This is a genomic window from Halobacterium hubeiense, assembly GCF_001488575.1.
GTDB classification, from domain to species: domain Archaea; phylum Halobacteriota; class Halobacteria; order Halobacteriales; family Halobacteriaceae; genus Halobacterium; species Halobacterium hubeiense.
Window position 1 is genome coordinate 1634828 of sequence record NZ_LN831302.1, and the last position, 875780, is coordinate 2510607.

Sequence of the window (875780 nt, forward strand, 5' to 3'; positions counted from 1 at the left end):
CGACGGCCGCGGCGACCGTCGACAGCCGCGACTCCCGGCGCGCCGATTCGCGCCGCGAGAACAGGACGGCGGCGACGAGCGCTGCCAGCGAGACGACGGTCACCGCGACGCGCTCGACCGTCGAGAGGTCGTTTATCGCGACGTCCACGAACTCCGGCGCGCTCACGGCTCCCGTCCCTCCTGAACGCCGAGCGCGACGTTCGCCAGTGCCGCGAACGTCTCGGGTGCGAGGTCGCCGGGCCGCTTTGAGAGCACGTCCTCCTCGACGGCGTCCACGACCGCGTCGCCGTCCTCGAGCCCCGAGATGTGGACCGTGTTCCGGATGGCGTTGCGGACGGTCTTGCGGCGCTGCGTGAACAGCGCCTTCACGAAGTCGAAGAAGAACTGCTCGTCGGCGACCTCGTAGTCGGGCTCGCGGGGCGTCAACCGCACCACCGCGCTCTCCACGCGGGGCTGTGGGTCGAACGCCTCCGGCGGGACGGTCTCGACGACCTCGACGTTCGCGTAGTGCTGGGCCGCCACCGAGAGCCGACCGTAGTCGCTCGTCCCGGGGTCTGCGGCCATCCGCTCGGCGAACTCCAGCTGGTACATCAGTACGGCGGGCTCGCGGTCGGGCAGCAGCCGGAACGTGACCTCACTGGAGACGCCGTAGGGAAGGTTCGAGACACAGCAGGTGTAGTCGGGGAACTCGACGTCGAGGGCGTCGCCCTGCACGACGGCGAGGCGGTCCGCGGCGATTTCCTCGCTGAACTCCTCGCGGAGGAACTGCGCGTACCCGCGGTCGCGCTCGACGGTCGTCACGCGGTCGGCGTGCGCCAGCAGCCGGTCGGTGAGCGCGCCCGTCCCGGCGCCGATTTCGAGGACGTGCGAGCGGTCGAAGTCCTCCGCGTACGTCGGAATCCGGTCGAGGACGCGGTCGTCGACGAGGAAGTGCTGGTCGCGGTCTGGGTCGGGGCGGCCAGCGCGACGAATCAGCGCGTCCGGGTCCCGAGAGTCAGTCATTGGCAGGTCTATCCCCCGCCGTTCCCTAAAGGCTACCTTCTGGTGTTGGCTACGCCTGCACGAAGTTCTGGTACTTCAGGTCGTCCTCGCGCATCTCGTCGAGGATGCGCTCGACGATGATCTCCTCGGGGTTGTGGAGGCCGTCGACGCGCTCCTCGACGTCCGCGAAGCTCTCGAAGGGGCCGTTGCGCTTGCGCTCGTCGAGGATGTTGTCCCGGAGCTTGTCGCCGATGCCCGGCAGGAGGTTCAGCTGGTGGAGCCGCAGCGAGATGGGCTGGGCGTCGTTGTAGAAGTCCACGAAGCGCTGCTCGTTGGCCTCCACGACGTCCTCGACGACGTAGTCCAGCTCCGACCGCGCGCCGTCCGAGAGGTCGTCGTAGTCGACGACGTGCCCGCGCTGGATGCCCGCCTCGAAGTCGGGACGGATGCGCACGCGGTCCAGAATCGAGATGTCCGCGTCCGGCTCGAGGCTCAGCTCGTAGAGGACGAACCGGTCAGTGGAGACGGCGTACGCGAGCGGGCCGTCGCCGTAGCCGCCGTTCGAGCGGCCGTGCGCGAGGAAGTCGAGGACGACAGCGTACTCTTCGTCCTCGGTCGAAGACGAATCACTCATACGAACCGGTACGCCCAGCCGACACTTAAACGGTCGGCCACTCGACCCGAGTCAGGCGTACTTCGCGACGACGTCGAGAATGTCGTCGAGCTCGTCGCCGGAGAGCGCGTACCGCTCCTGGGCGAACACCGCGCGCAGCTCCGTGCGGGTCCGCGGGAGCAGGTCGGCGATCTTGTACGCGACGGCCTCGTCGCTGACGTGTTCGAGCGCGAGCAGGTCCTCGACGAGTTCGCGGGACTCCTCGGGCTCGAGGACGGCGAACCGATTGACGTGCTCGACCGCGCGCGCCAGCTCGAAGCGGAGTTCGCGGTCCTCCTCGGCGGCGCGCTCGGCCTCGACGTCCGTCAGCAGCTCCTTCGCCTCGGAGACGGTGAGGAACTCCTCGTCGAGCGTTTCCTTGAAGATGGTCATGCTAGTCCTGCTCGTCCGGCTGTGCGCGGAGGTGCGCTGCCGCCGCGATGACGACCTTGTCCTTGCCGTTGTCGTTGATTTCGACCTTGAACGCGTCGCCCTGCTTGCCGACGACTTCGCCGGTGAGGCCGTCGAATCGAGCGTGGAAGCGGCCGTTGGCCGTGGACGGGTCCGTCTTCAGGTGGACCTTCTGTCCTTCGTCGAACTCGGCGATGGCGCGCTGGGGCGGGGACGTACCGCGGTCGCGGGGGTCGTTCGAGAGCTTCTCGCGAGTGCTGTTGAGGGGTCCGTTGGAGCTCGGCATAGTCGTACGCCCGATTACTCCCGTCGCGGTTATAAAACGCACGTTACGTGCGCGGGTGAGCGGAGCGAACCCGCGTAGTTGCGAGCGCGGAGCGCAAGCGATGCGCGAGCCGCGTGGGTGAGCTGGACCACGTTTCAGCGACCGAAGGGAGCCGCACGGCCATCGAAACTGCGAGCGCGGCCGCCGCCGACGCACTCAAGTCGGCCTGCGCGTTAGTCGCGGGTGATGCGAGTACGGGACTGGGAGGACATCGTTTCGGACGTCGTGGAGTCGAACGCCGACCCCGAGGGGTGGCGCGCGCTCGCCGGCGACCGGCCGTCGGGCGTCGGCGAGGACTTCTACCTCGGCCATCCCTCGCAGGGCGTCTACCACTTGAAGACGTACGCGAAGAACCCCTTCGAGGTGCGCGGCGTGGGGACGCAGGTCGCGCGGAAGGTCGACGACGGGCTGGCGGACCTCCTCCCGGACGGCGACAGCGGCCGGTTCGCCGTCCAGCAGCCCGTCGAGGACGAGGACGAGGCCGAGGAGCGCGCGAGCAAGCTCGAACAGGTCGTGCAGGCGCACGCGGACGCGCCGACGACGCCCGAGGACTTCTTCGACGACGTGATGGACGCCCTGGAGAGTCCGGCGTTCGGACCGATGGAGTACGACCCGTACGGCCGGCCGGACGCGATGGACGACCTCCGGGAGGAGTTCGCGGACGCCGAGGAGCTCCTGGACGCGGAGCTGGACGACCTCGTCGAAGAGGACGACGTCGGCCGCGGCTTCCACTAGTTCTCGAACAGCGGCGCGAGTTCGTCCTCGTAGCACGGCTGGCAGACGTAGTAGTCGACCACGCCCGCGTCGGTCTTGGTGTGGATGGTGGCGTGGACGGCGTGCCCGAGCGGCACGTCGTCCGCACAGATGCCGCAGGTGGCCGGCAATTCGCCTCACCAAGAGAATAAATTATCGCGTCTACACTTATAGCCGGTGGCGGGGAGCGTCAGTCGTCGGAGCGCGAGACGACGTCCGCGTCGGGCTTCCGGTTCTTGACGTCGTCGACCACCGAGCTGACGTCGACGCGCTTCTCGCCGACGGTCGCGCCGACGAGCGCGCCGACGCCGGCACCGGTGCTCGCGGCGTTCCGGCTGACGATTCCGCCGAGCGCGCCGCCGACGGCGGCACCGATAGCTGCGTACTTCGCACGACTGAACACTCGCTTGAGTCGGCTCATACCCGACAGTTGGGCGCGGAGACGGATAAAGCTACTCGGCAGTCTCACCGGCGGAGTCGGTGACGCGCGCGAGCCACGCGCGAGGCGCGTCCAGTTCCGCGTCGGTCGGGAGGTACTCGGGGTCGTCCCAGACGCGGCTGGCGCCGGCGAGCCCGCGCTCGGCGGCGACTGTCTCGAAGAACGCGCGGCCGCGCTCGTACTGCTCGCGCTTCAATTGGAGGCCGAGCGCGCGCTTGACGAGGTTCGTCAGCGGGCTGCCGCCCCGCCGGCGCGCGTCGAGTTTCGCGCGGAGGTCGGCGTACTCGCCGTCGAACGCCTCGTCCATCAGTAGTTCCGCGTACCCCTCGACGGCGGTCATCGCGACGTGCAACTCCCGAAACGCCTCGCGTCGAACCTCGCCGTCGGCGAGCGCGGCGACGCCGGCTTCGAGTTGGTCTTCGAGGTGGTCCGCGAGCCACGGCGCGGCGCCGAACTCCGCGGCGTGGGTGACCTCGTGGAACGCAATCCAACGGCGGAACCGCGGGAACGCGACGTCGAGGCTGTCGGCGGCGCCGACGACGTTCGGGTGGACGAAGTAGAGCGCGTGGTCGGAGGTGTCCGCGAGCAGGAGCGGGTCGTACTGCCCGAGGACGTGCCGGGAGACGAACGCGAGCGCGCCCGCGGTGGTCGCCGTGTTCAGCGAGCGCGCGACGCCGGGGAGGTAGCTGGCGCGCTCGTTCAGCGGCTCGAACACGCGCCGGAACGTCGCGACGTTGGCGTCCACCCAGTGGTGGCGGTTCTGAATCTCGACGGTCTCGGGGACGTCGAACTCCAGCCCGGAGACGTCGCGGAGTTGCGCGCGGGCGTCCCGCACGTCGGCGGCGTACGCTTCTGCCTCGGCCTCGGAGAGGTCGAGGTCGCCGGGGTCGGTGGCGGCCTTCGCGGCCTCGGAGACGGCGTCCCAGTCGATGGCGCCGTCGCCGCCGGCGTTCGCGACGGCGCGCGCACTCTCGAAGAGCGTCATACGTGGAGTCGGCGGCGAACAGCCAAAGCCCTTCTGCCGGTCGCGGCCTACGCTTCGAGTTCGACGTCCTCGTCGTCGCCGCCGCGGCGCTTCAGGCCGACGAGCGCGGCGAACACCACCAGCACGACGAGCGCGACGAGCGCGCCGACCCCCGCCGAGCTACTCGACTCGCTTCCCTCGTCCTTCCAGCCGGCGCTCTCGATGTCCTCGTCGTCGCCCTCGCTGTCGGCGGCTTCCGGCGCCAGTTCCTCGTCGGCGCCCGTGGTCACGGACGGCGAGAAGTCGAACTTCGACTCGTGGAAGTGTAACTCGATGAGTCCCATACTCGTCAGTTCGCCGAGAGGCCATATATCCGTTGTGGGGTGGCCGCCGCGCTCTCGGAGGATTCTTGTCCGCGGCTTCGACAGGTGGCGTATGGACGAGCCACGAGAGTCGTTCCTGCGCCGCCTGCTCGACGCGCCCAGCCCCTCCGGCTTCGAGACGGCGGGCCAGCGCGTGTGGGTCGATTACGTCGAGGCGTTCGCCGACGAGGTTCGCACGGACGCGTACGGGAACGCGGTCGCCGTCTACGACGGCGGCGACACCGAGGTCGCGTTCACGGGCCACGCCGACGAACTCGGCTTCGTCGTGACCGCAATCACCGACGACGGCTTCTTGCGCGTGCGGCCGCTGGGCGGCGTCGACCGCTCGGTCACCGAGGGCACCCAGATTACCGTCCACACCGACGACGGCCCCGTCAACGGCGTCGTCGGTCAGACCGCGGTCCACCTCCGAGATGCGGGGGAAGACGACCCGGCGAACGTCACCGAGCAGCACCTTGACGTCGGTGCCGACGACGGCGAGCACGCCCGCGAACTCGTGGATGTCGGCGACCCGGCGACACTCGCGGCGGGCGTCCACGACCTCGCGGGGACGCGCATCGCGGGCCGCGGCCTCGACAACCGCACGGGGTCGTGGGTCGCCGCGGAAGCGCTCCGGCGCGCCGCCGAGCAGGACGCAGACTGCACGGTGTACGCCGTCAACACCGTCCAGGAGGAACTCGGGACGCGGGGCGCGAGCATGGTGGCGTTCGACATCGACCCGGACGTGGCGCTCGTCGTGGACGTCACGCACGCCGCGGACAACCCCTCGTACCCCAGCGACCACGCCAGCGAGGTCGAACTGGGCGGCGGGCCGACTGTGACTCGCGGCGGGTCCAGCCACCCCGAGGTGGCGCGCGCAGTGCGGGACGCGGGCGACGCGGCGGACATCGACGTGCAGGTGGAGGCGATGTCCACGACGACGGGGACGGACGCCGACGCGTTCTTCGAGGCGCGCGGCGGCATCCCCACCGCGCTCGTCGGCATCCCGAACCGGTACATGCACACGCCCGCGGAGGTCGTGGACCTCGCCGACGTCGAGGACGCCGCGGACCTGCTGGCGGCGTTCGCGGTGCGGGAGGCCGACCGGGAGTCGTTCGCCGTGGACGTCTGAGCGCGCGACCGGCGCCAGCGGCCGCGTCCTCGGGTCGCGACCGCGGTCCGGTACGCTTATAGACGCGACACGTCCCCGTTGGTGTATGAGCGGCCGACCACTCGACGTACTCGAGGAGTCTCTTGAGGAGACCGTCACGGTCCGACTCAAGGACGGCGAAGAGTTCACTGGCGTCCTCACGGGCTACGACCAGCACATGAACATCGTGCTGGAGGGCGAAGACACAACGATTATCCGTGGCGACAACGTCGTAACCATCAAACCATGACGGGAGCTGGGACCCCGAGCCAAGGGAAGAAGAACACGACGACGCACACGAAGTGCCGCCGCTGCGGCGAGAAGTCCTACCACACGAAGAAGAAGGTCTGTTCGAGCTGTGGCTTCGGCAAGTCCGCGAAGCGCCGGAGCTACAACTGGCAGGGCAAGACCGGCGACAACTAACTCCGTTTCTCCTGCGTTTCTCGCGATTCCGTAGCGACGCGACTATTCTGCGTTCCGAGCACTCGTAACTCGGAGCGTGCGCTCTCGGAATGACCGTGCAGTCTGCCACCAGCTTTGGCTCGTGGTAGCACACAACCCCCACGGTTGGCACGTTCGTGCATATAACGGTGGTGTGTTTCGGCGAGTTCGACACGGTTGCGGAAGTTTTACCCTGCGTGGCGGGGTAGGAGCGTCCATGTCACCCGGGCGCGAGGACGGCCCCGAGTTCGACCACCCCACGGAGAAGTGCGGCGTCGTCGGCGTCTCCCTCGCCGAGCGCGACGCCGCCTTCCCGACGTACTACGCGCTGTACGCGCTCCAGCACCGCGGGCAGGAGTCCGCCGGCATCGTCACCCACGACGGCTTCCAGCAACACCAGCACGTCGAGATGGGACTGGTCGGCGACGCCTTCGACGAGTCCGACATCGAGGAGCTCGTCGGGAGCGCCGGCATCGGCCACGTGCGCTACCCGACCGCGGGCAGCGTGGACAAGTCCTGCGCGCAGCCGTTCTCCGTCTCGTTCAAGGGCGGCGCGCTCGGGCTCAGCCACAACGGCAACCTCGTCAACGCCGACGAGATTCGCGACGACCTCGCCAGCAGCGGGCACGCGTTCACCAGCGACGGCGACACCGAGGTCATCGCCCACGACCTCGCGCGCAACCTCCTCGACGAGGACCTCGTCGCCGCCGTCGAGACGACGATGCACCGCGTCCACGGGTCGTACTCGCTGACTATCATGCACGACGACACCGTGCTGGGCGTGCGCGACCCGCTCGGGAACCGCCCGCTCGTCCTCGGGGAGCTCGACGACGGCTACGTGCTCGCCAGCGAGTCCGCGGCCATCGACACGCTCGGCGGCGAACTCGTCCGGGACGTCCGCCCCGGTGAGCTCGTCGTCCTCCACGAGGACGGCGAGGGCTACGACTCCCACCAGCTCGTCGAAGCCGAGAACACGGCGAACTGCTTCTTCGAGTACGTCTACTTCGCGCGCCCGGACTCCGTCATCGACGACGAGCTCGTCTACGAGGTGCGACGCGAGCTCGGCCGCCAGCTCTGGGCGGAGAACGGCGTGGACACGGACGTCGTGATGCCCGTCCCCGACTCCGGGCGCGCGTTCGCGTCCGGGTACGCCGAGGCCGGACAGAACGACGGCGCGACCGTCGAGTTCGCGGAGGGCCTGATGAAGAACCGCTACGTCGGCCGCACGTTCATCATGCCGACCCAAGAGGCCCGCGAGCAGGCGGTCCGCCTCAAGCTCAACCCCATCAAGTCCACCGTCGAGGGCCGCACGGTCACCGTCATCGACGACTCCATCGTCCGCGGCACCACGAGCAGCCAGCTCGTGGACCTCCTCTACGAGGCCGGCGCCGAGGAGGTCCACGTGCGCATCGGCGCGCCGCCCATCAGCGCGCCCTGCTACATGGGCATCGACATGGCGACCCGCGACGAGCTCATCGCCGCCGACAAGACCGCCAGCGAAATCGCCGACGAGATCGGCGCGGACAGCCTCTCGTACCTCTCGCTGGACGCCGTCACGACCGCCATCGGGCGCTCGCAGGCGGACCTCTGCGCGGGCTGCGTGACCGGCGAGTACCCCTACGACATCCCCGGCGAGGCCACCGACCGCGAAATCGAGCGCCCGGCCGAAGCGCCCGCCGACGACTGAGCCCAAGCGACTTTTACCGGCCCGAGCGACGCGACGAGTATGCGACCCGCCCTCCACGTCGCCGCAGTCGCCCTGCTACTGGTCGCCGGCTGTATGGGACAGGGGCCGGCGCCAGCCCCGGACTCGACCGAGACGACGCCGTACCCGCCCGGCGTGAGCGCGGACGGCGTCGCGAACGCGTCCGCGCTCGTGGGCGCCCACAGCGACCACGTCACCACGCACGGCGCCGTCGTCACGTCGAACGGCACGACGACGGTGCGAATCGGCGGCGAGCCGCGGACCGTCGAGACGAACGCGACGGCTCGCGCGACACCGAATCTGACTCGCATCCACGTCGTCTCGTGGGGCGTCCGCGTCAGCGGGAACGAGACCGCGCCGGAGCGCTACGAGGTGTACGCCAACGAGACGACGGTGCTGGAGCGAATCGCGCACGAGAACGAGACCTCGGTCCGTAGCGAGCGCCGCGGGGACGCGCCGATTGTCGTCGAGCGCGTCGTCCGCACACAGCCGCTCCGCGCGGTGCTCGGCGCGCTCGACTTCGAAGTCGCCGGGACCGAGCGGCGGAACGGCCGGACCGTGACCACGCTCACCGCCGACGAGACGGCGCTGGGCGACGACACGCCCTCGCGGCACGCCGCGACGCTGGAAGTCGCGGCCAGCGGGCGCGTGCTCTCGCTTTCCACCGTGCGCGACCGGAACACGACGGCCGTCGGCCAGCGGACGCTCGACGTGACGTGGGCGAACGCGACGACCGTCGAGCCGCCCGCGTGGGTCCGAGAGCGGCGTCAGTAGAGCACGTACAGCAGGAGGTAGACGACGATGCCGAGCGCGAACGACACCAGCCACAGCGACGCCGCGACGCGGCCGACCTTCGCGTGGTTGGTCGCGGGAATCTCCGAAATCTCGCGGGTGCCCGCGAGCAACAGCGCGTAGTAGACCAGCGGAATCGACACCATCGCCAGCCCCATGTGGATAATCAGAATCGGGAGGTAGACGTACGTGTAGACGGCCTCGGGGCCGCCGAAGCCCGTGGTTCCCTCGACGACGATGCGATAGAGGTAGAACGCGAGGAACAGCACGAACAGCAGCGTCGATGCCAGCATCGCGGCCTTGTGCCGCCTGACGTTCCCGTTGCGAATCGCGCGCCAGCCGACGGCGATGGTGCCGATGGCGGCCGCGCTGAGCGCGGCGTTCACGGTCGGGAGCGCGTGCAGGACCGCGTCCGGTGCGTGCGGCACCGCGGACGCGGGGACGAACCCGCGGACCGCGGCGATTACGAGCGCCAGCGACGCCACCGAGAGCACCGCGGTCAGCGAGCGAACGTGCCGCCGCGCGAACCCGTCTGTCATGGGCGGCGGTTCGGCCGCGCCCCCCATAGCGGTTTCCGTGTCGGCGACTCGCAGGGGACGGCCAAATCGTAGGGGTTTTAATTGGGCGGCGGGTACGGTGGATTGCAAACGCACGTAGCGAGCGTGGGTAGCCAAGCTAGGCCAAAGGCGCAGCGTTGAGGGCGCTGTCCTGTAGAGGTTCGCCGGTTCAAATCCGGTCCCACGCATCGCTCGGGCGGCGCTACGCGCCGCCGAACGCCGAGACGGCTTCGCCGTCGAGGCAAAACGGCGATGCACGGTGATTCCCTCCCAAGGGACATCACCCACGCACAATCCTTTCCGTTCCAACATCCGACAGCGACGCGTCTGTCGTCGCACTCGTCACTGAATCCGTCAGCTACGGCGCTGTCGCTGGCGCTCGGGGCGACTGGTGACTATGTCGAGAAGAGCGTCAGTTGTCGGTCTCGGGGTCGTCGATGGCGTCGTCGAGGCCGGTCTGCTGGGAGGCGTCGGCGACGTAGTCGGCGACGTCGCGTTCGTCGGCGGCTTCGACGCGCCGGGAGTCGGCGTCGCGCTGGGATTCCGTTATCGTGTCCGTGCCGGTGACGTCGACGAACAGCGACGCGAAGTTCCGGTCAGTCGTCTGCGACATTCGTCTGGGTGGACAGGGAGTTGGCGAACGTGGCGGACGGTTCGGTGTCGGCGTGGTCGACGGTGAGGGAGACGCCGTCGGCGCCGACCGAGAGCGTGACGTCGTCGATGGCGCAGTCGTACTCGCTGACGTGCTTGCCGGAGCGGCGCACGCGCAGCGATTCGTCGAGGAGGCCGGCGTCCGCGAGGATGTCGACCTTGCGGTAGGCCGTGGACTGCGGGAGGTCGCAGGTCTCGGAGATTTCGCCGACGGTGAGCGTGGCGTCGCGGGTGGCTTCCAGAATCGTCCGGCAGTCGGCGTCGTCGAGTGCGTCGAGGACGTTCTGGACGTCGTCGGCGTCGGTGTGCGTGGTGGGGCCGTCGTCGCGGTCGGTGCGGATGCCGGCGGGCAGCTGACTCTGACTCATATCTCATGGAATGCACTCCGGGGGGAGGAGTGTGAGACCCCTCTATCGAGGGTGGTTTAAGTAGGGGTGGGAAGGAGTGGAGTCGTTTCGGGGCGGTGAGCGTCAGGACCCCTCTTCGAGGACGTCTGCGAAGAGCTTGCGCTGGGCGGCGGTGAGGTGCTCCGTGAGCGTCGACGCCGTGATGTCGAGTTCGTCGGCGACGTCGGTGGCGTTGGCCTCGCGGGGCTGAGCGAAGTACCCCATCTCGTAGGCGGTCTGGAGGACCTCTAGCTGGCGCTCGGTGAGCTTCCCGCGGTCGACGAACACCGTGTCGCGGGAGGTGCCGCCCGTGGGCGCGCGGACGAGCCGCTGGATGTCGACCTCGGGGTAGCGGTCGCGGAACTCCCCGACGATGGTCTGGAGCTGGTCGAAGCTCTCGGCGTGGAAGACGACTTCGAGGTCGCCCGAGTGCGCGAAGAAGCGGTCCACGGGCGTCTCGAACTCGCCGAGGCAGACGCAGGGGCAGTCGGCGTCCGCGTCGTGGGTGACGCGGTAGAGGTGGCGGTCGGCGTACTCGAACACCGGGTCGTCGTAGTCCTCGGGGACGGCGTCCGCGTCCACGAGGAACTCCGTGACGCAGTCGGCGGCGTCGGTGGCCGCGACGCTCGTGGAGACGTCGCTGATGGTGGTGTTCGCGCGCTCGGAGAGGTCGGCGACGGGGCAGACCGCCGGCGCGGGGAACTCGACGGTGACGCGAATCCCGCCAGACATTACCGGTCCGTTGGCTGGCTCCGCACTTGAGGGTGGGGGTCTACCGCAGCGAGGACGGCCCGGGAGAGAAGCAGCGTGCTCAGTCGTGGCGCTCGGAGAGCTCGATGTGGCGGCCGCTGATGGTGTCCGCGCGGAGCTCGTACAGCTTGATGTCGAGGTCGGGCTTGGATTCGCCCCAGATTTCGAACAGCGGGCGCTTCGCGTCGCCGTACTGTTCGACGTGCTCGACGGTCATCTCCTCGCGGGGAATCTCGGTGAGCGTGCCGGTGACGACGACGCTCTGGTAGGTGGGTTCGTCCTCCTCGTAGACGACGAGGCGGGCGTCGGGGTTCGAGGAGAGGAACTCGCGTTTCTCGCTGTCCGGGGTCGAGACGAGCCGGAGGTAGAACGTCCGGTCGTCGGCGTCGTACCCGTAGGAGATGGGAATCGCGTACGGGTCGTCGTCGCGGGCGAGCGAGAGCACGCCGGTTTCGTGGCGGCCGAGGAGCGCGTCGGTGTCCGACTGCGTCATCTCGGTCTGCTTCTCCAGGGCCATCGTAGACATGTCGTGCTTGTTCGGCAGTATCTTTATACTTGCCTATCTGGAGCGCGGAAAACCAGGAGACGCGTCACGGGCGCGCGCGATGCCAGCGAGGAGCGGCGGCGAGCGGCAGGACTATTCGGGCGCGTCGACGGGGGAGAACGCCCCGGTGGTGACCGAGGTCCCGCAGACGACGCACCCGTTCTCCACGAGGGCGTCCCGCATCGCGGGGTTGACCTCCATGGACTCCCCGCAACTCGGGCAGACGAAGGTGAACTCCTCACTGGCGGTCATCGCTACCTGAGCGTATGCTCGCTCCGGGTAAATGAACCCCCCTGTTTCCAAACGTCTGAGAACAACTTTCGCGCGAACCTACCTGTCAGCGGAACCGGCCGGCGAGCCCGGAGACGCGGCGTTTCAGGGCGTCCAGCCGCTGGCCGACTGCGACCGTCGGAATCGACGCGACGCCACTCGGGGCGTCCGTCGGGCGCTCTGGGAGCGCGGCGCGGACGTGGTGGCGGGCGACGACGAGCGTCGCCGCCACGACGAGCACCGGGAAGCCGGCGAGCGCGACGCCCGAGAGCGGCTCGACGGACGGCGAAATCTGGGTGCCGAGGCCGTACGCGACGTAGACGCACCCGACGAGCACGGCGACGGTGGCGGCGGCGACGGCGAACCCGAGCCGCCGGGTGCGGGTCGCGAGGTGTGTGCAGAACGCCTCGACTTTCCCCGCGAGGTGCGTGGCGGCGTCGCCGGGGCGCTCGGTCTCGCCGGCGCGCCTGACTGCGGCGGCCTGTTCGCGCGTGAACGCCGCGAGTCCGGGGCGCGGCGCGACGGCGGCGTGGACGGCGACCCCGGCCGCGATTGCCGTGCCGACGGTGACCGCGGCGACGCCGGCGCTGACCGGGGTCGTGAGCACGATGCGGGAGCCGTCCGGCGGGCGGAAGACAGCGACGACCGCGAGCGTCGCGGCCAGCAGGAACGACGCGAGGCCGAGTACGCGCCACGCGACCGCGCGCACGCCGTCGAGCGCGTCGAGGTGGGCGTCGAGGACGGTCTCGGTCCCGGTGACGGCGGGCGCGCTCGCGTCGAACGATTCGGGGTCGGGCCGACGGTCGCCGGGCGTGCCGCCGGGCGGCACGTCGAACGCCAGCGGGTTCGCGACGGCGTCCTCGACGAGCCGGGCGGGCGTCGTGTACTCCGCGCGGAGGTCCGCGGCGACGGCCTCGGGGAGCCGGTACAGCGAGTCGTCGCGGCGCGCGTCGTCCATCCCCAGCGAGAGCAACGAGACGTGGTCGAGGGCTGGCTGGACGTTCGTGAGCGTGACGACGCCCCACTCGCCGTCGGGCTCCTCGATGTCCGTGTAGCGGGCGACCTCGCTGCTGTCGGCGGTCGTCGACCACACTTGGCCGACGGCGCGCAGGCCGAACTCGCGGTGGAAGCAGACGTAGTCGCCGCGGTCGAGGGCCGCGAGCACGTCGGTGTCGCGGGTCGCCCACGCGTGCGTGTCGGCGAGGCTGCGGAGGAGGTCGGAGACCGCGGGCGGCTCCGCGGCCGTCGCGTACCCCTCTCCGAAGGCGTCGGTGAGGTCCTCGCTAGTCAGCGAGGCGAGGTAGACGCTGTCGGCGAAGTCGGCGGGCATACGGGAGCGCTGACGCCGCGGGTACTTAACTGTCGCCCGCGAGATTTCCCGCGTTTCCGGCCGGCAAGCGGGGTATTGAAATGGTGGCACCTCCATACGGCAGGGTATGCCGAAGTATTCGACCGGCGGCGCCAGCGGCGGCGGGGGCGGACAGACCTGCGAGCTCTGCGGGTCGACGTCCGACTCCCTCCGTTCGGCGGACGTCGCTGGGGCGGAGCTGACGGTCTGCCCCGACTGCGCGAGCAGCCACGACGAGAGCCCCGACCGGACGCCCGACGAGGACCAACAGCGCAAGCAGGAGGCCGCGCAGAACACGGCCCGCGCGCTCGACCAGGCGACCGGCGACTCCAGCCACTGGGAGGAGAACGGGACCGACTACGAGCGCGACCAGCTCCCGTACCTCGTCACGGACTACGGCGAGCGCGTCGTCCGCGCCCGACAGGAGGCGGGGCTCCAGCGCGAGGAGCTCGCGGAGGAGCTCGGCGTCGACGAGTCGGACCTGCTGGCGGTCGAGCAGGGCCGCGCGACGCAGGCCAGCGTCGGCGGGTCGGTCGTCGCGGCGCTCGAAGACCGCCTCGACGTGGAGCTCAGCGACGAGTAGCGCCGGCGGCCCCGGTCGCGGCCGGCCGGGAATCAATCATCTTTTTTCAGGCGGGAGCGAAGGCCGGGTATGGACCTCTCCGCCGAGCAGCGCCAGATTCGGGACGCCGTCCGGGAGTTCGCAGCCGAGGAGATTCGCCCGACGGCGGCCGACGCCGACCGCGAGCAGGAGTTCCCCGAGGGCGTCTGGGACGGCCTCGCGGAGATGGGGATGACCGCGATGACCGTCCCGGAGGCGTACGGCGGCCTCGACGTGGACAGCCTGACGTACAGCGTCGTCAACGAGGAGGTCGCGTACGGCGCGCTGTCGGTGGCGACCGCGCTCTCCGTACACTGCCTCGCGACGTCCTGTATCGCGGAGTTCGGCAGCGACGACCTCAAATCCGAGTGGCTGCCGGAGATGGCCGACGGCCGGCCGGTGGGCGCGTTCGCGCTCTCGGAGCCCGACGCCGGCTCGAACCCCGCACAGATGACCACCGAGGCCGTCCGCGACGGCGACGAGTACGTGCTGAACGGGAAGAAGCAGTGGATTACGAACGGGAAGCGCTCGGGGGTCGCCATCGTGTTCGCGAAGGTGGACGGCGACGACGACAAGATAACGCAGTTCCTCGTGCCCAAGGACACGGAGGACATCGAGGTCGGGAAGAAGGAGGACAAGCTCGGACTGCGCGCCAGCGACACCACGAGCCTGCTGTTCGACGACTGCCGGATTCCCGCCGAGTACCGGCTCACCAAGGAGGGCAAGGGGATGTCGGCGGCGCTGCACATCCTCACCGGCGGCCGCATCGGCATCGCGTCGCAGGCGGTCGGGCTCGCGCAAGCCGGCCTCGACGCCGCACTCGAATACGCCGACGAGCGCGAGCAGTTCGACCGGACGCTCTCCGAGATTCAGACGATTCGGCACAAGCTCGCGGACATGGAGACGCAGACGCAGGCCGCGCGACTGCTCGCGCGGGACGCCGCCCGTCGGGCCGACGCGGGCGAGGACCACCGCGACGCCGCGGCGAAGGCGAAGTACTTCGCCAGCGAGGCCGCCGTCGACGTCACCAACGAGGCCGTCCAGATTCACGGCGGCTACGGCTACACGACGGAGTTCGACGTCGAGCGGCTCTACCGGGACTCCAAGATCACGACCATCTACGAGGGCACCTCCGAGATTCAGAAGGAGGTCATCGCGCGCGGCCTGCTGGACTGAACGGCCCCACGACCTTTGGGCGAGCGCGCCGACGCCCCGGATATGACTGACTCCGAGGACTGGGACCGCGACGTCGTCGAACCCGTGTTGCGCGTGCTCCACCAGGCGGGCGTCGCCGTCACCGCGGACGTGGTCGCGACGAACCTCGACGCCGTGCTGGACGACGCGCCGACCGCCGTCGAGGTGGACGCCGCGCTCGCGGAGCTGGACGAGGACAACTTCGTGCGGCCGTTCGCGGACACCGACGACTACTACGTGATTACGGACCGCGGCAGCGGCCACGTCAGCAACGAGCTCGACGAGGAGGGGTTCGGGTTCGTCGACTGACCCACCGAAGGTTCTAACCTCCAGACGACCTACAAGAAGTCGTGACCGACTACGAAGCAGTCGTCTACGACCTCGACGGGACGCTCGTCCGGCTCGCGGTCGACTGGGAGACCGTCGAGCGCGAGGTCGCCGCGCGGCTCCGCGAGGCTGGCGTCGAGCCCAGCACGTACGACATGTGGGAGATGCTGGACGCCGCCGAGGACGCGGGCGTCGGCGCGGAGGTCCACGAGCTCATCGCGGGCCACGAGCGCGACGGCGCGACCCGCGCGGAGCGGCTGCCGGGCGCGGACGAGCTCGCGAGCCTCGACGTGCCAGCGGCGGTCTGCTCGCTGAACGCGGAGGACGCGTGTCGCAGCGCGCTCCGCCGCCACGACTTGCTGGATTCGTTCCGCGTGGTCGCGGGCCGCGACACGGTGCCCGCGCGCAAGCCCGACCCGCAAGCGTTGACGTGGGTGCTGGACGAACTCGGCGTCGCGCCCGAGAACGCGCTGTTCGTCGGCGACTCGGCCTCGGACGAAGTCACCGCCGAGCGCGCGGGCGCGGCGTTCCGCTGGGCGTAGCTACTCCTCGACGTTCCGGCGCGCGTACCAGTACGTCGCGAGCGCCGTCACCAGCCAGACGACCGCGCCGACGCGCACCGCGAACGACACTCGGGACGGCCACGTCGGCAGCGTGTAGAACAGCGAGAGGACGACCACCGCGGGCGCGCCGACGACGATGGTGAGCACGAACGTCGTCTGCATCACCCAGCCGTAGTCGACGCCCTCCGGGTCGGTCTCCTCCTGTAGCTCCGGCACACGCGAGAGCACGGCGGCCCCCGGCATAACTTCCCCGTTGTGCGGCGCCGGTTCGCGTACGTTTATCAGGCCGCCCGCGCGACCACGGAGTATGCCGACCGTCCGAGACGTCCGCGGGAACGCGGGCGACGAGCCGATAACGATGCTGACCGCGTACGACGCGCCGACCGCCAGCGTCGTTGACGACGCGGGCGTCGACGTGATTCTCGTCGGCGACAGCGTGGGCAACGCGAAGCTCGGCTACGACACCACGCTCCCGGTGACCGTCGACGAGATAGCGAGCGCGACCGCCGCGGTGTCCCGGGCGACCGAGGACGCCGTCGTCGTCGCGGACATGCCGTTCCTGAGCTTCGGGGTCGAAGAAGGCGAGAGCATCGAGCACTGCGGGCGGATGCTCAAGGAGGCGGACGCCGACGCCGTGAAACTGGAGTCCGGCCCGCACACGGTCGAGCTCACCGAGCGGCTGACGGACCTCGGGATTCCCGTGATGGCCCACCTCGGGCTGACCCCCCAGCACGTCAACCAACTCGGCGGCTACTTCCGGCAGGGCACCGACCAGAGCGCCGCCGAACGGATGCTCGACCTCGCGCGCGAGCACGAGGACGCGGGCGCGTTCTCACTCGTGCTCGAACACGTCCCCGCGAACGTCGCCAGCGACGTCACGGACGCTCTCGACATCCCAACCATCGGTATCGGCGCCGGCCCCGACACGGACGGGCAGGTGCTCGTCGTGGACGACGCAATCGGGCTCTCCGAGCGCAGTCCGCCGTTCGCCGAGCAGTTCGGGGACGTCAGAGCCGAGATGGAGAACGCCGTCGAGGGCTACGTGGACGCCGTCGAGTCCGGGGAGTTCCCCGCCGAGGAGCACAGCCACGTCGAGGAAGACGTGGATTCACTGTACTAGAGGCCGCGTTCGTCGAGAAACGACGAGAGTTCGTCGTTGAACGCTTCGGGCGCTTCCAGCATCGAGAGGTGCGCGGCGTCCTCGACGGTCGCCCACGCCCCGTCTTGCACGTGTTCTGCGACGTACTCGTGGTACTGCGGGGGCGTGAGGCGGTCGTACTCGCCCGTGAGCGCGAACACGGGCGTCTCGACTTGGTCGAGGCGGTCGCGGACGTCGAAGGTGTGACAGGACAGGAAGTCGCGCTCGACGACCTCGCGGCCGGCTTCGCGCATCGCTTCCTTCGAGACGGCGAGTTCGCGCTCGCTGGGGTCGTGGAAGAGGAAGTCCTCGCGGTGGAGGAACTCGACGGCACGGGAGAAGCCGTCGCCCTCGCCGGCCAGCCAGTCCCGGAGTTCGTCGAGCACGGAGAGCTTCGCGCCGGAGCCCGCCAGCACGACGGCGTCGGCGTCGAAACCGCCGTCGAGGACTGCCGTGAGGGCGACGGCGCCGCCGAGGCTGTTCCCGACGAGCACGCCGGCGTCCACCTCGCTGGCGACCGCGCGCACGTCCTCGACGTACGCGGCGAGCGTCTCCGGACCGGGCTCGGTGTCGACGTCGTCGCTCTCGCCGTGGCCGCTGAGGTCGAGGGCGGCGACCGGCCGCGTGCCGGAGAGCCGCGCGAGCTGGGCCTTCCAGACGCCGTGAGTGCCGCCGCTGCCGTGGACGCAGAGCAGCGGCGTGGCGCTGCCGTCGCGGTCCTCGGCCCGGTAGGCGGTGGTGCGGCCGTCGTGGGTGACCGTCTGCATGTTCGCGGCGAGGACGACCAGCGCCAAAACACCTACGGCGGTGTGAACCGCAATTCTACCTGTCTCGTCGTCGCCGCACCGTCCCCCACCAGTCGCCGATAAGCTTATAAGGGTGCGATGGTAACTTTACGTTAGTCAAATGAATCCGAAATCCTTCACCGAGCAACTCGACGCGCCGGCGCGGCGCTTCGACTACGGCGACGAAACCGTCCTCGTCGCGGACCTCGGGGTCAGCGACGACGCGGTCACCATCGACGTCGTCGACGAGACGGTCATCCTCGTCGTCGAGGCCGACGACGAGACCCGCCAGCACGAGTTCGACGTGCCCGCGGGCACGGTCGCGAAAGCGCTTATCAACAACGGCGTCGTCACCGTCGAGGTGGAACGATGAAACTCACGGTCAAGCCGCTCAAGCAGAAGGACGCGGGCCGTGGACTGGCCGCCATCGACCGCGCGGCGATGGACGAACTCGACCTCGAGAACGGCGACTACGTCGTCCTCAGCAGCGATCAGGGTCGCGCCGTCGCCCGCGTCTGGCCGGGCTACCCCGAGGACGAGGGCGAGGGCATCGTCCGCATCGACGGCCGCCTCCGTCAGGAGGCCGAAGTCGGCATCGACGACAACGTCGCCGTCGAACCCGCCGACATCAAGCCCGCGACCGCCGTCACGGTCGCGCTCCCGCAGAACCTCCGCGTTCGCGGCGACATCACGCCGATGGTGCGCGACCGCCTGAGCGGCCGCCCCGTCACCACCGGGCAGACCATCCCCATCTCCTTCGGTTTCGGCGGGATGAGCACGGTCTCCGGCCAGCAGATTCCCGTCAAAATCGCGGACACGGACCCCGACGGCACGGTCGTCGTGAGCAACGACACCGAGATTCAGGTCTCCGAGCAGCCCGCCGAGGAAATCGCCGCGGGCGCGCCCGCCGGCGAAGCCGGCGACAGCACGCCGAACGTCGCCTACGAGGACATCGGCGGCCTCGACCGCGAACTCGAACAGGTCCGGGAGATGATCGAACTCCCGATGCGCCACCCCGAGCTGTTCCAGCAGCTCGGCATCGAACCGCCGAAGGGCGTGCTCCTCCACGGCCCGCCCGGAACGGGGAAGACGCTCATCGCGAAGGCCGTCGCCAACGAGATCGACGCGCACTTCCAGACGATTTCGGGCCCCGAGATCATGTCGAAGTACTACGGGGAGAGCGAGGAGAAGCTCCGCGAGGTCTTCGACGAGGCCGAGGAGAACGCTCCCGCCATCGTCTTCATCGACGAGATCGACTCCATCGCGCCCAAGCGCGGCGAGACGCAGGGTGACGTCGAGCGCCGCGTCGTCGCCCAGCTCCTCTCGCTGATGGACGGGCTCGAAGAGCGCGGCGACGTCACGGTCATCGCGGCGACCAACCGCGTGGACGCCATCGACCCCGCGCTCCGCCGCGGCGGCCGCTTCGACCGCGAAATCGAAATCGGCGTCCCCGACAAGGACGGCCGCAAGGAGATTCTCCAGGTCCACACGCGCGGCATGCCCCTCGCCGAGGAAATCGACATCGACGCGTTCGCCGAATCCACGCACGGCTTCGTCGGCGCGGACATCGAGAGCCTCGCGAAGGAAGCCGCGATGAACGCGCTCCGGCGCGTCCGCCCGGACATCGACCTCGAAGCCGACGAGATCGACGCCGAACTCCTCGAATCCATCCAGGTCACCGAGGACGACTTCAAGGCCGCGCTGAAGGGCATCGAGCCCTCGGCGCTCCGCGAAGTGTTCGTCGAAGTCCCGGACGTCACCTGGGACCAGGTCGGCGGCCTCGAAGACACCAAAGAGCGCCTCCGCGAGACCATCCAGTGGCCGCTGGACTACCCCGAGGTCTTCGAGTCCATGGACCTCCAGTCCGCGAAGGGCGTGTTGCTGTACGGTCCGCCGGGCACGGGGAAGACGCTGCTCGCGAAGGCCGTCGCCAACGAGGCCAACTCGAACTTCATCTCCGTGAAGGGCCCCGAACTCCTCAACAAGTACGTCGGGGAGTCCGAGAAGGGCGTCCGCGAGGTCTTCGAGAAGGCGCGCGCGAACGCCCCCACGGTGGTGTTCTTCGACGAGATCGACTCCATCGCCGGCGAACGCGGCTCCAACATGGGCGACTCCGGCGTCGGCGAACGCGTCGTCAGCCAGCTCCTCACGGAACTGGACGGCATCGAGGAACTGGAGGACGTGGTGGTCGTCGCGACGACGAACCGCCCCGACCTCATCGACAGCGCCTTGCTCCGTCCGGGCCGCCTGGACCGCCACGTCCACGTCCCCGTCCCGGACGAGGACGCACGCCGCGCCATCCTCGACGTCCACACGCGCAACAAGCCGCTGGCCGACGACGTCGACCTCGACTACCTCGCCAGCGAGACCGCGAACTTCGTCGGCGCGGACATCGAAGCGCTCGTCCGCGAAGCCACGATGAACGCCACCCGCGAGTTCATCAACTCCGTGGACCCCGAGGAAGCCATCGAATCCGTCGGCAACGTCCGCATCACCGCCGAACACTTCGACGAAGCGCTCACGGACATCACGCCCAGCGTCGACGAAGACGTCCGCGAGCAGTACGAGGAACTCGAAGAGAAATTCGAGAAGGCAGCCACCCCCGAGGAAGAAGAACGCACCACCCCCGGGGCGTTCCAATAGTACCTTTTTGCTGCGGAGGGTCGCCTGCGGCGACCCCCGCTTGCAAAAAGCTACGCTAAAAACTCCCCGCTCGCTCACTTCGTTCGCTCGCGGTGAAACGCGCGGCTCCGCCGCGCGTATGCTCTCACGCTCCTAATTTATCTCGCTCCCTACGCTACTCACGAGCGACCGCACTGCTACCCTCGGTAAAACACAGTTTCGACGCTGGGACCGTCAGTCCAGTTTCTCGGCGGCGTCCTTCTCCACGAGCGGTTTCGCGTTCTCTTCGGGCAGCGTCACGATGTCCTCGGCTTCGAGCGTGTACGGGCGCTCGTCCACGCCGAAAATCTCGCCGACGTCGTCCGTGACGCGCACTTTCGTCCGGGCCATGTCCTCGTCGGACTCCGTGTCCTCGGCTGCGTCTTCGTCGTCAGTGACGCGTTCGAGGTCCTCCGCGATGGCCTCGGGCGGCTCGGGGTCGGCGGGTATCTGGTCGGTCTCAGAATCCGGTTCGCCTGCGTCGGGCTTGGGGGCTGGCTCCGTGTCCGCGTCGTCGAGCCCGCCGCCCATCGCGGCCGCCGCAGACGAATCCTCGGCGGGCTCGGCGTCCGGTTCGGGGGTCGGGTCCGTCGGCGTCCGGTCGGCGGTGTCGCCGAGCGGTCCCGCGTCGGAATCCTCCGATTCGGCGCTCGACGGTTCGGCGTCACCGGCGATGACGTCGAGGACGTGGTTCTTGTTCGCCTCGATGCGCTCGACGAGGTCGCCGTAGAGCGCGCGCTCCTCCTCGGTGAGGCCGCCGACGTCGTCGGGCATCCCCGCGGCCGCGAGGCTCGCCTGCTTGACGAGCTTGCCCATGCGGCGCTCGTAGATGGCTTCCGCGACCTGCTCGGCGGTCTCGATCTTGTCCGTGAGCTCCTGGACCTCGGGGTCGCCGAACGGGTCGTCGGCCGCGCTCGCGGCGGCCTCCCGCTGGTCCTTGAGGTCCGCGATGTACGCCGCGACGTCGCCGTAGAACGAGTCCCGAAGCTCCTGGAGGCCGTCGGTCGCGCGCTCGCGGGTCTGGGCCGCCCGTAGGTCTTCGAGGTTCATTGTTTGGCTTTCTCCGCGGTGCCGCGGGCCATCAGGAAGACGCCCGCGTACTCTGGGACCGATACGACGCCCGGTTCCACCGTAAGCGTTTCCCCGAGCAGTTCCAGCGTGCGCGCCTCCTTCACGTCGACGGTGATGTCGTGGCCGACGAACGTCTCCGGGACGGCGTCCACCAGCGGGTCGAAGTCGTCCAGCTCCTCGCGGGTGAGCCGCTGGACGTGCAGGCCGCTCCCGCCGTGCAGCGTCCCGGGAAGCCGAATTAGGCGGTTCGTGTCCGTCGTCACGGGCTCGTCGATGGGCGCGTTCTCGGCTTCGATGGTCTCCGCGACGTACTTCCGCGCGACCTTCAGGAACGCCGGGTGGACGTCCACGTTCCCGCGCTTGACGGCGTCGGTGTTGTTCGCGACGGCGTTGTAGATGGCGCGCGCGGACTTCTCGCCGACGCCCTCCATCCCGGAGAGGTACTCGACGGCGTCGTCCTCGCCGCGCTCCAGGAGGTCGTCGGCGAACTCGCCGAGGCGCTCGGTGACTCGCCGCCCCCAGCCGCCGTCGGCGGGCAGCACGCGCTTGTTCGTCGGGTTCTTCAACCCGAGTCCCTCGACGGTCTCCTCGCGCACGAGCGAGTCCAAATCGAGTTCGTTCCCGCGCACGTAGTCGACGATTTCTCGGCGCTGCTCGCGTTCGAGGTCGTGGACGCCCTCGTCGCGGACGTGCACGTGGTAGCCGCGGCCGCCGGAGAACGTCACCGTCAGGTCCTCGAACCCGAAGTCGCGTTCGAGGAAGTCCAACAGCCGGTAGAGGGCGTCCTTGCACTTCGCGAGCATCTGCGCGTACGTGTCCTCGCCGAGCGTCACGCTCGGCAGGTGGTCGGCGTCGAGGTCGAAGACGAGGTCGGAGCCCAGCCAGTTCTTCTGCTCCATCGTGGACGCGCCCGGCGTCTCGTAGAACCCCGCCGAGAAGTAGACGTGGCGGGGGCGCTGTCGTTCGAGGAACGCCGACGTGTTCCCCAAGTCGAGCGTGGACTTGTGCCGGACCATCGTCGTGTCCGGCCCCGACGTCCACGGGATGTACCCCCACTCGCGGTCGTCGGCGCGCGGCGGGAGCTGTACCTCCGAGCGGCGGTAGAAGTCGCCGAAGCGCCCCCGGAGATACGCGCGGGTCCGTTCCTCCATAGCGGGAAACGCGTACGCCGACCGCCGGTAAATGCGTGTCGTCTCTCCGGTCACCTGCGCTCCGCCGGCCCGCGAGAGAATGTGTCCTCGTCGAATAGTAGCGCCGTCAGGACGGCCCTATACGTCGAATATCGTGTCCTTGCTATTGATGAGAACTTCACCGTTCCCGCTGGTATCACCCTCCAACCGCTGGGCGGGACTGAAGTCCTGCGCCGTGCTGAAACACGTGTTCGTCCCGGGGATGCAGACGTTGATGCCGCTGTTGTGGAAGTCCGCTTCGAAGTCTGCGGTGTAGGTCTCTTCCTCCAGTTCACGAATCTCGTTGGCGTCCGTACCTTGGTGGTCGATAGCGTAGTTCGTGTAGGTGACGAGGTCGTTGAACGTTCCCTCGACGACTTCCGTGGAGTCGTACTCCCAGTTGATCTCGCACTGCCACCGCCACGCGGTGTAGTCGACTGACGCCGCGACTTGGTCCTGCGTGTGTGTGAACACCTCGGTGCTCGTTCCGCCGCCGCCACCACCAGGGAGCGTGACAGCATCGGTGGTGGCAGTGCTGTCGGTCTCGGGGACCTTCGTCAGGTAATCGGGTCGCTCCCAGTTCCACTCCTCGAAGGGGTTCTCGGCGTCCTCGTCGAGGTGGACACGAACCGTCGGTTCGGTATCACCGGCGCTCTGGGTGCTAAGCGACGGCGACGACCGAGAGACAGTCCGCGTCAGCTTCGGGGCGAGCGCTTCTTCGAGTGCGGACATTTGCGCGTCGTTCAGGTCATCATCGTTCTTGAACGAGTCTCGGAATCGAACGTCGTCGATGCCGGGCGCGTCAGCGTCCGTGCGCTCTGCGACTAGTTCCTGTTCGACGAAGTCGTTGATCTCCGTGAGTGATTCGGGGTCGAAGTCGTAGACATCGTCGCCCTCACCGCTGACCGAGCCGACGATGCCCGTGAGCAGTGCGACGCCAGCGCCAGTCGCCTTGACGAATCCTCGACGATGGAATGTATCGTCTGCCATCGACGAAGGTAACACCGCACCTCGTAATTAATTTTTCTAGCGTTCTCAAAGAATTAACTGAATTTCAATGGTGCGAATTAGCGAAGCCGGAGGTGTCCAGACGCGGGCGGCGGGAAGAGAGTCGGAGAACAGTGCCACGACGGGGGAGAAGCGCAGGCGGCGGACGGTTTCGAGAGGATTTCGTCTCGGAGGTCAGCGAATCGCCGACCGGAGGCGCTCCCTGATGCTGGGGTTCCCATAGAGGCCCACCGCGACGACAAGTACACAGACGCCGAACGCGACGGCGGAGCCAGTATAGTTCGTCGGGGCGGTTGTTCCAGCGAGTCGGAGGAGGGTCGCGGCAGCACCAAGCGTGCCCAGTAACACGAGCACCCAGCCGAGCGCGCCGGCGAGGACTCGGCCGCCGACTTCAGCGGCCGCGATACCAGTTGATTTCTCTCCCATGCTCGCTGTTACCAACGGCGCCGGCATATATTTTCTGGTGAGTTCGGTCCGAAACCTTCCGGGACAGTCAGCTACCGGCTGCCGCGCAGCAGTTCGGAGATGCGGTCGCGGATGCGGGCGCGGTCGCCCAGCCGGAGGTAGTAGGCGCCCTCGCCGTCCTCGTAGTAGTTGTCGATTTCGCGCTCGACGCTGAACCCGAGGTGCTCGTAGAAGGACACCGCGCTCTCGTTGCTCTGCCGGGCGTGACACGACGCCTTCCCGGCGTCCTCGGTGACGCGCGCGACGAGCCGCTCGCCGTAGCCCTCGCCGCGGTACTCGGGGGCGACCGCGAGAAACAGGATGTAGCCGTCCGAGCGCGCCGCCGCGAAGCCGACCATCTCGTCGCCGTCGAGGAAGCAGTAGACCGTCGAGCGCCGGTAGGCGTTCGCGAAGAAGCCGCGTCGCTGCTTGAGGAGGGCTTCGTCCTCCCGGATGCGCTCTTTGAGGTCCCACGCTTCGTCGAGGTGTTCGTCGCTCCCCGGCGGGACCACGCGCTCGTCGACTGTGACGCTCACTGAGCGGGTGTAGCAGGCCGGCGAATATAATTCCACCGTCGCCGGACGCCGTAACGCTTTCACGCGTCGTCGGCGTCTCGGTGAACGATGCTAGGCGGCAGCCGCCCCGACGGCGAGCGGATGCAGCGCGCCGGCGAGTCCGCGTACGACCGCGTCCGCGAGGCCGCGCTCACCGGCGTCACGGTGGTCGTCCCGCTGCTCGTGACGCTGTACGTGCTCTCCATCGCCGTCGGGGTCGTCGACGACCTCCTCGAACCGCTCGCGCGAGTGCTGGCGAGCACGAACGTCGCGCCGAACGCCTCCGAAACCATCGTCGACCTCGTCGGCGTGCTCGTGGTGGTCGCACTCACGCTCCTCGTCGGGTTCGCGGCGTCGTTCCGGTCCGGGGAGCGCGTGCTGGCGTACTTCGACGCCGTGCTCGAACGCGTCCCCGGCGTGGGCGCAGTCTACAAGAGCTTCCGGCAGATGAGCGACGTGATGGTCGAGAGCGACGCGGACAACTTCCAGTCCGTGAAGCTCGTGGAGTTCCCGCATCAGGACGCGTACACGCTCGGGTTCCTGACGACGGAGACGCCGAGCGCGGTCGCGGACGCCGCCGGCCACGATGAGATGCTGACGCTGTTCCTGCCGCTCGCGCCGAACCCCGTGATGGGCGGCCACCTCACGCACGTGCCCGCCGAGCGCGTGATGGACGTGGACATGACCGTCGAGGAGGGGATGCGCGCGGTCGTGACGATGGGGGTCGCGGTGTCCTCCGAGGACGGCGCGACCGACGGGCTCTCGCGGGAGCGCCTCGAACGGCTGACCGGCGAGGAAATCGCGCAGACGCAGGTCTCGGAGGGCGACGAATGAGCTACGAACTCAGGGAGCACACCGCCGACGTCGCCGTGGAAGCGACCGCCGACAGCCTCGGCGCCGTGTTCGCGGCGGTCGCCGACGGCATGGCCGCCGCGATGACCGCGGAGACCCCCGACGCCGGCAGCAGGTTCACGTTCGAGGAGCGCGCGGAGAGCCGGGAGGCGCTGCTGTTCGACTACCTCGACCGGCTCATCTACGAGCGCGACGTGCGCAACGTCCTCCCGGTCGACCACGACGCCGCGGTCCGCGAGGCGGACGGCGAGTGGGTCGTCGAGGGGAGCGCGCGCGGCGTCCCGCTGAACGAGGTCCACGCCCGCGACCTGAAGGCGGTCACGTACTCCGAGATGGACCTCTCGGAGCGCGAGGCCGACGGCGGCTGGCACGCGTACGTCGTCTTCGACGTCTGACGGGGACTGGCCGACCTTTTTGCGTTCGCAGCACGTCGGCCAGCGTATGGTGACAGGCACAGCTCCCAGTCACGTCGACTACGTCGTCGACGGGGCGCCGACGGTTCGCGCGGTGGAGTTCCTCGCGGAGGTACTCTCGAACCCACTGAACGCCGTACTGTTGCTCGGCGGCGGGCTCTCGGTGGTCGCGGCGGCGGTAGTGTACCTCAAGTACCAGCCGGCGGCCGCGGACGTGCGCGCGCTCCGCGGCACGCTCGAAGAGTACCACGCGTTCCTGCCGTGGATGCTCCGGCTGGCGGTCGGGCTGCCGCTGGTCGGCGCGGGGTTCGCGGGCTACTTCTTCTCGCCGTCGGTCGCGGCGCCGACACGGGTCTTCCAGGTCCTGCTGGGGTTCTTCCTGCTGTTCGGGCTGGCGACCCGCGCGGTCGCACTCGTCGGCCTGCTGGCGTACCTCGGCGGGCTCGTGCTCCGCCCCGAGCTCGTGATTGCCAGCGAGTACGTCGGCGGGTTCCTCGGCGTCCTCCTGCTCGGCGCGGGCCGCCCCAGCGCCGACCACTTGCTCCAGCAGGTCGCCGAGGCCGAGGGGTCGGTGTACGGCCGCTTCGACCCGCTGCACCCGCTGGTCACGAAGTTCAACGACGTGGTCGGCCCCTACGAGCAGTACGCGCCGACGGTCATCCGACTCGGCGTCGGGTTCAACTTCGCGCTGCTGGGGTTCTGGGAGAAGCTCGCGAACCCCGGGATGGCGCTGGCGGTCGTCGAGAGGTACGACCTCACGGCGGTCGTCCCCGTGGACCCCGGGATGTGGGTCGTCGGCGCCGGCCTCACGGAACTGGCGGTCGGCGTCCTCCTGTTCGTCGGGCTGTTCACGCGCGCGACCGCCGCGGTCGCGTTCGTCGTGTTGACGACGACGCTGTTCGGCCTGCCGGACGACCCCGTGCTCGCGCACATCACGCTGTTCGGGCTCTCCTCGGCGCTGTTCGTGACGGGCGCCGGTCCGCTGTCGCTGGACGAGCGGCTCGCCGCCGTCAAGGAGTACTCGCCGCTGGCGACCGCCACGGAGTAGCGCCCAGACGAAACGTATTCACGGGCTCCGCGCCCACCGCAGAGTATGAACACGTTCGACGCCGACGGCGTCACGCTCCGAGAGGTCGAGGACGACGTCTGGGAGCTCGAACGCGACGACGAGATGCGGGTGCCCGCCCGCGTGTTCGCCAACGAGACGCTCCTTGAGGACATCCAGAACGACAAGACGCTCGAACAGCTCCGGAACGTCGCGTGCATGCCGGGCGTGGTCGCGCCCGCGCTCTGCATGCCCGACGGCCACCAGGGGTACGGCTTCCCGGTCGGCGGCGTCGCCGCCTTCGACGCCGAGGACGGCTACATCTCGCCCGGAGCAGTCGGGTTCGACATCAACTGCGGCGTCCGGATGGTGAAGACGAACCTCACGTACGAGGACGTGCGCGGTCGCGAGGAGGAACTCGTTGACGCGCTGTTCGACGCCGTGCCCTGCGGACTCGGGGGCGGCGGCGTCCACGACGTCAGCCACACGGACCTCGAAGCCGCGCTCGAACGCGGCGTGGACTGGTGCGTCGAGGAGGGGTACGCGGTGCGCGAGGACCGCCTGCACTGCGAGGACGAGGGCCGGCGCCCGGACGCCGACCCGTCCGCGGTCTCGAAGAAGGCCAAGGACCGCGGCGCCAACCAGATGGGGTCGCTGGGCTCCGGGAACCACTTCCTCGAAATCCAGCGCGTCACCGACGTCTACGACGACGAGACCGCCGACGCGTTCGGCCTCGACGAGGACCAGGTCGTCGTCCTGATTCACTGCGGCTCGCGCGGGCTCGGCCACCAGGTCTGCTCGGACTACCTCCGGCGCATCGAGCAGGAGTACCCGGACCTCACCGAGGACCTCCCGGACAAGGACCTCGCGGCGGCGCCCGCGGGCTCGGAACTGGCCGACGACTACTACGGCGCGATGTGCGCGGCCATCAACTTCGCGTGGGTGAACCGCCAGCTCATCACGCACGCCGTCCGCGAGACGTTCGCGGACGTCTTCGATACGTCCTGGCAGGCCCTGGAGATGGACCTGCTGTACGACGTCGCGCACAACATCGCGAAGAAAGAGGCTCACGACGTCTACGTCACCGACGACGGCTACAGCCTCGACGGCGACGGCGGCCGCGTCCAGCGCGACCTCTACGTCCACCGGAAGGGCGCGACGCGCGCGTTCCCCGCCGGCCACCCCGACGTGCCGACAGCGTACCGCGAGGTCGGCCAGCCCATCATCATCCCCGGGAGCATGGGCGCCGGCAGCTACATCCTGAAGGGCGGGTCGCAGTCGCTGGCGCGCTCGTTCGGCTCGACCGCCCACGGCGCCGGCCGCCTGATGAGCCGCACGCAGGCGAAACGCGAGTACGGCGGCGGCGAGGTGCAGACCGACCTCCGCGAACAGAACGAGATCTACGTGAAAGCCGCCTCCGGCGAGACCATCGCCGAGGAAGCCCCCGGCGTCTACAAGGACGTCGACGAGGTAGTCGGCGTCTCCGACGCCCTCGACATCGGCGACCTCGTCGTCCGCACGTTCCCCATCGCGAACATCAAGGGGTAGCTACCGGGAGAACCCCGGGCCGTTCGGCCCCTGCGGGCCGCTCGGGGCCATCCCCTCGGCCAACTGCACGTACTCGGATTCGGGCTGCCCGCTGACTTCCTCGCCGTTCTCGTAGCGCACGAAGTTCAGGTAGAACGGCTCCCCGCAGCCCGGCTCGCCGTCCGCGTCTGACTCGGGCGGGTGCGACCACTCGGCGGCGTCCGCGCCGCAGACGAACTTCACGCCGTCCGCAGCCTCACTTTCGTAATCGTCCGCTGGCGAGACGTACATCCACCCCTCCAGCGGGAACGGCGTCACGGACTTGTCCGCGAGGTAGGGGTCGCGGTCCAGCTCGGCGACGGCGCCACAGCGCGGACAGTAGTACGACACGTCGACCATACCGCGAGTTAGGCGCCGACCCGCAAAACGCTCCCGGCGCCGGAACCGACACGACTAATATATTTCCTGTCACGTTCGTCGAGTATGCGACTGTCCCTCCGCGTTGCAGCCGCCCTCCTCGTCGGCACCGCACTGTTCGCGTTCCCGCTCGTCAGCCCGGTTCCCACGCCGAGCGAACAGCTCGAACTGGAAGTCGACGTGGCCCCCGACGACCGGAACTACCGCGCCGACCGCGATTACCAGTCGCTGTCGGCCGAAGCGAAGGCTCTGTTCGACGAAGCCGCGTCCGACGGCATAGTGACCGTGCCGCTGTCGGAAGCGCCCGAGCCGTGGGCGACGCAAGCCAACGAGAGCGAGCGCCGACGTCGTGGCGCGCGACGGCGACCTGTACCTCGCGTTCCCGATGCGCACCCTCCCGTCGCCGTCGCCGGTCTACCTGCTCGCGCGCATCGGGTCGCTGGCGGCGGGCGTCGCCGCGCTCGCGTACGGCGGCTACCGCGCCGTGAACGCGACGTAGGTCGCCGCCGGTACGGCCCACTCCGGAAAGCCTTTGCTTGGACCTCTGGATGCACCAGACATGATAGACGAGACTGCCGAGGAGATTCGCGAGATGCGGACCCACTCCTCCTCGGTCGTCGCCGTGAAAGCCGCTCGCGCGCTCGCGGACCTCATCGACAACGACTACCCGACCGTCGAGGAGTACGTGCGGGCGCTGGAGCGCAACAGCAACGCGCTCCGGCGCGCGAACCCCTCGCACGCGTCGCTGGTGACCACGCAGCGGGAGGTCGTCGAGCGCGTGCGGGGCGCGGAGCCGGCGTCGGTCGCGGAAGCCAAGGAGGTGACTGCGGCGGCCATCGACGACGTCGTAGAGTCCGTCGAGAGCGCGAAACACGAGGCCGCGGCGACGCTGGCCGACCGCATCGAGGACGGTCAGACCGTGCTCACTCACGACTACTCCTCGACGGTGCTGGAGGCGCTGGAGACCGCCGCGCAGGGCGGCAAGCACCTCGACGTGTACGTGACGGAGGCCCGGCCGCGCCACCTCGGCCGGAAGACCGCGCGCACGCTGGCGGCCATCGACCGCATCGAGCCGACGCTCATCGTGGACGGCGCCTCGGGGTACTACCTCCCGGAGTGCGACCGCGTGCTACTGGGGATGGACTGCATCGTCGACGACACGTACTACAACCGCGTGGGCACGTACCCGCTTGCCGCGGCGGCCAACGACGCGGGGACGCCCGTGACGGTCGCGGGGTCGAGCGCGAAGCTCGTCGACGAGGGGTTCCGCTTCGAGAACGACTTCCGGGACCCGAGCGAGGTCATCCGCGAGCCGCCGGAGGGCTTCGACGTGAAGAACCCCGCCTACGACGCGACGCCCACTCGCCTGCTGGACTCGGTGGTGACCGACGAGGGCGTCCGCGAGTACTGAGCGAGACGCCCCGGTACCGCTCGCGTCCCGTCCGCCGGAACGACTAACGCCGTGGCAGCGAACGAACAGGTATGCACATCGACGCGGCCCGAATCCGGCGCCTCCTCGTCGGTGCGCGTCGGCCCCGGCAACTCGTCGTTCTCTGTGCCGTCAGCCTCGTCGGCGCCGCGTCCGTCGCGTTCCTGCTCGGGCTGAACGTCAGGCTCTACGACTTCACGGGCTGGCTCGTAATCGTCCCCGGAATCGCCGTCGCCGGCGGGATTCTCAGCGCTGGCCTCGTGCCGACCGTCGGCTCGCTGTGGCTCGTCGGCTTCTGGGGGTACGTCTTCCCGCCGCTGGTCGGCTACGTCATCGGCGAGTGGACGAGCGCCGGCCGGTACACCCACCCGAGAATGCTGGGGTTCGCGTACGGGTCCGCTCGCGCCGAACTCCTCGGCGGCGTCGAGACGAGCCTCAACTTCGGGCTGGCGTTCGCGGTCCTCGTCGGCGTCCTCGGCTACGCGGCGGGCTCCGCCGTCAGTCGGGTGGCGGCGCGCAGACGCTCGTCTCAGTAACGGGGCGTGTCTCCAAACGGCGCGGATTCAGCGGCCGTACAGGAGGTACGAGAGCGCGAGGAAGCAGGCGACAGCGCCGCCGACCAGTCCCACGAACGCGCCGTAGGGGACGTCGGCGTTCCCGAGAACTGCTGCGAGAATCCCGCCCGCGAGCGCCGACGCCAGCAGGAGCGCGGCGCCGGTCTGCCAGCGCTCGACGAACGCGACGGTGGTCTCCTCAGCCATAGGCGAGCGTCCCGGCGCCAGTCGAGTAAGTGTACCGGCGAGTCCGCGCGGGCGAGAACGCTACTTCCGCGGCGGGCTGTCGCGGGCGAGCGTGAGCTCGTGGGCTTCGACGTCCTCGTAGGCGGCAACGCGGCCGCCGACCTCGACGCGGCCCGAGTCGGTCTCGAGGACGAGCGTCGCGACCTCCTCGGTCTCCTCGAACTTCGTCTCGACGACGCGCCCGCGGTCGGTGCGCGCGTCCCCGGTGAGCACGTCCCGGCCGCGGACGGTCGCGTACACGTCGCCGTCGAACGTCCGGATGTCTTTCACGCAGCGCCGGATGGAGGCGTACGTCCGCGGGAGGTCGATGTCGGCGGCGTCGCTCGTGTGGAGGACGTCGTTGGCCGTCGACCAGATGACGGTGCCGAAAAAGCCGGAGACGAGGAAGCCCAGCGCCGAGCGGTTGAAGATGACGCCGTACTTCTCGGGGTCGTCGCGGACCGCGCCCTGCGTCGCGTACACGGAGTACTGGCCGTCGGCGACCGCGACGACGGGCGTGGTGACGCCGCGGCGGCCGCGCGCGGTGGTGGCGACCTTGCCGTAGTCGAACTCCACGGGGTCGGGAGCGTCGCGGACCGGCGTCACCACGAGGTCGACGCTGACGCCGCGGTCGCGGGCGGCCGCGAGGTCGTCGGCGAACCGCTCCAGCAGGCCGGGCGTCAGCGAGCAGACCAGCTCGAACTCCGCGCTGTCGATGACGTCGCCGAAGTAGCGCAGAATCGTCGAGCGCGACTTGACCAGCGAGACGGCCTCCGTCTCGCGGGCGGGCGTGGTGTAGGCGTCTTCGAGGGCGGCGACCATCTCGGCGAAGCTCGTCTGGAGGTCCGCGAACGCCTCCTCGGGGTCGATGGCGACGACCTTCATCGGCCGGGACTCGCGGAGTTCCACGAGCCCGCGGTCGCCGAGGCTCCGCACCGTGTCGTACACCCGCGGCTGGGGGATGTCGGTGCGGTCGGCGATTTCGCTGGCCGTGAGTTCGCCGTGCTGCAGCACCGTGAGGTACGCCTCGATCTCGTACTCGCCGAGGTCGAACCCCGCGCCGACTCGTTCGACCGTCTCGCGGAGGTTCTCGTCGCTCATACCGCCACCCACGACGACCCTGCTCTTTTAGCCTGCGGTCGGCGGTCGGCTCTCCGACAGGTCCCGGCGTTGCTGCCTACATGTACATGCGGTCGTCGGGGCGCTCGTCTTCGGCGCGCTGGACGCGCTCGCTCAGCGCCTCGTAGTGCTGGGCGACCTCCGCGGCGAACGCTTCGAGGGGGCCGGTGTCCACGTCGAGGTCGTAGACGTCGCTGACGGTGTCCACGAGGCGAATCGCGGCTTCGACGTCCGGCGCCTGCGCGTGGACCGGCGTCGTGTAGACGCACGCGCGGCGGTCGCTGTCGATGCCCTGCGCGAGCAGTTCCGCCTTTAAGCCGTCGAGGAAGCCGTTGCCCATCGGCGGCACGTCCGCGCCGTCGAGGCGGGCCTCGCGGTAGTCGTCGGTCGCGACGTAGAACGTGCGGTGGCCGTCCGGCCCGTGCGCGACCGGGACGCCCGACAACACGGCGGTCTCCTCGACGTCGTTGTCGTCCAGCCACGCCGCGAGCGCGTCGCTGAACCCGGCGGAGACGCCGACCGGCACGAACAGTTCGCCGACGAGCACGGTGACGTCGACGCCGGGCTTCGAGAAGAACCGCGTGTGGTGTCGGGGCGTCCCGTTCTCGAACGGCGTAATCGCGGGCAGGCCGTCGACGGCGACGTGGCCGGTCTGTTCGAGTTCGAGGTGGTCCACGAGGAAGTCCGCGGCCGTCAGGCCGGCGAGCCCGAACTCCGAGAACCCGCAGAGGAGCGCGTCGCTGGGCTGGGTGTCGTGCGTGAACTCGAACTCGGGGTCGCGGCGGTCCCCGGCGCGTCGCGGCGTGTCGGCTACCATACCGGACGGACGGCGACCAGCCCCTTAGCGGTTGCCCGGTCAGTCGTCGGCGTGCATCGTGACGCGGCCCTCGATTTCGGGGTCGATGCCGCGCTCGCGGGCGTAGTCGGCGAGCACCTCGTGCTGGACGTCGAGGCGCTCGACGCGGTGTGCTTCGTCGAGCGCCGGGAACTCGTCGTCCGTGTAGAAGAGGTAGTCCGTGGTCGCGAGCGTGTACGTCGCGCCGGGGTCCACGGGCTCGCCGGCGACCCGGACTTCCAGCAGTTCGTCGGTGGTCTCGTCCCACGTGAGTTGTGCGCCGGAGACGTGGGCGTGCCACCAGTCCGGCTCGGCGAAGCCCAGCGACCCGCCCTTCGCGCCGCGGAACACGTCCAGCAGTTCCGCTCCCGTGAGTTCGGCGACGGAGACCGGCTCCTCGAAGGGGACGACGCTGACGAGGTCCGCGACCGTCACGTCGCCGTCGAGGGCGGGGCCGTCGCGGACGCCGCCGGAGTTCTGGAGCGCGACGTCCGTGTCGGCGGCCCACCGGTAGGCGTCCGCGACGAAGTTCCCGATTCGGGACTCCCCGCGGAACAGCGTGGACTCGGTGCGCTCCATCGGCTCGGCGACGTGCCCCACAGTATCGTTCAGGCCGGTCGCGGCCATGCGCTCGCGGAGGCGCTCGGCGAGCGGCTCGTAGACGGGCGCGTCCGCGACGACGTGGCGCGTGACCTCGCCGGCGCTGAGGTCCACTTCCAGCACGACTTCGCCGCCGGATCCGGGACGGGTGAGCAGGGTGTCGTCGAGGCGTTCGACGCGCTCGGCGGGGATGTGGCCGCCCAGCACCGCGTCCACGTCCGTCGCGGCCGCGAGTTCCTCGTCGCCGCGCCCGAGGTGCGAGAGCGCGACCACGTAGTCGGCGCCCGCCTCGCGGAGCTGTTCGCTGGCCTCCCGCGTCGCCTCGATGGGGTCGGTGACGGTGAGGTCGCTGGCCATCGGGTTCAGCGACGGCGTGGCGTCGTCGAGCACGCCGAGGAAGCCGACGCGCGCGCCCTCGACCTCGACGATTGTCCACGGGGCGACACCGGCGACTCGGTCGCCGTCCCGGTAGACGTTCGCGGACACCCACGTCTGCGGGGAGTCGGCGACGATTTCGCCGGTGACGTCGGCGCCGTAGTCGAAGTCGTGGTTGCCGAACGTCTCCACGTCGGGCTCGACGGCGTCGTAGAAGTCCAGCGCTTGCCGGCCCTCCGTCACCAGCGAGAGCACGCCCGGCGCCGTGTTGTCGCCCGAGCCCGCCGCGAGCGCGCTGTCGCGGTCCCGCAGCACGGACGCGAGCCGGCCGGCCTGCTCGGGGGAGTCGTAGACGTTCTCCAGGTCAGAGTAGTGGAAAATCCGGACCGCCATTACCGGAATCGAGGCCGGCAGCGGGGAAGAGCGCTTCGGTGAGCCGCGTCCTCGCCGCGACTGCGGGGACGGACAGGGCTAAATGCCACAGCGGGCTACGGGGCTGTATGTTCACGGTGACGACCGACGACGGCACGCTGCACGTCGCCGACGACGAGGGCGAACGCGGCCAAGATGCCCCGTTCTACGTGGTCTACCGGACGGCGGACCGCCAGCGGCGGTACGGCTACTACTGTTCGAACTGCGAGTCGATAGACGTCGCGATGGACTCGATGCGCCGCATCAAGTGCAACGACTGCGGGAACTTCACGAAGCCCGACGAGTGGGACTCTGCCCACGAATAGGTAGGTTTGCGAAACGTTCGGCCGCGTTATTCTGAAATTCCCGAACGCTCGTTTAGATTCTGCCCGGGAACGAGAACGGCAAGAAAGCTTATTACCTAGGCCCCCGACGGAGTAATTGCATGGGGACTGTTACCACCCCTCCCGACGAGCAGGCCCGGTCGATATTCGACGACCTCGGGTACAGCCTCGCAGGAGACGGCGCGGAGTTCTCCGCCACGCGCGACTGGAAAGAGATACGCGTGACAGCCGTCACAGACCGAGTCGAGGCCGACCACGACAGCGGCTATCGCTGTTTCGTGACGTGGGCCGAGAACACCGACGCGCTCGAACGGCAGCTGCGTCGGCTCGACCCGCCCTACGAGTGGGCGGTGATGGGCGTCGAGGAGGACGGTGACTACGAAGTAGCGCGCGCCCCGCCGGTCAGCTAGGGGCGCGGCGGGTTTTTATCGAGCGTCGCCAGCACAACGCCGGTGCTCAGACGAATCTCCGAAGCTGGAACGAGTCGCGGTTACCGGAAAATCCTCAACTGGGCTCTGTAGACGAGGACGTAGGCGGTCAGGTGCGCAACAGCCACGAGCGCCGCCTGTGGAGCGCGATTCCCGCCGGCGAACGACACGCCCGACGCGAGGACGGCTAGCATTCCGACGACCCCCCACCCGATTGCGGACATGTGAAAGACGAAGATGTACTCGCCCAGCCGACCGAGCGACCAGTCGCCCGCGACGACCGGGTACGAGCCGCCGAACGCGAGCACGCCGACGAGGAGGTTGCACGTGGACGCCGAGAGCGGGGAGCCGAGCGCCGCGTTGGCGAGCGAGACCGTCGGGTACCAGACGACGACGAACCCGAAGACGGCGAGGAGGAGGTCGAGGGTCGCGGACAGCCACGAGTCCAGTCCCCGTTCGGCGGTGGCCATACCAGCCGTTCGTGTCTCCCGTACGAAACGTTTGTGGTGAGTAACGAAGTCGTACCGACCGCTACTGCTCGCGGAGCGCTTCCCGCGTCGCCGCGAGGCCGGCGGCCGCGTCCACGTCTGCGCCGAGCGCGTCGAATGCGTCCGCGAGCGCGGCGACGACGAGCGTGACGTTCTCCGGGCGTGCGCCGTGGCCCATGCAGCCGATGCGGAACACGTCGCCCTCCAGCGCGCCGAGGCCGGACGCGATTTCGAGGTCGTAGTGGTCGAGCACGTAGTCGATGACGTCGCCGTCCTCGACGCCCGCCGGGACGCGGACGGCGTTCAGGCTCGGCAGCCAGTAGTCGTCCTCGGGGTTGAGGCCCAGTCCCATCGCCTCGACGCCGGCCTTCAGCGCGCCCGCGACGCGCTCGTGGCGCTCCCAGCGGGCCTCGATGCCCTCCTCGGCGACCAGCCGGAGCGCCTCGCGGAGCGCGTACACGTTCGAGACGGGCGCCGTGTGGTGGTACGCGCGCTCGTCGCCCCAGTAGCCCTCCAAGAGCGAGAGGTCCAGATACCACGACCGCGGGTCCTCCTCGCGGGAGAGCACCTTGTCCATCGCGTCGTCGTTCAGCGTCAGCGGGCTCGCGCCCGGCGGACAGGACAGGCACTTCTGCGGGCCGGAGTACGCCGCGTCGATGCCCCACTCGTCGACGCGCAGTTCGACGCCGCCGAGGCTCGTCACGGTGTCCGCAATCACGAGCGCGTCGTGCTCGTGGGCGATGTCGGTCAGTTCGGGGACGTTCGTCTGCTTGGCGCCCGTGGACGTCTCGGCGTGCACGAACCCGAAGACGTCGGGCTGGTGCTCGGCGAACGCGTCCGCGACGTCCGCGGGGTCGAGCGGCTCGCCCCACGGGGCGTCCACGCGCACGACCTCGCCGCCCGCGCGCCGCGCCATCTCCGCCATCCGGTCGCCGAAGTAGCCGTTCGTCGGCGCGAGGAACGTGTCCCCGGGCTCGGTGAGGTTACCGATGGCGGCCTCCATCGCCGCGGACCCGGTGCCGGAGACGGGAATCGTCCACTCGTTGTCCGTGCGGAACGCGTACCGCAGCAGCTCCTGCGTCTCGTCCATGATGTCCACGAACGACGGGTCGAGGTGGCCTACCAGCGGCGTGCTCATCGCCTTCAGCACGCGCGGGTGGACGGGGCTCGGCCCCGGCCCCATGAGGGTTCGCTGCGGTGGACTCAACTCACCGACGTCTGGCGCGTCCGTCATGTGGGATTCGGAGACGGGCGACCGCAAGAAGGTTCGGAAATCGGCACCGGCGACAGGAGTTACGTACCCGGCCCACGACTGGCCGGTATGCAGTCAGAGTCGCCGTCGTCGCTGACCGACCTCCTGAACAGCACCGTCGACGAGTTCGTCGGCAACGTCGCCGGCGCGCTCCCGCGCGTCCTCACGGGGCTCGTCTTCCTCGTGCTCGCGGCGGTGCTCATCCGCGTCGTCGCGACCGCCGTCCGCGTCGTCTTGAAGCAGGTCTACCCGGACCAGCCCATCTACGTCCAGCTCGGCGGCACGCTCGCGTCGGTCGTGCTGTGGTTCGGCGCGCTACTCGGATTCCTGTCGGCGGTCGGCCTCCCGGAAATCGCCGCGGCGCTGGGCACCGCCTCCGGCTTCCTCGCGCTCGGCGTCTCGTACGCGCTCTCGGGGATGCTCGCGGACGCCGTCGCCGGCATCTACCTCCTCCGCGACCCCGACTTCAACCCCGGCGACACGGTCGTCGCCGGCGACGTGACCGGGGTCGTCACCGCCATCGAACTGCGGAAGACCCGCTTCCGGGTCGGCGACGACACGGTCGTGCGCGCGAACGCCGACGTCGAGAAGAAGTGGACGAAGAAGGCCGAGAGCGAGTGACCCGCTAGCTCGCGCCACCCGCGAGTTTATCCCGCTTCGCGGAGTAACTGACGTATGTTCGTAGGGCACGCGACGTTCGCGTTCGGCGTCGTCGCGCTCGCTGCCGCCGGCCTGGGGGCGTCCAGAGAGCGCGCGCTCGCGCTCGGCGTCGCCGCCGGCCTGTTCGCGGCCGTCCCCGACGTGGACATGGCGTACGCCCTCGTCGGCCTCGTCGCCGTCGACCCCACCAGCCCGATGGCCGTCGCGCAGTCGTTCTGGGGCGCCTCCACGGTCGTCCACCGCGCGGTCACGCACTCGCTGGTCGTCGCCGTGCCCGCGGCCGCCGCGTTCGCGCTCGCGCCCACGCACCGCCGGCTCGCCGCCGCCGCGCTCGCCGCGCTCGTCGGCGTCGTCGTCGCGGCGTCCGGCCCGCTCCCCGCCGTCATCGTCGGCCTGTTCGCGGCGGGCGGCTGGCTGGTCGCGCGCGCCGCCCACGCCTACCGCGTCCGCGGCGCCAGCCTGTTCGCGGTCGCGCTGTTCGGCCTCCTGAGCCACCCGTTCGGCGACCTGTTCACGGGCGAGCCCCCGGAGCTGTTCTACCCGCTGGGCGCCAACGCCTTCGACGGCCGCGTCGCGCTCTCGGCGGACCCGACGGTCCACCTGCTGGGCGCGTTCGGCGTCGAGCTGTTCGCCATCTGGCTGGGCGTCGCCGCCGCACTCTGGCTCACCGGCCACCGCTTGACGGAGCACGTGAACTCGCGGGCGGCGTTCGGCGCCGCGTACGCGCTCGCCGTGCTCGTGTTGCCGCCGCCGACGATCGACGCGTCCTACCAGTTCGTGTTCAGCGTCGTCGCGGTCGGCTTCGTCGGCGTCGTCCCGAACCCGCGCTTCGACGGCCGGCCGCTGTCTATGCCGTCGCTGCCCACCGCGCTCGTCACCGGGCTGGCGGCGGTCACGCTCGCCGGGCTCGCGTACGGCGTCGCGTACACCACCGGCCTCGCGTAACTGTTCTGCCGCGGCCTCAGCACTTGTTAGGCGGGCGCCACGACGGACGAACGTGGCCCGGAGTACACGCCTCGCCGCGCTCGTCCGAGCAGAGCGCGCGAACGCCGCGCTGTCGTGGGTTCTCGTCGCAGTCGTCGCCGCGTCAGTCGCCGCGAGCGCGCCCGACGACCCCGTCTGGGTCGTGTTCGCGCTCGTCACCGCCGCGGTCGCCGTCCTCCCGCCGCTGGCGTTCGGCGACGCGCGCGCCATGCTCCCGTGGGAGGTGCTCGGACTCGCCGCGCTCCCCACCGTCGGCCGCGCGCTCGCGGCCCCCGGACTGACCAACGACCTCTCGACCTACCTCGGCGTCGCGGCGCTCGCGCTCGTCGTCGCCGTCGAACTCGACGTGTTCACGCGCGTCCGGCTCACGAACTGGTTCTCGGTCGCCTTCGTCGTCGTCGCGACGATGGCGACCGCGGGCTTCCTCGCCGTGCTCGGCTGGCTCTCGGACCTGCTCGCGGGGACGGCGTTCGTCCTCCCCGCGGAGCCGCCGCTGACCGCCGCACAGGAGCGCGTCGCCGTGACCGCGCTCGTGCAGGACTTCGTCGCGGCGACCGTCGCGGGCGTGCTCGCCGCGGCGGTGTTCGTCTGGTACTTCCGACGGCACGCAGACGCCCGCCTCCGGCTCCCCGCGGAACTGGAGGTGGTCGTCGAGTGAAGCTCCGCGACCGCCTCGGCGTCTCCGAGCGCCGCCAGCGGCAGGCCACGCGCGGGATGCAACTCGCGCTCGTGGCGTTCACGGCCGTCGGCGTCCTCACGTGGAACGTCGCCGTCGCCGTCAACGCCGCCGCCGCACTCGCGGTCACGCACCTCCCCGCGGTGCTGGAACGCGACTACAGCATTCCGATGGACGCCGGGCTCACGCTGTGGATTACGACCGCGGTGTTCCTACACGTGCTCGGCACGCTCGGCGTCCCCGGCGTCACGCAGAAGTTCTACGGCCCGAACCCGCCAATCTGGTGGGACCACCTCACGCACTTCCTCTCCTCGACGGTGGTCGCCGCAGCCGGCTACGCCACCGTGCGCGCGCTCGACGAACACCACGACGACGTCGCGTTCCCGCCGAAGTTCACGTTCGTGTTCGTCGTCCTGTTCGTGATGGCGCTGGGGGTGCTCTGGGAGATACTGGAGTACGCCGCGTGGACGCTCGGCGACGCCGTCGGCGCGACCGTGCTCACCATCTACGGTGTCGACGACGTGGCGCTTGACCTCGTGTTCAACACCGTCGGTGCGGTCGTCGTCGGCGTCTGGGGGACCGCGTACCTCGGCGACGTCACCGACGCCGTCCGCGCCAACATCGAGGCCGCCGCCGACGAGTGACCTGTAGCCGGCGAGTAACTTTATCCGGGTCGCCGGCGAACTGTCAGGCGATGGTATTCAAGAAGATTCGACTCATCGGGACCAGCGAGGAGAGCTTCGACGCCGCCGCCGACGACGCAATCGACCGCGCGGAGGACACCCTGGACAACGTGAAGTGGGCGGAAGTACTCGAACAGGGCGTCGAAATCGCGGGCGTCGAGGGGCGACAGTATCAGGTCGAGGTCGAGGTCGCCTTCGAGCTGGAGAACTAGGTCCGGAAGGACTCGCCGCAGCCGCACTCGCTCTCGACGTTCGGGTTCTGGACGTGGAAGCCGGCGCCCTGCAGCCCGCCCTCGAAGGCGAGCTGGCTGCCGCCGACGTAGTTCAGGCTGGACTGGTCGACGAACAGTCGGATGCCGTTGCTCTCGAAAATCTGGTCCTCGGGCTCGGGCTCGGGTTCGAAGCGCATCCCGTAGGAGAGGCCCGCGCAGCCGCCCTGCTGGACGTACAGCCGCAGGCCCGCCTCCGAGACGTCCATGTCTTCGCCCTCCATGAGGTCGCGGGCCTGCTCGGCCGCGGCCTCCGTGGCGGTGACCACCGTGTCTCCGTCCCCGTTCTCGACGGTCGCGCTCATGTCGAATACGTTCGGGTCCCGCAGTCATAAGCGTGGTGCCACCCGACAGGGCCGCCGCGACCGGCTACGAGTCGTCCTCGAAGCGCGCGTCCACGCTGGCCGCGTGGGCGTCCAGCCCCTCGGCGTCAGCGAGCGTCGTCACTGTCTCCCGGAGGTCGCCGAGCGCGTCCTCGTCGAGGCGCTGGACGGTCGTCGAGCGCAGGAACGTGTCCACGGAGAGCCCGCCAGCGACCTTCGCCTTGCCGTTCGTCGGGAGCACGTGGTTCGTGCCGGTGGCGTAGTCGCCCGCTGCGACGGGCGCGTACGGCCCGAGGAACACCGAGCCAGCGGAGTCGATGCGGTCCAGCAGTTCCTCGTCGTTGTCGGCCTGAATCGAGAGGTGCTCTGCGGCGTACTCCTCGGCGAACAGCACGCCCTCGCTCATCGAGCGCGCGACGAACACGCCGCTGGCGTCGTTGTCGAGGGCCGCCCGAATCGTCTCCGCGCGCTCGCGGTCTTCGATGCGGGCCTCGACTTCCGCGCAGACCGCGTCGGCGGTCGCCTCGTCGTCGGTGACGACGACGACGCTGGATTCGGGGTCGTGTTCGGCCTGCGCGAGCACGTCTGCCGCGACGTAGCCGGGGTCGGCGGTCTCGTCGGCGACCACCAGCAGCTCGGAGGGACCGGCGAGGAAGTCGATGTCCACGTCGCCCCGGACCTCCGCTTTCGCCGCGGTGACGAACTTGTTGCCCGGGCCGACAATCTTCTGCACGCGGTCCACCGTCTCGGTGCCGTACGCCAGCGCCGCGACGGCCTGCGCGCCGCCGGAGGCGTACACGCGGTCCGCGCCCGCGACGTGCATCGCCGCCAGCGTCACCGGGTTCAGTTCCTCCGCGGGCGGCGTCGCGACCGCGACCTGCTCGACGCCCGCGACCTTCGCGGGAATCACGCCCATCAACACCGAAGAGGGGTACGCCGCGGTGCCACCGGGCGCGTACACGCCGACCCGCTCGATGGGGCGAAACCGCCGCCCGAGTTCGCGGCCCGCCGAGAACTCCCGGCGCCAGTCCTCGGGCACCTGCGCCTCGTGGAACTCGCGGACGTTCGCGGCGGCGTCCTCGATGGCCTCGCGGGTCTCGTCGTCGAGGTCCTCGTAGGCGCGCTCGGCCTCGTCGGTGACGTCGACGTTGCCCAGTTCGACGTCGTCGAACTCGCTCGCGTACTGTCGGAGCGCCACGTCGCCCTCCTCGCGCACGCGCTCGACGATGTCCCGGACCGTCGAACGGACCGACTCCACGCCGGCCGTGCGCTCGAACAGCGCGCGGCGGCGGTCCGGCCCGAGGTCCGCGACGGCTTCGTAGTCCATACCCGTCGTAGGGACGGCCGGCGAAAAGGCGTTTCCATCCGTGCGACCGCCCCGCACGTGAAACGCTACTGACTAGTTAGCGCGCCGGAGCGTCGAAAATTACCGGAGCAACTTTGAGTCGGGTCCACCGAGACGGGCGTATGAACATCGATACCCTGCTTGCGGACGCCGGCGGCGCCGCGTGGCAGCCGCTCACAGAGCAGTTCTTCGCTGACTACCCCGAGCCGCTGTTCGTCGTCGACGACGACGGCACCATCGTGCTGTGGAACGACGCCGTCGCGGAGATGACCGGCCTCCCGCGGGAGGAGGCGGTGGGCCTGCCGGCCATCGAAGTGTTCGGGACCGAGGGACAGACCGAGACGCTCGCGGACGCGGTGATGAACTCCGGAGAAGCCGTCCGGGAGGACACCATCCGCTCCGCGGAGATGGGCGGCCAGCAGCTGCACGCGCAGGCATCGGCGACGCCGCTACAGGGGTCGGACGGCGAAATCGTCGGCGCGGTCGAAGTGCTGACGCTCGTGACCGACGTGGTCGAGCAGCGCGAGCGCGTCGAACGCGTCCAGGAGACGCTCTCCGAGGAAGTGGAGGTCGCCGTCGAGGAGCTGCGGGAGGCGAGCGAGGACGTCGCCGAGTCCAGCGAGGAGATTCACGACCTCGCGGAGGGGCAGGCCGACGACCTCGGCGAGGTCTCCGGGGAGGTCTCGACGTTCAGCGCGACCGTCGAGGAGGTCGCCGCCAGCACCGACGAGGTCCGCCAGCAGAGCAACGAGGCGATGGAGCGCGCCCGCGAGTCCCGGGAGGCCGCCGAGCGCGTGCTCGACGCCATCGACGCGTTCGCGGAGACCGCCGACACCGTCGAGGGCAACACCGAAGAGCTCCGCGACCGCCTCGACGAAATCGACCGCGTGGTCGACGTCATCACGGACATCGCCGACCAGACGAACCTGCTGGCGCTGAACGCGAACATCGAAGCGGCGCGCGCCGGCGAAGCCGGCAGTGGGTTCGCGGTGGTCGCCGACGAGGTGAAGGAGCTCGCCGAGCAGTCCCAGTCCGAGGTCGGGGAAATCGAGGGGCTGGTCGCGGACATCAAGGCCGACAGCCGGGAGACCGCCGACAGCGTCGCCGAGGCCACCGACCTCGTCGCGGACGCCCGCGAGGCCGCCGAAGCGCTCGTGGAGAACCAGCGGGAGATCGAGACGCTCGTCCGGGAGACCGCCGAGGGGATGGACGAAATCGCGAACGCGACCGACGACCAGGCCGCGAGCGCTGAGGAAATCGCGACCGTCGTCGACGACGTCGCCGACCGCGCCGAGCACGTCGCCGAGGAGACCGCGGACCTCGCGAGCGCCCACCAGCAACAGACCGCGATGCTGGCGAACATCGAGAACGCCATCCGGGACGCCGAGCGCGAACTCGACGACCAGTAGTCAGTCGCCGCGGCGCGCGAACGGGTCGCCGAGCAGCGCCAGCCGCGCGTACTCCCAGCCGGCGACGAACACCGCGAACCCGAGCAGGAAGACGCCGCCGCCGAGTGCGAACGTCCTCACGGCGGGGAGCGCGTCCGAGGCGGTGACACCGCCCACGGCTGCCGCCGCCGCTGCCACTCCTGCGACCGTGGCGACCGACCCGAGGCCGACGCCACTTCCGAACAGCCGCTTCCCGGCGAATGCGGCGAACGCGGCGCCGGCGGCCGCCGCGAGCCCGAGCGAAATTGTCGCCGCCGACACGACGAACCCGGCGACGGCGGTGGCGAACCCGCCGACGGCGAACCCGTTGGAGAGCCGAGCGGCCGTCCGAACGGCACCGAGTCCGCCTGCAGACGTCGGGTCCTCGTTCGAGGCCGCGTCGTCGCGCTGCGGCGGCTCGCCGTCGGGGGCGTGCGTGACTCGCTGGCCGACGTGGACGGAGCGGCCCGCGCCGTCGTCGGGGTCGTCCCAGTCGGCGGCGACGTCAACGCCCGGCGTCTCGACGGCCACGTCGTCGAACCGGACGGGCAGCCCCGCGGCGACCTCGAAGGCGGGGTGGTCCTGCAGCTGGACGTGGAGGTGTGGCTCCGAGGAGTTCCCGGAGTGCCCGCACCGGGCGACGCGCTGGCCGCGCGAGACGCGCTCGCCGGGCTCGACTTCGACGCTCCCCGGGACAAGGTGGACGAGGCTGGTGTACTCGCCCGGCGCGTGCCGAATCGTGACGGCGTTCCCCGTGACGGTGCGCTTGAACGGGTGGGAGAAGCCGCCGGCGCGCCCGAGCTGCGGGTCGCCGTCGTGGACGTCCACGACGACGCCGTCCGCGGGCGCGAGCACGGGCCGGTCGTAGCAGTAGTAGTTCTCGACGCTCGCGTCGGCGTCCGCGGGCCGAGTGCGTCCCTCGTCGTCGGTGACCACGAGGTCGTAGGCGTACCGCTGGGTCGCCGGGAACCACGAGTGGGAGTGCTCTCGCATCGGGCTGCCGTTGACGACCGTCCACGTCCCGTCCACGGGGAGCCGGTACCGCGCTGACTGTGCGAACGTCTCCGGGCCGGGGAGCGAGCCGCCGTACCGGGCCGCGGCGACGCCGCTGCCCAGCAACTGCATCACGTCCTGTCGCCCCAACAGGGGGTTCACTATCGACAGCGGGACGCCCAGCAGGAACGCCGCGACGCCGCGCCACCCATCGCTCATCGCCAGCCAGTCCCGCGGCCCCGGCTCGGGCGCCTCGCCGCGGCGCCACCGTCGGAGCCCGCCGACGACCGCGGCGGCGAACGGCCACAGCAGGAACAGCCAGAAGGCGTGGAACAACTGGAGAAGCTCCAGCCCGGGGACGCGGTCGCCGAGCACGCCGAGGAGACCGAGTGCCGCCAACCAGAACGGGTCCGCGGATTTCAGCCGCTCGCGGAGCCGCGACCGCACCGACCCGGAGTCGCCGGGGGACGAGGAGGACATTACGCGGGTAGTCGTCCGCTCGCGACGTAAACGTTCCGTGCACCCGGGTTCGCGCGCTGACGGGGCAGTGGCGGCGCGCTGGAGTGCGGGGTGCTCTTGGCCGAGCGTGTACCGCGCGCTGACTCTGCCAGCGCGCAGCGTAAAAGGTCGAAATGTACGCCCGCGACACTACCGAGCGACAATCCACGAGTGGGCTCGGTGGCAGTGAATTCGGAGGTTCGATGGTTAGTGTTCGATGGTCGCCACGGTGAACAGCGAGTCATCCGAGAGGACACTCTGGACACGTCCGTGCCACACGTCCGCGAACAGTTCGCGCTCGGCTTCGCTCGCGGTCCCCTCGATGATCTGTTGGAGGGTGCCGAGCGCCGGTCCGCCGTCCGGAACGTCGCCGACGTGGTAGACCACCTCGACGGTTTCGACAGTGTCGGTCCGTCGGAAGCGGAACGTCGGGGCAGCACTATCGGGGTCGAACGCGTCGAACGTCAGCGTGTTTCGGCGACCACCGTAGCCGCCGGCGAGTCCACCGAAGCCGTCTGCCTGGGCCGCGCCGGTCACGTACGAGATGAGACGCCCCATGACCCCGTACGTGGCGTCGTCACGCGGTCCCGCAGCGAGGACCTCGACCTCGCTCCGAACCGGGAGTTCGTCGGGATACAGCGCGTCGAGGCCGACCTGAGCGATGCGGTAGGCTCCCGACGCGGTCGGACACGAGTGTCCCGCCGCCTTCACCACGTCCTCGTAGGTGACGACGAACGGGTCGCCGGGGTCGAGGACGGCGAGTGCTTCCGCGACGGGGTCGCGGATTCGAATCGGTTCGGCGTCGTATTCGACGGCCCAGTTCTCCTCGGAGCGGGTCGCGTCGGCCGGAGTCGTGCTCTCTTCCATCGTGAGTTATGTGTAGTCGCTGGTTCGTGATTCGATGCTGTCAGTAGCGCAGCAGCCGCATCCCGTTGCCGATGACCGCGAGGACGCTGGCCTCGTGGACGAGCATCCCGAGCGCGAGCGTGACGTAGCTCGTCAGGACCCCTGCCAGCAGGAGCGTCACCGTCAGCACCGCGAGGCCGACGTTCTCGAAGATGTTCCACCGGGTGGCCTTGCTGAGTTCGACGGCGTAGGGGATGCGGTCGAGGTCGTCCGCCATCAGCGCCATGTCCGCCGTCTCGATGGCGGTGTCGGTCCCGGCGGCGCCCATGGCGATGCCCACGTCGGCGGTCGCCAGCGACGGCGCGTCGTTGATGCCGTCGCCGACCATCGCCACGACGCGGCCGTCCTCGCGGTACTCCTCGATGACCGCCTGCTTGTCCTCGGGGAGCAGTTCCGCGCGGTAGTCGTCGATGCCGACCGCCTCGGCCACCGCGGCCGCGACGCGCTCGTTGTCGCCGGTCAGCATCACCGTCTCGATACCGGCGTCCTGGATCTTCTGGACGACGCCGGGCGCCGCCTCGCGGAGTTCGTCGCGCATGGCGATGGCGCCGACGACGACGCCGTCACGGACGACGTGGACGACAGTCTCGCCGCGCTCCTCGCGCTCACGGACGTAGTCGCCGACTTCCCCGGGGACCTCGACGTCGCGCTCGTCGAGCAACGAGCGGTTCCCGACGACGATTTCGCGGCCGTCGTGGCGTGCGACGACACCTTTGCCGGCGACGACGTCGAAGCTCTCGGGGTCGGGGACCGAACGTGCGTCCGCGGGTGCTGATTCGGTGTCTGCCTGGACGGCTTCTGTCCCGCCATCGGTGACTTCGACCGGGCGGTCCTGGGCCGCTTCGAGGATGGCGTCACCGAGGTGGTGTTCGCTCTTCTTCTCGGCGATGGCCGCGATTTCCAGCACCTCGCCGGTTCCGGCGTCGAACCCCGCGGCGTCGGCCACAGTCGTTTCGCCCTTGGTGAGCGTGCCGGTCTTGTCGAAGGCGACGAGGTCGATCTTGCCGGCCTGTTCGAGGTGCTCGCCGCCCTTCATGAGGACGCCCGAACGCGCTGCGTTGCCGATAGCCGAGACGATGCTGACCGGCGGCCCGATCACCAGCGCGCCCGGACAGCCGATGACCAGCAGCGTCAGTGACAGAATCGCGTTCTGTGTGACTGCGTAGGCGCCGACAGCCAGCGCGAGCACACCGGGCGTGTAGTACTTCGCGAAGCGGTCGATCAGGTTCTCGGTCGGCGACTGGGCCTCCTGTGCCTCCTCGACCCGCCGGATGATCCGCTGGAGCGTGGTGTCGGTGCCGGAGCCGGTCGTCTCGACCTCCAGCGAGCCCTCCTGATTGATCGTCCCGGCGTAGACCTCGTCGCCGTCGGCCTTGTGGACGGGCGCGCTCTCCCCGGTCACCGGCGCCTGGTTGACGGCGCTCTCGCCCTCGACGACGGCGCCGTCCACGGGAATCTTCTCGCCGGGTTTGACGACCACGACCTCGCCCGCTTCGACCTCGCGGGCCGGCACCTCTTGTTGCTCGCCGTCGCGGCGCACGGTGGCCGTGTCGGGCGTCATCTCCAGCAGTTCTTCGAGGGCGTTGCGCGTCTTCCGCATCGTCCGGCCTTCGAGGTACGACCCCAGCGCGAACAGGAAGACCACCGCGGCGGCCTCCCAGTACGAGCCGATTACGATTGCGCCGACGGCCGCCAGCGTCACGAGCGTCTTGATGCCGAGGGTCCGGCTCTTAACCTCGTGGTAGGCGGTCTTGGCGATGTCGTAGCCGCCGACGACCGCCGCGAGGACGAGGATCGCGGTGCTCGCGGTATCGAGGGTGGTGAGGTAGCCGAGGGTCCAGCCGCCGGCGTACAGCAGGCCGCTCACCGCGACGACGATGGCCTTCCGACGTTTGCGGTAGTACTGTTTGATTGATTGCGTATCCATGACCGTCCTCCTCAGGCGGGCTGGGGCGTGTAGCCCTGGTTCTCGATGGTCTGTTCGAACGTGGCGGGGTCGGCGACGCTGTCGTCGTAGTCGATTTCGACGCGACCAGTCGAGTAGTGGACCTCGACGTCTTCGACGCCCGCGACGTTCGAGAGGGCGCGTTCGACGGTGCTCGCACAGCTCGGGCAGTCGAAGTCCAGCACGCGGAGTTGGGTTTCGCTCATTACAGTTCTACGTAGCACCCATACACACTAAAGTATTTTTTAGATGATATGTTTGAATGGCTATACGGGGTGTTTGAGCGGACAGACGAGTCGTCTAGCGCTTCCACTGAATCGGCCGAGGGGGTGTCAAACAGGGTCTATGCAACTGTCGTTACTACTTAACGTACACGCGGCGTCGGTTCACGCATGAGCACGCCCGATACCGGGAACGACCTCGAAGACATCGCCGTTCGAGATACGCGGGTGTCGGATGCCATCGACGAACCGATGCGGGCGATGATTCTCGACATACTCGCCGACGAGACGCTGACAGCGAGCGACGTCCACGCCCGCCTCGCCGACAGGGGTATCGACCGGACGGAGAACACGGTGCGCCACCACATCAACGAACTTCGGGACGCCGGACTCGTAGACGTCGTCCGCTTCGAGGAAGGCCGTGGCGGGACGACGAAGTACTACGGGGCGAACACGACCGTCCTCTCGTACTCGCTTCCCGAGTCGGCCGACCCGGCTGTCGAGGAGATGGTTGATTCCGTCCAGCCGCAAGTCGAGGCTGCGCTCGCCACGCTGACTGACGAGTACGACGACGTGATCGACGACATCACGGCGGAGATGGAACCCTGCGAGCACTGCCGAACCCAGAAATACGAGACGTACGTGATGTTGACAGTCCTCCGACGGGCCTTCGTTCGAGCACAGCAAGACGGATAGCCCAGTCCGACCGGCCTCGCGTCTCGGCCGCACAGAGACCGTTCCTGCACCCCACCGCGTCGATTCGACGATTGGACGCCAATCGTTTTCCAGCATCCGCTCGTCGATTCAGCCATGTCGAGGACGATTCGGTCCCTGGCGACCACGATGTACCCCGAGATATGACAGTCGCGATGCTCCTCGAACAGTACGTCAGTCTGGGCATCTTTCTCATCGCGGGCGTGCTCAGCGGGCTGAGTTATCTGGCGTGGTATCGGGAACGGGACCGCCGAATGCGTGTCGTCACCGCCGGGTACGCGATGTTCGCCCTCTACGGGCTGGTCGTCTTCCTCGAATACCCCCTGCTCCCGTATCTCGGCGCGAGAACCGTCGAACTGCTCGAACACGGGAGTGCACTCCTCGTCCTCGCGGGCCTGTTGACGTTCTTCGTCGCGCTGACGAGAGACTGAGCAATGAACGAGGGAGACATCGAGGTGGAGTCTCGGCGAGCGATCTACCAGGAGATTGCCGACTCGCCCGGGATTCACTTCCGGGCGCTTCTGGACACGCTCCCGTACGCACAGGGGACGCTCCAGTACCACCTTCGCCAGCTCGCCGACGAGGACCTGATCGACGTCTCCGACGACGGCAAGTACACGCGCTACTACCCTGCTGCGGACTTCGACGAGGCGGAGCAGACGGTGATGAACGCGCTACGCCGCGAGTACAGCCGCCGCATTCTCGCGCACCTGCTCGCGGACGGCCCGCTCTCGACGACCGACCTGAGCGACCGCCTCGACAAAGCCCAATCGACGGTCTCCTGGCATCTCTCGAAACTGGCCGACGCTGACCTCGTCACCAAAGAACGGGACGGGCGACGCGTCGTCTACGACGTGGAGAACCCGGACCGCGTCAAGTATCTCTACACGATCCATCAGCAATCCTTCACCGACCGTGTCGTCGACCGGCTCCTCGGCCTCTGGGAGGGCTACTGACCAGCCGGCGCTACCAGCCCGTTCCCCCGGAGCACGAAGAGCCGCATCAGGAGCACGTACGCGAGAAACATCATCGAGGGACCGAGCAGCGGAACGACGAGGCCCGAGAGGTCAGTACCGATAGCGGCCGCGTGGATCGTCCCGAACGTGAAACCGCCGTAGGCGAAACTATGTACGACGCGGGGCCCCCACGGTCGGTCGAACCGCCCGGCGTCTGTGAACCCGAGTACGGCCACGACGAGCAGAAAGAGAGCGCCGACGCCGACCACGACGCCACCGAGGAAGTACGACGTCGAGTACGCCGGTGGGGGCGCCTGACCGGAAAGGACGAACCACGCGTCCAGGATTCCGAGGCCAGCGTGGAGGAGAGTGACGAGCGTCGCAAACACCGACACTTCGATGTGAACCCGACGGGCGGCCTCGTGGAGCGTGCCGAACGCCTCCGTGTTGTAGAAGATTCCTGTGAGGACCGACAGGTACAGCGCCGGGTAGGCGACGAGCGCCGCGCCCCGGTCCAAGAGCCAGACGAGTTGCGACATCACGAGGCCCCCGTCGTAGCGACCACGTCTGGACACCCGTCCGCATCCTGAAATCCGTTCTCGGTTTCCGGCCGCGTCGGGCACCTGTCGGTCGAATCAGCGACGCCATCGCCGTCGTAGTCGTTCGGCGCCTGCCGTGTCGCCACCGGCTGATTGACTACCTCCGTCTGTTTCTCCTCAGTCGCATAAGTCGCCCGAACGTTGCTGACCTGCCAGAGAACCGGCGTTGCTGCGACCAGAAGTACGACCGCGGCGACGGAGATGCGTTGCTTACGTGTCCAGGACATGAGTTGTGAAATTCTCGGTCGCGTGGAAGACACCATCGTGGATGATGAGCGCTTCCAGGCCGGGCCAGTCCGCCGCGAGTGACTCGGCGTCGGCGAGCGGGAGAGCCGCCAGCGTCGTCGCGAGCGCGTCCGCTTCCATGCAGTCACGTCGAGCGACGACAGTTACTGACTCGTGTCGGGAGCCGAGGCGTTCTGTCGCCGGGTCGTAGATGTGGTCCGTTCCGCGACGTTCACGCTGATAGCCGCCCGAAGTAGCGACGTTCCACTCGGTGTCCAATACTTTCAGCGGGGTGTCGTCACCGTACGGACTCTCGATAGCGACTGGACCCATCGGGGGAGACATATCACCGCCGCCACTGACGAATCCACGGCGGCCGAATCCGTCGAGTGCGCCAGCAGCCTGATCCACGATGTAGCCCTTGGCGAGACCATTCAAGTCGAGCGGAACGGTTGTCCGCACGTGGGTGTCGTCGACGGTGACAGCACCAGTATCGAATGCCTCGGGAGGCGACGCCCGGTCACCACGCAGGAATGCTTTGAGGTCGTGTTCGACCCGTCCCTGATGGATGTCGAAGACGTGGTCGGTGCGCTCGTAGTATTCGAGGCCACGACGCACGAGCCGAGCGACGTGCTCGTTGTCGACCGCCCCATCGTCGTTGAGGTGACTCACGGCACTCGTCTCGTCGAACGCGTTCAGTTGCTCTTCGAGGGCTTCCGCGGTCCGTCGGGCCACAGATGCTGTACGACCGGCTCGCAGCCCGCTCGCTCGAATGCGGAACTCCGTATCACAGCAGCGGAACTCCCGGACTTCCTCGCCGAATCGCTCGTCTCCCGACACGAGATGGGGCTTCATCGTGATTTATTCCTCCCCCTCTTCAGCCGCTTCGGCCTCTTCGTGTTCCTCTTCCGCCTCTTCGTGTTCGTCGCCGCCTTCACCCTCTTCGTGTTCCGCTTCCTCGTGTTCGCCTTCTTCGTAGCCAGATTGGGTTTGGACAGCAGGGGTGAAGTTCTGGTTTGGAGCGGGGGCGTCACCGGCCAACTGCTGTGAGGTGGACGCATCCGCGTCGGAGACCGCGTTGCCCGTGTCTCCTGTAGTGGCGAATCCGAGACCGGGGAACGCGAGGCCGGCAGCGACGACGGTCGTCAACAGCGCCCCCGCGAGTGTGAACGCGACGAGTCGATTGTTGGGGACTGGAATGTTCATTGGTGTTGCTGGGGCGTCCGTGTCGTAGCGGGGGTGCTCGTCTTCGCTGTCCGTGCCTTCGCCGGGGCCGCCATCGGTCCCGTCCTCAGTTGGAGTCGCGGGATTATCTTCGTCATTACAACCGAACCCACCTCCTGACAGAGAAAGTGTATTCGCGTCCAACTATCGAATTGTCGTACAATCGTCGAATCCCCGGCCACCGCTCGCAAGCACCAGCACGACATCGAGAGTCGGGCAATTGCTAGAGGATGCGCTTCTCCGGACTTGTCGTTCTCCTCTGAGCGAGTCAGGTGACAGCCCCCCGAATCCGGGAGCCGCCGTAGAAGCCGAGCAGCACGGCTACTCGACTTCCCACGTACGCGAGTGCATAAATCATCCCAGCCACCGGATGATAGACTAACAGCACGAAGTACGTGCCAAACGTCAGAAACGGGCCGAGGGTACGGGCCGCCGGAGTGTCGTTCAGCCGCCTCACTGAGTCGAACCGCTGGATGAAATACGGAAGCCCCGCACCGAGCGCTACGGCTGGGACAACACCACTGAATGCGAGGAACGCCGACTGCGGATCTGCGTTCACAGCGGCGTCAGTCACGATTCCGAGCGCGGAAGCGAACCAGAGGAGCAGAACGAATTGAACGACAGCCATCCCGACCTGAACGAAACCAAGAGCGAACGTCCGGCTCGTCGTGAAATCTACGTCGTCATCTACGAGCCGTGTGTACGCCTCCCAGTATCGACCGAATCCCCAGTACATCGCCGCTCCAGCGAGCGTCGTTAACACTCCGAGACTGACCCAGACGATGTCCCCTTGCGCTACGCTGAATCCCGCAAGAACAAGCCCGAGCGGAACGAGTGCGGCGGAAAGCATCTGAAGAATTCGCTGTCTGTTCACGGACATGGAGTCGAACGTTCGGTAAAAATACATTGGGGGATCGTGGCTGAGCTCGGTCAGCGACGAGATGTCAGCGAATCTGGATGGAAATACGGCGGTTACGCAGTCCAGAAACGTACGCCTGCGACACTACCGGGCGACAATCCACGAGTGGGCTCGGCGAAACTGAAATCGACAGTTGTTCGGCGACCGAGCGGTCCGAAGGACCCGGTAGGTCGCCGATTCACTCGCGCGAGCGGATGTGAGCGCGAGGCCGACGAGCGACTAAGCGTCGAAGGCGCGCTGGAGTGGTTCGAAAGGCGCGAAGCGCCTTTCGTCATCACGAAAGACGGCTCTGCCGTCTTTCGAACGATGAGGAGTGCTTTTGGCCGAGCTTTTGCAAGCGAGCAACGCGGGACGCTTAGCGTCCCGCGGGCGGTACGGGCGACTCGCGGGTCGCCCGTACAACGAAGCGAGCGCTGCAAAAGGTCGTAATGTACGCCCGCGACACTAACGACCGACCTCATCCGTGGGCGGCGTGCCCCGTCGGCCGGGAAACCCTCGTGGCGGGCGGGGGCTTCCATAGGAAGCCCCAGATGCCGAGCCGGTGTGAACCGGCGAGGCGGGAGTGCTCGAAGAGCACTCCGAATGCCGAAGCGGCGATAGCCGCTGAGGCGGGCGGTTCGGTAGAACCACCAGATGCCGAGGCGGTGAGACCGCCTCGCTGCGTGGTGTGTGACGCCACCAGCCGGGCAGCCGTCGGGCTGCCGGAGTGTCGCACGCCGGGGTTCTCCGAGCGGTCATCGCGTCCGCGTGGACAGACTCGGCCGGGGACAAACGGCGCGCGTAGCGTCGTAGGCGGCCGCGTAGAAAGAGGGTTACGCCTCTGCGCGCTCGGTGAGCGCGTACACCTGTTCTTTGGTCTCGCAGAGCCCGCAGACGCACTCGGCGAGGCCGGCGTCGTCGAGTTCCGCGAGCGCGTCCGCGGCGTCGGCTTCCGAGAGGCGCGCCTCCTCGGCCACTTCGGCCGGGGAGAGCGGACCGCAGTTGTCGAGCACGACGCGCGCGAGTTTCGCCGCGCACGACAGTGCTTCGGACTCACTCATCACTTCGGCGTAATCGACACGCGTCAAAAACCCTTCGTAAAGCGGCGAGTAGGGCGCCTGTCGCGCAACGCTTACTGTCGTCGGCGCCGACCGGCGAGGCGATGCCAGACATCACAGTCCTGCGGACGGGCGCGCACGGCACGCCGATGTCGGAGTACGCCGCGGCGCTGCGCGAACGCCTCCCCGAGTGCGACGTCGCGCTCGCGCGGACGCCCGCCGACGAGCGCGACCTCGTCGCGGACGCTCGCGTGGTGACGGGCGTGGACATCGACGAGGCCCTGCTCTCGGAAGCCGACGAACTGGAGCTGTTCGCGGGCGCGTACGCCGGCTACGAGCACCTCCCGCTGGACGCGCTCCGCGAGCGCGGCGTCGCCGTGACGAACGCCGCGGGCGTCCACGCGCCCAGCGCCGGCGAGCAGGTCCTGGGCTACCTGCTGACGTTTGCGCGACGCCTCCACGAGGGGTGGCGGCGCCAGCAGCACCGCGAGTTCCGCCACTACCGCGCGGGCGAGCTGAAGGGCTCGACGGTGACCGTCGTCGGTCTCGGCGCCATCGGGCAGGGCGTCGTCCAGCGCCTGCAGGGGTTCGACGTGGACACAATCGGCGTGCGGTACACGCCCGAGAAGGGCGGTCCGACCGACGAGGTCGTCGGTTTCGACGACGAGGCGCTCCACGACGCGTTCGCGCGCACCGACTACCTCGTGCTGGCGTGCCCGCTGACGGACACCACCCGCCACCTCGTGGACCGCGCGGCGCTGAACACGCTGCCGCCGGAGAGCGTGCTGGTGAACGTCGCGCGCGGCGGCGTCGTGGACACGGACGCGCTCGTCTCGGCGCTCCGCCGGGAGGACCTGCGGGGCGCCGCGCTGGACGTCACCGACCCCGAGCCACTCCCCGAGGACCACCCGCTGTGGAACTTCGAGAACGTCGTCGTGACCCCGCACACGGCGGGGCAGACGCCCGAGTACTGGAACCGGCTCGCCGACATCCTCGCGACGAACGTCCCGCGGCTGGATGCCGACGAGGAACTGCAGAACCGCGTCGCCTAGCCCTCGACGTAGCCGAGCCACGCGAACAGCCCACCGAACACGCACGCGAAGGCGGCGACGTAGACGCCGATGCCGACGGCGTCGCCGGACTCGTTGGCCGCGAAGTACAGGAACGCCGCGGCGAGCGCGAACGACCCGACCGCGAACGCGTACAGCGTCCGCGCAATCGTCGGGTTCCGGTCGCTCTCCGGCGGCTCGGCGTCGCTGGATTCGAGCGCGGTGCGGATGCGGCCGGCGTCCCCGCGGGGGACCGAGACGATTCGCGGGTCGGACGCGCCGCCGGCGCCGTCGTGATAGCGAACGCGCAACACGGCGACTGGTCCGAGGTCGTAGCGGTTCACGCGCTCGACAGCTGCGAGAGACGCCTCGCGGTTGTTCACCTCGAAGCGGCTGTCCTCCGTGTCCACGGAGCCCTCGCTGCGGAGCGCGGCGGCGACCGGGAGGGCAACGAGGACGGCAAGGAACATGCTCGCGAAGACGACCCACACGGGGGCATCGAGTACGACCGCGGCGGCGAAGACGACCGCCCACGCGACGCTCGGACCGACGAGTTCGCGCGCCGAGAAGAACCCACTCTCGACCTGCGCGAGGGCGGCGTGCGTCGCGAGCCGGCGCGCGCCGAGCAGCCCGAACCCCAACAAGAGCGCGAGGATGGCGAACTCGCCGGCGAGCAGGGAGCCGGCGACGACGAACAGCGCGAGCGCCGCGAACACGACGAACAGCCCGCCGATGGCGCCGAAGGCGACGAGCGCGAGCGTGCGCAGCAGCCGGCTCGTCTCGGCGGTGAACGTCCACTCGACGCGAGTCACGGCAGAGGGTTCGCGGAACCGACAGTTAAAACGAGCGGGGGCGTCTCAGACCCAGCCCTCGCTGGCGAGCAGTTCGCCGTTGAGGAGGCTGGCGCCGGCGGCGCCGCGGATGGTGTTGTGCGCGAGGCAGTTGTACTGGATGCCCGTGTCCGTCTCCTGGATGCCGCCGGCGGCGACGGCCATCCCGCCGCCGAGCATCCGGTCGAGGCGCGGCTGCGGGCGGTCGGGCTCCTCGAAGACGTGGACGAGCTGGTTGGGCGCGCTCGGCAGGTCCAGCGTCGGCGCGTCCTCGAAGGCTTCGGCGACCTCCTCGGGCGTCGGCTCCTCGCGGGTCTCCACGAAGACGTTCTCCAGGTGGCCGTCCAGCGTCGGGATACGGTTGCAGGAGGCGGAGACGCTGGCGTCGTGCCACGACACTTCCGAATCCGCGAACTCCCCGAGGAGCTTGCGGGACTCGGTCTCCATCTTCGCTTCCTCGCCGCCGATGTGCGGGACGGCGTTGTCGATGATTTCCATCGACGTCACGCCCGAGTAGCCCGCGCCCGAGACCGCCTGGAGCGTGGAGACGTGGACGCGTTCGAGGCCGAACTGCCGGAGCGCCGCGAGCGTCGGCACCATCGTAATCGTCGAGCAGTTCGGGTTCTTCACGAGCGCGCCGTCCCAGCCGCGCTCGTCGCGCTGCACGTCGATGAGGTCGAGGTGGTCGGCGTTCACCTCGGGAATCACGAGCGGCACGTCGTCGGCCGCCCGGTCGTTACTGGAGTTCGAGGAGACGACGAACCCCGCCTCGCAGAGCGCGGGTTCGACGCGCTCGCCGACGCTGGACGGCAGCGCGGAGAACAGGAGGTCGGTGTCGTCGGGAATCTCGTCGGGGTCGGTGTCGCGCACCTCGACCTCGGCCACGTCCTCGGGAATCGGCGTGTCGAGGCGCCACTTCGCCGCCTCGCGGTACCGCTTCCCCGCGCTCTCCGGGCTCGCAGTCAGCACTGAGAGTTCGAACTCCGGGTGGCCGTCCAGCAACTGGATGAATCGCTGGCCGACCGCGCCAGTCGCTCCGAGTACGCCGACAGATGTCATACCACCCTCTCAGAACCGGGTAGTGAAACCCCTTCGGGTGGTGGAAAATTCAGCACGTTCCCCGGCGGGCGCCGCGGGAATCTACTCGCGCTTGTGCGTGATGTAGCCCGCGATACGGTTGCGGACCGGCTTCGACTCGACGTTCGTGAGCTCGGTGACGGCTTCCTTGTTGTGCTCGAAGTCTTCGCGGCTGAACGCGTCGGGGTATCGCTCCATGAGGATGTTCCCCGTCTTCTTGACGTAGTCGGGCTTGATGGCCATACGGTCTGGTTCATTCGCCGCGCGTTAAAAGGATTCGTTTCGCGAGCACGACCCGGTTTCTGGAAGGGAATCTGAGTGAGCGACGTTAACGACGTCAACACCTCGAAAGCCCCCGTGCTGCCGACTCCCGGGACTCGCTGTGCTCCTCGGCCTAGGGCCTGCGGTGCTTGCGTCGTCCGGGTTCGTCGGCAGCACGGCCCCTTTCTGTCCACCCAGTTACCGGCTGACCAACCGGCTACGGGTAGGACTGAGCGAACGCTACGCGTTCGCGAGGGTCGGAAGACGAACGTAGTGAGTCTTCCGGGACTGAAAGGGGCGAGGCTGTAGACGAAGGCAGGCGAAGTAAGCACCGCAGCGTAGCGAGGAGCGCAGCGAGCCTCCCGAGTCTACAGCCTCGGGGCTTTCGAGGAGAACGAGCCGAAGAAATCAGTTACGGCGCGCTACTCCGAGTCGCGCTCGAACGCGCCGGCGACCAGCAGCGGGAAGACGAGCGTGGCTTCGGCCTCGATCTGGGTGTAGTTGGTCTCGGTCTCGTCCTTGATTTTCCCCCACGAGACGGCTTCCTCGGGCGGCGCGCCCGAGAGGGAGCCGTCGCCCTCCATGCCGGTGGAGATGTAGACGGCGTACTCGGCGCCGCCGCGGAAGAGGTTCGTCATGATAGCGTGGTGCTTGGGGACGCCGTCGCCGACCGCGATGAGGCCCGTGGTGTCCGCGAGCAGCCCTTCCTCGATGAGCGTGTCGTAGTCGTCGACGATTTCGATGCCGACGTCGGAGTCGTAGCCCTGCCGGTAGTAGTAGAGGAAGTTCCCGATTTCGGCGTCCGTGAGCGCCGGGCAGAACACGGGGACGTCCTGGTCGGCGGCGTTCTTGAGGACGGAGTCCTCGTCGTCTAAGGTTTCGCCGAGTTCCTTTGCGAACTCGGTGGGCGTGCGGACCTTCTCCTCGGCGAAGAAATCCTCGAAGAAGTCGTAGAGGTACTCCTCCAGCCAGACGTAGCGGTCCGAGGGCACGAAGATGTTGCCGAGGCGGTTGATGCCCTCCTCGCGGAGCGCGGCCTCGTCGGCGTCCCACTCGCCCATCTTGAACGGCTTCGCGGTCTTGATGACGTCCTCGGTCAGGGAGCCGGAGGTGGTGATGATGACGTCGACGTGGCCCTCGCGGACGAGGTGCGCGACGACCTCCCGGAGCCCCGAGGAGATGATGTTCGACGTGAACGTCAGGTAGACGGTGGCGTCGTCGTCCTGCATATCCCGCACGATGTCGACGCCCTCCGCGAGATGCGTCGCCTGGAAGCCCGTGGTCGCGTACGCGTCCAGCATCTCGAAGAAGTCGAAGTCGCCGCGGAAGTCGTAGCCGCGGACGTCCTCGGTGCCCAGCTCGCCGTCCGAGCCCGGGAGGACGTTCTCGCGTGTCTCGTCGGTCATGCCACCGACTAGTGGCCGCGCGAATTTGAACGTCCCGACATGCGACCGGCTACGAACGTGGTGACCCCTCAAAACAGAACTACGCGTTGCGGTCGATCCACTCACAGAACGCGTCGAATTCACGGGCGCCAGCACTCTCCGCGATACCGCGGAGCGTTCCCGTTCGCAGTTCGTCGTGCAGCGGAACGGTCACCTGTCGCTGGTCGTCGTCGTTCGTCGGATGCTCGTAGTACAGCTGCGCGTGGTCGCCGGTCGTTCGACGCCACTCGAAGCCGCCGTGGTTGACGAGAACGCGCACGACTTCGGCGCCGGAGAACGTTCGCCGCCCCATCTCAGTCGAGCACGTCCGGCGGTTCGTCGTCGGCGGTCTCGTTGTCCGCGGGGTCGACGCCGAGTTCTCGGAGTTCCTCGGGAGTCGGCTCCCGACCAGCGTCGCCCTCGTGGAGCGAAACGGCGTCGTCGAGGTTCGCCAGCGCGTCCTCCCGAGTCTCGCCCTGCGTCGTGACGCCGGTTTCGACGTCCTCCGCGACCCACCAGCCGTCCTCGCGCCAGAGGCGGATTTCGTCCTCGTGGGCCTCGCCGTTCCGCGTGGAACTCGCCATCACGACACGGTTGGTCGACCAACCGTATAAGGATTCGGCGGGGAGGCGGCGCGGTGCGCAGTTCTACCGGTAGCTACCACTCGCCGTCGACGTACTCGCGCACTCGCTGGATGGCTTCGCGTTCGCGCTCGCCGCCGCACTTGCGCGCGACGCCCGCGAAGAATCGCAGGCGTTCGCGCAACGTCTCGGTGTCGTAGGCGGGCACGTCCAGCCGCGACGCGGCGACCGTCGCCTCCACGACCGCGTTGAAGCCGCGGTTTATCGTCGCCGGCGACGCCCGCACGACCTCGCTCTCGACGGGGCGGAGTTCCCAGTGCTCGCGCCGCGTGCCGTCGTCCTCGTCCGTCCCGACGTGTTCGACCTCCACCTCGGCCCACGCGTCCGCCGCGTCCAGCACGCGCTCGCGCTCCTCGCGAATCGAGAGCGCGGCGTCCGCGAACACGACGGGATCGGAGACGAACTGGACGTAGCCGCCGCCCTCGCGGTGGAAGTTCCGGCGCGTGCGCGTGTTCCCCCACGTCGTCGCGGTCGCCGTTTCCCCGTCCTCGGGAGCTGCTCGCGGCTCGCTGCGCTCACGGCTCGCTACGCTCGCCGTTCGTCGTTCCGTGCTCTCCCTGCGGTCGAGCACGCTCTCGCCGCTCGCTCGTTCGGCGCCTGCGGGCGCCCGTACCCCCAGCGCTGCGACGTTCCACAGGTCGTTCGGCCCGCGCGTCGTCACGACCGTCTCCGTCGTCCCGCGGAGCGAGACCGGCCACTCAGCCACGGACGGACACCCCGCGTTCGAGCGCGACGAACACCGCGGCGGCGGTGAGGTCCGCGGTCGTCCCGGGGTTGATGCCGCGCTCCACGAGGTCGTCGGCGAACTCTCGAACTTCGTCGGCGTCGGCGCGCTGCAGGGAGAGCGCGCGCTCCTGGACCTCGCGGGCGACGCCCTCGCCGTGCTCGGTGACGACGAGCGTATCGAATTCCTCGGCGAGCAGCGTGAGGAACGCCGACGCTGCGCGGTCGGCGAGCGGCCCACGTCCCGCCTCGATGCGGGCGGCTGCGCGGAACACGCGCGGGAAGCCCTGGAGCCACTCGCGGGCGTTGGCGTCGTGGTCGGTGCTGAGGTCCATCACGTCTTCGAGCGTGAGGCCGCGCTCGCGGAGCGCGGGAATCGCGGCCGCGCCGCGGCGCGCGTCGAGCGCGTCGATACCCTCGGGCGGGTCGGGGACTGCGACTTCGGCGTGCTCGAACGCGCGGTAGAACGCTTCGGCGTCCGCGACGGTCGTCGCCTCGACGACCTCGGTGACACCTTCGGGCGAGAGGTCGCCACGAGACGCGGCGCGCACGAGCGGCGTCAACAACAGCAGGCAGCCGAACTGCGTGTTCGTCCCGCTACCGTCGGCCATCCCCGCGACGGCTGTCTCGAAGGCGTCCCCGACCGGGCCGTCCTCGGCGGCTTCGAGGCCGTCGCGCGCGCCCACGGCGCCGGCGAGGAACTGCTCGAAGTGGAGGTCCGCGAGGTCGCGCTCGCGGTCGACGTTCCCCGGCTTGGGCGTGCCCGCGACCTCCACGAGCAGCGCGAGTTCGGCGTGCTCGGCGGGCGTCACAGGAACCACTCCTTGACCGCGGCGTACACCGACTGCACCTTCTCGGGGTCGCGGCTCGGCCGGCCGACGCTGACCGCGTCCGCGCCGTACGCGAGGTACTCGAAGACGTCCTCGCGGTCGCGGACGCCGTTGTTCGCGACGACGAAGCAGTCCGTGGCTTCGGCGACGTCGCGGACGACGCGCCGGGAGTCCATCGCGTCCACGTGAATCGCGTCGGCGCCGGCGCGCTCGATGGCTTTCGCGAGCGTCGGCAAGTGGACGCCCTCGACTTCCGCGCGCACCTTCACGGAGACCGCAGCGCCCGCGTCGCTGGCCGTCTCGACCTGCTCGCAGAGCCGCTCGGTGTCTCGGAGGAGGGTTTCGCCGGCGCCGGCGTCGCACATCTCGTCCTGCCGGCAATGCGCGTTCACCTCGAGCATCGCGTCGTGGTCGGCGCAGACCACTGCGACCTCCCGGAGCGGGTCGAGTTCGACCGCGCGGACGTTCATGCCCGCGCGGAGGAACGCGTCGTCGAGTTCGGCGAGCTGGTCGTCGACGAACACGATTGGGTCGTCGGGGAGGAACTCCTCGCGGTCGCGTTCGACCATCTCACGGGCGGCGTCGCGGGTCGGTTCGTCGATGGCGATGCCGCCGAGAAACGCCGCTCCGGCGGGGCGCGCGCAGGCCTCCGCCCACTCGGCGTCGGACTCGCCGCTGAGGCTCGCGAGCGCGACGCGCGGCGCGAACATCAGGCCACCTCCCCGCTGGCGCGCTCGACGGCCTGCTGGCACGCGCGAGCGACGCGCTCGGCGTCCGCGTCGTCGTTCATCTCGGTGTCCGTGCGGACGACGGGCCGGTCGAGGCTCGTGTTGTCGGCGTCGTCGAGCACGAACGCGTCCGCGAACGGGTAGGCGTCCGCGACGCCCGCCGTCGACGGCTCGTAGCCCACTGCGTCCATCAGTTTCGCCGCTGGCCCCGAGAACACTTCGTCCTCGACGAACGGCGAGACGGCGACCACGGTGGTCTCGCGGAGCGCCTCGCGAACGCCGTCGAGCGCGAGCATCGGGCCGATACTCGTGACGGGGTTCGACGGGCCGATGACCACGGGGCCGTCCCGGAGCGCCTCGAGGGCGGCGTCGCTCGGGGCGGCTCGGTCGGCGCCGCGGAATTCCACGTCCTCGACCGCGGGCTCGCCGTCCTCGGCGACCCAGAACTCCTGGAAGTGGACGGGGCCGTCGGGCGTGTGGACGATGGTCGCGACGGGGTCGTCGCTCATCGGCACCACGTCGGCGGTGACGTCGAAGGCGTCCGCGAGCGTCCGCGTGACCTCGGTGAGAGAGTTGCCCTCGTCGAGGAGGCTGGTGCGGAGGACGTGGACCGCGCGGTCGCGGTCCCCGATGAACATGAACTCCGACGCCGCCGAGAAGCGCCGCCAGCGCGCGAGGTCGCGGCCCGCGGTCTGTCGGTCGTCGGGGAGGTAGCGCGGACCCGGTTCGATGCCCGCCTCCCGGGAGAGGTCCGTGAGGTAGTCGTGGGTCGTCGCGTCGTCGCCCTCGATGCCCCACCACGTCTCGCGGTCCAGCACGCCGCCGCCCTCGAACAGCACGGTGTCGACGTCGGGACAGACGAACAGGCCACCGAGCTCCACGTCGTCGCCGGTGTTCGCGACGACCGTGGCGTCGGCGGGGTCGAAGACCTCGCGGCCGCCCGCGAGGAGCTTGGGGGTACCCGTCCCCCCGGCGAGGAACGTCGTCATGGCTCGTCGTCGGTGCGCGGTCGGGTAAACCCTTGCGTCACCGAAGCGAGCGGGAGAATCAGGCGGAAGTGTTCGCGCGCGCCTCGTCGAGCCACGCGGGCTCGGAGACCTCCGTCGAGCCCACGTCGAGGTACTGCTGGTTCAGGGACGCCGACGCTTCGCCGTCGCCCGTATCGATGGACAGCGAGTACCCGAACTCGGTCACGAGCCCGTCGTCGGTGACGCGGACCTCCGAGCTGACGTTCGTGAGGTTACTCGTGTCGAGGTTGGCGAAGCCGGGCGCTGACTCGTTGATTGCATCGACGCCGTTGGCCTCGTAGACGTGAACCGTCGTTCCGTCGGCGCTCTCAGTGCCGTTGTAGGAGAACGCGAACAGGCCGACGAACGACGCCAGCTGGTCGCCCGCGAGCTGGGTGGTGTTCGGGGTCTGCTGGGGGACCGCGTACTGCGTCTGGTTACCCACAGTGACGCGCTGGAACGCCGTCCCGTTGCCGTAGCCGTACTGCAGGACGTTCTGACCGCGGACCGTCCGGTTGGAGAGGTACGCGCCGGAGTCGAGGTCGACCGCCGTCGAGCCCTCGCGGGTGAACGACTGGCCGGCCTGCGTCTGCGTCGACGTGGAGACGAGCGTGAACGACCCGGCCTCGCGGACCACGGCCTCGTGGTTCTGTGCGACCGTCGTTCCGTTCAGCGGCGACTCGTACACTGCGTCGGCGCCGGTCGCGGTCCCGGGCGCCGTCGTCCCGGCGCCCCCGCCGGCGCTACAGCCGGCGAGCACGAGGAGAGCGGCGACCGCGACAGCCGCAATCTGTTTTCGCATGCTCGCGATTCGAGGGGCGCGCGGAAAACCCCTCCGAACGCCGCCAGCGGGCCGCGTCCGACCGACGGCCCGTAGACGGCCGGCCACGGCTTTTTACGCGAGAACGCCGAACGCACGCCCGATGACGACCATCAAGGACAGCGTCCACGACCACATCGAGGTCGAGGGCGTCGCCGCCGACTTGCTGGATACGCCGCCCGTCCAGCGGCTCCGCCGCATCAAGCAGCTGGGCACCGTCGCGCTCGTCTACCCCTCCGCGAACCACACGCGCTTCGAGCACTCCCTGGGCGTCTTCCACCTCGCCGACCGCGCGCTCGACCACCTCGGCATCGCCGGCCAGCGCGCCGACCGCGTGCGCGCCGCGGCGGTCCTCCACGACGTCGGCCACAGCCCGTACAGCCACAACGTCGAGGGCGTCGTCGCCCGCCGCACCGGCAAGGAACACGACGACGTGGACGAACTCGTCACCGAGGGCCGCGTCGCCGCCGTCCTCGACGACCACGACATCGACCCCGAGGAGGTCGCGGCGCTGATTCGCGGCGACGGCGAACTCGCCCAGTTGGTCGCGGGCGAACTGGACGTGGACCGGATGGACTATCTCGTGCGGGACGCCCACCACACCGGCGTCCCCTACGGCACCATCGACCACGGCCGCCTCGTCCGCGAACTGACGTTCATCGACGGCGACCTCGTGCTCGACGAGGGGAACGTCCAGACTGCCGAGTCCCTCCTGCTGGCGCGCGCGCTGATGAACCCGACCGTCTACAGCCACCACGTCGCCCGCATCAGCAAGTCGATGCTCCGCCGCGGCACCGAAGCCCTCCTGAACACCACGGAAATCGACGCCGAGCAGCTCCGCCGCATGGACGACCACGAGCTCTCCGTCGCCCTGCGAACTCACGACGCGAGCCGCGAGTTCGGCCGCCGGCTCGCCGAGCGCGACCTCTACAAGCGCGCCGTCTGGGCGGAGATGGGCGACGTCAGCGACGCCCTCCTCGACGCCGACCACGACGAAATCCGCGAGTTCGAGCGCGAGGTCGCCGAGGACGCGGGCGTCGATTCGGACGCCGTAATCTTGGACGTCCCCGGGAAGCCGTCGATGCGCGAGTCCACGACCGGCGTGCTGGTCGGCGGGGAGGTCCGCCGGCTGGACGAACAATCCACGCTCGTGCGCGCGCTCCAGGTCGCCCAGCGCGAGCAGTGGCGCCTCGGCGTCTACGCGCCCGAACCGCACCTCGAAGCCGTCGGCCACGCCGCCGAGCGCGTGCTCGGCCTCGAAACCGACGGTGCGCTCATCAGCGACGTGAACACGCCCGGGCGGTACGCGTCGCTGACAGAGTTCGAGTAGCGTGACCGACTGGAAGGAGGTCACGTTACGGCGAGCGCGGAGCGCGTGCTCGAACGCATTGAGAGCACGCCCACCGCGTCGAGTAACCTTGACGGTGCCGCGGGCGCACCTCCCGGTATGGAACTCTCCGGAACCGTCCTCTGGGGCGAGGAGTACGAGCCCGTGGAGGGCACGCTCGTCGTCGAGGACGGCGAGGTCGTCCGACTGGACGAGGAACTGACCGACTCCGAGGACGTCGTGTTGCCGGCGTTCGTGAACGCGCACACCCACCTCGGGGACTCCATCGCGAAGGAGGCGGGCCGCGGGCTCACGCTCGAAGAACTCGTCGCACCGCCGGACGGCCTGAAACACCGATTGCTCCGCGAGGCGAGCCGCGAGGAGCTCGTCGAGGGGATGCGACGCAGCCTCCAGTTCATGCACCAGACGGGCACGACGCGCACGCTGGAGTTCCGGGAGGGCGGCGTCGAGGGCGTGCACGCGCTCCGCGAGGCCGCCGAGGGCACGGGCGTAGACCCGTTCATCTTCGGGCGGGAGACGACGGACGTGCTCGGCGTCGCGGACGGGTTCGGCGCGAGCGGCGCGGCCGACGGCGAGTTCGGCAAGGAGCGCAACGCCGCCCGTGACGCCGGGAAGCCGTTCGCCATCCACGCCGGCGAGGTGGACTCGCGGGACATCAACCCCGCCATCGACCTCGACCCGGACTTGCTCGTGCACATGGTCCACGCCGAGGGCCTGCACCTCGACCGCGTCGAGGACAACGGGATTCCGGTCGCGGTGTGTCCGCGGTCGAACCTCGTGACGGACGTCGGGACGCCGCCGGTCAGCGAGCTGTTAGACCGCACGACGGTCGCGCTCGGCACGGACAACGTGATGACGAACAGCCCGTCGATGTTCCGCGAGATGGCGTTCGCGTCGAAGCTCTTCGACGTCTCCGCGCCCGAGGTGCTGCGGATGGCGACCCGCGCGGGCGCCGAGATTCTGGGCGAGGACCACGGCGTCCTCGAAGCCGGCCGCGAAGCCCGCGTGCTCGTGCTCGACGGCGATTCGGACAACCTGACTGGCGTCCGCGACCCCGTGCGCGCGGTCGTGCGCCGCGCCGGCGCCAGCGACGTGAAGCGGGTCGTCACGCCCGAGTCGCTGGCGGAGTAGCCGCCGACCGGGAATCCGCCCCGAAAGTTAAGCCGCTCCCCGACAATCGGTCACACACATGGGCCGCTACGAGCGCATCCTCGTGCCGACCGACGGCAGCGAGGAGACACGGGAGGCGGTCGAACACGCCATCGACCTCGCCGCCGAACACGACGCGACCGTCCACGCGCTGTACGTCGTCAACTCCGCGAGCTTCTCCGGGCTCCCGATGGAGTCCTCGTGGGAGAGCGTCGCCGCGATGATGAACGAGGAGGGCGCCGCCGCGCTCGACGACGTCGAGGCGCTGGCGGACGACCGCGGCGTCCCCGTCGAGCGCGCGCTCGTCGACGGCAACCCCAGCCGGGAGATTGTCCGGTACGCCGAGGACTGTGACCTCGTCGTGATGGGCACGCACGGCCGCGGCGGCATCGACCGGCTGCTGCTCGGGAGCGTCGCGGAGAAAGTCGTCCGGTCGTCGTCGGTGCCGGTGTTGACGGTGCGCGTCGACGACGAGAGCTAGGCGCCGTCCGCCGGCCGGAGGTGCTGGCAGTCCCCCGCGTGGACGACCGTTCTGCCGTCTTCCGTTTCCACGACGAGCGCGCCGTGCTCGGTGACGTCCACGGCGTCGCCGACCACGTCCCCGTCGGCGGTTTCGACGCGGACGCGCTGTCCGAGCGTCGCGGCGCGGTCCCGCCACGCGTCGAGCACGGCGTCGGGGTCTTCGCGGAGTTCGTGGAACCGTTCGAGGAACCGCTGGACGAACGCGCGGCGCTCGACGTCCCCCGCTTCCGCGCGCACGCTCGTCGCGTCCCCGGCCAGTTCCTCGGGCTCGACGTTGGCGTTCACGCCGACCCCGACGACCACCCACGAGACCCGGCTCGCCTCGCCCTCCATCTCCGTGAGCACGCCCGCGAGCTTGTCGCCGCCACGCTCGGCCCCCTCGCGGGGGACGATGCAGTCGTTGGGCCACTTGATGGCGGCGTCCACGCCGGCCTCCCGAGCGGCGTCGGTGACTGCTACTGCGGCCGCGAGCGTCACCAGCGGGACGCGCGCCGGCGGGACGTCCGGCCGCAACACGAGGCTCATCCAGACGCCGCCGGACGGCGACGACCACTCGCGGCCGCGCCGCCCGCGCCCGCCGGTCTGACGGTCCGCGAGCACCACCACGTCACTGGCACCGTCGGCGGCGAGTTCCCGCGCGCGGTCGTTCGTGCTCGGGAGCGCGTCGTGGTACTCTACGTCGAACGGCGCGTCCAGCCCGAAATCGACGGCTTCGGCGCCGTACTCGGGAACCCCCGCGAGCGCGTACCCGTCGCTCGTGCTCTCGACGGCGAACCCGGCCTCGCGGAGCGCTTCGACGTGCTTCCAGACCGCGGTCCGCGAGATGCCGAGGTCGTCGGCGAGCGCGGGACCGGCCACGGGCCCGTCGGCGAGCGCGTCCAAGACCGCGCGGCGCGTCTCGTTCATCGCTGGGAGCTACCCGCTACGCCAGCAAAAGTCCCCGCTTTCGCGGGAAAGGCTGAAGAACCGCGCCGCCGAACCCCGAGACGAGCGGTTCGGGCCGGTTCTGTCCCCCGAACTACTTTCATACGAGTAATTTCGATATATTTTATCTCGGGTATCTTCAAATAGATTGAATATCCCGGCGGGATATGGTGTGGGTAGACGATGTCAGACAGCAAGTTCACGCAGTTCCTCGAGGACAACCCCCGGATGATCGGCGTGCTGTTCAGCCTGATGGTGTTCCTGTCGAGTACAGGTGCCGCGGCAGCGAGTCTCGGCACCACGACGAGTGGCCCCTAACTAAGTTCGTTCTGCAGTAGTTCGTCACTCCACGTGAGTCCGCCGTCGTACAGCACCGGCGCCACACCGCGGTTGAAGAACTCGCGCAGGTCGCTCACTGTCACCTCGAAGGTGTCGATAATACCGGAGTTCAGGTACTGACTAGTGTTTTCTTTGATGTGAGGTTGATACATCGAGCCGATGGACGACCGTGGCGTCGGATACCCCCGTATCGTGAGTTTGTAGCCGCCGGTGGTCTCCGTGAGTTCGGTCGCGACCGGCGTCCCGTTCTTGCTCTGGACTAACTGGAGCGTGCCGTCGCCGATAGTGATGTACTTGTTTCCGAACAGCGTCACGTGGCGCGCGACCGACAGCCCCGCCTGCAGCGTGAAGCCGTTGTTCAGCAGTCGGGCGAGCGCGCGACCGATGCGGACTGCGGGGTCGTTGCTGATGTTCGCGAGCGTGACGATGCCGCCGTAGCTCCCGCGCTCGACGAGCGCGTCCCCCTGCTCGTAGGACTTGCAGGCGTTCAACAGGAACGCGTCGACGTTGACCTCCTCCAGCGTCCGCGCGTCGAACATCCCGTCCGCGCACTGGAAGCCGCGCTCGTCGACGTGGCCGATGTAGTGCAGGAAGTCGGTGTCCTTGCGCAGGACGTCGGCGAGCTCGTCGCCGGTGAGGTCGTAGTGGACCGCGATGTCGAACTCGAAGACGTCCCGCGTCCCGTAGAACTGTTCGACGATGTCCTCCTCGCTCATCTCGTCCTCGTTGCAGACGATGTCGATGCTGATGGAGTCCTGGTCGCGGGCGGGCCGGTCGAGCCGCCGGAGGTACGACTCCACGCGGGTCTTGCTCGCGCCCAGCGGGAACCCCTCCGCAATCCACGCGTGCTCGATGGCGTCCGTCTCGTCGGGCTTGACGACGTTCGACCAGTCGGCGGCCGCCTCCTCGCCGGCGGTGCTGCGGACGGTCGCGCCGTCGGTCCGGTAGAACTCCGTCAGCGCCTCGGGCTCGTCGTGGACGTCGGGGTCCTCGTCGTCCTCGGGAATCCTGACCGTCGCGAGCTCGTTCGCGACGAACGGAATCGCCTCGACGTGGTCGGGGTCGGGTTCGATGTCCGCGGTGAGCTTCCACTGCGGGAGGTGTGGCGCGGTGACCTCGTAGGAGACGTCGAGGTACGCGCGCAGGCGTTCGGCCGGCGTCGCGTCGTAGACGGCCGCCGAGTCGAACGGGAGGTCGGGCTCGACGACGTTCCGCTCGTGGAGGTTCACCGGGTAGAACCCCTCCGTGCGGGTGACACAATCGAGGAAGAAGACGTGCTTGAGCAGGTTCGACACCTCCGCTTCGAAGCCGCGGTCGGTGTCGAGGTCGTAGCGCTCGCCCGCGACGTCGAGTACGCGGTCGTCGCCGGGGACGACGTCCGCGCCGAGGTAGTACGCCAGCGAACTCACGCGGAAGAGGTCGCCGTAGTCGCGGGGAATCTCGATGGCGACGTCGGTCTCGGGGCGCTCGAAGGCGTCCGGCGCGTCGAAGCCGTCGGCGCGCTCGATGAGCGGCGGGTGGCCGCGCAGGGACGGGAACGACCGCTCCGGGGACGTCGTCTTCAGCGCGGAGCCACTGAGCGCGACGGCGCGCATCGCGTCCTCGACGTCGTCGCCGATGGTGATGGTGCCGGCGGGGGACTCGTGGAGCGACCGGACGCCGAGCAACAGCGGCGTCTCGCCGGCGAACTCCACCTGCGTCGCGTTCTCCGAGCGGCGAACCGTCAGCCCGCTCTCCGCCACAATCTGGAGTTTCATCGGGCCGAGCGGCAGGTCCAGCGAGTACCACCCGCTGGCGTGCTCGGTGTGTTGCTGGTTGACGGACTCGCCGACCATCGTCCCGTCGTCGTCCCACAGGAAGACGTTCACGAGCCGCGGAATCTCCAGTCTCCCGGCCTCGATGGCGACGGCGCTGTCCACCGGGAGGACGAACTGGTCGGTGTCGGTCTCGACGGGGTCGACGACGCGGTCGGTGTACAGTTCGAACTGCGCGTTCTCGATGGGGGCGCGCACGAGGACGCCGTCCGGGTCGACCAGCGGCTCGAACTCCGGCCTCATCGCTGCACCCGCGCGTCTCGTCGGTGAGTCGGCTCGCTGCTGGTGTCGCCACCCATGGTGCGTCGGTGCTCCAGCCTAGCGGGGCCGCTACGGTTACACTGCTCGGTGCCTCTCGGCCGCGGCGCGGCGTCGAGTGGCGGCGCGGCCCCGCGACAGCCAGCGCTGTAGACGGCTGACAGGTCAACGAGCGCCCACGGGTCGTCGCACGACGACGCCGCCACCCCCGGCATTATGTCACAGAGGGATAGTACAGGTAATAAAAATTCGGGCGTCGGCGCTCAGTCGATGACGACGAGCACGTCGCCCATGTCCACGCTGTCGCCCTCCTCGACGGCGACCTGCGTGACGGTGCCGCCGTGGGAGGCGACCACGTCGTTCTCCATCTTCATCGCTTCCAGCACCACGAGCACGTCGCCGGGTTCGACCTCGTCGCCCTCCGCGACGTCCACGGAGAGAATCGTCCCCTGCATCTCGGACTCGACGGTCTCGCCGCCGCCCTCCACGACCGTCTCGGAATCCTCGTCGCCGCTCCCGCCGGCGGTCTCGGGCGGTCGGCCGGTGCCGCTGTCGGACCCGCCGACCGCGAGCTGGGCGGCGCCGCGCTCCTCGAGTTCGACCTCGAAGCGCTTGCCGTTGACCTCCACGGTGAAGTCGCGCTCGACGACCTCCTCGTCGCTCTCCGTGCCCGCGGGTTCCGTCCCCCACTTCTCTTGGGCCTCGTCGATGCGCTCGGGGTCGAGGTGCTCGTCGAGGTACTTCGTCGTGTGCGTGCCGCCGACGAACGCGTCGTCGGTGAGCATCAGCCGGTGGAACGGCACGATGGTCGGGATGCCCTCGATGTCGTACTCGGCGAGCGCACGCTGCGACCGCGCAATGGTCTCCTCGCGGTCGCTCCCGTGCACGATGAGCTTCGCGACCATCGAGTCGTAGTCGGTGACGAGGTCGTCGCCCTGCCGGAGCGCGTCGTCGACGCGCACGCCGATGCCGCCCGGCGGGTCGTACGTCTCCAGGCTGCCGCCGGTCGCGGGCGCGAAGTCGTCGGCCGCGTTCTCCGCGTTGATGCGGTACTCGATTGCGTGGCCGTCCAGTTCCACGTCGTCTTGGGCGAAGTCCAGTTGTTCGCCGGCCGCGACCCGGAGCTGGTACTTCACGATGTCGATGCCCGTCAGCTCCTCCGTGACGGTGTGCTCGACCTGAATCCGGGTGTTGACTTCGAGGAAGTAGAAGTCCGCGTCGGCGTCGAGTAGTTCACCGGCCTCGCGGTCGGGGTCGTCCTCGACGAGGAACTCGAAGGTTCCGGCGTTCGTGTAGCCGGCGGCGTCCGCGCCGCGGCGCGCGGCCTCCCCGATTTCCTCGCGGAGGTCGTCCGTGAGCGCGGGACTCGGACCCTCCTCGATGACCTTCTGGTGGCGTCGCTGCAGCGAGCAGTCGCGCTCGCCGAGGTGGCGGACGTTGCCCTGCTCGTCGGCGACGATCTGGACCTCGATGTGGCGGGGGTTCTGGAGGTAGCGTTCGAGGTAGACGTTGTCGTTGTCGAAGTACGCCTCCCCCTCGCGCTTCGCCGACTCGAACTGCTCGTCGGCCTCCTCGGGGCCGTGGACGATTTTCATGCCGCGGCCGCCGCCGCCGCCCTCCGCCTTGATGGCGACGGGGTAGCCGTGCTCGTCGCCGAACTCCCTGACCTCTTCGGCGGACTCGGCGGGCTCGGTCGTCCCGGGGACGATGGGGACGTCGGCCGCGCGCATCGTCTGTCGGGCCTTCGTCTTCTCGCCGAGCTGCTCCATCGAGTCGGCGGAGGGGCCGACCCACGTCACGCCCTCGGTCTCCTCAACCTTCCCGGCGAACTCGGCGTTCTCCGCGAGGAAGCCGTAGCCGGGGTGGATGGCGTCCGCGTCGGCCTGCTGGGCGGCGTCGATGATGGCCTCGTGGTCGAGGTACGAGTCCGCCGCGCGGGCGGGCCCGACGTTGTACGCCTCGTCGGCGTACCGGACGTGCCCGGAGTGCTTGTCGGCGTCGCTGTAGACGGCGACCGTCTCGATACCGAGTTCCTCGCACGCCCGCATCACGCGGACGGCGATTTCGCCGCGGTTCGCGACGAGAACCTTCTCGAACATTCTTGGGAGACCGTTCTGCGGACGCCCTACTCATACTGTCGGTTCGAATCCGGCCGACAAACGGTCGCACTTCGAGAACGAGCGTCGTCGCTCAGAACCGGTCGCTGCGGCCGGCCGCTGTCCACGGGTCCGTCGGCGCGCCGTCGGGAACGCGGTCCGCGCGCCCGTCCACGGCTTCGAGGCGGCCCGCGAACGTCCACTTCTCGTCGTCCCACGATTCTTCGTCGCCTTCGGCGGCCGCGGCTTCGGCTTCGAGGCGCGCGAGGTGCGCGCTCACCGCGGCCGCGATGGCAGCGGCCTCCGCCTCGGTCGCGTCGTCGGGAACGGAGATGTCGTAGTCGGTGGCCATCACAGCGGGATGTTGCCGTGTTTCTTGTCCGGCGAGTCCTCGCGCTTGCTCGCCAGCATCTCGAGGTCCTGAATCAGGCGCGGGCGCGTCTCCGTCGGTTCGATGACTGCGTCGAGGTAACCACGGTCCGCGGCCGTGTAGGGGTTCGCGAACTCCTCGCGGTACTCGTCGATGAGCTGGTCGCGGAGCTCGTCGGGGTTCTCGGCGTCTTCGAGCTCCTCCCGGTAGAGGACGTTCACCGCGCCCTTCGGCCCCATCACGGCGATTTCGGCGGTCGGCCACGCGTAGTTGACGTCCGCGCCGAGGTGCTTGGAGGCCATCACGTCGTAGGCGCCGCCGTAGGCCTTCCGCGTGATGACCGTCAGCAGGGGGACGCTGGCCTCCGAGTAGGCGTACAGCAGCTTCGCACCGTGGCGGATGATGCCGTTGTGCTCCTGGTCGGTCCCCGGCATGAACCCGGGGACGTCCACGAACGTGACGATGGGGACGTTGAACGAGTCACAGAACCGGACGAACCGGCTGGCCTTCTCGGAGGCCTCGATGTCGAGGGTGCCCGCGCTCACGCGGGGCTGGTTGGCGACCACGCCGACCGAGCGGCCGTCGAGGCGCGCGAACCCGACGACCATGTTCTTCGCGTAGTTCTCCTGCACCTCGAAGAAGGAGTTCTCGTCGACGACGCTGCCCACCACGTCGGTCATGTCGTAGGGCTTGCGGGGTTCGTCGGGGACGATGGTTTCGAGGGCGTCGTCGCGGCGCTCGGGGTCGTCGTAGGGTTCGACCCGGGGCGGGTCCTCGACGTTGTTCTGGGGGAGATAGGAGAGCAGGCGCTTGATCTGGTCGAGGGCTTCCTCCTCGCTGTCGCAGGCGAAGTGCGCAACGCCGGACTCGGAGGAGTGAGTGGTCGCGCCGCCCAGCTCCTCGAAGCCGACCTGTTCACCGGTGACCGTCTCGATGACGTCGGGGCCGGTGATGAACATGTGGCTGGTGTCTTTCACCATGAAGATGAAGTCCGTGATGGCGGGCGAGTAGACCGCGCCGCCCGCGCACGGCCCCATGATGGCCGAAATCTGGGGAACCACACCCGAAGCCTTCTCGTTGCGCGTGAAGATTTCCGCGAACCCGCCGAGGGCGTCCACGCCCTCCTGGATGCGGGCGCCCGCGGAGTCGTTGAGCCCGATGACGGGCGCGCCGACCTCCACGGCCTTGTCCATGACCTTCGTGACCTTCTCGGCGAACACCTCGCCGAGACTGCCGCCGAAGACCGTGAAGTCGTGGGCGAACACGAAGACGGTGCGGCCGTTCACCTCGCCGTAGCCCGTGACCACGCCGTCCCCGGGGAGCTGTTTCTCCTCCATCCCGAAGTTGTGGCTGCGGTGGGTGCGCAGCTGGTCGAACTCGTTGAACGTGCCGTCGTCGAGGAAGTAGTCGATGCGCTCCCGGGCGGTCATCTTCCCCTTGTCGTGTTGGGACTCGATTCGGTCCTCGCCGCCGCCGAGGAGTGCGCGCTCGGTCTTCTCGCGCAGTTCCTCGATGCGCTCTTCCATCGTCATCTGATTGTGACACCGTTCCCCCACCGGCGGCAAAAGGATTCCGAGACGGCCGCACGCGACGGTAGCTTACAGGACCGACCGGGAGCGGCGCAGCCCGAGGAACGACGCGACGGCGACCGCGACGGTGACCGCGAGGAACACGCGAGTCTGGTCGAAGGTGACGCCGAGCAGCGACAGCGGGCCGACGGCGACGCCGAGCGCGCCCGCGAGCCCGGAGACGAACGTGAAGATGAGGAACACGGGGATGACGACGCCGACGGCGTACAGCCACGGCGTCGCCACGGACTGCGCGAACGAGCCGGCGCCGCGACGGAGTTCCTCGACGGCGGCCGTGCCGAGCACCCAGCCCGCGAACAGCAGGAAGCCGACGAGCCCGCCGGTCAGCAGGAGGTCCACGAGCGGGCCGGCGACGACGCCGAAGACGCCGGCGTCGAGCGCGCAGACGCTGCCAGTAACGGCGAATACGCCGAGCAGACCGGCGACGGCGCGGCGCCGCGAGACGCCGTACTCGTCGACGAGGAACGACACCGGAATCTCCAGCATCGAGATCGAGGAGGAGAGCGCGGCCAGCAACACGACGCCGAAGAACACGACGCCGACGACCTCCCCGTAGGGAAGCGCGGCGAACGCGCCCGCGAGGCTGACGAACAGCGCGCCCGGGCCGCCGGCGCCCGCGCCGGACCCGAGCGCGAACAGGATGGGGAAGACGACGACGCCCGCGAGCACGCCGACGAGCGTGTTGAGCACGGCGATGGCGGTGCCGTCAGCGACCAGCGAGCGGTCCTCGCCGAGGTAGGAGGCGTACGTCAGCATCGTGCCGGCGCCAAGCGACAGCGTGAACAGCGCCTGCCCGGCGGCCTGCGGGAGGATGTCGAAGAAGTTCGCGCGCAGGAAGCCGACGTCCGGCGAGAGGAAGAACGCGACGCCCTCGGCCGCGCCGTCGAGGGTGAGCCCCCACGCCGCGAGCGCGACGAGCAACGCGACGATGGCGGGCATCATCAGTTTCGTCGCCTTCTCGATGCCGCGGCGGACGCCGCGGAGGACGACGAGCGCGGTGACGCCGAGGAAGAGGAGGTGGAAGCCGACGGCGTCGAGCCCGTAGCTGACGGCGTCGAAGTGCGCGCCGGGGTTGGCGAAGTACGCGCCCGTGAAGCTCTCCGCGAAGTAGCGCAGAATCCACCCGCCGACGACGCTGTAGAAGGAGAGGAGGACCACGCCGGTGACGACGAAGACGTGGCCGAACGCCGACCAGTACTTCGAGTTCGAGAGGTCCGAGAGCGCGCCCACGGGGTTGCGTCGGGAGCGTCGCCCGATGACGAACTCCGCGAGCAGGCCGGGGACGCCGACGAGCAACACGACGCCGAGGTAGACCAAGAGGAAGGCCGCACCGCCGTTCTCGCTTGTCATCCACGGGAACCGCCAGAGGTTCCCGAGCCCCACGGCCGACCCGACGGCCGCGAGGATGAACCCGATTCGCGTCTGCCAGGACTCGCGTGTCATTGTCACGGCGTAGCAACCCCCCGCATTTGAGGGTTGCGACTGACGAACCGTCAAACCGCAGAAAGCACGGCGGAACGACGCTAAAAGACCGTTATAGAACTATGGGTCGGCGCCAAAATCGCGGCGCCGGTGACGGTTCCTAGAGTCCCGGAATCGGCGGCGCGGCGTAGATGTCGGTGACGCCGAGGTACAGCGTCACGAACACGCCGACGAGCACGTACGTCCGAATCGACCACAGCCACGCGGTGGCGAACGTCTCGCCGCCGCTGGTGCCCTTCTTGATCTCGTCGACGGCCTGCGGGCCGTACACCCAGCCGACGAAGACGACGCCGAGCAGCACCGACAGCGGCAGCAGGACGCTGTACGCGAGCGTGTCGAACCACGTCAGCCACGCGGTGTTCCACGCCGCCAGCGTCCCGAGCACGAACAGACTGCCGGCGAACCCGAACGCGGTCGCGGGGCGGCTGTAGCCGTAGTTGTCCACGACGTAGGAGGTGACGACCTCCAGCAGGCTAATCGCGGAGGAGAGCGCGGCGATGAGCACGACGGCGAAGAACACCGCGCCGAGAGCCTGTCCGGCGGTGCCGAGGTCGGCGAACACCTGCGCGACGGAGACGAACAGCGCGCCCGCGCCGCCGCCGGCCGCGGCGTCCGGGACGCCGCCGAACTGGACGAACAGCAGCGGGATGACGACGAGGCCAGCGAGCAGGCCGACCGCGGTGTTGAGGACGACGACGAGGCTGCCGTCCGCGGGGAGGCTGTCGTCGTCGCCGAGGTAGGACGCGTACGTTATCATCGCGCCCATCCCCAGCGACAGCGAGAAGAACGCCTGACTCACGGCGAACGGGACGACGCTGCCGAGGTTGTTCGCGAGGTACTCGAAGTCCGGGGAGAGGTAGTAGCTGTACGCGGCCGTGGAGCCGTCGAGGGTGAACGCGTAGATGGCGAGGCCGACGAGCATGACGACGATGGACGGCACCATCAGCTTCGTCGCCTTCTCGATGCCGTCCTCGACGCCGAACGCGACGATGCCGGCGGTGACGGCCATGAAGACGGCGTGGAGGCCGATGGCCTCCCAGCCGGCGGAGACGGACGCGAAGTAGCCGGCGGCGTCACCGAAGTACGCGCCGGTCGCGCTCCCGAAGATGTACCGGATGACCCAGCCGCCGACGACGCTGTAGTAGGAGAGAATCCACAGTCCGGTGAGGAGGCCGAGCGCGCCGACGACCGTCCAAGCGGGGTGTTTCAGCCGCTCGAACGCTTCGACGGCGTTGATGTTCGCGCGCCGCCCGACGACGAACTCCCCGAGGATGGCGGGGAGGCCGATGAGCAGCGCGGCCAGCAGGTAGACGAAGACGAACGCCGCGCCGCCGTTCGTTCCGGTCTTGAACGGGAACTGCCAGATGTTCCCGAGGCCGACGGCCGACCCGACTGCCGCGAGGATGAATCCGAGTCTCGTCGCCCAGGTTTCTCGTTCTGTCATGGTGTACCACGGCGTACCCACGCCGCCATTTAAAAAGCGTACGGTTTTCGAGCGCGGCCCACGGCACTCCCGGCCGGCGAGCGCCGCACGCCGTCGTCGTTCTCGTTCGCTCGCTCACGCGCGAGCGGACGCCACAGGCCGGGAACGGCGCTTAAATCGGCCGACAGCGGCGACCTCGAATCGTGTCACAGAGCCAACCGCAGGAAAGCGGCAGGGGTGAGTGAGAAGGGTTGGCTTTATGCGAACCCGCGACAGCCTTCCGAGTGCAAAATGAAGCTCCACGAGTATCAGGCGAAGCAGGTCTTCGCCGAGGCGGGCATCCCGACCCCCGGGTCGACGCTCGCCACGTCCGTCGACGAGGTCGTCGAGGCCGCGAGTGACCTCGGCTACCCCGTCGCGGTGAAGGCCCAGGTACACGTCGGCGGCCGCGGGAAGGCCGGCGGCATCAAGCTCGTCGAGAACGACGACGAAGCCCGCGAGGCCGCCGAGGCGATTCTCGGCATGGACCTCAAGGGGTACACCGTCGATAGAGTTCTCGTCGAGGAAGCAGTCGACTTCACGAACGAACTGTACGTCGGCGTCACGATGGACCGCGGCGAGGGCAAGCCCGTCGTGATGGTCTCCGAGAAGGGCGGCGTCAACATCGAGGAGGTCGCCGAGGAAGACCCCGAGGCCATCGCCCGGGAGCACGTCGACCCCGCGTTCGGCCTCCACCCCTTCCAGGCGCGGAAGGTCGTCTACGACGCGGGCATCCCCCGCGAGGTCGCGGGCGACGTCGCGAGCATCCTCACGACGCTGTACGACCTCTTCGAGGACCGCGACGGCAGCGACGTCGAAATCAACCCGCTGATGGTCACGGCCGACGACGAGGTCATCGCCGCGGACGCCGTGATGAACATCGACGAGGACGCGCTGTTCCGCCAGCCCGAACTCGCGGAGATGGAGGACGAGGCCGCCGAGGACGACCTCGAAGCCAAGGCCAACGAGTACGGCTTCGACTACGTGCGCCTCGACGGCAACGTCGGCATCATCGGCAACGGCGCCGGGCTCGTGATGACGACGCTGGACCTCGTGGACTACTACGGCGGCAAGCCCGCGAACTTCCTGGACATCGGCGGCGGCGCGAAGGCCGAGCGCGTCGCGAACGCCCTCGACATGGTGTTCAGCGACGAGAACGTCGACAGCGTCGTGTTCAACATCTTCGGGGGCATCACCCGGGGCGACGAGGTCGCGAAGGGCATCAACGCCGCGCTCGAACAGTTCGACGAGATTCCCAAGCGCGTCGTCGTCCGGCTCGCCGGCACGAACGCCGAGGAGGGCCGCGAGATTCTCAACGACGAGCTGGTGACCGTCGAGGAAACGCTCGAAGGCGCCGTGCAGCGCGCCGTCGAATACGCTGACACGGAGGCAGAACAATGAGCATTCTAGTCGACGACGACACCCGCGTCGTGGTACAGGGCATCACCGGCGGGGAAGGGAAGTTCCACGCCGAACAGATGATTGACTACGGCACGAACGTCGTCGCGGGCGCGGTGCCGGGCAAGGGCGGCCAGGAGGTCGCCGGCGTCCCGGTCTACGACACCGTCCACGACGCCGTCGAGGAGGAGGACGCCGACGCCTCCGTCATCTTCGTGCCGCCGGCGTTCGCCGGGGACGCCATCTTCGAGGCCCTCGACACGGACCTCGACCTCGCGGTCGCCATCACCGAGGGCATCCCCACGCAGGACATGGCGAAGGTGAACAAGCGTCTGCAGGAGACGGACACGCGCCTGCAGGGGCCGAACTGCCCGGGCATCATCACGCCCGGCGAGGCGAAGCTCGGCATCCTCCCCGGGAACATCTTCTCGGAGGGGAAGGTCGGGCTCGTCTCCCGCTCCGGCACGCTGACCTACCAGGTCGTTGACTCGCTCACCCAGCGCGGCATCGGGCAGACCACCGCCATCGGCATCGGCGGCGACCCCATCATCGGGACGGACTTCATCGACGCCCTCGAACTGTTCGAACAGGACGAGGAGACCGAGGCCGTCGTGATGTGCGGCGAAATCGGCGGCGAGGACGAGGAGGAGGCCGCCGAGTACATCGCGCAGAACATGGACACGCCGGTCGCCGGCTTCATCGCGGGCCGCACCGCGCCGCCGGGCAAGCGCATGGGCCACGCGGGCGCCATCGTCTCCGGCTCCGGCACCGGCACCGCCGAATCGAAAATCAACGCGCTCAACGAGGCGGGCGTCCCTGTCGGCGACACCCCCGAGGAAGTCGCGGACAACATCGAAGAGCTGCTGTAGTCGGCGCGCGCCGCTTTTCTTTCGGAGCCGAGCGGCCGGGAGCCGCGGCTACCCGGTGAGAAACGTGAGGACGGAGCAGGTCGCTGCGGGCTCGGACACCCCTCGCCGAGCCACGCGACCGGCGTGTGAACGCACACCACGCGAGAAGTTAGGTCCAACGGCCGCGGCCAGCAGTTCTGGTTCCGCGGCGAACCGCGTCGGTAAACTGTGCTAACTCGCGTTAAACGGCGTGAAACGACGGCCACGGTTTCCCCGGTTTATGTGGCGGGCGGTCGAGGGAGCGAGTACGATGACCACCACCGCACCCGACCCGACGCTCCGGGAGTTCTGCCCAGACTGCGACCGACCGACCCGCCACGCGGTCCGCATCGAACTCCGCGTCGAGAACCCGGCCGCGGACAACCCCGGCTGCTCGCGGGAGCCCTACCGCGTGAGCCGGTGTCTGGTCTGCGAGACGACCGACGCGCGCCGCATGAGCGACGCCTGACGCCAGCGAAACGCCTACGTGTCGGCGCCCGGACGACTGAGTGAATGGAGACCACCCACCGCGTCCGCGTCGGCGACGCGCGCGACCTCCCGCTCGCCGACGACTCCGTGGACCTCGTGGTCACGTCGCCGCCGTACCCCATGATAGAGATGTGGGACGACGTCTTCGCCGCCCTCGACCCCGCTATCGGCGACGCGCTCGACGCCGGCGACGGCGACCGCGCCCACGACCTGATGCTCTCCGTGCTGGACGAGGCGTGGGCGGAAGTCGCGCGCGTGCTCGCTCCGGGCGGCATCGCCGTCGTCAACGTCGGCGACGCCACCCGCAACCTCGGTCGGTTCCGCGTCTACGACAACCACGCGCGCGTCACCGACGCTTTCGAGTCGCTGGGTTTCGACCCGCTCCCGGGCGTGCTCTGGCGCAAGCCCACCAACTCCGCCGCGAAGTTCATGGGTAGCGGGATGGTGCCGCCGAACGCGTACGTCACGCTCGAACGCGAACACCTGCTGGTGTTTCGGAACGGCCAACGCCGCGAGTTCGAGCCGCGCGCGGAGCGCCGCTACGAGGCCGCGTACTTCTGGGAGGAGCGCAACCGCTGGTTCTCCGACGTCTGGGACGACCTCAACGGCGAGCACCAGACGCTCGCCGACCCCGAACTGCGCGAGCGCTCCGCGGCGTTCCCGCTGGAGCTCCCGTACCGCCTCGTGAACATGTACTCCGTCTACGGCGACACCGTCCTCGACCCGTTCTGGGGGACCGGCACCACGAGCCTCGCCGCCGCAATTTCTGGTCGTCACTCCGTCGGCGTCGAACGCGACGACGGCCTCGCGGACGCCTTCGACGACCGCATCCGCGACGCCCCCGCGCTCTCCCGCGACTTCGCCGCCAGCCGCCTCGACGACCACCGCACGTTCGTCGGCGAATCCGACGACGACTTCGAGTACGCCGCCGACCACTACGACACGCGCGTCCGCACGAAACAGGAGCAGGGGATTCGCCTCTACGAAGTCACGGACGTCGAACCGACGCTCGACGGCTGGGAAGCGACGCACGAACCGTACGAGGAGTAGGCGGATTCGAGTCGGGGCGGAGTTGAACCGAAGCAAGACGTGCTCGCGACGCTGCGCGCGACTTGCAGGGTTCAACTCCTTCCGACCGCACACACCCTCGAACGACGCGAGCGACACGCTGGTCGCTCGCGGTCGTTGCTTCGGTAGAAGTGGGTCGGGGCGGAGTTGAACCGCCGACCTGCTCCGTGTGAAGGAGCCGTCATAACCGGACTAGACCACCGACCCGCGCACCAAGTAGTACCCGCAGGCCGCCATTAAGACTTGCGTTTAGTCGGCGGACGCGGCGACGCGCCGAACCCGGACCCGATGCCCGGCACCGATAGATTTTAGTTGTTTTGGGCCAACCTAAAAATCGAGCGGCGGGCGCCGCCGGCCGTCCGACCGCGTCTGTCCCACCCTGTCACCCGTCGGCACCAACCGCGTCCCGCACCGGGACGAAGGCATCATCATCTCGTCCGCGCGCCGTCAGTACGACGGCGACTCCTCGCGGACACCCTCTCTCCGGTTCGCCAGCCGCGCGAACACGAACAACGCGTCCGAGAGCCGGTTCAGGTACGCGACTGCGGTCTCGTTGACCTCGTCCTCGTGGTCCGCGAGCGCGACCGCGCGGCGCTCCGCGCGCCGGCAGACCGTCCGCGCGTGGTGGAGGCTCGCGCCCGCGTCGCTGCCGCCCGGCAGGACGAACGACTCCAGCGGCTCCAGCTGTTCCTCGCAGGCGTCGATCCACGCCTCGACCTCGTCGACGTGGTCGTCGGTGACAACCGGGTCGCCCTCCTCGGGTTCGGGGTTGGCGAGGTCCGCCTGCACGACGTGGAGGTGGTTCTGCGCGGCCTCCAGGTACTCGTCGAGTTCGTCGACGCCGGTCGGGCGAATCGTCCCGAGCAGGGCGTTCACCTCGTCGACAGTGCCGTACGCTTCGATGCGCGGGCTGGTCTTCGACACCCGCGTCATGTCCCGGAGGTCCGTCTTCCCGCTGTCGCCGCGGCGCGTGTAAATCTTCATGCGAGCGTCCGCTCCACGTAGTCGAGAATGTTCTCGCTCTCCGCCATCGTCACGGCGTGGTCGTCGTCTACGAGCACGGGGACGCCGCGCTGGCCGCTCACGCGCTTGACCTCGTTGCGCTCGGAGTGCATCGCGTCCACCCACACCGTCTCGTAGTCGACGCCCGCGTCGTCGAGGGCGTCGGCGGCCTTCTCACAGTACGGGCAGCCGTCCAGTTCGTAGAGTGTCAGACCCATACCGTCCCTTGGCGCGGCGGCGGCAAAGTAGTTGGTCCCGAACCGTTTTGCCCCCGCACGCCGTCGCGTCGGGCGTGCCATCAGATCTCTTCGAGACGACGTTCGCCGTCGGCGAAGTCGTCGCCGCGGAACCGTTCCCGGAAGCCCGCAAACCAGAGCTCGCGAAGCTCGAAATCGACTTCGGCGACGAGGTCGTGCAGTCGGCCGCCCAGACCGGCTACAACTACGACCCCGAGGACCTCGTCGGGCGGCAGGTGCTGTGCGCGACGAACCTCGGCACCGTCAACATCGCGGGCTACGAGTCCGAGGTGCTCACCGTCGGCGTCCCCGACGAGGACGGAAATCCCGTGCTGGTCGGCCCGGACGAGGACGTGGCGCTGGGCGGCGAACTCTACTGACTACTCGCCGGCCTCGACGACCTCGTAGCCGACGTTGCGCTCGCGCAGCGGGTCGGTGTGCTCGGAGAGCCGGTCGGTCGTCGCCACGAGCAACACGGAAAGCCCCTTGCTCGCGGCCTCCGGGACGGCCTCGGGAGTGCCGAAGCGGATGTCGGGCTCGACGCCGGCGTCCCGCACCGCGACGAGCGCTTCGACGCCCGCGGCGGCGACGCGGTCGTGGTCGCCGAGCCGGTCCTCGACGGCGTCGTCGGCGAGCGCGTGGCTCCCGCCGTCCCGGACGGTCGGGACCGAGAGCACGGTGACTTCACCGGGCTGGTAGTCAAGCATCCCCTCGAACTCCGCGGCGCCGACGTCCTGCCCGGGTTCGGCGGCCGTCACGGCAACCGCGGTGGCGCTCCCGACGTCGCCGGGTGTGGCGTGCATCACGCCGTCCCGCATCGCCAGCGAGACGCGCTCGCCCTCCTCGATTTCGGCGGTCGCGACGGCGGTGTCGACCTCGACCTCCTCGATGACGTTCTCGGAGACGTACTCCACGAACGACCGGAGGTCGTCGGTTTCGGAGATGAGCCAGTCCACGCCCTCCTTGGTGACCTCGTAGCGGCCGCGGCCGTGCTTGCGCACGTGGCCGTCCTCGACGAGGTCGCCGAGGTAGTCGCTGACCGCTTGCGCGGTGACGCCGATGGCTTCCGCGATTTCGCGCTGGCTGACCGCGGGCTGGCGCTCCGCGATTTCGACGAGTATCTGGTACCGCGTGGCGTTGCGCTTGCTCCGGAGGACCCCCAGCTCCCCGACGGTGCTCGAATCGCTCATTACCGATACTTGAGGTGTGCCGAGTTCAAGTATCTTTGTCCAAATTCCGCTCTCGGTTGCGCTATCGCTCGTTCCGCCGCCCGTAACGAAAACGAGCTTTGGTTAATACAACCAAAATTGTTTTAGGCGCTACTGCTGTTGTGTTCGGTGATGGCTCAGACCCGACTCCCCCACGACGCAAAGGCCGGACCGACCAAATCGGAGGTGCGAGCGGTCCTCCGGGACAAACTCGCGCTCGGCCCGGACGACCACTTCGCGGAGGTCGGCTCCTGCACGGGCGCCGTCACCGCCGACGCCGCCCGGGACGCCGGCCGCGTCACCGCCGTCGAGCGCAAGCGCGAGCGCGTCGAGACGACCCGGCAGAACCTCGCGGCCAACGACCTCGCGGACGCCGTCGACGTCCGCCACGCCGAAGCCCCCGAGGGCCTCCCCGACGACGCCGACGCGCTGTTCCTCGGCGGCAGCCGCAACTACGAGGCGGTCCTCGACTACGCCGTCGAGACCGGCGTCGAGACGGTCGTGATGAACGTCTCCCGGCTGGAGGTCGCGGGCGCTGCCACCGAAGCGTTCCGCGACCGCGACCTCTTGGACGAAGTGGTCCAGTTCCAGGTGAGCCACGGCTACGAGCTCGCGGGCGCGACCTCCTTCGACTCCCAGAATCCCGTCTACATGCTCGTCGGCAGCGCCACCGGGAACGACGCGGAGGGCGACCGATGACCCTCTACGGCGTCGGCCTCGGCCCCGGGGAAGCCGACCTCGTGACCGTGCGCGGCAAGCGCGTCCTCGAATCGGCGGACGTGGTCTACTCGCCGGGGCGGCTCTCCCGGACGGTCGCGACCGAGCACGTCCCCGAGTCGCGCATCGGCGACCTCGACTTCCCGATGACCCGCGACCCGCAGGAACTCCGCGACGCGTGGCGGGACGCCGCCGGCGAAGTCGCGCCGGAGGCCCGGGACGGCGACGCGGCGTTCGTGACGCTCGGCGACCCGAACGTCTACTCGACGTTCGGCCACCTCCGCCGCACGCTCGACGCCTTCCACCCGGACGTGGACGTGGAGGTCGTCCCGGGCGTCAGCGCCGTCACCGCGTTCGCCACCGCGCTCGGCGTCGAAATCGACGCGGGCGCGGGACTGGCGCTCCGCGAGGCCGCACAGGGGAACTCCCCCACAGGTCCGGACCGCATGGTCCTGTTCAAGGTCACGGACGCGCCCGCGACCCACGAGGGGCTCGTGGACGCCGGCTACGACGTGACCTATGGCCGCCGGCTGTTCATGGAGCAGGGCGACGAGCGCGTGACAACGGACCCCACCGAAATCGCCGAGCGGGACTACTACACGCTCGCGTACGCCGAGCGCGCCGACTTGCAGAAGGACCGCCCGACGGCCTTCGAGGACGCCCGCGACGCGGACGGCACAGGCGGGGTGGTCGGGGATGACTGACGACCCGCAGGCCGCCATCGACGCCGCCAGCGAACGACGCGAGCGGGGCCGCGATTCCCGCGTCTACGAGCACACCGCCGGCGACGTGCAGGACGGCATCCCGTTCATCGGTGCGGGGCCGGGCGACCCCGGCCTGCTCACGGTCACGGGGAAGGAACTCGTCGAGGACGCCGACCTCGTGGTCCACGCCGGCTCGCTCGTGAACAGCGAGCTTCTGGAGGCGTACTGCGCGGACGCCGAGACCGTCTCTTCCGTGGGGAAAGACCTCGAAGAACTGATTCCCCTGATGCGGGACGCCCACGAGGACGGCCGGACGGTCGTCCGCCTGCACAGCGGCGACCCCGCAATCTACGGCGCCGCGCTGGAGCAGATGGACGCCCTCGAACAGGAAGGCGTCCCGACGTACATCGTCCCCGGCGTCACGTCCGCGTTCGCGGCGGCGGCGACGCTGCGGACGCAACTCACGCTGAACGGGACGGCGAACCACGTCGCGTTCACGCGCCCGCAGGGCCGCACGCTCGACCCCGAGGACGACCACGTCTCGGAGTTCGTGGCGATGGGCGACGTGACGACCTGCATCTACCTCGGCACGCACGCCATCCCGGACGTGATGGACCGCCTCCGCGACGACGGCCACGACCCCGACACCCCGGTCACCGTGGTCTACCACGCGTCGTGGCCGGACGAGGACGTCATCGAAGGCACCGTCGAAACCATCGGCGAGAAGGTCGAGGACGCCGGCTACCGCGCCTCCGCCCTCGTCGTCATCGGCGACGCGGGCGCCGGCGCGAACTACGACCGGTCGTACCTCTACGGCGACTGGGCGAACCGCGGCGGCAGCGAGAGCGAGGCAGACGACTAATCATGAGCACCGACAGCAACGACACTGACGACTCCGGAGCGCACTGTTCGACGCCGGACTCCGACGGGGAGGTCGCCGAAGACATCGCCATCGTGGCGTTCGAGCGGAAGATGAGTACGGCGGAAGACATCGTGGCGGGCATCGGCGACCGCTACGACTCCATCGAGATTCTGGAGTACCACGGCGACGTGTTCGCCGAGCACTGGGGCGAGTACGACTGCTTCGTCGGCCTGATGGCCTCCGGCATCGCGATGCGGAAGACCGCCGGCCTGCTCGACGACAAGTGGGACGACCCCGCGGTCGTCGTCGTGGACGAGGAGCTAACGTGGGCGATTCCGCTCACGGGCGGCCACCACGGCGCCAATCAGGTCGCGGACGACCTCGCGTCGATGGGCGCCGTTCCGGCGATGACCACGGCCAGCGAAGCCGCGGGCAAGCAGGGCGTCGAGGAGCGCGCGAAAGCCCTTGACGCGCACGTCGTGAACGGCGACTCCACGGTCGCGACGAACCTCGCGGTGCTCGACGAGAACCTCGGTCCGGTCGCGCGCCTCGACGGCCCTGCGGCCGTGCTCGCCGACGACGACGTCACCGTCCTCAAGCGCAACAAATCGGACGGCGTCGTCCTCGGCACGGGCAGCGTCTCCGGCGCGAAGAAAGAGCAGTTCCTCGACGCGTGGGCGGCCAGCCTCGAAGCCACGGACTACGACCTCGACGACGTGGAGTTCGTCGCCACGGGGACGCGAAAGGAAGAGGAGGACGGCCTGCTCGCCGCCGCTGAGGAACTCGACTTGGGCGTCGTCTCATTCGAGAAGGAGACGTTGGAGGACCACGAGGGCCCGACGCCCTCCCGGTCGAAGGAACTCATCGGCTGGCCGGGCATCGCGGAGGCGTCCGCGATTGCGGGCGGCCGCGACCACGAACTCCTCGTCGAGAAGGAGCGCTACGACGAGGCGGTAACGGTGGCGGTGGGACGATGAGCAGCGAGGCCGAACGGAGTGAGGCCTCGGAAAGTGCGAGTAGCGAGGGACCGCGTCCCTCGGACCATTCGAGCGGGCAGAGCCCGCGAGAAGACGGTGCAACCGCGAGCGAAGACACGTCCACCGACAGCGACGCCGCCACCGCCCCCGACACCAGCGAGTACGGCACGCTCTACGTCGTCGGCATCGGCCCGGGCCTCCCGGGCGGGATGACCCAGCGCGCGAAGGACGTGGTCCGAACCGCGGACTGCGTGGTCGCGTCGAACCTCTACCAGGAGTTCCTGCGGCGGGACGGCACGCTCCCGCCCGAAGATTCGGGCGAGCGCCCCGAGCAGGAGGTCGTGCGCTCGACGATGGGCCGGCAGGTCGAACTCGCGCGCGAGGCGTTCGAGCGCGTCCGCGACGGCGAGGACGTCGCGCACGTCTCCGGCGGCGACCCGAACGTCTACGGGAAGTCCGATCTGGTCTACCTGATGGCCGAGGAGGACGAGGCGTACGACGTCCCCATCGAAATCGTGCCGGGCGTGACGGCGGCGCTGGGCGGCGCGGCGAACCTCGGCGCGCCGCTGTCGAACGACTTCTGCACCATCTCGCTGTCGGAGAAGTGGCGCGGCTGGGACGAGATCGAGGAGAAGCTCCGCGCGGCCGCCATCAGCGGGTTCGTCGTCGTCCTCTACAACTGCTGGCGCGACTACGAGCGCGCCGTCCAGGTGCTCCGCGAGGAGCGCGCGGACGACGTGCCCGTCGCCATCATCAACGACGCCGGCCGCGGCGACGCTGGCCGGAACACCGACGGCGAGACGCACACCGTGACGATGCTCGGCGAGGTCGCCGACCACGACGAGAAGGTCGGCGGCATGGGCACCTCGATTCTCGTCGGGAACCACGAGACGGAGGTATGGGAAAACGACCACCGCGAACACCTCGTCACCCCGCGCGGCGGGCGTGACGTCGAGGACTTCTGATGAGCACTGACGACACCACCACCGAGACGGACGAATCGACCAGCAAGTGTGGCGCAGCAAGCACGACCGAGACGACCAGCGAGTCGAAGTGCGGCGCGTCGGCGTCCACGTCGACAGAGAGCGCGGAGCCGGCAGACTCGTCCAGCGAGTCCAAGTGCGGCGCGAGCAGTTCCGACTCGTCATCGTCCGGTTCGTCGTGCGGCGCCTCGTCGTCGACCGAGGAGAAGGTCGGCTCGACCGTCGAGGACTTCGACGCCGACCCCGGGAAGCTCACCGCCGTCGGGCTCGGCCCGGGCCAGCCCGAGGGGATGACCGACCGCGCGAAGGGCGCGCTGGCGGACGCCGAGCACATCGTCGGGTACACGACGTACATCGACCTCATCCCGGACGACATCACCGACGACGCCGAGGACATCTACGACACGCCGATGTGCGGGGAAGTCTCCCGCACGGAGGAGGCCATCGACCGCGCGCTCGCGGGCAACGACGTCGCCATCGTCGGCAGCGGCGACCCGAACGTCTACGCGCTGGCGGGGCTCGCGCTCGAAATCGTGGAGTCGAAGGGCGCGACAGCCTCCGCGCTGGACTTCGAGGTCGTGCCGGGCGTTCCCGCGGCGCAGTCCTGTGGCGCGCGGCTCGGCGCACCGCTCGTGAACGACTCCGTGAGCGTCTCTCTGTCCGACCACCTCACGCCGATGCCGGAAATCGAGTCGCGGCTGCACGCGGTCGCCGGCGAAGGGTTCACCATCTCCATCTACAACCCGTGGAGCCGCAAGCGCCGCGAGAACTTCCAGAAGGCCTGCGAGATTCTGCTCGCACACCGCGACGCGAACACGCCCGTCGGCATCGTCCACGGTGCGGGCCGCGAGGACGAGGAAGTCGAGATCACGACGCTCGGCGAGCTGGAGTCGTACGGCGAGAGCGACCTCGTGGACATGACCACGACCGTCGTCGTCGGCAACGAGGACACGTACGTCTTCGACGACCGGATGGTCACGCCGCGGGGCTACGAGACGAAGTACGACTACTGATGTACCGCGTCACTATCGACCGCGAGGCCTGCGACGGCGTGTTCGCGTGCCTGACGCGGGACCCGCGGTTCGTCGAGGACGACGACGGCCTCGCCACGTTCGACGCGGACGGCGGAAACGTCGAGCGGACTGACGAGACCGTCGTGGGAACGTTCGAGGACGAGCGCGTCGCGGACGCGGAGGACGCCGCGGCGGCGTGCCCGTTCGACGCCATCACCGTCGAAGCGGTGGAGGGAGAGCCGTGAGCGCCGACGGCACCGGCGTGGACCCGCCGGACTCCGCGCTCGCCGCGTACCCCGAGACGGCGTACTTCTGGGGACACGTCGCCGGCGCGGGCGAACTCAGCGAGTCCTGCGTGACCGTGGAGACGAGCGACGAGGCCGCCGCCGACAAGCTCGCGGCAATCGCGGGCGGTGAGCGCACCGGCCACCGCGTCGAGGAGCGCGAGTACGCCCACGACACGTCGGTGACACGCCGCGAGGACGAGTACACGGTGCAGGTGTTCGGCGGGCTCGCGGAGCGCGCGGCGGCCGCGTTCGGCCTCCCTATCGCGGGCGACGCCGGCGGCTACCGGTTGGACGCACTCGCCGCCCACGACCGCCAGCTCCTCCGCGGAATCGTCGAAGCCTGTGGAACGGTCTGCTTCAAGTCCTCGTCGGGCACCGTGGGGCTCTCCGTCGTCCACGAGGACCGCGCGCTCCTCGAAACGGTGCAGACGCTCCTCGACGACGCGCCAGTGGACGCGCCGTACGGCGACCCCTCTGAGGCGTCCTCGGGCTACTACTTCAGCGTGGAGGACGACGCTGTCCCCGAACTCGGCGCGTGGCTCTACGAGGATAGTGGCAAGTCGGGGCTGTTCGCGCCGTCGCGGCGCCGGAAGCTCCGGCGGAGCCTCGAACAGGCCGACGACGTCACCGCCTCGCTGGAGGTCGAACCGTGAGCCGCACCGACGAGCCCGCGGCGAGCCTGAACGACGAGGCCGTGCTGCTGGTCGGTCACGGCTCGCGCCGCGAGGAGTCCAACGAGCAGGTGCGCACGCTCGCCGCGGACCTCGAAGCGCGGCTAGGCGTGCCGGTGGATGCGGGCTTCCTCGAACTCGCGGAGCCGTCGATAGAAGCCGCCATCGACGCGCTCGCGCCCGCCGTCTCCAGCATCTCCGTCGTCCACCTGTCGCTGTTCGCCGCCAGCCACGTCAAGAACGACGTGCCAGCGGCGCTCCGGCAGGCGCGCGCGGAGCACCCCGACGTGAGCTTCGACAACGGCTCGCACCTCGGCGTCCACCCCGCCATCGTGGACCTGCTTGACGACCACGCCGCCAGCGTGGAAGCCGACCTCGGCGTGGACCGCGAGGACGACGACGTGGCCGTGGTGCTGTGCGCCCGGGGGTCCAGCGACCCGGACGCGAACGCCGACGTCCACAAGCTCGCGCGCCTGCTCTACGAGGGACGGGAGTTCTCCCGGGTGGACGCGACGTTCATCGGCGTCACGGAACCGACGCTGGACGAGACGCTCCACGACGTCGCCAAACACCGCCCGGACGCCGTCGTCGTCGTGCCGTACATGCTCGGCGACGGCGTGCTCACGGGCCGCATCCGGGACGGCGCCGCGGAGTTCGACGACGAGTACCCGTACGTGGACGCCGCCTGCGGCGACCCGCTGGGCACGGACCCGCGACTGCTGGACGTGCTCGGTGACCGCTGGCAGGAAGCCCGCACGGGCAGCGTCGAGATGTCCTGCGACACCTGCAAGTACAAGGTGGAGTTGGACGGCTACGAGGAGGACGTCGGCGGCGCGAAAGCGATGCTGCGCGCGCTCGACCACCGCGAAGCCCACGCCGACCGCGAGAACGTCGCCGACGACCCCCACGCCCACGACGCGCCCGACAAGCACGTCGCCGTCTGCACGAACCAGACGTGCGCCGCGGACGGCGCGCCCGCCGTCCTCGAACGCCTCCGGCAGGCCGCCCGCGACACCGACGACGGGAACGTGCGCGTCACGCGCTCGTCCTGCCTCGGCCAGTGCGGCGACGGCCCGAACGTCGCCGTCTACCCGGAGGGCGTCTGGTACCAGCGCGTCGAACCCGACGACGCCGACCGCATCGTCGCCTCGCACCTCGACAGCGAGCGCATCGTCTCCGACCTCGACTCCCAACTGCTATGACCTGCCACGAACTCGAAGCCCTGCGACTCGGCCTGATGAACGTCCTCGGCACCGACGACCGGAGCGCCCGCGAGCACGCCGAGAAGGAACTGGAAGGCGAACTGGACGGCCCCATCGAGGGGCTGGCGAACGCCGACTCGCTGTCGGAACTCCAGCGGCACCTCGACGCCGCGCTCGTCGACCTCGAAGAGGAGGTCGCCGCGACCGACGAGAGCGACCCCGCGTACGACTACCTCCGCGGCCGCCTCGTCGCGGTGCGGGACGCCGAGCGCTCGCTGGCGCGCGTCGCCGACCACGGCGACTCGCTGCTGGCGGACCTCGGAGAGACCCACCACTCGCTGCACGACGCGTTCCCCGCCGACGAGTAACTGTTCTCTCTCAGCGCTCGTCCCGCGCGGCGCGGACGGCGCCGTCGATTCGCTCCGTCGTCAGCGCGTCCAGCGGCACGCGCTCGCCCCCGGACGCCCGCACCACGTCGCCGACGAGGCCTGCGCGACCCCCCTTGCCGGCGTCCACGACGAGCACGTTCGCGCCGCGGTCGGCGAGCGCGCTCGCCGCCTCCCGGGTGTCCGCCGTCGGCTGGTCGGTACCCGCGTTCGCGCGGCCGTCCGTGACGACGACCACGACCGCGGCGTCCGGGTCCGCGCGCGCCAGCACGTCGTCGGCGGCGCGCAGGCCCGCGGGCAGCGGCGTGCGGTCGCCCGTCGGCAGCGACTTGAGGTGGCGGGCGGCCAGCGTCACGCTGTCCGTCGGCGGCAACACTACGTCGGCGTCCTCGCCCGCGAACGTCACGACGGCGACCTCGTCGCGGCGCTCGTAGGCGTCCCGCAGGACGTCCAGCGCGACGCCCTTCGCGGCGCGCATCGGCCCGCGCATCGACGCGCTGGCGTCCACCGCGAACACGACGAGCGCGGACGCCGACCCCGCGCGCACCGACTGCCGGAGGTCGCGTTTCTCGACGCCGTCGGCGCCGCGTGCCGCGGCCGCCCGCACCGACGCCGCGGCGTCCACGCTGTCCGTCGCGGACGCGCGCTCGGTCCGCACGCGCGCCCCGCGACCGCCCGCGCTCGGCGTCGCACTCGCGCCGCCAGTCCCGGAGGCGGTCTCCGCGTCGGGTGCGTCCGTCTCGGGCGCTCGCCCCGCCGCCGGGTCGGGCGTCTCCGAGCGCGACTGGCCGGGAACCAGCGGCGCCGCTTCCTCAGAATCCTCGCTCTCGTCCCCGCGCTCGGAGTCGTCGCCGTGGTCGGCCTGCCCGCTATCGCCCTCGCGGTCCTCGCCGGCGCCGTCCGGCTGTGGGGCTGGCGACGACTCGTCGCTGTCCTCGTCCGGTTCGGAGTCCGCGCCCGAGTCGTCGGCGTCGTCGCCCGCGTCGGCGTCCGAGTCGTCGCTGTCGGTGCTCTCCCCGCCGTCCTCGCCGTCGTCGAAGTGGTCGTCTACTACGTCCTCGGGGTCGGGCGCGTCCTCGAAGGGACGGGACTGGAGGCGGTGCGGGAGCGCGAACTCGGCGGCGCGCTGGACGTCGGCCTCTGTGACGGTGGGCCGGCCGTCGAGCGCGGCGAGCGTGCGCGCGGCGCGAGCGGTGGCGACGTCGGCGCGGTGGCCGTCTACGCCCGCGTCCCGGCAGAGCTCGGTAATCTCGCGGACGAGCGAATCCGGGAGGTCCACGTCGGGGAGCAAGTCGCGGGCGTCGAGCAGGCGCTCGCGGACGGCCTGCGTCTGGTCGGCGTAGTCGCCGTCGAAACCGTCGAGCGCCCGTTCGACGATTTCGGCGCGGTCGTCGAGGTCATCGCTGCCCGCGACCCCCACTCGGAGCGCGAAGCGGTCGCGGAACTGCGGGCGCAGCTCGCCCTCCTCGGGGTTCATCGTCCCAATCAGGGTGAACTCGGCGGGGTGGGCGGCGCTGACGCCGTCGCGCTCGACGCGGTTGACGCCAGCGGCGGCGGCGTCGAGGAGGACGTCCACGAGGTGGTCGTCGAGGAGGTTCACCTCGTCCACGTAGAGGAACCCCCGGTTGGCGGCCGCGAGTAAACCGGGGTTGAACTCGGCATCGCCGTCGAGGGCGTCCGGCACGGACAGCGACCCGACGACGCGGTCCCGGGACGCGCCCAGCGGGAGCGTGACGAACGGCACGGGCCGAGTCTCGACGGGCGGGTCCGCTCGCGTCCGGCAGTCGGCGCACTGGCTCTCGGGGTCGTCGGGCGGACAGCCGTAGGGACAGTCGGCGACGGCGCGCTGGTCGGGGAGCAGGTCGGCGAGCGCGCGGGCGGCCGTGGACTTCGCGGTGCCCTTCTCGCCGGTCGCGAGGAGGCCGTCGAGGTCGTCGTTGGCGGCGACCGCGAGCAGCGCGTCCTTGAGGTCGCGCTGGCCGACGACGGCCGGGAACGGCGTCCGAGCACGCCCCGCCTGCGATAGCTTTTTCCCGCTTCCTAGTTCAACCATAGTTGTAATACCGCAACCGGAGTTTAACATACTTATGCCTGAGATTGCACTCTACACCGCGACCGAGAACGAACTCGGCTCGATTCAGGCGGCCGCCGAGCGCGTGGACGCCGACCTCCTCGCGCGCTCGGAGAGCGACCTCGACGACGACGCCGACGTCGAGGCGTTCCTCGACGCCGCCGAAGACGCCGACGCCGCCGTGTTCTGGCTGCACGGCGCCGAGGACAGCATGCCCGGCTACGACCGCGCGACCCGCCGGCTCGCCGACGCGGGCGTCCCGCTCGTCGTGAAGTCCACGGGCGACGCGTACGCCGTCGAGGACACCACCGTCGCCGCCGAGGACCGCAACACGGTCTACGAGTACCTCGACCGCGGCGGCACGGCGAACGTCGCCAACTGCGTGCGCTTCCTCGCGGACCGCTACTCGGCGGCCGATCTCGCGTACGACGACCCCGTCGCGCTCCCCACGGAGGGCGTCTACCACCCCGACCACCCGGGAGCGAGCTACGAGGAACTCCGCGCGACCTTCGACCCCGACGCGCCGACGGTCGCGGTCTGGTTCTACGAGTCCCACTGGACCCACGAGAACACCCGCTACGTGGACGCGCAGGTGCGCGCGCTCGAAGCGCAGGGCGCGAACGCGCTCCCCGTCTTCTGCAATCCCGCGACGGACACAGACGAACAGGAGGACGCGGAGTGGGTGACGGACGAGTGGCTCATAGAGGATGGCGAGCCGGTCGTGGACGCCGTGCTCTCGTCGTTCATGTTCTCGCTGTCGATGGACGAGCGCGGGCGCTCGGCGTCCGACGAGGGCGACGCCGCGGAGGACGTGTTCCTCGACCGCCTCGGCGTCCCCGTCCTCCAGACCGTCACGACGATGCGCTCGCGCTCACGGTACGACGCCGCGGACACGGGCGTGATGGGCTTCGAACTCGCGCTCTCGGTGGCGCTCCCGGAGTTCGACGGCAACGTCATCACCCACCCCATCTCGGGGAAGGAGCGCACCGACGACGAGGCCGGCATCGGCTCCGCGCCGAAACAGCACTTCCCCATCGAGGACCGCGTCGAGCACGCCGCGAGCCTTGCGGTGAACTGGGCGCGCCTGCGCCACCTCGACAACGACGAGAAGCAGGTCGCCGTCGTCCTCCACAACTACCCGCCGAGTGACGACGGCATCGGCACCGCGTTCGGCCTCGACACGCCCGAGAGCACCGTGAATCTGCTGGACGAACTGGACGCGCGCGGGTACGACTTAGGCGGACAGACGCCGCCGGAGGGACAGGCGCTCATCGAGCGACTGACCAGTCAGCTCACGCTGGACGACCGCTGGGTCGCGCCCGAGGACGTGCGCGAGCACAGCGTCGACGTGGTCTCGACCGACGAGTACGCCGAGTGGTGGGCGGACGCCGACCCGGACTTCCGCGAGAACGTCCTCGCGGAGTGGGGCGACCCGCCCGAGCGCCCGTTCGCGATTCCGGGCGTCGAGTACGGGAACGTGCTCGTCACCGTCCAGCCGCCGCGCGGGTTCGGGATGGACCCGGAGAAAGTCTACCACGACAGCGACCTCCAGCCGCCACACGACTACTACGCGTTCTACGCGTGGCTCCGCGAGGACTTCGACGCGGACGCCGTCGTCCACCTCGGCACGCACGGCAGTCTGGAGTGGCTACCCGGGAAGACGGTCGGCCTCGATTCGGCGAGCGCGCCGGACGCGCTGCTCGGCGACCTACCGAACGTCTACCCGTACATCGTCAACAACCCCGGCGAGGGCACGCAGGCCAAGCGCCGGTCGTACGCCGCAGTCGTGGACTACCTCACGCCCGTGATGAGCAACGCGGGCACGTACGACGAGCTCGCCGAACTCGAAGAACTGGCGTCGCGCTACCGGGAAGCCGGTACTGGCTCCGGGGCAGATAGCGAGGAACACCTCGCGGAGCGCATCCACGGACTCGTGGATGAACTCGACCTCGCGGTCGAACTCGGGGTCGAGGGAGAAATCGAGGAGAAGGCGGACGTGCGCGGCCCCGAGGAAGCAGGCACGTCGCTCGCGGAGGGCGACGTGTCTGGTGACGACGTGGGCATCGAGGAGCTGGTCGAGCGCGTCCACGAGTACGTGACCGACGTGAAGACGACCCAGATTCGGCTGGGGCTCCACACGATGGGCGAACCGCCGGCGGGCGACCGGCTCGTAGAGTACCTCGTGGCGCTCACGCGCCTCGAAAATCCGGGCGCGCCGTCGCTCCGGGAGAGCGTCGCGGGCGTACTCGGTGTCGATTACGAGACGATGCTGGACTCCCCGGGAACGTACAGCGAAGAGCTGAGGATGGCGTACGCGGAGGCCGCCGACGAGGTGTACGAGACGAGTGTGGACCTCGTGGAGACGCTCGCCGCCGAGGGCTTCGACGTGCCGGCGTCGAACGTCGAAGCCGGCGCGGACGACGAGGTGAACATGAACCTCCTCGTCGTGGACATCGACACGCTCGGGGACGCTCGGGCGAAGTCCGGCGCGCACGACGACCTCCGCGACGTTCTCGCATTCATCTGCGAGGAGGCCGCGCCGCGGGTGTTCGGCGCCGAATCGGAGATCCCGCAGACCGCGGACGCGCTGAACGGCGAGTACGTCGAACCGGGCGGGAGCGGCGCGCCGACGCGCGGCGGCGTGGACCTCCTGCCCACTGGACGGAACTTCTACACGCTGGACCCGCGGAAGGTGCCCGCGAAGACGGCGTGGGACGTGGGGAAGGAAGTCGCGGACGGCATCGCCGAGCGCCACCACGACGAGGAGGGCGAGTACCCCGAGGAGGTCGGAGTGGTCGCGTGGGGGACGCCGACCGTCCGCACGCGCGGGGAGACCATCGCGCAGGCGCTCGGTCTCATGGGCGTCCGGCCCGTGTGGACCGACGCCGGCCGCGTGGACAGCGTGGAGCCGATTCCCCTGGACGAACTCGGGCGGCCGCGAATCGACGTGACGACGCGCGTCTCGGGGCTGTTCCGGGACGCGTTCCCGCAGGCGGCTGGCGTGATTCACGACGCCGTGGAGGCGGTCGCGGACCTCGACGAGTCCCACGAGCAGAACTACGTGAAGAAGCACGTCGAGGAGGACGCCGAAGAGCTCGAAGCACAGGGCGTCGAGAACCCCGAGAAAGCCGCCAAGCACCGCGTGTTCACGACCCGGCCGGGCGGCTACGGCGCGGGAACGAACAAGGCCGTCGACGAGGGCGAGTGGGACGACCGCTCGGACCTCGCCGAGGTGTACGTCCAGTGGGGCGGCTACGCGATGGGGTCCCGCGGGAAGGTCTCCGAGGCCCACGACGCCTTCGAGCGCCGCCTCGGGAGCGTAGAGGCGACCGCGAAAATCGAGGACACGATGGAGCAAGACGAGTTCGACTCCTCGGACTGGTACGCGTTCCACGGCGGCTTCATCACCGCGGTCGCCGAGGAGTCCGGCGAGGAGCCCGCGTCGTACGTCGGGGACTCCAGCGACCCGGACAACGTGGCCGTGTACACGAACGAGGAGAAGGTCCGGAAGGCGATGCGCGCGCGCGTACTGAACCCCGAGTGGCTGGACTCGATGGAGGAGCACGGCTACAAGGGCGCCGGCGACCTCTCCTCGACGGTGGACGTGACGCTCGGCTGGGACGCCACCACGGGCGTCGTCTCGGACAGTCTCTGGGAGGAAGTCGCCGAGCAGTACGCCTTCGACGAGGAGCGCCAGGAGTGGATGCGGGACGTTAATCCGTGGGCGCTGGACTCCATCACGGACACCCTGCTGGAGGCCGTCGAGCGCGGGCTCTGGGACGCCGACGACGAAACGGCAGAGCGCCTGCGCGACCTGAATCTGCAGGTGGAGGGCGACTTGGAGGCCAGGGCTAGCGACTCCCCGGCCGTGACTCAGGAGGTGTCCTCGGATGACGACTGACGGCGACTTCGAGGCGTACGCGGACCTCGGCGCGACCACGGAGAACGCGATGGACATCGCGGAGACGAGCATGGACCGCGTGCGCGAGCTCGTGCCCGACGAGACGCTCGCGGACCGCGTGCGACAGAAGTCCGTCCACGCGACCGGCGACCCCGAGTTCCAGCACCTCGTGCGGTTCACGGGCGGCGACGACTCCGAGCCCGTCCGCGCGGGCGCCCGAGCGGTCCTCGACGAGGCGCCCATCGTGACGGACATCACGATGGTCAAAGCCGGAATCACGGGCCGCGGCCACGACTGCGAGGTGCGGAAGGCCATCGGCAACGGCGCCGACCTCGCCGCGGAGACGGGGATGACCCGCACGGCCGCGTCCGTGCTCGAACTCGACAAGGAGGGCGTCTACGACGGCGCGATAGCGGTGGTCGGGAACGCGCCGACGGCGGCGCTCGCTCTCGCAGACTGCATCGAGGACGGAACGCGGCCCGCGGTCGTCGTCGCGACGCCCGTCGGCTTCGTGAAGGCCGCCGAGAGCCGCAAGCGGCTCCGCGAGGTCGCCGCGGAACACGGCGTCCCCGCCATCACGAACGTCGGGCGGCGCGGCGGCAGCGGGCTCGCCGCCGGGCTGACGAACGAGCTGATTCACGTCGCCAGCGACGCCCGCGACGGCGACGCCTCCCTCGAATCGTGAGCGACGACTACGACCTCGATTCGGGGCCGGACCCGGCGGCGTTCGCGGCCAGCGAGCCGGAACCCGACTTCGGGACCGAGGCGGTCGTCCACGCGGTCGGCGTCGGCCCCGGCAATCCGGAGTTCCTGACGCCGCGCGGCGAGCGCGCGATACGCGAGGCCGACGTCGTCGTCGGCTTCGAGACGGTCGTGGACTTCGTCGCGGACCACACGGACGCCGACCTACTGACGTGTGGCTACCGCGACGAGGGCGAGACGCTGGCGGCGTTCGCGGAGCGCGTCGCGGCCGGCGAGCGCGGGACGGCGGTGCTGATGGGCGACCCGAACCACTCGGGCTACCAGTTCCTCGGGAAGGTCGAGCGCGCGGTCGAGGCGCCCGTGCGCGTGGTCCCGGGCATCTCGTCGCTCCAGGTGGCGGCGAGTCGGGCGCGCACGCCGATGGAGGACGCGGAGTTCGTCACGCTCCACAAGAGCGGTGACCTCGCGCCCGACCTCGCTCGGCTCCGCGAGGCCGCGGGCGAGCGCCACCTGCTCGTGCTGCCGCGGCCGTTCGACCTGATGCCCGGGGACGTCGCCGCTGACCTGCTCGAAGCGGGCGCCGACCCGGACCTGTCGGCGCTCGTGCTGGAGAAACTGACCCACGACGACGAAGCGATTACGCGGACGACGCTCGGCGACCTCGCCGCGCACGCCGGCGAGGAGACGCCGTTCTCGGACCTGTCGGTGCTGGCGGTGCGGCGGGGCGGCGACTAGACGCCGGCCGCAATCGCTTCGAGCGCGGCGAGCAGCCGCCACGCGTAGTAGCCGATTCCGACCAGGAGCGCCGGCAGGACGCCGAGCAGCGGCTGGTGAGCGATTACCAGCGAGTACGCGAACACGGCCACAAGGAGGGCGACGATGGCGACGGTCCACGAGCGGGGGAGGGACGGGGGCGAGTAGTCGGACACACGCGCAGTTCCGCGAGAAGTGACGTAATGGTTACGCGTATTTGCAGTGCGCGTGACGTCCGGTCAGCGCCTCACGCGAAGAGCGCGACGCCGACCACGCCCGCGAGCGCGAGCGCCAGCGAGAAGCAAATGAACAGCAGGCGGCGCGGCCCGCCGGCCTCGGTGGGTGCGGACAGAATCTGGTCGTCGCTGGCCACGACCTCGGGCGTCTCGGAGTTCTCGTTGATGCTGGTGGTGCCGGCGAGCAGCGCGACGGCGGTGAGCCCGCCGAACGCGTAGACGAACGCGGGCATCGTGAGCGGGAGCGACTGCGAGGCGGCGACGGCATACCCGAGCGCGGCGACGACGGCGGCCGCGGCGCCGCCGTAGAGGGCGGGCGAGAGCAGGGCGCGGAGGTCCATATTTCCGCGTAGAAACGTCAGAGCAAAAAGAATTGTGTGGGGGTTCGGCCCACGGCGTTCCCGCACCGGCCGGCGACCGCTAGCGGCCGTCGCCGTCGGCGGCGAACGCGGCGGCGTCGGCGGTCAGCGACGCCTCGAAGGTCGCGGCGCCGTCGCGGTCGGCGAGCACGCGCCGCTGGGCGAGCTGGGCTTCGACGGCGTCCGTGAGGCGGGGGTGGGCGCCGAGCGGGTCGGCGTACGCGAGGCCGCCGCGGTCGAGTTCGAGGCGGTCGGGGATATCGCGGTCGGTGGCGTCGCCGCCCGCGACGAACAGCGGGACGGCGACGGCGTCGTCGGCGTCGAGGTTGTAGCGCAGGCACTCCGCGGCGGGGTTCTGGACGAGGTAGCTGGTGGCGACGTCGTCGTAGTCGCCGTTCGCGCGGAGGCGCGCGGCGTGGTACTCCGCGACCTGTCGGTGGTAGGGGCGGGAGCTGGCGCCGAGCGCGACGAGGCCGAGCGCCTCGGGGGTGCCGTCGGCGGCTTCCGTAGCGCGGTCGCGGAGCGCGTCGGTCACGGCGGGACTGCGACAGACGGGCTCGCAGTAGTGGACGGCCGCGTCGAGGCGGTCGAGCGCGGCGGGGACGCCGACCGTGGTCTCGCGGCCGTGGGCGGCGGTCATCGGGACGGCGAACGCGCGGTCGGCGTCGACGGCCGCGAGCTGGTCGCGGAGGTCCCGCCGGGGCTCGTGGCGGAAGTGGCAGGCGTGGACCGCGTCCGCGACGCCGCGGTCGCGCAGGCGGCTGGCGTGGGTGGCGAGCGTTTCGCGGGCGTGGGGCGTGTCCCGGCCGAGCAGGACGAGAGCGTCGCGTGTCATGGTAGTAAAGTTGGATTGTTCTAACCCAACTCGGTTTGCATAACGTCGCGGGCCGCCTCCCCTAATAGCTTGCGCTGGCCGCGCCGAACGAAGCCACCACTGACGAACCCGACCGCTGAATTAAAGTTCGCTTGTGCTTTCTCGGAGAACGTGTCCGACACGCAGACGCTGTTCGCGCTCGTCGCCGGCGCCACCGAGACGGCGGCCATCGACGGCATCAGTGCCGCCGGCGCCGACCCCGCGCTGATGGCGCACACGCCCAGCGCGGACGCCGAAATCCTCGCGTACGGCCGGCCCGTGCGAGCGCCGGTCGTCCCCGTCAGTCCCTCCGGCTGCCCGACGCCCGCAGTCGTCACGCGCGCCGCCCGCGAGCGCGTGGACTTCGAGAGCGTCGTCGTCGATGCCGGCCTCGCAGAGCCCACCGGCGCGCCCACTGTCGACGTCGGTGCGGCGCCCGGCGGGGACGTCCGCGACCCCGAACCCGTTCCCGACGCCGGAGGCATCTTCGCCGACGCGCGCCGCTTCGGCGCCGACCTCCCCGCCGAGAGGCTCGTCCTCGCGGAGACGATTCCCGGCGGCACCACCACCGCGATGGGCGTCCTCGCCGCGCTCGGCGAGCGGCGCGCCGTCTCCTCGTCGCTCCCCGAGAACCCCCTCGAACTCAAGCGCGAGGTCGTTGACGAGGGCCTCGACGCCAGCGGCCTCGCGCGCGGTGGCCTCGCCGGCCAGCCCACCGACGCGGTCCGGCAGATGGGCGACCCCGTGCTCGCCGCCGTCTCGGGGCTCGCGGTCGGCGCGCTCGAAGCCGGCACGGACGTACTGCTCGCGGGCGGCACCCAGCTCGCCACCGCGGGCGCGCTCGTCCGCCACGCCGGCCTCACCGCGGACCTCGAACTCGCGACCACGTCGTTCGTCGCGGCCGACGACTCCGCGGACGTGCGCGCGCTCGCCTCGGAAAACGACCTCGCGCTCACCGTCACCGACCCCGGATTCGACGCCCGCGACGACCACCCGGCGATGGCCGCGTACCTCGCCGGCGAAGCCAAGGAGGGCGTCGGGATGGGCGGCGCGCTCGCGCTCGCCGACGAGGCCGGCGTCGGAATGGACTCCATTCGGGACGCAATCACAGCGGTCTACGACCGGGTGACCGGGGAGGCCGCGCCGTGAAGGGCATTGTCCTCGGCGGCACGGCCTCCGGCGTCGGGAAGACCGTCGCGACGCTGGCGACCCAGCGCGCGCTCGAATCGGCGGGCTACGACCCCCAGCCGGCGAAGGCCGGCCCGGACTTCATCGACCCGAGCCACCACGAGCCCGTCGCCGGGAAGCCCTCGCGCTCGCTGGACCCGTGGCTGGCCGGTGACGAGGGCGTGCGCCGGAACTACTACCGCGGCGACGGCGACGTCTGCGTCGTCGAGGGGATGATGGGGCTGTACGACGGAAGCGTCGCCAGCACCGCGGGCGTCGCCGAAGCGCTGGACCTCCCGGTCGTGCTCGTCGTGGACGCGAGCGCGGGGATGCAGAGCGTCGGCGCGACCGCGCTGGGCTTCCGCGAGTACGCCGCGGAAGCCGGCTACGACGTGGACGTGGTCGGCGTGCTCGCCCAGCGCGCGCACGGCGGCCGCCACGCCGACGGCGTCCGCGACGCGCTCCCCGACGGCGTCGCGTACCTCGGCCGGATTCCGCCCAGCGACGGCCTCGACGTCCCGGACCGCCACCTCGGCCTCCTGATGGGCGACGAGGCGTCCGTGGATGCGGCGGCCGTGGACGCGGCCGCCGAGCACGTCGATGCCGAACGGATAGTCGAACTCGCTCGCGAGCCGCCGCGACCAGACCCGGAACCGACGCGCGCCGAGACCGGCAAGCGCGTGGCGGTCGCCGCGGACGCGGCGTTCTGCTTCGAGTACCCGGCGACCCGGGAGCGCCTCCGCGAGCGCGCGGACGTGGTGCCGTTCTCGCCGGTCGCGGGTGACGACCTGCCAGACTGCGACGGCGTCTACCTGCCCGGCGGCTACCCCGAACTGCACGCCCGCGCGCTCGCGGACTCCCCGGCGCTCGACTCGCTCGCGGAGCGGGCGGCCGACGGTCTGCCCGTGCTCGGCGAGTGCGGGGGATTCATCGCGCTCGCGGAGTCACTGACGACGACCGGCGGCGAGACGCACGAGATGGCGGGCGTGCTCCCGGCGGACGTGACGATGCGCGAGCGCTATCAGGCGCTCGCCCACGTGGAACTCCGGGCTCGCGGCGACGCGCTCACCGCGAGCGCGGGCGAAACGCTACGCGGGCACGAATTCCACTACTCCGAGGCCGAGGTCGCCGGCGACGCGCGGTTCGCGTTCGACGTCGAGCGCGGCAGCGGCATCACCGACGAGCGGGACGGACTGACCGAGTACCGAACGCTGGGCACGTACGCCCACGTCCACGCCGACAGCGGCGCCTTCGACGCATTCATCGAGAACCTATGACCGACCAAACCGACGACAGCGACGAGCAGGCCGACCAGCACGCGCGAACACCCGGGAAGGGCCGGACGCCGACCGCGCGCGAGATTACGCCGACCGCGCCCGAGGAGTTCGGGCTCGTGCAGGTCTGGTGGGGCGACGGCAAGGGCAAGACCACCGCGGCGCTCGGGATGGGGTTCCGGGCGGCCGGCCACGGCCACCGCGTCCACCTCCTCCAGTTCATGAAGGGCGGCACCGCCAGCGTCGAGGACGTCCGCGGCGAGTACAACGCCATCGCCGAGATGCCCGGGTTCACGTACGAGAACTCCGGGCACTACGGCTGGCACGGCTTCCTCGACGGGAGCGACGACGACGAACACCGGGCTCGCGCGCAGGGCGGCCTCGCCCGTGCCCGCGACCTCGTCGACGCCGCCCACGACACCGACGGCGAACTGCCGCTGGACGGCCCCGCCAACGACGGCGTCCACATGCTGATTCTGGACGAAATCCTGTACGCCGCGAACCGCGGGCTCGTCGACCCCGAAGACGTGGTTTCGCTCGTCGAGGACAAGCCCGAGAACCTCGAACTCGTGCTGACGGGCGGCCACGACGAACCCGCGTTCGCGACCGAGCACGCGGACCTCGTGAGCGAGGTGCGCAAGCAGATCCACCCAATCGACGCGGGCCAGCGCGCCCGCAAGGGCACCGAGTACTGATGGCCGACGCCCGCACGCTGCTGGTCGCGGGGACGGCCTCCCACGTCGGCAAGAGCACCGTCGCCGCGGGGCTCTGCCGCCACCTCGCGGATTCGGGGGTGTCGGTCGCACCGTTCAAGGCCCAGAACATGAGCAACAACGCGCGCGCCGTCCCCGCATCAGAGGCGGCGGACGCGCCGTGGGGCGAAATCGGCGTCTCCCAGTACGTGCAAGCGAGAGCGGCCCGCGTCCCCGCGACCACGGACCACAACCCCGCGCTCCTGAAGCCCCGCGGGGACGCCGAGAGCCAGCTCGTCCTCGACGGGCAGGCGGCCGGACACTATGCCGCCGGCGACTACTACGACCAACACTGGGACGACGCCCGCGAGACCGCGGAAGCCGCCCACCAGCGGCTCGCCGCCGACCACGACGTGATTGTCGCGGAGGGCGCGGGCAGCATCGCGGAGGTGAACCTCCACGACCGCGACCTCGCGAACGTCGAGACGGCAAGGCTGGCCGACGCGGACGTCCTCGTCGTCGTGGACATCGAGCGCGGCGGCGCGTTCGCCAGCCTCTACGGCACGCTCGAACTGCTCCCCGACGACGTTCGGGAGCGCGTCGCCGGTGCGATAATCACGAAGTTCCGCGGCGACCCCGCGCTGCTCGAATCGGGCATCGAGGAAATCGAGGAGCGCACGGGCGTCCCAATTCTGGGCGTGCTCCCGTACGACGACCCCGGGCTCCCCGCCGAGGACAGCCTCTCGCTCCCGGACGAGGGGCGAGCAGTCTTCGGCAGCGACGCCCCCAACGAGCGGAGCGTCACGGTCGCCGTCCCGCGACTGTCCCGCATCTCGAACTTCACGGACCTCGAACCGCTCGCGCGCGTCCCCGGCGTGCGGGTCGCGTACGTCCCACCGGAGAGCGAGTTGGACGACGCGGACGCGGTCGTGCTCCCGGGCACGAAGAACACGGTAGACGACCTCCGAGAGTTGCGCGCCGCGGGGTTCGGCGCCGAACTCCGGGCGTTCGACGGTCCCGTTGTCGGGCTCTGCGGCGGCTACCAGCTGCTCGGCGAGCGCGTCACGAACGCCGGCGTCGAGTCCACCGACGACCTCGATTCCGTCGAGGGGTTCGGGCTGCTCCCCGTCGAGACGGCGTTCCGCGAGAACAAGCGCGTCGAAGCCGTCACCCGGATGCTGGACGGCGTGGGGCCGCTCGCCGGCGCGAGCGGCGAGGTGTCGGGCTACGAGATTCACATGGGCCGCACCGACGTCCCCGAGTCGCTACCGAACCCGGTGGGACCGACGAGCGCCGCGACCGACCGCGTGCTCGGCACGTACCTCCACGGGCTGTTCGAGAACGAGACCGCGCGTGAGGCGTTCGTAGACGCCGTCTACGAGTACGCGGACCGCGAGCGGCCGGCGGCTGGCGGTGGCCGACAGTCGCCGTACGACGCGGCCGCCGACCTCGTGCGCGAGCACGTCGACCTCGCCGCGCTGGAGCTCCCCGCGTAGCCACCGACCGATTCAAGTCCACTTGCAGTAAGTAACCCACAGTGCCAACGACGTTCGACCTCTTCGGGACGCTGGTCGCCGCCGAGCGCCCCGAGCGCCCCGCGAGCGCCGTCGCCGACGCGCTCGCAGCGCGCGACGTTCCCGTCCCCGACGACTGGGCGGACGCCTACCGCGAACCCCACGAGTCCGTCCCCGAGGGCGCGGAACTGCCGCTCCCCGTCCACGTCGCGGCCGCCCTGGAGAGCCGCGGCGTCGACGCCGACCCGGGCGTCGTCCGGGAAGCGACGCTCGCCGCGTTCGACCGGCCAGTCTCAGTCCGTCCGGGCGCGCGAGACGCGCTCTCCGCCGCCCGCGAATACGGCAGGGTCGCCGTCCTCTCGAACTGTAGCGTCCCCGAGCTCGTCGGGCGCGCGCTCGACCGCGCCGACCTGAACGTCGAGACGGTCGTGACGAGCGTCGGCTGCGGCTGGCGGAAGCCAGACCCGCGCGCGTTCGAGGCGGCCGCAGACGCCCTCGACGCGACCCCCGAATCGCTCGTCCACGTCGGCGACGACCGGGACGCGGACGGCGGTATCGAAGCCGTCGGCGGGCGCGCGGTGCTCCTCGACGAGACGCCGCTGGAGTCGGTGCCGTCGGAACTGGAGGCGATAGCGTGTCCCTGACCGCGGCGGGCGCGCTCGCGCTCGCGTTCGCGCTCGAAGCGGCGTTCGCGGAGCCACCAGCGAGCCTGCACCCGGTGGCGTGGTTCGGCCGCGCGGTCGCGCCGTTCGACCGCGAGTGGACGCACCCGCTGGCGGTCGGCGCACTCGTCGCCGTCGTCCTGCCGCTTGTTGCCGCCGTCCTCGTCGGGTCGCTCGTCGCGCTCGCGGGCCGCGTGGACGCCCGAGTCGCCGCCGGCGTCGCGGGACTCGCGCTGTTCGCCACCACCAGTCTGCGAATGCTCTCGGCGGAAGCGCGCGCCGTCGTCGCGGCGACCGAGACGGACCTCGACGCCGCCCGCGACCGCCTCACGTCGCTCGCGGGCCGGGAGGCCGACGACCTCTCGGCGGGCGAACTGCGGAGCGCGGCCGTCGAGAGCGCCGCGGAGAACCTCGCGGACGGCCTCGTCGCGCCCCTGCTCGCGTTCGCGGTCGGCGCCGTCGTCTCGCTGCCGGTCGCCGCGGCCGCCGCGGCGTGGGTGAAGGCCGTGAACACGCTGGACTCGATGCTGGGGTACCGCTCGAAGCCGGTCGGGACCGCGAGCGCGCGCCTCGACGACGCGGTGATGTGGCTTCCCGCGCGCGTGAGCGCCGCGCTCGTCGCGTTCGTGGGACTGGACGCGGCCGCGCTCGCTCGCGCTCGGGAGCACGCCGACGCGCCGCCGTCCCCGAACTCCGGGTGGCCGATGGCGACGCTCGCCGCAGTGCTCGGCGTCCGCCTCGCGAAGCCGGGCGTCTACGACCTGCCGCTCGGCGGGGAGTTTCCGACCGTCGCCGAGAGCCGGCGCGGCGTCCGCGTCGTCGGCGTCGCCGGCGCGCTCGCGTACGCGCTCGCCGCGGGGGTGGTCGCGTGGTCGTGAGCGCGCTCCGGGGCGCGCTCGGGTTCCTGACGCGGCTCCGCGTCGGTCACAGCGAGGCCGCGTGGGCGGCGTTCCGGGGCTCGCCGTGGGCGTTCCCGCTGGCGGGCTACGCCGTCGGCGCGCTGCTGGCCGTGCCGTTCGCGCTCGACGCGCTCCCGCCGGGCACGCTCGCGCTCGCGTACCTCGCCGCCGTGTTCGCCGTCACGGGCATCAATCACCTCGACGGCGTCGCGGACGTCGGGGACGCGCTCGTCGTTCACGGGGACAGCGACGAGCGCACGCGCGTCCTCAAGGACACCACGGTCGGCGTCGGCGCGGTCGCGGCGGTCGCGGTCGCGGTCGCTGGGCTCGTGCTCGGCGCGCTCGGGGTCGCGGGACTGCCGACCCGCGCCGCGATTGCGGTCGTCGTCGCCAGCGAGGTCGGCGCGAAGCTCGGGATGGCGGCGGTCGCGTGCTTCGGGACGGCCGCGCACGAGGGGCTGGGCTCGCAGTTCACGGAGCGAGCGAGCAGGTCGGAGTTACTCCCCGCCGTCCTCGTCGCGCTCCCGGCCGTCGCGCTCTCGTGGCCGACGCCGGCGGCCGCGGGCGCGCTCGCCGGGGCCGTCGCCGCCGGCTTCGCCGCGGTGTGGCGCCTGCGCGCGCTCCTCGGCGGCGTGAACGGCGACGTCTTCGGCGCCGTCAACGAGGTCGGCCGCGTCGTCGGCCTGCACGTGGGGGTGGTCGCGTGGACGCTCTCCTGATGTGCGGCGGCCGCGGCACGCGCCTCGAAAGCAGCGCGGAGAAGCCGCTGTTCGAGATTTCGGGGCGACCGATGGTAGACTACGTGAAGGACGCGCTCGCGGAGAGCCGCGTTGAGACCACGCACGCCGTCGTCTCCCCGCATGCGCCCGAGACGCGCGCGCACCTCGAAGGTGAGCTGCCCATTATCGAGACGCCGGGCGAGGGGTACGTCACGGACCTGCTGACCGCGCTCGACACCGTGGAGACTCCCGTCTTGACCGTCGCGGCGGACCTCCCGCTGTTAGAGGGCGCCGTCGTGGACACCGTGCTGGACGCGGCGGACGGCTCCACGAGCGTCCGCGTGCCCGCCGCGCTGAAGGACGCGCTCGGCGCGAGCACGGACGAGGACGGCGCGTGGGTGCCGACGGGCGTGAACGTCGTCGCCGACGACGCGGACAGCGTGTTCCGGAGCTACGACGCGCGCCTCGCGGTGAACGTGAATCGGCGGGCGGACGCCGCGCTCGCGGAGCGTCTGCTCGCGCTGCGGACCGACGCACCGAAATCCGGCGAGGTCGTGGAGGGAGACGATGGACCCTGATGCCGTCCGCGACGCCGGCCGCGTGCCCCACGGCGGCAGCGACGACCCCGACGTGCTGGACTTCTCCGCGAACGTGAACCCCCGGACGCCGCCGGGCGTCCGCGAGGTGTACGAGGCCGCGCTCGACGACGCCGGCCGGTACCCGAACGACGACTACCCCGACTTCCGCGACGCCGCCGCGGGATACGTGGACTGCGCGCCCGAGCGCGTCGTGCCGACGCCGGGCGGCCTCGCGGGCATCCGGCTCGCAGTCGAGACGCGCGTCGAACCCGGGGACAGCGTGCTCGTCCCGTACCCGAGCTTCGGCGAGTACGCCCGCGAGGTCGAACTGCAGGGCGCGGACCCCGCGTTCGTCCCGCACGACGAACTCCTCGACGCGGACCCGAACGGGCACGCGATGGCCGTCGTCTGCAACCCGAACAACCCCACCGGAACGCTGTACGGCGCCGACGACCTCCGCGCGTTCGCCGCGCGCTGCCGCGAGGCCGACACCGAGTTGCTCGTCGACGAGGCGTTCCTCGGATTCACCGACGAGGAATCGCTGGCGGGGACGCCGGGCGTGGTCGTCGCGCGCTCGCTCACGAAGCTGTTCGGCCTGCCCGGGCTCCGCGCCGGCTTCCTCGTGGCGACCGGCGACCGGCTGGACAACCTGCGGACGGCGCGGCGCGCGTGGAACCTCGGGACGCCCGCGGCGGCCGTCGGCGCGCACGCGATGCGCCGAGCGGAGTTCGTCGCCGAGACCCGCGAGCGCGTCGCCAGCGAGCGCGAGCGGCTCCGAGCGGCGCTCGCCGACGACTTCGACGTGTTCGACTCGGCCGCGCCGTTCCTCCTGCTCGACGTCGGCGACCGGGACGTGGCCGCGCTCTGCGAGGCGACCGAAGCCCGGGGCGTCGCGATTCGGGACGCGACGACGTTCCGCGGGCTGGACAGCCACGTCCGGATCGCGGTCCGCACGCCCGAGGAGAACGACCGGCTGCTGGAGGCGCTGGATGTTTGACGCGGCGACGCGGGACGGCGTGCTCGAACTCGAACGCGAGCGGACGCGCTGGCTCTCCACGGGCTGGGACGGCGGCTTCGCGGCCGCCGACCGCGCGTACAACGTCACCGTCCCCGAGGGCTGGAACCCGGGCGACCTCGACGCGTACGTCGCCGACCGGCTCGCCGACGCCGGCTTCTCGCGGGCGGGCGACGAGCCGGTCCTGTTCACTGGGGTAGCACAGCGCCACGCCCGCGGCGCGCGCCGTGGGCCCGTGGAAGCAGTCGCGACCGTCGGCGTGTCGAACCCCGCGGCGCTCCCGATGGACCCCGAGGACGGTGCGCTCCCCGAGGAACCCGAAGCCGTCGCCGGGACGGTGAACGTGTTCGTCGGGACGACGCGCGCGCTGGACGACGCCGCGCTCGCGAACCTCGTCGCCGTCGCCGCGGAGGCGAAGACGGCGACGCTGCTCGAAACCGTCGGGTTCCCGGGGACGACGACGGACGCGGTGGTCGCGGCCTGCGACCCCGCGGGCGAGCCGGCGGCGTTCTCCGGGAGCGCGACCCGAGTGGGCGCCGCCGCCCGCGCCTGCGTCCGGGACGCCGTGCGGGCGAGCTACGCGAGCAGGTACGCCGACGACGACCCCCCGGAGTCGGTCGCAGCGGCTAGGCACGGCGTGCGGACGGACGTAGAAGGGGACGTGTTCGTCCCCGGCGAGTGAGGAACGCGAGTCAGTCGTCGGCGACGGCGGCCGCGCGCTGCGTCTCGGGTTCGAGTTCGGCTTCCGCGACGGCGGGCGTCCACGACAGGTCCTGTTCGTAGTGGAACGCGCGGTGGTCGCGGGTCGGGTCCACGACCGTCAGCGCGAGCCAGTCGTTGTCCAGAAGCACCTGCAGTTGCTCGTGCTCCGCGAGCACGCCCTCGACGCGCTTGACGGGCGCGTGGACGACCGTCGAGAGGCGCAGCGGCTGGTGGTACGGCTCGTCGGCGGCGGTCGTCAGCGACTGCAGCGGCAGACCGGTCATCAGGTCGCCGCCGTTGCCCTGGTAGACGCCGAGGTTCCCGACGGGGTTGTGCGTGACCTTCGAGCCGCTGCCATAGACGGCGTTGTCCACCGTCGAGAAGTAGTACTGGGCGTTTATCCACTGCGTGACGACCATCGGCCCGGTGAGAATCGCGGCCAGCGCGTCGCCGTCGGGGTCGGTGGCGTGGTCGTATGAGTGGAGGAACGCGCGCCCGTCGAGGTCAAGGTCGCTGGTGAGTTCGCGCGGGCCGACGACGAAGCCGGCGTTGCCGGCCAGCCCCAGTTCTGGACGGGTCTCCGCCCAGTCGCCGGCGCGGCGCTCGGTCTCGCTGACCGCGTCGCCGTCGGCGCCCAGCGATTCGGCGCGCTCGGCGGCCGCGCGCTCACGGGCGCTCGCGAGGTCCGCGCGCAACTGTTCGACGTCGTCGGCGTGGCTCGCGGGGACGTCGCCGTCGTACAGCTCGACCTCGTCGGTCGTCGTGTTGTGCTCGGCCGCGAGGAAGACGGTGTCCTCGGGGACGTCGAAGCCGCGCTCGCGCAGCGCGGCCTTCACCTCGGGGTCGCTACAGATGGCCGCGAGCACGCGGGCGTTCGGGCCGCCGGGGTTGCCGGCGCACGCGCCGCAGTCCAGACTCGACTCGTAGGGGTTGTTCGCGGTCTCGCTGGCGTGGCCGGTGAAGACGACGAGGCGACCGAACTGCTCCCAACCCATCAACTCGAAGGCGGCGGCCGCGTACTCGACGCGCTCTTCGGTCGTCAGGCCGGCGGGCAGGCCCTCGTCGGCGTGCTCGTGGTCGAGGTCGGGCTCGCAGAACTCGTGGACGTCCGGAATCGGGCCGGTAGCGGCGCCGACGAGGCCGCGGACGCGCTCGGGGACGAGCGTGCGCGCCGCGAGCGCGACGCCGTAGCCGCTCCCCGCGCTCTCGACGAACCCGTACGCCGTGGCGGCGTTGGCCTCCAGCGTCTCCACGACCTCGGTGGCCGCCTCGCGGAGGCCCGTCCAGCGGTCGTGGCTCGCGTGCGCGTCCTCGTCGGCCGGCGCCTCGGCGACGCGGTGCTGGGGTTCGACGATGGGCGGGCAGGCCTCGACGGAGACCTCGGCGTCGTAGCCCTCGTACTCCATCGGGACGCCGAAGAACCCCGCGTACCCGTGGGTCTCGTAGTCGCCCGTCTCCTCGACGTGCCGGCGGATGACCTCCGAGCGGGTGTCGATGCAGAACACCAGTTGGGCGTCCGGGCGCCCCGAGTCCTCCTCGCCCTCCGCGAGCGACTCGCTCTCGGCCGCGACGGCGTCCACGAGGTCCTCGCGGTAGGTCGCTTCCCACGCGCGCAGGAACGCCGCGGCGATTTCGTCCGCAGAGTCCGGCTCACCGGGGTCGTCGTCCGGTGAGAGGTCGGCGTCGAGGGCGTCCAGCACCGCCAGCCGCGCCGCCAAGTAGCCCGCCAGCGAAATCGGGTGCGCGGACTGCCACTCGCCGCCGTCCTCGACGCGCCGATTGACGAACCACGTCCACCCCGGGAGTGCGGCCAACTCCTCCTCGAAGATGGCCTCCCACTCGCCCTCCGGGTACGGTTCGAGGGCCGTCGCGACGGCGTCGGTCGGCTCCTCGGGAAGGTCGGCGGCGACGCCCGCGTCCGGAATCTCGTCGTCGTGGGCGGCGACCTCGCGGAACGCGGCGTAGAAGCCGGCCTCGCGGTTCGGCATCGACCAGTGGGCGCTCCCCTCGTCGAGGAACGCCGACAGCCACTTCGAGAGCACGCGGTCGGCGTGCTCGGTGGCGTCGTCCGCGTCGCCCTCCGCGGGGTCGGCCGCGTCGGCTAGCTGGTCGAGCAGCACTTCGGGGGCGGCGTCGTAGCCGGCTTCGTCGAGTTCCGCGTCGAGGCGGTCGCGGGAAATCTGGCCCCGCTCGAGGGCCGCGCGGAACGTCTCGGCGCTCGGGTAGCCGCGGCCGCCGAGGAGCTCGGCGGCGTCCGCGACCGCCTCCTCGAAGGGCCGGTCCTCGAAGCCCGAGAGCGGGTTCGCGGTCACGAACGAGTGGACCGGCCAGAGGGAGCCGACGACGCCGGCCGCCTCCTCGATGCTGTCGCGGATTGCCGTGTCAGTGCTCATTGTAGTCCTCCGTGTTCGTCAAGACGGTTTCGGGCGCCGGCCGGCTGGCGTTCAGCAGGGCGACGTAGAGCCGCCGGCTGCGCTCGTGGACGCCGGTCTCGATGGCGACGTAGATGACGGTGAACGCGGCGGCGACGGCGACGTGAACGAGCGTGAGTTCGGTCGGCGCCTGTTCGACCGGGAGCAGGCCCGCGACGCCCTCGTAGACGACGGCGTAGACGAGAATTGCGGGGAAGAACACCAGCGGGACGGCGGCGTAGCGCGCGAGCGCCGACAGCGACGTGTGTCCGACCGCGTCGCGGGCGGCGTGCAGCGTGGTGAACACCACGAAGAACGTCAACAGCAGGCCGCTGTCGGCGTGCGTCCCCTTCCCGGTCAGCACCGCGAACAGCGCGCCGCCGGCGAGTCCGGTCAGCAGCGTCACGACGCCGCCGGCGACGCTCGGGAGGCCGCCCGCGGTGTGCGGGGTGCCGTCGCTCGGGCTGGCGCGTTCGACCTGTCCCCCGGAGCCGAGGAACTGGTAGGCCTTGTAGAAGCCGTGGAGAATCAGGTGCGTGACGGCGGCGGCGAAGAAGCCCAGGCCCGCCTGCATTATCATGAAGCCCATCTGCCCGACGGTCGAGCAGCCGAGCTTGCTCTTGACGTCGGTCTGCACGGACTTCAACAGCTTCCCGCCCGCGGCGCTGACTGCGCCGACCGCGACCACCGCGAGCATCAGCGTGGCGTCGGCGGTGACGACGGGCGCGAAGCGCGCCAGCAGGATGCCGCCGGCGTTGACGAAGCCGGCGTGCATCAGCGCCGACGCCGGGGTCGGCGCGGTCATCGAGGACAGCAGCCACGTGTGGAACGGGACGAGCGCGGACTGAATCATCGCCGCGAGCACGAGCGCGCCCGCCGCGAGGAGCCAGACGGGGCCGCCGAGCGCGTCGGCGTTCGCGGCGATTCCCGAAATCGTCGTCGCGCCGGTCGTCCACCACAGCGCGGTCAGCGCGACGGCGAGCAGGCCGCTGCTGGCGAGGAAGTGCTTGCGGGCGACCGCGGCGGCGGCGCTCGCCTGGTCCCAGCCGCCGACGACGCCGATTAGCTCGGCCATCAGCAGGCCCATCGCCAGCCAGAGGCCCGCGAACAGCGCGAAGTGGTCGGCGGCGACCAGCGCCATCACGGCGAGCGTGAACCCGAACGTGTTGGCGAAGAACGCCGTCTCGTGGGCGCTCCCGGCGAGGTAGCGCCGCGAGTAGCTGTGGACGACGCCGCTGAAGAACGTGACGACGACCCACATCAGGACGGTCAGGCCGTCGACGGCGACCACGCCGCCGAGCTCCCACGCGCCCGCGGTTCGCGCTCGGACGGCGAGGGCGCCGACGCTCGCGGCGAACAGCGCCCACACGAGCCACGTGAGTGCGGCGGGCACGAGCGGCGACTCCGCCGCCGTGTCCGGGAGTGGTCCGACCGTCGTCGTTGCGTCCTGTCCCGACATGGTTCGGTTCCGGACCGTCGCGGCGCCCGAGCCGACCCCGGGACCGTTCCGGTCGCGTCTACGCACACTAGAGAACGGTTCGTCTATTAAACTTGGCTATTATCACAAATCGTTCGCAGAAAGTTGATTATAGAACGTTATGTTTATCGGGCGCGTGCGACACCGGCGAACTGACAGCGACGCGTCGGACTGCGAGTGCCCACGTACTGGCGAAAAGCAGCCGGCGTTCAGCGGTCGGTCTCGGGGTCGAAGCCGCCGAAGGGCGTCGTCTCGTGGCTCCGCACGAGCACCTCGTCGGCGACCGTCAACCCCATGTCGAGGAGCTCCTGTGCGACCGACGTGATGTCGCCGTCCGACTCGCCGACGGCCGTCACGAGGAGGTTCTCGTCCCCGGTGACCAGCTCCTGCACGGAGACCACGCCGTCGATGGCCAGTATCTCGGGGATGAGTTCGCCGCGCTCGGGTATCGAGGCGGTGCAGTAGAGCAACATCCGCAGCGGGTACCCCGACTGCTGGTAGTCCACGCTCGCGCTGTACCCCTTGACGACGCCGCTCTCCTCCAGTCGCTGGATGCGCTTGCGGACGGTGCTGTCCGAGGTGCCGGTTCGCTCTGCGATGTCTCCCGACGACATGTTCCGCGCGTCCTCCTGGAGCGCGTACAGGATGGCGCGATCCACGTCGTCGATGTCCTCGTCGGTCATACCGGAGTGTCCGCGACAGAGCCACTTGACCCTTGCACTCGCTCCCGGGACGCCGGAACTCGTCGCCGAGCGGGCCACTCACAGCAGTCTCAGCTCCCCTCGTCGGTGAGCGGTTCCGCTTGCCCCGACCCAGAACTTGTGTATAGCAGTATTTGATTTACCTGTCGTCGCTCGGTTCGGGAAACCAGTACGTTGAATGGGGTGGCTCGCCGAACTCCGGACATGGCTAGCGAACTCGAACACGAGTGCCCGAACTGCGGCGAGGAGAAGACGTTCTACCGAGCGGCCGCGACGGAGCTGCACCTCGGTCAGAAGACGAAGTGGTCGTGTCCGGACTGCGACTACGCGTTCGTCCGCATTAACGGCGACATCGACTCCTCCGTCAGCGCGTAATCGACGCGTTCCACGCGACCCCGCTTCTCGCTCCGTGAACCAGGGTGTCACGGGGTGAAGTCGATGTTTCTCTACCCGCCGGATTGCGCAGTTTCGATACCGCGTCGCAGGCGGACAGTGCAGTCGGTGAGTGAATCAGCTACCTATCGGTACTCGTTCGCGTCGGGCCAGCCGACAACGTAGCCGACCGGCGCGTCTCTCGTGACCCCCTCGCGTCAGTACGGCTTCGTTGCTGTTCGACGAAACCGCGTTTAGTCGAGCGCGCCGCGTCACTCTGCGGCGTCGCAATGGGCATTCGGTTTTTGGTGGAGTTCCCCCTCGGTCGCCCCCGAGCAGCCCACTCGCCGAACACGCGAGTGGCCTCGGTTCGAACGATTGGAGCGGTCGCGACGCGCTCGAACTCGTTGGTTACTGTACCCATCTTACCGCACTAACCCTGCAACAACCACCAAACTGGGGTGGTCGAGATGCGTTTCTTTGGTTCTTCTGACGGGCTTATCTCCCTAATCCGCCTGTGGACACCAAAACCGTTAACCTCCGTCTCCGAGACAGTCGGGACACATGACCGAGGACGTGAAGCTCAACGTCGCCGTCCCGCGCCACCAGCGCGACGTCTACGACGAGGAGGCCGAGCAGATGGGGTTCGCCAGCCGCGCCGCGTACGTCCGCGCGATGGTCAACGCTGGACGCCGGGATTTCGGCCTCGACCCCCAGGGGTCAGGCGGCGAAGACACCACTCTAGCGGAGTTCGTCGAGCGGCGAATCGTCGCCTTCATCGAGGACGCCGACGGCGCCAGCCGCGACGCCGTCGTCGAGGAGCTCACCGGCGACATCGAGCAGACGGTCACCGACTGTCTCGCCCGCCTCGACGACGCCGGCCGAATCGACTACGACATCCAGCAGGACGGTCTCGTCGTCCGCTCGGAGGACGACTGACCGTGTCCCGGACCGGCACCGCGACCGACTACGACGACGGGCCCGTCGGGACGTTCCTCGACGAGATGGAGCTGTACGGCCGCTCGACCAGCACCATCGAGGACTACCGGACGACGCTCCGCCAGCTCCGCGCGTTCCTCGCCGCCCGCGACACGCCCATCGAGGACGCCACCCGGGGAGACTGCCTGAAGTGGATTCAGTCGCTTCGCGAGGACGGCTACGCGCCGGGCTCGATTCGCACGAAGGCCGTCCACGTCAACCGATTCTACGGGTACATGGTCCAGACCGGGGAGTTCGACGAGAACCCGATGGTCGTCGTGATGGAGGAGATGAGCGAGCGCGGCGACGCCTCGCCGACGCGGCGCCGCATCGCCGTCGCGGAGATGCGGGAGTTCGTCGGCTCGATTCGGAACCCGCTTCACCGCGCCATCGTGGTGGTGCTGGCGAAGACCGGCATCCGCGTCGGCGAACTGTGCAACCTCGACCTGCGGGACGTCCACCTCTCGAATCCCGCGATTGAGCAGTACTACGGCGTGCAGCCGCGAGCGGCCGTCAGCGACCGCGAGAACACCCTGTTCGTGCCCAGCGACGTGGACGTGGGCGACACCGTCAACGGCGAGCAGCGCACGGAAGGGAACAAGCGCCACCGCGACACGCGCATCCCCGTCGATGACGAAGTCGAGCGCGCGCTCGTGGAGTGGCTGGCGATTCGCCCGGACGTCGAATCGCCTGCGGAGCCGCTGTTCGTGAACGTCTCCGAGAACTACGGCCAGCGGCTGACCAGCGAGATGGTGCGCGCGTACGTCACGGACCTGGCGCGCGCGAACGGGTGGTACGCGACCGGCGCGGGCGTCGAGGAGAACGTCACGCCCCACTACTTCCGGCACTTCTTCACGACGGAGCTGCGCCAGCGGACCGACGACGGCTACCTCGTGAAGTACCTGCGCGGGGACGTCGGCGACGTGATGGACCGGTACACCCACAACTGGCGGGAGCTGGTCGCTGAACCGTACAGCGAGTCTGTCTACCAGCTCACCACTCGTCGGAACGGCAACCAGTAAACTGCGTCTCGCGATATCAAAACCGGCGGTCGTCGGCCGCAGAAGACTACTCGTGCTCGCGTACCGCGGCGAGCGCTCGCTGGCGCTTCTGGACAATCTCGTGGACACGCTCTTTCTTGTCCTCGATGTCCTGCTGGTCGCGCAGCCAGTAGAGGTCCGTGTAGAAGGAGACCAGCGCCTCGACTTCCTCGCCGGAGAGCTGGCCGATTTCGTCGGCGTTGCTCTCGTAGACGACCGGCCGCTCGACGGTTCCCGTGAGCGACTCGTAGTTCCCGCTGTCGGCCATCTCGTCGACGTACGACAGCGCGTCCAGCTCCGTCTCGAACGCCTGTCGGAGGTGGGCGCGAGCGGCCTGCCGGCGTCGCCAGAACAGGAAGTACGATCCCGCGATTGTCGCGACTGCGCCGATGATGCTCCCGAGGACGAGCCCGGTGGCAGCGCCGGTCACGCCTCTACGTTCGCGCGGCGGGCGGATAGCCGTGGTGGTCGATTCGGGACCGGCTGGCTACACCGGCCGTATCTGGGAGGAGCCAAACACCTAACTATCCGCCCGTCGTCGGCTCACGCGTATGGCAGAGCCCAGTGGTCGTTTTTGCCGACGGTAACGACGCACCGACGCCCGAACGCGACGCCCTGACGGACCTGCCGCCGAGCGCGAAGCTCGTGTTCAAAGTTCTGGAGTACGACTCGCCGCTCACGCAGGCGGAGTTGCGCGAGCGAACGCGACTCTCCAAGCGCACAACGCGCCACGGCCTCTCGCTGCTGAAAGACGCAGGGCTAATCGAGGAACGGGTCTACATCCCGGACGCCAGAAAACGCATCTACGAGCCGCGGGTGGTCGACTAGCCCTCGGAGAGCGGCGTGAAGCCGTCCACGGGAATCACCGAGTAGTCCACCGTAATCGTGTCCTTCGTGGCGCGCACGCGCCCGACGAACTCCGATATCTCGTCGAGCTTGCCTTCGAGGATGAACAGCTCCATGCAGTAGTGGTCGCCGACGTGGTTGTGCACGTTGCTCGTGACGAGGCCCTCGTACTCGTGGCGGAGGTTCATCATGCGCTCCTCGACGGTGGAGTTCTCGTAGCTGAACAGCACCGTGACGACGCCGATGAGCGGGCGGTCCTCCAGTTGCTTGTCCTCAAACTCGCCGAGGAGGTTGCGCGCCGCTTCCCGGACGACCTCGCTGCGGCCGGTGTAGCCGTGGTCCTCGGAGAACTCGTCGAGCCGTTCGAGGAGTTCGTCGGGCATCGAGACGCTGACGACGGTCATATATTAATCGAGGGCGCTTCGAGTAATAAGGATTGGCTAAAAACGGCCGCTCAGCGGCGCCGAGTTAGTCGAGGTCGTGCCACGACAGGCGGGGATTGCGCGCGGCGCTCGTCTGGTCGATGCGCCGCGCGGTCGTCCGGTTCGGCGCGCTTTCGAGCGTCGCCGCGTCGTCGGCGGCGACGGCGTTGAACGCGTCCGCGAGGTCGTCGAGGTTCTCCTTCGTCTCGACCTCCGTGGGCTCGGTCATCAGCGCCTCGTCGACGAGTTCGGGCCACTTCGTCGTCGGCGGGTGGACGCCGTAGTCGAGCATCCGCTTGGCGACGTCGGCGGCGTCCTGCTCGCCGGCGCTGGCGACGAACTCGTGGTGGAACGGGCCGAGGGGGACGTCGTACTCGACCTGCTCGGCGAGGTAGTTTGCGTTCAGCACGGCCTTCGCGGAGGCGTCGCTGAGGCCGTCGTCACCGAGACGGTCGATGTACGCGAACGCCTTAATCAGGACGAGCCAGTTCCCGGCGAAGCCGTGGACCTTCCCGACGGACTGCTCGGGGGTGTAGCGCTCGTACTTTCCGCTCTCCGTCTCCCGAACGTGAGGCTCGGGGAGGAAGTCGGCGAGGTCCTCGGTGACGCCGACCGGGCCGGCGCCGGGACCGCCGCCGCCGTGGGGCGTCGCGAACGTCTTGTGGACGTTGAAGTGCATGATGTCGAAGCCCATGTCGCCGGGGCGCGCGCGACCGAGCAGGGCGTTGAGGTTCGCGCCGTCGTAGTACAGCAGGCCGCCCGCGTCGTGGACCATGTCCGCGATTCTCTCGATGTCGCGCTCGAAGAGCCCGAGCGTGTTCGGGTTCGTGAGCATCAGCGCGGCGGTGTTCTCGCCGAGCGCGGCGTCGAGCGCGTCGAGGTCCACGCGCCCGTCGTCGCCGGAGGGAATCTCGACGACGTCGTAGCCGCCCAGCGCCGCCGAGGCGAAGTTCGTGCCGTGGGCGGCGTCCGGGATGACGACCTCGTCGCGGTGGCCCTCGCCGTTGGCCTCGTGGTAGGCGTCCGCGAGCAGGATGCCCGCGAACTCGCCCGCGGCGCCCGCGGGCGGCTGGAGCGTCACGGCGTCCATGCCGCCGATGCGCCCGAGGTAGTCCTGGAGGTCGTGCTGGAGCTTCAGCGTCCCCTGCACCGATTCGGCCGAGCGGTCGGGGTGGACGCTCGCGGCGTCGAGCGCGGCGACGTCCTCCGTGAACCGGGGGTTGTACTTCATCGTGCACGAGCCCAGCGGGTACGGGCCGGAGTCGACGCCGTAGTTCTGCTGGCTGAGCCGGACGTAGTGGCGCGCGAGTTCGGGCTCGGCGAGGCTCGGCAGTTCGAGTTCGTCCCGCGTCAGCTCGTCGGGCAGGGACGACTCGACCTCGGTGGTCGTCTCGTCCTTCTCGGCGAGCAGGGGCTCGTACTGTTCGTCGTCGGTCTGCCGGTAGGCGGCTTGGTCGTAGAACTCCATCAGTGGGTCACCTCCTCGATTGCGGCGACGAGGCGGTCGGCGGCGTGCTCGTTGGCGTCCGTCACGCAGACCTGGAGGCGGTGGTCCCCGACCGCGTGGACGGCGAAGCCCTCCGCTTCGAGGTCGCTGGCGATGGCGGGCGCGGGCTGGTCGGTGTGCGCGAGGAACTCCCGGAAGTGGTGGCGGTCGTGGACGGGCGCGCGGACGCCCGTGACGCCGTCGAGGTCCGCCGCGAGCTCCCGCGGGAGTTCGACCATGCGCTCGGCGAGGTCCACGAGGCCCTCCGAGCCCAGCGACGCGGCGTGGATGGCGGTGCGGAGCGCGACCCACGCCTGATTCGTGCAGATGTTCGACGTGGCGCGCTCCTTGCGGATGTGCTGTTCGCGCGTCTGGAGCGTGAGCGTGTACGCGCGGTTGCCGTCGGCGTCCTCGCTGGCGCCGACGAGCCGCCCGGGGACCTGCCGGAGGAAGTCCTCGCGGCACGCGAACACGCCCAGCCCCATCCCGTAGCTCGTGGGGAGCCCGAGGACGCTGGCGTCGCCGACGACGACGTCCGCGCCCACGTCCACGGGGCGCTGGAGCAGCGACATCGCCACGGGGTCCGAGCCGAGGCAGAACAGCACGTCGTGGTCGTCCGCGAGGTCGCCGATTTCGTGCAGGTGCTCCTCGACTGCGCCCGTCGTCGTGGGGTTCTCCGCGTACACCAGCACGACGTCGTCGTCGATGGCGTCCGCGAGCGCGTCGGTATCGACGTTCCCGGCGTCAGTGCCGTAGCGCTCGACGGTCACGTCGGCGCCGTTCGTGTAGTTCTCGAGGACGCTGACGTGGCCGTCGCGGACGTACTCGGGGACGAGCACGCGGACGCCGTCCGCGGCGCGCACGCGCTTGGCGAGCAGCGCGGCCTCCGCGAGCGCCGTCGCCTCGTCGTACATCGAGCAGTTCGCGACGCCCAGCCCCGTGAGCTCCACGAGCATCGACTGGTACTCGAAGAGGGCTTGCAGGAACCCCTGCGTGACCTCGGGCTGGTACTGCGTGTACGAGGTCAGGAACTCCGAGCGCTGGGAGAGGTGGTCGACCAGCGACGGCACGTAGTGCTCGTAGTGGCCGCGCCCTAGGAACTCCGTGAGGTCGTCGTTGCGCCGCAGGCGCTTGCGGGTCTCGACGACGGCTTCCTGCTCGGACTTGGCGTCGATGCCGAACTCGTCGTCGAAGCGCACCGACTCGGGGATGTCGAACAGCGCTTCGACGTCGTCCACGCCGACGGCGTCCAGCATCGCCGCCGTCTCGTCGTCCGTGTGGGGGGCGTACGGACTGCCGCGCTCGCGACCGCTCATGGTCGTCCTCCCGGCGACGGACCGCCATCGAATCCAGACATACCCGACGCTTACGGAGCGGACACCAAGATACCCCCGGTTCCGGAACCCCGCGCAGCGAGAAAGTATCCGCGGACGTGTAACAAAACGTATTCGATTCCGAAGAAGTAGTCACGAACGCGCGTTGCGAGCGGCAAGCGTTGCGAGCGTCAGTCGCGGAGCGCCTCGGCGATTGCTTCGAGGTCCGCCTTCCGGAACGCACCGCCGGCGCTGTCGGGGTCGGCGTCGTCGGCCAGTCCGACGCGCACCCGAATCTCCGCGCGCATCACGGCCTTCGACGGCAGACTCCCCTTCTGGACGTCGTACCCCAGCGCCCCGCAGATGGCCGCCAGCGCCTCCTTCGTGAAGCCCGTGGACTCGACGCGCGTGTACCGCCCGACGGACTCTCGAATCTCGTTCCGCAGGTCGTCGACAGTCGGTGCCATTGGCGAACGGTCACGCCGGCACGACAAGAACGTTCGGCACGAAACAGCCAGCATCCGGCGACCGAGTGGTCCGAAGGACCCGGAAGGTCGCCGGTTCACCGCGCGAGCGAAGCGAGCGCGGGCGCCGAGGACCTCCGTAGTGGGGTCCGACGGCGCTTTTGGCCGAGCTTTTGCCGAGGGCGCGCGGAGCGCGCCCGCAGCGCAAAAGGTCGTCAGGCGATTTGGTCGGCGTACTCGTCGGCGTCCAAGAGTTCGTCGAGGTCGACATCGTCGAAGTCCAGTTCTATCAGCCAGCCGTCGCCGAAGGGGTCGTCGTTGACGAGTTCGGGCTGGTCTTCGAGGGCGTCGTTGACGGCGGTGACCTCCCCGGAGACGGGCGCGTAGATGTCCGAGACGGCCTTGATGGATTCGACGACGCCGAACTCCTCGTCCTGTTGGAGGTCGTCGCCGACGGCGGGGAGTTCGACGAAGACGACGTCGCCGAGTTCGTCCTGCGCGAACTCGGAGATGCCGACGTGGCCGGTCTCTGGGTCGATCCATTCGTGCGATTCGAGGTAGTACAGGTCGTCAGGTACTTCGAAGCTCATTGGTCGATGAAGGGTGTGGGGGTGATGGTTGCTTGTTTGCCGGTGCCGCGGACGACGACCTCGACGCTCGTGCCGTCGTCGGCGTAGTCGGTGTCCACGTAGCCGAGACCGATGGGTTCGTCGAGCGTCGGGCTCATCGTCCCGCTCGTGACCTCGCCGACGGTGTCGCCGTCCTTCTGGATGTCGTAGCCGTGGCGGGGGACGCCGCGCTCCTCCAGGACGAAGCCGACGAACTCCTCGTCGACGCCCGACTCCTTTTGGGCGGCGAGGCGGTCGCGACCGACGAACTCGGTGTCGAGGTCGACGACGAAGCCGATGCCGGCCTCGTAGGGCGTGCGCGGGTTCTCCTCGGGGTGGAAGTCCTGTCCGGAGAGGAGGAGCCCGACTTCGAGGCGGAGCGTGTCGCGCGCGCCGAGCCCGCAGGGCTGGCAGTCGTTGGCGAACGCGTCCCAGACCGCGCCCGCGCCGTCCGCCGGGAACACGACCTCGAAGCCGTCCTCGCCCGTGTAGCCGGTGTTGGCGACCCAGCACTCGACGCCCGCGACCTCCGCGTACGCGGCCTCGAAGCGCCCGAGGTCGAGCACGGAGTCGTCGGCGCGCGCCGCGACGAGTTCGGGCGCGTCCGGGCCTTGCACGGCGACCATGCCGTACTCGCCCGTGACGTTGTCCACGGTCGCGGTGAGGTCGTGGTCGTCGCGGTAGTCGGTCCACCGCTCGTACATCTGCTCGTCGTGGCCGGCGTTCGGCACGAACAGGTACTCGGCGTCGTCGCCCTCCGGGAGCCGGTAGACGACCGTGTCGTCGAGGACGACGCCCTCGTCGTCCACTATCGCGGAGTACTGGGCGTCGCCGGGGTCGAGGCTGGCGACGTCGTTTGTCGTGAGCCGCTGCATCAGTTCCTCGGCGTCCGGACCGCCGACTTCGATTTCCCCCATGTGGGAGACGTCGAAGACGCCAGCGGACTCCCGTACCGCGGCGTGCTCGGTCCGGATGGAGTCGAACTCGACGGGCATCTCCCACCCGCCGAACTCCGTGAACTGCGCGCCGCGGTCGTCGTGGCGACCGTACAGCGGCGGCGTTCGGAGAGCCATACTCGTGGCGTCGGCGGCCGGCAAGTAATGTTTTCGTATCCCGGTTCGCGTTGGGCGCGTTTCCGGCACGCTCTTGTCGGGGCGCCCCCGAACGCGGGTATGCAGCGACTCAGCGGCCTGCTAGACGGCGACGGCGACGCGGCCGTCGCCCTGTTCGTGGACGGGCCGAACGTCCTCCGCGAGGAGTTCGACGTGGACTTAGACGACGTGCGCGAGACCGCGGAGGCGGCCGGCCGGCTGGCCGTGACGCGGCTGTACGTCGACGAGCACGCGACGCCGGAACTGATGCAGGCCGCAGAAGCCCGCGGGTACGACGTGCGCGTGACCAGCGGGGACGTGGACGTGAAGCTCGCGGTGGACGCGACCGAACTCGTCGCCGACGAGAACGTGGACGTGCTCGCGGTCGCCTCCCGCGACACGGACTTCAAGCCCGTGCTGGAGACCGCGGGGCGGCGCGGCGTCAGCACGCTCGCCATCGCGCCCGGCGAGCACGGGCGCTCGGACGCGCTCCGGAACGCCGCCGACGACGCGGTCGTGCTCGGCGAGTAGACGGACAAGTTTTCGGGCGCCGACCGCCAACCCCGGGACATGACCGACCTCGGGACGCCCGTTCTGGACGACCACCTCCACCTCGACGCCGACAACCGCGGCATCGACGCCGTCGAGGACTTCGTTCACCTCGGCGGCACGCACCTGCTCGTCGTGAACAAGCCGTCGTGGCACCACGGCGTCGAGGCCGACGCGGGCGCGGACTTCCGCCCCGTCTTCGAGGAGACCATCCGCCTCGTCGAGGAGGCCAGCGAGGTCCTGCCGGGCCAGGCGTGGCCCGTGCTCGGCGTCCACCCCGGCTTGATTTCGCGACTCGTGGACGACCGCGGCTTCTCCGCAGAGGAAGCGGGCGAACTGATGCGCGCGGGCATCGACGTCGCCGCGGAGTACGCCAGCGACGGCCGCGCGGTCGCGCTGAAGTCCGGCCGCCCGCACTACGACGTCAGCGACGCCGTCTGGGAGGCATCGAACGAGGTCATTCGACACGCCTGCACGCGCGCCGCCGAGACCGGGGTCGCGCTTCAGCTCCACACCGAAGCGACCGAGGACCTCACGGACGTCGCAGAGTGGGCCGAGGACGCCGGCTTACCGCCCGAGCGCGTCGTGAAACACTACGCCAGCGGCGAACTCGACGGCGTCACGAAGAGCGTGATGTGCGAGAAAGACTACCTCGAAACCGCCGTCGAGGTCGGCGAGCCGTTCCTGATGGAGACGGACTTCGTGGACGACGCCGACCGGCCGGGCGCCGTGATGGGGCCGAAGACCGTGCCGCGGCGCGTGCGCTGGCTCCAAGAACAGGGCCACGACGACGTCATCCGGGTCGCACACGTCGAGACCCCCGAAGCCGTCTACGGCATCGACACCCGCGCGACGCTCGACGAGTAGCGGCGAGGCGGCGGTTTCGGCGTGGTCGGACCGTGCGGACGCGTGGCTCGCCGCTCCGTTGAAGGAAAGGCCTTTGTCTCGGGCGGCCGGCGTACGGAGTATGAGTGCCCCCGAGGAGGAGTTCTACTCCGAGGAACGCTGGCAGAACTGGCTCGACCGGCTGCGCGACGAGGACATCGACCCCGAGGACGAGGACTCCGCGCGCCTCCTGTTGAACCTCCAGGACGACGTCGCCATCGCGGTCGCGAAGATTCTGAAGGCGTACGACAACGACGCCATCGACGACGAGGAAGCCCTCGACGAGCTCACCGACATCCGCGAGGTCGTGCTCTCCGAGCCCGACTTCGAGGACGAGGACAAGCTCATGCTCGTGGACGGCGTCCAGACGAGTCTGGTCTGCGTGTTCTACAGCGCCGAGCAGTACCTCGCCGACGGCGTCGCCGACGAGACCGACGTCACCGGCTACGTGCAGGCCGCCGTCGAAGCCGAACAGGAGGAGGACCTCGACCGCGCGCTCGGCCTGAGCGCCTGCGCCGGCACGCGCGTCATCGACGGCGACGACCTCGACATGGACGTCCTCGACGACGTCGAGTACGGCCTCGTCACGGAGTGGGTCAACGGCCTCGATAGCCTCCAGAGCGCGCTCTCGGACCCCGAAGTCATCGAGGACGACGACTGACGACCGCCGGCCAGTCTGCCGCGCGCCGTCGCGACGGGGCGACGAGTGCCGCCGAACCGCCGAAACCGCTCATCCTCCGTCGTCGAACCAGTCCCGCCACGTGTTGCTCTCCCAGTCGAACCAGCCGCCGGCCCAGTCGTCGAGCCAGTCGCGGAACCACTCGCGGAACCACTCGCCGTCGTCCGCTTCCTCGTTCTCGTCCTCGTCGGCCGCTTCGACGTCCACGAAGTCCCGGCTGCCCGCGCCGTCGTTGCCGGCGTCGTCTGCGGCTCGCTCGACAGTGACTTCGTACGTGCCGGCGGCGACGTCGTCAAGCGCGCGCTCGTAGACGAAACCGGGGCCGTCGCCGCGGCGCGAGAAGTCCGTGAGCGCGAGCGTCTCGTCGTCCGGCCCGTCGACGCCGACCGTGAGTGACGCGAGTCGTTCGTCCGAGGACACCGCGACCAGCATCGACTCCGGCGACCGCGAACTCGCCAGCACCGTGACCGCCGGCGCGTCCGTGTCCGGCGCGGGCGTCAGCGTCACGTCCACAGTTCGAGTCGTCGACTGGTCGCCGGCCGCGGCGGTCACTCGAACCGTCACAGTCTGCGTCGTGGTCACGCTCGACGCCGCGAGGGTCACGCGGTCGCCGGTGTTCGCGGACAGCGACGCGTACGCGCCGCCGTCGACGACTGCCCACTCGAACGTCGCCGACTCCCCGCCGGAGTGGTTCGCCGTCGCGGTGAGTGTCGTCGAGCCGGGCGTCTCGATGGCCGCGCTGTCGACGGACAGCGACGCCGAGAGCGCGTCGTTGTCGCTGGCGACCCGTCTCTCGTCCTCGAACAGCAGTTCGCCGGACGGCTCGTGAACCGCGTAGACGGAGACGACGTCGCCAGCGGACGCGTCCACTGCCAGCGACGGCCGCCACGTTTCACCGGGCGCGAGCGAGCGCTCGCTACCGACGGACTCGGTCGCGACGCGGTCGCTGGCGCCGCCGGCTTGGACGACCACCGACAGGTCGCGATACGGGACGGTCGCACCACCCATGTTCGTGAGCGAGAGCGCGACGCCGCCGGCCTCGGCGGTGAGCCGGCCGTCGAGGTCGACGGTCGGCGCGTCGGCGCCCGAGTCCACGCGGTCGAGGACGACCGTGCCGCCGACCGCCGAGACGCTGACGACGACCGCGACCAGCAACACGGCGCCCACCTGCGTCGACTGTCCCCGAGCCGAATTCACGACAGGGATTTTACAATCGGCCGCCAAAAGTCTACGTAATCGTCGCGGGGCGGGAGGCCGGGAGAGGCACTGTTTTTTAACGCGTGGCGCCCTTTCGGCAGGCATGAACTGGCGAGGGGACGACCGAGCGCAGTCCGTCCAAGTCGGGGCGATACTGCTGTTCGCCACGCTCGTCATCGCGCTCTCCATCTACCAGGCGACGGTCGTCCCCTCGCAGAACGCCGACGTCGAGTACCAGCACAGCCAGACCACGCAGAACCAGCTGACCGACGTGCGGAACGGGATTCTGCGGTCGGCGGCGACCGGGACGACCCAGCCCGCGTCGGTGACGCTGGGCACCCAGTACCCCTCCCGGGTCTTTCTGATGAACCCGCCGCCGGCGACGGGGACGCTCAGCACGAGCGACGCCGAGGAGCTACGGCTCACGAACGTCGCGGCGAGCAACCCCGAGACGGACGACTTCTTCGAGAGCCGGAGCGACGCGTGGCGCTCGCAGACGAAGACGCTGTCCTACGAGCCCGACTACAACGAGTACGACAACGCGCCGACCCTCCTCTACGAGTCCTCGATACTCTCGAACTACTATCCGAACAGCGACGGCGAGCCCGCGGTCCCGCTGTCGGACCAGCTGCTCGTCAACGAGGACTCGAAGACGATTACGCTCGTCGCGCTGAACGGCTCGCTCTCGACGACCCGAGCGAGTTCAGTGAGTGTCGAACCGGCGGCGCTGAGCGCGCCCTATCAGTCGATTCCCGTCGAGCCCGACTCCGGAACTACGATGACGCTGACGGTGCCGACGCGGGTGTCCCCGGGGACGCTCGCGAGCCGCACGAGCCTGAGCGCCGCCAACGTGAGTCCGGGGCCGACGCCGAACACGGTGAACGTGACGCTCACCGGCGAGTACACGCTCCGCACCGCGAAAGTCGGCGTGGGAACTGGGACGACCGAGCCGGGAGCGCGGTATCTCACGACGCCCCGAGACGACAGGACCGTACAGAGCGGCGAGACGTTCACAGTTGTCGCCCGTGACGCATTCAACAATCCGGTGGAGGGCGGCGTGGAAGTCTCACTAAACACGTCGGCAGTCGAGGAGTCCAACACCACGTTCGTCTCCGAGGACGGGACAGCCACGTTCACGTACACCGGCGGGAATCAGGACTTCCGCGCGACGATTGACGGAAGCGGCGACGAATACGAGGTCGTTTTCGAGGGGAGTGCGCGCTCCGTCGGGCCCGGGAACGGAACTGGGAGCACCACGCTGGCTTGGGATACAGCCCGCATTCAGTCGACGAACCCGAACGTCAACTGTGATGGGGACCGCTGTGAGTGGCGCGGCGGCCTCAGTAACCCCCGAGACATCGAGCTATTTGCAGACTACGGCGATGGCCGGCAGTTCGCGAGTACGAGTTTCGCGACGAACGGAACGGGGGTGGTGACGAACCTGAATCCGAACCCGGGTTACTCCGATTCGACGGGAACCGCTAGCACGACAGCGACGGTCAGCAACACCGGGTCGGTGAAAGTCTACGCGACCGGGGCAAACACCGAGGACGTGTTCACGCTCAACGTGAGCGACACCGGACCGGAAGAGCAGGGGGTCTACTACCGGTACTACGAGGGAGACTACGGCGGCGGTGGCATGCCCAACTTCGATACCCAGACACCGGTGGAGACGGGCACGATCGGGACGTTCGACATCGACGCTGCCGACCGGCGCGCGGACAACTTCGGGTACCAGTTCACCGCTTACATCGACGTGTCGGAGACTGGGTCCTACACGTTCTACACGAACTCGGACGACGGGAGTCGGCTGTTCATCGACGGGAACCGGGTCGTAGACAACCCCGGCGAGCACCCGCCCCAAGAGCAGTCCGGGACGGTGACGCTCTCGGAGGGGCGTCACAACGTCACCGTAACGTACTTCGAGGCGGGCGGCGGGCAGGAGTTGACGGCGTCGTGGGAGGGGCCGGGAATCACTAAGCAGGAGATTCCGACCAGCGTATTGACGCCGCGGGCTCCGAGCGGCGGTGATAGCGCCGGTCCGCCTTCGACCATCAATAACGTCGAGTACGAGGGCGGATTGACGACCATGGAGTCCCAGAGCGGCGTTCAGTTCGACATCCGGAACGTCGGTTCACAGTTCGCACGCGTGGCGGCCGTCGTCCTGGAGAGCGCGTCGAGTGACACCGAGTACCTCTACAATGCCGGCGGTCGGGAAGTCGAGGTGTTCGGCGGTGATTCGGTCGGGTACGCCACCGACCAGACGAGGGCTCAAGACGCGTACCAGGCCGACGGTACTACGGGTATCGACTTCACCCAAAACGCCGTGTTGTCGACTTCAGAGGGCGGCGAAACGGCGACGGTCTCCCTCCGGGACTTCGGCTCGAAGTCGAGCCCCAACTCGAACACTCATACCGAGTACGACTTCAGCGGACTGACTCGCGTCGCGTCGGGCGACGACTGGGACGTCTCCGTGACGATGCAGTTCGAGAACCGGGGCGACGTGACGTACTACTTCCAAGAAGCATAGCTTACGACGCGCGTCGAAACCCCCATCGACAAACCCATATGACCGTTTCGCGTAGACGAGCGCATGACCAGCGTCGGCATCGACGCCATCGAAGTGCGAACGGGACGACTGAAACTCGACCTCGCGGAGACGTTCGCGCCCGAGCAGGGCGACGACCCCGAGAAGTACACGAAGGGGCTGGGGCTGTTCTCGTCGTCGTTCCCGGACGCCTACGAGGACATCGTGACGATGGGCGCGAACGCCGCCCACCGCCTGATGGAGCGCAAGGGTCTCGAACCCGAGGACGTGGGGCGCATCGACGTCGCGACGGAGTCGTCGTTCGACAACTCGAAGCCGGTGTCGACGTACATCGCGGGCTGTCTCGAACAGGTCTACGACGGGGACTTCCACCACGCGAACAAGGGCGAGCGGAAGTTCGCGTGCATCGCGGGGACGCAGAGCCTCGACGACGCGGTGAACTGGATTCTCGCGGGGCGGAACCGCGGCCGCGGCGCGCTCGTCATCGCGACCGACACCGCGCTGTACGCCCGGGACTCCTCGGGTGAGGCGACGCAGGGCGCGGGCGCCGTCGCGATGTACATCACCGAAGACCCGGACCTCGTGGAACTCTCCACCGAGCAGGGGTACGGCTCCGCGGACGAGACGGACTTCCTGAAGCCGAACCAGCAGTTCCCGAGCGTGGACGGCAAGCGCTCGGTGCAGGTGTACCTCGCGCGGATGCGCGAAGCCCTCGAGGACTTCGAGCGCGCGGCGGGCGACACCCACCCCGACGACTACGCGTTCATCCCGTTCCACACGCCGTTCCCCGGCATGGTGCGGAAGGCCGCGGTACTCGGGTATCGGCACATGATTCGCGGGACGGATGTCGAGGACGAACTCGCCGACGACATCGGTCGGCAGCCGCGCCGCGACGACTTCGACTCCCGCGAGGCGTTCGAGGAAGCGATGAGCGACTACGTGGACGACCTCAAGGAGACCGACGCGTACCGCGAGTGGTACGGGGAGGCCATCGACCCGACGCTCTCCATCTCCAGTCAGGTCGGGAACTGGTACACGGGCTCGGTGCACATCGCGCGCGTCAGCGCGCTCAAGCACGCCGTCGAAGAAGGCCGGGACCTCGCCGGGCAGAAGCTACTGGTGGCGTCGTACGGCTCCGGCGCGCAGGCCGAGATTCACGAGGAGACCGTCCAGCCCGGCTTCGAGGACGAGCTCGCGGAGCTGAACGTCGACGAGCAGGTCGAGCGCCGCTACGACCTCTCTTTCTCGGAGTACGAGCAGATTCACGACCGGCACAACCACGAGAAGAGCGTCGAGCTGGAGCCGTTCACGCAGCCGGACAGCGAGTTCGTCTTCGACGGCTGGGGCCCGATGAACGAGCGCCAGTACACGTACGTCGAGTAGTCAGCGGTCTTCGAGCGCGAGCGCGGTGCCGACGGCCGCGAGCGCGCCGGCGAGCACGCCCGCCGGCACGCCCAGAACCGCCGACGGCCAGATTATCTCGCTCAGGAGCGCGGTGACGCCGACGGCGACGACGCCGAAGACGACAGCACCGACCAGCAGCGACGCGAGCGCGGTCCTCATGCGTGTTCGCGGAGCGCGGTGAGCATCTCCTCGATGTCCATCTCCGTGACGGCGAGCGCGTAGCCGTCGCGCTGGGCGAGCGCGGGCGCGTGCTCCCAGAGGTCGTCCTCAGAGAGGCCGTGGAGGAGGACGGCGTTCGGCGTGGGGTTGACGACGCGCAGCGCGACCAGCGGGCTCTCGCCGCGGGAGACGTTCGTAAAGGAGAGCACGCGGCTCGTGGACTGGCCGTACAGCCGGTAGAACTCGTCGGAGCGCAGGCGGCGGATGGCCTCGATGGAGTCGATGACGGTGTGGCCGGTGACGGTGTCGCGGTCGCCGGAGACGACTTCGGTGGCGCCGACGGCGTCGTAGAGGTCGCTGGCGGGGAGCGCGGTCGGGTACTCCTGGAGGTCGAGGACGACGTCGCTGTCGAAGCCCGCGGAGAGGACGCGGCCGTACTGGCGGATGTGGTCGCCGCCGCGGCGCTCGTCGATGTCCAGCAGCGCCTCGACGACGCGCGTGACGAGCGCGATGCCGGGGCTGGAGCGGCGCCCGCTCTCGTAGTCGGAGACGACAGACGACGAAACGTCGAGCTCCTCGGCGAGGGCGGTCTGGGAGACGTCGAAGTCGGTGCGCCACTTCCGGAGCGTGGCGCCAGGGTCGTCGCTGAGCGTGATGTCGCCGGCGATGCGCTCCGCGAGGTCCGCGCGCGGGTCGTCGGTCATGGCCGAACGTCGGGGGTCGCCGCCAAAAAGCCTGCCGGAGAACTTCGACACCTGCCGAAGAGAAAGAGCCATCTTCTCGTGAGACAGTCACACGCGTATGCCTTCGACGGTCGTCCACGTGGCGTTCGGCGCGCTGGTGGCGACGGCGCTCCTGCGGGAGTTCGACGCGAGGATGCTCGCCGCCGTCTGCGCGTTCGCCGCGCTCCCGGACGTGGACACGTTCATCGGCGTCTGGATAGCCGGCGGCCACCGCGCGCTCCTGCACACGGCGCTGTTGCCCGCCGTGCTGGGCGCGCTCGTCTACTGGGATACGCGCCGCGCGGAGTCGTGGCTGCACGGGCGGTTCGGCCGGAACGGGCCGCACGTCGCCGCCGTGGGCGTGCTCGCGCTCCTGTTCGGCGGCGTCCTCCCGGACCTGATGACCAACGGCGTGAACCTCCTCTACCCCGTCCACGACCGCTTCTACACGTTCGCGGGGTCGATAGAGCTCTCCAGCGCGGAGGGGGTCGTCCAGACGTTCGTGGACCTCGGGCCGGACGGCAGCAGCGTCGGCGGGACGACCGAGAACACCCACTACTACACGGGTGTGGACTTGGAGCGCGGCAGCGACCCCGCGGGCGCCGAGCGCGTGTTCCCCGTCGTCTCCTCGGGCCTCCAGTTGGTCGTCGTGCTCACCGCAATCGCGGGCGTCGTCGGGCGGTTCCGAGAAGCCAAACGCTAACGCCGCGACAGTCCAAGCCGAGGTATGGTCAGACCGTACGCGGACGCGGACAGCGACGCCCTCTGGGAACTGAAACGGGGCTTCGAGACCGGACTCGGCGAAGGGACCGGCGACGACGCCAAGCAGGCCGCCTACGAGGCGAAACTCGACGACGACTACCGCCGCGAGTGGCTGGCGTGGGTGGGCCGCTGCGTCGCCGAGAACGAGCGGTGCGTCCAGGTCGCCGAGAGCGACGACGGGCTCGCGGGCTACGTGTTCGTGCTCCCCGAGTCGATGGCGTTCGTCTGGGACGCCGCCGTCCTCAACGAGATTTACGTCGCCCCCGAGTTCCGCGGGACGGGCGTCGCGGACGACCTGATGGACGCCGCGCTCGGCGTCGCGCGCGAGCAGTCGCTGCCGCTGGACCGGCTGGTGTTAGACGTGGACCGGCAGAACGAGCGCGCGAAGGCGTTCTACGAGCGACACGGCTTCCAGCACTGGGGCGAGATGGTCGCCCGCGACCTCTAGGTGGCGGTGACGGCGCCGAGCACGCCGCCGACGGCGCCGAGGACCACGGGGTAAACGACGCCCGCTAGCAGCACGCCGAGCGCGTACTCGGGGTGAATCGCGCTCCCGCCCGCGGCGTACTCGAAGACGAACAGGCCGACGACCGCCAGCACCGCGTAGCCGGCGACGACCGTCGCGCCGGCCTGCGCGCCGGCGGAGGCGTCCGCCGCGTTCGCGTACCGCGCGAGCACGAAGCCGCCGAGCACGACCGCGACCGCGGGCACGAGGTACAGCAGCATCGACGCCTCGCCGCCGGCGACGAGGTTCCGCGTGGTCTGACCGCCGAGCGACGGGACCGTGAAGCCGACGCCGTGGGCGTTGTAGAACAGCCAGCCGACGGCCTTCCACGTCGGAATCGGGTCGCCGCCGAGGAACTCCGCGATGACGTTGAAGCCCTCGAGTTGGTCCTGGACGTTCGACGACTGCCAGAGGTACGTGACGAGGTAGCCGAGGACGTACGTGACGACGCCGGCGACGGCACCGACGCCGAGCTGGGTGCCGCGGGAGGTTCGGGTAGCGGGTTCGGACATGGTTGTGATGCTCGCCGTGGAGTAAAAAGCCTTTGTGGCGACTCGCCCGCCGGAGTTCGTGCGGTAGCGGCGCTACCACCGACCGAACAGCCGCTCCCGGAGGGAGCGCGCGGACGGGCGCTCGGTCAACAGGACCGGCGTCTCCAAGCGCTCGATGGTGTCGAACGCCAGCGACCCGCGGACGATGCGCGACAGCAGGCCGCGCTCGGTCGCGCCGACGACGACCAGGCTGTACGCGGGAGCGAGTTCGCTGATCGTCTCCTCGACGCCGCCGACCTCGACGCGGAGGTCCGCGTCTTCGAGCTGGTGGCTCGCCGCCCAGTCCGCGAGGAACTCGCGGCCGGCGTCCGCCCCGCCCTCGTCGACGACGTGTAGCAGCGAGACGTCAACGCCGACGGTCTCCCGGAGGGCGCGCGCGACCTCCGCGGAGAGGTCCGAAGACGGGCCGCCCGCAGTCGGCACGAGGACGTCCGAGAGGTCGAACTCCTGGCCGTCGAACACGAGGAAGTCACAGGGCAGGTCGTGGGTGAGTTCGTCGAGCGCGCCCTCGGCGCGGCCGCCCGCGAGCTGGGCGCCGCCGTACCCCATCACGACCGCGTCGGCGTCGTTGGACCGCGCGGCGTCGAACACCTCCTCGATGCCGCGGTGGGAGAGAATCGTCTGCGTCTCGATGGGGACGTCGAACGCCTCCGCGTCCGCTTTCGCCGCTGAGAGCAGCTCTGCGGAGGTGGCGTCCAGCTCCGCGCGGCGCTCGGCGGCGGTCTCCAGCGACGTCTGGTCGGGCACGGTGACGACGTGCGTGGCGAGGACGCGGCCGCCCTCGTGTTCGGCGAGCGCGCCCGCGAGCGTGATGAGCGCGCTCTCCGTGCGCGGGTTCGACAGTGCGACCATGACCGTCGGTCCCTCCTCGCCAGTCGGCGCGACGGAGTCGGCGGCCTCGACGACCTGGTCGGGGAGGTCGTCCTCGCGGCGCCGGATGTAGTTCGAGAGCACGCCCCGCTCGGTCGTCTCGCTGCGCGCGTACAGGAAGTACCACGCCAGCGCCGCGGCGACGAACGCCGCCGCCAGCGCGATCTCTCGGGCGTCCATGAACGCCACGAGGCCCAGCGACAGCGCCGCGCCGAGGATCGGCGTCACGGGGTAGAACGGCACGGTGAAGTCGGGGTCGTACTCGGGGACGTCGGCCTCCCGGAAGACGATGAGCGCGACGTTCATCAGCGCGTACACGATGAGGTGGAGGACGCTGGCGGCCTTCGACAGCACCTCGATGTCCTGGCCGAGCGCCGCGATGAACACGACGATGAGGCCGCCGGTGACGAGAATCGAGCGGTACGGCGTCGCGTAGCTGGGGTGAATCTCGTTGAGCCAGTTGGTGACGATTCTGTCGCGGCCCATCGCGAAGTTGATGCGCGCGGACGCCAGAATCGAGGCGTTCGCCGACGACGCGGTCGCCAGCAGCGCGCCGACGGTCATGACGGCGGCTGCGGCTGCTGCGACGCCGCTGACCGGGCCGATGGACGCCGGGAACGCGATTTCGGCGGCTTGCGCGACGGGCGCGTCCTGGCTGAGTTCCGGCCACGGGACGACGCCGAGCATGATGGACACCAGAATCGCGTAGACGACGGTGACGATGCCGACGCTGCCGAGAATCGCGATGGGGAGGTTCCGACCGGGGTTCTTGAGTTCCTCGGCGACGGTCGCGATTTTCGCGTACCCGAGGAAGGAGACGAACACGAGCGCGGTCGCGGGCAGGATGGCGCCGGTGCCGTACGGCGCGAGCCCGCCCTCGCTGACGAGCGTGGCGTAGTCGAAGGTGGTGAAGCCCGCGAGCGCGAAGACGGTCAGAATCGAGAGGAGCGTGAAGACGATGACCGTCTGGATGCCGCCGGTCTCCTTGGCGCCGATGTAGTTGACGCCGACGAAGAGGAAGCCGGCGACCAGCGCGCCGACCTGAATCGGGTTGAGGAACGCGACGGCGGGGAGGCCGACGAAGACGGCGAGGTACTGGCCGAAGCCGATGCAGTAGAACGCGGAGGCGAACGCCAGCCCCATCCAGTCGCCCATGCCGGCGATGGAGCCGAACATCGGGCCGAGCGCCTTGTTGATGTAGTAGTAGCCGCCGCCGGCCTTCGGCATCGCGGTGCCGAGTTCGGAGACGGAGAGCGCGTTCACCATCGCGATGACGCCGCCGACGACGAACGAGACGACGACGATGGGGCCGGCGGCGTTCGCCGCGACGCCCGGGAGCACGAAGATGCCGGCGCCGATCATCGTCCCGATGCCGATGGTCATCGCGGAGACCAGCCCGAGGTCTTTCGCGAGTTCGTCGTCGCTCATTCGTCTGTGTCGGTTCGCGGCAGCGCGATTACGGGGCGGTCGGCCTGCGTGACGAGCTTCAGCGAGTGGTCGCCCGACAGGAACTGCACGAGGCGGTTGCCGCCGCGGGAGCGGTACGCGACGGCGGACGCGTCGACCTCGTCGGCGGCGTCGAAGATGGCGCCGACGACGTCGCGGGCGTAGGCGGTGTGGTCGTCGGCGTCCGGGAAGACGGCGCGGACCGCGGCGAACGCGTCGGCCGCCACCTGTTCGGACTGTTCGACCGGCGTCTTGTCCGGGACGCCGTCGCCCTTCTCGACGACGTGCAGCGCGGTCACCTGTCCGGGGTCGTACGGTTCGAGTGCGGTCGCGGTGGCTGCCGCGTCGTCCTCGTTGGCCACCGGGACGAGGACGTGTGCGAGCAGCGGTTCACCGTCGGTTTCGCGCCCGTTCATACGGACGCCTAGCTACTGGAGCGTATAAGAACGTCTCTTTTCCATACATCCCTTATTAGTGAGTGGACGGAAGCGCAGAATTTCCCGTCGTTTTCGCCGGTTCCGGTTCGGGGTCGCCGGAGAGTCAGTCGCGCGCCCCGAGTGCGGCGGCCCGTGCCGGGCTACGGGTTCAGCCCGGAGATGGCGGCGCGAGCGAACACGAGCACGGGGATGATTTCGAGGCGGCCGACCCACATGTTGAGCGTGAACATCGCTTCCGCCAGCGGCGACATCGTCGGTCCCGTGATGCCCGAGGAGAGGCCGACGTTCCCCTGCGCGCTGGCGACCTCGAAGAGCGCGTCGGCGTACCCGAACTCGGGGCCGGCGAGGTTCACGAGGACGACGCTGGTGGCGGCGAGCACGAGCAGCCACAGCAGGCTGACGATGGCGGCCTCGCTGAACTCCCGCTCCATGGACTCGCGGTCGAGCAGGCGGTCGCCGATGCGCGCGGTGACGACGGCGTTCTTCGGCAGGAACACGCGGGAGAACTGCCAGACGATGCCGCGCGCGATGGTGTACCCGCGGATTATCTTGATGCCGCCGACCGTCGACCCGGCGGCGCCGCCCAGCACCATCGCGCCGACGACCATCACTTTCGCGCCCGCGAGCCAGCGGCCGATGGGCGCGGACTGGAACCCCGTGCAGCTCAGCGCGCTCACCCACTGGAACGTCGAGTCGCGGATGGCGTCGAGCTGGGCGGGGTCGAGGCTCGGCACCGAGAACGGGAGGAACGACTGCGTCGCGAACGCGCCCGACGTCGAGGGCACCGACAGGACGTTCTGCGCGGAGAGCACCGCGACGCCGAGCGCCAGCAGGACGAACAGCCAGCGCGTCTGGAGGTCCGCGACGAGTTCGCCGACCTTCCGGTCCTTGAGCACGACGTAGTGGACCGGGAACGCGATGGCGCCCAGAATCATGATGGGGAGCAGGACCGTCTCGACGAGCGGCGAGTTGTACGTCGCGATGGAGTTATCCGTCACGGAGAACCCGCCCGTGGTGAGCCCGGTCATCGCGTGGTTGAGCGCCTGCCACGCGACCTCCCAGAGTTCCAGCGACCGGGCGTACTCGCTGTCGCTGTAGTGAATCGCGCCGAACAGCAGGGCGAACGCGAGGACGGTGTACCCGACGACGAGCTTCCAGACCGTGCGGACCGTGGAGACGACGCTCGGGTGAATCTTCTCCTCGCGGGCCTCGCTCTGGTAGAGCGCGTAACTGCCGCTACCGGGCCGGGAGAGAATCGAGACGGTGAGGACGATGACGCCGACGCCGCCGACCCACTGGATGAACGACCGCCACCACTGGAGCGCCCGGGGCAGCGACGGCTCGTGAATCGCCATCGTCAGCCCGCTGCCCGTCCACCCGCTCATGCTCTCGAAGAACGCGTGCAACGGGTCCCGGAAGTACGCGAGGCTGGACAGCGTCGTCGTGCCGGCGACGCGAATCGGCTCCCACGCGCTCGTGTCCGCGGCCGCGGGGACGAACGCCTCCATGGCGGCGGGCGGGGTCAGCCACGCCGTCAGGAAGAACGGGAGGCCGCCGAACGCCGCGACCATCAGCCACCCGCCGGCGGCGATGACCATCCCGTGTTTCATCTTCGGGTCGGGCGCGTCGGCGAACGCGCGGTTCGCCGCGCCGCCGACGCCGGCGGTCACGCCCGCCGCGAGAAAGATGGCGAGCGCGGCGTGGAACTCCCGGAACGCGAGCGCGACCAGCGACGTGAGCACCATCAGGCCCGCCTCCATCAACACCAGCGACCCGACGTCTCGCGCGATGATTCGGAGGTCGGTCGGGAGCAGACCGCCGTTGTTCCGGGGCATGCTACGAGCGGTCTTCGGTGTGCCCGAAGACGTCGGTCACCTCGGGCGTCGCGCCCTTGCTGGAGTAGACCGTGAGCAGGTCGCCGGCCTCGATGCGGGTGTTCCCGCGGGGCGTAATCGGCTCGCCCTCGCCGTCGCGCTCGATGGCGACCACGAGCAACTCGCCCTCGAGCAGCCCCTCCTCGTCGGCCTCCCGCAGCGTCTTCCCCGTAATCGGGGCGTCCCGTTCGACCGTAATCTCGAACACCTCGGCCTCCTCGCCGATGCGCATGAAGTCCACGATGGACGGGCGCTTGACCGCCCGGTAGAGGTACTCCGCGATGAGGTGCTGGGGGTTCTGCATCGTGTTCACGCCGATCTGCCGGAAGAGGTTCATGTGCTCGGGGTTGTGCACGACCGACACGACGTCCGGCACTTCCAGCTCCTGCGCGAGCAGGCACACCATCACGTTCGTGGCGTCCTGATCGGTCGTCGAAATCAGCGCGTCCGCGCGGTCCGCGCCGGCGTCCTCCAGCGTCTCCTTCGACGTCGCGTCGTCGTTGATGACCAGGCAGTCGTACTCCCGGGACGCCCGCTCGGCGCGCGCCTCGTCGCGCTCGATGACCACGACCTCGTTGCCACCCTGCGTGGCAATCTCCGTGAGGGGGTCGCCGATGTCACCCGCGCCGACGATGACGATGTACATTAGCGACACGGTTCTGGGGCGACGACCGAAAGGCTATCGCTCTACCCAGCACGCCGAAATACGCGCTACGGCGGCGGTTAAGCGCGCTCTAGGACGGTTCGAGCGCGTGAAAATCCTCGAGTGCCGTGTCCGACTCCGGGCGACGCATCGCGGCGACAGTGGGGCTCGCGGGTCGTTCCTCCCCGCTCGCGATAACGTGGGCTCGCTTCGGTCGGCCCCGCGGCTCGCGGGTCGCTTCGCTCCCCGCTCGCGAAAACGTGCTCTCCCTGCGGTCGAGCACGCTCTCCGCAACCACTAAACGCGGCTCGCGCCTTCGTCCGGTAATGACCGACTGGACGGAGAAGTACCGCCCGTCGTCGCTGTCGGAGGTCCGCGGGAACAACAAGGCCCGCGACGCGCTCCGGGAGTGGGCGGACACGTGGGAGGACCACCGGGAGGCCGTCATCCTCCACGGGAGTCCGGGCGTCGGGAAGACGTCGGCGGCGCACGCGCTGGCGGCCGACGAGGGCTGGGACGTCGTGGAGCTGAACGCCTCGGACCAGCGCACCGCGTCGGTCGTCGAGCGCGTCGCCGGCGAGGCCGCGAAGTCCGGGACGCTCGGCGGCGGGACGGGCGGCCGCAAGCTCGTCGTGATGGACGAGGCGGACAACCTCCACGGGAACGTCGACCGCGGCGGCTCCGCGGCCATCACGGACCTCGTGAAGGAGTCCACGCAGCCCATCGTCCTCATCGCCAACGAGTTCTACGACATGAGCAACAGCCTGCGGAACGCCTGCCAAGACATCGAGTTCCGGGACGTCTCCAAGCGCTCTATCGTCCCCGTGCTGCGGGACATCTGCCGGCGCGAGGGCATCGAGTACGACGAGGAAGCACTGGAAGCCATCGCCGAGCAGAACTCCGGGGACCTGCGGTCGGCGGTCAACGACCTGCAGGCGCTGGCGGAGACCGAGGAGAAACTCACCACCGACGACGTGGTGATGGGCGAGCGCGACCGCACGGAGGGCGTCTTCGACTTCCTCGACGACCTCATCAAGAACCTCGGCGCGCAGGACGCACTCGAAGCCGCCTACGACGTCGACGAGACGCCCGACGACCTCGTCAACTGGGTGGAGGACAACGTCCCGAAGGACTACTACGGCGACGAGCTCGCGGACGCCTACGAGTTCCTCTCGAACGCGGACGTCTGGCTCGGGCGGGTGCGCGCGACGCAGAACTACTCGTACTGGCGGTACGCCACCGACAACATCGCGGCGGGCGTGGCGGCGTCCCGCCGGCACGACCACGGCGGCTGGACGCGCTACGGGCCGCCGTCGTACTGGCGGAAGCTCGGGTCCTCGCGGGCGACCCGGAACAAGCGCGACTACGTCGCGCGGAAGGTCGCGGAGGTCAGCGGCACCAGCATGTCGACGGCGCGGCGCAAGGTCGTGCCGTTCCTCGCGACGATGACCCACCACTGCAAGAACCGCGAGCTGACGGTGGCGATGACGGCGGCCTACGACCTCGACGCCGAGCACGTCTCGTTCGTCACGGGCTCCGGGGAGACGACGAACAAGGTCCAGTCCATCGTCGAAGACGCCGAACAGCTGCGCTCGGAGCGCGCCGTCGAGCACTCCGGCGGCGCCTTCGAGGGCGAGGCGAGCGCGAGCTTCGACGAGGACGAGTCCGGCGAGGACGCAGCCAGCGAGACCGAAGACGAATCCGAGAACGAGCAAGAGGACGAGGACAGCGACGACGACCAGGCGGGCCTGGACGACTTCTTCTGACTACTCGGTGGGGCCGCGGCCGCCCGCGGAGCCGCCGACGCCGGGAATCGCGACGCGCTCGCGGACCCACTCCATCGTCGTGGTCGCCGAGAGCACGAGCAGGACGTAGACGACCGCCGCCAGCAGGAACAAGTCGAGGAAGCGGTAGTTCTCGTAGGCGGCCTCCTCGACGGCGTGGAACAGCTCCGTGACCGTGATGAACGACGCCAGCGAGGAGTACTTCGCGAGGTAGACGAGCTCGTTGGTCCACGACGGAATCGCGAACCGCAGCGCCTGCGGGAGGACGACGTAGCGGATGCCCTCCAGTTGGGAGAGGCCGACCGCGCGCGCGGCCGTCAACTGACCGGGATCGACGCCCTCGATGGACCCGCGGATGTACTCGGCCTGGTAGGCGGCGCTGTTGATGGTGAATCCGATGACGGCGACCCACACCGCTTGCGGGGGGACGATGCTGCTGCCGACGAACGGGACGTTGCCGATCCACCCCGAGAGCGGGAGCGCGTAGTAGAGCACGAACAGCTGGGCGAGCAGCGGCGTCCCGCGGATGAGTTCGATGAACGCCAGCGCTATCCAGTGGGTGACGCGGCCGTAGACGCGGGCGGCCGCCAGCGGCACCGCCAGCACCAGCCCGAACGCGATGCCGAGCGTCGTGAGTACGACGGTGAGCCACGCGCCGGCCGCGAGGTCCGGGAGGTACGTCATCGCGAACGACACGGACCCGAGCGCGCTGGCGACCCAACCGACGGGCGTGCCGACGACGCCGAGGCCGGCCGCCACCTCGTTGAGCGCGGTGCTGGCGTCCGCGACCGGCTGGGGGTCGAAGAACGGCTGGCCGCGGGGGACGATGACGCCGCCGAACCAGTCGTTGAGCAGGCGCGCGCCGAACCACAGCCAGAAGGCCGCGAGGATGCCGTCCCGGGCGAGTCGCTGCGTGCTCCGGCTCATTGGCCGCCGTGGAGCTGCGTGAGGCGGCTGAGGAACGCCGCGGTGCGGTCGTGCTCGGGGTTCTCGAAGAGCTGTTCGGGCGGCCCCTGTTCGACGAGCTTGCCGTCGTCGAGGAACAGCACGTCCGTCGCGGCCTGTTTGGCGAAGCCCATCTCGTGGGTGACCACGAGCATCGTCATCCCCTCGTCGGCGAGGTCGCGCATCACTTCGAGGACTTCGCCGATGAGCTCGGGGTCCAGCGCCGACGTCGGCTCGTCGAACAGCATCAGCTTGGGGTCCATCGCGAGCGCGCGAGCGATGCCGACGCGCTGTTTCTGTCCGCCGGAGAGTTCGGCGGGGTAGGAGTTGGCTTGCTCGCGCAGGCCGACCTCCTCCAGTTGCCACGCGGCCTTCTCGACGGCCTCCCGTTCGCTCAGGCCGAGCACGCGCTTGAGGCCGAGCGTGACGTTCTCGATGGCGGTGAGGTGCGCGAACAGGTTGAAGTCCTGGAACACCATTCCGACCTGCCGGCGGAGTTCGTCGGCGTCGAGGTCGTAGATCGAGTCGCCGTCGAGGCAGATGTCGCCGTCGTCGATATCCGTGAGGCGGTTGACGCAGCGCAGCATCGTGGACTTCCCCGACCCCGAGGGGCCGACCAGGACTTTCACGTCCTGTCGTTCCATCTCGAAGGTGATGCCTTCGAGGACGCTCTCCTCGCCGTAGCTCTGGTAGACGTCGTCGACGTCGAGTAGTGGGTCGGACATTAGTGATTACCTCCGGGAATCGCGACGCGGCTGTGGAGTCGCTCGATGCCGCGATTGACGGTGAACGTCAACACGAAGTAGATGAGCGACGCCGCGAGGAACACTTCGAGGGCGGCGGTCGTCTGGATGGAGAACAGGTCGTAGCTGCGCTTCAACAGCTCCGCGACGCCGATTGCGTACGCGATGCTGGTGTCCTTGAGGACGATGGTGAACTCGTTCTGGAAGCCGGGCACGGAGCGCCGCAGCGCCTGCGGGAGGACGACGTGGCGGATGGCGCCGAGCTTCGACAGCCCGACGGCGCGCGCGGCCTCCATCTGCCCGCTCTCGACGCTCTCGATGGCGCCCCGGAAGATCTGGCTCTGGTAGGCGGCCGAGCGCACGCCGAGCGCGAGCGTCGCCGCGAGGAACGCCGGGGAGACGCCGAACGCGAAGTACGTCAGCGAGATGATGACGAGGATGGGCGTGCCGCGGACGACGACGCCGACCGGCCGGACGACGCCCTTCGAGTACTTGCCGCCGTAGGCTTCGACGACGCCCGCGGGCAGCCCGGCGACGAACCCCAACACCATGCTGAAGAACGTGAGCTTGACCGCCAGCCACGTGCCGTCGACGAAGAACTGCCGCTGGCGCCAGACGAACTCCCAGTCGACGAGGAACCGGCGCCACGCGGACTCCCAGTCGACGAGGAACTGCCACCAGACGAGCGCCAGGTCGCCGAGTCCGGCCTGCAGTACGAGTTGCGTCGGGTCCATCGACGTTATTCGCTGGCGAAGTACTGTTCGGTGAGGTCGGCGTACGTGCCGTCGTCGCGGACGGCCTGCAGGCCCTCGTTGAGCGCGCTCTGGAGGTCGCTGGCGTTCTCGCGGACGCCGAAGCCGTACTGTTCGCCGGTCTCGATGGTGAAGGAGACGACGACGTTGCGGTTCGCGACGAACGTCTCCGCGACCGGCGTGTCGACGATGACCGCGTCGATGTTACCGTTCGCGAGGTCCTGAACGGCGAGCACGTAGTTCTCGTAGGTGTTGGTCTGCGAGCTGCTGATGGTGCCGTCCTCGACGAGGGAGTCCATCTGGTCCTTGCCGGTGGTGCCGGCCTGCGCGCCGATGGGGCGGTCGGCGAGGTCCTCCTTGTTCTCGGGGCGGAAGCTCCCGCCCTCGCGGACGAGCACCGCCTGGTTGGCGTCGTAGTAGGGGTCGGTGAAGTCGATGGTTTCGTCGCGGTCGGGGTTGATGGTCATCGCGGCTGCGGCGACGTCGATGTTGCCGTTGTCGAGCGCGACGATGAGCTGGTCAAACGCGAGGTCCTCCCAGCTACCGAGCTCGTAGCCGTCGGTCTGCTCGACGACCGCCGACAGCAGGTCGACGTCGAAGCCGACGAGGTCGCCGGACTCGTTGACGTACTCGAACGGCGGGAACCCGGAGGCCGTGCCGGGCGTGAGGGTCGTGACGTCCGCGGTGGTCGTCGTGTCGCCGCTGGCCGTCGTGCCGGTGGTGGTCGAGCCGTCGCCGTCACCGTCGCCGCCGCCCATGCAGCCGGCGACAGTCAGTGCGACGCCGGTACCGCCGACGCTCTTCAGGAACGTCCGCCGATTGAACTCAGACATACCCAACCGATTCGGCGGGAGTAACTTAAATACAACCGTCCGGGGCGGCGCCCCGTTACGGCGCGCCAGCGGCGTCCGCGCCGGGCGAACGTGCCGAACGGGCCGCGAGGACGAACAGCGCGGCGACGACGGCGGTCAGCGCGTAGTAGGTGAGCTGGACAGTCGCGGAGAACTGGACGACGCCGGTGCCGATGAGAATCTGGGCGGTGACGGCGGCGAGCGTGGCGACCATCGCCTGCGCGGCGCGGCGGTCGCCGTGGCGGCGCGCCCACACGAACGCGGCGAGCGCGGCGGTGAACACGACCAGTTCGAGCGCGTGGTGAATCAGCTGGACGCGCGTCCCGTACACCGCGAAGACGGTGTTCCGGGAGAACACCAGCGCGAGCGGGAGCACCGCGAGCCCGGAGATGGCGGCGGTGCGGACGCGCCCGAGGCCGACGCCGACGAGTTCGCGCATCCGGAGCGTCGTGTAGACGAGCGTCCCGAAGATGGCGAGCGCGGCGAGGTGGTGGACGGCCTGCGTGATGGGCATGTACCCCCACGGGACGAGGCCGCTGAACGTGACGGTGGTGCCGCCGAGAATCACCTGAATCGGCAACAGGACCACAGCGAGCACGCCGCCGACTTTGACGTCGCGCTGGTCGAAGTTGCGCCACGAGACGGCGCCGGTGCCGAGGATGAAGAAGCCGACGACCATCGCGAACCCGCGGTGGAACTGCTCGACGAAGTCGTGAATCTGGAGCCCCAGCGGGAGCAGTTGGCCGTTGCAGTCCGGCCACTGCAGCCCGCAGGTCGCGCCCGACCCGGAGACGGCGGTGTACTCGCCGACGAGGATGAGCGCGAACGTCAGGGCGGTCGTCACGGCCGCGAGTTGGTAGGAGCGGCGGTCCATGACTCGAATTTTTGGGTCGGTGTACGTAGGCGTGTCGTATTGAGCGTGCCCGAGCGTAGCGAGGGCACGTTAACGCGAACGCGGAGCGAAGCGATGCGTGAGCGTGGCCGACCAATAGGCGGGCACGTTAACGCGAGCAAGGAGCGCGGAATGTCGAGCGGCGACCGTCGTGAGCTGGGAACACCGCTCGAATCCCGTCCCCGCACAGCCGACGGAGTTCGTCGATTGACGTAACAACATTCGACGCGTTGGGGTAGGTTTTTGGCCGTCGCCGGAGCAGGGGACGACATGGGACTAGACGAGGACTCACTGGACTACCACGCCAGCGACCCGCCCGGGAAGATAGAGATTTCGACGACGAAGCCGACGAACACCCAGCGGGACCTCTCACTGGCGTACTCGCCGGGCGTCGCGGCGCCGTGCCGGCACATCGACGCCGACCCCGAAGACGCGTTCAAGTACACCGCGAAAGGGAACATGGTCGGCGTCGTCTCCAACGGCTCTGCGGTGCTCGGGCTCGGCGACATCGGCGCGCAGGCCTCCAAGCCCGTCATGGAGGGGAAGGGCGTGCTGTTCAAGCGGTTCGCGGACATCGACGTCTTCGACGTGGAACTCGACCGGGAGAGCGCCGACGACATCATCGAGTCCGTCGCGGCGATGGAGCCGACGTTCGGCGGCATCAACCTCGAAGACATCAAAGCGCCGGAGTGCTTCGAAATCGAGACGCGGCTCCGCGAGGAGATGGACATCCCCGTGTTCCACGACGACCAGCACGGCACCGCCATCATCTCCGGCGCGGCGCTGCTGAACGCCGCCGAAATCGCGGGCAAGGACCTCGAAGACCTCGAAGTCGTCTTCTCCGGCGCGGGCGCGTCCGCCATCGCCTCCGCGAAGTTCTACGTCTCGCTGGGCGTCCAGCGCGAGAACATCACGATGTGTGACTCCTCGGGCATCATCACCGAGGACCGCGACGTCAACGAGTTCAAGGCGGAGTTCGCCAGCCCCGAGGGCGAGGGCGGCGACCTCGCGGACGCCATGGAGGGAGCGGACGTCTTCGTCGGCCTCTCCGTCGGCGGCATCGTCAGCCAGGAGATGGTGCAGTCGATGGCCGACAACCCCATCGTGTTCGCGATGGCGAACCCGGACCCCGAAATCGGCTACGAGGAGGCGAAGGCCGCCCGCGACGACACCGTCATCATGGCGACCGGGCGCTCGGACTACCCGAACCAGGTGAACAACGTCCTCGGGTTCCCGTTCATCTTCCGGGGCGCGCTCGACGTGCGCGCGACCGACATCAACGAGGAGATGAAGGTCGCGTGCGCGGAGGCGCTCGCGGACCTCGCGAAACAGGACGTGCCGGACGCCGTCGTGAAGGCGTACGGCGACCAGCCGCTCCAGTTCGGCCCCGAGTACATCATCCCGAAGCCGCTGGACCCGCGCGTGCTGTTCGAGGTCGCGCCCACCATCGCGGAGGCCGCCATCGACTCCGGGGTCGCGCGCCGCGACCTCGACTTGGAGGAGTACCGCGAGGAGCTTGAGGCACGCCTCGGCAAGAGCCGGGAGATGATGCGCATCGTCCTCAACAAGGCCAAGAGCGACCCCAAGCGCGTCGCGCTCGGCGAGGGCGACGACGAGAAGATGATTCGCGCGGCCTACCAGATGGCCGAGGAGGGGATTGCCGAACCCGTGCTCATCGGCGACCGCGACACCATCGACGGCGTGGTCTCCGGGCTCGGACTGGACTTCGACCCCGAGATCGTCGACCCCGACGAGGGCGACCACGAGGAGTACGCCGAGCGCCTCTACGAGCTCCGCCAGCGCAAGGGCATCACGCGCAGCGAGGCCGAGTCGCTGGTGAAGCGCGACCCGAACTACCTCGGGTCGACGATGGTCGAAGCCGGCGACGCCGACGCGCTGCTCACCGGGCTCACGCACCACTACCCGTCCGCGCTGAAGCCGCCGCTGCAGGTCGTCGGTACCGCGCCGGACGCCGACTACGTGGCCGGCGTCTACATGCTGACGTTCAAGAACCGCGTCATCTTCTGCGCGGACACCACGGTCAACCAGGACCCCGACGCGGACGTGCTCGCGGAAGTTGCGGAACACACCGCGGACCTCGCGCGCCGGTTCAACGTCGACCCGCGCGTCGCGATGCTGTCGTACTCGAACTTCGGGAGCGTGGACAACGAGGGCACGCGCAAGCCCCGCGACGCCGCGCGCATGCTCCGCGACGACGACGACGTCGCGTTCCCCGTGGACGGCGAGATGCAGGCCGACAGCGCGGTCGTCGAGGACATCCTCGAAGGCACCTACGAGTTCAGCGACCTCGACGCCCCCGCGAACGTGCTCATCTTCCCGAACCTCGAAGCCGGGAACATCGGCTACAAGCTCCTCCAGCGCCTCGGCGGCGCCGACGCCATCGGCCCGATGCTGGTCGGCATGGGCGAGCCCGTCCACGTCCTCCAGCGCGGCGACGAGGTCAAGGACATCGTGAACCTCGCGGCCGTCGCGGTCGTGGACGCCCAGCAGAACGGCGACTGAGCGAACGCTAACTACTCTCCTTCGGGCCCTCTTCGATAGGCGACGACGGTACCGTACTCGGCGGAGCGGAGCGACGCCGAGTTTCACCGAGCGCGAACAGCGAGGCGCTACGCGCCTCGAAGGCGAACGGCGAGTGAAACGAGCCGTGAGCGGCGTGAGCGCTCGGGCCGACGACTGAGGGACGGGACGGACCGAAGGAGGAGTGCTTTTTCACTAAGTTTTTGCCGAGTGGGGCGTGCTTTGCGCGCCCCACGTAGCGCAAAAAGTGGATCTCAGTCGCTAGCGCGGCGGTCACTACGGGAGGGCGGCGGCACCTGCGAGTCGCCGGTTTCGCGCTCGGGGAGCAGGCAGCGCGCGGGTTCGTCGTTGACGTGGCCGTACTGCTCGGGCTCGTTCGCGAGCACGTGCGCGGGGTTGGTGTTGCTGTCCAGCTGGGCGGCGCGCACTTCCTCGAAGCCGACGACGCGCGCGCGGATGCCGCGCCAGTGGTGGTCGGCGGTCGCGGGCGGCGAGAACTCCTTGATGGGGCGGTAGTCGTGGGCGCGGGCGGCGAGCGCGGCGGTGTTGACGTCGCCCGCGAGGTCGTTGTGGTCGACGAGCACGCCGATGCGCGCGTCCCGCGGCGTGCGCGCCGCGAGCACGTCCAGTCCGAGGTGGAGCGCGCGGTACTCGGCGACGTTGTTGTTCGGGGCTTCGTCGGGCACGGCGAAGCGGGCGACCCGCTCGCCGTCCCGGGTTTCGACGATGACACCGAGCCCGCTGCCGTCCCGGGAGTAGGAGCCGTCGGTCGCGACGTAGAAATCGCGGCGGTGGGACTGCGGGGGGTGGGCGATGTGCGGCGTCGGCGACTCGTCGAACAGGTCTCGGAGTTTCGACCGGCCCACGATGGCCATACGCACCGTAACGAGCGCCGGAACTTAAGCGGTCCGCCGGTCAGCGCGCGCGTTCGGCGCGGCCTCGCCGCGGGCACGTTCGCCGACGCACGGATTTCGTTCGCCCCAGATAGTTAGCGCGCTAACCAAACACTCATTGATGTATACTAACTAACAACAAATATGGCAAAGGCTAACACGTCGTACGACGGGGGTGGGCCGGACGACACGTTCCGCCGGGCGACGGAGGCGGTGAAGCGACGCGGCGGGGACGCCCTCCGCGTCGTCTTCCGGTACGACCCGAACGGCGTCGACGTCCGATACGTCGACGAGCGGCGCCTCGAAGAGGACCTGCTCCCGCGCATCCACCAGCTCCGCGAGCGCGCGCTCGAACTCGGGGACGCCACCGAAGACACCGAAGTCGACGCCCACGGCGACGTCGAAACCCTGCTCGCCGTCCACGAGGACGCCGCCGTCCTCTTCCTGTTGGTCACGCCCGACGAGGGGCTGGTCGCCGTCCACGACCGCACCGACGAGCCTTTCGACGGCGACCTGCTCTGAGCCGCCCCGCATCCAAAGCGATAGGTGGCGTGGCTGCGAGGACTCCCGTATGCAGGCACGCGACCTGATGACCGAAGCCGTCGAGACCGTCCACGAGGACGACGACGTCAGCGACGTCCTCCAGCAGCTCGCTCGACGCGACTTCACGGGGTTCCCCGTCGTGGACGACGACAACCGCCTCGTCGGCGTCGTCACCCAGCGCGACTTCGTGGAGCTGTTCCAGCCCAAAGACCACACCGTCTGGATTCCCATCGGCCTCCCGCCGTTCCTCGAGACGCTGGACTACGGCATCGACCTCTCGTGGAACGAACTGGAGACCGAACTCGACCTCGCGAAGAACGCCGGCAAGCCCGTCAAGAAAATCATGACGCGGGACGTCCTGACGGTCGGCCCCGACGCCAGCGTCGACGACGTGCTCGCCATCCTCGCGGCCGACGAGTGCGACGTCAACCGCGTCCCGGTCGTCGAGGACGACGTCGTCGTCGGCATCGTCACCAGGCAGGACGTGCTGCGCGCGCTCCGCGACGAGCGCAACGCCTAAGCGGCAAAACGGGGACGGCTCCGAAAGCGTAAACGTACCCCCGGACGGAGGTTCAACGTGACCAACTACCGGAACGCCGGACTGTTTCTCGCGCTCGCAGCGGCCTGGGGATCGGCGTTCGTCGCCATCAAGGCCGGCCTCGACGCCGGCTTCGAGCCCGTGCTGTTCGCGGCGGTCCGCTACGATGTCGCGGGCGTGCTGATGCTCGCGTACGCGGCGTACGCCGCCGACAACTGGCTCCCGCAGTCGCGCGCCGACTGGACGGTCGTCGGCATCGCCGCGGTCTTCATCATCGCCGCCTACCACGCCTTCCTCTTCGTCGGCGAACAACAGACCACGAGCGCCGTCGCCGCCGTCGTCGTCAGCCTCAGTCCCGTGCTCACGACGGGGTTCGCTCGCGCGTTCCTCCCCTCCGAGCGCCTCTCGCTGGGCGGCATCGCGGGCCTGCTGCTCGGGCTCGTCGGCGTCGCCGTGCTCTCGAACCCCGACACCTCGAACCTCCTCGGCGGGAACACGGTCGGCGTCCTCCTCGTGTTCGCGGCGTCGACGTGTTTCGCGCTCGGGAGCGTGCTCACTCAGCGCGTCGACGACGACCTCGACATCGAAACGATGGAAGCGTGGGCGATGATTCTCGGCGCGCTCCTCATGCACGCCGCCAGCCTCGCGCGCGGCGAGACGCAGGCGATTCCACAGAATACGGACGCGCTGTTCGCCATCGCGTACCTCTCGCTGGTCGCCAGCGCCGCCGGCTTCCTCGTCTACTTCGAACTGCTGGAGCGGCTCGGCCCCATCGAAATCAACCTCGTGAGCTACGTCGCGCCCGTCTTCGCAGCGGTCGTCGGCCTGCTCGTGCTCGCGGAGCCGATTACCCCGCACACGGTCGCCGGCTTCGCCGTCATCTTCGCGGGCTTCTGCCTGCTGAAGCGGCGCGCGCTCGCGGCCGAACTGCGGAACGTCCGCGCCGCGTGGAGGTAGCTACTTCGCGTCGGCGATGCGCTCGAACTGGTCGGCGCTCAGCGTGAGGTCCGCGGCCGCGAGGTTCTCGCGGAGCTGGTCGGGCGTGCGGGCGCCCGTGATGGGCGCGACGACCTGCTCGTGGTGGAGCAGCCACGAAAGCGAGACCTGCGCGGGCGTCGCGCCGACTTCCTCGGCGACCGCCTCGACTTCTTCGAGCGCGTCGAAGTTCTCCGGCGTGAGATACGAGTCTACGAACTGCTGGTCGGTCGCGCCCCGCGTCCCCTCGGGCGGCACCTCGCCACGCGCGTACTTCCCGGTGAGGAACCCACCGGCCAGCGGCGACCACGGCACGACGCCGAGGTCGTAGTCCCGGCACATGTCGAGGTACGTCGCCTCGATTTCGCGGTTGACGGCGTTGTACCGCGGCTGGACGACCGTGAACGGCTCGTACCCCTCGCGGCGCGCAATCTCGTTGGCTTTCGCGACCTTCCACGCGTTCGGCTCGAACGTCGAGGCGCCGAGGTAGTGGACCTTCCCGTCGCGCACGAACTCGTCGAGCGTGCGCATGAACTCGCGGGCGGGCGTCCGGTCGTCCCAGCGGTGGATGTAGAGGACGTCCAGATAGTCGGTGTCGAGGCGGTCGAGAATCGCGTCCACGTTGTTCCGGAGGTGCTTGCGGTTCAGCCCGCGGCCGTTCGGCCCCTCGCGGGTGGGCCAGTAAATCTTGGACGCGACGACGTACTCGTCGCGGTCGCGGCCGGCGAGCCACTCGCCGATGTACTGCTCGGCGCGGCCGCTGCCGTACATGTCTGCCGTATCGATGAAGCGGCCGCCGGCGTCGGCGTACGCGTCCAGAAGTTCGTGTGCGCGCTCGCGGCCGACTTCGACCTCGCCGGCGTCGTTCTCGCGGCCGAACCGCCACGTCCCGAACGCGACCTCGGAGACGCGGAGGCCGGTGCGGCCGAGCGAAACAGCGTCGAGACCCATACGGGGACCGAGATGGGCGGCTGTGTTAAGCGACGCGTCTTCGGCGCGTTAGCTCGTGTTGTGGCGGTGACCGAGCACGAGCGCGACGACGTGGAGGGCGACCATCGCGGCGAGCGCGGTCTGCTGGGCCGTCGTGTCGGGACCAGCGAGCACGAGCGGCGTGTACAGGAACGGGAGGGCGACCGCCGCCCAGAAGCCGGCGACCTCGAAGGGCTTCAGGAGGGTGGCGGACGCGGGCGTGTTCACGGCGTCCGATGCGACCTCGGCCAGTGCGGAGCGGGAGGGGGCAGACATTGGGTCTCACCTCGTCTACTCCATCCTACTGGCGCCGACCCCATATAGGGGGTCGACCGTTGCCCGGATTTCAGTACGTTTCACCGAGACTACCCCGAGTTTGGGGACGTTTTACGAGTTCCTGAGAATCGCCGAGACGTTTTACAAGTCGTTCTGAGGGCGTTTCTCAGTTTCCCGGAGGAACCGGCCACAATCGTTATTTGTGCCGCCGCGCCCGCCTCGTGAGCGCTCCCGAGACGTCGGGAGCGCTCGCTGGCCGCTCGGAGGCGTGCAGACGCATAGACCGCGGGCTGTCGGAGTCGTCGAAGTCAGAGAAGTGCCCGGGGAGGGTTTTGAACCACGGAAGCGCGTCGCGCTTCCTGCGCTTCGCTCACTGCGTTCGCGCAGAGCCTACGGGTTCGCCACCCTCCGGACGTTCACACGACGGACTCCTCACTACGTTCGTCGTTGCGTCGGAGAAGTGCCCGGGGAGGGTTTTGAACCCTCGATCTCCGCATGTCCCAGGTTCGAGGCTCGGCGGGCCTCGCGGACATGCTGAGCATCCACGTGGCGAGTGGGATGCCGCACCGAAGCTCGGAACCCTATGAGTGCGGCGCTATGACCAGCTAAGCCACCCGGGCTCGACTCCGGCTAGGGGGAGGTCGCTCTTGAAGGTTCTCATCTCGACCGACGCACCCGCCGGGTTTAAGCCGAGGCGGTTGCTTCGGGCGTACATGAACGTACCTGCGCTCGTCCAGTCCTCGCTCGGGGACGAGGACGTCGCCGCGCACGTGCCGCTGAAGGGGGAGGACGCGGTGTTCGTCACGCCGACGCGGACGCTCGTCTACACGGCCGACGGCCTGCTGAGCGACGAGAGCGTCGACGAGTTCCCCCACGACGCCGAGGGAATCGGCGTCAGCGAGGGGCGACGGAAGGCGACGGTCACGCTCGACTACGGGCTCGACGGCGAGGAGTCGTTCTCCGTGCCGTCGGGGAAGCTCGACGACGTGCTGCACCCGATTCTCGCGGGCGTGCTGAACGCCGCCGACGTCACCCAGCCCGGGGAGACGGTCAAGCGCACGTACCGGTTCAGCGAGCTCACGCTCGTCGTGACCAGCGACCGCGTCGTGAAACACGTCGGCGCGGCCGTCTGGGGGACCGACTACGAGGAAATCGACTACGAGACGGTGACCGGCATCGACGTCGAGGAGGGCAACGTCTCCAGCCAGCTCGTCCTGGAGACGACCGCGCGCACCCAGCGCATCAAGGCGCCCAACGAGCAGTTCCGGGACGTCCGCGAGACCGTCGAGGACGCCGTCTACGCGTACCACGACGCCGCCAGCGCCGCGGAGTTCGAGCGGATGAACGTCGACGAGGACGCGGGCGCGGCCACGGAGGAAGTCTCCTTCGACAGCGGCGTCGAGCCAATCGACACCAGCGGCGTCGGCGAGGACGACGAGGCGGCCGAACCCGAGCCGCGGGCGGAGGCGAGCGCCGGCACGGGTGGCGCGGCGGGCGCGACCGGCGAGCCCGCAGACGGCGCGGACGGCGACGAGTTCGCGTCCAGCGGCTTCCAGACCGCGGCGGCGAAAGTCGAGCCGCCCGTCGACCCAGAGGAGCTGGACGCCGAACTGGACGACCTCGAAGACACCATCGAGGAGCTGGCGGAGGCGCTGGCCGAGCAGCGCGAGCTCGCCGAGCGGCAGGCCGAAGCCCTCGACGCCCAGCAGGCGGTCATCGAAGCCCAGCAGGACCGGCTCGCGGCGCTGCGCGACCTCGTCGACGAGGAGTAGTTACTCGCGGCCGATGACCTTGCGGATGCACGACGAGCCGAACGCGCCCAGTTCCCCGTGCTCGAAGTTGATGAAGTAGCCCGTCTGGATGGACGCGCCGCAGCGCCGACACGAGAACTCCCCCTCTTTCGTAATCACGTCCGCCTGGAAGGAGACGTAGCTGCCGCCCTGCGGCTGGACTTCGCCGGCGTCGCGTTCGACGACGCCGCGGCGCTCGGCGGCTTCCAGAATCTCCCGCGTGGTCCGCGGGTGCGTCGTCACGGTCTCCAGCCTGTCGACGGCGTCGGCGACGGGCAGCGACTCGAATTCGAGGTTCGCGAGCAGCTCCACCCCGAGTTCGACCGGGTCCTCGACGTCCCCGGCGTCGCCGTCGGTCATACCTCGTGGTGGGGCGAGCGCGCGCTTAACGCTTGCGCGACGCCCGAAGGGACAACGCTAAACCCCGCGCTCGGGTAGCAGGCGGCGATGAAACGGTACGCGGCCGGCGTCGCGCTCACGGCGGTGCTGGTGCTCGCGGTCGTGGCGCGCCCGGCCGACGCGCTCGGCGCGCTCCGCACCGCGCTCGCGAGCCCGTGGTTCCCCGTCCTGCTGGTCGGCCTCTACGCAGTCCGCCCGCTGCTCGGCTGGCCCATCAGCGTGCTCTCGGCGCTCGTGGGCTTCCAGTACGGGCTCGTCGCGGGCGTCCCGGTCGCGCTCGCGGGCGCGGTCGTCACGAGCCTCCCGGCGTACGCCGCGGGCCGCTACGCGCCCGCCGACGGCCGGCTGTTCGGCCGGTTCTCGGACGGCAGCCAGCGCTTCTTCGCCGCGACCGGGGACGTCCGCGGTCTCGTCGCCGCGCGGTTCGCCCCGACGCCGGCAGAACCAGTTTCGGCCGCAGCGGGCGCCGGCGACGTGAGCCTCCGGTCGTTCGTCGCGGGGACGCTCGTCGGCGAACTACCGTGGGTCGTCGCGACGGTCGCGCTCGGCAGCGGCCTCGACGCGTTCACGATGGCCGCGACGGACGTGAACCCGGTCGTCGTCGCGGGCGGCGTGCTCGCGGCCGCCGTGCTGTTGAGTCCGGTCGCGTACCGCGCGTGGCGGCGGCGCGCGTAGTCAGAATTTGAACGGGTCGGCGCAGTCCGCAATCACGCCGTGCTGCGGGCAGACGTACTTGCAGTGGCGCTTGAACATCGCCGCGTCGCACATCGGACAGCGGCTGCCACCGCGTTCCGCGTCCGTCGATTCCTCGCTCATACTCACGGCTGCGTGCGCGACGAGCATAGGCGTGTCCCTCGCGCGTCCAGAGAGAAGAACCGCAGAAGTTCCGTTAGTCGCTCAGTTCAGCACTCGCTCCAGCCGCAGGACTCGCAGGTCTTGCAGCCTTCGCTGTAGTACAGCGTCATCGACCCGCAGTCCGGGCACTCGGGGCTCTCGCCCGCGTCGATGAGCGACTGCGTGGCGTCGTCTTGCTGCTGGCCGTCGCCGCCAGCGCCGGACGGACCCTGCGGGCCGCCGACGGTGGACTCGGAGGCAGCGCCGCCGTCAGTCTCGGGCGTGGACGCGCCCTCCGCGACCTCGCCGAGGCGCTGCTGCTGGGGGTAGGCGGCGCGGTCGACGTCGCCGTCGAGGTAGCGCCGCAGCGCGGTGCCGAACGCGTCCGGGATGGAGTTGACCTGTTCGCCCTTGTCCCAGGCGACCTTCGGCGAGCGGATGCCCTGCAGCTTGTCCGCGATTTCCTCGGGGTCCACGCCGGAGCGCAGCGCCACCGAGATGGTCTTCGCGAGCGCTTCGGTGAACGAGCCCGTGAAGCCGCCGGAGTTGCCCGTGTTCGCGAACAGCTCGAACGGCCGCTCGCGTTCGGGGTCCTCGTTGATGGTGACGTAGAGCTTCCCGTAGCCCGTGTCGATGCGCTGGGTGACGCCGTGGAGGAGGTCGGGGCGAGCCTGCTTCTCGGCGAACTCGCCGTCGAAGGCGTCCTCGTTGCCCGCGAATATCTCGCGGAGGTCCTCGCCGAACGCGGCCTGGACGTCCTCGTTGTCGAGGAAGCCCTCGATGCCGCCGAACGTCTCCTGGATGGTCTCGACGATGGCCTCGGCGGCCTCGTCCTCGTCCATCTCGGAGAACTCGGTGTTGTCCGCGCGCGTCGTCAGCACCTGCTTGCTGCGGGTGCCGTCGCGGTAGACGGTGACGCCCTTCCCGCCGTTCTCGTAGATGTAGCGGTACACCTCGTCCATGTCCTCGACGGTGGCGTCGTTCGGGAAGTTACACGTCTTCGAGATGGCGGAGTCGACGCCCTGCTGGCAGGCCGTCTGGACCGCCGCGTGGTCCTTCCCGGAGAGGTCCGAGGTGACGACGAACAGCTCGCCGATGGAGTCCGGGACGGTCGTCAGCCCGTCGACGCCGTCGAACTCGTTGTTCGACATCTGCTCTTGGGCCTCCTCCTTGACCGCGTCGACGTCGATGTCGTTGGCCTCCAGCGTGCGGAGGAAGTAGTCGTCGAACTCCACGAGCATCTCGTCGCCCTGCACGTCGTCGCTGACGTTCTTGTAGTAGGCGACGTTGTAGATGGGCTCGCAGCCGCCCGTGGTGTTCCCGACCATCGACGTAGTGCCGGTCGGCGCGATGGTCGTCGTGTTGTGGTTCCGGATCGGGAAGCCGTCCTCCCAGTCGGCGGGGTCTTCGCCGGTGTGGTGCTCGAACCACTCGGGGTAGTCGGTGGGGTTCGCGTACTTGGACTTGTCCCACTCGTCGAAGCTCCCGCGCTCGGTGGCGAGTTCGTGGCTGGCTTCCTTCGACCCGTGGTCGATGTGGCGCATGACCTGCCGGGCGATCTCGTTGCCCTCCTCGCTGCCGTACTTCACGCCGAGCTGGATGTACAGCTGCGCGAGGCCCATGACGCCGAGGCCGACCTTCCGCATCTCGGCGACCTTCTGTTCGATCTCCTCGACCGGGAAGTCCGACATCGTGACGACGTTCTCGAGGAAGCGCGTGCCCTGCTCGATGCGGTGGTCGAACTCCTCGTTGTCGAGCGCGTCGTCGAGGAAGCGGCTGACGCCCTCTTCGAGGCTGTCGAACTCGTGCTCCTCGCTCCAGACGCGCCAGTCGGGGGCGTCCTTCGCGGCGAGCGTCGAGAGGTTGATGTGGCCGAGGTTACACGCCTCGTACTCTTCGAGGGGCTGTTCGCCGCAGGGGTTCGTCGCGAGGATGCGGTGGTCGGGGTGTTCCTCGACGTCGAAGGAGTGCTGCTTGTTGACGCGTTCGAGGTAGATGACGCCGGGTTCGCCGTTCTCGTGGGCGCCCTCGACGATGCGCTCCCAGACCAGTTCCGCGGGCAGCGAGAGCTCCTCGCCGGGCGTGACGTACTCGCCGAGCCCGTACCGGGAGTACATCTCCTCGGTCTCCTCGGTGGCGATGTGGGGCTCCTCGGTGCGCGGGTTCGTGAACGTGTACTCCTCGCCGTTCTCCAGCGCCTCCATGAAGCCGTCCGTGACGCCCACGGAGATGTTGAAGTTCGAGAGGTGGCCCTCGACGGCGTTCCGGAGGTGCTCGGGGACGCGGCCGTCCTCGTCGATGAGTTCGCGGGCCTCTTCGAGGGCTTCCGAGAACTCGGTGTACGTGTAGTCGTCGGGGTCGTTGAGCTTCAGCGTGTGCGCCAGCGAGACGTCCTTGTTCTTCGCGTGGATGAACTCGATGACGTCCGGGTGGCTGACCCGCATCACGGCCATCTGCGCGCCGCGGCGCGCGCCGCCCTGAGCGATGGTCTCGCACATCTGGTCGAACGTCTCCATGAACGTCAGCGGGCCCGAGGCGATGCCGCCGGTAGAGCCGACGGTGTCGCCGTACGGCCGGAGCTTCCAGAACGCGTACCCCATGCCGCCGCCGGACTGGAAGACCTCCGCGGCCTCCTTGGCGGTCTGGTGGATGTCCGTGATGTCGTCGTCCGGGGAGTCGACGAAGCAGGCGGAGAGCTGCTGGAGCTCGTCGCCGGCGTTCATCAGCGTCGGGGAGTTCGGCATGAACGAGAGGTCCGCCATCAGCTGCTGGAACTCCTCGCGCTGGGCTTCGACGTGCTCGCGGACCTCGTCGTCGTCGAGCTCGGGGACGACGGTGTCGTAGGCGAACTTGTTGACGTTGCTCTCCGTGAGCTCGACGGTGACGTCCGAATCGTCGGGGTCAACGTCCTCGCCGAAGACCTCCGCGGCGAGCTCGTCGCGGCGCGGGTGGTCGGGCTTGAGCTGGTCGGGCGAGACCTCGACCGGGTCGTCGCTCTCGTAGACGACCTCCGCGAGCGCGATGTTCTTCGCGACGCGCGGGAACAGGTCCTCCTGCTCCTCGATGTGCTCGCCGTCCGTGTTCTTGCGGAGGTACCGCGCCGGCAGGATGTTGTGGTAGGCGTTCGCGGTGAGCCGTTCTTCGAGCGTGTCGCCGGTCGTCCGCTTGATGGGCAGGTCGACCTCGTCCGCGGAGACGTTCGGCGTGCTCATTGACACTCACTCCGCTGTACAGTCCGTGTGGTGGGTTGTTGGTGTATCATGGATGGTCGAAGTTCGGGCGTCGATAGGGACGACAAGGTACCGGGCACGGGTGGTTAGTAGTTCCGCTTCCGGCCCCCCGTGCTGGCGGTCCCCAGAGCGGCCCGATTCGCGGTGGTTGAACCGTAGGACTGGCACCGATATAATGATGTTCAAAGCGAAGTGAAAGTGGTCGGTCGTGGCGGCGCGAAACCGCCGACGGAGCCCGGGTTTCAGTTTCGGGGGTCCAGTGGAACCGAAGGGGGCACGCGACGCCGGCGACTGCCCCCTCGCTTAAGTCGGTGGTCTGCGTGGGGGCGAGTATGCTCGCTGTACTCGCGCTCGGCGGCCTGACCTCCTCGCCGCTGGGCACGCTCCTGCTCGCGCTCGTCGCGGTCACAGTCATCGTTCTCGTGGGTCGGTTCGTGCTCAGCGTCGCGTGGAAACTGCTCGTCGTCGCGACGATTCTCGTCGGCGCGGCGTGGGTCGTGACGACGGTGCTGGGCTGAGCGCGTACACGCGCTGCGACTGCCCGAAACGAATTTGCCGCGCCGCGACGCGGCTGGCGTATGAGCGACCGACTGTCGGCGGTACAGACGCTGTTCGTCGGGACACAGGTGACGCTGTTGGCGATTGTCGTCCTTGCGCTCGCCGTCGCGCTGCCCGAGATGGACACGGAAGCACTCGCCGGCGCGGGGATTCTGGCCGCGATAGCCGGCACCGGAATCGTCGGCTACGGCGTCACGAAGTGAGCACGGCGCGCTACTGGGGGACGCCCGCCAGGAAGTTCTCCACGAGGTCGTGGCCCGCGGCGGTGAGCACGCTCTCGGGGTGGAACTGCACGCACGTAATCGGGTGTTGTTCGTGGCGCACGGCCATCGCGAGCTCGGTGCCGTCGTGGTCGGTGCGCGCCGAGACCTCGAAGCAGTCCGGAATTGCGCCGCAGGCCAGCGAGTGGTAGCGGGCCGCCGGGAACCCCTGCTCGATGCCGTCGAAGACGCCGCGGCCGTCGTGCTCGACGGGGCTGGTCTTGCCGTGCATCGGCTCGGGCGCGCGGTCCACCGTTCCGCCGTACTCGTAGACCGCGGCCTCCATCCCGAGACAGACGCCGAGCGTCGGCACGTCCGGACTCACGTCGCGGAGCACGGCCGCGGTGACGCCGACGTCGCGCTCGTTCTTCGGGTGGCCGGGGCCGGGACTGATGACGATGGCGTCCGGGTCCGCGTCGCGTACGTCCTCGATACTCGCGGTGTTCTTCAAGACGGTCGTCTCCGGGCGCTCGCCGTCGATTGTCTGCTCGGAGACGTACTCCACGAGGTTGTACGTGAACGAGTCGAAGTTATCGACGAAGAGGACGTTCATCCCTCCACCTCCGGCGTCTCGACGTCCTCGCGGATGCGCTCGACGGCCGCGAGCACGCCGTCCATCTTCGCCTCCGTCTCGTCGAACTCCGCCGAGGGGCCGCTGTCCGCGACGATGCCCGCGCCGGCGCGCACGCGGAGGGTATCCTGTTCGTTCCCGTGACTGATTGTCGCGGACCGAATCGTGATGGCGAACTCGGCGTCGCCGTTCCACGAGAAGTAGCCGACGCCGCCGCCGTAGATGCCACGGGGCGACGCCTCCAGCGCGTGGATGTGCTCCATCGCGCGGACCTTCGGCGCGCCCGAGAGCGTGCCCGCGGGGAAGGACGCGCGGGTGGCGTCGAAGGCGTCGTGGTCATCGCGCAGCGTTCCCGTCACCGTGGACTCGATGTGCTGGACGTGGCTGTACTTGAGCACGCGCATGAACTCGGGGACGCGCACGCTCCCGGGTTCGCTGACGCGGCGCACGTCGTTCCGCGAGAGGTCCACGAGCATCGTGTGCTCGGCGCGCTCCTTCTCGTCGGCGAGCATCTCGCCGGCGAGCCGCCGGTCCTCGACGGGGCTGGACCCCCGCGGGCAGGTGCCCGCGATGGGGTTGTTGAGCACGGTGTCGTCGTGAACGGCGACCAGCGTCTCGGGGCTCGCGCCGACGACAGTGCGGTCGTCGTGCGAGAGCAGGAACATGTACGGCGAGGGGTTGACGTCGCGCAGGGCGGCGTAGAGGCCGCGCGGGTCGACGTCGCCGTCGAGTTCGCGCGTGCGCGAGACGACCGCCTGATACACTTCCCCGTCGAGGACGGCTTCTTTCGCTTTCTCGACGCTGTCCTCGTACTCGTCGCGGGCGCCCGCCCGCTCGTCGGTGACGCGGAAGCCGCCGAACTCCGGCTCTTCCGCGTCAGCGAGTTCGCGCTGCACGCGCTCGGCTTCCGCGACGAGTGCGTCGTAGACCGCGTCGGGGTCGTCGCCCTCACCGACGAGCGGCGTGAACACCAGCGAGACGGTGTCGGTCGCGCGGTCGAAGACGAGCGTGCGCGTCGTCAGCACGAACTCGGCGTCCGGCAGCGGAGTCTCCGGGCGCTCGACGCTCACCTCTTCGAGCCAGAGGTCGTAGACGGCGTCGTACGCGAGGAAGCCGACGAGCCCGCCGTCGAGCAGCTGACGGTCCTCGTCGGGGAACCCGCGGCGCTCGACGTCGGGGAGCGCGCCGCGGAGCTGGTCGAGCACGTCGCCGTCGCCGGCGTCCAAGAACTCCGTGACGCGGTCGTCGCGAAGCGCCTGCACCTCCGTTCCGTCGGGGTGGGCGGTGACGACGGCCGCGGGGTCGTAGCCGACGAACGAGTAGCGCGCGTGGCGGTCCTCGGTCGCGTCCGACGGCCGGAACGCGCCGTCGGGGTCGCTCGCGGACGTCTTCTCCGCGCTCTCCAGCAGGAAGCCGTACTCGCCCTCGGTGAGCGTGGCGTACGCCGACAGCGGCGAGACGCCGACGTCGAGGTCGGCGGCGACGCGGACGACCGCGGGACCGTCGGCCGCGAGGTCGGCGAACTCGCCGCGGGTGGTGTCCAGTCCCGCGGCGCGCTCGTCGGCGTCGGTCACGCCTCCACCTCCCGGCGCTCCGTCGCGCTCGCGACGAACCGCCGGACTGCGTCGTGGTCCTTCTCGCCGCCCGTCTTCTCGACGCCGGACGCGACGTCCACCGCGAACGGCTCGACGGTCGCGACGGCCTCGGCGACGTTCTCGGGCGTCAGCCCGCCCGCGAGCACGACCGGCGAGTCAACGCTGTCGGCGAACTCTCGGGTCGCGTCCCAGTCGTGCGTACGCCCGGTGCCGCCCGCGCCCTCCGCGTCCACGGAGTCCACGAGCAGCGCGTCGGCGGCGTCGTCGTAGCGCGCGCCCTCGGAGTCCTCCGCGTCGACGGTCTTCAGGACCGCCGCGCGAGTGTTTTCTGCGACGCGCTCCACATCGCCCACGGAGAGGTCGCCGTGCAGTTGGACGGCGTCCGGGTTCACGCGCTCGGCGAGTTCGAGTGCGCGCTCGGGCGCCTCGGGCATCGTCACGAGCACCGTCGTCACGAACGGCGGCGCGGCGGCCGCGAGGTCCGCCGCCTGCTCGATGCTCACCTCGCGGGGCGTGTCCACGGGCACGTCCGCGATGAATCCGACGGCGTCCGCGCCCGCATCGACGGCCGCGCGGAGGTCGGGCTCGTTCGTGAGACCACAGACTTTCGCGCGCGTCATCGCGTCGCCGTCGCGGGGTCCCGGAGCGTCTCCAGCGTCTCCTCGGCGGCGCCGGAGTCGATGGCCTCGGCGGCGCGCTCGGCGCCTGCTTCGAGCGAGTGGGCCTCGCCGGCGACGTAGATGGCCGCGCCCGCGTTCGCGAGGATGATGTCGCGCTTCGGGCCGGTGACGTCGCCGGTGACGATGCCGCGGAGGTCGCGGGCGTTCTCCTCGGGCGTGCCGCCGGAGACGTCCTCGATGGGCGCCTCCTCCAGCCCGAAGTCCGCGGGCGTGACGGTGTACTCCTCGATGTCGCCGTCGTCGAGTTCGGCGACGACGGACTCGCCGTGGAGCGCGAACTCGTCGAGGCCGTCGCCGTGGACGACGAGCGCGCGGTCGACGCCCATGTGCGAGAGCGCGCGAGCGAGCACAGGCACGAGGTCGGGGTCGTAGACGCCCACGACCTGCGCGTCCGCGCCCGCGGGGTTCGTCAGCGGCCCGAGCACGTTGAAGATGGTGCGGATGCCGAGTTCGCGGCGCGGGCCGATGACCGCCTTCATCGCGGGGTGGAACGCGGGCGCGTGCATGTAGCCGATGCCGTCGTCCTCGATGCGCTCCTCGACCGCTTCGGGGCTGGCGTCGAGGTCGACCCCGACTTCTTCGAGGACGTCAGAACTCCCAGACGACGAGGAGACGGAGTAGTTGCCGTGCTTCGCGACCGGGACACCGGCGCCCGCGGCGACCATCGTGGACGTCGTGGAGACGTTGATGGTGTCGTAGTCGTCGCCGCCGGTGCCGCACGTGTCGACCAGCGGCTCGCGGTCCGGGTCGATGGTGTTGGCGGCGTCGCGCATCCCCTGCGCGAACCCCGCGATTTCGGTCTCGGTCTCGCCTTTCGCGCGGAGCGCGGCGAGCAGCGCGCCGATTTCCGCGTCTGTCGCGTCCTCGAACAGCCGGGTGACGGCGTCACGCGCTTCGTCGAGGGTGAGGTCCTCGCCGGCGGTGACGCGCTCGATGTATTCCTCCATTGTGGACACCAATGTACGGTTCCGCGTTGTAATGTATAACTCTGTACGTTCACTTAACTCTGCCGGGGTACGAACCCCCACGCGGGTACCGATTCGAAACCTTCAACTATACCCCCGGACTACGCTGGAATGCGTTCGAAGACCGCCGCGGGTTGGTGGTCTAGTCAGGCTATGACACCTCCTTGACATGGAGGAGGTCGGCGGTTCAAATCCGCCCCAACCCACTTCTACTGACGTAACGACCGCGAGAGACCTCCGTGTATCTCGCGTCGTCTCAGTTGTGTGGCGTTGGCGGATTTGAACCAGACGAGTCGCAGCGTCCGAGCGGAGCGAGGACGAACGTCTCGGCGAGGTTCACAATCCGCCCCAACTCATCCGCACATTCTCAGGCGCTCAGATCTCTAATTCGTCACAGAGGCAAAATTCCGTCCTAACGAGTGACCGCTTCACTATTCATCAAAACGAGACAAGACCCTACGTTAGCCTGTTTCTCTCCATTATTTCTTCGTCCGATAGACTCTCATCTGCATGTGCTAATTGAGCAATATCGAGCTCCCAGTCATAGGTTTCGGCCCATTCTCTCTGATTCTCGTTCAGCGAGTCTTCACTCGCTTTCACCTCCACAAACCGATGTCTTCCATCAGTGTCCCAAAGGAAAAGATCCGGCACACCAGAACCAAACAACGCATCTTCTACTCCGGTAGCTCGCTCAATAGCCACCGTATTACTCTCTGCTATCGGATGATTCCGATTCATCGGAGTCCGAACTACTCGCCAGCCGTTGTGTAAGAACGTACAAGCAAACAGGAGTTCAACGGGGTTCAGGTCTACACTTCTGAACCTACCAAAGGATATCTCCAGAACTTCCTCAAAAGAGAGCGACAGCACCTCGTCAGGAATGGAACGGATCGCCATCTCCCCTGTTCGCCAGTTTTCTACCGTATATCTAGTTGTTATCGGCATTTGTCGACGGGCTCCCCTCGACTAACAACGACTGTCGCCGTCGGGACGCCACGAGCACGCGTCGCCGGTCGTAAGATCGTTCTCGTCGATGTACGACGACAGACACGCGAAGTTACAGAAGTATGTCGGCGAACTACAGTCGTCGTCACAGTCACGAACACAAATGGGGTCATGGTCGAAGATGCGCGACTCACAGTACGCACACGTCTCGTCTGAGTCGGGCGTCGTGACAGTCGTGGACACGACCGAAAGGAGCGTCCGAACCCCAGAAAGCGTTTCGCAGAACAGCGCGTCGGAATCGGGCGGACACGTGGCAGTAGCGCGAGCGGCCGACCGTGGTTGGCGGCGTCCCGACGAAGAAACCGATATGAGTCTACCCGCCCTAACGGGGCGTAATGAGCGAGGCAGACGGGATAGTCGGCGCAAACGACACCCGCGAGGAGATCATGGAGGCGACGTTCCGGGCGCTCAGCGAGCACGGGTACAAGGACCTGCGGGTGCGGGACATCGGCGAGGAGATGGAGCTGTCGCGGCAGGTCATCCACTACCACTTCGACGGGAAGTACGACCTGCTGTCGTCGTTCCTGAAGTACGTCATCGACCAGTACGAGGGCAGCGTCGAGGTCGCCGAGGACATGGACCCGCGGTCGGAGCTGGACGCGCGCATCGACCAGTGCCTGTTCGGGCCGGAGTTCGAGGAGTTCACGCACTGGGACCGGATGAAAGTCTACCACGAGCTGTACGCGCACGCGCAGAACGACGCCGAGCACCGCGAGCTGTTCGAGGAGCACTACGGCCGGCTCCGCGGCAGCATCGTCGCCGTCATCGAGGACGGCATCGAGCAGGGGGTCTTCCGCGAGGTGGACGCCGAGCGGATGGGCCAGCTCATCACGGACGTGATTCACGCGGCCCGCGAGCGCCGCATCTCGCTGGGGCACGACGACGCGCCCGCGGAGGCCCGCGCGGCCATCGACGAGTTCGTGCTGGACTCGCTGGAACAGGACTGATTTTCGCGCGAGCGTCGCGTCCGCGAACGGGAGCGCTGTCGCTGGGCGCTCGCGAAAATAACGGGTGAGAAGCGGCCGCGTTACAGCTCGGGGACGTCCGACGGCATGTCGAAGTCGTGGTAGTACTCGCCCTTCTCCTTCGAGAGGATGTCGAGGACGGCGGCCGCGCCGTCGCCGACGGCGATGGCAGCCTGCCACTTCTCGGGGCGGCCCATCGCGCCGGTCGCGTAGACGCCGTCCACGGACGTCTCCATGTCGAGGTTCACGTCGACGACGTCCTCGTCGGTGAACTCGCAGCCGAGGTCCTCGGCGAGGTCGCGGTTGCCACCGGTCGCGAGGACGACGTAGTCGGCCTCGTACTCGCCGTCCGCGGTCGTGACAGCGAAGCCGTCACCGTCCTGCTCAACGGCGGTGACTTCCTCGCCCTCGTGGAGGTCGGCACCGCGGGCCTTCGCCTGCTTCTGGGCGATGTCGACGAACGTCATCCCGTCCATCGAGCGCACGCCCGGGTAGTTGAACAGGTGGGCCTTGTGCATCCACGTCTCGTCGGTGTCGAAGACGACGGTGTCGAGGTCGTTCTTCGCGGCGAACTGTGCTGCGGACAGGCCGGCGGGACCGCCGCCGACGACTGCTACGTCTGCCATGGGCGTGTATCCGTGCTCCCCGAGGAAGAAACTTACCATCAGGTAAAAGCCGGCAGTTCCTGCCGAGGCGGCGCGCCGAGGAGCCAGCGACGGCGGTGCGGCCGTTCAGAGGACGAACGGGCCGCGCTGCTGAATCGGCTCGTCGTGTGGCCGGCCGGCGACCGCGACGACGCGGAGGTCGGCGTCGGTGCGGAGTTCGACCGCGGTCTCGTCGGTGACCGGGAAGACGTCGCCCTCGCCGAACGCGTCTCCGGCAACGGTCCCCTCGCCGGCGACGCCGTAGACGAAGCCCGTCCAGTCCTCGGGGACCGTCCACTCGTACGCGTCCGACACGCGCACGTCCAGATACTCCATGGGCGTGTGCAGCGAGAGCGGCGAGTCGTCGCCGACGACGGTGGTCACCGTCGCGCCGTCGTGTTCCTCGGTGGGCAGGTCGGCCTGCGTGGCGTCCACGTAGTCGGGGTCGACCTCCTTCTTCTCGCGCGGGAGGTTCACCCACAGCTGGAGGCCGTTGCAGCCGCGGCCGCCCGCGGGGAACTCGGAGTGGCGGATGCCGCTGCCGGTCGTGATGCGCATCGCCTCGCCCTCCTCGGCGACGTTGCTGACGCCCAGCGAGTCCTCGTGGTCCATCCCGCCGTCGATCATGTACGAGACGATTTCGAAGCCGCGGTGGGGGTGCATCGGGAACCCCTGGTCGGGGTCGATGTAGAACCGCTCGAAGAGGACGAACGGGTCGAGGTGCTCGGGGTGGTGGCTCGTCGGGAACGCGCGATTCGAGTTCACGCCCGTTCCGTGTCGCACTCGCTCGCCGGGGACGGGGCCGTCGGTCGTCGACGCGTCGTTGGCGGTCATGTCTCACCGTTGTTTACCAGACAGTAAAACACGTCGGATGGGAGCGGCGCTCTCCCACTCCCGGAGTTGTTCGCTGGCTGTGAATCGGCGGATGTCACTCCATCCCGCCCGCTTTTACCTCGTTCTACCGTCTGGTAAAACGCAGATGACAACCGACCTGTCCATCGACGCCGACTGGAGCGCGCAGTACATCGACGGCGAGTGGGTACCCGCCGAGAGCGGGGAGACCATCGCCGTCGAGGACCCCTCGACGCGCGAGGTCGTCGCCGACGTCCCCGCCGCGACCGAGAGCGACGTCGACGCCGCCTACGAGGCGGCCGCCGAAGCCCAGGAGGAGTGGGCGGAGGCCCCGCCCGCGCAGCGCTCGGCGGTAATCCAGCAGTTCCTGCAGGCCCTGCAGGAGCACTCCGAGGACGTCACCAGCCTGCTGGCCCACGAGGTCGGCGGCTCCCAGATCATGGGCGAGACGTCCATCCAAATCGCCTCCGACCACGCCGGCGAGGCCGCCACGCTCCCCCGACGCATGAAGGGCGAGCACGCCGACTCGAACATCCCCGGCAAGGAGAACATCGTCGAGCGCGGGCCGAAGGGTGTTGTCACGGTCATCTCGCCGTGGAACTTCCCTCTGAACCTGAGCGCGCGAGCGGTCCTGCCCGCCATCGCCGCCGGGAACAGCGTCGTCCTCAAGCCCTCCACGAACTCCCCCATCACGGGCGGCCTGCTGTTCGCGAAGCTCTTCGAGCAGACCGACCTCCCCGAGGGCGTCGTGAACGTCGTCACCGGCCGCGGCTCCGACATCGGTGACCGCGTCGCCAGCCACCCCGAGAGCGACGTCGTCTCCTTCACCGGCTCCACGGAGGTCGGCCAGCACGTCGCCGGCCTCGCCGGCGAGAACCTCGCCGTCCCGGCGATGGAGCTCGGCGGCAACAACGCGTTCGTCGTCGCCAGCGACGCCGACGTGGACCGCGCCGTCGACGCCGCGACATTCGGTTCGTTCGTCCACCAGGGGCAGGTCTGCATCTCCATCAACCGCCACATCGTCCACGAGGACGTCTACGACGAGTACGTCCGGAAGCTCACCGAGCGCGCCGAGGAGCTGGCCGTCGGGAGCGCCCACGAGGGCGACACCGTGGTCGGCCCCATCATCGACGAGTCCCAGCGCGACGAGATGCTCGAATACGTCGAGCAGACCGTTGACGCCGGCGCGACGCTGGAGACCGGCGGTGAGACCGCCGACGTGGAGGGCGTCGAGGACTCGCTGGTCGTCAAGCCCACCGTGCTCTCCGGCGTGACCAACGACATGGCAGCCGCGTGCAACGAGCACTTCGGCCCCATCGCGCCCGTCATCCCGTTCAGCGACGTGGACGAAGCCGTCGAAATCGCCAACGACACGAAGTACGGCCTCTCCGGCGCCGTCCACGCGGGCGACCTCTCGGTCGCGAAGGACATCGCCGGCCGCATGGAGACCGGCAACGTCCACATCAACGACCAGCCCATCAACGACGAGGCCCACGTGCCGTTCAGCGGCATCGGCGCGTCCGGCGTCGGCGAGTACAACAGCGACGCGTTCCTCCGCGAAATCACGGAGACGAAGTGGATTTCCATCCAGCACGAGCCCCGCGACTACCCGCTGTAAGCGGCCAGCCCGGAGTCGCCGGGTCTCATCGAATCACTCCCACCAGCGGCCGTCGCGGTCGTCGTTCTGCCCGTCGAGCGGCTCGGGGAACTCCCCGTCCTGCGCGCCGAACGCGTACGCCAGCCAGTAACCGACGTGCCACGCGACGCTGTCCTCGTCGGCGTTCGCGGTCGTAATCTCGGCCTCGGTGTAGTATTCGAGCGCGTCGTCGGCGTCCGTGCTGTACCCGCGGACGCTCCCGCAGGACCCGCCGCCGTAGCCGTCGCCGCACGCGGACCCGTCGTCGGAGACCGTAATCACGATGTCCGCCGCCGACGCGTTCTGCGTGCGCGCGAACGACGGCGTCTCGGCCGCGAAGAACCCCTCCGCGCCGGACTCGAAGTACCCCAGCGCGGCGTCGACCTGTTCCTGCTCGAACTCCGTCGGCTCGCCCTCGACGGCCACGGAGACGTTCGTCGTCCGCCACGGGTACGCGACCGTCCGCGCGTCCGGAATCGGGAGCCGCGTCGCGTCCGACGTCGCGTTCATCAACGGCATCGGCGCCTGCCCGTGGAGGCGGCCGTGCAGGTGGCCGAACTCGTGTTTCAGCGTCTCCAGCGTGCTCTCGTCGGTGTACCCCGTCTCGATTTCGATGGTCTCCTGCTCGTAGGTCCGGTCGTGGACGCCGAAGACGGGCGCGCAGCCGAGAATCGAGGTTCCGGACTCGACGCCGCACGAGGTGACGTTCGGCTCGAACCGGACGACGACGTCGGGGTTCGACGCGTTCGGCGCGACGCGGAAGTCCGCGGTGTAGTTCTTCGTCACGCCGTCTCGCTCCCAGTAGGCGACGGCCTGCTCGACGAGCGGCGTCACGTTCCGCGAAGCCGCCGTCTGGTCGACGCTGACGACGACGGGGCCGGGTTCGGGCCACGGGTCGCGGTTCGCGGGGTTGGACAACTCGGGGAAGTCCGCCGGCTCGTCGCCGTCCGAGACCGAGAGCAGTCTCGCGAACGCGCGCGTCGCTATGCGCTCGGTCGCGTTCGCCGTGTACCCACCGGCCAGTTCGACCGTCGACGTCCCCTGTTCCGTCTCGCCACTATCGTACGTGTCCGTACACGAGTAGAACGTCCCCGTGCTCGTCTCCCCGCCACAGACTTGGAGTCGCGAGGTGTACTCGACGACGACGTCGGGATTCGACGCGTTCCGCTCGAACGAGAGTTCGACGTCGTACGCGCTGGCTGCGGCGTGGTCGTTCCAGTACGCCGTCGCGCGCCGGACCGCGGCGACGTACCCCGGGTCAGTGTACGCCCCGGTCTGGACGGCGACGGTTAGCTGCTCGGACTGCCACGGATTCGCGGGGCCGGTCGTCGTCTCGACGGTCGTCGCGTCACTCGTCTCCGCTGCGTCCGTCGTCGCGCCCGGATTCGCCTGTCCGCCACACCCCGCGACGAGTAGCAGGGCCGCGACGACGAGGACACGCGCTCGCATACGGCACGCGTTCGCGCCCGGAAGCAAAGTCTCTCCGGTAACTCGCCCTCACGCGACGACCGCTGCTTCCAGCAGTTCCAGCGGGTGCCGGACGTCGTAGCCGGTGCCGTGCTCCATCTGCATCGCGCACGTCGGGCACTCGGTCATCCCGGTCTCGCCCTCGGCGGCCTCCATGTGGTCGAACATCTCGTCGCCGATTTTCATGGAGGTCTCGTACTTCTCGGCCTTCCAGCCGTACGTCCCGGAGATGCCCGAGCAGGAGTCCCCCACGTCTTCGACGCCGACGCCGTCGAGGTCGCCGAACAGTTCGACGGCCTGCCGGTCCAGCCCCTGATTGCGGGCGTGGCAGGGCGCGTGGTACGCGAACTCCGCGGCGAGGTCGTCGCCGACGTCGGCGTCCGCGAGCTCGCCTTCGAGGTCCTCGTGGATGCGGAGGTACTCCACGGACTCGAACGTGTTCGCGGCGACGTCCTCGATGCCGTCGATGTCGAACAGTTCGGGGTACTCCTGGCGAATCGCCATCGAGCACGACGTGCAGGAGGCGATAGCGTCGTAGCCCTCCTCCACGAGGTCCGCGAACGACGAGACGTTCACTTCGGCGTCGCGGCGCGCGTCGTCGAGCATCCCGTTGGCGAACATCGGCGTGCCCGAACAGCCCTGCTCCGGGACGACGATTTCGTAGCCGAAGTGCTCGTAGACGCGCACCAGCGCCTTCGCCACCTCCGGGGTGTTGTACTCGGCGTAGCAGCCGTGGAAGTACGCGACCTTCTTGTCGGCGTCCCGGGGTTCGCCGCGGCGCTCGCGGGCCTCGCGGGCGCGCTCCTTCGAGCCGGCGGCGCCGCCCTGTGCGGCCCACCACTCGGTGAACGTCTCCGTGGCGAAGTCGGGGAACTCGCGCTCCCCGGTGACGCCCAGCAGTTTCTCGCCGAGCCAGCGCGCCGGCCCGAAGTTCGCGGCGGCGTTCGCGAGCCGCGGCACCTTGCTCGCCAGCCACGCGGACTTCCGGTAGTTCGCGAGCAGGCGGTTGCGGACGTACTCCACCGAGAGCTTGTCCATTTCCTCGCTGACGTACTCGCCGCGCGCGGTGTTGTGCATCTGGGAGAGCCCCACGCCCGACGGACACGCGTTGTCACAGCGCATGCAGTTCGAGCAGTCCATCACCGAGTCGTCGACGCTGTGGTCGTCGTCGCGGCGCTTGAGCCGCCACTGCTCGGGCCCCTGGAACTTCGGCCCGGGGAAGTCGTCGTCGACCTCCGCGACCGGGCAGTTGGTGTCGCACGTCGAGCACTTGTAACAGGAGTCCGCGCCCGGGCGTAGGTCGAAGTCGTCGCTGTCGTCGAAGACGTCCACGGGCTCGAAGTCCTCGCCGGCGTTCGGTGCCACTGGGTCGAAGTCGGTGGATTGGCTGTCGCTCATCGTGTCTCCTCCGCTGCCGCGCGGCCGGCCGCGTACCCGGTCGCAATCGAGACCCCCGAGCCGGACTTCTCGGCGGCGAAGTCGTAGCCGCCGAGCACGCTCCCGGCGGCCCGCAGGTTCTCGAACTCGGTGCTGCCGTCCGCTGCCTCGGGTCGCAGTTCGTCGTCTGTCGCGACGCCGAACCGCGCGAACTGGTGGTCGCCGAACGCGTCGTCGGCGAACCAGTCATAGCGGTCGTCGGCGTGCGCGACGTGGCAGTCGAAAATCGGTTCGTAGACGCCTTCGCGGTCGGACTCCACGCCCTTCCCGACGAGCCCGCCGGTCGCGAGCACGTACTGGTCGGCGGCGTTCGGGATGCACGCGCTGTTCTTCTCGACGTACACCCGCTCGATGCGGTCGCCGCCGTCGTAGTCCACGACCGGGTTCCCGGTCTCGATGCTGACGCCCGCGTCGTCGAGCGCGTCGAACAGCGCGTCCTCCAGCCGCAACCCCGGCAGCGAGGGTGGCCCCATCGGCACCTCGAAGACGGCCACGCCGAGTTCGTCGGCCAGCGACTCGCGGACGCCCGCCGCGTCGTCGTCGCCGAGAATCGCCGGGAAGCCCACGCGCTCCTCGCCGTCGAGTTCGGCCGCCACGCGCTCCGCGAGCGCGGCTCGGACTGACTTGTCGCGACCGTCCACGGGCACCGCGCTGTTCGCGTCGAGGAGCTTCGCGTACCGCGTGACCTTCGCGTCCGCGCGCAGGTCGCCCGGGAACTGAATCGTCGCGCCGCGCACGTCGAAGGGGACGCCGGCGGCGTCGAGGTGCGCGGCGGCCTGCGGCGCGTCGAAGTCCGGCATCGCCGCGAAGCCCACGAGGAGCGCGTCGCGATCGTCGCTGGCGACGCCGGCGCTCGCGCTGTCGGGATAGCGCGCGGTCGGCTTGACGGTGCCGCCGTGGGTCGGCACGAGCGCGTTCGCGTCCGTGTGGTCGCCGCGGTAGCGGGGCGCAGCGTCGTCGAACAGCGCCAGCGCCTCGCGGACCGTCTCCACGCCGACGGTCCGGTAGGGGTGTGACTCCGGCAGGTCGGGAATCGCGTCGAAGGGGTCGGCGAGCGGGCCGTCCCCGTCGGGCGTGTAGCCGAGCACGTCCACGAGTCCCGAGGCGTGCCGGAGCGTGCTCTGCTTGTAAGAGACCAATCGGGTGTCCGCGCCCGCCCGCGCCGCGGCGAGCGCACTCGTCAGCCCCGCGAGCCCGCCGCCGACGACGAGGACGTCCGACTCAATCGCCACGGTTCCCTCCGTCCGTTCGGGCCGCGTCGGGACCGCCGTCGAAGGCGGCGAAGTCCACGCCGTCGCCGTCGGCGGGGTCGCTGTCGCGGTTCTGCGTGGTCGCGTGCAGCGCGTAGTTCAGCATCGCCTGCGAGAGCTGTTCGCCCCAGAGCGCGTGGCGCTGGCCCTTCCAGCGCTCCTGCAGGAGGTCGTCCCACGCGCGCCGCGTGGTCTCCTCGTCGTACTCCCCGTGGAGTTCGCTGGCCATCCGGTGCGCGCAGAAGCCGCCCTGACAGTTCCCCATCGAGGCCCGCGTGCGGATGCGGACGGCGTTGAGGTCGGAGCCGGACTGCTCGATGGCGTCCTGCAGCTCCGCGCGCGTGACGCCCTCGCACTCGCAGACCACGGGGTTCGGCGCGTCGGTGTCGAGCACGTCGTCGGCGCGCGACCCGAGGCGTTCGACGCTGCGCCGGCCGATTGGCGAGCGCAGGCCGAACTCGTCCATGTAGTCGCGGAGCACGGAGAACTCCTCGCTCCCCGGGAGGGGGGCGTCGGCGGTCCGGCACTCCGCGTCGACGCCGAAGTGCTCGCAGACGTGGTCGGCGACCGACTCGGCCATCATCCGGTAGGTCGTGAGCTTCCCGCCGACGACCGTCGTCATGCCGGGGAGGGCGTCGCGGTCGGCGTGGTCCAGCAGGAAGAAGTCCCGCGTGATGTCCGTCGGGTCGTCGCTGCCGACGTCCGGCGGCTCGTACAGCGGGCGGACGCCCCAGAACGACCGCACCGTCCGCGCCTCCGCGAGCATCGGCACCAGCTCCGAGAGCGTGTCTATCAGCTCGTCGACCTCCCACTGCTCCTCGGGGTAGTCCTCGGGATCGTCGACTTCCACGTCGGTCGTCCCGAGGATGGCCGTCGTCTCGTGGGGGACGACGATGTCGGCGTCGCCCTTCGGCCGACAGCGGTTGACCACGGTGTCCACCTGTCGGACGTTCATCACGGTCATCACCCCCTTCGAGGGACGGACCGCCACGTCCACGCCCGCCATGTCGCCGATGCGGCCCGCCCACGCGCCCGTCGCGTTCACCACGTGGTCCGCGCGAATCTCCTCGGTGCCGCCCTCGGTCCCGTGGACGTGCTTGCCGGGGCCGGAGTCGTGTTCGACTTCGAGGCCGACGACCTCGCCGCCCTCCACGAGCAGGTCCGTGACCGTGGAGTGCGTCTCGACGCGCGCGCCGTGTTCCTGCGCGCTGGCGGCGTTCGCCACGACCAGCCGGAACGGGTCCACGGCGGCGTCCGGCACGGCGATTGCCTTCTCGACGTCCCGGGCGAGGTGGGGTTCCATCTCGCGGGCTTCCTCCCCGGAGACGACCTCCGCGGGGATGCCGCAGTCCTCACAGCCCTGAAGTTTCTCCTGGAAGTACTCCTCGGAGTCCTCGGGGCGCTTGACGAAGAGGCCGCCGGTCTCCTCGACGCAGTGGCTCGCGATGTCCCGGAGCACGCGGTTCTCCGCGATGCACTCGCGGGCGCTCGCCTGGTCGGCGACGGCGTACCGGCCGCCGCTGTGGAGCAGCCCGTGCATCCGGCCGGTGGTGCCGTGCGTGAGGTTGCCCTGTTCGACGAGCGTCACGTCGAACCCGCGCATCGCGAGGTCGCGGGCGATGCCGGTGCCCGTCGAACCGCCGCCGACGACGGCGATGTGTGGTACCGATGCCATCTGTGTTCGGGTTCGACACCCACGCACTTTATTTTATCGTAGAATCCGATCCCACAGTAAATTTGAGTGCGTTCGGCCCGCGAACCGGGGGCGTAGCGCGTTCGACGCGGTAGAATCCCTCGGGCACTACCCCACACAGAACCCCCATCCGGCCGTCGTGACGGTGTCGCGGCAGAGAGACGGCTCTTTACCGCCGATTCCTTACCCACAGTAACATTTATTATAGTTCGTTCTTATTTACTGCCAGAGCGGCGAAGTCGGTAAACTAATCGGCCGCCACACGGAGCACCCAACCCATGTCAGACACCTACGTCGGCTCGATAGACCAGGGGACGACCGGGACCCGCTTCATGGTCTTCGACCACAGCGGGCAGGTCGTCGCGAACGCCTACGAACAGCACGAACAGATCTACCCCGAACCCGGCTGGGTCGAACACGACCCCGTCGAAATCTGGGAGAACACGAAGTCGGTCGTCACCGAGGGTCTCGACGCCGCCGGCCTCGACGCCACCCAACTGGAGGCGCTGGGCATCACGAACCAGCGCGAGACCACCGTCGTGTGGGACGCCGCCAGCGGCAAACCCGTCCACAACGCGCTCGTCTGGCAGGACCGCCGCACCACCGACCGCGTCGAGGAACTCGAAGCCAACGGCGACATCGAGGAGATCCGCGAGAAGACCGGCCTGGAGGCCGACGCGTACTTCTCCGCGACGAAGACCGAGTGGATTCTGGACAACGCCCAGCCGCTGAAGCTCCAGACCTCGCGCACGCAGGACCTCCGCGACCGCGCACGCGAGGGCGAACTCCTGATGGGCACCATCGACGCGTGGCTCATCTACAACCTCACCGGGAACCACGTCACGGACGTCTCGAACGCCTCCCGGACGATGCTGTACAACATCCGGGAGCTGGAGTGGGACGACGACCTGCTCGCGGAGTTCGACGTCCCCGCCGAGATGCTGCCGGAGGTCCGGCCGTCCTCCGACGAGGACCTCTACGGCCACACCGATCCGGACGGCTTCCTCGGCGCCGAGGTCCCTGTCGCGGGCGCGCTCGGCGACCAGCAGGCCGCGCTGTTCGGGCAGACGTGCTTCGACGAGGGCGACGCCAAGAACACCTACGGTACCGGCTCGTTCTACCTCATGAACACCGGCAACGAGGCCGTCGAGTCCGACCACGGCCTCCTCACCACCATCGGCTTCCAGCGCTCGGGCGAACCCGTCCAGTACGCGCTGGAGGGGTCTATCTTCGTCACGGGCGCCGCCATCGAGTGGCTCGAAGACGTGGACCTCATCAACAACGCCGCCCAGACCGCGGAGCTCGCGCGCTCCGCCGAATCGACCGACGGCGTCTACATGGTCCCGGCGTTCACGGGGCTCGGCGCGCCCCACTGGGACGGCCGCGCCCGCGGCACCATCGTCGGGATGACCCGCGGCACGGAGAAGAAGCACATCGTCCGCGCGACGCTGGAATCCATCGCCTACCAGACGCGGGACATCGCGGAAGCGATGGAGGCCGACTCCGGCGTCGAGACCACGTCGCTGCGCGTGGACGGCGGCGCGGTGAAGAACAACTTCCTCTGCCAGCTCCAGTCGGACATCATCCAGACGAACATCGTCCGCCCGGAAGTGGACGAGACCACCGCGCTCGGGTCGGCGTACGCCGCCGGCCTCGCGGTCGGCTACTGGGACGACGTGGACGAACTGCGCTCGAACTGGCAGGTCGACCGGCAGTTCGAACCCGACATGGACGAGTCGAAGGCCGACAAGATGTACGGCCGGTGGGACGACGCCGTCGAGCGCTCGCTGGACTGGGCGCAGGAGGACTGACCATGTACGGGATTGTCCAGATTCCGGTCGTCGGGATGGAAGCCGAGCCGTTCGCCGTCCTCTTGATTACGGCGCTGGCGGGCGGCGCGTTCGGCGCGGCGCTTGGCGCGCTCCCGTCGTTCATCTTCACGGGGTTCGTCGTCTTCCTCGGGGAGGGACTGGCGATTCTGGAACGCCAGATCGGCACCGTCGAGGCGGTGCCGAAGGGCGAAATCGCGACCGGGCTCACGGGCGTCATCGGGTTCGGCGCCATCACCGGCCCGCACATCGCGTTCGCGGGCGGCGTCGCGGCCTCCGCGTACGCCGGCAAGAAGTACCCCGAGATGGCGCCCGACGGCGACGAGTACCACTTCGGGAAGGACATCTCCTACGCGTTCGGCACGAAACCCGACGTACTCGCGGTCGGCGCGGCGTTCGGCGCGCTCGGGCTGCTCGTCAGCCGCGTCTCCAGCGGCCTCGGCGTCCCCACGGACGGCATCGCGCTCTCCGTCGTCGTGACCGCGCTGGTCGCCCGGGTCGCCTTCGGCTACCCGCTGCTCGGTCGCCCCGCGGGGTCGGGCTTCCTCGACATGACGCCGTTCGAGCGCGGCGAGAAGCGCGCCGCGACCGACGGCGGCACCGCGAGCGCGCGGCTCGCGACCGAGCCGTGGCTCCCCCACCAGTACCAGTGGTCGGGCGTCACCGCCATCGGGCTCGTCGGCGGCGTGCTCGCGGGCTACATCTGGCTGGAGACCGGGAGCGTCTTCATGGGGTACGGCATCTCCGCGATGAGCCTGCTGTTCCTCCAGCTGGGCGTCGAGAAGATTCCCGTCACCCACCACATCACGCTGCTGGGCGCGGTCGGCGCGGCCGTCGGGCTCCCCGTGTTCGGCAGCGAAGCCGTCGCACTGCTCGCCGCCGGCGCGCTCGGCGGGGTCACCGGCCTCGTCGGCGAGGTCGCCCAGCGCGTGTTCTACTCGCACTCGGGCACGCACGTCGACCCGCCCGCGATGGCCATCGCCGTCGTGATGTTCGTCGTCGGCGTCCTCTACCTGCTGGGCGTCCTCCCGAACGCGGGGTATCTCGGGCTCTGAACCACCCCAACCCCGGTCCTTTTTACTACGTGGTTGGTACCGTGGATAACGAACCCCACCCTACGCCATGGACATCGACGCGCGAATAAAGCGGCGACAGCGCCGGGACGACGGCCCGCGCCTCGTGCAGGACTACGAGGCGCTGGCGCCGGTCACGCACCTCGACGAGCCGTCGGGCCGCGGGCCGGTGCTCGAACGCCTGCTGGACCACCTCGACCCGGTGTTCGACGGCCGCCTCCCGCCGAACGCGTACGTCCACGGCCCCCGCGGCTCCGGGAAGACCGCGGTCGTGACCGCGCTGTTCGGCCACCTCGAACGACTGTCCACGCAGACGCAGTCGGTCATCTACACGAGCACGCGCGCCGGGTCGCCGAGCGCGCCGGGCTTCGTCTACGTGGACGCCCGCGAGACGCAAAGCGAGTTCGCGTTCTACCACCGCGTGCTGGACGCCCTCGTGGACGAGCGCGTCCCCGAGCACGGCATCGGCACCGACGAGATTCGCGACCGGCTCCACGAGCGCGTCAGCCAGTCGCGGGGCGGCGTCGTCGTCGGCGTCGACCACGTCGGCGCGCCCGACGACACGGACGCCGACCGCCTCGTGGAGCTGTTCGCGGGCCTGCCGAGCAACGCCAGCTGGCTCGCAATCGGCCGCACCCCGCCGGCGGAGACGGCGCTCGCGGAGTACACCGCGACGACGATTCGCGTCGAACCCTACCGCCGGCAGGTGCTCGTGGACGTGTTGATGACGCGCGCGTCCACGGGGCTCGCCCAGCAGGCGCTCACGCACGAGCTCGCGCGCCGCATCGCGGACTGGGCGGACGGCAACGCCCACGACGCGCTCGCGGCGCTGTTCGTCGCGACCGACCGCGCGAGCCGCGACGGCCGCGACCGGCTCACGCCCGCGGACGTCGAGGCGGCGATAGCCGAAATCCCCGACCCGTCGGTGTCGCTGGGGCGCGTGCTCGCGCTCCCGGAGAACAAGCAGCTCGTGCTCCGGGAGCTGGTGGACCTCGACGCCGACGAGCGGGCGTCCGTGACGGCGACGACGGACGCCATCAGCGCGGCCGTGGACCTCTCGGCGGGGACGGTCAAGCGCTACCTCTACGAGCTCGCGGAGAGCGGCGTCGTCGAGCGCGTACAGGCCGAGCAGCGCGAGGGGAAGGGACGGCCGCCGAGCCGCGTGGAACTGCGGTTCCCGCCGACCGCGTTCCGCCGGCTGTACGACCTCCGGCAGTGACGATGACAGGACCCATCGAACCCGGCGACCGCGTGCGCCTCGCGTACGTCGGCCGCTTCGAGAACGGGAGCGTGTTCGCGACCTCGGACCCCGAGGTCGCCGCCGAACACGGCCTCCCGGAGGCACAGGGCAAGGAACGAGCGGAGTTCGAGCCGCTGGCGTTCACCGTCGGCCGCGGCGACGTCATCGAGGGCCTCGACGACGCCGTCGTGGGGATGCGCGACGGTGAGGAGGCGACGGTGACGGTCCCGCCGGAAGCGGCGTACGGCGACCACGACCACGAGCGCGTGCGCGAGTACGACCCCGAGACGTTCGAGGGGATGGTCGGCCAGCCGCCGGAAGTCGGGCTCCACGTCGAAGCGGAGAACGGCCTCCACGGGGACGTGACGGCCGTCACCGACGACCACGTCGCCGTGGACTTCAACCACGAACTCGCGGGGAAGACGCTGATTTTCGACGTGCGCGTGCTCGCCGTCGACTGACTACTCGACGGCGCGCCCCTCGATTTCGGCGTCCAGCGCGCGCATGAACGGGTGGACGGTGTTCCCCATCAGGTAGACGGGGTGGCCGTGGTCGAGGCACGCGTCCAGCACCGCTTCGGGCGCGTCGGCCTCGTGGTCGTGGTAGACGACGTCCGCGGTCGTCCGCCGCGAGAACATCTTCGCGTGCGAGCCGGCGACGTGGACACGGTCCACGAAGCCGTTGTTGGCGAGCCAGTTCGCGTAGTGGACGAACGCCGCAGTGCGGCCGGCGCGGTCGCGGCGCAGGAACACGAACGGCGTAATCGTGGAGTCCCTGAGCCGCTCGACGAGGTGCTGGCGGAGCAGCTCCGTGGACTCGACGTCGTTCATCATCGCGCCGTTGCAGACGAGCCCGCCGCCTTCCAGTCGCGTCCACGACCAGCCGCCGCGGAGGTCCTCGACGTACGACGCCAGTCGCCCGGGGTCCAGCGGGTCGAGGCCGAGCGCGCGCAGCGTCTCGTCGACGACGAACGCCGAGCGCGCGCCGAAGACGTCCCCGACGGGGTACTCGGGCCGCGGCTCCGCCACGCTGAACTCGATGTTCTGGTCGCGGAACTCGCGGCGGAGATAGTCGTTGATGGCGTCGTTTCGGTCGCCGCTGACGACGTGTGCGCCCTCCGGGACGGTGCGCGTGAACGCGCGAGCGATGTCCGGGAGCGTGGCGCCGAGCGTGGACTGGTGGTCACGGCGGACGTTCACCAGCACGACGACGTGGGGGTCAAACAGCTCGTTGGCGAGCCGCGTGGTGTACTCGCGGATGCCCTGATTCTCGGCGACCACGGCGTCCACGGGCCAGAACTCGCGGAGCTCGCGCTCGTTCTCGTAGAGCCGGACGACGCCGTCGCGCTCGAACTCCTGCGCGTCGAGGTCGTGGTAGGAGACGTGCTCGTTGCCCGTGACCTTCGCGTACGTTTCGAGGCCGCGGGCGACCAGCGCCTCGTTGAGCCACCGGACGACCGTCGACTTCCCGCGGACGCCCGAGACGGTCACCCGGCAGGGAACGTCCTCGACGCGCTCGAAGTGCGAGCGGCCACGGGTCGCGAAGTCGACGGCTCGTCGCGCGGTTCCGGCGAGTCGCTGGGCGAGGGTGGGGTCGTCGCTCATCTGTCCTCGTCCTCCGTGGCGACCAGCGGGGAGTCGCCGACGTCCGCGTCCGCTTGCGCGTCCGCGAACACGGACTCGCGGGCGAACGTCTCGGCGTCCGGCGTCGCGCGTTCGAGGTCGAAGAGGTCCCGGACCGCGAGCACGACGAGGGCTGCGCCGACGGCGAGGTAGCCGACGCCGGGGCCGGCGCTGAACGGGTCGAGACCGCTCGCGGGCACGTCGACGAACGCCAACAGGACGACGTAGAAGACCACGAACAGCGCCGCGGAGACGCGGATGCTGGCGGCGCGGTTCTTCGGCGCGACGCGGTGGAGGTTGTACGCGCCGATGCCGGTGAACAGCCCGACGAAGAACAGCGTGATGCCGGGCGCGGGGACGGGCCGTGTCAGGCCGACCGCCGCCGAGTACACGAGGCCGGTCACGAGGCCGACCGCAAGGAGGTTCCGCCCGTACAGCAGTGACGCCCAGTGGACGAGCGAGACGACGAAGAAGACGGCCGTCGCGCCGAGGGCGTACACGACGACGGTGTCGGCGTACCGGACGGTGAACACGGCCAGCAGCGGCACGAGGATAACGCCCGCGAGCCGGAGGTCGTAGCGCTCGCGGACGGCCTCGTAGACGGAGACGTCCGCGAGCAGAATCGCGACGGTCAGCCACTGCGGGACGACGTGCGGCGTGGGCTCGCCGACGGGCGCGAGGCCGAGACACGAGACGACTTCGCTGGTCGGCAACAGCAACACCGGAGGGACGCACGGGTGAGCGGCGGCGAGCGCGTAGACGGCGGCGAGCCCGAACCCGACGAGGCCGACGTACGCGGCGACCATGCCGAGCAGGTCCGCGCGGCGGTCGCGGGGGTCGAGGCGCATCAGGTTGTACGCGGCGATGCCGGGGAAGATGCTCCCGACGATTTCGGCGTCGTAGTAGACGACACCGGGGACGAGTTCGGACGCGGCGACGACGGTGACGACGGAGACGAGCGCGCCGACGACGACGCCGACGAGGAACACGCGCCGGCCGTGGTTGAGCGTGTACTCGCGGAGCGCCCAGAGCGCGCCCCACGCGGCCGCGGTCGCGACGGCGAACACGACCGGCGTCACCGGTTCGCGGAAGGTGTAGACCACCAGCAGCGGGAGGACCATGACGCCGCCGAGCCGGTAGCCGCTGGACTGGGAGACGGCGGCGGTCACGCAGATGCCGAGGACCATGATGGCGGTTGCGGCGAGCATCGGGAGACTGGAGCGTGGCGACTCTCACTACGCGGGATGCGAGTTCCACACGTCAATCTACCGGCTGACGACCGCCCGTGGGAACGCCGCCCACGGGACGCATCGCTTATCGTGCTCGCGAGCCCCGTTCCGGTATGGGCATCGAGGCGCCGGGGACGGTCCTGACGGTCAGCCACGACGACGGCACGGACACGACGAGCGAGTTCGACGTCGAGCGGCTGCCGACCCGGGAGGCGGCTTACGGCGCGGTCTACGAGTCCCGGAGTCTCGACCTCGACGCGCCGCCCGCGGACGCTGACGCGACGCTGACGGTGCGCGGCGACGCGGGGTCGTACTCGGTACCGTGCCGCGTCGTCCGCGAGCTGCGCCGCGTCAACCCCTGGGACAGCGAGGTCTACGTGCGCGTCCCGCGGGACGCCTCGACGCCGTTCGACGAGGCGCGCTTCCGGGCCGTCCTCGGCGCGGACGAAGACTGAGTCAGTCTTCCAGTGGTGCGCCGCAGTCCGGGCACTCCTCGTCGACGACGGTCACCTGCGCGTCGCAGTCCGGACAGAACGCCAGCCAGCACGCGCGGTCTCCCATGGTGAGTGATAGCACGGCCACCGACTTCAGTCCTGTCCGTGGATGGTCTCGTGGAACGCGACGACGAGCGCGGGCACGACCACCATGAAGATGTGCTCCTCGACGGGGATGCCGAGGAAGTCCACGCCCGTGCGGAGTTGGATGGCGAACACGCCGATGGTGAGGGTGTACCAGTCCCAGACGTACGCGACTGGGTACAGCGCGGCGACGGTGACGCCGGCGCGGCGGAGCGCGCCCGCCCGATAGAGGAGGGCGAACGCGAGCGCGCCGAACGCGACCTCGGAGGCGAGGTACGTGTACGGGCCGAAGACGGCGCCGACGTCAGGAACGCCAAGCGGTAGCACGACGCACGCTACGTGCTCGACCACCAAAACCATGGGAGGGAATCCGGGATTCTGAGGGCCGCAACAAGGTTGAAGGCGCTGGTCCGAGACGTTCCACTTGAAGGCCCATGGATATCTCTGACATCGCGACCAACGACTACATCGAGGTCGAAGCCGAACAACGACTGGGGAAGGCCCGCTCTATCTTCGAGGAGGAGAACCCGAAAGGCATCATCGTCACCGAAGCCGGCCAGTACGAGGGCGTCATCACGGAGCGCCAACTGCTGGGGTCGCACATCGAGGACGACACGCGCATCGCCGCGCTCACCGTGCCCGCGCCGAAGGTCGACCGCACCGAGGACGTCCGCGACACCGCGCGGATGCTCGTCGAGGGCGGCACGAAGATCGCGCCCGTCTTCGAGGCCGGCGAGCTCTGGGGCATCGTCACCGAGGACGCCATCCTCGAAGCCGTCATCGACAGCCTCGACGCGCTCACGGTCGGCCAAATCTTCAGCGAGAACGTCATCACCGTCGAGGAGGACGACAACATGGGCACCGTCATCAACCGGCTCCGCGAGCACGGCATCTCGCGGCTGCCGGTCGTCGACGAGGACGGCTTCCTCACCGGCGTCGTCACCGTCCACGACGTCGTGGACTTCGTGGTCCGCGACATGTCCAAGACCACCCGCGGCGACCGCAGCGGCGAAGTCGAACGCATGCTCGACCTCCCGGTCTACGACGTGATGTCCAGCCCCGTCGAGACCGTCACAATCGACGACTCCGTGCAGGACGCCGTCGAGACGATGCTCGAAGACGACTACTCGGGGCTGGTCGTCACGCCCGCGGACGACGACCGCGTCGTCGGCGGCGTGCTGACGAAGACGGACGTGCTGCGCGCGCTCTCCTACACCGAGGAGGAGCGCATGGACGTCCAGATCACGAACATCGAACTGCTGGACGCGCTCACCCGCGAGGAAGTCCAAGAGCGCATCGAGGACGTCGCGAACAAGTACAGCGACATGAACGTCCACCACGCGCACGTGCGACTCCACAAGCACAAGGAGAAGCTCCGCGGGACGCCGCTCATCCAGACCCAGATTCGGCTCCGCACCAACAAGGGTCAGATGGCGGGCACCGGCGAGGGCTACGGCGCTGACAACGCCTTCTACATGGCGCTTGACACCCTCGAACGCAACGTCCTCGAACACAAGGGCGTCGAGCGCGACGAGGAGTACAAGGGCCAGCTCCTCCGGAAGCTGAACCAGCTCTAAAACGCACTTTTTGCTGTGGGAGGGCGGCTTCGCCGCCCTCCCGGGCAAAAACTTGCGGAAAAAGCACTCCTCCTTCGCTCCACTCCGTTCCGCTCAGTCGTCGGCCCGCGCTCCCTTCGGTCGCGCGGTGAACCGCTCGCCTCGGGTCTGTCAGACCACTCGGCTCGCGGATGCTTGTGCGATAATCTAAATGGGCAGAGTCGGGCAGTCAGTACTGGTCGCTCTCGACGCCCTCGATGCCCGTGTCCGTGATTTTGAAGCGGGCATGTTCGCCCTCGGGCTTCGAGCGGTGCTTTTCGAGGGTGGCGCGGCGGTTGCCGCCGCGGAAGCGGTCCACGCGCATCACGACGCCCGTCCAGTGGTTGAGCGTGTGGCCGCCGAGCGGGCGGACGCGGTCGCTGTCGCTGTCCACGTCCGTGAACACCTGATTGGTGACGACGACCGCGAGGTCGTGCTTGCGCGCCAGCGACAGCAGGTGCGTAATCTGGTCGGCGACCCGGCGGAGCGCGTCGCCGCCGTCGTCGGCGTCGCGTTCGAGGCGGTAGAAGCCGGTTGCGGAGTCCAACACGACGAGGTCCGCGCGCTCGGCGAAGTCCGCGGCGTCGCGGACGGCTTCGGCCTGCTCCTCGAAGTCGTGGGCGTCCGAGAGGACGATGCGGCTGGAGGCGTCCTCGGGGTCGTCGGCGCGCGCCTGCAGGAGCTGGTCGAAGCGCTCGACGGAGAGCCCCTCGGTGTCGATGTAGACGGCCGTGCCGCCGCTGGCGGCGACCTCGACGGCCGTCGAGAGCGCGACGTTCGTCTTGCCGGCGGCCGGCGGGCCGTAGACCTGCGTGACGGTGCCGCGCTCGACGCCCCCGCCGAGCAGGTCGTCGAGGGCGGCACAGCCCGTCGAGATGTGGGTGTCGTCGCTCACTACTCGCGGGTTGGTCGCTCTCGGGCAAAAGACCCCCGGTGTGTTTTTGGCGCGCGGACGCGCACCTCCAGCCGTGATAGTCGTGGCGACGACGGACTTCGAAGTGTACCACGAGGTCGTCGAGGAGCTACGCGACAGGGACGTGGCGTTCACGACGGCCGAGCCGGGCGAGGCGCTGCCGGAGACGACGGACGTCGTCATCACCGCGGGTGAAGACATCGAGGCGGAGGTGCCGGTCGTGGTGGCGGACGCCGAGCACGCGCGGCAGACCGTCGAGGAGGCGCTCGTCTACCTGCGGGGCGGCGAGGGGCGGACCGTCGTCGGCGTGGACCCGGGGACGCGTCCCGGCATCGCGGTGCTGCGCGGCGGGATGGTCGTTTCGGCGTTTCAGGTGCCGATCGAGCGGGCCGCGGAGGTGGTGCGCGAGGAGGTCGCCGGGGAGGACGACGCCGTGGTGCGCGTGGGGGACGGCGCGCGACTGGAGGGCGCGCGCATCATCGACGCCCTCGACGACGTGCGCGTGGAACTCGTCGACGAAACGGGGACGACGCCGTACCTCGGGTCGGGGGCGCGCGGCATGGGCGACGTGCTCGCGGCGGCGAACATCGCGCTGATGGCGGGCGAGGAGATCGAGGGCCGGACCATCGAGCCGACGGAGGGCGAGATTCAGGTCATCAAGAGCCGCTCGCGGGAGGAGAGCGAGGAGAACCGAACCATCACGGAAAAGCTGGCGCGGCGGGTCGCGCGCGGCGAACTCACGCTGGAGGAAGCGCTGGAGAAACACCGCGAGGCGTGACCGGCTCCGGTTCCGGCAGAACGAACGGGAGACGGCACGCCTTTCTGCCTTCGTGTGTTAGTCGTTGACAGCCACGGTGAGGTGTGGCGGAAAGTACTTCCGTTACGACGCCGGATTCGCACACATCCGCCGTAGCCTCCAATCATGAACGAAGTCCAACTTGAGGTGGCGAAAGCCTACCCGAACGACTCGGGCAGGGGTATCGCTCGCCTCGACCCCGACACGCTCCTGCACCTGAAGCTCAGCCCGGGAGACATCATCGAAATCGAGGGTGCCGAGACGACCGCCGCGAAGGTCTGGCGCGCCGACCGGCAGGACTGGAACACCGACACCATCCGCATCGACGGGTTCACGCGACAGAACGCCGACGTCGGCATCGGCGAGCGCGTCAAGATCCGGAAGGCCGACGCCGAGAAGGCCGACCGGCTCGTGCTCGCACCGCCGGAGGACGCAAGCGTCCAGTTCGGCAGCGACGCCGCCGGTATGGTCAAACGTCAGATTCTCAAGCGCCCGGTCGTCTCGCGGGACATCGTGCCCGTGATGAGTAGCACGAACCACCCGTTCATGCGCTCGCCCGGGCAGGCCATCCCGCTCATCGCCGTCGAGACCGAGCCGGAGGGCGTCTGTCTCATCACGGAGGACACGGACGTCGAACTCCGCGAGGAGCCCATCAGCGGCTTCGAGCGCACCGGCGGGGGCATCACCTACGAGGACATCGGGGGCTTAGAGAACGAGATTCAGCGCGTCCGGGAGATGGTGGAACTCCCGATGAAACACCCCCAGATTTTCCAGAAGCTCGGCATCGAGCCGCCGCAGGGGGTGTTGCTGCACGGCCCGCCGGGCACCGGGAAGACGCTGCTGGCGAAAGCCGTCGCCAACGAGACGTCGGCGAGCTTCTTCTCCATCGCTGGCCCCGAGATTATCTCCAAGTACTACGGGGAGAGCGAACAGCAACTCAGAGAAATCTTCGAGGACGCCAAGGAGGACTCGCCCTCCATCATCTTCATCGACGAACTGGACTCCATCGCGCCCAAGCGCGAGGACGTCACCGGCGAAGTCGAGCGCCGCGTCGTCGCCCAACTGCTGACGATGATGGACGGCCTCGAAGGCCGCGGGCAGGTCATCGTCATCGCGGCGACCAACCGCGTGGACGCCGTCGACCCCGCGCTCCGACGCCCGGGCCGCTTCGACCGCGAAATCGAAATCGGCGTCCCCGACGAGGTCGGCCGCGAGGAGATTCTGAAGATTCACACCCGCGGCATGCCGCTGTCCGACGACGTGAACCTCTCGTCGCTCGCCGACGACACCCACGGCTTCGTCGGCGCCGACATCGAGAGCCTCACGAAGGAGGCGGCGATGCGCGCGCTCCGGCGCTACCTCCCCGAAATCGACCTCGACGAGGAGGACATCCCGCCGAGCCTCATCGACCGCATGATCGTCAAGCGCGACGACTTCAAGGGCGCGCTCAACGAGGTCGAACCCTCCGCGATGCGGGAAGTCCTCGTCGAACTCCCCAAGCTGTCGTGGGACGACGTCGGCGGCCTCGACGAGGCCAAAGAGGACATCAAGGAGGCCGTCGAGTGGCCGCTCAATCAGCCCGAGAAGTTCACCCGCATGGGCATCGACCCGCCCGCCGGCGTGCTGCTGTACGGCCCGCCCGGGACGGGGAAGACGCTGATGGCGAAAGCCGTCGCCAACGAGACCAACGCCAACTTCATCAGCGTCCGCGGCCCCCAGCTGCTCTCGAAGTGGGTCGGCGAGTCCGAGAAGGCAATCCGGCAGACGTTCCGGAAGGCCCGCCAGGTCTCCCCGACGGTCATCTTCTTCGACGAGCTCGACAGCCTCGCGCCAGGCCGCGGGCAGGAAGTCGGGAACAACGTCTCCGAGCGCGTCGTTAACCAACTGCTGACGGAGTTGGACGGCCTCGAAGAGATGGAGGAAGTGATGGTCATCGCCGCGACCAACCGCCCCGACATCATCGACCCCGCGCTCATCCGCTCGGGGCGCTTCGACCGCCTCGTTCAGGTCGGCCAGCCCGACGTCGAGGGCCGCGAGCAGATTCTGAAGATTCACACCCAGGACATCCCGCTCGCGCCCGACGTCAGCCTCCGCGAACTCGCCGAGGTGACGGACGGCTACGTCGGCAGCGACCTCGCGAACATCACCCGCGAAGCCGCCATCGAAGCGCTCCGCGAGGACGAAGACGCCGAAGAAGTCGAGATGCGGCACTTCCGCCGCGGCATGGAGGACGTCCGCCCCACCGTCACGGAAGACCTCATGGACTACTACGACCGCGTCGAAGAACAGTTCAAGGGCAGTCAGAACCCCGAGACCAGCCGCGAGAAGGGCGGCCACATCGGGTTCCAATAGTACCTTTTTACTTCGGAGGGGCGCCTGCGGCGACCCTCCTCGCAAAAAGCTACGCTAAAAACTTCCCGCGAGCCGGAGGCTCGCGGTGAAACGCGCGGCTCCGCCGCGCGTATGCTTTTCGTTACCCTACAGCACAGCTACGCCGCCGCGCTCACTCGCTGGTAGACGCGGCCGAGTTCCTCCCGAACGACCTGTCGTTCGAGGACGGCGACGCCGGTGACGACGACGAGGAAGCCGACGGCGGTGGAGGGAGTGACGCCGGTGCCGAACAGAATCCACGACGTGATGGCGGCGAAGATGGGGACGGCGTACGCGACGAGGTTCGTGCGGACCGGGCCGATTCGCCGGATGAGAACGAAGAAGATGGGGTAGGCGACGGCCGTCGAGAGCACGCCCAAGACGAGCACCGCGTAGACGACGGGGGTCGTGACGACGGTGCCGGCAGTGGACTCGCCGAGGCCGACGCTCACGGCGTGGAGAATCGCGGCGCCGAGCGCCATCGCCCACGCGGTCAGCGGGATGCTGTCGAGGGTGGCATCGACGCGGCGCAAGAGGACACTCCCGAGCGCGACCGACGCCGCCGCGGCGAGTACGAGCAGTTGGCCGACGGTCGACCCCGAGGTGAGCGTCTCCGGCGAGGGCTGGACGATGATGGCGACGCCGACCAGCCCGACGGCGATGCCGCCGAGGCTGACGGCGTCGAGGCGCTGGTCGAGGAGGACGAACGCGAACGCGGGCGCGAGTAGGGGATTCAGGCCGTACATCACGGACGCGGCGGCCGGTGTTATCGTCTGCTGGCCGAGGAACAGGAAGCCGTTGTTCCCGGCGATGAGCGCGAGCGCGCCGACCGCGATACCGGCGTAGTCCGCGCGACTCTGGGGCACCCACGTGTCGTAGCGCCACGCGATGAACACCAACAGTAGCGGGACGGCGACGTCGAACCGGAGCGCGGCGAAGAACACGGGCGGGAGCGCGCCCAGTCCGGTCTTGATGGCGACGAACGAGAACCCCCACAGCACGGCGAGCAGGACGAACAGCCCCGCGTGCAGGTAGCGACCGGCGTTCATGGCGACGGAGAGCGTGCGGCAGACATTCGAGTGTGGTCGTGGTACGACGCGGGCGAGGATAAGTTCGGCTGAACCGGCACGACGGCACACTCGCCGGCCCGGCCGCGTTCACCAGCGGCTGGGCGGCGCGAGAAGACGGAGAGAGAAGACGGGATTACTCGACGAGGACCGCGTTGACCTGGCCGTCCTGACCGGGACGGGAGGTGACGCGGGCGCGGCCGGCGTCCGTCTCGATGACGGCGCCCTTCGTGATAATGTTCCGGCGGGCGTAGTTCGGGTTCGCGCCGTTCTCGGCGACGTCCTCGATGGTGGCGCGGACGGCGCCGTCGTCGGTGGCGACGTTGGCGACGTTCGTGGAGAGCGCGCGGACCTTCTCGTTGTCGCCGCGCGCGTCGACGGTGCGGAAGCGCTGGTCGCCGACGGTCGTCTCCGTGGGCGAGCGGCCCGTCTTGGACTTCTTCTTCTTGCTCTGGGGGCGGAGTCGCGCGCCGGTCTTCGAGCGCTTGGAGCGGCCTTGGTATTGCATACCCGGGAAGTGGCGCAGGACGTACTTGAAAGGCTCGGTTGGACGGGAATAGCGGGTTTTACCGGCGTCGCCGCCGTCGCCGTTTCCATGAGCCTCCGGGTCGCGGTCGCCGCGCCGTTCAAGCAGAAGGGCAAGCGCAGGATACCAGAGCAGGCGTTCGTGGTGGCGCTGTCGCTGGACCGCGACTGGATGAGCCCGGACCAGGCCAAGCGCCTGCTGGACGTCGCGACCGGCGAGGGCCTCGTCGAGCGCGAGGACGGCGAGCTGGTCGCGGACTTCGACCCGGAGGACGTCGAGATTCCCGAGGACTTCACGCCCGACGCGTCGCTGTTCCAGGAGCGGTCGGCGTTCGAGCGCGCGCTCGACGCCGTGGTGGAGGCGGGCCACGACCGACAGGAGACGGTCGCGGCCGTGAACCAGCTCCAGCAGGAGCTCGGCGTGACGGCGGACGCGGCGGCGGTCGTGTACGCGCGCCGCCACGGCGTCAACGTGGACGGCGCCGCGGCGAAAGCACGGGAGGAACTCGAAGGATAATGGTCGAGAACACCGAGACGGACGGCAAGCGGCTGGCGGAACTGTTGTCGAGCGAAGTCACCGGCCACGAGAACGCGCCCTACGGCGCGCTCGCGGTGACGAACGCGGACCCGGACGTGGAGCCGACGACGGACGGCGCGCACGCCTACGACGTCGAGCGCGACGGCGAGCGGCTGGCGAGCGTCTACGTCCAGCCCGACCGCGCGCGAGTGGAACTGTACGACGGGCTGGAAGCCGGCGAGCGGCAGGCCGAGGACGGCGGCCTGCGCGCGCGGCCGGTGGGCGGCCAGCCGCCGCGGCTACTCGTGTTCGTGAACACGGGCGCGGAGGTCAAGCGTGCGCTGGACGTGCTGGGGGCGGCGACGGCGGCTCAGTAGGCGATTTCGTCGTACGCGAGTTCGGCGGCGCGCCAGAGCGCGACGAGCACGCCGACCGCGAGCGCGCCCAGCGAGAGGTACAGCCACCCGAGGATTGCGGCGGCGGGCGCGGCGGTGCCGAACTGGTCGTACAGCAGGTCGGGCGCGACGAAGACGCCGGCGGCGGGCAGGACGAACGCGAGCACGGCGAGCACGCCCGCGAGCTTGAGACCGGCGCGCTGTGCGGGCCGGAGGCCGCGCCCCGAGAGGAGCGCGGCGGCGCCGAGCGCGGCGCCGCCGGCGGCCATCGAGAGCGCCGCGAGGCCGAGCGCGAGCCCGACGGGGAAGCCTTCCTGACCGAGCGCCGGCACGCCGACGGCGAGGCCGAACACGACGAGCGCGACGCCCAGCACTGCGAGGAGGACGCGGGCGACCGAGCGGAGGGAGGGCACGAGTGAACTGTGCGAGCGGTCCGGCAAATATCTTGTCACCGGCTCGTCAGGTACGGCCGGCGGCGCGGTGGGAAACGCCTAAGCGGCCGGGACGCCGCCGTCCGTCCATGCTGGACAGACTCCTCGGGCGCGCGTCACTGAAAGAGCGCATCGAGGAACTGGAAGACGAGAGGGAGTCCCTGCAGGCGCAACTGGACGCCGAGAGCGAGCGCCGCAGCGAGGCCGTCCGCGACAGGCAGGAGGCCGAGCAGCGCGTCAACGAACTCGAAGACAAGGTCACGGAGCTTGAGGACCGCGTCCAGCGGCAGGGCGGCGAGGACGGCGGCCCCGAGTTCCGGGGGCGACGCGACCTCCGTGGGGAGCGCCGCGAGCGCGTCGTCGAACTCCTCGACAGCGTCGAGAGCACCGAGGAGGGCGTGCTCACGGCGTACGTGCCGAACGACCCGCCCGAGGACGTGCGGGAGGCGTTCGGCGACCGCGCGCCGCTCGTCGAGCGCGCCGCGCCCTGTCTCGTCGTCCGCGACCGCGAAGGCCTGCTCTCCGCGGCGCTGCGCCCACCGAATCCGCCCGAGGCGTTCGCGACGTGGGACTCCACGGTGCAGGTCGAACGCGAGTGGCTCGCGCCGACCGGACGGTACGCGCTCGCCGTCGTTCGCGCGGACCTGTTCGCGCTGGGTGTCTACGACGCCAATTCCGGTGATGGTCCGCAGCCCGAGCGCGTCCACTTCGAGGGGTTCGAGAGCGACGTGAAGGGCAAGCACTCGAAGGGCGGCTTCTCGCAGGACCGCTTCGAGCGCCGCCGCGAGAGTCAGATTAGCGAACACCTCCAGAAGTGCCAGCGGGCGCTGGAAGGTGTCGAGGCCGAGCGCGTGTTCGTCGTCGGCGAGGGGACGCTGCTGGACGAGTTCGACGCGGACGCCACCGCCGCCGTGGACGCCACCGGGAAGCCCGAGGCCGCGCTCGACGACGCCCACGACACGTTCTGGACGGTGCCGCTGTCGCTGCTGTGACTCGACGGTGCCCGGGTTGCCCGCGACTGCACGCTTAAGGCGGCGGCGGGCCTCCGTCGTCGTATGAAAGTCGCACTCCTCGCGCACGAGAAGTTCCCCGACCGCGCGAAGACCGCAGTGGGCGTCCTCCGGTACGCCGACTACGACGTGGTCGCGGTGCTGGACCGGAACAACGACGGCACCCGCGTCAGCGACCACGTGCCGGACGTGCAGGACGCGCCCGTGGTGGCGTCGATGAGCGACGTGCCCGACGACGTTGACGCCCTGATTGTCGGCATCTCGCCCATCGGCGGCGCGTTCGACGAGTCGTGGCGGCCGGACGTGCGGAACGCGCTCGAACGCGGCTGCGACGTCTTCTCGGGGTTGCACTACTTCCTCGGGGAGGACGAGGAGTTCGCCGAGCTCGCCGCGGAGCACGGCGCCGAACTCTGGGACGTGCGGAAGCCGCCCGAGGACCTCGGCGTCGCCGATGGCGTCGTGGACAGCGTGGACGCGACGGTCGTCGCGACCGTGGGCACGGACTGCTCGGTCGGGAAGATGACCGCCACTCGGGAGCTGTACGAGGCCGCCCGCGAGGAGGGGCTGGACGCGGCGTTCGTCGCGACCGGCCAGACCGGCATCCTCATCGAGGGCGAGGGCATCCCCATCGACCGCGTGGTCTCGGACTTCGCCGCGGGCGCGGTCGAGCGGATGGTCTTGGAGGCGGGCGCGGACCACGACTACGTCTTCGTGGAGGGGCAGGCGAGCATCGTCCACCCCGCGTACTCGGGCGTCACCGCGAGCATCGTCCACGGCGCCCAGCCCGACCACCTCGTGCTCTGCCACGAGGCCGGCCGCGACTCCGTGCACGGCTACGACCAGCAGCTCCCGCCCGTGGAGTCGTTCGTGGACCGCTACGAATCGTTCGCCGGCCCGGTCGCCGACGCGGACGTAATCGGCGGGATGTTGAACACGCGCGGCGTCGCCGACGACGAGGCCGCCCGCGAGGCCGTCGCGGACTTCGCGGACGCCATCGGGGCGCCAGCCGACGACCCCGTGCGGTTCGGCCCCGATACCGTCTTGGAGGTGATTCGATGAAGGCGAGCTTCGAACGCCGCGAGTTCCCGCTGGAACACCCGTTCACTATCGCGCGCGGCACGCAGGAGACCGCCGCGAACGTCGTCGTGCGCGTCGAGGACGACGAGGGCAACGTCGGCGTCGGCGGCGCCGCGCCCTCGGCCCACTACGGGGAGACCGCCGGGACCGTCGAGGCCGTCATGCCGGAACTGCTGGCCGTCGTCGAGCGCGCCGACGACCCCCACGACCTCGCGCGCATCGAGACCGGGATGCGGGAGGTCGTCGCGGACAACCCCGCGGCGCGCGCCGCGGTCAGCATCGCGTGCCACGACCTCGCCGCGAAGCGCGCCGACCTCCCGCTGTACCGCTACTGGGGGCTGGACGCCGCGAACACGCTGGACACCTCGTTCACTATCGGCATCGACGACGAGGAGACGATGCGCCGGAAGACCGCGGAGGCCGTCGAAGCGGGCTACGGCACGCTGAAGGTCAAGCTCGGCACGAGCCGCGACGAACAGCTGCTGGCGGCGGTCCGGGAGACCGCGCCCGACGCCACCATCCGCGTGGACGCCAACGAGGCGTGGACGCCGAAAGAAGCGGTCCGCAACATCGAGTGGCTCGCGGACTACGGCGTGGAGTTCGTCGAGCAGCCCGTGCCCGCCGAGAACCGCGAGGGGCTGAAGTACGTCTACGAGCGCTCGCCGCTCCCCATCGCAGCCGACGAGTCCTGCGTCGTCGCCAGCGACGTGCCGGAGGTCGCGGACCGCTGCGACATCGCGAACCTCAAGCTGATGAAGACCGGCGGGCTCCGGGAGGCCAAGCGCCTGATTCACGCGGCTCGCGCGCACGGCCTCGAAGTCATGTGCGGGTGTATGATAGAGTCCAACGCCTCCATCGCGGCCGCCGCACACCTCGCGCCGCTGCTGGACTACGCGGACCTCGACGGCTCGCTCCTGCTCGCCGAGGACGACTTCGACGGCGTCCCGATGCCCGCTGGCCACGTGGACCTGCAGGCCGTCGAGCGAGCGGGGACGGGCGCGCGAGAGGCCTGACGCGCGGTTTGAATCTTCCGGGCGTGCGGCACGCGCTCGCACCGTCTCAACAGGCTTATGGGTGCCTCCGGGCGAACTAACGGACAGCATGAGCACCGTTACTGTGACGCTCCCGGACGGCGCGACGCTCGACGTCGAGTCCGGGGCGACGGTCGAGGACGTAGCGTACGAAATTGGGCCCGGCCTCGGCCGTGACACAGTCGCCGGGAAACTCGACGGCGAACTCGTCGCGAAGGAGGAACCCATCACGGAGGACCGCGAGATCGAAATCGTCACCGAGGACTCCGACGACTACCTCGACGTCCTCCGGCACACGGCCGCGCACGTGCTCGCGCAGGCCGTGCTCCGCCACCACCCCGACGCGAAACTCACCATCGGGCCGTACACCGACGAGGGGTTCTACTACGACATCGCGGACGTCGAACTCGACGCCGACGACCTCGAAGAGATTCAAGCGGAGGCCGAGGACATCATCGAGGCCGACTACGACGTCGAGCGCGTCGAGTACGACCGCGAGGAGGCCGTCGAGAAGTACGAGGACAACCCGTTCAAGCGCGAGATTCTCGACACCGAGGCGGCCGGCGAGGACCCCGTGAGCTTCTACCGGCAGGACGGCTTCGAGGACCTCTGTCAGGGGCCGCACGTCGATTCCACGGGCGAAATCGGCGGCTTCGAAGTGCTGGAGACCTCGGCGGCGTACTGGCGTGGCGACGAGGACCGCGAGACGCTCACGCGCGTCTACGGCACGGCGTTCCCCACCGAGGACGGTCTGGAGGAGTACCTCCAGCGACGCGAGGAGGCCAAGGAGCGCGACCACCGGAAGCTCGGCTCCGAGATGGACCTGTTCTCCATCCCGGACGTCACCGGCCCCGGTCTGCCCCTCTACCACCCCAACGGGAAGACCGTGCTGCGGGAGCTCTCGGACTACGTCCACGAGCTGAACCGCGACATGGGCTACGACGAGGTCGAGACGCCGCACCTCTTCCGGACGGAGCTGTGGAAGCAGTCCGGGCACTACGACAACTACGTCGACGACATGTTCCTGATGGACGTCGACGACGAGGAGTACGGCCTGAAGCCGATGAACTGCCCGGGCCACGCCACCATCTTCGACCAGTCCTCGTGGAGCTACCGCGACCTCCCCGTGCGGTACTTCGAGGACGGGAAGGTGTACCGCCGCGAGCAGCGCGGCGAACTCTCCGGACTCAGCCGGGTGTGGGCGTTCACCATCGACGACGGCCACGTGTTCGCGCGCGCCGACCAGATCGAGGAGGAGGTCCGGCGCATCATGGACCTCATCTTCGAGGTGCTGGACACGTTCGACCTCGACTACGAGGTCGCGCTCGCCACCCGTCCCGAGAAGTCCGTCGGCAGCGACGAAATCTGGGAGCAGTCCGAGAGCCAGCTCCGGGACGTGCTCGACCAGCAGAACGTCGACTACGACCTCGAACCCGGCGACGGCGCGTTCTACGGGCCGAAGGTGGACTTCGCGTTCGAGGACGCGCTCGGGCGCACGTGGGACGGCCCGACCGTCCAGCTGGACTTCAACATGCCGGACCGCTTCGACCTCGAGTACACGGGGTCGGACAACGAGGCCCACCAGCCGGTGATGATTCACCGCGCGCTCTACGGGAGCTACGAGCGGTTCTTCATGGTGCTCATCGAGCACTACAACGGCCGCTTCCCGACGTGGCTGGCACCCGAGCAGGTCCGCATCCTCCCCGTGACCGACGACAACCTCGGGTACGCCCACCGCGTGAAGAACGAACTGGAGGGCTACCGCGTGGAGGTCGAGGACCGCGACTGGACTGTCGGCCGGAAAATCCAGCAGGCCCACGACGACAACGTCCCCTACATGCTCGTCCTCGGCGACGACGAGGAGGAAGCCGGGACGGTCTCCGTGCGCGACCGTCAGGAGCGCGAGCGCAACGACGTCGACCTCGACGCGTTCCTCGACCACCTCGACAGCGAAGTCGAACAGAAGCGCACGGAACCGGACTTCGTCGACGAGTAATCCCTTTTAGTCGCCGACGTGGAAGTTCGGCGGTTCGCGGCGCGGCGCCGCCGTCTGGAGGAAGCCGACGAGGGGACTGCCGACGAACCCGACCAGCGCCGCGAGGAAGACGGGCGTGATGCTGGCGCCGTCGGTCAGCGCGATGGCGATGAGCGCCGACGACAGCGGCGTCCCGGTGACGACGGCGTTGAACGCGGCCATCCCCGCGAGCATCGAGAGTATCGGCGGGAGCGCGGGGACGACCGTCGACGCCGCCAGCCCGAGCACCGCGCCCATGAACATGTGCGGGACGATGAGCCCGCCGATCCAGTTGCCGTTGATGGTGAACGCCGCCGCGACCATCGTGCCAAGCAGCGTCGCAACGAGCACCCCGAGCCCGAGGTCGGTGCCGACGAGCTGGTTCATCTTGCTGCCGCCGTAGAAGTACGTCAGGGGGAGCGCGTAGCCGAGCAGGCCGATGGCGAGGCCGGCGACGGTCGTGCGGACGTAGATGGCGGGCGACCAGCGGTTGAACAGCCGCCCCACGGCGTCGAAGATGGTCGTGTAGAGTGCGCCGAACGGGATGGCGACGACAGCGACTGCGGCCGCGGCGACCAACTGGCTGCCCGAGATTGGCGCGACGGCGGAGACGTGCCACGTCGGGAACAGGTGGAAGCCGCCGATTGCCGCCTCCGTGAGGTAGCCCGCGAAGCTCGCGACGAACGTCGGGATGATGGCCTCGTAGTACTCCAGCCCGCGCTCGTGGGGGAGTTCCAGCCACAGCAGCGCGCCGCCGATGGGCGCGCCGAGGATGGCGCCGAACCCCGCGCCCATCCCCGCGAGCGTGAGGAGCTTCTCGGCGTTCGGCACGCCGAACGTCTCCGCGGCCTGCGTGCCGAAGCTCCCGCCGACGACGCTCATCACGCCTTCCGGGCCGGCGTTCTGCCCCGCGATGAGTCCGATAAAGCCGACCGGGACTGTGGGGACGTTCTCCGCGAGCGGGACGCTGCCCTCGTCGTGGAACTGGCGGACGAGCGCGGCGAGCGCGCCCGGGTAGTACGTCTTGTAGAGGATGGCGCCGATGAGGACGCCGGCCGCCACGCTGACCGGGATGCGCCAGTAGGTTGCCTCGAAGGTGTGCCAGAGCGCGTGCTTGGCGGCCAGCCACGCCACCCGAAACCCCGTGGCGACGAGGCCGACCGCGACGCCGAGCACGGCCGCGCACGCGAGCAGTTTCGAGAACCGACGCTGGTCCATCACGCCGGTCCGACGCCCGGAGCGGGGACGTAGCTTACGATTCGGGGCGTCAGCGCGTCCGGCGCGCGACAAGCACGGGGCGGTTGGCGTTCCGGACGACGCGCTCGGTGACGCTCCCCGAGAGCAGCCTGCTGACGCCCGTGCGGCCGTGGGTCGCCATCACGACGAGGTCGACGCCCGCCTCGTCGGCGTAGTCGAGAATCTCGCGGTGTGGCGTCCCGCTCCGAATCTCCGTTTCGGCGTCGAGGCCACGGTCGTCGGCGGCCGCGGCGACGGTCTCGACGGCGCGCTCGGCGGCCGCGACGACGCTCGACTCGCCGACGTCGCCGCTGCCGACGATGCTCGCGCGCTCGGACTCGGGGACGACGTAGAGCGCGTGGACGACCGCGTCGAACTCCGCCGCGAGGTCGAGGCCGTGCGTGACGCCGGCGGAGGCGGCGTCGCTGCCGTCCGTCGGCACGAGGACCGCGTCGTACATGCGACGGGGTAGAACAGACGGCCACGTAAGTGTCGGGTGCGGCGACGCGCGCTCAGTTGTCGACGTCCCCGCTGCGCTCGGTCTCCCGGAGCACGAACGGGCCGATGGAGAGCGTGCGCTTCGTGATGATGACGATGCGGAGGATGTACGACAGCAGCAGCGCGAACGGCAGCACGGTGACGGTGACGGCCGCGCTCACGAGGAACAGCGCGTGGTTGACTCCGAATGTGCTCCGTGGGTACGCCGCCGGGTCGAGGAACAGCAGCGACACGATGGCGACCACGAGCGCGGGCACGGCGGCGTACAGCAGCGTCCGCGAGAGGTCCGACAGCTCCCACTGGAAGTACAGCGTCTTGAAGTGCTCGCGCGCCGGCCCGAACAGCGCCAGCGTGTCCAAGAGGTCGTCGAGGGCCGCGTGGGCGTCTTCGCCGAGCGCGTCGCCGTGTTCGGCGCGGAGGCGTTCGCCCGCGTACAGCTTCCACGAGTAGTTGTAGTTCAGCGCCGCCCACACCACGTCGAACTCCCCGAACTGGGCGCCGTCGAGCTGGCTCGCGACTTCGCTGGCGTTCTCCGCGACGCTCTCCGTGTATCCGGCGACCGCCTCGCCCGCTTCGCCGTCGGGCGCGGCGTCGGCGAGCGCGTTCGCCTGCTCGCGGGTCGCCTCCACGAGCCCGCGGAGGAACGCCGACGGCTCCGCCGGTGCGACGTTCATCCCGGCGGCGTCGGCGGCGTCCTCGCGGAACGACAGCGCGCCCTCCATGCGCTCGCGCTGGTCGCCCGCCGCGCCGAGCTCCTGGGAGAGCACGAGCTGGCTCAGCGTGAGCACGAGCGTCACGCCCGTAATCGTCGCCGCGACGAGCGCGTCGAACAGCGTCTCGTGGGGGTCGCCGTCGGTCAACAGCTCGTAGGCGGACGTCGGCAACAGCGTGCCGGCGGCGACCATCGAACAGAACAGCACCGCGAGCACGCCGGCCGCGACGGCGCGCCGGTCGGCGTCCAACACGACCCAGACCCACCGGCTGCTGCGCGGGACGCGCTCGCGCAACTGGTCGCTCGGCGTGCCCTCGTCGCTGTCGGCCATACCCGGCCTTCGACGCACGCACGGAAAACAGTAGTCGCCACGACGCGCTCGCCGCAGCCGGCTACGCCTGCTCTTCTTCCTCGCGGATGGTCTCCAGCTCCGCTTCCACGGCCTCGTCGCCGTCCGCGCCGCGCTCGACGGCGTCCTCGCCGCGGACGTCCGCGCGCAGCTCGTCCAGCTCTGCTTCGACTTCGCGGTCCCCGCGTTCGGCGTCGAGCTCGCGGTCGATGCGGTCGCGGTCGTCGCCCAGCGGGCCGTCGAGGACCCCGCGCTCGTCGAGTTCGTCCATCGCAGCGGCGCGGGCCTCCAGCTCCTCGGTCTGGTCTTCCGCGCGCTCGATGGCACGCGTCACCTCGCTGGCCTCGTCGCCGACCCCAGTGACCGCCTCCGAGACGCGCGTCTGGGCCTGCGCGGCCTCGTGGCGCGCCTTCATCGTCTCCTTCTTCGTGCGGAACTCCTCGACGCGCGCCTCCAGTTCCTCCTTCTCGTCTTCGAGGTCGCGCTGAGTAGATTCGAGGTCCGCAATCTGGTCGTCTATCTCCTCGACCTGGTCGCGCTTCTGTCGCTTCTTCTCCAGCGCGCGCCGCGCGAGGTCGTCGCGGTCCTGCCGGACCGCCTCGCGGGCCTGCTCGGCGTGCTTCTCGGCGTTGCGCTGGAGGCGCTCGCGCTGGACCTCGAGGCGCTTCTTCTGCGCGGTGAGGTCCGCCAGCCCCTTCTCGACGTCCCGCAGTTCGTCGCGCAGGCGCTGGTAGGAGTAGTCCAGCGTCTCCGTCGGGTCTTCGGCGGAACTGACGACGGCGTTCAGTTTCGACCGGACCGCGTACGAGAGGCGTGACACGATACCCATACACACGACTTTGGGCTCTGGACGTAAAACGTTCACCGGCGTGCTCGAACGCAGTGAGAGCACGTTACCACGAACGGCGAGCGGAGCGAGCCGTGAGTCGCGTGCCCGACCGAAGGGAGGGCACGTTCGGGCGAGCGGCGACCAACGGGAGCCGCGAACTCGTGACCGCAGCCTACACCACGGTCGGCCGCCAACGGCGCCGTATGCAACAGGAGACCGTGCTGGTGCCGGGCGCGCGAGACGTGGAAGCGACGCTCGATTCGCCCGACGGGAACGCGTCGGCGTGCGTCGTGCTGTGTCCGCCGCATCCACAGCACCGCGGGCACCGCGGCGACGACCGCCTCGTCGCCGTCGCGGAGTACCTGACCGAGCGCGGCGTCGCGGCGCTGCGCTTCGACTACGGCGACTGGGACGAGGGACTCGGGGAGCGCGAGGACGCACGGAACGCACTCCGGTGGGCGAGCGAGCGCTACGACACCGTGGGCCTGTTCGGGTTCAGTTTCGGCGGGTCGATAGCCGCGCTCGCCGCCGCGAGCGTGGACGTCACCCTCTGTGCGGTGTCGCTGCTCGCGCCGACCGCCGAACTCGAAGCCGGGCTGAACGCCGCGGACGCGCTCGCGGACGTGGCGGCGCCGCTACAGGTCGTCTACGCGACCCGCGACACGACCGCGGACTGGGAGCCGGTCGTGGAAGCCGCCCGCGAACTGGACTGCGAGGTCGTGGAACTGGACGCCGACCACTTCTTCGTCGGGAAGACCGACCGCGTCGCGGAGGCCGTCGGCCCCTTCCTCGCGCAGTCCTGCTAGGACCGCCGCAACCGCTATCAGGCGCCGCGTTCACGGTCCGGCCATGACGAGTCGCTGGACGTCGCTCTCGCGGTGGGTGTTGCTGACCGGCGACCGCCGCGCCGTCGCCGCCGCGCTGCTGGCCGCGTTCGCGGTGCTGTTCGGACCCGTCGGCCACCTCGTCACGCTCGGCGGCGGCGGCCGCGAGACGACGGTGCCGCTGGTGACGACGCTGCTGTCGGGGAACTTCGTGCTAGTCTCCATCGTCGTCTCGGTCAACTCCGTGTTCGTCTCCGGCGAGCAGAGCCCGCTCGGCCAGCAGTTCGGCCGCATCCGGGACACCGCGGAGTTCCGCCGGCAACTCGAATCGGTCGTGGAGGCCGACCACGTGCCCGCCGACCCCGAAGGGTTCCTGCAGGTGCTCACCGGGGACATCGTCGAGCGCGGGCAGCGCCTGCAGGACGACGTGCCGCCCGCGGACGTCGACGTTCGCGCGGACCTCGACGCCTACCTCGACCGGCTCGGCGCGGCATCCGGGGAGATGAACGCCCGGCTCCGGGACGTCGAGCGCCCGCTGGAAGCGGTGCTGGCGACGATGCGCTTCGACTACGCGCGGCAGGTCGAGGACCTCCAGCGGCTCCGGGCCGAGCACGGCGACGACCTCCCCGAGCAAGCGGCCACCACGCTCGAGGAGACGCTGGACCTGCTGGAGTACTTCGCGGTCGCCCGCGCGTACTTCAAGTCGCTGTACCTCCGCCGGGAGTTCGCGGGGCTCTCCACGAACCTCGTCTACGTCGCCGTCCCCTCCATCGCGGCGGTCTCCTTTTTCCTGCTGCACTTCTCTCAGTTGCCGAGTACGCACGCGCTGGTCGTCGCCGTCCACGTGCTCGCGCTCGCGCCGTTCGCGCTGCTGTCGGCGTACGTCGTCCGCGTCGCCGCCATCTCGCGGCGCACCGAGTCCCCCGGCCACTTCGTGTTCGGGGACGGCGAACCCGGCGTCCCCGGCGTCTCCTCGCCGTAGGGGATGACGTGCCAGCAGCTGGCGAACGACGCCCGTCCCGAAACCGTTTTTGCCGCGCCCGCCGCACGGTCAGTATGCCGACGGAGACCGGGTACGACCCGACACTGGGAAGCAAGTTCGTGTTCGTTACTGGCGGGGTGATGTCCGGGCTGGGGAAAGGTATCACCGCCGCCAGCCTCGGCCGCCTCCTCTCGAACGCCGGATTCGACGTCACGGCCGTCAAGATCGACCCCTACCTGAACGTGGACGCGGGGACGATGAACCCCTACCAGCACGGCGAGGTGTACGTGCTGAAGGACGGCGGGGAGGTCGACCTCGATTTGGGGAACTACGAGCGGTTCCTCGACGTGGACATGACCTCCGACCACAACGTCACCACGGGGAAGGTCTACCAGCACGTCATCGAGCGCGAGCGCGCCGGCGACTACCTCGGGAAGACCGTCCAGATTATCCCCCACGTCACCGACGACATCAAGCGGCGCGTCCGCGAGGCCGCCGAGGGCTCCGACGTCTGCATCGTCGAAGTCGGCGGCACCGTCGGGGACATCGAGGGGATGCCGTTCCTCGAAGCGCTCCGGCAGTTCAGCCACGAGGAGGACGACGAGGACATCCTGTTCACGCACGTCACGCTCGTCCCGTACTCCCAGACGGGCGAGCAGAAGACGAAGCCGACCCAGCACTCCGTGAAGGAACTCCGGTCGATTGGTCTCCAGCCGGACGTCCTCGTGGGGCGCTGTGAGGACAAACTCGACCCCGACGTCAAGGAGAAAATCGCGCTGTTCTGCGACGTTCCGACCGACGCCGTCTTCTCGAACCCGGACGTCGAGGACGTCTACCACGTCCCGCTCGTCGTCGAGGAGGAGGGGCTCGACGAGTACGTGATGGAGCAGTTCGACATCGCCGACGACGCGCTCCCGAAGGCCGAGCGCTCGACGGAGTGGCGCGACCTCGTCACCCGCGAGCGCACGGGCGAGGTGGACATCGCGCTCGTCGGGAAGTACGCCTTGGAGGACGCCTACATGAGCATCCACGAGGCGCTCAAGCACGCCGGCCTGGAGAAGGGCGTGGACGTGAACGTCCTCTGGGTGGACTCCGAGAAGATGAACGACGACCACGAACAGCGCCTCCAGGAGGCCGACGGCGTCGTCGTCCCCGGCGGCTTCGGCTCCCGGGGCACCGAGGGGAAGATTCGCGCGATTCAGCACGCCCGCGAGCACGACGTTCCCTTCCTCGGGCTCTGTCTGGGCTTCCAGCTGGCGGTCGTGGAGTACGCGCGCAACGTCCTCGGGATGGCCGAGGCCCACTCCTCCGAGATTAACGAGGACACGCCGTACCCCGTCATCGACCTGCTCCCCGAGCAGTACGACTTAGAGGACCTCGGTGGGACGATGCGGCTGGGCGCCCACGAGACCCAGATTCAGCCGGGGACGCTCGCCCACGAGCTGTACGGCGACACCTCCTGCACGGAGCGGCACCGCCACCGCTACGAGGTCAACCCCGACTACATCGACGACCTCACCGAGAACGGCCTGACGTTCTCCGGGGAGGCGGGCAACCGCATGGAGATTCTGGAGTACGACGACCATCCGTTCTTCTTCGGGACGCAGTTCCACCCCGAGTTCCGGTCGCGCCCCACTCGCGCGAGCCCGCCGTTCGTCGGGCTGCTCGACGCCGTCCTCGACGAAACCGAGACGGAAGCGGAGGTGGTGAACTGATGGTCGACGTCAAGGAGTTCGTCGCCGACGCCAAGGCCGAGATTCGGGAGAAACTCGGCGACGAGACCGCCATCATCGCGCTGTCGGGCGGCGTGGACTCGTCTACCGCCGCCGCGCTGGCGTACGAGGCGGTCGGCGACCAGCTCGTCCCCGTCTACGTGGACACCGGCCTGATGCGGAAGGGCGAGACCGAGGAGATTCGGGAGGTCTTCGACTACATGGACAGCCTCCGCGTCGTGGAGGCCCAAGACCGCTTCTTCGACGAACTGGCGGGCGTCACGGACCCCGAGGAGAAGCGCCACGTCATCGGCGAGCAGTTCATCCGGGAGTTCGAGACGGTCGCCGAGGAGGTCGACGCAGAGTACCTCGTGCAGGGGACCATCTACCCGGACCGCATCGAGAGCGAGGGCACAATCAAGAGCCACCACAACGTCGGCGGACTGCCCGAGCGCGTCGGCTTTGAGGGCATCGTGGAGCCGATGCGCGACCTCTACAAGGACGAGGTGCGGGAGGTCGCCCGCCACCTCGACCTCGAAGAGATCATCAGCGAGCGGATGCCGTTCCCCGGACCCGGCCTCGCCGTGCGCGTCATCGGCGAAGCCACGCCGGAGAAGGTCGAGGTCGCCCGCGAGGCGACCGCCGTCGTCGAGGAGGAACTGGAGGAGTACGACCCGTGGCAGGCGTTCGCCGCCGTCCTCGGGAAGGCCACCGGCGTGAAGGGCGACAACCGCGTCCACGGCTACGTGATCGCCGTCCGCTCCGTCGAATCGCGCGACGGGATGACCGCGCGCGCCCAGGAACTGGAGTGGGAGACCCTCCAGCGCCTCCAGTCGCGCATCGCGGGGACCATCGACAACGTCTCCCGCGTCGTCTACGACGTCACCCACAAACCACCCGCGACAATCGAGTACGAATGAAGGCTATCGTCGTCGGTCCAGACCGCGGCATCGTCGACGCCCTCGAGAGCGAGGGCGTGGAAGTCATCAGCATCGAGGGCGTCGCCTCGGGGGAGCGCCTCGAAGACGCCGGCGTCGCGGACGCCGACCTGCTGGTCATCACGGACGCCGCCGAGGCGACCGCCATCCCGGTCGCCCGCGAGCAGAACGCGGACCTGAAAACGGTCGCGTACACGCCGGACTCGATGCCGGAGTTCGTGAAAGGCGTCCTCGACCTCGCGGTCGATCCCGCGCTGCTCGGCCCGGAGACGGTTGCCGAGGAGCTCGTCGAACCCGACAGCTAAGGGCGTTCGGCCGCTCGCTTCTGCCGTGTCACTCGATTGCTACCCCGACCTCGCGCCCGAGACCGGCGAGGTCGTCACGGAGGAGCTGTACTACTCGCCGGACGAGCTCGTGAAGGCGTTCGCGCTCGGCCCCGGCGCCGAAGTCGAACCCCACGAGCACGGCGACCAGACGAACACCTTCCACGTGCTGGAAGGTGAACTCGTCGTCGTGCAGGGCGACAGCGAGGAGGTCGTCGAGGCGCCGGGCGTGGTCGTCCACGAGCGCGGCGTCGCCCACGGCGCGCGCAACGAGAGCGACGACGTGGCGGTGTTCACGGCGACGATGGCGCCGATGGGCTGACTACCGGCCCACTTCGACGCTCGTGTAGAGCATCCAGACTCCGAGCGCGCCGAGCAGGGGGACGACGGCGGCCGCGATGGCCATGGCGGCGGTCCACGCGAGCGGCCGCGGGCTGTGCGCGCTGGCGTCTCGGTAGATGCCGGCGGTCGGAATCCCGACGAGCAGGACGCCAGCGGCGACGAACACCGAGAGCATCTCGGCCTGCGGGCTCGCGAGGAGGGCAAACGACATACTCGCCGGCTCGCTGGGGTTGGCGAAAGCCTTTGTGGTCAAATCGACAGCGCGACCGGGCGGCCCGGCCGCTGGCCCTCGCCGTCGACGGCCGCGGAGTGGGGGCTGACGTGCTCCCAGCAGACGAACTTCTGGACGCTGCCGGGCTCGTAGAGGAAGTAGTCGGCGGGCTTCGAACAGAGCGCGCACTCCGGGTCGCCGTCCGCGGCGTCGATGGCCGCCGACAGCGCCGCCTCCGCGCTCGCGTCCGTGTCGTCGCCGCTCGAAGCCGGCATACGCGTCGAGTACGCCGCTCTCGTGTTTAAAATCTCGGGCAGTTCAGGGGGCGAGCCGGGCGAGGACGGGTATCTCCTCGCGGCGCTCCTCGGTGACTGCGTCCCACTCGATGCCCTCGGGTTTCTCGTCGGGCGCGTCGGTGTCGAGGACGCGCTCGGGCGTGACCACGTAGTCCATCGGCACGTCGTGGTCGCCGGTCGGAATCGCCTCGTCGACGACCTGTCGCTCGTGGACGGTCGTCACCGTGGTCGTGTCGTCGTCCACGCGGTCGAACTCCCGCAGCAGCGCGAATTCGAGGTCGCTGTATCCCTCGCCCTTGCCGACGCGCTCGCCGCGCTCCGTGACCGCGACGCTCCCCGAGACGATGAGGTCCACGGGTTCGACGTCCGCCGGCCCGACCGGCTCGCCGTGCTCGCTGATGCCGCTGACCGTCGTGGCGTCGTCGATGTCCGAGACTTCTGCGGGGTCCAGCCGAAGGAAGCACTCCTCGTCGCGGAGGCGCGGTACGGCGACGTACACCGTCTTCCCCGCGCGCAGCGCCGCGCGGCGCACCGGCAACTGCGGCGCGTCGGGGTTCGCCTTCACCACGTCCGCGCTCGCCCACGCGTCCGTGTCGGCGAGCCGGTCTGCGGCGTCGCCGGCGTCCGCGAAGTTCGGGATGCGGCCGTGGGGCGGAAACGGGAAGCGGGCCTCGCCGCTCTCTTCGAGGTCGTCCCAGACGCGCTCGCGGAGGTCCTGCTTGTCCATGCGTGGACGTGGGTGCCGGCGCGACGTGAACCCACGGCTTCACGAGGCGGAACTGCGCGCCGGCGCCGCCGTCCCTTTCCCCGAGCCGCCCGTGGTTGCGGACGTGACTGACTCGCAGATGACCGCGTACGTGATCGAGGAGTACGGCGACCCGGACGCCTTCACCGAGACGACCGTCGAGACGCCCGAGCCCGGCCCCGAGGAGGTCCGCGTGGAGGTCGCCGCGACCAGCCTCAACCCCGTCGACTACAAGATTCGCCGCGGCGACATCCCGGACTTCGCGCCGCCGTTCCCCGCGACCCTGCACTGCGACGTGGCGGGCGTCGTGGACGCCGTCGGCGACGACGTCGAGGCCTTCGACGTGGGCGACGAGGTGTACGGGATGCCGGGCGGCGCGGGCCGGCAGGGCGCGCTCGCGGACTACGTCGTCGGGCACGCCGGCACGTTCGCGCCCGCTCCCGACGCCATCTCGCTGGAGGACGCCGCCGCGCTCCCCGTCGTCTCCACCACCGCCTTGGAGATGCTCACCGACAAGGCCGACGTCGGCGAGGGCGACGAGGTAATCGTCTACGGCGCCAGCGGCGGCGTCGGCCACATCGGCGTCCAGCTCGCGGCGGACCTCGACGCGGAGGTCACCGCGACCGGCTCGACCGCCGAGAAGCGCGACCTCGCCACCGAACTCGGCGCGGACGCGACCGTGGACTACACGACCACCGACGTCGCCGACTACACCGCCGAGTACGCTTCCGGCGGCGGCTTCGACGTGGTGTTCGACCCGGTCGGCGACGACCACATCCAGACGGCCTTCGACGCCGTACGGCCGTTCGGGACGGTCGTCACCACCGAGTCCAGTTCCACGCAGGACCTCTCGGCGATGCACGCCAACTCCCTCGAACTCGGCGTCGTCTTGGTCATCCTCCCCGTGTTGCTGGGCGACCGACAGGAGCGCATCGGCGAGGAACTCCGCGAGATAGCGTCGCTCGTCGACGACGGCGCCGTCGAACCGGTTGTCTCGGAGTACTTCACGTTCGACGAGGTCGCCGACGCCCACCGCCGCGGCGAGGCCGGCGACTTCCACGGCAAGCTCGTGCTCACTCGCGAGTAGGCTGCGCGGACTGCGCGCCGCCCCCGCGGCCCCGCGTGACCCCGGTGTGGCCCGGGCAGTCGGGGGCGACTGCGATTAAATTCGGATTAATTGGGCTTTAGGCGCGCTTTCGGAGCGGAAATCCGGCTTCACGGCTGTCCCCGTTGAAGTGGGTCGGAGTCCGAGGGCCAGTCGCAATGAACGCATCAAAGCTGCTCACGCTGGTCGTCGCGGCGACCGTCCTCGTCGGCGGCGTCGCGGCGGTCGGCGCCGCGACCCCCGGCAACGCACCGACAGACGCACCCGGCGAAGCGAACGGGAACTCCCCGGACGACGCCGGCGACGACGAATCGGGCGGCGAGGAATCGGACGCTGACGACGGCGACGCCAGCGATTCCGACGCCGACGAGGCCGAGGCCGACGACGCCGACGAAGCGGGCGACTCGGACGAAGCGGCTGACGACGAATCCGACGAGGAGAACGAGTCCGACGACGACCGCGACGCCGGTCCCGCCGCGAACGCCCCCGCACACGCCGGCCCGAACGGCACGAACGCCTCGGTGAACGCGACGAACGCCACGAGCGCCGACGCGAACGCGTCCGCGCCCGCGCCCGAAGCCGGCGAGCGCGGCCCGCCGACGGACCTCCCCGAACAGGTCCCCGACCAGGTCACGACCATCCACGAGCAGATTCAGTCGTTCCTCGGCGGTGAGGTTGAGGACCTCGGGAGCTCGCTGAGCGGCCTGCTGGCCGACGACGCCGACGAGTCGGACGACGAGGAGACCGAGACCAACGAGACCGAAACCAACGAGACGGTGACCGACGAGACCGTCGACGTCGAGACCACCGACAACGAGACGACGGACGACGACACTGCCGACAACGAGACCGTCGTCAACGAGACGACCACGTCCGCGAGCGTCGCGTCGCTCGCGTAACGTTTCTGACGCCGCCGTGCCGTTCTTTTCCGACCGATTCGCCGCGGAGCCGCCGACTACGCGTCCCCGCGGCTCGCGAGCCCGACGAGGTGCCCGATTTCGGGCACGACGACGTCCGCGCTGCCGAGTGCAGCGGCGTGCTCGCTGCCCGGCAGGCAGAACACGGGCACGCCGTCGGCGACGCCCGCGGTGGCGCGCGTGGCGACGACCTTCTCGCCGATTTCCTCGTAGGAGCGCCGGCGGAACAGCTCGCCGAACCCCGGCAGTTCCTTCTCGAACAGCGGCTCGGCGGCCTCCACGGTGACGTCGTCCGGGGTGACGCCTGTGCCGCCGGTGGTGACGACGACGTCGACGTCGCCGCGGCCGGCGAGGTTGTCGATGCCGCCCTGCACGCGGTCGTAGCTGTCCCGGACGAGTTCGCGCGTGACGACCTCGTGGCCGTCAGCCTCGAAGGCCGCGGCGATGGCGTCGCCGGCGGGGTCGTCGTCCAGCGAGCGCGAGGAGGACACGGTGAGAATCGCGACGCCGACGCGCTCGACGTCGTGGTGGTGGTGGTCGTGGTCCGCCTCGTCGTCGTGTTCGTGGGGCTCGCTCTCCTCGGTCAGCGGGTCGTCGTCCGGTTCGTCGCTGGCGTCGTCTGCCGGCGTCTCGTCGTCGTCCACGCGCGTGTCCCGGGATTGGAAGTCGACCATGGCCACGGGTTCGCGCTCCGAGGGGAAAAGCGTGGACCCCACAGTTTTGGTCGGGGGCCGCGACGCCCCGCGCATGCAGGCAGTCGAGTTCGCGGGCCACGGCGGAACCGAGGTCGTCGAGTACGGCGAAGTCCCCGACCCGGAGGTCGGCCGCGGCGAGGTGCTCGTGGACGTGAAGGCGGGCGCGCTCAACCACCTCGACGTGTGGACGCGCCGCGGGATGCCGCAACTCGACCTCGACATGCCCCACGTCCCGGGAAGCGACGCCGCGGGCGTCGTCACGGAGACGGGCGCGGACGTCACGCGCTTCGAGGCCGGCGACCGCGTGGCGGTGTCTGCGGGCGTCTTCTGCGGGGACTGCGAGTTCTGCCGGGACGGCGACTACCCGCTGTGCGCGTCGTTCCACGTACTCGGTGAGCACGTCCCGGGCGTCCACAGCGAGTACGCCGCGGTCCCCGAGGACAACCTCGTCGCGGTGCCCGAGGGCGTCGCGTGGGAGACGGCGGCGGCCGCACCCCTCGTGTTCCAGACGGCGTGGCGGATGCTGCACACGCGCGCCGACGTCGAGGCCGGCGAGAAGGTCCTCGTCTTGGGGGCCAGCGGCGGCGTCGGCCACGCCGCCGTCCAGATTGCGGCCCACGCCGGCGCGGAAGTGTACGCGACCGCGAGCAGTCCGGAGAAGCTCCGGTACGCCGAGGAAATCGGCGCCGACCACGCCATCGACTACACGGAGACGGACTTCGCCGACGAGATTCGCGCACGGACGGGCAAGCGCGGCGTGGACGTGGTCGTCGACCACGTCGGCGAGGCGACGTGGAGCGACTCCCTGCGCTCGCTGGCGAAGGGCGGCCGGCTCGTGACCTGCGGCGCGACCTCCGGCGGCCGCCCCGAGACGCACGTCCAGCGGCTGTTCTGGAACCAGCTCTCGGTGCTGGGGTCTACGATGGCGACGCCCGGCGAGGCCGACGACGCGCTCTCGCTGGTCTGGGACGGCACCTTCGACGTGCGGATTCGGGACGTGCTCCCGATGAGCGAGACCGCACGCGCCCACGAGCGACTGGAGAACCGGGAGGGCTTTGGGAAGGTAGTCGTAATCCCCGACAGCGAACGCCAATGGTGACCCACGACCCCCGCGAGGACCACGACGACGCCGGCGGCATGAGCGAGCGCGCGCAGTGGTTCGTCGTCGCCGCGCTCGTCGTCTCCGGAATTGTCGCGCCGCTGTACCTCTACGTCGTCGGCCCGGGGAGTTTCGGGCTCGGGTTCCGGGACACGTACCTCGCGGTGCCGATGGTGCCCGCGATACTGCTCGGCGCAATCGGCGTCTGGACGGCGGTCCGCGGCCAGTAGCCTCAGTCCTCGCGCAGCACGACGGCCTCCCGTTCGAAGCGCTCGCCGGTCCACGTCCACGCGTCCAGCAGCGCGGGGCGCGCGGCCAGCGACGCGAGCACGTAGACGTACCCCGGCCACGACGCCTCCTCGCGGTCGGTGTCGCTCATCTGCGCCGGGCCGGCGGGGTGGGAGTGGTAGAAGCCGACGACCTCGCGGCCCGTCGCCTCGGCCTCGTCGAAGACAGAAAGCGTCGTCTCCGGGTCGAGTTCGTACGTGAGCCGGGGCGCGTCCGCCACGTTCGGGACGCGCCGAACCGCCTCCACGAGGACGCGGTCGTCCTCGCAGTAGCCGAGAAGCGCGCCGCAGGCCTCCCGCGGCGCGTCCGCTCGCGCGTGATCGAGCACCGCGTCGTAGGCCGCGCGACCGAGTTCGAGCACACCCGTACTTCGTGGTGGAGCCGGAAAAATCCGCCCGACGGCTCGCGTTACTCGCGGGTGCCGTCCGGCACCGGGTCGGCGTCGCCCTCGAAGTCCCGGCGCATCGCGATTTCGAACCACGGGCACAGCCGGAGCTGGCGGTAGTAGCGGGGGTTCTCGTAGAGGTCCTCGTAGTCCGCCCAGAGGACGCCGCCGACCTCGTCAGGGTCGGGGTCGAGGCTCGTGTCCGAGAGCGTCGCCACCAGCACCGCGCAGACCTCCCACTCGAGGCCCTCGTCGAGGTAGTGGCGCTTGTACTCGAAGCGGTCCGTGACTTCGAGGTCGTCGTACTGGTCGGGCGTGATGCCCAGCTCCTCTTCGAGGCGCTCGCGGGTGGCCTCCTTCTGGGTCTGTCCCTCGACGGGGTGGCTGGCGACGGTGCCGTCCCAGTGGGTGTCCCAGAGGCGCTTGCGGGCGGCGCGCTGGGCGAGCAGCACGCGGCCGTCCTCGTCGAACAGCAGGCACGTGAACGCGCGGTGGCGGATGCCGTCGCCCGTGTGGGCGTCCAGGCGGTTCACGAGGCCTTCCTTCTCGTCGTAGGCGTCGACGGCCACGACGTCCTGTTCGGCGTTCTCCGCGGTCTCGTCGGTGCGCGCGGACTGGACGGGCGCGTCGGCCCCTGAATCGCTCATGCCCGCAACGACGGGAACGTGGGTAAATAGCGCTTCGACTCGGGGCGGTCGGCCGCCTGACCGGAGCTTCCACTCCGTCGAGGATATACTTTTTACCCGAGGGCGTCAGAGTCGAGAGCAGAAGCGATAGCGAAGATGATACGTCGAGTTTATCGGTGGTACGTCCGTCGGCACCGCGACTACAAGTTCCGGGGGTATCTCGCATGGTACGAACAGAAGCAGCGGGAGTCGGGTGGCGGAACGGTCGTCTGGGGCCACCCACTCGCCATCTTCGGGTACTTCGCCGGGCGGGGTATGCGCCGCGACCTCAGGCGGGAATCCCCGCATTCGGGCGTGGTGGGCCGCCTCGTGGCGCGGTTCCACGGCCCGGTCGGGTTCCTCGTGATGCTCGCCGTCGGTGCGCTCGGGTACACCGCGCTGGCGCGACTCGTCGGGCAGAGCGGCACGAAACTCCCGCTCGCGCCGGTGCTGTTCGCCTCGATTCCCATCGTTCACAGCCACTACCTCGCACGGCAGGACCTCAAGGAGGTCAAGGAACTCCGAAAGACCAGCGACGCGAACGCTCTCGCGTCGATTGACCGGGCGTACGACCGGCTCTCACACCGCCAGCCGGCGGTCCGAGCGGCCGCGATTCGAGTCCTTCGGAAGTGCTTCGAGCAGTCGCCCGGGAAGGCAGTGAAGTACCTCGACGGTGACCCGCCGGAGGTCCGGGACGCACTCCTGGCAGCACTCGACGCCGAGGACGCGGCCGGCACGGAGCACGCGCTCGTTTGCTTAAAGTGGTTCTCCCGGGACTACGGACAGCTCCTCATCGAGGACGGCGGCGCAATCGCCGCGTACCTCGACAGTGGAAACTCCGCGCTGCAGGCGCACGCGGCAGTCGCGGTCGGGAACATCGGGAGGCGAGACCCCGAACGGACGGCCGAGTACGCGGGTGTGCTGACCGGCGCGGTCAAAGACCCGGACGCGGAGGTTCGTCACGCTGCGGCGGTCGCCCTCGGGTCGCTCCCGTGCGAGCGAGCGGGCAAGATGCTCAAGTATCTCACCGAGGACTCCGACCCCGACGTCCGGCGACAGGCCGAGGAAGGACTGAAACAGGTCGTGGCAGCACTCAACGACCAGTAACGGCGCTCACGCCGTTCGCAGAGATTCCGCTACCCCAGCTTCTCGTCGAGGATGAGCCGGGTCTTCGTGGAGACGACTTCCTCCTGCTCGCGTGCCTTCGAGACGAGTTCGTTGACGCCGCCGGTGTCCGTGGCGTCGACGACGAGCACGATGTCGTCCTCACCGGAGACCTGCCAGACGAAGTCCACCGGGTCCCACTCGACCATGCGGTCGCCGACCTCGTGGGTGTCGACGTCCATCGCGACGCCGATCTCGATCATCGCCTTCACGTTGCCCGTGGAGGTGGCGACGGTGAACCGCTCGATGACGCCGTCTTCGAGGAGGCTGTCGACGCGGTTGCGGACGGTACCCTCGCTGACGCCGACGTCGTCGGCGATTTCCGTGTAGGGGGTTCGGGCGTCCCGTCGCAGCGCGTCGAGGATGCGCCGGTCGATGTCGTCCATGCCCCAGTGTTGGTCCCCCGGACGAAAAGGATTGCGAAATTCGTAACTTCGCTACGAAAGCAAGATTTATACTCCGGTGGTGCGTTTGAATCTCGTAATGTCGGACGCCTACCTCGCGTTAGAGACCGGCGACGTGGTCGAAGCCAACGCCCGCTCCCCCGGGCAGGCGCGAGGCGAACTCGTGTTCACGACCGCCTACACCGGATACGAGGAGAGCCTCACAGACCCGTCCTACGAGGCGCAAGTGCTCACCTTCGCGTACCCCCTCATCGGGAACTACGGCGTCCGAGAGGAACGCTTCGAATCCGACCGCGTCCACCCCAGCGCCGTCGTCGCCCGCGAACTCACCGACGACGTCGCCGAGTGGCTCCAGTCAGAGGGCGTCCCCGCCGTCGATGGCCTCGACACCCGCGACCTCGTCCTCGACATCCGCGAGGGCGGCGCGATGAAGGTCGGCATCGCCGCCGGCCCCGACGCCACCCCCGAGGCCGCGAAGGCCCAGCTCGAGGACTGCCCGCACATGAGCGACCTCACGGACATCGGCAGTCGCGTCAGCGTCGCCGAACCCGAGGTCCACGGCGACGGCGATGTCGACGTCGCGCTCGTGGACTGCGGCGCCAAGGGCTCCATCGTCTCCTCGCTGGTCGAGCGGGGCGCCACCGTCCACGTCCTCCCCTACGACACGACGCCCGCCGAACTGGCGGCCGTCGAGCCGGACGTGCTGTTCATCTCGAACGGCCCCGGCGACCCCGCGAACTTCGAGGCCGCCGAAACCCTCGTCTCGGAGTTCGTCGGCGACCTCCCGGTCGCGGGCATCTGCCTCGGCCAGCAGGTCGTCGCCCGCGCGCTCGGCGGCACCACCGAGAAGATGGACTTCGGCCACCGCGGCGTCAACCAGCCCGTGCTTGACTACGACTCCGGGCGCGTCGTGATGACCACGCAGAACCACGGCTACACGGTCGCCGAGCCCGGCGACCTCGAAGTCACCCAGATAAACGTCAACGACGACACCCCGGAGGGGCTGGATTCGGAGGAGCTGGACGTCATCACGCGCCAGTACCACCCGGAAGCCAACCCCGGCCCCCACGACAGCCTCGACTTCTTCGACGACGTGCTCGCGCTGGCCTCAAGCCGCACGACGGTTACGGCCGACTAACGGAGCTGTACTTCTTCGTCCGCGAGCCCGCGGAGCTGCGTCGTCGCCTGCTCGCCGAGCACGCCCTCGGCGGTCACCAGCACGCCGCGGGCGTTCCGCGCGCGCACCGCGCCGACGAGCGTGTCCAGCAGCCGGAACAGTCGCTCGCCGGCGACGTACATCGAGAGCACGCCGACGCCGTCGACGACCACCCAGCCCGTCTCGGGCTCGACGTGCTCGAACGCCTTCGAGAACTGAATGCTGACGCCCGTGAGGTCGCTGGGCGCGACGCGCTCGGTCACCCACAGCGGGCCGTCGTAGTCGACTTCCGCGCCCGTGACGGGAATGACGCCGACGCGTCGCGGGTCGCCGCCGCGCCGCTCGATGCGCTTCTCCAGTTGCCCGAGGTTCCCGTCGGTGGTCACGAGCAGGAGGTTCTCGAACGCCGACTCGGGGAGCGCGTCGACGACGCGGCGGCCGCTGGAGTGCGTGCAGAGCGCGATCTCGCCGGCCGCCAGGTCGCCGAGTCGCGCGTCGAGTTCAGGACTCACGCTCGAACCCTCCGGTGAACCCGGCGGTCTCGATTTCGACGCCCTCGCGGCCGAACGTCACGAACTCGCGGGCGAACCGCCACGTCGCCGCCACGCTCACGACCCCGCTGGCCGCGTACGCGACGTACGCCGCCACCTCGACGAGCGCGCCGGCGCCGGTGACGTCCACGACGAGTTCCAGCACCGACCCCGCCATCAGACAGCCCAGCGCAGCGACCAACAGCAGGACGCCGCCGCGGTAGAGGACGTTCCGCGAGTACGCCACCACGGGGTACGCGAACCCCGCGCACAACACGACGAGGACGACGACCTCGACAGTCCAGACCAGCCACGCGGAGGCGTCGCTGAGCCACGTCATCGGCCGACCACCCGCCGCTCGGTGACCAGCGTCACGAACCGCCAACACGAGAGCGCGATGGCGACGACGGCGACGCCCCACAGCACCACTGCGGGCTGGCCGCCGTCCGCCGGCGTCGCGGGGTGCAGGGTCGCGCCCGTCGAAACCGTCATCGCGGCGAACACCACGGGCAGCGGCGCGAGCGCGCGCCCCCACTCGGTCCCGCGGAAGCCGACGGCGGCGATGCTGGCGAACGTACACGCGACGGTGGTCGCGACGAGCGTCACGATGTTGAGTGCGACGGTGAGGTGCGTCGCCCACGTCGGCAGCGCCATGCTGGCCGTCGCTTTTCGACGCGGTCACTAAGCCGTTTGGGCGACGAGTTGACACGAGCGGTCGCGCGCACCGAAGCTATAAATTCCTCTCCGGCGAACCGGGAACTAATGTCGGAGTCGGTCCTCTCCGAGAACACGTTCACGTTCCGCGAGTGGCACGCCGGCGTGCTCGGCGCGGCCGTCGGCGCGTTCGCCAGCTACCTCCACGCGATAAACTACACCGACCTCGGCGTCGGACTCGCGGTCGTGTTCGTCGCGGCCGCGCTGGGGCTCCGGCGCTACGGCAGCGTCGCCAGCCGCACCGTCCGCCGGGAGCCGTGGTACGCGCTGGCCGCGTTCGTCGCAGTCGGCGCCGTCGTCCTCGCGGCCGCCTGAGTCAGCCCCACTGCTCGTCGCGAATCGGGCGGTCGCCGACCGGCAGCACGTCGAGGTCGTCGTCGTGGTGAGCGACGCCCTCGACCATCGCTTCCGCGCTCTCCACGGTCGAGAGGTACGGCACTTCCTCCTCGACGGCGGTTTCGAGGGCGTCGCGGTCGTCGGAAACCACGAAATCGACGTCGCCGCGGCGAATCGCTTCCGAGAGGTCGTCGAAGTTCTGCACGTCGAAGTACTCCTCGAAGCCGTCCACCGGGAGGTCCACGACCGCGGTGCCGCCGATTTCGGGGTCGTTGCCGGCGGCGCGCTGGGCCTTCCAGTACGCCAGCCCGGGCTCGCCGGCGGTGCCCATCACTTCGCCCGTGGACTTCATCTCCGGGCCGAGGCGGGGGTCCGAGCCCGGCAGGCGGTCGAACGGCAATACGACCTCCTTGACGCTGTACTGCTCGGGGACGCCCTCGCTGACGTCGAGGTCCGCGAGCGAGAAGTCGGCCATCACTTTCGCCGCGAGCTTCGCGATGGGGACGCCGGTCGCCTTCGAGACGAACGGCACCGTCCGGGAGGAGCGCGGGTTCGCTTCAAGGACGTACACCTCGCCGTCCTGCACGGCGAGCTGGACGTTCAGCAGGCCCACGGTGTCCAGCGCGGTGGCGATGTCCTCGGTGACCTCGCGCACGCGGCTCATCGTCGCCTCGTCCAGCGAGCGCGGCGGAATCGTACACGCCGAGTCGCCGGAGTGGACGCCCGCGGTCTCGACGTGCTCCATCACGCCGCCGATGAGGACGTCCTCGCCGTCCGCGACGGCGTCCACGTCGAGTTCGACGGCGTCCGCGAGGAACTCGTCGACGAGGATGGGCTTGTCCGGGCTGACCCGGACGGCCTCCTCCATGTAGTGCTTGAGGTCCTCGTCGCTGTGGACGACGTCCATCGCGCGCCCGCCGAGCACGTAGCTCGGGCGGACGAGCACCGGGTAGCCGATGTCGTGGGCGAGGTCGAGCGCCTCGTCCTCGCTGGTCGCGGAGCCGCCCGCGGGCTGGCTAATGTTGAGTTCGTCCATCAGGACGTTGAAGCGGTCGCGGTCCTCCGCGAGGTCCATCGCCTCGACGCTCGTGCCGAGAATCTCGGCGTCCACGCCGTCGCGGCGCTGTAACTCGGCCTCTAGCGGGTCCGCGATGTTCACCGAGGTCTGCCCGCCGAACTGCACCATCACGCCGTCGGCGTCCGTGGCTTCGACCACGTCGGCGACCTCCTCGGCCGTAATCGGCTCGAAGAACAGGCCGTCGCTGGTGTCGTAGTCCGTGGAGACGGTCTCGGGGTTGTTGTTCACGACGTGGGCCTCGATGCCGGCCTCGCGGAGCGCGCGCACCGCGTGCACCGAACAGTAGTCGAACTCCACGCCCTGCCCGATGCGGATGGGGCCGCCGCCGACGACGACCACGGAGTCGACGTCCGTGTCCACGCGGAGTTCGCCCGCCGCGGCGTCGCCCTTGAGCGGGCCGCTGAACCACTCGGGGCGCCGCGACGAGTAGTAGTACGGCGTCTGCGCGGCGAACTCGCCGGCGCACGTGTCCACCTGCTTGTACGAGCGGCCGGGGACGGCCTCCTCGACGTCGGTGACGCTCGCGCCCGCGCCGTCCGCTTCCAGTTCGTCGTCGGTGTCGTCCACGGCCGCGGGCAGCCACGACGCGTTCGCGTCGTCGAACTCCTCGCCAGCGATGGCGCTAATCTCGTGGTTCGTGAAGCCGGTGGTGGCGGCCGCGGTGAAGTCGCCCTCGCTGGCGGCTTCCGCGGCCTCCGCGACGTTCTGGAACCGCTCCAAGTACCACTCGCGGAAGTTCGTGAAGTCGTTGACCTCGGAGACGGTGTACCCGCGGTCGAACGCCTCGAACACCGCGTACGGGCGGTCCGGCGACGGCGTCTCCAGGTAGTCGGCTTCCAGCTCGTCGTCGCTGACGTCCGCCCAGTCCACGTCGGGGTCGTACTCGCTGGAGCGCAGCGCCTTCAGCAGGCTCTCCTCGAACGTCCGCCCGATGGCCATCGCCTCCCCCGTGGACTTCATCGCCGTGCCGAGCGTGAAGTCCACGTCCGGGAACTTGTCCTTGGGCCAGCGAGGCACCTTCGTCACCACGTAGTCGATCGCGGGCTCGAAGGCAGCCGTGGTCTCGCCCGTGATCTCGTTGTCGATCTCGTGGAGGCGCTTGCCGAGCGCGACCTTCGCCGTCACGCGAGCGATGGGGTAGCCGGTCGCCTTCGACGCCAGCGCCGACGAACGCGACACGCGGGGGTTGACCTCGACGACGCGGTACTCGCCGCCGGGCGTGCCGTCGTCCCGCCACGCGAACTGGATGTTACAGCCGCCCTGGATGCCGAGGTCGCGGATGACTTCGAGCGCGACGTCGCGCATCTCCTGGTGGCCGTCGTCGGGGATGACCTGACTGGGCGTGACCACCGTGGACTCGCCGGTGTGGATGCCCATCGGGTCGATGTTCTCCATGTTGCAGATGATGATGCAGGAGTCGTCGGCGTCCCGCATCACCTCGTACTCCAGTTCCACCCAGCCCTCGATGGACTCGGTGACCAGCACCTCGTCGTTCCGCGAGAGGCGCAGGCCCTTCCGAACGCGAGCGACGAGTTCGTCCATGTCGTTGACGACGCCGGAGCCGCTCCCGCCGAGCGTGTACGTCGTGCGCGCGATGACCGGCAGCCCGCCGACCTCCTCGGCGGCGGCCTCGACGCGCTCGCGCAGCGCGTCCTCGTCGAACTCCTCGACGGACTCGCCCTCGTCGAGCGTGATGGTCGTGGAGGCGGGGACCGGCTCGCCGAGGTCCTCCATGCGCTGGCGGAACAGGTCGCGGTCCTCGGTCGCGTAGATGGTGTCCAGCGGCGTCCCCATGATGTCGACGTCGTACTCGTCGAGAACGCCCTCCTCGGCGAGCTCGGCGGTGACGTTCAGCCCGGTCTGCCCGCCCAGCCCCGCGATGACGCCGTCGGGGTTCTCCTTCACGATGACCTCCGCGATGGCGTCGGTCGTGATGGGCTCGATGTACACCGCGTCGGCCATCTCGGGGTCGGTCATGATGGTCGCCGGGTTCGAGTTGACGAGCACGACTCGCACGCCCTCCTCCTGCAGCGCCCGGCACGCCTGCGCGCCGGAGTAGTCGAACTCAGCCGCTTGTCCGATCTGGATGGGGCCGCTCCCGATGAGCAGTACCGTGCGGTCGTCGTGCTCGCTCATTGCTACTCGTTCGGAGTTCGCCCATCGTAATAAGCCCCGCGGAATGGACAGAAGTTCGAAGTCGAATTACGAAAATCGCAACGTGCGCGACCGACAAGTAACCCACGACGGTGTTACTCAGTCGAGACGGTAGAATCTACGGCAACGACCCCGCTACGCCGGCGTGTCGTACTCGTCGTCGAAGCACCGATGGACGCCGTCCATCGGGGTCCCGCTCGTTCCACTCGCGGGACTCCCGCTGGGACTTCGACGATACCCCGCTACGCCGGCGTGTCGTATTCGTCCTCGAAGTCCCGTTGCGCGCGATACGCCTCGACGAACTCCCCGACGTCGAACTCCTGCATCTGCTGTTCGAACTCGCTCTCTGTGTCGCCGTCGTCGGCGTGGCTCACCGCGTGGTCCATCAGCTCCACGACCAGCTCCACGACGACCTCGTGGAGTTCCCGGGCGTCGAGGTCCGTCACCCACAGCAGCGCGTAGCCGACGCTCCCGTTCTCGCTCTCGTCCACGGCGACGATGTCCTCCGGGAGTTGCTCCATCACCGCGCCCATCAGGTGCGGCGTCCCGAACTCCTCGAACTCGTCGTCGGGCGCGGGCGTCACCGCCTCCTTCAGCACCGCGACGATGTCCTCCGGCACGAACCGCGACGGCGGATGCATGTCCATAACCACGGCGTGGGTCTCCCCGCACGAACACTCGTACTCCCGCATCCCCAAGTCGAAGTCCTTCACGTGAGCCTCCTCCCCGCACGGGAGGTCCACCCACGCGTCGTCGTCCTCGGCGCCCGGTACGCGCGGCTCGGTCATTACCACGCGGTTGGCCCGCCGAGCGGTTAAGCCCCGCGAACGACACCGCCTGCAGTTCGGGTCGATATTAGTGCTGCGGCGGAGCCCGTCGTACACGTCCAGAAAGCCCGGGTCGCTCGGTACTCCGGGACTCGCTGCGCGCGCTCGCTTCGCTCGCGTGCTTGCTTCGTCCGGGAGCAGCCGAGCGACCCGCCCCTTTCAGTCCACCCGTTACCGGCCGGTCGGGTCGCTGTTGGCTGTTCTCGGGCCGAATCTTCTTGGCGAGCGTGTGCGTCTGTCCGCTATGGCCGCCATCGAACTCCGCGACCTCACCAAGCGCTACGGGGACCTCGTCGCCGTCGACGACGTCTCCTTCGAGGTCGAAGCCGGCGAAGTGTTCGGGTTCCTCGGGCCGAACGGCGCCGGCAAGACGACGACCCTCCGCACGCTCCTCGGGATGCAGGCGCCCAGTTCGGGCACCGTCTCGATTCTCGGGCACGACACGACCGTCGAGAGCCAGCGCCTCGACGCGCTCGCGGACACGGGCTTCCTCCCGAGCAACCCCCAGTTCGACGAGCAAGCGACCGGGCGTGAGGTGCTTGACCTCCACGAGTCGCTGAAGGGCGGGAGCCGCCGCGCCGACCTCCTCAGCCGATTCGAACCGCCGCTGGACCGTCCCGTGCGCGAGTACTCCACGGGGAACGTCCAGAAACTCGGCATCGTACAGGCGTTCATGCACGACCCCGACGTCGTCGTGCTCGACGAGCCGACGTCCGGGCTGGACCCGCTACTGCAGGACCGCTTCAACGAGTTCGTGCGCGACGAGCGCGAACGTGGCGTCACGGTCCTGTTCTCCAGTCACGTCCTCAGCGAGGTGCGGCGCATCTGCGACCGCGTCGCCGTCCTCCGGGACGGAGAGCTCGTCGCCGTCGAGGACGTCGAGACCTTGCTGGACCGCAGCGGCAAAGTCGTCCGCGCTCGCGTCGCTGGCGACGTCCCCGAGGACGCCTTCGACATCTCGGGCGTCTCGGACCTCGCGCGCCGCCCCATCGACGGCGCGACGCGCATCTCGTTCACGTTCACGGGCGACGTGGACGCGCTCGTTGACGAACTCGACCGCTACCCGCTGCAGGAACTCGACGTCGAGGAAGCGCCACTCGAGGACGTCTTCCTCGACTTCTACGGAGGTGGCGACGATGCTTGAAATCGCCGCGTACGGCGCCCGCAAGCGCGTGAAGGGCGCGCTCGCGCTCTCGGTCGGCCTGTCGGCGTTCAGCGCGATGTACGCCGGCTTCTTCCCGTCGCTCACGGGGAACCTCGACCTCGAGGAGTACATCGAGGCGCTCCCGCCGGTGTTCGTGGAGGCGTTCGGCCTGCGCGCGTTCAGCACCATCGAGGGGTTCCTCGCGACCGAACTCTACCAGTTCGCGTGGGTCATCCTCCTCGGCCTCTACCTCGCGTACAGCGCCGCCTCCCTGATTTCGGGTGACGTCGAGAGCGGGCGCATGGACGTGCTCCTCTCGCTGCCCATCTCTCGTGCACGTCTTGTCGCCGAGCGATTCCTCTCCCTCGTGCCCGGCGTCCTCCTCGTCAACGTCATGGTCGCCGCGGTGACGTGGGTGGCGACGCGCGTCATCGGCTACCCAATCGGCACCGTGGACCTCGTCGTCGTCCACCTCCTCTCGCTCCCGTACCTGTTCGCGTGCGCCGCAATCGGGCTGGCGTTCAGCGTCTTCGTGGATCGCGAGAGCGTCGCCCAGCGCGCGGCGATGGCGACGGTGTTCGGGCTGTTCCTGCTGGAATCGCTGCTCATGAGCACGGACTACGCGTGGGCCGGCGCAGTCGCGCCGATGCGGTACTTCGACCCGACTGCGATTCTCGTCGACGGCACCTACGACGTCGCCGGTGCCGCCATCCTCGTGGCCGCGACACTACTGCTCGTCGCCGGCAGTCAACTGTACTTCCGGCAGAAGGACGTGAACTAGGCGGCGAGGGGAATCTAATCAACTGACGCAAGCATCCGCGAGCGCCGCAGGCGCGAGCGGTTCACCGCGCCGGAGGCGCGGGCGCCGAGGACCCCCGGAGGGGGTCCGACGGCGCTTTTTCCCCAAGTTTTTGCCGAGCGGGGTGCGCCGAAGGCGCACCACCGCAGCGCAAAAAGTGGGTTAGGGCCAGTCGTCCCGGACTTCGGGTTCGTCTTCGGGTTCGTCGTCGGCCTCGCTGGCGAGTTCCCAGTCGGCTTTCTCGGCGGCGTCTTCGAGGGGGAGGTACTCCCAGCCGACTTCGTCGGCGAGCGCGCGGTCGTCGTCGTCGACGCCGATGAAGACGTGGCGTTCGGTGTCGAACTGGCCCTTGACGGATTCGAGGCTCTCCTTGCGGCCCTTGGGGCCGGAGAAGAAGTCCTGGCGGATGCGGCGCTTGCGCGTGAAGTTGGTGACGACGTACGTGGGTTCGTCGGAGACGACGCCGACGTACTCGGTCCACTGGCGCGCGCCCGCGAACGCGGTCCCGGGTTTCGCGAGTTCCTGAAGCGCGGACAGCTCGAACGCGAGGGTCATGTCCGTGCTCCCGCCGGATTGGCTCATGGCGGAACGTCGGACGCGAACGGGAAAAACGGCTTCGGTCGCGGGCCGCGCTACTGGGCGAGGTCGAGGCGGTAGTAGCCGGTGAAGCGGACGACTTCGCCGTCCGCGAGGTCGTCGGCGACCTCCTCGGGGATTGTGACGCCGTCGCCGTCGACGGCGTCCGGGAGGGCTGCCTGTGCTCGGTCGTGGAGTTCGTCGTAGTCGCGGACCGCCTCTTCGACGGTCGTGGGCGCGGTCTCGGTTGCTTCGAGGATGGGGTTCATGTGCTCACCGGCAGTACCGTGTGCCGTGTCAACGTATGTCACGAAAGAACATAAGCATATCGGAAGGTGGCTGTCGAATTGGTGGACACGAAGCGAGTACTTGGCGACGCGAGAAGCGAGGCTGAAACCCGAGCGACGGCGCTACTGCTCCTGAGCGAGCGCGAGTTCGTCGATTTCGAAGTTCTCCTGGAGGAGAACGTCCTGCTGGTCGGCGACGACGGCCTCGTCCTTGATGAGCTGCTTGTACTTCGACTGCGGCGCGAGGTTCCCGATGAGCACGCCGCCGATGAGCTTGCCGTCCTTGAACGTCAGGCGGCGCCACTCCGTGTCGCTGTACTTGCGCTCGCAGGACTCGTCGCCCATCGTCGGGAAGCCAAACGAGAGGAACGGGAAGTCGAAGTGCGTAATCGAGTACGAGGACACCCAGCGGAACGGCTCAATGTCGACGTCGTGGCCCTCGTCGGCGAGCATCGTCCGGCCGGCGAGCGCGCCCTGCTGTTTCGCGGAGCCCCACGAGCCGTTCTGCGCGCGCTCGTCCATGATGGTGTCCCAGTACTGGGTGATGTCGCCGGCCGCGTAGACGTCCTCGACGTCGGTGCGCATGTACTCGTCCACGTGGACGCCGTTGTCGATGGTGGCGTCGGTGTCCTGGAGGATTTCGACGTTGAAGTCGAGGCCGATGGCGACGCCGACGAACTCCGACTCGTGGCGGTCGCCGTTCCCGTCGACGGTGGCGACGACTTCGCCGTCGTCGTTCGTCTCGAAGTGGTCCGCGCCGGACTCGAAGACCGGCTCGATGCCCATCTCGCGGAGGCCGTCGTGGATAATCTCGGCGCCGTCCGAGCTGAGCGCGTACCGCCACCAGCGGTCGCCGCGCATCAGGTACTTCGCGTCGACGTCCTGCCCGCCGCAGATGGCCGCGAGGTCGATGCCGAGCAGGCCCGCGCCGACGACGACGCCGGTGTCGGCGTCCTCGGCGTGCTCGCGAATCTGCCGCGCGTCCTGGAACGTCCAGAAGTGGTGGACGCCCTCAGCGTCGGAGTTCTCGACGGGGAGCTGGTTGGGCGTGCCGCCCGCCGCGACCAGCAGCTTGTCGTAGCTAATCTCGTCGCCCTCGTGGGTCTCGACGGTGTGGGCGTCGGGGTTGACGTCCGTGACGAGCGTGTTCAGCCGGAGGTCGATGTCGCGCTCGTCGTACCAGTCGGTCTCGTGGATGCTGATGGGAGCCTCGGGGAGCTTCCCCTTCGCGAACTCCTTGATAAGAATCCGGTTGTAGAGGGCCTCGCCCTCGTCTGTGACGACGGTGACGTCGGCGTCGGGAGCCTCCTCGCGGATGGCTTCGGCGGCGGAACTGCCCGCGATACCGTCGCCGATTATCACGTAGGACTCGCTCATGGTCGGTCTGTGGCATTCCGGGTTAAAGTGGATTGCTATCTCTCCGGCGCGGCGAGAATATTGCGGGAACGCCGCGCTCGCAGGTGATTTCGCGCTGGCGGCCGGCGAGGGCGGCGCCGCGTCGGGACGTTCTTTACGCTCGCGTCCGTACCCGCGGACGTGAAACTCCACCAGAACGCCAAGCACTTCGCGTCCCGGAAGGCGCTGGAACTGCCCGGCGTGCGCTCGGTCGCGAAGAAGGGGCTGGTCGACCTCCACGTCCGCATCTTCTCGGGGAAGGCCGACGAGGCCCACCGCGAACAGCGCCGCGCCCACCTCGAGGACTTCTTCGACGCGACGATGGACATGTACCTCGCCGCGCTCCAGGCCGGCTACACGGAGGCCGAGGCCCGCGAGACGACGCACATCGTCGCGAACTTCGACTTCTACAACCACGGCTGGGCGGAGATGCTGGAGTTCCCGCCCGAGGAGCTGACCGACCACTACGAGCGCTACGAGGCGTTCTTCGACGCCCACGGCATCAGCGTGGACGACCCGCTCGGAGAGTTCCGGCCCGCCGGCGGCATCGCGGACGCCCCGGCGACGCCCGAGCGCCTCGACGAGGCGGACTTCGAGCACGCCGAGGGCGGCTACGCCGACGACGTCTACGTCGAGACCGACGACGGCGAGGTCCAGCGCGGCGACATCGAGGAACCGGAGGACGTGGACCCGTCGAAGAGTCCCGGGACGTAGCGCCGGTACAGCTACGGGCGTGGGCGCCGAATATTCGCCCGACATGTCGGACTCGTCAGTCGGTCGCCGTCGCTTCCTCGAACTCTGTGGCGCCAGCACACTCGCAGCGCTCGCCGGCTGCTCGTCGTCCGCGCCGCAGGACGGGAGTACGGCAATCGACGACGCACCACAGTCGACGGCCGAACAGGCCGAATCCGGGCTGGACAGCCCGTACGCGAAGCTCTACCGAGAGGTCATCGACTCCGTCGTCCTCGTTCGCGCCGGCAACAGTCAGGGCACCGGGTTCGTGTACGACGACAGCCACGTCGTCACGAACGCCCACGTCGTCGGCCGGGCGAGCGAGGCCTCGGTCCGGTTCAGCGAGGGCGACTGGAGCACGGGCCCGGTCGCGGGCACCGACCCGCACAGCGACCTCGCGGTCGTCGAACTGGAGTCGCTGCCGGACGCCGCGACGTCGCTTCCGTTCGCGGACAGCGAGCCCGTCGTCGGGCAGGAAGTCGTCGCCATCGGCAACCCCTACAACTTGAACGGCTCGGCGACCACGGGCGTCGTCTCCGGCACGGACCGCCTCATCCCGTCGCCGACCGGCTACCGGATTCCCGACGCCATCCAGACCGACGCCGCCGTCAACCCCGGGAACAGCGGCGGCCCGCTGATGTCGCTGGACGGGTCGGTGGTCGCGGTCATCAACTCGGGCGGCGGGGAGAACATCGCGTTCGGCATCTCAGCGGCGCTCACTCGGCGCGTCGTCCCCGAGCTCGTCCAGTCCGGCGACTACGACCACGCGTACGTGGGCGCGTCGTTCACGAACGTCACGCCCCAGATTGCCGCCGCGAACGACCTCGACGAGCCGCAGGGCTTGCTCGTCGTGGACGTCGCCTCGGACGGCCCCGCCACCGGCGTCCTCCAGCCCTCGGAGCCGGCGTACGTGGACGGCCGGTCGCTCCCGGTCGGCGGCGACGTCCTCCTCGAAATCGACGGCACGACCGTGCCGACGCCCGAGGACCTCTGGAGCTACCTCGCGCTCGAAACCCGGCCCGGCGACGTCGTCGAACTCGCGCTGCTGCGCGAGGGCGGCCGAGAGACGGTCGAACTCGAACTCGGGACGCGGCCGGCGACCCGGTACTGACTACTGCTCGCCGGCGATCCTATCCGCGCAACTCCCAAGCCCTCCTCGCTCGCTTCACTCGCTCGTCGCCCTTGGAGATTCCACCAGGTTACCGGCCGATTCAATCGGCTCACTTCTCGCCGGCGATGCGGTCCGCGCATTCGTACCCTGCGACGATACCGCCGTTCAGCGAGCGCTCGGGGTACTGCGCCCGGGAGGCCATCCCCGCGTAGTAGACGCCGTCGGCGACCTCGCCGTCGAGGTGGTACGGAATCACCATGTCGAGGTAGCCACGCTCGTAGACGGGCGCCGTCCGGGGGTTGCGCGCGGTGGAGACCCAGTTGACGTGCGAGCGGTCGAACTCGGGGAAGAGGTCCTCGATGCCGTCGAGCCAGTGCTGGGCGACCTCCTCGTCGCTCATCTGCCAGACCGGGTCCTCGGGGCTCTGGATGTACTTGGGGACGTACAGCAGGTGTTCGCCACCGTAGCGCTCGGGCGGCACGAAGTTCGTGTGCTCGATGAGCGCGCCGAAGGGGGCGTCGTCGGCAATGTTCAGCCAGTACGTGTCGGTCAGCGAGCGGTCCATGCTGATAATGGAGCAGACCGTCCCCTGGAACGTAATCTCGCACTCGTAGCCGGTGAGTTCCTCGAGGACGTTCGGCATCGCGGCGACGACGACGGCGTCCGCCTCGACGGTCTCGACGTTCGTGAAGCCGTCCTCGTCGGGCGCGTGTTCGACGGTCACCGTCTGGAGTTCGCCGTCGGCGGTGCCGACGTTCGTCACGCGCGCGTTCGTGTCGATGTTCTCGCGGCCGACGTCCTCGACGAGCGCGTCGTTCAAGCGCCCGAAACCGCCGTCGAGGTAGCCCAGCGGCTCGCCGCGCAGGAGGTCGCGCTCCCCGCGGAACTTGATGCGGCCGAGCAGCCACGCCGCGGAGACGTCCTCCATGCGCTCGCCGAACTTCGCTTCGAGGAGCGGTTCGAAGAACGTCTCGTAGACGTTGCGCGTGGTGTGCTCGATGCAGAACTCCTTGACCGGCACGTCCTCGAAGTCTTCGAGGTCGTCGTACGTGTCGAAGGAGGGGACGCCGCCGCGCACGTCCACGTCGAGCGTGAGCATCCCGAGCCGGAACTTGTCGTAGAGGCTCCAGTGCGGAAACGCGAGAATCTCCCACGGCTTGTCCATCGGGTGGACCGTGCCGTCCACGTAGTAGGCGTTCTTCCCGATGGGCCACTGGAGGTCGTCGCCGAGCCCCAACTCGTCGAGCAACTCGACGATGGTCTCCTCGCTGGCGGAGAGGTGGTGGTAGAACGTCTCGATGGGGTCGCCGGCCGTCTCGGTGGTCGCCGCGAGACCCCCCACCTGCTCGGAGGCCTCGAAGACGCGCACGTCGTGGCCGTGGCCCTGCAGCCGGCGCGCGGCGGCCAGTCCCGCGATGCCGCCGCCGACGATGGCAATCATGCTCGCAGGTCGGGCGCGGCTCCGGGTTAACGTTGTGGTCGCCGCCGGGTTGCGGAGTCCGCTACGCTTTTGCGAGGGCCCACGCAACGGTGGGGCATGGTTACCGTCCGCGCGCCGGCGACGAGTGCGAACCTCGGCAGCGGCTTCGACGTGTTCGGGGTGGCGCTCGACCGACCTGCGGACGTCGTCCACGTCGAGCGCGCCGCCGAGACGACCATCGACGTGACCGGGATGGGGGCTGACTTCATCCCGGAGGAGCCGATGGACAACACGGCGGGCGTGGTCGCCGAGGAGCTCGGCGCGCCCGCCCACATCAGCATCGACAAGGGCGTGCGGCCCTCCTCCGGGCTGGGGTCGTCGGCCGCCAGCGCCGCCGGCGCCGCGGTCGCGCTCGCGGAGCTGTACGACCGCGACCTCAGCAAGCGCGAACTCGTCCGGGTCGCCGCGGAGGGCGAGGCCGCAGTCTCCGGGGACGCGCACGCGGACAACGTCGCGCCCGCCATCCTCGGCGGGTTCACGGTCGTCCGCGACGACGGCATCGAGCGCGTCGCCGCGGACCTCTCGCTGGTCGTCTGCCTCCCGGACATCGTCGTCTCCACGCGGGACGCCCGCGAGGTCGTCCCCGAGTCCGCGTCCATCGAGGACGTCGTCGACACCGTCGGGTCGGCGGCGACGCTCTCCATCGGGATGTGCCGCAACGACCCCGAGCGCGTCGGCCGCGGGCTCGAGGAGCACCTCGTGACGCCCGCTCGCGCGGCGCTCATCGACGGCTACGACGCCGCGTGCGAGGCCGCCCGCGAGGCCGGCGCAACGGGCGTGACGGTCAGCGGCGCTGGCCCCGCGATTCTCGCGGTCTGCCGGGACGACGACCAGCGACGGGTCGCCAGCGCGCTCGTGGACGGCTTCGAGCGCGACGGCGTGGACGCGACCGCCTACCGGTCGCGAGTCGGGGACGGCGCTCGCGTCCTCCGGGACTGAGCCGGCGCACCGTCGCCTCCGGATCGCTATATTGTACTCGGTACGAGTCCTGATTCAAGTTCTCCCTGAAGAGGAAAAACGACCGCGTAAGCCCGTGAAGCGTCACTGGGGTTTTTGTTGGTATCCGGCCACGTGAGCGTATCCGGGTCGGCGCGGCCGTCGCCGGGCGTGTGCCGCCGGATGGCTGCTCTCTGCCGACGAGAGACATCTCAACCATGAAACGACGAAACGTCTTGTTCGGAATCGGTGCGACGATTAGCGCGGGTGCCGCGGTCGGCACCGGCGCGTTCTCGAACGTCTCCAGCCAGCGCCAGCTCACCGTCACCGTCGCCGGGGACGCCGCCGGCCTGCTCTCGCTGCGGCCGTACAGCGGGCCGAACGGCGAGTACGCCGACGATTCGGGCGACAAGCTCGCGCTGTCGCTGGGCGACGACTCGGCGGGGCTGACCCGCGGCTCCCAGTACGAGTTCGACGCGACGCTGCGCGTCGGCAATCAGGGCACCCAGCCGGTGTACGTCTGGACGGAGGTCGACTCCGAGACGTTCGCCGACGACGCGCTCTACCTCTACCAGTCGGACGCCGCGACGCAGTTCGACGCGTCGAACCCCGCCGAGGTCGGTGTCGGCGGCGACCGCGTCCTCGGCGTGTACGTGGACACGACGGGCGTCGAGACGGACAGCTACGAGGCGTCGATTACGGTCCACGCCAGCGACGAACCGCCCGAGGGAACGGCGCCCGGCGACGAACCCGCGGAGCCCAGCGAGTACGTCGACTCGCTGGTCTTCGACTCGACGGCGAGCCTGCTCGCCGAGGACGGGTTCCTCGACGAGAGCAGCGTCGTCGTCACCGCGATGGACACCGCGACGTCCACGGACGCAGACGGGAACGGCGACGCCACCGCGTACCCGGACGGCGAGGACCTCCCGCTGGTTGCCGCCGACGGCCCCGTGGTCGCGTTCGGGTTCCCGTTCGCGCAGAACGACGTGTCGTTCGGCCAGTACGGCAACGAGGAAGTCCTCCTGAACGTCCTCGACGAGTACGCCGGCTCCGGCACCGTGCTGTGGGACGAGAGCCACGGCCAGTTCTACGACCTCGCGAGCCACTCCTCGTTCGCGGGGTACGCCGAGGAGAACGGCTACGAGGTGACCGCCGCGTCGTCGCTGCCCGGCAACCTCGCGGACGCCAGCGCCGTCGTCGTCACGACGCCCGCCGACGCGTTCACCGAGAACGAACTGAGCGTCCTGTCGATGTTCGCCAGCGACGGCGGCCTCGTCGTCCTGATGGACCAGTCCGACTTCAGCGACTACGACCAGACTGCGAACCTCAACGAAGTCGCGGACGCCCTCGACACCTCGATTCGGTTCAACGACAACCAGGTCGTGGACGCGCAGAACAACGCGGGCAGCGACTTCGTTCCGGTGACGTCGTCGTTCAACACCGACGACTACGGCTCGCTGCTCGCCGCCCGGGAGGACCTCGGCCCCGAACTGGACGCTAGCGAGGAATACGAGGTCGACGTCGTGAACGTGACCGACGGCGACACCGTCGAGGTGCAGTTCGACGACGGGACCCAGAAGACGGTGCGGACGGTCGGCCACGACACCCCGGAGACGAGCGCCGAGAACGAACGCCCGCAGGAGTGGGAGGGCATCGACGACCCGGAGACGCTCCTGAAGTGGGGCGACGAGGCGACCAGCTACGCGGAGGACGCGCTCGACGGGAAGACCGTGACGCTGTCCTTTGACGAGGGCGAGGGCCTGCGCGGGAACTACGGTCGGCTGCTGGGCTTGCTCGAAGTGGACGGCAGCCTCTACAACGAGCAGGTCGTCGCGGACGGCTACGCCCGCGTCTACGACTCCGGGCTCGGGCGCCACGACGAGTTCTGGAGCGCGGAGGCGGACGCGCGCGCCGCGGGCCGCGGGCTCTGGGCGGACAGCGATGTCGAGGCGACGCCGGTGGTCGGTGACGACCCCGTATCGGAGCTGTTCGTGCCGTACGCGACGAGCGTCACCGCCACCGGCGGGCTCGCCGACGAGCGCGTTCCGGTCGCGTCAGAGGGCGGGGAGCCGCTGGTCGCGGTGGACGAGGACGCGAACGTCGCGATGCTCGGCGGCCCGCTCCCCGACGAGTCCTTCGAGAGCGCGGAGGGCGGCCCCGGCGTCGGCGACTACGGGAACTACGTGTTCCTGACGAACCTCGTGGACGCCGTCGCCGCCAGCGACCGGAGCGGCGACGTGCTCGTGGACGGCGGCCACGGGCAGTTCGGCGCCGACTACGCGCTCGCCGCCGAAGACGCCGCCTACTACCAGCGCTACCTGGAGGGGCACAGCATCGGCTTGGAGGGAACCAACGACTACGGCGACGAGTACGGCCCGGACCTCGCGGACGCCCGCGCGCTCGTCGTCACCGCGCCAAGCGAGCCGTTCACCGACGACGAGATTGCGGCGGTCGCGTCGTTCGCCGAGAGCGGCGGCGCCGTCGTGCTCGCGAGCGCGAGCGGCGACGCGGCCGCGGACGCCCGCGGGCACCTCGACGACCTCGCCGCCGAACTCGGCACCGACCTCAGGACCGGAACGGTGGTCACGGACGCGTCGAACAACGTCGGGAGCGCCGACAACCCCGCGACGACGAACTTCGACGAGTCCGCCTTCCTCTTCGAGGCGTACGGTAGCGGGGACGGCGGCGACAGCGGTACGGTAGCGAGCGTCGTCGACACGTACAGCTACTGACCCGGCCTGCGGCGGTCTCGCCGGCCGGACTAACGTAACCAGTATCGGTTTCTTTCTCTCGCACTCGAAACCGCTCGCGTCTGCCCTGTGAGGAGTATTTCGGTGCGTTTCCGGCGCTCACAGACTATTTTGCCCTCGTCGGAAGGTAACGACTAGACGGTACGAACGAACAACACTTTTGCCGGTGGAGGCCACCGGTGTATCTGTGCCAATACAACGACGGCAGTTCCTCGCTGCGCTGGGGACGGGCGCCACCGCAGCACTCGCCGGCTGTTCGAGCGTGCTCGGCAGTAGTAGCGGTGACGCTGGGGTGTCCGGCGAGACGCTCACGCTCACCACGACGACGAGTACCTACGACACCGGCCTGCTGGACGCGTTGAACGAGCCCTTCCAGGAGATGTACGGCGTCACCGTCGATTCGGTCGCGCAGGGGACGGGCGCGGCGCTGGAGACCGCGCGCAACGGCAACTCCGACGTCATCATGGTCCACGCGCGCTCGCTCGAAGACGAGTTCATGCGCAACGGCCACGGCGTCAACCGCCGCGACCTGATGTTTAACGACTTCGTCATCGTCGGCCCCGCGGACGACCCCGCCGGCATCGAGGGGATGGAGTCGGCGACCGAGGCGTTCGCCACCATCGCCGACGCCGGCGCGCGGTTCGTCTCCCGCGGGGACAACTCCGGGACGCACACCAAGGAACTCGCCGTCTGGGAGGCGGCGGGCGTCGAACCCGGCGGCGACTGGTACCAGGAGACCGGACAGGGGATGGGCGCGGTGCTCAACATCGCCAACGAGCAGGACGGGTACACGCTCGCGGACCGCGGCACCTACCTCTCCCAGCAGTCCGAAATCGGCCTCGCGATTCTCGTGCAGGGCCCCATCGAGGGCGGCCCGGAGCGGCTCTCGAACCCCTACGGCATCCTCGCCGCCAACCCCGCGCGCCACGAGGACGCCAACTACGACCTCGCGATGGCGTACATCGGCTACGTCACCAGCCCGCAGGGCCAGCGGGTCATCGCCGACTACACCGCCGACGGCCAGCAGCTGTTCTACCCGCGTGCGCTCTCGGAGGACCCGGACTTCCAGCAGTACGTCCCCGAGGGCTGGAGCTCCGACGAGTCGAACGAGTGAAGATGGTCGCAGCACAGGCTGGAGTCGTGCCGCTCGCTGACGCGCTCTCGATGCTCGCGCACGCGGCCTCCGGGCCGCTGCTCGTGGAGTTCCCCTTCCAGTCGCAGTACGTCAGCAGCATCATCGTCGTCTCCCTGTACGTCAGCGTCACCGCGGTCGCGCTCAGCACGCTGTTCAGCGTCCCGCTGGCGCTGCTCGTCGGGTTCTCGGAGTTCCGCGGCCGGCGGCTGCTCACCTCCATCATCAACACGGGGATGGGGTTCCCGAGCGTCGTCGTCGGGCTGCTCGTGCTCATCGCGGTGTCCAATCAGGGGCCGCTTGGCCGCTTCGACCTCGTGTTCACGCGGAAGGCGATGATAATCTCGCAGTTCGTGCTCGCGACGCCGCCGATTACGGGCATCAGCCTCGCCGCGGTGACGAGCGTCGAGAGCCGTATCAACGACGCCGCGTTCGCGCTCGGCGGCACGCGGCTGGACGTCGCGCTCGCCGTCGTCAAGGAAGCGCGGTACGGCATCGCGACCGCCGTGCTGGCGGGGTTCGGGCGCGCCATCAGCGAGGTCGGGTCCGTGCTCATCGTCGGCGGGAACATCGCGGGCGTGGACGGCGTCTCGAAGACCCGGACGCTGACGACCGCCATCCGGCAGGAGGCCCGACAGGGCCGCTACGAGCTCGCGCTCGTGCTCGGCGCGGTGCTGGTCGCGCTCGTGCTCGTCGTCAACGCCGTCGTCATCCGACTCGGCGACGGCGGCGTCGGCGGAGGTGGACTGCGGTGAGCCTCGACGCGCGCGGCGTCACGCACGCCTACGAGGACGCCGACGACCCCGTCTTCCGGGACGTCTCGCTGACCGTCGCCCCCGGCGAGGTCGTCGCCGTCATCGGTCCCTCGGGCGTCGGGAAGACGACGCTGCTGCGACTACTGGGGCTGTTCACGCCGCCCGACGAGGGCACCGTCGCCGTCGGCGGCACCGACGCGTGGTCGCTGGCCAGCGACGAACGGCTCGCCCTCCGGCGCCGCGTCGGCGTCGTCTTCCAGGAGGCGAGTCTCTTCGACACGTCGGTCGCGCGCAACGTCGAGTACGGCCTGCGCGTCCGGCGGTCGTGGCGCGAGCGCGTCCGCGACGAACTCCGCGCGCTCGTCGGGGACGACGAGCCGCCGGCCGCAGTCAGGGACGCGCTGGACGTCGTCGGGCTCGGCGACTACGTGGACACGCCCGCGGACTCTTTGTCCGGCGGGGAAGCCCAGCGCGTCGCGTTCGCTCGCGCGCTCGCGTACGACCCCGACTTCCTGCTGCTCGACGAGCCGACCTCGGACCTCGACCCGCGGAACACGGCGGTCATCGAGGACGCGACGACCGCGGCCGCGGAGCGCGACATCGGCGTCGTCGTCGCGACCCACGACATGAACCAGGCCCGACGCGTCGCCGACCGCGTCGCCGTCCTCTTAGACGACAGCATTATCGAGGCCGGCCCGGCGGACCGCGTCTTCGAGACCCCCCGCGACGAGCGCGCGCGGCAGTTCATCGACGGCGAGCTCGTCTACTGAGCGACCGCCCAGAACCGCGCGCTCCGTGGGACCTCCCAGAGAATGTCGGGCAGGTCGCTGCCCTCGCGGTCGCTTTCTGTGACGGTCTGGTGGCGGTGCTCGAAGACGCGGCGGACGTCGAAGCCCGCGTCCACGAGCGCGTTGTGGACCTCGCCGACGCGCCGGTCGAAGACGACCATCTCCGACTCGTACTCCTCGTCGATGGTGATTTCGCGGGGGCCGTCCCCGAAGTAGCTCCCCTCGAAGGTCGCGGATTCGGCGTCCAGCCCCTCGTAGAGCGGGTGGGGGACGCTCAGCACGAAGACGCCGCCGTCCCGGAGGACACGGCGCGCTTCCGCGAGCGCGCCGTCGAGGTCCGCGACCATCTGGAACGCCGCCTCCGAGGACGCCAGCTCGAAGCTGTCGTCGGCGAACGGCACCGCGGTCACGTCCCCCTGCACGAACTGCGCGTCGACGCCGTAGAAGTCCCGCAGGCGTCGCGCGTGCGCCAGCTGTTCGCCGGAGAAGTCCACGCCGACGGCGGTGGCGGCGCCGAGGTCGGCGGTGCCGACCGTTCCCTGCCCGCCGCCGCAGCCGAGTTCCACGTAGTCCCGCCCCGCGACGCCGTCGAAGAACTCCGGGAGCCCGCCGGGCGCGTCCGACGCGAACGGCGACGGCGCGGGCGGCGCCGCCCCCTCCGCGGTGTTCGCGTTCCAGATGGCTTGGAAGCCGTCGCTCCACTCGTTCCACAGCCGCCGGTTCTCCCGTCGGTGGTCGGTCATTGGCGACGCTGGCGCGGCCGTACACATCAGTATTCCCCCGGCGTGACACTGAGCAGCACGGCTTCGTGGCCGCGGCTGGGCGGCGGAACGAGCGGAGAGAAGCGGGAAGCGGCCCTACAGCCGGTCGATAATCGCGTCGCCGACCTGCTCGGTGGTCGCGTCGCCGCCGAGATCGGGCGTCCGCGGGCCGTCCGCGAGCACGCCCTCGACGGCGTCGCGGACGCGCTGGCCGTCCTCGTCGTAGCCGAGGAACTCCAGCAGCATCGCCGCCGACAGCACGGTCGCGCCGGGGTTGGCCACGCCCTGTCCGGCGATGTCCGGGGCGGTGCCGTGGACGGGCTCGAACAGCCCGCGCTCCTCGCCGACGTTCGCCGACGGCAGCAGGCCGAGGCCGCCGACGAGGCCCGCGGCGAGGTCCGAGAGCACGTCGCCCGCGAGGTTCGGGCAGACGACCACGTCGTAGTCGTCGGGATACAGCGGAAGCCGCGTCGCGAACGCGTCCATCAGCTCCTCGTCGGTCTCGACGCCGCGCTCGTCGGCCACGGAGACCACGGCGTCGCGGAACCGGCCGTCGGTCTTCCGCATCACGTTCGCCTTGTGGGTGACCGTGAACCCCTCGGTGCCGTCGGGGCCGCGGCCCGCCTCGACGAACTCGCAGGCGAACTCCGCGAGCCGCCGGGACGCCGACGACGTGACGACCCGGGTGAGCGTCGAGAGGTCGTCGCTGAGGTCGTCCTCGTGGCCCGCGTAGACGCCCTCCGTGTTCTCCCGGAGGAACACCACGTCGGTCTCCGGGCGGAGCGCGTCCACGCCCGGGTACGCGCGAGCCGGGCGGATGTTCACGAACGACTCCACCGCCGAGCGAAGCGGCAGAATGACGTCCGCGGCCGTCTCGCCGGCGGCGCCGAACAGCGTGGCATCCGCGGCTTCGACCGCTTCGCGCGTCTCCGCCGGGAGGGCGGTCCCGGTCTCTGCTTTCACCGCGTCGCCGGCGTCGGCGTGCACGAACTCGAAGTCCCCGACCGCGTCGAGGACGTCCACCGCGACGGGCACGACCTCCTGCCCGATGCCGTCGCCGGGGATGACCGCAATCTCCTCAGACATCCGTGTAGGGGAGACTCTCGGCGGTTTCGCGCACGGTGTCGGCGTTCGCGCCCATCAGCGCGGTCGTGTCCCAGACGCCGTCGACGAGCGCGCGCCGCTGGGCGTCGTCGACCTCCGCGTCGATGACCGTGTCGCCGTACCGGACCTCCTCGTTGACGACGTCCACCTCGATTTCCGCGTCGGGGTGCTCGTCGATGAACTCCTGCAGGGCTTCGACGTCCTCCTGGTCGGCGGTGACGGTGGGGATGCCGAGCGCGAGGCAGTTCCCCGCGAAAATCTCGGCGAACGACTCGCCGACGATGGCGTCGATGCCCCACCGCATCAGCGCCTGCGGCGCGTGCTCGCGGGAGGAGCCACAGCCGAAGTTCGCGTTCACCGTCAGAACCGAGGCGCCCTGGAAGTGGTCCTCGTTGAACGGGTGCTCCTTGGGGTTGTCGTCGTCGTCGAACCGCACGTCGAAGAACGCGAACTCCCCGAGGCCGTCGAACGTGACGACCTTCATGAACCGCGCGGGGATGATCTGGTCCGTGTCGATGTCGTTCCCGCGCACGGGGACGCCCGTGCCCGAGACCTGTTTCACGGTCTCCGCGGGTCCTTCGTCGCTCATGCGCGCACCTCCTCGAAGCGCTCCAGTTCGCGGACGTCCGTGACCTCGCCGGTGATGGCGGCCGCGGCGACCATCGGCGGGCTCATCAGGACGGTGCGGCCGTCCTTGGAGCCCTGCCGGCCGACGAAGTTCCGGTTCGACGAGGACGCGCACCGCTCGTCGCCGACTAGCTGGTCCTCGTTCATCCCGAGACACATCGAACAGCCGGCGCCGCGCCAGTCGAAGCCGGCGTCCTCGAACACCTCGTCGAGGCCCTCGGCTTCGGCGGCGGCTTTGACGCGCTGGCTGCCCGGCACGACCATCGCGCGCACGGAGTCGTGGACCTCGTGGCCCTTCACGACCTCCGCGGCCTCCCGGAGGTCCGGCAGGCGCGCGTTCGTGCAGCTCCCGAGGAACGCCACGTCGATGGGGTAGCCCGCCATCGTGTCGCCGGGCTCGACGTCCATGTGTTCCTGCGCGGCGCGCGCGCTGTCCTGCTTGTCCGCGGGCAGGTCCTCGGGCGCGGGAATCTCCTCGGAGATGCCGATGCCCTGGCCGGGCGTCGTCCCCCACGTGACCGTGGGTTCGAGCGCGTCGCCGTCGATTTCCACGACGTCGTCGTACTCGGCGTCCGCGTCGGAGGCGATGGACTCCCAGTAGCGCTTGAGCTCCTCGAACTCCTCGCCGTCGGGGACGCGGTCGCGGCCTTCGAGGTACTCGTAGGTGGTCTCGTCGGGGTTGACGTAGCCCGCGCGAGCGCCGCCCTCGATGGACATGTTGCAGATGCTCATCCGACCGGCCATGTCCATGTCCTCGATTGCCTCACCGCCGTACTCGTAGACGTAGCCGACGCCGCCGTCGGTACCGAGCTTCCGGATGACCTGCAGGATGACGTCCTTCGGCGTCACGCCGTCGTCGAGTTCGCCAGTGACCTCGATGCGACGCACTTTCTGCTTCTCCATGGCGACGCAGCCGGTCGCCAGCACGTCCCGAATCTGGGAGGTGCCGATGCCGAACGCGAGCGCGCCGAACGCGCCGTGGGTCGCCGTGTGGGAGTCCCCACAGACGATGGTCATCCCGGGCTGGGTGAGCCCCTGCTCCGGGCCGACTACGTGCACGATGCCCTGCCGGCCGGTCGTCGGGTCGGCGAAGTCGATGTTCGCCGCGCGCACGTTCTCCTCCAGTTCGCTCATCATCTCCTCGGCCGCGTCGTCGCTGTAGGGGCGCGACTGGTCGGCGGTCGGGACGATGTGGTCCACGGTCGCGTACGTGCGCCCGGGGTACGCGACGTCGAGGTCGCGCTCCTTGAGCATCCCGAACGCCTGCGGGCTCGTCACCTCGTGGATGAGGTGGAGGCCGACGAACAGCTGGGTCTGCCCGGTCGGCAGCTCCGTGACCTCGTGGCGGTCCCAGACCTTGTCGTAGAGCGTGTTCTCACTCATCGCGTCCGTCCTCGTCGGCTACGGGTTCGCCGCCGCGCTCCCAGACGGGGTTGGCGCCCTCGTCCTCGGCCGGCGGCGTCTGGTCGACGTCTTTCATCGTCTGTTCTTCGGTCGCCTCACGTTTACCTCCGTCTGCGGCGACCACCGGCCCGCGTCGGAACACCGAGCCGACGCCGTCGGGCGCTTCGGGGTTGCGCTGGCTGACGTCCGCGAGCGTCTGCTCAGTCATCAGCGGACACCTCCGGCTCCTGCTCGACTTCGGGCTCGTCGGCCCACGCGAACAGGCCGCGCAGGCGCTCGCCGACCGCCTCGATGTCGTGGTTCTGTTCGGCCTGCCGGCGCTGGCGGTACGACGGCCGGCCCGCCTGGTTCTCCGCGATCCACTCGCGGGCGAACTCGCCGTTCTGGACCTCTTCGAGGACCTCCTCCATGTTCTCGCGGACGTCCTCGTCGACGATTTCGTCGCCGCGCGTCAGCCCGCCGTACTCGGCGGTGTCAGAGACGGAGTCCCACATCTCGGTGTTCCCGCCCTCGTACATCAGGTCCACGATGAGCTTCAGCTCGTTCAGCACCTCGAAGTACGCCATCTCGGGGCTGTAGCCGTTGTCCACGAGCGTCTCGTAGCCGTGCTTGACGAGGCTGGTGACGCCGCCGCAGAGGACGGCCTGCTCGCCGAACAGGTCGGACTCGGTCTCCTCCTGGAACGTCGTCTCGAGGACGCCGGCGCGCGTGCAGCCGATGCCGTCGGCGTACGCCAGCGCCTCGTCGCGGGCGTCGCCCGTGGCGTCCTGGTAGACCGCCAGCAGCGCGGGCGTGCCCTCGTCGGCCTCGTAGTTCCGGCGCACGAGGTGGCCCGGGGACTTCGGCGCAATCATCGTCACGTCCACGTCCTCCGGCGGCTCGATCTGTCCGTAGTGGATGTTGAACCCGTGCGCGAACTGGAGCGTGTCGCCGGCGTCCAGCTCCGGCTCGATGGCCTCGAAGACGGACGGCTGTACGGTGTCCGGCACGAGCACGGAGACGACGTCCGCCTCCCGGGCGGCCTGCTTCGGGGTCGCGACGCGCAGGCCGTCGGCTTCCGCCGCGGACCGCGACGACGAGCCCTCGCGGAGACCGACGACCACGTCCACCCCGCTGTCCGCGAGGTTCTGGGCGTGGGCGTGGCCCTGACTGCCGTAGCCGAGGACGGCGACGGTCTTGTCGTCGATGTAGCGGCGCTCGACGTCCGATTCGTTGTACACTGGCTGCGTGAAGTCTTCGTCTGCTGCTGTCATTTGAGGTGGTCTGGAACGACTGCTGTCTTGGTCTCGCCACGCGCCAGCGCCGTCTGCCCGGTCCGGGCGATCTCCCGGATGCCGAACTGCCGGTAGGCGTCGATGGCGTCGTTGATCTTCTGTTCGTCGCCGGTCAGCTCCACGGTAATCGTCCGCGGGCCGGCGTCGAGGGTCTTCCCGTTGTACATCTCCGTGATGGCGTGGACCTCGTGGGGGCGGTCGGCGTCGACTTTCACCACCACGAGCTCGCGGGCCACCGCGTCGTCCTCGAGTTCGCGGACGTGGATGACGGGAACGACCTTCTCTAGCTGTTTCTCCACTTGGTCGATGCCGGGGTCGGGCTCCTCGACGACGACCGTGATGCGCGCCCAGTCGTCGTTCTGGGTGTCCGCGACGGTCAGCGACTCGATGTTGAACTGCCGCCGGCTGAACAGCCCGGAGACGCGCGCGAGCACGCCCGGCTCGTGTTCGACGAGCGCGGAGATGACGGTCCGGCGCGGCGGGTGTTCGGCCTCCACTTCGGGGTCGACGCGGATGCCCTGGGAGTTCCGGCGGCCCTCGGGCCGCGGGCGGTCCTCCGGGGCCGGTCCCGGCAGGCCCTCTCGCTCGGCGTCTCGCTCGCTCATAGGTGGTCCTCCGTGAGCGCGAACTGGCCGTTGTCGCCGCCCGAGGGAACCATCGGGTAGACGTCCTCGGTCGGGTCGATGTAGACGTCGACCACGGCGGGACCGTCGGTGGCCAGCGCTTCCTCGATGACCTCGGGGGCGTCGTCGTAGCCCTCGATGCGGAAGCCGTCGGCGCCGAACGCCTCCGCGAGCGTGTCGAACTTCGGCACCCACGGGTACTCGGAGGCCATCCGGCGGCCCTCGAAGAACGCGTCCTGCCACTGGCGGACCATCCCGATGGCCTCGTTGTTCAGGATGAAGACGGTGATGTCCATCTGCTCGCGGACCGCGACGACCAGCTCCTGACACGTCATCAGGAACGACCCGTCGCCGTCGAAGCAGACGACTGACTGGTCGTCGTCGGCGGCGACGCGCGCGCCGATGGCCGACGGCAGCCCGTACCCCATCGCGCCGAGGCCGTGGGAGGACACCCACGTCCGCGGCTCCGTGTACGTCCAGAACTGGCACGCCCACATCTGGTGTTGGCCGACGCCGGTCGTGACCACGGTGTCGCGGTCGGTCGCCTCGTCGACGGCCTCCACGACGTACTGGGGTTTCAGCGGTTCGTCCTCGGGCGCCGCGTAGTCGAGGCGGTACTCCTGCTTCCACTCGCGGCACTGCTCGACCCACTCGCCTGTCTCCGGCGAGCCCGGCATCGCCTCGTCCAACTGGTCGAGGACGGTGCCGGCGTCGCCGATGAGCGGGTGGTCGGCCTCGACGTTCTTCGAAATCTCGGCGGGGTCGATGTCCACGTGGACGACGTCGGCGTCCGGCGCGAACGAGTCGACGCCGCCCGTGAGGCGGTCGTCGAAGCGCGTGCCGACCGCCAGCAGGCAGTCGGTCAGCGTGATTGCCATGTTCGCGTAGCCGGTGCCGTGCATCCCCGCCATCTCCAGCGCGAGGTCGTGGTCCTCGGGGAACGCGCCGATGCCCGGCATCGTCGTCACGACCGGAATCTCGTGCTCGGTCGCGAACGCGTACAGCTCCTCGGTGGCGTCGCCCTTGACGACGCCGCCGCCCGCGAGAATCACGGGCTCGTCGGCGTCCACGATGGTCTGCGCGGCGGCCGCGACCTTCTCGTCGTCCGCGCGCGTCTGCACGTCGACGGTGCCTGGAACCTTGGGCTCGACGGGGTCGACGTCGGTCTCGCCGGTCGTGACGTCCTTCGGCAGGTCGACGACCGTCGGCCCCTGTCGGCCGTGGTTCGCGAGCGCGAACGCCGTGCTCACGTCCTCGCCGACGCTGTCCGGGCTGGACGCGAAGTAGTTCGACTTCGTGATGGGCGTGGTGACGCCGACGGTGTCGGTCTCCTGGAACGCGTCGTTCCCGACGAGTTCCGTGGGGACCTGACCGGTCAGCGCGACGACGGGCTCGGAGTCCATGTCGGCGTCCGCGAGCCCGGTCACGAGGTTCGTCGCGCCCGGGCCCGAGGTCGCCATGCAGACGCCGGGGTCGCCGCTGACCGCGCCGTACGCGTCGGCGGCGTGTGCGGCGCCCTGCTCGTGCGCCATCGTCACGTGCTCCAGCTCGGAGTCGTACAGCGCGTCGTAGACGGGCATGATGGCGCCGCCCTGCACGCCGAACACCGTCTCGACGCCCGCCGTCTCCAGCGACGCGACGACGGACTCCGCGCCCGTTCGCTTCGGCGTCTCGACCGCTTCGGCGTCGACTCCGTCGGCTTCGGTCGCCTCGCTTTCGGCGTCCGGCTCGGCGTCGCCGGGCTCGGTCACTGCGCGGTGGTCTGTCATCGATACCCCTCCCGCGGTGTGGTGTGCGTGGACTGTGTCATTGCGGATGCTGCGGTGGCTGTCGGTTGGTGGTGAGTCGGGTCGGTTCGTGGAGAAGTGATAGTAGGGGAGCTTACGCCCCTACGATACCGACGAGCGCACCGCTGCCCGCGAGAAAGACCGCGCGTGTGGCGTCGGGCAGCATCGTGGCCCGAGAGTCGGGCGCGACCGATAAAGCCGTTGCTGGGAGCGCAATGCTTGTCGGCGGCCATTACGCCGTCACCTCCTCCGTCTCCCGGTCGATGCCGACCTCGCCCGCGAACGCGCGGAGGACGGCGTCGGTGACGACTTCGTCGTCGCCGGCGTGGGCTTTCACCTTCTTGGTTACTTCGCGTACCTCCTCGTCCGTCGGGGCGAACCCGGCGTCTTCGAGGTGGTCGCGGACGGCGTGCGTGCCCGTGTGCTTCCCGAGCACGACCTCGCGCTCGGCCCCCACCATCTCGGGGGTCATCACGCCCGGCTCGAACGTCTCGCTGTTCTCGATGACGCCCGCCGCGTGGATGCCCGACTCGTGGGCGAACGCGTGCGCGCCGACCACGGGCTTGTTCACTGGGACCGGGACCGACGAGCGCTCGGAGACCAGCTTCGAGAGGTCCGTGATGGCGGTCGTGTCGACGCCGGTGTCGGCGCCGTACAGGCTCTCGGCGGCCATCACGACCTCCTCGAAGGCGGCGTTGCCGGCGCGCTCGCCGATGCCGTTGACCGACACCTGCATCTGGTCGGCGCCGTACTCCACGCCCGTCAGGGCGTTGGCGGTCGCCAGCCCGAAGTCGTCGTGCGTGTGCACGTCGATGCGCGCGTCGGTGTGCTGGCCGACGTACTCGACGAGCTCGCCGAACCGCTTGGGCGTGCCGACGCCGCAGGTGTCCGGGATGTTGATCCAGTCCACGCCGACCTCGTCGACGGCTTCGACGATTTCGGCGAGGAACTGGGGGTCGGTGCGCGTGGCGTCCATCGGCGAGAACATCACTTCGGCGCCGGACGCGGCGGCCTGCTCGACCGCGGCGACCGAGCGCGCGACGACGTCCTCGCGCGTGCTGTGCATCGAGTCTTCGATCTGGACGTCGCTGGTGGACGCGAAGACGTGGATCATCCCCACGCCGGCGTCTATCGCCGCCTCGACGTCGGACTCCACGACGCGGGCGAGCCCGCACGTGGTGGCGTCTGTCGAAGCCGCGATGTCGGCGACCGCCTCGGCCTCCTGCTCGCTGTTGGCCGGGAACCCGGCCTCGATGACGTCGACGTTCGCGTCGTCGAGCGCGGCCGCTATGGCGCGCTTGTCGTCGTAGCTGAATGAGGTCCGTGGCGTCTGCTCGCCGTCACGCAGCGTCGTGTCGAAGATTCGTACCGTGTCGAATTCGTTACGTTGGGCTAACGTGCCCTGGAAGAACTCGTTCCCCCGGACTTGCACCGGGCGCCTCGTTGTGAGACATCGTACCACTGTCGCGGAGCCCCGACTATTTACGTGTTTCCCCCTGACAGATACTTGCGCGCGAGGATCCTACATCATCGTTCGACCGGAACCGGAACAATCGCAGGACGTCAGTACGTCAAAGGAGATATTAGGGGAATTACCCACAGGAAGGGTGTGAATGTCCGAACGTCCGGGTCGTTCGCCGATTCGGGGGTGAAAATCGGACATTCGTGGACGGCGCGCGGCGTGCGCGCGCTCACCACACCCCTTCGCGGCCTGCGTAACGATTATGATACGTGATTGAAACGTGGCCGGTGTGCGGTACCGACAGGTGACACCCAGCACGCATCGACTCCCGACTCCGAGCGGCCCGGAGGTGGTCGCATGAGCGTCCGCGGAACGATACGCGGCCTCGCCGAGCGCGCGAACCCCGCGTTCGCGGTCGGCGTCGTCGGCGTCTCCGTGCTCGCGCTCGTCTACGCCACCGCGTTCGCGGGCGTCGTCCACCACACGTACGTCCACGTCCTCACCGGCGTCCTCTGGACCGGCATCGACGTCTTCATCGCCCTCGTGCTCGGCCCCGTCCTCGGCGGCCTCGACGTCGAACAGCGCGCGAACGTCTTCCGGCGGCTCACCCCGAAGACGTCGTTCCTGCTGCCGTCGCTGGCGGCGGTCACCGTCGCCAGCGGCATCACGCTCGCGCTCCGCCTGCCCGCGCTCTTCGAGCACGCCCACGTCTGGCTCGCGCTCTTCACGTTCGCCGCGCTCGTCCCGACGCTGCTGCTCGTCGGCTGGCAGTTCGACGCCTTCCGCGACTGGCGGTGGCAGGCGTGGTTCGGCGTCGTGCTCGTCGGGTCGCTCGCGTTCCTCGCGGCCACCCTGCCGGAGTTCGGGTGGACGGAACCCGTCTTCGTCGTCGCGCTCGCCATCGTCGCCGTCCTCAACGTCCTCGGCTTCGGCGTGCTGATGCCCGGGGAGGTCCGGATGTACCAGCAGATGACCTCCGACGACCCCGACACCCAACTCATCGCCGACATCGGCATGCGCAACGCCAAACTCGGCGGCGTGCAGGGCGCCTTCCAGTTCGTGGTCGTCGCCACGATGGTCTACATCCGGTACGGGGGCTTCTGACCCCAGCGCCGACCACTAGGGTCAGCGCTTCCAGAACGACGGCGTGAACACGACCAGCACAGACAGCACTTCGAGGCGGCCAATCCACATCAGGAAGACCATGTAGAGCTTCCCCAGGTCCGAGAACAGCCGGAAGCTCTCCATCGGGCCGACGACGCCGAAGCCCGGGCCGACGTTCCCCAGCGTCGCGATGGCGACGCTCATCGCGTCCAGCCCGGACAGCGTCACCTTCGGCGTGCGGAAGCTGTCGAGGTAGAGCAGCATCGTCGAGACCGCGAACAGTCCGAGGAACAACAGCACGAACGCGAAGACGTCCCGAATCGTGTCCTCGTCGACGACCTCGTCCTCCAGCCGTATCGCCTTCACCGCCTCGGGGTGGACGGCCGTGAACAGCGACCGGCCGATGGCGCGCTTGACCAGCACCCAGCGCACGATCTTGATGGAGCCGGCCGCCGACCCCGCCGAGCCGCCGAGGAAGTACGCGAACAGCAGAATCGTCTGCGCGGAGGCGTCCCAGTTGTTGACGTCCATGCTCGCGTACCCGGTCGTCGTCACGACGGCGACGACCTGGAACACGCCCTGTCGGAGCGCGTTCTCGACGTTCCCCGCGATGGCGCCCACGTTCGTCGGCGTCTCCGCGATGCCGACGCCCGCGAACAGGACGGCCGAGACGACCGCGCCGAAGCCGGCGACGGCAAGCAGGTACGACCGGAACTCCGTGTTGTCGGTGAGCCGGCGGGGCTCACCCTTGAGGACGTACCAGAACAGCGCGAAGTTCGTCCCGGCGACGAGCATGAACGGCACGAACGCCCACTGCACGACGGGCGCGAACGCCTCGACGCTGCGGCCCTCCGGGGAGAAGCCGCCGGTGGGGAGCGTCGTGAGCGCGTGCGCGACCGCGTTGTAGAGGTCCATGTTCGGCGCGACGCCGACCACGTTGAGCGCGTAGTAGACCACCGCCGCCAGCACCGTACACCCCGCGTAGATGACCCACAGGGCGCGCGCCGTCTCCTGAATCCGCGGCGTCAGCTTCTCCAACGAGAGCCCGGGCGCCTCCTGGTTGATGACCTGCGCGCCGCCGACCGAGAGCTTCGGCAGGATGGCGACCATCAGCACGAGGATGCCCATGCCGCCGAGCCACTGCGTGAGCTGGCGCCACATCAGCATCGCGTGGCCGTGCTTCTCGACGGATATCTCCCCGAGGACGGTCGCACCCGTCGTCGTGAACCCGCTCATGCTCTCGAAGAGGGCATCGACGGGACTCGCGACGGTGCCTGTCCCGGCGACCAGGTACGGGACCGTCCCGACGAGCGGGACGACGAGCCACGCGAGGCTCACGAGCAGGAACGCCTCCCGGTTCCCGAGCTCCTCGTCGGTGCGTACCTGTTCCAGCAGCGCGCCGACGCCGACCATGACGGCGGCCCCGGCGGCGAACGGGACGGGGTCCTCCCCGTAGTAGAGCGCCAGCACGAGCGGGAACAGCGGCGTCACGCCGATGTACTTGAGGACGGTCCCGACGTAGGCGACGCTCACCCGGTAGTCGACGTACGTGCTCGGCGTGCGGACCATCGAACGTCCACCACAACCGACCGGGGACTGATGGCCGTTTCGGCACGACCCCGCGGCTCACCAGCGCGTCCACTCGCAAAACGAGACGACCGAACCGCAGCGGCGGCGAGCCGTCAGTTCCCGCGGCCCTGCAGCTGCTCCTCCTCGGGGAGATCGACGTTCGCCTCGCCCTTCATGCCCGAGCCGATGTTCGCGGAGATTTCGGCGAGGCGCTGGGGGTCGTCCCAGTTGTTCACGGCGTCGACGATGGCGCGGCCCATCGCCTCGGGGTCCTCCGCGCCGAAGATGCCCGAGCCGACGAAGATGCCGTCGCACTCGTGGTGCATCATCAGGGCGGCGTCGGCGGGCGTCGCGATGCCGCCCGCCGCGAAGTTCACGACCGGGAGCCGCCCCATCTCGGCGGTCTCGTGGACGAGCTCCGCGGGCGCCTCGATGTCGCGGGCGTAGTGCTCGCGCTCCTCGTAGGTCATCCCTTCCAGCTCGCGGATGGCGCTCTTGATGGTGCGCTGGTGGTGGACGGCCTGATTTACGTCGCCCGTGCCGGCCTCGCCCTTCGTGCGAATCATCGCCGCGCCCTCGTCGATGCGCCGGAGCGCCTCGCCGAGGTTGCGCGCGCCGCAGACGAACGGCGACGTGAACTCGCGCTTGTCGATGTGGTACTTGTCGTCGGCGGGCGTCAGCACCTCCGACTCGTCGATCATGTCCACGCCGACGGCCTCCAGAATCTCGGCCTCCTTCGTGTGACCGATGCGGGACTTCCCCATCACCGGGATGGAGACGGCGTCGATGATCTCCTGGACGTCGGCGGGGTCGGCCATCCGCGCGACGCCGCCGCGCTTGCGGATGTCCGCCGGCACCGCTTCGAGGGACATCACGGCGACCGCACCGGCCTCCTCGGCGATTTTGGCCTGCTCGGCGTTCACCACGTCCATGATGACGCCGCCCTTCTGCATCTTCGCGAACCCGCGTTTCACGAGGTCGCTGCCGCGCCGCAAGTCCTCCAGGTCGGTCTCGGTAGCCATACGTGGGTGTTGCGGGCGCCGCCGCTTAATTGGGTTGGTTGCGGAACGCCCGCCGCGGCGGCGGCCCGCGGCTGCCGTGATGGCAAACGATTAGGGAGCCGCCGCCGACGCACCGACAATGACCGACGGAGACGACACCGGCGCGCCGCCCGGACCGGACGCAGACCCGCCCGAACAGAACGCGGACTTGGCGTCCGCGGACGCGCCCGACCCCGAGGAGTCGGTCCGCGAGGCCATCGAGCGCTCGCGAAGCGGCGCGCCAGCGGTCGGCTCGGTCGTCCGCGACCGCTTCACGTCGAACGAAATCTTCCAGCGCATCATCGCGGCCGCCGACGAGGAGATTACCTCGGGCAGCCGCGAGCTGTTCTTCAGCGCGCTCGCGGCCGGGTTCGCCATCACCATCACGTTCATGCTGTACGTCTCGCTGTCGGCGACGACAGGCGGCGACCCCATCCTGAGCGCGCTGCTGTACCCTCTGGGGTTCATCTACATCATCATCGGCGGCTACCAGCTGTACACCGAGAACACGCTCCCGCCGGTGGCGCTGACGCTGGAGCGGCTCGCGAGCGTCCCCGCGCTGTTGCGGAACTGGTCGGTCGTGCTCGCGGGGAACTTCCTCGGCGGCGCGCTCGGCGCGGCGGCGCTGGCGTTCGGCAGCGTCATCTCCCCGGAGGCCGCCGAGTACGCCATGTACCTCGGGGAGAAGGGCGTCGCGACGGCGTGGTGGAGCCTGTTCTCGAAGGCGGCGTTCGCGGGGCTGGTCGTCGCCGGCGTCGTCTGGGTGGAGTACGCCGCCCGCGACACCATCTCCCGGATGGTCGTCGTCTACGTCGCGTTCCTCGCGATTCCGCTCGGCGGCCTCTACCACTCCGTCGTCTCGTTCACGGAGATGATGTACCTCGTCTTCCAGGGGTCGCTGTCGGTGGCGACCGGCCTCTGGGAGTTCGTGCTCCCCGTGTTGCTCGGGAACACCATCGGCGGCGTCGTCCTCGTCACCGTCGTGAACTACTTCCAGACGACCGAACACCGGCTCGCGTCCGCGCGCTTCGAGGGCTCCGACCGCCAGCTCTCCGTCCGCGAGTGGCTGTTCGGCGGCCTCGTCGGCCGGTCGTACGTCCCGCTCATCGACCACACCGAGGGGGCGCTCGCGGAAGCCGACGAGTACCGCATCGTCGTCCCCATCTCGAACCCGCGCACGGAGACGAACCTCGTGGAACTGGCGTGCACGCTCGCCAGTCAGAAGCCCGGCGCGAGCGTCCACGTCGTCCACATCGTCCAGATGCCCGACCGGACGCCGAGCGGCTACCGGGTGGACCAGCACGAGCGCATCGTCGAGAACTCCGACGAGCTGATGGGCGACATCCGCGAGCTCGCGGCCGGCTACGACGTCCCCTGCGAGACGTCGACGGTGGTCTCGCACCGCTCGTTCGAGGAGCTGTTCGACGTCGCGAAGCGCAAGCGCGCGGACCTCATGGTGATGGGCTGGGGCGACGACCGCCTCTGGTCGAACGGCCGCGCGGAGCGCCCGCTGGACGAGCTCACGAACCGGCTGCCGTCGGACGTCCTCGTGTTCCGGGACCGCGGGCTCGACGCCTCCCGCATCCTGCTCCCGGTCGTGGACAACCCCCACGCCGACCTGAACGCGGAGGTCGCGCGCACGCTCCGGCAGACCGCCGGCTCGGAGGTCACGCTCCTGCGCATCGTGGACGGCCCCGACGACCACGAGGCCGGCGAGCAGTTCCTCGCCGACTGGGCGGCCGAACACGGCCTCGAGGACGCGACGTTCCGCGTCGACGACTCCGGCGACGTCGAGTCCGCCATCGCCGGCGAGTGCGGCGACCACACGCTGCTGTTGATTGGCGCGACCTCGCAGGGCCTGCTGGCGCGCCTCGCGCGGAACGCCCTCCACTACGACGTCGTGCAGGACGTGGAGACGTCGATGATTCTCGCGGAGCGCGCGACCGACCGCGGCATCCTCCAGCGGCTGTTCGGCCGGTAGCCCGGTCGTTCCGTCAGAGCTATGCGGCGGTCCCGCGACGCCCCGGACATGTCGCTGCCGTCCCGTTCGGACCTGCCGTGGTATCTCGCGCCGCTGCCCGGCCGGCTGGAGGACCTCGCGCTCCGGCTGGCGTGGGTCATCGTCGCAATCAACCTCGCGGGCACCGCGTTCGGGTTCTGGTACTACCGCGTGCAGTTCGAAGCCACGCCGATACTGGCGTGGCCGGTCGTCCCCGACAGCCCGGTCGCGACGCTGTTCATCGGGCTGTCGCTGGCCGCGTACAAGCTCGACTTCGAGGCGGACTGGCTGCACGCGCTGGCGTTCTTCGGCTGTATCAAGCTCGGGCTGTGGACGCCGTTCGTCCAGCTGGTCGTGAACGGGCAGGGCGACCTCTGGTGGGTGATGTACTGGTTCCTAATTCTGAGCCACCTCGGGATGGCCATCGAGGCGTTCGTGATTCACCGCTACGCCAAGTTCTCTGTGGGCGCGGTCGCCGTCGCCGCGGCGTGGTACGGCTTCAACGACGTCGTGGACTACTTCGTCTCCGTGGCTGGCGGCCCCCACCACACGCTCCTGCGCGCGGAGGTCGTCGCGGGCGTCGGCCACGCGATTCCCGCCCACGACCTCGCCGCCGCCGGCGCGGTCGCGCTCACGCTCCTCGCGACGTTCCTCGCGCTCGCGACGCGTGTGAAGACCCTCGAAGCCCGGCTCGCGGACTGACGCCTGCGGCTTTTTCCGTTCGCCGCCCGTCCGTCTGTCCGTGTACGACGAGATTGCCGACCTCCCAGTGCGAGTCGACGGCGTCGCGCTCGACCGCGTGGAGCGCGAGACGCCGGCGTTCACGCGCGCGACGACGGTCGTCTCGCTGTTCGGGGCCGGCGAGACGGGCCGCGGCGAGGACGTCACCTACGAGACGGCCCACCACGACGCGCTGCAGGAACACGAGGCGGAAACACCCGAGGGCGAAGCGTTCGACCTCGCGGGCGAGTACGCTCTCGCGGAGTTCTCCGCGCGCCTCGACGACGTGGACCTCTGGCCCGACGACGACCCCGAGCGCGAGGCGTTCCGGAACTACCGGCGCTGGGGGTTCGAGGCCGCCGCGCTCGACTTGGCGCTCCGGCAGGCCGGCGAGACGCTCGCCGACCGCCTCGACCGGACGCTGGACCCCGTGCGCTTCGTCGTCAGCAGCCGGCTCCCCGAGAGCGACACCTCGCGCGTGGAGACGCTGCTGGCGCGCTACCCGGACGCCGAACTCAAACTCGACCCGACCACCGAGTGGCCCGAGGAGACGTTCGCGTACCTCGCCGACACCGACGCCGTCCGCGTGCTCGACCTCAAGGGCCACTACGAGGGCACCGACGTCGACCAGTCCCCGGACCCCGACCTCTACGAGCGCGTCTTCGAGACGTTCCCCGACGCCACCGTCGAGGACCCCGCGGTCACAGACGCCACCCGGGAGGTCGTCGCCGACCACGCCGACCGCCTCGCGTGGGACGCCCCCATTCACAGCCTCGACGACGTGCTCGGCGTGCCCTTCGACGTGCGCTGGCTGAACGTCAAGCCCTCCCGGTTCGGCACGCTCGAGTCGCTGTTCGAGACCCTGGAGTGGACGTTCGAGCGCGACGTCGCGCTCTACGGCGGCGGCCAGTTCGAACTCTCCGTGGGCCGCGGCCAGATTCAGGAACTCGCCGGCCTCTTCTACCCCGCCGGCCCGAACGACGTCGCACCCGGCGCCTACAACGACGTCGAACTCCCCGACGACCCGCCCAAGAGCCCGATTTCGCCGCCGGAGGACCACGCCGGCTTCGGGCTGTAGCGGCCCGTACAGCCGACCCCTGGCGGATTGAAAGGGCGAGGAGCGCCGAGGGCTTTCAGTGAGTAGCGAGGAAACAGTCAGCAGCGTGCCCAACCAGAAGTACCGTTCGACCTAGTCGTCGTTGCGGTGCGCGCGCACCCAGAGTTCGCCGATTCGCGACAGCCGCGTGCGATACGACTTCCCGTGTTCTTCACGCTCAACATACCCCTTGCCGCCGGGGCCGAGCTTGTCCACGGTGTACGTGACTTTCGAGCGGAAGCTGTCCGTGTACTCCTCGTTGAGGTCGGCGGCGACGGTCTTCGCGAGGTCGCTGACGGAGTCGAACTCGCCGTGGTCGCCGAGCGTGAACAGGATGAGCTCCTCGAACGGTTTGACGTTCGAGAAGGAGGCGACGGGGAGTTCGACGACGTGGCTGCCGTCGATTTCCTTCGCGCCGATGGTGGTGCCGCGCTCGTCGAACTCCGCGAGCAGGTCGCGGGCGTCGTCCAGTTGGTCGCGCACGTCGGCCTCGTCGACGTCGCCGTCCGCGACGGCTTCGAGGAGGTCCGCGCTCGCGCGCAGTTCCTCCGCGAGCTCGGTTTCGAGGTACTTCTCGGGAGCGGTGTAGTAGGTGTGGATGCGCTCGCGGTCCCCGGGGCGCTCGACCATGATAGAGTGGGCGGCGGTCGCGAACGCGAACGAGACGGTGCGGGGCATCGACGCGATGTTCACCCACACCTCGCCGTCGGGGTCGGCGTCGAGTTCGTCCTCGATGAGGTCGTAGGCCTGCTCGAAGGCGTCGTCGTAGTCGTAGACGTCGGCGACGGAGACGCGCTCGGTCTCGGCGCCGAGGAGGTTCCGGAAGTCGTCTTCGAGCTTCTGGGAGATGCGCTGGCTGTACTCGACGTTCGCCTCGCTGCCGACCGCGCCCTCCAGGAGGACGACGCGGTCCACGGAAAGCTGTTCGCGCACGAGCGGCGCGATGAGCCGGTCGTAGTCGAAGCCGACCGGGACGACGTGCGTCTGCATGCCCGAGTCTTGGGCAATCCCGCTGAAAAGGCTACCGCGGCGGGGCGTACTTACTTGCCGGGCGACGCCGATGCGGCGAGCATGGAGACGGGTCGCGCTCGCGCGCTCGCTGGCACCGCACTCGTCGGCGGCGGCGCGCTCACGATACTGGGGTTCGTCGCGGCGGAGGCGCTCTACCCGGGGTACAGCGCCGCCGACCAGAGGATAAGCGCGCTCGGCGCGGCGAGCGCGCCGGCGGCCTCGCAGACGACGTTCAACGCGACGATGGTGCTCTCGGGGCTGCTGGTCGCGTTCACGGCGTACGCGCTCGGGAGCGTGTACGAGCGGCCGCTGTTCCCGGGCGTCTTCGCGGTCACCGGCGTGGGCGTCGTCGGCGTCGGGGTGTTCCCGACGCAGACGGGCGCGCTGCACTACGTCGCGGCGTTCGTCGCGTTCGGCGGGCTCGGGCTGTCCGCACTCGCCGCCGCGGCGACCGTCCGCGGGCCGATGCGGTACGTCTCCGCCGCGCTTGGCGTCGCCGAACTCGCGGCGTTCGTCGCATTCGTCTCACTGGGCGGCGGCACCCCGCTGGGCATCGGCGGGCTCGAACGCTGGGTGGCGTACCTCGGGCTCGCGTGGGTGCTGGCGTTCGGCGGCTTCCTCCTCGGCGGCGTCGATGCGAGCTAGCAGCGGTCGTCGGTCGTCACGACGTCCGCGAACTCGCCGCGGAGGTGGGCGAGCGCCGCGCGGTGGTTGGCGGCGGCGTCGATGACATCGCCGTCGTGGGTCTCCCGCTGGAAGGTCGCCGTGGCGTCCGCGACCACCGAAACGTCGAAACCGAGATTCTCGGCCATTCGCGTCGTCGTGGAGACGCAGTGGTCGGTCGTCAGCCCGCAGACGACGAGTTCGTCGTGGCCGCGCTCGCGCAGCCACGATTCGAGGCCGGTGCCGACGAACGCGCTGTTGACGCGCTTCGTGAAGACCGGTTCGTCGTCGCGGGGCTCGGTCTCGGGCTTCCACGCGAACCCGGGTTCGTCGGCGCGCAGCGGGCTGTCGGGCTCCGTAGAGTCGTGGCGGACGTGGACGACGGGGTCGCCGCGCTCGCGCCACGCCGCCAGCAGTCGGGCGGCGTTCGCTTCCGCGTCGGGGTTGTTACGCGCGCCGTACGCGGGGTCGTCGAAGCCCGTCTGGAAGTCCACGAGCAGGAGGACGGGAGCGGCGTCCGCGGTCACGCCGTCACCTTCAGCGGGCACGTCTCCGGCGCCTGCTCGTCGTCTTCGCTGAGGAGGTACTGGGGCCACTCTCGGTCGCCGTCGTTGCCCCACTCGCCGAGGTCGGCGTGCGGGCACGCGGCGTCGTCGTAGTCCTCCAGCCGGCTGCGGATGCGGTCGCGGGCCTGCTGGCCGGCGTCGGTGTCGCCGGTGATGCCCTCGAAGATGGTCCGCGGCTGGAACGTCACTTCGAGACCGACCGGACACTTCCGGCTCTGCCGGGTGTCGTAGAACGGCGCGCGGGCGGTCGGGAAGATGGGCTCGCCGCCGAAACAGAACTCCCAGTAGGGGTCGTCGGGGTCAGTCGGGATGTCCTCGGGCCACGGCTCCGGGTCTTCGACGTGGAGGAACTGGAGGACGTGCCAGAAGTGCTCGTGCCACCGCGCCTCGTTCAGCGACTCCGCGGGCGGCTTGAAGAACACCGCGAAGCTCACGCGGTCGCCGTGGTCCTCGTAGACGTCCAGAAATTCGAGGAGCGCGTCCCGGAGCGCGAACAGCGCGTCCGGGTGGGTCATCGAGTCCACGAACGCGTACAGGGGCCGTCCCTCCTCGACGGACGCCTTCCCGAAGAAGCACGGGAACGGCTCGCCGTCGCGTTCGCCGGTCACGGACGCCGTGAAGTTCTCGAAGTGCCGTTGCGCCCACTCGGGGAGCGCGCCGGCCTCGACGCGCTCGGTGGCGGTCTCGTGGTCGAGGACCGCGCCCAGTTCGGCCTCGTTCATGCCCGAACATGTGGGGCCATCCGACTTCTGTATTTCCCCGGACACTGCCAACCGCCAGCGATTTGCCCGGCTCGCGCGAACACGCGGCCATGAGCAAGTGGCTGTCGTCGGGGCTGCGCCGCGACGTCTGCGTGGTGGTCGCCAGCGAGGGCGACCCCACCCAGCAGTCGGTCAAGCGCACGATAGAGCGGAAGAACGACGAGCGCATCCGCCCGAAGCGGTTCAACGGCGCGGTCAACAAGCTCGAGGACGCCGGGATACTCGAGCGCGAGCGCGACGGCGTCCACGACCGCCTGCTGCTCACGGAGGCGGGAGCCAAGCGCCTCCGCGAGCACCGCGAGTGGGTCCGCGAGCGGCTCGCGGACTGGTAGCTAGTCGGCGGCCTCGAAGTAGACGCTAGCGTCCTCGCTGGTGGCCTGTGCGGTCACCGCGGAGACGCCGACCGTGAGCACGAGGCCGATAGCCATGCCGACGACGGAGGGAAGCCAGCCCCAGTAGGCGTCCGCGAACACGGGGACGCCGCCGACGTACACCGTGGGGCCGAACACCGTCAGGAGGTAGAACAGCTGGCTGCCGCCGATGCCGGCGAGCATCCCCGAGCGCGTGGTGTTGCGCCAGTAGAGCGCGACGCCGACCGGGAGCGCGAGCTGGGCGAACCCGCCGAACGCCGTCTCCCCGATGGAGACGAGCGTGCCGGGCGTGAACAGGCTCGCGACGAACGTCGCCGAGGCGAAGACGACCACGCCGATGCGGCCGAGCTTGTTCTCGTAGGTCTCGCTGGCGTCGGCGTTCACGAACGGCCGGTAGAGGTCCCGCGTGAAGTACGACGCGCCCGAGAGGAGCATCGAGTCCGAGGAGCTCATCATCGCGGCGAGCGCGCCGGCGACGAGGAGCGCGGCGAACCAGCCGGGCGTGTACTCGGCGAGCAGCACGGGAAGGATGTTCCCGCCATCGGGCATCGCGAGCCCGACGCCCTGCGCCCACGACCCGAGCAGGAACGCCGGGACGAACAGGAGCACGACCAGCACGGGCCACAGCGCGAACGTGCGCTTCAGGACTTTCTCGGACTTCCCGACGAAGAACCGCTGGTTCACCTGCGGGAACATCGTCACGCCGAACGCGATGCCGATGGCTTGCGAGAGCATCCACTGCGGCGAGTAGACGCCGCCGCCGAGCGCGCGGAACTCCGCGGGCATCGCCGCGCCGATGCCGCCGGGTTCGGCGGCGAGCGCGCTCGCGATCCACGCGAACGCCAGCCACACCATCGACAGCATGAACACGCCCTGCAGGGTGTCCGTCCACGCGACGCCGCGCATCCCCGACAGCACGACGTACGCAATCATGAACAGCGTGATGAAGCCCGCGCCGGCCCAGTACGGGACCGTCCCGTTCGTGAGCGCTTCGAGCGCGGTGCCGGCGCCGACCTGCTGGAGCATCACGTACGGGAACAGCCAGAAGATGCTGACGGCCGCGACCAGTCCCCGCAGCGTCTTCGAGCCGAAGCGGTCCCCGAGCATCTCGCCGAGCGTGACGTAGCCGCGCGCGCGGCCGAGCAGCCACTGGCGGTAGCCCAGCAGGTACCACAGCAGGCCGAACAGCACGCCGTCCATCAGCCCCATCACGAGGATCCACTCGGGGCCGGAGGAGAACGCGGTGTTCGGGCCGCCGAAGAACGTGAACGCCGACAGCAGCGTCGCGAACGTCGTGAACAGCAACACGCCGGTCCCGAGGCCGCGGCCCGCGAGGTAGTAGTCCTCGGCGGTCTGGTCCGTGACCCGGTAGGCGACCGCGCCGACGGCGAGCGCGACAACCATGTACGCCGCGACGATGCCGATTTCCAGCAGCGCGCTCATTTCGCCACCCCCGCGAACGTCCCCCAGTCGCGGCGCGCGAACGCGGCGAACGCCGCCGTCGTGACGACCATCCAGCCGACGTGCCACCACACCCAGACGGGGAGGCCGGCGACCATCGAGGCGTCGTTCCACAGGAACCACGGAATGGCGAGTGCGACGAGGACGACGAAGACGATTCCCCAACCGAGCGCCGAACGTGACGACATCTTACTACCACGTGCCTACCAACCTGGGTTAAATGTTACTGTAATCCTCTACAGTACGTTACGTAGAAAATTTTTCTCGTATCCGCGGAGATGGCGCCTCGTAGTCTCTGGACCGCAGTCTGCGGCGACCACACCGACAGCCGGGCCGAGTCCCGGGGACGGGAGCGACGACCGGCCGACGCTGACGGCCGTCGCGACAGCTATTTCCCGGACGCCTCCATAGTTCTAGGAGAGAACAATACTGATGGAGGACACCGCGAAGTACCTCATCCACGCGGACTTCGTCGCCGACGGGGTCGTCGAGCGCACCGACGTGGTCGGCGCCGCCTTCGGGCAGACCGAGGGCCTACTGGGCGACGATCTCGACATCCGCGACCTGCAGGACTCCGCGAAGCTCGGCCGCATCGACGTCGCCGTCGACAGCGAGGGCGGCCAGTCCTTCGGCACCATCACCATCGCGTCCAGCCTCGACCGCGTCGAGACCGCGACGCTCGCGGCCGCGCTGGAGGCCGTCGAGCGCATCGGGCCGTGTCGCGCGCAGGTCGAAGTCGACCGCATCGAGGACGTCCGCGCCGCCAAGCGCCGGGAAATCGTCGACCGCGCGAAGGAGCTGCTCGCGTCGGCGTTCGACGAGGGCGCCATCGACTCCGACGACATCCTCCGGGAGGTCCGCGAGAGCGTCCGCGTCGAGGACGTCACCGAGTACGAGGGACTGCCCGCGGGCCCGAACGTCGCCACCAGCGACGCCGTGCTCGTCGTGGAGGGGCGCGCGGACGTCGTCAACCTCCTCCAGTACGGCATCAAGAACGCGGTCGCCGTCGAGGGGACGAACGTCCCCGACGCCGTCGCGGACCTCACGCGCGAGCGCACCGCGACCGCGTTCCTCGACGGCGACCGCGGCGGCGACCTCATCCTCCGGGAGCTCCGGCAGGTCGGCGACCTCGACTACGTCGCGCGGCCGCCGGACGGCGAGTCCGTCGAGGACCTCTCCCGGGGCGCCGTCGACGCCGCGCTCCGCGAGAAGTCCCCCGCGGACACCGCGACGCTCGTCAGTGAACACGAGGACAACGTGGACGAGGACGAGACGCAACAGAATGCGGTTGCAGACGCGTCCACGGCCGAAAACGCGTCCGCGACCGAGGACGCGCCCGCCGAAACGGTCGCGTCCGCCGTCGAATCCGTCGAGGCGACCGCGGCGACCGACGGCAGCGCGACGCCGGCGCCCGAAGCGGCCACGGCGACGACGGTGCAGACCGAACCCGACTCCGCCGCGGAGCCCGAACCCGTCTCGAAGACGGTCGCCGACCACGTCGAGGCGGTCGTCGGCTCCGGGACGGTCCGGCTGCTCGGCGACGACCTCGACGTGCTCGCCGAGGGCGACGCCGACGGCGCGATGGAAGTCATCGACTCCGCGAGTACCGTCCCGCGGGTCGTCGTGCTCGACGGCCCGGTCACGCAGCGCCTGCTCGACGTGGCCGCCCAGCGCGGCGTCGCGAAGCTCGTCGGCACCAGCGCTGGCGAGTTCGTCAAACAGCCCGCCGGCGTGCGCGTCCACACCGCCGACGACTACTGATTCTGCGGTAATCAGGCGAGACCGACCAGCAGCGCGAGTGCACCGCCAGCGATGCCGCCGGAGAGCGTCGCGAGGAAGTTGACGGCCTGGTTGCCGACGACGCCGCCCTCGATGACCGCGCCGGCGACGCTGTCCGCGGTCATCCCGACGAACCCGGCGGCGACGACGACGCCGGCGCCGGCGAGCCCGAACCCGAAGACGGCGACGCAGATGGCGGCGATGAGGCCCGCGCCCGCAAGCCCCGCGAGTTCGCCCTGCCACGTCACCGCGCCGTCCGTCCCGGGTTCGACGCGCTCGAACGTGGTGACGAGCCGCGGCGTGTCGAAGAGCCCGCCGACCTCGCTGGAGAGCGTGTCGGCGAGCGCCGTCGCGACCGCCCCCGCGTACGCGAACTGGTACGCGAGGTCCGACAGCGGCACGTGGGCGTGCGCGGCGTACAGCAGGAGCGCGACCAGCGCCGCCGCGGAGTTCCCGAGGACGTTCCCGGTGCCGCGCGCGCCCTCGTTGTCCTCGGCGACGCCGCGTTCGAGCTTCTGGTCGTAGCGGAACTTCGTCGTGAGGCTACCGATGGCGAAGAACGCGATGAGCACCACGAACCAGCCGTAGTCGCCGAGCACGACCGCCAGCAGCCCGAGGAGCACGCCCGTCAGCATCCCCGCGACCGAGGTGGCGTCCAGCGCGTAGGAGACGTAGCCGAACCCGGAGGTGACCACGAGCGCGACGGCGACGCGCTCCCACGCGGTCGCCGCGGGCACGTCCGCGAACGGCGCCAGCACCGCGAACAGCCACAGCAGCAGCGTCACCGTCACGAGCACCACGGGGTCGTCCCGGCCGACGAACACCGACCGCAGGATGCCGGCTGCGAGTGCGCCGCTCGCCGCGAGGAACACGTGCGTCGGCGCGACGACCGGCTGGCCGCCGACCGACGCGACCACGCCCTGTCCGGCCAGCGCCGCGAGCGCGCCCAGCACGACGAACCCGACCATCGAGAGCGCGCGGTTCTCGCGGGCGGCGAGCACGAGCCGCCGCCCGAGGTCGCCGTACCCGACGACGAGCACGCTCGCGACGAACACGCCCACCGGCACCTCGAACAGCGGCACGAGGAGGCCGACGCCGGCGGCCGCCAGCGAGAACCCGACGAGCGCCAGCAGCCGTCCCTCGCGGCGGTCGCGCGGCGTCGAGAACACCTCGAACAGCCGGCCCTCGGGGACGACGGCGGCTGCCGCGGCGACGAGCACGAACGGGGCGGCCGCTGCCCGGCCGAGCAGCGGCGCGAGCAGCGAGAGCGACGCCACGAGCGCGAACGCCGCGGCGCGCCGGAGACTCCAGTTCACGTCCGTCGTGCGTTGCCCGGGACCGTACTTAACTTCCCCGAAGCGGGAACCGCACCGCGAGCGGCGCCCGCAGACCCGCAGGGTTTTGGGCCGCGGCGGCGGATGCGACGGTGTGGGCCTCTACGACCGCTACCTCGCGTTGCGGGTGCGCCGCCACGACGCCGACGCCCCCGACCACGTCGCGCTCGTCATCACGGAGCGCGACCTCCTCGAAGCCGGCGCGTACGACACGCTCGCGGAGTTCTTCGGGTGGGCGTTCGACTACGGCGCCGACCGCGTCACCGTCTACGTGAGCGTCCTCGACGAGGCCGCCGTCCCCACCCTCGAACGCGAACTCGCGCGCGTCGACGCCCCCCGCGAGGTCGCCGTTCGCGGGCCGGACGACGACCAGCGCGCGGACGCCCCGATTCAGGTGAGCGTCGGCCACGGCGGCAAACAGGAGTTCGCGACCGCCGTCCAGAGCGTCGCCGAGGCCGTCGCCGCCGGCGAGATGGACCCCGAGGACATCGACGAAGACGTCGTCGAGTCCGAACTCGTGTTCCCCGAGGAGCCCGACCTCGTCATCAAGACCGGCGCCGAGCGCCTCTCCGACTTCATGATTTGGCAGTCCGTCTACTCGGAGCTGTACTTCACGGACGTCAACTGGCGGGACTTCCGCAAGCGGGACTACCTGCGCGCGGTGTTAGACTACGAAAACAGACAGCGGCGGTTCGGGCGCTAGGCCGAACGCCGGCAGACTCGTCTGCCCGAAGTTCGGGCGCCGAGAGTCAGTCCGCTGACTGCCCCTCCGCCTCGACGTCCTCGGGCGGCTCGGGGAGCGTGCTCTTGAACCGGTCGAGGACGCGCCGCGCCTCGCTGACTTCGGTGCCGAGCGCGCGAACGAGCGCGAGCGCGCGCTCCGCTCGCGTCCGCCGCCACGACGCCTCCCGGGACTCGTAGGTGCGCACCGCGCGCAGGAAGTCGACTTTCGAGAACTCCGGCCAGTACGGCGTGCAGAAGAACACGGCGGCCTCGCTGCCGTTGGCGTGCCACGGCAGGAAGTTCGACGTGCGTTCGTCGCCGCCGGTGCGGATGATGAGGTCGACGTCCTGCACGGGGCTGGTGTGGAGCCGCGACTCGATGTCTTCGAGGTCCACGTCCCCGGGCGCGAGGTCGCCGTCGGCGACGGCCTCTGCGACGCCGCGTGCGGCGCCGAGCAGTTCCGCGCGGCCGCCGTACGCGAGCGCGACGTTCAACGCGAAGCCGTCGTAGCCGGCAGTCCGGGATTCGGCGTACTCGACGGCGTCCTGCACGCGCTCGGGGAGGCGGTCGGTGTCGCCGATGGCGCGAATGCGGACGCGCTGGTCGTGGACGCGGTCGGCGTCCGCGAACTCCGTGAGCTTCTCCTCGAGGAGGTCGAAGAGGTGCTGTTGCTGTTCCTCGGGGCGCTCGAAGTTCTCCGTGGAGAACGCGTACAGCGTCAGCTCCTCGACGCCCAGCTCCGCGCACCAGTCCAGCACCTGTTCGGTGGTCTGGGCGCCGGACTGGTAGCCCTGCGTGGCGTCCTCGCCGCGCTGGCGGGCGTACCGGCGGTTGCCGTCCTGGATGACGGCGACGTGCGCGGGCGCGCCGTCGACCTCGCGGCGGAGGACGCGCTCGTAGCCGGCGTTCAGCGCCGAGCGGAGCCAGTCTCGCATCACGCGAGACGACGACAGTGGGACGTATCAGCCTTCTGTTCGCGCGCGAACCGCCGCGCAGCGCCGAACCGCCACACGTATGGCCGGTAGGCGTGTCGTCTCAGCCATGAGCGAGACGGTCAACGAGGACCTCTACCGGGACACGATGGAACTCCTGCGGCCCGGCGACATCGAGCTCGCCGGCGCGGTCGTCCACACGAGCTACGACTCCAGCGCGGAGAGCATGCTCCACCAGCTCACCCTCGACGCCGGCGACGCGGTGGCCGAGCGCGCCGACGTCGGCGACACGTACGTCTACTCGGGCAACGACAGCGACGAGTTCGGCGTGAACCAGCACCAGGGCTTGACGCTGGACGGCGACGAGTTCGTCTGGGAGTGCCAGCAGCTGCTCCGCGAGGGCACGTTCGACCTCGTGCTGTACTGGAAGGCGACCGGCGAGCACGACGCGCTCGTCGAGGACATCGAGGGCCTCGACGGCGTCGAGCGCGTGGTCGGCATTACCGAGGACGGCTTCGACGCGTAATCCGGCGACGGCGCGGGCCGCGCGACGAACCGGTCGTTTCAGCGGTGGCGGCGGCGCTGTCGGTGTTTCTCCGTTCCCAGTTCGCGGCGCGAGTCGGGCCGTTTATGTTCCGCGCTCCCCCAGTGGTGGCTATGGATATCGCGGACCTCGACGACCGGGACCGCGCGGTACTGAACGCGTTTCAGGGGGGGTTCCCGGTCGTGCATCGGCCGTTCGAGCCGGCGGCGCACGCGCTCCGGTCGCGGGGCGTGGACATCGACCCGGCGGGCTTGCTCGACCGCGTCCGCCGCCTCGACGACGAGGACGTGCTGACGCGGTTCGGCGCGCTCATCAACGCCGAGGAAATCGGCGGGAGCGCGTCGCTGGTGGCGATGCACGCGCCCGAGGACGAGTTCGAAGAAATCGCGGAGACGGTCAACGGGTTCCGAGAGGTCGCGCACAACTACGAGCGCGAGCACCCGCACCTGAACATGTGGTTCGTCGTGTCGGTCGCCGAGGACGAATCCGTCGAGGACGTGCTCGCGGACATCGAGGAGGAGACCGGACAGGAGACGTACAACCTCCCGAAGCAACAGGAGTTCCGCGTGGAGGCGAAGTTCCTCGTGGACGGCCCGATTGCGGACGGCGACGTGGACCTCTCGCACCTCGGGCCGACGCCGGACCCGACCGACCGCGACACGCTGACGCCCGCCGAGCGCGACCTCGTGCTTGAGGTGCAGGACGGCCTCCCGGTCGTGGAGACGCCGTATCAGGCGGTCGCGGAGGCAATCGGCCAGGAGACCGACTGGGTCGTGGAGACGCTGCGGCGGTTCAACGAGGAGGGGAAGGTCCGCCGGGTCGGCGTCATCCCGAACCACTACTCGCTGGGGTACACGGAGAACGGGATGACCGTCTGGGACGTCCCCGACGACCTCGTCGAGGAGGTCGGCCCCGCGGTGGCGAGTCTGGACTTCGTGACGCACTGCTACGAGCGCCCGCGCCACGACGGCGTCTGGGAGTACAACTTCTTCGCGATGACACACGGCCGCAGCGGGGAGGAGAGCCAGCAGCGCATCGAGCAGGTCCGGGACGTGATGGCCGACTACTGGGACGTCGGCGAGGACGACTGGGACACGCTGTTCTCCACGCGCATCCTGAAGAAGACGGGCATCCGGCTGGCCGAGCGCGCGGACGCGAACACCGCATGAGCGGGGCGGAAGCGTGATTCCGCTGTTCCACGACTTCGAGGGGGAGACGGTGCTGGTCGTCGGCGGCGGGCCGGTGGGCGCGCGGAAGGCCCGGAAGTTCGCCCGCGAGGCCGACGTGGTCGTGTTGAGTCCCGAGTTCGCGGACGCGGACTTCGGTGCCGCCGAGCGCGTGCAGGCCGCGCCCGGGTCCGAGGACGCCGCCGACTGGGTGGCGCGGGCGGACCCGGCGCTGGTGGTCGCGGCGACCGACGACGCCGACGTGAACGACGCGTTCGCGGGCGCGGCGCGGGAGGCCGGCGCGCTCGTGAATCGCGCGGACGAGTCCGGCGGCAGGGACGCCGACAGCGTGGTCGTACCGGCGACGATTCGCGACGACCCGGTCGCGGTCGCGGTCTCGACGGGCGGCGCCAGTCCCGCGCTCTCGAAGTACCTCCGCGAACAGCTGGAGGACGAGCTGGCGGGCGCGGGCGGTATGGCGGACCTAACCGCGTCGCTGCGCGCGGAGCTGAAGGCCGCCGACGTCCCGCCCGAGACGCGCCGAGATGCAGTCAGAGCGGTGGTACGTTCGGGGCCGGTTTGGAAGGCTTTACGTACTGGTGGGACAAACGCCCGGCAAACAGCCGACGACGTCGTCGCAGGCGTCGTGGGGAACACAGAGTGGTCCACGTGAACGGAAACACAGGCGTCGTCTCGGGCGTGCGCGTCTCCCACGAGTCGGCCTCCCTCTCGGAGCTGGAGGCCGCGAGTGCGGACAGCGAAGCGGACGCGCTCGACGCGCTGCTCGTCGAGCCGGCCGTCGAGGAAGCGTTCGTGATTCAGACGTGCCACCGCTCGGAGGCGTACGTCGTCGCTGACGAACCGAGGGACGGCCGCCGCGCGCTCGCCGCCGCCGGCTTCGACCCGGCCACGGAGGGCGCCGTCGCGATGGGGCACGAGGAGAGCCTGCGCCACCTGCTCCGAGTGGCCGCCGGCCTCGAATCGCTCGTGGTGGGCGAGGACCAGATTCTCGGGCAGGTGCGGGACGCCTACGACACCGCGCAGGACGCCGGCGCAATCGGGCACGTCCTCCGGCAGGCGGTGACGAAAGCCATCCACGTCGGCGAGCGCGCGCGAACCGAGACCGCCATCAACGAGGGCGTCACGTCGCTGGGGAGCGCGGCGGTCCGCCTCGTCGAGGACGAAGTGGACGTCGACGGGGCGACCGCGCTGGTCGTCGGCGCGGGCGAGATGGGCGCGCTCGCGGCGAAGGCGTTCGCGAGTTCGGGCGTCGAGCGCGTCGTCGTCGCGAACCGGACGCCCGCTCGCGCCGACCGGGTCGCCGACGCCGTGGACGCCGACGCCGAAACCGCGTCGCTGGCGGAGGCCGCCGACCACGCCGCGGACGCGGACGTCGTGGTCACTGCGACCAGCAGCCCCGACTACGTGCTGGACGAGGACGCGCTGTCGGCCGCCGGCGAGACGGTCGTCGTTGACCTCGCGCGGCCGCGGGACGTCGCGCCCGACGCGGCGACGCTGGACGCGGTCTCCGTCCACGACCTCGACGACCTCCACGCGGTCACGGAGTCCACGCGCGAGCAGCGCGAGGACGCCGCTCGCGAGGTCGAGTCGATGCTGGAGGCGGAGTTCCAGCGGCTGCTCGCCCAGTACAAGCGCAAGCGCGCCGACGAGGTCATCGCGCGCATGTACGAGAGCGCCGACCGCCTGAAGGCCCGCGAGGTCTCGACGGCGGTCTCGAAGCTGGAGGCCGCGGGCGGCGAGGTCTCCGAGGAAGAGCGCGAAGTCTTGGAGTCGATGGCGGACGCGCTGGTCAGCCAGCTGCTGGCGGCGCCGACGAAGAGCCTGCGGGACGCCGCCGAGGAGGACGACTGGTCGACCATCGCGACCGCACTCGAACTGTTCGACCCGGACTTCGAGGACGGGATGCCGTTCGACGCGCCCGCCGGCGAGGCGACGCCCGCCGAGTCCGAGGACTAAGCGTACCCGAGCCTGATTCCTGCGGCGACGACGATTCCGGCGGCCAGCGGCGGTACTACTGCGGCTGCGCCCGTGAGGCCGGCGGCGTTCGCCGCGACCGCGACCGCGAGGACGAGGACGACGCCGACCGCGGTCGCGGCCGTCAGCGACCAGTTCGCGTCCATCGGTTCCGGGGTCGTCGCGGAGCTCCTTCGTCGTGACGGCGGGTACGATTATGTGACTGGCGCGTGACGCCACGACCATGGCAGAACTCCTCTCCGACGACGAGGTCGAGGAACGAGTCCCCGAGGGCTGGGAGCGCGAGGGCGACGAAATCGTGCGCACGTACGAGTTCGACGACTACCTGAAGGGCGTGGCGTTCGCCTCCGAGGTCGGGGAACTCGCGGAGGAGCAGTTCCACCACCCCGAGATTCGGATTCGCTACGAGGAAGTGGAGGTGCGGTTCACGAGCCACGAGGCGGGCGGCATCACGACGCAGGACGTCGAACTCGCGGAGCGCTGCGACCGCCTCCGGTAGGATGGACGCGCAGTACGCCTTCGCGGTGCGGTTCCGCCTCGACCCCGACTACGAGGTGCGCGTCGAGCCGCAGGTCTTCGAGACGCGGATGGAGCGCGTCGCCGCCGAGCCCGGCGAGCCCGGCTGGCTGTTCTTCCGGGACAACCTCTGGCGCGGCGAAATCGGCGACCGCGACCACTTTCGCGAGCTGACGGCGGACGCGCTCGGCGTGCCGGTGGACTCCGTGGAGTACCGCGCGCTGGAGACCGACCGCGAGTACTACGACGCGCTCAAAGAGGAGGTCGCCGCGCACCTCGACCTGTTCAAGGCCGACAGCACGGCCGAGGTGCTGAACAAGTACCTCGGCAGTTCGGTGGAAGTGACGGACTGACACGCCGGGGCAAAACACTTGACGGCGAACCCCTTACGCACTGGCCTGATGCAGCCCGCCGACTACGACGTCTGGCTGTTCGACCTCGACGGCACGCTCGTGGACACCGAGTGGTCGTACACCCGCGAGGTGTTCGACCGCGTCGGCGACCGGGTCGGCCACGAGTTCTCGGACTACCAGGCGGAGGTGCTGTGGCACGGTCTGGGTGGCTCGCGGGACGCCCAGCTCCGCGAGTGGGGGTTCGAGCCGTCGGCGTTCTGGGACGCGTTCCACGACGTCGAGGACCCGGCGGCGCGCGCGGAGGCGACGTACCTCCACGAGGACGCCGCGCGGGTCGCGGACCTCGACCGGCCCACGGGCGTCGTCACCCACTGCGCGGAGTTCCTCACCGAGCCGGTGATGGACAGCCTCGACATCGGCGACTGGTTCGACGTCGTGGTCTGCTGTGACGACGACACCGGGTGGAAGCCCGACCCGCGCCCCATCGAACTCGCGCTCGACGGCCTCGACGCGGGCCCGAACCACGACGGCGTCTACGTCGGGGACGCCGAGAGCGACGTGGGCGCCGCCCGGAACGCCGGGCTGGACGGCGTCCACGTCGAGCGCCACGACCCGCACAAGCGCGGGCACTGCGTGCTCGGCGACCACCGCGTCGAGTCCTTCGATGACCTCTTCCTCGCGCCCCGGAGCGCGGACTAGGCCTCGTAGCCCGCGAGGTCCGCGAGCACGTCCTCCACGTCGGCGAGCACGTCCGCGAGTTCCTTCACGCCGCGTTTCTCGACGCGCTCGGGGTTCGCGAGCGCGCGCACCGTCTGCTCGCCCAGCGGCACGAATTCGAGGCCGAGGCGGTCCGCGGTCGCGCGCAGCGCGAGGCCGGCGTCTGCGTTGCCCTCCAGCACTGCTCGCGCCGGGCTCTCCGTGCCTTTCGTCTCTCGCTCGTAGCCGTCGATGTCCTCGGCGAGTGTGCGGCGGTTGCTGTCGCGCTCGTCGGCCAATTCGGCGAGCGCGTCGTCGAACGCGTCGCGCAGCCCGCTCGCACCGGTGCGGTTCGACAGCGTCACGTCCGCGTCTACGAGGTCCGCGATACCGGAGACGGCGAGCGGGTTGCCGGCAGGGACGACGAGCCCCCACTCGCGCGTCCACGACGCGAGTTCCTCGCCCTCGCCTCTATTGTCAGTCGTTACAGCGACGTCCGGCACGCCGTTGCGGAGGCGGCGCGCGCCCTCGCGGGAGCCGAGTCCGAGGAATCGCGGGTTCGAGAGGCGGTCGAGCACGCGGTCGAAGCCGGGGTCGCGCTCGCCGACCGCGAACACCGACGGCGGGCGGACGTCCGGCGAGAACAGCTCCACTTCGACGGTCTCGCCCTCGTCGAGGTACTCCGTGTCCGCATCGACAGTCACGGTGCCGTCGGCTTCCACGAGGCTCGTCGTCGCGCCCGAGCCCTTGTCCACGGGGTAGACGAGCGTCTCGCCGTCCCCGGATTCCACGAGCGCCGCGGGCATCAGGCGCGTGCGGCCCTCGCCGTAGCGCTCGCGGACCGCCATCGTCCCCTCCACGGTCGCCGAGCGCGGCTCCGGGAGGCCGGCGGCGTCCCGAATCTTCGGCGCGACGAACGTCCGGAAGATAGTGAGCGCGGACACCGGGTAGCCCGGCAGTCCGACGTACGCCGAACCCCCCATCTCGCCGAGGAGCATCGGCTTCCCGGGCTTGACGCTGACGCCGTGCAGGAGGAGGTCGCCGCGCTCCTCGACGACCTGATACACCACGTCGACGGCGCTCGCGGAGGTCGAACCGGAGGAGAGCACGAGGTCGCAGTCGTCGGCGGCGTCCCGCAGCACGCGCTCCAGTTCCTCGTAGTCGTCGCCCGCGTGGGGGTACAGTACGGGCTCGCCGCCCGCGTCCCGCACGGCAGCAGCGATGGAGTAGCTGTTCACGTCGTAAATCTGGCCCGCGCGGTGGCTCACCTCGCCGCCCGGACGCACCAGTTCGTCCCCGGTGGAGACGATGCCCACACGAGGCTTCGCGCGCACCGGCACCGTCTCCATCCCGAGCGCCGCGAGCAGGCCGATTTCCCGGGACGTGAGCAACGTTCCCGGGCCGAGCACGCGGTCGCCCGCCGCCACGTCCGCGCCCGCCACCATCACGCCGTCGCCGGGCGCGAGCGATGTGCGGACGGTCACGGTGTCCTCGTCGCGCGCGGTGCGTTCGACCATCACCACGGCGTCCGCGCCGGGCGGCACGGGCGCGCCGGTCGAAATTTCGGCGCAGGTCCCTTCGTCGACGCTGACGTCGGGCTCGCTGCCCGCGTGGATGTCGCCGACGCACTCCACTTCCACGGGGTCGGTCTCGCTCGCGCCGAACGTGTCCGCCGCGCGGAGCGCGTAGCCGTCGACCTTCGCGCGGTCGAACCCCGGCACGTCGAGGCGGGCGTCCACGCGGTCCGCGAGCACGCGGCCGTCGGCGTCGTCCAAGTCCACGCGTTCGACGCCCGGCGACAGGTCGAGGCCGTCGATGACCTCGCGGGCTTCCTCGGGGCTGGCGAGGTCGCGGAACTGCTTGCGGTCGCTCATCGGTGCGCCTCCCAGTTCTCGACGGCGACTGTCTCGCCGGCGTCGATACCCTCCGTCTGCTCGGGGACGACGACCCAGCCGTCCGCGAGCGCGACGCTGGAGAGCACGCCGCTCCCGCTCGCGCTCACCGGCTCCGCGACCGTCTCCTCGCCGTCCTCGCGGAGGCGGACGCGCGCGAACGTCCGCACGCCGGGCTCGGAGCGAATTTTCCCGTCCAGCCGCGCCTGCACGCTCGGTGGATCGTCGAGCGGCATTCCGCCGACGCGCTTGAGTGCGGGTCGGAGGAACTGCACGGCGTTCACGATGCACGCGACCGGGTAGCCCGGCAGCATCACTACGAGCGTCCCCGCGACTTCCCCGAGCGCGACCGGATGGCCGGGCCGCAGCGCGACGCCGTGGACAAACACCTCGCCGAGATTATCCACGACTTCCGGGATGAGGTCGCGCTCGCCCACCGAGGAGCCGCCGGTGGTCACCACCACGTCGGCGTCCACGTTCGCTTCGATGGCGTCCGCGAGCGCGTCCTCGTCGTCGGTCACGACGTCCTCGTAGCGGGCGCTCGCGCCCCAGCGCTCCGCGAGCCGCGAGACGGTGAGCCCGTTCGTCTCCACGACCTCGCCGGGCTCGGGGTCGTCCTGCACGAGCTCCTCGCCGGTCGGAATCACGGCAACGTCCGGGCGCTCGTACACCTCGACCTCGCGCAGGCCGACGGACTTCAGCAGCCCGAGGTCGGAGGGCCGGAGGCGGTGGCCGGGCTCGTAGAGCCGGTCGCCCGCTTCGACGTCCTCACCGATGGGCGCGACGTTCTCGCCCTCGCCGACCGCCGAGAACACTTCGACGTCACCGCTGGCGGTGTCGGCCTGCTCTATCATCACGACTGCATCCGCCCACTCCGGGACCGCGCTCCCCGTGTGCACGCGCTCGGCCTCGTCCCCGCGGAGGACCGCGGGCGACCGGTCGCTCGCGCCGAACGTGTCCTCGGCGCGCACCGCGAACCCGTCCATCGCCGCCCGGCGGTAGTGCGGGACGTCCCGCTCGGCGGTGACGGCGGTCGCGACCGTCCGCCCGTCCGCGTCGAGGAGAGGGACGCGCTCGGTGCGGTCGTGGACCGCCACGCGGTCGAGCAGCCGCTCGCGCGCGGCCTCGACGCGCGTTCGTTCCTTGAAGCCGGCGTCGTGCCGGTCGTGTTCGGTCATGAGCGTCCGTTGGGTGTGGGTAGGGGTAAAGGCTGCGCGGCGCGCCAAAGGCGCGCCGCGTTAATGCGAACGGCGACCACCGGGAGCCGAGAGCCGCGTGGCCGACCGAAGGGAAGCCACGTTACCGCGAGCGGGGAGTGCGTGCCCGACCGTAGGGAGGGCACGATGGCGAGCGGTGACCACAGGGAACCGTGAGCGCAGCGACCCGCGAACAGCGTAGGCGACTCGCGACCGTACCGCGAGCACCGTCAGCCCCCACCCGACAGCCGAACATCTTCCACAGACACGCCGATAACCGCGCTTAATTCGGCTTAACCGTCGCTAATCCGGGGCGAGCGACTGCATCGTTGAATACCCCGGCAGTCCACGAGTCGGGTGGCGGCAGACGTTCGCCGCCGGTCAGGGCACACTGAGCGTCAGCGTGCGTCGCCGGACATCCCCCCTCTCGTCGTCGGCGACGCAGTCGGACCGCGCCACTCCCCCATCGGCGCGGGCCGCGTCAGCGTCTGTCAGGACGCCACCGGTGTGTCGAAGCACAGCCGGTTCCGCGCGCTCGCGGTCGTCCCCCGCCGCGAGCGCGCCCGTCCACGGTGGACGGTCCACTTCGTTTTCGCGGTCGTTCCCGCCGACGACCACCGGGTTTAACGCCGCGCCGACCCAACGTCGGAGTATGTCCCGCTTGCGCGAAGCGCTGGGGAGCCTGCCCGACTCCGTGTTCGTCGACGTCCTAGAGAGTGACGACGCCTACGCGTTCGTCGTCGACGTGCCGGGGGCGACCGCGGACACCGTGGACGTCCGCGTTGAGGGGCGGACGCTCGCGGTTGACGCGCGCCGCGAGAAGGACGTGCCCGTCGAGTTCGACTACCGCAGCGAGGAGCGGTCGCTGTTCCTCGAACTGGAGCTGCCGCTGCCGCCGGACGCCACCGACGAGGGGGCGTCCGCGAGCGTCGAGGACGGCGTGCTCGACGTGCGGCTGCCAAAGCGCGGCGACGACAGCCACAGCGTGCCCATCGAGGGGTAGACGGGTGGCGCTGTTCAAGGCGTACCGGCGGTTCGTCGTCGTGGTCTGGCAGTTCCTCCCGCTCGTGTGGGGGTACCTGCGCGACCGGCGGCGGTTCGTGTTGTTCGGCGGGAAGCGCCGCGTCACGACGGAGATGCGGGTGGCGCGCGCCCGCCGCCTGCTGGACTCGCTTCTGACGCTCGGCCCGACGTTCATCAAGCTCGGGCAGCTGTTGTCCACGCGGCCGGACGTGCTGCCGCCGGAGTACGTGGAGGTGCTGGCGGACCTCCAGGACCGCGTGCCGCCCGCGGACTACGAGGACGCGAAGGTCGTCCTCGAAGACGAACTCGGGCCGGTCGAGGAGCGGTTCGACGACTTCGACGACGAGGCCATCAGCGGCGCGAGCCTCGGGCAGGTCTACACCGCGAAGATAGACGGCGAGGAGGTCGCGGTGAAGGTGCGGCGGCCGGACATCGAGGGGCTCGTGGAGGCGGACCTCCGCGTCGTCCGGTGGACGCTGCCGCTGGTCGCGCGGTTCGTCGGGGAGTCGCGGGCGTTCAGCCTCCAGAACCTCGCCGACGAGTTCGCGAAGACCATCCGCGAGGAGATGGACTACGCCCGCGAGGCGGAGATGCTCACCGAGATTCGCGGGAACTTCGCGGACGACCCGAGCGTCGTGATTCCGGCGGTCTACGAGACGCACTCCAGCAACCGCGTGCTCACGATGGAGTACGTCCCGGGGACGAAAATCTCGGACGTCGAGGAGCTGGACCGCCGCGGCATCGACCGGGAGGGGGTCGCGGAGACCGTCGAGCGCGCGTACCTCCAGATGATAATCGAGGACGGCGTGTTCCACGCCGACCCCCACCCGGGGAACCTAGCGGTCCGGGACGACGGCGCGGTGGTGTTCTACGACTTCGGGATGAGCGGCCGGGTCGACGAGTTCGTGCAGTCGAAGATCGTGGACTTCTACGTCGCGGTCGCCAACCAAGACATCGACGCCATCCTGGACGCGCTCATCGAGATGGGGACGCTCTCCCCGGAGGCCGACCGCGCGACGATGGCGGACGTGATGGAGCTCGCGATTCAGGACGCCCGCGGGGAGGACATCGAGACGTACCGCGTCCAGCAGATCGTCGGGCAGGTCGAGGACACCATCTACGAGTTCCCGCTGCGCCTGCCGTCGAACCTCGCGCTCGTGTTGCGGGTGGCGACGGTCGTGGAGGGCGTCTGCGTCACCCTCGACCCCGACTTCGACTTCATCACCGTGGCGACCGACTACCTCGCGGAGGAGGGCTACCGCGAGGAGTCCGTGCGGCAGTTCGCCGAGGAGACCGCCGACCAGTTCCAGCGCTCGGCGCAGTCGGCGGTCCGCATCCCACCGAAACTGGAGTCCGCGCTCGACCGCGTGGAGCGCGAGGACCTCCACGTGCGCGCGGACCTCGAAGACAGCGACGGCGTCGTCGACCGGCTGGCGCGCCGGGTGGTGCTCGGGCTCGCGTTCGCGACGAGCGTCCCGACGACCGCGTTCCTCTACGTGGAAGCGGACCTCGCCGCGGCCGGCGTCATGGCCGCGTTCACGGCGGCGGTCGGGGTCGGGCTCTACCGGTCGTTCCGGAAGCGCCGCGGGACGCTGGCGACTCCGCAGTTCACGCGACAGAACCTCGGGCAGCGCCGCGAGGACTGACTGCCGGCGCCGTCCCTGTTTTCACGCCGCCGCGAGAACGTCGGGTATGGACGTCGAACCCTTCGAGTTGGAGCGGTGGTTCGCGGAGTACGAGCACGACGCCGACGTGATGCTCGCGGAGAGCGGCGTCCGCAGCCTCCCGGCGGACCGCTTCGACACCGACCCCGGCGACCTCGGCTACGTCATTCCGACGGCCGGCGCGCCCGACGTGCGCGGGACGATTGCCGCGGACTACGGCCGGAGCGCCGACGAGGTGCTCTGTACCGTGGGGACGCAGGAAGCGAACTTCCTCGCGTTCCAGTCGCTGCTCTCGCCCGGCGACCACGCGGTCGTCGTCACGCCGACCTACCAGAGCCTCCACGCCGTCCCCGACTCCATCTGCGACGTGACGCGAGTGCCGCTGGACGAACCCGGCTGGACGCTGGACGTGGACGCGGTCGCGGAGGCGGTGCGGCCCGAGACCGAGTTAGTGGTCGTCAACAACCCGAACAACCCGACCGGCCGCAAGCATCCCGAGGACGCGATGCGCGCGCTCTACGAGGTCGCCGCCGACAACGACGCCTACCTGCTCGGCGACGAGGTGTACCGGCTGCTCGCCGAGGACCCGGTCCCGCCGGTCGCGAGCATGGGCGAGTACGGCATCAGCACCGCCAGCCTCTCGAAGGCGTACGGGCTCGCCGGCCTCCGGTTCGGCTGGCTCGCCGGCCCCGAGGAAGTGGTCTCGGCCGCGGAGCGCTGGAAGGACTACACGACGATTTCCCCGTCGAAGTTCGGCCAGCACGTCGCTCGACAGGTCCTCGACGGCGAGTCAGATGACTTGCGGTCGGAGGCGCTCGCGCACGTCCGGGAGAACCACGAGATTACGGCGGGGTGGGCGCGCGACCACGGCCTCGACTGGCCCGACCCCGTGGGCTGTAACGTCTTCCTGCGCGTGCCCGACGGCTTCGAGGGGTCGCGGGACTTCTGCCGCACGGTCGTCGAGGACGCCGGCGTCGTGCTCGCGCCCGGGGACTGCTTCTCGACGGGCGGGGAGTCCTACGACGGCTACTTCCGGCTCGGCTTCGGGCTGCCGACTGACGAACTCCGCGAGGGGCTGGCGCGCGTCGACGACGTGCTCTGAACTGCACGGGTCTGCCCCAATCTCACGTTGCCGTCTCCGCGAGTGTGGGGGCCTCTCCCGGCCGGCCGGCGTTCCAAACCGTTTATACACGGCAGGCGTGAATCCGGGCGTATGGCGAAAGAGCAGACAGAAGTCCGGGAACTGCAGGAAGGCAACTACGTGATGATCGAGGACACGCCGTGTCAGATCAACGCCTACAGCACCGCCAAGCCCGGCAAGCACGGGAGCGCGAAGGCCCGCGTCGAGGCCGAGGGCGTCTTCGACGGGAAGAAGCGCAGCTTCAGCCAGCCCGTCGACGCGAAGGTCTGGATTCCCATCATCGAGCGAAAGCAGGGTCAGGTCGTCTCGCTGGAGTCCGAGACGGTCGCGCAGGTCATGGACCTCGACACCTACGAGACCGTGACGATGCAGATTCCCGCCGACCTCGACCTCTCGGCGGACGACAACATCGAGTTCCTCGAGTTCGAGGACAAGCGCAAGATTCTCCAGTAACGGATGTTCCCCGGCGCCAGCCCCGTCGACGAGTCCGCGGACGCGCCGTTCGACGACGCGGACTACGTCGCCGTGGGCGCGCCGCTGGACGTCTCTACGTCGTTCCGTCCGGGCGCGCGCTTCGGCCCGGACCGCATCAGGAAGTTCGCGCGCACCTTCGAGGACTTCCACCCCGCGACGGGGACGCACTTCTCCGAGCTGAACGTCACCGACCACGGCGACGTCCACGCGTGGCACGACACCGCCGAGTACCTGGAGTATCTCGAAGGCGTCCTGACGGACGTCCACTGGGCGGACGCCGTGCCCGTCCTGCTCGGTGGTGAGCACACCGTCTCGGTCGCAGGTGTGCGCGCCGCTGACCCCGACGTGTTCGTCGCGCTGGACGCGCACCTCGACCTCCGCGAGGAACTCGGCGGCGACGAACTCAGTCACTCGACGGTCACCCGGCACGCGCTCGACGTGGCGGACGAAGCAGTCGTCGTCGGCGCGCGCTCGGGCAACGAGGCCGAGTGGGAGCGCGCCACCGAGAGCGACGTAACGGTCGTCGAACCCGGCGACGCCGCCGACTGGACGCCCGACTTCGACGGCTCGGTCTACCTGTCCGTGGACATCGACGCCGCGGACCCGGCGTACGCGCCCGGAACCGGGACGCCGGAGCCGTTCGGCCTCGACTCCGCGACGATGCGCGACCACGTTCGCGCGCTCGCGCCGCAGTCAGTCGGCTTCGACGTCGTGGAGGTCAACGACCGCGACGACGGCCAGGCCGCCACGCTCGCCGCGAAACTCGTCCGCGAGTTCGTCCACGCGCACGCCGACGCGTAGCGCGTCCCGACTCTGAGAGAACACTCACCGCGAACGAGCACAGCGAGTGAGCGGGCCGAGAGCCGACCACCGGGAGGCTCGACGGCTTTTAGCGTAGCTTTTGCCAGCGCGGCGCGATTTCGCGCCGCGCGCAGCAAAAGGTACGCCGACGCCTAGAAGTCCCCGGAGCCCGCGCACTCGCACATGGACCTCTCGGACATCGTCGCGAAGTACGACCAGCGATTGCGCGTCGACGACTACGAGGACGCCGCAACGAACGGCCTGCAGGTCGGCCCCGGGGACGCCGAAATCGAGCGGGTGGCGTTCGCGGTGGACGCCGCGACCGCGACCATCGAGGCGGCCGTCGAGTGGGGCGCGGACCTGCTGGTCGTCCACCACGGCGTCGTCTGGGGCGGCATCGACGCGGTGACGGGCCGCGAGTACGACCGCGTGCAAGCGCTGTTGGACGGGGACTGCGCGCTGTACGCCGCCCACCTCCCGCTGGACGGCCACCCGGAACTCGGGAACGCCGCGCGGCTCGCCGACCGGCTCGGCTTGGAGAACCGCGCGCCGTTCGGGGCGCACGCCGGCGAACACCTCGGGTCGCGCGGCACGGCGCCGACGGGCTTCACAGCGGACGAACTCGCGGCGACGCTCGACGACGAACTCGACCCCGAGGGCGGCGTGCAGGTGCTTGACTTCGGCCCGGACACCATCGAGGACGTGGCGGTGCTGACCGGGAGCGGCGCGGACTGGATTCGGGAGGCCGAGGCCGACGGCGTGGACGCGCTCGTCACCGGCGAGGGCAAGCAGAAGCTCTACCACGAGGCACGGGAGGCCGGCATTTCGGTGTTCCTCGCGGGCCACTACGCCACGGAGACGCTGGGCGTGCGCGCGCTCCAGTCGGTCGCCGACGACTGGGGCGTGGAGACGACGTTCCTCGACCACCCGACCGGGCTCTGAGCGCGCGACCCGCAACCGGCGAACCTCGCCGCGAGACAGTATCACGAGCGAAAATCGGGGGCGAACCCTTTTGTCGTATCCCGGTGACCAGAGGAAGGAAGATGGGGATTGCCCGCCAGTTCGAACGAGTCAGGGGGAGCTACGGAGCGAAGCTCGCCGTAGCCCTACTCGTCGTCGTCGCGATTGCCGTCGGCGTCGGCGCGATGGTGTACCAGCAGACCAACGACCAGCTACAGGAGGACGTGCGCTCGGAGCTGTCCGCGACCGCGGACGCCCGCGCCGCGCAACTGGACGCGTTCCTCGACAACGTGCGCGGTCAGACGCGGCTTGCGTCCTCGCGGCCGGAACTGGCGTCCGGGGACCGCGACCAGATTTCGTCGTTCCTCGACGAGCTGGCCGCCAGCGACTCGCTGCCCGACGGCGTCGCCGCGGTCAGCTACTACGACGCCGACAGCCAGCAAATCGTCGAGAGCTCCAGCGACCAGCTAGCCGGCGTGGACGCCGGCGAGCAGGGCGCGGCGTTCGCCACGGACCCGCCGGCGTTCGAGAGCGCCGACGGCGTCGCCGTGACCGCGCCGTTCGAGCTCGACGCCGTCGACTTCCCGGTCGTCGCCGTGCTATCGCCCGTGGACGGCGCCGCCGAGAAGCGCCTCGTCTACCTGGTGAACGTCAACGAGCTCACCGGCGGCTTCGGCGAGGTCGTGGACGGGAGCGACACCGTCGTCGTGAACAGCGAGGGGACGAACGTCGCACACACCGATGGTTCACAGGTGCTGGCGAGCCACGAGGGCAGCGCGTCGATGCTCGAGCGCTCGCTGTCGGAATCGACGTTCATGAACCACGGCGGCACCGTGATGGCGGCGGCGCCCGTCGCCGGCGCGGACTGGACCGTGATGGTCCACGCGCCCGCGAGTCAGGCGTTCGCGCTCGGCGACTACGTCGCGTCCAGCGTCGTCGGGCTCATCCTCCTGACCGTGGTGAGCCTGGCGCTCGTGGGCGTGACGCTCGGCTCCACGACGGTCGTCTCGCTGCGCCAGCTCTCGGCGCGCGCCGACGAGATGGCCGACGGCGACCTCGACACCACCATCGAGACCAACCGGAACGACGAGTTCGGGACGCTCGCGGCGTCGTTCCGCCGGATGCGGGACTCGCTGTCCGAGTCGCTGTCGGAGGCGGAGGCCGCGAAGGCCGACGCCGAGGCCGCCCGCGAGGACGCCGAGGCCCAGCGCGAGGAAGCCGAGCGGGCCCGCCAGTCCGCCCAAGAGACCGCACGCGAACTGGAGGCCGCGGCCGCCGACTACGACGACGCGATGACCGCGGTCGCGGACGGCGACCTGACGCGGCGCGTGGACGCCGACCGCGACCACGACGCGATGGCGCGGGTCGGCCGCTCGCTGAACGCGATGCTCGACGACATCGAGGACAGCGTCGCCGCCGCGTCGTCGTTCGCCGACCACGTCTCCACCGCGGCCGCGAGCGTGGACGACGGCGCGACCGCCGCGATGGACGCCAGCGCGGACGTCTCCGGCGCGGTGGACGAGATTTCCGACGGCGCGACCGAGCAGACCGAGCGCCTCCACGAGGTCGCCGGGGAGGTCGACGACCTCTCCGCGAGCGCCGAGGAGGTCGCCGAGACGGTCGCGTCGCTGGCCGACACCGCCGGACAGGCCGCGGACGCGGTCGAGGACGGGCAGGACGCCGCCGACGACGCGGTCGCGACGATGGACGAGGTCGCGGAGGAAGCCGAGGCCGCGGCGGCCGCGATGGACGCCCTCGACGGCGAGATGGACGACCTCGGGGAGGTCGTCGACGTCATCGCGGACATCGCCGAGCAGACGAACCTGCTGGCGCTGAACGCGTCCATCGAGGCCGCGCGCACCGGCGCGGAGGGCGACGGGTTCGCGGTGGTCGCCGACGAGGTCAAGGGGCTCGCCGAGGAGTCCCACGCCGCCGCTCAGGACGTCGAGGACCGGCTGCTGGACTTACAGGAGCAGGTCAGCGACGTCGCCGACGAGATGCGCGAGACCAGCCAGCACGTCGCGGACGGCCGCGCCACCGTCGACGAGACCGCGGACGCCCTCGACGACGTCGTGGAGTTCGTCGCGCAGACGGACTCCGCCGCGGGCGAGATTCGGGAGGCGACCGACCGGCAGGCGGAGGCCGCCTCGCGGGTCGCGTCCGCTGTCGACGAGGTCGCCAGCATCAGCGAGGAGACCGCGGCGCAGTCCACGGACGTCGCGGACGCGGCGGACGAACAGACCGAGACGCTCTCGGAGGTCGGGGACGCCGCGGCGAATCTCGCGGAGCGCGCGGTCACGCTCGAAGACCTGCTCGCGGACTTCGACGCCCGCGGCGACGGGGGTGACCTGCAGTGACGCCCGAGACGTGGTTCTGGGTCGGCGCGGTCGGCATGGCGCTCGGCACGCTGTTGCCCGTGCGCGACGCCATCTACAACCCCTCGCGGCGGCGCTTCGACGCCGTACTCATCGGCGTCACCGGCATCGCCGCGGTCGCGTACGCGCTGATGGCGGTCGGCGTCGGCAGCCTCGACGTGAACGGCTACACGGTCCAGCTCGCGCGGTACGCCGACTGGCTGGCGACGACGCCGCTGCTCGTGCTGTACCTCGCGATGCTCTCCCGCCCCGGGAAGCGGACCTACGCCGTGCTCGTGGTGGCAGACGTGGTCGTCATCGCGGCCGGCATCGGCGCGGCGCTGACGCCGGCGCCCGAGAAGTGGGCGTTCTACGCGGTCGGCTGCGTCGCGTACGTCGCGCTCCTGTACGGGCTGCTGCGCACGCTCCCGGCGGCGCTCGGCGAGGACGCCGACCCGCGCGTGGACGCGACGTTCACGACGCTGCGGAACCTCACGGTCGTGCTGTGGACGCTGTACCCGGTGGTGTGGCTGCTCGCGCCCACGGGAATCGGCGTCCTCCAGCCGGAGATGGAGGCCATCGTCGTCGTCTACCTCGACTTCATCAGCAAGGTCGGGTTCGTCGCGTTCGCGGTGCTGGGCGCCGACGCCATCGACCGCGTCGTCGGCGCGACCGAGCGCGCCGCCCCGGCGCCCACAACTGACGACGACTGACGAAACACCCCTTCGTCACGTGGCGACTTTATCGCGAAAAATACTCCTACAAGCCCTGTAGCCTTCGTTTTCGACGTTTCGAAATTCTTGCGCTCGTGCGGAGAAAGGGAGAGTTAAGTAGTCGAATCGCAACCCACGAAACTGTACGGAGTACGCGCGGGAGCCACAACCATGAGAGACGAATACGACCTACTCATCGTCGGCGGGGGTATCAGCGGAGCTTCGCTGCTGTACACGGCCGCGAAGTTCACGGACATCGAGAACATCGCGCTCGTGGAGAAGGAAGACGAGATTGCGGCCATCAACTCCCACAGCACGAACAACTCCCAGACGCTGCACTTCGGGGACATCGAGACGAACTACACCCTCGAGAAGGCCGAGGACGTCAAGGAGGGCGCGGAGCTGCTCGCCGGCTACCTCGAGGGCGCCGACCCCGACCGCGAGATGCACAGCAAGCGCTCGAAGATGGTGCTGGGCGTCGGCGACGAGGAAGTCCAGAAGCTCGAACAGCGCTACCACGAGGAGGGCTTCGGCGACCTCTACCCGAAGCTCCGGGCCATCGACCGCGAGGAAATCGCGGAACTGGAGCCGAAGGTCGTCGAGGGACGTGACCCCGACGAGGAGATGCTCGCGCTCCAGACCCCGGACGGCTACGTCGTCGACTACGGGATGACCGCCCAGTCGTTCGTCGACGAGGCGAAGGAGGTGGACGGTGTCGACGTCTACACCGGTACGGAAGTCGAGGAGATCAACGACACGGGCGACGAGTTCCTCGTGGAGACCGACGCCGGCTGGTTCGAGAGCGACGTGGCCGTCGTCGCCGCGGGCTCGCACAGCCTCCAGATTGCCAAGCAGATGGGCTACGGCGAGAACATGAGCCTGCTGCCGGTCGCGGGGAGCTTCTTCCTCGCGGAGGACTTCCTCAACGGGAAGGTCTACACCCTCCAGATGAAGAAGCTCCCGTTCGCCGCCGTCCACGGCGACGCCGACGTCCACGACGACTCCATCACGCGCTTCGGGCCGACCGCGAAGCTCGTGCCGACGCTCGAACGCGGCGAACTCGACACCGTCGGCGACTTCTTCGACGTGTTCGGGCTGAACGTCGACTCGTTCCTGAGCTACGCGAACATCCTCGCCGACCGCATCCTCTTCCCGTACGTCGTCCGCAACCTCGTCTACGACGTGCCCGAAATCGGGAAGCGCACGTTCCTCCCGGAGGTCCAGAAGGTCGTGCCGAGCGCGACCCTCGACGACATCGAGCGCGCGAAGGGCTACGGCGGCGTCCGCCCGCAGATCGTGGACACCGAGGCGAAGTCCCTGGACATGGGGGAGGCCAAGATTACGGGCGACGGCATCATCTTCAACATCACGCCGTCGCCGGGCGCCTCCACGTGCCTGAAGAACGCGATGCGGGACACCGAGCAGCTGCTGGAGTTCTTCGACGACGACCACGAGTTCGACGAGGACGCGTTCCGCGACGCGACCATCCGGAACTTCCCGCGCCTCGACGACGCGGACGCCGACGCCGACGACGCCACCGCTAGCGCCGCCGCCGACGACTGACGCGCCTGCGCCGCGACCCACCGCTCGACTCCGTTCTCCGCCGCCCGGATTCGACGCCCGCCAGTCCGCCGTCTCGCGCCCCGTGGACGTACAGGAACTTTTATTATAGTTCGCGTCGCAGTCCGGGACACGTCATGTCGGTCGTACCTGTACGCGAGTGACTCCTTCCGGCCGTACAGCCTCCAGACCGACCCGCTACACACCCCACTCGTGAGCACACACCCCCAGTACGCGACCGAATCGAGCCCGACCACCGACGCGCCGACCGAGGCGACGCCCGCCGAGACGGCGCAGGCCACGCCGCCGGCCGACGACGCGGCGTCGTGGGTCGCCCGGTGCCAGTCCCAGTTCGACGCCGGCGGCTCCGCCCGCCTCCGCAACCTCGCCGACGACGCCAACCACGCGATGCCCGACGGCGTCTGACCGGCGCCGCCCGCGCTCGGAATCCTCTTGTCCGTGGCTCCAGTACCGCCACGTGGCCGATGACGACGCAACCGGGCCGACCCGGGGTGGCTCCCGCGGGACGACGAGCCCTATGAGTACCGAGGCCGACTCTCCGCTTCGAGTGCCGACGCGAGCGTGACCGACGCCCCATCGTATAACCATTGAGAATATTCTGAGTTGATATACTACCGCAAGTCATATCCCGGCCGTCGGCCTCTGGTCTGACGACGAATGAGCGACGAGCACATCTCCACGACGCACGTCGGCAGTCTCCCCCGCGACCCCGACCTCCTCGACCTCCTCCAGCGCCGCCAAGACGGCGAGGACATCGACGCCGAGCAGTGGCGGCGAACCGTACAGGACGCCACCGAGTCCGTCGTCCGCAAGCAGTCGGAGGTCGGCCTCGACGTCGTGAACAACGGCGAACAGCCCCGCGTCTCCTTCAACTGGTACGTCGCCAACCGCCTCTCCGGCGTCGGCGGCGAGCGCGACGCCCCGCTGTGGGACGACCTCGCGGACTTCCCCGAGTACGCCAGCGACGCCTTCGACACCGAGACCATCGACCTCACGAAACAGCCCGCGGTCACCGGCCCCGTCGAGTACGACGGCACCGAAGCGGTCGCGGAGGAAATCGAGACGTTCGCGGACGCGCTCGACGCCGTCGACGCCGACTTCGAGGGCACGTTCCTGACCGCCGCCTCCCCGGGGGTGGCGGCCGCGACGCTCGTCAACGAGCACTACGACTCCCACGAAGAGTTCGTCCACGCTGTCGGTGACGCGCTCCGCGAGGAGTACGAGGCCATCGCCGACACCGGCGCCATCCTCCACCTCGACGCCCCGGACCTGCTGACGACCGGGCACCGGGGCTTCGGCGACCGCCCCGTCGAGAAGCTCAAGCCCATCGTCCGCCTGCACGTGGACGCGCTCAACGAGGCCACCGAGAACATCCCCGACGACCAGATTCGCGTCCACACCTGCTGGGGGAGCTACGAGGGCCCCCACCACCGCGACACGTCGCTCGAAGACGTCCTCCCGGAACTCTACGAACTGAACATCGGCGGCATCTCCATCGAGCAGGCCAACCCCCGCCACGAACACGAGTACCGCGTCGTCGCGGAACACCCGCTACCCGACGGCTGGGACCTGCTGCCGGGCGTCGTGGACGTGAAGACGAACGTCGTCGAACACCCCGACGTCGTCGCCGACCGCATCGAGCGCGTCGCGGACGCCGTCAGCGACCCCACGCGCATCGTCGCCGCGCCGGACTGCGGGTTCGACACGCAGGCCGGCCTCGCGATGGTCCACCCCGAAATCGCGTGGAAGAAACTCGAAGCGCTCGTCGACGGCGCCGCCGTCGCCACCGACCGCCTGTTCTAGTCCTCCGCGTCCTCGCTGAGCAGCCCCCGCCGGATGCTCCCCACCAGCACTTCGAGGTCCTCGGGGTCCGCGTCCACGTCCACCTCCAGCGAGAGCGCGTGCTCGTCGCCCGACTCGCCGCTGTCGCCGTTCGCTTCCGCTGTCGCCTCGGTAGCGGTCTCGATTTCGTCCACCAGCGACTCGACGTCCGAGGCGCCCGCCGCCTCCACGAGCGCCTCGATGGCCTCGCCGGGAACCTCTCCGTCCTCGACGTCGCCCGTCGCCGCCGCGGACTCCGCCGCCTCACCCGCTTCCTCTGCCGCTCCTTCCGCGGCTTCTCCACCCGCTTCGCCGGCCGCTGATGCTTCTCCTTCGGCCGCCGCCTCGCCTGCCTCCGCTGCTCCCTCGGCCGCTTCGGCTGCTTCCCCGGCCGCTTCGGCCGTCTCCGCCACCTCGCCCGCTGCCGCTTCCGCCGCCTCAGCCGCCTCCTCGGCTTCTGTTTCGCCTCCCTCGATAGCCGCCTCTCTCTCTTCGGACTCTGTGGCCTCCTCGGGTGCTTCACCTTCTTCGGCTTCCGCTTCGCCTTCTTCGGCTTCTTCCTCCGTCGTTTCTGCTTCCGCTTCCTCGGCCGCCGCTTCTCCCTCTTCGCTCTCCTCGCCTTCCTCGGCCGTTGCTTCACCTTCTTCTGCGCCCTCTTCGCCCGCCTTGCCGGACTCCTCGCCGCCGACCGAAATCGTGATTCCGGGGTCGGCGCCGACCTCGATGGTCACCGCCCCGTCGTCCTCGGAGACCTCGACGTCCGGCTCGGGCTCGCCGCCGTCGGGCTGGAGGTCGTCGGACGCGCCCGCCACTCCGTCGACGTCGAGGTCGCCGCCCACGCTCAAGTCCGCCAAATCGACGTCGCCGTCGACGGAAATCTCGACGCCGTCGTCGTCCCCGACCGCGATGTGGACGTTCGTGCCGTCGTCCAGCTCCAGTTCGACTTCCGGCGGGAGCGACGCGCCGGCAGGCCCTGCGGCGGCGTCGCTCTCGTTTTCGGCTTCGCCGTCGGCTCCCGGGCTGATGCCGCGGCTCGCCTCGCGCGCGACGTCCTGCACCGACTCGACCGCGGACTCGGGCGTCGTCGCCGGCTCCGCCGCCGCTCCCTCGGCCGCCTCGACGCGCTCGACGGCGGGTTCGAGGTCCTCGGCCACCGGCTCGGCGGCGGACTCCACCGCTTCACCACCCTACTCGGCCGTCTCCGTGACGGCCTCAGTTGCCGGCTCGACCGCCGATTCGACCGTCTCCTCGGCGGCTTCGACTGCCGGCTCCGCGGCCTGGACGTCCTCCCGTACGGTTCTCGCCGCCGACTCAGCCGTCGCTTCGGCTCCCTCGGCGGCGTCACTGGCGCTCGCTGGCGCGCGCTCCTCGGCGCTCTCGACCGTCTCCGCGACCGACTCGACGGCCTCGCTGGCCTCGTCGACGGTCGCCTCTGCGGCCTCGGCGGCCTCGGCAATCGACTGGATTCGGTGGCGCGCCCGCTCGGCCGCGGTCTCGACGCCCTCGGCGGCGGACTCGACGTTCTCGACGGTCCGCTCGACGGACTCGCTGGCCGCGTCCGCGCGCTCGGCCGCCTCGCGGGCGTCCGCGGCGGCCGCTTCTGCCGCCTCCCTCGCCGTCTCCGCGTGCTCGGCCGTGGTTTCGACGTCCTCGGCCGCGGATTCGGCCGCCGCGGCGACCCGGCCGACCGCCGCGGTGGCCTCGGGCTCGCGTTCGCCAGTCGCCCCGTCCTCCCCGTCGCTCGGCGCGCGCTCGCCCTCGGGGAGGCGATACGTCCCGTCCTCGTCGCGGTCCAGCAACCCCACCCAGTCGTACAGCTCCAGCAGCGTGGTGATGCCGCTCCGGACGCGGCTCGCCTCGGGGTCGTGGCCCGTGATGGCGGCCACGAGCGGCACGAGTTCGTCCTCCGTGCTGGGGTTCCCGCGGACGATACCGCGCAGTTCCTCCGTGACCGGCCAGTCCGCCAGCAGTTCGCGGGCGCGGCCGCTGGCCCGCTCCTCGTCGTCGACCGCCAGCGCGCCCGCCAGCGCCTGCCCGCGGTCGGTCAGCCGGTGTTGCTGTCCCTCCCCGGTGAGCACCCCGACGTCTTCGAGGAACCGCGTCTGCCGGCCGACCGCGTCGCTGATGTCCGTGGCTTCCTCCACGGCCGTGGTGTACTTCGGCTCCGCCGCGGCGCCGACCGCGTCCCAGCCGGCGATGATCTCCCGGAGCGTGTCGAGGCTCACGCCCTTCGGAATGTGGTGTGTCGCCATCACCGAAGCGTGCGGCCCAAGCCGCCAAAAATCAGTTGGCCGCTCGAACTGTCGCTGCAAGCCCCGAGCGTTCGTGTCGCGTGCGTTCGCCGGTCGAACGGGCGGATGCCAACCCTTAACCGTGTCCCCGGCCTTCGTCTGGTCGTAATGGCAAACGGTACGGTTGACTTCTTCAACGACACGGGCGGCTACGGTTTCATCGAGACTGAGGACGCGGACGAGGACGTTTTCTTCCACATGGAGGACGTCGGCGGCGAGGACCTCACCGAGGGTACCGAGATCGAGTTCGACATCGAAGAGGCTGAGAAGGGTCCGCGCGCGACGAACGTCGTCCGGCTCTAATTCGGCTCTTTCCGTCGCCTCACGGCGACACAGACACTAGCGTTTCTTTCGGAGCTACGACACGCAGCGACGGCTCCGTGGCGCCGGCCGGCCGAGCGAAATCCCGGCGCCTATTACGGCGTCGGTGCTACCGGCGAGCATGTACGACCGGATTCTGGTCCCGACGGACGGCGGCGACGCCTCGCCGAAGGTGTTCGCGCACGCCGCGGACATCGCCGCGCGCCGCGACGCCACCGTCCACGTGCTCTACGTGGTCGACGACCGCGCGTTCCTCACGCTCGACGACGCGATGCAGAGCGAAGCCGTCGAACAGCTCCGCGCGGAGGGCCGGGGCGCGCTCAGCGACGCGAAACAGACCTTCGAGGCCGAGGGCGTCGCCGTCGAGACGGAGCTGCGCCGCGGCGACCCCGGCGAGGAGATTCTCGACTACGCCGGCGACGCCGACGTCGACCTCGTCGTGATGGGGACGCGGCGCGGCGACTTCCAGAACTCGATGCTCGGCAGCGTCTCCCGGGAGGTCGTCACCTCCGCGGACGTTCCCGTGCTCACGGTGTCGCTGACCGACGAGGAGTAGCGCCGCCGCTCCGGCGTCGAAATACGGGAGAAAACTGCAGAACTACGCGGCGCCGCGGTTCAGTTGATGTGGCCTTCTTCGCGGAGCTGGTCGGCGTCCTGCTCGTCGTAGCGCCACTCGATGTTGGCCTTCTCGTCCTGCCAGTCCCACGGCTCGACGAGGACGACGTCGCCCTCGTTGATCCAGGTCCGGTACTTCATTCGGCCGGGGATGCGGCCCATCCGGTTCTCACCGTCTTCGCACTGCACTCGCACGTGGTTCCCGCCGTTGTGTTCGGTCACGACGGCGAAAAGCTCGTCTCCGTTGGGCATCCGCAGGTTGCGGCGCCCAGAATCTTCGCTCACAACTTACGTAGCCGTCCGAGACGTTTAAATCAACGGGAAGGCGTGGTACCACGCCGCACGCGACCGGGGTTCTCGCGGCGGTCGAAATACAGAAACGTCCCAACTGCGAGCATCGAAACGAGATCGTGCTCCCGGAGCCACCAGCCGCCACGTCCGCGAACCGCTCGCGTCGGCCGGAGGTCACTGGCTGATGGTCGACGTCGCCGGCATCTTCCTCGGTGCGGTCGGGCCGACGGTCGCCATCGCGGCCGTCGGCTACGTGCTCGCGACGTTCCGCGACGTCGACCCGCAGCCGCTGAACACCGTGGTCGTCTACGTGCTCGCGCCCGCGCTGGTCTTCCACAGTCTCGCGGGTTCGACGCTCGCAGCCTCGACGCTCCAGTGGCTGACCCTCGCCATCGTCGCGTTCACGCTCGCGATGTGGCTGGTCGCGGAGGTCGGTGGCCGCGTCGTCGGCGAGCGCGAGCCCATCCTGAGCGCGCTCGTGCTCGTCGCGATGTTCACGAACTCCGGGAACCTCGGCATCCCCGTCTCGGACTTCGCGTTCGGCGAGGTCGGCCGGCAGACCGCGGTCGTGTTCCTCTCCGTGCAGTCCGTGCTGATGTACACCGTCGGCGTCTACGCCGCCTCCCGGAGCGGCGGCTCCGCGGGACTGGTCGGCGTCCGGCGCGTGTTCCGCCTGCCGCTGGTGTACGCCGTCGTCGCGGCGCTCGCGGCGCGCGCGCTCGGCGTCGTCCCGCCGGCCGCCAGCACGAGCATGGAGACGCTGCGGCTCGTCGGGGACGCCTCCATCCCCGTGATGTTGCTCGTGCTCGGCATCCAAATCGCGCGCACCGACACGGGCGCGGCGGTGTCGCGGACGTGGCCCGCGACCGTCCTCAAGCTCGGGGTCGCGCCGCTGGTCGGGCTCGCCGTCGCGCTCGCCGTCCCGTTCGGCGACGTGACGGTCGCGCGCGTGTTCGTCCTCGAAGCCGCGATGCCCGCCGCCGTGACGCCGGTCATCCTCGTCGGCGAGTTCGCCGCCGGCGCGCGCTCCGACGGCGTCTCCGTCCCCGAGTACGTCTCGACGTGCGTGCTCGTCACGACGCTGCTCGGCATTCCCGTGTTGACGGGACTCATCGCACTCTTGCGCTCGGGCGTCGTGCTCTAGGCGTGGCCGCTGCTCGTGACTTGTAGGCCCGCGATGCCGACGACCACGAGCGCGATGCAGCCCGCGCGCACCGCCGACACCGGCTCGTCGAAGAGGTAGACGCCCAGAATCGCGGTCGAGACTGCGCCGATGCCCGTCCAGACGGCGTACGCGGTCCCGACCGGAATCTGCTCGACCGCGCGCGACAGCAGGAACACCGAGACGCCCATCGCGGCCAGCGTCGCGGCCGACGGCAGCGGCTCCGTGAAGCCGTCCGTGTACGCCAGTCCGATTGCCCAAACGGTCTCGAACAGCCCGGCGACCAGCAACACCAGCCACGGCGACATGGCCGGAGTGTCGGCGGTCGCCGCCCTCAACGTGTCGGTTCCGGGGCCGTCAGTTCGTCGTGACGATTTCCACGACGTCCCGCGGGTCCAGTTCGTGGTCGGCCGCAATCTGGCGGTTCGCGCGGCAGTCCTTGGCGTGCAGGAAGCCGTCGCCGACGTCGCTGTGGACGTGGTACGCGAAGTCCTCGGCGGTCGCGCCCTCCGGCAGCAGGAAGACGTCCGGGAGGACGCGGCCGTCGGTCGTCCCGAGGCCGTTCGCCGACCCCGGGAAGACGGGGACGACGCCGAGTTCGTCGAACAGCGCGGCCTCCAGGGCCTGCTGGACGCCCGTGCCGCCGAACTCCCCGAGGAACTCCCGGATGGACTCGAGTCCGGCGGCCTGCTCGTCGCCGACCTCGCCCGTGATTTCGAAGTCGTCGCTCCCGGGGAGGTAGTCGACGACGCCGCTCTCGCTGGCCTGCTTGAGCGCCTTCTCGGCGTGCGCGCTCGTCGGCACGAACGTCAGGTGGTCGTAGTCGGGGTCGTCGGTGATGGTCTCCCAGTTTTCCTGCGCCTCGGGGGTGTCCATCTTGTTCGCGGCGACGACCATCGGCTTCGTGCGCTTGCGAATCTCGCGGGCGAGCTCCATCCGGTCCTCGTCGTCCCACATCGCGGGGTCGAGTTCGAGGCCGAGCGCGAGGATGACCTGCTTGATTTCCTCGTCGGTGGTGCGGAACGCGCTCATCTGCTCGGCGAGCGCCTCCTCGAGGTCGGTGTCGCCGGCGTGCTGCCCCTCGAAGCGCTCGATGCCCTTCTCTAAGATGTCGAGGTACCACTGGTCGAGCTCGTCTTCGAGGAAGTCGATGTCCTTCCGGGGGTCGTGGCCCTCCGTCGTCTCGCCCTCCATGTCCGTCGTCCCGGAGAAGTCCACGACGTGGACGAGCACGTCCGCCTCGTTGAGGTCCGTGAGGAACTGGTTGCCGAGGCCGGCGCCCTCGTGAGCGCCCGGGATGAGTCCCGCCACGTCCACGAGCTTCGTCGGCACGAACCGCGTGCCGTCCTCGCAGTAGCCCGTCGAGGGCGTGCAGGTCTCGTCGAACTCGGGTGCCGCGCAGTCCACGCGCACGTACGCCTCGCCGACCGCCGGGTCGATTGTCGTGAACGGGTACGCGCCCTCCGGCACGTCGTTCATCGTCGCCGCGTTGAAGAACGTGGACTTCCCCACAGAGGGCTTGCCCACGAGCCCAATCCGATAACTCATTACCAGAGACAGGAGACCGCCGTACAAACGGGTTGCGTCCCCGCTACGGTCTGTGAGTCGGTCGCACGCGTCCGCCGGCGCCGAAGGCCTTTCGGCGTCCGGCACCCACGACCGGGCATGGAAGCTCGCTCGCTCGCCGAGGCGTTCGCGTCGTTCGAGGAGACGTGGGAGCCCCGCGTGCTCGCGGAACTGAACGACCAACAGGTCAAGGTCGCGCGGCTGGACGGCGAGTTCGTCTGGCACGCCCACGAGGACGCCGACGAACTGTTCTACGTCGTCGACGGCGACCTCACCATCGAGTACCGCGACGACGACCGCGAGGACGCGGTCCACCTCGGTCCCGGTGACCTGACGGTCGCACCCGCGGGCGTCGAACACCGCCCGGTCGCCCACGAGGAGACGAAAGTCGTGCTGTTCGAGCCGGCCGGGACGAAGAATACGGGCGACGCCGACGACAGCGAGCGCACGGTCGAGGAACTGGAACGGCTCTAGATGCCACCGCGGCGCGGTCCCATAGCGTGCCGGTCGTCCGCCGCACCCCAAGTGTTTGCTCGGAGCGGCGGTGGCGAGACCTCCGGACAGCACGGCGCTGGACGCGGTCTGCCGGCAAACTCGGTCGAATCACAACGCTTCTATGGACTCCCCGACTATGGAACGTAATGGCTGACTGCGAGTACTGCGACGCGTCCTTCGACAGCGAGGACGCGTACTTGGACCACCTCGACGCCGAACACTCCGCGGAGCTCGGCCGCATCGACCGTCGGCGCGTCGAGTCCCGGAGCAGCGACGAGGACACCGGCGTCGCCACGGGTACGCTCGCCCTCGGCGGCATCCTCGTCGTGCTCGTCGTCGCTGTCGGTGCCTTCACCCTCCTGCAGTCGGGTGGCTCGGGCGGCAGCGTCGACGCCGAACAGCAACCGAGCGCCGTCGGCAGCGTCCACTTCCACGGGACGATCGAGATGGTCGTCGACGGCCAACAGGTCGACTTCAGTCAGGGGCAGTACCAGCTCCAGGCCGACGCGTTCCACTTCGAGAACGGTGGCGGGACTCAGTGGCACGGGCACGCGCAGGGCGTCACACTCGAATACGCGATGGGGACACTCGACATCGGCGTCACCGAGTCGTCGGTCACCTACCAGGGAACGACCTACCGAGACAGCGACGCCAACACGTCGGTCACGGTGACCGTCGACGGCCAGCCGGTCACACCCAGCGAGTACGTGCTCGAAGAAGGCGACGAGATCCGGATAGTCGTCGAGCAGTCCTGAGCCGGCTATCATTCGCGCTCGGGGCGTGGCGGCGTCCCACCGTCGACCGCGTCGGCCCCGGCTGTTTTCCCGTTCGAGTGTCTCCAGCCGACCGATGCGTACTGTGTCAGACCGACCGCCCGTAGCCCGCGCCCGGTAGCGTGCTCGCGGCACTGCTCACGCTGCTGGCGGGCGTCGCGACGCTCGTCTACGGCGGCGACCGCGTCGTGGACGGCGCGAGCGCGCTCGCCCGCCACGCCGGCGTCTCGACCTTCTTCGTCGGCGTCACCGTCGTCGCCGTCGGGAGTTCCGTCCCCGAAATCGCGACGTCGCTGTACGCGGCGGCGTACGGCTCCGGCGACCTCGTGGTCGGCCACATCGTCGGGTCCGCGACCTCCCAGATTACGCTCGGCGTGGGCATCCTCTCGCTGGCGGCGCCGCTGTCGGTCGCCCGCGAGAAGACCCGCGTCTACGGCGGCGGGATGCTCGCGGCGATGGCGGTGATGGCGGTCGCGCTCCAGTCCGGCACCGTCACACGCGTGCAGGGCGCGCTGATGGTGCTGGCGTACGTGGGCTTTCTCGCCGTGCTCGCGGAGTACGAGGACTACGCCGAGCACGTCTCCGACTCCGAGTTGTCGCTCCGGCGTGCGGCGGGCTACGTCCTGTTGGGCGTCGCGCTGGTGGTCGTCGGCGGCCACCTCCTCGTGACCGGCGGCCAGCGTCTCGCGGTCAGCCTCGGCGTGCCGAGCTACCTCGTCGGCCTCGTCACGGGACTGGGGACGACCGCGCCCGAAATCGCGGTGGCGCTGGTCGCCGTCCGCCGCGACCGCACCGGCATCGCGGTGGGGACGCTGCTGGGCTCGAACATCACGGACCCGCTGTTCTCGCTGGGCGTCGGCGCCGCGCTCGCGGGCGTCACCGTCACCGGCGTCGACGGCGTCCTCACCTCTGTCGGGTACATGATTCTCGCGAGCGCGCTCGTGCTCGCGGTCGTCTACGCGCGCCGGCCCGTGGGCCGCGCGGGGTCGCTCGCGTGTCTCGTGCTGTACGTCCCGACGTTCTTCCTCGGGTAGCGGCGGGTAGGCTTACGGTGGTGGCCCGACCACCAGCGCGTATGCGACGAGTCGTCATCGTGGGCGCGGCGGGACGGGACTTCCACGACTTCCTGACGGTCTTCCGCGACAGCCCCGACCACCGCGTCGTCGCGTTCACCGCGGCGCCCGGGCAGAACCTCGGCGAGACGGGCGACCACACCGCCGCCTTCCCCGCGGAACTGGCGGGCCCCGACCACCCGGACGGCATCCCAATCGTCCCCGAGTCCGAACTCGAAGCCGCAATCGACGAGCACGGCGCCGACGAGGTCGTCTTCTCGTACTCCGACGTCTCCCACGAGGAGGTGATGCACGTCGCCTCGCGGGCGCTGGCGGCGGGCGCTGACTTCCGCGTCGTCGGCCCCGACGAGATGCAGTTGGACGCCGGCGTGCCCGTGCTCGCGGTGGACGCGGTGCGGACGGGCTGCGGGAAGAGTCAGGTGGCGCGGGCGCTGGCGGGCGAACTCCAGTCCCGAGGGTACGACGTGGCGGTCGTGCGCGAGCCGATGCCGTACGGCGACCTCGCGGAGAAGCGCGTCGAGCGCTTCGCCGACGCGTCGGACCTCGCGGGCCTCACCATCGAGGAGCGCGAGGAGTACGAGCAGCACGTCGAGCGCGGGCACGTCGTCTACGCGGGCGTCGATTACGCCGAAATCGTCGAGCGCGCCAGCGACGAAGCCGACGTCGTCGTGTGGGACGGCGGGAACAACGAACTCCCGTTCGTGCGTCCGGACCTCCACGTCGTGCTCGCGGACCCCTTGCGCGCGGGCGACGAACTCGCCTTCCACCCCGGGGAGGCGAACCTCCGGGACGCGGACGTCGTGGTCGTGAACAAGGAGAACAGCGCCAGCGACGAGCAAATCGAGACGGTCGTGGCGAACGTCCGCGAGGCGAACCCGGACGCCGAGGTGCTCCACGCGGACTCCGTGGTGAGCGTCCCCGACCCCGACGACGTTCGGGGGAAGGACGCGCTCGTCGTCGAGGACGGGCCGTCGCTCACGCACGGCGGCACGGAGTTCGGCGCGGGGACGGTCGCCGCCGAGCGCTACGACGCCACCCGGCTGGACCCGCGCGGGCACGCGGTGGGCTCTATCGCCGACACCCTCCGGAAGTACGACCACCTCGACCGGCTGCTGCCCGCGATGGGGTACACCGACGAGCAGATTGCGGACCTCGAAGCCACCATCCGAAACGTCGATCCCGAGGTCGTCGTCGCGGGGACGCCGCACTCGCTGGCGGACCTCGTGGACGTGGACGCACCAATCGTGGACGTGTCCTACCGCGTGGCGTTCCGCGACACCACGGTCGGGGAGTTCCTCGACGTGCACGCCGACGACCTCGGGCTCTGAGCCATCCGGGAGCTTTACGCTCGCCCGCGCCGTCGTCCCGGTATGACAACTGTAGTCGTCACGGGTGCGACCGGCGGCCTCGGCGAAGCGGTCGCGCGGGCGTTCGCCGACGAGGGCGCGACGGTCGTGCTCGCGGGCCGGGACCGGGACGCGCTCGGCGAACTCGCGGACGAACTCGGCGGCGAGTTCCTGCGGGCGGACGTCCGCGACGAGTACGAGCTCGAACGCCTCATGGAGCGGGCGTCGAAGGCCGGCGACGCCTCCGGCATCGACGTCGTGGTTCCCTGCGCGGCGGTCTACCACGGGCCGGCGGGCGAGACGCCGCTCCCCGAGGAGTCCTACAGCGCGTTCGACGACACGATGCGGACGAACGCCCGGAGCGTGTTCGCGGCCGTCCGCGAGGCGCTCCCACATATGGACGAGACGGGGCGCGTGGTGATTCCGACCGGGAGCGTCGCCCGCGACTCGGACCCCGGGTTCGGAGCGTACGCCGTCTCGAAGGCCGCCGTGGAGGGAATCGCGCGGCAGTTCGCGGCGGACTGCGAGCAGGCGGTCGGCTGCGTGGACCCGGGTGCCGTCGACACCGCGCTCCACGGGATGGGCGGCCGCGACCCCGACGAGGTCGCGGGGCTGTTCACGTGGGCGGCCTCGGAGCCGGAGCGACTCGACGGCGCGGTGCTGGACCTCGGTGACTGGCGGGCCGCGGATTAGACGACGCGCACGCGCTCGGCGGTGACGTCCACGCCCGGGCTGTAGACGAGGTGGGGGACGGAGTCGGGCGTCTCGAAGCCGTTCGCCGCGAAGAGGTCGTTCGTTCGGAACGTCGCGTCCGCGTGCGCGAGCCGCCACGGCTCGTGGGCGACCTCGCCGCAGAACAGCCGCGAGCGACCGGCGGTGTAGAAGCGGTAGCGCTCCAGCAGGAACGCTTCGAGAGTGCCCGGGCTGGCCGTCTCGGTCTCGCCGACCGGCTCGTAGGTCGCGTCGAAGTCGAGGTCCGGGACGCCGCCGTGCGTGCGGTGGCTCCGGAACTCCACAGCGTCCCCGGTCCGGGTGACGTTCATCTCCGCGCGGTAGTACGGCAACTGGAACAGCGTGCGCGCGAGGGCGACGCCGAGGCGGTCGTTCGCGTCGAGGTTGAAGAAGTAGATGCCGGGGCCGGCGTCGCCGGTGACGTACGTGCGGAGGTTGAGTTCGCCGAACGTCCGGCCGATGGACGCGGGAACGTCGAACGGCCGGACGTTCCGCATCACGAACGGGACCGCGGACAGCCACGCGCGCCCGTCGAACGTGTCCACCTCGACACCGTCGGGGAGCCGGGCGGCGACGACGTCGGGGTCGACCGGCCAGCTCGCGACCAACACGTCCCGCCACTCCATCGAGACGACGTCCATACCGGCCGTAGGCGGCCGGGGGTCTTCGGCGTGCCGGCCAACCGACACAGTATTAACTCTCCGCAATAATTTAATAACTGAATGTCTGTCACGCAGTCCGTCGCCGCCGCGAGGTCCCGCACCTCGTGGCTCGGCGCCGTCAGTCTCGTCGCGTTCCTCGCGCTGTCCGCCTACGTCTTCAGCACCGGCGAAGCCCGGAAGCTACTGGGCATCGCGTGGGTCGCGTTCGCCGCGATGGCCGGCGCCGCCGCAGTCGGCGCGCGCGCCAGCACCGATCACCCCACCGGGCTCGTCTGGGGGTACGGCCTCGCCAGCGGCGCGATGGTCGCCAGCTCCGCCGCGTTCCTCGTCCCGCAGGCCATCGGCTACGCCGCCAAGCCCGGCGGCTTCGGCATCGCCGCCGGCATCCTCGTCGGCTTCGGCGCCCACACCATCGGCCACCTCGTCACGCACCGCGACCTCCCGCTGGACCGCACGTCCGCGGAGCTGGCCGCGCACTCGCTGACCGCCGGCTCCATCATCGGCGTCGTCTACACCGCGATGCCCGACCTCGGCCCGCTGCTCGGCCTCGCCATCGTCTCCCACAAGGGGCCGGCGGGCTACGCCGCCGCGCGCCGGCTCACCGCGCAGGGCCGCTCCCCGATGATGCTGTTGCTCCCCTCCGCGGGCGTCGGCATCGCCGCGCTCGTCGTCACCATCTTCTCGTTCCCCACGGGCGCCACGTTCCGCGCCGTCCTCTTCGGGTTCGCCGCCGGCATCTTCCTCCACGTCGCGATGGACTTCCTCCCCGAGTGCGAGACCGGCAGCGAGGTCCACGCCGCCGCCACCCGCGGCCTCGACGACCACGACCACGGCGTCCTCGACCGCCTCCGCCTGCACGCCGTCGCCTCCACCGCGCTCGGCGGCGTCGCGGTCGCCAGCGCGTGGCTGCTGTTGCAGTAGCTCACTCCGGTTCGCCGCGCGTGACCTCGTAGGCCTGCCCGCGGAACGTGAACCGCCGCGGCCCCTCCTCGAAGCCGACGGCGCCGTCCGCGTCGCGTTCGTCCGTCCGGACGACCACGCGCTCGACGCCCTCGGTCGCCGCCGCGACGGCGTTCCACAGGCCGTGTCCCGCCGACGAGAACGGGCCGAGGTCCATCAGTTGCTCGGCGATGAGGCGCTCGTCGGCGTCCGCCACACGGGTCAGCGTGAACGTCGCGTCCGGCGAGTCCTCGCCGTCGCCGTACTGGCTCGTCGTCACCGTCGCCGCGTCGCCGTCCACTTCGACGGTCGCGTCCTCGGTAGGCACGACCTCGACGGGGTCGCCGACCAGTTCCACGAGCGCCGCGCTCTCGTCCGCGGGGTGGCCGTAGCCCGCGACCACGGCGTACTCGCCGCCGCCGAGATACCCCCGCGTCACGCCGTCTCGACAGCCCCCACTAGTTTCGCCGGCCGGCACGGCCTCGCCGTTGAACGCGCGCAGCGACCACGACTGCCGGGCGCCCGGCGCGAGCGACCGGCAGTCCGACAGGTGGAGCGAGGGCGCGACGCGGAACCACTCGCCGTCCACGAGCTTGTGGAGGTTCCAGTGCCCACAGCCCACCGACTCGTGGCTGTGGTTCACCACCTCGAATCCCACGCGGACATCCAGTTCGGCGCGCTCGCGCTCCGGCCGGACGAACACTTCCGTCGATTCGTCGGCGTCGTGGAACCACTGCACGGACGACTCACCGGGGAGCGCCGGCACCGATCGGCCCGCGAACCGCGACTCCGCCTCCGGCCCCGGACTGGTCGTGTCCCAGACGGCGACCCGAGCGTCCTCGTCCCGGCCGCGGAACTCGTAGGTGCCCGTCGGCCGCCCCGGCATCCTCGGTTCGCCGACGAGCACGTACTCCAGTTCGACGCGCTCGCCCGCGTCCAGCGGCACCGTCTCCGACATCCACGGTCCCAGGTCCTCGACCCGCCAGTAGCCGGACTCGTCGCGCACCACCTCGGGAACGGTCTCCGCGAGGTCGTTGTTCGCCGTCGGCGCGAAGTGCAGGCTCGCCTCGTGGTCGTAGCCGCTCGGCTGGCGGCCGTGCACGCGTCCGACCGCGGGAATCCACTCCACGTCCACCGGATTCGCGTAGTCGTCGCGGTTCTCCAGGTACCCCCGCAGCCGCGCGGGGTGGTCGGCGGTCGCCGTGCGGTCGAACCACAGCGCCACCTCCACGCCGTCGTCCGTGCGCTGGCGGGTCGGCGCGAACGCGTACGTCCGCGGCCCCGTCTCCAACTCGACGACGCTCGCGTACCCCTCGGGCTCGCGCGAGGGCGCGTCGCCACTCGTGGACGTGTTCGGCTTCGTCGTCTGCGGGTTCTCGACGGTTCTTCCGGTGTCGTCGCCCGACGACGCACAGCCCGCGAGGGCCGCAGTGGTCGCCGCCAGCGACGACAGGAGGGCTCGGCGTCGCATACTAGCTCCTCCAGCGGCGCCAGTAAAGGCCTTCTGTGGGCTCACACGCCGATTGAACTCCAGAATATCAGGCGTACTCGCGCCACCGGCTCCCGCACTCCTGGCACTTGCAAAAGTGTGGCTCAGAGACTTCAACTTATAAAGATTTCCCAATGCTTTAGTAGTGGATGTCTTTTGGGCTTCACCTTACGTAATCCGTCCCGACGACATCATGCGATTTCGGTATCGCATACGGCAGGCCACTACATTTCTGGCAGGACCATAGTATTTCTTGCACCATTGGTTCAAGGAGAACTAAGTAGGTCTGCGAGAAATGTAGATGTAGAGCCTAAAACGCGGTTACGGGGTTTTCAACCCATGAGTAAGCCAAACGATAAATTGGACGGTAGTGGCAACGCTGACTTAAAAGAAAGTCAAGCGCAGGAGGACTTGTGCGATTTTCTGTCTGAGCGAAGCGAGCTTGTCGTCTCCTTCGAGGAACCAGACGACGGGCGAAACCGTCGCCACGATTGCCTGCCTGTCGCCCGAACGGCGGACGGAGATAAGGCAGACGTGAGCGATTTCCCCAGCGGGAAGAACGACGGTCGAGGGAATTTCAGCAAGTCCACTTACACACGTTATCGAGACGTGGTGAATGACTTCCTCCAAACGCAAGACGTGAGCGACCTTATGGAGGTTGAACCTCGGGACATCAACCGCTGGAATCAACTACTCCAACGACGCGACTACGCCCGGACCACCCGTGACGGGAAACTCGAAACTCTGGAAGTGTTCTTCAAGTGGGCAGAATCAGAGTGGCGCGCGCCTCGTGGCGATAAGCAGTTGAGCGAGACAATCATCCGAAAGCGTGATGATTTGGATGTGAGTGGAGACGAGAAATCACGGGCAGGCGACGACAATCACCGTATCTCGACTAAGCGAGCAGAGAAGATAGCTGGGCACTTGGCGAAACATCAGTACGCCTCTCGCCAGATGATTGAGTTTCTGCTAATCTACCACGTCGGGATACGAAAATCTGGGCTTCTGTCCATCAACTGTGATGACGTAAAGCCACGGAAGGGAATCATTCAGATTCGCAATCGACCGGAGGAAACTGGGGTTCGTCTCAAGCGAGGGAACAACGGCGAACGTGACGTGAATATCGCCAGTGGTGTCATGAGTGTCGTCACTGACTACATAGAAGAGAATCGGACACAACCGAAGGACGGCAGTGATGCGTTACTTACGTCATGGGCCGGGCGCATCGACGACTCAACTCTGTACCGGGATATTACAGGGTTGACGAAGTGTGGAGAGTGTACTGACGACGACGGTAACTCCCTCGTCAACCAGAACGCAAGCGACTGTCCCGAGTCTATCGGTTGCCACGACTTGCGACGTGTAGCAATCACCCGAATGCGGGACGAAGGAGTCTCGTGGGACACGATTAGCGGACGAGTAAATGCAACTGTCCAAATGCTCAAAGACCACTACGATTCCCCCACTCACTCACAGGCGGCAGACCGCCGTAAGGAGGAGATATTGAACGCCTTGTAGTGTTCTCTCATTAGTTCAGCCTTGGCCTGATTCCCAGAGGATATCGTACAGTCGGTGTGCAAATGCACCGCCCACGGCTAATTTAAAGACTTCGGCTAAATCATAAGCAATCTGGGTAATGGCTGGCGTTAGTATATAAATGGCTGGTGTTGAGTAGGCATTTATAAGCCAAAACACAATGGGTATAGTTTCTGGAACGGCAATAGAGGTCCTAAGGAGGGTGTAGAGGGCAAATATGAATGTACTATATAAAACCTCACCGTACACTTGACGGCGGAGTGCTTTTGTGTGATTATTATTCCCGGAACTGAACAGACCGCCGCGCTTCAGGGACTGCCGTGCCGAGCCCCGTCACTCTCGACACGGTGGAGAACCAGTTTGACCGAATCCGGACGGGCCACCATTAATCCTGTGTAGCTCTGCTATCGGCATAAGCGTTCCGGGCAGGGTAACACCCCACATCTCGTCCAATCTTCAGCAACTCGTGATATCCTTACATACGTAGTCATCCTCTCTACGCAAAAACTGGGATAACTATACGAAAGTGGATGGCAGAGCAGTCGAGGTTGGTTCTACGCTAAGCGGCGAAGGTATGGCGTTAATCGCTGGTAGATGGTTTCCGCTCGCCGCTGTTGTCCAGCGTCTATTGGCCATTCACTCTCATCCCATTTGGGCTGATACATCCCCGAACTGAGAATCTCGTTGGTATATCCGTCGTCTTTCGTGCCTTTGAGCTTGGAGACATACATCTTCTCTTTCGCCTCTTCGAAGATTTTCAGTCCTTTGAGATTCGTCGGGGGGTTCCCACCACTGAATTCTTGGCTTGAAACCTCCGTAGCCAGCTCGTTCAGTGCCCGAGCGATATCTGAGTCGGTATCAAACTCTTCGTCGTTTGCTCCGAATCGAAACACGGTGATTTCGTCACGGTCATCATAGAACCACTCCATCGTCTCTTGACTGAATTCGTCAAAGGTGTAGTTGTTCTCTACCTCTACACCAGTTCTCTCGCCGATAAACTGGGGAATCCAGTGCTTTATTAGGCCGCGTTCAGACTCGTAAGCGAATTGTCCGTTCTTGAAATAGAACACCAGTGGCCTCACGGGCTGGTCGTCTGGTGCGACTTTTAGGTCATCCCCATCTCGAACTGTGGCGCTGTTCTCCTTATCAGATACGTAGGTAAATTGGCAGAAGGAGTATTCGTCATGTGAGTCGCTGTAGTAGGAGTTTCTCCCCTTCTCTTCGAGAGAGACAGGGTCTTCTCCCTCGACGATAGTTTTCTTCGTTCGTTCTCTCCATGTGTCATCAATTGCGTTGTGGAGTTCCTCAGGAGTCGGAAGCTCATCATCCGGGAGGTCAATGCTGCCAAACCGAAACCTCATTTGCTCTGCCATGTTCATTTCCGTATAAGAGGCTGACAGCTTATAAACCTTCATTAACCATAGTGAAAGTATAAACGCAGTACGGCAGAGGGGCCGAATTCGAATCTCCTATATAGGCTTATCGAGCGGACTACTGAGAACTCAATTGCTCACGCAATGGCGACTGCACATCACAAGGTCAATCGGGAGTAGTCGCACGTATTGTTAATCAAGCCGTGGGTCCGTCTCCCTCTCACCGCGAAGCCATTTCCTCATCTCAGTTTCCAGAGCTTCACCGGATAGTCCTTCAGGGTCGTCAGGGTCGACTCCCATGCGTCGATGCAGCTCATCTTGCTTGTCGGACGTAGATGCTAATTCATCAAGCGCATCCCTAAGCACTTCTCGAATCCGCTCGTCGTCGTACTCTTCAAGCTCTTGCGCTGTTTCGTCAGAAACCGTCACTTCGTATACTTCGCTCATTCGTCCGACTCCTCGTATTCTGCAATCGTCTCTTCAGCCATGAGTCGGACCATCGCGCCTCGACTGATTCTTGACTCGCTCCCGAATCTGGTGCGAGTAGCTTCCTTGAGCGCAGACAATTCCTCAGACGTGAGATTTAGCATAGTTCCAGTCATGTTCTCTCAACCAGTGTTCAGAGTACACTGGTAAAAACTCTCAAAAAATGGAGTTATGTACTCCACTGCAACCCTACAGGTACGTTCTATGACCAAGCGGAACAGATGCTTGAATAGATTCGAGCTGAACTACTGTAGCCAGAATTCCCAGATATCTGACTACATACAATACTATGTACTCCAGCCACTTAAATGTTTTGGTTATTTGACATTATCTCTGATATCATCTCAGTTTGCCTGATGAGATGGAGCCACGGTCTTCTCGCGGTTGGACGAAATTCGCTAAGAGGAACGACTAAGACATATATAAAAAATTCTCCTGCCATCAAATCCGGTGAGGAGACCAGCCACTCTGATAACCAATATAATATTATACATCAAAAGATTTAAGTATCTGGAACACATAGTAATTAACAAGGCAGTTATACTAATCGGACGCTCATCTACGCGAGTTTGATAAGCAGGAGTGCGCTGTGGCACTACCCTACAAGACATTCTACTATTAGTGCCGCAACTACTTAAAACTTTTGACAGATTCTCCTGCTTGCATCCGTCTTCTGCCTATGATTTAGTATGCAAGCAGACGACCTACAGAAGAGTGAACGCACAGTAACAGAAACATCTCTCACGGTGTCAGGGACAGCAGTCTGGGAAGTCCTCTGGGTCCTTCTCGTCGTGGCGGTGGTCCTGACATGAGCGCTATTGCGTGCCTCCGAGAAGCGGCAGGTATCCTTGACGAGACAGACGTGACGATTGAATATGCGGACGTCGAGCCAGCCGATTTAATTACCCCACCGAATTCAAGGGTCGCACAATTCAAGCAAAATCTTGAACGATTACGACAAGAGAACGCTCCATACAAGCCAGAACATAATTATAGCCACTATCAAGCGAAGAAGAACTACGCTCAGGCGAAAGACGTAGGCAGGTACTTCTGGCGTAACTACGAGGAGTTTACGACTGTCCACATAGTGAGAACGGCGGACGAGAATACCGCGCCTCTTGTGGAGCAAACTGAGGCTCTGACGCCAGAACTCTACGACCAGTCACGGCGTGGTTTGCTCAATCGCCTGTCTGGTGATTCTGCGAGGGTCGAAGTACTTGCGCCCAAATATCCTACCCGTCCAAATGTAAGGGTCCGTACTCATGTGCATGAAGGCTACTGGATTCCGGGCCATCACGACGCAGAGAGATTCGAGCTACTGAGGGACAAGCATCATGAGAAGGTGCCGGGTGCGACCAGCGTGAGTATCTCGGTTGAACACCATTCGGCTGACGATGGTCCGACAGTCGTCCAAGGGAAGGACCATGCACGCGGTGGTACGAGTAGGCTCCCGCACGAACTGGCTGGAGCGAATCAACCACTTATGCGCGTAGAGACAGACGCGCTCGACTTGCACGACTCCCGGGTACTCGAATGGATGGCAGCACTCTCGGCAGGCTTAGAAGGCACGCAGAAGACGCGAGGCATGAGTTACTGGCGTGGGTGTAATACCTTCTCGAAGTACGCGGAGACGATTGAGAACACTATGAGACGCCAAGCATACCGGGATTTGAAACGTTCTAAACTACCCTCTCAAATCCAAGAGCCTGAGTCGAACGTCATGCCAGAGCTTGATGAACCAGAATCCCAACCTCTCAAACGGCCAGAGACCTCCTAATTCGGGCAGTTAGCCAGTCACTCTAATGTCGACATCTGTTAAATAGCTTGAGATGGCTGAAATCAGTAGTCTTAGGACGTCCATGAGCATTATGCGAGAAAGCTCTGATTGGGATAATTCAGAGAGTTAACCGGGTGGGGAATTCTGGAATTCGTGGAAGTAGAGGAAATTGTTGCCTATAAGGGCGGTGTTGGGATACTATGAATTACCGTCTCTATTCTCTATGCCACGCATTTGGTCTTCTGGAATGTTGCTGAATTCCTCTTGAATTAGCTTTTCTCGTGCGATAGTGAGCTCGACGATAGTGTTCACAAGGTCGAACAATCTAAGCGCAGTCTCTCGATTATCACGTTCATCCATCTCTCCCGGATGAACGAATTCATTCCCGACAACACGCACAGAATCGAGTGCTTGTTGTACTCGTTCATCAATGCGACCTTCTTCCACAAGGTCGCCAATCATGTTGTGTAGCGTCCGGTTATCTTCCCCAGTAAGTTCTCTCGCTAATTTTTCCATCGCCAACCGAAGTAGAGCTGCTGCTGCTCTGGGGGATTTATTTACCACTTTACGAGCTTCATTAAAGTCTTCCTCTACCTCGTCGGGCATGTCCTCCGTGGGAAGTGGCGCCGGACTCCCTTCTGGGTAAACCATCTCTTCACCAACCCATAGGGTATAGTCTTGGCAATGGGCACATTTCCCGATTCTTCCGTTGAGGATTTGCTGGCGGCCGATAGAGGACGCATATACGTCAATATTCGACCATGACTGGTTAGCATAGACCTCGCAGTGTGGGCAGTGAAATGCGCTTGCATCAACTTCTGGAGGGATATACTCCGACATACTATCGGCCACTCCCTGAGACCATGTGACATTATCGGTCTATCGCCCGAATTAGGTGGTTTGAAGTGCCTACAAGCCGTTATTTCACTTGGACAGATTACGATGCAATCTTGCAGGCAAGTCCTAACCCTAATCCTCCGAAATCAGGGTTCTAAGGCGAGTATTAGCTGTAATCTCGCCAGCGGTGGCCGCAGGACTTGCACTTGAAGAAGCGCGTCGGCGGCTCGTCGGCGCTCCCGGTCTGCTTGATGGTGTACCACGCCTCGTCGTGGCCGCACTCCGGGCACGTCTCCTCGGCGGTGGGCTTGCCCTCGAAGTTGGCGTCCTCGCTGGTCTCGATGACGTCGCTGGTGTCCTGGGACGCCGTCGTGACGAACTCGCCGTCGTCGCCGGCGGGCTCGGTGTGCCCGCAGCCCGAACACACGAGTTCGTCGTCCTGCTTGTGCATCATCGACCCGCACTCGTCGCAGAACTGCATACCCGAGCTAGGGCTCGTCTCCGGAAAAATCACTCGCCTCGTTCTCCTCGCGGGCCGCCACGACGGGGCAGTCCACGACGCGGAAGTGGTCGGTGTCGGCCTCCGCCTCGATGGTCGTGCCCTCGTGGCCGCAGGCCGTCTCCGGCGGGTCCGAGAAGTGCTCGCAGCCCTGACAGAGGCGCTTCTCGACGACCGTCACGTCGCGGTCGAGTGCCTCGGTCTTGGCGTCGGCGCTCGCCGACTCCGCGACGCCCGCGGCGTCCGCGACCGACTCGTCGGCCGACGACGAGAGCTGGTCCCAGACCTCCTCCTCGTCCACGCTGCCGACGTCGACGTCCGTAAACAGCTCGTCGAAGTCGTCGTCGGGCTCGGCTTCGCGGCTGCGCTCGACGTCCTCCCGGAGGTCCGCCAGCGGCTCGCGCTCCTCGTCGTCGCGGTCGTCACTCATCGCGCTCACCCGCGGGCCGGTCGGCCGCGCTCCCGAACTCGTCGGCGGCGTCGCCCTCGACGCGGTCCGGGTGGACGACCTCCGGGCCGTCCTCGTCGCCGCTGTCGCCGCCTTCGGCCATCGCTTCCAGCGTCTCACCGTCCGTGCCGAGCCACGATTCGTCGTCGAGCGCGCCCTCGTCGGTCGCCAGCGCGGGCGCCGACCCCGTCACGAGCACGTCCGTGCCGAACCAGCCGGGGTTGGCCTCCACCTCCTCGAAGGTCGCCGCGCAGAACGGGCACTCCGGGGCGGTCAACAGCGCGACGGTCACCGTCTCGCCGCAGTCCCCGCAGTCGGCCTCGGTGACGCCCGCGACGTTCGCCTCCCGCTTGAGGCGCTCGGCGCGCTCGCGGCGCGCCTCGGCGGCCGCCAGCGAGGCCACCGAGTCCCGCATCGACACCACCGCCGTCGCCAGCGTCGCCGTCTTCCGGTCGAGGTCCCGGGTCTCGTCGCGGAGGTACGTCAACACCTCCTCGAAGTTGTCGAAGCCCGCGTCCACGCGCTCGCGGAGCCGCCGCGCCGCCTCCGAGACCTCCGCGACCTCGGCCTGCGCGTCGCGGGCGGCGTTCAGCGCCTCCTCGGCCTGCGAGGAGAGGTCGGGGTGGTCGTGGTCCTTCGGGGCCTTCGCGTCGGCGTCGCGCTTGACCTGGATGACGCGCTCACGGACGTCCTGAATCTTCTCGTCGAACTCGCTGTCCACGGCCTCGACGTCCGCGCGCAGGTCGTCCTCGACGGCAGCAAGGCGCTCGTCGAGGTCGTCGCTGGTGACGACGTCGGTCTGCTCGTCGGCCTCGCGGTACGCCGCCAGCACTCCTTTCAGGAACTCCTCGGGCGGAACGCCGAGGTCGTCAGCGCGCGCCGACAGCCACGACGCAACGGGCCCCTCCAGCGTCGTCTCGACCGCGTCCGACGTGCCATCGGCCATTCACCCGGGTTTGGCACGCGCCCGCCTTAATCGTTGCCCGCGCTACCGAATCTTCCGAACGTCGGTGACGTCGAAGCCCGCGTCGTGAATCTCGGTCTCGAACTGCACGATGTCCTCCTCCTCCAGGCGCCCGAGCACGCCCCGGAACTCGCGGACGAACATCGTCCGCACGCGCTCGTTCCCGCCGCTCTCCCAGCCGAACTGGACGGTGCCGTCCACGGAGGTCATCAGGCTCCCGAACTCCTCGGTGGTGACGGCGTCCCGCGTCAAGTGCAACAGCAGCAGGCCGTCCCAGGCGCGGGCGGCCTTCCGCAGGCCCTTCAGCGTCATCACGACGTCGCTGAACGACATCTCCTGCTGGCGCGCACCGATGAGGTCGGTCAGCGAGTCCACGACCACGAGGCTGCCGCTGGCGTGCTCGTCGAGGTAGTCCGCGAACGCCTCCAGCACGTCCCGGCGGTCGCCGTCGGTCTGCCCGAGGTCCGAAATCGAGCGGTGCTCGCCCGCGTACCACTCCCGGGGGACGGGGCTCAGCTGGAAGTACTCCGGCGAGAAGTCCGCGAACGTCACCGCGTCCAGCCCCGACTCGACGATCTCGTCGTCCATCGTGAACGAGATCTCGCGGCGGAGTTCGGTCTCGTCGGCCGTGAACGAGACGTAGTGGATGTCCTCGGGCGGGACCGCCGACCCGTGGAGGTCGCCGTAGTGCAACTCGAACAGCTCCGGGTCGGACGCCCGCAGGCCGTTGAGGACGGCGCTCGTGTAGAGGAACTCGCGGGCGCCGGCGCCCGCCTCACCGGACAGCAACACGACGCTCCCCTCGGGGGCGCCGCCCCCGATGCGGCCGTCCAGCCGCGAGATGCCGAACGGAATCGTCGCCATACGTGCGCGTCGCGCGGGCGGCGTTTACGCTTTTCCCTGCCCCGTCTCCGAGACCCGCGCGCCCTCGTTGCGGGGCGCGACCACGCGCACGTCGCCGCCGACGCCCGCGGCGTCCAGCGCCTCCCGTCCCGCCGCCAGCGCGTCCTCGGCGCGGCCCTCGTCGGTGACGCCGTAGACGGCCGGCCCCCACGAGGACTGGCCGGCGCCCGACACCGCAGGGCTCCCGTCGAGCGCGTCCACGATGCACCCGACCGGCGGCCGGTAGACGCCGCCCTGCTCGTCGGCGTACCACGCGCCGTTCAGCCGCCCGACCTCCGCGACCGCCGCGCCGAACGCCGCCACGTCCCCGCTCGCCAGCGCCGGGAGCACGCGGCGCGTGACGACCCCGGAGATGCGGTCCGCGAGCCCGGGGTCGGCGGCCTCCACCGCCGAGCGCATGCTCGCGTCCTCCTCGCCGCCGGCCTTGCCGGGTTCGGCGTCGGGCACCACGAGCAGGAACCGCCAGTCGTCGGGTACCTCGTGGCGGGCGGCGACCGGCGGCACCGTCCACGCGCCCCGCGGCGGCGCGGCCGTCGTGAACAGCCCCGTCGGGTGGCCGGCGTCGAGCACGAACCCCCCAGACTCGAACGCCGCGACGCCGACGCCGCTCCGGCCGCCGCGTCCAAGCTCAGGTGCTAAGTCGCGCACGGCCGCGTCGCGGCCGTGGGTTCGCGCGACCGCTTCGAGCACGGCGAGCGCGAGCTGGGTGCCGGAGCCGAGGCCGACGTGCGGCGGCAGTTCCTCGCGCACCGTGACGGCGGCACCGGCCACGTCAAGCACTTCGCAGGCGCGGGCGGCGTGGTCGCGCGCTCGCTCGTGGTCGCAGCGCACGCGCTCGGCGGGCTCGGCTTCGACCACGACGCGGGGGTCGTCGAGGGCGACGCCGAGGCTCCCGTACAGCCGGTCGTGGGACAGCGAGAGGTTCAGGAAGCCGAAGTGGAGCCGGCCGCCGCTCTCGACCCGCGCGGACATGGCCGTGGGTTCGCCGGCACGGGAGAAGGCGGTTCTGCCGCTGGCAAACCTTCCCGGTACCCGGGCGGGCGAACATCATCGGCAGCCGCGGTGTGACTGGCAACATCTGTTCAGGCGGCGGGCTTTAACCGCTGCGCGAGCAACCGGATTGTATGAGCCAGCAGAAGGACCCCGACTTGCCGAGCAACGACGTCACGGAAGGCGTCGAGCGCGCCCCCCACCGCGCGATGTTCCGCGCGATGGGCTACGACGACGCCGACTTCTCCTCGCCGATGGTCGGCGTGGCGAACCCCGCGGCGGACATCACGCCGTGTAACGTCCACCTCGACGACGTCGCGGACTCGGCCGTCGAGGGCGTCGAGGGCGGCGACGGGATGCCCATCGAGTTCGGCACCATCACCATCTCGGACGCCATCTCGATGGGGACCGAGGGGATGCGTGCGTCGCTCATCTCCCGCGAGGTCATCGCGGACTCCGTCGAACTGGTGGCGTTCGGCGAGCGCATGGACGCCCTCGTGACCGTCGCGGGCTGCGACAAGAACCTCCCCGGGATGATGATGGCCGCGATTCGCACCGACCTCCCGTCGGTGTTCCTCTACGGCGGCTCCATCATGCCCGGCGAGCACGACGGCCGCGAGATTACGGTGCAGAACGTCTTCGAGGGCGTCGGCGCGGTCGCCGCCGGCGAGATGAGCGAGGACGAACTCGAGGAGATGGAACACGAGGCCTGCCCCGGCGCGGGCTCCTGCGGTGGGATGTTCACCGCGAACACGATGGCCTCGATTTCGGAGGCCATCGGGCTCGCGCCGCTGGGCTCCGCGAGCGCGCCCGCCGAGTCCGAGGAGCGCTACGACGTCGCCGAGCGCGCCGGCGAACTCGCCGCCGAGTGCGTGCGCGAGGACCGCCGGCCCTCCGACATCCTCACGCGGGAGAGCTTCGAGAACGCCATCGCGATTCAGGTCGCGCTCGGCGGCTCCACGAACGCCGTCCTCCACCTGCTCGCGCTCGCCGCCGAGGCCGGCGTCGACCTCGACATCGAGGACTTCAACGAGATAAGCGACCGCACGCCGAAGGTCGCGAACCTCCAGCCGGGCGGCTCGCGCGTGATGAACGACCTCCACGAGGTCGGCGGCGTCCCCGTCGTCCTCAAGCGCCTGCTCGACGCCGGCCTGATTCACGGCGACGCGATGACCGTGACCGGCCGCACCATCGAGGAGGAACTGGAGCACCTCGGCGTGGACGGCGACGTGCAACGCACGTCGGAATCAGCGAGCGGCGACGAGCCGCGAGCAGGCGACGTCGAGGGCGACGTCGACTTCCTAAAGCCCGTCGACGACCCGTTCCACGAGACGGGCGCCATCACGGTGCTGACGGGGAACCTCGCGCCCGACGGCGCGGTCCTCAAGGTCACCGGGAAGGACGAGACCCAGCACACCGGCCCGGCGCGCGTCTTCGAGTCCGAGGAGGACGCGATGGCGTACGTCCAGGAGGGTCACATCGAGTCCGGGGACGTCATCGTCATCCGGAACGAGGGTCCCCGCGGCGGTCCCGGGATGCGCGAGATGCTCGGCGTCACCGCCGCGGTCGTCGGGCAGGGTCACGAGGACGACGTGGCGCTGCTCACCGACGGCCGCTTCTCCGGCGCGACCCGCGGCCCGATGGTCGGTCACGTCGCGCCCGAGGCCGCGGCCGGCGGTCCCATCGCGCTCGTCGAGGACGGCGACGAGGTGACCGTGGACGTGCCGAACCGCGAGCTCTCCGTGGCGGTCTCCGACGAGGAGATGGCGGCGCGCCGCGAGGACTGGGAGGCGCCCGAGCCGCGCTACGACGCGGGCGTGCTCCGCAAGTACGGCAGTCAGTTCGGCTCCGCCGCCGACGGCGCGGTCACCAACCCCGCCGCGAAGCGCGAGTAACTACTTCCGGGAGAGGAACTCCGGGAGCCGCAGCCGGTCGAGGTCTTTTCGCGGGAGCGTGTCCACGTCGATGCGGTCCAGCAGCTCCGGGAGGTCCATCCGGTCGCCGTCCCCGCTGCTCGGCTCGACGTCGCCGCCCTCCTCCTGCTTGTACGTGATGAGCTTCGACCACACCGCGCGCTCGCGGGACGGGAACTCGGAGGGGTCGAGGTCCGCGTCGCCGGAGGCCAGCCGGCTGTCGAGGTCCGCCGCCGAGCTCTTCCCCTCGTCGTAGGCCATCTCCACGAGCGACCGGCCCGCCGCGGCGACGAGCTGGCGGTACTCCTGTGGGTTGCGGTCGCCCAGCGCCGCGGCGACGCCCAGCGCGTACGCCCGCCAGATGGCCTCCTCGCGGTCCAGTTCCTCGCCGTCCCAGTCGCGGGAGAACGCTTCGTCGTACATCACTCCGGCCGCACCTTCCGTCCGGGATCGACCTGCAGGCCCGCCCCCGTAAAGGAGACGTCGCGGATGTCGCAGTCGATGTTCGTGCCGCGCATCTTCACCAGCTGGATGCCGCGGGTCATCCCGCCGTTCTCCAGGAAGTTGTGGAGGAAGATGACGCCGTGCGCGAGGTAGTGCTCCTCGGCGTACGCGGTCGGGTCGGTCATCTCCGAGACGAGCAGGACGGTGGCGTCGGTCTGCTTGAGCCCGGTGGCGAAGTGCGTCACTTCGGCGTCGGCGTCGTCCGCGAAGTGCGCCAAAAGCATCGTGGAGTCGACGACCACGCGGTCGTAGTCCTCCTGGCGGATCATCGACGCGAGCCGCGAGGAGAGCCCGGACTCGCGGCCGTACTGGGTGAGCGAGCGCCGCGAGCGCTCCCGCGTGAGGTTCAGGAACTCGAAGTTCTCCGCGTTCGCGGTCCGCGAGAAGCCGAACTCGTAGTTCGCCATGTCGTCGACGAGCTCGTTGCGCGTCTCGTGCATCGTCACGTACAGCACGTCCTCGCCGTTCTTCACGCCCTCCGTGACGTACTGGGCGGCGAGCGTGGTCTTCCCGCTGCCCGGCGGCCCGCTCAGCGTGTAGAGGCGCCGCGCCGGCAGCCCGCCGTCGAGGAGGCTGTCGAGCCCGGCGACGCCGGTCGAGATTCTCATCGGTGGGTCCCACGCGGGCCACGCTTAAATCCTCCAGTGTTCGACGCCTTTCACGTTCTCCCCGCAGCCCTCCCCCGGTTCCCGGGGTCGACCGGACGGGCCGGGGGTCGATCCGTGTCACAGCCACCCGTGCCACGGCGGGTCTCGGAAGGGTTATCCGTGCATCCCGCTTATCGGTAATTGCAATGGCAACCGGTACGGTTGACTTCTTCAACGACACAGGCGGCTACGGTTTCATCGAATCTGAGGACGCGGACGAGGACGTTTTCTTCCACATGGAGGACGTCGGCGGCCCGGACCTCGAGGAAGGACAGGAAGTGGAGTTCGACATCGAGCAGGCCGACAAGGGCCCGCGCGCGACGAACCTCACCCGGCTGTAATCCCGGCGTTCCTTCGCAGCAACTACCCTACTTTCCCGATTTTCACGCCGCACAGCGGCGCGCTCGTCCCGAGATAGTCTGCGATTCGCGTAGCCGCTGGCTCGCGCGTACTCACTCGTCGCGACGCACGCGCACGAGGAGGTCGCCGCGCACTTCCCCGAGCACGGTCGCGTGCTCGTGGCGCTCGACGGACTCGCGGTCTACCTCGTGGGCCTTCCGCACGGCGACGCGGCTGTCGTCGTTGGTCCGAATCGCGCCGACCTTCACCAGTCGGTGTGGCTTCACGTACTCGTAGACGTCCCGGAGCGCCGCCGGCGCGTCGGTGTCGACGGTGCCGATGGTCGCCGCCAGCAGCCGGTCGTCCGGCGAGAGGTCCGCGGCGCTGACGGCGACTCGCTGGCCGAACTTCTGAGACATCGCCGGCAGCACGCTCTCCTGCGTCTGCTGGGACGGCTGCGTCTCCGTCGAGCGCAACACCACCCGGAACGTCACGAGCATGCCATTCACTACCGAGTCAAGTCACATCATACCACCCGGTAGCAGTCAAGCAGCTAACTACTTTGGCGCTCGCGCGCGGTGAATCACGGTTCCTCGATTGCGTGAACGGACTCCGTCCCGCACTCCCGACACGACGAGACCCGGTACGGCCGGCGAGCGAACGGCGGGTCGCCGTCCGGCTCGCTCTCCACGCGCAGTTCCACGGTGACGGCGTGTGGCGTCTCCTCGCAGCAGCGCTCGCAGCGCTCGGTCCGACCGCCGCCGTGTGGTGTCTCGCTCGCCATCCTCGGTACCGAACGGATACTGCCGCATCGCTCATCCCTCCTCCGCCTAAGCAGCTAGGCTGTATCGGCGGGCCGGCCAGCCGACGACCCGCCGACGGCGTCGCGGAGGACGTGTCTCTCGGGGTGCAACTGACCGGAAGGCTTTCACAGGCTCGCAGCGAAGTTTCGTTCACCTCGGGAAGGTTCCGAGGCGTGAATCAGCATCTCGAAGCTGGTTTTCTTCATGGGGCTGCGGCTGCCCCCCGCGGCCCTCTCGTACCAGATAGACCGTTGTCACGAAGTTGTCAGTGATGTAATAGCCTACCACAGAGAATTTATTACAATCGGTCGCTAGTATGTTGCAAGCGCTGACCCATCGTGTCACGCGTGTGAGAATATAATGAAGAAAATCAGTTTCGAGATCCCGGACTTCGACGAACGCGGCGTGTCGCCGGTCATCGGCGTCATCCTGATGGTCGCGATTACAGTCATTCTGGCCGCCGTCATCGCCAGCTTCGTACTCGGCTTCGGTGACTCCGTCAGCGAAAACGTACAGGCAGGGGCAGACATCTCTACGAGTAACGGCGATGCTTCAGTGACGTGGATCAGCGAGGGGAACGCCGAGAACCTCAGCGTCACCGCAGGCAGCAGCAATAGTGTGAACCTCACTGACGTCGGTCAATCAGCTACAATCACCTACGATAGTAATATGAATACAACGGCCGACCAAACGAACCAGAGAATTACACTCGGTAGTGGAAGTCAGACCGTGCAAGTCACTGTAACGGCCGTTGGTAGTGGTGGCTCGAGGACCGTCGTAACGCAGGAAGAAGTCACCCTCGACGACGACGTCTAACCACCGCCGTTATTCTTCGTTTCCGTTTTTCAGCCGAGTAGCGGCAGCACATCCTCGGACGTGTAGCATAGTGTCTGTACTCAGGCGCCATACTGTGAGTTCAACATAACGTTCCACGGTTTCACCCCTTCAGAAATCGCTCTGATGGGCAGAAGCTCGTTGTCGCTGTCCGAAAAACGAGCAACTACACGAGTGCCGTCCGACTGTCGAGCGGCACAGATGAGTCTACTCGAAGTTGAGTCAGTGAGCCCGGAATTGGATTCCGGGCGAAAGTGAAGTGGGACCGCCGAGATTCGAACTCAGGTCCGACGGACCCCATCCGCCGAGGATACCGCTACCCCACGGTCCCACGTATCGACCGAGGCGGCGTCCGGCATTAAGGCCTTCGTTTCGGAATCGCGTTACACGAGGACGCGTTCGAGTTCGACCACGGTGCCGGAGTCAGCGTCCGGGTTGCCGACGCGGCGGCCGAGGCAGACTGCGGCGCCGTTGGGCGCGTAGCACGCGACGAGCTGGTCGCGGTCGGCGTCCTCCGCACTGATGACGCCGGGGGCGTAGACGGGCGCGCCTTCCGCGACCTGTTCGGCGGCGGAGGGCGCGATGGTCACCGACGGGATGTGTTCGAGCGCGCGCTCGGCGGGCACGAGCACCTCGCGGAGCGCGGCTTCGGGGTCGCCGCTCGGCGGGCTGGTGTCGTCCTCGTCGCGCAGCCACGCGAGCGCGTCCGCGAGGTCGTGCAGCGTCGCCAGCGTGGTGTCGTCGAACGGCGTCGTCGCAGTGCGGCGGAGGTGTCCCATGTGCGCGCCGGTGCCGAGCGCGCGCCCGAGGTCGTGGCAGAGTTTTCGAATGTAGGTCCCGGACTCGCAGCGGATGCGCAACAGCGCCTGCCGGTCGTTCACTTCGAGGACGTCGAGGTCGTGAATCTCACGGACGCGCAGGCGGCGCGCGACCGCGGACTTCCGCGGCGGCTTCTGGTAGGTCGGCCCCTCGAACTCCTCGATTACGTCGCGGAGGTTCGCGGGCGGGTCGGCGTGCAGTTCCAGCACGGCGACGTACTCCTTGGGGCCTTCCAGCAGCGCGGGCGCGAGCCGGGTCGCCGCACCCGTCAGGACAGGCAGACAGCCCGTGACCTTGGGGTCCAGCGTGCCCGCGTGCGCGGCCTTCTCGACGCCGACCATGTCCCGAATCCACGCCGACACCTGGTGGGCAGAGGGCCCCGGCGGCTTGTCGAGGTTGACGACGCCGAACTCGAAGACGTCGTCGGGGTCGCGGTCCGCGGGGGCGTCTCGCAGCATCGTTAGAACTCGTAGTCGACGTTCTCGATGGGGACCGGGCCCTCGTCGTTGCCGGGCTCGTAGTTGTCGACGGCGTACAGCACGATGTCCGTGACCTCGTCGGGGCCCCACCGCGCCGTGTTCACGAACAGGTCGTAGATGGTGAGGTCGTCGAAGTCGATGCCGTAGTAGTCGGCGTACCGCGCGGTCTCGGAGTCCTCCCGCTTCTCCGTCTCGGCGCGCGCGGCCGCCGGCGTCTTGTCCTCGCGGTCCGCGATGCGGCGCGCGCGTACGCCCATCGGCGCGTCCAGCCAGATCTTGATGTCGGCGTACTCGCCGGCCATCCAGCCCGCGAGCCGCGACTCCAGAACCACGTCGTCCTGCTCCCGGGCGGTCTCGCGGAGCTGTCGGTCGAGGTCCTTGTCTATCTGGGGGTCCTCCTCGGCGAGCTCGTTGAACTCCTCAAGGGTGAGGTCGCGGTCCTCGGCGAGCTCGCGGAAGATGTCGCCACCGGAGATGTGGTCGTAGTCGAGGTGGTCGGCGAGCGCGGACGCCACCGTGCTCTTCCCGCTCCCCGGCGGGCCGGAGATAGTGACTAACATATCCGTGCTGGGAGCGGCGCGGACAAAGAGGTTTTGAACCTGAACCCGGCGTGTGGCGGTTTCGCGCGCAACGAGCATTCGCGAGCGCCACAGGCGCGAGCGATTCACTCGCGGCGAAGCCGCGAGGCCGACGAACCCCCGGAGGGGGTAAGGAGTGCTTTTTCCGCAAGTTTTTGCCGAACGAGGCGCGGCTCCGCCGCGCCTCGTGCAGCGCAAAAAGTGCGTGTTGCTACGTCGGCGTCGTCTGGATGTTCAGCGCCTTGCGGATGACGTTCGAGAAGCTGAACGAGCAGACCATGTACCAGATGATCCACGTGGGGAACACGAGGATGCGCCCGTGGTTGAAGTCGACTTGGCCCGCCAGCGGGAGCGTCATCACGATCTCCCGGCCCGAGTAGACGGTGCCGAGCTTCCAGTACATCCAGAGGAACGCCGGGATGGTGAGGAGCATGATCCACGCCATCGGGCGGAACTGCTCTTTGAGCATACCGGCCTGGTCGCCGAACGCCTCCATCTGCTCCTCGCGGAGGCGCTCGATTTCGGCCTCGTCGCCGCGCTCTTTCGCTTCGGACATCTTGTCCTGGAGCTTCTGGGCGCGCTCCTGGTACTCGGACATCTTGTCCATGTCCGTGAGGTTCGCCTGCAGGAGCGTCGAGTAGAGGCCAGTGAGGACGGCCAGCGCCATCACGACGACGTAGAACGGCAGCACCGTCTCCAGCGGCCCGAGCACGACGTCGACGGCGCCGCCGATGGTGTTCTGAATCGGCTGGAAGTTGTAGCCGAGAATCGCGGCGAACGCCCCGACGGCCGCGAGCTTGTCCCACTTCGACCACGACGAGGATTCGGGGCTGTCGTCGAGGTCCTCCTCGGGTTCGAGGCCCTCGCGGACGCCCTCGGGGTCCGCGAACTCGAAGCCCTCGCCGGACTCCACGAGCACGTCTTTCTCCAGGAGGCGACCCCACTGACCGCTGGAGACGTCGCCTTTGACGTCCCGCCAGCGAATCTCGCCCTCGTGGTCAAGGAGGTCGTCGAGTACGTCGGCCAGTTCCGGGTCCTCGCGGACCAGCGAGCGGACTTTCTCCGCGGTTCGAGACATCTTCTTGGCTGTTCTTTGCAGTGACCGCTTGAACCTCTTACGGAACGACCGACGAGTGGTTCGGCGAGAGAACCGCTTTCGGCGGTCCGTCCGTCAGTTCGCGTTCGCTTCGACGGCGGCCTTGACGTCCTCCCAGACCTCGTCGGGCGTCTGTTCGCCGTCGATTTCTTCGAGGACGCCCTCGTCGCGGAAGTACTCGACGACGGGCGCGGTGTTCTCCTCGTAGACCTCGATGCGCTCGCGGGCGGTCTCCTCGGTGTCGTCCTCGCGCTGGTAGAGGTCGCCGCCGCACTCGTCGCAGACGCCGGCCTCCTCGGGCGGATTGAAGTCCACGTGGAAGGTCGCGCCGCAGTCCTCGCAGACGCGGCGGCCGGTCAGCCGGCGGACGAGCTCGTCCTCGTCGACGTCGAGGTAGAGCACGACGTCGAGGTCCGTGATGGAGTCCAGATACTCCGTCTGGGCCTCGTTGCGCGGGTAGCCGTCGAGGACGAAGCCGTCGGCCTCGCCGAGCGCGGTCTTGACGATTTCGTTGACGACCTCGTCGGGAACGAGATCGCCGGCGTCCATGTACGCGCCGGGCGTGTCGTACTCCAAGTCGAGATGGCTGATGTCCATCCCCTTGTTCTCGCGGAGCGCGTCGCCGGTGGTGACGTGCTCGACGCCGAACTCCTCGGTGAGTCGGCGGCTCTGCGTGCCTTTGCCGGCGCCGGGCGCGCCCAGAATCAGGATTCGGGGGTTACTCATATCGTCCCGTTTCCGGGCCTCGATTAAGGAGGTGTTGTTTCCGGCCGAACTGACTCGCACACCCGACCTGCTTTGTGGGCGGGCCGCCAACCCCACGTATGACTCGATTCGACGCCGACACGGACGCCGACCGCATCGAACTCGTCGCGGAGGCCATCGCCGCCCACCGCGAGCGCGACAGCGCGTTCTGCACGCTGGAAGCCGACGAGGACCCCAGCGACGACCCCGAGTTCCTGCCGCCGTGGGTGCAGTTCGCGGACGGCACCCTCAACCTCGACTGCACCGACGAGGAGCTGGACCGCCTCTCGACGGTCGTCTCTCGGTTCGGCGCGTTCACCATCGCCGAGCGCGAGACCGTCCCCGCGGACACCGCCGAGGAGGACCCCGGGACGAACGTCCGCATCGAGGCGCGCGCCGACGACGACCGCGTCGGCCAGTTCGTCGACGCCCTCTTCCAGGACGTGTACGAGCTCCCGGCGGACTTCCGGCTGTGGGCGGTCGAGGTCTGAGAATCACGGTGAGGCCGTCGGGGAGTCGAAGGTATAAGGGGGAGTGGGCCACACCCCCGAACATGAGATTTTCACGCAGTACGCCCGTAGGAGCGGGTGCTCGCGCGCCGCCCGGAACAGGTGGTTGCGGTGGGTGACCTCCTCGAACTGGTCGTCGTCCCCGTCGCCAGCGAGGGCGACGCGCAGACGACGATGGACGCGGTCTTACCGCGCGTTCGCGAGGCCGGCGGCCGAGTCGTCGCCGTCCACGTCGTCGAGAAGGGCGGCGGCACGATTGACAAGGCCAGCGTCGAACAGCGCGAGGCGTACGCCGAGGGCGTCTTCGGGGTCGTCGAGGACGCCTGCACCGACGCGGGCGTCACCTTCGAGACGGACCTCCGCTTCGACACGGACGTCGTCGACGGCATCTTCGACGCCGCCCGCGACCACGACGCCAGCGCGGTCGCGTTCACGCCACGCGAGGGGAACCGCTGGCTCGACCTGCTGGCCGGCGACCACGCCCGCGACATCGTGAAGCGAGCCGACCTCCCGGTCGTCGTACTCCCGGCGGAGGACGCGAATGAGTGACCAGGAGCTCGCGAAGGACCTCGGGCCGCTGGCGGCGCTGACCATCGGCGTCGGGACGATGATCGGCGCCGGCATCTTCGTGCTGCCGGGGGCCGCCGTCAGGGACGCGGGGCCGCTGTCCGCGCTGGCGTTCCTCGCCGGCGGCGGCATCGCGTTGCTGACGGCGCTGTCCGCCTCCGAACTGGGCACCGCGATGCCGAAGGCCGGCGGCGCGTACTACTACGTCAACCACTCGCTGGGGCCGCTGTTCGGCTCCATCGCGGGGTGGGCGAACTGGATGGGGCTGGCGTTCGCCTCCGCGTTCTACATGTTCGGGCTCGGGAAGTACGTCGTCACGTTCGTCTCGGTGCCAAGCGTCTCGCTGGGGCCGCTGACGCTGGTGCCCGCGCAAGTCGTCGCGCTGTTCGGCGCCGCCTTGTTCGTCGGCGTGAACTACGTCGGCGCGAAGGAGACCGGCGGCCTCCAGAACGTCATCGTCGTCACGCTCGTCGCCATCCTCGCGGTGTTCACCGCCGTCGGAGCGTTCAACGCCGACCTCGACTCGCTGTTCCCGCTCGTCCGCGAGGGGAAGGGCTTCGCGCAGGTCCTCCCGGTGACGGGGATGGTGTTCGTCTCCTATCTCGGGTTCGTCCAGATTACGAGCGTCGCCGAGGAAATCAAAGACCCCGGAAAGAACCTCCCGCGGGCGGTCATCGGCAGCGTCGTCCTCGTGACGTTCATCTACGCGCTCGTGTTGCTGGTGGTGCTCGCGGCGGTGCCGAACGAACTCGTCGCCGGCAACGACACCGCGGTCGTAGACGTCGCGCGCCGCCTCATGGGGCCGGCGGGCGCCGTCGCGTTGCTGTTCGGCGGGCTGCTCGCGACCGCCTCCTCGGCGAACGCCTCGATTCTGGCGTCCTCGCGCATCAACTTCGCGATGGGGCGGGACAAGCTCGTCTCCGACAGCCTGAACACGATTCACGACCGGTTCGCGACGCCGTACCGCGCAATCGGGCTGACGGGCGTGTTCATCCTCGTGTTCGTGCTGGTCGGCAACCTCGAGACGCTGTCGACGATGGGGAGCACGCTCCACCTCGTCATCTACGGCCTGCTGAACGTCGCGCTCGTCGTGATGCGGACCGTGGACCCGCCCGAGTACGACCCCGACTTCCGCGTCCCGTTCTACCCGGCGACGCCGATTCTCGGCGCCATCACGTCGTTCGCGCTCATCGCGTTCATCAACCCGACCATCATCGCGGCGACCGCCGCGTTCGTCGCGTTCGCCGCGGCGTGGTACCTCGTGTACGCGCGCTCGCGGGCGACGAAGACCGGCATCCTCTCGCAGTACCTCCAAGCGAACCCCGAGCGCGCGCCCGACGCCGCGGTGTCCGCCGCGGAGTCGCTGGCCCCGGACGGCTCGGACTACCGCGTGCTCGTGCCGCTGGCGAACCCCGAGAACGAGACCGAACTCATCACGCTGGGCGCCGCCGCGGCGAAGGCGAACGCCGGCCGCGTCGTCGCCGTCCACGTCGTCCAGGTGCCCGACCAGACCAGCCTCGCGTACGCCAACGACCACCTCGACGAGTTCACGGACGCCGCCGGGAGCGAGCGCCTGCTGGAGAACGCGCGCGCCGACGCCGAGGACTTCGGCGTCCCCGTCGAGACCCACACCATCCTCTCGCATCGCTCCTTCGAGGAGCTGTTCGACGCCGCCGAGACCCACGACGCCGACCTGCTCGTGATGGGATGGGGGCCGGACAGCCACGGGTCGCCCGGCCGCGCCGAGTCCGCGGTTGACGAGCTCGCCGGCGACCTGCCGTGTGACGTGCTCGTGTTCAAGGACCGCGGGTTCGACCCCTCGCGCGTGGTCGTGCCGACCGCGGGCGGCCCGGACAGCGAACTCAGCGCCGCCGTCGCGCGCTACCTCCGCGAGCAGTTCGACAGCGAGGTCACGCTGCTGCACGTCGCCGACGACACCGCGGCCGGCCGCGAGTTCCTCGAGACGTGGGCCGACGAGCAGGGCCTCTCGGACGCCGAGTTGCGCGTCGAGTCCGGGGACGTCGAGGACGTCATCGCGGCCGCCGCCGAAGACGCGTCGATGCTCGTCGTCGGCGCAACCGAGCGCGGCCTCCTCGAACGCCTCGTCACGGGGTCGCTGGTGCTGGACGTCGTCGACGAGGTGGACTGCTCGGTCGTCCTCGCGGAGCAGCAACGGAGCCGGTCGCTGCTCGAACGGCTGCTCGGCTGACCAACTTCGAGTAGCGCACGACCCGCTGCATCACCGAGTCCGGGCGCTCAGTTACCGCGCTCTTCCTCGATTTCTTCGGCTCGCTCGTTCATCTCGGCGAGCTCGCGGACTCGCTGGCCGTCCGACCCGCCGTGGCCGATTCGGACGGACAGGTCCAGCGGGGACGGGACGAAGCGGTCCTCGGACTCCTCGCCGGACTCCTCGCCGTCCTCGCCACCCCCGAACAGCGCGAGGAACACCTCCCAGACGCTGCGAGCCATGCGTCGCCCTACGAGCTGTCAGCCCGTAAGTGTGTCACCCGCGCTGACGGACGCTCGGTCGGACGGGAGAACCGAGTCCGGCGGTCGCTAGGACTTCCAGTACGCCCGCGTCAGCAACACGAGCACGGGCAGCACTTCCAGCCGACCCACCCACATCAGCCCGACCATCAGCAGTTTCGTGGTCGCTGGGAGGAACTCGTAGAACCCCATCGGGCCGACGAGCCCGAACCCGGGACCGACGTTCCCCAGCGTCGCGGCGACCGAACTCATCACTTCCAGCGCGGTCAGCGACTCCTCGATGCGCGTGGCGTCGATGGCGACGAAGACGGTGGCGCCGACGAACAGCGCGAAGTAGACCGCGGTGAACGCGTAGATGCCGCGGACGGCGTCCTCGTCGAGCGCGCGGCCGCCGAGCCGGACGGGCTCGACGGCCTCGGGGTGGATGGTCACGAACAGCTCGCGCTTGAGGCTCTTGAGGATGACCAGCCACCGCACCATCTTCACCGCGCCGCCCGTGCTGCCCGCGCTCCCGCCGAGGAAGATGGCGATGAACAGCACGTACTGGCTGGCCGCCCCCCACTCCGCGAAGTCCATGCTCGCGTACCCCGTGGTGGTGACGATAGAGGCGGCCTGGAAGGCGGCGTGGCGCAACGACGCTTCGAGGTTCCCGGCGATTGGGCCGACGGCCACGTCGAGAGTCGGCCCCGTGAACAGCAGACCCGCGAGCAGCGCGGTGACAGTGCCGACGACGCCGACGTAGAAGCGGAACTCCGAGTCGCCGAACAGCGCGTCCGTGTCGCCGGTCAGCGCCTGCCAGATGAGCGCGAAGTTCGTCCCCGCCGCGAACATGAACGGCACGATGACCCACTGGACGATGCCCGAGAACGCCTCGATGGAGCGCGCCTCCGGGCTGAATCCGCCGGTCGCCATCGTCGTGAGACCGTGCGCGACCGCGTTGTACAGGCCCATGTTGGGCGCGTGGCCGGTGCGGTGGAGGCCGTACAGCAACACGACTTCGAGGAGGGTGATGCCGGCGTACGCCAGCCACAGCGCCCGCGCGGTCTCCGCGATGCGGGGCGTGAGCTTCTCGATGCTCGGCCCAGGCGCCTCGGCCTCCATCAGTTGCGCGCCGCCCACGGAGAGCTCGGGGAGGATGGCGACCGCGAGCACGACGATGCCCATGCCGCCGAGCCACTGGGTGAGCTGGCGCCACAGCAGGATTGCGTGCGAGTGCGTCTCGAAGGAGATGTCCTCCATCACCGTCGCCCCCGTCGTGGTGAACCCGCTCATCGTCTCGAACAGCGCGTTCACCGGGCCGCCGAGCGCCGACCCGGGCGCAGTCGCCGCCGCGACACCGGGGATGCCGTGGGCGGCGAACAGGTACGGGAGCGCGCCGACGACGCTCGCCGCGAGCCACGTCAGCGCGACCATCAAGAATCCCTCGCGCGCGCCGAGGTCCGTCGGGTCGCCGACGCGTTCGAGCGCCGACCCCGCGGCGAACGCGACGGCGATGGTCGCGACGAACGCCGCCAGCCCGCCGTCGCCGTAGTAGAGCGCGACCGCCAGCGGCGCCAGCAGCGGCACGGTCAGCCACTTCACGACCGTGCCGACGAGCGCGACGCTCGCCCGCCAGTCCACGCGGACGGTCATCGTCTCACCTGTCCGGCGCTCATAGTTTCGACGTGACTTCCTCGAGCGCGTCGGCTTGCACGAACGCGACGACGTGGTCGCCGGCCTCGACGACCGTGCTCCCGCGCGGCGTCACGTACTGGCCGTCGCGCGTAATCGCGCCTACGACGACGCCGGCGGGCAGGTCGGCCATCACGTCCTGGATGGTGCGCCCCGCGAGCACGCTGTCCTCGTCGACCTCCACCTCGACGACCTCGGCGCCGCCGGGTTCGATGATGGCGACGTTCTCCGCGCGGCGCTCGCGCGTGAACCGCGTAATCTCCTCGGCGGTGACGCGGCGCGGGTTGACCGCGACGTCGACGCCGACCGTCTCGAAGAGGTCGACGTAGCGCGCCTGCTCGACGACCGCGATGGTTCGCTCGGCGCCCTCGCGCTTCGCGAGCAGCGCCGCCAGCAGGCTGCGCTCGTCGCTGCCGACCGTCGCGATGACGACGTCGGCGTCCTTGATGTGCTCGCGGGAGAGGAACTCGGGGTCGGTCGCGTCGTGGGAGTAGACGGTCACGGACGGCAGAAGCTCCGCGAGCTCGCGGGCGCGGTCCTCGTCGAACTCCACGATGCGCACCGAGACGCCGCGCTCGACGAGCTTCTCGGCGGTGAGCTTGCCGGTCGTCGAGCCGCCGACGATGACGACGTCCTCGACCTCGCTGGCGGCGCTTTCGGGGTCGAGTGCGCGCGCGAACTCGCGGACGCTGACGGGTCGCCCGACGACGACCACGCGGGCGTTCCCCTCGATGACGGTGTCCCCGCGCGGCACGCTGGCGTGGTCGGCGCCCTCCGGGATGACGGCGACGAACGTCAGCTCGTCGAAGCGGTCGGCTTCCGCGACCGTCTCGCCGGCCAGCGGGCTGTCCTCGGGCACCTCGAACTCCGCCATCTGAATCGACCCGCCCGCGAACGGGTCGACGTCGCGGGCGGTCGGCAGGCCGACGACGCGGACGATGGCTTCCGCCGCCAGCAGGTCCGTACACACCATGAAGTCCACGCCGAACGCGCCGTGGTGCTCGCGCCACGTGTCCAGGTAGTTCGTATCCTCGACGCGCGCGATGGTGAACGCCTCGCTGACGGTGTCAACGGTCGCGCACGTCGCGAGGTTCGTCTCGTCGTCGTCCGTGCTCGCGATGACGACGTCGGCCTTCTCGACTTCGGCCTCGCGGAGGACGTCGAGGTCGGTGCCGTCCCCGGTGACCGCGAGCACGTCCTCGGAGTAGGTCAGCGACTCGACGCGCTCCGGGTCGACGTCGACGACCACGACCTCGTGGGCGTCGGAGAGACTGCTGGCGATGCTCGACCCGACCTCGCCGGCGCCGACGACGAGAATGCGCATCAGTTCGCCACCCCTTCGTACATGCCCGGTAGGTGAGCCGCCTCCGTGAATAGCGCTTCGGAAGGGCGGCGCACCGCTACGGCGACGCGAACGCCGGTCGAAGCGGAGTGGTGGAGCTGCCGACAGCCGTTTGTGGCCACCGGAGCTATCTTCGGACATGAGCGTCGGCCGTCGCCTCCTGATGGTGCTCGTCGGCGTCGCCGCCCTCGTCTGGCACGCCGTCGCCGCGGCGGTCGTGCTGTGGGCGCTCGTCGTCGCCTTCTCCGCGGACGTCCCGCCGACGACCGCGCTCGGCGTCGTCGCCGCCGTCACCGTCGTGCTGGGCTACCTGAACTACCGCGTCGGCACCGCTCGCGTGCTCGCGCAACTGCACGCCGTCCCGCTGGAACCCCGGAGCGCGCCGCGCGCGTACCGCGTGCTCGAAACGCTCGCGGACCGCATGGGCGTCGAGCCGCCGACGCTGTACGTCGCCCGGATGCCCGTCCCGAACGCGGTCAGCCTCGGCGGCCCCGGCGGCGCGGTCGTCTTCGACGAGTCGCTGTTCCGCATCCTCAGCGCCGCAGAGTTCGAGGCCGTGCTCGCCCACGAGCTCGCGCACATCGAGAACCGGGACAGCCTCGTGCAGTCGCTGTCGTTCGCGGTCGGGCGCACGCTCGTCGGGTTCCTCGCGGTGCTCGTGTTGCCGGCGGCGCTTTTGGCGCGCGGCTGGAACCGGCTGTTCGCGTGGGCGCGCGGCCGCCCGGACGCCGCCTCGGAGGCGGCACTGCACGAGCGCATCGGGCGGCTGGTGCTGGTCGCGTTCGTCGCGCTGACTCTGATTGTACGCGCTCGCTCGCGGAAACGGGAGTTCGCGGCCGACGACCGCGCAGTCGAGGTCACCGGCGACCCGCTCGTGCTGGCGCGCGCACTCCGGAAGCTTCAGCGAGCCCGCGAGCCACGGGGGCTACTGGCGCCGCTGTCCGGGCGTCGAGAGGAGCCGGACAGCCAGCGGTGGTTCTCCACGCACCCCGCGATGGACGACCGCGTCGAGCGGCTCCGCCAGCGGGCCGAGGAGGAGGGCGTCAGGCGCCGTCGGTGACGATGCTGGCGACGCGCTCGCGGTCGAACAGCCGCTCGTCTTCGGGAATCTCGGGGTAGTGGTCGCCGTCCTCGTAGTCGGGCCACTCGCCGAAGACGTCGGGGTAGAGCTGCTTGGCGGTCATCTCTATCTGGAAGAGGTTCATCAGCGGGCCCTGGTAGCGCATCCCGGAGGCGTAGACGCGGTCGTTCTCGACGGCCGACAGCGTCCCGCCGGCCTCGCTGTTCCGGAGGCTCTCCCGCACCGAGGCCATGTCGTAGCGGGGGGTCGCTCCCCAGAGGTTGAGGATGACGTCGGGGTCGGCTTCGAGCATCGCCTCGTAGCCGACCGAGCCCCAGAAGTTCGACCACTCTCGGTCGGCGAAGACGTCGTTGGCGCCCAGCGGCCGGGTGTCGGCGTACCAGTAGCCGGGCTTGTTGAGGTGGTACGTGTAGAAGGTGCCCTGCGAGTAGGTCGCGCGGGCGACCGTCGGGCGCTCGTCTCTCGGCGGGAGGTCGGCTTCGATGGTCGCGAGGAGGTCGTCGTAGACCCCGCGGAGCGCTTCGGCGCGCTCGCGCTCGCCGAAGACGTCGGCGACGCGGCCGAACACCTCCCAGAGCGTGTAGTACTCGTAGGCGTCTCGGTACTGCTCGGGGGGCTGGTCGCGGGTGCCGCTGTAGAAGTTCCCGAACCACGGGCCGACGTTGGCGGCGATGTCGTCGGCGTCCCCGACCGACCAGTTGTCCTGCGTGACGAGGTACGCGGGGTCGAGGAAGTGGACGTCGCTGTCGAGGCTGTACAGCTGCTCCTCGCTGATGCCGTCGCCGTAGGGGTCCGGGAGGTCCTCCCAGTCGAAGGAGACGCCGTCGAGGCGCTCGTAGTAGTGGTTCATCGTCGTCCCGGACATCTCCGGGACGTAGATGGAGTTGACGGCGTCACCGTGGCCGAGCGCGACGGCCATGTCGGCGTACTGCGGGAACACCACGAAGACGTCCTCGGGCGGTTCGTCGAGGGTGATTTCGCCGACCGGCGCCATCGACGCCGTCAGCGAACTGTCGGCGGTCGTCCCGCTGGTCGTGCCCGCGCTCGTGGTCGTCGCGTCGCTGTCGCTGTCGCCGGAGCCGGTGCAGCCGGCGAGCAGGCCGGCGGCGGTCGCCGCGCCCGCCCCCTTGAGGTACTGTCGTCGCGTGAACGGCCGTCGTTGCTCTCCCATAGATTTTAGGCAGCCCTAAACAAATATAGGGGTTGGGATTTTGCCCCGGCGCCGCCGGCCGGACTATATAGCAATCTGTGAGTGATGCTCACAAACCGTCGGCTACGCTCCCGTCACAGCAGTATATATCACTCATATTATAGTTCATATAGTGGAATGTCTTCCGTCCACGTGATGGCGCAGGATTCGACGCGTCTGTCCGACCTCGTATCGCGGCGGAAATTCATCGCGACTGCCGGCGCCGCAGGCGTCGCGACGGTCGCAGGCTGTTCGAGCGGGGGCGACGGCGACAACGGGGGCGACACCAGCGAGCCGACCACCGCGGACACCGGCAGCGGCCAAGAGACGACCGCCGGCGAGCAGTCCAGCGAGATGGACACCAGCGTCCTGACCGGCGACGGCTCCTCGACGGTGTTCCCCATCACGAACACCGGCGCGAGCTACTGGAACTCCAACCCCGAGGCCGGCGACGGCGACTACTGGCCGACCGAGTGGGCCGACGAGTACGGCACCGACATGCGCCTCGCGGACTACTTCGCCAGCCAGTACGGCTACGAGCCCACCGGCGAGCGCTCGAACCCGCCGTTCCGCGTGAGCATCGCCCTCAGCCACTCCGGCACGGGCATCGAGGGCGTCATGGAGGGTCGCGTCGACATCGGGGACGCCAGCGCGTCCGCCGCCGACGAGCTCCCCGACGCCGACGACAGCACGCTCGACGACTTCGTCGACCACGTCGTCGGCGTCGACGGCCAGCCCATCGTCGTCAGCCGCGAAATCAGAGACGCCGGCGTCGAGAGCATCACCATCGAGGAGCTCCGACAGATCTACCGCCAGGAGATTACGAACTGGTCGGAGCTCGGCGGCCCGGACCGCGAGATTCTCGCGCTCGGCCGGGCCGAGGGCTCCGGGACGGACACCTCGTTCCGCGCGAACGTCTACGGCGACCCCGAAGCCCCCATCAGCCCCGACCAGCGCTTCGGTCAGAACCAGCAGCTCCAGCAGGCGATTTCGCAGGCCGACAACGCCATCGCGTACATCGCGCTGGCGTTCGTGCAGCCGGACGGCGACGTCCCGCCGCTGGACCTCGTCATCGACGGCACCACGTACTCCTACGGCGACAACCTCGGCGCGGCGGAGTACCCGCTCTCCCGCGACCTGCACGCCTACACCTGGCAGGACACCTCCCGGAAGGAAGCCGCGTTCATCAACTTCGTCCTGAGCGACTTCGGCCAGGAAATCTTCGTGCAGGGCAACGACTACTTCGCGCTGCCCGACGACCGGCTCCAGACCCAGCGCGAGAAGGTCGCGCCGTCGAACTACGAGTAAACCCCGGCTGCCGCGGTCGCCCGCGGCCGTCCCGACACACGCTTTATACACATGACTCAGTTACTCGGACGAACGCGAGAGTTGCCGACGCGGCTCCGCGCGTCCGTCACGCGGCGCGTCGAAGCCACGAGACAGTGGGCGCACAACTACCGGTCCCGGACGCAGGACGGCGCCATCGCGATGCACGCGCTCGTGTTCGCGTCCGTGCTCGCGACGTTCCTGCTGTTCCTCGCCGGCTCGGCGTGGACCGTCCTCCCCGTCCTCGCGTTCCTCGCCGCGATGGGCGTCGGCTGGTCCCGCTATCAGGCCGAGGCCGCGAAGGCGCTGACGTTCCTGACGACCGTCGCGACGGTGTCGATACTCTCGCTCATCGTCGCGTTCCTGCTGATTCGGTCCGAGCCCATCGTCGCGCACATGGGACTGGACGTGCTCACGCGCATCGAACAGCCGCTGTGGACGTCCAGCCAGGGCGGCGTCTACTCGCTGACGCCGATGATGGTCGGGACCGCCGTGACGACGGTCATCGCGACGCTCGTCGCCGCGCCGGTCGGCATCGCGGGCGCGGTGTTCGTCAGCGAAATCGCGCCCCGGCGCGTCCGCGAAGTGGTCAAGCCCGGCATCGAGCTGATGGCCGGCATCCCCTCTATCACGTACGGGTTCATCGGGCTCACCATCCTCAACCAGTACTTCTACGCGGAGTTCCGGACGCCGACCATCGGGACGTACTTCGCGGCCGGCCTGATGATCGGCGTGATGGCGCTGCCGACGGTCGTCACCGTCGCCGAGGACGCGCTCAACGCCGTCCCCGAGTCCATCAAGAGCGGCGCGCTCGCGATGGGCTCGACGCCGTGGCAGACCACCAAGAGCGTCACCATCCCCGCGGGCCTCTCGGGCGTCTCCGCGGGCGTCCTGCTCGGCGTCGGCCGCGCGATGGGCGAGACGATGGCCGCGACAGTGATGCTCACGCACACGAAGGGGTTCCCGTCGCCGATGTTCGACGTGTTCTCCAGCTACGGCGAGACGCTCACGACTGTCATCGCCTTCGAGGGCGGGAACGCCAGCGGCCTCCACATGAGCGCGCTGTTCGCGGGCGGCGTCGTGCTGTTCGGGATGGTGATGTTGCTCAGCGTCGGCTCCCAGTACGTCGAGTGGCGGATGCACCAGAAGCTCGGGGGTGAGCGCTGATGAGCAACGTCCGGCGCAACCGCCTCGTCGCCGGCGACTCGCGGACGAGCGCGCTCGTCGCCCGGGGCGTGCTCGCCGTCTCCGCGCTGGCGTTTCTCGCGTCGTGGCTGGTCCTCCTCCAGTGGGTCGGCGAAACCACGCCCGTCGCCGGCGTCTCCGTGCTGAAGCTGCTGGGCGTCGCTCTCGCGACCGCCGGCGGCGGCCTCGCGGTCGTCGGCGTCGGCTCCCGGCTCGAATACTTCCAGAGCACGCCGTCCGCGAGCGCCGGCCTCCCGGTCGGCGTCGTCTTCGGGCTGCTGTGGGCGGTTTTCGGTGGTCTCCTCGCCACGCGACTGCTCGGGAACGGGCTGGTGGTGTGGCTCCCCGTCGCCGCCGCGTTCGGCGTCGCCGGCCTGCTCGCGTCGGTGCTCCCGCGCGAGGACGTCGGCTCGACGCTCCCCGTCGCCGCGATTCTCGCGTTGCTCGGCGGCTACGTCGCCGTCGGCGGCATCGACGCCGGCTGGACGTGGGAGCCGTCGTGGTCGTCGGCCGTGTTCCCCGGGAGCGAACTCGTCCCGCTGCTCGTCGTCTTCGGCTCCCTGTTGAGCGCGTGGAGCGCCGCGAAATCCCGCGAGGGCTTCGGTGCGGAAGGCCGGCAGGCCGGTGCGTACTACCTCGTCGGCTCGGTCGTGTTCGCGATGCTCGGCGTGCTCGCGCTGTTGGTCGCGTTCATCGTGAAGAACGGCCTCGAAACGATGCTCACGGGCACGAGCCTGACGGGCGGTCACCTCACGCTCCCGTTCGTCGGAGTCGCCGTGCCGTGGGCGGAGTTCCCGTTCCTGATGAACCAGACCGGCGGCCTCTACGTCGAGATTCCCGGCGTCCTCCCCGCCGTGATGGGGACGCTGTGGCTCGTGTTCGGCGCGGTCCTGTTCGCCGTCCCGCTGGGCATCGGCGCCGCCGTCTTCCTCACCGAGTACGCCGAGCGCGGCCGGTTCACGCAGGTCGTCGAGGTCGCGACAAACGGCCTCTGGAGCACCCCGAGCATCGTCTTCGGGCTGTTCGGGCTGGCGTTCCTCGTGCCGCGCATCAGCGGCGGGAACTCCATTTTCGTCGGGCAGCTCGTGCTCGGGTTCATGCTGTTGCCGCTCGTGCTCATCACGAGCCGCGAGGCCATCCTCGCTGTTCCCGACGCGCACCGCGACGCCAGCGCCGCGCTCGGCGTCACCAAGTGGGAGACAATCCGCAGCGTCGTCCTCCCCGCGGCGATGCCCGGCACCATCACCGGCGTCATCCTCGGCGTCGGCCGCATCGCCGGCGAGACCGCGCCGCTGCTTCTGGTGTTCGGCGGGTCGCCGTACCCCTCCACCTACCCGAACGTCCTCGGGAGCTTCGCGTTCAGCGCCCAGCCGCCGTTCGTCACCAACGACGCGCTGCTGTCGCCGGCGAGCGCGCTCCCCTACCAGCTGTACTCGACGATTACCGCCGGCCAGTTCCCCAAGGAGATTTTCACCGACACCGAGTTCGGCTGGGGGACCGCGCTCGTCCTACTGGGCGTCGTCCTCGCCCTCTACGCCGTCGGCGTCGGCAGCCGGCTCTACTTCCGGAGGAAGCTACACCATGAGTGAAACCGAAGCAGTCCACGAACCCAGCGAGCCCGCACAGCAACTGACCACCAGCGGCGAGAGCGACGAGCGCGTCCGCGAGGAGTGGACCGAGTACGACTTCGACGGCAGCGCCAAGCTCGCCGTCGAGGACCTCGACGTCCACTACGGCGACGAACAGGCGCTCCAGAGCGTCTCACTCGACGTCCCCGAGGAGAGCGTCACCGCACTCATCGGGCCGTCGGGCTGCGGGAAGTCGACGTTCCTGCGGTGCCTGAACCGCATGAACGACCGCGTGAAGAGCGCGCGCATCGACGGCTCCGTGCGCCTCGACGGCGAGGAAATCTACACGGACGGCGTCAACCTCGTGGAACTCCGCAAGCGCATCGGCATGGTGTTCCAGGAGCCCAACCCGTTCCCGAAGTCCATCCGGGACAACATCTCCTACGGCCCCCGCAAGCACGGCGACCTCGACACCGGCCTGCTCGCGCGCCTGCTCGGCCGCGACGACCGCGAGGACGAGGACGAACTCGTCGAGCGCGCGCTCAGGCGCGCGGCGCTGTGGGACGAGGTCAAAGACCGCCTCGACGACAACGCGCTCGGGCTCTCCGGCGGCCAGCAACAGCGGCTCTGCATCGCGCGGTGTCTCGCCGTCGACCCCGAGGTCATCCTGATGGACGAACCCGCTTCGGCCCTCGACCCCATCGCCACCGCGAAAATCGAGGACCTCATCGAGGAACTCGCCGAAGACTACACGGTCGTCGTCGTCACGCACAACATGCAGCAGGCCGCCCGCATCAGCGACCAGACCGCGGTGTTCCTCACGGGCGGGGAGCTCGTGGAGTACGGCGACACCGACCGGATATTCGAGAACCCCGAGAGTCAGCGCGTCGAGGACTACATCACCGGCAAGTTCGGGTGACTGGCGTGCCGCGAGAGGAGTTCCAGCAGTCCCTCGACGACCTCCGCGCCGGCGTCACCGAGATGGGCGACCTCGTGCTCGGTCGCCTCGACGACGGCCTCGACGCGCTCGAACGCGGCGACGACGACCTCGCGCGAGCGGTCATCGACGGCGACGACGACGTCAACGACCGCTACCTCCAGCTGGAGGGCGAGTGCATCGACCTGTTCGCGCTCCAGCAGCCCGTCGCCGGCGACCTCCGCTTCGTCGCCGCGTCGTTCAAGATTCTCACCGACCTCGAACGCGTCGGCGACCTCGCGACGAACTTCGGGCGGTACGCGCTCGCCACCGACGACGCCCGCCGCGTGGACGTGGACGTCGTCGACGTCGGCCGGGACGCCCGCGCGCTCGTCGCGGACGCCCTCGCCGCGTACGCCGCCGAAGACGTCGACGCCTGCTACGAGGTCGCCGAACGCGACGACGAGATCGACGCGCTCTGTCAGGCCGCAAGCGAGCGCGTCGTCCGCGACCTCATCGAGCGCGAAGCCGGCGACGACCCCTGGCAGACCGAAGCGCTGATGGACGACGTCTCCCGGCTTTTGCTGACGATTCGGGACGTCGAACGCGTCGGCGACCACGCGGTCAACGTCGCCGCGCGCACGCTGTACGCCGTCGAGAGCGACCCCGAACTCGTCTACTGACACGCAGGCCGTTCTCCGCTCGTCGCTACCGCTGGTCAGTTGAGCACGCGAAGAAAACGTGGTCGTCAGCGATGCGAGCGGTGGCCGGCCCACCGAGTGTTCGACGCGAGGTCAGTCGCCGCCGCCGAACATCTCCCGCATCATCGGGTGCATCTCCATCATCTGCTCTTCGGCGATCTCCTCGTAGAGCTTGTACGTGATGGATATCGTCAGCAGCAGGCCCGTCCCGGTGACGTTCCCGATGGTGCCGAGCATGTTCGCCATGACGGCGAGCAAGCCGACGAGCGCGCCGCCGAGCACGGTCACCTGCGGGATGTACCGTTCGAGGACCTTCTCGATGACCCCGAGGTTCTTCCGGAACCCGGGAATCTGCATCCCCGAGTTCTGAATCTGCTTCGCGGTGGCTTCCGGCCCCATGTCCGTCGTCTCCACCCAGAAGATGGCGAAGACGGCGCCGCCGACGATCATGAACGTCAGGTCGACGCCGATGCGGATGAGGATCTGCCACGGCTCGATGGTCGCCGGCGTGCTGCCGAGCCACCACATCCAGCTCTCGCGGCTGTAGATCGGCGAGAGGTAGTAGAACAACCCACCGATAGCGGTGCCGTCGGAGTAGACGCCGAGCCACGACGGGATGCCGAGCGTCGAGTTCAGAATCTGCCCGATGAACTGGATGTTCGCCTGCAGCGCGCGAACGAGGATCATCGGCAGGACGCTCGCGTAGATGAGCTTCACGGGGAACCGACCGCGTGCGCCCTTCACGCGAGCGTGGCTCAGCGGAATCTCGACGCGAACGCTCTCGGCGTACACGACGGTAACGTAGATGAGCAGCGTCGTGAACAGCCCGAGGATGCCCGCCTGGATGAGCAGGAACGACAGCCCGTCTATCGACAGCAGCGGCGGGATGTTCGAGACGTTGCCCAGCGCCAGGTCGATCCAGTTCGGGAACAGCCCCTGGTTGGGGAACTCACCCTCCCAGAAGATGAACCCGCCGACGAGGCTCTGGCTCACGCCCGCCACGATGAACAGACCGATACCGGAGCCGACGCCCCACTTCGAGATGACCTCGTCCATGAACAGCAGGAGAATGCCACCGGCGGCGATCTGGGCGAACAACAGCACCTGCACGCCCAGCGAGCCGATGCCGAGGCTCTGCGCGACCGCCGCGCTAGGCTGCAGGAAGTTCCCGAAGAACACCATCGGGATGCCCGTCAGGAACACCATCACGAGGACCAGCATCTTCTGGAGGCCCTGGTAGATCGCCTGGTCGCGGGGGTCGTTCGTGTCCAGCCCCAGCAGGTTCGCCCCGCCGAGCAGCTGGAGGACGATGCTCCCCGTGACGATGGGGCCGATGCCGAGTTGCAGCACTGTCCCCTGGCCACCGGCGAGCAGGCTCCGGAACTGCTCGAAGAGGTCCTGACTCGCGCCGGTGTCGAGCCCCCAGAGCGTGACGTTCGTCAGGAAGAAGTACAGGACGAGCACGCCAGCCGTCCAGTACATCTTCCGGCGGAACGGCACGTGTCCTTCCGGACGCTGGACTGCGGGCATCCGCGTGAGGACCGGTGCGGCAGTCTCCTTCCATCCCATGGGTTACTCCTCGCTGTCCTCGGTGCCGCGCTCGGAGACGACGGCGTCGCCGCCCTCGCTCTCGATGAGGTCGACGGCGCCCGCGGAGAACGCGTCCGCCGTCACTTCGAGCTGTTCGTAGACCTGTCCGCCACCGAGGACCTTCACCACGTCGGCCTCCCAGCCGTCCTCGGCGACGTCACGAGCGTCGACGCGGTAGCCGAACTCTGTCTCCTCGGCGACCCCGTCCGCGGCGAGCAACGCGATGTCCTCGTCGAGCTTCTGGACGGAGACCTCGCGAACGTCGCGGTCGGTCTTCTCCGGGCGCTTGAACCCGGACTTGCCGACGTCCTCGTAGAGGTGCTGTTCGTGCTTCTTGCGGCCCGCGCGGCCGCGGCCACCACGGTTACCGGCGCCGCGCCGGTTCTTGTGTGTGCCGCCGCCGTGCGTGCGGGAGCCGCGCTGTCGTCGTTTCTTGCTCGTCATGGTTAGTGCATGTCCGTGAGGAGGTCGTCGATCTCCTCGGTGCTGTGTTTGCCGAGCTGGCCGCCCTCGCTGACCGGCTGCTTGATGCCGTCGTGGCCGCCGCGCGGCGGGTGCAGGCGCAGCGCCGGCGCCAGGCCGGCCTCGCGGAGCGTCGTCTCCTCGTCGAGGAGCGCGCCCGCGAGGTCGTCGACGTCGTCGTACTCGGTGTTCTCGGCGACCCACTCGTCGTCGATGTCCGCCGAACCCGTCTCGGGCTCGCCGCGGGCTTCGATGAGGTCCGCGAGCACGTCGCGGCTCGGTTCCCCGAACGCAACGAAGTCGTTGACCTTCGCGACCATCCCGTCGTAGGCGTCCGTCTCCGGGACGAGCGCGCAGTGGTTGACGCTGTGGATGTTCAGCATCTCGAACGTGTCCACGACGTCCTCGCTGATGTTGACCTCGCCGCGCAGTTGGACGACAGCCTGCATCACTCGATCACCTCACGCTGCTCGTGGGCGTGCTGGGGGACGCGGGCTTCCGCGGTCTTCCGGAGCGCGTTGAACGTCGCCTTCGCGAAGTTCACGGTCGTCCGGGTCTTCCCCGAGGAGCGCGTCCACACGTCCTCGATACCTGCGAGTTCGAGGACGTGGCGCACGGTCTCGCCGCCCGCGAGGCCGAGGCCACGCGGCGCGGGAATCAGTTCGACCTCGACGCTCCCGGCCTGCCCGGTCGTCTTGAGCGCGACGGTGTGGGGGCGCCCACAGCCACACTCCCAGGACCCACAGCCGCGGGAGACGTCGATGATGTTCAGTTTCGCGACCTCGATCGCCTTCTGGATGGCGCCGCCGACCTGGTCGTCGCGGCCCTCCGCGTAGCCGACGTAGCCGTCGCGGTTGCCGACGACGACCACGCAGCGGAACTTCACGCGTCGACCGGAGTCGGTCATGCGCTGGACCATGTTGATGTCCAGCACTTCGTCGTCGAGTCCCGGCAGCAGGTTGTCGACGATTTCCGGCTCCTTGAGCGGGAGTCCGCTGTCGAGGGCGTCGGACATCGAGTCGATGTCGCCGTCCTTGACGAGGCGACCCAGGCGTGTCTTTGGTTCCCAGGTTTCGTTGTAGCTCATTCGTTGTCCTCCATGATGGCCTCCCGCACCTCGTCGAAGTGCTCGGGAAGCTCCGTTGCGTCGAAGTCGCCGCCGTACAGCGGCTCGTCGAGAGACTCAGCGTACTCCGCGATGTGTTCGCCGCGCGTCCGCGACCAGTCCGCGAAGACCGCGTCGTTGTGCGGGACGTCCAGGCCGGCGTCGATTGCGCCCTCCTGGATTGCGAACACCTTCGAACCCGGAGTCGCGGTGTTGAGGCCGATGTCGAGCACGCCCTCGTCCGCGTCCGAATCCTGCGCGCGAACCCCAGCGAGCAGCCCCGTCAGGTACGCCGCCGGCAGGTTCCCCGTGGGAGCCTCCCAGCCGTACTCAGCGAGGTCGCTGGAGTGTGCGCTCGCGATTGTTTCGTCGCCGTCGGGGCCGGTCACGACCAGCTGCGCCGTGACGTGCTTGTTGCTCTTCCGAGCAACGAGCCGAGGTTTCCCTGACTTCAGGAGGCGCAACCTCTGATGGTAGTCGGTCCGGACCTCGCGGCGGCGCCGCATCGGCACCTTGTATCGTGGTCCTGTCGCCATTAGCTATCACCGTAGTGTTCTTCGATGTATTTCTGGAGGCGCCGGACGCTGTCGAACTCGCCACCGTTGGCCATGTTGTACAGCTCCCGGTACTGACTCTGGGTAATCTCCCCTTCGTCGCGGAGTTCCCGGAGCGTCCGCCGCTGCGCGCGAATCCGGCCGATGTACGACTGCTTGTCGTTCTCACGAGCGCCCGACTTCCCCTTGCGGGAGCCGGGGCCCTTCTGGTGTCCGTAGGCCTTCTTCTCGTCGCGCTCGCGTGCGCGACCGCGCGAATTCCCGTGCTTTTCCTCTGCCGCAATCGTCCCTTCGTCGACGAGCTCGCGGATGTCCTCGCGGGTAATCGCGTCCGCGATTTCACCCTGCGCCTCGGGGTCGAACCAGACGCGGTTCTTCCCGACGTCGAGGACGTCGGCCGCGAGCCGCTTCTGTGCGCTCAGGTCGCTCATTGGTCAACCTCCACTTCGACGTAGGTCGGATTCAGGACGCGGATGCCCGCTTCTTCGGCCTGCTCCTCGATGCGTTCGCGCTTGCGTGCGCCAACCTTCGAGGCGATGCGGGCGGCCTCCGTGTCCGGGTCGATGCCGTCGAGGTCGTCCGTGTTGTGCACGCGGACTTCCTCGAAGCCGCTGGGGTGCTTGCCGCGGACCGCTTCCGGCGTCCGGAAGCCGGCCTCGACTGTGTCACCCTTGCCCTTGACGCCGCGGCGCTGCTTGGACAGCGTGCCCTTCGGGCGACGCCACGACTTCGGGGTGCGCTTCTTCTTGTGGTAGTCCTGCCGGTTGAACTGCGGCTTGCCCTCGCGACGGCGCTTGTTCAGCAAGCGCTGCTCGTCGTCGCTGAGCTCCGGCGTCTTCTCGGTGAGGCCGCGGGGACGGAGCTCCGTCTCCACGTCCTCCTCGGCTTCTTCCTCCTCGGGTTCGGCTTCCTCGACTTCGGCTTCGGTCTCCTCTTCGACTTCGAGACCGCCGACGTCGGCCTTGATGCGCGCTGCGAGCGCGTTGCCGATGCCGGAGACGTCCGCGAGTTCGCTCTGGCTCGCTGCCCGCATGTCCTCGACGGACTCGTAGCCGGCCTCGCGGAGCGCTTCCGCCTTCGAGGGGCCGACGCCCGAGATGTCTTCCAGCGTCTCTGGCGCGTCAGTTTCTTCTTCTGCCATCTATCAGGCACCTCCCTTCGTGGGCTTCTCGACGATGTACACGCCGTCCTGGAAGACGCGCGTGTCCTTGTCGGTGACGCGCGTCAGCTGTTCGATGTCGGCCGCCGTCTGGCCGACGTCCTCGATGCTCGGGCCGTTGAGCGTCACTTCCTCACCGTCCACCGTGACCTCGGTGTCGCCGCGGACGGGCGTCCGCCGCGGCGCCTTCTCGCCGAGGAAGTTCTGGATGACCACTTCGTCGCCCTCGACTTCCACCTGCATCGGGAAGTGAGAGTAGTGGACTTCGAGCTGGTACTCCCAGCCCTCGGTGACGCCGTGGAACATGTTCTCCACGTGGCTCTCGAAGGTACCGACCGTCGAGAGCGTCTTCGCGTCGTCGTCCTCGCTGGTCACGACGACAGCGTCGTCCTCGACGGAGACGCTGACGTCCGGATACCAGAGGCGTCGCGACACGGACCCTTCGGGGCCTTCGACGGTGAGGTCGAGGTGGTCGACCTCCGCCGTCACGTCGTCCGGAATTTCGATTTCGACTCGTGCCATGATTAGTATACGTACGCGATCACTTGGCCACCGATGCCCTTCTCACGGGCCTCGTAGTGGCTCATGATGCCGTGGCTCGTCGTGACGACGAGCGCGCCGTAGTCACGAGCGGGAAGGTAGCGCTTCTCCCACTTCTCGTAACCGTCGGCTGCCACGGAGTACCGTGGGTTCACGGGGCCACACTCGTTGATGGCACCTTTCAGTTCGACCTCGAACTTGCCGGCCTTCCCGTCGTCGACGAACTCGAAGCCGTCGATGTACCCGCGGTCGTAGAAGACCTCGAGGACGGAGCCGACCATGTTGGAGGCGGGCTCTACTGTGTGCGTGAGGTGCCCGACGCTCTCGGCGTTGTCGATGCCGGAGACCGCGTCGGACAGGGGATCGTTTGCCGTCATTGTTAGCTGTACTTCTTGAAGCCCATCGAGCGGGCAATCTCCCGGAAGCACTGTCGACAGAGCCAGATGTCGTACTTGCCGACGAGGCCCTGCTTGCGGCCACAGCGCCGGCACTCGTGTGTCTGGCCCGTCTCTTCTGCTTGTTCGCTCTCGCTCATTCGTTGACCTCCACGTCGAAGTTCGATTCGAGGAACGCGACCGCGTCCTCGGGGTTGAGTCGGTGGTTCGACGGAATCTGTCGGCTGACCTGGTCGCGCTTCGCGACCCGGTAACCCGGGCGCACGAGGTTCACGGTCACGTCGAGGCCGTAGATACCGATGTCGGGGTCGTACTCCTGACTCGGGAAGTCCGTGTGCTCTTCGATGCCGAAGCTCACGTTGCCCGTGTCGTCGAACTGGCGCTCGGCCAGGTCGACGTTCGGGAGCGCGCGGTCGAGGAAGTCGAACGCGTCCTCGCCGCGGAGCGTGACCTTCGCGCCGATGGGGTCGCCCTCGCGGATGCCGAACTCGGGTTCGGTGCGCTTGGCGGTCGTCCGGACCGTCTGCTGGCCCGTGATCTCCTCGAGGATGTTCTCGGCGTTCTGGAGGTCGACACCACCCTGGCCGACGCCCATGTGGACGACGACCTTCTCGATGCGCGGCTCGCGCATCTCGTGGAAGTCGGCTTCAGTCTCGCTCATTCGCCATCACCCGGGAGGTCGGCGTCGTCCTCGACGAAGTTCTCGTCGATGACGACGACGTACTCTTCGACCGTCTCGAAGCTACCGTCGGCGGTCTCCACGTAGACGGTGTTGTCGGCGCTGCCCGGCTGCACCGAAATCTCGTCGATGCGGCCGATGTCGCCGGCGTGCTGGCCCGCGACTGCGGTGACCAGCGCGCCCTCGCCGTACTCGAAGTGGGCGACCACGTCGTTGGACTCGTTGTCCACGACGACGGAGTCGTTCCCGCTGTAGACGTCCTCCTCGACGAGCAGGTTCGTGCCGTCGTGGAGGTTCAGCTGGGTCTTCCCGCCGGAGACGGTGGTCTTGTCCTCGACCTTGCTGAGCTTGCTGTCCGCCGCGTCCGCGTCGATGGGCGTCAGACCGAGTCGGCCCCCTTCGTCGGGGAAGACCCGGTAGTGTTCGTCGCGCTCGGGGAACGCCAGGATGTCGAACATCCCGATGGGGCGGTTGACGTCGCCGACCGAGCCACCGTTGACGAGCACGCCGTCGGTGTTGATGGCGTACTGCGCCTCGCTGGTGTCGTCGACGTAACCCAGGACGTCCCGAAGCACGACGACGAGCGGTACGCCCGACTCGCCGTGCGGACCGGCCCCGGCCTTCGCGGTGAACGTCTCCGTCTTCCGCTCGACCGGCCAGGACTTCGGTACCGAGAGTCGCTTCTGGTGGTTCGTCATTCGTTGTCACCTTCGAGCCGCGCGGCGCGCACGTCGTCTTCGAGGTCGAGTTCGGTGACGCGGAGGTTGCTGGCGTCGAGGGGCTTGGGCAGCTCCTCGCCGTCGGCCTTCTCGATAGTGACGTCCTCCACGCGAACCGTCTCGTCGCGCAGGTCGACGTCGACGACTTCGCCTTCCTCGCCGGCGTCGTCGCCGCGCATCACTTCGACGGTGTCGCCGACGTTGACGCGAACGCGTCGCTGGTCGTACTCCTCGCGGAGGTCGTCGGACAGCGTCGCGTGGACCTGCTTCTGTCGCTCGTGAAGCGGCGCGCGCTCCGTGCGGTTTCGCTGTTTGTGTGGTTGTTCGCTCATGTCTATACGATCATCGTCGCGGTACTCGCGATGGTACCGTACCGTTCCGCCACTTCGCGCGAAATCGGACCCTTGATCTCGGTCCCGCGAGGCTCGCCGAGGTCGTCGATGATGACCGCGGCGTTGTCCTCGAACTTCACGCGCGTTCCGTCCGGCCGTCGAATGGGCTTGCGCTGGCGCACCACGACCGCTTCGAGGACCTGGCGACGCATCTCCGGCGTCCCCTTGGTCACCGAGACGGTGATGGTGTCGCCGAGCCCGGCCTTCGGGTGGCGGTTCTTGGTTCCTTGATAACCCTTCACGCTCGTGACTTTGAGCTCGCGTGCGCCGGTGTTGTCGGCGCAGTTGATGAGCGAGCCCTTCTCAAGACCCTGCGTGACGTCTGCCTTGATGGCTTCCATCAGGCGTCACCTCCGTCGGTGACTTCGACGACCACGTGGGACTTGGTCTTCGAGAGCGGTCGGGTTTCTGCGATACTGACCGTGTCGCCAACCTCAACGTCGAGGCAGTCCGGCTGGTGTGCCGGCACGCGCGACCGCCGCTTCATGTAGCGGTCGTACTTCGGCACGAATACGTCGTATTCGCGCTCGACGACGATGGTCTTGTCCATGTCGGTGGAAGCCACTTCACCCTCGAGAACCTGACCGCGCACGGACAGGTTTCCGTGGAACGGGCAGTCCTCGTGGGAGCACGTGCCTTCCGGTTCTGTTACGTTCAGTCCTATCGCCATTTCGAATCAACTCCGGTTTCGGAGCGTGTAGCGGGTCGTGAGAGCAACGCGACCCCATCCACCGTAACGTAGGCCGCGCCCTCGCCAGTGGTTTGGCTCTCGCCACCTGCAGGTTGAGACGCGGTCCCGGACGCCTTCGCGACGTCCGCAGCTTCATCTGTGAGTCGGAACTCGAATGTCGTCCCCCGCTTGGGGACCTGCTTGACGCCCGAGTCGCTGTCGAGCACGAGCGTCCGCATCGTCTCGCGGACGACCTCGCCCTCGATGCCGACCCGCGAGGGGTCCGTCGACTCGACGACCCGCGCGTGCAGGCCGACGAGTTCGTGCCGTGGCAGCGTCTCGGGCGTCACTGTCATCTTACTCGCTCTCCGCTTCCGCTTCGAGGTCGCCTTCTTCGCGCTGAATCGTCTTGATTCGCGCGACCGTGCGACGGAGCTCGCCGATGCGGCCCGGGTTGTCCGGGGCGCCGCCTGCGGCCTTCACGGCCTTGGCGTTCAGCAGCTCCGTCTCGATCTCTTCCAGTTCCGCTTCGCGTTCCGCGGGGGTCATGTCCCGAATCTCTTCGGTGTGGAGAATCGCCATTATTCCTCACCCTCCTCGGACTCTTCTTCCATCTCTTCGAGGAGCTCCTCGGCGGTCTCCTCCGCGTCGGACTCCAGCTCGTCGAAGTCCTCGGCCTCGACGTCCTCGGCCTCGGCTTCCACGTCGGCGGCGAGCTCGTCGAGGTCCTCCTCGACGTCCGCGTTCGTGGAGTCCGGCGGCGAAGTCGCCGACTTGCCTTCCTTGTCGTGGCGCTCGGGGCGCGAACCGCCCTCGGGCTCCTCCTCGACGATTTCTTCCTGGGCGCGGTCGTCGTCGACCGCCGTGGCGGCCTCGCCGGGCGCCTCGCCCTCGGCGGCCTCGGCTTCCTCGCCTTCGCCTTCGAGGAGCTCTTCGAGTTCCTCGCCGGCTTCCTCCTCGTCGACGACGAGATCCTCGATGTTGGCGTCCTCCTGAATCTCGAAGTCGTCGGGGAGCTTCGCGTTCGGCGGGATGATCTTGACGCTGACGCCGATGGTGCCGAGCTTCATCACGGCGACGCCCTTGCCGTGGTCGACGATCTCCTCGGCGGGCTCGCCGTTGTGCTTGATGTAGCCGCGGTTGAACTTCTCGACGCGGCCGCGGTTGCCGGTGACTTTCCCGCTCAGGACGATCTCGGCGCCGAGTGCGCCGGCCTCCATGATGCGGTCGATGGTCGTGTGTCCGGCCTTCCGGAAGTACCAGCCGCGCTCGAGCGCGTTCGCGAGGCGGTCTGCGACGATCTGTGCGTTCAGGTCGGGTTCGTCGACCTCCTGCACGTCGATCTGCGGGTCCTCCAGGTCGAAGCGCTCCTCGAGCTGGGTGGTGATCTTCCGGATGTTCTTCCCGCCCTTGCCGATGACCATCCCGGGCTTCTCGGCCTTGAGGACGATCTGCATCCCCATCGGGGTGGGAGCGAGCTCCATGCCGCCGTAGCCGGCGCGAGCCAGCTCCTCGGCGAAGAACTCGTCGATCTGGGAGCGCTGGAGGCCCTGCTCGATGAACTCCATCTCGTCGGCCATTACGCGCTCACCTCCTCGGCGTCGGGTTCGACGACCACGAGTTCGACGTCACAGAGGGTCGTGTTCCACGGGTCCGCCTTCCCCATCGCGCGGGGCTTGCGGCCGCGGCTCTCGTCGACCTTGTGCGGGGCGACGTGTTCGATGACCATCTGCTCGGCGTCGAAGCCCTGCTGGTCGGCGTTGTTCGCCACGTTGTCGAGGAGCTTCTGGAAGTCCTTCGAGGCCTTCTCCGGGTAGCGCCCGGCGTCCCAGCCCTCGATGTCGTTCCGGTGACCGACGCCGCTGTTGTGCTGCTTGAACGGCACGGACTGCTCCTCGTTGATGACGGCGTCGAGGTACTCGCGTGCCTCGCCGACCGTCTTGCCCTTGATTTCGCGGGCGATGGCTTTGCTGTGCTTCAGGCTGATGGGCCGCTCCCGGAGCATCGCTTTCGCGGTGGCGTCCGGGTCGGTGTCCACGCTGTAGCTGATTCCCATGGTTTACTTGAGCGGCACGAACTTCGAGGAGCGGGTCGCGCCGATGCCCGCCTGCCCGTGTTCGACCGACGTTCGGGTGAGCTGGAACTCGCCGAGGTAGTGCCCGAGCATCTCGGGCTCGATCTCGACGCGCTCGAACTCCTGTCCGGTGTACACCGCGAACGTCAGCCCGACGAACTCCGGCAGCACCGGCATGTCGCGCAGGTGCGTCCGGATGGGGTCGTTTGCCGTCTCCTCGGGCGTCGATTCGCGGGCTTCCTCGAGCACCTTCTGGTGTTCGTCGGACAGCCCACGGGTGATGGTTCGCCGCTGGCGTGCGGGGAGCAGTTCCGCGACTTCCTCCAGGCTCATCTCCTGGAGTTCGTCGAGGTCGTGGCCGCGGTAGGTGAACTCACCCTCGCGGCCGGTTCGGTATTCCGTACTCATGGTTACTTGTTGCCTCCGCGGCCGGTCCGCTTGGAGGCGATGTCGCCGACTTTCCGGCCCGGCGGCGCGTTACGGGAGACGCTCTTCGGCCGACCGGGGTGCTGGCGGCCGCCGCCACCGAAGGGGTGGTCGACGGCGTTCATCGCGACACCACGGACGATGGGCCACTTGCCGCCGCGGGTCTTCATCTTGTGGTGTTTGTTGCCTGCCTTCACGAACGGCTTGTCCGTGCGACCGCCACCGGCGACGACGCCGATGGTGGCGCGGCAGTCCGGCGAGAGTCGCTTGACTTCGCCGCTGGGCAGCTGCACGACCGCGGCGTCGCGCTCGTGCGTGACGAGGTCGGCGTTGACCCCGCTCGCGCGAGCGAACTTGCCGCCGTCGCCCGGCTGGCTCTCGACGTTACAGATGGGCACGCCCTCGGGAATCTCCCCGAGCGGCAGCGTGTTGCCCTCCTCGATGGACGCCGAGATGCCGACTTCGATAGTGTCACCGACCGCAGTGCCTTCGCTGGCGAGCACGAGGCGCTGGTCGCCGTCCTCGAACTCGACGTTCGCGACCGGCGCGCTGCGCGCGGGGTCGTGTTCGATGTCGACGACCTCGCCGACGAGCACGTCGGTGTCCTCCGTCTTGCGGTGCGAGAGCTCTGCCTTGTACCGGTGGGACGGCGCGCGGAACGTCGACGTGCCGCGGCCGCGCCGTTGGCCTTGAATTCTTCGTCCCATCTTTAGAACACCCCGATGCGGGAGGCGACGTCCTGCGCGTCGTCGTCCTCCGAGAGCGTGACGGTCGCCTTCTTCTCGGCGTCCGGCGTGATCTGCGTGTTCACGTTCGTCACCGTCACGTCGTACTGCGATTCGACGGCGTCGCGAATCTCGGGTTTGGCGGCGTCGATGTCGACGACGAACTGGAGCTTGTTCTGGAAGTCCATCTCGTCCATCGCCTTCTCGGTCACGATGGGGTAGTCGATGATGCCGCTCATCGGTCGGCCACCTCCTCGACGGCGCTCTCCGTCCAGAGGGTCAGTCGGCCGGGCTCGGCGCCCGGCGCGAGGTCCTCGGCGTTGACTTCGCGACCAGTCGCGACGTCGACGCCCGCGAGGTTCCGCGCCGCCTTCGACGGCCCGGACTCGCTGGAGGTCACGACCAGAAGCGACGAGGGCTCCTGGTACTTCCGGCCGCGCAGCGTCCCCTGCCCGGCGCGGACGTTGCGTCCGTCGTCGGCGCGCTCGACGTCCGCGTGGACGCCGACCGCTTCCAGGAACGCCACGACCTCCTTGGTCTTCACGAGGTCCTCGAAGTCGTCGCTGACGACAAGCGGGAGCTCGGCGTCGTCGTCGAACGCGTGACCGCGCTCGGCGACGACGTCGGCGTCCGTGGTCGCCGCGATGGCGCTCCGGACGGCCGCCTTCCGCTCCTTGTCGTTGACGTCGAGACCCGGTTCTTTCTCGGCTTTCGGCGGGTGCGCTTTGCGACCGCCGACGGTCTGCGGGACGCGCGCGCCACGGCCTTCCGTCTTCGGGACGTGAGCCATGCCGCGTCCGCTACCGTGGGACTCGGCGGAAGTGCGCAGGCCCGCGTACTCGTCGGAGCCGTGCTTCTGGGTTCGGTTGGCCTGAGCGGCGAGGACGGCACGCTTGACGAGGTCTGGTCGGACGGGTTCCGAGAACACGTCCGGCAGGTCGAGCGTCCCAGCGTCGTCGCCGTTCAGGTCGCGTACAGTTGCCTGCATAGTTATCCTTGGTTAGATTCGGTGCTCACGTAGCGCACCTCGGGATCGAGGCGCGGCGACTCGCTCGGCCGGACGGCCGGGCGGAATCGCACGAGGCGCTGCTCCGGACCGGGCACCGAGCCCTTCACGAGCGTGTAGTTGCCGTCGACTTCGCCGTAGTTCGGGAAGCCGCCGGCCGCACTCACGGCCTCGTCGTCACCGTTACCGATGTCGATGACGCGCTTGTTGAGTTCGGTGCGCTGGTGGTAGCCCGTCTGCCCGAGCTGGGGGACCGTCGAGCGAACCCGGGAGGGGTTCCACGGTCCGAGGTTCCCGATGCGGCGCCGCCAGCCCTGGCGGGCGTGCTTGCCTTTCCGCTTCTGCACGCCCCAGCGCTTGACGGGGCCCTGGGTCCCTTTGCCCTTCGTGACGCCGGCGACGTCGGTGAACTCGCCGGCGCGGAAGACGTCGCCGAACTCGTGTTCGCCGCCGTCCTCGAGGAGGTCCGCGGCGAAGTCGACGCGCTCCTGGAGGGAGCCGCCGCCGACGCGCGTCTCCATGATGTCGGGCTGTTTCTTCGGCACGCTCGAGAGTTCGCCGGGCACCGTGTGGGTGACCACACGGACGTCGGCGATGTCTTCGGATTCGAGCGCTTCGGTCAGTTCGTCTGTCTCTCCGCCCGTTTCCGGGACGGAGAGCGCGCGGTCGAGAGACTCGTGGGTGTCGTCTGCCCAGACTTCCGTGAGCGGCTTCTTGCCGTACGGCGTGTCCTCGTAGAGGCGGACGGCCGCCGCCCGCATGGGCGGCGTCTCGACGACGGTGACGGGCACGGTCGTCTCCATGCCCTCCGTCGGCGCGTTCGCCTTGTCGTCGACGAGGACGACGTGGGTCATGCCGGCCTTGTAGCCAGCGAAGCCCTGAAGACCGACTTGACCGTCGTCTTCGGGCCACGAGTTGAAGCGCGGTACTTCACTCTCCGCGCGCTTGCGGGGACTGAACCCCATCGAGCCTTTTCGTGGTCGGTTTGGCTGTGGCATCGTATCACTCCGTGAGCGTCAGGCAGCCGAGGGAGGCGAACATCGCTTCTTCAGTTCGCACGACCTCGCTGCCTTGCGACGGGATGGTGTTGAGCCAGACGTCGAATCGCGCGGGTGCGTCGGTAGATGGGTCGGCGACCGCCTCGCTGACCTCGTCCCCGGTGAGCCCGAGCATGGGCGGAAGCCCGCGTTCGGGCGCACCGAAGGCGACGGTCAGTCCGTCCCGGGCGGCGCGTTCGACGTACCCCTCGAGGGAGGCCGCGGCAAGCGGCGTCCCGTGGCGAGAGGTGGCGATGCGAACGCCCGCGTCGGGTCGGTCGAGAGCGTCACCGAGGCCCGTGCGTTCGACCGAGAACCCCGGGAGGGGTTCGTCGACCAGCTTCGCACGGACCGGTCGTCGCGAAGAGACCCTGATGGTCACGCGCTCCCCCTCCTCGACCTCCATACCGGGAGGCGTCTGGAGCGAGATTGGGTGTTGCATTCCGCAATTGACCCGAACGCGCCCTTCAGATCCGACCTGGGTCACGATTCCCTGTCGTAACGACCCAGACCCGCTCGAGTCTGAGCCGGTCCATGACGAGAGACGGAGCGGCGGCAGGACACCGGCGTACTCCAGTTCGTCGCGCGTGTCGAAGGCCTCCTTTCGGAGGTACGGTGGCGTCGCGGCGTACCGCAACACCGTTTCGACGAACCCGCCGCCCCACTTCCGCTCGCCGCCTTCGTCGGGGAAGACGACGAGTCGGTCCATCCGGAACACCGCCGCCGCGCGGGCGACGTAACCGAGCTTGCGAGTTGCCTCGCGCTTGTCCTCGGCTTCCCGGACGAGAGACGACGGCACGAGTACGCTGCGTGTCATGCCGTGTCGCGTCCGTGTCTCGTCACGAGACTGTGGCATAGATACCGACGCCTCCGGTAAAAGGGTGGCGTTTCCCGTTCTACCCTGTGAGTGCGTTTCACGCCCGTCTACCGCCCGAATCGTGTGCGACGCGTTCGCACTCTCCGCGATGGCTCGGTGTTTCTATTTCTCTGCGCGCACGCGAACCCGGAACCCGGCGCGGGCGATGGCCTGTCGGTGCCTCTCACGGTCGGTCGCAAAGAACGGATTTATATGTGACCCCGCCATTCGTTCGAATGCGAACGAAGGCATGCGCGCTGGTAGTGTAGTGGTATCACGTGACCTTGCCATGGTCACAACCGGGGTTCAAATCCCCGCCAGCGCACTTCTCTACTAACGCTCACCGTTGAGCGCTTCGCATAGCGTCCGCCTCGTAGCGTAGTTTCTCCAGAAGCACCGGCGCGCCAGCAGGCGCACTAGCGGGTCGCGCGCCGCGAGCCGACAGCAGAAGTATCATACATATTACTGTAATTCAGTTCATACTCGAACCGCGGTCGGTGGCGAGGAGACGGCCCGCACGCTCGTCGAGCGACGGTTTTGCCGGTTCTTCCACGTCTGTGTGTGCCACTCTCGCGGAGGGTTTATGTCTCCGTTCCAGCATCGTGTAGCCAGCCGCCTATGTCCCGCCTCTCCGCCTCGACGGTCGTCCTCCGGTACTACCTCTATCGGGCGACCGCGCGCCCCGGCTTCCACTACCCCGTCTACACGCTGTTCCTGCTGTTCAACGACCTCACGCTCGCCCAAATCGGGCTCATCGCGAGCATCCAGTCGGTGGTCGTCGTCACCTCCGAGGTCCCGACCGGCTACATCGGCGACCGCATCGGCCGCCGGAACAGCCTCGCGGTCGGCGCCGCCATCATGCTAGTCTCGAACGCCAGCTACCTCGTCGCCACCGACTTCATCGGGTTCACGTTCACGTTCGTGACGCTGTCGTTCGGCGGTACGTTCGTCTCCGGCAGCGGGAGCGCGTGGCTCTACGACACCCTCCAGGAGCACGACATGGAGGAGGAGTTCACGCGCATCAGCGGCCGCGGTCGCGCGCTCGGCCAGTGGCTGCGCGCGGTCACGCTCGTCGTCGGCGGCTTCCTGTACGCGGTCAACCGCTACTACCCCTTCTACGCGGGCGTCGTCGCGGCCGCCATCAGCCTCGTGCTGGTGTTGCGACTGCCCCAGAACCGCGCGTACGACGACGAAGCCACGGGTGACGACCTCGACGACGACCGGATGACCATCGTGGACGCGCTCCCGGTCATTCGCGAGCAGCTCTCCATGCCCGACCTCCGGTGGTTCGTCGTCTACCTCGCGCTGTTCAGCGGCGCGGTCCTCACGATGGACATGTGGATTCAGCCCATCGCGCAGGACACCCTCGAGACGACGTTCGGCCCGACGCTCGACGGCTGGGGCATTCCCGAGGGCGGCGTGCTCGGCATCCTCTACGCCGCGTTCACGGTGGTGTCCGCGGTCACCAGCGACTACGCCAGCGACGTCGAGGAGCTGCTGGGCGTCCGCAAGGCGATGCTGTTGATTCCCGTCGCCATCGCTGCCTCGTACGTGCTCGCGGGGCTCGTGCCGCTGCTCGTGTTCCCGATGTTCTTCGTGATGAAGGGCGGGAACTCGCTGGTCGGCCCCATCACGAACCGCTACATCAACGACCAGGTGGAGTCGGTGGGGCGCGCGACCCTGCTGTCGTCGGTCGCGATGCTGCGCAACGTCGCCGGCGTCCCGTTCCGCGTCGGCAGCGGCATCCTCGCGACGTGGTACACGTCGATGACGGCCGTCGCCATCCTCGGCGCCATCTTCCTCGTGCTCGCGTTCGTCCTCTGGTCGGTCGCGTCGCCCGTGAGCGCGGACTACGAGCCGCCCGACAGCGGGAACACGACGGCCGACGCCGCCGAGGACTGACGGGTCGCTGCCGCTAAGTGGTGGCCCGACGCAGTCTCGGTCGTGACAGTCATCGCACTCCTCAGCGTCGCACCGGTCACCGAACAGAGCATGGCGAGCGACGTCGCCGACGCCGTCGCCGCGCTCGACGACTTCGACGTCACCTACGAGACGAACCCGATGGGCACGGTCGTCGAAGCCGAGGACATCGACACGTTGCTGGACGCGGTCGGCGCGGCCCACAAGGCCGTCGAGGGCGACCGCGTGAGCACGTTCCTGAAAATCGACGACAAGCGCGCGACCGACCAGACCGCCCGCGAGAAGGTCGACGCCGTCGAGCGCGAACTCGGCCGCGAGGCGCGCTCGGAGCGCTGACCGCGCCGGACTGAGAAACCTCTTGTGTCGGGGCGCCGAATCCGGCGGCATGGACAGTCTCAACCGGATGGCGCTGGAGCTCGCCGACGAAGCCCTCGAATTCACGGAGGAGCTGGACGTCGGCGCGTTCGAGTTGGACAACGGCGCGACGGTCATCGACTTCGGCGTCGAACACCACGGCGGTCTCGAAGCCGGCCTGCTGCTGGCGGAACTGCAGACCGCGGGGCTGGCGACCGTGCAGACGCGCGTCGACGAGGTCGCGGGCGCGACGTTCCCGCACGTCGAACTGGCCTGCGACCGCCCCGCCGTCGCCCTGCTGGGCGCGCAGAAGGCGGGCTGGGAGCTCACGGTCGACGACTACGAGGGGCTGGGCAGCGGGCCGGCTCGCGCGCTGGTCGCCCGCGAGGGCGAGTACGAGGCCATCGACTACGTGGACGCCTTCGAGTTCGCGGTGCTCGCACTGGAGAGCGACGCGTTCCCCACCGAGGCCGCCGCCGAGCAGGTCGCGGAGCTCGCGGACGTGAACGCGGAGAGCGTCTACCTGCCCGCGTACCGCACCGCGAGCGTCGCCGGCAGCGTCACCGCCGCGGCGCGCGCCGCCGAACTCGCGCTGTTCCGGCTGTTCGAGCTCGGCTACGACCCGACGAACGTCCTCACCGCCTCGGGCAGCGCGCCGGTCGCGCCCGTCGCGGGCGACGAGGAAGCGGCCATCGGCCGGACGAACGACGCGCTCGCGTACGGCGGCCGCGTCCACCTCACGGTCACCGAGGACTTCGACGAGTTCGAGGCGGTGCCGTCCTCCGCCGCCGACCGCTACGGGAAGCCGTTCGCGGACATCTTCGCGGACGCCGACTGGGACGCCAGCGCCGTCGACGAGGGCGTCTTCGGTCCCGCGCAGGTCACCATCGACGTCACGGGCGGCCCGACGTACGCGCTCGGCGACGTCCACGAGGACCTGCTCGCCGAGGGCTTCGGCGTCGCGTGAGCCAGCCGTAGCCGCCGGAGGGCGTCGTTTTATCTTGTGTGCGACTAACATTGCGGACATGAACGCCCTGTCGGGTCAGTCGGTGGCCGTAATCGGCGCGGGCTTCGGCGGCCTGTCGACGGCCTGTTACCTCGCGGACGCGGGCGCGGACGTCACCGTCGTGGAGAAGAACGAGCAGGTCGGCGGGCGCGCGAGCGCGCTCGAACGCGACGGCTTCACGTTCGACATGGGGCCGTCGTGGTACCTGATGCCCGACGTCTTCGAGCGGTTCTTCGCGGACTTCGACCGCGAGCCCTCGGACTACTACTCACTGGAGCGCCTCGACCCCCACTACCGCATCTTCTTCAAGGACAACGCCGGCCGCCGCCCGGGCCGGGACGCGCCCGGCCTCGACGTGAGCGCGGACGGCGACGTCGTGGACGTGACGCCGGACCGCGAGCAGGTCAAGGAGGTGTTCGACGCCTACGAGCCGGGCGCTGGCGACCGCCTCGACGACTACCTCGCGCAGGCAAAGGAGAACTACGAGGTGGGGATGGAGCACTTCGTCTACGAGGACCGCCCCCGCGTCCGGGACTGGCTGGACCCGGATCTCGCGGAGTACGCCCGCGGGCTCACCCTGCTGGGGTCGATGCAGGACCACGTCGAGAACTACTTCGACCACCCGAAGCTCCAGCAGATAATGCAGTACACGCTGGTGTTCCTCGGCGGCGCGCCGAACACGACCCCGGCGCTGTACAACCTGATGAGTCACGTGGACTTCAACCTCGGCGTCTACTACCCCGAGGGCGGCATGTCCGGGGTCGCGGACGGCATCGCCGACCTCGCCGAGGAACTGGGCGTGGAGTTCCGCACGGACCACCCGGTCACGAAGATTCACGGCTATCGCGGCGGCTTCAAGGTCGAGACCGAAGGGGAGACGGACGTACTCGCGGACGTCGTCGTCTCGGACGCCGACTACGCCCACACCGAGCAGGAACTCCTGCCGGCCGAGAAGCGACAGTACGACGCCGACTACTGGGAGTCCCGGACGTACGCGCCGTCGGCGTTCCTCCTCTACCTCGGCGTGGAGGGCGACGTCGAGCCGCTCGCCCACCACACGCTCGTGCTGCCCTCCGACTGGGAGGAGCACTTCGGCCAGATTTTCGACGATCCGGCGTGGCCCGAGGACCCCGCGTACTACCTCTGCGTGCCCTCGAAGACCGACGACGAGGTCGCGCCCGACGGCCACAGTAACCTGTTCGCGCTCGTCCCGGTCGCGCCCGGCCTCGACGACACCCCCGAGGTCCGCGACGAGTACCGCGACCTCGTGCTCGACGACATCGCGGAGAACACGGGCGTGGACCTCCACGACCGCATCGTCGTCGAGGAGCGCTTCTCCGTCTCCGAGTTCGCCGAGCGGTACAACAGCTATCAGGGTACTGCGCTCGGCCTCGCGCACACGCTCCGGCAGACGTCGCTGTTCCGGCCGCCCCACCGCTCGTCGGCCCTCGACGGCCTCTACTTCACCGGCGCGTTCACGACCCCGGGCATCGGCGTGCCGATGTGTCTCATCAGCGGCGAAATCACCGCCGACTACGTCCTCGAAGACGCGTAGATGCTGCGCTACCTCCTCGTCCTCTCCCGGCCGCGGTTCTGGTTCTACCTCGCCGGCCCCGTCGTCGTCGGCGTCGCGTACGCCGCGGACACCGTCCCCGAGTTGTTCTCGCTGCCCGCGGTCGCGCTGTTCGCGTACTTCCTCGTCCCCGCGAACGTCTTCCTCTACGGCGTCAACGACGCCTTCGACCGCGACGCCGACGAAGTGAACCCGAAGAAGGAGGACAAGGAGGCGCGATTTAGGGGCGGCCGCGCGGTCTCGGCGGTCGTCGTCGCCTCGGGACTGCTGCTCGTCCCCGTCGCGGCCGTCCTGCCGGCGGTCGCGTACCCGTGGCTCGTCGCGTGGGCGCTCCTCTCCGTGGAGTACAGCGCGCCGCCGCTGCGCTTCAAGACGACGCCGCTGTTCGACTCGCTCTCGAACGGCCTCTACGTCCTCCCGGGCGCGGCCGCGTACGCCGCCGTCGCGGGCCACCAGCCGCCGCTGCTCGCCGTCGCCGGCGGCTGGCTATGGGCGATGGGGATGCACACGTTCTCCGCGATTCCGGACATCGAGCCCGACCGCGAAGCCGGCATCACCACGACCGCCACCGCGCTCGGCGAGCGCCGCACGTACGCCTACTGCGCGGCGTGCTGGCTCGCCTCGGCCGCCGTCTTCGCCGCCGTGGACTGGCGGCTCGGTGCCGTCCTGCTCGCGTACCCCGCGCTCGTCGCCGGCATCGTCGCCGCCGACGTCGCGGTCGACCGCGCGTACTGGTGGTTCCCACTCGTGAACACCGTCGTCGGCGCCGCGCTCACCATCGGCGCGCTCTGGAGGCTCACGAATGTCTGAAGCCACCACGCGCGCCCGGGTCGAGCGCCGCCTCGACGACCTCGTCGCGGGCCACCGCTTCGAAATCGCGGTCGTCTTCCCGGTGGTCGGCGCCGTCCTCCTGCTCGCCTCCGCGTGGGGGTGGCTCCCCGAGCCGCTGGCGTTCAACCCCTATCTCGTGCTCGCCGGCGTCGCCGTGATGCGCCTCCCCCTGATTGCGGGGCTGCTCCCGGTGACGGACCGCAAGGCCGCGGTCGCGGTGCTCGCGCTCGTCGCGTACGCGTTCGGCATCGAGTTCGTCGGCGTCGCCACCGGGTGGCCGTACGGCCACTTCGAGTACCTCGTCGAGCTCGGGCCGATGCTCGCCGGCAGCGTTCCGCTGGGCCTCCCGGTGTTCTTCCTGCCGCTGGTCGTCAACAGCTACCTCCTCGTCCTGTTGCTGTTCGGCCGCCACACCCGCCGCGCGGTCGTCCGCCTGCCCGCGGTCGCGGCGGTCGTCGTCTGGATGGACGTCGTCCTCGACCCCGGCGCGGTCGCGCTCGGCTTCTGGGCGTACGACGCCGCCGGCGCGTACTACGGGGTCCCGCTGTCGAACTACCTCGGCTGGGTGCTGTCGGCGACCGTCTCCGTCGCCGTCCTCGACTGGGGATTCGACCGCGCCGCGCTCCGCGACCGCCTCGCGCAGTGCCCCTTTTTCCTCGACGACCTCGTGAGCTTCGTACTGTTGTGGGGCGCGGTGAACCTCGTGTTCGGCCAGCTCGTCCCCGCGCTGGCGGCGGGGCTGCTCGGCGTCGCACTCGTCGAGACAGACCGCTTCGACTTCAGCGTCCTCCGCCGGAACCCCGCGCGGTAGCTACGGCGCGGGGTGGGGGTCGCCGTGGCCGCGCCGGCGGTCGCCGGAGGACGCGATGCAACTCACGCGGTAGAACACGTACTCGGGGTCCCCGTAGAACGCCCACAGCGCCCGCGTCTTCGCGAGCAACCAGAGCTTCCGCGTCGTCGAGAGGCTCGGCGTCTCCGAGAGCACGTCGTAGTTCCGGCTCCGAATCAGGCGGTGGTGGTCGGCGTACAGCACCGCCGACAGCAGCACCGCGAACTGGCAGTCCTCGGGGAGGTACTTGATGCCCGCGACGCCCTCCCGGTACTTCGTCTCCGTGCGCGCCAGCTCCGCGCGCATCGCGTCCCGGAAGCCCGACGTGACCTCGCCGCGGCGCAACTGCTCGACGGTGACGCCGTGCTCGCGGCGCGTCTCCCCGGGGAGGTAGACGCGGTCGTAGTCCTCGACGTCCTCCTTGACGTCCCGCAGAAAGTTGCTCAACTGGAACGCCTCCGCGAGCGCCGCCGCGTGCGGCGCCGCCGCGTCGGGGTCCTCGACCTCCATGATGGCGACCATCATGTTCCCGACGGCGACCGCCGACCCGCGCATGTACGCCGCGAGGTCCTCGTGGGTGTCGTAGCGCGTCTCTTCGAGGTCCGTCAACATCGCGTCCACGAACGTGTCCACGTCCTCGTCGGGGACGTCGTAGCGCTCCGCGAGTTCGGCGAACGCCGCCACCACTTCCGCGGTCTCCGCGTCGAGGCGCCCCGGCTCGACGGCCTCGCCGAGCGCCGCCGCGCGAATCGCCTCCAGTTCCGCGCGCTGGGCGTCCGGGTCGCGGTCCTCGGTGGTGTCGACGACGTCGTCGGCGACGCGGAAGAACGCGTACAGGACGTACGTCGCGTGGCGCACGCGCTCGGGGAGGAGCCGCGTCGCTAGGTGGAACGTCTTGCCCGTCCGCTGCTGTATCGCCTTGCTCGTCGATATCTGGGTGCTGTCGACCATTTGTTGGGGGCCAGATGCGGCACTCCGGCGCGTGCAGCTCCCGGCTGTGCTACTCACGTGTTGGGTGTGAACAATCAAAAAACACGGTGTCGGCAGCGACCCCCGCCGGCTCTCGGCGCGACGTCGCCGAACTCAAGGCCGTCGGCGCCCCAGCTACCGGTATGCAGCGCAAACCCGTCCCGCCCGCGCCCGACTCCATCGAGCGCGTCCGCGAGGTCCGCGACGCGGCGCCGCTGGTCCCCGAGTCCGAGGACGACTGCTGTCGGCGGCTCGTCGAGCGCGCGGGCGTCCACGACCGCGGGCAGGCCTCGGCGTGGCTCGTCTTCCTGACCGCGCTCGGCGCCGTCGAGGAGACGGACCTCGGGTACGCGCGGTCGCGCGAGGACCTCGACTGCGACGCGCTCGCCGCGAACTTCCGCGAGAACGTCTTCCTCGCGCCCGAGGTGCTGGACGCGCTCGGCGACGACCCCCGGCGGGCGAGCGACATCTTCGAAACCGTGCGCGAGCGCGTGCCGCGCTGGGAGCGCACGAAGCGACAGGACTGGGAGGGGTTCTGGACCGAGCGCGTCGAACGCCGCCTCGACTGGGCGGTGCTGCTCGGGCTCGCCGAGCGCGCCGACGGCGGCTACCGCCGGCCCGACTAGCCGAGGTGCTCGCGGTTTCGCGCGTAGAACGTCGCCTGTCCCGCGAACACGCCGACCGCGGCCGCGACCGCCGACGCCACCGGCCCCGTGATGCCCGCCGAGAGAACGGCGTAGCCGCCGCCGAGCCCGACCGCGGCCGTCGCTCCCGCGGCGAGCGCGCCGTCGACGACCTGCTCGGTGCTCGACTTCGCGGCGTCGTAGGCGTCCCTGTCGAGGCGCGTGCTCGTGCGGACGAGCGACGGCGTTCCCGCCGCCAGCCCGACCGCGAGCGCGTACGGCATCGCGACGTACAGCGACAGCCCGCCGGACACGACGGCGGCAGCGACGATACCCACGGCGAACTCCAGCGTGCGTCGTCCGACCATGCCGGGGTGTCTCCCCGCACCCCCGAGAAAGTTCCGTCAGTCGGAGACGCTGGTGACCGTGCCGACGCCCTTGCTCGCGCCCTCGCGGAAGACGAAGCGCTGGCCCTCCTCGACGAGGTACGGCCGGAACTTGAACCGGACGCTGGTCTCGCCGGTGTCCCCGGGCAGCAGCTGGCCGTCCGCGGGCTCGAAGCGCGCGGCCTCCCCGATGGTTTCGAGGTGGACGACCGGCTCGTAGCCCGCGTCGATGCGCGTGGGGTGATTCAGCACCATCACCTCGGCCTCGAACTCCTTGACCGGGCTGGGCTTGGCGTCCGCCGGGAGCAGGACCATCCCGCGCTCGACGTCGGCCTCGCGGACGCCCTTCAGGGCGATGCCGACGATGCGGCCGGCCTCCGCCTGGTCGACGCGGTGGTAGTGCATCTCGATGGAGCGCACCTCCACCTCGCGGAAGTCCCCGTTCGGGAACGGACCCAGCAGGAGTTCGTCGCCGGCCTCCACCGTGCCGGACTTCACGGTCCCGGAGGCGACCGCGCCGACGCCCGTCACCTCGTACGAGCGGTCGATGTACATCCGGAACGGCCCGCTGGCGGCGGTGGTCTTCGGGAGCCGCCGGAAGCACTCGTCGAGGACGTCCATCCCCGCCATCGTCACCGCGCTCGTGCGCACGATGGGGACGACGTTGTCCCCGATTTCGTCGATGGCGGCGTCGACGCCGTGGCGCTCCACCGGGAGCGGCGTGCGGCCCGCGTTCCGGAGCAGGCGTTCGACCTCGCGCTCGACCTCGGCGACGCGCTCGTCGCTCACGAGGTCGGTCTTCGTGATTGCGACGATGGTCGGCAGGTCCGTCGCCAGCAGCACGCCGATGTGCTCGCGGGTCGTGTCCGTGGGGCCGTCGTCGGCGGCGACGGTCAACAGCCCGTAGTCGAGCTTCTGCCCGACCAATCCCCGGATAGTCGTCGAGAGCCACGGCTCGTGGCCGACGGTGTCCACGAACGACACCACGCGGTCGGCGTTCTCCACGACGGCTGCGCGCTCGTCCTTCCGGTGGGGGTTGCGCACGCGCATCGGCCCGTCCTCGTCGAAGCCGTAGACGCCGTAGGAGAGGTCCGCGGACAGCCCGCGCTCGACCTCGTGTGGCTGGACGTCGAGGAAGCCGCGCGTGTTCCCGTCGCCGTCGTCGGCGTCGCCGGTGACGAGGCTCCCCACGAGCGTGGACTTCCCGTGGTCGACGTGGCCCGCCGTCCCGACGATGATGTGGTCGTCGTCGGGCGCAAGTGAGGCGCCGTCCCGAATCACTGCGACCCCGACGATTCCCTCCTCGGCGTCGCCGTCGCTGACGCTGTCGACGCTCCACGTCTGGACGTCCGTGATGTGCGCGCCGGCCTCCTCGGCGAGCAGGCTCAGCACGTCCATCGTCTCGGAGAACGTCTCCGGGGGGACCCCCGCGAGGCCGCCGTCGTCGGTGACGCCGAGGACGTACTCGGCCTCGCCGTCGCCGGAGAGCACGCGGTGCCGCAGCTGCGCGGCGAGACTCTCCATCCGGCCGTCGGCGAGGTGCACGTCGCGGCTGAACCGTTCCTTGAACTCGACGCTGCCGCCCTCCTGTTCGCCGCTCTCGAGCGCGCGAACGAGTCGGGCACGGTCACGGCCCATGCTACCGAGCTACGGGGGAAGCGGGTAAAAGCCTTCCCCGGGTAGCGGTCCGGAGACGTACGAAGACGCCGATTAGTCGTCCTTCAGCCGCTCGTAGGCCTCGTTGACGCGCGCGAACTCCTCGGCGTCGCCGCCCCGGTCGGGGTGCAGTTCCCGCGCCTTCTCGCGGTACGCCGCCTGCACCGCCTCGCTGCTCGCGCCGGGTTCGACGCCGAGCACGCGGTAGTCCTCGCGGCGCGGCCCGCTGGCGGCGACGCCGCCGGCGGTCTGTCGGTCTCGGCTGGTGCGTCCCGCACGCCCGCGGTTCCGCTCGCGGCTCCGCCCGCTCGCCCGCCCCCGCCGCTGGCGGGACTGCCGGCGCTGTTCGCGCTCGTACTGCTCGCGGGAGACGCGGCGCTTGCGGTACGCCAGCTCGGCGAGCCGGCCCGACGCGTGCAGGTAGAAGACGGCGCCGGCGAGCCCGAACGGCACCGCGACGCCGAGCGCGACCGGACTGTAGACGACGCCCAGCACGCCGAACACGACGCCGAGGACGCCGAACGTGCCCGCCATCCCCCAGACGATGCTCGCGTCGGTCCTCACGGTCTACGCGGGAGTTCGTCGCGCGAACGTAAATCCTTGGCTCACACTCTTGGGGGTCGGCGCCGAACGTGGAGACATGAGCGTCACCGGCCTCTGCCAGCGCTGCGAGAGCGAAGCGAAGTTCAGTTGCGACCGCTGTGGCGCACTCGTCTGTCAGGCCCACTACGACCCCGCGACGGGCTACTGCACGGAGTGCGCCGCCGAAGTCCGGGGCGGTTCCGGGCCGGGGCCGCGCTGACCTACCGGTGTTCGTTGAGGCGGTTCTTCAGCCGTCGCGCCGCCTCGCCCGCGGCGCGCGCCCACTCCGGGGAGTCCTCGCCCGCGAAGATGATGCCCCGCGTGGAGTTCACGAGCCCGACGCCCTCGTCGTTGAGGCCGTACTGGACGGCGGCTTCGGCGTCGCCGCCCTGCGCGCCCACGCCCGGCACGAGGAACGGGAGTTCGGGCACGCGGTCGCGGAGCTCCTCCAGCTCTTCGGGCGCGGTCGCGCCGACGACGAGCCCGATGTTGCCGTACTCGTCGTTCCAGCCGGCGGCGCGCTCGGCGACGTGCTCGTAGAGCCGGCGGTCGTACGCCGCCAGTTCGAGGTGCTGGAAGTCCATCCCGCCGGGGTTCGACGTCCGGCAGAGCACGAACACGCCCGCCTCCTCCTGGGAGAGGAACGGCTGGAGGGCGTCCTCGCCGAGATAGGGGTTGACCGTGATGGCGTCGGCGTACTCCAGCACGTCGGCGTACTGGCGGGCCGTGTTCCCGATGTCCGCGCGCTTGGCGTCCAGCAGGACGGGGACGTCCTTCCCGTGGGCGTACGCCACCGTCTCGCGGAGCGCGCGCCAGCCCTCGGCGTCCTCGTAGAACGCCGCGTTTGGCTTGAAGACGGCGGCGTGCTCGTGGGTGGCGTCGATGACGCGGCGGTTGAACGCCCACCGCGGCAGGTCGTGGTCTCGTACCTCCTCGGGGAGCCGGTCGAGGTCCGGGTCGAGGCCGACGCTGACGACGGTGTCGGCGTCCTCGATGCGCGCCGCGAGGTCGTCGAAGAAGCTCATACCTCCGCGTCCCGGCAAACGGAGAAAAGCGATTCGCTTCCGGCGCGAGCGCTCAGACGGCGCCCATGTCGAACAGGCGGGCGGCGTGGTCCCGTTTCGCGAGCAGGACTTCCTCCAGCGACGGCGGGTTCTCGACGTCGACGTCCGCGAGGACGTCCTCGGGGACGGCGAGCGTGCGCTCGGGCACGTCGTCCTCGCCGTGGACCGAGAGGTGCGCGGGGCCGACTTTCATCACGAGCGGGAGGTCCGTTCGCGAGATGCCCTCGTCGTCGGCGTAGAGCTGCTCGTTGACCCGTTCGTGGTGACGGCTGTTGATGGCGGCGCGGTCGCCGCGCGTCGGTTCGACGTACAACCGTCCGAGGTAGTAGCCGCTGGAGAACGCCTCGAACATGTGTGCCAACGTTTGCCACGGGAACACATAAGCGCTCCGGCGAACCTCTAAGTCGTCGCGCAATTCCACCGAGAGCAGACACCCTTATCCGGGCTCGCCGCTAACTCAGGGTGAAGATGGACTCGGGGGCCCTGCTCGACATACTCGGCAACGAGAACCGGCGACGCATCCTCCGACTGCTCGCGCGAAAGCCTTGTTACGTCACGGAAATCTCGGAGTACCTCGGGGTCAGCCCGAAGGCGGTCATCGACCACCTCCGCCGGCTGGAGGACGCCGGCCTCGTGGAGTCGGAGGTCGACGACCAGCGCCGCAAGTACTTCCACATCGCCGAGAACCTCCGGCTGGAGGTGCGGCTGTCGCCGTTCGACTTCGGCGCGAAGTCCGCGTATCCCGCGAGCGCGGACCTCGACCTGACGCGGTGCCAGCACGTCTCCATCCGCATCCGGCAGGACCGCAACGAGGACGTCGCGGACCTCGCGGGGAAGCTCCAGGAGCTGAAGGACCTCGAACGCGAGCTGTCGCTGGCCCAGCGCTGGGTGCAGGGCCGGCTCGCGGACGTCCAAGACCAGCTCGGGGAGGCGGTCGGCGACGGCAACGAGCGCCTCTACGCGGACGTGCTCGCGGCGCTGGCGTCCGGCGAGTGCTCCGCGAGCGCGGTGGCCGCGACGCTGGACGCGCCCGAGCCGCTCGTGGAGGGCGTCCTCGAAACCCTCCGCGAGCAGGACGTCGTCGAGCGCGCGGACGGCGAGTGGCACATCGCCGAGTAGCGCGCGAGTAGCAACCTTTTCGTCGGCGCGCCCGGAATCCTCTCGACATGAACACTGGGGACCGCGTGCGCGTCCAGCGCGACGACACGACCCACGAGGGCGTGCTGTTGCCGTCGGCCGAACCCGACCACCTCGTCGTGAAACTCGACTCCGGCTACAACGTCGGCGTCGAGCGCGACGCGGCCGACGTCGAAGTGCTGGAGCGAGACGTCTACGACGTCGAGAGCGACGCCGAGGAGGGCGCCGCCTCCGAGGTCGAGTTCGACGACGACCTGCCCACGATTGCGCTCATCTCCACTGGCGGGACTATCGCCTCCACCGTGGACTACCGGACGGGCGCCGTCACCGCGCAGTTCGACGCCGAGGACGTGCTGCGGGCGGTGCCCGATTTGGCGGGCCGCGCGAACTACCGCGGGCGCGTCGTCGCGAACATCCTCTCGGAGAACATGGAGCCGCCAATCTGGCAGGAGCTCGCGGCGGCCGTCCGCGAGGAAATCGAGAACGGCGCGGACGGCGTGGTCGTGATGCACGGCACGGACACGATGCAGTACTCCGCGAGCGCGCTCTCGTTCATCCTCGACACGCCCGTCCCGGTCGTCTTCACGGGCAGCCAGCGCTCCGCGGACCGCCCCTCCTCGGACAACGTGATGAACGCCGTCTGCTCGGTGGAGGCCGCGAAGGCCGACGCCGCCGAGGTGATGGTCTGCATGCACGCCTCCGAGAGCGACGACAAGTGTGCGCTCCACCGCGGCACGCGCGTCCGCAAGAACCACACGAGCCGCCGCGACGCCTTCGAGACCGTCGGCGCGGAGCCGCTGGGCTACGTCGACTACGACGCGGCCAGCGAGGAGGCCGACGCGGAATCCCGCGGCGTCGAGTTCACGAAGGAGTACGCCGAGCGCGGCGCGACCGACCTCGACAGCAGCCCGGACCTCGACTCGGACGTGGAACTCGTGAAGTTCACGCCCGGGATGGACGACGCATTCTTCGACCTCTGCGAGGGCAAGTCCGGCGTGATTATCGAGGGGACGGGACTCGGCCACGTCCACACGGACTTCATCGACCGCATCGAAGAGCTCGTAGAGGACGGCACGACGGTCGTGATGACCAGCCAGTGTCTGGACGGCCGGGTCTGCGACCGCGTCTACGACACGGGCCGGGACCTCCTCGACGCCGGCGTCGTCGAGGGCGAGGACATGCTCCCCGGCACCGCGAAGGTGAAGCTGATGTGGGCGCTGGCGAACACCGAGAGCGTCGCGGAGACGATGCGGACGCCGCTCGCGGGCGAAATCACCGAGCGCTCCGTCCCGTGGGAATGACGAGCGTCGAGATTCGGCCCGCGGAGCTGGCCGACTACGACGACGTGGTGGCGTTCGCCAGCGACACGTGGGCCGACCGCCGCGAGGACGGCGACTACATCCCCCGAATCTTCGAGGACTGGGTCGAGAGCGACGGCCCCCGCCAGCGCACGCTCGTCGCCGACACCGGCGACGACATCGCGGCGCTCGCGCAGGTCGTCCTGCTGTCCGAGCACGAGGCGTGGGCGCAGGGGATGCGCACCAACCCCGACTACCGCGGGCAGGGCGTCGGCTCGGAACTCGTCTACGCGGGCTTCGACTGGGCGCGCGAGCGGGGCGCGACCGTCGCGCGCAACATGGTGTTCTCGTGGAACGTGATGGGGCTGGGCCACTCCCGCGCGACCGGCTTCGAGCCCGCGACGGAGTTCCGCTGGGTCCACCCCGAACCCGAGGCCGACGCCGGCCCCGACCACGAGGTGACGGCCGACCCACACGCGGCGTGGCAGTTCTGGCAGGACAGCGCCGCCCGCGACCACCTCCGCGGGCTGGCGCTAGACACCGAGGAGTCGTGGGCGCTCTCGGAGCTCACCCGGGAGCGCCTCGCGGCGGCCGCCGACCGCGACGGCCTCCAGGTCGTGCGGGACGACGCGGGCACGCAGGGGTTCGCGTTCCGCTCGCGCACGTACGAACGCGAGGAAGACGGAGAAGACCAGACGTGGGCGGAGTACGGCGTCGGCGCGTGGGCCGACCAGTCGGCGTGCGCGTCGCTGCTGGACGCGATTGCCGCGGACGCCGCGATCGTCGGCGCGGACCGCACGCGCGTGCTGATTCCCGAGACCGCGGCGGCGGTCAGCGACGTCGCGGTCACGCGCACGGAAATCGGCGAGGAGCCGGACTTCGTGATGGCCGCCGACCTCACCGCCGACTACCGGGCGTAGGCGGCGAAACGTTTTGTCGCCGGGGGCGGTAGCCCCGGGCACTCGAATGCGCGAACTCCGCGGCATCTCGCTGGACCCGGCGGACTTGACGTACCGCCAGCGGCTGATTCTCGCGTACGCCGGCGGCCTCGTCTCGGTCGTGCTCGTGTTCACGGGCCTCTACTACTGGGGGATGGCCGCGCTGGAGGCGCGCCCGCGGTCGCCGTACCAGGCGTTCAACACGGTCATCGAGGTGATGACGACGACCGGGTTCGGCGCGGACTCGCCGTGGGAGACGCCGTGGATGAACCTCTTCGTGGCGGGGATGCAGGTCTCGGGCGTCGCCGTCGGGTTCGTGACGCTGCGCGTGCTCGTCATCCCGCTGTTCGAGCGCACGCCCGTCAACCTCGACGACCAGCTCACGGTCAAGGACGGCCACGTCGTCGTCGCGGAGTACCGCCGCGACAGCGAGGTGCTGCTGGACGAGCTGGAGGCGCTGGACGTCGACTACGTGCTCGTGGAGTCCGACCGCGAGGAGGCCGTGCGGCTCTCCGACGACGGCTACCAGGCTATCGACGGCGACCCGGAGGACAGCGAGGACCTGCAGCGCGCGAGCATCGGGAAGGCGGACGTGCTCATCACGGACACCGACGACCGGACGGCCAGCGTCGTGTTGACCGCGCTGGAGCACAACGAGAGCCTCCGGGTCGTGAGCTTCACGGCCTCGACCCGGCGGAAGGCGGCGCTCGCGGAGGTCGGCGTCGACCGCAGCGTCGCGCCGCACGCGCTCATCGGCCAGCGCCTCGCGGAGAAGGCGACGACGCCGGTCGCGGTCGGCGAGGGCGCGTCCGAGGAAGTCGCCGTCCGGGAGATTCTGGTGCGCCGGGACAGCCCGCTGCACGGCGTCCGCGTCCGCGAGTCGCCGCTCGCCAGCCACCCCGAGCTGACGCTGGTCGCGGGCTGGTTCGACGGCGAACTCCGGATGCCGCCGTCGCCCGACGAACGCCTCACGCCGAACACCGTACTCGTCGTCGCGGGGCCGGCCGCCGTCATCGACGAGGTCGCGGGCGAAATCGCGGGCGTCCAGCGCTCTCGCGTGCGCGAGCACTCCCGGGTCGTCGTCGCCGGACTCGGCGAGGGCGGCGCGGCGGCCGTCGAGGCGCTGCCCGACGACGTGTCGGTGACGACTGTCGACGAGTCCCCGGAGGCGAACCCGGACGTCGTCGGGGACGCGACCGAGCCGGAGACGCTGGAGGCCGCGAACGTCGCGGACGCGACCGCGCTGGTCGTCACGGTGAACGACGACGCGACCGCGCTGTTGACCGTCGCGATGGCGCGCTCGCTGTCCGACGACGTGGAGATTCTGGTCCGCGTGACGGACACAGAGAAGGCGACGGCGGCGTTCCGCGCGGGCGCAGACTACGTGCTCTCCGTCCAGCGCGTGAGCGCGCGCCTCGTCGCCGCGGAAGTCCACGGGGAGCGCGTGATGGACCCGGTGAGCCAAATTCGGCTGGTGCGCGCGGACGCGTCGCCGTTCGCCGGGCAGACGGTCGCGACGGCCAGCGACCCACAGAAGGGCTGGACGGTCGTCGGCGTCGTCCACGACGGCGCGGTGAGCACGAATCAGGCCGCCGCAATCGAGGCCGGCGACGAGGTGTTCGTCGCGGGCAGCGACAGCGCCATCCGCGGATTCGAGCAGTCCGTGGACTGACTACGCGAGCCGCGCCGGGTCGCCCGCGTAGTCGGCGACGCCCGGGTAGTCGGCGATGACGCCGTCCACGCCGGCGTCGGCGCAGGCGACGGCGTCCTGCCAGTCCGTGACGGTCCACGCGTTGACAGTGCGGCCGTCGCGGTGCGCGTGGTCGACGACGGACTCGGTGAGGCCGTCGACGGGCGCGTGGAGCGCGCGGCAGTCGAACTCGCTGGCGCGCGTGAGCCCGCGGTCCGTGTCCAGACACAGCGCCGCGCGCGGGGTGTCCGGCAGGACTTCGGTGGCGGCTTCGAGCGCACCGTCGAAGAAGGAGGAGAGCACGACCGGCGCGTCGCAGTCCCCGAGCGCGTCCGCGACGGCCTCGACGAACGGCCGCCACGCCGCCGCGTCTGGTCCGGCGAGGCCGAGGCGGGCGTCCTCGTTGCCGGGGTTCTTCAGTTCGACGTGGAACTCCACGCCCGCCGGCACGAGGGCGACGACGTCGGCCAGCGTCGGCACGCCCTCGCCGCTCCCGAACACGTCCGCGGCCGCGAGCGTCTCGGGGTCGGCGTCCCAGACGAACCCCTCGGCGTCGGTGACGCCCCGGGAGTCCCCCTCGCCGTCGAGGCGCTGGTCGTGGAACACGACCGGCGTACCGTCGGCCGCGGGCTGGACGTCCACCTCGATGCCGTCGGCGTGCTCGCGGGCGACGCGGACCGCCGCCGCGGTGTTCTCGGGCGCGACGCCGGCGAACCCGCGGTGGGCGATGGTGAACATCAGCCGCCGCTCACCGGCGGGAACAGCGCGAGCTCGTCGCCCGAGTCCAGTTCCGTGTCGAGGCCGTCGTCGTGGGCGACGTTCTCGCCGTTTCGCAGGACGTTGATGTGCTCGTGGACGTCGCCGTCGTCGGTCAGCACGCGGTCCCGGAGGGCGGGGCGGTCGGCGAGCAACGCGTCGAGGGCGTCGCCGACCGTCTGGGCCGACTCGTCGACGGTGATTCGGCGGTCGCCGCCGACCTCCGCGAGGTCCGCGAACAGCTTCCACTCCATGCACGACAGTGGGCGGCGGCGACGCATAGGTGCTACGGGGTCGGCAGGGCGTGCTACTGGCTCGGCGACTCGTCGTCCGACTCCTCGGCGACGGCCGCGGCGGCGTCCACGCGACGCGCGACGTCCGGCCGCGCGACCACGTAGAGCGTGTCGCCGGCGGCCAGCACCCGGGACGCGCTCGGGATGGCGTCCACGCCCGCGTCGCCGCGGACCGCGACGACGGTGCCCTCGACGGTCTCGACGGCCGTGCCGTCGAGCGCGCTCCCCGCGGCGACCGTGACGACGACCATCGTCTCGTCGGCGGCCCGCAGCAGGGACGCGAACTGGCGGTCCGCGCCCGGCTCGTACGGCAGCGTGAGCAGCCGGTAGTCGCCGCCCGCGAGATTGCGAGCGTCGTACTCGTCCAGCGACAGCGTCACGGTGTCCTCGTGGGTCGCGCGAATCTCGGCGGTGGCGACGCGCTCGGCCGGCTGCTCGTCGGTGCGCGGCCGCCACACCTGCACGAGGTCGCCGGGACCGGCGGCGTTCGGCGGGTCCGCGCGCACCGCGACGGCCGCGGTTCCGGGCGGGAGCGTCGGCCCGATGCCGGCAGTGCGGCTGCCGAGCGCGAGGTAGGTCGCCGTGCCGTCGTCGGCGAGTTCGACGTCCACGTAGCCGACGTCGTAGTCGTCCTTGAGGCGGGTGACGACGCGCTCGCGGAGCTCCTCGACGGTGAGCCGGCGCGGGAAGATGAGTGTCTTCCCGGCCAGCTCCGCTTTGACGTCGTCGCCGACCGGGTCGTAGCCCTCGATGTCGGCGATGTCCTCGGGGAGTTCGACCGCGACCACGCGGCCGACGGCCTTGACGAGCCGGCCGACCTCGCCTTCGAGTTCGCGGACCCCGGTCGCGGCCAGAATCTGGACGCCGGCGCGGTCGCCGGCGCGGCGCGCGGCGGGCGCGACCAGCACCGCCGCGCCGAACACGGCGAGGTTGAACACGACCGCTTCCAGCGACAGCACGTCCATCTCGCCCGCGATGGCCTGCCCGAGCGCGACCCGTGTGTTGAGGTAGAACGCGACCACGGAGACGTCCACGAGCATCGCCACGCCGAACGGGAGCTCCTGCCGGAAGTACCACCGGAACGCCACCGCGAGGACGCCGACCGCCAGCCCCGCCGCGAGGATGACGCCGCCGCCCTGCGCCAGTTCGGTCGGCGACACCGGCATCACTTCGCCACCTCCTCGAAGGCGTCGAGTTCGCGGCGCGGACCGGCGACGAACAGCTCGTCACCGGCCGCCAGCGCCACGTCGCCGCTCGGGGCGACCGTCCACGAGCCGTCGTGGCGGACCGCCAGCACGGTGACACCGTACGTCTCCCGGAGGTTCGCGTCCGCGAGCGTGGTGTCCACGACGGGCGCGTCCGCGCGCAGCGTGAGCCGGCGGACGCGCTGGCCGCCGCGGCGCAACAGCCCGAGCAGTTCGTACTCGCGGCGGGTGCCGCGGGCGCGCACGACGATGCGCGTGCGGTCGGCGGCGAGCAGCGCCTCCGCGTCCGGGCGCTGGACGGCGACGGTGACCCGTCCCTCCCCGCCGGTCGTCGTCGGCGCGGGCTTCGCGGACGGCTCGGCGTCCTCGGATTCGTCGTCGTCCGCGGGCGCGGTCGGTTCCGCCGCGGGCTTCCCGCCGGACTTCGCGGAGACGACGGTGCCGTCCACGCGGGAGTCGCCCGCTAGCACCGATACTTCGTCGCCGCGCGCGATGCCCGTGGGGACGAGCGCGGGCACCGACACCGCGCGCTTCCCGACGGGCGTGCGCTTGGAGACGCCGGCGGCGGGCGGCGCCGCGGCGACGGTCGCGCGGCCGTGCTCGTCGACGGTGACGGACGCCTCCTCGACGTCGAAGTCCGAGCGCAGGCGATCGACGAACCGCCCCTCCAGCTCCGAGAGCGGGAGGTCCGCGGGGAAGCGCCACTCGGCGTCCCGAATCGACGTGCGCAGCGACTCCGGGAGCGGCGGGTAGCCTTCGAGGTCGCGGACGCCGCCGACGACGCTCACCGCGACCTCGTCGCGGCCGCCGACGAGTTCGATGGCGTCGGTGTGGAGCGTGCGCTCGCGCAGCGACTTCAGGCTGATGCGGCGCGGGAGCGTCGCGCCCATCTTGTCGCCGACCGAGTGCGTGTAGAAGGTCAGCATCGCGACCACCAGCAGCGCTACGACCAGCGTCGTGGAGTTCGCGGCCTGCGTGATGGTGGGGTCCGCGAACGCGAGGAAGCCGCCGTTGACGCCGGCGAGCGCGACGCCCAGCACGACGACACCGAACGCGGGCACGGAGAGACCGGTGACGTACCGGAAGATGAACCCGAACCCGAACGACACCAGCGCGGGAATCACGCCGGCCAGCAGTCCGAGGTAGATGCCGTGCAGCGCTTGCACGGGAGCGGAGGTCATACCTCCCGGCACTCCCGCCCGGGACAAAACGCTACCGACGCGTGCCGCCGTATTTAAGGCGGGCGACCACGCCCGTGGTGACATGGACGTACCGGGCGCGAAGCGGGTGACCGGCCGGGTTGCCGTCGCGTTGACCCTCGCGGTCGCCGCGCTGTCGGTCGGCGTCGGCATCCTCGGCATCGTGGACCCGACCGCGAACTTCGGGCCGGTGGCGCAGTACATCCCTCCCGCAATCAGTCAGACCGCGGGGTTCACGGGCTCGCTGACCGGGTTCCTGATGGTGATGAGCGCGTTCGGGCTGCGCCGCGGCCTCCGGGTGGCGTGGTACTCGACGCTGGTGTTGCTCCCGATTACCGCCGGCCAGGGGCTCGTGCAGGCGACGCCGTACTCGGTGCCGCTGGTGGTGCTGTCGGTCGTCGCGTTCCCCGTGCTGGCGGTCGCGCGCAGCCGCTTCGACGAGCCGATTTCGCTGTCCACGAGCCAACTGGCGGCGGGCGGCGCGCTCGCCGGCGTGCAGGCGTACGGCACCATCGGCACGTGGGCGCTCCGCGGCGAACGCGGGTTCACGGGCGTGAACACGATGCTGGACGCGTTCTACTACACGCTCGTCACGTCCAGCACCGTCGGCTACGGCGACGTCACCCCGGTCACGCAGGAGGCGCGGCTGTTCTCGCTGTCCGTGCTCGTGCTCGGCACCGCGAGTTTCGCCGTCGCGCTCGGCGCGCTGCTCGGCCCCGCGCTGGAAGCCCGGTTCGCGAGCGCACTCGGACGCATGACACAGAGCGACCTAGAGTCCCTCGACGGCCACGTCGTCGTCGCGGGCTACGGCGACCTGACGGAACCGATTCTGACCGAACTCGCGGCCAGCGGCCGACAGTTCCTCGTGGTGGCGCGCGGCGGCACCGACACGTCGGAGCTCCGCGACCGCGACATCGACGTGCTCGCCGGCGACCCGACCGACGAGAAGACGCTGGACCGCGCCGGCATCGAGCGCGCGCGAGCGGTCGTCACCGCCACGAACGACGACGGCGAGGACGCGCTCGCGATACTCACGGTCCGCGAGACCTACCCGGACGTGCGCGTGGTCGCCGCCGCCACCGAGCAGGAGAACGAGCCGAAGCTCCGCCGCGCGGGCGCGGACACGGTCATCAGTCCCGCGGTCATCGGCGGGCGGCTGCTCGCGCGCTCCGCGCTCGGCGACGAGCACGCCGAGGAAGAGGCCGCCGACCTCGAATAGGCGGCGCGTCGGGTCACGCCGTATGGACGATGGCGATGTCCGTGTCGAGGTCGCGGACGCGCTCGTAGGTCGGCCGCGAGAGGAACTTCGAGGCGGCCGAGCGGTCGGTGCTCGCGCCGAGGAACACGAGGTCGTAGTGGGCGTCGTTGCGCTCGACGAACTCCTCGATGGACGACCGCGAGACCCGCGTCTCGCAGCGCGTGCCCACGGTTTCGGTGAGGTTCGCGAGCATCGACTCGGTGCGGCGGCGCTCGCGCTCGGCGTCGATACACGAGCAGACGCTGATGGAGCCGTTGCCGCCGGCGAGGCGCTCGGCGTAGTCCAGCATCGCGTGGGCCACGTCGGAGGCGCTGCGCACGGGGACCATGATGCGCTTCCAGCGCGTGCGCTCGCCCGTGGACTGGAGCGCGACCACGTCGACATCGCTGCCGAACAGCGTCCGCAGGAACGGCGTCAGCGCGTCGTCCTCGTCGCACTCGAACGGCGTCACGACGAGGTCGCAGTTCGCCTCCTCGGCGGTCGAGAGCACCGTCCCCGCGGGGTTGCCGTTCTCGACGGCGACGGCCACGTCGCAGGGGACGCCGACGGTCGTCTCGATGCGCGCGGCCTGCCGTTCGAGTTCGCGCGCGGCCGCGTCGGCCGCCCGCTCCTCCGCCGTCGAGTCGGCGTTCTCGCCCTCGCCCGCGATGCACTCGCGCTCGGCGGCCGCGATTTCCTCGTCGTCCACGACGTCCAGCAGGACGACCTTCCCGGCGTCGTGGGCGGCCGCGATGCGCGCGCCCAGCATCGCGGTCTGCTCGGCCGTCTCCCCGCGCATCGGCACGACGACGTGGTCGTCGGCCTCCGTGGTGCGGTAGAGGTAGCGGGCGCGCTCCTCGTAGACCTCGCGGCGCCACACCGCGAACACGATGGCGACCAGCGACGACGACAGCGCGACGCCGGCGACGTACGCGAACTGCGCGGTGCCCGTGATGAGCACGAGCAGCGCCGTCGAGAACGCGGTCGGGAGTTCGAGGTCCAGCGCCCACGTCGCGCCGCCGGTGAGGAAGACGCCGAGCGCGGCCGCGCCGGCGTTCACCCCCAGAGACGCCGTCGGGACGCCGTAGGCGTAGGCGGCGACCTCGACGGCCGCCCAGCCGCAGAGCGCGCCGACGGTCAGCCCGCCGACGAACGTGCGCGGGTCAGAGTACCGGCCTTCGGGCTCGGAGAACAGCGTGTACGTGCCCGAGGCCAGCGGCGGGAACAGCAGGAACGACACCGCGCCGACCGTGTTCGCCAACAGGGTCACGAGCCCGACGAGCAGCGGGACGAACAGCAGAACCGACGCGTGGAGGAGGTTGTTCGTCGTCTCCAGCCACTTCCGGAACGACCGGAGTTCGCGGCGCTCGACGCGGGCGGCTCGCCGTCGGGCCGCCGCGAGCCGCCGGCGCAACTCCGAGAACATGTCCACCGAGTCGGCGGCCCCGGCAGTTGGGTGTTTCGGCTGTCCTACGCCAGCCGCGTCACGGCGTCCAGCGAGATGTCGATGGCGCGCGCGACGTTGTTCTTCGCCTTCTCGGGGAGTTCGTCGTCGCTGTCCGCGCCCTTCTGGGTGCCGGCGACGAGGTTGCCGTCCACGGTGCAGATGGCGCCCGCGGCGAGGCCCTTGCGGCGCGCCAGCGAGAACACGGTCGCGGCCTCCATCTCGACGGCGAGCAGGCCGGCGTCGTTCCAGTCCTCGACGAAGTCCTCGTCCTCGTTGTAGAACGCGTCGTCGCTGACGATGGGGCCGACGTGGACCTCCTCGTCGTTGTCCTCGGCTGACTGGACGAGGCTGGTGAGCGCGCCGTAGTCCGGGACCGCGGGGTAGACTTCGGACTCGTAGCGCTTGCTCGTTCCCTCCTCTTTGGCGGCGCCGGTGGCGACAATCATGTCCCCGACCTCGATGTCCTCCTGGAGCGCGCCGATGGTGCCGACGCGGAGGAACGTCTCCACGCCGACGCGGGAGAGCTCTTCGACGGCGATGGCCGCCGAGGGGCAGCCGATGCCGGTCGAGGAGATGGTGAGGTCGACGCCCTCGTAGGTGGCGTTGACGACCTTGTACTCGCGGTTCTGCGCGACGACCTCGCTGTCGTCGCAGTGGTCGGCGATGCGGTCCACGCGGCCCGGGTCGCCGGGCAGCAACGCGATGTCGTGGACGTCGCCTTCCTCGACGAGCAAGTGGGGCTGTTTTGCCATGCCCGGAGCTTCGACGCTCGCGGAGAAAAAGAGCGGGGATTGCGGTCAGCGCGCGACTAGCCCACGCGGGCGCTCAGATTCCAATTTAGCCGGCCACTCGGTGTCGATTTCGGTCCACGACGCGCCCCAGTCGTCGGTCTCGAACAGCCCGCGGTTCGTCGCCGCGACGGCTTCCCCGGGCCCGGTCGCTGCGAGGGCGGACGCGAGCAGGCCGTTCGGTCCCGGGAGGCCGTCACAGCGCTCCCAGTCGGCGTCCACGCCCGCTTTGCGGAAGACCGCACTGCTGGCGGTGCCGGTGTCGTGTGCGCTGCGCGGCCCGTCGGCGGCGGAGACGAGCACGCGCTCGGGGTCGCCGGGGTCGCAGGCGACGCTCCAGCAGTACGTGCGGTCCAGTTCCGCTTCTTCGGTGCGCCACGAGTCGCCGCCGTCCTCGGTGACGTAGAAGCCGTCGCCGGCCGCCGCGTACGCGAGGTCCGGCCTGTCGCCGTGCGTCGCCATCGAGTGCGTGTCGTACGGCCCCGCCGGCACGCGGTCCCGCCACGTCTCGCCGCGGTCCGGCGACCGGACGAGCGCGCCGGCTTCGACGGCGACGTAGAGGGCGTTGGCCGTGGGTTCGAGCCAGCGGACGTGGTGGGTGGAGGGACGGGGCGGGAACGCCCAGTCGTCGCTGGAGGGGAGGTCGGTGAGACCGCCGCACTCCGCGAACGTCTCGCCGTCGGGCGCGTGGAAGACCGCGCTCGGCTCGGTCCCCGCCCAGACACCCGACTCGTGGACGGCGAATGCGGTCACGTCGCCGACGTCGGCGACGCGCGTCCACTCTGTCGGGTCGGCGTCGGACTGGCGGTAGACGCCGTTGCCGGTCCCGCAGTAGACGCCGAAGGGGCCGGCGTCGAGACACTGCACGGCGCCGGAGCGAACCGTCTGGAGGGAGCCGTCGAACGAGAGCACGCGGTCGGGGAACGCCGCGAGGAGTGGCATGACGCGACCTACGGAAGCCACCCACCTAAACGTGGGTCAGAACTGCCGGTCGAGGAACGCCTCGACTTCGGGGTACGTGGGCGCGGTGCGGGCGCCCTCGGCTCGCGCCGCGAGCGCGCCGCAGGCGTTGGCGAACTCCAGCGCGCGCTCGTAGTCGTCGGGGTGGTCGAGGAGGACGGCGATGAAGGCGGCGGCGAAGGCGTCGCCGGCGCCCGTGGTGTCCACGGGGTCGACGTCGAAGCCGGGGTGTTCGAAGGAGGCGTCGGGCGTGTGGACGGTCGCGCCCGCCGCGCCGTGTTTCACGACGACGACGCGGTCGCCGACCTCGGACTCGGCGTACGTGGCGTCCTCCTCCAGTACTTCGAGGGCTTCGCGGTCGTTGACGAAGAGGACGTCGCAGCGCTCGATGGTCGCCGCGTAGTCGCGCTCGTCGAGGCGGCGGCCGGGGTCGAACGAGACCGTGGCGCCGGCCTCGGTGGCGAGTTCGGCGAGGCGGGTGGCGGTCTCGGGGCGCTGGCTGGTGAGGTGGACGTGGTCGGCGTCGCGGACGTAGTCGGCGTCGACGTCCGCGGGCGCGACGGCCTCGTTGGCGCCGTCGTTGCCCAAGACCATCACCTCGCCGTCGCCGTCCACGACGAGGTACTTCACGCTCGTCTCGGCGTCCTCGACGACGCGGAGGCCGTCGAGATCGACGCCGACGCGGTCGAGTTCGCGGCGCGCGAGCAGGCCGTTCTCGTCGTCCCCGACGCTCCCGACGAGCCCGGTGTCGACGTCGAAGCCCGCGAGCGCGACCGCGGCGTTGGCGGCGCTCCCGCCCCCGGAGCGGCGCTGGGAGACGATGCGGGCTTCGCCGTCGGGCTCGGGGAGGGCGTCGACGCGGAGCGTGACGTCCCAGTTGACGTGGCCGGCGGCGACGACACGAACCATACGTGGGTCGTCAGTGGGGCCGCGCTAAAACCCTGCGGGATTCGCGGCGACGAACAGCAAGACGTTGTGCGCGCCGGGGCCGAGCCCGACCGCGGTGACCACGGCGAGCAGGAGGTTGCCCTCGGCGGGGTCCTCGCGGACGTACTCGGCGAGCAGGAGGACGACGGCGGCGCCGAGGACGGTCTTCACGAGGACGAACAGCCAGCCGACGCCGAGCACCGAGGCGGTCGGGAGGTCGGCGGCGAAGTGCATGATGGCGGCCGACAGCGGTGTCTGCTCGCCGAACCCGAGTACGTCCACGCCGACGGCGGTGGAGGTGCCGTCGAGGACGTGCGCGAACACCGCGAGCGCGCCGGCGCCGCCGACCGCGGCGGCGTCTGTAGGCCGCAGTCGCTCGACGACCCACCACGCGACGCGCCCGAGAACCGCGGCGGCGGCGACGGCGGCCAGCGGCCACGCCAGCGTCAGCGTGCCGTTCGCGAGACCGTAGTTGACTGCCGCGGCCGCGGGGAAAACGGTGAGCGCACCGCCGACGCTCGCGAGCGCGACCAGCGGGCGGGCGGTGCGGCGCGCGACGAGCCACGTCACGCCCGCGGCGGCGAACGTCGAGGCGTAGACGGTCGGCGAGCCGAAGAAGGGCGCGACGGCGTCCGGGAAGACGCCGAGCTGGAAGCAGACGTACAGTGTCGAGCCGAACGCCATCCACGGCGCGAACGCCAGCACCGTGCGGTCGGTGACGGGGGGCGACTCGCGGACGAGCAGCCACCCGACCGCCAGCACCGCGGCAGCGACGGCGACCAGGTACGGGAGCGGCGGCGGCGCGAACCCCGAGGGCAAGACCATACCGGGAGGGTGGACGCGCCGACGGAAAACCTTGTTATTCCTCCGCCCACGGCTCGCTGGTGCCCTCGCCGTACTGCTCGCGCATCAGCGTGACGACGCTCTCGGGCGGGAACTGCCCGCGCTCCGTGACGATGGCATCGACGTACCGCGGTGGCGTCACGTCGAACGCGGGGTTCTCGACGTCCACGTCGCCGACCTCGGCGCGCTCCTCGTCACTGAGGACTTCTGTCTCGTCGCGCATCTCGATTTCGACGGTGTGGCCGGTGAGCGTGTCCGGGTGGAGCTTCAGCGTCTGCGCGGCGACCATCACGGGGACGCCGCGCTCGCGGGCGGAGACCGCGAGCATGCTGGTGCCGATCTTGTTGACGACGGAGCCGTCGGCGGCGATGGAGTCCGCGCCGACGAGCACGTGGTCGACGTCGTCGAGGTAGCGCCGCGCGGCGTTGTCCACGACCATCGTCACCGGGACGTCCCACTCGCGGAGCTGCTTGGCGGTGATGTGGCCCTGCTTTCGGGGACGGGTCTCCTTGACGACGGCCTCGATTTCCTTGCCGTCGTCGAGGGCGGCCTCGACGCACGCCAGCGCGTCCGTGGAGTGGCAGTGCGTCATGATGGTGTCGCCGTCCCGCAGGCGGTTTGCGCCGATGGCGCCGAGGTCGTCCTGGGCGCGGTCCAGTTGGTCGCGGAACCGCTCGGCGGCCTCAATAGTGGACGCGCGGAGGGCTGCCACGGTGTCCCCCTCGACCTCGTTGAGCACGTAGCGGAGCGCGTTCGGCAGGCTGACCGCCGTGGGGCGGGTGTTCCGCAGGCGGCGCGCGGCCGCCCGCAGTTCCTCGCGGAACTGTGCGGGCGCGTCGGCGTCGCTGTCGCGGGCCTGCGCCTCCAGCGCCTCCGCGGCGGCGCGCGCGATGGTCGCGGCACCCCGGACTTCCATCTCCGCGATGTCCTCGGCGGTCGTCTCGACCTCCGGTGCGAGCATGGCCGGGACGAGGCGCCGCGGCCACCTAAGCGTTGGCGAAGCCGGCTACTCGCCGCGCACCTCGAACTGGCCGAGGAGGTCGTTGAGCTCTTCGACGCGGTCTTCGAGGTCGCTGGCGCGGTCCGCGACCTGCGTGACCGAGGCGGTCTGCTCCTCGGCCGCGGCGGAGACGTCCTGTGCTTCCTCGGCGGTCTGGTCGCTGAGGTCCTTGACCTCGTCGGTCATCGTGACGACCTCCTCCGTGGAGGCGGCCTGCTCGTCGGTCGCCTCGTTGATGGACTGCACGCTCGTGTTCGCGGTCTCGACGCGCTCGACGATGTCGTCGAGCGATGACAGCGCGTCGTCGATGGTCTCGCTGCCCGTGTTCACGCGCTCGCCGAGCTCGTGCATGTCCTCGACGGTGTCGTCGACCTCGCCGCGGACGGACTCTACGAGGTCCGCGATTTCCGCGGCGGAGTCTTTGGTCTCCTCCGCGAGGCTCTTGACCTCGTCGGCGACCACCGCGAACCCGTCGCCGTCGGTGTCGGCGTGGCTGGCCTCGATGTTCGCGTTCAGCGCGAGCATGTTCGTCTGGTCGGCGATGTCCGTGATGACGTCGGTCACCTCGCCGATGGAGGAGACGGCGTCCTCCAGCGCCTCCACGCGTTCGATGGCGTCGTCGGCGGTCGCCTCGATGCGGTCCAGTTCCGCCATCGCGGCTTCGGCCTGCTCGGCGCCGCGCTCGCCCTCCGCGGCCGCCTCGTCGACGGTCGCGGCGACGTCGTCGGCGCTGGCGGCGATTTCCTCGACGGTCGCGGACAGCGACGTCACCTCGTCGCCGACCTCGTCGAGATTCTCGCGTTGCGTCTCGGCGCTCGCGGAGATGCCCTGCACGCTGTCGCTGACCTGCTCGCTCGCGTTCCGAATCTCGCCCGCGCTCGTCGCGACGTCCCGGCTGGAGTCGTCGACGGCGTCCGCGATGTCCCGCACGCGCTGGATGGTGCCCTCGAGGTCGTCCATCATCTCGTTGAACGCGTCCGCGATGGCCTGCATCTCCTCGCTGTCGGCGTCCGGGTCGAGGCGCCGCGTGAGGTCGCCGTCCGCCGCGGCCGCCATCTCCTCGCTGAACGCGTCGGCGGTCGCCTCCAGTTCGTCGTTGAGGCGCTCGGCCTCCTCGCGGGTCTGCTCGGCGTCGGCGCGCGCGGTCTCGATGTCCGTGATGAGCGTCTTCAGGCGCTCGTGCATCTCCGAGAGGGAGTTGCCGAACGACCCCGGGAGGTCCTCGTCGAGGACGTCGTCGTCGAACTTCTGTGCGGCGAGCGCGTCCGCCTGGTCGGCGGCCGTCCGCAAGTACGACCGCATCGAGCGGAACGACCCGACGAGCTGGCCGACCTCGTCGACGCGGCGGGTCTCGGGGAGGTCGGCGTCGAGGCGGCCGGCCGCGATGGCGTTCGCGCGGTCGGCGACCGCTTCGAGCGCGTTCGACGTGCGGCGCCCGACGGTCAGCCCGACGGCGGCGACGCCGACGAGCGCGATGACGACCAGCGCCGCGACGCTCGTGGTGACCTGCGACTGGAGCGCGTACGCGTCGCCGCGCGGCACGTGGTACGCGAGCACCCAGTTCGTGCCGACGACGGGCGTGTACGCGGTGGCGTAGTTGCCGTCGTCCATGCCGGTGCGCTCGCTCACGACGGCGAACGTGGTGTCGCCCTCGCGGGCGGTCTCGACGCCGCTCGGGAGCGTGCCGTCGCTGGTCGTGTACGGCTCCAGCAGCGCGCGGTTGCGGTTGTCGAAGACGACGTCGCCGTCCCCGCCGACGACTTTCACGTCACCGGTCGCCTCGGGGGAGTTGAACGACTGCGAGCGGTCGGCCAGCGACGCGGTCAGCACGACCGCGCGCCCGGACTCCCCGACGGGCGTCGAGAACGCGACAACGGGCTCGCTGCCCGCCTCGTAGGGCTCGGAGAGCGCCACGTCGCCGACGCCCTCGCGGAGCGTGGACAGCCACGGCGCGTCGTCGGGCGAGACCGTCGAGCCGGCGAGGTCGTCGTCCGTGCTGGCGAGGACGTCGCCGGCCGCCGAGTCGACGTAGTGGATGGAGTAGACGTCCGTCGGGAGCGTCGCGAACGTGCGTTCGAGGCGCGCGCTGGCGTTCGCGTCGTCGCCCTCGAAGTCGTTGGCGATGAACCGCGTGGTCGCCTGCTTCTGACTCACCCAGTCGTTGAGCGCGGCGGCCTGCTGGTCGGCGATGCCGGAGACGTCGGCCTCCGTGTCGGCGCCGACGGTCTCCTGGGTCTGGAGGTGGACGACGCCGCCGGCGGCCGCGAGCACGAGGACGACCGCCAGCAGGAGGGCGTTGAACTTCAGCGAGTAGCTGCGGCGCAGCCGGTCGGGGAGGAAGCGTTCGAGGCGGCCGTCGATGCGGTCGCTCACTCGCCGTCACCCCCGAAGTACGACCGCTGGAGCAACTCCAGCGTCTGGACGCTCCCGGACTGGACGCGCTCGACGAGGTACGACGACAGCGGTTCGAGGTTCGGCTGGAGGTCGACGCCGCCGGAGGCGCCGCGGTAGTTCACCTCGCGGCCGGCGTCGAACAGCGTGCTCGCGCGGTCGAACTGGCCGACGCTCACGGAGTGGCCGGTGCCGCCGGCGACCGCGCGCAGCGACTGCGCGATGGCCGTCGAGGAGACGTCGTCGGCGCGCTCGCCGGCCAGCGCCGCGAGCATCGCGGCGTCGTAGGCGTTGGTCGTGTACGCCATCAGCGGCTGGAGGTCCGAGAGCTCGCGCTGGAGCCGCTGGGTGCCAACGGTGCGCGCGGACGCCACCGACGGCGTGTAGACGCCGGCGTAGTCGTCGTCGGTCGCGTCCACGGACATGCCGGCGCTGACGACGACGTCGCCGTCGTAGTCCGCGCTCACGAGTTCGTCCAGCACGGCGGCCGACGGGCCGGGCGTCCCGACGAAGACGACCGCGTCGGGGTCGCCGCTGAGTGCGGCGCTGACGCGGGTCTCGGGGCTCGGGTCAGAGGGCGCGAACGGGACCGTCGCGCGGACGGTGGTGTCGGTCGCGCTCTCGAGGCCCTCGACGAGCGCGCCGCCGAACGCGTCGTCGACGTAGAGGACGGTGGCGTCGTCGGCGTCGGCGTACCGGGCGTCGTCGAGAATCTTCGCCATCGCGGCGGCCTGCTGGCGGTCGTTCGGGCACGTCCGGCCGAAGAACTTGGCGTCGTCGGTGCGGCCGGCGGACGCCAGCGAGGGGCTGGTGCTGGACGGACTGAGCATCAGCACGCCGTCCTCGGCGGGGCGGTCGGCCAGCGACGTGGTGACGCTGCTGAGGACCGCGCCGACGATGGCGACCGCGCCGTCGTCGACCAGCGACTGGTAGGCGTCCGCGGCGGTCTCGGGGTCCGCGGCGGTGTCGGCTGGCTGGTGGACGACGGTGCGCCCGTGGATGCCGCCCGCCGCGTTGACGTCTGCGACGGCGGCGTCGATTGCGCGCTCGTGGTGGGACGCGAACGTCGCGAGCGTTCCTTCGCCGGAGAGCGGGAGCAACGAGCCGACGGTCACGGGCTCGTCGCTGCCGCCGAGGCCGAGACAGCCCGCGCCGCCGGTCAGCGCGGTGGCCGTCGCGGCGAGCCACCCGCGCCTACTGACTTGGTGCATACCACCGACAGCCGAATTCCCTTACTTAAGGTTTGAGGCCGCGTTATCAGAAGCGACAACTCAGCGCCCGTCAGTCGAACTCATCGCCAATATTTTAACGAAAGATGCTTTTTATTACCACATGAACCGCGAGGACCTCGCCGCGCGCATCGACCACACCGTGCTCGGCCCCGAGACGACCCCAGCCGACGTCGAGCGCGTCGTCGAGGAAGCCGACGAGTACGGGATGAACGTCTGCATCCCGCCGTGTTACGTCGCCGACGTGCGCAGCTACGCCCCCGACGACCTCACGGTCGCGACCGTCGTCGGGTTCCCGCACGGCCAGCACGCCACCGAGGCGAAAGCTGACGAGGCGCGCGTCGCCCACGAGGACGGCGCGGACGAACTCGACGTCGTGACGAACGTCGGCCGCCTGAAGGCCGGCGAACTGGACGCCGTGCGCGAGGACCTCGAAGCGGTCGTGGACGCCACGCCGCTCCCGGTGAAGGTCATCATCGAGACGCCGCTGCTCGACGACGCGGAGAAACGCGACGCGTGTCAGGCCGCGAAGGACGCGGGCGCGGACATGGTGAAGACCGCGACCGGGTTCTCCGACGGCGGCGCGACCGTGCCGGACGTGGAGCTGATGAGCGAGTACCTCCCCGTGAAGGCCAGCGGCGGCGTCGGCGACTACGCGGACGCGCAGGCGATGTTCGACGCGGGCGCCGAGCGCATCGGCGCCTCGTCGGGCGTGAACGTCGTGGAGACGTTCGACGAGTAGGCGGGGCTCGCCGGGAGCGTCGCCGGCTATCGTCGTACTTTTGCCCGCGGGCGGCCAACGATTGGGTCAACGCATGGCCCAGTACCACATCGAGACGTACGGGTGTACCTCGAACCGCGGCGAGAGCCGCGAAATCGAGCGGCGCCTCCGCGACGCCGGCCACCACAAGGTCGAGGGGGCCGACGAGGCGGACGTCGCCATCCTCAACACCTGTACGGTCGTGGAGAAGACGGAGCGCAACATGCTCCGGCGGGCCGAGGAACTCGAGGACGAGACGGCCGACCTCATCGTCACGGGCTGCATGGCGCTCGCGCAGGGCGAGGAGTTCGCGCAAGCGGACGTGGACGCCCAAGTCCTGCACTGGGACGACGTGCCCGAGGCCGTGACGAACGGCGAGTGCCCGACGACGACGCCGGACGCCGAGCCGATTCTGGACGGCGTCATCGGCATCCTCCCCATCGCCCGCGGCTGCATGAGCAACTGCTCGTACTGCATCACGAAGCAGGCGACCGGGCGCGTGGACTCCCCGCCCGTCGAGGAGAACGTCGAGAAGGCGCGCGCGCTCGTCCACGCCGGCGCGAAGGAGATTCGCATCACCGGCCAGGACACCGGCGTCTACGGCTGGGACGACGGCGAGCGCAAGCTCCCCGAGCTACTGGAGCGCATCGCCACCGAAATCGAGGGCGACTTCCGCGTCCGCGTCGGGATGGCGAACCCGGGCGGCGTCCACGGCATCCGCGAGGAACTCGCGGCAGTGTTCGCCGAGCACGACGAGATTTACAACTTCCTGCACGGGCCCGTGCAGTCCGGCAGCGACGACGTGCTCGAAGACATGCGCCGTCAGCACGAGGTCGAGCAGTACGTCGACATCGTGGAGACCTTCGACGACTACTTGGAGGAGTGGACGCTCTCGACGGACTTCATCGTCGGCTTCCCCACCGAGACCGACCACGACCACGAGCAGTCGATGGCGCTCCTGCGGGAGACGCGCCCGGAGAAAATCAACGTCACGCGGTTCTCCAAGCGCCCCGGCACCGACGCCGCCGAGCTGAAGGGACTCGGCGGCCAGACGAAGAAGGACCGCTCGAAGGCGATGACCGACCTGAAGATGGACGTGGTCGGCGACGCCCACGAGGAGATGGTCGGCACCGAGCGGAACGTCCTCGTCACCGAGGAAGGGACCGGCGACTCCGTGAAGTGCTACGACGACAGCTACCGACAGATTATCGTCCAGAACGCCAGCGAGCACGGGCTCGAACCCGGGGACTTCGCGACCGTCGAGGTCACCGGCCACCAGACCGTCTACGCGTTCGGCGAGCCCGTCTGATTCTCAGGCCTCGACCTGTCCCGCGGCCCGGCGCGCGCCGTACTCGATGCCGACGGTGAGCGCGGTCGCAGCCAGCAGCACGGGAGCGGCGAGCGCCGCCCACAGCCACAGGACGTCCGTCTCGCCGCCGATTCGGAGGAAGTAGTACCACGTCGCGGTGACGGCGGCGAACGCGGCGACCGGGCCGGCGACGAGCTGCCACCGCGCGAACGCGTACGCGGCGAGGCCGACCTGCGCGGCGAGGACGACGAACGCGAGCGCGAGCCAGCCGGCGAGCACGTGCAGACCGCCGTAGTCGGGGAACGGGTACGCCGCCGAGTACCGGGCGACCCACCACAGGGCGAGCGACGCGACGGCGACGGGAACGCCGACGAGCGCGGCGGCCCGCCGAGGCGGCTTGTCGGCGGCGCGGAAAGTGGCGAGTGCGGCGACGAGACCGGCGCTGGCCGCGACGGCGAGTGTCAGGGCGGTGCTGCCGAGTACCGGCCACGGCTGTCCGGGCATACGCGAGCGGTCGCGCCGGCGTCACTTGACGGTGCGGGAACGCTCGCAGCCGCCGCGAGCACTCACCGCTTCGTCTGGACGTTCGTGCTCCCGCAGCCGGGGCACTTCGTCATCGACCCGAGCGTCGGGTGCGTGCCGGACTCCCAGTCGCCGTTCGGCGGGGCGGTGCGACCGCACTCGAGACACTGGAGCTGTCGGGCCTCGCTCATGAGCGGCGCTTCGGCGCGCGCCCTGAAAGAAGTTCCTGCCGTTCCGGCGGCGAGCGCGCGGGCTACGCGGGCCCGTCGTCTTTCCACTCGCCGAGCTCCTTCGGGTCCACGTGGACGAACACGTCGTCGACCTCGGGAATCTCGCGCACCGACTGGATGATTTCGGTCTCGATGTCGTGGGCCTCGTACAGCGTCATCTCGCCCTCAACCTCGACGTGGAGGCTGACGTCGACCTCCGGGCCGACGTAGTGGGCGACGACGTCGTGGGCGCCCTCCACCTTGGGGTGGGTGAGCGCGCGGTCGAGAATCTCCCGCCGGAGGTCTTCGGGGGGTGCGGCCCCCACGAGGTAGTTGACGTTGTCGCGGACGATTTCGTAGCCCGTGTAGAGGATGCCGAGCGCGACCACGAGCGCCGCCAGCGGGTCCAAAATCGGGTAGCCGGCGGCCGAACCGAGCACGCCCGCCAGCGCCGCGCCCGCGGTGAGGATGTCGTTGCGGTTGTCGAGCGCGGTCGCGCGAATCGCCGGCGAGTGGTGGCGCTCCGCGACGTCCAGACAGTAGTAGTAGAGCGCGTACTTCCCGAGCGCGGTCCCGGCGAGCACGACGACGCCCGCGATGCCGGCGCTGCGGCCGTACGACCCCGCCATCAGGGACGTGGACGCCGACCAGATGACGCCCGCGCCGGCCGCGAGCACGCCGACCGCGACGAACAGCGAGACGAACGGCTCGATGCGCTCGTGGCCGTGCGGGTGCTCGAAGTCCGGCGGCTGCGTCGTGAGGTAGAGGCCGCCGAGCACGACCAGCGAGTACGCCACGTCAGCGAGGCTGTTGACGGCCTCGGAGCCGACGGCGATGCTGCCCGTCGTCCACCAGACGACGCCCTTCGCGGCGACGAGCGCGAGGTTCGCCGCGAAGACGACGCCGCCGACGCGTCGGACCGCGGAACGCCGCTCCATCACTCCGACGTATCCGACCCGGGCGGTTCGGTGTTTCGATTCAGTCGAAATCGAGGAACGGGGCGCCCGAGTCGGTGGGTTCGGCGGCCTCGTGGGCGGCGAACGCCTCGTGGAGGCGGTCGTAGGACTCGTCGAGCGCCTCCACGATGACTTTCGTGTCGCCGATGACGGGCATGAAGTTCGTGTCGCCGCTCCAGCGCGGCACGACGTGCGTGTGGAGGTGGTCGTCGATGCTGCCGCCCGCGGCGTCCCCGCCGAGGTTGAGGCCGGCGTTGAACCCCGCCGGCCCGAACGCGTCCTCGATGGCGTCGAACGTCGCCTGCTTGAGGCGGGCGTGACTGAGCAGCGTCTCGTCGTCGAGGTCGGTGTAGTCGCCGGTGTGGGCGTGCGGGATGACCATGCAGTGGCCGGGGCTGTAGGGGTAGTTGTTCAGCATCACGAACGCGTGCTCGGCGCGCGCGACCACGAGGTGTTCGCGGTCGTCGCCGCGCTCGGGGTACTCGCAGAACACGCAGTCGACGTCCTCGTTCTTGTCCTCGCGTTCCACCCACTCGATGCGCCACGGCGCGAACACCTGGTCCATACCGGGGCGTCGGCGGCCCGCGTCAGGTGCTTTTCGGTGGCGAGTATGTCAACTGTTCACATTCACCGCTTTGGGGGGTTACTTACGTCCGGCGTCCGTTATTGGAAACGAGTGGTACCGATGGCCAGCAAGACCCCACAGGCGGACGCCATGACCGAGCCGTGCGAGACCTGCGGTCGCGAGACCCCGCACACGGTCACCGTCGAACTCCGGACGGAGAGTGCCGACGACCAGAACGCGGCGTTCTCCCGGGAGCCGTATCGCGTCACGACCTGCCGGGAGTGCGGCGACGTGCGCGCCAAGCGCATGAACAACGCGTGACACCCTCATTTTCGCCCTGCAATCGAAGCAAACGCGGGAGGCGGACTCGAACGCCGCAGTCGCCGGTCCGTCCTCCGGTCGCTGGCTAACCGCGGCGGTCAGTTCGTCGTGACTTCACAGCCGTCCTCGGTGACGACGAGCGTGTGCTCGTCCTGACTGACGAGCGCGCCCTCGCGCTCCTTCAGCACCGGGTACGACCGCACCACGTCCGCCATTTCGAGGCGCCGCAGGCTCATCTCCGCGCGCGGCGCGTCCAGCCACCGCGCCGCGAACGGCAGGCCGTCGAACTGTTCGAGGTCGTCCAGCAGCTGGCGCGCGCGGCGGTCCCGGACGCTGCCCTCGCCGACGACTTCGTAGATTTCGGTGGCCGAGCCCTCCGAGACCTTCCCCGTCCCGTCGGTCGCGAACGGCTCGATGGCGAGCACGTCCCCGACCTCCAGTTCGGTGCCCGACTCCAGTTCGCGGTTCGGGACGTTCGGCCCCGTGTGCGCGTCGAAGACGTCCACGCCGTGGCCGGTCAGATTCACCACGGGGTTGTAGCCGTACGCCTCGATGACGTCCTGAATCTCGGCGCCGATTTCGCCCGTGTGGACGCCCGGCTCGACGGCGTCCACGGCGGCGTCGAGGGCTTCCTCGGCGGCCTCCACGAGTTCGGGGTTCCCGGAGAGGTCGACGGTCGTCGCGGCGTCCGCGATGTGGCCGTCCACGTGCACGCCGACGTCCAGACACACCATCTCCTCGCCGAACTCCGTGTCGTCGTCCGCACCCGGCGCCGCGTGGCTCGCCTCCTCGTCCACGCTGATGTTCACGGGGAACGCCGGCTCCCCGCCGAGCTCGCGGATGCGCTCCTCCGCGAACTCCGCGACCTCCAGTTGCGTGACGCCGACCTCCACGCGGTCGGCCGCCTCCTCCATCACTTCGGTCAGAATCTCGCCGGCCTCGACGTACTTCTCGTAGGCCTCGGAACCGACTTCCACGCTGTCTGCCATACCACGGAGTTGGCCCGAACGCGGGAAAGAGGTTGCGGGACTAGGCGCGCGACGCCCGAAACGAACGCTCGTGACCGAACGCGAGAGGTGCTTCCCGTCCCGTAACGCGGGTCTCCGCTCACTTCCGCGCCGCTCGCGGGTCGCTTCGCTCCCCGCTCGCAATAACGAGGACCCTCACTTCGTTCGGCTCCTCGCTGCTCACGGCTCCCTGCGGTCGCCGTTCGCGATACCGAGGGCTCTCACTCCGTTCGAGCCCTCGCCGCTCACGCGTCGCTACGCTCCGCGTTCGCAGTTCCGAGACGCTTCGCTTCGCTCAGCGTCTCGCTGTCTGCATCTGCTCGGAGTTGAACGCCTCCCCGACCGTCCCGTCGCTCCCGAGCACGATGACGCCCGCCGACGACCCGGTGAGCTCGCCGAACTCCTCAATTGCGCGGTCGGCGGCGGCCTGCGCGTCCAGCCCGGATTCGAGGTGCCGGACCGCGCGCCGCGTCAGCGTCGCCTTCGCGATGTCCTCGCCGGCGCCCGTCGCGGACGCCGCACCCGCGGGCGCGGCGTAGAACCCCGAGCCGATTTGCGGGACGTCGCCGACGCGGCCCGCGAGCGCGAGCCAGCGGCCGCCGGTCGAGGTCGCCGCGGCGAGGTCGTCGCCGTCGAACGCGACCGCGCCGACCGTGTCGTGGTCCTTCTGGTCGCGGCCCTCGGGGTCCGTGGAACCGAACTTGTCCTGAATCCACTCCAGGTGGTCGAGCGGGCTCCCCTCGAGGTGGTCGTCGAGGTCGTCCCAGCGCTCTCGGGTGTCCTCGCTCCAGAGGTCGCACGCCACGTCCACGCCCACGTCGTCGGCGAAATCGACCGCGTGGACGCCGTTCAACAGGACGTGGGGTGTTTCCTCCATCACGGCGCGCGCGACCGAGATAGCGGCCTCGACGCCGGGCATCGACGCCGCCGCGCCCGCGTCGCGGTCGGATGTCATCACGCCCGCGTCGGTGCGAATCACGCCGTCGGACTGGACCGCGCCCCCCGTCCCGGCGTTGAATCGGGTGTCGGCTTCGAGGACGCGAATCGCGGCTTCGACCGCGTCCACGGGGTCGTTCTCGCTCGCGCCGGCGTCGGCCGCCTCGTCGAGCGTCGCCTGTCGCGGCACCGGCTCCTCGACGGTCGTGCCCGCGCCGCCGTGTACGATGACTTGCATACGGCGACCTGCCGGGGCCGGACGCTTAGTGTGTGCGGATTCCCGTCACGTCGCGGGCGGAGCGTCGCGCTACGTGGCGTGTTGACGTGCCTGCGCGAAACAGCAGTCCTTTTAGGCGCATCGGGTGACCTTCATACGACTATGAGCTACGAGAACGTCGACATCCCCGAGAGCGGGGAGAAGATTACCTACGACGAGGAAACCGACGAAATCGAGGTCCCCGACAACCCCATCATCCCCATCATCTTCGGGGACGGCATCGGGAAAGACGTCGCGCCCGCCGCGCAGAAAGTACTGGACGCCGCCGCTGAGGCGACAGGACGCAACATCGAGTGGGCGCGCGTGCTCGCCGGCGGCTCCGCACGCGACGAGTACGACGAGAACCTCCCCGAGGACACCGTCGAGGCCATCCGCGAGCACCGCGTCGCCATCAAGGGCCCGCTGACGACGCCCGTCGGCGCCGGCTTCCGCAGTCTCAACGTCGCGCTCCGCAAGAAGCTCGACCTCTACGCGAACGTCCGACCGACCTACTACCTCGACGGCGTCCCGTCCCCCGTGAAGAACCCCGAGGAGATGGACATGGTGAACTTCCGGGAGAACACCGAGGACGTCTACGCCGGCATCGAGTGGGAGGCCGGCACCGACGACGTCGAGGAGGTACGCGACTTCGTCGAGGACGACATGGGCTTCGACGAGACCATCCACCAGGGCGACGTCGGCATCGGCATCAAGCCCATCTCGGAGTTCGGCACGAAGCGCCTCGTTCGCCGCGCCATCGAGTACGCCATCGAGAACGACCGTGACTCGGTGACGCTCGTCCACAAGGGCAACATCATGAAGTTCACCGAGGGCGCGTTCCGCGACTGGGGCTACGAGGTCGCCGAGGAGGACTTCCCCGAGGAGACCATCGACGAGGACACCCTCTGGGAGGAGTACGACGGCGAAGCCCCCGAGGACAAGGTCGTCGTCAAGGACCGCATCGCCGACAACATGCTCCAGCAGCTGCTGACGCGCACGGACAACTACGACGTCCTCGCGATGCCGAACCTCAACGGCGACTACCTCAGCGACGCCGCGGGCGCCCAGATCGGCGGCCTCGGCATCGCGCCCGGTGCGAACTTCGGCGACGGCCGCGTGCTCGCCGAGCCCGTCCACGGCTCCGCGCCCAAGCACGCCGGCAAGGACAAGGCGAACCCGACCGCGATGATTCTCTCCGGCAAGCTCATGCTGGAGTACATCGGCTGGGACGACGCCGCGGACCTCGTCCACGAGGCCGTCGAAGCCCAGATTAGCGAGCACCGCGTCACCTACGACCTCGAACGGCAGGTCGAGGGCGGCGTCAAGCTCTCCACCTCCGAGTACGCCGAGGAGGTCGTCGAGCGCATCGAAGACCTCGCGTAACTCGGTCTTCTCGCCCTCGGCTCGCGCCGAGGACTTCGCGTAACGCACCACCGACGTCCCGTTCTTCTTTCGCGCGCTACCGGCCAGCGCCGCGGCGGCCACGACGCATATGCGTCCCGACAGCGTACGTGCTGGCGTGCCAGAGGACGACGACTTCGGCGGCATCGACGTACCGGGAATGGAGGACATCGCGCGCGCCGAACAGGAGCTGTCCGTGCGCGTCGAGCGCCGAACCTACGACAAGCCGGTCACGGTCGTCGAGGGGTTCGACCCGGACGTCACCGACGTCGGGGACGTGGCGACGACGCTAAAGAAGCGCCTCGGCGCCGGCGGCACGGCCAAGGAGACCAGCGTCGAAGTGCAGGGCGACCACACCGACCGCGTGAAAGACATTCTCGAAGAAGAAGAAGGCTTCAACGTCGAGCGGTAGCTCAGTCCTGCCAGTCGGGGTTCTCCCGGGGCGGCGAGAAGATGTCGACGCCGCGAGCGACTTCGTCGCCCTCGTTGAGTGCGGCGTGGGGCTCCCCGCCCGGAATCGTGTAGCCGTCGCCGGCGCCGACCGTGAACTCCTCGCCGTCCACGAGGAACGTGAGTTCGCCCTCGTAGACGAAGCCGGCCTGCTCGTGGTGGTGGTCGTGCTCGGGGACGTCCGCACCGGGCTCGATTTCGAAGTGCTGGACGCTCATGTTCTCGCTGACCGCCAGTTCCGCGAGGTAGACGCCGTCGACTGCTTCCACGGGGTCGTGGGTCGCGAGGGAGCCTGTCTCCATGCGCGAGCCGACGGCGCGCGCCCGCAAAAAGCTCCGCGTGGCGGCGACGCTTAGAGCGGGGTCGCGGGCACGCCGACGCGCCGGTGGCGCTGGTAGACGTAGGCCGCGGCGACGAACGGCGCGACGGCGGGGACGACCATCACGTAGTACAGCACGGACGGCGTCCACGAGCGCTCTGCGGCGAGGTACTGCCGGTCGAAGTGGACGAACGCCGGCGAGCACAGCGCGAGCGCGAACCCGACGAGGATGACCGCGAGCAACGGGAGCATCGAGAACACGTCGGGCGGGAGGACGAGACTGAGCGCGAGCGCGACGGGGAACGTGGCGGCGAGGGCGGCAATCGGCTGCCACCAGCGGTCGCCGCGGTGAGAGGCGGTCACGTCGGGAGCGACGACGCGGACCGCAATCAAGGTTGCCCGCGTTCGCGGCCCGCGCGGACGGGACGTTTATCAGCGACGCCGCCCGACTCGGAGGTGATGACGTACGCCGTCGTCGGCTGCTCGGACTGCGGCGCGCTGTGGGTCGTGGAGGGCCGCCCCGACACCTCGGGGTGTCCGCGCTGCGAGACCCGCCACCAGTTCTCGAAGCTCCGGAAGTTCGTGGAGACCGACGACGAGGACCACGCCCGCGAGGTGCGGGCGTCGATGCTCGCGAACCGCGCTGGCCACGGCGAGGCGTTCGCGGAGCTGGACGACTTCACGACGCTCGGCGACTTCGCCGAGGACGCGGGGATGAGCGACGACGAGTTCCTCGACGCGGCGGGCGTGGACACCGAGGAGGTGTCGGCCGTCGAGGAGCGCGTCGAGCAGTCCGGGCGGAGTCTCGGGAAGCGGGAGGCCGTGCGGACGGCGCTCCGGGAGCTCGACGAACCCACGGAGTCAGAGGTGAAGGCGTTCGCCGCGGAGCACGGCGTCGGCGGCGACTACGTCGAGCGCGCGCTCGACAAACTCCGGCGCGCCGGCGACGTCACCGAGACCGACGGCGGCTTGCGGTTGTTGTAGCCGGCGACCCACACGTTCTTGCCGGTGGCTGTGCACCGTTCCGACGATGGACGGACGGACGGCGCGCGTCTGGCAGGTCGTCGTGGGGGTAGCGCTCGTGAGCGGCGCCGCGGTCGTCGTGCTGGCGAGCACGGACCCGTCGTGGCCGGTGCCGGGCGCGTCCACGCTCGCGGTACTGGCTGGCGTGGGGGCGGCCGGGTTCGCGCTCGCGGCCGTCGTGCGCGTGCTCGCCGGCGACCACCAGCACGGCGTCGGCCACCTGCTCGCGGTGTGCGGCTGGCTGCTCTTGCTCGTGGGCGAGGCCGTCGAGAGCGAGGCGACGACCGTCGGCGGCGTCGCAGTCGTGCTCGCGGCGGGAGCGTACCTCGTCTGGCTGGCGGTAGATTAGAGCGGGCCGCCGGAGAGCGCGCGCAGCAGCGTCAGCGCGAGCACGAGCACGGTGAGCAGGAGCTTCAGCACGCGGAGCACGCTCACCACCCGCGACCGGCCGTCCGGCTCGTCGTCGGTGTGGGCGTTCATATTCTACTCGACGACCACCGGGAAAATAACTCCGCGTCTGCCGCGGACTGAAACTGAAAGTGGCCCCGTCAGCGCCCGAGTTCCTCGTGGGCCGAGGAGAGGTGGCGGGACGCCAGCGCCGAGAGCAGGCTGAGTTCCCCGGCGAGCGCGCCCGCCGCGATGATTTCCGCGAGCGCGTCCGCGTTCGAACCGGCTGGGTCGCCGCCGCCGCGCACGCCCAGCACGTCCAAGGCTTCGCGCTGGGTCGGGAGCTTCGTGCCGCCGCCGACGGTGCCGACTTCGAGGCTCGCGAGGTTCACCGAGGCGTACAGCTCGTCCCCGCGGTCCTCGACGGTCGTGATGGCGTTCGACCCCTCGACGACCTGCGCGGCGTCCTGCCCGGTCGCGAGGAAGACGGCCGCGACGGTGTTCGCGGCGTGCGCGTTGAACCCGAGGCTGCCGGCCTTCGCGGAGCCAATCAGGTTCTTCCGCGTGTTCGCCTCCTCGATGGCCTCGGGGGTGGTGTCGAAGCGCTCCTCGACGACCTCGCGAGGGATGGTGACGTCCGCGGTGACGGTGCGGCCGCGGCCCTCCACGGCGTTGATGGCGGCGGGCTTCTTGTCCGAGCAGAGGTTCCCGGAGAGCGCGACGAGTTCCGCGGGCGACTCCGCCTCCACCACGTCCGCCGCCGCTTCGGTGGCGATGGTGGCCATGTTCATCCCCATCGCGTCCTTCGTGTCGTAGGCGAACCGGAGGTAGACGCTGTCCCCGACGACGTACGGCGTGACCTCGGTGAGTTCGCCGTGACTCGTCGTGCCCTCGGCGGCCTCGCGGAGCGCGTCGAAGTTCTCTTCGACCCACTCCGCGACCTCGGCGCCCTCGGTGACGTCTTCGACGCGGAAGACCGGCGCGCGCGTCATCCCGACTTTCGTCACGCGGGCGTTCGCGCCGCCCGCCGCGGTAATCGCCGAGCAGCCGCGGTTGACCGAGGCGACGAGCGCGCCCTCCGTGGTCGCCAGCGGGAGGTAGAACTCGCCGTCCGCAGCGCCGCCCGAGACGGACAGCGGGCCGGCGACGCCCAGCGGGAGCTGGGTGCCGCCCGCGAGGTTCTCGACGTTCGGGTCCACCTCGTCGGCGTCGAACGCGAACGCGCCCGACGCGTCGAGGGTGGCGTCCGTCTCGCGTTCGAGGAGTTCGCGGCGCGCCGCGGCCGCGGTGTCGGCGTCCGCGTGGTCTTCGAGCTCGTAGAGCCGGAGGTCGCCGGCCTGCACGCGGTCGGCGAGGTCGCTGGCGTCGGTCATACCCGTGGGTACTCGCGCGGCGCCCTGAAGGTTGCCCTTTCGGCCGGTGTGCGGCGCCGCCGGCCGCTTCCCGAACGTCTAAGCGGCCGGCCGCCCGCCTTCGAGACATGACTGCGGCAGCCGACCTCGTGCTGCGAAACGGCGAGGTCCACACGCTCGGCGACTCCGAGGAGACCTACGACGCGGTGGCGGTCCGGGACGGTCGCGTCGTCCGACTCGCCAACGACTACGACGCGGAGTTCCTCGTCGGCACGGGCACCGAGGTCATCGACCTCGACGGCGGCGTCGTCCTCCCCGGGTTCGTGGACGCGCACACGCACATGGAGACGGTCGGCCAGCACGGCGTCCACGCGGACCTCCGCGGCGCCAGCGGGCCCGAGGAAGTCACGGAGCGCCTCCGAGCGCGGGCCGCGGAGACGGACGACGAGTGGGTGCTGGGCTACGGCTACGACGAGTCCGCGTGGGACGCCGACGACCTCCACCAGTCCGACCTCGACGCCGTCAGCGACGAGCGCCCGGTGGCGGCCATCCGCGAGGACATGCACACCGCGACCGTGAACGCCGCCGCGCTCGACGCGTACGGCGACGAGATGCCCGACGGCGACGTGCTCGGCGACGGCCGCATCGTGGAGAACGCCGTCGAAGTCGTGTACGCGGCGACCGAGCCCGACCCCGAGGAGACCGAGGACCTACTGCGCGCGGCCCAGCGGGAGGCCAACGAGCGGGGCGTCACCGCCGTCCACGACATGGTGCGGCAGTCGCACTCGCCGCGGGCGTTCCGCGAGTTGGACCTCGCAGGCGAACTGACCGTGCGCGTGCGCTTGAACTACTGGAGCGACCACCTCGACGCGCTCCTCGAAACCGGCCTCCGCACGAACCACGGCTCCGAGATGGTCGAAGTCGGCGGCGTGAAGACGTACACCGACGGGAGCCTCGGCGGCCACACCGCGAAGCTCTCCGAGCCGTACGCCGACACCCCCGACGAGACCGGGCAGTGGGTCGTCGAGCCCGACGAACTCCGGGAGTTCGTGGCGCGCGCGGACGACGCCGGCCTGCAGGTGACCGCGCACGCAATCGGCGACGAGGCCATCGACGCGGTGCTGGACGCTTACGAGGACTGCGCGGACGCCGGCGCGAGCCGCCACCGCATCGAGCACGTCGAACTCGCCAGCGACGACGCCATCGAGCGGATGAGTGAGTTGGACGTGGTGGCGTCGATGCAGCCGAACTTCCTGAAGTGGGCGGGTAGCGAAGGGCTCTACGAGGACCGCCTCGGCACGGAGCGCCGCGAGGCAAGCAATCGCTTCCCCGCCTACCGCGACGCGGACGTGCCGCTGGCGTTCGGCAGCGACTGCATGCCCCTCGACCCCCTCTTGGGCGTTCACTACGCCGTGAACCCGCCCGCGGAGTCGCAGGCGCTCTCGGTCACGGACGCCCTGCGCGCGTACACCGCCGGCGGCGCGTACGCCGGCTTCCGCGAGGACGAACAGGGAACAATCGAGGAGGGCGCGCTCGCGGACTTCGTGGTGCTGGACGAGTCGCCGTGGGAGCAGCCCGAGGCGATTCGGGACATCGACGTGACGGCGACCGTCGTGGACGGCAAGGTCGTCTACCGCGCGGACTGACACAACGACTACGGGGCTGGGCGGGCTACGGCCGGGCATGGCCGAAGCCGCCCTGTTCGTGCTGTTCGCCCTCTTCGCCGTCGCCGCGCCGCTCGTGCTCTACTCGCTGGTGCGCTCGGAGGCGGAGGACACCGACCGGATGAGCCGCGAGGAGGCCCGCGAGCGCGTGTCCCGCGAACGGGACGACCGCCGGTAGCTACTCCAGCAGCGACTCGCCGGTCATCGCCGTCGGTTTCTCGACGCCGAGCAGGTCCAACAGCGTCGGCGACACGTCCCGGAGCGCGCCGTCGTCGCGGACGTCGGTGGCGCCCTCGTCGCCCTCCTCCGCGGGGAGGTGGACGAACGGGACGGGGTTGAACGTGTGCGCGGTGTGGGGGTCGTCGCGGGTACCCATGTCGTCGGCGTTCCCGTGGTCGGCGGTGAGGAGGACGTCGGCGCCGGCCTCGCGGAGCGCGGGGACGAGCCTGGCGAGCTGGCTATCGACGGTCTCGACGGCCTCGATGGCGGCCTCGTAGTCGCCGGTGTGGCCGACCATGTCGGGGTTCGCGTAGTTCAACACGAGCACGTCCGGGTCGTCGGCGTCGAGCACGTCGAGCGCGACGTCGGTGACGCCCGCGGCGCTCATCTCGGGCGCGAGGTCGTACGTCGGGACGTCCGGGCTCTCGACGATTTCCCGGCGCTCGCCCGCGAACTCCACCTCGCGGCCGCCGTTCAGGAAGTACGTCACGTGGGGGTACTTCTCGGACTCGGCGACCCGCAGTTGGGTCAGGGAGTGCTCGGCGAGCACTTCACCGAGTGTGTCCGCGGGGCGCTCGGACTCGAAGGCGACCGGGAGGTCGAACGTCTCGTCGTAGTCGGTCATTGTCGCCACCGGCACCGCCGGCGGCTCGGTCGTGACGCCCTCGGCCTCCCAGTCCTCGGGGCGGATGTCGGCGAGCATCCGGACGAGCTGGCGCGCGCGGTCCGCGCGGAAGTTGCAGAACACGACCGCGTCGCCCTCGTTGAGCGCGTCACCTCCCCGGACAATCGTCGGCTCGACAAATTCGTCCGTGTCGCCGCGGTCGTAGCTCTCCTGAACTGCTTCGACCGCGGAGTCGGCGCGGTGGTCGCCGTCCCGGTTCACGATGGCGTCGTAGGCGCGCTTCGTGCGCTCCCAGTTCTGGTCGCGGTCCATCGCGTAGTACCGCCCGGTGACGGTGGCGACGTCGCCGGTGCCGTACTCGTCGGCGACCTCCTGGAGCGTCTGGAGGTAGTCTTCGCCGCCGTGGGGCGCGGTGTCGCGGCCGTCCGTGAACGCGTGCGTGGTCGCCGGGAGGTCGCGTCTCGCCGCGCATTCGAGGAGCGCGTGGAGATGTTCGTGGTCGGAGTGAACGCCGCCGTCGCTGACCAGACCCATCACGTGGAGGCGCCCGCCGGTGCGTTCGACGTGGTCGAGCGCGCCGCTGATGGCGTCGTTCTGACAGAGTTCGCCGTCCGCGATGGCGTCGTTGATGCGGGTGTACTCTTGGAGGACGACCCGGCCGGAGCCGATGGTAAGGTGGCCGACCTCGCTGTTGCCCATCTGACCGCGCGGGAGCCCGACCTCGCGGCCGTGAGTGGTCAGCGTGCCGGAGCCGCCGCGGCGCGAGTACTCGTCGAAGGTCGGCGTGTCCGCGGCTTCGACTGCGTTCAGGTGGTCGTGGTCGGCGAGCCCCCAGCCGTCGAGAATCACCAGCGCGGCCTGCATGGTCGGGAGTCCGCAGGCCGCCCGTATTTACGTGTCGCCTGCGGCCGGCGTCAGTCGCCGTCGGGCGCGCGGGCGTCCGGCGTCTCGCCGACGTCGAACTCGGCGCCGCAGTCCGCGCACACCATGTGGCGGCCGGGGACGGTGCGCTGTGCGGCGACGAGCCCGCACTCGGGGCAGACGCTGTACGGTCGCTCCTCGGCGGGTGCGCCGGGCTCTACGGCCATCCGAATCCAGGCGTCGGAGTCGGCCTCGTCGTAGAGTTCCACGCCGTCGTCGGTGCGTCGCCAGTTGACCGTGGAGTCGTCCCGCGACATCTACTTCGCCCTCTCTCCCGCGACCATTTAACTATTCTGACAAAAGTTAGCTCGCCCGCGAGTAAACGCCGCCATCCGGCGGTTAGCGCGAGTAAAGAAATCGCGGGTCGGGGCCGCGCGAACGGCGGGGTATTTGGCGCTCCGCGCCCGAGGGGAGTCCATGACCCTCGACCCCGTCCACTTCGACGGCATCGCGGACCTCGCGAGCCGCATCCGCCACGAGGTGGACGCCGAGGAGCACCGCGACGTCGCCGAGGAGACGTGGGCGAACTACCTCGACCCGCTGTACGGCGACGACGGCCCCGTGCTCGAACCGCTCGACGAACAGCGCCGCTCCGCCGCGGATGTCGAGGAACTGGCGCTCCAGCCGTCGCCGTTCGACACCGCCCACGGCCTCGACTCCGGCACCATCAACCCGAAGACGTTCAAGAACGGGCTCGTGTTGGACCTCGCGCAGGCCGCGATGAGCGCGACGCCCAGCGACCTCGACCTCCACCGCTCGCGCACCGTCATCACGAGCGTCCACTCCAACGACGCCACCGTCCGCACCGACACCGACTGGCGCAAGTGGGACGAGGGGTACAGCCGCGGCCGCATCGTCCACACCACGCCGCTGGCCCGCGACCAGGAGCGCGTCGTCCACGGGCTCGCGCTCTACCTCGCGGAGAGCCACCACGCCCTCGAACACGCCGACGCCGTGGACGACCTCCTCCTCCTAGATGGCCCGGTCTACCCGAAGCAGCTCGTGAACTGGGCGGACCGCCACGCCAGCCTCGCGGACCTCGTCACCGAGAACGAGCTCGTCGGCGAAGTGCTGGAGAACTACGTGCGCCTCGTCGAGCGCCTCGCCGAGAAGGACGTGCCGCTGGCGGGCTTCGTGAAGAGTCCGGCGAGCCAGGCGCTCGTGCGCGCGCTCCGCGACCGCGGCCGGCCGACCCCGTGGGCCAGCGACGCCGCGTTCTTCGGGCAGGTGCTGGAGCGCCGCGAGTTCGACGGCCAGGAGTACCACCGCATCACGGACGAACTCGCGTGGACGGGGTGGTTCACGTCCACGCTCGGCGCCGACGGCGTGTTCGCGGACGCGAGCGAACTCGGCGTCGAACGCGAACTCCCCGCGGAGTGCTACGAGGTCGCGTTCTTCGTTGTCTACGACCCCCGCACGGACCTCGTGCACAAGGTCGAGTTGCCGCGCGCGTTCGCCGACAGCGAGGACTGCCGGGACGCCGTCGAGCGCTACGTCACCAGTCAGGTCGCCGCGGAAGCCGGGCCGCCGAAGCCCGTCGGGAAGGCCGACGAGCTCGCGCGCATCGGCGCCACCGAGAAGGAGGAACTCGTGCGCAAGCTCGAACGCTCCTTCGACAGCCGCCGCGACGAGAACTACGACGACCAGCGCTGGCCCGACGCCTGATTGCGCGGTCCGCGAACCCGCGTCCATCTTTAAGCACGGGCAGCCAGCAGTTCCCGGCAATGACCGACCGCGCCATCGAGACGCGCAATCTCACGAAGCGGTACGGCGACGAGACCGCCGTCGAGGGACTGGAGCTGGCCATCCCCGCTGGCAGCGTCTACGGCTTCCTCGGGCCGAACGGCGCCGGGAAGACGACCACGATGCGGATGCTCACGACGCTCACGAGACCCACCGACGGTACCGCGACGGTCGCGGGCGCGAACGTCGCGGACCGCGACGCCGTCGTCTCGAACGTCGGTTACCTCCCCGAGGAGCCGCCGCTGCACGCCGAACTCACGGGCCGCGAGCAACTCCGCTACATCGCCGGTCTCCGCGACCTCCCCGAGAGCGAGGCCGAGGCGCGCATCGACGACCTGCTCGACCGCTTCTCGCTGGCCGGCGACGCCGACAAGCGCATCTCCGCGTACTCCAAGGGGATGAAACAGAAGGTCGGCATCATCCAGGCGATGCTCCACGACCCGGACGTGCTGTTCCTCGACGAGCCCACGTCCGGGCTGGACCCGCGGGCCGCCCGCACCGTCCGCGACACCATCGCCGACCTCACCGAGGGCGACGCGACCGTCTTCCTCTCGACGCACATCCTCCCGGTGGTGGACGAACTCGCGGACACCGTCGGCGTCCTCTACGACGGCCGCCTCGTCACCGAGGGCTCCCCCGACCACCTCAAGACCCGCGCGGAAGCCGGCGACGAGCGCACGCTCGAAGACGTCTTCCTCGAAGTCACCGGCGGCATCGGCGACGCCGCCGAGGAGGGCTGAGATGCCGGCGTTCCCGGACCCCGACCACGCCGTCCGCATCGCCGCGAACGAGCTCCGCATCGCGTGGCGGAAGCTCCGCGGGAAGAGCACCGCCCAGCTCGCGTCCGTCGGCATCGTCGTCCTCTTCGGCGTCGCGTTCACCGCAGCGGCCGCCTACGGCGCGTACCTCGGCGGTCGCGGCGTCGCGACCGACCCCGGCGACGTGAGTTCGCTCCTCGGCCTCGTGCCCGCCGCGCTCGCCACCCTCACGCTGTTCATGGCAGCGTACATGACCGTCATCCAGCTCGGCGACGTCGACGCCCGCGACGGCTACCTCACGACGGTCCCCGCGCGAGACGTGGTCGGCGGGCTGCTGCTCGCTGGCTACGTGCGCGCGTCCGGTCTGTTCGTCGCGCCGCTGCTGGTCGCGTCGGTCGCGTTCGCGGTCGGCGCGGGCTCGCCGCTATCGCTCCCGCTTGCCGCGCTCGCCGTGCTCGCACTCACCGCCACCGCGTTCCTCGTCGGCTTCCCGGTCGGCGCCGCGATAGCTTACCTCGGCAGCCGGTCGGCGCTCGTCGCGCGATTCAAGACCGTCATCGGCGCCGTCGTCTTCCTCGCGTACTTCTGGCTCATCGTCTCCGGCACGTTCGACGAGGTCGTCGACCCGATCCTCGACGTCGCGGAAGCCTCGCCGGTGTCGTGGTACGCCGACCTCGCCACCCTCGCCGTCGTCCCGGGCGCGAGCGCGGCGAAAGCCGGAGCCGTCGTCGTCGGCTCGGTCGTCCTCGGCGCGGGCGGCGTGCTCGCGAGCGTCCGGCTCTCCGAGCGCCGCTGGTACACCGAGAGCGTCGAAGCCGGCGAGCGCGAGACCGACTCCGTCGCCGGCGGTCGGCTCGACCGCCTCGTCGGCCGACGCCCCGCGTGGGTCGCGCGCAAGAGCTGGCTGCGCGCCCGCCGCGCCCCCATCCGACTCGTCTTCGTCGCGTACCCGGCGTTCCTGCTCGTGACGCCAGTGCAGGCCAGCGTCGAAGCCGGCCGCGTCACCGCGTCGCTCCCGCCGTCGGTCGCGCTGTACGGCGCGTGGATGACCGGCGCCGCGTTCACGCTCAACCCCCTCGGCGACGAGGGCGCGGTGCTCCCGGTCACCGCGATTTCCGGCGTCTCCGGCCGCGAGTTCGTCGGCGGGCTCGTCGTCGCCAGCGCCGTCTTCGGCGCCCCCCTCACGCTCGCGGTCGCCGGCGGGCTCGCGCTCGCCAGCCCGCTCCCGCCCGTCGCGCTCGCGTGCACGGTCGTCGCTGCCGTCGTCCTCCCGGTCCTCGCCGCCGCGCTCGCGGCCGGCGTCGGCACGACCTACCCGAAGTACGACGCCACCAACGTCAGCCGCAGCCGCGAGGTCGTCGTCCCGTCGATGTGGGCGTTCGGCGTCTACACGCTCGCGTTCCTGCTCACCGCCGGCATCGCTACCGCCGTCCAAGTCCCCGCGGCCGCCGGCGCGCTCGCGAACGCGGTCGGCGTCACCGACGCCGCTGCCCACGTCGGCGCGCTCGCTGTCGGCGTGCTCCTCACGGGCGTACTGGCGACCGTCTCGGTCAGAATCGCGGTGCGCGCGTTCGACGACTACACCGCCTAGAGTTGGGCCTCGTGCTCGGGCTCGACCTCGATAGCGACGTCCTCGGGGTCGACGCCGATGCGCGCGAACTGCGTGCGGACGTGCTCGCGGGCCGCCTCCAGCGCCTTCTCGCGCGTGTCGAACCCGCGCGGCATCGGCGACTCGAAGGCGACGTTGACGTCCTGCCCGCCGACTTCCTGGGTGCTCCCGCCGCTCTCGACGGCGTAGAACTCGTCGCAGACCCAGACGTACGGCGCCGCCTCGTCGGGCGCGCCCTTGAACGACGGGGCGTCCTCGCCGCGCTCGTACAGCGTCCCCGTCAGCGTCGTCCCGGCCGCCGAACCGCGCACCAGCAACATGGCCCGTCGTACGGGCGCGAGCGGCATAAGCCCGCGGACGCCCGCGAGGGAAAGCGGTTAGTGCGCGCGCCGCCACGACCGGAGCATGAGCGACCTCGGGGACTTCGCGGACCACGACGGCGGCGACGACGCGGCCGACGCCGACAGCGACGACGACTTCCAGCGCCCGGAGCTCGACGACACCGGCAGCGACGACGGCCTCGGCGCGCTGGCGGTCTCCGAAGGCCTGCGCATCCACGAGGACGGCCAGGAGACCGCGCTGAAGGCGTACGTCACCGCGGGCAACCGGTCGTCGGTCCGACTGGGCTCCTACCTCGTCGCGCCGTACCCCGGCGGCGAGAAGCTGTTCTGCAAGATTACTGGCCTGGAGTACGTGCAGGCGTTCCAGAGCGACGACGCCACCGAGATTCACGCCCGGCGCGCGATGCGCTCCGAAAGCGTCGACGAGCAGGACTACAAGTTCCTCGCGGAGCTGGACCCCGTCGCCGTCCTCTACCGCGATGGGGACGACCTCAAGCGCCGGATGGCCGACCGCGTGCCCAAGCCGGAGACGGTCGTCCGGGAAGCCGACGACGCCACCGAAATCAAGACCGGGCTCAAAATCCCGGAGGACGGCGTGTTCCTCGGCCACCTCTCCGTGGGCGGCGAGAAGGTCCGGACTGCCGCGGAGCCGCCGACCATCGACTACCGCGTGAAAGACGACTACGAAGCCGGCGACCCGCTCGTGTTCCGACACACGCTGGTCGCGGGCGGTACCGGCTCCGGGAAGACCCACTCCGCGAAGAACGTGCTCCGGCAGTACCTCCACGAGGACCGCCGCTACCCCGTTGACGCGGGCGGCGCGGAGCGCCGGATGGCGGTCGTCCAGTTCGACCCGCAGGACGAGTACGCGCAGATGCACGACGACAACCCCGACGCCGACGCCAACGACGAGCGCCGCTGGGAGACGCAGGGACTGGCGCACGGCGGCCACGACGACACGGTCGCGTTCGTGCCGAAGGTCGGGTCGGCGTCGTACGCCGCCGACCACCACGACGCCGAGCGCGTCGAGTTCACGGTGCCGTTCTCGATGGTGCGGGACAACCCGTGGCTGGTGGCGTCCAGCGGCCTCAACGACAACCAGTACGGCGCGCTCCGGCTGCTGTTAGACCGGTTCTTCGGACAGTACGGGCAGGGCGGCACGTACGAGGAGTTCTGCTCGTTCCTCGACGACCCCGCGCTCAAGGAGGAGCTCGACGAGTCCGGGCGCGTCCACGAGGCGACCTACGAGGCCGTGCTGCGGCGCGTCCACGGAATGCCCTCGGGACTGTTCGACCAGGACGCGCGCCCGATTACGGAGCTCGTGGAGAACCGCCAGTTCGTCCGCCCGGGCCGGCTGTCGGTAGTGCCGACCTACCACATCAGTAACTCGCGGGCCGCGGAGACGGTGGTGCTGGCGGTGTCGAGCCTGCTCGTCGACCAGAAGCTCTCGAACGACCCCGACTACGAGTCCATCAAGGAGACGCCGCTGGTGGTCGGGATGGACGAGGCGCACAACTTCCTCGCGGACGCCGACAGCGTGCAGGCGAACCAGGTCGTCGGGAAGTTCACGGAGGCCGCCAAGCAGGGCCGCAAGGAGCGCCTCGGCCTGTTCCTCATCACGCAGGACCCGCAGGACATCGCCGACCCCGTGTTCAAGCAGGTGAACACGACGGTCGTGTTGAACCTCGGGGACGAGGACGCCATCAACGCCGTGAACATTCCGGCGTCGCTGCAGTCGAAAGTCCCCTACATGGAGAAGGGGCAGATGGTCGTCTACTCGCCGGACAACTCCGAACCGGTCGAGATTCAGGGACTGCCGACGTGTCTGACGCGACACGGCCGGGACTGACCACCGCCCCGTCGGGCGGTCCGCGGCCCATAGAACTTTCACCCGGGCTGGTCAATTTCGAGGCGACACCATGACGAAGATTCTCGTTCCCGTCGACGGCTCCGAGCAGTCCAAAGAAGCACTCGAATACGCCCTCGAACACTTCAAGGACGCCGAAATCACGGCTATCAACGTCATCGACCCCATCGAGGCCGGCTACACGGCGCAGGCGACCGTGCCGGGCTACTCCGAGGAGTGGTTCGAGCAGGCGAAAGACGCCGCCGAGGAGCTGTTCGACGAGGCCGAAGAGACCGCCGGCGAGTACGACACGGACATCGACACGACCACCGAAGTCGGGCGACCGAGCCGCGCCATCGTCGAGTACGCCGAGGAGAACGACTTCGACCACGTCGTGATGGGGAGCCACGGCCGCTCGGGCGTCTCCCGCATCCTCCTCGGCAGCGTCGCCGAGAGCGTCGTGCGGCGTTCGCCGGTGCCGGTGACAATCGTCCGCTAGAGCTGACAGGCGGCGCGAAGTACGCAGGCTGGTTCGCCGCACTCCCGCCTCAACCGACCTGCGCTGGATTCAGGTCACGGCCCGGGTTGGTCCCGCTCTCCTACTTGAACCTACGCAGCAGGTAGGCTTCTGCCAATCGAACAACCGACGAGCTAGCATCCGCGAGCGAGCGGCTTGAAAAGCCCGAGCGAAGCGGTTCACTGCACGAGCGAACGAAGTGAGCGAGTGCAGGCCGACGACTGAGCGGAACGTAGTGGAGCAAAGGAGGAGTGCTTTTGGTGTCGGTTTTGCCGAGCGCGCCGAAGGCGCGCGCAGCGCAAAAGCGCCCTCAGAAGATATTCGCCTGCCGATACACGGAGATACCCTGGTGGGTAATCTCGTAGGGCTTGGTCTCGCGGGAGTGGTTGGCGTCCCGAATCTTCTGAATCTCGACGGCGAGCCGCGTCTCCCGGAAGTCCTCGGGGCGGATGTAGCGGAGGACGACGACGGCGTCGGTGAGGTACTCGATGATGCCGTGGCGGGAGGCGAAGGGGTTGTCCTCTGAGGCTTCGCTGGTGAGCATCGTGGTGACGCCGGCGTCCTTGAGCGCTTTCGTGAAGTCGTAGATTTCGGTGCGGCGCACGGATTGGTCGTCGTACATCATCTCCAGCAGGGAGACGGAGTCGAGGACGAGGCGGCTGGCGCCGAACTCCTCGACGAGCCGCGGGAGCTCGTTGCGGATGCTGGTGAGGGAGTTGGCCATCTCGATCGGGTCGATGTCGATGACGGCGAGGTTGCCTTCCTCGGTGTGGCGGTCGAACTCCCAGCCCTTCTCGGTGGCGCTCTGGACGACGCGCTGGCGGGACTCCTCTAAGGTGATGTAGACGGCGCGCTCGCCGTTCTGGATGGCTTCGTGGAGGAACTGGAGGCCGAACGTGGTCTTCCCGGTGCCGGCGCCGCCGATGGCGACGATGAGCGAGCGCTCGGGGACGCCGCCCTGCACCATCTCGTCGAGCCCCTCGATGCCGAAGTCGATGCGCGGGATGTCCGAGTCGTACTCTTCTTCCTCCTCGAAGCCGCCGGGACCGCCCGCGCCGACGTCGCCGTCGAGGTCGAACCCGAAGTCGTCCTCACCGCCTGGTGCGGCAGCACCGGCGCCGCCACCGCCGCCGAACGCCGCCGCGAAGTCGTCCTCGAAGAGGTCGTCGTCCTCGCTGCCTCCGCCCGAGGGCTCACCGCCACCGCCGAACGCCGCCGCGAAGTCGTCGACCTCGCTCTCGGGACCCGGCTCGACTCCGTCCTCGGGCTCGGCCGGCGTCGGCGACCCCGCGGTCGGCTCGTCGGACTCCGACGCTGCCTCGCCGAACGATTCCGGCGGCTCGGCTGTCTCCTCACCGGATTTGGACTCCAGCGGCTCGGCTGTCGGCGCCTCCGATTCGGCGTCGGACGGCTCCTCGTCGCTGTCCGTCTCGGTCTCCTCCGCGAAGGCTTTCTCGAACCAGTCTTCGTCGTCCTCGTCAGCCACGATGACGCCTCCGTACCGCGGCGCACTGCGCCGTCGGCTCCATATCGGGGTGGTCGGGTCACAGCGAAAAGTAGTTTCCGCCGCCCGCGGGTTTTTCAAGTGCGGCACCCCGAGTGGGCGTATGCGCGTTGGAATCGTCGCACAGCGGGGGAACTCGCGGGCCGCGTATCTCGCCGCGGACGTCCGCGAGATGCTCGCTGGCGAGGACGCGGAAGTGTGGCTGGACACGGCGACGGCGGACGCACTCGACGGCGACGGCCACGAGGTCGCGGAGTTCGACGCCTGCGACCTCGTGGTGAGCATCGGCGGGGACGGCACGTTCCTGTTCGCGGCGCGGGGCGCGAGGTCGACGCCGGTGCTGGGCGTGAACCTCGGGGAGGTCGGCTTCCTGAACGCGGTCGCGCCGGAGGACGCCGTCGCGGCAGTCCGTCGGGAGGTCGAGCGCTACCGGGAGACCGACGAAGTACGCCACCGCGAGGTGCCGCGGGCGGCGGCGTCGGGGGAGCGCGAGTGGTCGCTGACGCCGGCACTCAACGAGGTCGTGATTCAGGGCGACCAGCGCGGCCACGGCCGCGGCATCGACCTCGAAGTGCGCGTGGACGGGTCGCTGTTCGAGGCGACGCACGCCGACGGCGTCCTGATTGCGACGCCCACCGGGAGCACCGCGTACAATCTCAGCGAGGGCGGCCCGCTCGTACAGCCGGGCGTGGACGCGTTCGTCGTCACCGGAATGTGCGCCGAGGAGGCGATGCCGCCGCTGTTGACACCGGTCGGCGGCGAGGTGACGGTGCGCGTGGACGGCCCGGAGTACGCGGTCGTCTCCAGCGACGGGTCGAACCGACAGCGCGTGCAGACGCCGGAAGTCATCACCGTGGAGGCGGCCGACGAGCCCGCGCGCGTCGCCGGCCCGGACTCGGATTTCTTCCAGGCGCTGAACAAGCTCAAGTAGCGGCTCGGCGAACGAGAGCGGGTCGCCGGAACGGAAAGGGTTAGTGAGCTACCAGCCTTATCGCGGGTCAATGAGCAAGCAGCTGCCGGACGTGCAGGCGACGGAGCCGGAGGTTGCAGTGGGGTTGAGTCAGGTCGGCGTGACGGGCGTCGAGAAGCTCGTGAAAATCGCCCGCGAGGACAAGCGCCCCATCGTGTTGACCGCGGAGTTCGAGGTGTACGTGGACCTCCCGCAGGGCCGGAAGGGCATCGACATGAGCCGGAACATGGAGGTCATCGACGAGACCCTCGAGGACGCCGTCTCCGAGCCGGTCTACCGGGTCGAGGAGATGTGCGGGGAGACCGCCGAGCGCCTGCTGGAGAAGCACGAGTATACGACGACGGCCACCGTCGAGATGGAGGCGGAGCTGATGATTCAGGACGAGACGCCCGCGAGCGGCCTGCCGACGCAGGGCACCGTGGACATCGTCGCGTCCGCGACCGCCGAGGAGGGCGAGCCGACCCGCGAGGAGATCGGCGCGCGCGTCGTCGGCATGACCGTCTGCCCGTGCAGTCAGCAGATGATGAGTCAGACCGCCCGCGAGAAGCTCGCTGACCTCGGCGTCGGCGAGGACGACGTCCGGGAGTTCCTGCAGGAGGTCCCGCAGGCCGGGCACAGCCAGCGCGGGCACGCAACGCTCACCATCGAGACCTCCGGCGACCCCGACGTGGACCTGATGGACGTCGTGGACGTCGCGCGGGACTCGATGAGCGCGCGCATCTACAACCTCGCGAAGCGCCCCGACGAGGACCACATGACCTACGCCGCGCACGCGAACGCGAAGTTCGTGGAGGACTGCGTGCGCTCGATGGCGGAGGGCGTCGTCGCGGAGTTCGACCACCTCGACGACGACGCGGTGGTGACGATGAAGCAGTCCAACGACGAGTCCATCCACCAGCACAACGCCCACGCCGAGCGCGTCGCGGAGTTCGGCGCGCTCGAACAGGAAGTCAACGGGGAGTGAGCCGCGGCGGTCAGTCTGTTCTCTCGGTCCGAGTGAGTCGCGCGACGAACCCCGCGGCGAGCGGGTACGACCACGCGGTCCCGCGGGCGGCCTGCACCGCGGCGACGACGGCGAACGCGACAGTCACCGCCCAACTGAGCGCCGACAGCGCGAACAGCGCGAGGCCCAGGAGGGCGACCGCGGTGGCGTACGGTTCGGGGACCAGCGGCCCGGAGACGGCGTAGCCGAGGACGTGGCCGTCGTCGGCGCCCGCGGCGAGCGTGAGCGTCGACGCGACGTTGAACGCCAGCACGGAGAGATACCAGTCGAGGGCGTGACCGGCGTTCGCTCGCGTGAACGACTGCTCGCTGGCGACGTACGCCAGCGCCGCGGCGACGGCGGCCGCGGCGAGACCGACCCTCGGGGAGCCCGAGAGCGCAATCGCGGCGCCGAACGCGGCGAGCACGACGACGTGGACCGCGACGCCGGCGACGGACTGCTCGGCTCGGCCGTCGCTCGCGGCGGGCGTCTCGGCGGCCTCGGCGACGGCGTGCTCCGGGCTGTAGAGGGAGGCGACGCGAGCGCGCTTGAGGAGGTACGCGGCGCCGACCACACCGGTGAGAAGCGAGTGGACTGTCACGTACGCGGCCGCGACGAGGAGGACGCCGCCGCCGACCCAGAGCCGGCGGTCCGGCGACCACGGCGCGCCGCTGGCCGCGACGGCACCCGCGTCGACGTACAGCGCGGCGAAGAAGACCGGGACGAGCACGAACAGGAGCGCGCCGACGACCGCGACGCCCGCCAGCGACCACGGGCTCGCGAGCAGCGATTCTGGGGACGCGACCGCCAGCCACGTGGCCCACGCGAGGTGAACGAGCGTGATACCGGCGACGACGTACAACGACCGCGTAGTTTGCACGTGCGGCACTCGTCAACAGTCACGGATACGTATTTCGTCTGTTACGCGAGCGGCGAAAAGAAACGGGGCGGCGGTCAGTCCAGCGTCGCGGCGTCGGTCCACGTCTCCGCAAACACCTCGTAGACGTCGGCGGCGAACGTGGAGTCGTGGAGGTCTATCATCGCGAACGACTCGTCGGGCTCGACGGGATTGGTCACTTCCAGACAGACTTCGGCGTCGTCGACGATGGTGACGTTGCCCTCGACGGTGGGACCGATGCGGACCTCGTAGCCGGGGTGTTCGGCGAGCACGGCGACGTAGCGCTCGTTGACCGCCTCCGGGATGTTCGAGGACAGCTCCTGTGAGATGAGCACGGAGACGTCCACGCCGCGTTCGAGCGCGTCTTCGAGGTGGTCGACGATGCGGCTGGTGGTGTCCGCGACCTCGAAGCTCGTGGACTCGAAGCCCGCGACCAGCCGGACGGAGTCGTCGGCGGCGTCGATGCGCTCCAGCAGGAGGTCGAGCGAGTCGTCGGGGCCGAGCGCGGCCGTCCAGAACCCCTCCTCGGGCTCGGAGGGCGTGCGGAGGTCGGCTTCGAGCTCGTCGACGACGGCCTCGTACTGGTCGGCCTTCTCGCGGAGCTCGCGCTTGCGGTCCTCCAGCAGGCGGTCGAGGGCGGTGTCGGGCTCGACGGCGACGTACTTCTTCGGGCGGCTGGCGGCCTGACTGCGCACGAGGTGCTGTGACTCGATGCTCCCGAGCACGTCGTAGATGCGGCCCATCGGGACGCCGCTCTCCTCGGACAACTCCTTGGCGGTTGCCGGCCCGGTTCGGAGGAGCGCGCGGTACGCGCTGGCTTCGTACTCCGAGAGGCCGAGGTCCCTCAAGTCAGCCATCTCGTCGTCGGTTCGAGAGCCGGCGTGAAAAACACTGCGCCAGTTTACGGGCGGACAGTCACTCGGGCGGGTCCGGCGGCCGCGCCTCGATGTACGGGAGTTCGTCGAGCAGTTCGTCGAGGGGGACCGTGGCGTCGGATTGCTCGCGAGCCATCACCAAAAGCAAGGGCGCGAACCACCTTGAAACCCGATTTAGAGGGGTTCAGTGGGTGGTGGTGGCCTCCCGAGCGCTATTGAGTGCTCGCGACGAGGTCCGCCAGCGCTTCCGGGGAGTCGACGGCGTCGCTGGTGCCGTCGGCTTCGACGAGCCACGCGGTCCCAGCCTCGCCGTCGGCGTTCGGGACGACGACCTTCTCGTGGTCGGCCATGCGGAGCGCGGCGCGGTGGAGGTCGCTACCGGCCTCGTCGGCGACTTCGACTACGAGCGGGTCACTGACGACGCGGGAGGCCGCGGTGCCGTACGCCGCGACCTGCGGCCCCATGCGCTCGGCGGCGCCCGCGAACGCGCCGACGGCGTCCGACGCGGCCTCGTGGTAGCGGGCGTCCCGCGTGAGGTAGTGGAGGTCCACGAGCGCGTCCGCCATCACGGCAGTGTCGTCGATTGGGCGGAGCGGCTGGTCGAGCAGGCCGGCGCCCTCCAGCGGGCCGTCGAGGAACGCGCCCGTCGCGTCCTGCAGGTCGTCGATGGTGGCGTCGGCGACGGTGACGGCGGTGTCGAGGTAGTCGCCGCCCAACACCTGCGCGGCCGTCGCGAACGCCTGCACGACGCGCGCGCGGTCCGCGAGCAAGCCCGTGGGGGCGTCCGGCTCGTCGAAGTGCCGGACGGTCGCGCCGTCCACGAGCGCCTCCCGGAGGTAGTCGAGCGTGCGCTCGGCGTACCGGGTCGCGGTGTCGTCGTCGGTGTACGCCGCGAACGACAGGAGGGCGTCCGCGGTGAGCGCGTTCACGTCCGCGTACGCCGTCTCGTCCACGGGAGGTTCGGCGTGGCTCGCGCGCTCGTCGGCGGACTGCTCGAAGTACTCGCCGGCGGCCTGACTCCCGCCGAACGCCTCGCCCGTCCACAGCGTGCCCGTCGCGTAGTCGATGGTGTGCTCGGCGGGCTCGCGGTAGTCCTCGCTGCCCGTGTGCAGGTACGCCGACGCGAACGCCCGCAGGAGGCTGGCGTTCTCCGCGAGCACCTTCTCGCGCTGGGGGTCCGACCAGTCGCGGCCGTGCGCGAACCGGAAGAACCCGCCGTCCACGTCGTCCGCGAGGTTGCGTCGGACCGCATCGAGCGTGCGCAGCGCCTGGTCGCGCTCGCGCTTCAGCGCGAACTCGACTGTGGCGGGGAGCGGGAACTTCTCGTCGGTCCCCCAGCCGCCGTGCTCGCCGTCGAACTGCTCGCCGAGCTGGCCCGCGAGCAGGCGCTCGATGTCGGCGTTCACGGGGCCGACTGGCGGCTCGCCGCCGCGGAGTGCGCGCGGCTCGCTCCCCGCGTCCTCGCCCTTTTCGTCGTACGTCTCGCGGACGCGCTGGAGCACCTGCCGGAACCCCTCCGGTTCGAGGAACGTCGCGCCCGCAATGTGGTCGCCCGCGGGCGTCACGAACACCGTCGAGGGGAACCCGCCCATGTTGTACCGCTCCCGCACGCGCGGGTGGCGGTCGGCGTCCACGCGCACCGGCACGAAGTCGTCGTTGACGTTCGCGGCGATGCGCGGCTCCGCGTACGTGCGCTCGTCCATCTGCCGGCACCAGTCGCTCCACGACGCTACCAGCGACACCAGCAGCGGCACGTCGCGGTCGGCGGCCTCCGCGAAGGCCTCCTCGCCCCACTCGCGCCACTCCACGCGCGTCGCGTCGGCGGACTCGTCCATACGTTCGCTGCGCGGCGAACCCGGGAAACCGTTTCGACACGGGCGAGCGCCGCCCCGCCCAACAGAAAGGCTATGAATCGCCGTCGGCTACCCCGGCGTATGCCCCGAGTCCGGTGGCTGTTCCTCGCGCTGCTCGTCGTCCCGCTGGCGGACGCCCTCTTCCTGGTGTTCGTCGCGGGGCAGGTCGGCTGGCAGGTGACGGTCGCGCTCGTCGTCCTGACCGCCCTGCTCGGCACGCTGTTCGTGCGCGCGGAAGGCCGCCACACCCTCCGACGCATCCAGCGCGCGCTCGCGCAAAGGAAGACGCCGACCGACGAACTCGTCGACGGCGGCCTGCTCATCGCCGCCGGCGCGTTCCTCCTCACGCCCGGCCTCCTGACGGACGCGCTGGGCTTCCTGCTGGTGTTCCCGCTGACGCGCCACCCGTTCCGGTACGCCGTCAAGGAGTGGGTCATCAAGCCCAAGCTCGACTCGAAGACCGGCGGGTTCGCCACCGGGAACGTCTACACGTTCGGCTTCCCCGGCGGCGACGACGGCGACGCCGGGCCGTTCGCCGGCGCGGGCGGCAACGGCGGCGGCGGTGGGCCGTTCGGCCCGGGCGCAGCGGGCGGCAGCGGCGACGACGACACCATCGACCTCGACGAGGACGCCTACGACGTGGAATTCGAGGACGGCGACGACGCCGACACCCGGTAACGCACGACGGCGCGCTGTAGAAAGGAAACCCTTAATTGTACCAGCGGCAAACGTCGGGATGCGTTCGGGCCAGTAGCTCAATTAGGTAGAGCGCCACTCTGATAAGGTGGAAGCTTCCGGTTCAAATCCGGACTGGCCCACTCCAATTCCTCCGCGATACCACCCGCGTAGGAGTGGCTGTTCTCCCGAACCGTTTTGCGCTCTGACCGCCACTACCCACGCATGACCGACGACGTATCCGAGATCGTGGACGACCTCCACGAGCGGGCGGCGGCGTTGAGCGAGGACGACGCGGCGCTCGGGGAGCTGTTCACGCCGAACTTCATGCGGCGGCACACGGAGGCGGCGACGTTCCGGGGGTTCCTCGACGACAGCGAGTGGGAGGTGGCGACGCGGTCGGACTTCGCGGCCATCGACGAGGCGGCGTTCGACGAGTACGTCGCGGCGCGCACGTCGTTCGCCGACTGGGAGGCGATGCTCGGGCAGGCCAGCGAGGAGTGGATGGCGCGCCAGCTCGTCGAGTAGGGTTTTTGCACGCGCTGCGACTGCGCGCCGCTTTGAGTAGGGGTGGGCGGGTACGGGAAGGTGGGCGCCGACCCCACCCCGGTGCCCGTTGGTCCCCTCCCCCGCTGGTCGTCGAGGCCGACTTCCCCCGAACGCCCCCACTTCGTTCGGCCTCGACGACGCGGGTTACAGTGTCCCCGCTGGCGCGTCGCGACGCACGTCGCAGCCAGCACCTTCGTTCCGTGAACGCCGCGTAGCCGTCGGCACGGGGAGTGTCCGGCGACGTGAGACCGCCCAGCGGTGCGAGCGCGGAACCGGGGCTTTGACGCGGCCGGAGCGCGAACCCCGGCGTATGGATTCACGCGTGGCGCTCGGACTCGTCATCGCCGCGGGGGTCGTGCTCCCCGGGGTCGCGGACTACTTCCTGCATCAGGCCGGCTTCGAGACGGCGGGCGCGGTCGTGTGGGGCGTCGGCTACGCGTCGATGGCGCTGGTCGTGTGGTACGGCTGGATTCGCCCGCTGGACCTCACCGGTCCGGGCGGCGGAACGGAACCTTAAAGGGGATTTCGCGGCGAAATCCAGCCAGCAATGGCGTTCACACCGCTGCCCCTCGTCGACGACTTCCTCGTGAGCTACCACGTCGGGCACGCGCTCCTCGTCCTGTTCGCGTTGTCCATCGTCGGCAGCATCCCACTCGGCTCCCGGAAGGTCGTGGCTCTGAACGCGTCGCTTTTCGGCGTCATCTTCTTCGTGACGCCCGCCTCCCAGCTCGGCGGCGACCCGTTCACGTACCGGTTCCTCGGCGTCGCGCTGCTCGTCGTCGCGCCGATTCTGTTCACGACCGCGCGCGAGTAGCCGCGGAACCACCGGCCGCGCCGCCGCCGGACGCCATCGGATTCTCTCTGCGCTCCCGCGCGAGCAGCTCCTACTCGCCGACGAGGTCGTCGTAGCGCGCGCCCGTCTGCTTCAGCGTTTCTTCAGAGTAGAGGCGCTCGTGGTCGAACGGCAGGTAGTCGGCGGCGAGTTCGTCGATTTTCTCGTCGACGGCGTCGCTCTCGCGGCCGTGAATCATCGTGAAGAGGTTGTACGGCCAGTCCTGTTCGGGGCGGCGCGGGCGGTGGTAGCAGAGCGTCACGTAGGGGAGCTGGCCGACCTCGACGCCGCGCTCGTCGAGTTCGTCGTCTGGGACGTCCCAGACGACCATGCAGTTGGCGTCGAAGCCGGTGACGACGTGGTTGACGACGCAGCCGACGCGCTTGATGCAGCCGTCCGCGAGCAGGCGCTCGGTGGCGTCGAGGACGTCTTCGACCGGCGCGCCGATGGCGTCCGCGACGTCCCGGTACGGCGTCCGCGACAGCGGGAAGCCGTCCTGAATCGCGAGCAGGAGGTCGGCGTCCAGCGTCGAGAGGTCGCCCGCCGCGCTCTCGCTGATGCGGGTCGCGGAGACGTCCGTGCTGTCGAGGCTCTCCCGAGCGAACCGGTCGCCGTTCACGACCGGGAACTCCAAGTCGATGTAGTAGTCGGTGAGCATCGGGAGGTTCAGCACCTCGCAGCCGGTCCGGGCCTCGATTTCCGCGAGAATCTCGTCGCGCTTCTCGCGGCTGCCGGCGGTGACGACGAACCACTGGTTGTACGCGTGGGCGCGGCGGTAGTTGTGGTTGACCTGCCGGTAGCCGTTGATGACCTCCGCGACCTCGTCGTAACGGTCGGCTGGCGCGCGCACCGCGGCGAGCGTCGACGACCCGATGACCGGGGGGTTGAGGACGGCGCCGAACCGCCGGAAGACGCCGTCGTCGTAGAGGCGTTCGACGCGTTCGAGCGCGTCGGCTTCCGTGACGCCGAGGTCGTCGGCGACGGCTTCGAACGGGCGCTCCCGAATCGGGAACCCGCTCTGGTACTCGTCGATGAGGCGTGCGTCCACGTCGTCGACGCGTTCGCGCCAGTCGGCGGCAGCCATTACCCGTCGGTTGGCACTGCGTCGGCTACTGTTTACCGGTTCGCGGCCGCCGGAATCGGGTGGATTTACGCCGGTGGAGACGCAACGATTCGACATGAGCGATTCGCACGGCGAGTGGCCGCTGCAGCGCCTGATGACGGAAGTCGTCGGCTCCGGGCCGAAGTCCGCCGAGGACATGACCCGCGAGCAAGCGACGGAGGCCTTCGAGCGCATCCTCGACCTGACGCCCGACCAGACGACGCTGGGCGCGTTCTGGCTGGCGAACCGCTGGAAGCGCAACAACGGCGAGGAACTCGGCGCGTACGTGGACGTGATGCGCCGCGAGAGCGTCGTCGCCGCCGAGCCCGACGCCGACCCCGTGGACTGCGGCGCGAACTACGACGGGAAAGGCGACTCCGCAATCTTGGGCGTCGCCGCGGGCGTCGTCGCCGCGGCCGCCGGCACGCCGGTCGTCGTCCACTCCGGCGACCGCGTCCCCACGCAGAAACAGGACGCCTACAAGCACGTCCTCGACGAACTCGGCGTGCGCACCGACCTCGAACCCGAGGAGTCCGCCGAGATGGTCGACGAGCACGGCTTCGGCTTCTACTACCAGCCGAACTTCAACCCCGTCGTGGACGCGCTGTGGGACCGCCGCGACAACATGGGCGTGCGGACGTTCGTGAACACCGTCGAGACGCTCGCGAACCCCGCGAACGCCGACACCCACCTCGGCTCGTTCTACCATCTCGCGTTCGCGAAGAAGGTCGTCGAGACCGCCCGCGAGAGCGAGGACGTCGGCTTCGACCGCGTGCTGATGTTCCAGGGGATGGAGGGCTACGACGACGTCCGCCCCGGCTCCACGACGGTCGCGGAGTGGTCCGAGGGCGAGGAGCTGGAGGACTTCACCATCGAGACCGACGAGTACGGCATGGACATCGAGAGCGCGGACCTCGAAGTCGAGGACGTCGCCGCTGACTCCGCGGAAATCACGGCGGACGTGCTGGCGGGCGACCGCCGCGACCAGTTCGCGGACGCCGTGAAGCTCAACGCCGCGCTCCGCATGTACGCCGGCGAGGACGTCGACTCCCTCGACGAGGGCATCGAGGCGGCCGAGGAAGTAATCACCAACGGCCGCGCGGAGAGCCTGCTCGCGGACCTCTGCTCGTTCTGAGTAGGTAGCGTTATCCGGCGCGACGGCGTTCTCCGTGGTATGACCAAGAAGGCGACCCTCCACACGAGCGAGGGCGACATCGAGGTCGAGCTGTACGACGAGCGAGCGCCGACGACGGTCGAGAACTTCGTCAAGCTCGCGAAGGACGACCCCGCCGCGGGCGCCGACCCCGCGCCCGACACGAAGACGTGGGAGGACCCCGAGAGCGGCGAGATTCGCGGCGACTCGCTGTACCGCGACGTCGCGTTCCACCGCGTCATCGAGGGCTTCATGATTCAGGGCGGCGACCCCACCGAGAGCGGCCGCGGCGGCCCCGGCTACGAGTTCGAGGACGAGTTCCACGACGACCTCCGCCACGACGGCCCCGGCGTGCTGTCGATGGCGAACTCCGGCCCGGACACGAACGGCAGCCAGTTCTTCATCACCCTGGACGCCCAGCCCCACCTCGACGACCGCCACGCGGTCTTCGGGAAGGTCACGGACGGCATGGACGTCGTCGAAGCCATCGGCAGCGTCGAGACCGACCGCAACGACCAGCCCGAGCGCGACGTCGTCCTCGAATCCGTCGAGATTCACGACTGAGCCGGCTCATTCGCTGCGGAGGCTGACGAACGGCGGACTCGGCTGGAGCGTGGCCGCGCGGCTGGCGCTGTCATCGCTCGTCGGTGTCCGGCGGCGCTCGACCGCGAGGGCGTCGGCGTCCTGGGAGACCGCGACCACTTGGTCGGCGGCGCCCGCGTAGAACGCCGCGAGCGTCTCCGGGACGGAGTCGCCGACGACGTTGAGGACGGTGTCGCGGCTGCCGAAGACGCCGTCGTCGTTCTCGTAGCGGGCGGCCCGCGCGTCCGCCTCACCGAGTATCTCCACTTCTCCCGCGATGTTCCCGACGACGAGCAGCGGCGCGTCGCGGCGCGCGGCCGTCGTCTCGTTGGCGGCGGCCAGCGACGACTCCCGGAGGTCGAAGACGTTCCGGCCGTCGGGCCAGCCGCCGAACGGGTCGAGAACGAACAGTCGGTCGTCGCCGAGCGCGTCCACCAGGGAGTCGTCGGCGGCCGCGAACGCGTCCGCGAGCGTTCCGCGGTCGAGCGTCGGCGGCGGCGTCAGCGACACCGCCGTCCCCGAGGCCGCGGCCGTCGCGACGAGTTGGGCGAGCAGGCCGTCGACCGCATCGGTGGCCGCGTCGTATCGGAGCACCGCCTGCCCGCCGACGACGAGGCCACCGCCGAGGAGGTCGTCCAAGCCGGGGACGCCCGTGTCCAGCGTGGGCGCGTCGGCTAGGCGGCTACGGCGGTCGGCGTCGGCGGCGGTGAGCACGCCCTCGACTTCCCCGAGCATCGCGGTCTGCTCGGAGCGCGCGTCGCGGATGGCGGCGACGTCGTCGTCGATGGCGGTCGCGCGCTCTGCGAGCGTCTCGCAGCGCTCTGCAACGGCTTCTGTGGTCTGAGCTTGGTCGTCGGTCGCCGTCGACACCGACGCGATACCGGCCGCGGTCTCCTCGACGGTCTCCGCCACCGCGTCGAGACTCGCCATGGCGTCGGCGGTCTGGTCGGCGCCGCGCTCGATTTCGTCGGCCGCCTCGTCGAGTTGGGCGACGGTCTCCTCGGTGGCCGCCCGGACGGCGTCGAGGGCGTCCTCGATGTCGTCGGCCTGCTCCTGTGACTCGGCCGCCAGCTCCTTGATTTCGTCCGCGACCACCGCGAACCCGTCGTTGTCGCCGTCCGTTCGCGCGGCCTCGATGGACGCGTTCAGCGCGAGCATGTTCGTCTGGTCGGCGATGCGGTCGATGCCGGCGAGCGCGTCCGCGATGCGGTCGATCCGGTCGCGGAGCGCGTCGACCTCCGCGACAACGTTCTCGCTCACCGTGCGGACGTCTTCCATGGTGTCGATGGCGTCCTGGGCGGCGTCGCGGCCGTCGGCTGTCTCGGCGGCCGCGCGCTCGCTCTGCTCACTGACCTCCGTCGCGGTCGCCGCGATCTCCTGGATGGTCGCGGACAGCGACCCGACCTCGTCGACGACCCACTCGGCGTCCGCGACCTGCTCGCTGGTCCGGTCGTCGATAGCGGCGAGCTGGTCGTCGACGGTCGTCGACGCGGCGTGGACGACATCGAGGGCGCCGTGAGCGTTAGCGAGCGACCGGTCCTCGGTCACCGCGACGGACGTGGCGTCGGCTTCGTCAGCCGGCGTGGGCTGGTCAGAACTCATGCGGTCCCCCTGTCGCCGCCGGCCGCGAGGCGACGCTCGCCGGCCGAGTCGTGGTTGTTGGTAACACGGCGTCATCGGAGGAGTTTTTCGCCATCCGACAAAACAGTTCCCACTCGGACAAAATATGCTAATCTACACGTCTTTCGTGGAGGTTTTCCACAGCACCCGAGACAATTGCCGAGATACGTAGACGTTTATCGCATCTTCGTCGAATAACGAGTTGAGCAATCGTGGACGAACACATGGAGCAGTCCAGCGCGGACGCCGCGAGCCGGTACGCCCACCTCATCGAACACATCCAGGACGCCGTGGTCGAGTTCGAGCTCGTCGGCGGCGACCCGGTCGTCCGCCGCGTCAACGAGGCGTTCGTCGACAGCTTCGGCTACGAGCGAGCCGCCATCGTCGACGAACCGCTCAACGACTGGATCGTCCCCGAGTGGCTCCGCGAGGAAGCGCAAGCGCTCGACGAACGCACGTTCTCCGGGGAAATAAACTACCAGCGCGTCCGCCGAGAGACGACCGGCGGACTGCGGGAGTTCCTCTACCGCGGCATCCCGTACGCCGGGGACGGCGCGACCACCGACGGGTTCGCCGTCTACACCGACCTGACGGACATCACGCGAACCGAACGCCGGCTGGAAGTGATGAACCGAGTGCTCCAGCACAACCTGCGGAACAAGGCCAACATCGTCCTCGCGTACACGACCGAGCTGCTCGCGGAGTTCGACGAACAGCGCGCACACCGAACCGAAGCCGCCGCCCGCATCGAGGGGGCCGCCCGCGACCTCGAAACGCTGACCGGAGAAGCCGCAGACATCAATACCGTCCTAAAGTCCACCGCAGACGGCCGGACGACCGACTGCGTGCCCCTGATCCGAGACGTCGTCGACGAACACCGCCGCAACTGGCCGGCAGCGAGCGTCGAGACTGACCTCCCCGCGTCGCTGGTCGTGCGCGCCAACCGTCGGCTCCGGTTCGCCGTCGACGCGCTCGTGGAGAACGCCCTCGAACACAACCCCAGCGACGAACCCAGTGTCCACGTGCGCGCTGCACCCGCCGACTCGGACGGGTGGGTGACCATCCGAGTCGACGACGACGGCCCGACGATTCCCGACGACGAACGCGACGTCGTCACCGGCGACGGCGACATCACCGCCACCCGCCACGGTAGCGGCCTCGGGCTCTGGCTCGTCAAGTGGACGACCGAGCTGTTCGGCGGCGAACTCACGTTCGCGACCAGCGACCTCGGCGGCAACAGCGTCCGCCTTCGCCTCCCCAGCGCGTGACCGCACGCCATCACCGACAAAACCAAACAGGTCGACCACCGATACGTGAACAATGACCGACGACGCCGACGCCGTCGACCCCAGCGACATCGGCGAGAGCGACGCCCCGTCAGTCGAGGAGAAGCCCTACAAGCTCGTCTTCGAGGCGAACAAGTGCTTCGGCGCGGGCAAGTGCGCGGAAGTCTCGGCGAACTGGGAGATGGACATCACCTCCGGCATGGGCAAGCCCGTCTCGTACTTCTTCGACGAGGACGACTTAGACCACAACATCGCCGCCGCCGACGCCTGCCCCGCGAAGAAAGGCGACGGCGTCATCCACGTCGTCGACCGCCGCACCAACGAGGAAATCGCGCCCGACCCCCACGGCGACGGCACGCTCTCCGTCGACTGGTAGCGCGTGCGTCCCGGTCTCACTCGGCGCGCTCTGGACGACCGTCACGCTCGTCGCCATCTCGGCCGTCACCGCGCTCGCGCTCGGCCCCGACTGGACGGTCAGCCACCGCTTCGCCATCATCGGCGCGAGCGTCGGCTGGGGCGCCTCGGTCGCCATCCGCCGCCGCGCCTGACCGTAACCGACTTCTCCCCGCGGCCGCCACGACGTAATGCGAGGGTGGCCGAGCGGCCAAAGGCGGCGGGCTTAAGACCCGCTCCCGTAGGGGTTCGTGGGTTCGAATCCCACCTCTCGCATACGACCTTTTGCGCTGCGGGCGCGCTGCGCGCGCCCTCGGCAAAAGCTCGGCCAAAAGCACAGCGTCGCTCCAGCGCGCCTTCGGCGCTTAGTCGCTCCTCGGCCCGCGAGCCGGAGGCTCGCGGTGAATCGCGACGCTCGGGCTTTGCAAGCCGCTTGCGTTGCGAATGCTAGCAGCGATTCTCGGCTCGGTAGCGTCGAGCTAGCCCACCAGAAGCCAAGCTAAACCAATCGCCACACCAGCGCCGATTAGATTCCCGAGCGCGTGGAACGCGGCCGCGCCGAATCGCTTGTCCTCGACGAGGCCGACGACGTCCACGCTGAACGAGGAGAACGTCGTGAACGCGCCGCAGGCGCCCGTGCCGAGCAGCAGCATCGCGTCGTCGCTCGCGCCGGCGAACGTGAGCGCGGCGAGCGCGAACGACCCGACGACGTTCACGACGAGCGTGCTGGCGGGGTAGTCCTCGGTCTGGACGAGTTCGCCGACGGCGAACCGGAGGACGGCGCCGAGCGCGCCGCCGAGGCCGACGAGCATCGGGGATGGTAACGAGAGGTCCATCACGCGCCACCTCCGTAGCGGACGACGAGTGCGCGGCCGACGGCCACGCCGAGAAAGCCGAGCGCGTAGTTCGCGGCGACGTTCGCAACCATCAGCGCGGGCGGGGCGCCCGCGGTCTGGACGGCGAACGTACTGTACGTCGTCAGCGAGGAGAGGAAACCGGTGCCGAGGAGTCGCCGCGCGCGCTCCCCGAGGGCATCACGCTCGGCGGCGGCGTAGACGAGCGCGCCGAGCGCGAAGCTCCCGACAGCGTTGACGGCGAGCGTGCCGGGCAGACCGGGCGCGAGCAGCGCGACCGCGTACCGGACGTTCGCGCCCGCGAACCCGCCGACGGCGACGAGCGCGACGACGGCAATCGTGGCGCGGGAGTCGTGGCGCATCGGTGCGAGCGAATCACCGGAACGTGCGCGGCAGCGCTACTTACGGGCGTCGAAGTCCCGGAGCGCAACACCCAACTGCGAGCGCCGCCTCCTAGGGCGTAATGACTGACATCGAGCAGGAGCTGGCCGACCACGGGCAGTTCGCCCGCGACGACGGCGCGTTCGTCCCGACGACGAACGACTGGGACGCCACCGTCTCGGCCGACGACGAGACCGTCGAAATCACGGTCGTCGTGCCGACGCTGGACGCCGCGACCAACGACGAGGTGGCCGAGGTCGTCGAAGACGGCTGGTACGACACGTTCGAGCGCCGCGTCGTCGACGCAGACAGCGTCACGCTCGCGAACGACGTCGAGGTCCAGTCCGTCTCCCGCGCGGGTGGCGACATCACTGTCGAAATCACGTTCTCCCCGCGCACCGGGAAGGCGGCCGACGACGCGCTCGCGCTCGTGAACTACGTCGAGGGGACGTGGTTCCAGGGCGTCATCCCCGGCTACGACTACGTCGAGAAGGTCGAACAGATGCGCCAGCAGGCCGCGCAGAACGCCCAGAGCACCGAGGGCACGCCGCTGTAACCCGGCTCAGAACTCCTGTTCCTGCGGGTCGTGGGTTTCGAGGTACGACTCCAGCCACTGCTTCTGGTCGTCGACGCGGGGCGTGCGCTCGGCGTACGCGTAGTCGAACAGCTCGTCGACGTCCGGCTCGCCGACTGATTCGGCGGCGTCGATGGCGGCGTCCAGTTCGGCCTCGGCGTCGTCCCAGCAGGACTCCACGAACGCGTCGTCTATCGCGCCCTGCTCGCGGAGGTACGACTCGAAGCGCTCCAGCGGGTCCGCGGTCCGCCACTCGGGGAGGTCCTCGTCGTCGGGCCGGTAGCGCTCGGGGTCGTCGCTGGTGGTGTGTGCGCCCTGCCGGTACGTGAGGCTCTCGACGAGCACGGGTTCGCCCGCTCGGGCGTCGTCGAGCGCGTCGCCGACGGTCTCGTAGACGGCGACGGGGTCGTTGCCGTCTACCTGCACGCCCTCGAAGCCGTATGCCTCCGCTTTCACCGCGATGGAGTCGCTCGCGGTCTGTTTCTCGCGGGGCAGGGAGATGGCCCAGTTGTTGTTCTCGCAGAGGAAGACGACGGGCGCGTCGAAGACGCCCGCGAAGTTCATCGCCTCGTGGAAGTCGCCCTCGCTGGTCGCGCCGTCCCCGAAGTACGCGACCACCGCGTCCGCGTCCCCGGTGTAGTTCATCGCCATCCCGGCGCCGACGGCGTGCGGGAGCTGGCTGGCGATGGGGACCGCCTGCGGGAAGTTGTTCACGTCGTGGTCGGAGTGGAACTCCGCGTACCCCCGCCGGAACAGGAGGATGTCGCTGGCGGGGACGCCGCGGGCCAACTGCATCGCGTTCGAGCGGTACGTTGGGAACAGCCAGTCGCCGTCGGCCATCGCGTGCGCGGCGCCGACCTGCGAGCCCTCCTGCCCGCGGAACGGCGGGTAGCCCGGCATCCAGCCGCGGCGCTGCAGCGAGAGCGCGCGCTCGTCGAACTCCCGCGCGAGGACCATGTCTCGAAGGAGGTCGCGTGCGGTCGCCTCGTCGACGGCCGTGTCGGCGAGGTCCCGCTCCCCGATAGCGCGGTGCATGTCGGGCTCGTCGCCGCACAGTCACTTACCGATAGCGAAAAACGGCCCGAGCACCAAGCCCGGGTATGGTCTCGGTCGTCACCGCCGCCGGCGTCGGCGTCATCGTGCTCGTGCACACCGCGATTGCCGCCGTCGGCGCGCGCTACTTCCGCATCACCCTCGAGACGCGGTGGGGGTCGGTGCTGTACACCGCAATCCTGATTCCGCTGGTCTACGTCGTCACGACGCTCGCACTCGGCGTGCTCGGGCTCGGCGCCGGTGCGTTCGAGGACCCGGGACAGCTCATCGTCGTGACGTGGGCGTTCCCGTTCTTCCTCGGGTGGTCCATCGACCTGTTCTGGATTCCCGCCCCCGAGGAGCTAGAAGACCTCCCGGAGTGAGTGAACGACGAACAGCGCGCTCAGCGTCGGGACGACCGTGAGTTCGCCGAACCCCGCGAGCGCCGCGACGGCCTCCCAGACGTAGACCGTGCCGAGCGCGCCGAACGTCGTCGCGGCGACGAGCGCGCCGCCGACGACCCTGACTCCCGCGACGGCGCCCGCGTCGGCCGTGAGCGCGAGCGCGGCGTCGGCGAGGTCGAAAACGACGAGCGCCGCGAGGACGACGCGTTTCGAGACGCGGCGCCGCGGCCCCTCGCCGGGCGCCGGCCACAGGAGGCGGAAGTCCTCGGGGAACAGCGGCGGCAGGCGAATCGGCGGCAGGGAGAACGACAGCCGGCCGCCCTCGTCCTGCCGCCCGCGTTCGCGGTCGGCGGCGTCGTCGCGGCTCGCCGCCTCGTCGTCGTCCACCATCAACTACACCGTCGGCGCCAACCCGTTAGGCTTCCCGGACGGCGCCACGTTCGGGCGAACGCTCTTGACGAGGCGCGGACACGTCCCCACGACGGCCCTCCACAGACAGTTCGACGACGCGCTGTTCGCGTCGTCGCCGTCTGGTGGGAGTGACTACTCGGCGAGCAAGCGGTCGAGGACGTTCTCGGCGTCCGCCAGCACTTCCTCCGGGGACTGCGTGGCGTCGATGCGGACGAACCGCTCGGGCTCGTACTCGGCCAGCTGCTCGTAGTTCTCGCGGACCCGGGAGAGGAACTCCACCTGCTCGAACTTGTTCGTCGCGCCGGCGCGGGCGGCGCCGGTCTCGGGGTCCACGTCGAAGAACAGCGTGACGTCCGGCGGGCGCGTCCACGGCTGGTGGACGCCGCGGACGTACTCCATCGGGCGGTCGACGACGCCGTCGAGGGCGACGCCCTGGTACGCGTACCGGGAGTCCGAGTACCGGTCCGAGATGACGACGTCGCCGGCGTCCAGCGCGGGCTCGATGACCCGCGAGAGGTGGTCGGCGTGGTCGGCGGTGTAGAGGAACAGTTCGGCCAGCGGGTCGGCGCCGTCCTCGCCGATGGACCGCCGGACGGCGTCGCCGTACCACGAGTCGGTGGGCTCGCGCGTGAACGTGAAGCCGTCGCCGCGGGCCTCGCGCAGCGCCTCCCAGACAGTGGTCTTGCCGCTGCCGTCGATGCCCTCCAGCGTGACGAGCATGCCCGAACGACGGCGACGGACGTACTAACGGCTTCGGGTTCCACGCCGCCGCGCGCCGGAGCCGGCCGTTCCCGCCGGTAGATTGCCGCCGTCGCCGGGCATAGTTTTAGGGAGTTCCCGGCCGTCTTCGTGGACATGGACGTGCTCGTCACCGGCGGAACGGGATTCATCGGGACGCATCTGTGCCGCGAACTCGACGACCGAGGCCACGAGGTGACTGCGCTCTCGCGGCACCCCGAGGAGGCGGCGCTCCCGGAGTCCGTGGAGACCGTCGTCGGCGACGTGACCGCCTACGACTCGATTCAGTCGGCGGTCGAGGGACAGGACGCGGTCGTGAACCTCGTCGCGCTGTCGCCGCTGTTCAAGCCGAAGGGCGGCGACGACCGCCACTTCGAGGTCCACCTCGGCGGCACCGAGAACGTCGTCGAGGCCGCGGAGGAGGCCGGCGTGGACTACCTCCTCCAGCTGTCCGCGCTGGGCGCGGACCCGGACGGCCCGACGGCGTACATCCGGTCGAAGGGACGCGCCGAGGAGGTCGTGCGCAACTCCGAGCTGGCGTACACCATCGTGCGGCCGTCGGTCGTGTTCGGCGAGGGCGGGGAGTTCGTCTCGTTCACGAAGCAGCTGACGACGCCATACGTCACGGGGCTGCCCGGCGGCGGCAAGACGCGGTTCCAGCCCATCTGGGTCGGCGACCTCGTGGGGCTGCTCGCAGACGCAATCGAGGACGACGAGCACTGGGGGGAGACCTACGAGTTCGGCGGCCCGGACGTGTTGACGCTCGGCGACGTGACGCGGCTGGTCTACCGCTCGGAGGGGAAGTCCGTCCGGATTCTACCCGTGCCGATGCCCCTGGCCGGCATCGGGATGCGGCTGGCGGACCCGCTGCCGTTCATCCCGTTCGGCGGCGACCAGTACCGGTCGCTGAAGTTCGACAACACGGTGAGCACCAACGACGTCTCGGCGTTCGGCGTGGACGAGTCCGAGTTGACGACGCTGTCGGCGTATCTGGAGTGAGCGAAGAGTCAACTGGAACACACTACCCGTCAAACGTAAATACCCCGAAGAATTGCGTCGGCGGCGGTCCGACGAGAACCGGGGGACTGCACGCCGGCTGGCGAAAACGGAGACCGCCACAGAACCGTCGGACACGCGTCTGCAAAAGCCTTATACCCTCGTTTCCACTCTAACTGTGCAAAGGGTTCCGTATGAAACTGGCAATGATCGGGTTCGGCCAGGCGGGCGGTAAAATACTCGACAAGTTCCTCGAGTACGACAAGCGGCACGATTCGAACATCGTGCGTGCCGCTATCGCCGTCAACACCGCTAAAGCCGACCTCATGGGCTTGGAGCACGTTCCACAGGAGAATCGCGTCCTCATCGGACAGTCCCGCGTGAAGGGACACGGCGTCGGCGCCGACAACGAACTCGGCGCCGAAATCGCCGAGGAAGACATCGACGAGGTGCAGGGTGCCATCGACTCCATCCCGGTCCACGAGGTTGACGCGTTCCTCGTCATCTCCGGGCTGGGCGGCGGTACGGGCTCAGGCGGCTCCCCGGTCATCGCCAAACACCTCAAGCGTATCTACACCGAACCCGTATACGGCCTCGGTGTGCTGCCCGGCAGCGACGAGGGCGGCATCTACACGCTGAACGCCGCGCGGTCGTTCCAGACGTTCGTCCGCGAGGTCGACAACCTCCTCGTGTTCGACAACGACGCGTGGCGCAAGTCCGGCGAATCGGTGCAGGGCGGCTACGACGAAATCAACGAGGAGATCGTCACCCGCTTTGGCATCCTCTTCGGCGCCGGCGAGGTCGAGCAGGGCGGCGACGTCGCCGAGTCCGTCGTCGACTCCAGCGAGATCATCAACACGCTCTCGGGCGGCGGCGTCTCCACAGTCGGCTACGCCTCCGAGACCGTCGACAACGAGGACAACGGCAGCAGCCTGCTGTCCCGGTTTACCGGCGGCGACGACGACTCCCTCGAGGACTCGGCGTCGACCACGAACCGCATCACCAGCCTCGTGCGCAAGGCGGCGCTCGGTCGGCTCACGCTCCCCTGCGAGATTGAGGGCTCCGAGCGCGCGCTGCTGGTCACCGCCGGCCCGCCGAAGTACCTCAACCGGAAGGGTATTGAGCGCGGCCGTAAGTGGCTCGAAGAGCAGACCGGCTCGATGGAAGTCCGCGGCGGCGACTACCCCGTGCCGAACTCCCAGCAGGTCGCCTCCGTCGTCCTGCTGTCGGGCGTGAACAACGTCCCGCGCATCAAGGAGCTGCAGGAAGTCGCCATCGAAGCCCAGGACAACATCGACGACATCCGCGAGGAAAGCGAAGAGAACTTGGAAGAATTGGTCGAAGACGACGACGATGAGCTTGAACCGCTGTTCTAAACTCGCGGTCGCTCTCGTCGTCCTCCTCGCGGTCGCCGCCGTCCCGGCAGCCGCCGTCTCAATCGGCGGCGACGCGCCGGACAGCGTGCAGTCCGACGAGCAACAGGAGACGACGTTCACGGTCACCGACCCCTTCGAGAACTACGAGGAGTGGACGCTGCAGGCCAGCACCGACCTCACTGACGTCACGTGGCAGGTCGTCACGTTCGACAACGCCGGCAACCAGATCGACGAGGCGACGCTCACCGGCCAGTCAGTGAGCTACGACTTCGCGGCGTCCAGCGGCGCGGTGCGCGCCGAGGTCACCATCCTCGGCACGGTGCCGTCGTCGAGCGCGTGGTCGTGGAGCTACGAGCCGCCCCAGCGCATCACGTACGCGGAGTTCGTGCAGGCCCAGCCGGGCGGCGCCAGCACCACGCTGGAGACGTACAACACCCGGCCGTACACGACCGCGAGCCAGGACGCACGCACCGCCATCAGTGACGCCGAGGCCGCCATCAGCGACGCTGAAGGCGCCGGCGCGGGCGTCAGCGGCGCGAAAAGCGACCTGCAGGACGCCATCGAGTTCTACAACGGTGGCAACTTCGAGCAGGCGGTCAGCAACGCCGAGCAGGCCGAGTCTGCCGCGAACAGCGCGGCGTCGTCCGCCGAGCGCACCGACCTCATCATCATGGGCGCCGCGGCGCTGGTCGTCCTGCTGTTGATAGCGGGCGGCGTCTACTGGTACCTCCAGCAGCGCGACAGCTACGACAAGCTCGGCTAAGGGATGCAGACCCTCGTCCCGTTCGACCCGACGAACCCGAACACGCGCCTCTCCGCGCTTCTCTCCGAAGACGAACGCCGAGCGTTCGCCACGGAGATGCTCTCGGACGTCCTCGACGCAGTCCGCCGAGCCGGCGGTGAGCCGGTGGTACTGGCGAGCGCACCACTCGACGGCGACGTGGACGCGCCGGTGACTGTCGACGACCGGCCGCTGTCGGTCGCGGTGAACGACGCACTCGCGGCGCTTCCGGCGGCGGTCGTGATGGCGGACCTCGCGCTCGCGACGCCCGAGGCCGTCCAGCGGCTCTACGACGCGGGCGGCGACGTCGTGGTCGCACCGGGACGCGGCGGCGGCACGAACGCGCTCGTCGTCCGTCACCGGGACTTCGACGTGGACTACCACGGCGTCTCGTTCCGCGACCACCTCGCCGCGGCCGACGCCGCGGGCGCGGCCGTCGAAACCGTCGACTCGTTCCGGCTCGCGGTGGACATCGACGAGCCGACCGACCTCCTCGACGTGCTCGTGCACGGCAATCGCGGGGCCGCCGACTGGCTCCGCGACGCGGGCTTCCGGGTCGCCGTCGACGACGGGACGCCGACGGTCGTCCGGGAGTGAGCCGGCTGGGGAACCAATACTGCTAAACGACGGCCAGCCGACTGCACGGGTATGCAGCCGTTACGACTGGCGCGAGCGGTCGCGGCGCTGCTCGGGCTGGCGGTGCTGGCGGCGGCGCTGTTCCAGGGCGTGCTGGCGGTGCTGGCCGAACTCGGCGTGCCGTCGTGGGCGGCGTCGCCGACGGCCGTCGGCGCCGTGCTACCGCCGGTGCTCGCGCTCGCGGACGCGTACACGCCGCTGGGGAGCCACGGCCGGACGGTCGCGCTCCGCGAGCGGCCCGCGACTCGACTCACCGCGGACGCGCTGCTGGCGGCGGTCGTCGGCGGCGTCGTCGGCTACGCGGGCAGCCAACTGCTCCTCTCGGCGAGCGCGGACAGCCTCGCGGAACTGGTCGTGGTGTCGGGCGCGGCGCTCTCGGGGTACGCGACGTTCGTCGCGCGGAACCTCGACGCGTACGGCGGCCGCGACCCCGAGTCGGACGTCGAGGAGGAGGCCCGGCCGTGAGTTCGATTCCCGGCGCCGACGAGTACGGCGTCGACGTCGAGATTCGGGACGCCGACCGGGAGGCCGCCCTCGACGTCCGCCCCGGCGATGTCGAGCCCGCCGAGGAGCTGACGTTCGCGCGGAACGTCTTCGTGCCGCTGACGACCGCGTGCCGGTACACGTGCACGTACTGCACGTACTACGATCCGCCCGGCGAAGCGGAGCTGATGAGCCCCGAGGCCGTCCGGGAGACGTGCCAGCGGGGCGCGGCGGCGGGCTGCACGGAGGCGCTGTTCACGTTCGGCGACGACCCCGACGACCGCTACACCGAAGTCCACGACCAACTGGACGAGTGGGGGTTCGACTCCATCCACGATTACCTCCGGCGCGCCTGCGAAATCGCCCTCGAAGAGGGACTGCTGCCGCACGCGAACCCGGGCGACCAGACGCGCGAGCAGATGGCCCACGTGGCGGACGTGAACGCGTCGATGGGCGTGATGCTGGAGACGACGGCGGACGTGCAGGCCCACGGCGGCCCGCGCGCGAAGAACCCCGGCCAGCGCCTCCACACCATCGAGGTGGCGGGCGACCTCGGCGTCCCGTTCACGACGGGCATCCTCGTGGGCGTCGGCGAGGACTGGGCGGACCGCGCGGACAGCCTGCTCGCGATTCGGGACCTCCACGAGCGCCACGGCCACGTCCAGGAGGTCATCGTCCAGCCCGTCAGCCCGAACGAGCGCTGGACCGAGGACCCGCCCGACCGCGAGACGATGCGGCGCGCGGTGGCGATGGCGCGCGCGGTGCTGCCCGACGAGGTGGCAGTGCAGGTGCCGCCGAACCTGGCGGACGCCCGCGCGCTGCTGGACTGCGGCGTCGAGGACTTGGGCGGCGTCTCCCCGGTGACGAAAGACCACATCAACCCCGACTACGCGTGGCCCGCGCTCCGGGAACTGGAGGACATCGCGGACCACGGCGGCGTCCCGCTGCGCGAACGGCTCCCGGTCTACGAGCGCTTCCTCCCCGACGCCGGCGTCGAGAACGAGTGGGTGAGCGAGCGCGTCGGGCGCGCCATCGAGTCCGGCGAGCGGTATCAGGCGGTGCTGGACGGCGCGGCACCGCGACCGTAGTCAGGTCGGGTCGAACTCGGGGAGGCGCTTCCGAACCACCGTGTAGACGACCGACACCGCCAGCATCGCGAGCGTGAGCCGGCGCACGAGCCCGTCGTACAGCGCGAGCGCCGGCATCGAGAGCACGACGACCGCGAGCAGGTCCTCGGGCGCGCCGTCGTAGCGAATCCAGCGCCGCGGGCGAATCCACTGACCGCGGGTGTGCGAGTAGACGCCGCGCTGGTCGTCGTTCGCCCACGGTCGCGCGCCGAGCCCGCCGCCGAGCGCGTCCGTGACGGAGTGGACGGCCGCCGACAGCAGGAAGAACGCGGCGCCGACCGTGAGCGGGGACGGCGAACCGACGGCGACGCCGAACGCGACGGCGGCCAGCGGCCAGTAGTGTTCGGGGTAGTGCAGGGTCTTGCGGTGTTCGAGCACGCCCAAGTCGAGGTCCGGGAAGACGCCGCCGGCCATCGCGGCGAGCGCGGCCGGCGCTGCGAGTTCGGGCGCGACCCAGAACAGCGGCGTCGCGAGCAGGACGCCCATCGCAGCGTGGGTCGTGGCCATCATGGCTGACCACCCCCTCCCATCAGTCGTCGGCGCTCGCGGCGCCGCGCGAGCCGTCGGCGTCGCGGTCGGGAACCAGTGGCGTGCCGTCCGCCTGCGGGCCGAGCTTGGGGCCGTGCTTGTCGGCGTCTGGGTCGAGGATGCGGCGCTCGGTGTAGTCCGTGGAGCGCTCGACGGGCGTGCGGCCGATGGCGGATATCATGTCGGCGTAGTCGGCGACCGAACGGAACTCGCCGTGCTGGCCGCCCGCGCGCTTCGTAATCTCCTCGCTGAGGATGGTGCCCATGAAGTCGTCGGCGCCGCAGTTCAGGAGTTTCAGCCCCTTCGCGTTCCCGAACTTTACCCACGACGACTGGATGTGCTCGACGTTGTCCAAGTAGAGGCGCGCGACGGCGACCAGCAGTTCGTCCTCGGCGTCGCTGGCGCCGGTCTCGACGACGCCCCGGTCGTAGAGGGGCGTCTCCTGGTGGACGAATGATAGCGGGACGAACTCGGTGATGTTGCCGGTGCGGTCCTGGAGGTCCCGAATCACGTCGAGGTGGCGGACGCGGTGGGCCTCGTTCTCGACGTGGCCGTACATCATCGTGGAGGTCATCGGGAGGCCGACGTCCGCGGCGGCCTCCATCGCGGCGACCCACTCCCCGGTGTCGATTTTCCCCGGGCAGATGACCTCGCGGACCTCGTCCACGAGGATTTCGGCGGCCGTCCCCGGAACGGTGTCGAGGCCGGCGTCGGCGAGTTCGCTGTAGACGTGGCGGTAGTCCCACTCGACGCCGCGTTGGGCGTGGTGGGCTTCCTCGGGGGTCATCGAGTGGACGTGCGCGCCGGCGTCGCTCATCGCCGCGATTTGCTCGACGTACGTGTGGGGGTCGGTGGTGTAGCGCTCGGGCGGCTTGTAGTTGTGCTCCGGATTCTCGGGGTCGAGCGCCTCGCGGTGGTCGTCGTTCAGCCCGAACGCGGGGTGGAGGCCGGAGACGGAGGTGACCTCGTAGACGCCGCGCTCGACGGCGTCTTTCACGACCTCGTGCGACTCCTCCGGCGTCTTCGTGAAGCCGGCGTGGTCGTCCGGTTCGTCGGCCTCGAAGTTGTGGGCGGTGTCCTTGAAGTTGCAGAACAGGCAGCCCGTGTTGCAGGCCGTGGTGACGTTGTTGTTGACGTTCGCGACGAACGTCACCTCCTCACCCACGACCTCGGCGCGGCGGCGGTCGGCGGCTTCGAGGACGAGTTCCTTCCGCCGCGGGTCGATGCCTTCCGTGTCGGTGCCGGTGGTGATGAGTTCGATGCCGTCCGCGACAGAGAGCCGGCGGCCGTCGCGGGCGTTCGCCAGCGCGTTCTCGAACGACTGGTCGGTCTCGGGGACCACGTCGAAGTCGAACTCGCCGGCGGCGTCGGACATGTTCGATTCCAGCGCGCCCACCGCCAAAAAGCCTGCCACAGCGGCCACCCCTTCGGATGGATGCGCGAACGTGAACAACTCCGCGAGAAGTTCGAGGTTTGTGGGCACGAGAGTGAAAGATTGATGGTGGTCGGCGCCGGGCGTACAGCCATGACGAGCGTCAAGACCCTCCGCGTCGAGGCGGCGGCGACCCGGGACGCGCTCGGCCGGGGCGTCTTCGAGTTCAGCGACCGCTACTCCGTGTTCGACTGGGGGGAGATGCCCGACCTGATTCCCGGGAAGGGAGCGAGCCTCTGCACGATGGGCGCGTTCAACTTTGAACTCCTCGAAACCGAGGGCGTCCCGACGCACTACGAAGGCGTCCGGAACAGCGACGGCGAGACCGTCGCGCTGGCGGACGCCGACGAGCCGCCGACGGAGATGGTCATCGCGCTCACGCAGGTCCCGGACCTCCCCTTCGAGGGGCACGACGCCGGCGACGACGACGCCATCTACGGCGGCTACGACTACGGCGCGTACCACGCCGCCGCGGACGGCAACTACCTCGTCCCCCTCGAAGTCGTCTTCCGGAACAGCGTCCCCGTGGGGTCGAGCCTGCGGAAGCGCCGCGACCCGGCGGAGTTCGACCTCGACTGCGACGAGTGGCCCGACGAGCCACTCAACCTCCCCGAGCCGGTCGTGGAGTTCTCCACGAAGTACGAGGAGCAGGACCGCTACCTCTCTCGCGAGGAGGCCGACGCCATCGCGGGCGAGGCGAGCATCGAGGAACTGGAATCGCTCGCGCGCCGCGTGAACGAGGTCGTCACCGAGCGCGCCGAGGACGCCGGCTTCACGCACGAGGACGGGAAAATCGAGTGCCTGTACGTGGACGGCGAGGTTCGGGTCGCGGACGTCGCGGGGACGTTCGACGAGAACCGCTTCGCGTACGAGGGCCGGGAAGTGTCGAAGGAGGTCGTCCGGCAGTACTACAAGCGCACCGACCCCGAGTGGGTCGAGGCCGTCGGCGACGCCAAAGCAGAAGCCGACGAGCGCGGCGTCGCGGACTGGCGCGAACTCTGCGAGGCGTCCCCGGACCCGCTCCCCCCGGAACTCGTGCAGGCGACCGCGGACATGTACGCCGCGGGCGCGAACCGCTACACGGACCACGAGTGGTTCGACGCGCCGCCGCTGGCCGACGCCCTCGACGCCTTCGAGGCGTGACGCCGCGACGCTGGCGCGTCCTCGCCGTCCTCTCGATAGCCGCCGTGCTCGCGGGGTCGCTGGCGCCCGGTTCGACGGGCGGCGGGCTGCCCGCGGGCGCGGACAAGCTCCTGCACGCGGTCGGCTACGCGACCATCGCGGTCTCGCTTTCGGGCGCGCGGCGAGCCGAGACAGGGCGCGCGCTCGTCTCGGTGGTGCTGGCTGCGGCGCTGCTCGGCGTCGGCATCGAAGTCGTGCAGCCGACGGTCGGGCGGACCGCGAGCGTCCTCGACGCGGCCGCGAACCTTCTGGGCGCGTCGGCCGGCGCGGTCGGCTGGTGGGTCGCGACTTGACCGCGCTGGCGGCCGCCGCTACCACGAAGTACATCAACGCGGAGCCGCGAGTAACGGGCATGCTGAAACGTGCCGGCGTCATCGACGCGACGGTCGGGCACAGCTCGCGAATCGGCGTCTCGGTTCCCGACAGCGGCGAAGACGACGACGAGCAGCGCGCGGCGGGGCTCGCCGGGCTGCTGTCGTGGTGCCGTCGCCTCGCGCACTGATTCTCGGAACCCAGCGATTCGACGGCAAGACAGCCTGTTCTCGACGTGCGGGAGCACGACCAGACGAAGCCGCTTTACGCCCGCGACGACACCAACTAGCCATGAGCGAGCCGAGCGCGGAGGTCTACGAGCAGGGGCGGGGGATGGACGCCCACAATCAGGTGATGCGGGAGCTGCGCGACGAGAAGGGCGCGAAAGACTACGCCCCCGACGAGCCCACCCGCGTCTGGCTGGACGAGGACAACACGCCGGACGGCGTCTACCAGAGCCTCACCATCATCCTCAACACCGGCGGGTGTCGGTGGGCGCGCGCCGGCGGCTGTACGATGTGCGGGTACGTCGCCGAGTCCGTGGAGGGCGGGTCGGTCGCCCACGAGGACCTGATGGCCCAGATAGACGCCTGCCTCGAACACGAACAGGAGGAGGCCGACGAGGCCAGCGGCCTGATTAAAATCTACACGAGCGGGTCGTTCCTCGACGAGCGCGAGGTGCCCGCCGAGACGCGGCAGGCCATCGCCGAGACGTTCGCGGACCGCGAGCGCATCGTCGTCGAGAGCCTGCCGGACTTCGTGGACCAGCCGAAAATCGAGGACTTCACCGAGGTCGGGCTGGAGACGGACGTCGCAATCGGCCTGGAGACCGCGACGGACCGCGTGCGCCACGACTGCGTAAACAAGTACTTCGACTTCAGCGACTTCGAGGACGCGTGCGCGGAGGCCCGCGAGGCCGACGCCGGTGTGAAGGCGTACCTCCTGATGAAGCCGCCGTTCCTCTCGGAGTCCGAAGCCGTCGAGGACATGAAGAAGTCCGTCCGCGAGTGCGCCGAGGTCGAGGGCTGTCACACGGTGTCGATGAATCCGACGAACGTCCAGCGGTACACGATGGTCGACCAGCTGCACTTCCGGGGGGGCTACCGGCCGCCGTGGCTCTGGTCGGTCGCTGAGGTACTCGAATCCACCGCGGACGCCGACGCTATCGTCGTCTCGGACCCCGTCGGCCACGGCAGCGACCGCGGCCCGCACAACTGCGGCGAGTGCGACGACCTCGTGCAGGAGGCCATCAAGGACTTCGACCTCCGGCAGGACCCCTCCGTCTTCTCCGAGGTGTCCTGCGAGTGCGAGGCGACGTGGGAGGCGGTAATCGAGCGCGAGACGAGCTACAACCTCCCGCTGGCCGAGTAGCTGTTTCTACGCGAACGCTTCGAGGACGCCCTGCCCGTCCGTCAGCCCGAGTTCGGGGAGCGTCGCGCGCTCGGGGTGGGGCATCAGCACCGCAACGGAGTCGCGCTCGCCGAGCACGCCCGCGACCGCGCCCGTGGAGCCGTTCGGGTTCGCTTCCTCGGACATCTCGCCGTCCTCGTCGCAGTAGCGGAACAGCACGCGGTCCTCGCTGACGAGGTCGTCGTAGCGCTGGTCGTCGATTTCGAAGCGGCCCTCGCCGTGCGCGATGGGGAGCGTGAGCACGTCGCCCTCGTCGTAGGCGGCCGTGAACGGCGTGTCGGCGTTCTCCACGCGGACGTTGACGTGCTCGCACTGGAAGCGCGCGCTCGCGTTCGTCGTGAACGCGCCGGGCGTGAGCTTCGACTCGCAGCCGATTTGGGCGCCGTTGCAGACGCCGAGGACGGGCACGCCGTCGTCCGCGAGGTCGCGCACGTCGTCCATAATCGGGGAGCGGGCGGCCATCGCGCCGGCGCGGAGGTAGTCGCCGTACGAGAACCCGCCGGGGAGGACGACGCCCGTGGTGTCCGCGGGGAGGGCGTCCTCGTGCCAGACGATTTCGGCGTCCACGCCGAGCGCGTCCAGCGCGCGGACGGCGTCCCGGTCGCAGTTCGAGCCGCCGAAGCGAATAACGGAGACAGTCACGCGAGCCACCCCCGGTGGCGAGTGTGACGTCGAAAGTCGCAGCCCGCGCAGCGAAGCGAGCGGGCCCGTCTTTCGGAAGTCATTCGCGCTCCGTGACCGCCACGTCGTAGTCGTGGATGGTCGGGTTCGCGAGCAGGCGGTCGGCCATCTCGCCCGCGCGTTCGGCCGCCTCGTCGCTGTCGGCGGCCTCCAGGTCGATTTCGAAGCGGTCCGCCGAGCGCAGGTCCCCGAGTTCGAAGCCCAGTCGTTTGAGGGCCTTCTGGGTGGTCTCGGCCTCCGGGTCGAGGACCCCGTGCTTGAGTCGGACCGTCACCGTCGCGGTGTACGCGGTCATCGCGCTTATGTGTGCGTTCGTGGTCAAAGACTCTTTTGGAAGCGCACGAAGATACACGAGCGTGCATACTGTCGGCTACGCGGATTCCTGCGCGAAGGACGCCGCTTATGTCCGCCGACGCCCTGGGTGCGTGTATGCCGAAGCCGAACGGCAGTCCGGAGGCGGCAGCGCCGACGAGTGACCTCACCGAAATCACGGTCGTGGGAGCCGACCGCACCGGAATCGTCGCGGAGGTCACCGGACTGCTGTTCGAGCACGGGGTCAACATCGAGGACATCGAGCAGACCGTCCGCGACGGCGTCTTCCGCATGACGCTGCTGGCGGACACGACCCCCATCGACGACGCCGACGACCGCTGGGAGGCCGAGGACGAGGCCGAGCCCGCGGACCTCGCGGGCGACGCGACGACGCGGGCGGCGTTCCGCGAGCGCCTCGCCGACATCGGCGACGAGCTCGGCGTGGACGTCCGTGTACGCTTCCCCGACGAGCGCGACGAGGGCGTCGCCGTCCTCGTCACGAAAGAGGACCACTGCCTGCGCGCGCTCCTCGACGAGGACCTCGACGCCGAGATTCGCGTCGTCGTCGGGAACCACCCCGACCTCGAATCCGTCGCGCGCGAGCACGACGTCCCGTTCTACGACATCGGCGACGACTCCGGGACGCCCGACGAGGAGCGCCTGCTGGACCTGCTCGACGAGTACGACATCGACCTCGTCGTGCTCGCGCGGTACATGCGCATCCTCAGCCCGGACGTCGTCTTCCGGTACGCGGGCCGCATCATCAACATCCACCCGAGCCTGCTGCCCGCGTTCCCCGGCGCGCAGGCGTACCGGCAGGCGGTCGAGGAAGGCGTGCGGGTCGCGGGCGTCACCGCTCACTACGTCACCACGGACCTCGACCAGGGGCCGATTCTCACCCAGCGCGCGTTCGACGTGCCCCCGGAGGCCACCGTCGAGGACGTGAAAGACCGCGGCCAGCCCCTCGAAGCCGACGCGCTCGTGGAGGCCGTCCGCGTCCACCTCGCCGGCGACGCGACGGTGCGCCGCGGCAGCGTCGAGGTCACGGGCGACCACCAGTTCGGGATGCCCGACGAGGCCAGCGCGGCGAACCCCGACGCGCCCGTTGACGCGCCGCCCGCCGACGACTAGTCCTCCCACTCCGTCCTGCGTTCGTCCGTCTCGTGCGCCTCCCTGAGCAGGTCGTCCTGGGCCTCCAGCAGGTCCGTCGCCGTGACGACGCCGACGAGGTCGAGGCCGTCCGCGACCGGGAGGTGGTGGACGCCGTAGTCGAACATCCGCGCGGCCGCCGCGCGAACGGTCGCCGACGGCTCGACGGTAATCAGCGGGTGGCTCGCCGCCGCGTAGACGGGAATCTCGCTGAGCGGGCGGTCGTGTTCGTGGCCCGCGGTCATCACGTCCACCTTCGTCAGAATCCCCGCGGGGTTGCCGTCCTTCTCGACGACGACGCTCCCGGTCTCGCGGTCGAGCATCCGCCCGACGGCGTCGCGGACGCTCTCCTCGGCGTCGATGGCGAGGACGTCCGTGGACATCACGTTGCGGACGCGCATAGAGAAGAGTTCACACACCACGACCGTAGCGCTTTCGCCCGCTACTTCGGGTCGCTGTGCCGCACGTCGACGGCCATCCCGCGCGTCGCGTCGGCCATCGCCGGCCCGGGCATCGACGCGCGCCCGATGGCGAACGCCTCCGGCCCCTCGACGACGACCTCGTCGCCCACGCGAATGTCGTCGTCGGCGTCCACGACCCCCGGCGCGAGCACGCTGCCCTCGGGGACGAACGCGTCGATTTCCACGCGCTTCGTGGGCGCGTCGATGGCGACCCACTTGCGCGCGCCGGCGAGCGTCAGCGACAGCGTCCCGTACTGCGGGACCAGCGCCGCCAACTGCTCGCCGTCGCCGTCCAGCGCCTGCAGTTTCGGGTAGCGGCCCTGCACCGTGAGGTCGCCGAACAGCGCGTCGCCCGCGCCGTCACCGAGGAAGTAGTCCGCGACCGCGCGCAGCGTCGCCTTCTCGCGCTCCTCCACCCAGATCTTGTCCTCGCCGGCGAGCGCGGCGTTCAGCTCCCCGAGGCTCTCGTCGGTCGTCGGGTGGTCCTCGACAGTGAACTCGAAGGGGACGTCCACTTGGGCGGCGACGCGCTCGCAGATGTCGCGGTACCCCTCCTCGGGGACGTGCGCGATGACGCGCGGGTAGTCCGTGCGGTCGATGTAACGCTTGAGGACGCGCGCGACGAAGTCTTTCTCCTCCTCGCTCCACCGCCCCGTCACCACGCTGTCGTAGTGCTGGGCGGGGTAGGTGAGTTCCAGTTCCTGCGGGACGACGCCGATTGGCGAGGTCATCGAGACGACGTGCGCGCGGTAGCTGGCGGCGTCCTGGAACTGGCGGTGGCTCTGACTCTCGCTGTACGGCTTCTTCGCCGAACACGGCACGAGCAGGAGAGGATGGCCGTCGAGGCGCTTCTGGTAGCGCGTGGTGACGCGCTCGGCGAAGCGCTGAATCTCCACGCGCCGGAGCGCGTCCTCGGTCGCCGACAGCAACAGCGAGTCCCGCATCACGGGCGTGCGCTGTTCGAGGTAGCCGTACTGCTGGTCGAACTCGCGGAACGCCGCGGTCACCCACGCCTCGTGGCGGGCCTGTCCCTCCACGTAGTCGCGCAGGCGGCCGTCCCGAATCCGGCGGCGGACGCGCCCGAGCTCGGCCTTCAGCGCGTTCACGTTGTGGTCGACGCAGTCCTCGCGGTCGAACTCCGCGACCGGTTGCTGGCACGCCGGACACGAGCACGGCAGTTCGTCGAGGTCTTCGAGGTCGTAGGCGCCCTCGCTGGTGAGGTAGCGGCCCTGCGTCCCGCGGACGACGGCGCGGTCGGCGTCCACGAGGTCCACGCCCGCGTAGACGAGCACGGCGACGTTCCGCGGCGTCGCCACGCCGGAGAGGTACAGCGCGGTGTCGTCTGGAATCGCCTCGCGGGTGTCGACGACGGCGTCCCGGAACGCCGCGCCGTGCCCGACGACGCCGGGCGCGCCCGAGAGCACGTACGCGTCCGCGCCGTAGTCGTCGGCGGTCTGCGGGGAGACGACCGCCGCGCTCGGGAAGTCCACGTCCGGGTAGTCGGGCGCGAACGACTCCTGCACCTCTTCGGCGGTCCCGGATGGGAAGCCGCGGTACGGCAGTACGGTCAGCGCGGACTCGTCGCCCTCGGGCGGGTCCTGCCGCTGGACCCACTCGCTGCCCGCGTCCTCGACGACGTCGTCCGCGAGCGTCGGCGTCGTCACCGACTCGGCGAGCCGGAGTTCGCCCACGCGCGCCGCGGCGTCGCGCGCGTGCACTTCGAAGTACTCGGTCATACAGCGTCGTGGGGGCCGCGCGCCCAATTGCCTTGCCTTTCGACGGAAAGCACTTGTCGGCGACGCGACAACCACCGGCGATGCGCTCGCCCTCCAGACGCGACGTGCTCGCCGCCAGCGGCGGCCTCCTCGCAGGGCTCGCAGGCGGCTACGTCGCTCGCCCCCGCCTCGAAACCGACTCCCCTCCCGCTCCCGCACCGCTTGCGTGGGCCGACACCGAGTGGCCGTACCCCGACTACGACCCACAGCGAACCCGGAATCCGCCGCCCGAGAGCGCGCCGGACGGCGAGTTCGACGAGCAGTGGCGGCAGTCACTCGAACGCGTATTCGAGCGTGCACTACCTGTAGCGTCGAACGGTAGCGTCTACACCGCGAGTACCGACGCCCGCCACGCTCGGCTCGACGCGTTCGCGCTCCACGACGGCGAGCGAGACTGGAAGCACGAGTCCACCGCCGAGACATCGACGAGACGGCCTCGCGTGCTCGCGCCCGGTGACGGCGCCTACTATCGGTTCGTCCGGACTCAGACCGCCCCGCTTGGGCTGGCGGCAGCGCAGAGCGGCGAAGTCGCGTGGCACGTCTCGGACCCGCCACGGGGCGGCTGGACCGTCGGCGCCGGGCGCCTCTACTATGGAAATCGGAGTGCCGGGAAGCTCCACGTCTACGACGCACGCACCGGAGAGAATCTGTGGACGACGCGTGTGGATGACGAGCGCCTCGTCGTGCGGTCGTTCCACCCGCGGCACGGCGTGTTCGCCACGTCACACGGGACGCTGTACGCCCTCGACCCCGCGGACGGGAGCACGCGCTGGGACTACCGCGTCGACCACCACGTGCAAAACGGCCCCATCGTCACACACGAGCGAGCGTTCGTCGGGACGTGGAACAGCGACAAACGCCGCGTCGCGGCGCTCGACGCGGCTGCCGGCGAGCACCTGTGGACGTACCCGAGGTCCCCCGCGATGGTCGAGTCGAAGGAGGAGAGCACGGTGTACTGGTTCGAGGTCGGCGCCGCCGCCGGCGGCACGCTGCTCGTCAACGAGTACCGCGTCGACTCGCGGCCGGACGCGCTCCACGCCGTCGACGTCGCCTCGGGCGACCGGCGCTGGCGCGTGGAACCACCCGAGGGCGCGAAAGGGCTCTCGAAACCGACGGTCGTGGACCGCGAGGTGTTCGTCTGCACGACCAACGACCGGACGGCACTCTCGGTACTCGACCTCCAAGACGGCTCCGTGAAGCGTTCGCGGCCGCTACCCGGCTACTGTCCGAGTCCGGTCGTGACCGACGGGAAAATCTTCCTGCAGCTGTCCGAAGAACTGCTGGCGTTCGCCTAGTCTTCTGCCGAGATGTCCACAGTCTCGACGCGAGCGGGCACGCGGTCCAGCGCTGAATCCGGCCAGCCGCGGTGCGCGAGCGTGAACTCCGTGTCGGGGTTGGCTTCGGCGAGCGCGGCGACGCCGTCGGCGGCGGCCTCGTAGCCCGCGCGGTCCATGCGGTCGGGCGTCTCGGCGGTCAGCGGGTACGTCGTAGACAGCGACCGCGGGTAGGGGCCGAACGGCGGGAGGACGTTCCACCACTCGTCGAAGCGGTCGTTCCCCGAGCCCTCCGTGAGGAGCACGTCGCCCTCCGGGGAGAGGCGTTCGAGGCGGCGGTGGTGGCGCACGACCTCCGGGCGGCGCGCGCTGTCCGCCGAGGTGTAGAAGAAGGCGTCCTTGCTCGCGGGGTCGGTCTGCTCCAGCTGCTCGCTGTGGTCGAGGAGCGCGCGGAACCCATCGAGGGTGCGGGGATGAGCGTGCGCGCGGGCTTCCACGAGTTCCATCAGGTTCCCGGACTTGATGGCCTGCTTGACGCGCCGGAGTTCGCCGAAGGAGACGTGGAGGTTGTGCTCGGCGAGCAGTTCCTCGCGCGCGGCGTCGCCCATGCGCTCGACCTCGTCGGGCGTGTGGTCGGTGCAGACCGGGCACTCGCAGGGGAAGTAGTGGAGGCTGTCGAGGTGTTCGGTGCCGTGGACGGTGAGGTAGCGGTCGTCGCGGGCGTAGATGGCATACGCCGCCGAGTCGAGGAGGTCGCAGCCCAGCGCGGCGGCGAGCGCGAACATCATCGGATGGCCCGCGCCGAAGAGGTGGACCGGCGCGTCCCGACCGAGCCCGCGCTTCGCCGCCAAGACGGTCTCGGCGACGTCGTCGTAGCGGTACTGGTTCATCATCGGCACGACCGCACCCACGGGGAACAAGTCGAGGTCCGTGTTGTACGCGTGCCGGGCGGCCTCTTCGCGGAGGTCCGGGTACGTCGCGCCCTGCACGGGCGCGTTCACGAGCATGTCGCCGACGTCCACGGTCTCAGCGAGTTCGAGGCGCTCCTGCGTGGTCGCGAGTTCCTCTTCGGCCTGTTCGCGGCTGGCGTCCGGCGGCGTCGGGATGTCCACGGGCGTCCCGATGTCGCTGCCGACGTCGTGCTGGAACTGCAGAATCTCCTCGGTCGTCGTCTCTATCTCGCCGTACTCCGCGAGCTGGAAGCTCCCGGAGTCGGTCATGATGGCGCCGTCGAAGCCCAGCATCTCGTGGAGCCCCTCCTCGCGGGCGCGCTCGTGGAGGTCCGGGTCGTTGTTGATGATATAGGAGTTCGTGATGAGCATCTCCGCGCCGAACTCCGGGAAGCGGGACGGCTCGACGGTTATCAGGTTCGGGTTGACGACCGGCATCAGCGTCGGCGTCTCGACGGTCACGCCCGCCCGCGGCACCTCCAGCTCGCCGATGCGGGCCGCGCCGTCCTGCGCGGTCACCTCGAAGACCTCTCTCATTACCCTCCGGTAGCCAGCGCCCGCGCGTAAGGGTTTCTTCTCACTCGCTGGTCTCGACGTAGAACACGCGCTCGCGGGGGATGCGGCGGACGGTGCGGCCGTCCTCCGTGGTCACCAGCCAGTGGCCGGTGTCGTCGTTGAAGCCGATATTCGAGTCGCTGGTCTGCCAGTCGGTGACCCCGCCCTCGGGGTCCTCGTAGACGATGACGCCCATACCGGGGTGTCGCGGTCGGCCGCGATAAAGACGGCGGCTACCCGAGTTCGTGGTTCAGCACGCCGAGCGCGGTGCGGCCGTCCCGAATCTCGCCGTCGCGGACGGCCGCCAGCAGGTCGTCGTAGGACTGGGTGGTCACGCGAATTGACTCGTTGAAGTCCAAGTCCTGCTCGCCGGTCGGCCGACACCCCTCCGCGAGGAAGTAGTGGTGGACGGCGTCAGCGACGCCGTTGGTCGGCTCGAACTCCGCGAACTTCTCCACGCTGTCCGCCTCGTAGCCGGTCTCCTCCGTGAGTTCGCGGTGGGCGGCCGCCGCGAGGTTCGCGTCCTCGTCCTCGACGCCGCCCGCCGGCAACCCGCGGTTGACGCGGCCGACAGCCTGCCGCCACTCCTCGACGAGCACCACGTCGCCGTCGGGCGTGAACGCCAGCAGGACGACCGCGGGGTCGTCCACGAGGTAGTCGAAGTCCGTCTCCGTGCCGTCCGGCAGTCGGACGTCCTCGTGGGCGATTTCGAACCCCGGGCACTCGTAGGCGACGCTGCGGCTCGTCGTCTCCCACGCCAACGGGTCGGCCGGCGAGTCCTCGTCGGTCACGGACCTGGGTTCGCGCCGCGCGGAAAAAAGGCTGCCGCGAGCGCGCGGGCTACTCGACGATGACCGTGGCGTTGGTCGTCTGCTCGTCGTTGAGCGTCACGCTGACCGTGTAGTTGCCGGGTTCGGCGGGGTTGTTCACGGCCGGGTACTCGACGACGACTACGTCACCGGACGCCAGCGTGTAGCCGGTGTCGAGTTCGACGGTGAACGAGTAGGCGTTGTTGTTGACGCCGCTGATGTGAGTCTCGTTGAACTGCTCGTCGAGTTCGCCGTCACCGTCGGTGTCGACGCCCAGCGAGACGTTCTCGTGCTGGGCGCTCTCGACGGTGAAGTTCTCACGCGGATACTCCACGGAGAGGGAGGTCCACTCGCTGCCCGCGACGGAGTCCCCGACGGACAGCCGGATGGACTGGTTCACGCCCGTCGCGTTCGCCGCGGGGTCGCTCGGTTCCACTACGTCGTCGGTCGGTACCGCGTCGGTGTCGGTGTCGCCGCCGCCGAACGCCGCACAGCCCGCGGTCGCCACGAGGGCCGCGAGCGCTACAGCTACTAGTGTTCGTCGCACGATTCGGCTTCGAGCGAGAACGCGTGAAAGTCTTCTGGCTCAGAACAGCGCCTCTACCTGCTCGCGGGTCGAGGCCAGCCCGCCGGAGTTGTCCACGACGGCGTGCTCGCGCTCGATGCCGTCGAAGGACTCGCGGTACTGCTGGTGGATGGCGAAGTCCGCGTCGCTCTCGTCGTCCGAGCGCTGGCGGATGCGCTCCTCGACGACGGCCTCCTCGCACTCGACTTTCACGAGCGTCGCCGGCACGCCGAGGTCGTCGGCGGTGTGCTCGACGCTGTCCCGGTGCTCGCGGTGCTGGAAGGTGCCGTCGAGGACGACGCTGTCCCCGCGGTGCACGACGGCGGCCGCGCGCTCGAACAGTTCCTCGTAGACCGCGCGGAGTTCCGCGTCAGTGTACTCGGGCTCGGGGAACAAGTCGGTCCGAACGACGTCGGTACGCAGTAGCTCCGCGCCGAGCAACTCGGCGACGTGTTCGGCGACAGTCGTCTTCCCCGCCCCCGGCAGCCCGCAGACCACCACGACGCGCGGCTGCTGTTCGGCGTTCGACTCGTTCGCTGTGGCGCACTCCCCGCTCACAGTAATCGAGTGAGAAACGGTGCGCCCGAGATATGAACCTGTGGAATCCGCGTCGGAACGGTGCTACCGCAGTTCGATGCCGGGCTCCTCGCTGAACTCCTCGGCGCACGCCGGACAGAGCACGAGGTCCATCTCCGTCGGCTCGGCGCTCCCCTGCGTGAACCGGACCGTGTACCCCTGGACGTCTCCCCCGTTACCGCAGTTCGTGCAGGCCATCTGGTCGCTCTACCACGTCGACCCGCGAACCGTTCACGCATTATCAATAATGCTATTTTACGGGCGAGCGCAGCGGCAGTCCCACACTCGACGCTGACGCGACCCGCGAACCCGCCGAGGACGCGACGACGGAGACTCGTCAGCGCGGTACCACTTGGCGATGGAAGTTAAGTGCACGGAGCAGATAGCACCCGCCAGCACGGATTCGGCAACGGAGGGGGCAGCTCCACACGCGGCGACTCGTCGTCGCAGCCGTTCCGGTCGCGTGCAGCACACACCATGAAGAAAATCAGCTTCGAAACCCCGGACTTCGACGAACGCGGCGTGTCGCCGGTCATCGGTGTTATCCTGATGGTCGCAATTACAGTCATTCTGGCCGCCGTCATCGCCAGCTTCGTACTCGGCTTCGGCGACTCAGTCAGCGAAAACGTCCAAGCCGGCGCCGACGTCAGTCAGACCAACGACGGCAACGCCAGCGTCACCTGGATCAGTGAAGGGAACGCCCAAAACGTCAGCGTCACCGCCGGAGACAGCGCCAGCGTGAACATGACGGACGTTGGTCAGTCTGTGAAAATCTTCCACGACGGCACCACCAACACGAACGCTTACCAGGGGAATCAGACCATTCAGGTCGGCAGTAGCTCCGTTCAGGTCACCGTGACTGCCGTCGGAAGCAGCGGCTCTCGGACTGTCGTCACGCAGGAAGAAGTCGAACTGGGCGGCAGCTAGTAACGGCCACCGTTTTTCTGTTATTTCCGTCGGAGAGCGGCTGCACTCGAAGAACCACACACGGTAGACGAACGCTACGCTGAGTGCCCATCACCTCGGAGAACGCGGGAGAAGTGGGCCGGCACGAATATTGGATTACGTCGAGACGTGCTCGCTCCGCTGCGCGCGCCTCGCCTCATTCAAATTCGTACGCCGCACACACTGCCATCGACGGACGAACGACACGCTGGTCGTTCGTCGCGTCGGAGTGCGGGAAAAGTGGGCCGGCACGAATTTGAATCGTGGTTACGGCCACCCGAAGGCCGAAGGATACCAAGCTACCCCACCGGCCCGCAGTCTCACGTTGGTTCGTGGTGTGTTTAACGCTTCCGAATCGGCGAGGCGTGGGTGGTGAGAACACGCGACAGCGCGGCGGTGAGCGGGTCGCTGAAGTTGGCAGATGCCAACGGTACCGTTAACTGGGACGCACGAGTGACTCCGTGTAGGTAGTATCTCGATGAGTGACGACACATCCGAATCCGAGGCGGACCTGCGACCCGACGGGGGAAGCGGGGAGCACTGGGACCCGAAAGGCGTCGACGACTGGTGGCCGAACCTGCTGGACGTCGACGTACTCGACGACAACGACCACGTGGTCGGCCCCTACGACGAGGACTTCGACTACGCGGAGGCCTTCGAGGACATCGACTACGAGGAGCTGAAAAACGACATCCGGAAGGTCATGATGGACTCGAAGGACTGGTGGCCCGCGGACTACGGCACGTACGGCCCGCTGTTCATCCGGATGGCGTGGCACAGCGCCGGTACGTACCGGACGGCTGACGGTCGCGCCGGCGCGTCCGGCGGCCTCCAGCGCCTCCCGCCGGAGAGCAGCTTCCCGGACAACGTCAACCTCGACAAGGCCCGCCGCCTGCTCCAGCCGGTCAAGCAGAAGTACGGCCGCAAGCTCTCGTGGGGCGACCTCATCGTCCTCGCGGGGAACGTCGCCATGGAGACGATGGGCTTCGAGACGTTCGGCTTCGCGGGCGGCCGCGAGGACGAGTTCAAGCCCAACCACGCCGTCGACTGGGGCCCGGAGACCGAGTGGGAGACCACCTCCCCGGAGCGGTTCACGGGCGACAACGAGACCGGCGAACTGGAGGACCCGCTGGCGAACACCGTCATGGGCCTCATCTACGTGAACCCCGAGGGTCCGTACGGCGAGCCCGACGTCGAGGGCTCCGCGGAGAACATCCGCGAGGAGTTCTCGCGGATGGCGATGGACGACGAGGAGACGGTCGCGCTCATCGCGGGCGGCCACACGTTCGGGAAGGTCCACGGCGCCGACGACCCCGAGGAGCACGTCGACGTCGAGCCCGAGGCGGCACCCATCGACCTGCAGGGGCTCGGCTGGGACAACGACCTCGGCGATGGCAAGGGTCCGAACACCATCACGAGCGGCATCGAGGGACCGTGGAACTCCGCGCCGACCCAGTGGGACATGGGGTACATCGACAACCTCCTGAACCACGACTGGACCTCGGTCAAGGGCCCCGGCGGCGCGTGGCAGTGGCGGCCGGTCGGTGACGACGTCGAGGACGCGCCGGCCCCCCACGACCCCGAGGACACCGAGGAGCCGATGATGCTGACGACGGACGTCGCGCTGAAGCACGACGACGACTTCCGGGAGATTCTGGAGCACTTCCAGGACAACCCCGACGACTTCCAGGAGGCGTTCGCGCGGGCGTGGTACAAGCTCATCCACCGCGACATGGGCCCGCCGGAGCGCCTCGTCGGCCCGGAGGTCCCCGAGGAGACGTTCGTCTGGCAGGACCCGATTCCGGACGCCGACTACGAGTTCGTCGGCGACGAGGAGGTCGCCGAACTCAAGGAGCAGCTCCTGAACACGGACCTCTCGCGCCAGCAGCTCGCGAAGACCGCGTGGGCGTCCGCAGTGACGTACCGCGACAGCGACAAGCGCGGCGGCGCCAACGGCGCCCGCATCCGGCTGGAGCCCCAGCGTAGCTGGGAGGTCAACGAGCCCGAGGAACTGGAGACGGTCCTCGAGACGCTCGAAGACGTCCAGATGGACTTCAACAGCTCGCGCGACGACGACGTGCGCGTCTCGCTGGCGGACCTCATCGTGCTCGGCGGGAACGTGGCCGTCGAGCAGGCGGCCGCCGACGCCGGCTACGACGTCGAGGTGCCCTTCGAGCCGGGCCGCACCGACGCCAAGCCCGAGCAGACCGACGCGGAGGCCTTCGAGCCGCTGGAGCCGAAGGCCGACGCGTTCCGGAACTACCTCGGCGGCGGCTACAACGACCGCCCCGAGGACCGGATGATCGACAAGGCGGAGCTGCTGAACCTCTCGCCGTCGGAGCTGACGGTGCTGGTCGGCGGCATGCGCGCGCTCGGCGCGACGTACGGCGACGACGACCGCGGCATCTTCACGGACGAGCCCGGCGCGCTCACGAACGACTTCTTCGCGAACCTCCTCGACATGGACTACGAGTGGGAGGCCGTCGACGAGGACGAGGAAGTCTTCGAGGTGCGCGACCGCGACACCGGAGAGGTCGAGTGGGAAGCCACGCGCTTCGACCTCATCTTCGGCTCGAACGCCCGCCTCCGCGCTATTGCGGACGTCTACGGCGCGGACAACGCCGAACAGAAGTTCGTCGAGGACTTCGTCGAGGCCTGGCACAAGGTCATGACTCTCGACCGCTTCGACCTCGAATAACCGGGTAGCCCGCGGTTCTCTCTATCTCTCTTTCGCGCGCCGCCAGCCCCGCGGCCGTCAATCGACGCGCGCTTCCACGTAATCGACCGCTTCCGCGGGCGTCTCGACGGCTTCGACGTGCGGGGCGTCGGCCGCGCCGAGGCCCGCAATCGGGCGGTCGTACACGGAACTGAGGCCAACCTCCGAGAGCGTACCGCCCGCGCCGTCCACGGCAATCACGGCGTCGCCGTTCAGCACGACGAGCGCGTTCCGCGCGTGCCCGAGGCCGGTCGCAATAGCCGTCGCCACGTACTCGTTGGCCGCGTCGCGGTCCTCGCCCGGGAGGATGCCGATGGTGTGACCGCCGGCCTCACTGGCGCCGCGGCAGGCCGCGCGCATCACGCCGCCGAGGCCGCCGCAGACGACAGTGTGTCCTCGCTCGGCGAGCAGCCGGCCGACTTCATGGGCGTTCTCGGTTGCGTCCGCGGACGGCGCGCTCGCACCAATCACGCTGACGCGCATCAGTACTCCGTGAAGCCGTCGGTGTCGAGGTAGTTGTGCGCGACCGTAATCGTGTGGTCGGCGTGCAGAATCTCGGGGCCGACGCGCACGCGCTGGTCGCTGCGGTCCGCGAGGAAGACCGCCTCCGCCTCGGTGAAGTCCTCGTGGTCCGAGAGCACGAAAATCGGGTCCTCGGGCGGTTCGACGTCGGCGAGCGCGTCGCCGTCCTCGTGGAGCTCCACGACGGTCCCGTCGAGGTCGTCCAGCACCGTCTCGAATCCGCGCTTGGAGACGTGGATGCCCGGAGTCGACTCGGCCTCGCGGTGGCCGATGGCGCGGTCTTTCGCCTCCAGCGCTTGCTTGAGCAGGCCGGCGATGTTGCGCTCGTCGGGGTTCATGTACCGCAACTCGCTGCCGTCGATGCGGACGGTCACCTCGTCGCCGAGCACGAGGTGCACCTTGACGTCCCGCCGGACGTCGTGCGAGAGGAACAGCGCGGCGTTGACGCACCGGCAGAGCACGTCTAGACGCCCCGCGCCGCCCGCGAGGTCGTCCAACGAGAAGTCGGGGTCGGTCGGCGCGTGGTGGCCGAGCACGACGAACTGGCGCATACCGACCCATCGCAGCCTCGCGATTTACGCCTATCGACCGACCACAGCGCAGCCGACCAACCAACCGACATCCTGGCGGTCGCCGGGAGAGCTTCGCTCTCCCGAGGCCTCGGAAATCTCCGATTTCCGGCGGATTGAAAGGGCGAGCGGCGATCGACGACAGCGGACGAAGCAAGCACGCGAGCGGAGCGAGCGCGCACAGCGAGTCCCCCGAGTCGAGCGACGCGAGGGCTTTCTGGAGGAAACGGAGTACATACTGACGGCTGCGAGAAGCCGACACCCGTGGACCGAAGAGTACGTACCAGCGGCCCGCGACACAACACCCATGACAGTCTTGGAGGACGCGCGACGGGTGCTGGCGGAGGACCCGATTTGCGACGCCTGCGTGGGGCGGTGTTTCGCGGAGCGGAGTTTCGGATTGACGAACGCCGAGCGCGGCCGGGCGCTCCGGACGACTATCGCGCTGGAGGACGACGAGCCGTACGAGGGCGTCGAACCCTCGGAGTGCTGGGTGTGTGAGGGCGCGTCGGGGCGCTTCGACGAGTTCGCGGACCTCGTGGTCGAGGCGCTCGCCGACCAGCGCTTCGACACGTACCAGGTGGGGACGCGGGCGCCGCCGCTGGTGGAGGAGAACGAGACGATGCTGCGCGATCTCGCCGATTTGGACGAGGACGCCGGCGAGCTGTTCAAGTCCGAGTGCAACCGCGAGGTCGGCAAGCGCGTCGGGAAGCGGACGGGCGCGGACGTGGACTTCGAGCGCCCGGACGTGCTCGCGGTGCTGGACGTCGAGTCGGAGACGGTGGACGTGACGGTGAACTCGGCGTTCGTCTACGGCCGCTACCGCAAGCTCGAACGCGGGATTCCGCAGACGAAGTGGCCGTGCAGCGACTGCAACGGGACGGGGACGCTAGTCGACTCGCCGTGCCCGCACTGCGACGGCACGGGCTACCTCTACCCGGAGAGCGTCGAGCAGTTGACCGCGCCGCCCGTCATCGACGCCATGGACGGCGAATCGGCGTCGTTCCACGGCGCTGGCCGCGAGGACATCGACGCGCTGATGTTGGGGACGGGCCGGCCGTTCGTCGTCGAGGTGGACGCGCCACAGGAGCGCCACCCGGACCCCGAGAAGCTGGAGGAGGCTATCAACGAGTACGCCGACGGGAAGGTCGAAGTCGAGGGGATCCGGCTGGCGTCCTACGAGATGGTGGCGCGCGTGAAGGAACTGGACGCGCGGAAGCGCTACCGCGCGCAGGTGGAGTTCGACGAATCGGTCACCGAGGACGACTTCGAGGCCGCACTCTTGGAACTGGACGGCGCGACCATCCAGCAGGAGACGCCCCAGCGCGTGCAGCACCGGCGCGCGGAGAAGGTCCGCGAGCGCGAGGTGTACGACATCGAGGGCGAACTCACCGACGACACGCACGCGGTCGTCGAAATCGAGGGCGAGGGCGGGCTCTACATCAAGGAACTCGTCTCCAGCGACGAGGGCCTCACGGAGCCGAGTCTCGCTGGCGTGCTCGGCGTGGACGCGACGGTGACGGCGTTGGACGTCGTGACCGTCGAGGGCGAGCGCGACGAGTTCGAGGACGAGGAGTTCTTCGTGGAATGAGGCACTTCGGCGTCGACGAGGCCGGCAAAGGCCCCGTGCTGGGGTCGATGTTCGCGGCGGCGGTCGTCGGCGACCCCGAGGAGCTCCCGGACGGCGTCGCGGACTCCAAGCGGCTCTCGGCCGCGCGCCGCGAGGAGTTAGACGAGCAAATCCGCGAGGACTTCGAGGTGGGCGTCGCCGAGGTTCCCGTCGAGCGCATCGACGACCCCGAGACGGACATGAACGCGCTCACCGTCGACGCGCAGGCGTGCGCGCTCGACGAAATTGCGGCGGACGGTCTCGCAGGCTACGTGGACGCTGGCGACGTGGACGAGGCGCGGTTCGGGCGCCGGGTCGCGGACGGCGTCACGGCCGACGTGGACGTGACCGCCGAGCACGGCGCCGACGACGAGTACGCGCTCGTCGCGGCGGCGAGCATCGTCGCGAAGGTCGCCCGCGACAGCCACGTCGCGGACCTCGCAGCAGAGTACGGCGACGTGGGCTCGGGGTACCCGAGCGACCCGACGACGCGAGAGTTCTTGCGCGAGTACGTCCGTGAGCACGACGCGATCCCGGCCTGCGCCCGGAAGTCGTGGCAGACGAGCCGGGACGCGCTCGCGGCCGCCGAGCAGTCCGGCTTAGACGAGTTCTAGTCGTTCTCGGGGGTGGGGACGTTGCTCTGCTTGGGGTCGATGCCGCGGCGGCGCGCGTCGAACTCGGAGAGGCCGTAGACGAGCACGACGAGCAGGCCGATACCGACCGGGAGCAACAGCAGCGGCGTGACGCGCGTGAACCCCCAGACGACCAGCAGGAGCGCGGCGACCGCGACCACGGTGACCGCGTAGTACAGCTGCGTTCGTACGTGGTCGATGAGGTCCGCGCCCGTGAACGTCGCCGACAGCACGGTGGTGTCGGAGATGGGGGAGGCGTGGTCGCCGAAGATGGCGCCCGAGAAGACGACGCCGACGGCGGCCGCGACCATCGTGTGGCTGCCCGTGAGGTTCCACGCCACCGGCACCGCGATGGGCGTGACAATGCTCATCGTCCCCCACGAGCTCCCCGTGGAGAACGCGACGAACGCCGCCGTGAACAGCACGACGACGGGCAGCAGTTCGGGCGTGAGGAACTGCTCGACGGCGTTCGCGACGTACGTACCGGTGCCCAGCGCCTCCACGACGTTCCCGATGGACCACGCGAGCACGAGAATCGTCACCGCCGTGAGCATGATGCCGAACCCGTCGATGGTGGTGTCCACGCTCTCCCCCAGCGAGAGCACGCCGTACGCGAGCCCCAGGACGTACGTGGAGACGACCATCGCGAACGACCCGAAGATGAGCGCGAGCGCGTAGTCGGCGTCAACGACCATGTCGTAGAGGCTGGCGCCGGGCGCGTACCCCGTGTAGAGCGCGGAGCCGACGGTGACGGCGACCAGCACCGCGATGGGCGCGAAGAAGGACAGCAGTTTCGGGTTCTCCGTCTCGGGTTCGCCGAGCGTCGCTTCGACGTCCTGCATCGGCCGGGCGTCGTCGCGGGAGACCTTCCCGGTGGTGGACGCGCGGTGTTCGGCGCCGAGCATTTCGCCGTAGTCTCGGCGGGAGAGCACGACGATGGCGACCATCGCGATGGCGAGAATCGCGTACATGTTGAACGGAATCGACTGCAGGAACACCGCAAACGAGTCCGGGCGGTCGGCGGCCGCGACGCCCGCCGTCTGGTAGCCCGACTCTATCATCGACAGCTGGAACGCCACCCACGAGGAGATGGTGAGCGTGGCGACGGGCGCGGCCGTCGAGTCCACGATGTACGAGAGCTTCTCCCGGGAGACGCCGAGGAAGTCGGAGACGTCTTTCATCGTGGAGCCGACGACCGCGGTGTTCGCGTAGTCGTCGAAGAACAACAGCAGGCCCAGCAGCCACGCGACGACGCCCGCGGTGCGCTTGCTGTCGATGTGTTCGAGCGCCCAGTCGCGGACGGCGTGGGAGCCGCCGAGGCGCCAAATCATCGCGACTGCCGACCCCAGCAGGAGCGTGAAGATGATGATTTGCGCGTGGAATATCGAGCCCTTGCCCTCGGCGGACACCTGCGAGATGGAGCGCGCAATCCAGTCGAAGGTCTGCGTGAGACCGACGCCGCCGGTGTAGATGACGGCGCCGGACCACACCCCGAGGAACAGCGACAGCACCGCCTTCCGGGTGACGATGGCGAGCGCGATAGCGAGCAACGGGGGGACGACGGAGAGAGCACCGAACTCGGACATACCTCGACGTTTCGCTCTATCGGCTTAAATGCCACTTTGGCTGGCTGACGCCGCCGGCAGCCGCCGCCAAACCACAGGTTTATCGGTCGGCGCGGCAACCGAGTGGAGACGATGGTCGTACAGCGACTGGACGCGCCCACCCCCGAGGAGGTCGTCGAGGCGGCGAAGGCGGCGGTCCGGGACGGCGCGGTGTTGACCGTACAGGCCCGCTGCGAGGTCGAGTACGAGGGCCGCACCAGCGGCTACCTCGGCGAGGGCGACCGCCTGCTCGTCGCGAAGCCCGACGGCACGTTCCTCGTCCACCAGCCGACCGGCCACAAGCCCGTCAACTGGATGCCGGGCGGCGGCACCGTCGAGGCCCGGGAGAGCGACGGCGACGCGGTGTTGCTCGCGCGCCGCAGCAACCCCAGCGAGCGCGTGGAAGCCCGCATTCTGGAGGCGTACGGCGTCACGCGCTTCGAGGCCGAGGACGGCGCGACCTACGAGGAGTCCGGCACCGAGGCGGAGATGCACGAGTACATCCAGAACAACCCCGAGGAGCTGGAAGCGGGCCTGCGCATCGTCGAGCACGAGCGCGAGACGAAGTACGGGTTCGTGGACTTCTACGCCGTCGACGAGGACGGCACGCCCGTCGTCGTCGAAGTGAAGCGGATTCAGGCGACGCTGAACCACTTCGACCAGCTCAAGCGCTACGTCGAGCTGTATTCCGAGAGCAACGACGAGGTTCGCGGGATGTTGGTCGCGCCGTCGGCCTCCGAGCGCGTGCGGCGCGCGCTCCGCGACAACGACATGGAGTTCGTGGAGCTCGCGGAGTTCGGGCTGGACGCGAAGGGCGCCACCGAGGCAAAGCTCACCGACTTCTAGGGAACGACAGCAGGACCTCGTTGCCGTCCTCGCGGCCGCCGAAGGAGAGGCGGCCGTCGTAGGCATCGACAATCCAGCGCACCAACCAGAGACCGACGCCGCTGCCGTGGCTGAGCTGCGTGATTTCGCGCTCGCCGGTGACGGTCGCGCGCTCGACCTCGGGAATCTCGGGGCCGTCGTCGCGGACCGCGATTTCGACGCGGCCGTCCGCGGTCGCGACCTCGACGCCGACCCACGGCTCGTCGCTGTCGTTGTGCTCGATGGCGTTCTCCACGAGCTCCCGAATCGCGTCCGCGAGGTAGTCGCCGGCGGCGGGCGTCGCGTCCGTGACGGTCACGTCGATGGTCGCGTCGGGGTACTCCTCGCGGAGGTCGGTGACGACGTCGGCGACGGCGCTGCTCACGTCGTAGGGGCGGGGCTCCGGCGGGCTGTCCACGAGGTTGCGGATGGTCGTGATGTGGCCGTGGAGCGCCGCGAGGCGCTCCCCGGAGCCGTGGACGTCGTCGGCGAGGTCGTCCGTCGCCTCGTCGTCGGCCATCCGGACGCGCGTGGCGTAGCTGTAGAGCCGCTGGGCCTCCGTGCGGAGGTTGTGGCGGACGAGCCGGGAGAGCACGTCGAGCTTCTCGCGCTCGCGGGCGAGCTGGCGGGCGCGGATGCGGCGCGCGTCGTTGACGCCGATGAGGACGTGCGCGACGGCGCTGACCGCGACGACGACGGTGCCGGAGAAGACGGGCGCAGCGGGCAGCACGGCGACCGCGGACTGGTAGGCGTACAGGAGGCCGAGCGCGGCGCCGATGACGACGATGCCGAGGACGTTCCAGCCGGCGATGCCGAGCGTCTGCCGGCGCGTGAACTCCGCGCGGTAGACGACGTAGCCGGCGGCGACGAGCGCGGCGCCGACGAGGCCGCCGAAGCCGGCGAGCAGCCAGCCCGACAGCGGCGGCTGCGCGTCGAGGACGTGGCGCACCATGACGGCGACGACGACGACGCCCGTGAGGCTGATGGTGGCGCTGGCGCCGGCGCGCCACGTATCTGTGTGCATAGTCGCTATGCGTCCGTAGCCGGGTTAAGCGTGGTGCTCGCTGCGGGCGGCGGAGAAGACGGCGGCGTCAGTGCTCGCCGGTGAGCAGGCGGCGGAGGATGTCCCCGTACGCCGGCCGGGTGACGAGCACGCCGATGAGCACGCCGAGGATGGTGACGATGGCGAACCCGCGGAGGTCACCGAGGCTGAGCACGGCGAGCGGACTCATCGCGATGATGGTCGTCACCGCGGCGGCGCCGATGACCCACAGCGCCTTCCGGAACCGGCTCTTGAAGACGCGCTGGGAGCCGACCTCCTGGGTCATCACCTCGTCGGCGATGATGACGAGGTCGTCCACCCCCGTCCCGATGACGGCGATGAACCCGGCGATGTGCGAGAGGTCCAACGCGAGCCCGCTCACGGCCGCGAACCCGAGCAGGATGACGACTTCAGACAGCGCGGTGAACACCATCGGTATCGCGACCCGGGGGTCGCCGTACCGCGCGAACACGACCAGCGCCATCGCGATGGCGGCCGCGAGGCCGGTCACCAGCGACAGCGGCTTGTACCGCTCGGCGAAGCTCGGGGAGACGTAGTAGGAGTCCTGGAACTCCAGTTGCGTCGGGAGCGCGCCCGCTTGAAGGTTCACGCGGAGTTCGCGCGCCTCCTCCATGGAGTTGGCCGTGATGACGAACCGCGGGTCCTGCACGAACTCCCCGTTCTCGAAGCTCTGCGCGAGGTTCGCGCGGACGCCCGCGTCGTAGACGACTTCGCCGTCGAGGACGGTCAGCAGGCAGTAGCCGCCGTCCGGGAACTCGCAGTTGCTGACGCCCTGCCCGGACGTGAAGCCGTACTCGCGCATGTCCGCGGCGAACGTCTCGGCGATGTCCTGCGTGAGCGAGACCGGGACCGACGGGCGGCCGTCGATCATCTGCGCGGTGCTGACGTCACTGCGCTGGAGCTGGGAGTGCGTGAGCACCGTCGCGTTCGTCTGGTTGCCGCCCTCTGGGTAGTACGCCCGCATCTCGACCTCGCCGCGGCCCTGAATCAGCGACCGGACCTCGGAAGCGTTCTGTCCGGGGACCTCGACGACGATGTAGCTCTGCCCGGACTGGGTCGTGGTCGGGTACGCTCGCGCCCCGCTGAACCCGGTCGCGTCGATTTTCGTGGAGATTGTGTCCGCGATTTCGTCCCGCGTGGCCTCCGTGACCCCAGAGTCCAGCGACTCGTAGGCGAGACCGAGTTCGTCGAACGCCGCGCCCACTTCGGCGGTCGTGTTGTTCGAGTACACCTCCACGACGTCGGGGTTGTCGCTCGACGTCCGGTCGCGGGCGGTGACGCTTCCGGGTTCCAGCGAGAGCGCGTTCGCAACGTCGGCTTCGAGGGCGTTGCGCTCGGTCTCGTCGCCGGGGACGTCGACGCCGCTGGCGGTGACGCCGACGGCGGTCGCCCGAAGCCGCACGCCACCAGAGAGTTCGAGGCCGTACTGGAGGTTCGTCGGCCGGGACGCGGCTTCCTCGTCCCCGCTGGCGGACGCGCCGATGCCCGGCGCGAACAGCGCGACCGACGATCCGAGCAGCAACACGACGAGGAAGGCGACCCGCCAGTTCTCGCGGAGCCAGCTCATCGGGACACCCCCTCGAACTTGTACCAGCGAAGCAGGGTGACGTTCAACATGTACGTGTTCATGAGGTCAGTGGTGAGGCCGAAGACCAACACCAGCCCGATGGCCGAGAGCAGCTGGATGCCGAAGATGTACGAGACGACGGTCATCACGGCCATCGTGGCGATGGAGGTCACGGTCATCGTGACACCGGTGCGCATCGCGCGGTGGACGCTCTCCCAGAAGTCCCCGGAGCGCCGGAGGACGTGGTTGTTCAACAGGATGTCGGAGTCGACGCTGTAACCGATGAGCATCAGCAGCGCGGCGACGGTCCCCAGCGAGAGCTTGATGCCGAAGAGGTTCATCAGCGCGACGGGGACGACGATGTCGCTGAACGCCGACAGCACCACGGCAATGGAGGGGACGAAGCTCCGGAACAGCAGGAAGACGACGACGCTCATGCCGGCGAACGCGATGCCGACGCCGAGCAGCGCGAGCCGCTGGGTCGAACCGCCGAACGTCGCGGAGGTGCTCTGTGACTGCACCACCTCGTAGCCGGCGTCGGCGGCCTGCTGGGCGAGCGCCTGCTGGTTCTCGGACTGGAAGGTGACGAGGTACTGCGAGCTGTCGGTCCCGATGGGGCGGATGGACTCGTGTTGCTGGTCGAACGCGGCCGTGACCTGTGACTGTGGGGCGTCCGCTTCGACGACGAGCTCCGTTCCGCCGGTGAACTCGATGCCGGGGGTGACCGGTGACCCCGTGAGGGCGAACCACGCGCCGATGACCGCCAGCGCGATTACCAGCACCGCCAGCGGCGGCGCGACGAGCTGCCGCATGGAGTACTGGCTGAGGTCGACCTCGGGGACCTCGAAACTGGGCATGGATTCGGGTCGGGAGCGAGCGAGGTTAAGGCTTCTTATACCCGGCCGGGCGTCACGGAGCGAACCGCTCGGGGACGTGCCGGCGCACGCTGGACGGGACCTGCGCGAACAGCCACGTCGCGACCGCGGGAAGGCGCTTGCGGACGACGACGTAGCCGGCGGAGACAACGAGCGCGGCCGCGGCGACCTGCTGGACGTTCGGCCCGAATGCCAGCGCCGCGGGCACGCCGAAGACGGCGGCGATGGCGAGGTCCTCGGGCGCGCCGTCGTATCGGACGAGCCGGCGCGGCGGCAGCCACCGGCCGTGGAAGTGGCTGTAGACGGCGCGCTCGCTGGTCCCCTCCCACGGTTCGAGTTCGAGGCCGCCGCCGAGCGCGTCGCTGCCGGCGTGGAGCGCGGCGGCCGCGAGGAAGACGGCCGCGGCGACGGTCCACGCGGTCGGCGAGACCACCGCGACGACGGCCGCGACGGCCGCGGCGGCGCCGTAGTAGACCGGGAAGTGGAGCGTACGGCGGTGGCCGGCGTAGAGGTCGAGATCGGGGAAGACGCCGCCAGCGAGGCCGGCAGCGGCCACCGCGACGCCGAACTCGGGCACGACGAGTGAGACGAGCGCAGCGACCGCCAGCCCCACGAGCGCGTGTGTCGTCGCCATCATGGATACCCGCTCTAGGCGGGCGGCGGGCTTGAAGATGTCGCCTCCAGAAGAACAGAATGCGGCGGTGAGCGTAAGACCGCTGGCGGCCGTACACGCGCACATGGCGACCACGGTCACCGTCTCGTACCCGGCGGACGTCGGCGACTGGGTGCGCGACCAGTTGCGGACCGACCACGTGCGGGCGTACCTCAAGCGGTCGAACGACCGCGCCCGCGAGGGTGACGCGTGGTCAGTCTCGGTCAACGAGGGCTGCGGCGTCACCAGTCCGGACATCCCGCTACGCGTCGAAGGCGTCGTCGGGGACGAGTCACTGGACGAAACTGCGGAACTGGCGTTCGTCGAGCGCGACGCCGGACGGAACGGAGCCGGCGGAGAGAACTAGGGGAGGTAGCGGACGCTCACGAAGTCCTCGCCGGAGCGGACTTCGACGCGCTCGATGCCGATGCGGGCGGCGCGCGCGACCGTCTGCTCGTCGGCGAGCACGTCCTCGACGGTCTGATCGACGCCGTCCTCGGGCACGCCGAGGACGTGGACCTCGCCGACGCCCGCGCGCTCGACGGTCTCCAAGTCGCCGGCGTCCAGCCCCTCGGCTATCTCCTTGGACTGGGGAGTCGGCGTCTCGTCGCTTTCCTCGACGGGAATCTGCTTGTGCTCGGCGACCTCGACGACGCTGTACGTCACGTTCATCGGCGGGTCCGGCGCGACCGTCGCCTCCAGCACGTCGCCCTCCGCCAGCCCCGGGTTCTCCGAGAGCGTGTGGACCTGCGCGTCCGTCACGTCCGAGAGCACCGCGGAGCCGTCCGCCGCGCTGGTGACGAGGAACGTCGCGGTCTTCTCGTCTGTCATCGACGGGCCTAGGCCGGCTCGCCGTTTCCGTGTTTCGACGCGTACCGCCGGTGGACGCCGTAGACGACGAGCGCGCCCGCGAGCACGAACAGCGGCGCCGCCACGGACGGCACCGCGTACAGCAGTTCCACGACGGGCGCGAAGATGCCGGACGGCTCCGGGCGCGTGACGACGTTCCCCTCCGACCCGAACTCCGGGGGCATCGACGCCACGAGCGCGACGTACACCGAGAGCACGAAGACGTAGCCGGCGACCGCGAGCGCGGCGTCGTAGCCGTCGGCGACTTCCCGCTCGCGGCGGTGGCGGTTCGCCACGAACAGCACGGGCGCGACGATGGGGACGAACACGAACAGGCCGACGACGACGTAGAACGTCCGGGAGAGCGTCAGCGACCCGCCGCCCCCGCCCGTCGTGTTCCCGATGAGCACGAGCAGTCCGCCGACCGCGAGCGCGACGACCACCGCCGCGACGACGGTGCTGACGACCACGTAGCTCCGGAACAGCAGCGAGTCGGACTGCCGGAACGCGTACGGGTACGCCGTCACCAGCCCGGAGTAGCTGTCGAACCGACCCATTGCCCGAGACTGCGCGCTACCACAGCAAAAGCGCGGCGACTCGCCGCAGCGAGAGGCCAGCGCTTAAGCACGCCGGCGTCCCGGTACTGGACATGCACGTAGACGTGGGCAACGCGCTGGCGGTGGAGGCGTCGCCGGGCGTCCCCGAGGACGCGCTGGAGCGACTCGACGACCGCGTCAGGGACGCGCACGAGCACATCGTCGCGGGGATGACCCGCGAGGAGTTCGGGTACGCGGCGCTGAACCTCCCGAAGACCGCCGACCCCGCGGCGATAGAGCGGGCGGTCGAGCCGTTCGCGGACAGCGAGGTGCTGTTGAACGTCGGCATCGGCGGGAGCGCGCTCGGCGCGGCGACACTCGTGGACGCGCTCGGCGGCGACCTCGACGCGCACTTCCTCGACAACGTCGACCCCGAGCACGTCACCGCGCTCTTGGAGGACATCGACCTCTCGCAGACCGTCGTCCACGTCGTCTCGCGATCGGGGACGACCGCGGAGACGCTTGCGAACTTCCTCGTCGTGCGCGACGCGATGGAGCAAGCGGGCGTGGACTGGACCGAACGCACGTTCGTCACGACCGGTCCGGAGGGGAACCTCCGCGACCTCGCGGACGAGCACGACCTGCCCGCGCTCGACGCGCCCGAAGGCGTCCCCGGGCGGTTCTCCGCGCTCTCGACGGTCGGACTGCCGGCTGCCGCGCTCGCTGGCCACGACGTCGAAGCGATTCTCGCCGGCGCACGCGAGGGCCGGGCGGCGCTCACGGGGTCGCTGTTCGACTGTCCGGCGTACGCGTACGGCGCGACGGCGTACGCCCTCGACGTCCGCGGCGCGGGCATCAACGCGATGATGCCGTACGCCGAGTCGCTGGAGACGTTCGCGGAGTGGTTCGCGCAGCTGTGGGCCGAGAGCTTAGGGAAGGACGGCCTCGGGCAGACGCCCGCGCGGGCGCTCGGCGCGACCGACCAGCACAGCCAACTCCAACTCTACCGCGCCGGCCCCCGGGACAAGCTCGTGACGCTCGTCCGGGCGCGCGAGCGCGAGGACCGCGGGATTCCCGACACCGAACTGGAGGGACTGGACTACCTCGCGGGCGGCAGCCTCGGCGACCTGCTTGACGCGGAGTTCGAGGCCACGGAAGCGAGCCTCGCCGAGTCCGGCGTGCCGAGTGTTCGCGTCGAGATTCCGCGAATCGACGAGCGCTCGCTGGGGCGGCTACTGTACGACTTCGAGGCCGCTTGCGTCCTCGCAGGCGAACTGTACGGCGTGGAGACGTTCACGCAGCCCGCCGTCGAGTGGGGGAAGGACGCCGCGCGCGGCCTGCTCTCGGGGGAACGCGGGCTCCCCGAGAAGACCGAGCTCGTCGTCGAGTAGGCCGGGAGCGGCACGCCTTTGTCCCAGCAGGCCGGATTCGGCGACGTGAACGACCGGTACGCTCAGACCGTCGGCTTCGTCGTCGCGGGCGTCGGGCTGGCCGCCACGTTCCTCGACTGGCCGGCCGGGGCCGCGCTCGCCGCGCGCGCCGCCACCGCGTTCGCGCTGCTCGCGGCCGCCGCGTTCGCCGCGCGCCGCTACGGCGTCGACGCGCCCCGGCTCGACCTCCTCGCGGGCCTCGGCGGCGTCGGACTCGTCGTCGCCGCGGCACTCGGCGTCAACGCCGCGACGGCGGGACTGCCACGCGGCCCCGCGCTCGTACTCCTCGCAGGTCTCGGCGCCGTCGGCGCGGCCGCCGCGGCGCACGCGGGGCTGGAACGGGCCGCGGTGCGCGCCCGCGAGCAGCGGCTCGTCGTCGGCGTCGTCGTCTCGCTGGCCGCGCTCGTGTTCGGGTCGCTGCTCGCGAGCGTCGCCGTCGGCCTCGTCCCCGACACTCCCGTCGTCTCCGTCTCCGTCAACACCGCCGTCGCGAGCGCCGGGTACGGGCTCGCGGGCGTCGCGTTCGTGACGTGGTACGACGGCGGCATCGACGTCTCCCGGCCGTCGCGCCGCGACGTGAAAGTCGCGGCCGTCGGCGTCGCGGCCATCTTCGCGGTCCACTACGCGCTGGTCGGGCTGGTCGTCCTCTTCGACCTCCCGCAGACCACGCACTCGCTCGTCGAGACGGCGCGCGACTACCCCGGGATTCTGCCGCCGCTGGTCGTCCTTTCGTATCTCGCGGTCGGCCCCGGCGAGGAGCTGCTCGCGCGCAACGGCGTCCAGAAGTACCTCTACGGCGCGTTCTCGCGGCGCGGCGCGGTCGTCGTCGGCTGTCTCGTGTTCACCGCCGCGCACGTGCTCGCGTACGCCGGCACGGGCGCGACGCCGGGCGCGGTACTCGTGACGCTCGGCCGGCTGTTCGTCGTCTCGCTGGTGCTTGGCGCGACCTACGAGCGCACCGACGACCTGTTCGCGCCCGTCGTCGTCCACGGCACCTACGACGCCGTCCAGTTCGCGATGGCGTACGTCGCGTTCGCCTGACAGCTCGTCTGACGCCGGGCTGACTAAGTATTACGGTGAGCGCGCTCGAACGAACGGCCATGCCGCGGAAGTACTCCATCGTGTGTGGGGACTCGGTCGCCGCCGAAGTCGAGGCCCTGGCGCGGGAGTACGGACTGTCCGAACAAGAGGTGCTCCGCCAGCTCATCGACAGCGGCCTCGAAGCCGTCGAGAACGAGGCGGAAGTGGTCGAGAGCGACGACTAGCGGGGGCGCTTGCGCGCGAGGTCGCTGCCGCAGACCGGACAGCGCTCCTTCGACTCGTCGAACTCCCGGCCGCAGCCCTGACACTGGAAGTTCCAGTTCCGGCGCTCGCTGATGCCTTCCTGCTCGATGACGTCCACGCCGACGCCGAGTTCGTCCGCCGCATTCTGCACCGCGTAGTCGTCGGTGACGACCGTGCCGTCGAGTTCGTGCGCCGCCGCGAGCAGCCGGAGGTCCGTCTCGGAGAGCACGTCGAGGTCGCCGGTCGCGCGCGCGGCCTCGCGAGCCGAAGCGAGCGCCGCGTCGCCCGGCACCTGCACCTGCATCCCGCCGCCCGCCATCGCGTCGTAGCGGTACGCTGCGGCGTCCTCCAGCTCGTCCCGGACGGCGGGAATCGACGCCGTCTCGCCGTCGGGCTCGTAGTCGTGGATGAACGCGGAGGCGTCTAAGACCTTCACTATCGCTGGACGACGATGTAGTCCTTGACCGCCTGCACGCGCCCGACGGGCACCCGGTAGTGGCCCTCGCCGTCGGTCGGGAAGTTCACGGTGACGTTCGAGTCTTCGAGCGGCTCCACGAGGAGGTCTTCGAGCTTCCCGCTCTTGAGGTCCATCGTGATGTTGTACAGCATGCCCAGCTCCGTGCCGTCCGACCCCATCACGGCTTTCCCGGAGAGGTTCTCTGCGAGGATGTCGGCCATACCCGGGAATCTTGGCTGGTATCCACATAAACCCCGCGGGGTCGTCGGACGCGCGACGCACGAGGCCGGCGGCTCGTGACGATGGAATTATACGCCGCCGCCCGCTCTGTTCGGTCAACAACCGTTCTCTCGGAGGATTCTACTATGTCCGACGCAGACACCACCGAAGACCCCGGGGAGCTGCGGACGCCCATCGTCGCGGTCCTCGGCCACGTCGACCACGGGAAGACCAGTTTGCTGGACAAGATTCGCGGCTCCGCCGTCATCGAGGGCGAAGCCGGCGCCATCACCCAGCACATCGGCGCGACAGCCGTGCCGCTGGACGTCGTCAGCGAAGTGGCGGGGAGCCTCGTCGACCCCACGGAGTTCGACCTCCCGGGCCTGTTGTTCATCGACACGCCCGGCCACCACTCGTTCTCGACGCTGCGCTCGCGCGGGGGTGCGCTCGCGGACATCGCCATCCTCGTCGTGGACGTCAACGACGGCTTCCAGCCCCAGACGGAGGAAGCCATCCGCATCCTCAAGGACACGGGGACGCCGTTCGTCGTCGCCGCGAACAAGATCGACACCATCCCGGGCTGGAACCCCACCGAGGACGCCCCGGTCCAGCAGACCTACGACAACCAGTCCGACCGCGTGCGCAGCCAGCTCGACGAGGCGCTGTACGAGCTCATCGGCGAGCTCTCCGGTGCGGGGTTCTCCTCGGACCTCTACTGGCGCGTGCAGGACTTCCAGTCGAACATCGGCGTCATCCCGGTCTCGGCGGAGACCGGCGAGGGCGTCCCCGACCTCCTCACCGTGCTGATGGGGCTCGCCCAGCGGTACATGAAGTCCGAGATGGAGGTGAACATCGACGGCCCGGGCGCGGGAACCGTCCTCGAAGTCAAGGACGAGCGCGGGTTCGGGACGACGCTGGACGTGATTCTCTACGACGGCACCATCCGGCAGGGCGACCAGATTGTCGTCGGCGGCACCAACGAGACCATCGTCACCGAGGTCCGGGCGCTGTTGAAGCCCCGGGAGCTCGCCGAGATTCGCACGGAGAAGCGCTTCGACGACGTGGAGTCGATGCAGGCGGCGGCCGGCCTCAAGATTGCCGCGCCGGACCTCGACGAGGCGATGGCGGGCGCGCCGGTCCGCGTGGTCGGCGACCGCGACGTCGAGGCCGTCGTCGAGGAGGTCGAGGCGGAGCTCGCGGAGGTCGCCGTCGAGACCGCCGAGGAGGGCGTCGTCGTGAAAGCCGACACGCTCGGCAGCCTCGAAGCGCTCGCGAACGCCATGGAGGAAGCCGAGATTCCCGTGATGGCCGCGGAAGTCGGGGACATCGCGCCCCGGGACGTGGCGATGGCGACCACGGCGGACGACGACAAGCACCGCACCATCCTCGGGTTCAACGTGGACGTGCTCGGTGACGCCGAGCAGAAGGCCGAGGACGAGGACGTCCGCATCTTCGACAGCGACGTCATCTACCAGCTCGTCGACGACTACGAGGAGTTCGTCGAGGAGCGCGAGCGCGCCCAGCAGGAAGCCATCTTCGAGAACATCGTGCGGCCCGCGCGCTTCCGCATCCTCCAGGACCACGTGTTCCGGCAGAACGACCCCGCGGTCGTCGGCGTCGAAGTGGTCTCGGGGACGCTGAAGCGCAACACGCCGGTCGGGCTCATCGAGGGCAACGAGCTGGAGCGCGTCGGCGTCGTGAAGGGCATCCAAGAGCAGGGCGAGGACGTGGACGAGGCGCGCGCGGGCAACCGCGTCAGCGTCTCCATCGACGGCCCGACGGTCGGCCGCGACATCGAGGAGGGCGACGAGCTCTGGGTGGACCTCCCCGAGAAGCACGCGAAGGTGCTCGAACAGGAACTCTCCGAGGAGATTCCGGCCGACGAGCGCGAAGCGCTGAAGGCGTACCTCGAAATCCAGCGGAAGCGCGACCCCTTCTGGGGCAAGTAGCTCAGTTCTTGGCGTCGTCGCGCGCGAGCAACACGACAGCCGCGGCGACGGCGCAGATACCGATACCGAGCGCGGTCGCGCCGGTGACGACCGACAACGGACCGGAGAGCGTGAGCGCGGCGAGCACGCCGAACACGGCGGTCAGCGTGACGCCGAACGTGAGTGCGAGCGCGAGCCGCGTTCGGAACGGAGAGTCGGAGGGCGGACGCTCGGCCATCACGCGTTCCGACGACCCGAGAGGAGAAAAGACCCGGGGCGAGTCGCAGCCGCCGCGACGGAGCCGGTGATTCAGCGAGCGGTCTGCGGGACGTCGTCGCCGAGCGCGTGCTTGACTTGGAGGGCGGCGCTGGCGGCGAGGCCGCGCGCGACCTCCTCGCGGTCGTCGTCCGGGATGAGCTCGTCGTCGGCGACGCCGTCGAACTCCGGGGTGAACCCGGCGCTGACGGGGTTGCCGGCGGGCGGGCGGACGGCGACGGTGACCTGGACGCCGTTCGAGCCGGAGCTAATCTCGGAGCCGACGACGTACTCGTCGGGGAGGAAGTCCCGCGTGCGGGCGGTAATCTGGGAGATGCTGTCCTGGAGCGCGCGCCGCTGCGTTCCCGTGAGCTCGGGGTCGGGTTCCGACGGCTCGGCACCACTGTACGGCGTGTTCCCGTGCATTCGCTGTTAGTAGGGCACCCCCACGTAAAGTCCTTTTAGTCTGGGTGGTATTCACACACTCCGACCGCTCAAAGAATCGGTTCGCTGTCACCGTACGCGGCGACCACGACCGCCGCCGCGTACTCGCCGGCGTCGGCTTCGGTGCTAGTCGTGCGGACTGTCGCGTCGTCGAACGACCAGTCGCGGAGGTCCATGCCCGCGTCGATGCCGGCGCGCACCCGGGACTCGACGTCCGCAGCGTCCGTCTCGTCGGCGACCTCGTAGAACAGGCCCGGCCCCTCGTCGCTCTCCGCCCACGCGAGCGCGGCGCTGACGTGGCGCGGCCCGGCGGCGTTGGCGTGCGCCTCCACGACCGTCAAGCGGTTCCCGGCGGGGCCGAGGTCCGACGCGGTCCCCACCGCTTCGACGTCGGCGTCCGCGGGAATCACCGACGACACCGTGACGAGGTTGTAGTTGTGGACGCCGGCGTCCGCGAGCGCGGCGTCGTACGCCGCCATCTCCGTGGGCGCCGTGCCCGTCCCCCAGACGACTCTGATGGTCATACGAACGCGTCGGGGCGCGCGACACAAGAGCGTTCCAATCCGGAACGGCGAGAGCGGATTACCGGATGTAGCTGGGGTAGTTCGGGCCGACGTCGTCCTCGCCCTCGGCGACGAGCTTCTCGTAGGCGGCGTCGAAGTCCTCGCGGCGGACCTCGTCGCGGTCGTCCCGAATCGCGAACATCCCCGCCTCCGTGGCGAGGCTCGCGAGCTGCGCGCCGGAGAAGCCCTCGGTCTCGCGGGCGAGGTCCGCGAACGCCACGTCGTCGGCGACGTTCATGTCGCCCGCGTGGATTTCGAGGATGCGCTCGCGGGCCTCCTCGGTCGGGTTCGGCACCTCGATGAGGCGGTCGAAGCGGCCCGGGCGGAGAATCGCCGAATCCAGCATGTCGAAGCGGTTCGTGGCGGCGATGATGCGGACGTCCCCGCGCTCGTCGAAGCCGTCCATCTCCGAGAGCAGCTGCATCATCGTCCGCTGGACCTCGGCGTCCCCGCTGGTCTTCGAGTCCGTGCGCTTGGCGGCGACGGCGTCGATCTCGTCGATGAAGATGATGGCGGGCTCCTTCTGGTCGGCGAGCTCGAAGAGGTCCCGGACCAGCCGCGACCCCTCGCCGATGAACTTCCGGACGAGCTCCGAGCCGGCCATCTTGATGAACGTCGCGTCCGTCTGGTTCGCGACGGCCTTCGCCAGCATCGTCTTCCCGGTGCCCGGCGGCCCGTGCAGGAGCACGCCGCTCGGCGGCTCCACGCCGACCTTCTCGAACTTCTCGGGGTTGACGAGGGGGTCCTCGACGGCCTCCCGGACCTCCCGGAGCTGCTCGTCGAGGCCGCCGATGTCGTCGTACTCGACGGTCGGCGACTCGTCGACCTCCATCGCCTGCGCGCGGGCGTCCGTCTCGTCGTCGAGGACGCGCTGCACGCTGAACGAGTCGTTGATGGCGACGCGGTCCCCGACTTCCAGCTCGTCGGCGAGCCGCGGGGACAGCTCGGTGAGGACTTCCTGGTTGTTGCCGTGCTGCTTGATGACGGCGCTGCCGTCCTCGGGCAGGTCCTCGACGGTGGCGAGGTACAGCGACGCGGTCTTCAGCGTCTCGTTCTCCCGCTGGAGGCGGTCGACCTCCTCGCGGAGCTCTTCGCGACGCGACTCGACCTCCTCGAGCTGGGACTGCAGCTGCTCGTGGACGTCGAGAATCTCTCCGTAGTGGTCCTGGAGCGCGTCGAAGTGTTCTTCCGGCGACGACTCGGGGTCGACGTCGAGCGTCGGCCGGTCAGGTAGTGAAGGACTGCGCGACATTCGTTGGTGGTGGTAGGGGCCGCGCGTAGAAGTTCCTTTGGGTAGGCGGAACGCCTACCGGCGTTCGGGCGTCTGACGGGAACGGGGAGAACTGACCGTCCGTGGCGCCCTCAGACGAGTTCCTCGGCTTGTTCGAGGCGCTCGTCGTAGACGTCGAGCGCGCGTTCGATGGGCTCGCTCGTGGACATGTCCACGCCCGCGGCCCGCAGCAGTTCCAGCGGGTACTCGCTGGACCCGCGCTTGAGGAAGTCGAGGTAGCGGTCGGCGGCGGGCTGGCCCTCGTCGAGGATGTCCTGCACGAGTGCGACGGCCGCCGAGATGCCCGTCGAGTACTGGAAGACGTAGAAGTTGTAGTAGAAGTGCGGGATGCGCATCCACTCGCGGCGGATGTGGTCGTCGACGACGGCGTTCGCGTAGTAGGCCTCCTTGCGCTCGCCGTACACCTCGTCCACGCGGTCGGGCGTCAGCGCCTCGCCCTCTTCGGCCAGCGAGTGCAGGCGGTGTTCGACGTCCGCGAACAGCGTCTGCCGGTACAGCGTCGAGCGGAACCGTTCGAGGTACTCGTTGAGGATGTGCTTGCGGAAGTGGTCGTCCTCGACCGTATCGAGGAGGTGGTTGACGAGCAGCGCCTCGTTGACCGTGGAGGCGACCTCCGCCACGAAGATTTCGTAGTCCGAGTAGACGTACGGCTGCTGCTCGCTGGTGTACTGGCTGTGGAGGCTGTGCCCGAGTTCGTGCGCGAGCGTGAACATCGAGGAGATGTCGTCCTGGTAGTTCATCAGGATGAACGGCTGGGTGTCGTAGGTCCCCCCGGAGTACGCGCCCGAGCGCTTCCCGCGGTTCTCGTAGACGTCAACCCAGCGGGACTCCAGCCCTTCGGCGACGCGGTTCTGGTAGTCCTCGCCGAGCGGCGCGACCGCCTCCACGACGTGCTCTTTGGCCTCCTCGTAGGTGACTTCGGGGCTCTCTGAGTCCACGATGGGCATGTAGAGGTCCCACATCTGGACCTCGTCGACGTCGAGCGCCTCGCGCTTGAGGTCGACGTGGCGGTGGAGCTTGTCGAGGTTGTCGTCGACAGTCTCCACGAGGTTGTCGTACACCTCCGTGGGGATGTTCGCGCCGTCGAGCGCGGCCTCGCGGGCGGTGTCGTAGTTCCGGGCTTCCGCGAGCTTGACGTCCTTCTTCACCTGATTCTTCATCGTCGCGCCGATGGTGTTGCGGACGTCGCCGATGGTCTCGAAGAACGACTCGTGGACGGTCTGACGGAACTCCCGGTCGGGCTCCTTGAGGAGCTTCGTGAAGTTCGCCTGCGAGATTTCGACGGCCTCGCCGTCGGGGTCCTCGACGGTCGGGAACTCCAGGTCCGCGTCCGTCAGCATGCTGTACGCGTCACTGGGCGCGCCGAGCACGTCGCCGAGGTCGCTCAGCAGCTCCTCGACCTCCGCCGAGCGCGTGTGCGGCTTCATGCGGAGGACGTCGTCGAAGTAGTGCTCGTAGGTCGCCAGTTCGGGCTCCTCCTCGACGAGCTCCTGGAGTTCCTCGCGCGTGCAGTCCTGGAGTTCCGGACCGAAGAAGGAGGTCGCGCTGGAGACGTCCGCCATCAGGCTGGACGCCCGCGCCCGGAGCGCCTGATACTGCTGGTCGCGGGTGTCCTCGTCGGAGCGCATCCGCGCGTACGCCGACACCTGCTCGGCCTCGCGGTGGATGTCGTCGCGGAGCTGGAGCGCTTCCAGCAAGGTCTCGCCGGACTCGGTGAGCCGCCCCTCGTAGGCTTCGAGTTCGTCCAGTCGGGACGCGACGTCCTCGTAGGCCGCTTCCCAGTCGTCGTCGCTGGCGTAGATGCTCTCCAGGTCCCACGTGTGTCGTTCGTCGAGCTCGCTTCGTTCGGGAACGCTACTCATGCCGCATTCGTTCGGTGCAGACCGGTTAAACGTTGATGAACGACGGGGCGATTGCCGGCGCTCCGGCGCGAAAATAACTCACAGGGAGTCGGCGACGTGACCGGCCGCCCGCGCTCGCGCACGGCGCTGTTCGCGGAGGTCCGCGAACATCGCCCGGGTCGCGGCCAGCGCGTTCGCCTCGACGGCGAAGTCGAGGTCGTAGTCGACGTCGTGGAGCACGAGCGAGCCGGGCGGCGCGGGCGTCACGCCCTCCGGCCCCTCGATCGGCTCGGCGGCGAGCAGGCGGTCGATGCGGTCGAAGTTGTCGCCGCCCGCGACCGCCTGCACGAGCGCGACGACGCGACGCACGAGTTCGCGGCAGAACCCGCTCGCGCGCAGCGTCACCACCAGGAAGTCGCCGTCGCGCTCGATGCCGCCGGAGAGTTCGCGGACGGTGTTGGCGTCGTCGGGCGTGAGGTTGTGGAAGTCGTGCTCGCCGAGCAGCCGGTCGAGCGCCTCGGCCGCTCGGTCGTCCGCGTCTCCAGCGTGGCTCGCGGGTCGTTCCTCCCCGTCTTCTCGCGGGCTTCGCCCGCTCGAATGGTCCGAGGGACCCCGTCCCTCGCTACTCGCTCGTTCCGCGCCCTCGCTACGCTCGGGCGCGAGCCAGAAGTACCGGTACTCCCGCCAGTTCGCGTCGTGGGTCGCGTGGAACTCCGCGGGCGCGTCGGCGGTCGCCCACGCGCGCAGCGGCCCGGAGAGTTCGCTGTTCAGCCCGGACGGCGTCAGCCACGCGGGCGCGTCGAAGGCGATGGTCTGCGCGCGCGCCGACACGCCGGCGTCGGTCCGGCCGGCAGCCGCGTACCCCGGCGGTTTCTCCCCCTCAAAGGCGTCGAGCCGCCGGAGCGCGCCGAACAGTTCGTCCTCGACGGTCGTGACGTCGGGCTGGCGCTGGAAGCCGTAGTAGGGGCGGCCGTCGTAGGCGACGCGGAACGCGCGACGGGGCATAGCAGTACCTCGTAGCCACCCGACCGAGTCAGTATCGAAATTGGACGTATCGTGCAGTGGAGCATCCACGAGCGCCGTCGGCGCTCGTGGTTCACAGCGCGCTTGCGCGCTGGCGCCGAACCCACCGGAGTTCCCGGGAGCGAAGCGAGCGGGAGCACGGCAGAGCTGTGCTCTGCCGGAGGTGGGTAACGGCGCTTTTTCCCCAAGTTTTTGCGAACGAGGACGGCGGAGCCGTCCGAGTGTAGCAAAAAGTGGGTTACTGGAAGTCGGCGAGCGTCGGTGCGTCCCGGTCGCCCGGGAAGTCCTCGAAGGGCGCGGTGGTCTGGTCGCCGCTCTCCATGTCTTTGACGGTGACTTCGCCGTTCGCGAGGTCCTGTTCGCCGACGATGACGACCGTCTCGGCGCCGATGCTGTCGGCGTAGTTCATCTGCGCGCCGAAGCTCCGGTCGGCGACGTCGCTCTCGACGACGTGGCCGCGAGCGCGGAGGTCGCTGGCGACGCGCGCTGCCTCTGCCTCCGTGTCGCCGACCTGCAGGACGTAGTAGTCCGTCGCGAGGTCGCCCTCCGAGCGGACGCCCGCGCGCTCCAGCAGGAGGTTCAGGGGCGCGTGCCCGGGCGCGACGCCGACCGCGGGCGTGGGCTGGCCGCCGAAGGACTCGATGAGGTCGTCGTAGCGGCCGCCGCCGAACACGGAGCGCCCGATGTCGCCGGTGGCGTCGAAGCACTCGAAGACGACGCCCGTGTAGTAGTCCAGCCCGCGGGCCGTCGTCAGCGAAATCTCGCAGTACTCGCGCACGCCGAGGTTCTCGGCGGCGTCCAGCACGGCGCGGAGGTTCTCGACGGCGTCCGCGACGCGCTCGGTGCCCGCGAACTCGACGAGCGCGTCGAGGTCGTCGCCCGCGAGCAGGTCGTCGAAGCGCTCGGCCTGGTCGTAGGAGAGGCCGACCGCCGCGAGGCCGTCGAGGTACTCCGCGCGCTCGATTTTCGCGCGCTTGTCCACGACGCGGATGGCCTCCTCGGTGTCCACGTCGGCGTCGAAGGCGTTCAGGAGGCCGCCGAGGATGTCGCGGTGGGAGACGCGGAACTCGAAGTCCTCGCCCGTGAGACCGAGACTCGTGAGGCCGTCGGCGGCCACGGCGAGCACTTCGGCGTCAGCGCGCGGGTCGCTGGAGCCGAAGATGTCCACGTTCGTCTGGTAGAACTCCCGGAAGCGGCCCTGCTGGGGCTCCTCGTAGCGCCAGAACGCGCGCGTCGAGTACCACTTGATGGGCTTCGAGAGCTCCTGCTGTTTCGCGACGACCATGCGCGCGACCGTCGGCGTCAGCTCGGGCGTGAGCGCGACGTCGCGGCCGCCCTGGTCGGTAAAGGAGTAGAGCTCGTCGACGATGCCCTCGCCGGACTTGTCGACGTACATCTGCGTGCCCTCCAGCGCCGGCGTCCCGATTTCCCGGAAGCCGTAGCGGCGCGCCGCGTCCTCGACGGCGTCCATCGCCTCGCGGCGCGGCCCCATCTCCTCGGGGTAGAAGTCGCGGAATCCCTTGAGTCGGTCGTACATACCCCGTGGTTCGCCCGACGCGCGCTTGAAAGCTTCCGTTCGCGGGGACGCTACGCGGCAATCAGGCCGACGCCGACCACCGCGAGGACGGCGGCGCCGAGCCGCCGGCGCAAGCCGGGTTCACCGAGGAGCACGCAGCCGAGCAGGACGGCGACGATGGCCTGCCCGTTGACGAGCGTCGAGGCGATGCTGGCGGGCGCGCTGGCGAACGCGAGCGCGGTCACGTGCTCTGCGACTGCGACGCCGGCGCCGGTCACCGCGAACTTCCCGAGGAACGGCCGGATGCCGGTCGCGGGCCAGCGGCGGAGCGCGAGCGGGAGCACGACGGCGGCGACGCCCGCGAGGTACACCGGCACCCAGAGCCGCGTCGGGAACGTGAACCCGTCGAGGACGACCCGGCGGCCGACGTCGCTGACGGCGAACAGCGCCGCGGAGACGAGCGCGAGCTGGGCGGCCCGCGAGTGGACGGCGCGCCGGAACGGTTCGAGGACGTCCCCGCCCTCGTAGTTCGCGAGGTAGACCGCGGTGGTGGCGACGACGATGCCGGCGACCGCCGTCGGTTCGAGGTACGCGCCGAGCACGAACACCTCGATGGGCACGACGAACACGGGGACGATTTTCGCGATGGGCGCGACGTAGGAGACGTCGCCGACGGCCAGCGCCTGCACGGAGACGACGAACGCGAGCGCGCCGAAGACGACGGTGCCGGCGAACACCGCAATCGACCACGCGTCCATCGGCGGGAACGCCGGCAGTCCCTCACTACCGGTCGCGACGGCGAACGGGAGGTACCACGCGATGGCCGCCGCGTTCACGAACACCGTGAGGACCGCGCCGTGGACGCCGACGAAGTAGCGCTTCAGGACGAAGAGGTACGTCCCCCACAGGCCCGCGGCGGCGAGCGCGTAGAGTAGCCCGGACTCCATTCACGCGAACGGAATCCGCGACGGGAGAAGAGTGGTTCGATTGCGGGCCGCTACTCGCGGAGGCCGTGGACGTACGTCTGGTCGTGGTCGGGGAACACCTCGCGGATGGCGTCCTCGCCGTGTTCGGCGCGGAGCATCGCGCGCAGTTCGGCCTCGTAGTCGGCGCGCGGAATCTCCTCGCTGGGACCGACTTCGACGTCGAGTTCGGCGTCCACGAGGCGGTCGACCGCGCTCCGGCCGAAGCCCGCCAGCGGCGAGAGGTAGTCCACGTCGTGGCGGTCTTCGAGGCTCTGCGCTTGCGCCCGCGAGACCGTGGGCACGCGGTCGTCGCGACGCGTGCCGTCGGCGACGGCGTCGAAGTCGAGGGCGGCGACGGCTTCCAGCGCCTCCTCGTGGACGTGCTGGATGCCGTTGCGCGGGTAGCCGTCCTCGCGCATCCGCTCGACGGCCTCCTCGGCGACCTCGCGGTCGAGTTCCAGCGCGCGGAACTCGAAGCCCGCGGCGTCGGCCGCCCGCTCGGCGTGCTCGTGCTCGTCGGTGACGCCGAAGTGCGCGGTGACCAGCGTCACGTCGTAGAAGCGGTCGACGAGCAGCGCCGCCAGCGTGGAGTCCTTCCCGCCGCTGTAGAGCAAGCCCAGCCGCATCGCCTACCGGCGGTTGATGTTGAAGCTCTGGGAGTCGGGCTTGAGTTCGCGGAGCAGGTCTTTCATCTGCTCCTCGTCGATCTGGTCCTGCAGGCGGCCGGACTGCGCGAGCGCGAGAATCTGCTGTTCGGCCTGCTCGGCGAACTCCGGCTTGCTCATCTTGATCGTGTTCAGGCGCTTGCGCGCGCCGTCGGTGAGGTGCTGTTTGAGCAGCGCCTGCTTCTGCTGTTCGGCCTGCTCGCGTTGGGCCTGCTGGGCCGCCTCCCGGTCGCCGCCGCCCTGCTGCTGTTGCTGCTGCTTGAGCTGTTCTTTCTTCTGCTGGCGCAGTTCCTCGAGCCGGTCGTCGTCCGGGCTCCCACTCATACGCGAACAGTAGTCGGCGAATCCGGATAATTCTGACGCAACGGGGTGGTAGCGCCGCGGCTACGCGGCCGGAAACGGCGGAGAAACGGGAGCGTTACGCGTAGCGTTCGAGCTCGGGGCGGTCGAGGTTCTCGATGACGTCGCCGGCCGTCTCGTCGAGGAGGCTGCGGCCCTCGGCGGTGACGACGCGGCCGCGGTCGTGTTGCTGCTCGACGAGGTCCTCGTCTTCGAGCTGCTGGAGCGCGGTGCGGACGATGTTCCGGGAGCTGGACGTGCTCGACGGCGGGGAGACGCCGTAGCGGTTGGAGCCGTCGGTAGTGTCGCCGTAGGCCGTCGCGAGGCGCTTGACGCCGATGGGGCCGTCGACGGCGACCTTCCGGAGGAGGCTGGCGGCGCGGCGCGCCCAGAAGTCCTCCTGTTCGGGGGGGAGTTCGCGGCCGACGCCGGTCTTCGCGAACTGCGCCCAGTCGGGTTCGTCGAGTCGGTCTTCGAGCTCGCTCGCGAGCTCGTCGACGAGCTCGTCAGCGGGAGCGTCGTAGAGGGTTGCCATTGGGCGGAATTCACGTCGGATTCGTTTAAAGCCATCGTTAGGGACTCGCGCGGCGTCGTCGGGCCCTCGGACCACCGGCCGCGAGCGCGAGCGCTGACGCATCCGGGGCGTTTTAGGCCGGGACTGCGAACCCGAGGGCATGAACGAACGGGCGGCCCTCGACGTGGTCGGCGGACTCGTCGCGGGCGCCGGCGACGACGCCGCGGTCGTCGACGACACGGTGTTCACCATCGACATGCTCCACGAGACGACCGACTTCCCCGCCGGCACCACCCGGTACACGGCGGGCTGGCGGTCGGTGGGCGCGTCGCTGTCGGACGTCGCCGCGATGGGCGCGGACGCGACGGCGGCGGTCGGCGTCTACGGCGCGCCCGACTTCGACGAGGACGGTCTGCGCGCGTACGTGGAGGGCGCGCTGGACGTCTGCGAGGCCGTGGGCGCGGAGTACGTCGGCGGCGACTTGGACGGCCACGACGAGTTCACGGTGGCGACGGCGGCCATCGGACGCACCGACGACCCGGTCCGCCGAGACGGCGCGAGTCCGGGGGACGCGCTCGTCGTGACGGGGACGCTCGGACGGACCGCCGCCGCGATGGAACGCTTCGATTCCGGAGACGTCGAGCGGGCGAACGAACTGTTCCGGTTCGAGCCGCGCGTCCGAGCGGGCCGCGCGCTCGCCGGCCACGCGACCGCGATGATGGACTCCAGCGACGGACTGGCGCGCTCGCTCCACCAGCTCGCGGAAGCCAGCGACTGCGGGTTCGCGGTGGACGGCGACAGCGTCCCCGTGGCCGAGGAACTCCGCGACGTTGTCGAGGACCCCCTCGATACCGCCGTGACGTACGGCGAGGACTTCGAACTCGTGGCGACTGTCCCCGAGAGCGCCGTCGGAGTGGTGCGTGCGGAGAGCGACGTCCCCCTTTCTATCGTCGGGGAGGTCACAGCGTCGGGCGTCACGCTGGACGGCGAGCCGCTGGCGGACCGCGGCTGGACGCACTAACCGACGATTTCGATGGGGACGGGCATGAAGCAGAGCGCGCCGAGGACGAACGTGAGTACGCCGACGGCGACCCGGCGCGCGTCCAGCGACGAGTCGTCCACGGGGTCGACGCCGCCCGCGAACGTGATGACAGTCGCGATGACGCCCCAGACGACCCAGATGCCCGCGGTGTCGCCGGCGTCCGCAACGAACCACTGGTAGCCCGCGAGCGCGAACAGCGCCGTCGGCACGAGCGGGGCGACGCGGTCGGCGTGCTCGCCGACCAGCGACCGGAGGACGTGGCCGCCGTCGAGCTGGCCGACCGGGATGAGGTTCAGGAACGTGACGAACATCCCGATCCAGCCGCCCATCACGACCGGACTGATGGACTTCGAGGGGTCGCTGTACGAGAGGGGTTCGCCGAGGACGGCGGCGATGGCCTGCAGCAGCGGCGGGTACGCGAACTGGACTTCGACCGCGGACGCGGAGTTGACGATTTCCGGCGGCACCGTCACGGGCGGCAACAGGAGGCCGACTGCGGAGACGGCGACGGCGGCGACCAGACCAGCCAGCGGGCCGGCGGCGCCGATGTCGAAGAGGGCTTTCCGGGAGGGAATCCGGCCGCGCATCCGGATGACCGCGCCCATCGTCCCGAACAGAGACGGGAACGGGATGAAGTACGGGAGGGAGGCGTCGACGTCGTGGTAGCGGCTCATCGCGTAGTGGCCGAACTCGTGGACGGCGAGCACGCCGACGACCGCGACCGTGAACGGGAGCGCCTGCACGACTTCGGGAGAGAACGGGTCCACGTAGTACCAGTTGGCGCCGACGAACAGCGTCGACGCGATGGTCGCGACGAACAGCGCGACGTTCGTCCACGGGACGCCGCCGTCGTCGGCGGCGTCGTGGGGTTCCGCGACGAGGACGAGTTCGCCGGTGCGGCGCGCGAGCCGGACCTCGTAGCCGCGCTCGCGGAACGCCGGCCAGACGGTCTCCATGAGGGTCTCGCGGTCGGTCTCGGGGTCGCCGAAGTAGAGCACGCGGCCGTCGTCGCGGCGGACCTCGTAGACGTCGAAGACCGACGCGAACGAATCCGGGCTCGGGGCGCCGTCGGGCGGCTGTGCCGACATCACCGGTGCTTACCGTTCCAGCGGTTTAAGCACTTAGTCGCCGACACGCGCGGCTACCGGGCGTGAAAATCGAAGGGGGAGGCTGCGGTGTTCAGGGCGGGCGATGCGAGCGCAGCGGGGTTACGCGGACTGCACGCGCCACGTGGTGGCGCTCGTGTACGACCACTTCTCGACTTCGAGATCGGTCGCGGACTTCGAGAGCTTCACCATGAGCGCGCCGATTTCCTTCGGGGAGAGGTCCACGTCGTCGGCGATGAACTTGCTCTTGAAGTACACCTCGCCGTCGTCGGCCTTCTCGCGGAGGTACGCCTTGAGCCGCGTTTCCTTGTCCTGCGGTTCGTCGGCGTCGGTGGAGGGGGATTGGGTTGCGCTCATCTTCGATTGGGCCTACCGGCTCCGGGAGGTTATAAAGGGGTGAACGTTCGGGCAGATTCGGGCGATTTCAGACGTAAATCGAGATTCGCCGACGTTTCACGAACGTTCGAGAATCCGCGAGACATTTTATCGCGCTATTAGAATTGTTATTTCACTCAGTTCGTTGCGGATTCAACGTCGGACGAGCGGCGTCCGAAATCCGCTGCGGAACCGCGGGTAGGCGGCGACAACAGCGGTTGAACGGGCGGCGCGCGCCGACAGCTACTGCTCGTGCTTCCAGAACTCGTCCTCGACGGTGACCTCCTTCTTGAAAATCGGGACCTCCTCCTTGAGTCGGTCGATGCCGTCCGAGACCGCCTCGAAGGCCTCGCCGCGGTGGCCCGCCAGCACCGCCACGAAGACGATGTCCTCGCCGGCCTCGACGCGGCCGACGCGGTGGTGGAGGCGGACGTCGAGGACGCCGTCGCGGGCTTCCAGCTCCTCGCGGATGGTCCGAGTGCGCTCGGCGGCCACGGCGTCGTACTTCTCGAAGGTCAGCGACTCCGTCCACTCGTCGTCCTCGTCTTCGAGCGCGCGGACGCGGCCCGTGAACGTCGCGATGGCGCCGGAGTAGTCCGCGCGCGGCGAGCGCTTCAGCTCCGCGACCAGCGAGGCCAGCGTCTCGAAGGGCTCGGCGGCCTCGACGGCGTCCACGGCAGCGTCGAGGTCCGGGGTCTCGGGGTCGAGGCGGAGTGCGGGGTCCTCGACGGTGGCGTCCCCGACGGCAATCTGGGGGACGCGGGCGTCCGGGAAGCCGACGAGCAGCGCGTAGTCGTGGTCGCGGGCGAGGTCGTCGAGCAGGTGGTCGGGCGAGCGGTCCGCGCCCGCGCCCGTCCAGCCGTCGCCGACGGTGTACGTGGTTCGTTCCGTGGTGTCGGGGTCGCCGGCGCGAACGACGCCGACGCGGCCGCGCTCTGCGAGACGGTCGGCGAGTCGGTCCGCGACGCCGTCGGCGCCGTCGCCGACGATGCCGTGTAGTTGCATACTCGAACGTGGGGGTGCTCGCGGTTTGTAGGTGTCGCCAGCTACCGCGCTCGCCACCACCGCCAGCCAACCGACAGCCCAGCGAGAAAGAGGAGGAGGGCGACCACGTTGAGCACGTCGTCGTAGGGCGGCGAGAGCAGGTCGCCGAGCTGGAGCAGCGAGTACGCCAGCCAGAGGAGCCCGACGGCCGTCAGCGCGAGCGTCCGCAGCGGCGGCAGCGAGCCGAACCGGTAGCGCCACGCGGTCGCGAACAGCACCAGCAGCCACGCCAGCGTCAGGAGGACCGCGGGGTCCGTGACCGAGACCATACCGTGGGTAGGCGTGCCGCCCGGATAACGGTTCGTCGCGGTCGCAGACGCTGCTCTGCAGTTGACAACCCTTAAGGACGCAACAGGGCTATCACGGTGTAGTATGCGTGTCGTTGTTTCTATCGGCGGGAGCGTCCTCGCGCCCGACCTCGCCCACGAGCGGGTCGAGGAGCACGCCGCCGCCATCGAAGAACTCGCCGACGCCGGCTGCGAAGTCGGAGCCGTCGTCGGCGGCGGGGGTGTCGCGCGGGACTACATCACGACGGCGCGGGCGCTCGGCGCCAACGAAATCGAACTGGACGACATCGGCGTCGACGTCACGCGCCTGAACGCCCGCCTGCTCATCGCGGCGCTCGACGGGATGGCGGCGCCCAGTCCCGCTGAGAGCTACGAGAAGGCCGGCGAGGCGATTCGCCGCGGCGACGTCGCGGTGATGGGCGGCGTGGTCGCCGGGCAGACCACGGACGCGGTCAGCGCGGCGCTGGCGGAGTACACTGACGCCGACCTGCTGCTGTACGCGACCAGCGTCCCGGGCGTGTTCAGCGCCGACCCCAACGAGGAGGCCGACGCCGAGCGCTTCGACGAGATGACCGCGGGCGAGCTCGTGGACATCATCGCGGACATCGAGATGAACGCGGGGTCGTCGGCGCCCGTGGACCTGCTCGCCGCGAAGCTCATCGAGCGCTCGGGCGTCCGCACCATCGTCCTCGACGGCACCGACCCCTCCCGCATCGTGGACGCCGTGCTGTACGGCGAACACGACGGGACGGACATCATCCCCGAGGGCACCGCCGACCAGATGACCTACTGGGCGGACGAGAAGTAGCGATGCACCCCGACGACGACCCCTACATTCTCGGCGACGAACGCGGCTTCTGGGCGGACACCGCGGCCGACCGCGTGCTCGACCGCGACCCCGAGGAGCCAATCGTCATCAAGGGCGGCATCTCGCCGTCGGGCGTCCCGCACCTCGGGAACATGAACGAAATCGTCCGCGGCTACTTCGTCGCGGAAGTGCTCCGGGAGCGCGGCTACGACGTCCGGCAGATTTTCACCAGCGACGACCGCGACCCGCTCCGCAAGCTCCCGCGGAAGCTCGCGGACCTCGACGGCGACCTCGTCGATTTGGGGGACGTGAACGCGGGCGCGCTCGGGCAGAATCTCGGTGCGCCCTACACGGCGATTCCCGACCCGTTCGGGTGCTGTGAGTCCTACGGCGCGCACTTCTCGAATCTCATCGAGGAGTCCGCGGAGCTGCTGGGCATCGACGTGGAGATGGTGTCGAACACCGAGCTGTACGAGGACGGCGACCTCGAAGCAGTCACGGAGTTCCTCCTCGAAAACCGGGAGAACGCTCGCGAGGTGCTCGGCGAGTACCAGGAGAAAGTCGACGCCGACTACGTCCCGTTCCGGCCCATCTGCGAGAACTGCGGCCACGTCACCGAGACCGACGCCGTCACCGACATCGACCTCGACGAGGGCGTCGTCCACTACGAGTGCAGCGACGTCGAGGCTGGCGACCGCACCATCGAGGGCTGCGGGCACGAGGGCACCGCGAGCCTGCGCGACGGGAAGCTCCCGTGGCGCTTCGAGTGGCCCGCGCAGTGGCAGGTGCTGGGCGTGGACTTCGAGCCGTTCGGCAAAGACCACGCCGAGGGCTCGTGGCCGTCCGGGACGGACGTCGCGCGCAACGTCCTCGACGACGAACCCCCGGTGCCGATGGTGTACGAGTGGTTCACGCTCGACGGCGAGCCGTTCTCCTCCTCGGAGGGCCACGTCGTCCTCGTGCAGGACGTGCTCCGGCTCCTGGAGCCGGAAGTGGTGCGGTTCTTCTTCAGCAAGGACCCCCAGCGAGCGCGGGACTTCTCCGTCGAACGCCTCGACCAACTGGTCGACGAGTTCGACCGCATGGAAGCCGTCTACTTCGGGGAAATCGACGCCGACGAGGACGAACGCGAGCGCGCCGAACGCGTCTACCCCCTCGTCGTGGACGAGCCCCGCAAAGAGCGCATCCGCATCCCGTACACGTTCGCGGCCGTGCTCGGGATGACCGACGACCCCGCGCTCCGCGAGGAAATCGCACGGCGCGAGGGACACATCCCCGAGGACGCCCCCGACTGGGCAATCGACGCCGCGCTGGAACGCGTCGAGCGCGCCCGCGAGTGGGCACGCCGCACGGACAACGAGTTCAACTACAGCCTCGCGCGCACGGAGATTCCCGACCACGACTTCGACGCCGCCACCGAGGAAGCCCTCGACGAGCTCGCGGACTTCCTCGAAGCCGAGGAGCCCGACGGCGACGAGCTACAGGGCGAAATCTACGAGACCGCCAAGCGCCACGACGTCGACATCGGCGCGTTCTTCTCCGCGGGCTACCGGCTGTTCTTCGACGAGGACCAGGGCCCGAAGCTCGGGCCGTTCCTCGCGAAGCTCGACCGCGAGTTCGTGCTCGGGCGGCTGCGCCGCCGGCGCTGACCCCTTCGGATACCCAACGGCTTTTGCCGCGCGGCCCCTGAATCTCGGGTAATGGATATCTGGACGGTTCTCGGCGTCGCCCTGCTGGCGTACTGGGCCGGCGTGTCGTGGGCGAAGGCCCGCAACCTCCTGCCGTCGTTCGTCTCCGCGACCGGGCCGGTGCTCACCCTCCACACGAAGCGCGGGAAGCGGCTACTGGCGTGGGCCGCGACCCCCAAGCGGTTCTGGCGCGCGTGGGGGAACTTCGGGCTCGGCGTCGCGCTCGTCGTCGCCGCCGGCACGCTGTTCATGCTGGTCACGTCCGCGGCGCAGACGCTCGCGAACCCGCCCGCGCCCACCGCGGTGAACCAGCCGCGGAACGCGCTGGTCATCCCGGGCGTCAGCGACTTCATGCCGCTGTCGGTCGCCCCCGAAATCGTCGCGGGGCTGTTCATCGGGATGGTCGTCCACGAGTTCGGCCACGGCCTGATGTGCTACGTCGAGGACATCGACGTGGACTCGATGGGCGCGGTACTGCTCGCGGTGCTTCCCATCGGCGCGTTCGTCCAGCCCGACGAGGAGAGCCAGCGCCGCGCCGACCGCGGGTCGCAGGCGCGCATGTTCGCGGCGGGCGTGACGAACAACTTCCTCGTGGTCGTCGTGGCGTTCGCACTCCTGTTCGGCCCGGTCGCGGGCGCGGTCGGCGTCGCCAGCGGCGGACTGGTCGGCGACGTCCACGACGACTCGGCGGCCGCCGCGGCCGGCGTCGGCGCGGGCGACCGCGTCACCGCGGTCGGCGGCGTCCCGGTCGCGAACAACACGGAGTTCCAGCGGGCGCTCGACGACGCCGAGAGCCGCGAGGTCACGGTGACGCTGGCCGGCGGCAACGAAGTGCGCGTCGACCGCCACCTCCTCGTGACCGGCGTCGCCACCGACTCGCCGCTGGCCGCGCTCGGAACGGGGAGCGTCCTCGCGGAAGTCAACGGCACGGCGGTCTACACGCAGCGCGGGCTCGAAGCCGCCGTCGAGAACCGGACGGTCGCGACCTTCGAAACGGCCAACGGGTCGAGTGTCACCGCGCCCGCCGGCGCCTTCGTCACCGTCGTCCCCGACACGCCCGCGGACGCCGCCGGCCTCCCCGCGGAGGGGAACGCCATCGTGACGCGAATCGACGACGAGCGCGTCACCAGCGGCAGCGACATGGGCGACGCCCTCGACGCACACGACCCCGGCGAGACGGTGACCGTCGAGGCCTTCGTGAACGGGACCGTCGATACGTACGACGTCGCGCTCGGCGAGCAGAGCGACGGCTCCAGTTACTTCGGCGGCGTCATCGCCACCGGCGTCAGCGGCCTCTCCGCGTCAGGGTTCGGCGCGCAACTGTACCCCGCCGACGCGTTCCTCTCGCTGGCCTCCGGGGACGTCGAGGGGACGGGGCTGGGACTGCTGCTCGGGGGCGGCGCCAGCGGCCTCGTCGGGTTCCTGCAGGGCATCGCGGCCGCGCTGTTCCTCCCGCTTCTGAGCATCATCGACCCGTCGCTGGCGTTCAACTTCCCCGGGTTCGCGGGCGTGAACACGAGCTTCTACGTCGCCGCCGGGCCGCTGCCGGACGCGGTGGTGTTCGTCGTTGCGAACGTCCTGCTGTGGACCGGGTGGATAAACCTCAACCTCGCCTTCTTCAACTGCATCCCCGCGTTCCCGCTGGACGGCGGCCACCTGCTGCGGACGGTCGCGGAAGCGGTCACCTCGCGGCTCCCCATCGGCGACCGGCGAGCGGTCACCCGCGCCATCACCACGAGCATCGGGCTGACGATGCTCGCGGCGCTGGTCGTGATGTTCTTCGGCCCGCAGCTACTGGGCTAGTCGTCGAGGCCCATCCGGTCGGCGAACTCCTCGGGCGTGTCCTCGACGCGCTCGAACTCCTCGAAGTAGTACTCGTGGTGGCGGATGAGCTGCTCGGCGATCCACGCCGAGAACGCCTCGTCGAAGCGCCACCCCTCGCCCTCCTCGGGGTTGTCCACGTCGAAGCGCTCGTCGGTCGCCAGCACCGCGAACACGTGGTAGAACCCGAGGATGACGTCCGTCACGTCGTCGGCGGTCTGCCCGACCTCCTCGCGCTTCTCCGCGAGCTTCTCGCGGCCCGCCTCCGTTATCTCGAAGTACTTGCGGTCGGGCTCGTCCTCGACCTCGATGCGCTCGGCGTACCCCTCCTCCTCGAACTTGTAGAGGATGGGGTAGACGGAGCCGTAGGAGGGCTCCCAGTGGCCGCCGCTGAGGTCGCCGATCTCCTTGAGAATCTCGTACCCGTAGCGCGGGCGTTCCTCCAGCAGTTCCAACACGAGATACGAGACGAGCCCTTTCGGCGGACCGCTCTTGCGCATTCACGCGGACGTTCCGCGGTTCGCCGGGAAAACGTTTCGGTCGCGGCCATCCCTCCGTTTTCCGGGCGTTGACGCGGCCAGCGGGTCCGCCGACAGGACTGGTTAGGAAAACCCTTCTACGGCGAATCCCAACACGCGAACATGGCAGACGCTCCACCGACCGACGAGGGTTGGTTCGTGCTCCACGACTTCTACACCGTGGACTGGGACGCGTGGCGGGACGCCCCCGAACGGGACCGCGACGCGGCCCTCGACGAGGCCGAGTCGTTCCTCGCGCACCGCGAGGCGCTCGCGGACGCCGACGAGGGCGACTCCGCGGTGTTCTCCATCACCGGGCAGGACGCCGACCTCATGTTCGTCCACTTCCGCGAGTCGCTGGACGAACTCGACCGCATCCAGCGCTCGTTCGAGCAGACGGCGTTCGCGGCGTACACGGAGCGCGCGCACTCCTACGTCTCCGTCGTCGAGATCTCGGGGTACACCGCGCCCGACTACTTCGAGGACCCCGAGAGCGTGGACGCGGGCCTCCGGCAGTACTTCGAGAGCAAGCTCACGCCGGAGATTCCCGAGGACACGTACGTCTCCTTCTACCCGATGAGCAAGCGCCGCCAGCCCGAGCAGAACTGGTACGACCTGCCGCTGGAGGAGCGCGCGGAGATGATGGAGGTCCACGGCGAACTCGGCAAGCAGTACGCCGGGCGGGTCAGCCAGGTCATCGCGTCCTCCGTGGGCCTCGACGACTGGGAGTGGGGCGTGACGCTGTTCGCGGACGACCTCACGGACATCAAGGACATCGTCTACGAGATGCGCTTCGACGAGGTCTCCGCGAAGTACGGCGAGTTCGGCGAGTTCTTCGTCGGCCGCCGCTTCCCGCCGAGCGACCTCCCCGCGTTCATGGACGGCGCCGAAGTCCCGACGCCCGAAGACGAGGGCCACGCGCACGGCCACGGCGAGAGCGGGCACGCGCACGGTGAAGGCGGCCACGGCCACGAACACGGTGACAGTCACGGCCACGACGACGGCCACGAACACGGCGACGGCCACCACGACCACGGCGACGAGGAGGAGAGCGACGGCATCCGCGGCGAACTCGAAGACCTCGACATCTACGCGGGTCAGCCCCACGGCGAGGACGTCTACGCGACGGTCCTCTACTCGGAGGCCGACACCGACGAGCTGTTCGAAGAAGTCGAGGGCCTGCGCGGGAACTTCGACCACTACGACACGCACGTCAAGACCGCCGTCTACGACGGCCGCAAGACGGACCGCGCCGCCGTCGTCTCCATCTGGGACACCGCCAGCGCCGCCGACACCGCCGCCGGCTTCCTCTCCGAGCTCCCCGAGGTCGTCTCCCGCGCCGGCGAGGAGTCCGGCTTCGGCACGATGGGGATGTTCTACGAGACCAAGCCCGAACACACCGACGACTTCGTCGAGAAGTTCGATACTGTGGCGGACGTCCTCGCGGAGATGGACGGCCACTTCGAGACCGACCTCATGATGAACGTCGAAGACGAGAACGACATGTTCATCGCCAGCCAGTGGGCGTCCAAGGAGGACGCGATGAGCTTCTTCCGCAGCGACGACTTCGCCGACACCGTCGACTGGGGCCGCGACGTGCTCGCGGACCGGCCGCGGCACGTGTTCCTAGCCTAAATTTTTCGAGGAGGGTGCGCGGAGCGCACCCTCCTCCAAAAAGTCAGATAAAAAGACCGCGCTCACTCCGTTCGCGCGGGGAATCGCCTCGCTACGCTCGGCGAATGCATCATTCACAGTAGTTGCCAGTACTGTTTCTTTATTCAGAGTAAAGAGTGGAACTCCCGTTAAGTGCAGACTGCCCCTCTATCAATATTTAACATAGCCCCCTTCTATTGTTTTTCTGTGCCGAAGTCTGATGACGAAATCAACCGTCTCGGGACGCAGATGATGATTTTGGGTACACAGGTCAGTTTACTTGGTCTCGCTATTGCTCACTACTTCAATCCAGTTGTCGGGCTCACGGTTTTCGCGTCCGGATTCCTCGGAACTATTGGTGTATTCATAGATACTGAGTAGGCGAGTTCGCTCAATCCGTACACTCACTTACCAATTCATCCACTCCAGTTTCAGTCCCCCTCCGAAATGAAGAAAAAGGACTAGCAACGACTGCTAAAATCGACTCGCGAAGCGAGGGCTGGCTGCTTCAGTCCGCGGAGCCGATGAGGCCGGCTTCCTGCAGGTCCTCGCCGTCGACGCTCGTGCGGTAGTCCTCGTGGCTCATGCCGTCGAAACGGTCCACGCCGAAGTTATCCTCGTAGAGGTCCGCGACGCGCTCGCGCTCCTCGTCGCTGAGCGCGGGCGTCTCGGGCGCAGCCGCCCACTCGTCGATGTCTTCTTTCGAGCGGAACGTCGGGGTGACGGTCGCGACCTCGTCGAAGCTCAGGAGCCACTGGATGGCGGCCTGCCCGAGCGTGCGGTCGCCATTCCGTTCGAGGAAGCGGAGGGCTTCGACCTTCTCCCAGCCCGTCTCGTACCACTCGTCGGGGCGGAAGCCGCGGTGGTCGCCCTCGCCGAGTTCGGTGTCGGGGGTGACCTGCTCGTTCAGGAGGCCCGAGGAGTGCGGGACGCGCGGAATCAGGGAGGTCGCGGCGTCCTGCTCGCGGACGTACTCCACGAAGTGGTTGTGGACGTCCTGTTCGAGGACGTTGCCGACGTACTGCACGGAGTCGAACGCCTCCTCGATTGCCGTCTCGCCCTCCGCAAGCCAGCCGATGGAGGGGCCGAGCGCGACGCCGATGGCGTCCGCGCGGCCGTCCTCGCGGAGTTCGTCCAGCAGTTCGACGACGTCCGGGGTGAGTTCGGCGACGTCCGGGTTGTGGAGCTGGAGCACGTCCACGTGGTCGACGCCGAGGCGGTCCATGGACTTCTCGACGGCGTCCCGGAGGTACTCGACGGTCATCTCCTTCGGGAGTTCGCCGTGGCCCGCCTGCGGGTTGTTGTAGAAGTCGTAGCCGACCTTCGTCGCGACGGTCATCTCGTCGCCGCGCTCGTCGAGGACCTTCCCGAGCAGTTCCTCGCTGCGGCCGTGGCCGTAGACGTCGCCCGTGTCGAAGTACGTGATGCCCTGGTCGAGCGCGTACTCGACCATCTCAAGTGCGTCGTCCTCGTCGCGGTCGCCCCACCAGTCGGTGCCGACGACCCACGCGCCGAATCCGACTTCGCTGACCTCGACGCCGGAGTTCCCGAGTTCGCGATGTTGCATACGCGCCAGTTGGGGCGACGCCCACTTAGCGGGTGCGGTTCCGGTGGGGGTTCCCAATAGACGAACTCGACCTTTATGCCGGCTCGCAGCCGGGTTCCGTGGTGGTTCCGGGGCTTGCCGTCGGGACGGAAACCAATATCAGTGCCCACGGCCGAGTAGGGGTATGACCAAGCGCCACGTCTCCCTCCCGGACGACGCGGAGGCGACCCTCCGCGGGTTCGTCTCGGAGGTGGACGACCGACTCGCGGCCGCGAGCGGACCCGAGGAACTCGCGGACGCCGTCACGGAAACGCTCGTGGACCTCCACGGCGCCCGCGACGCCTACGAGAGCTGGCAGAACGACGAGCACGTCTCCCCGACCGAGGCCGCGCGGCTGGCGAACTTCGACCCCCGGAACGCCACGCTCGAATCCGAGTACTACGCCGAGAAGGACGAGGACGCGTTCGCGCGCTCGAAGCCCCTGCAGTGGCTGTGGCGGCAGTTCGACAACACGCCGCTGGCGGACAACGTGGAGTTCGCGCTGCGCTTCCGCCGGATGCTCGCCGGCCACCTCTTCGAGAGCGTCGGCGACGGCGTCCGCCTGTTCAAGGGCATCTCGATGACGTACGGCCACAACATCGAGCTGGGGGACAACGTCGTCGTCCACGACGACGTCCACCTCGACGACCGCGGCGAACTCACCGTCGGGGACCGCGCGAGCGTCAGCGACGGCGTCCACGTCTACACGCACGACCACGACGTCGTCGACCAAACGCACGTCGACAACTACCGCACGGTCATCGGCGACGACGCGCGCGTGACGCAGGGCGCGCTCGTCCGCGCCGGCGTCCGCGTCGGCGAGAACGCCATCGTCGGGTCGCGGGCGGTCGTCCAGAACGACGTCCCCGACCACCACATCGCGGTCGGGATGCCCGCCAAGAGCATCAAGGTCAAGCCCGGCTGGGAGTCCGTCGCCGAACCAATCGAGGACGCGGGCGAGAACCGACAGGAACAACGCCGCATCGACTACGACCTCCCCGACGACCTCGACGCGTTCGACGAGTTCCAGCGCGACCTGCACCCGCCGGACGCCTGATTCTCCCGCGCTGGAACGGGCGAAGGGCTGAATAGGCTCGCTGTGCTACGGTCACACATGGAATGGGGGTTGTTCGTGGTCGCGGTGCTGGTCGTGGCGGCCCTACAGTTCGCCGTGTGGCGACGCCTCCAGAGCGAGGACGCCGGCGCGCCCGACTCCCCGGGCGTCGGCGATGGCGCCTCACCCGCCGACGTCTCGTCCTCGACGACTGACGACGCCACGAGCCTGCTGTGTCCGTCCTGTGGCGCGGAGAACGACGCCAGCTATCGGTTCTGCTGCGAGTGCGTCGCGCAGCTACAGCCGTGACGCGCGCGGTCGCCATCAACGTCGCGGCGAACACGAACCAGCCGGGGTTCCGCGGGCCGCTGCGCGCGGACGGCTCGTTCGTCTACGTTCCGATTCCCGAGAGCGAACCGACCAGCGAGCCCGCGCCGACGTACGGGGACCTCGACCTCCCCATCGAGATTCCCGACGACCTCCGCGAGACGCCGGTCCACCTCGACCCCTCGTTCGCGGCGTACCCGTGCTGCGAGCGCTACACGTACGGCGACCCGCACGGCCTGAAAGCCCGCCCGCTGTTGGACCTCGACGCCGGCGACCGCGTCTACTTCTACGCGACCCTCGACGCCCCCGACGAGCCGACGCCGTGGATGGCCGACGACTGGGGAACCTACGTCATCGGCGACTTCGAACTCGCGCGCGACCCCGTGACCGGCGAGGAGTTCGAGGGCCTGCCCGAATCGGAGCGCGCGGCGTTCGCGGGGAACGCCCACCTGAAGCGCGACCCCATCGACGCCGACGTGCTGCTGGCGGGCACCGACGACTCGCGGCTCTACGACTACGCCGTCCCGCTGAGCGGCGCGCGCGGCGTCGACGCCAACCGAGCGGTCACGGAGTGGTCCGGCGACTCCGGGAAGGGGCCGTGGTGGCGGCGGCCGCTGCGCTACGACGACGCCGGCCACGAGCGCCTCCGCGAGTGGGTCCAGCGGGAGTCGTACCCGCCGGTTCGCTGACGTTTACGTGGCTGGCCCGCGAACACTGGGGTATGCTGGAACTGTACCAGTCGGAAGGCTGCCCGCACTGCGCGAAAGTCCGCGAGAAGCTCTCGGAGCTCGGCGTCTCCTACGTCACCCACAACCCCCGACTCCCGGGTGGCGCGGGCGGCGACGTCACGAACGAACAGACCTACGAGGAACTCCAGAACGGCGGCGAGGACCAGATTCCGTACCTCGTGGACACCGCCCGCGAGGAAGCCCTCTACGAGAGCGACGACATCGTCGAGTACCTCGACGAGCACTACGCCTGACGCCACGCTGCCCGCAGTGGGAGGCCGGACAACGCCGATAGATTCATCGCCGTCACCCTAAGCCGGCGCCGCCGTACGCGCCCGCTTCCGCCTCCATCTCTCGCTCCCGCTTGCCGCCGCCGTTCCCGCCGGGCGGGTCGCGGTGCTGGCCCCAAAGGTACAGCAAGTAGACGACTGTCAGGACCGCGACGGCGGCGAGCAGGTCCGTGAGCAGCGCCGGGCCGTTGAGCCACCACGAGCCCGCGGCGCCGACGACACTCGTCAGGAGGGCCCAGCGGGTCCACGTCGGCGGGTCGAACTCCTCGTCTGACTCGCTCACGTCGCCGGCTTCACTGCGAGACGGAATAGCACTTTTGCCTGTTCGAGGGCCGCGAGAAGCGTGCCGGCAGCGGGCAATTCCCTCGCGACTTCACGATGCCACGAACGGACAGCGACAGAGCAGTCGCTGTCCGGTTCGAGTCAGAGAGGAGTGTGCTGGCCGGGAGCGAGCAGTCCACACGACTGCGAGCATCGGAAGACGCTGCGTGTCTTCCGGGAATTGAACCGGAATCAGACGGTCACCCTCGCTTCGCTCGGGTGCTGCGACGGATAGGGTTCAATTCCCTCGCGCATTCACAACGGTACGAACAGCCAGCGACAGAGTCGTCGCTGTTCGGGTCGAGTCATCAGAGGAGTGCGCTGGCCGGGAATTGAACCCGGGCTATGAGCTTGGGAAGCTCATGTCCTACCACTAGACCACCAGCGCTCACGCGTTCGCGCTGAGCCTCGCAAACCCTTCGGGTTTGCTCACCACCAGCGCTCGCGTCTGCGATTACCTTGCCGTCCCACTTGAACGTAGCGTTTCGGTGGAGTGGACGCGCGTCCACGAATCCCAGGGGTGGAGTGGGTTTTAGTCGGACGCCGCCGAACACTGACGTGATGACTGCGCCAGACACGATTTCGCCGCTGGACCTGCGGTTCTCGGAGTCGGAGTTGGCCGCGCGCCGGGACCGCATCCAGTCGTTCGTGCGGGAGACGCTGGAGGACGCGGGCGCGGACCGCTGCGTGCTCGGGCTGTCGGGCGGCATCGACTCGACGACGGTCGCGCACCTCGCCGTGGACGAACTCGGGACCGACGCCGTCCACGGGCTCGTGATGCCGGGCGAGGTGTCCAGCGAGCAGAACATGAGCGACGCCGAGCGCGTCGCCGAGGACCTCGACATCGAGTACGACGTCGTGGAAATCGACCGGGTCGTGGACCTCCTGACGGAGCTCTATCCGGCCGCGGAGGGCGACCAGCTCGCGGTCGGGAACGCGCGCGCTCGGACCCGCGCCGTGCTGAACTACCTCGTCGCGAACCACGAGAACGCCGTCGTGCTCGGCACGGGCAACCGCACGGAGGCGCTGGCGGGCTACTTCACGAAGTACGGGGACGGCGCGGTGGACTGCCACCCCATCGGGAACCTCTACAAGATGCAGGTCCGCCAGCTCGCGCGCGACCTCGGCGTCGACGACGACCTCGTGACGAAGACGCCGACCGCGGAGCTGTGGGCCGACCAGACCGACGAACAGGAGCTCGGCGTGGACTACGACACCATCGACGCGGTGCTGGCGCTGCACGTGGACGGGAACGTCCCGGCGAGCGCGACGGCCGACCACCTGGGGATTCCCGACGGCGTCGTGGAGACGGTGCGCGGGCTCTACGAGCGCAGCGAGCACAAGCGCGCGGTGCCGCCGACGCCCTAGCTCTCGAACGGCTCGTCGGCGAGGAGGCGCGCGAACGCGTGGGCTTCCGCGCGGTCGGAGGTTTCGCGGTCCGTTTCTGCGGCGAGCAAGTCCGCGAGTTCGCCGAGTGCGGCGGAGTCGTTGGCCGCGATTTCCGCGGCGACCGCGCGCGGGTCCGCGACCACTCTGGAGACGAGTCCGATTTCGCGGGCGGTCTCGGCGTCGACGGTGCGCCCGGACAGCGAGAGGTCCGCGGCGTGCGTCGCCCCGACCGCTTCGGGGAGCCGGCGGGTGCCGCCCCACGCGCCGAACAGGCCGAAGGAGACGCCGGGCTCGGCGAACGTCGCGTCCGCCGTGCAGACGCGGACGTCGCAGGCGAGCGCGAGTTCGACGCCACCGCCGCGGGCCGCGCCGTCCACGCCCGCGACGACGACGCTGTCCGCGTCCTCGATTGCGTTCATCGTGCGCTGGCCGCGGCGCGCGAACGCCTCGCCGCGAGGCCCGTCGAGGTCCCGGACGGTGTCGAGGTCGGCACCCGCGCAGAACGCGTCGCCGGCGCCGTGGACGTAGACGACCGGCTGGTCGGCGTCCGTCACGGCGTCACGGAGGTCGTCGAGCGCGTCGGGCGTGAGCGCGTTCCGGGCGGCCGGCCGGTCGAGGGTCACCACGCGGACGGCATCGTCGTCTTCCACGCGAAGCATACCGGACCGTTGCGGCGGTTTCCAAAGGTCTTTGCCGTTCCCGCCGCTACCTTCGGTCGATGGAGGAGGCCGAGCAGGCGCGGGCTGCCGCCCGGGACGCCGTCGCGGACATCGAACCCGACGGCCTCCGGGCGGTCATCGACGACCACGTCGCGTCGTCCTCGATGCTCCCCGGCGTACTCACGATGCTGAGCGCCCGCGTCGTCGACGGTTCGGTCGACGACGACGCGGTGACGCGGCGAGCGGCGGGCGTCCAGCTCATCTACGAGGGGCTGCGCACGACGCGGGACCTCGTCGCCGAGGAGCCGTGGGCGCACACCGACGAACAGGACCCCAGCGACGACCTCGACGTGCTCGCGGCGGACGTGCTCGTCGCGCGCGGCTTCCGACTGCTCGCGCGCACCGAGGCCGCCGGGCACGCGGTCCAGACGGTCCGCGAGTTCGGCCGCCAGCAGACCGACGAACAGGAGGGGCGGACGTCGGCGTCGCGCTCGCTGGAGTCGAACGTCTTCGAACTCGCGGCCATCGCGGGCGGCACCGCGGCGGGCGGCGAGACCCCGGTCGCGCTGCGCCAGTACGTCGTCGGCCTCGCGGACAACGCCGCCGTTCCGTTGCCGGGCGCGGGCGACGCGCTCCCCGAGGGCGTCGAGGACGTGATGGCGCGCGTCGGCGAGCGGCAGGGCGACGAGCGGGTCAGCCCCACGTCGACTGCGGACCGCTGAATCGAAACTCATAAAGAAGTCCTCGTGCCTTCATACGAATGCGTGCCTGGGTAGCTTAGCGGTAAAGCGCGTCCTTGGTAAGGACGAGACCCCGGATTCAAATTCCGGCCTAGGCTCTTCTTCCGAGCGATTCACCGCGGAGTCCCGTCTCCGCGATTCCGTGGCGAGGTGATTAGTGTGCGAGCCGAGCGGAGATGCGGCGAAAACGAAGCGAGTAGCGCTGTGGCTACTCGGAGATGCCGTACGTGTCGTCGGTCCAGTCCCGCGCGGGGAAGTCGTAGACGGGCTGGTGGTGGTCGATGTCGTCGATGCGCGCGTGGTCTTCGTCGTCGAGCTCCCAGTCGAGGACGTCGAGGTTCGCGCGGACGTGCTCGGGCGTCGAGGACTTCGGGAGCGGGACGACGTCGTTTTCGATGGCCCATCGGAGCACGACTTCGGCGGGCGAGCGCTCGTACTTCTCGGCGACTGCCTGCACCGTGTCGTCGGCGAAGACCTCGGTGCGCGCCAGCGGCGCGGCGGCTTCGACGACGGTGTCGGTCTCCCGGCAGTAGTCGACGACGTCGTCCTGGGTGTTCCACGGGTGGTACTCGATCTGGTTGACGGCGATGGGGACGTCGCTGACGTGGTGCGCGCAGCTGAGCTGGTAGGCGCTGAAGTTCGAGACGCCGACGTTCCGAATCTTGCCCTGCTCGTGGAGCGTCGCCATCGCGTCCATCGTCTCCCGCAGCGAGATGGCGGGGTTCGGCCAGTGGACGAGGTAGAGGTCGAGGTAGTCGGTGCCGAGCCGGTCCAGGGTCGCTTCGCAGGACTCGATGACAGATTCGTAGTCGAGGTGTTTCGGGAGGACTTTCGACGTGAGGAAGACGTCGTCGCGGTCGTACTCCGCGAGCACGTCCCCGATTTCGGCTTCGTTGCCGTAGCCCTCGGCGGTGTCGACGTGCGCGTAGCCGGCGTCGAGGCCGGCGCGCACGGCGTCGCGGACGGTGTCGCCGCCGATGTCCCACGTGCCGACGCCGATTGCGGGGAGTTCGTCGCCACTCGGGAGTGTCTTCGTCGGTGGTGTCATCGTCGAATCGTTGCGCGGAAACCCCCAAAGGCGTTTGGCTCGCCAACAGTTTCGCGGCGCGACGAGCCACCTTATTGGCATATAACCGCGTTTTACCAAAATAATCTGTATACGGAACAGCGTTATATTTCCTCGCGGTGGACGTGCTCGCATGGCCACGAAGAATCCCAGCACGGACGCACGCGAACCGACCAAACACGAATCGGACCCCCACGAGTGCCCGTTCTGCGGCGAGTACGTCGCCTCGCCCGGGAAGGGGTTCATGCTGCACGTCGAGGAGAACCCCGAGTGCGACGCGGACTTCGACGCGTGGCGCGACCGCGTCGCCGACGACGTGCCGGGCGGGTGGGGCGGCTAACGACTTAGAACGGGCAAGCGCGCACTGCGGATAGAGCGGCGCGCGTCACGCGGAGGGGTCGCCGGCCGCGTCCGACCGGCGCGACTCGGCGTTCTCGATGCGCTCCTCGACCTCTTCCTCGACGCGTTCCGGCACCGCGTCGTCGACCTCCTCGGCCACGCGCTCCTGCACGCGGTCGTCGACTTCCTCCTCGACGCGCTCCGGCACCGCGTCGTCGACCTCTTCCTCGACGTGCGTCTCCACCTCGTCGGCCACGGCGCCCGACACCTGGTCCTCGACCTCGGCGGCGACCTGCGTCTCCGCGGCCTGCGCGACCTCCTCTTCGAGAATCTGCTCGTAGATGCTCATGTTCTCCCAGACGCGCAGGAAGTACCCGAGCACGAGTCCGCCCTGAAGGGCGGCGACGCGGGCGTCCATCCCGAAGACCAGCAGGTAGCCGAAGCCGAGGCTGAACGCGACACCGTAGACGACGTCGATGTAGAACTGCGTCTGTCGTCCACTGAGCGGAGGCATCACCTTATTTTCGCACCGGTCGGTACAAAGGCCCTGTGCCCCGGTATCGGTGGTTCAGCCGAAGAAGAACAGCTCGAAGGCGACGAACGACCCGACCGTCGCGGCGACCGGGACGAGGTTCTGCATCGCGACGACGCGGACGGTCGTCGACGGGTCGAACAGCTCGGAGCTGTCGGGGAGGTCCTCGGCGGCGCGAGCGCCGATTTCGCGGGTCGCGTCCTCGCCGTCCCGCTCCGGGTCGCCGACGGTCGGCGCGTCGTCGTCGGAGAGCGCGCCGACGGACACGCGCGGCGACGCGCGGCCGCGGACCGCGTCCGCGAGTTCGAACGTGCGCGTCGCCTGCCCCCAGCCGAGGCCGACGATGGACATGGTGGCAATGACGACGAAGCTCGCGGGGATGCCCGCGGCCGACAGCGCGACGACGACGGTGGAACTGATGACGGCGACGACGATGGCCGCGGTCAGCGGGAGGTCGGTGATGTCGTTGCCCAGCGTCTCCATCGTGCGGCGCGCGATGGTGAACGCGCCGACCGCGACGGCCGCCGACCCGACGAGGATACCGGTGTTCATCCCGAGTTCGCCGCTGCCCACGAGCGGCGCGATGGCGTTGGCGACGTTGCTCGTCCCCGAACTGAACGCCATCAGACACCCGATGGCGACGACGACCACCGTGCCGACGAACTCCCGCCGCGTGGTGTTCGGGCCGAGCGCGGGCCGCGGGAGGACGCCGTCGCGTTCGACGACGAGCAGCGGGCCGTCGCTCTGGTCGATGGCGAAGACGTGGTCGATGCGGGGGTAGAAGTACCGACCCGCCATCACCGACACCCAGAAGCCGATGGCCGGCGAGACCAGCCACCAGATGGCGATTTCGCCGACGACCGTCCAGTTCACGCTGTCGGCGGCGATGCCGAGTCCGACGATGGCGCCGACGGCCGTCATCGACGTGGAGGCAGGCGCGCCCGAGAGGTTCCCGACGAGGAGCGCGCCGCCGACGAAGAACAGGACGGTGATGCTCACCGGCAGCGTGAACACGCCGGGGTCGGCGAGCAGTCCCTCGCCGAGGGTGTCGACGACGCGGCGGCCGAGCGTCCACGCGCCGGCGAAGAAACACACCGACATGAGCGCGGCGGCGGTGACCTTCGAGATGGCGTCCGCGCCGACCGCCGGCCCGAACGCGGGGCCGGTCGTCGACCCGCCGACGTTGTACGCCACGAAACACGCGATGAGGGCGCCGGCGACGAGCAGTGTCTCCGTCACGGTTCGCCGGGTCGGTAGGAACGAGTCGATAATAACGTCTTCTCACTCGCGCCGAAAGCGGGAGTGGGGGAGTGCCGGACGCGCGGGGGAGAGTGGGGGGAGTAGTCGAACGCGCGTCCACTGTCGAGGTGTCTCCTCGGGCGTTATAAATATTCGTCAGACGCGCCGTCGCAGGGGAGGCCCGAGCGGCCAGACAACGGCCGCAGTCGGCGACGAGGCGCGCCGCACCACACGTCAGCGACGTTATACGCGGCGGAAGACCCATTAGCGCGGAGCGCCCGATGCTGTCGCATGAACCGACGCAGATTTCTCGGCGCGGCCGGCGTCGTCGGGCTCGGCGCGCTCGCGGGCTGTTCGGGCGCCGTCGGCTCCGTCGCGCCGCCCAGCGTCCCCGAAGACCAGCTCTCGGAGGGCGGGTGGACGAAGACCGACGAGACCGAGCAGACCGTCTTCGAGCAGAGCTACGGCCCAGTCACGGTCACCGCGAAGTCAACGGCCGTGACCTACGAGGACGAGGCGCTCGCCGCCGACGTCCGCGAGAAGACCCTCGGCAAAATCGACGGCACGCTGGCCCTCTACTCGGCGTCGCACATCAACTTCTCCCCGGACCTCAACAACCTCCCGGGCGGCGTCGGCCGCGCGGAACTGCTCTCGGAGGTCCAGAGCGCCGCCGAAGACCAGTTCGAGCAGCGGATGCGGGACACCGGGCTGGAGAACGTCACGAAGACCGGCGAGGCGGAGTTCGAGACCGACTCCGGCGCCACCCCCGGCATCACGACGTTCAGCGCGGAGTACCCCGTGGGGACGCTGGAGTACGAGGCCAGCGGCGAGACGTTCACCATCGAGGGCGGCGCAATCGAGGTCGCGGGCGACCTCGCGGTGTGGAACGCCGGCGACTACGTGGTCGTGGCAGGGGGCGCGTACCCCGGCGAGAACTTCGCGACGACCACCGAGAAGGACCTCTCGGAGGCCATCACCGTGACGGTGGACATCGACCTCGGGCTCGCGCCCAGCGAGTACGAGCAGGAAGTCCGCGGGCTGATGGCGGCAACAGAATGACGACGTGGCGAGAACTGTTCGACCGCGCCGCCGGCGAGGACGCCGACGTGAGCGACGTGCGCGCGACGCTGGCCGAACGCCGGGAGGACGATGAATGACGTGAACCCCGCGCGGGTCGCCGCCGACGCGGACGTGCTCGCCGCGGACGTCTTCGTGGACGGCGACGCGCGCGCCGCGCTCGACCACGCGCGCTCGCACTCGTGGGTCGAACTGGTCGCCAGCGACCAGCTGCTCGACGACGCCGAAGCCGTGATTGCGGCGCTCGGCGACTCCGACCTCGCCGCCGACTGGCGCGAACGAATCGAGGACGAAGCGACGCTCGTGAGTCACCCGGAGGGCGACCAGCCGGCGCTCGGCGCCGCACACGCGGCCGACGCCGCGCACGTCCTCACGTACGACGAGAGCCTGCGCTCGGCGCGCACCGGGATGGAACTGAAGGGCCGCGTGGACGTCAGCGTGAAGGCGCCGGACGCGTTCGCGCGGCTGTTCGACCCAGAGAAGCTGTATCCGACGGTCGTCGGGGGGGACTACCCCGGGCCGGACCGCGACCCGCGCGAGTAACTCAGTTCTCTCGCTCGGCCAGCCAGTCCGCGAGCTTCGCGAGCGCGCGGCCGCGGTGGCTGAGCGCGTTCTTCCGCTCGGTGTCCATCTCCGCGAACGTCTCGCCGTCGTGCTCGAAGATGGGGTCGTAGCCGAACCCGCCGTCGCCGCGCGGCGCGACGACGGTGCCCTGCACGGCCCCGGAGAACGTCTCGGTCACGTCGCCGTCCGTGTACGCGACCGTGCAGCGGAACGCGCCGCGGCGGTCTTCGAGGTCCTCGGCGAGGTCCCAGACGCGCTCGATTCCGAGCGTGTCCTCGACGTACGACGAGTACGGCCCCGGGAACCCGTCGAGCGCGCGGACGAACAGGCCGGCATCGTCAACGATGATGGGGACGTCGGCGTCCTGCGCCTCGTAGGCGTCCTCGGCGCCGCGCGCGGCGATGTCGGCGAGCTCGTCGCTCTGAATCTCGGCGTAGTCGTAGTCGTGCTGGGTGACGTCGTAGACGTCGCTGAGGTACTGTTCTGCCTCCCGGACCTTCCCGGGATTCGTCGTCACGAACCGGAGCGTGCGCATACCGACGCGTCGGCGCGCACCGAGTTGGGTGCGTCGATTAGTCGTCGACGACGACCTCGACGGCCTCCTCGACGGCACCGTCGTCCTCGTCGTCCTCGCTCTGCTGTTGCTGCCAGAGCAGCACGCCAGCGACCGCCAGCACCACCCACGACCGCCAGTTCGCGAGGTTCAGCGTGTAGCCGATGCCGAACGGCTTCTCCACGAGCATCCCCTCGCCGGGCTGCCAGTAGGACTCCAGCATCCGGCTGAGCTTCGGGCGCTCGAAGTTGTACGGCACGCCGAACAGTTCGCCGCTGGACGGTTTCTCGACCATACCAGTCAGTTCGGCGCCAGCCCCCAAATCAGTTGGGGGCTACTGGTAGCGGCCGCGCCCCTCGATGGCGCGCAGTTGGTCGAGGACCGACGCGTCGCCCGCCTCGCGGTACGCGGCCTCGAACGCCGCCGTCAGCGGCTCGGGGTCGTCAGCGGTGCCGGCGAGGCTCTGCTCGAAGACGTGGCAGTCCATCGCGTAGTCCTCCACGTCGTCCGTGTAGTAGCCCAAGCCGAAGTCGATGAGGAACGTGCGGTCGTCGCCGTCCGCCACTCGAACATTTCGCGTCGTCGGGTCCCCGTGCACGAACCCAGCGTCGTGAATCGTCGCTAGGTGGCGGCCCACGTCCCGGACGCGGGACTCGGTGAGGGCGTCCCGAAGGTCGGTGTCGCCGACGCGCTGGAGCGTCAGCGTGGACTCGGGCACGTCCACGTCCCAGACCAGCGGCGTGGGGACGCCGTGGCGGCGCGCCTCGCTCGTCAAGCGGGCTTCGAGGACGGTGCGGTCGCGGCGCAGGCGCGCGTCCAGCGACGGGTGGCGGTACTCCTTCGGGAGCCGCGCCTTCGTCACGTGGTCGTCCGCGAACGTGACCGTGGCCTCCGCGCCCTGCAGGATGTCGCGGTCGGGGCGCGCGGGCGGTTCGGGCTCGCGCCACGTCACCGGCACCTCGTCGGGGCGGAAGTTCGAGTCGATGGCCGAATCCTCGATTTCGAGGGTGTCGCCGGCGCGCGCCATCTTCTCGCCGAGCACCGCTATCATCCCCGCGTTGTCCCGCAGGAAGCGGGGTTCGGGCGCGAAGAAGTCGGCGCCGCGCTGCTCGCACATCGCTTCCAGCATCCCCCGCAGGCGGTCGTTCTGCGCGACGCCGCCGCCGAGGACGAGTTCGTCGCGGCCGGTCAGCGAGAGCGCGCGCTCGGCGACCTCCGCGAGCATCGCGAACACCGTCTCTTCGAGCCCCCGGCAGACGTCCTCGACGGGCGTGCCGCTGTCGTACTCCTGCTTGGCGGCGCTCATGATGCCCGAGAACGAGAAGTCCATCCCCTTCACGACGTACGGCAGGTCCGTGTACTCGCCGTCTTTCGCGTGGGACTCGACCTTCGGGCCGCCGGGATGCGACCAGCCGACGTGGCGCGTGAACTTGTCGAGGGCGTTCCCGACGCCCGTGTCCATCGTCTCCCCGAGCACGCGGTAGCGGCCGTTCCGGAACGCCAGCACGTGCGCGTTCGCACCGCTGGCGTTCAAACAGACGGGCGCGTCGAAGCCCGAGCGGTGGCGGCCGATTTCGAGGTGCGCGACCATATGATTCACGCCCACCAGTGGGACGTCCAGCGTCTGGGCGAGCGCGCGCGCCGCGGAGCCGACGATGCGCAGGCACGGCCCCAGTCCGGGGCCGCGGGAGAACGCCACCGCGTCTACTCGGCCGTCGCTCTCGTCGAGGATGGTTTCGACGACCGCAGGAATCGCCGACCGCATGTGCTCGGCGGCCTCCCGCGGGTGGATGCCGCCGCTGTCGGGCTGGTAGGCGTCGGACTCGATGACGACAGAATCAGTCTCGGAATCGTACAGCGCCGCGCTCGCACACCACGCTGTGCCTTCGATTCCGAGAACCCGCATCTACCGCGCTACTCCCACTCGGTGTAGCTGCACTTCCCGCAGTACTGCCGGTCGCCGTGGTCCGCGAGGAACGTGTCCCCGCAGCGCGGGCACATCTCCTTATCCGTCGTGCCGTCGTCGTTGTAGTAGTCGCTCCGGGGCATCTACTCGGCCTCCTCCGCTTCGGCGTCGGCTTCCTCCTCGGCGCCGATCTTGTTCCGGTCGAGCATGTGCTCGTGTTCGACCTCCGCGGCGTCCTCCGGGGAGTCGTAGGTCTTCGCGCGGCCGACGGTCTTGCGCATCCCGAACTTCGTGTCCAGCTCGTGGACGACGACCTCCTCGGAGTCCTTGTCGAGTTTCGCCGCGAGGCTGTCCCGCACGGAGAGCCGCGACGGCGTGGCGTCCTCGTGTTCGATTTCGAATTTGACCTCAGTCCGGTGAAGCAGGGGGTTGTCTTCCTGCTCCAGAATCTCGATTTCCATGGTCAGTTGTTCGTATATGAACGCGAAATCAGTAAAAGCATTTCGAAGGGCTGATTGCGGCCGCGAGCGCGACGCCGCTACTCCAGCAGCGCCCAGAACGTATCCGTCGTCTCCAAGAGCTCGCAGAGCTCGTGGGCTTGCTCCCGGAGCGCGCTCGTCACGTTCGCCAGCACCATCCCCTCGCCGGGCTGCCCGTAGACGACGCTGGCGCCGATTGGGGCCGCGACGACCGCGGGCAGCGTCGCGAGGTCCTCCTCGCCGTCCACGGACAGCAGCGTCGCCCCCTCGGCGTCGATTGCCTCGACGAGCGCTTCGAGGAGTTCCTCCGAGATGGTGCCGGGGTCGCTGGCGACTTCGACGGTGCGGTCGGCGTCCGGGCGGCCGCCCGCGACCTCCGCGGTGACCGCCTCGCGTTCGGTCTTCCCGTCCACGACCGCGACTTTCGGCGGCGCGCCCGCCGCGACTAAGTGGTAGGTGACCACGTCGCCGACCGCGATAATGGGGTCGCCGGCGTCCGCCAGCAGTCGCTGGGCGTCCTCGTAGACGGGCCCCAGCGGCTCCTTGAACGCCCCGCGGGCGTCCGGCGGGAGCGTCGCGGCCGCGCGAGCCACGCTACCGGACCTTCAGCGCGTACTCGCCCGGCTCCGAGACCTCCATCTTCTCCGCGATTTCGGACTCCTCGGGGTGCGTGATGACCACGTACCCCGCCCAGTCCTCCGTGAGGCTCGTCGACGAGCAGTACGGGCACATCTCCTCGTCCGGCTCGACGATGCGGTGGCAGTCGTGGCAGGCCAGGCGGTTCGACGCCATCTACTCGGCCTCCTCGCTCTGCTCGCGCTCCTCGCGGAGCCAGCCGTGCTTCCCGAGGCCGGGCTGTTTCGCCGTGAGCCCGATCTTGGACTCGCGGGGGTTGCGCTCGTCGATGCTCTTCGTGACGATGCGGGCCCGCACCGAGTCGCCAGTGCCGATGACGCTGTTGGACTCCCGGGAGGCGAGCTGCTGGTTCTCCTCGTCGAACGCGAGGTACTCGTCGCTAATCTGGGAGACGTGCAGGAGCCCGTCGACGGGGCCGATGCCGACGAACGCGCCGAAGCTCACCACTTCGACGATTTCGCCGTCGACGACTTCCTGCATCTCCGGGTCGAACGTGACGGCGTCGAACTCCGCCTTGAAGTAGACGCCGGGACGGTTCGGCAGCACCGCGCCCTCACCGAGGTCGTGGACCTCGGTGACGGTGACGACGCTCCCGATGTCCTCGTCCATCCGTCCTTCCAGTTTGTCCTGCAGCAGCCGCTTCACGAGGTCCGGACTCACGTCCCCGAGGTGCTCGGGCGGAACCTCTATCGTGTCTTTCAGCCGTGCTCGCTTGTACATTTATGGTCGAGTGATAGTCAGTTGATTCCGGCCCCTTAAATGAATTACCGGCGCGCCCGCGTCGAGCAGGCGCTGTCGGAGGGGGCCGTCGTTCGTGACGACCGCGTCGGCGTCGCCGTCGACGGCGAGCGCGTACAGCGCGTCGTCTGCGTACGATTCCTCGGTCTCCACGGTCTCACAGCGGTCTGCCAGGTCCGCCGCCACGCTCGCAGCCGTCGCTTCCTCCCCGCCGCCCGCGCCGAGCTTCGCGAGCTCCGCGCGGACCGTCTCGGGGACGACAGCCTCGTAATCGTCGATAATGCGGTCGAGTTCGTCGAAGACCCGCACTCCGGCCTCGACCGGCATCATCAGCGCGTTGGCGTCCATGGCGACCCGCATCACTCCGTGAGCGTCCCGACGCCGATAAGCCGCCAGCGCGCGCCGACGCGGCGGTTGATGGCGATTTTCGAACCCTCGGGCGCGCACACCGGCCGCTTGAGCTGGACGTCGCACTCGCCGTCGCGAGCGCTCGTCACGGAGCCGACGGTGGTCGCGGTGCCGACGGTCAACATCAGCGGTTCGCCGGTGGTGATTTCGTCGATGGTGTCGCCCTCCTCGGCGCCGACGAGGCGTTCGAGCAGGTCCACGTCCATCGTGAAGGAGTCCCACGTCGGCGGGAGCGTCTCCGGCGGGCCGGCGACCTGCCCGGCGAGCGCGTCACCCTTCGTGAGGCTCGGGTCCAGTCCCGTCCCGACGCCGAGCAGGCCACCGGGCGACGCCGCGTCGACGTCCTCGCCGCCGGCCTGGAGACTGCGGACGGTGGTGGTCACCGACCGCCACTCCGTCTTGCCGCCCTCCTCGACCTCGCGGCCGGGGCGGAGTTCGATGTCCTCGTCGACGTCGAGTTCGCCCTGCACGAGACTGCCGCCGAGCACGCCGCCCAGCAGGCCGTCCCACGTCGTGCCGGGGCGGTTGATGTCGAACGAGCGCGCGACGTACATCCGGGGGTCGGCCTCGGGGTCGCGGTCCGGCGTCGGAATCTCGGATTCGAGCGCGTCGATGACGAGGTCGATGTTGATCTCCTGCTCGGCGGAGATGGGGACGATGGGCGCGCCCTCCGCGACCGTACCCTCGACGAACTCCTGAATCTCCTCGTAGTTCTGCCGGGCCTGCTCGCCGTCCACGAGGTCGACCTTGTTCTGCGCGATGACGATGTTGTCGATGCCGATGATGTCCAGCGCCATCAGGTGCTCCTCGGTCTGGGGCTGGGGGACAGGCTCGTTGGCGCTGACGACCAGCACCGCGCCGTCCATAATGGCCGCTCCCGAGAGCATCGTCGCCATCAGGGTCTCGTGGCCGGGCGCGTCCACGAACGAGACCGTGCGCAGCACCTCCGTCTCCGTGCCGTGCTCGGGGCACTCCTCGGCGACGGTGTAACACTCGGGCTCCTCGCAGTCGGGGCACCGCCGCAGCGTCGCGTCGGCGTACCCGAGGCGAATGGAGATGCCGCGTTTCATCTCCTCGGAGTGCTGGTCCGTCCACTCGCCGCTGAGCGCCCGGACGAGCGTGGTCTTTCCGTGGTCGACGTGACCGACCAGTCCGATGTTCACCTCCGGTTGTCGGTGATTGTCTGCCATGTTCACAGAGTAATCTTGCGTGAATTTCGCCCCGAACGACTGATAAACCTACTGTTACAGAGGCGCCGGGGCAGCGAGCCCCAGAACGGCATCCACCGGCGCGCCGACCGGTCGCGCACACGCCGGCCGAACCGGGCGTTTAACCCCGTCAACGACGAACGGAGAGGCGTGCGAGAGTTCGCGTTCGAACTCCGGCTGTGCGCCCACCTCGAAGCCAGCGGCGTCCCGAGCGTCGGCGACGCGGGAATCGTCGCGCGGCAACTCGGCATGAGCGTCCACGCCGCGGGCGGCCGCATCGTGGACGCCGTCTGCGTACTCGAAGGCCCGGAGTTCGACGCCCGAACCGACCTCACCAGCGAGACGATTCCACCCGCCGTGCTCGACGCTGACGTGCCGGTCGGCGAGTACGAGCGCGTCACCCGCGTCTTCGACGGGCCGCCCGAGCGCGCCCGGACGCTGGCCGAGCGCGGCGCCGACACCGGTTTCCTCGACCTCGACCGCCGCGGCGGCCAGACGGTCGTCCGCCAGCACGCCCGCTACCCGGACTGGGTGGGCGGCCTCGTCGGCGTCGAGAACAAGCCCGACCTCGGGCGGCCGGGCGACCTCGAAGCCCAGCTGCGCCACGACGCCAGCCTCGCCGACCTCGACTACGCCGTCCTCGCGACCGAATCCCACGTCACCCGCGCCCACCTCAACCGCTTCCCGGACGAGATTGGCGTCTGGCGCGTGGACTTCGATTCCAACGAGCCAATCGACGTGGTACGGGAGCCCGAGCCGCTGGACTCCGCAGGATCCGGTCTGGAGGTGCTCGACTCGGAACCCGGAAAGACGAACGTGCGCCCGGTGGCGGCCGCCGAGAAGGCCCGCCAGCGCCGCCGCGTCGCCGAGCGCGCGTACGGCAAGGGCTGGCGGACGTACGACCTCCCGGACTGCGCGCGCATCGCTCGCGGCGAGGAGGGCGACGCCGCCGCGCTCCCGTTCTGCGCGTACAAGGACCGGCTCGTGGACCCCGCCAGCGAGTGCGGCGCCGACTGCCCGGGCTACGAGCCGGCCGACGCGCCCGACGCGGACCTCGACGCCGAACGGGAGCGGAACACGCCGTGGAACGCGGACGCGGGCGGCCGCCGTCGGCAGTCCGGGCTCGACCAGTTCTGAGGTCTCGGCCTGCGAACGCGCCTCCCGTTTCAAGTGCTGGCGCAGCCACGGTGCGAGTATGCGGCCGAGAGACCGAGCGGTGTCGGTCGTCGTCGGGCTCGCGGCGGCCGGCATCACCGTCGTCGCCGGCGCGCCGCTCACCGCCGCAATCGGTACCTTAGCGCTGTACGCGGGCGTCGGCTACTACGCGAGCCGCCACCCGGACGTGATTTGGGGCGGTCGTCGGGAGACCGGCCCGGACTGGGTGGCCGGCGGGTTCGCCGGCGGCTTCTCGTTCGGACTGCTCGCGCTCGTCGCAGTAGACGCAGCGCCCTGGATTCTGGTGCTCGCGGTCGGCTTCGCGGGGTTCGGGTTCGTGTCCGGGGTCGCGTGGACGCGTGCCGACGCTGGCGAGGAGTCGACTTAGAGCGTGAACGTCTCGCCGTCGACGGCCAGCGGCTCCTCGAACGCCTCGTCGGCGGGGTAGAAGTGCGAGACGTGGACGACGCGCGTCTCGTCGGCGTTCAGGTCGTCGCCGAGCGCGAGCGCGCCCTCCCGTGTCATGTGTTTCGTGCCGAACGTCCGCGGCACGCCACTGTCGTCCTCGTGGCGGCCGCCGATGGGGTGGGCCTCCGCGCGGTGCGCAGGCACGATGCCGTCCGCGAGCAGGAGGTCCGGGTCCCGGAGCGCCGCCAGCGACTCGTCGGGGATGTCGTAGCTGGTGTCCCCGGAGAGCGCGAGCTTCGCGCCGTCGCGCTTGACGACGACGCCGTAACAGAGCAGCGGCGGGTGGTCGACGGGGACGAGGGTCACGTCGAAGCCCGCGGCCTCGAACGGCTCGTGTGGCGTGACCGCTCGCGGCTCGACGTTGTCGAGGTAGTCGTACTTCGAGGCGACCGTCTCGGCGACGCTCTCGCCGGTCTTCGGGTCGGTCTCGTCGGCGGCGTACACCGGGAGTTCGTCGAACAGCCGGTAGGCGTTCCCGAGCCCGTCGAGGTGGTCGAAGTGGATGTGGGAGACGACGCCCGCGTCCGGCAACGGGACGTCCTCCTGAAGGAACTGCGTGCGGAAGTCGGGGCTGAAGTCGAGGAGGAGCGCGTCGCCGCTGACTTCGTCCTCGACGTGGACGGCGAACCGCGTGCGTTCGACGCCGCGGTCGCGGGCTGCCTGGCACGTCTCGCAGTCACACCCGGGCGTCGGCGTGCCCGTGGTGTCACCGGTGCCGAGCAGCGTGACCCTCATGTGTGGTCGTGGCCGGCGTGCGCAGTGTCCTCGTGGTCGGGTTCGTCCGGGTCGTCGATGGCCTCCTCGAGGGTGTCGAGGTTGCGGAGGTGGTCGCGGTCCTCGAAGTCCGAGACGGCCTCGACGAGGTCGTCCTGCGTGAGCGTCCGGCGGTCCTCCATAAGCGCGTCGAGGACGGCCTCGCGGAGCACGAGCCGGAGGTCGCTGCCCGTCAGGCCCTCAGTCTCGGCGGCGAGCTCCTCGGCGTCGAGGTCATCGACCGCGAGCTCCCGAGTGACAATCTCAAGGATTTCCGCGCGCATCTGCTCGTCGGGGCGCGGGAACGACAGAATCTCGTCGAAGCGCCGCCACGCCGCCGCGTCCAGCTCGTCGGGGTGGTTGGTCGCACCGATGAGCAACACGTCGTCGTTGACGAGGCTCACCTCGTCGATGGACTTCAGGAGCGTGTTCACCGCGCGCTTGATGGCGTTGTGCTCGTCGCCCGTCCGCGTGGTGGCGACGAAGTCGAACTCGTCCATGAAGAGGATGCACGGCGAGAGCCGTTTCGCCACCTCGAAGACCTTCTCGACGTTCTTCGCCGTCTCGCCGAGGTACTGGCTCGTAATCATCGAGAGCTTCACCTCCACGAACGGCAGGTCGAGCTGGTGGGCGAGCCCGCGGGCCGTCGAGGTCTTCCCGGTGCCCGGCGGCCCGACGAACAGGAGCTTCCCGATTTCGCTGAGCCCGATGGTCGCCAGGTAGTCGCGGTGCTCGATGGCCTTCGCGACCTTCGTAATCTCGTTCTCCTGCTCCTCCGTGAGCACGATGTCGTCCAGCGTCACGTCGATTTCCGCGGGCGAGCGCACCTCCACGAGGTCCAGCATCTCCTCGTCGTCCTCGTCGAAGTACTCCGAGAGCAGGCCGTCGATCCACTGCGGGTCGGCCTGCACGGAGCGGTTGTCCTCGCGGGCGGCCTCGTAGTCCACGTCGAACTCGTCGCCGACGGCGTACGCCAGCACGGGGTTGTCGCGGACGCGCTCGGCGTCGGCGTTCTCCACGAACCAATCGACGGCCATCTCGTCGTCCACGAGGCTCATGCTCCCCGCGAACGTGTCGCGGTCCGTGAACATCAGCCCGGAGATGGCGTCCCACGGCTCGTCCACGCCGGACCCCTCGGTGACGGCTGTCTCCGTGGTCTGCGGCGGTCGCGGGACGCCGTCGTCTCCCCAGAGCGCGGTGCGGTACGCGGGCGGCAGGTCGTTCTCGTCGAGCTCCCGGTGCTTGTCGTAGATGCGAGCGGACAACAGGAATTCGACGACGTCGAGCGCCTCAGTCACTACCACTGACCTACCACCTCGGGGCGCATAAGCGCGTCGCAGTCGCCCTGCAAGGAGAACAGTACTGGAGTGGTCGGCGTTGATATCATCTAAAACACCTCGAAAGCCCCGGCGCGCTCGCCTCCCGCGGCTCGCTGCGCTCCTCGCTCACTCCGTTCGCTGCGGTGCTTGCGTCGCCGGGGTTCGGCGACCGCGCCGCCCCTTTCAGCCCCGGACGACTCACTGCGTTCGTCTTCCGACCCTCGCGAACGCTACGCGTTCGCTCAGTCCCCCCTCCCGTCAGGTCGTCGCGTTCGCGCGGACGTAGAACACGACGGGGCGGCTGTGCTGGTAGCCCTGATGGACGGTGCGGGTGTAGCCGCGCTCGGTGAGGCTGTCTTCGAGCGGGCCGTCCTCGTCGTCGAGCGCGACGACGACCGGCGGCTGGCGTTCAAGCACCGTCTCGTTGTGGAGCGTGCTGGACGCGTTCGTGTCGTACTGGTCGAAGTACCACGGGAGCGGCAGGCGCTCGAACCAGCCGGTGTAGCCGCCGCGCGTGATGTTCAACCGGGGTTCCTCGGTGAGATCGTCGGGGTTGTGGAACTCGTCGCCGTAGAACAGCACGTCCACGCCGTCGTTGCTCGCGGAGATGTCCTGAATCTCCTGGAGCGTTGGCTGCATCTCGCCGGCGGGCTGGGCGTACTGGACGAGAACGTTGTCCGGGCCCTGCGGGTTCGCGTACGTCGTCTGCGCGGCGACGGCGCCCGTGCCGGCGGCGGCGACGAGCAGCGCGAGCGCGACGGCGCGAGCGCCAGCGGAGTTACCGGACGCAGCGGCCGCGCGCCCGCGCTCGTAGACGAGCGCGACGCCGACGCCCGCGGGCACCGCCAGCGGCACAATGGCGTTTATCATCGACCACGCCGCGGAGATGTCCGCGACCGCGGGGTAGCCGAACACCGAGAACGCCCCCCAGTAGAAACACACCTCGACGACCGGACGGGGCTCCTCGGTGGCGTACCGCTCGTGGAGGAAGCCCAGCACCGCGAACACGACGAGCGCGGTCGCGCCGACCCCGAGCACGGTGAGGTCGTGTTTCAGGAACGCGACGTAGGAGTGCTCCTGCATCCCCGTCGAACCCCACAACCGCATGAACTCGCTCCACGACCCGAGCGTCGCCTCGCGGAGCACGCCCGGCAGCATCGCGGGGTCGCTGAAGGCCTCGTAGATGTCAGGCTTGGGCGCGTAGAACGCCACGAGGACGACCGCGCCCTCGGCGAGCGCGACGCCGAGGTGGGGTTTGTACCGCCACACGGCGCGCAAGACGCGACGGACGTGGGCCTTCGCGACCGCCCACCGCGTCGCCTCGTCGTCGGCTTTCGCGAGCACGAGGCGGCCGTCGAGGACGAGCACGAGCGCGCCCAGCCAGCAGACCGGGTAGAGGAGCGCGTTCTCCTTGGTCGTGAACGCGAGCGCGAACGGGACGGCGGCGGCGTAGAGGTAGCGCGCCTCCCCGGTGTCGAGCGCGCGGACGAACAGCCCGAACGCGGTAAACATGAACGCCGCCAACAGCAGGTCGTTGCGCATGAACCGCGAGTAGTACAGCAACACGGGGTTGGCGGCGAAGAACAGGCTCGTGGCGACGACTGCGGGCTTCGAGAGCCGTTCGCGGAGCAGCCACGGCGTCACCACGAGCAGGGCGCCGGCGACCGCGACGACCAGCCGCATCGTGAAGTCCGACGGCCCGAGCAGGTCGAAGACGACGCCGTTGACGTGCGGGAGGAACGGCCCGTGGATGATGGGACGGTACTGCCACGCACCGACTTCCATGTAGTGGAGAATCCAGTCGGCGACCCGGGCTTCGTCCTGGTGGGCGACCCGCCAGCCGAGGTTCCAGAGTCGCGCGAGGAGGGCGAGGGCGGCGACGGCGACGAGCGCGGCGGCGACGCGGCGTCGCGACGTACGGCCGCCACTGGACCGAGACATACCACGCGGTTGCGACGGGGTGGATAAACGCTTTCCGGATGGGGAGAGGCGTCGCGCAGCGACGGCTCTCCAGAAGTAAGCGGGGAACGAAGTGACCCGCGAACAGCAAGGAGCGCCGCGTAGCGGCGGTCCCCGAAAACGCGAACGCGGAGCGAGGCGGACGTTCGCGGGGCGCGAGACCGCCCGGAAGTAAACGGCCAGCGGCGCGCGACGCGTTGTCGGAGGTTTATGGTCCGTCGTGCGCCACATATGGGTATGGCAAGCGACACCACTCCGGTCATCGCAGCGGCCTACCGAACCCCGCAGGGCAAGGAGGACGGCGTGTTCGCGGACACGCGCAGCGAGGACCTCTCGGTCGCGCTCATCGACCACATCCTCGACGAGCACGACCTCACAAGCGACGACATCGACGACCTCCAGTGGGGGGTCGCCCAGCAGCGCACGGAACAGGACAACAACGTCGCCCGGGTCATCGCGCTCCTCTCAGAGTTAGGCGAGGACGTGCCGGCGGCGTCGGTGAACCGCTGGTGTGCGTCCTCGATGGAGGCCATCATGCGCGCGGCCGACTCCATCAGCGCCGGCCAGCGCGACGCCATCATCGCGGGCGGCGTCGAGAACATGTCCCGCGTGCCGATGGACGGCGACTCCTACGAGCACCTCCACCCGGAACTCGCCGAGCACTACAACGTCCCCGAGCTCCAGATGGGGATGACCGCCGAGGAGGTCGCCGAGCGCCACGACATCACCCGCGAACAGCAGGACGAGTACGCGCTCCAGAGCCAGCAGCGCGCCGCCGCGGCCACCGAGAAGGGGCGCTTCGACGACGAAATCGTCCCCATCGAGACCGAGGACGGCGTCGTCGAGGAGGACGAGGGCATCCGCCCCGACACCTCCCTGGAGAAGCTCGGCCAGCTCCCGACGGTGTTCAAGGGCGACGGCACGGTGACCCCCGGGAACGCCAGCCAGATTTCTGACGGCGCATCCGCCACGCTCGTCACCAGCGAGAAGTTCGCCGAGGACCACGACCTCGACGTGCTCGCGTACGTCGGCGACCACAACGTCGCGGGCGTCGACCCGCGCGTCATGGGCATCGGGCCGGTCCCCGCGACCCGCGGGCTGCTGGAGCGCACCGGCGAGGACATCGAGGAGTTCGACCTCGTGGAGCTCAACGAGGCGTTCGCGTCCCAGACCATCTACGCCCGGGACGAGCTCGGCATCGACAACGAGAAGTTCAACGTCAACGGCGGCGCCATCGCCATCGGCCACCCGCTGGGCGCCAGCGGCGCGCGGCTCCCGGTCACGCTGATTCACGAGATGCAGAAGCGCGACGCCGAGAAGGGGCTGGCGACGCTGTGCGTCGGCTTCGGACAGGGCGCGGCCATCACGTTCGAGCGGAAGTAGTCGGCGCACGGAGCACGCGAACCGGCCCGACGCCCGCACCGATACCACGAAATTGATACCGTCGCCTCGTTTCTCTCGACGTAATGCGTTCCGTCGGCATCGTCGTCCCCGCCTACGACCCGAACGTCGAGGTGCTCGTGTCGTACCTCGGTTCTCTCCGGGATACCCTCCAACCCGAGCGCCTGCACGTGGAACTCGACGCCGGCTCGGCGGAGACGGTCGCCGCGGTTCGGGACGCGGGAGCGACCGTCAACCGCGCGACCGAGCGACGCGGCAAGGGCGCCGCCATCACCGCCGGGTTCGAGGAACTGGAGACGGACGTGCTCGCGTTCGCGGACGCCGACGGCGCCACGCCCGCGGCGTCGCTGGCGAGCGTCGTCGCGCCCGTCCGCGACGGGGACGCGGATCTCGCGGTGGGGTCGCGGCGCCACCCCGACTCGACCGTCGCCAGCCACCAGACGCTCGCGCGGCGGTTCCTCGGGGACGCGTTCGCGTGGCTGGCGGGCCGCCTGCTGGACGTCGACCTCTACGACTACCAGTGCGGCGCGAAGGCGATCAGCGCCGAGGGCTGGGCGCAGGTCCGGAACCACCTCTACGAGCCCGGGTTCGCGTGGGACGTCGAACTCGTCGCGATGGCGGGCGCGCTTGACCTCCGCGTGCGGGAAGTCCCCATCGAGTGGGAGGACCAGCCGGGGTCGACCGTGTCGCCAGTGGAGACGTCGGTAGCGCTGTTCCGCGCGCTGCTCGTGTCGCGCCACCGGTCGAAGCTCCTGCAGAACAGCCAGCTACACGAAGCCATCGCGGCGCGCCGCGACGACCCCGCCGCGCTCGTGGAGCGACACCGATGAGCCGCGCCGACCGCGTGCGCGACGCGCTCCCGGACCGGCTCGCGGCGCTCGTCTCCACGGTGCGGTTCGGGCAGTTCGTCTCCGTCGGCGCTGTCGGCGCCGTCTTCGACCTGACGACGCTCGTCGTGCTGACCGAACTGTTCGGCGTGCCGGCGGCCGTCGCGAACGCCGTCAGCATCGAGACCGCGATTCTCGTGATGTTCGTGGTCAACGAGCGCTGGACGTTCGCCGAGCACGGCGACAGCGGCCTGCGCTCGGTCGGCCGGCGGCTCGTCCGCTCGCACGTCGTCCGCGCGGGCGGGTCGACGCTGCAGTACGTGCTGTTCGTCGCGGTGTTCTACAACGTCGCCGTCGAGTTCTCGGTCGCGGGCGTGGACCTCTGGCTGGTCGTCGTGAAGGGCGGCGCCATCGGCGTGGCGATGCTCGTGAACTACGTCTTCGAGAGCCTGTTCACGTGGCGCGTCCACGAAGAGTAGGAGACGTCAGTCGTGGGGGTGACACCAGTCCAGCGCCTCGCGGACCGCCTCCTTCCGGCCGAGGAACGTGAGGTGGTCGCCCCGCTGGAGCGTGAAGTCACCCGACGGCACCTGATTGTCTCCGTCGCGGCCGACGAGCGCGATGATGCAGCCGTTCGGTAGCTCGGTGTCCAGTTCCTCGATGGTCTTCCCGACGAGGTCCTCTGAGGTGACTTCGACCTCCTGGACGTCCCCGGAGCGACCGATTTCGGTCATCCAGTTGGCGAGCGCGGGGCGTTCGATGATGTTGTCGATGCCCCACGCGGTCGCCAGCGACGAGGAGACCGTGCGGACGCCGAGGTCCTCGAAGGCGTCGACGTTGTCCGGGTTGTTCGCCCGGGCGATGATGGTCTCGACGTCGAACTTCGAGTCCGCGAGCTGGGAGACCAGCAGGTTGGCGTCGTCGTCACCGGTCGCGGCGACGACGATGCGGGCGTTCTCCGCGCCCGCGGCGCGCAGCTCGTCGGTGTCCGTGCCGTCCCCGTGGTGGACGGTGAACCCTTCGTTGCGCGTTCGTTCGACCATCTCTACGTCGTTCTCGATGAGGACGACGTTCTCACCGCGGTCTTCGAGGCGCTCGCCGAGCGCCCGACCGACGGTGCCGCCGCCCACGATGATGACTCGCATTGGGATTACCTCGAGTGCTTGCGCGATGTGTCTTGCGAACCCGCCCTCGACGACGACCGTCAGCAGGATGACGAGGAAGACGACCCCGACGAGGAGGCTGGCCGCCTCCTCCATGCCGCTGCTCTGGAGCTGGACGGCGAACAGCGTCGCGACCGACGCGGGGATGATGCCGCGCGGCCCGACGACGCTCATGAACGTCCGCTCAGAGAGCGTGTACCGCTCCCCGCGCGTGGAGAGGAAGACACCCAGCGGCCGGATGACGAGCGCGACGAGCGCGACGACGCCGAGCCCGGCGACGCCGAGCTGGATGAGGTTGTCGAACGACAGCAGGGCGGCCAGCCCGATGAAGACGAACGAGAGGACGACCAGCGTCACGTCGCCCTTGAACGCCTCTATCTCCTCCTCGTAGGGGAGGTTGGCGTTCCCGAGCACCATCCCGGCGGTCGCGACCGCGGCGATGCCCGCTTCGCCGCGGAGGAAGTCGGCGGCGCCGTACGCGACGAGCGCGCCAGCGAGCACGATGAGGCGGGCGTTCTGCGGGGCGTTCCCGCGCGAGAGGTCGACGTGGCGGAGCAGGTACCAGACGACGCCCGCGACGACGAGCCCGAACAGGACGCCGATGCCCAGTCGGACGGTGAACTCCTCGATGATCTGCATCCGGGTGAGCCCGGGGTTGTTCACGACCTCGAAGACGACGATGGCGAGGATGGCTGCGGTGACGTCGTTGACGACGCCCTCGGTTTCGAGCGCGGCGGCGACGCGGTTGCGGACGGGCACGATGTCCAAGATTGGCGTGATGACCGTCGGGCCGGTGGCGACCAGCAGGCTGCCGACGAGGAACGCCATGTCCCAGTTCGCGCCGAGCAGGTAGCGCACCGACAGCGCGGTCCCCACCAGCGAGATTGCGGCGCCGACCGTCGTGAGTCGCAACACCGCCCCCGGGGCTTCCCGGAGCTTCGGGAGCTTCAGGTGGAACGCGCCCTCGAAGACGATGATAGCGACGGAGAGCCCGACGATGCTGGACAGCGTCTCCGCGCCGCCGAACGTCTCCAGGGTGACGACGCCCAGCACCTCCGGGCCGACGAGAATCCCCGCGATGACGAGGAACAGCACGCTCGGCACTTGGAGGCGGTCCGCGATGACCTGCGACGCCACTCCGAGGGCGATAATCGTGGCGACCAGTGGAATGAGTTCGGAGCTCACGGCAGCCCCTCCAGTACCGGCATCGTCCCGTGATTCGGCGCCGCTACCCTTAAAGCGCCCGGATGCCGGCAGCCGCCCCCGCGACTGCGGCGGAACCGGCGCTCGCGGCGGTCACTCCGCGTAGATGTCGCCGATCTCGTCTGCGAACGCGTCGAGGATGTTGCGGCGCTTCTTCTTCATCGTCGGCGTGAGCAGGTCGTTGTCCTCGGTGAACTCCGTGGGGACGAGGCGGAAGCGCTTGATCTGCTCGTAGTCCTCGAAGTTCTCGTTGACGGCGTCGACGGCCTGCTGGATGCGGGCTTCGACGCGGTCGTCCCGGCAGATGGCGGCCTTGTCGTCGGGGAGGTCGATGCCTTTGCCGTCGGCCCACTTGCGGAGCGCGTCGAAGTCGGGGACGATGACCGCGGAGACGAACTTCCGGTTGTCCCCGACGACCATCGCCTGCTCGACCACCGGGGTCGCGGCGAACGCGTCCTCGATGGGGCCGGGCGCGACGTTCTTCCCCGTGGAGAGCGTGAGAATCTGTTTCGCGCGTTCGAGGAACCGGACGTAGCCGTCGTCCCGAATCTCCACCACGTCGCCCGTGCGGAACCACTCCGCTCCATCTATTTCGGTGAACGCCTGCTCGGTGGCGTCGTCGAGCCCCCAGTAGCCGTCGAAGACCTGCGGGCCGCGCGCGAGCAGTTCACCGACGTCGCCGTCGCTGGCGTCGCGCTGCTCGGGGCTGGCGACGGTCTCGTCGACGCGAAGCTCGGTGTCCACGACCGCCGGGCCGATGGTGCCGGTTTTCGGCGCCTCCGGCGGGTTCACCGAGAGGACGGGGCTGGTCTCGGTGAGGCCGTACCCCTCCAGAATCGGGAGGCCCATGCCGTGGTAGAGCGCGCACAGCTCCGGCGACAGCGAGCCGCCGCCGGAGATGAAGAAGTCGATGTTCCCGCCGAGGGCGTCCCGCACCTGCTCGAAGACGAGCTTGTCCGCGACGGCGTGTTTCGCGCGCAGCGCCAGCCCGGGGTCGTCGGCCTCGTAGAACTCGCGGCCGACGCCGGTCGCCCACTCGAAGATGCGCTCCTTGGTGGGGGACTGGGCGGCTTCCTCGCGGACCGCCGCGAAAATCTTCTCGTAGACGCGCGGAACGCTGGTCCCCGACGTGGGCTCGCACAGCGCGAAGTCCTCGCGGAGCGTGTCCGGGGACTCCGCGTAGCAGACGTGGGCGCCCGACGCGAACAGCAGGAAGTGGCCGGCGAGGCGTTCGAGGACGTGCGCCAGCGGGAGGAACGAGACGACGCGGGTCTCGGCGGTGATGGCGGGGTAGTCGGCCTTGTCGGGTCGCGGGCCGAACCGCTTGCGGCACTGGTTGACGTTCTCCCGGAAGTTCTCGTGAGTGAGCGCGACGCCCTTCGGCTGGCCGGTGGTGCCCGAGGTGTAGATGAGGCTCGCGAGGTCGTCGTAGTCGGTGTCGTCGATCCACGACTCGTAGGCGTCGCGGTCGAAGACCTCCTTCCCGCGCTCGTACACTTCCGAGAGCGGGATGGCGTCGTCGTCGGCGACGTGGTCCATCGTGACGACGAACTCCACGTCGAGGTCGTCCTCGACCTCGCGGACGCGTTCGAGTTCGGTCTCGCCCTCGACGACGACGCCGACCGCGCCGCTGTCGCCGAGGAGGTGTTTCACTTGCCGCGAGCTGGAGCTGGAGTAGACGGTGGTGACGGCGCCGCCGGCCGCGAGAATCCCGAAGTCGCACTGCGCCCACTCCATGCGGGTGTGCGCGAAGATGCCGACGCGCTTCCCGGATTCGACGCCGAGGTCGCGGAACCCGGCGGCGAGGTTGCGGACGACGTCGCGCATCTCGCCGTACGTGACGTTCTCGAAGTCGCCGTCGGGCGCCGGCGGCAGTACGTCCGGCGTGAGCGTGCGGTCGTGGACGCCGCCCTTGTACCCCTGCGCGGGGCGGTCTGCGTGTCGCTTTGCCGCGTCCTCGAACGTGCGAGCGAGGGTGGTCTGCCCGGTGACCTCGTCCTCGTAGTCGCGTTCCGCCTCGCGGAAGTCCATACCCCCTAGTGGGCCTCCCGGGTCTTAAGGTAGTGGAGAACTCCATGAACGTTCATTGTAGTTTCCGCGCGGGCCTTGTGGTCGCCCCAGACCTGCCAGACCTCGTTCGTGCCCGCGAGATGGTCGATGGCCGCCTCCTCGCTGCCGCGCTCGACGACCTCGCGTTCGACGGTCTCGACCCACTCCCGTAGCACTTGCTCGTACTGGCGGAGGACCGCGTCGGTGTCGTCCGGCCCCGGCCCGAAGTGCGCGTACAGCAGGACGTCGGGGTCGAGGCGGCGAATCAGCTCGGCGTCGGTGACGCACTGTTCGAGGTCGAAGTTCGGCGGCGGGCTCGTCTCCCGCACGCGGTCCTGCGAGGGAATCCAGATGCCGGCGGCGTCCGCGGTGAAGACGGCGTCGTCGGCGTGGTCCTCGAAGACGACCTGATGGGGGGCGTGTCCGGGCGCGTGGTGGGCGGTCAGCTCCCGCGACCCGAGGTCCACGGTGTCCCCGTCTTCCAGTTCGACGATGCGCTCCTCGGGGACGGGCTCGGGCTCGACGTAGTACTGCCACTGGTCGCCGACCGCCTCCTTCGTGCCCTCCACGAGCCGCGAGGGGTCCGCGAGGTGGGGCGCGCCGATTTCGTGGACGTAGACGTCCGCGTTCGGGCACTCCTCGGCGATGAAGCCCGCGCCGCCCGCGTGGTCGAGGTGGACGTGCGTCACCAGAATCGCTTCGAGGTCCGCGGGCGCGATGCCGCAGTCGTCGAGCGCGGCGAGCACGCGCTCGTAGTTCGTGCCGATGCCGGTGTCGACGATTGCCGGGCGGTCGGCGTCGACGACGTAGACGGAGCCGTACTCGCCGGTGTCGTACATGCCGGTATCGACGTACGAGATGTCGCTACACTGTTCGACGTCGAAGACGTCGCCGGGTGCCATACCGGGAGTGGGGCGGCCGCACGCAAAAGATTTCGCGTGCGCGAGCCGCGCTCACGGCGCCCCAGCCACCGGCAGCACCGAGAACGCCAGGTACGACAGCACGCTGGCGACGCTCGGTCCGAGAATCCAGAAGGAGACGAACCGCGCGACCGTCGACGGGTCGAACAGCGCGGCCTCGTCGAGGTCGCCGCTGCGCTCGCCGCCGATTTCGGCGACCGGCTCGACCTCCACGCTGGCCGCGGCCACGGTCACTTCGGCGTGGACGTCGCCGCGCGCCAGCTCGGAGGCCGTCGCCGTCCGCGACGCCCGCCCCCAGCCGAGGCCGACGATGGTCATCACCGTCGAGAGCGCGAGACTGATGGGGATGCCGAGCCACGACGCGGCGGTCGTAATCGTCGCCGCGACGACCGTCACGACCATCGCCGCCAGCAGCGGGAGGTCCGTGAGTTCGCTCCCCACGGAGGCCATCGTGCGGCGTGCGATGGTGAACGCACCGACGCCGATGGCCGCCGCCGCGAGCGCGACCGCCGGCCCGGGCGCGAGGAGGCCGCCGCCGACCAGCGGCGCGACCGCGTTCGCGACGTTGCTCGCGCCCGCCGAGAACGACATGTAGCACGCCACGACGACGACGAGCGCGGTGCTGACGAACTCCCGGGGCGTCGTCCCGGGGCCGAGCGCGGGCGTCGGGACGAGAGCGGACCGGTCGAGGACGAGCAGCGGGCCGTCGGACTGCTCGATGGCGGCGGCCCGCTGGAGGCGGACGTAGAGGTAGCGACCGACGACCGCGCCACACCAGAAGCCGGCGACGGGCGCGACAAGCCACCAGACGACGATTTCCCCGAGTACCGCCCAGTCGAGCGTGTCGGTCGCGAGCCCGAGGCCCGCGATGGCGCCGACGGCCGTCATCGACGTGGAGATGGGGACGCCGTAGGCGTTCGCGACCACCATCCCGACACCGATGAACGCGAGCACGACGATGCTCGCCTCGACGGTGAACGCGCTCGGCGCGACGACGCCGCTGCCCAGCGTCGCCACGACGTTCCGGCCGACCGTCCAGCCGCCAAGCAGGACGAAGACGGTCATCAGCGCCGCCGCGGTCGTCTTCTCCGTGACTCCCGCGCCGACCGACGGCCCCCACGCGACGCCCGTCGACGACCCGCCGACGTTGAACCCGACGAACGCCGCGGCGGCGACCGCGACGGTAAACAGGACGTCCATGCGTTCCCGCGTACGCGGTTCGGGGGTGGTGTATATTCTGCCCGTGGCCGATATTTCCACGCGCGCCCGGCTCCGGGTTCGTGACCTGTTCACGGGGATGCGATACGTTCTTGCCGGCGCCCCCGCAAACTCCGGCAAATGCTGAGCAGACAGTACGTCCGCGAACACCCCGACGAGGTGCGGGCCGCCCTGGAGAAGAAGGGCGTGGACGCGGACCTCGACCGGATTCTGGAAGTCGACGAGGAGTGGCGCGACCTCAAGGCACGCGGCGACGAGCTCCGCCACGAGCGCAACGAGGTCTCCTCGAAAATCGGCGAGCTCAAGCAGGAGGGGAAAGACGAGGAGGCGCAGGAGGCCATCGAGCGCTCGCAGGAGCTCAAGGACGAGCTCGAAGAAATCGAGGCGCGCGCGGACGAACTGGAGGCCGAACTGGAGCGGAAACTGCTGACGCTCCCGATGGTCCCCCACGAGGAGGTGCCCGTGGGCGCCGACGAGTCCGAGAACGTCGAGCGCCGCCGCGAGGGTTTCGACAACCTCCGCGACCTCCCCGACGAGGTGACGCCCCACTACGACCTCGGTGAACAACTGGACATCCTGGACTTCGAGCGCGGCGCGAAGGTCTCGGGCGGCGGCTTCTACTTCGCGAAGGGCGCGGGCGCCCGCCTCGAACACGCGCTCGTGCAGTTCATGCTCGACGTCCACCGCGATCAGGGCTACGAGGACGTCTTCCCGCCGATTCCCGTGAACTCGAAGTCGATGGAGGGGACCGGCCAGTTCCCGAAGTTCGTCGAGGACGCCTACCGCATCGGCGACGTCAACGACGCCGACTACGACGACGACGACCTCTGGCTGCTCCCCACGGCGGAAGTCCCGGTGACGAACATGTACCGCGACGAGATTCTGCTCAGCGACGACCTCCCCCTCAAGCATCAGGCGTACTCGCCGAACTTCCGCCGGGAGGCCGGCGAGCACGGCACCGAGACCCGCGGCATCGTGCGCGTCCACCAGTTCAACAAGGTGGAGATGGTGAACTTCGTCGAGCCCGAGCACTCCTACGAGCGCTTCGAGGGGCTCGTCGACGAGGCCGAGGAAGTGCTGCGACGCCTCGACCTCCCGTACCGGATTCTGGAGATGTGCACGGGCGACTTGGGCTTCACGCAGGCGAAGAAGTACGACATCGAGGTGTGGGCGCCCGGCGACGACATGGACGACGGCCCCGAGGAGGGCGGCCGCTGGCTGGAGGTCTCCAGCGTCTCGAACTTCGAGGACTTCCAGGCGCGCCGCGCGGGCATCCAGTACCGGCCCGAGCGCCACGAGAGCGCGGAGTACCTCCACACGCTGAACGGCTCGGGGCTGGCGGTGCCCCGGGTGCTCGTCGCGATTCTGGAGTACTACCAGAACGACGACGGCACCGTGGACGTGCCGGAGGCGCTCCAGCCGTACATGAACGGGCAGGAGGTCGTCGAGGGCACCGAGAAGGTCGGCGAGTCGGCGCTCGGCGAGGGCGACCGCGAGTAATCGGCGAGTAGGCTTTTCCTCGCTCGCTGCGACCCGCCCCACATGAGCGCGAGCACGCGGAGGTGCGGGTGATGGTACAGCTCGGGTACACGCTCTCCAGCGAGGAGCACCCCCCGAACGACCTCGTGGAGTACGCCGCCCGCGCGGAGGACACGGGGTTCGACTTCCTCTCGATTTCGGACCACTTCCACCCGTGGGTGAGCCAGCAGGGCGAGAGCGGCTTCGTCTGGTCGACGCTCGGCGGCGTCGCGCACGCCACCGACGACATTCCCGTGGGTATCGGCGTCGTCTGCCCGATCATGCGCTACCACCCCGCTATCGTCGCGCAGGCGTCGGCGTCGGTGGCGTCGATGCTCGACGGCCGGTTCTTCCTCGGCGTCGGCACTGGCGAACTGCTCAACGAGCACATCGTGGGCGAGCACTGGCCCGAGCACGCGGTCCGCCTCGAAATGCTCGAAGAGGCGGTCGAAATCATCCGCAAGCTCTGGTCCGGTGGCCAGCAGAGCCACCACGGGAAACACTACACCGTCCAGAACGCGCGGCTGTTCACGCGCCCCGAGGAGACGCCGCCCATCGTCGTCTCCGCGTACGGCCCGTCCGCGGCCGAGACCGCCGCCGAAATCGGGGACGGGTTCTGGTCGGTCGGCCCGCAGGCGGCCGTCGAGACGTGGGCGGAGCACGGCGGCGAGGGGCCGCGGTACACGCAGTTGAGCGTCTGCTACGCCGAGACCGAGGAGGAAGCGGTCGAGACGGCCTACGAGTGGTGGCCCAACACCGCGCTCCCCGGCGAACTCGCCTCCCAGCTGCCGACGACCGCGCACTTCGAGCAGGCCTGCGAGCTGGTCACGAGAGCGGACGTCGCGGACTCGCTCGTCACCGGCCCCGACCCCGAGGACCACGTCGCGGCCATCGAGAACGCCGTCGAGGCGGGCTACGACCGCGTGTACGTCCACCAGGTCGGCCCCGACCAATCGGGGTTCTTCGAGTTCTACGAGGACGAGGTGTTGCCCGCCGTCGAGTCGATAGCGCCGGCGTAAGTCGTCAGCCCGACGATTTCCCCGTCGGCGGTGTCGAAGGCGTCCACGAACGTGAACAGTTCGCGGCCGTCGTCGGCGGCGAGCAAGCGCCCGTGGACCGCGACGCCCTCTGCTCCCTCGTAGATGGCGTCGACGGCGTGGCGGGTGTCAGTGCGCGGCCGGTCCTCGCGCATGAACGAGACGAACGCCTCGCGGCCCGAGAGCGTCACGTCCGGGCGGACGTGCTCGAAGTCGGGCGCGAGCACTCCACGGAGAGCGTCGTAGTCCCCGGCGTCGATGGCGTCGTAGTAGGCGCGTGCGAGCGCAGCGTCGTCCATACCAGAGTCGTGGGGTCGCCCGGACAAGAAACCGCGGGAGCGACGCACAGCCATCACCCGGGGAACGGGGTGTTTTTCCTCCGTGACGGCCTACCGGTGGTGTGGACCTGCACGTCCGGTACGAGGGCGACGACGACCCGAAGAAGTGCACGGCGCGCAAGCTCGCGCGCTTCGACGAGGCCGTCCTCCACGAGTCCGCGCGCGCGACGCCGTACGGCGTCGTCCTGAACCCGCACGCCGACACCGCGCTGTCGCCCGCGGACGCCGACCACGGCCGGCTGGTGGCGCTGGACTGCTCGTGGGAGACGGCCGGCGAAGCGATGTTCGAAATCGACGGCGAGCACCGCGCGCTCCCGTTCCTCGTCGCCGCCAACCCCGTCAACTACGGCCAGCCGTTCCAGCTCAACACCGTGGAGGCGTTCGCCGCCGGACTCACCATTCTGGGCGAGCGCGAGCACGCCGAGGAAATCCTCTCGAAGTTCACGTGGGGGCACACGTTCCTCGAACTCAACGAGGAGCCGCTCCGGCGGTACAGCGAGTGCGCGGACTCCGCGGAGGTCGTCGCGGTGCAGGAGGACTACCTCGCCGACGAAGCGTAGCGGCCCGGACCGGCATTCCGAACGCTTAAACGCGTTGGCGGCGAATCCGGCCCCATGAGCGAGTCCATCGAGGCCCGACTGCTCGAGAAGCAGATCTGCATGCGGTGTAACGCCCGGAACCCCAAGCGCGCCTCCGAGTGCCGCAAGTGCGGGTACAAGAACCTGCGTCCGAAGGCCAAGGAGTCCCGCTCGACGTAACTCAGTTCTCGCCGTTCCACTCGTCTTCGAGCACCGAGTAGTAGCGCACGTCCCGGTACTCGCCGTCCACGAACACTTCGTCGCGGTGCGTGCCCTCCAGCTCGAAGCCGAGTTTCTCCCAGATGCGCGCGGAGGCGTCGTTGCCCTCGAAGACGCGCGCGACGACGCGATGGCGGCGGTGCTGGGCGAACGCGTACTCGGTGACGAGACGGCCGGCTTCGGTGCCGTAGCCGTTCCCCCAGAACTGTTCGCCGAGGAAAATGCCGACCTCGGCGCTGCCGTTGACGTCGTCGACGCCGTGGACGCCGACGCTGCCAATCGGCTGGTCGTCCACCGCGACGACGAAGTTCACGTTCCCGTTGTCGTCGCTGGCGTGCTCCTCGTACCACTCTCGCTCCTGTTTCTCGGTCAGCGGCGTGCGCGCGGACAGCGACGGCCACACTGCGGGGTCGTTGAGCGTCTCGCGGAGGAACTCCAGGTCGTCCTCGGCGACCGCACAGAGGTCCACCGCGTCGCCTTCGAGAAACGGTCTCCCGGGCATACCCGGAGAAACGACTCCCGTCAGAAAAAGGGTTCCCGGGGTGTGACAGGCCATCGCACTCGCGGAGCGCTACTCGTCGTACTTGGGTTCGCGGCGTTCGGCGCGGTCGAGCGCGCGCTCGACCACGCTGCGGACGTCGCCGTGGAAGACCTCGCCGTGACCGGAGTACATGTGTTCGACAGAGTCGGGCAGGCGCTTGAGGAGTTCGCGGACGCTCCCGACAAGCCGTTCGCGGGACTGGCCGGCCATGTCGGTGCGGCCGAAGCTCCCGTCGTCGAACGCGCCGTCGTCGTGGACGACGACGTCCCCGGAGAACAGCGCGGCGTCGGAGACCAGCGAGACGTGGTCGGGCGCGTGGCCGGGCGTGAACACGACCTCGAAGTCGTCGTCGCCGACGCGCACGCGGTCGCCGTCGCCGAGTTCGTGCGTGCGGAGGCGGTGGTCGGCGAACGCGTATACCTCGGGGTCGAAGGCGTCCACCACGGCGTCCAGTTGCTCGACGTGGTCGCCGTGCTGGTGCGTGAGGACGACGCGTTCGAGGTCGTCGACGTGGCGCCGAATCTCGTCGACGACGCCGTCGTACGCGCCGGCGTCCACGAGCGTCGGCTCGTCGCCGGGCGCGAGGTAGGCGTTGCACGTGAACGTCTCGGCGTCGCGGGTGACGTGGACTACGTCCATACCAACGGGGACGCCCGCGGTCGTGGTAAAACGGCGGGGTTTTTTCACGCTCCGCGGTCAACTCAGCGGGGAATTTTTGGGGGAGGGAGTCGTACGCTCACACATGGGTTTCGGGAGCTACGACGAATCCGAGCAGGAGAACCAGTCTCTCGACTCAGACGACATCGACGCCGACGACGGCATCGACACCGCCGAGTACGAGCACAGCGGCGACGTGAACTACGAGATCGGCGCGTCGAACGACGAACTCCTCGACCGACTGAAGGACATCAAAGGCGAGTAGCGTGGTGAAGGCCGGGACGCGGGCACTCGGTGTCGCGGAGTCATACCGGGGCGAGGAGTCCACGGTCGCCGGCGCGGTCGTGCGGGCGTCCCGAGTGGTAGACGGCTTTTCGTTTACTTCGTGCACGGTCGGCGGCCTCGACAGCACCGCGGCCGTCGTCGAGTGCTACCGCCAGTTGGACCGCGAGGACGTCCAGTACGTGTTCGTGTCGGGCATCGCGCCCGCGTGGTTCAACGTCGTGGACCTCCACGCCGTCCACGACGCCGTCTCGCGGCCCGTGCTCTCCGTCTCCTTCGAGGAGAGCGAGGGACTGGACGCCGCCATCGAACGGGAGTTCTCCGGCGACGAACGCGACCGGCGCCTCGACGTCTACGAGCGCCAGCCCGACCGGGAGCCCGTGACCGTGAACGACGAACGCGTGTTCGTGCGCGCGGTCGGCTGCGAGAACCCCGCGGAAGTCGTTCGCGCGTTCACGCCCGAAGGCGGCCGGCCGGAGCCGTTGCGGGTCGCGCGGCTGGCGGCGCGTGCGGCCGACCGACGGGAGGCCGCAGGCGACTCGGGTCTGTAACGCTTAACCCGGCAGCCGTGGTCGGCACACGCATGAGCGACATCGACGGCATGGAGGGCGTGGAGGTCACGGAGTGCACGCGCTGTGCGGACCTCGTCGAGTCCCGGAGCCGAATCGTCAACGGGGACGGCCCCGAGGACGCCGACGTGCTGTTCGTCGGGGAGGCGCCCGGGGCGTCCGAGGACGAGGAGGGCGTGCCGTTCGTCGGGCGCAGCGGCGACGTGCTCGACGACGAACTCCGGGACGCGGGGCTGCCGCGCGCGGACGTCCGCATCACGAACTGCGTGCGCTGTCGCCCGCCGGAGAACCGCGACCCCAGCCGAGAGGAGCTGGCGAACTGCCGGCCGTACCTTGAACGCGAAATCGAGCTCGTTGACCCCGACGTAATCGTCACGCTCGGGAAGGTCCCCGGCGAACACCTGCTCGAACGGGACATCGCGGTGACGAGCGAAGCGGGGAACGTCGAGCGCGTCGAACTCGGCGGGGAGCCGCGGGAAGTCCTCCTCTGCCTGCATCCGGCGGCGACGCTGTACGACGCGAGCCAGCGCGAGACGTTCACGGAGACGATAGAGAAGGCGGCGACGATAGCCGGCGAGAGCAGCGGGCAGTCCCAGCTCGGCGACTACTGAGTCACTGCCAGAGCGTGCGGACCATCCGCTGGGGGAACTCCACGATAAGCGCGATGAGCCCCTGGGACTCCTCGGTGCCGCGGATGTACGAGCGGACGCGCTGGCTGACGACTTCCACGGAGATGACGAGCACGAAGATGACCAGAATCGTCGCCATCATGTTCGTGTACTTGAACAGCCCGCGCTGGGTCGTGAGCACGTACCCGAGGCCGCCGCCGCCGATGAGGCCCATGGTGACGGCGATGCGCGTGTTGATTTCGAGGATGTACATCGTCCACGCGATGAACGGCGAGAACACCTGACTCAGCATCCCGAAGACGACGCGCTGGGGGCCGCTGGCGCCGGTCGAGCCGATGGCCTCGATGGGGCCGTCCTCGACCTCTTCGAGGGCGTCCGTGAACAGGCGGCCGAGGTTCCCCATCGTGTCGGTGCCGATGGCGAGCGTCGCCGTGAACGGCGTGACGCCGCCCAGCGGGATGTAGATGAGCGCCCAGACGAGCGCGGGAATCGCGCGGATGACGCTCATCGTCCCGCGGAAGATGAAGTTGAACGGGTACGGCGTGACGCGCTCGGAGCCCAGCACGCCCAACAGGAGCGCACCCGGCAGGCCGAGCACGGTGCCCGCGAACCCCATCGCGAGCGTGACGAACATCTGTCCGGGGATGAACGTCCAGTTCCAGAATGCGACGCCGGCGCCGTTGGTCTCCAGTTGGAAGAGGAGGTTGTTCGCCTGGATGAACGACCAGTACGCGCCCGTGTCGACGAACGGGAGGCCGAACAGTTCGCCCGGCGGGAAGAACTGTCCGAGCGCGTCGCGGAAGTCCGGCCAGTAGCGCATGATTTCCGCGATAGAGAACCCGACCTGTCCGAGCGCCAGCGAGAACAGCCACCCGAACACGACCAGCGCGAACACCGAGAACACCTGCCGCGCGCGCTTGTTGATGCGGAGCCGCGTGAACTGCTCCTGTACCGACTCCGAAACCGTCGATGCCGCGTCTTCCGTGTCCGTGCTCATGCTTCCGCCTCCGTTCGAATCGCTTCGGTCTCGATGGTGCCGTAGATTTCGTCGATGACGTCGACCGTGAGGTCGTCGCGATAGCCGTCGAAAATGACCTCGCCGTCCTTCATGCCGAGGAACCGCTCCCCGAACTCGCGGGCGATGTTCACCTGGTGGAGGCTCGCGAGCGTCGACAGGCCGCGCTCGTCGGCGGCTTGCCGGATGTACGCCATCACTTGCTCGGCGGACGCCGGGTCGAGGCTCGCGACCGGCTCGTCGGCGAGCAGGAGGTTCGGTTGCTGGACGAGCGCGCGAGCGATGCCGACGCGCTGCTGCTGGCCGCCGCTCATCTGCCCGACTGACTGCCCGGACTCGTCGAGCAAGCCGACCGTTTCGAGGGCACGCAGCGCCTCGTACTTGTCCTCCTCGGTGTACCGACCGAGGAGGCTGTTGAAGAACGAAGTGCGACCGAGTGCACCCGTCAGGGCGTTGTTGTACGCGCTCATCTCCTCGATGAGGTAGTGTTGCTGGAATACCATCGCGACGTCGTCCCGCGGCCCCTCGACGGGGTCGCCGTTGATGGTAATCGAGCCGGACGTCGGCTCGGTGAGACCGTTGAGACAGCGCAGGAGCGTCGACTTCCCCGCGCCGGACTCGCCGAGCACGACGACGAACTCACCGTCGGGGATGGTGAACGAGACGTCGTCGACAGCCTGAATTTCGCCGTACGATTTGCTCAGATTTGAGACTTCGATCATTGCTTGTGCGGCCGCCTAACCCGACTGGCGGGCTTGTAGGGGGTCATCACGGGCGACAAATAGATTAATCGATTAGGTGCGTCGGCGTTACGCGTTCCCGAGTTCGACGCCGAGCTCGTCGAAGGCGTCGCGGACCGGCTGGTAGTCCTCAACGGTGCCCTCGCTGAGCCCGGTGAACCAGAGCTGCTGGTCGTCGCCGAGGTCCTCGTTGATGAGGTCCTCCTCGGTGGCGGCCAGCAGGGCGTCGGTCACGTCGGACCTGACCGTCGAGTCCAGCGCCGAGCGGATGAGAATGGGCGCGCGCGGAATCGGGTTCGAGCACGAGAGCAGTTCCAGTTCCGGGGACTCCGTGCCGAGGTCGCCGTCGTTCTCGGCGGACATGTCGAGGAACTCCTGGGGGAACTGGTCCTTGGGGACGTTGGGCGCCGTGGAGAACGCGCCGGTGCCCGCAGCCACGACCGGGTCGCGGTTGATGAGCGTCTCGCGGGCCTGTGAGTGGTCCGACCACTGGCCCTCGAAGTCGTTGGGCGTGCCGTTGGGCGCGCCGCCGGTGTCGAGACCGGCCTGCTTGAGCATGTACAGCGGGAAGATGGAGCCGCTCGTGGAGAGGCGGTCTGCGAACGCGACCGTCTCGCCTTCGAGGTCCGCGAGCTCGTCGATGCCGCTGTCCGGCAGCGTCGTGATGAGCGAGAAGTACTTCGCGGCGCCGTACGCGATGCGGATGCCGGCGACCTCCGCGACGTCGTTGTCCGCGCTCTGAATCGCGATTGCCGGTGCGGCGTCCGCGATGTCCGTCTGCCCGGACTCCAGCGAGGAGTACACCGCGGCGTAGTCCGCCGCGACGCTGGAGGAGATGGAGACGTCCGCCTCGGACTCGAGGTAGTCGAACATCGGCTGGTACTGCTGTTTGACGTCGACGTCGGACTCGGCCGGCGTGAGCGTGAACGTCAGCTCCGTCGGGCCGCTGCTCGTCGTGCCCGTCGTCGTCCCGCCACTTTCGGACGTGCCGTCACCGCCGTCGCCGTCGCCGCCGCCCGTACAGCCCGCGAGTCCGGTGAGTCCAGCGATACCTGTCGCGCCTGCGATTTTGAGGAATTTGCGTCGTCCCGCCATGGGGAATTCGTTTGTGAATACGAGAGGTGGTTGAAAAGGTTTGTCCTTCAACTATATCCAGTGATACCCATCACTATGTACCAAACAGCGGAGGGAAACCCACTTGCAACTGGGGGGCGAAGCCACGAACATGAGCATCTCGTCGACCGACCAGACGACCGCTTCGGTCGTCGTCGTGGACTACGGGCTGGGGAACCTCAGGAGTGTCACGCGCGGGCTCGAACGCGCGAACGCGGACGTGACAATCTCCGACGACTCGGGCGCGCTCGACGACGCGGACGGCATCGTGTTGCCGGGCGTCGGCGCGTTCGGCGACGGCATGGAGAACGCGGGGCCGTTCCGGGACGCGCTCGTCGACGCCGCCGAGGCCGGCCGCCCGCTGTTCGGCATCTGTCTGGGGATGCAGATGCTGCTCACGGAGAGCGAGGAGGCCGAGCGCGAGGGACAGGGCGACGTGCGCGGTCTGGACCTGATTCCGGGTCGGAACCGTCGATTCACGGGCGACGTGAAGGTCCCGCACATGGGCTGGAACGAACTCGACGTGACCCGCGACCACCCCCTCGTCGAAGGCGTGGACGGCGAGCACGCGTACTTCGTCCACTCCTACTACGCCGAACCGAACAGCGACGACCACGTCGTCGCCGAGACCGACTACGGCGAGGCGTTCCCCTCCATCGTCGCCAACGACGAGGGCAACGTCTTCGGCACCCAGTTCCACCCCGAGAAGTCCGGGGAGACCGGCCTGCGGATTCTCCGGAACTTCGTGGACATCTGCGCCGAACAGTAGGGAACGGTTCCCACACCCGAGCAACGCTTTCCGCCCGCTTCATCGACAGTTAGCATCCGCGAGCGAGCGGCTTGCAAAGCCCGAGCGAAGCGGTTCACTCCACGAGCGAACGGAGTGAGCGAGTGGAGGCCGACGACTGAGGAGAGCGAGCGAACCGAAGGAGGAGTGCTTTTGGCGTAGCTTTTGCCGAGCGCGCCAGAGGCGCGCGCAGCGTAAAAGGTCGCTACAGGAAATCTCTAACCTCGCTGTAGTACATGTCGTGGTGGTCGACTTCGCCGACGCGTTCGGCGACGTCGACGGCGATGGCGTGCCAGCAGGATTCGTCGGGGTCGAGGTTGTACTGGCTGTCTTGGCAGTTGCAGTTGCCGTCTTCGACGATGTACTCGTCTTCGTGGCCGACGACGACGGTGAAGTCGTTGTACTGTTTGACGCGGCCTTCGCTGGCGGCTTCGACGGCGCGCTGGCCGCGGTCGCCGTGTTCGGCGAGAATGCCTTCTACGATTGGGCCGGTGAGTTCGCCGGCGTCGGCGAGTGCGGCCCGCCAGTCGTCGACCTCGGACACGACCCGCTGTTGGGCGGCGCGTGGTTTAGCAGGTTCGGTCGCGCGTCCGTGGTACGTATTGACGTGACAAACCAATTCCTTAATCATTGTTAATGCCATTCGAGCCATATTACATTATTATTCATTAACTTTATGCGGCTGGTCGCCCCGTCACCAGTTGCGATGCCCGCAGTACGCCACCGCACGACCGCTCGCACCGACTATCGACCGCCACAGCGACCCACAGAGACCCCACCATGCCCACCTACACCGACATAGACAACACCGGCGCGCCGGTCGTCCCGGACCTCCGGGGCGACGCCGACGAGGAAGAATCGCTCGCTGAGACCGTCTGGAGCCACCGACACACGGAGCCAACTGATGAGTGACGACTACCCCGACTACACGCACCGAGACATCGACAACGCCGCCGGCCGCGAGTTCCGCGAACTGCTCGCGGACGACGACCCCTACGTGTTCGCGCCCGGCCTCTACCACGCCCTCGACGCGCGGCTGGCCGAACGCGCCGGCCACGACGCCGTCTACATGAGCGGCTACTCTACGGTCCTCGGGCAGTTCGGCTTCCCGGACCTCGAGATGGTCTCGATGACCGAGATGGTCGAGAACGCAAAGCGCATCGTCGACGCCACCAGCCTCCCAGTCGTCGCGGACGCCGACACCGGCTACGGCGGCGTCCACAACGTCCGCCGCGCCGTCCGCGAGTACGAGAAGGCCGGCGTCGCCGCGATTCACATCGAGGACCAGACGACGCCCAAGCGCTGCGGCCACATCGCCGGGAAGGAGATCGTCTCCCGGGAGAAGGCGCAGGCGCGCTTCGAGGCCGCCGTCGATGCCAAGCAGTCCGAGGACACCGTCATCATCGCGCGCACCGACGCGTACGGCTCCGCGAACGGCGACTGGGAGGAACACCTCGAACGCGGCCGCATCTACGCGGACGCTGGCGTCGACCTCGTCTGGCCGGAGATGCCCGACCCGTCCCGCGAGGACGCCGTCGAGTACGCCGAGACCATCCACGAGACCCACCCGGACCTCGACCTCGCGTTCAACTACTCGTCGTCGTTCGCGTGGAGCGAGGAAGACGACCCGCTGACCTTCGAGGAGCTCGGCGACCTCGGCTACGAGTACATCTTCATCACCCTCTACGGCCTCCACTCGGGCGCCCACGCCGTCTACGAGGACATGGAGAACATCGCCGAGAACGCCGAGCAGGCGCAGTTCGACCTCGAAGACCGCTACCTCGGCCACGAGACCGAGAGCCACCACGACCTCTCGCTGGTCAGCCGCTACCAGGACATCGAGACCCAGTTCGACCCCGAGGCCCGGCGCCGCATCGAGGAGTCCGAGGGGTACAGCGAGGACGAGAGCGACCCCATCACGGCCGACGACGAGGCCACGCCGACGCAGGATGACTGACCCGACCGAGCGCCACTACGACCGCGAGTTCGTGCGGACGTTCTTCACGACCCCGACCGCGGTCGAGGGGGAGGACGACTCCGCGAAGATGCTGCGTAGCGCCGCGGGTCTGCGCGGCATCAAGGCGCCCGACGTCTGGGTGCCGGACAACGAGGACGCCACCGCGCCGTCGATGCGCGCGGAGGGCGCCCGGAACATCGTGGATGTCGTCAGCGACCACGGCGCCGACTTCCCCGGCGAAATCCACCCCCGGGTGGTGTGGCACCGCGAGCGGCCGTCCACGCGCCGCCGCGGCTTCGAGCAGATGCGCACCATCGCCGACCCCGAGGGCGGCGCCGTCGAGCACATCGACGGCTTCGTCATCCCGGAGGTCGGCGACATCGACGACTGGAAGAAGGCCGACGAGGCCATCACCATCGTCGAACACGAGCACGGCCTCGACGAAGGCTCGCTCTCGATGTCGGTCATCGTCGAGAGCGGCGAAGCCGAGCTCGCGATGGGCGACCTCCGCGAGGAGGTGGGCAAGCCGTCGAACAACCTCGAACGCATGTTCCTGCTCGTGGACGGCGAGGTCGACTACACGAAGGACATGCGCGCGATGACGCCCACCGGGGAACTCCCGCCGTGGCCGGAACTGCGCCACAACACCTCTCGGGGCGCCAGCGCCGCCGGCCTCGTCGCCGTGGACGGCCCCTACGACGACATCCGCGACGTCGAGGGCTACCGCCAGCGCATGCGCGACAACCGCGCGAAGGGGATGACCGGCATCTGGTCGCTCACCCCCGAACAGGTCGAGGTCGCCAACACCGCGCCGCTCCCGCCGGAGACCGGGAGCTGGCTACTCGACGTCGGCGGCCGCGAGGTCGAACTCGACGCCGACGGAGGCCGACAGGTCTACGACGGCGACGACCTCTCGCTGTCGGAGACCGGCGACGGCTACGTGCTCCGCGCCGGCGGCGACGAGCGCGAACTCTCCGAGGAGGAACTCCGCGAGGAACTGCTGGACCGCACGTCGTACGTCCCCAGCATGAACGACATCGTGGACTCCATGGAGGAGTTCGAAGCCGCGAAGGAAGCGGGCAAGGGCGCCATCGCGATGACCCAGTCCGCCACCCTCGAAATTGACGGCGTCACCGTGGACCTCAGCAAGGACCGCATGTGGGACGAGGCGACCTACCAGGCCGCCCAGACCCCCATCACGCTGTTCCAGGACGTCTACGAGCACCGACCCGACCAGCACGACGAACTAGCGGAGAAGTACGGCTCCGACGTCGTCGAACGCGCGACGAACGTCGGCGACTAACGACACGCGGCCGCACGCGGACGTGCTCACCCCGCCCGCGGCCCGCACTTCGTCGCATCCAGAGTTCTCGTAGCTCGGGAGGGCTCTCGCCTCCCACTCTGCACGCCCGACAGTGCTCGCTACGTTCACCGTTCTCTACGCTCACCGTTCACACAATTCGGGAGACTACGTCTCCCGCAGCTCACGGCTTACTTCGTTCGCCGCTCGCTTATTCCGAGGGCGCTTCGCGCCCTCGCAACCGTCGGCCTTTTTTCCGCGTCGCTCCGAGTGGCGGTATGCTCGTCGAGGAAGGCGGCGTGACCGTCGAAGTACCCGGGGAAGCCGGCGGCGGCGAGGGCGCCGGCGACGGCGTGTTCTTCAACCCCACGCAGGAACTCAACCGGGACCTGACGGTCGCGGCGCTGTCGGCGTACCGCGAGCGCGAGCCGCGCGCGGAGACGTACCTCGACGCGATGGCCGCCAGCGGCATCCGCGGGGTGCGCGCCGCCAACAACGACTGGACGACGACGCTGGCGGACCTCGACCCCGATTCGGTCGAACTCGCGCGGGCGAACCTCGCACGCAACGACCTCGACGGCGAGGTCGTCCAGCGCAACGTCAACAGCCTCCTCCACGAGGACGGCCAGTTCTTCGACGTCGTGGACCTCGACCCGTTCGGGTCGCCGATTCCGTTCGCGGACGCGGCGTTCGCGAACGCCCGCAACCTCGTCTGCGTCACCGCCACGGATACCGCGCCGCTGTGCGGCGCGCACTTCGAGTCCGGCGTGCGGAAGTACTCCGCCGTCCCCCGGAACACCGAGTACCACGCCGAGATGGGGCTACGCGTGCTGCTGTCCGCGCTCGCGCGCACCGCCGCGCGCTACGACGTCGGCGTCACGCCCATCCTCAGCCACGTCAGCGACCACTACGTCCGCACGTACCTGGACCTCTCGCACACCGCGACCGACGCCAACGAGGCCATCGACGAACTCGGCTACGTCTACCACTGTCAGGAGTGCCTCCACCGCGAGCACGAGTACGGCCTGATTGCGGACGCGCCGGAGACGTGCGCGCACTGCGGCGGCACGCAGGTGCTGCCAGCCGGCCCGCTGTGGCTCGGCCCCGCCCACGACAGGGAATTCGTCGCGGAGGTCCGCGAGCATGTCACCGACTACATGGGCACCGCCAAGCGCGCCCGGAAGCTGCTGGACACCGTCGCGGGCGAACTCCACGAGCCGACGCACTTCGACCAGCACCGCCTCTACAAGCAGTGGGGCGAGCCCGCCGTCGGCATGGACGAGTTCCTCAGCGAACTCCGCGACGCGGGGCTGGCGGCCTCGCGCACGCAGTACGGCGGCACGACGTTCAAGACCGACGGCTCGCTCGCCGACGTCGAGGCCGCGGTCCGCGAGTAGGCGTCCCGCAGTAGCCCGATTTATGACCCACCGCGCCGAAGTCCGTGACGTGACACGAATCGGGTCCGCCGTCGGGGTCGCGCGACGCGTCGCCGGAACGGCCAAAGACGAGCAAGTGACGTTCCTCTCGGCGGCGGTCGCGTACTACGCGTTCGTCTCCCTGATTCCGCTGCTGGTGTTGTCGGTCGCGGTCGGCACCGCGCTCGGCGGCGTCGAACTGGTCGATGCCATCGTCGGCGCGCTCGACCCGTTCCTCACTACGTCCGGGGAGACCGCACTCCGGGACGCGATGACGGACGGTCGCGGGCGCACGGGCGCGACAGCGGTCAGTCTCCTGCTGTTGACGTGGTCCGCGCTCAAGCTGTTCCGCGGCCTCGACGTCGCGTTCTCGCAGGTCTACGGCGTCCAGAAGCCCGAGTCGCTGCTCGAACAGGTCGTCGACGGCGTCGTCGTGCTGCTGACGCTGCCGCTGGCGGTCGGCGCTGCCGTCGCGGTGACCGTCGTCGTGCCGTACCTCGACGTCGTGCCGTACCTCGACCTCGCGAGCGCGCTGACGCTCCCGCTCGCGCTGACGCTCGTGTTCCTGCCGTCGTACTACGTCTTCCCGGACGCCGGAGTGTCCGTCCGAGAGGCGCTGCCGGGCGCGGCGTTCGCGGCGGTCGGGTGGACGCTGCTCGCGCAGGGGTTCCGCGTGTACGCCGCGTACGTCGGCGGCGGCGAGCTGTACGGGATTCTGGGCGGCGCGCTCCTGCTGGTGACGTGGCTGTACTTCGGCGGCATCGTTATCACGCTCGGCGCGGTACTCAACGCCGTGCTGTCGGGACGACCTGACGACGACGAGGAGCCGGAACCAGAACCACCGAACGAGGCGCCGGACGTCGCCGAACTCGGCGCGGAAGTCGAGGCGCTGCGCGCGGAGCTGGACGCCAAGACCGTCCAGAAGTCCGAGCTGGAAGCCGACCTCAAGCAGTACGTCCGCCAGCGCCTCCGCCGCGGGAAGGCGCGCGGCTGGGGACCGTACCTCGTGTTGCTGTACGGCACGCTGATGACCGTCGGCGCGTTCCACTACCTCGGCGGCGGCTGGTCGATTCTGGCGATGGTCGTGGTGTGGCTGTCCACGCTCGGGCTGTACGTGCTGATGGTGCTGTTCGGCCTGAGCGTCAGCGCCGTCGGGGTGCCGGGCCGAATCGCCGACCGCGTGCGGTCGTGGCGACGGTGAGCGCGCTCGACCGCAGCGCCGGCGTCACGGAGGCGCTGGCGGGAAGCGTCCCCGAGGCGCTCGTGCCCGTGTTCGTGGTGTTGACGTTCCTCGGGAGCACATGGTTCGTGGTGACCGTCGGGCCCGCCGTCTACCTGTTCGGCCCGCAGCGCGGCTGGCTGTCGCGGCGCGACGGCGCGCGCCTGCTCGCGGTGAGCATCGGCGCGCTCGCGGTCGTCGTCCTCACGAAGGGGCTGTTCGCGGAGCCGCGACCCCCGGCGTCGGTGATGCGCATCGCCGAACACGGCAACGGCTTCCCGAGCGGCCACGCCACCGGCGCGGCGGCGTTCTACGGCGGGCTCGCGGCGCTCCTCGACGTGAGCGACCGCGCGCGCCGGTACGCCGCGGCCGCCGGGATGATTGTCTTCGTGGCGTTCACGCGGCTCGCGCTCGGCGTCCACTACCTCGCGGACGTCGTCGCGGGCGCGCTCCTCGGCACGGCGTTCGTCGCGGTACTGATCGCGCTCACGCGCCGCCGCGTCGGCTACGGGTTCGCCGTCGCCGTCCTCACTGCCGTCGCGGCCGTCGGCCTCGTCGGCCCCACGGAGGACCCGGTCGCCGCGCTCGGCGGGACGGTCGGCGCGCTCGCCGGCTGGTGGCTGGTGACGCGGCGCGGCGCGCTCCTGAACGACGTCTCAGTAAAGACCGCACTCCCCGTTCTCGCTGCGCTCGGCGGCGCGGCCGCGCTCACGCTGCACTTCGACGCGGGACTGGCCGCGATTGGCTCGACACACTCCCTCGCCGGCGTCGCGTTCGTCGCGCTCCCAGTACTGCGGCGGTAGCCGTCGCTGGCCGGCGCGCGACGCGAAAGAAAAGCGGCGTGGAGCCGTCTAGAACTTCTCGAGGTAGCGGTCGAGCTCCCAGTCGGAGACGTCGACGCGGTAGTCGTCGTACTCGGCGTTCTTCGCCTCGAGGAACTTCTCCGAGACGTGGTCACCGAGCGCGTCGAGGACGACGTCGTCGTCTTCGAGCTCGTCGAGGGCGTCGCCGAGGTTCGACGGCAGCGTGTCGATGCCGTACTCCTCGCGCTTGGCCTCGTCGAACTCGTAGATATTCTCGCGGACCGGGTCGTCGCAGTCGAGGCCCTTCTCGATGCCGTCGAGGCCGGCGTGGATGAGCGCCGCGAACGCCAGGTACGGGTTACACGACGGGTCGGGGAAGCGCGCCTCGATGCGGCTCGCGGACGGCACGCGCGCCGCGGGCTTGCGGATGAGCGCGGAGCGGTTGCGGTCCGACCACGCGACGTACACCGGCGCCTCGTAGCCGGGGACGAGGCGCTTGTAGGAGTTCACGGTCGGGTTCGTGACCGCGGCCAGCGCCGGGGCGTGCTCGAGGATGCCCGCGGTGAACTGCTTGGCCGTCTCCGAGAGGTCGAACTCGTCGTCGCCGTCATGGAACGCGTTCTCGCCGTCCTCCGTGAACAGCGAGATGTGCGTGTGCATCCCGGAGCCGTTGATGCGCGGGATGGGCTTGGGCATGAACGTCGCGTGGAGGTCGTGCTGGGCGGCGATGGCGCGCACGACCGTCCGGAACGTGCCGACGTTGTCAGCCGTCGAGAGCGCGTCGTCGTACTCGAAGTTGATCTCGTGTTGGCCCTGCGCGACCTCGTGGTGGGAGGCCTCGATTTCGAAGCCCATGTCCTCGAGGCCGTAGATGATGTCGCGGCGGACGTCGCTGGCGAGGTCCTTCGGCGCGAGGTCGAAGTAGCCGCCGGCGTCGTTGGTCTTCGTCGTCGCGCGGCCGTCCTCGTCCTCCTCGAAGAGGAAGAACTCGGGCTCGGGCGCGGCGTTGACGGTGTAACCCATCTCCTCGGCGCGGTCGAGCGCCTGCTTGAGGACGTGGCGCGGGTCGCCCTCGAAGGGTTCGCCCGTGGAGGTGTTGATGACGTCGCAGATGAGACGCGCGGCGCCGCCCTCTTCCTCGTCCTCGCGGGTGCGCCACGGGAGCACGGCGAACGTCTCGGGGTCGGGCTTGAGCCGCATGTCCGACTCCTGGATGCGCACGAAGCCGTCGATGGATGAGCCGTCGAAGTAGATGCCGTCCTCGAACGCCTTCTCCGCCTGACTGGCGGGGATGGAGACGTTCTTCACGGTGCCGAGGATGTCCGTGAACTGGAGGCGGAGGAAGTCGATGTTCTGTTCGTCAATCTTCTCGAGTACCGCCTGCTCGCTCGGGCCGAGGCCCTCACTGGGATTCCCGTTCGTCATATCTGTGGACACTCCGGACGAGTACATCCACCATTAAAGCAGTAGCGGTTAGCGTAATTTTCGGAGAGCTGGCGATAACTGAACACTCGTAAACTTCTATACCCCGGGGTGGGTAAGGGAACGTATGACGTACGAGAACCTCGACGCGCACCTCGTCAACGAGCTGCTGGCCGACGGGCGCGCCAGCCTCCGCAGCCTCGCCGACGAGCTCGACGTATCAGTCACGACCGTCTCGAACCACCTCAAGGACCTGGAGAACGAGGGCGTCATCGAGGGCTACGTCCCAATCGTCGACTACGACCAGCTCGGCTACGACGTCACCGCCATCATCCAGCTCAAGGTCGAGGGCGGCGCGCTCCCCGACATCACCGACCGCTTCCGCGACCACAAGCAGATGGTCTCCGTCTACGAGGTCACCGGCGACCACGACGTCATCGCCGTCGGGAAGTTTAGCGACACCGACGACATGAACGCGCTCATCAAGGACCTGCTCTCGGACGCCGACATCAAGGAGTCCAACACCAGCGTCGTGCTCAACGCCGCCGCCGAACACGAGCAGTTCGAACTCGACGTCGACGACGAGTAACGCGTCCACTCCTTTCTGCGACCCGGAGCTCGGGCTAACCGACGAAGCGCCGAAAGAAAATCGCGAGTCGGTGAGCGAGCGGTGCAAACGGGAGGGGTCAGCAGGGGGCTAGCATTCGGCGGCCGCAGGCCGCCGATTCACCGAGCGCGAAGCGCTCGGGCGCCGAGGACCCCCGAAGGGGTTCTCGTGAGTGTAGCGAACGAGAGCTCGTCAGAGCGAAGCTCTGACGGTGGTCCGACGGCGCTTTTTCCCCAATTTTTTGCCGAGCGAGCGGCGCGAAGCGCCGCGAGCGCAGGGCAAAAAGTGGGTTTACATCATGCCGCCCATGCCGCCGCCCATGCCGCCCATGCCGCCGGCGCCACCTTCGTCGTCGCCCTTGTCGGTGGAGAGGTCGCCGGCGGAGATGATGTCGTCGATTTTGAGCACGAGGTTCGCGGCCTCGGAAGCGGACGTGACCGCCTGCTCTTTGGCGTGCGCGGGCTCGACGACGCCGGCCTCGAAGGTGTCTTCGAGGTTGCCGGAGAGCACGTTCAGGCCGGTGCGCTCCTCGCCGGACTCATGCGCGGAGCGCAGGTCGACGAGCGTGTCGATGGAGTCGAGGCCCGCGTTCTCGGCGAGCACGCGGGGCACGAGTTCGAGCGAGTCAGCGAACGCCTCGACGGCGAGCTGCTCGCGGCCGGAGACCGAGTCCGCGAAGTCGCGGAGGCGGTCGGCGACCTCGACCTCGATGGCGCCGCCGCCGGGGAGGACGCGGCCGTCGGAGAGCGTCTGCGCGGAGACGTCGAGCGCGTCGGTGACGCCGCGTTCGAGCTCGTCGACGACGTGGTCGGTGGACGCGCGCAGGAGGATGGTGACGCCGTGGGCGTTCTCGTCGTGGCCCTCGACGTAGAACAGCTCGTCCTCGGCGTCGCGGGAGACGGAGCCGCTGGCGACGTCGGCCTCGGACGCGGAGTCGAGGTCCGTGACGACCGACGTGTTGAGGACGTTCGTCAGGAACTCGATGTCGGACTTCTTGGTGCGACGGACGGCGAGGATGCCCTCCTTCGCGAGGTAGTGCTGGGCCATGTCGTCGATGCCCTTCTGACAGAAGACGACGTTGGCCCCGGTGTCGACAATCTGCTGGACCTTCTGCTTGAGCTGCTCCTCTTCCTGGTCGAGGAACGACTGGAGCTGGTCGGGGCTCTCGATGTTGACCGAGGTGTCGGCTTCGGCTTCCTCGACCTCGATGGCCTCGTTCAGCAGGAGAATCTTGGCGTCCTCGACGTCCGAGGGCATCTCGTCGTGGACCGGGTCCTTGTCGATGGCGGCGCCGACGAGGAGCTCGGAGTCACCGACCGAGCGGCCGGTCTGGGTCTCGACGTTGATGTTGGCGGCGTCGACGACCGTGCTGCCGTCGGCGGCTTCGACGGCGACCTGATTGATGGCCTGGTAGATGATGCCGGAGAGCAGCTCCTTGTCGAGCTCGGCGCCCTTGCCGGTCATCGAGGTCTCGGCGACGCTGCGGATGAGGTCCTCGTCCTCGGGGTCGACGTCGATGGCGACGTTGTCGACTTCCTCGCGGGCCTGCTCGGCGGCGAGGTTGTAGCCCTTGATGATGGCGGTCGGGTGGATGTCGCGCTCGAGGAGGTCCTCGGCGTTCTTGAGGAGTTCGCCCGCGATGGCGACCGCGGTCGTCGTGCCGTCGCCGGCCTCGTCCTCTTGGGTCTCGGCGACTTCGACGATCATCTCCGCGGTCGGGTTGTCGATGTCCATCTCCTGGAGGATGGTGACGCCGTCGTTGGTGATTGTGACGTCGCCCATCGAGGAGACGAGCATCTTGTCCATGCCTTTCGGCCCGAGCGTGGAGCGGACGGCGTCCGCGACGGCTCGCGCCGCGGAGATGTTGTGCTCCTGAGCGTCCTTGTCCTTCACGCGCTGGGCGTCGTCTCCCATGATGATCATGGGCTGACCCTGCATCCGCTGCTGCTGTTGTGCCATAGGTACCTGATAGATTGATTGTGATTCTATATAAAAGTTTCTGTCGAGTGCGGAGTCGCGCTCGGCGACGAACGCGAGATACGGCCTGACTCCCGCGAAAAATCACCACAGGCGCCGAACTCCGTGGTAGTCGTTCACACGAGACGGGGGCGCCGAACCGGCCTTTAAGTTACGCGACGTCGGACTCGTGGTCGAGTAGCTCCGCCATCGCGTAGTCGGGCGTCACGCGGTCGATGCGCACCCGCACCCGGTCGCCCATGTCGCCCTCGGGCACCAGCACCACGAAGTCGTCGACGTGCGCGACGCCGTCGCCCTCCTCGCCGATGCTCTCGACGTCCACGACGTACTCCTCGTCCTCCTCGACCGGTACGGGCGTGTCCGAACTCATACCGTGTCCTTCGCCAGCCGACGAGAAGAACGCTGGGGCCGCGCTGATAGTGGGTCCTAAATGAGCATACGCGCGGCTTCGCCGCGCGTTTCACCGCGAGCCGGAGGCTCGCGGGGAGTTTTTAGCGTAGATTTTTGCGACGAGCGGTGCGCGAGCGAAGCGAGCGCACCCGAGGAGTAAAAAGGTACGAAGACGCCGGGACAGGGATTTGAACTGGAGGAAGACGGTCCTGCTCGCTTCGCTGTCGTTCGAGAGAGCGGAGCTCTCTCGTGATGACGAAAGACGGCAAAGCCGTCTTTCGAACCACGCGGGCTGCGACTTCCAGAGTTCAAATCCCTGCGCCGCTCACAGGATACTCACGACCGCAGCGCGACGAGACGCGCTGCTCAGCGGTGAGTCTCCAGAGAAGCGCCGGGACAGGGATTTGAACCCTGAACCCCGTAAGGGGACACGCTTTCCAGGCGTGCGCTTTGCCATTCGGCCATCCCGGCCCGTCGTACCCTATCCGGGTCTGTCGTTTAAACCCTTCTTTTCGCGTCAGCGGAGGCGGGTGGCCGCGAGGTGCGCGACCAGCGAGGACGCTGCGAAGACGACGACGGCGACGCCGAGCAGGGGGAGGAAGCCGACGCCGTCCTCGGCGAACAGCCGGTAGCCCTGCGCGAGCACGAGGAACGCGAGCGCGCCGACGGCGCCCCACGCCAGCGTGTCCAACGTGGAGCGGTCCATCTAGTCGCGCTGGGCGGCGACGGCTTCGATTTCGACGGCCGCGCCCTTCGGGAGCGCCGACACTTCCAGCGCGGAGCGGGCGGGCGGGTTGTCCTGGAAGTACTCCTCGTACGCGTCGTTCATCTCGTCGAAGTCGTCGATGTCGTCGAGGTACACCGATACCTTGAGCACGTCCTGCATCGTGAGGCCCTCGGCTTCGAGGATGGCCTTGACGTTCTCGAGGCTCTGTCGGGTCTGGGTGGCGATGGGTTCGTCGTCGAGGAGGTCGCCCTCCGGCGTCAGGGGAATCTGGCCGGCGGTGAACACGAGGTCGCCGTCGGTCGTCGCCTGGCTGTACGCGCCGACCGCGGCGGGCGCGTCGGGAGTGTCGATGATGCGTTTCATGTCCGAGGCGTCGCGGTCACACGTATTAAAGACCGGCGTCAGCGCTCGGCGACGGCCGCCGAGCGGGGGGACGCGAGCCACCAGATTCGTGTCCGTTCGCCCGCAAGCGAGCGTATGCGTGGCCGAACAGTCGCCGCTGGCGTCGCCGCGGCGCTGGCCGGTGGTGCGGCGTGGCGAGCGCGCGACGTACCATTCAGTCCAGTGACCGGCGGGATTCGAGTCGGCGCGGACTACGTGGCGCGGCGCGGGCTCGCGGGGGGCGAACGCCCACCTATCGGCGAGATGGACGACATGGCCGAGTTCGCGTGCGCCGGCTTCGACCCCGAGCGCGTCGCGGGCGACGTGCGGCGGTTCTACGAGCGCACGACCGAGTACGAGATGCTGTTCCGCGCGCGCTGGCATCGGCCGTTCCGGACGGGCGCGGCGCTCGCGGCGCCCGTGACGAGCTACGTCCGCCAGTTGAACCTCCCGGGGCCGAGCGACGACGAGTGGCACCGACTGGACAGCGAGTTCGTCGCGCTCGCCCCCGACGCCGACCCGCGGGACGGCGCGCGGGCGTGGATTCGCACGGACGAGGCCGGCGACGCGGTGTTCGTGGCGCTGTACGCGAGCCACGAGCGCGACGGCGAGCGGTTCGTGAACATCGCGGCGCCGCTGCCCGGCGGCAACCTCTCGACGGTGCTTCGCATCGGCCACCTCGGCGCGGGCGACGCGACGGGCGTGGAACTGACGACGCGAGCGCCCGGCGACCCGGGGCTCTACTGGGTCACGCCGCCCGTCGGATTCGCGCTCCCGGCGGACCAGCGGTTCCGCGTGTGGCCGACAGACGGGTCGGTGAGCGCGCCCGCAGAAATCGACGACCCGACAGACGGCGATGCGGTGGCGCTGGCGACCCACGAGATGTGGCTGTGCGGCGCGCAGTTCCTCACCGTCGAGTACGCGGTCGTGCCCGCGTGACCTACTGGGGCCGCGGGCCGTTGAGGACAGTGACCTCGAAGCCCTCCTCGCGGATGCGGTTCAGGAGGGCGTCCACGTGCTCGGGGCCCCGCGTTTCGAGGTCGAGTTCGACCTCGGTGGCGTTCATCGCAATGTCGCGGTTCGTACGGTCGTGCTGGATGGCGTAGATGTTCGCGCGCTCGTCCGCGACGATGTCGAGGAGGTCGTTGAGCGCGCCCGGGCGGTCCTTCAGGACGGTGCGGACCTTCACGTAGCGGCCCTGGTCGACGAGCCCGCGCATGATGACCGTCGTGAGGAGGTTGAGGTCGATGTTCCCGCCGCAGAGCGCGGGCACGATGACCTCGTCGTCTTCGTAGACGAACTTCCCCTCCAGCAGCGCGGCCAGCGGCGTCGCGCCCGCGCCCTCGACGAGCGTCTTCCCGCGTTCGAGCAGCAGCATCAGCGCGGTCGCGATTTCGTCGTCGGAGACGGTGACGACCTCGTCGACGCGCTCGCGGATGACCGGGAACGTCTGCTCGCCGACCCGGCGCACGGCGATGCCGTCCGCGATGGTGTCCACGGAATCGACGGCCTGCGGCTCGCCCTTCTGGAGCGAGGAGGCCACAGTTGAGGCGCCTTCGGCTTGCACGCCGACGACGCGAACGTCGGGGTCGTGGGCCTTCACGGCGGTCGCCACGCCGGAGATGAGCCCACCGCCGCCGATGGGGACGACGACAGTGTCGAGTTCGGGGAGGTCGTCCACGATTTCGAGGCCGAGCGTCCCCTGTCCGGCCATCACGTGCTCGTCGTCGAACGCGTGGACGTAGGTGCGACCCTCCTCGTCTTCGAGTTCGTGGGCGTGCGTCTGGGCGGCGTCGTAGTCGATGCCGTGGAGGACGACCTCCGCGCCGTAGCTCTTCGTCGCCTTGATTTTCGAGATGGGGGCGGTCTCGGGCATCACCACCTTCGAATCGACGCCCGACCGGGAGGCCGCCAGCGCGACGCCCTGCGCGTGGTTGCCCGCGGAGGCGGTGACGACGCCGGCGTCGCGCTCGGTCTCCGAGAGCGTGCGGACGCGGTTGGTTGCGCCGCGAATCTTGAACGAGCCCGTCCGCTGGAAGCACTCCAGTTTCAGGTGGACCTCCGCGCCGGTCATCCGGGAGAACGTGTTGGAGTAGTCCAGCGGGGTGTGTCGAGCGACGTCAGCGACGCGCTCGCGGGCGTCGAGCACGTCGTCGAGTGCGATCATGCTCGCGGCTACGACGCAGTCGCTGTTAACGGTTGGTGGTGTGCGCCAAGAATACGGGGGACGGAGCGTGTGACGATTACGACGAGGAGCGCGATGGTGATAAAAGCGACCAAAGCGCGGTGAAAGTGAAAGTGCGGGACTGCGGGGCGTCTGACGGAAGCGACGAAATTCTTACGCCAGTCTCCCCAGCGCGGCGACCACCGACCGAAAAAACAGGTGATTCGGAGCCGGTCCGCAATTACCGCTCGTCGACCGGCACGAACTCCCGCTCCTCCTCGCCGACGTAGCGGGCGCGCGGGCGGATGAGGCGGTTGTCCAGGACCTTTTGCGCTGCGCTCCCTACGGTCGCTCGGCAAAAGCTCCGCCAAAAGCACTCCTCGCTCCAGCCGCGCTCGCGGTGCTCGCGCGTTAGTCGCTCGTCGGCCCGCTCGCTCCGCGAGCGGAGAGTGAGCGGCTTACCGCTCGTCGACCGGCACGAACTCCTGTTCCTCCTCGCCGACGTAGCGGGCGCGCGGACGGATGAGGCGGTTGTCCTCGTACTGTTCGAGGACGTGAGCGATCCAGCCGCCGACGCGGGACATCGCGAAGATGGGCGTGTAGATGTCCACGGGGATGCCCATCTGGTAGTACGTCGAGGCGGAGTAGAAGTCGACGTTCGGCGCCAGTCCCTTCTCCTCGCTGACGTACTCCTCGATGGCGACGCTCATCTCGTACCACTTCGTGTCGCCGGCGGCCTCGCCGAGCTCCTCGCTGCGCTCGCCGAGAATCTTCGCGCGCGGGTCCTTGACGTTGTAGACGCGGTGGCCGAACCCGGCGACGCGACGCCCCTCGTCGAGGGCGTCGGCGACCCAGTCGACGGGCTCCTTGCCGGACTCGTCGATTTCCTGGAGCATCCGCATGACGTTCGCGTTCGCGCCGCCGTGGAGGCTGCCGCCGAGCGTGCCGACGGCCGACGTAATCGCGGAGTGGAGGTCCGCGAGCGTGCTGGACGTGACCATCGAGGAGAACGTCGACGCGTTCAGCCCGTGGTCGGCGTGCAGGACCAGCGCCTGGTCGAAGACGTCCGCGAGCACGTCGTCGGGCTCCTCGTCGTTGAGCATGTAGAGGAAGTTCGCCGCGTGGCTCAGGTCGTCGCGGGGCGCGACCGGGTCGTCGCCGTCGCGCAGGCGCGTGAACGCCGCGACGATGGTGGGAATCTTGGCGGTGATGCGCTTGCCCTTCCGGAGGTTCGCCTCGCGGTCCGTGGGGTCGGCGTCGGCGTCCGGGTCGAACGCCGACAGCTCCGAGACCGCAGTGCGCAGCGCCGCCATCGGATCCTCGTCGGCGGCCGCGAGGTCCGCGACGAGGTCGAGGACGTCGTCGTCGAGTTCGCGGTGGGCGGTCATCTCCTCGCTGAACGCGTCGAGTTCCTCCCGGTTGGGGAGGCGGCCGTGCCAGAGCAGGTAGAGGACTTCCTCGTAGCTCGCGCCGCGCGCGAGGTCCTCAATGGTGTACCCGCGGTAGACGAGTTTGCCCTCGTCGCCGTCGATGTAGCTCAGCTCGGACTCCGCGACGAGCACACCTTCCAGACCCTTCTTGAGTTCGTCGGCCATGTGCCTGCGTTCTTGACCGTTCTACTTAATGGGTGTCGGTTTCCTTCACGGTCGTCTACGAAAATATTGCGCGTGGGAACGCATATCGGGCGTTTCGTGTGAACGTGTAACACGAAATCGGCGGGCGCGGGCGGCACTCGACCCGGCCGACGCGAACGTTTTTCGGGACCGGGAGCGAACCCGGGGCCATGAGCGGCCGCGTCGAGTACGAGCCCGCGAGCGTGAAAGCCCTCCTCGCGGAGATGAAAGACACCGCCGAGCTCCTCATCGACCTCTCCTACTCGGCGGTGCTGCACGGCAGCGACGACGTGGCCGCGGAAGTCCTCAAGCTCGAAGAGCGCATGGACGTCCTCCAGTTGCGCGCGCGGATGAGCCTCCTGATGGCCGCGCGCAACCCCGAGGACGCGGAGACGCTCGCGCCGGTGCTGGGCGTCGTCGGCGCCGCCGAGAAGATTAGCGACGCCGCGGGCGACATCGCGAAGGTCGTCCTCGACGACATCCGCGTGCCCGAGGCGATTCGCGCGGCGCTCCCGGAGGCCGTCGAGTCGCTGGTGCGCGCGGAGCTGGCCGCCGACTCCGACTACGCGGGCCGCACGCTGCTGGACGTGAACCTCGAAACCGAGACCGGCGTGCGCGTGCTCGCGATTCGGCGCGGCGGCGACTGGCTGCTGAACCCCAACCGCGACACGGAACTGCTCGGCGGCGACGTGCTGTTGCTGCGCGGCCCCGACGAGCGCATCGGCGGCGTCTACGAGACCGCGACCGGCGACGCCTACGAGCCCCCGGCGGTCCCCGAGCCGGCCATCGACGACCTCGAACGCGCCGTCGACTCCGTGGTGACGATGAAGAACATGAGCGAGCTCTCCGTGGACCTCGCGTACGGCGCGGTGCTGTTCGACTCCACGGACCTCGCCGCGGAGGTCGTCGAACTGGAAGCCGAAGTAGACGCGCTGAAGTCCCGCTTCGAGGCGTGGACGCTGCGGGCGGCCAGCCGCGTCGAGGACCCCGTCTCGCTGCGCGGGCTCGTCCACATCGCCACCGCGACGGAGGTCATCAGCGACGCCGCGGTGGAAATCAGCGAGGGGGTGCTGCGCGGGCTGGACACCCACGTCGTCGTGCAGGAAGCCGTCGAGGAGTCCGACGAGGTCATCGTTCGGGAGACCGTCGAAGCCGACAGCGCGCTCGACGGCGCGACGCTCGGCGGGGAGGAGGTCGCGACCGAGACCGGGATGCGCGTCATCGCGGTGCGGCGGCCGGACGCCGAGACCGACGAGTGGGTCGTCCAGCCCGGCCCCGAGACCGGGATTGCGGCCGGCGACGTGCTGCTGGCGAAGGGGACGCGCGCGAGCGCCGACCGCCTCCGCGACCTCGCGTCCGCGTGAGTCAGTCCAGGACGGCGCGCTCGGCGGCGACCGCGCGGAGCGCGAGGTCCGGCAGCGGCACCGAGAGGTAGTCGCGGCCGTCCGTGTAGCCAGTGACCGACAAGACCGCAGTGTCTGCCGTCTCGAAGCGCAACTCGAAGCCGACCGGCTCGTCGGTCATCCGCGGCGTCGCGACCCGCGAATCGACGCCGTTGGCGACGACCTTCCGCCTCCGCTTCGCGAGCCGAGCGACCAAGTCGGCGTCGACGCCGAGCGCGTCGTACCCGGACTTGCCGCCCCGCACGCGAGACAGGAGCCCGCCGCTCTCCGGTGGGTGGACGCCGTGGCGGGCGTACACGTAGCCGTCCTCGCGCCGGACGACCAGCCGAGCCGTGCAGTCAGTGCCCGCGAGCTCGACCGGGCACGCGAACGCGTAGCGCTTGTCGGCGTGGCTGGTCTCTGCGACGTCGAAGCGCTTCCCGCCCGGCGACTTGTCCGCCCCGCGCAGCGGCGCGAGCACGCCGGCGACGACGGCGGACGCCGACGGGAGTCCCTCCCCGCCGTCGGCGTCGTCGCCGGTGTACGCGGCGAGGCGGGTCGGGAAGTCGTCTTCTGCCATCCTCGGAACCGAGCAGGTCCGCGTACAATAGGCTTTCTTCGGCGAGCCAACTACTCCAGCCGGCGGTAGAGCCGGTAGGCAGCGCCGGCAGTGAACGCGAACGTCGCCAGCAGGCCGACGGTGAACGCCAGCACGGCCGCCAGCGCGACCAGGTACGCCGTCGAGTACGGCGACCCGCCCGACGCCACGACGAAGAAGTAGTACGTCGCGACGGCGACCAGCAGGCCGACCGCGAACCCGCGTTTCGCCTGCGTCACGACGCCGAGCGCGCGCACGAAGTTGTCGACGCCGGGGCGGTCGGACGCCGCGTCGGCCGGCCGCTCGGACCGCTCGGACATACTCGGGGGTTCGGTGGGGCGCGTGAAAACTGCGCCGATTCCGGGACCGAACCGCTCAAGGCCACGCGTGCGTGGGATTACTGTAATGACTACGCTCGGCACGGCGTCCGCGGACCCCGGGGAGTTCGACACCGGTCGGCTCACCGTGGGCGAGATGCGGGACGGCACCGCAGTCGGCCTCCCGGTCGCGGTCGTGAACGGCGAACGCGACGGGAAGACCCTCTACATGCAGGCCGCAAGCGACGGCGACGAACTGAACGGCGTCGGCGTGCTCCGCCGCGTCCTCCCCCAGCTGGACCCCGCCGAGCTCGCGGGCGAAGTCCGCGTCGTCGGCGTCACGAACTTCCACGCGTTCCAGGTCGCGGAGCACCGCAACCCCATCGACGACACGAAGCTCAATCGCGCGTACCCCGGCAGCGCGAACGGTTCGTCCTCCGAGCGCATCGCCCACGCCACCTTCTCCGCCGCCGAGGACGCCGACCTCATTCTGGACCTCCACCAGGGCTCGACCTCCCGGATGCTCAACGAGGTGCGCGTGCGCTGCGGCCGCCACCACCGCCTCCACGGCGACTGCCTCGAACTCGCGAAGGTGTTCGGCTGCGGCCACGTCCTCGACCAGAAGGGCCCCGAGGGACAGCTCGCGCGCGCCGGCCCCGCCGAAGGTATCCCCACCGTCGACCCCGAACTCGGCGGCGCCGTCGGCTTCGACGAGGAATCCATCCAGTACGGCGTCGACGGCGTGTTCAACGTCCTCCGCTACTACGGCTTCCTCGACGGCGACGTCGAGACCGAGCGTCAGACCCGCGCGAAGGACTTCGACCGCTACGGCTCCCCCGTCGGCGGCATCGTCGAGTACAAGCAGGCCCTCGGCGACGACGTCCGCGCCGGCGACACCCTCTTCGAAGTGACCGACGTCTTCGGCACTCTCAAAGCCACCGTCACCGCCGACAACGACGGCGTCTTCTGGCGCTCCCGGCGGCTCCCGCAGGTCGCCACCGGCGAGTACGTCTGTTCCGTGGGGACGGACGTGGACAAATACTAAACACGCACTTTTTCCTGCGCTCGCGGCCTGCGGCCGCTCGCTTGCAAAAACTTGCGGAAAAAGCACTCCTCCCTCACTTCGCTTCGCTCCGTTCGGTCGTCGGCCTCGCGGCTTCGCCGCGAGTGAACCGCTCGCGCCGGCGGCTCACGGGTCGCTACGCTCCCCGTTCGCGCAAACCGAGGCGCGTAGCGCCTCGGGCGCTCGCGGATGCTCGTCCATCGCCACGCTCAGGTGGCTCGTCCTCGTTCTCGGGAGTATGCTCGAATGCCGTTCCTGCGGTCGAACCTACGAATCCGGCTCGTCAGAGCCGTGGCGCTGCGAGTGCGGGCACGCGCTGGACTTCGCCGAGCAGCCGCTGCCGGACAGCGACGAGCCGGACATCGACCCCCGCGAGGGCCTGTGGGCGTTCGACGAGTTCCTGCCGATTGGCGCGGAGGTCACGCTCGGGGAGGGGTGGACGCCGCTGGCCGAGTCCGAGAACTGGGACGCGCAGTTCAAGCTGGACTACGTGTTCCCGTCGGGGAGCTACAAGGACCGCGGCGCGTCGCTGACGCTGTCGCGGGCGGCCGAACTGGGCGTCGAGCGCGTCGTGGAGGACTCCTCGGGGAACGCCGGGGCGGCCATCGCGCAGTACGCCGCGCGCGCCGGTATCGACGCCGACATCTACGTGCCGGCGGACGCGAAGCAGTCGAAACTCGACGCCATCGAGGCCGCGGGCGCAAACGCGGTGCGAATCGAGGGAAGCCGGCAGGACGTGACCGACGCCTGCGTAGACGAAGCGGTCGGTGGGGACGCGTGGTACGCGAGCCACGCGTGGAACCCGGCGTTCTACGCGGGGACGTCCACGTTCGCGCTCGAACTCGCGGCGCAACGCGACTGGACGGCGCCGGACGCGGTGGTGCTGCCGCTCGGGCACGGGACGCTGTTCCTCGGCGCGTACCGCGGCTTCCGCGCGCTCGAAGCGGCGGGCTGGACGGAGTCGGTGCCGCGGCTGCTCGGCGTGCAGGCGACCGGCGTCGCGCCACTCGTCGAGGAACTCCACGGCGCCGAGGAAGCGGGGATGAACGACGTCGCGGACGGCATCCAGATTCGAGCGCCCGCGCGCGAGGACCAGATACTGGACGCCATCGAGGCGACCGACGGCGACGCCATCGCGTGCAACGCCGAGGCGACCGAAAGAGCGCTGGACGCGCTCCACGAGCGCGGGTTCTACGTGGAGCCGACGAGCGCGGTGGGTGTCGCCGGCCTCGAAGCGTACCGGGAGCGCGGCGTCCTCGAACGCGACGACGACGTTGTCGTCGCGCTGACGGGCAGCGGCCTGAAGAAGTGACTACCGGCAGTCCGCGACGGAGACGAACGCGTCGCCCTCCGCGGTCACCCACGAGGTGACGAGTTCGTCGCCGTCGGCGTTCGCGGGGAAGAGGGTACACGCCCGCTCGCCGTCCTGCACTTCGACGTGCGCGGCGAGTCGGCCCGCAGCGGTCTCGCTGTCGGTCGTCTCGCGAGCGACGCCAGCCTCGTCGGGGGTACGGCGGTCCGGGCGCATAGTTGCACGTAGGGCGCGTACCGGGATAAAGCGTTGTGGCTGCCTGCGAGTGAGTAACAAGCGGCGAAAGAGACTTATTCCTCAACCCGGGCTACCGCTCGGGGTGAGTCGGGGCGTCCCAGTCGCCCCGAATCAGGGGCTTGGCGACGTGGCGGCGCGCGCACGGCGGCACCTCGTACCAGCCCGCGTCGAGGTCGCGGTCGACGGCGCGCTCGACTTTCCCGGGCGCGCTCGTCCCGCAGTCCCGGCAGCGGTAGCCCTGCCCGGCGCCCGCGCTCTCCATCGACGTCCCGCAGTCCGGGCACTGCGGCGTCACCGACTCCGTCTCGTTCAGGCTCCTGACGGCGAACTTCTCTAACTTGAGCGTGCCGTCGCTGACCTCGCCGCAGACCGTGACGCGGTCGCCGGGTCGGAGCGCGCGCACGCGGTCGCGGAACCGCTTGGTCGGCTCGAACGCCGCGCACTCCACGCGCGCACCGTCGTCCTCCACCGGGACGAAGACGTGGCCGCCGCGCCGCGTCTCGGGCTCCCCGACGACGGTCGCGTCCGTGCGGTACGCGCGGCCGTCTTCGAGGTCAGCGACGTCGGCCGCGCGGAGGTGGGCATCAGTCCCCTGATTCGTCACGAACAGCTCGCTGGCGTGGACCGGCTCGCTCTCGATGGAATCCGCGAGGTCGGCGACGGTCTCGGCGTCGTCGCCCCGGATGCCGTAGAGGATGGGGCCGGGCGTGTGCGGCACGCAGACCAGCTCGCCCTCCTCGCGGTCCACGGTGTCCCACGCGTCAGGGTAGGCGGCGTTCGCGGCGGCGAACACGCTCTCGGCGTCCACGTCGCGCTCGGTCCCCCAGCGGTCCGGCTCGCGGTAGTCGATGCGCTCGTGCGTCCAGTCCTCGAAGGCCGTCCACGCGCCGACGGCGGCGAGCGCGCCGACGACGCCGCGGCCGTTCTCCCACTGTGCGGTCTCGTAGCCGTGTGCGGCCGCCAGCGACTTCGCCTCGCCGGGGTCGAGGTGCGCTCGCATCGCGCGCTCGGCGAACTCCGTGATTGGCTCGGGCGCGTCGGCTTCGGGCGCGACCACGACGCCCGGGTTCGTCCGGGGGTCGTCAGTCTCCGCGACCTCGCCGACGACCTCCTCCGCGACGGCCAACCCCACTCCGGGGTCGACGTCGGCGTGGACGGCGAGCGCGGCGTTCCCGCGGGTCTTGTACTCGACGGCAGGGTTCAGGCGCACGAGCAGCACGCGCTCGACGCTCGCCCCGCGCTCGCGCAGCCGCTCGGCGACGAGGTGAGCGGCGTACGTCGTACACATCCCGCGGTCGCGGGAGTCCGTGTCGTCGAGGGCGACGACCGTCATTCGGCGCGCCCGTAGGACCCGCGCACCTTTCGCGCTTCCGGTCCCCGAGCGGGGATAGTGACCGACGAATGACCGAAACCGCGGGGAAGCGCCGCCGTATCGGCACAACGCATATATGTGGCCGACGGCTTACCCTCGTGTATGTCACGGTCGGTACTCATCGAGAACGTCACCGCCATGCTCGCGGACGCGGGGTTCACGGTGAGCGACCGGTGTGCGACGCGGCCCAAGAGCTTCGACGTGGCCGCCCGCCGCGACGAGGACGTCATCCTCGTGAAGATTCTGGGCAACATCGACGCCTTCGACGCGCCGACCGGCGCGGAGATGCGGCGGCTCGGCACCTACCTCGACGCCACCCCGATGGTCATCGGCCTGCGAACCCGTGACGAGGAACTCAAACCGGGCGTCGTCTACTTCCGCCACGGCGTCCCCGTGCTCAGCCCCGACACCGCGATGGACTTCTTCGTGGAGGGCGTCCCGCCGCTCATCTACGCGGCGCCGGGCGGCCTCTACGTGAACATCGACGGCGACGTGCTCGCGGACCGCCGGCAGAACGAGGACTTGAGCCTCGGCCAGCTCGCCAACCAGCTCGGCGTCTCCCGGCGCACCGTCTCGAAGTACGAGGACGGCATGAACGCCAGCATCGAGGTCGCGATGGAGCTGGAGGAGCTGTTCGGCGGCGACCTCACCTCGCCGGTGTCGGTGATGGACGGCGCGGAGGAAGTCCGGGACGCCGAACCCACCCCTGACGACCCCGAAGCCGACCCCGAGGACGTGCCCGTGCTCTCCGTGCTGGCGCGCGTCGGCTTCGAGGTCCACCCGACGGATCGCGCGCCGTTCAAAGCCGTCAGCGAGGACGCCTCCGGCGCGGACCGCGTGCTGACGGGGCACTCGTCGTTCACGGACGCCGCGGTCAAGCGCGCCCGCATCATGAGTTCGCTCGGCTCGATTACGCACACCCGCGCCGTCTACGTCGTCGACGAGGCCTCCCGGGACTCCGTGGACGACACCGCCATCGTCGAGCGCGAGGAACTCGAAGACGTCGAGGACTCCGACGAGTTCCGCGACCTGCTCGCCGACCGCGGCGCGCAGTCGGAAGCCTGACCACAGATTCTCTCAGCGGCAAAAACGCCGTTACGCGCCGTACGTCTCTTCGAGGTATTCGACGATGTCGTCGCTCTCGGGCATCCCCTCGATGCCGTGGTCGGTGTCTACGAGGACGGGGACGCCGGTCTGACCGCTGACCTCCTCGACTTCGCCGCGCTCGCTGTGCGAGCTCGGGACCTCGTGTTCGACGTAGTCGAGGCCGAGTTCGTCGAGCTTCGTCTCGACTTTCGCGCAGTACGGGCAGCCCGGGAGCTTGTAGAGTTCGAGTGTCACGCCCGCACGTACGCGGCGACGACGCAAAGAAGCCGGGGATGCGGCGGACGGCGCTCAGACCGCGGCAGCGAGCGTGCCGCTGGTGCGGACGTAGAAGTAGACGACGAATGCGAGCGCGAGCAGCCACTGGCCGGCGGAGACCTCGTCGTACTCGCCGACGGCGACCTTCACGACGGGGTAGGAGACGATGCCGGCGGCGATGCCGTAGCCGATGTTGTACGTGAACGGCATCACGAAGACGGTGAGGCCGGCGGGAATCGCGTACGTCATGTCGTCCCACGCGACGTCGGTGACGTTCGCGAGCATGATGACGCCGACGACGACCAGCGCGATGTGGCTGGCGTACAGCGGGACGATGGCCGCCAGCGGGACGACCACGAGGCTCGCGAGGAACAGCAGCGCAACGACGAGCGCGGTGAGGCCGGTGCGGCCGCCCTCTTCGACGCCGGTCGCGGACTCGATGTACGTGGTGACCGTCGAGGTCCCGAGCATGCTGCCGACCGTGGTGCCGATTGCGTCGGCCATCAGCGGCTTGTCGATGTCCGGGAAGTTGCCGTCCTCGTCGAGGAAGCCCGCGACCTGTCCGACGCCGACGAGCGTGCCGGCGGTGTCGAAGAAGTCCACGAAGAAGAACGTGAACACGATGAGCGCGAACGCGAACACGTCGATGCCCTCCGCGGGCGCGCCGACGAGCCCGTCCACGAACGCGCCCGCCAGCGGCGTGATGTCGTACTGGGCGCCCGTGATGGACGTCGTGAGCGTGCCCGGCGCGACGACGCCGGCCCACTCGATGACGTAGGCGGCGACCGTCGTGCCGAGGATGCCGACGACGATGGAGCCGGGGACGCCGCGGGCGTACAGCGCGAGCGTGAAGAACAGCCCGGCGACGGCCAGCGTCGCGGCGGGGTCGGTGGCGATTTGGCCGAGCGTGACCATCGTCGCCTGGTCGGCGGCGACGACGCCCATCTCCTGGAGGCCGATGAGCGCGAGGAAGCCGCCGATGCCCGCGCCGACCGCGAGCTTGACGGGTTCGGGGAACGCGCGGATGATGGCCTTGCGGGCGCCGGCGGCGGTCAGCAGGATGAAGATGATGCCTTCGACGAACACCGCGGCGAGCGCGACCTGCCACGGGATGCCGAGCCCGATGACGACGGTGTACGCGAAGAAGGCGTTGAGCCCGAGGCCGGGCGCTTGCGCGAACGGGCGGTTGGCGTACAGCGCCATCACCGTGGTCGCGACGAACGCCGAGAGGATGGTGACGACCGCCAGCATCTGCTGGACTTGGTCGCCGGTGTACCCGGGGATGGAGATTGCCTGCCCGAGCGTCGCTGGGTTGACGAGGACGATGTACGACATCGCGAAGAACGTCGTCACGCCCGCGAGCGTCTCGGTCCGGACGTCGGTGTCGTGGTCGTCGAGTGCGAAGTAGTCAGCGAGCCCCATTATGATGCACGTTCGGGCATAACTACACCTCCCGCTTAAGCGTTGTTATGCACGTTGGTAGTCCGTGCCCGCTGCGGATGAAGAACCGTCCAGAATATCCACGCGCGTGCCCAGAATCGGGCGTCGCGACCGTTATTCGAGGTTCGCGAGCGCGCCGACGGGGGCGTCGGTGAGCTCGCGGGCGCGCTCGACGCCGTCGTCGCCGACCGCGATGAGCGTGAACACGCCGGTGACGTCGGCGTCCGCGGCGTCGGCGATGTCCAGCAGAATCTCCTGGGTCTCGCCCGACCGGATGAGGTCGTCGACGACGAGCACGGTCTCGCCGGCGTCGATGGCCGATGCAGGGAGGTAGTAGGTCAGTTCGATGCCCGACGCGAAGCGCTTGCGGGCCTCGATGAACTCCTCAACGGCAGTCTCCTTGGACTTCTTGGCGTACGCGCACCGAGCGCCGTAGTAGGAGGCCAGCGACGCCGCGAGCGTGATGCCGTCGGTGGCCGCGGTGAGGACGACGTCCGGCCGCTCGAAGTCGAACGTCTCGGCGGCGACGGGCGCCACCAAGTCGAGGAACGACTGGTCGAAGACGACGCCGGAGTTGTCGACGTAGCCCTCGTCGTCGAGGCGGACGCGCGCCTCCAGCTCCTCGCGCAGGAGGTCGGCACCGGCGTCCTCGACGACTTCGCGGGCGCGCTCGGCGCTCGGGAGGACGTGGCCGTTCACGTAGCGGTTGAGGTCGCCGGCGGGGAGGCCGGTCTCCGCGGAGAGTTCGTCGTACGTCCGGGTCTCCTTGAGCGTGCGCAGCACGTCGACCGCTCGCAACTGGAGGGCGGCCTTCTCTGCTCGGTTCATACAGGTACCCACGTTTCCACAAACTTGAATATCCCGGAACTGTCGGCGTGCGAAGAAATCACAAACGCGCCCATTCCGGGCGGCACCCCGATTACTCGGCGTCCAGCAGGTCGCTGGCCGTCACGAGCGCCTCCATCTCGACGCCGTGCTCGGCGAGCAGTTCTCGGCCGCCCTCCTCGCGGTCCACCACGAGCAGCGCGCGGTTCACTTCCGCACCCGCGTCCCGAAGTGCCTCCACGGCGTCCACCGCGGACTGGCCGGTCGTCGCGATGTCCTCCACGACGACGACCTCCTCGCCGTCTTCGAGGCGGCCCTCGATGCGGTTCCCGGTCCCGTACTCCTTGGCTTGCTTGCGCGCGATGACGTACGGCACGTCGGCCTCAACCGAAGTCGCGGCGGCCAGCGGCACGCCCCCGAGCGCGACGCCGCCGAGTTTCGCGTCCGCGTCGAGGCGCTCGGCGAACGCCTCGGCGATGGCGCGCAGGCAGTCCGGGTCCGTCTCGAAGAGGTACTTGTCGACGTAGTACTCGGAGGTGCCGCCGTGGGAGAGCTCGAACTCCCCGAATTTGACGGCGTCCGCGTCGCGGAGCAGCTGAACGAGGTCGTCGGTCATTACCAGAGTTGGCGGGCCACCCGACCAAAAGGGGTGCGATTACCGAGCCGAGACGAATGTGGTGGAGCATCCGCGAGCGAGCGGTCTGAAAGACCCGAGCGAAGCGGTTCACTCGCGGCGAAGCCGCGAGGCCGACGAGCGACCGGAGGGAGCGAGGAGTGCTTTTAGTGCAGGTTTTGCCGAGGGCGGCCGCAGGCCGCCCGCAGCGCAAAACGTGCGTTAGTATGGCTCGTTCTTCAGTCCCAGCAGGTACGCAATACCGTTGGTGACGACGTGCAGCAGCGGGGTGAGCACGAGGATGGCGACGACGAGGTCGAGGGTGAAGGTGTCGGCGAACCAGCCGCTGGCGGCGACGGCGGCGAGCGCGAGCGCGACGACGACGAAGTCGAGTTGGTCGAGGAGGGGGAAGGCGGCGCCGCGTTCGCGGCCGGTGCGGCGCTTGAGGAAGGAGGCGAGGATGTCGCCGAGCATCGCGCCGGCGGGGAGCGCGACCATGGCGGCGGGCGGGAACGTCGGGAGTGCGACGCCGAGCGCGTCGCTGGCGGTCGGTTCGACGGCGTTCAGGACGGCGGCGAGGGCGACGCCGGCGAGGACGCCGACGGCGGTGCCGCGCCACGTCTTCCCGTCGCCGAGCACGCGCTTGCCGCCCAACGTGGCGCCGCCGTCGATGGGGCGGCCGCCGCCCGCCAGCACGGCGGCGTTGTTCGGCACGTACGCGGGCAGCATCACCCAGACTGCAGTCGCGACCGTCGCTGCGAGACCCATGCGTGGGGGTGGACGCGGCCGGCGGAAAAACCCGCGGGTTCGACCGGGGGAGGCGCGTCGTTTAAGGGACGCGGCGCCGGAGATTTTCGTATGATACCGCCCATCGCGAGCAACTTCGTCGCGGGGGAGACGCCCGCGGAGGCCGTCGAGCACGCCGAGTCGCTGAACGCTCGCGGCGTCGCCGCCATCCTGAATCTGCTGGGCGAGCACTACGAGCAGCGGCCGCCCGCCGACGAGGACGCCGCGGCGTACGAGGCCCTCGTGCGGGACATCGCCAAGAGCGGCGTGGACGCCTGCATCTCGGTGAAGCCCTCCCAAATCGGGCTGGACGTCGGCGAGGACGTGTTCGCCGAGAATCTCGCGGACATCGTGGAGGTGGCCGACGACCACGGCGTGTTCACGTGGGTGGACATGGAGGACCACGAGACGACCGACGCCACGCTGGACGCCTACGAGGACCTCACCACGGAGTACGGTGGCGGCGTCGGCGTCTGCATTCAGGCGAACCTCAAGCGCACGGAGGAGGACCTCGAACGGCTCGCGGCCCTCCCCGGGAAAGTCCGGCTCGTGAAGGGTGCCTACGACGAACCGTCGTCGATAGCGTACACGCGCAAGGAGCGCGTGAACGAGGCGTACCGCGACTACCTGGAGTTCATGTTCCGGGAGTTCGAGGGCGGCGTCGCGGTGGGGAGCCACGACCCGGAGATGATCGCGTACGCCCGCGACCTCCACGACGAGTACGGCACCGACTACGAGGTCCAGATGCTGATGGGCGTCCGCGACGACGCGCAGTTCGACCTCGCGGCCGACGACGTCGACGTCTACCAGTACGTGCCGTACGGCGGGAGGTGGTTCTCGTACTTCTACCGGCGCGCGATGGAGCGCAAGGAGAACCTGTTGTTCGCGCTGCGGGCGGTTCTGGGCCGGTAGGGCGGTCGTCTCGAAATCCCTATACGTCGCCGCTCAGTGGACTCCCGTATGACCTCGTGGAAGCGGGACTTCGCGAGCGGGCTCATCGTGCTCGCGCCGATTCTGGTCACGCTGTACGTCCTCTACTGGCTGTTCTCGCTCATCGCGCGGTTCTCGCTGCTGGCGACGAACGTCGACGACCCCGTGGTGGCGGTCAGCATGACCGTCGTCATCTTCGTGCTGCTGGTGTTCTCCGTGGGCTACCTGATGCGGACCGCGCTCGGCACGTTCGCCGAGGAGGTCTTGGACGACCTCATCAACCGGCTGCCGGGGCTGCGCATCGTCTACAACGCCTCGAAGATGGCCGTCGAGACGGTGCTGTCCGGCGGCGCCGACGAGTTCCAGAAGCCCGTGAAAGTCGAGCCGTGGGAGGGGATGCGGCTGACCGCGTTCAAGACGGGGAAGACGACCGACGACGGCCGCGAGGTGGTGTTCATGCCGACCGCGCCGAACATCACCTCCGGGTTCGTGATGGAGCTGGAGCCCGAGGACGTCATCGAAGTCGACGAGTCCACGGAGGACGCGCTGACGCGCGTTCTCAGTGCGGGGTTCGGGGAGAACGAGCGGGACGTCCCGGAGCCGTTCGTCGACGACGAGGACGAGCCCGAACAGTGAGCCGGCGCGGCGTCGCGCGGGTCAGTCGTCCGCCGCCTGCGTCCGGTGGTTCACCCACTCGATGTCGAGAATGTCGGCCGCGCAGGGCTCGCAGAGCGAGAGGGTGACGCGCCGGCGCTCGCCGTCGGCGCGGTCGAGCCGGAGCGCGTGCGGCGTCGCGGCGCGGTCACCGTCGTTGCAGTTACTACAGATGGACCGACTGGCCGCGCTGTTCACACGTCACCGAGGTGCCACGCGGTTATAGGAGGGGGTGGTTTTGACGCCGGTGGTCTTTTCGAGGAAGTGAGTGACAGTCCCGTTCGGGTTCAGACGTAGTGGAACCACTCCTCGCGCTCACCGGACTCCACGACGTCGAAGAACGCCTGCTGGAGCTCCTCGGTGACCGGGCCGCGGGTGCCGGACCCGATTTCGACGTTGTCCACCTGCCGGATGGGCGTGACCTCGGCGGCGGAGCCGGTGAAGAACAGCTCGTCGGCGGTGTGGAGTTCGCCCCGCGAGATGGAGACGTCGTCGTGGACGGTGTAGCCGCGCTCCTCGACGAGCGTGATGACGGTGTCGCGGGTGATGCCGTCGAGGATGCTCTCGGAGAGCCCGGGCGTGAAGATTTCGCCGTCGCGCACGAGGAAGAGGTTCTCGCCGGGGCCTTCCGCGACGTTGCCCTCCTTGTTGAGGACGATGGCTTCCGTGAAGCCGTTGCGGCGGGCTTCCTCGCCGGCGAGCATGGAGTTGACGTAGAGGCCGGTGGTCTTGGCGTTGGTCGGAATCTGACTGGAGGCGTGCTTGCGCCACGACGAAACCATCACTTCGACGCCCTCTTCGAGCGCTTCCTCGCCGAGGTAGGTGCCCCACGGCCACGCGGCGATGGTGACGTCCGTCGGGCAGTCCTTCGGGGAGACGCCCAGCGAGTCGTAGCCGTAGTAGGCGATGGGGCGGACGTAACAGGACGCGAGGTCCTGCCGGTCGAGCAGCTCGACGGTCGCCTCGGTGAGCTCCTCGCGCGTGTAGTCGATGTCGAGGTCGTAGGGCTTCGCGGACGCGAACAGGCGGTCTAAGTGTTCCTCCCAGCGGAACAGCGCGGGACCCTCGTCGGTGTCGTACGCGCGGACGCCCTCGAAGACGCCGCTGCCGTAGTGCAGCGCGTGCGTGAGCACGTGGGTCGTGGCGTCCTCCCAGTCCACGAAGTCGCCGTTCATCCAGATGGTGTCGACGTCCATGTCGTCGAATCCGCTCATACTCGCGGGAAGGGCGGGCCGTCTCATAAAACCACGAGTGCCGGCTACGGGCGAGGGTTGCCGCCAGTCCGAGAAACCGTGTGAATGCTCAACAATAATTCAACCGAGAGGCTTAATTACTGGAGAGAATTACAAGCGGCCGATGAGCGACCACGCACCGCTCGTGTACGAGGACATCGACGAGGCGCTCCGGCCGAGCCTCGGCGAGGCGCTCGTGCCGATTCTCGCCGTCGTCGTCTCGCTCGGCGTCGGCTCGGGCTACCTCGGCCTCGCACCGCACGCACCGCTGCTCTGGAGTATCGCATTCACCGGGCTGTTCGCGCGCTACCGGCTCGGCTACGACTGGGACGGCGTCTACGACGCCGCCGCCTCCGGCCTCAAGATGGGGCTGCAGGCGATTCTCATCCTGTTCGTCATCTACGGGCTCATCGCCACGTGGATTAGCGCCGGCACCATCCCCGGCCTGATGTACTACGGGCTCGGCACCCTGACGCCCGTGGTCTTCCTGCCCGTGACCGCCGTGCTCGCCGCCATCGTCGCGTTCGCCATCGGCTCCTCGTGGACGACCGTGGGGACGCTCGGTGTCGCGTTCGTCGGCATCGGCGAGGGACTCGGCGTCCCGCTGGCGATGACCGCGGGCGCCATCGTCTCCGGCGCGTACGCCGGCGACAAGCAGAGCCCGCTGTCGGACACCACGAACCTCGCGGCCGCCGTCACCAACGCCGACCTCTACGACCACATCAAGGCGATGCGCAACGGCACCGCCATCGCGTTCGGCCTCGCCGTGGTCGCGTACGCCGTCCTCGGCGTCTACTTCATCGAAGGGGGTAACCCCGACGTCAGCGCCATCACCGGCCCGCTCGCCGACTCGTACGCGCTCGGCCCGCTGGTGTTCCTGCCGCTCGTGGTGACCTTCGGGCTCGCGGTTCGCGGCTACCCGCCGCTGCCCTCGCTGATTGCGGGCATCTTCGCGGGCGCGCTCACCACGGTATTCGCGCAGGGCGCGAGCTTCACGTCCGCGTGGAACATCTTCCTCAACGGCACCGACCCCGCCACCGGTAGCGAAACCGTCAACGGCCTCCTGACCGCGGGCGGCATCTCGGGGTCGGCGTGGACCATCGCCGTCGTCGTCGCCGCGCTCGCGCTCGGCGGGCTGCTCGAACGCACGGGCGTGCTCGCGACGCTCGCCCACAACCTCACGCAGGCCGTCTGGTCGCCGGGGTCGCTGGTCGCCGGCACCGGCCTCGCGGCCATCGTGACCAACGCCTTCTCCGCCCAGCAGTACATGAGCATCGTCGTCCCCGGAATGAGCCTCCGGAACCTCTACGAGGAGTACGACCTGCCCGAGACGGACCTCTCGCGGGCCGTCGAGGCCGCCGGCACGCCGACGGGGCCGTTCTTCCCGTGGCACGCCGGCGCCGTCTTCATGACGAGCCAGCTCTACCCGAACACCCCGGGCGCCATCTCGTGGCTGTGGGTGCCGTTCTACTTCTTCGGCATCCTCTCGCCGGTCGTGCTGTTCGCGATGGCGCTGACCGGTCACGGCTACACGCAACAGTCCGACCCCGCGGAAGCCGCGCCAGCCACGGACGACTGACGCCGCGCCCGCTCGCTTTTACGCGCCCAGCGTCGCGAACGCGAACACCAACAGTAGGTACGCCGCGACGACGACGACCGCGACCAGCGGCACCAGCGAGAGGTAGTCGTGGTCGCCGCGCACGCCCGCGGACTCGCCGTTCTCGACGCGCTCGACGGCGGCCTCGTCGACTTCGGACGCCGACGGCATCACCTCCGGCAGCCCCTTCCGGCGCGCGTCGAGCTTGTTCAGCGCCAGCACCGCACCGACCGTGAGCACGGCCGCCAGCGGGAGCGCGACGTACGCCGACTGCACGCCGAACCCGTACAGCACGAGGACGACGATGGTCGCCCCCGCGGCGGTCGCGGCGAACGGAATCTGGGTGCTCACGTGGTCGACGTGGTCCGAGCCCGCGAAGATAGAGGACATCACCGTCGTGTCGCTGATGGGCGAGGAGTGGTCGCCCCAGATGGCGCCGCCGAACAGCACGCCGACCAGCACGGGCAGCACCGACGGGCCCGCGAGCTGGTAGCCGAGCGGAATCGACAGCGGCGTCAGAATCGCCATCGTCCCCCACGAGGTGCCAGTGGTGAACGCGACGAGCATCGCGGCGACGAAGACGATGAGCGGGAGGAAACTCCCGGGCACGCCGCTGCCGACCATCGTGTCCACGATGAACTGCGCGGTGCCGACGCGCTCGGCGGCGAGCCCGATGGCCCACGCCAGCACGATGATGGCGAGCGCGATGTTCATCGTCTTGAAGCCGTCCACGATGGTGTCGCTGGCTTCCTCTAAGTCCATCGTGCCGTACGCCAGCGACCCGACGAACCCGGTGAGCATGAACGCGAACGCGCCGAACAGCAGCCCCATCGCGACGTCGGTCTCCTGGAACGCGGTGGCGACGTCGACGCCGGACTGGTGGCCGCCGCCGAGGTACCACATCGAGACGAGGCCGACCGCCAGCAGCGCGAGGATGGGCACGAAGAAGTTCACCAGCGAGGGATTCTTCTCGCTGGGTTCGCCGACGTCGTTGGAGACGTCGGACAGCGGCGTGGCGTCCTCCCGAATCGTCGCGCCGGTGGCGCGGGCGCGCCACTCGGCGTCCAGCATCGGCCCGTAGAACCGCTGGGTGAGCGCGATGAACCCCACCATGAAGAACGCCATGAAGCAGTAGACGTTCCACGGAATCGACTGGAGGAACAGGCCGAACGGCGTCAGCCCCAGCTGTTCGGCGGAGACACGCGCGGCCTCGAAGCCAGCGATGATCATCGACACCTGGTAGCCGATCCAGTTCGACACCGGGCCGAAGGTGGTCACGGGCGAGGTCGTGGAGTCGAGGACGTAGGCGTGCATCTCCCGCGAGGACTTGTTCTCCTGGGAGAGCTCGCGGGTGGCGTTGCCCGTGACGACGGTGCTGGTGTACGAGTCGAAGAAGATGAACACGCCGACCAGCCACGTCAGCACCTGTGACTCGCGGGCGGTGCTGACGCGGTCGCCGATCCAGCGTTCGAGCGCGAGAATCCCGCCCGAGCGGTAGATGAACGCGGCGCCCGCGCCCATGAACAGGATGAGGATGATGAACTTCGCGTCGAACGGCGACCGCACGACCTCCACGAACCACTCCATCGTGAGCGCGGTCGCCGCGATTGGATTCCACGATTCGACGATGAGCGCGCCCGCCCAGACGCCGGCGAACAGCGACACCAGCACCTGACGGGTGACCATCGCGAGCGCGATGGCCAGCAGCGGCGGCGCCAGCGCGAGGAGTCCGTACTCTGCCATCCTCCGCTACTACAGAATAACTAGTGATAAAACTACGGACGTGGCGTTACGCCGGCAGAACGACGACGAACATCCACGGGGGCGGAGAACCGGCCGTTGAGAACCGAGCGGTTACTCGCCGAACGCCGCCAGCAGGTCGCTGCCCTCGACGTAAACGAGGCCCTCGCGGTCGGCGTACGCCTTCGCGTCGGCGACCGAGAGCGCTTCGCCGGTCTCGTCGTCGAGCATCTCGCAGACGACCGCCGCTGGCGCGACGCCGGCTTCCGCGGCGAGCGCGACCGCGAGCTCGGTGTGGCCCTTCCGGTGGGACAGCGACGGCGCCGCGCGCAGCACGTGGACGTGGCCGGGCGCGCGGAACTCGTCGGCGAAGTCCACGCTCGCGGGGTCGCTGGCCGCCTTTCCGAGTTCGGTGATGGTGAGTGCGCGGTCCTCGTCCGTGATGCCCGTGTACGTGTCGCGGTGGTTCACGGGGAGCGAGAACGACGAGCGGTCGTCGTACCCGAGGTGGCCGTGGTCGGCGGCGGGGTGGTCGATGACGTCCCCGAGGAACGGGAGGTCGAAGGCGTCGGCGGCGTCCTCGCCGACGGCGACGCAGATGAGGCCGCCGGCGTCGTTGCGGAGGCGCGCGACGTCGTCGGGCGTCACCGACTCGGCGGGGTAGACGAGGTCGACTTCGCCCTCGCGGTCGGCGGCGTCGTGGACGAGCACGGGGTCGCCGGCGCGGAACGCCGCGACCGCCTGCTCGACGCGGGTCACGTTACTGCTCTTCGACACGGACAGTCACCTCGTCGCCGTCGAGGAGGCCGAGTTCCTCGCGGAGCTTCTCGGGCGCGATGAGTTCGACCTGCGTCTCGTCGTGGTGGGTGCGGTCCGGCACGATGACGTGCGCCGGGGAGAACGTGCCGTCGTCGCTCTCGACGGTGGCGTGGTAGCACGTCGCCGGGCCGTAGGTGCGCTCCTCGTCCTCCCAGCCCTCGATGCGGACGCCGTCCATCGCTTCGAGCGCGGAGCGGGCGCGCTGGCTCTCCGCGCTGAGGTCGACGTTGAGCGTGCCGAGGTACGGCTCGTAGCCGAGCTTCTCCTCGAACTGGCGCATGTAGCCGGGGAGGCTGATGTAGTGGCGGCCCTCGCCCATCCCGCTGGTGACGGTGCCGTCGAGGGCGAGCTCGCCGGAATCCTCGAAGATGCGGCGGTAGTCCTCGTACTCGCGTTCGAGCGTGCGCTCGCCGTCCTCGGTGATGGCGACCCACTGGCCGTCGTTGACGAGGTCCCGCTGGACGAGCCCCGCGTCCTCCAGCGCCTGGAGGCGCCGGGAGGCGGTCTGGTTGGAGGCGTCGAGGCGGCCCGCGAGGTCCCCGCAGGAGACCTTGACTTCGCCGCGGCGCGCGCCGTCGAGCGCGAGCAGCTTCAGCACGGCGAGCTCGTCGAAGCCGACCTCGCCCGTGCCCGTTGCTTGCGACATACCCGCAAATTCGGGCGCGCGCCGCATAAGAATACCGGAAGTGGAACGCGTCCCGAAAGTGAGAGCGCGTCAGTCGGCCGCCGAGCCCGCCCAGAACTCCGAGTCCGGCCGGAGCTTCGGCACCCACGTGTCCTCGTCGCGGGCGAGCAGCGCCACCCGCGAGACCTCCTGGTCGCGCAACACCGTGTGCTCGGGCATGTGCGCTTGGACCTCGCGGGCGAACTCCAAGACGTCCTCGTGGTTCGGCATCGTCTCCCGGTCGAGGCGGTCCCGCGAGTCGCCGACGTGCATGTACGCCTTCAGCTCCACGAAGTCCGGGTCCGCGCGGTCGAAGAAGCCCGCGTACCAGTCCGGGTTCGCCATGTTCTCGCCGCCCACCAGCGTCGTCCGCAGGACGGTCCGGGTGTGGTCCTTGTCGTGGAGGACGTCCATCGTGTCCACGAGCTTCTCCCACGCGTCGTCCTCCTGTGCGCCCACCACGTCGTCGAACGTCGCGCGCTCGGGGGCGTCCACGGAGACGTACAACTGCGTCGGGTCGCACTCCGCCAACACGTCGGGCCGCGTCCCGTTCGACACGAGGAACGTCGTCAGGCCGCGGTCGTGGAACTCCTCCAGTAGCTCCGGGAGGTAGGGGTAGAGGGTGGGCTCGCCGTCCAGCGAGATGGCGACGTGGCGCGGGTCCATCGCCTCCTCGAAGCGCTCCCTCGGGACCTCGTCGTTGCCGCCGAACCCAGAGAGCAGTTTCTTCTGGAGTTCGATGGAGGCGTCCACCACCGCCTCCGGGTCGTCCCACTCCACGCCGTCCAGCTCGTACGTGTGGCCGGCGTGGTCCCGCCAGCAGAACACGCAGCGCTCGTTGCACCGCACCACGGGCGTCATCTGGATGCAGCGGTGCGAGCGGATGCCGTAGAAGGCGTGCTTGTAACAGGTGCCCTCGCCGCGCAGGGAGTTCGCCGTCCAGCCGCAGGTCTGGGCGGCGGTGTGGTTGTCGTGGTGGTAGTCCGGGTCGTCCACCTGCTTGGGCATACCCGTGGTTCGGCCAGCGCGTGGAAAAACGTGGCGTTCGGCGGCCAGTCCCGGCGTCCACGTCCCCGACGGCCGCCGGCCTGCGTCCGCCCGCTCGCCCGCTTCGGAAATCCCTTTAGCCGTCGCGTCGAACGGGCGAGCATGTTCATCGCTTTCCGCCGGGAAGTCGAGGCGGCCGTCGAGGCCGCGCTCGACGACCTCGGCTACCCGACCGAGGACCTCGGCATCGAGGAACCGCCCGCGGACGTGCCCGCCGTGCTCGCGTCCAGCGTGGCGTTCCGACTCGCCGGCGAGGCGCAGGCGCCGCCGCCGGAGGTCGCCGCCGAAATCGCCGACGCCGTGGACCTTGCCGACGCCGAGTACGTCGCCGACGCGTCCCCGCAGGGGCCGTACGTGAACTTCACGCCCAGCAAGGCGTACTTCGACGGGGCGCTCGAAGACGCCCAGGAGACCGACTGGGGGCGGCTCCCCGACGCAGACACGTCGGTCGTCGTCGAGCACACGAGCGCGAACCCGACGGGGCCGGTCCACGTCGGCCGCGCTCGCAACCCGATTCTCGGCGACGCGCTCGCGCGCGTCTTCGACTACGCCGGCTACGACGTCACCCGCGAGTACTACGTCAACGACGCCGGCCGGCAGATGGCCGTGTTCACGTGGGCGTACGAGACCTTCGACGAGAGCGACCTCCCCGAGCCCGGGCGCGAGAAAGACGACTACGAGCTCGTGCGCTACTACCGGAAGGGCAACGAGTTCTTAGAGGATGGCGACCCCGAGGCCGTCGAGGAGGCCGAAGCCGAAATCGCGGCCATCATCGAGGGGCTTGACGCCGGCGACGAGGCCACCTACGAGCGCGTCGAGGAGGTCGTCGACCAGGTGCTGGGCGGGATGACCGAGACCCTGGAGCGGCTGCCCGCGGAGTTCGACGAGTTCGTCAAGGAGACGCGGTTCCTCCGCGACGACTCCACCCACGAGGTCGTCGAGCGCCTCCAGGACTCCGAGTACGCCTACGAGGAGGAGGACGCGTGGCAACTCGACCTCGAGGAGTGGGACATCGAGCAGTCGTTCGTCTTCCTGCGCTCGGACGACACCACGCTGTACACGACGCGGGACCTCGCCCACCACGAGTGGAAGTTCGACACCTTCGACTACGCCATCACCGTGCTCGGCGAGGATCAGGAACTCCACGCGAACAAGCTCAACGCCGCCTTGGACATCCTCGGCAACGACACCGACCAGCTCGAAGAGGTGTTCTACGCGTGGGTGAACCTCCCGGGCGGCGAGTCGATGAGCACGCGGCAGGGGACGGGCGTGGACATGGACGACCTGCTCGACGAGGCCGTCTCGCGCGCCGAGGACGCCGTCCGCTCCCGTCTGGACGACCGCATCCGCGGCGACGACCTCACCGAGGACGACGTCGAACGCATCGCCCGGCAGGTCGGCATCGGCGCGGTGCGCTACGACATCGTCTCCAAGCAGCCCACGAAGGCGATTACGTTCGACTGGGAGGACGCTCTCGACTTCGAGGGGCAGAGCGCGCCCTACGTCCAGTACGCTCACGCCCGCGCCTGCGGCATCGCGGCTGAAGCCGACGGGCTCGACCCCGAACTCGACGCCGGCCTGCTGGACACGCCCGAGGAACGGGACCTCCTGGAAGCAATCGCGCGGTTCCCGGGCGTCGTCGAAGAAGCGGCCGAGGACCGCGAACCCCACCAGGTCGCGACGTTCGCCCGCGAGTTCGTGGACACGTTTAACGCGTTCTACCGCTCCCGGCACGTCCTCGGCGAGGACGTCGACGACGACGTGGCGGCCGCGCGCCTCGCGCTCGTGAACGCCGCACAGCACACGCTGGCGAACGCGCTGGACGTGCTCGGCATCGAAGCGCCCGAGTCGATGTAGAAGGGGTTACAGCGCGCCGACGAACGTCAGCGAGCCGTAGACGATGAGCAGTGCGACCACGACGTAGACCAGCAGCCAGCCGGTCGAGACGGAGTTCTCGTTTGCCATACCCGACACTCGGCGGCCGTGTTCGCTTAATTGTTCCCGTTCAGCCGAGGCGGCCGCCCGTCAGCCGCGACAGCAGCGATTGCCGCTCGGGTTCATCCTCGTCGGCGACCTCCGCGAACGCCGCTCCGGCCGAGACCTCGCCCTCCGCCTCACCGTCGCGGAACGAGACCGGCGGCGACTCACCCAGTAGCTCGTAGCCGAGTTCGCGGTACGACTGCGCGGCCGGGTTCTCGGGCGCGTAGACGACCAGCGGCTCGCCGGCCTCCTCGCTGTCCGCGACCGCGCCGTCCTCGGGAATCGTCCCGAGCAGCGGCGCGTCGATGCGCTCGACGGCCGCCTCGACGTCCACGGCGGAGCCGCCGACGCGCGTCAGAATCAGGCCCGTGACGTCGCCGCCGACGCGCTCCGCGAGGTCGAGGGTCTTCGCGGTGTTCTCCAGCGCGGCGACCTGCGGCGTGGAGACGAGCAACACGTCGTCGGCGAGCCCGAGCGGCACGGTCGTGTCGTGGCTGAGGCCGCCGCCCGTGTCCACAATGGTGACGTCGTACTCCGCGCGGAGGTCCTCGGCGACCTCGCGGAGCTTCGAGGGGTCCGCGCGCCCGAAGTCCTCGATGTGCGTGCCGCCGACCATCGCGTCGAACTCTCCGCGCGCCTCCGCGACGGCGTCCAGCGCGTCCGCCTCGCCGGCGAGCACGTCGTGGAGCGTCGCCTCCGCGGGCTCCACGTCGAGGACGGCGCCGACGTTCGACATCCCGAGGTCGTAGTCCACGAGCACGACCGAGCGGTCGGCCTCCGCCATCACCGCCGCGAGGTTCACGGCGGTCGTCGTCTTCCCGACGCCGCCCTTCCCGGAGGCGACGGCGAACACGCGTCCAGTCATTACTATCGCGTACGCAGAGCGGCACTTAAAGCGTTGGGCGGGTTTCGGGGCTCCCACGCCTCGACGGCCGGCCAGCGAGCCGACGGACGCCCCGGCGACCCCCGAGGTCAAAGGTTACTTACGCGCACGTCGGCTATCTTCGGGTAATGAGCGAGCAGGAGGGCGCACCGTCCGAGGACCGCCGAAAGTACGAGTTCCAGAAGGTCATCGAGGACCTCAAGGACTACACCGGGAGCGGCACCCAGCTGGTGACCATCTACATCCCCCCGGACAAGCAGATTTCGGACGTCGTCGCCCACGTCACGCAGGAACACTCCGAAGCCTCCAACATCAAGTCCAAGCAGACCCGGACGAACGTCCAGGACGCGCTGAAGTCCATCAAGGACCGACTGCGGTACTACGACACGTTCCCGCCGGAGAACGGCCTCGTCGTCTTCTCCGGCGCCGTCGACTCCGGCGGCGGCCGCACGGACATGGTGACGGAGGTTCTGGAGTCGCCGCCCCAGCCCATCGAGTCGTTCCGCTACCACTGCGACGACGAGTTCCTCACCGAGCCCCTCGAGGAGATGCTCGGAGACAAGGGCCTCTACGGCCTCATCGTCCTCGACCGCCGCGAGGCCAACGTCGGCTGGCTGAAGGGCAAACGCATCGAGGCCGTCAAGTCCGCGTCCAGCCTCGTCCCCGGCAAACAGCGCAAGGGCGGCCAGTCCGCACAGCGGTTCGCCCGCCTCCGGCTGGAAGCCATCGACAACTTCTACCAGGAGGTCGCCGGGATGGCCGACGACCTCTTCGTCCCGAAGCGCCACGAACTCGACGGCATCCTCGTCGGCGGCCCCTCCCCGACCAAGGACGAGTTCCTCGACGGCGACTACCTCCACCACGAGCTTCAGGACTCCGTGCTCGGGAAGTTCGACGTCTCCTACACCGACGAGTCCGGCCTGAAGGAACTGGTCGACCGCGCGCAGGACACGCTCGCGGAAGCCGACCTGATGGACGACAAGTCCGACATGGAGGAGTTCTTCAAGGAGCTCAACGGCGGCAACCTCGCCACCTACGGCTTCGAACCCACCCGGAAGAACCTCGTCATGGGCTCGGTGGAGACACTGCTCATCTCCGAGGACCTCCGCAAGGACATCGTCACCTACGAGTGCCCGAACGGCCACGAAGAACGCGAACTCGTCGGCCAGCGCGCCGACACCCCCGACCACACGTGCTCGGAGTGCGGCGAGGACGCGGAAGCCGCCGAACGCGACGACGCCATCGACCACCTCATGGAAATCGCCGACCAGCGCGGCACCGACACCCACTTCATCTCCACCGACTTCGAGAAAGGCGAACAACTGCTCACCGCCTTCGGCGGGATTGCCGGGCTGCTGCGGTACGGCACGGGCGTCTAAAAGCACTTTTTGCTGTGGGAGGGCGCCGAAGGCGCCCTCCCGGGCAAAAACTTGCGGAAAAAGCACTCCTCCTTCCCGCCGCTCGCTTCGCTCGCTTTGGTCAGTCGTCGGCCTGCGCTCACTCGCTTCGCTCGTTCGCGCAGTGAACCGCTCGCCTCGGGCTCTCCGAGCCGCTCACGGGTCGCCACGCTCCCCGTTCGCGCAGACCGAGGCGCTCGTTCCTCGCGCCTCGCGCCACTCGGCTCGCGGATGCTGATTTTGCTTGTGGAGATGTTCGTCGACAGTCGCCATTTCGCCGGCAGGGACAGGTACTTGTGACGCGGTCACATGGACCAAGACGCATCGCTATGAAACCGTGCCAAAACTGTCAGACGGTCATCGACGAGTACGTCTTGGACAAAAAACTCGAACCCCTGCGCGATTTGACAGTCGACGACTTCAACGTCTGCGCGAACTGTGCGACCGTCGTCGACGACGCGTGCGTGGAGTGTGGCGGCGCGGTGTACGTTCCCCGAGGTGACTCGAACGTCCCCGACTTCTGCCCGGCCTGCCGCTCCGAGCGCATCGAGCAGACGGGCCACGACCCCGGCTGGCACCGCGACCCGATCTCGACCTGAAGCGCCGGCCGGCGCTACCGCTTTTCGACCACTTCTGCTCGACGCCCAGAAGAGAACGACCCGAGCTACGCCAGCGGCGTCCGCTCGACTACCTGCCCGTCGTACGTCGGGTACTGTTCGACGATTTCGCCGCTGTCCACGTCGCCGTCCTCGACCATCTCTTCGAGCAGCCACCACGCCACCTCGACGTGGTTGGACTTCACCGTGTAGAACTCCTCGGGAACGCCGAGTTCCTCGATGCGCTCGGGGCTGACCGTCGTCTTCCCGTAGACGAGCGTACCGTCCTCGGTGACGTCGTCGAACTCCCGGCGGACGTTCCGGGCCATACGCTTGAGCCGCGAGCGGTGCTGGGCGGCGTCCTTGAAGACGCTCGTGCAGAAATACACCTTCTCGTGGTCGGCCATCTCCTCGAGGATGGCGTCCTTCGACCCGTCCACGGCGCTCATGTGGTCCTCCTGCAGCTCGAAGCCCTCGTCCTGCATGCGCTCGTAGTTGCCGTCGCTCATCTCGAACTCGTTGACGTTGCAGAACTCGGCGGCGCCCTCGTCGAGGAAGTCGAGGAATTCCGTCTCGGCGCGGATGCCGGGAATCTCGAACGCGGGCGTCAGGCCCTCCTCGCGGGCGATGTAGAGGATGTCCTCCCACTCGGTGCCGTGGAGGTCGCCCCACTGTTCGACCGGCGGGTGGAACCGAATCTCGTCGAGGCCCGCCTCGCTCAGGCGGCGCATGTTCTCGCGGCCGCCCGTGATGCCCGTGTAGAGGTGCGTGTGGTGGTCCTCGCCGAACTCGTCCTTGAGCAGGCGGAGGTACCGGCACGTGCGGTCCAGCACTTCCTGCGGCTCGCCGCCCGTAATCGAGGTGCCGAGCGCGTCCATCAGCTTCGCCTCGTTGATGATGTCCTCGTCGTCCTCGACGGGGCGCTCGTTGGCGTACACCTGCTGGACGTTCTTCCGGTTCTCGCCCAGTGGGCAGTAGAAGCAGTCGCGCTGGTCGCAGTACCCGTAGACGAAGAGCACCATCTTCCCGCCCTTCGCGCACTGCTCGCAGCCCTTCGAAATCATTCGTTGGAACACGTCTACTCCCCGAAGGCTGAAAAACCGTGCGAATCGGGGTGGACGAACGTCCGCCTCGGTGTGGGCTCCCGAAAGCAGTTATACCGCCCACTCGTACCTTCCAGCGAATGCTGCTCGTGCTGTGCGTGGACCTCGACGACGACCTCGGCCGGAAGACCGGCGTGCCGACGCCGGTGGTCGGCCGCAACGAGGTCGAACACGCCGCGGTGTCGCTGGCGGAGGCCGACCCCGAGGACAGCGACGTGAACGTCCTCTTCGAGGGCGTCCACCTCCACGACCAGTACAGCACCGACGAGGAGGTGGAGGTCGCCGCCGTCACCGGCCTCGAACGCGGCGACGTCGCCGCCAACCGGAAAGTCGGCCGCGAAGTCGACGAGGTGCTGGCGAGCATCCAGAGCGACGACCCCGTTCGCGCGGTGGTCGTCACGGACGGCGCGCAGGACGAGTCCGTCGTCCCCGTCATCCGCTCTCGGGTGCCTATCGACGCCGTCAAGCGCGTCGTCGTGCGGCAAGCCCAGGACCTCGAGTCGATGTACTACACGCTCAAGCAGGTGATGAACGACCCCGAGACCCGCGGGACGCTGTTGGTGCCGCTGGGCATCCTGTTGCTCATCTACCCGCTGGCGGTGCTCGCGGACGTGCTCGGGCTCCCGGGCGCAGTCCTCGGGGTCTCCTCGGCAGCGGTCGGACTGTACGCGCTGTTCCGCGGGCTCGGCCTCGAATCCACCGTGGACGCCGCCGTCGAGCGCGTTCGCTCGGGCCTGTACACGGGCCGCGTGACGCTCATCACGTACGTCGTCGCGGCCGCCCTGCTGGTCATCGGCGGCGTCGAGGGAATGAACCAACTCGCGGCCGTCCGCGAGAACACGTCCGGGTCGCTGGCACCCCCGACGGTCGTCGCGGCGCTCACGTACGGCGCCGTCCGGTGGTTCGCGGCGGCGGGACTCACCACGAGCCTCGGCCAGGTCACCGACGAGTACCTCGCCGAGCGGTTCCGCTGGCGGTACCTGAACGCGCCGTTCTACGTGCTCTCCATCGCCGCGGTCCTGCACATGCTGTCGGCGTTCTTCCTCGGGTACGTCACGCTCACCGAACTCGCCGCGGTGCTGACGGCGGGCACACTGGTGAGCGTGCTCTCGACGCTGACGTTCGCCGTCGTCGAGTCGTGGCGCGCCGACCGGAAGGGCGGCCCGGACGCCGCCTAGGCTTCCCGCGAGACAACGAACTCCGCGAGGTACTCCAAGTAGTCGTAGGCTTCGCCGGCCGGCAGGTCGAGGCTGTCGAGGGCCTCCATCGCGCGCTCGCTCTCGCGCTCGGCGAGCGCGTTCAACTCCGCGGGCGACCGGTCGGTGACCCGGACGATGCTCGGCCGGTCCAGCTCCTCGTCGATGCCCGCGGGCTTCCCGAGGTCCTCGCTGGCCGCGGTGGCGTCGAGGACGTCGTCCCGAATCTGGAACGCGACGCCGACGCGCTCGGCGTACTCTCCGAGCGCCTCCACCGAGCGGCCGTCGGCGTCCGCCGCGACCGCGCCGAGTTCCGCGGCCGCGCGGAACAGCGCGCCCGTCTTCCGGCGCGCCAACTCCATGTACTCCTCCTCGGTCTCCGGGCGGTCCACGAGTTCGATGGCTTCGCCCTCGCCGAGTTCCACGAGCGCGTCGGTCACGCACTCCATCGCGCGGGGGTCCCGGGAGAACAGCGCGAACGCCTCCCCGAGCAGGCCGTTCGACGCGACGAGCGCGGGGCCGTGGTCGAACGCCGCCCACGCGCTGGCCTTCCCGCGGCGGAGCGCGGACTGGTCGATGATGTCGTCGACGACCAGCGAGGCGTTGTGGACGAGTTCGATGCCGACCGCGAACCCCATCGCGTCCTCGCTGTCCCCGCCCGCGGCCTCGCAGACGAGCACGGTGAGCGTCGGGCGCACGCGCTTGCCGCCCGCGAGCACGACGTGTTCGAGTTCGTCGCTGAGCTCCGACGGCTCCACGGCCGCGACGGTCTCCGCGAGCCGCTGCTCGATGGCGGCGCGGTGCGCCTCCACGTACTCCATTACTCGTCTCTCGGGGATTCGCGCGGAAATATATGACGGGATTCGGCAGTCCACGCCGGCTACGCGTCGCTCGTCGGCCGACAGAACTGGAGGGAAGAGCGCTCAGGTGGGGCGCTACCTCAGACGCTCGCCGCAAAAATCTATGCTAAAAAGACCGCCTCAGACGCTCGGCGGCTCCCCGCCGAACTCCTCGATGAGCGCGGGCACGACGTCGAAGAGGTCGCCGACGACGCCGTAGTCCGCGATGTCGAAGATGGGCGCGTTCGGGTCCGTGTTCACCGCGATGATGGTGTCCGCGCCCTTCATCCCGGCGACGTGCTGGACGGCGCCGGAGATGCCGATGGCGAGGTAGACGTCCGGGGTGACCTGCTTGCCGGACTGGCCGACCTGCCGGTTCTTCGGGAGCCAGCCGTTGTCCACGATGGGGCGCGACGAGGACAGCGTCGCACCGGTCACCTCGGCGAGTTCCTCGACGAGTTCGAGATTCTCCTCCTCCTCGATGCCGCGGCCGATGGAGACGAGGAAGTCCGCGTCGGCGATGTCGACGTCGCCGCCGCCGACCTCCTCGAAGCCCTTCACCTTCGACCGGACGGCGTCCTCGTCGACCTCGAAGTCGAATTCGCTGACTTCGGCGTCGCCGACGCCCTCGGCGGGCGGCCACTCGCCGCCGCGAATCGAGACCACGAACGGTCCCTCCGCGACGTCGACGGTGGTCTCGACCTTCGAGCCGTACATCTCGCGGGTGACTTCCAGCGTGCCCTCGCTGTAGTCGAGGCCGACGGCGTCGGAGACGTACGGCCGGTCGAGCCGCGTGGCGACCGCGGGCGCGTAGTCGAGGCCGTTGACGCTGTTCGGCGCCACGACGAACTCGGGGGCGAGGTCCTCGGCGATCGCGGTGAGCGCCTGCGCGTAGACGTCGTGGTTGAACTCCTCGCCGTGGGCGACCGTGTGAATCCGGTCGACGCCCTCGCGGTCGAGGTCCTCGGCGAACGACTCGACGTTCCCCGAAATCACGGCCGCGTGGAGGTCGCCGCCCGCGGCGTCCGCGAGCTCGCGGCCCGCCGAGAGCAGTTCGAGGCTGACGTCGCGCAGGTCGCCGCGGCGGTGGTCGGCGACGACGAGCACGTCCGAGGTCATTCGCCGACCACCCCCTTCTCGCGGAGGACGTCAGCGAGCTTCGCGGCCTGCTCGCCGGCGTCGCCGTCGAGGTACTGGGCGTCGCTCTCGGTCTCGGGCTCGTACATCGCGGTCACGTCGAGGCTGCTGGCGACGTCCTCGGCGCCGAGCCCGACGTCGTCGAGGGTCTGCACGTCGATTTCCTTCGACTGGGCCTGCCGGATGCCCCGGAGGCTGGCGTAGCGGGGCTCGTTGATGCCCGTCTGGATGGCCAGCACCGCCGGGAGTTCGACGTCGGTGAGTTCCTCGACGCCGCCCTCCAGTTCGCGGCGGACCGCGGCGACGCCCTCCTCCAGCACGTTCTCGGTGTCGAGGGCGTTCACGACGGCCGCCCACTCGAAGCCGAGTGTTTCGGCGAGCGCGACGCCGGTCGCGCCGAAGCTGTCGTCGTTGGCCTGCACCCCCGAGAGCACGAGGTCGGGGTCCTCGTCCTCGACGACGGCGGCGAGCAGTTCGGCCTTCGTCTCGACGTCGAGCAGTTCGACGTCCTCGATGGCGTCGTCCCAGACGCGGACCGCGCGGTCGGCGCCCTTCGCCAGCGCCATCCGAATCGTCTCCTCGCTTCGCTCCGGGCCGATGGTGACCGCGACGACTTCGACGTCGTCGCCGGCCTCCGCGAGCTGGACGGCCTCCTCGACGGCGTAGTCGTCCCACTCGTTGAGGTCGTAGTCGAGGTACGTCTCCTCGATTTCCGTGCCGGAAATCTCGAAGTCGTCCTCGACAGTAGCGACCTCCTTGACGGTGACGAGAACCTTCATCGTCCGTGAGTGCTCCGGGACGCAGGTAAACGTTTTCGGAACCGCGAGGAGCGCGCGAACAGTTTCTCCGGCGGCCGCCGGGGGCTACTCCTCGTCGATGCCGTTGTCGACGCCCTCGCCGGGCAGCGAGATGAGGTTCTCGCGGCCGATGCGGAGCTTCTCGACGCGGCCATCCTCGGCCATCGAGGACAACAGCTGGGAGACCTTCGCGGTCGACCAGCGCGTCTCCTCGACGATTTCGGACTGCTTCATCCGGCCGCCGTGCTCGCGCAGCAGACGCTCGACGCGCTCCTCGTCGCTCAACAGCTCGGGGTCGGTCGGCTCGGAGTCGGCGTCGTCGGACGCACCGGACGCGGCCGGCTCGGCCGCGGCGCTACCGGCTGCTGCGTCCGCGTCGGCCGCCGACTCCTCGGCTTCCGACTCGGACTCCGCAGAGAGTGCCTCCCGTACACGACTGGCGACGGCGCGCCGGACGTCGCGTAGCCACGGAACCGGCCGCTCGTCGCCGTCGCGGTAGTACGCCCACACCGTCGCGGCGCCCGCGAACAGCGCGAGCACGCCGACCGCGACGAGCACGACCATCGAGACGCCGACGACGCTGTCGTTCTCCGTGAACACCGCGAACGGCCTGTCGGCGTCGAACGTGTGCGGGCCCGACCAGCGGTAGCCGTTTTCGACGATGCTCGTCGGCGGCAACACGTTCTCCGTGTCGTAGCCCTCCGGCGAGCGGAGCGTCAGCGTCTGGTTCGGCGCGAGGTCCCCGAACCACTGCGTGGAGAACGAGTCCACGACCACTCGGTCCTCCTCGACGCGCGAGAAGTTCGTCCACGTGAACCGGAGCGAGAGCACGCCCGTGGTGTTGTTCCCGGCTTCGACGACGCGCGAACTCCGGCTGGCGTTCCGGATTTCCATCTGCCGACCGACGCGGTCGCTGACCGACGGGACGACCGCGCGGAACACGTCCACGGAGAACTCGGTGTCCGCCGCGCCAGCCTCGAACCGGCCGCGGAGCTGTTCGAACGCCGCGGTGGCGTTGTCGTCCTCGAGGGAGTACTTCGAGGAGACGGTCCAGCGAGCCGCGCCGTCGGACTGAATCTGGACGGTGATGTCGACGCCCGACGGCGACGACGCGGCGTCTTCTTGGAGGGCGGCCGACTGCGGAGCGGGCGCTCCGACTGCACCGGCCACGGGCACGGCGAGGAGACAGACGACGGCGACGAGGAGGGCGGCCTGCCGCATACCAGTTCCGTCCACCCCGCTCGTGCAAAGTATTTTCTATCCGGCGGAATCCGCCAGTTCACCGACCGCACGGCCCAGCCCTCGCTCCCGACAGTCGTTACGGCGGGCTGACAGGTGATACCGGCCAGCGGTGACGACGCTTCGCCGGGACTCGGCCGCGTTCGTCGTCTCCGCATCGTTTTTGTCGGGTGCGGCCGAACGCGTTCCCATGTCCCGCGTTCGCCCCGCCCTCGCTGCCGTCCTCCTCGTGGTCGCGACGACGGCCACGCTCGCCGCCAGCGGCGGCGTCGCCGCGCCCGTCGAACCCGGCGACGAACCCGTCGTCGGCACGTCAGAGCAGTCCGCGCACGTCCTCCTACTCACCGAAGCGAACACGGCGGCGTACAACGAGCCGCGCGCGTCCGTCACGAGCACGCTCGAATCCGGGCACGCGACCCTCGGCACCGACCTCCGGCTCGCGACGGTCGAACAGCGCCTCGACGCGGCCGACAATCGGTCCGCCCGGCGCGAGATTCTCCGGAACGCCACCGACGAGGCCGCCGAGCGCGTCGCGGCGCTCCGAGAGCGCGCGACCGCCGCTCACGACGCGTACCGGAACGGGGAGCTGTCCACCGGCTCGTACGTCCGCACGCTCGGCACGATTCACGCGGAGGCCAGCAGCCTCTCGACGACGCTCGGGCGGACAGCCAGCGGGGGGTCGCTGTACAACCACGCCATCAGCGATAGCTTCTCCGAAATCGGCACGCGGGTGTACCGCCTCCGCGCACAGCTGGCGACCGTGCAGGGGCCGGTCCGGGAGCACGTCGCCGACGTCGTCCACGGCAACCGCGAGCAGGTTCGCGTCCACGTGACCGCCGGCAACGGCGTGATGCTCTCGACCATCGACGACGGCACGTACGTCCGCGAGACCGTCCGCCCCGACAACGTCGAGGAGACGCTCGGCGGCGACTTCGCCGACGCGTCGACGGTCATCCAGTCGAAGTACCCGTGGCTGTCGAACAACTCGCGGTCGCCGAGCATCATCGAGACCCGGGGCGGGTACGCCTTCTACTACCGCGCGAACTACGGCCACGGCCAGATTACGGCGTACATCGACACGACGACCGAGAAGGTCTACGCCGAGCGCCACCAGCAGACGCTCGCCCAGCTCCCCGCCGACGTCGAACAGCGGGACACGGCGAACAACGTGACGCTGTCCACGTCCCGGACGTACGCCGGCGGCCCGCTGCTCGTGCGGGCGGAGAACGAAGCCGGCGAGCCCATCGACACGACCGTCTCGCTGAACGGGACGTCGGTCGGTGACACCGGCGACGACGGCCGGCTCTGGGTGTTGAGTCCCGCGGGCGAGTACAACGTCGCGACGGTACACGACGGTGCGGCGCTGGAAGTCAACGTGACCGCGCGGCCGGCGCCGTAGCGACCTGTCCGAGTGTTCTTGTAGGAGGACGGGACCACTGGAGCGCGTGCCTCGCGGCTACGCGCCCGTCGCAGTCGTGCTCCTGCTCGCGGTGACGGTCGTTGCCGCGGCAGCCGTCGCGACCGCGGTTCCTGCGCTCCCCGGCGACCCACCGCCACAGCGCGGCGTCGCCGCCGACGCGACCAGCGACGGCCGCGTCCAGGTGACGCTACACGCCGGAGAGTCGATAGACATCGAGAGTGCGACCGTCCGCATCGCGGTCGACGGCGAGCCGCTGGCCCACCAGCCGCCCGTGCCGTTCTTCGCGGCGCGCGGATTCCACGGCGGGCCGACCGGCCCGTTCAACGTCGCCGCCGACCAGTCGTGGGCCGTCGGCGAAACCGCGTCGCTGCAGGTCACGGGAACCAACAGCCCCGCGTTACGAGTGGGCGCGACGCTCACCGTGCGCGTGCTCGTGGACGGGCGAGTCGTCGCCGTCGGCGAGACGACGGTCGAGAAGACGTCGTAGGCGTCAGTCCGAAGCGTGCTCGTCGGGGGCTCGCGCGAGCGTGACGATGGCGCGCGGACTCCCGGGCTTGGCCTGCATCACGTGGTGTTCGACGTCCACGAAGCCGGCTTCCGCGAACATCCGGTCAGCCTCGTCCTCGTCGTAGAACAGCATGATGGCGTCCGCGACCTTCTGGAACACCGTCGAGTTCGGGTAGTCCGGGCCAACCACGACGGTCCACTCCCCGGGCTCGAGCACGCGCCGAATCTCGCGCAGGCCCTCGACAGGGTTGGGCCAGTACTCGATGGAGCCCGACGACCACACCGCGTCGAACGTGTTGTCCTTGAACGGCAGGCGCTCGGCGTCCCCGTAGTGGAACGCCACGGGGTCGTGCTTGCCGAACTTCTCGCGCGCCTTCGCGAGCTGGTGGCGGCTCTGGTCGAGGCCGTAGACGTCGTCGGTGTACTGGAGGATCCCCTCCGTGCCGAACCCGGTGCCACAGCCGACGTCGAGCACGCGGTCGTCGGCGTCGAGATCGAGCATCGCCAGCGCCTCGTCGCGCATCTCCTCGTTCCACACGAACGGGTTGACGCGGTCGTACACCTTCGAGAGGTACTTGTAGAAGGTGCGGGCGCGCGCCTTGTCTTCGAGGACTCCCATTACCCCGGAATTGCGCCCGAAGACGCATAATAGCTTGCGTTAGCGCCCGCGAACTTCGCAACTACCATATAGGCCGTGGCCAAAGGTCCGCCCGGTAAGAGTGTATGCCAAGGCCAGAGGTTCTTGAAGACATCAAATCGGCTGAATCGGACGCCGACGACATCGTGGCCGAGGCGGAGGAGGACCGCGAGCAGCGGTTGTCCGAAGCCCGGAAGCGGGCCGATGAAATCCGCAGCGAAGCGGAAGAGGAGGCCCGCGAGCTGAAAGAACAGCGACTCGAAGAGGCACGCGAAGACATCGAGGCGGAACGCAACCGCATCCTCGAGGAAGGCGAGGCCGACCGCGAGCAGCTCGAAGCCCTCGCCGAGGAGAACGAGGAGGACGCGGTCGCGTACGCCGTCGAACAGTTCGAGGAGGCGGTACATGCTCAGACCTGAGCGCATGAGCAAGGTGTCGGTGACGGGCTCGAAGCGCGTCATCGACGACGTCATCGAGACGATTCACGACCTCAACCTCGTCCACCTCTCGGACTACGACGGCAAAATCGAGGGGTTCGACAACGGCAACCCGATGGAGGGCGCCGACGACGCCTCCGAGAAGCTCGTCACGGTGCGGTCCCTTCAATCGACGCTCGACGTCGACGAGGCCGACGCCGGCCCGACCCGCATCGTCACCGACGAAGCCCTCGAGACGGAACTCGAGGAGATTCGCGTCGAAGTCAACGAGCTCGACGACCGCTACGGCGAGCTCGAGGACGAGCTGCGCGACGTCGAGGAGCGCATCGACGCCGTCGAGCCGTTCGCGGACCTCGGCATCGACCTCGACCTGCTCGGCGGCTACGACAGCCTGCAGGTCGCGGTCGGTGAGGGGAACGCCGACGCCGTCCGCGACGAACTCCGGACCGCGGAAGCCATCGAGGCGTTCGAGGTCTTCGAGGGCGACGACACGCTGGCGGTGTTCGCGTACCCGCGCGGCGACGACCCGGACGCGCTCGACGACGCGCTCGTCGGCGTGGAGTTCGGGCGACTGGAGGTCCCGGACGCCGAGGGCAGCCCCGAGGCGTACGTCGAGGACCTCCGCCACGAGCGCGACACCGTCGAGTCGAAGCTCGACAGCGTGGAGAGCGAGCTCGACGACCTCCGCGTGGAGCACGCGGGCTTCCTGCTGGCCACCGAGGAGAAGCTCTCCATCGACGTCCAGAAGGCCGAAGTCCCGCTGCAGTTCGCGACAACCGAGCGCGCGTTCGTCGCCGAAGGGTGGATTCCCAGCGACGAGTACGCGACGTTCGTCGAAGCGATTCAAGACGCGGTCGGCGAGCACGCCGCCGTCGAGGAGCTCGAACAGGCGGACTACGAGGCGTCCGGCCACGGCCACCACGGCCCCAGCGACGAGCCGGAGCCCGTCACCGACGACGCGGACGCCGAGACCGCCACGGACGGCGGGACGGCCGCCGACTTCGACGAGGACGACAGCCCGCCGGTCATCCAGGACAACCCCAGCGTCGCGCGGCCGTTCGAGGCGCTGACGGAGGTCATCAACCGACCGAAGTACACGGAACTGGACCCGACAGTCGTGCTGTTCCTGACGTTCCCGGCGTTCTACGGGTTCATGATCGGCGACCTCGGGTACGGCATCCTGTACGCCGCCATCGGCTTCTGGCTGTACCGCAGCTTCGACAGCGAAATCCTCTCGAAGCTCGGCGGCGTCGCGATGTGGGCAGGTGGATTCACGGCCCTGTTCGGCGTGCTGTACGGCGAAATATTCGGCCTCCACCTGATCACTGAGTACGTGTGGCACGGCGCGCTCGGCCTCCCCGACGCGCCCCTGAAGAAGGGGCTGCACGTCGGCGCGTTCGCCCAGCTCTGGCTCGCGGCGAGCCTCGTGTTCGGTATCGTCCACCTGGGCATCGGCTACCTGTTCGGCTTCGTCAACGACCTGAAGTCCCACGGCGCCCGCGACGCGATTACGGAGAGCGGCGGCCCGATGCTGCTGATGGTCGGGTTCGGCGTCTGGCTGTTCAGCAGCCACCTGCAGGGCGAGAGCGGGCCCCGTCCCGAACTGCTGTACCGCGTCGTCGAACTGCCGGCGTCGGTCGGCATGGCGGCGCTGGCCGTCGCGCTGCTCGGCCTCGTGCTGGTCGTCATCGGCGAGGGCGTGGAAGGGCTCCTCGAGAGTCCGACGTACGCGCTCGTCAACACGGTCTCGTACACGCGGATTGCGGCGGTCTTGCTCGCGAAGGCGGGCATGGCGTACGTCGTGAATCTGCTCGTGTTCGGCGCCTACGAGGTCGAGACGCACGGCGGCGGCACGGTCGAATACATGTTCGGCCTGTTCGAAATCGCGCAACCCGCCCACGAAACACACTTCATGTTGTTCAGCACCGCCACGCACGGCGGCGAGGTGCTGTTCCCCGGGCTGATTCACTCCGGTGCGGCAGGAATGGTCGCCGGCGCCCTCGTGATGGTCGTCGGCCACCTCCTCGTGCTCGCGCTCGGCGTCACATCGGCCGGCTTACAGACGCTACGCCTCGAATACGTGGAGTTCTTTAACAAGTTTTATGAGGGCGGTGGCGAGAAGTATCACCCGTTCGGCTACCAGCGAAACTACACCACTGAGGACTAATTGACATGATCGAGACACTCCCCGAATTCGCCACGATTGCACAGGAAACGGCTGGCAGCAGCCCCGTCATCACCCCGCAGTCCGCGGCCGCACTCGCAGTCGGCCTCGCCGCTCTCGCCGCAGGGTACGCGGAGCGCGGCATCGGTAGCGCCGCCGTCGGCGCCATCGCGGAAGACCAGGACCTCTTCGGCTCCGGCCTGATTCTGACCGTCCTCCCGGAGACGCTGGTCATCCTCGCGCTGGTCGTCGTCTTCGTCGTGCCGTCCGCGTACTAACACCGCGCCCTCTCTCCATCTATGAGCTTGGAAACAGTAGTTGAGGACATTCGAGACGAGGCCCGCGAGCGCGCGAAGGAAATTCGGTCGGATGCCGAATCGCGCGCCGACGAGATCGTCGCGGACGCCGAAGCCGACGCCGAGGAGATTCGCTCTGACGCCGAGGCCGAAGCCGAGCGCGAGATCGAGCGGGAGCGCGAGCAGCGCCTCTCCAGCGCGAAGCTCGAGGCCAAGCAGATGCGCCTCGAAGCGCGCCGCGACGCCCTCGAAGACGTCCGCGAGACCGTCGAAGAGGAGATCGCCGCCATCGACGGCGACGACCGCGAGGAACTCACTCGCGCCCTCATCGACGCCGCGGCCGACGAGTTCGACGCCGACAGCGACGTCAGCGTCTACGGCCGCGCGGACGACGAGGCCCTCATCTCGGACATCCTCGACGACTACGACGGTTACGAGTACGCCGGCGAGCGCGACTGCCTCGGCGGCGTCGTCGTCGAAAGCGAGACGTCCCGGGTCCGCGTGAACAACACGTTCGACTCGGTCATCGACGACGCCTGGGAGAACAACCTGAAGGAAATCAGCGCACGCCTCTTCGACGAGGAGCAATGAGCGTGTACGGGTCGGCAAACTACGAGTACGTGGTCGCCCGCGTCCGCCACCGCCGAGCCAGCCTGTTCAGCGACGACGAGTACCGGAAACTGCTCCGCATGGGCACGGGCGAAATCGCCCGGTTCATGGAGGAAACCCAGTACGAGGACGCGGTGAACGCGCTGGGCTCGCGGTTCAGCGGCGTCGATCTCGTCGAGCACGCGCTCAACGAGACGCTCGCCAGCGACTTCCAGGACTTGCTGCGGTACAGCGAGGGCCGGCTCTACGAGCAGGTCGTCCGCTACCTCCGCAAGTTCGACGCGTGGAACGTCAAGACCGTGCTGCGCGGGCTCTACTCGGACGCCTCCGAGGCGGAGGTCCGCGAGGACCTCATCGACGCCGGCGAGTTCGAGGACGAGTTCCTCGACCGGCTGGTCGCCGCCGAATCCATCGAGTCCGTCGTCGAGCTGCTCGACGACACGCTGTTCGAGACGTACCTCGAGGGCGCGTTCGAGGCCTACGAGGAGTCCGGGACGCTGGTCCCGCTGGAGAACGCGGTCGACCGCGCGTACTACGAGAACCTCGTGCCCGACGCGTCCGCGCGCGGCGAGGCCGCGCAGCTCTACCGGGAGTTCCTCGAAGCCGAGATCGACTTCCGGAACGTCCGGAACGCGCTGCGGCTGGCGCGCTCGGGCGCCGACGTCGACCCCGCCGAGTACTTCATCGACGGCGGCGCGCTGTTCGACCGGAAGGAGGTCGGGCAGCTCGTCGCGGACCGCTCGACGCTGGTCAGCCGCATCCGCGAGAGCAAGTACGGCGACGAGCTCTCGCGGGCGCTCGACGAGCTGGAGGACGCCGAGAGCCTCATCGGCTTCGAGCACGCCCTCGACCGGGCGCTGCTGGAGTACTCCGACCACCTCTCGTACGTCTACCCGCTGTCGGTGTGCCCGGTGCTGGCGTACATCCTCGCGAAGGAGCGCGAAGTGGACAACATCCGCGCCATCGCTCGCGGCCGCGAGGCCGGCCTGAGCGAGGCGGAAATCGAGGAGGAGCTGATCATCCTATGAGCCAGGAGATTGCCGTCGTCGGCAGCCCGGACTTCACCACCGGGTTCCGGCTCGCGGGCGTTCGGAAGTTCGAGAACGTCCCGCAGGACGAGAAAGACGAGGCGCTCGACGACGCTGTCGAGTCGGTGCTCGAGGACGAGGACGTCGGCATCGCAGTGATGCACGACGACGACCTCGACGCGCTCTCGCGGCAGGTCCGCGAACAAGTCGAGACGAGCGTAGAGCCGACGTTCGTGACCATCGGCGGCGGCGCCGCCGGCGGGAGCGGACTGCGCGACCAGATCAAGCGAGCCATCGGCATCGACCTGATGGCCGAAGAAGACGAAGAATCCAACGAATGAGTCAAGCAGAAGAAATCACTGACTCCGGCGTAATCGAGAGCGTGAGCGGTCCGGTCGTGACCGCCACGGACCTCGACGCCCAGATGAACGACGTCGTCTACGTGGGCGACGAAGGCCTGATGGGCGAGGTCATCGAAATCGAAGGCGAAGTAACAACCATCCAGGTCTACGAGGAGACCTCGGGCATCAGCCCGGGTGGCCCCGTGGACAACACGGGCGAGCCGCTCACCGTCGACCTGGGCCCCGGGATGCTGGACTCCATCTACGACGGCGTCCAGCGCCCGCTGGACGTCCTGCAGGGCGAGATGGGCGCGTTCCTCGACCGCGGTGTCGACGCGCCCGGCATCGACCTGGAGAAGGAGTGGGACTTCGAGCCCGCCGTCGAGGAGGGCGACCACGTCGAGGCCGGTGACGTCCTCGGCACCGTCGACGAGACGGTCAGCATCGAGCACAAGGTGCTCGTGCCGCCGCGCAGCGACGGCGGCGAGGTCACCGAAATCGAGTCCGGCGAGCACACGGTCGACGAGCCCGTCGCCGTCCTCGACAGCGGCGAGGAAATCGCGATGCGCCAGGAGTGGCCGGTTCGGCGTGCGCGTCCCTCGAAGGACAAGCACACGCCGCGGACGCCGCTCGTCACGGGCCAGCGGATTCAGGACGGCCTGTTCCCGCTCGCGAAGGGCGGGACGGCCGCGATTCCGGGGCCGTTCGGTTCCGGGAAGACGGTCACCCAGCAGCAGCTCGCGAAGTGGTCCGACGCGGACATCGTCGTCTACATCGGGTGCGGCGAGCGCGGCAACGAGATGACGGAAGTCATCGAGGACTTCCCGGAGCTGGAGGACCCCCAGACCGGGAACCCGCTGATGGCGCGGACGTGCCTCATCGCGAACACGTCGAACATGCCGGTGGCGGCCCGCGAGTCCTGCATCTACACGGGCATCACCATCGCGGAGTACTACCGCGACATGGGCTACGACGTGGCGCTGATGGCCGACTCCACCTCGCGGTGGGCCGAGGCCATGCGCGAAATCTCCTCGCGGCTGGAGGAGATGCCGGGCGAGGAGGGGTACCCCGCGTACCTCGCCGCTCGCCTCGCACAGTTCTACGAGCGCGCGGGCCTCTACACCACCCTCAACGACGACGAGGGGTCGGTGTCCGTGGTCGGCGCGGTCAGCCCGCCGGGCGGGGACTTCTCCGAGCCGGTCACCCAGAACACGCTGCGCATCGTGAAGACATTCTGGGCGCTGGACGCGGACCTCGCCGAGCGCCGGCACTTCCCCGCCATCAACTGGAACGAGTCGTACTCGCTGTACAAGGACCAGCTCGACGACTGGTGGCGCGAGAACGTCTCCGAGGACTTCCCAGAGGTCCGGCAGTGGGCCGTCGACGTCCTCGACGAGGAGACCGAACTGCAGGAGATCGTCCAGCTCGTCGGCAAGGACGCGCTGCCGGACGACCAGCAGCTCACCCTCGAGGTGGCCCGCTACCTCCGCGAGGCGTGGCTCCAGCAGAACGCGCTCCACGACGTCGACACCAACTGTGAGCCCGCGAAGACGTACAAGATGCTCACGGCCATCAAGACGTTCAACGACGAGGCCTTCGACGCGCTCGAAGCCGGCGTCCCGGTCGACGAGATTCAGAACGTCGACGCGGCGCCGCGGCTCAACCGCATGGGCGTCCAGGAAGACTGGGACGAGTACATCGAGGAGCTGAAAGACGACCTCAGCGAGCAACTACGGGACCTCTACTAATGAAAGAGTACAAGACAATCTCGGAAGTCAGCGGCCCGCTGGTGTACGTCGACATCGACGAGCCGGTGGCCTACGACGAGATGGTGGAAATCGAGACGCCCGACGGCGAAGTCAAGCGCGGTCAGGTGCTCGAGTCCAGCGACGAGTTCGTCGCGATTCAGGTCTTCGAGGGCACCGAGGGCATCGGGCAGGACGCCTCGGTGCGGTTCCTCGGCGAGACCCTGAAGATGCCCGTGACCGAGGACCTCCTCGGTCGCGTCCTCGACGGCTCCGGCCAGCCCATCGACGGCGGCCCGGACATCGTGCCCGACGAGCGCCGCGACATCGTCGGCGAAGCGATCAACCCCCACGCCCGGGAGTACCCCGAGGAGTTCATCCAGACGGGCGTCTCGGCCATCGACGGCATGAACACGCTCGTGCGCGGGCAGAAGCTCCCCATCTTCTCGGCGTCCGGCCTGCCTCACAGCGACCTCGCGCTCCAGATTGCGCGACAGGCCTCCGTCCCGGAGGAAGACGAGGGCGACGACGAGGACAGCGAGTTCGCGGTCGTCTTCGGCGCGATGGGCATCACGGCCGAGGAGGCCAACGAGTTCATGGACGACTTCGAGCGCACCGGCGCGCTCGAACGCAGCGTCGTCTTCATGAACCTCGCGGACGACCCCGCCGTCGAGCGGACGGTCACGCCGCGGATGGCGCTGACCACGGCGGAGTACCTCGCCTTCGAGAAGGACTACCACGTCCTCGTCATCCTGACGGACATGACCAACTACTGCGAGGCGCTCCGCGAAATCGGCGCGGCCCGCGAGGAGGTCCCCGGCCGCCGTGGCTACCCCGGGTACATGTACACGGACCTGGCGCAGCTCTACGAGCGCGCCGGCCGCATCGAGGGTCAGGACGGGTCTATCACCCAGATCCCCATCCTCACGATGCCGGGCGACGACGACACCCACCCGATTCCGGACCTCACGGGGTACATCACCGAGGGACAGATCATGATGGACCGCGACTTGGACAGTCAGGGCGTGACGCCGCCCGTGAACGTCCTCCCGAGCCTCTCGCGGCTGATGGACGACGGCATCGGTGAGGGCTTCACGCGCGAGGACCACGGCGACGTCTCCGACCAGCTGTACGCGGCGTACGCGGAGGGTGAGGACCTCCGCGACCTCGTGAACATCGTCGGCCGCGAAGCGCTGTCCGAGCGCGACAACCTCTACCTGGACTTCGCGGACCGCTTCGAGGACGAGTTCGTCGACCAGGGCTTCGACACGAACCGCAGCGTCGAGGAGACGCTGGACATCGGCTGGGAACTGCTCAGCCTCTTCCCGAAGGAGGAGCTCAACCGCGTCGACGAAGAGCTCATCGAGCAGTACTACGTCGAGGACGAGGCCGAGGCCGAAGAGGCCGCGGCCGCCGACTAACCGCCGCGCTCGCGGCGTGCCGTCCACGAATCTTTTGGAACCGCGCGCGAACGACCAGCCGTGCGTGTGCACGGACGAGAGGGCGCCCTGATGGCGACGTACCTCCAGTTCCTCGCCGCGTTCGTCGCGCCGCCACTGGCCGCGCTCGCCGTGCTTCGCTGGCGTGACCGCCGCGACGAGTGGTGGTCGCTTGTCGGCGTCGGCATCCTCCTCGTGCTCGCGCTGGCGTACACGACGCCGTGGGATAACTACCTGATTCGCCGCGGCGTCTGGACGTACGGCGCCGACGCGGTGGTGGCGACGCTGTGGCTCGCGCCAATCGAGGAGTACGCGTTCGTGGCGATGCAGACCATCGTCGCGGGGCTGTGGGTGCAACGCGTCGCCGACTCGCCGGACCCGGAGTTCACGCCCGCAAGGCGGGACGCCGCAGCCGGCGCGCTCGCCGGCCTCGCCGTCACGGCCGCCGGCATCGCGTTCCTCGGGACGGCGAGCACGTTCTACCTCGGCGCGATTCTCGCGTGGGCCGGCCCCGTCCTCGCACTCCAGTGGGGCGTGGGCTGGCGGTACCTGCTCGCGCGCTCCCGCACCGTCGCCGTCGGCGTCGGCGCGCCGACGCTGTACTTCGCCACCGCGGACCGCGTCGCGCTCGCGGACGGCATCTGGACGATTTCGACGGAGTACGCCACGGGGGTCGCCGTCGCGGGTCTCCCAATCGAGGAGGGCGCGTTCTTCCTCGTGACGAACCTCTTCGTCGTGCAGGGGCTGGTGTTGTTCGACTGGGTGGTCGCTCGATGGGCGTGACCCGACTCGACGAGCGCGTTCGCCGCACGCTCGCGCGGCCGGCGCTCGCGGTCGGCTGGGTCGGCGTCGCGGTCGCGGCGCTCCCGACGCTCGCCGGCGTGGAGCTGTCCACGACCGCGCGGTACGCGCCGCTGGTCGCCAGCGTCGTGCTGTTCGGCCTGCCCCACGGCGCCATCGACTACGTCGCGCTCCCGCGCGCGGTCACGGGCCGCGTCACCGGGCGCTGGCTCGCCGTGGTGGGCCTTCTCTACCTCGTGCTCGGCGGCGCGTACGCGGCGGCGTGGTTCGCGTGGCCGGTCGCGTCGGCGCTAGCGTTCGTCGCGCTGACGTGGCTCCACTGGGGGCAGGGCGACGTCTACCCGCTGGCCGTGCTACTGAACGAGGATTACCTCGATTCGCGCGCGCGACGCGTAGCGACCGGCGTCGTCCGCGGCGGCCTCCCGATGCTCGTGCCGCTGCTGGGCCACCCCGAGACGTACCGCGACGTGGTCGGGGCGTTCGCCGCGCCGTTCGGCGGGAACGTGGGCGACCTGTGGCTGTTCGCGCCCGACGCACGACTCGCGCTCGGCGCCGCGTTCGCGGTCGTGACCGTCGCGACGCTGGCCGCGAACCGGCTCGCCACCGCCGAGTCGCCGCCGACCACGTGGCGCATCGACGCCGCCGAAACCGTCGGCCTCTGTGCGTTCTTCCTCGTCGTCCCGCCCGTGTTCGCGGTGGGCGTCTACTTCTGCCTGTGGCACGCCGTCCGCCACGTCGCCCGCGCGGTCGCCGTCGACGACGGCTCGCGGCGCGCGCTCGCGTCCGGCGACCTCCGTGGGCCGCTCGGCCGGTTCGCGCGCGAGGCCGCGCCGCTGACGGTCGCCGCGCTCGCGTTACTCGCGGGCTTCTGGGTCGCCGTCCCGAACCCACCCACGACCCTCGAAGGCGCGACCGGACTGTACCTGGCGTTCGTCGCGGTGTTGACCCTCCCCCACGTCGCCGTGGTGACGTGGATGGACCGCGCGGCAGGGCTGCTGTAGCGGCGGCAGCGACAGGAAACGTTTACCTCCCTCCGTCCAGAAGTCCCCGCCAAGAGAACAGATGGCCCAGGACATCAAACCCACCCGGAAGAACCTCATGGAGATCGAGGACCGCATCGAACTCTCCGAGCGGGGCCACGACACGCTCGAACAGAAGCGCGACGGCCTCATCATGGAGTTCATGGACATCCTCGACCAGGCGCAGGACGTCCGCGAGGACCTCGAAGCCAACTACGAGACCGCCCAGAAGAAGATCAATATGGCGCGCGCGATGGAGGGCGACATGTCGGTCCGCGGCGCGGCGGCCGCCCTCGAAGAACACCCCGAGATTACGGTCGAATCCCGGAACATCATGGGCGTCGTCGTCCCGCAGATCGAGTCCTCGAAGGTCCGCAAGAGCCTCGACGAGCGCGGCTACGGCATCCTCGGCACGAGCGCGCGCATCGACGAGGCCGCGGAAGCCTACGAGGAGCTCCTCGAATCTATCGTGCTCGCGGCGGAGGTCGAGACCGCGATGAAGAAGATGCTCACCGAAATCGAGACCACCAAGCGCCGCGTGAACGCCCTGGAGTTCAAGCTCCTCCCCGAACTGTACGAGGGCCAGGAGTACATCGAGCAGAAGCTCGAGGAGCAGGAGCGCGAGGAAATCTTCCGCATGAAGAAGGTCAAGGCGAAGAAAGAGGAAGACGAGGAGGAGGAAGAGGAAGCCGCGCAGGCCGCCGAGGAAGCGCTGGCTGACTGACCGGCCTCGTCCACGCCGGCTAAGTGGTGGCCGCGCCTCGTCCGGGTATGAGCTGTTCGAACTGCGGCGGCGACGAACTCTCCTTCCACGTGCCCGACGCCGTCAGTGACTACCTCCCCGACGACAGGCCGGCGGCCGCGCTGTGCACGAACTGCTTGCGGGTGTCGCCCGCCGACGACGCGCCCGCGGAGTACCCCGAGTTCGCGCGCGTCAGCGACGCGTTCCCGGCCGGCGAGAGCGGCGCCGTCGTCGCGTGCCTGCTCGCGCTGCTCGACCGGCTGGTCGTCCACCGCGGCGACGCCGAGCGGGTCGCCACCGAGGCCGAGCGCCGCGGCGTCGACGTGTTGCTCGTGCTCGACCGCCTCGCCGCCGACGACGGCCTCGACCCGCATCTCGACCTCGCGAAGCGCCGCCGCCAGCTCGAACAGCTCATCTAGGGGCGGCGACGGCGTGCCGCAAGGGTTTAGCCGACCGGCCAGTAACGGCCTGTATGGCAGACTGTCCACTCGCCGACGAATGCCCCAGTTTTCAGGAGCAGATTGAAGGGATGGGGTGTCAACACTACGGCGACCGCGGCGGGATGGAGTGGTGCAACCACTACAGCCAGCCCATCGAGGACCTGAAGACCGCGCCCGTGGTGCCCGGCGAGGAGGTCGTACTGGAGGTCGACGACATGCACGAGAGCGGTGCCGGCGTCGGCCGGCAGGAGGAGAGCGGCTTCATCGTGATGGTCGACGGCGTGCTGCCGCCGGCCCGCGTGAAAGCCGAGATTACGAAAGTGAAGCCGAACTACGCGCGCGCCGATCTCATCGAGAAGCTCCCTGACGAGCCCGACGATGAGAAGGGCGAAGAAGCCGAAGAAAGCGAGGGAGTAGACGAAGAAGCCGAGGAAAGCGAGGAAGCGGAAGCTGAGAGCGAGCGTCTCGGCAGCCGCGAGAACTTCTGGGGTAACTAGCGGAACTGCTCGACCGAGAGGTCGTCGGTGAGGTGGACTTCGCCGTCGATGAGCACCGGGATACCCGAGTCCGCGAAGAACGCCTCTAGTGCTGACTGCGGGAGCGTCGTTTCTCGTACCGACGCGTCGTAGATGGCCGAGGGCGTGTCCGTGTGCGAGTACGCCGACATCCCACCGATGCCGCTCTTCGCGTGCGGGTAGTGGTGGATGGACACTGGCCACGCTCCGGACGTCGCCTGGACAGCGTCGGTGTCGAATACGTGGAGAACGGAGATATTGGAGTGGCTCTGTCGAATGTGGCTCTGCCCGTCGCCGAGGATGGTGTACCGATCGGCCGGCGTGCCGGCGAGTTCGAGCGCGTCGAGAATCCCGTACAGCGGGAACCCCACGCCGAGGAGGGCGGCTGCCATCTCGCCGACCGACCGCGCGTCGTCGTCGGCGACGTCGTCGACCGTGACGAAGCCGCCGGCAGCGCCGGCAGTCAACAGTGCGCGGCCTTGCTCGTAGGATCGGCAGCCGTTCAGGAAGAACGCCTTCACGCCCGTCCGCGCCAGCGTTCTGGTGTCCAACGCCCCGTCCGGGCACATCATCCCCGAGTCCGTGACGTGGCCCACAAAGTGGAAGTAGTCCACGTCCTCGTACAGCGCCTCCCGTAGCTCCGCCGACGACAGGTCGTGGGACACCCGCACGTCCGTCTCCCGGTACGGGTGAGAGTCGAACAGGGAGACGTCGCCCTGCTGGAGGCGGGCGTCGTTGAACACGACGTGGACGTCGAGCGCGCCGTCGTCAGCCGACGCCGAGAGATCCCGGCGGAACGACCCCACCGTCGGGTTCGACGCCCGGACCGCGTTCCCGGGGGCGACCCACGAGTGGCCGGGCGTCTCGGCGTCCGCCGGCACGACCAGAGAGCGCTGCGTCAGCGTTGTCGCGCTCGCGGACCGTGCGAGCGCGCCGTCCGTGGACTGGAGCGCGTTCGGGGACGGCGTGAGGTCGACCTCCGAGTCCCGGCGCGGCGGGCTCCGAACCAGCGCCAAGTTGTCGAGCAAGTGAGGGAGCGCCGGTGCGTACGCCGGGTCTGCTGCGACGTCCGCCGTGTAGTGCCAGTCGAGCAATCCTTCGGTCGCCGACCGCGACACGTCGAGGTACTCGGCCGTCCGCTCGTCCAGCGACAACTCGAACAGCCGCTCGTAATTCAGGTCCACGCGCGCCTCCAGTTCCGAGACGACGGTCGTCTGGAACGGGAAGACGCCAGCTGTCCGCACCGCGCAGTCGAGGGTGAACACGTGCTCCAGTACCGAGCGCACGCTTTCGGCGAGGGCGTCGACGCAGAGGTCGCGGCTGCGGCCGGCCGCGACGATTCGTGGCCGCGTCCCCGGCTCGATGGTGGCACCGAGGTAGTACGCCAGCGGCGCCACCGTGTAGACGGCGCCGTACTCCGGCGGCACCTCGATTCGCACCCCGGTGTCCGGTGTCTCGACCTCGGGTGGGATATTCAGCGTATCACCTCGCTCGATGGCCGGCGGGTGCCCCCGTAGCGTCGGCCACGACCTATCTGGCGAGTGTGTCTTCAGCGCCGACCCGAACGTCGACACCGCCTGCATCAAGTCTCGTGGGTCGTCCGTCGTCGTCACTGTCCCCGCCGGCGTCTCGTGGTGCGACCGAATCCCGACGACCATCCGCGTCGCGGCCTCTATCACGAGAACTGACCGATCGCTGTCGAGGCGAGCAGTCGGCTCGGCGTCCTCGACGCGCACGTACAGCTTCGCATCGGGTGGCGAGAAGTCGACCTCGTAGGTGCCCCGCGGCAGTCGCTCGGAGGTTTCCCCGGACTCGGTGCGGTGGACGGCTTCACCGTCGCGCCAGAAAATCACGTCAGCGAACGTCGGCATCCGTAACTCGCGCGCTTCGACGGCGACCGCCGCGTCCACGGGCATCGTGAAGCCCTCCGTCGATGCCGGCGTCGGGTCGACGGCCCGGTCCGTGTACAGTGGGAACTGCTCGCCTTCGGAGGTATCCCGTACGCGCAACCCATCTTCGTCGTCGAGCGCGTCGACGTGGACCGTCACGCTTCGCGGCCCCGGCCCACAGTCGCTCCCCAGACCATACTGGACTGTTGGGTGTTTCGATTAAAAACATTCGGTCCGCGTGCGCCTCACTCGAAGTCCGCCATCGTCAAATTCGGTGTGTATCGGAGCTCGCCGTCGAGCAGTACGGGTGCCGGAGAGGCGTCGAGCAGCCGTTCGAGCTCCGAGTACGAGATTGGGTCGCGACGAACACTGCCGTCGGCGATGACTCCATCGACAGCGGTGTACGAAGGAGCGACGAACGTACCCATCCCGTTCTCGTCGTAGGGATACTGTTGGACGCTCACCGAGGCAGTGTCGGAATCAGTGTCGAAGTCGTCCGTGTCGAAGTCGTACATCGACGGAGTCCCACCTGGGTCACGACGGAAGGCGAGCGTCCCACTCCCGAGAATCGAGTAGCGCTCTGCAGGCATCCCCGCTCGGTCGAGCACGTCCAGCACCGCGTACAGCGGGAAGCCGCTGTCCAACAGCAGCGAGATGTCGTGCCCGACCCGCCCCGCCACGTCGTCCGCCACGTCGTCGACCGTGACGATACCCCCGACACTCCCCGCCGTCAACAACGCCCGCCCCTGCTCGTAGGACCGACACCCGTTCAAGAAGAACGCGCTTACTCCGGTCTTCGCCAGCGTCCGTGTGTCCAACGTCCCGTCCGGACACACCATCCCATCGTCGGTGACGTGCCCCACGAAGTGCAGGAAGTCCGTCTCCTCGTACAGCGCTTCCCGCAATTCCGCGGCCGTCAGCGAGTGGGACACCCGAACGTCCGTCCGGGCGATTTGGTGGGTGTCGTAGGCCGTCTCGTCACTGGCGTCCAGCCGCGCGTCGTTGTACACCACGTGTACGTCCAGCGGGTCGTCGCCCTGTGGCCACTCGAACCCACGCCGGAACGACCCAACCGTAGGATTTGCCGCACTCGGCGAGAACTCGTCGGCGACCCACGAACGGCCAGGAGTTTCGGTGTCCGACGGAACGACACCCGAGAGCTGCGCCAACGTGGTGTCGGCGGCCGAACGAGCGACCGCACCGTCACTCTCTCGAAGCGCATTCAGGGAGGGCGTCAGGTCGACCTGTCCGGACTGCTGTGGCGGACTCCGCACGAGCGCGAGTTCGTCCACCAAGTACGGCAACGCCGGCGCGTACGCCGAGTCTGCTGCCACGTCCGCCGTGTAGTGCCACTCCAGAATTCCCGCCGTCGCCGACCGCGCCACGTCCATGTACGCCGCCGTTCGCTCGGCGAGGGGCAGCTCGAACAGCGTCTCGTAATCCAGCGTAACTCGGTCCTCCAACTCGTCGACGGCAGTCGTTCGAAACGGGTAGACGCCTGCCATTCTGACGACGCAGTCCAACGTGAACACGTGCTCCAGAACCGACCGCACGCTCCCCGCCAAGTCGTCCGCGTCCAAGTCTACGCTCTGCCCACCCATAATCAGTCGCGGCCGATTCCCCGGTTCGACAGTGGCACCGAGATAGTACGCCAGCGGCGCCACCGTGTAGATGGCGCCGTACTCCGGCGGCACCTCGATGTGCACTCCTGTATCTGGAGGCGCAACCTGGTCGGGAATGTCGAGTTCGCTACCGTGCTCGATGGCTGGCGGGTGCCCCCGTAGCGTCGGCCACGACCTATCCGGGGAGTGCGTCTTCAGCGCCGACCCGAACGTCGACACCGCCGCCATCAAATCCCGCGGGTCGTCCGTCGTCGTCACCGTCGCTACTGGCGTCTCGTGATGGGAGCGAACGCCGACGACGACGCGACTTGCGTCGCCGAAATCCAGATAGACGTGGTCGTCGACGAACTCCGCGGTCGGCTCGGCGTCCTCCACGCGTACATAGAGTTTCGCCGCGGGCGGCGAGAAGTCGATTTCGTACGTTCCGCGCGGGAGGCGTGGTGCGTCGTTCGGTGTTGCGCGGTGAGAAACCTCGCCGTCTTGCCAGAAGACGACGACCTCGAATGACGGCGAGTGGAGTTCGCGGGCGTCGATTTCGACCGCAGTGTCGACGGGCATCGTGAACCCGTCCGTACTCGCGGGTTCGGGATTCGGTTCGCAGTCGGTACGCAGCGCTACCGCTTCACCCTCCGAGGTGTCGCGAATTCGGACTCCCGGGCCGTCGTCGAGCGCGTCGACGAGGACCGTCACAGCCTGCGACCCCACCCAGAAGCAGGCCACTCGTTCATGGTGGAGGAAGGCCGCGTTCGCGTAAAAGGATTCTGGGGCGCCGTCCACGGGGTTTTTGCGTTCCGGCGGCGTCCGCGTACACATGGACGAGGGGGTTCCGGACGCCGACGAGGTGTTGGCCAGCGCCGGCTTCGACGCCACGGAGAGCGTGCTGACGCGCCGGCAGGCGGAGGTACTGGCGTTGCGCGAGCGCGGCGCCTCGCAGGCCGCCATCGCCGAGCAGCTCGGGACCTCGCGCGCGAACATCTCGAAGGTGGAGGCGAGCGCGCGGGACAACGTCGCGAAGTCCCGGGAGACGGTGGCGTTCGCGGAGGCGCTGCAGGCGCCGGTTCGCGTGGAAATCGACGCCGACACCGACCTCTACGACGTCCCCGAGATGGTGTACGCGGCCTGCGACGAGGCGAACGTGAAGGTGTCGCTGTCCGCGCCCGAGGTGATGAAGCGCGTCAGCGACGCCGCCGGGTCGGCCGTCCGCGGCCGCGGCGTGCACGCGCCGCTGCTGGTGTCGGTGACCAGCGACGGTGACATCCAAGTGCGAGAGGGCGACGAGTAGCTCAGAACCGGTCGTCCTCGCGGAGTTCCGCGACGACCTCGCGGACGCGCTGGGCGTCGTCGGTCGGTACGACGAGCACGCGGTCGTCGAACGCCGCCACGACGAGGTCGTCGGCGCCCACGACGGAGACGTGTTTGTCGTCGCTGGCGAGGACGTTCCCCGAGGCGTCGATGGCGAGCGCGTCGCCGAGCGTCGCGTTCTTCTCGTCGGCGAGGCGCAACAGCGCGTCCCACGCGCCGACGTCGTCCCACGCGAAGTCCGCGGGGACGACGCGGACATCCTCGGCGCGCTCCAAGACCGCGTAGTCCACGCTCACCGGCTCGATTGCGTCGAACGCGTCCTCGACGCCGCTCCCGGCTTCGAGCGCGTCCACGACCGCGTCGAGCGGGCCGTCGCGGGCGGCGTCGAGGAAGGCGTCGGGCGTCCACGCGAACATCCCCGCGTTCCAGTAGCAGCCAGCGTCAAGGAGTTCCTGAGCCGTTTGCTCGTCGGGTTTCTCGCGGAACTGCTCGACGGCGTAGTGGTCGCCGTGGTCGGCGCCCGGCTGAATGTAGCCGTAGCCGGTGGCGGGGCGGTCGGGCTCGACGCCGAGCGTGACGAGTGCGTCGGTGCGCGCCGCCACGTCCACGGCTGTTTCGGCCGTGGACCGGAAGCCGTCGCCGACGACATGGTCGCTGGGCAGGCAGAGCATGACGGCGTCGGAGTGGCGCTGGCGGACTTCGCTGGCGGCGTACGCGAGCGCCGGGCCGGTGTCCCGGCCCGCAGGTTCGACGAGGACAGTCGCTTCGGGAACGAGGTCGCGGACGCGGTCGGCGTACGACTCCCGGGTGACGACGAACAGCTCGTCGGCGAAGCCGGCGCGGTCGGCGGTCCGGCGGAGGAGACTGCGGTCGTCGTCGCCGAGCGCGAGGAACTGCTTGGGGCGGTGGCTGCGGCTCGCGGGGTAGAGCCGCGTCCCGGTGCCGCCGGCGAGCAGGACGGCGGCCGTGGTCACCACGCGGGACCACCGCGGTTCGCGGGCGGCGTCTCGTCGCAGACCTCGGGCGAGCAGTGCATCGAATCGAGGTTGTCGCCCTCGCGTTATAGGCCTGTCCGCGGCGCCGCGCACCACTTTCACCCCGGTTACGACAATTTAAATACGGTAGCGCACCAACCCCGATACGTCTCCCACCGAAAACACGCGGAGACGAATACGACCATGAGCGACCTTTCAGACACCGCTGCGGAGATACACGACGAGTTCTCCGAGCACGTCGACGCCACCGTCGACGACGTAGAAGCACGGCTACAGAAACTGGTTTCCGAGTACAAAGTCCCGCTCGACGAGGCGCGGCGCTCCGTCGAGAACCACTACCTCGACGAGGCCGGCCTCGACCGCGACGACCTCGCGGGCGGCGGCGGCAACGAGACCGTCCAAGTGGAGGACGTGGACGAACCCGAGCAGTGGGTCGACCTCACTGCGAAGGTCGTCGAACTCTGGGAGCCCCGCTCGGACTCGGTCGGGCAGGTCGGCCTGCTCGGCGACCCGACGGGCACCATCAAGTTCACGAAGTGGGCGAAATCCGACCTCCAGGACCTCCAGGAGGGCCAGACTTACCGCCTCGGCAACGTCGTCACCGACGAGTACCAGGGCCGGTACTCCGTGAAGCTCAACCGCACGACCTCCATCCAGGAGGTCGACGAGGAGTTCGACGTCGGCGACAACGAGGACGAGGTCGAGGGCGCGCTCGTGGATATCCAGTCCGGGAGCGGCCTCATCAAGCGCTGCCCCGAGGAGGACTGCACGCGCGTCCTCCAGAACGGCCGCTGCAACGAGCACGGCGAAGTGGAGGGCGAATTCGACCTCCGCATCAAGGGCGTGCTCGACGACGGCCGCGACGTCCACGAGGTCATCTTCGACGAGGAAGCGACCGAGGCGCTGACCGGCATCGGCCTCGAAGAAGCCAAGCAGATGGCCAAGGACGCCCTCGACACCACCGTCGTCGCCGACGAGATGCGCGAGACGGTGCTCGGGCGCTACTACCGCGTGACCGGCCCGACGTTCGGCCGGTACGTGCTCGCCAACGACACCGAACAGCTGGGCGGGCCGACGGACCCGGAAGCCGTCCTCATCGAAGCGAGGTCGATATAACATGAGCAACGCACCCACTCGCGAGGTCGCACGCCGCGCCTTCGCCGCCGAGTTCAACGACGCCGAGTTCACGTTCAAGGAGTCCGACGACGAGCGCGCGCCGCTGTACGCGCTGTTGCCGACCGGGGAGCGCGCGAACCGCGTGTTCGTCGTCGGCACGCTCACCGAGACCGAGGACATCGGCGAGGACTCCGAATACTGGCGGGGCCGCGTCGTGGACCCGACCGGGACGTTCTTCGTGTACGCGGGCCAGTACCAGCCGGAAGCGGCGTCCGCGCTCCGCGACGCCGACACGCCGCAGTACGTCGCCGTGGTCGGGAAGCCGCGGACCTTCGAGACCGACGACGGGTCCGTGAACGTCTCCCTGCGACCGGAATCCATCACGCCGGTCGACGAGGCGACCCGGGACCGCTGGGTCGTCGAGACCGCCGAGCGCACGCTCGAACGCCTCGACGCGTTCGACGACGAGGGCAACGAGTACGCCGAGCGCGCCCGCGCCGAGTACGGCGAGGACGTCTCCCCGTACCGCCGCGCGCTCCTCGAAGCGCTCGAAGACTTCGACACGGAAGCCGACGTGCCGGCCGACGCGTGACCGTCTGACAAACGCTTATAGGGCTCGTTTCCTTATCCTCCCCCGAATGGGGAACAAGAACAAGACCATCTCGTTCCGCGTGAACGAGGACACGTTCGACGCGCTCCGGGACATCGCCGAGGAGCGCGACCTCTCGCTGTCCGCCGTGTTCCGGGACTACGTCGACTCGCTGGTCGCCCACGACGGCCAGGTCCGGGTCGTCCCCGAGAACCAGCCCGAGTCCGTGGACGGCGAGGAGTTCCCGCCGAAAGTCGAGGTTCCGAAGAGCTTCGTGCGCGAGCACGAGCGCCTCGAACTCGAAGCCGAACACCTCCGCGACCAGCTCGAGGAGCACAAGAAGTACATCGACCACCTCCGCGAGCAGGTCGAATCGGAGGGCGACGTCGAGGAGGTCATCCACCTCGAAGAGCTGGACGGCGACGACGACGAAGAGCCCTACCAGCTCGGGTAGCTACCGCGACAGCTCGCGTTTCTCTCTGGTCGCGCGCTCGGCCTGCTCCTGGCGGCCGTCCACCTCGGCGAGGTCCTCGACGGCTTCCAGCGTGCGGACCGCGTCGTCGAGGAACGAGTAGAGGTCGCCCGGATACGCGTACACCATGTAGTCTTGGGTCATCACGTCGACCATCGATTCGGGGTCCAGGCCCTGCGCGCGCAGGTCCAGCAGGTACTTGACGAACTTCCGCTCGGGGTGCCCGCAGTACGGATTGGAGTCACAGCCGCAGTCGAGGAAGTCCTCCGAGAAGTCCAGGACTTTGTCGCGGGTGGCTTCGTCCAACTCGGAGAGGTCGCCCGTGAAGAGGATGTCCAGGGTCGCGCCGCTGAACGCGCTCTTCGGGAAGCGCGTGTCTATCTGGGACGCTATCTGCCGGTGGTTCTTCACGTAGATTTTGTCCGTGACGGCCACAGTCACCCCACGATAGGCGGCAGCCGTGGAAAAGCGTATCGTCGTCAGTCGCCGCCGAGTTCGTCGAAGAGGGCGGCGACTCGCTCCCGAATCTCGTCCCGAATCCGTGTGACCGCCTCGGGCGAGCGGCCGTCGGGGTCGTCTAAGTCCCAGTCGCGGTTCTCGCCCGCCCAGCCCGCCGGACAGACGTCCTCGGCGGAGCAGCCCATCGTAATCACGTAGTCCGCGTCCCGGACTTCCTCGAACGTGACTTCCCGGGGCGTGCGGTCCGAGAGGTCGAAGCCGGCGTCGGCCATCGCGGCAACGACCTCTTCGTGCACGTGGTCGGCGGGGTCGGTGCCGCCGGTCACGAGGTCGATTTCGGCTTCGAGGCCACGGGCGACGCGTTCGCGCTCGGCGAACGCGTACGCCATCTGGGAGCGGCCAGCGTTCTGCACGCAGACAAAGGCGAGGGTGGTCGTCACGCGACCACCTCTCGCCGAGCGTGCAGAGCACGTCGCACCGCAGGTGAGACGGCGTTCTGCACGCAGACGAACGAGAGTGTAGTTGTTTCAGTCATCGGTGAGTGGGGCGTCGAGGCTGCCGGTAGTGTGGTCGGTCCAGTCGTAGCGGCGCTGGAAGTACAGCGCGACGTTCACGAGCGCCAGCAGGACCGGCACCTCGATGAGCGGGCCGACGACGGTGGCGAACGCGACGCCGGAGCCGACGCCGAAGACGGCGACGGAGACGGCGATAGCGAGTTCGAAGTTGTTCGAGGCGGCGGTGAAGCCGATGGCGGTGGTCGTGGAGTAGTCCGCGCCGATGCCCTTCCCCATCCCGAAGCTCACGAGGAACATCACGACGAAGTAGACAGTGAGCGGAACGGCGACGAGCAGGACGTCGCCGGGCGCGGCGACGATGTTGTTCCCCTGCGTGGCGAACATCACGACGACGGTGAACAGGAGCGCGACGAGCGTCAGCGGGTCGATTTTCGGGACGAACTCGTTCTCGTACCAGTCCTCGCTGCGGAGCCGCGTGCCCGCGAAGCGGGTGAGAAAGCCCGCGGCGAACGGCACGCCGAGGAAGACGACGATTGCCTCGAAGACTTGTCCGGGAGTGACGTCGAAGCTCGTGACGCCGGCGGCGAGGGCATCCAGCCCGAACGCCGACGGGAGCACGAGCGCGAACAGCCAGACGTAGACGCCGTACGTGAGAATCTGGAAGAGGCTGTTGAACGCCACGAGCCCGGTGACGTACTCCGTGGAGCCCTCCGCGAGTTCGTTCCAGACGAGCACCATCGCGATGCAGCGCGCCATCCCGATGAACACGAGCCCGAGGAAGTACTCGGGGCGCGCGGGCAGCCCGGGGACGACGCCGCCGAAGAAGACGACCGCGAGCGCGAACATCAGCGTCGGGCCGATGAGCCAGTTCTGGACGAGGCTCAGTCCGAGGATGCGCCAGTTGCTGAACACGGCGCGCAGCTGCGAGTAGTCGGCTTTCGCCAGCGGCGGGTACATCATCAGAACGAGGCCGATTTCCACGAGGTGGAGGTCCTGGATGGGCGCGGTCACCGACGGCGCGGCGTAGCCGAGGCCGACGCCGGCGGCCATCGCGGCGAAGATCCAGACGGTGAGGTACTTGTCGAGGACGTCCATCGAGCGCGGGTCGCCGCAGGCCTCGCAGCCGCAGTTCGGGCCGTGCTCGTGGGCGTTACTCATTGCTCACCCCGCGGTCGGCGGCGGCGAAGAGGTCGTCGGCGAGCGCGGTGGCGTCGTAGTACCGCCAGTTGCCGTCCTTCCGGCGGGTGGCGAGTCCGGCGTCGACGAGGTCCGAGAGCGCGTGGCTGACCGCGCTGTCGGAGACGTCGACGAGCGGTTCGAGCTCGCAGACGCAGCGCTCGCCGTCGCTTTCGGCGAGCACGCGCGCGAGCCGGTAGCGGGTGTCGTTGCCGAGCACCGCGAACACGGACTGGGTGTCGTCGTCGAACGCGTCGTCGGCGAGCCCGTGGAGTTCGTCGAGACGCCGCTCGACGTCGCCGTCACAGCACTCCCCGAGTTCGTCGGCGAGCAACCGACGCAGCCGGTCGGAGCTCTGAGCCATACAGCCTATCTGATTTCCCCTTCAGATAGTCGTTCCGATGTGAACTGGTATTCAGATAGTGTGAGTGGCCGGCGCGTGTCGTAACGTATTTGAATTCCAGTCGGCTAGAGACGGATGCAGTGTCCGGGGTAGGGTAGTGGACTATCCTTCAGCCTTGTGGAGGCTGAGACGCGGGTTCAATTCTCGCCCCTGGACCTCCATTTTCGAGTGACGATGCGACGAACGACCGCGTAGCGTGTCGTTCGTCCACGTCGCGAGCTACTGAGCGTCCAAGAGAATCGAACCCTGCGAGACGCAGCGCGAACGCAGTGAGCGACCGTCTCGCTCCGGTTCAATTCTCGCCCCTGGACCTTTTCGTACACTCGAACCGCACAGCGACAGCTTTCCGACCAGCCGAACGAGTGCCACACCACGGCAACGACTTTACCCGTTCGCCACGCGTCACCGGTATGCGACGCAGAGCCCTCCTCGCCGGCGTCGCGGCCGGCGCGACGACCGCACTGGCCGGCTGCACGGACGCCGGGAGCCTGTTCGGCGACCCCGTCCAAGAGACCCGCGAGCAGTACTTCGACGTGCCCGACGGCACCCGGATTCGCGTCGAGAACGAGAGCGGCGACGTGTCCGTGAGCGGCCGCGACAGGCCGGACGCGAGCGTGGACGCGACGGTGATGGCACCGGGAGAGAGCCGTCTCGACGACGTGACCGTGTCGGTGAACGAGGACGAGAACGGCGACCTCGCCGTGGACGTGGACGTCTCCGGTGACGCGAGCCGTGTGAGCGTAGACCTCGACCTGCGCGTCCCAGAGGACGCCGCGATGGCGCCGGTACAGACGGAGAACGGCGACGTCGAGGTCCGGGGCGTCGCCGGCGTGCCCGCGGCGCGCTCGGTGAACGGGGACGTGACGGTGCGGGACGCCGGGCCGGTCGGCTCGGTGTCGAGCGCGAACGGCGACGTCGCCGCAGACGTGCCGGCGCCGCTCCCCGGCGACGTACTGGTGCGCACCGAGAACGGGGACGCCGAAGTAGCGCTGTCCACGGACGCCGACGCGACGCTGGACGCGCAGACGGAGAACGGCGACGTGGACGTCGAGGAACTAGGACTCCAGAACCGAAGCGGGAACGACGGGCGCGTCACCGGCACGCTCGGGGAGGGAACCCACGACGTGACGATAGCGACGCTGAACGGGAGCGTCGAGGTCCGGGCGCTCCAGTAGTCAGGGCGTGGACTGGCCGCTCGCGGTGGAAAGCTTCGGTTCTTCGCCGACGCCCGTCGATTGGATGATGTCGAAGGCGGTCATGAGGTCGGTACGGGAGACGAGGCCGACCATCTCGCCGTCCTCGTCGACGACCACGAGGCGGCCGACGCCCTGCTCCTGCATGGCGTCGAGGGCGTCCATCGCGTTGCTGGCCCGCGGAATCGTGTAGACGTCCTCGGACATCACGTCCTCGACGCGGATGGCGTCGCGCTCGACGGCGTTGACGTCGCGCGCGTCGTCGAGCGTGACCATGCCGGCGACGCTCCCCTGACGCATCACGGGGTAGCCGGTGTGGCGCTGTTCGAGCATGCGCTCCATGAGTTCGGCGACGGAGTCGTCGGCCTCGACGGTGTGGACGTCGTGGGTCATGATGTCCGCGACGCTGACGTCCTGGAAGGCGGCGTTCATGACGGTGCGCTGGGCTTCGCCCGAGGCGCCGACGTAGATGAAGAACGCGATGGCGATGAGGATGAGGTTGAACCCGAGCAGGCCGACGATGCCGAGCACGAGCGCGAACAGCTTCCCGACCTCGGCGGCAATCTGGGTGGCGCGGGCGAACGAGCGCTTGCGCGCGAGCAGCGCGCGGAGGACGCGCCCGCCGTCCATCGGGAAGCCGGGCAGGAGGTTGAACGCGGCGAGCGCGAAGTTCATCAGCGCGAGGTAGCCGAAGACGAACCGGACGGTGTCCAGCGACGCCGGCAGGAAGTGGAGCGCGCCCAACGACAGGACGCCGAGCGCGATGCTGACGACGGGGCCGGCGACGGCAATCCAGAACTCCTGGCTCCACTCCTCGGGCTGGTCGGAGAGGCTGGCGATGCCGCCGAGAATCCACAGCGTGATGGAGTCGATGGGGAACCCGAAGCGCATCGCGACGACGCTGTGCCCGAGCTCGTGGAGGACGACGCCCGCGAACAGACCGACTGCGCCGGCGACGCCGAGGTACCACCGCATGTTGCCGTCGGTGAGCGCGGCGGGGTTGAGGTTCGCGTTGAACGGCACGCCGTTGAGCGTCTCCACCCAGATGTCGACCTGCATCCCGATGAGGTACGCGAACACCGGGAGAATCAGCAGGAACGTGACGTCGAGCTTTATCGGGATGCCGAACGCGCTCCCGATTTTGAAGCTTCGCATACCCACCGATACCGGGGCGTCCCGCTTAAAAGCGGGGGCGGCGGCCGCGCACGAGCGCCGGGAGGCGAGTCAGTACGCCGCGCGGAGGACCGCTTCCACGTCGTCGGTCGTGAGGTCGAGGCCGCGGGGCGCGTTCGCCACGAACGAGTCCGCGACGACGGTCTCGGCGACCGCCGGGAACTCGCTCGGTTCGGGACCGGCGACGTCGGCCAGCGCGTCCGGGAGCCCGAGCGCGTCCCGAACGTCGGCGACCGTACGCACGACCGCTTCGGCGGGGTCGTCCGCGTCCGCGACGCCGAGCGCGTCCGCGAGCAGGTCGCGGCGGCCGTCCACTTCCGCGAAGAGGTGCCGGAGGACGTGGGGCGCGACGACGGCGTGCGCGACGCCCTGCTGGACGGCGTAGCCGTCCGTGAGGCCGTGACCGAACGCGTGAATGACTGAGAGCGTCGTCTCGCCCGGGCGCGAGATGCCGTACTGGACGAGTAACAGCCCCTCCAAGACGGGTTCGAGGGTGTCGGCGTCCACGCCGCCCTTCCCTAACTCCCGGAGGCCGTCGACGAGCAAGCCGAGGCCGCGGGCGGCCGTCGCGTCCGTGACGGGCGTGGCGTTGGCGGCGTACAGCGTCTCGATGCCCTTGTCGAAGCCGTTCATCGCGGAGCCGGCGAGCACGTCCCGGGGCGTGGTGGCGACCAGTTCGGGGTCGTAGCAGACGGCGCGCGGCATCAGCCGGCGGTCCGAGAGCCCGCCGCTGACGACCTCCTCGACCGGTCCGCCGTCCGGGTGGGCGTTCAGGCCGGCGACCACGGAGAGCTCCGCGCCGGCGAGCGTCGTCGGCACGGCGACGATGGGTTCGAGGTCGCCCTCGGCAGCGAGCGTCCCGGTCTCGGCGAACTCGCGGTCGGCCGCCTCGTGGTCGTGGCCGCCCGCCGCGAGCACGCTGACGGCCTTCGCCACGTCGAGACTGCTCCCGCCGCCGAGCGCGACGAGGACGTCGGCGTCGTGCTCGCGGTACGCGTCCCGCGCGTCGAGGGCGGTCGAGAGGCGCTTCTCCGGGGTCGTCTCGGCGAAGACGCCCGCGAGCTTGTCGCCCAGTCCGTCGCGAATCGGGTCCATCACGGCGGGCGTGCTGCCGACGGTGGACCCGCAGACGACGAGCGCGCGCTCGAAGCCCTGTTCGTCGAGTTCGTCGGCGAGGTCCGCGACCGAGCCCGCGCCGTACCGGAGCACCGGCGAGTCGTAGTCGAAGCGGAACGGCTCGCCCACGCGGTCGCTCGCGAGCGGGTCAGTCATCAGTCTCGGACCGGGGCGGCTCGAAGTCGGGGAGCGCGGCCTCGATTTCGGCGCGCTCGTCCTCCAGCCACTCCGGGAGGACGAGGCTGGAGCCGAGGTCTTCGACGGCCTCGTCGGCGTCGAAGCCGGGGCCGTCGGTCGCGATTTCGAACAGCACGCCGCCGGGCTCCCGGCAGTACAGCGACTGGAAGTACTTCCGGTCGATGGGGCCGCTGGCGCGGAGGCCGCGGTCGGCGTAGGCTTCCTTGTACGCCTCTAGCTCGTCGACGTCAGCGGCGGTGAACGCGACGTGGTGGACAGTACCGACGCCCATCATTCCGCGGCCGGCGTCCGTCTGCACGAGGTCCAGAATCGAGTGCGCGCCGCCGTCGGGCGTCTGGTAGCGCCGGCGGTCGCCGTCGTCGGCGACGTGCTCGTAACCCAGCACCTCGGTGAGAATCTCCTCGGTGGGGCCGAACTCGCGGACCGCGAGCGTGACGCTGTGGAACCCGCGCAGCTGGTGTTCCGCCGGCACGGGGCCGTCGGGCCACGGCACCGCGTTCGAGTCGCGGGCGTGGTCGCTGGCTATCAGTTCGAGGCCGATGCCGTCCGGGTCCGAGAACCGGACGACGGTGTCGCCGAAGCGCTCGTCGGTCTCGACGGCGACGCCCGCGTCGTCGAGGCGCTCGACCCAGTAGTCCGCGGAGTCGGGCGGAATCAGGTACGCCGTGTCGCGGGTCTGCCCGGCACCGAACTCGCCGTCGCGGCCGCGGTCGCCCCACGGGAAGAACGTGATATTCGTCCCCGGCGTCCCCTCGTGGTCGCCGAAGTAGAAGTGGTACGTGTCCGTGTCGTCGTGGTTGACGGTGCGCTTGACGAACCGCAGGCCGAGCGTCTCGACGTAGAAGTCGGCGTTGTCCTGCGGGTCGCCCGCGATGGCCGTGACGTGGTGGAGTCCCGGCGTGGTCGGTGGCATACCCGACCGTAGGGCGTCCACACACGTATAGCCACGTTAGACGGCACTGCCACCGGGTGACGCGGCTGTCACCACCGGACGACGGGGGCAGCGAACGGTTAACACGCCGGCGGGCGAACGCGACGTATGACCTGCCCGCACTTGGAGTACCGCGAGAACGGCGACGGCCGCGAGTTCGACACCGCGCGGGCGTACTGCACGGTTACCGAGGAGTTCGTCCAGCCGATGCGCGCGGACGTCTGCAACGACCGCTACGACCTCGACCACGCCGCGCACTGCGAAATATTCCGCGAGCACGAGGGCGAGTCGTGAGCTACGAACAGTTCCTCGCAGACGAGCCAGTCATCGTGACGGCGGCGCTCACCGGCGGCGTCCACGGGAAGGAAGCGAACCCGAACGTCCCCGAGACGCCCGAGGAAATCGGAGAGGCGGCCGCGGCGGCTGAGGAGGCCGGCGCGTCGGTCGTCCACGTCCACGCGCGGAAGCCCAACGGCGAGCGCTCGTTCGCCACCGAGGACTTCCAGGCCATCGACGACGAAATCCGGGCGCGAGCGGACGACGTCATCATCCAGCACTCGACGGGCGGCACGGGCGCGCCCGACGACCTGCGCCACGAGCCGCTGCGGACCGACCCCGCGCCGGAGATGGCGAGCCTCGACATGGGGCCGCTGAACCGCTACGACCACCTCACCAGCGAGAACACCCGCGGGCTCGTGGACTCGCTGTACGACGAGATGGAATCCCGGGGCATCAAGCCCGAACTGGAGGTGTTCAACGACGGCCACCTCAACGAGGTCCACGGCCTGCTGGAGCGCCGCGACCTCGCCGACCCCGTCTACGCAACCCTGATTTTCGGGCCGGGCACACTCACCCGGCCGCGCCCCCGGAACTTCCTGAATTTAATCTCAAATCTCCCCGAGGGCGCGACGTTCAACACGCTCGGGTTCGGCCCGCACCAGCTCCCGTTCGCCACGATGGGAATCATGTTCGGCGGGCACGTCCGCGTCGGCCTCGAAGACAACGTCTACTACGAGCGGGGCGAGCTCGCAGAGAGCAACGCCCAGCTCGTCGAGCGCGTGGTCGGCGTCGCGGAGACGCTCGGCCGCCCGGTCGCGTCGCCGGCCGAAGCCCGCGACATACTGGGACTCTCAGACGGCTACGCCTAAGGCCCGGGACCGCCACGGTCCAGGTATGACGACTTCCGAGACCGCGCGCCACGTCGTCCGCCGCGCGGGCGACGTCGAGTACGAGACCGTGGACGCCGCCGAGGGTATGCGGAAGGGCGTGCTGCTGGACGACTCAGACGGCGCGCCGCACTTCGCGATGCGGCGGTTCGTCCTCGAACCCGGCGCGAGCGTCCCCGAGCACACCAACGAGGTCGAGCACGAGCAGTACGTGCTCGAAGGCGAGTACACGGTCGGCATCGACGGCGAGACCTACGAGGTGAGCGCCGGCGACAGTCTCCTCATCCCCGCGGGCGCCATCCACTGGTACGACAACCCCGGTGACAAGGAAGGCGCATTCGTCTGTGTCGTCCCGAACGGCGACGACACCATCGACCTCGTGGAGTAGCGCTCAGAGCGGGAAGTCGCCCGCTACGAGGCGGTCGACGAGTTCGGCAGTGTAATCGAGCAGTGGCTCCTGGGTGGTGTCGGCGCCGGCTTCGACCTGCCTGCGGTGGATGTCCTCCCAGACCGTCGCGAGCAGCACGGCGGCGTGCGTCCGGTAGAAGCGGTCGTGGTCGAAGGCGAGCCCCGTTTTGGCCTCGTACCGCTCGACAATGTCGCGGCGCGTCGGGCTCCCGGGGCGGTTTGAGTACCGGTAGAAGCCGTGTTCGGTTGTGGCTTCGAGGTCGCGGACGACCTCGGTGTCGCCGTACTTCTCGCGGAGCGCGTCGACGGCCGGGGTCGGGTCGCCGTCGTCGCGCCAGTAGAACAGGAAGTAGCCGAGTTCAGTGAGCGGGTCGCCGAGCGTCGCCGTCTCCCAGTCGAAGACGCCGGTCACCTCAGGCAGGTCGCCTGCGAAGAAGACGTTCCCGGACTTGTAGTCGCCGTGCAGGAGCGCCCGAGGTCGGGGTTCGGGGGCGTGTTCGCGCAGCCAGTCGATAGCGTCCCAGAGTTCGGGGACGTCCCGGCCGGTGACGCTCGTCGCATAGTCGAGGCGGTTCGCGGCGTCCTCGACCTGCTCCAGCGGCGTCGCGGACTCGCAGGCGTCCTCGAAGCGCGCGGCGTCAACGCTGTGAAGCTCGGCGAGCGCGTCAACCATCGACTCTCCGACGCGCTCGCGGGCGGTTTCGGTCCGGTAGCGCTCGGGGAGGCGTTCGCCGACCGGCACTGTCTCCCCGTCGAGATACGTGGTGACGACGAACGGACCGCCGAGCGGCCCGTCGTCCCCGCAGTACAGTACCGGCTCCGGCGCTGGGACGGGAGTGTCCACGAGTTCTGCCAGCACGCGGTACTCGGTTTCGAGGTCGGTGAACAGCGCGGACTCGCGCATCTCGGTGGGCTTCCGTGCGACGTACTTGTCCTCGGTAGACGCGGTGGAGACGGCGACCATCGTGTTGAGCGCACCGTCCAGCGGCTCGGTTCCCGTGACGCGCTCGCCAAGTTCCGCGGCGAGGAAGGCTTCGAGGTCGTCCAGCGGCAGGTCGGGGGCGCTCATGGTTGTGGGAGCCTCCGGGCTGGCAAAAGCCTCCCGGGGGTATGCGACAGCACCTCACTGGCGGCCGGCGAGTTCGAGAGTCGCGCAAGCGAACCGCTGAAATACCGTCCTCCCTTATCCGGATTTGTGTCTGAGCAGGTCCAGCGCGTGGATACGTTGTTCCTCCACGAGACCGGAGACGACTACTTGGCGGTCGCCCAGCGGGACGGCGACCGGTTGTTCCGCGCGAAACTGGAGTTGACCCAGCGGGACGCGGGGCCGCGTCCCGGACGATTCCGCGTGAAGACGGGGAGCGGCGAGGAGCCGCGCAGTCCCGACCAGTTCGTGGACATCGCGCGGCGCGCGGACCGCATCCGCATCAGCGAGCAGACCTCCCGGCGCGGCCGCGAGGAGTTACAGGAGATGCTGGACGCCTACCAGCAGGACGCGAAGGTCGTGCGGACGTGTCGGTACTGCGCGGGGAAGGGACGGTACTCCCCGATTACGTCGGAGACAGCCATCGAGGCCGACGGCGAGTACATCTGTCAGGACTGCGCGATTCGCGAGCTGGAGCGCGAGCTCTCGTTCAACGGCGGCATGACGGGTGCGGCCCAAGACCGCCTCGAAGAACTCCTGCTGGAGGAGCAGGACCTCGACCGCATCACCGGCCTATTGGGCGGGAACCTCGACCCGGACCTGACGAAGTTCGACGAGGTGAGCGCGACGACCGACGAAGTGGACCCGGTGCCGGTGGACAGCCTCGACCTCCACCCCGGCGTCAAGGAGCTGTTGACGTCTCGGTTCGACGAGCTGTTGCCCGTACAGAGCCTCTCCGTGGAGAACGGACTGCTCGACGGCGAGGACCAGCTCGTGGTGTCGGCGACTGCGACCGGGAAGACGCTCGTCGGCGAGATGGCGGGCCTGCACCGCCACCTCTCCGGGAAGGGGAAGATGCTGTTCCTCGTGCCGCTCGTGGCCCTCGCGAACCAGAAGCACGAGGACTTCCAGGACGAGTACGGGGAGTTGGCGAACGTCACGATTCGCGTGGGGTCGTCGCGGATTCGGGACGACGGCCACGCGTTCGACCCCTCCGCGGACATCATCGTGGGGACGTACGAGGGCATCGACCACGCGCTCCGCACGGGGAAGGACCTCGGCGACATCGGGACCGTGGTCATCGACGAGGTGCACACGCTCAAGGAGGACGAGCGCGGCCACCGCCTCGACGGCCTCATCTCGCGGCTGAAGTACTACTGCGAGCAGCGCGAACAGCAGTACGACGACTACGGGGGCGCGCAGTGGATCTACCTCTCCGCGACCGTCGGCAACCCCGGCGAGCTCGCGCGGGGGATGCGCGCGAACCTCGTGGAGTTCGAGGAGCGCCCGATTCCCATCGAGCGCCACGTCACGTTCGCCGAAGGGTCGGAGAAGCCCGACATCGAGAACAAGCTGGTGCGCCGGGAGTTCGACAAGGAGTCCTCGAAGGGGTACAAGGGACAGACCATCATCTTCACGAACTCCCGGCGGCGCTGTCACGAGATTTCGCGGAAACTCGACTACCCCTCGGCGGCGTACCACGCGGGCTTGGATTACGGCGAGCGGAAGTCCGTCGAGCGCCGCTTCGGGAACCAAGACCTCTCGGCCGTGGTAACGACGGCGGCGCTGGCGGCGGGCGTGGACTTCCCGGCGTCGCAGGTCATCTTCGACACGCTCGCGATGGGCATCGAGTGGCTCTCCGTCCAGGAGTTCGAGCAGATGCTCGGGCGCGCGGGCCGCCCCGACTACCACGACCGCGGGAAGGTCTACATGCTCGTCGAACCCGACGCCTCCTACCACTCCTCGATGGAGGGCACCGAGGAGGAAATCGCGTTCAAGCTCCTCAAGGGCGAGATGGAGGACGTCGTCACGCACTACGACGAGACCGCCGCCGTCGAGGAGACGCTCGCGAACGTCACGGTCGGCGGGAAGGCCGCCAAGCGCCTCAACGACCGGATGCTCGGCGAGGTGCCGACCAAGCACGCGCTCGGGAAGCTCCTCGAATACGAGTTCATCGACGGCTTCGAGCCGACGCCGCTCGGCCGCGCGGTGACCACGCACTTCCTCGAACCCGGCGCGGCGTTCACGATTCTGGACGGCGTCCGCAAGGAGAAACACCCCTACGACATCGTCGCGGACATCGAGTTGCGCGGCGAACAGCAGTAAGTCGGCGAGCCCACGGGCGGGTCGGTTCCGCCGTTCGATTTTAACCGGAGGCGTGTGAACGGGTCGCACATGACGCTGGTCGCCGCGGCCGGACTGGCCGCGCTGTCGGTCGCCGCCGCCGCGCTCGTGCTCTACGCCGCGTGGCGCGCGGACGCCTCGCGCTCGGACCGCTCGCACGCCGGCGCCGCGCTCGCGGACGGCGGCGACCCCGCCGACGAACCGGACGCTCCCGCCGAACCCGACGGTGGCGAGCCAACCGATTCGAGCTACCTCCTCGGGACGACCGCCGCCAACAAGCTCAGCGGCGTCACGCGCTGGCTCACCACCGTCGACCACAAGGACATCGGGCTGCTGTACCTCGCGTTCGCCGCGACCGCGTTCCTCTGGGGCGGCACGGACGCGATGATGATGCGCACCGAGTTGTACGACCCTGCCGTCTCGGTCTGGGACGAACACACGTACAACGCCCTGTTCACGATGCACGGGCTGACGATGCTGTTCCTGTTCGGGACGCCCGCGCTCGCCGGCCTCGGGAACTACCTCCTGCCGCTGTTCATCGGCGCCGACGACATGGCGTTCCCGCGCATCAACGCCATCGCCTTCTGGCTGCTCATCCCCGCACTCGTGCTCATGCGCGCCGGCCTGCTCTCGGACGTTCTCGGCCACGTCTTCGTTGCCGGCGGCCTCGGGGCCTTGGGCGAACAACTGCTCGCGCTCGCGCCGCCCGCCACGGGATGGACGTTCTACGCGCCGCTGTCCGTGCAACTGGAGCTCCCGACGGTGAGCGTCGTCCTGCTAGGCTTGCACCTCTCGGGAATCGCCACCACGATGTCCGCCATCAACTTCATCGCGACCATCTTCACCGAGCGCGACGTGGCGTGGCGCGACCTCGACATCTTCTCGTGGACGATGCTCACCCAGTCGGGGCTCATCCTGTTCGCGTTCCCGTTACTGGGTAGCGCGCTCGTCATGCTCCTGTTGGACCGCACCGTCGGCACGACCTTCTTCGCCATTCAGGGCGGGAGCCCCATCCTCTGGCAGCACCTGTTCTGGTTCTTCGGCCACCCCGAAGTGTACATACTGGTGTTGCCGCCGATGGGCATCGTCAGCCTCCTGATTCCGAAGTTCTCGGGACGGAAGCTGTTCGGGTTCAAGTTCGTCGTCTACTCGACGCTCGCGATTGGCGTGCTGAGTTTCGGCGTGTGGGCTCACCACATGTTCACCACGGGCATCGACCCGCGGCTCCGCGCGAGCTTCATGGCCGTCTCCATCGCCATCGCCGTGCCGTCGGCGGTGAAGGTGTTCAACTGGATCACCACGATGTGGAACGGCCACGTCCGCCTCACCGCGCCGATGCTGTTCTGCGTCGGCGGCGTCGCCACGTTCGTCGTCGGCGGCGTCACCGGCATCTTCCTCGCCGCCATCCCCATCGACCTCCTGTTGCACGACACCTACTACGTCGTCGGCCACTTCCACTTCATCATCATGGGGCTGATTTCGTTCGCGTTCTTCGCGGGCGTCTACTACTGGTACCCCCTCGTCGTCGGCAAGCACACCGACTACCGGCTCTCCGTCGCGCACTTCCTGCTCACTACTGTGGGTATCGTGCTCGCGTTCGGCCCAATGATGATCATGGGCCAAGAGGGACTGCCGCGCCGGTACGCCTCCTACCCCGCGGAGTTCGCGGGCCTCCAGCAGGTCGCCACGCTCGGCGCAATCCTCATCGCGCTCGGCACGGTCGTCTGGCTGTTCAACCTCGTGCAGTCCTACCGGATGGGCGACCCCGTCACGACTGACGACCCGTGGAACCTCCGCGAGCACGGCGACCGGCGCACCGCCGAGTGGGACGAACTCCCCTACGGGAGCGAGTAGTCAGACGTCTTCCAGCGAGTGGTAGACCGCGCCGAGCGTGAAGCCGTACAGCAAGTGCGCGAACAGCGTAAAGGAGAGGTGGAGCGCGCCCTCCAGCGACCCGAGGTCAGGCGATGCGACCGCGACGTACACCACCCACAGCGGGATGCTGAACGCCATCCCCCGAATCGCGGGGTCGCCGCCGCCCGGCACCCGCGAGAGGACGGTCTCCAGGCGCACGAACACCAGCGGGAACACGACCATCCCCGCCAGCAGGAACACGAACAGCCCCAGTACGGGCTGGTCGGCGACGCCCGCGTACTGCGCGATTGCCGGGCCGACGCCCAGCTCGAAGCGCGCCTCCACCTCCGCGATGACGAGCACCACGGACATCACGATCGTCCCCGCGACACCACCGCCGATTGCGCGTCGTATCGAGTCCATGCGTGCTCACCTCACAGCAACAGCGGCACCGCCAGCAGTCCCGGCACGAACGCCACCCCCAGCGTCGCCAGCAGGATGACCAGTATCGCGCCCGGCAGCCCGCCGATTGCCACCACGAGCAACGCCAACGGCGTCACCGCCACCTGCGCCCCGAGGAACTCCGCGATGAGGATGACCACCAGCCCCACGACCGCGTTGACGATGAACGGCTTCACCGCGCGAATCACGCGGTACGCGCCGAACAACGCCACCAGTACGAGGACCGCCAGCCCGACCTCCAGCATCGTTGGCATACCTCTCGCTGTGTCCCCCACCGCGAAAGTCGTTGTGGCGCCAGCCCGCCGAACGAAACCCTTACGCCGTCCCCGGCGGTACGTCTACATGCGGGACCGTGGGGTAGCTTGGTATCCTTTCGGCCTTGGGTGCCGATAACCCCGATTCAAATTCGGGCGGTCCCACTCCAACACTTTCCTAACGCGTAGCCGCGCCGCTGCTTTCATCCTCAATTAAGATTACGTCGGTTCGCGACCTGATAGCAGTTATGCAAAGCCACCGAAAAGGGGATTTAACGGAGGCGATCGCCATCGCGGAGGTGAAGCGCCGCGGGATACCGGTCTCAGTCCCGTTCGGAGACAACGAACGGTATGACCTAATTCTCGAATCCGAAGCCGGCCTCTATCGGGTGCAAGTGAAAACCGGAACGTTCGACGGGGAAACGGTGCGGTTCAAGGGCTACTCGATACACACGAATTCGGAGGGAAACGTCCACAATGCGTACGACGGGGACGTTGACTACTTCCTCGTGTACTGTCACGACTTGGAGACGATGTACCTTGTCGCGGAGGAGGCTGTGACGTCAAACATGCGCCTTCGCGTCGAGGACCCCGAAGTCGAGCAGCCGAGCATCAACTGGGCCGCCGACTACGAGTTCGACGAGCAATGGCCGCCCGAGAACGGCACTGACGACGCCACGGACGACCGCGAGGCCATCATCAAGACGCTGCGTGACCGCGGCGTGGACGTTATCGACGCAATGGACAGCGACGCGCCCTACGACGTCATCCTGCGGACGCCCGCGGACGACCTCCTGCGAGCGGCGGTCCGCCGGGGCTCGGTGACGAACGGCCGGATTCGATTCGACACGAGTCAGACCGTTCCCGGACCCGGCGATATCGAGTACGTGGTCGTGGACTGCGCGGAGCGCGGCGAGCAGTATCTCATCGAGCGCGCGAGCTACGAGCACACGATGAGTCTGCGAGTGAGCGAGCCCGAGCAGACGCAGCCGTCGATAAACTGGGCTGCCGACTACGAGTTCGACGAGCAGTGGCCGCCGAGATAGATGTTCCACAAGCGGGTCGAGGTCGTGGCCTCAACCCCGAGACTGTCGCTAACCGGCTTGACTTCTCGCTCTCGGAGGTCTACCACGCGCTGGCGTACTACCACGACCACCCCGAGGAGATGCGGGCGGTCGAGGAGGACCGCGAGCGCGTCCGTGAGATGGTAGTAGCGTTCTCAAATCCAATCCTCTAGTACATCCATGGTCCCAATTCCACCCGGGGAGAATACCTTTCCCACTACCCCACCAACACGTACGCATGAGCGACCTGTCCCCGACTGACGTGGCACCGGCGTGGGTGTGGCTCTCGACGGCCGCGAGCGGCGTACTCGCGGCTGGCATACACGTCGCGGGCGGCGCGGCCTACGAGTCCGCTGTCGGCGTACTGACCGCCGGCGCGGTCGTCGGCGTGCTGTACCTGCTCTACCAGTGGGGACAGATTCGGGAGAAGCCGACCAGCGAGACGAGCGACCGCGAGAAGGAGATGCAAGCGGAGGCTGGCGGCTACGGCGGCAACAGCGGCGGTGGCTAGCCCACCTACTCCACGCTAACCACGTCGTAGACCCCGACCATCTCCGTCTCCTCGACGCGCGCTGTGAACTCCTCACCCTCTGCGGGCGCGTCGTCGGCGACGAGCGTGATGGCTTCGATGGGGTCGCGCAGCAGGAACGACTTGATGCGTTCGGGCCACGACGGCGCGCCGCCCTTCCGGCAGACGAGGACGTACCGCGAGTCCGCGAGGTCACGGAGGGCGGGCTGGAGGTCGTGGTCGTCGACGTCCTCCGGTGGGACGACGGCGAGCACTTGCGTGTGGAGCGTTTCGGGCACACGCGACCCGAGGGGTTCGACCGGAATGAGTCTTGCTCGAACGCGACGTTTTTCCGGCGCACGCGAAACGCACCGGTATGGTCGGGTCGTCGGTGTTAATCGCGGTCGTGGCGCTGGTGTTGTACGGCGCGTGGGCAGTGACGGCTGGCGTGGCGACGCGCAGCATGGCAGCCGTGAACGCGGTGTTCGTCTCGTACGTCGCGGGCATCGCGGTCGCGGGCGGGTACGCGCTCTGGACGCGCCAGCCGGTGACGGGCTCGCGCGTGGACCTCGCGTTCGCGGCGGTCTCGGGCGTCTGTCTGGCCGCCGGGACCATCGGCTTCTACGCGGCGCTGGCGCGCGGGAACATGGCCGTTGTCTCCGCCATCGTCGCACTGTACTTCGTGATCCCCGCGGTCGTCGGCGTGCTCTACTTCGACGCGGCGCTGTCCGCGACGAACGTCGCGGGGCTCGCGCTCGCGGTCGTCGCGGTCGTCCTCGTGGCGTCCTGAACGGTTTCGACTTCGCTCGGCGACCCCCTTATACCGGCCTCCGAACATCATCCGGCTAACTCCCAGTTCGTGGGAACGAGGGTGGCGGTTCTTTGAAAACGCGCGTACAGCCCCGGCTGACGGTCGAGTAACGCGAGAAACGAGAAAAAGCGGCGACGGCGGCGACCGTCGCCGCGCGCACAGACGGAGGCTGACAGGAATGCCAAATCCAGACGACGACATCCCCACATCGTTCGACGACGACGAGGAGGAACGCATGGAGCGCCTGCTCGACGACACCGAGTACGACACGGAGCTCGGCGTCGAGATGGCGAAAGACGCCCAGCGCGTCGCCGCGGGCGAGCTCTCGGAGGCGGAGTTCTACCGCCAGTACCACGAGGACGTCCTCGAGGAGTTCGGCGAGGACGACCGCGAAATCTCGGGGCTGCTCGACGACGCGGGCGGCGACGGGTTCGCCGACCGGCTCTCCGGGCTCGCCGACGACGAGGGGCTCTCCCGCCGTGAGGTGATGAAGAAGGGCGGCGCCGCGGCGGTCGCGCTCGGGCTGTTCGCGAGCGTGGACAGCGAGACCGCGGCGGCCCAGGAGGGCGAGGACGGCGACGGGACGCGCTACGGGATGACCATCAACCTCAACAACTGCGACGGCTGTCTCGCCTGCGTCGTCGCGTGCAACGAGGAACACGGCACGTCCGGGGGCGCGAACTGGATGTACGTGTTCACGTACGAGGACGAGGACCAGGAGGACGAGAACTTCCTCGTGCGGCCGTGCCAGCACTGCACGGACTCGCCGTGTACGAAGGTGTGTCCGGTCGGCGCGCGCCACACCCGCGAGCAGGACGGCCTCGTGCTCACGGACTACGACATCTGCATCGGCTGCCGGTACTGCGAGGTGTCGTGTCCGTACGGCGTCAACTACTTCCAGTGGGGCGAGCCCGACGTCCCGGACAGCGAGATTCCCGACGAGAACCAGTACGACGAGCGCGGCCGCTGGGTGGGCGCGCGCCCGCCGAAGGGCGTGATGGGCAAGTGCACGTTCTGCGTCGACCGGCAGGACGGCGCGATGGGCGAGGAGAAAATCGGCACCACCGCCTGCGAGGAGGCGTGCGCGATGGACGCCATCCACTTCGGGGACCTGAACGACCCCGAGAGCGCGCCCAACCAGCATCTCCGCGAGTACCGCGAGAGCCAGGAGAACGACACCGAGCAGTTCCCGAACCGCAAGGAGCACACCGTCTCCACGTTCAAGCTCATGGAGGAGCGCGGCACGGACCCGAACGTCCACTACATCGGCAACGAGCCGTCGCCGCACGCCGAACAGGTCGAGGGGCCCGTGAGCTACGACGACATGGGCATCGTGGACAACCGCAAGGAGGAGGGGCTCGACAACGGCGCGATGGCCAACAAGGAGGGCGAAGAGGCATGACTGCCGACACCGACCGCGAGCGCACCGAGCGCACCGACTGCGGGGCGGGAACGCGGCGCGTCACCGCGAAGGGGGGTGAGCGCCCGTGAGCGTCGACGTCACCGGGGTCGGCCGCGACACGCTCGTGCGGCCGATTCAGACGTTCTCGAAGAAGTACGTCGCCGTCTTCCTGCTGGCGCTGGCGGGCGTCGGCGTGTGGCTGTTCTTCTACGTCCAGCAGCTCGAACACGGCCTCATCGTCACCCACCTCGGCGACTGGGGCTCCGGCGGCGGCGTCCCGTGGGGTCTCTACATCGGCGCGTTCATCTGGTGGGTCGGCATCGCCCACGGCGGCATCATCCTCTCGGCGGCGGTGCGGCTGCTCGGGATGGACGACTACCAGCCGGTCGCCCGCATGGCGGAACTGCTCACCATCGCCGCGCTGACCTGCGCCGGCCTCTACATTCTCATCCACGTCGGCCGGCCGGACCGCCTCGTCACGAGCGTGCTGCCCGCGTGGCCGACCCGCGTCCAGTGGTCGCCGCTCGTCTGGGACGTCACCGTCATCACGGCGTACTTCGTGCTGACGGCGACGTACCTGCTGTTGACGATTCGCTACGACGTCCACCGGCTGCGCGACCGCCTCCCCGACCGCTTCGAGCCGCTGTACAAGGCGCTGCTGGTCGGGTACAGCGAGAAGGAGGATGCGGTCGTCGAGCGCATGGTGTGGTGGCTCGCGTTCGCCATCATCATCATGGCGCCGCTGCTGCTCCACGGCGGCGTCATCCCGTGGCTGTTCGCGCTGCTGCCGTCGATGGCCGGCTGGGCGGGCGGCGTTCAGGGACCTTCGTTCCTCTCCATCGCGCTGACCTCTGCGGTCAGCGGCATCATCATCGTCGCGGCGGCGTTCCGCTACGCCTACGACTGGGAGGAGCTCATCCCCGTGCAGGTGTTCTACGGGCTCTCGAAGTGGCTGGGCTTCTTCGGGCTCATCTTCCTGTGGCTGCAGCTCCAGCAGGTCATCACCGGCATCTTCGCCGCGCCGACCACGCTCCAGCACGCCACCGAAGTCAAGATTTCGACGCCCATCTACTGGGTCGCCATCGGCCTCGTCGTCGCCGCGGAGCTGTACGTCTTCGCGGCCGCGCTGAAGTCGTCGCTGTTCTCGATTCCGCGCATCGTCGCGGTCTCCCTGCTGGTGCTGGTCGGCACGCTCATCGAGAAGACGCTGTTCGTCGTCGAGGGGCTCCAGCACGCGCACTTCCAGCTCTACGACGGCGTTCCCGGCGCGTACGTCCCGTCGCCCGTGGAGCTGTCCTCGCTCGTGGGCGCGGTCGGCATCGTCGTGCTGTTCTTCCTCGCCGTCTCGAAGGTGATTCCGGTGGTGGAACTGCACGCCATCGAGGACGACCACGAGGAGGTGAGTGAGTGATGCTGCCGCTGTCGTCGGCCCCGTACACGCTGCCGTTCGTCGGCCCGGGCACGTACCTCATCTTCGGCATCGTGCTCGCGCCCGTCTACGTGATGGTGGCCGCGTGGTACCTCGGCGACCCCAGCGACGGGAAGACCGCCGGCCTCGGCGTCGCCTACCTCGCCGGCCTCACGACCGCGCTGTGGGGCGGCCTGTTCGTCGCCACGATGGTCATCAAGTTCGCGTTCTTCTGACAGCCAGCCACCCGCGCCGGGGGGACCCCGGCACCCACTCAAACCAATGACCACTGCACCCGAACTCCGAGCACGACTCGCCGACGTGGAGGACCCGCTGAACGACGACGACATCGTCTCGATGGGGCTCGTCAACGACGTCGCCGTCAACGAGGACACCGCCCGCGTGGAGCTGGCGTTCAACGCGCCGTACTCGCCCGCGGAAATCGAGATTGGCAACGACATCCGGGACGTCGTCGAGGACGCCAACCTCGAACCCGACCTGCGCGCGAACGTCGGCGAGGAGCACGGCTTCGACGACGAGATTCTCCCGGGCGTGAAGAACGTCGTCGCCGTCGCCTCCGGGAAGGGCGGCGTCGGGAAGACGACGGTCGCCGCGAACCTCGCGGCCGGCCTCAACGACCGCGGGGCGCGCGTCGGCATCCTCGACGCGGACGTCCACGGCCCGAACGTCCCCCGCATCTTGCCGACGGAGAACGAGCCCGGCGTCACGCCCGACGGCGACATCGTCCCGCCCGCCTCTGAGGGCGTGCGCGTGATGAGCACCGACCACATGATGCCGGACGGCGACGAGCCCGCGGTGATGCGCGGGCCGATGGTGAACAACGTGATGATGAAGTTCATCAACGAGGTCCAGTGGGGCCGACTGGACTACCTCGTCGTCGACCTGCCGCCGGGCACGGGCGACGCGTCGCTGAACCTCCTGCAGACGCTGCCCGTCGCGGGCGTCGTCGTCGTCACCACCCCGCAAGAGATGGCGGTCGCGGACGCCCGGAAGGGCCTGAAGCTGTTCGCCGAGCACGACGCGCCCGTCCTCGGCGTCGTCGAGAACATGTCGGCGTACCACTGCCCGAACTGCGAGGACACCCACGAGGTGTTCGGCAGCGGCGGCGCCGCCGAAATCAGCGACGACTACGACGTCCCCGTGCTCGCGGAGCTCCCCGTCCACCCGGACTTCGACAGCGAATCGGGCGGCCCGACGATTCGCGACGAGGACAGCGGCGTCCGCGAGGACCTCTTCGAGTTCGTCGACGAGACCGCCGACCGCGTCGGCGAAATCAACCGCCGGAAGGTCGCCGAACACCTCGCCGAGCGCGGCGACGACGTTCCGGAGGAGGCCGACGCCCCCGCCGGGTCGCCCTGACGGTCAGTCCGCGGCCTCGACGCTCGTTATTTCGAAGCGCGCGCCCGTCGCACTGTGCTCCGCGTCGGTAGCGGCGACCTCCCAGCCGTGCGCGGACGCGATGGTATCCACGATAGAGAGCCCGAGGCCCGTGCCGTCGCTGGTCGTGTACCCCATCTCGAAGATGTCGTCCTGCAGGTCCGCGGGGATGCCTGGGCCGTCGTCCTCGACGTAGAACCCCGACCCGTCCGCGAGCGCGCCGACCCGCACCGTGACGTCGGGGCCGCCGTGTTCGACAGCGTTCCGAGAGAGGTTCTCCAGGAGCTGGACGACGCGGTCGGCGTCCGCGTCGAACGCGAGGTCACCGTCCACGACGAACGTGGCGTGCTCGGCGGCGACCGACGCCCACGCCTGCTCGGCCAGCGCCGCCAGCGACACCCGCGAGCGCTCGCCGATGTCCGCGCCCTCGCGCGCGAGCATCAGCACGCTCTCGATAATCTGCTCCATGCGGTCCAGCGCCCGTGCCGCCGCGTCGAGGTGCTCGCTTGCGCGGTGGTCGCGCTCCAGGTCCACGCGGCCCGCCGCGACGTTCAGGGGGTTGCGGAGGTCGTGGCTGACGACGCTGGCGAACTGGCCGAGGCGCTCGTTCTGCCGCTGAATCTGTCGGCGCGCGTCCTCCTCGCTGGTGACGTCCGTGACGACGACCATCTGCCCGACGCGCGTCCGCCCGAACGTGAACGGCGTCGCCGACACCTGGTAGAACCGCCGCTCGCCGTTCCGCCGGAGTTCCACGACATCGCGGTCGCCGGCGAGCCGCTCGGCGACGGCCGGCACGGCGTCCGCCAGCGGCCGGCCCGTCGCGCCCGCCAGCGCCGGGAACAGTCCGCGGGCGCGCTCGTTCGCGTCCCGAATCTCGCCGTCGTCGGTGAGGAAGACGACCGCGTCCCGGACGTCGCCCGCGAGCTGGACCGCCTGGAAGCGGTCGAGGAAGACGAACAACACCCCGACGGCGAACGCCGCGACGCCCAGCGACTCGTAGCTGAGCTCCGGGAGCGCCGACGTCGAGGCGCCGACGACGTCCGCCGCCACGGGGAGGCCGGTGACGGCGACGAGCGCGAGCAGCGGGCGCGTGTCGTAGCCCGTCTGCCCGAGCAGCTCGAACAGCATGAAGTAGCCGACGGCGGCCAGCGCGTACGCCGTCCCCATCACCACCCAGTGGAGGGTGTGGTGGTCCACAGCGAGGTGCGGGAACGGCGCCGACGCCTGCTCGACGCCGAAGTAGATGCCGTGGACCGGGTTCGTGACTTTCACCGCGACGACCGCGAGGAACACACCCAGCGCGACGCGGCGGACCGTCGGGTTGCGGTGGAACGCCCGCCCCGTGTACGCTGAACAGAAGTACAGCCACGCCCCCACGGTGGCGAGCCCGAAGATGAGGCCGCCGGTGTACGCGGCGACCTTGAGCTCCGTCGACGGCACCACGAGGAAGCCCGCCTGCGCGGCCGCCCAGCCGCCGCTGGTGACGAGCAGCGCGGCGAGCCCGCGGCGCGTCCCCGGGTCCTCGACGCGCCCGACCCGCGACAGCCCCGCGAGACACGCGAGCGCCGCCACAAAGAACACCGCGACGTAGCCAGCGAACAGCAGTCCTGTCATCAGACGACTCCGCGTTGCCCGCGGGTTCACAGCGCGGCCGGATAGCTGTTCGGGCGCACGACCACTTCCACCCCGGTTTGCCAAGCTTCTTAGGCGAGCGCGCGCTACTTGTCGTGGACAGAATGGCCCAGGCCGCAAACCAGGAACTCGTCGACAGGTTCGAGGAGTTCTACCGCCGGTACTACAGCGACGACGTCGCGGAGCTCGCCCGCAAGTACCCCCGCGAGACGAAGTCACTGCACCTCGACTGGCGGGACCTCTACCAGATGGACCCCGACCTGGCCGACGACTACATCAACCACCCCGACGACCTCCGGGAGGCCGCCGAGGAAGCACTCCGACTCTACGACCTCCCCGTGGACGTCAGCCTTGGACAGGCCCACGTGCGCGTGTTCGGCCTCGACGAGCACACCGAGATTCGCGAAATTCGCGCCGAACACCTCAACACGCTCGTCAGCGTGCAGGGGATGGTGCGGAAGGCGACGGACGTCCGCCCGAAGATCGAGCGCGCGGTGTTCGTCTGCCAGCGCTGCGGCGCCGAGACCGAGGTGCCGCAGGGCGACGCGGGCTTCCAGGAGCCCTACCAGTGCGAGAGCTGCGAGCGCCAGGGCCCGTTCAAGCTCGACCCCGAGCGCTCGGAGTTCGTCGACTCCCAGAAGCTCCGCATCCAGGAGTCCCCCGAGGGGCTGGCCGGCGGGGAGACCCCACAGAGCATCGACGTGCACGTCTCCGACGACATCACGGGCGAGGTGACGCCCGGCGACCACGTCACTGTCGCCGGCGTGCTCCGCCTCGACCAGAGCGAGGGCAGCAACGAGTCCCCCGTCTTCGACCTCTACATGGAGGGGACGTCGGTCGTCATCGAGGACGAGGAGTTCGAGGAGATGAACATCACCGAGGAGGACAAACAGCAAATCGTCGAGATCTCGAACCGCGAGAACATCTACGAGCAGATGGTCGACTCGATGGCGCCGTCCATCTACGGCCACCGGGAGGCCAAGCTCGCGATGATTCTTCAGCTGTTCTCCGGCGTCACCAAACACCTCCCCGACGAGTCCCGGATTCGGGGCGACCTCCACATGCTCCTCATCGGGGACCCTGGGACGGGGAAGTGCCTCGACGGGGACACGCACGTTACGCTCGCGGACGGCACCGAGCGCCCGATTCGGGACATCGTCGAAGAGAACCTCGAAAACCCGAAGCCGGTCGACGACGGCGTGTACGACGACATCGACATCGAGCTCCCATCGCTGTCACCTGACGGTACGCTGACACAGCGCCGTGCGACAAGAGTCTGGAAGCGAGAGGCTCCGGAGACGATGTACGAGGTACGGACCGAAAGCGCACTTGAGCTCACAGTTACGCCGAGCCACCCACTGTTCATTCACGGGGCTCGCGGACCAGAAGCGGTACGAGCAGAAGACCTCGAAGAAGGCGAACCGGTCGCGGTAGCTCCAAAGGCATCCCAGACTGGACAGTTCGCAACAGACGGCGGGCGTGTAGTGGAGCAGGTCGACAACAAAATTCGGGCCGGTTCACCCACTGTGGACTGGGACCGCATCGAATCCATCGAGACCGTTGAACCGGCCGAGGAGTGGGTCTACGACCTCGAAGTCGAAGGGACGCACGCGTACCTCTCGAACGGCGTCGTCTCCCACAACTCAGCGCTCATCTCCTACGTCCAGAACATCGCGCCACGCTCCGTCTACACCTCCGGCAAGGGTTCGTCCTCGGCAGGTCTGACGGCGGCCGCGGTGCGGGACGACTTCGGCGACGGTCAGCAGTGGACGCTGGAAGCCGGTGCGCTCGTGCTCGCCGACCAGGGCGTCGCGGCGGTAGACGAACTGGACAAGATGGCTGCCGACGACCGCTCGGCGATGCACGAGGCGCTCGAACAGCAGAAGATTTCCATCTCGAAGGCGGGCATCAACGCCACCCTCAAAGCGCGGTGTTCGCTGCTAGGCGCGGCGAACCCGAAGTACGGCCGCTTCGACCAGTACGAGCCCATCGGCGAGCAGATCGACCTCGAACCCGCCCTGATTTCGCGGTTCGACCTCATCTTCACGGTGACCGACGAGCCCGACCCCGAGGAGGACGCCCAGCTCGCCCAGCACATCCTCCAGACGAACTACGCGGGCGAGCTCAACACCCAGCAGAACCAGCTCGCGAGCGCGAACCACACCGAGGACGAGGTCAGCGCGGAGACCGACAACGTCGCGCCCGCCATCGACGCGTCGCTGCTGCGGAAGTACATCGCGTACTCGCGGCGGAACTGCTACCCGACGATGACCGACGAGGCCCGCGACGCCATCGAGGAGTTCTACGTGGACCTGCGCGCGGAGGGCCAGGGCGAGGACTCTCCGGTCCCGGTGACCGCGCGCCAGCTGGAGGCGCTGGTGCGCCTCGGCGAGGCGTCCGCGCGCGTCCGGCTCTCGGACACCGTCGAGAAGGAGGACGCCGAGCGCGTCATCGAGATCGTGCGCTCGTGTCTGCAGGACATCGGCGTCGACCCCGAGACCGGCGAGTACGACGCCGACGTCGTCGAGACCGGCCGCTCGAAGACCCAGCGCGACCGCGTGAAGAACGTGAAGGCCATCATCAAGGAAATCGAGGACGAGTTCGACGAGGGCGCGCCCGTCGAAGAAGTGCTGGACCGCGCCGAAGAAGTTGGGATGGACGCCTCGAAGGCCGAACACGAGATCGAGAAGCTCAAGGAGAAAGGCGAGCTCTACCAGCCGAACAAGGACCACCTGCGGGCAATCTGAACCCCGCGCTCTGATGGGCGCAATGGTCCGAGCGGCGGACAGAGCCAAGTCACAGTGATGCGACAACCGCCGTCGCCCGGACTCACCGGACCCAGAATGTAGGAGTGACGGGTTATTCTTCGCCAGCGCTGTCGGCGATGCTGTCGGCGATGTCGTCGAGTTCGGCGTCCGAGAGGTCGGGACGCTCGCCGGCGACGGCGTGGACCGGCCGGCCGCCGTCGTCGTCGAAGCGCGGGATGATGTGGCCGTGGACGTGCGGGACTTCCTGCCCGGCGGCCTCGCCGTTGTTGAACGCGACGTTGCTGCCGTCGGCGCCCACGACGTCCTCAACGATAGGCGTGAGGTAGTGCAGTGCCGCGAACATCATCTCGCCGCTCTCCGGCGGCACGTCACCGAGCGTCTCGTGGTGCTCTTTGGGGATGACGAGCGTGTGCCCGGGTGCCAGCGGGTTCGCGTCGAGGAACGCGAGCACGTCCGCGTCCTCGTAGACGACGCGCGCGGGAATCTCTCCATCCACGATCTGACAGAAGATGCAGTCCTCGGCCATGTGCGGCCCAACACGCGCCTCGATTAAAAGCCTACTCGCGGTTGCCGACGCTGTCGCGGAACTGGTCGCGGTCGACGACGCGCAGCGTCAGGTCCGCGGTAGCCACGGACGCGCCGTCGGCGCGTTCCGCGCGACAGGCGAACGAGAGGTCGGGGCGGTCGACGGCGACGAGCGTCGCGGACGCGTCGACGGACTCCCCGACGCCGACGGGCGCGAGGTGCGAGACTGAGGCGCCGCGCGCGACGGCGTGCGTGCCCTCCGGGAGACGGCCGCGGAGCGCGTCGCGGACGGCGACCTCGAACTGCGCGAGCAAGTGCGGCGTCCCGAGCACGGGGACTGCTTCATCGGCGGCGTCGCCGGACTGGTCGTCGTGTGCGCCGAACGCGACGGTGGCGTCGGCGGCGTCGAGCGTGAACGTGGTCTCGCCGCGAACGTCGGCGCCGGCGTCGGCGAGCATATCGAAGGCGTCTGGCATACGTGAGGCGACGACGCTTCGGGTGTTAGTCCTGACGGCGCGCCGCGGCGAGCGCGCCCCGGAGGCCGGCGACGTACTCGTCCCGGGAGAGGTCAAGCCGTGAGAGCCAGACGTCCTCGTAGGAGGGGTGGAGCGCGGGGACGAGCGCGGCGTCGAAGCCCGGCCAGTCGAGCGGGCATCCCTCGCGTACGCAGTCGCCGACCGTCGAGACGAAGCCATCGAGCCTGCGGTCGGCCAGCGACAGCAGGCTCGCGGTGGCGTGCTTGCCCGTGGCGAGCACGGCCGCGGGTTCGAGTTCGGCGAGTTCGGTTTCGAGGTGGACGGCGCACGCCTCGCGTTCGTCGGGCGTGGGGTCGCGGTTCTCGGGCGGGTGGCACTTCACGGCGTTCGTGAAGTACGCGTCCGCGTGGCCGAGGTCGGCGGCGAGGTCGCGGACGCGTCGACCCGAGTGGCGGGTCGTGTACGCCATCCCGGTGTAGTTGCCGCCGCGCCACCGCTCGGCGTCCGGATTACCGGCACCGGGCGCCTCGCCGACGACCACGAGGTCGGCGTCCAGCGGCCCCTGTCCCCACGAGATGCAGTTCCGCGATTCGACCAGCGCCGGACAGCGCTCGCAGTCCGGTTCGAGGACGTGGCGGGTGTCGGCGTCGGGGAACTCGGGCACGCCAGCGTGTCGGGCGGGCGGCGTCAATAGCCTTGCGCGCGGGCCGCCGCGAGGAACGCGAGCGCGACGACGGCGAGAATCGGAACGAAGACCGTCCACTCGGGGAACTCCCAGTACGCGTCGGCGGCGCCGTACGCGACCAGCACCGCGCCGGCCGCCGCGACGGCGTTACCGGCGTGGACCGCGGCGTACTCAGGGTCCGCGCTCTTGTCGTAGTTGGCGAGCAGGTCAGCGCGCCGACGCACGCGGACGAAGAGCGCGACGGCGACGAGCAGGACGCCGACCGCGGCGAGGACGAGCGAGTCGGTGGGCACTACTCCGTGAGCGGGAGGACGATGCCGAACACGAGCGGGCACAGCAGGATGCCGAGCACGCCCGCGACTTCCGCGTCGAACAGCAGCGCCTGCTCCCAGCCGGGCAGCGAACTGCCGGTGAGCGCGAGGCCGAGCGCGCCGACGGCGAACAGCACGAAGCTCGTGAGCGTGGAGCGTTTCGCGAGCGTCGGGTAGTCGAGGTTACCGTAGCGTCCCATGTCCCGAGCACTCGCGTCGTCGCTACTAAGCCTTCTGTCTCGAACAGAAGGGCTATGAACGACGGCTGGCTACCGCTGGCTATGCTCAACAACGCTGCGGAGCTGTTAGACGTCGCCGCGACACTCGCGTACGCCGTCCTCAGCGCGGGCTTCGTGGGGGCGGGGGTCCTCACGGAACTGCGGAGCGCCGCCACGCTCGGCGGCGGCGAGACGGTGCTTGGCGTGTGGCTGGCGGTCATGGGCGTCGTCGCCATCGCCGCCGGCACGATGCTGTTCACGGACAAGGTGCGCGCACGGATTGGCGGCGCGTAACCCGGGGGCGACTGTACAACCGATTACCCTTTGGGGGGCGAGCGAGACGGGTACGCCATGAGCCGATTCGCCGACGTACCCGACCAGTACGACCCCGAGGACGTCGAGGACCGGGTGTTCGACTACTGGGAGGCCGTCGACGCCTACGAGCAGGCCAAACAGCACCGGGCGGACGGCGAGGACTTCTTCTTCGTGGACGGCCCGCCGTACACGTCCGGCGCCGCCCACATGGGGACGACGTGGAACAAGACGCTGAAGGACGCCTACATCCGCTACCACCGGATGCAGGGCTACGACGTGACGGACCGCCCGGGCTACGACATGCACGGGCTCCCCATCGAGACGAAAGTCGAGGAGGAGCTGGGCTTCGAGTCGAAGAAGGACATCGAGGAGTACGGCGAGCAGAAGTTCATCGAGGCCTGCAAGGAGTTCGCCGACCGGAATCTGGAGGGCCTCCAAGCGGACTTCCAGAGCTTCGGCGTCTGGATGGACTGGGAGAACCCTTACAAGACCGTCGACCCGTCGTATATGGAAGCGGCGTGGTGGGCGTTCGACCGCGTGCACGAGCGGGACCTCGTCGAGCGCGGGAAGCGCTCCATCAGCCAGTGCCCACGCTGTGAGACCGCCATCGCGAACAACGAAGTGGAGTACGACGACGTCGAGGACCCCTCCATCTACGTCACCTTCGACCTCGACGACCGTGAGGGGTCGCTGGTCGTGTGGACGACGACGCCGTGGACGATTCCCGCCAACGAGTACGTCGCCGTCGACGAGGACGGCACCTACCAGCAGGTGCGCGCGACGAAGGACGGCGAAGAGGACGTGCTGTACGTCGCCGAGGAGTGCGTCGAGGACGTACTGACGGCGGGCCGCTACGACGACTACGAGGTCGTGGAGACGTTCTCCGGAAGCCACATGCTCGGCTGGTCGTACACGCCGCCGCTCGCCGAGGAAGTGCCCGCGAACCCCGTCGGCGCCGACGGCACCCACGAGGTCTACCACGGCGACTGGGTGGAGGCCGACCGCACGGGCCTCGTCCACTCCGCGCCCGGCCACGGTGAGGAGGACTTCGCGCGCGGCGAGGAGCTCGGCCTCCCGGTGTTCTGCCCGGTCGGCGAGGACGGCGTCTACACCGCGGAAGCCGGCGAGTACGAGGGGCAGTTCGTCCGGGACGCCAACGACGACATCATCGACGACCTCTCGGAGAAGGGCGCGCTGCTCGCCGAGGAGACGGTCACCCACTCCTACGGGCACTGCTGGCGCTGTGACACCGGCATCATCCAGATCGTCACCGACCAGTGGTTCATCACCATCACCGACGTCAAGGACGAGCTGCTGGAGAACATGGAGGACTCGGAGTGGCACCCGCAGTGGGCGCGAGACAACCGCTTCCGGGACTTCGTTGAGGACGCGCCGGACTGGAACGTCAGCCGGCAGCGCTACTGGGGCATCCCGGTGCCCATCTGGACGCCCGAGGACTGGAGCGGCGACATGGACGACGTGCTCGTCGTCGGCACCCGCGAGGAGCTCGCGGAACTGGCCGACCAGGACGTCGACCCCGAGACGGTGGACCTCCACAAGGACACCGTCGACGACCTCACCATCACGCACGAGGGGACGACGTACACGCGCGTCCCGGACGTCTTCGACGTCTGGCTGGACTCCTCGGTGGCGTCGTGGGGCACCCTGAACTACCCCGAGGAGGAGGAAGCCTTCGAGGAGCTGTGGCCCGCCGACCTCATCATGGAGGCCCACGACCAGACGCGGGGCTGGTTCTGGTCGCAACTCGGCATGGGCACCGCGGCGATGGGCGAGATTCCCTACGACGAGGTGCTGATGCACGGCTACGCGAACATGCCCGACGGCCGCGGGATGTCCAAGTCCAAGGGCATCACCATCGAGCCCAACGAGGTCATCGAGGAGTACGGCGCCGACCCGATGCGCCTATTCTTGCTGTCGGTGAGCCCGCAGGGCCAGGACATGCGGTTCTCGTGGGACGAGACCGAGAACATGCAGCGGGACCTCAACATCCTCTGGAACGTGTTCCGGTTCCCGCGGCCGTACATGGCGATGGACGACTTCGACGCGAACGTCCCCGAGCCGTTCGGCGGCGACGGCTCGGGCGTCTCCGTCAATGACGTCCACCTCGAAACCGTCGACCAGTGGCTGCTGTCGACGCTCCAGCGCGTGAAGGCCGACGCCACCGACCACTGGGAGGCCTTCGAGCAGCACAAGGCCCTCGACGAGATTCTGGAGTTCGTCACGGGCGACCTCTCCCGGTACTACGTGCAGGTCGTCCGCGAGCGCATGTGGGAGGAGGGCGACTCCGAGTCGAAGACCGCGGCGTACGCCACCCTCCAGCGGGCGCTGCTTGAAGTAACTGCGATGCTGGCGCCGTACGCGCCGCTCGTGACGGACGAACTCTACCAGCACCTCACGGACGGCGACGCCTACGACACCGTCCACATGTGCGACTGGCCCGAGGTCGAGGAGCGCTACCGCCAGCCCGCGCTCGAAGACGACGTGGCGGCGCTCCGTGACATCGAGGAAGCCGGCAGTCACGCCCGCCAGCAGGCCGGCCGGAAGCTCCGCTGGCCCGTGACGCGCATCGTCGTGGACGCCGACGACGACCGCGTCGCGAGCGCGGTCCGCGACCACCCGAGTCTGCTCCGCGACCGCCTGAACGCGCGCCGCATCGAGGTCGTCGACGAGGGCGAAAACTGGGACGAACTGGCGTTCAGCGCGCGCGCCGACATGAGCGTGCTCGGCCCCGCGTTCGGCGACGACGCCGGCGAGGTCATGCAGGCGCTCAACGACGCCCACGTCGAGTCCGCGGACCTCGATGCGCTCGCCGAGCAGGTCAGCGAAGAGCTCGGCCGCGACATCGAACTCACGCCGGAGATGGTGGAGTTCGTGGAGGAAGCGCCCGAGCACGTCGCCGGCGCGGACTTCGACGGCGGCACCGTCTACGTCGACACCGAACTCGACGAGGACGTCGAGAGCGAGGGGTACGCCCGCGAGGTCATCCGGCGCGTCCAGGAGATGCGCAAGGACCTCGACCTCGCGATGGACGCCGAGATTCGCCTAGACGTCGTGGTGTTCGACGACCGCGTCGCCCGGCTGGTCTCCGAGCACGAGGACCTCATCGAGGAGGAGACCCGCGCCCGCGAGCTCGGCGAAGTCGAGGACGGCTACCGCGAGGAGTGGGACGTCGAGGGCACGAAGATGGCGCTCGAAATCGAAGAGCTGTAGGCGGCGAGGACGAGCGGCTACTCTCGGGCGTTACCAGTAGTTGTCAATCGGTTCCTCCATGCAGAGTAGTGGATGAAATAGCCGCGACGTGCAGGGGACGTAGTCACTGTTAGGGGGCTTTCCATAATCCATAGCAGAACAGGCCAAGGCCGACTATGAAAATTCCGAGGGTAACTTCCCCCAACACAGGGTCGTCAAGCCATGAGATGACACAGCCCACGATAATCGCCATACCGAGGGACGACGACGCAATACTTAGACGTTTCCGATATCTGATATCCTTTTCATCCATTATATCGTATAGAATGTATTTTTGATCCTCCTACATAATAGATAGGCTATACGCTGTCCTACGTATCCATTCGCCGCAGTCAATTTCAGAAGTGGTTCTGAATAAAAGAGATCGCGCTCTCAACAGCTGTTACAGCGACTGCAGCGCGTCCGCGACGGCGGGCGCAGCACTGACAGTAGAGACGGCGCGCTCGATGGTGTCGGTGCCGTAGACGGCTTCGACGCCGGCGTTTGCGAGCTTCAGGCGGGCGTTCCCCGCGAGCAGGGGGTGGACGCAGGTGACGTAGACGCGCGCAGGGTCGTCGAGTTCGCCGACGGCCTCGCTCATCGTGGAGCCGGTGGCGATGATGTCGTCGACGACCACTACGTCGCGGCCCGAGACGTCGACGTCGCTGGGCGTGACGGTGACGTCGCTACCGGAGTGACGGTGTTTCTCGAAGTGGTCGGTATCGCCGACGCCGTAGCCGTCCCGGACGGATTGAGCGAGGCCGACGGCGCCCTCGTCGGGCGCGAGGAAGACCGGGTCCGCGAGGTCCGCGGGCAGCGGGTTCGCGAGCCGACCGGAAGCGTCCACGCCGGTCGCGGGCACATCGAAGAAGCCGAGAACGCTCTGCTCGTGCGGGCAGACGGTGAGCACGCGGTCGGTGCCCGTGGAGATGGCGCGCGCCATCGCGCGGGCCGAGACGGGTTCACCGGGCTCGAACGCCTCGTCCTGGCGCGCGTATCCCATGTAGGGAATCACAGTAACAATTTCGTCGGCGCCGGCCTCGCGGGCGGCGTCCTGCAGTTGGAGGAGTTCGACGTGGGCGTCGCTGGAGACCGTGGAGGCGACGACGACGGCGCGACCGTCGATGGGTGGGACGCGGACGATGCGCTCGCCGTCCGGGAACGACTCGTACTCGACGCGCGCGAGGTCGTCGCCGAGCTCCGCCGCGAGCGCCGCGGCGAGCTGCTGGGTCGCGGACCCGCTGAGTATCATACCAGACGGGAGGCCTGCCGGCGGCTTACGCGTTTCCCTCGGCGACGACCGCCAGCGCGGACGCCGCGCGCAGCCCGAGGCTGCGGTGCCGGAACCCGTCGCCGGCGTCGGCAGCGAGCGCGCCGTCGGCGGTAAGCACGACAACCGCGTCGGTCGCGTACGCGACGTCCACCACGGCGTCCTCGACTGGGAGCTCGCGGGCGCGCCACGCGTCGGCGTCGTCGCCGGGCGCGTGCTCGTACAGCGAGTCCGCGGTCGCGGCGTGCGCGCGCCCCAGTTCGCCCGCGTCGGCGGTCACGGGGTCGCTGGTGGCGACCTCGAAGGCGCCCTCGATTGCCTCCATCCAGCCCGCGCCGAGCCGGTAGAGCCCGTCGGGCGTCGCGGCCAGCGGGACGCCGGCGGCCGCGACGTCCTTCGCGTCGTCCAGTCCGACCGCCGAGAGCCCGTCGTCCGTGAGGCGGTGGACGCCGTCCGCGGCGGCGACGAGGTCGGCATCGAGCGCGCGCACGTCCGCGACGGTCCCGACGGACTCCCACGAGCCGTCGTAGCGCGCGAGCCGGCCGTCCTTGCCGGCGGCGAGCACGTCGCCATCGTAGCCCGTGACCGCGACCGCGGGGCCGAAGCCGGTCTCCGCGAAGCCGTCGTCGTCCCCGAGGAGCACGTCCTCGTCTGTTGCTGCGGCGACGCCGCGGGCGGTCGCCGCGACATCCCGGGCGGTACAGCGCTCGGCGAGGCTGAACTCGCCGATTTTGTCCTGGGAGACGCGCGCGACGGCGACGCCGAGGTCGGCGGCGACGTACGCGTCGACGGTCTCGGACTGGTCGGTGTAGACGCGCTTCTCGCGGATGGTCGGCATACGTGAAGGCGTCTCGCGGGCCGGCGTTAGCGTTGCGGTTGCCCGCTGTTCGGGAAAGCCCTTTGGCGTGGCTGCCGTATGCGGGGCCATGCGACGGCGGACGGTGCTCGCCGCGGTGGCCGCGCTGGCCGCCGGCAGCGGCTGTTCGCGGGTCGTCGGCGACGACCCAGTGGAGGTCCGGGTGCGGCGCGCCGGCGAGGCCGCCGTCGAGAACGCCGACGTCTACTGCCCGCTGTCCGCGACGTTCCTCGAAGCCCACCCCGCCCTGGAGCGCGTGCTGTCGTCGGCGACGACCGCGCCCGACGGCGAGTGGGTCGTCACGGACGTCGACCGGGAGACCGGCGAAGCGCTCCGCGCGGACCTCCGGGAGCGCTGCGGGCAGGTCGGCGCCGTCTACCGCTACGACGGCGACGAGTACCGGGTGCGCGTGCTGGTCGACGGCCACACCGTGCAGAACCGGAACAGTTCGGCCAGTTCGGAAGCGATTAGGCGCGGGCGGCCGCAGGAACGCACATGAAAGTGTTCGGGTCCAGCGGCACCCGGGGCGTCGCAAACGAGGAGCTCACCCCCGGGTTCGTGCAGGGGGTGGCGAAGGCCGCCGGGTCGGTGTGGCGGGCCGACCGCGTGGCGGTCGCGCGGGACACGCGGACGACCGGGGGAATGCTCGTGAACGCCGCGACCAGCGGCCTCCAGAGCGTCGGCGTGGACGTCGACCGGCTCGGCGTGGTTCCGACCCCGGGCCTGCAGGCGTACGCCGAACGCGAGGCGATTCCGGCAGTGATGGTGACCGCGAGCCACAACCCCGCCGAGTACAACGGCGTCAAGCTCGTCGGCGCGGACGGCGTCGAGCTCCCCGTGGACGAGCTCGAGCGCATCGAGCGGAAGTTCCTCACCGAGCAGTTCGACGAGGTGACGTGGGCGGACGTCGGCGCCGACGTCGACGTTGAGTCCGCGCGCCGCGAGTACGTCGAACAGCTGCTGGAGGCGGTGGACCGGGAGGCCATCGCGGACGCGAACCTCACGGTCGCGCTCGACCCCGGCCACGGCGCGGGCGCGCTCACCAGCCCCGAGTTCTACCGCCGGCTCGGCTGCAAGGTCGTCACCGTGAACGGCCAGCCCGACGGCCACTTCCCCGGCCGCGACCCCGAGCCGGTCGCCGCAAACCTCGGCGACCTCGGCGACCTCGTGCGCGCGACCGACGCGGACGTCGGCATCGCCCACGACGGCGACGCCGACCGCGCCATCTTCTTCGACGAGCGCGGCGACTACGTCGAGGGGGACGCGACGCTGGCGGCGCTCGCGGAAGCCGAACTCGGCGAGGGCGACACGACGGTGTCGGCGGTGAACGTCAGCCAGCGCCTCGTGGACGTCGCCGAGCGCACGGGCGCGGACCTCGAACTCACGCCCATCGGGAGCACCCAGATTATGACCCGCATCCGCCAGCTCGAGTCCGAGGGGGAGACCGTGCCGGTCGCCGGCGAGGGCAACGGCGGGGTCATCTTCCCGGGCTACCGGATGACCCGCGACGGCGCGTACACGGGCGCGCGCTTCCTCGAACTGCTCGCCGAGCGAACCGCAAGCGAGGTCGTCGCACCGTACAGCGACTACCACAACGTCCGCATCAACGTCGGCTACGACGACGACGCCGAGCGCGAGGCGCTGCTCGGTGCGGCCGAAGAACAGGCGCTGGACGCCGACGCCGAACGCACTACCATCGACGGCTACCGGCTCGACTACGGCGACGCGTGGGTGCTCGCCCGGCCCTCGGGGACGGAGCCGGTCGTCCGCATCTACGCGGAGGCCACCAGCGAGGAGCGCGCGCGCTCGCTCGCCGACGAGTTCGCGGCCGCGCTCCGCGCCGCGAAAGCCGGCGTCTAGAGTCGGTCGAGGGCGTCCCGGAGCTCCCGCTCGGCCTCGCGGGCCGCTTCGAGGTCGTTGGCGACCCCGGACTCGATGCGCTGTTTCTCCGCCTCGGTGAGTTCGTGTTCCGCGACGGCGGCCGTCCGCAGCCGCTGGTAGTCGTCGTCTCGGACTCGGCGCCGGACTGCGTGTAGCGCCGCGAGCACGTCGTCGTCGGCGAACCGCGCGACGACCGAGACGAGTTCCTCTAGGCGGTGCTTTAGTTCCTCGGCGGGCGCGGGCGGCCACCCGACGGTGAGCGGGTCGGCGTCCAGTCGGTCGAGGTACGTGCGGTTGCCGCCGACCGCGCGCTTCAGGGCGCGGGGTTCGGCGACGTAGTGGTCGAGCTTCGACGGCGAATACTCCGCGTACTCCAGCAGCTGCGGGAGCGGTTCGGTGCCGGCCTCGCGGTCCGTGACGAACGCCGCGAGATCCTCGGGCACGGGCTCGAAGCCCACCAGCGGGTACGACTGCGTCGTCGCCACGAACCCCAGCACGTCGCGAGCGGGCGCGGATTCGCGGAACGACGCGAAGGCCTCGCGCACCCGCTCGTCGTACGTCTCGATTGGCTCCCGGAGCGTCTCCACAGGCGCGTCGAGGTCGGCGTTCCCGAGCCGCTGGAGGCGTTCTAGCTGTTCGACTTCCTCTGCGTACTCGTCGGCGCGCGCTTCGAGACGCTGGCGGGTCTTCACATAGTCGTCGCGCGCGGCCTCGAGGTCGTCCAGCCGGCCGACGAGGTCGCGGGCGTCCGCGAGCCGGTCGCGGGCCTCCGCGAAGTCGCTCTCCGAGAGGCGCTTCTTCTTGAAGAGGTCCAGCAACGACTCGAAGGCTTCCCGCTCCGGGAGGTCGTCGTCGAGGTCCTCGACGTACGCCACGAGGTCGTCCTGGAAGTCGATGTAGGACTTGAAGTCCCCTGTTCCGGTGGCGTCGGCCTCGTACTGGTCGAACAGCCGTTCGAGGCCGTCGAGGGCGTCCCGGAGGTCGCGGAGCCGTTCCTTCCCGACGTCCGCGACCGCAGCGCGGGCGTCGTCGCGAGCGTCCCGCGCGGCTTCGAGGTCGGCGACGAGGCCGGACGGGTCGGTCGTGCGGGCGGCCTGCGCGTCGGACATTACGTGAACGGTGGGCGCTCGCGCTGATAGGCTTTCTGTGCGACGCAGGGCAGCATCGTGGAACACCACGAATGGTCCAGACAGCACCGCCTCGAAAGGGGCGAGGCTCCGTTCAACCCGCCCGTTGCCGGTTGATCAGCCGGTAGCGGGGTGGACTGAAAGGGGCGGCGGACTCGCGCTCGCGTGGTCGTCTCGCGACGCAAGCACCGCAGGAGCGAGCACAGCGAGTGCGAGGCCGACCAACGGGAGGCCTCGGAACGTGCGAGCGGTGACCGAAGGGAACCGCGAACGAACGACCGCAAGCCCGCCGGGGCTTTCCGGGTGTCGTGCACGACGAACTGTGGAGGAGAACCGAACCCAAGCTCACACGACCAGCCGCGCGAGCCACATCGCCGCCGCGGCGCCCAGCGGGATGGAAGCATTATCGTCGATGACGTAGCCGCGGACCACTGGGTTGGTGCCGTCGGCGACCGTCGCGGCGAGCGCGCCCGCGGCAGCCGGCACGGGCGCCACGCCGAGCAGGCTCGCGATGGCCATGCAGATGCCGAACGTCGCGAGCAACACCCACCCCTGTTTCACTTCGAGCCCGCTGGTCTGGGAGAGCAGGCCGCTGGCGGGGTCCGCCAGCGCCAGCATCAACATCGCGGGCACCGCAACCACGGGGGCGAACAGCCACGCGGTCGCCGTCCACGAGAACACGTACAGCGCGTACCCCGCGGGATTGTCCTGCTCGTACTCGCGCGTCAGGCGGTCGAAGATGCGCCACGAGACGTACCCCGAGAGCCGCAGCGCTTCGAGGGCGGCCGCGACGACCGACCCCGCGACGAGCAGCCACTCGACCGCCGGCCACGGCACCACGCCCGCGAGGAACGCCCCGGGGAGGAGTGCGCCGCTGGCGTGGACGAGCCGGCGGTCGAGTTCGCTCACCGTTACAGGTCCGCGAACTCGCGGTTGCCGTCGGCGAGCCCCGCCACCACGTCCGCCAGGTCGTCGATGGCCACTCGCACCTGGTCGGTGGTGTCGCGGTCCCGCAGCGTCACCGTGTCGTCCTCCAGCGAGTCGTAGTCGACGGTCACGCAGTACGGCGTCCCGACCTCGTCCTGCCGGCGGTACCGCCGGCCGATGTTCCCGGAGTCGTCGTACGTCACCGACAGCCCGGCCTCGCGGAGGTCCGCCGCGAGGTCGCGGGCGCGCTCGCCGAGGCCGTCCTTGTCCATCAGCGGGAACACGCCCACCGTCGTCGGCGCCACTTCCGCGGGCAGCCGCAGCACGTCGCGCGTCTCGCCCTCCACTTCGTCCTCGTCGTAGTTGTGCGCCAGTACCGTGTACACCGCACGGCCGACGCCGAACGCCGGCTCGACGACGTGCGGGATAATGTGGCGACCGGATTCGGTCTGCTCCTCGACGGCGAAGCCGGTCTTCTCGGTGGGGACCGTGACCTCGTCGCCGTCCACCTCGACGGTGACTTCCTCGCCGTCGAACGCCGAGCGGTCGCGCTCCGCGAGCGCTTCGAGGGCGTCCGCGACCGCCGCCGCGTCGCCGCCGAACTCCGGCCCGAGGTAGGCCATGTCGGGGTCCACGGTCGCGCGCTCGACGGTCTTGGGCTCGTCGTACTGCTTGAAAATCGTGAAGTTGTCGTCGGCGTGCTCGCTGTGCTTCGAGAGGTCGTAGTCCGTGCGGGAGGCGACGCCCTCCAGTTCAATCCAGTCGCCGCCGACCTCGCCCTCCGCGTCCCAGCAATCGGAAGCGTAGTGCGCGAGCTCGCCGGGGAGGTGCTGGCGGAACCGGAACCGCTCCATGTCCACGCCGACGCGCTCGAACCACGCCTTCGAGCGCGCGAGGAAGTACGCCACCCACTCGTCGCCCACGACGCCCTCCTCTAAGGCCTCCTGGGGCGTCAGGTGTTGGTACTCCTCGCCGTCGGACTCCTGGGCGTCGGCCGAGTACAGCGGCAGTTCGACGTCCGCGACCCGGGAGAGGTCGGGGCCCTCGCCCTCGGGGTCGACGAAGAACTCCAGCTCGGCCATCGTGAACTCCCGGGTGCGCACGAGCGCGTTCCGCGGGCTGATCTCGTTCCGGTAGCCCGTCCCGATTTGCGCGGCGCCAAACGGCAGCTGGTTGCGCGCGTACTCCTTGAGCCGGGGGAACTCCGTGAACATCCCCTGCGCGGTCTCCGGGCGCAGGTAGCCCGGCTGGCCGTCGCCCGGCCCGATGGTCGTGTCGAACATCAGGTTGAACTCGTCGACGGATTGCCCCGAAAGCGGCGCGCCACACGTCGGACACGCCAGGTCGTGCTCGGCGATGATGTCCTCGACCTGCTCCGTGGGGTAGGTCTCGGCATCCTCGATGTCCGTGTTGTCCTCGACGACGTGGTCCGCGCGGTGGCTCTCCCCGCACTCCGCGCACTCCACGAGCATGTCGTCGAACCCGTCGAGGTGGCCGGACGCCACGAACACCGGCTCGGGCGTGACCGTCGGCGCGTCGATCTCCATGTTCCCCTCGCGCGTGACGAAGCGGTCCCGCCACGTCTCCTCGACGTTCCGCTTCAGCGCCGCGCCCTCCGGGCCGTACGTGTAGAACCCGGAGACGCCACCGTACGCCTCGTTCGCCTGGAAGAAGAACCCGCGCCGCCGCGCGAGCTCGTCGAGCTCACTCATCGCTCAACCCCGCCAGCAGGTCCACGTCCCGCACGATGCCCACGAGGCTGTCGCCGGACACCAGCGGCACCTGCTCGATGTCGTTGGTCAGCATCGTCTGTGCAACCTCGCGAGCGGTCCGGCGCTTCGTCACCGTCACCACGTCGCTCGTCATGAACTCCCGCGTCGGCGCCGCGGGAATCTCGACGTTCCGCGTCGGCAGGTAGCGCGCGCCCACCGCCTTGATGGACTCCCACTTCCAGTCGTCGTCGTCGTCCGCGATCGAATCACCGGTGTCGGCCTCGCCCTCGACGACGCGCGCGACCTCGATGACGTCCACTTCCGTCAACATTCCCGCCATCTCGGCGTCGTCGCCCAGCACCACGGTGTAGGGGACGTTCGCGTACGAGATTTCGCGCTCGGCGACGGTCAGCGGCGTCTCCGCGTACGTCGTGTTCACGTCTTCCCGGGCGAGTTCGCCGACCTCCGTGTCACCGTCCTCCTCGCCATCCGCGATCGCGCGTACGACGTCCGTGACCGTGATGATGCCTTCGAGGCGGCCGTCCTCGACGACCGGCACGCGCCGCGTCCCCTCGCGGTGCATCAGCGCCGCGACCTCACGGACGGTCGCCGCCGTGGTCGTCGTCGGCACGTCCCGCATCAGCATCGCGAGCTGGTCCTCCTCGGGGTGCTCGATGAGGTCGTCCCGGGAGACCAGTCCCCGGTACTGTTCGCCGTCATCGCCCGGCTTCACCACGGGCACGGAGGAGAACGCCCGCTCCTGAATGTACTCGAGGATGTCGTCCCGCGTCCCCGGAAGCTCGACGGTAACCACGTCGTCCCGGGGGGTCATCGCGTCAGCGACGTTCATGTAGGCGTCGTACTTTCCCCACCCATTTGTAGGCTACGACACCGTATTACAGAGTTACACCGCCAATTACAGCCGTTCCCAAGTCGATTTCTCCACGTTCCCGGAATGAAATAACTGCGAAACACAGGTGACTGCGACACCGACGTCGACACCGGCTTCGGTCGTGCCTGCCTAGACGACCTCGCAGTTGGTCTGCCCGCAAGAATGCTGAGCTATCTCGACCGCTGCTTCGCCGGCCCGTTCCGGATTTTCGAGACGCCCGATTTCGAAGAGAGTCCACTCTCGGAGCTCATCTGATCCCCTCCCTCCGCCAGTAGTGTCGTTCACGTGAGCGCCGAAATCCCGTGCTTCAGCCGGTTATACTCTCTGAATTTCTCTGTAGTTTCTGCAGCAACATCATCGAACTGCATCAGATCTGCCGACACTGGGACCCCTATCCGATACCGAAATCCGGCCGTATAGGGCCGGATTGAGGGGTTTGCATCTCGGACTCCAATTCAAGCTGAGCGCTCCCGGCGCCGCTTGGACGGTCTGCTCGCCAACCAGCTCGAAACTACAGAGACAGAAACATCCGCAATTATCGCAGTAGAGTCCCTCTGTAGCCCGGGCGGGACGTGGCAGTTGCAGGCGATGGCCGGGTGGGTAGTCACATGCGGTCTCATGTATGCGTTCGCGCGTGGGTGTGGGCGTCGATGTGTTCGGTGATGCGTGCTGTTGGGAGTCGTGGCCTTGTGCCCGGTGGATGCGCCGAGCAAGGTACGGTCAGTACTGGTGGCGAGCCCACGGTGAGCGGACGTCGTGTTGTGTCGTGTCGTCCGTTCCGGACAGCGCTATGATTCCGCAGCGTCGCGTGGTGACGGCGGCGACCGGTCGCTCGTGGGGGTCGTGGACGCGGTCTGCAGTGGCGTCGATAGGTCCCACGGCGCTTGGACAGATGGGGTTTTTGAGTGGCTGTAACAGTGGTGTGCAGCCGTGTGCTGGTTGCTTACTCGCACAATCATGCTCGTCAGTCGTATTTGGGGGTGGCGTGACCCCCCATGCTCGGGTCGTGTTCAGAGCTTGGTGAACTGTGTTCTTGCGGATGAGATGGGCTCTGTAGTAGTTGGGGTTGGCTACGTGGGTGGGTCGTCGTCGAGGAGGGTGTCGCGGGCGTATTCGAAGGTGTAGACGTCAGTCAACCCGGTGGTGTCGAGGCGGTATTGGTGGGGGGCCATGTTCTCGCTGTACGTACGGGGCACACGAGAGGCACCATCTGGGGGGTCGTGGAGGGCGTGGAGGAGCTGGTGGCCGTCGCCACGAGTTTTGACGAGCCACCACGCCTGCTGGGGGTTGCAGGCGGCCATCTTGTCGAAGTCACTCGGAATCGCCTCGTGGCGGTCGTTGTTGATGCGTTCGGCTTCCAACGCGGCAACCACGTTCTCGTCGCCGTCGAGGACGGCCGCGTCGAGACGACCATCCTCGACACCGTAGTAGCGCTGGACGCGGTCCCCGGGTTTGTTGGGGCCGACCAGCTCTTGGGCGAGGAGGCGGGCGCCGACGTCGACCATGGCGACGTGGAGACTGGATTCGGAGAGGTCGCCCGTGCCATCCCCGTGCGCAATCCCGTCGCGGTGGGCGACGCCGATTTCGTCGCGGCCCTCCGGGGTGACCGTGTACAGCTTGTGTGGACGGCGACAGTCCACGCGCAGTAAGCCGTCGTCGACGAGCTCCTGGACGCCGTCGGCGTCGATGCCGACGTATGCTTCGAGTTGCATCATGGAGTCGTGGACGAGGTCGAACTCCAGCTGGGGGTCGAAGCGCTGCTGGTGGGCCATGTACACAGCAGCGAGCAGCCGGAGCTGAGCGTCACTGTACTGGCTGGCGGCGCGTTCGCCGCTGGTGAGCGTGAGATCCAGCGAGCAGATGGGGATGTTCGCGCGGTCAACTTCTTCGAGGGAATGGTGACAGTTGATGGCGCGGCGCATCCCGTCGGGCGTCGACGGGTATTTCGTGTCGTCCTCGCAGGTGTCGCAGACGAGCGGGTACGGGGGTTCGTCGATGTACGTGAGACAGTCGGGAAAGCGCTCGGTGTGGGGGATGGTGGCGGTGGCGGCGACGAGGGTGGCGATGGAGCCGTCGACGGCGGTGGCGGCCGCGGGCTCCGTGCTCGTGCTGGCGGCGCGCCCGATTTCGACGCCGTAGGTTTCGCGGGTGCGGGTTTTGGCGGCCTGAACGGCGTCGGTGAACGCGTGCTTGGTGGCGCCGGTGAGCGGCGCGTCGCTCTCGGGGTGGCCGGCGGGGAGTGGTGGGGAGGCGACGTGGAAGGGGTTGGGCTGGCGTTCGGCGAACGGCGCCGCGGGGCTGACCAACCAGTCGCCGCGCTGGAGCGCTCGGAGGCGGGCGGCGACCTGGTCGGGGTCGTGGTCGCTGGTGGCGAGGCGCTCCGTGAGCCGGCGGTCAACGCCAATCTGGCCGGTGATGATGGTGCCGACGTCGTTCAACAGCTCGGCGTACACCCTGGGGTGGGAGTCGCGGAGCTGGTCGGGGAACTGCATGGCGAGCGTCACCCCGAGGTCGAAGCCGCGGCCCTGGGAGAGCAGCGTATCCAGAATTCCGGTGGTGGCGAGGTCGGCGGCTTCCTCGATGTAGCAGTTCACGAGCGGGCGGTCCTGCGCGTTCGTCGTTGTCTGTCGGCGCTGGAGCGCGCGCCACAACTGCGAGAGGATCGCCACCGCGAGCAGCGTCCGTGACCGTTCACCGTACCCCTGGAGGTCGACGATGATGACGCAGTCGTCGTCGAGGGCCGCGCGGAGGTCGAAGCGGTCGGCCGAGGGGTGCGCTTCGAAGAGGGGCGCGAGGCGAGCGTCGTTCGTTGCGGTGCCGATGCGGCGGGTGGCGGCGCTCATGATGCTATCGAACGTGTTAGGGTTGTTCGCGGCCGTACTGGCGAGCTGCTGGTGGAGCCGCCCGTCCGAGACCGGCGGCGGGTTCTTCGTTTCGTGGAACTGCGCGGCCGCCGCCAGTAGTTCTTGCTGGCTGATGCTGTCGGCGCCGTGGACGGGGTCGAACAGCGCGCGCACGAGCTGCTGGATGACTTCGACGGCGGCCTCAGCACTGTAGAACTGCTCGGGCCCCATCGCCGCCGCGAGCAGGTCGACGTAGTGTTCGGCGACCGTATTGACAGCCCACTCGCGGTCCAACCCAGCGTCGAGGAGTGGTTCAATCGTCAGGAAGGGGAGTGCGGGCAGGTACTCGGTGCAGTCGAAGTAGTGGACGTCTTCGAGGGTGTCGTAGCGCGCGTAGTGGGTTTTCGTGTATGCTTCGGGTGCGTCGTCGCCTTTCGCGTCGATGTAGATGGTGGCGCCGTCCGTCGCAGCGTGATTGGTGAGCTGCATGCGCTGGCCGACGGCGGTTTTGCCGGCGCCGGTCGACCCGAAGATCGCGGTATGGAGTGGCTGCACGGCTGGTGGCAGTGCAAGTGTCGCGTCCAGGGTGGTGCGGTCACCAGTCCGGGGGTGGCCGACGGTCATCCCCGGCTGGTCGAGGTAGCGCTGGAGGGTGGAGCGGGGCGGGAGTTCGATGCCCGTACGGTCCTCGGGTGTTGGTTCGAGCGCGCGACTCGCTGCCGGACTCAATGAGGGGCCGTCGACGACGCAGAATGACCCTACGGCGGCGGGGTCGGCGACGATGGCGGGGCTCGCGTTCTCGACCCACGGCAGCATGTGTTTGCGCCGGCTCGGACTCGTCCTCGTGGTTCGCGTGGAGATGGTGTCGAGGAGCTCGCGGGCGGCGTCGCTATCTGGTGAGTACGTCGTGGGTGTGACGCGGTAGTGGTCGCCGCGAACTGATTGGAAGCCCGCCGAAATCGCGTCAGTGGTGGCGTCGGCGGTCGCTGGGTCGGTGGCGATGGTGATGGCGCGGGCGTTGACGACGAACGACTGCCGCGTGTCGACGGTCTGGATGGCTTCGATGCGGCGAGCGTTCGACGGCGCGATTGTGGCATCATCGACGCGGCGGCGTGCGTTCCGGCCCGCGGGGGTGTCGGGGTCTCGACGACCGGCGTGCTGGCCGGGTTGGGAATCGGTGCGTCGGTACGAGGGAGACCGTGATGTGTCGTGGTCGGTGGCCTCCGTAATCGTGTCCGCGATCCCGCCGAAGATCGCCTGGCCGAGTTCGTGGCGGCGCAAGTCACCGTTCAACTCTAAGTCGATGATGCGGTCTTCCTTGGTCGTGGTCCAGTCGGCCTTCGGCGTGACCAGAATCTGGACGAGCACGGGGGCGTCGGTGGTGGCGAGCGCGTCGAGGAGGCCGGCGAGCGGCCAATCACCCTCGTGGTCGCCGGCGAACGACTCTAGGGCAGGGAGTGGGGTCTGCCAGTCGTCGGGGCGGTCGCCGACGCCCTGCCACTCGACGCCCGCGACCGCGTCGTCATCTGTAGCGTCGTCGGTGTCGGGTTCGAGTGGAGCGTCGAGCCCGAGTGCCTGCTGGTAGGAGGTTGTGGTTTCGACGAGGTCGACGGACGTCGGAAGGGACTGGCGGAGTGTGCGTTTGACTGGCTGGACCGTGTTGTCGACGTACCAGTCGATGTGGCGGTCGCCCGTCGGGCCGGTGTCGCCGGTCGCGACGAACAACCACTCGTAGGTCGGCTGGTCCGTCGTGCGATGGAGGTGCGTGATCGAACGCGCGACGTCACGTGGATGGAGCGGGTCGGTGCTGGGCTGGACGTGGAGGTACTGGCGGTCGGTCGTGAACTGCTCGGGGGGCATACCTAGCGGATGGGGGGACTTGTTTCGTGGGCGATACGTTGCGTGTGTGGGTGTGTGGCACGCAGGTAGTTGTACGTTTGGGCTAGGTGGAATTTAGCGCATTAACCAACAAAGTCCGTGAAGGGGGCTGTTGGTTAATAGTGTTCGCTGGTTGGCGAACGCCCGCGGCCGCTCGCCATCCCGCGCCCCCGCTGCGCGCCTCGTCCCTGCGGTGCTTGCGGGGCGGGGGACGACCGAGGCGGCCGCGCCCGTTCGAAGTCCACCCCAGTTATCGGTTGGGTCACCGAGCGAAGAGCAGTCCTCTGGTGAGTCGTCACGGTTTGCCGCTGCCCAGTGACGTACTGCCCACCTTATTCCGGGGCCTCATCCACCGGTCCCAGCACCGACTGGAGTTCGCGTCTGATAAGTTCAGCGCGCTGTTCGATGAACAGGTCGAAGTTCTCCAACTGGTGGGTCTGAGGGTCGGTCGGAATGAGATGAGTGGTGTAGAATGATTGGTCTCTGCTTTTGATCCACTCCTCAAACGGTTCGTCCTGCTTGGCCTCGTTTTCCCGGCCGGTCAACAACTGCAGGTTCGCGAGGCGGTCGCTTTTTGCCTCGAATGTCCGAGCGCGGTCGCGGTCGATTCCTTGGTCGACAAGGTAGTCTTCGCTGAGGCGGTTACTCGGGAAAATATGGTCCTGGTGATACTGGATGCTTCCGAAGTCGATCTGATCGTAGAGGAGCGTCAGCGTCAGGAACGTCCGACTCCCGCCTTTCGTGTATTCGAGGATGTTCTCGATCATCTCCTCGTTGAACCCCGTCATTTTGCCGAGGTCAGCGAGTTCCGCTTCGATCGCTTCAACCGGGAACCCGTTTCCAGATTGGTTCTTGAGTATCTCCCGAATCCGTGTCAGAACGGAGTCGGCACTGCCGGAGAAGGTGCCATGCAGTAGCGAGGAAATGAACCATCGTTTGATGTCGCGCTTTGTCTCTGCCCGCTTCGTTTCGTCCCGGCGCAGTTTTTCGGCTGTCAGTCCCGTCTGTTTGAAATAGTACGCGAGCGGGATCACGGCGTTTCGGCTCAGTAGGGTCTTGCCACCGATCCCGAAGTGGTTGACGAGGGTGGCGGCCTCCTCGATGGCGCGCCGGATTTCGTCCCACTCTGCTTCCATTTTCGCGACGTTCTCGCGTTTGAACTGACTGACCCTGTATCGGACCGGTAAGTCCGCGAGGACGAGCGAGGACTTCAGGAGGAAATCCTTCCCGTAGTTATTCGTCATCGGAAGCTGGGTGTTGAGGTGGTCGACGAACGACGTGAGCTCCTCCCGAGCATCGTACTCCTGCCAGTTGGCCTGTGCAATCGAGAGCAGTAGGTCCGATTTGCTGAGCTGTGTCCCGCCATCGTTGGTCCGGATGAAGATCTCGAGAACACGGTCGATGTCCTGGCGCTGTTCCTCGAAGTAGGTGATATACTTCTGATCGTGAATCGCTCGCCTGAGGTCCCGGAGATTCTGCCCGAATGCTCGCTCGTTTTCGACGTCCCGTTCGGCCGTCTGCTTGCTGATGTAATCCTGAATATCGATCGACTCCGGATAGTTAAGGATCGCTCCTGCACGAAACCACCAGTCACCGCTTCGCTGGACGAGCCGTTCATCGTATTTGTCGACCGGGAGGAACTTGAACTGGTATCTGGTGTTGCGGTCACCGCCTTCCTCGGCTTCCGCCCGTGGATCCGAGCTGACGTTGAGATACAGCCGCGATTTCGTCCACGAGCCCGGGTTCCGGTACCACTTGTATGGCTGCTTGTAGGTGTACGTCCCTTTGAGACCGATATAGAACGAGGAGAGCCGTTGCTGTCCGTCGAGGATAAGCTTCAGATCGCCGGCCCCATCCGGTTTTGCTTTGGAATTACGAGACTGCGCGTTGGTCTCGATCCACTTTGTCGAGGTAATGTAGTCCTTGATGAACCCGTACATCGTGTATTCGTCCCAGTTCTCCTCGTGGAGGTCCCAGTAGAGAAACGTCCCAATTGGATACCCCTGCAGCACGGAGTCGAAGAGATCCGTAATTTGCTCGCGTTCCCAGACGATTTCACGTTGAATCGCCGGCAGCAGGTAATCCCCGTTCTCGATTCGCCGAACAGCGTCGTGAATCGTCACCCGTTGGTCGTACATTGCGAACATCGGCGAGATGGAATTTCATAATGATTTCGGGAAGGGGTTCAACCGCACTGGATACGGCATCGACCCATCAGCGAAGACCCTTCTCCAGATACCCCACTATCCCCCGTAATCCATCCAGACAGTATTCCCCCACTGTGCGCTCGCGGCCCGCCCCGCTCGCCGCGTGCCGCCCGTCGCGTGGTGGCTCCTGGCGCCTGTCTGCGTGTTCCCGTGGCATACGCGGGTGGCGCACACGTACCACCGCGTTGCCCGGTCGTTGCGCACGGAGTACGTTTCTCGTGCACCCCGAAAGGCGTGCAGCGCGCAACGATGCGTGCTGCGTGACCCATTATGGCTGGTCCCGATCCGCACGACGACACGAGTCGCGACTACGAACGGTTCGAGAAGGAACAGCTCGCCCAGGACCGCGACGCCGGCGGCGTTGACACGGCGGACGTCGATGACGCGACTGGCCAGAACCTGGTCAACGACCTCGTCGACGCGGACGTCGTCACTCCGGTTCCCAAGGACCAAGTTCTGGTTCACGAGCCGAGCGGCACCGCGTTCGACTCATCGACGCAGCTGGCCGTCTTCCACCGTGGCTGGACGGCCGGCCGCGACGCCGACCTAGAGGGCAAGTGATGCAGCAGACCCTCGTCGGTTGTACGTTCTGCGATGCGCCGCCCGGTACCGAGACTGGCAAGGCACACACCTAGGGGCGGGAAGAACGAGTCACCTACCCGATCTGCATCGACTGCGCAATTCAGACGAGGCCGGATCCCGACGAGCGCAATCACGTCGCCTGTGGCGGCTGTGAACTGGTCGTTGACACGCTCGCGGCGCTCACGCGCTTCCGCGTCGAACTGGGGCATCTGGACGGCCCGTTGCAGCTGTGCGCTCGCTGTAGTCCGGGTGGGCTCGCGACGTACTGGACGCGCGATTTCGAGGAGCATCTCGTCGCGACGCCGGCAGAGTGACCATCGCGTATCGGTAGGCACAGAACTAGCCTCACCAACGAGCAAACGAGCCAAATAGCTATGTGCCAACAGTCCCAACAGTACCGTATGTCGAACGGCGCCATCGATATCGAGGAGTTCGAGAACGCCGACGGCGACGACTTCGAGGAGCGGACCGACACCGAGCGGATCGTGGTGTTCCTCGACGAGCACGACGACCGGGCGTGGAAGGCGGCGTCGATCGCGGAGCGACTCGGCCTGGAGACCGACGCTGTCAGTGCGATCCTCTCGCGGCTGAAGGAACGCGGGCTCGTGCGACACAAGCGCCCGTACTGGGCGATCACGGACGATGAAGAGCGGCTCCAATCCGCGTATCGACTCCACCGCTTCCACGAGACGGCCGACGACCAGTACGGCGAGGAGCACCTCGAGGACCTCCAGACTGACGAGCTGGAAGACGTACAGTGACGGCGTTCGAAGACCTGAAACGTGGCGACATCGTCTGGGCGAGCGACCCGCTCTCAGAGAAAGGCCGCCCGATGCTCGTACTAGGGGCTCCCCAGTTCTCGTCCCATGGTGTGCAGCTCATTGTCCTCATCTCCACGAAAACCTATCACGAGGAATCACTCACACTTCGAGATGACGACTACGCGGGCGACCCACTCGGAGAACGAAGTCACGTCCTCCCGTGGTCGCTTGCGACGCTCACCACTCCGGCAGACATCGACCACTATCTCACCTCGCTCGTCGACGAACGCACCGCGGACGTGACGAACCAGCTGACTGACTACATTTCCAGCTGAGAACCGCCGCTTATCGTGGCAGCTATTATTGGCGCGTTCGGGTCGCCGTCTGTTCTGAACTCGATGAACTCGAAGTACTCGCCAGGGTGGACGTACACGGTCTGGCCCGGTCCGGCTTCCTCGACTGCGGTCTGAATGGCCGCCAACGGCTCCTCTTGTGTCCTTGGGTTCGCGTCGTCACCCTCCATGGCGACGTGGATCGTGTCCGAAGACGATTCTTGGGACGACGTTGGCGAGTCGGTGTGGGTCGGGGTTGCCTCAGTATCCGTCCTCGACTCCGTCGTTTCCGTCGAGGTCTCAATCAGCTCCTGTGGACTTCAGTACGAAATAGCGGTTCTGATACGGAGGCATACCCGGAGATTCCCTCTTTGCTTACGTAACGGCTCGCCCCGCTCGCCGCTGCCGCCCGCCGCGTCGCTCGCGACCGACCATTCCGGGCATGCGGCTCCCTCGCAGTGCTGGGTCGCCGTTCCGGGCTAAAATGGATGTGCCCTCGGTGCCAGCGGGAAAGCGTGGGGGGACGGGAGTCAGGCTTGATTCGGTGGGAGAGACCACCCCGAAAAGCCCTCGGCCGCTTGACGGCCTGTTCATTTCAAGTTGATAAGTGACCGGCTACACTAGACTCGGTGCGATTGCCAGTATGGCACCGGCAACAATCGCAGGCCACTCAGTTTGTATATTCCAGTTACGAGATCCTTGATGAATCAGGAAAATTCCGAGTGCGATGACGGCGCCGGCGGTCTGGATGACGAAATACTCGGTCGCACGCTCAAGAACAGATGGAATTACCTTCGTGATGATTCCAGACACCACGGTCATCACACCAATTCGGAAGAATAGCGTCCGGTCTTTTGATCCAAACAGATGGCTGGCTGCCTTGGCGTATCTGTTGCCCTGCTCATATAGGGATTCTGCGACAAAACCGATCAATACTCCTTGGATTCCGAGAATTACTAGCCACTCCAACCCGGATGAGGCCCTTTCGATTGTTCGAAGCGCAGACGTAATGATTCCGACATTGAAATACAGTCCTAGTCCGCCAAGCGTGGAGGCGGTGAGAAGATAGACCTGCCACGGTTTGTAATTGCTCGCTTTGATTCGTCGGTGGATCTTTTCCAATCGCATTATTTAGTATCGACTCGGTGGATGGTGTCTCTGTTCTGCCCCAGCCAACGCTTCGAATGTGTGGTTGTCATCTGTCTCTCGATCAGTACCGTCACGCTACGGGGGGTTATTGCACTCGCTCAGTGGTCGGTTGGTGACCGCAAACCCGTAGTTGGCAACCACCGATTCACGAGGAGTTTCAAGAGGACCTTGTTAGTAAAGAACAGTAGCTTATGAGTGACACAGAATTGCCTGAATTCATCAACCAGGACGTCTTGCTTGATATCTCGACTGTCGATGTTCCAGATGAAGCACTACTAAGGTGCTTTGTGAACGCGAACAAGCCGTTCCTGAGTAAATCAGCCGTCGCTGAGATGACCGGCCTCAGCGATGAGGGAACTCGGAAGCGTCTGAACTCTTTGGTTGATAGAGGAGTACTACTGAGTGCGGAAGCAGGCAGGCAGACGAACATCTACTGGCTCAATGATCCACGATCGAGTTGGCCGGTGCCGAGTGATTTAGAACCCTCCTTGTCCGGGATGACTGGCCGGATGGCTGAAACCGTAACGAGGATTCATCGTTTGACTACGTTCACGATATTGTACGCTGGCACTATTTCCGGGCTGTATCTCCTTGACTGGATGAGCAGTCTGCAGGTGACCGACGGCGTATTTGAACTCTCACTGAACTGGGCAGTAATGCCCGGACTGGCGTTCGCCCTCCTTAGCGTCTTGTTCTATATTGGATTCCAGACGTCACTGTTGGTTGAAAGCAATCAAGCCTGGTGGCCGACCATCAGACAGGTGTATCGAAGGGTCGTACAATAATCCGGTAGTTGTAACACATCATACACAATACACACCCACGGGATACGTGAATAGACGGTCTGAACGGTCACTGAAGGGCGAGAATTATCGCGCTTGGTCGCTGGCCTAGTCGTCTGGAGGCTGCCATTTTCCTGTATACGATACGGCCCGCCCCGCTCGCCGCTGCCGCCCTCCGCGTCGCTCGCGACCGACCATTCCGGGCATGCGGGCGCTCTCCGCACCGCCCGCGCCTGTTCCGGGCTAAAATGAATGTGCCCTCGGCGCCAGCACCAAGCGCGCTTTCGGTTGCGTCGCCCTCGCTCCCGGTGGTCGCTCGGTTGACGGACACGAAACCGGCTTGCGTGCTGGCCGCTCGCTCCGGGCGGGTCGGCGCGCGGTGCTGGTTGGGGCCACCTCATGCAGGCGCGCTCTCGCTCGCGCCCCGGTGGGGCGCTCGCGAAGGCGCGAGCGAGAGCGCGCAGATGGGTCTGTCGGTCGTTGTCGTCGGAAAACCGCGAGTGGAGTCGCGGTGGTGGCGCGTGAGCGCCTTCGGAGTTAGTGAACTCCAATGTCTAGTAACAACGCTAGTCGCAAGGTCGTTACGGTCGCTGAACAGGCATTCGAGCACCCCGAGGAGCAGGCGGACGCTGAAGACGGCTTCCCGGTCGTCGACGAGACGCCGGAGTTCGAGGCCGCGGTCGAGCAGGAAACACAAGCGAAGGTGGATGCGAACCACCCGGATGGCATCAAGGAGACGAGCGCCGAGCGGATTCACGGCGTCACCCTCGAACAGGAGGAACGCATTCTCGGGCGGGAAGCCGAACTCGAACACATCAGTGCCCGTGCTGACTTGGGTCGGCAGAACGGTCGGGAGGAGCGCACGCGTGACGTGGTCGCCGACCAGTGTGGGCGTGCCGAGCCTGCACGGACGGACCCGCGGGAGCACCTCACAAGAGAGGAACTTGCGGAGGTGAATCGAGAGGCGATGCGGATTCAGGACGAAGTGGATTGTGGGTGGACGAGTGCGGCCATCGCGCGGCAGGTAGCCGAGAAGGTTCGTGCCGGCCAGGACGTGACGTCGGCGGTGTTGGAGCTCGTTGAGGAGGTGAAGGCGGTTCCAGGACGGGTCGTGCCGATTGCGGAGGTGCCGGACGTCCCGGTCGGTGAGGTGACAGTTCAAGGAACTGTGCAGACCCTTTGGGAACCGAGCAGTAGCGCGATTCAGCAAGTCGGGCTGATAGCGGATGACAGCGGGAAAATCAAGTTCACCTGCTGGGAGAAATCCGGGCAGACGGTTGTCCGCGAAGGCCAGACGGTCAGGTTCCGGGCAGCAGCGAAGAACTGGTACGAAGGCCGGTGCTCAATCGCGCTGACCGGGTGGTCCGATATCCACTTCCCGGAGCGCGGTCGGTGGTGGGAAGCATAGCGAGGATGTGGTCTCTTTCTTTTTGTGTGCCAGACCAGACCCAAGCCCCACCGCCCCACCCTCCGCTCCCGGCCTCCCTCCGGTCAGCCGGCAGCCACAACCGGAGTCACAGCTTTGGGAGTGGTGGACTCAGAAACAAGACCGCTATCGCGACGGAGTCTGTTCTTGGTCTTCCTCCAACTCCGCGTAATACTCGCGATACTCGCCGATGTCCACAACTAACTCTCCACTCCGCCCATGCCGTAGTGTAAGCAGGTTCTCGTCGTCACATGCGTCCCACTCGCGTTTCTCATCGCGACGAGAGGTGAGGTTCGCTGTCCACGTCATCGCTCGCTTAATCGTCTCGTTGGGCCACTCACTCCGATCCGTCGTCTCCCGAAGAATTGCGCGGACGTCCCCAGAGGATAACACCAGCTGTGATCCGCCCCGGGTTTCGGCGTGTCCGCCAAACTTCGGGAAGATATCGGCCGCATGGAAATCACCGGGGGTCCCCGAGAGGCGACGCTTCCCACGGTGTTCCGTTGACTCGTGGTCGGAGTCAAGCAGGCAGGGCGGTGGACGTGTGCTCGCGTGGAAGGCGTTCCAGTTCGTCACCTTGCGAGAGATACGGGTCGTGTGCTGGGGTCGCACTCGACGTCATCCGGAGGCGTACCCGGCCGGTGGTTACTCATGCGAGGTTACCTCCGCGGCGACGTTTTCGCCAGCGTCAGTCAGCCCGTAAAAGCGCCCCTTCGAGCGCTCTTCGGGGACGAGCAGTTCGACCACGTCGTGCTCGCGGAGTTCCGTGAGCGTGCGCGAGACGTGCGTAATCTCAAGGCCAGTGCGCTCCCCAAGCGTCGTCGGCGTCGCCGGGCCATCGTCGTTGAGCGCATTGATGACTGCGCGCCGGTAGTCGGAGGCCACCACGAACCCGAGCACGTCCCAGTCGACGCCGTCGGCGTCCGCAGTCATCACGCATCGACCTCCGTGCGCGGGAAGTTACGCGCGAGCGTGTCTCCGACTTCGTGACCGCACGTCTGGACCACGACATCGCCCGGGCCGCGTCGTTCGACTGTACGAATTAATGCCCTGCAGACCGGGCAGCCGTCGTTCTTGCGGTGCTGTACAACAGAAGGCTCTTGGTCGCTGTCGTTGGATTCGAACATGGGCTTCGTACCTTATCTACGAGGCCCCACGCGGGCCCGTTGTTCCGAGCAACGGGGTCCGCACCTTCTCATGAAGACCCATCGGGGAGCGACGGGTCCGCCGGAAGCCCCGTTACAAACTGGTTAGTTTGTGAGATACTTGGTTCTTACCCACTATATAGTTTGTAAGGACAGCTGTCGAGTTTGCCTGCCTGAATCCATGAAAATAGTAATACGGCTCGCGGAAGGTGACCAGTGGTATGGCGACGCCCCGGTTGGCGGATTGGATGACTCCCGTAGATAGAGACATCCTTGAACGTCTCTGGAACGAGCGCAACCGGGACCTTCAACTCACCCCCTCGATGATTGCTGAGAACGTTGACTGGGGCCATCAAGCGGTTCGAGAACACGTCTTAACGCTACACGAGCACGACCTGATTGAGTACGCAGACGAAGACCGGGGTGTGTACAAGCTCTCCAAGCGTGGTCGAAAGTGGCTCGAAGGCGAGCTACCGACCGAGGAATTGGAGGACAACTAGATCGCCCACTACCGGGACACAATAAACCCTATTTAGACCATGTACCCCGAAGACTGGTCTTGGTGCGTTTCGATTACGCACTCCGAGAAAATGCCGACGAACTCTTTGAGAATCTCGAGTCTGCATCAGAAAGCCAACCGAACGATTTCACTCGACCCACTGTCAGGGATAATCTTCTACGGGATTATACATTTAGTTTCGATGGTCATCGAATTTCTCCCCATTTTGAATCCGTCCAGATTCGAGCAGTTGAAGCAAACTATGGATTCGTCGAAGTCGTCTCAGTCGCAGAAGTTGAGCCATTATCTCTTCTATACCTCGGAATTGGGTCGGATGTAGGCGATCGACATCAACGGAAAGTATACTGGCTTACGCTTGCTGTTACAGTCCTCACCGTCGTCTTGACCATAGATGCGTTGTTAATCAGAGGGCTTGGTCAATTTATATACAATCTAACCATGAATCGAGTAGGTGCTTCTCCTCAAGTTTGGAATAGCCTGATGGGTATTCTAGCACTCCTCGTAATCCTACTCTCACCCGCTATCGGGACCAGTAAATAATATTCTCTTGGTTGGAGCTATTTCCAGTTCGCTATTGACGACAAACTACCGGAAAGCGACATCCCATCTTACTTCTCGTGGCTACTCCAGCAAAAAACGACCTCTACCAGCTGATTGACCACAGGCGGACGTGGAAACGTCGCCGTCGACTGACTCCTCAAGTGAACTTGAGACAACCAACGCCTCGCTGTGATTCTGTTCTTCGGGACGTTCGCGGCGCTATACCTGGTGGTCATGAGTTTTCCCGCGGATTTGCAGAATAGAGTGGCTTCACGAATCTCGTCGGCCACGGAGCCGGGTTCTTCACCGGGATGGCGATTCACTACTACCAATCGAGGTGGGTTCGTAGAATGCCGGTTCAGTAGGTCCACTCGTAAGCCCCCACATACTATATGTGGCCCTTATGCTTAGGAGTATAATCTCAAACAGAAGCATAGTGTATTTCTCCGCCACTATTATGTGTATAGGAGTAGCATAGAACCTATACGAATGACAGAGGAACAACTAGACCTTGAGGCCGGCGACTCAGCTTCGAACGACGAAAAGGACGCGAGAAGCCCTGAGTTCGCAGATGATGCAGAGATTGACCGGGAAGTGCCCGTAGAGCGTGAGAATACCCTAAAACGAGTTCGAGAGGACTACGACCGGCCATGGATGGGAAGTATTGCTGAGGCAATACAGAATGGCGGAGACGCCTTCGGGACCCACAGGGAGATGGGGGTCCTTGAGGAGGATAGTACACTTGAGATCGAGATATCGATCGACACCAAGAACGCGACCTATACCTACGAAGACAACGCCGGTGGGATGACGAAGGAGATTCTCGAGGACAATCTCGTCGGTATAGACACGCCTAACGAAAGTAAGCAAACTGGTACGAAGGCTGGCGCGTACGGCCGCGGATTCTACGTCATCGCCATGTGCGGCGAGGATAAAACGTACGTAGAGTCTCGTCAAGGATCGGAACACCACGCGCTGACGATAACACCGGAAGGCAAGTACAGTCGTGCAAAGACTCCAGCAGCGAGCCGCTCGCAGCTACCAGATGACGTTCAAGGAACGTATATTCACGTCACTGGTGTCCGGGAGAACGACCTCGAGAAGTTGAGCGATTGGGACGAAGTAGAAGATGTACTCATCCGGAAGTTTACATTTCTACTACTCCGAGATGACGTGAGCGTAAAATACACTATTGACGGAGAGACCCACATCCCAAGTCCTCCGGACGTGAAGGCTGCACGAGAATCGGATGAACTACTCCACCTCGGCAAACTCCCGAAATTCACTGCAGAGGGTGACGAATATCAGGTAAAGAATCTTGTTGTAGTCGGAACGGAATCCCTCGACGATTTGCCGTGGAGCGGGGTCGCGATGCTGAAGGGCGATATCGATGGGGATCCGTTCATGTGTGTGAACGACTACAAACCTCATCGTATTCCTTCATTGAGGCAGCCAGCGAAGATGATTGGTTGGTGTGACGTCCGTGAGCTTTGCCCGGACTTAGAAAATAACTCCCACACCAACTTCCGCGGCTTCGAGAGTGATACTGGCATCAAAGAGGAGTTGAGGAAACTGCACGACGAGCACTTCAAGAAAGGGCGGACGACTGAGGAATCGGAAGAGCTCGCGAGTAACATCACAGATGAGCTGAACGATCTGCTCACCGATATTGACGACTTTAGCTCGTATCGCTCGTTCGGATCGGGCGTTGAGGTTGATGAAGGGGAAGGCGACGAAGATGAGGGTGAAACCAAAACCGGAAATGATATCGATATACTCCGTTGTCAGGCTGGTGACCGCGACTTCGAGCCAGGGGAGACCATCCCACTGTCAGTAACAGTTAAAAACCCGAAAGATCCCGAGAGTGAGAAGTACGAAATCTACGATATCGAGATTAGCTGTCCAGATAACGATGTCCACCGTGAATTTACCCCGAAAAAAGTACACGTAGGGGAGAACCAAACTGAAACGTTTGATATTGAGCGCATCCGTCCCTCCGAAGAGGGGATATACGCGTTCAGCGCCTCGGTTCGTTCTCGTCCGGATGTTATCGGATTGGGTGAGGAAGAGGAGCAGGAAGAACTAGACCGCTCGAAGATTTATATCCGAGTCGGGGACCCAGAAAGATCAACGAAGACGAGTAACGGTCCGGTTGATGAAGGGGAAGAAAAGGGAGGTGATGACGGTGACGGGAAAGCCTCTATCGTTCATGCCGTTACGTTCTTCCCTGATGAGGAGGAGAACTGGAAGGCCCTGACGAGCGAGAACGAGGACGGATTTGAAGTGACGATCAACACGACTCGTCCAGAGTGGCAGAGAGCACTGGCGATTGTCGATAACGACGACCTTCGGGATGAGATACAGCTGAAACTCGGCGTCGAGTGGGGTGCCGAAGAACTCATTCTGGAACGTAACTTCGATATGATAGAAGAGTTACTAGACGACGATATTACGATCGACGGTGAACGGGCAGCTGATGTACTTCGGCAAGAGCTTACCGATCGGGCAGAACTGTTAGCCGATCTAGAAGCAAAAATCGAGCAGCGGCACAACATCGAGTACAGCAATTAAGTAGGCGACCGTCTAATCCACACTATGTCCGATTTGTATACTAAGATCGAGGACGGCGAATACTCCATAGAAATCAAAGAGACTCGTCGGGGTAGGTTTCCGGCTCTCAACAAGGGTGGCGTTCGAACTCTTACTAAGGAAGAGGACGATGAACTGCAGGAGATGATGAAGAAGTATAAAGACACAATATTATCCCTGTATGACATAAATGAAGAGTACAGTGGAAATAAGCGAGCTTGGAAGCTCGGAAAAGAGATAGCAAGTGTGCAAAAAGACGATCAGGCCGATATTCAAGCTCTATTTAAAATCCTCCCAGTCGAGCGCTTTAGTGACTCATCCGCCTACCGATATCGCTTGTTCTACGAGGCCTTCCCGGACAGCGAAGGAGAAACCCACACAGAGTATAATCCGGAGCACAGGCATACGATTCTGTCTGAGTTGGTACAGAGATCAGAACCTACAGAAACAAAGTCGAAATACGAGGTAGCTCGCGACATCTACGATCGTATTCGCCATCAAGATGACCTGTCCCAAGATGAAGTTCGGGCATGGTCCGACATTTCTAATGGCGATCGCCAACTAACCGAAGTAGTCACAGCAGTACGAGATAGAGTAGACCAACCGGCGGTTGAGAACGTGATTAACATCTACCAGATGCTCGACGAAGAGCCTCCAAGCGAGGATCGGATCGAGCAAGAACTCAAGTAAAATGAGGATTCCAGCAGAGGTTGACCCTGATACGTACGAACAAATAAATCAGCTGGTCAAACAAGGTGCCTACGCCTCGCCAAATCAGTTCATCCGTGTAGCTATCCAGAATCAGCTGGACTTAGAAGAAACAGACATTAATTCATCCGAGATAGGGAGTCAGGGCGGTTCAGCGGACTCCTTGAGAACGATAACTGGAGATCAGGACGCGACCCGCCCAAGAACCCCAAGTTCTACATTTGAGTGGGGATATCAGGTTCCCAAAACCATTCCTTTAGAGACTGCGTTCCCGCTAGAACGAGACGATCAACTTCTATTCTCGCAATATTATCGCTTCCTTCCACTGAAGTTTGTACTGTATGAATTAGCGAAGTTGTACCAATCGAATGATGAAACGATCACTCTCTCTACGTTCCGTTCACATATTAAGAATGCAGTAGAGCCTCTGAGGGATGAGATTGTGGCATGGGAAAATGAAGAAAATGTGAAAAAGAAGAACCGGAAATCTGCTGGATTCCCTAAATCAGACTCAAATAATCCAGAGCAGTCAATGAACCGGTTTCTAAACCATTTCGTAGGGAAAGTCCAGAAAACAAAATCCGAGCCGGCAGGATTTGGTCATGAATTAGGCGTCCTAGCCATCAAAAGAGACGGCGGCTCCGAATCATGGAGGACCTGGCTAACTGAGAGCGGGGAAGAATTCCTCCGGTACAAGAACCCGCTCCTCGCTCATGGACCCGAGGAACCTGCACTTAGTGAGTCTGAGCGACGGTTCTTGGTAGACCATATTAGACAAAATATTGATCTAGAATTTGAATTTATGTGTTACATATCAGATATAATTTCGGAAGTTGAAGGAACATATACATCCCGTATGGAAGACCTTCACCAATTCTTGGCTGCTGAGGATGCACTTGGGGAGGACATCACAGAGAACCAGGTACGCTCCCAAACCGGTGGTACAATCAGCCGAATGGTTGACTTAGGTATTCTAACTAGAGGTGACAGAAGGGGACACTACAATCTGGAGGAGCACCCGGAAGATTTCCCCGAACCATCACCGTCCGGTAAGTTAGAATGAACTTCGCCAAATCACTACTATCAAGAGGGAACAAATCCGATTCACACCAAGTAGACGCATTTGAATAGATGACTGAGAATCCACACCAGACGACACTTGACACCGCTCTCACCGAGTCGGGACTGGAGGCGGTGAACTGGACGTTCCCGGACGCGGACACGCAGTACCTCACGCACGGGCTGCACAACTACCCCGCCCGGATGGTCCCCCAGATTCCCGACCGGCTCCTCTCTTACTATCTCGACGAGGGCGTCCTCGAGGAAGGCGACGTCGTCTACGACCCGTTCTCCGGCAGCGGGACGACTGCCGTCGAGGCGCGACGCCACGACTTGAATGCCGAAGCCAACGATATCAACCCGCTCGCGGTATTGCTCACGCGAGCAAAGTCGATTCCGCTCGACCCAGAGGAGGTCGAGGCCGCACAGACGACGCTCCTCGACGGGCTGAAGAGCCGGCTAGCAGACGTCGAATCCCAGTACGAAGCTGGCGAGCCAATCGACGTTGAGGAGCCGGCCGTGCGGGATGGCTGGTTCCCCGAACCACAGCTCACGCAGCTCGCCGTCATTCGGGACCGCATTGACGACCTCGAGCGCGAGTACGACCAAGCGCTCGCCCGCTTCTTCCGCGTCGCGCTCTCGCACACGACCCGGAAGGTCAGCTACCAGCGCAACGGCGAGTACAAGCGGTACCGACTCTCCGAGGAGGACCGCGAGGACCACGACCCCGACGTCTATCCCATCTTCGAACAGAAGGTCCGCGAAAACGTCTCCATGATGAAAGACTACAGCCGGGAGACGTCACGCGACCAGCAAACACAGGTCCACTACGCGGACTCTCGGGAGGCGGCCGACGTCGAGGACGACAGCGTCGATATCGTCATCACGTCGCCCCCGTACGGCGACCACGGGACGACCGTCGCGTACGGACAGTTCTCTCAGGACCCCGCCATCGTCTCGTGGGGCCGCGAGTACGACGAGATGCGCGAGGTCGACAAGACCGGACTCGGCGGGTCGAACCGCGTTCTCGAACCACTCGAAGAGATCGAAGAGTGGTCGGAGGCGCTCTCGGCGACGCTGGAGACGTTACGCGAGAAGGACGGCCGGTCCGACGACGCGATGGAGTTCTTCCGCGACTACTACGCGGTGATGGAGCAGGTCAAGCGCGTCCTCAAGCCGGGACAGCCGGTCGCGTGGGTCGTCGCGAACCGGACGATGAGCCGCGTGAACATCCCGACGCACCTCATCACCCAGCAGCTCTGCGAACACCTCGGCTTCGAACTGACGCACATGCTCCCCCGGGAGATCCCGAACAAGACGCTCCCCTGGGAGAACGCGCCGGAGAACCAGCCGGGCGTCAAAGGCGACTTGATGGCCAACGAGAACATCGTCGTGATGACCGCGCCGGAAGAATAATCGCGATTTACGCCTCGTGACCGGGGTCTAAGTCTTGCAGCGTCCCGTGCTCGCGATAGTGTTGCATATCGGCGGCAAACTCCTCGTTGGAACGAAGGAACAGGAAGTCATCGAACGCTTCCGCTCCGTCGAAGCCCCAGAGGTCGGCGTTCGTTCGATGTTCGTACGCCTCGTTCCCGTCATCGACTTTCTCGTCGAGAGCCTTTACGTCGGCCAAGGTGGACGGAGGCACGTAGGCCGCAACTGAGGACTCGATCCACCGCGTCCCTTGGTCGTTGCCGTCGAACATGCCATTCCGTACTTCCTTTTCGTCGTCGAAGAACGAGCAGAGGACCCATGGATTCTTCTCGTCCATCAGCGACCGACTGGCACGCTCTCTGGACTTCTCTGACTTCACTTCAGCATTCAAGCAGCCATTCGAGGTCTCGGAGAACACGATCAGGTCCGCGTCGTCGCCCTCCTCCGAGAATTCGTCGCCGCTAGAGTATCCGATACTCCGCAGACACCGGTTGTATATCTCCTCGTTAGCGTCGCCAGCGATGGATTTCGTGGCCTGATTTATTGACTGGACCCGCGACGGTAGTTCGTCGGCGGCGATCATCGCAATCTCACTCATCACTGCGTCGACGACATCTGGTAATCCACCGGTCAAATCCGCTGTCTCAAGGCTGTTTTCGAGTGAGCGAGCCTGAAACTCCCGCATGCTCGCCTTCGCGTATTCGTCCTTCATCAGATCGCCTTTCTCCGCACACCCTCGCTTCACGTTGTTCATCGTGGCGCACGTCACGTCTTCCACGTCCACGTGGCGCGCACCGACATCAACCCACGAAACCGCTTTTGGATGCTGCCCGACAATCCAGTCTAGTAACGCTGGTTTCCAGTCGAAAAGCAGCTTCACTCGCTTCTTGAACGTGTTGTCGCTTCCATCGAAGCCGCGTTCTTCCGCCAATAACTGCACGTGCTCGAACGCCAGTGGCTCTTCGGCCTCGTTAACGACCTCGATAATCGTTCTGAGGTCGTCGTATGTGTCTTGCTGAACCCTCTTCTGGCCCTTCAGGTCCGCAAACTCGGCCTTTCCGGGGACTGTAAATTCAGCAGCCATCAGAACTCGTCCAGCGTGTTCTGCCCAGTATTCTGGGTTGATTCACTGACTACGTCAGTTGCTTCCCCATCAAGGAGCGGTGTCCGTTCCTCGAAGGCTTCGTCAAGTCGGCTTTCGTCCATGATGCGCCACGCGGTGCCTCGGTTCCGGATGTTGCCGTTGTCCTTGATGTGCATCCGGAGGTCGAGCGTGATGACGCCGTCCCGCATCAGCCCGAGGAAGTCGTCACCGTCGAAGCCGTCGAGGTGGTACGCCTCGTTGTAGTGGAAGTATTCGCGGCCGTCGCGCTTCTCGACGTCCGCGATAACGAGGATAAGCTCGGGGAGCTTCCGTTCGAAGACATCGCGGAGTAGGCTCAACGGGTACGTTGCACAGATGCCGTAATCGTCGTGGACGACGGAGACGGAATTGTCGTCGTAGTCGAGGTAGAACCCGCGGTTGTTCGACTCGCCGGTTCCGATGGTGACTTTCAGCGCTTGGCGGTCCTTCGAGTCGACGTATCCGAGTTCCCTGACGAGGTCTTGGTTCCAGAGTTCTCGCTGGTCTCGCGGCGGCTCTTTCGTGAAGAGCGTCGTGAGGTTGTTCGACTGGCGTCGCGTACTCTTTAGTTCGATGCCCGCGGCGTCCGGGCCTGGGATGTTGTTCTCCTCGATGCCGAGAAGGTCCTCGAGCGTTTTCCCGATACCCGTGTTGCCAGCGCGGTGAGTCTCGATGAAGCCTTTGGATTCGATCTCTTGGAGGGCGTCGACAAACTCGTCGAAGCTGTCTACCGGCATCGTCGCCCTAGAATGTAGCCTAGTATTTATCGATAGGGTACTGGATACTTACCAGAGTAAGGAGGGAAAGCTGTCAGTAGTTATATTAACCAACAGAACTCCCTGAACTCCCACTCATGTTGGTTAACGACAAAAGCAGCCAACCAACACCCGATTCATTCCCACCCCCTCACTGTTAACCAACACTGACCGAATATAGCGATGCGTGTTGGTTAAGATAACGATGACCTCAAGCGACGACTCGGACAGTAATCTCGTCCCCCTGAGTAATTGGGCAAGTCCCACCAGTAATGTGGAACGCGATTTCACCACGCTGAGTAGCCACCATCAGGAACTAGTTGGTTCGCTTGCCGACGCTACATGCACACCACGCTGACCAAGTGGCTACTCGGGATCACACGACAGCGGGACGTCGATGGTCCCCTGGTCGTCGAAAGAGACCCCATTCGTCGGTATCGGCGTCATCTTCTTCAGTAACTATTAGAGCGGTGGTTGTGCCTGTATGGCAGTACGTCGATTATGTCCTCCACCAGAATTAAATAAATTTACACTAAATATAAGGAGCCTACACTTATGCCCGATTCGGCGGCCTTGACCGTTCGGTCAACCAAGGACTGGGAATGGCCCAACTCCTACAACATCCAGCTATCCCCGGATACACGCAGAAACAACTTCCCGGCACTCTCCCACGGAGACCCCCTTAGAATTGAGGCTGAACACAACGGCACCACCTTCGCTATATTCGGTAAAGCCGACCTTAGAAACGTCACTCACTTAGACCCCGGAGAGATCGGCATCGGGTCGAATTTACGGTACGCACTCGGTGTCCCAACGGGAGAGTCAATTCAAGTTTTCGACAGGACGCCCCCGGACCACCGAACTAAACGTCTTGACCATGTTTTCGGCAAACGACCGGTACTCTGTCGTGTCCGGAAAAGCGTTCATCCGGATATCGGATTTAATGTTTGTCGGATTAGCGAGACCACGATGGATGCTCTCGGTATCACCGCAGGTGATCGCGTTGTTATCGAATCTGCGGAAGAATCTACGAAGTTGAAGGCATTGCCGTTGCGGGACGAAGTCACCGGTCGTAAGAACCAACAGATAGAACAGAACCCTGACCGATATCCTGATCCGGTTGACGTTCTGGGTATCAGTGGTCTTGCAGAGACGGACGTTGATATCCCTGAGATCTACCTTGACGCTGAGCGTCGAAACGAACTCAAACTTGGACAACAAAGCAATGCGGACGATTCAACCCCGCTTGATTCTGGAGTTTGCCAACCGGTGAAAGTCACACGAAACGCGACGAGCGTCTATATTCGGTCGCTCAACGAGTCCACCGTTCCCGTAATTGCGGGACTGCTCGCGACGATTTTCGTGTTTGACCCCTGGCTCAATTCTGAAGGCAAAGTGGCTATCGTCGTGTTAGGTGTGCTGTTCATTCTTCTCTCGATCTGGTATCGTGTCCGCCGGCAAACTTTCGGCTAAACAGTTTCATGGGCCAAATTCGCATATCAAGTGTGTGTGCTTGCGGATGTCACTGGGAGAATGATTTGTCGATAGTTCGGAGGTAGAACGGTTAGCAGTTGTTCCAAATACGGTTAGTCGAGTTTGGGTGTGGTATTCGCGAATTGGCAGGCACTGTTGAAACGCCAGACCTTCTCACAGGACCGCGTCAGGAATGCGATTTTATCAGCGTCAAGGTGTTGATAATCGGCGTCAGCTGCCACACAGTTCGTTTGGGCATCACTCGCGTCAAGCGATTTTGACCCCCGAAGGCTTACCACTGTTCTACCGGAACGTCCCCAGTATGCCCTCCCGGACGCGTCGCCAGGTCCTCGCAACAATCGGGACTGCAAGCGCCGCCCTCGCCGGCTGTCTCACGCAGTCGCAGCCGTCCGGCGACCTCGGCGACGTCGCGGGCGCGTGGCCGATGGCCGGCCAGAACGCCAGTCACACGCGACAGGTTGACGCGAGCCCGACGAACCCTGACTCCGTATGGAAAATCGAACTTGATGCTGCTCGAAGCACTGGCACGCCCGCATTCGCTGGCGGCCGACTGTACGTCCCCGTCGACGCAATCACCGAGACCGCACGCCACCGCTACCGGCTCCACGCGCTGTCGGCGGCGACTGGTAGCGAGCGCTGGCAGGTGCCGCTGCGGTCGGAGCCGGTCGGCCCACCCGCAGTGAGCGGCGACCACGTCGTCGTCACAGCCAAACGCGCGCTCGAACAGGGCCGCATCGTCGGCTTCGAGACACAGTACGGTGCCGAGGACTGGCTCGTCGACATCGACGCGCGACTGACTGCGCCACCGACGACCGCGAACGGCGTCGTCTACGTGCCCGACTGGCGTGGCCGCGTCCACGCGCTCCTGGTTGCCGACGGGACCGAACTGTGGTCACGCGACGTCGACATCGACGGTGGTCGGGGGACGTTCGCCAACGCAGTCGCCGTTAGGGACGGAACGGTCTACGTCGGATCGTAGTCGGGCGAGACAGGCCTCGTCGCATTAAACACCCAGACTGGCGACACGCAGTGGACGGCGTCCACGCCGGCAATCACTGGCGGGCCAGTCGTTCATTCGAACGGAATCGTCGTCCAGAGTCACCAACTCGTGATCGTGTTCGACCACGAGGGGACGCGCAAGTGGACGTTCAACGTCCGCGGAGACACGCAATGCCCGCTCGCCGTCGACGACCGCCACGTGTACGCCGCTACGCAGGACGCCCTCTACGCCATCGACCGGACGGGTGAGCAAGCATGGATGCATGAAGTGGCGGGCGCGCAGTTCGGCGCGTCGACTGTCGCTGGAGACTCGATTCTCGTGCAAGGGGATGGGCAGCTCATCGCGCGTTCGTCCCCGGCGGGCGACGAGCACTGGACAACCAATGCGAGTGGGCGTGGTCGTGTCATCGTCGCTCCGACTGCTGTCTTCCTTGCTGACGCTGCGACCGTAACCGCGCTCGGCAACCCCGAGTAGCAGTCCTTCAGCGGCGGCCGCTTGCCCGGACGCATCCCAGGTGGTACCGCGACCATCACCAAAGCAGTGGGTTCTCAGCGCGCTCGCCCGTGGAAACCGAGCTTCTGCACCGCGGCCGGGTTTTTCGACCCCTGAGTGGGTGAGGGGTTCGCCACGATGGCGGACGCCTCGAACTCGGTGAATCAACGATGCCGACGAGTGACAGCTACGCGCGTGGCTTCGACGAGGACGTACAGACTACTGGTAATCAGTGTCCCGAATGTGGCGGTCGCGTCACTACGAACGTCGTCGAAACAGTCTGCGAAGACTGCGGACTGGTTATCGACGAACAGCGCATCGACCACGGGCCGGAGTGGCGGTCCTGTACGGACGAGAAACAGCGGACTGGCGGACCACTCACGGTTGCACGTCACGACCGTGGGCTCTCGACGGAGATCGGGAAACACACTGATGCGAGCGGGAACACGCTCTCGGGGCGGAAGCGCCGCCAGCTCGGGCGGCTGCGCCGCGAGCAGTCCCGGGGCCGCTTCCAGTCGAAAGCCGAACGTAATCTCGCACATGGTCTGGGCGAGGTGCGACGCATCAGCAGTGCGCTGGGCCTCTCGGAGACGCTCCGTGACCAGGCGTGTCAGTTGTTCCGGAGCGCACAGAACGAAGCCCTCCTGCAGGGGCGGTCGATCGAAGGCATTGCCGCGGCGAGCGTCTACGGCGCGTGTCGCTGTACCGGCCGGTCGCAGACGCTCGACGACGTCACGGTGCCGGCACGCGTCGAGCAGTCTCGCGTCAAGAACGCGTACCAGACGCTGAACGCGGAACTTGGCTTACCGGCGAAGCCAGTGCGACCGAGCGCGTTCGTGCCGCGCCTCGCCTCCGAGCTCGCGTGTCCCGACGATGTTCGCCGACAGGCGCGGACGCTCGCGGAACGCGCCGAGACGGCTGGCGTGACAGCGGGCGTGCATCCAGCCGGCTTCGCCGCGGCGTGCCTCTACGAGGCACTGCGTGAGCGTGGCCGGCACCCATTGAAAACACGGGTCGCGGAGGCAGCCGACGTCTGTGTTTCGACGGTGCGGACGCATCAACAGACGGTTCGCGAACTGGAACTGTAGGGTGGTTGCTGGGACCCGTGTTGCTGTCGGCTACCCGACAAACCCGTAGGGAACAGATTGGGCGCCTACGTTCGTTCCGACAACCGGGCGCGGGTAGCTGCGGTTCGTTCAGCACCCACCATCTTAACCAACACTCGTGGCGATTCACGGCCAGTGTTGGTTAACGCTGGGGACGTGCTGTCGCCAGAACGGCGTCACCTGCCACGGCGGCGCGCTATTTGAGTATTTGAGCGAGGCCAAATGAGGCCCGCCAGAAGTCAGGGATTCGTGTACACGACGTGGCCTGCCGAGCTTGGAATGGCGAGACGCCCGTACTAGTCGCTGCTGTTACGCCATTACGCTGCTCTGCAATACCTGTCGACCGTATTCCTCCGTAGCAGTTTTTCGTGCGCCACGAGGGGTGCGGCGCGCCTCCTGAGAGGCGGGTCGTGGTGTCCGTGATGACGGCTAGTGCCTCGTCGGTCTCCTTCGAGGAGACCGACACGCGATCCGACGAGATGCACAGCACCATCGAACAGTGGATCGACGAGCTCGTGGCTGGCGTCGACGACGCGCAAGCCAGCAACGAATTCCAGGACTGGTTGGACGTCCAGAGTCGCTTCCACGACTACTCGTATCGGAACACGCTCCTGATTAAACGCCAGTACCCGGAGGCGACCCGGGTGGCAGGGTATCGGACGTGGCAGGAGGAGTTCGACCGCCACGTCAAGGAGGGCGAGTCGGCCATCTGGATCTGGGCGCCGATCATCACCAAGCAGTGTCCGGAGTGCGAGAACTCGCCGAGCTACCACGAGGACAGTGACTGTGAGTACGACGAGACGCCGCCCGAGGAGTGGTCGAAAGGCCTCGTTGGATTCAACCCGGCGCCCGTCTTCGACGTCTCCCAGACGGAGGGTGAGCCGCTTCCCGACCTCGACACCGCGGCAACTGGTGACGCCGGCAATCTCGTGCCACGACTCTTGGACATGGCGGATGACCTCGACGTGACGGTGCGCATCGTTCCCGCGGATGAATGGACGCATGGCGAGGCAAAGGGTGTCTGTGAACGGCTCAGTCCATTGAACGCGCAGCCGGTTGTGGAAGTCCGTGACCGGGAGAACGACGCGGACCTCGCCCGGACGCTCATCCACGAGTACGCACACGCCCTGCTACACGCTGGCGTGACTGAGACGGCCGAACGGTCGAAACGCGAGGTCGAGGCAGAGTCAGTCGCGTACATCGTGGGACGGTACTGCGGGCTGGATACGAGCCGGTCGGCGTTCTACCTCGCCGCGTGGGAATCGGACGATCCTGAGGTCGTTCGCGAGCGACTGGACCGTATCAGCCGGACGGCCGAGGAGCTGATCGAGACGCTGGACGCGTAGGTTCGTGGCCGCGGCCGTGTTTTTCTGCGCCCGCGGAGCGGTGGAGGCGCACTCGCGTCTCCACTGAATCATGGTTTCCCAGCAACTCAGCGCGGTTCCTGAAACCGTCCCACGGGGCATCGCTCGAACCGACCTTGAACCACGGACGAAGCGAGCGCTCGAGGAGGCGATGGCCGTCTCCCTGCTGGAAAAAGGCGGCCGCTACGAGGTCCGGACCGCGTCCGGGAGCTGGTACGAGGTCGACATCGTCGCCGAAGCGTGTACCTGCCCGGATTGGAAGTATCGCACGCCCGAGGGCGGCTGCAAGCATCTACGGCGCGTCGACGTCGAACTCAAGCTCGGCCGGGTGCCCCGGCCCGATGGCCGACTCCCGGACCAAGCGCGCCACGAGCCTTAACCAACATGCGGTTCGTCCAGGGCGCGGTGCCGGGCAATGAGGGCGCCGGCTTCTCCGAGGCTTTAGTGGGCATCGACGGCGAGTGGCGAGCCATCCAGAGCAAAGCGATGCCCAGGAGAAGCAAGTCATCGACTTCGACCCCACCTCACTGCTATGCACGCTGGTGACTGTTAGGGACAACTTGCTGTGGTCGGGAGTTTGAAGACCTTTCCCCGTCTTCAGCGAAGGGTAGCTCTCTGGTGACGAATCTGATGGGAGTGCCGTCGTTATCCGATTCAACCCAAATATAAGGTAAAATAATTATGAATGGCGAACGTTGTGTTATTAGTTTCAAAACAGTCTAAACACACCCATAATCCGTGGTTTATAAAATAATCGTTTTCCGATATCCGGGTTCTCTTCGATTATTTACAGGCAATACTTCGGGAAACCGCCGATTGAAACGATAGCTTTATTGGCGAAGTATTCAACAGACGGTGTGTAATGACGGATGACAATGACATGCAGCGTCGAAGTTTCCTGAAGGCCGCCGGCGGGACTGCCGCAGCCCTCACTCTGGCTGGCTGTTCCAGTAACGATAACGGCGGTAGCGGGACGACGACGGGTGATTCTGGCGGTGGCGAGACGACGACCACGACCGAACAGAGCACCCGGGAAATTGCGAACCTCGCGATCGAGGCTGAGGACGATTACACGTTCTCCATGGAGCTCACTGGGCCGTTCCATCAGGTCATGGAGATGCTCTCATACTCCTCGTTCGCTGCAGTTCCGGAGAATTACGTCGACGACCTGCCGGACGTTGACGGTGAAGTCGATCAGTCGACGTTCGGTTCCGAGGACCCCGTCGGGACGGGCCCCTTCCAGTTCGAGAGCTGGTCTGACGGGACCGCTGTTGACGTTACCGCGTTCGATGACTTCCACGGTGAGGGTCCTGAACTCGATGCGGTTCACTGGCAGGTCATTCAGGATTCCAACGCGAGCTACCAGTACGGCCAGAACCAGAACTCGGACATCGCGCCAATGCCGACGTCCCAATACGACCCGGATCTAATCTCCGTCGAGGGGACGGACGACCGTGACCGTGACTACGGCACGTACGGGCCGATGAACAACGGTGAGACGGCCAACTACCTGCGCGTGCTGTCTGCCGGGACGCAGTACCTGGGGTTCAACGCCCAGCAGGTCGAGAAGCCGGTTCGCCAGGCGGTTGCGTACGTCCTCAACCAGACATCCATTGTCGAGGAGGTCTTCAAATCTCGTGGCCTCCCCGCGACGCACCTGACGCCGCCGACACTGTTCGACGGCGGGCAGGACGTCTACGACAGCCACGGCGAAGACTACCCCTACAGCGTTGACGAAGCGGACCTCGAGTCCGCTCGGCAGATCATGGAGGAGGCGGGCTACGGCCCGAACAACCGCGTGGAGATTACCTTCGCACACCAGGAGGGGACCTCACAGTACGCTGACGTCGCAAGTCTCCTTGGCGACCAGCTTCAGAGCGTCTACATCGACATCTCCGTCGAACCGACGCCGTGGTCGACGCTGCTTGAGCGCGGCCGGAACGGGAACCTCGAGATGTTCCTGCTGGGGTGGCTCATGGACTATCCGGATCCGCACAGCTTCATGCAGCTTCTCAATCCCGACTTCACGAACACCTCCGAGGCCGGCCCGCTTGCCTACACGGACTGGCGGGACACCGAAGCTGCGCAGGCGAACCGTGACGCCTGGGGAGAGATCACGGACAACCTTCAGCCGACTGACGAGGCCGCGTCCACTCGCCAGGAACGCTACCTCGAGATGGAGGAAAACAACTGGGAAGACGCCGTCATTATCCCGCTCTACCACCCATACGACGAGCGGATCTCTTACGACACTGTCGACATGCCCCGGTTCGGCAGCGCTGGTCCCAGCCGCCAGAAGCTCAATCAGGTCACGAAGTCCGGTGACTCGAACACCTTCCAGGACGTTATGACCGGGTCGATTACGACGTTCGACCCCATCGCTGCCACTGACACGGCGTCCGGTGAAGTCATCACCCAGCTGTTCGATGGGCTGATGCAGTATCCCAACGCTGAGGTCACTCCGGAAGGCAATCTTGCGACGGATTACGAGGTGTCCGACGACTACACGTCCTACACCTTCACGCTCAAGGAGGGTGTGACGTTCCACAACGGGAGTGAATTCACGGCCCAGGATCTGGTGTACTCCTGGAACCGGCTTGCGAACTCCCAGAACAGCAACCGGGACTACTTCCTCCTGGACAATCTGGGCGTAGAGTACGAAACCGAAGAAATCGACGTCGAGTAGCCGTCTGCAACCGCTCCCTTTTTGTAGGGGAGTGCGAAATTTACCGGTACCCCGTTGCAGGTTTGAACAGGTAGTATGACCCCCACCACCACCCGTTTCCATACATGCGATACGTTTCGATACTTGCCATGAGAGAACACCACGAGCAGGAGCGTGATCCGTAATGTCACGATGGACCTATCTGGGGAAGCGTCTCATCATGTCCATCCCGGTGATCATTCTGGGAACCACACTGACCTTCGTCATCGTCCGCATGGGGCCGTTGAATCCCGTGGGAGCGATTCTTGGTCCCGACGCTAACCCTGCAGCTTACGAAAGCATCGAGCAACAGCTCGGGTTGAACCAGCCCCTCTGGGCACAATACATCGACTTCATGACTGACCTGTTTACGTTTGACCTCGGTCAGTCCTGGGTTTATAGCCGCGACACAGGTACGTACGAACTGCTTGCCACCTACGCCCCCCGTACGATCTGGCTCGGCTTTTGGTCAGTCGTTATCGCGATCTTCATCGGGATTCCACTGGGTTTCTATGCCGGTCTCAACCCGAACACGTTCTCTGACTACCTTGCTTCCTTCGGCGGCATCGTGTGGCGCGCCATGCCTAACTTCTGGCTCGCGGTTATCCTGGTGGCCGTCCTTTCCAGTTCTGAAGACCTCCTCTTCGGGTTCGAATGGCAGACGTTCCTCGTCAATACACCAGAGATTGTGACGCCGCCCGACTTGTCAAACCTGACGGACCCGACGAGCCTGCTGCAGGCAATCAAGAAGATTGCTCCGGCCGCGCTCGTACTCGGCTCTTCGACGATGGGCAACGAAGTCCGACTCGCGCGAACAGCCGTCCTCGAAACGGTCAACTCGAACTACGTCGAAACCGCGAAGGCGAAAGGGCTACCAGGTCGGACTATCGTCTGGAAACACATCTTCCGGAACGCGCTGATTCCGCTCATCCCCGTGATTACCAACGAAGTGTTCATCCTCATCGGGGGCTCCGTTCTGGTCGAAACAGTCTTCGCCATCAACGGAATTGGCTACCTGTTCTTCCAGGCGACGATTCAGGCTGACCTGCCGTTGGTTGGTTCGCTGATGTTCATCTTCATCCTGCTGATTGTAGGTGTCAACATCCTCCAGGACATCCTCTACACCATCGTCGATCCACGAGTGGGGTACGACAATGACTGACGACACAAGGACGACCGTGCAAGAGGACCTGACTTTCAAGCAACGAGTGCGGGCGAACCCCCGACCGGCGACTGTCTGGGTTGTGGGTGTCGCGGTTCTGATCGCACTCGAATTCGGCGCAATCTGGAGTACAGTGATGGGACTCCCGTGGAACGAAGTTGTGGGGGTTCTTCCAGCGGCTCCTGGCGCAAGTGTCCTTGCGGGTATCGGAGACGCCCTTGCCGACCTCCCCACTCTGCTGGACCGGAACCTCATCTCGAACCAGGGGTATCACGTCCCGGGCGAGGGCTGGCAGCAGACCTTCATGGGTTTGTCACCAGCAGCCGCTTGGGCACTTCGTGTCACTCTCGTCTACGTGTATGCGCTCGCGTGTATCGCCTGGGTTTGGAAGGGATACCGAACGTTCAGACAGCACTACCGCTACGCATCCTGGACCCCCCGCGACGACATGATTGACCGGCTCCGGACGCACCGCTGGGGCCAGTTCGGGCTCGTTATCGTCGCGATGTTCCTGGTCCTTGCGCTGTTCGCTCCGACCATGGGGCCGACAACCCAGAAAGCGAATATTACTGAGCCCTATTCACACGAGATGCAGTACTACGACTCCGAAAGCGGTGAAGTCGCCACCATGGTGGTCGGCTTCGCGAACCAGGAGTCCCGGTCCCGTGGCGCAGGCGATTCGAACGTCGCCCCCCTAACCTATGACTCGTTCGATAGATACCATCCATTCGGGACATTACCTAATGGGAAAGACCTCTTCACATTCCTCGCATACGGGGCTCGTCTCTCCCTCTTTATCGGGCTCGTCTCGATGGGGCTTTCGGGAGCAATCGCGCTTTCCATGTCCATGATCACGTCGTACTATAAGGGGCTTGCAGACTTGCTGACAGTCGTTACCAGCGACTCGATCATGGCGCTCCCACAGCTCCCGCTCATCATCCTGTTGACGCAGGTTCTCAGTGGCAACCCGATCTCGAACTACTACAACGGAGCGCTGCTGTTAGCTCTCATCTTTGCCTTCATGTTCTGGCCACCACTGTGGCGGTCCTTGCGTGGGCCTGCACTCCAGGTCTCCGAGCAGGAATGGATCGATGCGGCCAAGAGCTTCGGCCAACGCCCACGGACGACGATGCGGAAACACATCGCGCCCTACGTCCTCGGCTATCTCCTCATCTACGCCTCGATGTCCCTGGGCGGTGTCATCATCTCCACAGCCGGGCTGTCCTTCCTCGGCCTCGGCATCACCGCGCCGACCCCCGAATGGGGGCGGGCGATCGACCTGGGGCAGGATTACGTGACGACGCAGTCCTGGCATATCTCCCTGCTTCCGGGGATCTTGATCGTACTCGTCGTCACGGCATTCAACGCGCTTGGTGACGGTATCCGTGACGCGATCGACCCGCAGAGCGAGGCAGCTGAAAGCGGCGAAAGTGGTGAATCTGGCGCTGCAGCAACTGGAGGTGGCGCATGAACTCTGATACGATGACAACTCCGACCGACGCAGACGACCGCGAGACGCTACTCTCAGTGTCGAACCTTCGTACGTCGTTCTACACTGACAAAGAAGTGATTCGTGCGGTAGACGGTGTCGACTTCGAAATCCGCGCTGGTGAAACGGTCGGTATCGTTGGGGAAAGTGGGTCTGGAAAAAGCGTTACTGCTCGGTCGATAATGGGGCTGGTCGAATCCCCCGGTCGTATTGAGCCCGACAGTAGCATTCAATACCGCGGCAACGAGTTGACCACGAACTCGGAATCCGAATGGCAGGATATCCGGGGCGGGGATATTGCCATGGTCTTCCAGGACCCGCTGACGAGCCTGAACCCGGTCTACACCGTCGGCAACCAAATCAAGGAAGCACTTCGTCTCCACCAAAATCTCCGTGGGAGCGAGGCAACGAAAGAAGCAACTCGCCTCCTGCAAGAAGTCGGGATTCCGGACGCACCTCGGCGCCTTCGGGAGTACCCACACCAGTTCTCTGGTGGGATGCGGCAACGGGCCGTTATCGCGATGGCGCTCGCGTGTGATCCGTCAGTCCTCATCTGTGACGAGCCAACGACAGCCCTCGACGTCACGATCCAGGCACAGATTCTGGAGCTCTTAGATAAGATTCAAGAAGAGGAAGGTATCGGCATCATGTTCATTACCCATGACATGGGTGTCATCGCAGAGGTGTCTGACCGCGTGAACGTGATGTACGCCGGCGAGTTCGTCGAGAGTGCTCCTGTCGAGGACCTCTTCGAAAACCCGAAACATCCCTATACACAGGGTCTGCTCGAAAGCATCCCGTCGAAAAACGCCGGGAAGCGCCGCCTGGACACAATTGAGGGCGAGGTGCCGACCCCGACTGACGACCCGACGTACTGCCGGTTCGCGCCCCGGTGCCCGAAGGCTTTCGACGAGTGTGAGGTAGTCCACCCGGAGTCAGTCCAAGTACAATCGGACGTCGACCATTCCGCGGCGTGCCTCCTGTACCCGGATGAGCAGTCTACCGAGGAGCGAGTTACGACACACCAAGCAGCAGGTGATGACGCAGCAGAAACGGGTGAGAGCCAATGAGCAAGCAACTACACGCAGACGATACGGACGCAACACAGGGTGAGACGCTCGTCAACGTCCAAAATCTCAAGAAATACTACGGTGAGGACGGCTTGCTGAGCAAGCCACCGGTCAAAGCCGTTGACGGGGTCAACTTCGAGATTCGACGCGGTGAAACGCTTGGTCTCGTTGGCGAGTCCGGCTGTGGTAAATCCACTCTCGGTCGCACACTCATCCAGCTCGAACGAGCAACGGAGGGGGTCGTCGAATTCAACGGCGTGGATATTACCACCCTGAAGAAGGATGAGTTGAAAGAATGGCGCCGCAATGCGCAGATGGTGTTCCAAGACCCGGAATCCAGTCTCAACAATCGGATGACTGTCGGTGAAATCATCCGTGAACCGCTGGACGCGCACGACTGGAAGACTCCGCAAGAACGCCGGGAACGTGTCCGTGAGCTACTCGACACCGTCGGCCTCCAGAAGGAGCATTACTTCCGATATCCCCACCAGTTCTCCGGCGGCCAACGACAGCGGGTTGGGATTGCTCGGGCGCTCGCCTTAGAGCCGGACTTCCTCGTGCTTGACGAGCCGGTTTCTGCACTCGACGTGAGCGTACAGGCGAAGATCCTGAATCTACTGATGGACCTACAGGACGAGTTCGGGCTCACCTACCTGTTCATCGCCCACGACCTCTCTGTCGTCCGCCACGTCTGCGACCGAACGGCAGTGATGTATCTGGGGAACATTATGGAGATCGGTGACACGGAGGAGCTCTTCACCGACCCCGCGAATCCCTATACGCATTCGCTGTTGTCGGCAATCCCGAAACCAGACCCGGGCAGTTCCGCCGACCGGATTACGCTCCGTGGGACCCCACCAAGCCCCCGCGACCCGCCGTCTGGCTGTCCGTTTAGTACCCGCTGTCCGATGAAAATCCGCCCGGACGAGTACGATGACCTGGATATGGAGGTTTGGCGCGGGATTGACGAGTACCTGACTGTACTGCGGAGCCGTGCGGATGCCGACCAGTCGCTCACCGAAACTGTCAAGGGGCTGTTGGGGATGGATGTCGGCCAGGAGGATATCGACGACGTCGCTGCTGAAATCTTCGAAGACCGCTCGGTGCCCGATAACGTCGAAGGTATCATCAACAAGGCGACGGCGAATGCACAGGCAGATGAATTCGATGCTGCAATCGAGACGCTTCTCGATAGCTTTGGGAGCATCTGTGACCACGAAATGCCTGAATACCATACTGTTGGCGGGAGAGAGAGTCTTTGCCACCGCCATCAGCAGGAATACACGGGCACAGCAGAGTATTCGACAATAGTCGACGACTAATGGTTGGGATTCGCGGGCGACAGCTCATAGACGCCGCTGGCTACGCCGTCGCTGTTGTGCTTTCCGTGTCCGTGTTCAGCCTCCTCATTATGGCTGTGACAGGAACCAGCTTGTTTGTCGCGGAGTTCAGCATGTTTCTCGCCGGCTGGGCGATTATCGCGTACAGTCTCTTCCTATTGAATCCGGAGGCGCCTTGGACCGTTGACCGAACCGAAGAAGGGCGCTTACGAGTGACGAAAACGGCGAACGAACCAGATCCACCGCGTGGTGAGACTTGGTTTCAACGAAGCGTCCAACGGTTCCCCCCGATGGTTTGGTATCCCCTATCGCCCGATGACCGGATTTCAACGGGGCTGAAACTGTTCATCAGCGGCGTACTCACGCTCGTTGTCTCCTTTATATTTGAACGAACGGTGGTAGTTTGACAGGCAAGGCCTATATGCGAATCCAATTAAACCCAACCCATGGTCGAATACACCGGTACATCTCCCTCTGATGGCCGGAACGGTGCACTCGATGTTCACAAGAGTGCATGGAAGAAGACGCTCCAAGAGTTAGAAGCGCAGGTTGAGCGTTTGGAGGACGACGGCTGGCAAACGGTGGCTTTCCCGGCTGGACACACAGGCCCGGAAGTCCCAACTGATGGGGATGAGGACAATAATCGGTTCGGCCTCACGCACATTATTCCGGGAAACAAAGCCGACGAACTTCTAAAGCTTCGTGAGAAGGGGTCGTTCGAAGATTACCAAGTCTTCAAGAATAGCGTTCATGGGCAGGAGTTCGTTCTCACGGCCATTTTGGACCACCCCACGGAATCGGTCGTCCTGATCGCGGGGAACTACCGCCAACAGCGTGCGGAACCGCTCAAGGAGATCGCGATGGACGAAGATGTGATGTACAGCCATATCCGGAAACTCGATGGGTCGTATATTGCGACGTTTGAACACGAGGATCCGGCCCACTTCTTCCCGGAACTGAACGATTCGTAGCGTACGAAACTGGGGGTTTGGTGACAGCGATGCCAACACTGGGCAAGTGTCAAATTACGGTTCTTCCTTGAGTCGGTCATGGCCGTTCCGGTGGCTGTTAGCGGCCGCTTGAGGTACGAACAGAAGCGTACGTCACTCCAACAGTGTGGCAGTCGTCACGTCCACGAAGCCATCCAAGCAGTCGACTGTAACCAACCCGGAGACGGCGGACACGTCCCCGTAGGTGTGCGCTTGAATCGCGGGCCGGTGAACGTGAACGGCGAGTTCTTCTCCCTCCTGCGAGCAACCGCCAGAGCGGGAGCCAACGCGAACAGCTCATCTGTGGCGAAGCGAGGGTATCGGTCCGAGCGGAATAGGTCAGGTATCTTACTCCGATGCGCTTAAGTATCCCGTGCCACGTTGTATCATACGTCATGACGACTGACGCCGTGCAGCCGGCGAACGCGTCCGGCACCGACGTGATGGCCTCCCTCGACGACGAGGGCCCCGAGTCCCGACTCGTCATCGCGGACATCTCCTGCGACGAGGCGTGGATGTCGGTGACAGCGGACCACGCGACCGCGCTCTCGGCGTGGCGATAGGCCGACTGCGGCGGCGTACTAACTGCTCGTAGTTCCGTAGCACCCAGACGGTAGGACTTTTGCTGGCGCGTCCGTTGGGTGCATCCATGAACGTTCGCGAAGTCTCTGGCGGCCGCGAGTTCGTCGCGCGACTCGACCACGGCGCCGACTGGCGCGAGGAAATCGAGTCGCTGGCTGCCAACAAGGGCATCGACGCCGCGTGGTTCGTCGGCATGGGCGCGGTGCAGGACGCCGAACTCTGGTACTACGACCAGGACGACTTCGAGTACAAGGCCGCGCGCTTCGAGGAACCCCTCGAAGTGGCGGCCTGCGTCGGGAACCTTTCCGAGCTAGACGGTGAACCGTTCGCGCACACGCACGTGACCCTCTCGCGGCGGTCCGGGCAGGCGCTTGCGGGCCACCTCGACCGCGCGACCGTGTTCGCGGGCGAGCTGTACGTCCGCGAACTCGACACCGAGCTGGTCCGCGAGCACGACGACGCCACCGACCTCGACCTCTGGCTTTGACATCCTCCCCGCGCTATAGGGCGAGGATTCCCCGAAGGGGATATTCAGGTTGCGCGTTTCCTCGGTTCTCAAGTACGCTTTCGCGTGGAACGTCAAAGGTCGCCACCGAGTTGTGACCAACGGTGTGCTTTCCAGCGCGTACAGCCGTGTCAAAGCGGCCTTCCTCCCCGGTCACGCCGGGCGTCGAAGACAGCGGGTTCTTCAGTCCGCGAGGCCGCACGGTTCGCGTCAGCCGAACTGCTACGCCGTGCATGGTTCTCCCTCCCGCTGTGCGATGTTCTCCGCTCCGTTCAGGTCCGAGTGTCGCTCGCGACCACACGACGGACACGAAAAGTGGTCGCCGTCGCGGGTACCGTACTCGCCACAGACCGAACACCGCTGGCTGGTGTCCTCCGGGTCCACCTTCTCGACCCGGATACCGGCGCGTTCCGCCTTGTAGACGATAAAATCCTGCAACTGGTGGAAGTGCCACGAGTGGACCCCACGCCAGTCCGATCCATCGCGGATACCTTCGAGGTCTTCAAGCCGGAGGACAGGGTTCTCAAACTGCTCTATCCAGTCGATGAGGCGGCGGGAGGCAGTGTGATTGAGGTCACGAATCCGGCGGCTTTCTTTGTCATCTGCGCGGTTGAGTGCGCGAAGCGCACCCGCTTCCTGAAGCGACTCGCGCAGGGAACGAAAGCGTCGTCGAACGTATTTTGCCTCTCGACCGGACACCAGCATCGATTCGTCGGTGTCCTCGGCGTGGGCCGCCAGCAGGTTGTTGTGGCCCACGTCCACGCCGATGGCCGTCTCTCCATCGGGGTTAGTATCGCATTCAACGCTGAACGTACAGAACCAGTCATCACCCCGGCGGTAGACTTGAAGCCGTGTCTTGTCAGCCTCGCCGTTCAAGACACGACGAACAGCGTCGTCCACGTCATCGTACACCTCGACGGGGGTGTACCACCAGCCGGAGATACAGGGAAAGCCGACGACAACCGAACCGTTCTCGGTGGTGTCGATTTCCCAGTTTTGGTTGTTAAGGGCGAACGGTTGGCTCTGCCGGTAGGACACAGCGCCGTCCTCCTGATGGTCGGCCTTCGCTTCGCGGATGGCTTGGTTCTGGATGGCCGAGTAGAGGCCGTTGTCGATGCTGGCCGTGGTCACGGATTTATCGAAGTCATCGTTCTCCCACCCGTCGATGCAGAATTGCTTGGTGTCCCGGTAGAGTTGGGCGGCGCGTTGCCACTCTTTGCGCCGAGCGAGAGACGGGTTGTGGAATTTGACGGTAACAGTCGTCGTGACCACGATTGCAGTTGGTATATCTCTGCCATTAGTGGAAAGGCTTTCGTAGAACCCGCGGGAATATCGGTCTATGCTACCGACTGCGGTTGTGGAATCGGGCTTACGGATTGATCCTCGCCCTGAAGCGCGGGGCTTTCTCCTGCGGTCCACGTAATGCGGCCCGAGGACGAGGACTACTTCGAGTCGCTGGAAGCCGGCCTCGACGAGGCCTTCGACGTCGCCGAGCGCGCGAAGCGCCGCGGCGAGGACCCCAAGCCCGAGGTCGAGATTCCGGTCGCCAAGGACATGGCCGACCGCGTCGAGAACATCCTCGGCATCGACGGCGTCGCCGAGCGCGTGCGCGACCTCGAAGGGGAGATGAGCCGCGAGGAGGCCGCGCTCGAACTCGTCGAGGACTTCGTTGAGGGCCGCGTCGGCGACTACGAGACGAAAGCCGGGAAAGTCGAGGGCGCGGTCCGCACCGCGGTCGCGCTCCTCACGGAGGGCGTGGTCGCGGCGCCCATCGAAGGCATCGACCGCGTCGAGGTCAACGCCAACGACGACGGCACCGAGTACGTCGCCGTCTACTACGCCGGCCCCATCCGGTCCGCGGGCGGGACCGCGCAGGCGCTGTCCGTTCTGGTCGCGGACTACGCCCGCGCGCTGCTGGACATCGACCGGTTCAAGCCCCGCGACGACGAAATCGAGCGCTACGCCGAGGAGGTGGACCTCTACGACTCCGAGACCGGCCTCCAGTACTCGCCGAAGGACAAGGAGACGAAGTTCATCACCGAGCACTGTCCCGTCATGCTGGACGGGGAGGCAACCGGCGACGAGGAAGTCGACGGTTTCCGCGACCTCGAGCGCATCGCGACGAACTCCGCGCGCGGCGGGATGTGCCTCGTGCTCGCAGAGGGCATCGCGCTGAAGGCGCCGAAGATTCAGCGCTACACGCGGAATCTGGAGGAGGTCGAGTGGCCGTGGCTGCAGGACCTCATCGACGGCACCATCGGCAAAGACGACAGCGAGGGCGACGACGACAACAGCGACGACGCTGCAGACGAGGCCGAGGTGTCCACCGACGCCGACGACGCCAGCGACGAACCGGAGGGCCCACCGCGCGTGGACCCGTCGAACAAGTTCCTCCGGGACCTCATCGCGGGCCGTCCCGTCTTCGGCCACCCCTCGAACGAGGGCGGCTTCCGGCTTCGCTACGGCCGCTCGCGCAACCACGGGTTCGCGACCGCCGGCATCCACCCGGCGACGATGCACCTCGTGGACGACTTCCTCGCGACCGGCACGCAGATCAAGACCGAGCGCCCCGGGAAGGCCGCCGGCATCGTCCCCGTGGACTCCATCGAGGGCCCGACGGTCAAACTCGCGAACGGCGACGTCCGCCGCATCGACGACCCCGAGGAAGCCCTGGAAGTCAGGAACGGCGTCGTCGAGATTCTGGACGTCGGCGAGTACCTCGTGAACTACGGGGAGTTCGTGGAGAACAACCACGAGCTCGCGCCCGCCTCCTACGCCCCGGAGTGGTGGATTCAGGACTTCGAGGCCGCAGGTGCGGACGTGCAGGCGCTCCGGGACTCGCCGTACGTCGACCTCGAAGCGCCCGACGCCGACCAGGCGCTCGAATGGGCGACCGAGTACGACGCCCCCCTCCACCCGGCGTACACGTACCTCTGGCACGACATCGAGGTCGCGGACTTCGAAGCCTTGGCGGACGCCGTCGCAAACGCCCGCACGGAGGCCGGCGACCTCGTCCTCAACAACGAGGACGCGGTCCGCGAGCCGCTGGAAGCGCTGCTCGTCGAACACAGGCAGGACGACGACGAGATTCGCATCCCGGACTGGCTGCCGCTCGTGCGCTCGCTCGGGGTTACCGAGGATCTGTCCCGCGAGTGGGACGACCTCTCCGCGGACGCCCGCGAGTGGCCGAACGCGCTCGCCGCCGTCAACGAGGTCGCGCCCTTCGAGGTCCGCGAGCGTGCGCCCACGCGCATCGGGAACCGGATGGGTCGCCCGGAGAAGTCCGAGTCCCGCGACCTCTCGCCCGCGGTCCACACGCTGTTCCCCATCGGGGAGGCCGGCGGCAGCCAGCGCGACGTCAGCGAGGCCGCCCGCTACGCGCCCGACATGAAAGACACGCCCGGCAAGCTCGACGTCCAACTGGGCGTCCGCGAGTGCCCGTCCTGTGGCGACCACACGTTCGAGCCGCGCTGCGGGGACTGCGGCGAGTGGACCGACCCGCACTACGAGTGCCCGGACTGCAACGTGAGCGCCGAACCCGACGAGTCCGGCCGCGTCGAGTGCCCGCGCTGCGAGCGCGAACTCGACAACGTCGCCGTCCAGACCGTCGACGTCGGCGCCGAGTACCGCGACGCCCTGCAAGCCGTCGGCGAGCGCGAGAACGCCTTCGACCAGCTCAAGGGCGTCAAGGGGCTGTCCTCCGCGGAGAAAGTCCCCGAGCCGATGGAGAAAGGCGTGCTCCGCGCGAAACACGACGTCTCCACGTTCAAGGACGGCACCGTCCGCTACGACATGACCGACCTTCCGGTCACGTCGGTCAAGCCCAGCGAACTCGACGTCACCGTCGAGCACTTCCGCGAACTCGGCTACGAGGAAGACATCCACGGCGACCCCCTCGAACACGACGACCAGCTCGTCGAACTCCGCGTGCAGGACGTCGTGCTTTCTGATGGTGCTGCCGAGCACATGCTCCAGACCGCGGACTTCGTCGACGACCTCCTCACCCAGTACTACGGCCTCGACCCGTTCTACGAGCTGGAGGAGCGCGACGACCTCGTCGGCGAGCTCGTCTTCGGGATGGCGCCCCACACCTCCGCCGCCGTCGTCGGCAGAGTTATCGGATTTACGTCAGCTTCGGTCGGATACGCGCACCCGTACTTTCACGCCGCGAAAAGACGCAATTGTGACGGGGACGAGGACTGCGTGATGCTCCTAATGGACGGTCTTATCAATTTCTCTAAATCGTACTTGCCGGACCAGCGTGGTGGCAGCGTTGCCGAGGATTCTCGACTCGTCGCTGTCGACCCCGACGGCGATGTGCGATTCCTGACGTTCGACGAGTTCTGGGATGAGCTTGAAGCACCGATTGAAACGGACGGGAAGTTCCGCAAACGGACCTGTTACAGCGAAGGCTGGCAGACGTACGCGTTCGACGACAACCACGAGGCGTCACTGGAACCAATCGAGAAAGCGATTCGGTATCAAGCCGATGACGACGACCAACTCGTCCGCGTGGAGACGCAGTTCGGTCGGTCGCTGGAGATAACGGAACACCACAGCCTCTTCCGGTACGATGATGGTATCGAGGAAGTTGCTGGTGCGGACCTCGAAGCCGGTGATTTGGTTGTCGCCCCACGCGACCTCGATGTCGACACCCGGGAAACCACCCTGGATGTTACTGACTGTGTCGATGACCCGTACGTTGTCATCGACGATGACGTCGAGGAACTCCTACGGACGGCCTGGGAGTCAACCGACCGAGGGAGCGAGACGCATGGAGCGTTCAACGCGGGACTCGCATACAGGCTCAATAAGTCGAAAATCGGATTTGAGCGGTTCCAGCAGATTCTCGCCCACAGCGAACTTGACGTACCGACTGACATCGAGGTCGGACTTGAAGGCTCCTCACTCGGCATTACGCGAACAATCGAGGTTGACGAGGACTTCGCCTGGCTCCTGGGCTTGTTCGTCGCTGAGGGAACTACCTCAAGCGTCAACCCCTGCATCCACAACGCCGACGAAGATCTCATCGACCGTGCGGCCGACATCGCAACGGACAAACTCGGGACCGAACCAGGACGACGCTGGTCGAATCGTGCCTACGAACTACGGTTCCCCGCCGTGTTCAGGGAGGTACTCTACTCGCTCGGCTTCGAGAACGCTGATTCGTATGATTCGAGCGAGAAGGTTGTTCCAGAGTGTATCCTCCACGCACCGCGGTCGGTAGTGCTCGACTTCCTGCGAGGCTTTATTGCTGGTGACGGAAGCGACAGTTCCAACGACAACGTGACGACAGTTAGCTTCCATACGACTAGCGACGACGTGAAAGATGGAATCATGTTCCTCTTACACCGTCTCGGACTCGTCGCGAACGTTTCAACAAAAACGAACCGTGACGGCAACAGACAGGACATCCACACCGTAACAGTCTCCGGCGGCGCCAACGATAATCCGCTTCACCGACTTCTCGACGGAGACGACCCGTATCTCCCCAAGAGTCTCGTCGTTTCGATTCCGTCTACGCTGATGGAACTCCGCGAGATGGATATTGCGGGCGTGAAACAGACAATTCCGAAGTACTTGAAGCGTCGCGACAACATCTCGTTGGAGAAACTCACCGAGATCGTCGACACGCTCGACGAACAGGAATTGCCGTCGCAGGCCGAGGCCGTGCTTGAGGAACTACGCCCGCTCGTGGACGGAGACCTCTCGTATCTGCGCGTCAAAGACATCGAGTCCGTCGACTACGACGGGTATCTCTACGACCTCCAGGTCGGGGGTGACCCCGTCTTCACCGCGAACTGGCTGTACGCTCACAATTCCATGGACGCGCCGCTGGTGATGTCCTCGCGCATCGACCCCAGCGAAATCGACGACGAGGCGCACAACATGGACGTCGTCAGCCAGTACCCGCGGGAGTTCTACGAGGCGACCCGGGAGCTGGCCGACCCCGGCGAGGTCGAGGACCTCGTGGAAATCGCCGAGGAGAGCCTCGGCACCGACACCGAGTACGCGGGCTTCGAGCACACCCACGACACGTCGGACATCCACCTCGGGCCGAGCCTGTCGGCGTACAAGACCCTCGGGTCGATGATGGACAAAATGGACGCGCAACTGGAGCTCGCGCGGAAGCTCCGCGCGGTCGACGAGACGGACGTCGCCGAGCGCGTCATCGAGTACCACTTCCTCCCGGACCTCATCGGGAACCTCCGGGCGTTCAGCCGCCAGGAGACGCGCTGCCTGGATTGCGGAGAGAAGTACCGGCGGATGCCCCTGACGGGGGACTGCCGGGAGTGCGGCGGGCGCGTGAACCTCACCGTCCACGAGGGCTCCGTGAACAAGTACATGGACACCGCGATCACGGTCGCCGAGGAGTACGACTGCCGCGAGTACACGAAACAGCGCTTGGAAGTCCTCCAGAACAGCCTCGAATCCATCTTCGAGAATGACAAAAACAAGCAGTCAGGGATTGCGGACTTCATGTAAGCCGCTCGGGGCCGCCGGTCCCGCCCGCTGCTAGTCCTGCGGCCGCGGCGTCTCCTCGCGGCCGCCACCGTCGGCGTCGCCGGAGGCGTCCGCAGAGTCGTCGGACTCGTCCGAGTCATCGACGTCCTCGCTGGCCTCGACGAAGTCGGTGAGGTCGTCGAAGCCGGCGTCGCCCGCGTCCGAGTCGCGGGCCAGCGCGGGCGGTTCGTACGCGACCAGGAGCTGGTCGGCGACGGCGTAGAACGTCCCGGTTTCGGTGTCCTCGACGACGCCGGTGTCGGCGTCAATGGCGAAGTCCACGAGGTCCGCGAGCGACTCCGCTGTCGCGCGCGGGCGGTCGTGGACCGACTCGGGGAGGCTGGCGCGGACGACCCACTCGTCGAACTCCGCGCGCTCGTCGCGGAACGCCAGCAGGTCGCGCTCGGCGTCCGAGAGCGCGAACGCGTCCCGGTGCCGGCCGACGCCGAGCGCGGCGAGCGCGCCGAGCCCGCTGACCAGCAGGAGCGGGCCGCCGACCGACCACAGCGGCCCGTAATCGTTGGTGACGGTCACGGTCTCTGTGGTCGTCATGGGCTGGCTGCCGGTCGCCGCGGGTCCGACGGTGTACGTGTCGCCGTCGACGGCGACCGGGAGGGTGTGGGTGAGCGACAGCGACGCGGGCTGGCCGTCTGCGGTCCCCTCGATGGTCGCATCGACTGCGACGAACGACTCGACGGTGCCGGGCGTCTGCCCGAGCGACGACTGAATCTCGGACTGGCGCTGGGCGATTCGCGTGGCGTTCAGCGAGAACGCGATGCTGGCCGAGTCGCCGGACTGCACCTCGCTGGCGCTGGTCTCGTCCAGCGGCGTGCGGTCGCTCCAGTAGACGGTGTTCCCGTCCTCGCCGACGGCGCGCACGACGAGCGTGGCGTCGAGGTCGATGGACGCGGGTGGCGCGTCGAGGCCGGAGTACGTCGCGACGTACCGGCCGTCGAGTTCCGGCGACGCGCCCGTGAAGTACGTCGAGCGATTCGAGAGCGTCGTCCCCACGTCGAAAATCGGGTTCTCGCGGGTGACTTCGGCGGCGTGCTGGAACTCGCCGGAGACCGTCCAGTGCGCCTGCTCGGACTGCTGGGTGGTGGTGCCGGGGGCGGCGTGGGCCGTATACGCCGCCCACCCGCCCGCGACTGCGAGCACGGCCAGTGCTGCCACGAGCACGGGAAACCACGACGATACGACTGCGCGAACCCGGAGCCAGCGCGTCCCCTCCCCCATGGCTCCCCGTGTGTAACCCGGTTGTATAGACTTGTCGGTGAACCAACCGGACACGTCACCGGAGGTAGCGGAGCGCGCGCCGCCACAGCGACCGGTCGTGGCGGGACTCGCGCTCGCGCATCCGGACGCGGCGCCCGCCGAGCACGAGCAGGCCCAACGCCGCCATACCGCCCGCGAGCGCTGCGTCGATGAGGAGAATCGGCAGCCACGGGTGGACGCCGTGCAGCGAGTCGAGAACCGATGTCGGGAACACCGCGAGGTAGCGGTGTTCGGTGACGAACCGCCGGTAGTAGCCGGTCTGCTCGGGCGCGGACAGCGTGACGTCGACAGTGGCTTCGCCGCGCCCGGCGACGCGGACGCGCTCGGGCGTCACCGAGACGCCCTCGCTGGCCGGTTGGACGTACGCGACGACGGGGACGAGGCCGGCGTTCGGGACGCTGTACGGCAGCGTCGCGGACTCCCCTTGCTCGATGACTGTGGGGTTCTCGGAGGCGAACTCCGCGCTCACGACGCCGAACTGCTGGGTGCCCGCGGGCACCACCATCGCGGCGGTCGCCGCGACCACGAGCACCGCGGCGAGCGCGGCGACGACGACACCCGGCGAGATACCCTGCTCGCGGCTCCGGTCTCGGTCGCGGTCGCGCTGGCGGCCATCGCTGGCGAAGAAGAGGTCGAACACGTACAGCAACGCCGAGAGCCCCAAGAGGAGGTACGCGATGCCCTGCGTACCGAGCAGCGCGCGCGTTCCGGTCGCGGCCGCGAGCCGCCGCTGGACGTCGGCGAACGCGCTCTGGAGGCCGGTGACGAGCGTGCCGAGGTTCGGGACTACGACGACCGACCCGCCGACCTGGAGCGCTTTCGCGACGACTTGCGCGTCCTTCACCGGCGGTTCGCCACCGTCCTGGTCGGTGAAGGGGTTGGCGTCCCCCTGCGTGACGTACCCGCGCTCGGTCTCGCCGACGACGCGGTGGGTGGTCAGCCCGCCGCCCTGCAGCTCCTCGGCGCGGAAGACGACGACGTCGCCCACCTCGACGTCGCCGTCGATGGCCGTCGGTATCGCGACGAAGCCGTCGCCGGGCTCCATCGTCGGCTCCATGCTCCCGGTCTCGACGTACCCCAACAGAACGGGCGTGCCGAGCACCTGGCCGACCAGCAGGGCGACGACCACGAGGACGACGAACGCTTCGGCGCCGAGCGTGAGCGCGCGGCGGACGGACATTCACTCGCCCCGACGTGTCAATCCGTCAAAAATCCTGCGTCGGCGTCGAAGACGCCCGCGACGAACGCGACGTACGGCACGAGGAAGCCCAGACAGAACCCCAGCAGGTGCGCGTAGACGTTCACGACGGTCCCCTCGACGGGTGACGGCGCTGGAAAGCCGACGAACGGGTAGCCGAGGAACGCGACGGCGCCGAGCACGCCGACGTCGACCCAGCCGCTCCCGACGTCGGGCTGGGATGCCGGCGCCGAGCGCCACGCGGTCCGCGCGGAGACAGCGTAGGCGAGCGCGAGCAGCGCGCTCGTCGCCGCGAGCGCGAACGCCACGCGCCCACCGGGGAGCGCGACCAGCGAGACGACGGCGACCGCGGCGAAGAATACGCCGGGTGCGTCCCGGACGCGAATCCGGCGGTCGAAGCGGCTCGCGTACGCCACCAGCACGAGCCCGAGCAGGCCGGCGAACGCCATATTCACGCCGGAGAGCCCGTAGCCAATCGCGTCCCGGGGCACCGCGAGGTTCAGCCCCGACAGCGCCAGCGGGAACGCCAGCACGTACGTCGCAGCGGCGGCGCCGAACAGCCGCCGACAGCCCGCCAGCGCGGCGAGCACGTACCCGAACCCCGCGAGCAGCGCGTACCCGAGGAGGTTCGCCGCGAGGTGGTCGAACTCGAAGTGGACGAAGTGCGCCGCGTACGCCGTCGCGAGCGTCGGGTCGCGGTACGCGAACGCCAGCGACTCGCGCGTCCCCGGCGGCAGTGCGAAGACCGCGAGCGCCGCGGCCGGCACGACCGCCAGCGCGAGACAGTCCCGCAGCCGCACGGCGTCCCGGAGGGCCGCGCGGACCGACTGGGGCGACGCGCTCATGGGGCGAACTGGACGCGTGGCTGGCAAAAGGCTACCCGCCGTGCGGACCGCGGCCCGACTATCGCCACGGTGTCCTCCGTGCGAGCGCCAGCGATGCCGCGACGACCGCGAGCAGCGCCACCAGCCCGAGCACCTCGGTTAGCCCGAACCCGGCCGGCTCCCGGACCGGCTCGTCGGCGGTCGCTGGCTCACCAGCCGATTGTGCGGCCGCCGCGCCGTCGGTCTGATTCCCGGTTGCGACGGCGAGCGTCCCGGCTTCGACACCCCCGACAGTGACCGCGTACTCGCCGGTCACGTTGCGCGCGACCCGCGCCGTCAGCGTCGCCGTTTCGCTGGCCGAAACCTCGACCGTGGGCTCCGCGACGACGGTCCCGCCGACGGCTACCGCGACGGTGCGCTCCCCGGCGATGTTGCCCGCGTTCGAGACGTTCGCCATCACCGTGACCGCCTCCCCGGGCGCGGCGCTCGCGGATTCGAGCGTCGCGTTCGCGACCCGGAGCCGCGCGCGGTCGGCCGCCACGACGAACGTGGAGAACCCTGGCGTCTCGGCCTCGAAGTGCAGCCGACCACCGCGCTCGCCGGTCGTCACGACCGCGAGCTTCGATAGGTCACCACCGTCGTCGCGGTAGACGGTGAGGTTCGCGGGCGCGACGCCGCGCTCCTCGAAGTACCCGACCGGGGCGCTGAACCGCAGCGTCGCGCGCCCCGCACTGTCCAGCCGGTCAGTCACGGTGACCGCGCCCAGCGGCGCCGCACCCCGCTGGGCGACCCGCGAGCTCGAGGCCGCCGTGCCAGCGGCCTCGACGTCAACCGAGACCGACCCGCCGGTGCTCGCGACGTCGACCTCGTCGAGAGCGAGGACGCCAGCTGCACCGTCCAGCACTAGCCGGGACGCGTCGAACGTGGTCGTCTCGCCCGCATCCGCACCGAACACCGTGAACCGCCGCGAAGTCTCGGTCAACGCTCGCGTCTGCACCGTTGAATCCTCGGCCAAGGGCGTGCCCGTATTCCCGGTGACGCTCGCGCCGCTGGCGACATCCGCGGGGTCGGCCGCCCGCGCGTGCACGGTGATTTTGTTGATGAGCCCGTCCGCGGTCTCTCCGGTCGTATCCACGCGCATCCCGACCGCCACGGTCGCGTTCGGCGCCAGCGTCACGTTCGTTGCCTGGGACTGCACGGGCGCGCCGTCCGCGTAGAACGTCACCGCGTCCGAGTCGTGCGTGATCCAGACGTGCGCGTACCGCGAGCCGTTGTACCGCACCCGAAACACGTCCTCGATACCTGTCACCGCGTCGTCGTTCACGCCCTCCGCATCCGGGTTCGCCGCCGACAGGTCGACGACGAGCTCGCCGTCGTCGAGACGCGCGTAGTCGCTGCTCGGCACGAGTTCCACGTCGACATCGTTGTTGCCAAGTTGGTCGGTCGCCCCGGAGAATAGTGGCGCGGCTACCGACGGGAACGCCAGGGTTCCCGCAACGACGACTGCCGCGAGTACGGCAGCGTGCCGGAATCTTGTCACGCCTCAATCAGCTCCGTTACTGTCACGCTCGGTCAGTTACCCGGGCTTACCGCTCCCGAGAGGTAGTATTGGTTCGTCTGAACCATCTCAGACAGGTCCTGTCACGCCGCCGCACCCCATTCGGCCGGGCTGCGCGGCGCGTCGACTACGGCGCTACTGCGTCGCACCGTCCGGGACGTACACCGGTGTGAGGACATCGGCGAGCGACGACCGCTCCGCAGTCGCGGTGATGACTGGTCCCTGCCCGTCCTTAAGCACTCGACTCCCCGCGCTCCCCTCGGGCGCGTCAACGACCAACCCAACATCGACGTGACTGCCGACGCCCAGTTCGACGGCCGCGGTGTCGACCCCGGCATCGTGGGGTGGCTGGCGCTGCCGCCCATCCCCCTTCAGCGCGTCGAGATCGCCGTTGAAGTCCGCGATGCTGACCGCCGTCGCGTCCTCGTGCCACGACCCGACGTAGAAGGCGTGGCTCTTGCTCCCGTTACGGCCGCCGTCTTCCAGCATCCACACCCAGACCGGCTGGGTGCCCTGATTCTCGATTCGGAACAGGTCGTCGACGGTCGTGACCGCGCCGGCGTTCACGCCGTCTCCGAGCAGGCTGTCGTTCCCGCCGGAGAGGTCCCCCGACAGCTGGCCGTCCTCGACCTCTACGTAATCGCTGTTCTCGCTCCCCGGAACCGAAACCATTCGCAGGAACGCGTTCGCGTCTTCCGCCACGTCAACGGTGAAACTGCGGTCGGCCGTGACGCTGGTGAACGCGCCAGTGCCGACGCCGGCCGCTCCTGCGGCTACGATCGACCCCACGCCAGCGAGTAATGTGCGTCGTTTCATAATCTTCCCCTCGAGAAGTCCCACCGGCGGAGTCGAACCGCCGTGCTCCGAGTGGGAATCAGTCGGCGTCGGTGGCGACTGCAGTAATCGTCAACGTGACCTCGTACTCGGGGTCGTCTTCTTTGACCGGGACGCCGTGGGTGTCGATTTCGAGGCCGCAAGGTAGCGGGTCGCCACCAACGGCGAGCGGGTCGGACGGACTGCTCTTCGTGAGCCGGTCCCCCGTTTCGGCGTCGTACATCACGACCGTCGGGACTCCCTCCGTTGACTGCTGGGTCGCGTACACTTCGACGGACTGGGTTCCTTGGTTCGCGACGGTGAACAGCCCCGTCCTGTCGTGGGCCGCGTCGCCGCCGAACCGGTAGACTGAGTCGGTCCCGACCCCCTCGGGGTCCGTGCCACCGTAGTCGTCCTCCTCCGGAGAGGGAATATCGAACGCGACCGTACTCCCGTCCTTGAACGACCGGCGGCCGCTCCCGACTTCTTCGAGCTTGAGCAACGCCCTGTTATCGTCGGCCACGTCGACCGTAACGGTTCGCTCGGCGCTGACACTGGTGAACGCACCCGACCCCACCGCGAATATACTACTCACGGTGAGAGTGCCGAGGCCGGCGATGAGGGTGCGTCGTTTCATTTGTCTAATACCTCGCCAGATTACTCGGGCTGTCCGGTGGTGTTATCTCCAGTGTAGCTGTCGGGCACGCGGGTGGCGTCCGCAATGAGTTCAATCGTTGCGTCGATGTCCGAAGTGCTGTCGACGGTATCGTCCGTCTTGACGTACAGCCCGAAGTCGAAGGATTCGCCGGGTTCGAGGACGAACTCTTCGAGCGCGTCGGCGGTCCCCTGCTCGTTATCGTTGACGTACGCGCTGTAGGTCGGACCGTTACCGTTACCGGTAAGCGAAATCTGGTCGTTCTCGACACCTTGGATTATCGCACCGGTGTTGGTGTACTCGCCGTTCGGGCGGTTCGAGGCCTGTGGGTCGATCGCGATGCCCGACCAGTCTCCGTTCGTGTAGTTACTGTCAGAAATGCTGTCGGGGTCAACGTAGACGACGGCGGCCTGCGTCCCCTGATTGACGACCTTGAAGAGGTCGTTAATCTGGGTTGTCGCGTTCGCGTTGACACCAGAACCGGAAGAACCCGTGCCATTACTGAACGTATCGTCGACGTCGATGGACACCGCACTGTTGGACGTGCTGACGTATTCCGAGTTGTCGGCGTTTGACGTTTGGAAGGCGAGCAGGGCGTTACTGTCGCTGGCGACATTGACGTTGACGCTCCGGTTCGCCTGCACAGTCGTGAACGCGCCCGTACCGATTCCAGCTGCCCCGGCGGCAGCGAGCGATCCGAGTCCGGCGATGAACTTGCGACGTTGCATTTTCGAGTTACCTCGTTGTGCGCCCCGCGACCACCACGGTCCACGAGAGCGCTCACTTCCCCCATCACCCCATTGGTAAGTAGTATTGACACGACTGAGCGAGTTCAGCCCCGGTCTGCCGTTCGGGCCGGGAGCGTCTGACCGCGCCTGACGAGCGGCCCAACCGCGACAACCGTGGTCTGAGCGGCCGTCAGACCGCGCCTGAGCGGCCGATTACCAGTTCGTATCAGTTATCTATTCGAGAACTAATGTCTGTAAATTGCGCCGAATAGCGCTTTAGCCGCGATTCACGGGGTTTCGCCGGGTTCCTATCGTCAGATGTTGATACGTTAATTATCGCCAACACTTATGATGGCGTAGTGGGTTAGCACCACTCGTCGTGTCATCCGCGTCACAGCATCGGGGGCAGGGGGAGCCCGCCGACACGGGGGAAGGGGAACCGAGCGACGAGACCGTAACTGAGCCGCTGACCGAAGACGAGCTGTTCGACGTCCTCGCGAACCGGCGGCGGCGGTACGCCGTCCACGCGCTCGAAGACGAGGACAGCTCCGTCGAACTCGGGGACGTCGCCGAGCAGGTCGCCGCGTGGGAGTACGGCGTCGACGTCGAGCAGGTGTCCTACGAGGAGCGCAAGCGCGTCTACACCGCGCTCCAGCAGTCGCACTTCCCGATGATGGACGACGCCGGCGTCGTGGACTTCGACAAGAACCGCGGCACCGTCGAGCCCACCGAGTCGCTGGACGACGTCGAGGTCTACATGGACGTCGTGCAGGGCCACGAGATTCCGTGGAGCGTCTACTACCTCGGGCTGTCGGGCGTCGCGGCGTCGCTGATGGCGGCGGTCTGGACCGGGACGTGGCCGTTCGCGGTCCTGCCGGACGTCGCGTGGGGGGTCGCCGTCACGGCGATGTTCGGCGTCTCAGCGGTCGCGCACACGTACTACGCGCGCGGGCAACGCATCGGCGCGAGTGACGAACCACCGGAGCTTCGAGAGTGATGAACGGGTCACGGGTCGCCAGCATCGTGCTCGCGCTCGCCGCGGTGAGCGTGCTCGCCACCGGGACGCTCGGGTTCACGAGCGTCAGCGCCGAGCGCGGCGTCTCCGTGAGCGTCGTGGACAGCGAGAGCGCGTACGTCGGCGTCACCGCGTGCGCTCCGACACACAGTGAGAACGAGACCGGGAACGGCAGCGGTGCCGGGAGCGCCGACGTGTACGTCACCGTGACGAACCAGTACTCGACGCCAGTGGTCGTCGAAGGAATCGAAGGGGACGGCGGGAACGACGGCGACCTCGACGATTCGAGTCGGGTGATACCGGTCGGCGAGACGAAGAAGTACTCGTTACAGTTCGAAGCCCGCGAGGTGACCGTCGACGCCACCGCCGACGCGTTCGACGCGACCGTCACCGCCACAGTCGTCGAGAAACGCCGACACGACTGCAATCCCAGTCAGCCGTGACCGCGCGAGCGCTCGCGGGCGACCGGATGACAGCGCCCGTCACGGACGCCTCCGGCGGCAATTGATTTTATCAGGGCTCCCGGAGAACGACGACGTATGAGTGGGGAACCACCCAGCGTCGGCCTCGGGACGGCCGTCTACGACGACGACGGCGAGAAACTCGGGACGATTCGCGGCTTCGACGAGGACGGCTTCTTCGTGACGACCCGCGAGGGCGTCGACGCGCTCTCCATCGAGCACGAGCGCGCCGGCCACGAATTCGGCGAAGCCGAGCTCATGTGGCGGTGCTCGGAGTGCGGCGAACTCGGCGACCTCCAGGAGTCGTTCCCCGAGGAGTGTCCGAACTGCGGCGTCGAGAAGGAAGCCATTTACTATTGGACTGAAGACTGACGTCGTCTCTCGGCGGTTCCACGGCGAAGCCGTCGCTCGGCACCGCGAAAAACGAAGGGAAGGTCGGCGTTAGAACGGGGCCTGCGGGCCTTCGTCTTCTTCGACATCCTCGCCGTCGGCGTCCTCGCCGGGGAACGAGGGGCTCATGCCCGTGTCGCCGCCGCCCATGCCGGTGTCGGCGTTGACGGCGTCGATTTCGGGAATCTCCTTGGTCATCCGGGACTTGATGGCCTGAATCGTCATCGGGGAGATGCCACAGCCCGAACACGCGCCGCCGAGCTGGAGGTCGACGACGCCCTCCTCGCGGTCGATGTTCTGGATGGCGGCCGTGCCGCCGTGCATCTGAATCTGGGGGAAGTTCCGGCGGAGGAAGTTGTTGACGCGCTCCTCCAGGTCGTCGCCGCTCTGACTCTCGGTGCTCATGAGAACCCGTTGGTGCTCGTGTGGCTTAGCTCCTGTGGTGCAAGATGTTCGCCCCGGTAGCAGTTACGCGTCCTCGCCGACGCCGAACTGCGCGCGCAGCTCCCCGCGCAGCTCCTCGAGGTAGCGGTCGAGGACGTGCTGGGTCTTCTCGTCGGTGGCGACGACGCCGTCGAGCTTACTCAGGGGGTCGTCGGGGAGGTCGACGGTGAACTCGCCGTCGCCCTCGTAGTGGGGCTCGCTCTCGGCAAGAATCGTCTGGTCGATGCCGTGGACCAAGTCCGAGTCGAAGGACTCGTTCATCGTCTCGAAGGCGCTCTTGTACGCGGTCTGGAGCTTCGGGAAGTAGTCGACGTACTTCTGTTCCTCGAACTCCTCCGGCGTCAGGTCGCTCATTAGTCTCTGTTTGCCGTGTCAGATTGAAGTGCCCGTCGGTAGCCGCGGGCCCGAAAGAAGTGACGGGTTCTGAAGATAGGATATGATGCACAGGTCCGTGGGCAATAACTCGTGGGGTTGACCAGTCTCTGGGGCCCCCTGTTCGCAAGTGAACGCGATGGACTTCTCAGAATAGCGAGACGATAATCAGTAAGGCACTGTCTAGTTAGGCCAGTTTGAGAAGTGAGCAGGTCGTTGAGTGAGTTGGCTAGGGTGCTCGCAGACCTGCTCAGCGAGTGCTTCGCGGCGGATTTAGAAGAATCTTGGGAGCGTGAGCGGACGGCGACACCCATTAGGGCGTTCGCCGTCCGCCTCCACGCGACCGGCTGTTCGCTTCGAGAGACAACAACGATTCTCGCGGAATTGGGCGTTAAAATCTCTCACGGGTCGTGTGGAACTGGATACATCGGCTGGCTGACAGCGAATGCGACCCGCGACGGCGATGCCGTCGGCGGGTCGCCATCGACGAGACCGCTGTCAAGATCAACGGCGAGTGGCCTTGGTTGTACGCTGCAATAGACATCGACACAAAACTGATTCTTGACGTTGCGCTGTTTAGCCGACATGGCACCGATCCGGCAGCTGCGTTTCTGCAGAAACTCCACGAGAAGCACGATCTCTCTAATGCTGAGTTCCTCGTCGATTAATTTGGCTATCGGACTGCCCTTGCTCGAGTAAGGTTGAGCGGCAGGATCAACTATACCGACCGAAACCTGATCGAAAAGTGGTTTCACACCCTCAAAATGCGTGTCGACCGCTTCCACAACTCATGGGTGGGCAGTCGGCGAAGCGTCCGCGAGTGGCTTGAACAGTTTATGCACTACTGTTCTATGACACCCTATCTTTATTTTACTAGCGTGTTAGGATGTAGTAGTGCCTATCTTGAGATTGGTTCTTATTGGTTTCCTACTTTTGCTGGGATATTGGTTTATCAGAGTGTGGTTAGGGGTGTTCTTGGACCCACGAGATTCGTTAGCCACTCAAGTCCGTTTTCGTGTCCTAGAGGATACGTTTTCGCCTCCTACGAAGCCAAACGCCAATTTGGCGTACCAGCTTCGGCAGACGCTTGAGTTGGCATATGAGGTGTTTGGACAGCGGGGAACAGTCGGCCAAGCACTTATCGCAATACTTGCTATTTCTTTCGTCTCCGTTGTTGCCTACATAAGCTCTTCTGCGGCCAAAAACGGAGTATATATTATCGGTCTGTCACCGTTCAATGCCGATCTCCTCAAAACATTTTGGCAAGTTCAAGCCACAATTGTCTCTTTCGCGTTCGTCATCGCTGTCTTCCTCTGGGAATCTCTCATCAGTGACTCACCGTATACTATTGAACTACGAACCGCTATCCGGTATACTCATTCGCTATTTACTATTGGCTTCGCTCTCTTCGGAACTATCGCATCTGGCCTTCTTCTCTCTCAAGGTTGGGGACCGAATTCAGGTAGTGATCAGGCCATGAACCAAATAACAACGACAGATGGATTCATCGTTACATTTCTTTCAATCACAACGATTGTACTCGTTTTTGTCTTGTTCCGACGTACTCTCGGGTATCTTGTCTATAATGAGGATCTAGATTTGAACGACAAGATCGCAAGTCTACGGCTGGACCGGGAGCTCGCTCCTAGTAGACATGACTATATGACAAAAATCCTCAAATCCTATACCGGGACCAGTAACTCCATGCCCGTGACTGCATACTTAGACGAGCCAATTACTGTTATCCGGGCTTCTGATTTAGAGCTCACAGGAGAGATATCTGATATCCACCTAACAAAGATACAGACATTGGCTGCTGATATTCAGGACAGAGGATACGATGTTGAGTCTGTCCCACATATCGGAATGAACGTCGGGAACAATCCACCGATTATGGCAATACGCGGTGATATTAGTGGTTCGGAGGTAGACTGCGTTGAACGTTCCTTGACTAACGCTATTCGGACTCAGGAGGCCCTCTATTAATGAAAAGCACAACTTCAAATCTCAAATTCCTTGTTGGAAAATGCATCCAAGCAATCGACCAGAGCGATAGTCGAGGTCTACAGGAGGTATTGCAACGCTATCGAGGCATCGTTAACGAACTCATATCAAAGACGGCATCTACCACTAGCATCAATAAATCTGCAGCAAACCAAATCACACAAACGGTCGTCGATGATTTTGAACTCCTTTGTGCACATGGCTTGAATCACCCGACTCAAACCTTCACAACCCAGATTTTGAATTCACAAGGGGCCCTTCTTTCAACCACCCTTACTAAATCGAATTCAATTATCGGGAAGCAGCTACCAGACACCTTCTTCAAAGCATACCAAATAGGCTCTCAATCCGGTTCACCGCCTCCACAGTTTATCGACCGCTTGATGGATAATTTAGCGACGCCGATGAATAGAATGCCTTCAGAATTAACACGTGCCGACACTGAAGATGAAATAACACGAATCAGTGGGATTGGGGACGCTATTGTAGACGTATACTGGAAACTATTTCTTAATGCTATTGACGAGGAGGACGGATATCTCTTTAATATCTGTTGGGAGGGATTTGACCTCCAAGATACAGGCATCTCGGCGCAATCACATATTGATGCCTATTCAGACTTGGATGACGGGGAACGGCCCCAGATTGGCAGTCATTATGAGATCGACGATGCTGATTTAGAGCAACATCGTCGAGACTATTTCGACCAATTAGTCGATCGATTGTCGAAGTATCGGTTCGCGGCTGCTGCTTGGGCGTTCAGGCAGTACCGAGAAGAAAATATTTCCTCTCGGTTCTTCTCTGACATCTTCACCCAGTTAATTCACGAGGACTATCAGGAGGAGGGTCTCAGCACGATTTCTGAGGTATACTTCAGTATCTCTCTGGAGGACGACCGTCTTCTTGATTCTGGTCGTCATGCTGAGGTCTCCCCGATGAAACAGTCCTGGTCGTTCAGTTCGTCAATACAATCGTGGTTGCTCGATTTCTACTCGTTCCTTGGTCCGTTTATTATCTCAGATAGCTCGATTGATGCAGTGCTTGAAGAGGGTGAGACACCAGTTCCAGTAACGGATTCTGTCGCTGCTCGATCCCAATCAGTAGCGGACCGTGTCTCGGAATTAGAAACCGGATATGAAGATTGGCAACAGCAATTTGGAGTTTCGTTCACGGAACGTGGAAAAGAAGCATTTATCGAAGCTCATTCGATTGCAAAAGATGAATTTCGTTCCGAAGAATTCGACGAGATTCGAGAGGCAACTCCGGAACGTGAGAAGGTGCGGGAATTTAAACAAGAAGCGGTAGAATCGTTTACTTCTGACTTTAAGCTACGGATCGCACTTGACAGTTTCAACTCTTTAAGCCAGGTAAGTCAACTCTCAGCTGACAGCGAAGATGTTTCCTTTCTGGATTTTGTCCCGAAATCCCGTTTCACAACCTTCCAATCCTTCCATATGGCTTCGAGCCCCCGCGTTCGTCCGCTCCTATCTCTTGTGATGAACCGAACCGTGAATGAATCATCACTTCAGATTGAACCGCTTCAAGAGTTTGAGAATCTTCCTGAGCGGCTACTCAGCGCCGTTGACCAACTTGGTGAGTTGGAAAACGCTGTAATTCTCACCACACCTGGCATCTCTTTCGGGGAATATCTCTCACATGATCGGTTTACGCGACCGGACAGAAACGAAAGCCAATCTCTTAGAGCGAGTTTCAGACTGGACGATACACCCGTAATAATGGACCATAGTATCGATCATGCAGGATATAATGCAATTGTTTTGAATGAACTCCAAGCTGTTTCGTGGACAGAACTGATTCGAGAAGGGTCACCGCTGGGTATAACGATAGCACACGAGGATGACAATATTCAAGAACTTGTTGACCAGTACGACGTTCCTGAGTTTGAGTATGGGAGTGGTCGGCCTATGGTGGCTGTGGAGTATGAGTATGAGTTTGCTGTTGACAGCACAGAATTGTCTGGAGTAGCTATCAAGAGAGCGGGCTCAGACTAAAGCAGACTGGGGTTTGAGACGATCACAACCAGAAACTGGAATACTACTATGCACGCAAAAGGGCGGGTCCACGTTTGTCCTGAGTACCGTCCGAATGTTATCTAGTGGAATATGCGGAAACCAGGCTGAAGTAGCCATTCGATAGGATGACTCGTTTTCAGTCTGGAGCTTTATATATGAGGCCGAAGTAACCAGCGAGTAGTGACAACACGCCCGGCGCAGGCCCCGACAGGGTCACGATGGACGCGTCTCGGACCACCGACGCGTCTTGACAACGCCGGCTACGCATCTACACCCAAAGACTACGAAGTAGAGGGACTCTTCACCACGAAAACCGGAGATTTAGTCGAAGCGCACGCCTTCGACATGACGTTCCGGGAGATGGTTGATGGCGCTCTCAAATCGTATCCCCGCAAGCAACAGGTCCGCTACGACCGCTCGGTCACGCTTGAGGGCCTCGTCGCCGAGATCCCCGCGCAGTACGTTCGGTTCTACGACCCCTACGACCACGAACAGGGCGACCCGAAGCCCTGGGAAGCCGTCTTCCGAGCGCACGTGCTCCGCTGTGTAAAGGGCTGGAAGAACTCGACGGCGCTCCACACGTACCTCAAAGCGAAGCCGTTCCTCACGAGCGAGCTGGGCTTCAATGACATCCCCGACCAGTCCACGCTGTGGCGGGCGTGGGAGGACCGCCTCGCTGACGTCCAAGAGGCCGTTCGGACGGCCGCGGAGGTCGTCGTGGACATCGCCCGCTACCACGACATCCCCGCGCCCGAACCCGAGTTCCTCCCTGACCAACCGACGGGCACTGTTACGCGGTCGAAGAGCAAGGACACGCTCGCCCGCGAGAAAGCCCGCGAGGTCTGGAAAGGCGCGAAGCCCATCGTCGAGGACTGCTTCCACCTCAACCGCGCACACAACGCGTCGATCCCCGAGGGCGCGTTCTGGGAGCAACAGTCCTACCTCGGGATGCGGACGGACATGCACCCGAACGACGGCGCGCAGTCGTTCGCGGAAGATACCACCCGGGACCGGACGCCGTCCGGGGACTCTCACCGCCTCCAAACCACCGACCTCGGCGTGGGACGCATCCGGACGATGCTCCGCGAGACCAGCCGCACGCTCGTTGCCCGCGCGAAATCGAAGGACAGGATGGGGCGCAAGCAGATGGCGGCCATCGACATCACGAAAGGCCAGCCGTGGAGCGGGCACGTTGAACGCGACCACAGAGGCCGGAATCAAGAAGACTGGATTCTCGGCTACAAGGGCGACGACGGCCCGTTCTTCCAGTGGGCGGTCATCAAACTCGTCGGCCACGACGTCCCGCTTATTCTCGACGCCGTCCCGGTGCAGCGCGGCCAGAAACGCGAGGACCTCGTGGACGAACTCTTGGAGGGCGCGACCGACATAGTGCCCGGCCTCGACCTCGTGATGATGGACCGCGAGTTCGACCCGGACGGTATCAAAGACGTCTGCGAAGACCACGACGTCCACTACCTGAACCCTGCGACGGTGCGTTCCAGTAGCGACCACGAACACCAGATCGCCAAACTCGCCAACTCCGAGAAGGACTTCGACGTCGTCGAGCAGGAGCGCCTAGACGACGGGCCGACGCGGAATGCAGTCTACCTCCCGAAGCGGGAATGGGAGCGCGAAGACGAGGACAACGACGGGACGGACGTGACGATTCGACAGGAGCTCCTGGAGGAGTTCGAAGACGTCGGCGACGCCACGCCGCTATCCCAAAACCGTGACGGTGATTCGCCGCTAAGCAGCCTTCTGGATGACGTAGCGGACAAGGAGGAGATCGAGGAGCCGACGCGTGTGGACGCGCCGACGGTGCCGTTTGAGACGAACCTGCCGTGGGTGGATGTCGATTCCGAGGACGAACGGGAGACGAAGCACCAGATCGGGCGGCTGATGTCGAAGTACAAGCGGCGGTGGGGTATCGAGAACGGGTTCAAGAAGGTGAAGAAGTTCCTCGCGGAAACGAAGACGCCGGACCACCGGTTCCGGTACTTCAACTTCGCGTTCGCTTGCGTGCTGTACAACTGCTGGCGGCTCGTGGACGTGCTGGTCCAACTGGAACTGAACGGCGAGGTCAAAGATGGGCCGTCCGTCTCATCGAACTCGTTCCTGACGTTCGCCAAGAAGAATTACGGCCTCGATCCGCCGGACTAACCCCTTGTTTCTCCTAGGCTCGCGTCGGTTGTGAGCGGCGGCGCTGTCCTGACTGCGGTTTCTCCGGCGGTTTTCTAAACGCTATCTGATAGGTTTCTCAGAAGCGCGTTCTGAGAGTTACGCAGACGCTTCTTTCAACTACCTTAGTAGTGAAACCTGTGCATCATAGAGGGATCTTCGCAACATCAGAAGAAGTGTTTCTATATCGCAGAATAGGATTTATCGAGTGGCGTGCGACTCGGTGAAGCGCCGCTTCGACGGGTCGCCGGGGCTCGACCACCGAGCACCGAGCCGTACGACCGACGAGGAGACCCTCCGTGGTGGGCAGAATTATCGAGGGCAACGCTATCGAGGAGCCGAATCGTATGCGAGAGCCGCGAAACAAGGGTTGTCGCACGCGCGCACGTAGCGCCACACCTGTGCCGGATTGTGGCTCGCACGAAAGAGACAACAGAACGCCAGCTGTCGGTTCGCCGACTCCAGCCGACGACTCGACTCGGTCGTGAACGCGAGAAGCCCCCGAAATCTGAGTCGTGACTGCCGAACGCCGGCCAAGGTACCTGAGTCGTCGCCGGGGCATCAGCAGCCACAGCTTGTCTGATGACAGTGCTGCCCGTCGTAGAGACACACTCTGCGTCGCCAGCGCGCCGAGACTCCGCCACACCCCACAACCCCTATACTGTCACCCACACGACGGTCGTAAATTCTATTCTACGATATAGAATGTGGTCGGTGCGGTGAGTTACGTCGAACTGCTCGCAAAGCGAAGCGGTCGCTGGTCGCCGGTAGAACGACGCTACGTAGAAGAAACCCGGCCGCAGGCCGGTTACAGCTGGTCGGCGAGCACGTCGCCGACTTCGTCGAGGAACTCCTGCTCGCGGCCGCGAGGAACAGTCGCACCCGCGGCGACCGTGTGGCCGCCGCCGTCGCCGCCGACGGCCTGCGACGCCTCGCTCATCACTTCGGAGAGGTCGAGGCCCTGGTCGACGAGCCGCGACGTGCCGCGCGCCGAGACTTTCGTCTCCTCGTCGTTCTTGTACCCGAACCCGATAATCGGGCGGTCGCTCTCGGTGGCGTCGCTGCCCAGCGCCATCCCCGCGACGATGCCGACGATGGTCTCGCGGATGCGGTCCTCGGCGTGGAACCACTGGAGGTCGTCCTCGACGGTGACGCCCTCGCGTTTCACCCACGACAGGCCCTCTGAGAGGTTCCGGCGGTGTTCGCGCAGGAGCTCGCGGGCCGCCTCCAGGGGCTCGCCGCGCTCGCCGAGACAGACCGCGAGCCCGACGTCCGCGCGCTCGTAGCGCGCCGTCGCGTTGAGGAGGGTGGAGAACTCGCTGGCATCCCGGAGTTCGGTGCCGGGCTCCTCGGCCGTGAGCGTGTACGTCTGCCCGACAAGCTTCGTCACGTCCTCGCTGGAGACGCCGTGGCGGACCGCGCGCTTCAACAGCGCGCTCACGACCGTCTGGCGCTCGTCGTGGGAGAGGTCCGCCCACGTCCGCCAGTTGCCGCCGTCGTGGAGTTCGAGGTCAAGGCCGTCGAGGAAGCGCACGGCGCCGTTCTCGTCGTTCGTGATGCCGGGGACGTACACCTCGCTGGCGTACTCCAGCAGTTTCGGGAGCGGCCGCGTCTGCGTGCCGTACAGCGCGAGGTCCTTCGCAGTGTCGAGCACGCCCGCCTCGACGCCCTCGGCGGCAATCTGGGTGTTCGCGCCGACGAGTTCGCCGTCGACGGTCTGCCGGTCGCCGACCGCGCCGACGACCGCGAGCGCCGCGAGGTCGGTCGCGTCCTCACCGAGCAGAGCTCTCGCGAGCACGTACGCTGCGCCCGCACCCGACAGTTCCTTCCCACCGTCAACGTCCTCCAGCAGGGGGTTCAGGTGGAACTGCGTGTCCGCGTCGGCGGGCTGGTGGTGGTCGGCGATGACGGGCGTGAAGTCGCCCGACCGCTCGTGTTCCGTGATTGCTTCTAACTGTCCGCTCCCGAAGTCCGTGAACAGTACCGTGTCGTGGTCGTGGGCCGCGAGGCCCGCGATTTCCTCGTCGTCGAGCTGTTTCGAGAAGACGACGTCGTGGGGAATGTCGGCGCGTTCGAGCGCGGTCGCGGCGATGCCCGCGCTCGTCAGGCCGTCGGCGTCGATGTGCGACGCGAGGAGCACGGAGTCGGCGTCGCGGAGTGCGTCCGCGCACGCTGCCGCCCGTGCTTGGAGTTCCGGGACCGGAGCGTCCATCACGAGGACGTAGCGCGGCTTCGCGTATAAACTGCCGGTCCTCAGAGTTCGTCGCAGACCGCGCGCGCCAGCTGCTCGAAGTCCGCGTCGTCGGGGACGACGGCCACGTCCACGCCCGCCGATTCGGCGGTCTCGCGCGTCGGTGGCCCGATGCAGCCGACGACGGCGTCGTTCAGGCCGGCGAGCGCGGCTTCTCTGATGCCCCGCTGTTCGGCTTCGTCGAGCCAGTGGTCGACGGTCAGCGACGACGAGAACAGCGCGGCGTCGAGGTCGCCGTCGGCAGCCAGTTCCACGGAGTCGCCGGCCTCCGCAGGGACGACGAGTTCGTAGAGAATCGTCTCGTGGACGTACGCGCCGGCGTCGTCGAGGCCGTCCGTGAGCACCGCAGAGCCGTGGTCCGAGCGCGCGACCTCCACGCGCGCGCCGTCGACCTCGCCTTCGAGCGCGGCGACGAGCCCGGCGCTCGTGTACTCTGCGGGCACGAGGTCGACCGTCCAGCCCGCGTCCCGGCAGGCGTCGGCGGTCGATTCGCCGATGGCACAGAGCGTCGCGTCGCCGGGCGTCCAGCCCGCCTCGGCGGCGAGTTCGACGCCCGTCTTGCTCGTCAGAATCACGTAGTCGGCATCGTCTCTGGGGACTTCGCCGGTCGGCTCGACGGCGAGCATCGGATCCGGGACCGGCTCCGCGTCCAGCGATTCGAGGAGGTCGGTCGCGTCCGCGAGGCGGTCGTCGTCCGGCCGGAACACCGCGACGGTCGGCCCGGTCATCGCGTCTCCTCCCGCACGCCCGCGACGCCGCCGATGACGGTGACTGCGGGCGGCTCGATGCCGGCCTCGTCGCGCGCCTCGACGATACTGTCGAGGGTGCCCGTGGCGACCTGCTGGCCGGGACGCGTCCCCTTCTCGATGAGCGCGACCGGCGTCTCGGGGTCCATCCCCGCGTCCCGGAGTGCTTGCGTGTAGTCGGGGAGCTTGCCGACGCCCATCAGCACGACGATGGTGCCGCCGGTGTCCGCCAGCGCCTGCCAGTCCACCGCGGACTCCTCCTTCGTCGGGTCCTCGTGGCCCGTGACGAACGAGACGGAGGAGGCGTGGTCGCGGTGCGTGACGGGGATATCCGCGGCCGCGGGCGCCGCGACCGCCGACGAGATGCCGGGCACGACCTCGAAGGGGACGTCGCGCTCCGCGAGGTAGACCATCTCCTCGCCGCCGCGCCCGAACACGAACGGGTCGCCGCCCTTCAGGCGGACGACGTCGTTCCCCTCACGGGCGAGTTCGACCATCCGCGCGTTGATTTCCGACTGGGGGGTGCGCTCGCCGCCCGCGCGCTTGCCCACGTCCTCACGTTTGTCCTCGGGAATCTCGGAGAGAATCTCGGGGCCGGGGAGCTTGTCGTGGAGCACCACGTCCGCGTCTTCGAGGAGCCGCGCGGCCTTCACCGTCAACAGCTCGGGGTCGCCCGGGCCGCTCCCGACGAGGTAGACGGTCCCGGTCATTCCCGCTTGGCCTCCTCGATGAGGTCGGTCGCGCCGCGGTCGCGGAGGTCCGCCGCGAACTCGCGGGCCTCGGCGGCGTAGTTCTCCACGTCGAGTTCGCGCGTCTCCCCAACCTGGTCGGTGCCGTCCCGGCTGAACACTTGGACGTCCGCCCGCACGGTGTCGCCCTGCACGAGCGCGTACACGCCGATGGGCGCGATGCAGCCGCCGCCCACCTCTTCGAGGATGACGCGCTCGGTCGTCGTCTCCACCCGGGAGCGCACGTGGTCGAGCGCGTCACGGAGCGCGTCCGCGACATCGCTATCCTTGCGCGCCGTAATCGCGAGCGCGCCCTGGCCCGGCGCCGGGACGTGCGTGTTCGTCGGGAGTTCCTCGTCGTGGACGTGGTGGGTCAGGCCCGTGCGTTCGAGGCCGACCTGCGCGAGCACGACCGCGTCGAACTCGGTGTCGACCTCGCGTTCGAGCGCGGACTGCTGGAGCACCGACAGCGACTCGAACCACTCCTCGACCGTCTGGTCGAACTCCGCGTTCTGTCGGTTGTCGCGGTCGCTCTCGCTGTCGTCGTCGCTCTCGTTGTCGAGGTTCTCGACGCCCTCCTCGACGGTCTCGCTGGCCTCGTAGTCGCCGCGCTCCTGCTGGCGGGCGTCCTCGCTCATGCGCTCCTTCTCGGCTTCCGTGCGGCGCTCGTGTTCGTCCTGGAGCGCGGGCGCGAGCAGTTTCTCCACGCGCGTATCGACGTTCCCGCGAATCGGCTCCACTTCGAGGTCGGGGCGGTGAGCCTGCACCTGTGCGCCCCGGCGGAGGCTCGCGGTCCCCACGACGCTGCCCGCCGGGAGGTTCTCGAGGCTGGTGCCGTTCGGCGTGACGAGCGCGTCCGCGGGGTTCCCGCGCCGCGGCACCGCCGCCACCACGAGGTCGTCGGGCACGTCGGTCGGCACGTCCTTCATCGAGTGGACAGCCGCGTCCACGTCGCCGTCGAGGACTTTCCGGTCGAGCGAGCGCACGAACGCGCCGGTCTTCCCGAGGTCCTGAATCAGGGCGTCGTCAACGCGGTCGCCGGTCGTCTCCACCTCGACGAGTTCGACGTCGTGGCGGTGGTCCTCGAGTTCGGTCTTGACCTCGCCGGCTTGCCGGAGCGCCAGGTCCGACCCGCGGGTGGCGAGGCGTATCGCGTCGGTCATACGTCACACTCCGCGCGCTGGGTTGAAACCCCCTGCGTTTGCATGCGTGGCGCGCCGGCGGCGCGCCACGTTATGGCGAACGGCGAACGGAGTGAGCCGCGTGGCCGAGCGCAGCGAGGCCACGTTAGCGCGAACGCGGAGCGTAGCGACCCGCGAGCAGTGTGGCGGACCGCAGGGAGACCACGGAAACAGAGCGCCTACCAGCCTACCGCTTCCCGCTCGTTCGGTCCGCGCGCTCCCTGCGGTCGCCCGCGCGCAGTTCGTCGCGCCACTCCCAGAAGGAGGCGGGCATGGCGACGTGGTCGCGGCGCTCGCGGAGGTACCGAATCGCCACCCACGAGCCCAGTCCCGCGCCGACGACGACGCCGAGCGCGCCGACGGTCGACCCGCGGAACAGCAACACGCTGCCGCCGACGACGAACACGTCCGCGAGCACGGCGATGCCGGGCGCGGGGAAGTCGTCGCCGGGCCAGTCGCCGCCCGCGTCGTCGATTGCGTGGCCGTCCATCCACAGCGCCAGCGGCATCGCGAGGAAGGCGACGAGCGCGGGGATGCCGAGCGCGACGGCGGGCAGCGAGAGCACGTCGCCGGCGTCCGCGACGACGGCCTCCGGGACGAGCTGGACGACGACGTACGTCCACGCCGAACACACAACCCAGAAAGCGGTGACCAGCGGGACGGCGGCGACCCAGTACCACCACCGCGAGTCCACGCGCAGTTCACTCATAACCGTGCGTTAGGCGTCACGGCGTTTGTAGCTCACGGGACGCCCACCGAGTCGCGGCGCTTGTAGAGGTAGTAGACGGCCAGCGGCACCTGGAGCGGCTGGGCGACGAGGCCCGCGAGCCCGAGCAGGCCGTAGAGCGCGGGGTCGGGGTCCCACGAGCCGGGCGCGTCCGCGACGGCGGTCGCGTCGTAGTAGATGGCCAGCGGGAACACCACCGACAACAGCAGGCCGACGCCCCCCAGCAGGACGGCGAGCAGGAACACGCCGGCGAACCCGAAGCCGACGCCAATCGGCATCATCCCGGGGTCCATCGTTCCGGGGTCCATCGTGCCCGCGCCGGTGAGGGCGAGGACGAACATGGCGACCCCGACGAGGAACCCGACGACGGTCCCGACGACGTAGTAGACGGGGACGGCGGCGACCCAGTACCACCAGTTCGAGTCCGGGTCGGAGTCGGTTCGCTCGTCGGCGGATGCGTCCGCGGCGGGCGTGGCTGACATGGCCGGACGTTCGCGGCGGGAGCAGAAAAGCTTAGAGGGCGTTCCGGTAGGCTTCCAGCGTGCGTTCGACGTCCTCCTCGGTGTGGCCGTAGGCGACGAACTGGGACTCGAACTGGTTCTGGGAGAGCAGGATTCCGTCGTCGAGCATCTGCGGCCGGAACACGCGGTTCCAGCGCTCGACGGCGCCGCGGGCGACGTCCGCGCCGTTCTTCGGGCAGGCGTCGAAGCGGTCGCAGTCGGGGTCCTGTTCGCAGCCGTCCGCGCAGGCGCCGGACTGGGCGTCGCCGCGGCGCGTGAACAGCACCTTGAACAGGCTGTCCGTGCCGACGACGGTGTACTCGGGCGCTTGGTCGGCGACGATTTCGGAGAGCCCCTCGCGGAGTTTGCGGCCGAGGCCGTTGACGTGCTCGTAGACGTCGTTCTCGGCGGCGTACTGCAGGGTCTCCAGCCCCGCGGCCATCGTCACGGGGTGGCCGGAGAACGTCCCGGCTTGGAAGACGTCACCGACGGGCGTGAACGCCTCCATGATGTCGGTGCGGCCGCCGATGGCGCCGACGGGGAAGCCGCCGCCGATTATCTTCCCGAACGTCGTGAGGTCAGGCGTGACGCCGTACTTCGACTGCGCGCAGCCGAGGCCGCCGACGCGGAAGCCGGTGATGACCTCGTCCCAGATGAGGAGCGCGCCGGCGTCGTCGGTGAGGTCGCGCAGCGTCTCGTGGTATCCGTCGACCGGTTCGACGATGCCCTTGTTCGCGAGCAGCGGTTCGACGAGCACGCAGGCGATGTCGTCGCCGTGCTCCTCGAAGACCTCCGTAACCGCGTCCTCGTCGTTGAACGGGACGGGAATCGTGTGTTCGGCGAACTCCGCGGGGATGCCCGCGCTGGACGGCCCGCGCTCCTCGCGGTCGCCCTCGACGAGCGTGGACTCCTGGGCGCCGTGGTAGCCCGACTGCATCACGACGATCTTGTCGCGGCCGGTGTAGCCGCGGGCGAGCCGGACCGCGGAGGTGGTGGCTTCGGTGCCGGAGTTGACGAACCGCAGCATCTCGACGCTGGGGACGTGGCGGGCGACGAACTCCGCGTGTTCGACTTCGAGTTCGGTCGGCATCCCGTACATCGGGCCCTCGCTGGTGCGGCGCTGAATCGCCGCCTGCACGGGCTCGGGGAGGTCGTGGCCGAGCAGGAGCGGGCCCAGTCCCATCACCCAGTCGACGTAGCGGTTGCCGTCCGCGTCGACGACGTGGCCGCCGTCGCCCTTCCGGACGAACGTCGGGTACGGCTGCGGGGCGGCCCGCACCGAGGAGTTCACGCCGCCGACGAGCACGTCGAGCGCGCGGTCGTAGAGGTCGCGTGACGTCTCGTGGTTCATACGACGTGGTTAGGGGGGTCCGTGAAAATAGCTGGCGGGTTACGCGTTCGGCGTCGCTACGGAGTCGGGGTCACACAGAACGAGTCGCAACGGCAACCGCAAAAGGTGCCGGCCAGCGAGCACAGTCCGACAGCGGTGGGGCCGGCGCACACACGGTGAGCACAGTCCACTGTGGTCACAGGCACTCCGGTCGTGTCACTGTATCACCTCCGTGGAGATGCGCGAGCCGACGCCGCCGGCGGCGGACCCTAGACGGGGCACGACTGCCCGAGAGAGCGGCCCCGTCGGGGTCGCGAGCACACAGTCCGGGTTTCGGGTGGGTCCGCCGTCGAATCCGGGCGTGGCTGACACAGGCGTTATGGATGTACGCACGTCCACTCCCAGATTCGAAGCCGGGGCGTTCGTTTCACGCATCTACAGTTCAGTGACAGGACCGGGAGGTATGTAAAAGTTTGCTTGACGTTCGTAGTATTCTGTTCGCGTAGGGTAGACGAGCGCTCGAATTACAAGCGGATTTAGTCCATATAAGGTCGTAAATCGTACAGATTACTGGGCGTTCGGCCGTCGAGACTGGACGCACGTTGGCGCAAGAATTGCCGGCTGCGGCCGGTGGAGCGAGCGCGCGGTCGAGCGTAGTGAGGGACGGAGTCCCTCGGAGCATTCGAGCGGGCGAAGCCCGCGAGAAGACGGCGACCACAGGGAACCGTGAGCAAAGCGGCCCGCGAGCCGCGCGCTACTCGGTCAGCGACGCCGCGACGTCCTCCGCGAAGTAGGTGATGATGAGGTCGGCGCCCGCGCGCTTGATGGACAGCAGCGACTCGCGGGCGGTCTCCTCGACGTCCAGCCAGCCGTTCTCGGCGGCCGCGTGCAGCATCGCGTACTCGCCGGAGACGTTGTATGCCGCCACCGGCCGGTCGAAGTTCTCGCGGACGTCCGCGACGACGTCGAGGTACGGGAGCGCGGGCTTGACCATCAGCACGTCCGCGCCCTGCTCGACGTCGAGCGCGACTTCTCGACTCGCTTCGCGGCGGTTCGCGGGGTCCATCTGGTAGTGCCGGCGGTCCCCGAACGCGGGCGCGCCGTCCGCGGCGTCCCGGAACGGCCCGTAGAACGCCGACTCGTACTTCGCCGCGTAGCTCATGATGGGGACGTCCGCGAAGCCCGCGTCGTCCAGCGCCTCCCGGATGGCGCCGACCATCCCGTCGGTCATCGACGACGGCGCAATCATCTCCGCGCCCGCCTCCGCGTGCGAGACCGCCGTCTCCGCCAGCAGGTCGAGCGTCTCGTCGTTCTTCACCGTGAGGTCGGGGTCGTCGTCGGCGTGCTCCTCCAAGACCCCGCAGTGGCCGTGGCTCGTGTACTCGCAGAGGCAGACGTCCGTGATGACGTACGCGTCCGTCTCGCTCGTGATGCGCCGCACGGCCTCCTGCACGACGCCGTCGTCGGCGTACGCCCGCGTCCCGCGCTCGTCTTTTGACTCCGGGATGCCGAACACGATGACGGCCTCCACGCCCGTTTCGAGCACCTCCTCGACGCGCGGTACCGCCTCGTCGAGTGGCACGCGCTCGTGCCCCGGCATCGACTCGATGGGCACGCGCTCGTCGGTCGTCGCGTCCACGAAGACGGGCGCCACGAAGTCCGTCGGTTCGAGGGTCGTCTCCGAGACCAGCCCGCGCACGCCGTCCCGCCGCAGCCGCCGCGGTCGGTCCGTCAAGTTCATGCACGTGTCTGGGAGCCGCGAGCCAAAAGGGTTCGCGGAACCGGCGCCCGTCTTCAGTTGTTGCGACGAAGCTGACGGCGTGGTCGTTACTACCTGAAAGCCCTCGCCCTTTCAATCCGCCAAGGGTGGCGGTCGTCTCATCGGCTGATACTATCGGCTTTGGCGTCTCCGGAGACGACGTCGCCGCCCGGTTCCACAACCGTCTTTGCCCACCCAGTCTACCCGCGACTGTGGACAGCGACCGACTCCAACTCTACTCGCTGTACGTCTCGCGGTTCGCGGGCGGGTTCGGGTTCAGCGCGCTCTCCGTGCTGCTCCCGAAGTACGCCAACGCGCTGGACGCCTCGGGCATCATGCTCGGGCTGTTCTACACGGGCTTCACGGCGACGCAGGCGCTGGTGGTCGTGCCGCTGGCGTGGGCGGGCGACCGCTACGACAAGCGCGCCATCTTCCTCGGGCTGCTCGGGTTCGGCGTCGTCGTCTCGCTGGCGTTCACGCTCGTCGAGACGTCGTGGCAGCTCGTCGCCGTCCGCGGCGGGCAGGGCGTTCTCGCGACCGGGATGGGGCTGTTGAGTCTCTCGCTGGTCGGCGAACTCGCCACCCCGGCGACGCGCGCGAACTACATCGGGAAGGCGAACTCGTGGCGGCTCGCCGCGTCGCTGCTCGGGCTCGCCTCGGCGGGCGTGCTGTTCGACCGCTACGGCTTCGAGCCCGTCTTCTACGTGCTCGCGGTGCTGTTCGTCGTCGCGTTCGCCGCCGTGCTCGTGTTGCTGGACGCCGACGACACCCGCATCGAGGGGTTCCCGTTCAGCGACCTCGCGCTGAACGGCCGCATCCTCACGCTCACGAGCTTCCGCGCGCAGTACGCCGTCGCGGTCACGCTCGTCCGGTCGTGGGTCGCCGTCTTCGCCGGCGTCACCGCCGCGCAGGGCGGCCTCGCGTACAGCGGCACCGTGCTCGCGGTCGTGCTCAGCGCCGAGAAGTTCACGAACATGCTGTTCCAGCCGTTCACGGGCCGGCTCTCAGACCGCTACGGCCGGTCGCTGTTCGTCGCCGCGGGCGGCGCCGCCTACGGCTTCGTCGCGCTCGTCGTCCCGTTCACGCCCGCCATCGGGAGCGCGCTCGGGATGCCGTCCTCGCTCCCACTGCTGGGCGCGGCCTCGACGGCGTTCGTGCCGCTCGTCGCCGCCAACGGCCTGCTCGGCGTCGCGGACTCGTTCCGCGAGCCCGCGAGCATGGCGCTGTTCGCCGACGAGGGCATCGACGGCGAGGGCATCGCCTCCTCATTCGGCGTGCGCGAACTCGTCTGGCGGCCGGGGAGCGTGCTCGCGCCCGTGCTCGGCGGCTACCTCATGGCCGAGTTCGGGATGCAGTGGGCGTTCTACGTCGGCGGCGCGTTCGCGCTCACCGGCGTCGCGACGTTCCTTGCGGTGCTCGTGCGCTCGCACGGCGCGCAGGCACTCACCGAGTGGTGAACTGAGTTTCAGCGAACCTATAACCGCTGGCGGGCGTCACCCTCGGGTATTCCCGGACCAGCGTTCGCGACAGGTGACACCGTCTCGCTGCACCCCATCGAGGAGGAGGACCACGAGTTCATCCAGTACGGCCGCAACCACCCGACGTGCGCGTGCCGCTGACGGACACGACAATCAAGTCCGTCGAGGACGTCGCGGAGATGCTCGAAGACGAGGACTACTACTTCTTAATCTGTGTCAAGGGGGAGGACGGCGACCCCGAGCCGGTGGGCGTCGTGGCGTTCGGCTGGGTGAGTTCGCCCGGCGAGCGCGGCAACCTCATGTACTGGGTGGCGCCGGAGCACCAGGGCAACGGCTACGTCACGGAGGGGACGGAGCTGTTCCTCGACTACGCGTTCGGCGAGTGCGGCTTCCACAAGGTGGACGCGCGCGTGCTCGTCCCGAACGAGCCGTCGTGGAAGGCCCTGGAGAAGCTCGGCTTCGAGCGCGAGGGGCAGCGCCGCGACGACGCCATCCTCGACGGCGAGTACGTGGACGCGTACTCCTACGGCCTGCTCGACGAGGAGTGGCTGGACAACTGACGGGCTCCGTCAGTTGACCGCGCTGCTCGCGGCTCCGCCGCTCGCGGTGACGTCACCTCGCTGCGCTCGGTGACGCTACTAGTCCGCGGCCGCGCTCGTCGCGCCCGCACCGCTCCGCTCGTTCTTCGCCTCGATTGCTTCCACGAGCAGTTCGGTGACGTCCGTGATTTCGATGTCGTCCTCGTAGCCGCCGGTCTTCCGACCGTCCTCGTACATCGTCATGCACATCGGGCACGCGACGACGAAGCGGTCCACGTCGGGACCGGCGTCGGTGTCTTCGAGGGCTTCGCGGATGCGCTCCTCGCTGGGTTTGGTCTCCTCTTCGAAGTCCATCCAGAGGCCGCCACCGCCGCCGCCACAGCAAAAGGAATCGTCGCGGTTGCGCGGCATCTCGTCGAGCGTGACGCCCGTGGCGCGCACGACCTCGCGGGGCGCCTCGAACTCGCCGTTGTACCGCCCGAGGTGGCAGGGGTCGTGGTAGGTGACGGTGTCGTCCAACTCCGTGCCGGAGAGGCCGAGCGCGCCCCGATTGACGAGGTTCTCGACGACCTGCGTGTAGTGGTAGACGGAGTCGCCGTCCTCGAAGCCGAACTGCTCGTACTCGTTCGAGAAGGTGTTGTACGAGTGGGGGTCCGTGCAGACGATTTTCTCGTAGTCGCAGTTCTGGAAGGCCTCGATGTTCTCCTCGGCGACCATCTCGTAGAGGCCTTCCTCGCCGACGCGCCGGATGTCGTTGCCGTCGTTCTGTTCGTCCTCGTAGAGGATGCCGTAGGAGACGCCGGCCTCCTCGAAGACCTTCGCCAGCGAGCGCGCGACGTGTTGGTTGCGCTCGTCGTAGCTCGGGTAGTCGCCGACGTACCAGAGGTACTCCACGTCCTGCTCGCGGGCGTCGGGCACCTCGAAGTCCAGTTCCTCGGTCCAGTCGGGGCGCTTGCGGTCGGGGTCGCCGAACGTGTTGCCCTTCTGGAAGACGTTCATCACGGCCTCCTCGACGTTCTTGTTCATCTGGCCGGACTCGGTGAGCCGGCGGTTCATCTCCGTGAACTGCGTGACGTGCTCGATGTCCACCGGGCAGGCGTCCATGCACGCCATACAGGACATGCAGGACTCCATCGTCTCGGCGTCCACGACTGAGGTGCCGCCGTCCGCGACGATGTCCACTTCCTCGCGGTCGCCCGCTTCGAGGCCTTCGCGGTAGGATTTCAGGTCGAGGATGACGTCGCGGGGGTCCAGCGGGCGGCCGGCGGCCTTCGCGGGGCAGGCCGACGAGCAGCGCCCGCACTTCGTGCAGGCGTCGTGGTCGAGCAGCTGCTTCCACGTGAAGTCCTCAATCTCCGAGGGGCCGATTTCCTCCGGGCTGGCGTCCTCCGGCACGCGCGGGAGGCGGCGGCCGGCGTCCTCGTCGCGCGTGACGAGGTTCGCGTAACTGGAGAGCATGTGGAACGGCTTGGCGTAGGGGACGCTGGCGACGAACGCGAGCGCGAGCAGCGCGTGACTCCACCACACCACGGGGTAGGCGGCGGCCGCGGCGTCGGCGGTGACGCCCGCCGCCTGCAGCACGTCCTTGACGAACCAGCCGACGAACGAGACGGTCTCGAAGGAGACGTCGCGGGTGGCGCTGGTGCCGAGGATGCGGACGCCCTCGGTGACGTAGCCGCCGACGCCCAGCAGGAACAGCGTCCACACGAAGAGGTCGTCCTCGGTGCTGATGTGTTTCCCCCAGAGGCGGCCGTAGCGCACCCAGTAGCGGCGGTAGATGGCCATCCCGACGCCGACGACGAACAGCAGGCCCATCGCGTCCGCGACGAACGAGTACGCGAGGTAGAAGTCGCCGACGAAGAAGGAGGGCTGGCCGAGCACGAGCGTCCAGAGGTCCATGTCGATGCCGAGGATGGTGGTCGCGATGAGCAGCGTCAGGAACCCCCAGAGGATGAACGTGTGCATCACGCCCGCGTAGAGGTCGCGGTCGAACTGCTTCTCGTTGGACGCGACGAGCTTCGCGGCGGTGAGCACGCGGGAGGGGAGGTCGGTGAGTCGGTCGATGGGGTCGTCGGCGCCGCGCGCGTACGTCGCGAAGCGCCGGTAGACGCCGAACAGGAAGATGGCGACGGCGACCGCGGCGAGGTAGTAGAACAGCGCCTCGCCGACGTGGCCGATGCGCCAGAACGTCGGCCGGGTCTCGGTCCCGGCCTGCGCGAGCACGAACGAAGACATACCTCAAACCGTGGGCACGATTCGCATAAAGCTTGGCAACCCGAAGACCACTCGCTAACGGTTTCTTCTCAGCGGAGCGCGGCGGCCGCCAGCGCGAGCGCCGCGCCGGTCGCCAGCCAGTCGCGGGAGCGGTACGCCAGCGGCGGCGGCGTGGGGTTCCACGCGAAACACCGGGCGCGGAGCGCGACCGACAGCCGGTCGGCGCGGTCGAGCGCGCGGGCGAGGCCGCCGACGGCGACCAGCCGGATGCGCTCGCGGAGCGGGCGTTCGCTCCCGAGGCGGGCGTTCACGGCGTCCCGGCGGCCCGCGATGTCCGACTGGAGGACGGGGAGGAATCGGAAGACGAGCGCGACGCCGACGCCCGTCGCCTGTCCGACGCGGCCCGGCAGCAGCCACCGGACGGCGGCCCGCGAGTCCCGCGTCGGCGTGCTGTAGACGTACGCCGCGGCGACGAGCAACACGAGGACGACGCGGTAGGACGCCAGCGCCGCCGAGACGGCCGCGTCGGGGCGAATCCACGGCGGCCCGAGCGTGAGGGCGGTGACGACGGGGCCGGCGACGAGGAACGGGAGGACGACGCGGAACTCCCCGAGGGCGGCGCGCGGCGAGGCGTCCGCGAGGTACGGCGCGAGCACCGCCAGCGGCGTCAACAGCGCGAGCCCGAGCGGGGTAGTGTGGGCGAACGCGACGAGCGCGAACGCGGTCTGGAGCGCGAGCTTCGCGCGCGGGTCGAGGGCGTGGAGGACGCCGTCTCCGGGTCGGTACGCGAGCGTCACGGCAGGCGCACCCCGAGGTCGGGGAGCCGGTCGCGCACGCTCTCGGGCGGGCCGTCGGCCGCGATTTCGCCGTCCGCGAGCGCGACCACGCGGTCGGCGAACGCCCAGACGTCGCGGAGGTCGTGGGTGACGACGACGAGGCTCGTCCCGGACTCGTGGAGCCCGCGCAAGCGGTCGAGGACGGACTGGCGGGCGGGCCAGTCCAGTCCCGTGAACGGCTCGTCGAGCACGAGGTGGTCGGGCCGCATCGCGAGCGCGCCGGCGACGGCGACGCGGGCCTGCTCGCCGCCCGAGAGCTCGTCGATGCGCTCGTCGCGGCGGTCCGCGAGCTCCACCGCGTCGAGGGCTTCGGCGACGCGTTCGTCGATGTCCTCTCGTGGGAGGCCGAGGTTCTCGGGGCCGAACGCGACGTCCGCGCCGACGGTCGCACCGACGAAGCCGTCGCGGGGGTCCTGGAAGACCATCCCCACGCTTGCGCGCGCGGCCACGAGGTCGTCGTGGACGGGCGTGCCGTTGACCCTGACTTCGCCCTCGTCGGGTTCCAGCAGGCCGTTGAGGTGGCGCACGAGCGTCGTCTTCCCGCAGCCGTTCGCGCCCGCAAGCAGCACGCACTCGCCGTCCGCGACGCGGAGGCTGACGCCGTCGAGGGCGGTGGTGTCGCCGTAGCGGTGCGTGAGGTCGTCGACGGCGAGCATCAGGCGGCGCCGAGGTCCTCGGTGCGCGTGATGCCGACCGCGGCCGCGATCTTGAACGCCTCGGCGGGGACGAACGCGACGGCGGTGACGAGGAACGACCGGTAGAGGCCGACGTCCTGCACGAACGCGTACCCGAGCGTGCCGCCCGCGTAGATGACGGCGGTGCCGGCGACCATCGCGGCGACGAGCCGCGGGACGGAGCCGTCTCGGGGTTTCGTGAGGGCGCTGGTGCCGTGCGCGAGCAGTCCGGTCAGGGCGGCTGCGACGGGGTACGACCAGAGGTAGCCGCCGTACGGCCCGAGTAGTGCGCCGAGGCCCGCGCTCCCGCCGGAGAAGACCGGCGCGCCGACCGCGCCGGCCGCGACGTACAACAGCATGGAGAAGCCGCCCCAGACGGGACCGAGGTAGATGCCAGCGAGGAACACGCCGAGCACCTGTAGCGTGACCGGCGCCGGGGAGAACGGGTTCTGGAACGATACGTACGCGAACGCGCCCGTCAGGGCTGCGAAGACGGCGGCGCGGGCGACGTTCTCGACGGTCTCGTCGCCGACGAGGTCGACGGAGTCGGATTCGACGCTCACGGCCCGACCACTCTCGTCAACCGGTTTCAATTCTCTGGTTTACGGGGCTCGCGTGGTAAGCCAACAGACATATAGCGACGCGCTCCGCTAGGGTGTCACTATTACATGGACGAGAAGACCGAGGAACTCCGGGACATCTTCGTCGACGTGGCCGACGGCGACACGGTCACCGAGTCCCAGGAGGAGACCCACGGGTCGCTCGCCTCCGAGGCCGACGTCGAAGCCCGGCTCCGCGAGACGGTCGCGGAGATGCGAGAGGACCTCGACTTCGAGACGTCGCTGTCCGTCGACGAACTCACGGCGCTCGTCGAGCGCTTCTACGAGGAGGACAGCGACGCCGAAATCGCCGAGGTTCTCGGCGTCGACGAGCAGACCGTAATCGACGCCCGCCTCGACCTCCACCTGCTCCGGGAGGCCGACACCGACGCGCCCCTCGACCGCGTTCGCGACGCCGACGACTCCGTCGAGGCCCTCGCCGACGACCTCGGCGTCGACGCGGGGACCATCCAACACTACCAGCGCGTCGTCGAGACCCGCGAACAGCGCCGCCGGCTCAACGACCGCTACCGCGCGGAGTTCGAGAACGCCTTACAGGACCGCGAGCTCTCCGAGCGGCTCACCAGCTCCGTCCACGAGGACGGCCTCGAAGGCGCCACCGAGGGCCAGGAGACGGACATCGACATCTGACGCCGGCCGCGCGTGCCGGCGGTTTTATGCCGGTTTCTCTCTACACCACGAACGAATGAGCGACGGCGCCCCCTCTGACCAGACCACCGGCGCGGAGTACGCCGAGGACGTGCTCGAACGGCTGTTCCGGGACAGCTGGACGAACGCCGTGCTCGCGTGGCTGCTGGTCGCCGTGCTCGCGCTCGTGTTCGTGGACAGCGTCCTCGACTTCGACCAGCAGTGGATGGTGTTCGTCGCCGCCGTCGGCGCCATCGTCCTCGTGCCGCCGGTGGCGTTCCGTGAGTGGCGCGTGATGCTCCCGTGGGAGCTGCTGGTGCTCGCGCTGCTCCCGATTCTCGTCGCCGGGCTGTTCGGCGGCACCCTCGGCACGTTCGCGACGTACCTCTCGCTGGCCGGCGTCGCGCTCATCGTCGTCGTCGAACTCCACCTGTTCACCGAACTGGAGGTCACCCACTGGTTCGCCGTCGTCCTCGTCGTGTTGACGACGCTGGCGTCGGGCGCCGCGTGGGCAATCGTCCGGTGGAACTTCGACCAGTACCTCGGCACCTCGTACCTCACGGACAACCACGCGCTGATGATGGAGTTCGTGTGGGTGACCCTCGCCGGGTTCGCCGCGGGCGTCCTCTTCGACGCGTACTTCCGGCGCCGGGACCGCTGGCTGCGCCGCGCGCTCTCCCGGGTGGTGCCGGTATGACGCTGCTCCCGCGGCCGTCCGCGAGCGCCCAGCGCGCCATCACGCGCACGATGCAGGTCGTGCTCGCGGGACTGGTCGTCTACGGGTTCGCCCGCGGCAACTCCAAGGCCGTCGTGAACGGCTCGATTACGCTGCTCATCACGTTCGTGCCCGCGCTGCTGGAGCGCCGCTACGACCTCCCGCTGGACCCGTGGCTGGCGCTGTGGCTCACCGCCGCCGTCTTCCTCCACGTGCTCGGCTCCTCGGGGCTGTACGTCCACATCCCGTGGTGGGACCACGTCACGCACGCGCTGTCGGCGTCGCTGGTCGCGGGCGCCGGCTACACGGTCGCGCGCGCCGTCGACCTCCACCACGAGGACATCACCATCCCCTCCCGAATCGCGTTCGTCTACCTCTTCGTCGTCGTGCTGGCGTTCGGCGTCGTCTGGGAGCTGTTCGAGTTCGGCCTCGACGTCGCCGCCCAGCAGACCGGGCTGACGATGCCGCTGGCCCAGCACGGCCTCGACGACACGGTCAAGGACTTCATGTACAACTCGCTGGGCGCGCTCGTCGTCGGCGTGTTCGGGCAGGCCCACCTCGTCGGCGTCGCCGAGACCGTCGAGGACTGGTGGCTCGCCCGGTAGCGAACGTTCAAGTGCGGGAACGGGACCACTCCGTGGCGTGTCCGAGACCGTCGCGTTCAGCGACCTCGCGCGCGCCGCGTACTGCCCGCGCCAACTGTACTACGCGCGCCGCGACGACCGCGAGCCGCCGCCCGAGCACGACCACGCCCGCGACCTCGCGGGCCAGTACGACGCCCTCGCAGTCGCCTCCGAGACTGCGCTGGCGACCTACGACCTCGCGGTCGAACCCCCCGAGTTCCGGTCGAACCTCCGCGCCAGCCTCGACCGTCACCCCCGCGTCGCCGACCCCGCGGAGACCGGCGCGTTCGTCCGCGGGAAGGACGCACGCGGCCGCGTGGGGAAAGTTCACACCGACCCGCTGGCGGTGTCGGTGGTCACGCCCGGGCGCCCACCCGAAGCCGGGGTGTGGGAGCCCCAGTCGGTGCGCGCGGTCGCCGCCGCGAAGGCGCTGTCGTGGCGGGAGCAAGAGCCGGTCGAGCGCGCGTACGTCGAGTATTCCCGACACGGCGTCGTCCGCGAGCTCTCCCTGACGACCCGCCGGAAGGCCGCCTACCGGCGGGCGCTCCGCGCCGTCCGCGCGCTCGACGGCCCGCCGCCGCGGCTCCACGACGACGCGAAGTGCGGCGCCTGCGAGTACAGCGACGAGTGCGGGACGAAAACCCGGACGCTCAGTTCGCTGCTGTCGTTCGGCGACGACTGAACTCAGGCGTGCTCGGCGAGCCACTCGCGCACCGCGTCGCCGACCGCTCCCTCGCGGAGAATCTCGTTCTGTTCGACGTCGACGACCGTGCTCCCGGTTCCTCCCGGAGTCTCGCCGGCGTCCAGCACGGCGTCCACCCGCTCGCGGAACGCGGGGTCGAGGTCGGCGGGGTCCGTGACGCTCGGTTCGCCGGAGACGTTCGCGCTCGTCGAGGTGATGGGGGCGACGCGGTCAAGGAGCGCGAGCGCGGCGTCGTGGTCGGGGACGCGGACGCCGACCTTCGCGCGGCCGGCCGTGAGGACCTCGGGCACGCTGTCGCGCTTCTCGCAGACGAGCGTCACGGGGCCGGGGAGGAACGCGTCGGCGAACGCGCGCTCGGTGTCGCTCCAGCGCACGTGCTCGCTGGCGGCGGCCGCGTCCGGGAACGCGAACGACAGCGGCTTCTCGCGGCTCCGGCCCTTCGCCTCGAAGACGGCCTCGACAGCGGCCGCCTCGAGGGCGTCCGCGCCGAGGCCGTACACCGTCTCCGTCGGGTAGACGACGAGGCCGCCGTCCCGGATGGCGGCGGCGGCCGCGTCGAGGTCCGCGTCGCTGACAGGCATACTCGGGCAGTCGCCCGCCGCGCGAAAAAGCGTTACACTACAGGCCGGCGAGCGCGTCCTCGACGGCGTCGTAGTCCGGGAAGTTCGGCCACTCGTCGGCGACCCACGCGTACTCGACGGTGCCGTCGGCGGCGACGAGGAACACCGCGGGCCGGGGTTCGCTGACGCCCGCCATCCCGTCGAGGTCGTGGCTGACGCCGTACTGCTCGGCGACGCCGTTCTGCGGGTCGCTGAACAGGCCCGCGAAGTCCTGGATGTCGCGCTCCTCGATGGTGGTCTTGTGCTCGTACGGCGACGAGATGGAGACGCCCGCAATCTGGGCGCCGTACTCCGCGACGCCGCGGTCGCGGAGCTCGTTCCAGATGTACGTCGAGGGGAACGCGCCGTCCATCGGCGTGAACACCAGCAGAACGGGACCGTCATTCAGGAGGTCCGACAGCGCGACGTCCTCCCAGTACTCGTCGTTGACGAGCGGGCGCGTGAAGTCCGGTGCCTCGTCGCCCTCCTCGACGTGGTCGGCGTCCGGCAGGTCCACGACCTCGAAGTCCAGCTCCATCAGTCCTCACCCCCGTAGGTGGCGTCGAGGTACTCCACGATGTTCGCGCTCTCGGCCATCGCCACGCCGGTCTCGTCGTCGATGATGGCGGGGACGGTGCGCGCGCCGACGATGCGCTTGACTGCGTCGCGCTCGGAGTGCATCGGCTCCACGAACCGGGACTGGTAGTCGATGTTCAGTTCGTCCAGTTTGCGGACGACGCGCTCGCAGAACGGGCACGCCTGCAGGCGGTACAGCGTGACGTGGGCGTCGCTGTGCTCGGGTCGCGGCGGTGCGGTTCGCGCGCTCATGTGGGTTCGTTCGCTCGAAACCCGGGTAAACGCTTCGCCCGCGGCGGCCTCCGCGGGTGCAGCGAGTGAGTAAACTCTTAACCCGCGCGCTGAAAAGGGAGGCTGGAATGGGTACTTCGTCGCTCCCGCTGGCAGTGTCCCTGTTCGGGGTTGAGCTCACGCAGGACGTCGTCGCCGCCGTCGGCGTCGTCGCGATGGTCGTCCTGATGGGGCTGTCGGCGTTCTTCTCGTCGTCGGAGCTGGCGATGTTCTCGCTGGCGCGCCACCGCATCGAGGCGCTCCAGGAGGACGGCCGGCCCGGCGCCAACCTCGTCGCAGAGCTCAAGAGCGACCCGCATCGCCTGCTCATCACGATTCTCGTCGGCAACAACCTCGTGAACATCGCGATGTCCTCCATCGCGACGGGCCTGCTGGGCTTCTACCTCTCGCAGGGGCAGGCCGTGCTCGCGGCGACGTTCGGCGTCACCGCGCTCGTCCTGTTGTTCGGCGAGAGCGCGCCGAAGTCCTACGCCGTCGAGAACACGGAGTCGTGGGCGCTCACCATCGCCGGCCCCCTGAAGTGGTCCGAGCGCCTGCTGTACCCGCTCGTGGTTCTGTTCGACCACCTGACGCGGTGGGTCAATCAGGTGACCGGCGGCCGCGCCGCCATCGAGACCAGCTACGTCACGCGCTCCGAGATTCAGGACATGATCAAGACCGGGGAGCGCGAGGGCGTCATCGAGGAGGACGAGCGGGAGATGCTCCAGCGCATCTTCCGGTTCAACAACACCATCGCGAAGGAGGTGATGACGCCGCGGCTGGACATGAACGCCGTCTCGAAGGACGACAGCATCGAGGAGGCGATTCAGACGTGCACGCAGGCCGGCCACGAGCGCGTCCCCGTCTACGAGGGCGAACTCGACAACGTCATCGGCGTCGTCAGCCTCGAAGACCTCGTCCGCGAGTACCTCTACGGCGAGAGCGACGAGGTGGAGCTGGAGGACCTCATCGAGCCGACGCTGCACGTCCCCGAGTCGAAGAACGTCGACGACCTGCTCCGCGAGATGCAGGAGAAACGCGTCCAGCTGGTCATCGTCATCGACGAGTTCGGCACCACCGAGGGCCTGCTCACCGCCGAGGACATCACCGAGGAAATCGTCGGCGAGATCCTGGAGGGCGAGGAGGAACTCCCCATCAACTTCGTGGACGAGGACACCGTCCGCGTGCGCGGCGAGGTGAACATCGAGGAGGTCAACGACGCCCTCGACATCGAGCTGCCGGAGGGCGAGGAGTTCGAGACCATCGCGGGGTTCATCTTCAACCGCGCGGGCCGGCTCGTCGAGGAGGACGAGACGTTCCGCTTCGGACACGTCGAGCTCACCGCCGAGCGCGTGGAGAACACGCGCATCATGAAGGCGCGCGTGCGCCGGCTCCCCGAGGAGGAAGCCACCGAGGAAACCGACCACGAGTCCCTCGAAGACGACGAGCACGAAGCGTAGCCCGCCGTACTCGTTTTCCCGTGGAGTGATTCTGCTGACTCGGGGAGACGTGTCAGTAGTCCCGTGAGATACAGGGCGAGTCGTCGAGCCACTCCCGGAGCCCGAGTGACCGAGGTGAAAAACACGTTGGACAACCATGGGGGATTCTCACAGGCCTACTCGTCCAAGGATACGACGGGAGCGGGGGTGACTGGGAACTCGTCGGTCTCGCTAACCAACCATGACCGAGTGCCACGAATGCCAACGAGATGGCGCGGGGGTAGTACGAGTGACGTACACGTCGGGTGAAACCGAGGAGCTACGTCTTTGCACGCGTTGTACGGGTGAGTACAGGAAGGGTGGATTCGTCTCCAGCGTTTCGGAACATGCGCCCACCCACGAGTAGAACTGCGCCGGATGACCGAGCACACGAACCGTAGAATATACGGCCGGCATTACTCACCAGTCTATTTATCAGTAATCCGGCGTCGGAATCTCGGAACGTAGTCGTTACGCTGGCTTCAGGCTCTCTATTGGCCAGCTCTCGACCTGACGTTCTCGCGATGGTACTCGGCAGCTAACTGCTCGGTATCCAGTGGCACAGTTCTTATGCCCTCATCTCGAAGAGGTGACAACGATGGCGGAACGACCCGAGTCGCAGTTGGCCGCCGAGACGACGCGCCGAGCGACCGACGCCGGCCTCCGGGCAGAACTCGGGTCCCAGACCCTCCCACGGCATCTCGCGCTCTTCTATCGGTCGAACGAGGCCCAACTGGCTGCCAGCACGGCCTTCCTCGTCGAGGGTCTCCAGTCCGGCAACCGCTGCATCTACCTGCTCGACGTCAACACCGCCGCCGACATCAAAGCCGAACTCCGGCGAGCCAACATCGACGCCGAGGCACGCATCGACGCCGGCGACCTCGTCATCCGAGACGCCGAAGAGGTCTACCTCGCGTCCGGGTTCGACCCGACCAAGATGATTGCGACGGTCGAAGACGAAGCCAACACCAGTATCGCGGACGGCTACGACGGGTTGTGGCTCGCCGGCGAGAACTCGTGGTGTTTCCACACCGACCTGTCGTTCGACCCCATCCTCGACTTCGAAGCGGAGTTCGACGCCGCCTGTCCGGACCTCCCAGTCACCGCACTCTGCCAGTACGACCTCGACCGCTTCAGCGAGACGTCGACCGCGAAAGCCCTGCGCACCCACGAACAGATCATCTACCAAAACCAGCTCTGCGAGAACCCCTTCTACATTCCACCCGAGGAGTATCGCTCCGCCGGTGGCGCGGATTTGAACGTGCAACTGATGCTGGAGCAGGCGTACTCGCTGACGAACGCCCGCCGCAACGTCGATGAACGCGAACAGCGGCTGGGTATCGTCAACCGCGTGCTCCGGCACAACATCCGCAACGACCTGAACCTCGTGAAGGGGGTTCTCGAACTGGTGGACGAGACGGAGTCGTTGTCCGCCGAGAGCCACCAACAGCTCGCGATAGCCATCGAGCATGCCGAGTTGGTCGTCGAAACCGCCGAGAAAGCCCGCTACATCCAACAAACGACGGGCAACACGTCCGTCGAGCCACAGAACCTCACTCCACCGCTCGAGAGGGCCATCGAGGCGGTGACAGCGGAATATTCGAACGCCGACGTCCAGTTCTCCGGGGCAAACGACGTGACGGTACTCGCGGACGAGAATCTCGACGTTGCGTTGCGTGAGGCCATCGAGAACGGAATCGTCCATCAGGAGACGGACTCTCCGACCGTGGTCGTGGCTGTCTCGACGCCGAGCGAAGACATGGCCCGGATAGAGATTCGGAACGAGGGAACCATTCCGGACTCGGAGCGATACACGCTGGAGAAAGACGAGGAGACCCCGTTAGAGCATTCGAGCGGGCTCGGACTCTGGCTGGTCAAGTGGATCGTCGAGACCGCGCACGGGTCGATCGAGTTCTCGGACTCGACTTCAGGAGAGGTATGCCTACAGATCGAACTGTACCGGGTGCCCGCGTAGGAGACCAAGCCGTACGGGAACGCCGTTGTCTGGGCAGTCCACGGAGAACAGTCCGCCCGATTCCAGCACTCCGTGTCGTCTCACGATTTGTTTCGTCGGCGACCAGAAACGACCGGGTGGTATGTACACGGTGGTACACCATGCCAAAATCCCTCGGAGGAGGCGTTTTTTGGGAGAAATAGATGGACGTCATGCACAGAGAGACGGCTACCGAGACGACGCACTCACAACGATGATGACGACAACACCGCCTACGAATACGTGTGCTGAGTGCGGGCGTGAGACGCGCCACACCGTGCAAGTAGAGCTCCGGACCGAGAGTGACAAGGAAGAAAACGCCAAGTTCTCCCGAGAACCGTACCGCGTTGCCACCTGTGCGAACTGCGGAACAGAACAGGCTAGGCGAATGAACAACGCGTAGTTTCCGTTTTACCGGCAGCTGACGCCCGAATCGGCTCAAATAGCGGCGCCACTCGAATCAGTTAGTCTCCGGGTCGACCAACAGCGTGTTCGACACCAGGGTCGAAATTCCCCGCCGGAGCCGTTCCGTTACTGCCTGGTCGGAGATATCGAACTGCTCCGCGAGTTCCTGCGTCGTCACGTTGCGGGGCAGCGAATAGTACCCCGACTCCACCGCGTGCGCCAGCGTTTCGCGCTGCGCCGGCGTCACCCCGAACCAGGGGCCGGCGTCGGGCTTCGTGGGGTTGTAGATGTGCTTAATCGACACCGGGATGTCTTCTTCGAGGTAGTACTCCTGGAACTCCGAGAGCGCGCTGTGGGTCGGAAATCGGAGTTCGAGACTCCAGGTGTCGGCGGTTCCGGTCGCGCTCAACAACACGCCATCCAAATCGAGAATCGTCTGCAACAGCGAGGCGTCCGACGAGTCCCAATCGAGTGCGTACAGCGTTTCCTCATCGTGTGAGTTGACGAGTTGAATCTCGTTGACCGCCGGATGGTCTCGGACGGTGCGTTCGAATGCGTCCCGTGTGCCGTTCTGAATCTGAACGAACGGTATTGGTCTCCCCCCTAACGGGACCATCGTCTCCACCGTAATCTGTGTCGACCCCTCTATCCGGAGGATTTGCCCCAGTTCGAACGTGTCGGCTGGAAGAGTCAGATCGACGATAACAGCCATTCGTACTCCCGTATTTTGTCGCAATTACGATAAAGACTTGGCAGCCCGGTTCTCGCTGAGCTTCTCGGCCTTGGTGTACCATGCTTTCCGATACTGCTATCTGGCGTGGAGACATATCAAGAGACGTAGAAGCGCACGGCTGTGTTCCCTACTGTTCGTGTGGTCTCGAACCACACGCTGTACTACTGCCGTATCACAGACGGCGCGTCCTTCCCATCATGACAAACGACTCTCCCTCCGACGACGAGATCTCGAGTGCGGACGACTTCGACGCTGCGCTCGGCCGGATAGTTCTCGCTGCCCTCCAGAATGACATCGACCTACGGGGAACGTGGGAGTACCGCAGCGACGGGGAGACCCCCGACGTGGAAGTTATGGTCGTCGAACTCGCGGCGTAACGCTCACCGACGGCAGCGAACGGCCGTTTCACGCCTCACACTGGCTGACGCAATCGTCGGGGAAACTGGTCACAGAATCGCGTCCACCGCGAGGAAGCCACCGTAGCCGACGCCGAGCGCGAGCGCCAGCGACGCCACCCACGCCAGCACCGTGAACAGCATCTTGCGCTTGCTGACGCCGCCGCCCGTGGAGGCGGCGTAGCCAGAGCCGACGATGGCGGAGACGATGATTTCGTTGAAGGAGACGGGGATGCCGAAGAAGACGGCGGTCTGGGCGATGGCGAAACTCGGGATGAGCGCGGCGATAGAGCGCCGCGGCCCCAGCGAGGAGTAGTCCTGACTGATGGCCTTGATCATCCGGGGCGCGCCCGTCCACGACCCGACGAGCAGGCCGATGCCGCCGCCGACGAGCACGTACGTCAACGGGACGTCGCCGCCGACCAGCGGGAGGAGCGGGCCGACCGCGAGGCCGACCTGACTGCCGCCCGCGGAGAACGCGACGAGCCCGCCGAGCGCGAGCAGGAAGTGGCGCTGGCCGCGCTCGGGGTCGCCCTTGAGGTCCTGGTAGAGCACGCCCGCGACGACCAGCGCGGTGAGGAGCGTGACACCGGCGTGAACGGCGAGTTCGAACTGGCCGACGCTGACTGCGGCCGCGCGCGCCAGCGACCGGCTCGTCCCCGGCGGCCCGAGGAAGACGAACTGGATGTTCGCGAGGATGACGCCGACGACCGCCGCCAGCACGGGGACAGTCTCGGTGTCGCGGTCGATGCTGCGGAGGCCGCGGGCGGTCGCGTACGCGATGCCGCCGCCGACGAACGGCACGAGCACCCACAGCGTCGCGATCTGCTGGTATTTCGCCCACGCCGGGCCGGCGCCCATCGCCAGCCCGGTGCCGACGACTGCGCCCGTCACCGTGAACGCGGTCGCTATCGGGTAGCCGGCGAACACGCCGACGGCGACCAGCGTCGCGGCGATGATGAGCGCGGTCGTGGCGGCCAGCGGCGACAGGTTCGCGCCGACCAGCAGCTCGCTGCCGACCGCCTCGGAGACGTTCGCGCCCTGGAAGACCGCGCCCGCGAACCCGAGAATGCCGACGATAAAGCCGGCGCGCATCACCGTGATGGCGTTCGCGCCGACCGCGGGCGCGAACGGCGTCGACCCCGAGGAGCCGGCTCCGATGGCCCACGCCATGAAGAGGCTCGCTACCGCCGCGACCACGAGTACCGCGAGTCCGGCTCCAGCCATTACGCCCGTTGTCCGTGCGGCCGACCTAAGAGGCTACCGACCTGCGCGGCAGACGCCGCGTTCAGTTCGTCGTCGAGGTGGTGTCCGCGTCGTCGCCGTTCTGCTCGGGGGGTTCGACCCCCTCGACGGCCTCGGCGGTCTCGGTCTCGCGCTCGGTGTCGACGTGCCAGCGGTCGATGTCCTCGAAGGATTCGAGGTGGTCGCGGACGCCGTCCTTGACGTCGTCGTCGTTGACGTTCACCTCGAAGACGAACTCCTCCTGGCTGCGGATGCGCTGGATGTTCGCGCTCACGAGGTCGTTGTCGAAGTAGTAGGGCGCGACCTGCGTCATCACGCGCTGGTAGACGACGTTCTCGACCTTGCGGAGGGCTTGCCGGCCGGCGGTGTCGGCGGCGCGCTTGACGTGCCCGAGCGTGTCCTGCCACTTCTCGACGGCGGTGTCGGCCTCGCCCTCTTCGAGTTCCTCGTAGGACTCGGTGAGCCGCTCGCCCGCCGTCTGGAGGTCGTCGTCGGGCGACTGGCCTTCCTTCTCGCCGGCGCCCTCGCCGACGCTGGCCTGCTCGGCGGTCTTCTCGCTGACCTCCTCCTCGATGCGCTCGTGGGACTTGGGTCGCCACTCGTTCCACTCCACGAACGCGTCCGGGTACTGCTCGTGGGCGTCGGCCTCGCGCAGCGCCTGTGTCACGCGCTCCCCGTGCTCGACGACGTCTCCCCACGTGCCGCGTTCCTTGAACCCGGCGACGCTCTCCTCCATCGTTGCCACACCTACGACGCGCGCGAATAAACATCTTGTCGCGTGGCGCGCCGCCGCGTCGTGTGCACGCACCACACCCGACGCGCGCGATGGCGGGATTTAAGCGGACTCGGACTCGCTCGTTACGTATGCCCATCGAGGACCGCGGCGACGCGAACGTGCTCACGCACGCGCTGGCGAAGGACACGCTCTCGCGGCTCCGCGACGTCGAAACCGAACAGGTGGAGTTCCGCAAGGGGCTCGTGAAGCTCGGCCGCATCTGCGGGTACGAGATCATCGACGGCGCGATGGAGACGGAGTTCGTCGCCATCGAGACGCCGCTGACGGAGACGACCGGCGAGCGCGTGAAGGGACTGGACGACGTCGTCATCATCAACGTCCTGCGCGCGGCGACGCCATTCGTGGAGGGCCTGCTGAAGGCGTTCCCGCGCGCCAAGCAGGGCGTCATCAGCGCGGGCCGCGACGAGGAAGCCGGGATGAACGACGACGGCGAGTTCCCCATCACCATCGACTACGTCAAGCTCCCCGAAATCAAGCCCGAGGACACCGTCATCGTCGCGGATCCGATGCTCGCGACGGGCTCGACGATGTGTACGGTGCTGGACCACGTCACCGACGAGGCGCCCGACGACGTCGAGGACCTGTTCGTGCTGTCCGCGGTGAGCGCGCCCGACGGCCTCCTGCGCGTCGGCGAGCAGTTCCCGGACGCCGACCTGCTGACGGTCGCCATCGACGACCACCTCGACGACGACGGCTTCATCGTCCCCGGCCTCGGCGACGCCGGCGACCGCGCGTTCCGCACGACCTGATTCGGGCTCGCGCGCCGGAAGTCGCCGCTGCGGGCGCTCGCGGTGCCGAATGTATAAGACGCCGGCCGTTCTGGTCGTGGCCATGAGCGAGGACACGGAGCCGTGTGACTGGTGCGGGGACGCGGTCGCGGACCCCCTCTCGCGGACGGTCCGCGTGACCGTCGACCGCTCGCAAATCGACAGCCAGCGGCTCTGCCCCGAGTGTTTCGCGAACTGGATCGACCGCTACGACGAAGAGATGCGGCCGGAGGACGACGACCCGGACCAGACCGTCATCGAGGACGACGACAGCGACGCCGACATCATCGTCGACTGACCGCCCCGCACCCCTTCGTTTCACCTCCCGAACAGCCCGCAGTCACGCGGTTTCCGGAATCAGCGGGCACTCCCGAAGCCGACCCCGGGACCGCTCTATAGTCGTCCCGAGCGCTCCCGACTACTCGCCGTCGTTCTCGTCGGCGCTCTCCTCGCCAGCCGTGAGGCCGTCGTTCCGCGGGCGGTCGAGCGCGGGGTCGGCATCCCGGTGGCTGGAGTAGCCGTCGAACCACCGGACGATGCGCTCGATGCGGTCGACGACGTGGCCGGGTTCGCCGGAACGGGAGAGCTCGTGGCCCTCGCGGGGGTAGCGCACGAGCCGCGTGTCCACGTCCTGTTTCTTCAACGAGAGGTAGAACAGTTCGGCGGTGTTGGCGGGCGTGCGGTAGTCCTGCTCGGAGTGCACGAGGAGCGTAGGCGTGTCCACGTACTCGACGTACGCCGCGGGCGACTGGTCCCAGAGGAACTCGGGGTCCGACCAGGGGACCGCGCGGAAGTCACCCTCCACGAGCTTGTAGGCGTCCGTGGAGCCGTAGAACCCCGTGAGGTCGTAGACGCCGCGCTGGGCGACCGCGCCCGCGAAGAAGTCCGTGTGGCCGACCACCCACGCGGTCATGAACCCGCCGAAGCTCCCGCCGGTGACGAACGCGTCGTCCTCGTCCACGTACTCCCGTTTTGCGACCTCGCGGGTACCGGCCATCACGTCCTGCATCGTCACGTCCCCCCAGTCGCGCTCGATTGCGGTCATGAACTCCTCGCCGTAGCCCGTGGACCCTCTCGGATTACACCAGAAGACGACGTAGCCGCGCGCGGCCAGCGTCTGGAACTCGTGCCACATCGACCCGGTCGTCGACCACATCCGGTGGGGACCGCCGTGAATCTCGACGGCGAGCGGGTACTGTTCGTCCGGGTCAAAATCCGGCGGCGTGAGCACCCACCCCTGAATCTCGGTGTCGCCGGACTCGAAGCGGACCTCCTCGGGTTCGCGGACCGCGCGGTCGTCGAGGTAGTCGGCGTTCACGCGCGTCAGTTGCACTTCCTCGGCGCCGCCCGGCGTCGCCGCCACCACGTCCCCGGGGTGGTCCCACTCCGACTGGACGACGCCGACGGCGTCACGGGAGACGGAGAAGCCGTGGACGTGGCGGTCGCCGCCGAGCACGACCTCGTCGTCGCCGGTCTCCGGGTCAAGGCGGCGCAACACGTAGCCGCCCTCGTCGGGCGTGCAGACGTAGAGGGCGTCGCCGTCCGGCCCCCACTCGGGCGCGTGGCTGGCGTTCCACAGTTCGAGGTCGCGGTCGAGGTCCGCCGTGAGGTGCGTGACATCGCCGACCTCGCGCGTGAACACCTCGACCTCGGTCTGGACGAGCGTCGGGTCGTCGGCGGGCGTCGTCGTGTACGCGATGCGGTCGTGGGGTCGCGAGGCGTCCACGGCGAGCGTCGGCCCCCAGCCCTCCACGACGGTGACTGTCTCCGTCTCGTCGCTCTCGGAGTCGTAGGCCTCCACTTCCCACCGGAGGTCGTCGTCGCTGCCGTACCGAATCGGGTAGTAGAGGTCGGTCTCGCCCCACGCCGGCCGCAAGCAGTCGACCTCGCCGCTCGTGACGCGCTCGACGTCGCCCGCGTCCACGTCCACGGTGTAGACGTGCGAGCGCGCGCCGTCGCTGTACGACTCGTGCGAGCGGTAGACGTGGCGGTCGATCACTCTGGGGTCGGGGTCCTCGCGCTCGTACTCCTCGCCCACCGCGAGGTCGTGGTCGGCCTCGACTTCTCCAGGGCGCACCGACTGCAGGAAGGCGATGCGGTCGCCCTCGGGCCCCCACGCGATGCCGGAGACGCCGCCCACCACGTCCGTCACCTGCTCGGCTTCGCCGCCGTCCGTCGGGACGACCCACAACTGCGGTCGTTCGTCGTCGGCCCCGCGCGTGGACACGAACGCGATGCGGTCCCCCGAGGGGCTCCACGTCGGCTCGGAGTCCACGCCCTCCTCGACGGTGAACCGCCGGGGCTCGCCGCCGTCGGTCGGCGCGACGTAGACGGTCGCCTCGTAGTCGGTCTCGGATTCCGGGGTCTGCTGGACGTACGCCACGCGCTCCCCCTCCGGCGACACCGCCGGGTGGGAGAGCCGCGAGAACTCGAAGTAGTCGTCGGCCTCGACGCGATTCATGCCCGCACCCAGTCCCGGCGCGCGCATAGGCGTTTGGCTCCCCGAACCTCGGCTCGCTACTCGATGGCCGCCCGCCCGCTGGTCGCACTCTGGATGCGCTCGCGGAGGCCCGCGGCGTCCTCGCTGGCGACGGTCACGTCGAAGGAGACAGCTTCGCCGTAGTCGGCGTCGAACTCGCAATCCGCGCTCTCCAGAATCCCCCGCACGGTGCCCGAATCGTCGTACTCGACGGTGACGGTGAACCGCTCCTGTGGCCGCCGCTCGGCGACGCCCGCGGCCTCGATGGCCTCCTTCGTGGCCCGCGAGTACGCCCGCGCGAGCCCGCCGACGCCGAGTTCAGTGCCGCCGAAGTACCGCGTCACGACGACCACCGCGTTCTCGATGTCCTGCTGCTGGAGGACGTTCAGCGCGGGCTTGCCCGCGGAACCCGTCGGCTCGCCGTCGTCGGACTGGTACTCGCGGAGCATGTACCCATCCCCCGGTCCGCCGGACTCCACGCGCACCCGATAGGCGGGCACGTTGTGCGTGGCGTCGGCGTGCTCGCGCTCGACGGACTCCACGAACGCCTCCGCGTCCTCGACGGTCGCGGCGGGCGCGGCGTACCCGATGAACTCCGAGCCCTGCACCTCGAAGTCGGCGTCCGCGCGCTCCGCCAGCGTCTGGTACGCGTCGGTCACGTCCCAGACTCGGGGAGCGAGAACGTTCCCGTTTGCGGTTGCGCGCGCCGCGTCAGCCGAGCGGCGAACGGCTGCGCGCCGCGCGAATCACGGGCCGGCGCCGCGCTCCCAAAGGGTTATGCGTGCGCTCGCGCAACAGAACGTCGATGGCCGCGCTGACGACGCTGGAACTCATCTACGTGTTCTTCAGCATCGCGCTCTCCCTCTCGGGACTGGCGATGGTGGCGATAGCCGCCAACGCCTACCTCCAGACCGAGCGCCGGGAGATGCTGTTGCTCTCGCTTGGCTTCTCCGTCATCGTCGCGGCCGCAATCGCCACCACCGTCTCGGCGTTCTCGCTGAACTTCCAGAACGCCATCGTCCTCCTGACGGTCAACTACGCGCTGACGACCATCGGCTACCTCTTCGTCATCGCGAGCGTCGTCGGCCAGAACTAGGAGAGCTCCACGGAGCGCACGAACGGCTCGTTCATCAGCTCGGTCAACACGTCGCCCGGGAGCTCCTCGTCCGTGACGAGGTAGAGCCGCGGCTCGTCGGTGAACTCGGGGTCCTCGCTGATGGTCTGGCGGATGCTGATGCCGTGCTCGGCGAGCAGGCCCGTCACCGCCGCGACGATGCCGGGCTCGTCGGCGTCCTGCACCTCGACGGTGACGACCGTGAGGTCCAGAACGGGCGCGAGGTCCATCAGGCTCGGAATCTGGCTGATGTTCTGGAAGATGCGGCGGAGTTCGTCGTCCTCGAGGATGGCTTCCGTCGTCGAGTCCACGACGCGGCGGTCCACCCCGGCGGCGTCGGCGACCTGCGTGTACGGAATCTCGATGTCGCCGGAGACCACGCGGCCGTCGTCGTTCACGGAGAACCCCCGTTCGAGCAGCAGCCGGATGACGGACTGCTGGCCGGGGCTGCCCGCGAACTTCTGCATGATGTCCTCGAACATACGACGACGCAGGCGGCGGGCCGGCAAAACGGTGTGGGTGCGCGACTCGGCAGGACTTTTGCCGCCCCGCCCCGTCCGCTCGTGCATGCGCCAACTCGACACGTGTGACTTCTGCGCCGACGCCGCCAACGGCGTTTACGAGGTCGTGCCAGCCTCCGTCGCCGGCGAGTCCCGACGGCTCGCGCTCTGCGCGGACTGCCGCGCCACCCTCCAGTCGGTCGTGGACCCGCTGCTCGACGCTGCGGGTACGCCGGCCGCCGCACCCGAAGCCGAATCCAAGTCGGAGACAGAACCCGAATCTGAATCCGAGAGCGACCGGCGCGACGACGCCGACGCGGACGCCTCGCCGTCGGTGGACTCGGCCGCCGAATCCGGCGACGACGAGGACGGCATCGTCATCGAGTCCGGGAGCCGCGACGAGCAGGAAGGGGGAAACGCGGAGAACGCCGACAGCGGGAAGCCCGAGCGCCGGCCGTCGGGCTACGGACAGGTGATTCGCCTGCTTCAGAACCGGGACGGCGCGATGCCCCGCGACGACCTGCGCGCGCTCGCGACGAACGCCTACAACCTCGGCGGCCGCGAGTTCGAGGACGCCGTCGAGGCCGCCGTCGAGAACGGCGACGTCGAGGAGTCCCCCGACGGCCTGCGGACGACCTGACGGTCGCTGCGGTGCGTTCCGAGAGATTCGTCGGTCAGCCGTCGAACTCTGCCTCCCCAGTTTCGAGTGCGCGTTCGAGTTCCGGCGTCCCGCGGAGCGCCGACAGCGGCGTCGGGGGGTCCGGGTCGGCCGAGAGCGCCGCGAGCTGGCGGTACCACCACTGGATGTCGTGCCACTCGCCCTGCTTGAAGCCGGCTGCAGGGAACGTGCCGACGGGCTCGAAGTCGAACCGCTCGTGGAGCGCCACGCTCGCGGGGTTCGGGAGCGTCACCACCGCGTACGCGTTCCGGTAGCCCTGCACCGCCAGCGTCTCCAGTAGCGACGCGTACAGCGCCGACCCTACGCCCTCGCCGTGGGCCTCCGCAGCGACGTACACCGACAGTTCGACCGTCCACGCGTACGGCGGCGTCGACCGCAACGCGTCCGCCGCCGCGTACCCGAGCACGTCGCCGGCCGCCGTCTCGCAGACAAGCCACGGGTACTCCCAGAGCGTCGACTCGACCCGTTCGGCCAGCTCCGCGGCCGTCGGCACTTCGACCTCGAACGAGATTGGCGTTGCCTCGACGAACGGCGCGTAGACGTCCCGGAGCGCGGGCGCGTCCGCCGGTTCGGCGAGCCGGATGCCGTAGCCGTCGGTCATCTCTCCGAGGTCGCCGTCTACAGCTCGCCCTTCGTCGACGGTGTCCCGGGCCGCCGCTCGTCGATGCGCGTCGCGTCGTCCAGCGCCCGCGCGACGCCCTTGAACAGCGCCTCTATCTCGTGGTGCGCGTTCTCCCCCTCGACTTCACAGTGCAGCGTCAAGCCGGCGTGCATCGCCAGCGACCGGAAGAAGTGTCGCGCCATCGCGCTCGTGAACTCGCCGACGTACGGCTGGCTGAACTCGCCGTCGAACTCGTACAGCGGCCGCCCCGAGACGTCGACGACGACGCTCGCCACCGCCTCGTCCAGGGGCACGCGGCGGTCCGCGAACCGCTCGATGCCGCGCTTGTCGCCGAGCGCCTCGTCGAACGCCTTCCCGAGCGTAATCGCCACATCCTCGACCGTGTGGTGGTCGTCGACGCCGAGGTCGCCGTCGCAGCGCACGGTCAAATCGAACAGGCCGTGCTTCGCGAACGACTCCAGCATGTGGTCGAAAAAGCCCACGCCAGTCTCGACGGTGCTGTCGCCGTCCCCGTCCACGTCCAGCGTCACGTCGATGTCCGTCTCCGCCGTCTCCCGGCTCACGGCGGCCGTCCGGTCGGTCATGTACGGGGTGTAGGCGTCCGTCTACAAGGCCGTTCCGCCTGCTAGGTGAGCTCCACCGCGACACCTGCAAGAACGTGGGCGACGCTTCCCCGAAAGCCCCCTCCCGCTCGCGGCGCGTGCCGACGCAAGCACCGAAGCGAACGTAGTGAGCGAGGAGCACAGCGAGGCACGCGCCGCGACCGGTCGGCCCCTTTCAGTCCCGGAAGACTCACTGCGTTCGTCTTCCGACCCTCGCGAACGCGGAGCGTTCGCTCAGTCCCGCCCCTCGGCTGGTCAATCAGCTACGGTCCGTCGGCCGGCCCGTCGGCTGTAATCCGGGTCGCAGAAACAGCAGCTACAGCGCGTCCTTGGCTTCTTCGAGGGTGAAGTTCCCCTCGTAGAGCGCGGTGCCGACGACGACGGCGGCGGCGCCCGCGGCGCGGAGCGCGAGGACGTCGTCGATGTCGGCGACGCCGCCGCTCGCGACGACGGGGATGTCCACGCTGTCGGCGAGTCGCCGGACGGGCTCGGTCTCGACGCCCGCCTGCTGGCCTTCGACGTCGACGTTCGTGAACAGAATCGAGCCCGCGCCGAGGTCCGCGTAGCGCTGGGCGGCCTCCGCGGGGTCAAGGCCCGTGCCCTCCGTCCACCCCTCGACGACGACCTCACCGTCCTTCGCGTCGAGGCTCACCATCACGCTGCCCGGGTACTCCGCGCTGATTTCGCCGACGATTTCGGGGTTCTCGACGGCCGCAGTGCCGAGGATGACGCGGTCGACGCCGCGCTCCAGGAGTTCAGTGGCATCCGCGACGCTGCGGATGCCGCCGCCGACCTGCACGTCCACGCCCGTCGCGTCGAGGATGCGTTCGACGGCGTCAGCGTTGCCGCGCTCGCCCTCGAACGCGCCGTCGAGGTCGACGAGGTGGAGGGTTCGCGCGCCCGCCGACACCCACCGCTGGGCGGCCTCCACGGGGTCGCCGTAGCGCTTCTCGGTGCCGCGCTCGCCCTGCACGAGCTGGACGACCTCGCCGTCCTGCATGTCCACCGCCGGTACGACCTCGAAGGACTCGAACGCCATACCGTCGTGTGCGGGTGGCTCCCCTAAAAGCGTCCCGTCACTGACGAACTACCGGAAAATCGAACGTTCGTGGGGTGTTGCGTCCATTCCCGTCGTTCGCCAAGAACGAAAACTACTATGCCGGCGGACTGCGAACGCTTCGAACGATGCCGACGGTTGAATACCTCAACTACGAGACTCTGGACGACCAGGGCTGGGACATGGACGACGACGACCTCTTCGAGAAGGCGGCCGACGCCGGCCTCGACGACGAGGACTACGGCACGCTCGAAGTCGCCGAGGGCGAGTACATCCTCGAAGCCGCCGAGGCGCAGGGCTACGACTGGCCGTTCTCGTGCCGCGCCGGCGCGTGTGCGAACTGCGCGTCCATCGTGAAGGAAGGCGACATCGACATGGACATGCAGCAGATTCTCTCCGACGAGGAAGTCGAAGAGAAGAACGTCCGCCTGACCTGCATCGGCTCCCCGGCGGCCGACGAGGTCAAGATCGTCTACAACGCCAAGCACCTCGACTACCTGCAGAACCGCGTCATCTAAGCGGCGACACGGGTCGTTCGCGACCCCGAATTTTTGCGGAGCGCCGTCCGGCAGGGCGGCGTATCTCTACTCGCGCGCACAGTTGCGTCGCCGTCCCCGGGTAAGGACAACACCTAAGCCGGCGGCGTTCCCGACACCCGGTAGTGGACGCCTCGATACCCGACCTCCTGCGGTTGCTCGTCGTGCCGGCGTTGGGCTGGGCGGCGCTCCGGGACTTGCGGACGCGCCGCGTCCCGAACGGCCTCTGGCGGCCGCTGGTCCTGCTCGGCGTCGTCCTCGTCGTCTGGGAGGGCTACGTCGCGTTCGGGACGCCGTACGTCTTCCAGCGGTTCGCAATCCGCGTCGCGTTCAGCATCCTGTTCGTCGTCCCGCTGGCGTACGCGTTCTGGTACATCGGCGGGTTCGGCGGCGCCGACGCCCGCGCGTTTATGACGCTCGCCGTGTTGTACCCGACGTATCCGTCCTACGAGCTGCTGGGGTACTCGCTGCCCGTGGTGGAGACCGCGCTCGGCGTGTTCTCGCTGACGATTCTCACGAACACCGTCATCCTCGGGCTGGCGTACCCGCTCGTGCTCGGCGCCCAGAACGCCCTCTCGAGGGAGTTCTCCGTCGTGATGTTCGTCGGCCGCCGCGTCCCGGTCGGCGAACTCACTGACACCCACGGCAGCCTCCTCGAAACCCACGACGGCTTCACCCGGGACGGCCTCGACCTGGACGCGCTCCGGATGTACCTCCGGTGGCGCGGCCTCACGCTCGCGGACCTCCGCGAGAACCGCGAACTCCGTGACCCCGACACGCTCCCCGACGACCCCAACGACCCGACTGGTGGCGCGGTCGTCGCGGACGGCAGCGGCGACCCGTGGGGCGCCGCGGCGTTCCTCGACGACATCGAGGGCTCTGCGTACGGCACGACGCCAGCGGACCTCCGCGAGGGCCTCGACCTCATCGTCGACAGCGAGGACGTCTGGGTGACGCCGGGCGTCCCGTTCATTATCCCGCTGTTCGTCGGCCTGCTGGTCGCGCTGACGGGCGGGGACGTGCTCTTCTGGGTGATGGACGCGCTCGGCCTCGTGCCCGCCTGACTGGGACGTAACCGCTAACCGGCCGGCCCGCGTCGCCCCCGTATGGACTTCGAGGTAGACCTCGACTTCGGCGACGACGGCCTCGTCACGGTCGTCGCGCAGGACGTCGAGACCGAGGAGGTCGTGATGCTCGCGCACGCCACCCGCGAGGCCGTCGAGAAGACTGTCGAGACGGACCGTGCGCACTACTACTCGCGCTCCCGCGAGGAGCTCTGGGAGAAGGGCGCGACCAGCGGCCACACGCAGGAAATCGAGGAGATCCGGGTGGACTGCGACGGCGACGCCCTGCTGTACCGGGTGCACCAATCCGGCGGTGCTTGCCACACCGGCTACCACTCCTGTTTCCACCGCACGCTCGACGGCGAGGTCGTCGGCGAGCAGGTGTTCGACCCCGACGACGTCTACTGACCGCGCGGCCGCGTCGTCCAAAACCTATTCCCCCCGGTCGACGTAGCGTTCGGTATGCGAATTGCCGTGCCCAACAAGGGCCGCTTGCACGACCCGACGCTGGAACTCTTGGACAGAGCCGGTATCGGCGTGGAGAGCGGCGCGGACCGCCAGTTGTACGCCGACACCGTCGACCCCGAGATTACCGTGTTGTACGCGCGGGCGGCGGACATCCCCGAGTACGTCGCGGACGGCGCGGCGGACCTCGGCATCACTGGCCTCGACCAAGTGCGCGAATCCGGCGCGGACAACGTCGAGGACCTGCTGGACCTCGACTACGGGAAGTGCCGGCTGGTGCTGGCGGCGCCTGAGGACGGTGACATCGACGCCGCCGAGGACCTCGCGAGGAAGACTGTCGCCACCGAGTTCCCGACGATTACGCGCGACTACTTCGACGGGAAGGACGTCAGCCCGGACATCGTGGAGGTCACGGGTGCGACCGAACTCACGCCCCACGTCGAGATGGCGGACGCCATCGTGGATATCACCTCGACGGGGACGACGCTGCGCGTGAACCGACTGAAGGTCGTCGACGAGGTGCTCCAGAGTTCGGTGCGGCTGTTCGCGCGTGACGACGTCGTCGACGACCCGAAAGTCGAGCAGGTGCGGACGGCGCTGCAGTCCGTGCGCTCCGCGGAGGGGAAGCGCTACCTGATGTTGAACGCGCCCGAGGAGAACCTCGACGCCATCGAGGACGTGATTCCCGGGCTGGGCGGCCCCACGGTCCTCGACGTCGACGAACCCGGGATGGTCGCGGTGCACGCGGTCGTCGAGGAGCGCGACGTCTTCGAGGCGGTCAACGACCTCAAGTGCGAGGGGGCCTCGGGCATCCTCGTCACGGAAATCGAGCGCCTCGTCAAGTAGTCACCCGCGGCGGCCGCGGCCGACGGCGCGCGCGGCGGACGCGGTCAGCGGGTAGACGACGAACCCGAGGACGCTCAGGCCCGCGAGCGCGAGCGCCGCGAGGCGGAGGTCGGCGGCGGCGTCCGCGACCACCGCGAGTGCGGCGGCTCCCGTCGGGGAGAGCCACACGCCCGCGGCGGTGTCCGGGTCGCCGAGCGCGTGGTACGCGCCGAGCAGCACCGCGGCGATACCGAAGACGGCGGCGACGTCGGGGCCGGGCCGGTGGACGTAGGAGGAGGCGTACGCGAGTGCGGCGGCCGCGAGCGCGAGGCTGCTCGCGTGGAGGGCGCGCCGCTCGTAGCCGTTCATATTCTGTCGTACGCGGGACGGGCCAAAAAGCGGGACGGGCGTTCTCCGCGCGTGCAACTCAGGCCGGCGCCGTGCTCAACAGCGCCAGCAGGTTCGCGGCGAGCACGACGAGCGCCAGCGAGACGACGTAGTGCATCACGACGACGAGCGCGGCGGTCCGGTACTTCACGCGGTAGACCGCGTGGACGGCCGCGAAGTCCGCGGCGAGGCTGACCGCGATGATGACTGCGGGGTTGTACCGGACGAGCGCGACCGTGACGACCGCGGGCGCGACGCCGACGAGGAGCGCGCGCTTCCACGGCACCTCGCCGAGGATGTACGTCGCGGCGACGTGCGCGGTGAACGCGAACAGCAGCCAGCCGCCGACGAGCGTGCCGACGTACTGGCCGAGCGTGCCGGGCGCGGGCTGAACCTGGAGGACCACGTCGCCTTATTCGAGGAGGCCGAGCTCTTCGAGCCGGGAGACGATCTTGTCGACGGCGTGTTCGGCGTCCTCGGGCTTCTTCCCGCCGGTGATGACGAGTTTGCCGGAGCCGAACAGTAGTGCGACGACCTCCGGTTCGTCGAGGCGGTAGACGAGGCCGGGGAACTGCTCGGGCTCGTACTCGATGTTCTCGAGGCCGAGGCCGATGGCGATGGCGTTGAGGTTGAGCTGGCGGCCGAGGTCCGCAGACGTGACGATGTTCTGGACGACGATTTCGGGTTCGTCCTCGACTTCGATGGAGAGCTCGCGGAGCTTGTCGAAGACGATGCGGAGGCTCTCGTGGACGTCGTCGGTGGATTTCGCGCCGGTGCAGACGATCTTGCCGGACCGGAAGATGAGCGCGGCGCTCTTGGGGTCCTGCGTGCGGTAGACGAGGCCGGGGAACTGCTCGGGGTCGTAGTCGGCCCCCTCCAAGTCCATCGCGACGCTCTGGAGGTCGAGCTCCTGGCCGATGCCGGTGGAGGCGACCACGTTTTCAATATTGATGGTTTCCTTGGGGTCGGTCATCGTACGGTTTAAACCACGTATTTAAGGTTTATAAAGGTTGGTAGTCCGGGGAACAACGCCTCAAGTACCCCGCGATGCCGGCAGGCTGATTGCCCACGGGCGTCCAGTTGTGGTGTGTTCGTCCTCGAACTCGGCGGCGCCGACGACGACTTCGCCGCCGCCGAAGCCCGCGCCGCCGCGACCGACGCCCGCGTCGCGGCCCCCGGTATCGGTCTCGCCAGCGACGTCGACCGCGAGCGCTTCCGCGGCCTCGCGTACGCGCACCGCGCCGGCCACCACGTCGCCACGACCGACGCCAGCGTCGCCGCCGCTGCCGACGCGCTCCGGGAGGCCGACGTCGCTCGCGAGGGCACTGTCGCGGTCCGCGCGCGCAACGTCCGCAACACGACTGACGTGGACACCCAGCAGGCCGAGCGCGACCTCGGCGGCGTGCTCGTCGACGTCGGCTTCGACGTGGACTTAGAGGAACCCGACCACGAACTCCGGGCGCTCTTCGCGGACGACTCCTGTTTTCTCGCGTGGCTCGCCGCCGAGTCCGTCCGCGACTTCGGCGAGCGCAAGCCCACCGACCGCCCATTCTTCCAGCCGGGCAGCATGGACCCGCTGTTGGCGCGCGCGCTCTGTAACCTCGCGCGCGTCCAGCCCGGCGACGTCGTTCTCGACCCGATGTGCGGCACGGGCGGCGTGCTCATCGAAGCCGGCTTGCTGGGCGCCCGCCCGGTCGGCACCGACGCCCAGCAGAAGATGGTCGAAGGCGCCCGCGAGAACCTCGACGCCTACGCTGCCGACTTCGGCGTCGCGCGGGCCGACGCCACCCGGCTCCCGCTGCGCGACGGCGCGGCGGACGCAGTTATCTTCGACGCGCCGTACGGTCGGCAGTCGAAAATCGAGACGCACGAGCTCGCGGACCTCGTGGCGGGCGCGCTCGCCGAGGCGCGGCGGGTCACTGACCGTTGCGTGCTGGTCGCCGACCGTGACTGGCGCGACGCCGCTCGCGACGCCGGCTGGTCGGTCACCGAGCGTTTCGAGCGCCGCGTCCACCGCTCCCTGACGCGGTACGTCCTCGTACTCGATTGACACGGCGGACGTGACAGCAGTCCTGAACGAACGGCGCGGTCGGTGAGACGCTGTACGGCTCTATTTCGCTATGTATCCGAGCCGGTAGTGACCAGTGCGACAACGATTCACGGATAAGACTTTTGGCCACGTATCGGAGAACCTAGGGTATCAACGCCGAAACTGCCGTGCGTCTCTGTGCCGTCGCTGCCGCCGTCTGCCTGCTGGTGGGTGCCGGCGTCCAATCTGTCGCCGCAGGCGGCGAATCGACAGCGGCGCTCGGGGACTCCGACTACCTCGCTGCTGCCACCGACGCCGCCGCCGACGCCGCCGACGACACGCAGCTCACGCTCGGCATCAGTCCGAAGCGCGCGCTCGTCTCGCTGGCGTTCTTCGGCGCCGTCGCCGCGCGGAAGCGACGAGACACCGCCTGAGGGCCAGCTATCGGTAGCCGTCCGCGACGACCGCGACCGCGAACGACGCGACGAGCACGACCAGCACGCTCGTCGTGTGCTCGTAGACGGGCACCAGTTCGAGCAGGCTAATTGTCGCGACCGAGAGCACGTAGCCCGCGAAGCAGACGAACCAGACGCTCCCGTACGCCACCGGGAGGTCGTCGGTGGCCGCCGCCCACCCGACGACGAACCCGGGCGCGAGGACGACGAGGAGTTGCCACCACGGCGTCGCCGGGCCGACGACCGCGTCCACGGCCAGCGACAGCGGCAGCGCCACTAGCAGGACGGCACCGACGACGACTCCGACGCGCTCGAACTGGTCGGCAAGAGACACACCGGGTCTCCGTGGCGACGCGTAGAAAAGCTACTCCTTCGGTCACGCCTCCCGGCCCAGCTCCGCGAGCAGCCGCCCGACCTGAATCCGGTCGCTGTTGCCCGCGTGCAGGTCGAACTCCACGTCGCCCGCGAGCCGGTGGAGTTCCGCGAGCTCCTCGCCGTCGTAGCGCGAGCGCCCGACGCGCAGAATCTCTTCGAGCACCTCCTCGCCGCTGAGGCCGTCGTCGACGAGCAGGTCGTCGAGCGTCGAGCGCGCGTCCGTGAACTCGCCGGCCTCCGCGTCGTCCAGCATCGACGCTATCTGGTCGTCCGCGCCGACGTCCTGAAGCGTCTCGTAGGCCGTGTTCATCGTAATCTCGCCCTCCTGCTCGGCGGTCGTCTGCGCGCCCAGCACGGCCTTCCGCAGGTCGCCGTCGGCGTACCCCGCGACGAACTCGATGCCGTCCTCGTCGTACTCTACGCCCTCGGCCTCCACGATGTCCCGGAGCACGTCCGTGATTTCGTCGGGCGTCGGCGAGCGCACCGACACCGGGAAACACCGCGAGCGAATCGGCGGGATGAGCTTCGACGGCTGCCGCGTCGCGATGATGAACTGCGTGGCCTCGTGGTGGCGCTCCATCACGCGCCGCAGCGCCTGCTGGAAGTCCTCGCGGATGGCTTCGGCGTTGTCCAGCAGAATCGTGTTGTAGTCGCCGGAGACCGGCGGGTAGCTCGCGGACTCCTTGAGCACGTGGTTGATGAGGTCCGCCTTCGAGGAGTTCCGGCGGCGCTTCGAGGAGATGAACTGCGAGAACCGCGGGTCCTCGCTGACCTCCTTCTTCGTCATCCCGAAGAAGTCCTGCACGTTCAGCTCCACGAGGTCGTTGTCGGCGTCCTCGTGGGCGTGCTCGGCGAGCGCACGCACCGCCGCCGTCTTCCCCGCGCCCTCCGGGCCGTAGACGACCAGGTTCACGGGCTCGTCGGTGGCGTCCCGCAGGCGGTCCCGCAGTCCCTCCTGTGGGAGGTCGGCCAGCGACGGCGCGTGCGCGTCTATCCACAGCGGCTCGTCCATTACGCGCAGGTAGCCGCTACGGGGCAAAGAAAGAGTCGGTCCGGGGGTCGCTTACGCGGCGGTCGGCTCGCCGCTCGCGGTCGTGGCGTCCGTGCCACTACTCGCAGTCGTGGCGTCGGTTTCGCCGTCCGCAGTCGTGGTGTTCATTCCACCGTCTGCGGTCGTGGTGTTCGTCTCGCCGTCCGCAGTCGTAGTGTTCGTCTCGCTCGTGGTCGTATCGGTCGTCGTGGTCGTCTGGTTGTCGTCGCCGCCGTCGTCGGCGACGAGCGTGACGTTGCCAGCGTCCACGACGGCGTCGCCGTCAGTCACGTACGGACCGTCCTGGCTGCCATTCGACGCGACGAAGTCGTAGGTAGTGTTGTTCGACGTTTCGAGGTGCGGCATCGCCACCAGCGTCTCGGAGGCGTTCGGCGCGCTGGCGTTCGAGAAGTCGGCGCCCGCGACGCCCTCGTACAGCGTCACGGTGACGTTCTCGTGCGTGCCGGCGTCGAGGTACTCGGAGACCCCGACGACGCTCCCGACTGCGTCACCGTCCAAAAGGGTGCTGTCGTGGACGGCGACGTAGCCGCCGTCGGGGACGGTGACGTTCTGCACGGTCACCGCGCCGTCGCTGGTGTTCTGGTCGCCGAACGCGACGCTGGCGTTCTGCGTCTGGTTCTCCTGTACCGCGTCGGCGACCACGCCGTCGACGCGCTCGCCGGGCGTCTGCGTGGCCGGTGCTTGCACGGCTGCCGCTGCGCCGCCCCAGAGAAGGAGCGCGCCAACGAGGCCAGTACCGCGACTGTGTGTCTATGCATTTGTGGTGTTACCCATCCCACCCCGACGGGCGAACTGTGCATAAACCGGAACGATAGTTAGCGCCGATTTACGTACTTAGCGGCCTGCTACCCTCAGAAAAGGGGAGAGTACTACGCGAACGGTGCTGTTACTCTCGTGCAAGCCGACCGTACCCGCGGCAACGTCCGCTTACCCGCCACAGGGACGGGAGCCGCCCGGCTTCTCCGGGTATCGGTGGGGTTTTGCGCGCGGCCCGCCCACGTTCGGGCATGACTCTGCAGGCCACCTTCCTCGGGACGAGTGGCGCCGTCCCCACGACCGAACGCAACCCCAGTTCGGTGTTCGTGCGCCGCGGCGGCGACGCGTTCCTCTTCGACGCCGGCGAAGCCACCCAGCGCCAGATGATGCGGTACGGCACCGGCTTCGACGTCTCGGACGTGTTCGTCACGCACGCCCACGGCGACCACGTCTTCGGGCTCCCGGGGCTCGTCCAGACGTGGGACTTCAACGACCGCGAGGACCCCCTGACGATTCACGTCCCCCGGGGCGTCCGCGACCAGATAGAAGCCCTCGTGTTCGCCGTCGGCGGCGACGTCGGCTTCCCCGTCCGCGTCAGCGAAGTGAGCGCGGGCGAGACCGTCCTCGACCGCCCCGAGTACGAGGTCCGCGCGTTCGACACCGCCCACCGCACGACCTCCGTGGGGTACGCGCTCGTCGAGGACGACCGGAAGGGCCGCTTCGACCGCGAGAAGGCCGAGGAACTGGGCGTGCCGGTCGGCCCGAAGTTCTCGAAGCTCCACGACGGCACCGCCGTCGAACTGGAGGACGGCACGGTCGTCCGCCCCGAGCAGGTCGTCGGCGACCCCCGTCCCGGCCGCAAGCTCGTCTACACGGGCGACACGCGCCCCCACGACCCCGTCGTCGCCGCTGCGGACGGCGCCGACCTCCTGATTCACGACGCGACGTTCACCGACGACGCCGCCGACCGCGCCGAAGACACCGGGCACTCCACCGCGGGCGAAGCCGCCGAAATCGCCGCCCGCGCCGACGCCCGCGCGCTGGCGCTCACGCACGTCTCCTCGCGGTACGCCGGCGACGCCCGCGAACTCCGCGAGGACGCCGAGGCCGCCGACTTCGACGGCGAGGTGTTCGTCGCCCACGACGGCATGACCTACGACGTCCCGTTCCCGGACGCCGACTGACGCGCCGACACTCCGCGGCGTCCAGCGCTATCGCTACAGCCCCGGGGTCGAGACGCCGGGAAACGCGTTTCTCGTACTGCTATGGCGACGGGAGGACGGCACTGTGACGGTGGCTGCTTGCGAGTGCCGGCCGCACTGCTTTCCGGGTCAGTACCGTATCCGGTGGCATGGCAGACGACAAACAGGGCCGAAACGACCAGGCCGACAACGAGGAGGACCGACAGCAGCAGCGCATGCAGGCGGAGGCCAGGACCCGCGCGGACGAGAAGGAACCGGTGCCCGACGAACCAGACGACCAGCTCGGCGACCTCGGCGACGCCATCGATAGCCACGACTACCCGGCGAAGACGGGGGAACTGGTCGAGGCCTACGGCGACTACGACGTCGAGACTCAGGACGGCGTCGCGCCCTTCGACGCAGTCCTCGACGAGTCCGACGACCGCACGTACGACTCCTCGGACGACCTGCGCGCCCGGATTTTGGGGCTGATACACCGCTGACCGCTCACTCGGTGAGGCGCTCGCGACGGCTCCGTCCTGCTCCCGCCGTGCACTTATTAGCCGTCACGCCCTACATTTCGGCAACGTGAGTACCCGCACGAGCGCCCTCGACGCCCGCGTGTTCGGCGTCGACGTGCAGAGCGGTGACGTGCGCGGGGACGCCCCCTCCTACGCGCTGGTCGTCTTCGACGGCGAAGTCGTCGAGCGCGACGTCGTCACCCGCCGGAAGCTGCTCCGGCGACTGGACGGCGAGGAGCCCGCGATTCTCGCGACCGACAACATGTACGAGCTGGCCGCCGACAAGGACCAGCTCGTGCACTTCCTGCGCGGGCTCCCCGACGAGACGAAGCTCGTGCAGGTCACCGGCGACGAGCGCCCCGAGCCGCTCTCCCGCGTCGCGAAACGCCACGGCGTCCCGTACGGCAAGCCCGCGATGGAGGAGGCCGAGGCCGCCGCCCGGCTCGCCGCGCGCAACGTCGGCTACGAGGTGTCGGCGTTCACCGACGAGACCACCGTGAAGGTCGCTCGCGGCCGTTCGACCGGCGGCGGTGGCGGGTGGAGCGAGGACCGCTTCACGCGGCGCATCCACGGCTCCGTGAAGCGCGTCGCCCGCGAGGTCGAGTCCGACCTCGACGACGCCGGCCTCGACTACGAGCGCGAGGTCACCGAGAAGTACGGCGGGTTCGCCAACGCCGTGTTCACCGTGCAGGCGCGCCCCGAGGACATCCCCGTGAGCAGCCGGCGCTCCGGCGACACGCGCGTCGAGGTCGAGCCCGTGCGCCGGGACGGCATCGAGTTCGAGCCGCTCGCGCGGCGCCGCGACCGCGTGTTCGTCGGCATCGACCCCGGGACGACCACCGCGGTCGCGCTGGTCGCGCTCGACGGCCGCGTGCTCGACGTCACGAGCACGCGCACCGCCGACACCGCCGAGGTCATCGAGTGGATCATCGAGCGCGGCCGCCCGGTCGTGGTCGCCGCCGACGTGAATCCGATGCCGGCGACCGTCGAGAAGATTCGCGCGAGCTTCGACGCCGCCGGCTGGGCGCCCGACACCGACCTCCCCGTGGACGAGAAGCAACACCGCACCCGCGAGGAGGGCTACGAGGACGACCACCAGCGGGACGCGATGGCGGCGGCGCTGTTCGCCCGCGACGCCCACGCCGACCAGATTCGGCGCGCCACCGAGGAGACGCCGCCGGAACTCGACCGCGGCGAAGTCGTCTCCCGGGTGGTCGGGAACGACGAACCGCTCACCGCGGTCCTCGAGGACCTCACCGAGACCGACGAGCCCGAGGAGGAGGCCGTCGAGCACGAGCCCCGCGAGCTCACCGACGAGGAACGGCGGATCCGGGACCTCGAAGCGCAGGTCGCCCGACTCCAGGACCACGTCGCGGACCTCGAAGCCGAACTCGACGAGAAAGACGACAAGATCGCGGAGTACGAGGAGGAGCTCTCCGAGGCGCGCCGCGAGGAGCGACAGGAGGCCCGCGAGCGCCGCGAGGTCACCAAGCTGGAGTGGGAGAACGACCGCCTCGAAACCGAACTGGAGGAAGAACGCGAGCGCGCCGAGGAACTCGCCGCGAAGCTCGAACGGCTCAAGGACCTCTGGAAGCTCGACCACTCGAATCTGGGTGACGTGGACCACAGCGGCGACCTCGTCGCGGTCAAGCCCGTCGAGCAGTTCACCGTCGACGACATCGAGGCCGCCGACGACGAGTACGGCATCGCCGCCGGCGACGTCGTCTACCTCCGGGACGCCTCCGGCGCGGGCCGCTCGACGGCGGAACTGCTCGCGGAGTTCGATCCCCGCGTCGTCCTCCGGTCGGGCGGGCTCTCGGACGCCGCCGACGAGGTGCTGTTCGACCACGAGATTCCCGTCGGTCCCGCCAGTGAGGTGACCATCCGCGAGGTGGACGAGCTCGCCATCGCCAGCGAGCCCGAGGTCGAGGCCGTGATTGCGGACTGGCGCGAGCGGAAGGCCGAACGCGAGCGCGAGCGCAAGGAGAGCATGGTCGACTCCATCATCAGCGAGCACCGCGCCGACCGCGACTGACGCCCACTTCTCGCGCGCTCCGGCTCATTCTTCGCCCGACCGAGCGCGCCGGTGACTCCGCACGAGCGCGTACAGGAGCCCGACGACCGCGCCGACGGCGAGCACGCCCGGCCCGACGCTCATCGAAATCTCGGTCGGCGACGACGAGAACGCGAACAGGAACGTGAACGTGTCCGGCGTGCCGACGGTCAGGGAGGTGACGCCGAGGACGTCCAGGACGAGCGGGCCGACGACAGCCAGCGCGATGAACACACCGACGGCAGCGACGGCCGCGCCGGCGAGCGCGTCCCAGACGACCGCCGTCACCGACAGCGAGCGCGGCCGGTCGCGCTTGTCGCCGACGATACGGACGCCGTCCGCGTGGTCTTCGAGGCGGACGTCCTCTGGGAACCCCAGCAGCGTCATCGTCATCCAGACGTCCGCGACCGCGCCGGCGGCGTTCGCGGCCAGCGGGACGACCAGCCACCCCCACTCGAAGGCCAACATCAGCGGCACGCCGACGCCGGTCATCACGATCAGCGGCGTCATCAGGACGACGACGAACTGGTTGCGGGTGAACTCGTGGTCGGTCGTGGCGTACGCGTACGGGAGGATGAAGTGCGCGAGGCCGACGCCGTACGTCGCTTCGCCGCCGTAGTACCGGATGGCGAGCCCGTGTAACAGTTCGTGGAGGACGACGAAGACAGTCGCCAGCACTAGGATGACGAGGACGTCCAGCGCGTTCGTCCACCAGCCGACGCCCGCGGGCGCGAACTGGAACGACGCCGGGTGGCCGGTGACGGCCTGGAACAGCGCGCTGAAGCCGGCGGCCGCGACGACGACCCCGAGCGTGCCCAGCGCGGTCATCTGGATGGTGAGCCCGCGGGTCAGTTCGAGGTCGGCGAGCACCGTCTCGCCGCCGGTGTCGGGAGCCATACCGCCACGTCGCCGCCGCGAACCTTAACTGATTGGACAGGTACGAGGCGCTGCCGTCCCCGTTCAGAACGAAGTCAGGAACCGGGGCGTTACGCGTCGGGCTGGTAGTCGCTACCGACGACCTCGCGGATGCGCTCGGCGGTGACCTGGCCGACGCCGTCCGCCGCCGTGAGGTCGTCCTCGCGGGCGGTCATCACGGCTTCGACGGTCCCGAACTCTTCGAGCAGCGAGCGCGCGGTCACCGGGCCGATGTCCGCGATGGAGGAGACGACGTACTCCTGCTGTTCGCCGAGCGTCTTCGCGGCCTTCTCGCCGTGCGCGCTCACCTCGCGGTCGTTGTCGGTCTGCTCGCGCTCCGCGATGGTCTGAATCAGCTCCGCGGTGTCGTCCTCGCCGCGCGTGTGCACCACGCTGATGCCCCAGTCGACGGCCAGCGACGCCAGCGTCGCGCGAATCGCGTTCGGGTGGACGTTGCGCTCCGCGTAGAGGTCGCCGTCACCCTCCAAGAGGAGGACGGGCCGCGTGTAGTGGCGGGTGAGGTCCTTGGCCTGCTCGAAGATAGAGCGGTCGCCGCCCAAGAGGGTGTCCAGGAAGTCCGCGTGAGACTTCCGCTCGACGGCGACGCGGTCCGAGAGCACGTAGTCGCCCACCGACAGCGTCTCCAGTCGGGTCTCGACTGCGTCGCGCTTCGAGAGGTCCCGCGCGATGTTCGAGTCGAGTTCGCGCTGGTCGACGACCACCTCGACGGCCTCCTCGTCGTTGCTGTCCGCGCGTGCCGCCACGCCCTCTTCGTCCTCGCTGTCCGCGACGTCGTCGGGGTCGGGCGCGTTGAAGTCCGTGAGCCCGGCCTGCCCGTCGCCGTCCGCAGCCGCGCTACCGCCGTCGGCTTCCGCGGGCTGGGCGCTCTCTGACGTGGCTGCCGCCGTCTCGCTGGCGTCCTCTGTCTCCTCGTCGCCGTAGTCGTCGAGCGCGCGCTGGCTCTCGCCGAGGTCGCCCTCGATGTCGTCCGCGAGGTCCTTCAGGTCGCGGAGCTCGTCCTCCATCTCCTGCTCGCGGCGCCGCGAAATCCAGAAGTACGCCTCGTCGCGGGTGTCCTCGGCCATCAACACGACGACCTTCCCCTTCGTCTGCCGGCCCGTCCGGCCCTTCCGCTGGACGGACCGAATCGCCGTCGGTACCGGCTCGAAGAAGAGGACGAGGTCGACCTCCGGCACGTCCAGCCCCTCCTCGGCGACGCTCGTGGAGACCAGCACCTCGAACTCCCCGCTCCGGAACTCTTCGAGGGTCTCCCGTTGCTCCTTCTGCGTCATCCCGTCGCTGCCGTCCGCGTCGCCCTGCCCGACGAACCGTCGCGCGTCGAAGTGCTCGCCGAGAAAGTCCGTCAGGGCTTCGGCGGTGTCCCGGGACTCCGTGAAGACGATGACGCGCTCGCCCTCCTCGATTCCCAGCGTCTCCGCGAGCAGCATCCGCGCGCGCCGGAACTTCGGGTGGAGCCCGTCGAACTCGTCGGCCTTCCGCATCGCCTCCTTGACCTTGGGCTCGGAGACGAGCCGCTGGCTCGCCTTCGACGCCCCCGAGGAGCGCGCGGCGTTGCGCTGGCGCTCGAAGTACCGCCGTACGGATTCGACGCTCTGGGTCTCCACGAGTTCGACCGCGCGCCGGAGCTTCATCACCTCCGCGTGCACGCTCATCCCCTGGTAGCCCTCGCTCTGGTCGTTGTCGATGAGCTCCTGGAGCTTCGCGCGAATCTTGTTCAAGTCCTTCTGGGAGACGTCCGGGCTGGAGACGCGCGTGACGCCCAGCTCGCGGAGTTTCTCCAGCCGGTCCTCGATGACCTCGTTGATGGCGTCCCGGACCTCGACGACCTGCTCGGGGAGTTCGATGCGCTCCCACTGGACATCCGTGTCGTACGTGTGCTCGCCGACGTCCGCGTCGTCCTCGGTCATCACCTCGACGTTCCGCACGCCGAGGTTCTCGCAGACCGTCCGGATGTCCTCCTCGTTGCCGCCCGGAGAGGCGGACATCGCCGTCACGAGCGGATTCAGCGCGTCCGCGTGGTAGCGCTCCGCGATGTACGTGTACGCGTAGTCGCCGGTCGCGCGGTGGCACTCGTCGAACGTGCAGTGGACGACCTCTTCGAGGCCGACGCGCCCGCCCACGAGGTCGTTCTCCACGACCTGCGGCGTCGCCACGACCACGCGCGCGTCGTTCCACGTCTCCGCGCGGTCGTCGGGACGGGTCTCCCCCGTGAACACGACGACTTCGTCGTCCGGGATCTGGAGCGCTTCCCGGTAGAACGCCGCGTGCTGTTCGACCAGCGGCTTCGTCGGCGCGAGCAGGAGGGACTTCCCGCCCGCGTCGTCGGCCAGCCGGTAGGCCGTCACCAGCAGGCTCACCGTCGTCTTCCCCAGTCCCGTGGGGAGGCAGACGAGCGTGTGGTCCTCCTGCGCGGCGGCCGCGAGCTGTAGCTGGTACTGGCGCGCCTCGATGACGCCCTCGGCCAGCATCGGGTGGTCGACGTACGCGGACTCCGACATTCGGGGAATCGTACGTCGCTCACGGGGTTAAGGGTTCGCGTAGCGCGGTGAAAGTGGCGAGGGGCGGAAGACTCACTGCGTTCGTCTTCCGGGGCTCGAAGGGGGACGGGGGCTTCCGAGGAAGCGTCGTCGTGAGAGCGCGCGCACGCAGTGGCCCCGGCGAATCACGAACGCGAAACCCACAGACACACAAGCCAGTCGGGCGAAACACAGCCCATGACGACGCTACGAATCGCGGGCGGGCGGGTGCTCCACCCGGACCTGTCCGTGTCGGAGGCGGACGTGCTCGTGGACCAGGACAGCGGCGAGATTCTGGACGTTGGGGACGTCGCAGAAGGCGACGAGCGGTTGGACGCCGAGGAGAGTCTCGTGATGCCGGGGTTGGTGAACGCGCACTGCCACGCGGCGATGACGCTGCTCCGGGGGTACGCCGACGACAAGCCGCTGGACGCGTGGCTGCAGGAGGACATCTGGCCGGCCGAGGGAGAACTCACGGAGGGCGACGTGCGGGCGGGCGCCGAGCTCGCGCTCGTGGAGATGATTCGGTCGGGGACGACGGCGTTCGCGGACATGTACTTCCACGTGCCCGAAATCGCCGAGGCCGTCGAGGCGGCGGGCGTGCGGGCGCGGCTCGGGCACGGCGTCGTCACGGTCGGGAAGGACGAGGGCGAGGCGTACCGGGACAACGACGAGAGCATCGAAATCGCGCGGGAACTCGATGGCGCCGCTGGCGGGCGAATCAAGACGGCGTACATGCCCCACAGCCTGACGACCGTCGGCGAGGAGTACCTCCGAGAGTTCGTCGGGAAGGCCCGCGAGCACGACGTGCCCGTGCACTTCCACGCGAACGAGACGACCGACGAGGTGGAGCCAATCGTCTCCGAGCGCGGCGAGCGCCCGCTGGAGTACGCCGACGACCTCGGGATGGTCACAGAGGCGGACTTCCTCGCGCACGGCGTGCACACCGACGAGACCGAGCACGAACTGCTCGCGGAACGCGGCGCGAGCGTCGTCCACTGCCCCGCGTCGAACATGAAGCTCGCGTCCGGGATGGCACCCGTCCAAGAGATGCGCGAGGCGGGCGTGAACGTCGCGCTCGGGACGGACGGCGCGGCGTCGAACAACGACCTCGACCTCTTCGACGAACTGCGGGACGCCGCGATGCTCGGCAAACTCGCGGCCGCCGACGCCGCCGCGGTCCCCGCGGAGGCCGCCGTCGAGATGGCGACCGCTGGCGGCGCGCGGGCGCTCGGGTTCGACAGCGGGCGCATCGAGGCAGGCGCGAACGCCGACCTCGCGGTCGTGGACTTCTCGGCGCCCCACCTCACGCCCGTCCACGACTACGTCTCCCACCTCGCGTACGCCGCGACCGGGGGCGACGTCCGGCACACGGTCTGCGACGGCGAGGTGCTGATGCGGGACCGGGAGCTCCAGACGCTCGACGAGGCCGCGATTCGCGAGCACGCCGAGTCGCGGGCGGCCGCCGTCGCCGAACGCGCCGAGTAGCCGGCGCGAATCGCAAGCGGGCGAGCGAACACCGGCGAAACGGCTGCGAGAGCGGCTCAAAAACCGAATAAGTCAACTCCCGGCCAACGAGCTTTTTCCTCATCCGGCCGAGGAATCCATTGCAGGCCAGACGGCCTGCGGCACCCACTGTCAACGGCGTCAGCGCCCGCGTCGAGCGGCCGCGAGGTGTGAGTCGAACACGTGGCGCTCCCGGCCGCTCGGCGCGGACTCCCGTCGGGCGTCGGACGGCGACCCCCTCCGCCATCGGGCTACGCGCACGCCGTCCCGCCCGCTTTCTCCGCGGCTTCGGTAGGGTTTTGAAGCCAGTCGCCGTGCCTCTCGGTATGACCACTGCGTCGCCGATCAGCGAGCGACTCGACGAGGTCGGGTCCGCTCGCGACGCCGGCCGGAAGAAAATCGACTGGGCGTTCGAACACATGCCGATTCTCTCCTCGCTGCGCGCGGACTTCCAGGAGAACGAGCCGCTGGCGGGCGAGACCGTCGGGATGGCACTGCACGTCGAGGCGAAGACCGCGGCGCTCGTCGAGACGATGGCCGACGCCGGCGCGGAAGTCGCGATTACGGGCTGCAACCCGCTGTCCACGCACGACGACGTGAGCGCGGCGCTGGACGCCCACCCCTCGATTACGAGCTACGCCAAGCACGGCGTCGGCGACGAGGAGTACTACGAGGCCATCGACGCCGTCCTCGACCACGAGCCCACGGTCACGGTCGACGACGGCGGCGACCTCGTGTTCCGCGTGCACGAGCACCACCCCGAGCTCATCGACACCATCGTCGGCGGCACCGAGGAGACCACGACGGGCGTCCACCGCCTCCGCGCGATGGACGACGACGACGCACTGGAGTACCCCGTCATCGCCGTCAACGACACGCCGATGAAGCGCCTGTTCGACAACGTCCACGGCACCGGCGAGTCCTCGCTGGCCTCGATCGCGATGACCACGAACCTCTCGTGGGCCGGCAAGGACGTCGTCGTCGCGGGCTACGGGCAGTGCGGCCGCGGCGTCGCCAAGAAGGCCAGCGGGCAGAACGCGAACGTCATCGTCACCGAAATCGACCCGCGGCGCGCGCTCGAAGCCCACATGGAGGGCTACGACGTGATGTCGATGAGCGAGGCCGCCGAGGTCGGCGACGTCTTCATCACCACCACGGGGAACCGCGACGTCATCGTCAAGGACCACTTCGAGCAGATGCAGGACGGCGTCGTCCTCGCGAACGCCGGCCACTTCGACATCGAAATCGACCTCGAAGCCCTCCGCGAGATGGCCGACAGCGAGCAGGAAGTCCGGGACGGCGTCCGCGAGTACGAACTCCCCTCCGGCAAGCGCATCAACGTGCTCGCCGAAGGCCGCCTCGTCAACCTCGCGACCCCCGTCAGCCTCGGCCACCCCGTCGAAGTCATGGACCAGAGCTTCGGCGTGCAGGCCGTCTCCATCCGCGAACTCGTCGAGAACGCCGACGACTACGACGCCGGCGTCCACGAGGTGCCGGACCACCTCGACCGCAAGCTCGCGGAAATCAAGCTCAACGCCGAAGGCGTCGAACTCGACACCCTCAGCGAAGAACAGGAAGAGTACATGACCTCCTGGCAGCACGGCACATAGGTACCTTTTGCGCTGCGCTCGGCGGCTTCGCCGCCTCGTCTGCTCACGGGCGCTACGCGCCCGTTCACACGGCCAGCGGGACCTTCGGTCCCGCTCGGCTCGGCAAAAGCTACGCTAAAAGCACTCCTCCTTCGGTTCGCTCGCTTCGCTCACTCCCCTCAGTCGTCGGCCCGCGCTCCCTCCGGTCGCGCGGTGAACCGCTCGCCTCGGGTCTTTCAGACCGCTCGGCTCGCGGATGCTCACAGCGATAACCGAGTAGCAGAACGGGAGCGGGCGCCGTTTTCGCGGGAGAACTAAGCGTGTCGGCGAGTCGCGGGCGTTACTCCTCGGTGGTCGTCTCGTCGACGTCCGCGTCGCCCTCGTAGATTTTCGCGCCGTCCTGCACGACCTTCTCGGAGAGCACCGCGCACTTCACGCGCATCGGCGTCACTTCCACGCCGAGCATGTCGAGGACGTCGTCGGTGTCGAGTTCCTTCACTTCCTCCAGAGTCATCCCCGGGAGCTTCTCCGTGAGCATACTCGCGGAGGCCTGACTGATGGCGCAGCCGTCGCCGCGGAACGCGACGCGCTCGATTGTCTCCCCGTCGTCCTCGAGCTTCACGTCGAACTCAAGCTCGTCCCCGCACGAGGGGTTGTAGCCGTCGTGGGAGAACGTCGCGTCGCCGAGCTCGCCGTGGTTGCGGGGGTTGCGGTAGTGGTCGAGAATCTGCTGCCGGTACATGTCCGAGCCCATGCTCATATTGGGCGTTCGTAGGGCAGAACGCCGTAAAAACGTTCCGCGGAACGACACACCAGTAAAGGCCAGTATCCGCGAGTGAGCGGTCCGAAGGACCCGAACGAAGCGGTTCACCGCGCGACCGCAGGGAGCGCAGGCCGACAACCGACTAACGCGCCCGAAGGGCGCGGCAGTCACGTGAGTGTAGCGAACGTGACCTCGGCAGAGCGAAGCTCTGCCGGCGGGAGCGAGGAGTGCTTTTTCCGCAAGTTTTTGCCGAGGGCGGCCGCAGGCCGCCCGCAGCGCAAAAAGTGCGCTAGTTGAAGATGTCGCGGGCGGCGTCCAGCGCGTCGACGAGCGCGTCGACTTCCTCCTTGGTGTTGTAGAGGTAGAAGGAGGCGCGCACCGAGGCCGCGATGTCGAGTTTCTGGTGGAGCGGCTGGGTGCAGTGGTCGCCGGCGCGGATGGCGATGCCGTAGTCGTTGAGGATGGAGGCGAGGTCGTGGGCGTGGATGCCGTCGACGTTGAACGCGACGACGGCGCCGCGGTCGTCCGCGGGCGGGCCGTAGATTTCGACGTCGTCGAACTCGTCGAGGCGCTCGTAGGCGTACTCCGTGACGGCTTCCTCGTGGGCCTGAATCGCCTCCATGCCGACGTCGTCGAGGTAGTCGGCGGCTTCCGCGAGCGCGATGCCCTGCGCGATGAGCGGCGTGCCGGCCTCGTACTTCCACGGGAGGTCGTTCCACGTGGTGTCCTCGAAGGTGACGCGCCGAATCATGTCGCCGCCGTAGAGGAACGGCTCCATGTCCTCCAGAATCTCCTTCTTGCCGTAGAGGCCGCCGATGCCCGTGGGGCCGGCCATCTTGTGCCCGGAGAAGACGTAGAAGTCCACGTCCAGCTCCTTGACGTCCACGGGGCGGTTGGGGACGGACTGGGCGCCGTCGCCGAGAATCAGGGCGTCCTGTTCGTGGGCGAGGTCCGCGAGTTCGCGCATCGGGTTGACGGTGCCGAGGACGTTCGAGGCGTGGACCACCGAGACCATCTCGACGTCCTCGTCGATGAGCTCCGCGGCGTGGTCCATGTCGAGGTAGCCGTCCTCGTCCACGCGGATGTAGCGGACTTCGGCGCCGACCTTCTTCGCGATTTCCCGCCACGTCACGAACGACGAGTGGTGCTCCATCTCCGAGAGCACGACCGCGTCGCCCTCCGAGAGCTCGTTGAGCCCCCACGCGTACGCCACGAGGTTGATGGACTCGGTGGTGTTCTTCGTGAAGATCATCTCCTCGCGGCCGTCCGCACCGACGAACTCCGCGAGACGGTCGTGGGCCTCCTCGTACGCGATGGAGGCTTCCTGACTGAGCTGGTGGATGCCGCGGTGGACGTTCGCGTTGTACCCGCGGTAGTAGTCCGAGAAGACGTCGACGACCCGGTCGGGGGTCTGCGTGGTCGCCGCGTTGTCGAGGTAGACGAGCCGCTGGCCGTCGCTTACCTCCCGGTCGAGGATGGGGAAGTCCGCCCGGATGGCGTCGACGTCGAGGGGGTCCTGCTCGGTGGCTTCCATTACACGCGGGTAGGGGGCGGGGACACTACTGTTCTTCGGTGCCGGGAGCGCTGCCGGTATCGCTGACGCCCGAAAACAAGAGTTAGAGGCGCATGAACTGCGCGTGGACGGTGCCGTCGAGGTCGAGGACGTTCGCCTCCTCGACGTGGCCCTCCTCGATGGCGAGGGCGACGACTTCGGTGCCGACGAGGTTCGCGACGTTCGCGCGCGCCAGCGACTCGCGAACGGCCTCCGGTTCGACGGTGTCGCCGCCGTAAAACTCCTCGGTGACGGTGAACTCCGTGTCGCCGTTCGCGAACGTCTCCCCGAGGACGTCGGGGTCGCAGGCCGTGACGAGGAGGCCGCGGTCGGTCTGTCGCTCGCTGAGTATCATCACTCGCGCTCGACGAGGTCCCGCTCCTGGGCCTCCCGGATGTCCTCAGCCTGCTCGGCGACCTTCTGTGCTTCCTCGTCGCGGCCGAGCGCTTCGAGGGCGCGCTGTTTCTCCTCGTAGACGTCGGCCTGCTGGAAGCCAAGCCGGATGGCGTTGTTCAGCGCGTCGAGGGCCTGCTCGTGGCGGTCGCGCTCGTTCTCGATGAAGCCGAGGTTGTACCACGCCTGCGGCAGCCGGTCGTTCTCCCGGACGGCCTTCTCCGCGTGGTAGTAGGCCTCCTCGTCCTCGTCGAACTGCCAGAGCGCGTACGCGAGGTTCGTCTGCGCTTCCGCCTCGAAGTCACCGTCCTCGGCGACGAAGATGGCTTCCCGGTGCGCGCCGACGGCCTCGTCCCACTCCTCCATCTGTCCGTGCGCGATGCCCTTGTTCACCCACGCCTCCTGTTCGAGGTCCTCGTCGTCGGTGAACCGGGCGGCGCGCTCGAAGGCGTCGGCGGCCTGCTCGTGGCGGTTGATGCCGAGGTAGCTGAGGCCGACGTCGATGAGTTCGTCGGCGTCCACGTCGTCGTTCTGGACGACGCGCTCGTCCAGCGAGTCGCTGACGACGCGGCTGTCCACGGGGTCCACGCTGGACGGGTCGTCCACGGAGAGCTCCGGCGGGTCGAAGTCGAACCCCTCGTAGGGCTCGTCGAAGCCCTCCCCCTCGGAGAAGTCGTGGTCCGCGACCGGGTCCTCGGGCGGCTCGGGCTCCTCTCGGTCAGTCATACCCGCGTCTAGCGCGGCCGGGAGGTTAAGGGCAACGCACCGAGAACCGCCGGTATGCGGCTGTTCGTCAGTGTCGACCTCCCCGACCGGCTCCCCGCCGAGGGACTGGACTTCGTGGACCCCGGGCAGACCCACGTCACGCTGAAGTTCCTCGGCGACGTCGCCGACGACCGCGAAGACGAGCTAATCGACGCCCTCGAAACCGCCGTCGCCGACAGCGGCGTCGAGCCGTTCGACGCGGAACTGGGCGGCCTCGGTGTGTTCCCGAGCCTCGACTACATCTCCGTGGTGTGGCTCGGCGTCGGCGACGGCAGCGCGGAACTCGCCCAGTTGCACGAGGCCATCGAGACGGCGTTCGTCGAGGAGCACGGCTTCGACCCCGAGGACCACGACTTCACGCCCCACGTCACGCTCGCGCGGATGAACCACGCCGGCGGCAAGGAACTCGTGCAAGACCTCGTGCGCGACCGCCACCCCGAGGTCGGGACGATGCGCGTCGCCGAGGTCCGGCTCACGGAGAGCACGCTCACCTGCGAGGGCCCCGAGTACGAGACTGTCCACGCCGTGGACCTCTAGGGCGGCGTTGCGGCGGCTTCAGAAGAACAAGGTTTTAACGACGGCGGTGGTAGCGACGACCACTATGGGCAAGAAATCGAAGGCGCAGAAGAAGCGACTGGCGAAACTCGAACGCCAGAACAGCCGCGTGCCCGCGTGGGTCATGATGAAGACGAACCGGGACGTCCAGCGCAACCCGAAGCGCCGCAACTGGCGGCGTAACGACACCGACGAATAATGTCCGCCAGCGACTTCGAGGAGCGCATCGTCACCGTCCCGCTTCGGGACGTGACGAAAGTTCCCAACCACGAGCAGGCCGGACAGGCGATGACCATCATCCGCGAACACCTCGCGAAGCACTTCGCGGTCGACGAAGAGGAGGTCCGCCTGGACCCCTCCATCAACGAGGCCATCTGGTCGGAAGGTCAGAAGAACCCGCCGCGGAAGGTCCGCGTGCACGCCGCGCGCTTCGTCGAGGACGGCGAGACCGTCGTCGAAGCCGAATACGAAGAGTAAGAACTTGTTACGCGCTGCCTTCCTCGGGTCCCCGTACGTCGGCGTCTTCGCTCGCGCGACCAACGACTGCGTCGTCGTCCGCCCGGACATCTCCGAGGAACTGACCGACGAACTCGCCGAGGAGCTCGGCGTCCCCGCCGTCCCGACGAACGTCGGCGGCTCGTCGACGGTCGGCTCGCTCGTCGTGGGCAACTCCAACGGCCTGCTCGCGAGCAGCCGCATCCGGCAGCGCGAACGCGACCGCATCGAGGACGCTGCCGACGTCACCGTCGGCAAACTCCCCGGCCGCGTGAACGCCGCCGGCAACGTCGTCGTCGCGAACGACGAGGGCGCGTACGTCCACTCGGAGCTCTCCCGGGAGGCCGTCAAAGCCGTCGAGGACGCCCTCGACGTGCCCGTGACCCGCGGCCGACTCGCAGGCGTGAACACGGTCGGCACGGCCGCCGTCGCGACGAACGACGGCGTGCTCTGCCACCCGAAGTCCACGGACGAGGAACTCGACGCCATCGAGGACGCCCTCGGCGTCCCCGCGGACATCGGGACCGTCAACTACGGCGCGCCGCTGGTCGGCTCCGGGCTCGTCGCCAACGACGAGGGCTACGTCGCCGGCGAGGACACCACCGGCCCCGAACTCGGGCGCATCGACGACGCGCTCGGGTTCATCGACTGACGCCGCTATCGGCTCCGTTCTCGCCACATCTCTATCTCCGCTACGAGCGCTGTCGCCCGCGAGGGCGGGCGTTTCGCCGCCGCGACCGAGTTCCCGAGTAGGAAGATACTTCCCGCTTGCTCCCCGAATTTCGGGTATGAGTCTTGGAGGCGGCGGCGGTCAACAGCAGCTTCAGCAGCTTTCACAGGAAATTCAGGCCCTCGAAGAGGAGAAAGAGGAACTCGAGGAGGAAGTCGAGGAACTCGAGGCCGAGAAGGTCGAGGTCGACGAGGCGCAGGAAGCCCTCGAAGTCCTCGAGACCGGCTCGACCGTGCAGGTCCCGCTCGGCGGCGACGCGTACGTCCGCGCGGAAGTGCAGGACATGGACGAGGTCGTCGTCAGCCTCGGCGGCGGCTACGCGGCCGAGCAGGACGCCGACGACGCGGCCGACGTGCTCGACGAGAAGCGCGAGACGCTCGACGAGCGCATCGAGGACGTCCGCTCGGAAATCGCGGAAGTCGAAGAGGAGCAGGAGGCCCTCGAACAGCAGGCACAGCAGGCCCAGCAGCAGATGATGCAACAGCAGATGCAGGCCCAGCAGCAGGACGGCGAGTAAGGGCATGTTCGACGGGCTGAAGGACAAACTCTCGAACTTCCGCGAGGACGCCGAGGAGGTCGCGGAGGAGAACGCCGAAGAACTCGACAGCGACGAGGCCGCCGAAGCCGACGCCGAGGCAGACGCCGCAGAGGCCGACGCGGAAGCGGCCGACATCGAGGACGAGTCGGCGGAATCCGACGCGGAAACCGAGGCGTCCGACAGTTCCAGCGGCGGGTTCGTGAGCAAGGCGTCGTCGCTGGCGCGCGGGCGCGTGGTCATCGACGAGGAGGACCTCGACGGCCCGCTGCGCGAGCTCGAGCTCGCGTTGCTGGAGAGCGACGTGGAGATGAGCGTCGCCGAGGAGATTCTCGACCAGATTCGGGACGACCTCGTCGGCGAGGAGCGCAAGTTCACGGAGAGCACCGGCGCGCTCGTGGAGGACGCGCTCCGCGACGCGCTGTTGTCGGTCATCGACGTGAACGGCTTCGACTTCGAGGAGGCCATCGCCGAGTCGGAGAAGCCGGTGACGGTCGTGTTCACGGGCGTCAACGGCGTCGGGAAGACGACGACCATCGCGAAACTCGCGAAGCGCCTGGAAGACCAGGGGTACTCGGTCGTGCTGGCGAACGGCGACACCTATCGCGCCGGCGCGAACGAGCAGTTGCAGGAGCACGCCGACAACCTCGGCGTGAAGCTCATCAGCCACGAGCAGGGCGGCGACCCGACCGCGGTCGTCTACGACGCCGTGGAGTACGCCGAAGCCAACGACATCGACGTCGTACTCGGCGACACGGCCGGCCGGCTGCACACGTCCAGCGACCTGATGACGCAACTGGAGAAACTCGACCGCGTCGTCGACCCCGATTACACGGTGTTCGTCGACGAAGCGGTCGCGGGCCAGGACGCGGTCAACCGCGCTCGCGAGTTCGACGACGCGGCCGCCATCGACGGCACGATTCTGACGATGGCGGACGCGGACAGTCAGGGCGGCGCCGCCATCTCGGTGTCGCACGTCACCGGGAAGCCGATTCTGTTCCTCGGCACCGGGCAGGGGTACGACGACATCCAGAAGTTCGACCCGGAGGCGCTCGTCGACGACCTGCTCGAAGACTGACCTGCCAGCAGCCATTTCCGGACGCCACCCGCAGCCGCGGGTATGCGACATCTTCCCGGACCGCTGCTGGTCGTGGACCTCGACGACCGGGAGGCGTGGACCGAGGACGTCAGCGACGTCGCCGAGCAGTACGTCGGCGGCCGCGGCGTCGCGACGCGGCTCGCGCACGAGCGCATCCCGTTCGACGCCGACCCGCTCGGCCCCGAGAACCGACTGTTCTTCGCGGTGGGACCGCTCCAGGCGACGACCACGAGTTTCGCCGGCCGCACGAACCTCACGGGCGTCAGCCCGCTGACCGATGGCTTACTCTCCTCGAACGCGGGCGGCTACCTCTCCCGGAACCTCGCGAGCACGGGGTACGCCGCGGTCGAAATCAGGGGCGCGAGCGACGACCTCGTCGCCGTCCACGTCACCGACGACGGCGTGGAGTTCGAGGACGTGCCCGAACTCGCGGACACGCTCGTTCCCGCAGTCTCGCGACGGATGGCCGGGGAGCGCGACCTCGGCGCGGCGCACCTCGCGACCGTCGGCCCGGCGGGCGAGCACGGCGTGCGGTTCGCGTCCGTGATGACCTACGACCACCGCGCGTTCGGCCGCGGCGGCCTCGGCGCCGTCCTCGGCGCGAAGGGCGTGAAGTGCGTGTCCTTCGACGGCGACAGCGAGCCCACGCTCGACGTTCCCGAGGGCGCACTGTCGGCCATCGACGAGGCGGCGGCGACCAGCGACGACCCCAAGCGCACGCAGGGCACGCCGAGCACGGTCGACCTCCTGAACGAGGAGTACTCGCTGCCGACGCGGTACTTCAGCGAGCAGTCCTTCGAGGGCGCGGCCAACCTGAACGGCGACGCCGTCGAGGCGAAGAAGTACGAGAAGGCGACGTGTTCGGACTGCGCGTTCGCGTGCAAGCTCCCGACCCGCGACGAGGAGACGGGAGTCGAGACGGAGGGCCCCGAGTACGAGACGACGTTCTCGCTGGGCGCGAACGTCGGCGTCGGCGACCTCGTCGCCGTGATGAAGTCCAACGACCTCTGTGACGCGCTCGGCCTCGACGTCATCTCCTGCGGGGACGCCATCGCGGCGTACCTCGCCAGCGAGGACGCGTTCGGTGACGCCGACCGCGTCCACGACCTCGTCACGAAAATCGCGTACCGCGAGGGCGTCGGCGACGTGCTCGCGGAGGGCGTGAGTGCGGCAGCCGACGAGTTCGGCGTCCGCGACTGGACGGTCAAGAACCTCGGGTTCCCCGGCCACGACGGCCGCGTCCTCCAGGGCCAGGGACTCTCGTACGCGGTCGCGAACCGCGGCGCCGACCACCTCTACGCCTCCGTGCTTTCCGACGAGTACGGCGACGTCCCCGAGGACACGCTCGATGGGAAACCCGCGCTGGTCGTCCAGCGGGAGAACGAGCACGCGCTCGAAGACGCCGCCATCGCGTGCACGTTCTCCGGCGGCAACGTTACCGACGAGCACTACGAGGCGCTGCTCGATGCTTCGATGGACGAATTGCGGAACGTGGGCGCTCGCATCGTCACACTGGAGCGGCACTTCAACAACGAGCGCGGCTTCGACCGCGGCGACGACCGCCTCCCGTTCGACCTCCCCGGGCTGGCGGACGCCATCGACGAGTACTACGAGCGCCGCGGCTGGAACGACGACGGTACGGTCCCCGACGCTGCCGTCCCCTAAATCGGCGTCTCGGGGTCCGGCGTCTCCGCGTCCACGAGCACGAGGTCGAGTCGTTCGTCGTCGCGGTCGTACGCGCGCACGTCCTCGACGTCCCACGGCGGTACCGCCACCAGCACAGTCGCGTGGAGGTCGTCGGTCACCGACACCGTCGGGTCGCCGTCCGGGTGCGAGACGAACCGGCCCGCCGTCTGCCCGGTCGGCGCCGCGAGGTCCATCCCGAAGACGCCGGACAGCGAACTGCCCGCGTCCGGGAAGTAGAACTCCGAGAGCACCGGCGTCGCCGGGTCCAGTTCCAGCGCGCCGTCCGTCGCGCGGAGGTCGCCCGCGGGCGTCGCGGCGAGCCGCACCGAAATGCTGTCCGGGTCGGCGTCCGCCGCGAGCTCGCAGAGCACGGAGACGAGCGCTCTCGTAGCGTACGTAGGCACGAACAGACGTACGGCGTCGCCGCGGTTGAACGTACCGACTGCTCCGGCGGGCTCCCTGTGGTCAGCCACACTACTCGCGGGTCGCTTCGCTCCCCGCTCGCATTAACGTGCCCTCCCTACGGTCGGGCACGCTTCGCAGAAAAAGGCTCTTACGCCCCCGTCGCCTATCAGTGGGTAATAATGGTACTCGACGACCTCGGGAGTTCCCTGCGGGGGACACTCGACAAGCTCCGTGGGAAGTCCCGCATCTCCGAGGAGGACGTCGACGAAATCGTCAAGGAGATTCAGCGGTCGCTGCTCCAAGCCGACGTCGACGTGAGCCTCGTGATGGAGCTATCGGACTCCATCGAAGAACGCGCGCTGGAGGAGGAGCCGCCGGGCGGGACGTCCGCCCGCGACCACGTCCTCCGCATCGTCTACGAGGAGCTCGTGGACCTCGTCGGCGAGTCCACGGAGATTCCGCTGGAGAACCAGACCATCCTGCTGGCGGGCCTGCAGGGCTCGGGGAAGACGACGACCGCGGCGAAGATGGCGTGGTGGTTCTCGAAGAAGGGCCTGCGCCCCGCGGTCATCCAGACGGACACGTTCCGCCCGGGCGCCTACGACCAGGCCAAGCAGATGACCGAGCGCGCGGAGGTGGCGTTCTACGGCGACCCCGACGAGGACGACCCCGTGAAAATCGCCCGCGACGGCCTCGAAGCCACCGAGGACGCGGACGTCCACATCGTGGACACGGCGGGCCGCCACGCGCTCGAAGACGACCTCATCAACGAAATCGAGGACATCGAGTCGGCGGTCGAGCCCGACCGCAGCCTGCTCGTGCTCGACGCCGCAATCGGCCAGGGCGCGAAAGATCAGGCCCGCGAGTTCGACGACTCCATCGGCATCGACGGCGTCGCCATCACGAAGCTCGACGGTACCGCGAAAGGTGGCGGTGCGCTGACCGCCGTCGACGAGACGGGCTCGACCATCGCGTTCCTCGGGAGCGGGGAGACCGTCCAAGACATCGAGCGCTTCGAGCCGGACAGCTTCATCTCGCGGCTGCTCGGGATGGGCGACCTCAAACAGCTCACCGAGCGCGTCGAGCGCGCGATGGAGGAGACCGGCTTAGAGGAGGACGAGGACTGGGACCCCGAGGACCTGATGAAGGGGGAGTTCACCCTCAAGGACATGCGCAAGCAGATGGAGGCCATGGACAACATGGGCCCCCTCGACCAGGTGATGGACATGATTCCGGGGATGGGCGGCGGCCTGATGGACCAGCTCCCGGACGACGCGATGGACGTCACCCAGGAGCGCATGCGGAACTTCGAGGTCATCATGGACTCGATGACCGAGGAGGAGCTGGAGAACCCGCGCTCGATTGGCGCCTCGCAGGTGCGGCGCATCGCGAAAGGCTCCGGGAAGAGTGAGGACACCATCCGGGAGCTGCTCGACCAGCACAAGATGATGTCCCAGACGATGAAGCAGTTCCAGGGGATGGGCGACGGCGACATGCAGCGGATGATGAAGCAGATGCAGCAGGGCGGCGGTGGCGGCGGAGGCGGCGGCTTCGGCGGGATGTTCTGAGGCCGGCGACCAGTACTGTTTTGCCGTGGGGCGCGTACCTCGGTGTGAATGGCGTCACGCCAGTCGTCCCCACGGCACGCGCGCGTCCAGCGAGTGACCCGCGTGCCGGTCGAGGAGGTGCCCGACGCCTACCCCTTCGACGTGGACGCCAGTCACGCGCTCGAACTCGTCGCCGAGCGCGAGGCTGAGTCACCCGAGGACGCGCCCGAGACGGTTCGCGTCTTCGAGGCGTGGCCGAGCGGCGGCCACGCCGGGAGCCGGCTGGCGCGCGTGCTGGACGCGGTCGGCGAGCCGTCCGGCAATCCGGGCGCGCTCGACGGGGCGCGCGTCGCCCTCGAATCGCGGGACGGCGCGTACCGCGTGGACGTGGACGGGACGCAGCGACTCCACCGGCGGGCGACGCCGGCGAGCGTGGACACGCACTCGCTGGCAGAGGTCGCAATCGGCGCGGGCGCGCTCGCCGGCCTGCTCGCGTTCTTCCTCGTCGGGGCAGCCTACGCGTGGGTGGCGACGCCGCTGTTCGTCGCGGCGGCCGTCGCGCTCGCGTGCTCGCTGGGCTACGACGCGTGGCAGACGCACGACGCGACGTGGTCGCCGCGCCCGCTCCCGTGGGCGGCCGGCGGCACCGTCCCCGTCGTGAACGTCGCCGTCGCCGTGGCGTACCTCGCGCGGAAGGCGGCGGTCGTCGACGCGCCGGCGGACGCCGAGACCGTCTGGCAGGACCTCCTCGCGGGGACGGTCGTCGCGTTCGCGGTGGGGCTGGCGCTCGCGGCGTTCGACTTCACGTTCCCCGTCGGCGCGACCGTGTTCGCGCACGCGTGGGCGCTCGCTCCGGTCGGCGTCTACCTCGACGCGCGCGCCGACCGCCACGGCACCGACCAGCCCAAGCGGGCGCTGTGGCTCGCGGGCGCGGTCGTGTTCGGCGGCGCGGGCGCGCTCGTCTACCTCCTGCGGACGGACGGCTTACAGTAGCTCCAAAATTAGCTCGCGGTCCCGGAAGTCCGCGGGGAGGCTCTCGGCGTCGAACCAGCGGACGTCCTCGATTTCGGGTTCGCCCGAGGAGACGCGCACGAGCGGCGCCGCACGGCTACCGCCGACGCGTCGCCCCGTGAACACGACCAGCGGCACGTGGACGCGCTCGGGGCCGCCGTAGTCGATAGCGAAGTCCCGCGCGTACAGCACGCCCGTCACCTCCGCCTCGATGTTCGTCTCCTCGCGGGTCTCCCGGACCGCCGTCTCGGCGAGCGACTCGCCCGGGTCCTGCGCGCCGCCCGGGTTCGTCCACCCGTCCCGGTAGCCCTGCTTGACGCCCAGCACGCGCCCATCGTCGATAACGACGAGGCCGCCGACGCCGGGCAGCCGGTCGAGTTGTTCCTCGACGGACGACGGGAACGGGTCGTCGGTGGCGTGCGGCGGCGGGTCGATGGGCTGCGGGTCAAGCATCAGGGGGTCGTCGGCGTGTTCGGCGACCGCCCGCTCGCGGAGGCGGCGCGCGCGCTCGCGGAGCCGCTCGGCGACCGTTTCGGGGTCCTCGCTCACGACCACCGGTACGGGCGCGCGCCGCAAAAAGCCACGCCCGCCGGCGGGTTTTTTCCCGGGCGGACGCGTGCACTCGGCCATGCCCATTCGCGCGGTCGCCGAGGACGCCTACCGCGAGGCGTTCGGCATCCTCGTGCTGTCCGCGGTCGCGAGCGTCTTCTCCGGGGTCGTGCTCGGCGGGATGGAGCGCGAACTCACGGTCGTCCCCGGCCTGCTCACCATCGTCCCCGCGCTGCTGGCGACCCGCGGGAGCGTCTACGGGTCGCTGGGCGCGCGCCTCGCGACCGGCCTCCATCAGGGGCTGGTCGAACCCGAACTCTCGATTCCGGACGAGCGCGTGCGGTCGGCGGTCGCCGCGGCGATGCTCAACGGCGTCGTCATCTCCGCGGTCGCCGCCGCCGCCGGCTACGGCGTCCGCGTCGCGCTCGACCTCCCGGTCGCGCCGCTTTCCGCGCTGCTCGTCGTCGCGCTCGTCGCCGGCGTGCTCTCGGGCGCGGGACTCACGCTCGTCGTCATCGTCACCGTGTTCGTCGGCTTCCGCCGCGGGCTCAACCCGGACGCGCTGGCGGGTCCGGTCGTCACCACGACCGGCGACGTCATCGGCATCGCGACGATGCTCGCGGGCGCGCGCCTCGCCATCGCCGCCGGGGTGGTGTGAGTGCCCGAGGAGTGGAGCGTCAAGGGAATCGTCGCGGCGACGTTCCCGCTTTTGGCCGTGCTCACCGTCGTCGAACTCTGGGGCGGGCTCGTGCTGGACGGCAGCCGCGCCGTCCTCACGCGGTACCCGTCGCTGCTGACGCTCGTCCCCGGCATCATCGCCGTCGCGGGCAACCTCGGGAGCGTGCTCGCCAGCCGGCTCTCGACGGCGTTCCACCTCGGCACGCTCGCGTTCGCCCCGACCGACGACGAACTCGCCGGGAACGCCGCCGCGACGTTCGCGCTCGCCGCCACGCTGTTTCCCGCGGTCGGCGCGGGCGCGTGGCTCGCCCGCTACGCGCTCGGCGACGCCGCGCTCGCGCTCGGGACGGTCGTCTTCATCGCGGCGGCCTCGGGCCTCCTGCTCGCGGTCGTCGCCGTCGCCATCGCGACCACCGCGACCTACGCCGCCTTCCAGCTCCAACTGGACCCTGACGACGTCGTCGTTCCGGTCGTCACGACGACCTGCGACGTGCTCGGCGTCGTCGTCTTCCTGCTGGTCGTCGGCGCCGTCGTGTAGCCTGAGACCGACACCGGTAATTCGCCTGCGTGCGAACCATCGGGCGTGCAACTCGCGGCACTCCTCGGGGACGTCCTCCCGCGCGTCGCGGCGGTCTCGCTGGCCATCGCGGTGGGGCTGACGCTGGCGAACCTCGCGGTCGCGTTCGGCGCCGTGGAGTACGTCGCCCGGTTCGCGAAGCCCCTGACCGGTCCCGCGAACCTCCCGGACGAGGTCGGCACGGCAATCCTCGCGACCACCGCGTCCCCGACTGCCGGCTACGGGATGCTCAAGGAGTACCGGGACGCCGGCGTGCTCGACGACCGCGCCACCCTGATTGCGGTGACCATCAACACGTTCTTCGGGTTCGTCCAGCACATCTTCACGTTCTACGCGCCCGTCCTGATTCCGATTCTCGGGCTGGAGGTCGGGCTGACGTACGTCGGCGCGCGGGCGGGCGTCAGCCTCGCCATCACGCTCGTCGGCGTGCTCGCCGGCGCGCTGTTCCTCACGGAGCGCAACGTCGCGCCCGCCACCGGCGCGGACGTAGACCTCCCCGGCGACGGCGACCAGACCCGCAGCGAGGCCGTGCGGGACGCGCTCGCGAAGACAAGGAGAAAACTGTTCAGCATCGTCCCGCGGCTCGCAGTCGTCTACACGGCCGTCGTCTACCTCACGACAGCCTACGACGTCACGGAGTACACGGCCGCCGCGGCGCCGCTCACCGAGCTAATCGGGTTGCCGTCCGCGAGCGTGCCCGCCATCGCGACGTTCGCCGTGGACACGACGACCGGCGCAATCTTCATCGCGCCACAGGTGCCGGGCACGTTCACCGCCCGCGAGGCCGTCGCGACGATGCTCGTCGGCGGCGTCGTCTCGTTCGCCGTCTCGACGTTCAAGCGCTCGATTCCGTTCCAGTACGGCATCTGGGGGGCGCGCTTCGGGTCGAAAGTCATCGCCGTCAACGTCGCCACGAAAGTCGTCTTCATCGCGGTCGCAATCGCCGTCCTGCTCGCGTAGGCTACTCGTCGATTTCGACGGGTTCGCCGTCCTCGGTCTGGGGGGCGAGGTACGCGATGAAGGATTCCACGTCGGGCTCGTTCACCGTGACCTCGACGTGGAGGTCGCCGAGTTCGTCCGGGCTCCCGACCGAGAAGTTCACCTTCCCGACGTACGCCGCCTGCTTCTTCAGGTCGAAACTGAACCCCGCCTCGGTGCTGTTGCGGAGGAACTCCTTCCGAGCCGTGTCGAGGATGCGCTGCTCGAACAGCTGTTCGCGGAACTGCTCGACGTCGTGGCACTCCGCGGTGACGCTGTCTCCGTGCGTCTCGACCTCCGCGGCCGGGAACAGTCCGGTAATCGTCTCGACGACGCGGTCCGTGACCTCCGTCGGCTTGACGGGCGCGGACAGTTCCACGTCCACGCTGTAGAGGACGCCCTCGTCGTCGCTCACGACTCCCCCACCTCCGCTTCCGCGTCCGCCGGCGGGTCTCCGACTTCCTCGGTGAGGAGTTCGGTGACGCGCTCGTGGAACTCCTCGAGGCTGCCCGCGTTCTCCACGCGGACGTCAGCGGCCTCGATGGCCTCGTCCATCCCGAACCCGCGCTCGCGCTCCTCGCGCTCCGCGAGGGTCTCGCCCTCGACGTCGCCGGGGCGGCCGCGCCCCTCGATGCGCTCGCGGCGCAGGTCGTAGGGCGCGTACACTTCCACGAGCGTGAACGCGCCGTCGAACGCCTCGCGGAACTGCTCGACCTCCACGCCCGACCGGATGCCGTCAACGAGCACCACGTCGCTGTCTTCGAGGTGGTCGCGGATAATCGGAAGCGAGCGCTCGGCGATGGCGCCCGGGCCGTTCTCCTCGCGGAGCGCCTGTGCGATGCGGCCGTGGTGCTCTGCCGGGTCGAGGCCGCGGTCCCGGCACTCCTGCCGGATGACGTCGCCCATGATGACGACGGGCACGCCGAGCTCCTCGGCAACGGCAGCGGCCTCGCTCTTGCCGCTGCCCGGCATCCCCACGGTACCGATGACTCTCATTACACCGACGTAGCAGCCGCCCGTACCTGTGTGCTTCGACTCCACGCCGGGAACCCGTCGGTTTTTACTCGCGTCGCCTGTACCTCCCGGCAGGGCACGTAGCTCAGTTCGGACAGAGCGTTCGGCTTCTAACCGAAATGCCGGGGGTTCGAATCCCTCCGTGCCCGCGTACCTTTTTACTCCTCAGGTGCGCTCGCTTCGCTCGCGCACCGCTCGTCGCAAAAAGCTACGCCGGGAGAGCTTTGCTCTCCCGACCCCTTCCTCGCTCCGCTCGGAAGCACGCTAAAAACGTCCTGCGCTCACTCGCTTCGCTCGTTCGCGCAGTGAAACGCACGGCTTCGCCGCGCGTATGCTCTGCACCGAAGAGCAACGTAACGAGCGACTAGCGGCCGCTATCGCGAGAATCGGAGTGGTCGTGCCCGCGGCTCGGCAGCGGCACGCGCGGCGGCCCGCCAGCCGGCCGCGCGGTTCGCCGAACGCACCGTCGAGGACTCACATCAACTGAGCGACTTCCTCGAAGTCGGCGCGGCAGAACGGGCAGCGGTAGCTCGTCTCGAATCCCGTGGTCTGGGCGACAGTTCGCGTTTCGAGTTCGTGCATCGCGATGCCGCGACCACAGTCAGGGCAGTCGAGCTTTGGCACGTGCCACGTATACACACGCCACTGTCTTAAAACGAGGGTTGGTAAATGATAACACGTCAGCCGCGGAAACTGCTATTAGACGGCGGTAGCGGGCGTTCCGTCGAACCGGCGACGACACGAACGCGCCATACGCTTTGTGGCATCTCGTTTTCCTCGCGCCGCAAGAATCTATGCCGAGAGAGCGAGCCCTGCCTCACTGCGTTCGACAGGACGCTAAAAAACAGCAGAGTAGCCGGGTGGACGACTGCACTACGCGCCTCGCCCGACTACAGAACCGCATCCTCGCGGCTCACTCCGTTCGCCGCTCGTCTTTCCCGCGGGCCCTCACGACGTTCGGCCCCGCGCTACTCTTCGAACCCGTCTTCGAATTTGAACGTCCCGTTGCGCTGGACGATTTCCCCGTCGACCTCGATGTACGAGTCTTCGCTCATGTCCACGATCATGTCGACGTGCTTCGCGGAGTCGTTCTGTTCGACGCCGTCGCCGACCGTCGCGGGGTACGCGCGACCGAGCGCCATGTGGACGGTGTCGCCCATCTTCTCGTCGAACAGCATGTTGTACGTGAACCGGTCGATGTCCCGGTTCATCCCGATTCCCAGCTCCCCGAGCCGGCGCGCGCCGTCGTCCGTTTCGAGGATGCCTTCGAGGACGTCCTCGTTCTGGTCGGCGCTGAAGTCCACGACCTCGCCGTCCTCGAACTTCAGCCACGCGCCCTGAATCTCGCGGGCCTGGTGGTAGACCGGCTTGTCGAAGAGGACTTCGCCCTCGACGGAGTCGGGGACGGGTGCGGTGAACACCTCGCCTGCGGGGAGGTTGTTCGTCCCGCAGTCGTTGAGCGTCACCATGTCCTTCACGCTCATCGTCACGTCGGTCGTGTCGCCGGAGACGATGCGGACCTCCTCGGCGGGGTCGAGAATCTCGACCATCTGCTCCTGGTGGGCCTCGACCTCGTCCCAGTCTTTGAGCATCGCGTCGTAGACGAAGTCCTCGTAGGCTTCCGTGGACATCTCCGCGAGCTGGGCGTCGGCGGGCGCGGGGTAGTGCGTGAGACACCACTTCGTGTCGAGGCGGGCGTTCAGCACGTCGCGGTAGGCGGCGGCGAACGCGGAGCCGACCTCCGTGCTGACGTCGCTCTGCTCGCTGACGTTCTCGTGGGGGCGGCCGACGACGGCGGCATCGGCGTGCTCGAACAGCGACAGGAGGTGTTCGGGCTCGGTGAGGTCGTCGGGGTCGACCTCGCGGAGGTACGCGCGGGCGGCGCGGTCCGTGCCGATGCCGCGGTCGCCGCGCGCGAGCATCACGGGGTTGGCGCCGACCTTCCCGATCTCCTCGTAGAGGGCGACGGCGAGGTCCTCGGCGACCGGCGGCAGGCTCACCACGACGTTCTCCTCGGGCTGGAGGTCGATGGCGCGGTCGACGATGATTTCGGCGTGACGGTGGATGCGGTCGTCCATACGCCACGTTTCGCGCGAACGACCGGAAGGACTTTTCGAATCGAAGCGGTGGCGTGACGCCTGACTTTTGCCGTTGCAGTGCGGACGGACGCACGTGATAGACCTGCGAAGCGACACGGTGACGACGCCGAGCGAGGAGATGCGGGCGGCCGCGGCCGACGCCGAGGTCGGGGACGACGTCTACGGCGAGGACCCGACGGTCAACGAACTGGAGCGGCGCGCGGCCGAGGCGGTCGGCAAGGAGGCCGCGATGTACGTGCCGACGGGGACGATGGGCAACCAGATTGCCGCCCGCGTCCACACCGACCGCGGGCAGGAGGCGCTCGTCGAGGCCGAGAGCCACGTCTACAAGTACGAGCTGGGCGGGTTCGCCCAGCACTCGAACCTGCAGGTGCGGACGTACGACGGCGGCGCGAACGGCGCGCCGACCCCCGAGCAAGTCCGCGACGGCTTCGTCGCGGAGGACCTCCACCGCGCGGGCACGGGACTGCTCTGCCTAGAGAACACGCACAACGTGAAGGGCGGCGTCCCGGTGCCGGCCGACGACGTCGCGGCGGCGGCCGAGGCCGCTCACGACCTCGGCGTGCCGGTCCACGTGGACGGCGCGCGCCTGTTCAACGCCGTGACCGCGCTCGACGCCGACGCCGCCGAGCTACTGGCGCCCGTGGACTCCGTGATGTTCTGCCTCTCGAAGGGGCTGGGCGCGCCCGTCGGGTCGATGCTCGCGGGCAGCGAGGAGTTCGTCGAGGAGGCGCGCCGCGTCCGCAAGCTCATGGGCGGCGGGATGCGGCAGGCCGGCATCATCGCGGCGCCCGGGCTGGAAGCGCTGGCGAACCGCGACCGGCTCCACGTCGACCACGAACGCGCGAAGGAACTCGCAGCCGGGCTCGACGACCTCGACGGGCTCTCGGTCGCGGAGCCGGACACGAACATCGTGCTCGTGGACACGACCGAGACGGGCGAGACTGCGGCGGCGCTGCTGGAGCGTTGCGAGCAGGAGGGCGTCCGCGGCTCGGAGTTCGGCGAGCACACGATTCGGTTCTGCACGCACCTCGACGTGGACGACGAGGACGTCGCGGCCGCCATCGACGCCGTCGAGCGCGCGCTCTAGCCGTCGCCGCGCTTCCCGCTCTCGAAGCCCTCCTTGAAGCCGGTGAGCGTGCGCCGGAGGAACATGAACAGGAAGAACACGAACAACAGGAACGCGGCGGCGAGGACGTAGAACGCGGGACCGAGTTCCACCATACCTCCGCGTTCGACCCGCGGGCATTAGTCGTTTCCCCCACGAGCGTGGGTCGGAGGGGAGTGGAGCCAACGACTGAGACCCACGGACGCGGCGGGCGGCCGTCGTGTCAGGAAAAACTGATTGGCCTGCGACTCGAAGCGGGGGTATGTCCGGCCTGCTGCCCTCCCGCTCGGAGGCCGACGACCCCGAGGGCGAGCCCCGCGTGGTCGGCGTCGACTCCGAGGACGCCGACCGACTCCTGTCGGCGCTCTCCTCGGGGACCGCCCGCGACCTCTACGGCGCGCTCCACGACGCGCCGGCGACCCCCTCGGAGCTCGCCGAGGAATGCGAGACCTCGCTCCAGAACGCCCAGTACCACCTCGGGAAGCTGGAGGACGCCGACCTCGTCGAGGAGTGCGACACGCGCTACTCCGCGAAGGGCCGCGAGATGAGCGTGTACGCGCCCGCCGACGCGCCCGTGGTGTTGTTCGCGGGCGACGAGGAGGAGAGCAAGTCCGTGCGGTCGGCGCTCGCGAACCTGCTCGGCGCGGTCGGCGTGCTGGGCGTCGCGAGCCTGCTCGTCCAGCAGTTCGTCGGCTCCGGACTGCAGGCGCCCGGAACCGCGGGGAGCGGCGGCGCCGAGACCGCCGGCGAGATGTCGGCGCTCGTCGCCGAGACCGACCAGCCCGCGGCGGCGGCCGCCGGCGCCGCCGCGTCGCTCCCGCCGGGCGCGGTGTTCTTCCTCGGCGGCCTCCTCGTGCTCGCGCTCGTCGGCGTCGCGTACTACGCGCGATAGCCCGATGGTAAAATCGCGTTTTGAGTCTGCATCGGCTATTTGATACCACCGAGCGTACGACGTGGTACAGGCTCCCCCGGCCTGCCCCGCTGACGCTACTGCCCCTCCACGCGGAACTCCCGGAGGACGCTCCCGTCGCGGTCCCGAATCTCGCCGCGCACGCCCCCGTTGTCGGGGTGCAACTCGGCGTGCGCCGCGGGGTTGCCGCGCGGGTCGGCGTGACTCCCGGGATTCAGCAACGTCACGTCTTCTGTCTCGGTCACCGTCGGCTGGTGGGTGTGTCCCGACACCACGAGGTCCGCACCGCTCTCCCGCCCGAACATCGCCAAGCCAGTGGTGCCGCCGCGCTGGCGGTGCGTGACCGCGACGCGGAGGCCGCCCGCTTCCAGCGTCCGCGCTTCGGGGAGCCGGTCGCGGACCGCGGGCTGGTCGGCGTTGCCGTGGACCGCGAACAGCTGGTCGGCGGCGTCGTAGAACGCGTCGAGCGCCGTCTCCGTGGTGAAGTCGCCAGCGTGTATCACGAGCTCCGCGTCCCGCACGGCGTCGAGTGCTCGCCCCTGCAAGTCGTGCCCGTCCGTGCTGTGCGTGTCGGACAGAACGGCTATCATGCTCGGTCGTAGCGGCCGCGCGGCCGTGACTGTTTGGTTACGCGAGCGCGCCGGCAGCGAGGTAGAGCGCGAGCGCGCCGACGGTCGCCGCGGCGAGCGCCTTCACGGAGAGGACGATGGCGCGCTTGCGGTCGGCGCGCTGGCCGGCTTCCGGCGCCGGCTGGCGCCGGTCCCCAGAAGCGCTGACGTCGAAGACGCCCGCCATCGCGAAGCCGACGCAGAACCGCGCTCGCGCCTGCAGGACGCCGAGGAAGCCGACGAACAGCGGCGCGACGGCGGCGAGCAGCCACGCGCGGTCGGCGTGGACGGTTGCGACGGCGGCGACGAGCAGCGCGGCGGCGGCGAACCCCGCAACGCCGGTCAGGTAGCGTCTGCGTCGCTCCGCGTGACCGATGTTGCACGCGCCCGGTTGGTACTCTGTCACGCCCGGGTCTTGGGGCCGGGCGAATACCTATGTGTCGGCGGGCTGAATCACGAGGAAATGGCCGGTAGCAAGTCCGTCGTGCTCGCGGCGCTGTTCGCGAACGGCGCGATTGCGGTGTTGAAGTTCCTCGCGTTCCTCGTGACCGGGAGCCCGGCGATGCTCTCGGAGGTGTACCACTCCGTCTCCGACACCGGGAATCAGGTGTTTCTGCTCATCGGCATCCGGTACGGCGCGCGGGAGGCGACGCGCTCGCACCCGTTCGGGTACGGGAAGGCGCAGTTCTTCTACTCGTTCCTCGTGAGCGTGATGCTGTTCGGCATCGCTGGCTGGGAGTCCGCCTCCCACGGCTACGAGGCGCTCACGGGGCACGGGCGCGTGCTCGGCCGGCAGGCCGAACTGCTCGGCTACGAGTTCCCGGGCGTGTGGGCGAGCTACGCGGTGCTGCTCGGCGCCATCGGCTTCGAGACGTACGCGTTCGCGAAGGCGTACAAGGAGATGCAGCGGCAGATCGAGCGCCACGGCTGGAGCGGGTTCCGGGAGGCGTTCCGCCGCACCAGCGACACGACGACGCTGACCGCACTCACGGAGGACACGGTGGCGTTGCTCGGCCTCGGGCTGGCGCTGGTGGGCATCTTCCTCACCGAGCAGACCGGCAACCACGTCTACGACGCGGCGGCGGCGCTGCTCATCGGGCTGCTGTTGATGGGGTTCGCGGCGGCGCTGGCGTGGGAGAACAAGCGCCTGCTGCTCGGTGAGAGCCTCCCGGCGGCCGACGAGAACGACCTGCGTCGCGTCGTCGAGGAGCGCCCGGAAGTGGAGTCCATCGCGGGCTTCCGGACGGTGTACTTCGGGCCGAACGAGGTGCTGGTGACGGCGGACGTGGCGTTCGACCCCGCGCTGGACACCGAGGAGATAGACGACGCGATAACGAGCCTCGAAGACGCGCTCCGGGAGGCCAATCCGGCAATCTCGAAGGTGTACGTCGAACCCGAGACCGAACGATAGTCGCACGGGATTCGGGAACTCTGTTTTCTCGTCTGCAAAATATATTTCCTCAGTTGGTAAACCTTTAAGTGCGATGGGGGCGAATAGTGGAGTGTAATGAGCACCCAGAAGCACGTGCTGAAGCACGCCGGCGACGTCGAAGGCTCGGAAGGTCTTCGCATCGACGAGGAGAAGGCCGAACAGGTAATCGATGCGCTGAACGCCGACCTCGCGGCGACGTACGTCCTCTACCACCAGCTCCGCAAGCACCACTGGAACGTCGAGGGCGCGGAGTTCCGCGACCTCCACCTGTTCCTCGGCGACGCCGCCGCGCACGCCGAAGAGTTCGCCGACGAGCTCGCCGAGCGCGTGCAGGCGCTGGGCGGCGTCCCGCACGCCAGCCCCGCGACCCTCCAGGAGGAGTCGCCGGTCGAGCCCGAGGACGAGGACGTCTACGACATCCGGACGTCCCTGCAGAACGACCTCGAGATGTACGGCGACATCATCGAGACGCTGCGCGAGCACGTCGACCTCGCGCAGAACCTCGGCGACCACGCCAGCGCGGAAATCGTCCGCGAGAACCTCGTGCAGGTCGAGGAGGACGCCCACCACGTCGAACACTACCTCGAGGACGACACGCTCGTCGTCAACGAGTAACCCCGCCGACGAGAGTTTCGTTTTTCTGCGCGCTATCGGTCGCTAGCGGCGCGTAGCGGCAGCGCGCGGGGAGAAGGGGCGGCTATCGTTCGACGGGGACGGTCTCGTCAGTAGAGATCCAGCCGTCGGGGTTGTCCGACTCGGTGAACACCGTTCGGGTCGGCGAGGACTGGAACGCCGCGACGCCCTCGCCGGCGGCCGGCGTCTCGTCCTCGCGGTCCTGCGTGACTGCCATCACTACCCCGTAGGGACCCACCCACGAATATACGTTTTGGTGTGCCTAAACTCGTCCGGGGTGGCCGCCCCACGGCCGCTACCCCCGCGACTACTTCCGCTGGGAGCCGGACGTTTATACGGCATCGAGCCGAATCGGACCCCAACGTGGCCGCGAGCAACTCCCCGGACTACATGGAGTTCTTCCCGAAGGCGTCGCCGTACGACAACCAGCGGGAGGCGATGGACGGCATCCGCGACGCCCTCGACAGCGGCCGCGACGTCCTGTTCGAGGGGGCCTGCGGGACCGGGAAGACGCTCGCCGCGCTCGCGCCGGCGCTGTCGCACGCCCGCGAGACCAACAAGACGGTCGTCATCACGACGAACGTCCACCAGCAGATGCGCCAGTTCGTGCGCGAGGCCCGCGAAATTCACGACGCCGAGCCGCTGCGCGCGGTCGTCTTCAAGGGGAAGGGGTCGATGTGCCACATCGACGTCGACTACGAGGAGTGTCAGGTCCTCCGCGACAACACCCACGAGCTGGTGGACGCCGAGCGCGACAAACAGCAGTTGGAGGAGCGCCAGCAGGCCCTGTTGGAGGAGAGCCAGGACGGCGACAGCGAGGCCGCCGAGGCGCGCGAGGCGGTATTAGACGAACTGGAGTCCGTGGAGGACGAACTCGAAGACCTCCAGGAGGGGAACGTCTGCGAGCGCTACTACGAGAACCTCGTCGGGGACAACGACGACTTCTACGAGTGGCTCTACGACGGCGTCCGCACGCCCGAGGACATCTACGAGTACGCCGAGGAGGCGGGCCTCTGCGGGTACGAACTCCTGAAGGACGGCATCGAGGGCGTGGACCTCGCGGTCTGCAACTACCACCACCTGCTGGACCCGGGGATTCGCGCGCAGTTCTTCCGCTGGCTGGGCCGCGACCCCGAGGACGTGGTGGTGGTGTTCGACGAGGCGCACAACGTCGAGGACGCCGCGCGCGACCACGCCACGCGGACGCTCACCGAGAACACCCTCGACAGCGCGCTCTCCGAACTGGAGGAAGTCACGGACGACCGCGGCGCGGCCGCAGAGCGCGTGCTGTCGGCGTTCCGGGACGCGCTCGTGGAGACCTACGAGGGCGCGTTCGGGCCGGGCGGCGACGGTCCCGCGCTCGCGCGCTCGGAAGTGGACGGGAACTGGACGGACGTCCCGGTGGCGAACGAGGACAAGCGCGACGACCTCACACTCGAGTTCCTCCAGCAGTACACCGGCCCCGGCATCCGGGAGGACGTCGACGACGCGCTCGCGCTCGGCGAGTACCTCGACGAGGAGTACGACGAGGCCTACCGGAACGGCGAGACGACCACGCGCCGGGAGTGCTTCGTGCTGGAGGCCGCGGAGTTCGTGGAGTCGTACGTCGAGGACAGCGGCGAACTCGGCCAGTACCCGACTGCGGCGGTGCGCCGCGACGAGGGGACGAACGACGTCTACGGCCGCGCGGAACTGTACACGTGCATCCCGCGGGACGTGACGACGGACCTCTTCGACGCCGTGCACGCCAGCGTCCTGATGAGCGCGACGCTGCGGCCGTTCGACGTCACCGCGGACGTGCTCGGCCTGGAGGACCCGGAGACGATGGCGTTCGGCCTCCAGTTCCCCGAGGAGCGCCGGCGCACGTTCGCGGTGGACACGGAGCCGCTGTTCTCCTCGAACCGCGACGACCCCGACACTCAGGAGGAAGTCGCGGGCGCGCTCCGGGACGCCGTGAACTTCACGCCCGGGAACTGCCTGTTTTTCTTCCCGAGCTACGCGGAAGCCGAGCGCTACCACGACTTACTGGGGGACGTGGACGCCGCGCGCTACCTCGACCAGCCGGGCACGAGCGCCGAGGAGCTCCGGCAGACGTTCACGGACGACCGCAACGGCGTCCTGTTCACGTCGCTGTGGGGGACGCTCGCGGAGGGCGTGAGCTTCGACGGCGACGACGCCCGCACCGTCGCGGTCGTCGGCGTCCCCTACCCCCACTTGGACGCGCGCGCCGAAGCCGTCCAGGACGCCTACGGGCGCGTGTTCGGCGACCGCGACGACCGCCGCAACGAGGACGCCGGCTGGCGCTACGCCGTCGAGATTCCCACCGTCCGCAAGACGAGGCAGGCGATGGGCCGCGTCATCCGCTCCCCCGACGACTTCGGCGTGCGGATGCTCGTGGACCGCCGCTACACCAAGGAGAGCCGCACCGCGATGCGCAAGTACAGCGTCAACCCCGCGTTCCCCGCCGAGGAGCGCCGCGAACTCGTGGACATCGACCCCGAGAAGCTCCGCGTGTCGATGCTGAACTTCTACACGGACCTCGACGCCTACGACGGTCAGCCCCCTCGTCCGTAGGTCTCGTGTCAGCGGCTAGCGTCTCCAGCTCCTTCGACGACACCTCGAAAGCCCCGGCACGCTCGCGTTCGCTCGCTTGCTGCGCTCCTCGGCCTCCGGCCTGCGGTGCTTGCGGCGCGAGCGAACAGGTAAACGCGAGCGCGCCGCCCCTTTCAGTCCGCCCGTAGCCGGTTGGTCAGCCGGTAATGGGCGGATTGAAAGGGGCGAGGCTGTAGACGAAGGCGCACAAAGCAAGCACCGCAGCGTAGCGAGGAGCGCAGCGAGCGCACCAAGTCTACAGCCTCGGGGCTTTCGGGGTGTCAGAAGCCACTTCGGGGGAGTACGCTGCTTTCGAAGGATTCACTCCGATACAAAGAGCGGAAGAAAACTCTCGGACGTCACGCAGGAAGCGAGAGCGTGTCGACGCGTTCGCCGCGTTCGGCGTCGTAGAGGTACAGTTCTTCGATGTTCCACGTGACGGGGCCGACCTGTCGGCCGTCGACGTTCTCGACGGCGCGGCGGCCGCGGAAGCCGTCGGCGTCGCGGGCGAGCGTGACGTGGGGGTCGTAGTCGTCGCCGCCTTCCATCACGGGCACGGGGTCGAAGACCTCGCAGAGGCGCTGGTGGATGCCGTGGAGGCCGGGGCTCTCGACGGCGAGATAGACAACGGGGCTGGAGCCGTTCGGCGGGTTCTCGAACGTGTCGACTTCGGCGACGCGGGCTTCGACGACGGGCGCGCCGGCGAGGGCGTCCTGGGCGGTCTGCCACGCGGTGCGGAGCTGCTTGCGGTCGTCGGCGGGGACGCGCTTGACGAGCAGCGTCTGCTCGCGGCGCTCGCGGATGCGGGCGAACTCCGAGAGCGCCGGGCGGAGGTCCGCGGCGACCTTCTTGACTTCGGCCGGAACCGGAGCGTTCACGCTGTACACGTGCGCTAGTGGGGCGTCGAGCGGGAAAGCGCTGACGTTAGATGCGGTCGAGCAGCCACAGCACGAGCAACACGAGCACGACGACCGCGATGAGCGGCTGGGCGAGTCCGAGCAGGCCGGCGAGCGCGCCGACAATCCCGCCCAGTATTTCGAGCGCGAGCCAGACGACCACCAGCACGAGCACGATTTTCAGCAGGTCTTCGACGTCGAGTGCGCCGCGGGCTGATGTCATGTGGGGTCGCTAGGGGAGCACGCTGATAAGGGTTCAGGCAATCGTGTGGCGTGTTACCGTAGATGGCAAGACCACGGGACGGGAGCAACGTTTAAGCACTCGGGACCGTTCGAGACTGGTAATGACGCAGTCGTCGGCTCGCGCCCGCCGCTCGCCCTCGGTGAGCAGCGGGACCGTCGGCTGTCCGGTGTCCTCCCGTCGCGTGCCGCGACGACCGGGGTCCTTCTGACCCCACTACAGCTACATCCCTCGTTTTCGGTCTCGCATCACTTCCCGACTACCGCGGCACACACCACACACGGAACACACAATGACAGGAGGAACGGTCGCGCTCGCCTTCTCCGGCGGGCTCGACACGACGGTCTGCGTACCGCTGCTGAAAGAAGAGTACGGCTACGACGAGGTCATCGGCGTCACAGTCGACGTCGGCCAGCCCGAGTCAGAGTTCGCCGAGGCCCACGAGACGGCCGACGCGCTCGGCGTCGACCACTACGTCGTGGACGCGAAAGCCGAGTTCGCCGACCTCTGCTTCGAGGCGGTGCAGGCGAACGCTAGCTATCAGGGCTACCCGCTGGGCACGGCGCTCGCGCGCCCGGTCATCGCCGAGGCGATTCTGGAAGTCGCCGAGGAACAGGGCTGCACGGCACTCGCGCACGGTTGCACGGGGAAGGGCAACGACCAGCTTCGCTTCGAGGCCGTCTGGCGCGCCAGCGACCTCGACGTCATCGCGCCGGTCCGCGAACTCGGGCTGACGCGCGAGTGGGAAATCGACTACGCCGACGAGAAGGGCCTGCCGGTCGAGGCGGGCAACGAGGGCGAGTGGAGCATCGACACAAACCTCTGGAGCCGCTCCGTGGAGGGCGGCCAGCTGGAGGACCCCGGCTACGAGCCGCCGGAGGACATCTACGACTGGACGGACGCCCCCAGCGACGAGACCGAGACCATCGACATCGAGTTTGAGGAGGGGGTGCCGGTCGCCGTGGACGGCGACGAGATGGAGCCGGTGCCGCTCATCGAGTACCTCAACGACCTCGCCGGGAGCTACGGCGTCGGCCGTACGGACATGATGGAGGACCGCATGCTCGGCCTGAAGGTCCGCGAGAACTACGAGCACCCGGCCGCGACGACGCTGCTGACGGCCCACGAGGCGCTCGAACAGCTCGTGTTGACGAAAGACGAGCGCGAGTTCAGCCAGCAGGTCAGCCAGCAGTGGTCGGAGAAGGCCTACGAGGGCCTCGTCGACCACCCGCTGATGGACGCGCTGAACGGCTTCTTCGAGGGCACCCAGCAGAAGGTCACGGGCACGGTCACCGTCAAGTTCGAGGGCGGGCAGGCCCGCCCAGTTGCCCGCGAGAGCGAGTACGCGGTGTACTCCGCGGACGCCGCGAGCTTCGACACGGAGACGGTCAACGGCATCGAGCAGGGCGACGCCACGGGCGTTGCGAAGTACCACGGCTTCCAGTCCCGCCTCGCGAACGCGAGCAAGCCGGAGCTGGCGCCGGATGGAGGCGACGAGGCGTCCGACGAATGAGCGGGGAGAGCGACGGCACGGTGGTTCGCCGCGACCGCTTCAGCGGCGGCCCCGCGCGGTCGTTCCTCTCCTCGATGGACGCCGACCACCGCATCTTCGCGGCGGACCTCGCGGTCGACCGCGCGCACGTGGTGATGCTCGCCGAGCAGGGCGTCGTCGACGACGACGAGGCGGCGACGATTCTGTCCGCGCTCGACAGCGTCGAGGACGCGGGCTTCGACGCGCTCCCCGAGGGTGAGGACGTCCACGAGGCAATCGAGACCGCGGTCGTGGAGCGCGTCGGCCCGGTCGGCGGGAAGATGCACACGGCGCGCTCGCGCAACGACGAGGTCGCGACCTGCATCCGCGCGCGCCTCCGCGAGGACGTGCTGGCCGCGCTCGACGCGGTAATAGCGCTCCGCACGGCGCTGGCGGACGTCGCCGAGGCCGAAGCGGACACCGTGATGCCGGGGTACACGCACCTCCAGCCCGCCCAGCCGACGACCGTCGCGCACTGGGCGCTCTCTTACGAGGGGACGCTCGCCCGCGACACGAGCCGGCTGCTGGACGCGTTCGGCCGCACGAACCAGTCGCCGCTGGGCGCGGCGGCGTTCGCGGGCACCACGTTCGACGTGGACCGCGAGCGCACCGCCGACCTGCTCGGGTTTGACGGCGTCGTGGCGAACTCGATGGACGCGTCGGCGAGCCGTGACTTCCTCCTCGAAACCGTGGCGGCGCTGTCCTCGGTCGCGGTGACCTGTTCGGGCCTCGCGGAGGACGTCGTGCTGTTCGCGAACCGCGGGTTCGTGGAGCTCAGCGACGACTACTCCTCGACGTCCTCGATCATGCCCCAGAAGAAGAACCCGGACACGCTGGAACTCGTGCGCGCGACCGCTGGTGACGCGGTGGGCGCGTACACGAGCCTCGCGACGACGCTGAAGGGGCTGCCGCGGGCGTACAACCGCGACCTCCAGCGCGCGACGCCGCACGCGTGGGACACCGCCGACGACGTGACCGACGCCGTCGAGGTTGCGGCGGGCGCGGTCGCGACGGCGGAGTGGCCAGCCGAGGAACTGGAAGCCGCAGCGGGCGAGGGGTTCTCGACGGCGACCGGCGTGGCGGACGCGCTGGCGGCGACGGGGATGCCGTTCCGCACCGCGCACGAAATCGTCGCGCTGGCGGCCGAGCAGAGCGACGACGCCGACGGGTCGAACGCGCTCCCGGAGAGCCACGCCAGCGACGGCGTCAGCGGCGAGCACAGCGCGGACCTCGTCGCGGTGGACGCGGCGGCCCGCGAGGTGACCGGAAAGCCGCTGTCCGAACTCGCGGACCCGGAAGTCGTGGCCGCGGCGCTTGACCCCGTGACGAACGTCGCACAGCGTGACTCGGCGGGCGGCCCCGCGCCCGACGCGGTGCGCGACGCGCTGGACGACGTGCGGGTCGAGCTCGCGGCCGACGAGGCGGAAGTCGCCGACCACGAGGAAGCGCTAGCGGCGGCGGCCGACGACCTCGCCGCGGAGGTGGCGGCATATGAGTGAGGCGGCCGCCGGCGCGACGGCTCGCGCCCGCTCGTCTGGCACGCCGGCCGGTCTGCGACGAGAGCGACCGCCCCTCCGTGGGCAAATAGACAACATACTTACTACGTATCTGGTTTCGGCTGGTTGGTCGTTTTGGGCGTTTTCGCGTCGTTAGCTGCTTCTCCAGTTCGTAAAAGAAGTTTGACAAGTCCGATTAGCTTAAGTGCTATCAGTGAGAACGTGGGAGTGCTATGAGCACATGTCCCGAATGCGGGTCCGACGTGGCCCTGCACGACGACCTCGAAGTCGGCGAAATCGTCGACTGCGACACCTGTGGCACCGAACTGGAAGTCGTGGACACCGACCCCGCAGCCCTCGATCGAGCGCCCGAGCTCTCCGAGGACTGGGGGGAGTAAGTTGCGCGTCGGCATCCTCTACTCCCGGATTCGGAAGGACGAGAAACTGCTGCTCGGCGAGCTCCGCGAGCGCGGCCACGACGTCGAGAAGATAGACGTCCGCAAGCACGGCTTCGGCCTCGACGACACCGACGCCGCCATCGCGGACTGCGACCTCGTGGTCGACCGCTGTCTGGCGACCAGCCGCAGCAAGTACGCCACGGAGTTCTGCCGGCACTACGACGTCCCCGTCGTGAACAGCCCCGACACCGCGGCCGTCTGCGCGGACAAAGTGCGGACGAGCCTCGCGCTCGACGACGCGGGACTCCCCACGCCCGACACCACGGTCGCGTTCACCACCGAGAGCGCGCTGGAGGCCGTCGAATCCTACGGCTACCCCTGCGTGCTGAAGCCCGTCGTGGGCTCGTGGGGACGCCTGATGGCGAAACTCGACTCGCGGAACGCCGCCGAGGCCGTCCTCGAACACAAGGCGACGCTCGGGCACTACGAGCACAAAGTGTTCTACATCCAGGACTTCGTGGAGAAGCCGGGGCGGGACATCCGCGTGCTGGCGACCGACGGCGAGCCCGTCGCCGCGATGACGCGCTCGGGCGACCACTGGCTGACCAACGCCGCGAAGGGCGCAGAGACGAACTCCTTCGAGGTCGACGAGGAGGTCGCCGACCTCGTCGAGACCGCCAGCGACGCGGTCGGCGGCGGCCTGCTGGGCGTGGACCTGATGGAGACCGGCGACGGCTACACCGTCCACGAGATCAACCACACCGTCGAGTTCAAGGCGCTGAACGACGCCAGCGACGTGGACGTCCCGGCCGCGGTCGTCGACTGGCTGGAGGACCGCGCCGCCGCGGAAGTGGAGGTGACGCCCTGATGGCCGAGAGCACGACCGCCACGATCGTCGGCGGGAGCGGGTTCGCTGGCGGGGAACTCCTCCGCCTGCTCGCCGGCCACCCCGACTTCGAGGTGGCGCAGGCGACCAGCCGCGAGTACGCGAACAAGACCGTCGGGAGCGTCCACCCGAACCTCCGCGAGATGGACCTGCGGTTCACGCCGCCGACGGACCTCGAATCCGTAGACGTGCTGTTCGCGGCGGCGCCCCACGGCGTCGCGATGGACCACCTCGACGAGTGGCAGGACGCCGCGGACACCGTGGTCGACCTGAGCGCGGACTTCCGCCTCGAAACCGAGAGTCAGTACGACGAGTGGTACGACGGCCACAGCGCGCCCGAGTACCTCGACGACGCTGTGTACGCGCTCCCGGAGCTCTCCCGCGAGGAGCTCTACGGCGCGGACCTGATTGCGGGCGGCGGCTGCAACGCGACCGCGACGATTCTCGGCCTGCTCCCGCTCGCGGAGGCCGGCTTGCTGGACGACGCGCACGTCGTCGTGGACGTGAAAGTCGGCTCCTCGGAGGGCGGCGCGGGCGGCGGCCCCGCCTCCTCCCACCCCGAGCGCTCGGGCGTCGTGCGCCCGTACGCGCCCACGGGCCACCGCCACGAGGCCGAAATCGAGCAGTTCCTCGGGCTCTCGGTCTCCTTTACCGCGCACGCCGTGGACATGGTCCGCGGCGCGAGCGCGACCTGCCACGTGTTCCCCGAGGAGACGCCCTCGACGGGCGACCTCTGGAGCGCGTACCGCGAGACGTACGAGGACGAGCCGTTCGTGGACATCGTCGCGGGCGGCAGCGGCGTCTACCGCTACCCGGAGCCGAAGGCCGTCGCCGGGACGAACGGCGCGGAGGTCGGCTTCGAGCTGGACGAGGACAACGGCCGCGTCGTGGCGTTCTCGGCCATCGACAACATGATGAAAGGCTCGGCGGGGCAGGCCGTCCACGCGGCGAACGTCGCGCTCGGCTTCGACGAGACCGCCGGCCTCGACCAACTCGGGTTGCACCCGGTGGGAAGCCCATGAGTCACGCTCACCACGCGGGGTGGTTCGCGTGACTGTAGTGGTCAAAATCGGCGGCGCGCGCGCCGTCGACCCGGCGGGCGCGGTGACCGACGTCGCGCACCTCACGGTGAACGACGAGGACGTCGTGGTCGTCCACGGGGGGTCGACGGCGGTCGACGACGCGCTCGACCAGATGGGCAAAGACCCCGAGTACGTCGAGTCGCCGTCGGGGGTCACCGGCCGGTTCACGGACGCGGAGACGATGGACGTCTTCGAGATGGCGATGGGGAAGGTCAACACCGACCTCGTCGCGGCGTTCGAGAACGCGGGCGTGCCCGCGGTCGGCCTCAACGGCGTCGACGGGAAGCTCCTCACTGGGCCGCGGAAGTCCGCAATACGGGTCGTCGAGGACGGCAAGAAGAAGATTCGCCGCGGCGAGCACTCCGGCACCATCGAGGCGGTCAACACGGACCTGCTGGAGGCCCAACTGGACGCGGGCTACGTGCCCGTGGTGTCGGTGCCGATGCTCGCCAAGGAGAGCGACGACGAGGAGGAGTGGACGCCCGTGAACGCGGACGCGGACCGCGCGGCGGCGGCCGTCGCGGGCGCGCTCGACGCCACGCTGGTCGTGCTGACCGACGTGGAGGGCGTCTACGAAGACCCCGACGACCCGAGTTCGCTCATCGAGGAAGTGCTGACGCCCGCGGACCTCGACGGCGCGAAGGAGGCCGCGGAGGGGTTCATGACGAAGAAGGTGCTGGCGGCGACCGAAGCACTCGAAGGCGGCGCGGAGTCGGTCGTGGTGTCGGACGCGAACCGCCGCGACCCAATCGTCGCCGCGCTGGAAGGGGCTGGCACGCGCTTCAGCCCGGAGGCCCTGTCATGAGCGGGTTCGTCTTCGGGGAGAAGCCCATCCAGATCGAGTCCGGCGAGGGGCCGTACGTCTACGACGACGGCGGCACCGAGTACCTCGACATGGGCGCGTCCTACGCCTGCGCGCCGGTCGGCCACTGTCACCCCGACGTGGTGGAGGCCGTGGAGTCCCAAGCCAGCGACCTGCTGTTCGTGCAGGGGTCGTACCCCACGGAGACGCGGACCGCGCTGTACGACCGCCTCGGCGACCTCGCGCCCGGCGAGCTGGACAACGTCTGGCTCTGCAACTCCGGGACGGAGGCCAACGAGGCGGCGCTGAAGTTCGCGCGCCACGCGACCGGCCGCGAGAAGGTCGTCGCGGCCAAGCGCGCGTTCCACGGCCGCACGCTCGGCTCGCTGGCGGCGACGTGGAAGCAGAAGTACCGCGAGGGGTTCGCGGTCCCCGACAACGTCGAGTTCGTCGACTACGGGGACAGCGAGGCACTCGCGGACGCCGTGGACGACGAGACGGCGGCGGTCATCCTCGAACCCGTGCAGGGAGAGGGCGGCGTCCATCCCGCGCCCGACGGCTACCTGCAGGCCGCCCGGGACGCCTGCGACGAGACGGGCGCGGCGCTGGTCTTCGACGAGATTCAGACCGGGCTCGGGCGCACGGGCTCGCTGTGGGCGTGCGAGCAGGCGGGCGTCGCGCCGGACGCACTCACCGTCGCGAAGGGGCTGGGCAGCGGCCTCCCCATCGGCGCGACGCTGGTCGCGGACTGGCTCGCCGAAGATAGCGGCGACCACGGCTCGACGTTCTCCGGCGGTCCCGTGCCGTGTGCCGCGGCGCTCGCGACGCTCGACGTGCTGGAGGACGACGGCCTCGCGGCGAACGCGGCGAGCGTCGGCGACTACCTCCAAGACCAGCTCGCGGAACTGCCCGTTCGGGATGTTCGCGGCGAGGGGCTGATGGTCGGCGTCGAGGTGAAACGGGGGGCGAACCGCGCGCTGAAGTCGCTGGCGCTGAACCACAGGATTCTCGCGCTCCCCGCGGGACGCACCGTGGTGCGCCTCTTACCGCCGCTAACTGTCACCGAGTCCCACGCCGACCGCGTGGTCGACGCGCTCGCCGAGGAGCTATGACGCCCCGCGAGCTCCTCCGCGACCTCGTCGCGACCCCCTCCGTTTCGGGTGCGGAGTCCGAGGCGGCCGGCGTGCTCGTGGACTACTTCGAGCGCCACGGCCGCGAGGCGTGGACCGACGACGCCGGCAACGTCCGCGCGCCCGGCGACGACAGCGTGCTCCTCACGAGCCACGTCGACACCGTCCCCGGCTACATCGACGTGCGCGAGGAGAACGGCAAACTCTGGGGCCGTGGGAGCGTGGACGCGACCGGGCCGCTGGCCGCGATGGCCGCGGCGAGCGTCGAAACCGGCGCGTCGTTCGCGGGCGTCGTCGAGGAGGAGACGACCTCGGCGGGCGCGCGCCACCTCGTCGCGGACCGCGCGGAGCCCGACGCCGTCGTGAACGGCGAGCCCTCGGGCTGGGACGCGCTGACGCTGGGCTACCGCGGGCTGGTCGCGGGCACCTACGAGGTCGCCACCGAGAGCGGCCACTCCTCGCGCCCCGAGCCCAACGCCGTCCAGCTCGCGACCGCGTGGACCGAGCGCGTGCGCGCGGCGTTCCCGGACGACGACACCGTCTTCGAGTCGGTGACGGTCAAGCCCGTCTCCTTCGACGGCGGGCTCGCCGACGACGGCACCGCCGTCGAGGCGACCGTCGAGATGCAGTTCCGGCTGCCGCCCGGCACCACCGCCGACGACGTCTACGAGACCGTCGCGGACTGCACCGAGCGCGGGTCGGTGACGTGGACGGAGTCGATTCCGCCCGTGATGGCGAGCCCGCGGACGCCGGTCGCGGGCGCGCTTCGAGCGGGCATTCGCGAGGCGGGCGGCGACCCAACGCACCTCCGGAAGACCGGCACGAGCGACGCGAACATCTACGCCGGCGCGTGGGACTGCCCCGTCGCCACCTACGGCCCCGGGGACTCGAATCTGGACCACGCGCCCGACGAACGCATCGACCTCGCCGCGTTCGACCGCGGCGTCGAGGTACTCACCACCGCAGCAGACAGGCTATGCACTTCCTGACAATCGACGACCTCACGACCGACGAACTGGCCGGCGTCGTGGACGACGCGGCCGCGCTGAAGCGCGCGCAAGCCGACGGCATGCCCCACGAGGCCCTCCCCGGGCGCTCGCTGGCGATGCTGTTCGAGAAGCCCTCGACGCGAACCCGCGTGAGCTTCGAGGTCGGGATGACCCAGCTCGGCGGCCACGGCGTCTTCCTCGGCGACGACGACATCCAACTGGGACGGGGCGAGCCCGTCGCGGACACCGCTCGCGCGCTCGGCCGGTACGTCGACGCGGTGATGGCGCGCGTCTTCGACCACGGCGACCTCGAAGAGATTGCCGCGCACGCCGACGTCCCGGTCGTGAACGGCCTCACCGACGACGCGCACCCGTGTCAGGCGCTGGCGGACCTCCTGACGCTCCGCGAAGAAGTCGGGGACTCCGGGACGGTGGCGTGGGTCGGCGACGGCAACAACGTCGCCGCGTCGTTCACGATTGGCGCCGCGATGATGGGCTACGACGTCAACGTCGCCACGCCCGAGGGATACGGCCTCGACGACTCCGTCATCGAGCGCGCCGAGGAACACGGCGACGTGACCGTGACGACGGACCCCGAGGCCGCCACCGCGGACGCCGAGGTCGTCTACACGGACGTCTGGGTGAGCATGGGCCAAGAAGACGAGCGCGAGCAGCGCCTCGACGCCTTCGAGGGGTTCCAGGTAGACGCGGATCTGCTCGGGGACGCGGCGTTCATGCACTGCCTGCCGGCGAACCGCGGCGAGGAGGTCACGGCGGACGTCATCGACGGCGAGCAGTCCGTCGTCTGGCAGCAGGCCGAGAACCGCCTGCACGCTCAGAAGGCGCTGCTCGTCGAGCTCGTGGACTGACGCCGCGTGGGGGATTTATTGTCGGTGCGGTCATAGGTACGGTATGACACTCGACGTCTCCATCCCCGAGCCGCCGGACCTCTCGAACCGCGGCGCGCCCGAGGAGTTCGAGTGGACCGAGGACACGGGCGGCGCGGAGGACTTCCGCCGCGAGGAGCTCGAAGCCCTCCTGAAAGACGGCGCGTGGGCGGAGGGATTCAACGAGTGGGGCGAGTACATGAGCATGGACGAACAGCAGGTCCGCGCCGTCGAGGACCTCGGCCTGTTCCACGAGTTCGACTTCTACTGGGACCCGACGCAGGACCGCCTGCGCGCGGACCCGCCGGAACTCCCCGAGGACTGGGCGGAACGGGAGGCGACGGCGTCGTGGAACTCCAGCACGGTCGGGGCCGTCGAGTCCGAACTGCAGGACCTCGGCGACGTCGTCCACGAAGTCCTCAAGGACTACCTCGGCGGCGACGACGTCTCCGAGCACCACTGGGGCGACCGCGACTACGGCGACCGCGAGGAGTGAGCGCGGAGGCTGCGCGACCGGGAGGCAAGTACGGTAGAGACCACCCGCTTCTTGTACCGCGAGCCCGCACTTCGAGGCATGACTGACCTCTCGCTGGGCGGCCCGACGCCGGATGTCGCCGACGACGGCGTCTGGCTGGCGTGCGTCGAGTGCGGCGACGCCATCGCGCCGTTCGACGACGTGGTGTACGAGTGCCCGGACTGCGGCGGCCTGCTGGAAGCCCGCTACGCCGACTACCCGACGTTCGAGGAGTTCTCGGGGGACGGCGTCTGGCGGTACGCGGCGGCGCTGCCGTTCGACGAGGGCGTCACCATCCGCGAGGGGAACACGCCGCTGTACACCGTCCCCGAAATCGAGGCCGAGGCGGACGTCGCGGACCTCCGCGTGAAACACGAGGGCGCCAACCCCACGGGGAGCTTCAAGGACCGCGGAATGACCGTCGGCGTGAAGGTCGCCGACCGGCTCGGCGTGGACCGGCTCGCCTGCGCCTCCACGGGGAACACGTCCGCGGCGCTGGCGGCGTACGGCGCTCGCGCGAACACGCCCGTGCTCGTGCTCCTCCCCGCCGGCAAGGTCGCCGCGGGGAAGGTCGCGCAGGCGGCGCTGCACGGCGCGCGCATCTGCGAGGTGGACGGCAACTTCGACGACTGCCTCGACGTCGTCGCGGAACTCGCGGACCGCGGGGAGGCGTACCTCCTGAACTCCCTGAACCCGTTCCGCTTGGAGGGGCAGAAGACCATCGGCCTCGAAATCTTAGAGCAGTCCCGCGACGCCCACGGCCACCTCCCGGACCGCATCGTGCTCCCCGTCGGGAACGCGGGGAACACGGCGGCCCTCTACAAGTGCTTCCGCGAACTCGTCGAGGCCGGCGAACTGGACAAGTCCGAGGTGCCGAAGCTCACGGGCGTGCAGGCGGAGGGCGCGGCGCCGATGGTCGAAGCCGTCGAGAACGGCCGCGACTACGTCGAGCGCTGGGACGACGTGGAGACGCGCGCGACCGCCATCCGCATCGGCAACCCCGTGAACGCGCCGAAGGCGCTGCCCGGCATCTACGACACGGGCGGCACCGCGGTCGCCGTCTCGGACGAGAAGATTACCGAGGCCCAGCGGATGCTCGCCGAGGACGGCGTCGGCGTGGAGCCGGCGTCCGCCGCGAGCGTCGCCGGCCTCCTGAAGCTCCGCGAGCGCGGCGACATCGACGCTGACGAGCGCGTCGTCTGCCTCACCACCGGCCACCTCCTGAAGGACCCCGAGGCGGCCGCGGAAGCCGGCGGCGACACGACGCCCGTCCCCGCGGACGCCGACGGCGTGCTGGACGCACTGTAACTGTTCTCAGTCGGTTCCTTCGCTGGCGAGCGCCTCCTGTTCGAGCCGGCGGTCGCGGTCCGTCTCGACGCTCAGCTCCGGTACTGTGGTCGGCTTCATGTCCTCGTCGACGGCGACGAACACGAAGTGCGAGCTCGTCGTCTGCTCGGTCTCCCCGGTTCGGGGGTCCTCGCGGAACGCCCGCAGGCGGACGCGCACGCTGCTCGTCCCGGCGTCGTAGGCGTACGACTCGATGATGCAGATGTCGCCCTGCGGAATCGGGCGCTCGAAGTCGAGGCCGTTGATGCGCGCGGTGACGCAGGTCGCGCCCGCGAGCCGCATCGCGGACATCGCGCCCACCTCGTCCATCCACTTCACGACGTTCCCACCGTGCGCCGAGGCGTAGTTGTTCGTGTCGTCGGGCTGGACACGCACGCGGTTCTCGATGTACGTCTCCGAAACTGTCGGCACGACCGAACGCGCGGGCCGACGGGAGAAAAGGGTTACTCGCCGTTGAGCTCGATGTTGTGGACGTCGATGATACGCTCGTCCGCGAGCAGCTCGTCGAGCGCTGCCTCGGGGACCGTGGAGTCGAGGTTGTAGACGGTCAGCGCCTCGCCGCCGATGGTCTCGCGGGCGTTGAACATCCCCGCGATGTTGACGTCGGCGTCGCCGAGCACGGTGCCGATGAAGCCGATGACGCCGGGCTCGTCCTCGTTGCGCGCGGCGAGCATGTGGCCGTGCGGGACGGCGTCCACGCGGTAGCCGTCGATTTTCACGAGCCGCGGGTCGTCGCCCGCGAACAGCGTCCCGGAGACGGTGAGCTCCTCGTCGCTGTTCCCGACGGTCACGGAGACGAGGCTCTGGAAGTCCTCGCTCTGTCGGGTCTTGGACTCCTTGACGTCGATGCCGCGCTCCTCCGCGACGCGGGGCGCGTTGACGGCGTTGACCTGCCACTCCAGCGGGTCGAAGACGCCCTTCTGCGCGCTCGCGGTGACGAGTTCGAGGTCCTCGGCGGCAATGTCGCCCTCGTAGCTGACCTCGACGCGCTCGATGCGGCCGTCGAACAGTTGGGCGGCGACCTTCCCCGCGGTCTCGGCGAGCCCGATGTACGGCTCGATGCGGCCGAAGGAGCTCTCGTCGACGCTCGGCGCGTTCAGCGCGTTCAGCACGGGCTCGTCGTTCAGCGCGGCGACGACCTGGTCGGCCGTCGAGGTGGCGACGTGCTCCTGGGCGGCCTGCGTGGACGCGCCGAGGTGCGGCGTCACGACGATGTCGTCGGCGTCGAGCAGCGGCGAGTCCGCGGGCAGCGGCTCCTCCGCGAACACGTCGAGCGCGGCGCCAGCGAGCACGCCGTCCTCGACGGCGTCCACGAGCGCGTCCTCGTCGACGACGCCGCCGCGCGCGACGTTCACGACGTAGCCGTCCTCGAGTTGGGCGAACTCGTCCTCGCCGAGCAGCCCCTCGGTCTCGTCGGTGAGCGGGACGTGGACGGTGACGAAGTCCGCGCGCTCGATGCACTCGTCGAACTCCACGAGGTCGGCGCCGAGCTGTTCGGCGCGCTCCTCGCCGATGTAGGGGTCGTAGGCGACGAGGTCCATGCCGAGGCCGCCGAGGCGCTTGGCGACCTCCTGGCCGACGCGGCCGAGGCCGACGACGCCCAGCGTCTTCCCGTTGAGTTCCGTGCCGAGGTAGTCGCCTTTCGCCCACTCGCCGTCCTTCAGGCGGCCGTGGGCCTGCGGGATGGAGCGGGCCGCGGCGAACGTCATCGCGACGCTGTGCTCGGCGGCGGCGCGGACGTTCCCCTCGGGGGCGTTGGCGACGATGACGCCGTGGTCGGTGGCGGCGTCGATGTCGATGTTGTCCACACCGATGCCGGCGCGCCCGACGATGACGAGGTCGTCGGCGGCGTCGAACACTTCTTCAGTGACTTCGGTGCCGGAGCGGACGATGAGGCCGTGGGCGTCGCTGACGGCGTCGAGGAGCGCGTCGCCCTCCACGTCGTAGGCGGTTTCGACATCGTGACCCGCCTCGCGGAGTCGGTCGAGACCGGCGTCCGCGATGGGGTCCGTGACGAGTACCTTCATGCGAAGTCGGTCGGTTCACTCGCGGATAAGCGTTTCCGCACGCACACGAATTGTCGGTGGTTCACGAACCACCATAATGACCACGTTTGTGTAGTATATAGTCGCGGAGCGTCACGGTTTGCCCACGCCCACGCCCGAATCCGGCGGGGCTTGCCGGACCACGGCGGGCCGCCCCCGAGACTATACGTCGAGCGCGCGACGGGACCGTGTGCCCAACGCAGAACCGACGAACCAGTTGCGAGAGCGCGTCGAGGACGGCGGCGTCGCCGTCGGCGTGCTCGACTCGACGTACAGTCCGACGCTCGTGGAGTTCTACGGCGACCTCGGCGTGGACTTCGTGTGGCTGGACTTCGAGCACGGCGGCCCCGACCCGTGGGACGGCCCCACCGTCGAGAACCTCCTGCGGGCGGCCGACCGCTCCGACGTCGAACTGCTCGTTCGGCTACCGGACACCGACCCCACGCTCGTGCGGAAGGCGCTGGACCTCGGCGTCCGCAACGTCTTCCTGCCGCGCGTGGAGACCGCGGCGGAGATCGAGGCCGCCGTGAAGTCCGCGCGCTTCGAGTACGACGGCGAACCCGGGAACCGCGGGCTGGGGTCGCCGCGGGCGCGCCGCTGGGGGCTCCGCGAGAACTACGTCGCCGTCGAGGACCGCGAGACGATGGTCGGCACCACCATCGAGACCCGGGAGGCCGTCGAGAACATCGACGAGATTCTCGCCGTCCCCGAACTCGGGTTCGTCTTCCTCGGGCCGCTGGACCTCTCGGTGGCGTACGGCCACCCCGGGGAGTTCGACCACCCCGAGGTGCAGGACGCCGTCGAGACGGTGCGCGCGGCGGCCGTCGACGCCGGCGTCCCAGTCGGCGGGCTCGCGTTCGGGATGGACGACGCCGCGGCGAAAGCCGAGAACGGCTACCAGATACTGAACCTCGGGAGCACCACGGGCGCCCTGAAGGAGGTCGTCACGGGGTGGCTCGACGAGTTCGGCGCCCGCGAGTAACGTCTGCCAGAGCAGCGACGCTTTTCCCTACCCGTCGCCTAGGCGGCGGCAATGACGCTGGTCGCGTTCGACTTCGACGGCACGCTCGCGGACTCGGAGATGATGGACCGCCTCGCCGCCCGCCACGGCGTCGGCGAGGAAGTCGCGGACATCACCGAGCGCGCGATGCGCGGAGAGCTCTCGTACGCCGAGAGCCTCCGCGAGCGCGCCGGCCTCGTCGCCGGCCTCCCCGCGGAGGACGCTGCCGACGTGTACAGCGGCGTCCGCCTGCGGGACGGCGCCGGCGAACTGCTCGGGAAGCTCTCCGATGACGGCGTCCGCGTCGTCGTGCTCACCGGCGGGTTCGGGCCCGGCGTGGAGGCCGCCCTCGACGCCGCGGGCGTGACCGTGGACCGCGTCGTCGCCAACAGCCTCCCCGAGGCGGACGGCGAACTCACGGGCGACGTGGAGGGGCCGCTCATCGAGGGGACGAAAGACGACGCGCTCGTGGACGTCTGCGAGGCGTACGGCATGGACGTCGCGGACGCCGTGGCCGTCGGGGACGGGGCCAACGACGCGCCGATGCTCGACGAGGCCGGCTGCGGCGTCGGCTTCCAGCCGAAGCCGGGGGTCGACGAGCACTGCGACACCGTCGTCGAGTCGATGGCGGAGCTGGAGGCGCTGCTGCGCGAGCGCAACGTGCTCTGAAGGATGGGACTGCCCGCGCCGGCCGCGGGCGAGTTCGGGTACTGAAGCGTGTGACGAGAAACCCGCGACGGGTGGAGCCGCGGGGTTTCCCAGGTCGGGCGGCCAGGGCACACTGAGCGGTACCGACCCGGGCGACTCCTGCTACACCCCTCTAACCCTTGCTTAATTGGTCGTTAAGGTCGCTTTCTTCACGTGATTCGCGGTCGCCGGCAACCGAAGGTTGATTGGTCGAACCGACGAACGTGGGGGTAGTGGCGGACGACTCAGACGGGACGCTGCCCGAGGCGGACATCCACGACGTGCTCCGGAACGACCGGCGCCGCATGGTCATCGAACTGCTCGGCGACGCCGACGAACCGGTGACCGCGCGCGAACTCTCGGAGGCCGTCGCCGCCCGGGAGACCGGCGAGGACCCGCCGCCGCGGGACGTCCGGCAGAGCGTCTACATCTCCCTCCAGCAGACCCACCTGCCGAAGCTCTCGGACCTCGGCATCGTGGAGTACGACGAGCAGACCAAGGAGGTGCGGCCCGCGGAGCACGCGCCCGCGGTCGGCGTCTACATGGAGGTCGTCCCGAAGTACGGGCTCTCGTACGCGGAGTTCTGCGGGTCGCTGGGCGTACTCGGCGCGCTCCTCGTCGCCGCCGCGGAAGTCGGCGTCCCGGTCGTGAGCGAGGTCTCCGCGAGCGCGTGGGCGGTCGCCGTCTTCGGCGTGCTCGTCGCGTCCGCGGGCTACCGGACGTACAGCCAGCGGAGCACGCTCGTCCACCGGCTGCGGAACTGACTACCGCGAGGCCGCCTCGATAGCGGCTTCGAGGTCCGCGACCACGTCCGCGGGGTCCTCGATGCCGACGCTCAGGCGCACGAGGTCGTCGCGGACGCCCGCGGCTTCCTTCTCCTCGTCGGTGAGCTGCTGGTGGGTGGTGGAGGCGGGGTGGATGATGAGCGTCTTCGCGTCCCCGACGTTCGCCAGCAGGCTCGCGAGGTCGGTGTTCTCGGTGGTCTCCTTGGCGGCCTCGTAGCCGCCCTCTAGCCCGAACGTAATCATGCCGCCGTAGCCGCCGTCCAGATACTCGCTGGCGTTGTCGTGCGTGGGGTGGTCGTCCAGCCCGGGGTACGTGACCCACGCGACGTCCTCGTGGTCGACGAGGTACTCGGCGACCTTCTGGGCGTTCTCGCAGTGCTTCTCCATGCGCAGCGGCAGCGACTCCAGCTTCTCCAAGGTCTGCCACGCGTCGAACGGCGACTGCTGGTTCCCGAGGTCGCGCAGGCCGCGCGCGATGGCGGCGTACGTGAACGCCGCGTCCCCGAACGCCTCCGAGAAGTTCACGCCGTGGTACGCGGGGTTCTCCTGCCCGATTTCGGGGTACTTCTCGGCGTGCTTGGCCCAGTCGAAGTCCCCGCCGTCCACGAGCGCGCCGCCGACCGTGGTGCCGGCGCCGTGAATCCACTTCGTGGTGGAGTGCCAGACGATGTCAGCGCCGTGGTCGAGGGGGTTGCAGAGGTACGGCGTCGCGAACGTGTTGTCCACGACGAGCGGGACGCCCGCCTCGTCGGTGATTTCGCCGAGACGCTCGAAGTCCGGCGTCGTGAGGCTGGGGTTGCCGATGGTCTCGACGAGCACGTACGCGGTGTCCTCGTCGATGGCCTCCTCGTAGGCGTCGTAGTCCAGCGCGTCAACGAACTCCGTCTCGACGCCGCGTCGCTCGACGCTGTGCGTGAGGTACGTGTACGTCCCGCCGTAGAGGTCGCTGGACGCGACGATGTTGTCGCCGGCGCTCGCGAGCACGAACGTCGCGAGGTCCAGACTCGCCATCCCGGAGGCCGTCGCGACCGCGCCGACGCCGCCCTCCAGTGCCGCGAGGCGCTCCTGGAGCGTCTCGACGGTGGGGTTCATCAGCCGCGAGTAGATGTACCCGGACTTCTCCAGCGCGAACTGCGCGGCGGCGTCGTCGCTGTCCTCGAAGACGTACGACGTCGTCTGGTAGATTGGCGGCGCGCGCGACCCCGTGGCCGGGTCGACTTCCTGGCCCGCGTGGACGCTGTTCGTGTCGAATTCGTAGTCGTCTCCGTCTCCCATACACGGTACTGGTGCGCCGGGGTCGTTAAGCCGGGGGGTCGCCTGCAGTTCCTGCCGGCTACGGTGACGCTCGCTTAGGCGTAAATTCGGTTCGAGAGGAGGTCTACCCCGAGAAGAGGCTGTTGTGGACGGGGGCGTACAGCGTCCGACGGTCGTCGTCGTGGTCGACGGTGTCGGTGACGGCGCGGCCGGCGACGCCGTTCGCGAGGAAGTCCCGGACGGGCGGGCCGACGGACTCGGGTTCGACGAGGAACGCGTCGTGGCCGTGGTCGGACTCGACGACGTGGTGCGAGACCGGGACCTCCTGCTCGCGGAACGCCTGCGCGACGCCCTCGCTCTGGTCCACCGTGAAGTGCCAGTCGCCCGTGAACGACACGAGCAGGGCTTCACCGGCGAACGCGCCGACGGCGCTGGCGTCCGAGTCGTAGCCCTCCGCGAGGTCGTAGTCGTCCATCGCCCGCGTGAGGTAGAGGTAGCTGTTGGCGTCGAAGCGGTCGGTGAACTTCTCGGCCTGGTAGTCGAGGTAGGATTCGACGTCGCGGTACGGGAAGAAGGCGCCCGCGTCGTCCACCGGGAACGCGTCGCTGCCGGCTTCCCGGCCGGCGGTGCGGCGGCCGAACTTCCGCTCCATGGAGTCCTTCGAGAGGTACATCAGGTGACCGAGCTGGCGCGCGAGCGCCAGCCCCTGCGTCGGGAACTCGCCGTCGTAGTAGTCGCCGCCGTTCCAGTTCGCGTCGCCGCGGATGGCCCGGCGCGCGACCGCGTTCAGCCCGAGACACTGCGCGTCTAGCCGGGGCGCGGCGGCGATGGCGGCGACGCGGCGGGCGTCGTCGGGGAAGCGGCGCGCCCAGTCGAGGGCGTTCATTCCACCGACGCTGCCGCCGAGAACGGCGTGCAGGCGGCCGACGCCGAGGTCGTCGAGCAGGCGGCGCTGGCTGCGCGTCCAGTCGCCGACCGTGACCGGCGGGAAGTCGGTGCCGTAGGGTTCGCCGTCCGGTCCTTCGCTGGCGGGGCCGTCCGTGCCGTAACACGACCCGGGGACGTTCGCGCAGACGACGTAGTACTCGTTCGTGTCGATGGCCTTCCCCGGACCGACGACGTCGTGCCACCAGCCCCGCCCTTGCCCGTCGCCGCGGCCGCGGACGTGCTGGCTGCCCGTGAGCGCGTGACAGACGAGGACCGCGTTGTCGCCGGTGAACTCGCCGTACGTCCCGTAGGCGACAGTGAAGTCTTCGAGGGTCTGCCCGCTCTCGAACTCGAACTCGTCGAAGGTGGTCGTGGGCATCAGTGGGCGTCCTCCAGCGCTCGGTCGAAGTCAGCGAGCACGTCCGCGGTGTCCTCGATGCCCACGGAGACGCGAATCATGTCGGGGCGGACGCCGGCGGCGCGCTGTTCGTCCTCGGAGAGCTGTGCGTGCGTGGTGCTGGCGGGGTGGATGACGAGCGTCTTCGCGTCCCCGACGTTCGCCGCGAACGACGCCAACTCGACGCCCTCGCAGACGGCCTTTGCGGCGTCGAAGCCGCCCTCGGGGCCGAACGTGAGCATCCCGCCGTACCCACTATCGAGGTACTCGCTGGCCTCGTCGTGCGTGGGGTGGTCGTCGTGGCCGGGGTAGGAGACCCACGCGACGTCCGGGTGGTCGGCGAGGAAGTCTGCGAGCGCGGCGGCGTTCTCGCAGTGGCGGTCCATCCGCAGCGGCAGGGTCTCGACGCCCTGCATCGTCTGCCACGCGTCGAACGGCCCCTGTCCGGTGCCGGTAGCTCGCACCGCCCGCTGGCGGACGGCCGCGGCGAGCGCGCGGTCGCCGAAGCGCTCCGTGAAGTCGAAGCCGTACGCGGGGTTCTCGCCCGACAGCTCGGGGAAGTCGGCGTCGGGGTGGTCCCACGGGAACGTGCCGCCGTCCACGACGACGCCACCCAGCGTCGTGCCCGCGCCGTGGAGCCACTTCGTCGTGGACTCCCAGACGACGTCCGCGCCGTGCTCGATGGGGCGGCAGAGGTGCGGCGTGGCGAACGTGTTGTCCACGACGAGCGGGACAGCGTGGTCGTGGGCGACGTCCGCGATGGCCTCGAAGTCGGGCGTGACGAGCGACGGGTTCGCGATGGTCTCGACGTGGACGAACGCGGTGTCCTCGTCGATGGCGTCCTCGACGGCCGCGGGGTCGAGGGCGTCCACGGTCCGGGTGTCGATGCCGCGCTTGCCGGCGATGTGCGAGAAGTACGTGCCGGTGCCGCCGTACATGTCCTCGCTGGCGACGATGTTCCGGCCGACCTCGGCGAGGACGGTGGTGATGCCGTCGATGGCGCCCATGCCGGCGTTCGTGGCGACGGCGCCGACGCCGCCTTCGAGGCTGGCGAGGCGGGCTTCGAGCGTCGAGACGGTGGGGTTGGAGATGCGCGAGTAGACGTCCGCCTCCGACTCTAAGGCGTACCTGTCGGCGGCGTCGTCGGCGTCCGGGAAGACGTACGACGTGGTCTGGTAGATGGGCGGGGCGCGCGCCCCTGTCTCGTCGGGGTCTTGGCCCGCGTGGACGCTGCGGGTGTGGCGCCCGCCGCTCGCGTCAGTCATGTATCAAAGTAATATAGCTCGAATAGAATATGCGTGGTAGTTACGGCAACGCTTGCCCGTGGTGGGGGAGTTCCAGTCGTCGCAGCCGATTCCGGCGCGTTCTTGGCGACGCAGCCGAAACGCCCGGTATGGTCCGACGCGAACGCGCAGCGCTCGCGGGCGTCGTGTTCGCGGTGCTGTTCGCGCAAGTCCTCCTCTACCCGGGTGCCGCCGACCTCGTCGCCGCGTTCGGCGCCGAGGACCCGGACACCGGGAGCCGGTGGTTCCTCGCCGCGGAGTTCGCCGCGTTCGTCGCGTTCGCCGGCGTCTGGGGCGTCGCCAGCGACCGCGCCGGCCGCCGCGTCCCGTTCATCGCCGCGGGCGCGCTCGGCGGCAGTCTCGGGTACGCCGCGCTCGCCGTCCTCGACGTCGACTTCGGCACCGTACTCGTCCTGCGTGCGGCGCAGGGCGCCGCCACCATCGGCGCGTTCTCGCTGGCGATGACGATGCTGATGGACCTCTCTGACGACCACGGCAAGGACATGGGCGCCGCCGGTATCGCCATCGGCTCCGGCACCGCGCTCGGCGCGCCCGTCGGCGGCCGCCTCACCGAACTCGACCCGAAGCTCCCGCTGGTCGTCGGCTGTCTCGCGCTCGCGGTCGCCGGCGTCGCCGCGCTCCGCGTCCCCGACCGCGCGCCCGGCGGCCACGGCGAGTCGCTGCGCGCCGGCCTGCAGGTGCTGCGGAACCGCCCGACGCTGAGCGTCCCGTTCGCGTTCGGGTTCATCGACCGGTTCACGGCCGGTTTCTTCGCGCTCGTCGGGTCGCTGTACTTCCGGCAGGCGTTCGGCCTCGACGCCGGCGCGGTCGGGCTCACGCTCGCGCTGTTCTTCGCGCCGTTCGCACTCCTCCAGTACCCGTTCGGCCGGCTCTCCGACCGCATCGGCCGCACCGTCCCCATCGCCGCCGGCTCCGCCACGTACGGCCTCGTCGTCGTCGGCATCGGGCTCGCGCCCCACGTCCGGCTCGCGCAGGGCGGGATGGTCGTCGTCGGCGTGCTCGGCGCGCTCATGTCCCCCGCGACGATGGCACTCGTCACCGACCTCGCGGGCGAGGACGAGCGCGGCGTCAGCATGGGCGGGTTCAACGTCGCGGGCTCGCTGGGCTTCCTGACGGGGATCGTCGGCGGCGGCTGGGTCGCCGAGCAGTACGACTTCACCACCGCGTTCGTGCTCGCTGGCGGCGCCGAACTCCTGCTGGCGGCGCTCGCGCTCCCCGCGCTGCTGCGACTGGACGAAGCCTGACGCCCCAACTGCTTACACGCGGGGCCGCGTACGCCGCCACATGGCAGACGCGGACGCCCTCGAAGACGCGCCCGAGGACAACCCCTACGTCCGAGACCCCGACACCGACTTCGCGCCCGTCGAGGATCTCACCGAGGACGACGCCGAAGAGCAAGTGAAACTGCTCCGGGAGGCCGTCCGCTACCACGACTACCGCTACTACGTCCAGAACGACCCCGTCATCTCCGATTACGCCTACGACCGGCTGTTCGAGCGCCTCCAGCAGTTAGAGGACGCCTTCGACCTCCAGACCGAGGACAGCCCGACGCAGCGCGTCGGCGGCGAGCCCGTCGAGGGACTGGGCACCGTCGAGCACGTCGCGCCGATGCTCTCCATCGACTCCAGCGGCGAGGAGGCCGACGTCCGAGAGTTCGCCGCCCGCGTCGAGCGCGAGGTCGGTGAGACGGACTTCGTCTGCGAGCCGAAGTTCGACGGGCTCTCCGTGGAAGTCGTCTACGAGGAGGGCCGGTACGTACGCGCCGCCACGCGCGGCGACGGCGAGACCGGCGAGGACGTCACCGAGAACGTCCGCACCATCGAGAGCGTCCCCCAGCGCCTGCGCGGAGACCCGCCGGACTTCCTCGCAGTGCGCGGCGAGGTGTACATCCCGCGGGAGGCGTTCCAAGAGTACAACGCCGAGCGCGTCGAGCGCGGCGAGGAGCCGTTCGCGAATCCCCGGAACGCCGCCGCCGGGACGCTGCGCCAACTCGACCCGAGCGTCACCGCCGAACGCCCCCTCGACTGCTTCTTCTACGACGTATTGGCTGCGGGAAAGAGCGAGGCAGACGTGGATGCGGACGCCTCGCGCGGCGGCCTCGACGCCGGCTTCGACACGCACTGGGCGGAACACGAGGCGCTCCCCGACTGGGGATTGAAGGTCAACGAGCGCACCGAACTCGCCGACGACGTCGAGGAGGCCATCGCGTTCCGCGACGACCTCGCGGCCGTGCGCGAGGACCTGAACTACGAAATCGACGGCGTCGTACTCAAAGTCGACGACCGCCGGGCGTGCGTGGACCTCGGAGTCACGGCCCGCCACTACCGGTGGGCGTACGCGTACAAGTTCCCGCCGCGCGCGGAAGTCACGACAATCCGGGACGTCGTCGTGCAGGTCGGACGGACGGGCCGGCTCACGCCGGTCGCGCTGCTCGAACCCGTCGAAGTCGGCGGCGTCACGGTCTCGCGCGCGAGCCTCCACAATCAGGAGGAGATTGCGGAGAAGGGCGTGGGAATCGGCGACGACGTGCGCGTCGAGCGCGCCGGCGACGTGATTCCGTACGTCGACGAAGTGGTCGAATCCCACAGCGAGGGGCACTTCCAGATGCCGGAGGAGTGCCCGCGCTGCGGGAGCGACGTGGAGTACGACGGCCCCATCGCGTACTGCACGGGCGGGCTGGCGTGTCCCGCCCAGTTGGTGCGCGCGGTCGGCTACTTCGCGGACGTCCTCGACGTCGAGGGCATCGGCGAGGCGGCCGCCCAGCAGTTCGTCGAGGAAGGGCTCGTCGAGGACGACGTCGCAGACCTCTACGAACTCGCGGAAGCGGACCTCGCGGAACTGGAGGGGTGGGGCGAGCGGAGCGCGCGGAACCTGCTCGCGGAGCTGGACGCCGCGCGCCACCCGCCGCTGGGCGAGTTCCTCGCCGCCATCGGCATCCCCGAGGTCGGGCCGACGGTCGCCCGCGACCTCGCCGACCACTTCGGGACGCTGGACGCGCTACTTTCCGCCGACGAGCGCGACCTCCGCGAGGTCGAGGGCGTCGGCGAGGTGGTCGCCGGCCACGTCCGGGAGTTCCTCGACAACGAGCGCAACCGCCGCGTCATCGAGCGCCTCCGCGACGAGGACCGCCTCGGCGAACCCGAGTTCCCCGAAGAGACCGGTGGCGACGAACTCGAGGGACTCACTGTCGTCTTCACGGGGAGCGTCGAGGGGTGGACGCGAGACGACCTCCAGGACCTCGTGGTGCGCCACGGCGGCGACGCGCCCTCCTCGGTGTCCGGGAACACCGACTACCTCGTCGTCGGCGAGAACCCCGGCACGAGCAAGCGCGAGGACGCCGACGAGCACGACGTCCCCGAGCTCTCGCCCGGGGAGTTCTTCGAGCTACTGGACGAGCGCGGCGTGGACGCGGACCGATAGGCGTCGCCGTCGAGCGGAGCGTGACCCGCCGCGTCGCGGCGCGGGCGGAGCGCAGAAACGAGTCGTGGGGAACAGACGCTAGTCGCTCTGAATCCGGGGCGCGAGCATGTAAGTGACGTGGCCCTGCGCCTCCGCGATGTCGAAGTGAATCTTGACGGGGTACTCGTCGCCGAGTTCGAGTTCGACCTCCGCGTCCTTCGGGATGGCCTTGTTCATGTCCTTGAGGTAGTCGAGACTGAACAGGCTGTGGGCGTCGCCCGCTTCGAGGTCGATGAGGTCGTCGCGCGTGAGTTCGAGGTGGACGTCGTCCGTGTCGCCCTCCGCGTCGACGTAGAACAGTTCGTCGGCGGCGTCGACGCCGAGCGCGATGTGGTCCGAGACCATGTCGGCGGCGCGCACCGAGCGGTCGATGTCCGCGCCCTCGATGACGACGTTCGCGGAGAGGTCCAGGTCCGGGATGTCCGGCTCCTGTCGGATGGAGTCGGGGTCGATGAGCGCGAGCGTGTACTCCAGCCCGTCGATCTGGATGTGGAGCTTGCGGGTCTCCTCGTCGAGTTCCAGCTGGACGAGCTGGTCGGTGTCGGCCATCCCGGCGATGTCTTCGAGCCGGGAGAGATTGACGCCGATGATGCCGCCGTCGGCTTCGTAGGATTCGAACGCGGCCGCCCCGAGGTCGAGGTCGACCATGCCGACGTTCGCGGGGTCGACAGCGCGGATGGAGAGGCCGTCTTCGTCGAGGTGGATCTTGCATTCGTCCACCAGCACGCTCACGGAGTCAAGCGTTTCCCGGAGCGTGTCGGCGCTCACAATCGCCTTGAACATATGCGAACTGCTACGCAATCAGGGACTAAAAAGCCCCACGTTCCGCGTGCGCGCGTGAATCGCGGGACGGCGACGGGGTCGCGAGCGCGGCCGGCGCGCCGCGGCGAGCGGCCGTCGTTAACCCGGGTTAATCCGGGTTAATCCGGCGGTTGACCGGGTTCACGGCTTGGTCCCTTTAGGTGCGTGTGGCCCGTGGGGTCGAACGCACATGAGACGCACCGCAGCCAGCCTCCTCGTCGCAGTGCTCGTGGTGCTCGCCGGATGCGCCGGCGGCATCGCGGGCCCGAACGGGGAACAGACGGCCGACAGCGAGAACGGGACCGTCCAGTTCTACGTGAGCGACGAACAGAACGCCATCAGCCAGTTCGAGCACCTGAACGTGACCGTGACGAGCGTCGGGTTCGCGCAGACCGCGGCGGCGAACGCGTCCGGTGATGCCGACGTCGAGTCCGAGAGCGAGAACGGGCTCGCGGTCAGCGTCGTCGGGAACGTGACCGCCGGCGAGAACGCCACCGTGCTCGTGACCTACGACGGCGAGCCCGTCGAGAACGCCACCGTCGAAGTCGGCGACAGCGAGGCGACGGTGACGACCGACGCCAACGGCACCGCGACCGTGCAGGTGCCCGCCGACGCCGAGGAGTTCGGCGCCTCGGTCAGCACCGACGAGGACAGCGAGTACGGCGAGGCCGAAGCCGAACTGGAGATCGAGTTCGACGAGGACGGCGAGGGCGACACCGAGTGGGTCGAGCGGGACGTCGACTCGCGGGTCGTCGACCTGACCGAGTTGCAGGGCGCGAACGCGACCCTACTCGGGAACATAAGCGTCCCCGCGGGCGAGTACGAGAAGGTGTTCGTGCACGTCGGCGAGGTCGAGGGGACGCTGAAGACCGGCGAGCAGGTGAACGTGAAGCTCCCGAGTCAGAAGCTCCACCTCAACGAGGACTTCACCGTGAACGCGAGCGGTGACGTCGAGTTCGTCTTCGACATCACGGTGTTCGAGGCGGGCAACAGCGGGAAGTACATCCTGAAACCGGTCGCCAGCGAGTCCGGCACCGACGTCCCCATCGAGCGCGTGGACGACGACGAGGCCGAACTCGAAGCGAACTTCGTCGGGAACGTGACCGCCGGCGAGAACGCCACCGTGCAGGTCACACAGGACGGCGAGCCCGTCGAGAACGCCACCGTCGAAGCCGGCGACGTGACGGTGACAACCGACGCCGACGGCACCGCGACCGTGCAGGTGCCAGCCGACGCCGAGGAGTTCGAACTCGAAGCCTCGACGAGCGAGGACAGCGCGTACGGCGAAACCGAGGCTGAACTGGAGTTCGAACTCGGAGAGTCCGAAGGTGACGACGACAGCGACGACGCCGACAGCGAGGTCGAACTCGGCGCGGTCCTCGACGGCAGTCTCGCGCCCGGCGAGAACGCCAGCGTTCTCGTGACCGACGGCGACGGCGACCCCGTCGAGGACGCCGAGGTCGCCGTGGACAGCGAGGTCGTCGGCGAGACGAACGCGGACGGCGAACTGACGTTCGCGGTGCCCGAGGACGCGAGCCTCGACACCGAGGTGACGGTCACCGCGGACGGCGAGACGATTACGCTGGACTCCACGACGGCCGCGTCGGCGAGCTAACGGTCGGCTGCCGCGAGCGACTGCGGGCGGCTCTCCTGCGGTTTTTCGCGCCGACGTCGCGTAGCGTCCACAGCGACGTGGTTTTCAGTCCGGCCGCCCTACTTCTGGTAACTAACCATGGGGAACGGGAAAGACCACTACTACAACAAGTCCAAGCAGGAGGGCTACCGGACGCGGGCGGCGTACAAGCTCCAGCAGATAGACGACGAGTTCGACGTCCTGTTCGGCGGCGCGACGGTCGTGGACCTCGGCGCGGCGCCGGGCGGCTGGCTGCAGGTCGCCGCCGAGGAGACCGGCGCGCGCGGGAAGGTCGTCGGCGTGGACTTCCAGCGCATCGACGAGATAGAGGACGCCGAGGCGGGCGTCCAGACCATCAAGGGCGACATGACCGAGGCGGACACCCGCGAGGACATCGAGCGCGCCGCGCCGGGCGGCGTCGACGTCGTCATCTCGGACATGGCGCCGAACATGACCGGCGAGTACAACCTCGACCACGCGCGCTCCGTCCACCTCGCGCGGATGGCGCTGGACACCGCCCGCGAACTACTGAACGACGGCGGGCACTTCGTCGCGAAGGTCTTCGACGGCCAGGACTTCCAGGACTACCTCGCGGACGTCGAGGAGGAGTTCGCGTTCACGCGGACGTACACGCCGGACGCCTCCCGGGACTCCTCCTCGGAGCTGTACGTGGTCGCGAAGAACCGCGTGAACGCGCCAATCGAGAAAGGCGACACCATCGAGGTCGAAATCGTCAACGAGGGCAACGAGGGCGACGGCGTCGCGAAGGTCGAGGGGTACACGCTGTTCGTGCCGGACGCCGACGAGGGCGAGACTATCGAGGTCGAGGTGACGGACGTGAAGCCGAACTTCGGGTTCGCCGAGCGCCGCGACTAGCGGTCAGCGAGCAGCCGCCGGACGCCGTAGACGAACGGCGTGTCCGCGACGGCGATGGCGAGCTTGAGGGCGTACTGGCCGACGATGAGCGAGAGAATCTGTTCCTGCCCGTAGACGGGGCCGACGCCGAGCACCTGCGGCGCCGCCCAGAACGCGACGGTGACGAAGATGACGGTGTCGATGATTTGGCTGGTGGCCGTGGAGCCGACGTTTCGCAGCCAGAGGTAGGCGCCGTCGGTGCGCTCGCGGATGGCGTGGAACGCGAGCACGTCCCAGTTCTGACTGATGACGTACGCCAGCAGGCTGCCCGCGACGACGTTCGCGCTCGACCAGAGGACGCCCGCGAACTCGGACTGGCCGACGCCGGAGAACGGCGCGATGGGCGCCTCGATGGTGGTGTAGACGAGCGCGAGCATCACGAGCGTCATCGCGAACCCGACGTTCACCAGCACCTGCGCGGCGCGGCGGCCGTACAGCTCCGAGTAGCAGTCCGACGCGAAGAAGGTCAGCGCGTACGCCAGCGCCGCGCCCGGCATCACCAGCGACGACCCCGTGACCGGCAGCGAGAACGGAATCTGGAACAACAGCAGTTTCGACGCGGTGAGCTGGGCGGTCACCAGCGCGGTGACGAACAGGCCGACGAGCGCGACCTGCCCGGCGACGAGGCGGTCCTCACTCCGCATCGTCGTCGAGCCTCCCGTGGCGTTCGTCGATTTCGTCGAGGATGTCGAGGTTCTTCCGGACGGACGCGCGGACGGCGTCGCTGCGGTTCACGTACTTGCCGTCGTCGCCGACGTGGTCGTCGAGGTCCGAGAGCAGCTCCTCGGGAATCTCGACGCTTATCTTGGGCATACCGCGAGAATACCGCGGGAATATCTTAAGCCGTTCGTGTCGAGGCGCTCCCGCCGCGGCGCCCGCCCAGCGTCACGACGGCGAGGATGGCGAGCCCGACGAGGTACATGACGGCGATGGGCAACGCGACGAGCAGCATCGTGTAGAGGCTGTCGGGCGTGACGAGCGCGCTGAACGCGAACGCGCTGATGACCGGGACGCGCCAGCGCCGCCGCATCGTCTCGTAGGAGACGATGCCGCCGGCGTGGAACAGCACCATCGTCACCGGGATGTCCACGAGGATGCCGATGCCCACGGTCAGCAGGAACACCATCCAAGCGAACGTGCTGACGGTGAAGCTGATTATCATCTCGGCTTCGAGCGCGTCGTAGACGAGGAACGAGATGACCTCGGGCGCGACGAACGAGTACCCGAGGTAGCTCCCGACCGCGAGCCCGCCGACGATTCCGCCGGCCCAGACGGCGATGACGCGGCGGTCGCCGGTCACCCAGCCGCGGTCCGAGAGCGCGGGCCACACGTAGTAGACGATGACGGGGAGCGTGCCGATGGCGGCCAGCACGACGGAAATCTTCACCTGGAAGACGAGCGCCTCGACGGGGTGGAGCGTGATGGGCCACTCGCCGCCGGTCGCCAGCGGCCGGACGTCCGCCGGGATGCGCGCGATGAAGTTGTCCCGGAGCTCCCGGAACCCGCCGTAGTAGAGCCACCCGAAGATGCCGACCATCAGCGCCATGAACGTCCCGACGATGCGGAACGCCCGCGAGCGCAGGGTGTCGAAGACGAACCGGATGTCGTAGTAGTAGCCGCCGATGTCGTCCTCCGTGGTCTCCTCCTCGGTGAACGCGTCCATCATCCCCGCGGCCGTGCTCTGGACGGTGTTCGATTCCTCCTCCTCGGCGGCCTGCTCCTCGACGGCCTCCTCGTCGAGGTCGGCGTGGACCTCGTCGAAGCGGTCGAGGACCGCCTGGGCCTTCTCGTCGTCGCCGGCTTCGAGCGCGCGGTTGGCCGTCGAGAGCGCCTCGTCCTCGGTCAGCGACGCGAACGCTTCCGGCGGCGCCGCCAGCACGCCCTCTGCGTCGAGTTCGTCGAGGTCGATGTCGCCGGGGTTCTCGGGCTGGCCGAGCCGGGACCGGGCGACCTGCTGGGCGGCGCGGTCGATGGCGACGTACGTGTAGTACAGCCCCGCCGCGACGAGCGCGAGGACCGCGAACGCCGCGCCCAACAGCAGGTAGCCGGTCGCGGGGTCGACGCCGAGCGCGTCGCTGACGGTCGGCACGCGCACCCGCGACCCGATGAACTCCAGGAAGCCGTTGAAGGCCGCGACGCCGCCGTACTGGCCAGCCGCGTAGCCCGCGGCGAACCCGAGGACGCCGACGCCGAGCACGCGGTTCCAGCGCTCGCGGAACACGCCCCGGACGTCGACGTGCTCGCGGCCGCGCTTCATCGTCACGACGATCTTCGCGCAGTACAGCGACAGCCCGTACAGCATGATGAGCGGGGACGCCCACAGGACCTGGGTGAACGGGTCCGGCGGCGAGAAGAACGCGCCGAACGCGAAGATGCCGACGACCGCGTACTTCCACTTGTCGCGGAACGTCTCGTAGGGGATGATACCGGAGTACGAGAACGCCGACACCGCCAGCGGGAGCTGGGCCGCCAGCGCGAACGAGAGCGCGAGGAAGAGGATGAACTCCGTCCACTTCACGATGGAGTACTTCGGCGCCAGCCCCGCGCCGACGGCGTTGCCCGCGAGGAAGTCGAACATCAGCGGGAAGAACAGGAAGTAGGCGTACGCGACGCCCGCGGACGCCAGCCCGATGCAGATGAGGACGACGGCCGCGACGTTGACCCGGGAGACGGAGACGTCGGGGATGATTTCGCGCTCCACGAGCGGGTCGCGGGCGTGGTAGAGGAGGACGGGAATCGCGCACGCCGCCCCGGCGAACAGCCCGATTTTCACCTGCATCAGGATGACGTCGAACGGCGTCTGCGCGATGACGTTCGCGGTGTCCACGAGGAGGTCGTTCTCGAACTTCGGCCAGACGTACAGCCGCATCGCCATGATGCCGCCGACGAGCCCGACGACGAACGCGATGAAGACGTGCTGGAGCTTCGACTGGGCCGTGCGAAGCATCACGCCGAGGGTCTGCCGGCCGGACTCGATGGTGCGGGCCGTACTGGGGTCTATCGGGCCCGAGCCGGAGCTACTCATTGGGTCGGGCTAACCCACTCGTAATTATCAATCTTCCCGTCCGCGCCCAAAAGAAAGCCTATAACGCCCCCGTCGCCAAAGCACGGACACGAATGGCCGAGGAACCGGACGGCGGGCGCGACCGCAACCACGACTGGGAGGGGCTCGCGCCAGCCGTCCGTCCCGCCGACGGCGCGGACCGCGGGCGCGAGTGGGACGACCTCACGCCCGCAGTCCGCCGGGTCGACGACGCCGCCGGCACCGCGGGCCCGCGGGTCACCCGGGACGACGAGTGGCGCGATCTCACGCCCGCCGTCGAGCGCGTCGAGCCCGACGACGGCGACGAGTGGGACTGGGACGAGGACGCCATCGCCGCCGCCGGCGGGAGCGCCGACCCCGCCTCCGGCGGCGAACCCGAACTGCTCGCCGACGAGGAGCACCAGGCCGACGACCCCGACGAGGACGCCGCCCTCGACCCCCGCGAGAACTCCGTCGTCGACGCCGAAGAGAACCCGGCGCCGCCGGACGACGGCATCGGCCTCGACGCGCCCGAGTCCGACGTCGAGGAGCCGCTGGCCGTCCACGTCGAGGAGATGGTCAAGCGCCTCGCCATCGTCATCGCCATCGCCGCGCTCGTCAGCGTCGCCGTCTTCCCGCTCACCGAGGGCCTCATCACGACCATCTGGAACTACGTCCTCCCCGGCGGCGAGGCCGTAGACCCCCGCGTCTACCAGCCCCTCGAACTCGTCATCACGCAAGTGAAAGTCGCCAGCCTCGCGGGCCTGGTCATCGCGCTCCCCGTGTTCGTCTACGAGTCGTACGCGTTCATGCGCCCCGGCCTCTACAAGCACGAGCGCCGCTACTACCTCGCCGCCGTCCCCACCAGCCTCGTCCTCGCCGTGCTCGGCGTCCTGTTCGCGTACCTGCTCGTGCTCCCGTACACGATGGACTACTTCCAGGGCTACACCGAGGGGACGGCGGACGTCGCGTTCGCGCTCGGCTCCACGTTCAACCTCATCCTCATGGTGATGGGCTACCTCGCGGTGGTGTTCCAGATTCCACTCTTTATGATGCTCGCCATCATGCTCGGCGTCACCACCCGCCAGTGGCTCGAAGACCGCCGCCTCCTCTTCTGGGCGGCGTTCGCCGGCATCTCGTTCACGTTCGGCGCCATCGACCCCACTGGTGTCGTCCCCATCATCGTCGCGCTCACCATGATTGCGCTCTTCGAAGGGACGCTCGCGCTGCTGCGGTGGACGGGCAACTAAACGCACTTTTTGCGCTGCGTGGGGCGCGCAAAGCGCGCCCCACTCGGCAAAAACTTGCGGAAAAAGCACTCCTCCTTCGGTCCGCTTCGCGTCCCTCAGTCGTCGGCCTCCACTCGTTCGCTTCGCTCACTCGTGGAGTGAACCGCTCGCGCCTCGCGGCGCTCGCGGATGCTCGTCGGCGGTGGTTCCGTTAGGAACATCCGCGATTCGCGTAAGACCTTATTACGTGTGAGCCACGTACCCCACGGCGATGGAGTTAGAGGCGATTCCGGGCGTGGGCGCGAAGACCGCGGAGTCGCTGCGGTCGCTCGACGACCCCGAGGACGCACTACGGCGCGGGGACGTGGCGGCGGTCGCGCGGGCACCGGGGGTCACTGACGGGCGGGCCGCGCGCATCGTCCGCGGCGCGATTCGCGCGCGCCACGACGACCCCGGCGGGTTCCTGGCGACGGACCGCGCCGGCGAGGTGTACGAGCGCGTGCTCGCGCTGCTGCAGGAGCGCGCGGTGACCGACTACGCGAGCCAGCGCCTGCGGACGTTCTACCCGAGCGCCGCCGAGTCCCGCATCGCGGAGGTCAACGAGTTCGCGGAGGCGGCGATGGAACGCGACCCCGACCCCGCGGTGCTGGACGCGCTGGACGGCGTCGCGCCGCTGTCGCGCGCTGAGGGGCTGGCGGTCCGGGACCGGTGTCTCGCAACGACCGACGCGGAGACGTACAGCGCCGCGCAGGACGCGTTCCCCGAGCTGTCCGTGGAGGTCGTCGAGGACGCCCGCGGGCTCGCGGACCTCGCGCGCGGCTACTCGACGGTCGTGGCGCTCGACGAGGCGTTCACGGGCGTCGAAGTGGACGGCGACGTGCGCGTGGAACCCGACGCGCTGGAGCGCCCGGAGGAGGTCGTCCCCGAGCGCGTGCTCTCCTTCTTCGCGACGAACCGCGACCGCATCCGCGCCGCGGTCGCCGTCCACGAGGCCGCCGGCCTCGAAACGGACGTGGACCTCGACGAACTGGACGCGGCGCTCACGCAACTCGACTCGGAGGGGTCGGTCACGGGCGACGACGAACTCGACCGGCTCTCGACGGCGGTGGACGACCTCGACGCGGCCGTCTCCACCGCCGAGTCGGTGGCGAACGACCACCTCCGGGAGGTCATCCAGGAGCAGGACGTCACTATCGAGGGGTCGGACCTCCTGAGCCTCGTGGAGCGCGGCGCGGGCGTGGACAGCCTGCTCTCGCGGGAGCTCGCCGACGAGTACGCCGAGGCGGTGGACGCCGCGCGCGACCACCTCGTGGACGCGCTGGCGTTGCGCGACGGGGAGGCCAGCATCGCCGAGCAGGCGTTCGGCGACTCGCCGACGTTCCCCGTCGACCACGACCCGGAGGCCGTCTCGCGACTGCGCGAGGAGCTCACCGCGGCCCGCGACCGCCGGAGCGCCGAGCGCAAGCGCGAGCTGGCGGCGACGCTGGCGGACCTCCGGGAGCCGACGCGCGAACTCGTGGAGCGCGCGCTCGAACTGGACGTGGAGCTGGCGGTCGCGCGGTTCGCCGACGACTTCGACTGCGTGCTCGCCGAGCGCGGCGGCCGCGGGTTCGCCATCGAGGGCGGGCGCTCGCCGATTCTGGACGTCGCCTTCGAGGCGGTCGAGCCCGTGGATTACGGCGTGGACGGCGTGGCGCTCCTGTCGGGCGTGAACTCCGGCGGGAAGACGAGCACGCTCGACCTCGTGGCGGTCGTGGTCGTGCTCGCGCACATGGGCCTCCCGGTGCCCGCCGAGTCCGCCCGCGTCCCCGAAGTCGAGGAACTGCACTACTACGCGAAGTCACAGGGGACGCTTGACGCGGGCGCGTTCGAGGCGACGCTCCGGGACTTCGCAGGGCTCACCGAGGGCGCGGCGCGCAAGCTCGTGCTCGTGGACGAACTGGAGTCCATCACGGAGCCGGGCGCGTCGGCGAAAATCGTCGCGGGCATCCTCGAAGAACTCCACGAAGCCGGCGCCTCCGGCGTGTTCGTCTCCCACCTCGCGGGTGAGATTCGCGACCAGTGCGGGTTCGACGTGACCGTGGACGGCATCCGCGCGCGGGGGCTGGAGGACGGCGAACTGGTCGTCGAGCGCTCCCCCGTGAAAGACCACCTCGCGCGCTCGACCCCGGAACTCATCGTGGAGAAGTTAGCGACCGAGGGCGACGGGACGGGCGGAGACGGCGCGTCCGCGGGGTCGTTCTACGACCGACTGCTCGGGAAGTTCTGAGCGGAATCCGCTGGTTCGCGGGTTCTCGGCGGCGAACGCCGGTTCTGTGGCGAAGGGTTAAGTGGTTGCCCGAGCGTGGTGAAAGTGATGGACGACGACCCCGAGGAGGGGATGCTGGGGTGGGACGAATCCGTGTTCCGGGACGAACACGTCCTCGAAATCGACTACGTCCCGGAGGTCTTCCAGCACCGCGAGTCCCAGCTCCAGACGCTGCAGTACGCGCTCCGCCCCGCGGTCCGGGGCAACCGCCCGCTGAACGTGATGGTGCGGGGGCCGCCGGGCACCGGGAAGACGACCGCGGTCCAGAAGCTGTTCGGGGAGCTGGGCGGCCAGCACGGCGTCCGCACGGTGCGCGTGAACTGTCAGGTGGACTCCACGCGGTACGCGGTGTTCTCCCGCATCTTCGAGGAGATTTTCGACTACGAGCCCCCCTCCTCCGGGATTTCGTTCAAGAAGCTGTTCGGGCAGGTCGCCGAGCGCATCGCCGACGACGACGAGGTGCTGGTGGTGGCCCTCGACGACGTGAACTACCTCTTCTACGAGGACGAGGCCTCCGACACGCTGTACTCGCTGCTGCGCGCCCACGAGACCCACTCGGGCGCGAAGGTCGGCGTCATCGTGGTGTCCTCGGACCTCGACTTGGACGTCATCGAGAACCTCGACGGCCGCGTGCAGTCGGTGTTCCGGCCGGAGGAGGCGTACTTCGCGTCCTACGACCGGGGCGAAATCACGGACATCCTCCGGGACCGCGTCGAGGTCGGCTTCCGGGAAGACGCGGTGCCGACGACGGTGCTGGACCGCGTCGCCGAACTCACGGACGAGGCCGGCGACCTGCGCGTGGGCATCGACTTGCTGCGGCGCGCGGGCCTGCACGCCGAGTCGCGCGCCAGCACCACCGTCGAACTGGAGGACGTGGAGGCCGTCTCCGAGAAGGCCAAGAACATCCACCTCTCGCGGAGCCTGCGCGCGCTCTCGGAGACGGAGCGGACGCTCGTGGAGACGGTCGCGGACTGCGACGGCGAGCAGGCCGGCGACGTCTACGACGCGTTCAACGACCGCACCGACCTCGGGTACACGCGGTACACGGAGATCGTGAACAAGCTCGACAAGCTCGGGCTCATCGACGCCGAGTACGAGCAGCTCGACGGGCGCGGGCGCTCGCGGACCCTGCGGCTCACCCACGACCCCGAGGCCGTCAAGGAGCGGCTGTAGCTCAGTTCTCGACCGACCGCACGCCGTCGAACAGCCCGGCGAGCCGGTCCAGTTCGCGCTCGTCGTGCGCCGCGGGGTCGGCGTGCACGTGGACGGTGCCGCCGGCGGCGCGCACGCGACCGCACAGCACCTGCAGGAAGCGGTAGGCGCGCTCCGTGTCGGCGTACTGGAGCAGCGTCGTCAGCGAGTCCACGCAGACGGCGGGCTCGGCGTCCTCCGGGAGGTCGCCGAGGCGCTCGGAGACCGCGATACCGAGGCCGGTGAGGTCACCGGGGTCGGCGACGGCGTTCGCGGCGTCGCCGTTGGGTTCGGCGGTGACGAAGCACGTCGGCGGGAGGGCGCCGTCGCGGGCGGCCCGCCAGTCCTCGGGCGGCCGGCGAAGCGAGACGACGAGCGCGGCGTCCGCGGCGGCGACCCGCTGGGTGCAGACGCGCGCGTCGTCCCCGGAGAGGCCTGGTGCGAGCACGAGCATCGCAGGCGCGTCCCGTGAGTCGGTGAGGGTGGCGTCGCTCATGTGCGGTCGTCTCCCCTCGACTCCCGTAGTTATCCGCCGCTTACCGGAGTTCAGGCACCGGTTACGGTCGGTGCGTGGGTTTTTCCTCGGGGGTGGTCCACGGTATGGGTATGAAGAACTCGGGCGGCGGCGACGCGGCGAAGCGGCGCGCGGGCGAGGCGGCGGCCGACGAGGTCGAGGACGGGATGGTCGTCGGGCTCGGCACCGGGAGCACGGCGGCGCACGCGATTCGCGCCATCGGCGAGCGCGGCCTCGACGTGGCGGGCGTGGCGACGTCCTATCAGTCGCGACAGCTCGCCATCGACGCGGGGATTCCGCTGACGACGCTGGAGGAGGCGTCGGTGGACCTCGCCATCGACGGCGCCGACCAGGTGGCAGACGGGAATCTCGTGAAGGGCGGCGGCGCGGCGCACGCCCGCGAGAAGTACGTGGACGCCAGCGCGGACCGCTTCGTCGTCGTCGCGGACCCCTCGAAGGAGGTGGACGCGCTGGACTACCCGGTTCCGGTCGAAGTGCTGCCGGACGCGCGGCCGGTCGTCGCCAAGCGCGTGCGCGCCCTCGGCGGGGGGCCGGAACTGCGGGCCGCCGAACGCAAGGACGGCCCCGTGGTGACGGACAACGGCAACCTCGTGCTGGACTGCGCGTTCGGGGAAATCGACGACCCCGAGGAAGTGGCGGCGTCGCTGTCGGAACTCCCGGGCGTCGTCGAACACGGGCTGTTCGTCGGGCTGGCGGACGCTGTCTACGTGGGGACCGAGGATGGCGTGCGAGTGACGGACGCGTAGCTACGGGGCGTGGCGTCGCAAAAAACGGAAAGGGTCGAACCTCGTTACAGGTCGCGCGGCTGGACGGTCTTGCGACCGTTGGACTCGGCGCGAGCCGCGGCGTCTTCGAGGAGCTCGGAGACTTCTTCGTCGAGCGCCTCGTAGAAGTCGGAGGCAACGTTCTTGTCGTCGAGTTCTTCCTTCACAGCGGCCTTGACGATGAGGTCTGCCATACGACCTGGTTTTTTCTTCGCCTCCTTATAAGGCTTCCCATAATATGCGGTCAGAACGGCCACTCACGCCTTCCTACAGGGGGCGAGCCCACTGAACGCTGGCCGAACGAGCCTGCGGCGGGGCACCCAGCACGAAGCGCGAACTCTCCTTCGAGTTTGGCGAAATTTTGTTCGAAATTGGGAAAACCCACTTATCGGTGTGCGGCGTACTGACACACACTGGCCGTCGCGCCAGAGACCACGACAATGCCCCGCTGTGACCACTGCGACGCCCACGTCTCCGAGAACTTCGCGCGCGTGTTCGCCGACGAGGACGGTCGCCTCCACGCGTGCCCGAACTGTGCGGCGAACGTCGGCATCGCCGAAGTGTCGAAAGACCGCGCCCGCCGGGCCTGACCGAAACGCAGTCCTCGCCGCGGCACGTCGTCGCGAGCGTGCACTACGTCTACGTGGTGGAGTGCAGCGATGGCACCTACTACACGGGCTACACGACCGACGTCGAGCGCCGCGTCGCCGAGCACGACGCCGGCGACGGCGCGAAGTACACGCGCGGTCGCACCCCCGTCACGCTCCAGTACGTCGAGTCCTTCGAGACGAAGTCCGCGGCGATGAGCCGCGAGTACGAGCTAAAACAGCGCTCGCGCTCGCAGAAGGAGCGGCTCGTCGCCGGGCAGGACGACCCGTGGCCGTAGTCAGTTCCGCGGCTCCCGGTCGGCGAGCTCCCAGCGGTACGCGGCGTCCACGACGGCGCTCGCGAGGTCGTCGAGTCGCTGTGCGAGGTCGTCGTCGGTGAGGGCGCCGCCCTCGAAGTACCGCGAGGCGTTCCGTACGCCGACCTGCTCGGCGACCACGTCGGCGTGGACGCCCCGCATCGTGACGCGCAGGTGGTCCAGCGGCGACGCGATGGTTCCGCCGCCCGCGACGACGACGAGGCCGACGGGCGTGTCCGTGTACTCGTCGAACCCGCAGTAGTCGTGGAAGTTCCGGAACGTCGAGGAGTAGCTGCTGTGGTAGTTCGGCGACCCGACGACGACGGCGTCCGCGGCGCACACGCGTTCGAGCAGCGCTTCGGCGTCCCCCGCGTCGGCGAGGTCGCGGTCGGGGTCGTACAGCGGCAGGTCGGCGGTCCCGAGGTCGATGTGGTCGGTGTCGGCGCCCGCGCGCTCGGCGGCGTCGAGGGCGTGCTCGATTGCCTGCCGCGTGTAGCTGGTGGCGCGTTGGCTGCCGGTGACGCCGACGACCAGCGGTGTGAACTCCATGCGTCCGGGTTCGGCGACGGCCGGTAAAACTCGACGTGGTCGCGCTCGCCGCGCCGACCGCGGGGACCGCAGGGGTTTTGACGCGACGCGGCGACGCTCCGCGCATGGACGCCATCTCCTTCGGGACGGACGGCTGGCGGGCGACGCTGGACGTGTTCACGAGCGGGCGCGTCCGCTCGGTCGCACAGGCTACCGCGGACTACCTCGCCAGCGAGGGCCACACGGGCGAGACGGTCGCGGTCGGCTACGACGCGCGCGAGACGTCGGCGGGGTTCGCGGAGGACGCCGCGGACGTACTCGCGGCGAACGGCTTCGACGTGTTGCTCCCCGAGCGCGACTGCCCGACGCCGCTGGTCGCGCACGCCATCGTAGAGCGCGACCTCGCGGGCGCGCTGGTCATCACGGCCTCCCACAACCCACCGGAGTACAACGGCGTGAAGTTCATCCCCGAGGACGGCGCGCCCGCGCTCCCAGCGGTCACGGAGGCCATCGAGGCGAACCTCCGCGAGCCCGTCGAGGGCGCGCGGCAGGGCGAGGTCCGCGAGGCCGACCTCGTGACGCCGCACGCCGAGCACTGCCGCGACCTGATAGACGCGGACCTCTCCGGACTGACTGTGGTGTACGACGCGATGCACGGGAGCGGCCGCGGCGTCACCGACGCCCTGCTGGAGGCCGCCGGCGCGGAGGTGATTCGGGAGCGCTGCGAGCGCGACCCCGAGTTCGGCGGCACGCCCCCGGAACCGGACGAGGCGAACCTGCAGGGACTCGCGCTCGCCGTCGACGAGCACGACGCTGACTTCGGCGTCGCCAACGACGGGGACGCCGACCGCGTCGCCGTCGTCACGCCCGAGCGCGGCGTCCTCGACGGGAACCGGTTCTACGCGCTCGCGTACGACTACCTCCTCGAAGCCGACACCGGGCCGGCGGTCCGCACGGTCTCGACGACGTTCCTCGTGGACCGCCTCGCCGACGCCCACGACTGCGGGGTCGTGGAGACGCCGGTCGGCTTCAAGTGGGTCGCCGACGCGATGGGCGAGCACGACGCGCTGTTCGGCGGCGAGGAGTCCGGCGGGTACACGATGCGCGGGCACGTCCGCGAGAAGGACGGCGTGCTGATGGCGCTGCTGGCGGCCGCCGCGGCCAGCGAGCGCGACCTCGACGACCGCCTCGATGCCATCGCCGACGAGTTCGGCGACATCCACCAAGACAAGGTGAGCGTGGACTGTCCGGACGACCGCAAGAGTGCGGTCCTCGACGAACTCGAAGACCGCCTACCCGACGAGGTGGCGGGCGTCCCCGTCGAGCGCGTCAACGACACGGACGGCTTCAAAATCCTCCTCGAAGACGGCTCGTGGCTGCTCGTCCGGCCCTCCGGCACGGAGCCGAAGATGAGGGTGTACGCGGAGGGCGACAGCCCCGAGCGCGTCGAAGCACTGCTGTCGGCGGGCCGCGACCTCGTCGAACCGCTAGTCTAGAACTCCTCGGTAGCGCTCGCCTCGCTTCTCGCAGTCGAAGCCAAGCGACTCGTAGAACGGCTTCACGTCCGGGTCGAAGTCCGCCGTCAGCGGCGTCCACTCGTCGGCGGCGTGCTCGACGAGCGCGGTACCGATGCCGTCCGCGCGCCGCCGCCGGCGCACGGCGATTGCTTCGACGTGGGCGCCTGTTTTGCGCTGGTTAGCTACGAGCGCGCCGACGATGCGGTTGTCGTCGTCCGCCACGACGACCGTGCCGGCGTCGATGCGGCGCTGCGCGGTGTCACCGGAGAGTTCGAGGTTCGCGCCGTCGAGCACGCGCATCACGCCGAGGTGGTCGCGGGCCGACGCCCGCCGCACCACCACGCCGCGCGGTCCCGTCGTCGGCACGCTACCCACCCCGGATGAGCCGCAGCACGCGTACGTGCTCGGCGTCGACGGGCTGATCCTCGGGGACCGGCGTCCCGTCGACCATCACCGAGACCTCGTGCGGGCTCAGCTCGACTGCTTCGAGGAGGTCGGCGTACGTCTCGTCGGTCACGTCGAACTCGTGGGTGTCCTCGCCGACCACCTCGACGGTCACGCGCATGAGCGATAGTAGCCGACGGGCGGCCTTAGGAGCCGCGGTCGCGACGGTCAGGCGGCCGAGTCGTCGTCCCGGCGCCGACGGCGGACGTGCCGGTAGCCGGCGACGGTGAGGCCGCCGAGCCCAAACAGGAGGACGACGAACTCGATGAGGGCGCCGAGGAACGGCGCGTAGCTGACAACGTGGACCGCGAGCACACCGGCGACGAGCGCGAGCCAGCGGCTCTCGCGGTCGGCGAGCCCGAGTAGCCGCGACCCGACGGCGTACGCGCCCCAGACGTACGAGAGCACGAGTACGAGCGCGTAGAGGAGCATTCCGACGACGGCGACCGGGATGCCGACAATGGTGAACAACAGCAGGACGAACGCCAGCGGCGCGCCGACGAGCGTGAGGAAGCCCGCGCCGAGCGTGCGCAGCGGCGCGGTCGCGGTGGCGTCGGCGACGGTCGCGGAGACGCCGGGGAGCGCGACCAGCAGGAGCGCGCCGACGAACAGCGTGACCGCGAGGAAGTACAGCGTCACGAGCCAGCCCGCGACATCAGGGAGGACGGAGACCTGCATCGAGCCGAGGTCGGGGTCGTGGCGGACCTCGCCGCCGACGGTGGCGCCGTCGGCCCGCGTGAACTCGCCGTCGTAGACGAAGTCGCCGCCGACCGACGCGGTCGAGGCCAGCGTGACGGTGCCGGCGCCGACCCGCACCGACCCGTTGACCGTGCCGGCGTGCGTGAACGAGCCCGCGCCCGCGGTCACGTTCCCGCCGACCACGCCGGTCTCGGTGACGTGGATGCTCCCGGCGGCGGCGTCGACGCCGCCCTCAACGGTGCCGGCGACGCGAATCGACCCGGCGGCGCCGCCGAGGTCACCGGTGACGGTGCCGGTCTCGGTGACGTCGACGCTGCCGGCGAACGCTTCGAGGTCCCCCTGCACGGTGCCGCGGACGACGACCGTGCCGCCGGTCGCTTGCAGGCCGTCGGTGACGGTCTGGCCTTCCTCGACGACGATGGTGCCGCCGGCCCGGTCGTCGGCGGCGGCAACCCCGGCGAACGTCGAGACGGCGAGGGCCACGACGAGGGCGAACGCGAGCGCGCGGCGGGGGGTGCGGGGCATACGCTACCTGTCACCCGACGCGAACTTAACTCTACTGCGGGTGAGCCGCCGATTCCGGGGGCGTAGCGCGGCTCCGGCGGGGCGCGACGCCCCGGCCGGTCGCCGTCTCGCGGCCTTTAAGGCCGGGTGGGACCTGAGTGTGGGTATGGCAGACGCCGCCGGCGGTCGGCAGGAAATCTGGGTGGAGAAGTACCGACCACAGCGCCTCGAAGACGTCGTCGGGCACCCCTCTATCACCGAGCGCCTCCAGAGCTACGTCGACCGCGACGACCTCCCGCACCTCCTGTTCGCGGGGCCCGCGGGCACCGGGAAGACCACCGCCAGCATCGCCATCGCCAAGGAGATCTACGGCGACGACTGGCAGGACAACTTCCTCGAACTGAACGCCAGCGACGAGCGCGGCATCGACGTGGTCCGGGACCGCATCAAGGACTTCGCGCGCACGTCGTTCGGGGGCTACGACCACCGCATCATCTTCCTCGACGAGGCGGACGCGCTCACCGACGACGCCCAGTCGGCGCTGCGCCGCACGATGGAGCAGTTCTCAGAGAACACCCGCTTCATCCTCTCCTGTAACTACTCCTCGAAAATCATCGACCCGATTCAGTCGCGGTGTGCGGTGTTCCGGTTCTCGCCCATCGACGACGACGCAGTCGCCGCGCACCTCCGCGACCTCGCGGCCCGCGAGGACCTCGAATACACGGAGGACGGCATCGACGCGCTCGTGTACGCCGCGGACGGCGACATGCGCCGCGCCATCAACGCCCTGCAGGCGGCGTCCGCGACGGGCGACGTGGTGGACGAGGAGACGGTGTTCGCCATCACGGCGACCGCGCGCCCCGAGGAAATCGAGGACATGGTGACGGAGGCCATCGACGGCGACTTCACGGCCGCGCGCTCGACGCTCGACGACCTCATCTCGAACCGGGGGCTCGCCGGCGGCGACATCATCGATCAAGTGCATCGCTCCGTCTGGGAGTTCGATGTTAAGGAGGCGGCCGCGGTCCGGCTGCTGGACCGCCTCGGCGAGGCCGACTACCGCATCGCGGAGGGCGCCAACGAGCGCGTCCAGCTCGAAGCGCTGCTGGCGTCGGTCGCGCTGAACGCCGACGAGTAAGACCGCGGGCGCGAACGACAGGACTCTGCTCGTCGCGTCCGCACGGCGAGTATGGAAGACTCACCGAGTACCAAGAGGAGGTCATCGAGACGGTTTCGACGCTGGACGACGTGCCGATGGCGTTTCTGTACTACGCGCTGAACGGCCCGGAGATGTTCCTCCAGAACGACCACAGGGACCACGACGATGTCTCCCACACGTCGGCCTACTGGCGGCGGTACGCGATTCAGGTGGGCCAAGACAGCGGCCACGACACCAGCGAGATTCTGCGCGCGGCCGACGACAGAGATTCACGAGTGAGCCGAGAAGGGCGTCGCCATCACCGCCGAGGAGCGCGGCGGCCCCGACTTCGACGCCGAGGAGTAGCTACTCCTGCAGGTCAGCGGGCGGGCCGCCCGGGAGTTCGTCGCGGTCGTAGGGCGCGAAGAAGTCCGGATTCGGGCCGGTGGGAACGAGCCGTTTTGGATTGAGGTGGCCGTGACTGCGGTAGTAGTGCTGCTTGACGTGGTCCATGTGCAGGGTGTCCGCGACGCCGGGAAGCTGGCAGAGCTCGCGGAGGTACGGCCAGAGGTTGTCGTAGTCGACGATGCGCTTGCGGTTGCACTTGAAATGCGTGTGGTAGACCTCGTCGAAGCGGTACAGCGTCGTGAACATCGCGACGTCGGCCTCCGTGAGCACGTCGCCCGCGAGGTAGCGCTGGTCGGCGAGGAGGTCGTCGTAGTGCGCGAGCGCCTCGAAGAGGTCGTCGACGGCGTTGTCGTACGCGCGCTGGCTGTCCGCGAACCCCGCGCGGTAGACGCCGTTGTTGATGGGGTCGTATATGTCCTCGATGAGCCGGTCGACCTCGTCCTGATAGCCCTCGGGGTAGAGGTCCACGTCCCGGGTGGCGTACTCGTTGAAGGCGACGTCGAGCATCCGCATTATCTCCTCGCTCTCGTTGTTCACGATGGTGTCTTCCTCGGTGTCGTAGAGGACGGGCACCGTGACGCGGCCCGTGTACTCGGCGTCGGCGTGCGCGTACACCTCCCGGAGATAATCCGAGCCGAAGAGGTGGTCGGGAGAGGTTCCGGGCTTGTCGGGGTCGAACTCCCAGCCCTGGTCGAACCGGACGGGGTCGACGACGCTCACCGAGACCGCGTCTTCGAGGCCCTTGATCGCTCGCGTGACCAGCGTGCGGTGCGCCCACGGGCACGCGTAGGAGACGTAGAGGTGGTAGCGCCCGGACTCGGCGGGGACGTCCTCGCCCACCCAGTCGCGGAACGTCGTCTCCTCGCGCTCGAACTCGCCGCTCTCGCCGTGTGCTATCATCTCCTCCTCGGTGCGCCACTCGCCGTCCACCATGCGCCCCATGTCCGGGTAGTGGGGCGCCCACGGTTTAGCCGTTGAGGGAGTCGGCCCGCCTCGCCGGCTACACGAACGCGCGCACGGAGTTGTCGTACATCGCGCCGGCCTCGTCCTTGATGCAGATGCCGGCGTACAGCACGTCGTCGACAACGATTGGCGCGCCGTACGTGAGGTGGAAGACATCCTCGGTGAGTTCAAACTGGACGGCCCCCGTTTCGGCGTCGAGCGCGAACACCGGTTCGCCGCCGACGTACAGCGTCCCGCCACCGAACGCCATCCCAGTCAACTGAGTGCGGTCGCTGGCCGCGCGCCAGTCCTCGTCGCCGGCGTCGTCGTAGGCCACGATGTCGTCGGCAGTGAGGACGAACAGCCGGCCGCCCGCGACCGCGGGCTCGCGGAGCGCGTAGATGCCATCCACGAACCCCTCCCAGACTTTCGTCGGGTCGCCGCCGACGCCGCCGGCGGCCGGGTTGTGACCGGTGTGCGTCGGCGTGTAACCGTACGTCGACCAGCTGGCGTCGCCGGTCAGCGAGATTCGGGGCCTGGGACTCCGTGGTTGGCTGGGAGGGCCGGGGGCGTCGGCGGGCGCGGTGCAGCCGCGCCGAGCGCGCCGAGGAAGGCGCGCCGCGGGAACCGGCCTTGTGACATGGTAACATTATTGTCAGCCGGTTGCCGTAAGGCTATCGCTCGCCCCGAAATCACCGAGTTCGGGGCTCACGAGTCAGCCCCGGAACTGTTTTACTCGTCGGTCGGCCACAATACTGGTAATGAGCGACCTCGAGTCGGAGTACCGCCTCGACTACTTCGAGGAGGAGGACTTCCAGCGACGGGAGTGCACGGAGTGTGGGGCGCACTTCTGGACGCGCGACCCGGACCGCGAAACGTGCGGCGAACCCCCCTGCGAGGACTACCAGTTCATCGACGACCCCGGGTTCGACGACGAGTACACCTTAGAGGAGATGCGCGAGCGGTTCCTCTCGTTCTTCGAGGCCCACGACCACGAGCGCATCGACCCGTACCCGGTCGCGGCGAACCGGTGGCGTGATGACGTGCTGTTGACGCAGGCCTCCATCTACGACTTCCAGCCGCTGGTGACCTCCGGCCAGACGCCGCCGCCCGCCAACCCTCTCACGGTGAGCCAGCCCTGCATCCGGATGCAGGACATCGACAACGTCGGGAAGACGGGCCGGCACACGATGGCGTTCGAGATGATGGCCCACCACGCGTTCAACACGCGCGAGGACGCCGACGAGGAGTACGCCTACGAGGGCGAAGTGTACTGGAAGAACGAGACGGTCCAGTACTGCGACGAGTTCTTCGTGGACATGGGCGTGGACCCACAGGACGTCACGTACATCGAGGACCCGTGGGTCGGCGGCGGCAACGCCGGGCCCGCCTTCGAGGTCATCTACAAGGGCGCGGAGCTGGCGACGCTGGTCTTCATGTCGATGGAGCAGGACCCCGACGGGGACTACGAGATGAAGGACGGCAACCGTTACAGTCCGATGGACACGTACGTCGTGGACACCGGCTACGGGCTGGAGCGCTGGACGTGGGTGAGCCAGGGAACCCCGACCGTCTACGAGGCCATCTACCCGGAGACCATCGAGTTCCTGAAAGCGCAGGCGGGCATCGAGCACACCGAGGAGGAGGAGCAGCTCGTCCACCGCGCGGCGAAGCTCGCGGGCCACCTCGACATCGACGAGGCCGAGGATATCGAGGCGGCGCGGGACAACATCGCCGACCAGCTCGGCGTCGAGACCCAGCGCCTGCTGGACCTCCTGCGCCCGCTGGAGGACATCTACGCCATCGCGGACCACTCCCGGACGCTGGCGTACATGTTCGGTGACGGCATCGTGCCGTCGAACGTCGGCACCGGCTACCTCGCGCGCATGGTCCTCCGGCGCACGAAGCGCCTCGTGGACAACGTCGGCGCGGACGTGCCGCTGGACGAGCTCGTGGACATGCAGGCCGAGCGCCTCGACTACGAGAACCGCGACACCATCCGCTCCATCGTCCGCTCGGAGGTCGAGAAGTACGCCGAGACGCTGGAGCGCGGCGGCCGGAAGGTCCGCCAGCTCGCCGAGGAGTACGCCGAGCGCGGCGAACCTATCCCGACCAGCGAGCTCATCGAGCTGTACGACTCCCACGGCATCCAGCCGGACATGGTCGAGGACATCGCCGGCGAGGTCGGCGCGACCGTGGACGCGCCCGACGACTTCTACTCGCTGGTCGCCGAGCGCCACGACTCCGCGGAGGCGCTGGAAACCGACGACAGCGAGGACGAGCGCCTCGACGACCTCCCGGAGACGGAGCCGCTGTACTACGACGACCCCTACCGCTCGGAGTTCGAGGCGGTCGTGCTCGACGTCTTCGAGCGCGAGGAAGACGGCGAGGAGGTGTACGACGTGGTGCTCGACCAGACAATGTTCTACCCGGAGGGCGGCGGCCAGCCCGCCGACCACGGGACGCTCTCGACGGACGACCAGTCCGTCGAAGTGGTGGACGTCCAGAAGCGCGGCGACGTGGTGCTGCACCGCACCACCGACGACCCCGGGAAGGGCGAGTTCGTGCGCGGGCAGATAGACATGGAGCGCCGCGAGCGCCTGATGGCCCACCACACGGCGACCCACGTGGTCGTCCACGCCGCCCGCCGGGTGCTCGGCGATCACGTCCGGCAGGCCGGCGCGCAGAAGGGTACCGACAGCTCCCGTATCGACATCCGGCACTACGAGCGCATCGACCGCGAGACGGCGAAACGCATCGAGCGCGTCGCCAACGAAGTCGTCCGCGAGAACACGAGCGTCCAGCGCGAGTGGCCCCACCGCCACGAGGCCGAGGAGAAGTACGGGTTCGACCTCTACCAGGGCGGGATTCCCGCCGGGGAGAACATCCGCCTGATTCACGTCGGCGAGGACGTGCAGGCCTGCGGCGGGACGCACGTCAACCGCACGGGCGAAATCGGCGCCATCAAGCTGCTGAACACCGAGCGCGTGCAGGACGGCGTCGAGCGGCTGACGTTCGCCGCGGGCGAGGCCGCCGTCGAGCACGTCCAGGATCTCGAAGACGACCTGCTGGCGACCGCGGAGACGTTCGACGTGGCGCCCTCGGAGGTGCCGGAGACCGCCGAGCGGTTCTTCACGGAGTGGAAGGAGCGCGGGAAGACCATCGAGGACCTCAAAGAGCAGGTCGCCGAGGCCCGCGCCTCCGGCGGCGGCGACGGCGAAGAAGTGGAAGTCGGTGACGTCACGGCGGTCGTGCAGCGCCTCGACGGCGACATGGACGAGCTACAGGCGACCGCGAACGCGCTCGTGGACGAGGGCAAGATAGCGGTCGTCGGCTCCGGGGCCGACGGCGCGCAGTTCGTCGTCGCGGTGCCGGACGGCGCGCCGGTGAACGCCGGCGAAGTCGTCGGCGAGCTCGCGAGCATGGTCGGCGGCGGCGGCGGCGGTCCGCCGGACTTCGCGCAGGGCGGCGGCCCCGACGCCGAGAAGCTCGACGAGGCGCTGGAGGCCGCGCCCGAGGTTCTGCGGGAAGTCGCGAGCGCGTAGCGAACGTCTTCGGCGGACGGCTCTTTCTGGCGGCGGTGGTAGGCCCAGAGGATGCAGGCACAGACGACACTCGAAGACGGCGACGTGGCATCGTCGGTCGGCGAACTAATCGGCGAGACGCCGCTGCTGCAACTGGACGCGTTCGCACAGAACCTCCTCGGGAAGGTCGAGTCCGCGAACCCGTACTCGGTGAAAGACCGCATCGCCCGCGAGATGCTCGACGACGCCGAGGCCGCCGGCGACCTCGAACCCGGCGGGACCGTGGTGGCCTCGACCAGCGGGAACACGGGCATCGGGCTGGCGTCGGTCGCGGCCGCGCGGGACTACGACTGCGTGTTGACGATGCCGGCGTCGATGTCCGAGGAGCGGCGCGCGCTCCTGTCCGCGCTCGGCGCGGACCTCGAACTCACGCCCGCCGACGAGGGGATGGGCGGCGCGAACGAGCGCGCCGCGGAACTCGCTGACGAGCACGAGAACGCGATACTCGCGCGGCAGTTCGAGAACCCCGCGAACGCCCGCGCGCACCGCCGGACGACCGGCGCGGAAATCTACGAGAAGACCGACGGCGCGGTCGATGCAGTGGTCGCGGGCGTCGGCACCGGCGGCACCATCACGGGCGTCGGCCGCTACCTCACCGAGGACGCGGACGCGGACGTGACGATGGTCGGCGTCGAACCGGCGGCGTCGCCGACGCTCTCCGAGCGCAGCAGCGCCAGCCACGACATTCAGGGCATCGGGCCGGGCTTCCTCCCGGACGTGCTGGACACGGACGTCGTGGACGAAGTACGGGGCGTCGGGAACGAGGAAGCGAAGGAAGCGGCCAGGCGCGTCGCCCGCGAGGAAGGCCTGCTCGTGGGCATCTCCGCGGGCGCGGCGGTCGCGGCGGCCGCCGAGTACGCCCGCGAGCACCCCGAGGAGGTGACCGTCGCCGTGCTCCCGGACGGCGGCGAGCGCTACCTCTCGACGGACCTCTACGAGGCCTGACTACTGTTCGGTGGTGTCGCCGACGTCGTCGAGGCCGAGCACGCGCTCGGCGGCCGCGGCGACCTCGGGGACGTGTTCGTCGGGCGCGTAGACGCCGAAGCGCCACTGGACGCGCTGGGACTCCTGCAGGCCCTGCACGAGCGGGGACTGCTGGTCGAGCGGGCGGAGTTCGTCGCCGACGACGACGCGCGCGGAGGACTCGGGCATCGACGGGTGGCCGGGGTTGTCCACGAAGACCTCGCCGTCGGGGACGCCGGCGGTGTCGGCAATCTCGCGCTCGAACGCGCGGACGGTCTCGTAGTCGGCGTCCACGACGTCGCCGGGGACGGCACCGCGTTCGGCCCAGACGGCGCGCTTGTAGAGATCGCGTTCGGTGATGCGGCGAGCGGCGTCGGCGGTGGCGTCGTGCTCGCGGAGCGCGCCCAGGAGTTCGGCGTCGGTCATGCGCGCGAACGCCTCGGCGTCGATGGCGGCCGCGTCGAGGAGGCGCTCGCCCGCGCGGTCCAGCATCGTCCCGGCGATGCGGGAGACGTGGTGGCGGTAGACGGTCGCGTTCATCAGCGCGCGCCCGACAAGCAGCGATTCCGCGGTGGCGACGTTGCCCTCGGCGAGCACGAGGTCGTCGCCGCGGAACGTGAGCGCGCGCAGCAGCCGGCCGTAGTCGATGGTGCCGTAGGGGACGCCGGTGTGGTGGGCGTCCCGCACGAGGTAGTCCATCCGGTCCACGTCTAGCTCCCCGGCGACCAACTGGCCGAGTTTGCCGTCGCCGCGGACGGTGGCGGCGACTCGCTCGGGGTCGAGGCCGTGGTCGCGGAGTACAGCCCCAATATCGCCGTCCACGAGGAGGTGGGCGACGTCGTCGTGGTGACGGCCGAGGTGGCGCTGGATGATGCCCTCGGTCTGGTGGCCGTAGGGGCCGTGGCCGACGTCGTGGAGGAGCGCGGCGGCGCGCACGGTGTCGGCGCGCGCGCCGGTGACGTCGAGGTGGGCGAGCGCGCGGTCCGCGAGGTGGTAGACGCCAAGCGAGTGCTCGAAGCGCGTGTGGTTCGCGGAGGGGTAGACGAGCCGAATCGTCGAGAGCTGCTTGATGTGGCGCAGGCGCTGGACGGCGGGCGTGTCCAGCAGGGCTTCGGCGACGCCGTCGACCTCCACCCAGTCGTGAACGCTGTCCTTGATGGCGCGCATCCTACCTTCGAGGAGGGGGCGAGCCCACCAAAGGTGGTTCGGAGACGCCCCGAACGTTTGCGCCGTTCCGTAGAGTTATGTTCTAGCGCGTTAGTTGTTACCACGCAGCGAATAGCACAGTCCAAGCGTCGACGGGAGAGGCGGAGACGGCCTGTCATCCCCGTCTCCGACGTCGCGACAGGACGTGTGAGCGCCGAAACGCCTTTTGACCGCGGACGACTTCCAACGACCATGAGTCGGCCACGCGTCGCGTTACTGAACGCGGCCCACGACCCCACGAACACGACGCGGAACTTCCGCCGCGAGCTCGACGCGGAGCTCGTGGAGTTCCACGCCGCCGACGGCGACCTCCCCGACAGCCACGACTACGACGGTGTGGTGGTCACGGGGTCGCGGTCGTCGGTGTACTGGGACGAGGACTGGATTGACCCGCTCGTGGCGCACGTCGCGGACTGCCACGACGCGGGCGTCCCCGTCCTCGGGGTCTGTTTCGGCCACCAGGTCGTCGCGGCGGCGCTGGGCGGGCGCGTCGACGACATGGGCGAGTACGAAATCGGCTACCGGAGCGTCGAGCGCGTCGCCGACGACCCGCTGTTCGACGGCATCGACGAGACGTTCACCGCGTTCACCACGCACTCGGACGCGGTCGTGGAACTGCCGCCGGGCGCGCAGCTGCTCGCGGAGAACGACTACGGCGTCCACGCGTTCCGGCTCGGCGAGTCGGTGGGCGTGCAGTTCCACCCCGAGTACGACACCGAGACCGCCGCGGACGTCACCGCGCGGAAGGACGACCTCGCCGACGAGCGCAAACAGGACGTGTTAGACGGCATCACGCCGGAGAACTACGCCGCGGCCTGCGAGGCGAAGCGGCTGTTCGAGAACTTCACGCAGTCGCTGGTCCAGCCGAAGGCCGCGGACTGACTACTGGCGGGCGGGCGGCTCGTCGCGGACGATTTTCCCGAGGAGGTCGCGGTTGTCCGCGCCCCAGCGGTAGAGGTGCTCGCGGAGTTCCACGTAGCCCGGCACCTCGCGGAGCGCGCCGAAGACCGGCGCGAGCACCGGGAAGTCGTGGGCGAGCGTGTGCTCGATGGCAGCGCCCGCAGAGTAGACGGCGTCGTCGGTGAGCAGGTGCGCGGAGCGCTCGTAGTCGGCGGGGAGGCGCGCGAGCTGGTCGGGGGAGAGCTCGGAGAACCCCACGATTTCGACGTCGCCGTGACGCTCGGCGAAGTGCGCACACCACGTGCAGAACCCGCAGTCGTCGTCGAAGACGAGCCGGGGCGGATGCTCGGTCATGCCCGCGACTACGAACCGGGGGACAAGAAAGCCGTCGGCCGCGTCAGTCGAAGCGCCCGGTGACCGCGCCGCAGGCCTCGCAGACGGCGTGAATCTCGCTGTGGTCGTCCGCGAGCTCGATTTCCTGGGTGGTCGTCTCGCCGCAGTCCTCGCACTCGCGGAGAATCTCGGTGTCGCCGGCGTCCTGGGGCGCGCCGACTGCGAGCGCGCGCACGCGCTCGTCGCCGCGGTTGACGCCGCGCTGGAACTCGCCCGGCCCGAAGCGCACGAGCTCGCCCGCGCTCACTTCGACTTCCTCGGTGCTGGCGGGCTCCTCGTCGGGGTCGGCGGCCTGCTGGACGTCCAGCGTCTCGAAGGTGACCGTCCCGTCGAGCACGTGGAATATCTCCTCCTGGTTCTGGTGGCTGTGGAGGCCGTAGGAGAAGCTGTCGCCGGCGTCCAGTTCGTAGTAGTTGAGCGCGGCGTCGGCGACGCCGAGCGCGTCCGTCAGCGGGACGTTGTGGTCGGCGGGCCCCATCCGGGAGTCGAGGTCGTCGAGGCGGACTTTCCGCATGGACGGTGGGACGCCGCGAGTTCGGATAAGCCTGACTCGACGCCGCGAACGTGATACCCGCGGGGTTGATACTGCCGGGCGCCCGACTCGTGGGTATGGCAATCGACCCGCAGTTCACGGAGAACCGCGAGCAGGTGGACACGCACAAGGGCCACGACGTCTGGGGCCCCGTCGAGGAACCCGAGAAGCTCGGGATTCACGGCACGCACGTCGCCGTCGACTTCGACATCTGTCTGGCGGACGGCGCGTGCCTCGAAGACTGCCCCGTGGACGTCTTCGAGTGGGTGGAGACGCCCGGCCACCCGGAGTCCGAGAAGAAGGCCGACCCCGCCAACGAGACCCAGTGCATCGACTGCATGCTCTGCGTGGACGTCTGTCCGGTGGACGCGATAGACGTGGACGCGAGCCGATAAGGAGGACTCGTTGGGCGGGCGGGACCGCTGCGGGGACGCTACGACCGTTCGATTTCGAGCTGCTCTCGGAGCTGCTGGAGGGCCTCGTTGTCGGAAAGCTCGTCGAGCCGCTCCTGGAAGTGCTCCTCGCAGACGCCGACCTTCAGGCCGCCCTTCTCGACGGTGAGGTCCGCGTCCCGGTCGCAGTAGTGACACTGCATACGCCTCGCTTGGGCCCACAGCTACCTGAACCTCACGGCACCGGCACGCGCCCGTCAGCGCTCAGAGTCGCGCGCGGACGTCGGCGTAGGCGGCCTCGTCGAGGCCCTCGACGCCGAGTTCGCGGCCGTGGGCGTCGGTCCCGCCGGTCGCGAGGAGGTCGTGCTCGTCGATGGCGGCCTCGACGAGCGCGCGGCCGTCGTCGGCGGGGTCGTCGCCGACTGGTCGGTCGTAGGGGTAGTGGAGTTCGACGGCGTCGAGCGCGTCACAGCGCGCGAGCGCGGCCTCCGGGTCGGGGTAGCGAAGGGGGTGTGCGAGGCCGACGACGCCGCAGGCGTCGGTGAGTAGTTCGACGCCCGTCTCGAAGTCGGGGACGTCGCGGGCGACGAAGCAGGGGCCGTCGTTGCCGATGAGGTCCGCGAACACCGCGTCGGGCACCTCGTAGTCGGTGTCGGGGTGGGCGACGACGCTGCGGGCGACGTGCGGGCGGCCCAGTCCCTCGCGGGGTTCGACGTCGAGCGTGACGCCGAGTTCGCTTTCGACGTTCTCGATGATGGCGCGGCCGCGGGCGACGCGGTCGCGCTGGATGCGCTCGGTCTTGGCGACGAGGTCGTCGGTGGGGGTGACGCCGTAGCCGAGGAGGTCGAGGCGCTGGTCGCCGGCCTCGACGCGGAGTTCGATGCCGGCGACGACCTCGACGCCGCCGCGCTCCTCGACGGGCGCGCGGAAGCCGGGGTGGATGCGGTCGTGGTCGGTGACCGCGACGGCGCTGACGCCGGCTTCGCGGGCGGCCGCGGGCACCTCGTCGAGCGTGAGCGTGCCGTCGGAGTGCTGGGTGTGGACGTGGAGGTCCGCGTAGACCATACGTAGAGGGTGGGACGCCGCCACCTAAACGAACTGGTGTGACTCGTCGTGGGATACAATGGCCCTTAGACAAATTAAATTCTTCACTATCGTTCATGGGTAACGTACTTGTGTATCGTGAAAGTTCGTGATGTTGATGACGCTCCGAGAGACCGCCGACGTCCTCGCGTCGCAGAGCTACCCGCTGACCGCCGACGAGCTGGCCGACCGAATCGGGGACCACGAGCTCTCCCACCCCGACGGCTCCGAGAGCCTCGAATCCGTCATCGAGCGCACCGGCGAGTCGCGCTTCGAGGACGCACAGGACGCGACGTTCGCGGTGTACAGCGCGCTCGACGCCGGGGCGGTCGGCCGCGTCGGGTACAGCGACCGCGACCCCACGCCGATGGGGACGGACGGCCCCGGGCAAGTGTCGTTCTGACCGCGCGATACCTGAACGTCCGTTACATTCTTAATCACAAACTTCCAAGGGTGGGTGTAGTTACCATGTCAATGGGTGCCTATGACGAGGCCGAGCACGAGCGCCGCGAAGCGAAGACCAACAACGTCGAGGTCGCCGACGACGACACCCGCACGACCTACGAGGGCTCCGTGGAGTTCGAGGACGGGGACTCCGCGGAGGACCTCATCGACCAGTTCCAGCAGCTGCAGTCGAACTAGCCGTCCTGTTTTATCGCGAGCAGCGACCCCGTAGCGACGAGCACGACCGCGGCGACGTGGCCGGCGACGGCGACCGCCAGCGGCGGGTGCGTCCACACGAACGGCAACAGCACCGACTGGAGCGCGCCGAACGCCAGTGTCCGCCGGTCGACCGCGCGCACGACGGCGGCGGTGTCGGCGTCGAACTCGTAGGAGAGCGAGCGCCACAGCGCGACGACCGCCGCCCACCAGCCCGTGCCGATGCGGTAGCAGACGTCCCACAGCACGAGCAGCGCGAACGCCGCCGGCAGCACGGGCGGCCGCTCGCCGAGCAGCGCCGCGAACAGCGTCGCACCGTCCCGCGGGTCGTAGACGAACAGGTACGTGAGCAGGGCGACGTACGCGACGACGCCCAGCACCACCTCGATGCTGGACGCGAACAGCAGCCGCCGGTAGCGCACCGGCACGCCCGCGTTGCGGGCTTGGCGGCCGATGGAGAGCATGAACGCGCTCCCCGCGGCAGCGACGGCGACGGCCGCAGTGCCCGGAACGACGGTGCCGGGGAGGTCGTACGCGAACGCGAGCGCGAGCAACACCGCCTCGAAGCCCGCGAACTGGACGAGGACAGCAGTGCGGTCGGAGACCTCGACGCCGGGAATCGCGCCGACGATGCTCTCGTACACCCACGCCTCGCCGTAGACCGCCTGCGTCCGGTCGCCGTCACCCATCGACGGCCTCCCCGTACTCGCGGAGCGCGCGCTTGGCGGCGTCCTCGAACGGCGTCAGTTCGACGGGGAGCACGTCCCTGATGCCGTGGTCGGTGACGACGACGGGGTTTTTCAGGCCGTGAATCAGGGGGTGGGCGACGGACTTCGGCACGTCGGTCACGAGGTCCACCCAGTACGTCGAGAGCCGCGGCGAGAGCACGGGAATCGGGAGGACGAGCAGGCGCTTGCCCGCGAGTTCGGCGGTGCGTTCGAGCATCGTCTCGTAGGACAGCACCTGCGGCCCGCCGACCTCGTAGGTCTCGCCGGCGGTCTCGGGGTGGTCGAGGACGCCGACAAGGTAGGCGACGACGTCCCGGACGGCGATGGGCTGGCAGGGCGTGCGCACCCACTGCGGAGTCACCATCACGGGGAGCTTGTCGACGAGCTGATAGACCATCTCGAAGCCCGCGCTGCCGGCGCCGACGATGACGGCGGCGCGCAGGGTCGTAAGGTCGAAGGCGGCGTCCGCGAGCACGGCCTCGACCTCGCGGCGGGAGGCGAGGTGCGGGGAGAGGTCGTCGCCGGTCTCCCCGAGGCCGCCGAGGTAGACCACCCGGGAGACGCCGGCAGCGTCCGCGCCCGCCGCGAAGTTCCGGGCGGCGCGGCGGTCGCGCTCGGCGAAGTCACCGCCCGACCCCATCGAGTGCACGAGGTAGTAGGCGGCGTCGACGCCGTCGAAGACGCCGGCCAGCGAGGCTTCGTCGAGCAGGTCGCCAGTGACCACCTCGACGCCCTCGGGCGCGTCGTAGCGCTGAGGGTCGCGGACGAGCGCCCGGACGTCGTGGCCGGCGGCGACGAGTTCGGGAACGAGGTGCCCGCCGACGAAGCCGGTAGCACCCGTGACGAGCACGCGCATACCGGACCGTGGGCCCGCGGCCGCTTAACTGTCGAGGGCGTCCCAGCCGGGGGTCGAAGGTGCGCCCCGCGCTTCCTCGACGGGGTCGCCGAGTTCCGGGTCGGGGTCGTCGCGGGCCGCGCGCTCGCGCCACTCGCGGGCGGCGGCACCCACCCACGACTCGGCGTTCACGGCGGTCTCGTAGGCCCGCTCGCGCTTGTTCGGCTCGACGGCGGTGGTGCCGGGCGCACTCGCGGCGGCGACGGCGACGAAGCGCGCGCGGTCCGCCGGAGTGAGGTCGCCGGCGACCAACCTATCGAAAAAGCCGGCTTCGAGGTCCGCGGGGTCGGGGTACGCGAACACCTTCTCGCCGACCGCCTGCGGGCCGAACAGTAGCGAGGACTGCTCCTCGGGGGGTTCGTCGTCGAGCAGGCGGTCGCCGCCGACGTGGCGCTCGACGCGCTCGCACTCCGCGTCCACGTCGAGCGCGAGGTTGTGGCCGGGGTACTCCGCGCACTCCTCGGGGTAGGCGTCGGTGTCGTGGATGCGACACTGCAGGGTCTCGGGGTCGAGGAACGCGCACGCGGGGAGCCACGACGCGTCGGCGTCGAAGGGCGCGACCGGCTTCGGGAGCTTCCGGACGCCGACGAAGAACGCGGGCTTCCCGGCGATGGCGGCGACCTCGCGGCCGTCGATTTCGACGCTCGGGCCGTCCCGGGCTGCCCAGAGCCGGGGCGTGAGCGCGTCCGCGAGGCCCGCGTCGAGGAACGCGCGTACGTCCTCGCGGGTGAGCGGCACGAGGTTGTATGTGTCGTCCAGCGGGCGCTGGGGGCCGCGGCGCTCGTGGTCGGGGACGTCCGCGAGCGGGCGCCAGTCCACGCAGCAGCCGGCGCAGTTCTCGCAGTCGACCTCCATACTGGAAGGTCGAGCGCGCGAGCCGAAAGGGTTTGCCCGCGGAGCGCGAACTGAAGGTATGAGCGAGCGCTGTGAGGGCTGCGGGGACAGCGTCCGGGTCGCCGGCGGCATCGGCGACATCTGGACGATGGACCCCACGGGGACCGGCGGGATGACGCTGGAGTTCACCGACGTTCAGGAGTCGCAGAGCGACTCCTGCAGCCCATCAGAAGCGCGAAGCGATTCTGAGGACGACCCCGAGTTCTTCCTCTGTTTCGACTGCATCGACGCGCTCCCGGACGAGCCGAGCGCGGGCGACGTGGCGGCGCTGGATTAGTCGAGGTCGGAGACGGTCGCGTCGAGGTCGATTTCGGGGTCGAACAGCGCCTCGACCGAGACCTCGAAGAACGCCGCGAGCTTGAACACGAGTTCGACGGAGGGGTCGTAGCGGTCGCCCTCGACGGCGTTGATGGTCTGACGGGTCACTCCGACGCGCTCGGCGAGCTCGCGCTGGCTGATGTCGTGGCGCTCGCGGTGCTCGCGTAGCGAGTTCTCCACTGCGGTCACCTCCGCCGCCGGACGGCGAACAGCAGCCCCGCGTACGTGAGGTACAGCGCCGCGACGCCGAACGCGATAGCGCGGGCGCCCGGCCCCCACTCGAAGTGGCCGAGCCCCCACGCGAGGGTGAGCGCGGGGAACACGACGGCGGACGCCCAGCCGAAGACGGTCAGCGTGAGCTGGGCGGCTTCCTCGGCGATGGCTTCGTCGCGCTCGTCGAAGACGGTCGTGTCCGCGCGGAACTGGACGGCGACGACGCCGACCATGGCGACGGCGTAGACGCCGACGCCGACGAGCGGCTGATTCAGCACGGTGAACGCGGCGAGCGCGAGGCCGGCGACGGCGGCCAGGACGCCGACGGTCCGGCGGACGTTCCGCGGGTCGGCAAAGGCGTTCACGGGCGACTCACCCCGGGGAGCGCGGCGGTTCCTGCGGGCGGTGCGGGCGTGGCGTGGGTTCCGAACATCTGGGTCACCTCGAACGCCCCGTAAAGAGTGTTTTACGGTAAAACGTCTTTGACACTGTAAAATAAGTTTTACGGCGGTGCGGGTGTGGGGCGCTCGCGGGTCGGCGTCGAGCGGTGGCGTTAACCCCCCGGCGCGCCTGCCATCGAGCAGTGAATCCCGAGCGCATCGTCGGGGAGTTCCCCGCCCCCGAGTTCCGCGGCGCCCAACAGCAGGCGCTGCAGGACGTTCGCGAGGCGTTCGAGGCGGGCAACGACGTGGTGCTGGTGCGCGCGCCCACCGGCAGCGGGAAGAGCCTCATCGCGCGCGCCATCATGGGCTGCGCGCGCCACGTCGAGGACGCCGACCCCGTGGACGCGACGGGCGCGTACTACACGACGCCGCAGGTCTCCCAACTGGACGACGTCGCCGAGGACGACCTGCTCGACGACCTGAAACTCATCCGCGGGAAGTCCAACTACACCTGCATCCTCCCCGGGGAGGAGGACACGCCCGTGGACCGCGCGCCCTGCGCCCGCGAGCGCGGCTACGACTGCGCGGTCAAGCACCGCTGCCCGTACTTCTCGGACCGCGCCATCGCCTCCTCCCGGGAGTTCGCCGCGATGACGCTGGCGTACTTCATGCGGACCGCCGGCTCGGAGGTGTTCCGCAAGCGCGACGTCTGCGTCGTCGACGAGGCCCACGGCCTCGCGGAGTGGGCGGAGATGTACGCCACCATCGACCTGAACGAGCACACCGTCCCCGTCTGGGAGGACGTCCGCGTGCCGGACGTGGACGGCGACCCGGACGGCGCCGTGAACTTCGCGGAGCACCTCGTGCGGACCTGCGAGAGCGCGAAAGACGAACTGCTCGGGCAGGACGAACTCACGCCCGAGGAAGCCGGGAAGCGCGACCGCTTGCAGGAACTCATCTCGGAGCTGAACTGGTTCGTGGAGGACTACAACGACCCCGAGTCGGCGACCACGTGGGTGGTAGATGCGGACGACCAGTCGGTGACGGTGAAGCCGATGGACCCCGAGCGCTACCTCAAGCACACCGTCTGGGACCGCGCGAACAAGCACGCGCTCCTGTCGGCGACCATCCTCAACAAGGAGGCGTTCTGCCGGAGCGTCGGCCTCGACCCCTCGAACGTCGCGCTCGTGGACGTCGAACACACGTTCCCCCTCGAAAACCGCCCGCTGTACGACGTGACGCAGGGGAAGATGACCTACGAGGAGCGCGAGACGACGCTCCCGAAGGTGGCGGAGACTATCGTGCGCGTGATGGCCCACCACCCCGACGAGAAGGGCATCGTCCACGCCCACAGCTACGACATCGCGGAGAAGCTCGCGGGCCAACTGGAGGATTTCGGGGTCGGCGACCGCGTGCGAACCCACGACTCGGACACCCGGGACGCCGAACTGGAGCGCTGGAAGGACAGCGACGATCCCGAGGTGTTCGTCGCGGTGAAGATGGAGGAAGCCCTCGACCTGAAGTACGACCTCGGGCGCTGGCAGGTGCTGTGCAAGGCGCCGTTCCTGAACACGAACGACTCGCGGGTGGCCGCGCGCCTCGCGGACGGCCAGTGGGCGTGGTACTACCGGACCGCGCTCCGCACCGTGATTCAGGGCTGCGGGCGCGTCGTCCGCGCGCCCGACGACCACGGCGCCACCTACGTCGCGGACGCCAGCATTCTGGACCTCTTCGACCGCGCGCGCACCGACATGCCGCCGTGGTTCCGCGACCAGGTGGACGCGATGACGACTCCCGACCTCCCCGAGCCTGACCCCGCGGCCGCGCTCGCCGGAATCACGGGCGAAATCGACCAAGTGGAGCCGACGTACGCCAGCGAGTCGAGTAGTGCGTCGAGTGCGTCGTCGAGCGCGAGGACGAGCGGGCGGAGCAATACGAGCGACGACCGGGACGGCGGCCGCAGTTCCGGCTCCGGGAGCCCGCTCGCTGACGTCTGGGACGCCGAGTAGCTAGAAGAAGGAGAGCCCGTAGACGAGCGACGACCCGAGCATCAGAGCCACGAGAAAGACGGCGAGTATTTGGTCCCGCGTCATACCCGAGCCGTGGGGTTCGCCGGCCAAAGCCGTACTGGTTAGTCGACGCGCGCGTCCAACACGACGTGTTCGACGCCCGCGCTGTGGGACTTCACGCGGCGCCGCGCCCCGATTTCGACCGTTCGCCCGGCACGCTCGCAGCCCGCGCGCAGCCGCGACTCGGGGCGCTCCCAGAGTTCGGCCTCGGGGACGGCGCTGTGGACGTGCAGGACGCCGCCGGAGACGAGGTTGTCGAGCGCGGCGTCCAGATAGCCCGGGCCGCCCTCGCTCGTCCCCGCCTCCGCTACGGGGCCGCCGCCGAGCGCGTCGTAGTAGCCCATCACGACGCGGTCGGCCTCGCTGTCGACCTCGCGACAGTCGCCGAGCACGCAGTCCAGATTCCCGCTGACGCCGTTGAGCTGGGCGTTCTCCGCGAGGTAGCGGAACGACTCGGGGTTCTTCTCGACGGCGGTGACGCGGGCACCGGCGCGCGCCATCGGGAGCGCGAAGTAGCCGACCCCCGCGAACATGTCGAGGACGCGCTCGTCCTCGGCGACAACCTCGCCCATGCGGGCGCGCTCGGCCTTGTTCCCAGGCGCGAACATCACCCGGGAGAGGTCCAGCGCGTACTGCGTGCCGTGCTCGGTGTGGACGGTCTCGGTGTCGCCTTCGCCGGCGACCACGGAGACGTCGGGTTCGCGGTGCTCGCCGTCGATGCCGCCGCGCGCGAGCACGGTGTCGGCCTCGCTGTGGAGGTCCAATAGGGCGTCCCCCACTTCCGCGCGACGCGGGCAGTCGGTGAAGTCCGCGAGAATCACGGTGCCGACGACCGCCCACGACGACGGCGCGCGGTCGCGCTCCGCGTCGCTCCAGCCGCGCTCGCGGAGCAGGTCGTCGAGGCCGGGCGCGCGCAGTTCGGGGTCGTCCTGCTCGACGAGCCGGTCGAAGTCGGTCTCGCGGGGACGGTCAGAGACCGGGAGTTCGACGCGGTCGGCGTCGTGCTCCCGAATCTTGCGGGCGTCGTCGTAGACGCCCTCGGCCTCCAGGTCGGCGATGCGGGCTTCCGAGTCGGGTTTCGGGACGACGACGGCGAGGTCCATCAGGCCTCGGGGAGGACGTGGAGGCCCGCGCGGGACTTCAACGCGGGGACGGTGCTGGCGTCGGCGTCCACGTAGTCCGGGCGCGGGACGGTCTTGGACTCGTAGGTCTCGGGGTCGAGAATCTGGACGGCGTTGTCGTCCTCGACGGTGACGACGGTGGCGTCCGTGGCGTCCTCGACCGTCCCGAGTTTGCGCGCGTCGGGCGCGTCGCCCTCCTCGTAGCTGGCTTCGTAGGGTTCGCCCGTGGTGACGCGGACGCCCTTGAGATTCCCGTGGACCGAGCGCACGAGCACCGGGCCGCCGTCGTCGTCGGCGAGGTCGATGACGTCCCCGGGCTTGAACTCGGGGAGGCGGACGGCGTAGGTCACGCGGTACACCTCGTTGCCGTCCTCGTCCTCGGTGACGAGCTTCTCGTGGTCCTCGAAGCTCCCGCCGAACTCCTCGATGAGCTTGCGCGCGAGCTTCAGCCCGATCTTGTTCGTCGAGAGTTTGAGGTCGATGCCGGACTCGGCCTCCGAGACGTCCGTGACGAAGGCGTTGCGGTCGCCCGTCTCCTCCATGTCGGCGACGATTTGGTGGGCGAGTTCGGTGGCGCGCTCGGTCTCCTCGCTGGTGGGGTCCCGGCCCACCGCCCGCACCTGCACGATGGACGCGAAGGAGTCGCCCGCGATGCGGCCGCAGCGCTTGCACGTCTGCCGGCTGACCTTCACGGGGACGACGACCTCCTCCGTCTGGACCTCGCCGCGCACGACGCCCGAGAACAGGCAGTGCATCCGGATGGTGTTCTGATCGACCTGCTCGGGGCGGACCTCCCAGTCGACGTCCTCGGCCTCGACGTGGACCGCCAGCGCCTCGCTGACCTCCTCGATGGCGACGTCGGTGTAGTCGTCGGCGTCGACGTCCACCCAGCGGTTCCCGCGGTGGACGGCGCCGCAGCGCGCACACACCATCACTTCGATGCGCTCGGGCGCGTCCACGAACTCGAAGTCCTCGAAGTAGCAGGCGTCACACAGCGACCGCTCGCGGCGAGTGACACCCTCCCCGTCGTCGGCGTCGATGGCGTCGCCGCAGCGGGGGCAGAAGGTGCCTGCGTCAGTCATGCGCCGGGGTAGGCCGCGCTGCCTGTTAAGTTGCCCGTCGCGCACTCACCGGACGACCGGCGGTCGAGCCCGGGCGCCAGTTTCACTTTCAATCCGGTGTATACGAGGCTTTATGATGCGGTGGGGCCAACCTCCGTGTACATGCCCGAAGCAGACCTCGAGGAACTCCCCGGTGTCGGCCCCGCGACCGCGGAGAAACTCCGAGAGAACGGATTCGAGTCGTTCCAGAGCATCGCCGTCGCGTCCGCCGGCGAGCTCTCCAACACCGCGGACATCGGCGACAGCACCGCCGCAGACGTCATCCAGGGCGCCCGCGAGGCGGCCGACGTCGGCGGCTTCGAGACCGGCGCGACCGTCCTCGAACGCCGCGAGCAGATTGGCAAGCTCACGTGGAACGTCCCCGAGATCGACGAGATGCTCGGCGGCGGCATCGAGACCCAGTCCATCTCGGAAGTGTACGGCGAGTTCGGCGCCGGCAAGTCCCAGGTCACCCACCAGCTCTCGGTGAACGTCCAGCTCCCCCAGGAGCAGGGCGGCCTGCGCGGCCGCGCCATCTTCATCGACTCCGAGGACACGTTCCGCCCCGAGCGCATCGACGACATGGTGCGCGGGCTCAGCGACGAGCAGCTCCAGGCCGCGATGGACGACCGCGACATCGACGGCACCCCCGACGACGAGGACGCCATGGAGGAGCTCGTCGAGGAATTCCTCGACAAGATTCACGTCGCGAAGGGGTTCAACTCCAACCACCAGATGCTGCTCGCGGAGAAGGCCCAGGACATCGCCTCCGAGTACGAGGACGACGAGTACCCCGTCCGCCTGCTCTGTGTCGACTCCCTGACCGCGCACTTCCGCGCGGAGTACGTCGGCCGCGGCGAGCTCGCCGACCGCCAGCAGAAGCTCAACAAGCACCTCCACGACCTCGACAAGGTCGGCAACCTCTACAACGCCGCCGTCGTCGTCACCAACCAAGTGCAGTCCAATCCGGACTCGTTCTTCGGCGACCCCACCAAGCCCATCGGTGGCAACATCCTCGGTCACAAGTCCACGTTCCGGATGTACCTCCGCAAGTCCAAGAACGACAAACGCATCGTCAAGCTCGTCGACGCACCGAACCTCGCCGACGGCGAGGCCGTGATGCGCGTGCAGGACGGCGGCATCAAGCCGGAGTAAGACGTACTTCTCGCTGTGGGAGCGGCCTCCGGCCGCTCACGCGACGACTTCTGCACTTCAGAACTCGCTACGATGCGCTCAACAGCGGGTCACGGCGTCAGCGTCAGGTAGGTCGCGACGAGCGCGACGCCGAGCGCCGCGAGGAACAGCAGGTAGCCGACGAGCGTCGTGAAGCCCGCTCCGCCGCCCATGGACGACTTGCTCATGGACATACGCGATAGTTGTCACGCGCCCGTCAAAATACTGGTGGCGTCGGCTCCGACTTCCTACTCGCGGTTCGGCGACCGGCGCGCCACGACCGTCTCGCCCGCGCTAACTTTCTCGCCGTTCTCGACGAGGAGGTCGTCGCGGTCGTACTCCCGGGGGAGAACCACGTCCGCGCGGCTGCCGAAGGAGATGTGGCTGATGCGGTCGCCGCGCGCGAGGTCGTCCCCGGGCTCGACGTAGGGGTGGATGCGGCGGGCGAACGCGCCCGCGATGAGGACCACTTCGTAGTCGTCGCACGTCACGCGGACGCGCTCGTTGCGCTCCGATTCCTTGTCGAAGGCGGGGCGGTGGCCGCCGTCGCGGTGCTCGACGGCCTCGACCGTGCCGGCGAGCGGCGCGCGGTTCACGTGCACGTCGTGGACGTTCATGAACACGCCCACGCGGAGGCGGCCGTCGTCGGTCTCCCGAGCCACCGACACCTTGCCGTCCGCTGGCGTGAGGACGCCCCGTCCCTCAGGCGTGCGTTCGGGGTCGCGGTGGAACCAGACGACGAACCCCGCGAGCGCGAGCGCCGCGACGCCCCACAGCGACGACACGAGCAACAGCGCCGCGCCGGCGACCGCCGCCGGCAGGGCGTACGTCCACTTCCAAGAGCCACGCGCGAGCATACTCGTCGTTGGCCGGCCGCCACCGATAGCCCTTCGGTCGCGCGCGACCGTCGCGAGCCGGGGTGTTTATCGGCATCCGCTCGCAAGCATGGAGTCGATGAACGCGCGCCACGCTCGCTACCCGTTCCTCGGCGAATCCCGGCAGGCGGTCCAGGAGGCCGGGGTGGACCTTGCGGCGGTCGTCGCCGAGGACGACGCGGTCGTCGAGCGCGCCCGCGAGCGCGTCGTCGGCGCGCTCACCAGCGGCGAGGTCGGCGAGCCCGCGCGCTCGAACCGCGTGGAACTGCTCTCCTACCCCGTGGCGCGCGTGCTCGTCTCCGTCGTGGACGAACACGTGCTCGTGCGGAAGTACGCCGACGCCGAGGCCAACGCCGCCTACGAGCGGTTCACCGCCGACGAGACCGACGACTCCGAATTGAAGAGCGTCGGCGACGACGCCAGCCTCTCGCGGAGCGACCTCCTCCGGGAGTTCGACCTGACGAGCCACGTCCACGCCACGCAGGACGGCTACGACGTGGACGTGCCGACGTACCTCCTGCTGTCGTCGTCCCTGCGTCCGGACAAGTGGCGCCTCGTCAATCGCGTGCTCGACGACGGTCGCGTGCCGGTCAGCGAGCCCGAACTCGACACGCTCCTCCGGGAAGCCGTCCGCGAGCGCGTCGCCGAGGGCCTCCCGCTGAGCGTCCCCGACGAGGTTGCCGACGCCCTCGAGGGCCCGGAGACCGCGGTCCGAGACGTGCTCTCGGAGATGGACCTCACGCGCGAAATCGACACCGTCGTCCCGGAGCTGTTCCCGCCGTGCATGCAACACCTCCTCGACCAGGTGCAGCGCGGCGAGCACCTCCCGCACCACAGCCGCTTCGCCATCACGACGTTCCTCGCGAACATCGGGCTGACGACCGACGAAATCGTGGACATCTACAAGGTGAACCCGGGGTTCGGCGAGGAGATGACGCGCTACCAGACCGACCACATCCGCGGGGAGTCCAGCCCCACGGAGTACACGGCGCCGTCGTGCGCGACGATGAAGGCCTACGGTGACTGCGTGAACCCCGACGACCTCTGCGACGCCATCAACCACCCGCTGTCGTACTACGAGGCGAAACTCGACGACGAAGAAGACGAGGACCTAGAGGACTGGCGCGAGCGCGAGAACGAGGACGGCGAGGACGCCGAAGCCTAACTACTCCTGCTTGCCGGAGAGCCAGTAGCCGACCCCGGCCATCACGAGGATGAAGACGACGACGGCGCCGATGACGCCGTAGGCGCCCGTCTCACCGAACCCCTCGCTCATCGTGCCGGCGACCACGAGGAGGGCGATGAAGACGAGAGTAGACAGGATGGCGATGCCCGCTTCGAGGCGGGCGTCGGGCCCTTCAGACATACTGCGGGCTTTCGTCGGCCCCGGCAAAAGCGCTTCGAAGCCGTCGCGCCCGCCGCGAGTCGCGGCCCCCGCAACGCCCCGGTCAGTCGAGCATCGACGCCGCTTCCTCGGGCGACAGCACGCCCTGCTCGACGGCGTGCAACACGTCCTCGACGTCGTTGCCCTCGGCGTCTCCGTCGCCGTGGTGCTGGAGGTCGTCGAACGTCTCGCCGTCCTCGATGGCGGTCTCCTTCTTCACGCGGTAGTTCCCGCCGTCGGTCTGGTAGACGTCCGCCGGGTGGAAGAAGTACCAGTCCTCGCGGTCGAAGCGCACCCCGATTTTGGGTTTCGCGCCGAAGTTCTGGCTGAAGTACACCAGCGCCTCGACCTCCTCGCCGGTGAGGTAGATGGGGTCGCTCGCGCTGGACTTCGCCTCGACGGCGTAGAAGACGGTGCCGTCGCCCGCGAGCACGTCGGGGAGCTCGCGGTCGGTCGCCGCGCCGCTGGCGGGCGCGCGCATCACCGCGAACCCGCGCTCGTCGAAGGCGTTCACGAGCTCTCGTTCTCGTCGATTCCCTTTCGCGTTCGAGTTAGACATGCTCCGCACCCGTGGCCGCTGTCATGCACGCGGCTACGCAGTCGGGGGATAGGAGGCTTGCGCCACGCGCCCGCCACCGACGTTAACGCCGAGCCGTTTCCCGCGTCCCGCCGCGCGAGCGACGACAGCGCGCCTAGAAGCCGAACATCCCCATGACCGACTTGGCCGCCCGGCGGACAACGAGCGCGAGGCCGAGCAACACGAGGACGAGGCCGGCGGCGACGACGGGCGCGTTCCACGCGACGACGCCGATGCCGGCGAGAATCAGCAGAGCGCCGAACAGTCCGGAGAGACCGAGCTTATCGAGCATGTGCGGGACGAGCGCCACCACGAGGGTAAGCGTACTGGTCCAGCGAGCGCGGCCCCACACCCCAATTGTGCAGGGTTTAAACCGCTCGCTGTCCTATTCGGCCCCATGAGCGACGACGAAGGTGGACGCACGAACCTTCGGATGCCCGAGGACGACGAGGTGTTCGCGGAAGTCACAGACATGCTCGGCGCGAACCGCGTCCGGGTTCGTTGCGCGGACGGGGAGGAGCGGACCGCCCGCATCCCCGGCCGGATGCAGAAGCGCATCTGGATTCGGGAGGGCGACGTCGTGCTCGTCGAGCCGTGGGACTGGCAGGACGAGAAGGCCGACGTCGTGTGGCGATACGAGAAATCGGAGGCCGACCAGCTCCGTGACGAAGGACACATCCAATGACGGGTCGGCGGTGACCGACGACTTCGGGCTCGCCGAGAACACGGAGGGCGCGGCCGGCGACGAGTTCGAGGAGATCGACGTCTCGGACACTGAAGCCGACCGCATCGCGCGCCGACAGGACCGCGAGTTCGCGGAGTTCCGCAAGCGCCTGAAGGACAACGAGCGGTTCAAGCTCGACGACGGCGCGTTCGACGACGCGACGTACGCCGCCATCTACAAGCTCGTCGAGGACGGCTACGTGGGCGCGTTCGGCGGCCCGATTTCGACCGGGAAAGAGGCCAACGTCTACGAGGCCCTGGACCACGACGGCGGCGACGTCGCGGTGAAGGTCTACCGCATCAACGCGTCGAACTTCAAGCAGATGCGGGGCTACCTCGAAGGGGACCCGCGCTTCGAGGGGATTCGCGGCGACAAGAAGGCGGTCGTGTTGTCGTGGACGCGCAAGGAGTTCTCGAACCTCCAGCGCGCCCGCGAGGCCGGCGTTCGCGTGCCCGAGCCCATCGCGGTCCAGCGGAACGTGCTCGTGATGGAGCTCATCGGCCAGGAGGGCGACGCCGCGCCGACGCTGAACGACGTGGACGTGGACAACCCCGAGACCGCCTACGAGGTCGTCCGCGAGTACATCCGCCGGCTGTACGACGCGGGGCTCGTACACGGGGACCTCTCGGAGTACAACCTCGTGGTGTACGACGGCGAACTCGTCGTCATCGACGTCGGGCAGGCGGTCACCATCCACCACAACAAGCACGACGAGTACCTGCGCCGGGACTGCCGGAACGTCGCGAACTTCTTCGCGCGGCAGGGCGCGGACGCCGACCCCGAGTCGCTGTACGACTACGTGGTGGAGAACGCGTCCCCGCGCTCGGACGAGGAGACCGAGCGCCCCGACGACGAGTAACCGACCGGAATCGTTTTCACCGGACTCCGACTACCGCCGAGTATGCAGTCCGCTCCCATCGGCTGGCGCTGGCGTGCTCCGGGAGCGGACAGTCTCGCCGCCGCGGCCTGACGGGCGTCACCCGGCCGGGCCGGGCGCGTGGCTCCCTCGCTTCTCTCGCGCACCGCTCGCCGAGCACCAGCCACATCCACACACACAATGCCAGCCGACGACACCCAGCAGGACAGCACAGACTCCGTCACGCCGTACAGCGTCGCGGGCGACCTCGATTACGAGAGACTGCTCGCGCAGTTCGGCGCGGACGAACTGACCGACGACCAGCGACGGCGCTTCCCCGACCACCCGCTCGTGCGCCGCGGCTCGTTCTACGCGGGCCGCGACGTGGACGCCTTCCTCGACAGTGAGGAGCAGTCCGTCGTCACGGGCATCGGGCCGTCCGGGCCGATGCACCTCGGGCACGCGATGGTGTTCTACTTCGCGAAGCGCCTCCAGGACGCGTTCGGCGCGCGCGTCTACGTCCCCGTCTCGGACGACGAGAAGTTCTGGTTCAAGGACCAGACCGCCGCGGAGACGAGCGAGTACCTCGAATCGAACCTCCGGGACCTGCTCGCGGTCGGCTTCGACCCGGAGCTGACCAGAATCGTCGTCGACACGGAGGACGCCGACGTAATCTATCCGCTGGCGACGGCGTTCGGGCGAGACATCACGAATTCGACGCTGGAAGCGGTCTACGGCACCCCGGAGAACCTCGGGCAGGGGTTCTACCCCGCGGTCCAGACCGCGCACCTGTTGCTCCCGCAGCTCGTCCACGGCGAGCACGAGACGCTGGTCCCCATCGCCGTCGACCAAGACCCGCACGTGCGGGTGAGCCGGGACGTGGCCGCGAAGGCCCGCTACCCCGCGACCAAGCCGGGCGCGCTGCTGATGCGGTTCCTGCCGTCGCTGGGCGGGCCGGGGAAGATGAGCAGTTCCGAGGGTGTCGCAATTCGGCTCACGGACGACGCCGAGACAGTCCGGGAGAAGGTCCGCGAGCACGCCTACACGGGCGGCCGCGCGAGCGTCGAGGAACACCGCGAGCACGGCGGCGACCCCGACGTGGACGTGCCGTTCCAGTACCTCGCGGCGTTCTTCGAGCCGGACGACCGCGAACTCGCGCGCGTCGAGCGCGACTACCGGAACGGCGATCTGCTCTCGGGCGAACTGAAGGAGCTAGCCGCCGACCGCATCGCGGAGTTCTTGGAATCGCACCAGCGTCGCCGGAACGCGCTGGGTGACGTGCGCGAGGAACTGGCCGCCTACCGGCTCACCGACGCAGAACGCGAGCGGGCGCGGGACGCGGTCGGCTTCCAGCGCGCGTGACCGCGGAACTCGGAGTGGCCGTCAACCCGACGGAACGGGCGTGAAGCGGTCACACGACGGGAGAGAAGGCTTTTACGCGCCCGTGCAGTATTCTGGTGTATCATGAAACACGTGAAGATTCCGCAGGACCGCATCGGCGCGCTCATCGGGGAGGGGGGTGAGACGCTGCGGCGCATCGAGCAGGCCGCGGAGGTCCGTCTCGACGTCGACTCCGAGGACGGGTCGGTCGCCATCGAGCGCACCGGCGACCCCGTTCGCGGGATGCAGGCGCCGGAAATCGTCCGCGCAATCGGCCGCGGGTTCGACCCGGACGCGGCGCTGAGCCTGCTGGACGACGAGATGCGGATGTTCGAGACGGTGGACATCGAGCGCGCCGCCCGCAACGACAACGACCTCCGCCGCAAGAAGGGGCGGCTCATCGGCGAGAACGGCCGCACGCGCGAGCTGATGGAGGAGCTCACCGGCGCGAACGTCGTCATCTACGGGTCGACGTTCGGCGTCATCGGCCAGCCGAACGAGGTCGACGTCGCCCGGTCGGCCGCGGAGATGCTGCTCGACGGCGCCCCGCACGGCTCCGTCTACTCGTTCCTCGAGCGCAAGCGCGCCGAGGAGCTCAAACAGCAGGGCATGGAGTACCACGAGTTCCCCGGCTGAACCGGGTTCGCAGTCCCTGCACACGCTTCTGCGGTTTTACCTCTCGCCGTCTCGTCGCCGTCACCGATGGCTAGTGATTCGGTCGTTGGCCTCGGGACGATGCTGGTGGGCGTGGAGTTGACCGTGCTGGGTCACGTCGTCGCCACGCACGCGCTGGTGCCGTTCGCCGCCGAACCGGCGGGGAACACGCTCGTGCTGGCCGGCGTCCTGTTCTGTCTGGCGGGCGCGATGCGCGTGCGGAACGCGTAGCGGCGCGGACGCGTTCGCTCCGCGGATACTACATAAATAGGAGCGGCGGGTTCGCGGGAGTTGGCGCGTACCGGCGTCTGAGACCGTCTCCCAAGGTGTGGTACTCCCTTACGCACAATCTTTAAATAGAATCGCATTCAATCAATGAGTGACTATGGCGCAGCAGATGGGCAATCAGCCACTTATTGTACTCTCCGAGGACAGCCAGCGCACCTCCGGAGAGGACGCACAGTCGATGAACATCACCGCCGGGAAAGCCGTCTCCGAGGCCGTTCGGACGACGCTCGGCCCGAAGGGGATGGACAAGATGCTCGTGGACTCCACGGGCGAAGTCGTCGTCACGAACGACGGCGTCACCATCCTCAAGGAGATGGACATCGAGCACCCGGCGGCCAACATGATCGTCGAGGTCGCCGAGACACAGGAGACCGAGGTCGGCGACGGCACCACGTCCGCCGTCGTCGTCTCCGGTGAACTCCTCTCGGAGGCCGAGGACCTCCTCGAACAGGACATCCACGCGACCACGCTCGCGCAGGGCTACCGACAGGCCGCCGAGCAGGCCCGCGAGTTCCTCGAGGAGAAGGCCGTGGACATCTCCCCGGACGACACCGAGGAGCTGGAGAAGCTCGCCGCCACCTCGATGACCGGGAAGGGCGCCGAGAACGCCAAGGACGTCCTCTCCAGCCTCGTGGTCCGCGCCGTCCAGTCGGTCGCCGACGAGGACAGCGTCGACACGGACAACATCAAAGTCGAGAAGGTCACCGGCGGCGCCATCGAGAACTCCGAGCTCATCGAGGGCGTCATCGTGGACAAGGAGCGCGTCAACGAGAACATGCCCTTCGGCGTCGAGGACGCCAAGATCGCGCTCGTCGACGACGGCCTCGAAATCAAGGAGACCGAAATCGACACCGAGGTCAACGTCACCGACCCCGACCAGCTCCAGCAGTTCCTCGACCAGGAAGAGGAGCAGCTCAAGGAGATGGTCGATTCGCTCGCCGACGCCGGCGCGAACGTCGTCTTCGTGGACGGCGGCATCGACGACATGGCCCAGCACTACCTCGCGCAGGAGGGCATCCTCGCCGTCCGCCGCGTGAAATCCGACGACTTCACCCGTCTGTCCCGCGCCACCGGCGCGACGCCGGTCTCGAACGTCAACGACATCGAAGCCGACGACCTCGGTGAAGCCGGCAGCGTCGCCCAGAAGGACATCGGCGGCGACGAGCGCATCTTCGTCGAGGACGTCGAGGAAGCGAAGTCCGTCACGCTCATCCTCCGCGGCGGCACCGAGCACGTCGTCGACGAAGTCGAGCGCGCCATCGACGACTCGCTCGGCGTCGTTCGCGTCACGCTCGAAGACGGCAAGGTGCTGCCCGGCGGCGGCGCCCCCGAGACCGAGCTCGCGATGGAGCTGCGCCAGTTCGCCGACTCCGTCGGCGGCCGCGAGCAGCTCGCCGTCGAAGCGTTCGCGGACGCGCTGGAAGTCATCCCGCGCACGCTCGCGGAGAACGCGGGCCACGACCCCATCGACTCCCTCGTGGACCTCCGCAGCCAGCACGACGCCGGCAACTCCGCGGCCGGCCTCGACGCCTACACCGGCGAAGTCATCGACATGGACGCCGAGGGCGTCGTCGAGCCGCTCCGCGTGAAGACCCAGGCCATCGAATCCGCCACCGAAGCGGCGACGATGATTCTCCGCATCGACGACGTCATCGCCGCGGGCGACCTCGCCGGCGGTCAGGTCGGCGGCGACGACGGCGGCGACGAAGGCCCGCCCGCCGGCGGCCCCGGCGGCATGGGCGGCGGTATGGGCGGCGGCATGGGCGGGATGATGTAGTACCTTTTTCCTGCACTCACTCGGGCGCTGACGCGCCCTCGTTCGCTGGGAAAAAGCTACGCTAAAAAGCCCCGTCGGACCCCCTACGGGGGTCCTCGGGGCCAGCGCGCTTCGCGCGCTGTGAACCGGCGACCTCCGGTCGCCGGATGCTCCCGTTCGCGCCGCGCTGCACCGCTCGCTCACCGACTCGCGTCTTTCTTTCCGAACTGCCGGACAGCGTCGGCTGTCGACACAAGGGAGGTTCTAAGTGCGGTGCCCGCAATTTTTGCGGCATGGAGACGCTGCTGCTCAACAAAGACGACGTCAGCGAGAACGTCCAGATGGCGGACCTGATTCCGGCCGTCGAGGACGCGTTCGCGGCCTACCAGACGGGCGACGCCCAGATGCCCTCGAAGTCCTACATCGACCTCCCCGAGTACAACGGCGACTTCCGGTCGATGCCCGCGTACCTGGACGCCGGCGACTGGGACGCCGCCGGCATCAAGTGGGTGAACGTCCACCCGGACAACCCCACGCACTACGACCTCCCGACCGTGATGGGGACGATGGTGTACTCCGACCCCGAGAACGCCTACCCGCTGGCCATCATGGACGGCACCGAACTCACGATGCAGCGCACGGGCGCCGCCGCGGCCGTCGCCACCGACTACCTCGCAATCGAGGACGCCACCTCGTTCGGCGTCGTCGGCGCCGGCGTCCAGTCGTACACGCAGCTGGAAGCCATCTCGACGGTCCGCGACATCGAGGAAGTCGTCGTCAGCGACGTCAACGAGGACGCCGTGCGCGCGTTCGTCGAGCACTTCGAGGACCGCTTCGACGTCCGCGAGGGCTCGATTAGCGACGCCGGCCACTGCGACGTGCTCTCGACGGTCACCCCCGTCGAGGACCCCATCGTCTCCCGCGAGGACGTCGCCGACCACACGCACGTCAACGCGATGGGTGCCGACGCCGAAGGCAAACACGAACTCGCCGACGACCTCCTCCTCGACGCCAAACTCGTCATCGACGACCACGCCCAGACCACGCACTCCGGCGAAATCAACGTACCCTACAACGCGGGCGTGCTCGGCGACGACGACATCTACGGCGAAGTCGGCGAACTCGTCACCGGCCTCAAGGACGGCCGCACTCCCGACGACGGCGTCACCGTCTTCGACTCCACGGGACTGGCGATTCAGGACGTCGCCGCCGCCCACGTCGCCTACGAGCACGCCGACGAACACGACAACGGCTACGCGTTCGACCTGCTCGGGGTCTAGGAACGCACTTTTTGCGCTGCGGGGGTGCGCCGAAGGCGCACCCCTCTCGGCAAAAACTTGCAGAAAAAGCGCCGTCGGACCCCACTACGGGGGCCCTCGGCGCCAGCGGCGCTCGCGGATGCTTGCTCGTTACTCGCTGCGAAGCTCGCGGAGGCGCTGGCGGCCGGGCGCGATGAGTTCGTCGAGGTAGTCCGCGAGCGCGCCCTTCGCGTCCGCGGGGTGGAGTTCGCCGGCTTCGAGGTCCGCGGCGAGCGCCTCGTAGTCGTCGTACTCCAGATTCCCGCCGTACTCGTCGGGGCGCTCGACGACGACCTCCTCGAAGCGCGGGAAGACGTGGTACTGGAACAGCTCCAGCACGGGGTTGACGAGGTCGCCCTCGGGGTCGCGGGTCGGCGGGCAGAACGCCGAGTTCACCTTCTCTTCGAGGTCTTCCGTGGAGTCCTCCATGGAGATAGTGATGCCCTCGCTGGAGGACATCTTCCCCTCGCCCGTGCCGAGGTCGCCGACGATGGGCGTGTGGATGGCGGGGCGCTTCTCGTAGCCCAGACTCGGGAGTTCCTCGCGGGCGAGCATGTGGACCTTCCGCTGGTCCATCCCGCCGACGGCGACGTCGACGTCGAGGTACTCGATGTCCAGCGCCTGCATCAGCGGGTAGACGACGTGGCTGACCTTCGCCGTCTCGCCGCCCTGAATCTCGGCCATCGCGCGCTGCGCGCGGTTCAGCGACGTCGCCAGCTCCAGCTCGTGGAGGTCGAGTTCGTAGTCGTCGTCGAGCTGGTAGTCGCTACCGAGCACGAACTCCGTCTGGTCGTCGTCGAGCCCGTACGCGAGGAACTGCTCTTTCATCTGCTCGGCGGTGTCCCGAATCTCCTCGAAGGAGCCCTTCCCGTTGAGGTACGCGTGGACGTCCGCGAGGAGGACGACGACCTCTAAGCCGGCGTCCTGCAGGTCGATGAGCTTGTTCGCGGTGAGCAGGTGGCCGAGGTGGAGCACGCCCGAGGGCTCGTAGCCGACGTACGCTCGCTTCCCGTCGGGGTCGTCGGCGAGCGCTTCGACTTCCTCCTCGGTCACGACTTCCGCCGCGTTCCGCGTGAGGAGTTCGTAGGTGTCCATACGACTGCGGAGTCAGCGCTGGGGGTTAAGCGGTTTGGATGCGTGCCAACGCGTCAGAATCAGGGGATGACCGTCACGGGCACGCGGTCGGCGTGCAGCACGGTCTCGGCGGCGCTCCCGAGGAGCGCGCGCTCGATTGCGCCGGCGCCGTGGTGACCCATCACGACGTGGTCGTAGCCGCGGTCCTCGACGAGTTCGAGGATGTCGTCGCCGACGCTGTCGCTGGGCCGGAACTCCACGTCGACGTCCGTGTTGACCTCGGGTTCGGTGTCGACGTCCTGTGCGTCGAGGACGCGCGCGGCGCGGTCGAGGACGGCGTCCGTGCTCTCGGACTCGGCCTCCGCGAAGTGGACGGCGTCGAGGCGTCCCTCGTAGCGGCGCGCCATCTCCGCGGCGAACCCGAGCGCGCGGAAACTGCAGTCGGAGCCGTCGACGGGGACGAGGATGTCCATGTGCGGTAGTGCGCTGCCGCGGAGTTACGCGTTGCGGTGGAGCGCGTCCAGCGCTTCGGCGGCCTCGCGGGCGGCTTCGAGGAACTCGCGGGCGCGCCGCGGGTCGTCGGCGCTGGCGCCGCGACGCGCGAGCGCGGCAATCGAGGATTCGAGGGCGTCGGCGGCCTCGCCGGTCGCCGCGCTGGCCGCTGGCTCGCCGCGGGCCGCCGGCTGTTCGGTCGGCGCGGAGCGCTGTTCGCGGGCGGGCTGGGAAGCTTGGCGGTCGGCGGGCTGGCGGGCCTCGGCGGGCGGCTGGCGTTCCGCGGCGTTCCCGGGCTGCCGGCCGGCGCGGGCGGACTCGGCCGCCTCCGTCTCGCCACTCGCGGACTGCTGGGACTGGCGAGCCGGTCGTTCCTGTGCGTCGGCTCGCTGCTGGCCGGCGTCCTGCTGTGCGGCCTGCTGCTGTGCGGCCTGCTGTTGTTCGGCGGCCTGCTGGCAGTTCGGGCAGAACGACTCGCCCTCGTAGCGGAAGATGGGGTTCCCGCAGCGGTCGCAGTGCTGGTTGGTCATCGTCGCGCCCTGCAGGAGGAGTTCGCTCATGCGCTCGGTCTCGCCGCGGTCGTCGTCGGCGTACTTCTCGCGGAGTTCCTCGCGCACGGCTTCCTCGTCGAAGCCGTCGTCCGTGTCGCTCATGGGAGGATACAGGACGCGACGCCTCGAAAAGCCTGCGGCAGCCGCCCGCCGGCAGCCGATTCGACGGTCGTCGAATCGTCGTTAGTCGGTCGTCGCCGTGCGTGCGGGTGGTTTTCCCGCGTTCGCGGAGTCACCGAAGCGCTTAACGGATTCGCCGGCGGTGGGTATACGTGATATGACGAAAGTCAGCATCGTGGGGGCCGCCGGCACGGTCGGCGCCGCCGCAGGCTACAACCTCGCGCTCCGCGACGTCGCCGACGAGCTCGTGTTCGTGGACATCCCGGACAAGGAAGACGAGACCATCGGGCAGGCCGCGGACGCGAACCACGGCGTCGCCTACGACTCCAACACGGAGGTCTATCAGGGGTCCTACGAGGACACCGCCGGCTCCGACGTGGTCGTCATCACCGCCGGGATTCCCCGCCAGCCCGGACAGACGCGCATCGACCTCGCGGGCGACAACGCGCCCATCATGGAGGACATCGGCTCCTCCATCGCCGAGCACAACGACGACTTCGTGACGGTGACGACGTCGAACCCCGTCGACCTGCTGAACCGCCACCTCTACGAGGCGGGCGACCGCGACCGCCACAAGGTCGTCGGGTTCGGCGGCCGCCTCGACAGCGCGCGCTTCCGCTACGTGCTCAGCCAGCGCTTCGACGCGCCCGTGCAGAACGTCGAAGCCACCATCCTCGGCGAGCACGGCGACGCGCAGGTGCCCGTGTTCTCGAAGGTGCGCGTGAACGGCGCCGACCCCGAGTTCAGCGACGACGAGCGCGAGGAAATCCTCGAAGAGCTCCAGCAGTCCGCGATGGACGTCATCGAGCGCAAGGGCGCGACCCAGTGGGGGCCGGCGACGGGCGTCGCCCACATGGTCGAGGCCATCCTCCGCGACACCGGCGAAGTCCTCCCCGGCTCCGTCGTCCTCGACGGCGAGTACGGCCTCGACGACGTGGGCCTCGGCGTCCCCGTGAAGCTCGGCTCGAACGGCGTCGAGGAGGTCGTTGAGTGGGACCTCACGGAGTACGAGCGCGACCAGCTCGGCGAGGCCGCCGAGAAGCTCTCCGAGCAGTACGAGAAAATCGCGTAATTCCGGCGCCGGCTCGTCAGGCCGGCGCGACCTCTTTCGTCACGTCGTCTGGTTCGTCCTCGGTCGCTTCCGCCTCCGGTTCGAGTTCCCGTATCGGCACCTCCTCCCAGTGGTGGCACATCGCAGTCGCTAGTGTGTGGTGCGTTACCATAAATCTAGGTGGGCGCGAGCGCCGCTCAGACGACCTGCTCGCCGTCCTCGTCGTAGACGGCGATGGCGTCAACGGGACACGAGCGCGCCGCGAACTTCGCGTCCAACTCGGCGTCCTCGGGAACCTCCCGCGCGAACACGCCGTCCTCGACCTCCTCGCTGTCCCGCAGGACTGCCTTGCCCGCGTCCGTGTCCTCCTCGAATGCGTCCCACTCCGCCACGCACTGGAACATCCCGATGCAGACGTCCCGGTCGAACTCGACTCGCATACGCAACCGTGGTACCGCCCCGCGTATATCGTTGCCGGGCTAGGTCAGATACGCTCGGCTGGAGTGGCGAGTACAGTCTCGAACACCTCGAAAGCCCCGAGGCTGTGGACTCGGGAGGCTCGCTGCGCTCCTCGGCCTCCGGCCTGCGGTGCTCACGTCGCCTGCCTTCGTCTACAGCCTCGCCCCTTTCAGTCCCATCACCGCCTGTTCGTCAGCCGGTGCTGGGTGGACTGAAAGGGGCGGCGGGCTCGCGCTCGCGTGGTCGTCTCGCCGGCCGCTATCCGCGAGGGAGCGAAGCGACCGAGCGGATATGTCGGCGAGCGACCGCGAGCCCGCCGGGGCTTTCGAAGTGTTCACGGAGAAGTCTGCGACAGTGTTCACACGAGAAGCCTAAAACCACGTTCGGCCGGTGCGACAGTTTAAACCGCGGGACGCGCCTACTTCGGGGCAATGAAAGTCGCGGACGTACCGGGGCTCCCCGAGGGGGTCGCCGACCACCTCGAATCGGGGGGCATCGAGGAGCTGTACCCGCCGCAGGCCGAGGCCGTGGAGGCCGGCGTCGCGGAGGGCGAGAGCCTCGTGGCGAGCGTGCCGACCGCCAGCGGGAAGACGCTCGTCGCGGAGCTGGCGATGCTGTCGGCGGTCGAGCGCGGCGGAAAAGCACTCTACATCGTGCCGCTGCGCGCGCTCGCCGGCGAGAAGGCCACCGAGTTCGAGGAGTTCGAGCAGTTCGGGTTCTCAGTGGGGGTCTCCACGGGGAACTACGAGGACGACGGCTCGCGGCTATCGGGCAACGACATCATCGTCGCGACCTCCGAGAAGGTGGACTCGCTGGTGCGCAACGGCGCGGGCTGGATCGACGACCTCTCCTGCGTGGTCGCGGACGAGGTCCACCTCGTGGACGACGACCACCGCGGGCCGACGCTGGAGGTGACGCTGGCGAAGCTCCGCCAGCGCGTGCAGGACCTCCAAGTGGTGGCGCTGTCCGCGACGGTAGGCAACGCCGACGAGATAGCCGAGTGGCTGGACGCCGAGCTCGTGGACTCGACGTGGCGGCCCATCGACCTGCGGACGGGCGTCCACTACGGGCAGGGGGTCCACTACGACGACGGCACGCAGGAGGAGCTGGCGACCGGCGGCAGCGACAGCCAGACCGCCGCCATCGTCGAGGACACCCTCCAGGACGGCGGCTCGACGCTCGTGTTCGTGAACTCCCGGCGGAACGCCGAGGCGGCGGCGCGCCGGCTCGCGGACGTGACCAAGCAGGGCATCAGCGACGACGACCGACAGCGGCTCCGGGAGGTCGCGGACGAAATCCGGGGCGTCAGCGACACCGAAACGAGCGACGACCTCGCGGACGCCGTGGAGAAGGGCGCGGCGTTCCACCACGCCGGGCTCGCGCGCGAGCACCGCGAACTCGTCGAGGACGCGTTCCGCGAGCGCGCCATCAAGGTCGTCTCCGCGACGCCGACGCTCGCGGCGGGCGTGAACACGCCGAGTCGCCGGGTCGTGGTGCGGGACTGGCAGCGCTACGACGGCACCGCGGGCGGGATGCAGCCGCTGTCCGTGCTGGAAGTCCACCAGATGTTCGGGCGCGCGGGCCGCCCCGGCCGAGACCCGTACGGGGAAGCGGTGTTGCTCGCGAACAACCACGACGAGCTGGAGGAGCTGTTCGACCGCTACATCTACGCGGAGCCCGAGCCCGTGCGCTCGAAGCTCGCGGCCGAGCCCGCGCTCCGGACGCACGTGCTCGCGGCGGTCGCGACCGGCTTCACGACGACGGAGGACGCGCTCCACGAGTTCCTCGGGGAGACGCTGTACGCGACGCAGACCGATGACCCCGGCCGCCTGAAGCGCGTCACGAAGGACGTGCTGGCGTACCTCGAACGGAACGGGTTCGTGGAGCGCGAGGACGGCACGCTGCGCGCGACCAGCACCGGCCACCTCGTGAGCCAGCTGTACGTCGACCCAATGAGCGCGGCGACGCTCGTGGACGGCTTGCGCGCCGCCGAGCGCGGCGAAACCGCCAGCAGTGGCCGCCAGCGAGCGAGCGGCGACCCCGAGGAAGCGGGCTTCCAGACGGCCGGCGAGATGCAGGAAACCGACTCGGAGGCGGACAGTGACGCCGACGGCGAGGGCGCGAGCCCGACGCCGTTCGGCCTGTTCCACCTCGTGAGCCGGACGCCGGACATGTACGAACTCTACCTGCGGTCGGGCGACCGCGAGCAGTACACGGAGCTCGCCTACGAGCGCGAGGACGAACTGCTGGGGTCGGCGCCCCGCGAGGAGGAGGCGGCCTTCGAGGACTGGCTGTCCGCGCTGAAGACCGCGAAACTCCTCGAAGACTGGGCGTCCGAACTGGACGAGGACCGCATCGCGGAGCGCTACGGCGTCGGCCCGGGCGACATCCGCGGGAAGGTCGAGACCGCGGAGTGGCTGCTGCACGCCGCCGAGCGGCTCGCGGGCGACCTCGACGACGTGGAGTCCGCGGCCGCCGTGCGGGAGGCGCGCAAGCGCGTGGAGTACGGCGTCCGGGAGGAACTGCTGGACCTCGCCGGCGTGCGCGACGTCGGCCGGAAGCGCGCGCGACGCCTCTACAACGCGGGCATCGAGTCGCGGGCGGACCTCCGGAACGCGGAGAAGAGCCTCGTGCTGGGCGCGGTCCGCGGGCGCGAGAAGACCGCCGAGCGCATCCTCGAGAACGTCGGCCACCCGGACCCGGAGATGGACGCCGTGAGCGCGGACGCCGACGCGGCGGCGGCCGCCGAGGAGGCCGACCGGAGCGGGCAGGCGAATCTGGGGGACTTCTCGTGAAACTGGTCGCCGGCACCGCAGTCGTCGAGGACGTGGAGACGTTCGTCGCGGACCTCCCGGACGGTGGCCCGGAGACAGCGGTGCAGGCGTTCGACGCGGAGTACGTGGCGGGCCGCGAGCACCTCGCGGCGGCGGTCGAGCACGCCGACCGCGCGTTCGACCGCGGGGAGAACGTCGCCAGCGACCGCGCGGTCGAAGTCCTGCTGTACGCGGCGGGCCGCCGGCAGATTCGGGAGGCGCTGGCGATGGGCGTCGCGGCGGGCGAGCAGGCGGTCGTGGTCGTCGTCGCGGGCGGCGACGAGGAGCGCGCGGCGGCGGCAGTCGCGGCATTCCTCGACGACTCGCGAGTGCTGGCGGCCGACGAGCCCGGCGGGGCGGGCGTCTACGGGGACCGCGAGACGATTCGGGAGTTCTTCGATGTGGGCGACGCGGAACTGGACGCGGCCGCGGGCGACCTCGCGGGCGTCGTCCGGGAGCGCGTGGCGCTGCTGGACGTCGAGAAGTAGGCGGCCAGCACGCATTTAGCGGGCGCGTCGGACCTCCTAGGTATGAGCGACGACAGCGAGGAGTACGTGCCCGAGGAGTCGACCGAGGAGTTCCCCAGCGAGCACGAGCGCACGCAAGCGGAGCACGTCGAGGAGACCCTCGAAGCGATGGAGGCGGCCGTACAGAGGTCGAGCTACCCGACGAACGCGAGTTCGCTGAAGGCCAAGTACGCGACCGCCCGCGACGAAGCCGTCAACGAGACGGAGGCGCTAGCGGACGTCTTCGACCGGCTGGTGCCCGAGGAGTACGACACCCCCGAGGACGCCCGGGAGGCGATTCTCGGCGAGTTGACCGGGCGCGCGGGCATCGAGCACGGGAACCACGCGGAGTACAACCCCGGGCGCGAGCTCGACGCGATGGACCTCGTCAAGGACGAGTGGCGCTAGCACACCTCGTTCCAGTCGAAACGGAGGGGTGTGGGGTGCTCGTCGTCGTGCGGTTCTGTCGCCGGGAAGGTGGTGGCGGGGTCGCGTCGTTCGGGAGGTGTCAGCGGGTTTTCCAGTCGAAACGCCGCCCGCGAGGAGCGGACGGTTGTCAGACGCCCGGCGTCACTGCCGGAGGTCGCGGCGGTCGTAGTGGCGCTGGCAGCTACGGCAGTAGTACCGGCCGTCGCGCTGGCGGCGCAGTCGCGTGTGGCCGCGCGGGCACTTGACGCGCCAGCCGGCGTCGGACGGGTAGTCGGGCATAGCTGCGTCTGACGCGCGTCGCACACAAGAACGGAATCCTGCCGCGCGGTGAAACTGAAAGTGGGTCACACCAGCGAACCCACGAACAGCAGGACCGCGACAACGCCCGAGGCCGCGGCAGCGCTCCCGAACGTGCCGTCGTGGCCTTCGTGGAGGCCGTGCGTCCAGATGTACGCCTGCCACGCGGTGCCGACGAGCGCGCCGAGCGCGCCGATTGCGGTGCCGGTCGTGTTCGTGAGCTGCCGGAGCTGGTCGGCCAGCAGTTCCGGGTCGCTGGCGAAGTCGACGCCCGAGAACAGGACGACGAGGCCGACGACGCCGAAGGCGGTCTGGACGAGCTGCGCGGGCATCGCCCAGCCGGTGACCGACAGCGTCGCGGTGAACGACCCGCGGCTCCCGGTGAACGCGCCGACCGCGTGCAGCGCGACGGCGACCACCACCCAGCTGAGGAGAGTGCCGAAGAAAATCAGGGGAATGCGCCCGTATATCGCGTCCCGGAGCTCTGCGCCGACCGAGACCTGCTCGGTCCGCGGTTCGTCGATGGTGCACTGCTCGGGCAGCGAGACGTTCATCTCCGCGAACGACTGGCACGTCGACTCGGGCCACGGCTCCATCGTCGTGCGCGTGACGGTGGCGTCGATTTGGGCGGCCATGTACTCGCCGATGCCGGCGACCACGACGGACGTGACGACGGCGACCGCGACGACGACGAGCGCGGCGCCGGCGAGCGAGCGCTCGGGCGGGTGCGTCTCGAAGAACGAGCCCGGGTCGAACAGCAGCGACCGCAGGCCGTGGAGGGCGTCCCGGAGCATGGGGCGGGTGGTTCGCCCACGGCGCGCTTCAACGTACCGGCGACTCGCGGCGCGTGCGAGGTCAGTCGTGCTTCCGGAGGGACTCCTCGCGGAGTTCGCCGCGCGCGTGCCACGTCCGCGGCCGGCACGCGACGGCGACCGCAGTCCCGTACGTCGCGGCGACGGCGGCCGTCACGACGACGCCGGGCAGCGAGCCAATGGCAGCGCTGGCCGGCCACGCCGCCGGGGAGAACGCGGTGACGCGCACTACCCACGCCACGAGCAGCACCGTCGATAACGGCAGATAGATGCGGCGCAGGCGGTGGGCTATCGCCTCCTCCGCGGACACCTTGATGGTGGGTTCGCGGTAGTCGCGGGCGAGGCGCTCGCGCCAGTCGGCGTCCGGCGACGTCTCGCCGGGCGCGAGGCCGACGGCGACGACGTTCTCTTGGAGCGTGCGGACGCGGCTCCGCCAGATGTCGTAGCCGCGGTAGCGGCGCGCTTCCACGCCGAGGAAGGCGCCGAGCGCGACGACGCCGACGAGCAGGAGGTAGTGGGGGTTCGAGCGCCCGGAGAACGCCCACGTGAGGACCGCGGCCATCACGACGACCGCCCAGTTCGTCGTGCGGTCGAGGCGCTCGCGCCAGAACTTCATGCGGTGAATCTCCCCGCGGTAGACGTGCGCGAGCGCTGAACTGGGACCCATGTCCGTCTCGAACAGTCCCACGCCGAGTTCGGGGTCGGTCGCGGTCGCGTCGTCACCGCCGGGCGAGTCAGAACTGTCGTCGGGCATCGGTCAGACGAGCAGCTGGACGTCCGCGTCGGCCATGTCCCGGAGCGCGGTGGCGGCGCCGACGCCGACGGTGACGCCGTCGTAGAAGTCGTCGGCGTCGTAGTCCAGCAGGTCGATGGTCATCTGGCAGGCCTGGAACTCCACGCCCATCTCGATACCCGTTTCGAGGAGGTCGGCGACCGAGGCGGTGCCGTTGGCGTCGAGTTTGCGTTCGAGCATCCGCGTGGTCACGCGATCCATCCCGGGCAGCGCCGCGACGGCGTTGGGCACCGGGAGGTTGGGGTTGCCGACGGCGCTCAGTTCGAGGCTGTCGGCGCGCTCCTCGTGGAGGACGTCCAGTCCCCAGAACGTGTGGAAGACGGTGACGTCCCAGTCGAAGGCAGCGGCCGTGGTCGCGAGGATGAGCGGCGGGTACGCCATGTCGAGCGTGCCCTTCGTGGCGATGATGCTCAGTTTCGGTTGGTCCTCGTCGTCGGCATCGTCGAGGCGGGCTTCGAGGTCGGCGACGCGCGCCGCGAGCTCCTCGCGCGTGGGTTCGGCCGATTCCGCGCTCATCGGTCCGTCCGGCGGACGTAGTGCGTGTAGACGTCGCCGTCCTCGGTCTGGTCGAGGAGTTCGACGCCGCCGGTGCCGTCGGCCCACCCGGCGAGGTCGCTGACGCTCCCGGGGTCGGTCGCGCGCACTTCGAGGACGTCGCCGACCGCGAGGTCGTCGGTCGCCTGCTTGGTCTTGACCACCGGCATCGGGCAGCTCAGGCCGGTCGCGTCGAGGGTTTCGTCTGCGTTCATGATTGTGCTCGTCCCGCAATACCGGTCGATGGGTGAAAAGCCCGTCGGTAGTAGTTCAGTAGTGAAGCAATAGCCCAAATCCATATGTCGAAGATGACGCCCCAAATTATCTATTCCGCGTGTTTTCCGTCTAATCCAGAGTCGGTATTGTACTCCCTATGCTCTTCTACGCGAAGGTTTATTCGTCCGGGTCCGGTAACCACAGCCGAGATGAAACCCGAAGACTTCCCGGCGACCGACGCGACCCCCGACAGCGTCGCGCCGAGCGAGCTGAAATCCCGCATCGACGCCGGCGAAGACGTCTTCGTCCTCGACGTGCGCGCGGCGAGCAACTACGAGGAGTGGCACATCGACGGCGGCGTCGAGTCGCTGAACGTCCCGTACTTCGAGTTCCTCGACGGACTCCCCGAGGACAGCCTTGCAGCACTGCCCGAGGACCGCACGGTCACGGTGGTCTGCGCGAAGGGCGCGTCCAGCGAGTTCGTCGCGGGCCGCCTGCTCGACGCGGGCTACGACGCCGAACAGCTCGCCGACGGCATGCGCGGCTGGGCGCGCGTCTACGAGGCCCGCGAGGTCGAGACGGGCGGTGATGCGACGGTCGTGCAGTACCGCCGGCCGTCCAGCGGCTGTCTCGCGTACCTCGTCGCCTCGAACGGTGAGGGCGCGGTCATCGACCCGCTCCGGGCGTTCACCGACGCGTACGTCGAAGACGCCCGCGAGCGCGGCGTCAGCATCGAGTACGCCGTCGACACGCACGTCCACGCGGACCACGTCTCGGGCGTCCGGGAACTCGCCGCGGCGACCGGCGCGACGGCAGTCCTCCCGGAAGCGGCCGTCGCGCGCGGCGTCGACTACGACGCGCCGTTCGAGACTGTCGCGGACGGCGACGAGCTGACGGTCGGCGACGCCACCATCGAGGCCGTCCACACGCCCGGCCACACGACCGGCATGACGGCGTACCGCGTCGACGACGCCCTGTTCACCGGCGACGGCCTGTTCACCGAGAGCGTCGCGCGCCCCGACCTCGAAGACCCCGACGCCGCCCGCGACGCCGCCGAGACGCTGTACGACACGCTCCACGAGCGCGTGCTCGCGCACGACGACGACACGCTCGTCGCGCCTGCACACTACGGCGACGGCGCGGTGCGGCGCGAGGACGACACGTACACCGCGCGACTCGGCGAGGTCGTCGACCGCGTGGACGCGCTCTCGCTGGACCGCGAGGCGTTCGTGGAGTTCGTCACCACCGACATGCCGCCGCGGCCCGCGAACCACGAGGACATCGTCGCGACGAACCTCGGCGAGCGCGCGCCCGGCGACGACGAGGCGTTCACGCTCGAACTCGGGCCGAACAACTGCGCGGCCAGCGGGGAGGCCGCGGAGTAGATGACGGGCGCACTCGTCGCGGCCGACCTGTTCCCGCGCGGGGTCGCGCAGTACCTCGTCGGCGGCGTGTTCGTCGGACTCGGCGCCGCCATCATCTACTTCGGCACCGGCATCATCGCGGGCGCGAGCACGTTCCTCGAATCCACGCTGTCGTACGTCTCCGACGTCGACCGGTTCAACCGGGGGAAGTACGTGCGCTCGCGGGACTGGCGGGTCGTGTTCACCGTCGGCATCGTCGCCGGCGCGGCCGTCTACACGCTCGTCTCCGGGAGCGGCGCGTGGACGACTGACGTCCAGTGGTGGCGGCTGCTCGGCGGCGGCGTCCTCGTCGGCGTCGGCACGCGCGTCGGGAAGGGCTGCACGTCCGGGCACGGCGTCTGCGGCGTCGGGTCGCTCTCCGACGCCTCGCTCGTGAACGTCGCGACGTTCCTCGGCGTCGCCATCGGAACGGCACAACTGGTGCAGGCCGTGGGGGTGTCGCCGTGACCCGCGAGAGCGAAGCGACCGACGGGAGCGAGCGCAGTCCGCTGGTGCTGGCCGTCGTGCTGCTGGGCGGGCTCGTGTTCGGGTTCGGGCTGGCGCTCAGCGAGATGGCGAAACCCGAGGTCGTCCTCGACTTCCTCCAGCTGGAGGACCTCGGGCTCGTCTTCGTGATGGGCGGCGCGGCCGTCGTCTCCGGGCTGTCCTTCTTCGTCGCGACGCGGTACCTCGACCGCGCGCCGGTGACCGGGAGAGCCTACGGCCGCCGGCTGAAAGACCTCGACCGGAACGTCGTCGTCGGCGGCGCGGTGTTCGGCGTCGGCTGGGGGATTTCGGGCATCTGCCCGGGCGCGGCGTACGCCAGCCTCGGCGTCGGCAACCTCCCGATTCTGTGGGGCGTCGCGGGGATGTTCCTCGGCGCGTACGCGCAAGGCTACTGGCGGAGCCGGAGCTGACGGTCTTGTCCGATTCCCACGAATCAGTTTGTGGGCAAGTCGCGTTCCGGTCGAGGTGCCGGAGTGAGTGCGCGGCTCCGCCAGCGTACCTCGCGCCCGGTACCGCGGCTGTCCGCCGTCAGTGCGCGTGCGCTCGCTCCGTGTCTTCGTCGGCGTTCGCGCCGTACATCAGGTAGAGTTCCGCGAGGAAGACCAGCGTGAACGCCGCGTTCAGGTACGTCGTGTACCCCGAGGGCGCGGTGCCGCCGGCTTCGCCCTGCGCGGGCACGAGTCCGAGGCCGTGCCACGCGTAGTGGATGACGATACCGGAGACGACGGCGGTGACGAAGATGCCGACGAACAGCACCGCTGCCATCCGCAGCCCGTAGTACCGGCGGTAGGCGTCGGTGATGGTCGGGACGATGAGGTCCGCGAAGATGAACGACATGACGCCGCCGAACGCGATGCCGTTGCTCCAGAGGATGACTGCGAACGGGACGTTCCCCACCGAGCAGACGAACGTCACGACGCCGACCGTGACGCCGATGATGGCGCTCGCGGCGACCCACGTGAACGACCCCTGCGCGCCGACGTCGAACAGCGTCGTCCACCACGCGCGCGGCACGAACGCGCCGATGAGGCCCGCGACGAGGAAGCCGGCGACGATGTCCGTCCACAGCATCTTCCACTCGCCGACCGCGTTCTTCGCGGCGAGCCGCCAGCCCTGCCGGGTCGCGAGACTGGGCTGGCGCTCGCCGGCCTCGCGTTCCTCGCGGTACGTGCGCTTGCAGGACTCCGAGCAGAAGTACTCGGTCCCCGAGTCGGTCTCCAGCGTGACGACGTCGTCGCTGGTCGGGTCCACGTCCATCCCGCACACCGGGTCGCGGACGCCCTCCGCGGCCTGAACGTGCTCGCGGGCGGCCGCGAACCACGACTCGGGCACGACGAACTTGAAGACGCCGGCGAGCAACACGATGAGCAACAGCCCGGCGACGTAGTCGGCGAGCACGAACTCCCAGCCGAGCAGAATCCACATCACCAGCCCGAGTTCGATGACGAGGTTCGTGGACGCGAACTGGAACGCCGCCAGGCTCGCTATCGGGGACGCGCCCTTCTTGAAGAGGCTCTTGGTCGTCGCGACGGCGCCGAACGAACACGACGACGACGCGGCGCCGAACAGCGTCCCGAGCCCGAGTTCGCGGAGGCCGGACCCGCCGAGCACCCGGGACATCCGCTGTTCGCTGACGAACGTCTCGACGGCGCCCGCGATAGTGAACCCGAGCACGAGCGCCCACCACGTCTCCCAGAACATCTCGGCGCCGAACCTGACGCCCGCCGCGAGCGTGTCGACGACGCTCATGTGTCAACGAAGGGGCGCTTCGTTTAGTGGCGTTGTGGTTGGATTCGTTCGGCTACTCGGTGGTGGAATCTTGGAACGTAAAGCAGACGCGCCGCTACGAAGTCGAGGAGTGAAGGAAAGTAGTCCATCCTGGATTCGAACCAGGGTCGAAGCCCCCAGAAGGCTTCAGGATTGGCCGCTACCCCAATGGACTGCTCGCACACGGTAGAAGGCGATTGTGGCTTATGAGTGTTGCGAACCCCGACGACGGAGGTGCTGCGAGCGCTCCGGCGACCGCGTCACGCCGACCGCGCGAACGTGCCCAGTTCGACGCCTATTTGCCGTCCGAGGATGCACGTTCGCGTATGTACGTCGGACGGTTCGTCGTCGTCGGTCCGGACGTGGCAGCGTACCGAGTGTCCTCGCGGTCGTTCCCGAACCGCCGGGTAGTCGAGCGCGAGGACGCGCTGACGGTCGCGCCGACGCCGGACGCGCCGGAGACGGACAACCCCTACGTGTCGTACAACTGCTACCGGACGGCGGCGGGCCACGCGGTCGTCGGGAACGGCAGCCACGTCGACCCGATTACGGAGAAGCTCGGGCTGGGCTACCCGGCGCGGGACGCGCTCGCTGAATCGCTGCTCGCGCTCGACTACGAGAAAGACGACTACGACACGCCCCGCATCGCGGGGGTGCTGACGCCCGACGCCGGGGCGTACGTCGGGACGGTGCGGAAGGACGCGCTGCTCGTCGAAGAAGTCGAGGAGCCGACGCTGGTCGCGACCTACGAGAAGGACAGTCCCGAGCCAATCGGCTTCGAGGCCGACACCGCCAGCGAGGCCGCCGGAGAGGCGTACAGCGCGGCGTTCGAGCACGCGGTGTGTTCGGTCGGCGTCGTGCGCGACGGCGACGGGTACGCGACGGCAATCGAGAACGGGCCGGAGAACTAAGGGCGAGCGCGACCGACTCGCTGGTATGAAGGTCGCCGTCGTCTCGGACGTTCACTCGAATCTGGTGGCGCTGGAGGCCGTCCTCGACGACCTGCCGGACGTGGACGCGGTCGTCTGCGCCGGCGACGTGGTCGGCTACAACCCGTGGCCCGCCGAGTGCGTGGACGCGCTCCGCGAGCGGGACGTGCCGACGGTGATGGGAAACCACGACCGGATGGTGGCGACCGACCGGAACTTCGGCGGAAACGGGATGGCGCAAGCCGGAGTCAGGCACGCCAAGCGGGAGCTGAACGACGTGCAACTGGACTGGGTGCAGCGGCTCCCGCGCGAGCGCACGCTGTTCGACGGGCGCGTGAAGGTCGTCCACGACCACCCCGAGGTGCAGGACCGATACACGTATCCGGACGCGTTCGGCCCGCACCTGATCGGCGACGAGGACGCCCTGATTCTCGGGCACACGCACGTCCAGCACCACGAGGTCTACGACGAGGGAATCGTGTTGAACCCGGGGAGCGTCGGTCAGCCGCGGGACCGCGACCCTCGCGCGGCGTACGCGGTGCTGGACGTCGAAACGCCGTCGGTCGAGGAGCGACGCGTCGAGTACGACGTCGACCGCGTCGCGGAGGCGGTGCGGGACGCGGGGCTGCCCGACGGGACCGCCGACCGGCTCGCGGACGGGCGGTAGGCAGCCGTCACTGGGAGGGTGCGTGGGCATTCTCGTCGACGGGCCGCAGTTCCGCGGAGAAGTGCCGGAGTTCCGGCATCGGCGGCTCGGAGACGACCTCGTAGCCCGTGACTTCCTCTCCTTTCTCGCAGACTGCGGCGGCGGTGTCGGCGACGTGTTCGAGGTGGTCGGGGCCGTACGTGCGCCGCGGGACGGCGAGCCGGACGAGGTCGGCGCGGTCGGTGTCGGGGAACGCGAACCGGCCGAGCTCGACGGCGCGCACGCCGCCCTCGCGGTAGAGTTCGCAGACGAGCGCCTGCCCGGGGAACTGCTCGCGGGGGAGGTGCGGGAGCGCCTCGTTGGCGTTCACGTAGACCGCGTGCCCGCCCGCGGGCTGGTAGACGGGGACGCCGCGGTCGGCGAGCGCGTCGCAGAGCGCCTCGACCTGCGCGACGCGCTCGGCGACGTACGGCGGCTCGACGGCCTCGCGGAGGCCGACGGCGAACGCCGCGAGGTCGCGGCCGCTCATCCCGCCGTACGTCGAGAACCCCTCGAAGAGGATGCCGCGCTGGCGGCACCGCTCGTAGAGGTCGTCATCGGACTGCGTCGGATTGCCCGAGGGACCTCGTCCCGCTGCGTCTTCCCCACGGAGGCCGACGAACCCGCCGGCGTTCACGAGGCCGTCTTTCTTCCCGCTCATCACGCAGGCGTCGGCGTACGAGAGCTGCTCGCGCGCGACGGCGGCGACCGACTCGCCGGCGAACTCGTCCTCGCGTCGCTGCACGAAGTAGGCGTTCTCCGCGAACCGGCAGGCGTCGACGACGAACGTCGCGTCGATGTCGTCGGCGAACGCCGCTACCTCTCGCGTGTTCGCGACGCTGACGGGCTGGCCGGCCATGGAGTTGTTCGTGATTGTGAGCACGACCGCGGGGACGTTCTCGGCGCCGACCTCCTCGACGACGCGGCGCCCGGTCTCGACGTCGAAGTTCCCCTTGAACGGGTGGTCGCTGTCGCCGTCCCGCGCTTCCGGGACGGGGCAGTCCACGGGGTCGCCGCCGTTCGCAGCGACGTGGGCGCGCGTCGTGTCGAAGTGCGCGTTGTTCAGCACGACGTCGCCCTCGGTGACGAGCGCGCCGTAGAGGACGTTCTCCGCGCCGCGGCCCTGATGGGCGGGGACGATTCGCTCGAACCCCATGACGTCTCGGACGGCGGCCTCGAGCTCGCGGAAGCTCTCGCTGCCCGCGTACGCCTCGTCGCCCGTGAACATCGCCGCCCACTGCTCGTTGCTCATCGTGCCGGTGCCCGAGTCCGTCAGGAGGTCGACGAACACGTCGCTGCTGTCGAGGTTGAAGACGTTGAAGCCGGCCTCGCGCAGCGCCGCCTCGCGGTCCGCGCGGTCGAGCAGCCGGACGGGTTCGACCATCGTCGCCTTGTACGAGCGCATACCGCTCGTAGGGCGCTCAGCGTGAAGAATACCGCCGAAGGAGACGTGTACGCCCGTGTACAGGCGTGTACGGTGTGGTGCAGTCGCGTGCGGTTACGACTCGAAGTGGTCCTGGACGATGTCCAGCGTCTGCTCGCGGTCGTCCCAGTCCACGAACACCGCCACGGAGGTCGCGCTGGAGATGATGTCGATGACGTTGATGCCGGCCTCCGCGATTGGGTCGACGATGCGCCGGAGGACGCCCGGCTGGTTCGGGAGCTCGCCGCCGAGCACGCGGATGACCGCGACCTCGTCGCGGACGGTGACCGAGGAGAGCTCGCCGACCTCGATGACCTCGCTGTGGAGGACGTTCTCGGCGCGCTCGGCGACGTCCTCGTCGACGTAGAACGTCATCGAGTCCATGCCGGAGGCGACCGCGTCGACGTTGATGTCCGAGTCGTACAGCGCGGTCGACAGCGTGGACATGATGCCGGGGCGGTTGCGGATGGCGCGCCCGGCGACGGTGAGACACGCCAGCGGCGTGTCCCGCATGTCGATCATGTTCTCGAACTGCCCCTCGATTTTCGTGCCGCCGGAGAGCAGGTCGCCGTGCTGGTAGTGGATGACGCGCACGTCGAGGTCGTCGTCCTTGAACGAGAGCGCGGAGGGCGCGACGACTTCGGCGCCGCGGAAGGAGAGGTTCCGGAGTTCGTCGACGGTGATTTCGCCGACGTTGCGCGCACCCTCGACGACGTGGGGGTCGCCGGTCATGACGCCCTCGACGTCGGTGACGATGACGACCTCGTCGGCGTCGGCGTACCGGCCGAGCATCACGGCCGTCGTGTCGCTGCCGCCGCGGCCGAGCGTCGTCACGTTCCCGTCGAGGTCCTCGGCGAGGAAGCCCGTGATGACGGGGACGACGTCGCCGAGGTCCTCGGCGAGCGCTTCCACGCGCTTCTGGGTCTCCTCAACGTCGACCTCGCCGCGGTCGTTGGCGACGACCGGCCAGTCCTCGTGGCCGGGTTCGAGGAACACCGCGTTCACGCCGCGGGCGGCCAGCGCCGCCTTTAGCATCCGCACGGAGGTGCGCTCGCCCATGGAGACGATTTCCGCGCGGTCGGCGTCGTCGGCCTCGAAGGTGATGTCGTCGAGCAGTTCGTCCGTCGTGTTCCCCATCGCGGACGCGACGACCGCTATCTCGTGGCCGGCGGCGACCGCGTCGGCGACGGAGTCGGCGGCCCGCTCGATGCGGTCGCCGCTCCCGAGACTGGTACCGCCGAACTTCGCGACTACGCGCATCGCTTCCCACCGGTCCGAGCCGTGCTCATTGCCGGGTCGTAGGGACGCGGGTGGTGATAACTGCTTGCATGCACGAAACGGTTGCCTCCCTCGCGGCCGCGCCGTTAAGTCGGTCGCCGGCGTACGTGGGGGCATGAACGTTCGTGACGCGACGGCGGAGGACGCGGCCGCGCTGGACGCGCTCGCCGACGACGACCTCGACGCCGCGCGCCTCGTCAGGGACCGCACGGTGCGCGTCGCCGACGACGACGGCGACGTCGTGGGGTTCGTGGCGTTCGACGCGGGCCGGGGCGCCGTCCACGTCACGCGACTGGCCGGCGATCCGGAGACGGTGGACGTGCTACTGGACGGCCCCCGGGAGTTCGCGGCCCACGAGGACCTCCCCGTGGAGGTCGTGCTGGACGAGAGTGACGCGCTGGCGGACGTGCTGTTGGACGAGGGGTTCGAGGACGCGGGTGCGGGGCCGCGCTTCGACGGCGCGCGGACGCGGCGGTACCGCTGTGAGCCGTAGCTACAGGTCCATGCCCCGGAAGCGGTAGTAGCCCAGCGCGGGAACGACGACCAGCCAGACGAGCAGTGTCGCGAGCGCGGCCCACTTCGAGAGGTAAATCGGGGGGTTCTGCGGGAACAGCTGGGCGACGATGGTGCCGTTCCCGGGGAGGAACTGGTAGACGGCGTTCGTGAACGCCGCCGACGGCGGCACGCGGTTCATCAGGAGGTACCACTCCGGGGGCGCCGTGTCGATGCCGGGGACCAGCGACCCCGTCGAGAGGTAGTAGATGCCCGAGGTGACCAGCCCCCAACCGACCTCGAAGACGACGAAGAACACGAGCGCGAGGATGGTGGCGCGACCGGAGCGCTTGGTCGCCGCGGAGAGCCCGACGCCGATGGCGGTGTACGTCACGCCGAGCAGAATCGTCAACAGCGAGAACCCGAGGTACGCGGTCGCGTCGAAGGTGTCGTAGCGAACGAGCGTGACGATTGCGGCGGCGACGAGGCCCACGACGATGGCGGCGGCGATGACCCCGCCGCGGCCGGCGACCTTCCCGAGAACGGCGTCCCGGCGGGTGTGGGGCAGCGACAGCAGGAACTTCGCGCTCCCGGATTCGAGCTCGCCCGCGATGGCCTTGTGGCCGATGACCAGTCCCGTGATGGGGACGACGAACGCGGCGGGACTGAGCAGGAAAAAGAGGAGGTCGATGGCCGCCAGCTCCCCGCCTTGCCCGCCGGACTGTATCTCCGTGTAGAGCCACGCCGCGCCCGCCATGAACAGCACGAACAGCGCGGCCAGCGCCCACAGCGCCTTCGAGCGCGCGGCGTCCTGGAAGTCCTTCTTGGCGACGGCGGCCCAGCTCATGCCGACACCTCCTCGTCGCGGCCGTTCGTGTACGCGGCGAACACGTCGTCCAGCGACGCCTCCCGGGTGGCGAAGTCGACGACCTCGCCGCCCGCGCCCTCGACGGCGTCGAGGACGTCGGTCTTGGAGGCGTCATCGGTGGTCACGGTGAGCACGTCGCGGTCGGTGTCGACGCTCGTGACGCCGGGGACGCCCTCGACGGCTTCGACGACGTCGGGCGTGAGTTCCTCGACGGTGACCGTCAGCGTCGAGCCGGTGACGGCGGCCTCGCGGAGCCCGCGGATGGTGTCCTGCGCGACGAGCTCGCCGGACTGGAGGATGCCGACGCGGTCGCAGACGGCCTCGACCTGTTCGAGGATGTGACTGGAGAAGAAGACGGTCGCGCCGCGAGACGCTTCCTCCTTGATGATTTCGCGCATCTCGCGGGCGCCGTTGGGGTCCAGCCCCGTCGAGGGCTCGTCCAGAATCAGGAGGTCGGGGTCGCCGACGAGCGCGATGGCGAGCGCGAGCCGCTGCTGCATCCCCTTCGAGAAGCCGCCGGCCTTCCGGTCGGCGGCGTCCGGGATGCCGACTCGTTCGAGGAGCGCGTCGGGGTCGTCGTTGGCGTCCTTCGACTCGATGGCGAACTGGAGGTGCTGGCGCGCGGTGAGGCGCTCGTAGACGTGGAATCCCTCGGGGAGCACGCCGATGCGCTGGCGGATGGCCAGCGAGTCGTCGTGGGCGTCGTACCCGAGCACGGTCGCGGTGCCGGCGGTCGGCCGCACGAAGTTCAGGAGGATGTCGATGGTGGTGGACTTTCCGGCGCCGTTCGGCCCGAGGAAGCCGTATATCTCCCCGGACTGGACCTGGAGGTCGAGGTCGTGGAGGGCGGTGACGTCACCGTACCGCTTGGTGACGCCGTCGAGTTCGATTGCTGCCATGCGGGAAGGGTCGCGCTGCCCTCCTAAATCCGTTGGGGGCGTTCGCAGCGCGAGCGACCGCAGGACGGCGGCTCAGAGTTCGACGCGGTCGAAACGCCGCACCGCGAGCGCGAACCCGGCGACCGTCCACGCGAACAGGACGACGGCGCCGACGCCGTCCGGGACGGAGCCGGCCGTGGTGACGGAGTCGACGCCGACGACGGTGAGCGCGTTCGCGTACGCGAAGACGGGGCTGGCGACGACGACAGCGTCCACGGCGCCGCCGCCGACGCTGACGCCGTAGCTGGCGAGCACGGTGCGAGCGAGGCTCAGCGCGACCGGCCAGAAGAACGCCACCACGAAGAACCCGTACGTGGTCGCGGCCGCGACCGTGGTGGACGTCGACCCCGCGGTGAGCGCGAGCGTCGCGGCGACGAACGCGGCGGCCAGCAGCGCGGCGAGCGCGAGCACGGCGAGCACGCGGACCACGGGCACCGGCGCGCCGCGGAGCGCGTAGACGACGGCGGCGACGGCGATTGCGGCGACGGCGCCGGCGAGCGTCACCGTGAGGCGAGCGGCGCCCGCGCCCGCGAGCAGCGACGACCGCGGGTGCGGCAGCGAGAGCGTGAGCCGGATGCGGCCGGTGGCGACGCCGCTGGGCACGGCCTCGTGGGTGAGCGTGCCGGCAGTCAGCGGCACCGCGAACAGGAACAGCAACGCGAGCGTGGACGGCAGCGGCGTCAGCCCGGCGTTCGTCGAGCCGTACGCGAGCGCGGCCGCGGCCAGCGCGAAGAAGCCGCCGTACACGAGCAGGGAGTTGTCGGCGCGGAGGGCGCGGAGGTCGCGGCGCGCGACGACAGGCCACGTCACGCTACCACCGCCGGGCGGGGCGTCTGCATGGTCAGGCGGTCACGGTGCGGGGTGAAGTGTCTTGCTCCCGGATGCAGCCGCTGCGAACTACACGCGGTCGTCGGGGTCGTGGGAGTCCCGCATCCGGCTGGCCTCCTGACCGTAGCGCTGGCGGTCCTCGGCGTCCTCGACGGGTTCGAGGTCGTCGGCGTCGGCGTCGACGGCGGCGGTCGGGTCGCCGGCGTTCAGCGAGCGCTGCTTGCGGAGCACGTGCTCGCCGTCGGGCGTCGCGTACACGAGGTTGAGCAGGCCCTTGTCGGTGTACTCCCGGAAGACCAGCCAGACGCGCTCGGTTTCGGGCATAGTCAGGGCTTCGGGGGCCGGTGGTTCAAGCTTGATGGTTCGACGCGCGCTCGCCGCCGGCGGTCAGTCCCAGACGAAGCCGGCGACGAGGCCGCCGATGGCGGCGAACAGCACGTTGACGACGAGTTCGACGAGCAACACGAGGACGAGGAACGCGGCGACGAAGCCGAAGCCGGCGGCGAGCGTTCCGGCGACCGCCGCCAGCCAGACGACGTAGCCGGGCGCGCCGAACACCACGCCGGCGACGGCGCCGTCGAGGGTGGAACTGCCGTCGGAGAGGTAGCCGGCGGCGCCGCCACCGACGGCCTGCGGGAACGGCACCAACGCCAACGCGGTCGCGAGCAGGCCGCCGAGCAGCGGCGCGTGCCAGCGCGGCGGCCGGCGGCCCTCGGCGAGGCGGTCGCGGACGCGGTTGCGGTAACGCCGGAACCAGACGCAGAGGGCAAGCGTGAGGACGCCGGCGACGACGAGGCCGCCGCCGGCCCACGTGGCGACCGCGTAGATGGCGTCCGCGAGTTCCGGTTCGGTCAGCGGGAACTCAGTGGCGTCCGGCCCCGCGAGGAACTCGGCGGCGACGTCCTCGGCGAACGCGCGGTCGACGGCGGTCGAGACGGTCACGCCGAGCCACGCGGCGACGACGCTCCCAATGCCGAGCAGGCCGATTATCAGCCAGTCCAGCCACGTGTCGTAGAACAGCGACGAGCTGTCCGGACCCGCGCTGTCGGCGGGCGCGTCTGCGGTGGCGGTCATACGAGAAGTGATTGTCGGACTGGCGGGTAAGGATACCGCCCGTTCGCAGGCGCAGCGAGCCGCCGGGACCGCGCAGTTGAAAGTCGCCGCGGCCGTACCCCGAAGCGATGGACGCCGACGAGGTCAGGGAGCGCGCGGGCGACCTGCCGACGGAGCCCGGCGTCTACCAGTTCCTCGACGAGAGCGGCGACGCCGACACCGTCCTCTACGTCGGGAAGGCCGTCGACGTGCGGGACCGCGTGCGGTCGTACGCCGACCCCAGAAGCGAGCGCATCGCGCGGATGGTCGAGCGCGCGGACGCCATCGACTTCGCGGTGACGGACACGGAGACGCAGGCGCTGTTGCTGGAGGCGAACCTCGTGAAGCGCCACCAGCCGCGGTACAACGTCCGCCTCAAAGACGACAAGTCCTACCCGCTCGTGCAGTTCACGGACCACGCCGTCCCCCGCATCGAGGTGACGCGGGACCCCGAGGAGGGCGCGGCGGCGTACGGCCCGTACACGGACAAGGGCGACGTGGAGGTCGTGGTGAAGGCGATTCGGGAGGTGTACGGGCTGCGGGGCTGCTCGGACCACAAGTACCGGAACCGCGAGCGCCCCTGCCTGGACTACGAGATGGGGCTGTGTTCGGCGCCCTGCACGGGCGAAATCAGCGAGGCTGACTACGCGGCGGACGCGGAGGCCGCCAAGCGGTTCTTCGAGGGGGAGACGGGCGCGCTCGCGGACCCCATCGAGCACGAGATGGAGCGCGCCGCCCAAGAGCAGAACTTCGAACGGGCGGCGAACCTCCGGGACCGCTTGGACGTCGTGGAGTCGTTCCACGGCGGCGCGGGCGCGGCGGTCGCGGGCGGCGACGACGCGGCGACGACGGACGTGCTCGGCGTCGCCGTGGAGGGCGAGGACGCGACGGTCGCGCGCCTGCACGCCGAGCGCGGCCAGCTCGTGGAGCGCGACCAGCACCACCTCGATGCTCCCGACGGAGAGAATCCGGCGGACGTGCTGGCGGCGTTCCTCGTGCAGTTCTACGCGGAGCGCGACCTCCCGGACCGCCTGCTGTTGCCCGAGCGCCACGGCGACGAGGACGTGGCTGCGTGGCTGGACGAGGCGGGCGTGGAGGTGGCGGTGCCGGGCGCGGGCCGCGAGGCGACGCTCGTTGACCTCGCGCTGAAGAACGCTCACCGGCGCTCCGGGGAGCGCGACGAACTCGGCGCGCTCGCGGACGCGCTCGGCATCGACCGCCCGACGCGCATCGAGGGGTTCGACGTGAGCCACGCACAGGGGAAGGCCGTCGTCGGCAGCGACGTCTGTTTCGTGGACGGTAGCGCCGAGAAGGCCGACTACCGCCGGAAGAAGCTCGACGAGGAGAACGACGACTACGCGAACATGTACCGGCTGTTGCGGTGGCGCGCCGACCGCGCGGTCGAAGGGAGAGACGACCGCCCGGACCCCGACCTCCTGCTCATCGACGGCGGCGAGGGACAGCTAGACGCCGCCCGGGAGGCGCTGGCGGACACCGGCTGGGACGTGCCGGCGGTCGCACTGGCGAAAGACGAGGAGGTCGTGATAACCGACCAGCGGACGTACGACTGGGACGACGACGCGCCCCAGTTGCACGTCCTCCAGCGCGTGCGCGACGAGGCCCACCGGTTCGCGGTCGCGTACCACCAGACGCTCCGGGACGACGTGGAGACGACGCTGGACAACGTCGAGGGCGTCGGCCCGGAACTCCGCAAGCGCCTGCTCCGGCGGTTCGGCAGCGTCGAGGGCGTCCGCGAGGCGTCGGTCGAAGACCTGCGGGACGTCGAGGGCGTGGGCGAAGCGACCGCCGAGACCCTCGTGAGCCGGCTCTAGAAGTCGGAAGCGGGCGCTACCACTCGCCGGGTTCGGGCGCGACGCCCGCGTCCTCGGCCTCGTCGCCGCCGTCGAGGTCGTACTCCTCGCGGAGTTCGCGGATGCGGTCGCGGATGTCCGCCGCGAGTTCGAACTCAAGGTTGCCGGCCGCCTCCTCCATGCGCTCTTCGAGGTCCTCCACGAGGATGGCGGCCTCCTGCTCGTCGCTGGGGCCGTCGCCGGCGATGTCGGAGGTGTCGGTCTCCGCGCCGGGGAGGTTCATGTCCCCGACCTCCTTGTCGATGGTCGTCGGCGTCGTGCCGTGTTCCTCGTTGAACTCCCGCTGGATGCGGCGGCGGCGCTGGGTCTCCTCGATGGCGTCCCGCATCGCGTCCGTGCGCTCGTCGGCGTACAGCACCACCTCGCCGTTGACGTTCCGCGCGGCGCGGCCCATCGTCTGCACGAGGCTGGTCTCCGAGCGCAGGAACCCCTCCTGGTCGGCGTCGAGGATGGCGACCAGCGAGACCTCCGGGATGTCCAGTCCCTCACGGAGGAGGTTGATGCCGACGAGCACGTCGTACTCGCCGAGCCGGAGCCCGCGCACGAGTTCGTGGCGTTCGAGCGTGTCCGTCTCGTCGTGCATGTACTCGACGGCGACCCCGGCTTCTTCGAGGTACTCCGTGAGGTCCTCGGCCATGCGCTTGGTGAGCGTCGTCACGAGCACGCGCTCGTCGTTCGCGACGCGCTCGTCGATGCGGTCCATCAGGTCCTCGACCTGTCCGGTGGCGTCGGCGACGTTGATTTCGGGGTCGACGAGGTGGGTCGGGCGGACAATCTGCTCGACGACCTGCGCGGACTGCTCGCGCTCGTAGTCGCCGGGCGTCGCGGAGACATACAGCGTCTGGTCGGTCTTCTCCTCGAACTCCTCGAACGTCAGCGGGCGGTTGTCGTACGCCGTCGGGAGGCGGAAGCCGTTCTCCACGAGGCTGTCTTTCCGGGACTTGTCGCCCGCGTACTGGCCCTTGATTTGGGGGACGGTGCGGTGGGACTCGTCGATGACGGTGAGGAAGTCGTCGGGGAAGTAGTCCAGGAGCGTGTAGGGCGCGTCCCCGGGTTCGCGGTCCGAGAGGTACACCGAGTAGTTCTCGATGCCCGAACAGTAGCCCGCCTCGGCCATCATCTCGAGGTCGAACGTGGTGCGCTCCTCGATGCGCTGGGCGGCGACCATGTCGCCGTTGCGCTCGAAGTGCCGGACGCGCTCGTGCATGTCGTCTCGAATCTGCTCGATGGCTGCCTCCATCTCGTCCTCGGGCACCGAGTAGTGCTCCGCCGGGTGGAACAGGACCGCGGGCTCCTCGCTCTCGACGGTGCCCTCCAGCGGGTCGAGTTTCGCCATCCGGTCCACTTCGTCGCCCCAGAACTCCACGCGCACGGGGTAGCGGCCGTACATCGGGAACACCTCGACGGTGTCCCCGCGGACGCGGAACGTCCCCTGCGTGAAGTCCACGTCGTTGCGCTCGTAGTTCAGGTCCACGAGCCGCCCCAGGAGTTCGTCGCGCTCGATCTCCTGCCCGACTTCGAGGCGGAGGCTCATCTCCTCGTAGTTGCGCGGGTCACCCAGCCCGTAGATGGCGGAGACGGAGGCCACCACGATGACGTCGTCCCGCGTCAAAAGCGAGCGCGTCGCGGAGTGACGCAGCCGGTCGATTTCGTCGTTGATGGAGGCGTCCTTCTCGATGTACTTGTCCGTCTGCTCGACGTACGCCTCGGGCTGGTAGTAGTTGTAGTACGAGACGAAGTACTCGACGGCGTTGTCCGGGAAGAGGTTCCGCAGCTCCTCGTACAGTTGCGCGGCGAGCGTCTTGTTGTGCGCGATGACCAGCGTCGGCTGCTGGAGTTCCTCGACGACCCACGAGACGGTGTTGGTCTTCCCGGAGCCCGTCACTCCGAGCAGCGTCTGCGCGTCCGCGCCGCTCTCGAACCCCTCGGCCAACTGCTGGATGGCCTGCGGCTGGTCGCCCGCGGGGTCGAACGGCGCGTCCACGCGGAACGGCTTCTCGGCCTCGGGTCGGTCCGGCTGGAGGGGACCGCTGGCGTCGCTCATTGTCTGGTAGTAGGCGCGAGGACACTTGAGCAGCGTGCTCGACCGAAGGGAGAGCACGGAATGGCGAGCGGGGAGGGACGACCCGCGGGCAGCGTGCCCGAGCGCAGCGAGGGCACGTTAGGGCGAGCGGCGACCCCCGGGAGCCGCGAGCAACCGGCTCGCCGACGCCGGCGGCCGCGTGCGGTGCGAACCACCGCCAAGCACTTGCCGGACCCCGGCGAAGCGCCGACGATGCCCTCCAGACGCGACGCGCTGAAAGCCCTCGCACTCGGTAGCGCGGGCGTGCTCGCCGGCGGCGCCGCACGGTACGGCGCGTGGTCCCCGGACGTCCACCAGCCCGCCGACGGGACGTGGCCGCAGCCGCGGTACGGCCCTCGGAACACGGCGCACAGCCCCGACGCGTCGCCGCCGACCGACACCCCCGAAGTCGTCGCCCGGCACGAGGTCGGTGACGCCGTCGAGAGCGTTCGAGTCGGCGCCGAACGCACGTACGCTGGCACCGAGCACGCGGTGTGGGCGTTCGACCGGGACGGCGAACGGGGGTCGGCGTGGAGCCAGTCCGCCGACGCCCGGCAGCTCGCCGTCGGCCCCGACGCCGTGATTGCTGGGGGTCGCGGACAGGTCGCCGGACTCGCCCCCGACAGCGGGGAAGTGCTGTGGCAACACGACACCGAGACGTACGTCCGGAGCGTGCTGGCCGGTGAACGCACCGCGTACGTCGGTGGCTACGACGAGCTCGCGGCGTTCGACGCGACCACCGGCAGGCGACGGTGGCGGCTGTCCACGAAGCGAGACACGCGTCCCGGGTTCGACGGCGACGGCCGGCTACTCGTCACGGGCGACGGCGCCGACGCCGTCCACGCCTACGAAGCGCGCAGTGACGCCGAGGGCGTGCTCGCGAACGCTCCGACGCGGACGTGGACGGCGACGGAAGCCAGCGGTGCGACCTACCCCGTGGTCTCGGAGAACGGCGGGCTGTTCGTCGGGAAACTCGGCTGTCCGGACACCTATCCGTGTGGCGTGGTCGCCCTGCGAGGCGACGGGACCGCCGACTGGACTGCCGAACCCGGCCCCAACCTCCAGCACCCGGCGTTCGACGGCGAGCGCGTGTACGTCGCCTCGGCGCGATTCGGCGACGAGGATGGCGTGAGCTACCGCCACGACGCCACGCTGCACGCCCTCGACGCCGAGACCGGCGACGAACTGTGGGCGTTCCAGCGCGGCGAGCGGTTCGCGTCGCCAATCGTCGCCGACGGCACCGTCTACGTCGCGGGGGAGGGTAGCCCGAACGGCAACCTCCACGCGCTCGACGCCGAGACCGGCGACCGGCTGTGGACGCACGATGCGAACGGCGCGAACGCGGTCGTCGCTGTCGAGGACGCGCTGGTCGTCGGCACGGCCGACGGCCGCGTCCTCGAACTCCGATAGTCCCGGGCTGGGGTCGCGAAAGGACCCGGTACACCCCACCTATATCCTCGCGGGCGCCGAACCGCCGCGCATGGTACGCGAAGACCTGCGCGCGGCGAGCGACCACCTCCGAGCCGCCTCCGTCGCCGCCGACGACCCCGACGACGAGCAACGCCTCTACGAACAGTCCGACGCGCTCGCGGAGCTCGCGACCGCCGACAGCGGCCCCGACCACGGCCGCCTCGCGCGCATCACGCACGCCCTCGACGACCTCGCGGACGCGGTCGACGACGAGGACGCCCGCGAGAGCATCGCCGACGCCAAAGCCAGCGTCGAAGCCTACCGCGAGACGGTCGACGGCGTCTAAAACGCACTTTTTGCGCTGCACGAGGCGCGGCTCTGCCGCGCCTCGTTCGGCAAAAACTTGCGGAAAAAGCACTCCTCCCTCACTTCGCTTCGTGGTTCGAGAGACGCCGCTGGCGTCTCTCGTCATCACGAGAGAGCTTCGCTCTCTCGAAGGACTCCGTTCGGTCGTCGGCCTGCATTCGCTCACTTCGTTCGCTCACGCAGTGAATCGACGACCTTCCGGGGCCTCCGGCCCGCTCGGTCGCCGGATGCTTGACGACTAATTAAGCCAATAGCTGACGAGCATCGGCGAGCGAGCGGCTCGAAGAGCCCGAGCGAAGCCGTTCACTCGCGGCGAAGCCGCGAGGCCGACGAACCCCCGGAGGGGGTGAGGAGTGCTTTTGGCCGAGCTTTTGCCGAGGGGCGCCGCAGGCGCCCCGCAGCGCAAAAGGTCGTTTAACAGACCGGCTTGGGATTCACGCCCATGGCTTCGAGCTGTTCGGTGTACTCGTCGTAGGCGGCCTGAATCGCGGCGTCGGCGGCGTCCTTGGCGGTCTCCCAGTCTTCGTCGTCCTCGCAGAGCGTTTCGAGGAGGTCGAGCGCGCGCTCGCGCTGGTCGTCGAGGTCGCCCTTGAGGCCGCGGAAGACGCTCGCGGTCTGGGGGTCGGCTTGGCCGACGAAGAAGCCGGTGAGCTGTTCTTTGGACTTCTCGGTGGCGAGGACGCGGCCGACGAGCGCGCCGGCGCGTTCGACGGTGTCGTCGAGGCCGCGGAGGTACGCCTGCATGCCGGTGGCGTCGTCGTCGGGCTGGTAGTCGTCGAGTTCGGCGAGGACGGCGTCGGCGTGGTCATCCTCCTCGGCGGCGGTGGTCTCGAAGGCCTCGCGGGCGGCGTCGTCGGACTCGCTGTCGGCCCACGCGTGGAACGTCTGCGCGGCGACGTACTCGGCGTCCGCGCCGGCTTCCAGCACGGGGCCGGCGTCCATCTCGCCGCCGGTGGCGGCGTACAGCGACTTCGAGGAGCCGAGCCGGGAGAGCGCGGTCTCGTTGTCGTCGCGGACCGCGTCGAGGAATTCGCTGGGTGTCACGTCCACCGGTAGTGGCTGCTGGGGCTTGTAAGCTGTCGTCGCGGCGAACCCACGGGGCGCGACAGCCGACGCTACGGGGTCGCGGCGCGCGAAAGAACGAGTGTGTGGTGGCGGGTTACTCGCCCGTCTCGATGGGGGCGTCCACGAGGTTGCCCCACTCGGTCCACGAGCCGTCGTAGTTGACGGTGTCGTCGTAGCCGAGCAGTTCGTGGAGCGCGAACCACGCGACCGACGAGCGCTCGCCGATGCGGCAGTACGCGACCGTCGTGCTGTCGCCCTCGATGCCCTCGTCGGCGTAGAGCTCTTCGAGCTCCGCTTGGGTCTTGAACGTGCCGTCGTCGTTCGTGACCGCGGCCCACGAGATGTTCTTCGCGCCGGGGATGTGGCCGCCGCGCTGGGCGGTCTCCTGGAGTCCCGGCGGCGCGAGGACTTCGCCGCTGTACTCCTCGGGGCTACGGACGTCGACGAGCGGGACGCCGCGGTCGATGGCCTTCTCGACGTCGTCGCGGTACGCGCGGATGGACTCGCGGGGGCCGCTGGCGTCGTAGGACTGCTCGGAGAACTCCGGCACCTCGTCGGTGGTCGGGTAGTCGTTCTCCACCCAGTACTCGCGGCCGCCGTCGAGGAGCTTCACGTCGTCGTGGCCGTAGTACTTGAACTGCCAGTAGGCGTAGGCGGCGAACCAGTTGGAGTTGTCGCCGTAGAGGACGACCGTAGAGTCCTCGGTGATGCCGTGGCTGCCGAGGAGGCCCTCGAAGTCGTCCTTCTCGAGGATGTCCCGCTGGGTCTGGTCCTGCAGTTGGGTCTCCCAGTTGAAGCCGATGGCACCGGGCGCGTGTTCGTCGTCGTACGCTTCGGTGTCGACGTCGACTTCGACGAGTCGATGCTCGGGGTCGTCACTCTCGAACTCGTCGAGGCGCTCCTCGACCCAGTCCGCGGTGACGAGTACGTCTTTGGCGTATTCTGCCATACGCCTCCGTACAACACCCATCCCCATAACTACCGGCCACGCCGGCAGGTTCCCCCGGCCGTCGAGTTTACCAGCAAATGTTTCCGGCGGCGGGTCGGGTACCCGAGGCCCTCGCCGGGTCCGCGAGCGTTCACCGGCAACAACCTCCGCTATCTCGGAGTGACGGCGACAGCAGGGAGGCTAAGGCGGGCCGAGTCCACGGTTCACGTATGAGCGAGGAATGGGTCGCGTCCGCGGACTGGCTCGCCGAACACCTCGACGACGTCGCCGTCGTGGACATCCGCGACGCGTGGGAGTACGACGGCATCGGGCACGTTCCGGGCGCGGTCAGCGTGCCGTTCGACGACTTCCGAGCCGAGGGCGGGCCGGAGGGAATGATGCCCGCCCGCGACCACTGGGCCGACCTGCTCGGCGACGCGGGCATCGAGCGCGGGGACACAATCGTCGCGTACGACGACACGCACGGCGTGTTCGCCGCGCGCTTCCTCGTCACCGCGCTCTACTACGGCCACGACGACCTCCGACTGCTGGACGGCGACTACAGCGCGTGGCTGCGCGACCACGAGACCACCGACGACGCGCCCGACGTGACGCCGACCGACTACGAGCCCGGCGACGCCCGCGAGGACGTGTTCGTGGACGCCGACGACGTGCTCGCGGCGACCGACGACCCCGACGCGGTGGTCGTGGACACCCGCGAGCCCGAGGAGTACGCCGAGGGCCACATTCCGGGCGCGGTGAACCTCGACTGGAAGGAGGTCGTCGACGACGAGACGCGCGGCCTCAAGCCCCGCGCGGACATCGAGGACTTGCTCGCCGAGCGCGGCATTACGCCCGACGAGCGGGTCGTGCTGTACTGCAACACTGCGCGCCGCATCAGCCACACGTTCGTCGTGCTGCGCTGGCTGGGGTTCCCGGACGTCGCGTTCTACGAGGGCAGCCTCACGGACTGGACCGAGCGCGGCCACCCGCTGGAGTAGCCGCTACGCCGCCGGTCACGGCCACTCCTCGGGCAACAGCGACGCCTGCGCGCCGCGGTGCTCGTCCGCCAGCAGGCTCGCGGCCTCCACGACGAGCGCGACGACGAGCGGCCCCGCGATGATGCCGATGGGGCCGACCGTGAGCAGGCCGCCCGTGAAGCCGACGAAGTAGAGGCTCCCCGGGAGGTCGGCGGTGCGCCGGGAGAGCCGCGGCCGCACCACGACATCGGGCAGCCACGCCACCAGCACGCCCGCGACCACGACGACGAGCATAGCGCCGGTGACGTTGCCGACGCTCGCCCAGTAGAGCGCAATTCCACCGACGACCAGCGACGGGCCGACGATGGGGATGAACTGGAGGATGCCCGCGACTACGGCGAGCATGATGGGGTAGGGGACGCCGAGCGCGAGGAACACGGGGAGCGCGATGGCGGTCGTCGCGAGCGCGGTCACCGCCTGCAGGACGTAGATGGCGTACAGGGTCGCTCCCGCGCGCCGCGCCAGCGACCGCGCGACGTCGTGGTAGCTGGCGGGAATCGTCGCGAGGAGCGCGCGCTCGGCGTCCTTGTGCGCGAGCAGCAGGCCGAACACGACCATCCCGAACAGCGTGAACTTCAGCGCGAGCTCCGGGAGCGTGACCGCGAAGTCGACGGCGAACGCCGCGACGAACGACAGCACGGCGTCGGTGACGGCGCCGACCTCCACGGGGTACTCGTAGCCGTAGACCGCCAGCGTCACGACCTCCGGCAGTCCTTCGAGCACGTCCACGAGGCCGCTGGCGCGGTCGGTGAGCACGTAGATGCCGACGGAGACGGGGACCAGCACCGCCAGCGACGCCAGCACGGCTGTCGTCGCGCTCGACCACCACGGCGGCAGGCCGAGGCGCTGGACGCGCCGGTGAATCGGCACGAGGAGGTACGCGACCGTGACGGCGAAAAACACCGTGCCGAAGACCGCGCCGAGCAGCAGCGCGGCGGCGACGAGGAGCACAGCGAGGACGGCTGCCAGCGTGGTGGTTCGTGACGGGGGCACACCACGACGTACCGCGGGCGGTGTCAAAAGCGTTCGGCGCGACGACCGCCCCGCTCCGACACCGCGTACTTAGTCTTAGTGGCCGCCTCAGCCCCCATTCCTAGAAATCTGGCAATAACCCCTTTCCGCGAGACCCGCCGTGTATGCAACATGGCTGACAGTGGGGGCAGCAGCGCGAGCGCGCGGCGGTCGGCGGTGGCCGTCCTCGCCGCGGCGTTGGTGGTCGCGGCTGCGGGCGTCGGCGGGGCGGTCGGAGCGGTATCGGGAAGCACGACGACGCAGGCGGCCGACTCGAACCCGGTGGAGTTCGTGTACGTGGACGACAGTACGTCTGAAATCACGTTCATGCGTGCGGACGGGACGACGGTCGGGACCGGCGTGAGCGACGCCGCAATCGTCGGGCCGATGGCTGACCTCGACGACGACGGCCTGCTGGAGGCGTCGTACGTGACGACCGGGGCCGGCGTGAAGGCCGTCGACGCGAACGGCGAGACGCAGATGCTCGTCGAGGACGGCGACGCGAGCACCGGGAAGGTCGGCGTCGGCGATTGGACCGGGGACGGGGTCCCCGAGGTGGTGTACGCGGACGCGAACAACCAACTGCGGTACGTGAACGTCTCCGGGAGCCCGACGGCAGTCGGCGGGGAGGAGGCGAAGACGGTCCTCGGCGTGACTGACTTCGACGGCTCCGGGACGACGGACGTGGTGTTCGTGGGGACGTCCCAGAACCTCCACTACTACAACGGGTCGACCACCAACGACACAGAATACGGAAACTTCGCGAACAGCGACGCCGCGGGGGCGCCGGCGGACATCTACGGGGACGGGGAACTTTGGGTGCCCGTGATAGACGGCAGCCAATACCCCGAAATCGTGAACAGCACCGGGACCGACCGCGAGTTCCGCGAGACCAGCAACAACACCGACAAGCAGCCCGTGGCGGCCGTCGACTGGGTGGGCGACGACACTCACGAGATTATCCACTCGCAGAACGCCGAGTTGGCGTACACGCGGGCGGACGGGACGACGCGGAAGGTGACAGACGCCGACGGCGCGACGGTCTCCATCGACGAGAGCGCGGGCGTCGCGCGCGTTGTGAGCAGGCCAGCCGACCTCTCGGTCAGCGAGTTCGCGGCGACCGCGACCGGCGACCAGAACGTCACCGTGAACGTCACGACGAACCACGACCTCTCGGAGCTGAACGTCACGCTCGACGGCCCGGAGACGGCGGCGTTGACGCTCGCGGCCGGCGACTTCGAGGAGACCGGCACGGACCCGTACTCGTACACGGCGACCTACGACGGGAGCGCGGACGGCGAGTACACGGCGACGCTTGATTCGGCGGCCTCCGCGGGCGACGCGACCTCGGGGAACACCGACACCGCGACCGTGGACGACCGCGTGCCGACAGTCGAGTCCGTGAACCTCACCGACGCGACGAACGGCGACGGCGACGTGGAGGCGGGCGACGAGGTGACCGTGAACGCCACCGTCTCCGGGGACGTCGATTCGGTGACCGCCGACCTCTCGGCGTTCGACGCCGGCACCGTGACCCTCACCGGCGACGGCACCGGCAGCTACGAGGCGAACGCCACTGTCGGCCCCGACGCCACCGACGGCGACCAGAACGTGACCGTCACGGCCAGCGACGGCGAGGGGAACACCGACAGCGGGACGACGGGCGCGCTCAGGGTGGACACGGAGAACTTGTCGGTGGCGCTCAACGACACAAGAACCGTCGAGGAGGGGCAGTCCGTCGAGTTCTCGCCGGCGAGCGTCTCCGGGGCGACGGGCGACGTGACCTACGACTGGACGTTCGGCGACGGCAACAGTTCGTCCGGGGAGACGGTCACGCACACGTACAGCGCGTCCGGCACGTACACGGTCGAGGTGACCGCGACCGACGAGACGGGCGACACCGCCAGCGACACGACGAACGTGACCGTCGAGAATCCGCCCGTCGTCGAATCGGTGAACCTCACTGACGCGACCGACGGGAACGGTACTGTCTCGCCGCGCGACGAAGTCACCGTGAACGCCACCGTCTCCGGGAGCGTCGATTCGGTGACCGCCGACCTCTCGGCGTTCGACGCGGGGAGCGTGGAACTCGTGGCCGACGGCGGGACGTACACGAACACCACCACTGTCGGCGCGAACGTCACCGAAGGCGCGCAGTCGGCGACTGTGACCGCGACCGGTGCGAGCGGCACCGAGGACAGCGCGACGACGGGGACGCTGGACGTGGTCGTGGACGAACTGACCGTCACCGTCGGGGACGACCGGACGGTCGGCGTGAACGAGACCGTCGAGTACGACGCGTCGGTCGCGGGCGCGACCGGCGACGTGACCTACGACTGGACGTTCGGCGACGGCGAGAGTGCGACCGGCAAGACGGTCACTCACGCGTACGCCGACACCGGCACGTACACCGTCGAGGTGACCGCGACGGACGACGCCGGGACCGCCAGCGACGTGACGAACGTGACTGTCGAGGACGCGCCCGTCGTCGAGTCCGCGGCCCTCACCGACGCGACCAACGGGAACGGCATCGTCGCGCCCGGGGACAACGTCACCGTGTCAGCGACCGTGAGCGGCGACGTCGCCAGCGTCGAAACTGACCTCTCGGCATTCGACGCGGGCAACGTCACCCTCACTTCTGACGGCACCGGTGACTACGCCGCGAACGTGACTGTCGGCTCGAACGCCACCGACGGCGACCAGAACGCGACGGTCGTCGCGACCGGGAATCAGGGCAACACCGACACCGGCGAGACGGGCGCGCTCACGGTCGACACCGAGAACCTCTCCGTGTCACTCAACGACACCAAGACCGTCGAGGAGGGCGAGAGCGCGAAGTTCTCGCCGGCGAGCGTCTCGGACGCGACCGGGAGCGTGGACTACGACTGGACGTTCGACGACGGCGGCAGCGCGTCCGGGGAGACGGTCACCCACGCGTTCGAGGACGACGGCACGTACGAGGTGATACTGACTGCCGACGACGGGTCGGACGACGTGGACACGGCGTCGATGTCCGTGGCGGTGACGGCGAACGAGACGACCATCGAGGGGACCACGACGACCGACTCCTCCACCACGACCGACCCGTCTACCACGACGAGCGAGCCGACAAGTGGTGACGGCGGCGACGGCGGGACGAACGACCCGGCGGGGTCGAGCGACGACGAGACCGACCCGGTAGCCACGGCGACCGCGACCGCGACGCCGACGACCGGCGGCTCGGCGGGCACGACGACCGCGCGGCCGACGGAATCGACCACGGCCACGGCGACGACGGCGCCGACGTCCGAGCGGACGCCGACAGCGACAGCGACGGCCGCAGAGACGGCCACAGCGACCACGGCGGAGCCGGGCGCGGAAAACGTCCCGCCGCAGAGCCCCGGCGAAGCACCGGGCTTCGGGACGGCGGCCGCGCTGCTCGCGCTCCTCGCGGCGGCGGCGCTGGCGCTGCGGGAGTGAGCGGCGCCACCGCCCGAAGCGACGGCCTTTTCTACCACACTGCGAAACAACCGGGTAATGAGACGGCGCGACTACCTCAAGACGGCCGGCGTAGGCGCCGCGGGACTGCTGACCGCCGGCTGTCTGCAGGTCGAGGAGAGCGAGCAGACGAGCACGAGCACCACCACGGACGCCTCGACCACCGAGGGGACGACGACCGGCACCACCAGCGAGTCCACGGAGCCGCTGACAATCGCGACCTACGACTCCTTCTTCGGCGACGAGGGGACGGCGGGCCGCTGGCTGAAAGACCAGTGGGAGGCCGACCACGACACCGAAATCGAGTACACCGCGCCGAGCAACGGCATCAACGAGTTCATCCAGCGCAAAGACCAGAACGCGGGCATCGACGCCGACCTCTTCGTCGGCCTGAACACGCCCGACCTCGTGCGCGTCGACCAGTCGCTGCCCGACAGCGACCTCTTCGACGACCTGCGCGCCGACCTCGACAACGACGGCGACGTCAAGGAGAGCCTCGAAATCGACCCGGAGAACCGCGTCGTCGCCTACGACACGGGCTACATCACGCCCGTCTACGACAGCACCGAAATCGACGACCCCGAGACCTTCGACGCGCTCCTCGAACCCGCCTACGAGGGGACGCTGCTCGCGCAGAACGCCCAGTCCAGCGACCCCGGACTCGCCTTCCTCCTGTGGACGATTCACGAGAAGGGACCGGACGGCTACCTCGACTACTGGGAGGACCTGCTCGCCAACGACGTGCGCGTGCTCGACGACTGGACGCCCGCGTACGACGCGTTCACCGCGGGCGAGCGCCCGATGGTCGTCTCCTACTCCACCGACCAAGTCTACTACAACAGCGAGGAGGAGCTGCCCCACCACCAGATTAGCTTCCTGAACGACCAGGGGTACGCCAACCCCGAGACCGTCGGGCGGTTCGCGGACAGCGACCAGCCCGAGACCGCCGCCGACTTCGTGGACTTCGTGCTCACTGACGAGGCGCAGGCGAGCGTCGCCCAGAAGAACGTCCAGATTCCCGCGACGACCACCGCGTCGCTGCCCGAGGGGTACGCCGAGTACGCCAAGGAGCCGCCCGAGCCGGTCACGTTTACCTACGAGGAGCTCGCAGGCAACCTCGACGAATGGACCGAGGCGTGGGCGCAGCTGGTCGCGAGCAACTGACGCGCGTGACCGACTGGCTGTCCCGAGCGGGCGGCCGGCTCGCCGACGACGCGGACCGGCTGGTCCTCCCGGTCGTCGGCGCGGCGACGGTGCTGGTGCTCGGCGTCGTCTTCTACTACCCCGTGTGGACGGTGTTCGCGGAGGCGTTCGGGGACGCCGCCGAACCGATTCGGGACGTCCTCGTCAGCGAGTTCTACATGGGCGCAGCGCACGGCCTGTTCGCGCACCCCGCGCGAGTCCCGGGTGACGTGCTCGCGTGGCTGGCGAGCGTGCGCGTCCACGCCGCGTGGACGGGGCTCGCGCCCGACGTGTGGGTGAGCTACCCCAGCGTTCGGAAGGGGCTGTTCGGGTTCACTGCGTGGCAGGCGGCGCTCTCGACGGTCGCGAGCGTCGCGCTCGGGCTACCGGGCGCGTACGTGCTCGCCCGCTTCGAGTTCCCCGGCCGGCGCACGCTGAAATCGCTGACCATCCTGCCGTTCGTGCTCCCCTCCATCATGGTCGTCGCGGGGTTCGTCGCGACGTTCGGGACGAACGGTACGCTCAACGGCGTGCTGACGACCCTCGGACTGGGGAAGGTCGAACTGCTGTACACGCTGGAAATCGTGGTACTGGCGCACGCCTTCTACAACGCGCCGCTCGTGACGCGGATGGTGACGTCGGCGTGGGAGAACGTGGACGCCAGCGCGGTCGAGACCGCGCGCTCGCTGGGCGCCAGCCCGCTCCGGGCGTTCAAGGACGTGGTCGCGCCCCAGTTGCTGCCGGCGCTGGCGGCGAGCGCGGTGCTGACGTTCGTGTTCACGTTCATGACCTTCCCCATCGTGTTGGGATTGGGCGGCCTCCAGTTGGCGACCGTGGAGGTGTGGCTGTACGCGCGCGTCCAGCAGTTCGACGTGGAGACGGCGGCCGCGCTCGCCACGCTGGAGACTGTCGTCTCGCTGGGGCTGACGTACGTCTACCTTCGCTACGAGGCGCGGCGCACGGGCGGCGGCGCGGGGAACCCGCTCCCCCGCCAGCGGCTGTTCGCCCTCGATTCGAATGACCTCCGGAGCGCGCTCGTGCGCGCCGGCGTCGGCCTCTACGGCGTCGTCGTCGCGGTCGTCTTCCTCGCGCCGCTGGCGTCGATGGTGCTGGCGAGCGTCGGCGGCCTCGGCGACCCGACGCTGGAGTGGTGGCGCTTCCTCCTCGAAAAACAGGCCGATAGCCGCACCCAGCCGTCGGTCGCGGTGTGGAACTCGCTTCGGTTCGGCGTCGGCGCGCTCGCGCTCGCGCTCCCGATGGGCGTCGTCGTTGCGGCGTTCTCCGCGCGCGGCGGCCGCGGCCGGAAGGTCGCGGACGCAGTCCTGATGGCGCCCATCGCGGTGTCGGGCATCGTCGTCGGGTTCGGGATGTTGCAGTCGCTGGTGTTCGGCGTGGAGCTGTTCGGCTACCGCGTCAGCGTCGTCGGCGCGGCCGTCGTCGTCGCCGCGCACGCCGTCGCGGGCTACCCGTTCGTCGTGCGGAACGTCGCGCCGATGCTGACCGCCGTCGACGACCGGCTGGTGGAGTCCGCGCGGGCGCTCGGCGCGAGCCGCGCGCGAGCGCTGTGGGACGTGGAACTGCCGCTGGTGTGGCCGGGCGTGCTCGCGGGCGCGGCGTTCGCGTTCGCGCTCAGCGTCGGCGAGTTCGACGCCACCGTCCTCCTCGCCGGGGAGAACGCGTACACGATGCCGGTGGCGCTGAAGCGCTACCTCGTGGACCGCGCGGCCGGCCCGAGCGTCGGCCCGGCGGCCGCGATGGGGACGATTCTGCTCGCGGTGACAGCCGCCAGCTTCGTGGTCATCGACCGCGTCGGTGGGAGGTACCGACCGTGACGAGCCTCCAGTTGGACGACGTGACGCGGGCGTTCGGCGCGACGACCGCCGTCGAGGGCGTCTCTCTCGACGTGCGCGACGGCGAGTTCTTCACGCTCGTCGGCCCCTCGGGCTGCGGGAAGACGACGACGCTCCGGCTGATTGCGGGGTTCGAGCAGCCCGACAGCGGCGACGTGCGCTTCGGCGGCGACTCCGTGGCGGGCGTGCCGCCGGAGGACCGCGACGTGGGCATCGTCTTCCAGAGCTACGCGCTGTTCCCGCACATGAGCGTCGCGGAGAACGTCGCGTACGGCCTCCGGTTCCGCGACCCGCCCGCGGGACAGACGACCGACGAGCGCGTCGCGGAGCTACTGGAGCTGGTCGATTTAGCGGGGTTCGAGGACCGCGACCCCGGCGAGCTGTCGGGCGGCCAGCAGCAGCGCGTGGCGCTGGCCCGCGCGCTCGCGCCCGAGCCCGACGTCCTCCTGCTCGACGAGCCGATGAGCGCGCTGGACGCGCGGCTCCGGGAACGGCTGCGCGTGCAGGTCAAGGAGATTCAGTCCGAACTGGACATCACGACCGTCTACGTCACGCACGACCAGAGCGAGGCGCTGGCGATTTCGGACCGCGTGGCCGTGCTGAACGCCGGCCGCGTCGAGCAGGTCGGCGAGCCCGAGGAGGTCTACCGGGAGCCGGCGTCGCGGTTCGTCGCGGAGTTCGTCGGCGACAACAACGTCTTCGGCGGCGAATCTCCAGTCGAAACAGAGGGGTGTTCGGTCCGCGTCGGCAAGACTGAGTTCGACGTCGGCGAGCGCACCGACGGCCGCACGACGGTCTGCGTGCGCCCCGAGTCCCTGCGCTTCGACTGCGAGCAGAACCGGTTCGCGGTGCGCGTGGAGAGCGTGGAGTTCCTCGGCGACGCCTACCGCGCGCACTGCGAGTGGGACGGCCGGGAAGTGCTCGTGAAGACCCGCGACGAGCCGCCAGCGGGAGAAGCCGTGCTCGGATTCGAGCCCGAGGACGCGACGCTGCTCTGATTGGGTCGGGGTCGCGTTTCCTGTTTAAGGCGCGACGCCGACGGTCAGCAGCGTGCCGTACGTGCGGTAGCGCTCGACCATGTCCTCGCGCGTCTCGAAGCCCTCGTGGGGGAACTCGGCGGCGGGCGGAATCTCGACGTCGCGGTCCGCGACGTTGTCCTGCTCGGCGACGTGCAGGCCCGCCTCGCGGAACGCCTCGCGGTACTGGGCCTTGTCCCAGCGGGTCATCTCCACGGTGATGTTGTCCTGCCAGTCGTGGCTGTGGACGTTCTCCTCGTAGTAGTTCACCGCGCAGTAGAACGTCCCGCCGGGCTTCAGCACGCGCCGGACCTCTTCGAGGGTCTCGTGGGGGTCGCTGGCGTAGTAGAACGCCTCCATCGAGAACACGTGGTCGAGGCTGTCGTCGGCGAACGGCAGGCTCCCGAAGTCCCCGACGACGTAGCCGATTTCGTCGTCCTCGGTGTACGACTGGGCGTTGCGCGCCATCTCCGGCGCGCCGTCCAGTCCGTAGCCGCGCGCGATGCCGCGCTCGCGGAGCGCCCGCAGCGCGTACCCGCTCCCGGTGCCGAGGTCGAGGACGTAGTCGTCGGCCTCCACGGGCATCCGTGCGAGCACGTGCTTGGCGGTGTGCCAGTGACGCTCCTCCATCCCCTTGTCGCGACCCGACGCCGCCCACTCGTCGAACTCCTTGCGTACGCTCATACCGAAAGCGACGGCCGCCGCGGGCAAAAACCCGCAGGAATCTGGTCGGCCGCACCCGCACCCGTAGACGTTTTCCCGGCCGTCCCCGACTGTCGGGTATGGTCGGCCGAAACAGACGGTATCGCGTCGCGGACACCGCCCAGCAGGTCGTCGGCGGCTTCCTGCTGGCGGGACCGTTCGTCGTCACCGAGGAGGTGTGGCTACTCGCCAGCCGCATGCAGTGGTTCCACGTGCTCGCGACCGTCGTCGTCGTGTTCGCCATCGGCTACGGCGCGCTCTACGAGGCCGACGACGACCGCAACCCCGACCGCGAAGCCGAGGTCGCGGGCGTCCCCGTGCGGTTCGTCTCCCTGATGGGAGTCGCGTACGGCTCCGTGCTCGTGCTCGCGCTGGCGGTCACCGCGCCCACGACGTTCGCCGGCCAACTGGAACTCGGCACGTCGCTGTCGGCGGTCGCGGCGCTCACCGCGAAGGCCGTCTGCGTCGGCGCCATCTTCAGCGTCGTCGGCGCCGCGACCGCCGACAGCGTGTTCTGAGCGCGGTCGCGCACGCGGCGCGGGACTCCCCGACCCCGAAGGTTAAGACCGCGTGGGCGCTTTCCTGCGGTATGGACTACGACCTCGCCATCGACGGAGCGCCCGACTCCGTCCCGGGCGGCACCGTCGTACTGCTGCTCCACCCCAGCACCGGCGAGACCGACCGCATGGACACCGACTTCCTGAAGACGGACACCGACAATTTCCTCGTCGTCTCCACGCGCACGACCGCCCGCGAGGTCACGCAGAAACTGGAGTACTACGACGTCGACGAGGACAGCGCCGAGATTCTGGACACGCTCTCCGTCGACCGCGGCTACTCGCGGCGCGGCGCCAGCCACATCCACTACGTCTCCGCGCCCGACGACGTCGACGGCATCCTCGCGGCCGTCGATCAATTCCTCACGGACAACCCCGGGAAGCGCCGCGTGAGCTTCGACTCGCTGACCGAGCTGGCGTACTACGCCGACGAGGATCGCGCGCTGGATGCGCTCGTCCGGCTCGGCGACCTGCTGGACGAACACGACGCGGTCGCGCTCGTCCACGTCTCCCGGGAGGTCCACGACGACGACGTGCTGGACTCGTTCCGCGGGGAGAGCGACGTGGTCGTCGAACTTGACGAAGACGGGAACGTCGCCGCCGACTACTGACGGATTACGCCGCGGTCCGCAGAATCAGCGTCGGTTACTCGGAGTCCGCGGCGTCGGCATCGAACACTTTCTCCGCCCACGTCACCGCGTAGCTGGCGCCGTGGCGGCGGTACGCGAGCGTGTCCAGCGCGGCGAACGGCGCGGGCAACTCGACGTCGTGCTTGACGGCGCTGCACGCGAGTTCGGCGGCGTCCGAGAACGACGTCTCGCCGCGCGCGATTTCCTTCGGGAGGCCGTCGATGCGGCCGGTGACGCGCTCGCCGGCGTCCACCCACGCCTCGTGGAGGTCGGGGTAGTCGTCGGCCCACGACTCGAACTCCTCGCGCGCGTGGAGCCCGCGGTAGGCGTCGCAGCACGCCGAGGCGAGCTGGTAGACCGACGCCGGGTCGGCGTCGACGGCGGCGTCGAACGCGCGGTACTCGTCCTCGAAGAAGCCGAGGAACTGCTCGGGGAGGTCCAGTCCCGCCTCGACGAGCGCCTCCGCGACGAGGAACCGCTCGAACGCCTCGGGCGTCCCCTCGGTGCGCGCCTTCACGAAGACGACCGGCGGGTCCGTCTGGGTCGTCCACGCGACCGCGCCGTCCCCCGGCGTCCCGACGACGAAGTCGCTGGACGCCAGCCGGTAGAGAATCTGGGGGGCGTCCTCGGGGAGCCACGCCGTGTCGTACTCGCTGGGCGTCAGCGACTCGACGAGCAGCGCGAGGTCGTCGCGGTGCTCGGGGGGCAGCGTCTGGAAGTCCCGCTCGCAGTCGAGGACGATGACCCCCGGCGCGTACGCCTCCCGGACGGCCGCGAGTTCGCCCGCGAGGTCGCGCTCCGAGAACATCTACGCGACGTTGACGACGATTATCAGCGCGAGGGCGGCGGCGAGGCCGACCGTCGCGGCGACGTACTTCGTTGCCGTGCTCATACGAGGTGATTCGCCCGCGAGGACTTAAATTGCGGTCGTTCGCCCGCGCGACGCGCCGGTCAGTCCGCGCCGTCGGCCGCCGGCGTCTTCGCGCCGTACGCGCGCCACGCCCCCGAGCGGAAGCGAACGAAGTTGACCGCGGCGCGCACGTACATGTCCCCGAGGATGGCCGCGAAGATGGCGGTCAGGCCGAGGCCGAGCCCCGGCGAGACGGCGGGAATCGAGAGCGGGCCGAGCGCGAACGGCCCGAAGACGAACGTCGCCGGGAGCGCGAGGAACGCCAGCGGCAGGCGGACGAGGTACGTGCCCGCGATGGCGCCGTAGAACGGCCAGCGGGTGTCGCCGGCGCCGCGGAGGCCGCCGCGGAGCGTCCGCGACACCGAGAAGCCGGCGACGCTCAACCCGAACACGCGGATGAACGTCACCGTGAGGTCGACGTTCGCCGCGCCGAACGCCTGCGCGATTGGCGTCGCCGCGAGGAAGATGCCGGCCCCGATGAGCAACTGGGTGACCAGCGCGATGCGAAGCGTCTGCCAGCCGTAGTCGGCGGCCTCGTCGGGGTCGCCCGCGCCCAACCGCTGGCCGACGAGGGTGCTGGACGCCGTGGAGTACCCCCACGCGGGCATCAGCGCCAGCAGCATCACGCGGCGGCCGATGGCGTACGACGCGACCACGGGCGTCCCGAGCACGCCGAGCACGAACAGGAACGGGAACCGGCCGAACGTCCGCGAGAGCCGCGTGCCCGCCAGCGGGAGCGCGACGCGCACGATTTCCCGGGCGACGCCCCAGTCCCACTGCTTGCCGCGCAGTCGGAGCGTGACGCTCCACCGCCCCGACAGCAGGACGGCGAGGAAGACGACGCCCGCGAGCGCGTTCGCGGCGGCGGTCCCCCACGCCGCGCCGACGACGCTGAGCTCCGGGAAGCCGAACAGCCCGAAGATGAGCACGGCGTTCAACGCGATGTTCGTCGGGAGCGTCACGAGGCGGACGTACATCGGCGTGCGGGTGTCGCCGGCGCCCGCCAGCGCCCGCGCCGCGATCATGCTCCAGAACCGGAACGCCACCGACAGCATCACCACGCGGAGGTAGTCCGCGCCCAGCGCCGCCGTCTCCGCGTCGCTGGCGAGCAGTCCGACGAGCGGGTCCGCGTACAGCCACGCGCCGAGCGTGAGCGGCGCCGACAGCAGTAGCGAAATCCACAGCGACTGCTTGATGGCGAAGTCCGCTTCCGCGTCCTCGTCGGCGCCCTTCAGCCGGGAGACGACGCTGATGGTGCCGCTGGTGAGCGCGAGCGCGAGCCCGAACGGGATGAAGTAGTACTGGAACCCGAACTCGAGGGCGGCGACCGCGACGTCCCCGGCGGCGATGCTCACCATCAGGAAGTCCGTCGTCCGGAGGACGGTGCGCAGCCCGCCCGTGACCATCGCGGGCAGCGCGAGGTCGAACGCCTCCTCGCCCTTCTGCCGGTCGACGAGCCCGAGACGAGCCAGCAGCGCGGGGAACGCGGCGACGAGCGCCTCCGCGCGGCGACGCAGAGTCATCTATCGGAAGCGTCTCGTCGGCGCGGAAAACAACTTCGCCAGCCGGCAACCTACCGCGGGTTCGAGCGGCGCCGCGGCCGCGAGCCGCGACGAAGGATGGAACGCGTGAACT

953 protein-coding genes, 16 tRNA genes and 3 pseudogenes (1 of these 972 cut by a window edge) are annotated in these 875780 nt (G+C 68.7%); 465 read left to right on the forward strand and 507 right to left on the reverse strand.

Going from position 1 to position 875780, the window contains the following annotated elements; all coding sequences use genetic code 11:
- The 5 genes in view from HHUB_RS08540 to HHUB_RS08560 are tightly spaced (at most 51 nt apart) and all read right to left on the reverse strand, a layout consistent with a single transcriptional unit that may run on beyond the window.
- Positions 1-166, reverse strand: the 5' portion of a protein-coding gene (locus HHUB_RS08540; RefSeq protein ID WP_238323942.1) for a mechanosensitive ion channel family protein. It extends 1025 nt beyond the left edge of the window; only the first 166 of its 1191 coding nucleotides appear in the window; its start codon is at positions 164-166; its stop codon lies beyond the left edge, outside the window.
- Complete coding sequence (locus HHUB_RS08545; protein ID WP_059057202.1) at positions 163-1002, reverse strand: 16S ribosomal RNA methyltransferase A; 840 nt, start codon at positions 1000-1002, stop codon at positions 163-165. The genes HHUB_RS08540 and HHUB_RS08545 overlap by 4 nt, the downstream gene beginning before the upstream one ends.
- A gap of 49 nt (positions 1003-1051) precedes the next feature.
- The gene (locus tag HHUB_RS08550; protein WP_059057203.1) at positions 1052-1615 is read right to left on the reverse strand and encodes a DUF655 domain-containing protein; all 564 of its coding nucleotides are present in this window, start codon (positions 1613-1615) and stop codon (positions 1052-1054) included.
- Positions 1616-1666: 51 nt separating this feature from the next.
- Positions 1667-2026 carry an RNA polymerase Rpb4 family protein gene (locus tag HHUB_RS08555; protein WP_059057204.1) on the reverse strand — a complete coding sequence of 120 codons (360 nt, stop codon included), beginning with the start codon at positions 2024-2026 and terminating at the stop codon, positions 1667-1669.
- 1 nt (position 2027) lies between these two features.
- Entirely contained in the window at positions 2028-2330 is a 303-nt protein-coding gene (locus tag HHUB_RS08560; RefSeq protein WP_059057205.1) for a 50S ribosomal protein L21e, read from the reverse strand.
- A 225-nt stretch (positions 2331-2555) separates the two neighbouring features.
- On the opposite strand from HHUB_RS08560, the gene HHUB_RS08565 reads away from it, so the two are divergent.
- Complete coding sequence (locus tag HHUB_RS08565) at positions 2556-3104, forward strand: hypothetical protein (protein ID WP_059057206.1); 549 nt, start codon at positions 2556-2558, stop codon at positions 3102-3104.
- Here HHUB_RS08565 and HHUB_RS17070 read toward each other — a convergent pair.
- From HHUB_RS17070 to HHUB_RS08580, 4 genes are read right to left on the reverse strand one after another with little or no spacing between them, the layout of a single operon-like run.
- Positions 3101-3253 carry a hypothetical protein gene (locus HHUB_RS17070; protein ID WP_169793402.1) on the reverse strand — a complete coding sequence of 51 codons (153 nt, stop codon included), beginning with the start codon at positions 3251-3253 and terminating at the stop codon, positions 3101-3103. The genes HHUB_RS08565 and HHUB_RS17070 overlap by 4 nt on opposite strands.
- 59 nt (positions 3254-3312) lie before the next feature.
- Positions 3313-3543, reverse strand: a complete 231-nt coding sequence (locus HHUB_RS08570; protein WP_059057207.1) for a YMGG-like glycine zipper-containing protein — start codon at positions 3541-3543, stop codon at positions 3313-3315.
- Positions 3544-3574: 31 nt separating this feature from the next.
- Entirely contained in the window at positions 3575-4546 is a 972-nt protein-coding gene (locus HHUB_RS08575; RefSeq protein WP_059057208.1) for a zinc-dependent metalloprotease, read from the reverse strand.
- A 47-nt stretch (positions 4547-4593) separates the two neighbouring features.
- On the reverse strand, positions 4594-4869 hold the full coding sequence (locus tag HHUB_RS08580; RefSeq protein ID WP_059057209.1) for a hypothetical protein: 276 nt from the start codon (positions 4867-4869) through the stop codon (positions 4594-4596).
- Positions 4870-4960: 91 nt separating this feature from the next.
- On the opposite strand from HHUB_RS08580, the gene HHUB_RS08585 reads away from it, so the two are divergent.
- From HHUB_RS08585 to HHUB_RS08605, 5 genes are all read left to right on the forward strand, one after another.
- A complete protein-coding gene (locus tag HHUB_RS08585) occupies positions 4961-6019 on the forward strand; it encodes a M20/M25/M40 family metallo-hydrolase (protein WP_059057210.1) in 1059 nt (352 codons plus the stop codon).
- 85 nt (positions 6020-6104) lie between these two features.
- Entirely contained in the window at positions 6105-6287 is a 183-nt protein-coding gene (locus HHUB_RS08590; RefSeq protein WP_058983693.1) for an LSM domain-containing protein, read from the forward strand.
- The gene (locus tag HHUB_RS08595) at positions 6284-6460 is read left to right on the forward strand and encodes a 50S ribosomal protein L37e (protein ID WP_059057211.1); all 177 of its coding nucleotides are present in this window, start codon (positions 6284-6286) and stop codon (positions 6458-6460) included. The genes HHUB_RS08590 and HHUB_RS08595 overlap by 4 nt, the downstream gene beginning before the upstream one ends.
- Positions 6461-6695: 235 nt before the next feature.
- On the forward strand, positions 6696-8165 hold the full coding sequence (gene purF, locus HHUB_RS08600; RefSeq protein WP_059057212.1) for an amidophosphoribosyltransferase: 1470 nt from the start codon (positions 6696-6698) through the stop codon (positions 8163-8165).
- A 39-nt stretch (positions 8166-8204) separates the two neighbouring features.
- Positions 8205-8957, forward strand: coding sequence for a hypothetical protein (locus tag HHUB_RS08605; RefSeq protein ID WP_059057213.1), 753 nt, complete (start codon positions 8205-8207; stop codon positions 8955-8957).
- Here the strand turns inward: HHUB_RS08605 and HHUB_RS08610 are convergent.
- The gene (locus HHUB_RS08610; RefSeq protein WP_059057214.1) at positions 8951-9514 is read right to left on the reverse strand and encodes a DUF420 domain-containing protein; all 564 of its coding nucleotides are present in this window, start codon (positions 9512-9514) and stop codon (positions 8951-8953) included. The two genes, HHUB_RS08605 and HHUB_RS08610, sit on opposite strands and share 7 nt — an antisense overlap.
- A 121-nt stretch (positions 9515-9635) precedes the next feature.
- Between HHUB_RS08610 and HHUB_RS08615 the strand changes: the two genes are divergently transcribed.
- Positions 9636-9720: transfer RNA gene (locus HHUB_RS08615), tRNA-Leu, on the forward strand.
- Between the two features lie 224 nt (positions 9721-9944).
- Here HHUB_RS08615 and HHUB_RS08620 read toward each other — a convergent pair.
- The 6 genes from HHUB_RS08620 to HHUB_RS08640 all read right to left on the reverse strand — a co-directional run bounded on the left by HHUB_RS08620 (position 9945) and on the right by HHUB_RS08640 (position 13463).
- Positions 9945-10145, reverse strand: a complete 201-nt coding sequence (locus tag HHUB_RS08620; protein WP_059057215.1) for a hypothetical protein — start codon at positions 10143-10145, stop codon at positions 9945-9947.
- The gene (locus HHUB_RS08625) at positions 10129-10551 is read right to left on the reverse strand and encodes a winged helix-turn-helix domain-containing protein (protein ID WP_082687215.1); all 423 of its coding nucleotides are present in this window, start codon (positions 10549-10551) and stop codon (positions 10129-10131) included. Before HHUB_RS08625 ends, HHUB_RS08620 begins: the two co-directional genes overlap by 17 nt.
- Before the next feature lie 102 nt (positions 10552-10653).
- Complete coding sequence (locus HHUB_RS08630; RefSeq protein WP_059057216.1) at positions 10654-11301, reverse strand: helix-turn-helix domain-containing protein; 648 nt, start codon at positions 11299-11301, stop codon at positions 10654-10656.
- A 79-nt stretch (positions 11302-11380) separates the two neighbouring features.
- Positions 11381-11836: a pyridoxamine 5'-phosphate oxidase family protein gene (locus HHUB_RS08635; RefSeq protein WP_059057217.1), complete on the reverse strand. Its 456-nt coding sequence runs from the start codon at positions 11834-11836 to the stop codon at positions 11381-11383.
- Between the two features lie 120 nt (positions 11837-11956).
- Complete coding sequence (locus tag HHUB_RS17075; protein ID WP_169793403.1) at positions 11957-12115, reverse strand: DUF7560 family zinc ribbon protein; 159 nt, start codon at positions 12113-12115, stop codon at positions 11957-11959.
- A gap of 85 nt (positions 12116-12200) precedes the next feature.
- Positions 12201-13463, reverse strand: coding sequence for a hypothetical protein (locus HHUB_RS08640; RefSeq protein ID WP_059057218.1), 1263 nt, complete (start codon positions 13461-13463; stop codon positions 12201-12203).
- 106 nt (positions 13464-13569) lie between these two features.
- Here HHUB_RS08640 and HHUB_RS08645 point away from each other — a divergent pair, with 106 nt between their 5' ends.
- The 4 genes from HHUB_RS08645 to HHUB_RS08660 all read left to right on the forward strand — a co-directional run bounded on the left by HHUB_RS08645 (position 13570) and on the right by HHUB_RS08660 (position 16145).
- Complete coding sequence (locus tag HHUB_RS08645) at positions 13570-14064, forward strand: helix-turn-helix domain-containing protein (RefSeq protein ID WP_059057219.1); 495 nt, start codon at positions 13570-13572, stop codon at positions 14062-14064.
- Between the two features lie 69 nt (positions 14065-14133).
- Positions 14134-15258 carry an acyl-CoA dehydrogenase family protein gene (locus tag HHUB_RS08650; protein WP_059057220.1) on the forward strand — a complete coding sequence of 375 codons (1125 nt, stop codon included), beginning with the start codon at positions 14134-14136 and terminating at the stop codon, positions 15256-15258.
- Positions 15259-15300: 42 nt separating this feature from the next.
- On the forward strand, positions 15301-15585 hold the full coding sequence (locus HHUB_RS08655; protein ID WP_059057221.1) for a hypothetical protein: 285 nt from the start codon (positions 15301-15303) through the stop codon (positions 15583-15585).
- A gap of 41 nt (positions 15586-15626) precedes the next feature.
- Entirely contained in the window at positions 15627-16145 is a 519-nt protein-coding gene (locus tag HHUB_RS08660; RefSeq protein ID WP_059057222.1) for an HAD family hydrolase, read from the forward strand.
- On the opposite strand, the gene HHUB_RS08665 is transcribed toward HHUB_RS08660, so the two are convergent.
- Complete coding sequence (locus HHUB_RS08665; protein ID WP_059057223.1) at positions 16146-16382, reverse strand: DUF5822 domain-containing protein; 237 nt, start codon at positions 16380-16382, stop codon at positions 16146-16148.
- A 91-nt stretch (positions 16383-16473) separates the two neighbouring features.
- On the opposite strand from HHUB_RS08665, the gene panB reads away from it, so the two are divergent.
- On the forward strand, positions 16474-17286 hold the full coding sequence (gene panB, locus HHUB_RS08670) for a 3-methyl-2-oxobutanoate hydroxymethyltransferase (RefSeq protein ID WP_059057224.1): 813 nt from the start codon (positions 16474-16476) through the stop codon (positions 17284-17286).
- Here panB and HHUB_RS08675 read toward each other — a convergent pair.
- Positions 17283-18071, reverse strand: coding sequence for an alpha/beta fold hydrolase (locus HHUB_RS08675; RefSeq protein WP_059058249.1), 789 nt, complete (start codon positions 18069-18071; stop codon positions 17283-17285). The two genes, panB and HHUB_RS08675, sit on opposite strands and share 4 nt — an antisense overlap.
- Positions 18072-18210: 139 nt before the next feature.
- On the opposite strand from HHUB_RS08675, the gene HHUB_RS08680 reads away from it, so the two are divergent.
- Together HHUB_RS08680 and HHUB_RS08685 are read left to right on the forward strand one after the other, a co-directional pair.
- Positions 18211-18462: a DUF7127 family protein gene (locus HHUB_RS08680; protein WP_059057225.1), complete on the forward strand. Its 252-nt coding sequence runs from the start codon at positions 18211-18213 to the stop codon at positions 18460-18462.
- Entirely contained in the window at positions 18459-20732 is a 2274-nt protein-coding gene (locus HHUB_RS08685) for a CDC48 family AAA ATPase (RefSeq protein WP_059057226.1), read from the forward strand. Before HHUB_RS08680 ends, HHUB_RS08685 begins: the two co-directional genes overlap by 4 nt.
- 213 nt (positions 20733-20945) lie before the next feature.
- Here the strand turns inward: HHUB_RS08685 and HHUB_RS08690 are convergent, their stop codons facing one another.
- From HHUB_RS08690 to HHUB_RS08710, 5 genes are all read right to left on the reverse strand, one after another.
- Positions 20946-21800: a DNA replication complex subunit Gins51 gene (locus tag HHUB_RS08690; RefSeq protein WP_059057227.1), complete on the reverse strand. Its 855-nt coding sequence runs from the start codon at positions 21798-21800 to the stop codon at positions 20946-20948.
- Positions 21797-22972 (reverse strand): DNA primase small subunit PriS, encoded by a 1176-nt coding sequence (gene priS / locus HHUB_RS08695; RefSeq protein WP_059057228.1) that lies wholly within the window; start codon positions 22970-22972, stop codon positions 21797-21799. The genes HHUB_RS08690 and priS overlap by 4 nt, the downstream gene beginning before the upstream one ends.
- A gap of 117 nt (positions 22973-23089) precedes the next feature.
- Complete coding sequence (locus HHUB_RS08700; protein ID WP_059057229.1) at positions 23090-23980, reverse strand: hypothetical protein; 891 nt, start codon at positions 23978-23980, stop codon at positions 23090-23092.
- A 192-nt stretch (positions 23981-24172) separates the two neighbouring features.
- Complete coding sequence (locus HHUB_RS08705; protein ID WP_059057230.1) at positions 24173-24424, reverse strand: hypothetical protein; 252 nt, start codon at positions 24422-24424, stop codon at positions 24173-24175.
- A gap of 71 nt (positions 24425-24495) precedes the next feature.
- Complete coding sequence (locus HHUB_RS08710; protein WP_059057231.1) at positions 24496-24978, reverse strand: GNAT family N-acetyltransferase; 483 nt, start codon at positions 24976-24978, stop codon at positions 24496-24498.
- Positions 24979-25065: 87 nt separating this feature from the next.
- Between HHUB_RS08710 and HHUB_RS08715 the strand changes: the two genes are divergently transcribed.
- The 4 genes from HHUB_RS08715 to HHUB_RS08730 are packed head-to-tail and all read left to right on the forward strand — an operon-like array spanning position 25066 to position 28854.
- Positions 25066-25830, forward strand: coding sequence for a DUF502 domain-containing protein (locus HHUB_RS08715; RefSeq protein ID WP_059057232.1), 765 nt, complete (start codon positions 25066-25068; stop codon positions 25828-25830).
- Positions 25827-26243: an archease gene (locus HHUB_RS08720; protein WP_059057233.1), complete on the forward strand. Its 417-nt coding sequence runs from the start codon at positions 25827-25829 to the stop codon at positions 26241-26243. Before HHUB_RS08715 ends, HHUB_RS08720 begins: the two co-directional genes overlap by 4 nt.
- A 46-nt stretch (positions 26244-26289) precedes the next feature.
- Positions 26290-27309 (forward strand): DoxX family protein, encoded by a 1020-nt coding sequence (locus tag HHUB_RS08725; RefSeq protein WP_059057234.1) that lies wholly within the window; start codon positions 26290-26292, stop codon positions 27307-27309.
- A 45-nt stretch (positions 27310-27354) separates the two neighbouring features.
- Positions 27355-28854: an RtcB family protein gene (locus tag HHUB_RS08730; protein ID WP_059057235.1), complete on the forward strand. Its 1500-nt coding sequence runs from the start codon at positions 27355-27357 to the stop codon at positions 28852-28854.
- Here HHUB_RS08730 and HHUB_RS08735 read toward each other — a convergent pair whose 3' ends face one another.
- On the reverse strand, positions 28855-29232 hold the full coding sequence (locus HHUB_RS08735; protein ID WP_059057236.1) for a hypothetical protein: 378 nt from the start codon (positions 29230-29232) through the stop codon (positions 28855-28857). It lies immediately after the preceding gene.
- 367 nt (positions 29233-29599) lie between these two features.
- Between HHUB_RS08735 and HHUB_RS16625 the strand changes: the two genes are divergently transcribed.
- From HHUB_RS16625 to HHUB_RS08745, 3 genes are all read left to right on the forward strand, one after another.
- On the forward strand, positions 29600-29749 hold the full coding sequence (locus tag HHUB_RS16625; protein WP_157533995.1) for a hypothetical protein: 150 nt from the start codon (positions 29600-29602) through the stop codon (positions 29747-29749).
- 60 nt (positions 29750-29809) lie between these two features.
- Complete coding sequence (locus HHUB_RS08740; RefSeq protein ID WP_059057237.1) at positions 29810-30661, forward strand: translation initiation factor eIF-2B; 852 nt, start codon at positions 29810-29812, stop codon at positions 30659-30661.
- A gap of 71 nt (positions 30662-30732) precedes the next feature.
- The gene (locus HHUB_RS08745; protein ID WP_059057238.1) at positions 30733-31215 is read left to right on the forward strand and encodes a hypothetical protein; all 483 of its coding nucleotides are present in this window, start codon (positions 30733-30735) and stop codon (positions 31213-31215) included.
- A 27-nt stretch (positions 31216-31242) separates the two neighbouring features.
- Here the strand turns inward: HHUB_RS08745 and HHUB_RS08750 are convergent, their stop codons facing one another.
- The 4 genes from HHUB_RS08750 to HHUB_RS08765 form a co-directional block, all read right to left on the reverse strand.
- Positions 31243-31440, reverse strand: a complete 198-nt coding sequence (locus tag HHUB_RS08750) for a hypothetical protein (protein ID WP_059057239.1) — start codon at positions 31438-31440, stop codon at positions 31243-31245.
- Positions 31441-31500: 60 nt separating this feature from the next.
- Positions 31501-32559, reverse strand: a complete 1059-nt coding sequence (gene trmB, locus HHUB_RS08755; protein WP_059057240.1) for an HTH-type sugar sensing transcriptional regulator TrmB — start codon at positions 32557-32559, stop codon at positions 31501-31503.
- Between the two features lie 76 nt (positions 32560-32635).
- Complete coding sequence (locus tag HHUB_RS08760; RefSeq protein WP_059057241.1) at positions 32636-33394, reverse strand: proteasome assembly chaperone family protein; 759 nt, start codon at positions 33392-33394, stop codon at positions 32636-32638.
- 39 nt (positions 33395-33433) lie between these two features.
- On the reverse strand, positions 33434-34780 hold the full coding sequence (locus HHUB_RS08765; protein WP_059057242.1) for a bifunctional metallophosphatase/5'-nucleotidase: 1347 nt from the start codon (positions 34778-34780) through the stop codon (positions 33434-33436).
- A 107-nt stretch (positions 34781-34887) separates the two neighbouring features.
- On the opposite strand from HHUB_RS08765, the gene HHUB_RS08770 reads away from it, so the two are divergent.
- Positions 34888-35124, forward strand: a complete 237-nt coding sequence (locus HHUB_RS08770; protein WP_059057243.1) for a DUF5816 domain-containing protein — start codon at positions 34888-34890, stop codon at positions 35122-35124.
- Positions 35125-35243: 119 nt separating this feature from the next.
- Positions 35244-35552 carry a DUF7116 family protein gene (locus HHUB_RS08775; RefSeq protein ID WP_058983725.1) on the forward strand — a complete coding sequence of 103 codons (309 nt, stop codon included), beginning with the start codon at positions 35244-35246 and terminating at the stop codon, positions 35550-35552.
- Between the two features lie 80 nt (positions 35553-35632).
- Here HHUB_RS08775 and HHUB_RS08780 read toward each other — a convergent pair whose 3' ends face one another.
- Together HHUB_RS08780 and HHUB_RS08785 are read right to left on the reverse strand one after the other, a co-directional pair.
- Positions 35633-36040 (reverse strand): hypothetical protein, encoded by a 408-nt coding sequence (locus HHUB_RS08780; protein ID WP_059057244.1) that lies wholly within the window; start codon positions 36038-36040, stop codon positions 35633-35635.
- Between the two features lie 61 nt (positions 36041-36101).
- On the reverse strand, positions 36102-37292 hold the full coding sequence (locus HHUB_RS08785) for a pyridoxal-phosphate-dependent aminotransferase family protein (RefSeq protein ID WP_059057245.1): 1191 nt from the start codon (positions 37290-37292) through the stop codon (positions 36102-36104).
- Positions 37293-37379: 87 nt separating this feature from the next.
- Between HHUB_RS08785 and HHUB_RS08790 the strand changes: the two genes are divergently transcribed.
- The 5 genes from HHUB_RS08790 to HHUB_RS08810 are packed head-to-tail and all read left to right on the forward strand — an operon-like array spanning position 37380 to position 40525.
- Positions 37380-37931, forward strand: a complete 552-nt coding sequence (locus HHUB_RS08790; RefSeq protein WP_059057246.1) for a mechanosensitive ion channel domain-containing protein — start codon at positions 37380-37382, stop codon at positions 37929-37931.
- 54 nt (positions 37932-37985) lie between these two features.
- A complete protein-coding gene (locus tag HHUB_RS08795; RefSeq protein WP_059057247.1) occupies positions 37986-38915 on the forward strand; it encodes a metal-dependent hydrolase in 930 nt (309 codons plus the stop codon).
- A 52-nt stretch (positions 38916-38967) separates the two neighbouring features.
- A complete protein-coding gene (locus HHUB_RS08800) occupies positions 38968-39612 on the forward strand; it encodes a hypothetical protein (protein ID WP_059057248.1) in 645 nt (214 codons plus the stop codon).
- The gene (locus HHUB_RS08805; RefSeq protein ID WP_059057249.1) at positions 39609-40274 is read left to right on the forward strand and encodes a hypothetical protein; all 666 of its coding nucleotides are present in this window, start codon (positions 39609-39611) and stop codon (positions 40272-40274) included. The genes HHUB_RS08800 and HHUB_RS08805 overlap by 4 nt, the downstream gene beginning before the upstream one ends.
- Before the next feature lie 50 nt (positions 40275-40324).
- Positions 40325-40525: a dodecin gene (locus HHUB_RS08810; protein ID WP_059057250.1), complete on the forward strand. Its 201-nt coding sequence runs from the start codon at positions 40325-40327 to the stop codon at positions 40523-40525.
- Here the strand turns inward: HHUB_RS08810 and HHUB_RS08815 are convergent.
- Positions 40522-40887 (reverse strand): HesB/IscA family protein, encoded by a 366-nt coding sequence (locus tag HHUB_RS08815; RefSeq protein WP_059057251.1) that lies wholly within the window; start codon positions 40885-40887, stop codon positions 40522-40524. The genes HHUB_RS08810 and HHUB_RS08815 overlap by 4 nt on opposite strands.
- A 64-nt stretch (positions 40888-40951) precedes the next feature.
- Positions 40952-42232 (reverse strand): histidinol dehydrogenase, encoded by a 1281-nt coding sequence (gene hisD / locus HHUB_RS08820; protein WP_059057252.1) that lies wholly within the window; start codon positions 42230-42232, stop codon positions 40952-40954.
- Positions 42233-42372: 140 nt separating this feature from the next.
- Here hisD and HHUB_RS08825 point away from each other — a divergent pair, with 140 nt between their 5' ends.
- Positions 42373-43659 carry a methyl-accepting chemotaxis protein gene (locus tag HHUB_RS08825; RefSeq protein ID WP_059057253.1) on the forward strand — a complete coding sequence of 429 codons (1287 nt, stop codon included), beginning with the start codon at positions 42373-42375 and terminating at the stop codon, positions 43657-43659.
- Here HHUB_RS08825 and HHUB_RS08830 read toward each other — a convergent pair whose 3' ends face one another.
- The 4 genes from HHUB_RS08830 to HHUB_RS08845 all read right to left on the reverse strand — a co-directional run bounded on the left by HHUB_RS08830 (position 43660) and on the right by HHUB_RS08845 (position 48225).
- On the reverse strand, positions 43660-45150 hold the full coding sequence (locus HHUB_RS08830; protein ID WP_059057254.1) for a M23 family metallopeptidase: 1491 nt from the start codon (positions 45148-45150) through the stop codon (positions 43660-43662). It lies immediately after the preceding gene.
- Between the two features lie 225 nt (positions 45151-45375).
- On the reverse strand, positions 45376-46035 hold the full coding sequence (locus tag HHUB_RS08835) for a hypothetical protein (protein ID WP_059057255.1): 660 nt from the start codon (positions 46033-46035) through the stop codon (positions 45376-45378).
- 40 nt (positions 46036-46075) lie between these two features.
- Positions 46076-48001: a heavy metal translocating P-type ATPase gene (locus HHUB_RS08840; RefSeq protein ID WP_059057256.1), complete on the reverse strand. Its 1926-nt coding sequence runs from the start codon at positions 47999-48001 to the stop codon at positions 46076-46078.
- An 11-nt stretch (positions 48002-48012) separates the two neighbouring features.
- Positions 48013-48225 (reverse strand): heavy-metal-associated domain-containing protein, encoded by a 213-nt coding sequence (locus HHUB_RS08845; protein ID WP_059057257.1) that lies wholly within the window; start codon positions 48223-48225, stop codon positions 48013-48015.
- Positions 48226-48411: 186 nt separating this feature from the next.
- On the opposite strand from HHUB_RS08845, the gene HHUB_RS08850 reads away from it, so the two are divergent.
- From HHUB_RS08850 to HHUB_RS08860, 3 genes are all read left to right on the forward strand, one after another.
- Positions 48412-48936, forward strand: coding sequence for an ArsR/SmtB family transcription factor (locus tag HHUB_RS08850; protein WP_059057258.1), 525 nt, complete (start codon positions 48412-48414; stop codon positions 48934-48936).
- 161 nt (positions 48937-49097) lie between these two features.
- Positions 49098-49385 (forward strand): hypothetical protein, encoded by a 288-nt coding sequence (locus HHUB_RS08855; protein ID WP_059057259.1) that lies wholly within the window; start codon positions 49098-49100, stop codon positions 49383-49385.
- Between the two features lie 3 nt (positions 49386-49388).
- Positions 49389-49910 carry a winged helix-turn-helix transcriptional regulator gene (locus tag HHUB_RS08860; RefSeq protein WP_059057260.1) on the forward strand — a complete coding sequence of 174 codons (522 nt, stop codon included), beginning with the start codon at positions 49389-49391 and terminating at the stop codon, positions 49908-49910.
- On the opposite strand, the gene HHUB_RS08865 is transcribed toward HHUB_RS08860, so the two are convergent.
- The 6 genes from HHUB_RS08865 to HHUB_RS08890 form a co-directional block, all read right to left on the reverse strand.
- Positions 49904-50449 (reverse strand): hypothetical protein, encoded by a 546-nt coding sequence (locus HHUB_RS08865; protein WP_059057261.1) that lies wholly within the window; start codon positions 50447-50449, stop codon positions 49904-49906. The genes HHUB_RS08860 and HHUB_RS08865 overlap by 7 nt on opposite strands.
- On the reverse strand, positions 50449-50736 hold the full coding sequence (locus HHUB_RS08870; RefSeq protein WP_059057262.1) for a hypothetical protein: 288 nt from the start codon (positions 50734-50736) through the stop codon (positions 50449-50451). The genes HHUB_RS08865 and HHUB_RS08870 overlap by 1 nt, the downstream gene beginning before the upstream one ends.
- A complete protein-coding gene (locus HHUB_RS08875) occupies positions 50720-51589 on the reverse strand; it encodes an FAD:protein FMN transferase (protein WP_059057263.1) in 870 nt (289 codons plus the stop codon). Before HHUB_RS08875 ends, HHUB_RS08870 begins: the two co-directional genes overlap by 17 nt.
- Positions 51590-51595: 6 nt before the next feature.
- Positions 51596-52102: a hypothetical protein gene (locus HHUB_RS08880; protein ID WP_238323946.1), complete on the reverse strand. Its 507-nt coding sequence runs from the start codon at positions 52100-52102 to the stop codon at positions 51596-51598.
- A 124-nt stretch (positions 52103-52226) separates the two neighbouring features.
- Positions 52227-52832, reverse strand: a complete 606-nt coding sequence (locus HHUB_RS08885) for a hypothetical protein (protein WP_143416379.1) — start codon at positions 52830-52832, stop codon at positions 52227-52229.
- Between the two features lie 857 nt (positions 52833-53689).
- Entirely contained in the window at positions 53690-53917 is a 228-nt protein-coding gene (locus HHUB_RS08890) for a hypothetical protein (RefSeq protein ID WP_059057266.1), read from the reverse strand.
- A gap of 101 nt (positions 53918-54018) precedes the next feature.
- On the opposite strand from HHUB_RS08890, the gene HHUB_RS08895 reads away from it, so the two are divergent.
- On the forward strand, positions 54019-54966 hold the full coding sequence (locus HHUB_RS08895) for a D-2-hydroxyacid dehydrogenase (RefSeq protein WP_059057267.1): 948 nt from the start codon (positions 54019-54021) through the stop codon (positions 54964-54966).
- Here the strand turns inward: HHUB_RS08895 and HHUB_RS08900 are convergent.
- From HHUB_RS08900 to HHUB_RS08950, 11 genes are all read right to left on the reverse strand, one after another.
- Positions 54963-55775, reverse strand: a complete 813-nt coding sequence (locus HHUB_RS08900) for a hypothetical protein (protein WP_059057268.1) — start codon at positions 55773-55775, stop codon at positions 54963-54965. The genes HHUB_RS08895 and HHUB_RS08900 overlap by 4 nt on opposite strands.
- 45 nt (positions 55776-55820) lie before the next feature.
- Positions 55821-56852, reverse strand: coding sequence for an aspartate-semialdehyde dehydrogenase (asd, locus tag HHUB_RS08905; protein ID WP_059057269.1), 1032 nt, complete (start codon positions 56850-56852; stop codon positions 55821-55823).
- Between the two features lie 81 nt (positions 56853-56933).
- Positions 56934-57113, reverse strand: a complete 180-nt coding sequence (locus tag HHUB_RS08910; RefSeq protein WP_059057270.1) for a 30S ribosomal protein S17e — start codon at positions 57111-57113, stop codon at positions 56934-56936.
- 440 nt (positions 57114-57553) lie between these two features.
- Positions 57554-58537, reverse strand: coding sequence for a deoxyhypusine synthase (locus HHUB_RS08915; RefSeq protein ID WP_059057271.1), 984 nt, complete (start codon positions 58535-58537; stop codon positions 57554-57556).
- A 79-nt stretch (positions 58538-58616) separates the two neighbouring features.
- Entirely contained in the window at positions 58617-58868 is a 252-nt protein-coding gene (locus tag HHUB_RS08920) for a type II toxin-antitoxin system HicA family toxin (RefSeq protein ID WP_059057272.1), read from the reverse strand.
- A gap of 1 nt (position 58869) precedes the next feature.
- A complete protein-coding gene (locus tag HHUB_RS08925) occupies positions 58870-59139 on the reverse strand; it encodes a type II toxin-antitoxin system HicB family antitoxin (protein WP_059057273.1) in 270 nt (89 codons plus the stop codon).
- A 73-nt stretch (positions 59140-59212) separates the two neighbouring features.
- Positions 59213-59902, reverse strand: a complete 690-nt coding sequence (locus HHUB_RS08930) for a DUF447 domain-containing protein (protein WP_059057274.1) — start codon at positions 59900-59902, stop codon at positions 59213-59215.
- Positions 59895-60731, reverse strand: a complete 837-nt coding sequence (locus HHUB_RS08935) for a triphosphoribosyl-dephospho-CoA synthase (RefSeq protein WP_082687216.1) — start codon at positions 60729-60731, stop codon at positions 59895-59897. The genes HHUB_RS08930 and HHUB_RS08935 overlap by 8 nt, the downstream gene beginning before the upstream one ends.
- Positions 60728-61459 carry a tRNA-dihydrouridine synthase gene (locus HHUB_RS08940; protein ID WP_059057276.1) on the reverse strand — a complete coding sequence of 244 codons (732 nt, stop codon included), beginning with the start codon at positions 61457-61459 and terminating at the stop codon, positions 60728-60730. Before HHUB_RS08940 ends, HHUB_RS08935 begins: the two co-directional genes overlap by 4 nt.
- Complete coding sequence (gene cofD / locus HHUB_RS08945; RefSeq protein ID WP_059057277.1) at positions 61459-62466, reverse strand: 2-phospho-L-lactate transferase; 1008 nt, start codon at positions 62464-62466, stop codon at positions 61459-61461. Before cofD ends, HHUB_RS08940 begins: the two co-directional genes overlap by 1 nt.
- Before the next feature lie 58 nt (positions 62467-62524).
- Positions 62525-63286 (reverse strand): DUF7537 family lipoprotein, encoded by a 762-nt coding sequence (locus HHUB_RS08950; protein WP_059057278.1) that lies wholly within the window; start codon positions 63284-63286, stop codon positions 62525-62527.
- 121 nt (positions 63287-63407) lie between these two features.
- On the opposite strand from HHUB_RS08950, the gene HHUB_RS08955 reads away from it, so the two are divergent.
- The 3 genes from HHUB_RS08955 (at position 63408) to HHUB_RS08965 (ending at position 66282) form a co-directional block, all read left to right on the forward strand.
- Positions 63408-64634 carry an HD domain-containing protein gene (locus HHUB_RS08955; RefSeq protein ID WP_059057279.1) on the forward strand — a complete coding sequence of 409 codons (1227 nt, stop codon included), beginning with the start codon at positions 63408-63410 and terminating at the stop codon, positions 64632-64634.
- Positions 64635-64751: 117 nt separating this feature from the next.
- Positions 64752-65783: an amidohydrolase family protein gene (locus tag HHUB_RS08960; protein ID WP_059057280.1), complete on the forward strand. Its 1032-nt coding sequence runs from the start codon at positions 64752-64754 to the stop codon at positions 65781-65783.
- Positions 65784-65841: 58 nt separating this feature from the next.
- Entirely contained in the window at positions 65842-66282 is a 441-nt protein-coding gene (locus tag HHUB_RS08965; protein WP_059057281.1) for a universal stress protein, read from the forward strand.
- On the opposite strand, the gene HHUB_RS08970 is transcribed toward HHUB_RS08965, so the two are convergent.
- Positions 66279-67229 carry a biotin--[acetyl-CoA-carboxylase] ligase gene (locus HHUB_RS08970; protein ID WP_059057282.1) on the reverse strand — a complete coding sequence of 317 codons (951 nt, stop codon included), beginning with the start codon at positions 67227-67229 and terminating at the stop codon, positions 66279-66281. The two genes, HHUB_RS08965 and HHUB_RS08970, sit on opposite strands and share 4 nt — an antisense overlap.
- A gap of 201 nt (positions 67230-67430) precedes the next feature.
- On the opposite strand from HHUB_RS08970, the gene HHUB_RS17525 reads away from it, so the two are divergent.
- The gene (locus tag HHUB_RS17525; RefSeq protein WP_256943830.1) at positions 67431-67565 is read left to right on the forward strand and encodes a DUF7503 family protein; all 135 of its coding nucleotides are present in this window, start codon (positions 67431-67433) and stop codon (positions 67563-67565) included.
- Here the strand turns inward: HHUB_RS17525 and HHUB_RS08975 are convergent.
- The 6 genes from HHUB_RS08975 to HHUB_RS09000 all read right to left on the reverse strand — a co-directional run bounded on the left by HHUB_RS08975 (position 67562) and on the right by HHUB_RS09000 (position 76639).
- Positions 67562-69643, reverse strand: coding sequence for a hypothetical protein (locus tag HHUB_RS08975; RefSeq protein WP_059057283.1), 2082 nt, complete (start codon positions 69641-69643; stop codon positions 67562-67564). The two genes, HHUB_RS17525 and HHUB_RS08975, sit on opposite strands and share 4 nt — an antisense overlap.
- 278 nt (positions 69644-69921) lie before the next feature.
- Positions 69922-71757 (reverse strand): acetyl-CoA carboxylase biotin carboxylase subunit, encoded by a 1836-nt coding sequence (locus tag HHUB_RS08980; RefSeq protein ID WP_059057284.1) that lies wholly within the window; start codon positions 71755-71757, stop codon positions 69922-69924.
- A 91-nt stretch (positions 71758-71848) separates the two neighbouring features.
- Complete coding sequence (locus HHUB_RS08985; RefSeq protein ID WP_059057285.1) at positions 71849-72106, reverse strand: hypothetical protein; 258 nt, start codon at positions 72104-72106, stop codon at positions 71849-71851.
- Complete coding sequence (locus tag HHUB_RS08990; protein WP_059058251.1) at positions 72106-73650, reverse strand: acyl-CoA carboxylase subunit beta; 1545 nt, start codon at positions 73648-73650, stop codon at positions 72106-72108. The genes HHUB_RS08985 and HHUB_RS08990 overlap by 1 nt, the downstream gene beginning before the upstream one ends.
- 72 nt (positions 73651-73722) lie before the next feature.
- Positions 73723-75156: a sodium-dependent transporter gene (locus tag HHUB_RS08995; RefSeq protein WP_059057286.1), complete on the reverse strand. Its 1434-nt coding sequence runs from the start codon at positions 75154-75156 to the stop codon at positions 73723-73725.
- A 139-nt stretch (positions 75157-75295) separates the two neighbouring features.
- Positions 75296-76639 carry a sodium-dependent transporter gene (locus HHUB_RS09000; protein WP_059057287.1) on the reverse strand — a complete coding sequence of 448 codons (1344 nt, stop codon included), beginning with the start codon at positions 76637-76639 and terminating at the stop codon, positions 75296-75298.
- Between the two features lie 270 nt (positions 76640-76909).
- On the opposite strand from HHUB_RS09000, the gene sucC reads away from it, so the two are divergent.
- From sucC to HHUB_RS09020, 4 genes are all read left to right on the forward strand, one after another.
- A complete protein-coding gene (gene sucC / locus HHUB_RS09005; RefSeq protein ID WP_059057288.1) occupies positions 76910-78058 on the forward strand; it encodes an ADP-forming succinate--CoA ligase subunit beta in 1149 nt (382 codons plus the stop codon).
- The gene (sucD, locus tag HHUB_RS09010) at positions 78055-78924 is read left to right on the forward strand and encodes a succinate--CoA ligase subunit alpha (protein ID WP_059057289.1); all 870 of its coding nucleotides are present in this window, start codon (positions 78055-78057) and stop codon (positions 78922-78924) included. Before sucC ends, sucD begins: the two co-directional genes overlap by 4 nt.
- A gap of 289 nt (positions 78925-79213) precedes the next feature.
- Positions 79214-79411, forward strand: a complete 198-nt coding sequence (locus tag HHUB_RS09015; protein ID WP_059057290.1) for a DUF7835 family putative zinc beta-ribbon protein — start codon at positions 79214-79216, stop codon at positions 79409-79411.
- Between the two features lie 44 nt (positions 79412-79455).
- On the forward strand, positions 79456-80481 hold the full coding sequence (locus HHUB_RS09020) for a DNA-methyltransferase (RefSeq protein WP_059057291.1): 1026 nt from the start codon (positions 79456-79458) through the stop codon (positions 80479-80481).
- Positions 80482-80631: 150 nt separating this feature from the next.
- Here HHUB_RS09020 and HHUB_RS09025 read toward each other — a convergent pair.
- The 3 genes from HHUB_RS09025 to HHUB_RS09035 all read right to left on the reverse strand — a co-directional run bounded on the left by HHUB_RS09025 (position 80632) and on the right by HHUB_RS09035 (position 81719).
- A tRNA-Val gene (locus tag HHUB_RS09025) sits at positions 80632-80706 on the reverse strand.
- A 240-nt stretch (positions 80707-80946) separates the two neighbouring features.
- Positions 80947-81483 carry a cob(I)yrinic acid a,c-diamide adenosyltransferase gene (locus HHUB_RS09030; protein ID WP_059057292.1) on the reverse strand — a complete coding sequence of 179 codons (537 nt, stop codon included), beginning with the start codon at positions 81481-81483 and terminating at the stop codon, positions 80947-80949.
- Positions 81480-81719, reverse strand: a complete 240-nt coding sequence (locus HHUB_RS09035) for a glutaredoxin family protein (protein ID WP_059057293.1) — start codon at positions 81717-81719, stop codon at positions 81480-81482. Before HHUB_RS09035 ends, HHUB_RS09030 begins: the two co-directional genes overlap by 4 nt.
- A 74-nt stretch (positions 81720-81793) precedes the next feature.
- Between HHUB_RS09035 and HHUB_RS09040 the strand changes: the two genes are divergently transcribed.
- Positions 81794-82117, forward strand: coding sequence for a tRNA-binding protein (locus HHUB_RS09040; RefSeq protein ID WP_059057294.1), 324 nt, complete (start codon positions 81794-81796; stop codon positions 82115-82117).
- On the opposite strand, the gene HHUB_RS09045 is transcribed toward HHUB_RS09040, so the two are convergent.
- Positions 82118-82927: a DUF7839 domain-containing protein gene (locus HHUB_RS09045; protein WP_059057295.1), complete on the reverse strand. Its 810-nt coding sequence runs from the start codon at positions 82925-82927 to the stop codon at positions 82118-82120.
- Between the two features lie 150 nt (positions 82928-83077).
- On the opposite strand from HHUB_RS09045, the gene cbiT reads away from it, so the two are divergent.
- The 10 genes from cbiT to HHUB_RS09095 are packed head-to-tail and all read left to right on the forward strand — an operon-like array spanning position 83078 to position 90729.
- Positions 83078-83644, forward strand: coding sequence for a precorrin-6Y C5,15-methyltransferase (decarboxylating) subunit CbiT (cbiT, locus tag HHUB_RS09050; RefSeq protein WP_059057296.1), 567 nt, complete (start codon positions 83078-83080; stop codon positions 83642-83644).
- Positions 83641-84366, forward strand: coding sequence for a cobalt-factor II C(20)-methyltransferase (locus tag HHUB_RS09055; protein WP_059057297.1), 726 nt, complete (start codon positions 83641-83643; stop codon positions 84364-84366). The genes cbiT and HHUB_RS09055 overlap by 4 nt, the downstream gene beginning before the upstream one ends.
- Positions 84359-85228 (forward strand): cobalt-precorrin-4/precorrin-4 C(11)-methyltransferase, encoded by an 870-nt coding sequence (locus tag HHUB_RS09060; protein ID WP_059057298.1) that lies wholly within the window; start codon positions 84359-84361, stop codon positions 85226-85228. Before HHUB_RS09055 ends, HHUB_RS09060 begins: the two co-directional genes overlap by 8 nt.
- Before the next feature lie 2 nt (positions 85229-85230).
- On the forward strand, positions 85231-86205 hold the full coding sequence (cbiG, locus tag HHUB_RS09065; RefSeq protein ID WP_059057299.1) for a cobalt-precorrin 5A hydrolase: 975 nt from the start codon (positions 85231-85233) through the stop codon (positions 86203-86205).
- On the forward strand, positions 86202-87170 hold the full coding sequence (locus tag HHUB_RS09070; RefSeq protein WP_082687217.1) for a precorrin-3B C(17)-methyltransferase: 969 nt from the start codon (positions 86202-86204) through the stop codon (positions 87168-87170). Before cbiG ends, HHUB_RS09070 begins: the two co-directional genes overlap by 4 nt.
- Positions 87170-88201 carry a precorrin-3B C(17)-methyltransferase gene (gene cobJ / locus HHUB_RS09075; RefSeq protein ID WP_059057300.1) on the forward strand — a complete coding sequence of 344 codons (1032 nt, stop codon included), beginning with the start codon at positions 87170-87172 and terminating at the stop codon, positions 88199-88201. The genes HHUB_RS09070 and cobJ overlap by 1 nt, the downstream gene beginning before the upstream one ends.
- Positions 88201-88446 carry a ferredoxin gene (locus HHUB_RS09080; RefSeq protein ID WP_059057301.1) on the forward strand — a complete coding sequence of 82 codons (246 nt, stop codon included), beginning with the start codon at positions 88201-88203 and terminating at the stop codon, positions 88444-88446. Before cobJ ends, HHUB_RS09080 begins: the two co-directional genes overlap by 1 nt.
- A complete protein-coding gene (locus HHUB_RS09085; RefSeq protein WP_059057302.1) occupies positions 88443-89141 on the forward strand; it encodes a hypothetical protein in 699 nt (232 codons plus the stop codon). Before HHUB_RS09080 ends, HHUB_RS09085 begins: the two co-directional genes overlap by 4 nt.
- A complete protein-coding gene (locus HHUB_RS09090) occupies positions 89138-90361 on the forward strand; it encodes a CbiX/SirB N-terminal domain-containing protein (protein WP_059057303.1) in 1224 nt (407 codons plus the stop codon). Before HHUB_RS09085 ends, HHUB_RS09090 begins: the two co-directional genes overlap by 4 nt.
- Positions 90358-90729, forward strand: a complete 372-nt coding sequence (locus HHUB_RS09095) for a DUF3209 family protein (RefSeq protein WP_059057304.1) — start codon at positions 90358-90360, stop codon at positions 90727-90729. Before HHUB_RS09090 ends, HHUB_RS09095 begins: the two co-directional genes overlap by 4 nt.
- Positions 90730-90739: 10 nt before the next feature.
- Here the strand turns inward: HHUB_RS09095 and HHUB_RS09100 are convergent, their stop codons facing one another.
- Positions 90740-92800 carry a VWA domain-containing protein gene (locus HHUB_RS09100; protein WP_059057305.1) on the reverse strand — a complete coding sequence of 687 codons (2061 nt, stop codon included), beginning with the start codon at positions 92798-92800 and terminating at the stop codon, positions 90740-90742.
- A gap of 34 nt (positions 92801-92834) precedes the next feature.
- Between HHUB_RS09100 and cobN the strand changes: the two genes are divergently transcribed.
- From cobN to HHUB_RS09115, 3 genes are read left to right on the forward strand one after another with little or no spacing between them, the layout of a single operon-like run.
- Positions 92835-96719 (forward strand): cobaltochelatase subunit CobN, encoded by a 3885-nt coding sequence (gene cobN, locus HHUB_RS09105; RefSeq protein WP_059057306.1) that lies wholly within the window; start codon positions 92835-92837, stop codon positions 96717-96719.
- A complete protein-coding gene (locus HHUB_RS09110; RefSeq protein ID WP_059057307.1) occupies positions 96709-97404 on the forward strand; it encodes a precorrin-8X methylmutase in 696 nt (231 codons plus the stop codon). Before cobN ends, HHUB_RS09110 begins: the two co-directional genes overlap by 11 nt.
- Complete coding sequence (locus HHUB_RS09115) at positions 97401-98156, forward strand: cobalt-precorrin-7 (C(5))-methyltransferase (RefSeq protein ID WP_059057308.1); 756 nt, start codon at positions 97401-97403, stop codon at positions 98154-98156. Before HHUB_RS09110 ends, HHUB_RS09115 begins: the two co-directional genes overlap by 4 nt.
- On the opposite strand, the gene HHUB_RS09120 is transcribed toward HHUB_RS09115, so the two are convergent.
- The 3 genes from HHUB_RS09120 to HHUB_RS09130 all read right to left on the reverse strand — a co-directional run bounded on the left by HHUB_RS09120 (position 98153) and on the right by HHUB_RS09130 (position 99604).
- On the reverse strand, positions 98153-98350 hold the full coding sequence (locus tag HHUB_RS09120; protein ID WP_059057309.1) for a hypothetical protein: 198 nt from the start codon (positions 98348-98350) through the stop codon (positions 98153-98155). The two genes, HHUB_RS09115 and HHUB_RS09120, sit on opposite strands and share 4 nt — an antisense overlap.
- 71 nt (positions 98351-98421) lie before the next feature.
- A complete protein-coding gene (locus HHUB_RS09125; RefSeq protein WP_059057310.1) occupies positions 98422-98751 on the reverse strand; it encodes a hypothetical protein in 330 nt (109 codons plus the stop codon).
- Between the two features lie 79 nt (positions 98752-98830).
- Positions 98831-99604 (reverse strand): sirohydrochlorin chelatase, encoded by a 774-nt coding sequence (locus HHUB_RS09130; RefSeq protein WP_059057311.1) that lies wholly within the window; start codon positions 99602-99604, stop codon positions 98831-98833.
- A 99-nt stretch (positions 99605-99703) separates the two neighbouring features.
- Here HHUB_RS09130 and HHUB_RS09135 point away from each other — a divergent pair, with 99 nt between their 5' ends.
- From HHUB_RS09135 to HHUB_RS09180, 10 genes are read left to right on the forward strand one after another with little or no spacing between them, the layout of a single operon-like run.
- On the forward strand, positions 99704-100771 hold the full coding sequence (locus tag HHUB_RS09135; protein ID WP_256943855.1) for a nicotinate-nucleotide--dimethylbenzimidazole phosphoribosyltransferase: 1068 nt from the start codon (positions 99704-99706) through the stop codon (positions 100769-100771).
- Positions 100768-102066, forward strand: coding sequence for a cobyrinic acid a,c-diamide synthase (locus HHUB_RS09140; RefSeq protein ID WP_059057313.1), 1299 nt, complete (start codon positions 100768-100770; stop codon positions 102064-102066). The genes HHUB_RS09135 and HHUB_RS09140 overlap by 4 nt, the downstream gene beginning before the upstream one ends.
- Positions 102063-102758, forward strand: a complete 696-nt coding sequence (locus HHUB_RS09145) for a cob(I)yrinic acid a,c-diamide adenosyltransferase (protein ID WP_082687218.1) — start codon at positions 102063-102065, stop codon at positions 102756-102758. Before HHUB_RS09140 ends, HHUB_RS09145 begins: the two co-directional genes overlap by 4 nt.
- The gene (locus HHUB_RS09150; protein ID WP_059057314.1) at positions 102758-104251 is read left to right on the forward strand and encodes a cobyric acid synthase; all 1494 of its coding nucleotides are present in this window, start codon (positions 102758-102760) and stop codon (positions 104249-104251) included. The genes HHUB_RS09145 and HHUB_RS09150 overlap by 1 nt, the downstream gene beginning before the upstream one ends.
- A gap of 41 nt (positions 104252-104292) precedes the next feature.
- The gene (locus HHUB_RS09155) at positions 104293-104913 is read left to right on the forward strand and encodes an HAD family hydrolase (RefSeq protein WP_059057315.1); all 621 of its coding nucleotides are present in this window, start codon (positions 104293-104295) and stop codon (positions 104911-104913) included.
- Complete coding sequence (gene cbiB / locus HHUB_RS09160) at positions 104904-105809, forward strand: adenosylcobinamide-phosphate synthase CbiB (RefSeq protein ID WP_059057316.1); 906 nt, start codon at positions 104904-104906, stop codon at positions 105807-105809. Before HHUB_RS09155 ends, cbiB begins: the two co-directional genes overlap by 10 nt.
- Positions 105800-106549 (forward strand): adenosylcobinamide-GDP ribazoletransferase, encoded by a 750-nt coding sequence (gene cobS, locus HHUB_RS09165; protein WP_059057317.1) that lies wholly within the window; start codon positions 105800-105802, stop codon positions 106547-106549. The genes cbiB and cobS overlap by 10 nt, the downstream gene beginning before the upstream one ends.
- Positions 106549-107127: an NTP transferase domain-containing protein gene (locus HHUB_RS09170; protein ID WP_179204571.1), complete on the forward strand. Its 579-nt coding sequence runs from the start codon at positions 106549-106551 to the stop codon at positions 107125-107127. Before cobS ends, HHUB_RS09170 begins: the two co-directional genes overlap by 1 nt.
- On the forward strand, positions 107117-108124 hold the full coding sequence (gene cobD / locus HHUB_RS09175; RefSeq protein ID WP_059057319.1) for a threonine-phosphate decarboxylase CobD: 1008 nt from the start codon (positions 107117-107119) through the stop codon (positions 108122-108124). Before HHUB_RS09170 ends, cobD begins: the two co-directional genes overlap by 11 nt.
- On the forward strand, positions 108117-108824 hold the full coding sequence (locus HHUB_RS09180) for an adenosylcobinamide amidohydrolase (protein WP_059057320.1): 708 nt from the start codon (positions 108117-108119) through the stop codon (positions 108822-108824). Before cobD ends, HHUB_RS09180 begins: the two co-directional genes overlap by 8 nt.
- A gap of 10 nt (positions 108825-108834) precedes the next feature.
- Here the strand turns inward: HHUB_RS09180 and HHUB_RS09185 are convergent, their stop codons facing one another.
- The 3 genes from HHUB_RS09185 to HHUB_RS09195 all read right to left on the reverse strand — a co-directional run bounded on the left by HHUB_RS09185 (position 108835) and on the right by HHUB_RS09195 (position 113415).
- Positions 108835-111237, reverse strand: a complete 2403-nt coding sequence (locus HHUB_RS09185; protein WP_059057321.1) for a DUF2309 domain-containing protein — start codon at positions 111235-111237, stop codon at positions 108835-108837.
- Positions 111227-112714: a proton-conducting transporter transmembrane domain-containing protein gene (locus HHUB_RS09190; protein ID WP_059058256.1), complete on the reverse strand. Its 1488-nt coding sequence runs from the start codon at positions 112712-112714 to the stop codon at positions 111227-111229. Before HHUB_RS09190 ends, HHUB_RS09185 begins: the two co-directional genes overlap by 11 nt.
- 227 nt (positions 112715-112941) lie before the next feature.
- Complete coding sequence (locus HHUB_RS09195; RefSeq protein ID WP_059057322.1) at positions 112942-113415, reverse strand: Lrp/AsnC family transcriptional regulator; 474 nt, start codon at positions 113413-113415, stop codon at positions 112942-112944.
- 222 nt (positions 113416-113637) lie between these two features.
- Here HHUB_RS09195 and HHUB_RS17080 point away from each other — a divergent pair, with 222 nt between their 5' ends.
- The 3 genes from HHUB_RS17080 to HHUB_RS09205 all read left to right on the forward strand — a co-directional run bounded on the left by HHUB_RS17080 (position 113638) and on the right by HHUB_RS09205 (position 115805).
- The gene (locus HHUB_RS17080) at positions 113638-113808 is read left to right on the forward strand and encodes a DUF7838 family putative zinc beta-ribbon protein (RefSeq protein ID WP_169793404.1); all 171 of its coding nucleotides are present in this window, start codon (positions 113638-113640) and stop codon (positions 113806-113808) included.
- Positions 113809-114369: 561 nt separating this feature from the next.
- Positions 114370-114744, forward strand: coding sequence for a DUF5805 domain-containing protein (locus tag HHUB_RS09200; RefSeq protein ID WP_059057323.1), 375 nt, complete (start codon positions 114370-114372; stop codon positions 114742-114744).
- Between the two features lie 2 nt (positions 114745-114746).
- Positions 114747-115805, forward strand: coding sequence for a tyrosine-type recombinase/integrase (locus HHUB_RS09205; RefSeq protein WP_059057324.1), 1059 nt, complete (start codon positions 114747-114749; stop codon positions 115803-115805).
- A gap of 46 nt (positions 115806-115851) precedes the next feature.
- Here the strand turns inward: HHUB_RS09205 and HHUB_RS09210 are convergent, their stop codons facing one another.
- Positions 115852-116253: a hypothetical protein gene (locus tag HHUB_RS09210; protein ID WP_059057325.1), complete on the reverse strand. Its 402-nt coding sequence runs from the start codon at positions 116251-116253 to the stop codon at positions 115852-115854.
- A gap of 134 nt (positions 116254-116387) precedes the next feature.
- On the opposite strand from HHUB_RS09210, the gene HHUB_RS09215 reads away from it, so the two are divergent.
- Positions 116388-116651, forward strand: coding sequence for a winged helix-turn-helix domain-containing protein (locus HHUB_RS09215; RefSeq protein WP_059057326.1), 264 nt, complete (start codon positions 116388-116390; stop codon positions 116649-116651).
- Here HHUB_RS09215 and HHUB_RS09220 read toward each other — a convergent pair.
- From HHUB_RS09220 to gcvT, 6 genes are all read right to left on the reverse strand, one after another.
- The gene (locus HHUB_RS09220) at positions 116648-117073 is read right to left on the reverse strand and encodes a CopG family ribbon-helix-helix protein (RefSeq protein ID WP_059057327.1); all 426 of its coding nucleotides are present in this window, start codon (positions 117071-117073) and stop codon (positions 116648-116650) included. The genes HHUB_RS09215 and HHUB_RS09220 overlap by 4 nt on opposite strands.
- 64 nt (positions 117074-117137) lie before the next feature.
- The gene (gcvPB, locus tag HHUB_RS09225; RefSeq protein WP_059057328.1) at positions 117138-118559 is read right to left on the reverse strand and encodes an aminomethyl-transferring glycine dehydrogenase subunit GcvPB; all 1422 of its coding nucleotides are present in this window, start codon (positions 118557-118559) and stop codon (positions 117138-117140) included.
- The gene (gcvPA, locus tag HHUB_RS09230; RefSeq protein ID WP_059057329.1) at positions 118559-119893 is read right to left on the reverse strand and encodes an aminomethyl-transferring glycine dehydrogenase subunit GcvPA; all 1335 of its coding nucleotides are present in this window, start codon (positions 119891-119893) and stop codon (positions 118559-118561) included. Before gcvPA ends, gcvPB begins: the two co-directional genes overlap by 1 nt.
- 188 nt (positions 119894-120081) lie before the next feature.
- Complete coding sequence (locus tag HHUB_RS09235) at positions 120082-120357, reverse strand: hypothetical protein (protein WP_059057330.1); 276 nt, start codon at positions 120355-120357, stop codon at positions 120082-120084.
- 212 nt (positions 120358-120569) lie between these two features.
- Positions 120570-120944 carry a glycine cleavage system protein GcvH gene (gcvH, locus tag HHUB_RS09240; protein WP_059057331.1) on the reverse strand — a complete coding sequence of 125 codons (375 nt, stop codon included), beginning with the start codon at positions 120942-120944 and terminating at the stop codon, positions 120570-120572.
- Positions 120941-122035 carry a glycine cleavage system aminomethyltransferase GcvT gene (gene gcvT / locus HHUB_RS09245; RefSeq protein WP_059057332.1) on the reverse strand — a complete coding sequence of 365 codons (1095 nt, stop codon included), beginning with the start codon at positions 122033-122035 and terminating at the stop codon, positions 120941-120943. The genes gcvH and gcvT overlap by 4 nt, the downstream gene beginning before the upstream one ends.
- Before the next feature lie 99 nt (positions 122036-122134).
- Here gcvT and HHUB_RS09250 point away from each other — a divergent pair, with 99 nt between their 5' ends.
- From HHUB_RS09250 to HHUB_RS09260, 3 genes are all read left to right on the forward strand, one after another.
- The gene (locus HHUB_RS09250) at positions 122135-122584 is read left to right on the forward strand and encodes an NYN domain-containing protein (RefSeq protein ID WP_059057333.1); all 450 of its coding nucleotides are present in this window, start codon (positions 122135-122137) and stop codon (positions 122582-122584) included.
- A 39-nt stretch (positions 122585-122623) separates the two neighbouring features.
- Positions 122624-123469 (forward strand): TatD family hydrolase, encoded by an 846-nt coding sequence (locus HHUB_RS09255; RefSeq protein ID WP_059057334.1) that lies wholly within the window; start codon positions 122624-122626, stop codon positions 123467-123469.
- 100 nt (positions 123470-123569) lie between these two features.
- Positions 123570-124148 (forward strand): DUF2150 family protein, encoded by a 579-nt coding sequence (locus HHUB_RS09260; RefSeq protein ID WP_059057335.1) that lies wholly within the window; start codon positions 123570-123572, stop codon positions 124146-124148.
- 69 nt (positions 124149-124217) lie between these two features.
- Here the strand turns inward: HHUB_RS09260 and HHUB_RS09265 are convergent, their stop codons facing one another.
- On the reverse strand, positions 124218-125363 hold the full coding sequence (locus tag HHUB_RS09265; RefSeq protein ID WP_169793405.1) for a type IV pilin: 1146 nt from the start codon (positions 125361-125363) through the stop codon (positions 124218-124220).
- 103 nt (positions 125364-125466) lie between these two features.
- Here HHUB_RS09265 and HHUB_RS09270 point away from each other — a divergent pair, with 103 nt between their 5' ends.
- Entirely contained in the window at positions 125467-127893 is a 2427-nt protein-coding gene (locus HHUB_RS09270; RefSeq protein WP_059057337.1) for a PA14 domain-containing protein, read from the forward strand.
- A 63-nt stretch (positions 127894-127956) separates the two neighbouring features.
- Positions 127957-129294, forward strand: coding sequence for a hydroxymethylglutaryl-CoA synthase (hmgB, locus tag HHUB_RS09275; protein ID WP_059057338.1), 1338 nt, complete (start codon positions 127957-127959; stop codon positions 129292-129294).
- Here hmgB and HHUB_RS09280 read toward each other — a convergent pair whose 3' ends face one another.
- Positions 129295-129474, reverse strand: a complete 180-nt coding sequence (locus tag HHUB_RS09280; protein WP_059057339.1) for a hypothetical protein — start codon at positions 129472-129474, stop codon at positions 129295-129297.
- Positions 129471-130178 carry a helix-turn-helix domain-containing protein gene (locus HHUB_RS09285; protein WP_059057340.1) on the reverse strand — a complete coding sequence of 236 codons (708 nt, stop codon included), beginning with the start codon at positions 130176-130178 and terminating at the stop codon, positions 129471-129473. The genes HHUB_RS09280 and HHUB_RS09285 overlap by 4 nt, the downstream gene beginning before the upstream one ends.
- 97 nt (positions 130179-130275) lie before the next feature.
- Here HHUB_RS09285 and HHUB_RS09290 point away from each other — a divergent pair, with 97 nt between their 5' ends.
- The gene (locus HHUB_RS09290) at positions 130276-130899 is read left to right on the forward strand and encodes a metal-dependent hydrolase (RefSeq protein ID WP_059057341.1); all 624 of its coding nucleotides are present in this window, start codon (positions 130276-130278) and stop codon (positions 130897-130899) included.
- A gap of 24 nt (positions 130900-130923) precedes the next feature.
- Positions 130924-131406, forward strand: coding sequence for a GNAT family N-acetyltransferase (locus HHUB_RS09295; protein WP_059057342.1), 483 nt, complete (start codon positions 130924-130926; stop codon positions 131404-131406).
- Here HHUB_RS09295 and HHUB_RS09300 read toward each other — a convergent pair.
- The 5 genes from HHUB_RS09300 to HHUB_RS09320 form a co-directional block, all read right to left on the reverse strand.
- Positions 131403-131975 carry a hypothetical protein gene (locus tag HHUB_RS09300; RefSeq protein WP_059057343.1) on the reverse strand — a complete coding sequence of 191 codons (573 nt, stop codon included), beginning with the start codon at positions 131973-131975 and terminating at the stop codon, positions 131403-131405. The genes HHUB_RS09295 and HHUB_RS09300 overlap by 4 nt on opposite strands.
- Before the next feature lie 72 nt (positions 131976-132047).
- Entirely contained in the window at positions 132048-134312 is a 2265-nt protein-coding gene (locus tag HHUB_RS09305) for an amino acid permease (RefSeq protein WP_059057344.1), read from the reverse strand.
- Complete coding sequence (locus tag HHUB_RS09310; protein ID WP_059057345.1) at positions 134309-134746, reverse strand: universal stress protein; 438 nt, start codon at positions 134744-134746, stop codon at positions 134309-134311. The genes HHUB_RS09305 and HHUB_RS09310 overlap by 4 nt, the downstream gene beginning before the upstream one ends.
- Positions 134747-134907: 161 nt before the next feature.
- Positions 134908-136602, reverse strand: coding sequence for a potassium transporter TrkG (locus HHUB_RS09315; RefSeq protein ID WP_059057346.1), 1695 nt, complete (start codon positions 136600-136602; stop codon positions 134908-134910).
- Between the two features lies 1 nt (position 136603).
- Positions 136604-137287 (reverse strand): potassium channel family protein, encoded by a 684-nt coding sequence (locus HHUB_RS09320; RefSeq protein ID WP_059057347.1) that lies wholly within the window; start codon positions 137285-137287, stop codon positions 136604-136606.
- 323 nt (positions 137288-137610) lie between these two features.
- Between HHUB_RS09320 and HHUB_RS09325 the strand changes: the two genes are divergently transcribed.
- Complete coding sequence (locus HHUB_RS09325) at positions 137611-139050, forward strand: replication factor C large subunit (protein WP_059057348.1); 1440 nt, start codon at positions 137611-137613, stop codon at positions 139048-139050.
- On the opposite strand, the gene HHUB_RS09330 is transcribed toward HHUB_RS09325, so the two are convergent.
- Genes HHUB_RS09330 through HHUB_RS09350 form a run of 5 tightly spaced genes read right to left on the reverse strand, consistent with a single transcriptional unit; the run spans position 139051 to position 143233 of the window.
- Positions 139051-139995 carry an amino acid ABC transporter permease gene (locus HHUB_RS09330; protein WP_059057349.1) on the reverse strand — a complete coding sequence of 315 codons (945 nt, stop codon included), beginning with the start codon at positions 139993-139995 and terminating at the stop codon, positions 139051-139053.
- Positions 139992-140738: an amino acid ABC transporter ATP-binding protein gene (locus tag HHUB_RS09335; RefSeq protein ID WP_059057350.1), complete on the reverse strand. Its 747-nt coding sequence runs from the start codon at positions 140736-140738 to the stop codon at positions 139992-139994. Before HHUB_RS09335 ends, HHUB_RS09330 begins: the two co-directional genes overlap by 4 nt.
- Complete coding sequence (locus HHUB_RS09340; protein ID WP_082687220.1) at positions 140738-141490, reverse strand: amino acid ABC transporter permease; 753 nt, start codon at positions 141488-141490, stop codon at positions 140738-140740. Before HHUB_RS09340 ends, HHUB_RS09335 begins: the two co-directional genes overlap by 1 nt.
- Positions 141491-141495: 5 nt before the next feature.
- Positions 141496-142341 carry a transporter substrate-binding domain-containing protein gene (locus tag HHUB_RS09345; protein ID WP_059057351.1) on the reverse strand — a complete coding sequence of 282 codons (846 nt, stop codon included), beginning with the start codon at positions 142339-142341 and terminating at the stop codon, positions 141496-141498.
- Between the two features lie 55 nt (positions 142342-142396).
- On the reverse strand, positions 142397-143233 hold the full coding sequence (locus HHUB_RS09350; protein WP_059057352.1) for a COX15/CtaA family protein: 837 nt from the start codon (positions 143231-143233) through the stop codon (positions 142397-142399).
- A gap of 288 nt (positions 143234-143521) precedes the next feature.
- Between HHUB_RS09350 and HHUB_RS09355 the strand changes: the two genes are divergently transcribed.
- Positions 143522-145774: an NADP-dependent malic enzyme gene (locus tag HHUB_RS09355; protein WP_059057353.1), complete on the forward strand. Its 2253-nt coding sequence runs from the start codon at positions 143522-143524 to the stop codon at positions 145772-145774.
- Positions 145775-146046: 272 nt separating this feature from the next.
- Here the strand turns inward: HHUB_RS09355 and HHUB_RS09360 are convergent, their stop codons facing one another.
- The gene (locus tag HHUB_RS09360) at positions 146047-146667 is read right to left on the reverse strand and encodes a ribonuclease H family protein (RefSeq protein WP_059057354.1); all 621 of its coding nucleotides are present in this window, start codon (positions 146665-146667) and stop codon (positions 146047-146049) included.
- A 162-nt stretch (positions 146668-146829) separates the two neighbouring features.
- On the opposite strand from HHUB_RS09360, the gene HHUB_RS09365 reads away from it, so the two are divergent.
- The 3 genes from HHUB_RS09365 to HHUB_RS09375 are packed head-to-tail and all read left to right on the forward strand — an operon-like array spanning position 146830 to position 148723.
- On the forward strand, positions 146830-147207 hold the full coding sequence (locus HHUB_RS09365; RefSeq protein ID WP_059057355.1) for a hypothetical protein: 378 nt from the start codon (positions 146830-146832) through the stop codon (positions 147205-147207).
- A 49-nt stretch (positions 147208-147256) separates the two neighbouring features.
- On the forward strand, positions 147257-147748 hold the full coding sequence (locus tag HHUB_RS09370; RefSeq protein ID WP_059057356.1) for a CBS domain-containing protein: 492 nt from the start codon (positions 147257-147259) through the stop codon (positions 147746-147748).
- 57 nt (positions 147749-147805) lie between these two features.
- On the forward strand, positions 147806-148723 hold the full coding sequence (locus tag HHUB_RS09375) for a DMT family transporter (RefSeq protein ID WP_059057357.1): 918 nt from the start codon (positions 147806-147808) through the stop codon (positions 148721-148723).
- On the opposite strand, the gene HHUB_RS09380 is transcribed toward HHUB_RS09375, so the two are convergent.
- From HHUB_RS09380 to HHUB_RS16630, 3 genes are all read right to left on the reverse strand, one after another.
- Complete coding sequence (locus tag HHUB_RS09380; protein WP_059057358.1) at positions 148724-149692, reverse strand: aldo/keto reductase; 969 nt, start codon at positions 149690-149692, stop codon at positions 148724-148726. It lies immediately after the preceding gene.
- A gap of 48 nt (positions 149693-149740) precedes the next feature.
- The gene (locus HHUB_RS09385; protein WP_059057359.1) at positions 149741-149986 is read right to left on the reverse strand and encodes a hypothetical protein; all 246 of its coding nucleotides are present in this window, start codon (positions 149984-149986) and stop codon (positions 149741-149743) included.
- A 461-nt stretch (positions 149987-150447) separates the two neighbouring features.
- Positions 150448-150606: transfer RNA gene (locus HHUB_RS16630), tRNA-Met, on the reverse strand.
- Between the two features lie 93 nt (positions 150607-150699).
- Between HHUB_RS16630 and HHUB_RS09390 the strand changes: the two genes are divergently transcribed.
- Positions 150700-151758, forward strand: a complete 1059-nt coding sequence (locus tag HHUB_RS09390; protein ID WP_059057360.1) for a DUF7115 domain-containing protein — start codon at positions 150700-150702, stop codon at positions 151756-151758.
- Here the strand turns inward: HHUB_RS09390 and HHUB_RS09395 are convergent, their stop codons facing one another.
- Entirely contained in the window at positions 151759-152136 is a 378-nt protein-coding gene (locus tag HHUB_RS09395) for a DUF5830 family protein (protein ID WP_059057361.1), read from the reverse strand.
- A gap of 87 nt (positions 152137-152223) precedes the next feature.
- On the opposite strand from HHUB_RS09395, the gene HHUB_RS09400 reads away from it, so the two are divergent.
- Positions 152224-152850 (forward strand): TVP38/TMEM64 family protein, encoded by a 627-nt coding sequence (locus HHUB_RS09400; RefSeq protein WP_059057362.1) that lies wholly within the window; start codon positions 152224-152226, stop codon positions 152848-152850.
- Here the strand turns inward: HHUB_RS09400 and HHUB_RS17085 are convergent, their stop codons facing one another.
- Both HHUB_RS17085 and HHUB_RS09405 read right to left on the reverse strand, forming a co-directional pair.
- Positions 152851-152991, reverse strand: coding sequence for an HVO_2523 family zinc finger protein (locus HHUB_RS17085; RefSeq protein WP_169793406.1), 141 nt, complete (start codon positions 152989-152991; stop codon positions 152851-152853).
- Positions 152992-153077: 86 nt separating this feature from the next.
- Positions 153078-156221, reverse strand: coding sequence for an adenosylcobalamin-dependent ribonucleoside-diphosphate reductase (locus HHUB_RS09405; protein WP_059057363.1), 3144 nt, complete (start codon positions 156219-156221; stop codon positions 153078-153080).
- Positions 156222-156571: 350 nt separating this feature from the next.
- On the opposite strand from HHUB_RS09405, the gene HHUB_RS09410 reads away from it, so the two are divergent.
- Together HHUB_RS09410 and HHUB_RS09415 are read left to right on the forward strand one after the other, a co-directional pair.
- On the forward strand, positions 156572-156757 hold the full coding sequence (locus tag HHUB_RS09410; RefSeq protein ID WP_059057364.1) for a hypothetical protein: 186 nt from the start codon (positions 156572-156574) through the stop codon (positions 156755-156757).
- A gap of 60 nt (positions 156758-156817) precedes the next feature.
- Positions 156818-157000, forward strand: coding sequence for a hypothetical protein (locus HHUB_RS09415; RefSeq protein WP_059057365.1), 183 nt, complete (start codon positions 156818-156820; stop codon positions 156998-157000).
- 10 nt (positions 157001-157010) lie between these two features.
- Here HHUB_RS09415 and trpG read toward each other — a convergent pair whose 3' ends face one another.
- The 4 genes from trpG to trpD are packed head-to-tail and all read right to left on the reverse strand — an operon-like array spanning position 157011 to position 160850.
- Positions 157011-157610 carry an anthranilate synthase component II gene (gene trpG / locus HHUB_RS09420; protein ID WP_059057366.1) on the reverse strand — a complete coding sequence of 200 codons (600 nt, stop codon included), beginning with the start codon at positions 157608-157610 and terminating at the stop codon, positions 157011-157013.
- Entirely contained in the window at positions 157607-159172 is a 1566-nt protein-coding gene (trpE, locus tag HHUB_RS09425) for an anthranilate synthase component I (protein ID WP_059058260.1), read from the reverse strand. The genes trpG and trpE overlap by 4 nt, the downstream gene beginning before the upstream one ends.
- 26 nt (positions 159173-159198) lie before the next feature.
- Complete coding sequence (locus tag HHUB_RS09430) at positions 159199-159843, reverse strand: phosphoribosylanthranilate isomerase (RefSeq protein WP_059057367.1); 645 nt, start codon at positions 159841-159843, stop codon at positions 159199-159201.
- The gene (trpD, locus tag HHUB_RS09435; RefSeq protein ID WP_059057368.1) at positions 159840-160850 is read right to left on the reverse strand and encodes an anthranilate phosphoribosyltransferase; all 1011 of its coding nucleotides are present in this window, start codon (positions 160848-160850) and stop codon (positions 159840-159842) included. Before trpD ends, HHUB_RS09430 begins: the two co-directional genes overlap by 4 nt.
- A gap of 149 nt (positions 160851-160999) precedes the next feature.
- Here trpD and HHUB_RS09440 point away from each other — a divergent pair.
- Positions 161000-161074, forward strand: a tRNA-Val gene (locus tag HHUB_RS09440).
- Between the two features lie 250 nt (positions 161075-161324).
- Here the strand turns inward: HHUB_RS09440 and HHUB_RS16070 are convergent.
- Positions 161325-161765, reverse strand: coding sequence for a VRR-NUC domain-containing protein (locus HHUB_RS16070; protein ID WP_169793407.1), 441 nt, complete (start codon positions 161763-161765; stop codon positions 161325-161327).
- A gap of 69 nt (positions 161766-161834) precedes the next feature.
- The gene (locus HHUB_RS17360; RefSeq protein WP_082687223.1) at positions 161835-162056 is read right to left on the reverse strand and encodes a hypothetical protein; all 222 of its coding nucleotides are present in this window, start codon (positions 162054-162056) and stop codon (positions 161835-161837) included.
- Between the two features lie 152 nt (positions 162057-162208).
- On the opposite strand from HHUB_RS17360, the gene HHUB_RS09445 reads away from it, so the two are divergent.
- A complete protein-coding gene (locus tag HHUB_RS09445) occupies positions 162209-162820 on the forward strand; it encodes a TetR/AcrR family transcriptional regulator (protein WP_059057369.1) in 612 nt (203 codons plus the stop codon).
- Positions 162821-162900: 80 nt separating this feature from the next.
- Here HHUB_RS09445 and HHUB_RS09450 read toward each other — a convergent pair whose 3' ends face one another.
- The gene (locus HHUB_RS09450) at positions 162901-163464 is read right to left on the reverse strand and encodes an NAD(P)/FAD-dependent oxidoreductase (protein WP_059057370.1); all 564 of its coding nucleotides are present in this window, start codon (positions 163462-163464) and stop codon (positions 162901-162903) included.
- 105 nt (positions 163465-163569) lie between these two features.
- Positions 163570-164316, reverse strand: a complete 747-nt coding sequence (locus tag HHUB_RS09455; RefSeq protein WP_059057371.1) for a pirin family protein — start codon at positions 164314-164316, stop codon at positions 163570-163572.
- A 145-nt stretch (positions 164317-164461) separates the two neighbouring features.
- Between HHUB_RS09455 and HHUB_RS09460 the strand changes: the two genes are divergently transcribed.
- Positions 164462-165952, forward strand: coding sequence for an aldehyde dehydrogenase family protein (locus HHUB_RS09460; RefSeq protein WP_059057372.1), 1491 nt, complete (start codon positions 164462-164464; stop codon positions 165950-165952).
- A 33-nt stretch (positions 165953-165985) separates the two neighbouring features.
- Here the strand turns inward: HHUB_RS09460 and HHUB_RS09465 are convergent, their stop codons facing one another.
- Genes HHUB_RS09465 through glpA form a run of 4 tightly spaced genes read right to left on the reverse strand, consistent with a single transcriptional unit; the run spans position 165986 to position 171799 of the window.
- A complete protein-coding gene (locus tag HHUB_RS09465) occupies positions 165986-167419 on the reverse strand; it encodes a hypothetical protein (RefSeq protein WP_059057373.1) in 1434 nt (477 codons plus the stop codon).
- Between the two features lie 48 nt (positions 167420-167467).
- The gene (locus tag HHUB_RS09470) at positions 167468-168835 is read right to left on the reverse strand and encodes an anaerobic glycerol-3-phosphate dehydrogenase subunit C (RefSeq protein WP_059057374.1); all 1368 of its coding nucleotides are present in this window, start codon (positions 168833-168835) and stop codon (positions 167468-167470) included.
- Positions 168832-170106 (reverse strand): glycerol-3-phosphate dehydrogenase subunit GlpB, encoded by a 1275-nt coding sequence (gene glpB / locus HHUB_RS09475; RefSeq protein WP_059057375.1) that lies wholly within the window; start codon positions 170104-170106, stop codon positions 168832-168834. Before glpB ends, HHUB_RS09470 begins: the two co-directional genes overlap by 4 nt.
- Complete coding sequence (glpA, locus tag HHUB_RS09480; RefSeq protein ID WP_059057376.1) at positions 170096-171799, reverse strand: anaerobic glycerol-3-phosphate dehydrogenase subunit GlpA; 1704 nt, start codon at positions 171797-171799, stop codon at positions 170096-170098. The genes glpB and glpA overlap by 11 nt, the downstream gene beginning before the upstream one ends.
- Positions 171800-172095: 296 nt before the next feature.
- Here glpA and glpK point away from each other — a divergent pair, with 296 nt between their 5' ends.
- The 4 genes from glpK (at position 172096) to HHUB_RS09500 (ending at position 176420) form a co-directional block, all read left to right on the forward strand.
- Positions 172096-173628: a glycerol kinase GlpK gene (gene glpK, locus HHUB_RS09485; RefSeq protein WP_059057377.1), complete on the forward strand. Its 1533-nt coding sequence runs from the start codon at positions 172096-172098 to the stop codon at positions 173626-173628.
- Between the two features lie 2 nt (positions 173629-173630).
- Positions 173631-174701, forward strand: coding sequence for a hypothetical protein (locus HHUB_RS09490; RefSeq protein WP_059057378.1), 1071 nt, complete (start codon positions 173631-173633; stop codon positions 174699-174701).
- A gap of 67 nt (positions 174702-174768) precedes the next feature.
- The gene (locus HHUB_RS09495; RefSeq protein WP_059057379.1) at positions 174769-175938 is read left to right on the forward strand and encodes a Cdc6/Cdc18 family protein; all 1170 of its coding nucleotides are present in this window, start codon (positions 174769-174771) and stop codon (positions 175936-175938) included.
- Positions 175939-175940: 2 nt separating this feature from the next.
- Positions 175941-176420, forward strand: coding sequence for an FKBP-type peptidyl-prolyl cis-trans isomerase (locus HHUB_RS09500; protein WP_059057380.1), 480 nt, complete (start codon positions 175941-175943; stop codon positions 176418-176420).
- Here the strand turns inward: HHUB_RS09500 and HHUB_RS09505 are convergent, their stop codons facing one another.
- Positions 176421-177563, reverse strand: coding sequence for a hypothetical protein (locus HHUB_RS09505; RefSeq protein ID WP_059057381.1), 1143 nt, complete (start codon positions 177561-177563; stop codon positions 176421-176423).
- A complete protein-coding gene (locus HHUB_RS09510; protein WP_059057382.1) occupies positions 177560-178789 on the reverse strand; it encodes a poly-gamma-glutamate biosynthesis protein PgsC/CapC in 1230 nt (409 codons plus the stop codon). Before HHUB_RS09510 ends, HHUB_RS09505 begins: the two co-directional genes overlap by 4 nt.
- Positions 178790-178923: 134 nt before the next feature.
- Between HHUB_RS09510 and HHUB_RS09515 the strand changes: the two genes are divergently transcribed.
- A complete protein-coding gene (locus tag HHUB_RS09515; RefSeq protein WP_059057383.1) occupies positions 178924-179265 on the forward strand; it encodes a hypothetical protein in 342 nt (113 codons plus the stop codon).
- Between the two features lies 1 nt (position 179266).
- Here the strand turns inward: HHUB_RS09515 and HHUB_RS17635 are convergent, their stop codons facing one another.
- A complete protein-coding gene (locus HHUB_RS17635; protein ID WP_394329531.1) occupies positions 179267-179371 on the reverse strand; it encodes a zinc-ribbon domain-containing protein in 105 nt (34 codons plus the stop codon).
- Positions 179372-179397: 26 nt separating this feature from the next.
- Positions 179398-179748 carry a lycopene cyclase domain-containing protein gene (locus tag HHUB_RS09520; protein ID WP_059057384.1) on the reverse strand — a complete coding sequence of 117 codons (351 nt, stop codon included), beginning with the start codon at positions 179746-179748 and terminating at the stop codon, positions 179398-179400.
- Between the two features lie 74 nt (positions 179749-179822).
- Between HHUB_RS09520 and HHUB_RS09525 the strand changes: the two genes are divergently transcribed.
- Complete coding sequence (locus HHUB_RS09525; protein WP_059057385.1) at positions 179823-180965, forward strand: CBS domain-containing protein; 1143 nt, start codon at positions 179823-179825, stop codon at positions 180963-180965.
- A 208-nt stretch (positions 180966-181173) separates the two neighbouring features.
- Here HHUB_RS09525 and radB read toward each other — a convergent pair whose 3' ends face one another.
- Positions 181174-181878 (reverse strand): DNA repair and recombination protein RadB, encoded by a 705-nt coding sequence (radB, locus tag HHUB_RS09530; protein ID WP_059057386.1) that lies wholly within the window; start codon positions 181876-181878, stop codon positions 181174-181176.
- A gap of 73 nt (positions 181879-181951) precedes the next feature.
- On the opposite strand from radB, the gene HHUB_RS09535 reads away from it, so the two are divergent.
- The gene (locus HHUB_RS09535) at positions 181952-182674 is read left to right on the forward strand and encodes a hypothetical protein (protein WP_059057387.1); all 723 of its coding nucleotides are present in this window, start codon (positions 181952-181954) and stop codon (positions 182672-182674) included.
- A 144-nt stretch (positions 182675-182818) separates the two neighbouring features.
- Positions 182819-185044, forward strand: a complete 2226-nt coding sequence (locus tag HHUB_RS09540) for a CDC48 family AAA ATPase (RefSeq protein WP_059057388.1) — start codon at positions 182819-182821, stop codon at positions 185042-185044.
- A gap of 137 nt (positions 185045-185181) precedes the next feature.
- Here the strand turns inward: HHUB_RS09540 and HHUB_RS09545 are convergent, their stop codons facing one another.
- The gene (locus tag HHUB_RS09545; RefSeq protein ID WP_059057389.1) at positions 185182-186111 is read right to left on the reverse strand and encodes a DMT family transporter; all 930 of its coding nucleotides are present in this window, start codon (positions 186109-186111) and stop codon (positions 185182-185184) included.
- Positions 186112-186265: 154 nt separating this feature from the next.
- Positions 186266-186637, reverse strand: coding sequence for a 30S ribosomal protein S8e (locus tag HHUB_RS09550; RefSeq protein ID WP_059057390.1), 372 nt, complete (start codon positions 186635-186637; stop codon positions 186266-186268).
- A gap of 87 nt (positions 186638-186724) precedes the next feature.
- Here HHUB_RS09550 and HHUB_RS09555 point away from each other — a divergent pair, with 87 nt between their 5' ends.
- Positions 186725-187171, forward strand: coding sequence for a DUF2240 family protein (locus HHUB_RS09555; RefSeq protein WP_059057391.1), 447 nt, complete (start codon positions 186725-186727; stop codon positions 187169-187171).
- Positions 187171-187548, forward strand: a complete 378-nt coding sequence (locus HHUB_RS09560) for a hypothetical protein (protein WP_059057392.1) — start codon at positions 187171-187173, stop codon at positions 187546-187548. Before HHUB_RS09555 ends, HHUB_RS09560 begins: the two co-directional genes overlap by 1 nt.
- Here the strand turns inward: HHUB_RS09560 and HHUB_RS09565 are convergent.
- Positions 187542-187979 carry a hypothetical protein gene (locus tag HHUB_RS09565; protein WP_059057393.1) on the reverse strand — a complete coding sequence of 146 codons (438 nt, stop codon included), beginning with the start codon at positions 187977-187979 and terminating at the stop codon, positions 187542-187544. The genes HHUB_RS09560 and HHUB_RS09565 overlap by 7 nt on opposite strands.
- Before the next feature lie 107 nt (positions 187980-188086).
- On the opposite strand from HHUB_RS09565, the gene HHUB_RS09570 reads away from it, so the two are divergent.
- From HHUB_RS09570 to thrS, 4 genes are all read left to right on the forward strand, one after another.
- Positions 188087-188989 carry a Vms1/Ankzf1 family peptidyl-tRNA hydrolase gene (locus HHUB_RS09570; RefSeq protein ID WP_059057394.1) on the forward strand — a complete coding sequence of 301 codons (903 nt, stop codon included), beginning with the start codon at positions 188087-188089 and terminating at the stop codon, positions 188987-188989.
- Between the two features lie 63 nt (positions 188990-189052).
- Positions 189053-190066, forward strand: coding sequence for a DUF1611 domain-containing protein (locus HHUB_RS09575; RefSeq protein WP_059057395.1), 1014 nt, complete (start codon positions 189053-189055; stop codon positions 190064-190066).
- Positions 190063-191097 (forward strand): dipeptide epimerase, encoded by a 1035-nt coding sequence (locus tag HHUB_RS09580; protein ID WP_059057396.1) that lies wholly within the window; start codon positions 190063-190065, stop codon positions 191095-191097. Before HHUB_RS09575 ends, HHUB_RS09580 begins: the two co-directional genes overlap by 4 nt.
- 88 nt (positions 191098-191185) lie before the next feature.
- On the forward strand, positions 191186-193111 hold the full coding sequence (thrS, locus tag HHUB_RS09585; protein ID WP_059057397.1) for a threonine--tRNA ligase: 1926 nt from the start codon (positions 191186-191188) through the stop codon (positions 193109-193111).
- Between the two features lie 6 nt (positions 193112-193117).
- Here thrS and HHUB_RS09590 read toward each other — a convergent pair whose 3' ends face one another.
- The 4 genes from HHUB_RS09590 to HHUB_RS09605 form a co-directional block, all read right to left on the reverse strand.
- Entirely contained in the window at positions 193118-194347 is a 1230-nt protein-coding gene (locus HHUB_RS09590) for a chloride channel protein (RefSeq protein WP_059057398.1), read from the reverse strand.
- A gap of 49 nt (positions 194348-194396) precedes the next feature.
- A complete protein-coding gene (locus HHUB_RS09595; RefSeq protein WP_059057399.1) occupies positions 194397-194825 on the reverse strand; it encodes a universal stress protein in 429 nt (142 codons plus the stop codon).
- A gap of 52 nt (positions 194826-194877) precedes the next feature.
- The gene (locus HHUB_RS09600; protein ID WP_059057400.1) at positions 194878-195906 is read right to left on the reverse strand and encodes a hypothetical protein; all 1029 of its coding nucleotides are present in this window, start codon (positions 195904-195906) and stop codon (positions 194878-194880) included.
- A 61-nt stretch (positions 195907-195967) separates the two neighbouring features.
- Positions 195968-196753 (reverse strand): PspA/IM30 family protein, encoded by a 786-nt coding sequence (locus HHUB_RS09605; RefSeq protein WP_059057401.1) that lies wholly within the window; start codon positions 196751-196753, stop codon positions 195968-195970.
- Between the two features lie 203 nt (positions 196754-196956).
- Between HHUB_RS09605 and HHUB_RS09610 the strand changes: the two genes are divergently transcribed.
- From HHUB_RS09610 to HHUB_RS09635, 6 genes are all read left to right on the forward strand, one after another.
- Complete coding sequence (locus HHUB_RS09610) at positions 196957-197559, forward strand: alpha/beta hydrolase (protein WP_059058262.1); 603 nt, start codon at positions 196957-196959, stop codon at positions 197557-197559.
- 43 nt (positions 197560-197602) lie between these two features.
- Positions 197603-198559, forward strand: coding sequence for a hypothetical protein (locus tag HHUB_RS09615; RefSeq protein WP_059057402.1), 957 nt, complete (start codon positions 197603-197605; stop codon positions 198557-198559).
- A 74-nt stretch (positions 198560-198633) separates the two neighbouring features.
- Positions 198634-200274 carry a CTP synthase gene (locus HHUB_RS09620; protein WP_059057403.1) on the forward strand — a complete coding sequence of 547 codons (1641 nt, stop codon included), beginning with the start codon at positions 198634-198636 and terminating at the stop codon, positions 200272-200274.
- A complete protein-coding gene (guaA, locus tag HHUB_RS09625) occupies positions 200274-201191 on the forward strand; it encodes a glutamine-hydrolyzing GMP synthase (protein ID WP_059057404.1) in 918 nt (305 codons plus the stop codon). Before HHUB_RS09620 ends, guaA begins: the two co-directional genes overlap by 1 nt.
- The gene (locus HHUB_RS09630) at positions 201188-201514 is read left to right on the forward strand and encodes a DUF7126 family protein (RefSeq protein ID WP_059057405.1); all 327 of its coding nucleotides are present in this window, start codon (positions 201188-201190) and stop codon (positions 201512-201514) included. Before guaA ends, HHUB_RS09630 begins: the two co-directional genes overlap by 4 nt.
- Positions 201515-201539: 25 nt before the next feature.
- The gene (locus HHUB_RS09635) at positions 201540-201854 is read left to right on the forward strand and encodes a cupin domain-containing protein (protein WP_059057406.1); all 315 of its coding nucleotides are present in this window, start codon (positions 201540-201542) and stop codon (positions 201852-201854) included.
- On the opposite strand, the gene HHUB_RS09640 is transcribed toward HHUB_RS09635, so the two are convergent.
- From HHUB_RS09640 to HHUB_RS09650, 3 genes are read right to left on the reverse strand one after another with little or no spacing between them, the layout of a single operon-like run.
- Positions 201855-202085, reverse strand: a complete 231-nt coding sequence (locus HHUB_RS09640; protein WP_059057407.1) for a hypothetical protein — start codon at positions 202083-202085, stop codon at positions 201855-201857.
- A 38-nt stretch (positions 202086-202123) separates the two neighbouring features.
- Positions 202124-202360 (reverse strand): hypothetical protein, encoded by a 237-nt coding sequence (locus HHUB_RS09645; protein WP_059057408.1) that lies wholly within the window; start codon positions 202358-202360, stop codon positions 202124-202126.
- Between the two features lie 43 nt (positions 202361-202403).
- Positions 202404-203108, reverse strand: coding sequence for a 5-formyltetrahydrofolate cyclo-ligase (locus HHUB_RS09650; RefSeq protein WP_059057409.1), 705 nt, complete (start codon positions 203106-203108; stop codon positions 202404-202406).
- A 118-nt stretch (positions 203109-203226) separates the two neighbouring features.
- Between HHUB_RS09650 and HHUB_RS09655 the strand changes: the two genes are divergently transcribed.
- Together HHUB_RS09655 and HHUB_RS09660 are read left to right on the forward strand one after the other, a co-directional pair.
- Positions 203227-204213 carry a zinc-binding dehydrogenase gene (locus tag HHUB_RS09655; RefSeq protein ID WP_059058264.1) on the forward strand — a complete coding sequence of 329 codons (987 nt, stop codon included), beginning with the start codon at positions 203227-203229 and terminating at the stop codon, positions 204211-204213.
- 176 nt (positions 204214-204389) lie between these two features.
- Positions 204390-205130 carry a hypothetical protein gene (locus HHUB_RS09660; protein WP_059057410.1) on the forward strand — a complete coding sequence of 247 codons (741 nt, stop codon included), beginning with the start codon at positions 204390-204392 and terminating at the stop codon, positions 205128-205130.
- A 56-nt stretch (positions 205131-205186) separates the two neighbouring features.
- Here the strand turns inward: HHUB_RS09660 and HHUB_RS09665 are convergent, their stop codons facing one another.
- The gene (locus HHUB_RS09665; RefSeq protein ID WP_059057411.1) at positions 205187-205822 is read right to left on the reverse strand and encodes a MogA/MoaB family molybdenum cofactor biosynthesis protein; all 636 of its coding nucleotides are present in this window, start codon (positions 205820-205822) and stop codon (positions 205187-205189) included.
- A 73-nt stretch (positions 205823-205895) separates the two neighbouring features.
- On the opposite strand from HHUB_RS09665, the gene HHUB_RS09670 reads away from it, so the two are divergent.
- Together HHUB_RS09670 and HHUB_RS09675 are read left to right on the forward strand one after the other, a co-directional pair.
- Positions 205896-206942 (forward strand): zinc-binding dehydrogenase, encoded by a 1047-nt coding sequence (locus HHUB_RS09670; RefSeq protein WP_059057412.1) that lies wholly within the window; start codon positions 205896-205898, stop codon positions 206940-206942.
- Entirely contained in the window at positions 206936-207172 is a 237-nt protein-coding gene (locus tag HHUB_RS09675; protein ID WP_059057413.1) for a hypothetical protein, read from the forward strand. Before HHUB_RS09670 ends, HHUB_RS09675 begins: the two co-directional genes overlap by 7 nt.
- 2 nt (positions 207173-207174) lie before the next feature.
- On the opposite strand, the gene HHUB_RS09680 is transcribed toward HHUB_RS09675, so the two are convergent.
- Positions 207175-207591: a desampylase gene (locus HHUB_RS09680; protein WP_059057414.1), complete on the reverse strand. Its 417-nt coding sequence runs from the start codon at positions 207589-207591 to the stop codon at positions 207175-207177.
- A 47-nt stretch (positions 207592-207638) separates the two neighbouring features.
- Positions 207639-208262 (reverse strand): isopentenyl-diphosphate Delta-isomerase, encoded by a 624-nt coding sequence (locus HHUB_RS09685; protein WP_059057415.1) that lies wholly within the window; start codon positions 208260-208262, stop codon positions 207639-207641.
- A 135-nt stretch (positions 208263-208397) separates the two neighbouring features.
- Here HHUB_RS09685 and HHUB_RS09690 point away from each other — a divergent pair, with 135 nt between their 5' ends.
- Positions 208398-209387, forward strand: coding sequence for a HEAT repeat domain-containing protein (locus HHUB_RS09690; protein WP_082687224.1), 990 nt, complete (start codon positions 208398-208400; stop codon positions 209385-209387).
- Between the two features lie 29 nt (positions 209388-209416).
- Here the strand turns inward: HHUB_RS09690 and HHUB_RS09695 are convergent, their stop codons facing one another.
- Positions 209417-209830: an Lrp/AsnC family transcriptional regulator gene (locus tag HHUB_RS09695; RefSeq protein ID WP_059057417.1), complete on the reverse strand. Its 414-nt coding sequence runs from the start codon at positions 209828-209830 to the stop codon at positions 209417-209419.
- Between the two features lie 97 nt (positions 209831-209927).
- Here HHUB_RS09695 and carA point away from each other — a divergent pair, with 97 nt between their 5' ends.
- Positions 209928-210986 (forward strand): glutamine-hydrolyzing carbamoyl-phosphate synthase small subunit, encoded by a 1059-nt coding sequence (carA, locus tag HHUB_RS09700; protein ID WP_059057418.1) that lies wholly within the window; start codon positions 209928-209930, stop codon positions 210984-210986.
- On the opposite strand, the gene HHUB_RS09705 is transcribed toward carA, so the two are convergent.
- Genes HHUB_RS09705 through HHUB_RS09715 form a run of 3 tightly spaced genes read right to left on the reverse strand, consistent with a single transcriptional unit; the run spans position 210983 to position 212188 of the window.
- Complete coding sequence (locus tag HHUB_RS09705) at positions 210983-211516, reverse strand: DUF7504 family protein (RefSeq protein WP_059057419.1); 534 nt, start codon at positions 211514-211516, stop codon at positions 210983-210985. The two genes, carA and HHUB_RS09705, sit on opposite strands and share 4 nt — an antisense overlap.
- Complete coding sequence (locus HHUB_RS09710) at positions 211506-211874, reverse strand: hypothetical protein (protein WP_059057420.1); 369 nt, start codon at positions 211872-211874, stop codon at positions 211506-211508. The genes HHUB_RS09705 and HHUB_RS09710 overlap by 11 nt, the downstream gene beginning before the upstream one ends.
- The gene (locus HHUB_RS09715; protein WP_059057421.1) at positions 211871-212188 is read right to left on the reverse strand and encodes a hypothetical protein; all 318 of its coding nucleotides are present in this window, start codon (positions 212186-212188) and stop codon (positions 211871-211873) included. Before HHUB_RS09715 ends, HHUB_RS09710 begins: the two co-directional genes overlap by 4 nt.
- Before the next feature lie 108 nt (positions 212189-212296).
- On the opposite strand from HHUB_RS09715, the gene HHUB_RS09720 reads away from it, so the two are divergent.
- Positions 212297-212563, forward strand: a complete 267-nt coding sequence (locus HHUB_RS09720; RefSeq protein ID WP_059057422.1) for a hypothetical protein — start codon at positions 212297-212299, stop codon at positions 212561-212563.
- A 1-nt stretch (position 212564) separates the two neighbouring features.
- Here HHUB_RS09720 and carB read toward each other — a convergent pair whose 3' ends face one another.
- Both carB and HHUB_RS09730 read right to left on the reverse strand, forming a co-directional pair.
- On the reverse strand, positions 212565-215798 hold the full coding sequence (gene carB, locus HHUB_RS09725; RefSeq protein WP_059057423.1) for a carbamoyl-phosphate synthase large subunit: 3234 nt from the start codon (positions 215796-215798) through the stop codon (positions 212565-212567).
- A 260-nt stretch (positions 215799-216058) separates the two neighbouring features.
- Entirely contained in the window at positions 216059-216604 is a 546-nt protein-coding gene (locus HHUB_RS09730) for a DUF5815 family protein (protein ID WP_059057424.1), read from the reverse strand.
- Positions 216605-216887: 283 nt separating this feature from the next.
- Here HHUB_RS09730 and HHUB_RS09735 point away from each other — a divergent pair, with 283 nt between their 5' ends.
- Both HHUB_RS09735 and HHUB_RS09740 read left to right on the forward strand, forming a co-directional pair.
- Entirely contained in the window at positions 216888-217787 is a 900-nt protein-coding gene (locus tag HHUB_RS09735) for an ABC transporter ATP-binding protein (protein WP_059057425.1), read from the forward strand.
- Positions 217780-218568: an ABC transporter permease subunit gene (locus HHUB_RS09740; RefSeq protein ID WP_059057426.1), complete on the forward strand. Its 789-nt coding sequence runs from the start codon at positions 217780-217782 to the stop codon at positions 218566-218568. Before HHUB_RS09735 ends, HHUB_RS09740 begins: the two co-directional genes overlap by 8 nt.
- 180 nt (positions 218569-218748) lie before the next feature.
- Here the strand turns inward: HHUB_RS09740 and HHUB_RS09745 are convergent, their stop codons facing one another.
- The 3 genes from HHUB_RS09745 to HHUB_RS09755 form a co-directional block, all read right to left on the reverse strand.
- The gene (locus HHUB_RS09745; protein WP_059057427.1) at positions 218749-219168 is read right to left on the reverse strand and encodes a DUF7124 domain-containing protein; all 420 of its coding nucleotides are present in this window, start codon (positions 219166-219168) and stop codon (positions 218749-218751) included.
- A gap of 50 nt (positions 219169-219218) precedes the next feature.
- On the reverse strand, positions 219219-219431 hold the full coding sequence (locus HHUB_RS09750; RefSeq protein ID WP_059057428.1) for a hypothetical protein: 213 nt from the start codon (positions 219429-219431) through the stop codon (positions 219219-219221).
- Between the two features lie 141 nt (positions 219432-219572).
- On the reverse strand, positions 219573-220826 hold the full coding sequence (locus tag HHUB_RS09755; protein WP_059057429.1) for an NAD(P)/FAD-dependent oxidoreductase: 1254 nt from the start codon (positions 220824-220826) through the stop codon (positions 219573-219575).
- A gap of 159 nt (positions 220827-220985) precedes the next feature.
- On the opposite strand from HHUB_RS09755, the gene HHUB_RS09760 reads away from it, so the two are divergent.
- Both HHUB_RS09760 and HHUB_RS09765 read left to right on the forward strand, forming a co-directional pair.
- On the forward strand, positions 220986-221558 hold the full coding sequence (locus tag HHUB_RS09760) for a DUF6149 family protein (protein ID WP_059057430.1): 573 nt from the start codon (positions 220986-220988) through the stop codon (positions 221556-221558).
- Between the two features lie 43 nt (positions 221559-221601).
- Positions 221602-222687 carry a S1C family serine protease gene (locus HHUB_RS09765; protein ID WP_059057431.1) on the forward strand — a complete coding sequence of 362 codons (1086 nt, stop codon included), beginning with the start codon at positions 221602-221604 and terminating at the stop codon, positions 222685-222687.
- Between the two features lie 109 nt (positions 222688-222796).
- Here HHUB_RS09765 and HHUB_RS09770 read toward each other — a convergent pair whose 3' ends face one another.
- Entirely contained in the window at positions 222797-224128 is a 1332-nt protein-coding gene (locus tag HHUB_RS09770) for an NAD(P)/FAD-dependent oxidoreductase (protein ID WP_059057432.1), read from the reverse strand.
- Between the two features lie 96 nt (positions 224129-224224).
- Between HHUB_RS09770 and HHUB_RS09775 the strand changes: the two genes are divergently transcribed.
- The 5 genes from HHUB_RS09775 to HHUB_RS09795 all read left to right on the forward strand — a co-directional run bounded on the left by HHUB_RS09775 (position 224225) and on the right by HHUB_RS09795 (position 230510).
- Positions 224225-225106: a homoserine kinase gene (locus tag HHUB_RS09775; RefSeq protein WP_059057433.1), complete on the forward strand. Its 882-nt coding sequence runs from the start codon at positions 224225-224227 to the stop codon at positions 225104-225106.
- A 215-nt stretch (positions 225107-225321) separates the two neighbouring features.
- Entirely contained in the window at positions 225322-227835 is a 2514-nt protein-coding gene (locus tag HHUB_RS09780) for a thermonuclease family protein (RefSeq protein WP_082687225.1), read from the forward strand.
- 205 nt (positions 227836-228040) lie between these two features.
- Positions 228041-228967: a substrate-binding domain-containing protein gene (locus tag HHUB_RS09785; RefSeq protein WP_059057434.1), complete on the forward strand. Its 927-nt coding sequence runs from the start codon at positions 228041-228043 to the stop codon at positions 228965-228967.
- A 50-nt stretch (positions 228968-229017) separates the two neighbouring features.
- On the forward strand, positions 229018-229740 hold the full coding sequence (locus HHUB_RS09790; protein ID WP_059058266.1) for an ABC transporter permease: 723 nt from the start codon (positions 229018-229020) through the stop codon (positions 229738-229740).
- Positions 229737-230510 carry an amino acid ABC transporter ATP-binding protein gene (locus HHUB_RS09795; protein ID WP_059057435.1) on the forward strand — a complete coding sequence of 258 codons (774 nt, stop codon included), beginning with the start codon at positions 229737-229739 and terminating at the stop codon, positions 230508-230510. The genes HHUB_RS09790 and HHUB_RS09795 overlap by 4 nt, the downstream gene beginning before the upstream one ends.
- Here HHUB_RS09795 and HHUB_RS09800 read toward each other — a convergent pair.
- The 9 genes from HHUB_RS09800 to HHUB_RS09840 all read right to left on the reverse strand — a co-directional run bounded on the left by HHUB_RS09800 (position 230504) and on the right by HHUB_RS09840 (position 239540).
- Positions 230504-231271 carry a class I SAM-dependent methyltransferase gene (locus HHUB_RS09800; RefSeq protein WP_059057436.1) on the reverse strand — a complete coding sequence of 256 codons (768 nt, stop codon included), beginning with the start codon at positions 231269-231271 and terminating at the stop codon, positions 230504-230506. The two genes, HHUB_RS09795 and HHUB_RS09800, sit on opposite strands and share 7 nt — an antisense overlap.
- A gap of 114 nt (positions 231272-231385) precedes the next feature.
- Positions 231386-232375 (reverse strand): isocitrate/isopropylmalate dehydrogenase family protein, encoded by a 990-nt coding sequence (locus tag HHUB_RS09805; RefSeq protein WP_059057437.1) that lies wholly within the window; start codon positions 232373-232375, stop codon positions 231386-231388.
- Positions 232368-232982, reverse strand: a complete 615-nt coding sequence (gene leuD / locus HHUB_RS09810; RefSeq protein ID WP_059057438.1) for a 3-isopropylmalate dehydratase small subunit — start codon at positions 232980-232982, stop codon at positions 232368-232370. Before leuD ends, HHUB_RS09805 begins: the two co-directional genes overlap by 8 nt.
- Positions 232979-234403 (reverse strand): 3-isopropylmalate dehydratase large subunit, encoded by a 1425-nt coding sequence (leuC, locus tag HHUB_RS09815; protein ID WP_059057439.1) that lies wholly within the window; start codon positions 234401-234403, stop codon positions 232979-232981. The genes leuD and leuC overlap by 4 nt, the downstream gene beginning before the upstream one ends.
- Positions 234396-234632: a hypothetical protein gene (locus HHUB_RS09820; protein WP_059057440.1), complete on the reverse strand. Its 237-nt coding sequence runs from the start codon at positions 234630-234632 to the stop codon at positions 234396-234398. Before HHUB_RS09820 ends, leuC begins: the two co-directional genes overlap by 8 nt.
- Positions 234625-235677: a ketol-acid reductoisomerase gene (gene ilvC / locus HHUB_RS09825; protein WP_059057441.1), complete on the reverse strand. Its 1053-nt coding sequence runs from the start codon at positions 235675-235677 to the stop codon at positions 234625-234627. Before ilvC ends, HHUB_RS09820 begins: the two co-directional genes overlap by 8 nt.
- Complete coding sequence (ilvN, locus tag HHUB_RS09830; RefSeq protein ID WP_059057442.1) at positions 235674-236303, reverse strand: acetolactate synthase small subunit; 630 nt, start codon at positions 236301-236303, stop codon at positions 235674-235676. The genes ilvC and ilvN overlap by 4 nt, the downstream gene beginning before the upstream one ends.
- Positions 236300-238090 carry a biosynthetic-type acetolactate synthase large subunit gene (gene ilvB, locus HHUB_RS09835; protein WP_059057443.1) on the reverse strand — a complete coding sequence of 597 codons (1791 nt, stop codon included), beginning with the start codon at positions 238088-238090 and terminating at the stop codon, positions 236300-236302. Before ilvB ends, ilvN begins: the two co-directional genes overlap by 4 nt.
- Before the next feature lie 250 nt (positions 238091-238340).
- A complete protein-coding gene (locus tag HHUB_RS09840) occupies positions 238341-239540 on the reverse strand; it encodes a LeuA family protein (RefSeq protein WP_082687226.1) in 1200 nt (399 codons plus the stop codon).
- 387 nt (positions 239541-239927) lie between these two features.
- Between HHUB_RS09840 and HHUB_RS09845 the strand changes: the two genes are divergently transcribed.
- Entirely contained in the window at positions 239928-240674 is a 747-nt protein-coding gene (locus tag HHUB_RS09845) for a hypothetical protein (protein ID WP_059057445.1), read from the forward strand.
- Between the two features lie 21 nt (positions 240675-240695).
- Here HHUB_RS09845 and HHUB_RS09850 read toward each other — a convergent pair whose 3' ends face one another.
- On the reverse strand, positions 240696-242243 hold the full coding sequence (locus HHUB_RS09850) for a TrkH family potassium uptake protein (RefSeq protein ID WP_059057446.1): 1548 nt from the start codon (positions 242241-242243) through the stop codon (positions 240696-240698).
- Between the two features lie 113 nt (positions 242244-242356).
- Positions 242357-243265 carry a pyridoxal 5'-phosphate synthase lyase subunit PdxS gene (gene pdxS / locus HHUB_RS09855; RefSeq protein WP_059057447.1) on the reverse strand — a complete coding sequence of 303 codons (909 nt, stop codon included), beginning with the start codon at positions 243263-243265 and terminating at the stop codon, positions 242357-242359.
- 187 nt (positions 243266-243452) lie between these two features.
- Between pdxS and HHUB_RS09860 the strand changes: the two genes are divergently transcribed.
- Genes HHUB_RS09860 through HHUB_RS09870 form a run of 3 tightly spaced genes read left to right on the forward strand, consistent with a single transcriptional unit; the run spans position 243453 to position 247080 of the window.
- Positions 243453-245264 (forward strand): formate/nitrite transporter family protein, encoded by a 1812-nt coding sequence (locus tag HHUB_RS09860; protein ID WP_059058268.1) that lies wholly within the window; start codon positions 243453-243455, stop codon positions 245262-245264.
- Positions 245265-245312: 48 nt separating this feature from the next.
- On the forward strand, positions 245313-245984 hold the full coding sequence (locus HHUB_RS09865; RefSeq protein WP_082687228.1) for a DUF1405 domain-containing protein: 672 nt from the start codon (positions 245313-245315) through the stop codon (positions 245982-245984).
- 34 nt (positions 245985-246018) lie between these two features.
- The gene (locus tag HHUB_RS09870; RefSeq protein ID WP_059057449.1) at positions 246019-247080 is read left to right on the forward strand and encodes a hypothetical protein; all 1062 of its coding nucleotides are present in this window, start codon (positions 246019-246021) and stop codon (positions 247078-247080) included.
- A 111-nt stretch (positions 247081-247191) separates the two neighbouring features.
- On the opposite strand, the gene HHUB_RS09875 is transcribed toward HHUB_RS09870, so the two are convergent.
- Positions 247192-248088, reverse strand: a complete 897-nt coding sequence (locus HHUB_RS09875) for an HFX_2341 family transcriptional regulator (protein WP_059057450.1) — start codon at positions 248086-248088, stop codon at positions 247192-247194.
- An 81-nt stretch (positions 248089-248169) separates the two neighbouring features.
- On the opposite strand from HHUB_RS09875, the gene HHUB_RS09880 reads away from it, so the two are divergent.
- A complete protein-coding gene (locus HHUB_RS09880; RefSeq protein WP_059057451.1) occupies positions 248170-248754 on the forward strand; it encodes a DUF998 domain-containing protein in 585 nt (194 codons plus the stop codon).
- On the opposite strand, the gene HHUB_RS09885 is transcribed toward HHUB_RS09880, so the two are convergent.
- Positions 248751-249320 carry a cysteine hydrolase family protein gene (locus HHUB_RS09885; RefSeq protein WP_238323951.1) on the reverse strand — a complete coding sequence of 190 codons (570 nt, stop codon included), beginning with the start codon at positions 249318-249320 and terminating at the stop codon, positions 248751-248753. The genes HHUB_RS09880 and HHUB_RS09885 overlap by 4 nt on opposite strands.
- The gene (locus tag HHUB_RS09890) at positions 249296-250060 is read right to left on the reverse strand and encodes a YqcI/YcgG family protein (protein WP_059057452.1); all 765 of its coding nucleotides are present in this window, start codon (positions 250058-250060) and stop codon (positions 249296-249298) included. The genes HHUB_RS09885 and HHUB_RS09890 overlap by 25 nt, the downstream gene beginning before the upstream one ends.
- 89 nt (positions 250061-250149) lie before the next feature.
- On the opposite strand from HHUB_RS09890, the gene HHUB_RS09895 reads away from it, so the two are divergent.
- On the forward strand, positions 250150-250431 hold the full coding sequence (locus HHUB_RS09895) for a hypothetical protein (protein WP_059057453.1): 282 nt from the start codon (positions 250150-250152) through the stop codon (positions 250429-250431).
- Here the strand turns inward: HHUB_RS09895 and HHUB_RS09900 are convergent, their stop codons facing one another.
- Positions 250432-251913, reverse strand: coding sequence for a sodium:solute symporter family protein (locus tag HHUB_RS09900; protein ID WP_059057454.1), 1482 nt, complete (start codon positions 251911-251913; stop codon positions 250432-250434).
- Entirely contained in the window at positions 251910-252119 is a 210-nt protein-coding gene (locus HHUB_RS09905) for a DUF3311 domain-containing protein (protein ID WP_059057455.1), read from the reverse strand. Before HHUB_RS09905 ends, HHUB_RS09900 begins: the two co-directional genes overlap by 4 nt.
- A gap of 244 nt (positions 252120-252363) precedes the next feature.
- Here HHUB_RS09905 and dnaG point away from each other — a divergent pair, with 244 nt between their 5' ends.
- Positions 252364-253692: a DNA primase DnaG gene (gene dnaG, locus HHUB_RS09910; protein WP_059057456.1), complete on the forward strand. Its 1329-nt coding sequence runs from the start codon at positions 252364-252366 to the stop codon at positions 253690-253692.
- 11 nt (positions 253693-253703) lie between these two features.
- Here the strand turns inward: dnaG and HHUB_RS09915 are convergent, their stop codons facing one another.
- On the reverse strand, positions 253704-255026 hold the full coding sequence (locus HHUB_RS09915) for a DUF92 domain-containing protein (RefSeq protein ID WP_059057457.1): 1323 nt from the start codon (positions 255024-255026) through the stop codon (positions 253704-253706).
- 112 nt (positions 255027-255138) lie between these two features.
- Between HHUB_RS09915 and HHUB_RS09920 the strand changes: the two genes are divergently transcribed.
- On the forward strand, positions 255139-255747 hold the full coding sequence (locus HHUB_RS09920; protein WP_059057458.1) for an undecaprenyl diphosphate synthase family protein: 609 nt from the start codon (positions 255139-255141) through the stop codon (positions 255745-255747).
- Between the two features lie 46 nt (positions 255748-255793).
- Here HHUB_RS09920 and uppS read toward each other — a convergent pair whose 3' ends face one another.
- Positions 255794-256702: a polyprenyl diphosphate synthase gene (gene uppS, locus HHUB_RS09925; RefSeq protein WP_059057459.1), complete on the reverse strand. Its 909-nt coding sequence runs from the start codon at positions 256700-256702 to the stop codon at positions 255794-255796.
- A gap of 106 nt (positions 256703-256808) precedes the next feature.
- Here uppS and HHUB_RS09930 point away from each other — a divergent pair, with 106 nt between their 5' ends.
- From HHUB_RS09930 to hemA, 4 genes are all read left to right on the forward strand, one after another.
- Complete coding sequence (locus tag HHUB_RS09930) at positions 256809-257225, forward strand: DUF5778 family protein (protein ID WP_059057460.1); 417 nt, start codon at positions 256809-256811, stop codon at positions 257223-257225.
- 131 nt (positions 257226-257356) lie between these two features.
- The gene (ahbB, locus tag HHUB_RS09935) at positions 257357-258412 is read left to right on the forward strand and encodes a siroheme decarboxylase subunit beta (RefSeq protein WP_197570621.1); all 1056 of its coding nucleotides are present in this window, start codon (positions 257357-257359) and stop codon (positions 258410-258412) included.
- A gap of 13 nt (positions 258413-258425) precedes the next feature.
- Positions 258426-259082 (forward strand): precorrin-2 dehydrogenase/sirohydrochlorin ferrochelatase family protein, encoded by a 657-nt coding sequence (locus tag HHUB_RS09940; protein ID WP_059057462.1) that lies wholly within the window; start codon positions 258426-258428, stop codon positions 259080-259082.
- On the forward strand, positions 259079-260386 hold the full coding sequence (hemA, locus tag HHUB_RS09945; RefSeq protein WP_059058271.1) for a glutamyl-tRNA reductase: 1308 nt from the start codon (positions 259079-259081) through the stop codon (positions 260384-260386). Before HHUB_RS09940 ends, hemA begins: the two co-directional genes overlap by 4 nt.
- Here the strand turns inward: hemA and HHUB_RS16635 are convergent.
- Complete coding sequence (locus tag HHUB_RS16635; RefSeq protein WP_157533996.1) at positions 260383-260550, reverse strand: hypothetical protein; 168 nt, start codon at positions 260548-260550, stop codon at positions 260383-260385. The two genes, hemA and HHUB_RS16635, sit on opposite strands and share 4 nt — an antisense overlap.
- A gap of 77 nt (positions 260551-260627) precedes the next feature.
- Here HHUB_RS16635 and HHUB_RS09950 point away from each other — a divergent pair, with 77 nt between their 5' ends.
- Genes HHUB_RS09950 through HHUB_RS09960 form a run of 3 tightly spaced genes read left to right on the forward strand, consistent with a single transcriptional unit; the run spans position 260628 to position 261972 of the window.
- Entirely contained in the window at positions 260628-260903 is a 276-nt protein-coding gene (locus HHUB_RS09950) for a 4a-hydroxytetrahydrobiopterin dehydratase (protein ID WP_059057463.1), read from the forward strand.
- A gap of 1 nt (position 260904) precedes the next feature.
- Positions 260905-261273, forward strand: a complete 369-nt coding sequence (gene lwrS, locus HHUB_RS09955; RefSeq protein WP_059057464.1) for an LWR-salt protein — start codon at positions 260905-260907, stop codon at positions 261271-261273.
- A 48-nt stretch (positions 261274-261321) separates the two neighbouring features.
- Positions 261322-261972, forward strand: a complete 651-nt coding sequence (locus tag HHUB_RS09960) for an HAD family hydrolase (protein ID WP_059057465.1) — start codon at positions 261322-261324, stop codon at positions 261970-261972.
- Here HHUB_RS09960 and HHUB_RS09965 read toward each other — a convergent pair.
- From HHUB_RS09965 to HHUB_RS17090, 3 genes are all read right to left on the reverse strand, one after another.
- Positions 261969-263843, reverse strand: coding sequence for a molybdopterin biosynthesis protein (locus HHUB_RS09965; RefSeq protein ID WP_059057466.1), 1875 nt, complete (start codon positions 263841-263843; stop codon positions 261969-261971). The genes HHUB_RS09960 and HHUB_RS09965 overlap by 4 nt on opposite strands.
- Positions 263840-265039: a molybdopterin molybdotransferase MoeA gene (locus HHUB_RS09970; protein ID WP_059057467.1), complete on the reverse strand. Its 1200-nt coding sequence runs from the start codon at positions 265037-265039 to the stop codon at positions 263840-263842. The genes HHUB_RS09965 and HHUB_RS09970 overlap by 4 nt, the downstream gene beginning before the upstream one ends.
- 399 nt (positions 265040-265438) lie before the next feature.
- Entirely contained in the window at positions 265439-265675 is a 237-nt protein-coding gene (locus tag HHUB_RS17090) for a hypothetical protein (protein WP_059057468.1), read from the reverse strand.
- A gap of 34 nt (positions 265676-265709) precedes the next feature.
- Here HHUB_RS17090 and HHUB_RS09980 point away from each other — a divergent pair, with 34 nt between their 5' ends.
- The 11 genes from HHUB_RS09980 (at position 265710) to HHUB_RS10030 (ending at position 277571) form a co-directional block, all read left to right on the forward strand.
- On the forward strand, positions 265710-266060 hold the full coding sequence (locus HHUB_RS09980; RefSeq protein ID WP_059057469.1) for an Hsp20/alpha crystallin family protein: 351 nt from the start codon (positions 265710-265712) through the stop codon (positions 266058-266060).
- Between the two features lie 64 nt (positions 266061-266124).
- Positions 266125-267726: an ABC1 kinase family protein gene (locus HHUB_RS09985; protein WP_089649816.1), complete on the forward strand. Its 1602-nt coding sequence runs from the start codon at positions 266125-266127 to the stop codon at positions 267724-267726.
- A gap of 46 nt (positions 267727-267772) precedes the next feature.
- Positions 267773-268846, forward strand: coding sequence for an aminotransferase class I/II-fold pyridoxal phosphate-dependent enzyme (locus HHUB_RS09990; RefSeq protein ID WP_059057470.1), 1074 nt, complete (start codon positions 267773-267775; stop codon positions 268844-268846).
- 111 nt (positions 268847-268957) lie between these two features.
- Positions 268958-269338 carry a translation initiation factor IF-5A gene (locus tag HHUB_RS09995; RefSeq protein ID WP_059057471.1) on the forward strand — a complete coding sequence of 127 codons (381 nt, stop codon included), beginning with the start codon at positions 268958-268960 and terminating at the stop codon, positions 269336-269338.
- A 3-nt stretch (positions 269339-269341) separates the two neighbouring features.
- On the forward strand, positions 269342-270160 hold the full coding sequence (gene speB / locus HHUB_RS10000) for an agmatinase (RefSeq protein WP_059057472.1): 819 nt from the start codon (positions 269342-269344) through the stop codon (positions 270158-270160).
- 183 nt (positions 270161-270343) lie between these two features.
- The gene (locus HHUB_RS10005; RefSeq protein WP_059057473.1) at positions 270344-271102 is read left to right on the forward strand and encodes a Nif3-like dinuclear metal center hexameric protein; all 759 of its coding nucleotides are present in this window, start codon (positions 270344-270346) and stop codon (positions 271100-271102) included.
- A gap of 101 nt (positions 271103-271203) precedes the next feature.
- Positions 271204-273477: a methyl-accepting chemotaxis protein gene (locus HHUB_RS10010; protein WP_059057474.1), complete on the forward strand. Its 2274-nt coding sequence runs from the start codon at positions 271204-271206 to the stop codon at positions 273475-273477.
- Positions 273474-274187: a bacteriorhodopsin gene (locus HHUB_RS10015; RefSeq protein WP_089649700.1), complete on the forward strand. Its 714-nt coding sequence runs from the start codon at positions 273474-273476 to the stop codon at positions 274185-274187. Before HHUB_RS10010 ends, HHUB_RS10015 begins: the two co-directional genes overlap by 4 nt.
- Before the next feature lie 171 nt (positions 274188-274358).
- The gene (locus HHUB_RS10020; RefSeq protein WP_059057475.1) at positions 274359-275750 is read left to right on the forward strand and encodes an FAD-dependent oxidoreductase; all 1392 of its coding nucleotides are present in this window, start codon (positions 274359-274361) and stop codon (positions 275748-275750) included.
- 210 nt (positions 275751-275960) lie between these two features.
- Positions 275961-276173, forward strand: coding sequence for a hypothetical protein (locus tag HHUB_RS10025; protein ID WP_059057476.1), 213 nt, complete (start codon positions 275961-275963; stop codon positions 276171-276173).
- A 252-nt stretch (positions 276174-276425) separates the two neighbouring features.
- A complete protein-coding gene (locus HHUB_RS10030; protein ID WP_059057477.1) occupies positions 276426-277571 on the forward strand; it encodes a cobalamin-independent methionine synthase II family protein in 1146 nt (381 codons plus the stop codon).
- Here HHUB_RS10030 and HHUB_RS10035 read toward each other — a convergent pair.
- Positions 277568-278764: a hypothetical protein gene (locus HHUB_RS10035; RefSeq protein ID WP_059057478.1), complete on the reverse strand. Its 1197-nt coding sequence runs from the start codon at positions 278762-278764 to the stop codon at positions 277568-277570. The two genes, HHUB_RS10030 and HHUB_RS10035, sit on opposite strands and share 4 nt — an antisense overlap.
- A 12-nt stretch (positions 278765-278776) precedes the next feature.
- Positions 278777-279841, reverse strand: coding sequence for a hypothetical protein (locus HHUB_RS10040; protein ID WP_059057479.1), 1065 nt, complete (start codon positions 279839-279841; stop codon positions 278777-278779).
- A gap of 147 nt (positions 279842-279988) precedes the next feature.
- Between HHUB_RS10040 and HHUB_RS10045 the strand changes: the two genes are divergently transcribed.
- Both HHUB_RS10045 and HHUB_RS10050 read left to right on the forward strand, forming a co-directional pair.
- Positions 279989-280183, forward strand: coding sequence for a cold-shock protein (locus HHUB_RS10045; protein ID WP_059057480.1), 195 nt, complete (start codon positions 279989-279991; stop codon positions 280181-280183).
- A gap of 139 nt (positions 280184-280322) precedes the next feature.
- On the forward strand, positions 280323-280757 hold the full coding sequence (locus tag HHUB_RS10050) for a universal stress protein (protein WP_059057481.1): 435 nt from the start codon (positions 280323-280325) through the stop codon (positions 280755-280757).
- A gap of 59 nt (positions 280758-280816) precedes the next feature.
- Here HHUB_RS10050 and HHUB_RS10055 read toward each other — a convergent pair whose 3' ends face one another.
- Positions 280817-281101, reverse strand: coding sequence for a translation initiation factor eIF-1A (locus HHUB_RS10055; protein WP_082687230.1), 285 nt, complete (start codon positions 281099-281101; stop codon positions 280817-280819).
- 190 nt (positions 281102-281291) lie between these two features.
- On the opposite strand from HHUB_RS10055, the gene HHUB_RS10060 reads away from it, so the two are divergent.
- Entirely contained in the window at positions 281292-282251 is a 960-nt protein-coding gene (locus HHUB_RS10060; protein WP_059057483.1) for an AEC family transporter, read from the forward strand.
- Here HHUB_RS10060 and HHUB_RS10065 read toward each other — a convergent pair.
- Complete coding sequence (locus HHUB_RS10065) at positions 282248-282577, reverse strand: DMT family transporter (RefSeq protein ID WP_059057484.1); 330 nt, start codon at positions 282575-282577, stop codon at positions 282248-282250. The genes HHUB_RS10060 and HHUB_RS10065 overlap by 4 nt on opposite strands.
- A gap of 49 nt (positions 282578-282626) precedes the next feature.
- The gene (locus HHUB_RS10070) at positions 282627-283817 is read right to left on the reverse strand and encodes a redox-regulated ATPase YchF (protein ID WP_059057485.1); all 1191 of its coding nucleotides are present in this window, start codon (positions 283815-283817) and stop codon (positions 282627-282629) included.
- Positions 283818-283934: 117 nt separating this feature from the next.
- Between HHUB_RS10070 and HHUB_RS10075 the strand changes: the two genes are divergently transcribed.
- The 5 genes from HHUB_RS10075 (at position 283935) to HHUB_RS10095 (ending at position 288215) form a co-directional block, all read left to right on the forward strand.
- Complete coding sequence (locus HHUB_RS10075; protein ID WP_059057486.1) at positions 283935-284309, forward strand: cupin domain-containing protein; 375 nt, start codon at positions 283935-283937, stop codon at positions 284307-284309.
- Positions 284310-284476: 167 nt separating this feature from the next.
- A complete protein-coding gene (locus HHUB_RS10080) occupies positions 284477-285085 on the forward strand; it encodes a hypothetical protein (protein WP_059057487.1) in 609 nt (202 codons plus the stop codon).
- Positions 285086-285225: 140 nt separating this feature from the next.
- Positions 285226-286137 carry a sodium:calcium antiporter gene (locus HHUB_RS10085; RefSeq protein WP_059057488.1) on the forward strand — a complete coding sequence of 304 codons (912 nt, stop codon included), beginning with the start codon at positions 285226-285228 and terminating at the stop codon, positions 286135-286137.
- A gap of 41 nt (positions 286138-286178) precedes the next feature.
- Positions 286179-287504, forward strand: coding sequence for a hypothetical protein (locus HHUB_RS10090; RefSeq protein ID WP_059057489.1), 1326 nt, complete (start codon positions 286179-286181; stop codon positions 287502-287504).
- Between the two features lie 42 nt (positions 287505-287546).
- On the forward strand, positions 287547-288215 hold the full coding sequence (locus HHUB_RS10095) for an SDR family oxidoreductase (RefSeq protein WP_059057490.1): 669 nt from the start codon (positions 287547-287549) through the stop codon (positions 288213-288215).
- Here the strand turns inward: HHUB_RS10095 and HHUB_RS10100 are convergent.
- Positions 288212-288895: a YqjF family protein gene (locus HHUB_RS10100; RefSeq protein ID WP_059057491.1), complete on the reverse strand. Its 684-nt coding sequence runs from the start codon at positions 288893-288895 to the stop codon at positions 288212-288214. The two genes, HHUB_RS10095 and HHUB_RS10100, sit on opposite strands and share 4 nt — an antisense overlap.
- A gap of 81 nt (positions 288896-288976) precedes the next feature.
- Here HHUB_RS10100 and HHUB_RS10105 point away from each other — a divergent pair, with 81 nt between their 5' ends.
- Complete coding sequence (locus HHUB_RS10105) at positions 288977-289837, forward strand: ZIP family metal transporter (RefSeq protein WP_059057492.1); 861 nt, start codon at positions 288977-288979, stop codon at positions 289835-289837.
- Between the two features lies 1 nt (position 289838).
- Here HHUB_RS10105 and HHUB_RS10110 read toward each other — a convergent pair whose 3' ends face one another.
- Positions 289839-291326 (reverse strand): hypothetical protein, encoded by a 1488-nt coding sequence (locus tag HHUB_RS10110; protein ID WP_059057493.1) that lies wholly within the window; start codon positions 291324-291326, stop codon positions 289839-289841.
- 357 nt (positions 291327-291683) lie between these two features.
- Between HHUB_RS10110 and HHUB_RS10115 the strand changes: the two genes are divergently transcribed.
- The gene (locus HHUB_RS10115; RefSeq protein ID WP_059057494.1) at positions 291684-292862 is read left to right on the forward strand and encodes a tyrosine-type recombinase/integrase; all 1179 of its coding nucleotides are present in this window, start codon (positions 291684-291686) and stop codon (positions 292860-292862) included.
- A 15-nt stretch (positions 292863-292877) separates the two neighbouring features.
- On the opposite strand, the gene HHUB_RS16640 is transcribed toward HHUB_RS10115, so the two are convergent.
- From HHUB_RS16640 to HHUB_RS16645, 3 genes are all read right to left on the reverse strand, one after another.
- A complete protein-coding gene (locus HHUB_RS16640; RefSeq protein ID WP_143416381.1) occupies positions 292878-293129 on the reverse strand; it encodes a hypothetical protein in 252 nt (83 codons plus the stop codon).
- A gap of 305 nt (positions 293130-293434) precedes the next feature.
- Complete coding sequence (locus tag HHUB_RS10120; RefSeq protein WP_143416382.1) at positions 293435-294253, reverse strand: hypothetical protein; 819 nt, start codon at positions 294251-294253, stop codon at positions 293435-293437.
- Positions 294254-294445: 192 nt separating this feature from the next.
- Positions 294446-294700 (reverse strand): hypothetical protein, encoded by a 255-nt coding sequence (locus HHUB_RS16645; RefSeq protein WP_089649699.1) that lies wholly within the window; start codon positions 294698-294700, stop codon positions 294446-294448.
- A gap of 847 nt (positions 294701-295547) precedes the next feature.
- Between HHUB_RS16645 and HHUB_RS16650 the strand changes: the two genes are divergently transcribed.
- The gene (locus tag HHUB_RS16650; RefSeq protein ID WP_143416383.1) at positions 295548-296516 is read left to right on the forward strand and encodes a hypothetical protein; all 969 of its coding nucleotides are present in this window, start codon (positions 295548-295550) and stop codon (positions 296514-296516) included.
- Between the two features lie 198 nt (positions 296517-296714).
- Here the strand turns inward: HHUB_RS16650 and HHUB_RS16080 are convergent, their stop codons facing one another.
- The 6 genes from HHUB_RS16080 to HHUB_RS10145 all read right to left on the reverse strand — a co-directional run bounded on the left by HHUB_RS16080 (position 296715) and on the right by HHUB_RS10145 (position 301139).
- The gene (locus tag HHUB_RS16080) at positions 296715-297356 is read right to left on the reverse strand and encodes a DUF4145 domain-containing protein (protein ID WP_082687231.1); all 642 of its coding nucleotides are present in this window, start codon (positions 297354-297356) and stop codon (positions 296715-296717) included.
- Positions 297357-297519: 163 nt separating this feature from the next.
- Positions 297520-297834 (reverse strand): transcription factor S, encoded by a 315-nt coding sequence (locus HHUB_RS10125; RefSeq protein ID WP_059057496.1) that lies wholly within the window; start codon positions 297832-297834, stop codon positions 297520-297522.
- Between the two features lie 7 nt (positions 297835-297841).
- A complete protein-coding gene (locus tag HHUB_RS10130) occupies positions 297842-298282 on the reverse strand; it encodes a hypothetical protein (protein WP_143416384.1) in 441 nt (146 codons plus the stop codon).
- The gene (locus tag HHUB_RS10135; protein ID WP_059057498.1) at positions 298275-299246 is read right to left on the reverse strand and encodes a hypothetical protein; all 972 of its coding nucleotides are present in this window, start codon (positions 299244-299246) and stop codon (positions 298275-298277) included. The genes HHUB_RS10130 and HHUB_RS10135 overlap by 8 nt, the downstream gene beginning before the upstream one ends.
- Before the next feature lie 42 nt (positions 299247-299288).
- Positions 299289-300128: an RAD55 family ATPase gene (locus HHUB_RS10140; protein WP_059057499.1), complete on the reverse strand. Its 840-nt coding sequence runs from the start codon at positions 300126-300128 to the stop codon at positions 299289-299291.
- Positions 300129-300152: 24 nt separating this feature from the next.
- Positions 300153-301139, reverse strand: a complete 987-nt coding sequence (locus tag HHUB_RS10145; RefSeq protein WP_059057500.1) for a beta-ribofuranosylaminobenzene 5'-phosphate synthase family protein — start codon at positions 301137-301139, stop codon at positions 300153-300155.
- A gap of 152 nt (positions 301140-301291) precedes the next feature.
- On the opposite strand from HHUB_RS10145, the gene ilvD reads away from it, so the two are divergent.
- A complete protein-coding gene (ilvD, locus tag HHUB_RS10150; RefSeq protein ID WP_059057501.1) occupies positions 301292-303052 on the forward strand; it encodes a dihydroxy-acid dehydratase in 1761 nt (586 codons plus the stop codon).
- Here ilvD and HHUB_RS10155 read toward each other — a convergent pair whose 3' ends face one another.
- Both HHUB_RS10155 and HHUB_RS10160 read right to left on the reverse strand, forming a co-directional pair.
- Entirely contained in the window at positions 303053-303493 is a 441-nt protein-coding gene (locus tag HHUB_RS10155) for a hypothetical protein (protein ID WP_059057502.1), read from the reverse strand.
- Positions 303493-304182 (reverse strand): RAD55 family ATPase, encoded by a 690-nt coding sequence (locus HHUB_RS10160; protein ID WP_059057503.1) that lies wholly within the window; start codon positions 304180-304182, stop codon positions 303493-303495. The genes HHUB_RS10155 and HHUB_RS10160 overlap by 1 nt, the downstream gene beginning before the upstream one ends.
- Before the next feature lie 185 nt (positions 304183-304367).
- Between HHUB_RS10160 and HHUB_RS10165 the strand changes: the two genes are divergently transcribed.
- A complete protein-coding gene (locus HHUB_RS10165) occupies positions 304368-304562 on the forward strand; it encodes a cold-shock protein (protein WP_058983995.1) in 195 nt (64 codons plus the stop codon).
- Positions 304563-304673: 111 nt separating this feature from the next.
- Here HHUB_RS10165 and HHUB_RS10170 read toward each other — a convergent pair whose 3' ends face one another.
- Together HHUB_RS10170 and HHUB_RS10175 are read right to left on the reverse strand one after the other, a co-directional pair.
- A complete protein-coding gene (locus tag HHUB_RS10170; RefSeq protein ID WP_059057504.1) occupies positions 304674-305060 on the reverse strand; it encodes a hypothetical protein in 387 nt (128 codons plus the stop codon).
- An 83-nt stretch (positions 305061-305143) separates the two neighbouring features.
- Positions 305144-305344, reverse strand: a complete 201-nt coding sequence (locus HHUB_RS10175; protein WP_059057505.1) for a DUF7835 family putative zinc beta-ribbon protein — start codon at positions 305342-305344, stop codon at positions 305144-305146.
- A 379-nt stretch (positions 305345-305723) separates the two neighbouring features.
- Between HHUB_RS10175 and HHUB_RS10180 the strand changes: the two genes are divergently transcribed.
- Complete coding sequence (locus HHUB_RS10180; RefSeq protein ID WP_059057506.1) at positions 305724-306179, forward strand: type IV pilin; 456 nt, start codon at positions 305724-305726, stop codon at positions 306177-306179.
- 278 nt (positions 306180-306457) lie between these two features.
- Here HHUB_RS10180 and HHUB_RS10185 read toward each other — a convergent pair.
- The 5 genes from HHUB_RS10185 to HHUB_RS10205 all read right to left on the reverse strand — a co-directional run bounded on the left by HHUB_RS10185 (position 306458) and on the right by HHUB_RS10205 (position 309895).
- Positions 306458-306528, reverse strand: a tRNA-Pro gene (locus HHUB_RS10185).
- Between the two features lie 52 nt (positions 306529-306580).
- Positions 306581-307474 (reverse strand): RNA-guided pseudouridylation complex pseudouridine synthase subunit Cbf5, encoded by an 894-nt coding sequence (locus HHUB_RS10190; protein WP_059057507.1) that lies wholly within the window; start codon positions 307472-307474, stop codon positions 306581-306583.
- A gap of 2 nt (positions 307475-307476) precedes the next feature.
- Positions 307477-308055, reverse strand: a complete 579-nt coding sequence (cmk, locus tag HHUB_RS10195) for a (d)CMP kinase (RefSeq protein WP_059057508.1) — start codon at positions 308053-308055, stop codon at positions 307477-307479.
- Between the two features lie 229 nt (positions 308056-308284).
- Entirely contained in the window at positions 308285-309151 is an 867-nt protein-coding gene (locus HHUB_RS10200) for a DUF106 domain-containing protein (protein ID WP_059057509.1), read from the reverse strand.
- Positions 309152-309244: 93 nt separating this feature from the next.
- Positions 309245-309895: an adenylate kinase gene (locus HHUB_RS10205; protein WP_059057510.1), complete on the reverse strand. Its 651-nt coding sequence runs from the start codon at positions 309893-309895 to the stop codon at positions 309245-309247.
- A 98-nt stretch (positions 309896-309993) separates the two neighbouring features.
- Between HHUB_RS10205 and HHUB_RS10210 the strand changes: the two genes are divergently transcribed.
- The 3 genes from HHUB_RS10210 to HHUB_RS10220 all read left to right on the forward strand — a co-directional run bounded on the left by HHUB_RS10210 (position 309994) and on the right by HHUB_RS10220 (position 313198).
- Positions 309994-310404: a hypothetical protein gene (locus HHUB_RS10210; RefSeq protein WP_059057511.1), complete on the forward strand. Its 411-nt coding sequence runs from the start codon at positions 309994-309996 to the stop codon at positions 310402-310404.
- Positions 310405-310533: 129 nt separating this feature from the next.
- On the forward strand, positions 310534-310971 hold the full coding sequence (locus tag HHUB_RS10215) for a universal stress protein (protein WP_059058277.1): 438 nt from the start codon (positions 310534-310536) through the stop codon (positions 310969-310971).
- On the forward strand, positions 310964-313198 hold the full coding sequence (locus HHUB_RS10220; protein ID WP_059057512.1) for an amino acid permease: 2235 nt from the start codon (positions 310964-310966) through the stop codon (positions 313196-313198). The genes HHUB_RS10215 and HHUB_RS10220 overlap by 8 nt, the downstream gene beginning before the upstream one ends.
- Before the next feature lie 47 nt (positions 313199-313245).
- Here the strand turns inward: HHUB_RS10220 and HHUB_RS10225 are convergent, their stop codons facing one another.
- The 3 genes from HHUB_RS10225 to trkA form a co-directional block, all read right to left on the reverse strand.
- Positions 313246-313458: a hypothetical protein gene (locus HHUB_RS10225; protein WP_059057513.1), complete on the reverse strand. Its 213-nt coding sequence runs from the start codon at positions 313456-313458 to the stop codon at positions 313246-313248.
- A gap of 87 nt (positions 313459-313545) precedes the next feature.
- Positions 313546-315108 (reverse strand): TrkH family potassium uptake protein, encoded by a 1563-nt coding sequence (locus tag HHUB_RS10230; RefSeq protein WP_059057514.1) that lies wholly within the window; start codon positions 315106-315108, stop codon positions 313546-313548.
- 19 nt (positions 315109-315127) lie between these two features.
- On the reverse strand, positions 315128-316471 hold the full coding sequence (trkA, locus tag HHUB_RS10235) for a Trk system potassium transporter TrkA (RefSeq protein WP_059057515.1): 1344 nt from the start codon (positions 316469-316471) through the stop codon (positions 315128-315130).
- Between the two features lie 157 nt (positions 316472-316628).
- Here trkA and HHUB_RS10240 point away from each other — a divergent pair, with 157 nt between their 5' ends.
- A complete protein-coding gene (locus HHUB_RS10240) occupies positions 316629-317549 on the forward strand; it encodes a M48 family metallopeptidase (RefSeq protein WP_059057516.1) in 921 nt (306 codons plus the stop codon).
- Here HHUB_RS10240 and HHUB_RS10245 read toward each other — a convergent pair.
- Entirely contained in the window at positions 317533-318741 is a 1209-nt protein-coding gene (locus HHUB_RS10245; protein ID WP_059057517.1) for an ABC transporter substrate-binding protein, read from the reverse strand. The two genes, HHUB_RS10240 and HHUB_RS10245, sit on opposite strands and share 17 nt — an antisense overlap.
- Positions 318742-318915: 174 nt before the next feature.
- Here HHUB_RS10245 and HHUB_RS10250 point away from each other — a divergent pair, with 174 nt between their 5' ends.
- The 5 genes from HHUB_RS10250 to phoU are packed head-to-tail and all read left to right on the forward strand — an operon-like array spanning position 318916 to position 324437.
- Positions 318916-320067: a PstS family phosphate ABC transporter substrate-binding protein gene (locus HHUB_RS10250; protein ID WP_059057518.1), complete on the forward strand. Its 1152-nt coding sequence runs from the start codon at positions 318916-318918 to the stop codon at positions 320065-320067.
- Positions 320068-320118: 51 nt separating this feature from the next.
- On the forward strand, positions 320119-321252 hold the full coding sequence (gene pstC / locus HHUB_RS10255) for a phosphate ABC transporter permease subunit PstC (protein ID WP_082687232.1): 1134 nt from the start codon (positions 320119-320121) through the stop codon (positions 321250-321252).
- Complete coding sequence (gene pstA, locus HHUB_RS10260; RefSeq protein ID WP_059057519.1) at positions 321252-322859, forward strand: phosphate ABC transporter permease PstA; 1608 nt, start codon at positions 321252-321254, stop codon at positions 322857-322859. The genes pstC and pstA overlap by 1 nt, the downstream gene beginning before the upstream one ends.
- A complete protein-coding gene (gene pstB / locus HHUB_RS10265; RefSeq protein ID WP_059057520.1) occupies positions 322852-323757 on the forward strand; it encodes a phosphate ABC transporter ATP-binding protein PstB in 906 nt (301 codons plus the stop codon). Before pstA ends, pstB begins: the two co-directional genes overlap by 8 nt.
- Before the next feature lie 5 nt (positions 323758-323762).
- Positions 323763-324437 carry a phosphate signaling complex protein PhoU gene (phoU, locus tag HHUB_RS10270; protein WP_059057521.1) on the forward strand — a complete coding sequence of 225 codons (675 nt, stop codon included), beginning with the start codon at positions 323763-323765 and terminating at the stop codon, positions 324435-324437.
- Between the two features lie 111 nt (positions 324438-324548).
- Here phoU and secY read toward each other — a convergent pair whose 3' ends face one another.
- Genes secY through HHUB_RS10395 form a run of 25 tightly spaced genes read right to left on the reverse strand, consistent with a single transcriptional unit; the run spans position 324549 to position 338805 of the window.
- On the reverse strand, positions 324549-326024 hold the full coding sequence (secY, locus tag HHUB_RS10275) for a preprotein translocase subunit SecY (protein ID WP_059057522.1): 1476 nt from the start codon (positions 326022-326024) through the stop codon (positions 324549-324551).
- Positions 326025-326027: 3 nt separating this feature from the next.
- Complete coding sequence (locus HHUB_RS10280; RefSeq protein ID WP_059057523.1) at positions 326028-326489, reverse strand: uL15m family ribosomal protein; 462 nt, start codon at positions 326487-326489, stop codon at positions 326028-326030.
- Positions 326490-326491: 2 nt separating this feature from the next.
- On the reverse strand, positions 326492-326956 hold the full coding sequence (gene rpmD, locus HHUB_RS10285) for a 50S ribosomal protein L30 (protein WP_059058281.1): 465 nt from the start codon (positions 326954-326956) through the stop codon (positions 326492-326494).
- Complete coding sequence (locus tag HHUB_RS10290; protein ID WP_059057524.1) at positions 326956-327594, reverse strand: 30S ribosomal protein S5; 639 nt, start codon at positions 327592-327594, stop codon at positions 326956-326958. The genes rpmD and HHUB_RS10290 overlap by 1 nt, the downstream gene beginning before the upstream one ends.
- Entirely contained in the window at positions 327591-328148 is a 558-nt protein-coding gene (locus tag HHUB_RS10295; protein ID WP_059057525.1) for a 50S ribosomal protein L18, read from the reverse strand. Before HHUB_RS10295 ends, HHUB_RS10290 begins: the two co-directional genes overlap by 4 nt.
- A complete protein-coding gene (locus HHUB_RS10300) occupies positions 328148-328597 on the reverse strand; it encodes a 50S ribosomal protein L19e (protein ID WP_059057526.1) in 450 nt (149 codons plus the stop codon). Before HHUB_RS10300 ends, HHUB_RS10295 begins: the two co-directional genes overlap by 1 nt.
- Positions 328594-329307, reverse strand: coding sequence for a 50S ribosomal protein L32e (locus HHUB_RS10305; protein ID WP_059057527.1), 714 nt, complete (start codon positions 329305-329307; stop codon positions 328594-328596). Before HHUB_RS10305 ends, HHUB_RS10300 begins: the two co-directional genes overlap by 4 nt.
- Before the next feature lie 3 nt (positions 329308-329310).
- Positions 329311-329847 (reverse strand): 50S ribosomal protein L6, encoded by a 537-nt coding sequence (locus HHUB_RS10310; protein ID WP_059057528.1) that lies wholly within the window; start codon positions 329845-329847, stop codon positions 329311-329313.
- Between the two features lie 2 nt (positions 329848-329849).
- The gene (locus tag HHUB_RS10315; RefSeq protein WP_058984019.1) at positions 329850-330242 is read right to left on the reverse strand and encodes a 30S ribosomal protein S8; all 393 of its coding nucleotides are present in this window, start codon (positions 330240-330242) and stop codon (positions 329850-329852) included.
- A 2-nt stretch (positions 330243-330244) separates the two neighbouring features.
- Positions 330245-330400: a 30S ribosomal protein S14 gene (locus HHUB_RS10320; RefSeq protein ID WP_058984020.1), complete on the reverse strand. Its 156-nt coding sequence runs from the start codon at positions 330398-330400 to the stop codon at positions 330245-330247.
- Positions 330397-330921: a 50S ribosomal protein L5 gene (locus tag HHUB_RS10325; RefSeq protein ID WP_059057529.1), complete on the reverse strand. Its 525-nt coding sequence runs from the start codon at positions 330919-330921 to the stop codon at positions 330397-330399. Before HHUB_RS10325 ends, HHUB_RS10320 begins: the two co-directional genes overlap by 4 nt.
- A complete protein-coding gene (locus HHUB_RS10330; protein ID WP_059057530.1) occupies positions 330918-331637 on the reverse strand; it encodes a 30S ribosomal protein S4e in 720 nt (239 codons plus the stop codon). The genes HHUB_RS10325 and HHUB_RS10330 overlap by 4 nt, the downstream gene beginning before the upstream one ends.
- A complete protein-coding gene (gene rplX, locus HHUB_RS10335; protein WP_059057531.1) occupies positions 331634-331990 on the reverse strand; it encodes a 50S ribosomal protein L24 in 357 nt (118 codons plus the stop codon). The genes HHUB_RS10330 and rplX overlap by 4 nt, the downstream gene beginning before the upstream one ends.
- 2 nt (positions 331991-331992) lie before the next feature.
- Positions 331993-332391 carry a 50S ribosomal protein L14 gene (locus HHUB_RS10340; RefSeq protein WP_059057532.1) on the reverse strand — a complete coding sequence of 133 codons (399 nt, stop codon included), beginning with the start codon at positions 332389-332391 and terminating at the stop codon, positions 331993-331995.
- A complete protein-coding gene (locus HHUB_RS10345; protein WP_059057533.1) occupies positions 332391-332720 on the reverse strand; it encodes a 30S ribosomal protein S17 in 330 nt (109 codons plus the stop codon). The genes HHUB_RS10340 and HHUB_RS10345 overlap by 1 nt, the downstream gene beginning before the upstream one ends.
- Entirely contained in the window at positions 332711-333076 is a 366-nt protein-coding gene (locus tag HHUB_RS10350) for a ribonuclease P protein component 1 (RefSeq protein ID WP_059057534.1), read from the reverse strand. Before HHUB_RS10350 ends, HHUB_RS10345 begins: the two co-directional genes overlap by 10 nt.
- Position 333077: 1 nt before the next feature.
- A complete protein-coding gene (gene rpmC, locus HHUB_RS10355; RefSeq protein ID WP_059057535.1) occupies positions 333078-333302 on the reverse strand; it encodes a 50S ribosomal protein L29 in 225 nt (74 codons plus the stop codon).
- Positions 333302-334300 carry a 30S ribosomal protein S3 gene (locus HHUB_RS10360; RefSeq protein WP_059057536.1) on the reverse strand — a complete coding sequence of 333 codons (999 nt, stop codon included), beginning with the start codon at positions 334298-334300 and terminating at the stop codon, positions 333302-333304. Before HHUB_RS10360 ends, rpmC begins: the two co-directional genes overlap by 1 nt.
- Positions 334300-334776 (reverse strand): 50S ribosomal protein L22, encoded by a 477-nt coding sequence (locus HHUB_RS10365; RefSeq protein WP_059057537.1) that lies wholly within the window; start codon positions 334774-334776, stop codon positions 334300-334302. Before HHUB_RS10365 ends, HHUB_RS10360 begins: the two co-directional genes overlap by 1 nt.
- Before the next feature lie 3 nt (positions 334777-334779).
- Positions 334780-335202, reverse strand: coding sequence for a 30S ribosomal protein S19 (locus HHUB_RS10370; protein WP_059057538.1), 423 nt, complete (start codon positions 335200-335202; stop codon positions 334780-334782).
- Positions 335203-335204: 2 nt separating this feature from the next.
- Positions 335205-335927, reverse strand: a complete 723-nt coding sequence (locus HHUB_RS10375; protein WP_059057539.1) for a 50S ribosomal protein L2 — start codon at positions 335925-335927, stop codon at positions 335205-335207.
- Positions 335928-335929: 2 nt separating this feature from the next.
- On the reverse strand, positions 335930-336184 hold the full coding sequence (locus tag HHUB_RS10380) for a 50S ribosomal protein L23 (protein WP_059057540.1): 255 nt from the start codon (positions 336182-336184) through the stop codon (positions 335930-335932).
- A complete protein-coding gene (gene rpl4p, locus HHUB_RS10385) occupies positions 336181-336933 on the reverse strand; it encodes a 50S ribosomal protein L4 (RefSeq protein ID WP_059057541.1) in 753 nt (250 codons plus the stop codon). Before rpl4p ends, HHUB_RS10380 begins: the two co-directional genes overlap by 4 nt.
- Before the next feature lie 2 nt (positions 336934-336935).
- Positions 336936-337949, reverse strand: a complete 1014-nt coding sequence (locus HHUB_RS10390; RefSeq protein ID WP_059057542.1) for a 50S ribosomal protein L3 — start codon at positions 337947-337949, stop codon at positions 336936-336938.
- 4 nt (positions 337950-337953) lie between these two features.
- Complete coding sequence (locus HHUB_RS10395; protein ID WP_059057543.1) at positions 337954-338805, reverse strand: putative RNA uridine N3 methyltransferase; 852 nt, start codon at positions 338803-338805, stop codon at positions 337954-337956.
- A 293-nt stretch (positions 338806-339098) separates the two neighbouring features.
- Here HHUB_RS10395 and HHUB_RS10400 point away from each other — a divergent pair.
- From HHUB_RS10400 to cruF, 7 genes are all read left to right on the forward strand, one after another.
- A tRNA-Gly gene (locus HHUB_RS10400) sits at positions 339099-339169 on the forward strand.
- A 293-nt stretch (positions 339170-339462) separates the two neighbouring features.
- A complete protein-coding gene (locus HHUB_RS10405; RefSeq protein ID WP_059057544.1) occupies positions 339463-340746 on the forward strand; it encodes an MFS transporter in 1284 nt (427 codons plus the stop codon).
- A 42-nt stretch (positions 340747-340788) separates the two neighbouring features.
- Complete coding sequence (locus HHUB_RS10410; protein ID WP_059057545.1) at positions 340789-341100, forward strand: MTH1187 family thiamine-binding protein; 312 nt, start codon at positions 340789-340791, stop codon at positions 341098-341100.
- A 49-nt stretch (positions 341101-341149) separates the two neighbouring features.
- The gene (gene mch / locus HHUB_RS10415; RefSeq protein ID WP_059057546.1) at positions 341150-342085 is read left to right on the forward strand and encodes a methenyltetrahydromethanopterin cyclohydrolase; all 936 of its coding nucleotides are present in this window, start codon (positions 341150-341152) and stop codon (positions 342083-342085) included.
- 58 nt (positions 342086-342143) lie between these two features.
- A complete protein-coding gene (locus HHUB_RS10420; protein WP_059057547.1) occupies positions 342144-343679 on the forward strand; it encodes a phytoene desaturase family protein in 1536 nt (511 codons plus the stop codon).
- Entirely contained in the window at positions 343680-344507 is an 828-nt protein-coding gene (locus HHUB_RS10425) for a prenyltransferase (RefSeq protein ID WP_059057548.1), read from the forward strand.
- Positions 344500-345339 carry a bisanhydrobacterioruberin hydratase gene (gene cruF / locus HHUB_RS10430; RefSeq protein ID WP_059057549.1) on the forward strand — a complete coding sequence of 280 codons (840 nt, stop codon included), beginning with the start codon at positions 344500-344502 and terminating at the stop codon, positions 345337-345339. The genes HHUB_RS10425 and cruF overlap by 8 nt, the downstream gene beginning before the upstream one ends.
- On the opposite strand, the gene HHUB_RS10435 is transcribed toward cruF, so the two are convergent.
- The gene (locus tag HHUB_RS10435) at positions 345340-346308 is read right to left on the reverse strand and encodes a phytoene/squalene synthase family protein (protein WP_059057550.1); all 969 of its coding nucleotides are present in this window, start codon (positions 346306-346308) and stop codon (positions 345340-345342) included.
- A 161-nt stretch (positions 346309-346469) separates the two neighbouring features.
- Here HHUB_RS10435 and HHUB_RS10440 point away from each other — a divergent pair, with 161 nt between their 5' ends.
- Positions 346470-346952: a hypothetical protein gene (locus HHUB_RS10440; RefSeq protein ID WP_059057551.1), complete on the forward strand. Its 483-nt coding sequence runs from the start codon at positions 346470-346472 to the stop codon at positions 346950-346952.
- Here HHUB_RS10440 and HHUB_RS10445 read toward each other — a convergent pair.
- From HHUB_RS10445 to HHUB_RS10455, 3 genes are all read right to left on the reverse strand, one after another.
- Complete coding sequence (locus HHUB_RS10445) at positions 346949-347317, reverse strand: hypothetical protein (RefSeq protein ID WP_059057552.1); 369 nt, start codon at positions 347315-347317, stop codon at positions 346949-346951. The genes HHUB_RS10440 and HHUB_RS10445 overlap by 4 nt on opposite strands.
- Before the next feature lie 36 nt (positions 347318-347353).
- The gene (locus HHUB_RS10450; RefSeq protein ID WP_059057553.1) at positions 347354-348973 is read right to left on the reverse strand and encodes a GTPBP1 family GTP-binding protein; all 1620 of its coding nucleotides are present in this window, start codon (positions 348971-348973) and stop codon (positions 347354-347356) included.
- 72 nt (positions 348974-349045) lie between these two features.
- Positions 349046-349555 (reverse strand): J domain-containing protein, encoded by a 510-nt coding sequence (locus HHUB_RS10455; RefSeq protein ID WP_238323954.1) that lies wholly within the window; start codon positions 349553-349555, stop codon positions 349046-349048.
- Positions 349556-349631: 76 nt separating this feature from the next.
- Here HHUB_RS10455 and HHUB_RS17095 point away from each other — a divergent pair, with 76 nt between their 5' ends.
- Positions 349632-349793, forward strand: a complete 162-nt coding sequence (locus HHUB_RS17095) for a hypothetical protein (protein ID WP_169793408.1) — start codon at positions 349632-349634, stop codon at positions 349791-349793.
- Position 349794: 1 nt separating this feature from the next.
- Here HHUB_RS17095 and pyrF read toward each other — a convergent pair whose 3' ends face one another.
- The gene (gene pyrF / locus HHUB_RS10460; RefSeq protein WP_059057554.1) at positions 349795-350598 is read right to left on the reverse strand and encodes an orotidine-5'-phosphate decarboxylase; all 804 of its coding nucleotides are present in this window, start codon (positions 350596-350598) and stop codon (positions 349795-349797) included.
- Positions 350599-350650: 52 nt separating this feature from the next.
- Positions 350651-350989, reverse strand: coding sequence for a DUF5802 family protein (locus tag HHUB_RS10465; RefSeq protein WP_059057555.1), 339 nt, complete (start codon positions 350987-350989; stop codon positions 350651-350653).
- 116 nt (positions 350990-351105) lie between these two features.
- Here HHUB_RS10465 and HHUB_RS10470 point away from each other — a divergent pair, with 116 nt between their 5' ends.
- From HHUB_RS10470 to HHUB_RS10485, 4 genes are read left to right on the forward strand one after another with little or no spacing between them, the layout of a single operon-like run.
- Entirely contained in the window at positions 351106-351756 is a 651-nt protein-coding gene (locus HHUB_RS10470; RefSeq protein WP_059057556.1) for an ArsR/SmtB family transcription factor, read from the forward strand.
- Positions 351757-351803: 47 nt separating this feature from the next.
- On the forward strand, positions 351804-353075 hold the full coding sequence (gene gatD, locus HHUB_RS10475; RefSeq protein WP_059057557.1) for a Glu-tRNA(Gln) amidotransferase subunit GatD: 1272 nt from the start codon (positions 351804-351806) through the stop codon (positions 353073-353075).
- Complete coding sequence (locus tag HHUB_RS10480) at positions 353072-353992, forward strand: GNAT family N-acetyltransferase (protein WP_059057558.1); 921 nt, start codon at positions 353072-353074, stop codon at positions 353990-353992. The genes gatD and HHUB_RS10480 overlap by 4 nt, the downstream gene beginning before the upstream one ends.
- A gap of 46 nt (positions 353993-354038) precedes the next feature.
- Entirely contained in the window at positions 354039-355682 is a 1644-nt protein-coding gene (locus HHUB_RS10485) for a potassium channel family protein (protein WP_059057559.1), read from the forward strand.
- Here the strand turns inward: HHUB_RS10485 and HHUB_RS10490 are convergent, their stop codons facing one another.
- From HHUB_RS10490 to HHUB_RS10505, 4 genes are read right to left on the reverse strand one after another with little or no spacing between them, the layout of a single operon-like run.
- The gene (locus tag HHUB_RS10490) at positions 355683-356438 is read right to left on the reverse strand and encodes a glycerophosphodiester phosphodiesterase (protein WP_059057560.1); all 756 of its coding nucleotides are present in this window, start codon (positions 356436-356438) and stop codon (positions 355683-355685) included.
- A complete protein-coding gene (locus tag HHUB_RS10495; RefSeq protein ID WP_059057561.1) occupies positions 356438-356710 on the reverse strand; it encodes a ubiquitin-like small modifier protein 1 in 273 nt (90 codons plus the stop codon). The genes HHUB_RS10490 and HHUB_RS10495 overlap by 1 nt, the downstream gene beginning before the upstream one ends.
- Before the next feature lie 53 nt (positions 356711-356763).
- Positions 356764-357915, reverse strand: a complete 1152-nt coding sequence (locus tag HHUB_RS10500) for a TrkA C-terminal domain-containing protein (protein ID WP_059057562.1) — start codon at positions 357913-357915, stop codon at positions 356764-356766.
- Positions 357915-359135, reverse strand: coding sequence for a potassium channel family protein (locus HHUB_RS10505; protein ID WP_059057563.1), 1221 nt, complete (start codon positions 359133-359135; stop codon positions 357915-357917). The genes HHUB_RS10500 and HHUB_RS10505 overlap by 1 nt, the downstream gene beginning before the upstream one ends.
- Before the next feature lie 82 nt (positions 359136-359217).
- Here HHUB_RS10505 and HHUB_RS10510 point away from each other — a divergent pair, with 82 nt between their 5' ends.
- Entirely contained in the window at positions 359218-360372 is a 1155-nt protein-coding gene (locus HHUB_RS10510) for an NAD-binding protein (protein WP_059057564.1), read from the forward strand.
- A 13-nt stretch (positions 360373-360385) separates the two neighbouring features.
- Here the strand turns inward: HHUB_RS10510 and HHUB_RS10515 are convergent, their stop codons facing one another.
- Genes HHUB_RS10515 through HHUB_RS10550 form a run of 8 tightly spaced genes read right to left on the reverse strand, consistent with a single transcriptional unit; the run spans position 360386 to position 369957 of the window.
- Entirely contained in the window at positions 360386-361816 is a 1431-nt protein-coding gene (locus HHUB_RS10515; RefSeq protein WP_059058284.1) for a universal stress protein, read from the reverse strand.
- A gap of 44 nt (positions 361817-361860) precedes the next feature.
- A complete protein-coding gene (locus tag HHUB_RS10520; protein WP_059057565.1) occupies positions 361861-362589 on the reverse strand; it encodes a nucleoside phosphorylase in 729 nt (242 codons plus the stop codon).
- A gap of 45 nt (positions 362590-362634) precedes the next feature.
- Positions 362635-363567, reverse strand: coding sequence for a WD40/YVTN/BNR-like repeat-containing protein (locus HHUB_RS10525; RefSeq protein ID WP_059057566.1), 933 nt, complete (start codon positions 363565-363567; stop codon positions 362635-362637).
- Between the two features lie 36 nt (positions 363568-363603).
- Entirely contained in the window at positions 363604-364494 is an 891-nt protein-coding gene (locus tag HHUB_RS10530) for a carbohydrate kinase family protein (RefSeq protein WP_059057567.1), read from the reverse strand.
- Between the two features lie 24 nt (positions 364495-364518).
- Complete coding sequence (locus tag HHUB_RS10535) at positions 364519-365337, reverse strand: DUF63 family protein (protein ID WP_059057568.1); 819 nt, start codon at positions 365335-365337, stop codon at positions 364519-364521.
- 34 nt (positions 365338-365371) lie between these two features.
- Positions 365372-366316: a ribose 1,5-bisphosphate isomerase gene (locus tag HHUB_RS10540; RefSeq protein ID WP_059057569.1), complete on the reverse strand. Its 945-nt coding sequence runs from the start codon at positions 366314-366316 to the stop codon at positions 365372-365374.
- A 45-nt stretch (positions 366317-366361) separates the two neighbouring features.
- Positions 366362-368728, reverse strand: coding sequence for a methyl-accepting chemotaxis protein (locus HHUB_RS10545; protein ID WP_059057570.1), 2367 nt, complete (start codon positions 368726-368728; stop codon positions 366362-366364).
- Positions 368725-369957 carry an ABC transporter substrate-binding protein gene (locus HHUB_RS10550; protein WP_059057571.1) on the reverse strand — a complete coding sequence of 411 codons (1233 nt, stop codon included), beginning with the start codon at positions 369955-369957 and terminating at the stop codon, positions 368725-368727. The genes HHUB_RS10545 and HHUB_RS10550 overlap by 4 nt, the downstream gene beginning before the upstream one ends.
- Before the next feature lie 121 nt (positions 369958-370078).
- Here HHUB_RS10550 and deoC point away from each other — a divergent pair, with 121 nt between their 5' ends.
- Both deoC and HHUB_RS10560 read left to right on the forward strand, forming a co-directional pair.
- Positions 370079-370717, forward strand: coding sequence for a deoxyribose-phosphate aldolase (gene deoC / locus HHUB_RS10555; protein ID WP_059057572.1), 639 nt, complete (start codon positions 370079-370081; stop codon positions 370715-370717).
- Positions 370718-370790: 73 nt separating this feature from the next.
- Complete coding sequence (locus HHUB_RS10560) at positions 370791-372044, forward strand: tRNA (N(6)-L-threonylcarbamoyladenosine(37)-C(2))-methylthiotransferase (RefSeq protein WP_059057573.1); 1254 nt, start codon at positions 370791-370793, stop codon at positions 372042-372044.
- Between the two features lie 3 nt (positions 372045-372047).
- Here the strand turns inward: HHUB_RS10560 and HHUB_RS10565 are convergent, their stop codons facing one another.
- From HHUB_RS10565 to HHUB_RS10575, 4 genes are all read right to left on the reverse strand, one after another.
- Positions 372048-372548: a hypothetical protein gene (locus tag HHUB_RS10565; protein WP_059057574.1), complete on the reverse strand. Its 501-nt coding sequence runs from the start codon at positions 372546-372548 to the stop codon at positions 372048-372050.
- 62 nt (positions 372549-372610) lie between these two features.
- A complete protein-coding gene (locus tag HHUB_RS17100; RefSeq protein WP_169793409.1) occupies positions 372611-372757 on the reverse strand; it encodes a hypothetical protein in 147 nt (48 codons plus the stop codon).
- Between the two features lie 62 nt (positions 372758-372819).
- Positions 372820-373713, reverse strand: a complete 894-nt coding sequence (locus tag HHUB_RS10570; RefSeq protein ID WP_059057575.1) for a cation diffusion facilitator family transporter — start codon at positions 373711-373713, stop codon at positions 372820-372822.
- Positions 373714-373753: 40 nt separating this feature from the next.
- On the reverse strand, positions 373754-374296 hold the full coding sequence (locus HHUB_RS10575) for an HIT family protein (protein WP_059057576.1): 543 nt from the start codon (positions 374294-374296) through the stop codon (positions 373754-373756).
- Positions 374297-374416: 120 nt separating this feature from the next.
- Here HHUB_RS10575 and HHUB_RS10580 point away from each other — a divergent pair, with 120 nt between their 5' ends.
- A complete protein-coding gene (locus tag HHUB_RS10580; protein WP_059057577.1) occupies positions 374417-374617 on the forward strand; it encodes a DUF7835 family putative zinc beta-ribbon protein in 201 nt (66 codons plus the stop codon).
- Between the two features lie 98 nt (positions 374618-374715).
- Here the strand turns inward: HHUB_RS10580 and map are convergent, their stop codons facing one another.
- Together map and HHUB_RS10590 are read right to left on the reverse strand one after the other, a co-directional pair.
- On the reverse strand, positions 374716-375606 hold the full coding sequence (gene map / locus HHUB_RS10585) for a type II methionyl aminopeptidase (protein ID WP_059057578.1): 891 nt from the start codon (positions 375604-375606) through the stop codon (positions 374716-374718).
- A 313-nt stretch (positions 375607-375919) separates the two neighbouring features.
- Positions 375920-376798, reverse strand: a complete 879-nt coding sequence (locus tag HHUB_RS10590; protein WP_059057579.1) for an isoaspartyl peptidase/L-asparaginase — start codon at positions 376796-376798, stop codon at positions 375920-375922.
- Between the two features lie 141 nt (positions 376799-376939).
- Between HHUB_RS10590 and icd the strand changes: the two genes are divergently transcribed.
- Positions 376940-378199: an isocitrate dehydrogenase (NADP(+)) gene (gene icd / locus HHUB_RS10595; RefSeq protein ID WP_059057580.1), complete on the forward strand. Its 1260-nt coding sequence runs from the start codon at positions 376940-376942 to the stop codon at positions 378197-378199.
- 136 nt (positions 378200-378335) lie between these two features.
- Positions 378336-378629, forward strand: coding sequence for an SUI1 family translation initiation factor (locus tag HHUB_RS10600; RefSeq protein ID WP_238323956.1), 294 nt, complete (start codon positions 378336-378338; stop codon positions 378627-378629).
- Position 378630: 1 nt separating this feature from the next.
- Here the strand turns inward: HHUB_RS10600 and HHUB_RS10605 are convergent, their stop codons facing one another.
- Together HHUB_RS10605 and HHUB_RS10610 are read right to left on the reverse strand one after the other, a co-directional pair.
- Entirely contained in the window at positions 378631-378969 is a 339-nt protein-coding gene (locus HHUB_RS10605) for a cupin domain-containing protein (protein ID WP_059057582.1), read from the reverse strand.
- A gap of 50 nt (positions 378970-379019) precedes the next feature.
- Entirely contained in the window at positions 379020-379349 is a 330-nt protein-coding gene (locus HHUB_RS10610; RefSeq protein ID WP_143416386.1) for a hypothetical protein, read from the reverse strand.
- A gap of 96 nt (positions 379350-379445) precedes the next feature.
- Between HHUB_RS10610 and HHUB_RS10615 the strand changes: the two genes are divergently transcribed.
- Positions 379446-379970 (forward strand): DUF5817 domain-containing protein, encoded by a 525-nt coding sequence (locus HHUB_RS10615; RefSeq protein ID WP_059057584.1) that lies wholly within the window; start codon positions 379446-379448, stop codon positions 379968-379970.
- Positions 379971-380016: 46 nt separating this feature from the next.
- A complete protein-coding gene (locus tag HHUB_RS10620) occupies positions 380017-380358 on the forward strand; it encodes a hypothetical protein (protein WP_059057585.1) in 342 nt (113 codons plus the stop codon).
- Here the strand turns inward: HHUB_RS10620 and HHUB_RS17530 are convergent.
- Both HHUB_RS17530 and hmgA read right to left on the reverse strand, forming a co-directional pair.
- Positions 380355-380489 (reverse strand): hypothetical protein, encoded by a 135-nt coding sequence (locus tag HHUB_RS17530; protein ID WP_256943839.1) that lies wholly within the window; start codon positions 380487-380489, stop codon positions 380355-380357. The genes HHUB_RS10620 and HHUB_RS17530 overlap by 4 nt on opposite strands.
- A 68-nt stretch (positions 380490-380557) precedes the next feature.
- On the reverse strand, positions 380558-381769 hold the full coding sequence (gene hmgA / locus HHUB_RS10625) for a hydroxymethylglutaryl-CoA reductase (NADPH) (RefSeq protein WP_059057586.1): 1212 nt from the start codon (positions 381767-381769) through the stop codon (positions 380558-380560).
- Positions 381770-381876: 107 nt separating this feature from the next.
- Here hmgA and HHUB_RS10630 point away from each other — a divergent pair, with 107 nt between their 5' ends.
- Both HHUB_RS10630 and HHUB_RS17105 read left to right on the forward strand, forming a co-directional pair.
- Positions 381877-383394 (forward strand): amidohydrolase, encoded by a 1518-nt coding sequence (locus HHUB_RS10630; RefSeq protein ID WP_059057587.1) that lies wholly within the window; start codon positions 381877-381879, stop codon positions 383392-383394.
- 37 nt (positions 383395-383431) lie between these two features.
- Positions 383432-383590 carry a hypothetical protein gene (locus tag HHUB_RS17105; protein WP_169793410.1) on the forward strand — a complete coding sequence of 53 codons (159 nt, stop codon included), beginning with the start codon at positions 383432-383434 and terminating at the stop codon, positions 383588-383590.
- Here HHUB_RS17105 and gpmI read toward each other — a convergent pair whose 3' ends face one another.
- Together gpmI and HHUB_RS10640 are read right to left on the reverse strand one after the other, a co-directional pair.
- Complete coding sequence (gpmI, locus tag HHUB_RS10635) at positions 383591-385120, reverse strand: 2,3-bisphosphoglycerate-independent phosphoglycerate mutase (RefSeq protein WP_059057588.1); 1530 nt, start codon at positions 385118-385120, stop codon at positions 383591-383593. It lies immediately after the preceding gene.
- A 50-nt stretch (positions 385121-385170) separates the two neighbouring features.
- On the reverse strand, positions 385171-385434 hold the full coding sequence (locus tag HHUB_RS10640; RefSeq protein ID WP_059057589.1) for a hypothetical protein: 264 nt from the start codon (positions 385432-385434) through the stop codon (positions 385171-385173).
- A gap of 160 nt (positions 385435-385594) precedes the next feature.
- On the opposite strand from HHUB_RS10640, the gene HHUB_RS10645 reads away from it, so the two are divergent.
- The 3 genes from HHUB_RS10645 to HHUB_RS10655 are packed head-to-tail and all read left to right on the forward strand — an operon-like array spanning position 385595 to position 389269.
- On the forward strand, positions 385595-386842 hold the full coding sequence (locus HHUB_RS10645) for a DNA double-strand break repair nuclease NurA (protein WP_059057590.1): 1248 nt from the start codon (positions 385595-385597) through the stop codon (positions 386840-386842).
- A 59-nt stretch (positions 386843-386901) separates the two neighbouring features.
- Complete coding sequence (locus HHUB_RS10650) at positions 386902-387660, forward strand: ABC transporter ATP-binding protein (RefSeq protein WP_059057591.1); 759 nt, start codon at positions 386902-386904, stop codon at positions 387658-387660.
- Position 387661: 1 nt separating this feature from the next.
- Positions 387662-389269, forward strand: coding sequence for a hypothetical protein (locus HHUB_RS10655; RefSeq protein ID WP_059057592.1), 1608 nt, complete (start codon positions 387662-387664; stop codon positions 389267-389269).
- Here the strand turns inward: HHUB_RS10655 and HHUB_RS10660 are convergent.
- Positions 389266-389607 carry a DUF7113 family protein gene (locus HHUB_RS10660; protein ID WP_059057593.1) on the reverse strand — a complete coding sequence of 114 codons (342 nt, stop codon included), beginning with the start codon at positions 389605-389607 and terminating at the stop codon, positions 389266-389268. The genes HHUB_RS10655 and HHUB_RS10660 overlap by 4 nt on opposite strands.
- An 85-nt stretch (positions 389608-389692) precedes the next feature.
- Between HHUB_RS10660 and HHUB_RS10665 the strand changes: the two genes are divergently transcribed.
- Positions 389693-391477, forward strand: a complete 1785-nt coding sequence (locus tag HHUB_RS10665; protein WP_059057594.1) for an ATP-binding protein — start codon at positions 389693-389695, stop codon at positions 391475-391477.
- A gap of 70 nt (positions 391478-391547) precedes the next feature.
- Positions 391548-391973, forward strand: coding sequence for a universal stress protein (locus tag HHUB_RS10670; RefSeq protein WP_059057595.1), 426 nt, complete (start codon positions 391548-391550; stop codon positions 391971-391973).
- Positions 391974-392301: 328 nt separating this feature from the next.
- Here the strand turns inward: HHUB_RS10670 and HHUB_RS10675 are convergent, their stop codons facing one another.
- Entirely contained in the window at positions 392302-393480 is a 1179-nt protein-coding gene (locus HHUB_RS10675; RefSeq protein WP_059058286.1) for a KaiC domain-containing protein, read from the reverse strand.
- A gap of 118 nt (positions 393481-393598) precedes the next feature.
- Here HHUB_RS10675 and HHUB_RS10680 point away from each other — a divergent pair, with 118 nt between their 5' ends.
- Together HHUB_RS10680 and mptA are read left to right on the forward strand one after the other, a co-directional pair.
- Positions 393599-394426 (forward strand): NAD(+)/NADH kinase, encoded by an 828-nt coding sequence (locus HHUB_RS10680; protein ID WP_059057596.1) that lies wholly within the window; start codon positions 393599-393601, stop codon positions 394424-394426.
- 70 nt (positions 394427-394496) lie between these two features.
- Complete coding sequence (mptA, locus tag HHUB_RS10685; RefSeq protein ID WP_059057597.1) at positions 394497-395429, forward strand: GTP cyclohydrolase MptA; 933 nt, start codon at positions 394497-394499, stop codon at positions 395427-395429.
- Positions 395430-395439: 10 nt separating this feature from the next.
- Here mptA and HHUB_RS10690 read toward each other — a convergent pair whose 3' ends face one another.
- The 3 genes from HHUB_RS10690 to HHUB_RS10700 all read right to left on the reverse strand — a co-directional run bounded on the left by HHUB_RS10690 (position 395440) and on the right by HHUB_RS10700 (position 399055).
- Positions 395440-396327, reverse strand: coding sequence for a DUF4870 domain-containing protein (locus HHUB_RS10690; protein ID WP_059057598.1), 888 nt, complete (start codon positions 396325-396327; stop codon positions 395440-395442).
- A 74-nt stretch (positions 396328-396401) separates the two neighbouring features.
- The gene (locus tag HHUB_RS10695; RefSeq protein WP_059057599.1) at positions 396402-397202 is read right to left on the reverse strand and encodes a TrmB family transcriptional regulator; all 801 of its coding nucleotides are present in this window, start codon (positions 397200-397202) and stop codon (positions 396402-396404) included.
- A gap of 230 nt (positions 397203-397432) precedes the next feature.
- Entirely contained in the window at positions 397433-399055 is a 1623-nt protein-coding gene (locus tag HHUB_RS10700; RefSeq protein WP_059057600.1) for a DUF255 domain-containing protein, read from the reverse strand.
- Between the two features lie 99 nt (positions 399056-399154).
- On the opposite strand from HHUB_RS10700, the gene HHUB_RS10705 reads away from it, so the two are divergent.
- The 5 genes from HHUB_RS10705 to HHUB_RS10725 all read left to right on the forward strand — a co-directional run bounded on the left by HHUB_RS10705 (position 399155) and on the right by HHUB_RS10725 (position 401111).
- Complete coding sequence (locus HHUB_RS10705; protein WP_059057601.1) at positions 399155-399751, forward strand: FxsA family protein; 597 nt, start codon at positions 399155-399157, stop codon at positions 399749-399751.
- A 66-nt stretch (positions 399752-399817) separates the two neighbouring features.
- Positions 399818-399891, forward strand: a tRNA-Ile gene (locus tag HHUB_RS10710).
- A gap of 82 nt (positions 399892-399973) precedes the next feature.
- Positions 399974-400276, forward strand: coding sequence for a hypothetical protein (locus HHUB_RS10715; protein ID WP_059057602.1), 303 nt, complete (start codon positions 399974-399976; stop codon positions 400274-400276).
- Between the two features lie 331 nt (positions 400277-400607).
- On the forward strand, positions 400608-400814 hold the full coding sequence (locus tag HHUB_RS10720; protein ID WP_059057603.1) for a hypothetical protein: 207 nt from the start codon (positions 400608-400610) through the stop codon (positions 400812-400814).
- Between the two features lie 30 nt (positions 400815-400844).
- Positions 400845-401111 carry a hypothetical protein gene (locus HHUB_RS10725; RefSeq protein ID WP_059057604.1) on the forward strand — a complete coding sequence of 89 codons (267 nt, stop codon included), beginning with the start codon at positions 400845-400847 and terminating at the stop codon, positions 401109-401111.
- A gap of 70 nt (positions 401112-401181) precedes the next feature.
- Here HHUB_RS10725 and ahbB (HHUB_RS10730) read toward each other — a convergent pair whose 3' ends face one another.
- On the reverse strand, positions 401182-402213 hold the full coding sequence (gene ahbB, locus HHUB_RS10730) for a siroheme decarboxylase subunit beta (RefSeq protein ID WP_059057605.1): 1032 nt from the start codon (positions 402211-402213) through the stop codon (positions 401182-401184).
- A gap of 94 nt (positions 402214-402307) precedes the next feature.
- On the opposite strand from ahbB (HHUB_RS10730), the gene HHUB_RS10735 reads away from it, so the two are divergent.
- Together HHUB_RS10735 and HHUB_RS10740 are read left to right on the forward strand one after the other, a co-directional pair.
- Positions 402308-403366 carry an anthranilate phosphoribosyltransferase gene (locus tag HHUB_RS10735; protein WP_059057606.1) on the forward strand — a complete coding sequence of 353 codons (1059 nt, stop codon included), beginning with the start codon at positions 402308-402310 and terminating at the stop codon, positions 403364-403366.
- A 39-nt stretch (positions 403367-403405) separates the two neighbouring features.
- Positions 403406-403948 (forward strand): peptidylprolyl isomerase, encoded by a 543-nt coding sequence (locus HHUB_RS10740; RefSeq protein ID WP_059057607.1) that lies wholly within the window; start codon positions 403406-403408, stop codon positions 403946-403948.
- 6 nt (positions 403949-403954) lie between these two features.
- Here the strand turns inward: HHUB_RS10740 and HHUB_RS10745 are convergent, their stop codons facing one another.
- Positions 403955-405568 carry a methyl-accepting chemotaxis protein gene (locus HHUB_RS10745; protein ID WP_059057608.1) on the reverse strand — a complete coding sequence of 538 codons (1614 nt, stop codon included), beginning with the start codon at positions 405566-405568 and terminating at the stop codon, positions 403955-403957.
- Between the two features lie 230 nt (positions 405569-405798).
- Between HHUB_RS10745 and HHUB_RS10750 the strand changes: the two genes are divergently transcribed.
- From HHUB_RS10750 to HHUB_RS10760, 3 genes are all read left to right on the forward strand, one after another.
- A complete protein-coding gene (locus HHUB_RS10750) occupies positions 405799-406854 on the forward strand; it encodes a sensor histidine kinase (RefSeq protein ID WP_238323958.1) in 1056 nt (351 codons plus the stop codon).
- Between the two features lie 52 nt (positions 406855-406906).
- Entirely contained in the window at positions 406907-407248 is a 342-nt protein-coding gene (locus tag HHUB_RS10755; RefSeq protein WP_059057609.1) for a hypothetical protein, read from the forward strand.
- Positions 407249-407458: 210 nt separating this feature from the next.
- Positions 407459-407541 (forward strand) — tRNA-Leu (locus HHUB_RS10760).
- A gap of 203 nt (positions 407542-407744) precedes the next feature.
- On the opposite strand, the gene crcB is transcribed toward HHUB_RS10760, so the two are convergent.
- Positions 407745-408101 carry a fluoride efflux transporter CrcB gene (crcB, locus tag HHUB_RS10765; RefSeq protein ID WP_059057610.1) on the reverse strand — a complete coding sequence of 119 codons (357 nt, stop codon included), beginning with the start codon at positions 408099-408101 and terminating at the stop codon, positions 407745-407747.
- Complete coding sequence (locus tag HHUB_RS10770; RefSeq protein ID WP_059057611.1) at positions 408101-408481, reverse strand: CrcB family protein; 381 nt, start codon at positions 408479-408481, stop codon at positions 408101-408103. Before HHUB_RS10770 ends, crcB begins: the two co-directional genes overlap by 1 nt.
- A 101-nt stretch (positions 408482-408582) precedes the next feature.
- On the opposite strand from HHUB_RS10770, the gene HHUB_RS10775 reads away from it, so the two are divergent.
- On the forward strand, positions 408583-409056 hold the full coding sequence (locus HHUB_RS10775; RefSeq protein WP_059057612.1) for a DUF5813 family protein: 474 nt from the start codon (positions 408583-408585) through the stop codon (positions 409054-409056).
- A gap of 6 nt (positions 409057-409062) precedes the next feature.
- Here the strand turns inward: HHUB_RS10775 and HHUB_RS10780 are convergent, their stop codons facing one another.
- Positions 409063-410109: a thiamine pyrophosphate-dependent dehydrogenase E1 component subunit alpha gene (locus tag HHUB_RS10780; protein WP_059057613.1), complete on the reverse strand. Its 1047-nt coding sequence runs from the start codon at positions 410107-410109 to the stop codon at positions 409063-409065.
- Between the two features lie 65 nt (positions 410110-410174).
- Here HHUB_RS10780 and HHUB_RS10785 point away from each other — a divergent pair, with 65 nt between their 5' ends.
- Positions 410175-410489, forward strand: a complete 315-nt coding sequence (locus HHUB_RS10785; protein WP_059057614.1) for a hypothetical protein — start codon at positions 410175-410177, stop codon at positions 410487-410489.
- Here the strand turns inward: HHUB_RS10785 and HHUB_RS10790 are convergent.
- Together HHUB_RS10790 and tmk are read right to left on the reverse strand one after the other, a co-directional pair.
- Positions 410469-410900 carry a hypothetical protein gene (locus tag HHUB_RS10790; protein ID WP_059057615.1) on the reverse strand — a complete coding sequence of 144 codons (432 nt, stop codon included), beginning with the start codon at positions 410898-410900 and terminating at the stop codon, positions 410469-410471. The genes HHUB_RS10785 and HHUB_RS10790 overlap by 21 nt on opposite strands.
- A gap of 153 nt (positions 410901-411053) precedes the next feature.
- On the reverse strand, positions 411054-411641 hold the full coding sequence (gene tmk / locus HHUB_RS10795) for a dTMP kinase (protein WP_059057616.1): 588 nt from the start codon (positions 411639-411641) through the stop codon (positions 411054-411056).
- Between the two features lie 135 nt (positions 411642-411776).
- On the opposite strand from tmk, the gene HHUB_RS10800 reads away from it, so the two are divergent.
- The 6 genes from HHUB_RS10800 (at position 411777) to cofG (ending at position 417019) form a co-directional block, all read left to right on the forward strand.
- Positions 411777-412658 carry a complex I NDUFA9 subunit family protein gene (locus HHUB_RS10800; RefSeq protein ID WP_059057617.1) on the forward strand — a complete coding sequence of 294 codons (882 nt, stop codon included), beginning with the start codon at positions 411777-411779 and terminating at the stop codon, positions 412656-412658.
- 191 nt (positions 412659-412849) lie between these two features.
- Positions 412850-414031, forward strand: a complete 1182-nt coding sequence (locus HHUB_RS10805; RefSeq protein WP_059057618.1) for a tubulin/FtsZ family protein — start codon at positions 412850-412852, stop codon at positions 414029-414031.
- The gene (locus HHUB_RS10810; RefSeq protein ID WP_059057619.1) at positions 414009-414794 is read left to right on the forward strand and encodes a hypothetical protein; all 786 of its coding nucleotides are present in this window, start codon (positions 414009-414011) and stop codon (positions 414792-414794) included. The genes HHUB_RS10805 and HHUB_RS10810 overlap by 23 nt, the downstream gene beginning before the upstream one ends.
- 3 nt (positions 414795-414797) lie before the next feature.
- A complete protein-coding gene (cofC, locus tag HHUB_RS10815; protein WP_059057620.1) occupies positions 414798-415409 on the forward strand; it encodes a 2-phospho-L-lactate guanylyltransferase in 612 nt (203 codons plus the stop codon).
- A gap of 51 nt (positions 415410-415460) precedes the next feature.
- Positions 415461-415913 (forward strand): hypothetical protein, encoded by a 453-nt coding sequence (locus HHUB_RS10820; protein ID WP_059057621.1) that lies wholly within the window; start codon positions 415461-415463, stop codon positions 415911-415913.
- Positions 415910-417019, forward strand: coding sequence for a 7,8-didemethyl-8-hydroxy-5-deazariboflavin synthase subunit CofG (gene cofG, locus HHUB_RS10825; RefSeq protein WP_082687233.1), 1110 nt, complete (start codon positions 415910-415912; stop codon positions 417017-417019). The genes HHUB_RS10820 and cofG overlap by 4 nt, the downstream gene beginning before the upstream one ends.
- Here the strand turns inward: cofG and HHUB_RS10830 are convergent, their stop codons facing one another.
- Together HHUB_RS10830 and cofH are read right to left on the reverse strand one after the other, a co-directional pair.
- Positions 417020-417568 carry a hypothetical protein gene (locus HHUB_RS10830; protein ID WP_059057622.1) on the reverse strand — a complete coding sequence of 183 codons (549 nt, stop codon included), beginning with the start codon at positions 417566-417568 and terminating at the stop codon, positions 417020-417022.
- Positions 417569-417587: 19 nt separating this feature from the next.
- Positions 417588-418961 carry a 7,8-didemethyl-8-hydroxy-5-deazariboflavin synthase subunit CofH gene (gene cofH / locus HHUB_RS10835; RefSeq protein ID WP_059057623.1) on the reverse strand — a complete coding sequence of 458 codons (1374 nt, stop codon included), beginning with the start codon at positions 418959-418961 and terminating at the stop codon, positions 417588-417590.
- Between the two features lie 150 nt (positions 418962-419111).
- Here cofH and HHUB_RS10840 point away from each other — a divergent pair, with 150 nt between their 5' ends.
- From HHUB_RS10840 to HHUB_RS10855, 4 genes are all read left to right on the forward strand, one after another.
- Complete coding sequence (locus HHUB_RS10840) at positions 419112-420161, forward strand: phosphoribosylaminoimidazolesuccinocarboxamide synthase (protein ID WP_059057624.1); 1050 nt, start codon at positions 419112-419114, stop codon at positions 420159-420161.
- Entirely contained in the window at positions 420158-420493 is a 336-nt protein-coding gene (locus HHUB_RS10845; protein WP_059057625.1) for a VanZ family protein, read from the forward strand. Before HHUB_RS10840 ends, HHUB_RS10845 begins: the two co-directional genes overlap by 4 nt.
- Positions 420478-420702, forward strand: a complete 225-nt coding sequence (locus tag HHUB_RS10850) for a hypothetical protein (RefSeq protein ID WP_059057626.1) — start codon at positions 420478-420480, stop codon at positions 420700-420702. The genes HHUB_RS10845 and HHUB_RS10850 overlap by 16 nt, the downstream gene beginning before the upstream one ends.
- A 101-nt stretch (positions 420703-420803) precedes the next feature.
- Positions 420804-421883 carry an archaeosine biosynthesis radical SAM protein RaSEA gene (locus HHUB_RS10855; protein ID WP_059057627.1) on the forward strand — a complete coding sequence of 360 codons (1080 nt, stop codon included), beginning with the start codon at positions 420804-420806 and terminating at the stop codon, positions 421881-421883.
- Positions 421884-421889: 6 nt separating this feature from the next.
- On the opposite strand, the gene purQ is transcribed toward HHUB_RS10855, so the two are convergent.
- Both purQ and purS read right to left on the reverse strand, forming a co-directional pair.
- Entirely contained in the window at positions 421890-422564 is a 675-nt protein-coding gene (gene purQ, locus HHUB_RS10860; RefSeq protein WP_059058292.1) for a phosphoribosylformylglycinamidine synthase I, read from the reverse strand.
- Between the two features lie 79 nt (positions 422565-422643).
- Positions 422644-422898 (reverse strand): phosphoribosylformylglycinamidine synthase subunit PurS, encoded by a 255-nt coding sequence (gene purS / locus HHUB_RS10865; protein ID WP_059057628.1) that lies wholly within the window; start codon positions 422896-422898, stop codon positions 422644-422646.
- 134 nt (positions 422899-423032) lie between these two features.
- Here purS and HHUB_RS10870 point away from each other — a divergent pair, with 134 nt between their 5' ends.
- Positions 423033-424046 (forward strand): formyltetrahydrofolate deformylase, encoded by a 1014-nt coding sequence (locus HHUB_RS10870; RefSeq protein WP_059057629.1) that lies wholly within the window; start codon positions 423033-423035, stop codon positions 424044-424046.
- Here HHUB_RS10870 and HHUB_RS10875 read toward each other — a convergent pair.
- Positions 424043-424465, reverse strand: coding sequence for a CBS domain-containing protein (locus HHUB_RS10875; protein WP_059057630.1), 423 nt, complete (start codon positions 424463-424465; stop codon positions 424043-424045). The genes HHUB_RS10870 and HHUB_RS10875 overlap by 4 nt on opposite strands.
- A 41-nt stretch (positions 424466-424506) precedes the next feature.
- Complete coding sequence (gene arcS, locus HHUB_RS10880) at positions 424507-426261, reverse strand: archaeosine synthase subunit alpha (protein ID WP_059057631.1); 1755 nt, start codon at positions 426259-426261, stop codon at positions 424507-424509.
- Between the two features lie 80 nt (positions 426262-426341).
- Between arcS and HHUB_RS10885 the strand changes: the two genes are divergently transcribed.
- On the forward strand, positions 426342-427595 hold the full coding sequence (locus HHUB_RS10885; protein ID WP_059057632.1) for an outer membrane protein assembly factor BamB family protein: 1254 nt from the start codon (positions 426342-426344) through the stop codon (positions 427593-427595).
- Here the strand turns inward: HHUB_RS10885 and tgtA are convergent.
- From tgtA to HHUB_RS16655, 6 genes are all read right to left on the reverse strand, one after another.
- Positions 427592-429061 carry a tRNA guanosine(15) transglycosylase TgtA gene (tgtA, locus tag HHUB_RS10890; RefSeq protein WP_059057633.1) on the reverse strand — a complete coding sequence of 490 codons (1470 nt, stop codon included), beginning with the start codon at positions 429059-429061 and terminating at the stop codon, positions 427592-427594. The two genes, HHUB_RS10885 and tgtA, sit on opposite strands and share 4 nt — an antisense overlap.
- A gap of 40 nt (positions 429062-429101) precedes the next feature.
- Positions 429102-429275 carry a hypothetical protein gene (locus tag HHUB_RS17110; protein WP_169793411.1) on the reverse strand — a complete coding sequence of 58 codons (174 nt, stop codon included), beginning with the start codon at positions 429273-429275 and terminating at the stop codon, positions 429102-429104.
- Between the two features lie 37 nt (positions 429276-429312).
- Entirely contained in the window at positions 429313-429870 is a 558-nt protein-coding gene (locus HHUB_RS10895; protein ID WP_059057634.1) for an NUDIX hydrolase, read from the reverse strand.
- Positions 429871-429919: 49 nt separating this feature from the next.
- Positions 429920-430435 carry a hypothetical protein gene (locus HHUB_RS10900; RefSeq protein WP_059057635.1) on the reverse strand — a complete coding sequence of 172 codons (516 nt, stop codon included), beginning with the start codon at positions 430433-430435 and terminating at the stop codon, positions 429920-429922.
- Positions 430436-430474: 39 nt separating this feature from the next.
- Positions 430475-431011, reverse strand: a complete 537-nt coding sequence (locus tag HHUB_RS10905; RefSeq protein ID WP_059057636.1) for an AAA family ATPase — start codon at positions 431009-431011, stop codon at positions 430475-430477.
- 63 nt (positions 431012-431074) lie between these two features.
- Complete coding sequence (locus tag HHUB_RS16655; protein ID WP_157533997.1) at positions 431075-431227, reverse strand: hypothetical protein; 153 nt, start codon at positions 431225-431227, stop codon at positions 431075-431077.
- 279 nt (positions 431228-431506) lie between these two features.
- On the opposite strand from HHUB_RS16655, the gene HHUB_RS10910 reads away from it, so the two are divergent.
- Complete coding sequence (locus tag HHUB_RS10910; protein ID WP_059057637.1) at positions 431507-431956, forward strand: type IV pilin; 450 nt, start codon at positions 431507-431509, stop codon at positions 431954-431956.
- Between the two features lie 259 nt (positions 431957-432215).
- Here HHUB_RS10910 and HHUB_RS10915 read toward each other — a convergent pair.
- Positions 432216-432288: transfer RNA gene (locus HHUB_RS10915), tRNA-Pro, on the reverse strand.
- Between the two features lie 164 nt (positions 432289-432452).
- Between HHUB_RS10915 and katG the strand changes: the two genes are divergently transcribed.
- On the forward strand, positions 432453-434672 hold the full coding sequence (gene katG / locus HHUB_RS10920; protein ID WP_082687234.1) for a catalase/peroxidase HPI: 2220 nt from the start codon (positions 432453-432455) through the stop codon (positions 434670-434672).
- 57 nt (positions 434673-434729) lie between these two features.
- Here the strand turns inward: katG and HHUB_RS10925 are convergent, their stop codons facing one another.
- On the reverse strand, positions 434730-435173 hold the full coding sequence (locus HHUB_RS10925; RefSeq protein ID WP_059057638.1) for a TIGR00725 family protein: 444 nt from the start codon (positions 435171-435173) through the stop codon (positions 434730-434732).
- The gene (gene trmY / locus HHUB_RS10930; protein ID WP_059057639.1) at positions 435173-435763 is read right to left on the reverse strand and encodes a tRNA (pseudouridine(54)-N(1))-methyltransferase TrmY; all 591 of its coding nucleotides are present in this window, start codon (positions 435761-435763) and stop codon (positions 435173-435175) included. The genes HHUB_RS10925 and trmY overlap by 1 nt, the downstream gene beginning before the upstream one ends.
- A gap of 325 nt (positions 435764-436088) precedes the next feature.
- Between trmY and HHUB_RS10935 the strand changes: the two genes are divergently transcribed.
- Together HHUB_RS10935 and rnhB are read left to right on the forward strand one after the other, a co-directional pair.
- A complete protein-coding gene (locus HHUB_RS10935) occupies positions 436089-437372 on the forward strand; it encodes a tRNA pseudouridine(54/55) synthase Pus10 (protein WP_059057640.1) in 1284 nt (427 codons plus the stop codon).
- Complete coding sequence (gene rnhB / locus HHUB_RS10940; protein WP_059057641.1) at positions 437369-438004, forward strand: ribonuclease HII; 636 nt, start codon at positions 437369-437371, stop codon at positions 438002-438004. The genes HHUB_RS10935 and rnhB overlap by 4 nt, the downstream gene beginning before the upstream one ends.
- Here rnhB and HHUB_RS10945 read toward each other — a convergent pair.
- A complete protein-coding gene (locus tag HHUB_RS10945) occupies positions 438001-439608 on the reverse strand; it encodes a Na+/H+ antiporter NhaC family protein (RefSeq protein ID WP_059057642.1) in 1608 nt (535 codons plus the stop codon). The genes rnhB and HHUB_RS10945 overlap by 4 nt on opposite strands.
- A 111-nt stretch (positions 439609-439719) precedes the next feature.
- Between HHUB_RS10945 and nucS the strand changes: the two genes are divergently transcribed.
- Positions 439720-440472, forward strand: a complete 753-nt coding sequence (nucS, locus tag HHUB_RS10950; protein ID WP_059057643.1) for an endonuclease NucS — start codon at positions 439720-439722, stop codon at positions 440470-440472.
- Here nucS and HHUB_RS10955 read toward each other — a convergent pair.
- The 4 genes from HHUB_RS10955 to HHUB_RS10970 form a co-directional block, all read right to left on the reverse strand.
- Positions 440459-441514, reverse strand: a complete 1056-nt coding sequence (locus tag HHUB_RS10955) for a sensor histidine kinase (protein ID WP_059057644.1) — start codon at positions 441512-441514, stop codon at positions 440459-440461. The two genes, nucS and HHUB_RS10955, sit on opposite strands and share 14 nt — an antisense overlap.
- A gap of 67 nt (positions 441515-441581) precedes the next feature.
- Positions 441582-443120, reverse strand: coding sequence for a preprotein translocase subunit SecD (locus tag HHUB_RS10960; RefSeq protein WP_059057645.1), 1539 nt, complete (start codon positions 443118-443120; stop codon positions 441582-441584).
- Entirely contained in the window at positions 443117-443977 is an 861-nt protein-coding gene (gene secF, locus HHUB_RS10965) for a protein translocase subunit SecF (RefSeq protein ID WP_059057646.1), read from the reverse strand. Before secF ends, HHUB_RS10960 begins: the two co-directional genes overlap by 4 nt.
- A 52-nt stretch (positions 443978-444029) precedes the next feature.
- On the reverse strand, positions 444030-444632 hold the full coding sequence (locus HHUB_RS10970; RefSeq protein WP_179204563.1) for a metal-dependent hydrolase: 603 nt from the start codon (positions 444630-444632) through the stop codon (positions 444030-444032).
- A gap of 100 nt (positions 444633-444732) precedes the next feature.
- On the opposite strand from HHUB_RS10970, the gene HHUB_RS10975 reads away from it, so the two are divergent.
- Positions 444733-445014 carry a hypothetical protein gene (locus tag HHUB_RS10975; protein WP_059057647.1) on the forward strand — a complete coding sequence of 94 codons (282 nt, stop codon included), beginning with the start codon at positions 444733-444735 and terminating at the stop codon, positions 445012-445014.
- Here the strand turns inward: HHUB_RS10975 and HHUB_RS10980 are convergent.
- Together HHUB_RS10980 and HHUB_RS10985 are read right to left on the reverse strand one after the other, a co-directional pair.
- On the reverse strand, positions 445011-445478 hold the full coding sequence (locus HHUB_RS10980; protein WP_059057648.1) for a DUF5812 family protein: 468 nt from the start codon (positions 445476-445478) through the stop codon (positions 445011-445013). The two genes, HHUB_RS10975 and HHUB_RS10980, sit on opposite strands and share 4 nt — an antisense overlap.
- A gap of 8 nt (positions 445479-445486) precedes the next feature.
- The gene (locus tag HHUB_RS10985) at positions 445487-446053 is read right to left on the reverse strand and encodes a hypothetical protein (RefSeq protein WP_059057649.1); all 567 of its coding nucleotides are present in this window, start codon (positions 446051-446053) and stop codon (positions 445487-445489) included.
- A 92-nt stretch (positions 446054-446145) separates the two neighbouring features.
- Here HHUB_RS10985 and HHUB_RS10990 point away from each other — a divergent pair, with 92 nt between their 5' ends.
- Genes HHUB_RS10990 through HHUB_RS11000 form a run of 3 tightly spaced genes read left to right on the forward strand, consistent with a single transcriptional unit; the run spans position 446146 to position 448727 of the window.
- A complete protein-coding gene (locus tag HHUB_RS10990) occupies positions 446146-447423 on the forward strand; it encodes a hypothetical protein (RefSeq protein WP_059057650.1) in 1278 nt (425 codons plus the stop codon).
- A gap of 45 nt (positions 447424-447468) precedes the next feature.
- Positions 447469-448503 carry a CPBP family intramembrane glutamic endopeptidase gene (locus HHUB_RS10995; RefSeq protein ID WP_059057651.1) on the forward strand — a complete coding sequence of 345 codons (1035 nt, stop codon included), beginning with the start codon at positions 447469-447471 and terminating at the stop codon, positions 448501-448503.
- Between the two features lie 59 nt (positions 448504-448562).
- Positions 448563-448727 (forward strand): CopG family transcriptional regulator, encoded by a 165-nt coding sequence (locus HHUB_RS11000; RefSeq protein ID WP_059057652.1) that lies wholly within the window; start codon positions 448563-448565, stop codon positions 448725-448727.
- Here HHUB_RS11000 and HHUB_RS11005 read toward each other — a convergent pair.
- Positions 448724-449182 (reverse strand): NOB1 family endonuclease, encoded by a 459-nt coding sequence (locus HHUB_RS11005; protein WP_059057653.1) that lies wholly within the window; start codon positions 449180-449182, stop codon positions 448724-448726. The genes HHUB_RS11000 and HHUB_RS11005 overlap by 4 nt on opposite strands.
- Positions 449182-449424 carry a PRC-barrel domain-containing protein gene (locus tag HHUB_RS11010; RefSeq protein WP_059057654.1) on the reverse strand — a complete coding sequence of 81 codons (243 nt, stop codon included), beginning with the start codon at positions 449422-449424 and terminating at the stop codon, positions 449182-449184. Before HHUB_RS11010 ends, HHUB_RS11005 begins: the two co-directional genes overlap by 1 nt.
- A gap of 144 nt (positions 449425-449568) precedes the next feature.
- On the opposite strand from HHUB_RS11010, the gene infB reads away from it, so the two are divergent.
- Positions 449569-451371 (forward strand): translation initiation factor IF-2, encoded by a 1803-nt coding sequence (gene infB, locus HHUB_RS11015; RefSeq protein WP_059057655.1) that lies wholly within the window; start codon positions 449569-449571, stop codon positions 451369-451371.
- A gap of 1 nt (position 451372) precedes the next feature.
- Here infB and HHUB_RS11020 read toward each other — a convergent pair whose 3' ends face one another.
- From HHUB_RS11020 to HHUB_RS11070, 11 genes are all read right to left on the reverse strand, one after another.
- On the reverse strand, positions 451373-451588 hold the full coding sequence (locus HHUB_RS11020; protein WP_059057656.1) for a hypothetical protein: 216 nt from the start codon (positions 451586-451588) through the stop codon (positions 451373-451375).
- A 71-nt stretch (positions 451589-451659) separates the two neighbouring features.
- Positions 451660-452031, reverse strand: coding sequence for a DUF5811 family protein (locus HHUB_RS11025; protein WP_059057657.1), 372 nt, complete (start codon positions 452029-452031; stop codon positions 451660-451662).
- A 68-nt stretch (positions 452032-452099) separates the two neighbouring features.
- Positions 452100-452573 carry a pyruvoyl-dependent arginine decarboxylase gene (locus HHUB_RS11030; RefSeq protein ID WP_059057658.1) on the reverse strand — a complete coding sequence of 158 codons (474 nt, stop codon included), beginning with the start codon at positions 452571-452573 and terminating at the stop codon, positions 452100-452102.
- Between the two features lie 58 nt (positions 452574-452631).
- Positions 452632-453864 (reverse strand): proteasome-activating nucleotidase Pan2, encoded by a 1233-nt coding sequence (gene pan2, locus HHUB_RS11035; protein ID WP_059057659.1) that lies wholly within the window; start codon positions 453862-453864, stop codon positions 452632-452634.
- Positions 453865-453974: 110 nt separating this feature from the next.
- The gene (pepF, locus tag HHUB_RS11040) at positions 453975-455765 is read right to left on the reverse strand and encodes an oligoendopeptidase F (RefSeq protein ID WP_059057660.1); all 1791 of its coding nucleotides are present in this window, start codon (positions 455763-455765) and stop codon (positions 453975-453977) included.
- A gap of 78 nt (positions 455766-455843) precedes the next feature.
- Positions 455844-456749, reverse strand: a complete 906-nt coding sequence (gene truA, locus HHUB_RS11045; RefSeq protein WP_059057661.1) for a tRNA pseudouridine(38-40) synthase TruA — start codon at positions 456747-456749, stop codon at positions 455844-455846.
- A gap of 256 nt (positions 456750-457005) precedes the next feature.
- Positions 457006-458304, reverse strand: a complete 1299-nt coding sequence (gene hisS / locus HHUB_RS11050) for a histidine--tRNA ligase (protein ID WP_059057662.1) — start codon at positions 458302-458304, stop codon at positions 457006-457008.
- Between the two features lie 50 nt (positions 458305-458354).
- Positions 458355-459230: an EamA family transporter gene (locus tag HHUB_RS11055; RefSeq protein ID WP_059057663.1), complete on the reverse strand. Its 876-nt coding sequence runs from the start codon at positions 459228-459230 to the stop codon at positions 458355-458357.
- 50 nt (positions 459231-459280) lie between these two features.
- The gene (locus HHUB_RS11060) at positions 459281-459874 is read right to left on the reverse strand and encodes a DUF7411 family protein (RefSeq protein ID WP_059057664.1); all 594 of its coding nucleotides are present in this window, start codon (positions 459872-459874) and stop codon (positions 459281-459283) included.
- A gap of 3 nt (positions 459875-459877) precedes the next feature.
- Positions 459878-460237 (reverse strand): DNA-binding protein, encoded by a 360-nt coding sequence (locus tag HHUB_RS11065; RefSeq protein WP_059057665.1) that lies wholly within the window; start codon positions 460235-460237, stop codon positions 459878-459880.
- Positions 460238-460331: 94 nt separating this feature from the next.
- Positions 460332-460787: a 30S ribosomal protein S19e gene (locus HHUB_RS11070; RefSeq protein WP_059057666.1), complete on the reverse strand. Its 456-nt coding sequence runs from the start codon at positions 460785-460787 to the stop codon at positions 460332-460334.
- Positions 460788-460926: 139 nt separating this feature from the next.
- Between HHUB_RS11070 and thiL the strand changes: the two genes are divergently transcribed.
- Positions 460927-461787 carry a thiamine-phosphate kinase gene (thiL, locus tag HHUB_RS11075; protein WP_059057667.1) on the forward strand — a complete coding sequence of 287 codons (861 nt, stop codon included), beginning with the start codon at positions 460927-460929 and terminating at the stop codon, positions 461785-461787.
- Here thiL and HHUB_RS11080 read toward each other — a convergent pair.
- From HHUB_RS11080 to HHUB_RS11095, 4 genes are all read right to left on the reverse strand, one after another.
- Positions 461784-462896, reverse strand: coding sequence for a site-2 protease family protein (locus tag HHUB_RS11080; protein WP_059057668.1), 1113 nt, complete (start codon positions 462894-462896; stop codon positions 461784-461786). The genes thiL and HHUB_RS11080 overlap by 4 nt on opposite strands.
- Positions 462897-463016: 120 nt before the next feature.
- The gene (locus HHUB_RS11085; protein WP_059057669.1) at positions 463017-463271 is read right to left on the reverse strand and encodes a DUF7123 family protein; all 255 of its coding nucleotides are present in this window, start codon (positions 463269-463271) and stop codon (positions 463017-463019) included.
- Positions 463272-463532: 261 nt separating this feature from the next.
- Positions 463533-464294, reverse strand: coding sequence for a molybdopterin synthase (locus HHUB_RS11090; RefSeq protein WP_059057670.1), 762 nt, complete (start codon positions 464292-464294; stop codon positions 463533-463535).
- A gap of 41 nt (positions 464295-464335) precedes the next feature.
- Positions 464336-464602, reverse strand: a complete 267-nt coding sequence (locus HHUB_RS11095) for a hypothetical protein (protein ID WP_059057671.1) — start codon at positions 464600-464602, stop codon at positions 464336-464338.
- A gap of 103 nt (positions 464603-464705) precedes the next feature.
- Here HHUB_RS11095 and pyrH point away from each other — a divergent pair, with 103 nt between their 5' ends.
- The 3 genes from pyrH to HHUB_RS11110 are packed head-to-tail and all read left to right on the forward strand — an operon-like array spanning position 464706 to position 468919.
- On the forward strand, positions 464706-465428 hold the full coding sequence (gene pyrH, locus HHUB_RS11100) for a UMP kinase (protein ID WP_059057672.1): 723 nt from the start codon (positions 464706-464708) through the stop codon (positions 465426-465428).
- 2 nt (positions 465429-465430) lie between these two features.
- Positions 465431-467077, forward strand: coding sequence for a lysine--tRNA ligase (gene lysS / locus HHUB_RS11105; RefSeq protein WP_059057673.1), 1647 nt, complete (start codon positions 465431-465433; stop codon positions 467075-467077).
- 51 nt (positions 467078-467128) lie between these two features.
- Positions 467129-468919, forward strand: a complete 1791-nt coding sequence (locus HHUB_RS11110; protein WP_059057674.1) for a site-2 protease family protein — start codon at positions 467129-467131, stop codon at positions 468917-468919.
- Here HHUB_RS11110 and HHUB_RS11115 read toward each other — a convergent pair.
- On the reverse strand, positions 468916-469437 hold the full coding sequence (locus tag HHUB_RS11115) for a PadR family transcriptional regulator (protein ID WP_059057675.1): 522 nt from the start codon (positions 469435-469437) through the stop codon (positions 468916-468918). The two genes, HHUB_RS11110 and HHUB_RS11115, sit on opposite strands and share 4 nt — an antisense overlap.
- Positions 469438-469578: 141 nt before the next feature.
- On the opposite strand from HHUB_RS11115, the gene HHUB_RS11120 reads away from it, so the two are divergent.
- Together HHUB_RS11120 and HHUB_RS16660 are read left to right on the forward strand one after the other, a co-directional pair.
- Positions 469579-471090, forward strand: a complete 1512-nt coding sequence (locus HHUB_RS11120; RefSeq protein ID WP_059057676.1) for a heme-binding protein — start codon at positions 469579-469581, stop codon at positions 471088-471090.
- A gap of 225 nt (positions 471091-471315) precedes the next feature.
- Positions 471316-471489: a hypothetical protein gene (locus HHUB_RS16660; protein WP_157533998.1), complete on the forward strand. Its 174-nt coding sequence runs from the start codon at positions 471316-471318 to the stop codon at positions 471487-471489.
- Between the two features lie 127 nt (positions 471490-471616).
- Here HHUB_RS16660 and HHUB_RS11125 read toward each other — a convergent pair whose 3' ends face one another.
- On the reverse strand, positions 471617-472675 hold the full coding sequence (locus tag HHUB_RS11125) for an aldo/keto reductase (protein ID WP_059057677.1): 1059 nt from the start codon (positions 472673-472675) through the stop codon (positions 471617-471619).
- Between the two features lie 163 nt (positions 472676-472838).
- Between HHUB_RS11125 and HHUB_RS11130 the strand changes: the two genes are divergently transcribed.
- From HHUB_RS11130 to HHUB_RS11145, 4 genes are read left to right on the forward strand one after another with little or no spacing between them, the layout of a single operon-like run.
- On the forward strand, positions 472839-473750 hold the full coding sequence (locus HHUB_RS11130) for an acyltransferase (protein WP_059057678.1): 912 nt from the start codon (positions 472839-472841) through the stop codon (positions 473748-473750).
- Between the two features lie 57 nt (positions 473751-473807).
- Entirely contained in the window at positions 473808-474056 is a 249-nt protein-coding gene (locus tag HHUB_RS11135; RefSeq protein WP_059057679.1) for a DUF7577 domain-containing protein, read from the forward strand.
- A complete protein-coding gene (locus HHUB_RS11140; protein WP_059057680.1) occupies positions 474053-474763 on the forward strand; it encodes an Nmad3 family putative nucleotide modification protein in 711 nt (236 codons plus the stop codon). The genes HHUB_RS11135 and HHUB_RS11140 overlap by 4 nt, the downstream gene beginning before the upstream one ends.
- A 32-nt stretch (positions 474764-474795) precedes the next feature.
- Positions 474796-475056, forward strand: a complete 261-nt coding sequence (locus HHUB_RS11145) for a glutathione S-transferase N-terminal domain-containing protein (RefSeq protein ID WP_059057681.1) — start codon at positions 474796-474798, stop codon at positions 475054-475056.
- Positions 475057-475108: 52 nt separating this feature from the next.
- Here HHUB_RS11145 and HHUB_RS11150 read toward each other — a convergent pair whose 3' ends face one another.
- Both HHUB_RS11150 and HHUB_RS11155 read right to left on the reverse strand, forming a co-directional pair.
- Positions 475109-475375, reverse strand: a complete 267-nt coding sequence (locus HHUB_RS11150) for a hypothetical protein (protein ID WP_059057682.1) — start codon at positions 475373-475375, stop codon at positions 475109-475111.
- A gap of 355 nt (positions 475376-475730) precedes the next feature.
- Positions 475731-475801: transfer RNA gene (locus HHUB_RS11155), tRNA-Gly, on the reverse strand.
- Between the two features lie 173 nt (positions 475802-475974).
- Here HHUB_RS11155 and HHUB_RS11160 point away from each other — a divergent pair.
- On the forward strand, positions 475975-476781 hold the full coding sequence (locus tag HHUB_RS11160) for an NAD+ synthase (RefSeq protein ID WP_059057683.1): 807 nt from the start codon (positions 475975-475977) through the stop codon (positions 476779-476781).
- On the opposite strand, the gene HHUB_RS11165 is transcribed toward HHUB_RS11160, so the two are convergent.
- Positions 476778-477461 (reverse strand): enoyl-CoA hydratase/isomerase family protein, encoded by a 684-nt coding sequence (locus tag HHUB_RS11165; protein WP_059057684.1) that lies wholly within the window; start codon positions 477459-477461, stop codon positions 476778-476780. The genes HHUB_RS11160 and HHUB_RS11165 overlap by 4 nt on opposite strands.
- 59 nt (positions 477462-477520) lie before the next feature.
- Between HHUB_RS11165 and HHUB_RS11170 the strand changes: the two genes are divergently transcribed.
- Together HHUB_RS11170 and HHUB_RS11175 are read left to right on the forward strand one after the other, a co-directional pair.
- Positions 477521-478183, forward strand: a complete 663-nt coding sequence (locus HHUB_RS11170; protein WP_059057685.1) for a DUF7114 family protein — start codon at positions 477521-477523, stop codon at positions 478181-478183.
- A gap of 44 nt (positions 478184-478227) precedes the next feature.
- Positions 478228-478299 (forward strand) — tRNA-Thr (locus tag HHUB_RS11175).
- A 110-nt stretch (positions 478300-478409) separates the two neighbouring features.
- Here HHUB_RS11175 and HHUB_RS11180 read toward each other — a convergent pair.
- On the reverse strand, positions 478410-479249 hold the full coding sequence (locus tag HHUB_RS11180) for an aldo/keto reductase (RefSeq protein ID WP_059057686.1): 840 nt from the start codon (positions 479247-479249) through the stop codon (positions 478410-478412).
- A 151-nt stretch (positions 479250-479400) separates the two neighbouring features.
- On the opposite strand from HHUB_RS11180, the gene HHUB_RS11185 reads away from it, so the two are divergent.
- Positions 479401-479607, forward strand: coding sequence for a DUF7501 family protein (locus HHUB_RS11185; RefSeq protein ID WP_059057687.1), 207 nt, complete (start codon positions 479401-479403; stop codon positions 479605-479607).
- A 45-nt stretch (positions 479608-479652) separates the two neighbouring features.
- Here HHUB_RS11185 and HHUB_RS11190 read toward each other — a convergent pair whose 3' ends face one another.
- Both HHUB_RS11190 and HHUB_RS11195 read right to left on the reverse strand, forming a co-directional pair.
- The gene (locus tag HHUB_RS11190; RefSeq protein WP_059057688.1) at positions 479653-480120 is read right to left on the reverse strand and encodes a hypothetical protein; all 468 of its coding nucleotides are present in this window, start codon (positions 480118-480120) and stop codon (positions 479653-479655) included.
- Positions 480121-480174: 54 nt separating this feature from the next.
- On the reverse strand, positions 480175-481377 hold the full coding sequence (locus HHUB_RS11195; protein WP_059057689.1) for an inorganic phosphate transporter: 1203 nt from the start codon (positions 481375-481377) through the stop codon (positions 480175-480177).
- Between the two features lie 291 nt (positions 481378-481668).
- On the opposite strand from HHUB_RS11195, the gene HHUB_RS11200 reads away from it, so the two are divergent.
- Both HHUB_RS11200 and HHUB_RS11205 read left to right on the forward strand, forming a co-directional pair.
- Complete coding sequence (locus HHUB_RS11200) at positions 481669-482436, forward strand: DUF6517 family protein (RefSeq protein WP_059057690.1); 768 nt, start codon at positions 481669-481671, stop codon at positions 482434-482436.
- A 90-nt stretch (positions 482437-482526) separates the two neighbouring features.
- On the forward strand, positions 482527-482997 hold the full coding sequence (locus tag HHUB_RS11205) for a DUF7384 family protein (protein WP_059057691.1): 471 nt from the start codon (positions 482527-482529) through the stop codon (positions 482995-482997).
- A 1-nt stretch (position 482998) separates the two neighbouring features.
- On the opposite strand, the gene rdgB is transcribed toward HHUB_RS11205, so the two are convergent.
- The 10 genes from rdgB to HHUB_RS11255 form a co-directional block, all read right to left on the reverse strand.
- The gene (gene rdgB, locus HHUB_RS11210; protein WP_059057692.1) at positions 482999-483553 is read right to left on the reverse strand and encodes an RdgB/HAM1 family non-canonical purine NTP pyrophosphatase; all 555 of its coding nucleotides are present in this window, start codon (positions 483551-483553) and stop codon (positions 482999-483001) included.
- Positions 483554-483590: 37 nt separating this feature from the next.
- Positions 483591-483866, reverse strand: a complete 276-nt coding sequence (locus HHUB_RS11215; protein ID WP_059057693.1) for a DUF5808 domain-containing protein — start codon at positions 483864-483866, stop codon at positions 483591-483593.
- A 39-nt stretch (positions 483867-483905) separates the two neighbouring features.
- On the reverse strand, positions 483906-485477 hold the full coding sequence (locus tag HHUB_RS11220; protein WP_059057694.1) for a bifunctional N(6)-L-threonylcarbamoyladenine synthase/serine/threonine protein kinase: 1572 nt from the start codon (positions 485475-485477) through the stop codon (positions 483906-483908).
- Between the two features lie 8 nt (positions 485478-485485).
- Complete coding sequence (locus tag HHUB_RS11225; RefSeq protein ID WP_059057695.1) at positions 485486-485620, reverse strand: 30S ribosomal protein S27ae; 135 nt, start codon at positions 485618-485620, stop codon at positions 485486-485488.
- Positions 485621-485938: a 30S ribosomal protein S24e gene (locus HHUB_RS11230; protein WP_059057696.1), complete on the reverse strand. Its 318-nt coding sequence runs from the start codon at positions 485936-485938 to the stop codon at positions 485621-485623.
- A gap of 77 nt (positions 485939-486015) precedes the next feature.
- The gene (locus tag HHUB_RS11235; RefSeq protein WP_059057697.1) at positions 486016-486549 is read right to left on the reverse strand and encodes a GTP-dependent dephospho-CoA kinase family protein; all 534 of its coding nucleotides are present in this window, start codon (positions 486547-486549) and stop codon (positions 486016-486018) included.
- A 1-nt stretch (position 486550) separates the two neighbouring features.
- The gene (gene spt4, locus HHUB_RS11240) at positions 486551-486748 is read right to left on the reverse strand and encodes a transcription elongation factor subunit Spt4 (RefSeq protein WP_059057698.1); all 198 of its coding nucleotides are present in this window, start codon (positions 486746-486748) and stop codon (positions 486551-486553) included.
- Entirely contained in the window at positions 486749-487312 is a 564-nt protein-coding gene (locus tag HHUB_RS11245; protein ID WP_059057699.1) for a DNA-directed RNA polymerase, read from the reverse strand.
- A complete protein-coding gene (locus HHUB_RS11250) occupies positions 487313-487690 on the reverse strand; it encodes a twitching motility protein PilT (protein WP_059057700.1) in 378 nt (125 codons plus the stop codon). It lies immediately after the preceding gene.
- Positions 487690-488928 (reverse strand): translation initiation factor IF-2 subunit gamma, encoded by a 1239-nt coding sequence (locus HHUB_RS11255; RefSeq protein ID WP_059057701.1) that lies wholly within the window; start codon positions 488926-488928, stop codon positions 487690-487692. Before HHUB_RS11255 ends, HHUB_RS11250 begins: the two co-directional genes overlap by 1 nt.
- Before the next feature lie 168 nt (positions 488929-489096).
- Between HHUB_RS11255 and HHUB_RS11260 the strand changes: the two genes are divergently transcribed.
- Both HHUB_RS11260 and HHUB_RS11265 read left to right on the forward strand, forming a co-directional pair.
- Complete coding sequence (locus HHUB_RS11260; protein WP_059057702.1) at positions 489097-490083, forward strand: DUF5787 family protein; 987 nt, start codon at positions 489097-489099, stop codon at positions 490081-490083.
- Positions 490084-490141: 58 nt separating this feature from the next.
- Positions 490142-490489 carry a hypothetical protein gene (locus HHUB_RS11265; protein WP_059057703.1) on the forward strand — a complete coding sequence of 116 codons (348 nt, stop codon included), beginning with the start codon at positions 490142-490144 and terminating at the stop codon, positions 490487-490489.
- On the opposite strand, the gene HHUB_RS11270 is transcribed toward HHUB_RS11265, so the two are convergent.
- The 3 genes from HHUB_RS11270 to HHUB_RS11280 form a co-directional block, all read right to left on the reverse strand.
- A complete protein-coding gene (locus HHUB_RS11270) occupies positions 490486-491304 on the reverse strand; it encodes an MBL fold metallo-hydrolase (RefSeq protein ID WP_059057704.1) in 819 nt (272 codons plus the stop codon). The two genes, HHUB_RS11265 and HHUB_RS11270, sit on opposite strands and share 4 nt — an antisense overlap.
- Entirely contained in the window at positions 491301-492620 is a 1320-nt protein-coding gene (locus HHUB_RS11275) for an ATP-binding protein (RefSeq protein ID WP_059057705.1), read from the reverse strand. The genes HHUB_RS11270 and HHUB_RS11275 overlap by 4 nt, the downstream gene beginning before the upstream one ends.
- A gap of 279 nt (positions 492621-492899) precedes the next feature.
- A complete protein-coding gene (locus HHUB_RS11280; protein WP_059057706.1) occupies positions 492900-494582 on the reverse strand; it encodes a flippase activity-associated protein Agl23 in 1683 nt (560 codons plus the stop codon).
- Between the two features lie 255 nt (positions 494583-494837).
- On the opposite strand from HHUB_RS11280, the gene HHUB_RS11285 reads away from it, so the two are divergent.
- From HHUB_RS11285 to HHUB_RS11295, 3 genes are all read left to right on the forward strand, one after another.
- Positions 494838-495983 carry a thiolase family protein gene (locus HHUB_RS11285; RefSeq protein WP_059057707.1) on the forward strand — a complete coding sequence of 382 codons (1146 nt, stop codon included), beginning with the start codon at positions 494838-494840 and terminating at the stop codon, positions 495981-495983.
- 83 nt (positions 495984-496066) lie between these two features.
- Entirely contained in the window at positions 496067-496831 is a 765-nt protein-coding gene (locus HHUB_RS11290) for a glycosyltransferase (RefSeq protein ID WP_059057708.1), read from the forward strand.
- The gene (locus HHUB_RS11295; RefSeq protein WP_059057709.1) at positions 496828-497307 is read left to right on the forward strand and encodes a GtrA family protein; all 480 of its coding nucleotides are present in this window, start codon (positions 496828-496830) and stop codon (positions 497305-497307) included. Before HHUB_RS11290 ends, HHUB_RS11295 begins: the two co-directional genes overlap by 4 nt.
- Positions 497308-497313: 6 nt before the next feature.
- Here the strand turns inward: HHUB_RS11295 and HHUB_RS11300 are convergent, their stop codons facing one another.
- The 4 genes from HHUB_RS11300 to HHUB_RS11315 all read right to left on the reverse strand — a co-directional run bounded on the left by HHUB_RS11300 (position 497314) and on the right by HHUB_RS11315 (position 503363).
- Positions 497314-499176: a cation:proton antiporter domain-containing protein gene (locus tag HHUB_RS11300; protein ID WP_059057710.1), complete on the reverse strand. Its 1863-nt coding sequence runs from the start codon at positions 499174-499176 to the stop codon at positions 497314-497316.
- Positions 499177-499287: 111 nt separating this feature from the next.
- Positions 499288-501225: an AMP-dependent synthetase/ligase gene (locus HHUB_RS11305; protein ID WP_059057711.1), complete on the reverse strand. Its 1938-nt coding sequence runs from the start codon at positions 501223-501225 to the stop codon at positions 499288-499290.
- Positions 501226-501230: 5 nt separating this feature from the next.
- A complete protein-coding gene (locus tag HHUB_RS11310; RefSeq protein WP_059057712.1) occupies positions 501231-502145 on the reverse strand; it encodes an MBL fold metallo-hydrolase in 915 nt (304 codons plus the stop codon).
- A 51-nt stretch (positions 502146-502196) separates the two neighbouring features.
- Complete coding sequence (locus HHUB_RS11315) at positions 502197-503363, reverse strand: inorganic phosphate transporter (protein WP_059057713.1); 1167 nt, start codon at positions 503361-503363, stop codon at positions 502197-502199.
- 138 nt (positions 503364-503501) lie between these two features.
- On the opposite strand from HHUB_RS11315, the gene serS reads away from it, so the two are divergent.
- Both serS and HHUB_RS11325 read left to right on the forward strand, forming a co-directional pair.
- Positions 503502-504881, forward strand: a complete 1380-nt coding sequence (gene serS / locus HHUB_RS11320) for a serine--tRNA ligase (RefSeq protein WP_059057714.1) — start codon at positions 503502-503504, stop codon at positions 504879-504881.
- Positions 504882-504952: 71 nt separating this feature from the next.
- Positions 504953-505918, forward strand: a complete 966-nt coding sequence (locus HHUB_RS11325) for a TIGR03557 family F420-dependent LLM class oxidoreductase (protein WP_059057715.1) — start codon at positions 504953-504955, stop codon at positions 505916-505918.
- Here the strand turns inward: HHUB_RS11325 and HHUB_RS11330 are convergent.
- On the reverse strand, positions 505870-506235 hold the full coding sequence (locus HHUB_RS11330) for a nuclear transport factor 2 family protein (RefSeq protein WP_197570623.1): 366 nt from the start codon (positions 506233-506235) through the stop codon (positions 505870-505872). The genes HHUB_RS11325 and HHUB_RS11330 overlap by 49 nt on opposite strands.
- Positions 506236-506336: 101 nt before the next feature.
- Between HHUB_RS11330 and HHUB_RS11335 the strand changes: the two genes are divergently transcribed.
- Together HHUB_RS11335 and HHUB_RS11340 are read left to right on the forward strand one after the other, a co-directional pair.
- The gene (locus HHUB_RS11335) at positions 506337-506834 is read left to right on the forward strand and encodes a DUF367 family protein (RefSeq protein WP_059057717.1); all 498 of its coding nucleotides are present in this window, start codon (positions 506337-506339) and stop codon (positions 506832-506834) included.
- A 54-nt stretch (positions 506835-506888) separates the two neighbouring features.
- Complete coding sequence (locus HHUB_RS11340) at positions 506889-507032, forward strand: 50S ribosomal protein L40e (protein WP_058984215.1); 144 nt, start codon at positions 506889-506891, stop codon at positions 507030-507032.
- A 1-nt stretch (position 507033) separates the two neighbouring features.
- Here the strand turns inward: HHUB_RS11340 and HHUB_RS11345 are convergent, their stop codons facing one another.
- Together HHUB_RS11345 and HHUB_RS11350 are read right to left on the reverse strand one after the other, a co-directional pair.
- Positions 507034-507573 carry a GNAT family N-acetyltransferase gene (locus HHUB_RS11345; RefSeq protein ID WP_059057718.1) on the reverse strand — a complete coding sequence of 180 codons (540 nt, stop codon included), beginning with the start codon at positions 507571-507573 and terminating at the stop codon, positions 507034-507036.
- A gap of 69 nt (positions 507574-507642) precedes the next feature.
- Positions 507643-508251 carry an MBL fold metallo-hydrolase gene (locus HHUB_RS11350; protein ID WP_059057719.1) on the reverse strand — a complete coding sequence of 203 codons (609 nt, stop codon included), beginning with the start codon at positions 508249-508251 and terminating at the stop codon, positions 507643-507645.
- 103 nt (positions 508252-508354) lie between these two features.
- On the opposite strand from HHUB_RS11350, the gene HHUB_RS11355 reads away from it, so the two are divergent.
- From HHUB_RS11355 to HHUB_RS11365, 3 genes are read left to right on the forward strand one after another with little or no spacing between them, the layout of a single operon-like run.
- Positions 508355-508534 (forward strand): DUF5786 family protein, encoded by a 180-nt coding sequence (locus HHUB_RS11355; RefSeq protein ID WP_059057720.1) that lies wholly within the window; start codon positions 508355-508357, stop codon positions 508532-508534.
- 4 nt (positions 508535-508538) lie between these two features.
- Entirely contained in the window at positions 508539-509102 is a 564-nt protein-coding gene (locus HHUB_RS11360; protein ID WP_059058297.1) for an endonuclease dU, read from the forward strand.
- A gap of 32 nt (positions 509103-509134) precedes the next feature.
- Positions 509135-509731, forward strand: coding sequence for a uracil-DNA glycosylase (locus HHUB_RS11365; RefSeq protein WP_059057721.1), 597 nt, complete (start codon positions 509135-509137; stop codon positions 509729-509731).
- A gap of 1 nt (position 509732) precedes the next feature.
- Here the strand turns inward: HHUB_RS11365 and phnE are convergent, their stop codons facing one another.
- The 3 genes from phnE to HHUB_RS11380 form a co-directional block, all read right to left on the reverse strand.
- Positions 509733-510746 (reverse strand): phosphonate ABC transporter, permease protein PhnE, encoded by a 1014-nt coding sequence (gene phnE / locus HHUB_RS11370; protein WP_059057722.1) that lies wholly within the window; start codon positions 510744-510746, stop codon positions 509733-509735.
- Complete coding sequence (gene phnC, locus HHUB_RS11375) at positions 510743-511486, reverse strand: phosphonate ABC transporter ATP-binding protein (RefSeq protein ID WP_059057723.1); 744 nt, start codon at positions 511484-511486, stop codon at positions 510743-510745. The genes phnE and phnC overlap by 4 nt, the downstream gene beginning before the upstream one ends.
- Positions 511487-511573: 87 nt before the next feature.
- Positions 511574-512599, reverse strand: a complete 1026-nt coding sequence (locus HHUB_RS11380) for a PhnD/SsuA/transferrin family substrate-binding protein (RefSeq protein WP_059057724.1) — start codon at positions 512597-512599, stop codon at positions 511574-511576.
- 130 nt (positions 512600-512729) lie between these two features.
- Here HHUB_RS11380 and hisH point away from each other — a divergent pair, with 130 nt between their 5' ends.
- Positions 512730-513386 carry an imidazole glycerol phosphate synthase subunit HisH gene (gene hisH / locus HHUB_RS11385; RefSeq protein ID WP_059058299.1) on the forward strand — a complete coding sequence of 219 codons (657 nt, stop codon included), beginning with the start codon at positions 512730-512732 and terminating at the stop codon, positions 513384-513386.
- Positions 513387-513609: 223 nt separating this feature from the next.
- Here the strand turns inward: hisH and HHUB_RS11390 are convergent, their stop codons facing one another.
- The gene (locus HHUB_RS11390) at positions 513610-513948 is read right to left on the reverse strand and encodes a hypothetical protein (protein WP_059057725.1); all 339 of its coding nucleotides are present in this window, start codon (positions 513946-513948) and stop codon (positions 513610-513612) included.
- Positions 513949-514184: 236 nt separating this feature from the next.
- Between HHUB_RS11390 and HHUB_RS17535 the strand changes: the two genes are divergently transcribed.
- The 6 genes from HHUB_RS17535 (at position 514185) to HHUB_RS11415 (ending at position 520098) form a co-directional block, all read left to right on the forward strand.
- Positions 514185-514316: a hypothetical protein gene (locus HHUB_RS17535; RefSeq protein WP_256943840.1), complete on the forward strand. Its 132-nt coding sequence runs from the start codon at positions 514185-514187 to the stop codon at positions 514314-514316.
- Positions 514309-515361: an isocitrate lyase gene (gene aceA, locus HHUB_RS11395; protein WP_059057726.1), complete on the forward strand. Its 1053-nt coding sequence runs from the start codon at positions 514309-514311 to the stop codon at positions 515359-515361. The genes HHUB_RS17535 and aceA overlap by 8 nt, the downstream gene beginning before the upstream one ends.
- Positions 515354-516664 (forward strand): malate synthase AceB, encoded by a 1311-nt coding sequence (aceB, locus tag HHUB_RS11400; RefSeq protein WP_059057727.1) that lies wholly within the window; start codon positions 515354-515356, stop codon positions 516662-516664. The genes aceA and aceB overlap by 8 nt, the downstream gene beginning before the upstream one ends.
- A 275-nt stretch (positions 516665-516939) precedes the next feature.
- Positions 516940-518058 carry a tRNA (guanine(26)-N(2))-dimethyltransferase gene (locus tag HHUB_RS11405; RefSeq protein ID WP_059057728.1) on the forward strand — a complete coding sequence of 373 codons (1119 nt, stop codon included), beginning with the start codon at positions 516940-516942 and terminating at the stop codon, positions 518056-518058.
- A gap of 49 nt (positions 518059-518107) precedes the next feature.
- On the forward strand, positions 518108-519277 hold the full coding sequence (locus HHUB_RS11410) for a YihY/virulence factor BrkB family protein (RefSeq protein WP_238323960.1): 1170 nt from the start codon (positions 518108-518110) through the stop codon (positions 519275-519277).
- Positions 519274-520098, forward strand: coding sequence for a phosphatase PAP2 family protein (locus HHUB_RS11415; protein WP_082687260.1), 825 nt, complete (start codon positions 519274-519276; stop codon positions 520096-520098). The genes HHUB_RS11410 and HHUB_RS11415 overlap by 4 nt, the downstream gene beginning before the upstream one ends.
- Before the next feature lie 48 nt (positions 520099-520146).
- Here HHUB_RS11415 and glnA read toward each other — a convergent pair whose 3' ends face one another.
- The gene (gene glnA / locus HHUB_RS11420) at positions 520147-521523 is read right to left on the reverse strand and encodes a type I glutamate--ammonia ligase (protein WP_059057730.1); all 1377 of its coding nucleotides are present in this window, start codon (positions 521521-521523) and stop codon (positions 520147-520149) included.
- Positions 521524-521647: 124 nt separating this feature from the next.
- On the opposite strand from glnA, the gene lrp reads away from it, so the two are divergent.
- The gene (gene lrp, locus HHUB_RS11425; RefSeq protein ID WP_059057731.1) at positions 521648-522109 is read left to right on the forward strand and encodes an HTH-type transcriptional regulator Lrp; all 462 of its coding nucleotides are present in this window, start codon (positions 521648-521650) and stop codon (positions 522107-522109) included.
- A gap of 309 nt (positions 522110-522418) precedes the next feature.
- Here lrp and thsB read toward each other — a convergent pair whose 3' ends face one another.
- The 5 genes from thsB to HHUB_RS11450 all read right to left on the reverse strand — a co-directional run bounded on the left by thsB (position 522419) and on the right by HHUB_RS11450 (position 525584).
- Positions 522419-524086, reverse strand: coding sequence for a thermosome subunit beta (thsB, locus tag HHUB_RS11430; protein WP_370683870.1), 1668 nt, complete (start codon positions 524084-524086; stop codon positions 522419-522421).
- Between the two features lie 169 nt (positions 524087-524255).
- Positions 524256-524474: a TRAM domain-containing protein gene (locus HHUB_RS11435; protein WP_059057732.1), complete on the reverse strand. Its 219-nt coding sequence runs from the start codon at positions 524472-524474 to the stop codon at positions 524256-524258.
- A 409-nt stretch (positions 524475-524883) separates the two neighbouring features.
- Positions 524884-524965: transfer RNA gene (locus HHUB_RS11440), tRNA-Ser, on the reverse strand.
- Between the two features lie 46 nt (positions 524966-525011).
- Positions 525012-525200: a hypothetical protein gene (locus HHUB_RS11445; protein ID WP_059057733.1), complete on the reverse strand. Its 189-nt coding sequence runs from the start codon at positions 525198-525200 to the stop codon at positions 525012-525014.
- Positions 525201-525584 carry a Rid family detoxifying hydrolase gene (locus HHUB_RS11450; RefSeq protein WP_059057734.1) on the reverse strand — a complete coding sequence of 128 codons (384 nt, stop codon included), beginning with the start codon at positions 525582-525584 and terminating at the stop codon, positions 525201-525203.
- 114 nt (positions 525585-525698) lie between these two features.
- Here HHUB_RS11450 and HHUB_RS11455 point away from each other — a divergent pair, with 114 nt between their 5' ends.
- Positions 525699-526541, forward strand: a complete 843-nt coding sequence (locus HHUB_RS11455) for a hypothetical protein (protein ID WP_143416388.1) — start codon at positions 525699-525701, stop codon at positions 526539-526541.
- Position 526542: 1 nt separating this feature from the next.
- On the opposite strand, the gene ilvA is transcribed toward HHUB_RS11455, so the two are convergent.
- Positions 526543-527769, reverse strand: coding sequence for a threonine ammonia-lyase (gene ilvA, locus HHUB_RS11460; RefSeq protein WP_059057736.1), 1227 nt, complete (start codon positions 527767-527769; stop codon positions 526543-526545).
- Positions 527770-528224: 455 nt separating this feature from the next.
- Entirely contained in the window at positions 528225-529361 is a 1137-nt protein-coding gene (gene citZ / locus HHUB_RS11465; RefSeq protein ID WP_059057737.1) for a citrate synthase, read from the reverse strand.
- A gap of 188 nt (positions 529362-529549) precedes the next feature.
- Between citZ and HHUB_RS11470 the strand changes: the two genes are divergently transcribed.
- Positions 529550-530743, forward strand: a complete 1194-nt coding sequence (locus HHUB_RS11470; protein WP_059057738.1) for a potassium channel family protein — start codon at positions 529550-529552, stop codon at positions 530741-530743.
- Position 530744: 1 nt separating this feature from the next.
- Here the strand turns inward: HHUB_RS11470 and HHUB_RS11475 are convergent, their stop codons facing one another.
- Positions 530745-531341: a hypothetical protein gene (locus HHUB_RS11475; protein ID WP_059057739.1), complete on the reverse strand. Its 597-nt coding sequence runs from the start codon at positions 531339-531341 to the stop codon at positions 530745-530747.
- A 50-nt stretch (positions 531342-531391) separates the two neighbouring features.
- The gene (locus HHUB_RS11480) at positions 531392-531679 is read right to left on the reverse strand and encodes a DUF7536 family protein (protein WP_059057740.1); all 288 of its coding nucleotides are present in this window, start codon (positions 531677-531679) and stop codon (positions 531392-531394) included.
- An 85-nt stretch (positions 531680-531764) separates the two neighbouring features.
- Between HHUB_RS11480 and HHUB_RS11485 the strand changes: the two genes are divergently transcribed.
- The gene (locus tag HHUB_RS11485; RefSeq protein ID WP_059057741.1) at positions 531765-532721 is read left to right on the forward strand and encodes a succinylglutamate desuccinylase/aspartoacylase family protein; all 957 of its coding nucleotides are present in this window, start codon (positions 531765-531767) and stop codon (positions 532719-532721) included.
- 256 nt (positions 532722-532977) lie between these two features.
- Entirely contained in the window at positions 532978-534051 is a 1074-nt protein-coding gene (locus HHUB_RS11490) for a pyridoxal-phosphate dependent enzyme (RefSeq protein ID WP_059057742.1), read from the forward strand.
- On the opposite strand, the gene HHUB_RS11495 is transcribed toward HHUB_RS11490, so the two are convergent.
- Both HHUB_RS11495 and HHUB_RS11500 read right to left on the reverse strand, forming a co-directional pair.
- Entirely contained in the window at positions 534052-534267 is a 216-nt protein-coding gene (locus HHUB_RS11495) for a DUF7511 domain-containing protein (protein WP_059057743.1), read from the reverse strand.
- A 91-nt stretch (positions 534268-534358) separates the two neighbouring features.
- Positions 534359-535621, reverse strand: coding sequence for a tRNA(Ile)(2)-agmatinylcytidine synthase (locus HHUB_RS11500; RefSeq protein ID WP_059057744.1), 1263 nt, complete (start codon positions 535619-535621; stop codon positions 534359-534361).
- Between the two features lie 141 nt (positions 535622-535762).
- Between HHUB_RS11500 and HHUB_RS11505 the strand changes: the two genes are divergently transcribed.
- Entirely contained in the window at positions 535763-536725 is a 963-nt protein-coding gene (locus tag HHUB_RS11505; protein ID WP_059057745.1) for a transcriptional regulator, read from the forward strand.
- A 30-nt stretch (positions 536726-536755) separates the two neighbouring features.
- On the opposite strand, the gene HHUB_RS11510 is transcribed toward HHUB_RS11505, so the two are convergent.
- The 5 genes from HHUB_RS11510 to HHUB_RS11530 form a co-directional block, all read right to left on the reverse strand.
- Positions 536756-537001, reverse strand: a complete 246-nt coding sequence (locus tag HHUB_RS11510; protein ID WP_059057746.1) for a glutaredoxin family protein — start codon at positions 536999-537001, stop codon at positions 536756-536758.
- Positions 537002-537055: 54 nt separating this feature from the next.
- Positions 537056-538444, reverse strand: coding sequence for an NCS2 family permease (locus HHUB_RS11515; protein ID WP_059057747.1), 1389 nt, complete (start codon positions 538442-538444; stop codon positions 537056-537058).
- 132 nt (positions 538445-538576) lie between these two features.
- Positions 538577-539290 (reverse strand): phosphoribosyltransferase family protein, encoded by a 714-nt coding sequence (locus tag HHUB_RS11520; protein WP_059057748.1) that lies wholly within the window; start codon positions 539288-539290, stop codon positions 538577-538579.
- A gap of 91 nt (positions 539291-539381) precedes the next feature.
- Positions 539382-539909, reverse strand: a complete 528-nt coding sequence (pyrE, locus tag HHUB_RS11525) for an orotate phosphoribosyltransferase (protein ID WP_179204573.1) — start codon at positions 539907-539909, stop codon at positions 539382-539384.
- Between the two features lie 213 nt (positions 539910-540122).
- On the reverse strand, positions 540123-540668 hold the full coding sequence (locus HHUB_RS11530; protein ID WP_059057750.1) for a CDP-2,3-bis-(O-geranylgeranyl)-sn-glycerol synthase: 546 nt from the start codon (positions 540666-540668) through the stop codon (positions 540123-540125).
- Between the two features lie 90 nt (positions 540669-540758).
- Here HHUB_RS11530 and HHUB_RS11535 point away from each other — a divergent pair, with 90 nt between their 5' ends.
- Entirely contained in the window at positions 540759-541598 is an 840-nt protein-coding gene (locus tag HHUB_RS11535) for a proline dehydrogenase family protein (RefSeq protein ID WP_059057751.1), read from the forward strand.
- A gap of 48 nt (positions 541599-541646) precedes the next feature.
- Complete coding sequence (locus tag HHUB_RS11540; protein WP_059057752.1) at positions 541647-542252, forward strand: DUF502 domain-containing protein; 606 nt, start codon at positions 541647-541649, stop codon at positions 542250-542252.
- 21 nt (positions 542253-542273) lie between these two features.
- Here HHUB_RS11540 and HHUB_RS11545 read toward each other — a convergent pair whose 3' ends face one another.
- Positions 542274-542468: a hypothetical protein gene (locus HHUB_RS11545; protein ID WP_059057753.1), complete on the reverse strand. Its 195-nt coding sequence runs from the start codon at positions 542466-542468 to the stop codon at positions 542274-542276.
- Between the two features lie 89 nt (positions 542469-542557).
- The gene (locus HHUB_RS11550; RefSeq protein ID WP_059057754.1) at positions 542558-543484 is read right to left on the reverse strand and encodes a branched-chain amino acid transaminase; all 927 of its coding nucleotides are present in this window, start codon (positions 543482-543484) and stop codon (positions 542558-542560) included.
- Between the two features lie 142 nt (positions 543485-543626).
- Between HHUB_RS11550 and arcD the strand changes: the two genes are divergently transcribed.
- The gene (gene arcD, locus HHUB_RS11555) at positions 543627-545081 is read left to right on the forward strand and encodes an arginine/ornithine antiporter ArcD (protein ID WP_059057755.1); all 1455 of its coding nucleotides are present in this window, start codon (positions 543627-543629) and stop codon (positions 545079-545081) included.
- Between the two features lie 18 nt (positions 545082-545099).
- Here the strand turns inward: arcD and HHUB_RS11560 are convergent, their stop codons facing one another.
- The 4 genes from HHUB_RS11560 to twy1 all read right to left on the reverse strand — a co-directional run bounded on the left by HHUB_RS11560 (position 545100) and on the right by twy1 (position 549330).
- Positions 545100-546842, reverse strand: coding sequence for a Na+/H+ antiporter NhaC family protein (locus tag HHUB_RS11560; RefSeq protein ID WP_059057756.1), 1743 nt, complete (start codon positions 546840-546842; stop codon positions 545100-545102).
- 111 nt (positions 546843-546953) lie between these two features.
- Complete coding sequence (gene ribB / locus HHUB_RS11565) at positions 546954-547616, reverse strand: 3,4-dihydroxy-2-butanone-4-phosphate synthase (RefSeq protein WP_059057757.1); 663 nt, start codon at positions 547614-547616, stop codon at positions 546954-546956.
- Entirely contained in the window at positions 547600-548304 is a 705-nt protein-coding gene (locus HHUB_RS11570) for a DUF120 domain-containing protein (RefSeq protein ID WP_059057758.1), read from the reverse strand. The genes ribB and HHUB_RS11570 overlap by 17 nt, the downstream gene beginning before the upstream one ends.
- Before the next feature lie 69 nt (positions 548305-548373).
- Complete coding sequence (gene twy1 / locus HHUB_RS11575; protein WP_059057759.1) at positions 548374-549330, reverse strand: 4-demethylwyosine synthase TYW1; 957 nt, start codon at positions 549328-549330, stop codon at positions 548374-548376.
- Positions 549331-549471: 141 nt separating this feature from the next.
- Here twy1 and argS point away from each other — a divergent pair, with 141 nt between their 5' ends.
- On the forward strand, positions 549472-551226 hold the full coding sequence (gene argS / locus HHUB_RS11580) for an arginine--tRNA ligase (RefSeq protein ID WP_059057760.1): 1755 nt from the start codon (positions 549472-549474) through the stop codon (positions 551224-551226).
- 148 nt (positions 551227-551374) lie between these two features.
- Here argS and HHUB_RS11585 read toward each other — a convergent pair whose 3' ends face one another.
- Positions 551375-552214 carry a MinD/ParA family ATP-binding protein gene (locus HHUB_RS11585; RefSeq protein ID WP_059057761.1) on the reverse strand — a complete coding sequence of 280 codons (840 nt, stop codon included), beginning with the start codon at positions 552212-552214 and terminating at the stop codon, positions 551375-551377.
- A gap of 146 nt (positions 552215-552360) precedes the next feature.
- Between HHUB_RS11585 and prf1 the strand changes: the two genes are divergently transcribed.
- Together prf1 and HHUB_RS11595 are read left to right on the forward strand one after the other, a co-directional pair.
- On the forward strand, positions 552361-553611 hold the full coding sequence (prf1, locus tag HHUB_RS11590) for a peptide chain release factor aRF-1 (RefSeq protein ID WP_059057762.1): 1251 nt from the start codon (positions 552361-552363) through the stop codon (positions 553609-553611).
- 347 nt (positions 553612-553958) lie between these two features.
- Positions 553959-554228 (forward strand): DUF7571 family protein, encoded by a 270-nt coding sequence (locus HHUB_RS11595; RefSeq protein WP_059057763.1) that lies wholly within the window; start codon positions 553959-553961, stop codon positions 554226-554228.
- A gap of 65 nt (positions 554229-554293) precedes the next feature.
- On the opposite strand, the gene HHUB_RS11600 is transcribed toward HHUB_RS11595, so the two are convergent.
- Positions 554294-555289, reverse strand: a complete 996-nt coding sequence (locus tag HHUB_RS11600) for a radical SAM protein (RefSeq protein ID WP_059057764.1) — start codon at positions 555287-555289, stop codon at positions 554294-554296.
- Between the two features lie 119 nt (positions 555290-555408).
- Between HHUB_RS11600 and HHUB_RS11605 the strand changes: the two genes are divergently transcribed.
- The gene (locus HHUB_RS11605; protein ID WP_059057765.1) at positions 555409-556506 is read left to right on the forward strand and encodes a DUF373 family protein; all 1098 of its coding nucleotides are present in this window, start codon (positions 555409-555411) and stop codon (positions 556504-556506) included.
- On the opposite strand, the gene HHUB_RS11610 is transcribed toward HHUB_RS11605, so the two are convergent.
- The 4 genes from HHUB_RS11610 to HHUB_RS11625 form a co-directional block, all read right to left on the reverse strand.
- Positions 556503-557345, reverse strand: coding sequence for a polyprenyl synthetase family protein (locus HHUB_RS11610; protein WP_059057766.1), 843 nt, complete (start codon positions 557343-557345; stop codon positions 556503-556505). The genes HHUB_RS11605 and HHUB_RS11610 overlap by 4 nt on opposite strands.
- A gap of 159 nt (positions 557346-557504) precedes the next feature.
- Positions 557505-558482 carry an electron transfer flavoprotein subunit alpha/FixB family protein gene (locus HHUB_RS11615; protein WP_059057767.1) on the reverse strand — a complete coding sequence of 326 codons (978 nt, stop codon included), beginning with the start codon at positions 558480-558482 and terminating at the stop codon, positions 557505-557507.
- Positions 558479-559279, reverse strand: a complete 801-nt coding sequence (locus HHUB_RS11620) for an electron transfer flavoprotein subunit beta/FixA family protein (RefSeq protein ID WP_059057768.1) — start codon at positions 559277-559279, stop codon at positions 558479-558481. Before HHUB_RS11620 ends, HHUB_RS11615 begins: the two co-directional genes overlap by 4 nt.
- 84 nt (positions 559280-559363) lie before the next feature.
- Positions 559364-560518, reverse strand: a complete 1155-nt coding sequence (locus HHUB_RS11625; RefSeq protein ID WP_059057769.1) for a helix-turn-helix transcriptional regulator — start codon at positions 560516-560518, stop codon at positions 559364-559366.
- A 208-nt stretch (positions 560519-560726) separates the two neighbouring features.
- Here HHUB_RS11625 and HHUB_RS11630 point away from each other — a divergent pair, with 208 nt between their 5' ends.
- Positions 560727-561935 (forward strand): DUF7096 domain-containing protein, encoded by a 1209-nt coding sequence (locus HHUB_RS11630; RefSeq protein WP_059057770.1) that lies wholly within the window; start codon positions 560727-560729, stop codon positions 561933-561935.
- 46 nt (positions 561936-561981) lie between these two features.
- Positions 561982-562443, forward strand: coding sequence for a type IV pilin (locus HHUB_RS11635; protein WP_197570624.1), 462 nt, complete (start codon positions 561982-561984; stop codon positions 562441-562443).
- Positions 562444-562446: 3 nt separating this feature from the next.
- Here the strand turns inward: HHUB_RS11635 and HHUB_RS11640 are convergent, their stop codons facing one another.
- Positions 562447-563082, reverse strand: coding sequence for a methyltransferase domain-containing protein (locus HHUB_RS11640; protein WP_059057771.1), 636 nt, complete (start codon positions 563080-563082; stop codon positions 562447-562449).
- A gap of 104 nt (positions 563083-563186) precedes the next feature.
- On the opposite strand from HHUB_RS11640, the gene ahaH reads away from it, so the two are divergent.
- From ahaH to HHUB_RS11705, 13 genes are all read left to right on the forward strand, one after another.
- Positions 563187-563519, forward strand: coding sequence for an ATP synthase archaeal subunit H (ahaH, locus tag HHUB_RS11645; protein WP_059057772.1), 333 nt, complete (start codon positions 563187-563189; stop codon positions 563517-563519).
- Entirely contained in the window at positions 563506-565704 is a 2199-nt protein-coding gene (locus tag HHUB_RS11650) for a V-type ATP synthase subunit I (RefSeq protein WP_059057773.1), read from the forward strand. The genes ahaH and HHUB_RS11650 overlap by 14 nt, the downstream gene beginning before the upstream one ends.
- Positions 565705-565709: 5 nt before the next feature.
- Positions 565710-565979, forward strand: a complete 270-nt coding sequence (locus HHUB_RS11655) for an ATP synthase subunit K (protein ID WP_059057774.1) — start codon at positions 565710-565712, stop codon at positions 565977-565979.
- 21 nt (positions 565980-566000) lie between these two features.
- Entirely contained in the window at positions 566001-566588 is a 588-nt protein-coding gene (locus HHUB_RS11660) for a V-type ATP synthase subunit E (RefSeq protein WP_059057775.1), read from the forward strand.
- The gene (locus HHUB_RS11665) at positions 566585-567634 is read left to right on the forward strand and encodes a V-type ATP synthase subunit C (RefSeq protein WP_059057776.1); all 1050 of its coding nucleotides are present in this window, start codon (positions 566585-566587) and stop codon (positions 567632-567634) included. The genes HHUB_RS11660 and HHUB_RS11665 overlap by 4 nt, the downstream gene beginning before the upstream one ends.
- On the forward strand, positions 567631-567975 hold the full coding sequence (locus HHUB_RS11670) for a V-type ATP synthase subunit F (protein WP_059057777.1): 345 nt from the start codon (positions 567631-567633) through the stop codon (positions 567973-567975). The genes HHUB_RS11665 and HHUB_RS11670 overlap by 4 nt, the downstream gene beginning before the upstream one ends.
- Positions 567972-569723 carry an ATP synthase subunit A gene (locus HHUB_RS11675; protein ID WP_059057778.1) on the forward strand — a complete coding sequence of 584 codons (1752 nt, stop codon included), beginning with the start codon at positions 567972-567974 and terminating at the stop codon, positions 569721-569723. The genes HHUB_RS11670 and HHUB_RS11675 overlap by 4 nt, the downstream gene beginning before the upstream one ends.
- A complete protein-coding gene (locus HHUB_RS11680; RefSeq protein WP_059057779.1) occupies positions 569723-571141 on the forward strand; it encodes an ATP synthase subunit B in 1419 nt (472 codons plus the stop codon). The genes HHUB_RS11675 and HHUB_RS11680 overlap by 1 nt, the downstream gene beginning before the upstream one ends.
- A 66-nt stretch (positions 571142-571207) precedes the next feature.
- The gene (locus tag HHUB_RS11685; RefSeq protein WP_272948271.1) at positions 571208-571942 is read left to right on the forward strand and encodes a lycopene cyclase domain-containing protein; all 735 of its coding nucleotides are present in this window, start codon (positions 571208-571210) and stop codon (positions 571940-571942) included.
- Positions 571933-572961, forward strand: a complete 1029-nt coding sequence (locus HHUB_RS11690; RefSeq protein ID WP_059057780.1) for a Brp/Blh family beta-carotene 15,15'-dioxygenase — start codon at positions 571933-571935, stop codon at positions 572959-572961. Before HHUB_RS11685 ends, HHUB_RS11690 begins: the two co-directional genes overlap by 10 nt.
- A gap of 61 nt (positions 572962-573022) precedes the next feature.
- Positions 573023-573703, forward strand: coding sequence for a V-type ATP synthase subunit D (locus tag HHUB_RS11695; RefSeq protein WP_059057781.1), 681 nt, complete (start codon positions 573023-573025; stop codon positions 573701-573703).
- Positions 573704-573750: 47 nt separating this feature from the next.
- Positions 573751-574140, forward strand: coding sequence for a DUF6276 family protein (locus HHUB_RS11700; protein WP_059057782.1), 390 nt, complete (start codon positions 573751-573753; stop codon positions 574138-574140).
- Positions 574141-574193: 53 nt separating this feature from the next.
- Positions 574194-574658: a TRAM domain-containing protein gene (locus HHUB_RS11705; protein WP_059057783.1), complete on the forward strand. Its 465-nt coding sequence runs from the start codon at positions 574194-574196 to the stop codon at positions 574656-574658.
- On the opposite strand, the gene HHUB_RS11710 is transcribed toward HHUB_RS11705, so the two are convergent.
- Positions 574655-576724 (reverse strand): hypothetical protein, encoded by a 2070-nt coding sequence (locus HHUB_RS11710; protein ID WP_059057784.1) that lies wholly within the window; start codon positions 576722-576724, stop codon positions 574655-574657. The genes HHUB_RS11705 and HHUB_RS11710 overlap by 4 nt on opposite strands.
- An 86-nt stretch (positions 576725-576810) precedes the next feature.
- A complete protein-coding gene (locus tag HHUB_RS11715) occupies positions 576811-578877 on the reverse strand; it encodes a hypothetical protein (RefSeq protein ID WP_143417640.1) in 2067 nt (688 codons plus the stop codon).
- A gap of 121 nt (positions 578878-578998) precedes the next feature.
- Between HHUB_RS11715 and HHUB_RS11720 the strand changes: the two genes are divergently transcribed.
- The gene (locus HHUB_RS11720) at positions 578999-579469 is read left to right on the forward strand and encodes a Tfx family DNA-binding protein (RefSeq protein ID WP_059057786.1); all 471 of its coding nucleotides are present in this window, start codon (positions 578999-579001) and stop codon (positions 579467-579469) included.
- A 1-nt stretch (position 579470) separates the two neighbouring features.
- Here the strand turns inward: HHUB_RS11720 and HHUB_RS11725 are convergent, their stop codons facing one another.
- Entirely contained in the window at positions 579471-580466 is a 996-nt protein-coding gene (locus HHUB_RS11725) for a mannose-1-phosphate guanylyltransferase (RefSeq protein WP_059057787.1), read from the reverse strand.
- 201 nt (positions 580467-580667) lie between these two features.
- Between HHUB_RS11725 and HHUB_RS11730 the strand changes: the two genes are divergently transcribed.
- Genes HHUB_RS11730 through HHUB_RS11740 form a run of 3 tightly spaced genes read left to right on the forward strand, consistent with a single transcriptional unit; the run spans position 580668 to position 582643 of the window.
- Positions 580668-581600: a replication factor A gene (locus HHUB_RS11730; protein WP_059057788.1), complete on the forward strand. Its 933-nt coding sequence runs from the start codon at positions 580668-580670 to the stop codon at positions 581598-581600.
- A gap of 1 nt (position 581601) precedes the next feature.
- Positions 581602-582192: an RPA family protein gene (locus HHUB_RS11735; RefSeq protein ID WP_059057789.1), complete on the forward strand. Its 591-nt coding sequence runs from the start codon at positions 581602-581604 to the stop codon at positions 582190-582192.
- Positions 582193-582238: 46 nt separating this feature from the next.
- Positions 582239-582643, forward strand: coding sequence for a CopG family transcriptional regulator (locus HHUB_RS11740; RefSeq protein ID WP_059057790.1), 405 nt, complete (start codon positions 582239-582241; stop codon positions 582641-582643).
- Here the strand turns inward: HHUB_RS11740 and HHUB_RS11745 are convergent, their stop codons facing one another.
- The 4 genes from HHUB_RS11745 to HHUB_RS11760 form a co-directional block, all read right to left on the reverse strand.
- A complete protein-coding gene (locus HHUB_RS11745) occupies positions 582644-583096 on the reverse strand; it encodes a DUF5814 domain-containing protein (RefSeq protein WP_059057791.1) in 453 nt (150 codons plus the stop codon).
- 44 nt (positions 583097-583140) lie between these two features.
- The gene (locus tag HHUB_RS11750) at positions 583141-583560 is read right to left on the reverse strand and encodes an arsenate-mycothiol transferase ArsC (RefSeq protein WP_059057792.1); all 420 of its coding nucleotides are present in this window, start codon (positions 583558-583560) and stop codon (positions 583141-583143) included.
- A gap of 87 nt (positions 583561-583647) precedes the next feature.
- On the reverse strand, positions 583648-584793 hold the full coding sequence (gene arsB / locus HHUB_RS11755) for an ACR3 family arsenite efflux transporter (protein WP_059057793.1): 1146 nt from the start codon (positions 584791-584793) through the stop codon (positions 583648-583650).
- On the reverse strand, positions 584786-585175 hold the full coding sequence (locus HHUB_RS11760; RefSeq protein ID WP_059057794.1) for an ArsR/SmtB family transcription factor: 390 nt from the start codon (positions 585173-585175) through the stop codon (positions 584786-584788). The genes arsB and HHUB_RS11760 overlap by 8 nt, the downstream gene beginning before the upstream one ends.
- A gap of 122 nt (positions 585176-585297) precedes the next feature.
- Here HHUB_RS11760 and HHUB_RS11765 point away from each other — a divergent pair.
- Positions 585298-585370 (forward strand) — tRNA-His (locus HHUB_RS11765).
- Positions 585371-585624: 254 nt separating this feature from the next.
- Positions 585625-586389, forward strand: coding sequence for a DUF4097 family beta strand repeat-containing protein (locus HHUB_RS11770; RefSeq protein WP_059057795.1), 765 nt, complete (start codon positions 585625-585627; stop codon positions 586387-586389).
- Here the strand turns inward: HHUB_RS11770 and HHUB_RS11775 are convergent, their stop codons facing one another.
- From HHUB_RS11775 to HHUB_RS11785, 3 genes are all read right to left on the reverse strand, one after another.
- A complete protein-coding gene (locus HHUB_RS11775) occupies positions 586390-587562 on the reverse strand; it encodes a CBS domain-containing protein (protein WP_059057796.1) in 1173 nt (390 codons plus the stop codon). It abuts the gene before it with no gap.
- A 69-nt stretch (positions 587563-587631) separates the two neighbouring features.
- Complete coding sequence (locus tag HHUB_RS11780) at positions 587632-588852, reverse strand: iron-containing alcohol dehydrogenase family protein (protein ID WP_059057797.1); 1221 nt, start codon at positions 588850-588852, stop codon at positions 587632-587634.
- Positions 588845-589807 carry a ring-cleaving dioxygenase gene (locus tag HHUB_RS11785; protein WP_059057798.1) on the reverse strand — a complete coding sequence of 321 codons (963 nt, stop codon included), beginning with the start codon at positions 589805-589807 and terminating at the stop codon, positions 588845-588847. Before HHUB_RS11785 ends, HHUB_RS11780 begins: the two co-directional genes overlap by 8 nt.
- A 126-nt stretch (positions 589808-589933) precedes the next feature.
- Here HHUB_RS11785 and HHUB_RS11790 point away from each other — a divergent pair, with 126 nt between their 5' ends.
- From HHUB_RS11790 to HHUB_RS11800, 3 genes are read left to right on the forward strand one after another with little or no spacing between them, the layout of a single operon-like run.
- Positions 589934-590119, forward strand: coding sequence for a hypothetical protein (locus HHUB_RS11790; protein ID WP_059057799.1), 186 nt, complete (start codon positions 589934-589936; stop codon positions 590117-590119).
- Positions 590116-590973: a BKACE family enzyme gene (locus HHUB_RS11795; RefSeq protein WP_059057800.1), complete on the forward strand. Its 858-nt coding sequence runs from the start codon at positions 590116-590118 to the stop codon at positions 590971-590973. The genes HHUB_RS11790 and HHUB_RS11795 overlap by 4 nt, the downstream gene beginning before the upstream one ends.
- Before the next feature lie 25 nt (positions 590974-590998).
- Positions 590999-591379, forward strand: coding sequence for a cupin domain-containing protein (locus tag HHUB_RS11800; RefSeq protein ID WP_059057801.1), 381 nt, complete (start codon positions 590999-591001; stop codon positions 591377-591379).
- Positions 591380-591382: 3 nt separating this feature from the next.
- Here the strand turns inward: HHUB_RS11800 and HHUB_RS11805 are convergent, their stop codons facing one another.
- The gene (locus HHUB_RS11805; protein ID WP_059057802.1) at positions 591383-592468 is read right to left on the reverse strand and encodes a phosphotransferase family protein; all 1086 of its coding nucleotides are present in this window, start codon (positions 592466-592468) and stop codon (positions 591383-591385) included.
- Positions 592469-592594: 126 nt separating this feature from the next.
- Between HHUB_RS11805 and HHUB_RS11810 the strand changes: the two genes are divergently transcribed.
- Positions 592595-594649, forward strand: coding sequence for a DEAD/DEAH box helicase (locus HHUB_RS11810; protein ID WP_059057803.1), 2055 nt, complete (start codon positions 592595-592597; stop codon positions 594647-594649).
- Positions 594650-594718: 69 nt separating this feature from the next.
- Complete coding sequence (locus tag HHUB_RS11815) at positions 594719-596521, forward strand: cbb3-type cytochrome c oxidase subunit I (protein WP_059057804.1); 1803 nt, start codon at positions 594719-594721, stop codon at positions 596519-596521.
- Here HHUB_RS11815 and HHUB_RS11820 read toward each other — a convergent pair whose 3' ends face one another.
- Positions 596522-596944, reverse strand: a complete 423-nt coding sequence (locus HHUB_RS11820; RefSeq protein WP_059057805.1) for a DUF6789 family protein — start codon at positions 596942-596944, stop codon at positions 596522-596524. It abuts the gene before it with no gap.
- A gap of 11 nt (positions 596945-596955) precedes the next feature.
- Positions 596956-597237, reverse strand: a complete 282-nt coding sequence (locus tag HHUB_RS11825; RefSeq protein ID WP_059057806.1) for a pro-sigmaK processing inhibitor BofA family protein — start codon at positions 597235-597237, stop codon at positions 596956-596958.
- Between the two features lie 92 nt (positions 597238-597329).
- On the opposite strand from HHUB_RS11825, the gene HHUB_RS11830 reads away from it, so the two are divergent.
- From HHUB_RS11830 to HHUB_RS11845, 4 genes are all read left to right on the forward strand, one after another.
- Positions 597330-597402, forward strand: a tRNA-Pro gene (locus tag HHUB_RS11830).
- 83 nt (positions 597403-597485) lie between these two features.
- A complete protein-coding gene (locus tag HHUB_RS11835) occupies positions 597486-598283 on the forward strand; it encodes a group I intron-associated PD-(D/E)XK endonuclease (protein ID WP_082687235.1) in 798 nt (265 codons plus the stop codon).
- Complete coding sequence (locus HHUB_RS11840) at positions 598268-598474, forward strand: hypothetical protein (RefSeq protein ID WP_059057808.1); 207 nt, start codon at positions 598268-598270, stop codon at positions 598472-598474. Before HHUB_RS11835 ends, HHUB_RS11840 begins: the two co-directional genes overlap by 16 nt.
- Before the next feature lie 65 nt (positions 598475-598539).
- The gene (locus HHUB_RS11845) at positions 598540-598812 is read left to right on the forward strand and encodes a hypothetical protein (protein ID WP_059057809.1); all 273 of its coding nucleotides are present in this window, start codon (positions 598540-598542) and stop codon (positions 598810-598812) included.
- Positions 598813-598817: 5 nt separating this feature from the next.
- On the opposite strand, the gene HHUB_RS11850 is transcribed toward HHUB_RS11845, so the two are convergent.
- Entirely contained in the window at positions 598818-599108 is a 291-nt protein-coding gene (locus HHUB_RS11850) for a DUF7526 family protein (RefSeq protein ID WP_059057810.1), read from the reverse strand.
- Positions 599109-599185: 77 nt separating this feature from the next.
- Here HHUB_RS11850 and HHUB_RS11855 point away from each other — a divergent pair, with 77 nt between their 5' ends.
- The 5 genes from HHUB_RS11855 to HHUB_RS11875 all read left to right on the forward strand — a co-directional run bounded on the left by HHUB_RS11855 (position 599186) and on the right by HHUB_RS11875 (position 603810).
- On the forward strand, positions 599186-599599 hold the full coding sequence (locus tag HHUB_RS11855) for an EamA family transporter (protein WP_059057811.1): 414 nt from the start codon (positions 599186-599188) through the stop codon (positions 599597-599599).
- A 199-nt stretch (positions 599600-599798) separates the two neighbouring features.
- A complete protein-coding gene (locus HHUB_RS11860) occupies positions 599799-601022 on the forward strand; it encodes a 4Fe-4S ferredoxin N-terminal domain-containing protein (protein WP_059057812.1) in 1224 nt (407 codons plus the stop codon).
- 85 nt (positions 601023-601107) lie between these two features.
- Positions 601108-602433, forward strand: a complete 1326-nt coding sequence (nrfD, locus tag HHUB_RS11865; protein ID WP_059057813.1) for an NrfD/PsrC family molybdoenzyme membrane anchor subunit — start codon at positions 601108-601110, stop codon at positions 602431-602433.
- The gene (locus tag HHUB_RS11870; RefSeq protein WP_059057814.1) at positions 602433-602666 is read left to right on the forward strand and encodes a hypothetical protein; all 234 of its coding nucleotides are present in this window, start codon (positions 602433-602435) and stop codon (positions 602664-602666) included. The genes nrfD and HHUB_RS11870 overlap by 1 nt, the downstream gene beginning before the upstream one ends.
- A 46-nt stretch (positions 602667-602712) precedes the next feature.
- Positions 602713-603810: an Mrp/NBP35 family ATP-binding protein gene (locus tag HHUB_RS11875; protein WP_059057815.1), complete on the forward strand. Its 1098-nt coding sequence runs from the start codon at positions 602713-602715 to the stop codon at positions 603808-603810.
- Between the two features lie 3 nt (positions 603811-603813).
- On the opposite strand, the gene HHUB_RS11880 is transcribed toward HHUB_RS11875, so the two are convergent.
- Positions 603814-605442, reverse strand: coding sequence for a sensor histidine kinase (locus tag HHUB_RS11880; protein WP_059057816.1), 1629 nt, complete (start codon positions 605440-605442; stop codon positions 603814-603816).
- A gap of 122 nt (positions 605443-605564) precedes the next feature.
- Between HHUB_RS11880 and HHUB_RS11885 the strand changes: the two genes are divergently transcribed.
- Positions 605565-608207, forward strand: coding sequence for an ATP-binding protein (locus tag HHUB_RS11885; protein WP_059057817.1), 2643 nt, complete (start codon positions 605565-605567; stop codon positions 608205-608207).
- A 112-nt stretch (positions 608208-608319) separates the two neighbouring features.
- Here the strand turns inward: HHUB_RS11885 and HHUB_RS11890 are convergent, their stop codons facing one another.
- Genes HHUB_RS11890 through HHUB_RS11910 form a run of 5 tightly spaced genes read right to left on the reverse strand, consistent with a single transcriptional unit; the run spans position 608320 to position 610425 of the window.
- Entirely contained in the window at positions 608320-608754 is a 435-nt protein-coding gene (locus HHUB_RS11890) for an HIT family protein (protein ID WP_059057818.1), read from the reverse strand.
- Between the two features lie 31 nt (positions 608755-608785).
- Entirely contained in the window at positions 608786-609229 is a 444-nt protein-coding gene (locus tag HHUB_RS11895) for a thioesterase family protein (RefSeq protein WP_059057819.1), read from the reverse strand.
- Positions 609230-609254: 25 nt separating this feature from the next.
- Positions 609255-609893 (reverse strand): uracil-DNA glycosylase, encoded by a 639-nt coding sequence (locus HHUB_RS11900; protein ID WP_059057820.1) that lies wholly within the window; start codon positions 609891-609893, stop codon positions 609255-609257.
- 23 nt (positions 609894-609916) lie between these two features.
- Complete coding sequence (locus HHUB_RS11905; protein ID WP_059057821.1) at positions 609917-610207, reverse strand: hypothetical protein; 291 nt, start codon at positions 610205-610207, stop codon at positions 609917-609919.
- Positions 610207-610425 carry a DUF7860 family protein gene (locus tag HHUB_RS11910; RefSeq protein ID WP_059057822.1) on the reverse strand — a complete coding sequence of 73 codons (219 nt, stop codon included), beginning with the start codon at positions 610423-610425 and terminating at the stop codon, positions 610207-610209. The genes HHUB_RS11905 and HHUB_RS11910 overlap by 1 nt, the downstream gene beginning before the upstream one ends.
- Before the next feature lie 81 nt (positions 610426-610506).
- On the opposite strand from HHUB_RS11910, the gene HHUB_RS11915 reads away from it, so the two are divergent.
- Together HHUB_RS11915 and ileS are read left to right on the forward strand one after the other, a co-directional pair.
- The gene (locus HHUB_RS11915) at positions 610507-610737 is read left to right on the forward strand and encodes a hypothetical protein (protein WP_143416390.1); all 231 of its coding nucleotides are present in this window, start codon (positions 610507-610509) and stop codon (positions 610735-610737) included.
- A 57-nt stretch (positions 610738-610794) separates the two neighbouring features.
- Positions 610795-613989 carry an isoleucine--tRNA ligase gene (ileS, locus tag HHUB_RS11920; protein ID WP_059057824.1) on the forward strand — a complete coding sequence of 1065 codons (3195 nt, stop codon included), beginning with the start codon at positions 610795-610797 and terminating at the stop codon, positions 613987-613989.
- Positions 613990-614410: 421 nt separating this feature from the next.
- Here the strand turns inward: ileS and HHUB_RS11925 are convergent, their stop codons facing one another.
- Both HHUB_RS11925 and HHUB_RS11930 read right to left on the reverse strand, forming a co-directional pair.
- Entirely contained in the window at positions 614411-615259 is an 849-nt protein-coding gene (locus HHUB_RS11925; RefSeq protein ID WP_059057825.1) for a ribose-phosphate diphosphokinase, read from the reverse strand.
- Between the two features lie 25 nt (positions 615260-615284).
- Entirely contained in the window at positions 615285-616115 is an 831-nt protein-coding gene (locus HHUB_RS11930; protein WP_059057826.1) for an HVO_0234 family beta-propeller protein, read from the reverse strand.
- Between the two features lie 88 nt (positions 616116-616203).
- On the opposite strand from HHUB_RS11930, the gene HHUB_RS11935 reads away from it, so the two are divergent.
- Positions 616204-616632, forward strand: a complete 429-nt coding sequence (locus HHUB_RS11935; RefSeq protein WP_059057827.1) for a hypothetical protein — start codon at positions 616204-616206, stop codon at positions 616630-616632.
- Entirely contained in the window at positions 616629-617993 is a 1365-nt protein-coding gene (gene glmM / locus HHUB_RS11940) for a phosphoglucosamine mutase (RefSeq protein ID WP_059057828.1), read from the forward strand. The genes HHUB_RS11935 and glmM overlap by 4 nt, the downstream gene beginning before the upstream one ends.
- Here the strand turns inward: glmM and HHUB_RS11945 are convergent.
- The 6 genes from HHUB_RS11945 to HHUB_RS11970 all read right to left on the reverse strand — a co-directional run bounded on the left by HHUB_RS11945 (position 617990) and on the right by HHUB_RS11970 (position 629531).
- Positions 617990-619123: a DUF7118 family protein gene (locus HHUB_RS11945; protein WP_059057829.1), complete on the reverse strand. Its 1134-nt coding sequence runs from the start codon at positions 619121-619123 to the stop codon at positions 617990-617992. The two genes, glmM and HHUB_RS11945, sit on opposite strands and share 4 nt — an antisense overlap.
- A gap of 363 nt (positions 619124-619486) precedes the next feature.
- Positions 619487-620050 (reverse strand): hypothetical protein, encoded by a 564-nt coding sequence (locus tag HHUB_RS11950; RefSeq protein WP_059057830.1) that lies wholly within the window; start codon positions 620048-620050, stop codon positions 619487-619489.
- Positions 620051-620052: 2 nt separating this feature from the next.
- Positions 620053-621780, reverse strand: a complete 1728-nt coding sequence (glyS, locus tag HHUB_RS11955) for a glycine--tRNA ligase (RefSeq protein ID WP_059057831.1) — start codon at positions 621778-621780, stop codon at positions 620053-620055.
- On the reverse strand, positions 621773-622630 hold the full coding sequence (locus tag HHUB_RS11960) for a CBS domain-containing protein (protein ID WP_059057832.1): 858 nt from the start codon (positions 622628-622630) through the stop codon (positions 621773-621775). Before HHUB_RS11960 ends, glyS begins: the two co-directional genes overlap by 8 nt.
- A gap of 1112 nt (positions 622631-623742) precedes the next feature.
- The gene (locus HHUB_RS11965) at positions 623743-627375 is read right to left on the reverse strand and encodes a type IV secretory system conjugative DNA transfer family protein (protein WP_059057833.1); all 3633 of its coding nucleotides are present in this window, start codon (positions 627373-627375) and stop codon (positions 623743-623745) included.
- A gap of 350 nt (positions 627376-627725) precedes the next feature.
- On the reverse strand, positions 627726-629531 hold the full coding sequence (locus tag HHUB_RS11970; protein ID WP_169793413.1) for a GmrSD restriction endonuclease domain-containing protein: 1806 nt from the start codon (positions 629529-629531) through the stop codon (positions 627726-627728).
- Positions 629532-629870: 339 nt separating this feature from the next.
- On the opposite strand from HHUB_RS11970, the gene HHUB_RS11975 reads away from it, so the two are divergent.
- The 4 genes and pseudogenes from HHUB_RS11975 to HHUB_RS11985 all read left to right on the forward strand — a co-directional run bounded on the left by HHUB_RS11975 (position 629871) and on the right by HHUB_RS11985 (position 631278).
- Complete coding sequence (locus tag HHUB_RS11975; protein WP_059057835.1) at positions 629871-630161, forward strand: hypothetical protein; 291 nt, start codon at positions 629871-629873, stop codon at positions 630159-630161.
- A pseudogene (locus HHUB_RS17640) lies at positions 630161-630496 on the forward strand (DUF7558 family protein). Before HHUB_RS11975 ends, HHUB_RS17640 begins: the two are co-directional and overlap by 1 nt.
- Before the next feature lie 87 nt (positions 630497-630583).
- Positions 630584-630943, forward strand: coding sequence for a MarR family transcriptional regulator (locus HHUB_RS11980; RefSeq protein ID WP_059057836.1), 360 nt, complete (start codon positions 630584-630586; stop codon positions 630941-630943).
- Entirely contained in the window at positions 630940-631278 is a 339-nt protein-coding gene (locus tag HHUB_RS11985) for a type II toxin-antitoxin system PemK/MazF family toxin (RefSeq protein ID WP_059057837.1), read from the forward strand. Before HHUB_RS11980 ends, HHUB_RS11985 begins: the two co-directional genes overlap by 4 nt.
- Here HHUB_RS11985 and HHUB_RS11990 read toward each other — a convergent pair.
- Both HHUB_RS11990 and HHUB_RS16095 read right to left on the reverse strand, forming a co-directional pair.
- Positions 631263-631466, reverse strand: a complete 204-nt coding sequence (locus HHUB_RS11990; RefSeq protein ID WP_059057838.1) for a hypothetical protein — start codon at positions 631464-631466, stop codon at positions 631263-631265. The genes HHUB_RS11985 and HHUB_RS11990 overlap by 16 nt on opposite strands.
- A 424-nt stretch (positions 631467-631890) precedes the next feature.
- Positions 631891-632403: a hypothetical protein gene (locus tag HHUB_RS16095; RefSeq protein WP_082687239.1), complete on the reverse strand. Its 513-nt coding sequence runs from the start codon at positions 632401-632403 to the stop codon at positions 631891-631893.
- A 212-nt stretch (positions 632404-632615) separates the two neighbouring features.
- Between HHUB_RS16095 and HHUB_RS11995 the strand changes: the two genes are divergently transcribed.
- Together HHUB_RS11995 and HHUB_RS12000 are read left to right on the forward strand one after the other, a co-directional pair.
- Positions 632616-633209, forward strand: a complete 594-nt coding sequence (locus HHUB_RS11995) for a hypothetical protein (RefSeq protein ID WP_059057839.1) — start codon at positions 632616-632618, stop codon at positions 633207-633209.
- Between the two features lie 547 nt (positions 633210-633756).
- Positions 633757-634614 carry a hypothetical protein gene (locus HHUB_RS12000; RefSeq protein ID WP_059057840.1) on the forward strand — a complete coding sequence of 286 codons (858 nt, stop codon included), beginning with the start codon at positions 633757-633759 and terminating at the stop codon, positions 634612-634614.
- A gap of 663 nt (positions 634615-635277) precedes the next feature.
- Here HHUB_RS12000 and HHUB_RS12005 read toward each other — a convergent pair.
- Positions 635278-635565 carry a winged helix-turn-helix domain-containing protein gene (locus HHUB_RS12005; RefSeq protein WP_059057841.1) on the reverse strand — a complete coding sequence of 96 codons (288 nt, stop codon included), beginning with the start codon at positions 635563-635565 and terminating at the stop codon, positions 635278-635280.
- Between the two features lie 433 nt (positions 635566-635998).
- Between HHUB_RS12005 and HHUB_RS12010 the strand changes: the two genes are divergently transcribed.
- From HHUB_RS12010 to HHUB_RS12025, 5 genes are all read left to right on the forward strand, one after another.
- Positions 635999-636277, forward strand: coding sequence for a helix-turn-helix domain-containing protein (locus tag HHUB_RS12010; RefSeq protein ID WP_197570626.1), 279 nt, complete (start codon positions 635999-636001; stop codon positions 636275-636277).
- A 1049-nt stretch (positions 636278-637326) separates the two neighbouring features.
- On the forward strand, positions 637327-639408 hold the full coding sequence (locus HHUB_RS12015) for an ATP-binding protein (protein WP_059057842.1): 2082 nt from the start codon (positions 637327-637329) through the stop codon (positions 639406-639408).
- A gap of 24 nt (positions 639409-639432) precedes the next feature.
- Positions 639433-640116: a hypothetical protein gene (locus HHUB_RS12020; RefSeq protein WP_059057843.1), complete on the forward strand. Its 684-nt coding sequence runs from the start codon at positions 639433-639435 to the stop codon at positions 640114-640116.
- A 1-nt stretch (position 640117) separates the two neighbouring features.
- On the forward strand, positions 640118-641197 hold the full coding sequence (locus tag HHUB_RS16665; protein WP_157533999.1) for a ribbon-helix-helix domain-containing protein: 1080 nt from the start codon (positions 640118-640120) through the stop codon (positions 641195-641197).
- A 68-nt stretch (positions 641198-641265) separates the two neighbouring features.
- Complete coding sequence (locus HHUB_RS12025; protein ID WP_059057844.1) at positions 641266-642609, forward strand: DNA methyltransferase; 1344 nt, start codon at positions 641266-641268, stop codon at positions 642607-642609.
- 7 nt (positions 642610-642616) lie between these two features.
- Here HHUB_RS12025 and HHUB_RS12030 read toward each other — a convergent pair whose 3' ends face one another.
- Positions 642617-643711, reverse strand: coding sequence for a hypothetical protein (locus HHUB_RS12030; protein WP_059057845.1), 1095 nt, complete (start codon positions 643709-643711; stop codon positions 642617-642619).
- A complete protein-coding gene (locus HHUB_RS12035; RefSeq protein WP_059057846.1) occupies positions 643711-644487 on the reverse strand; it encodes an MvaI/BcnI family restriction endonuclease in 777 nt (258 codons plus the stop codon). Before HHUB_RS12035 ends, HHUB_RS12030 begins: the two co-directional genes overlap by 1 nt.
- A 573-nt stretch (positions 644488-645060) precedes the next feature.
- Between HHUB_RS12035 and HHUB_RS16670 the strand changes: the two genes are divergently transcribed.
- The 15 genes and pseudogenes from HHUB_RS16670 to HHUB_RS12100 all read left to right on the forward strand — a co-directional run bounded on the left by HHUB_RS16670 (position 645061) and on the right by HHUB_RS12100 (position 659784).
- On the forward strand, positions 645061-645978 hold the full coding sequence (locus tag HHUB_RS16670; protein ID WP_157534000.1) for a hypothetical protein: 918 nt from the start codon (positions 645061-645063) through the stop codon (positions 645976-645978).
- A 322-nt stretch (positions 645979-646300) separates the two neighbouring features.
- Positions 646301-646978: an outer membrane protein assembly factor BamB family protein gene (locus tag HHUB_RS17240; RefSeq protein WP_197570627.1), complete on the forward strand. Its 678-nt coding sequence runs from the start codon at positions 646301-646303 to the stop codon at positions 646976-646978.
- Positions 646979-647107: 129 nt separating this feature from the next.
- Complete coding sequence (locus HHUB_RS17245) at positions 647108-647473, forward strand: outer membrane protein assembly factor BamB family protein (RefSeq protein ID WP_394329532.1); 366 nt, start codon at positions 647108-647110, stop codon at positions 647471-647473.
- Positions 647474-647661: 188 nt separating this feature from the next.
- Positions 647662-648579, forward strand: a complete 918-nt coding sequence (locus HHUB_RS12050) for a transcription initiation factor IIB (RefSeq protein WP_059057848.1) — start codon at positions 647662-647664, stop codon at positions 648577-648579.
- Positions 648580-649016: 437 nt separating this feature from the next.
- Positions 649017-649943, forward strand: coding sequence for an ArdC-like ssDNA-binding domain-containing protein (locus HHUB_RS12055; RefSeq protein WP_059058311.1), 927 nt, complete (start codon positions 649017-649019; stop codon positions 649941-649943).
- Positions 649944-650064: 121 nt separating this feature from the next.
- Positions 650065-650340: pseudogene (locus HHUB_RS12060) on the forward strand (hypothetical protein); the annotation flags it as partial.
- A 483-nt stretch (positions 650341-650823) separates the two neighbouring features.
- Positions 650824-652647, forward strand: a complete 1824-nt coding sequence (locus HHUB_RS12065; protein WP_059057849.1) for an ABC transporter substrate-binding protein — start codon at positions 650824-650826, stop codon at positions 652645-652647.
- A gap of 163 nt (positions 652648-652810) precedes the next feature.
- On the forward strand, positions 652811-653827 hold the full coding sequence (locus tag HHUB_RS12070; protein ID WP_059057850.1) for an ABC transporter permease: 1017 nt from the start codon (positions 652811-652813) through the stop codon (positions 653825-653827).
- On the forward strand, positions 653820-655298 hold the full coding sequence (locus HHUB_RS12075) for an ABC transporter permease (protein WP_059057851.1): 1479 nt from the start codon (positions 653820-653822) through the stop codon (positions 655296-655298). The genes HHUB_RS12070 and HHUB_RS12075 overlap by 8 nt, the downstream gene beginning before the upstream one ends.
- On the forward strand, positions 655295-656386 hold the full coding sequence (locus tag HHUB_RS12080) for an ABC transporter ATP-binding protein (RefSeq protein ID WP_157534001.1): 1092 nt from the start codon (positions 655295-655297) through the stop codon (positions 656384-656386). Before HHUB_RS12075 ends, HHUB_RS12080 begins: the two co-directional genes overlap by 4 nt.
- A complete protein-coding gene (locus tag HHUB_RS12085; protein WP_059057852.1) occupies positions 656383-657708 on the forward strand; it encodes an ABC transporter ATP-binding protein in 1326 nt (441 codons plus the stop codon). The genes HHUB_RS12080 and HHUB_RS12085 overlap by 4 nt, the downstream gene beginning before the upstream one ends.
- Positions 657708-658133 (forward strand): DUF7555 family protein, encoded by a 426-nt coding sequence (locus HHUB_RS12090; RefSeq protein ID WP_059057853.1) that lies wholly within the window; start codon positions 657708-657710, stop codon positions 658131-658133. Before HHUB_RS12085 ends, HHUB_RS12090 begins: the two co-directional genes overlap by 1 nt.
- Before the next feature lie 39 nt (positions 658134-658172).
- Positions 658173-658697: a DUF7529 family protein gene (locus HHUB_RS12095; RefSeq protein WP_059057854.1), complete on the forward strand. Its 525-nt coding sequence runs from the start codon at positions 658173-658175 to the stop codon at positions 658695-658697.
- Positions 658698-659110: 413 nt separating this feature from the next.
- Positions 659111-659278 (forward strand): DUF7556 family protein, encoded by a 168-nt coding sequence (locus HHUB_RS17115; protein ID WP_169793414.1) that lies wholly within the window; start codon positions 659111-659113, stop codon positions 659276-659278.
- Between the two features lie 86 nt (positions 659279-659364).
- Entirely contained in the window at positions 659365-659784 is a 420-nt protein-coding gene (locus HHUB_RS12100) for a PPC domain-containing DNA-binding protein (RefSeq protein WP_059057855.1), read from the forward strand.
- Positions 659785-660024: 240 nt separating this feature from the next.
- On the opposite strand, the gene HHUB_RS12105 is transcribed toward HHUB_RS12100, so the two are convergent.
- Positions 660025-661074, reverse strand: coding sequence for an RNA-guided endonuclease InsQ/TnpB family protein (locus HHUB_RS12105; protein WP_059057856.1), 1050 nt, complete (start codon positions 661072-661074; stop codon positions 660025-660027).
- 150 nt (positions 661075-661224) lie between these two features.
- On the opposite strand from HHUB_RS12105, the gene HHUB_RS12110 reads away from it, so the two are divergent.
- Positions 661225-666288 carry a DNA polymerase II large subunit gene (locus tag HHUB_RS12110; protein ID WP_059057857.1) on the forward strand — a complete coding sequence of 1688 codons (5064 nt, stop codon included), beginning with the start codon at positions 661225-661227 and terminating at the stop codon, positions 666286-666288.
- Between the two features lie 30 nt (positions 666289-666318).
- Here the strand turns inward: HHUB_RS12110 and HHUB_RS12115 are convergent, their stop codons facing one another.
- The 7 genes from HHUB_RS12115 to HHUB_RS12145 form a co-directional block, all read right to left on the reverse strand.
- Complete coding sequence (locus HHUB_RS12115; protein ID WP_059057858.1) at positions 666319-667542, reverse strand: DUF5305 domain-containing protein; 1224 nt, start codon at positions 667540-667542, stop codon at positions 666319-666321.
- Between the two features lie 55 nt (positions 667543-667597).
- Positions 667598-668761: a signal peptidase I gene (locus HHUB_RS12120; protein WP_059057859.1), complete on the reverse strand. Its 1164-nt coding sequence runs from the start codon at positions 668759-668761 to the stop codon at positions 667598-667600.
- Between the two features lie 17 nt (positions 668762-668778).
- Positions 668779-669624, reverse strand: a complete 846-nt coding sequence (locus HHUB_RS12125) for a hypothetical protein (protein ID WP_089649678.1) — start codon at positions 669622-669624, stop codon at positions 668779-668781.
- A 58-nt stretch (positions 669625-669682) separates the two neighbouring features.
- Positions 669683-671143, reverse strand: a complete 1461-nt coding sequence (locus HHUB_RS12130; protein WP_082687241.1) for a DUF1102 domain-containing protein — start codon at positions 671141-671143, stop codon at positions 669683-669685.
- A gap of 153 nt (positions 671144-671296) precedes the next feature.
- Positions 671297-671950, reverse strand: a complete 654-nt coding sequence (locus HHUB_RS12135) for a hypothetical protein (RefSeq protein ID WP_059057862.1) — start codon at positions 671948-671950, stop codon at positions 671297-671299.
- An 85-nt stretch (positions 671951-672035) separates the two neighbouring features.
- A complete protein-coding gene (locus HHUB_RS12140) occupies positions 672036-672611 on the reverse strand; it encodes a hypothetical protein (RefSeq protein WP_059057863.1) in 576 nt (191 codons plus the stop codon).
- A gap of 20 nt (positions 672612-672631) precedes the next feature.
- Complete coding sequence (locus HHUB_RS12145) at positions 672632-673357, reverse strand: hypothetical protein (protein WP_089649677.1); 726 nt, start codon at positions 673355-673357, stop codon at positions 672632-672634.
- 379 nt (positions 673358-673736) lie between these two features.
- Here HHUB_RS12145 and HHUB_RS12150 point away from each other — a divergent pair, with 379 nt between their 5' ends.
- From HHUB_RS12150 to HHUB_RS12160, 3 genes are all read left to right on the forward strand, one after another.
- Positions 673737-674354: a DUF7344 domain-containing protein gene (locus HHUB_RS12150; RefSeq protein ID WP_059057865.1), complete on the forward strand. Its 618-nt coding sequence runs from the start codon at positions 673737-673739 to the stop codon at positions 674352-674354.
- Entirely contained in the window at positions 674354-674815 is a 462-nt protein-coding gene (locus tag HHUB_RS12155; RefSeq protein WP_059057866.1) for a hypothetical protein, read from the forward strand. The genes HHUB_RS12150 and HHUB_RS12155 overlap by 1 nt, the downstream gene beginning before the upstream one ends.
- A gap of 96 nt (positions 674816-674911) precedes the next feature.
- Positions 674912-675205, forward strand: coding sequence for a DUF7130 family rubredoxin-like protein (locus HHUB_RS12160; protein WP_059057867.1), 294 nt, complete (start codon positions 674912-674914; stop codon positions 675203-675205).
- Between the two features lie 69 nt (positions 675206-675274).
- Here the strand turns inward: HHUB_RS12160 and HHUB_RS12165 are convergent, their stop codons facing one another.
- Both HHUB_RS12165 and HHUB_RS12170 read right to left on the reverse strand, forming a co-directional pair.
- Positions 675275-675628, reverse strand: coding sequence for a NifU family protein (locus HHUB_RS12165; RefSeq protein WP_059057868.1), 354 nt, complete (start codon positions 675626-675628; stop codon positions 675275-675277).
- A gap of 63 nt (positions 675629-675691) precedes the next feature.
- Positions 675692-676021, reverse strand: coding sequence for a DUF5783 family protein (locus HHUB_RS12170; RefSeq protein WP_059057869.1), 330 nt, complete (start codon positions 676019-676021; stop codon positions 675692-675694).
- Between the two features lie 252 nt (positions 676022-676273).
- Here HHUB_RS12170 and HHUB_RS12175 point away from each other — a divergent pair.
- The 4 genes and pseudogenes from HHUB_RS12175 to HHUB_RS12180 form a co-directional block, all read left to right on the forward strand.
- Positions 676274-676884, forward strand: a pseudogene (locus tag HHUB_RS12175) (IS6 family transposase); the annotation flags it as partial.
- Between the two features lie 217 nt (positions 676885-677101).
- The gene (locus HHUB_RS16675) at positions 677102-678025 is read left to right on the forward strand and encodes a hypothetical protein (RefSeq protein ID WP_157534002.1); all 924 of its coding nucleotides are present in this window, start codon (positions 677102-677104) and stop codon (positions 678023-678025) included.
- Positions 678025-680055: a hypothetical protein gene (locus HHUB_RS16680; RefSeq protein WP_157534003.1), complete on the forward strand. Its 2031-nt coding sequence runs from the start codon at positions 678025-678027 to the stop codon at positions 680053-680055. Before HHUB_RS16675 ends, HHUB_RS16680 begins: the two co-directional genes overlap by 1 nt.
- A 366-nt stretch (positions 680056-680421) precedes the next feature.
- Positions 680422-682236, forward strand: a complete 1815-nt coding sequence (locus HHUB_RS12180; protein ID WP_059057870.1) for a transposase — start codon at positions 680422-680424, stop codon at positions 682234-682236.
- An 826-nt stretch (positions 682237-683062) separates the two neighbouring features.
- On the opposite strand, the gene HHUB_RS12185 is transcribed toward HHUB_RS12180, so the two are convergent.
- The 8 genes from HHUB_RS12185 to hemB form a co-directional block, all read right to left on the reverse strand.
- Positions 683063-684466, reverse strand: coding sequence for a single-stranded-DNA-specific exonuclease RecJ (locus HHUB_RS12185; protein WP_059057871.1), 1404 nt, complete (start codon positions 684464-684466; stop codon positions 683063-683065).
- A 41-nt stretch (positions 684467-684507) separates the two neighbouring features.
- Positions 684508-685233, reverse strand: coding sequence for a uroporphyrinogen-III synthase (locus HHUB_RS12190; protein WP_059057872.1), 726 nt, complete (start codon positions 685231-685233; stop codon positions 684508-684510).
- Positions 685230-685961 (reverse strand): uroporphyrinogen-III C-methyltransferase, encoded by a 732-nt coding sequence (gene cobA / locus HHUB_RS12195; RefSeq protein WP_059057873.1) that lies wholly within the window; start codon positions 685959-685961, stop codon positions 685230-685232. The genes HHUB_RS12190 and cobA overlap by 4 nt, the downstream gene beginning before the upstream one ends.
- Positions 685958-687142, reverse strand: coding sequence for a hydroxymethylbilane synthase (hemC, locus tag HHUB_RS12200; protein WP_059057874.1), 1185 nt, complete (start codon positions 687140-687142; stop codon positions 685958-685960). The genes cobA and hemC overlap by 4 nt, the downstream gene beginning before the upstream one ends.
- A 205-nt stretch (positions 687143-687347) precedes the next feature.
- Positions 687348-687869: a hypothetical protein gene (locus HHUB_RS12205; protein ID WP_059057875.1), complete on the reverse strand. Its 522-nt coding sequence runs from the start codon at positions 687867-687869 to the stop codon at positions 687348-687350.
- 32 nt (positions 687870-687901) lie between these two features.
- A complete protein-coding gene (locus HHUB_RS12210; RefSeq protein ID WP_059057876.1) occupies positions 687902-688369 on the reverse strand; it encodes a hypothetical protein in 468 nt (155 codons plus the stop codon).
- 31 nt (positions 688370-688400) lie between these two features.
- Positions 688401-689738: a glutamate-1-semialdehyde 2,1-aminomutase gene (hemL, locus tag HHUB_RS12215; RefSeq protein WP_059057877.1), complete on the reverse strand. Its 1338-nt coding sequence runs from the start codon at positions 689736-689738 to the stop codon at positions 688401-688403.
- 733 nt (positions 689739-690471) lie between these two features.
- Positions 690472-691458, reverse strand: coding sequence for a porphobilinogen synthase (gene hemB / locus HHUB_RS12220; RefSeq protein WP_059057878.1), 987 nt, complete (start codon positions 691456-691458; stop codon positions 690472-690474).
- Between the two features lie 230 nt (positions 691459-691688).
- Here hemB and HHUB_RS12225 point away from each other — a divergent pair, with 230 nt between their 5' ends.
- Positions 691689-692933: an MFS transporter gene (locus HHUB_RS12225; protein ID WP_059057879.1), complete on the forward strand. Its 1245-nt coding sequence runs from the start codon at positions 691689-691691 to the stop codon at positions 692931-692933.
- A gap of 146 nt (positions 692934-693079) precedes the next feature.
- Positions 693080-693514, forward strand: coding sequence for a GNAT family N-acetyltransferase (locus tag HHUB_RS12230; RefSeq protein WP_238323962.1), 435 nt, complete (start codon positions 693080-693082; stop codon positions 693512-693514).
- Between the two features lie 78 nt (positions 693515-693592).
- Here the strand turns inward: HHUB_RS12230 and HHUB_RS12235 are convergent, their stop codons facing one another.
- The 4 genes from HHUB_RS12235 to HHUB_RS12250 form a co-directional block, all read right to left on the reverse strand.
- Positions 693593-695728 carry a (Fe-S)-binding protein gene (locus HHUB_RS12235; RefSeq protein WP_059057880.1) on the reverse strand — a complete coding sequence of 712 codons (2136 nt, stop codon included), beginning with the start codon at positions 695726-695728 and terminating at the stop codon, positions 693593-693595.
- 68 nt (positions 695729-695796) lie between these two features.
- On the reverse strand, positions 695797-696504 hold the full coding sequence (locus HHUB_RS12240; protein WP_059057881.1) for an energy-coupling factor transporter transmembrane component T family protein: 708 nt from the start codon (positions 696502-696504) through the stop codon (positions 695797-695799).
- Positions 696501-697199, reverse strand: a complete 699-nt coding sequence (locus HHUB_RS12245) for an energy-coupling factor ABC transporter ATP-binding protein (protein ID WP_059057882.1) — start codon at positions 697197-697199, stop codon at positions 696501-696503. Before HHUB_RS12245 ends, HHUB_RS12240 begins: the two co-directional genes overlap by 4 nt.
- The gene (locus tag HHUB_RS12250) at positions 697199-697780 is read right to left on the reverse strand and encodes a biotin transporter BioY (RefSeq protein ID WP_059057883.1); all 582 of its coding nucleotides are present in this window, start codon (positions 697778-697780) and stop codon (positions 697199-697201) included. The genes HHUB_RS12245 and HHUB_RS12250 overlap by 1 nt, the downstream gene beginning before the upstream one ends.
- A 105-nt stretch (positions 697781-697885) precedes the next feature.
- On the opposite strand from HHUB_RS12250, the gene HHUB_RS12255 reads away from it, so the two are divergent.
- The 4 genes from HHUB_RS12255 to HHUB_RS12270 are packed head-to-tail and all read left to right on the forward strand — an operon-like array spanning position 697886 to position 700484.
- A complete protein-coding gene (locus HHUB_RS12255) occupies positions 697886-698467 on the forward strand; it encodes a hypothetical protein (RefSeq protein ID WP_059057884.1) in 582 nt (193 codons plus the stop codon).
- A gap of 55 nt (positions 698468-698522) precedes the next feature.
- On the forward strand, positions 698523-699161 hold the full coding sequence (locus HHUB_RS12260) for a hypothetical protein (protein ID WP_059057885.1): 639 nt from the start codon (positions 698523-698525) through the stop codon (positions 699159-699161).
- Positions 699158-699784, forward strand: a complete 627-nt coding sequence (locus HHUB_RS12265) for a hypothetical protein (RefSeq protein WP_059057886.1) — start codon at positions 699158-699160, stop codon at positions 699782-699784. The genes HHUB_RS12260 and HHUB_RS12265 overlap by 4 nt, the downstream gene beginning before the upstream one ends.
- A 37-nt stretch (positions 699785-699821) precedes the next feature.
- Complete coding sequence (locus tag HHUB_RS12270; protein WP_059057887.1) at positions 699822-700484, forward strand: CRISPR-associated protein Cas4; 663 nt, start codon at positions 699822-699824, stop codon at positions 700482-700484.
- 2 nt (positions 700485-700486) lie between these two features.
- On the opposite strand, the gene HHUB_RS12275 is transcribed toward HHUB_RS12270, so the two are convergent.
- The 3 genes from HHUB_RS12275 to HHUB_RS12285 are packed head-to-tail and all read right to left on the reverse strand — an operon-like array spanning position 700487 to position 701932.
- Complete coding sequence (locus HHUB_RS12275; protein WP_059057888.1) at positions 700487-701086, reverse strand: L-threonylcarbamoyladenylate synthase; 600 nt, start codon at positions 701084-701086, stop codon at positions 700487-700489.
- A gap of 37 nt (positions 701087-701123) precedes the next feature.
- Positions 701124-701642, reverse strand: coding sequence for a redoxin domain-containing protein (locus tag HHUB_RS12280; protein WP_059057889.1), 519 nt, complete (start codon positions 701640-701642; stop codon positions 701124-701126).
- Positions 701642-701932, reverse strand: a complete 291-nt coding sequence (locus tag HHUB_RS12285) for a glutaredoxin family protein (RefSeq protein WP_059057890.1) — start codon at positions 701930-701932, stop codon at positions 701642-701644. Before HHUB_RS12285 ends, HHUB_RS12280 begins: the two co-directional genes overlap by 1 nt.
- A gap of 107 nt (positions 701933-702039) precedes the next feature.
- On the opposite strand from HHUB_RS12285, the gene HHUB_RS12290 reads away from it, so the two are divergent.
- The 3 genes from HHUB_RS12290 (at position 702040) to HHUB_RS17670 (ending at position 705824) form a co-directional block, all read left to right on the forward strand.
- The gene (locus HHUB_RS12290) at positions 702040-703410 is read left to right on the forward strand and encodes a hemolysin family protein (RefSeq protein WP_059057891.1); all 1371 of its coding nucleotides are present in this window, start codon (positions 702040-702042) and stop codon (positions 703408-703410) included.
- A 616-nt stretch (positions 703411-704026) separates the two neighbouring features.
- On the forward strand, positions 704027-705403 hold the full coding sequence (locus HHUB_RS12295) for an MEDS domain-containing protein (RefSeq protein WP_059057892.1): 1377 nt from the start codon (positions 704027-704029) through the stop codon (positions 705401-705403).
- Between the two features lie 235 nt (positions 705404-705638).
- On the forward strand, positions 705639-705824 hold the full coding sequence (locus HHUB_RS17670) for a DUF7835 family putative zinc beta-ribbon protein (RefSeq protein WP_082687261.1): 186 nt from the start codon (positions 705639-705641) through the stop codon (positions 705822-705824).
- A 57-nt stretch (positions 705825-705881) separates the two neighbouring features.
- On the opposite strand, the gene HHUB_RS12300 is transcribed toward HHUB_RS17670, so the two are convergent.
- Positions 705882-706538, reverse strand: coding sequence for a helix-turn-helix domain-containing protein (locus tag HHUB_RS12300; protein WP_059057893.1), 657 nt, complete (start codon positions 706536-706538; stop codon positions 705882-705884).
- A 218-nt stretch (positions 706539-706756) separates the two neighbouring features.
- Here HHUB_RS12300 and HHUB_RS12305 point away from each other — a divergent pair, with 218 nt between their 5' ends.
- Positions 706757-706936 carry a hypothetical protein gene (locus HHUB_RS12305; protein WP_059057894.1) on the forward strand — a complete coding sequence of 60 codons (180 nt, stop codon included), beginning with the start codon at positions 706757-706759 and terminating at the stop codon, positions 706934-706936.
- A 69-nt stretch (positions 706937-707005) separates the two neighbouring features.
- Here HHUB_RS12305 and HHUB_RS12310 read toward each other — a convergent pair whose 3' ends face one another.
- Both HHUB_RS12310 and HHUB_RS12315 read right to left on the reverse strand, forming a co-directional pair.
- On the reverse strand, positions 707006-708181 hold the full coding sequence (locus HHUB_RS12310; RefSeq protein ID WP_059057895.1) for an inorganic phosphate transporter: 1176 nt from the start codon (positions 708179-708181) through the stop codon (positions 707006-707008).
- Positions 708182-708242: 61 nt separating this feature from the next.
- Positions 708243-708935 (reverse strand): DUF5828 family protein, encoded by a 693-nt coding sequence (locus tag HHUB_RS12315; RefSeq protein ID WP_059057896.1) that lies wholly within the window; start codon positions 708933-708935, stop codon positions 708243-708245.
- A gap of 128 nt (positions 708936-709063) precedes the next feature.
- On the opposite strand from HHUB_RS12315, the gene upp reads away from it, so the two are divergent.
- Together upp and HHUB_RS12325 are read left to right on the forward strand one after the other, a co-directional pair.
- Positions 709064-709744, forward strand: a complete 681-nt coding sequence (upp, locus tag HHUB_RS12320; protein WP_059057897.1) for a uracil phosphoribosyltransferase — start codon at positions 709064-709066, stop codon at positions 709742-709744.
- Between the two features lie 76 nt (positions 709745-709820).
- On the forward strand, positions 709821-710060 hold the full coding sequence (locus tag HHUB_RS12325; protein WP_089649807.1) for a DUF7569 family protein: 240 nt from the start codon (positions 709821-709823) through the stop codon (positions 710058-710060).
- 120 nt (positions 710061-710180) lie between these two features.
- Here the strand turns inward: HHUB_RS12325 and HHUB_RS12330 are convergent, their stop codons facing one another.
- Complete coding sequence (locus HHUB_RS12330) at positions 710181-712223, reverse strand: S9 family peptidase (RefSeq protein ID WP_059057899.1); 2043 nt, start codon at positions 712221-712223, stop codon at positions 710181-710183.
- A 56-nt stretch (positions 712224-712279) separates the two neighbouring features.
- Complete coding sequence (locus HHUB_RS12335) at positions 712280-712900, reverse strand: IMPACT family protein (RefSeq protein ID WP_059057900.1); 621 nt, start codon at positions 712898-712900, stop codon at positions 712280-712282.
- Between the two features lie 146 nt (positions 712901-713046).
- Between HHUB_RS12335 and HHUB_RS12340 the strand changes: the two genes are divergently transcribed.
- Complete coding sequence (locus HHUB_RS12340) at positions 713047-713337, forward strand: hypothetical protein (protein ID WP_059057901.1); 291 nt, start codon at positions 713047-713049, stop codon at positions 713335-713337.
- On the opposite strand, the gene HHUB_RS12345 is transcribed toward HHUB_RS12340, so the two are convergent.
- Entirely contained in the window at positions 713334-713837 is a 504-nt protein-coding gene (locus HHUB_RS12345; protein ID WP_059057902.1) for an ACT domain-containing protein, read from the reverse strand. The genes HHUB_RS12340 and HHUB_RS12345 overlap by 4 nt on opposite strands.
- An 85-nt stretch (positions 713838-713922) precedes the next feature.
- Here HHUB_RS12345 and HHUB_RS12350 point away from each other — a divergent pair, with 85 nt between their 5' ends.
- Positions 713923-714495, forward strand: a complete 573-nt coding sequence (locus HHUB_RS12350; RefSeq protein ID WP_059057903.1) for a hypothetical protein — start codon at positions 713923-713925, stop codon at positions 714493-714495.
- 34 nt (positions 714496-714529) lie between these two features.
- Here the strand turns inward: HHUB_RS12350 and HHUB_RS12355 are convergent, their stop codons facing one another.
- The 3 genes from HHUB_RS12355 to hisA all read right to left on the reverse strand — a co-directional run bounded on the left by HHUB_RS12355 (position 714530) and on the right by hisA (position 716797).
- Complete coding sequence (locus HHUB_RS12355; RefSeq protein ID WP_059057904.1) at positions 714530-715135, reverse strand: GNAT family N-acetyltransferase; 606 nt, start codon at positions 715133-715135, stop codon at positions 714530-714532.
- 17 nt (positions 715136-715152) lie between these two features.
- Entirely contained in the window at positions 715153-715740 is a 588-nt protein-coding gene (gene hisB / locus HHUB_RS12360) for an imidazoleglycerol-phosphate dehydratase HisB (RefSeq protein ID WP_059057905.1), read from the reverse strand.
- Between the two features lie 334 nt (positions 715741-716074).
- Positions 716075-716797 carry a 1-(5-phosphoribosyl)-5-[(5-phosphoribosylamino)methylideneamino]imidazole-4-carboxamide isomerase gene (hisA, locus tag HHUB_RS12365; RefSeq protein ID WP_059057906.1) on the reverse strand — a complete coding sequence of 241 codons (723 nt, stop codon included), beginning with the start codon at positions 716795-716797 and terminating at the stop codon, positions 716075-716077.
- Between the two features lie 146 nt (positions 716798-716943).
- Here hisA and fer2 point away from each other — a divergent pair, with 146 nt between their 5' ends.
- The 4 genes from fer2 (at position 716944) to hisG (ending at position 719726) form a co-directional block, all read left to right on the forward strand.
- On the forward strand, positions 716944-717333 hold the full coding sequence (gene fer2, locus HHUB_RS12370) for a ferredoxin Fer2 (RefSeq protein ID WP_059057907.1): 390 nt from the start codon (positions 716944-716946) through the stop codon (positions 717331-717333).
- Positions 717334-717476: 143 nt separating this feature from the next.
- Complete coding sequence (locus HHUB_RS12375) at positions 717477-718415, forward strand: A24 family peptidase C-terminal domain-containing protein (RefSeq protein ID WP_059057908.1); 939 nt, start codon at positions 717477-717479, stop codon at positions 718413-718415.
- Between the two features lie 42 nt (positions 718416-718457).
- Positions 718458-718823, forward strand: a complete 366-nt coding sequence (gene hisI, locus HHUB_RS12380) for a phosphoribosyl-AMP cyclohydrolase (protein ID WP_059057909.1) — start codon at positions 718458-718460, stop codon at positions 718821-718823.
- A 54-nt stretch (positions 718824-718877) separates the two neighbouring features.
- The gene (hisG, locus tag HHUB_RS12385) at positions 718878-719726 is read left to right on the forward strand and encodes an ATP phosphoribosyltransferase (protein ID WP_059057910.1); all 849 of its coding nucleotides are present in this window, start codon (positions 718878-718880) and stop codon (positions 719724-719726) included.
- On the opposite strand, the gene HHUB_RS12390 is transcribed toward hisG, so the two are convergent.
- From HHUB_RS12390 to HHUB_RS12400, 3 genes are read right to left on the reverse strand one after another with little or no spacing between them, the layout of a single operon-like run.
- Positions 719727-720074 (reverse strand): hypothetical protein, encoded by a 348-nt coding sequence (locus HHUB_RS12390; protein ID WP_059057911.1) that lies wholly within the window; start codon positions 720072-720074, stop codon positions 719727-719729.
- A 58-nt stretch (positions 720075-720132) separates the two neighbouring features.
- On the reverse strand, positions 720133-720498 hold the full coding sequence (locus tag HHUB_RS12395; RefSeq protein WP_059057912.1) for a DUF7473 family protein: 366 nt from the start codon (positions 720496-720498) through the stop codon (positions 720133-720135).
- 6 nt (positions 720499-720504) lie between these two features.
- Positions 720505-721065 (reverse strand): TATA-box-binding protein, encoded by a 561-nt coding sequence (locus HHUB_RS12400; protein WP_059057913.1) that lies wholly within the window; start codon positions 721063-721065, stop codon positions 720505-720507.
- Positions 721066-721179: 114 nt separating this feature from the next.
- Here HHUB_RS12400 and HHUB_RS12405 point away from each other — a divergent pair, with 114 nt between their 5' ends.
- Positions 721180-722142: a TIGR01177 family methyltransferase gene (locus tag HHUB_RS12405; RefSeq protein ID WP_059057914.1), complete on the forward strand. Its 963-nt coding sequence runs from the start codon at positions 721180-721182 to the stop codon at positions 722140-722142.
- Positions 722143-722309: 167 nt separating this feature from the next.
- Entirely contained in the window at positions 722310-722555 is a 246-nt protein-coding gene (locus tag HHUB_RS12410; RefSeq protein WP_059057915.1) for a hypothetical protein, read from the forward strand.
- 7 nt (positions 722556-722562) lie between these two features.
- Here the strand turns inward: HHUB_RS12410 and HHUB_RS12415 are convergent, their stop codons facing one another.
- Genes HHUB_RS12415 through HHUB_RS12425 form a run of 3 tightly spaced genes read right to left on the reverse strand, consistent with a single transcriptional unit; the run spans position 722563 to position 724689 of the window.
- Positions 722563-722910 (reverse strand): hypothetical protein, encoded by a 348-nt coding sequence (locus HHUB_RS12415; RefSeq protein ID WP_059057916.1) that lies wholly within the window; start codon positions 722908-722910, stop codon positions 722563-722565.
- A gap of 42 nt (positions 722911-722952) precedes the next feature.
- Entirely contained in the window at positions 722953-723963 is a 1011-nt protein-coding gene (locus HHUB_RS12420) for an AAA family ATPase (RefSeq protein WP_059057917.1), read from the reverse strand.
- 51 nt (positions 723964-724014) lie between these two features.
- Positions 724015-724689, reverse strand: a complete 675-nt coding sequence (locus HHUB_RS12425) for a DUF7282 domain-containing protein (protein ID WP_059057918.1) — start codon at positions 724687-724689, stop codon at positions 724015-724017.
- 320 nt (positions 724690-725009) lie between these two features.
- Here HHUB_RS12425 and rnz point away from each other — a divergent pair, with 320 nt between their 5' ends.
- The 3 genes from rnz (at position 725010) to HHUB_RS12440 (ending at position 728495) form a co-directional block, all read left to right on the forward strand.
- Positions 725010-725942 (forward strand): ribonuclease Z, encoded by a 933-nt coding sequence (gene rnz, locus HHUB_RS12430; RefSeq protein ID WP_059057919.1) that lies wholly within the window; start codon positions 725010-725012, stop codon positions 725940-725942.
- A 167-nt stretch (positions 725943-726109) separates the two neighbouring features.
- Positions 726110-726442, forward strand: a complete 333-nt coding sequence (locus HHUB_RS12435) for a DUF5789 family protein (RefSeq protein WP_059057920.1) — start codon at positions 726110-726112, stop codon at positions 726440-726442.
- Positions 726443-726527: 85 nt separating this feature from the next.
- Positions 726528-728495, forward strand: a complete 1968-nt coding sequence (locus HHUB_RS12440; protein WP_059057921.1) for a DUF460 domain-containing protein — start codon at positions 726528-726530, stop codon at positions 728493-728495.
- 24 nt (positions 728496-728519) lie between these two features.
- On the opposite strand, the gene HHUB_RS12445 is transcribed toward HHUB_RS12440, so the two are convergent.
- The gene (locus HHUB_RS12445) at positions 728520-729410 is read right to left on the reverse strand and encodes a DUF3267 domain-containing protein (RefSeq protein WP_059057922.1); all 891 of its coding nucleotides are present in this window, start codon (positions 729408-729410) and stop codon (positions 728520-728522) included.
- An 89-nt stretch (positions 729411-729499) separates the two neighbouring features.
- A complete protein-coding gene (locus HHUB_RS12450) occupies positions 729500-731947 on the reverse strand; it encodes a DEAD/DEAH box helicase (RefSeq protein ID WP_059057923.1) in 2448 nt (815 codons plus the stop codon).
- Between the two features lie 216 nt (positions 731948-732163).
- Between HHUB_RS12450 and HHUB_RS12455 the strand changes: the two genes are divergently transcribed.
- Positions 732164-733453: an amidohydrolase gene (locus HHUB_RS12455; protein ID WP_059057924.1), complete on the forward strand. Its 1290-nt coding sequence runs from the start codon at positions 732164-732166 to the stop codon at positions 733451-733453.
- 344 nt (positions 733454-733797) lie between these two features.
- A complete protein-coding gene (locus HHUB_RS12460; protein ID WP_059057925.1) occupies positions 733798-735081 on the forward strand; it encodes an adenosylhomocysteinase in 1284 nt (427 codons plus the stop codon).
- A gap of 319 nt (positions 735082-735400) precedes the next feature.
- Here HHUB_RS12460 and sufU read toward each other — a convergent pair whose 3' ends face one another.
- The 4 genes from sufU to HHUB_RS12480 all read right to left on the reverse strand — a co-directional run bounded on the left by sufU (position 735401) and on the right by HHUB_RS12480 (position 738494).
- Positions 735401-735820 carry a Fe-S cluster assembly sulfur transfer protein SufU gene (gene sufU / locus HHUB_RS12465; protein ID WP_059057926.1) on the reverse strand — a complete coding sequence of 140 codons (420 nt, stop codon included), beginning with the start codon at positions 735818-735820 and terminating at the stop codon, positions 735401-735403.
- A 292-nt stretch (positions 735821-736112) separates the two neighbouring features.
- Entirely contained in the window at positions 736113-737357 is a 1245-nt protein-coding gene (locus HHUB_RS12470) for an aminotransferase class V-fold PLP-dependent enzyme (RefSeq protein WP_059057927.1), read from the reverse strand.
- 82 nt (positions 737358-737439) lie between these two features.
- Complete coding sequence (locus tag HHUB_RS12475) at positions 737440-737730, reverse strand: DUF424 domain-containing protein (protein ID WP_059057928.1); 291 nt, start codon at positions 737728-737730, stop codon at positions 737440-737442.
- Positions 737730-738494 (reverse strand): tetratricopeptide repeat protein, encoded by a 765-nt coding sequence (locus tag HHUB_RS12480; RefSeq protein ID WP_059057929.1) that lies wholly within the window; start codon positions 738492-738494, stop codon positions 737730-737732. Before HHUB_RS12480 ends, HHUB_RS12475 begins: the two co-directional genes overlap by 1 nt.
- Positions 738495-738548: 54 nt before the next feature.
- On the opposite strand from HHUB_RS12480, the gene thpR reads away from it, so the two are divergent.
- The 7 genes from thpR to HHUB_RS12515 all read left to right on the forward strand — a co-directional run bounded on the left by thpR (position 738549) and on the right by HHUB_RS12515 (position 743612).
- Complete coding sequence (gene thpR, locus HHUB_RS12485) at positions 738549-739070, forward strand: RNA 2',3'-cyclic phosphodiesterase (protein WP_059057930.1); 522 nt, start codon at positions 738549-738551, stop codon at positions 739068-739070.
- Positions 739071-739134: 64 nt separating this feature from the next.
- Positions 739135-739287, forward strand: a complete 153-nt coding sequence (locus HHUB_RS12490) for a 50S ribosomal protein L39e (protein ID WP_059057931.1) — start codon at positions 739135-739137, stop codon at positions 739285-739287.
- On the forward strand, positions 739287-739565 hold the full coding sequence (locus tag HHUB_RS12495) for a 50S ribosomal protein L31e (protein WP_059057932.1): 279 nt from the start codon (positions 739287-739289) through the stop codon (positions 739563-739565). The genes HHUB_RS12490 and HHUB_RS12495 overlap by 1 nt, the downstream gene beginning before the upstream one ends.
- Positions 739566-739569: 4 nt before the next feature.
- Positions 739570-740235, forward strand: a complete 666-nt coding sequence (locus HHUB_RS12500) for a translation initiation factor IF-6 (protein ID WP_059057933.1) — start codon at positions 739570-739572, stop codon at positions 740233-740235.
- Between the two features lie 136 nt (positions 740236-740371).
- Positions 740372-740830: a prefoldin subunit alpha gene (gene pfdA / locus HHUB_RS12505; protein ID WP_059057934.1), complete on the forward strand. Its 459-nt coding sequence runs from the start codon at positions 740372-740374 to the stop codon at positions 740828-740830.
- Between the two features lie 4 nt (positions 740831-740834).
- A complete protein-coding gene (gene ftsY, locus HHUB_RS12510; RefSeq protein ID WP_059057935.1) occupies positions 740835-741926 on the forward strand; it encodes a signal recognition particle-docking protein FtsY in 1092 nt (363 codons plus the stop codon).
- A 42-nt stretch (positions 741927-741968) separates the two neighbouring features.
- Complete coding sequence (locus tag HHUB_RS12515) at positions 741969-743612, forward strand: aldehyde ferredoxin oxidoreductase family protein (protein WP_059057936.1); 1644 nt, start codon at positions 741969-741971, stop codon at positions 743610-743612.
- Here HHUB_RS12515 and HHUB_RS12520 read toward each other — a convergent pair.
- Positions 743609-744037, reverse strand: coding sequence for an MPN domain-containing protein (locus tag HHUB_RS12520; RefSeq protein WP_059057937.1), 429 nt, complete (start codon positions 744035-744037; stop codon positions 743609-743611). The genes HHUB_RS12515 and HHUB_RS12520 overlap by 4 nt on opposite strands.
- A gap of 180 nt (positions 744038-744217) precedes the next feature.
- Between HHUB_RS12520 and HHUB_RS12525 the strand changes: the two genes are divergently transcribed.
- Together HHUB_RS12525 and HHUB_RS12530 are read left to right on the forward strand one after the other, a co-directional pair.
- Complete coding sequence (locus HHUB_RS12525; protein WP_059057938.1) at positions 744218-745606, forward strand: signal recognition particle protein Srp54; 1389 nt, start codon at positions 744218-744220, stop codon at positions 745604-745606.
- A 48-nt stretch (positions 745607-745654) separates the two neighbouring features.
- Positions 745655-746578 (forward strand): hypothetical protein, encoded by a 924-nt coding sequence (locus tag HHUB_RS12530; protein WP_059057939.1) that lies wholly within the window; start codon positions 745655-745657, stop codon positions 746576-746578.
- Here the strand turns inward: HHUB_RS12530 and HHUB_RS12535 are convergent.
- Positions 746570-747145, reverse strand: a complete 576-nt coding sequence (locus HHUB_RS12535) for an NUDIX domain-containing protein (RefSeq protein ID WP_059057940.1) — start codon at positions 747143-747145, stop codon at positions 746570-746572. The genes HHUB_RS12530 and HHUB_RS12535 overlap by 9 nt on opposite strands.
- Before the next feature lie 79 nt (positions 747146-747224).
- On the opposite strand from HHUB_RS12535, the gene HHUB_RS12540 reads away from it, so the two are divergent.
- From HHUB_RS12540 to HHUB_RS12550, 3 genes are read left to right on the forward strand one after another with little or no spacing between them, the layout of a single operon-like run.
- The gene (locus HHUB_RS12540; protein WP_059057941.1) at positions 747225-747803 is read left to right on the forward strand and encodes a magnesium transporter; all 579 of its coding nucleotides are present in this window, start codon (positions 747225-747227) and stop codon (positions 747801-747803) included.
- Complete coding sequence (locus tag HHUB_RS12545) at positions 747804-748361, forward strand: magnesium transporter (RefSeq protein WP_059057942.1); 558 nt, start codon at positions 747804-747806, stop codon at positions 748359-748361. It begins immediately after the preceding gene.
- A 45-nt stretch (positions 748362-748406) separates the two neighbouring features.
- Positions 748407-749360 carry a hypothetical protein gene (locus tag HHUB_RS12550; protein WP_059057943.1) on the forward strand — a complete coding sequence of 318 codons (954 nt, stop codon included), beginning with the start codon at positions 748407-748409 and terminating at the stop codon, positions 749358-749360.
- Between the two features lies 1 nt (position 749361).
- Here HHUB_RS12550 and HHUB_RS12555 read toward each other — a convergent pair whose 3' ends face one another.
- Positions 749362-749793: an RNA-binding domain-containing protein gene (locus tag HHUB_RS12555; protein ID WP_059057944.1), complete on the reverse strand. Its 432-nt coding sequence runs from the start codon at positions 749791-749793 to the stop codon at positions 749362-749364.
- Complete coding sequence (locus HHUB_RS12560; RefSeq protein ID WP_059057945.1) at positions 749790-750374, reverse strand: AAA family ATPase; 585 nt, start codon at positions 750372-750374, stop codon at positions 749790-749792. Before HHUB_RS12560 ends, HHUB_RS12555 begins: the two co-directional genes overlap by 4 nt.
- A 92-nt stretch (positions 750375-750466) precedes the next feature.
- Here HHUB_RS12560 and HHUB_RS12565 point away from each other — a divergent pair.
- A tRNA-Arg gene (locus HHUB_RS12565) sits at positions 750467-750541 on the forward strand.
- 325 nt (positions 750542-750866) lie between these two features.
- Here the strand turns inward: HHUB_RS12565 and HHUB_RS16685 are convergent.
- Entirely contained in the window at positions 750867-751016 is a 150-nt protein-coding gene (locus HHUB_RS16685; protein WP_157534004.1) for a hypothetical protein, read from the reverse strand.
- A gap of 344 nt (positions 751017-751360) precedes the next feature.
- The gene (locus HHUB_RS12570; RefSeq protein ID WP_059057946.1) at positions 751361-752470 is read right to left on the reverse strand and encodes an aminopeptidase; all 1110 of its coding nucleotides are present in this window, start codon (positions 752468-752470) and stop codon (positions 751361-751363) included.
- 94 nt (positions 752471-752564) lie between these two features.
- Between HHUB_RS12570 and HHUB_RS12575 the strand changes: the two genes are divergently transcribed.
- A complete protein-coding gene (locus HHUB_RS12575; protein ID WP_059057947.1) occupies positions 752565-753581 on the forward strand; it encodes a threonine aldolase family protein in 1017 nt (338 codons plus the stop codon).
- Here the strand turns inward: HHUB_RS12575 and HHUB_RS17120 are convergent.
- Complete coding sequence (locus HHUB_RS17120) at positions 753578-753715, reverse strand: DUF7859 family protein (RefSeq protein ID WP_169793415.1); 138 nt, start codon at positions 753713-753715, stop codon at positions 753578-753580. The genes HHUB_RS12575 and HHUB_RS17120 overlap by 4 nt on opposite strands.
- A gap of 146 nt (positions 753716-753861) precedes the next feature.
- On the opposite strand from HHUB_RS17120, the gene HHUB_RS12580 reads away from it, so the two are divergent.
- Positions 753862-754491, forward strand: a complete 630-nt coding sequence (locus HHUB_RS12580) for an ArsR/SmtB family transcription factor (RefSeq protein WP_059057948.1) — start codon at positions 753862-753864, stop codon at positions 754489-754491.
- Between the two features lie 95 nt (positions 754492-754586).
- On the opposite strand, the gene HHUB_RS12585 is transcribed toward HHUB_RS12580, so the two are convergent.
- Both HHUB_RS12585 and HHUB_RS12590 read right to left on the reverse strand, forming a co-directional pair.
- A complete protein-coding gene (locus HHUB_RS12585; protein ID WP_059057949.1) occupies positions 754587-755099 on the reverse strand; it encodes a metallophosphoesterase in 513 nt (170 codons plus the stop codon).
- Positions 755100-755136: 37 nt separating this feature from the next.
- Positions 755137-755523, reverse strand: coding sequence for a hypothetical protein (locus HHUB_RS12590; protein ID WP_059057950.1), 387 nt, complete (start codon positions 755521-755523; stop codon positions 755137-755139).
- A gap of 57 nt (positions 755524-755580) precedes the next feature.
- Here HHUB_RS12590 and HHUB_RS12595 point away from each other — a divergent pair, with 57 nt between their 5' ends.
- Both HHUB_RS12595 and dpsA read left to right on the forward strand, forming a co-directional pair.
- On the forward strand, positions 755581-756528 hold the full coding sequence (locus HHUB_RS12595) for a cation diffusion facilitator family transporter (protein WP_059057951.1): 948 nt from the start codon (positions 755581-755583) through the stop codon (positions 756526-756528).
- Between the two features lie 96 nt (positions 756529-756624).
- The gene (dpsA, locus tag HHUB_RS12600; RefSeq protein WP_059057952.1) at positions 756625-757164 is read left to right on the forward strand and encodes a DNA starvation/stationary phase protection protein DpsA; all 540 of its coding nucleotides are present in this window, start codon (positions 756625-756627) and stop codon (positions 757162-757164) included.
- An 82-nt stretch (positions 757165-757246) separates the two neighbouring features.
- On the opposite strand, the gene HHUB_RS17125 is transcribed toward dpsA, so the two are convergent.
- Positions 757247-757399: a hypothetical protein gene (locus tag HHUB_RS17125; RefSeq protein WP_169793416.1), complete on the reverse strand. Its 153-nt coding sequence runs from the start codon at positions 757397-757399 to the stop codon at positions 757247-757249.
- A gap of 173 nt (positions 757400-757572) precedes the next feature.
- Here HHUB_RS17125 and HHUB_RS12605 point away from each other — a divergent pair, with 173 nt between their 5' ends.
- Complete coding sequence (locus HHUB_RS12605; protein WP_059058314.1) at positions 757573-759756, forward strand: ATP-dependent DNA helicase; 2184 nt, start codon at positions 757573-757575, stop codon at positions 759754-759756.
- A gap of 377 nt (positions 759757-760133) precedes the next feature.
- Here HHUB_RS12605 and HHUB_RS12610 read toward each other — a convergent pair whose 3' ends face one another.
- Together HHUB_RS12610 and HHUB_RS12615 are read right to left on the reverse strand one after the other, a co-directional pair.
- Complete coding sequence (locus tag HHUB_RS12610) at positions 760134-760661, reverse strand: 2'-5' RNA ligase family protein (RefSeq protein WP_059057953.1); 528 nt, start codon at positions 760659-760661, stop codon at positions 760134-760136.
- Positions 760662-760698: 37 nt separating this feature from the next.
- Positions 760699-760893 (reverse strand): DUF7554 family protein, encoded by a 195-nt coding sequence (locus HHUB_RS12615; RefSeq protein WP_059057954.1) that lies wholly within the window; start codon positions 760891-760893, stop codon positions 760699-760701.
- A 310-nt stretch (positions 760894-761203) separates the two neighbouring features.
- Between HHUB_RS12615 and HHUB_RS12620 the strand changes: the two genes are divergently transcribed.
- The 11 genes from HHUB_RS12620 to thrC all read left to right on the forward strand — a co-directional run bounded on the left by HHUB_RS12620 (position 761204) and on the right by thrC (position 771934).
- Positions 761204-762424, forward strand: coding sequence for an argininosuccinate synthase (locus HHUB_RS12620; protein ID WP_059057955.1), 1221 nt, complete (start codon positions 761204-761206; stop codon positions 762422-762424).
- Positions 762421-763941, forward strand: coding sequence for an argininosuccinate lyase (gene argH, locus HHUB_RS12625; protein ID WP_059057956.1), 1521 nt, complete (start codon positions 762421-762423; stop codon positions 763939-763941). Before HHUB_RS12620 ends, argH begins: the two co-directional genes overlap by 4 nt.
- Before the next feature lie 230 nt (positions 763942-764171).
- Positions 764172-764336 carry a lysine biosynthesis protein LysW gene (lysW, locus tag HHUB_RS12630; protein WP_059057957.1) on the forward strand — a complete coding sequence of 55 codons (165 nt, stop codon included), beginning with the start codon at positions 764172-764174 and terminating at the stop codon, positions 764334-764336.
- A gap of 1 nt (position 764337) precedes the next feature.
- Positions 764338-765204, forward strand: a complete 867-nt coding sequence (gene lysX / locus HHUB_RS12635; RefSeq protein WP_059057958.1) for a lysine biosynthesis protein LysX — start codon at positions 764338-764340, stop codon at positions 765202-765204.
- Positions 765204-766244 (forward strand): N-acetyl-gamma-glutamyl-phosphate reductase, encoded by a 1041-nt coding sequence (argC, locus tag HHUB_RS12640; RefSeq protein WP_059057959.1) that lies wholly within the window; start codon positions 765204-765206, stop codon positions 766242-766244. The genes lysX and argC overlap by 1 nt, the downstream gene beginning before the upstream one ends.
- 28 nt (positions 766245-766272) lie before the next feature.
- Positions 766273-767109 (forward strand): acetylglutamate/acetylaminoadipate kinase, encoded by an 837-nt coding sequence (locus tag HHUB_RS12645; protein WP_059057960.1) that lies wholly within the window; start codon positions 766273-766275, stop codon positions 767107-767109.
- Positions 767106-768218 (forward strand): aspartate aminotransferase family protein, encoded by a 1113-nt coding sequence (locus tag HHUB_RS12650; RefSeq protein WP_059057961.1) that lies wholly within the window; start codon positions 767106-767108, stop codon positions 768216-768218. Before HHUB_RS12645 ends, HHUB_RS12650 begins: the two co-directional genes overlap by 4 nt.
- Positions 768215-769225: a [LysW]-lysine hydrolase gene (locus HHUB_RS12655; RefSeq protein ID WP_059057962.1), complete on the forward strand. Its 1011-nt coding sequence runs from the start codon at positions 768215-768217 to the stop codon at positions 769223-769225. Before HHUB_RS12650 ends, HHUB_RS12655 begins: the two co-directional genes overlap by 4 nt.
- Positions 769213-770094, forward strand: a complete 882-nt coding sequence (argF, locus tag HHUB_RS12660; RefSeq protein ID WP_059057963.1) for an ornithine carbamoyltransferase — start codon at positions 769213-769215, stop codon at positions 770092-770094. The genes HHUB_RS12655 and argF overlap by 13 nt, the downstream gene beginning before the upstream one ends.
- A 43-nt stretch (positions 770095-770137) precedes the next feature.
- A complete protein-coding gene (locus tag HHUB_RS12665; protein ID WP_059057964.1) occupies positions 770138-770608 on the forward strand; it encodes a hypothetical protein in 471 nt (156 codons plus the stop codon).
- Between the two features lie 78 nt (positions 770609-770686).
- Positions 770687-771934 carry a threonine synthase gene (gene thrC, locus HHUB_RS12670; RefSeq protein WP_059057965.1) on the forward strand — a complete coding sequence of 416 codons (1248 nt, stop codon included), beginning with the start codon at positions 770687-770689 and terminating at the stop codon, positions 771932-771934.
- A 6-nt stretch (positions 771935-771940) separates the two neighbouring features.
- Here the strand turns inward: thrC and HHUB_RS12675 are convergent, their stop codons facing one another.
- Both HHUB_RS12675 and serA read right to left on the reverse strand, forming a co-directional pair.
- Positions 771941-772384, reverse strand: coding sequence for an acyl-CoA thioesterase (locus HHUB_RS12675; protein WP_059057966.1), 444 nt, complete (start codon positions 772382-772384; stop codon positions 771941-771943).
- Between the two features lie 32 nt (positions 772385-772416).
- On the reverse strand, positions 772417-774000 hold the full coding sequence (gene serA / locus HHUB_RS12680; protein WP_059057967.1) for a phosphoglycerate dehydrogenase: 1584 nt from the start codon (positions 773998-774000) through the stop codon (positions 772417-772419).
- Positions 774001-774208: 208 nt separating this feature from the next.
- On the opposite strand from serA, the gene HHUB_RS12685 reads away from it, so the two are divergent.
- The 3 genes from HHUB_RS12685 (at position 774209) to HHUB_RS12695 (ending at position 776469) form a co-directional block, all read left to right on the forward strand.
- The gene (locus HHUB_RS12685; RefSeq protein WP_059057968.1) at positions 774209-775000 is read left to right on the forward strand and encodes an HpcH/HpaI aldolase family protein; all 792 of its coding nucleotides are present in this window, start codon (positions 774209-774211) and stop codon (positions 774998-775000) included.
- A gap of 51 nt (positions 775001-775051) precedes the next feature.
- Complete coding sequence (gene serB, locus HHUB_RS12690; protein WP_059057969.1) at positions 775052-775687, forward strand: phosphoserine phosphatase SerB; 636 nt, start codon at positions 775052-775054, stop codon at positions 775685-775687.
- Between the two features lie 251 nt (positions 775688-775938).
- Positions 775939-776469, forward strand: coding sequence for a DUF7344 domain-containing protein (locus HHUB_RS12695; protein ID WP_059057970.1), 531 nt, complete (start codon positions 775939-775941; stop codon positions 776467-776469).
- Here HHUB_RS12695 and HHUB_RS12700 read toward each other — a convergent pair whose 3' ends face one another.
- The 3 genes from HHUB_RS12700 to HHUB_RS12710 all read right to left on the reverse strand — a co-directional run bounded on the left by HHUB_RS12700 (position 776470) and on the right by HHUB_RS12710 (position 780333).
- A complete protein-coding gene (locus HHUB_RS12700; RefSeq protein ID WP_059057971.1) occupies positions 776470-777765 on the reverse strand; it encodes an O-acetylhomoserine aminocarboxypropyltransferase/cysteine synthase family protein in 1296 nt (431 codons plus the stop codon).
- 103 nt (positions 777766-777868) lie between these two features.
- Positions 777869-779050, reverse strand: a complete 1182-nt coding sequence (gene metX, locus HHUB_RS12705) for a homoserine O-acetyltransferase MetX (protein ID WP_059057972.1) — start codon at positions 779048-779050, stop codon at positions 777869-777871.
- Entirely contained in the window at positions 779050-780333 is a 1284-nt protein-coding gene (locus tag HHUB_RS12710; RefSeq protein WP_059057973.1) for an O-acetylhomoserine aminocarboxypropyltransferase/cysteine synthase family protein, read from the reverse strand. Before HHUB_RS12710 ends, metX begins: the two co-directional genes overlap by 1 nt.
- A gap of 128 nt (positions 780334-780461) precedes the next feature.
- Here HHUB_RS12710 and HHUB_RS12715 point away from each other — a divergent pair, with 128 nt between their 5' ends.
- Together HHUB_RS12715 and ligA are read left to right on the forward strand one after the other, a co-directional pair.
- Positions 780462-781616 carry an MFS transporter gene (locus HHUB_RS12715; protein ID WP_059057974.1) on the forward strand — a complete coding sequence of 385 codons (1155 nt, stop codon included), beginning with the start codon at positions 780462-780464 and terminating at the stop codon, positions 781614-781616.
- A 40-nt stretch (positions 781617-781656) separates the two neighbouring features.
- A complete protein-coding gene (gene ligA, locus HHUB_RS12720; RefSeq protein ID WP_059057975.1) occupies positions 781657-783792 on the forward strand; it encodes an NAD-dependent DNA ligase LigA in 2136 nt (711 codons plus the stop codon).
- A 78-nt stretch (positions 783793-783870) separates the two neighbouring features.
- Here the strand turns inward: ligA and HHUB_RS12725 are convergent, their stop codons facing one another.
- A complete protein-coding gene (locus tag HHUB_RS12725) occupies positions 783871-784614 on the reverse strand; it encodes a DNA polymerase sliding clamp (RefSeq protein ID WP_059057976.1) in 744 nt (247 codons plus the stop codon).
- 208 nt (positions 784615-784822) lie between these two features.
- Between HHUB_RS12725 and HHUB_RS12730 the strand changes: the two genes are divergently transcribed.
- Both HHUB_RS12730 and HHUB_RS12735 read left to right on the forward strand, forming a co-directional pair.
- Positions 784823-786247: a DUF4382 domain-containing protein gene (locus HHUB_RS12730; protein ID WP_059057977.1), complete on the forward strand. Its 1425-nt coding sequence runs from the start codon at positions 784823-784825 to the stop codon at positions 786245-786247.
- Positions 786248-786364: 117 nt separating this feature from the next.
- Positions 786365-787141, forward strand: a complete 777-nt coding sequence (locus HHUB_RS12735; protein ID WP_059057978.1) for a 23S rRNA (uridine(2552)-2'-O)-methyltransferase — start codon at positions 786365-786367, stop codon at positions 787139-787141.
- Here the strand turns inward: HHUB_RS12735 and HHUB_RS12740 are convergent.
- Genes HHUB_RS12740 through HHUB_RS12750 form a run of 3 tightly spaced genes read right to left on the reverse strand, consistent with a single transcriptional unit; the run spans position 787138 to position 790205 of the window.
- Positions 787138-787824 (reverse strand): queuosine precursor transporter, encoded by a 687-nt coding sequence (locus HHUB_RS12740; RefSeq protein ID WP_059057979.1) that lies wholly within the window; start codon positions 787822-787824, stop codon positions 787138-787140. The genes HHUB_RS12735 and HHUB_RS12740 overlap by 4 nt on opposite strands.
- Complete coding sequence (locus tag HHUB_RS12745; RefSeq protein WP_059057980.1) at positions 787814-787993, reverse strand: ribbon-helix-helix domain-containing protein; 180 nt, start codon at positions 787991-787993, stop codon at positions 787814-787816. The genes HHUB_RS12740 and HHUB_RS12745 overlap by 11 nt, the downstream gene beginning before the upstream one ends.
- Positions 787994-788018: 25 nt before the next feature.
- Positions 788019-790205, reverse strand: a complete 2187-nt coding sequence (locus HHUB_RS12750; protein ID WP_059057981.1) for a twin-arginine translocase subunit TatC — start codon at positions 790203-790205, stop codon at positions 788019-788021.
- Between the two features lie 92 nt (positions 790206-790297).
- Between HHUB_RS12750 and tatC the strand changes: the two genes are divergently transcribed.
- From tatC to HHUB_RS12765, 3 genes are all read left to right on the forward strand, one after another.
- The gene (tatC, locus tag HHUB_RS16110; protein ID WP_082687243.1) at positions 790298-791452 is read left to right on the forward strand and encodes a twin-arginine translocase subunit TatC; all 1155 of its coding nucleotides are present in this window, start codon (positions 790298-790300) and stop codon (positions 791450-791452) included.
- A 250-nt stretch (positions 791453-791702) separates the two neighbouring features.
- Positions 791703-793700, forward strand: a complete 1998-nt coding sequence (locus tag HHUB_RS12760; RefSeq protein ID WP_059057982.1) for an endonuclease MutS2 — start codon at positions 791703-791705, stop codon at positions 793698-793700.
- 87 nt (positions 793701-793787) lie between these two features.
- On the forward strand, positions 793788-794912 hold the full coding sequence (locus HHUB_RS12765; protein ID WP_059057983.1) for an ORC1-type DNA replication protein: 1125 nt from the start codon (positions 793788-793790) through the stop codon (positions 794910-794912).
- A gap of 1 nt (position 794913) precedes the next feature.
- On the opposite strand, the gene HHUB_RS12770 is transcribed toward HHUB_RS12765, so the two are convergent.
- Entirely contained in the window at positions 794914-795426 is a 513-nt protein-coding gene (locus HHUB_RS12770) for a DUF7504 family protein (RefSeq protein WP_059057984.1), read from the reverse strand.
- Positions 795427-795536: 110 nt separating this feature from the next.
- Between HHUB_RS12770 and rpiA the strand changes: the two genes are divergently transcribed.
- Positions 795537-796211 carry a ribose-5-phosphate isomerase RpiA gene (gene rpiA, locus HHUB_RS12775; RefSeq protein WP_059057985.1) on the forward strand — a complete coding sequence of 225 codons (675 nt, stop codon included), beginning with the start codon at positions 795537-795539 and terminating at the stop codon, positions 796209-796211.
- 44 nt (positions 796212-796255) lie between these two features.
- On the opposite strand, the gene HHUB_RS12780 is transcribed toward rpiA, so the two are convergent.
- Positions 796256-796423 (reverse strand): DUF1931 family protein, encoded by a 168-nt coding sequence (locus HHUB_RS12780; RefSeq protein WP_058984427.1) that lies wholly within the window; start codon positions 796421-796423, stop codon positions 796256-796258.
- Positions 796424-796669: 246 nt separating this feature from the next.
- Here HHUB_RS12780 and HHUB_RS17130 point away from each other — a divergent pair, with 246 nt between their 5' ends.
- Both HHUB_RS17130 and HHUB_RS12785 read left to right on the forward strand, forming a co-directional pair.
- Positions 796670-796819 (forward strand): DUF7563 family protein, encoded by a 150-nt coding sequence (locus HHUB_RS17130; protein ID WP_169793417.1) that lies wholly within the window; start codon positions 796670-796672, stop codon positions 796817-796819.
- A 38-nt stretch (positions 796820-796857) separates the two neighbouring features.
- Positions 796858-797115, forward strand: a complete 258-nt coding sequence (locus HHUB_RS12785; RefSeq protein WP_059057986.1) for a GIY-YIG nuclease family protein — start codon at positions 796858-796860, stop codon at positions 797113-797115.
- Here HHUB_RS12785 and HHUB_RS12790 read toward each other — a convergent pair whose 3' ends face one another.
- Positions 797116-797682, reverse strand: a complete 567-nt coding sequence (locus HHUB_RS12790; protein ID WP_059057987.1) for an NADPH-dependent FMN reductase — start codon at positions 797680-797682, stop codon at positions 797116-797118. It lies immediately after the preceding gene.
- A 104-nt stretch (positions 797683-797786) separates the two neighbouring features.
- On the opposite strand from HHUB_RS12790, the gene HHUB_RS12795 reads away from it, so the two are divergent.
- Entirely contained in the window at positions 797787-799157 is a 1371-nt protein-coding gene (locus HHUB_RS12795; protein WP_059057988.1) for a phosphoglucomutase/phosphomannomutase family protein, read from the forward strand.
- Here the strand turns inward: HHUB_RS12795 and HHUB_RS12800 are convergent.
- Genes HHUB_RS12800 through HHUB_RS12810 form a run of 3 tightly spaced genes read right to left on the reverse strand, consistent with a single transcriptional unit; the run spans position 799149 to position 800846 of the window.
- Entirely contained in the window at positions 799149-799544 is a 396-nt protein-coding gene (locus HHUB_RS12800; RefSeq protein ID WP_370683869.1) for a GNAT family N-acetyltransferase, read from the reverse strand. The two genes, HHUB_RS12795 and HHUB_RS12800, sit on opposite strands and share 9 nt — an antisense overlap.
- Before the next feature lies 1 nt (position 799545).
- Positions 799546-799743, reverse strand: a complete 198-nt coding sequence (gene samp2, locus HHUB_RS12805; RefSeq protein WP_058984431.1) for a ubiquitin-like small modifier protein SAMP2 — start codon at positions 799741-799743, stop codon at positions 799546-799548.
- Positions 799744-799790: 47 nt separating this feature from the next.
- Positions 799791-800846, reverse strand: a complete 1056-nt coding sequence (locus HHUB_RS12810; RefSeq protein ID WP_059057989.1) for a bactofilin family protein — start codon at positions 800844-800846, stop codon at positions 799791-799793.
- A gap of 145 nt (positions 800847-800991) precedes the next feature.
- On the opposite strand from HHUB_RS12810, the gene HHUB_RS12815 reads away from it, so the two are divergent.
- Positions 800992-801963, forward strand: a complete 972-nt coding sequence (locus tag HHUB_RS12815) for a replication factor C small subunit (protein WP_082687244.1) — start codon at positions 800992-800994, stop codon at positions 801961-801963.
- A gap of 366 nt (positions 801964-802329) precedes the next feature.
- Here HHUB_RS12815 and HHUB_RS12820 read toward each other — a convergent pair whose 3' ends face one another.
- Together HHUB_RS12820 and HHUB_RS12825 are read right to left on the reverse strand one after the other, a co-directional pair.
- Positions 802330-803313 (reverse strand): glutathione S-transferase family protein, encoded by a 984-nt coding sequence (locus HHUB_RS12820; protein ID WP_059057990.1) that lies wholly within the window; start codon positions 803311-803313, stop codon positions 802330-802332.
- Between the two features lie 58 nt (positions 803314-803371).
- Positions 803372-803725, reverse strand: a complete 354-nt coding sequence (locus HHUB_RS12825; RefSeq protein ID WP_059057991.1) for an outer membrane protein assembly factor BamB family protein — start codon at positions 803723-803725, stop codon at positions 803372-803374.
- A 349-nt stretch (positions 803726-804074) separates the two neighbouring features.
- On the opposite strand from HHUB_RS12825, the gene alaS reads away from it, so the two are divergent.
- Positions 804075-806858, forward strand: a complete 2784-nt coding sequence (gene alaS / locus HHUB_RS12830; RefSeq protein ID WP_059057992.1) for an alanine--tRNA ligase — start codon at positions 804075-804077, stop codon at positions 806856-806858.
- A gap of 51 nt (positions 806859-806909) precedes the next feature.
- Positions 806910-807842 carry a cysteine synthase A gene (gene cysK / locus HHUB_RS12835; RefSeq protein WP_059057994.1) on the forward strand — a complete coding sequence of 311 codons (933 nt, stop codon included), beginning with the start codon at positions 806910-806912 and terminating at the stop codon, positions 807840-807842.
- On the opposite strand, the gene HHUB_RS12840 is transcribed toward cysK, so the two are convergent.
- The gene (locus HHUB_RS12840; RefSeq protein ID WP_059057996.1) at positions 807843-809027 is read right to left on the reverse strand and encodes an HD domain-containing protein; all 1185 of its coding nucleotides are present in this window, start codon (positions 809025-809027) and stop codon (positions 807843-807845) included.
- Between the two features lie 231 nt (positions 809028-809258).
- Here HHUB_RS12840 and HHUB_RS12845 point away from each other — a divergent pair, with 231 nt between their 5' ends.
- Positions 809259-809948 carry a type 1 glutamine amidotransferase gene (locus HHUB_RS12845; RefSeq protein ID WP_059057998.1) on the forward strand — a complete coding sequence of 230 codons (690 nt, stop codon included), beginning with the start codon at positions 809259-809261 and terminating at the stop codon, positions 809946-809948.
- On the opposite strand, the gene HHUB_RS12850 is transcribed toward HHUB_RS12845, so the two are convergent.
- Positions 809949-810320: a thiol-disulfide oxidoreductase DCC family protein gene (locus HHUB_RS12850; RefSeq protein ID WP_059058000.1), complete on the reverse strand. Its 372-nt coding sequence runs from the start codon at positions 810318-810320 to the stop codon at positions 809949-809951. It abuts the gene before it with no gap.
- Between the two features lie 43 nt (positions 810321-810363).
- Positions 810364-810873: a cupin domain-containing protein gene (locus HHUB_RS12855; protein ID WP_059058002.1), complete on the reverse strand. Its 510-nt coding sequence runs from the start codon at positions 810871-810873 to the stop codon at positions 810364-810366.
- 95 nt (positions 810874-810968) lie between these two features.
- Here HHUB_RS12855 and HHUB_RS12860 point away from each other — a divergent pair, with 95 nt between their 5' ends.
- Positions 810969-811286 carry a 4Fe-4S dicluster domain-containing protein gene (locus HHUB_RS12860; protein ID WP_059058003.1) on the forward strand — a complete coding sequence of 106 codons (318 nt, stop codon included), beginning with the start codon at positions 810969-810971 and terminating at the stop codon, positions 811284-811286.
- A 38-nt stretch (positions 811287-811324) separates the two neighbouring features.
- On the opposite strand, the gene HHUB_RS17135 is transcribed toward HHUB_RS12860, so the two are convergent.
- Together HHUB_RS17135 and HHUB_RS12865 are read right to left on the reverse strand one after the other, a co-directional pair.
- Positions 811325-811486 (reverse strand): DUF6757 family protein, encoded by a 162-nt coding sequence (locus HHUB_RS17135; protein WP_169793418.1) that lies wholly within the window; start codon positions 811484-811486, stop codon positions 811325-811327.
- Between the two features lie 61 nt (positions 811487-811547).
- Positions 811548-812348 (reverse strand): PHP domain-containing protein, encoded by an 801-nt coding sequence (locus HHUB_RS12865; protein ID WP_059058005.1) that lies wholly within the window; start codon positions 812346-812348, stop codon positions 811548-811550.
- A gap of 136 nt (positions 812349-812484) precedes the next feature.
- On the opposite strand from HHUB_RS12865, the gene HHUB_RS12870 reads away from it, so the two are divergent.
- Together HHUB_RS12870 and HHUB_RS17140 are read left to right on the forward strand one after the other, a co-directional pair.
- Positions 812485-812769 carry a DUF5789 family protein gene (locus HHUB_RS12870; RefSeq protein WP_059058007.1) on the forward strand — a complete coding sequence of 95 codons (285 nt, stop codon included), beginning with the start codon at positions 812485-812487 and terminating at the stop codon, positions 812767-812769.
- Positions 812770-812834: 65 nt separating this feature from the next.
- Positions 812835-813008, forward strand: a complete 174-nt coding sequence (locus tag HHUB_RS17140; RefSeq protein WP_169793419.1) for a DUF5786 family protein — start codon at positions 812835-812837, stop codon at positions 813006-813008.
- Here the strand turns inward: HHUB_RS17140 and HHUB_RS12875 are convergent.
- The 3 genes from HHUB_RS12875 to HHUB_RS12885 are packed head-to-tail and all read right to left on the reverse strand — an operon-like array spanning position 813005 to position 815504.
- Positions 813005-813715 (reverse strand): DUF7530 family protein, encoded by a 711-nt coding sequence (locus tag HHUB_RS12875; protein WP_059058009.1) that lies wholly within the window; start codon positions 813713-813715, stop codon positions 813005-813007. The genes HHUB_RS17140 and HHUB_RS12875 overlap by 4 nt on opposite strands.
- The gene (locus HHUB_RS12880) at positions 813708-814610 is read right to left on the reverse strand and encodes an NAD(P)H-binding protein (RefSeq protein WP_059058011.1); all 903 of its coding nucleotides are present in this window, start codon (positions 814608-814610) and stop codon (positions 813708-813710) included. Before HHUB_RS12880 ends, HHUB_RS12875 begins: the two co-directional genes overlap by 8 nt.
- Before the next feature lie 24 nt (positions 814611-814634).
- The gene (locus HHUB_RS12885) at positions 814635-815504 is read right to left on the reverse strand and encodes a YkgJ family cysteine cluster protein (protein WP_059058013.1); all 870 of its coding nucleotides are present in this window, start codon (positions 815502-815504) and stop codon (positions 814635-814637) included.
- Between the two features lie 58 nt (positions 815505-815562).
- Here HHUB_RS12885 and HHUB_RS12890 point away from each other — a divergent pair, with 58 nt between their 5' ends.
- Positions 815563-815820 carry a DUF7561 family protein gene (locus HHUB_RS12890; RefSeq protein ID WP_059058015.1) on the forward strand — a complete coding sequence of 86 codons (258 nt, stop codon included), beginning with the start codon at positions 815563-815565 and terminating at the stop codon, positions 815818-815820.
- On the opposite strand, the gene HHUB_RS12895 is transcribed toward HHUB_RS12890, so the two are convergent.
- Together HHUB_RS12895 and HHUB_RS17145 are read right to left on the reverse strand one after the other, a co-directional pair.
- Complete coding sequence (locus HHUB_RS12895; RefSeq protein ID WP_059058017.1) at positions 815817-816041, reverse strand: helix-turn-helix transcriptional regulator; 225 nt, start codon at positions 816039-816041, stop codon at positions 815817-815819. The genes HHUB_RS12890 and HHUB_RS12895 overlap by 4 nt on opposite strands.
- A 5-nt stretch (positions 816042-816046) precedes the next feature.
- Positions 816047-816439: a DUF2178 domain-containing protein gene (locus tag HHUB_RS17145; RefSeq protein WP_059058018.1), complete on the reverse strand. Its 393-nt coding sequence runs from the start codon at positions 816437-816439 to the stop codon at positions 816047-816049.
- Positions 816440-816657: 218 nt separating this feature from the next.
- On the opposite strand from HHUB_RS17145, the gene HHUB_RS12905 reads away from it, so the two are divergent.
- The gene (locus tag HHUB_RS12905) at positions 816658-818466 is read left to right on the forward strand and encodes a helicase C-terminal domain-containing protein (RefSeq protein ID WP_059058021.1); all 1809 of its coding nucleotides are present in this window, start codon (positions 816658-816660) and stop codon (positions 818464-818466) included.
- Positions 818467-818588: 122 nt separating this feature from the next.
- On the opposite strand, the gene HHUB_RS12910 is transcribed toward HHUB_RS12905, so the two are convergent.
- Together HHUB_RS12910 and HHUB_RS12915 are read right to left on the reverse strand one after the other, a co-directional pair.
- Positions 818589-819629, reverse strand: a complete 1041-nt coding sequence (locus tag HHUB_RS12910) for a class I SAM-dependent methyltransferase (protein WP_082687245.1) — start codon at positions 819627-819629, stop codon at positions 818589-818591.
- Positions 819629-820729: a 60S ribosomal export protein NMD3 gene (locus HHUB_RS12915; RefSeq protein WP_059058022.1), complete on the reverse strand. Its 1101-nt coding sequence runs from the start codon at positions 820727-820729 to the stop codon at positions 819629-819631. The genes HHUB_RS12910 and HHUB_RS12915 overlap by 1 nt, the downstream gene beginning before the upstream one ends.
- A 141-nt stretch (positions 820730-820870) precedes the next feature.
- On the opposite strand from HHUB_RS12915, the gene radA reads away from it, so the two are divergent.
- Positions 820871-821902 (forward strand): DNA repair and recombination protein RadA, encoded by a 1032-nt coding sequence (gene radA / locus HHUB_RS12920; RefSeq protein WP_059058025.1) that lies wholly within the window; start codon positions 820871-820873, stop codon positions 821900-821902.
- A gap of 266 nt (positions 821903-822168) precedes the next feature.
- On the opposite strand, the gene HHUB_RS12925 is transcribed toward radA, so the two are convergent.
- Positions 822169-822777: a protein sorting system archaetidylserine decarboxylase gene (locus tag HHUB_RS12925; protein WP_059058026.1), complete on the reverse strand. Its 609-nt coding sequence runs from the start codon at positions 822775-822777 to the stop codon at positions 822169-822171.
- A gap of 97 nt (positions 822778-822874) precedes the next feature.
- Between HHUB_RS12925 and priL the strand changes: the two genes are divergently transcribed.
- Positions 822875-823960, forward strand: a complete 1086-nt coding sequence (gene priL / locus HHUB_RS12930; protein ID WP_059058323.1) for a DNA primase regulatory subunit PriL — start codon at positions 822875-822877, stop codon at positions 823958-823960.
- Here priL and HHUB_RS12935 read toward each other — a convergent pair whose 3' ends face one another.
- The 3 genes from HHUB_RS12935 to HHUB_RS17150 form a co-directional block, all read right to left on the reverse strand.
- A complete protein-coding gene (locus HHUB_RS12935; protein ID WP_059058027.1) occupies positions 823961-824161 on the reverse strand; it encodes a DUF7472 family protein in 201 nt (66 codons plus the stop codon).
- Positions 824162-824243: 82 nt separating this feature from the next.
- A complete protein-coding gene (hjc, locus tag HHUB_RS12940) occupies positions 824244-824738 on the reverse strand; it encodes a Holliday junction resolvase Hjc (protein ID WP_059058029.1) in 495 nt (164 codons plus the stop codon).
- A 133-nt stretch (positions 824739-824871) separates the two neighbouring features.
- Positions 824872-825048 (reverse strand): DUF7470 family protein, encoded by a 177-nt coding sequence (locus HHUB_RS17150; RefSeq protein WP_169793420.1) that lies wholly within the window; start codon positions 825046-825048, stop codon positions 824872-824874.
- A 105-nt stretch (positions 825049-825153) separates the two neighbouring features.
- Here HHUB_RS17150 and eif1A point away from each other — a divergent pair, with 105 nt between their 5' ends.
- From eif1A to HHUB_RS12975, 7 genes are all read left to right on the forward strand, one after another.
- Positions 825154-825441 carry a translation initiation factor eIF-1A gene (gene eif1A / locus HHUB_RS12945; protein WP_059058031.1) on the forward strand — a complete coding sequence of 96 codons (288 nt, stop codon included), beginning with the start codon at positions 825154-825156 and terminating at the stop codon, positions 825439-825441.
- A gap of 10 nt (positions 825442-825451) precedes the next feature.
- Entirely contained in the window at positions 825452-826339 is an 888-nt protein-coding gene (rio1, locus tag HHUB_RS12950) for a serine/threonine-protein kinase Rio1 (protein ID WP_059058033.1), read from the forward strand.
- A gap of 198 nt (positions 826340-826537) precedes the next feature.
- Positions 826538-827698 (forward strand): tryptophan--tRNA ligase, encoded by a 1161-nt coding sequence (locus HHUB_RS12955; protein WP_059058035.1) that lies wholly within the window; start codon positions 826538-826540, stop codon positions 827696-827698.
- Positions 827699-827800: 102 nt separating this feature from the next.
- On the forward strand, positions 827801-828352 hold the full coding sequence (locus HHUB_RS12960) for a KH domain-containing protein (protein WP_059058037.1): 552 nt from the start codon (positions 827801-827803) through the stop codon (positions 828350-828352).
- Positions 828353-828418: 66 nt separating this feature from the next.
- Positions 828419-828601, forward strand: coding sequence for a hypothetical protein (locus HHUB_RS12965; protein WP_059058039.1), 183 nt, complete (start codon positions 828419-828421; stop codon positions 828599-828601).
- Positions 828602-828755: 154 nt separating this feature from the next.
- Positions 828756-830435 (forward strand): thermosome subunit alpha, encoded by a 1680-nt coding sequence (gene thsA / locus HHUB_RS12970; RefSeq protein ID WP_370683868.1) that lies wholly within the window; start codon positions 828756-828758, stop codon positions 830433-830435.
- A gap of 272 nt (positions 830436-830707) precedes the next feature.
- On the forward strand, positions 830708-831694 hold the full coding sequence (locus HHUB_RS12975) for an ornithine cyclodeaminase family protein (RefSeq protein ID WP_059058041.1): 987 nt from the start codon (positions 830708-830710) through the stop codon (positions 831692-831694).
- A 129-nt stretch (positions 831695-831823) separates the two neighbouring features.
- Here the strand turns inward: HHUB_RS12975 and HHUB_RS12980 are convergent, their stop codons facing one another.
- The 3 genes from HHUB_RS12980 to HHUB_RS12990 are packed head-to-tail and all read right to left on the reverse strand — an operon-like array spanning position 831824 to position 833931.
- Positions 831824-832807, reverse strand: coding sequence for a tyrosine--tRNA ligase (locus tag HHUB_RS12980; RefSeq protein WP_059058042.1), 984 nt, complete (start codon positions 832805-832807; stop codon positions 831824-831826).
- Between the two features lie 59 nt (positions 832808-832866).
- Positions 832867-833259, reverse strand: a complete 393-nt coding sequence (locus HHUB_RS12985) for a universal stress protein (protein WP_059058045.1) — start codon at positions 833257-833259, stop codon at positions 832867-832869.
- 24 nt (positions 833260-833283) lie between these two features.
- On the reverse strand, positions 833284-833931 hold the full coding sequence (locus tag HHUB_RS12990; protein ID WP_059058047.1) for an Sjogren's syndrome/scleroderma autoantigen 1 family protein: 648 nt from the start codon (positions 833929-833931) through the stop codon (positions 833284-833286).
- Positions 833932-834106: 175 nt separating this feature from the next.
- On the opposite strand from HHUB_RS12990, the gene mdh reads away from it, so the two are divergent.
- The gene (gene mdh, locus HHUB_RS12995) at positions 834107-835021 is read left to right on the forward strand and encodes a malate dehydrogenase (RefSeq protein ID WP_059058048.1); all 915 of its coding nucleotides are present in this window, start codon (positions 834107-834109) and stop codon (positions 835019-835021) included.
- 16 nt (positions 835022-835037) lie between these two features.
- Here the strand turns inward: mdh and HHUB_RS17540 are convergent, their stop codons facing one another.
- Positions 835038-835172 (reverse strand): hypothetical protein, encoded by a 135-nt coding sequence (locus HHUB_RS17540; protein WP_256943842.1) that lies wholly within the window; start codon positions 835170-835172, stop codon positions 835038-835040.
- A 25-nt stretch (positions 835173-835197) separates the two neighbouring features.
- A complete protein-coding gene (locus tag HHUB_RS13000) occupies positions 835198-835440 on the reverse strand; it encodes a ferredoxin (protein ID WP_059058050.1) in 243 nt (80 codons plus the stop codon).
- A gap of 450 nt (positions 835441-835890) precedes the next feature.
- Here HHUB_RS13000 and HHUB_RS13005 point away from each other — a divergent pair, with 450 nt between their 5' ends.
- Genes HHUB_RS13005 through HHUB_RS13015 form a run of 3 tightly spaced genes read left to right on the forward strand, consistent with a single transcriptional unit; the run spans position 835891 to position 839186 of the window.
- Complete coding sequence (locus HHUB_RS13005) at positions 835891-838254, forward strand: ATP-dependent DNA helicase (RefSeq protein WP_059058051.1); 2364 nt, start codon at positions 835891-835893, stop codon at positions 838252-838254.
- The gene (gene cgi121, locus HHUB_RS13010; protein WP_059058054.1) at positions 838251-838760 is read left to right on the forward strand and encodes a KEOPS complex subunit Cgi121; all 510 of its coding nucleotides are present in this window, start codon (positions 838251-838253) and stop codon (positions 838758-838760) included. The genes HHUB_RS13005 and cgi121 overlap by 4 nt, the downstream gene beginning before the upstream one ends.
- 42 nt (positions 838761-838802) lie before the next feature.
- Complete coding sequence (locus HHUB_RS13015) at positions 838803-839186, forward strand: DUF5789 family protein (protein ID WP_059058056.1); 384 nt, start codon at positions 838803-838805, stop codon at positions 839184-839186.
- A 162-nt stretch (positions 839187-839348) separates the two neighbouring features.
- On the opposite strand, the gene HHUB_RS16695 is transcribed toward HHUB_RS13015, so the two are convergent.
- The 5 genes from HHUB_RS16695 to HHUB_RS13035 all read right to left on the reverse strand — a co-directional run bounded on the left by HHUB_RS16695 (position 839349) and on the right by HHUB_RS13035 (position 841858).
- Positions 839349-839486, reverse strand: a complete 138-nt coding sequence (locus HHUB_RS16695; RefSeq protein ID WP_157534005.1) for a hypothetical protein — start codon at positions 839484-839486, stop codon at positions 839349-839351.
- A 65-nt stretch (positions 839487-839551) separates the two neighbouring features.
- Positions 839552-840298, reverse strand: coding sequence for a YIP1 family protein (locus HHUB_RS13020; RefSeq protein WP_059058058.1), 747 nt, complete (start codon positions 840296-840298; stop codon positions 839552-839554).
- A gap of 61 nt (positions 840299-840359) precedes the next feature.
- Complete coding sequence (locus tag HHUB_RS13025; protein WP_059058061.1) at positions 840360-841070, reverse strand: DUF2270 domain-containing protein; 711 nt, start codon at positions 841068-841070, stop codon at positions 840360-840362.
- Between the two features lie 3 nt (positions 841071-841073).
- On the reverse strand, positions 841074-841625 hold the full coding sequence (locus HHUB_RS13030; RefSeq protein WP_059058063.1) for a DsrE/DsrF/DrsH-like family protein: 552 nt from the start codon (positions 841623-841625) through the stop codon (positions 841074-841076).
- Positions 841622-841858, reverse strand: coding sequence for a sulfurtransferase TusA family protein (locus HHUB_RS13035; RefSeq protein ID WP_059058064.1), 237 nt, complete (start codon positions 841856-841858; stop codon positions 841622-841624). Before HHUB_RS13035 ends, HHUB_RS13030 begins: the two co-directional genes overlap by 4 nt.
- Positions 841859-842068: 210 nt before the next feature.
- On the opposite strand from HHUB_RS13035, the gene HHUB_RS13040 reads away from it, so the two are divergent.
- Genes HHUB_RS13040 through HHUB_RS13050 form a run of 3 tightly spaced genes read left to right on the forward strand, consistent with a single transcriptional unit; the run spans position 842069 to position 844179 of the window.
- Positions 842069-843244 carry an MBL fold metallo-hydrolase gene (locus tag HHUB_RS13040; RefSeq protein ID WP_059058066.1) on the forward strand — a complete coding sequence of 392 codons (1176 nt, stop codon included), beginning with the start codon at positions 842069-842071 and terminating at the stop codon, positions 843242-843244.
- Positions 843245-843730: a YeeE/YedE family protein gene (locus HHUB_RS13045; protein ID WP_059058068.1), complete on the forward strand. Its 486-nt coding sequence runs from the start codon at positions 843245-843247 to the stop codon at positions 843728-843730.
- Positions 843727-844179, forward strand: a complete 453-nt coding sequence (locus HHUB_RS13050; RefSeq protein ID WP_059058070.1) for a DUF6691 family protein — start codon at positions 843727-843729, stop codon at positions 844177-844179. The genes HHUB_RS13045 and HHUB_RS13050 overlap by 4 nt, the downstream gene beginning before the upstream one ends.
- Before the next feature lie 118 nt (positions 844180-844297).
- Here HHUB_RS13050 and HHUB_RS13055 read toward each other — a convergent pair whose 3' ends face one another.
- Positions 844298-845518 (reverse strand): permease, encoded by a 1221-nt coding sequence (locus HHUB_RS13055; protein ID WP_059058072.1) that lies wholly within the window; start codon positions 845516-845518, stop codon positions 844298-844300.
- 120 nt (positions 845519-845638) lie between these two features.
- Positions 845639-845711: transfer RNA gene (locus tag HHUB_RS13060), tRNA-Gln, on the reverse strand.
- Positions 845712-845862: 151 nt separating this feature from the next.
- On the opposite strand from HHUB_RS13060, the gene HHUB_RS13065 reads away from it, so the two are divergent.
- Both HHUB_RS13065 and HHUB_RS13070 read left to right on the forward strand, forming a co-directional pair.
- On the forward strand, positions 845863-846447 hold the full coding sequence (locus HHUB_RS13065) for an IMP cyclohydrolase (RefSeq protein ID WP_059058074.1): 585 nt from the start codon (positions 845863-845865) through the stop codon (positions 846445-846447).
- Between the two features lie 25 nt (positions 846448-846472).
- Entirely contained in the window at positions 846473-847132 is a 660-nt protein-coding gene (locus HHUB_RS13070; protein ID WP_059058076.1) for a metallophosphoesterase family protein, read from the forward strand.
- Positions 847133-847139: 7 nt separating this feature from the next.
- Here the strand turns inward: HHUB_RS13070 and HHUB_RS13075 are convergent, their stop codons facing one another.
- Positions 847140-848555 (reverse strand): tryptophanase, encoded by a 1416-nt coding sequence (locus tag HHUB_RS13075; RefSeq protein ID WP_059058078.1) that lies wholly within the window; start codon positions 848553-848555, stop codon positions 847140-847142.
- A 93-nt stretch (positions 848556-848648) separates the two neighbouring features.
- Entirely contained in the window at positions 848649-849833 is a 1185-nt protein-coding gene (locus tag HHUB_RS13080; RefSeq protein ID WP_059058080.1) for an aspartate kinase, read from the reverse strand.
- Between the two features lie 133 nt (positions 849834-849966).
- Here HHUB_RS13080 and HHUB_RS13085 point away from each other — a divergent pair, with 133 nt between their 5' ends.
- Positions 849967-850344, forward strand: a complete 378-nt coding sequence (locus HHUB_RS13085; RefSeq protein WP_059058082.1) for a hypothetical protein — start codon at positions 849967-849969, stop codon at positions 850342-850344.
- Here the strand turns inward: HHUB_RS13085 and HHUB_RS13090 are convergent, their stop codons facing one another.
- From HHUB_RS13090 to HHUB_RS13110, 5 genes are all read right to left on the reverse strand, one after another.
- Entirely contained in the window at positions 850345-851190 is an 846-nt protein-coding gene (locus HHUB_RS13090) for an ABC transporter permease (protein WP_059058084.1), read from the reverse strand.
- Positions 851187-852110 carry an ABC transporter ATP-binding protein gene (locus tag HHUB_RS13095; RefSeq protein WP_059058086.1) on the reverse strand — a complete coding sequence of 308 codons (924 nt, stop codon included), beginning with the start codon at positions 852108-852110 and terminating at the stop codon, positions 851187-851189. Before HHUB_RS13095 ends, HHUB_RS13090 begins: the two co-directional genes overlap by 4 nt.
- A 72-nt stretch (positions 852111-852182) precedes the next feature.
- Entirely contained in the window at positions 852183-852959 is a 777-nt protein-coding gene (locus HHUB_RS13100) for an ABC transporter permease subunit (RefSeq protein WP_059058088.1), read from the reverse strand.
- 87 nt (positions 852960-853046) lie between these two features.
- A complete protein-coding gene (locus HHUB_RS13105) occupies positions 853047-853301 on the reverse strand; it encodes a hypothetical protein (RefSeq protein WP_059058090.1) in 255 nt (84 codons plus the stop codon).
- A 63-nt stretch (positions 853302-853364) separates the two neighbouring features.
- On the reverse strand, positions 853365-854051 hold the full coding sequence (locus HHUB_RS13110) for a DUF5518 domain-containing protein (protein ID WP_059058092.1): 687 nt from the start codon (positions 854049-854051) through the stop codon (positions 853365-853367).
- Positions 854052-854158: 107 nt separating this feature from the next.
- Between HHUB_RS13110 and HHUB_RS13115 the strand changes: the two genes are divergently transcribed.
- Complete coding sequence (locus tag HHUB_RS13115; RefSeq protein WP_059058094.1) at positions 854159-855901, forward strand: excinuclease ABC subunit C; 1743 nt, start codon at positions 854159-854161, stop codon at positions 855899-855901.
- 16 nt (positions 855902-855917) lie between these two features.
- Here HHUB_RS13115 and uvrB read toward each other — a convergent pair whose 3' ends face one another.
- Positions 855918-857984, reverse strand: coding sequence for an excinuclease ABC subunit UvrB (gene uvrB, locus HHUB_RS13120; protein WP_059058096.1), 2067 nt, complete (start codon positions 857982-857984; stop codon positions 855918-855920).
- A gap of 231 nt (positions 857985-858215) precedes the next feature.
- Here uvrB and HHUB_RS13125 point away from each other — a divergent pair, with 231 nt between their 5' ends.
- Both HHUB_RS13125 and HHUB_RS13130 read left to right on the forward strand, forming a co-directional pair.
- The gene (locus HHUB_RS13125) at positions 858216-859412 is read left to right on the forward strand and encodes an outer membrane protein assembly factor BamB family protein (RefSeq protein WP_059058098.1); all 1197 of its coding nucleotides are present in this window, start codon (positions 858216-858218) and stop codon (positions 859410-859412) included.
- 70 nt (positions 859413-859482) lie between these two features.
- Entirely contained in the window at positions 859483-859758 is a 276-nt protein-coding gene (locus HHUB_RS13130; RefSeq protein WP_059058100.1) for a DUF7553 family protein, read from the forward strand.
- A gap of 434 nt (positions 859759-860192) precedes the next feature.
- On the opposite strand, the gene HHUB_RS13135 is transcribed toward HHUB_RS13130, so the two are convergent.
- Both HHUB_RS13135 and HHUB_RS13140 read right to left on the reverse strand, forming a co-directional pair.
- Complete coding sequence (locus HHUB_RS13135) at positions 860193-860822, reverse strand: hypothetical protein (protein WP_059058327.1); 630 nt, start codon at positions 860820-860822, stop codon at positions 860193-860195.
- 115 nt (positions 860823-860937) lie between these two features.
- The gene (locus HHUB_RS13140; protein WP_059058102.1) at positions 860938-861792 is read right to left on the reverse strand and encodes a sulfurtransferase; all 855 of its coding nucleotides are present in this window, start codon (positions 861790-861792) and stop codon (positions 860938-860940) included.
- A gap of 209 nt (positions 861793-862001) precedes the next feature.
- On the opposite strand from HHUB_RS13140, the gene HHUB_RS13145 reads away from it, so the two are divergent.
- Positions 862002-862772 (forward strand): sulfurtransferase, encoded by a 771-nt coding sequence (locus tag HHUB_RS13145; protein ID WP_059058104.1) that lies wholly within the window; start codon positions 862002-862004, stop codon positions 862770-862772.
- A 15-nt stretch (positions 862773-862787) separates the two neighbouring features.
- Here HHUB_RS13145 and HHUB_RS13150 read toward each other — a convergent pair whose 3' ends face one another.
- Positions 862788-863804 carry an AI-2E family transporter gene (locus tag HHUB_RS13150; RefSeq protein WP_059058107.1) on the reverse strand — a complete coding sequence of 339 codons (1017 nt, stop codon included), beginning with the start codon at positions 863802-863804 and terminating at the stop codon, positions 862788-862790.
- 150 nt (positions 863805-863954) lie between these two features.
- On the opposite strand from HHUB_RS13150, the gene HHUB_RS13155 reads away from it, so the two are divergent.
- The 4 genes from HHUB_RS13155 to HHUB_RS13170 are packed head-to-tail and all read left to right on the forward strand — an operon-like array spanning position 863955 to position 871329.
- Positions 863955-867281 carry a beta strand repeat-containing protein gene (locus tag HHUB_RS13155; RefSeq protein WP_059058108.1) on the forward strand — a complete coding sequence of 1109 codons (3327 nt, stop codon included), beginning with the start codon at positions 863955-863957 and terminating at the stop codon, positions 867279-867281.
- Positions 867282-867338: 57 nt separating this feature from the next.
- Positions 867339-868463, forward strand: a complete 1125-nt coding sequence (locus tag HHUB_RS13160) for a thiamine ABC transporter substrate-binding protein (protein WP_059058110.1) — start codon at positions 867339-867341, stop codon at positions 868461-868463.
- Positions 868424-870313 carry an ABC transporter permease gene (locus tag HHUB_RS13165; RefSeq protein ID WP_082687248.1) on the forward strand — a complete coding sequence of 630 codons (1890 nt, stop codon included), beginning with the start codon at positions 868424-868426 and terminating at the stop codon, positions 870311-870313. The genes HHUB_RS13160 and HHUB_RS13165 overlap by 40 nt, the downstream gene beginning before the upstream one ends.
- Positions 870310-871329, forward strand: coding sequence for an ABC transporter ATP-binding protein (locus tag HHUB_RS13170; RefSeq protein ID WP_059058112.1), 1020 nt, complete (start codon positions 870310-870312; stop codon positions 871327-871329). The genes HHUB_RS13165 and HHUB_RS13170 overlap by 4 nt, the downstream gene beginning before the upstream one ends.
- A 24-nt stretch (positions 871330-871353) precedes the next feature.
- On the opposite strand, the gene HHUB_RS13175 is transcribed toward HHUB_RS13170, so the two are convergent.
- Positions 871354-872031 (reverse strand): class I SAM-dependent methyltransferase, encoded by a 678-nt coding sequence (locus tag HHUB_RS13175; RefSeq protein ID WP_059058114.1) that lies wholly within the window; start codon positions 872029-872031, stop codon positions 871354-871356.
- Positions 872032-872129: 98 nt separating this feature from the next.
- Here HHUB_RS13175 and HHUB_RS13180 point away from each other — a divergent pair, with 98 nt between their 5' ends.
- Both HHUB_RS13180 and HHUB_RS13185 read left to right on the forward strand, forming a co-directional pair.
- Positions 872130-872567 carry a DUF2391 family protein gene (locus tag HHUB_RS13180; RefSeq protein WP_059058116.1) on the forward strand — a complete coding sequence of 146 codons (438 nt, stop codon included), beginning with the start codon at positions 872130-872132 and terminating at the stop codon, positions 872565-872567.
- A gap of 71 nt (positions 872568-872638) precedes the next feature.
- A complete protein-coding gene (locus HHUB_RS13185) occupies positions 872639-873217 on the forward strand; it encodes a DUF7090 family protein (protein ID WP_059058118.1) in 579 nt (192 codons plus the stop codon).
- A gap of 34 nt (positions 873218-873251) precedes the next feature.
- Here the strand turns inward: HHUB_RS13185 and HHUB_RS13190 are convergent, their stop codons facing one another.
- Positions 873252-874043, reverse strand: a complete 792-nt coding sequence (locus HHUB_RS13190) for a DUF7089 family protein (protein WP_059058121.1) — start codon at positions 874041-874043, stop codon at positions 873252-873254.
- 143 nt (positions 874044-874186) lie between these two features.
- Positions 874187-875668, reverse strand: a complete 1482-nt coding sequence (locus tag HHUB_RS13195; RefSeq protein WP_059058122.1) for an MATE family efflux transporter — start codon at positions 875666-875668, stop codon at positions 874187-874189.
- Positions 875669-875780 lie beyond the last annotated feature (112 nt).

Coding starts and splice junctions, on each gene's coding strand:
- HHUB_RS11095 (WP_059057671.1), bottom strand. CDS start 464,602: ATGGTCTCGGTCACGGACCCCGCGGTCCTCCTGACGCTGGCGTGGCTG.
- HHUB_RS10670 (WP_059057595.1), top strand. CDS start 391,548: ATGACGAAGATTCTCGTTCCCGTCGACGGCTCCGAGCAGTCCAAAGAA.
- ilvD (WP_059057501.1), top strand. CDS start 301,292: ATGAGCCAGCAGAAGGACCCCGACTTGCCGAGCAACGACGTCACGGAA.
- alaS (WP_059057992.1), top strand. CDS start 804,075: ATGAGCGACCTCGAGTCGGAGTACCGCCTCGACTACTTCGAGGAGGAG.
- HHUB_RS11130 (WP_059057678.1), top strand. CDS start 472,839: ATGACCAAGCGCCACGTCTCCCTCCCGGACGACGCGGAGGCGACCCTC.
- HHUB_RS16645 (WP_089649699.1), bottom strand. CDS start 294,700: ATGAGCGAAGTATACGAAGTGACGGTTTCTGACGAAACAGCGCAAGAG.
- HHUB_RS11665 (WP_059057776.1), top strand. CDS start 566,585: ATGAGCGTGTACGGGTCGGCAAACTACGAGTACGTGGTCGCCCGCGTC.
- HHUB_RS13025 (WP_059058061.1), bottom strand. CDS start 841,070: ATGCCCGACGACAGTTCTGACTCGCCCGGCGGTGACGACGCGACCGCG.
- HHUB_RS12185 (WP_059057871.1), bottom strand. CDS start 684,466: ATGGACGCTCCGGTCCCGGAACTCCAAGCACGGGCGGCAGCGTGCGCG.
- HHUB_RS09490 (WP_059057378.1), top strand. CDS start 173,631: ATGTACGGGATTGTCCAGATTCCGGTCGTCGGGATGGAAGCCGAGCCG.
- HHUB_RS09470 (WP_059057374.1), bottom strand. CDS start 168,835: ATGAGCGACAGCCAATCCACCGACTTCGACCCAGTGGCACCGAACGCC.
- HHUB_RS12340 (WP_059057901.1), top strand. CDS start 713,047: ATGGCCGCGCTGACGACGCTGGAACTCATCTACGTGTTCTTCAGCATC.
- HHUB_RS09560 (WP_059057392.1), top strand. CDS start 187,171: ATGGTCGAGAACACCGAGACGGACGGCAAGCGGCTGGCGGAACTGTTG.
- gcvT (WP_059057332.1), bottom strand. CDS start 122,035: ATGGCTCTCCGAACGCCGCCGCTGTACGGTCGCCACGACGACCGCGGC.
- HHUB_RS12760 (WP_059057982.1), top strand. CDS start 791,703: ATGGAGTTAGAGGCGATTCCGGGCGTGGGCGCGAAGACCGCGGAGTCG.
- HHUB_RS09710 (WP_059057420.1), bottom strand. CDS start 211,874: ATGACGTGGCTCAGCGACGCCTCCGCGTGGCTGGTCTGGACTGTCGAG.
- HHUB_RS08950 (WP_059057278.1), bottom strand. CDS start 63,286: ATGCGAAAACAGATTGCGGCTGTCGCGGTCGCCGCTCTCCTCGTGCTC.
- HHUB_RS11380 (WP_059057724.1), bottom strand. CDS start 512,599: ATGGCGGGACGACGCAAATTCCTCAAAATCGCAGGCGCGACAGGTATC.
- HHUB_RS12255 (WP_059057884.1), top strand. CDS start 697,886: ATGGACGAGAAGACCGAGGAACTCCGGGACATCTTCGTCGACGTGGCC.
- HHUB_RS12925 (WP_059058026.1), bottom strand. CDS start 822,777: ATGCTCGCGCGTGGCTCTTGGAAGTGGACGTACGCCCTGCCGGCGGCG.
- HHUB_RS13160 (WP_059058110.1), top strand. CDS start 867,339: ATGAGACGGCGCGACTACCTCAAGACGGCCGGCGTAGGCGCCGCGGGA.
- HHUB_RS11845 (WP_059057809.1), top strand. CDS start 598,540: ATGAGCGACCTGTCCCCGACTGACGTGGCACCGGCGTGGGTGTGGCTC.
- gcvPB (WP_059057328.1), bottom strand. CDS start 118,559: ATGGAGTTCTACGACCAAGCCGCCTACCGGCAGACCGACGACGAACAG.
- HHUB_RS09730 (WP_059057424.1), bottom strand. CDS start 216,604: ATGACCGAGCCGCGCGTACCGGGCGCCGAGGACGACGACGCGTGGGTG.
- HHUB_RS10490 (WP_059057560.1), bottom strand. CDS start 356,438: ATGTTCACCATCGCCCACCGCGGGTTCGCCGGCGTCGCGCCCGAGAAC.
- sucC (WP_059057288.1), top strand. CDS start 76,910: ATGAAGCTCCACGAGTATCAGGCGAAGCAGGTCTTCGCCGAGGCGGGC.
- HHUB_RS11270 (WP_059057704.1), bottom strand. CDS start 491,304: ATGAGGGTCACGCTGCTCGGCACCGGTGACACCACGGGCACGCCGACG.
- HHUB_RS11855 (WP_059057811.1), top strand. CDS start 599,186: ATGGTCGGGTCGTCGGTGTTAATCGCGGTCGTGGCGCTGGTGTTGTAC.
- HHUB_RS12245 (WP_059057882.1), bottom strand. CDS start 697,199: ATGCTCGCCGTCGACGACCTCACGCACCGCTACGGCGACACCACCGCC.
- HHUB_RS11225 (WP_059057695.1), bottom strand. CDS start 485,620: ATGCCCCGGAGCGACTACTACAACGACGACGGCACGACGGATAAGGAG.
- HHUB_RS16670 (WP_157534000.1), top strand. CDS start 645,061: ATGCCCGATTCGGCGGCCTTGACCGTTCGGTCAACCAAGGACTGGGAA.
- HHUB_RS12580 (WP_059057948.1), top strand. CDS start 753,862: ATGTCCGGCCTGCTGCCCTCCCGCTCGGAGGCCGACGACCCCGAGGGC.
- HHUB_RS10720 (WP_059057603.1), top strand. CDS start 400,608: ATGGATTCACGCGTGGCGCTCGGACTCGTCATCGCCGCGGGGGTCGTG.
- HHUB_RS11030 (WP_059057658.1), bottom strand. CDS start 452,573: ATGACCATCAGAGTCGTCTGGGGGACGGGCACGGCGCCCACGGAGATG.
- HHUB_RS10550 (WP_059057571.1), bottom strand. CDS start 369,957: ATGCACCAAGTCAGTAGGCGCGGGTGGCTCGCCGCGACGGCCACCGCG.
- thsA (WP_370683868.1), top strand. CDS start 828,756: ATGGCGCAGCAGATGGGCAATCAGCCACTTATTGTACTCTCCGAGGAC.
- HHUB_RS09360 (WP_059057354.1), bottom strand. CDS start 146,667: ATGGCCATCGTGGGCCGGTCGAAACTCCGAGACCTGTTCGACGAGTCG.
- HHUB_RS09550 (WP_059057390.1), bottom strand. CDS start 186,637: ATGCAATACCAAGGCCGCTCCAAGCGCTCGAAGACCGGCGCGCGACTC.
- HHUB_RS17075 (WP_169793403.1), bottom strand. CDS start 12,115: ATGACCGCCAGTGAGGAGTTCACCTTCGTCTGCCCGAGTTGCGGGGAG.
- HHUB_RS08735 (WP_059057236.1), bottom strand. CDS start 29,232: ATGGTCGACGTGTCGTACTACTGTCCGCGCTGTGGCGCCGTCGCCGAG.
- HHUB_RS10775 (WP_059057612.1), top strand. CDS start 408,583: ATGACTGACATCGAGCAGGAGCTGGCCGACCACGGGCAGTTCGCCCGC.
- HHUB_RS12890 (WP_059058015.1), top strand. CDS start 815,563: ATGAGCGAGCGCTGTGAGGGCTGCGGGGACAGCGTCCGGGTCGCCGGC.
- HHUB_RS09110 (WP_059057307.1), top strand. CDS start 96,709: ATGACGACTGACGGCGACTTCGAGGCGTACGCGGACCTCGGCGCGACC.
- HHUB_RS13180 (WP_059058116.1), top strand. CDS start 872,130: ATGGTCGGCCGAAACAGACGGTATCGCGTCGCGGACACCGCCCAGCAG.
- HHUB_RS09660 (WP_059057410.1), top strand. CDS start 204,390: ATGAACGCATCAAAGCTGCTCACGCTGGTCGTCGCGGCGACCGTCCTC.
- HHUB_RS12780 (WP_058984427.1), bottom strand. CDS start 796,423: ATGGCAGACCTCATCGTCAAGGCCGCTGTGAAGGAAGAACTCGACGAC.
- HHUB_RS10050 (WP_059057481.1), top strand. CDS start 280,323: ATGTACGACCGGATTCTGGTCCCGACGGACGGCGGCGACGCCTCGCCG.
- HHUB_RS09015 (WP_059057290.1), top strand. CDS start 79,214: ATGACCACCACCGCACCCGACCCGACGCTCCGGGAGTTCTGCCCAGAC.
- HHUB_RS10515 (WP_059058284.1), bottom strand. CDS start 361,816: ATGTTCTCGGAGTTGCGCCGGCGGCTCGCGGCGGCCCGACGGCGAGCC.
- HHUB_RS12300 (WP_059057893.1), bottom strand. CDS start 706,538: ATGGCTGTTATCGTCGATCTGACTCTTCCAGCCGACACGTTCGAACTG.
- HHUB_RS09845 (WP_059057445.1), top strand. CDS start 239,928: ATGAGCGTCCGCGGAACGATACGCGGCCTCGCCGAGCGCGCGAACCCC.
- HHUB_RS09285 (WP_059057340.1), bottom strand. CDS start 130,178: ATGACCGACGACCCGCGCGCGGACCTCGCGGAGCGCATCGCCGGCGAC.
- deoC (WP_059057572.1), top strand. CDS start 370,079: ATGAACCGCGAGGACCTCGCCGCGCGCATCGACCACACCGTGCTCGGC.
- HHUB_RS09895 (WP_059057453.1), top strand. CDS start 250,150: ATGAGCAAGTGGCTGTCGTCGGGGCTGCGCCGCGACGTCTGCGTGGTG.
- HHUB_RS17115 (WP_169793414.1), top strand. CDS start 659,111: ATGACGACTGACGCCGTGCAGCCGGCGAACGCGTCCGGCACCGACGTG.
- HHUB_RS11200 (WP_059057690.1), top strand. CDS start 481,669: ATGAACCGACGCAGATTTCTCGGCGCGGCCGGCGTCGTCGGGCTCGGC.
- HHUB_RS09580 (WP_059057396.1), top strand. CDS start 190,063: ATGAAGGCGAGCTTCGAACGCCGCGAGTTCCCGCTGGAACACCCGTTC.
- ahbB (WP_059057605.1), bottom strand. CDS start 402,213: ATGGCTGCCGCCGACTGGCGCGAACGCGTCGACGACGTGGACGCACGC.
- HHUB_RS12910 (WP_082687245.1), bottom strand. CDS start 819,629: ATGGACCTCGCCGTCGTCGTCCCGAAACCCGACTCGGAAGCCCGCATC.
- HHUB_RS12870 (WP_059058007.1), top strand. CDS start 812,485: ATGACGCTCCGAGAGACCGCCGACGTCCTCGCGTCGCAGAGCTACCCG.
- HHUB_RS11265 (WP_059057703.1), top strand. CDS start 490,142: ATGCGGCCGAGAGACCGAGCGGTGTCGGTCGTCGTCGGGCTCGCGGCG.
- HHUB_RS11285 (WP_059057707.1), top strand. CDS start 494,838: ATGGCAAGCGACACCACTCCGGTCATCGCAGCGGCCTACCGAACCCCG.
- HHUB_RS12765 (WP_059057983.1), top strand. CDS start 793,788: ATGGACGACGACCCCGAGGAGGGGATGCTGGGGTGGGACGAATCCGTG.
- HHUB_RS11705 (WP_059057783.1), top strand. CDS start 574,194: ATGGCAGACTGTCCACTCGCCGACGAATGCCCCAGTTTTCAGGAGCAG.
- HHUB_RS11670 (WP_059057777.1), top strand. CDS start 567,631: ATGAGCCAGGAGATTGCCGTCGTCGGCAGCCCGGACTTCACCACCGGG.
- HHUB_RS17080 (WP_169793404.1), top strand. CDS start 113,638: ATGGCTAGCGAACTCGAACACGAGTGCCCGAACTGCGGCGAGGAGAAG.
- HHUB_RS09655 (WP_059058264.1), top strand. CDS start 203,227: ATGACCGCGTACGTGATCGAGGAGTACGGCGACCCGGACGCCTTCACC.
- HHUB_RS12595 (WP_059057951.1), top strand. CDS start 755,581: ATGGCCGGTAGCAAGTCCGTCGTGCTCGCGGCGCTGTTCGCGAACGGC.
- HHUB_RS11530 (WP_059057750.1), bottom strand. CDS start 540,668: ATGGGTCTCGCAGCGACGGTCGCGACTGCAGTCTGGGTGATGCTGCCC.
- HHUB_RS10540 (WP_059057569.1), bottom strand. CDS start 366,316: ATGCTCGCACCGGAGGTCGAGACGACCGCCGAGGACATCGCGGAGATG.
- glyS (WP_059057831.1), bottom strand. CDS start 621,780: ATGAGTGAGCTCGACGAGCTCGCGCGGCGGCGCGGGTTCTTCTTCCAG.
- HHUB_RS13065 (WP_059058074.1), top strand. CDS start 845,863: ATGTACGTCGGACGGTTCGTCGTCGTCGGTCCGGACGTGGCAGCGTAC.
- HHUB_RS11695 (WP_059057781.1), top strand. CDS start 573,023: ATGGCCCAGGACATCAAACCCACCCGGAAGAACCTCATGGAGATCGAG.
- tgtA (WP_059057633.1), bottom strand. CDS start 429,061: ATGAGAGAGGTCTTCGAGGTGACCGCGCAGGACGGCGCGGCCCGCATC.
- HHUB_RS09450 (WP_059057370.1), bottom strand. CDS start 163,464: ATGGCAGACGTAGCAGTCGTCGGCGGCGGTCCCGCCGGCCTGTCCGCA.
- HHUB_RS09765 (WP_059057431.1), top strand. CDS start 221,602: ATGTCGGACTCGTCAGTCGGTCGCCGTCGCTTCCTCGAACTCTGTGGC.
- HHUB_RS10955 (WP_059057644.1), bottom strand. CDS start 441,514: ATGCACACAGATACGTGGCGCGCCGGCGCCAGCGCCACCATCAGCCTC.
- HHUB_RS11890 (WP_059057818.1), bottom strand. CDS start 608,754: ATGGCCGAGGACTGCATCTTCTGTCAGATCGTGGATGGAGAGATTCCC.
- tatC (WP_082687243.1), top strand. CDS start 790,298: ATGGCCGAGGAACCGGACGGCGGGCGCGACCGCAACCACGACTGGGAG.
- HHUB_RS09900 (WP_059057454.1), bottom strand. CDS start 251,913: ATGAGCGCGCTGCTGGAAATCGGCATCGTCGCGGCGTACATGGTTGTC.
- HHUB_RS12010 (WP_197570626.1), top strand. CDS start 635,999: ATGGCGACGCCCCGGTTGGCGGATTGGATGACTCCCGTAGATAGAGAC.
- HHUB_RS08965 (WP_059057281.1), top strand. CDS start 65,842: ATGGGCCGCTACGAGCGCATCCTCGTGCCGACCGACGGCAGCGAGGAG.
- HHUB_RS16680 (WP_157534003.1), top strand. CDS start 678,025: ATGAAAAGCACAACTTCAAATCTCAAATTCCTTGTTGGAAAATGCATC.
- priS (WP_059057228.1), bottom strand. CDS start 22,972: ATGGAGGAACGGACCCGCGCGTATCTCCGGGGGCGCTTCGGCGACTTC.
- HHUB_RS09555 (WP_059057391.1), top strand. CDS start 186,725: ATGAGCCTCCGGGTCGCGGTCGCCGCGCCGTTCAAGCAGAAGGGCAAG.
- HHUB_RS12955 (WP_059058035.1), top strand. CDS start 826,538: ATGCCAGCCGACGACACCCAGCAGGACAGCACAGACTCCGTCACGCCG.
- HHUB_RS11340 (WP_058984215.1), top strand. CDS start 506,889: ATGAGCGAGTCCATCGAGGCCCGACTGCTCGAGAAGCAGATCTGCATG.
- HHUB_RS09650 (WP_059057409.1), bottom strand. CDS start 203,108: ATGGACAAGCAGGACCTCCGCGAGCGCGTCTGGGACGACCTCGAAGAG.
- priL (WP_059058323.1), top strand. CDS start 822,875: ATGAACGCGCGCCACGCTCGCTACCCGTTCCTCGGCGAATCCCGGCAG.
- phnC (WP_059057723.1), bottom strand. CDS start 511,486: ATGATCGAAGTCTCAAATCTGAGCAAATCGTACGGCGAAATTCAGGCT.
- HHUB_RS11775 (WP_059057796.1), bottom strand. CDS start 587,562: ATGCGAAGCTTCAAAATCGGGAGCGCGTTCGGCATCCCGATAAAGCTC.
- HHUB_RS12495 (WP_059057932.1), top strand. CDS start 739,287: ATGTCCGCCAGCGACTTCGAGGAGCGCATCGTCACCGTCCCGCTTCGG.
- thrS (WP_059057397.1), top strand. CDS start 191,186: ATGAGCACCGTTACTGTGACGCTCCCGGACGGCGCGACGCTCGACGTC.
- HHUB_RS10960 (WP_059057645.1), bottom strand. CDS start 443,120: ATGAGCTGGCTCCGCGAGAACTGGCGGGTCGCCTTCCTCGTCGTGTTG.
- carB (WP_059057423.1), bottom strand. CDS start 215,798: ATGAGCGAGCACGACGACCGCACGGTACTGCTCATCGGGAGCGGCCCC.
- HHUB_RS13020 (WP_059058058.1), bottom strand. CDS start 840,298: ATGCTCCGGGACGCCCTCCACGGCCTGCGGTCGCTGCTGTTCGACCCG.
- ilvC (WP_059057441.1), bottom strand. CDS start 235,677: ATGACAGCAGCAGACGAAGACTTCACGCAGCCAGTGTACAACGAATCG.
- HHUB_RS11825 (WP_059057806.1), bottom strand. CDS start 597,237: ATGCCAACGATGCTGGAGGTCGGGCTGGCGGTCCTCGTACTGGTGGCG.
- HHUB_RS10045 (WP_059057480.1), top strand. CDS start 279,989: ATGGCAAACGGTACGGTTGACTTCTTCAACGACACGGGCGGCTACGGT.
- HHUB_RS11135 (WP_059057679.1), top strand. CDS start 473,808: ATGGAATGGGGGTTGTTCGTGGTCGCGGTGCTGGTCGTGGCGGCCCTA.
- HHUB_RS10645 (WP_059057590.1), top strand. CDS start 385,595: ATGACCCTCGACCCCGTCCACTTCGACGGCATCGCGGACCTCGCGAGC.
- HHUB_RS08680 (WP_059057225.1), top strand. CDS start 18,211: ATGAATCCGAAATCCTTCACCGAGCAACTCGACGCGCCGGCGCGGCGC.
- HHUB_RS08915 (WP_059057271.1), bottom strand. CDS start 58,537: ATGACCGACGAGACACGCGAGAACGTCCTCCCGGGCTCGGACGGCGAG.
- HHUB_RS12525 (WP_059057938.1), top strand. CDS start 744,218: ATGGTACTCGACGACCTCGGGAGTTCCCTGCGGGGGACACTCGACAAG.
- HHUB_RS11435 (WP_059057732.1), bottom strand. CDS start 524,474: ATGAGTTCGGACACGCCCGTACCGGTCGAGGAGGACGAGGAGTACGTC.
- pfdA (WP_059057934.1), top strand. CDS start 740,372: ATGAGTCTTGGAGGCGGCGGCGGTCAACAGCAGCTTCAGCAGCTTTCA.
- HHUB_RS12025 (WP_059057844.1), top strand. CDS start 641,266: ATGACTGAGAATCCACACCAGACGACACTTGACACCGCTCTCACCGAG.
- HHUB_RS08705 (WP_059057230.1), bottom strand. CDS start 24,424: ATGGGAGAGAAATCAACTGGTATCGCGGCCGCTGAAGTCGGCGGCCGA.
- HHUB_RS12540 (WP_059057941.1), top strand. CDS start 747,225: ATGCCCATTCGCGCGGTCGCCGAGGACGCCTACCGCGAGGCGTTCGGC.
- HHUB_RS09400 (WP_059057362.1), top strand. CDS start 152,224: ATGAAACGGTACGCGGCCGGCGTCGCGCTCACGGCGGTGCTGGTGCTC.
- HHUB_RS10330 (WP_059057530.1), bottom strand. CDS start 331,637: ATGACGAACCACCAGAAGCGACTCTCGGTACCGAAGTCCTGGCCGGTC.
- HHUB_RS09405 (WP_059057363.1), bottom strand. CDS start 156,221: ATGAGCACGCCGAACGTCTCCGCGGACGAGGTCGACCTGCCCATCAAG.
- pdxS (WP_059057447.1), bottom strand. CDS start 243,265: ATGGCTACCGAGACCGACCTGGAGGACTTGCGGCGCGGCAGCGACCTC.
- map (WP_059057578.1), bottom strand. CDS start 375,606: ATGGCAGACAGCGTGGAAGTCGGTTCCGAGGCCTACGAGAAGTACGTC.
- HHUB_RS10440 (WP_059057551.1), top strand. CDS start 346,470: ATGCAGCGCAAACCCGTCCCGCCCGCGCCCGACTCCATCGAGCGCGTC.
- HHUB_RS09330 (WP_059057349.1), bottom strand. CDS start 139,995: ATGAGCCGGAGCACGCAGCGACTCGCCCGGGACGGCATCCTCGCGGCC.
- HHUB_RS10570 (WP_059057575.1), bottom strand. CDS start 373,713: ATGGAGCGGCGTTCCGCGGTCCGACGCGTCGGCGGCGTCGTCTTCGCG.
- HHUB_RS12275 (WP_059057888.1), bottom strand. CDS start 701,086: ATGCCTGTCAGCGACGCGGACCTCGACGCGGCCGCCGCCGCCATCCGG.
- HHUB_RS09395 (WP_059057361.1), bottom strand. CDS start 152,136: ATGACCGACGGCGACGCCGGGGACGTCGAGGACCCGGTCGAACTCGGG.
- HHUB_RS10425 (WP_059057548.1), top strand. CDS start 343,680: ATGCTGCGCTACCTCCTCGTCCTCTCCCGGCCGCGGTTCTGGTTCTAC.
- aceB (WP_059057727.1), top strand. CDS start 515,354: ATGACTGACCCGACCGAGCGCCACTACGACCGCGAGTTCGTGCGGACG.
- HHUB_RS10145 (WP_059057500.1), bottom strand. CDS start 301,139: ATGTCCGCGCGGGTCGAGAGCGGCGGCCGGCTCCACTTCGGCTTCCTG.
- HHUB_RS17140 (WP_169793419.1), top strand. CDS start 812,835: ATGTCAATGGGTGCCTATGACGAGGCCGAGCACGAGCGCCGCGAAGCG.
- HHUB_RS12280 (WP_059057889.1), bottom strand. CDS start 701,642: ATGGAGCTGGACTTCGAGGTCGTGGACCTGCCGGACGCCGACCACGTC.
- HHUB_RS13080 (WP_059058080.1), bottom strand. CDS start 849,833: ATGCGCGTAGTCGCGAAGTTCGGCGGTACCAGTCTCGGGAGCGGCGAC.
- HHUB_RS10870 (WP_059057629.1), top strand. CDS start 423,033: ATGCCGAAGCCGAACGGCAGTCCGGAGGCGGCAGCGCCGACGAGTGAC.
- HHUB_RS11255 (WP_059057701.1), bottom strand. CDS start 488,928: ATGGCAGACAATCACCGACAACCGGAGGTGAACATCGGACTGGTCGGT.
- HHUB_RS11780 (WP_059057797.1), bottom strand. CDS start 588,852: ATGACTGACCCGCTCGCGAGCGACCGCGTGGGCGAGCCGTTCCGCTTC.
- HHUB_RS09250 (WP_059057333.1), top strand. CDS start 122,135: ATGCAGCGACTCAGCGGCCTGCTAGACGGCGACGGCGACGCGGCCGTC.
- HHUB_RS12655 (WP_059057962.1), top strand. CDS start 768,215: ATGACGCCCCGCGAGCTCCTCCGCGACCTCGTCGCGACCCCCTCCGTT.
- HHUB_RS08780 (WP_059057244.1), bottom strand. CDS start 36,040: ATGGCCACCGCCGAACGGGGACTGGACTCGTGGCTGTCCGCGACCCTC.
- HHUB_RS11315 (WP_059057713.1), bottom strand. CDS start 503,363: ATGGACGTCCTGTTTACCGTCGCGGTCGCCGCCGCGGCGTTCGTCGGG.
- HHUB_RS13070 (WP_059058076.1), top strand. CDS start 846,473: ATGAAGGTCGCCGTCGTCTCGGACGTTCACTCGAATCTGGTGGCGCTG.
- HHUB_RS08655 (WP_059057221.1), top strand. CDS start 15,301: ATGACTGACTCCGAGGACTGGGACCGCGACGTCGTCGAACCCGTGTTG.
- thiL (WP_059057667.1), top strand. CDS start 460,927: ATGAACGAACGGGCGGCCCTCGACGTGGTCGGCGGACTCGTCGCGGGC.
- cbiT (WP_059057296.1), top strand. CDS start 83,078: ATGGCTCAGACCCGACTCCCCCACGACGCAAAGGCCGGACCGACCAAA.
- HHUB_RS11860 (WP_059057812.1), top strand. CDS start 599,799: ATGCCAAATCCAGACGACGACATCCCCACATCGTTCGACGACGACGAG.
- HHUB_RS12085 (WP_059057852.1), top strand. CDS start 656,383: ATGAGCAAGCAACTACACGCAGACGATACGGACGCAACACAGGGTGAG.
- HHUB_RS10470 (WP_059057556.1), top strand. CDS start 351,106: ATGGACTCGGGGGCCCTGCTCGACATACTCGGCAACGAGAACCGGCGA.
- HHUB_RS11680 (WP_059057779.1), top strand. CDS start 569,723: ATGAAAGAGTACAAGACAATCTCGGAAGTCAGCGGCCCGCTGGTGTAC.
- HHUB_RS08725 (WP_059057234.1), top strand. CDS start 26,290: ATGGTGACAGGCACAGCTCCCAGTCACGTCGACTACGTCGTCGACGGG.
- HHUB_RS09305 (WP_059057344.1), bottom strand. CDS start 134,312: ATGAGCGACGACGAACTCGCGAAAGACCTCGGGCTGGTCTCCGCGATG.
- HHUB_RS09520 (WP_059057384.1), bottom strand. CDS start 179,748: ATGGTTTTGGTGGTCGAGCACGTAGCGTGCGTCGTGCTACCGCTTGGC.
- HHUB_RS09130 (WP_059057311.1), bottom strand. CDS start 99,604: ATGACACGCGACGCTCTCGTCCTGCTCGGCCGGGACACGCCCCACGCC.
- HHUB_RS17240 (WP_197570627.1), top strand. CDS start 646,301: ATGCCCTCCCGGACGCGTCGCCAGGTCCTCGCAACAATCGGGACTGCA.
- HHUB_RS12615 (WP_059057954.1), bottom strand. CDS start 760,893: ATGACATCAGCCCGCGGCGCACTCGACGTCGAAGACCTGCTGAAAATC.
- HHUB_RS12095 (WP_059057854.1), top strand. CDS start 658,173: ATGGTCGAATACACCGGTACATCTCCCTCTGATGGCCGGAACGGTGCA.
- HHUB_RS13030 (WP_059058063.1), bottom strand. CDS start 841,625: ATGAGCGCGGAATCGGCCGAACCCACGCGCGAGGAGCTCGCGGCGCGC.
- HHUB_RS08740 (WP_059057237.1), top strand. CDS start 29,810: ATGATAGACGAGACTGCCGAGGAGATTCGCGAGATGCGGACCCACTCC.
- HHUB_RS12110 (WP_059057857.1), top strand. CDS start 661,225: ATGCGGCCCGAGGACGAGGACTACTTCGAGTCGCTGGAAGCCGGCCTC.
- hisH (WP_059058299.1), top strand. CDS start 512,730: ATGAGCATCTCGTCGACCGACCAGACGACCGCTTCGGTCGTCGTCGTG.
- rdgB (WP_059057692.1), bottom strand. CDS start 483,553: ATGCGCACGCTCCGGTTCGTGACGACGAATCCCGGGAAGGTCCGGGAG.
- HHUB_RS13090 (WP_059058084.1), bottom strand. CDS start 851,190: ATGAGCTGGGCCGCCGTCGCCAAGAAGGACTTCCAGGACGCCGCGCGC.
- hjc (WP_059058029.1), bottom strand. CDS start 824,738: ATGTCTAACTCGAACGCGAAAGGGAATCGACGAGAACGAGAGCTCGTG.
- spt4 (WP_059057698.1), bottom strand. CDS start 486,748: ATGGCGTCGAACCGCCTGGCCTGCCACGACTGCCACCGCATCGTCGAG.
- HHUB_RS17085 (WP_169793406.1), bottom strand. CDS start 152,991: ATGAGCGAGGAATCGACGGACGCGGAACGCGGTGGCAGCCGCTGTCCG.
- HHUB_RS12125 (WP_089649678.1), bottom strand. CDS start 669,624: ATGAGCGCGTCGCCCCAGTCGGTCCGCGCGGCCCTCCGGGACGCCGTG.
- HHUB_RS12935 (WP_059058027.1), bottom strand. CDS start 824,161: ATGTCTGAAGGGCCCGACGCCCGCCTCGAAGCGGGCATCGCCATCCTG.
- HHUB_RS09615 (WP_059057402.1), top strand. CDS start 197,603: ATGACGAGTCGCTGGACGTCGCTCTCGCGGTGGGTGTTGCTGACCGGC.
- HHUB_RS12265 (WP_059057886.1), top strand. CDS start 699,158: ATGACGCTGCTCCCGCGGCCGTCCGCGAGCGCCCAGCGCGCCATCACG.
- HHUB_RS12815 (WP_082687244.1), top strand. CDS start 800,992: ATGGCAGACGCCGCCGGCGGTCGGCAGGAAATCTGGGTGGAGAAGTAC.
- HHUB_RS13055 (WP_059058072.1), bottom strand. CDS start 845,518: ATGAGCGTCGTCGACACGCTCGCGGCGGGCGTCAGGTTCGGCGCCGAG.
- arcD (WP_059057755.1), top strand. CDS start 543,627: ATGAGCGACCACGCACCGCTCGTGTACGAGGACATCGACGAGGCGCTC.
- hisI (WP_059057909.1), top strand. CDS start 718,458: ATGGACTTCGAGGTAGACCTCGACTTCGGCGACGACGGCCTCGTCACG.
- HHUB_RS17120 (WP_169793415.1), bottom strand. CDS start 753,715: ATGGTGGAACTCGGTCCCGCGTTCTACGTCCTCGCCGCCGCGTTCCTG.
- HHUB_RS11785 (WP_059057798.1), bottom strand. CDS start 589,807: ATGCCACCGACCACGCCGGGACTCCACCACGTCACGGCCATCGCGGGC.
- HHUB_RS17530 (WP_256943839.1), bottom strand. CDS start 380,489: ATGAACGCCCACACCGACGACGAGCCGGACGGCCGGTCGCGGGTGGTG.
- HHUB_RS10495 (WP_059057561.1), bottom strand. CDS start 356,710: ATGGAGTGGAAGCTGTTCGCGGACCTCGCGGAGGTCGGCGGCGACCGC.
- HHUB_RS11770 (WP_059057795.1), top strand. CDS start 585,625: ATGCGACGCAGAGCCCTCCTCGCCGGCGTCGCGGCCGGCGCGACGACC.
- HHUB_RS10560 (WP_059057573.1), top strand. CDS start 370,791: ATGGCCCAGTACCACATCGAGACGTACGGGTGTACCTCGAACCGCGGC.
- HHUB_RS17100 (WP_169793409.1), bottom strand. CDS start 372,757: ATGAGCGAGGCCCGACAGCTCCAGTGTCTCGAGTGCGGTCGCACCGCC.
- HHUB_RS08995 (WP_059057286.1), bottom strand. CDS start 75,156: ATGACACGCGAGTCCTGGCAGACGCGAATCGGGTTCATCCTCGCGGCC.
- HHUB_RS11815 (WP_059057804.1), top strand. CDS start 594,719: ATGACGCTGGTCGCCGCGGCCGGACTGGCCGCGCTGTCGGTCGCCGCC.
- HHUB_RS12285 (WP_059057890.1), bottom strand. CDS start 701,932: ATGAGCGCGCGAACCGCACCGCCGCGACCCGAGCACAGCGACGCCCAC.
- HHUB_RS10805 (WP_059057618.1), top strand. CDS start 412,850: ATGAAACTGGCAATGATCGGGTTCGGCCAGGCGGGCGGTAAAATACTC.
- HHUB_RS10245 (WP_059057517.1), bottom strand. CDS start 318,741: ATGGGAGAGCAACGACGGCCGTTCACGCGACGACAGTACCTCAAGGGG.
- HHUB_RS09750 (WP_059057428.1), bottom strand. CDS start 219,431: ATGAACCCCATCCTCGAAGCAACCGAGACCGCGCCCACGACCGTCGAA.
- HHUB_RS08845 (WP_059057257.1), bottom strand. CDS start 48,225: ATGAGCGAAACCCAACTCCGCGTGCTGGACTTCGACTGCCCGAGCTGT.
- HHUB_RS10375 (WP_059057539.1), bottom strand. CDS start 335,927: ATGGGACGAAGAATTCAAGGCCAACGGCGCGGCCGCGGCACGTCGACG.
- HHUB_RS09325 (WP_059057348.1), top strand. CDS start 137,611: ATGACCGACTGGACGGAGAAGTACCGCCCGTCGTCGCTGTCGGAGGTC.
- HHUB_RS09600 (WP_059057400.1), bottom strand. CDS start 195,906: ATGGCCGACAGCGACGAGGGCACGCCGAGCGACCAGTTGCGCGAGCGC.
- HHUB_RS12390 (WP_059057911.1), bottom strand. CDS start 720,074: ATGAACGGCTACGAGCGGCGCGCCCTCCACGCGAGCAGCCTCGCGCTC.
- HHUB_RS11170 (WP_059057685.1), top strand. CDS start 477,521: ATGGAGGAGGCCGAGCAGGCGCGGGCTGCCGCCCGGGACGCCGTCGCG.
- HHUB_RS10340 (WP_059057532.1), bottom strand. CDS start 332,391: ATGGAAGCCATCAAGGCAGACGTCACGCAGGGTCTTGAGAAGGGCTCG.
- HHUB_RS08955 (WP_059057279.1), top strand. CDS start 63,408: ATGACGACCATCAAGGACAGCGTCCACGACCACATCGAGGTCGAGGGC.
- HHUB_RS11230 (WP_059057696.1), bottom strand. CDS start 485,938: ATGGAAATCGAGATTCTGGAGCAGGAAGACAACCCCCTGCTTCACCGG.
- HHUB_RS09020 (WP_059057291.1), top strand. CDS start 79,456: ATGGAGACCACCCACCGCGTCCGCGTCGGCGACGCGCGCGACCTCCCG.
- HHUB_RS10840 (WP_059057624.1), top strand. CDS start 419,112: ATGACGAGCGTCAAGACCCTCCGCGTCGAGGCGGCGGCGACCCGGGAC.
- HHUB_RS17535 (WP_256943840.1), top strand. CDS start 514,185: ATGCCCACCTACACCGACATAGACAACACCGGCGCGCCGGTCGTCCCG.
- HHUB_RS11935 (WP_059057827.1), top strand. CDS start 616,204: ATGCGACGGCGGACGGTGCTCGCCGCGGTGGCCGCGCTGGCCGCCGGC.
- asd (WP_059057269.1), bottom strand. CDS start 56,852: ATGACATCTGTCGGCGTACTCGGAGCGACTGGCGCGGTCGGCCAGCGA.
- HHUB_RS11515 (WP_059057747.1), bottom strand. CDS start 538,444: ATGGGGCTCGCTGACTACTTCGCACTCGACGACCACGACACCGACGTC.
- HHUB_RS13045 (WP_059058068.1), top strand. CDS start 843,245: ATGACGGGCGCACTCGTCGCGGCCGACCTGTTCCCGCGCGGGGTCGCG.
- HHUB_RS11080 (WP_059057668.1), bottom strand. CDS start 462,896: ATGTCGGCACAGCCGCCCGACGGCGCCCCGAGCCCGGATTCGTTCGCG.
- carA (WP_059057418.1), top strand. CDS start 209,928: ATGTCGGACGCCTACCTCGCGTTAGAGACCGGCGACGTGGTCGAAGCC.
- cofC (WP_059057620.1), top strand. CDS start 414,798: ATGCAGACCCTCGTCCCGTTCGACCCGACGAACCCGAACACGCGCCTC.
- hisS (WP_059057662.1), bottom strand. CDS start 458,304: ATGTACGACCGACTCAAGGGATTCCGCGACTTCTACCCCGAGGAGATG.
- hisA (WP_059057906.1), bottom strand. CDS start 716,797: ATGGCGTTCGAGTCCTTCGAGGTCGTACCGGCGGTGGACATGCAGGAC.
- HHUB_RS09385 (WP_059057359.1), bottom strand. CDS start 149,986: ATGTCTGCCCCCTCCCGCTCCGCACTGGCCGAGGTCGCATCGGACGCC.
- HHUB_RS13175 (WP_059058114.1), bottom strand. CDS start 872,031: ATGAGCGTACGCAAGGAGTTCGACGAGTGGGCGGCGTCGGGTCGCGAC.
- HHUB_RS11700 (WP_059057782.1), top strand. CDS start 573,751: ATGAGCTGTTCGAACTGCGGCGGCGACGAACTCTCCTTCCACGTGCCC.
- HHUB_RS11475 (WP_059057739.1), bottom strand. CDS start 531,341: ATGGCAGAAGACGACTTCCCGACCCGCCTCGCCGCGTACACCGGCGAC.
- HHUB_RS08650 (WP_059057220.1), top strand. CDS start 14,134: ATGGACCTCTCCGCCGAGCAGCGCCAGATTCGGGACGCCGTCCGGGAG.
- HHUB_RS09410 (WP_059057364.1), top strand. CDS start 156,572: ATGCTCGCTGTACTCGCGCTCGGCGGCCTGACCTCCTCGCCGCTGGGC.
- HHUB_RS10005 (WP_059057473.1), top strand. CDS start 270,344: ATGGACCTCTCGGACATCGTCGCGAAGTACGACCAGCGATTGCGCGTC.
- HHUB_RS13035 (WP_059058064.1), bottom strand. CDS start 841,858: ATGAACGCAGACGAAACCCTCGACGCGACCGGCCTGAGCTGCCCGATG.
- HHUB_RS10065 (WP_059057484.1), bottom strand. CDS start 282,577: ATGTCGCCGTGGCTGGTGTTGCTGGTCGCCGGGCTGTTCGAGACCGTT.
- ahaH (WP_059057772.1), top strand. CDS start 563,187: ATGCCAAGGCCAGAGGTTCTTGAAGACATCAAATCGGCTGAATCGGAC.
- trpG (WP_059057366.1), bottom strand. CDS start 157,610: ATGAACGTCCTCTTCGTCGATAACTTCGACTCGTTCACGTACAACCTC.
- trkA (WP_059057515.1), bottom strand. CDS start 316,471: ATGCGCATTCTCGTCGTCGGCGCCGGCGAGGTCGGGTCGAGCATCGCC.
- leuC (WP_059057439.1), bottom strand. CDS start 234,403: ATGAGTGAGAACACGCTCTACGACAAGGTCTGGGACCGCCACGAGGTC.
- HHUB_RS09800 (WP_059057436.1), bottom strand. CDS start 231,271: ATGACCGACCACCGACGGGAGAACCGGCGGCTGTGGAACGAGTGGAGC.
- rnhB (WP_059057641.1), top strand. CDS start 437,369: ATGAGGCACTTCGGCGTCGACGAGGCCGGCAAAGGCCCCGTGCTGGGG.
- HHUB_RS11125 (WP_059057677.1), bottom strand. CDS start 472,675: ATGCAACATCGCGAACTCGGGAACTCCGGCGTCGAGGTCAGCGAAGTC.
- HHUB_RS10140 (WP_059057499.1), bottom strand. CDS start 300,128: ATGGCGACGATTCCGTTCGGCATCTCGCGGCTGGACGGCCGCATCGGG.
- HHUB_RS08570 (WP_059057207.1), bottom strand. CDS start 3,543: ATGAGCCGACTCAAGCGAGTGTTCAGTCGTGCGAAGTACGCAGCTATC.
- HHUB_RS09290 (WP_059057341.1), top strand. CDS start 130,276: ATGCCTTCGACGGTCGTCCACGTGGCGTTCGGCGCGCTGGTGGCGACG.
- HHUB_RS10300 (WP_059057526.1), bottom strand. CDS start 328,597: ATGAGCGACCTGAGCGCACAGAAGCGGCTCGCGGCCGACGTCCTCGAC.
- HHUB_RS10800 (WP_059057617.1), top strand. CDS start 411,777: ATGGACGTGCTCGTCACCGGCGGAACGGGATTCATCGGGACGCATCTG.
- HHUB_RS09430 (WP_059057367.1), bottom strand. CDS start 159,843: ATGACGCGCGCGAAAGTCTGTGGTCTCACGAACGAGCCCGACCTCCGC.
- phnE (WP_059057722.1), bottom strand. CDS start 510,746: ATGAGCACGGACACGGAAGACGCGGCATCGACGGTTTCGGAGTCGGTA.
- HHUB_RS12290 (WP_059057891.1), top strand. CDS start 702,040: ATGGGTACTTCGTCGCTCCCGCTGGCAGTGTCCCTGTTCGGGGTTGAG.
- HHUB_RS11445 (WP_059057733.1), bottom strand. CDS start 525,200: ATGGACCGCTCCACGTTGGACACGCTGGCGTGGGGCGCCGTCGGCGCG.
- HHUB_RS11330 (WP_197570623.1), bottom strand. CDS start 506,235: ATGGACGACGCTGCGCTCGCACGCGCCTACTACGACGCCATCGACGCC.
- HHUB_RS11480 (WP_059057740.1), bottom strand. CDS start 531,679: ATGTCCGAGCGGTCCGAGCGGCCGGCCGACGCGGCGTCCGACCGCCCC.
- HHUB_RS08545 (WP_059057202.1), bottom strand. CDS start 1,002: ATGACTGACTCTCGGGACCCGGACGCGCTGATTCGTCGCGCTGGCCGC.
- HHUB_RS08825 (WP_059057253.1), top strand. CDS start 42,373: ATGAACATCGATACCCTGCTTGCGGACGCCGGCGGCGCCGCGTGGCAG.
- trmB (WP_059057240.1), bottom strand. CDS start 32,559: ATGAGCGACGAGAACCTCCGCGAGACGGTCGAACGAGTCGGCGCGGGG.
- HHUB_RS11355 (WP_059057720.1), top strand. CDS start 508,355: ATGGGTTTCGGGAGCTACGACGAATCCGAGCAGGAGAACCAGTCTCTC.
- HHUB_RS10180 (WP_059057506.1), top strand. CDS start 305,724: ATGAAGAAAATCAGTTTCGAGATCCCGGACTTCGACGAACGCGGCGTG.
- HHUB_RS09095 (WP_059057304.1), top strand. CDS start 90,358: ATGACCTGCCACGAACTCGAAGCCCTGCGACTCGGCCTGATGAACGTC.
- HHUB_RS12000 (WP_059057840.1), top strand. CDS start 633,757: ATGTCTAGTAACAACGCTAGTCGCAAGGTCGTTACGGTCGCTGAACAG.
- HHUB_RS10110 (WP_059057493.1), bottom strand. CDS start 291,326: ATGCGACGCCGAGCCCTCCTGTCGTCGCTGGCGGCGACCACTGCGGCC.
- HHUB_RS16665 (WP_157533999.1), top strand. CDS start 640,118: ATGAGGATTCCAGCAGAGGTTGACCCTGATACGTACGAACAAATAAAT.
- HHUB_RS09300 (WP_059057343.1), bottom strand. CDS start 131,975: ATGTCCGAACCCGCTACCCGAACCTCCCGCGGCACCCAGCTCGGCGTC.
- glpK (WP_059057377.1), top strand. CDS start 172,096: ATGTCAGACACCTACGTCGGCTCGATAGACCAGGGGACGACCGGGACC.
- HHUB_RS17150 (WP_169793420.1), bottom strand. CDS start 825,048: ATGCTCGATAAGCTCGGTCTCTCCGGACTGTTCGGCGCTCTGCTGATT.
- HHUB_RS08775 (WP_058983725.1), top strand. CDS start 35,244: ATGGGGACTGTTACCACCCCTCCCGACGAGCAGGCCCGGTCGATATTC.
- cofD (WP_059057277.1), bottom strand. CDS start 62,466: ATGACGACGTTCCTCGCCGGGGGGACGGGTACCCCCAAGCTCCTCGCG.
- HHUB_RS12735 (WP_059057978.1), top strand. CDS start 786,365: ATGGGGAACGGGAAAGACCACTACTACAACAAGTCCAAGCAGGAGGGC.
- guaA (WP_059057404.1), top strand. CDS start 200,274: ATGGTCGACGTCAAGGAGTTCGTCGCCGACGCCAAGGCCGAGATTCGG.
- HHUB_RS09280 (WP_059057339.1), bottom strand. CDS start 129,474: ATGAGGACCGCGCTCGCGTCGCTGCTGGTCGGTGCTGTCGTCTTCGGC.
- HHUB_RS08700 (WP_059057229.1), bottom strand. CDS start 23,980: ATGGCAGACGATACATTCCATCGTCGAGGATTCGTCAAGGCGACTGGC.
- HHUB_RS08550 (WP_059057203.1), bottom strand. CDS start 1,615: ATGAGTGATTCGTCTTCGACCGAGGACGAAGAGTACGCTGTCGTCCTC.
- HHUB_RS10125 (WP_059057496.1), bottom strand. CDS start 297,834: ATGCAGTTCTGCGACGAGTGCGGGTCGATGATGCACAAGCAGGACGAC.
- HHUB_RS10565 (WP_059057574.1), bottom strand. CDS start 372,548: ATGCCCGGACAGCCGTGGCCGGTACTCGGCAGCACCGCCCTGACACTC.
- HHUB_RS12770 (WP_059057984.1), bottom strand. CDS start 795,426: ATGAGCGACGCCACCCTCACCGACTCACGGGACGCGCCTGCGATGCTC.
- HHUB_RS10205 (WP_059057510.1), bottom strand. CDS start 309,895: ATGAGTAACCCCCGAATCCTGATTCTGGGCGCGCCCGGCGCCGGCAAA.
- HHUB_RS08750 (WP_059057239.1), bottom strand. CDS start 31,440: ATGGCTGAGGAGACCACCGTCGCGTTCGTCGAGCGCTGGCAGACCGGC.
- rpmC (WP_059057535.1), bottom strand. CDS start 333,302: ATGGCGATTCTCCACACCGAAGAGATTCGGGACATGACCCCCGCGGAA.
- HHUB_RS08990 (WP_059058251.1), bottom strand. CDS start 73,650: ATGGAAGAGCGCATCGAGGAACTGCGCGAGAAGACCGAGCGCGCACTC.
- hisB (WP_059057905.1), bottom strand. CDS start 715,740: ATGACCGACCGGACGGCCGCCGTGAGCCGGGAGACGGCGGAGACGGAC.
- HHUB_RS11310 (WP_059057712.1), bottom strand. CDS start 502,145: ATGGCACCCGGCGACGTCTTCGACGTCGAACAGTGTAGCGACATCTCG.
- HHUB_RS10225 (WP_059057513.1), bottom strand. CDS start 313,458: ATGGCTCGCAGCGTCTGGGAGGTGTTCCTCGCGCTGTTCGGGGGTGGC.
- ftsY (WP_059057935.1), top strand. CDS start 740,835: ATGTTCGACGGGCTGAAGGACAAACTCTCGAACTTCCGCGAGGACGCC.
- infB (WP_059057655.1), top strand. CDS start 449,569: ATGTCCGACGCAGACACCACCGAAGACCCCGGGGAGCTGCGGACGCCC.
- HHUB_RS12475 (WP_059057928.1), bottom strand. CDS start 737,730: ATGATACTCAGCGAGCGACAGACCGACCGCGGCCTCCTCGTCACGGCC.
- HHUB_RS09190 (WP_059058256.1), bottom strand. CDS start 112,714: ATGTCGGGACAGGACGCAACGACGACGGTCGGACCACTCCCGGACACG.
- HHUB_RS11760 (WP_059057794.1), bottom strand. CDS start 585,175: ATGGCTCAGAGCTCCGACCGGCTGCGTCGGTTGCTCGCCGACGAACTC.
- HHUB_RS08855 (WP_059057259.1), top strand. CDS start 49,098: ATGACAGTCGCGATGCTCCTCGAACAGTACGTCAGTCTGGGCATCTTT.
- HHUB_RS10830 (WP_059057622.1), bottom strand. CDS start 417,568: ATGATGGCCACGACCCACGCTGCGATGGGCGTCCTGCTCGCGACGCCG.
- HHUB_RS09820 (WP_059057440.1), bottom strand. CDS start 234,632: ATGACTGAGCAGACGCTCGCGGACGTCAGCCAGCGCAACCCCGAAGCG.
- HHUB_RS08620 (WP_059057215.1), bottom strand. CDS start 10,145: ATGTCGCAGACGACTGACCGGAACTTCGCGTCGCTGTTCGTCGACGTC.
- sufU (WP_059057926.1), bottom strand. CDS start 735,820: ATGAGCATGGGCTCGGACATGTACCGGCAGCAGATTCTCGACCACTAC.
- HHUB_RS10290 (WP_059057524.1), bottom strand. CDS start 327,594: ATGAGCTACAACGAAACCTGGGAACCAAAGACACGCCTGGGTCGCCTC.
- HHUB_RS11505 (WP_059057745.1), top strand. CDS start 535,763: ATGTCACGGTCGGTACTCATCGAGAACGTCACCGCCATGCTCGCGGAC.
- HHUB_RS11000 (WP_059057652.1), top strand. CDS start 448,563: ATGCCGCGGAAGTACTCCATCGTGTGTGGGGACTCGGTCGCCGCCGAA.
- HHUB_RS10130 (WP_143416384.1), bottom strand. CDS start 298,282: ATGAGTGACGACCGCGACGACGAGGAGCGCGAGCCGCTGGCGGACCTC.
- nucS (WP_059057643.1), top strand. CDS start 439,720: ATGGTCGTACAGCGACTGGACGCGCCCACCCCCGAGGAGGTCGTCGAG.
- HHUB_RS10320 (WP_058984020.1), bottom strand. CDS start 330,400: ATGAGCGAGAGCGAACAAGCAGAAGAGACGGGCCAGACACACGAGTGC.
- HHUB_RS08715 (WP_059057232.1), top strand. CDS start 25,066: ATGCTAGGCGGCAGCCGCCCCGACGGCGAGCGGATGCAGCGCGCCGGC.
- HHUB_RS09270 (WP_059057337.1), top strand. CDS start 125,467: ATGAACTGGCGAGGGGACGACCGAGCGCAGTCCGTCCAAGTCGGGGCG.
- HHUB_RS10525 (WP_059057566.1), bottom strand. CDS start 363,567: ATGCCACTCCTCGCGGCGTTCCCCGACCGCGTGCTCTCGTTCGACGGC.
- HHUB_RS09060 (WP_059057298.1), top strand. CDS start 84,359: ATGACTGACGACCCGCAGGCCGCCATCGACGCCGCCAGCGAACGACGC.
- katG (WP_082687234.1), top strand. CDS start 432,453: ATGAGTGACGACACATCCGAATCCGAGGCGGACCTGCGACCCGACGGG.
- HHUB_RS09260 (WP_059057335.1), top strand. CDS start 123,570: ATGAGTGCCCCCGAGGAGGAGTTCTACTCCGAGGAACGCTGGCAGAAC.
- HHUB_RS10200 (WP_059057509.1), bottom strand. CDS start 309,151: ATGTCTCGAACCGCGGAGAAAGTCCGCTCGCTGGTCCGCGAGGACCCG.
- pstC (WP_082687232.1), top strand. CDS start 320,119: ATGACTCAGTTACTCGGACGAACGCGAGAGTTGCCGACGCGGCTCCGC.
- HHUB_RS13110 (WP_059058092.1), bottom strand. CDS start 854,051: ATGACCGCCACCGCAGACGCGCCCGCCGACAGCGCGGGTCCGGACAGC.
- HHUB_RS12080 (WP_157534001.1), top strand. CDS start 655,295: ATGAACTCTGATACGATGACAACTCCGACCGACGCAGACGACCGCGAG.
- HHUB_RS11485 (WP_059057741.1), top strand. CDS start 531,765: ATGACTACGCTCGGCACGGCGTCCGCGGACCCCGGGGAGTTCGACACC.
- pan2 (WP_059057659.1), bottom strand. CDS start 453,864: ATGTCGCGCAGTCCTTCACTACCTGACCGGCCGACGCTCGACGTCGAC.
- HHUB_RS09365 (WP_059057355.1), top strand. CDS start 146,830: ATGGCAAAGGCTAACACGTCGTACGACGGGGGTGGGCCGGACGACACG.
- HHUB_RS09995 (WP_059057471.1), top strand. CDS start 268,958: ATGGCGAAAGAGCAGACAGAAGTCCGGGAACTGCAGGAAGGCAACTAC.
- HHUB_RS09335 (WP_059057350.1), bottom strand. CDS start 140,738: ATGTCCGACCCACTACTCGACGTCGACGACGTCTACCAGAGCTACGGC.
- HHUB_RS17540 (WP_256943842.1), bottom strand. CDS start 835,172: ATGGTAACGCACCACACACTAGCGACTGCGATGTGCCACCACTGGGAG.
- HHUB_RS09950 (WP_059057463.1), top strand. CDS start 260,628: ATGGCAGAACTCCTCTCCGACGACGAGGTCGAGGAACGAGTCCCCGAG.
- HHUB_RS11995 (WP_059057839.1), top strand. CDS start 632,616: ATGAGTGACACAGAATTGCCTGAATTCATCAACCAGGACGTCTTGCTT.
- HHUB_RS12120 (WP_059057859.1), bottom strand. CDS start 668,761: ATGTCCGTCCGCCGCGCGCTCACGCTCGGCGCCGAAGCGTTCGTCGTC.
- HHUB_RS08675 (WP_059058249.1), bottom strand. CDS start 18,071: ATGCAGACGGTCACCCACGACGGCCGCACCACCGCCTACCGGGCCGAG.
- HHUB_RS08760 (WP_059057241.1), bottom strand. CDS start 33,394: ATGGTAGCCGACACGCCGCGACGCGCCGGGGACCGCCGCGACCCCGAG.
- HHUB_RS10210 (WP_059057511.1), top strand. CDS start 309,994: ATGACTCGATTCGACGCCGACACGGACGCCGACCGCATCGAACTCGTC.
- gpmI (WP_059057588.1), bottom strand. CDS start 385,120: ATGCAGGCCGCGCTGGTGATTCTCGACGGCTGGGGGCTCGCCGACCAC.
- argS (WP_059057760.1), top strand. CDS start 549,472: ATGTTCATCGCTTTCCGCCGGGAAGTCGAGGCGGCCGTCGAGGCCGCG.
- pstB (WP_059057520.1), top strand. CDS start 322,852: ATGAGTGAAACCGAAGCAGTCCACGAACCCAGCGAGCCCGCACAGCAA.
- HHUB_RS13130 (WP_059058100.1), top strand. CDS start 859,483: ATGGTACGCGAAGACCTGCGCGCGGCGAGCGACCACCTCCGAGCCGCC.
- HHUB_RS09665 (WP_059057411.1), bottom strand. CDS start 205,822: ATGGTCGACTTCCAATCCCGGGACACGCGCGTGGACGACGACGAGACG.
- HHUB_RS08730 (WP_059057235.1), top strand. CDS start 27,355: ATGAACACGTTCGACGCCGACGGCGTCACGCTCCGAGAGGTCGAGGAC.
- HHUB_RS11650 (WP_059057773.1), top strand. CDS start 563,506: ATGCTCAGACCTGAGCGCATGAGCAAGGTGTCGGTGACGGGCTCGAAG.
- HHUB_RS11930 (WP_059057826.1), bottom strand. CDS start 616,115: ATGCCGACCATCCGCGAGAAGCGCGTCTACACCGACCAGTCCGAGACC.
- HHUB_RS11455 (WP_143416388.1), top strand. CDS start 525,699: ATGCGTGGCCGAACAGTCGCCGCTGGCGTCGCCGCGGCGCTGGCCGGT.
- HHUB_RS11965 (WP_059057833.1), bottom strand. CDS start 627,375: ATGCCCCCCGAGCAGTTCACGACCGACCGCCAGTACCTCCACGTCCAG.
- gcvPA (WP_059057329.1), bottom strand. CDS start 119,893: ATGAGCGGTCGCGAGCGCGGCAGTCCGTACGCCCCCCACACGGACGAC.
- HHUB_RS11295 (WP_059057709.1), top strand. CDS start 496,828: ATGAGCCGCGCCGACCGCGTGCGCGACGCGCTCCCGGACCGGCTCGCG.
- HHUB_RS10680 (WP_059057596.1), top strand. CDS start 393,599: ATGCGCGTTGGAATCGTCGCACAGCGGGGGAACTCGCGGGCCGCGTAT.
- HHUB_RS12700 (WP_059057971.1), bottom strand. CDS start 777,765: ATGGGAGACGGAGACGACTACGAATTCGACACGAACAGCGTCCACGCG.
- HHUB_RS12740 (WP_059057979.1), bottom strand. CDS start 787,824: ATGCGGAGTGAGGACCGCCTCGTCGCCGGGCAGGTCGCGCTCGTCGGC.
- HHUB_RS12235 (WP_059057880.1), bottom strand. CDS start 695,728: ATGTCTTCGTTCGTGCTCGCGCAGGCCGGGACCGAGACCCGGCCGACG.
- HHUB_RS12855 (WP_059058002.1), bottom strand. CDS start 810,873: ATGCGGAAAGTCCGCCTCGACGACCTCGACTCCCGGATGGGGCCCGCC.
- HHUB_RS09745 (WP_059057427.1), bottom strand. CDS start 219,168: ATGAGCCAATCCGGCGGGAGCACGGACATGACCCTCGCGTTCGAGCTG.
- HHUB_RS09220 (WP_059057327.1), bottom strand. CDS start 117,073: ATGACCGTCGTCAGCGTCTCGATGCCCGACGAACTCCTCGAACGGCTC.
- HHUB_RS10660 (WP_059057593.1), bottom strand. CDS start 389,607: ATGTTGCTGGTGCGCGGTTCGGCGGCCGGGACGACGCTGACGGGGACG.
- argF (WP_059057963.1), top strand. CDS start 769,213: ATGCACTTCCTGACAATCGACGACCTCACGACCGACGAACTGGCCGGC.
- HHUB_RS09990 (WP_059057470.1), top strand. CDS start 267,773: ATGGACGTCGAACCCTTCGAGTTGGAGCGGTGGTTCGCGGAGTACGAG.
- HHUB_RS10745 (WP_059057608.1), bottom strand. CDS start 405,568: ATGAGTTCTGACCAGCCCACGCCGGCTGACGAAGCCGACGCCACGTCC.
- rplX (WP_059057531.1), bottom strand. CDS start 331,990: ATGAGCGAACAACCACACAAACAGCGAAACCGCACGGAGCGCGCGCCG.
- HHUB_RS09445 (WP_059057369.1), top strand. CDS start 162,209: ATGAGCGAGGCAGACGGGATAGTCGGCGCAAACGACACCCGCGAGGAG.
- HHUB_RS09515 (WP_059057383.1), top strand. CDS start 178,924: ATGGGCATCGAGGCGCCGGGGACGGTCCTGACGGTCAGCCACGACGAC.
- HHUB_RS12050 (WP_059057848.1), top strand. CDS start 647,662: ATGCCGACGAGTGACAGCTACGCGCGTGGCTTCGACGAGGACGTACAG.
- HHUB_RS11520 (WP_059057748.1), bottom strand. CDS start 539,290: ATGAACCGAGCAGAGAAGGCCGCCCTCCAGTTGCGAGCGGTCGACGTG.
- HHUB_RS10310 (WP_059057528.1), bottom strand. CDS start 329,847: ATGGCACGAGTCGAAATCGAAATTCCGGACGACGTGACGGCGGAGGTC.
- HHUB_RS13105 (WP_059058090.1), bottom strand. CDS start 853,301: ATGCCCGAAACCGAGCGCGTCTGGCTGGTCTTCCGGGAGTACACCGAC.
- HHUB_RS11010 (WP_059057654.1), bottom strand. CDS start 449,424: ATGGCCGACATCCTCGCAGAGAACCTCTCCGGGAAAGCCGTGATGGGG.
- cobN (WP_059057306.1), top strand. CDS start 92,835: ATGCCTGAGATTGCACTCTACACCGCGACCGAGAACGAACTCGGCTCG.
- HHUB_RS10075 (WP_059057486.1), top strand. CDS start 283,935: ATGGAAGCTCGCTCGCTCGCCGAGGCGTTCGCGTCGTTCGAGGAGACG.
- HHUB_RS10480 (WP_059057558.1), top strand. CDS start 353,072: ATGACGAGCGTCGAGATTCGGCCCGCGGAGCTGGCCGACTACGACGAC.
- HHUB_RS11720 (WP_059057786.1), top strand. CDS start 578,999: ATGGACGAGGGGGTTCCGGACGCCGACGAGGTGTTGGCCAGCGCCGGC.
- HHUB_RS13165 (WP_082687248.1), top strand. CDS start 868,424: ATGGACCGAGGCGTGGGCGCAGCTGGTCGCGAGCAACTGACGCGCGTG.
- HHUB_RS08810 (WP_059057250.1), top strand. CDS start 40,325: ATGGTATTCAAGAAGATTCGACTCATCGGGACCAGCGAGGAGAGCTTC.
- HHUB_RS17635 (WP_394329531.1), bottom strand. CDS start 179,371: ATGGGAGACCGCGCGTGCTGGCTGGCGTTCTGTCCGGACTGCGACGCG.
- thsB (WP_370683870.1), bottom strand. CDS start 524,086: ATGGCACAACAGCAGCAGCGGATGCAGGGTCAGCCCATGATCATCATG.
- HHUB_RS12450 (WP_059057923.1), bottom strand. CDS start 731,947: ATGTCGGAGTCCGCGTACGTCGACCACCCGATGCTGGCCGAGGGCGTC.
- HHUB_RS12665 (WP_059057964.1), top strand. CDS start 770,138: ATGACACTCGACGTCTCCATCCCCGAGCCGCCGGACCTCTCGAACCGC.
- HHUB_RS12305 (WP_059057894.1), top strand. CDS start 706,757: ATGACAAACGACTCTCCCTCCGACGACGAGATCTCGAGTGCGGACGAC.
- HHUB_RS11835 (WP_082687235.1), top strand. CDS start 597,486: ATGCAAAGCCACCGAAAAGGGGATTTAACGGAGGCGATCGCCATCGCG.
- HHUB_RS11595 (WP_059057763.1), top strand. CDS start 553,959: ATGAAACCGTGCCAAAACTGTCAGACGGTCATCGACGAGTACGTCTTG.
- tmk (WP_059057616.1), bottom strand. CDS start 411,641: ATGCTCGTCACGCTGGAGGGCATCGACGGCAGCGGCAAGACCACTGTC.
- HHUB_RS08875 (WP_059057263.1), bottom strand. CDS start 51,589: ATGAAGCCCCATCTCGTGTCGGGAGACGAGCGATTCGGCGAGGAAGTC.
- glnA (WP_059057730.1), bottom strand. CDS start 521,523: ATGACGAACGGGAATCCCAGTGAGGGCCTCGGCCCGAGCGAGCAGGCG.
- HHUB_RS12585 (WP_059057949.1), bottom strand. CDS start 755,099: ATGATAGCCGTTCTGTCCGACACGCACAGCACGGACGGGCACGACTTG.
- serB (WP_059057969.1), top strand. CDS start 775,052: ATGACGCTGGTCGCGTTCGACTTCGACGGCACGCTCGCGGACTCGGAG.
- HHUB_RS08770 (WP_059057243.1), top strand. CDS start 34,888: ATGTTCACGGTGACGACCGACGACGGCACGCTGCACGTCGCCGACGAC.
- HHUB_RS08585 (WP_059057210.1), top strand. CDS start 4,961: ATGGACGAGCCACGAGAGTCGTTCCTGCGCCGCCTGCTCGACGCGCCC.
- HHUB_RS10510 (WP_059057564.1), top strand. CDS start 359,218: ATGGACGTACCGGGCGCGAAGCGGGTGACCGGCCGGGTTGCCGTCGCG.
- HHUB_RS09315 (WP_059057346.1), bottom strand. CDS start 136,602: ATGCCCCGGAACAACGGCGGTCTGCTCCCGACCGACCTCCGAATCATC.
- ligA (WP_059057975.1), top strand. CDS start 781,657: ATGGCAGACGCGGACGCCCTCGAAGACGCGCCCGAGGACAACCCCTAC.
- HHUB_RS11160 (WP_059057683.1), top strand. CDS start 475,975: ATGACTGCGCCAGACACGATTTCGCCGCTGGACCTGCGGTTCTCGGAG.
- HHUB_RS10990 (WP_059057650.1), top strand. CDS start 446,146: ATGCACGTAGACGTGGGCAACGCGCTGGCGGTGGAGGCGTCGCCGGGC.
- HHUB_RS08860 (WP_059057260.1), top strand. CDS start 49,389: ATGAACGAGGGAGACATCGAGGTGGAGTCTCGGCGAGCGATCTACCAG.
- HHUB_RS17135 (WP_169793418.1), bottom strand. CDS start 811,486: ATGCAGTGTCACTACTGCGACCGGGACGCGGACCTCACCGTCGAGAAG.
- HHUB_RS12530 (WP_059057939.1), top strand. CDS start 745,655: ATGGCGTCACGCCAGTCGTCCCCACGGCACGCGCGCGTCCAGCGAGTG.
- hemL (WP_059057877.1), bottom strand. CDS start 689,738: ATGAACCACGAGACGTCACGCGACCTCTACGACCGCGCGCTCGACGTG.
- HHUB_RS10280 (WP_059057523.1), bottom strand. CDS start 326,489: ATGACGAGCAAGAAACGACGACAGCGCGGCTCCCGCACGCACGGCGGC.
- HHUB_RS12065 (WP_059057849.1), top strand. CDS start 650,824: ATGACGGATGACAATGACATGCAGCGTCGAAGTTTCCTGAAGGCCGCC.
- serS (WP_059057714.1), top strand. CDS start 503,502: ATGCTGAGCAGACAGTACGTCCGCGAACACCCCGACGAGGTGCGGGCC.
- HHUB_RS10665 (WP_059057594.1), top strand. CDS start 389,693: ATGAGCGACCTCGGGGACTTCGCGGACCACGACGGCGGCGACGACGCG.
- HHUB_RS08895 (WP_059057267.1), top strand. CDS start 54,019: ATGCCAGACATCACAGTCCTGCGGACGGGCGCGCACGGCACGCCGATG.
- HHUB_RS12915 (WP_059058022.1), bottom strand. CDS start 820,729: ATGACTGACGCAGGCACCTTCTGCCCCCGCTGCGGCGACGCCATCGAC.
- HHUB_RS10405 (WP_059057544.1), top strand. CDS start 339,463: ATGTCCCGCCTCTCCGCCTCGACGGTCGTCCTCCGGTACTACCTCTAT.
- HHUB_RS12355 (WP_059057904.1), bottom strand. CDS start 715,135: ATGACCGACGGCTACGGCATCCGGCTCGCCGAACCGGCGGACGCGCCC.
- pstA (WP_059057519.1), top strand. CDS start 321,252: ATGAGCAACGTCCGGCGCAACCGCCTCGTCGCCGGCGACTCGCGGACG.
- HHUB_RS10910 (WP_059057637.1), top strand. CDS start 431,507: ATGAAGAAAATCAGCTTCGAAACCCCGGACTTCGACGAACGCGGCGTG.
- HHUB_RS11690 (WP_059057780.1), top strand. CDS start 571,933: ATGGGCGTGACCCGACTCGACGAGCGCGTTCGCCGCACGCTCGCGCGG.
- HHUB_RS09455 (WP_059057371.1), bottom strand. CDS start 164,316: ATGACCGCCAACGACGCGTCGACGACCGACGGCCCCGTCCCCGGCGAG.
- HHUB_RS12745 (WP_059057980.1), bottom strand. CDS start 787,993: ATGCCCAAGATAAGCGTCGAGATTCCCGAGGAGCTGCTCTCGGACCTC.
- HHUB_RS11870 (WP_059057814.1), top strand. CDS start 602,433: ATGCTGCCGCTGTCGTCGGCCCCGTACACGCTGCCGTTCGTCGGCCCG.
- HHUB_RS12160 (WP_059057867.1), top strand. CDS start 674,912: ATGAGTGGGGAACCACCCAGCGTCGGCCTCGGGACGGCCGTCTACGAC.
- HHUB_RS12035 (WP_059057846.1), bottom strand. CDS start 644,487: ATGCCGGTAGACAGCTTCGACGAGTTTGTCGACGCCCTCCAAGAGATC.
- HHUB_RS09540 (WP_059057388.1), top strand. CDS start 182,819: ATGAACGAAGTCCAACTTGAGGTGGCGAAAGCCTACCCGAACGACTCG.
- HHUB_RS12710 (WP_059057973.1), bottom strand. CDS start 780,333: ATGACTGACGCGAGCGGCGGGCGCCACACCCGCAGCGTCCACGCGGGC.
- HHUB_RS08765 (WP_059057242.1), bottom strand. CDS start 34,780: ATGGCGGTCCGGATTTTCCACTACTCTGACCTGGAGAACGTCTACGAC.
- HHUB_RS11605 (WP_059057765.1), top strand. CDS start 555,409: ATGCTGCTCGTGCTGTGCGTGGACCTCGACGACGACCTCGGCCGGAAG.
- HHUB_RS09000 (WP_059057287.1), bottom strand. CDS start 76,639: ATGACAGAACGAGAAACCTGGGCGACGAGACTCGGATTCATCCTCGCG.
- HHUB_RS10715 (WP_059057602.1), top strand. CDS start 399,974: ATGACCGACGACGTATCCGAGATCGTGGACGACCTCCACGAGCGGGCG.
- HHUB_RS10925 (WP_059057638.1), bottom strand. CDS start 435,173: ATGCGCGTCAGCGTGATTGGTGCGAGCGCGCCGTCCGCGGACGCAACC.
- HHUB_RS11925 (WP_059057825.1), bottom strand. CDS start 615,259: ATGATACTCAGCGGGTCCGCGACCCAGCAGCTCGCCGCGGCGCTCGCG.
- HHUB_RS09070 (WP_082687217.1), top strand. CDS start 86,202: ATGAGCAGCGAGGCCGAACGGAGTGAGGCCTCGGAAAGTGCGAGTAGC.
- HHUB_RS12260 (WP_059057885.1), top strand. CDS start 698,523: ATGAGCGACGGCGCCCCCTCTGACCAGACCACCGGCGCGGAGTACGCC.
- HHUB_RS10315 (WP_058984019.1), bottom strand. CDS start 330,242: ATGACGGCAAACGATCCCCTGTCCGACGCGGTCTCCGGCATCGACAAC.
- HHUB_RS10465 (WP_059057555.1), bottom strand. CDS start 350,989: ATGTTCGAGGCGTTCTCCAGCGGCTACTACCTCGGACGGTTGTACGTC.
- HHUB_RS09970 (WP_059057467.1), bottom strand. CDS start 265,039: ATGACCGAACACGACCGGCACGACGCCGGCTTCAAGGAACGAACGCGC.
- HHUB_RS11875 (WP_059057815.1), top strand. CDS start 602,713: ATGACCACTGCACCCGAACTCCGAGCACGACTCGCCGACGTGGAGGAC.
- HHUB_RS12350 (WP_059057903.1), top strand. CDS start 713,923: ATGCGCCAACTCGACACGTGTGACTTCTGCGCCGACGCCGCCAACGGC.
- lrp (WP_059057731.1), top strand. CDS start 521,648: ATGACGTACGAGAACCTCGACGCGCACCTCGTCAACGAGCTGCTGGCC.
- HHUB_RS10755 (WP_059057609.1), top strand. CDS start 406,907: ATGACCGACGACGCCGACGCCGTCGACCCCAGCGACATCGGCGAGAGC.
- HHUB_RS08575 (WP_059057208.1), bottom strand. CDS start 4,546: ATGACGCTCTTCGAGAGTGCGCGCGCCGTCGCGAACGCCGGCGGCGAC.
- HHUB_RS08690 (WP_059057227.1), bottom strand. CDS start 21,800: ATGAACCTCGAAGACCTACGGGCGGCCCAGACCCGCGAGCGCGCGACC.
- HHUB_RS16070 (WP_169793407.1), bottom strand. CDS start 161,765: ATGGCGATCCGTTCCATTCCTGACGAGGTGCTGTCGCTCTCTTTTGAG.
- HHUB_RS08590 (WP_058983693.1), top strand. CDS start 6,105: ATGAGCGGCCGACCACTCGACGTACTCGAGGAGTCTCTTGAGGAGACC.
- HHUB_RS11640 (WP_059057771.1), bottom strand. CDS start 563,082: ATGGGAGTCCTCGAAGACAAGGCGCGCGCCCGCACCTTCTACAAGTAC.
- HHUB_RS09890 (WP_059057452.1), bottom strand. CDS start 250,060: ATGAACGAGGCCGAACTGGGCGCGGTCCTCGACCACGAGACCGCCACC.
- thrC (WP_059057965.1), top strand. CDS start 770,687: ATGACTGACCTCTCGCTGGGCGGCCCGACGCCGGATGTCGCCGACGAC.
- HHUB_RS13085 (WP_059058082.1), top strand. CDS start 849,967: ATGAACGTTCGTGACGCGACGGCGGAGGACGCGGCCGCGCTGGACGCG.
- HHUB_RS11065 (WP_059057665.1), bottom strand. CDS start 460,237: ATGAGTGGGAGCCCGGACGACGACCGGCTCGAGGAACTGCGCCAGCAG.
- HHUB_RS09640 (WP_059057407.1), bottom strand. CDS start 202,085: ATGTCGTTTGCCCTCCTCGCGAGCCCGCAGGCCGAGATGCTCTCGGTG.
- HHUB_RS12445 (WP_059057922.1), bottom strand. CDS start 729,410: ATGGCTCCCGACACCGGCGGCGAGACGGTGCTCGCCGACCTCGAACTG.
- gcvH (WP_059057331.1), bottom strand. CDS start 120,944: ATGAGCTTCGAAGTACCTGACGACCTGTACTACCTCGAATCGCACGAA.
- HHUB_RS12885 (WP_059058013.1), bottom strand. CDS start 815,504: ATGGAGGTCGACTGCGAGAACTGCGCCGGCTGCTGCGTGGACTGGCGC.
- panB (WP_059057224.1), top strand. CDS start 16,474: ATGCCGACCGTCCGAGACGTCCGCGGGAACGCGGGCGACGAGCCGATA.
- HHUB_RS11280 (WP_059057706.1), bottom strand. CDS start 494,582: ATGTCTCGGTCCAGTGGCGGCCGTACGTCGCGACGCCGCGTCGCCGCC.
- HHUB_RS09080 (WP_059057301.1), top strand. CDS start 88,201: ATGTACCGCGTCACTATCGACCGCGAGGCCTGCGACGGCGTGTTCGCG.
- HHUB_RS11730 (WP_059057788.1), top strand. CDS start 580,668: ATGAGCGACCTTTCAGACACCGCTGCGGAGATACACGACGAGTTCTCC.
- HHUB_RS11945 (WP_059057829.1), bottom strand. CDS start 619,123: ATGTCCGACGCGCAGGCCGCCCGCACGACCGACCCGTCCGGCCTCGTC.
- HHUB_RS09780 (WP_082687225.1), top strand. CDS start 225,322: ATGAAACGACGAAACGTCTTGTTCGGAATCGGTGCGACGATTAGCGCG.
- HHUB_RS08970 (WP_059057282.1), bottom strand. CDS start 67,229: ATGAACGAGACGCGCCGCGCGGTCTTGGACGCGCTCGCCGACGGGCCC.
- HHUB_RS13115 (WP_059058094.1), top strand. CDS start 854,159: ATGGACGCCGACGAGGTCAGGGAGCGCGCGGGCGACCTGCCGACGGAG.
- HHUB_RS08635 (WP_059057217.1), bottom strand. CDS start 11,836: ATGGCCCTGGAGAAGCAGACCGAGATGACGCAGTCGGACACCGACGCG.
- HHUB_RS12455 (WP_059057924.1), top strand. CDS start 732,164: ATGACGACGCTACGAATCGCGGGCGGGCGGGTGCTCCACCCGGACCTG.
- HHUB_RS11535 (WP_059057751.1), top strand. CDS start 540,759: ATGATACCGCCCATCGCGAGCAACTTCGTCGCGGGGGAGACGCCCGCG.
- HHUB_RS11820 (WP_059057805.1), bottom strand. CDS start 596,944: ATGGACTCGATACGACGCGCAATCGGCGGTGGTGTCGCGGGGACGATC.
- mch (WP_059057546.1), top strand. CDS start 341,150: ATGGACAGTCTCAACCGGATGGCGCTGGAGCTCGCCGACGAAGCCCTC.
- HHUB_RS09355 (WP_059057353.1), top strand. CDS start 143,522: ATGGGACTAGACGAGGACTCACTGGACTACCACGCCAGCGACCCGCCC.
- cysK (WP_059057994.1), top strand. CDS start 806,910: ATGCAGGCACAGACGACACTCGAAGACGGCGACGTGGCATCGTCGGTC.
- HHUB_RS12820 (WP_059057990.1), bottom strand. CDS start 803,313: ATGGGGCGCATGGTGGACGGCGAGTGGCGCACCGAGGAGGAGATGATA.
- HHUB_RS10575 (WP_059057576.1), bottom strand. CDS start 374,296: ATGGACCAGGTGTTCGCGCCGTGGCGCATCGAGTGGGTGGAACGCGAG.
- HHUB_RS10520 (WP_059057565.1), bottom strand. CDS start 362,589: ATGGCAAAACAGCCCCACTTGCTCGTCGAGGAAGGCGACGTCCACGAC.
- HHUB_RS08625 (WP_082687215.1), bottom strand. CDS start 10,551: ATGAGTCAGAGTCAGCTGCCCGCCGGCATCCGCACCGACCGCGACGAC.
- HHUB_RS10705 (WP_059057601.1), top strand. CDS start 399,155: ATGCCCCGAGTCCGGTGGCTGTTCCTCGCGCTGCTCGTCGTCCCGCTG.
- HHUB_RS12750 (WP_059057981.1), bottom strand. CDS start 790,205: ATGAGTAGCTCCGGCTCGGGCCCGATAGACCCCAGTACGGCCCGCACC.
- HHUB_RS08790 (WP_059057246.1), top strand. CDS start 37,380: ATGCAGTCAGAGTCGCCGTCGTCGCTGACCGACCTCCTGAACAGCACC.
- HHUB_RS13000 (WP_059058050.1), bottom strand. CDS start 835,440: ATGCGAGTCGAGTTCGACCGGGACGTCTGCATCGGGATGTTCCAGTGC.
- HHUB_RS11495 (WP_059057743.1), bottom strand. CDS start 534,267: ATGCGCCCGGACCGCCGTACCCCCGACGAGGCTGGCGTCGCTCGCGAG.
- HHUB_RS09670 (WP_059057412.1), top strand. CDS start 205,896: ATGCAGGCAGTCGAGTTCGCGGGCCACGGCGGAACCGAGGTCGTCGAG.
- HHUB_RS09605 (WP_059057401.1), bottom strand. CDS start 196,753: ATGGGTATCGTGTCACGCCTCTCGTACGCGGTCCGGTCGAAACTGAAC.
- HHUB_RS11405 (WP_059057728.1), top strand. CDS start 516,940: ATGCTCGTCGAGGAAGGCGGCGTGACCGTCGAAGTACCCGGGGAAGCC.
- HHUB_RS09390 (WP_059057360.1), top strand. CDS start 150,700: ATGAACGTACCTGCGCTCGTCCAGTCCTCGCTCGGGGACGAGGACGTC.
- HHUB_RS08565 (WP_059057206.1), top strand. CDS start 2,556: ATGCGAGTACGGGACTGGGAGGACATCGTTTCGGACGTCGTGGAGTCG.
- HHUB_RS11550 (WP_059057754.1), bottom strand. CDS start 543,484: ATGAGCGGATTCGACGACATGGACGTCGACACCATCTGGATGAACGGC.
- HHUB_RS08910 (WP_059057270.1), bottom strand. CDS start 57,113: ATGGCCATCAAGCCCGACTACGTCAAGAAGACGGGGAACATCCTCATG.
- HHUB_RS13075 (WP_059058078.1), bottom strand. CDS start 848,555: ATGCGCTCGTACAAGGCGACGATGGTCGAACCCGTCCGGCTGCTCGAC.
- HHUB_RS12795 (WP_059057988.1), top strand. CDS start 797,787: ATGGACGCCATCTCCTTCGGGACGGACGGCTGGCGGGCGACGCTGGAC.
- HHUB_RS09340 (WP_082687220.1), bottom strand. CDS start 141,490: ATGGACCCGACGCAACTCGTACTGCAGGCCGGACTCGGCGACCTGGCG.
- HHUB_RS09500 (WP_059057380.1), top strand. CDS start 175,941: ATGACAGGACCCATCGAACCCGGCGACCGCGTGCGCCTCGCGTACGTC.
- HHUB_RS08595 (WP_059057211.1), top strand. CDS start 6,284: ATGACGGGAGCTGGGACCCCGAGCCAAGGGAAGAAGAACACGACGACG.
- HHUB_RS12005 (WP_059057841.1), bottom strand. CDS start 635,565: ATGACTGCGGACGCCGACGGCGTCGACTGGGACGTGCTCGGGTTCGTG.
- HHUB_RS12155 (WP_059057866.1), top strand. CDS start 674,354: ATGAACGGGTCACGGGTCGCCAGCATCGTGCTCGCGCTCGCCGCGGTG.
- eif1A (WP_059058031.1), top strand. CDS start 825,154: ATGAGCGACGACGAAGGTGGACGCACGAACCTTCGGATGCCCGAGGAC.
- HHUB_RS09465 (WP_059057373.1), bottom strand. CDS start 167,419: ATGCGAGCGCGTGTCCTCGTCGTCGCGGCCCTGCTACTCGTCGCGGGG.
- HHUB_RS10220 (WP_059057512.1), top strand. CDS start 310,964: ATGAGTGACCAGGAGCTCGCGAAGGACCTCGGGCCGCTGGCGGCGCTG.
- HHUB_RS09695 (WP_059057417.1), bottom strand. CDS start 209,830: ATGGACGACATCGACCGGCGCATCCTCGACGCGCTGCGACGGGACGCC.
- HHUB_RS10605 (WP_059057582.1), bottom strand. CDS start 378,969: ATGGAGACAGGCTCCCTCGCGACCCACGACCCCGTGGAAGCAGTCGAC.
- HHUB_RS12015 (WP_059057842.1), top strand. CDS start 637,327: ATGACAGAGGAACAACTAGACCTTGAGGCCGGCGACTCAGCTTCGAAC.
- HHUB_RS10105 (WP_059057492.1), top strand. CDS start 288,977: ATGTCTGTCACGCAGTCCGTCGCCGCCGCGAGGTCCCGCACCTCGTGG.
- pyrH (WP_059057672.1), top strand. CDS start 464,706: ATGCGTGTCGTTGTTTCTATCGGCGGGAGCGTCCTCGCGCCCGACCTC.
- HHUB_RS09630 (WP_059057405.1), top strand. CDS start 201,188: ATGAAGGCTATCGTCGTCGGTCCAGACCGCGGCATCGTCGACGCCCTC.
- HHUB_RS12420 (WP_059057917.1), bottom strand. CDS start 723,963: ATGGACGAGCCGCTGTGGATAGACGCGCACGCGCCGTCGCTGGCCGAC.
- HHUB_RS12315 (WP_059057896.1), bottom strand. CDS start 708,935: ATGGAGGAGAGCGTCGCCGGGTTCAAGGAACGCGGCACGTGGGGAGAC.
- HHUB_RS11490 (WP_059057742.1), top strand. CDS start 532,978: ATGCTCGAATGCCGTTCCTGCGGTCGAACCTACGAATCCGGCTCGTCA.
- HHUB_RS12875 (WP_059058009.1), bottom strand. CDS start 813,715: ATGGGTGACGGCGACCGGACGCAGGCGGTCTACGGCGAGGCGTGGGTG.
- HHUB_RS11305 (WP_059057711.1), bottom strand. CDS start 501,225: ATGGACTTCCGCGAGGCGGAACGCGACTACGAGGACGAGGTCACCGGG.
- HHUB_RS10020 (WP_059057475.1), top strand. CDS start 274,359: ATGAGAGACGAATACGACCTACTCATCGTCGGCGGGGGTATCAGCGGA.
- HHUB_RS08605 (WP_059057213.1), top strand. CDS start 8,205: ATGCGACCCGCCCTCCACGTCGCCGCAGTCGCCCTGCTACTGGTCGCC.
- HHUB_RS12850 (WP_059058000.1), bottom strand. CDS start 810,320: ATGACCGAGCATCCGCCCCGGCTCGTCTTCGACGACGACTGCGGGTTC.
- HHUB_RS12730 (WP_059057977.1), top strand. CDS start 784,823: ATGAGACGCACCGCAGCCAGCCTCCTCGTCGCAGTGCTCGTGGTGCTC.
- HHUB_RS16095 (WP_082687239.1), bottom strand. CDS start 632,403: ATGCGATTGGAAAAGATCCACCGACGAATCAAAGCGAGCAATTACAAA.
- HHUB_RS10785 (WP_059057614.1), top strand. CDS start 410,175: ATGGTCTCGGTCGTCACCGCCGCCGGCGTCGGCGTCATCGTGCTCGTG.
- HHUB_RS10500 (WP_059057562.1), bottom strand. CDS start 357,915: ATGCCGGTGTCGCCGACCGAACTGGCGCAGGGCGGCGGCGTCATCCTC.
- arsB (WP_059057793.1), bottom strand. CDS start 584,793: ATGAGTAACGCCCACGAGCACGGCCCGAACTGCGGCTGCGAGGCCTGC.
- HHUB_RS09460 (WP_059057372.1), top strand. CDS start 164,462: ATGACAACCGACCTGTCCATCGACGCCGACTGGAGCGCGCAGTACATC.
- HHUB_RS11560 (WP_059057756.1), bottom strand. CDS start 546,842: ATGGCAGAGTACGGACTCCTCGCGCTGGCGCCGCCGCTGCTGGCCATC.
- HHUB_RS10420 (WP_059057547.1), top strand. CDS start 342,144: ATGAACGCCCTGTCGGGTCAGTCGGTGGCCGTAATCGGCGCGGGCTTC.
- HHUB_RS09850 (WP_059057446.1), bottom strand. CDS start 242,243: ATGGTCCGCACGCCGAGCACGTACGTCGACTACCGGGTGAGCGTCGCC.
- HHUB_RS12210 (WP_059057876.1), bottom strand. CDS start 688,369: ATGTCAGCCACGCCCGCCGCGGACGCATCCGCCGACGAGCGAACCGAC.
- HHUB_RS09100 (WP_059057305.1), bottom strand. CDS start 92,800: ATGGTTGAACTAGGAAGCGGGAAAAAGCTATCGCAGGCGGGGCGTGCT.
- HHUB_RS11250 (WP_059057700.1), bottom strand. CDS start 487,690: ATGCGGGTCGCCATGGACGCCAACGCGCTGATGATGCCGGTCGAGGCC.
- HHUB_RS11025 (WP_059057657.1), bottom strand. CDS start 452,031: ATGCACGGGAACACGCCGTACAGTGGTGCCGAGCCGTCGGAACCCGAC.
- HHUB_RS09685 (WP_059057415.1), bottom strand. CDS start 208,262: ATGAGCGATTCAGGGGCCGACGCGCCCGTCCAGTCCGCGCGCACCGAC.
- hemB (WP_059057878.1), bottom strand. CDS start 691,458: ATGAACTTGACGGACCGACCGCGGCGGCTGCGGCGGGACGGCGTGCGC.
- cobD (WP_059057319.1), top strand. CDS start 107,117: ATGGACCCTGATGCCGTCCGCGACGCCGGCCGCGTGCCCCACGGCGGC.
- ilvN (WP_059057442.1), bottom strand. CDS start 236,303: ATGAGCGAGCGAGACGCCGAGCGAGAGGGCCTGCCGGGACCGGCCCCG.
- HHUB_RS12295 (WP_059057892.1), top strand. CDS start 704,027: ATGGCGGAACGACCCGAGTCGCAGTTGGCCGCCGAGACGACGCGCCGA.
- HHUB_RS12810 (WP_059057989.1), bottom strand. CDS start 800,846: ATGCCCCGCACCCCCCGCCGCGCGCTCGCGTTCGCCCTCGTCGTGGCC.
- HHUB_RS09735 (WP_059057425.1), top strand. CDS start 216,888: ATGGCCGCCATCGAACTCCGCGACCTCACCAAGCGCTACGGGGACCTC.
- HHUB_RS11615 (WP_059057767.1), bottom strand. CDS start 558,482: ATGACCTCGGACGTGCTCGTCGTCGCCGACCACCGCCGCGGCGACCTG.
- HHUB_RS12480 (WP_059057929.1), bottom strand. CDS start 738,494: ATGACTGACCGAGAGGAGCCCGAGCCGCCCGAGGACCCGGTCGCGGAC.
- HHUB_RS11060 (WP_059057664.1), bottom strand. CDS start 459,874: ATGCGGCTGGGCTTGCTCTACAGCGGCGGGAAGGACTCCACGCTGGCG.
- lysS (WP_059057673.1), top strand. CDS start 465,431: ATGCACCCCGACGACGACCCCTACATTCTCGGCGACGAACGCGGCTTC.
- HHUB_RS08940 (WP_059057276.1), bottom strand. CDS start 61,459: ATGTTCGCGCCGCGCGTCGCGCTCGCGAGCCTCAGCGGCGAGTCCGAC.
- HHUB_RS10100 (WP_059057491.1), bottom strand. CDS start 288,895: ATGGACGTCGTCTCGATGGAGTGGCGGGACGTGTTGGTCGCGAGCTGG.
- HHUB_RS11805 (WP_059057802.1), bottom strand. CDS start 592,468: ATGAGCGCCCCCGACCTGCCGCTGGACGACCTCGAAGCCTTCCTCGCC.
- HHUB_RS10970 (WP_179204563.1), bottom strand. CDS start 444,632: ATGATGGCGACGACACACGCGCTCGTGGGGCTGGCGGTCGCTGCGCTC.
- HHUB_RS11675 (WP_059057778.1), top strand. CDS start 567,972: ATGAGTCAAGCAGAAGAAATCACTGACTCCGGCGTAATCGAGAGCGTG.
- serA (WP_059057967.1), bottom strand. CDS start 774,000: ATGAAGGTACTCGTCACGGACCCCATCGCGGACGCCGGTCTCGACCGA.
- HHUB_RS12960 (WP_059058037.1), top strand. CDS start 827,801: ATGAAACACGTGAAGATTCCGCAGGACCGCATCGGCGCGCTCATCGGG.
- HHUB_RS10770 (WP_059057611.1), bottom strand. CDS start 408,481: ATGCGCCACGACTCCCGCGCCACGATTGCCGTCGTCGCGCTCGTCGCC.
- HHUB_RS10735 (WP_059057606.1), top strand. CDS start 402,308: ATGAGCGATTCGCACGGCGAGTGGCCGCTGCAGCGCCTGATGACGGAA.
- HHUB_RS10240 (WP_059057516.1), top strand. CDS start 316,629: ATGAGCGTCGGCCGTCGCCTCCTGATGGTGCTCGTCGGCGTCGCCGCC.
- HHUB_RS10985 (WP_059057649.1), bottom strand. CDS start 446,053: ATGGGTCGGTTCGACAGCTACTCCGGGCTGGTGACGGCGTACCCGTAC.
- HHUB_RS16635 (WP_157533996.1), bottom strand. CDS start 260,550: ATGGACGCGAACTGGTCGCTGACGGCCGCGACCGCGGTCGGCGTCGTC.
- HHUB_RS10380 (WP_059057540.1), bottom strand. CDS start 336,184: ATGAGCGGCATCATCGACTACCCCATCGTGACCGAGAAGGCGATGGAC.
- HHUB_RS10390 (WP_059057542.1), bottom strand. CDS start 337,949: ATGCCACAGCCAAACCGACCACGAAAAGGCTCGATGGGGTTCAGTCCC.
- mdh (WP_059058048.1), top strand. CDS start 834,107: ATGACGAAAGTCAGCATCGTGGGGGCCGCCGGCACGGTCGGCGCCGCC.
- HHUB_RS10975 (WP_059057647.1), top strand. CDS start 444,733: ATGGCGACCACGGTCACCGTCTCGTACCCGGCGGACGTCGGCGACTGG.
- HHUB_RS11600 (WP_059057764.1), bottom strand. CDS start 555,289: ATGATTTCGAAGGGCTGCGAGCAGTGCGCGAAGGGCGGGAAGATGGTG.
- HHUB_RS11735 (WP_059057789.1), top strand. CDS start 581,602: ATGAGCAACGCACCCACTCGCGAGGTCGCACGCCGCGCCTTCGCCGCC.
- HHUB_RS12435 (WP_059057920.1), top strand. CDS start 726,110: ATGGCAGACGACAAACAGGGCCGAAACGACCAGGCCGACAACGAGGAG.
- HHUB_RS09545 (WP_059057389.1), bottom strand. CDS start 186,111: ATGAACGCCGGTCGCTACCTGCACGCGGGGCTGTTCGTCCTGCTCGCC.
- HHUB_RS09055 (WP_059057297.1), top strand. CDS start 83,641: ATGACCCTCTACGGCGTCGGCCTCGGCCCCGGGGAAGCCGACCTCGTG.
- HHUB_RS10810 (WP_059057619.1), top strand. CDS start 414,009: ATGAGCTTGAACCGCTGTTCTAAACTCGCGGTCGCTCTCGTCGTCCTC.
- HHUB_RS13015 (WP_059058056.1), top strand. CDS start 838,803: ATGAGCGACGACAGCGAGGAGTACGTGCCCGAGGAGTCGACCGAGGAG.
- HHUB_RS09720 (WP_059057422.1), top strand. CDS start 212,297: ATGTCGGAGTCGGTCCTCTCCGAGAACACGTTCACGTTCCGCGAGTGG.
- HHUB_RS10070 (WP_059057485.1), bottom strand. CDS start 283,817: ATGAGTTATCGGATTGGGCTCGTGGGCAAGCCCTCTGTGGGGAAGTCC.
- HHUB_RS12865 (WP_059058005.1), bottom strand. CDS start 812,348: ATGGTCTACGCGGACCTCCACGTCCACACCCAGCACTCCGACGGCACG.
- HHUB_RS08795 (WP_059057247.1), top strand. CDS start 37,986: ATGTTCGTAGGGCACGCGACGTTCGCGTTCGGCGTCGTCGCGCTCGCT.
- HHUB_RS09690 (WP_082687224.1), top strand. CDS start 208,398: ATGATACGTCGAGTTTATCGGTGGTACGTCCGTCGGCACCGCGACTAC.
- trmY (WP_059057639.1), bottom strand. CDS start 435,763: ATGCGCCAGTTCGTCGTGCTCGGCCACCACGCGCCGACCGACCCCGAC.
- HHUB_RS10325 (WP_059057529.1), bottom strand. CDS start 330,921: ATGAGCGAGACTGAAGCCGACTTCCACGAGATGCGCGAGCCGCGCATC.
- HHUB_RS09740 (WP_059057426.1), top strand. CDS start 217,780: ATGCTTGAAATCGCCGCGTACGGCGCCCGCAAGCGCGTGAAGGGCGCG.
- thpR (WP_059057930.1), top strand. CDS start 738,549: ATGCGGCTGTTCGTCAGTGTCGACCTCCCCGACCGGCTCCCCGCCGAG.
- HHUB_RS11655 (WP_059057774.1), top strand. CDS start 565,710: ATGATCGAGACACTCCCCGAATTCGCCACGATTGCACAGGAAACGGCT.
- HHUB_RS09495 (WP_059057379.1), top strand. CDS start 174,769: ATGGACATCGACGCGCGAATAAAGCGGCGACAGCGCCGGGACGACGGC.
- HHUB_RS09380 (WP_059057358.1), bottom strand. CDS start 149,692: ATGGGTCTCGACGCTGTTTCGCTCGGCCGCACCGGCCTCCGCGTCTCC.
- HHUB_RS10435 (WP_059057550.1), bottom strand. CDS start 346,308: ATGGTCGACAGCACCCAGATATCGACGAGCAAGGCGATACAGCAGCGG.
- HHUB_RS10620 (WP_059057585.1), top strand. CDS start 380,017: ATGGACGGACGGACGGCGCGCGTCTGGCAGGTCGTCGTGGGGGTAGCG.
- HHUB_RS09965 (WP_059057466.1), bottom strand. CDS start 263,843: ATGAGCGACCGCAAGCAGTTCCGCGACCTCGCCAGCCCCGAGGAAGCC.
- HHUB_RS09235 (WP_059057330.1), bottom strand. CDS start 120,357: ATGGCACCGACTGTCGACGACCTGCGGAACGAGATTCGAGAGTCCGTC.
- HHUB_RS10040 (WP_059057479.1), bottom strand. CDS start 279,841: ATGGCGACACACCACATTCCGAAGGGCGTGAGCCTCGACACGCTCCGG.
- HHUB_RS12310 (WP_059057895.1), bottom strand. CDS start 708,181: ATGGCTGGAGCCGGACTCGCGGTACTCGTGGTCGCGGCGGTAGCGAGC.
- HHUB_RS08830 (WP_059057254.1), bottom strand. CDS start 45,150: ATGTCCTCCTCGTCCCCCGGCGACTCCGGGTCGGTGCGGTCGCGGCTC.
- HHUB_RS08925 (WP_059057273.1), bottom strand. CDS start 59,139: ATGGCGAGTTCCACGCGGAACGGCGAGGCCCACGAGGACGAAATCCGC.
- HHUB_RS09880 (WP_059057451.1), top strand. CDS start 248,170: ATGGAGACGGGTCGCGCTCGCGCGCTCGCTGGCACCGCACTCGTCGGC.
- HHUB_RS10485 (WP_059057559.1), top strand. CDS start 354,039: ATGCGCGAACTCCGCGGCATCTCGCTGGACCCGGCGGACTTGACGTAC.
- HHUB_RS09370 (WP_059057356.1), top strand. CDS start 147,257: ATGCAGGCACGCGACCTGATGACCGAAGCCGTCGAGACCGTCCACGAG.
- HHUB_RS10090 (WP_059057489.1), top strand. CDS start 286,179: ATGCGACGAGTCGTCATCGTGGGCGCGGCGGGACGGGACTTCCACGAC.
- HHUB_RS11570 (WP_059057758.1), bottom strand. CDS start 548,304: ATGTCGCAAGCAACGGGCACGGGCGAGGTCGGCTTCGACGAGCTCGCC.
- HHUB_RS11470 (WP_059057738.1), top strand. CDS start 529,550: ATGAGCGGCCGCGTCGAGTACGAGCCCGCGAGCGTGAAAGCCCTCCTC.
- glmM (WP_059057828.1), top strand. CDS start 616,629: ATGAAAGTGTTCGGGTCCAGCGGCACCCGGGGCGTCGCAAACGAGGAG.
- HHUB_RS12165 (WP_059057868.1), bottom strand. CDS start 675,628: ATGAGCACCGAGAGTCAGAGCGGCGACGACCTGGAGGAGCGCGTCAAC.
- arcS (WP_059057631.1), bottom strand. CDS start 426,261: ATGACCGAGTACTTCGAAGTGCACGCGCGCGACGCCGCGGCGCGCGTG.
- HHUB_RS09645 (WP_059057408.1), bottom strand. CDS start 202,360: ATGCCGGCTTCGAGCGGCGACGACACGGACGCGAGCGCGGAGGCGGCG.
- cobJ (WP_059057300.1), top strand. CDS start 87,170: ATGAGCACTGACGACACCACCACCGAGACGGACGAATCGACCAGCAAG.
- HHUB_RS09045 (WP_059057295.1), bottom strand. CDS start 82,927: ATGAGCGATTCGAGCACCGTCGGGGAGCTGGGGGTCCTCCGGAGCAAG.
- HHUB_RS16080 (WP_082687231.1), bottom strand. CDS start 297,356: ATGTCGGAGTATATCCCTCCAGAAGTTGATGCAAGCGCATTTCACTGC.
- HHUB_RS09150 (WP_059057314.1), top strand. CDS start 102,758: ATGGCCGACGCCCGCACGCTGCTGGTCGCGGGGACGGCCTCCCACGTC.
- HHUB_RS08865 (WP_059057261.1), bottom strand. CDS start 50,449: ATGTCGCAACTCGTCTGGCTCTTGGACCGGGGCGCGGCGCTCGTCGCC.
- ahbB (WP_197570621.1), top strand. CDS start 257,357: ATGGATATCGCGGACCTCGACGACCGGGACCGCGCGGTACTGAACGCG.
- HHUB_RS10010 (WP_059057474.1), top strand. CDS start 271,204: ATGGGGATTGCCCGCCAGTTCGAACGAGTCAGGGGGAGCTACGGAGCG.
- HHUB_RS08610 (WP_059057214.1), bottom strand. CDS start 9,514: ATGACAGACGGGTTCGCGCGGCGGCACGTTCGCTCGCTGACCGCGGTG.
- HHUB_RS08985 (WP_059057285.1), bottom strand. CDS start 72,106: ATGGCCACCGACTACGACATCTCCGTTCCCGACGACGCGACCGAGGCG.
- HHUB_RS17125 (WP_169793416.1), bottom strand. CDS start 757,399: ATGGCAGTCACGCAGGACCGCGAGGACGAGACGCCGGCCGCCGGCGAG.
- HHUB_RS11915 (WP_143416390.1), top strand. CDS start 610,507: ATGCTCAACAACGCTGCGGAGCTGTTAGACGTCGCCGCGACACTCGCG.
- HHUB_RS09195 (WP_059057322.1), bottom strand. CDS start 113,415: ATGACCGACGAGGACATCGACGACGTGGATCGCGCCATCCTGTACGCG.
- HHUB_RS10725 (WP_059057604.1), top strand. CDS start 400,845: ATGGCGTTCACACCGCTGCCCCTCGTCGACGACTTCCTCGTGAGCTAC.
- HHUB_RS10630 (WP_059057587.1), top strand. CDS start 381,877: ATGACTGCGGCAGCCGACCTCGTGCTGCGAAACGGCGAGGTCCACACG.
- HHUB_RS09185 (WP_059057321.1), bottom strand. CDS start 111,237: ATGAGCACTGACACGGCAATCCGCGACAGCATCGAGGAGGCGGCCGGC.
- HHUB_RS12840 (WP_059057996.1), bottom strand. CDS start 809,027: ATGCGCGCCATCAAGGACAGCGTTCACGACTGGGTGGAGGTCGACGGC.
- HHUB_RS09525 (WP_059057385.1), top strand. CDS start 179,823: ATGGATATCTCTGACATCGCGACCAACGACTACATCGAGGTCGAAGCC.
- HHUB_RS09570 (WP_059057394.1), top strand. CDS start 188,087: ATGCTGGACAGACTCCTCGGGCGCGCGTCACTGAAAGAGCGCATCGAG.
- HHUB_RS10155 (WP_059057502.1), bottom strand. CDS start 303,493: ATGTACGACGAAGCGTTCTCCCGCGACTGGGACGGCGAGGAACTGGAC.
- HHUB_RS11540 (WP_059057752.1), top strand. CDS start 541,647: ATGACCTCGTGGAAGCGGGACTTCGCGAGCGGGCTCATCGTGCTCGCG.
- citZ (WP_059057737.1), bottom strand. CDS start 529,361: ATGGCCGACGAACTCAAGAAGGGTCTGGAAGGTGTGCTCGTCGCGGAG.
- ileS (WP_059057824.1), top strand. CDS start 610,795: ATGAGCCGATTCGCCGACGTACCCGACCAGTACGACCCCGAGGACGTC.
- HHUB_RS10365 (WP_059057537.1), bottom strand. CDS start 334,776: ATGGGAATCAGCTACAGCGTGGACACCGACCCGGACGCCACCGCGAAA.
- HHUB_RS08555 (WP_059057204.1), bottom strand. CDS start 2,026: ATGACCATCTTCAAGGAAACGCTCGACGAGGAGTTCCTCACCGTCTCC.
- HHUB_RS11740 (WP_059057790.1), top strand. CDS start 582,239: ATGGGGAACAAGAACAAGACCATCTCGTTCCGCGTGAACGAGGACACG.
- HHUB_RS12030 (WP_059057845.1), bottom strand. CDS start 643,711: ATGGCTGCTGAATTTACAGTCCCCGGAAAGGCCGAGTTTGCGGACCTG.
- HHUB_RS09350 (WP_059057352.1), bottom strand. CDS start 143,233: ATGGACCGCCGCTCCTACCAACTCGCGGCCGTGACGACCGCCCTGACG.
- HHUB_RS09030 (WP_059057292.1), bottom strand. CDS start 81,483: ATGAAGATTTACACGCGCCGCGGCGACAGCGGGAAGACGGACCTCCGG.
- pyrF (WP_059057554.1), bottom strand. CDS start 350,598: ATGAGCTTCTTCGACGACCTCGCGGCGCGCATCGAGGACGCCGACACC.
- HHUB_RS10505 (WP_059057563.1), bottom strand. CDS start 359,135: ATGACCTCCGCTCCCGTGCAAGCGCTGCACGGCATCTACCTCGGACTG.
- HHUB_RS10580 (WP_059057577.1), top strand. CDS start 374,417: ATGGCCAGCAAGACCCCACAGGCGGACGCCATGACCGAGCCGTGCGAG.
- HHUB_RS10345 (WP_059057533.1), bottom strand. CDS start 332,720: ATGGCGATAGGACTGAACGTAACAGAACCGGAAGGCACGTGCTCCCAC.
- HHUB_RS08630 (WP_059057216.1), bottom strand. CDS start 11,301: ATGTCTGGCGGGATTCGCGTCACCGTCGAGTTCCCCGCGCCGGCGGTC.
- HHUB_RS09510 (WP_059057382.1), bottom strand. CDS start 178,789: ATGCTCGCCGCAACCGCCATCATGGTCCTCGGCATCTGCGTGACCGCC.
- HHUB_RS10160 (WP_059057503.1), bottom strand. CDS start 304,182: ATGAGAATCTCGACCGGCGTCGCCGGGCTCGACAGCCTCCTCGACGGC.
- HHUB_RS12330 (WP_059057899.1), bottom strand. CDS start 712,223: ATGAATCGCGTCGAGGCCGACGACTACTTCGAGTTCTCGCGGCTCTCC.
- HHUB_RS10980 (WP_059057648.1), bottom strand. CDS start 445,478: ATGACAGACGAGAAGACCGCGACGTTCCTCGTCACCAGCGCGGCGGAC.
- HHUB_RS11800 (WP_059057801.1), top strand. CDS start 590,999: ATGACGACTTCCGAGACCGCGCGCCACGTCGTCCGCCGCGCGGGCGAC.
- cbiG (WP_059057299.1), top strand. CDS start 85,231: ATGAGCACCGACAGCAACGACACTGACGACTCCGGAGCGCACTGTTCG.
- HHUB_RS10095 (WP_059057490.1), top strand. CDS start 287,547: ATGACAACTGTAGTCGTCACGGGTGCGACCGGCGGCCTCGGCGAAGCG.
- samp2 (WP_058984431.1), bottom strand. CDS start 799,743: ATGCGCGTGACCGTCGAGGTGGTCGGCGAGGACACCCACGAGTTCGAC.
- HHUB_RS11350 (WP_059057719.1), bottom strand. CDS start 508,251: ATGGACGTAGTCCACGTCACCCGCGACGCCGAGACGTTCACGTGCAAC.
- upp (WP_059057897.1), top strand. CDS start 709,064: ATGCCCATCGAGGACCGCGGCGACGCGAACGTGCTCACGCACGCGCTG.
- HHUB_RS08850 (WP_059057258.1), top strand. CDS start 48,412: ATGAGCACGCCCGATACCGGGAACGACCTCGAAGACATCGCCGTTCGA.
- HHUB_RS11625 (WP_059057769.1), bottom strand. CDS start 560,518: ATGCGGCAGGCCGCCCTCCTCGTCGCCGTCGTCTGTCTCCTCGCCGTG.
- HHUB_RS08640 (WP_059057218.1), bottom strand. CDS start 13,463: ATGCCCGCCGACTTCGCCGACAGCGTCTACCTCGCCTCGCTGACTAGC.
- hisG (WP_059057910.1), top strand. CDS start 718,878: ATGCGAATTGCCGTGCCCAACAAGGGCCGCTTGCACGACCCGACGCTG.
- HHUB_RS12985 (WP_059058045.1), bottom strand. CDS start 833,259: ATGGACATCCTCGTCCCCGTCGACGGCTCCGACTGCAGTTTCCGCGCG.
- HHUB_RS10820 (WP_059057621.1), top strand. CDS start 415,461: ATGCAGCCGTTACGACTGGCGCGAGCGGTCGCGGCGCTGCTCGGGCTG.
- HHUB_RS11085 (WP_059057669.1), bottom strand. CDS start 463,271: ATGAGCGCAACCCAATCCCCCTCCACCGACGCCGACGAACCGCAGGAC.
- HHUB_RS13185 (WP_059058118.1), top strand. CDS start 872,639: ATGGACTACGACCTCGCCATCGACGGAGCGCCCGACTCCGTCCCGGGC.
- HHUB_RS16655 (WP_157533997.1), bottom strand. CDS start 431,227: ATGGCCTGCACGAACTGCGGTAACGGGGGAGACGTCCAGGGGTACACG.
- HHUB_RS10350 (WP_059057534.1), bottom strand. CDS start 333,076: ATGACAGTGACGCCCGAGACGCTGCCACGGCACGAACTCGTCGGCCTG.
- HHUB_RS12990 (WP_059058047.1), bottom strand. CDS start 833,931: ATGAGCGACACGGACGACGGCTTCGACGAGGAAGCCGTGCGCGAGGAA.
- HHUB_RS08870 (WP_059057262.1), bottom strand. CDS start 50,736: ATGTCCTGGACACGTAAGCAACGCATCTCCGTCGCCGCGGTCGTACTT.
- HHUB_RS09865 (WP_082687228.1), top strand. CDS start 245,313: ATGTCGCTGCCGTCCCGTTCGGACCTGCCGTGGTATCTCGCGCCGCTG.
- HHUB_RS09200 (WP_059057323.1), top strand. CDS start 114,370: ATGACCGAGGACGTGAAGCTCAACGTCGCCGTCCCGCGCCACCAGCGC.
- HHUB_RS11090 (WP_059057670.1), bottom strand. CDS start 464,294: ATGCAACTACACGGCATCGTCGGCGACGGCGCCGACGGCGTCGCGGAC.
- HHUB_RS10370 (WP_059057538.1), bottom strand. CDS start 335,202: ATGAGTACGGAATACCGAACCGGCCGCGAGGGTGAGTTCACCTACCGC.
- truA (WP_059057661.1), bottom strand. CDS start 456,749: ATGCCCCGTCGCGCGTTCCGCGTCGCCTACGACGGCCGCCCCTACTAC.
- HHUB_RS09775 (WP_059057433.1), top strand. CDS start 224,225: ATGGTTACCGTCCGCGCGCCGGCGACGAGTGCGAACCTCGGCAGCGGC.
- lwrS (WP_059057464.1), top strand. CDS start 260,905: ATGGACGCGCAGTACGCCTTCGCGGTGCGGTTCCGCCTCGACCCCGAC.
- HHUB_RS10135 (WP_059057498.1), bottom strand. CDS start 299,246: ATGGCCGATGGCACGTCGGACGCGGTCGAGACGACGCTGGAGGGGCCC.
- HHUB_RS12490 (WP_059057931.1), top strand. CDS start 739,135: ATGGGCAAGAAATCGAAGGCGCAGAAGAAGCGACTGGCGAAACTCGAA.
- HHUB_RS10120 (WP_143416382.1), bottom strand. CDS start 294,253: ATGGCAGAGCAAATGAGGTTTCGGTTTGGCAGCATTGACCTCCCGGAT.
- HHUB_RS11345 (WP_059057718.1), bottom strand. CDS start 507,573: ATGCCCGGGAGACCGTTTCTCGAAGGCGACGCGGTGGACCTCTGTGCG.
- HHUB_RS11500 (WP_059057744.1), bottom strand. CDS start 535,621: ATGACGGTCGTCGCCCTCGACGACACGGACTCCCGCGACCGCGGGATG.
- HHUB_RS08835 (WP_059057255.1), bottom strand. CDS start 46,035: ATGGAAGAGAGCACGACTCCGGCCGACGCGACCCGCTCCGAGGAGAAC.
- HHUB_RS09610 (WP_059058262.1), top strand. CDS start 196,957: ATGCAACAGGAGACCGTGCTGGTGCCGGGCGCGCGAGACGTGGAAGCG.
- HHUB_RS12115 (WP_059057858.1), bottom strand. CDS start 667,542: ATGGGGGAGGGGACGCGCTGGCTCCGGGTTCGCGCAGTCGTATCGTCG.
- HHUB_RS08920 (WP_059057272.1), bottom strand. CDS start 58,868: ATGGGGCGGCGAACGTTCTCCGGCGCCGAAGTCGTGCGCGTTCTCGTC.
- HHUB_RS13040 (WP_059058066.1), top strand. CDS start 842,069: ATGAAACCCGAAGACTTCCCGGCGACCGACGCGACCCCCGACAGCGTC.
- HHUB_RS11055 (WP_059057663.1), bottom strand. CDS start 459,230: ATGGAGTCCGGGCTACTCTACGCGCTCGCCGCCGCGGGCCTGTGGGGG.
- HHUB_RS10650 (WP_059057591.1), top strand. CDS start 386,902: ATGACCGACCGCGCCATCGAGACGCGCAATCTCACGAAGCGGTACGGC.
- HHUB_RS10295 (WP_059057525.1), bottom strand. CDS start 328,148: ATGGCGACAGGACCACGATACAAGGTGCCGATGCGGCGCCGCCGCGAG.
- HHUB_RS11020 (WP_059057656.1), bottom strand. CDS start 451,588: ATGGCCGAGCGTCCGCCCTCCGACTCTCCGTTCCGAACGCGGCTCGCG.
- HHUB_RS09320 (WP_059057347.1), bottom strand. CDS start 137,287: ATGTACATCGTCATCGTCGGCGCGGGTGACATCGGCGACCCCCTCACG.
- HHUB_RS10945 (WP_059057642.1), bottom strand. CDS start 439,608: ATGTCCGAGTTCGGTGCTCTCTCCGTCGTCCCCCCGTTGCTCGCTATC.
- HHUB_RS09715 (WP_059057421.1), bottom strand. CDS start 212,188: ATGGCGCTGCCGACGTGGGCGACGCACCTCACCGTCGCACTCAACATC.
- HHUB_RS09790 (WP_059058266.1), top strand. CDS start 229,018: ATGCTCGCGCACGCGGCCTCCGGGCCGCTGCTCGTGGAGTTCCCCTTC.
- HHUB_RS09905 (WP_059057455.1), bottom strand. CDS start 252,119: ATGTCGTCACGTTCGGCGCTCGGTTGGGGAATCGTCTTCGTCGTCCTC.
- HHUB_RS09980 (WP_059057469.1), top strand. CDS start 265,710: ATGTCCCGCTTGCGCGAAGCGCTGGGGAGCCTGCCCGACTCCGTGTTC.
- HHUB_RS09595 (WP_059057399.1), bottom strand. CDS start 194,825: ATGTACGACGCGGTCCTCGTGCCGACGGACGGCAGCGACGCCGCCTCC.
- HHUB_RS10445 (WP_059057552.1), bottom strand. CDS start 347,317: ATGGTCGGACGACGCACGCTGGAGTTCGCCGTGGGTATCGTCGCTGCC.
- HHUB_RS12570 (WP_059057946.1), bottom strand. CDS start 752,470: ATGGACGACCGCATCCACCGTCACGCCGAAATCATCGTCGACCGCGCC.
- HHUB_RS11220 (WP_059057694.1), bottom strand. CDS start 485,477: ATGCGGGTTCTCGGAATCGAAGGCACAGCGTGGTGTGCGAGCGCGGCG.
- HHUB_RS11980 (WP_059057836.1), top strand. CDS start 630,584: ATGTCGAACGGCGCCATCGATATCGAGGAGTTCGAGAACGCCGACGGC.
- HHUB_RS09170 (WP_179204571.1), top strand. CDS start 106,549: ATGTGCGGCGGCCGCGGCACGCGCCTCGAAAGCAGCGCGGAGAAGCCG.
- HHUB_RS10060 (WP_059057483.1), top strand. CDS start 281,292: ATGGTCGACGTCGCCGGCATCTTCCTCGGTGCGGTCGGGCCGACGGTC.
- trpD (WP_059057368.1), bottom strand. CDS start 160,850: ATGGAGGAATACATCGAGCGCGTCACCGCCGGCGAGGACCTCACCCTC.
- HHUB_RS10885 (WP_059057632.1), top strand. CDS start 426,342: ATGCGCTCGCCCTCCAGACGCGACGTGCTCGCCGCCAGCGGCGGCCTC.
- HHUB_RS12205 (WP_059057875.1), bottom strand. CDS start 687,869: ATGAGTGAACTGCGCGTGGACTCGCGGTGGTGGTACTGGGTCGCCGCC.
- HHUB_RS08745 (WP_059057238.1), top strand. CDS start 30,733: ATGCACATCGACGCGGCCCGAATCCGGCGCCTCCTCGTCGGTGCGCGT.
- HHUB_RS12845 (WP_059057998.1), top strand. CDS start 809,259: ATGAGTCGGCCACGCGTCGCGTTACTGAACGCGGCCCACGACCCCACG.
- HHUB_RS11115 (WP_059057675.1), bottom strand. CDS start 469,437: ATGCGCAAGAGCGGTCCGCCGAAAGGGCTCGTCTCGTATCTCGTGTTG.
- HHUB_RS17130 (WP_169793417.1), top strand. CDS start 796,670: ATGCCCCGCTGTGACCACTGCGACGCCCACGTCTCCGAGAACTTCGCG.
- icd (WP_059057580.1), top strand. CDS start 376,940: ATGAGCTACGAGAACGTCGACATCCCCGAGAGCGGGGAGAAGATTACC.
- HHUB_RS09875 (WP_059057450.1), bottom strand. CDS start 248,088: ATGCAGACGCACGTCGTCCCGGTCGGCTTCGACTACGACCGGCTCATC.
- HHUB_RS13155 (WP_059058108.1), top strand. CDS start 863,955: ATGGCTGACAGTGGGGGCAGCAGCGCGAGCGCGCGGCGGTCGGCGGTG.
- HHUB_RS10590 (WP_059057579.1), bottom strand. CDS start 376,798: ATGCAAGTCATCGTACACGGCGGCGCGGGCACGACCGTCGAGGAGCCG.
- HHUB_RS12460 (WP_059057925.1), top strand. CDS start 733,798: ATGACCACTGCGTCGCCGATCAGCGAGCGACTCGACGAGGTCGGGTCC.
- HHUB_RS11660 (WP_059057775.1), top strand. CDS start 566,001: ATGAGCTTGGAAACAGTAGTTGAGGACATTCGAGACGAGGCCCGCGAG.
- HHUB_RS13190 (WP_059058121.1), bottom strand. CDS start 874,043: ATGTTCTCGGAGCGCGACCTCGCGGGCGAACTCGCGGCCGTCCGGGAG.
- HHUB_RS12715 (WP_059057974.1), top strand. CDS start 780,462: ATGGTCCGACGCGAACGCGCAGCGCTCGCGGGCGTCGTGTTCGCGGTG.
- HHUB_RS11180 (WP_059057686.1), bottom strand. CDS start 479,249: ATGACACCACCGACGAAGACACTCCCGAGTGGCGACGAACTCCCCGCA.
- HHUB_RS12180 (WP_059057870.1), top strand. CDS start 680,422: ATGACGTTCCGGGAGATGGTTGATGGCGCTCTCAAATCGTATCCCCGC.
- HHUB_RS12070 (WP_059057850.1), top strand. CDS start 652,811: ATGTCACGATGGACCTATCTGGGGAAGCGTCTCATCATGTCCATCCCG.
- HHUB_RS12650 (WP_059057961.1), top strand. CDS start 767,106: ATGAGCGGGTTCGTCTTCGGGGAGAAGCCCATCCAGATCGAGTCCGGC.
- HHUB_RS12560 (WP_059057945.1), bottom strand. CDS start 750,374: ATGAGAGTCATCGGTACCGTGGGGATGCCGGGCAGCGGCAAGAGCGAG.
- HHUB_RS12145 (WP_089649677.1), bottom strand. CDS start 673,357: ATGCAACGTCGCAAGTTCATCGCCGGACTCGGATCGCTCGCTGCCGCC.
- HHUB_RS11120 (WP_059057676.1), top strand. CDS start 469,579: ATGGCAGACGCTCCACCGACCGACGAGGGTTGGTTCGTGCTCCACGAC.
- HHUB_RS12725 (WP_059057976.1), bottom strand. CDS start 784,614: ATGTTCAAGGCGATTGTGAGCGCCGACACGCTCCGGGAAACGCTTGAC.
- HHUB_RS09755 (WP_059057429.1), bottom strand. CDS start 220,826: ATGAGCGAGTCCTACGTGATAATCGGCGACGGTATCGCGGGCAGTTCC.
- HHUB_RS11610 (WP_059057766.1), bottom strand. CDS start 557,345: ATGGAGTACGTGGAGGCGCACCGCGCCGCCATCGAGCAGCGGCTCGCG.
- HHUB_RS17105 (WP_169793410.1), top strand. CDS start 383,432: ATGGCCGAAGCCGCCCTGTTCGTGCTGTTCGCCCTCTTCGCCGTCGCC.
- HHUB_RS10855 (WP_059057627.1), top strand. CDS start 420,804: ATGAGCGAGCCGAGCGCGGAGGTCTACGAGCAGGGGCGGGGGATGGAC.
- HHUB_RS09590 (WP_059057398.1), bottom strand. CDS start 194,347: ATGGACCAGCGTCGGTTCTCGAAACTGCTCGCGTGCGCGGCCGTGCTC.
- HHUB_RS13145 (WP_059058104.1), top strand. CDS start 862,002: ATGAGCGAGGAATGGGTCGCGTCCGCGGACTGGCTCGCCGAACACCTC.
- HHUB_RS11585 (WP_059057761.1), bottom strand. CDS start 552,214: ATGACTGGACGCGTGTTCGCCGTCGCCTCCGGGAAGGGCGGCGTCGGG.
- HHUB_RS11620 (WP_059057768.1), bottom strand. CDS start 559,279: ATGAAGGTTCTCGTCACCGTCAAGGAGGTCGCTACTGTCGAGGACGAC.
- HHUB_RS08645 (WP_059057219.1), top strand. CDS start 13,570: ATGCCGAAGTATTCGACCGGCGGCGCCAGCGGCGGCGGGGGCGGACAG.
- cofH (WP_059057623.1), bottom strand. CDS start 418,961: ATGTCCGACGCCGCCGGCGAGTTCGACTTCGACGTGGTCCCCGAGACC.
- HHUB_RS09930 (WP_059057460.1), top strand. CDS start 256,809: ATGAGCGAGACGGTCAACGAGGACCTCTACCGGGACACGATGGAACTC.
- gatD (WP_059057557.1), top strand. CDS start 351,804: ATGAACACTGGGGACCGCGTGCGCGTCCAGCGCGACGACACGACCCAC.
- pepF (WP_059057660.1), bottom strand. CDS start 455,765: ATGAGTAGCGTTCCCGAACGAAGCGAGCTCGACGAACGACACACGTGG.
- cmk (WP_059057508.1), bottom strand. CDS start 308,055: ATGTTAGTCACTATCTCCGGCCCGCCGGGGAGCGGGAAGAGCACGGTG.
- HHUB_RS17110 (WP_169793411.1), bottom strand. CDS start 429,275: ATGGGCGTCATCGTCTACGAGGACCCCGAGGGCGGGGTCACCGACTGG.
- HHUB_RS11450 (WP_059057734.1), bottom strand. CDS start 525,584: ATGAAACGCATCATCGACACTCCCGACGCGCCCGCCGCGGTCGGCGCG.
- HHUB_RS12790 (WP_059057987.1), bottom strand. CDS start 797,682: ATGGAGTTCACACCGCTGGTCGTCGGCGTCACCGGCAGCCAACGCGCC.
- HHUB_RS10790 (WP_059057615.1), bottom strand. CDS start 410,900: ATGGTGGACGACGACGAGGCGGCGAGCCGCGACGACGCCGCCGACCGC.
- hisD (WP_059057252.1), bottom strand. CDS start 42,232: ATGGACTACGAAGCCGTCGCGGACCTCGGGCCGGACCGCCGCCGCGCG.
- cobA (WP_059057873.1), bottom strand. CDS start 685,961: ATGACCGGGACCGTCTACCTCGTCGGGAGCGGCCCGGGCGACCCCGAG.
- HHUB_RS10615 (WP_059057584.1), top strand. CDS start 379,446: ATGACGTACGCCGTCGTCGGCTGCTCGGACTGCGGCGCGCTGTGGGTC.
- HHUB_RS12345 (WP_059057902.1), bottom strand. CDS start 713,837: ATGTTCGAGGACATCATGCAGAAGTTCGCGGGCAGCCCCGGCCAGCAG.
- HHUB_RS11910 (WP_059057822.1), bottom strand. CDS start 610,425: ATGGGACGCTACGGTAACCTCGACTACCCGACGCTCGCGAAACGCTCC.
- HHUB_RS10360 (WP_059057536.1), bottom strand. CDS start 334,300: ATGGCCGACGAGATGGAGTTCATCGAGCAGGGCCTCCAGCGCTCCCAG.
- HHUB_RS12605 (WP_059058314.1), top strand. CDS start 757,573: ATGGAGTTCTTCCCGAAGGCGTCGCCGTACGACAACCAGCGGGAGGCG.
- HHUB_RS11245 (WP_059057699.1), bottom strand. CDS start 487,312: ATGTACAAGCGAGCACGGCTGAAAGACACGATAGAGGTTCCGCCCGAG.
- HHUB_RS10935 (WP_059057640.1), top strand. CDS start 436,089: ATGACAGTCTTGGAGGACGCGCGACGGGTGCTGGCGGAGGACCCGATT.
- HHUB_RS12515 (WP_059057936.1), top strand. CDS start 741,969: ATGCGACATCTTCCCGGACCGCTGCTGGTCGTGGACCTCGACGACCGG.
- ilvA (WP_059057736.1), bottom strand. CDS start 527,769: ATGATCGCACTCGACGACGTGCTCGACGCCCGCGAGCGCGTCGCTGAC.
- HHUB_RS08560 (WP_059057205.1), bottom strand. CDS start 2,330: ATGCCGAGCTCCAACGGACCCCTCAACAGCACTCGCGAGAAGCTCTCG.
- HHUB_RS11990 (WP_059057838.1), bottom strand. CDS start 631,466: ATGGAGGGTGACGACGCGAACCCAAGGACACAAGAGGAGCCGTTGGCG.
- HHUB_RS11790 (WP_059057799.1), top strand. CDS start 589,934: ATGACCTGCCCGCACTTGGAGTACCGCGAGAACGGCGACGGCCGCGAG.
- prf1 (WP_059057762.1), top strand. CDS start 552,361: ATGAGCGAGCAGGAGGGCGCACCGTCCGAGGACCGCCGAAAGTACGAG.
- HHUB_RS09805 (WP_059057437.1), bottom strand. CDS start 232,375: ATGTCTGAGGAGATTGCGGTCATCCCCGGCGACGGCATCGGGCAGGAG.
- hmgA (WP_059057586.1), bottom strand. CDS start 381,769: ATGACCGACGCCAGCGACCTCGCCGACCGCGTGCAGGCCGGCGACCTC.
- HHUB_RS12140 (WP_059057863.1), bottom strand. CDS start 672,611: ATGAAACGACGCACCCTCATCGCCGGCCTCGGCACTCTCACCGTGAGT.
- HHUB_RS11190 (WP_059057688.1), bottom strand. CDS start 480,120: ATGCCTCCGCTCAGTGGACGACAGACGCAGTTCTACATCGACGTCGTC.
- HHUB_RS11070 (WP_059057666.1), bottom strand. CDS start 460,787: ATGGCAACCCTCTACGACGCTCCCGCTGACGAGCTCGTCGACGAGCTC.
- twy1 (WP_059057759.1), bottom strand. CDS start 549,330: ATGCCCAAGCAGGTGGACGACCCGGACTACCACCACGACAACCACACC.
- HHUB_RS16695 (WP_157534005.1), bottom strand. CDS start 839,486: ATGCCCGACTACCCGTCCGACGCCGGCTGGCGCGTCAAGTGCCCGCGC.
- HHUB_RS09145 (WP_082687218.1), top strand. CDS start 102,063: ATGACCGACCAAACCGACGACAGCGACGAGCAGGCCGACCAGCACGCG.
- HHUB_RS09035 (WP_059057293.1), bottom strand. CDS start 81,719: ATGGGTCTGACACTCTACGAACTGGACGGCTGCCCGTACTGTGAGAAG.
- HHUB_RS10780 (WP_059057613.1), bottom strand. CDS start 410,109: ATGCACCGCGCTATCGGGGAGCGGGACCTCGCCGACACGGCCGTCGAC.
- HHUB_RS08815 (WP_059057251.1), bottom strand. CDS start 40,887: ATGAGCGCGACCGTCGAGAACGGGGACGGAGACACGGTGGTCACCGCC.
- HHUB_RS08975 (WP_059057283.1), bottom strand. CDS start 69,643: ATGAGGCCGGAGTTCGAGCCGCTGGTCGACCCGGACGGCGTCCTCGTG.
- secF (WP_059057646.1), bottom strand. CDS start 443,977: ATGCCCAGTTTCGAGGTCCCCGAGGTCGACCTCAGCCAGTACTCCATG.
- HHUB_RS10305 (WP_059057527.1), bottom strand. CDS start 329,307: ATGGCAGAAGAAGAAACTGACGCGCCAGAGACGCTGGAAGACATCTCG.
- HHUB_RS10170 (WP_059057504.1), bottom strand. CDS start 305,060: ATGCTCGTGACGTTCCGGGTGGTGTTGCGCTCGACGGAGACGCAGCCG.
- leuD (WP_059057438.1), bottom strand. CDS start 232,982: ATGAGCGACGAAGGACCCGCGGAGACCGTGAAACAGGTCTCGGGCACG.
- argH (WP_059057956.1), top strand. CDS start 762,421: ATGAGCGGGGAGAGCGACGGCACGGTGGTTCGCCGCGACCGCTTCAGC.
- HHUB_RS11365 (WP_059057721.1), top strand. CDS start 509,135: ATGAGCGACATCGACGGCATGGAGGGCGTGGAGGTCACGGAGTGCACG.
- HHUB_RS12880 (WP_059058011.1), bottom strand. CDS start 814,610: ATGCGCGTGCTCGTCACGGGTGCTACCGGCTTCGTCGGCGGGCACCTC.
- HHUB_RS12965 (WP_059058039.1), top strand. CDS start 828,419: ATGGCTAGTGATTCGGTCGTTGGCCTCGGGACGATGCTGGTGGGCGTG.
- HHUB_RS12190 (WP_059057872.1), bottom strand. CDS start 685,233: ATGACCGGGCCGACCGTCGCGGTGTTCCGGCCGGACGACGACCGCCTC.
- HHUB_RS13195 (WP_059058122.1), bottom strand. CDS start 875,668: ATGACTCTGCGTCGCCGCGCGGAGGCGCTCGTCGCCGCGTTCCCCGCG.
- HHUB_RS12975 (WP_059058041.1), top strand. CDS start 830,708: ATGGAGACGCTGCTGCTCAACAAAGACGACGTCAGCGAGAACGTCCAG.
- HHUB_RS12980 (WP_059058042.1), bottom strand. CDS start 832,807: ATGGACACCTACGAACTCCTCACGCGGAACGCGGCGGAAGTCGTGACC.
- HHUB_RS10165 (WP_058983995.1), top strand. CDS start 304,368: ATGGCAACCGGTACGGTTGACTTCTTCAACGACACAGGCGGCTACGGT.
- HHUB_RS09770 (WP_059057432.1), bottom strand. CDS start 224,128: ATGATTGCCATCGTCGGCGGCGGCATCGCGGGACTGGCCGCCGCGCGC.
- HHUB_RS10190 (WP_059057507.1), bottom strand. CDS start 307,474: ATGCTGCGAGACGCCCCCGCGGACCGCGACCCCGACGACGTCTTCGAG.
- hemC (WP_059057874.1), bottom strand. CDS start 687,142: ATGACCGACGCGATACGCCTCGCCACCCGCGGGTCGGACCTGGCGCTC.
- HHUB_RS12020 (WP_059057843.1), top strand. CDS start 639,433: ATGTCCGATTTGTATACTAAGATCGAGGACGGCGAATACTCCATAGAA.
- HHUB_RS11185 (WP_059057687.1), top strand. CDS start 479,401: ATGGCCACGAAGAATCCCAGCACGGACGCACGCGAACCGACCAAACAC.
- mptA (WP_059057597.1), top strand. CDS start 394,497: ATGAGCAAGCAGCTGCCGGACGTGCAGGCGACGGAGCCGGAGGTTGCA.
- HHUB_RS09575 (WP_059057395.1), top strand. CDS start 189,053: ATGAAAGTCGCACTCCTCGCGCACGAGAAGTTCCCCGACCGCGCGAAG.
- crcB (WP_059057610.1), bottom strand. CDS start 408,101: ATGGACCTCTCGTTACCATCCCCGATGCTCGTCGGCCTCGGCGGCGCG.
- rnz (WP_059057919.1), top strand. CDS start 725,010: ATGACTCTGCAGGCCACCTTCCTCGGGACGAGTGGCGCCGTCCCCACG.
- HHUB_RS11110 (WP_059057674.1), top strand. CDS start 467,129: ATGGATATCTGGACGGTTCTCGGCGTCGCCCTGCTGGCGTACTGGGCC.
- HHUB_RS10030 (WP_059057477.1), top strand. CDS start 276,426: ATGAGCGACGAGCACATCTCCACGACGCACGTCGGCAGTCTCCCCCGC.
- rpmD (WP_059058281.1), bottom strand. CDS start 326,956: ATGCAGGCTGTCGTCCAACTGCGCGGCGAGGTCAACATCAGCGAGGAC.
- HHUB_RS10695 (WP_059057599.1), bottom strand. CDS start 397,202: ATGGCTGACTTGAGGGACCTCGGCCTCTCGGAGTACGAAGCCAGCGCG.
- HHUB_RS11630 (WP_059057770.1), top strand. CDS start 560,727: ATGTCCCGCGTTCGCCCCGCCCTCGCTGCCGTCCTCCTCGTGGTCGCG.
- HHUB_RS11895 (WP_059057819.1), bottom strand. CDS start 609,229: ATGCCAGACGCCTTCGATATGCTCGCCGACGCCGGCGCCGACGTTCGC.
- HHUB_RS10250 (WP_059057518.1), top strand. CDS start 318,916: ATGGCGCAGGATTCGACGCGTCTGTCCGACCTCGTATCGCGGCGGAAA.
- HHUB_RS09675 (WP_059057413.1), top strand. CDS start 206,936: ATGGTGACCCACGACCCCCGCGAGGACCACGACGACGCCGGCGGCATG.
- HHUB_RS09345 (WP_059057351.1), bottom strand. CDS start 142,341: ATGTCTGAGTTCAATCGGCGGACGTTCCTGAAGAGCGTCGGCGGTACC.
- lysW (WP_059057957.1), top strand. CDS start 764,172: ATGAGCACATGTCCCGAATGCGGGTCCGACGTGGCCCTGCACGACGAC.
- cruF (WP_059057549.1), top strand. CDS start 344,500: ATGTCTGAAGCCACCACGCGCGCCCGGGTCGAGCGCCGCCTCGACGAC.
- HHUB_RS13005 (WP_059058051.1), top strand. CDS start 835,891: ATGAAAGTCGCGGACGTACCGGGGCTCCCCGAGGGGGTCGCCGACCAC.
- metX (WP_059057972.1), bottom strand. CDS start 779,050: ATGCCCACGACCACCTTCGACGAGTTCGAGTTCGAGAGCGGGCAGACC.
- HHUB_RS12860 (WP_059058003.1), top strand. CDS start 810,969: ATGGCAATCGACCCGCAGTTCACGGAGAACCGCGAGCAGGTGGACACG.
- HHUB_RS17095 (WP_169793408.1), top strand. CDS start 349,632: ATGAGCGTCACCGGCCTCTGCCAGCGCTGCGAGAGCGAAGCGAAGTTC.
- HHUB_RS10395 (WP_059057543.1), bottom strand. CDS start 338,805: ATGACACGCAGCGTACTCGTGCCGTCGTCTCTCGTCCGGGAAGCCGAG.
- HHUB_RS17670 (WP_082687261.1), top strand. CDS start 705,639: ATGACGACAACACCGCCTACGAATACGTGTGCTGAGTGCGGGCGTGAG.
- HHUB_RS11960 (WP_059057832.1), bottom strand. CDS start 622,630: ATGAACGTCGCTGACGCGATGACCCCCCGGGACGACGTGGTTACCGTC.
- HHUB_RS10700 (WP_059057600.1), bottom strand. CDS start 399,055: ATGGACGAGTCCGCCGACGCGACGCGCGTGGAGTGGCGCGAGTGGGGC.
- HHUB_RS13095 (WP_059058086.1), bottom strand. CDS start 852,110: ATGGCAGCAATCGAACTCGACGGCGTCACCAAGCGGTACGGTGACGTC.
- HHUB_RS11145 (WP_059057681.1), top strand. CDS start 474,796: ATGCTGGAACTGTACCAGTCGGAAGGCTGCCCGCACTGCGCGAAAGTC.
- aceA (WP_059057726.1), top strand. CDS start 514,309: ATGAGTGACGACTACCCCGACTACACGCACCGAGACATCGACAACGCC.
- ilvB (WP_059057443.1), bottom strand. CDS start 238,090: ATGACAGACCACCGCGCAGTGACCGAGCCCGGCGACGCCGAGCCGGAC.
- HHUB_RS08580 (WP_059057209.1), bottom strand. CDS start 4,869: ATGGGACTCATCGAGTTACACTTCCACGAGTCGAAGTTCGACTTCTCG.
- HHUB_RS10530 (WP_059057567.1), bottom strand. CDS start 364,494: ATGGTTCGTGTCGTCGCCGCCGGCCACGTCAACTGGGACGTCACGCTC.
- HHUB_RS11165 (WP_059057684.1), bottom strand. CDS start 477,461: ATGCTTCGCGTGGAAGACGACGATGCCGTCCGCGTGGTGACCCTCGAC.
- HHUB_RS08960 (WP_059057280.1), top strand. CDS start 64,752: ATGGAACTCTCCGGAACCGTCCTCTGGGGCGAGGAGTACGAGCCCGTG.
- HHUB_RS08890 (WP_059057266.1), bottom strand. CDS start 53,917: ATGAGTGAGTCCGAAGCACTGTCGTGCGCGGCGAAACTCGCGCGCGTC.
- HHUB_RS10535 (WP_059057568.1), bottom strand. CDS start 365,337: ATGGTCTTGCCCTCGGGGTTCGCGCCGCCGCCGCTCCCGTACCTGGTC.
- HHUB_RS13125 (WP_059058098.1), top strand. CDS start 858,216: ATGCCCTCCAGACGCGACGCGCTGAAAGCCCTCGCACTCGGTAGCGCG.
- HHUB_RS10450 (WP_059057553.1), bottom strand. CDS start 348,973: ATGGGCCGTGACCGTGCCCGACTCGTTCGCGCGCTCGAGAGCGGCGAA.
- secY (WP_059057522.1), bottom strand. CDS start 326,024: ATGGGATGGAAGGAGACTGCCGCACCGGTCCTCACGCGGATGCCCGCA.
- HHUB_RS09960 (WP_059057465.1), top strand. CDS start 261,322: ATGCAGCCCGCCGACTACGACGTCTGGCTGTTCGACCTCGACGGCACG.
- HHUB_RS08840 (WP_059057256.1), bottom strand. CDS start 48,001: ATGGATACGCAATCAATCAAACAGTACTACCGCAAACGTCGGAAGGCC.
- HHUB_RS12400 (WP_059057913.1), bottom strand. CDS start 721,065: ATGACCGACCCCAAGGAAACCATCAATATTGAAAACGTGGTCGCCTCC.
- HHUB_RS11290 (WP_059057708.1), top strand. CDS start 496,067: ATGCGTTCCGTCGGCATCGTCGTCCCCGCCTACGACCCGAACGTCGAG.
- HHUB_RS10640 (WP_059057589.1), bottom strand. CDS start 385,434: ATGTCGCGGGACGACTCCACGGTCAACTGGCGACGCACCGACGACGGC.
- glpA (WP_059057376.1), bottom strand. CDS start 171,799: ATGGCATCGGTACCACACATCGCCGTCGTCGGCGGCGGTTCGACGGGC.
- HHUB_RS09310 (WP_059057345.1), bottom strand. CDS start 134,746: ATGAACGGGCGCGAAACCGACGGTGAACCGCTGCTCGCACACGTCCTC.
- HHUB_RS13140 (WP_059058102.1), bottom strand. CDS start 861,792: ATGGCAGAATACGCCAAAGACGTACTCGTCACCGCGGACTGGGTCGAG.
- HHUB_RS09505 (WP_059057381.1), bottom strand. CDS start 177,563: ATGAGCGACGACCCCACCCTCGCCCAGCGACTCGCCGGAACCGCGCGA.
- HHUB_RS12075 (WP_059057851.1), top strand. CDS start 653,820: ATGACTGACGACACAAGGACGACCGTGCAAGAGGACCTGACTTTCAAG.
- HHUB_RS09295 (WP_059057342.1), top strand. CDS start 130,924: ATGGTCAGACCGTACGCGGACGCGGACAGCGACGCCCTCTGGGAACTG.
- HHUB_RS11880 (WP_059057816.1), bottom strand. CDS start 605,442: ATGACAGGACTGCTGTTCGCTGGCTACGTCGCGGTGTTCTTTGTGGCG.
- dnaG (WP_059057456.1), top strand. CDS start 252,364: ATGGAGGACACCGCGAAGTACCTCATCCACGCGGACTTCGTCGCCGAC.
- HHUB_RS11205 (WP_059057691.1), top strand. CDS start 482,527: ATGAATGACGTGAACCCCGCGCGGGTCGCCGCCGACGCGGACGTGCTC.
- rpiA (WP_059057985.1), top strand. CDS start 795,537: ATGAAGAACTCGGGCGGCGGCGACGCGGCGAAGCGGCGCGCGGGCGAG.
- HHUB_RS11975 (WP_059057835.1), top strand. CDS start 629,871: ATGGCTGGTCCCGATCCGCACGACGACACGAGTCGCGACTACGAACGG.
- HHUB_RS12090 (WP_059057853.1), top strand. CDS start 657,708: ATGGTTGGGATTCGCGGGCGACAGCTCATAGACGCCGCTGGCTACGCC.
- HHUB_RS10175 (WP_059057505.1), bottom strand. CDS start 305,344: ATGGCGAGCGAGACACCACACGGCGGCGGTCGGACCGAGCGCTGCGAG.
- HHUB_RS11885 (WP_059057817.1), top strand. CDS start 605,565: ATGGCCCAGGCCGCAAACCAGGAACTCGTCGACAGGTTCGAGGAGTTC.
- HHUB_RS09255 (WP_059057334.1), top strand. CDS start 122,624: ATGACCGACCTCGGGACGCCCGTTCTGGACGACCACCTCCACCTCGAC.
- purS (WP_059057628.1), bottom strand. CDS start 422,898: ATGACCGCGTACACCGCGACGGTGACGGTCCGACTCAAGCACGGGGTC.
- HHUB_RS10080 (WP_059057487.1), top strand. CDS start 284,477: ATGGCTGACTGCGAGTACTGCGACGCGTCCTTCGACAGCGAGGACGCG.
- HHUB_RS12100 (WP_059057855.1), top strand. CDS start 659,365: ATGAACGTTCGCGAAGTCTCTGGCGGCCGCGAGTTCGTCGCGCGACTC.
- sucD (WP_059057289.1), top strand. CDS start 78,055: ATGAGCATTCTAGTCGACGACGACACCCGCGTCGTGGTACAGGGCATC.
- HHUB_RS12170 (WP_059057869.1), bottom strand. CDS start 676,021: ATGAGCGACCTGACGCCGGAGGAGTTCGAGGAACAGAAGTACGTCGAC.
- fer2 (WP_059057907.1), top strand. CDS start 716,944: ATGCCGACGGTTGAATACCTCAACTACGAGACTCTGGACGACCAGGGC.
- HHUB_RS17525 (WP_256943830.1), top strand. CDS start 67,431: ATGTCAGACAGCAAGTTCACGCAGTTCCTCGAGGACAACCCCCGGATG.
- HHUB_RS10655 (WP_059057592.1), top strand. CDS start 387,662: ATGCCGGCGTTCCCGGACCCCGACCACGCCGTCCGCATCGCCGCGAAC.
- HHUB_RS10230 (WP_059057514.1), bottom strand. CDS start 315,108: ATGACCGTCCGCGTGGACTGGCGGGCGAGCGTCGCGCTCGTCGGCACG.
- HHUB_RS16650 (WP_143416383.1), top strand. CDS start 295,548: ATGAGCGCTATTGCGTGCCTCCGAGAAGCGGCAGGTATCCTTGACGAG.
- purF (WP_059057212.1), top strand. CDS start 6,696: ATGTCACCCGGGCGCGAGGACGGCCCCGAGTTCGACCACCCCACGGAG.
- HHUB_RS10740 (WP_059057607.1), top strand. CDS start 403,406: ATGACCAAGAAGGCGACCCTCCACACGAGCGAGGGCGACATCGAGGTC.
- HHUB_RS08980 (WP_059057284.1), bottom strand. CDS start 71,757: ATGTTCGAGAAGGTTCTCGTCGCGAACCGCGGCGAAATCGCCGTCCGC.
- dpsA (WP_059057952.1), top strand. CDS start 756,625: ATGAGCACCCAGAAGCACGTGCTGAAGCACGCCGGCGACGTCGAAGGC.
- HHUB_RS08685 (WP_059057226.1), top strand. CDS start 18,459: ATGAAACTCACGGTCAAGCCGCTCAAGCAGAAGGACGCGGGCCGTGGA.
- uvrB (WP_059058096.1), bottom strand. CDS start 857,984: ATGAGCGACGCCAGCGGTCCCCTCCAGCCGGACCGACCCGAGGCCGAG.
- HHUB_RS11215 (WP_059057693.1), bottom strand. CDS start 483,866: ATGGTCGAGAAACCGTCCAGCGGCGAACTGTTCGGCGTGCCGTACAAC.
- HHUB_RS12620 (WP_059057955.1), top strand. CDS start 761,204: ATGACAGGAGGAACGGTCGCGCTCGCCTTCTCCGGCGGGCTCGACACG.
- HHUB_RS09415 (WP_059057365.1), top strand. CDS start 156,818: ATGAGCGACCGACTGTCGGCGGTACAGACGCTGTTCGTCGGGACACAG.
- HHUB_RS08785 (WP_059057245.1), bottom strand. CDS start 37,292: ATGACGGACGCGCCAGACGTCGGTGAGTTGAGTCCACCGCAGCGAACC.
- HHUB_RS09125 (WP_059057310.1), bottom strand. CDS start 98,751: ATGGACCTCCGCGCCCTGCTCTCGCCCGCCCTCTACGGCGGCGCCGCG.
- HHUB_RS10875 (WP_059057630.1), bottom strand. CDS start 424,465: ATGCGCGTCCGCAACGTGATGTCCACGGACGTCCTCGCCATCGACGCC.
- HHUB_RS09620 (WP_059057403.1), top strand. CDS start 198,634: ATGCCGACGGAGACCGGGTACGACCCGACACTGGGAAGCAAGTTCGTG.
- HHUB_RS11970 (WP_169793413.1), bottom strand. CDS start 629,531: ATGTACGACCAACGGGTGACGATTCACGACGCTGTTCGGCGAATCGAG.
- speB (WP_059057472.1), top strand. CDS start 269,342: ATGTTCCCCGGCGCCAGCCCCGTCGACGAGTCCGCGGACGCGCCGTTC.
- hmgB (WP_059057338.1), top strand. CDS start 127,957: ATGACCAGCGTCGGCATCGACGCCATCGAAGTGCGAACGGGACGACTG.
- HHUB_RS12470 (WP_059057927.1), bottom strand. CDS start 737,357: ATGGAAGCCACCGAGCAGGACCCCCTCGACGTCGACGCCATCCGGGCG.
- HHUB_RS10115 (WP_059057494.1), top strand. CDS start 291,684: ATGAGTAAGCCAAACGATAAATTGGACGGTAGTGGCAACGCTGACTTA.
- HHUB_RS09180 (WP_059057320.1), top strand. CDS start 108,117: ATGTTTGACGCGGCGACGCGGGACGGCGTGCTCGAACTCGAACGCGAG.
- argC (WP_059057959.1), top strand. CDS start 765,204: ATGGCCGAGAGCACGACCGCCACGATCGTCGGCGGGAGCGGGTTCGCT.
- radA (WP_059058025.1), top strand. CDS start 820,871: ATGCCCGAAGCAGACCTCGAGGAACTCCCCGGTGTCGGCCCCGCGACC.
- HHUB_RS08720 (WP_059057233.1), top strand. CDS start 25,827: ATGAGCTACGAACTCAGGGAGCACACCGCCGACGTCGCCGTGGAAGCG.
- rpl4p (WP_059057541.1), bottom strand. CDS start 336,933: ATGCAGGCAACTGTACGCGACCTGAACGGCGACGACGCTGGGACGCTC.
- uppS (WP_059057459.1), bottom strand. CDS start 256,702: ATGCGAGACTGGCTCCGCTCGGCGCTGAACGCCGGCTACGAGCGCGTC.
- HHUB_RS11325 (WP_059057715.1), top strand. CDS start 504,953: ATGGTACAGCTCGGGTACACGCTCTCCAGCGAGGAGCACCCCCCGAAC.